This is a genomic window from Paenibacillus sp. PCH8 (assembly GCF_002968835.1).
Taxonomy (GTDB): domain Bacteria; phylum Bacillota; class Bacilli; order Paenibacillales; family Paenibacillaceae; genus Paenibacillus.
In genome coordinates this window covers 173,015-1,095,760 of the sequence record NZ_PKQK01000001.1, presented here as the reverse complement: position 1 = coordinate 1,095,760, position 922,746 = coordinate 173,015, and the positions used below count along the sequence as shown (strand labels likewise).

The 922,746-nt window shown below is 46.5% G+C and carries 764 protein-coding genes, 35 tRNA genes, 15 rRNA genes, 1 other RNA gene, 35 pseudogenes and 9 riboswitches (1 of these 859 running past the window's edge); of the genes and pseudogenes, 635 read left to right on the top strand and 215 right to left on the bottom strand.

Translation table 11 applies throughout. The annotated features are described in order from the left end of the window. The first annotated feature begins 116 nt into the window (after positions 1-116). The 7 genes from C0Q44_RS04860 (at position 117) to C0Q44_RS04830 (ending at position 6,828) form a co-directional block, all read left to right on the top strand. Positions 117-1,067, top strand: coding sequence for an ROK family glucokinase (locus C0Q44_RS04860; protein ID WP_105406279.1), 951 nt, complete (start codon positions 117-119; stop codon positions 1,065-1,067). A 51-nt stretch (positions 1,068-1,118) separates the two neighbouring features. Then, entirely contained in the window at positions 1,119-2,021 is a 903-nt protein-coding gene (rapZ, locus tag C0Q44_RS04855; protein ID WP_105406278.1) for an RNase adapter RapZ, read from the top strand. A gap of 13 nt (positions 2,022-2,034) precedes the next feature. Beyond that, positions 2,035-3,021: a gluconeogenesis factor YvcK family protein gene (locus tag C0Q44_RS04850; RefSeq protein ID WP_017691250.1), complete on the top strand. Its 987-nt coding sequence runs from the start codon at positions 2,035-2,037 to the stop codon at positions 3,019-3,021. A gap of 6 nt (positions 3,022-3,027) precedes the next feature. Next, positions 3,028-3,966: a DNA-binding protein WhiA gene (gene whiA, locus C0Q44_RS04845; protein WP_105406277.1), complete on the top strand. Its 939-nt coding sequence runs from the start codon at positions 3,028-3,030 to the stop codon at positions 3,964-3,966. Between the two features lie 255 nt (positions 3,967-4,221). Then, positions 4,222-4,491 carry an HPr family phosphocarrier protein gene (locus C0Q44_RS04840; RefSeq protein WP_056695263.1) on the top strand — a complete coding sequence of 90 codons (270 nt, stop codon included), beginning with the start codon at positions 4,222-4,224 and terminating at the stop codon, positions 4,489-4,491. Positions 4,492-4,639: 148 nt separating this feature from the next. Continuing rightward, positions 4,640-5,392, top strand: a complete 753-nt coding sequence (locus C0Q44_RS04835) for an SIMPL domain-containing protein (RefSeq protein ID WP_105406276.1) — start codon at positions 4,640-4,642, stop codon at positions 5,390-5,392. A 338-nt stretch (positions 5,393-5,730) separates the two neighbouring features. Continuing rightward, entirely contained in the window at positions 5,731-6,828 is a 1,098-nt protein-coding gene (locus C0Q44_RS04830; protein ID WP_105406275.1) for a stalk domain-containing protein, read from the top strand. Between the two features lie 119 nt (positions 6,829-6,947). On the opposite strand, the gene clpP is transcribed toward C0Q44_RS04830, so the two are convergent. Further along, positions 6,948-7,544, bottom strand: a complete 597-nt coding sequence (gene clpP / locus C0Q44_RS04825) for an ATP-dependent Clp endopeptidase proteolytic subunit ClpP (protein WP_105406274.1) — start codon at positions 7,542-7,544, stop codon at positions 6,948-6,950. Positions 7,545-7,722: 178 nt separating this feature from the next. Further along, positions 7,723-7,797, bottom strand: a tRNA-Arg gene (locus C0Q44_RS04820). 462 nt (positions 7,798-8,259) lie between these two features. Here C0Q44_RS04820 and C0Q44_RS04815 point away from each other — a divergent pair. From C0Q44_RS04815 to eno, 6 genes are all read left to right on the top strand, one after another. Continuing rightward, positions 8,260-9,285, top strand: a complete 1,026-nt coding sequence (locus C0Q44_RS04815; RefSeq protein WP_105406273.1) for a sugar-binding transcriptional regulator — start codon at positions 8,260-8,262, stop codon at positions 9,283-9,285. Positions 9,286-9,388: 103 nt separating this feature from the next. Further along, positions 9,389-10,396, top strand: a complete 1,008-nt coding sequence (gene gap / locus C0Q44_RS04810; RefSeq protein ID WP_105406272.1) for a type I glyceraldehyde-3-phosphate dehydrogenase — start codon at positions 9,389-9,391, stop codon at positions 10,394-10,396. A gap of 149 nt (positions 10,397-10,545) precedes the next feature. Beyond that, a complete protein-coding gene (locus C0Q44_RS04805; protein ID WP_105406271.1) occupies positions 10,546-11,727 on the top strand; it encodes a phosphoglycerate kinase in 1,182 nt (393 codons plus the stop codon). Between the two features lie 33 nt (positions 11,728-11,760). Further along, on the top strand, positions 11,761-12,513 hold the full coding sequence (gene tpiA, locus C0Q44_RS04800; RefSeq protein WP_105406270.1) for a triose-phosphate isomerase: 753 nt from the start codon (positions 11,761-11,763) through the stop codon (positions 12,511-12,513). A gap of 1 nt (position 12,514) precedes the next feature. Further along, complete coding sequence (gene gpmI / locus C0Q44_RS04795) at positions 12,515-14,059, top strand: 2,3-bisphosphoglycerate-independent phosphoglycerate mutase (protein ID WP_105406269.1); 1,545 nt, start codon at positions 12,515-12,517, stop codon at positions 14,057-14,059. 238 nt (positions 14,060-14,297) lie between these two features. Next, positions 14,298-15,584: a phosphopyruvate hydratase gene (gene eno, locus C0Q44_RS04790; RefSeq protein WP_105406268.1), complete on the top strand. Its 1,287-nt coding sequence runs from the start codon at positions 14,298-14,300 to the stop codon at positions 15,582-15,584. 125 nt (positions 15,585-15,709) lie between these two features. Here the strand turns inward: eno and C0Q44_RS04785 are convergent, their stop codons facing one another. Together C0Q44_RS04785 and C0Q44_RS04780 are read right to left on the bottom strand one after the other, a co-directional pair. After that, positions 15,710-16,201 carry a DUF8051 family protein gene (locus C0Q44_RS04785; RefSeq protein ID WP_181150860.1) on the bottom strand — a complete coding sequence of 164 codons (492 nt, stop codon included), beginning with the start codon at positions 16,199-16,201 and terminating at the stop codon, positions 15,710-15,712. Further along, complete coding sequence (locus tag C0Q44_RS04780; protein ID WP_105406266.1) at positions 16,177-16,977, bottom strand: helix-turn-helix domain-containing protein; 801 nt, start codon at positions 16,975-16,977, stop codon at positions 16,177-16,179. Before C0Q44_RS04780 ends, C0Q44_RS04785 begins: the two co-directional genes overlap by 25 nt. 222 nt (positions 16,978-17,199) lie before the next feature. On the opposite strand from C0Q44_RS04780, the gene secG reads away from it, so the two are divergent. The 3 genes from secG (at position 17,200) to smpB (ending at position 21,541) form a co-directional block, all read left to right on the top strand. Further along, a complete protein-coding gene (gene secG / locus C0Q44_RS04775) occupies positions 17,200-17,433 on the top strand; it encodes a preprotein translocase subunit SecG (protein WP_017691238.1) in 234 nt (77 codons plus the stop codon). Between the two features lie 558 nt (positions 17,434-17,991). After that, a complete protein-coding gene (gene rnr, locus C0Q44_RS04770) occupies positions 17,992-20,805 on the top strand; it encodes a ribonuclease R (RefSeq protein WP_105406265.1) in 2,814 nt (937 codons plus the stop codon). A 253-nt stretch (positions 20,806-21,058) separates the two neighbouring features. Continuing rightward, on the top strand, positions 21,059-21,541 hold the full coding sequence (gene smpB, locus C0Q44_RS04765) for an SsrA-binding protein SmpB (protein ID WP_105406264.1): 483 nt from the start codon (positions 21,059-21,061) through the stop codon (positions 21,539-21,541). A 431-nt stretch (positions 21,542-21,972) separates the two neighbouring features. Here the strand turns inward: smpB and C0Q44_RS30065 are convergent, their stop codons facing one another. Further along, positions 21,973-22,116, bottom strand: a complete 144-nt coding sequence (locus C0Q44_RS30065) for a hypothetical protein (RefSeq protein WP_181150859.1) — start codon at positions 22,114-22,116, stop codon at positions 21,973-21,975. Between the two features lie 114 nt (positions 22,117-22,230). Here C0Q44_RS30065 and ssrA point away from each other — a divergent pair. Continuing rightward, positions 22,231-22,595: a transfer-messenger RNA gene (ssrA, locus tag C0Q44_RS04760) on the top strand. 121 nt (positions 22,596-22,716) lie between these two features. On the opposite strand, the pseudogene C0Q44_RS04755 reads toward ssrA, so the two are convergent. After that, positions 22,717-23,139, bottom strand: a pseudogene (locus C0Q44_RS04755) (IS110 family transposase); the annotation flags it as partial. A 433-nt stretch (positions 23,140-23,572) separates the two neighbouring features. Here C0Q44_RS04755 and C0Q44_RS04750 point away from each other — a divergent pair. Then, positions 23,573-24,451, top strand: coding sequence for a Shedu anti-phage system protein SduA domain-containing protein (locus C0Q44_RS04750; protein ID WP_181150858.1), 879 nt, complete (start codon positions 23,573-23,575; stop codon positions 24,449-24,451). 308 nt (positions 24,452-24,759) lie between these two features. Here C0Q44_RS04750 and C0Q44_RS29825 read toward each other — a convergent pair whose 3' ends face one another. Next, positions 24,760-24,948: a hypothetical protein gene (locus C0Q44_RS29825; protein ID WP_146113424.1), complete on the bottom strand. Its 189-nt coding sequence runs from the start codon at positions 24,946-24,948 to the stop codon at positions 24,760-24,762. 443 nt (positions 24,949-25,391) lie between these two features. Between C0Q44_RS29825 and C0Q44_RS04745 the strand changes: the two genes are divergently transcribed. The 4 genes from C0Q44_RS04745 (at position 25,392) to C0Q44_RS04730 (ending at position 28,820) form a co-directional block, all read left to right on the top strand. Beyond that, the gene (locus tag C0Q44_RS04745) at positions 25,392-26,231 is read left to right on the top strand and encodes a hypothetical protein (RefSeq protein WP_105406262.1); all 840 of its coding nucleotides are present in this window, start codon (positions 25,392-25,394) and stop codon (positions 26,229-26,231) included. A 922-nt stretch (positions 26,232-27,153) separates the two neighbouring features. After that, positions 27,154-27,351 carry a hypothetical protein gene (locus tag C0Q44_RS04740; RefSeq protein WP_105406261.1) on the top strand — a complete coding sequence of 66 codons (198 nt, stop codon included), beginning with the start codon at positions 27,154-27,156 and terminating at the stop codon, positions 27,349-27,351. Between the two features lie 66 nt (positions 27,352-27,417). Then, a complete protein-coding gene (locus C0Q44_RS04735) occupies positions 27,418-27,903 on the top strand; it encodes an ATPase (protein ID WP_258166172.1) in 486 nt (161 codons plus the stop codon). Between the two features lie 290 nt (positions 27,904-28,193). Then, complete coding sequence (locus tag C0Q44_RS04730) at positions 28,194-28,820, top strand: polysaccharide deacetylase family protein (protein WP_105406260.1); 627 nt, start codon at positions 28,194-28,196, stop codon at positions 28,818-28,820. A gap of 297 nt (positions 28,821-29,117) precedes the next feature. Here the strand turns inward: C0Q44_RS04730 and C0Q44_RS04725 are convergent, their stop codons facing one another. Continuing rightward, complete coding sequence (locus C0Q44_RS04725) at positions 29,118-29,642, bottom strand: hypothetical protein (RefSeq protein WP_258166171.1); 525 nt, start codon at positions 29,640-29,642, stop codon at positions 29,118-29,120. Positions 29,643-30,039: 397 nt separating this feature from the next. On the opposite strand from C0Q44_RS04725, the gene C0Q44_RS04720 reads away from it, so the two are divergent. From C0Q44_RS04720 to C0Q44_RS04685, 8 genes are all read left to right on the top strand, one after another. Further along, complete coding sequence (locus tag C0Q44_RS04720) at positions 30,040-31,293, top strand: mechanosensitive ion channel family protein (protein WP_105406258.1); 1,254 nt, start codon at positions 30,040-30,042, stop codon at positions 31,291-31,293. A 360-nt stretch (positions 31,294-31,653) separates the two neighbouring features. Then, positions 31,654-32,103 (top strand): hypothetical protein, encoded by a 450-nt coding sequence (locus C0Q44_RS04715; protein WP_105406257.1) that lies wholly within the window; start codon positions 31,654-31,656, stop codon positions 32,101-32,103. 357 nt (positions 32,104-32,460) lie between these two features. Beyond that, positions 32,461-33,315, top strand: coding sequence for an aldo/keto reductase (locus tag C0Q44_RS04710; protein WP_105406256.1), 855 nt, complete (start codon positions 32,461-32,463; stop codon positions 33,313-33,315). A 167-nt stretch (positions 33,316-33,482) separates the two neighbouring features. Continuing rightward, positions 33,483-35,312: a sensor histidine kinase gene (locus tag C0Q44_RS04705; RefSeq protein ID WP_105406255.1), complete on the top strand. Its 1,830-nt coding sequence runs from the start codon at positions 33,483-33,485 to the stop codon at positions 35,310-35,312. After that, a complete protein-coding gene (locus C0Q44_RS04700) occupies positions 35,300-36,880 on the top strand; it encodes a response regulator (RefSeq protein ID WP_105406254.1) in 1,581 nt (526 codons plus the stop codon). The genes C0Q44_RS04705 and C0Q44_RS04700 overlap by 13 nt, the downstream gene beginning before the upstream one ends. Positions 36,881-36,993: 113 nt before the next feature. Beyond that, positions 36,994-38,307 (top strand): extracellular solute-binding protein, encoded by a 1,314-nt coding sequence (locus C0Q44_RS04695; protein WP_105406253.1) that lies wholly within the window; start codon positions 36,994-36,996, stop codon positions 38,305-38,307. Positions 38,308-38,374: 67 nt separating this feature from the next. Beyond that, a complete protein-coding gene (locus C0Q44_RS04690; protein WP_105406252.1) occupies positions 38,375-39,244 on the top strand; it encodes a carbohydrate ABC transporter permease in 870 nt (289 codons plus the stop codon). A gap of 3 nt (positions 39,245-39,247) precedes the next feature. Next, positions 39,248-40,126: a carbohydrate ABC transporter permease gene (locus C0Q44_RS04685; RefSeq protein WP_374955068.1), complete on the top strand. Its 879-nt coding sequence runs from the start codon at positions 39,248-39,250 to the stop codon at positions 40,124-40,126. A 196-nt stretch (positions 40,127-40,322) separates the two neighbouring features. On the opposite strand, the gene C0Q44_RS04680 is transcribed toward C0Q44_RS04685, so the two are convergent. The 3 genes from C0Q44_RS04680 to C0Q44_RS04670 form a co-directional block, all read right to left on the bottom strand. Then, the gene (locus tag C0Q44_RS04680) at positions 40,323-41,195 is read right to left on the bottom strand and encodes an IS3 family transposase (RefSeq protein ID WP_181150857.1); all 873 of its coding nucleotides are present in this window, start codon (positions 41,193-41,195) and stop codon (positions 40,323-40,325) included. A gap of 2 nt (positions 41,196-41,197) precedes the next feature. Then, the gene (locus C0Q44_RS04675; RefSeq protein WP_105406249.1) at positions 41,198-41,887 is read right to left on the bottom strand and encodes a helix-turn-helix domain-containing protein; all 690 of its coding nucleotides are present in this window, start codon (positions 41,885-41,887) and stop codon (positions 41,198-41,200) included. A gap of 120 nt (positions 41,888-42,007) precedes the next feature. After that, the gene (locus tag C0Q44_RS04670; protein WP_105406248.1) at positions 42,008-45,178 is read right to left on the bottom strand and encodes an alpha-mannosidase; all 3,171 of its coding nucleotides are present in this window, start codon (positions 45,176-45,178) and stop codon (positions 42,008-42,010) included. Between the two features lie 199 nt (positions 45,179-45,377). Here C0Q44_RS04670 and C0Q44_RS04665 point away from each other — a divergent pair, with 199 nt between their 5' ends. Beyond that, on the top strand, positions 45,378-46,268 hold the full coding sequence (locus tag C0Q44_RS04665) for a helix-turn-helix transcriptional regulator (RefSeq protein WP_105406247.1): 891 nt from the start codon (positions 45,378-45,380) through the stop codon (positions 46,266-46,268). Between the two features lie 149 nt (positions 46,269-46,417). Here the strand turns inward: C0Q44_RS04665 and C0Q44_RS04660 are convergent, their stop codons facing one another. The 3 genes from C0Q44_RS04660 to C0Q44_RS04650 all read right to left on the bottom strand — a co-directional run bounded on the left by C0Q44_RS04660 (position 46,418) and on the right by C0Q44_RS04650 (position 48,621). Continuing rightward, positions 46,418-47,266 (bottom strand): M12 family metallopeptidase, encoded by an 849-nt coding sequence (locus tag C0Q44_RS04660; protein ID WP_181150856.1) that lies wholly within the window; start codon positions 47,264-47,266, stop codon positions 46,418-46,420. 25 nt (positions 47,267-47,291) lie between these two features. Continuing rightward, positions 47,292-47,936, bottom strand: a complete 645-nt coding sequence (locus C0Q44_RS04655; RefSeq protein WP_105406245.1) for a hypothetical protein — start codon at positions 47,934-47,936, stop codon at positions 47,292-47,294. Positions 47,937-47,997: 61 nt separating this feature from the next. Then, positions 47,998-48,621, bottom strand: a complete 624-nt coding sequence (locus C0Q44_RS04650; protein ID WP_105406244.1) for a hypothetical protein — start codon at positions 48,619-48,621, stop codon at positions 47,998-48,000. 262 nt (positions 48,622-48,883) lie between these two features. Here C0Q44_RS04650 and C0Q44_RS04645 point away from each other — a divergent pair, with 262 nt between their 5' ends. Genes C0Q44_RS04645 through C0Q44_RS04635 form a run of 3 tightly spaced genes read left to right on the top strand, consistent with a single transcriptional unit; the run spans position 48,884 to position 53,424 of the window. Beyond that, complete coding sequence (locus C0Q44_RS04645; RefSeq protein WP_105406243.1) at positions 48,884-49,534, top strand: hypothetical protein; 651 nt, start codon at positions 48,884-48,886, stop codon at positions 49,532-49,534. 34 nt (positions 49,535-49,568) lie between these two features. Then, a complete protein-coding gene (locus tag C0Q44_RS04640; RefSeq protein ID WP_181150855.1) occupies positions 49,569-52,748 on the top strand; it encodes an ATP-binding protein in 3,180 nt (1,059 codons plus the stop codon). A gap of 1 nt (position 52,749) precedes the next feature. Beyond that, positions 52,750-53,424 carry a response regulator transcription factor gene (locus C0Q44_RS04635; protein ID WP_181150854.1) on the top strand — a complete coding sequence of 225 codons (675 nt, stop codon included), beginning with the start codon at positions 52,750-52,752 and terminating at the stop codon, positions 53,422-53,424. A gap of 165 nt (positions 53,425-53,589) precedes the next feature. Here C0Q44_RS04635 and pdxA read toward each other — a convergent pair whose 3' ends face one another. The 4 genes from pdxA to C0Q44_RS04615 form a co-directional block, all read right to left on the bottom strand. Next, a complete protein-coding gene (pdxA, locus tag C0Q44_RS04630) occupies positions 53,590-54,591 on the bottom strand; it encodes a 4-hydroxythreonine-4-phosphate dehydrogenase PdxA (RefSeq protein WP_105406240.1) in 1,002 nt (333 codons plus the stop codon). Next, positions 54,588-55,883 carry a four-carbon acid sugar kinase family protein gene (locus tag C0Q44_RS04625; protein WP_105406239.1) on the bottom strand — a complete coding sequence of 432 codons (1,296 nt, stop codon included), beginning with the start codon at positions 55,881-55,883 and terminating at the stop codon, positions 54,588-54,590. The genes pdxA and C0Q44_RS04625 overlap by 4 nt, the downstream gene beginning before the upstream one ends. Before the next feature lie 27 nt (positions 55,884-55,910). Continuing rightward, complete coding sequence (locus C0Q44_RS04620; protein ID WP_105406238.1) at positions 55,911-56,897, bottom strand: 2-keto-3-deoxygluconate permease; 987 nt, start codon at positions 56,895-56,897, stop codon at positions 55,911-55,913. A gap of 165 nt (positions 56,898-57,062) precedes the next feature. Continuing rightward, positions 57,063-58,745: a sigma-54-dependent transcriptional regulator gene (locus tag C0Q44_RS04615; RefSeq protein ID WP_105406237.1), complete on the bottom strand. Its 1,683-nt coding sequence runs from the start codon at positions 58,743-58,745 to the stop codon at positions 57,063-57,065. Between the two features lie 263 nt (positions 58,746-59,008). Here C0Q44_RS04615 and C0Q44_RS04610 point away from each other — a divergent pair, with 263 nt between their 5' ends. From C0Q44_RS04610 to C0Q44_RS04480, 27 genes and pseudogenes are all read left to right on the top strand, one after another. Continuing rightward, entirely contained in the window at positions 59,009-59,716 is a 708-nt protein-coding gene (locus tag C0Q44_RS04610; RefSeq protein WP_181150853.1) for a PspA/IM30 family protein, read from the top strand. A gap of 96 nt (positions 59,717-59,812) precedes the next feature. Beyond that, a complete protein-coding gene (locus C0Q44_RS04605; protein ID WP_105406235.1) occupies positions 59,813-60,844 on the top strand; it encodes a TFIIB-type zinc ribbon-containing protein in 1,032 nt (343 codons plus the stop codon). A 23-nt stretch (positions 60,845-60,867) separates the two neighbouring features. Next, positions 60,868-61,641: a TPM domain-containing protein gene (locus tag C0Q44_RS04600; RefSeq protein ID WP_374955089.1), complete on the top strand. Its 774-nt coding sequence runs from the start codon at positions 60,868-60,870 to the stop codon at positions 61,639-61,641. 76 nt (positions 61,642-61,717) lie between these two features. After that, complete coding sequence (locus tag C0Q44_RS04595) at positions 61,718-62,770, top strand: SPFH domain-containing protein (RefSeq protein WP_105406233.1); 1,053 nt, start codon at positions 61,718-61,720, stop codon at positions 62,768-62,770. A 249-nt stretch (positions 62,771-63,019) separates the two neighbouring features. Next, positions 63,020-63,247 carry a DUF896 domain-containing protein gene (locus tag C0Q44_RS04590; protein WP_105407599.1) on the top strand — a complete coding sequence of 76 codons (228 nt, stop codon included), beginning with the start codon at positions 63,020-63,022 and terminating at the stop codon, positions 63,245-63,247. A gap of 153 nt (positions 63,248-63,400) precedes the next feature. Continuing rightward, the gene (locus C0Q44_RS04585; protein WP_105406232.1) at positions 63,401-64,357 is read left to right on the top strand and encodes a ring-cleaving dioxygenase; all 957 of its coding nucleotides are present in this window, start codon (positions 63,401-63,403) and stop codon (positions 64,355-64,357) included. 124 nt (positions 64,358-64,481) lie between these two features. Next, positions 64,482-65,570, top strand: coding sequence for a low temperature requirement protein A (locus tag C0Q44_RS04580; RefSeq protein ID WP_105406231.1), 1,089 nt, complete (start codon positions 64,482-64,484; stop codon positions 65,568-65,570). A gap of 223 nt (positions 65,571-65,793) precedes the next feature. Continuing rightward, positions 65,794-68,577, top strand: a complete 2,784-nt coding sequence (locus C0Q44_RS04575; protein ID WP_105406230.1) for a glycoside hydrolase family 3 C-terminal domain-containing protein — start codon at positions 65,794-65,796, stop codon at positions 68,575-68,577. Between the two features lie 158 nt (positions 68,578-68,735). After that, positions 68,736-68,927 carry a hypothetical protein gene (locus C0Q44_RS04570; protein ID WP_105406229.1) on the top strand — a complete coding sequence of 64 codons (192 nt, stop codon included), beginning with the start codon at positions 68,736-68,738 and terminating at the stop codon, positions 68,925-68,927. A 425-nt stretch (positions 68,928-69,352) separates the two neighbouring features. Then, on the top strand, positions 69,353-70,099 hold the full coding sequence (locus C0Q44_RS04565; protein ID WP_105406228.1) for a copper homeostasis protein CutC: 747 nt from the start codon (positions 69,353-69,355) through the stop codon (positions 70,097-70,099). Positions 70,100-70,144: 45 nt separating this feature from the next. Further along, on the top strand, positions 70,145-71,605 hold the full coding sequence (locus C0Q44_RS04560; RefSeq protein WP_105406227.1) for an alpha-L-fucosidase: 1,461 nt from the start codon (positions 70,145-70,147) through the stop codon (positions 71,603-71,605). 1 nt (position 71,606) lies between these two features. Further along, the gene (locus C0Q44_RS04555) at positions 71,607-73,388 is read left to right on the top strand and encodes a glycoside hydrolase family 35 protein (RefSeq protein ID WP_105406226.1); all 1,782 of its coding nucleotides are present in this window, start codon (positions 71,607-71,609) and stop codon (positions 73,386-73,388) included. Between the two features lie 105 nt (positions 73,389-73,493). After that, positions 73,494-74,360 carry a sugar phosphate isomerase/epimerase family protein gene (locus C0Q44_RS04550; protein ID WP_105406225.1) on the top strand — a complete coding sequence of 289 codons (867 nt, stop codon included), beginning with the start codon at positions 73,494-73,496 and terminating at the stop codon, positions 74,358-74,360. A 245-nt stretch (positions 74,361-74,605) separates the two neighbouring features. Continuing rightward, complete coding sequence (locus C0Q44_RS04545) at positions 74,606-75,664, top strand: Gfo/Idh/MocA family protein (RefSeq protein ID WP_105406224.1); 1,059 nt, start codon at positions 74,606-74,608, stop codon at positions 75,662-75,664. Between the two features lie 349 nt (positions 75,665-76,013). Then, positions 76,014-77,426 (top strand): alpha-L-fucosidase, encoded by a 1,413-nt coding sequence (locus tag C0Q44_RS04540; protein WP_105406223.1) that lies wholly within the window; start codon positions 76,014-76,016, stop codon positions 77,424-77,426. Positions 77,427-77,772: 346 nt separating this feature from the next. Then, entirely contained in the window at positions 77,773-78,717 is a 945-nt protein-coding gene (locus C0Q44_RS04535) for an ABC transporter permease (protein WP_258166275.1), read from the top strand. A 15-nt stretch (positions 78,718-78,732) separates the two neighbouring features. Next, on the top strand, positions 78,733-79,641 hold the full coding sequence (locus C0Q44_RS04530; protein ID WP_105406221.1) for a carbohydrate ABC transporter permease: 909 nt from the start codon (positions 78,733-78,735) through the stop codon (positions 79,639-79,641). A 148-nt stretch (positions 79,642-79,789) separates the two neighbouring features. Beyond that, the gene (locus tag C0Q44_RS04525; RefSeq protein WP_105406220.1) at positions 79,790-81,418 is read left to right on the top strand and encodes a type 2 periplasmic-binding domain-containing protein; all 1,629 of its coding nucleotides are present in this window, start codon (positions 79,790-79,792) and stop codon (positions 81,416-81,418) included. Positions 81,419-81,598: 180 nt separating this feature from the next. Further along, positions 81,599-83,818 carry a helix-turn-helix domain-containing protein gene (locus tag C0Q44_RS04520; RefSeq protein WP_105406219.1) on the top strand — a complete coding sequence of 740 codons (2,220 nt, stop codon included), beginning with the start codon at positions 81,599-81,601 and terminating at the stop codon, positions 83,816-83,818. Between the two features lie 39 nt (positions 83,819-83,857). Continuing rightward, positions 83,858-86,189, top strand: a pseudogene (locus C0Q44_RS04515) (glycoside hydrolase family 3 N-terminal domain-containing protein). Beyond that, positions 86,164-89,270 (top strand): annotated as a pseudogene (locus C0Q44_RS04510) (alpha-mannosidase). Before C0Q44_RS04515 ends, C0Q44_RS04510 begins: the two co-directional pseudogenes overlap by 26 nt. A 58-nt stretch (positions 89,271-89,328) precedes the next feature. Beyond that, positions 89,329-90,204 carry a sugar phosphate isomerase/epimerase family protein gene (locus tag C0Q44_RS04505; RefSeq protein WP_105406218.1) on the top strand — a complete coding sequence of 292 codons (876 nt, stop codon included), beginning with the start codon at positions 89,329-89,331 and terminating at the stop codon, positions 90,202-90,204. Positions 90,205-90,215: 11 nt separating this feature from the next. Continuing rightward, on the top strand, positions 90,216-91,088 hold the full coding sequence (locus C0Q44_RS04500; RefSeq protein ID WP_105406217.1) for a sugar phosphate isomerase/epimerase family protein: 873 nt from the start codon (positions 90,216-90,218) through the stop codon (positions 91,086-91,088). Between the two features lie 194 nt (positions 91,089-91,282). Next, on the top strand, positions 91,283-91,837 hold the full coding sequence (locus tag C0Q44_RS04495) for a TetR/AcrR family transcriptional regulator (protein WP_105406216.1): 555 nt from the start codon (positions 91,283-91,285) through the stop codon (positions 91,835-91,837). A 16-nt stretch (positions 91,838-91,853) separates the two neighbouring features. Further along, positions 91,854-92,282, top strand: a complete 429-nt coding sequence (locus C0Q44_RS04490) for a DUF3995 domain-containing protein (protein WP_105406215.1) — start codon at positions 91,854-91,856, stop codon at positions 92,280-92,282. A 170-nt stretch (positions 92,283-92,452) separates the two neighbouring features. Beyond that, entirely contained in the window at positions 92,453-92,680 is a 228-nt protein-coding gene (locus tag C0Q44_RS04485) for a DNA-binding protein (protein ID WP_105406214.1), read from the top strand. Between the two features lie 262 nt (positions 92,681-92,942). Beyond that, entirely contained in the window at positions 92,943-93,371 is a 429-nt protein-coding gene (locus C0Q44_RS04480) for a VOC family protein (RefSeq protein ID WP_105406213.1), read from the top strand. 75 nt (positions 93,372-93,446) lie between these two features. Here C0Q44_RS04480 and C0Q44_RS04475 read toward each other — a convergent pair whose 3' ends face one another. Next, positions 93,447-94,310 (bottom strand): hypothetical protein, encoded by an 864-nt coding sequence (locus C0Q44_RS04475; RefSeq protein ID WP_105406212.1) that lies wholly within the window; start codon positions 94,308-94,310, stop codon positions 93,447-93,449. Between the two features lie 282 nt (positions 94,311-94,592). On the opposite strand from C0Q44_RS04475, the gene ytxJ reads away from it, so the two are divergent. From ytxJ to C0Q44_RS04420, 12 genes and pseudogenes are all read left to right on the top strand, one after another. Next, on the top strand, positions 94,593-95,120 hold the full coding sequence (gene ytxJ, locus C0Q44_RS04470; RefSeq protein WP_258166170.1) for a bacillithiol system redox-active protein YtxJ: 528 nt from the start codon (positions 94,593-94,595) through the stop codon (positions 95,118-95,120). Between the two features lie 110 nt (positions 95,121-95,230). Next, complete coding sequence (locus C0Q44_RS04465) at positions 95,231-95,989, top strand: spr1630 family ClpXP-sensitive toxin (RefSeq protein ID WP_017691175.1); 759 nt, start codon at positions 95,231-95,233, stop codon at positions 95,987-95,989. Positions 95,990-96,021: 32 nt separating this feature from the next. Further along, complete coding sequence (locus tag C0Q44_RS04460; protein WP_105406211.1) at positions 96,022-97,218, top strand: spr1629 family repressor/antitoxin; 1,197 nt, start codon at positions 96,022-96,024, stop codon at positions 97,216-97,218. 107 nt (positions 97,219-97,325) lie between these two features. Beyond that, complete coding sequence (locus tag C0Q44_RS30060; RefSeq protein ID WP_105406210.1) at positions 97,326-97,508, top strand: hypothetical protein; 183 nt, start codon at positions 97,326-97,328, stop codon at positions 97,506-97,508. Continuing rightward, entirely contained in the window at positions 97,505-97,606 is a 102-nt protein-coding gene (locus C0Q44_RS04450) for a potassium-transporting ATPase subunit F (protein ID WP_105406209.1), read from the top strand. The genes C0Q44_RS30060 and C0Q44_RS04450 overlap by 4 nt, the downstream gene beginning before the upstream one ends. Positions 97,607-97,665: 59 nt before the next feature. After that, a pseudogene (kdpA, locus tag C0Q44_RS04445) lies at positions 97,666-99,344 on the top strand (potassium-transporting ATPase subunit KdpA). 105 nt (positions 99,345-99,449) lie between these two features. After that, entirely contained in the window at positions 99,450-99,599 is a 150-nt protein-coding gene (locus C0Q44_RS30055; RefSeq protein WP_181150852.1) for a hypothetical protein, read from the top strand. Between the two features lie 20 nt (positions 99,600-99,619). Beyond that, positions 99,620-101,620, top strand: a complete 2,001-nt coding sequence (kdpB, locus tag C0Q44_RS04440; protein ID WP_105406208.1) for a potassium-transporting ATPase subunit KdpB — start codon at positions 99,620-99,622, stop codon at positions 101,618-101,620. Positions 101,621-101,791: 171 nt separating this feature from the next. Beyond that, entirely contained in the window at positions 101,792-102,346 is a 555-nt protein-coding gene (gene kdpC, locus C0Q44_RS04435; RefSeq protein WP_258166274.1) for a potassium-transporting ATPase subunit KdpC, read from the top strand. 91 nt (positions 102,347-102,437) lie between these two features. After that, positions 102,438-104,777, top strand: a complete 2,340-nt coding sequence (locus C0Q44_RS04430) for a histidine kinase (RefSeq protein WP_105406206.1) — start codon at positions 102,438-102,440, stop codon at positions 104,775-104,777. Beyond that, entirely contained in the window at positions 104,743-106,377 is a 1,635-nt protein-coding gene (locus tag C0Q44_RS04425) for an ATP-binding protein (protein ID WP_258166169.1), read from the top strand. The genes C0Q44_RS04430 and C0Q44_RS04425 overlap by 35 nt, the downstream gene beginning before the upstream one ends. 1 nt (position 106,378) lies before the next feature. After that, complete coding sequence (locus C0Q44_RS04420) at positions 106,379-107,080, top strand: response regulator (RefSeq protein WP_105406205.1); 702 nt, start codon at positions 106,379-106,381, stop codon at positions 107,078-107,080. Between the two features lie 72 nt (positions 107,081-107,152). Here C0Q44_RS04420 and melA read toward each other — a convergent pair whose 3' ends face one another. Then, positions 107,153-108,454 carry an alpha-glucosidase/alpha-galactosidase gene (gene melA, locus C0Q44_RS04415; protein ID WP_105406204.1) on the bottom strand — a complete coding sequence of 434 codons (1,302 nt, stop codon included), beginning with the start codon at positions 108,452-108,454 and terminating at the stop codon, positions 107,153-107,155. A gap of 203 nt (positions 108,455-108,657) precedes the next feature. Between melA and C0Q44_RS04410 the strand changes: the two genes are divergently transcribed. The 3 genes from C0Q44_RS04410 (at position 108,658) to C0Q44_RS29820 (ending at position 110,397) form a co-directional block, all read left to right on the top strand. Beyond that, on the top strand, positions 108,658-109,494 hold the full coding sequence (locus C0Q44_RS04410; RefSeq protein ID WP_105406203.1) for an AraC family transcriptional regulator: 837 nt from the start codon (positions 108,658-108,660) through the stop codon (positions 109,492-109,494). Positions 109,495-109,588: 94 nt separating this feature from the next. Next, positions 109,589-109,787: riboswitch (cobalamin riboswitch) on the top strand. A 210-nt stretch (positions 109,788-109,997) separates the two neighbouring features. Then, positions 109,998-110,222: an ABC transporter permease family protein gene (locus C0Q44_RS04405; protein ID WP_181150851.1), complete on the top strand. Its 225-nt coding sequence runs from the start codon at positions 109,998-110,000 to the stop codon at positions 110,220-110,222. A gap of 13 nt (positions 110,223-110,235) precedes the next feature. Then, on the top strand, positions 110,236-110,397 hold the full coding sequence (locus C0Q44_RS29820) for a hypothetical protein (protein ID WP_219845169.1): 162 nt from the start codon (positions 110,236-110,238) through the stop codon (positions 110,395-110,397). Positions 110,398-110,633: 236 nt separating this feature from the next. Here the strand turns inward: C0Q44_RS29820 and C0Q44_RS04400 are convergent, their stop codons facing one another. From C0Q44_RS04400 to C0Q44_RS04375, 6 genes and pseudogenes are all read right to left on the bottom strand, one after another. Then, positions 110,634-113,576, bottom strand: a complete 2,943-nt coding sequence (locus tag C0Q44_RS04400) for a DUF5704 domain-containing protein (RefSeq protein ID WP_258166168.1) — start codon at positions 113,574-113,576, stop codon at positions 110,634-110,636. A gap of 451 nt (positions 113,577-114,027) precedes the next feature. Further along, positions 114,028-115,293: an S-layer homology domain-containing protein gene (locus C0Q44_RS04395; RefSeq protein WP_105406201.1), complete on the bottom strand. Its 1,266-nt coding sequence runs from the start codon at positions 115,291-115,293 to the stop codon at positions 114,028-114,030. A 511-nt stretch (positions 115,294-115,804) separates the two neighbouring features. Then, positions 115,805-116,133: pseudogene (gene csaA / locus C0Q44_RS04390) on the bottom strand (chaperone CsaA). A 111-nt stretch (positions 116,134-116,244) separates the two neighbouring features. Further along, on the bottom strand, positions 116,245-116,877 hold the full coding sequence (udk, locus tag C0Q44_RS04385) for a uridine kinase (protein ID WP_105406200.1): 633 nt from the start codon (positions 116,875-116,877) through the stop codon (positions 116,245-116,247). 321 nt (positions 116,878-117,198) lie between these two features. Then, entirely contained in the window at positions 117,199-118,323 is a 1,125-nt protein-coding gene (locus C0Q44_RS04380; protein ID WP_105406199.1) for a DUF4179 domain-containing protein, read from the bottom strand. Beyond that, positions 118,307-118,840, bottom strand: a complete 534-nt coding sequence (locus C0Q44_RS04375) for an RNA polymerase sigma factor (RefSeq protein ID WP_105406198.1) — start codon at positions 118,838-118,840, stop codon at positions 118,307-118,309. The genes C0Q44_RS04380 and C0Q44_RS04375 overlap by 17 nt, the downstream gene beginning before the upstream one ends. A gap of 330 nt (positions 118,841-119,170) precedes the next feature. Here C0Q44_RS04375 and C0Q44_RS04370 point away from each other — a divergent pair, with 330 nt between their 5' ends. The 4 genes from C0Q44_RS04370 to C0Q44_RS04355 all read left to right on the top strand — a co-directional run bounded on the left by C0Q44_RS04370 (position 119,171) and on the right by C0Q44_RS04355 (position 124,053). Continuing rightward, the gene (locus C0Q44_RS04370) at positions 119,171-120,004 is read left to right on the top strand and encodes a PRD domain-containing protein (RefSeq protein WP_258166167.1); all 834 of its coding nucleotides are present in this window, start codon (positions 119,171-119,173) and stop codon (positions 120,002-120,004) included. Positions 120,005-120,130: 126 nt separating this feature from the next. Then, on the top strand, positions 120,131-122,059 hold the full coding sequence (locus tag C0Q44_RS04365; RefSeq protein WP_105406196.1) for a beta-glucoside-specific PTS transporter subunit IIABC: 1,929 nt from the start codon (positions 120,131-120,133) through the stop codon (positions 122,057-122,059). A 72-nt stretch (positions 122,060-122,131) separates the two neighbouring features. Next, positions 122,132-123,589 carry a glycoside hydrolase family 1 protein gene (locus C0Q44_RS04360; protein ID WP_105406195.1) on the top strand — a complete coding sequence of 486 codons (1,458 nt, stop codon included), beginning with the start codon at positions 122,132-122,134 and terminating at the stop codon, positions 123,587-123,589. A 17-nt stretch (positions 123,590-123,606) separates the two neighbouring features. Next, positions 123,607-124,053, top strand: coding sequence for a 2-keto-3-deoxygluconate permease (locus tag C0Q44_RS04355; protein ID WP_258166166.1), 447 nt, complete (start codon positions 123,607-123,609; stop codon positions 124,051-124,053). Between the two features lie 102 nt (positions 124,054-124,155). On the opposite strand, the gene C0Q44_RS04350 is transcribed toward C0Q44_RS04355, so the two are convergent. After that, positions 124,156-124,839, bottom strand: a complete 684-nt coding sequence (locus C0Q44_RS04350) for a type 1 glutamine amidotransferase domain-containing protein (protein WP_105406194.1) — start codon at positions 124,837-124,839, stop codon at positions 124,156-124,158. Positions 124,840-125,086: 247 nt separating this feature from the next. Here C0Q44_RS04350 and C0Q44_RS04345 point away from each other — a divergent pair, with 247 nt between their 5' ends. Further along, positions 125,087-125,734 carry a TetR/AcrR family transcriptional regulator gene (locus C0Q44_RS04345; protein ID WP_105406193.1) on the top strand — a complete coding sequence of 216 codons (648 nt, stop codon included), beginning with the start codon at positions 125,087-125,089 and terminating at the stop codon, positions 125,732-125,734. A gap of 195 nt (positions 125,735-125,929) precedes the next feature. Then, the gene (locus tag C0Q44_RS04340; protein WP_105406192.1) at positions 125,930-126,394 is read left to right on the top strand and encodes a hypothetical protein; all 465 of its coding nucleotides are present in this window, start codon (positions 125,930-125,932) and stop codon (positions 126,392-126,394) included. A 138-nt stretch (positions 126,395-126,532) separates the two neighbouring features. Here the strand turns inward: C0Q44_RS04340 and C0Q44_RS04335 are convergent, their stop codons facing one another. Continuing rightward, positions 126,533-129,562: a DEAD/DEAH box helicase gene (locus tag C0Q44_RS04335; RefSeq protein WP_374955067.1), complete on the bottom strand. Its 3,030-nt coding sequence runs from the start codon at positions 129,560-129,562 to the stop codon at positions 126,533-126,535. Beyond that, positions 129,559-131,337 carry an SWIM zinc finger family protein gene (locus tag C0Q44_RS04330; RefSeq protein ID WP_181150850.1) on the bottom strand — a complete coding sequence of 593 codons (1,779 nt, stop codon included), beginning with the start codon at positions 131,335-131,337 and terminating at the stop codon, positions 129,559-129,561. The genes C0Q44_RS04335 and C0Q44_RS04330 overlap by 4 nt, the downstream gene beginning before the upstream one ends. A 295-nt stretch (positions 131,338-131,632) precedes the next feature. On the opposite strand from C0Q44_RS04330, the gene C0Q44_RS04325 reads away from it, so the two are divergent. The 36 genes from C0Q44_RS04325 (at position 131,633) to C0Q44_RS04150 (ending at position 159,638) form a co-directional block, all read left to right on the top strand. Next, positions 131,633-132,451 (top strand): endonuclease/exonuclease/phosphatase family protein, encoded by an 819-nt coding sequence (locus C0Q44_RS04325; protein WP_105406190.1) that lies wholly within the window; start codon positions 131,633-131,635, stop codon positions 132,449-132,451. Between the two features lie 451 nt (positions 132,452-132,902). Next, on the top strand, positions 132,903-135,242 hold the full coding sequence (locus C0Q44_RS04320; RefSeq protein WP_105406189.1) for a glycoside hydrolase family 88/105 protein: 2,340 nt from the start codon (positions 132,903-132,905) through the stop codon (positions 135,240-135,242). Positions 135,243-135,599: 357 nt separating this feature from the next. After that, positions 135,600-136,940 (top strand): ABC transporter substrate-binding protein, encoded by a 1,341-nt coding sequence (locus tag C0Q44_RS04315; RefSeq protein WP_105406188.1) that lies wholly within the window; start codon positions 135,600-135,602, stop codon positions 136,938-136,940. Positions 136,941-136,988: 48 nt separating this feature from the next. Beyond that, positions 136,989-137,936, top strand: coding sequence for a carbohydrate ABC transporter permease (locus C0Q44_RS04310; RefSeq protein WP_105406187.1), 948 nt, complete (start codon positions 136,989-136,991; stop codon positions 137,934-137,936). Next, positions 137,936-138,784 carry a carbohydrate ABC transporter permease gene (locus C0Q44_RS04305; protein WP_105406186.1) on the top strand — a complete coding sequence of 283 codons (849 nt, stop codon included), beginning with the start codon at positions 137,936-137,938 and terminating at the stop codon, positions 138,782-138,784. Before C0Q44_RS04310 ends, C0Q44_RS04305 begins: the two co-directional genes overlap by 1 nt. Positions 138,785-138,850: 66 nt before the next feature. Beyond that, entirely contained in the window at positions 138,851-139,549 is a 699-nt protein-coding gene (locus C0Q44_RS04300) for a cache domain-containing protein (protein ID WP_105406185.1), read from the top strand. A gap of 83 nt (positions 139,550-139,632) precedes the next feature. Next, the gene (locus C0Q44_RS04295) at positions 139,633-140,610 is read left to right on the top strand and encodes a sensor histidine kinase (protein WP_105406184.1); all 978 of its coding nucleotides are present in this window, start codon (positions 139,633-139,635) and stop codon (positions 140,608-140,610) included. Beyond that, the gene (locus C0Q44_RS04290) at positions 140,611-142,215 is read left to right on the top strand and encodes a response regulator (protein ID WP_105406183.1); all 1,605 of its coding nucleotides are present in this window, start codon (positions 140,611-140,613) and stop codon (positions 142,213-142,215) included. A gap of 50 nt (positions 142,216-142,265) precedes the next feature. Then, the gene (locus C0Q44_RS04285; protein ID WP_105406182.1) at positions 142,266-142,811 is read left to right on the top strand and encodes a GNAT family N-acetyltransferase; all 546 of its coding nucleotides are present in this window, start codon (positions 142,266-142,268) and stop codon (positions 142,809-142,811) included. 673 nt (positions 142,812-143,484) lie between these two features. Next, positions 143,485-145,037, top strand: a 16S ribosomal RNA gene (locus C0Q44_RS04280). A 410-nt stretch (positions 145,038-145,447) separates the two neighbouring features. Next, positions 145,448-148,374, top strand: a 23S ribosomal RNA gene (locus C0Q44_RS04275). Positions 148,375-148,511: 137 nt separating this feature from the next. After that, positions 148,512-148,628: ribosomal RNA gene (gene rrf / locus C0Q44_RS04270) — 5S ribosomal RNA — on the top strand. Together the 16S, 23S and 5S rRNA genes with 17 tRNA genes alongside form the textbook arrangement of a ribosomal RNA operon. Positions 148,629-148,666: 38 nt before the next feature. After that, positions 148,667-148,740 (top strand) — tRNA-Ile (locus C0Q44_RS04265). A gap of 30 nt (positions 148,741-148,770) precedes the next feature. Then, positions 148,771-148,846, top strand: a tRNA-Ala gene (locus tag C0Q44_RS04260). Between the two features lies 1 nt (position 148,847). Further along, positions 148,848-148,923, top strand: a tRNA-Asn gene (locus tag C0Q44_RS04255). Positions 148,924-148,927: 4 nt separating this feature from the next. Continuing rightward, positions 148,928-148,999: transfer RNA gene (locus C0Q44_RS04250), tRNA-Glu, on the top strand. An 8-nt stretch (positions 149,000-149,007) separates the two neighbouring features. After that, positions 149,008-149,083: transfer RNA gene (locus tag C0Q44_RS04245), tRNA-Val, on the top strand. Positions 149,084-149,099: 16 nt separating this feature from the next. After that, positions 149,100-149,173: transfer RNA gene (locus tag C0Q44_RS04240), tRNA-Met, on the top strand. Between the two features lie 27 nt (positions 149,174-149,200). After that, positions 149,201-149,278, top strand: a tRNA-Asp gene (locus C0Q44_RS04235). Between the two features lie 16 nt (positions 149,279-149,294). Beyond that, positions 149,295-149,370, top strand: a tRNA-Phe gene (locus C0Q44_RS04230). A gap of 20 nt (positions 149,371-149,390) precedes the next feature. Next, positions 149,391-149,466, top strand: a tRNA-Thr gene (locus C0Q44_RS04225). A gap of 6 nt (positions 149,467-149,472) precedes the next feature. Next, positions 149,473-149,558, top strand: a tRNA-Tyr gene (locus C0Q44_RS04220). Between the two features lie 9 nt (positions 149,559-149,567). After that, positions 149,568-149,643 (top strand) — tRNA-Lys (locus C0Q44_RS04215). 6 nt (positions 149,644-149,649) lie between these two features. Continuing rightward, positions 149,650-149,730: transfer RNA gene (locus tag C0Q44_RS04210), tRNA-Leu, on the top strand. Positions 149,731-149,740: 10 nt separating this feature from the next. Beyond that, positions 149,741-149,815 (top strand) — tRNA-Gly (locus tag C0Q44_RS04205). A gap of 7 nt (positions 149,816-149,822) precedes the next feature. Continuing rightward, positions 149,823-149,899: transfer RNA gene (locus C0Q44_RS04200), tRNA-Arg, on the top strand. 17 nt (positions 149,900-149,916) lie between these two features. Further along, positions 149,917-149,995 (top strand) — tRNA-Leu (locus C0Q44_RS04195). A 7-nt stretch (positions 149,996-150,002) separates the two neighbouring features. Continuing rightward, a tRNA-Pro gene (locus C0Q44_RS04190) sits at positions 150,003-150,076 on the top strand. Positions 150,077-150,089: 13 nt separating this feature from the next. After that, positions 150,090-150,160, top strand: a tRNA-Gly gene (locus tag C0Q44_RS04185). Between the two features lie 379 nt (positions 150,161-150,539). After that, positions 150,540-152,405, top strand: coding sequence for a 3D-(3,5/4)-trihydroxycyclohexane-1,2-dione acylhydrolase (decyclizing) (iolD, locus tag C0Q44_RS04180; RefSeq protein WP_105406181.1), 1,866 nt, complete (start codon positions 150,540-150,542; stop codon positions 152,403-152,405). Between the two features lie 72 nt (positions 152,406-152,477). After that, the gene (iolE, locus tag C0Q44_RS04175; protein ID WP_105406180.1) at positions 152,478-153,380 is read left to right on the top strand and encodes a myo-inosose-2 dehydratase; all 903 of its coding nucleotides are present in this window, start codon (positions 152,478-152,480) and stop codon (positions 153,378-153,380) included. Between the two features lie 289 nt (positions 153,381-153,669). Continuing rightward, positions 153,670-154,680, top strand: a complete 1,011-nt coding sequence (gene iolC, locus C0Q44_RS04170) for a 5-dehydro-2-deoxygluconokinase (protein ID WP_105406179.1) — start codon at positions 153,670-153,672, stop codon at positions 154,678-154,680. 105 nt (positions 154,681-154,785) lie between these two features. Then, on the top strand, positions 154,786-156,261 hold the full coding sequence (locus tag C0Q44_RS04165) for a CoA-acylating methylmalonate-semialdehyde dehydrogenase (protein WP_308737389.1): 1,476 nt from the start codon (positions 154,786-154,788) through the stop codon (positions 156,259-156,261). Positions 156,262-156,337: 76 nt separating this feature from the next. Continuing rightward, positions 156,338-157,390: an inositol 2-dehydrogenase gene (gene iolG / locus C0Q44_RS04160; RefSeq protein WP_105406178.1), complete on the top strand. Its 1,053-nt coding sequence runs from the start codon at positions 156,338-156,340 to the stop codon at positions 157,388-157,390. Between the two features lie 95 nt (positions 157,391-157,485). Then, complete coding sequence (gene iolB, locus C0Q44_RS04155; RefSeq protein ID WP_105406177.1) at positions 157,486-158,292, top strand: 5-deoxy-glucuronate isomerase; 807 nt, start codon at positions 157,486-157,488, stop codon at positions 158,290-158,292. A 326-nt stretch (positions 158,293-158,618) separates the two neighbouring features. After that, the gene (locus C0Q44_RS04150) at positions 158,619-159,638 is read left to right on the top strand and encodes a LacI family DNA-binding transcriptional regulator (RefSeq protein WP_105406176.1); all 1,020 of its coding nucleotides are present in this window, start codon (positions 158,619-158,621) and stop codon (positions 159,636-159,638) included. 44 nt (positions 159,639-159,682) lie between these two features. Here the strand turns inward: C0Q44_RS04150 and C0Q44_RS04145 are convergent, their stop codons facing one another. After that, positions 159,683-161,662 (bottom strand): methyl-accepting chemotaxis protein, encoded by a 1,980-nt coding sequence (locus tag C0Q44_RS04145; protein ID WP_105406175.1) that lies wholly within the window; start codon positions 161,660-161,662, stop codon positions 159,683-159,685. Between the two features lie 592 nt (positions 161,663-162,254). Between C0Q44_RS04145 and C0Q44_RS04140 the strand changes: the two genes are divergently transcribed. Next, positions 162,255-162,629: a hypothetical protein gene (locus C0Q44_RS04140; protein WP_181150849.1), complete on the top strand. Its 375-nt coding sequence runs from the start codon at positions 162,255-162,257 to the stop codon at positions 162,627-162,629. After that, positions 162,629-163,129, top strand: coding sequence for a GNAT family N-acetyltransferase (locus C0Q44_RS04135; protein WP_105406173.1), 501 nt, complete (start codon positions 162,629-162,631; stop codon positions 163,127-163,129). The genes C0Q44_RS04140 and C0Q44_RS04135 overlap by 1 nt, the downstream gene beginning before the upstream one ends. A 101-nt stretch (positions 163,130-163,230) precedes the next feature. On the opposite strand, the gene C0Q44_RS04130 is transcribed toward C0Q44_RS04135, so the two are convergent. From C0Q44_RS04130 to C0Q44_RS04115, 4 genes are all read right to left on the bottom strand, one after another. Then, positions 163,231-163,590 carry a hypothetical protein gene (locus tag C0Q44_RS04130; protein ID WP_105406172.1) on the bottom strand — a complete coding sequence of 120 codons (360 nt, stop codon included), beginning with the start codon at positions 163,588-163,590 and terminating at the stop codon, positions 163,231-163,233. 260 nt (positions 163,591-163,850) lie between these two features. After that, on the bottom strand, positions 163,851-164,651 hold the full coding sequence (locus C0Q44_RS04125) for a DUF4261 domain-containing protein (RefSeq protein WP_105406171.1): 801 nt from the start codon (positions 164,649-164,651) through the stop codon (positions 163,851-163,853). Positions 164,652-164,770: 119 nt separating this feature from the next. Continuing rightward, entirely contained in the window at positions 164,771-165,127 is a 357-nt protein-coding gene (locus C0Q44_RS04120; RefSeq protein WP_181150848.1) for a DUF1304 domain-containing protein, read from the bottom strand. A 509-nt stretch (positions 165,128-165,636) separates the two neighbouring features. Further along, entirely contained in the window at positions 165,637-166,470 is an 834-nt protein-coding gene (locus C0Q44_RS04115; RefSeq protein ID WP_181150847.1) for a helix-turn-helix transcriptional regulator, read from the bottom strand. Between the two features lie 460 nt (positions 166,471-166,930). Between C0Q44_RS04115 and C0Q44_RS04110 the strand changes: the two genes are divergently transcribed. Both C0Q44_RS04110 and C0Q44_RS04105 read left to right on the top strand, forming a co-directional pair. After that, positions 166,931-167,380, top strand: a complete 450-nt coding sequence (locus C0Q44_RS04110) for an SRPBCC family protein (protein WP_105406168.1) — start codon at positions 166,931-166,933, stop codon at positions 167,378-167,380. A 215-nt stretch (positions 167,381-167,595) separates the two neighbouring features. Next, a complete protein-coding gene (locus tag C0Q44_RS04105; protein WP_105406167.1) occupies positions 167,596-169,125 on the top strand; it encodes a methyl-accepting chemotaxis protein in 1,530 nt (509 codons plus the stop codon). A gap of 124 nt (positions 169,126-169,249) precedes the next feature. Here the strand turns inward: C0Q44_RS04105 and pyk are convergent, their stop codons facing one another. After that, a complete protein-coding gene (pyk, locus tag C0Q44_RS04100) occupies positions 169,250-170,665 on the bottom strand; it encodes a pyruvate kinase (RefSeq protein WP_074093123.1) in 1,416 nt (471 codons plus the stop codon). Positions 170,666-170,778: 113 nt separating this feature from the next. Here pyk and C0Q44_RS04095 point away from each other — a divergent pair, with 113 nt between their 5' ends. Continuing rightward, entirely contained in the window at positions 170,779-171,558 is a 780-nt protein-coding gene (locus C0Q44_RS04095; protein WP_105406166.1) for a helix-turn-helix transcriptional regulator, read from the top strand. Between the two features lie 135 nt (positions 171,559-171,693). On the opposite strand, the gene C0Q44_RS04090 is transcribed toward C0Q44_RS04095, so the two are convergent. Both C0Q44_RS04090 and C0Q44_RS04085 read right to left on the bottom strand, forming a co-directional pair. After that, entirely contained in the window at positions 171,694-172,005 is a 312-nt protein-coding gene (locus C0Q44_RS04090; protein ID WP_258166273.1) for a phosphatase PAP2 family protein, read from the bottom strand. A 20-nt stretch (positions 172,006-172,025) separates the two neighbouring features. Then, positions 172,026-172,364, bottom strand: coding sequence for a hypothetical protein (locus C0Q44_RS04085; protein WP_105406164.1), 339 nt, complete (start codon positions 172,362-172,364; stop codon positions 172,026-172,028). 310 nt (positions 172,365-172,674) lie between these two features. Here C0Q44_RS04085 and C0Q44_RS04080 point away from each other — a divergent pair, with 310 nt between their 5' ends. From C0Q44_RS04080 to C0Q44_RS04065, 4 genes are all read left to right on the top strand, one after another. Then, a complete protein-coding gene (locus tag C0Q44_RS04080) occupies positions 172,675-172,890 on the top strand; it encodes a hypothetical protein (RefSeq protein ID WP_105406163.1) in 216 nt (71 codons plus the stop codon). A 349-nt stretch (positions 172,891-173,239) separates the two neighbouring features. After that, entirely contained in the window at positions 173,240-173,476 is a 237-nt protein-coding gene (locus tag C0Q44_RS04075) for a DUF6953 family protein (protein WP_076320400.1), read from the top strand. 389 nt (positions 173,477-173,865) lie between these two features. Further along, complete coding sequence (locus tag C0Q44_RS04070) at positions 173,866-174,066, top strand: cold-shock protein (RefSeq protein WP_017691122.1); 201 nt, start codon at positions 173,866-173,868, stop codon at positions 174,064-174,066. Between the two features lie 188 nt (positions 174,067-174,254). After that, positions 174,255-174,482, top strand: coding sequence for a cold-shock protein (locus C0Q44_RS04065; RefSeq protein ID WP_105406162.1), 228 nt, complete (start codon positions 174,255-174,257; stop codon positions 174,480-174,482). 283 nt (positions 174,483-174,765) lie between these two features. Here C0Q44_RS04065 and C0Q44_RS04060 read toward each other — a convergent pair whose 3' ends face one another. Further along, entirely contained in the window at positions 174,766-175,113 is a 348-nt protein-coding gene (locus C0Q44_RS04060) for a hypothetical protein (RefSeq protein WP_105406161.1), read from the bottom strand. 164 nt (positions 175,114-175,277) lie between these two features. Here C0Q44_RS04060 and C0Q44_RS04055 point away from each other — a divergent pair, with 164 nt between their 5' ends. Together C0Q44_RS04055 and C0Q44_RS04050 are read left to right on the top strand one after the other, a co-directional pair. Further along, positions 175,278-175,712, top strand: a complete 435-nt coding sequence (locus C0Q44_RS04055) for a class I SAM-dependent methyltransferase (RefSeq protein WP_181150846.1) — start codon at positions 175,278-175,280, stop codon at positions 175,710-175,712. Next, positions 175,712-176,011 carry a hypothetical protein gene (locus C0Q44_RS04050; RefSeq protein WP_105406159.1) on the top strand — a complete coding sequence of 100 codons (300 nt, stop codon included), beginning with the start codon at positions 175,712-175,714 and terminating at the stop codon, positions 176,009-176,011. Before C0Q44_RS04055 ends, C0Q44_RS04050 begins: the two co-directional genes overlap by 1 nt. A gap of 55 nt (positions 176,012-176,066) precedes the next feature. On the opposite strand, the gene C0Q44_RS04045 is transcribed toward C0Q44_RS04050, so the two are convergent. Further along, a complete protein-coding gene (locus tag C0Q44_RS04045; protein ID WP_105406158.1) occupies positions 176,067-176,711 on the bottom strand; it encodes a GntR family transcriptional regulator in 645 nt (214 codons plus the stop codon). A gap of 321 nt (positions 176,712-177,032) precedes the next feature. On the opposite strand from C0Q44_RS04045, the gene C0Q44_RS04040 reads away from it, so the two are divergent. The 24 genes from C0Q44_RS04040 to C0Q44_RS03925 all read left to right on the top strand — a co-directional run bounded on the left by C0Q44_RS04040 (position 177,033) and on the right by C0Q44_RS03925 (position 188,175). Beyond that, positions 177,033-177,857 carry a transporter substrate-binding domain-containing protein gene (locus tag C0Q44_RS04040; RefSeq protein ID WP_105406157.1) on the top strand — a complete coding sequence of 275 codons (825 nt, stop codon included), beginning with the start codon at positions 177,033-177,035 and terminating at the stop codon, positions 177,855-177,857. A 23-nt stretch (positions 177,858-177,880) separates the two neighbouring features. After that, positions 177,881-178,537, top strand: coding sequence for an amino acid ABC transporter permease (locus C0Q44_RS04035; protein WP_105406156.1), 657 nt, complete (start codon positions 177,881-177,883; stop codon positions 178,535-178,537). Positions 178,538-178,677: 140 nt separating this feature from the next. Next, the gene (locus C0Q44_RS04030) at positions 178,678-179,874 is read left to right on the top strand and encodes an ornithine--oxo-acid transaminase (protein WP_105406155.1); all 1,197 of its coding nucleotides are present in this window, start codon (positions 178,678-178,680) and stop codon (positions 179,872-179,874) included. Positions 179,875-179,929: 55 nt separating this feature from the next. Beyond that, entirely contained in the window at positions 179,930-180,898 is a 969-nt protein-coding gene (gene rocF / locus C0Q44_RS04025) for an arginase (RefSeq protein ID WP_258166165.1), read from the top strand. A gap of 591 nt (positions 180,899-181,489) precedes the next feature. Further along, a 16S ribosomal RNA gene (locus C0Q44_RS04020) occupies positions 181,490-183,042 on the top strand. Between the two features lie 356 nt (positions 183,043-183,398). Further along, positions 183,399-186,325, top strand: a 23S ribosomal RNA gene (locus tag C0Q44_RS04015). Between the two features lie 76 nt (positions 186,326-186,401). Further along, a 5S ribosomal RNA gene (gene rrf / locus C0Q44_RS04010) occupies positions 186,402-186,518 on the top strand. Positions 186,519-186,577: 59 nt separating this feature from the next. Next, positions 186,578-186,651, top strand: a tRNA-Ile gene (locus tag C0Q44_RS04005). Between the two features lie 29 nt (positions 186,652-186,680). Further along, positions 186,681-186,756: transfer RNA gene (locus C0Q44_RS04000), tRNA-Ala, on the top strand. Between the two features lies 1 nt (position 186,757). Further along, positions 186,758-186,833 (top strand) — tRNA-Asn (locus C0Q44_RS03995). 5 nt (positions 186,834-186,838) lie between these two features. After that, a tRNA-Ser gene (locus C0Q44_RS03990) sits at positions 186,839-186,930 on the top strand. 17 nt (positions 186,931-186,947) lie between these two features. After that, positions 186,948-187,019, top strand: a tRNA-Glu gene (locus tag C0Q44_RS03985). A 7-nt stretch (positions 187,020-187,026) separates the two neighbouring features. Next, a tRNA-Val gene (locus tag C0Q44_RS03980) sits at positions 187,027-187,102 on the top strand. A 17-nt stretch (positions 187,103-187,119) separates the two neighbouring features. After that, positions 187,120-187,192: transfer RNA gene (locus C0Q44_RS03975), tRNA-Met, on the top strand. A gap of 27 nt (positions 187,193-187,219) precedes the next feature. Further along, a tRNA-Asp gene (locus C0Q44_RS03970) sits at positions 187,220-187,297 on the top strand. 24 nt (positions 187,298-187,321) lie between these two features. Continuing rightward, positions 187,322-187,397, top strand: a tRNA-Thr gene (locus tag C0Q44_RS03965). 97 nt (positions 187,398-187,494) lie between these two features. Further along, positions 187,495-187,570: transfer RNA gene (locus tag C0Q44_RS03960), tRNA-His, on the top strand. Between the two features lie 10 nt (positions 187,571-187,580). Further along, positions 187,581-187,655, top strand: a tRNA-Gln gene (locus C0Q44_RS03955). A 9-nt stretch (positions 187,656-187,664) separates the two neighbouring features. Next, positions 187,665-187,740 (top strand) — tRNA-Lys (locus tag C0Q44_RS03950). A 9-nt stretch (positions 187,741-187,749) separates the two neighbouring features. Next, positions 187,750-187,836: transfer RNA gene (locus tag C0Q44_RS03945), tRNA-Leu, on the top strand. Between the two features lie 8 nt (positions 187,837-187,844). After that, positions 187,845-187,919: transfer RNA gene (locus C0Q44_RS03940), tRNA-Gly, on the top strand. A gap of 6 nt (positions 187,920-187,925) precedes the next feature. Continuing rightward, positions 187,926-188,002 (top strand) — tRNA-Arg (locus C0Q44_RS03935). A 16-nt stretch (positions 188,003-188,018) separates the two neighbouring features. Then, a tRNA-Pro gene (locus C0Q44_RS03930) sits at positions 188,019-188,091 on the top strand. Positions 188,092-188,104: 13 nt separating this feature from the next. Beyond that, a tRNA-Gly gene (locus tag C0Q44_RS03925) sits at positions 188,105-188,175 on the top strand. A gap of 166 nt (positions 188,176-188,341) precedes the next feature. Here C0Q44_RS03925 and C0Q44_RS03920 read toward each other — a convergent pair. Together C0Q44_RS03920 and C0Q44_RS03915 are read right to left on the bottom strand one after the other, a co-directional pair. After that, positions 188,342-189,202 (bottom strand): hypothetical protein, encoded by an 861-nt coding sequence (locus tag C0Q44_RS03920; protein WP_258166164.1) that lies wholly within the window; start codon positions 189,200-189,202, stop codon positions 188,342-188,344. A 145-nt stretch (positions 189,203-189,347) separates the two neighbouring features. Beyond that, positions 189,348-190,256, bottom strand: a complete 909-nt coding sequence (locus C0Q44_RS03915) for a LysR family transcriptional regulator (RefSeq protein ID WP_105406154.1) — start codon at positions 190,254-190,256, stop codon at positions 189,348-189,350. A gap of 340 nt (positions 190,257-190,596) precedes the next feature. Here C0Q44_RS03915 and C0Q44_RS03910 point away from each other — a divergent pair, with 340 nt between their 5' ends. The 7 genes from C0Q44_RS03910 (at position 190,597) to C0Q44_RS03880 (ending at position 198,702) form a co-directional block, all read left to right on the top strand. Continuing rightward, positions 190,597-191,613 carry an ABC transporter ATP-binding protein gene (locus C0Q44_RS03910; protein ID WP_105407592.1) on the top strand — a complete coding sequence of 339 codons (1,017 nt, stop codon included), beginning with the start codon at positions 190,597-190,599 and terminating at the stop codon, positions 191,611-191,613. A 104-nt stretch (positions 191,614-191,717) separates the two neighbouring features. After that, the gene (locus C0Q44_RS03905; RefSeq protein ID WP_105406153.1) at positions 191,718-192,791 is read left to right on the top strand and encodes an ABC transporter substrate-binding protein; all 1,074 of its coding nucleotides are present in this window, start codon (positions 191,718-191,720) and stop codon (positions 192,789-192,791) included. 210 nt (positions 192,792-193,001) lie between these two features. Continuing rightward, positions 193,002-194,672 (top strand): ABC transporter permease, encoded by a 1,671-nt coding sequence (locus tag C0Q44_RS03900; protein ID WP_105407591.1) that lies wholly within the window; start codon positions 193,002-193,004, stop codon positions 194,670-194,672. After that, a complete protein-coding gene (locus C0Q44_RS30735; RefSeq protein WP_258166163.1) occupies positions 194,669-196,258 on the top strand; it encodes an MBL fold metallo-hydrolase in 1,590 nt (529 codons plus the stop codon). The genes C0Q44_RS03900 and C0Q44_RS30735 overlap by 4 nt, the downstream gene beginning before the upstream one ends. 250 nt (positions 196,259-196,508) lie before the next feature. Further along, a complete protein-coding gene (locus C0Q44_RS03885) occupies positions 196,509-197,738 on the top strand; it encodes an anhydro-N-acetylmuramic acid kinase (RefSeq protein ID WP_105406152.1) in 1,230 nt (409 codons plus the stop codon). A 116-nt stretch (positions 197,739-197,854) separates the two neighbouring features. Continuing rightward, on the top strand, positions 197,855-198,184 hold the full coding sequence (locus C0Q44_RS31995) for a MurR/RpiR family transcriptional regulator (protein ID WP_483874447.1): 330 nt from the start codon (positions 197,855-197,857) through the stop codon (positions 198,182-198,184). Beyond that, positions 198,136-198,702 carry a MurR/RpiR family transcriptional regulator gene (locus tag C0Q44_RS03880; protein WP_483874446.1) on the top strand — a complete coding sequence of 189 codons (567 nt, stop codon included), beginning with the start codon at positions 198,136-198,138 and terminating at the stop codon, positions 198,700-198,702. The genes C0Q44_RS31995 and C0Q44_RS03880 overlap by 49 nt, the downstream gene beginning before the upstream one ends. 137 nt (positions 198,703-198,839) lie before the next feature. Here the strand turns inward: C0Q44_RS03880 and murQ are convergent, their stop codons facing one another. Next, positions 198,840-199,742 carry an N-acetylmuramic acid 6-phosphate etherase gene (gene murQ / locus C0Q44_RS03875; protein WP_105406151.1) on the bottom strand — a complete coding sequence of 301 codons (903 nt, stop codon included), beginning with the start codon at positions 199,740-199,742 and terminating at the stop codon, positions 198,840-198,842. Between the two features lie 22 nt (positions 199,743-199,764). Beyond that, positions 199,765-200,727 carry an N-acetylglucosamine kinase gene (locus tag C0Q44_RS03870; RefSeq protein ID WP_105406150.1) on the bottom strand — a complete coding sequence of 321 codons (963 nt, stop codon included), beginning with the start codon at positions 200,725-200,727 and terminating at the stop codon, positions 199,765-199,767. A gap of 377 nt (positions 200,728-201,104) precedes the next feature. On the opposite strand from C0Q44_RS03870, the gene C0Q44_RS03865 reads away from it, so the two are divergent. From C0Q44_RS03865 to nagZ, 7 genes are all read left to right on the top strand, one after another. Beyond that, positions 201,105-202,436, top strand: coding sequence for an ABC transporter substrate-binding protein (locus C0Q44_RS03865; protein WP_258166162.1), 1,332 nt, complete (start codon positions 201,105-201,107; stop codon positions 202,434-202,436). Positions 202,437-202,491: 55 nt separating this feature from the next. Continuing rightward, entirely contained in the window at positions 202,492-203,415 is a 924-nt protein-coding gene (locus C0Q44_RS03860) for a carbohydrate ABC transporter permease (RefSeq protein WP_105406149.1), read from the top strand. A 38-nt stretch (positions 203,416-203,453) separates the two neighbouring features. Beyond that, positions 203,454-204,287: a carbohydrate ABC transporter permease gene (locus C0Q44_RS03855; RefSeq protein WP_105406148.1), complete on the top strand. Its 834-nt coding sequence runs from the start codon at positions 203,454-203,456 to the stop codon at positions 204,285-204,287. 271 nt (positions 204,288-204,558) lie between these two features. Then, complete coding sequence (locus C0Q44_RS03850; RefSeq protein WP_105406147.1) at positions 204,559-205,668, top strand: ABC transporter ATP-binding protein; 1,110 nt, start codon at positions 204,559-204,561, stop codon at positions 205,666-205,668. 49 nt (positions 205,669-205,717) lie between these two features. Beyond that, positions 205,718-206,428 carry a hypothetical protein gene (locus tag C0Q44_RS03845; RefSeq protein ID WP_105406146.1) on the top strand — a complete coding sequence of 237 codons (711 nt, stop codon included), beginning with the start codon at positions 205,718-205,720 and terminating at the stop codon, positions 206,426-206,428. After that, entirely contained in the window at positions 206,428-207,624 is a 1,197-nt protein-coding gene (locus C0Q44_RS03840; RefSeq protein WP_105406145.1) for an exo-beta-N-acetylmuramidase NamZ family protein, read from the top strand. The genes C0Q44_RS03845 and C0Q44_RS03840 overlap by 1 nt, the downstream gene beginning before the upstream one ends. Before the next feature lie 31 nt (positions 207,625-207,655). After that, complete coding sequence (gene nagZ, locus C0Q44_RS03835) at positions 207,656-209,344, top strand: beta-N-acetylhexosaminidase (RefSeq protein WP_105406144.1); 1,689 nt, start codon at positions 207,656-207,658, stop codon at positions 209,342-209,344. A gap of 198 nt (positions 209,345-209,542) precedes the next feature. On the opposite strand, the gene C0Q44_RS03830 is transcribed toward nagZ, so the two are convergent. Further along, on the bottom strand, positions 209,543-210,943 hold the full coding sequence (locus C0Q44_RS03830; RefSeq protein WP_105406143.1) for a serine hydrolase domain-containing protein: 1,401 nt from the start codon (positions 210,941-210,943) through the stop codon (positions 209,543-209,545). Between the two features lie 267 nt (positions 210,944-211,210). On the opposite strand from C0Q44_RS03830, the gene C0Q44_RS03825 reads away from it, so the two are divergent. Further along, on the top strand, positions 211,211-213,184 hold the full coding sequence (locus tag C0Q44_RS03825) for a methyl-accepting chemotaxis protein (protein WP_105406142.1): 1,974 nt from the start codon (positions 211,211-211,213) through the stop codon (positions 213,182-213,184). Positions 213,185-213,474: 290 nt separating this feature from the next. Further along, positions 213,475-214,704 carry a DUF2087 domain-containing protein gene (locus C0Q44_RS03820; protein WP_105406141.1) on the top strand — a complete coding sequence of 410 codons (1,230 nt, stop codon included), beginning with the start codon at positions 213,475-213,477 and terminating at the stop codon, positions 214,702-214,704. A 145-nt stretch (positions 214,705-214,849) separates the two neighbouring features. Here the strand turns inward: C0Q44_RS03820 and C0Q44_RS03815 are convergent, their stop codons facing one another. Next, a complete protein-coding gene (locus tag C0Q44_RS03815; protein ID WP_105406140.1) occupies positions 214,850-216,850 on the bottom strand; it encodes a methyl-accepting chemotaxis protein in 2,001 nt (666 codons plus the stop codon). 374 nt (positions 216,851-217,224) lie between these two features. Here C0Q44_RS03815 and C0Q44_RS03810 point away from each other — a divergent pair, with 374 nt between their 5' ends. The 6 genes from C0Q44_RS03810 to C0Q44_RS03785 all read left to right on the top strand — a co-directional run bounded on the left by C0Q44_RS03810 (position 217,225) and on the right by C0Q44_RS03785 (position 224,680). Continuing rightward, positions 217,225-217,968, top strand: coding sequence for an AzlC family ABC transporter permease (locus C0Q44_RS03810; RefSeq protein WP_374955066.1), 744 nt, complete (start codon positions 217,225-217,227; stop codon positions 217,966-217,968). Further along, positions 217,959-218,288: an AzlD domain-containing protein gene (locus tag C0Q44_RS03805; RefSeq protein WP_105406139.1), complete on the top strand. Its 330-nt coding sequence runs from the start codon at positions 217,959-217,961 to the stop codon at positions 218,286-218,288. The genes C0Q44_RS03810 and C0Q44_RS03805 overlap by 10 nt, the downstream gene beginning before the upstream one ends. Before the next feature lie 141 nt (positions 218,289-218,429). Then, entirely contained in the window at positions 218,430-219,086 is a 657-nt protein-coding gene (locus C0Q44_RS03800; RefSeq protein ID WP_105407589.1) for an SGNH/GDSL hydrolase family protein, read from the top strand. A gap of 274 nt (positions 219,087-219,360) precedes the next feature. Then, positions 219,361-221,469, top strand: a complete 2,109-nt coding sequence (locus C0Q44_RS03795; protein ID WP_105406138.1) for a heparinase II/III domain-containing protein — start codon at positions 219,361-219,363, stop codon at positions 221,467-221,469. Further along, positions 221,462-223,432: a glycosyl hydrolase gene (locus tag C0Q44_RS03790; RefSeq protein WP_105406137.1), complete on the top strand. Its 1,971-nt coding sequence runs from the start codon at positions 221,462-221,464 to the stop codon at positions 223,430-223,432. Before C0Q44_RS03795 ends, C0Q44_RS03790 begins: the two co-directional genes overlap by 8 nt. 111 nt (positions 223,433-223,543) lie before the next feature. After that, positions 223,544-224,680 carry a glycoside hydrolase family 88 protein gene (locus C0Q44_RS03785; RefSeq protein WP_105406136.1) on the top strand — a complete coding sequence of 379 codons (1,137 nt, stop codon included), beginning with the start codon at positions 223,544-223,546 and terminating at the stop codon, positions 224,678-224,680. Positions 224,681-224,830: 150 nt separating this feature from the next. Here C0Q44_RS03785 and C0Q44_RS03780 read toward each other — a convergent pair whose 3' ends face one another. Beyond that, positions 224,831-225,436, bottom strand: a complete 606-nt coding sequence (locus tag C0Q44_RS03780) for a class I SAM-dependent methyltransferase (RefSeq protein WP_105406135.1) — start codon at positions 225,434-225,436, stop codon at positions 224,831-224,833. A gap of 246 nt (positions 225,437-225,682) precedes the next feature. Here C0Q44_RS03780 and C0Q44_RS03775 point away from each other — a divergent pair, with 246 nt between their 5' ends. Then, positions 225,683-228,055, top strand: coding sequence for an Ig-like domain-containing protein (locus tag C0Q44_RS03775; protein WP_105406134.1), 2,373 nt, complete (start codon positions 225,683-225,685; stop codon positions 228,053-228,055). 206 nt (positions 228,056-228,261) lie between these two features. On the opposite strand, the gene chrA is transcribed toward C0Q44_RS03775, so the two are convergent. The 6 genes from chrA to C0Q44_RS03745 form a co-directional block, all read right to left on the bottom strand. Further along, positions 228,262-228,807, bottom strand: coding sequence for a chromate efflux transporter ChrA (gene chrA / locus C0Q44_RS03770; protein ID WP_105406133.1), 546 nt, complete (start codon positions 228,805-228,807; stop codon positions 228,262-228,264). A 2-nt stretch (positions 228,808-228,809) separates the two neighbouring features. Next, positions 228,810-229,397: a chromate efflux transporter ChrB gene (chrB, locus tag C0Q44_RS03765; RefSeq protein WP_105406132.1), complete on the bottom strand. Its 588-nt coding sequence runs from the start codon at positions 229,395-229,397 to the stop codon at positions 228,810-228,812. A 12-nt stretch (positions 229,398-229,409) separates the two neighbouring features. Further along, positions 229,410-229,904 (bottom strand): chromate efflux transcriptional regulator ChrS, encoded by a 495-nt coding sequence (gene chrS / locus C0Q44_RS03760; protein WP_105406131.1) that lies wholly within the window; start codon positions 229,902-229,904, stop codon positions 229,410-229,412. A gap of 301 nt (positions 229,905-230,205) precedes the next feature. After that, positions 230,206-231,321 (bottom strand): PAS domain-containing sensor histidine kinase, encoded by a 1,116-nt coding sequence (locus C0Q44_RS03755; RefSeq protein WP_105406130.1) that lies wholly within the window; start codon positions 231,319-231,321, stop codon positions 230,206-230,208. Then, the gene (locus C0Q44_RS03750) at positions 231,314-231,964 is read right to left on the bottom strand and encodes a response regulator (RefSeq protein ID WP_105406129.1); all 651 of its coding nucleotides are present in this window, start codon (positions 231,962-231,964) and stop codon (positions 231,314-231,316) included. Before C0Q44_RS03750 ends, C0Q44_RS03755 begins: the two co-directional genes overlap by 8 nt. Positions 231,965-232,142: 178 nt before the next feature. After that, the gene (locus tag C0Q44_RS03745; RefSeq protein ID WP_105406128.1) at positions 232,143-232,574 is read right to left on the bottom strand and encodes a GAF domain-containing protein; all 432 of its coding nucleotides are present in this window, start codon (positions 232,572-232,574) and stop codon (positions 232,143-232,145) included. A 378-nt stretch (positions 232,575-232,952) separates the two neighbouring features. Between C0Q44_RS03745 and C0Q44_RS03740 the strand changes: the two genes are divergently transcribed. Together C0Q44_RS03740 and C0Q44_RS30050 are read left to right on the top strand one after the other, a co-directional pair. After that, the gene (locus tag C0Q44_RS03740; RefSeq protein ID WP_258166161.1) at positions 232,953-233,729 is read left to right on the top strand and encodes a Crp/Fnr family transcriptional regulator; all 777 of its coding nucleotides are present in this window, start codon (positions 232,953-232,955) and stop codon (positions 233,727-233,729) included. Continuing rightward, the gene (locus C0Q44_RS30050) at positions 233,717-233,911 is read left to right on the top strand and encodes a hypothetical protein (protein ID WP_181150845.1); all 195 of its coding nucleotides are present in this window, start codon (positions 233,717-233,719) and stop codon (positions 233,909-233,911) included. Before C0Q44_RS03740 ends, C0Q44_RS30050 begins: the two co-directional genes overlap by 13 nt. On the opposite strand, the gene C0Q44_RS03735 is transcribed toward C0Q44_RS30050, so the two are convergent. From C0Q44_RS03735 to C0Q44_RS03730, 3 genes are all read right to left on the bottom strand, one after another. Further along, complete coding sequence (locus C0Q44_RS03735) at positions 233,912-234,445, bottom strand: GNAT family N-acetyltransferase (protein WP_105406127.1); 534 nt, start codon at positions 234,443-234,445, stop codon at positions 233,912-233,914. A gap of 133 nt (positions 234,446-234,578) precedes the next feature. After that, on the bottom strand, positions 234,579-234,734 hold the full coding sequence (locus C0Q44_RS30045; protein ID WP_181150844.1) for a hypothetical protein: 156 nt from the start codon (positions 234,732-234,734) through the stop codon (positions 234,579-234,581). 153 nt (positions 234,735-234,887) lie between these two features. Further along, positions 234,888-235,181, bottom strand: coding sequence for a hypothetical protein (locus C0Q44_RS03730; protein WP_105406126.1), 294 nt, complete (start codon positions 235,179-235,181; stop codon positions 234,888-234,890). Positions 235,182-235,403: 222 nt separating this feature from the next. On the opposite strand from C0Q44_RS03730, the gene C0Q44_RS03725 reads away from it, so the two are divergent. The 4 genes from C0Q44_RS03725 (at position 235,404) to C0Q44_RS03710 (ending at position 241,506) form a co-directional block, all read left to right on the top strand. Further along, the gene (locus tag C0Q44_RS03725) at positions 235,404-236,918 is read left to right on the top strand and encodes a DUF6359 domain-containing protein (RefSeq protein ID WP_258166272.1); all 1,515 of its coding nucleotides are present in this window, start codon (positions 235,404-235,406) and stop codon (positions 236,916-236,918) included. Positions 236,919-237,187: 269 nt separating this feature from the next. Beyond that, a complete protein-coding gene (gene cdaS, locus C0Q44_RS03720) occupies positions 237,188-237,814 on the top strand; it encodes a sporulation-specific diadenylate cyclase CdaS (RefSeq protein ID WP_105406124.1) in 627 nt (208 codons plus the stop codon). 284 nt (positions 237,815-238,098) lie between these two features. Further along, positions 238,099-239,205, top strand: coding sequence for a Glu/Leu/Phe/Val family dehydrogenase (locus C0Q44_RS03715; protein WP_105406123.1), 1,107 nt, complete (start codon positions 238,099-238,101; stop codon positions 239,203-239,205). Positions 239,206-239,505: 300 nt separating this feature from the next. Beyond that, positions 239,506-241,506: a methyl-accepting chemotaxis protein gene (locus tag C0Q44_RS03710; protein WP_258166160.1), complete on the top strand. Its 2,001-nt coding sequence runs from the start codon at positions 239,506-239,508 to the stop codon at positions 241,504-241,506. Positions 241,507-241,845: 339 nt separating this feature from the next. Here the strand turns inward: C0Q44_RS03710 and C0Q44_RS03705 are convergent, their stop codons facing one another. Both C0Q44_RS03705 and C0Q44_RS03700 read right to left on the bottom strand, forming a co-directional pair. After that, positions 241,846-243,123: an MFS transporter gene (locus tag C0Q44_RS03705; RefSeq protein WP_181150843.1), complete on the bottom strand. Its 1,278-nt coding sequence runs from the start codon at positions 243,121-243,123 to the stop codon at positions 241,846-241,848. A gap of 63 nt (positions 243,124-243,186) precedes the next feature. Next, complete coding sequence (locus C0Q44_RS03700; protein WP_181150842.1) at positions 243,187-244,365, bottom strand: ATP-grasp domain-containing protein; 1,179 nt, start codon at positions 244,363-244,365, stop codon at positions 243,187-243,189. Between the two features lie 271 nt (positions 244,366-244,636). Between C0Q44_RS03700 and C0Q44_RS03695 the strand changes: the two genes are divergently transcribed. Next, positions 244,637-245,200: a type 2 periplasmic-binding domain-containing protein gene (locus tag C0Q44_RS03695; protein WP_105406119.1), complete on the top strand. Its 564-nt coding sequence runs from the start codon at positions 244,637-244,639 to the stop codon at positions 245,198-245,200. Then, entirely contained in the window at positions 245,197-245,601 is a 405-nt protein-coding gene (locus tag C0Q44_RS03690; protein ID WP_219845168.1) for a DUF2000 family protein, read from the top strand. The genes C0Q44_RS03695 and C0Q44_RS03690 overlap by 4 nt, the downstream gene beginning before the upstream one ends. 64 nt (positions 245,602-245,665) lie before the next feature. Here the strand turns inward: C0Q44_RS03690 and C0Q44_RS03685 are convergent, their stop codons facing one another. Next, positions 245,666-246,874 (bottom strand): MFS transporter, encoded by a 1,209-nt coding sequence (locus C0Q44_RS03685; protein ID WP_105406118.1) that lies wholly within the window; start codon positions 246,872-246,874, stop codon positions 245,666-245,668. Between the two features lie 283 nt (positions 246,875-247,157). Here C0Q44_RS03685 and C0Q44_RS03680 point away from each other — a divergent pair, with 283 nt between their 5' ends. The 10 genes from C0Q44_RS03680 to C0Q44_RS03635 all read left to right on the top strand — a co-directional run bounded on the left by C0Q44_RS03680 (position 247,158) and on the right by C0Q44_RS03635 (position 258,723). Next, on the top strand, positions 247,158-247,736 hold the full coding sequence (locus C0Q44_RS03680) for a TetR/AcrR family transcriptional regulator (RefSeq protein ID WP_105406117.1): 579 nt from the start codon (positions 247,158-247,160) through the stop codon (positions 247,734-247,736). Positions 247,737-247,979: 243 nt separating this feature from the next. Then, on the top strand, positions 247,980-249,368 hold the full coding sequence (locus C0Q44_RS03675; RefSeq protein WP_105406116.1) for a helix-turn-helix domain-containing protein: 1,389 nt from the start codon (positions 247,980-247,982) through the stop codon (positions 249,366-249,368). Positions 249,369-250,018: 650 nt separating this feature from the next. Further along, on the top strand, positions 250,019-250,207 hold the full coding sequence (locus C0Q44_RS03670; protein ID WP_105406115.1) for an aspartyl-phosphate phosphatase Spo0E family protein: 189 nt from the start codon (positions 250,019-250,021) through the stop codon (positions 250,205-250,207). Positions 250,208-250,497: 290 nt separating this feature from the next. Next, positions 250,498-252,327 (top strand): sensor histidine kinase, encoded by a 1,830-nt coding sequence (locus C0Q44_RS03665; RefSeq protein WP_105406114.1) that lies wholly within the window; start codon positions 250,498-250,500, stop codon positions 252,325-252,327. Positions 252,328-252,332: 5 nt separating this feature from the next. Beyond that, positions 252,333-253,100, top strand: coding sequence for a response regulator transcription factor (locus tag C0Q44_RS03660; RefSeq protein WP_105406113.1), 768 nt, complete (start codon positions 252,333-252,335; stop codon positions 253,098-253,100). A 103-nt stretch (positions 253,101-253,203) separates the two neighbouring features. Next, entirely contained in the window at positions 253,204-254,496 is a 1,293-nt protein-coding gene (locus C0Q44_RS03655; RefSeq protein ID WP_105406112.1) for an ABC transporter substrate-binding protein, read from the top strand. Between the two features lie 32 nt (positions 254,497-254,528). Then, the gene (locus C0Q44_RS03650) at positions 254,529-255,230 is read left to right on the top strand and encodes a beta/alpha barrel domain-containing protein (protein ID WP_105406111.1); all 702 of its coding nucleotides are present in this window, start codon (positions 254,529-254,531) and stop codon (positions 255,228-255,230) included. Between the two features lie 352 nt (positions 255,231-255,582). Beyond that, positions 255,583-256,497, top strand: coding sequence for a carbohydrate ABC transporter permease (locus tag C0Q44_RS03645; RefSeq protein ID WP_105406110.1), 915 nt, complete (start codon positions 255,583-255,585; stop codon positions 256,495-256,497). Then, positions 256,481-257,335, top strand: a complete 855-nt coding sequence (locus C0Q44_RS03640) for a carbohydrate ABC transporter permease (protein WP_105406109.1) — start codon at positions 256,481-256,483, stop codon at positions 257,333-257,335. Before C0Q44_RS03645 ends, C0Q44_RS03640 begins: the two co-directional genes overlap by 17 nt. A 50-nt stretch (positions 257,336-257,385) precedes the next feature. After that, positions 257,386-258,723, top strand: coding sequence for an FAD-dependent oxidoreductase (locus tag C0Q44_RS03635; protein WP_105407587.1), 1,338 nt, complete (start codon positions 257,386-257,388; stop codon positions 258,721-258,723). A 304-nt stretch (positions 258,724-259,027) separates the two neighbouring features. On the opposite strand, the gene C0Q44_RS30040 is transcribed toward C0Q44_RS03635, so the two are convergent. From C0Q44_RS30040 to C0Q44_RS03615, 5 genes are all read right to left on the bottom strand, one after another. Then, positions 259,028-259,189 (bottom strand): hypothetical protein, encoded by a 162-nt coding sequence (locus C0Q44_RS30040; RefSeq protein WP_181150841.1) that lies wholly within the window; start codon positions 259,187-259,189, stop codon positions 259,028-259,030. A 537-nt stretch (positions 259,190-259,726) separates the two neighbouring features. Then, positions 259,727-260,377: an amino acid ABC transporter permease gene (locus C0Q44_RS03630; protein WP_105406108.1), complete on the bottom strand. Its 651-nt coding sequence runs from the start codon at positions 260,375-260,377 to the stop codon at positions 259,727-259,729. A gap of 110 nt (positions 260,378-260,487) precedes the next feature. Beyond that, on the bottom strand, positions 260,488-261,210 hold the full coding sequence (locus C0Q44_RS03625; RefSeq protein ID WP_105406107.1) for an amino acid ABC transporter permease: 723 nt from the start codon (positions 261,208-261,210) through the stop codon (positions 260,488-260,490). A gap of 106 nt (positions 261,211-261,316) precedes the next feature. Then, a complete protein-coding gene (locus C0Q44_RS03620) occupies positions 261,317-262,147 on the bottom strand; it encodes a transporter substrate-binding domain-containing protein (RefSeq protein ID WP_105406106.1) in 831 nt (276 codons plus the stop codon). 37 nt (positions 262,148-262,184) lie between these two features. Next, a complete protein-coding gene (locus C0Q44_RS03615) occupies positions 262,185-262,913 on the bottom strand; it encodes an amino acid ABC transporter ATP-binding protein (RefSeq protein WP_105406105.1) in 729 nt (242 codons plus the stop codon). A 476-nt stretch (positions 262,914-263,389) separates the two neighbouring features. Here C0Q44_RS03615 and C0Q44_RS30730 point away from each other — a divergent pair, with 476 nt between their 5' ends. Together C0Q44_RS30730 and C0Q44_RS30725 are read left to right on the top strand one after the other, a co-directional pair. Continuing rightward, positions 263,390-264,151, top strand: a complete 762-nt coding sequence (locus C0Q44_RS30730; RefSeq protein ID WP_258166158.1) for a glycoside hydrolase family 28 protein — start codon at positions 263,390-263,392, stop codon at positions 264,149-264,151. Continuing rightward, positions 264,046-265,002 (top strand): glycoside hydrolase family 28 protein, encoded by a 957-nt coding sequence (locus C0Q44_RS30725; RefSeq protein ID WP_258166157.1) that lies wholly within the window; start codon positions 264,046-264,048, stop codon positions 265,000-265,002. The genes C0Q44_RS30730 and C0Q44_RS30725 overlap by 106 nt, the downstream gene beginning before the upstream one ends. Positions 265,003-265,064: 62 nt before the next feature. Here C0Q44_RS30725 and C0Q44_RS30035 read toward each other — a convergent pair whose 3' ends face one another. Together C0Q44_RS30035 and C0Q44_RS03605 are read right to left on the bottom strand one after the other, a co-directional pair. Beyond that, positions 265,065-265,226: a hypothetical protein gene (locus C0Q44_RS30035; protein ID WP_181150840.1), complete on the bottom strand. Its 162-nt coding sequence runs from the start codon at positions 265,224-265,226 to the stop codon at positions 265,065-265,067. 155 nt (positions 265,227-265,381) lie between these two features. Continuing rightward, positions 265,382-266,233 carry a helix-turn-helix transcriptional regulator gene (locus tag C0Q44_RS03605; protein WP_105406104.1) on the bottom strand — a complete coding sequence of 284 codons (852 nt, stop codon included), beginning with the start codon at positions 266,231-266,233 and terminating at the stop codon, positions 265,382-265,384. Positions 266,234-266,488: 255 nt separating this feature from the next. Between C0Q44_RS03605 and C0Q44_RS03600 the strand changes: the two genes are divergently transcribed. After that, positions 266,489-266,947 carry a cupin domain-containing protein gene (locus tag C0Q44_RS03600; RefSeq protein ID WP_105406103.1) on the top strand — a complete coding sequence of 153 codons (459 nt, stop codon included), beginning with the start codon at positions 266,489-266,491 and terminating at the stop codon, positions 266,945-266,947. 99 nt (positions 266,948-267,046) lie between these two features. Here the strand turns inward: C0Q44_RS03600 and C0Q44_RS31710 are convergent. Both C0Q44_RS31710 and C0Q44_RS03590 read right to left on the bottom strand, forming a co-directional pair. Further along, a pseudogene (locus C0Q44_RS31710) lies at positions 267,047-267,160 on the bottom strand (sigma factor-like helix-turn-helix DNA-binding protein); the annotation flags it as partial. A gap of 45 nt (positions 267,161-267,205) precedes the next feature. Further along, positions 267,206-268,032 (bottom strand): annotated as a pseudogene (locus tag C0Q44_RS03590) (aldo/keto reductase). Between the two features lie 258 nt (positions 268,033-268,290). Between C0Q44_RS03590 and C0Q44_RS03585 the strand changes: the two are divergent. The 4 genes from C0Q44_RS03585 (at position 268,291) to C0Q44_RS03570 (ending at position 271,856) form a co-directional block, all read left to right on the top strand. Beyond that, entirely contained in the window at positions 268,291-269,547 is a 1,257-nt protein-coding gene (locus C0Q44_RS03585; RefSeq protein ID WP_105406102.1) for a DUF445 domain-containing protein, read from the top strand. 374 nt (positions 269,548-269,921) lie between these two features. Next, positions 269,922-270,203, top strand: coding sequence for a hypothetical protein (locus C0Q44_RS03580; RefSeq protein ID WP_146113419.1), 282 nt, complete (start codon positions 269,922-269,924; stop codon positions 270,201-270,203). Positions 270,204-270,234: 31 nt separating this feature from the next. Then, the gene (locus C0Q44_RS03575; RefSeq protein ID WP_105406100.1) at positions 270,235-271,527 is read left to right on the top strand and encodes a Tle-like phospholipase domain-containing protein; all 1,293 of its coding nucleotides are present in this window, start codon (positions 270,235-270,237) and stop codon (positions 271,525-271,527) included. Positions 271,528-271,583: 56 nt separating this feature from the next. Further along, the gene (locus C0Q44_RS03570) at positions 271,584-271,856 is read left to right on the top strand and encodes a hypothetical protein (RefSeq protein WP_105406099.1); all 273 of its coding nucleotides are present in this window, start codon (positions 271,584-271,586) and stop codon (positions 271,854-271,856) included. A gap of 245 nt (positions 271,857-272,101) precedes the next feature. Here the strand turns inward: C0Q44_RS03570 and C0Q44_RS03565 are convergent, their stop codons facing one another. The 4 genes from C0Q44_RS03565 to C0Q44_RS03550 form a co-directional block, all read right to left on the bottom strand. Next, positions 272,102-272,893, bottom strand: a complete 792-nt coding sequence (locus C0Q44_RS03565) for a YcnI family copper-binding membrane protein (RefSeq protein WP_258166156.1) — start codon at positions 272,891-272,893, stop codon at positions 272,102-272,104. Positions 272,894-273,293: 400 nt separating this feature from the next. After that, positions 273,294-275,018, bottom strand: a complete 1,725-nt coding sequence (locus C0Q44_RS03560) for a copper resistance CopC/CopD family protein (RefSeq protein WP_105406098.1) — start codon at positions 275,016-275,018, stop codon at positions 273,294-273,296. A 247-nt stretch (positions 275,019-275,265) separates the two neighbouring features. Continuing rightward, complete coding sequence (locus C0Q44_RS03555) at positions 275,266-275,922, bottom strand: response regulator (RefSeq protein WP_105406097.1); 657 nt, start codon at positions 275,920-275,922, stop codon at positions 275,266-275,268. 1 nt (position 275,923) lies between these two features. Beyond that, complete coding sequence (locus C0Q44_RS03550; protein ID WP_105406096.1) at positions 275,924-276,754, bottom strand: sensor histidine kinase; 831 nt, start codon at positions 276,752-276,754, stop codon at positions 275,924-275,926. A 307-nt stretch (positions 276,755-277,061) separates the two neighbouring features. On the opposite strand from C0Q44_RS03550, the gene C0Q44_RS30030 reads away from it, so the two are divergent. Further along, a complete protein-coding gene (locus C0Q44_RS30030; protein WP_017691019.1) occupies positions 277,062-277,229 on the top strand; it encodes a hypothetical protein in 168 nt (55 codons plus the stop codon). A 150-nt stretch (positions 277,230-277,379) separates the two neighbouring features. On the opposite strand, the gene C0Q44_RS03545 is transcribed toward C0Q44_RS30030, so the two are convergent. The 3 genes from C0Q44_RS03545 to C0Q44_RS03535 form a co-directional block, all read right to left on the bottom strand. Further along, positions 277,380-279,203 (bottom strand): bifunctional diguanylate cyclase/phosphohydrolase, encoded by a 1,824-nt coding sequence (locus C0Q44_RS03545; protein ID WP_105406095.1) that lies wholly within the window; start codon positions 279,201-279,203, stop codon positions 277,380-277,382. A 310-nt stretch (positions 279,204-279,513) separates the two neighbouring features. Then, complete coding sequence (locus tag C0Q44_RS03540; protein ID WP_105406094.1) at positions 279,514-280,104, bottom strand: DUF5317 domain-containing protein; 591 nt, start codon at positions 280,102-280,104, stop codon at positions 279,514-279,516. Between the two features lie 257 nt (positions 280,105-280,361). Beyond that, positions 280,362-281,801 carry a hypothetical protein gene (locus C0Q44_RS03535; RefSeq protein WP_105406093.1) on the bottom strand — a complete coding sequence of 480 codons (1,440 nt, stop codon included), beginning with the start codon at positions 281,799-281,801 and terminating at the stop codon, positions 280,362-280,364. Positions 281,802-282,078: 277 nt separating this feature from the next. Here C0Q44_RS03535 and C0Q44_RS03530 point away from each other — a divergent pair, with 277 nt between their 5' ends. The 7 genes from C0Q44_RS03530 to C0Q44_RS30720 all read left to right on the top strand — a co-directional run bounded on the left by C0Q44_RS03530 (position 282,079) and on the right by C0Q44_RS30720 (position 288,754). After that, positions 282,079-283,110 (top strand): BMP family lipoprotein, encoded by a 1,032-nt coding sequence (locus C0Q44_RS03530; RefSeq protein WP_105406092.1) that lies wholly within the window; start codon positions 282,079-282,081, stop codon positions 283,108-283,110. Positions 283,111-283,404: 294 nt separating this feature from the next. Beyond that, positions 283,405-284,904: an ABC transporter ATP-binding protein gene (locus tag C0Q44_RS03525; RefSeq protein ID WP_105406091.1), complete on the top strand. Its 1,500-nt coding sequence runs from the start codon at positions 283,405-283,407 to the stop codon at positions 284,902-284,904. After that, on the top strand, positions 284,901-285,968 hold the full coding sequence (locus tag C0Q44_RS03520) for an ABC transporter permease (protein WP_105406090.1): 1,068 nt from the start codon (positions 284,901-284,903) through the stop codon (positions 285,966-285,968). Before C0Q44_RS03525 ends, C0Q44_RS03520 begins: the two co-directional genes overlap by 4 nt. Then, positions 285,952-286,875, top strand: a complete 924-nt coding sequence (locus C0Q44_RS03515) for an ABC transporter permease (RefSeq protein ID WP_105406089.1) — start codon at positions 285,952-285,954, stop codon at positions 286,873-286,875. Before C0Q44_RS03520 ends, C0Q44_RS03515 begins: the two co-directional genes overlap by 17 nt. Before the next feature lie 49 nt (positions 286,876-286,924). Next, positions 286,925-287,596 (top strand): sulfite oxidase-like oxidoreductase, encoded by a 672-nt coding sequence (locus C0Q44_RS03510; protein ID WP_105406088.1) that lies wholly within the window; start codon positions 286,925-286,927, stop codon positions 287,594-287,596. 45 nt (positions 287,597-287,641) lie between these two features. Continuing rightward, entirely contained in the window at positions 287,642-288,400 is a 759-nt protein-coding gene (locus tag C0Q44_RS03505) for a nucleoside phosphorylase (RefSeq protein ID WP_105406087.1), read from the top strand. A gap of 231 nt (positions 288,401-288,631) precedes the next feature. Continuing rightward, positions 288,632-288,754, top strand: a complete 123-nt coding sequence (locus C0Q44_RS30720; RefSeq protein WP_258166155.1) for a hypothetical protein — start codon at positions 288,632-288,634, stop codon at positions 288,752-288,754. Positions 288,755-288,872: 118 nt separating this feature from the next. On the opposite strand, the gene C0Q44_RS03500 is transcribed toward C0Q44_RS30720, so the two are convergent. Next, on the bottom strand, positions 288,873-289,736 hold the full coding sequence (locus C0Q44_RS03500; RefSeq protein ID WP_258166104.1) for an IS3 family transposase: 864 nt from the start codon (positions 289,734-289,736) through the stop codon (positions 288,873-288,875). A gap of 11 nt (positions 289,737-289,747) precedes the next feature. Then, on the bottom strand, positions 289,748-290,065 hold the full coding sequence (locus tag C0Q44_RS03495) for a transposase (RefSeq protein WP_105405525.1): 318 nt from the start codon (positions 290,063-290,065) through the stop codon (positions 289,748-289,750). 323 nt (positions 290,066-290,388) lie between these two features. On the opposite strand from C0Q44_RS03495, the gene C0Q44_RS03490 reads away from it, so the two are divergent. The 8 genes from C0Q44_RS03490 (at position 290,389) to nfsA (ending at position 297,858) form a co-directional block, all read left to right on the top strand. After that, positions 290,389-290,574: a hypothetical protein gene (locus C0Q44_RS03490; RefSeq protein WP_105407585.1), complete on the top strand. Its 186-nt coding sequence runs from the start codon at positions 290,389-290,391 to the stop codon at positions 290,572-290,574. Between the two features lie 175 nt (positions 290,575-290,749). Further along, positions 290,750-291,241: a GNAT family N-acetyltransferase gene (locus C0Q44_RS03485; RefSeq protein WP_181150839.1), complete on the top strand. Its 492-nt coding sequence runs from the start codon at positions 290,750-290,752 to the stop codon at positions 291,239-291,241. Between the two features lie 122 nt (positions 291,242-291,363). Next, positions 291,364-291,786 (top strand): metal-sensitive transcriptional regulator, encoded by a 423-nt coding sequence (locus C0Q44_RS31410; RefSeq protein ID WP_105406085.1) that lies wholly within the window; start codon positions 291,364-291,366, stop codon positions 291,784-291,786. A gap of 80 nt (positions 291,787-291,866) precedes the next feature. After that, positions 291,867-292,067 carry a copper ion binding protein gene (locus tag C0Q44_RS03475; RefSeq protein WP_105406084.1) on the top strand — a complete coding sequence of 67 codons (201 nt, stop codon included), beginning with the start codon at positions 291,867-291,869 and terminating at the stop codon, positions 292,065-292,067. Between the two features lie 165 nt (positions 292,068-292,232). Then, positions 292,233-294,842: a heavy metal translocating P-type ATPase gene (locus C0Q44_RS03470; protein WP_258166154.1), complete on the top strand. Its 2,610-nt coding sequence runs from the start codon at positions 292,233-292,235 to the stop codon at positions 294,840-294,842. Between the two features lie 357 nt (positions 294,843-295,199). Next, positions 295,200-296,360 carry a YhgE/Pip domain-containing protein gene (locus tag C0Q44_RS03465; protein ID WP_105406083.1) on the top strand — a complete coding sequence of 387 codons (1,161 nt, stop codon included), beginning with the start codon at positions 295,200-295,202 and terminating at the stop codon, positions 296,358-296,360. Between the two features lie 162 nt (positions 296,361-296,522). Beyond that, a complete protein-coding gene (locus C0Q44_RS03460) occupies positions 296,523-297,122 on the top strand; it encodes a TetR family transcriptional regulator (RefSeq protein ID WP_105406082.1) in 600 nt (199 codons plus the stop codon). Continuing rightward, complete coding sequence (gene nfsA, locus C0Q44_RS03455; RefSeq protein WP_105406081.1) at positions 297,115-297,858, top strand: oxygen-insensitive NADPH nitroreductase; 744 nt, start codon at positions 297,115-297,117, stop codon at positions 297,856-297,858. Before C0Q44_RS03460 ends, nfsA begins: the two co-directional genes overlap by 8 nt. Positions 297,859-298,105: 247 nt before the next feature. Here nfsA and C0Q44_RS03450 read toward each other — a convergent pair whose 3' ends face one another. From C0Q44_RS03450 to C0Q44_RS03420, 7 genes are all read right to left on the bottom strand, one after another. Continuing rightward, positions 298,106-298,912, bottom strand: a complete 807-nt coding sequence (locus C0Q44_RS03450; RefSeq protein ID WP_105406080.1) for a TatD family hydrolase — start codon at positions 298,910-298,912, stop codon at positions 298,106-298,108. Between the two features lie 104 nt (positions 298,913-299,016). Continuing rightward, a complete protein-coding gene (locus C0Q44_RS03445) occupies positions 299,017-299,868 on the bottom strand; it encodes an ABC transporter ATP-binding protein (protein WP_374955088.1) in 852 nt (283 codons plus the stop codon). Positions 299,869-300,087: 219 nt separating this feature from the next. After that, the gene (locus C0Q44_RS03440; RefSeq protein WP_105406078.1) at positions 300,088-300,849 is read right to left on the bottom strand and encodes an ABC transporter permease; all 762 of its coding nucleotides are present in this window, start codon (positions 300,847-300,849) and stop codon (positions 300,088-300,090) included. Next, complete coding sequence (locus C0Q44_RS03435; protein ID WP_105406077.1) at positions 300,849-301,139, bottom strand: thiamine-binding protein; 291 nt, start codon at positions 301,137-301,139, stop codon at positions 300,849-300,851. Before C0Q44_RS03435 ends, C0Q44_RS03440 begins: the two co-directional genes overlap by 1 nt. Before the next feature lie 261 nt (positions 301,140-301,400). Beyond that, entirely contained in the window at positions 301,401-302,441 is a 1,041-nt protein-coding gene (locus C0Q44_RS03430) for an ABC transporter substrate-binding protein (RefSeq protein ID WP_105406076.1), read from the bottom strand. 217 nt (positions 302,442-302,658) lie between these two features. Continuing rightward, positions 302,659-302,771, bottom strand: a riboswitch (TPP riboswitch). Positions 302,772-302,907: 136 nt separating this feature from the next. Next, positions 302,908-303,663 (bottom strand): NAD-dependent epimerase/dehydratase family protein, encoded by a 756-nt coding sequence (locus C0Q44_RS03425; protein WP_105406075.1) that lies wholly within the window; start codon positions 303,661-303,663, stop codon positions 302,908-302,910. After that, complete coding sequence (locus C0Q44_RS03420) at positions 303,660-303,827, bottom strand: VOC family protein (RefSeq protein ID WP_308737388.1); 168 nt, start codon at positions 303,825-303,827, stop codon at positions 303,660-303,662. The genes C0Q44_RS03425 and C0Q44_RS03420 overlap by 4 nt, the downstream gene beginning before the upstream one ends. Positions 303,828-304,037: 210 nt before the next feature. Here C0Q44_RS03420 and C0Q44_RS03415 point away from each other — a divergent pair, with 210 nt between their 5' ends. Then, positions 304,038-304,535, top strand: coding sequence for a DUF2798 domain-containing protein (locus C0Q44_RS03415; RefSeq protein ID WP_308737387.1), 498 nt, complete (start codon positions 304,038-304,040; stop codon positions 304,533-304,535). 319 nt (positions 304,536-304,854) lie between these two features. Here the strand turns inward: C0Q44_RS03415 and C0Q44_RS03410 are convergent, their stop codons facing one another. Next, positions 304,855-305,808 (bottom strand): helix-turn-helix transcriptional regulator, encoded by a 954-nt coding sequence (locus C0Q44_RS03410; RefSeq protein ID WP_105406073.1) that lies wholly within the window; start codon positions 305,806-305,808, stop codon positions 304,855-304,857. Positions 305,809-305,952: 144 nt separating this feature from the next. On the opposite strand from C0Q44_RS03410, the gene C0Q44_RS03405 reads away from it, so the two are divergent. Together C0Q44_RS03405 and C0Q44_RS03400 are read left to right on the top strand one after the other, a co-directional pair. Further along, positions 305,953-306,303 (top strand): hypothetical protein, encoded by a 351-nt coding sequence (locus tag C0Q44_RS03405; protein WP_105406072.1) that lies wholly within the window; start codon positions 305,953-305,955, stop codon positions 306,301-306,303. Beyond that, positions 306,300-307,163: an NAD(P)-dependent oxidoreductase gene (locus C0Q44_RS03400; RefSeq protein WP_105406071.1), complete on the top strand. Its 864-nt coding sequence runs from the start codon at positions 306,300-306,302 to the stop codon at positions 307,161-307,163. Before C0Q44_RS03405 ends, C0Q44_RS03400 begins: the two co-directional genes overlap by 4 nt. 90 nt (positions 307,164-307,253) lie before the next feature. Here C0Q44_RS03400 and C0Q44_RS03395 read toward each other — a convergent pair whose 3' ends face one another. Next, positions 307,254-308,480: an MFS transporter gene (locus C0Q44_RS03395; protein ID WP_105406070.1), complete on the bottom strand. Its 1,227-nt coding sequence runs from the start codon at positions 308,478-308,480 to the stop codon at positions 307,254-307,256. Positions 308,481-308,886: 406 nt separating this feature from the next. On the opposite strand from C0Q44_RS03395, the gene serS reads away from it, so the two are divergent. After that, positions 308,887-310,185, top strand: a complete 1,299-nt coding sequence (gene serS, locus C0Q44_RS03390) for a serine--tRNA ligase (protein ID WP_105406069.1) — start codon at positions 308,887-308,889, stop codon at positions 310,183-310,185. A 65-nt stretch (positions 310,186-310,250) separates the two neighbouring features. On the opposite strand, the gene C0Q44_RS03385 is transcribed toward serS, so the two are convergent. Next, entirely contained in the window at positions 310,251-310,502 is a 252-nt protein-coding gene (locus C0Q44_RS03385) for a hypothetical protein (RefSeq protein WP_105406068.1), read from the bottom strand. Between the two features lie 240 nt (positions 310,503-310,742). On the opposite strand from C0Q44_RS03385, the gene C0Q44_RS03380 reads away from it, so the two are divergent. The 24 genes from C0Q44_RS03380 (at position 310,743) to sdaAA (ending at position 334,948) form a co-directional block, all read left to right on the top strand. Continuing rightward, complete coding sequence (locus tag C0Q44_RS03380) at positions 310,743-311,849, top strand: Ig-like domain-containing protein (protein WP_105406067.1); 1,107 nt, start codon at positions 310,743-310,745, stop codon at positions 311,847-311,849. A gap of 165 nt (positions 311,850-312,014) precedes the next feature. Further along, a complete protein-coding gene (locus C0Q44_RS03375) occupies positions 312,015-312,566 on the top strand; it encodes a GrpB family protein (RefSeq protein ID WP_105406066.1) in 552 nt (183 codons plus the stop codon). Positions 312,567-312,579: 13 nt separating this feature from the next. Beyond that, a complete protein-coding gene (locus C0Q44_RS03370; RefSeq protein WP_258166271.1) occupies positions 312,580-312,975 on the top strand; it encodes a ribosomal maturation YjgA family protein in 396 nt (131 codons plus the stop codon). A 32-nt stretch (positions 312,976-313,007) separates the two neighbouring features. Further along, positions 313,008-313,565, top strand: a complete 558-nt coding sequence (locus tag C0Q44_RS03365; RefSeq protein ID WP_105406064.1) for a GNAT family N-acetyltransferase — start codon at positions 313,008-313,010, stop codon at positions 313,563-313,565. Between the two features lie 51 nt (positions 313,566-313,616). Further along, positions 313,617-313,946 carry a DUF952 domain-containing protein gene (locus C0Q44_RS03360; RefSeq protein ID WP_105406063.1) on the top strand — a complete coding sequence of 110 codons (330 nt, stop codon included), beginning with the start codon at positions 313,617-313,619 and terminating at the stop codon, positions 313,944-313,946. Between the two features lie 68 nt (positions 313,947-314,014). Further along, positions 314,015-314,608, top strand: coding sequence for a DUF1572 family protein (locus C0Q44_RS03355; protein ID WP_105406062.1), 594 nt, complete (start codon positions 314,015-314,017; stop codon positions 314,606-314,608). After that, a complete protein-coding gene (locus tag C0Q44_RS03350) occupies positions 314,605-315,198 on the top strand; it encodes a histidine phosphatase family protein (RefSeq protein WP_105406061.1) in 594 nt (197 codons plus the stop codon). Before C0Q44_RS03355 ends, C0Q44_RS03350 begins: the two co-directional genes overlap by 4 nt. A gap of 92 nt (positions 315,199-315,290) precedes the next feature. Then, on the top strand, positions 315,291-315,530 hold the full coding sequence (locus C0Q44_RS03345; RefSeq protein ID WP_105406060.1) for a hypothetical protein: 240 nt from the start codon (positions 315,291-315,293) through the stop codon (positions 315,528-315,530). A 39-nt stretch (positions 315,531-315,569) separates the two neighbouring features. Then, positions 315,570-316,289: a 5-oxoprolinase subunit PxpB gene (gene pxpB, locus C0Q44_RS03340; protein ID WP_105406059.1), complete on the top strand. Its 720-nt coding sequence runs from the start codon at positions 315,570-315,572 to the stop codon at positions 316,287-316,289. Further along, complete coding sequence (locus C0Q44_RS03335; RefSeq protein WP_105406058.1) at positions 316,286-317,314, top strand: 5-oxoprolinase subunit C family protein; 1,029 nt, start codon at positions 316,286-316,288, stop codon at positions 317,312-317,314. The genes pxpB and C0Q44_RS03335 overlap by 4 nt, the downstream gene beginning before the upstream one ends. Continuing rightward, a complete protein-coding gene (locus C0Q44_RS03330; RefSeq protein WP_105406057.1) occupies positions 317,311-318,099 on the top strand; it encodes a LamB/YcsF family protein in 789 nt (262 codons plus the stop codon). The genes C0Q44_RS03335 and C0Q44_RS03330 overlap by 4 nt, the downstream gene beginning before the upstream one ends. An 83-nt stretch (positions 318,100-318,182) precedes the next feature. Then, positions 318,183-318,641: an NUDIX domain-containing protein gene (locus C0Q44_RS03325; RefSeq protein WP_105406056.1), complete on the top strand. Its 459-nt coding sequence runs from the start codon at positions 318,183-318,185 to the stop codon at positions 318,639-318,641. Between the two features lie 448 nt (positions 318,642-319,089). Continuing rightward, the gene (locus C0Q44_RS03320; protein ID WP_105406055.1) at positions 319,090-319,506 is read left to right on the top strand and encodes a pyridoxamine 5'-phosphate oxidase family protein; all 417 of its coding nucleotides are present in this window, start codon (positions 319,090-319,092) and stop codon (positions 319,504-319,506) included. Positions 319,507-319,981: 475 nt separating this feature from the next. Beyond that, positions 319,982-322,225: a bifunctional 2',3'-cyclic-nucleotide 2'-phosphodiesterase/3'-nucleotidase gene (locus C0Q44_RS03315; protein ID WP_105406054.1), complete on the top strand. Its 2,244-nt coding sequence runs from the start codon at positions 319,982-319,984 to the stop codon at positions 322,223-322,225. Between the two features lie 216 nt (positions 322,226-322,441). Next, positions 322,442-323,485 (top strand): EAL domain-containing protein, encoded by a 1,044-nt coding sequence (locus C0Q44_RS03310; protein WP_105406053.1) that lies wholly within the window; start codon positions 322,442-322,444, stop codon positions 323,483-323,485. Positions 323,486-323,677: 192 nt separating this feature from the next. Then, entirely contained in the window at positions 323,678-325,768 is a 2,091-nt protein-coding gene (locus C0Q44_RS03305; protein WP_105406052.1) for a methyl-accepting chemotaxis protein, read from the top strand. 178 nt (positions 325,769-325,946) lie between these two features. Continuing rightward, positions 325,947-327,239 carry an arsenic transporter gene (locus C0Q44_RS03300; RefSeq protein WP_105406051.1) on the top strand — a complete coding sequence of 431 codons (1,293 nt, stop codon included), beginning with the start codon at positions 325,947-325,949 and terminating at the stop codon, positions 327,237-327,239. 481 nt (positions 327,240-327,720) lie between these two features. Beyond that, entirely contained in the window at positions 327,721-328,644 is a 924-nt protein-coding gene (locus C0Q44_RS03295; RefSeq protein ID WP_105406050.1) for a phosphate ABC transporter substrate-binding protein, read from the top strand. Positions 328,645-328,789: 145 nt separating this feature from the next. Then, positions 328,790-329,698 (top strand): phosphate ABC transporter permease subunit PstC, encoded by a 909-nt coding sequence (gene pstC, locus C0Q44_RS03290; protein ID WP_105407583.1) that lies wholly within the window; start codon positions 328,790-328,792, stop codon positions 329,696-329,698. Positions 329,699-329,700: 2 nt separating this feature from the next. Then, a complete protein-coding gene (gene pstA / locus C0Q44_RS03285) occupies positions 329,701-330,588 on the top strand; it encodes a phosphate ABC transporter permease PstA (protein ID WP_105407582.1) in 888 nt (295 codons plus the stop codon). Between the two features lie 12 nt (positions 330,589-330,600). Further along, the gene (gene pstB, locus C0Q44_RS03280; protein WP_105406049.1) at positions 330,601-331,356 is read left to right on the top strand and encodes a phosphate ABC transporter ATP-binding protein PstB; all 756 of its coding nucleotides are present in this window, start codon (positions 330,601-330,603) and stop codon (positions 331,354-331,356) included. Between the two features lie 290 nt (positions 331,357-331,646). Further along, positions 331,647-332,741 (top strand): phosphotransferase enzyme family protein, encoded by a 1,095-nt coding sequence (locus tag C0Q44_RS03275; protein ID WP_105406048.1) that lies wholly within the window; start codon positions 331,647-331,649, stop codon positions 332,739-332,741. Between the two features lie 193 nt (positions 332,742-332,934). Next, a riboswitch (glycine riboswitch) is annotated at positions 332,935-333,058 on the top strand. Between the two features lie 4 nt (positions 333,059-333,062). After that, positions 333,063-333,201: riboswitch (glycine riboswitch) on the top strand. Between the two features lie 111 nt (positions 333,202-333,312). Further along, positions 333,313-334,002 carry an L-serine ammonia-lyase, iron-sulfur-dependent subunit beta gene (gene sdaAB, locus C0Q44_RS03270; RefSeq protein WP_105406047.1) on the top strand — a complete coding sequence of 230 codons (690 nt, stop codon included), beginning with the start codon at positions 333,313-333,315 and terminating at the stop codon, positions 334,000-334,002. Next, a complete protein-coding gene (sdaAA, locus tag C0Q44_RS03265; RefSeq protein ID WP_105406046.1) occupies positions 333,992-334,948 on the top strand; it encodes an L-serine ammonia-lyase, iron-sulfur-dependent, subunit alpha in 957 nt (318 codons plus the stop codon). Before sdaAB ends, sdaAA begins: the two co-directional genes overlap by 11 nt. Positions 334,949-335,182: 234 nt before the next feature. On the opposite strand, the gene C0Q44_RS03260 is transcribed toward sdaAA, so the two are convergent. Further along, complete coding sequence (locus C0Q44_RS03260; protein ID WP_105406045.1) at positions 335,183-336,937, bottom strand: alpha-glycosidase; 1,755 nt, start codon at positions 336,935-336,937, stop codon at positions 335,183-335,185. 209 nt (positions 336,938-337,146) lie between these two features. On the opposite strand from C0Q44_RS03260, the gene C0Q44_RS03255 reads away from it, so the two are divergent. The 9 genes from C0Q44_RS03255 (at position 337,147) to C0Q44_RS30705 (ending at position 345,098) form a co-directional block, all read left to right on the top strand. After that, positions 337,147-337,830 carry a response regulator transcription factor gene (locus C0Q44_RS03255; protein WP_105406044.1) on the top strand — a complete coding sequence of 228 codons (684 nt, stop codon included), beginning with the start codon at positions 337,147-337,149 and terminating at the stop codon, positions 337,828-337,830. A gap of 44 nt (positions 337,831-337,874) precedes the next feature. Then, positions 337,875-338,951 (top strand): histidine kinase dimerization/phospho-acceptor domain-containing protein, encoded by a 1,077-nt coding sequence (locus C0Q44_RS03250; protein ID WP_105406043.1) that lies wholly within the window; start codon positions 337,875-337,877, stop codon positions 338,949-338,951. After that, complete coding sequence (locus C0Q44_RS03245) at positions 338,909-339,376, top strand: sensor histidine kinase (protein ID WP_105406042.1); 468 nt, start codon at positions 338,909-338,911, stop codon at positions 339,374-339,376. Before C0Q44_RS03250 ends, C0Q44_RS03245 begins: the two co-directional genes overlap by 43 nt. A 79-nt stretch (positions 339,377-339,455) precedes the next feature. After that, positions 339,456-340,370 (top strand): ABC transporter ATP-binding protein, encoded by a 915-nt coding sequence (locus tag C0Q44_RS03240; protein ID WP_105406041.1) that lies wholly within the window; start codon positions 339,456-339,458, stop codon positions 340,368-340,370. After that, complete coding sequence (locus tag C0Q44_RS03235) at positions 340,367-341,083, top strand: ABC transporter permease (protein WP_105406040.1); 717 nt, start codon at positions 340,367-340,369, stop codon at positions 341,081-341,083. The genes C0Q44_RS03240 and C0Q44_RS03235 overlap by 4 nt, the downstream gene beginning before the upstream one ends. 1 nt (position 341,084) lies before the next feature. Continuing rightward, positions 341,085-341,819, top strand: a complete 735-nt coding sequence (locus C0Q44_RS03230) for an ABC transporter permease (protein ID WP_105406039.1) — start codon at positions 341,085-341,087, stop codon at positions 341,817-341,819. Positions 341,820-342,265: 446 nt separating this feature from the next. Then, positions 342,266-342,985, top strand: coding sequence for a PAS domain-containing protein (locus C0Q44_RS30710; RefSeq protein ID WP_258166153.1), 720 nt, complete (start codon positions 342,266-342,268; stop codon positions 342,983-342,985). Further along, complete coding sequence (locus C0Q44_RS03225; RefSeq protein WP_258166152.1) at positions 342,892-344,973, top strand: PAS domain S-box protein; 2,082 nt, start codon at positions 342,892-342,894, stop codon at positions 344,971-344,973. The genes C0Q44_RS30710 and C0Q44_RS03225 overlap by 94 nt, the downstream gene beginning before the upstream one ends. Before the next feature lie 2 nt (positions 344,974-344,975). Further along, complete coding sequence (locus C0Q44_RS30705) at positions 344,976-345,098, top strand: hypothetical protein (protein ID WP_258166151.1); 123 nt, start codon at positions 344,976-344,978, stop codon at positions 345,096-345,098. A 29-nt stretch (positions 345,099-345,127) separates the two neighbouring features. Here the strand turns inward: C0Q44_RS30705 and C0Q44_RS03220 are convergent, their stop codons facing one another. Further along, the gene (locus tag C0Q44_RS03220) at positions 345,128-346,081 is read right to left on the bottom strand and encodes an L-lactate dehydrogenase (RefSeq protein ID WP_105406038.1); all 954 of its coding nucleotides are present in this window, start codon (positions 346,079-346,081) and stop codon (positions 345,128-345,130) included. A gap of 495 nt (positions 346,082-346,576) precedes the next feature. On the opposite strand from C0Q44_RS03220, the gene C0Q44_RS03215 reads away from it, so the two are divergent. From C0Q44_RS03215 to C0Q44_RS03195, 4 genes are all read left to right on the top strand, one after another. Further along, on the top strand, positions 346,577-347,251 hold the full coding sequence (locus tag C0Q44_RS03215; protein WP_105406037.1) for a hypothetical protein: 675 nt from the start codon (positions 346,577-346,579) through the stop codon (positions 347,249-347,251). Between the two features lie 134 nt (positions 347,252-347,385). Continuing rightward, on the top strand, positions 347,386-348,207 hold the full coding sequence (locus C0Q44_RS03210; RefSeq protein ID WP_105406036.1) for a serine/threonine protein kinase: 822 nt from the start codon (positions 347,386-347,388) through the stop codon (positions 348,205-348,207). 657 nt (positions 348,208-348,864) lie between these two features. Beyond that, positions 348,865-349,614 carry a type I methionyl aminopeptidase gene (gene map / locus C0Q44_RS03200; protein WP_105406034.1) on the top strand — a complete coding sequence of 250 codons (750 nt, stop codon included), beginning with the start codon at positions 348,865-348,867 and terminating at the stop codon, positions 349,612-349,614. A 171-nt stretch (positions 349,615-349,785) separates the two neighbouring features. After that, positions 349,786-350,799 carry an NADP-dependent oxidoreductase gene (locus tag C0Q44_RS03195; RefSeq protein WP_105406033.1) on the top strand — a complete coding sequence of 338 codons (1,014 nt, stop codon included), beginning with the start codon at positions 349,786-349,788 and terminating at the stop codon, positions 350,797-350,799. Between the two features lie 173 nt (positions 350,800-350,972). On the opposite strand, the gene C0Q44_RS03190 is transcribed toward C0Q44_RS03195, so the two are convergent. After that, positions 350,973-351,458 carry a CcdC family protein gene (locus C0Q44_RS03190; RefSeq protein ID WP_181150838.1) on the bottom strand — a complete coding sequence of 162 codons (486 nt, stop codon included), beginning with the start codon at positions 351,456-351,458 and terminating at the stop codon, positions 350,973-350,975. A gap of 233 nt (positions 351,459-351,691) precedes the next feature. Between C0Q44_RS03190 and C0Q44_RS03185 the strand changes: the two genes are divergently transcribed. Continuing rightward, entirely contained in the window at positions 351,692-352,825 is a 1,134-nt protein-coding gene (locus tag C0Q44_RS03185) for a hypothetical protein (RefSeq protein WP_105406032.1), read from the top strand. 341 nt (positions 352,826-353,166) lie between these two features. On the opposite strand, the gene C0Q44_RS03180 is transcribed toward C0Q44_RS03185, so the two are convergent. After that, positions 353,167-353,739 (bottom strand): TetR/AcrR family transcriptional regulator, encoded by a 573-nt coding sequence (locus tag C0Q44_RS03180; protein WP_105406031.1) that lies wholly within the window; start codon positions 353,737-353,739, stop codon positions 353,167-353,169. Beyond that, positions 353,736-354,467: an MBL fold metallo-hydrolase gene (locus tag C0Q44_RS03175; RefSeq protein ID WP_181150837.1), complete on the bottom strand. Its 732-nt coding sequence runs from the start codon at positions 354,465-354,467 to the stop codon at positions 353,736-353,738. The genes C0Q44_RS03180 and C0Q44_RS03175 overlap by 4 nt, the downstream gene beginning before the upstream one ends. A gap of 431 nt (positions 354,468-354,898) precedes the next feature. On the opposite strand from C0Q44_RS03175, the gene C0Q44_RS03170 reads away from it, so the two are divergent. From C0Q44_RS03170 to C0Q44_RS03165, 3 genes are all read left to right on the top strand, one after another. After that, positions 354,899-355,363, top strand: coding sequence for an Rrf2 family transcriptional regulator (locus C0Q44_RS03170; protein ID WP_105406029.1), 465 nt, complete (start codon positions 354,899-354,901; stop codon positions 355,361-355,363). A gap of 13 nt (positions 355,364-355,376) precedes the next feature. Next, entirely contained in the window at positions 355,377-355,505 is a 129-nt protein-coding gene (locus tag C0Q44_RS30700) for a hypothetical protein (protein WP_258166150.1), read from the top strand. Positions 355,506-355,633: 128 nt separating this feature from the next. Further along, entirely contained in the window at positions 355,634-356,260 is a 627-nt protein-coding gene (locus tag C0Q44_RS03165; protein ID WP_105406028.1) for a nitroreductase family protein, read from the top strand. A 175-nt stretch (positions 356,261-356,435) separates the two neighbouring features. On the opposite strand, the gene C0Q44_RS03160 is transcribed toward C0Q44_RS03165, so the two are convergent. Continuing rightward, positions 356,436-357,119, bottom strand: a complete 684-nt coding sequence (locus C0Q44_RS03160) for an S-layer homology domain-containing protein (RefSeq protein WP_105406027.1) — start codon at positions 357,117-357,119, stop codon at positions 356,436-356,438. Between the two features lie 115 nt (positions 357,120-357,234). Then, positions 357,235-358,095, bottom strand: coding sequence for an AraC family transcriptional regulator (locus C0Q44_RS03155; RefSeq protein ID WP_181150836.1), 861 nt, complete (start codon positions 358,093-358,095; stop codon positions 357,235-357,237). Positions 358,096-358,340: 245 nt separating this feature from the next. On the opposite strand from C0Q44_RS03155, the gene C0Q44_RS03150 reads away from it, so the two are divergent. From C0Q44_RS03150 to C0Q44_RS03125, 7 genes and pseudogenes are all read left to right on the top strand, one after another. Continuing rightward, positions 358,341-359,396 (top strand): lactonase family protein, encoded by a 1,056-nt coding sequence (locus C0Q44_RS03150; protein ID WP_105406025.1) that lies wholly within the window; start codon positions 358,341-358,343, stop codon positions 359,394-359,396. Between the two features lie 243 nt (positions 359,397-359,639). Continuing rightward, positions 359,640-361,517 carry a rhamnogalacturonan lyase gene (locus C0Q44_RS03145; protein ID WP_105406024.1) on the top strand — a complete coding sequence of 626 codons (1,878 nt, stop codon included), beginning with the start codon at positions 359,640-359,642 and terminating at the stop codon, positions 361,515-361,517. A gap of 14 nt (positions 361,518-361,531) precedes the next feature. Further along, positions 361,532-361,663: a hypothetical protein gene (locus tag C0Q44_RS30695; protein WP_258166149.1), complete on the top strand. Its 132-nt coding sequence runs from the start codon at positions 361,532-361,534 to the stop codon at positions 361,661-361,663. A 289-nt stretch (positions 361,664-361,952) separates the two neighbouring features. Next, positions 361,953-363,031, top strand: a pseudogene (locus tag C0Q44_RS03140) (sulfate ABC transporter substrate-binding protein). A 113-nt stretch (positions 363,032-363,144) separates the two neighbouring features. Continuing rightward, positions 363,145-363,981 carry a sulfate ABC transporter permease subunit CysT gene (cysT, locus tag C0Q44_RS03135; RefSeq protein ID WP_105406023.1) on the top strand — a complete coding sequence of 279 codons (837 nt, stop codon included), beginning with the start codon at positions 363,145-363,147 and terminating at the stop codon, positions 363,979-363,981. Positions 363,982-364,154: 173 nt separating this feature from the next. Next, entirely contained in the window at positions 364,155-365,042 is an 888-nt protein-coding gene (gene cysW / locus C0Q44_RS03130) for a sulfate ABC transporter permease subunit CysW (RefSeq protein WP_105406022.1), read from the top strand. Positions 365,043-365,253: 211 nt separating this feature from the next. Beyond that, entirely contained in the window at positions 365,254-365,490 is a 237-nt protein-coding gene (locus C0Q44_RS03125) for a YezD family protein (protein WP_105406021.1), read from the top strand. A 376-nt stretch (positions 365,491-365,866) separates the two neighbouring features. On the opposite strand, the gene C0Q44_RS03120 is transcribed toward C0Q44_RS03125, so the two are convergent. Continuing rightward, positions 365,867-366,712: a hypothetical protein gene (locus tag C0Q44_RS03120; protein ID WP_105406020.1), complete on the bottom strand. Its 846-nt coding sequence runs from the start codon at positions 366,710-366,712 to the stop codon at positions 365,867-365,869. Between the two features lie 304 nt (positions 366,713-367,016). Here C0Q44_RS03120 and C0Q44_RS03115 point away from each other — a divergent pair, with 304 nt between their 5' ends. From C0Q44_RS03115 to C0Q44_RS03065, 12 genes are all read left to right on the top strand, one after another. After that, positions 367,017-372,674 carry a S8 family serine peptidase gene (locus tag C0Q44_RS03115; RefSeq protein WP_105406019.1) on the top strand — a complete coding sequence of 1,886 codons (5,658 nt, stop codon included), beginning with the start codon at positions 367,017-367,019 and terminating at the stop codon, positions 372,672-372,674. Positions 372,675-372,724: 50 nt separating this feature from the next. Continuing rightward, the gene (locus C0Q44_RS03110) at positions 372,725-373,534 is read left to right on the top strand and encodes an imm11 family protein (protein ID WP_105406018.1); all 810 of its coding nucleotides are present in this window, start codon (positions 372,725-372,727) and stop codon (positions 373,532-373,534) included. A 19-nt stretch (positions 373,535-373,553) separates the two neighbouring features. Then, on the top strand, positions 373,554-377,747 hold the full coding sequence (locus tag C0Q44_RS03105; protein WP_181150834.1) for an RCC1 domain-containing protein: 4,194 nt from the start codon (positions 373,554-373,556) through the stop codon (positions 377,745-377,747). A 146-nt stretch (positions 377,748-377,893) separates the two neighbouring features. Beyond that, positions 377,894-378,307: a GNAT family N-acetyltransferase gene (locus C0Q44_RS03100; RefSeq protein WP_105406016.1), complete on the top strand. Its 414-nt coding sequence runs from the start codon at positions 377,894-377,896 to the stop codon at positions 378,305-378,307. Positions 378,308-378,472: 165 nt separating this feature from the next. After that, positions 378,473-378,859: a ribbon-helix-helix domain-containing protein gene (locus C0Q44_RS03095; RefSeq protein WP_105406015.1), complete on the top strand. Its 387-nt coding sequence runs from the start codon at positions 378,473-378,475 to the stop codon at positions 378,857-378,859. Further along, entirely contained in the window at positions 378,831-380,123 is a 1,293-nt protein-coding gene (locus C0Q44_RS03090; protein WP_105406014.1) for an MFS transporter, read from the top strand. Before C0Q44_RS03095 ends, C0Q44_RS03090 begins: the two co-directional genes overlap by 29 nt. A gap of 174 nt (positions 380,124-380,297) precedes the next feature. Beyond that, entirely contained in the window at positions 380,298-380,435 is a 138-nt protein-coding gene (locus tag C0Q44_RS30020; RefSeq protein WP_181150833.1) for a hypothetical protein, read from the top strand. Between the two features lie 115 nt (positions 380,436-380,550). After that, complete coding sequence (locus C0Q44_RS03085) at positions 380,551-383,295, top strand: class III lanthionine synthetase LanKC N-terminal domain-containing protein (protein ID WP_105406013.1); 2,745 nt, start codon at positions 380,551-380,553, stop codon at positions 383,293-383,295. Next, complete coding sequence (locus tag C0Q44_RS03080) at positions 383,273-384,073, top strand: hypothetical protein (RefSeq protein ID WP_105406012.1); 801 nt, start codon at positions 383,273-383,275, stop codon at positions 384,071-384,073. Before C0Q44_RS03085 ends, C0Q44_RS03080 begins: the two co-directional genes overlap by 23 nt. Further along, a complete protein-coding gene (locus C0Q44_RS03075) occupies positions 384,070-385,548 on the top strand; it encodes a tetratricopeptide repeat protein (RefSeq protein ID WP_105406011.1) in 1,479 nt (492 codons plus the stop codon). The genes C0Q44_RS03080 and C0Q44_RS03075 overlap by 4 nt, the downstream gene beginning before the upstream one ends. Next, positions 385,530-387,293 (top strand): alpha/beta hydrolase family protein, encoded by a 1,764-nt coding sequence (locus tag C0Q44_RS03070; protein ID WP_105406010.1) that lies wholly within the window; start codon positions 385,530-385,532, stop codon positions 387,291-387,293. The genes C0Q44_RS03075 and C0Q44_RS03070 overlap by 19 nt, the downstream gene beginning before the upstream one ends. A gap of 258 nt (positions 387,294-387,551) precedes the next feature. Continuing rightward, the gene (locus tag C0Q44_RS03065) at positions 387,552-388,184 is read left to right on the top strand and encodes an NAD(P)-dependent oxidoreductase (protein WP_105406009.1); all 633 of its coding nucleotides are present in this window, start codon (positions 387,552-387,554) and stop codon (positions 388,182-388,184) included. A 200-nt stretch (positions 388,185-388,384) separates the two neighbouring features. Here the strand turns inward: C0Q44_RS03065 and C0Q44_RS03060 are convergent, their stop codons facing one another. From C0Q44_RS03060 to C0Q44_RS03050, 3 genes and pseudogenes are all read right to left on the bottom strand, one after another. Beyond that, a complete protein-coding gene (locus tag C0Q44_RS03060) occupies positions 388,385-390,037 on the bottom strand; it encodes a methyl-accepting chemotaxis protein (protein ID WP_105406008.1) in 1,653 nt (550 codons plus the stop codon). A 25-nt stretch (positions 390,038-390,062) separates the two neighbouring features. Further along, on the bottom strand, positions 390,063-391,070 hold the full coding sequence (locus tag C0Q44_RS03055; RefSeq protein ID WP_105406007.1) for a BMP family lipoprotein: 1,008 nt from the start codon (positions 391,068-391,070) through the stop codon (positions 390,063-390,065). A 355-nt stretch (positions 391,071-391,425) separates the two neighbouring features. Further along, positions 391,426-391,865, bottom strand: a pseudogene (locus C0Q44_RS03050) (gamma-glutamyltransferase); the annotation flags it as partial. 200 nt (positions 391,866-392,065) lie between these two features. Here C0Q44_RS03050 and fosB point away from each other — a divergent pair. Then, positions 392,066-392,485 carry a metallothiol transferase FosB gene (gene fosB, locus C0Q44_RS03040; RefSeq protein ID WP_105406006.1) on the top strand — a complete coding sequence of 140 codons (420 nt, stop codon included), beginning with the start codon at positions 392,066-392,068 and terminating at the stop codon, positions 392,483-392,485. Between the two features lie 135 nt (positions 392,486-392,620). Next, positions 392,621-392,824 (top strand): hypothetical protein, encoded by a 204-nt coding sequence (locus C0Q44_RS03035; protein ID WP_105406005.1) that lies wholly within the window; start codon positions 392,621-392,623, stop codon positions 392,822-392,824. 128 nt (positions 392,825-392,952) lie between these two features. Here the strand turns inward: C0Q44_RS03035 and C0Q44_RS03030 are convergent, their stop codons facing one another. Both C0Q44_RS03030 and C0Q44_RS03025 read right to left on the bottom strand, forming a co-directional pair. After that, positions 392,953-393,327: a hypothetical protein gene (locus C0Q44_RS03030; RefSeq protein ID WP_146113418.1), complete on the bottom strand. Its 375-nt coding sequence runs from the start codon at positions 393,325-393,327 to the stop codon at positions 392,953-392,955. Then, positions 393,306-394,202 (bottom strand): helix-turn-helix domain-containing protein, encoded by an 897-nt coding sequence (locus tag C0Q44_RS03025; RefSeq protein WP_181150832.1) that lies wholly within the window; start codon positions 394,200-394,202, stop codon positions 393,306-393,308. Before C0Q44_RS03025 ends, C0Q44_RS03030 begins: the two co-directional genes overlap by 22 nt. A gap of 179 nt (positions 394,203-394,381) precedes the next feature. On the opposite strand from C0Q44_RS03025, the gene C0Q44_RS03020 reads away from it, so the two are divergent. The 19 genes from C0Q44_RS03020 (at position 394,382) to C0Q44_RS02930 (ending at position 410,303) form a co-directional block, all read left to right on the top strand. Beyond that, positions 394,382-394,591 (top strand): hypothetical protein, encoded by a 210-nt coding sequence (locus tag C0Q44_RS03020; RefSeq protein WP_105406002.1) that lies wholly within the window; start codon positions 394,382-394,384, stop codon positions 394,589-394,591. A gap of 121 nt (positions 394,592-394,712) precedes the next feature. Next, a complete protein-coding gene (locus tag C0Q44_RS03015) occupies positions 394,713-395,348 on the top strand; it encodes a beta-ketoacyl-[acyl-carrier-protein] synthase family protein (RefSeq protein ID WP_105406001.1) in 636 nt (211 codons plus the stop codon). 16 nt (positions 395,349-395,364) lie between these two features. Next, positions 395,365-395,628 (top strand): 3-oxoacyl-[acyl-carrier-protein] synthase III C-terminal domain-containing protein, encoded by a 264-nt coding sequence (locus tag C0Q44_RS31705; RefSeq protein ID WP_181150831.1) that lies wholly within the window; start codon positions 395,365-395,367, stop codon positions 395,626-395,628. A 30-nt stretch (positions 395,629-395,658) separates the two neighbouring features. Further along, positions 395,659-396,783 carry a preATP grasp domain-containing protein gene (locus C0Q44_RS03005; RefSeq protein WP_105405999.1) on the top strand — a complete coding sequence of 375 codons (1,125 nt, stop codon included), beginning with the start codon at positions 395,659-395,661 and terminating at the stop codon, positions 396,781-396,783. Beyond that, positions 396,723-397,046, top strand: a complete 324-nt coding sequence (locus C0Q44_RS29805) for a hypothetical protein (protein WP_146113417.1) — start codon at positions 396,723-396,725, stop codon at positions 397,044-397,046. Before C0Q44_RS03005 ends, C0Q44_RS29805 begins: the two co-directional genes overlap by 61 nt. 6 nt (positions 397,047-397,052) lie before the next feature. Beyond that, a complete protein-coding gene (gene lysA / locus C0Q44_RS02995) occupies positions 397,053-398,333 on the top strand; it encodes a diaminopimelate decarboxylase (RefSeq protein WP_258166148.1) in 1,281 nt (426 codons plus the stop codon). A gap of 18 nt (positions 398,334-398,351) precedes the next feature. After that, a complete protein-coding gene (locus C0Q44_RS02990) occupies positions 398,352-398,612 on the top strand; it encodes an acyl carrier protein (RefSeq protein WP_105405996.1) in 261 nt (86 codons plus the stop codon). Then, positions 398,612-399,490 (top strand): hypothetical protein, encoded by an 879-nt coding sequence (locus C0Q44_RS02985; RefSeq protein WP_105405995.1) that lies wholly within the window; start codon positions 398,612-398,614, stop codon positions 399,488-399,490. Before C0Q44_RS02990 ends, C0Q44_RS02985 begins: the two co-directional genes overlap by 1 nt. Before the next feature lie 20 nt (positions 399,491-399,510). After that, the gene (locus C0Q44_RS02980; protein ID WP_105405994.1) at positions 399,511-400,467 is read left to right on the top strand and encodes a 3-oxoacyl-[acyl-carrier-protein] synthase III C-terminal domain-containing protein; all 957 of its coding nucleotides are present in this window, start codon (positions 399,511-399,513) and stop codon (positions 400,465-400,467) included. Positions 400,468-400,482: 15 nt separating this feature from the next. Then, positions 400,483-401,205: a hypothetical protein gene (locus tag C0Q44_RS02975; protein ID WP_105405993.1), complete on the top strand. Its 723-nt coding sequence runs from the start codon at positions 400,483-400,485 to the stop codon at positions 401,203-401,205. Then, a complete protein-coding gene (locus C0Q44_RS02970) occupies positions 401,205-402,362 on the top strand; it encodes an acyl-CoA dehydrogenase family protein (protein WP_105405992.1) in 1,158 nt (385 codons plus the stop codon). Before C0Q44_RS02975 ends, C0Q44_RS02970 begins: the two co-directional genes overlap by 1 nt. Then, the gene (locus C0Q44_RS02965) at positions 402,355-403,323 is read left to right on the top strand and encodes a hypothetical protein (protein ID WP_105405991.1); all 969 of its coding nucleotides are present in this window, start codon (positions 402,355-402,357) and stop codon (positions 403,321-403,323) included. The genes C0Q44_RS02970 and C0Q44_RS02965 overlap by 8 nt, the downstream gene beginning before the upstream one ends. Positions 403,324-403,340: 17 nt before the next feature. After that, positions 403,341-403,742: a hypothetical protein gene (locus C0Q44_RS02960; RefSeq protein ID WP_105405990.1), complete on the top strand. Its 402-nt coding sequence runs from the start codon at positions 403,341-403,343 to the stop codon at positions 403,740-403,742. Then, a complete protein-coding gene (locus C0Q44_RS02955; RefSeq protein WP_181150830.1) occupies positions 403,682-404,731 on the top strand; it encodes an MATE family efflux transporter in 1,050 nt (349 codons plus the stop codon). Before C0Q44_RS02960 ends, C0Q44_RS02955 begins: the two co-directional genes overlap by 61 nt. 27 nt (positions 404,732-404,758) lie before the next feature. After that, the gene (locus tag C0Q44_RS02950) at positions 404,759-405,946 is read left to right on the top strand and encodes an arginase family protein (protein ID WP_105405988.1); all 1,188 of its coding nucleotides are present in this window, start codon (positions 404,759-404,761) and stop codon (positions 405,944-405,946) included. Between the two features lie 2 nt (positions 405,947-405,948). Continuing rightward, positions 405,949-406,926 carry an LpxL/LpxP family acyltransferase gene (locus C0Q44_RS02945; RefSeq protein WP_105405987.1) on the top strand — a complete coding sequence of 326 codons (978 nt, stop codon included), beginning with the start codon at positions 405,949-405,951 and terminating at the stop codon, positions 406,924-406,926. Positions 406,927-406,956: 30 nt separating this feature from the next. Beyond that, positions 406,957-408,270 carry a M16 family metallopeptidase gene (locus tag C0Q44_RS02940; protein WP_105405986.1) on the top strand — a complete coding sequence of 438 codons (1,314 nt, stop codon included), beginning with the start codon at positions 406,957-406,959 and terminating at the stop codon, positions 408,268-408,270. Further along, positions 408,263-409,486 (top strand): M16 family metallopeptidase, encoded by a 1,224-nt coding sequence (locus C0Q44_RS02935; RefSeq protein WP_105405985.1) that lies wholly within the window; start codon positions 408,263-408,265, stop codon positions 409,484-409,486. The genes C0Q44_RS02940 and C0Q44_RS02935 overlap by 8 nt, the downstream gene beginning before the upstream one ends. A gap of 28 nt (positions 409,487-409,514) precedes the next feature. Then, complete coding sequence (locus C0Q44_RS02930) at positions 409,515-410,303, top strand: 4'-phosphopantetheinyl transferase family protein (RefSeq protein ID WP_181150829.1); 789 nt, start codon at positions 409,515-409,517, stop codon at positions 410,301-410,303. 176 nt (positions 410,304-410,479) lie between these two features. Here C0Q44_RS02930 and C0Q44_RS02925 read toward each other — a convergent pair whose 3' ends face one another. Together C0Q44_RS02925 and C0Q44_RS02920 are read right to left on the bottom strand one after the other, a co-directional pair. After that, entirely contained in the window at positions 410,480-411,514 is a 1,035-nt protein-coding gene (locus C0Q44_RS02925; protein ID WP_105405983.1) for a phosphotransferase family protein, read from the bottom strand. Between the two features lie 21 nt (positions 411,515-411,535). After that, positions 411,536-412,510 (bottom strand): SMI1/KNR4 family protein, encoded by a 975-nt coding sequence (locus C0Q44_RS02920; RefSeq protein ID WP_105405982.1) that lies wholly within the window; start codon positions 412,508-412,510, stop codon positions 411,536-411,538. A gap of 198 nt (positions 412,511-412,708) precedes the next feature. Here C0Q44_RS02920 and C0Q44_RS02915 point away from each other — a divergent pair, with 198 nt between their 5' ends. Both C0Q44_RS02915 and C0Q44_RS02910 read left to right on the top strand, forming a co-directional pair. Further along, on the top strand, positions 412,709-413,410 hold the full coding sequence (locus C0Q44_RS02915; protein WP_146113415.1) for a MerR family transcriptional regulator: 702 nt from the start codon (positions 412,709-412,711) through the stop codon (positions 413,408-413,410). Next, complete coding sequence (locus C0Q44_RS02910) at positions 413,385-413,567, top strand: hypothetical protein (RefSeq protein WP_105405980.1); 183 nt, start codon at positions 413,385-413,387, stop codon at positions 413,565-413,567. The genes C0Q44_RS02915 and C0Q44_RS02910 overlap by 26 nt, the downstream gene beginning before the upstream one ends. A gap of 215 nt (positions 413,568-413,782) precedes the next feature. Here the strand turns inward: C0Q44_RS02910 and C0Q44_RS02905 are convergent, their stop codons facing one another. Both C0Q44_RS02905 and C0Q44_RS02900 read right to left on the bottom strand, forming a co-directional pair. Beyond that, positions 413,783-414,814 (bottom strand): ribonucleotide-diphosphate reductase subunit beta, encoded by a 1,032-nt coding sequence (locus C0Q44_RS02905; protein WP_105405979.1) that lies wholly within the window; start codon positions 414,812-414,814, stop codon positions 413,783-413,785. Between the two features lie 370 nt (positions 414,815-415,184). Beyond that, positions 415,185-417,497, bottom strand: coding sequence for a ribonucleoside-diphosphate reductase subunit alpha (locus C0Q44_RS02900; RefSeq protein WP_105405978.1), 2,313 nt, complete (start codon positions 417,495-417,497; stop codon positions 415,185-415,187). Positions 417,498-418,268: 771 nt separating this feature from the next. Between C0Q44_RS02900 and C0Q44_RS02895 the strand changes: the two genes are divergently transcribed. From C0Q44_RS02895 to C0Q44_RS02860, 11 genes and pseudogenes are all read left to right on the top strand, one after another. Next, positions 418,269-418,595 carry an MTH1187 family thiamine-binding protein gene (locus C0Q44_RS02895; protein ID WP_105405977.1) on the top strand — a complete coding sequence of 109 codons (327 nt, stop codon included), beginning with the start codon at positions 418,269-418,271 and terminating at the stop codon, positions 418,593-418,595. A gap of 221 nt (positions 418,596-418,816) precedes the next feature. Beyond that, the gene (locus tag C0Q44_RS02890) at positions 418,817-419,185 is read left to right on the top strand and encodes a hypothetical protein (protein ID WP_105405976.1); all 369 of its coding nucleotides are present in this window, start codon (positions 418,817-418,819) and stop codon (positions 419,183-419,185) included. A 25-nt stretch (positions 419,186-419,210) separates the two neighbouring features. Beyond that, on the top strand, positions 419,211-420,443 hold the full coding sequence (locus C0Q44_RS02885) for a sialidase family protein (protein ID WP_105405975.1): 1,233 nt from the start codon (positions 419,211-419,213) through the stop codon (positions 420,441-420,443). 115 nt (positions 420,444-420,558) lie between these two features. Further along, positions 420,559-420,663, top strand: a complete 105-nt coding sequence (locus C0Q44_RS30475; protein WP_017690880.1) for a hypothetical protein — start codon at positions 420,559-420,561, stop codon at positions 420,661-420,663. A gap of 43 nt (positions 420,664-420,706) precedes the next feature. Further along, complete coding sequence (locus tag C0Q44_RS30470) at positions 420,707-420,814, top strand: sporulation protein YjcZ (protein WP_201028111.1); 108 nt, start codon at positions 420,707-420,709, stop codon at positions 420,812-420,814. 422 nt (positions 420,815-421,236) lie between these two features. Continuing rightward, on the top strand, positions 421,237-421,536 hold the full coding sequence (locus C0Q44_RS31990) for a hypothetical protein (protein WP_483874445.1): 300 nt from the start codon (positions 421,237-421,239) through the stop codon (positions 421,534-421,536). A gap of 88 nt (positions 421,537-421,624) precedes the next feature. Further along, positions 421,625-421,963 (top strand): hypothetical protein, encoded by a 339-nt coding sequence (locus C0Q44_RS30015; protein WP_105405974.1) that lies wholly within the window; start codon positions 421,625-421,627, stop codon positions 421,961-421,963. A 439-nt stretch (positions 421,964-422,402) separates the two neighbouring features. Continuing rightward, a complete protein-coding gene (locus tag C0Q44_RS02870) occupies positions 422,403-422,999 on the top strand; it encodes an RNA polymerase sigma factor (RefSeq protein WP_105405973.1) in 597 nt (198 codons plus the stop codon). Next, positions 422,996-423,064: pseudogene (locus C0Q44_RS31700) on the top strand (hypothetical protein); the annotation flags it as partial. The gene C0Q44_RS02870 and the pseudogene C0Q44_RS31700, both read left to right, overlap by 4 nt. A 306-nt stretch (positions 423,065-423,370) precedes the next feature. Further along, complete coding sequence (locus C0Q44_RS30005) at positions 423,371-423,976, top strand: anti-sigma factor (protein ID WP_181150987.1); 606 nt, start codon at positions 423,371-423,373, stop codon at positions 423,974-423,976. Between the two features lie 278 nt (positions 423,977-424,254). Further along, a complete protein-coding gene (locus C0Q44_RS02860; RefSeq protein WP_258166146.1) occupies positions 424,255-425,736 on the top strand; it encodes an HD domain-containing phosphohydrolase in 1,482 nt (493 codons plus the stop codon). A 6-nt stretch (positions 425,737-425,742) separates the two neighbouring features. Here C0Q44_RS02860 and C0Q44_RS02855 read toward each other — a convergent pair whose 3' ends face one another. After that, positions 425,743-426,396, bottom strand: coding sequence for a phosphatase PAP2 family protein (locus tag C0Q44_RS02855; protein WP_105405970.1), 654 nt, complete (start codon positions 426,394-426,396; stop codon positions 425,743-425,745). Positions 426,397-426,872: 476 nt separating this feature from the next. Here C0Q44_RS02855 and C0Q44_RS02850 point away from each other — a divergent pair, with 476 nt between their 5' ends. The 4 genes from C0Q44_RS02850 to C0Q44_RS02835 all read left to right on the top strand — a co-directional run bounded on the left by C0Q44_RS02850 (position 426,873) and on the right by C0Q44_RS02835 (position 431,079). Further along, positions 426,873-428,288: a sensor histidine kinase gene (locus C0Q44_RS02850; protein WP_105405969.1), complete on the top strand. Its 1,416-nt coding sequence runs from the start codon at positions 426,873-426,875 to the stop codon at positions 428,286-428,288. Between the two features lie 208 nt (positions 428,289-428,496). Further along, positions 428,497-429,654 carry an MFS transporter gene (locus C0Q44_RS02845; RefSeq protein ID WP_258166145.1) on the top strand — a complete coding sequence of 386 codons (1,158 nt, stop codon included), beginning with the start codon at positions 428,497-428,499 and terminating at the stop codon, positions 429,652-429,654. Positions 429,655-429,876: 222 nt separating this feature from the next. After that, positions 429,877-430,557 (top strand): oxidoreductase, encoded by a 681-nt coding sequence (locus C0Q44_RS02840; RefSeq protein ID WP_105405967.1) that lies wholly within the window; start codon positions 429,877-429,879, stop codon positions 430,555-430,557. 147 nt (positions 430,558-430,704) lie between these two features. After that, positions 430,705-431,079, top strand: coding sequence for a RidA family protein (locus C0Q44_RS02835; protein WP_105405966.1), 375 nt, complete (start codon positions 430,705-430,707; stop codon positions 431,077-431,079). Between the two features lie 115 nt (positions 431,080-431,194). Here C0Q44_RS02835 and C0Q44_RS02830 read toward each other — a convergent pair whose 3' ends face one another. Continuing rightward, entirely contained in the window at positions 431,195-431,953 is a 759-nt protein-coding gene (locus C0Q44_RS02830; RefSeq protein ID WP_105405965.1) for a tryptophan-rich sensory protein, read from the bottom strand. A 228-nt stretch (positions 431,954-432,181) separates the two neighbouring features. Between C0Q44_RS02830 and C0Q44_RS02825 the strand changes: the two genes are divergently transcribed. Beyond that, complete coding sequence (locus C0Q44_RS02825; protein ID WP_105405964.1) at positions 432,182-433,147, top strand: arsenic resistance protein; 966 nt, start codon at positions 432,182-432,184, stop codon at positions 433,145-433,147. 354 nt (positions 433,148-433,501) lie between these two features. Here the strand turns inward: C0Q44_RS02825 and C0Q44_RS02820 are convergent, their stop codons facing one another. Further along, a complete protein-coding gene (locus tag C0Q44_RS02820) occupies positions 433,502-435,130 on the bottom strand; it encodes a response regulator transcription factor (protein ID WP_105405963.1) in 1,629 nt (542 codons plus the stop codon). Between the two features lie 5 nt (positions 435,131-435,135). Beyond that, complete coding sequence (locus tag C0Q44_RS02815) at positions 435,136-436,965, bottom strand: cache domain-containing sensor histidine kinase (protein ID WP_105405962.1); 1,830 nt, start codon at positions 436,963-436,965, stop codon at positions 435,136-435,138. Positions 436,966-437,108: 143 nt separating this feature from the next. Between C0Q44_RS02815 and C0Q44_RS02810 the strand changes: the two genes are divergently transcribed. The 12 genes from C0Q44_RS02810 to C0Q44_RS02760 all read left to right on the top strand — a co-directional run bounded on the left by C0Q44_RS02810 (position 437,109) and on the right by C0Q44_RS02760 (position 451,721). Next, a complete protein-coding gene (locus tag C0Q44_RS02810) occupies positions 437,109-437,990 on the top strand; it encodes a carbohydrate ABC transporter permease (protein ID WP_105405961.1) in 882 nt (293 codons plus the stop codon). Further along, entirely contained in the window at positions 437,991-438,827 is an 837-nt protein-coding gene (locus tag C0Q44_RS02805; protein WP_105405960.1) for a carbohydrate ABC transporter permease, read from the top strand. Between the two features lie 214 nt (positions 438,828-439,041). After that, positions 439,042-440,340, top strand: coding sequence for an ABC transporter substrate-binding protein (locus C0Q44_RS02800; protein WP_105405959.1), 1,299 nt, complete (start codon positions 439,042-439,044; stop codon positions 440,338-440,340). A gap of 426 nt (positions 440,341-440,766) precedes the next feature. Then, positions 440,767-441,333, top strand: coding sequence for a TetR/AcrR family transcriptional regulator (locus C0Q44_RS02795; RefSeq protein WP_105405958.1), 567 nt, complete (start codon positions 440,767-440,769; stop codon positions 441,331-441,333). 61 nt (positions 441,334-441,394) lie between these two features. Further along, positions 441,395-443,389: an alpha/beta fold hydrolase gene (locus C0Q44_RS02790; protein WP_105405957.1), complete on the top strand. Its 1,995-nt coding sequence runs from the start codon at positions 441,395-441,397 to the stop codon at positions 443,387-443,389. Between the two features lie 117 nt (positions 443,390-443,506). Beyond that, positions 443,507-444,454 carry an aminopeptidase gene (locus C0Q44_RS02785; protein ID WP_105405956.1) on the top strand — a complete coding sequence of 316 codons (948 nt, stop codon included), beginning with the start codon at positions 443,507-443,509 and terminating at the stop codon, positions 444,452-444,454. Between the two features lie 422 nt (positions 444,455-444,876). Beyond that, a complete protein-coding gene (locus C0Q44_RS30000) occupies positions 444,877-445,014 on the top strand; it encodes a hypothetical protein (protein ID WP_181150828.1) in 138 nt (45 codons plus the stop codon). A 126-nt stretch (positions 445,015-445,140) separates the two neighbouring features. Continuing rightward, entirely contained in the window at positions 445,141-445,563 is a 423-nt protein-coding gene (locus C0Q44_RS02780; protein WP_181150827.1) for a chemotaxis protein CheW, read from the top strand. 201 nt (positions 445,564-445,764) lie between these two features. Then, the gene (locus C0Q44_RS02775; protein ID WP_105405954.1) at positions 445,765-448,968 is read left to right on the top strand and encodes a DEAD/DEAH box helicase; all 3,204 of its coding nucleotides are present in this window, start codon (positions 445,765-445,767) and stop codon (positions 448,966-448,968) included. Between the two features lie 46 nt (positions 448,969-449,014). Continuing rightward, positions 449,015-449,827 (top strand): hypothetical protein, encoded by an 813-nt coding sequence (locus C0Q44_RS02770; protein ID WP_105405953.1) that lies wholly within the window; start codon positions 449,015-449,017, stop codon positions 449,825-449,827. Positions 449,828-450,142: 315 nt separating this feature from the next. Then, positions 450,143-451,117, top strand: a complete 975-nt coding sequence (locus C0Q44_RS02765) for a M15 family metallopeptidase (RefSeq protein ID WP_105405952.1) — start codon at positions 450,143-450,145, stop codon at positions 451,115-451,117. A 202-nt stretch (positions 451,118-451,319) separates the two neighbouring features. Beyond that, a complete protein-coding gene (locus tag C0Q44_RS02760; RefSeq protein WP_105405951.1) occupies positions 451,320-451,721 on the top strand; it encodes a RidA family protein in 402 nt (133 codons plus the stop codon). A 154-nt stretch (positions 451,722-451,875) separates the two neighbouring features. Here C0Q44_RS02760 and C0Q44_RS02755 read toward each other — a convergent pair whose 3' ends face one another. Beyond that, complete coding sequence (locus tag C0Q44_RS02755; protein WP_105405950.1) at positions 451,876-452,946, bottom strand: copper amine oxidase N-terminal domain-containing protein; 1,071 nt, start codon at positions 452,944-452,946, stop codon at positions 451,876-451,878. 213 nt (positions 452,947-453,159) lie between these two features. Between C0Q44_RS02755 and C0Q44_RS02750 the strand changes: the two genes are divergently transcribed. Together C0Q44_RS02750 and C0Q44_RS02745 are read left to right on the top strand one after the other, a co-directional pair. After that, a complete protein-coding gene (locus C0Q44_RS02750) occupies positions 453,160-453,636 on the top strand; it encodes a GNAT family N-acetyltransferase (RefSeq protein ID WP_105405949.1) in 477 nt (158 codons plus the stop codon). Positions 453,637-453,686: 50 nt separating this feature from the next. Next, positions 453,687-454,756: pseudogene (locus C0Q44_RS02745) on the top strand (Gfo/Idh/MocA family protein). An 89-nt stretch (positions 454,757-454,845) separates the two neighbouring features. Here C0Q44_RS02745 and C0Q44_RS02740 read toward each other — a convergent pair. Both C0Q44_RS02740 and C0Q44_RS02735 read right to left on the bottom strand, forming a co-directional pair. Further along, complete coding sequence (locus tag C0Q44_RS02740; RefSeq protein ID WP_105405948.1) at positions 454,846-455,214, bottom strand: hypothetical protein; 369 nt, start codon at positions 455,212-455,214, stop codon at positions 454,846-454,848. A 177-nt stretch (positions 455,215-455,391) separates the two neighbouring features. Next, entirely contained in the window at positions 455,392-458,043 is a 2,652-nt protein-coding gene (locus tag C0Q44_RS02735) for a UvrD-helicase domain-containing protein (RefSeq protein ID WP_105405947.1), read from the bottom strand. 355 nt (positions 458,044-458,398) lie between these two features. Between C0Q44_RS02735 and C0Q44_RS02730 the strand changes: the two genes are divergently transcribed. Further along, positions 458,399-459,214 carry a zinc ribbon domain-containing protein gene (locus tag C0Q44_RS02730; RefSeq protein WP_105405946.1) on the top strand — a complete coding sequence of 272 codons (816 nt, stop codon included), beginning with the start codon at positions 458,399-458,401 and terminating at the stop codon, positions 459,212-459,214. A 68-nt stretch (positions 459,215-459,282) separates the two neighbouring features. Beyond that, a complete protein-coding gene (locus C0Q44_RS02725) occupies positions 459,283-460,089 on the top strand; it encodes a TrmB family transcriptional regulator (RefSeq protein ID WP_105405945.1) in 807 nt (268 codons plus the stop codon). A gap of 271 nt (positions 460,090-460,360) precedes the next feature. Here the strand turns inward: C0Q44_RS02725 and C0Q44_RS02720 are convergent, their stop codons facing one another. Then, positions 460,361-460,996 carry an NUDIX hydrolase gene (locus tag C0Q44_RS02720; protein ID WP_105405944.1) on the bottom strand — a complete coding sequence of 212 codons (636 nt, stop codon included), beginning with the start codon at positions 460,994-460,996 and terminating at the stop codon, positions 460,361-460,363. A gap of 79 nt (positions 460,997-461,075) precedes the next feature. Here C0Q44_RS02720 and C0Q44_RS02715 point away from each other — a divergent pair, with 79 nt between their 5' ends. After that, on the top strand, positions 461,076-461,378 hold the full coding sequence (locus tag C0Q44_RS02715) for a hypothetical protein (protein ID WP_105405943.1): 303 nt from the start codon (positions 461,076-461,078) through the stop codon (positions 461,376-461,378). Between the two features lie 229 nt (positions 461,379-461,607). Here C0Q44_RS02715 and mscL read toward each other — a convergent pair whose 3' ends face one another. Continuing rightward, positions 461,608-462,129 (bottom strand): large conductance mechanosensitive channel protein MscL, encoded by a 522-nt coding sequence (gene mscL / locus C0Q44_RS02710; protein ID WP_258166143.1) that lies wholly within the window; start codon positions 462,127-462,129, stop codon positions 461,608-461,610. Between the two features lie 242 nt (positions 462,130-462,371). Next, a riboswitch (purine riboswitch) is annotated at positions 462,372-462,471 on the top strand. A gap of 293 nt (positions 462,472-462,764) precedes the next feature. Here mscL and C0Q44_RS02705 point away from each other — a divergent pair. Next, complete coding sequence (locus tag C0Q44_RS02705) at positions 462,765-463,352, top strand: xanthine phosphoribosyltransferase (protein ID WP_105405942.1); 588 nt, start codon at positions 462,765-462,767, stop codon at positions 463,350-463,352. Between the two features lies 1 nt (position 463,353). Next, positions 463,354-464,715 carry a nucleobase:cation symporter-2 family protein gene (locus C0Q44_RS02700; protein WP_105405941.1) on the top strand — a complete coding sequence of 454 codons (1,362 nt, stop codon included), beginning with the start codon at positions 463,354-463,356 and terminating at the stop codon, positions 464,713-464,715. A 313-nt stretch (positions 464,716-465,028) separates the two neighbouring features. Here C0Q44_RS02700 and C0Q44_RS02695 read toward each other — a convergent pair. Together C0Q44_RS02695 and C0Q44_RS02690 are read right to left on the bottom strand one after the other, a co-directional pair. Further along, a pseudogene (locus C0Q44_RS02695) lies at positions 465,029-465,366 on the bottom strand (DUF4870 domain-containing protein). A 199-nt stretch (positions 465,367-465,565) separates the two neighbouring features. Then, complete coding sequence (locus C0Q44_RS02690) at positions 465,566-465,838, bottom strand: transposase (protein ID WP_105405940.1); 273 nt, start codon at positions 465,836-465,838, stop codon at positions 465,566-465,568. Between the two features lie 396 nt (positions 465,839-466,234). Here C0Q44_RS02690 and C0Q44_RS02685 point away from each other — a divergent pair, with 396 nt between their 5' ends. The 9 genes from C0Q44_RS02685 to C0Q44_RS02645 all read left to right on the top strand — a co-directional run bounded on the left by C0Q44_RS02685 (position 466,235) and on the right by C0Q44_RS02645 (position 473,889). After that, positions 466,235-466,423, top strand: coding sequence for a hypothetical protein (locus tag C0Q44_RS02685; RefSeq protein WP_017690840.1), 189 nt, complete (start codon positions 466,235-466,237; stop codon positions 466,421-466,423). A gap of 132 nt (positions 466,424-466,555) precedes the next feature. Next, positions 466,556-467,317: a type I methionyl aminopeptidase gene (gene map, locus C0Q44_RS02680; protein WP_105405939.1), complete on the top strand. Its 762-nt coding sequence runs from the start codon at positions 466,556-466,558 to the stop codon at positions 467,315-467,317. A gap of 602 nt (positions 467,318-467,919) precedes the next feature. After that, the gene (gene coxB, locus C0Q44_RS02675) at positions 467,920-468,972 is read left to right on the top strand and encodes a cytochrome c oxidase subunit II (RefSeq protein ID WP_105405938.1); all 1,053 of its coding nucleotides are present in this window, start codon (positions 467,920-467,922) and stop codon (positions 468,970-468,972) included. Between the two features lie 71 nt (positions 468,973-469,043). Then, complete coding sequence (gene ctaD / locus C0Q44_RS02670; RefSeq protein WP_374955087.1) at positions 469,044-470,894, top strand: cytochrome c oxidase subunit I; 1,851 nt, start codon at positions 469,044-469,046, stop codon at positions 470,892-470,894. After that, positions 470,891-471,517 carry a cytochrome (ubi)quinol oxidase subunit III gene (locus C0Q44_RS02665; RefSeq protein ID WP_105405936.1) on the top strand — a complete coding sequence of 209 codons (627 nt, stop codon included), beginning with the start codon at positions 470,891-470,893 and terminating at the stop codon, positions 471,515-471,517. The genes ctaD and C0Q44_RS02665 overlap by 4 nt, the downstream gene beginning before the upstream one ends. Positions 471,518-471,520: 3 nt before the next feature. Beyond that, positions 471,521-471,841 (top strand): cytochrome C oxidase subunit IV family protein, encoded by a 321-nt coding sequence (locus C0Q44_RS02660; RefSeq protein ID WP_105405935.1) that lies wholly within the window; start codon positions 471,521-471,523, stop codon positions 471,839-471,841. Positions 471,842-471,950: 109 nt separating this feature from the next. After that, on the top strand, positions 471,951-472,874 hold the full coding sequence (gene ctaG / locus C0Q44_RS02655; RefSeq protein ID WP_105405934.1) for a cytochrome c oxidase assembly factor CtaG: 924 nt from the start codon (positions 471,951-471,953) through the stop codon (positions 472,872-472,874). A gap of 35 nt (positions 472,875-472,909) precedes the next feature. Next, complete coding sequence (locus C0Q44_RS02650) at positions 472,910-473,374, top strand: DUF420 domain-containing protein (RefSeq protein WP_105405933.1); 465 nt, start codon at positions 472,910-472,912, stop codon at positions 473,372-473,374. Between the two features lie 143 nt (positions 473,375-473,517). Then, positions 473,518-473,889, top strand: coding sequence for a hypothetical protein (locus C0Q44_RS02645; RefSeq protein ID WP_105405932.1), 372 nt, complete (start codon positions 473,518-473,520; stop codon positions 473,887-473,889). A 118-nt stretch (positions 473,890-474,007) separates the two neighbouring features. On the opposite strand, the gene C0Q44_RS02640 is transcribed toward C0Q44_RS02645, so the two are convergent. Continuing rightward, entirely contained in the window at positions 474,008-474,337 is a 330-nt protein-coding gene (locus C0Q44_RS02640) for a hypothetical protein (protein WP_105405931.1), read from the bottom strand. Between the two features lie 200 nt (positions 474,338-474,537). On the opposite strand from C0Q44_RS02640, the gene C0Q44_RS02635 reads away from it, so the two are divergent. The 6 genes and pseudogenes from C0Q44_RS02635 (at position 474,538) to C0Q44_RS02610 (ending at position 480,126) form a co-directional block, all read left to right on the top strand. Continuing rightward, positions 474,538-475,251 carry a hypothetical protein gene (locus C0Q44_RS02635; RefSeq protein WP_146113414.1) on the top strand — a complete coding sequence of 238 codons (714 nt, stop codon included), beginning with the start codon at positions 474,538-474,540 and terminating at the stop codon, positions 475,249-475,251. A gap of 92 nt (positions 475,252-475,343) precedes the next feature. Next, positions 475,344-475,733 (top strand): GntR family transcriptional regulator, encoded by a 390-nt coding sequence (locus C0Q44_RS02630; RefSeq protein ID WP_105407578.1) that lies wholly within the window; start codon positions 475,344-475,346, stop codon positions 475,731-475,733. A gap of 15 nt (positions 475,734-475,748) precedes the next feature. Beyond that, the gene (locus C0Q44_RS02625) at positions 475,749-476,645 is read left to right on the top strand and encodes an ATP-binding cassette domain-containing protein (RefSeq protein ID WP_105405929.1); all 897 of its coding nucleotides are present in this window, start codon (positions 475,749-475,751) and stop codon (positions 476,643-476,645) included. A gap of 20 nt (positions 476,646-476,665) precedes the next feature. After that, positions 476,666-477,568, top strand: coding sequence for an ABC transporter ATP-binding protein (locus C0Q44_RS02620; protein WP_105407577.1), 903 nt, complete (start codon positions 476,666-476,668; stop codon positions 477,566-477,568). Further along, a complete protein-coding gene (locus tag C0Q44_RS02615) occupies positions 477,561-478,859 on the top strand; it encodes an ABC transporter permease (RefSeq protein ID WP_105405928.1) in 1,299 nt (432 codons plus the stop codon). Before C0Q44_RS02620 ends, C0Q44_RS02615 begins: the two co-directional genes overlap by 8 nt. A 330-nt stretch (positions 478,860-479,189) precedes the next feature. Beyond that, positions 479,190-480,126: pseudogene (locus C0Q44_RS02610) on the top strand (IS30 family transposase). Between the two features lie 153 nt (positions 480,127-480,279). Here the strand turns inward: C0Q44_RS02610 and C0Q44_RS02605 are convergent. Next, on the bottom strand, positions 480,280-481,071 hold the full coding sequence (locus C0Q44_RS02605) for a hypothetical protein (RefSeq protein ID WP_105405927.1): 792 nt from the start codon (positions 481,069-481,071) through the stop codon (positions 480,280-480,282). Position 481,072: 1 nt separating this feature from the next. Then, on the bottom strand, positions 481,073-481,339 hold the full coding sequence (locus tag C0Q44_RS02600) for a hypothetical protein (protein WP_105405926.1): 267 nt from the start codon (positions 481,337-481,339) through the stop codon (positions 481,073-481,075). Positions 481,340-482,399: 1,060 nt separating this feature from the next. Between C0Q44_RS02600 and C0Q44_RS02590 the strand changes: the two genes are divergently transcribed. The 12 genes from C0Q44_RS02590 (at position 482,400) to C0Q44_RS02540 (ending at position 495,303) form a co-directional block, all read left to right on the top strand. Then, entirely contained in the window at positions 482,400-483,284 is an 885-nt protein-coding gene (locus C0Q44_RS02590) for a hypothetical protein (RefSeq protein ID WP_219845167.1), read from the top strand. 6 nt (positions 483,285-483,290) lie between these two features. Next, positions 483,291-483,773: a helix-turn-helix domain-containing protein gene (locus C0Q44_RS02585; RefSeq protein WP_105405923.1), complete on the top strand. Its 483-nt coding sequence runs from the start codon at positions 483,291-483,293 to the stop codon at positions 483,771-483,773. A gap of 4 nt (positions 483,774-483,777) precedes the next feature. Next, positions 483,778-485,784: a hypothetical protein gene (locus C0Q44_RS02580; RefSeq protein ID WP_146113413.1), complete on the top strand. Its 2,007-nt coding sequence runs from the start codon at positions 483,778-483,780 to the stop codon at positions 485,782-485,784. Between the two features lie 220 nt (positions 485,785-486,004). Beyond that, on the top strand, positions 486,005-487,738 hold the full coding sequence (locus C0Q44_RS02575) for an AAA family ATPase (RefSeq protein ID WP_105405921.1): 1,734 nt from the start codon (positions 486,005-486,007) through the stop codon (positions 487,736-487,738). A gap of 47 nt (positions 487,739-487,785) precedes the next feature. Further along, entirely contained in the window at positions 487,786-487,965 is a 180-nt protein-coding gene (locus tag C0Q44_RS02570; RefSeq protein ID WP_105405920.1) for a hypothetical protein, read from the top strand. Between the two features lie 132 nt (positions 487,966-488,097). After that, positions 488,098-488,454 carry an AAA family ATPase gene (locus C0Q44_RS30685; RefSeq protein WP_258166142.1) on the top strand — a complete coding sequence of 119 codons (357 nt, stop codon included), beginning with the start codon at positions 488,098-488,100 and terminating at the stop codon, positions 488,452-488,454. A gap of 62 nt (positions 488,455-488,516) precedes the next feature. Next, the gene (locus tag C0Q44_RS02565; protein WP_258166141.1) at positions 488,517-490,130 is read left to right on the top strand and encodes an ATP-dependent nuclease; all 1,614 of its coding nucleotides are present in this window, start codon (positions 488,517-488,519) and stop codon (positions 490,128-490,130) included. A 5-nt stretch (positions 490,131-490,135) separates the two neighbouring features. After that, a complete protein-coding gene (locus C0Q44_RS02560) occupies positions 490,136-491,974 on the top strand; it encodes a UvrD-helicase domain-containing protein (RefSeq protein ID WP_105405919.1) in 1,839 nt (612 codons plus the stop codon). Between the two features lie 309 nt (positions 491,975-492,283). Beyond that, the gene (locus C0Q44_RS02555; protein ID WP_105405918.1) at positions 492,284-492,919 is read left to right on the top strand and encodes a copper amine oxidase N-terminal domain-containing protein; all 636 of its coding nucleotides are present in this window, start codon (positions 492,284-492,286) and stop codon (positions 492,917-492,919) included. Positions 492,920-493,008: 89 nt separating this feature from the next. Next, positions 493,009-494,082, top strand: coding sequence for a DUF3298 and DUF4163 domain-containing protein (locus C0Q44_RS02550; protein WP_105405917.1), 1,074 nt, complete (start codon positions 493,009-493,011; stop codon positions 494,080-494,082). Positions 494,083-494,163: 81 nt separating this feature from the next. Beyond that, on the top strand, positions 494,164-495,054 hold the full coding sequence (locus C0Q44_RS02545) for a hypothetical protein (RefSeq protein WP_105405916.1): 891 nt from the start codon (positions 494,164-494,166) through the stop codon (positions 495,052-495,054). 69 nt (positions 495,055-495,123) lie between these two features. Next, the gene (locus C0Q44_RS02540) at positions 495,124-495,303 is read left to right on the top strand and encodes a hypothetical protein (RefSeq protein WP_105405915.1); all 180 of its coding nucleotides are present in this window, start codon (positions 495,124-495,126) and stop codon (positions 495,301-495,303) included. 71 nt (positions 495,304-495,374) lie between these two features. On the opposite strand, the gene C0Q44_RS02535 is transcribed toward C0Q44_RS02540, so the two are convergent. Beyond that, positions 495,375-495,719: a helix-turn-helix domain-containing protein gene (locus C0Q44_RS02535; RefSeq protein ID WP_105405914.1), complete on the bottom strand. Its 345-nt coding sequence runs from the start codon at positions 495,717-495,719 to the stop codon at positions 495,375-495,377. Between the two features lie 135 nt (positions 495,720-495,854). Here C0Q44_RS02535 and C0Q44_RS02530 point away from each other — a divergent pair, with 135 nt between their 5' ends. From C0Q44_RS02530 to C0Q44_RS02500, 7 genes and pseudogenes are all read left to right on the top strand, one after another. Then, on the top strand, positions 495,855-496,844 hold the full coding sequence (locus tag C0Q44_RS02530) for a DGQHR domain-containing protein (protein ID WP_258166140.1): 990 nt from the start codon (positions 495,855-495,857) through the stop codon (positions 496,842-496,844). Positions 496,845-496,870: 26 nt separating this feature from the next. After that, a complete protein-coding gene (locus C0Q44_RS02525; RefSeq protein ID WP_181150826.1) occupies positions 496,871-498,604 on the top strand; it encodes a TniQ family protein in 1,734 nt (577 codons plus the stop codon). A 110-nt stretch (positions 498,605-498,714) separates the two neighbouring features. Beyond that, entirely contained in the window at positions 498,715-500,244 is a 1,530-nt protein-coding gene (locus C0Q44_RS02520; protein ID WP_181150825.1) for a TniQ family protein, read from the top strand. Between the two features lie 139 nt (positions 500,245-500,383). Further along, positions 500,384-500,941 (top strand): TnsA endonuclease N-terminal domain-containing protein, encoded by a 558-nt coding sequence (locus C0Q44_RS02515; RefSeq protein ID WP_105405911.1) that lies wholly within the window; start codon positions 500,384-500,386, stop codon positions 500,939-500,941. Between the two features lie 6 nt (positions 500,942-500,947). Further along, the gene (locus tag C0Q44_RS02510; protein WP_105405910.1) at positions 500,948-503,044 is read left to right on the top strand and encodes a hypothetical protein; all 2,097 of its coding nucleotides are present in this window, start codon (positions 500,948-500,950) and stop codon (positions 503,042-503,044) included. Continuing rightward, on the top strand, positions 503,044-504,072 hold the full coding sequence (locus C0Q44_RS02505) for a TniB family NTP-binding protein (RefSeq protein WP_105405909.1): 1,029 nt from the start codon (positions 503,044-503,046) through the stop codon (positions 504,070-504,072). Before C0Q44_RS02510 ends, C0Q44_RS02505 begins: the two co-directional genes overlap by 1 nt. Before the next feature lie 379 nt (positions 504,073-504,451). Beyond that, positions 504,452-505,030: pseudogene (locus tag C0Q44_RS02500) on the top strand (HAD-IIB family hydrolase); the annotation flags it as partial. A 137-nt stretch (positions 505,031-505,167) separates the two neighbouring features. Here the strand turns inward: C0Q44_RS02500 and C0Q44_RS29995 are convergent. Beyond that, positions 505,168-505,308: a hypothetical protein gene (locus C0Q44_RS29995; protein WP_181150824.1), complete on the bottom strand. Its 141-nt coding sequence runs from the start codon at positions 505,306-505,308 to the stop codon at positions 505,168-505,170. Positions 505,309-505,509: 201 nt separating this feature from the next. On the opposite strand from C0Q44_RS29995, the gene C0Q44_RS02495 reads away from it, so the two are divergent. Then, positions 505,510-505,626 (top strand): sugar-binding domain-containing protein, encoded by a 117-nt coding sequence (locus C0Q44_RS02495; RefSeq protein WP_105405907.1) that lies wholly within the window; start codon positions 505,510-505,512, stop codon positions 505,624-505,626. Positions 505,627-505,862: 236 nt separating this feature from the next. Here C0Q44_RS02495 and C0Q44_RS31985 read toward each other — a convergent pair. Next, positions 505,863-506,348 (bottom strand): annotated as a pseudogene (locus C0Q44_RS31985) (transposase); the annotation flags it as partial. Positions 506,349-506,942: 594 nt separating this feature from the next. Here C0Q44_RS31985 and C0Q44_RS02490 point away from each other — a divergent pair. Beyond that, on the top strand, positions 506,943-507,743 hold the full coding sequence (locus C0Q44_RS02490; RefSeq protein ID WP_105405906.1) for a hypothetical protein: 801 nt from the start codon (positions 506,943-506,945) through the stop codon (positions 507,741-507,743). 215 nt (positions 507,744-507,958) lie between these two features. On the opposite strand, the pseudogene C0Q44_RS31980 reads toward C0Q44_RS02490, so the two are convergent. Next, positions 507,959-508,230: pseudogene (locus C0Q44_RS31980) on the bottom strand (transposase); the annotation flags it as partial. Positions 508,231-508,302: 72 nt separating this feature from the next. Here C0Q44_RS31980 and C0Q44_RS31695 point away from each other — a divergent pair. After that, positions 508,303-508,563 carry an S-Ena type endospore appendage gene (locus tag C0Q44_RS31695; protein ID WP_374955065.1) on the top strand — a complete coding sequence of 87 codons (261 nt, stop codon included), beginning with the start codon at positions 508,303-508,305 and terminating at the stop codon, positions 508,561-508,563. Positions 508,564-509,224: 661 nt separating this feature from the next. Here C0Q44_RS31695 and C0Q44_RS02480 read toward each other — a convergent pair. Beyond that, positions 509,225-509,503: a hypothetical protein gene (locus tag C0Q44_RS02480; RefSeq protein ID WP_105405905.1), complete on the bottom strand. Its 279-nt coding sequence runs from the start codon at positions 509,501-509,503 to the stop codon at positions 509,225-509,227. A 172-nt stretch (positions 509,504-509,675) separates the two neighbouring features. Between C0Q44_RS02480 and C0Q44_RS30680 the strand changes: the two are divergent. The 4 genes and pseudogenes from C0Q44_RS30680 to C0Q44_RS02450 form a co-directional block, all read left to right on the top strand. Next, positions 509,676-509,890, top strand: a pseudogene (locus tag C0Q44_RS30680) (chromosome condensation regulator); the annotation flags it as partial. Positions 509,891-510,616: 726 nt separating this feature from the next. Then, positions 510,617-515,104: pseudogene (locus C0Q44_RS30675) on the top strand (DNRLRE domain-containing protein); the annotation flags it as partial. 198 nt (positions 515,105-515,302) lie between these two features. After that, positions 515,303-515,514: pseudogene (locus tag C0Q44_RS31405) on the top strand (toxin C-terminal domain-containing protein); the annotation flags it as partial. Positions 515,515-515,519: 5 nt separating this feature from the next. Then, positions 515,520-516,032 carry a hypothetical protein gene (locus C0Q44_RS02450; protein ID WP_105405904.1) on the top strand — a complete coding sequence of 171 codons (513 nt, stop codon included), beginning with the start codon at positions 515,520-515,522 and terminating at the stop codon, positions 516,030-516,032. Positions 516,033-516,846: 814 nt separating this feature from the next. Here C0Q44_RS02450 and C0Q44_RS02445 read toward each other — a convergent pair. Further along, on the bottom strand, positions 516,847-517,731 hold the full coding sequence (locus tag C0Q44_RS02445; RefSeq protein ID WP_105405903.1) for a LysR family transcriptional regulator: 885 nt from the start codon (positions 517,729-517,731) through the stop codon (positions 516,847-516,849). A gap of 313 nt (positions 517,732-518,044) precedes the next feature. On the opposite strand from C0Q44_RS02445, the gene C0Q44_RS02440 reads away from it, so the two are divergent. Next, positions 518,045-518,410, top strand: a complete 366-nt coding sequence (locus C0Q44_RS02440; RefSeq protein ID WP_258166138.1) for a YbaK/EbsC family protein — start codon at positions 518,045-518,047, stop codon at positions 518,408-518,410. A gap of 21 nt (positions 518,411-518,431) precedes the next feature. After that, positions 518,432-519,322: a DMT family transporter gene (locus tag C0Q44_RS02435; RefSeq protein ID WP_105405902.1), complete on the top strand. Its 891-nt coding sequence runs from the start codon at positions 518,432-518,434 to the stop codon at positions 519,320-519,322. Between the two features lie 10 nt (positions 519,323-519,332). Here C0Q44_RS02435 and C0Q44_RS02430 read toward each other — a convergent pair whose 3' ends face one another. Next, positions 519,333-519,776 carry a DMT family transporter gene (locus C0Q44_RS02430; RefSeq protein ID WP_181150822.1) on the bottom strand — a complete coding sequence of 148 codons (444 nt, stop codon included), beginning with the start codon at positions 519,774-519,776 and terminating at the stop codon, positions 519,333-519,335. A 259-nt stretch (positions 519,777-520,035) separates the two neighbouring features. On the opposite strand from C0Q44_RS02430, the gene C0Q44_RS02425 reads away from it, so the two are divergent. From C0Q44_RS02425 to C0Q44_RS31400, 7 genes are all read left to right on the top strand, one after another. Next, entirely contained in the window at positions 520,036-520,458 is a 423-nt protein-coding gene (locus C0Q44_RS02425) for a hypothetical protein (RefSeq protein WP_105405900.1), read from the top strand. A gap of 310 nt (positions 520,459-520,768) precedes the next feature. Continuing rightward, positions 520,769-520,993 carry a Rossmann-fold NAD(P)-binding domain-containing protein gene (locus C0Q44_RS02420; RefSeq protein ID WP_105405899.1) on the top strand — a complete coding sequence of 75 codons (225 nt, stop codon included), beginning with the start codon at positions 520,769-520,771 and terminating at the stop codon, positions 520,991-520,993. Between the two features lie 1,373 nt (positions 520,994-522,366). Next, a complete protein-coding gene (gene abc-f, locus C0Q44_RS02415) occupies positions 522,367-523,788 on the top strand; it encodes a ribosomal protection-like ABC-F family protein (RefSeq protein ID WP_105405898.1) in 1,422 nt (473 codons plus the stop codon). 61 nt (positions 523,789-523,849) lie between these two features. After that, positions 523,850-525,070, top strand: coding sequence for an MFS transporter (locus C0Q44_RS02410; RefSeq protein WP_105405897.1), 1,221 nt, complete (start codon positions 523,850-523,852; stop codon positions 525,068-525,070). A gap of 493 nt (positions 525,071-525,563) precedes the next feature. Then, positions 525,564-526,448 carry an aminoglycoside phosphotransferase family protein gene (locus C0Q44_RS02405; protein ID WP_105405896.1) on the top strand — a complete coding sequence of 295 codons (885 nt, stop codon included), beginning with the start codon at positions 525,564-525,566 and terminating at the stop codon, positions 526,446-526,448. A gap of 282 nt (positions 526,449-526,730) precedes the next feature. Further along, positions 526,731-527,273, top strand: a complete 543-nt coding sequence (locus C0Q44_RS02400; protein WP_105405895.1) for a hypothetical protein — start codon at positions 526,731-526,733, stop codon at positions 527,271-527,273. A gap of 558 nt (positions 527,274-527,831) precedes the next feature. Continuing rightward, positions 527,832-528,653, top strand: a complete 822-nt coding sequence (locus C0Q44_RS31400; protein ID WP_105405894.1) for a collagen-like protein — start codon at positions 527,832-527,834, stop codon at positions 528,651-528,653. A gap of 485 nt (positions 528,654-529,138) precedes the next feature. Here C0Q44_RS31400 and C0Q44_RS30665 read toward each other — a convergent pair. From C0Q44_RS30665 to C0Q44_RS31390, 4 genes and pseudogenes are all read right to left on the bottom strand, one after another. Next, positions 529,139-529,744: pseudogene (locus tag C0Q44_RS30665) on the bottom strand (hypothetical protein); the annotation flags it as partial. A gap of 581 nt (positions 529,745-530,325) precedes the next feature. After that, positions 530,326-531,076 (bottom strand): annotated as a pseudogene (gene map, locus C0Q44_RS02385) (type I methionyl aminopeptidase). A gap of 104 nt (positions 531,077-531,180) precedes the next feature. After that, the gene (locus tag C0Q44_RS31395) at positions 531,181-531,459 is read right to left on the bottom strand and encodes an NAD(P)H-dependent oxidoreductase (protein ID WP_308737386.1); all 279 of its coding nucleotides are present in this window, start codon (positions 531,457-531,459) and stop codon (positions 531,181-531,183) included. A 98-nt stretch (positions 531,460-531,557) separates the two neighbouring features. Further along, the gene (locus C0Q44_RS31390) at positions 531,558-531,710 is read right to left on the bottom strand and encodes an NADPH-dependent FMN reductase family protein (protein ID WP_308737385.1); all 153 of its coding nucleotides are present in this window, start codon (positions 531,708-531,710) and stop codon (positions 531,558-531,560) included. 540 nt (positions 531,711-532,250) lie between these two features. Here C0Q44_RS31390 and C0Q44_RS02375 point away from each other — a divergent pair. The 3 genes from C0Q44_RS02375 (at position 532,251) to C0Q44_RS02365 (ending at position 535,973) form a co-directional block, all read left to right on the top strand. Beyond that, on the top strand, positions 532,251-533,690 hold the full coding sequence (locus C0Q44_RS02375) for a PAS domain S-box protein (protein WP_105405893.1): 1,440 nt from the start codon (positions 532,251-532,253) through the stop codon (positions 533,688-533,690). A 974-nt stretch (positions 533,691-534,664) separates the two neighbouring features. Next, entirely contained in the window at positions 534,665-535,504 is an 840-nt protein-coding gene (locus tag C0Q44_RS02370) for an alpha/beta fold hydrolase (RefSeq protein WP_105405892.1), read from the top strand. Position 535,505: 1 nt separating this feature from the next. Next, positions 535,506-535,973: a PAS domain S-box protein gene (locus C0Q44_RS02365; RefSeq protein ID WP_105405891.1), complete on the top strand. Its 468-nt coding sequence runs from the start codon at positions 535,506-535,508 to the stop codon at positions 535,971-535,973. A 249-nt stretch (positions 535,974-536,222) separates the two neighbouring features. Here the strand turns inward: C0Q44_RS02365 and C0Q44_RS02360 are convergent, their stop codons facing one another. After that, positions 536,223-536,741, bottom strand: a complete 519-nt coding sequence (locus C0Q44_RS02360) for a TetR/AcrR family transcriptional regulator (RefSeq protein WP_181150821.1) — start codon at positions 536,739-536,741, stop codon at positions 536,223-536,225. 207 nt (positions 536,742-536,948) lie between these two features. Here C0Q44_RS02360 and C0Q44_RS30660 point away from each other — a divergent pair, with 207 nt between their 5' ends. Genes C0Q44_RS30660 through C0Q44_RS30650 form a run of 3 tightly spaced genes read left to right on the top strand, consistent with a single transcriptional unit; the run spans position 536,949 to position 538,461 of the window. After that, the gene (locus tag C0Q44_RS30660; RefSeq protein ID WP_258166136.1) at positions 536,949-537,497 is read left to right on the top strand and encodes an FAD-dependent oxidoreductase; all 549 of its coding nucleotides are present in this window, start codon (positions 536,949-536,951) and stop codon (positions 537,495-537,497) included. Continuing rightward, a complete protein-coding gene (locus tag C0Q44_RS30655) occupies positions 537,494-537,973 on the top strand; it encodes a hypothetical protein (RefSeq protein WP_258166135.1) in 480 nt (159 codons plus the stop codon). Before C0Q44_RS30660 ends, C0Q44_RS30655 begins: the two co-directional genes overlap by 4 nt. A 23-nt stretch (positions 537,974-537,996) precedes the next feature. After that, on the top strand, positions 537,997-538,461 hold the full coding sequence (locus C0Q44_RS30650; RefSeq protein WP_258166134.1) for a hypothetical protein: 465 nt from the start codon (positions 537,997-537,999) through the stop codon (positions 538,459-538,461). A gap of 1,231 nt (positions 538,462-539,692) precedes the next feature. Here C0Q44_RS30650 and C0Q44_RS02350 read toward each other — a convergent pair. Continuing rightward, positions 539,693-540,265 (bottom strand): flavin reductase family protein, encoded by a 573-nt coding sequence (locus C0Q44_RS02350; protein ID WP_105405889.1) that lies wholly within the window; start codon positions 540,263-540,265, stop codon positions 539,693-539,695. Positions 540,266-540,688: 423 nt separating this feature from the next. Here C0Q44_RS02350 and C0Q44_RS02345 point away from each other — a divergent pair, with 423 nt between their 5' ends. The 3 genes and pseudogenes from C0Q44_RS02345 (at position 540,689) to C0Q44_RS02335 (ending at position 543,803) form a co-directional block, all read left to right on the top strand. Then, the gene (locus C0Q44_RS02345; RefSeq protein ID WP_105405888.1) at positions 540,689-541,033 is read left to right on the top strand and encodes a winged helix-turn-helix transcriptional regulator; all 345 of its coding nucleotides are present in this window, start codon (positions 540,689-540,691) and stop codon (positions 541,031-541,033) included. A gap of 306 nt (positions 541,034-541,339) precedes the next feature. Next, complete coding sequence (locus tag C0Q44_RS02340) at positions 541,340-542,002, top strand: MBL fold metallo-hydrolase (protein ID WP_105405887.1); 663 nt, start codon at positions 541,340-541,342, stop codon at positions 542,000-542,002. A 377-nt stretch (positions 542,003-542,379) separates the two neighbouring features. Then, positions 542,380-543,803, top strand: a pseudogene (locus C0Q44_RS02335) (glycoside hydrolase family 1 protein). Between the two features lie 403 nt (positions 543,804-544,206). Here the strand turns inward: C0Q44_RS02335 and C0Q44_RS02330 are convergent. After that, positions 544,207-545,085 (bottom strand): AraC family transcriptional regulator, encoded by an 879-nt coding sequence (locus C0Q44_RS02330; protein WP_105405886.1) that lies wholly within the window; start codon positions 545,083-545,085, stop codon positions 544,207-544,209. 168 nt (positions 545,086-545,253) lie between these two features. Between C0Q44_RS02330 and C0Q44_RS02325 the strand changes: the two genes are divergently transcribed. Together C0Q44_RS02325 and C0Q44_RS30645 are read left to right on the top strand one after the other, a co-directional pair. Continuing rightward, complete coding sequence (locus tag C0Q44_RS02325; protein ID WP_258166133.1) at positions 545,254-546,189, top strand: MFS transporter; 936 nt, start codon at positions 545,254-545,256, stop codon at positions 546,187-546,189. A 5-nt stretch (positions 546,190-546,194) separates the two neighbouring features. Continuing rightward, positions 546,195-546,425, top strand: coding sequence for a hypothetical protein (locus C0Q44_RS30645; protein ID WP_258166132.1), 231 nt, complete (start codon positions 546,195-546,197; stop codon positions 546,423-546,425). 92 nt (positions 546,426-546,517) lie between these two features. Here the strand turns inward: C0Q44_RS30645 and C0Q44_RS02320 are convergent, their stop codons facing one another. Continuing rightward, positions 546,518-547,270 (bottom strand): MurR/RpiR family transcriptional regulator, encoded by a 753-nt coding sequence (locus C0Q44_RS02320; RefSeq protein WP_105405885.1) that lies wholly within the window; start codon positions 547,268-547,270, stop codon positions 546,518-546,520. Positions 547,271-547,678: 408 nt separating this feature from the next. Between C0Q44_RS02320 and C0Q44_RS02315 the strand changes: the two genes are divergently transcribed. The 12 genes and pseudogenes from C0Q44_RS02315 to rrf (C0Q44_RS02270) all read left to right on the top strand — a co-directional run bounded on the left by C0Q44_RS02315 (position 547,679) and on the right by rrf (C0Q44_RS02270) (position 563,091). After that, on the top strand, positions 547,679-549,541 hold the full coding sequence (locus tag C0Q44_RS02315) for a beta-glucoside-specific PTS transporter subunit IIABC (RefSeq protein WP_105405884.1): 1,863 nt from the start codon (positions 547,679-547,681) through the stop codon (positions 549,539-549,541). Between the two features lie 503 nt (positions 549,542-550,044). Next, positions 550,045-551,208, top strand: coding sequence for an MFS transporter (locus C0Q44_RS02310; protein ID WP_258166269.1), 1,164 nt, complete (start codon positions 550,045-550,047; stop codon positions 551,206-551,208). A gap of 573 nt (positions 551,209-551,781) precedes the next feature. Beyond that, positions 551,782-552,667: pseudogene (locus C0Q44_RS02305) on the top strand (aminoglycoside phosphotransferase family protein). A 233-nt stretch (positions 552,668-552,900) separates the two neighbouring features. Further along, positions 552,901-553,344 carry a DUF3888 domain-containing protein gene (locus C0Q44_RS02300; protein ID WP_258166131.1) on the top strand — a complete coding sequence of 148 codons (444 nt, stop codon included), beginning with the start codon at positions 552,901-552,903 and terminating at the stop codon, positions 553,342-553,344. 91 nt (positions 553,345-553,435) lie between these two features. Continuing rightward, the gene (locus C0Q44_RS30640; RefSeq protein ID WP_258166130.1) at positions 553,436-553,558 is read left to right on the top strand and encodes a hypothetical protein; all 123 of its coding nucleotides are present in this window, start codon (positions 553,436-553,438) and stop codon (positions 553,556-553,558) included. Positions 553,559-553,856: 298 nt separating this feature from the next. Then, a pseudogene (locus tag C0Q44_RS30635) lies at positions 553,857-553,985 on the top strand (integrase); the annotation flags it as partial. Between the two features lie 124 nt (positions 553,986-554,109). Next, complete coding sequence (locus C0Q44_RS30630) at positions 554,110-554,277, top strand: tyrosine-type recombinase/integrase (RefSeq protein ID WP_258166129.1); 168 nt, start codon at positions 554,110-554,112, stop codon at positions 554,275-554,277. 1,392 nt (positions 554,278-555,669) lie between these two features. Continuing rightward, positions 555,670-556,014: a hypothetical protein gene (locus C0Q44_RS29985; protein WP_181150820.1), complete on the top strand. Its 345-nt coding sequence runs from the start codon at positions 555,670-555,672 to the stop codon at positions 556,012-556,014. A 123-nt stretch (positions 556,015-556,137) separates the two neighbouring features. Continuing rightward, positions 556,138-557,358, top strand: coding sequence for a TraB/GumN family protein (locus tag C0Q44_RS02285; RefSeq protein ID WP_105405880.1), 1,221 nt, complete (start codon positions 556,138-556,140; stop codon positions 557,356-557,358). A gap of 581 nt (positions 557,359-557,939) precedes the next feature. Further along, a 16S ribosomal RNA gene (locus tag C0Q44_RS02280) occupies positions 557,940-559,493 on the top strand. Positions 559,494-559,905: 412 nt separating this feature from the next. Further along, positions 559,906-562,830 (top strand): 23S ribosomal RNA (locus tag C0Q44_RS02275). 144 nt (positions 562,831-562,974) lie between these two features. Further along, positions 562,975-563,091: ribosomal RNA gene (gene rrf, locus C0Q44_RS02270) — 5S ribosomal RNA — on the top strand. An 89-nt stretch (positions 563,092-563,180) separates the two neighbouring features. Here rrf (C0Q44_RS02270) and C0Q44_RS02265 read toward each other — a convergent pair. After that, a complete protein-coding gene (locus C0Q44_RS02265; protein ID WP_105405879.1) occupies positions 563,181-563,603 on the bottom strand; it encodes a hypothetical protein in 423 nt (140 codons plus the stop codon). Positions 563,604-563,983: 380 nt separating this feature from the next. Then, positions 563,984-565,339, bottom strand: coding sequence for an MATE family efflux transporter (locus C0Q44_RS02260; RefSeq protein WP_105405878.1), 1,356 nt, complete (start codon positions 565,337-565,339; stop codon positions 563,984-563,986). Between the two features lie 161 nt (positions 565,340-565,500). On the opposite strand from C0Q44_RS02260, the gene C0Q44_RS02255 reads away from it, so the two are divergent. The 12 genes from C0Q44_RS02255 (at position 565,501) to C0Q44_RS02205 (ending at position 576,337) form a co-directional block, all read left to right on the top strand. After that, positions 565,501-566,235, top strand: a complete 735-nt coding sequence (locus tag C0Q44_RS02255; protein ID WP_105405877.1) for a class I SAM-dependent methyltransferase — start codon at positions 565,501-565,503, stop codon at positions 566,233-566,235. A 289-nt stretch (positions 566,236-566,524) separates the two neighbouring features. Then, positions 566,525-566,722: an RNA polymerase sigma factor gene (locus C0Q44_RS30625; protein ID WP_258166128.1), complete on the top strand. Its 198-nt coding sequence runs from the start codon at positions 566,525-566,527 to the stop codon at positions 566,720-566,722. A gap of 8 nt (positions 566,723-566,730) precedes the next feature. After that, positions 566,731-567,102, top strand: coding sequence for an RNA polymerase sigma factor (locus C0Q44_RS30620; protein ID WP_258166127.1), 372 nt, complete (start codon positions 566,731-566,733; stop codon positions 567,100-567,102). Beyond that, positions 567,099-568,373, top strand: coding sequence for a hypothetical protein (locus C0Q44_RS02245; RefSeq protein ID WP_105405876.1), 1,275 nt, complete (start codon positions 567,099-567,101; stop codon positions 568,371-568,373). The genes C0Q44_RS30620 and C0Q44_RS02245 overlap by 4 nt, the downstream gene beginning before the upstream one ends. A gap of 59 nt (positions 568,374-568,432) precedes the next feature. Next, complete coding sequence (locus tag C0Q44_RS02240; RefSeq protein ID WP_105405875.1) at positions 568,433-568,891, top strand: 2-thiouracil desulfurase family protein; 459 nt, start codon at positions 568,433-568,435, stop codon at positions 568,889-568,891. Positions 568,892-569,175: 284 nt separating this feature from the next. Next, a complete protein-coding gene (locus C0Q44_RS02235; protein ID WP_105405874.1) occupies positions 569,176-570,921 on the top strand; it encodes a methyl-accepting chemotaxis protein in 1,746 nt (581 codons plus the stop codon). 375 nt (positions 570,922-571,296) lie between these two features. Next, a complete protein-coding gene (locus tag C0Q44_RS02230; protein WP_105405873.1) occupies positions 571,297-571,974 on the top strand; it encodes an NAD(P)H-dependent oxidoreductase in 678 nt (225 codons plus the stop codon). A 96-nt stretch (positions 571,975-572,070) separates the two neighbouring features. Then, entirely contained in the window at positions 572,071-572,514 is a 444-nt protein-coding gene (locus C0Q44_RS02225) for a MarR family winged helix-turn-helix transcriptional regulator (RefSeq protein ID WP_308737384.1), read from the top strand. A 149-nt stretch (positions 572,515-572,663) separates the two neighbouring features. Next, on the top strand, positions 572,664-573,245 hold the full coding sequence (locus C0Q44_RS02220; protein WP_105405872.1) for an NAD(P)H-dependent oxidoreductase: 582 nt from the start codon (positions 572,664-572,666) through the stop codon (positions 573,243-573,245). 111 nt (positions 573,246-573,356) lie between these two features. Then, positions 573,357-573,668, top strand: coding sequence for an ArsR/SmtB family transcription factor (locus C0Q44_RS02215; protein WP_105405871.1), 312 nt, complete (start codon positions 573,357-573,359; stop codon positions 573,666-573,668). A gap of 160 nt (positions 573,669-573,828) precedes the next feature. Beyond that, entirely contained in the window at positions 573,829-574,863 is a 1,035-nt protein-coding gene (locus C0Q44_RS02210; protein WP_105405870.1) for an LLM class flavin-dependent oxidoreductase, read from the top strand. Positions 574,864-575,176: 313 nt separating this feature from the next. Then, positions 575,177-576,337 (top strand): AI-2E family transporter, encoded by a 1,161-nt coding sequence (locus tag C0Q44_RS02205; RefSeq protein WP_105405869.1) that lies wholly within the window; start codon positions 575,177-575,179, stop codon positions 576,335-576,337. Between the two features lie 148 nt (positions 576,338-576,485). Here C0Q44_RS02205 and C0Q44_RS02200 read toward each other — a convergent pair whose 3' ends face one another. Then, entirely contained in the window at positions 576,486-576,857 is a 372-nt protein-coding gene (locus C0Q44_RS02200; RefSeq protein ID WP_105405868.1) for an ArsR/SmtB family transcription factor, read from the bottom strand. Positions 576,858-577,104: 247 nt separating this feature from the next. Between C0Q44_RS02200 and C0Q44_RS02195 the strand changes: the two genes are divergently transcribed. From C0Q44_RS02195 to C0Q44_RS02165, 7 genes are all read left to right on the top strand, one after another. Then, on the top strand, positions 577,105-579,492 hold the full coding sequence (locus tag C0Q44_RS02195; RefSeq protein WP_105405867.1) for a heavy metal translocating P-type ATPase: 2,388 nt from the start codon (positions 577,105-577,107) through the stop codon (positions 579,490-579,492). Positions 579,493-579,600: 108 nt separating this feature from the next. Beyond that, on the top strand, positions 579,601-579,960 hold the full coding sequence (locus C0Q44_RS02190; RefSeq protein ID WP_105405866.1) for an SdpI family protein: 360 nt from the start codon (positions 579,601-579,603) through the stop codon (positions 579,958-579,960). A gap of 224 nt (positions 579,961-580,184) precedes the next feature. Next, a complete protein-coding gene (locus C0Q44_RS02185; RefSeq protein WP_105405865.1) occupies positions 580,185-580,637 on the top strand; it encodes a helix-turn-helix domain-containing protein in 453 nt (150 codons plus the stop codon). A gap of 230 nt (positions 580,638-580,867) precedes the next feature. Then, the gene (locus tag C0Q44_RS02180) at positions 580,868-582,088 is read left to right on the top strand and encodes an MFS transporter (protein ID WP_105405864.1); all 1,221 of its coding nucleotides are present in this window, start codon (positions 580,868-580,870) and stop codon (positions 582,086-582,088) included. Positions 582,089-582,106: 18 nt separating this feature from the next. Further along, a complete protein-coding gene (locus C0Q44_RS02175; RefSeq protein WP_105405863.1) occupies positions 582,107-582,529 on the top strand; it encodes a universal stress protein in 423 nt (140 codons plus the stop codon). 186 nt (positions 582,530-582,715) lie between these two features. Beyond that, positions 582,716-584,140 carry an aldehyde dehydrogenase family protein gene (locus C0Q44_RS02170; RefSeq protein WP_105405862.1) on the top strand — a complete coding sequence of 475 codons (1,425 nt, stop codon included), beginning with the start codon at positions 582,716-582,718 and terminating at the stop codon, positions 584,138-584,140. A gap of 366 nt (positions 584,141-584,506) precedes the next feature. Then, positions 584,507-585,280 (top strand): MerR family transcriptional regulator, encoded by a 774-nt coding sequence (locus C0Q44_RS02165; RefSeq protein ID WP_105405861.1) that lies wholly within the window; start codon positions 584,507-584,509, stop codon positions 585,278-585,280. A 167-nt stretch (positions 585,281-585,447) separates the two neighbouring features. Here the strand turns inward: C0Q44_RS02165 and C0Q44_RS02160 are convergent, their stop codons facing one another. Then, positions 585,448-585,927: a GAF domain-containing protein gene (locus C0Q44_RS02160; protein ID WP_105405860.1), complete on the bottom strand. Its 480-nt coding sequence runs from the start codon at positions 585,925-585,927 to the stop codon at positions 585,448-585,450. A gap of 186 nt (positions 585,928-586,113) precedes the next feature. Here C0Q44_RS02160 and C0Q44_RS02155 point away from each other — a divergent pair, with 186 nt between their 5' ends. The 3 genes from C0Q44_RS02155 to C0Q44_RS02145 all read left to right on the top strand — a co-directional run bounded on the left by C0Q44_RS02155 (position 586,114) and on the right by C0Q44_RS02145 (position 588,962). Next, positions 586,114-586,410 carry a hypothetical protein gene (locus C0Q44_RS02155; RefSeq protein ID WP_105405859.1) on the top strand — a complete coding sequence of 99 codons (297 nt, stop codon included), beginning with the start codon at positions 586,114-586,116 and terminating at the stop codon, positions 586,408-586,410. A 233-nt stretch (positions 586,411-586,643) separates the two neighbouring features. Beyond that, on the top strand, positions 586,644-587,186 hold the full coding sequence (locus C0Q44_RS02150) for a GNAT family N-acetyltransferase (protein ID WP_258166126.1): 543 nt from the start codon (positions 586,644-586,646) through the stop codon (positions 587,184-587,186). Between the two features lie 252 nt (positions 587,187-587,438). Continuing rightward, complete coding sequence (locus C0Q44_RS02145) at positions 587,439-588,962, top strand: MDR family MFS transporter (RefSeq protein WP_105405857.1); 1,524 nt, start codon at positions 587,439-587,441, stop codon at positions 588,960-588,962. Positions 588,963-589,044: 82 nt separating this feature from the next. Here the strand turns inward: C0Q44_RS02145 and C0Q44_RS02140 are convergent, their stop codons facing one another. Continuing rightward, on the bottom strand, positions 589,045-589,506 hold the full coding sequence (locus tag C0Q44_RS02140) for a MarR family winged helix-turn-helix transcriptional regulator (protein ID WP_105405856.1): 462 nt from the start codon (positions 589,504-589,506) through the stop codon (positions 589,045-589,047). Positions 589,507-589,937: 431 nt separating this feature from the next. Between C0Q44_RS02140 and C0Q44_RS02135 the strand changes: the two genes are divergently transcribed. From C0Q44_RS02135 to C0Q44_RS02125, 3 genes are all read left to right on the top strand, one after another. Beyond that, positions 589,938-591,275 (top strand): MFS transporter, encoded by a 1,338-nt coding sequence (locus C0Q44_RS02135; RefSeq protein ID WP_105405855.1) that lies wholly within the window; start codon positions 589,938-589,940, stop codon positions 591,273-591,275. Positions 591,276-591,476: 201 nt separating this feature from the next. Beyond that, positions 591,477-592,793, top strand: coding sequence for a hypothetical protein (locus tag C0Q44_RS02130; RefSeq protein WP_105405854.1), 1,317 nt, complete (start codon positions 591,477-591,479; stop codon positions 592,791-592,793). Between the two features lie 33 nt (positions 592,794-592,826). Further along, complete coding sequence (locus C0Q44_RS02125) at positions 592,827-593,612, top strand: hypothetical protein (protein WP_105405853.1); 786 nt, start codon at positions 592,827-592,829, stop codon at positions 593,610-593,612. A 79-nt stretch (positions 593,613-593,691) separates the two neighbouring features. Here the strand turns inward: C0Q44_RS02125 and C0Q44_RS02120 are convergent, their stop codons facing one another. Further along, entirely contained in the window at positions 593,692-594,084 is a 393-nt protein-coding gene (locus C0Q44_RS02120) for a type II toxin-antitoxin system death-on-curing family toxin (RefSeq protein WP_105405852.1), read from the bottom strand. Position 594,085: 1 nt separating this feature from the next. Then, a complete protein-coding gene (locus C0Q44_RS02115) occupies positions 594,086-594,379 on the bottom strand; it encodes an AbrB/MazE/SpoVT family DNA-binding domain-containing protein (RefSeq protein WP_105405851.1) in 294 nt (97 codons plus the stop codon). Positions 594,380-594,574: 195 nt separating this feature from the next. On the opposite strand from C0Q44_RS02115, the gene C0Q44_RS02110 reads away from it, so the two are divergent. The 3 genes from C0Q44_RS02110 (at position 594,575) to C0Q44_RS02100 (ending at position 597,077) form a co-directional block, all read left to right on the top strand. Continuing rightward, positions 594,575-595,306, top strand: a complete 732-nt coding sequence (locus C0Q44_RS02110; RefSeq protein ID WP_105405850.1) for an ABC transporter ATP-binding protein — start codon at positions 594,575-594,577, stop codon at positions 595,304-595,306. Positions 595,307-595,329: 23 nt separating this feature from the next. Next, on the top strand, positions 595,330-596,577 hold the full coding sequence (locus C0Q44_RS02105) for an ABC transporter permease (protein ID WP_181150819.1): 1,248 nt from the start codon (positions 595,330-595,332) through the stop codon (positions 596,575-596,577). Positions 596,578-596,693: 116 nt separating this feature from the next. Next, on the top strand, positions 596,694-597,077 hold the full coding sequence (locus C0Q44_RS02100; RefSeq protein WP_105405848.1) for a hypothetical protein: 384 nt from the start codon (positions 596,694-596,696) through the stop codon (positions 597,075-597,077). A 139-nt stretch (positions 597,078-597,216) separates the two neighbouring features. Here C0Q44_RS02100 and C0Q44_RS02095 read toward each other — a convergent pair whose 3' ends face one another. Then, on the bottom strand, positions 597,217-598,485 hold the full coding sequence (locus tag C0Q44_RS02095) for a BaiN/RdsA family NAD(P)/FAD-dependent oxidoreductase (protein WP_105405847.1): 1,269 nt from the start codon (positions 598,483-598,485) through the stop codon (positions 597,217-597,219). 302 nt (positions 598,486-598,787) lie between these two features. Between C0Q44_RS02095 and C0Q44_RS02090 the strand changes: the two genes are divergently transcribed. The 3 genes from C0Q44_RS02090 (at position 598,788) to nadE (ending at position 602,087) form a co-directional block, all read left to right on the top strand. Then, on the top strand, positions 598,788-600,482 hold the full coding sequence (locus C0Q44_RS02090) for a two-component system sensor histidine kinase NtrB (RefSeq protein ID WP_181150818.1): 1,695 nt from the start codon (positions 598,788-598,790) through the stop codon (positions 600,480-600,482). Between the two features lie 220 nt (positions 600,483-600,702). Continuing rightward, positions 600,703-601,137, top strand: coding sequence for a BrxA/BrxB family bacilliredoxin (locus C0Q44_RS02085; RefSeq protein ID WP_105405845.1), 435 nt, complete (start codon positions 600,703-600,705; stop codon positions 601,135-601,137). Between the two features lie 140 nt (positions 601,138-601,277). Further along, the gene (nadE, locus tag C0Q44_RS02080) at positions 601,278-602,087 is read left to right on the top strand and encodes an ammonia-dependent NAD(+) synthetase (protein WP_105405844.1); all 810 of its coding nucleotides are present in this window, start codon (positions 601,278-601,280) and stop codon (positions 602,085-602,087) included. A 302-nt stretch (positions 602,088-602,389) separates the two neighbouring features. On the opposite strand, the gene C0Q44_RS30615 is transcribed toward nadE, so the two are convergent. Then, entirely contained in the window at positions 602,390-602,512 is a 123-nt protein-coding gene (locus tag C0Q44_RS30615; RefSeq protein WP_258166125.1) for a hypothetical protein, read from the bottom strand. Between the two features lie 189 nt (positions 602,513-602,701). Here C0Q44_RS30615 and acpS point away from each other — a divergent pair, with 189 nt between their 5' ends. Beyond that, positions 602,702-603,100, top strand: coding sequence for a holo-ACP synthase (gene acpS, locus C0Q44_RS02070; protein ID WP_105405843.1), 399 nt, complete (start codon positions 602,702-602,704; stop codon positions 603,098-603,100). 77 nt (positions 603,101-603,177) lie between these two features. After that, on the top strand, positions 603,178-604,605 hold the full coding sequence (gene mutY / locus C0Q44_RS02065; protein WP_105405842.1) for an A/G-specific adenine glycosylase: 1,428 nt from the start codon (positions 603,178-603,180) through the stop codon (positions 604,603-604,605). Between the two features lie 610 nt (positions 604,606-605,215). Here the strand turns inward: mutY and C0Q44_RS02060 are convergent. Continuing rightward, positions 605,216-605,827 (bottom strand): superoxide dismutase, encoded by a 612-nt coding sequence (locus C0Q44_RS02060; RefSeq protein WP_105405841.1) that lies wholly within the window; start codon positions 605,825-605,827, stop codon positions 605,216-605,218. Positions 605,828-606,243: 416 nt separating this feature from the next. Between C0Q44_RS02060 and C0Q44_RS02055 the strand changes: the two genes are divergently transcribed. The 8 genes and pseudogenes from C0Q44_RS02055 to C0Q44_RS02020 all read left to right on the top strand — a co-directional run bounded on the left by C0Q44_RS02055 (position 606,244) and on the right by C0Q44_RS02020 (position 613,266). Beyond that, on the top strand, positions 606,244-606,669 hold the full coding sequence (locus C0Q44_RS02055; RefSeq protein ID WP_105405840.1) for a GNAT family N-acetyltransferase: 426 nt from the start codon (positions 606,244-606,246) through the stop codon (positions 606,667-606,669). A gap of 343 nt (positions 606,670-607,012) precedes the next feature. Next, on the top strand, positions 607,013-607,597 hold the full coding sequence (gene lepB / locus C0Q44_RS02050) for a signal peptidase I (RefSeq protein ID WP_105407574.1): 585 nt from the start codon (positions 607,013-607,015) through the stop codon (positions 607,595-607,597). A 170-nt stretch (positions 607,598-607,767) separates the two neighbouring features. Beyond that, positions 607,768-609,672: a tRNA epoxyqueuosine(34) reductase QueG gene (gene queG / locus C0Q44_RS02045; protein WP_105405839.1), complete on the top strand. Its 1,905-nt coding sequence runs from the start codon at positions 607,768-607,770 to the stop codon at positions 609,670-609,672. 15 nt (positions 609,673-609,687) lie between these two features. Beyond that, positions 609,688-610,719 (top strand): HD-GYP domain-containing protein, encoded by a 1,032-nt coding sequence (locus tag C0Q44_RS02040; RefSeq protein ID WP_105405838.1) that lies wholly within the window; start codon positions 609,688-609,690, stop codon positions 610,717-610,719. 221 nt (positions 610,720-610,940) lie between these two features. Next, on the top strand, positions 610,941-611,204 hold the full coding sequence (locus C0Q44_RS02035) for a YneF family protein (protein ID WP_105405837.1): 264 nt from the start codon (positions 610,941-610,943) through the stop codon (positions 611,202-611,204). A gap of 127 nt (positions 611,205-611,331) precedes the next feature. Then, on the top strand, positions 611,332-611,925 hold the full coding sequence (gene folE / locus C0Q44_RS02030) for a GTP cyclohydrolase I FolE (RefSeq protein ID WP_105405836.1): 594 nt from the start codon (positions 611,332-611,334) through the stop codon (positions 611,923-611,925). A gap of 192 nt (positions 611,926-612,117) precedes the next feature. Continuing rightward, positions 612,118-612,971: pseudogene (locus C0Q44_RS02025) on the top strand (lipoate--protein ligase family protein). A gap of 70 nt (positions 612,972-613,041) precedes the next feature. Then, positions 613,042-613,266: a hypothetical protein gene (locus C0Q44_RS02020; RefSeq protein ID WP_105405835.1), complete on the top strand. Its 225-nt coding sequence runs from the start codon at positions 613,042-613,044 to the stop codon at positions 613,264-613,266. Positions 613,267-613,366: 100 nt separating this feature from the next. On the opposite strand, the pseudogene C0Q44_RS02015 reads toward C0Q44_RS02020, so the two are convergent. Together C0Q44_RS02015 and C0Q44_RS02010 are read right to left on the bottom strand one after the other, a co-directional pair. Next, positions 613,367-614,574 (bottom strand): annotated as a pseudogene (locus tag C0Q44_RS02015) (Fe-Mn family superoxide dismutase). A 206-nt stretch (positions 614,575-614,780) separates the two neighbouring features. After that, on the bottom strand, positions 614,781-615,806 hold the full coding sequence (locus C0Q44_RS02010) for an alpha/beta hydrolase (RefSeq protein ID WP_105405834.1): 1,026 nt from the start codon (positions 615,804-615,806) through the stop codon (positions 614,781-614,783). A gap of 361 nt (positions 615,807-616,167) precedes the next feature. Here C0Q44_RS02010 and C0Q44_RS02005 point away from each other — a divergent pair. Continuing rightward, a pseudogene (locus C0Q44_RS02005) lies at positions 616,168-616,910 on the top strand (IclR family transcriptional regulator). A 163-nt stretch (positions 616,911-617,073) separates the two neighbouring features. After that, positions 617,074-617,187, top strand: a riboswitch (TPP riboswitch). 423 nt (positions 617,188-617,610) lie between these two features. Next, the gene (thiC, locus tag C0Q44_RS02000) at positions 617,611-619,395 is read left to right on the top strand and encodes a phosphomethylpyrimidine synthase ThiC (RefSeq protein ID WP_258166268.1); all 1,785 of its coding nucleotides are present in this window, start codon (positions 617,611-617,613) and stop codon (positions 619,393-619,395) included. Positions 619,396-620,346: 951 nt separating this feature from the next. Here the strand turns inward: thiC and C0Q44_RS01995 are convergent. The 4 genes from C0Q44_RS01995 to C0Q44_RS01985 all read right to left on the bottom strand — a co-directional run bounded on the left by C0Q44_RS01995 (position 620,347) and on the right by C0Q44_RS01985 (position 623,845). Beyond that, positions 620,347-621,036, bottom strand: coding sequence for a hypothetical protein (locus C0Q44_RS01995; RefSeq protein ID WP_105405833.1), 690 nt, complete (start codon positions 621,034-621,036; stop codon positions 620,347-620,349). A 179-nt stretch (positions 621,037-621,215) separates the two neighbouring features. After that, a complete protein-coding gene (locus C0Q44_RS29980) occupies positions 621,216-621,383 on the bottom strand; it encodes a hypothetical protein (RefSeq protein ID WP_181150817.1) in 168 nt (55 codons plus the stop codon). 585 nt (positions 621,384-621,968) lie between these two features. After that, positions 621,969-622,823, bottom strand: coding sequence for a zinc ribbon domain-containing protein (locus C0Q44_RS01990; RefSeq protein ID WP_105405832.1), 855 nt, complete (start codon positions 622,821-622,823; stop codon positions 621,969-621,971). A 71-nt stretch (positions 622,824-622,894) separates the two neighbouring features. Further along, a complete protein-coding gene (locus C0Q44_RS01985; protein ID WP_105405831.1) occupies positions 622,895-623,845 on the bottom strand; it encodes a helix-turn-helix transcriptional regulator in 951 nt (316 codons plus the stop codon). A gap of 84 nt (positions 623,846-623,929) precedes the next feature. Here C0Q44_RS01985 and C0Q44_RS01980 point away from each other — a divergent pair, with 84 nt between their 5' ends. The 6 genes from C0Q44_RS01980 (at position 623,930) to C0Q44_RS01955 (ending at position 628,268) form a co-directional block, all read left to right on the top strand. Continuing rightward, the gene (locus C0Q44_RS01980; protein WP_105405830.1) at positions 623,930-624,625 is read left to right on the top strand and encodes a response regulator transcription factor; all 696 of its coding nucleotides are present in this window, start codon (positions 623,930-623,932) and stop codon (positions 624,623-624,625) included. Next, a complete protein-coding gene (locus C0Q44_RS01975; RefSeq protein WP_105405829.1) occupies positions 624,618-625,706 on the top strand; it encodes a HAMP domain-containing sensor histidine kinase in 1,089 nt (362 codons plus the stop codon). Before C0Q44_RS01980 ends, C0Q44_RS01975 begins: the two co-directional genes overlap by 8 nt. Positions 625,707-625,805: 99 nt before the next feature. Further along, complete coding sequence (locus C0Q44_RS01970; RefSeq protein WP_105405828.1) at positions 625,806-626,666, top strand: M15 family metallopeptidase; 861 nt, start codon at positions 625,806-625,808, stop codon at positions 626,664-626,666. A 27-nt stretch (positions 626,667-626,693) separates the two neighbouring features. Then, positions 626,694-627,254, top strand: a complete 561-nt coding sequence (locus C0Q44_RS01965; protein WP_105405827.1) for a VanZ family protein — start codon at positions 626,694-626,696, stop codon at positions 627,252-627,254. A 265-nt stretch (positions 627,255-627,519) separates the two neighbouring features. Next, positions 627,520-627,957 (top strand): hypothetical protein, encoded by a 438-nt coding sequence (locus C0Q44_RS01960; RefSeq protein WP_105405826.1) that lies wholly within the window; start codon positions 627,520-627,522, stop codon positions 627,955-627,957. Beyond that, a complete protein-coding gene (locus C0Q44_RS01955; RefSeq protein ID WP_105405825.1) occupies positions 627,954-628,268 on the top strand; it encodes a hypothetical protein in 315 nt (104 codons plus the stop codon). Before C0Q44_RS01960 ends, C0Q44_RS01955 begins: the two co-directional genes overlap by 4 nt. 114 nt (positions 628,269-628,382) lie before the next feature. Here C0Q44_RS01955 and acnA read toward each other — a convergent pair whose 3' ends face one another. Beyond that, positions 628,383-631,094: an aconitate hydratase AcnA gene (gene acnA / locus C0Q44_RS01950; RefSeq protein WP_105405824.1), complete on the bottom strand. Its 2,712-nt coding sequence runs from the start codon at positions 631,092-631,094 to the stop codon at positions 628,383-628,385. Between the two features lie 337 nt (positions 631,095-631,431). Between acnA and C0Q44_RS01945 the strand changes: the two genes are divergently transcribed. The 14 genes from C0Q44_RS01945 (at position 631,432) to C0Q44_RS01880 (ending at position 648,058) form a co-directional block, all read left to right on the top strand. Continuing rightward, positions 631,432-632,475, top strand: coding sequence for an amidase domain-containing protein (locus C0Q44_RS01945; protein WP_258166123.1), 1,044 nt, complete (start codon positions 631,432-631,434; stop codon positions 632,473-632,475). A gap of 259 nt (positions 632,476-632,734) precedes the next feature. Further along, on the top strand, positions 632,735-633,835 hold the full coding sequence (locus C0Q44_RS01940) for a D-alanine--D-alanine ligase (protein WP_105405823.1): 1,101 nt from the start codon (positions 632,735-632,737) through the stop codon (positions 633,833-633,835). Positions 633,836-633,865: 30 nt separating this feature from the next. Continuing rightward, entirely contained in the window at positions 633,866-634,189 is a 324-nt protein-coding gene (locus C0Q44_RS01935; RefSeq protein WP_105405822.1) for a hypothetical protein, read from the top strand. A gap of 155 nt (positions 634,190-634,344) precedes the next feature. Then, a complete protein-coding gene (uvsE, locus tag C0Q44_RS01930; protein ID WP_105405821.1) occupies positions 634,345-635,346 on the top strand; it encodes a UV DNA damage repair endonuclease UvsE in 1,002 nt (333 codons plus the stop codon). A 107-nt stretch (positions 635,347-635,453) separates the two neighbouring features. Then, on the top strand, positions 635,454-636,317 hold the full coding sequence (locus C0Q44_RS01925; protein WP_374955064.1) for an inositol monophosphatase family protein: 864 nt from the start codon (positions 635,454-635,456) through the stop codon (positions 636,315-636,317). Positions 636,318-636,454: 137 nt separating this feature from the next. Further along, positions 636,455-636,745 (top strand): hypothetical protein, encoded by a 291-nt coding sequence (locus C0Q44_RS01920; RefSeq protein ID WP_105405819.1) that lies wholly within the window; start codon positions 636,455-636,457, stop codon positions 636,743-636,745. Positions 636,746-636,943: 198 nt separating this feature from the next. After that, on the top strand, positions 636,944-638,266 hold the full coding sequence (locus C0Q44_RS01915; RefSeq protein ID WP_105405818.1) for an SGNH/GDSL hydrolase family protein: 1,323 nt from the start codon (positions 636,944-636,946) through the stop codon (positions 638,264-638,266). A 747-nt stretch (positions 638,267-639,013) separates the two neighbouring features. After that, on the top strand, positions 639,014-640,801 hold the full coding sequence (locus C0Q44_RS01910; protein ID WP_105405817.1) for a sensor histidine kinase: 1,788 nt from the start codon (positions 639,014-639,016) through the stop codon (positions 640,799-640,801). Beyond that, the gene (locus C0Q44_RS01905) at positions 640,776-642,329 is read left to right on the top strand and encodes a response regulator (RefSeq protein WP_105405816.1); all 1,554 of its coding nucleotides are present in this window, start codon (positions 640,776-640,778) and stop codon (positions 642,327-642,329) included. Before C0Q44_RS01910 ends, C0Q44_RS01905 begins: the two co-directional genes overlap by 26 nt. A gap of 220 nt (positions 642,330-642,549) precedes the next feature. Then, positions 642,550-643,833, top strand: a complete 1,284-nt coding sequence (locus tag C0Q44_RS01900) for an ABC transporter substrate-binding protein (protein ID WP_105405815.1) — start codon at positions 642,550-642,552, stop codon at positions 643,831-643,833. A 142-nt stretch (positions 643,834-643,975) separates the two neighbouring features. Continuing rightward, positions 643,976-644,878 carry a carbohydrate ABC transporter permease gene (locus tag C0Q44_RS01895; protein WP_105405814.1) on the top strand — a complete coding sequence of 301 codons (903 nt, stop codon included), beginning with the start codon at positions 643,976-643,978 and terminating at the stop codon, positions 644,876-644,878. Positions 644,879-644,880: 2 nt separating this feature from the next. Continuing rightward, complete coding sequence (locus C0Q44_RS01890; RefSeq protein WP_105405813.1) at positions 644,881-645,720, top strand: carbohydrate ABC transporter permease; 840 nt, start codon at positions 644,881-644,883, stop codon at positions 645,718-645,720. A gap of 122 nt (positions 645,721-645,842) precedes the next feature. After that, positions 645,843-647,024 carry a rhamnogalacturonan acetylesterase gene (locus tag C0Q44_RS01885; RefSeq protein ID WP_374955086.1) on the top strand — a complete coding sequence of 394 codons (1,182 nt, stop codon included), beginning with the start codon at positions 645,843-645,845 and terminating at the stop codon, positions 647,022-647,024. A gap of 611 nt (positions 647,025-647,635) precedes the next feature. After that, positions 647,636-648,058, top strand: a complete 423-nt coding sequence (locus C0Q44_RS01880; RefSeq protein ID WP_105405812.1) for a sensory rhodopsin transducer — start codon at positions 647,636-647,638, stop codon at positions 648,056-648,058. An 88-nt stretch (positions 648,059-648,146) separates the two neighbouring features. Here the strand turns inward: C0Q44_RS01880 and C0Q44_RS01875 are convergent, their stop codons facing one another. From C0Q44_RS01875 to C0Q44_RS01860, 4 genes are all read right to left on the bottom strand, one after another. After that, positions 648,147-649,304, bottom strand: coding sequence for a Ger(x)C family spore germination protein (locus C0Q44_RS01875; RefSeq protein ID WP_105405811.1), 1,158 nt, complete (start codon positions 649,302-649,304; stop codon positions 648,147-648,149). Then, entirely contained in the window at positions 649,301-650,770 is a 1,470-nt protein-coding gene (locus C0Q44_RS01870; RefSeq protein ID WP_105405810.1) for a spore germination protein, read from the bottom strand. Before C0Q44_RS01870 ends, C0Q44_RS01875 begins: the two co-directional genes overlap by 4 nt. After that, the gene (locus C0Q44_RS01865; protein WP_105405809.1) at positions 650,751-651,857 is read right to left on the bottom strand and encodes a GerAB/ArcD/ProY family transporter; all 1,107 of its coding nucleotides are present in this window, start codon (positions 651,855-651,857) and stop codon (positions 650,751-650,753) included. Before C0Q44_RS01865 ends, C0Q44_RS01870 begins: the two co-directional genes overlap by 20 nt. An 85-nt stretch (positions 651,858-651,942) precedes the next feature. Next, positions 651,943-652,875, bottom strand: coding sequence for a DMT family transporter (locus tag C0Q44_RS01860; RefSeq protein WP_105405808.1), 933 nt, complete (start codon positions 652,873-652,875; stop codon positions 651,943-651,945). 276 nt (positions 652,876-653,151) lie between these two features. On the opposite strand from C0Q44_RS01860, the gene C0Q44_RS01855 reads away from it, so the two are divergent. Continuing rightward, a complete protein-coding gene (locus C0Q44_RS01855; RefSeq protein WP_105405807.1) occupies positions 653,152-654,537 on the top strand; it encodes an aminotransferase-like domain-containing protein in 1,386 nt (461 codons plus the stop codon). 220 nt (positions 654,538-654,757) lie between these two features. On the opposite strand, the gene C0Q44_RS01850 is transcribed toward C0Q44_RS01855, so the two are convergent. Together C0Q44_RS01850 and C0Q44_RS01845 are read right to left on the bottom strand one after the other, a co-directional pair. Then, a complete protein-coding gene (locus tag C0Q44_RS01850) occupies positions 654,758-656,077 on the bottom strand; it encodes a glutamate-1-semialdehyde 2,1-aminomutase (RefSeq protein ID WP_105405806.1) in 1,320 nt (439 codons plus the stop codon). Positions 656,078-656,211: 134 nt separating this feature from the next. Continuing rightward, the gene (locus tag C0Q44_RS01845; RefSeq protein WP_105405805.1) at positions 656,212-657,255 is read right to left on the bottom strand and encodes an LCP family protein; all 1,044 of its coding nucleotides are present in this window, start codon (positions 657,253-657,255) and stop codon (positions 656,212-656,214) included. 49 nt (positions 657,256-657,304) lie between these two features. Between C0Q44_RS01845 and C0Q44_RS31690 the strand changes: the two genes are divergently transcribed. The 5 genes from C0Q44_RS31690 to bcp all read left to right on the top strand — a co-directional run bounded on the left by C0Q44_RS31690 (position 657,305) and on the right by bcp (position 660,622). Beyond that, positions 657,305-657,403, top strand: coding sequence for a helix-turn-helix domain-containing protein (locus C0Q44_RS31690; RefSeq protein ID WP_146113453.1), 99 nt, complete (start codon positions 657,305-657,307; stop codon positions 657,401-657,403). Between the two features lie 66 nt (positions 657,404-657,469). After that, positions 657,470-658,516, top strand: a complete 1,047-nt coding sequence (locus C0Q44_RS01840) for an ABC transporter ATP-binding protein (RefSeq protein WP_105405804.1) — start codon at positions 657,470-657,472, stop codon at positions 658,514-658,516. 1 nt (position 658,517) lies between these two features. Then, the gene (locus C0Q44_RS01835; protein ID WP_105405803.1) at positions 658,518-659,312 is read left to right on the top strand and encodes an ABC transporter permease; all 795 of its coding nucleotides are present in this window, start codon (positions 658,518-658,520) and stop codon (positions 659,310-659,312) included. A 4-nt stretch (positions 659,313-659,316) separates the two neighbouring features. Beyond that, positions 659,317-660,102, top strand: a complete 786-nt coding sequence (locus C0Q44_RS01830) for an ABC transporter permease (protein WP_105405802.1) — start codon at positions 659,317-659,319, stop codon at positions 660,100-660,102. A 49-nt stretch (positions 660,103-660,151) separates the two neighbouring features. Further along, the gene (gene bcp, locus C0Q44_RS01825; RefSeq protein WP_105405801.1) at positions 660,152-660,622 is read left to right on the top strand and encodes a thioredoxin-dependent thiol peroxidase; all 471 of its coding nucleotides are present in this window, start codon (positions 660,152-660,154) and stop codon (positions 660,620-660,622) included. 88 nt (positions 660,623-660,710) lie between these two features. Here bcp and C0Q44_RS01820 read toward each other — a convergent pair whose 3' ends face one another. From C0Q44_RS01820 to C0Q44_RS01790, 8 genes and pseudogenes are all read right to left on the bottom strand, one after another. Then, positions 660,711-661,832, bottom strand: a complete 1,122-nt coding sequence (locus C0Q44_RS01820; protein WP_105405800.1) for a GerAB/ArcD/ProY family transporter — start codon at positions 661,830-661,832, stop codon at positions 660,711-660,713. A 116-nt stretch (positions 661,833-661,948) separates the two neighbouring features. Beyond that, positions 661,949-662,293 (bottom strand): GerAB/ArcD/ProY family transporter, encoded by a 345-nt coding sequence (locus C0Q44_RS01815; protein ID WP_374955085.1) that lies wholly within the window; start codon positions 662,291-662,293, stop codon positions 661,949-661,951. A 32-nt stretch (positions 662,294-662,325) separates the two neighbouring features. Then, complete coding sequence (locus C0Q44_RS31685; protein WP_374955084.1) at positions 662,326-662,937, bottom strand: GerAB/ArcD/ProY family transporter; 612 nt, start codon at positions 662,935-662,937, stop codon at positions 662,326-662,328. Beyond that, positions 662,874-663,005: pseudogene (locus C0Q44_RS31680) on the bottom strand (GerAB/ArcD/ProY family transporter); the annotation flags it as partial. The gene C0Q44_RS31685 and the pseudogene C0Q44_RS31680, both read right to left, overlap by 64 nt. A 69-nt stretch (positions 663,006-663,074) precedes the next feature. Beyond that, a complete protein-coding gene (locus C0Q44_RS01805) occupies positions 663,075-663,311 on the bottom strand; it encodes a hypothetical protein (RefSeq protein ID WP_105405797.1) in 237 nt (78 codons plus the stop codon). A gap of 4 nt (positions 663,312-663,315) precedes the next feature. Beyond that, positions 663,316-664,521, bottom strand: a complete 1,206-nt coding sequence (locus tag C0Q44_RS01800) for a Ger(x)C family spore germination protein (protein WP_105405796.1) — start codon at positions 664,519-664,521, stop codon at positions 663,316-663,318. A 20-nt stretch (positions 664,522-664,541) separates the two neighbouring features. Continuing rightward, a complete protein-coding gene (locus C0Q44_RS01795; protein WP_105405795.1) occupies positions 664,542-666,056 on the bottom strand; it encodes a spore germination protein in 1,515 nt (504 codons plus the stop codon). 201 nt (positions 666,057-666,257) lie between these two features. Beyond that, positions 666,258-666,902, bottom strand: a complete 645-nt coding sequence (locus C0Q44_RS01790) for a DedA family protein (protein ID WP_105405794.1) — start codon at positions 666,900-666,902, stop codon at positions 666,258-666,260. A gap of 237 nt (positions 666,903-667,139) precedes the next feature. On the opposite strand from C0Q44_RS01790, the gene C0Q44_RS01785 reads away from it, so the two are divergent. The 10 genes from C0Q44_RS01785 to rrf (C0Q44_RS01740) all read left to right on the top strand — a co-directional run bounded on the left by C0Q44_RS01785 (position 667,140) and on the right by rrf (C0Q44_RS01740) (position 683,749). Further along, positions 667,140-668,357, top strand: coding sequence for a polysaccharide deacetylase family protein (locus C0Q44_RS01785; protein WP_258166122.1), 1,218 nt, complete (start codon positions 667,140-667,142; stop codon positions 668,355-668,357). A gap of 228 nt (positions 668,358-668,585) precedes the next feature. Then, positions 668,586-669,578, top strand: a complete 993-nt coding sequence (locus tag C0Q44_RS01780) for an AAA family ATPase (RefSeq protein ID WP_105405793.1) — start codon at positions 668,586-668,588, stop codon at positions 669,576-669,578. Then, positions 669,575-670,909, top strand: coding sequence for a DUF58 domain-containing protein (locus C0Q44_RS01775; RefSeq protein ID WP_181150815.1), 1,335 nt, complete (start codon positions 669,575-669,577; stop codon positions 670,907-670,909). The genes C0Q44_RS01780 and C0Q44_RS01775 overlap by 4 nt, the downstream gene beginning before the upstream one ends. Beyond that, complete coding sequence (locus C0Q44_RS01770) at positions 670,896-673,211, top strand: DUF4129 domain-containing transglutaminase family protein (protein WP_105405791.1); 2,316 nt, start codon at positions 670,896-670,898, stop codon at positions 673,209-673,211. The genes C0Q44_RS01775 and C0Q44_RS01770 overlap by 14 nt, the downstream gene beginning before the upstream one ends. Positions 673,212-673,533: 322 nt before the next feature. Beyond that, positions 673,534-675,072, top strand: coding sequence for a glutamine-hydrolyzing GMP synthase (gene guaA / locus C0Q44_RS01765; protein ID WP_105405790.1), 1,539 nt, complete (start codon positions 673,534-673,536; stop codon positions 675,070-675,072). Between the two features lie 336 nt (positions 675,073-675,408). Then, on the top strand, positions 675,409-675,642 hold the full coding sequence (locus tag C0Q44_RS01760; protein ID WP_181150814.1) for a hypothetical protein: 234 nt from the start codon (positions 675,409-675,411) through the stop codon (positions 675,640-675,642). A 405-nt stretch (positions 675,643-676,047) separates the two neighbouring features. Beyond that, positions 676,048-676,147: riboswitch (purine riboswitch) on the top strand. Positions 676,148-676,323: 176 nt separating this feature from the next. Then, entirely contained in the window at positions 676,324-677,700 is a 1,377-nt protein-coding gene (locus C0Q44_RS01755; protein WP_105405788.1) for an NCS2 family permease, read from the top strand. Positions 677,701-678,591: 891 nt separating this feature from the next. After that, a 16S ribosomal RNA gene (locus C0Q44_RS01750) occupies positions 678,592-680,144 on the top strand. A 412-nt stretch (positions 680,145-680,556) separates the two neighbouring features. Then, a 23S ribosomal RNA gene (locus C0Q44_RS01745) occupies positions 680,557-683,496 on the top strand. Between the two features lie 136 nt (positions 683,497-683,632). Next, positions 683,633-683,749, top strand: a 5S ribosomal RNA gene (gene rrf / locus C0Q44_RS01740). 195 nt (positions 683,750-683,944) lie between these two features. On the opposite strand, the gene C0Q44_RS01735 is transcribed toward rrf (C0Q44_RS01740), so the two are convergent. Further along, complete coding sequence (locus C0Q44_RS01735; protein ID WP_374955063.1) at positions 683,945-684,454, bottom strand: NADPH-dependent FMN reductase; 510 nt, start codon at positions 684,452-684,454, stop codon at positions 683,945-683,947. 287 nt (positions 684,455-684,741) lie between these two features. On the opposite strand from C0Q44_RS01735, the gene C0Q44_RS01730 reads away from it, so the two are divergent. Then, positions 684,742-685,740, top strand: a complete 999-nt coding sequence (locus tag C0Q44_RS01730; RefSeq protein WP_105405786.1) for a ketoacyl-ACP synthase III — start codon at positions 684,742-684,744, stop codon at positions 685,738-685,740. Between the two features lie 220 nt (positions 685,741-685,960). On the opposite strand, the gene C0Q44_RS01725 is transcribed toward C0Q44_RS01730, so the two are convergent. Further along, positions 685,961-687,904: an amidase family protein gene (locus C0Q44_RS01725; RefSeq protein ID WP_105405785.1), complete on the bottom strand. Its 1,944-nt coding sequence runs from the start codon at positions 687,902-687,904 to the stop codon at positions 685,961-685,963. 368 nt (positions 687,905-688,272) lie between these two features. On the opposite strand from C0Q44_RS01725, the gene C0Q44_RS01720 reads away from it, so the two are divergent. The 12 genes and pseudogenes from C0Q44_RS01720 to purF all read left to right on the top strand — a co-directional run bounded on the left by C0Q44_RS01720 (position 688,273) and on the right by purF (position 701,958). Continuing rightward, on the top strand, positions 688,273-690,402 hold the full coding sequence (locus C0Q44_RS01720; protein WP_105405784.1) for a DNA topoisomerase III: 2,130 nt from the start codon (positions 688,273-688,275) through the stop codon (positions 690,400-690,402). A 161-nt stretch (positions 690,403-690,563) separates the two neighbouring features. Further along, on the top strand, positions 690,564-690,701 hold the full coding sequence (locus C0Q44_RS29975; RefSeq protein WP_181150813.1) for a hypothetical protein: 138 nt from the start codon (positions 690,564-690,566) through the stop codon (positions 690,699-690,701). 138 nt (positions 690,702-690,839) lie between these two features. After that, entirely contained in the window at positions 690,840-691,103 is a 264-nt protein-coding gene (locus C0Q44_RS01715) for a DUF1294 domain-containing protein (protein ID WP_105405783.1), read from the top strand. A gap of 209 nt (positions 691,104-691,312) precedes the next feature. Further along, a complete protein-coding gene (locus C0Q44_RS01710) occupies positions 691,313-691,747 on the top strand; it encodes a universal stress protein (RefSeq protein WP_105405782.1) in 435 nt (144 codons plus the stop codon). A 272-nt stretch (positions 691,748-692,019) separates the two neighbouring features. Then, positions 692,020-692,121: riboswitch (purine riboswitch) on the top strand. Between the two features lie 193 nt (positions 692,122-692,314). Next, positions 692,315-692,800, top strand: a complete 486-nt coding sequence (gene purE, locus C0Q44_RS01705) for a 5-(carboxyamino)imidazole ribonucleotide mutase (RefSeq protein WP_105405781.1) — start codon at positions 692,315-692,317, stop codon at positions 692,798-692,800. Further along, a complete protein-coding gene (gene purK / locus C0Q44_RS01700; RefSeq protein WP_258166121.1) occupies positions 692,797-693,999 on the top strand; it encodes a 5-(carboxyamino)imidazole ribonucleotide synthase in 1,203 nt (400 codons plus the stop codon). The genes purE and purK overlap by 4 nt, the downstream gene beginning before the upstream one ends. Then, the gene (gene purB / locus C0Q44_RS01695) at positions 693,996-695,294 is read left to right on the top strand and encodes an adenylosuccinate lyase (protein ID WP_105405780.1); all 1,299 of its coding nucleotides are present in this window, start codon (positions 693,996-693,998) and stop codon (positions 695,292-695,294) included. Before purK ends, purB begins: the two co-directional genes overlap by 4 nt. A 389-nt stretch (positions 695,295-695,683) precedes the next feature. Beyond that, the gene (locus C0Q44_RS01690) at positions 695,684-696,556 is read left to right on the top strand and encodes a phosphoribosylaminoimidazolesuccinocarboxamide synthase (protein WP_105405779.1); all 873 of its coding nucleotides are present in this window, start codon (positions 695,684-695,686) and stop codon (positions 696,554-696,556) included. Positions 696,557-697,335: 779 nt separating this feature from the next. Next, on the top strand, positions 697,336-697,581 hold the full coding sequence (gene purS / locus C0Q44_RS01685) for a phosphoribosylformylglycinamidine synthase subunit PurS (RefSeq protein ID WP_105405778.1): 246 nt from the start codon (positions 697,336-697,338) through the stop codon (positions 697,579-697,581). A 4-nt stretch (positions 697,582-697,585) separates the two neighbouring features. Further along, positions 697,586-698,274: pseudogene (gene purQ, locus C0Q44_RS01680) on the top strand (phosphoribosylformylglycinamidine synthase subunit PurQ). Next, entirely contained in the window at positions 698,252-700,495 is a 2,244-nt protein-coding gene (purL, locus tag C0Q44_RS01675) for a phosphoribosylformylglycinamidine synthase subunit PurL (protein WP_105405777.1), read from the top strand. The pseudogene purQ and the gene purL overlap by 23 nt, the downstream one beginning before the upstream one ends. Next, complete coding sequence (gene purF / locus C0Q44_RS01670) at positions 700,480-701,958, top strand: amidophosphoribosyltransferase (protein WP_105405776.1); 1,479 nt, start codon at positions 700,480-700,482, stop codon at positions 701,956-701,958. Before purL ends, purF begins: the two co-directional genes overlap by 16 nt. A gap of 158 nt (positions 701,959-702,116) precedes the next feature. Here purF and C0Q44_RS01665 read toward each other — a convergent pair whose 3' ends face one another. Continuing rightward, entirely contained in the window at positions 702,117-702,308 is a 192-nt protein-coding gene (locus C0Q44_RS01665; RefSeq protein ID WP_105405775.1) for a hypothetical protein, read from the bottom strand. Positions 702,309-702,373: 65 nt separating this feature from the next. Between C0Q44_RS01665 and purM the strand changes: the two genes are divergently transcribed. The 10 genes and pseudogenes from purM to C0Q44_RS01610 all read left to right on the top strand — a co-directional run bounded on the left by purM (position 702,374) and on the right by C0Q44_RS01610 (position 714,863). Beyond that, on the top strand, positions 702,374-703,414 hold the full coding sequence (purM, locus tag C0Q44_RS01660) for a phosphoribosylformylglycinamidine cyclo-ligase (protein WP_105405774.1): 1,041 nt from the start codon (positions 702,374-702,376) through the stop codon (positions 703,412-703,414). Continuing rightward, entirely contained in the window at positions 703,414-704,031 is a 618-nt protein-coding gene (gene purN / locus C0Q44_RS01655) for a phosphoribosylglycinamide formyltransferase (RefSeq protein ID WP_105405773.1), read from the top strand. The genes purM and purN overlap by 1 nt, the downstream gene beginning before the upstream one ends. Positions 704,032-704,365: 334 nt before the next feature. Next, positions 704,366-705,913 carry a bifunctional phosphoribosylaminoimidazolecarboxamide formyltransferase/IMP cyclohydrolase gene (gene purH / locus C0Q44_RS01650; protein WP_105405772.1) on the top strand — a complete coding sequence of 516 codons (1,548 nt, stop codon included), beginning with the start codon at positions 704,366-704,368 and terminating at the stop codon, positions 705,911-705,913. 135 nt (positions 705,914-706,048) lie between these two features. Then, a complete protein-coding gene (gene purD / locus C0Q44_RS01645; protein ID WP_105407569.1) occupies positions 706,049-707,314 on the top strand; it encodes a phosphoribosylamine--glycine ligase in 1,266 nt (421 codons plus the stop codon). 801 nt (positions 707,315-708,115) lie between these two features. Further along, the gene (locus tag C0Q44_RS01640; RefSeq protein WP_105405771.1) at positions 708,116-709,453 is read left to right on the top strand and encodes a hemolysin family protein; all 1,338 of its coding nucleotides are present in this window, start codon (positions 708,116-708,118) and stop codon (positions 709,451-709,453) included. Positions 709,454-709,588: 135 nt separating this feature from the next. Continuing rightward, entirely contained in the window at positions 709,589-710,671 is a 1,083-nt protein-coding gene (locus C0Q44_RS01635) for a hemolysin family protein (protein ID WP_105405770.1), read from the top strand. Between the two features lie 310 nt (positions 710,672-710,981). Continuing rightward, the gene (locus C0Q44_RS01630) at positions 710,982-711,932 is read left to right on the top strand and encodes a ring-cleaving dioxygenase (RefSeq protein WP_374955062.1); all 951 of its coding nucleotides are present in this window, start codon (positions 710,982-710,984) and stop codon (positions 711,930-711,932) included. Positions 711,933-711,946: 14 nt separating this feature from the next. Then, the gene (locus C0Q44_RS01625) at positions 711,947-712,552 is read left to right on the top strand and encodes an alpha/beta hydrolase (protein WP_105407567.1); all 606 of its coding nucleotides are present in this window, start codon (positions 711,947-711,949) and stop codon (positions 712,550-712,552) included. A gap of 381 nt (positions 712,553-712,933) precedes the next feature. Beyond that, positions 712,934-714,225 (top strand): annotated as a pseudogene (gene ilvA / locus C0Q44_RS01615) (threonine ammonia-lyase IlvA). Then, positions 714,225-714,863 carry a GNAT family N-acetyltransferase gene (locus C0Q44_RS01610; RefSeq protein ID WP_258166120.1) on the top strand — a complete coding sequence of 213 codons (639 nt, stop codon included), beginning with the start codon at positions 714,225-714,227 and terminating at the stop codon, positions 714,861-714,863. The pseudogene ilvA and the gene C0Q44_RS01610 overlap by 1 nt, the downstream one beginning before the upstream one ends. 164 nt (positions 714,864-715,027) lie before the next feature. Here C0Q44_RS01610 and C0Q44_RS01605 read toward each other — a convergent pair whose 3' ends face one another. After that, the gene (locus tag C0Q44_RS01605; RefSeq protein WP_105405768.1) at positions 715,028-715,984 is read right to left on the bottom strand and encodes a hypothetical protein; all 957 of its coding nucleotides are present in this window, start codon (positions 715,982-715,984) and stop codon (positions 715,028-715,030) included. A 316-nt stretch (positions 715,985-716,300) separates the two neighbouring features. On the opposite strand from C0Q44_RS01605, the gene C0Q44_RS01600 reads away from it, so the two are divergent. Together C0Q44_RS01600 and C0Q44_RS01595 are read left to right on the top strand one after the other, a co-directional pair. After that, complete coding sequence (locus C0Q44_RS01600; RefSeq protein ID WP_181150812.1) at positions 716,301-719,450, top strand: copper amine oxidase N-terminal domain-containing protein; 3,150 nt, start codon at positions 716,301-716,303, stop codon at positions 719,448-719,450. Between the two features lie 408 nt (positions 719,451-719,858). Beyond that, positions 719,859-720,785: an AraC family transcriptional regulator gene (locus C0Q44_RS01595; protein ID WP_105405766.1), complete on the top strand. Its 927-nt coding sequence runs from the start codon at positions 719,859-719,861 to the stop codon at positions 720,783-720,785. Between the two features lie 85 nt (positions 720,786-720,870). Here C0Q44_RS01595 and C0Q44_RS01590 read toward each other — a convergent pair whose 3' ends face one another. Next, positions 720,871-721,683 carry a hypothetical protein gene (locus C0Q44_RS01590; RefSeq protein WP_105405765.1) on the bottom strand — a complete coding sequence of 271 codons (813 nt, stop codon included), beginning with the start codon at positions 721,681-721,683 and terminating at the stop codon, positions 720,871-720,873. 412 nt (positions 721,684-722,095) lie between these two features. On the opposite strand from C0Q44_RS01590, the gene C0Q44_RS01580 reads away from it, so the two are divergent. The 3 genes from C0Q44_RS01580 (at position 722,096) to C0Q44_RS01570 (ending at position 724,301) form a co-directional block, all read left to right on the top strand. Next, positions 722,096-722,329, top strand: a complete 234-nt coding sequence (locus C0Q44_RS01580) for a hypothetical protein (protein WP_105405763.1) — start codon at positions 722,096-722,098, stop codon at positions 722,327-722,329. Positions 722,330-722,582: 253 nt separating this feature from the next. After that, on the top strand, positions 722,583-723,413 hold the full coding sequence (locus C0Q44_RS01575; RefSeq protein WP_105405762.1) for an alpha/beta hydrolase: 831 nt from the start codon (positions 722,583-722,585) through the stop codon (positions 723,411-723,413). A 102-nt stretch (positions 723,414-723,515) separates the two neighbouring features. Continuing rightward, a complete protein-coding gene (locus C0Q44_RS01570) occupies positions 723,516-724,301 on the top strand; it encodes a DODA-type extradiol aromatic ring-opening family dioxygenase (protein ID WP_105405761.1) in 786 nt (261 codons plus the stop codon). Between the two features lie 171 nt (positions 724,302-724,472). On the opposite strand, the gene C0Q44_RS01565 is transcribed toward C0Q44_RS01570, so the two are convergent. Both C0Q44_RS01565 and C0Q44_RS01560 read right to left on the bottom strand, forming a co-directional pair. Further along, complete coding sequence (locus C0Q44_RS01565) at positions 724,473-724,685, bottom strand: hypothetical protein (protein WP_105405760.1); 213 nt, start codon at positions 724,683-724,685, stop codon at positions 724,473-724,475. A 153-nt stretch (positions 724,686-724,838) separates the two neighbouring features. Then, a complete protein-coding gene (locus C0Q44_RS01560) occupies positions 724,839-725,378 on the bottom strand; it encodes a DoxX family protein (protein WP_105405759.1) in 540 nt (179 codons plus the stop codon). 483 nt (positions 725,379-725,861) lie between these two features. Here C0Q44_RS01560 and C0Q44_RS01555 point away from each other — a divergent pair, with 483 nt between their 5' ends. The 5 genes from C0Q44_RS01555 to C0Q44_RS01535 all read left to right on the top strand — a co-directional run bounded on the left by C0Q44_RS01555 (position 725,862) and on the right by C0Q44_RS01535 (position 730,517). After that, positions 725,862-726,788: a DUF3048 domain-containing protein gene (locus tag C0Q44_RS01555; RefSeq protein ID WP_258166119.1), complete on the top strand. Its 927-nt coding sequence runs from the start codon at positions 725,862-725,864 to the stop codon at positions 726,786-726,788. Positions 726,789-727,084: 296 nt separating this feature from the next. Beyond that, positions 727,085-727,702 carry a DUF47 domain-containing protein gene (locus C0Q44_RS01550; RefSeq protein ID WP_105405757.1) on the top strand — a complete coding sequence of 206 codons (618 nt, stop codon included), beginning with the start codon at positions 727,085-727,087 and terminating at the stop codon, positions 727,700-727,702. Between the two features lie 14 nt (positions 727,703-727,716). Continuing rightward, the gene (locus C0Q44_RS01545; protein WP_105405756.1) at positions 727,717-728,706 is read left to right on the top strand and encodes an inorganic phosphate transporter; all 990 of its coding nucleotides are present in this window, start codon (positions 727,717-727,719) and stop codon (positions 728,704-728,706) included. A gap of 362 nt (positions 728,707-729,068) precedes the next feature. Further along, positions 729,069-730,028 carry a magnesium/cobalt transporter CorA gene (gene corA / locus C0Q44_RS01540; protein WP_105405755.1) on the top strand — a complete coding sequence of 320 codons (960 nt, stop codon included), beginning with the start codon at positions 729,069-729,071 and terminating at the stop codon, positions 730,026-730,028. Between the two features lie 27 nt (positions 730,029-730,055). Continuing rightward, on the top strand, positions 730,056-730,517 hold the full coding sequence (locus C0Q44_RS01535) for a DIP1984 family protein (RefSeq protein ID WP_105405754.1): 462 nt from the start codon (positions 730,056-730,058) through the stop codon (positions 730,515-730,517). A gap of 432 nt (positions 730,518-730,949) precedes the next feature. On the opposite strand, the gene C0Q44_RS01530 is transcribed toward C0Q44_RS01535, so the two are convergent. Both C0Q44_RS01530 and C0Q44_RS01525 read right to left on the bottom strand, forming a co-directional pair. Further along, entirely contained in the window at positions 730,950-732,041 is a 1,092-nt protein-coding gene (locus C0Q44_RS01530; RefSeq protein ID WP_105405753.1) for a DNA alkylation repair protein, read from the bottom strand. A 148-nt stretch (positions 732,042-732,189) separates the two neighbouring features. After that, complete coding sequence (locus C0Q44_RS01525) at positions 732,190-732,822, bottom strand: tyrosine protein kinase (RefSeq protein ID WP_146113411.1); 633 nt, start codon at positions 732,820-732,822, stop codon at positions 732,190-732,192. Positions 732,823-733,277: 455 nt separating this feature from the next. On the opposite strand from C0Q44_RS01525, the gene C0Q44_RS01520 reads away from it, so the two are divergent. Further along, on the top strand, positions 733,278-733,568 hold the full coding sequence (locus C0Q44_RS01520) for a YerC/YecD family TrpR-related protein (RefSeq protein ID WP_017690665.1): 291 nt from the start codon (positions 733,278-733,280) through the stop codon (positions 733,566-733,568). 1 nt (position 733,569) lies between these two features. Then, positions 733,570-734,337 (top strand): sirohydrochlorin chelatase, encoded by a 768-nt coding sequence (locus C0Q44_RS01515; protein ID WP_105405751.1) that lies wholly within the window; start codon positions 733,570-733,572, stop codon positions 734,335-734,337. A 350-nt stretch (positions 734,338-734,687) separates the two neighbouring features. Here the strand turns inward: C0Q44_RS01515 and C0Q44_RS01510 are convergent, their stop codons facing one another. Further along, complete coding sequence (locus tag C0Q44_RS01510) at positions 734,688-735,245, bottom strand: TetR/AcrR family transcriptional regulator (protein WP_105405750.1); 558 nt, start codon at positions 735,243-735,245, stop codon at positions 734,688-734,690. A gap of 169 nt (positions 735,246-735,414) precedes the next feature. On the opposite strand from C0Q44_RS01510, the gene C0Q44_RS01505 reads away from it, so the two are divergent. Together C0Q44_RS01505 and C0Q44_RS01500 are read left to right on the top strand one after the other, a co-directional pair. Further along, complete coding sequence (locus C0Q44_RS01505; RefSeq protein ID WP_105405749.1) at positions 735,415-736,341, top strand: ketopantoate reductase family protein; 927 nt, start codon at positions 735,415-735,417, stop codon at positions 736,339-736,341. Positions 736,342-736,491: 150 nt separating this feature from the next. Next, entirely contained in the window at positions 736,492-736,905 is a 414-nt protein-coding gene (locus tag C0Q44_RS01500; RefSeq protein ID WP_105405748.1) for a DUF4395 domain-containing protein, read from the top strand. Positions 736,906-737,136: 231 nt separating this feature from the next. Here the strand turns inward: C0Q44_RS01500 and C0Q44_RS01495 are convergent, their stop codons facing one another. Next, entirely contained in the window at positions 737,137-737,853 is a 717-nt protein-coding gene (locus tag C0Q44_RS01495; protein ID WP_105407565.1) for an NPP1 family protein, read from the bottom strand. 526 nt (positions 737,854-738,379) lie between these two features. Between C0Q44_RS01495 and C0Q44_RS01490 the strand changes: the two genes are divergently transcribed. The 3 genes and pseudogenes from C0Q44_RS01490 to C0Q44_RS01480 all read left to right on the top strand — a co-directional run. Continuing rightward, positions 738,380-739,261: a diacylglycerol kinase gene (locus C0Q44_RS01490; RefSeq protein ID WP_105405747.1), complete on the top strand. Its 882-nt coding sequence runs from the start codon at positions 738,380-738,382 to the stop codon at positions 739,259-739,261. 392 nt (positions 739,262-739,653) lie between these two features. Then, complete coding sequence (gene rlmD, locus C0Q44_RS01485; protein ID WP_105405746.1) at positions 739,654-741,459, top strand: 23S rRNA (uracil(1939)-C(5))-methyltransferase RlmD; 1,806 nt, start codon at positions 739,654-739,656, stop codon at positions 741,457-741,459. A gap of 341 nt (positions 741,460-741,800) precedes the next feature. Continuing rightward, a pseudogene (locus C0Q44_RS01480) lies at positions 741,801-741,932 on the top strand (hypothetical protein); the annotation flags it as partial. Between the two features lie 718 nt (positions 741,933-742,650). Here C0Q44_RS01480 and C0Q44_RS30610 read toward each other — a convergent pair. Beyond that, positions 742,651-742,804: pseudogene (locus tag C0Q44_RS30610) on the bottom strand (IS256 family transposase); the annotation flags it as partial. Between the two features lie 238 nt (positions 742,805-743,042). Between C0Q44_RS30610 and C0Q44_RS01465 the strand changes: the two are divergent. The 15 genes from C0Q44_RS01465 (at position 743,043) to C0Q44_RS01395 (ending at position 757,597) form a co-directional block, all read left to right on the top strand. Further along, positions 743,043-743,258: a phosphopantetheine-binding protein gene (locus C0Q44_RS01465; RefSeq protein ID WP_181150810.1), complete on the top strand. Its 216-nt coding sequence runs from the start codon at positions 743,043-743,045 to the stop codon at positions 743,256-743,258. Next, on the top strand, positions 743,255-744,751 hold the full coding sequence (locus C0Q44_RS01460; protein ID WP_105405741.1) for a class I adenylate-forming enzyme family protein: 1,497 nt from the start codon (positions 743,255-743,257) through the stop codon (positions 744,749-744,751). Before C0Q44_RS01465 ends, C0Q44_RS01460 begins: the two co-directional genes overlap by 4 nt. A gap of 49 nt (positions 744,752-744,800) precedes the next feature. Then, on the top strand, positions 744,801-745,856 hold the full coding sequence (locus C0Q44_RS01455; protein WP_105405740.1) for a hypothetical protein: 1,056 nt from the start codon (positions 744,801-744,803) through the stop codon (positions 745,854-745,856). Between the two features lie 377 nt (positions 745,857-746,233). After that, positions 746,234-747,175, top strand: coding sequence for an NAD-dependent epimerase/dehydratase family protein (locus C0Q44_RS01450; RefSeq protein WP_308737410.1), 942 nt, complete (start codon positions 746,234-746,236; stop codon positions 747,173-747,175). 13 nt (positions 747,176-747,188) lie between these two features. After that, positions 747,189-747,440, top strand: a complete 252-nt coding sequence (locus C0Q44_RS01445) for an acyl carrier protein (RefSeq protein WP_105405738.1) — start codon at positions 747,189-747,191, stop codon at positions 747,438-747,440. Further along, complete coding sequence (locus C0Q44_RS01440; protein WP_105405737.1) at positions 747,437-748,795, top strand: ATP-grasp domain-containing protein; 1,359 nt, start codon at positions 747,437-747,439, stop codon at positions 748,793-748,795. Before C0Q44_RS01445 ends, C0Q44_RS01440 begins: the two co-directional genes overlap by 4 nt. Next, on the top strand, positions 748,788-749,954 hold the full coding sequence (locus C0Q44_RS01435) for a UDP-glucuronosyltransferase (RefSeq protein WP_258166118.1): 1,167 nt from the start codon (positions 748,788-748,790) through the stop codon (positions 749,952-749,954). Before C0Q44_RS01440 ends, C0Q44_RS01435 begins: the two co-directional genes overlap by 8 nt. A gap of 27 nt (positions 749,955-749,981) precedes the next feature. Beyond that, positions 749,982-751,076: a radical SAM/SPASM domain-containing protein gene (locus C0Q44_RS01430; protein ID WP_036668363.1), complete on the top strand. Its 1,095-nt coding sequence runs from the start codon at positions 749,982-749,984 to the stop codon at positions 751,074-751,076. Positions 751,077-751,118: 42 nt separating this feature from the next. Then, positions 751,119-752,297, top strand: coding sequence for a radical SAM/SPASM domain-containing protein (locus C0Q44_RS01425; protein WP_105405736.1), 1,179 nt, complete (start codon positions 751,119-751,121; stop codon positions 752,295-752,297). 32 nt (positions 752,298-752,329) lie between these two features. Then, positions 752,330-753,334, top strand: a complete 1,005-nt coding sequence (locus C0Q44_RS01420; RefSeq protein ID WP_105405735.1) for an ABC transporter ATP-binding protein — start codon at positions 752,330-752,332, stop codon at positions 753,332-753,334. Continuing rightward, positions 753,312-754,121, top strand: a complete 810-nt coding sequence (locus C0Q44_RS01415) for an ABC transporter permease (protein ID WP_017690646.1) — start codon at positions 753,312-753,314, stop codon at positions 754,119-754,121. The genes C0Q44_RS01420 and C0Q44_RS01415 overlap by 23 nt, the downstream gene beginning before the upstream one ends. 4 nt (positions 754,122-754,125) lie before the next feature. Continuing rightward, complete coding sequence (locus C0Q44_RS01410; RefSeq protein WP_105405734.1) at positions 754,126-754,938, top strand: ABC transporter permease; 813 nt, start codon at positions 754,126-754,128, stop codon at positions 754,936-754,938. A 40-nt stretch (positions 754,939-754,978) separates the two neighbouring features. Then, positions 754,979-755,827, top strand: coding sequence for an FkbM family methyltransferase (locus tag C0Q44_RS01405; protein WP_105405733.1), 849 nt, complete (start codon positions 754,979-754,981; stop codon positions 755,825-755,827). A 5-nt stretch (positions 755,828-755,832) separates the two neighbouring features. After that, a complete protein-coding gene (locus C0Q44_RS01400; protein WP_105405732.1) occupies positions 755,833-756,786 on the top strand; it encodes a class I SAM-dependent methyltransferase in 954 nt (317 codons plus the stop codon). 208 nt (positions 756,787-756,994) lie between these two features. Beyond that, the gene (locus C0Q44_RS01395; protein ID WP_105405731.1) at positions 756,995-757,597 is read left to right on the top strand and encodes a hypothetical protein; all 603 of its coding nucleotides are present in this window, start codon (positions 756,995-756,997) and stop codon (positions 757,595-757,597) included. A gap of 761 nt (positions 757,598-758,358) precedes the next feature. On the opposite strand, the gene C0Q44_RS01385 is transcribed toward C0Q44_RS01395, so the two are convergent. Next, a protein-coding gene (locus C0Q44_RS01385; RefSeq protein ID WP_374955061.1) for an IS3 family transposase occupies positions 758,359-759,521 on the bottom strand; the annotation gives its coding sequence in 2 pieces (ribosomal slippage) (positions 758,359-759,257 and positions 759,257-759,521; 1,164 coding nt in all). Positions 759,522-759,791: 270 nt separating this feature from the next. On the opposite strand from C0Q44_RS01385, the gene C0Q44_RS01380 reads away from it, so the two are divergent. The 3 genes from C0Q44_RS01380 to C0Q44_RS01370 all read left to right on the top strand — a co-directional run bounded on the left by C0Q44_RS01380 (position 759,792) and on the right by C0Q44_RS01370 (position 761,997). Further along, positions 759,792-760,550, top strand: coding sequence for a hypothetical protein (locus C0Q44_RS01380; RefSeq protein WP_105405729.1), 759 nt, complete (start codon positions 759,792-759,794; stop codon positions 760,548-760,550). A 131-nt stretch (positions 760,551-760,681) separates the two neighbouring features. Further along, entirely contained in the window at positions 760,682-761,128 is a 447-nt protein-coding gene (locus C0Q44_RS01375) for a hypothetical protein (RefSeq protein WP_105405728.1), read from the top strand. 302 nt (positions 761,129-761,430) lie between these two features. Continuing rightward, positions 761,431-761,997: an RNA polymerase sigma factor gene (locus C0Q44_RS01370; protein ID WP_105405727.1), complete on the top strand. Its 567-nt coding sequence runs from the start codon at positions 761,431-761,433 to the stop codon at positions 761,995-761,997. A 221-nt stretch (positions 761,998-762,218) separates the two neighbouring features. Here the strand turns inward: C0Q44_RS01370 and C0Q44_RS01365 are convergent, their stop codons facing one another. Then, a complete protein-coding gene (locus tag C0Q44_RS01365) occupies positions 762,219-763,157 on the bottom strand; it encodes a ketopantoate reductase family protein (RefSeq protein ID WP_105405726.1) in 939 nt (312 codons plus the stop codon). Between the two features lie 148 nt (positions 763,158-763,305). On the opposite strand from C0Q44_RS01365, the gene C0Q44_RS01360 reads away from it, so the two are divergent. Beyond that, positions 763,306-763,896 carry a TetR/AcrR family transcriptional regulator gene (locus tag C0Q44_RS01360; protein WP_105405725.1) on the top strand — a complete coding sequence of 197 codons (591 nt, stop codon included), beginning with the start codon at positions 763,306-763,308 and terminating at the stop codon, positions 763,894-763,896. A 317-nt stretch (positions 763,897-764,213) separates the two neighbouring features. Here the strand turns inward: C0Q44_RS01360 and C0Q44_RS01355 are convergent, their stop codons facing one another. The 3 genes from C0Q44_RS01355 to C0Q44_RS01345 all read right to left on the bottom strand — a co-directional run bounded on the left by C0Q44_RS01355 (position 764,214) and on the right by C0Q44_RS01345 (position 767,590). After that, positions 764,214-765,980 (bottom strand): leucine-rich repeat domain-containing protein, encoded by a 1,767-nt coding sequence (locus tag C0Q44_RS01355; RefSeq protein WP_258166117.1) that lies wholly within the window; start codon positions 765,978-765,980, stop codon positions 764,214-764,216. Positions 765,981-766,275: 295 nt separating this feature from the next. After that, entirely contained in the window at positions 766,276-767,151 is an 876-nt protein-coding gene (locus tag C0Q44_RS01350) for a GNAT family N-acetyltransferase (protein WP_105405723.1), read from the bottom strand. A 232-nt stretch (positions 767,152-767,383) separates the two neighbouring features. Beyond that, complete coding sequence (locus C0Q44_RS01345; RefSeq protein WP_105405722.1) at positions 767,384-767,590, bottom strand: DUF2536 family protein; 207 nt, start codon at positions 767,588-767,590, stop codon at positions 767,384-767,386. Positions 767,591-767,910: 320 nt separating this feature from the next. Between C0Q44_RS01345 and C0Q44_RS01340 the strand changes: the two genes are divergently transcribed. Both C0Q44_RS01340 and C0Q44_RS01335 read left to right on the top strand, forming a co-directional pair. Next, positions 767,911-768,903: a tRNA dihydrouridine synthase gene (locus tag C0Q44_RS01340; protein WP_105405721.1), complete on the top strand. Its 993-nt coding sequence runs from the start codon at positions 767,911-767,913 to the stop codon at positions 768,901-768,903. A 30-nt stretch (positions 768,904-768,933) separates the two neighbouring features. Continuing rightward, positions 768,934-769,122: a hypothetical protein gene (locus C0Q44_RS01335; protein ID WP_105405720.1), complete on the top strand. Its 189-nt coding sequence runs from the start codon at positions 768,934-768,936 to the stop codon at positions 769,120-769,122. Positions 769,123-769,228: 106 nt separating this feature from the next. On the opposite strand, the gene C0Q44_RS01330 is transcribed toward C0Q44_RS01335, so the two are convergent. Continuing rightward, entirely contained in the window at positions 769,229-770,284 is a 1,056-nt protein-coding gene (locus tag C0Q44_RS01330) for an ankyrin repeat domain-containing protein (RefSeq protein WP_105405719.1), read from the bottom strand. A 308-nt stretch (positions 770,285-770,592) separates the two neighbouring features. Here C0Q44_RS01330 and C0Q44_RS01325 point away from each other — a divergent pair, with 308 nt between their 5' ends. From C0Q44_RS01325 to C0Q44_RS01315, 3 genes are all read left to right on the top strand, one after another. Then, complete coding sequence (locus tag C0Q44_RS01325) at positions 770,593-771,162, top strand: SF0329 family protein (RefSeq protein ID WP_105405718.1); 570 nt, start codon at positions 770,593-770,595, stop codon at positions 771,160-771,162. Positions 771,163-771,424: 262 nt separating this feature from the next. After that, positions 771,425-772,591: a cobalamin-independent methionine synthase II family protein gene (locus tag C0Q44_RS01320; RefSeq protein WP_105405717.1), complete on the top strand. Its 1,167-nt coding sequence runs from the start codon at positions 771,425-771,427 to the stop codon at positions 772,589-772,591. An 11-nt stretch (positions 772,592-772,602) separates the two neighbouring features. Further along, on the top strand, positions 772,603-772,998 hold the full coding sequence (locus C0Q44_RS01315) for a hypothetical protein (protein ID WP_105405716.1): 396 nt from the start codon (positions 772,603-772,605) through the stop codon (positions 772,996-772,998). Positions 772,999-773,115: 117 nt separating this feature from the next. Here C0Q44_RS01315 and C0Q44_RS01310 read toward each other — a convergent pair whose 3' ends face one another. Both C0Q44_RS01310 and C0Q44_RS01305 read right to left on the bottom strand, forming a co-directional pair. Next, positions 773,116-773,670: a GNAT family N-acetyltransferase gene (locus C0Q44_RS01310; RefSeq protein WP_105405715.1), complete on the bottom strand. Its 555-nt coding sequence runs from the start codon at positions 773,668-773,670 to the stop codon at positions 773,116-773,118. A gap of 81 nt (positions 773,671-773,751) precedes the next feature. Next, positions 773,752-774,504: a TVP38/TMEM64 family protein gene (locus tag C0Q44_RS01305; protein WP_105405714.1), complete on the bottom strand. Its 753-nt coding sequence runs from the start codon at positions 774,502-774,504 to the stop codon at positions 773,752-773,754. A gap of 158 nt (positions 774,505-774,662) precedes the next feature. On the opposite strand from C0Q44_RS01305, the gene C0Q44_RS30605 reads away from it, so the two are divergent. From C0Q44_RS30605 to C0Q44_RS01285, 3 genes are all read left to right on the top strand, one after another. Then, on the top strand, positions 774,663-775,064 hold the full coding sequence (locus tag C0Q44_RS30605; protein WP_258166116.1) for a response regulator transcription factor: 402 nt from the start codon (positions 774,663-774,665) through the stop codon (positions 775,062-775,064). Continuing rightward, complete coding sequence (locus C0Q44_RS30600; protein ID WP_258166115.1) at positions 775,061-776,677, top strand: winged helix-turn-helix domain-containing protein; 1,617 nt, start codon at positions 775,061-775,063, stop codon at positions 776,675-776,677. The genes C0Q44_RS30605 and C0Q44_RS30600 overlap by 4 nt, the downstream gene beginning before the upstream one ends. A gap of 317 nt (positions 776,678-776,994) precedes the next feature. Continuing rightward, positions 776,995-777,702 (top strand): DNA alkylation repair protein, encoded by a 708-nt coding sequence (locus C0Q44_RS01285; protein WP_105405712.1) that lies wholly within the window; start codon positions 776,995-776,997, stop codon positions 777,700-777,702. A gap of 89 nt (positions 777,703-777,791) precedes the next feature. Here C0Q44_RS01285 and C0Q44_RS01280 read toward each other — a convergent pair whose 3' ends face one another. Next, positions 777,792-779,324, bottom strand: coding sequence for a carboxylesterase/lipase family protein (locus C0Q44_RS01280; protein ID WP_258166266.1), 1,533 nt, complete (start codon positions 779,322-779,324; stop codon positions 777,792-777,794). 212 nt (positions 779,325-779,536) lie between these two features. Between C0Q44_RS01280 and C0Q44_RS01275 the strand changes: the two genes are divergently transcribed. After that, positions 779,537-780,379: an AraC family transcriptional regulator gene (locus C0Q44_RS01275; RefSeq protein WP_181150970.1), complete on the top strand. Its 843-nt coding sequence runs from the start codon at positions 779,537-779,539 to the stop codon at positions 780,377-780,379. A 164-nt stretch (positions 780,380-780,543) separates the two neighbouring features. On the opposite strand, the gene C0Q44_RS01265 is transcribed toward C0Q44_RS01275, so the two are convergent. After that, a complete protein-coding gene (locus C0Q44_RS01265) occupies positions 780,544-781,707 on the bottom strand; it encodes a glycoside hydrolase family 27 protein (RefSeq protein ID WP_105405708.1) in 1,164 nt (387 codons plus the stop codon). A gap of 233 nt (positions 781,708-781,940) precedes the next feature. Between C0Q44_RS01265 and C0Q44_RS01260 the strand changes: the two genes are divergently transcribed. Next, complete coding sequence (locus C0Q44_RS01260; RefSeq protein WP_105405707.1) at positions 781,941-783,113, top strand: DUF4317 domain-containing protein; 1,173 nt, start codon at positions 781,941-781,943, stop codon at positions 783,111-783,113. A gap of 164 nt (positions 783,114-783,277) precedes the next feature. Here C0Q44_RS01260 and C0Q44_RS01255 read toward each other — a convergent pair whose 3' ends face one another. The 4 genes from C0Q44_RS01255 to C0Q44_RS01240 all read right to left on the bottom strand — a co-directional run bounded on the left by C0Q44_RS01255 (position 783,278) and on the right by C0Q44_RS01240 (position 788,704). Next, positions 783,278-784,399, bottom strand: coding sequence for a response regulator (locus C0Q44_RS01255; RefSeq protein ID WP_105405706.1), 1,122 nt, complete (start codon positions 784,397-784,399; stop codon positions 783,278-783,280). Continuing rightward, on the bottom strand, positions 784,396-786,999 hold the full coding sequence (locus tag C0Q44_RS01250; protein ID WP_105405705.1) for an ATP-binding protein: 2,604 nt from the start codon (positions 786,997-786,999) through the stop codon (positions 784,396-784,398). The genes C0Q44_RS01255 and C0Q44_RS01250 overlap by 4 nt, the downstream gene beginning before the upstream one ends. Continuing rightward, positions 786,996-787,526 (bottom strand): hypothetical protein, encoded by a 531-nt coding sequence (locus C0Q44_RS01245; RefSeq protein WP_105405704.1) that lies wholly within the window; start codon positions 787,524-787,526, stop codon positions 786,996-786,998. Before C0Q44_RS01245 ends, C0Q44_RS01250 begins: the two co-directional genes overlap by 4 nt. Positions 787,527-787,756: 230 nt before the next feature. Next, entirely contained in the window at positions 787,757-788,704 is a 948-nt protein-coding gene (locus tag C0Q44_RS01240) for an AraC family transcriptional regulator (RefSeq protein WP_105405703.1), read from the bottom strand. A gap of 171 nt (positions 788,705-788,875) precedes the next feature. On the opposite strand from C0Q44_RS01240, the gene C0Q44_RS01235 reads away from it, so the two are divergent. From C0Q44_RS01235 to C0Q44_RS01185, 11 genes are all read left to right on the top strand, one after another. Further along, positions 788,876-789,895 carry a glycoside hydrolase family 88/105 protein gene (locus tag C0Q44_RS01235; protein ID WP_105405702.1) on the top strand — a complete coding sequence of 340 codons (1,020 nt, stop codon included), beginning with the start codon at positions 788,876-788,878 and terminating at the stop codon, positions 789,893-789,895. 13 nt (positions 789,896-789,908) lie between these two features. Further along, entirely contained in the window at positions 789,909-792,089 is a 2,181-nt protein-coding gene (gene gnpA / locus C0Q44_RS01230; RefSeq protein ID WP_105405701.1) for a 1,3-beta-galactosyl-N-acetylhexosamine phosphorylase, read from the top strand. Positions 792,090-792,340: 251 nt separating this feature from the next. Continuing rightward, complete coding sequence (locus C0Q44_RS01225; protein ID WP_105405700.1) at positions 792,341-794,143, top strand: sensor histidine kinase; 1,803 nt, start codon at positions 792,341-792,343, stop codon at positions 794,141-794,143. 11 nt (positions 794,144-794,154) lie between these two features. After that, a complete protein-coding gene (locus C0Q44_RS01220) occupies positions 794,155-795,747 on the top strand; it encodes a response regulator transcription factor (protein WP_105405699.1) in 1,593 nt (530 codons plus the stop codon). A gap of 154 nt (positions 795,748-795,901) precedes the next feature. Continuing rightward, entirely contained in the window at positions 795,902-797,572 is a 1,671-nt protein-coding gene (locus C0Q44_RS01215; protein ID WP_105405698.1) for an extracellular solute-binding protein, read from the top strand. Between the two features lie 74 nt (positions 797,573-797,646). After that, positions 797,647-798,621 (top strand): ABC transporter permease, encoded by a 975-nt coding sequence (locus tag C0Q44_RS01210; protein ID WP_105405697.1) that lies wholly within the window; start codon positions 797,647-797,649, stop codon positions 798,619-798,621. Beyond that, positions 798,618-799,535, top strand: coding sequence for a carbohydrate ABC transporter permease (locus C0Q44_RS01205; protein ID WP_105405696.1), 918 nt, complete (start codon positions 798,618-798,620; stop codon positions 799,533-799,535). Before C0Q44_RS01210 ends, C0Q44_RS01205 begins: the two co-directional genes overlap by 4 nt. Then, positions 799,532-801,106, top strand: coding sequence for a glycoside hydrolase family 43 protein (locus C0Q44_RS01200; RefSeq protein ID WP_105405695.1), 1,575 nt, complete (start codon positions 799,532-799,534; stop codon positions 801,104-801,106). The genes C0Q44_RS01205 and C0Q44_RS01200 overlap by 4 nt, the downstream gene beginning before the upstream one ends. A gap of 108 nt (positions 801,107-801,214) precedes the next feature. Beyond that, the gene (locus tag C0Q44_RS01195; protein WP_105405694.1) at positions 801,215-801,544 is read left to right on the top strand and encodes an ArsR/SmtB family transcription factor; all 330 of its coding nucleotides are present in this window, start codon (positions 801,215-801,217) and stop codon (positions 801,542-801,544) included. Positions 801,545-801,710: 166 nt separating this feature from the next. Further along, a complete protein-coding gene (locus tag C0Q44_RS01190) occupies positions 801,711-803,492 on the top strand; it encodes a SulP family inorganic anion transporter (RefSeq protein ID WP_105405693.1) in 1,782 nt (593 codons plus the stop codon). Positions 803,493-803,656: 164 nt separating this feature from the next. Beyond that, on the top strand, positions 803,657-804,646 hold the full coding sequence (locus C0Q44_RS01185; protein ID WP_105405692.1) for a phosphotransferase: 990 nt from the start codon (positions 803,657-803,659) through the stop codon (positions 804,644-804,646). 94 nt (positions 804,647-804,740) lie between these two features. Here the strand turns inward: C0Q44_RS01185 and C0Q44_RS01180 are convergent, their stop codons facing one another. Beyond that, positions 804,741-805,733, bottom strand: a complete 993-nt coding sequence (locus C0Q44_RS01180) for a DUF4003 family protein (protein WP_105405691.1) — start codon at positions 805,731-805,733, stop codon at positions 804,741-804,743. A gap of 181 nt (positions 805,734-805,914) precedes the next feature. Further along, a complete protein-coding gene (locus C0Q44_RS31385) occupies positions 805,915-806,283 on the bottom strand; it encodes a DUF6713 family protein (protein WP_105405690.1) in 369 nt (122 codons plus the stop codon). 167 nt (positions 806,284-806,450) lie between these two features. Between C0Q44_RS31385 and C0Q44_RS01170 the strand changes: the two genes are divergently transcribed. From C0Q44_RS01170 to C0Q44_RS01160, 3 genes are read left to right on the top strand one after another with little or no spacing between them, the layout of a single operon-like run. Next, positions 806,451-808,424: a serine hydrolase domain-containing protein gene (locus tag C0Q44_RS01170; protein WP_105405689.1), complete on the top strand. Its 1,974-nt coding sequence runs from the start codon at positions 806,451-806,453 to the stop codon at positions 808,422-808,424. A gap of 54 nt (positions 808,425-808,478) precedes the next feature. After that, a complete protein-coding gene (locus C0Q44_RS01165) occupies positions 808,479-809,153 on the top strand; it encodes a response regulator transcription factor (protein ID WP_105405688.1) in 675 nt (224 codons plus the stop codon). After that, complete coding sequence (locus C0Q44_RS01160; RefSeq protein ID WP_105405687.1) at positions 809,150-810,502, top strand: sensor histidine kinase; 1,353 nt, start codon at positions 809,150-809,152, stop codon at positions 810,500-810,502. The genes C0Q44_RS01165 and C0Q44_RS01160 overlap by 4 nt, the downstream gene beginning before the upstream one ends. A gap of 61 nt (positions 810,503-810,563) precedes the next feature. Here the strand turns inward: C0Q44_RS01160 and C0Q44_RS01155 are convergent, their stop codons facing one another. Then, complete coding sequence (locus C0Q44_RS01155; protein WP_374955083.1) at positions 810,564-811,184, bottom strand: TroA family protein; 621 nt, start codon at positions 811,182-811,184, stop codon at positions 810,564-810,566. Positions 811,185-811,219: 35 nt separating this feature from the next. Beyond that, entirely contained in the window at positions 811,220-812,266 is a 1,047-nt protein-coding gene (locus C0Q44_RS01150; RefSeq protein ID WP_105405685.1) for a helix-turn-helix domain-containing protein, read from the bottom strand. 232 nt (positions 812,267-812,498) lie between these two features. On the opposite strand from C0Q44_RS01150, the gene C0Q44_RS01145 reads away from it, so the two are divergent. The 5 genes from C0Q44_RS01145 (at position 812,499) to C0Q44_RS01125 (ending at position 820,422) form a co-directional block, all read left to right on the top strand. Then, positions 812,499-813,488 carry an ABC transporter substrate-binding protein gene (locus C0Q44_RS01145; protein WP_105405684.1) on the top strand — a complete coding sequence of 330 codons (990 nt, stop codon included), beginning with the start codon at positions 812,499-812,501 and terminating at the stop codon, positions 813,486-813,488. 272 nt (positions 813,489-813,760) lie between these two features. Then, the gene (locus tag C0Q44_RS01140; protein ID WP_105405683.1) at positions 813,761-815,140 is read left to right on the top strand and encodes an amino acid permease; all 1,380 of its coding nucleotides are present in this window, start codon (positions 813,761-813,763) and stop codon (positions 815,138-815,140) included. A 441-nt stretch (positions 815,141-815,581) separates the two neighbouring features. Beyond that, the gene (locus C0Q44_RS01135) at positions 815,582-816,484 is read left to right on the top strand and encodes an SDR family oxidoreductase (RefSeq protein ID WP_017690578.1); all 903 of its coding nucleotides are present in this window, start codon (positions 815,582-815,584) and stop codon (positions 816,482-816,484) included. Between the two features lie 268 nt (positions 816,485-816,752). Next, entirely contained in the window at positions 816,753-817,748 is a 996-nt protein-coding gene (locus tag C0Q44_RS01130) for a cysteine peptidase family C39 domain-containing protein (RefSeq protein ID WP_105405682.1), read from the top strand. Between the two features lie 295 nt (positions 817,749-818,043). After that, entirely contained in the window at positions 818,044-820,422 is a 2,379-nt protein-coding gene (locus C0Q44_RS01125) for a GH36-type glycosyl hydrolase domain-containing protein (RefSeq protein ID WP_105405681.1), read from the top strand. A gap of 295 nt (positions 820,423-820,717) precedes the next feature. On the opposite strand, the gene C0Q44_RS01120 is transcribed toward C0Q44_RS01125, so the two are convergent. After that, positions 820,718-821,473 (bottom strand): GNAT family N-acetyltransferase, encoded by a 756-nt coding sequence (locus C0Q44_RS01120; RefSeq protein ID WP_105405680.1) that lies wholly within the window; start codon positions 821,471-821,473, stop codon positions 820,718-820,720. A gap of 334 nt (positions 821,474-821,807) precedes the next feature. On the opposite strand from C0Q44_RS01120, the gene C0Q44_RS01115 reads away from it, so the two are divergent. Next, positions 821,808-822,473 (top strand): M48 family metallopeptidase, encoded by a 666-nt coding sequence (locus tag C0Q44_RS01115; protein ID WP_181150969.1) that lies wholly within the window; start codon positions 821,808-821,810, stop codon positions 822,471-822,473. Between the two features lie 116 nt (positions 822,474-822,589). Here the strand turns inward: C0Q44_RS01115 and C0Q44_RS01110 are convergent, their stop codons facing one another. Continuing rightward, positions 822,590-823,672, bottom strand: coding sequence for a saccharopine dehydrogenase (locus C0Q44_RS01110; protein ID WP_105405679.1), 1,083 nt, complete (start codon positions 823,670-823,672; stop codon positions 822,590-822,592). Between the two features lie 99 nt (positions 823,673-823,771). Beyond that, positions 823,772-824,092, bottom strand: coding sequence for an ArsR/SmtB family transcription factor (locus C0Q44_RS01105; RefSeq protein WP_105405678.1), 321 nt, complete (start codon positions 824,090-824,092; stop codon positions 823,772-823,774). Between the two features lie 183 nt (positions 824,093-824,275). Between C0Q44_RS01105 and C0Q44_RS01100 the strand changes: the two genes are divergently transcribed. Then, on the top strand, positions 824,276-824,674 hold the full coding sequence (locus C0Q44_RS01100) for an iron chaperone (RefSeq protein ID WP_105405677.1): 399 nt from the start codon (positions 824,276-824,278) through the stop codon (positions 824,672-824,674). Positions 824,675-824,817: 143 nt separating this feature from the next. Here the strand turns inward: C0Q44_RS01100 and C0Q44_RS01095 are convergent, their stop codons facing one another. Continuing rightward, positions 824,818-826,254: a CAP domain-containing protein gene (locus C0Q44_RS01095; RefSeq protein ID WP_105405676.1), complete on the bottom strand. Its 1,437-nt coding sequence runs from the start codon at positions 826,252-826,254 to the stop codon at positions 824,818-824,820. Between the two features lie 175 nt (positions 826,255-826,429). Between C0Q44_RS01095 and C0Q44_RS01090 the strand changes: the two genes are divergently transcribed. The 9 genes from C0Q44_RS01090 (at position 826,430) to C0Q44_RS01055 (ending at position 844,852) form a co-directional block, all read left to right on the top strand. Next, positions 826,430-828,001 carry a glycosyltransferase family 39 protein gene (locus C0Q44_RS01090; protein ID WP_105405675.1) on the top strand — a complete coding sequence of 524 codons (1,572 nt, stop codon included), beginning with the start codon at positions 826,430-826,432 and terminating at the stop codon, positions 827,999-828,001. A 22-nt stretch (positions 828,002-828,023) separates the two neighbouring features. After that, positions 828,024-828,611, top strand: coding sequence for a hypothetical protein (locus C0Q44_RS01085; RefSeq protein ID WP_105405674.1), 588 nt, complete (start codon positions 828,024-828,026; stop codon positions 828,609-828,611). A 414-nt stretch (positions 828,612-829,025) separates the two neighbouring features. Further along, entirely contained in the window at positions 829,026-830,024 is a 999-nt protein-coding gene (locus tag C0Q44_RS01080; RefSeq protein WP_105405673.1) for a phosphotransferase enzyme family protein, read from the top strand. 327 nt (positions 830,025-830,351) lie between these two features. Next, complete coding sequence (locus C0Q44_RS01075; RefSeq protein ID WP_105405672.1) at positions 830,352-834,974, top strand: non-ribosomal peptide synthetase; 4,623 nt, start codon at positions 830,352-830,354, stop codon at positions 834,972-834,974. 11 nt (positions 834,975-834,985) lie between these two features. Further along, positions 834,986-836,008 carry a TauD/TfdA family dioxygenase gene (locus C0Q44_RS01070; protein ID WP_105405671.1) on the top strand — a complete coding sequence of 341 codons (1,023 nt, stop codon included), beginning with the start codon at positions 834,986-834,988 and terminating at the stop codon, positions 836,006-836,008. Between the two features lie 242 nt (positions 836,009-836,250). After that, positions 836,251-839,349: a non-ribosomal peptide synthetase gene (locus C0Q44_RS01065; RefSeq protein ID WP_105405670.1), complete on the top strand. Its 3,099-nt coding sequence runs from the start codon at positions 836,251-836,253 to the stop codon at positions 839,347-839,349. Next, positions 839,350-843,366 carry a non-ribosomal peptide synthetase gene (locus C0Q44_RS01060; RefSeq protein ID WP_105405669.1) on the top strand — a complete coding sequence of 1,339 codons (4,017 nt, stop codon included), beginning with the start codon at positions 839,350-839,352 and terminating at the stop codon, positions 843,364-843,366. It abuts the gene before it with no gap. Between the two features lie 143 nt (positions 843,367-843,509). Further along, entirely contained in the window at positions 843,510-843,746 is a 237-nt protein-coding gene (locus tag C0Q44_RS31380) for a hypothetical protein (RefSeq protein ID WP_308737383.1), read from the top strand. 11 nt (positions 843,747-843,757) lie between these two features. Beyond that, positions 843,758-844,852, top strand: a complete 1,095-nt coding sequence (locus C0Q44_RS01055) for an MFS transporter (protein WP_308737382.1) — start codon at positions 843,758-843,760, stop codon at positions 844,850-844,852. A 310-nt stretch (positions 844,853-845,162) separates the two neighbouring features. On the opposite strand, the gene C0Q44_RS01050 is transcribed toward C0Q44_RS01055, so the two are convergent. Next, a complete protein-coding gene (locus C0Q44_RS01050; protein WP_105405668.1) occupies positions 845,163-845,765 on the bottom strand; it encodes a hypothetical protein in 603 nt (200 codons plus the stop codon). A gap of 348 nt (positions 845,766-846,113) precedes the next feature. Here C0Q44_RS01050 and C0Q44_RS01045 point away from each other — a divergent pair, with 348 nt between their 5' ends. The 3 genes from C0Q44_RS01045 to C0Q44_RS01035 all read left to right on the top strand — a co-directional run bounded on the left by C0Q44_RS01045 (position 846,114) and on the right by C0Q44_RS01035 (position 847,555). Next, positions 846,114-846,590, top strand: coding sequence for a GyrI-like domain-containing protein (locus C0Q44_RS01045; protein ID WP_105405667.1), 477 nt, complete (start codon positions 846,114-846,116; stop codon positions 846,588-846,590). A gap of 78 nt (positions 846,591-846,668) precedes the next feature. Beyond that, on the top strand, positions 846,669-847,118 hold the full coding sequence (locus C0Q44_RS01040) for a hypothetical protein (RefSeq protein WP_105405666.1): 450 nt from the start codon (positions 846,669-846,671) through the stop codon (positions 847,116-847,118). 143 nt (positions 847,119-847,261) lie between these two features. Then, positions 847,262-847,555: a hypothetical protein gene (locus C0Q44_RS01035; protein WP_181150809.1), complete on the top strand. Its 294-nt coding sequence runs from the start codon at positions 847,262-847,264 to the stop codon at positions 847,553-847,555. Positions 847,556-847,667: 112 nt separating this feature from the next. Here the strand turns inward: C0Q44_RS01035 and C0Q44_RS01030 are convergent, their stop codons facing one another. Beyond that, a complete protein-coding gene (locus C0Q44_RS01030) occupies positions 847,668-848,072 on the bottom strand; it encodes a CBS domain-containing protein (protein ID WP_017690552.1) in 405 nt (134 codons plus the stop codon). Between the two features lie 183 nt (positions 848,073-848,255). Here C0Q44_RS01030 and pbp4 point away from each other — a divergent pair, with 183 nt between their 5' ends. Further along, a complete protein-coding gene (pbp4, locus tag C0Q44_RS01025) occupies positions 848,256-850,361 on the top strand; it encodes a penicillin-binding protein PBP4(5) (RefSeq protein WP_105405664.1) in 2,106 nt (701 codons plus the stop codon). 153 nt (positions 850,362-850,514) lie between these two features. Here pbp4 and C0Q44_RS01020 read toward each other — a convergent pair whose 3' ends face one another. Beyond that, entirely contained in the window at positions 850,515-851,267 is a 753-nt protein-coding gene (locus tag C0Q44_RS01020; RefSeq protein ID WP_105405663.1) for a class I SAM-dependent methyltransferase, read from the bottom strand. 279 nt (positions 851,268-851,546) lie between these two features. Between C0Q44_RS01020 and C0Q44_RS01015 the strand changes: the two genes are divergently transcribed. The 12 genes from C0Q44_RS01015 (at position 851,547) to C0Q44_RS00960 (ending at position 865,284) form a co-directional block, all read left to right on the top strand. Then, on the top strand, positions 851,547-851,963 hold the full coding sequence (locus C0Q44_RS01015; protein ID WP_105405662.1) for a VOC family protein: 417 nt from the start codon (positions 851,547-851,549) through the stop codon (positions 851,961-851,963). Positions 851,964-852,418: 455 nt separating this feature from the next. Continuing rightward, the gene (locus tag C0Q44_RS01010) at positions 852,419-853,663 is read left to right on the top strand and encodes an FxLYD domain-containing protein (protein WP_105405661.1); all 1,245 of its coding nucleotides are present in this window, start codon (positions 852,419-852,421) and stop codon (positions 853,661-853,663) included. 14 nt (positions 853,664-853,677) lie between these two features. Continuing rightward, a complete protein-coding gene (locus tag C0Q44_RS01005) occupies positions 853,678-854,826 on the top strand; it encodes a S1C family serine protease (protein ID WP_105405660.1) in 1,149 nt (382 codons plus the stop codon). Between the two features lie 118 nt (positions 854,827-854,944). After that, positions 854,945-855,541, top strand: coding sequence for a TetR/AcrR family transcriptional regulator (locus tag C0Q44_RS01000; protein WP_105407561.1), 597 nt, complete (start codon positions 854,945-854,947; stop codon positions 855,539-855,541). A gap of 28 nt (positions 855,542-855,569) precedes the next feature. Then, complete coding sequence (locus C0Q44_RS00995) at positions 855,570-856,790, top strand: MFS transporter (RefSeq protein ID WP_105405659.1); 1,221 nt, start codon at positions 855,570-855,572, stop codon at positions 856,788-856,790. 137 nt (positions 856,791-856,927) lie between these two features. Beyond that, entirely contained in the window at positions 856,928-857,095 is a 168-nt protein-coding gene (locus tag C0Q44_RS00990; RefSeq protein ID WP_105405658.1) for a DUF3934 family protein, read from the top strand. Between the two features lie 635 nt (positions 857,096-857,730). Further along, positions 857,731-859,284 (top strand): 16S ribosomal RNA (locus C0Q44_RS00985). 416 nt (positions 859,285-859,700) lie between these two features. Continuing rightward, positions 859,701-862,626, top strand: a 23S ribosomal RNA gene (locus C0Q44_RS00980). A 146-nt stretch (positions 862,627-862,772) separates the two neighbouring features. After that, positions 862,773-862,889: ribosomal RNA gene (rrf, locus tag C0Q44_RS00975) — 5S ribosomal RNA — on the top strand. Between the two features lie 302 nt (positions 862,890-863,191). Then, positions 863,192-863,815 (top strand): deoxynucleoside kinase, encoded by a 624-nt coding sequence (locus C0Q44_RS00970; protein ID WP_105405657.1) that lies wholly within the window; start codon positions 863,192-863,194, stop codon positions 863,813-863,815. Next, positions 863,812-864,468: a deoxynucleoside kinase gene (locus C0Q44_RS00965; RefSeq protein WP_105405656.1), complete on the top strand. Its 657-nt coding sequence runs from the start codon at positions 863,812-863,814 to the stop codon at positions 864,466-864,468. The genes C0Q44_RS00970 and C0Q44_RS00965 overlap by 4 nt, the downstream gene beginning before the upstream one ends. A 333-nt stretch (positions 864,469-864,801) precedes the next feature. Beyond that, positions 864,802-865,284 (top strand): hypothetical protein, encoded by a 483-nt coding sequence (locus C0Q44_RS00960; protein ID WP_258166113.1) that lies wholly within the window; start codon positions 864,802-864,804, stop codon positions 865,282-865,284. A gap of 810 nt (positions 865,285-866,094) precedes the next feature. On the opposite strand, the pseudogene C0Q44_RS00955 reads toward C0Q44_RS00960, so the two are convergent. From C0Q44_RS00955 to thiM, 4 genes and pseudogenes are all read right to left on the bottom strand, one after another. Continuing rightward, positions 866,095-866,846: pseudogene (locus C0Q44_RS00955) on the bottom strand (MerR family transcriptional regulator). A 172-nt stretch (positions 866,847-867,018) separates the two neighbouring features. Then, positions 867,019-867,684 carry a thiamine phosphate synthase gene (gene thiE / locus C0Q44_RS00950; protein ID WP_105405655.1) on the bottom strand — a complete coding sequence of 222 codons (666 nt, stop codon included), beginning with the start codon at positions 867,682-867,684 and terminating at the stop codon, positions 867,019-867,021. Beyond that, positions 867,684-868,496: a bifunctional hydroxymethylpyrimidine kinase/phosphomethylpyrimidine kinase gene (thiD, locus tag C0Q44_RS00945; RefSeq protein ID WP_105405654.1), complete on the bottom strand. Its 813-nt coding sequence runs from the start codon at positions 868,494-868,496 to the stop codon at positions 867,684-867,686. The genes thiE and thiD overlap by 1 nt, the downstream gene beginning before the upstream one ends. After that, positions 868,493-869,305 carry a hydroxyethylthiazole kinase gene (gene thiM / locus C0Q44_RS00940; protein ID WP_105405653.1) on the bottom strand — a complete coding sequence of 271 codons (813 nt, stop codon included), beginning with the start codon at positions 869,303-869,305 and terminating at the stop codon, positions 868,493-868,495. Before thiM ends, thiD begins: the two co-directional genes overlap by 4 nt. Before the next feature lie 424 nt (positions 869,306-869,729). Further along, positions 869,730-869,831: riboswitch (TPP riboswitch) on the bottom strand. 414 nt (positions 869,832-870,245) lie between these two features. On the opposite strand from thiM, the gene C0Q44_RS00935 reads away from it, so the two are divergent. The 12 genes from C0Q44_RS00935 (at position 870,246) to C0Q44_RS00880 (ending at position 886,664) form a co-directional block, all read left to right on the top strand. After that, positions 870,246-871,121: a radical SAM/SPASM domain-containing protein gene (locus tag C0Q44_RS00935; protein ID WP_105405652.1), complete on the top strand. Its 876-nt coding sequence runs from the start codon at positions 870,246-870,248 to the stop codon at positions 871,119-871,121. Positions 871,122-871,469: 348 nt separating this feature from the next. Further along, positions 871,470-872,138, top strand: a complete 669-nt coding sequence (locus tag C0Q44_RS00930; protein ID WP_105405651.1) for a pectate lyase — start codon at positions 871,470-871,472, stop codon at positions 872,136-872,138. A gap of 508 nt (positions 872,139-872,646) precedes the next feature. Continuing rightward, a complete protein-coding gene (locus tag C0Q44_RS00925; protein ID WP_105405650.1) occupies positions 872,647-873,240 on the top strand; it encodes an ECF transporter S component in 594 nt (197 codons plus the stop codon). Next, a complete protein-coding gene (locus C0Q44_RS00920; protein WP_105405649.1) occupies positions 873,241-874,812 on the top strand; it encodes an ABC transporter ATP-binding protein in 1,572 nt (523 codons plus the stop codon). After that, on the top strand, positions 874,787-875,581 hold the full coding sequence (locus C0Q44_RS00915; RefSeq protein ID WP_105405648.1) for an energy-coupling factor transporter transmembrane component T family protein: 795 nt from the start codon (positions 874,787-874,789) through the stop codon (positions 875,579-875,581). Before C0Q44_RS00920 ends, C0Q44_RS00915 begins: the two co-directional genes overlap by 26 nt. Before the next feature lie 100 nt (positions 875,582-875,681). Next, complete coding sequence (locus tag C0Q44_RS00910; protein ID WP_105405647.1) at positions 875,682-877,985, top strand: outer membrane protein assembly factor BamB family protein; 2,304 nt, start codon at positions 875,682-875,684, stop codon at positions 877,983-877,985. 131 nt (positions 877,986-878,116) lie between these two features. Next, positions 878,117-878,926, top strand: coding sequence for a methionine ABC transporter ATP-binding protein (locus tag C0Q44_RS00905; RefSeq protein ID WP_105405646.1), 810 nt, complete (start codon positions 878,117-878,119; stop codon positions 878,924-878,926). Continuing rightward, on the top strand, positions 878,923-879,594 hold the full coding sequence (locus C0Q44_RS00900; protein WP_105405645.1) for a methionine ABC transporter permease: 672 nt from the start codon (positions 878,923-878,925) through the stop codon (positions 879,592-879,594). The genes C0Q44_RS00905 and C0Q44_RS00900 overlap by 4 nt, the downstream gene beginning before the upstream one ends. Before the next feature lie 159 nt (positions 879,595-879,753). Beyond that, positions 879,754-880,590 carry a MetQ/NlpA family ABC transporter substrate-binding protein gene (locus tag C0Q44_RS00895; protein WP_105405644.1) on the top strand — a complete coding sequence of 279 codons (837 nt, stop codon included), beginning with the start codon at positions 879,754-879,756 and terminating at the stop codon, positions 880,588-880,590. A gap of 280 nt (positions 880,591-880,870) precedes the next feature. Further along, a complete protein-coding gene (locus C0Q44_RS00890) occupies positions 880,871-882,868 on the top strand; it encodes a methyl-accepting chemotaxis protein (RefSeq protein ID WP_105405643.1) in 1,998 nt (665 codons plus the stop codon). Positions 882,869-882,939: 71 nt separating this feature from the next. Continuing rightward, positions 882,940-883,242, top strand: a complete 303-nt coding sequence (locus C0Q44_RS00885; RefSeq protein ID WP_105405642.1) for a PAS domain-containing protein — start codon at positions 882,940-882,942, stop codon at positions 883,240-883,242. Between the two features lie 185 nt (positions 883,243-883,427). Further along, positions 883,428-886,664 (top strand): hybrid sensor histidine kinase/response regulator, encoded by a 3,237-nt coding sequence (locus tag C0Q44_RS00880; RefSeq protein WP_146113409.1) that lies wholly within the window; start codon positions 883,428-883,430, stop codon positions 886,662-886,664. A gap of 21 nt (positions 886,665-886,685) precedes the next feature. Here C0Q44_RS00880 and C0Q44_RS00875 read toward each other — a convergent pair whose 3' ends face one another. Together C0Q44_RS00875 and C0Q44_RS00870 are read right to left on the bottom strand one after the other, a co-directional pair. Next, positions 886,686-887,360, bottom strand: a complete 675-nt coding sequence (locus C0Q44_RS00875) for a response regulator transcription factor (protein ID WP_105405640.1) — start codon at positions 887,358-887,360, stop codon at positions 886,686-886,688. 150 nt (positions 887,361-887,510) lie between these two features. Further along, positions 887,511-888,374, bottom strand: a complete 864-nt coding sequence (locus C0Q44_RS00870) for a helix-turn-helix transcriptional regulator (protein ID WP_105407559.1) — start codon at positions 888,372-888,374, stop codon at positions 887,511-887,513. A 138-nt stretch (positions 888,375-888,512) separates the two neighbouring features. On the opposite strand from C0Q44_RS00870, the pseudogene fabF reads away from it, so the two are divergent. Further along, positions 888,513-889,750 (top strand): annotated as a pseudogene (gene fabF, locus C0Q44_RS00865) (beta-ketoacyl-ACP synthase II). 123 nt (positions 889,751-889,873) lie between these two features. Here the strand turns inward: fabF and C0Q44_RS00860 are convergent. Next, a complete protein-coding gene (locus C0Q44_RS00860) occupies positions 889,874-891,103 on the bottom strand; it encodes a nitrate/nitrite transporter (protein ID WP_105407558.1) in 1,230 nt (409 codons plus the stop codon). 425 nt (positions 891,104-891,528) lie between these two features. On the opposite strand from C0Q44_RS00860, the gene C0Q44_RS00850 reads away from it, so the two are divergent. The 5 genes and pseudogenes from C0Q44_RS00850 (at position 891,529) to C0Q44_RS00835 (ending at position 901,660) form a co-directional block, all read left to right on the top strand. Then, entirely contained in the window at positions 891,529-893,091 is a 1,563-nt protein-coding gene (locus C0Q44_RS00850) for an FAD-dependent oxidoreductase (RefSeq protein ID WP_258166112.1), read from the top strand. A gap of 26 nt (positions 893,092-893,117) precedes the next feature. Next, a complete protein-coding gene (locus C0Q44_RS30595) occupies positions 893,118-893,750 on the top strand; it encodes a bacterioferritin-associated ferredoxin (RefSeq protein ID WP_258166111.1) in 633 nt (210 codons plus the stop codon). A 21-nt stretch (positions 893,751-893,771) separates the two neighbouring features. Further along, positions 893,772-895,903 (top strand): annotated as a pseudogene (nasC, locus tag C0Q44_RS00845) (assimilatory nitrate reductase catalytic subunit NasC). Positions 895,904-896,245: 342 nt separating this feature from the next. Further along, positions 896,246-896,665, top strand: a complete 420-nt coding sequence (locus tag C0Q44_RS00840; protein ID WP_105405637.1) for a hypothetical protein — start codon at positions 896,246-896,248, stop codon at positions 896,663-896,665. 24 nt (positions 896,666-896,689) lie between these two features. Then, on the top strand, positions 896,690-901,660 hold the full coding sequence (locus tag C0Q44_RS00835; RefSeq protein WP_105405636.1) for a DUF4132 domain-containing protein: 4,971 nt from the start codon (positions 896,690-896,692) through the stop codon (positions 901,658-901,660). A 229-nt stretch (positions 901,661-901,889) separates the two neighbouring features. On the opposite strand, the gene C0Q44_RS00830 is transcribed toward C0Q44_RS00835, so the two are convergent. Beyond that, a complete protein-coding gene (locus C0Q44_RS00830; RefSeq protein WP_105405635.1) occupies positions 901,890-902,678 on the bottom strand; it encodes a formate/nitrite transporter family protein in 789 nt (262 codons plus the stop codon). A 142-nt stretch (positions 902,679-902,820) separates the two neighbouring features. Beyond that, positions 902,821-903,810: a quinone oxidoreductase family protein gene (locus tag C0Q44_RS00825; protein ID WP_105405634.1), complete on the bottom strand. Its 990-nt coding sequence runs from the start codon at positions 903,808-903,810 to the stop codon at positions 902,821-902,823. Positions 903,811-903,955: 145 nt separating this feature from the next. Between C0Q44_RS00825 and C0Q44_RS00820 the strand changes: the two genes are divergently transcribed. From C0Q44_RS00820 to C0Q44_RS00805, 4 genes are all read left to right on the top strand, one after another. After that, positions 903,956-904,813 carry a LysR family transcriptional regulator gene (locus tag C0Q44_RS00820; RefSeq protein ID WP_105405633.1) on the top strand — a complete coding sequence of 286 codons (858 nt, stop codon included), beginning with the start codon at positions 903,956-903,958 and terminating at the stop codon, positions 904,811-904,813. A 17-nt stretch (positions 904,814-904,830) separates the two neighbouring features. Next, the gene (locus C0Q44_RS00815) at positions 904,831-905,940 is read left to right on the top strand and encodes a threonine aldolase family protein (protein ID WP_105405632.1); all 1,110 of its coding nucleotides are present in this window, start codon (positions 904,831-904,833) and stop codon (positions 905,938-905,940) included. Positions 905,941-905,953: 13 nt separating this feature from the next. After that, positions 905,954-906,109, top strand: a complete 156-nt coding sequence (locus C0Q44_RS00810; RefSeq protein ID WP_181150808.1) for a hypothetical protein — start codon at positions 905,954-905,956, stop codon at positions 906,107-906,109. Between the two features lie 81 nt (positions 906,110-906,190). Then, positions 906,191-907,111: a LysR substrate-binding domain-containing protein gene (locus C0Q44_RS00805; protein ID WP_105405631.1), complete on the top strand. Its 921-nt coding sequence runs from the start codon at positions 906,191-906,193 to the stop codon at positions 907,109-907,111. Positions 907,112-907,117: 6 nt separating this feature from the next. On the opposite strand, the gene C0Q44_RS00800 is transcribed toward C0Q44_RS00805, so the two are convergent. Then, positions 907,118-908,107 (bottom strand): aldo/keto reductase family protein, encoded by a 990-nt coding sequence (locus C0Q44_RS00800; protein WP_105405630.1) that lies wholly within the window; start codon positions 908,105-908,107, stop codon positions 907,118-907,120. Between the two features lie 123 nt (positions 908,108-908,230). Further along, a complete protein-coding gene (locus tag C0Q44_RS00795; RefSeq protein WP_105405629.1) occupies positions 908,231-909,262 on the bottom strand; it encodes a PocR ligand-binding domain-containing protein in 1,032 nt (343 codons plus the stop codon). 366 nt (positions 909,263-909,628) lie between these two features. Between C0Q44_RS00795 and C0Q44_RS00790 the strand changes: the two genes are divergently transcribed. The 5 genes from C0Q44_RS00790 (at position 909,629) to C0Q44_RS00770 (ending at position 917,937) form a co-directional block, all read left to right on the top strand. Continuing rightward, on the top strand, positions 909,629-910,771 hold the full coding sequence (locus C0Q44_RS00790; protein WP_105405628.1) for a glycerol dehydrogenase: 1,143 nt from the start codon (positions 909,629-909,631) through the stop codon (positions 910,769-910,771). Then, entirely contained in the window at positions 910,771-912,540 is a 1,770-nt protein-coding gene (gene dhaK, locus C0Q44_RS00785; protein WP_105405627.1) for a dihydroxyacetone kinase subunit DhaK, read from the top strand. The genes C0Q44_RS00790 and dhaK overlap by 1 nt, the downstream gene beginning before the upstream one ends. A gap of 243 nt (positions 912,541-912,783) precedes the next feature. Beyond that, positions 912,784-914,931, top strand: coding sequence for an alpha/beta hydrolase family protein (locus C0Q44_RS00780; RefSeq protein ID WP_105405626.1), 2,148 nt, complete (start codon positions 912,784-912,786; stop codon positions 914,929-914,931). A 410-nt stretch (positions 914,932-915,341) separates the two neighbouring features. Beyond that, the gene (locus C0Q44_RS00775; RefSeq protein WP_105405625.1) at positions 915,342-916,520 is read left to right on the top strand and encodes an alanyl-tRNA editing protein; all 1,179 of its coding nucleotides are present in this window, start codon (positions 915,342-915,344) and stop codon (positions 916,518-916,520) included. A 112-nt stretch (positions 916,521-916,632) separates the two neighbouring features. Further along, a complete protein-coding gene (locus tag C0Q44_RS00770; protein WP_105405624.1) occupies positions 916,633-917,937 on the top strand; it encodes a DUF1963 domain-containing protein in 1,305 nt (434 codons plus the stop codon). Positions 917,938-918,016: 79 nt separating this feature from the next. Here the strand turns inward: C0Q44_RS00770 and C0Q44_RS00765 are convergent, their stop codons facing one another. Next, positions 918,017-918,364: a DUF1801 domain-containing protein gene (locus C0Q44_RS00765; protein WP_105405623.1), complete on the bottom strand. Its 348-nt coding sequence runs from the start codon at positions 918,362-918,364 to the stop codon at positions 918,017-918,019. Then, a complete protein-coding gene (locus tag C0Q44_RS00760) occupies positions 918,361-918,936 on the bottom strand; it encodes a GNAT family N-acetyltransferase (protein WP_181150807.1) in 576 nt (191 codons plus the stop codon). Before C0Q44_RS00760 ends, C0Q44_RS00765 begins: the two co-directional genes overlap by 4 nt. Positions 918,937-919,117: 181 nt before the next feature. Between C0Q44_RS00760 and C0Q44_RS00755 the strand changes: the two genes are divergently transcribed. Next, positions 919,118-919,573 carry a GNAT family N-acetyltransferase gene (locus tag C0Q44_RS00755; protein ID WP_105405622.1) on the top strand — a complete coding sequence of 152 codons (456 nt, stop codon included), beginning with the start codon at positions 919,118-919,120 and terminating at the stop codon, positions 919,571-919,573. 430 nt (positions 919,574-920,003) lie between these two features. Next, positions 920,004-921,356, top strand: a complete 1,353-nt coding sequence (locus tag C0Q44_RS00750) for an amino acid permease (protein ID WP_146113408.1) — start codon at positions 920,004-920,006, stop codon at positions 921,354-921,356. Positions 921,357-921,439: 83 nt separating this feature from the next. Here C0Q44_RS00750 and C0Q44_RS00745 read toward each other — a convergent pair whose 3' ends face one another. Both C0Q44_RS00745 and C0Q44_RS00740 read right to left on the bottom strand, forming a co-directional pair. Further along, positions 921,440-922,414, bottom strand: coding sequence for an alpha/beta hydrolase (locus C0Q44_RS00745; RefSeq protein ID WP_105405621.1), 975 nt, complete (start codon positions 922,412-922,414; stop codon positions 921,440-921,442). After that, positions 922,415-922,746: the 3' portion of a TetR/AcrR family transcriptional regulator gene (locus C0Q44_RS00740; protein WP_105405620.1), read on the bottom strand. Its footprint extends 295 nt past the window's final position; 332 of the gene's 627 nt are visible here — the last part of the coding sequence; the start codon falls outside the window, past its right edge; it ends in the stop codon at positions 922,415-922,417.

The window sequence follows — 922,746 nt, the reverse complement described above, 5'->3', positions numbered from 1 at the left end:
AGCCCAGCGGAGCGTGATGTATCTGAGGTCTTCTCGTCTTGACCCAGGCGTATCCTTCAATTATAGTTGGTACGTAGGACTTAAACTATTTGAGATAGATAAAGGTGGCTTGCAGCATGTCTGAGAAAATCTACGTTGGGGTCGATCTCGGCGGAACAGCAATTAAGGTCGGTATATGCGATGAACAAGGTCAGCTAATGCATACGTATGAAGGACCGACTGAAGTGGATAAAGGCGTTGAGACCGTCATCGCCAACATCGAGAAGTATGTCCGACATATCGTAGCCGAATCGCCTTATAGTTGGGAACAGCTTGAGGGTGTAGGCGCTGGAGTGGCCGGGTTCACGAATGTACGCGAGGGAATTATCGTTCATGCCCCTAACATCGGATTTCGGAATGTAGCCATTCGTTCGATTCTGGAAGAACGTCTGAGCAAGCCAATCAAAATAGATAACGATGCGAACGTGGCTGCACTGGGTGAAGTGTGGGCTGGTGCCGGCAAGGGCGTAGACAATTGCGTATGCTATACGCTCGGTACAGGCGTTGGTGGAGGCTTGATCCTGAATGGTAACATCTATCAGGGATTCTCCGGTATGGCTGGAGAGCTAGGACATATCAGTGTTGTACCGGATCTGGAAGCCATCAGGTGTGGCTGTGGCAAAATGGGATGTGTTGAAACGGTGTCGTCCGCAACGGGAATTATTCGTATGGCGAAGGATGCAGTAGAACGCGGTGATCATACATCATTGGCACTCGTCGACAAGATCGCAGCCAAGGAAGTATTCGATGCTGCCAAAGCAGGCGATGAAGTGGCGCTACGAATTGTCAACCGCGCGGCTTACTACCTGGGCAAGTCCATGGCTACTGTAGCTGCTGTTATTAACCCGGAGATGTTCATCATTGGTGGTGGCGTATCCAAAGCAGGCAATTTCCTGTTTGATGAAATACGTACCGTGTTTGCCAAATTGACACCGGAACCATTGCAAGAAGGGGTTCAGATTCTGGAAGCCACACTTGGCAATAATGCTGGTATTGTGGGTGCAGCAGGACTTCTCTTACGTTCGTAGTAACCTCGTAACAATATATGAAGGCAGCAATATGATAAGGAGGGGACAATTATGCTTGAAGGTGAGGGCTCACCAGGCACAGGCGCCACGCTCATTATCATTACGGGCATGTCCGGAGCAGGTAAAACTATTGCAGTACAGAGCCTGGAGGATCTGGGTTTCTTCTGTGTAGATAATCTGCCACCGGTATTGATTCCTAAATTTGCGGAACTGATTGAACAGTCAAACGGCAAGATTGGCAAGGTTGCACTTGTTATCGATCTGCGCGGGCGTGAATTCTTTACGGCTCTGTCGGAGTCATTGAATTATATTAGAAATCATCATTATACTACTCATTGCGAGATTTTATTTCTGGACGCTACAGATTCTGTACTTGTTCAGCGTTACAAAGAGAGCAGGCGCAGACATCCACTGGCTCCTGAGGGTATGCCGCTGGATGGCATCCGACTGGAACGCAAGATGCTGGAGGAACTCAAAAACTCTGCTACTCAGGTCCTGAATACAAGTACGATGAAACCTGCTCAATTGAAGGAACGCATTATCTCCCGGTTTTCACATTTGGAAAGCCAGATGCTGTCGGTGAATATTACGTCGTTCGGATTCAAGTATGGTATTCCCATTGATGCTGATCTGGTGTTTGATGTTCGTTTTTTACCAAATCCACATTATATTGATCATTTGCGACCGAATACGGGACAGAATAGTGATGTATATGAATATGTTATGAAATGGCCTGAGACACAGGCGTTTCTGACAAAGCTACTGGATATGCTGCATTTCCTGATTCCGCAATATCGGAAGGAAGGCAAAAGCCAGGTTATTATTGGAATAGGCTGTACGGGAGGCAAACATCGCTCGGTAGCAATATCGGAATATTTGGGCAAGATGTTGGGAAGCAGCGAGACTGAAGCGGTCACCGTGAGCCATCGCGACGCTGACCGGGACCGTCATTGAAGAGGGTGAAGGGATGAAAGAGGCCGGACCACGAAGAGAACGTCCGAGAATAGTTGTAATGGGTGGCGGAACCGGATTGTCCGTGATGTTGCGCGGTCTGAAAGAAAAGCCGTTGGATATTACGGCCATCGTCACGGTTGCAGATGACGGTGGAAGTTCAGGTATTCTGCGTAATGAGCTACAAATGCCGCCTCCGGGTGACATTCGCAACGTGCTTACGGCGCTGGCCGATGTAGAACCATTGCTTTCAGATATGTTGAAGTATCGTTTCAATACAGGCGCGGGGCTTGCAGGCCACAGCTTGGGTAATTTGATTTTGGCTGCAATGACGGATATTTCGGGCGACTTCGTGACCGCAGTGCGGGAACTTAGCCGCGTGTTTGCCGTTCGAGGTGAGGTATTACCAGCAGCCGGGCAGGCCGTTGTGTTGCATGCTGAGATGGAAGATGGAACAATTATTACGGGCGAGTCCAAAATCCCTGAGGCAGGCGGACGCATTAAACGTGTTTTTCTTGAACCGGACCACGTGGAGCCGTTGCCAGAGGCAGTAGAGGCCATTCGTCAGGCTGATGCGATTCTGATCGGACCAGGCAGTCTCTACACCAGTATTCTTCCGAATCTGCTCGTGCCAAAGCTGGCTGAGGCCGTGGTTGAAGCAGATGCAGTGAAGATGTTTATATGTAATGTCATGACACAGCCTGGAGAAACAGATAACTATACGGTAAGTGACCACCTTAAGGCTGTACATGAGCATATAGGTCATCAGCTCTTCGACTATGTTATCGTAAATAATGGAGATATTCCGCTGCAAGTGCAGAACAAATATGCAGAAAAAGGCGCAAAACCAGTTGTGCTGGATATGAATGTACTCGAAAGTGCCGGTTATCAGGTGGTTGCGGATACTCTTGTTCTGTTCAAAACCTATCTGCGTCATGATGCCGACAAGCTAAGTCATCACATCTATCAACTGGTGCAAAATTGGATGTTACGGAAGAGGTGAAGTCCCATGTCGTTTGCAGCACAGACCAAAAAAGAATTAACGATGATCGAGAGCGAACCGTGCTGCGAAAAGGCGGAACTTTCAGCCCTCATCCGTATGCTTGGTGCGGTGCAGTTATCGAATAAAAAAGTTATCTTGGATATTTCGACGGAGAATGCCGCGATTGCAAGACGGGCATACTCTCTGCTTAAAAAGCATTTTCAAGTTCATACGGAATTACTGGTCCGCAAAAAAATGCGGCTGAAAAAGAACAATGTATATATTGTTCGTATTCCAACCATGGTACAAGTGATTCTCAAAACTCTTCATATTGTATCGGAGGGCTTTCTGTTTACACCAGGGATTCATGCGGAGTTGTTTCAGCAGAACTGTTGTAAACGGGCCTATCTTCGCGGTGCATTTCTGGCAGGTGGATCGGTTAATAATCCGGAAGGTTCTTCGTACCATTTGGAGATTGCGTCCATGTATGAGGAGCACTGTCAGGCGCTAGTTGATCTGGCCAATGAATTTCATCTCAATGCACGGTGTATAGAACGGAAAAAAGGATTCATCCTATACATCAAGGAAGGCGAGAAAATCATTGAGCTGCTTAGCATCATTGGTGCTCATCAAGCCTTGTTCAAGTTTGAAGATGTACGGATTATGCGAGACATGCGTAACTCCGTTAACCGGATTGTCAATTGTGAGACTGCCAACCTGAATAAAACGATCGGAGCGGCGGTAAGGCAAATTGATAATATCCGATTGTTGCAAAAGGAAGTGGGTCTGGAATCGTTGCCCGAAAAGCTTCGCGAAGTAGCGGAGGTCAGACTTGCTCATCCGGATATCAACTTGAAGGAAGTGGGCGAACTTCTTAAAGGTACAGTCAGCAAGTCGGGAGTGAATCATCGGCTTCGCAAAATTGATGAGCTGGCTGATAAAGTGCGCACAGAGCGTTATGGCTAATACGGTTAGGGTAATGAACAAGGTCGGCTGTCTCTGTTGAACAAGGACCGTCAAGTGAGCCAACCGTGTTAGGGACCAGAAGAGTCACTCAGGTAACATGGTGCGATGAGAAAAAATACAAAATGGGGCATGATAAAGCTCTACAAAGTAGCCTGAGTTTTTTCTTCTAGTGTCCGGCACGGGTTAATGTTATAATGTTGTATAAATATAATTGTGTATTTAATGTCCAGATTTTATAATAGGGGGTAAGTTTCCATGACAAAGCACCCGGTAGTTGTCCGTTTGAAAACCGGTCTTCATGCTAGACCTGCGGCACTGTTCGTGCAAGAAGCGAATAAGTACTCATCAGAAGTGTTCGTCGAGAAAGACGACAAAAAAGTGAATGCAAAAAGTATCATGGGGATCATGAGCCTTGCAATTAGCACAGGCACGGAAATCCATATTAGTGCAGAGGGCGCGGATGCCGAACAGGCTGTAAACGCTTTAGTTAGTCTGGTTAGCAAGGAAGAGCTTGAAAACCAATAAGATATGATATGAATTCATTGAAGAAGTCCCGAAAGGGGCTTTTTTCGTTTTCTAGACAGTCAAGTGCAACATTATGGAATTTGTCCCGTCTGTTAAGGTATCAAATGGCTTAAAGTTTGAGATGTTAACACATAAGGAGGCTATCGTGATGGGTAAACAATGGATGAAACCGTTCGGTGCGGTGTTGGTGGCAAGTACGTTGCTCGTTGGAGGAACGGCATGGGTTGCACCAGGTAATTATGCATACGCTGCAGAGGTACAAGGGGTACAGCAAAATGTGATCAATGTAGTGGGTAAAGGTGAGATTCAGGTGAAGCCTGATATCGCTTATCTGTCCATTGGCGTGAACAGTACTGCAGAGACAGCTGCATCTGCCCAAAAAGCGAATGCTGCCAAAGTTCAAAAGGTATCCAACTTGCTGAAGAATACGTGGAAGATTAGTGCAGATGACATTCAAACCAGTCAGTTCTCTGTACAACCCAACTACACGTATAGCGAAAAAGATGGACAACAAATTAAAGGATACACAGCGCATCATACGCTGACGGTCACTTACCGTGAGATGGACAAGATCGGTGAGCTGCTCGATGCTGCTTCGGGGGCGGGCGCAAACAACATTGAAAATGTGCGCTTTACTGTAGAGAATCCGGAAAGTTACGAGTCCCAAGTAATTGAGAAAGCTGTGGCCAATGCAGATGTGAAAGCTGGAGCCATTGCCAAAGCAGTTAAACGTCAACTGGGTGCTGTCCTTTCGGTAAGCCAAGGGGATGCGAATGTGCCTGTGTTCTATGCAAGCGAGTCATTGATGTCCAAAGCTGCAGATACAGCTGGAGGCACGGAGATTGAAACGGGCCAAGTTAAAGTAAGCACGATTCTCAATATTACGTATGAAATGAAATAAGCATGATTGAATATAAAAGAATGACAAAGACTTTGTCCATGGGGACAGGGTCTTTTTTGTTGGAAAAGCAGACTTTGATGAAGTTTGATGAGAGTGCCTCCTTCGGAAGCTTCATGAAATGCTATTGTTGGGTATCTTTTTTGTATAGTTGTTCATGACAAAAAGGACATATCCGGGTGTTTTTTTCGCTAGATATTCATCAACATTGTAACTGGAGCTGTAAACCTTTCCGAAATTGGGTTAATTATAATAAAGAGGTGAGCGTATGTGATATACGATCAAGTTGAGGCTTACATACGCAATGAACCTAATTGTGAATTTAGAGAGGAGTTTTATATATGACATCATGGAAAAAATGGACAAGTGCGTTGCTGGCAGCAGGAATTATTGTGGGGAGCGGTTCAGTGTGGCAAGATCATTCTGTTCAAGCGGCATCTGTATCTTCCAAAGTGACTACCCCGACTGAGGTGACGTTGAAATCAGGAGGTAAAACACTGACACAAAAAGGACTGCTCCAAGGTGGCTCTACTTGGGTATCTCTTACGGCAGTGAAAGATGTGGCAGGCGGTACGTTGAAATATGATGCGAAAACGAAGTCCTATGCCGTGACTGCGGCCAATAATACGATGACGGTCAGTCTGATGGATGGGGAGCCAAGTGTCAGAATCAATAACTATTATCCTCAAGTGGACGCGAAGCTGATCAACGGCAGATTGTATATTCCGTTCTCTGCTATGAGAGATTATCTAGGTGTGCAAGGGAATTGGGATGGCAAAACCAAAACGCTGACACTCAGCAAAGTGAAACAAAACAGCGTGAAGGTTAAAGCGGCAACAGTTAGTGTCACGGTGAAAAATGCTGAAGTGGACGTTCAATATCCACAGGTAAGCGGACTCGCAAGCAAAGAAGCTGAAACGGCAATCAACAAAGTGCTGAAAGACGAAGTAGATGCATACGTAGCTGGTTTCAAGAAACAGACGGCTGAATTCGGTGGTGCAACCGCTAACCGCCCATATGGATTTGAGAGCTCCTACGTGGTGACGTACAACGAAAAAGGCGTGCTTGGACTCATTACACAACGGTATGAGGACTATGCCGGCGCTCATGGTATGACATATCGTACGGGTCACACCTTTGCACTGGACACAGGTAAGGAGCTTAAACTTGATGATGTGCTGCAAAATAACAAATCCATGCGTGAGACGTTGGGTAAAAAGGTAGGCGAACAGCTGAAAGCCCGTGGTGGATACCTGGAAGGTTACAAAGGACTGAATAAAGATCAGGATTTCTATGTGACACCAACAGGTGTCGTTGTGTTCTTCCAGTTGTATGAGTACACAGCGTACGCAGAAGGATTCCCGGAAATGCCATTTACGTATAAAGAATTGCTTGCTAAAGGAACAGAGCCTTTTAGCGATATAATGGGAAGCAAGTAACAAATCATTATTGTGCACTTTTATGATATCTTCTTACTAAAATGAAAAAAGGAAGCCCTCGTCTTAAAATGACGAGGGCTTCCTTTGTGTTAACGTGTAGTCTATGGTCTACGTCATACTTAGATTCCCTGGGAACCTACATTTTCGATCACTTTATCAATGATACCGTAATCGGCCGCTTCAGCAGCGCTCATGAAGTAGTCACGATCTGTATCTTTCTCGATACGCTCCAGTGGTTGACCTGAGCGTTCGGAGATGATGCGGTTCAACGTATCACGCATTTTCAGGATGCGACGAGCACGGATTTCGATGTCAGAAGCCTGGCCTTGTGCACCACCAAGCGGTTGGTGAATCATAATTTCACTGTTTGGTAATGCAAAACGTTTACCTTTTGCACCGGCATTCAACAAGAATGCACCCATAGAAGCGGCCATACCTACACAGATGGTAGATACATCCGGTTTGATGAATTGCATTGTATCAAAAATGGCCATACCGGCTGTAATGGATCCGCCTGGGCTGTTGATGTATAAGTGAATGTCTTTCTCCGGATCTTCCGCAGCCAGGAACAACATCTGTGCCATAATTGCATTAGCGACAACGTCATTTACATCACTACCAAGGAAAATAATACGATCCTTCAGCAATCTGGAATAGATGTCATAGGCACGCTCACCCCGGTTGCTCTGTTCAACGACCATTGGAATAAAACTCACGTGAAAAACCTCCTCGGAAATGTAAATGTTATATTGGTGTGTATACTTAAACTGTTACCGTATTACCCACATAATAAACAATTCCAAACAAAAAGTCAAAGAAAGTCAAACTAAGTTAGAAAAAAAAGAAACCTTTCCGGTTTCATTGGTTAAAAGAATTATGAGCTGTTAATTAAAATGGCGCGCCCGCCAAGAATCGAACTTGGATCTCAGGCTTCGGAGGCCTACGTCATATCCATTGGACCACGGGCGCACATTAATCTGGCTACCAATTTATGTAGCATTTTAAATATGTGACAGCAATAATGATTATAGCTCATGACATATTTAATTGCAAGCAGATCATTGCGTACATGGTTTGGATTGATCGGAAAATGATCATGATGAAGAAGAGTGGATAAAGCGTGCATTTAGGTACATGCTATAAGAGGTTTTGGACATGCTGTGTAAAATGCGGTTCTAAGCAAACATATAGATGATAATAAATTTTTTCTTCTATATATGGTATACGTGCGGTAGTCCTTGATCGTGGAAGTCTGAGATTTGTGAAAATAGGCGCGTACAAACACCTGAAACGTGTCGAAATATCACTTTGAAACACTTGCATGTCACGTCACTTTTAGGTAGAATATAAGTGGGACTTAAAAAGTTAACCCGGGACGTTTTGGGGCCACGAAAGAGAACTTGGAACGAGAAGCTTGCGGGAGTGGAAAGCATGCGAAAGATTTTAGAAGTGCAAAAGCAGCTTCTGCCTGATCTCATGGATATCTTGAAAAAGAGGTATACGATTCTGCAACAGATCATGTTATCGGATGTGATCGGGCGTAGAACGTTAGCGAATTCCATGCAGATGACCGAGCGGGTTCTGAGGGCTGAGACCGATCTGTTAAAGGCTCAGGGACTTATTGAAATTGACAGTGCTGGAATGAAGATTAGCGAGGCAGGGTATGATTTGCTGCAGCAGTTAGAGCCTGTCGCCAAAGAGTTGTTTGGATTATCCGAGCTGGAAGAGCGCATTAAGCAAGCCTACGGTCTGCAAAAGGTAGTTGTGGTTCCCGGCGATTCGGACATTTCTCCATTTGCCAAACGGGAACTGGGCAGAGCTGGAGCGAAAGCTCTCGGCAATATTATGAGTGACAACGACGTTGTCGCCGTTACTGGCGGTTCAACAACGGCCGAAGTCGCAGAGCAACTGTCTCCGCCAACATCGCTAAAAGGTGTCTGGTTCGTACCAGCACGCGGTGGACTTGGAGAAAGTCTCGAAATTCAGGCGAATACGATTGCATCCACAATGGCAAAACGGGTTGGAGCACAATACAAACTCCTGCATGTTCCGGATTTGCTTAGTGATCATGCCTATGAATCGCTAATCCAGGACCCGAGTGTTCAAGAGATTTTACAGCTGATTCGGCAAGCGCGGATTGTTATTCATGGAATTGGTGATGCCGTAGAGATGGCCACAAGACGCAAACTTTCGACAGAGATCATACATGAACTCCAGCAGCAAGGTGCAGTATCTGAATCCTTCGGATATTACTTTAATGATCAGGGTGAGGTGGTACATACCATGCTTACGCTGGGTATGCGACTTCAGGATATTGAACGAACTGACGTCGTGATCGGAATTGCAGGTGGCAAAAGTAAGGCTGCTGCGATACACTCCGTACTGCGATTTGGTCAGGAAGATATTCTGATTGTTGATGAGGCTGCTGCCGAAGTCATCGTTGCCGAGATGGAATAAGATTTGATTTTACTACAACCATTGTTGTCTTGACGGACTTTACCGTCTGTCTTGAATATATAAGTTTCATAAAAATTAATCGAAATTTGGGAGGAACTTACTCATGATTAAAGTAGGTATTAATGGTTTTGGACGTATCGGTCGCTTGGCTTTCCGCCGTATTCAAAATGTAGCAGGCATTGAAGTAGTAGCAATCAACGATTTGACTGACGCTAAAATGTTGGCTCATTTGCTTAAATATGATACAACTCAAGGTCGCTTCGATGGCGATGTTGAAGTACACGATGGCTTCTTCAAAGTGAACGGCAAAGAAGTTAAAGTATTGGCTAACCGTAACCCGGAAGAACTTCCTTGGGGCGACCTGGGCGTAGACATCGTTCTGGAATGTACTGGTTTCTTCACGACTAAAGAAGCAGCTGAGAAACACTTGAAAGGTGGAGCTAAGAAAGTTGTTATCTCCGCACCAGCTACTGGCGACATGAAAACCATCGTTTACAATGTAAACCATGAAATCCTCGACGGTACTGAAACTGTAATCTCCGGCGCATCTTGCACAACGAACTGCCTGGCACCTATGGCAAAAACGCTGCAAGACAAATTCGGAATCGTTCAAGGTTTGATGACTACAATTCATGCTTACACTGGCGACCAAAACACATTGGATGCTCCACACCCTAAAGGTGACTTCCGTCGTGCTCGCGCAGCAGCTGAGAACATCATCCCTAACACAACGGGTGCTGCTAAAGCAATCGGTCTGGTAATCCCAGAACTGCAAGGCATCCTTGATGGCGCAGCTCAACGTGTACCAGTAGCTACTGGTTCCCTGACTGAGCTCGTAACTGTATTGAATAAAAAAGTAACTGCTGAAGAAGTTAACGCAGCTATGAAAGCAGCTTCCGATCCAGAATCTTTCGGATACACTGAAGATGAAATCGTATCTTCCGATATTCAAGGAATCACTTTCGGATCCCTGTTTGATGCAACGCAAACTAAAGTTCTGACTGTTGGTGACCAACAATTGGTTAAAACTGTAGCTTGGTATGACAATGAAATGTCCTACACTGCTCAACTGGTTCGCACTTTGGAGCACTTTGCAAAAATGATTAAGTAATATCTGCAATAACATAGAGCGGAAACAGATGCTATTGTTTCCGCTCTTTATATATCTACATTTTGCAAATTTCTCAAAAACACCAGGGTTGACAAGGGATTTCAACTCTTGATGGGTCCACCAAATACATGGGTGCGGAGGAAATACAGATGAACAAAAAAAGTGTACGCGATATCGAATTGACAGGGAAACGGGTTTTTGTCCGTGTAGATTTCAATGTACCGCTCGAAGATGGTAAAATTACAGATGACAAACGTATTCGTGCAACGCTTCCTACAATCAATTTCTTGATTGAAAAAGGCGCTAAAGTCATTTTGGCAAGTCACATGGGTCGTCCTAACGGCGAAGTGGTTGAATCCTTGCGTTTGACTCCAGCAGCGGAGCGTTTGTCTGAATTGCTTGGTAAAACAGTTGTTAAAGCTGATGATTCCGTTGGCGACGCTGTTAAAGCTCAAATCGCTGAACTGAACAACGGTGACGTAATGTTGCTTGAGAACGTTCGTTTCCACGCAGGTGAAGAGAAAAATGATCCGGAACTGGCAAAACAATTTGCTGATCTGGCTGACGTTTTCGTTAACGATGCTTTTGGCGCGGCTCACAGAGCACACGCATCGACTGAAGGAATCGCTCATTTGCTTCCAGCAGTATCGGGTTTGTTGATGGAAAAAGAACTTGAAGTGTTGGGTAAAGCAATCTCCAACCCTGAGCGTCCTTTCACAGCGATCATCGGTGGTTCCAAAGTTAAGGACAAAATTGATGTAATCGACAACCTGCTGAACATTGCAGACAACGTGATCATCGGTGGCGGTCTGACTTACACGTTCTTCAAAGCACAAGGACATGAAATTGGACAATCTTTGCTGGATGATTCCAAACTTGATGTTGCTCTCGGTTTCATTGAAAAAGCGAAAAAACTGGGCAAAAACTTCTACCTGCCGGTAGATATCGTAGTGTCTGACGATTTCAGTGCGAAAGCAAACACACAAATCGTTGACATCGACGGCATCCCAGCAGATTGGGAAGGCATTGACATCGGTCCTAAAACACGTGAGATCTATGCTGAAGTGATCAAAAACTCCAAATTGGTTGTATGGAACGGACCAATGGGCGTATTTGAAATCGAACCATTCTCCCACGGTACTCGTGCAGTAGCAGAAGCTTGCGCAGAGACAGAAGCTTACACTGTAATTGGTGGCGGTGACTCCGCAGCAGCAGCTGAGAAGTTCAAATTGGCTGACAAGATGAACCACATCTCTACAGGTGGCGGTGCATCGCTCGAGTTCATGGAAGGCAAAGTACTTCCAGGCGTAGTTGCGTTGAACGACAAGTAAATCTTAGTCTATAGCATGAAGGAGTTGAAACCCATGAGAACACCGATTATCGCAGGTAACTGGAAAATGTTCAAAACGGTTTCCGAATCCAATGACTTCATTCAGGAAGTTAAAGGAAAAGCGGAAGTTGAAGGCGTGGAAACTGTAATCTGCGCACCGTTTACAAATCTGCCATCCCTGGTAGAAGCCGTTAAAGGCACAAACATCAAAATTGGTGCACAGAATCTTCACTTTGAAGACAACGGTGCATTCACAGGTGAAATCAGTGGCGTAATGCTGAAAGACCTGGGTGTGGATTATGTCATTATCGGTCACTCGGAGCGCCGTCAATATTTTGCGGAAACCGATGAGACTGTCAATAAAAAGTTGCATGCAGCATTCCGTCACGGATTGACTCCAATCTTCTGCCTTGGTGAGACGCTCGAAGAGCGTGAAGCTAACCAAACAAAAGACGTATGCAAAGTGCAAACGGAAGCTGCTTTTGCAGGTTTGTCTGCAGAGCAAGCAGCACAAGTCGTTATCGCTTATGAGCCAATCTGGGCGATTGGTACAGGCAAATCCTCCACTTCCCAAGATGCGAATGAAGTTATTGCTTACATCCGTACACTGGTGAAGGATCTGTACAACGAGACAGTAGCGAATGCAGTTCGTATTCAATACGGCGGCAGTGTTAAACCGGAGAACGTAACAGAATACCTCGGACAAAGCGACATCGACGGCGCACTCGTTGGCGGTGCCAGCTTGCAGCCGGCTTCGTTCATCGCGCTTGTTGAGGGGGCGAAGTAAGATGACAGCTCCAAAACCTGTAGCACTGATCATCATGGATGGTTTCGGTCTGCGTAACACGGTGGAAGGCAATGCGGTAGCGCAAGCCAAGAAACCTAACTATGACCGTTTCATGAGCCAATTCCCCCATACAACTCTCACTGCTTGCGGTGAGGCTGTAGGTTTGCCAGAAGGGCAAATGGGGAATTCTGAGGTAGGTCACTTAAACATTGGTGCCGGCCGGATCGTATATCAGGATTTGACCCGTATCTCCAAATCGATTCGTGACGGTGAGTTCTATGACAATGAAACACTTGTCAAAGCTGTTCGCGAAGCGAAACAAAACGGTACAAAACTTCATCTCTACGGCTTGTTGTCTGATGGTGGCGTACATAGTCACATCGACCACCTGTTTGCCATGCTGGATCTGGCCAAAAAAGAAGGAATGAACGATGTATATATTCATGCCTTCATGGATGGCCGTGATGTTATGCCAGATAGTGGTAAAGACTTCATGCAGAAGCTCATTGCCAAGATTGAAGAAGTTGGCATAGGAAAAATCGCAACGGTTCAAGGTCGCTATTACGCGATGGACCGTGACAAACGTTGGGAACGGGTTGAGAAATCATACCGTGCCATCGTTTATGGAGATGGACCTAAGTACACTGACCCTCTTAAAGCGGTCGTAGAATCGTATGAGAAATCCGTATTTGATGAATTCGTTGAACCAACGGTAATCGTCAAAGCGGATGGTGAACCGGTAGGCTTGGTGGAAAGTGGCGATTCTGTCATCTTCCTTAACTTCCGTCCTGACCGTGCGATCCAATTGTCACAAGTATTCACGAACCAGGATTTCCGTGGTTTCGATCGTGGACCGAAGCTCCCTGTGGGCTTGCACTTCGTGTGCCTGACGCTGTTCAGTGAGACGGTTGAAGGTTATGTGGCTTACTCGCCGAAGAACCTCGATAATACACTGGGTGAAGTGCTGGTACAGAACAACAAGAAACAGCTGCGTATTGCAGAAACCGAGAAATACCCGCACGTAACCTTCTTCTTCAGCGGCGGTCGTGATGTGGAGCTTCCGGGCGAAACTCGCGTGCTGATTAACTCACCAAAAGTTGCAACGTATGACCTGCAACCGGAGATGAGTGCGTATGAAGTGGCTGACGCATGTGTTCGCGAGATTGAAGCAGACAAACATGACGCCATTATTCTGAACTTTGCTAACCCTGACATGGTTGGACACTCCGGCATGCTGGAGCCTACCATCAAAGCGGTTGAAGTAACAGATGAGTGCATGGGCCGTGTTGTGGATGCAGTACTTGCCAAAGGCGGCGTTGTACTGATTACTGCGGATCATGGTAATGCGGATATGGTGTTCGATGAGCGAGGACGTCCGTTCACAGCCCATACAACGAACCCTGTTCCATTCATCGTTACCGATGCAAATGTTACGCTACGTGAAGGTGCAATCCTGGCAGATATCGCGCCAACGATCCTTGACCTGATGCAATTGCCTAAACCGGCCGAAATGACAGGTACTTCTGTCATCGCTACCCGTAAATAATATAATTTTAATAGGTTGTCGAATAAGACCTAAGTTACACCTTAACGAAGCGGGCAGAACCGATCTGGAGAAGCGAAGTGCTCGCCTTTATCCCCTAATTCTCACCTTTTATAAGGAGTTCAAAGAATTTGGGGATAACAGCGATCGAAGGACGGTACTGCACGCGGAGTGGCTTGGTGAACGTGTTTGTTCTGAACGTATTAAAATAAAATTTCAAATTTAAAGGAGATTATCACACATGACTATTATTTCTGACGTGTACGCTCGCGAAGTCCTCGACTCCCGCGGTAACCCTACAGTAGAAGTTGAAGTATACTTGGAGTCCGGCGCAATCGGACGCGCAATCGTTCCATCCGGTGCCTCCACTGGTGCCCACGAAGCTGTTGAGCTTCGTGATGGCGACAAATCCCGTTACCTCGGTAAAGGCGTTCTGCAAGCAGTTAAAAACGTAAACGAAACAATTGCTCCAGAAGTTATCGGTATGGACGCATTGGATCAACTGGGTATCGACAAAATGATGATCGCTTTGGACGGCACGCCAAACAAAGCAAAACTGGGTGCTAACGCAATCCTGGCTGTATCCATGGCTGTTGCTCGCGCAGCTGCAGACGCTTTGGACCTGCCATTGTACGTTTACCTGGGCGGATTCAATGCTAAAGTACTTCCAGTACCCATGATGAACATCATCAACGGTGGTGAGCATGCTGACAACAACATCGACGTTCAAGAGTTCATGGTTCTTCCTGTTGGAGCACCAAGCTTCAAAGAAGCTCTTCGCGTAGGCGCAGAAATCTTCCACAACCTGAAATCCGTACTGAGCTCCAAAGGCTTGAACACAGCTGTAGGTGATGAAGGTGGCTTCGCACCGAACCTTGGTTCGAATGAAGAAGCAATCACTACAATCATCGAAGCTATTGAAAAAGCTGGTTACAAACCAGGCGTTGACGTATTCTTGGGTATGGACGTAGCTTCCACGGAGTTCTACAAAGATGGTAAATACACACTTGCTGGCGAAGGTAAATCTTACACTTCCGCTGAGTATGTTGACCTTCTGGCTTCATGGGTTGAGAAATACCCAATCATTACAATTGAAGACGGTATGTCCGAAGATGACTGGGAAGGTTGGAAATTGCTCACAGAGAAACTGGGAGACAAAGTACAACTCGTTGGTGATGACCTGTTCGTAACGAACACAGAGCGCCTGGGTAAAGGTATCGATGAAGGTATCGGTAACTCCATCCTGATCAAAGTTAACCAAATCGGTACATTGACTGAAACATTCGATGCAATCGAAATGGCTAAACGTGCAGGGTATACAGCTGTAATCTCTCACCGTTCCGGTGAGTCCGAAGACAGCACAATCGCTGACATCGCAGTTGCAACAAATGCTGGTCAAATCAAAACGGGTGCTCCTTCCCGTACAGACCGTATTGCGAAGTACAACCAATTGCTCCGCATTGAGGATCAACTGGGTGAACTGGCTCAATACAATGGTCTTAAAGGATTCTACAACCTTAAAAAATAAGTTGTTTTTACAAATTTTAGACAGACCGCGAAATCGGTCTGTCTTTTTGTGTTATAGATAAATAGAAAAACAGCAACCTGACTGGTTGCTGTAATTGGACTTGTTCGAGGGATGTATATTGCACCTTAACTCATAGCTGTGACAAAGAGAAATAGATAAATAGCCATAGAGATATTGATAATTTCGAGTAACAGTAATGGCTTGCTCATTTTTGTTGGGGATTTTGGAAATATGCCAGCGAGATCAACAGCATACACGATAAAGTACAGAATGGCAATTACTTGAGCAATCCACAAAGCATGAGGGGAAGAAATCAACAGGAGATAACTGGCAATATAAGATCCAGCTCCAAGCAAAATCAAAAACAGATTAAATCCCCAGAATACAATTCCCTTAAGCTTGGAGAAATCCCGATTTTCAATGGGGCCACCGGGAACCAAGATCGCCAGTAAAGTGACATTTAAAAGTACGATTATACTTGCTATAAGCATCATTGTTACGAACGCCATCCTCTCTCCATCGTCGTTGTGGCTAAAGTATATCAGGTCATAAGGCTGACTGTATTGTAAAAAATAAGCATGCAAATAAGGGCTTAAAATTTGTTTTTGGCTTGCCATAGATGACGAAGGGTTAGTTCGTCAGCCGACTTCTCAAGTTCACTTACAGTTTTACCGGCAAATTTTCTGCATGTTTTAATGAAGTGAGACTGGTCGTAGTATTGTTCATATATTTCAGTGTGCCAATTTGCGTTCACAATGCTTTTTTGGAACTTTACGATATCTCCATACACTTTGGGAGTAAGTCCTGTATATCGCTTAAATGTACGCTCCAGCGTACTGATGGAAACTCCGAGATATGCTGCCATATGGGAGACATTCAGGTTTACGCATTGCTGCTCGACATAAGAAAGCATATGATCTGCACGGTGTGTATCCAAAGGGTTTAACTTGATTCTTTCAATGAAATAATCGTTGATCGCTGTAATGATCGATTCGTTATCTCTGGCATTGGTGAGTTGGGTACGTAATTGATCTAGCCCAGAGGATACGTCGACTACTGAGCATATTCGTTCGGTGAGCCGAGAAATGGGGTACTCAAAAGATTGAATGTACCCCACAGGAGTTAATGAAATGCCAATTTGGTACAAGTTTTTTCCATACTTGACATGCTTCGCTCTTTTAATCTGACCGATGACCGATGAATTGGGTATCAGAATTCGTTTTTTTCTCTCGATGAGGTAGTAGGGGGATCTATAATTAAAAATAATATTAATATGACCTAACGGCATAATGATGTCTTGTCTGTTCATTGGGTTGAGGTTGTCTTGTTCTACAATCCATATATAATCTATGATGCCTTTAAGGGCGTCTGTGGCTTGAAATCTTTGAATCATTTTGCCCTCCCTAATTCCTATGCTTCTAAAAAGTAAGTCCTTATCTTGGATGAGAACATAATGTGATTAAAACCATATGACCATATTATCATGACTTACAGATGAGATTAGTAGCTCCTTATCATTTGTATCACTACTTGTAGTACAACCATAGCTATGTTACAATTAAAGTAACTGTTTTTATGGTGAGATGTATGCCCACATGGGTAGGAGGTGGAAAGAATGGATATTGCTTTGAAATTGCTGCTCGTTGTTTTCTCGATCGGTCTAATCACTGTAGTATTGCTGCAGCACGGGAAAAGCGCTGGTCTGGCGGGTGCCATCTCCGGTGGTGCGGAACATCTTTTCGGTAAAACGAAAGCGCGCGGATTGGATCTCTTCCTGCAACGTGCAACGGTGGTACTGGGTGCAGGATTTATGATTTTGTCTATTGTTGTTACGGTGGCTTCCAAGTAAGAATTGGAACTGATGTTCAATGAATAGCTTAAGCTAATGGCTTAATTGATGAACCTTCGTTTCGTGAAGAAACGGGGGTTTTTTAATAAATTCTTACGCGTCCAAACTTTTCCAATGATCTAATAGACTCCATAACTTTCGGTCTTCTTCTCGCTTCTGTTCAGATTTCCTTCCTTAGCATTGCAACACACCCCTATCATGTATGGCACTGCCTCTCTTACCCTTTACGTGAACTGATTTCCTACTAATGTATATCCAATGTACAGAAAAATTACGGATGTAGTTCTGTTTCAGATGCGTACATTACGTGTATCGCATAAAATGATCAGTAGAGATACGTGAAAGCGTGATTATAGAGGAGAGCCAGGCAACTGTGGTTTTTTTGCAGGGTACGGATGGGCCGGATTGAATTCGTGTATACTAGGGTATGAGATAGTATGGTTGCGCTACTACACTCTACACTACAATGACATGGCATGCTTGAAATTGGTAAGGAATCCGATACATAAAGAGATGAGACCAGATTACACTTTTATGTTTCCCGAGGTGAATATATTAATGATAACAGAACAACAATTGCTCGACTTTATGCGGGATACCGCTTATAAACCCATGACTTATCAGGAGTTGGAACAGCACTTCGCGATTGAAGATGCAGCTGATTTCAAAGCCTTTTTGATTATGCTCAATACGCTGGAGGAATCCGGCAAAGTTTTATTGACTCGCAACAACCGCTACGGCATGCCTGAACGCATGGATTTGGTGCGTGGACGTTTGCAGGCTCATGCCAAAGGGTTCGCTTTCCTCATTCCTGAGGATCGGGAGCACCCGGATGTGTACATTCACGCGAATGATATGAAGAGTGCGATGAATGGTGATACGGTTTTGGTGAAAGTAACGTCTCAGGGACCTTCTGGCGGTCGCCTGGAGGGCGAGATTATTCGAATTGTGACTCATGCGGTGACACAGGTAGTAGGTGTGTTCCAAAGCCATGAGGTGTACGGATTCGTCATTCCCGATGACAAACGGATTAATCGGGATATTTTCATTCCGCGTACTAGCTTTGCAGGGGCTGTTGATGGTCAAAAAGTCGTTGCACGTATTGTCAGCTACCCTGAGGGTCGTGCTGCTGCTGAAGGTGAAGTGATCGAGATTCTTGGTCATAAGGATGAGCCGGGCATTGATATTTTGTCAGTCATTCGCAAACATCAGCTGCCAGAAGCTTTCCCGGACGAAGTGGTCGAAGAAGCGGAGAAAGCACCAGACTCCATTACAGATGAAGAAATCGTGCAACAGGGTCGCCGCGATCTGCGTGAACTTAACATTGTTACGATTGATGGCGAGGACGCCAAAGATCTGGATGATGCTGTCAACGTAGAGAAGCTGCCTAATGGTAACTACCGTCTGGGTGTTCATATTGCCGATGTGGGTTATTATGTGCAGGAGAATTCCAAGCTGGATCAAGAAGCCTACAACCGCGGATGCAGTGTGTATCTGGTGGACCGGGTTATTCCGATGTTGCCACAGCGTTTATCCAACGGAATCTGTAGTTTGAACCCACAGGTAGACCGCTTGACTCTGTCCTGTGAGATGGAGTTCAACGACCAGATGAAGGTTGTGAAACACGATATTTTCACGAGCGTAATCAAAACCAAAGAGCGGATGACATATTCCAACGTTCGTAAAATTCTTGAAGGTGAAGAGCCTGAGTTGCTTGAGCGCTACAAGGATCTGGTGGATGATTTCCATCTGATGAAAGAGATTGCCTTGAAACTGCGTGCTATGCGTATGCGCCGTGGGGCAGTTGATTTTGATTTTGAAGAATCTAAAATTATTGTGGACGCGGAATGTAAACCGGTCGATATCGTGAAACGGGAGCGTTCGATTGCGGAGCAAATTATTGAAGAGTTCATGCTCGCGGCTAATGAAACTGTGGCAGAGCATTTCAATTGGTTGAAAGTTCCCTTCATCTATCGTGTGCATGAAGAACCGGATCAGGAAAAACTCCAAAATTTCCTCGCCTTTGCGGCGAATTTCGGACACCAGGTTAAAGGACGTGGCAATGCCATTCATCCACGTGCCCTTCAATCCCTGCTTGAAGATATTAGCGGTACAAAGGAACAGACGGTTATTAGCACGATGATGCTGCGTTCCATGAAGCAGGCGAAGTATGATTCCGCGATGTCGGGTCACTTTGGCCTCGCAGCAGAATTCTATAGTCACTTTACATCTCCAATTCGTCGTTATCCCGATCTGGTCATTCACCGCGTCATTCGCGAAGTGATTGAGAACAATGGGGTTCTCCCAGAGAACCGTCAGGAGTATCTTGCTGGCCGCATGTCCGATATTGCGCAGCAATCTTCGGAACGTGAACGTGTGGCGGTAGAAGCTGAACGTGATACGGAGAAAATGAAGAAAGCGGAGTACATGCTCGACAAAGTAGGCGAAGAGTTTGAAGGCATGATCAGCAGTGTGACCAGCTTCGGTATGTTCATTGAACTGGAGAACACGGTTGAAGGTCTGACACGTATGAGCGCGCTCACAGACGACTATTACCATTTTGACGATCAACATATGGCTCTGATTGGTGAACGTACCTCGAAAGTTTTCCGCATCGGTGATGAAGTGAAAATCCGTGTGGCACGTGTAAGCATGGAAGAGTATACGATTGATTTCGAAATGGTGGATATGAAACCTCGCGGCGAACGTCCTGGTGGCTTCGGTGGCGGTCGTGGTGGCAAAGGTGGACGTCCTGCTGGTGGCGGTGCCGGCCGTGCTGGGGCAAAAAGTGGACCTGGTGGATTCAGCGGATCTCGCAGTGGCAAAGGTGGCTCTGCAAGTGCCGGTGGTAACCGTGGCGGAAGATCATCGGAAGAGAGCAGCAAAGGTGGACGTGGCGGACGAGGTCCAGCAAATGCGGGCACGGGTACCAGTACCGGTACAGGCTCGTCAGGTGGCTATGCTGGTAAAGGCGGAGGCAAACCTAAGAATGAGCGTCGTGCTGGTGAAGCTGGCGGATCGACTGGCCGGGGCAAAGGCGCGGTAAGCTTTGGTTTTGGCTCAGGTAAAGGCGGATATAGCACTACAGCCGGTGCCGGTGGGCAGGATAACGGCCCCTCGAGTGAACAAGGAAGTGGTCTGAACAGCGGCAGCGGTCGTGGTGAAGGAAGCTTCAAGTCCGGTAAGGGCGGCGGCAAAGGTGGCAAAGGCGGAAGTGGACGTAAGAATACCTCGCCTAGCGGCGTATTTATCGGCGAAGCAGCAACACCTGGTGGCGCTCAGGAAGGTGGAGCACCACGACGCAAGCGTAAGAAGAACAAAGGTGAGTCTGCTAACGGCACAGCGGCTTTTGTACGGAAAAAGAAAAAGTAAGGCCGTATCCGCTAGTGTGATGCATGTTTAAGGGAAGTTTTTTGGACAAGAGGAAGGCAATTCAAGGACGTGCGTTGTTGTTTCTCATCATCTGAAAATGGTGTAATGGAAGGGGGCGGCTAAAGTCGCCTCTTTCTTGATTTTAACAGCTGTACTTGCTACAATTAAAGTCTGGCACAGGTCCTTTGGTGCAACATGGATTCGTTGTTATAGGGCGGGATATTAGCTTATTTTACGGAGAAGGAGTGAGGACATGGGCAAGAATGATGGACAGAGTAAAGTGCTCGCACAGAACAAAAAGGCTTCCCATGACTACTTCATTGAAGATACGTATGAAGCGGGCATGGTGCTTACTGGAACGGAGATTAAATCGCTTCGTAACGCCCGAGCGAATATTGGTGATGCATTTGCCACCATTCGTAACGGTGAGATTCATATTCACAATATGCATATTAGTCCTTTTGAACAAGGAAATCGTAATAATCCCATCGATCCAACACGTACGCGCAAATTGCTGATGCACAAAGTGCAGATTCATAAGTTGCTCGGGCTGTCGAAGCAGGATGGATACAGTATTGTGCCGTTGAAGATCTATATCCGCAATGGCTACGCAAAGCTGTTGCTTGGATTGGGTAAAGGTAAGAAACAGTACGACAAACGTGAAACTGCTGCCAAGAGGGATGCACAACGTGATATCCAACGGGCAATGCGTGAGAAGCAGAAGGTTGCTCGTTAAGTGGATGTTGGGCGTGTGAACGGGTGCTTCATCGGCTGATAAGTTGAAAATCAGCTAGATGAAGCAGTGAAAAGTGAAATACAGGATAGAAAGTCTCAAGGTTTGTCCTGTTAAGGGCAAGATTGAGGCTTTTTTATTCGTTTTTGGTTAGGTAAAGTACAGCCTATTGATGGAAAGATTCATCGTTTGCCGATAGCTGGATAACTCATAGGGCTCTGAAGTTCTTAGGCGAAACCTTTTGTTTTTGGTAGGGACTGTGTGTGTAATATTTCGACTTTTGTTTCAAGTACATATGGTCAAGATTAGCTATCACGATACAGGTCGTCACGCCATAATGATGTTATACACGGATGCAAGAGTGTTCTTGCTTAGTTTCACTGATTTGTGGGTAAGATACAGGTACCGATGTTCTTGAGCCGATATGGTAAACTTTACTTCCAGTTGGCGACGCGGTATAATGTGTAGACGATTGAGCGTGTTGTATTGGATATATCTGTACACGTGTTCAGCCTGCTGGAATGTCTTCCAGCAATCTGTACTATATCGGCAATCTGGCCTATGTTATGATTACTCATGTAGCAGACAGGAATGCCGAGTTTGTAAGAAGCATCTTTTTACCTTGGAGGAAAAAGATGTGCAGTACCTTTGCTCCGTATTCACGAATTAATCCTGGAGCCCTTCTTATATGAGGGGGCGTTTATGGATTCGACGGGGATAGTTCGAGCATAGGTAGCGGGTAGTGGGGACGCGTCCGCTTCATCAACGCTAAAGCCTATTAAACGGCAAACAACAAACAAACTACGCTTTCGCAGCCTAAGAAACTGTGTGCGTGCTTCTAACCTGCATCGCCCATGTGACAGGACTAGGGGCTAACAAGTAGTGGGATACGCTGTCACATCTCCGCCTGGGGTGTGCTGAAGAAGACAATCAGGCTGACCCAACGTATAGCCGGTTACAGGGCGATACTCGGGTGACATCAAAACTGTGACTACACCCGTAGAAGCTTATGTGTCGTTATCTTCGGACAGGGGTTCGACTCCCCTCGCCTCCATTAGTACGATCAGTGAGACCGCCTGAAAAGGCGGTCTTTTCTGTGTTTTGTGGACGTTTTAGGGTACATTGCGGTTGGGAAAGCTTGATATGTAAGGGATTAGAGTGATGACTGTTGGATGTAACTCGTGTTGCCGGGTCAAATGCTGTAGCTCCGTAAACGTCTCATCCCAAGTTCGATGCGGCTTCACGTCGCCGCGATAGTACATCTCTGCTAGATGCCAAGCATCTGCAGCGTCGGTTTTAACTTTGCGTAACTGCGTTCCCTTGGCTCGCTTGGATTGCAAGGGATTCACAATGTAGTAGGTGTAGCCACTCCGATTCAGACAGGATACCAAGGCACGATGGTAATGCCCAGTCGCCTCCAAAACGACCACTGGAGCAACACCGGTTTCGGCTTGAAGCGCACCTAGCATCTCCGTGAATTGTTCGAATCCACTCGCAACATGCGCAATGACTATAGCCTTGCCAACGGGCTCATTTCGTTTTTGAAACGCCTGTATCACACTTGAACCTTTAGCGACATCTACACCAACAACAGGTTCCATGTTCTCACTCCTTATCTTTCGTTTTGCCGGTCCTTTCCACGATGGTTCCAAACCCATAGCTTCGCTTGTTATACGGGGTCAACTGCCCCTACCAGCCCAAACATGGTCTTTTGGAGGTGTCGTGGGAGAACTGTTTTTGTTACGAGGTCCTTGCCCCTAAAGCCACCACGTTCTCCCGGCTTCCCCCATCGTAAAACGACCACAAAAAAAGGCCAACCAGTAATTACTGGCTAACCTGATAATACGAAAAGATACCTTAGCAACGTCATCCGAGCTAAGGTATCTCAATGAACTAATTTTTGTTTTTTCAACTGTCTACTTGACAGGGAGCGGTTCAGAAGGAATGACCTACTATGCTTTAAATTTCATTGATTAGATAAGCAAAAGTGTCTATATTACGTAATCAAACAAAATGAGAATCGGAGGTCTTCTTTTGAATATATTTTCTAAAGGATACGAGATCCAAAAGGATGCCCCTAAACCAATAGAGTGGGAAGAATATGAAAATAGATCTAAAGAAGAGTTTTTAAGTTTACTTGAATCATTCGGGGATGATGAGAAAATATTTCAAGTATTCCTTGAGAAAAATCCATCTTATGTACCAGGAGCTCTAGAACTTTTTGGACAGTCCGGGCATTATCCCTATATGCACACTTTAATTTCTCAACCTCCAATCGGAAATCCCTTTAAAAAGGTTCCTGATTTTCTTTGGTTAGCCAATAGTAGTCTTACCTTTTCGCCGGTATTTATTGAAATTGAAAAACCTTCAAAAGTTATGTACAACAAAGATGGTACTTTTAACGCACAATTTTCACAGGCTATTGGTCAAATTTATGAATGGAAAGCGATTCTCAATAATGCTGTCAATCAATTATCGTTTTTCGATTTCTTTAATATCCCTCAGGAATTAAGACAATTAACATTTAATCCTCAGTTTTTGCTTGTTTACGGTAGAAGGTATGAATATCAAAATAATGAACTACTGAGTGGTAAAAGAGCAGCATTGCGTCAAGATAATATAGAGATTATGTCTTTTGATAGACTTCGTCCGATAAGAGACTACTATCAGTTTACTTCGTGTAAGGTACGTAACAAGAAATATTGGGCAGAACATATTCCTTCTACCTTTAAATATCGTGCTGATTGTGCTAAAGAACTTATTTGTCTCAATGGTTTTAAAGAAAAAATACAAGAGATAAATTACATCTCAAGTGCTCGAAAAGAATTCCTCGATGCTAGGTACGATTATTGGATAGATTATGGGAAAAGTTTGCGTAGTAATGGTCTTACGATTAGTGGTGAAGGGGAATAAAATTTCAAAAGATCCTATGTTCAAAAAACGTTTGTATTGGGCGTTAGATTCGCTAAAATACTTTTTAAGATGAAGCACCCAATCTTATCTCTTACAAAAGTGTATATCTAAAGATACTTAAATGAATTTCCCGCTTTTATCTTAGTTATAATACGATAGTCATTTTATATATTCTTACTTCCCCGATTTTGTAACCATGTAGTTCTCTACCCAGCCTTCGGCTTAAATTTTTCTAAGCTACGTATGCAAAAAGGCCAGCAGCGATGAGTATCTCGCTACTGGCCTTTTTTTCGAACTCTCCTGTACCCTCAACGTAATCGAATCAGCGTACCATTCTCTTCGACATAATCTTCCGGGTATAGTTGCTTACGAGGGATATCTTCTACGGTTGCTCCATACTCCTCCAACAAAATCAACGCATCCTCATTCAGCATCGACTTTACCAAGTGAACGCCAGCGTTAGGATCGACTCCATATTGTATCAAGGTCTGAATCATGTGGATTTGGTCATTGGCTATAGTGATCCTGGAAGGCTGGGAACGGGAATCGGATAAACCTAAGCTTCCCAAAGCACCGCCATTGGTACAGCAGAATGATTTAAGTTACTGGACCCAATATTAAGAAGGCGTTTATATGGGCGGGCACATTCTTATTCATACGAAGCATCTTTTTTTGTATATTTATAGACTGATCAAATCGGCTGGCAAGTGTACTGAAATTTGTCTGAGGACAAGAAAATATTCACAGTAAGAGTCGCTATTTTAGCGGCACATGTAGGTGAATATCTAAATAAAAAAACGTATGTATTTTAAACCTCTATAAGTGCCATAACACATGACCTCCAGCGATTACTTTTCGAACAACCGAAAAATACCTTGATTTCCTGAATAACCCAGTTCATAATATGTATGATATTACATACTTTATTAGGAGGGTTTTTATGATTAAAAAAATGTTATCATCTTTACTTGTTTCCGCACTTATTGTTACAGGAAGTTCTGCTGCTTTTGCTTCGCCAGATGAAAGTGCCAAAGCTCCCACTATACAAACTAATTCGATCAGCAAAGATTTGTATACTGTTGATGGAGATTTCCTTGGTAGTTTGAACAAAACCACAACTATAGAACAAGTAACTGATGAAAACGGTAAAGCTTCGTATACCTCTACTGTGACTAAGGGTTACGAACTAACAGAAGCATATGCAGCTATTCCCGCATATGCAGAAAAATTCGCAGATTCAACCGAAATTAAAACATTTTCTATTAATGAAGAAAATGAAGTAGAAGTCAATGGCGAAGTGATCTCAGAAAATGATTTCCCTTCAATCTCAATGAGCCGCCCTGGTGTCGGTGGTGCTTCATTCGCATTAAACTCTAACGATGCTGGTGGACCTCCTACAATTTCCCATTACTACAGCAACAGTGATAGAACTAGATATACATTTGGTACATATAGTGGTGTATCTTTTAAATTTGATCATGGGGTATATGTTGGCCCTACTGGAAGCAATGCTTCCAGAACCAGTATAACGAAGAGTAATAATTATTTCTATGAAGCTAAAGCAGCTATGGATTCCGCTGAAACTAATTATCGTGACACTTATGTAAGTGCGGCATCGTTTTCGTTCGCAGCTACTCTTACATTTTTCTCTATGGGTAATGTACTTACATTTTTACCTGCTGGAGGTGCACTTGGATTTGCTGCAGTAGACCTTTACAATACTTTTAGCGATCTTCAAGATGATGTTGCAGATGCCTATTATGCTGTCTCGCATATGTAACTATTATACGTAATTATTCAGATCTTTAGATTTTTTCATGCATTTGATACAAATTAAAGACAATAAAGGAACCTACTACTCCATTTTATTTTGGTAAAGAGGTTCCTTTATTTTGTTTATGGAGTTATTGTTATTAATAGCATAAATAATACAAGGGGCGTGATATTATTAACTGGACAGTTTTTGTAGGCTTGGGTTTATATATTTACATTGTTATATTAGTGAGTTACCGGTTGATAAAAAAAGATACAACAAAACACCATATATCGAACATAGCATTCTTAATACTCTCTATTATTTGCATAAACGCGATAGATTCAGTAAACATATTTAGACCGATAATTATGCTGGTTACGTTTGTGATTTTAGTTATATATGTATCTATTTTAACTATAAAAATTGTTAAGAAGAGACTGGATTAATGAACCGGTCTCTTATGTTCTTCTATATATAGATCTCTTTACCGAGCGATGCAAATTTTTCTTCGATACTTTCTGTTTCTTCTCTTATGCGTGAGATCCGGGAACGATTGTATATAACCATTTTGTGATGCCAGTGGCTTTAAGGTAATTAAGGCTTCATCAATGATTTTATTTGAAACTCCTGAAGATCCTGAAACAGAAAAAACTTTTTCCAATGTCAGTCCATTTTCATACAAATTTTGATAGGCGTTCAAGCTGAGAGTCGTTCGATTGTATTAGAGTACTAACCCTTGCGTATCCGATAATTCGTTCAGTCATAGGGTCCTCCTAGGGATTTTCCTTCTATGTATAGGCGAATCGGCTTTTATAAGATATTAAGTACCATATGGGGGTCGATGCCCCTTGCCTCCATTAGAGTCAAAAGCCATCAACCAGTGTTCTGGTTGGTGGTTTTTTAGTTTATGATATAATAAACAGAAATTTAGATTGGGGGACTCAAGATGTTTGAAAATCGAGAAAAGCTCCAAGAAATTTTGAAAAAAGCCAATCAACATGCACGGAAACAAGCCAAAGAATCAGGTGCCTCTATTTATTATATAAAGAACAACAAACGCGTTCGTGAGGATGCTGCGGGTAATAAATTCGAAATTATATTTGATGCTACTGGGAAACGCCAAGAGTTTGAGTATCATGAGTGAAATCAGACCAGTCATGACTGTGTTTGCTGGAACCAATGGAGCAGGGATTGCACACTCAGTATGCAAATGAGAGATTGGCTTGATGAACTGGTAGATCCCGATCAGATCGCAAGAGAGTTGAAACCAGATAACCCTCGTAGTGCTGATCTTTCTGCTGGAAGGGAAGCTGTGAAAAGAATTCGCTCGCTCATAAAAAATGGTGAGAACTTTGCCATAGAAACGACATTGTCTGGATCATTCGTTCTAAAACATATGGAAGTCGCTAAAGAGAAAAGTTACGAAATTGTCCTGTATTACATCGGCCTTCAAGATGTCCAGATGCATATAGATCGTGTTGAGCAGGGTGGTCATTGGATTGCTGAAGAAGATATTCGTTATCGATATGGTGAGTCGTTGAAGAACCTTACACCAGCTCTAGCCATCGCGGATCAAGTTATCATCATTGATAATACATACGAGCCTTTAATTGTTGCGGAAATCATGCAGAGTAATTTGGTCTATTGTGTTGAGTCCATACCTGCTTGGGCTAATCCTGTTCTTGTTGGATACTAATACTCGGATGACATCAAAACTGTGACTACACCCGTAGAAGCTTATGTGCCGTTATCTTCGGACAGGGGTTCGACTCCCCTCGCCTCCATTAGAGTCAAGAAACCACCAACCAGTATTCTGGGTGGTGGTTTTTCAGTTTATGATGGAAAGATACTCCGTTTCTCTCATGCCCAGTCCGACTAGTTCTGGGGAGCGGATCATAGTGGCTCAGCATGCTGGACCTGCAGCGCTGCACATGGAATAATAAGGTTATCATAGCCAAGCTGTAATGGAGAGGAGTTCATGAGTTCATGATCAACATATCGTTAATAGATCGGGTATCCGTTCGGGAAAAGGTCGTGGCCTTCACGTTTGATGATGGCCCACATCCGGTATACACGCATCAATTGCTTGAAATTTTCCGTAATGCAGGTGGAAGGGCGACTTTTTTCATGATTGGCAAGGAGATAGAGGTTTACCCAGAGATTGCGGCGGAGGTGCACAGTGAAGGACATGAGATTGCCAACCACACCTACGCACATCCAGATCTAACCAAGTTGACACTGGAGCAAGCTGGAGAGGAACTGCAATGTGCTGAAATCCTCATACGAAAAGTAACAGGGAAACCTGCGAAGTGTTTTAGACCGCCGTACTTTGGCGTGAATGATGATATCCTGTCCCTGGCTGCGGAGAGAGGTTACCGAACAATCGGTGCGGTCAACGGTGGTGCGAAAGATTGGGATAATCCTGGCGTCGATTACATTCTTGAGCACACCAGGCCTACGGCGGAGCCCGGCGGCATTTTCCTGTTTCATGATGGGTACGGGGAGCGTTCCCAGACCGTGGAAGCTGTTCGTGTGCTGGTCGAGGAACTGGCGGAAGAGGGGTATCGTTTCGTAACGGTAAGCGAATTGTTGGCAAGCTCTTGTGATGTTTGACGAGCCGGATTAAAAGAATACTAAGCGCTAGGATTGATTCCGAGTAAAGGTGTTTGGCAATAATTAATTCCATGAGAAAGTCACCGGTCGATAGCGAAGAAATAACTATTTGAGCAACGCACATGAGCAAAATGATATTCTAGAAAGAGACCTCAAAGGTCTCTTTTTTGGTATCTTTGAGATCAAGAAGGGACGAATTTAGGATTTAGCGCCCGTGCACAGGGAATGAAACAACGAGCACCGCATTGAAATCTGCGCAAAGGTTTCATCGTCCATAACTGTAATGTACATTTAGTGTTAATTGTTAAACAGGGGTTCCGTTCGAAGTAAGTAGTTGCCCCTTACCTCAGCAGTCCAATTTGCAAAGACCTCTCTCCATTGAACACTGTTAAAGAAATCGTCTACGGATTGGTTGTCGGAATCCCAGTCAACAAATATGTTAAGCGGTGTAATTCCTCCAGCCCAAATTCCATTATTGACGTCTGTTCCCTTCTCTCTAACTAATAAGATGGGAATGCCAAATTGAAAAGCCATAGCAGGTTCGATTTGGGAAAAAGTCGATCCTTCCCAGAACGGAGTGCTCGTTGGCGGCGGCCCCACATTGGATTGGAGAATTTGAACAAAAAACCTGCGGAAGTTGATCGCGAGCAAACCGTAGCTTGAAAAAACCAAGCGTCGTATATTCGTCAGGATGTTTTCCGGATATTGTTCGCTTACAGGCAATGTGCGAGGGAATAGCAATGCATCTTCAATTTCCGCAATGAGACGATTCAGAAATTGTCCTTGCAGGTCATTTACCGTGTTTGTTGTACTCAAAAACATGGGGATACGAAAGGCACGATCCACGCATGTTTTGATCGCCGATGATGTGTCCTTTTCATTAATGGGGGCTTTGGATTTGAGGAGGAAATCCTTGAATGACCGCGGACAGGTGGAAGCTCTGTTACAATGCTTACGGGAGAAAGCTTTCTCATAGGAAATTGCTGAGTCTTAGCCTTATTTTTTGTATTACTCAATGTTCACATCTCCAATGCTAAAGAATCTGATTTATAGTTAACCCCAGTCTATGTACATTAGCCCATTTGTGTTACGGAAAACTCATGAAGGGTGCACCTCATTTGGCCACATCAATCGATGGATGTAGTATCTTGAGATTTTACTTCGTACTAGAAACTAATCTATAATAGTAAGCTAAACTAAACGGAGTCAGGAGGAAACAATGGACTTTATCAGAAATCAACTAGAGGGACTTGGCATGAGTGAACCATCCATTGGATATCTTTCGAACATAATTACGATTATTTTTATAGCGGTGATCTCAGTACTGGCTAACTTTATTGCCAAAAAAATTGTACTGAAGACGATTAATCATCTCGTCAATAACAATCGCTACAAATGGGGCAATATCATTGTGGAGAAGAAGTTGTTCCACAAGCTGTCGCATCTCGTGCCAGCCGTTATCATCTATTATTCTGCTTATATTTTTCCAGCCTATCAGGCCTTGATTGAGAAGTCTGCGATGACATACATGATTATTATCATGATCACGGTACTCAACGCGCTGCTCAATGTGTTTGATGACATCTATCGTTCATACGAAGTGTCCAAGATCCGACCGATTAAGGGATATATTCAGGTCGCTAAAATTGTCCTATTCATCATTGGTGGCATTATTGTCATCTCGAACCTGATCGGCCAGAATCCGTTGATCATTCTTAGTGGACTTGGTGCGTTATCGGCGGTACTGATGTTGGTTTTCAAGGACTCCATATTGGGTCTGGTGGCTGGTATCCAATTATCATCGAATGATATGGTACGAGTAGGGGATTGGATTGAGATGCCTAAGTACGATGCAGACGGCGACGTGATCGATATCACCTTAAACACGGTAAAGGTCATGAACTTTGATAAAACGATTACGATGATTCCAAGCTATGCTCTCATATCGGATTCGTTCAAGAATTGGAGAGGCATGCAGATTTCCGGCGGCAGAAGGATTAAGCGAAGCGTCTACATTGATACAAGCAGCATAAGCTTTTGTACTCAGGAAATGATTGTGGAATTCGAGAAGATTCACTATCTTAAAGAGTATGTCACGACAAAGTTAGATGAAATTAACGCTTACAACGTGGAACACCATGTGAATATGGAAAGCAATGTGAATGGCAGACAGCTCACGAATGTGGGCGTATTCAGAGAATATATCCATCAATATTTAAGAAATCATCCAAAAATTCATAAGGATATGACGCTGATCGTCAGACAGTTAGCTCCGGGAGATAAGGGATTACCGCTCGAAATCTATGCTTTCAGCAATGATACCGCCTGGGGAGTATATGAAACGGTTCAAGCCGATATTTTTGACCACATTTTTGCTGTTGCATCGACCTTTGGACTTCGTGCTTTTCAGAACCCAACGGGCCATGATATCGTTCAACTTAAAGAAAACAAAACATACTCGCGAGAGTATTAACAAGATATATCAAAATATCTGTGACGGCCACCCTATTGGTGGTCGTTTTTACGTTCGCATGTTGCCGGAAGTAGCGGCGAAATTGGTTGATGGGCACGAAGCGAACGTTCAAGAATGGATTGGAGGTCTGAAGCGCGAAATGGTGTACCCTTTTAGATTCTGTAGCATTTTCTGATGGGTGTTGAGAGAAAAATAAAACAAGTAGACAATATGTATTTGTTTACAATATAATCTAATTAATTCCATATTCTGAAGGGGGTGATTTGGATATTTTTCTGAGCAGGCGTGTCTAAGAACGTGGGAAAAGTTTGAAATCTCTTTGGCGTGCTAACTTATTCAAGGAAATGGAGGGAGAATGAAATGAAGAAAACATTGTTTTCTGCTATTATGATTACGCTTTTATCAGGATCGATTGTGGGTGCGGCTTTGGCGGATAATTACGAGTCGAATGACACTTTGAGCACCGCGTATAAAATCCCGACGCAAACGGTGGCCACTCCCTACGGTCCGGCTTACTGGGGTGGAAATGCCTGGTCCTATCTATCATCCCCGACAGATGTAGATTACTTTACATTCAGAGGGCATGGCAAAAATGTCGTACTGAGTTCTCCTTCCGGTTATGATTACGATTTGTACGCCTATGACAGTGCCGGAAATTTGGTTGCTTCTTCTACGAATACGTCAGGAGCGGATACAGTTCTTGTCGATTACAATAATGTTTATTTTAAAGTGGTAAGCAAAGATGGACGATACAGCGATACCGATGCTTACAGCGTAACCTTTTATAAAAGGGATGTTTGGTTGCCGTGACCAGATAGTGAGGGCATAATAACGTCAGGTGAATCCATTTCATAATACCTTTAGCTGCTTCAATCAAGGCTAGATCTAGTTACAAAAGTATTGATTTAATGAGTTATGAAATTGATTTAGGTATCGTTAAATTTAATGCTTCTGTCTCACGAATAGGAACTCTACCACCTCACTGAGGGAGTAGAGTTCTTATTTTATAGGGCAATTGGTCTTTACCAGCCAACCTTCTCTTTGCCTGAATAAAGAAGAGGATGGAATTCATTTGATTCAAGCGCGTATGGAGGGGTAGAATAAATGAGAAGGCATACACCTTTTTCCATATCGGCTCGTAACCCTTTCGCAAAGGAGAGTGTTCAGATGAATCATACAATCCCTCAATACACGTTAAATGATGGCTTGAAAGTTCCTGCAATGGGGTTCGGTACATACACTCTCAAAGGAGAGGAAGGCGTCAAATCGATCGTATCTGCCATGGATGCGGGGTATCGGTTGATGGATACGGCCTACAACTATGAGAACGAGGCGACGGTTGGCAAAGCAATCAAGCAGAGTTCCGTTGTCAGAGATGAACTGCTGATTACCTCGAAGCTGCCGGGGCGCTACCATACGTATGATAAGGCATTGGTTGCTATTCAAGAATCCTTGTATAGAGCCGATCTGGATTATTACGATCTGTACCTGATTCACTGGCCGAACCCCAAACAGGACAAGTATGTGGAGGCTTGGCAAGCGCTGATTGAAGCGAAGAAACGCGGATATATCCGTTCCATCGGTGTAAGTAATTTCCTGCCAGAGCATAATGAACGTTTGATTAAGGAGACCGGCGTAGCACCGAGCCTGAATCAGATTGAACTGCATCCATTCTTTGACCAAGCGGTTCAACGGGAACAGGACGCGAAGCATGGCATTGTGAATGAATCCTGGAGCCCGATTGGGCGTGGCAATGATGCCGTACAGGATATCGTCAAAGACGACAAAATTCTCCGCATCGCGGAAGCTTATGGCAAAACACCTACCCAGATTATTTTGCGCTGGCACACCCAATTAGGCTCCATTCCAATTCCGAAGGCAAGTTCACTCCAACATCAGCAGGAGAATATTGATATCTTCGATTTCGAGCTGAACGCTGAGGAGATGGAGGTCATCTCTTCATTTAACCGTCCGGATGGACGCTTGTGGGACCAAGACCCGAGTAAATACGAAGAATTTTAAAATGATCCAATCATGCAAAGCAGTGATTATCCCATGAGGGGATATCACTGCTTTTTAGGTTCAGTACGGAACAAGTTGTGGAGATAAGCTCATTGTGATAGACAGGGTTGTGGCTATAATGATACATATGGTGAAGATCGTACAGTCGTATAGAGCGGGGGGCAACAATGTTCATACCATGGATTCAAGCATTGCAGTCATTCATTCGCAGCAAGCCCAAAAAATTAGCCTTCAAAATACCATTTGCCTACTTCCTGATCATCTTGCTTACCGTTGCATTCAGCTACGTGGTACTGAGCCAAATATCGGCGAACTCGGCGCAGAAGAAAATTAATGAGACGTCGCTACAGACCATCACCTCCATTCAAACGAATGTGGAGTTGATCATTGAGAATGTAAACAACTATTCCAAAATGATCTTCTCGGATCCTAATCTGCAAAACTTATTGAGACAAGGTGACGTATATGCCAATTTGCAGACTCAGGCGAAAGTAAGTGCATACTTGTACAACCTTATGCAAGCGGTTCCAATGATTGACTCGGTATATATTTACGATAACTCGGGGCATCGTTTTACCGTGGGAACCGAAGAATTACCTTCCTTTCTGGAAGCGAATGTGGAGGAATCTTCCTGGTACGAAGAGGCGGTGAACAACAAGGGGAAATATATGCTGATACGCAATAGAATAGAGTCTGTTTCCGCAGAGTCAGTAGATAAGCAAGTGGTCTCCTTCATTCGGATGATTCGGGATCTCGATGATACCTCTCCCCTTGGGGTGCTGGTTATGAATATCAAAGGAGAATCCTTCGCCCAGGCGTATGCCAATCTTATTAACCAGGATTCATTCCAGATTGCCATTCTGGATGAGCATAATCAGATCATTGTAGATAATTCCACGGTTGATCCGGGCAATACCACCTTTCAGGAAATTCTGGCTATACACCAGGATGAACTGGAGCAACATTTTCAGCAAAGTAGTTCAGGGTCTCTCACGCTTAACAGCGGATCACAGAAATATGCAGTCTCATATAGGTCAGATGGGAATGAACATTGGAAGTTCATTAGTATGAATTCGTATGACAGGGTAGATACCCGAAACAAGTCACTTGTTTTGCTGGCACTTCTTCTGCTGATTATCAACGGAACGGTTTTCTTTGTCAGTTCATTTATACTTTCGAATAGTATTATCAAGCCCATTCATAAGTTGTTGCGTTCCATGAACAAGGCGCCGAGCGGCAATTTGAGGAAAGTGAATGTGGAACCGAACAGCTATGAGTTTGAACAACTATATCTGGGTTACAACCAGATGATTGAACAGATTGACCAGATGCTGAAACGCATGCTGGAGGAACAGAACACCATCCGCCGAGCTGAACTGAACACGCTCCAAGCCCAGATTAAGCCTCATTTTTTATATAACACGCTGGATTCCATAACTTCATTGGCCTTGTCTGGACAAAATCATCAGGTATGCGAGCTTCTGGAAGCACTAGGGAATTATTATCGCATGAGTGTCAGCAAAGGTCGTGAGATCATCACCATTGGGGAAGAAGTCGAGATTGTGCGAAACTACATGAGAATTCAGGCAACGCGCTACCAGGATACGTTCGAGATCGAATTCCATGTGGACGAGGACTGTTTACTAACGCCTATTCCCAAGCTTGTGTTGCAGCCTTTGGTTGAAAATTCACTCTATCATGGAATCCGCCCCAGAGGCACAAAGGGAACCATTTGCATTATGGCTAACCCCATCAAAGGCGGGGTTAGCCTGTCCATCTCCGATGATGGAGTTGGCATGTCGGAAGAAGAGATCACTCAGATTCTCCATACAGAGAGAACCGGAGAGATTAGAAGTTTTGGCCTGTGGGGAACGATGGAACGCCTGCGAATATTTTATGGCGTACAAGACGGCATGACGATAGAGAGTGAACCGGGGAAAGGAACAACCATAACGATAAAAATACCGAATGGAGCAGATGAATCATGGAACCATTAAACGTGTTGATCGTGGACGATGAGTATCTGATACGGAATTTGTTGCGTATGCGCATTGATTGGGAGAAGCAAGGGATGAGGATTGTAGGCGAAGCCTCCAATGCGCAGGAGGCGCTTGAATGGGTAGATCAGCAGAAGCCGGATATTATTTTTACAGATATTTATATGCCTAAGATGGACGGAATTGAATTGAGTCGCCTAATTCTGGAGAAGCATCCAGATATCAAAATTGTGGTCGTTACGGGTCATGATGAGTTTGAGTATGCACGGAAGAGCATTCAAATAGGCATCGTGGATTTTATATTAAAACCTATTCGTTCTGCTGAACTTCTTACCGTCACGGACAAGCTCAAGGCAATGATTGGTGAAGAGCGAAAGCGGGAAGCGGAAGTATGGAAACTCAGAGCAGATCTGGAACAGAATTTCCCGTATCTCAGAGAGAAGTTTCTGTTGCAATGGTTAAATGGCACGCTCACGCAGATGGAATTGAGGGAGAAGGCTGTATTCTTTAACATGCCGATGCTTATAAAGAGCTGTGATATTCAGGTCGCTGTTGTGGAGATCAGGGGCGCCTCCCAAGAGCTGGAGGAACCGTTGATATTGCTCCGCATGAAATGTAGCGATGAAATCGAATCATTTTACCAAGGGGAACCCCATGTTGTGACTCTAACGGATACACAGAACCGAATCGTGATCATCGTCCTGAACGAGGCCGTGGATCTTACTCCGGATGGCGAAGCACTTATACGATACCTGACCCAATCATATCCATGCTCCGTAAGTATGGGCATCGGGCGTCAACATGGTTGTGCCGAGGAGGTCGAGGAATCCTATCAGGAAGCCTGCCGCGCTTTGCATTATCAGGCTTTTGTCGGTAAAAATCAGGTTGTGTATTTCGAAGATATGGTGAATTACAGCGAGCAGCCTTATCAGTCCAATGCAGAACTGCTCCAGCAATTGCAATTTTGTATCAGTACCGGTTCTTCCGCGCGTGCCGTCGAAGTGCTGAACGATATCTTTAACGTTTCCTTCTCCAGTGTGACACAGTTCCGCTTCGCGGCTATGGATGTGATTACCGAATGTCAGCGAGTGGTATTGGAGCAGCAGATCGAAAGTGTGCAAGTGTTCAACAAGGAAGCATGGGTCTCCATTCTTGAGGTTGATCATCTCCCGGAACTGCGAACACGACTGGAATTTTACGTTCGATATGTATCCGAAGCTGTGCACTCCAAAAATGAGATTAAGGAAGACCAACTGATTAGTCAGGTGAAGGCTTATCTGGAAGATCAACTGGGTGATCCCCAAGTGGGGCTGGCGAGTACGGCGGCTTTCTTTTTTGTCAGTCCGGGCCATCTGGGAAGGTTGATGAAGAAGGAGACCGGAAAAACCTTTGTGGAGTACCTTACCAATCTGCGGATGAAAAAGGCAAAGACACTGTTGATACAGACCGAATTGAAGGGGTATGAGATTGGCGAAAGGGTGGGCATTAGGGACCCGCAATATTTCAGTGTGTTGTTTAAAAAGAGCATGGGCAGATCCATGAATGAGTATAGACAACATAAATCTTAGTCAAGATGTTTGAATTTTACGAGTGATTGCGCGTTTTTTAAATGGTGATATCTGGATGGTTTCCTTAAAATAATAGAAGAATATCATACCTGATTAGGGAGGTCATAAAGAAAATGAAAGCGCTATTAAAAAGATCATTGGGCATAATGCTTGCTTTGGGCATTGCAGGTAGCCTGGCCGCATGTTCATCCGGATCATCTGAGGAAGCAGGTTCAGGAGACAAGGGAGTTGTTACCTTGAAGCTGTGGGATCAATCTGTAGGAAACACAGATCCATCGGCCAAACTATTACCGCAAATCATCGAGAAATGGAATAATGAACATCCCGATATTCAGGTTGTACGGACAGGTACGACCGGAGAGCAGTACAAAACCAAAATCAAGACATCCATTGCGGCAGGCGAGGCACCTGATCTGTTCTACGGCATGGGTGGCGGGAGCTTCATGGAGCCTTATATCAAGTCTGGAAATGTACTGGAGATCACCAAGTATGTTGATGATGATCTCAAGAAACAGATGGCCCCAGGCATGGCAGAAGCGATTGAAAAGGATGGAAAAATCTACACCCTTCCGGTCTACACCCATATCGCCAATCTCTATGTAAATACAGAGTTGTTCGATCAGGCAGGGGCCAAGCTGCCGACAACCTATGCTGAACTGCTTGAAGCAGTGGAGAAGTTGAAAGCAGCTGGGATCACCCCGGCTCTGATGGGAGAGAAGGATCGTTGGCCTGGCATGTACTGGTATGACATCATTGCGATGCGGCAGGCAGGGAATGAAGCGGTCATTGAAGCGTTCAAAGATCCTGCGAAATGGAACTCGCCTGATTTTGTAGCAGCGGCAACGAAAATGCAGGAGCTGGCTAAAGTGGGAGCGTTCAACAGCAGCATGTTCAGTATGGGTTATGATGAAATGCTGGGTGCCTTCAATGCTGGGAACGGCGCGATGATGTTCCAGGCCAACTGGGTCAATGCAGGAATTGAAGATCCATCCTCTTCAACCAAGGGCAATGTTAAGGTCATTCCGTTTCCGGTCTTTGAAGATGGCAAAGGGAAATCCAGTGAAATTTTCGGCGGAGCGGTGGATGGCTTCTATATTAGTAATAACACCAAGCATGCCGATGAAGCGGTTGAATTCCTCAAGTATCTGAGCGAGCAGCTCGGTACCCAGGGTTACTTGGCAGGGGCAGGACTTCCCAGCTGGAATACAGACGATCTGGATACATCAGGACTATCCACGCTGGATCAATCGAGTGCGGACATCATGAAGTCGGCAACCTCATTCATTGCCTGGTGGGACAACATTCTGCCTGCGGAATCTGCGGAGGCCCATAAGAACCTGATCGCACAGCTTCTGGCTGGCGACGTTACTCCTGCGGAATTCTGCGAACAGATGGCTCAGCTTAAACCCACGGAATTGAGTCTCTGATTCATGTATACCCAATCAAGATGCAGTGAGGTGAATTCCCTGCTGCATCTTGGAGAGGAGAACGACAATGAACTCGGTATTTTCCAATAAGACAACGATTGCAATATTTGTATTGCCTACACTTTTATTGTTTTGCACCATCGTGCTCATTCCCATTTTCATCTCCAGTTATTACAGTTTGCTGGATTGGGATGGCATAGGTAAAGGTGTGTTTATCGGACTGGATAATTATGTTGAAATGTTCAAAGACTCCCGTGTACTGAACTCAATCAAGAATTCACTGTTGTTCGCAGGTGCTTCGGTGTTCATTCAATTGCCGATATCCCTGCTGCTGGCTTTGATATTGGCATCAAGTATAAAGGGAGAAGGTTTTTATCGTACAGTTTATTTTGTACCGGTACTGATCTCCACTGTGGTGATTGCCCAGCTGTGGTCCAAAATCTATAATGCGGACTACGGTCTTCTGAATGCTTTGCTGGAGAGTGTGGGGCTATCCCATCTGGCACAGGACTGGCTAGGGCAAAAAAGTACAGCCCTTGCGGCTTCATTCGTTCCGACCTTGTGGCAATATGTTGGCTATCACATGCTCTTGATGTATGCAGGGGCCAAGTCCATTTCGCAGGATATTGTGGAAGCGGCCAAAATGGATGGTGCCTCCCGCTTGCGGACAGCCTTATCCATCACCATTCCACTGATGAAGCCCATTCTCAAAGTATGTCTGATCTTCTCGGTCATCGGAGCTTTTAAAGTATTCGATCTGATCTATGTACTGACGGGCGGCGGACCATTGTTTGCTACCGAGGTTCCAAGCACCATCATGTATTCTACGATTTTTAATACGTACAGGTATGGCTACGGAAGTGCGATATCCGTCTTTATCATTCTGGAGTGTCTGGTATGCACCGTGATGATTAATAAATGGTTCAAAACCGACTAGGGGGTGAGAAAATTGAGTACGGTTGAAGTGGTAGTTTCGTCCCACCATAAACCCCAGACTAAACCCGTGGGAAGAATACTGTTACATTTGTTTTTGATTATCGTAGCAATCATACAGATGTATCCGCTCGTCTGGCTGGCTTTTTTCTCCCTGAAGGATAATAGCGAGATATTTAGCGGTGATGTTGCAGCCCTTCCCAAATCATTTCTATGGAGCAACTATACGAAGGCGTTGTCAGAAGGCCATGTCTTGAGTTATTTTTTCAACAGTGTGCTGGTGACGGGCATCTCCATTATTTTTGTATTAATTCTCGCCTCCATGACGGGATATGCCATTACACGGATGAACTGGAAATGGAGCAGTCTCACGATGACACTGATCCTTCTGGGCATGATGGTCCCTATTCACGCCACACTGCTACCGCTGTTCATCCTGTTGAAAAATATGGGGTTACTAAACACCTATTGGTCGTTGATTATTCCTTACGTCGCTTTTGGTATTCCGATGGCCGTCTTTATTTTAGGCAGCTTTTTTAAAGGGGTCCCACGTGAGCTGGAAGAAGCCGCGGTCATGGATGGATGCGGGATATACAGAACATTCTTCTGGATCATCATGCCGATGGTACGTCCAGCGGTATCCACGGTAGCGATCTTTACTTTTCTCGCCTGTTGGAACGAGTTGATGTTTGCGGTTACCTTCATTAATAATGAAGCGTATCAGACCCTGACTGTGGGCATGATGTCGATGGTGGGCACGTACATTACGCAGTGGGGCATTATTGGGGCAGGACTAATGATCACGACCTTGCCTACGATCGTTATTTATCTGTTGCTTAACAAACAAGTACAGAAGAGCATGATCTCGGGTGCCATCAAAGGGTAGTTTTGTCCTGTTCTGTCCTGTCTTATCCTAGCTTATCCTAGCTTATGTTTTAAGGTATCTCGTGCCGGATTTGCATGAAAAAGAGCTGCCCCTGCGTCAGTATGAACCGCTCCCTGTCAAGTAGACAGTTGAAAAAACAAAAATTAGTTCATTGAGATACCTTAGCTCGGATGACGTGCTAAGGTATCTTTTTTTGTTATGCAGCTCTTCGGTATTCGTTCGGAGACAAGCCTTCCAAACACTCCGTGTAACGGTAGTTGTTGTAGTAGCGCATATAACGATCAACTGCCCTGTGAACATCTTCGTAGGTGTCATACTTCGTAAGATAATAACTTTCTGACTTATATGTACCCCAAAATCGTTCAATCGGCTGGTTATCCAAACAGCGACTCACACGAGACATGCTCTTGATAAATCCGTACTTCAACTGGAGCCTGTTATACTCATGAGACGTGTACTGAAAGCCTCTGTCGCTCTGAATCATGGGGGAAACATCCGGATTCTTGACGTACGCTTTTTTCAGCGTATCCATCACGAGTGTATTGTTGTTGAAATGACTCAGTACCCATGAAACAATGGAGTTATCGTACACATCTATAATGGCACTTAAATAAGCTTTACGTCCATTTCCGTATTTCAATTCGGTCACATCAGTAGACCATTTGACATTTGGAGCAGAGGCAGCGAAGTTGCGATTCATTTTATTTTCAGCCACATGGAGCGCGGTGGCGTTCACGTAATGTGGCCGTTTTTTACGAATGACTGCTTTCAGCCCGAGAGCACGCATGATTCGATAATAGCGCTTTTTGTTATACTTCTGATGCAGCTTTCGATTTAACTGGGTACGCATTTGACGATAGCCTAGAATCCCATCTCGCTTGTCATAACGACGCTTTACTTCTTTTGCCAGCATATATCCTTCACGTTCTCTGGCAGAAGGTGTCCACTTTAACCATTTATAATAGGCAGATCGAGCTACACCACCAAGCGCACATAACGCCGCAACGGTATATCCTTTTTCATGGTGTAGTTCTTGTATGGCTTGATACCACTTTACATGCCTGACCAAGGTTAGCGTGGTTTTCGTCGCTCGATCTCTGCCAACTTTTTTGCGAAAGCATTCTCCATCTCCAGGTATTCATTTCGGGCTTCCAGTTCTTTAATCCGCAGCTGGAGTCGTTCCTGCTCATCCAATTCTTCTACAGGCTTTTTACGACCTCTACGATCAAGAAGAGCCTCTTCTTGACCCGCTTGATATTTCCGAACCCATGCGTACACTTGCGGATAAGATACACCAAACTTCTCCATTGCTTTCTGATAGTCCAGGTCATTAGCGAGGGTATATTGCGCAATTTCAATACGTTCTTCGAAAGTGGTTTTACGTCCTTTATTCATATGAGATAGCCCTTTTCCTTTACGAGTAGGTTTTAATTCTATCTCTTGAGTATACTTGGTAATCCATTTCTTCAAAACACTTGTACTCGAAATATGATGTTTTTTTGTTGCAGCTGTTAAGGATAGATCACCAGACAAGACATCTCTGATCGCAGCAAGTCTCAATTCCCTTGAGTACGTTTTCCATGTTTTCGATTCTTTTAACCCACTCCATCCATGTGCCTTATATTTCCTTATCCAATCCGTGACAGAACTCTTGCTCACCCCAATTTGTTTAGCTTCCGAATTTGGGTTTGAATGGTGCTCAAGACAGCGCTGTACGGTGTGTAATTTGATTTTTAAAGAAATGGGACTTCTTTTAGACATGAGAAAGCTCCCCTCATAAATAGACGTAGAAGTTTTGTTTTTTTCTACTGTCTACTATGAGGGGAGCTTATCAGTAATGACGGGGATAGCTCTTTGGTTTGGAAAGAAGTATAATTCTGGTTACGCCCGCGGAACACGGAACGTCTGAATCTCGTATGGCTTAATATCAAAAGAAATTCGACCGTTCTCCATGTTGCATTCCGCTTCGATATTTTCCAGCAGATCACACGCATACGCTGTGGAGCCTGATCCCTCAGGCAACTGAATCGCAGCACGGCTGCGGCGGCCATGTGCTTCGTAGACCCGGATGATCATGTCATTATTGTTCTCGGCTTTCTTAATCACTTCAAGCACGACATTGTCCTGATCAACGGATGCGAGCGACCATGTCTCTGGCAACGTACCGATTTGCGTTCCAATCTCACGTCCAACCAGAGGGCGGTTGAGGTTGTAAGCGGCCTGGATTACACGTCCCTCACGGAAATCTCCCTGGTGCGGATAGAGGGAATACGTGAATACGTGCTGCTCTTTGTCAGCGTTCTCGTTCGGATATGTCGCGCTCTTGATCAGCGACAGGCGCATCACGGAATTATGAATGTCATATCCGTATTTGCAGTCGTTCAGCAGGGCAGCGCCGTATCCGCTCTCTGCCAGATCGGCCCACTTCTGACCACACACTTCAAACCGGGCTTGATCCCAGCTTGTATTGCGGTGGGTTGCGCGTTCCACGTTACCATATTGAATCTCATAGACGGCTTTCTCACTCCAGATATCTAGCGGGAAAGCGGTTTTCAGTAGCAGATGCTCCTGTTTCCAATCGACAAACGTACGGAAATCAATCCGGCGTGTGTGCGCGTAGAAGATGATTGTCTGCTCAATGACTGAGTCGAGAAATTGCCGTTTTACGTTGAGTACGGATCGAACGGGGCCACTTTCTACCCATTGAAGCTCCTGAAGATCATTGATCTCCCACATATGCTCCTCATAATAATCATCGATGTTCCACGCTTCGTATTCGGCAGGGCGATCCTCGAATACTTGAAGCACGTTACCACGCTTGCCAGGCTGAAGTAGTTCTCGGCCCGCAACTTTGTCCCAGACTGATAAGAACTCGGCATGTTCATTCAGGTGGATATCATACCAAGGTGTCTGAATGTGACGTTGTTCCGATGCCCATTGTGCCACAGATACGCCAGCGCTGAATTCAGCAGCAACATCAGGTGTGATACGGAAGCTTTTGTACCCTGAAGCCGGTACATTTTCAGCAAGGAAGACCAATCCACCCTCTGGTGTACGTTGACTCGGCACAGGGCGATCTCCGTCATACACCGTCACTTTTTTCGCGAAAGAAGGCAGTTCAACCACATCTGTCCGTTCGAAACCGGTGGTGTTAAACACAACGATTGCTTCACCATCAGACTGGATGGCACTCACAATTCCGCTTAGGGCGCTGTCTTTCAGTTCATCCGTGACGCGGATAACCTCTTCATATTGCTCCTTCGAATCGATATACACTTGCTCGATGGAGCTGCCGGGTAGAATGTCATGGAACTGATTCAGCATCGTCAGTTTCCAGGCATGCTCCAGAGAATCGGTCGGATACGCGGCTTGTGCATCCGCCTGCTGACGAATAACGGAGAAAAGCTCGGCATCTGCCAGTGCAAATTCACTGTGGCGATTATACCGCTTGTTCCGAGCCATGGAGGTGTACGTCCCCCGGTGGTACTCCAGATACAGCTCCCCGGACCAACGTGGAACCGAACGGACATCGTCCAGATTCTGTTCCAGCTTCTCAAAGAACTCCCGGACAAAGGTACGTTTCACCGTCGGTACGCCAGGTAATCCCTTTTCAAGCCGTCTGCCATGCTCCAGCATCTCCTCGGTTGGCCCGCCGCCTCCATCCCCGAATCCGAAGCACTGTAACACATCTGCATTGATGTTTTTGTTCTGGTAACGCTGCCACGTACCTTTGACTTGAGAGGCATTGAAACGTCCATTGTACGTTGTTTCGAAGCGGCGCTGCCTGAAATCAGGTTGCTTGTCATAGTCTGTCGTTGTAATGAAATGGGTTAATACCTCAGAGCCGTCAATACCTCTCCAGTACATCGTGTCGTTCGGAATCTGGTTCGTATCATTCCAGGCGATTTTGGTCGTCATAAAATAATCAATGCCACTCTTGCGCATAATCTGCGGCATCGCTGCACTATAACCGAATACATCTGGGAGCCACAACACCCGATTTTCTACGCCGAACTCTTCTTTGAAAAAACGTTTCCCGTATATGATCTGACGGATCATGGATTCGCCAGAAATCAGGTTACAATCAGCTTCCAGCCACATCGAACCTTCGGCTTCCCAGCGGCCTTCAGCTACCTTTTCTTTGATTTTCGCATACAGCGCCGGGTAGTCCGACTTCAAGTACGCATACAGCTGCGGTTGAGAGGACATGAAGGTGTACTCCGGGAACTTGTCCATCAAATAAAGTACACTCGCGAAGCTCCGTATGACCTTCTCCCGCGTTTGGTCCAGTGTCCATAGCCAAGCTACGTCGATATGTGTATGACCGATACAGTGAACTGTTGGGATATGATCTCCCGCAGGTCGAGTATCGCCGTAGACATGATTTTGCATATAAAGGCGGGCTTCCAGCACCGATGCATGAAAAGCAGCACTGTTTTCCTGACGCAGATCCAACAGGTTAACCGCGTGATTCAGATGTTCAATCAGCTTCAGCCGTTCCAGGTCATCCTCACGCAGCAGGTCAGCAGCATCGAGTGCAGCTTTGAGGTCGTAGTATAAATCCGAGACGGGTTGATGGTGCTCCGCAACATATACATTCAGAAAGACATCCGCTGCAGAAGTGCTACAGTACGCATATAGCGCCAGTTCGAATTCTTCCCCTTTGGCCGCAGCCGGGGTCAGGTCAATTTCGGTATGGTTGACGTCCAGACCACAGATCAGCTCGCCGTTCAGGAACGCCAGAAACTGCGGGTTGTCGTAGTTCCATATATCATCGGCACCGGTGACGATGCCGCAAACGACCTGTTTTCCTTCCATATGGTCAGGGATGCGAATAACGGTTTTGAAGCAGCTGTGTACATCTTTACCACCCCAGCCGTCACCCTTGCGGAAGATATTCCAGGAAGAGGGGTCTTCATGAACCAGTTCCCATGAGTGGTAACCGGACTCTTTATGGTATAGCTCTGTTATATCTGTTTTTGAGGTCAGTCGTGCACGTTCCAAGTGTTTAACAAGGGTATGGATCCGAGTATATAAAGAATTTATTTTCATGTTTGTTTCCCACCTTGGTTAGTAGTAAGTACAGGCTGTAGTCGTTGTTGGAGCGATAATGATGCAAACGCTAACATATCAACTCTATCATAACAAAGGGGAAATGAACCAAACTACGTATTGTATGCTGAAAATACCGTCTTTTTATTGCATTTCATGCTAAAATAAAGTCATTAGTATCGGGATAGGAGGCATGTCCATGACACCATCCGTTTTGAAATACGAGCAGGGATATGTAATCCATGTCAACCACCCTGGAGACGAACTCTTTTATCATCTGGACTACGACGAGCGCTCCCATGATCTGAATATGGAGTTTCAGCACTTTCATGATTTTTATGAAATCTGCATTCTGCTGGACCGCACCGCGGCACATATTATTGAAGGAAGTTTATATGAGATTCAGCCATTGGATATCGTGCTGCTGAGGCCTTCCTTGCTGCATAAGACACAGTATCCGAAAGGTACACCGCCGAAACGATTAATGATTAATTTTGCCATGCCGCGCCATGTTCCAGGTCTTGAGAACGGTTACACTGAATTGTTTTCGATATTCGATGAACCCATCCCTGTATACCGTTTCTCAGAAGAACGACGCAAGGCTGTGCTCGCTCCTTTGAACGAAATTTTTGTTTTATCACAGCATGCATCAGCACTTCATTCCATTGAGATACACAGTAAATTCGTGGAGTTCCTCTGTGCGATTCATCGGTATTCCGGTGAGAATAGCTATGTTCGTGAAGAGACAGGATCGTCCATATCAGAGCGTATGTATGCTATTGCATCGTACATTCATAGCCATTATCAGAATGAGCTGTCCCTGGAGGAGATATCCAAACAATTTTACGTTAGTGCACATCACTTGTCCCGGCAGTTCAATAAAGTAACAGGTTTTACGTTCACTGAGTATATTCAGATGACGCGAATTCGCAACGCCCAGCAAATGCTCTTGCATTCCAACCAGAAAATCACCGATATTGCGACACATTGCGGATTCACCAGCTTTTCTCAGTTTAATCGCATTTTCAATAAATGGAATGGCATGTCCCCGAGTGTATATCGCAGAAGTGAGCATCTGGAAAAGGTTTAACGGAGGGAGTAATACAAATGCAAGGGAAGACAGCCGAGAGGGCGCGTTTCCTGCTAAATTCAATGACTCTTGTGGTTAGTTATTATGACAATGACAAAGAGGACTGAAGCATGTGCTTCGGTCCTCTTTGTCATTGTATACTCCGAGTCTCATTGCGATTCCTGGAACATACTGTTGCTCGTGTAGAGTGAGTTAATACCAATAATATCCAGATCTGAAAGAGCTTTTCGCTGTCCCATGCTATCTGTGGCTTGCTTGGGAGTTAATGTGTCCGTTCCTGGAATGAGGGCGAATGCAGATCTACTGTAATGCATGATGGACCCATAGTCATAGTCCATGGATTTGAACAACTCGGGGTGGCTAATGATGTCGAAATTGTGTCTGGCTGCTGGAATAACGTTATTCTGATGCAAGGTAACATATTCATTCCGGTTCGGTTTGATATGCTCGTGCAGCAGACCAAGCGCATGACCGATTTCATGAATGATATTGCCGATGACGTACCACGTGCTGGCGAGGGTGATCCGCTGTATTCCGCCTTGCATACCCACAGAGGAGCTACACCCGGTACCCATAATAAATGAGATATAGTTTGGTTGGGTGGTTCGCTCGGTAAACGATACGCCTCGGCATGCACTGCTTATGAGTTTCATAGCTTGCAGAATATCTGTCCTGTTTTGAGAGTTCACCGTTGAGTCAAAAGCATAATATACCTGACCGTGGGGCCACAATCTTCGTATGTCGATGATGACATCAGGATGGGGAACCACCTCTTTCCCTACGGACAGTAAGCCCTCCACATGGGCAGTGAAGGTCTTCATCTTTGCAGCATCTGACACGACGATATCCCCGTCAAAGATTGCGAGCTGATCATACTCCATATAATTAACCTTAATGGCTGTCTTACTGTCTACCAGAAAGAGATAACCTTCCTCTGGAACACCCTTTTCCAGCAAGTCGGGAGCATATAATTCCATCGATTGATCTTGATTTTTCATGTGCCAACCTCCATTCATTTTTTCATCATAATCGGTTCTTGGACATAGAAGTGTTCGTTACGCGGAATTGATTCTTCTCTGAAATGGCCACATCTAGCTGCGAATGAGTCTGGAAGTCCAGCTTCACGCTGTAGTCCATATGCATATCCGGATCTATGATCTCACCAGTGTTCAAAAATCCATAAGTCATGTACAGCTGAGCCTGCTGCTGAAAGGCAACACGCGTATTCGGGTGTGCTTCAATAGCGGTGACCGGATATCCGTTCTGAGCTAGTCCCACCAGAACTGGACCCTCCGTCATGACGGAGGTATCCATCATAATGGTATAACTATCGTGAACTTTACCCGGATAAGGATTCGAAAATAGATAACCTCCGTTTGTTTCTCTAGATAGGGTTATTTCGTTGAGCTGGGGCAGAGCTGCTTCAACCGTCTGTCCACTGCGAATGGACATGTTTTTTATTGTGAGATCTGTCAGGTTGTTACCCCACCAAAATCCCATCTGTGTGTCCCAGCTGAACTTCACCGTTCCCGAATGGGGAACGGAAGGGGCGGATAACCATACATAGGTAACCTGACTTGGATTCCTTAGTTCATCATATACCTGATATAGACATATGTTGGCACTGTAAGATGCCTGATTCTTAACGGATATGGTAAATATGGACATGGCTACAAGTCTCCTTGCATGGATGAGGAAGGCAATCGAATTACCTTCCTCAAAGTTAAATTTATGATTTCAGATGGAACTGATTCACTTCACTCAGCGTTACGCTGTGGGAAGTAACTTCGTCAAATTTTAATTTCAAAGCTACATCGGCGTACTGACTGGTATCAATGATCTCACCCGGCTGAATTTTGCCGTAAACCAGATAGTATGTTGGATGAGGTGTGAATTCCGTTTTGGTGTTTGGTTGGGCTTTAACAGCAACAACTGGTTTATTATCCATTTGAATGCCGATATAGGCATTGTCTGCGACAATAATCGTTTTATCTTGATGAATGTAAAGGATGTTCGATTTGGGTCCAGATTTAGCTTGGGAGAATTGGTATGTGCCACCATCAGCGTGGCTGAACTCGACCATGTTGTTGGATGATAGGTCGGCTTCTCTTATAGCGGATGAAGTAACGGTAGTTCCCGGTTTAGGAATGTCGACCTCTGCCCAATAAAAATCATACTCTACCTCCCAAGTGAAATTGGTGGTTGAACCGGATGTAGATGGCTTTACCAGCCAAGCTAACGTTAGAACATTCGGATCATTCAGATCGGGGTCCACCTGATAGATGGCGAGACTGGCATTGTAAGTGGCATGGTTTTCGATGCTTACGGAATACGTGGTTGCTAATGTAGGCATTGTATTTCCTCCTCAACATATTGTTTTGTTTGCTACACCTCTAATGTAACTGGGTTTCGACAGTATTTTTAGTATCCAAAGTCATCAAAAGGGATGACACCTGTTAAAACTAAATAGGAATGAAAGATGACTGAAGTCATCCAGAGTGACTGCTAAATGTGACCGGTTTCATAAATTCTCTTTACGGCATGTACTTGCAATTCATATAATGAATTCAGACATTTAGTACCATTAAATGTCATAAAAAGGAGGTTTTTTATTCATGGGAAAAACCATTAAATATGCTGAAATTGAGCAACGACTGAAGACCGGCGATATGCTCCTCTGTCACAGTGTTATGCACGAAAGCATCATAATTGAGTTTATTGAAGGCTCTGAGTGGTCCCATATCGGCATGATTGTCAGGCTGCCTCAATATGACTACCCCTTGTTGTGGGAATCTACGGCGTTTGACAACTTGCAGGACGTATTGCTTGGGAAAACCAAGACGGGTCCGATGCTGGTGCCCCTCTATGAGAGGATCCGGACAGATATTGATAACCTGTGGGACCCCATGTTCGCTTTCAGGCTGTTGGATAAAGCGTGTACACCTGAGATGGAAGCAGAGCTGATGAATCTGATCCAGCAGGTGCATGGGGGGAAATTTCCTGAAGAGCGTGAGATGTTGGAAATTGTAATAGAAGGCAAGCTTGGCATCGATTCCGAAAGTCCCAACCTGTTTTGCAGCCAACTGTTCGCAGAGACTTACACTCGGTTGGGGTTGCTGTCTCCAGAGCGTGTACCGAATAGCTATTGGCCAGTGGACTTCTCCAGTCAGGGGAACGTCGAGCTGCTTGGTCAGGTCAAGTTGTCCGAGGAACTCTATCTGCTCGCTGGCGGAATACAGGCAGCTCCAGAGAATGAAGTTCGCTAGAGTTGTCCTTATGCTCATCCTCACTTGTTTATGTATGACAAGCCTGGGGATACAATCCCTTCATGCCACTGCCAGCGATACAGCCAATCATGGCATCATGGATTTGACTCATTGGGATGCTGAACGCGATGGCATCATCCGATTAGATGGCGAGTGGGCATTCGATTGGGGTAATTTCCGGGAACCTATTCCTTTTGGAACCCAGCCTGATGAAGGTATGGATAAGCTTTCTGCTAAAGAATGCACCGGGTGTAGCACCGAGTTTATCTCGGTTCCTGGTCTTTGGAACTCGAATATTGAACGTCTGCCAGCGATCTCGCCTGAGGGCTACGCCACATATCGCCTATCCATTCGAACGGCTGACCTGGACGGGCTGTATGGCCTATATATCAAGAGCATCCATTCGTCATATCGTATGTATATTAATGGAGAGCTTGTTTCCACTGTCGGTAAGCCAGGGAATTCAGCGAATACGACAGTCGGACGCTATGGGAGTCCGCTTTTGCTATTTCATCATGAGGGGACCAGACTTGAGATTATGCTCCAGGTGGCCAACTACGTTTTTATCACAGGGGGTATAGATAAGAGCATCCTATTCGGTACGGAGAAGCAGATGCTTGCCTTCTGGCAGCAGGGGCTGGCTCGGAATCTTTTCCTGTTCGGTTCCATATTCACGATTGCCATCTATCATCTAGTTCTGCATGCTCTGCGCCGTAATAACAGGTCTACCCTGTATTTTTCGTTGTTCTGCTTCATGATGGGAATTCGCACACTGTTCGTTAATGAACGATTTATTCTGATCCTGTACCCGGAGATGAGCTATGAGTGGTTTGCCAAAGCATCCTATCTCACAGTCTATCTGGGTCTACCCTTCTTGTTACAATACATCTACAATCTGTATCCTGCCTATTTCTCAAATCGTATCATTCGTTTCGTGAACATAACTTGTATGTCACTGTCAGCCATGATCCTCGTTACAAACGTGAAATTATATCATTATACGCTACTCTACTTCCAAGTATTTATTCTGCTCGTCCTGATGTATGTTCTGACAAGACTGGGTCTGGCGGCAATAAGACGTGAACAGGGAACTATTCTGTTACTGATTGCCTTTGTGAATCTTCTCATCTTCGCCGCCAATGATGTGTTATACAACCAGAATGTGAGTGAACTCGGGACCCTTCTGCCGTATGGCATGTTCATCTTTATTCTATTGCAATCATTCCTGTTATCGATCAATTTCTCCAACGCCTTTACCCGAATCAAGCAACTGTCAGATCGACTGATGGTGCTGGATCGCTCGAAAGACCAATTCCTCCATATCACCTCTCATGAGTTGAAAACTCCGCTACAGGGCATCATCGGACTAACTGAATCATTGGCCGAAGGCTCAGCGGGTCAACTTCCTCCAGCTGCCATAAAACAGCTGAGACTGATTCAATTCAGTGGACAGCGCTTGTCTCACCTGGTACATGATCTGCTTGATTTTACACGTCTGAAAGATAAAGAAATTGTGCTCCAGCCTACGGTTCTGAATATTCAGGAGATGGGTAATCTCGTCATCAAACTGCTCCAACCACTTGCTGAAGGCAAGCTGATTAAGTTCCATAACGACATATCACCGCAATACCAGGTCTATGCGGATGAGAACCGCCTAATGCAAATGCTCAGCAATCTAATCGGCAATGCAGTGAAATTCACGGAAGCCGGCTCGATTACACTGAATGCAGATCTTAGAGGGAATCAACTATGCATTACGGTTAGGGATACAGGGATCGGGGTTCCAGATCATTGGAAAGAATCTATATTCGAGGCATTCGAACAGGGAGATGGTTCAATGACGAGGAAGTACGGTGGCACAGGGATTGGGCTTAGCATCACCAAACATCTGGTTGAACTGCACGGAGGAAGAATATGGGTAGAATCCACTGAAGGGGAAGGAGCCACATTCAACTTCACGCTCCCGGTAGACACACAATCCATTTCTGTAAAACCAAAGTTAATTCCGAAAAAATATGATTCCAGTGGGGGAGTATCTTCATATGAATCGGTAGAACCGAGTGAATCATCCTCTGCAACTGCCGAAAATATCAGAATAACAGAGACGACATCGGATTTAGCTATATCCATTTCGCAAGAAATCCATTCCACAGGGGCACGAATTCTCGTTGTGGATGATGAACCGGTCATTTTGCAGATCCTGCACCAGCATCTTTCAGCGGCTGGACATCAGGTGATTCAGGCCGGGAGCGGTCAGAAAGCCATGGATCTGCTAGTACAGGGATGTGAACCTGATCTGATCATTACGGACTTAATGATGCCGCATATGTCAGGCTACGAACTATGCAGAATGATTCGGCAACACATGGATGGTCCTATGCCCATCCTGATCCTGACTGCACGGAACCAACCATCCGACATTGAACTGGGATTTGATGCGGGTGCGACCGATTATCTGATCAAACCGGTAACTCGAAACGAACTGATATCCCGCGTGACCTTTCATCTGAAGCTAGCCTCGTGGAATGACGACATCGAACAGGAGGTCATCAAGCGCACAGTGCACATACGACAGACGATGAGGGAGACCGCCATATCCATGGCAGAAATTAGTGTGGAGGAAGAGAGAAACCGGATTACGAAGGAAATTCACGATGCCATGGGTTATTCGCTAACGACTACACTCATGCAGCTGGAAGCTGGAAAAAGTCTGATTTCGGATAAGCCGGATGAGGCCCTGAAGTATTTGAGCAACTCACAGGAATTAGTCCGAAGAGGACTCAGTGATATTCGTCGGTCCCTCAGACAATTGAAGGAAGAAGAACGAGAAACGTCTATTGTAGAGCGAATGAAACGATTGATTGAGGATACGCATAACTATACAGAGGTTCAGATACAAGAGGACATGTTACTGAGTCGGGTGACTCTGAATGCGGAAGAACAAGAAATTTTGTTTTATGCTCTTCAGGAAGGCCTGACCAATGGTATTCGGCACGGAGATAGCAGGCAGTTTCAGTTACATTTGTCGGATGAAGATGACCATATTGTGTTTAGGTTGAGCAATATAGGGAAGCCTTATGCTCCGCATCAGTCTGGCATTGGTCTGTACTATATGCAAAAAGCGGTTAAGGCCGTGGGTGGAAGCCTCATCATCGACGATTACGGAGGAAGAGGATGCGAAATCACGATATTACTCAGGAAAAGGGAGGGGTAACTTGAACCCAATACGCCTTATTATTGCAGACGATCAGCGACTTCTAAGGGAAAGTTTACGCACAGTGCTGGATCTGGAAGAAGATATCGAAGTGGTGGCCCTTGCAGAGAATGGTCAACAAGCTTGCCAACTTACCGAGCAGTTTCAGCCGAGACTTGTATTAATGGATGTTCAGATGCCAATCATGAATGGCATTCAGGCCATTCGTGAGATTCATGTCCGTATGCCGAACACTCAAGTTCTAATCCTGACTACTTTTGCAGAAGATGAGTATATTATTGAGGGCTTGGCGGCTGGAGCCATAGGGTATCTATTGAAAGACATGGACAAGAACAGTCTGTTAAAGGCGATTCGGGATGCTGTGGAAGGGCGACATATGCTCACACCAGAGATTGCTTCCAAACTGGCTTCACGTTTGTCTGTTATGTCTAAGACGCATCGCATCAGCTTTAATGCTCAAAAGCTCAAGAATGCAAGAGTGGAGTTCACTGAACGAGAGAGGCAAATTATTGCGCTCATGATCCAGCCGATGACCAATACCCAGATTGCGGAGGCCTTGTATATGAGTGTGGGTACGATCAAGAACTATATCAGTGTTATCTACAGCAAGCTGGGTACCAGTGACCGGATGCAGGCTGTCGCGTATCTGAATGATTTAATGGTTGAGGAGAAGTAGTTAGTTTTGAACTAGAAGAATAGGGATAGCTCTTATTTCATTCTTATTTCTTTATTTCTCGTCCAATACAAAAACCAAACAAGAAGCAGCGGTTCCCTCCATCAGAGGAAACTCGCTGCTTCTTGTTCTAAACCTTTCATTTCAATTCATAGTAGAGCGGGTCTGTTATCCCTGATCTTTCGGCGCCAGCTCAATGGCGGAGCGAATGGCAGCCAGCATGCTTTTGTCATCAGCGATGTTTTTGCCTGCGATATCAAAAGCCGTACCGTGATCGACGGACGTACGAATGATGCCGCCTTTCAAACCAACGGTGATGTTCACGCCTTCCTCAATGCCCATCACCTTGATTGGTGCATGTCCCTGGTCATGGTAGCAGGCAACGACGATATCAAAGTCGCCGCGACCAGCGCGGAAGAAGAGTGTGTCCGCCGGGAGTGGACCAACAACGTTAATGCCTTCGTGCTGCGCACGTTCAATGCCAGGCTGAAGTTTCTCTTCTTCTTCCCCGTTGCCGAACAAGCCGTTCTCTCCGGCATGAGGATTAATTCCGCATACAGCGACACGCGGATTCTCAAAGCCTGCTTTTTTCAGCGTATCATGAGCAAGCTTCACGACCGTATACGTTCTTTCCGGGTTGATGCTCGCGATGGCATCGATCAGACCCATGTGTGTAGTCAGGTGGATCACTCTCAGATTAGGCGTCGTTAGCATCATGGAGAAGTCCTGAGTGTCTGTCAGATCAGCCAGAATTTCGGTGTGACCCGGATAGAGGTGCCCCCCTTGATGCAGTGCTTCCTTGTTCAAAGGCGCTGTGCAGATGGAATGAATTTGCTGTTTTTTGGCGAGATCAATGGCCTTGGCAAGAAACTGGAATGCGGCATCCCCCGCTATCGCAGATACTTTACCGTATTCTAGGTCCGCAGGGACAAGGTTCAAATCAATGACGTCTACGATACCGAATTCATATTTGGCTGCGGTAGGCTCCTGAATAGCGTTGACCTTCAGACTTGATCCAATTACAGGCAGAACGCGTTCCAAGATCTTCGCATCTCCGATAACAAGTGGATTACACTGGTCGTACATCTCCTGATGACCCAGTGCTTTCATAATAATCTCGGGTCCGATACCTGCGGCATCACCCATCGTAATTCCTATTGTAGGTTTCATACCAGAATGCCCCCTTTTAATTTTTGAATCGCATGGATGAAGACATCCGGTTTGCCGAATCCGCCTGCCTTGGTAATCACATACAGATCATCAATCCCCATGAACCTGGAGATCGGCACGCCGATTTCGAGTTCGTCCAGCAGCTCGAATCCGCTAATGTTCCATTTCAGACAGATCTGTTTAGCCGTATCACCGCCCGTCATGGACACCCCCTTGAAGAGTCCCTCTTCCAGCAGTCTGGCACAGATCTCACCCATCGCCAGTACAATTTCGTTGCTGACTTCCATGTGATGGAGTCCGCGCATTTCGCCTGTGGCACGGGCCAGTTCTATATCAATCTGTTCAGCGGTGGAATACAGGACAACATCTTGTCCCCCCAGCGCTTTGGTTCTTACTTCTGCATATACACGTTCCATCTCCTCCGCACGATCTGCTGTAGCCGATACGGCCTTGAAGGAGTGGAAGGAGACAGAAGCTACGCGGGACTTGCGCAGCAAACGATTCAACTGTTCACGGGAGTTTTTGTTCACGCTGCCCACAACCGTCAGGATTGGACCTGAATTCTCCGGTATGTTCAGTTCCATGGACTTGGATTCCAGCTGGTAATGGCTGGGAAGATAATTGGCAATGCCGGCAGACCCTGCCCACGCAAAGGTGTACTCCAGCTCGCGGGTCATCTGTAAGATTAGTTCCAGATGCCGTTCCTCGGTTGAATCCACAAGCACATACGGAATACCACTTTTCTTAAACTGATCCAGTTTCGCCTGAATGTGGCCTTGGCCTGCTTCCAGATCCGTTACCGTAATCTCGCCCACTTCATAATTCGTTTGTTGCTTCAGCAGGTCTGGAAGGTAAGACAGGGTTACCGGTGTTTTCGGATCGTTCGCAATCTCGGTGTCTGCGAGTGGAACGCCGTTCAGGTAATGAATGCCCTCCAGAAGGGTACGGTTATTTTTGGGATAACCCGGGGCAATCATCATAAAATCAGGCTTAACTACATCATACACAGCATCAATCTCGATGCCGATGTTACCGCGCATGGTCGAATCCATTTTTTTGAAAATCGTGTTAAATCCGTTGTTCGTCAGCAATTCGGCTGCCCGATATACCCGATCATAAGCTTCCTTTGATGAAATGGAGCGGCTATCCGTATCAAAAACGACGGAATCGTAACGTGTAAGTGGCCCCTCATCGATATTAAAAAGAACACTCGTCTTCAAGCCATGGCGGGCAAGCTGCACTCCGCTGTCATTGGCACCGGTCAAATCATCTGCAATAATCGCTAATTTCATGCAGTCATCCCTCCTTATTGATGTGATTTATGTGGTCGGTCTTTGATTGTATTTCTCAACGCCGCCTGACTTCTCCAATCGTTTGGAGAGGAAGCCGATGAAGATCGGCAATAGAATGGCGGTTGTTACGACACTCGCCGCAATCTGCACTGTAGCAATCTCGGCGATCGGAGCAAAGGAAGCATTGGCAGCCACGATGGCTGCAGGTGTACCTACTGCATTACCAGCTGTCGAACCTTCGGAAGCACCAACAATCGGGTTCCAGCCAATGGTTTTGAACAGTAGATAACCAATTCCACCTGTGAGTAGTACCGTCAGAACACCCAGCATGATTCCACCAAGTCCGCCTTGGATGATGGATGAGAAATTGATCCCCATACCCAGGGAGAAGGCGAAGAACGGAACGAGTTTATCACTGCCTTTGTACAGCCAATCCCCCAGATTACGGTCCAGATTACCAATAATGACACCAACGATGAGTGGAAGCAATACAGCAACGAATGCCATTGGAGAGAACATGCCGTTGGCGAAGCCCATCGCACCGAAGATGGAGAGCGCTACCATGGTCAGGAATGGACCATCACTGAGCGCGAGGAACGGATAAGCTGCTTTGTCATCTTCTTTACCGTACTGACCAGCGAGGGCAATGTACAAACCACCGTTGGAGTTGGTCATTGCGGCAATAATGGCAAGTGGGGCAAGACCCAGGAATAACCCGCTGGAGTCGGCAAACAGAATGGCAACGAGACCTAACGCTGCACCTATAGCCCACTTAAATACAAGTAAAGTGACGCCTTTACCAACGGATGAACCTGCCGTCTTGAACGTAATCTGTGTACCGGCAATCAACAGGAACAAAGCGATCAACGTGCTGGCACTGTTAACGAAGAGAGCTTCCGTGAATCCACCGATACGCAGGGCATTCGGGAAGAATGTATTGATGGTGGCTCCGAGTAACAGAGGAACGACCATCATACCGCCAGGGATGCGATCTAATGTTGCTTTAATGTTCATAGTAGTAGCTCCTTATGAAGTAATCGTTTTTATGAAGCGCTTGCAGGGATTATATTATCCCATATAGTTTAATATAGCAACAATAAATTATTGTAAATTTAAATTAATCTCTAAAGTGTTTAATAATGCAACACATATAGGCGTAAAAAAAGCGCAAACTTAAAGTTAATCTTTAAGTTTACGCCATAATGTGGCCCGGTTAATCCCCAGGCGCTCTGCGGCCTTCGATTGGTTGTTATTTTCCTCCTGAAGCACGATCTGAATGACTTCTTTCTCAATCTCCTTCAATGTTCCGTTCAACTTCATCTGGTTTGAAGCAGGTTGTTGATTCAACAAGCGGGATAAGGTAGCCGGGGTGATCACATAATCCGGTTCATTGAGTGCAGCCTGCTTGATCAGGTGTTTCAACTGGTTGACTGTCATATGTGTAACTTGATCCCGGATCAGTTGTAACGCATCTTCTTTTATTCTCACCGCTGTTGTTCCATATTCCTGATAGTAACCTGTGAGAAAATGCTGCATCAGTGGAGCCAAATCTTCCGGTCTGTCCGCGAGGCTTGGCATGATGATCGTGTTAAGCTCCAGCTCAAGCATCCATTGCGGATTCATTGCCTGTTCTCCGAGTATAAAGACGCCAATTCGGTTGTGGAGACACGCCTGGATAAAGGAAAGCAGCTCCTGATGTTCCGCAAAGGCTTCTACGGCGTTGATCTCAACAGTTCTAACCTTGGTCAGTGGTATTTGGTGCAAATGGCCTGGAGGAACCTGAGACAGATCGATCTGAACCAACAGTCCACTACCCGAGTGCATCTGATGAATGTGTTTGACCAGGAATGATTTACCCGAATCGGCTTCACCCCGCAGATAGATCGGTTCATGCTTCTCGTAGAGTGCCCGAATGTTCTTCAATACGGCCTGCATGGCAGGGGATTCGGCTACGATGGGTTCCATGGATGCGTCCGTGAAAGTTGTGATGCCGAATTGTGCAAAGGAATAGGGTTGTCCTTTTTCCAATAAGTAAACCCGATATCTCTTGTTATTCAGTGTCGTTTCGTAGGCATTGATCGTAAGTTGATAATCGTCTACCATGAATATATTTTGAATTTTGGACTGATGGAACTCCAGGCTGGTATTGGTTAGATAGATATGATTGTCGGTCAGTGGATTCTTCTCAAAATCGGTCAGATTCTCAAATACCACTTCGTTTCGTTCATTTAAAACAACCAAATTCGGATGCTCCTGAGTAACCAGATCATTCAATATAATCGAGATCGCATGGTTTTTGCTCAAATAACGGTAGACCAGCTGTGCGTCCTCCATCGCTCTCAGGATCGATTCCTGACCAGATTGGATCAACAATCCCTCCAGACCATAAGTCTTTGCAGTGCCAACGGTGATGACATCTCCGACAATCTGTTGGTAACCGGAAGCTTTTAACTCCAATAGCAGCCTTGCCACATCTTCCGAGCTATGTATGGTGTAGACTTTGAGGGGCAGATCCATGAGATCAATAATCGACTGCGCACCGGAGGTAATGTTGGAGAAGCCTACGATGGCTGTTTTGCCATTAAACTGGCTTGCCAGTGTTAGTGAACGAATCATGTCATATCCTGATAGCTGCACATCAATGACGGGGATGGTTACGGCTTCCTTAATTAATTGGGCAGTTCCGCCGCGGCTGATGATGATCTCCGCACCGTTTCTTTCGGCCTGAGTCGCGAGTTCCACACCTTTCGCCAAGTCACCTACGTCTGTTTGAATGGTTAACTGGGGAAAGCGAGGAATACAGTCTTGTATAATCGATATCATTGATTCGTAAGGAGCGATAAAATGTACTCGTGTACGCATAATTTTCCTGCCTTTTATTAAAATCATTATTCCCTTCATTATAGCCAACTTGCGGAGGAATGGCATCCCTGGGCGAATTTGAATTGAGTTTCATAATACGAGTCATGAGGTGACGCCGTGGGTGCTTTTCCTTCGTTTATGGCTCATTATTCTGGGGTTTGGGAACGGTAAGACATGGCCTGCAATCGTGAAAAAGTGAAACGTATGTCATGGTATTCATGTATTATAGTATACATATGAACTTATCGAAGGAGGAACGGATGATGGGAATCTTATCGAGGTTTAGAGACGTGATGAAAGCGAATGTGAACCATATGTTGAACCGGGCGGAAGACCCGGAGAAGACGGTGAACGAATATATGCGGAGCTTGAGTAGTGATCTAGGCCAAGTGAAGGCGGAGACAGCAGCGGTGCTGTCGGATGAGAGCCGGGCGAAAAGAGCTTTGGAAGAGTGCGGTGCCGAGATCAAGAAGTTGCAGCGGTACGCAGAGAAAGCGGCAGAGTCGGGAGACGAAGATAAGGCACGGGGTTTTCTGGAGAAAAAAGTGTCGCTGTCTGGCAAACGAAACGAGCTACAGATGGCCTATGATCAGGCTTCGGCCAAAGCCAGGATGATGAAGCACATGAACGAGAAACTGGTTGCCGATCTGGCACAATTGGAAGTGCGGCATACCGAGCTGAAAGGCCGGATGGCCAATGCGAAGGCACAACAACAGGAGAATGAACGGAAGGTTACTACCGGAAACGCGAACGCTGCATTTAAGGCCATGGAAGACAAGGCCAATCAGGCGCTGAACGAAGCAGAGGCTTTGGCAGAACTTCGCGCTGGAGCACAGGAAGATGACTTGGACGAACTGATTGCCGAGCTTGAGAGGGACATGAACGCCGATACGGGTAATAATGAAAGTATAACGCCAAGTGCGGAGGAAGAACTCACAGCGATTCAGGAGAAGCTGAAGAACGGAAGTTGAAAATAACTACACGACAACAGCGATCGGAAGGTTGTTTTTCAGGGTAGGGATGCAACATGAATTCTAATTCTATTTCGTTAACATTGAGGTGAGCAGATGCCAGTAATTGAATATAAATGCCCTAACTGTGGCAGTGGCATGATCTTTGACAGTGTGTCAGGTGCGTTATCCTGTCCCAGCTGTGGCCGTCAGGACAACATAGAGCAGATTCCAGATCCATTGAAGAGACAGGTGTTTACGGAAAATGAAGTCAAGGAATACCACTGCAATAGCTGTGGTGCGGACATTGTGACCGAGCCGGAGACGAGTGCGACGACATGCAGTTTCTGCGGCGCAGCCGTTGTACTGAGTGATCGGCTGTCGGGCAATTTGGCCCCGGCGATGGTAATTCCCTTTTCCATCAATAAGGAAGAAGCCAAGCAGGCATTCAAAAAATGGTGCCGAAACGGCCTTTTAACCCCAAGTGGTTTCATGTCAGCTGACCGGATTCAGAGCATTACCGGCATGTACGTGCCGTTCTGGTTGTATGAGTTACATAACAAAATCGAAGTGCACGGCCGTGGCACCAAGGTCAGATCCTACACCCAGGGAGATTACCATTACACGGAGACACAGCATTTCGATATATATCGCAGAATTCGGCTGAATTATGTGAACCTGCCCATTGATGCATCGGAGAAAATGAAGGATGAACTGATGGATAAGCTGGAGCCTTTCCCGTATAATCAGCTGAAATTGTTCAAGACCCCGTATCTGGCGGGGTATATTGCGGAAAAATACAGTTATACGGACGAGGAACTTTTCCCACGGGCCAAGGACAAAACGAGATCGTACATCGATTCTTATATCGCTTCCACCGTATCCGGTTATACAAGCGTGAGCTACACGGATAAACAGATCGATACCAAGCTCAAAAATGCGGACTATGTGCTGCTTCCGGTATGGATGGTCAACTATGACTTCAATCGTGCACAGTACACGTTTGCCATGAATGGTCAGACGGGTAAAGTGGTAGGCAAACCGCCGATCAGCAAAGCCAAAGTGGCTGGATGGTTCGCAGGGGTGTCTGCGGTCTCCTTGTTGTCACTGAAGCTGGTTTCCTGGATGATGGGAGGTGGATTCCTGTGAGAAAAAGAGGACCTGTGGCCGTGATGGCTACGCTCATTTTACTCATGCTCACCCTTGTCGCTCCGTTGATTCCCATGTCATCAGCATCCGCAGCGGAGAACAAAAATCTCATCTACGATGAGGCCAACCTGCTGAGTGAGCAGGAGAAGAGTGAACTGAACGCACTTGCGAATCAGTATGGCGCCGAGAGGCAGACGGACTTTATCATTCTGACAACAGATAATACAGAGAATCAGGATGTGCAGTTATTAACTGAAGATTTCTATGATGAGCAGGGGCTGGGGTACGATAAGAAATTCGGTAATGCTGTCATATTGACGATGGATATGAATAATCGCGAAGTGTATCTGGCTGGATTTTATAAGGCAAAAGAATATCTGAGCGATCAACGGCTTGATTCTATCCGTACCCGAATTACCTCTGAATTATCAAGTGGGGATTATAAACTTGCATTTGAGAAATATATTGAGCTCTCTTACAAATATATGGGGTATGAACCTGGTGTGAATCCAAACAATATTTTGTTCAACGGTTGGTTCCAGTTAGGTGTATCTGTGGTTCTTGGAGGTATTGTAGTTGGTATGATGACCTACCGTTCCGGTGGGCGAGTTACGGTCAATCGTGCAACTTACGAGGACTCAAGTAATTCCAGTGTAACTGATCGTCAGGATCGTTATATCCGTACAACCGTAACCAAACGCAAAATCGAGAAGAATAATAACAACGGTGGCGGTGGCGGCGGTGGAGGTACCTCCCGAGGTGGTCACTCACACAGTGGAAGTAGAGGTTCATTTTAGCATAACGGATATTCGAAATAACTCAACGCAGGCATGATGGTACACAATGCGTACTATAGAAGGGATGGGAACGAGTATGGGATTTTTCAAAAATCAATTTTCGAATGTGGTGGAATGGGAAGAGTTCAGAGATGACATGATATTCTGGAAGTGGAGTAACCGGGAGATCAAGAAGGGGAGTAAACTGATTATCCGTTCAGGTCAGGATGCCATTTTCCTGAATAACGGTAAAGTGGAGGGGATTTTTGAGGACGAAGGATCGTTTAATATCGATTCCGAGATCATTCCGTTTCTTTCTACATTAAAAGGATTCAAATTCGGATTCAACAGCGGCATGCGGGTCGAAGTATTGTTTGTAAATACAAAAGAGTTCACCGTGCGCTGGGGCACACAAAGCCCGGTATTGATTCCGACACCACAACTTCCAGGCGGTATGCCGATTCGGGCCAACGGAACATTTAATTTCAAAGTGAGTGACTATGTGACCCTGATTGATAAAATCGCGGGCATCAAGCAGAGTTATCTCGTCGATGATGTCAAAATCCGTATCACTTCCGTGCTGGATCAGCTTCTGATGAAGTGGATTAGCCGTGAAGGGAAGGATATGTTCAACCTTCAGGCCAATGCATCGGATATTGCCAAGGGTATTCAGGAAGATCTGGATATGCAGATGATGGATATCGGTATTGGAATTACCGGTTTCCAGGTGATGAGCTTCAATTACCCGCAAGAAATTCAGGATATGATTACGAAGACCGCTTCGCACGAGATGGTTGGTAATCTGCAGAAGTATCAGCAGGTCAGCATGACAGACGGCATCTCATCCGGTAAAGTACAGGGCGGGGGCGCGGCTTCGGATATGGCTGGTATGATGATGGGCATGAATATGGCCAATGAGATGATGAAGAATATGAACCAGAACAACCAGAACCAAGGTCAGAATCAGAACAACAATGCGGGCTCTTCTCAGAATCAGAATGCCGACCAGAAGCCAGCGGGAAATGCCAACGGGGATTCGGGTACATCTTCATCTACAGAGGGCAACAAGAAGCCGAACTTCTGCCCGAACTGTGGTGCCAAAAATGAAGGAGCCAACTTCTGTCCGGATTGTGGTCATAAGCTGGGATAATGAAGTAATGATATGAATGGCCCGCTCCGCAGTAAGTAAATTACTGCGGAGCGGGCCATTTTTAATTCGTATTAATACTTAAAGCATTCTGGCGAAGAAGAGGAGAAGTTGGTGGATTATTTTAGTTTGGATAAAAGAGTTGACAATGAATCAAAAATGATTTATCTTTACATTAAGATATTTAATTTAAATATAAAATCCACCAAGAACAAATATCTTTAATCCATTACATGAGGAGAGATCAAGATGATGATCCCAACATTGACCAGAATAAATGAACTTTCAAGAAAAGCCAAAGAGGGCGGATTGACGGAGATGGAGAAAGAGGAACAAGTTCGTCTTCGCCAGGAATACCTGCAAACTTTTCGCGGTTCGGTCAACGACATTCTACTGAATGCAACCATCTATGATCCGAACGGCGATGACGTGACTCCAGATAAATTGAAACAAGAACAGGCTTCCAAGCAGAATCAATAGCATTCTGCTTTTAACCATCAGAACGATGTCGCTGGTCCAACAGACCATATATCTTAACTTAAAGATAATACAAATTAATTATAAATGAGTTTCTCGTCACACATTTGCATCGCCCATACTTATTTAGCTTACCAAACCAAGGAGGAATTGATCATGAACATTCAAACAGCAGGTATTCACCATATTACAGCTTTCGCAGGAGACCCACAGGCCAACGTTGACTTTTATGCCGGAGTTCTGGGACTTCGTCTCGTGAAAAAAACAATTAACTTCGATGCACCGGATGTATACCATCTGTATTTCGGAGATGAACACGGAAGCCCGGGAACGATCATTACCTTCTTCCCATCCGCTGGATCACCACGAGGCAAAATTGGCGGAGGACAGGTCGGTATCACTTCCTATGTCATTCCTCCTGGGACTATTGGCTTCTGGCAGGAACGCCTGAAGCAGTATAGTATTGACGTAACCAGAACAAGTCGTTTCAACGAGGAACTGCTTCAATTCGAAGATAGCGAAGGCCTGCGGCTGGAGCTTGTTGAACGGGAAGAGGGAGCAACCAGTACTTGGGCGCACGAAGGAATTCCAACAGATCAAGCGATCAAAGGTTTCGGCGGGGCTGTTCTGTTCAGTGTTAATCCGCCAAGAACGATGGATGCGCTTGAGAAAATCATGGGATTCGTCAGAGTGGGTGAAAATGAGGAGTATGCCCGTTTCCGGTCTAGTGGGGATATCGGTAATGTGGTAGATGTTCCGGTGACCCGTATACCTCTGGGTATGGGCGGTGCTGGAACGGTGCACCATATTGCATGGCGCGCTACAGATGACGCGGAACATGCACAATGGAGTGAAGCTGTGCGCGAGTACGGATATCAACCGACGCCAGTTCGGGATCGTCAGTATTTTAACGCAATCTACTTCAGAGAAGCTGGCGGCATTCTGTTCGAAATTGCTACAGATCCTCCGGGCTTTGCCAAAGATGAACCGGCTGAGTCACTTGGACAGAAATTAATGCTGCCTGAGTGGTTTGAGAAATACCGCCCTCAGATTGAGGACAATCTGCAACCGATCGTGGTCAGAACACTCGTACCTGCCACAGCTTCGAATTAATAAGAGTTCTATTACTATATAGGTTTATATAGGTTGAACGATCCATTTACACAATAACAGCGATTGGAAGGTAATTCTGTCATCAAAGTGTATGTGTAAATGAAAAACAAAGGAGTATCGAAGGATGATGGAGAAAAAGGTTACCTGGCTGGAGCTGTTTTATGATCTGCTCTTCGTAGCGGCGGTCTCCAAAGCGGGTCATGTCTTGTTACATGCCGAACACGGCGTAATCACGTTTGAATATTTAATGAAGTTTGTACTCATTTTCATCCCTGTTTGGTGGGCATGGGTTGGTCAGACCCTGTTTATTAACCGATATGGGCAAGACATCCTGCTCCACAGAATATTCCTCATCCTTCAGCTTCTATCCGTTATGATCATGACGGCGAGCCTCTCCACCCATTTTGACCAATATTACCTGTCCTTCTTCGTGGGGTATATCGGTTCAAGGGCGTTTACAGCGATACAGTATCTGACGGCTCACAAGTCGAAAGGCGCCCATCAACAGCAAGCTGCGCGTTACTTGGGTACCTGTTTCCTTATTGGCATACTGATCTCATCGGGTTCACTATTTTTTGATTCCTGGTTGCGCTACGTAATATTATACGCGGGTATTGCCGTGGATATTGTCCTTCCGCTGATCGGTCGCAAAAATCTGGTGAAAGTACCCGTTCAGACCCATCACCTGCTGGAGCGTTTTGCTCTCTTTACATTGATCCTGTTGGGCGAATCAGTTGTGAGTATCATCGCTGTGTTGCAGGCGGATCAATGGGATATGAAATCCATTCTGTTTGCCGCCTTTACGTCCATATTTGTCATCGCGATATGGTGGCAGTACTTCGACAACGTGGAGAAAAAGGTAAGTAAAGAGATTCAGACAGCCGGGCAAGGGATTATATACGGTCATCTGTTTATCTACATCTCCATGAGCATGATTGCCGCTTCCATCCAGCTGTTGTATCAGAATCAGCTAAACTATGTGTTCATGCTGGGGTTTGTGTTTGGCTCGGCATTGCTGTATTTTCTGTCAACCTCACTTGTGTTCCATCGCTACAGACACGCGCATCTACGTCTCGGTCCACGTCATCTGGCAGTGATGGTGGGACTGTTAATTGCCTTTGTCATTGTGGATCTGGTCTACCGGGTTCCAGGCTATGTCATCATGGGGGAGGACATGTTATTCTTTCTGGTGTACGCGAAGCTTACGACCTGACAGGCCATTTTGATCCCAAAAGAAGGAAGTCACAGACAGCCATGTCTGTGGCTTTTTAGCATACAGTATATTAGGATGGGGCTTAATCTATGAAAAAGCATAATTCTCATATATTTTCATCTATAGAATCTGTTAATATGAGACTATGTACAAGTGAATCTGCCATAGGATTGAATAGTCTATTTAATCAAAGACATGGGGATGAAAATCAGGAGGGAAATTAATGAGCACACATCAAATTGGAGTTCCATTGGAAGGGTTTGCGGAGTTTAGCCGTACAGTCGCCGCTGAGGGAGCGGTTTTGCTTAGAAATGAAGGACAGGTGCTTCCACTTCGTGAAAACGAAAACGTTTCAGTTTTTGGTCGCATTCAAGTCAATTATTATCGCAGCGGCACGGGTTCAGGCGGTAGTGTTCATGTGGCTTATACAACCAATCTGCTGGATGGTCTGCGCAGCAAAAAGAATATAACGGTTAATGAAGACCTGGCAGCTGTCTATGAGAAGTGGATCGAGGAAAATCCATTTGATGATGGCGGAAAAGTATGGGCAGCCGAGCCATGGAATCAGAAGGAAATGCCTTTGACGGATGAACTGGTTGTTCAGGCTAGAAGCAAGTCCGACAAAGCAATTATTGTCATTGGACGTACAGCAGGGGAAGATCAGGATAATGTCGATGCATCAGGTAGCTACCAACTAACAGACGATGAGAAAGCCATGCTGAAGAAAGTCACGGCACATTTTGAACACACAGTTGTTGTGCTGAATGTCTCGAATATCATTGACATGAGTTGGCTTAATGAAACGTATTTACATCCGGTTCAAGGCGTAATCTACTCTTGGCATGGTGGCATGGAAGGTGGCAACGCAATTGCTGATGTATTAGCGGGCGACGTTACACCAAGTGGTAAATTGACGGATACGATTGCCTATTCTATCGAGGATTACCCTTCGACAAGCAACTATGGCAATGAGTTCAAGAACCTTTATCAAGAAGATATCTATGTAGGCTATCGTTATTTCGAAACGTTTCGACCTGAGAAGGTTCAGTTTGAATTCGGTTACGGTCTGTCTTATACGACGTTTGCGATCCAACCTGAAGAAGCGAAATCTATATCCCACAACGGCGAGACTTGTATTGAAGTCCGTGTGAATGTGACCAACTCAGGTACAACGTATGCGGGCAAAGAAGTCGTTCAGGTGTATTACGAGGCACCACAAGGTAAACTGGGACAACCTGTGAAGGCGCTGATCGCTTTTGGCAAAACAGGACTGCTTCAGCCGGGCGAGTCGGAGCTTCTGACGATCAGCTTCCCCATCCATGCTATGGCATCCTATGATGATGCAGGTGTTACAGGTTATGCTTCTGCTTACGTTCTGGAAGAAGGCACATACCGGTTGCATGTTGGTACCAGTGTGAAACAAGTGGAGCATATTAGTGTAGATGGACAGGATGGTTACGTTATTGAATCCGTCCAGTTGGTGGAGCAACTGCAAGAAGCGATGGCCCCTACCGAAGACTTTACACGAATGAAACCGGGTGTTCGCCAAGCAGACGGGTCATACGAGTTGATCTATGTAGACGTGCCTAAGCGTAAAATTTCCATGGCAGACCGGATCGAGCAGAATCTCCCGCAAACACTGGAGCAGACGGGGAATCAGGGCTTCAAGCTGAGTGATGTCAAAGCTGGAAAAGTGAGTCTGGAAGCCTTCATCGCCCAACTGAGCGATCAGGATCTGGCGGCAATTGTCCGAGGCGAAGGCATGAGCAGCCCGCTGGTGACTTCGGGGACGGCATCCGCATTTGGCGGCGTTAGCGATAGCTTGTTCAACTACGGTATTCCGGTAGCATGTACGGCAGATGGCCCATCCGGTATTCGTATGGATAGTGGAGAGAAGGCCACACAGGTATCCATCGGCACGTTGCTTGCGGCGACATGGAACACGGATCTCGTTGAAGAGTTGTATATCATGGAAGGGCAGGAATTGCTGAGAAATCAAGTGGATGCCCTGCTCGGACCTGGACTTAATATCCGCCGAAGCCCGCTCAATGGCCGGAACTTTGAGTACTTCTCCGAAGATCCGCTGATCTCGGGTGTATTTGCAGCAGCATGTACGAAAGGCATTATGAAGGGTGGCTCCAACGCCACGCTAAAACATTTTTCCTGCAACAATCAGGAGAAACATCGCAGCAAAGTCGATGCTGTTGTCTCCGAACGTGCCCTGCGTGAAATTTACCTGAAAGGGTTCGAAATCGCAGTGAAAGAAGGCGGAGCCAACTCCATCATGACCTCCTACAATCCGATTAACGGACATTGGGCGGCTTCCAACTACGATATGAACACTACGATTCTACGTGGAGAGTGGAATTTCGATGGAATCGTCATGACGGACTGGTGGGCCATTATGAACGATGTGACCGAGGGTGGAGAGCCTGACCGCAAATACACCAACTGGATGATCCGTGCTCAGAATGATCTGTACATGGTTGTACCGAACTACGGCGCAGAGATCAACGGCTGGGATGACAACACGATTGAATCCTTGGAAAATGGAACACTGACACGCGGGGAGCTGCAACGCTCAGCGATCAATATCTGCAAGTTCATCATGAATGCACCGGTGTCTTCCCGCAAACATGAGATTGTGGAGAATGTGACTTCATTCCAAGCGAATGTGTCTCTTTCTTCAGAGCAAGTCCAAGTGCTGACTGAGAACGCACAGGTGAAACCTGCGGTAGCCGAACCTGTCTACATGAAAGTGGACGAGGCGGGCCATTATCGGATTATCGTTCAGATCATGTCCCCTGAACCGGAACTTGCTCAAAGCGCGTGTAACCTGCTCCTGAATGACCAATTGGTGACGACTATTCAAACGAATGGTACGGAAGGCAAATGGATCAGACAGAAACTTGTCAAAGTAGAGCTTGAAGCAGGACTGTATGAATTGAAGCTGGACTTCACCAAACCAGGCCTTCAGATCGACTGGATTGAATTCAAGCAGGCCTAAGTGTAAATATGCTTAGTTGAACTTATAAAACCAGAATACGATGATATGGCAAAGGACACTGTTCGCGGTGTCCTTTGTTGTAACACGCTATAGCTACTGTTATGATAGTGTTAGGAGACATAGAGTTCTGAACAATGGGGTCAGGGGTGTTGTAAAGGATGAAAAACTATAATTTTTTAAGCCCAATCCTGCTAATTGTGGTGGCACTGATTATAAGAGGCCTGGTGACTAACTTAGGGATTCTATTCGGCATGTCACAAGAAGCAGCGAGTAATATTGCCACGGTAGCCATGGTGATTGCTGCACTGATCATGTTTAATCGAATGACGAAGGCTCGGCGCAAAAAATAGAAAATCGCTTTGATGCCATACGGCGATCTGAGACATGAAGACACCCTCCGGGTGTCTTTTTTGGTATTGACGTTCTGAACCTAACGTTTTAGACTATTGCTAATAAATAATAACAATAAAAGATAACGAAAATAACAAAATACAAAACAATACGAATGATATGAACCTATTCCAGTTCAAAGGAGACTCTATTCATGAGGATCATTGCTGACAAACCCTGGTGATTCGCTCGCTGAACGTGAGCATATAACGATTGAAGAAGGACTGCAGGAGCACCGCTGAAGCGTTTAGTCGGTCCTATACGTCATGGAGCAGCTAATGTGCAAGTACGATGATGGTGATGAGTGGTGGAACGACCGGATGAGAAGACGGGAGTACCTTATTATGCTGGAATGATCTATGGATGAAGTGAAGGGAGTTGCCCTATGAAGAGACCGTTGAACAGACAGCCCGTATTGGAAGTGATCGCTGTGGATGCCGCCGATGCCAGAGCAGCTGAGCAGGGTGGTGCAGATCGAATTGAACTGGTGTCTGCAATGTCTGAAGGAGGACTTACGCCAAGTTATGGTGTGATGGAGCAGGTGTTGTCCCAAGTTTCTGTCCCGGTGTATGTCATGATTCGTCCACATAGCCGCTCGTTCCGCTATAGCGCGGATGATATCCGCGCCATGACCCAGGATGTGCGCGTGGCGAGGGAGCTTGGAGCCGCCGGCATCGTGATCGGTGCTTTGACGGAAGGAGGAGAAGTAGACCTGTTGTCCTTGCAAACCTGTATGTCCGAAGCACAGGGATTGGGCGTTACATTCCATCGAGCGATTGATGCAAGTGCAAGTCTGACTGAAGCGATGGAAACCATCAGCACCCTGGGCAATATTGAGCGGGTGCTTACATCGGGAGGAAAATCTGCCGTACCAGAGGGTTTGCTCGAACTGAAGCTGTTGCAGGAGCTTGGGCAAACCTTGAACACGGGCGTCATGGCAGGGTCGGGGGTGACCATAGAGGGAATTCAAACGATCGTGAGCCAGACAGGCATCACGGAAATCCATATGGGATCAGGGGTACGTCGTGAAGGAAGCTTTGACCATCCCGTAGATCCGCAACTTGTCGCTTGGGCCAGGCAGCAGCTATTATTTGCATCACAGCAATTCTACGAACAGCAGTGCAATGAGTAACAGTCCAATGAGTAACAGTCCAATGAATATAAGGAGGGATATGATATGAATCGGAAGCTACCATCAGCCGAGTGGATCAAGGCCGCAGCACAGGTCAGTCCATCCAAACGCCAGCTGAGTTGGCAGGAGATGGAGTTCTACGCTTTTATTCATTTTACAGTCAATACATTCACAGATCGGGAATGGGGGACCGGAGAAGAAGATCCGGCCATCTTCAATCCTTCGGAACTGAGCGCAGCGCAATGGGTACAGGTATGTAAGGCGGCGGGGATGAAGGGACTGATCTTGACATGCAAGCATCATGATGGATTTTGTCTGTGGCCAAGCAAGTATACGGAGCACACAGTCGCAGCGAGCCCGTGGAGAAATGGTTCCGGTGATCTGGTCCAAGAAGTGGCCGAAGCCTGCCGTGAGGGTGGGTTGAAATTCGGGGTATATCTGTCCCCTTGGGATCGGCATGAAGCATCTTATGGGGATTCAGATCGTTACAACGAATTTTTTATCCATCAGCTGCGCGAACTGCTCTTTAACTATGGCGGCATCTTCTGTGTGTGGTTTGACGGAGCATGTGGGGAAGGTCCGAATGGCAAAAGGCAGGTTTACGACTGGGACGCATATTATGCGCTTATTCGTGAACTTCAGCCGGAAGCTGTCATCTCGGTATGTGGCCCTGATGTTCGTTGGTGCGGCAACGAAGCTGGTCATACGCGGGACTCGGAATGGAGTGTTGTGCCAGCGCATATGCAAGATAATGAGAAGATTCAGGAGCAATCACAACAGGTCGACGATGGAGCGTTTGCCAGAAGGATGAATACGCAGGATAGTGATTTGGGAAGTCGAGACGTCATTTGTTCCCATGGTGATCCACTGATCTGGTACCCTGCCGAGGTTAACACATCGATTCGTCCGGGGTGGTTCTATCATACGAGTGAAGATGATCAGGTCAAAACGCTGGAGGAACTGCTCGCCGTCTATTACGGTGCAGTAGGGGGCAATGCCAGCTTTTTGCTCAATCTGCCACCTGATACGCGAGGTCTTGTTCATGAAAAGGACGTGCAACGTCTTCAGGAATTAGGGGCTGCGCTGCGTACCACATTTCAGGAAAATTTGGCTTTGAACGCGGTGGCCGAGGCATCGGAGATGCTGGATGAACAGCATGTGGTATCGGAGGTGCTTACTGAGCACCCGGATACGTACTGGTGTCCCCGTGAAGAAACGGAGCTGGCGTGGGTTGAACTGGATTTGCAGGAGGAAAAAGCATTTGACCGGGTGGTATTAATGGAACATATCCAATCGGGCCAACGGATTGAACGCTTTACACTGGAGGTACGCAGGGGAGAGGGTGCATGGGAAGAGATTTACACCGGATCGGTGGTGGGGTACAAGCGAATTTGTTGTTTCCCACAGGTCACATCGAGAAGAATTCGATTAACCATTGATGAATCCAGATGGTACCCAACGTTGTCCAGGCTAGGCATATATCTGAGTGAGCGGGGAGATGCGTAAGATGGGGGTACTGACGTATAAAGGGGCACAATTCCTCTTAGATGAAGAACCATTTCAGATTCTGTCGGGTGCCATCCACTATTTCCGAGTGGTTCCCGAGTACTGGGAGGATCGGCTACTGAAGTTGAAAGCCTGCGGTTTCAATACGGTGGAGACGTATGTACCTTGGAATGTCCATGAGCCGCAGCCGGGGCAATATCGTTTCGAAGGTATGGCTGATCTGGAACGTTTTATTCGAATAGCAGGTAATGCAGGCCTATATGTGATTGTCCGTCCGAGTCCTTACATATGTGCCGAGTGGGAATTCGGTGGATTGCCTTCCTGGTTGCTCGCGGATAATGATATCCGTCTTCGATGTAATGATGCAACGTTTCTGGCGAATGTGGATCGGTACTATGATGTACTTCTGCCCAGACTACAACCGCTACTTAGCACCCATGGCGGGCCGATTATTGCGATGCAGATCGAAAATGAGTACGGAAGCTTCGGGAATGATGCGAGCTACCTGCAATATTTACGTAATGGCATGGTAAGGCGCGGTATGGATGTGCTGTTATTTACCTCAGATGGACCTACAGATCATATGTTGCAGGCCGGTTCGGTGCCAGGCCATCTGGCTACGGTAAATTTTGGCTCAGGGACACAAGGGGCGTTTGCGAAGCTACGTGAATATCAGGCAGATGAACCTTTGATGTGTATGGAATACTGGAACGGGTGGTTCGATCACTGGGGCGAGTCACATCATACGCGGGAGGCATCGGATGTAGCTAGAGTGCTGGAGGAGATGCTTCGGGTAGGAGCTTCGGTTAACTTTTATATGTTCCATGGCGGGACGAACTTTGGATTCTATAACGGGGCAAACTGTCAGCAGAAGGATCAATACGAACCCACGATTACCAGCTATGACTACGATTCGCTGCTGAGTGAGTCAGGGGAACCAACAGCGAAATTCCATGCGGTACGTAATCTTATTGCTTGGTATAGCAACCGTGATCTGGGTGAGCTTGTGCTTCCTGATCCAAAAGAAACGATCGCCTATGGGCGAGTGGAACTGAAACAGTGTGCGGTATTGCTGGCACAGGTAGACCAGTTATCGGTTCCGGTACAACGCACGAATCTGGAACCGATGGAGAAGCTCGGTCAGGACTATGGCTTTATTTTGTACCAAACCCGGATATCCGGACCCAGAGAGCGACAGGAACTGGTGGTTCAGGAGGTGCGTGACCGCGCGTTGGTGTTTGTTAATGGACAATTTCAGGGTGTACTGGAGCGTGGGAATACAGCCTTATCCGTTTCATTCGAGGTGCCTCCAGAGGGTGCAGATATTGCGATCCTTGTGGAGAATATGGGGCGAATCAACTATGGTCCGTACCTGAAAGATCCTAAGGGAATTACGGAGGGGGTGCGGCATGGTTTTCAGTTTTTGTTCGATTGGACGATTCATTGTCTGCCAATGACCGATCTGTCAGGGTTACACTTTAGGGAGCAACTTGCTGAAGCAGATGGTGAAGCAGAGATAAAGGGAGAAGAGCCAGCCTTTTATCGGGGAAGCTTTCAACTAACGGATGTAAGAGATACTTTTCTGCGTCTGGACAGCTGGACCAAAGGTTTTGTTTATGTAAACGGATTCAATCTAGGGCGTTACTGGAATAAAGGGCCGCAAAAGACGTTGTATGTACCTGCCCCGCTCCTTCGTGAAGGTGAGAATGAAATCATTGTATTTGAGCTTCACCAGACGGTTGATCAGGCGATAACGTTCGTAGATACAGCAGATTTGGGCTAGGAAAAGGAAAATAGGTGAGCCAAACGATTATTGAGAATTGTCGTGTCCACCGGAAAAAGGTATACGTTGGGTATGGACATTGACTACAGGAGAGGATGAGAGAAAATGAAAGTTGGACTCAGCACCTACAGTCTGCAACAAGCGCTGGATCGCAAAGAATTAACCGTACCGGATGCCATTCGATGGATTGCCGATCAGGGCGGAGAACATGTGGAGATTGTTCCGATGGGATTCAGTCTGATCGACAACCCGGAGTTAATTGATGAGATTAAAGCTGCGGCCAAAGAGGTCGGAATCGATATTTCGAATTATGCCATTGGCGCTAATTTTGCTGTACAGGAGGATGCCCAAGCGTTGGAGCAAGAGATTCAGAAGGTCATACGTCACGTGGATGTAGCTGCTGCGCTAGGCGTAAAACGGATGCGCCATGACGTGGCTTTCCGCCCTGCACCGGAAGGGACCGTAGCCCAATTCGAACTTGACCTGCCGGTAATCGTTAACGCCTGTCAGCGGATAGCTGATTATGCAGCAGGCTTCGGGATCACAACGAGTGTGGAGAATCACGGATATTATGTGCAGTCCAGCGAGCGAATTCAGCGGTTGCTGCACAAGACAGCGCGGGACAACTTCAAAACCACGCTGGATGTCGGCAATTTCCTCTGTGTGGATGAAGATCCGGTGAGCGCGGTGAAAAATAACATGAAGTATGCGTCGATCGTACACGCCAAGGATTTCTATTGGAGACCTTCCTACCGCAATCCCGGTGAGGGCTGGTTCCAAACCTCGCACGGAAATTACCTGCGCGGCGCCATTGTGGGCCATGGCGATATCGATATGCCCGAAGTGTTCCGTGTATTAAAGCAATCCGGGTATGACGGATATATCTCCGTCGAATTCGAAGGCATGGAGGATTGCAAAACCGCTTCGCGTATTGCCATGGATAACGTCCGCCGCCTATGGGAAGAGGCATAGGGCGGAGGCTTTGTATTTTTTGTAGAAATTGAATCAACTTTCTATAGAAGGCGTGAGTAACAAAGGGGAAGTTTGGAACTGTAGGAGCGGTAGCGACCGCCTTTGTCAGCAGATTATAACCGCTTGAACGGTCTATAAAAGAACTCTGCTGACAATAGCGACCGGAAGTCCAAGCATTCACCGTGTTACGTTAAGCCGATATTCCTTGAGTAAATTCATATGAAAATAATGGAGGGATCAGCACAATGTCCAAATTGAAAGTCGCCGTTATCGGTGCCGGATCAATATCCGATTGCCACTTACAAGCCTATGCGAGTAATCCAGACGTTGAAATATACGCCATCTGCGACCTGAACGAAGCGCGTGCCGCAGAAGTAGCGAAGCAATATAATGCATCTCATGTATTCACCGATTACAAGGAACTGCTCGCATTGTCCGAGATCGATTCCGTCAGCATCTGCACATGGAATGACTCCCACGCAGAGATCAGCATTGCTGCACTGGATGCAGGCAAAAACGTACTGTGTGAGAAACCGCTATGCCAAACGGTAGAGGATGCGCTCGAAGTAGAGAAAGCGGTGCATCGCAGTGGAAAACTGTTACAGGTCGGCTTTGTTCGCCGCTATAGCGACAATGCACAGATTCTGAAGAAGTTCATTGATGAGGGTGAACTGGGCGAGATCTATTATGCCAAAGCTTCCAGTCTGCGTCGACTCGGCAATCCGGGCGGCTGGTTCTCCGACATCAACCGTTCCGGTGGGGGCCCACTGATCGATATCGGGGTGCACGTCATTGATATTTGCTGGTACCTGATGGGCAGACCGAAAGTGAAATCCGTCTCCGCCAACGTGTCCAACCGTTTGGGTAACCGCGCCAACATTAACCATTTGTCGTTCTACAAGGCAGCGGATTATGACGCGGAACAGAACACTGTTGAAGACATGGCGAATGCACTGATTCGATTCGAGAACGGGGCAAGCCTGCTCGTGGACGTCAGCTTCACGCTCCATGCCAAAGCCGATGAGACTTCGGTCAAACTATATGGCGACAAAGGCGGCGCCGAGCTGGAGCCGGAAATTTCAATCATTGGGGAGAGATTCAATACCATTCTGAATATGACCCCGCAGGTGGATTTCAAATCCTTTGATTTTATGGGCTCGTTCCGCAATGAAATCAACCACTTTATCGACAGCACTCAGGGTCGCAAAGAAACACTGAGTCCCGTCGAAGACGGCGTCGAAGTGATGAGAATGCTCTGCGCCATCTACGAATCAGCACGCGAGGGCCGCGAAATTACACTGTAAAGAGGGCATTGCACTACGGAGATGCTCCTCACATGTCTTTAACTGCTAACTAACCGTTTACACCCAACGGAGGGCATAACTGCCCGGACGAAAAATAGCTACTAAATCGACCAGGTGTAACATGTCTTTTCACGTGGGTACAACCACATTTACACCCTAACGGAGAGTGCAGAACCAATCTGAAAGAAGCGGAGCGTTCGCCTTTATCTCCCGGATTTTCCCCTATAGGGAAATAATCAAAAAAATCCGGGGGATAACAGCGATCGGAAGATGGTACTGCAATCGGAGTGTCCAAGTGTAAATCTACATGTCCAGACGTGTGACATTCCAACTAAAGGAGATGACCCTATTGAGCGAAACCAAAGAAACCGTACTGGAGCAGGAAGAGCAGATTGTTGAAGCCGGGGTGCACAACTTTAGCAAAGAGGACGAATGGGTCAAACCGGAAGATCCGCTGCTGCTGGGGCGGCTGGAGTGGTTCAAGGACCAGAAGCTGGGTTTGATGATGCACTGGGGGCCATATTCCCAACTGGGCCTCGTAGAGTCCTGGGCGCTGAGTGACGAGGATGGTGATTGGTCGCGGGATGATATCGACTGGACGGATGACATGGAAGACTTCAAGCGCGAATATTTCGATCTGAACAAAACCTTCAATCCAATCCGCTTTCAGCCGGAGGAATGGGCACAGATGGCGGCAGATAACGGCTTCAAATACTTCCTGTTCACCACTAAACACCATGACGGCTTCTGTATGTGGGATACCCACACGACGGATTATCGGATCACAGGCAAGGACACGCCTTTTCATACTCATAAGTATGCAGACATCTGTAGAGCCCTGTTTGACGCTTTCCGGGCCAAAGGACTGGGCATCTCAGCGTATTTCTCCAAAGCGGACTGGCATACTCCATATTACTGGGCACCGGGCATGGAACGTGGACGTCACATGTGGCGTGGCCCATCCTATGATCCCCACAAGTATCCTTGGCTGTGGGAGAAATTCGTGGAGTTCACACATGAACAGATTATGGAGCTGTTGACGAACTACGGACGAATTGAATGCCTGTGGTTGGATGCCGGTTGGGTGCGCGAAGGGCGGCATGGTCAGGATATCCGACTTGGCGAAGTTGTGGAGCGGGCGCGGAAGACCACACAACCTTGGCTTCTATCCGCCGATCGCACTGTCGGTGGCCCGTATGAGAATATCGTCACCCCTGAGCAGACGATCCCGGATCATGCGATGAACATCCCATGGGAGAGCTGTATTACGGTAGGCCATTCCTTTGCCTTCGGATTCGATGATCAGTATAAATCAGGAAGACAGCTGGCACATATTCTACTCGAAGTGGTGTCCAAAGGAGGCAACCTGGCATTGAATGTGGGGCCACAACCGGATGGCCGTCTGCCAAAAGGGGCAATTCGAGGTATCCAGGGACTTGGAGAATGGCTGGGTACTCACGGAGAAGGCGTCTATGGAACTCGAATCTGCGAACCGTACTTTACGAAAGAATGGGCTTTCACGCAGAAAGCCGACATCAATACCGTATATGCCTTCCGTATATACCGAGACGAGAACGAGGCCATCGAACCACAACTGATCATCCCCTATATGGAAAAGGTGGAGCGGATTGAACTCGTCAGTACGAATGACGTACTTTCGTTTCAGCAGACGGAAGAAGGGTTTGTCGTGGAACTGCCACAATCAATGGTTTCCGGCGTAGCACCCATCACGCTTACATTCCGAATAGTAACAAGCGCATAGAACAAGATGTCAATTCCGGGGGAGCTATAGCAGCCCCCGGGATTTTTTTACCCATACATAAGGAGACCACTTTCCAATAGTAGCAGCTCGCAATCGCTTGTCATATAAGGGTTTGGAGAATATAGAGAGGTCGGAGAAAATTGCAAATTGATAAAAGTTCGCCGCTCAAGGTACTATCGAATTAAGAAAGCGCTACCTGATATGAATATTAACATCATTACTTCTGATCAGGTGAAATGAACAGAAAAAAGGTTGTTTAAGGGATGTAAATGTAATGTATTATTACACTTGAGGTGTAGAAGGAGTGACGCAAATGAGTCGAGCAACAGAAGGCATACCTACCAAGATGGAACTCCAGCAGAGGAATGATGTGCAGCCCAAGCGGCAGCATCCATTCATCAAAAGCCTCAAGAAGCACTGGGAGCTCTACCTGCTCGTGCTGCCTCCCGTATTGTATCTGTTGATCTTCAAGTATATCCCGATGGTGGGTGTCCAGATCGCCTTCAAGGACTTCAGTGTGGTCAAAGGAATCTGGGGAAGCCCATGGGTCGGACTGAAACACTTTGAAGCCTTCTTCCAATCTCCAAACTTCTGGCTGTTGATCAAAAACACAATAGGCATCAGTTTCTATTCCTTAATTGCGGGTTTCCCCATCCCGATCCTGCTGGCGTTAGCGCTGAATGAGATTCGAACGGGTTATTTTAAAAAGACCGTACAGATGGTCACCTACGCTCCGCATTTTATCTCCACCGTCGTCATGGTATCCATTATTATTCTGATGCTCTCCCCGCATGTGGGCGTAGTAGACAAGCTGTTCACCTTACTCGGCTTCCCGATGACCAACTTCATGGGTATTCCGGAATACTTCAAATCGATCTATGTCTGGTCGGGCGTGTGGCAGGGTATGGGATATTCTTCAATTATATACATTGCAGCCCTTGCTGGTGTTGATCCATCCCTGTATGAGGCAGCGAAGATGGACGGCGCTTCAAGGCTACGGAAAATCTGGCACATCGACCTTCCCACACTTGTTCCAGTCACCGTCATCCTGCTGATTCTGAGTCTGGGCAGCATTATGGGCGTGGGCTTCGAGAAAATATATCTAATGCAGAATCCGCTCAACACAAGCGCTTCGGAGGTCATCTCGACGTATGTGTACAAGGTCGGTCTGATCGGTGCGAATTTCAGCTTCTCCTCAGCAGTAGGGTTCTTTAACTCCATTATCAACCTGATCCTGCTGGTTATCGTCAACGGCATATCGCGCAAAGTATCCCAGAACAGCTTGTGGTAAAGGAGGAGCTCATCTATGTTCAACCTGTTGCATCGTAATCGGATCAAGGACCCGCTTGGTGACCGCATCTTCATGACATTCAACTATATTTTTCTGATTGCCATCCTGTTAACGGTGTTCTACCCGCTCTTGTACATTATCAGTTCTTCCCTCAGCTCTTCACGCGCCGTGACATCCGGTCAGGTGTGGCTGTTCCCGGTTGATTTCAACATCAAGGCGTACATCTCCATTTTCAAAAGCCAACAGCTCATGCTCGGTTTCTATAACACGATCATCTACACCGTGGTCGGCACGTTCATTAACGTGGTCCTTACCGTCATGCTTGCCTATCCCTTGTCACGAAAGTCGTTCTATGGACGGGGAGCCATCATCATTTTCATGATGATCACCATGTTCTTTGATGGTGGTCTGATTCCGACCTACCTGCTGATGAAGGATTTGCATCTGCTGGATACACGTTGGGCGATGTGGCTGCCCGGGGCGCTCGCCATATTCCAGGTTATCGTGGCACGAACCTTCTTCCAATCTTCCATCCCGGAGGAACTCGGAGAGGCCGCAGAGATGGACGGGTGCCGGGATATCCGCTATCTGATCAGCGTGGTTCTCCCGTTATCCAAGCCGATTCTGGCGGTTATGACGCTTATGTATGCCGTAGGTCACTGGAATGCGTACTTTGATGCACTGATCTATCTGCGTTCCGAGAAGTTATTCCCGCTGCAATATGTGCTTCGCAATCTGTTGATCCTGAATGCAGCTGATCCGGCGATGCTCGCCAATACGAGCCAACAGATGCGGGATCAGGGGTTTGAACAGGTACTGAAATATGCGTTGATCGTTGTTGCGAGTATTCCAATTCTGATCATGTATCCATTTGTACAGAAGCATTTTGTCAAAGGGGTCATGGTCGGTTCCCTCAAGGGTTAATCCATGTGATGTATTCCCATTTTCGTATCCCGATGGCTGGTTGGCTTATGGAAAGGAGGTGGGGGAACACGCCGGCTTCGGGAATCAATTTTATACCTGTGCACTACGAATGAGTGGTATCCGTTATGAACAAAAAGGAGGAGTCAGATTGAGAAAATCTTGGATTTCGATGTTGTTTCTGGTCTTTGCTTCGATGGCTTTGTTGTCCGCATGCAGTTCATCCGAAGAATCGGGTACGGGTAGCGGGGAGAGCGGTGGCCCGGTGACGATGACTTTCTTTGCTCCGCAAGGCAAAGCGTCCATGGAAGAGAATGAATTCACCCAATTTATCGAAGACAAGTTCGACGTGACCCTGAAATGGGATCTGGCCCCAACGGACGCCTTGCAGGATCGCAGACAATTGCTGCTGGCCAGTGGTGATTATCCCGAAGTATTTCTTCACGGCAAGTTCACCACCTCAGACCTTCAAACCTATGGCAAACAGGGCGTGTTCCTTCCGCTACAAGACTTGATTAAAGAGTATGGTCCGAATCTGACCAAGGCTATGGAAGAGAAGCCGTACTTCAAAGAAGCCGTAACAGCACCGGATGGCAACATCTACGCACTACCTATTTTCAATGAATGTTATCACTGTACGTATGCACAGAAATACTGGATCAACATGGAGTGGCTCGATAATCTGGGTCTGAAAATGCCAACCACGACAGAAGAACTGTACACGGTTCTGAAGGCGTTCAAGACACAAGATCCGAATGGTAACGGTAAAGCTGACGAGATTCCACTGACGGGCGCGCCGAACAAATATGTATGGAACGGCAATATTGATGCCTACTTGATGAACAGCTTCATCTACAATGATAACGACAAGTACCTGATCGTGAACGATGGCAAAGTGAGCTTTGCTGCGAATCAGGAAGGTTGGAAGAAAGGGCTGGAGTATATGAACAAGTTGTACGCAGATGGCCTGATTGATCCGGCTTCCTTCACACAGAACGATCAGGCGATCGGACAGCTGGGGAACAAGGAAGGCGATGAAGTGGTCGGCTCCATTACAACAGCGCTGGTTAGCTATCTGGTTAACACGTATGACAAAGACATCACCCGTCACCAGCACTGGGAGATCGTTCCTCCATTAAAGGGACCGGATGGTGTGCAGACGACAGGTGCTACACAGAGCGTCGGCGAGTTTGAGTTTGCCATCACCAACAAAGCGACAGAAGCGCAGCAGATTGCTGCGATCCAGATTGTGGACTACATGTTCAGTGAAGAAGGTGCGCTGTACGCGGAGTATGGCCCAACCGAAGGCAAGGGATGGAAGAAGGCAAATGCCGATGAGAAAAACATCAATGGTGAGTCTGCCAAATACAGCTACTACAATCTGCCTGAACGTGACCCGAACGTCATCGTGAACGAGAGTTGGTCACAGATCGGCGCGCATGACTTGTCCAACACATTCCGCAACCTGTTTGCAGAAGGGCAGAATCCGCTCGAAGCAGAAGGCTATGGTACACGTCTGGCGCAAGCAACCAATGTATATGAACCTTATGCACCGAAAGAAGTGTACCCTGCGAACGTATTTATCCGTCCGGAGGATACCGAATCGGCTGCACAACTGACTACGGCCATCAAGGACTATGTGCAGACGAATATGGCCCAGTTCATTATTGGTAGCAAGAGCATTGAGAAAGATTGGGATTCGTATGTCAAAGGCTTCGATGGTCTCGGACTGAGCAATTACCTTGATATCTATCAGCGTGCCATTGAGAAGAATCAATAATCGTTGATCCCTGGATTCATCATAGAGGCTGTCCCGTCCGTCACCCGTGACCGGGACGGTCTTCTCCTATGACAACCCCATGTCATCCGATATCATGTACTGAATATTTATGAAAATTAGCAACCGGCGCGAGTGATTGTCATCATGCAGCATGAACAGTAATGGTGGGGGGCCTTGGAGATGAACAACAATTGGTTTAGGCGTTTGCTGTTGTCGTATCTGCCTGTTTTTTTTATTGTGACGACCATTCTATTCTTTATTTTCTTCCAGGTATTCAATGAACAGAACCGCAGAGAAGCGCTCAAAGCCAATGAATTCCTCGCCTCACAGGTCACGCAATATCTGGATAACTCTCTGCGCTCCATCGACTTCAAGGTGCTGCGCGAGATTCTGACCAACCCTAACTTGAAGAATTATTTCTCGGTATCTGGTAGCGAGGATGTGTATGCAGGTATTCAGGCGGTCCAGGTGATTGATGAATTGAAAATAGAGTATCCGCTGATTGATTCAATCTATCTCGTTCGGTACGGGGATGGCATCGTCTTCAGTAACGGAAAGGCTGTCCCGATTGGAGAATTCCCGGATGCAGCATTTATTGCGGATAGCCGGACGAGGGATGAACAGAAGTGGGCAGGGGCGCGAGCATTCAAGGCCTTTTCTTCGGAAGCGCCTGAGCAGGTGATTACCATTGTGAGAAGTGTTGGAAACGGCAAAGGGCTTGTAGTCGCTAACGTGGACTTGAACACGCTGAAGAAATCCATTATGCAGATGTATGATCCGGAATTTACGTTCGTGAACGTCTTCAACCGTGCTGGCGGTAACCTGTGGGACAGCGGCATGCCTGAAGGTATTCAGGATTCTGCCAGAATCGCTTCAGGAGAAGTCTTCTCCGAATTCATGTCAAGTTATAGCGGCTGGAAGGTACAGACCGGGCTGAACAATGGCAAAATCGTCAAATTCGCCCTGCAATTCTATAATATCTGGTTTATTTTTGCAGTAGTGGTGGTCTTGATCGGGGTCGTGTGGGTAATCTATGTGACTCGCAGGAATTACAAGCCCATTCAGCAGATTGTTACGTTGATTCAGACCGTATCTTCGCAGAAGCAATCGGGGCTGAACTATGGCAAAGAGAATGAATTCCGATTCATTCATACCACGCTGGAACGCATGATTGACCAGACGAAGCAGTATCAGGAGGAGCATGAAGAGAATCTGATTTTGCAGAAAAGGGTGTTCTTTCAGGAGTTGCTGGAAGGTACGCGAGACTACACGAGCAGTGAACTCACCACGGAGATGAAGAAGTTCAAACTGCCTGGAATGGAGCATCGGTGGGCCGTGATGGTAGTCGAGATGGACCGGTATGATGCATTCGTGGCGGAGTATCATCAACAGGACCAATCACTCCTGAAATTCGTGTTATCGAGCATTCTACAAGAGAGTGCAAGGCACGAAGGAACGGAAGTATGGGCAGAATGGCTCTCCGATCAGCGGCTGTATGCGATCCTCTGGGTTCCGGCAATGGAGCAGGCTGAGGAGACGGAGTATCGATTACTCACCGGGTATCTCGACCGGATCGATCAATATTTGAATTTCACCGTTACCATTGGCGTAGGCAGGGTGGCAGTTGATATTCGGGGGCTAAGAGCTTCGTTAAAAGAAGCCATGCATGCATTAGAGTACAAGGCTGTACTCGGTACGAATCGAATCATTCCATGCAGTGACGTGCCGAACTCGACCAATGATGTGTATGAGTTCCTGAAGACCATCTCGCTGTTCGTACAGGCGATGCGATTATCGGACGATGTCTGGGAAAAGCATTTGGAAAGGCTGTTTGAACAGATCAGCGAGTCTGTCCTGTCCCGTCAGGAGATTATGAATACGATTCAACTGTTATTCCAGCATTACAATCGGGAATTCGCCGAGCTTCCACGGGAGTATCAGGAGTCATGGGCAGCCATATTCACCCCGCTTCTCCCAAGGCTGGAGGGCTGGGAGACATTAGCCGACCTGCGTGAGCTGTGCTGGGAAGGATTCAGAGAGCTGGCGCAGCAGATGCAGACGTTGCAATGTTCCCGGAAACACAGGTCGCATATTCTGGAGATTCGCAAATACATTGAGCAGCATTACCATAATCCTGATCTGTCGCTGAACTACCTTAGTGATCTGTTCGATATTAATCCGAAGTATCTGAGCAAGCTTTTCAAGGATGAGATTGGGGAGAAATTCGTGGATTTACTGATTAGTCATCGGATTGAAAGAGCCAAACAGCTCATGCAGGAGACCGATAAGGCCATTCAGGAGATCAGTGAGGACGTAGGGTACACGAACTATAATTCCTTCAACCGGGCGTTCAAAAACGTGGTGGGGGTAGCTCCGAGTGATTACCGTAAAGCCATGTAAGCAAGTGCCTGACCAATCCGAAATAAGGAGAATGTGTATATGGACTATAAAGATGCTTCGCTTCCCATTCAGGAGCGGGTTCAGGATCTGCTCGAACGAATGACCACAGCGGAGAAGATTGGGCAGCTGATCCAGCCGATGGGGTGGAAGACGTATGATAAGGCAGTAGATGGTACGGTACAGGTAACGGAAGAGTTCATAGCCGATATGGCACAGGGGGTGTGGGGTCTCTGTACGGTGTACTTCGGGCTGACCCGTGGACTGAAGTCACGCTGGAAACAGGCCTCACACCACGCCAGGGAGCCGTTGCGACCAATGTCATTCAGCAGTATGCGATGGAGAACTCCCGGCTCGGCATTCCTATTTTATTCGGGGAAGAGTGTTCCCATGGGCATATGGCGATTGGGGCGACGGTGTTTCCGGTACCGTTAACGGTGGGCAGCACGTGGAATATGGAACTGTACCGCAAGATGTGTGAAGCCATTGCTGTGGAAACCCGAAGTCAGGGGGAGCGGCCACGTATTCTCCGGTACTCGATGTAGTGCGTGACCCGAGATGGGGCCGGACGGAGGAATGTTTTGCCGAAGATCCATACTTGATCGGTGAATTCGCAGTAGAAGCGATAAAAGGACTACAGGGTGAGCGACTTGATTCGAACCGGACGATTGTAGCGACACTCAAGCATTTTGCAGCATACGGTAGTTCGGAGGGAGGACGTAATGCAGCTCCGGTGCATATGGGATTACGTGAATTACACGAGGTAGACCTGCTGCCGTTCAAGAAGGCCGTGGAAGCCGGGGCTTGCTCTGTCATGACCGCCTATAACGAGATTGATGGGGTACCGTGCACGTCCAGTACGTATTTGTTGAATGATCTTTTGCGAGAGCAGTGGGGATTCGACGGATTCGTGATTACGGATTTCGGTGCCATTCAGATGCTGGTTAACGGACATAACACTGCCGAGAACGGGGAGCAGGCGGTGGCACAGTCGCTTCAGGCTGGCGTGGACATGGAAATGTCCGGATACATGTACCGCAAGCATCTGGTTCAGGCGCTTGAGCAGGGACTGATTGGAGAGAAGGATCTGGATGTGGCTGTGCGGCGGGTGCTGGAAATGAAATTCCGACTCGGGTTATTCGAGCAACCTTATGTTGATCCGAATTTTGCCGAAGAGGTCATCGGTTGCGAGGATCATATTCAGCTGGCGAGGGAAGTCGCGCAGGAGGGAATTGTTTTGCTGAAAAATGAAGGCAATACCCTTCCGCTTGCCAAAATAGGCACGAAGCTGGCCGTCATTGGTCCGAATGCGAACCATATCTACAACCAGCTTGGGGATTACACCTCGCCGCAGCCGAGAGAACAGATTGTCACGGTGCTGGATGGCATTACGCGCAAGCTTGGCGCTAATTCGGATCAGGTCTTGTATGCACCCGGCTGCCGGATTAAAGGCGATTCCAAGGAAGGATTTGCGCAGGCGATCACTTGTGCAGAACAGGCGGATGTCATCGTGATGGTGATGGGCGGGTCAAGTGCCCGCGATTTTGGCGAAGGCACGATCGACTTGCGGACAGGTGCATCGGTTGTGACAGATGATCCGTGGAATGACATGGAGTGCGGAGAAGGCATTGATCGTGCATCGCTGAACCTGATGGGTGTGCAATTGGAGCTGGTGCAGGAAGTACATAAGCTGGGAAAACCGGTTGTTGTGGTGTATATCAACGGTCGTCCAATGGCCGAACCGTGGATCGATGAGCATATTCCGGCGATTGTGGAGGCTTGGTACCCCGGACAGGAGGGTGGCAATGCGATAGCTGATGTGCTGTTCGGTGATGTGAACCCATCTGGCCGCCTGACGGTATCCATTCCGAAGCATGTAGGTCAACTTCCGGTCAACTATAATGCCAAACGTACTCGTGGCAAGCGGTATCTGGAGATGGATCTTGCGCCGCAGTATGCATTCGGTCATGGACTGAGCTATACCGAATTCAAGTATGAGAATGTGAGGGTTATACCGGAAGTGATTGGGCCTGAAGAGGAGGCAGAGGTTCAAGTGGAAGTCACGAATACGGGAACTGTGGCAGGCAAAGAAGTGGTGCAGCTGTATATCACGGATGTGTCGGCCTCAGTTACCCGGGCCGAAATGTCACTGAAAGGTTTTTGCAAGATTCATCTGGAGCCAGGGCAGACCCGGACCGTTACGTTCCCTGTGCAAAAGGAACATCTCGCACTGATCGACTCCCGTCTGCAGTCCGTTGTTGAACCGGGTGAGTTCAGGCTAATGGTGGGCCGCAGTTCTATGGACTGGACCGCTTGCAGTCTGCATGTCCAGAAGGTGGGGTGCAGGTATGATTCGAATTCAGCGATTCATTGAGGATCTGAAGCAGCGGCAATGGCTGGATGTGATTGAGCTTCCAGCGTGGCAGATGCAGAAGGCACGGTATATCCGTCCGGGAGAGTACGAATACGAGCAAGAGGACAACGCGGCGCAGAGCTTGAATCCATTGAATAGTGTACACGGCACGACCTACTTTCTGAGCAAAAGGGTGGAAATACCTGCGGACTGGCAGAATCGGGCCGTCGGGCTGGTCTTTGAAGCGGGGGAGAAGGGTTGCTGAAGGTGAATGGCATACCTTATCACGGGTTGGATCGGAACCACCACTTCGTACCACTTTCAATGGAGCGTGTGGGAAACGCACCGCATCTGGAGATTGAGCTCTACGATCCGATTCCCGAGCCACATGATCCATTGAATCGGCAAGCGGTGATTCAGCCTCCGATTCAGGGTATCCGTGCGGCACTTGTTCATGTGAATCAACCACTCCAGAGTCTGATGTATAGCGTTACGGTACTCGCGGAGTCACTTCGTGCATATCCCGAGAAGGAGCCCAAGCGGATGGTGCTCACTCGGGCGATCCATCAAGTCATGGATGAGATGTACAATGAACCAGACCGGTGGCATGATGAAGCGTGGATACAGGGAATGGAGCATGTTTTGGCACAGACTGTACAGCAGGAAGACCCGGAAGAATATCGTAGTGGCTTCATGCATCTGGTCGGGCAATCCCACATTGATATTGCCTGGCTCTGGCCTGTGCGTGAAACGGTTCGCAAGTCCAGTCGCACGTTCTCGACCATGTGTACATTGATGGACACGTACACGGACTTTAATTATTCCCAGAGTCAGCCGCAGTTGTATGCCTTCGTGAAGGAACATTACCCGGAGCTGTACGAACGAGTGAAAGCTCGCATTGCCGAAGGACGCTGGGAGTTGGTTGGAGGCATGTGGGTGGAGCCGGATCTGAATATTCCGAGCGGGGAGTCGTTGGTTCGGCAGATTCTGTACGGACAGAACTTCTATCAGGCGGAATTCGGCAAACGCTCCAATATTGAGTGGTTGCCGGATACGTTCGGCTACTGTGCTTCACTGCCGCAAATGCTGAAGCTCGCGGACATTCCCTATTTTATGACCACCAAGCTGAACTGGAATGATACCAATGCGTTCCCTTACGACCTCTTCGACTGGGTGGGCATCGATGGTACTTCGGTGCTGGCTTATCTGAATCATGGGGTGAATGAGCATACGCGGCCCAAAGATGTGGATGAGCACTGGCAGTCCTATAAACAGAAAGAAGTACATCCAGAGCAGATGTTGCTCTACGGACATGGCGATGGTGGTGGTGGAGTAACGAATGAGATGGTAGAGTTTGCGGAACGATCTCACTTCATGGTGGGGCAGCCGATTAGCAAATTCAGCACCGCTGGTGCTTTTTTTGAAGACATATCGTTGAATAATCCGACGTTGCCTAAGTGGTACGGGGACTTGTACCTGGAGCTGCATCGCGGAACCTACACGACCCATGCGCGGAACAAACGCAGCAACCGGAAGGCAGAGGTGTTATACCGGGAAGCGGAGATTTGGGGTCAGTTTAGCAGGGATGGCAGCAGAAGGGCGGAACGCAAGAATGAGCTCAATGAAGGCTGGAAGCTGATTATGCTTAACCAATTCCACGATATTATCCCGGGAACGTCGATTCCGGAAGTGTACGTAACATCCACGGAAGAGTACACGAAGGTATTTGTGCTGGGAAATTCGGCATTGCAGGAAACGCTGGGTGAACTCGCAGAGACGGTTGCGACGGATGAAGTCGATGGCATGCCATACATTCTATTCAATAGCCTCGGTTGGGAACGAGGAGAAGTCATTGCCATTACAGGGGATGCCCAGCTCAGTGGATTGGCTGCCTTTGATCGTCAAGGGAACCGCCTGACCTGTGATCTGGAGCAAAATGAAGAGCAGTATAAGCTGCTCATACATGTTCCATCGATTCCTGCCTTTGGGTATACAACCCTATGGCTGCGTGATGCACCGGATGTTATCCTTCCAATAAGGGAAGAAGCAGAACCATGCCCTTCCACTTGGGAAACCAACTTCTACATCCTGGAATTCAACGACTTGGGCGAGATCACAAGGTGGTATGACAAAACGGTCGAACGCGATTGGCTGAAGCCGGGTGATCTGGCGAATGAGTGGCAGTTTTTTCATGACAAACCGACCTACTGGGATGCCTGGGATATCGATCCACGGTTTGAATCCCAACGGGCAGGCTCGGTGCAGTTGATCTCCACAGAGATGGTACAGCGCGGGGCCACGCAGGATGTCCTGCGGTTTCGCTGGAAGCTGAATGATTCCGAGATCAGTCAGGATATCATTTTGTACCGTCATCAGCGACGTGTGGATTTTTATACCAAAGTGGATTGGAATGAGAGTCATAAGCTGCTCAAAGTATCATTTCCGATCGATCTTGTGGCAACCAAAGCAGCATATGAAATTCCGTTTGGTGCATTGGAGCGCGCAACCCATAACAACACGAGTTGGGAGCAGGCGCAGTTTGAGGTCTGTGGGCATCGGTGGGCAGACATCTCCGAGGGTAACAGTGGTGTGAGTTTGTTGAATGATTGCAAGTATGGATATGACATCAAGGATGGGACGATTCGGTTGTCCCTGCTGCGTGCTCCGAAATGGCCGGATGAATATGCCGATCAGGGGCAGCATGAATTCACGTACTCTTTTCTGCCTCATCAGGGGGATTGGCGGCAAGCCGCCGTGGTTCGCCGTGCGATGGAGTTGAATCATCCGATACAGGTCGTCGCAGCGGGTCGGCATTCGGGACAGTTACCGGCAGAACACGCATGGGTTCAGTTTCACAGTGAACATGTCATTCTGGATACGATCAAGGTAGCGGAAAATGGCACAGGAACGGTACTGCGTTTCTACGAATCGTCGGGAGGAAGAGAAACGGTGCAGGTTCAGTGGGCTGAAAAGGAAGTCACGGCATCCATCATCAATCTGCTGGAGGATGAGCTTGAGCCGTTGTCTTGCAAGAACGGAGGGTTTGAACTAACATTCAAGCCTTATGAGATTAAGTCAGTGAAGCTTGTTCCGTTAAGCTAATATAAGGTTGAAGATCAAAGGTTGTTCTGCAATTCATCTAATCAAAGGAGGGTATGACATGAAATTAACGAATAAGATCGGTGTTATCGTGGATAGCTTTGGGGTTGGTGTACGGGAAGGGTTGAACAAAGCCAAAGACGTAGGTGCGGAAGGCGTACAGATCTATGCTGTCAAAGGAGAGATGGACCCGGAGAACCTGTCACCCACAGCTCGGCGGGAACTTAGGAGTTACATCGATTCTCTGGGGCTTGAAATAGCGGCATTGGTTGGTGATCTGGGCGGTCATGGGTTCCAGGTCAAGGCAGATAATCCGTGGAAAGTGGAGAAGTCGAAACGGATCGTGGATCTGGCACTTGATCTGGGCACGAACATCGTCACCACACATATCGGTATTGTTCCGCATGATCCGTCATCGGAAGTCTATGCCACGCTGCACGCTGCGTGTGAGGAACTGGGTCAATACGCCAGAAGTGTCGGCGCATACTTTGCCATCGAGACAGGACCGGAAACAGCTGCTGACCTGAAAGGATTTCTGGATACGCTGTCGACCAAAGGAGTCTCCGTCAATTTTGATCCAGCCAACATGGTGATGGTAACTGGCGATGATCCGGCACAGGGCGTTCGTCTACTCAAGGATTACATTGTCCATACCCATGTGAAGGATGGTGTGCGGTTGAAGGAAGTTGATCCGCGAGATGTGTACGGAGCGGTCGGGTATGTCCCGATGGATCATGAGAAGATTGCCGAAATGGTCTCTTCCGGAACCTTCTTCCGTGAGGTGCCACTGGGCGAGGGCGGGGTTGATTTTGACGGATACTTTGCAGCTCTTCAGGAGATTGGTTATACCGGATATCTAACGATTGAGCGCGAGGTAGGCCATCAGCCGGAGCAGGACATTCGCAAGGCAGTGCAATTCATCCAACAATATCGATAGGAGCTGAGTAGATGAAAGTGGGCCTGAGCACGTATAGTTTGTTGAATGATCTGAATTCGGGTGAAATGACAGTGTTGGATGTGATCGACTGGATTGCGGCTAATGGTGGCGAGCACATGGAGATGGTACCTTACGGCTATACCGTTGAGGATAATCATGATTTAGCAGATGCGATTCGGGAGCGGGCGGCATCTGCGGGTATTGAATTGTCCAACTATTCGATGCCAGCGAATTTTGTGCAGGAGACGGAAGAGGCGTTTGAAGAAGAGATGGCTCGGGTCAAAAGACATGTCGATGTGGTACACCGGATGGGTGTTCGGCATCTGCGTCATGACGTAACGGCGTTTACGTTGCCGCGTGATAAGATGACTATTGCCTGGTTTGAGGAACATCTGCCGCTGATGGTGAAAGGAAGCCAGATCATTGCGGACTACGCCGCACAGTATGGGATCACAACAACCATTGAGAATCATGGTTTCAGTGTGCAAGCAAGCGACCGGGTGCAGCGTGTACTCCATGCTGTGAATCGTCCGAACTTCAAAACAACACTCGATATCGGCAATTTCATGTGCGTGGATGAGAACCCAATCATCGGTGTCATGAAGAATCTGCCATACGCCTCCCTGGTCCACTTTAAAGATTTCTACTTCCGTCCTTATGATGAGCATCCGGGGGAAGGCGAATGGTTCACAACTGCTCATGGCAACTTCCTGCGTGGTGCAATTGTTGGACATGGCGACATTCCGATCCGCAAAATAGTTAAATGGATTAAAGACTCCGGTTATGATGGTCATATTACGGTAGAGTTCGAAGGTATGGAAGAATGTAAATCCGCTTCCAAGATCGCCATGGACAACCTGCGCCGCTTCTGGGAAGAGGCGTAGGATATAGGCAATGAGGAGACCACCTTTCTGTGAACTGTGTACCCCAATTGGTAGTTATGTCTAACCATTGGGGGCACTTCATCTGAAGGTGGTTTTTTATATGCAACCAATCCATAGCGTGTACAACGACTGCGAATCATTGTAGAATCATAACTATCTAGACGGTACCGTACATAAAAAGAGAGGGGATTAGGATGCCTAAAATTATTGTTACCGAGGAACAGTGGGTCCAGCGAGGTATCGAGCAGTTTGAACAAGGCGGAGTAGAAGAGCTCGTCATAGAGAAAATGGCAGTTTCTTTGGGATGCAGTAAAAGCAGCTTTTATTGGTATTTCAGAAGCCGATCCAGCTTCATTCAACGACTTATTGAGACGTGGAAAGAACGTACCACCCAGCAGGTCATTGCAGATTCCAATGTCCATGCGACCGCAGATGAGCAGATTGTTGACGTGCTGAACCGGATGTTCGGAACCACCCAGCGGGGAGATTTTCTATTTTATCTGCGAAAGTTGTCGTTGAAGGATGAGACCTATCGGGTAATCCTGGATGAAGTGGAGCAGCTGAGAATGGAGTTTATGAAACAACTGTTGATCCAAAAGGGAATGCACCCTGAACAGGCCTTTCAGAAATCATGGATGTTGTACCACTACTACTTGGGTTGGTATGAGCGTCATAAGCAGGAGACGTTAAAGGATGAAGATATCCAGCGACATATTGAACTGATTTGTAAGGAATGGATGTTTAGTTAAGAGGGGGAAGAGTGACATGTTGGGGCTTCTGACTTGGACGACGAGTTTTATTTTGGCAATATTGAGTGGTTTGCATGTCTATTGGGTGCTCGGAGGAACGTGGGGGCTAGAAGCGACTATCCCACACACGGGTAAAGACAGACTCTTTGAGCCCGGGAAGATGGGTACATCTGTTATCGCGTTGCTGTTAGCTTTGGGGGCATGGTTCGTTCTGGAGCTGGGCGGACTGGTGCGAGTACTGTTCTCCTATTCTCTATTGCCTTACGGTGCATGGATATTGTTCATTGTGTTTATGTTCCGTGCCGTAGGAGATTTTAGATGGGTTGGTTTTTTCAAGAGAAAAAAAGGGACTATGTTTGCAAAATGGGATAGTATTTTGTTCTCGCCGCTATGTGTTTTTCTGGCATCAGCGACCTTGGTAATCATGTACCTTCGCACGGATTAAAGCGTTACCGTTCCGAGTAGGCGAGTTTGATCCAAACCGATTGCGCGACGCCAGAATCACTAACATAAATTGGATCTCCATAACGTTTAAGTTACGAACATCACAAATGTGGTATAATAGATATATTCAGCCTGATATAACTGGCTATGGATAGGAGAGGTCGCTGATCTATGCAGGTATTCGAGGACTGGAATCAGAAAGTTAAGAAGACATTTAATGCTACGAACCCCGAGGTAGTATTGACGGTATCTGAAGCGGGAAGTTTGCTTGGTTTGAGTAAAGACCAGATGAAACTGTACGTAGACAAAAACAAACTTACAAAGGTCCCGATCATGAGAAGTGTTCACCGATACCTCTTATTGAAAAGTGAATTAGATAGCATTGTGCAAACGCGATAACGTTATAGGATTGAACACAGCCATTTTACCGACACAACTCGGGAGAGTGGTCTTTTTTTTGGATTAAGGGGGCCGACCACAGGTTGAACAGGTAGTGAAGCGGGGATGGATTAAGAATATCTTGGTCATCCTAACGGTGTAGTCGTCCGCAGAGATAAGTGAAGAAATACATGCTTGTCAAAGGACAACCTGTTCATATATACTCATGTCGCAAGTGGCGTGAATTGTATTATTACATGAGCCCAAGGAGATGAAGAACGCAATGGCAGTTAGCTTGAATGTGTATCTGGTAACAGACGGTAACGGACGTGAAGCGGTAGATTTTTATCAAAAGGCATTTGGAGCGGAAGTGCTCTCCCTTCAAACATTTGGCGACGGTCCATCTGACCCGAATCACCCTATCCCGCCAGAAGCGAAAGACCGTATTATGCATGCTTCTTTGCAGATTGGCAGCTCGGTATTAATGTTGTCCGATACATTTCCAGGTATGCCGCACACGATAGGTAATCATGTTACGGTTACGGTGAACACGGATACTGCGGATGAGGCGAAAGCTATTTTCAACCAGCTGGAAGATGGCGGCGAAGTGAAAATGCCTATACAAGAGACGTTCTGGAGTCCAGCCTACGGTTCGGTTCTCGACAAGTTTGGCGTACAGTTCCAGATTAACGCTACACCTGGACAAGTCTAGCCATTCAATAATGAAACCTCCATCCGTTGCCTTGGGCAACGTGGAGGTTTTTTAGTACCCTTTTCCTCAAAAAAGTTAATCTTCTTTCTGAATCTTGGAAGGGTTGTTAATTTTATAGGGAACCGGGTTGCGGGTCAGTTTCTTCTTGATGATCTTCGCTTCAAATGTGAGAACATCTCCGACCTCTAGCTCCTGTTTCTTGATGGTGGCACTGTGGCTGGACCAAGCTTCACCGATATCGATGACGTCTGGCTCCGTGATGGTAACCGCCTCATAGATGATGATTTCATCGTCATTATCAGAGAAGTGATTCGGGACGGTGGTGAACTCTTTGACCACGGCACTTATCTTCACTTTACCTTCTGGCAGATCGACTTTGACGGCTTTAGACTTGCTTGCTGTTTTGGCTTTCGGTTTGGATTCACTGGCTGCCCCGCTTTGAGGTCCGATATACTCTTCCACCAGCCCATCGGGATCACCTTTCAAACCAGAGGACAGGTCATCTGGGTCCGTGTCGTCCGAATCATCCTCGTCCAGATCGGCTGGCATTTCATCCAGATCCACCAATGTGTCCGTAGCGGTTGCAACGTCAAGAGGGATCTCTTGTTCTGTTTTAGCGGTGGTGGAGGTGTCTATGGTTCGATCTGACCCGGCAGTGCCTATACTTCGTGCATTGTAGCTGGAAGCTTGCATCTCCTTCAGATAGGACGGGTGAATACAATGCTTCTGTCCATTATCCAGTTGAATAACGGCTGCCATGTGATCGACATATCCAATGATGGTGCAGGGCATGTTCAGTCCGTTTCCTTTATAATAGAACGTTTTGAGTTTGGTCGCTTTCGCCGAAAGCAGACCCCACTCCTGACATTTCTCAATCAGCTCGTCTTCGTTCTCCAGCGCAATAAAATCCTGTGGTTCAATCATAAAAGCATATGTCATATGGAATTTCCGCCTTTCCAATCCATTCTTCATGTTCATCGTTTCCAAATTACAATCAGTGTATCACAAATGAGCATTTTGCATAAATCCTAAGAGCGTCTTTCTATCAGCAAGATATAGATCGAGATGGTTGTGTTCCTCTATATGTTGACCCTGAGACGCAGATTATCAGAACCTGCTCACAGATGCCTATGCTATAATCTGATCAGAATATAAGGTTGGAAGTCTTGATGTAGCCTTCATAATACATATCTTGAGAGGATGGTTGGTATGGACAAAAAAGTGAATCATCAAGCTGTCTGGCTTGCGATAGGTACTGCCATGGGAGTCAGCATTGGTGCCGCCACGCAGCAGCTTGCACTCGGGATTGCTTTTGGCGTGGCACTTGGTATGGTGATTGGTTCAGTGGTCAGCAAACGTGCGGGTTCCGACTCGTACGATATGCTGAGTCAACATGTTAGCGAGCTGTACAAACTGGATGACTGGGAAGAGGCGCTTCATCGCTCCCAGGATCATCCAGTGCTTATCCTGAAGCACAGCACGACGTGCCCGACCAGTGCGAGAGCGTACAGAGAGTTTATGGCGTTTGTAGGCACGAATGCGTCAGATCCGAGACAACCCATGGATTACCACCTCGTCAAAGTGATTGAAAACCGTCCGTTGTCCCTTCACATTGCGGGAGAGACCGAGGTTCGCCATGAGTCACCGCAGGTAATTCTTCTCGATCAGGGAAAAGTTGTCCATCATACCTCCCATGGCAAAGTTACAAAAAAGAGATTATTGCAGTGGGCACAGAATCCATTTGGATGAAGTGTATGAGATAGGTTCACTTTAAAAATATCAAAAAAAATCATATCTTTGCACACGAACTTCGATTAAAATATAACTTGTCTTCATATTTATGAATCGGAGTGATCTATATGGAACAATATAAGTTCAAGTCGGAACATAGTCAGATGCTTGTTGATGCTATTGTTGAAGGATACCGCGAATATATTGATCACCGTAAAGATCGGAAGAGAAACATGAAGATTAGTTCAGCCTTTGCCTGGACAAAGGGAAATTTTATTGAGAGCAAAATCGCAGATTATTGCGGTGAACAAGGATTCACTCACAAGAAATCCAAAGCAGGTTTAACATGGGATTATCTCCAGTTCACACATGAAGAATCAAAAGTTCTGTTTCTGATAAAGAACGCAGCCTACTTTAATGAGAATAGTTTTTCCAGTGCCAAGCTACCTACGGGCGTTGACAACAAAGGTGCTTTCCGTACCTATTTACACGATCTCTCCAAGATTAATAACGATCTGGAATTTTCTTTGATTCAACCACGCCGTAATGAACATGGTGAGTTGGAGAGGGTTGAGCAACTTTCTTTTCCAATCTCAGAGAGTCAGGTCAGCCGTGTGAAAGAAGAACTTGAACATCTTGCATCTACATATAATGAGTTTCATATACTCACTTATGCTATTGATGATGCATACCAAATTTCGAAGGTTCAGCATTATCTGCCTAATCCGCATGATAATATCGCTTATTTTATAGAAGATTTATCAGACCTCATCTCTGGTGCTGAACTGGATGATAGTGAACGGGAGGCGCTTACTCCTGATGTGGAAGATATCGTTGATCCGGCAGCTTATGATATTGAAATTTTGGAAGGAGAACAGCGGGGGTGATTCCCTGTGTCGTTCAGTAAGGAGGGAGTAGCATGTTCGTTGGTGAAAATTTGACCAATTTGCGGATCATGCATGGGTATTCGAGAAAACAGCTCTCTGAACAATTAGGTGTGACAGAACAAGCAGTCTGGCAATATGAAAATGCTTATACCTCTCCGAAGGTTCCAATTGTGAATGAGTTGAAACGCATTTTCAGTGTAAAAAGCAAGTATTTTTATACGAAAGATATGCTTACACAGCGTAATAACGCAGCCAACATTGATGTTATGAACATTGCCTATCGTTCGAAAGTGATGAATGTGATATCCAAGACACAGACAGAAGCAAAACATGTAGAATATCTGGACACGTTCATTAATTATATTACCGCTCAGATCAGCCTTCCCACACTGAATATTATCCAATTGCGGGAAGAGGCAATTGAGTATATGAACCATACAGACGATGATCGTACGACTCAGATCCATTATGTTGCCCATCTTGCGAGACAACGGCTGAATATGGAGCCATCCACGAATGAGAACCTGATGTTCCGGATCGAAAAAAGTGGTGTATATGTTTTTGAAAAAGCGATTGGTGAAGAAATTGATGCGTACAGCCTTTGGACACGAAATGATCGTCCGTTTATCATACTGGGCAACATCAAACGTTCTGCGGTTCGTAGGAATTTCGATCTTGCACATGAGCTTGGTCATTTGTTGCTTCATTATCGTCTTGAATTTGTCAATCTGGACCGAAAAGAACACAAATTGATTGAAAATGAAGCTAATCTGTTTGCGGGTGCATTTTTATTGCCCGAAGAAGAGTTTTCATCGGACATGAATGAAATCACTTATAAGACGAATCCCGATCAATATCTTGATTTGAAAAATAAATGGAAGACTTCCCTACAAGTGCTGGGATACAGAGCAGCACATCTAGGAATGATGGAAGCTAAGGATCATCGTAATTTCTATGCGGCGATGCACCGAAGAGGATATCTGGAAAAGGAGCCTTTCGACAGGGAGATTCCACTTCAAAAGCCGATGCGAATTAAAACCATTATTGACCTGCTTTCCAATAAAGGTCTTGTGGATATCCGTTATATGATTGAGGAGGATTGGAAAGTGGAAACTTCCTTCTTTCATCATATGACAGGAATAAACACGGACTTCTTTAACAAGTACATGACGAACAAGCCACAAACTAGTATTCAAAATGTGAGGGAAATGCCTACACGCAGCTCTTGAAATGGACTAGTAGGTAATAGATTGCTCCGTATAAAAACGCTCATAGACCCGGTCTTTTCAGCCCATAGCTGAGGAGAGCGGGTCTTTTTTACGCTTTTTTTACACCCGTGCAGGCATTTCTTTACCCCTTTTTTACAGCGTTTCGTATTACGATTTTACACGTAGCAGGTGCAGAGAACGGTGGAGAGAGGGAGGAAGGGCGCATGGTGAATGATGCCACAATGATTGGATTGGTTGTGCTGCTGTTTGCGTTGTTTTGGGGATTTGTGAAATTCTGCGAGAAGGCTTGAGGACAGAGAGGGGGAGCGGAATGATTGTTATCGGCATGATTGTGCTCGCACTGGTGATGTATCTCGGTTATGTGCTGGTGAAGCCAGAGAAATTCTGATGCTGATGATGTGCGTAATGCGGGAACAAAGGAACGTCGAATAGGGAGGAAATGCGGATATGGGTATCGGTGTAGTGCAAGTAGCGGTGACGCTACTGATCATCCTGCTGCTGGTGAAACCGGTGGGAAAATATGTAGTGAACGTGTTCGATGGACAGCGAACGGGGCTGGATCGGTTTTTTGGCGGACCAGAGCGACTGCTCTATCGAGTGATGGGAGTGCGCGAGAACGAGTCCATGGGCTGGAAAAAGTACCTCACGGCCGTTCTCCTCTCCAACTTCGTGATGTTGGTGTTGATGTTTCTGGTGCTACGACTGCAAAAATACTTACCGCTCAACCCGGATGGGATCGGCAATATGCCATCGGCGCAGGCATTTAATACGGCCGTATCGTTCATGACCAACACGAACTGGCAGTCTTATACGGGCGAGAACGCTCTTTCGTACCTGTCACAGATGCTGGCTGTGACGTTCCCGATGTTTACATCGGCAGCGACGGGATTCGCAGTAGCTATTGCGTTTATTCGTGGGCTGGCAGGTCGCCGAGACGAACTGGGGAACTTTTACGTCGACCTTGTACGGTCGATTACGAGAATTTTTTTGCCGCTGAGCTTCATCGTAGCCTTGTTCCTCGTGTTTCAGGGTGTGCCTCAGACACTCGCGGGAGCGGTGAACGCAACCACGCTGGAAGGCGCGCAGCAGACCATTACACGTGGACTGGTCGCCTCACTGGAATCGATCAAACACATTGGCACCAACGGTGGTGGTTGGTTTGGAACCAATGCTGCACATCCATTTGAGAATCCGACAGCCCTGAGCAATCTGGTGCATATCGTTTGTATGATGCTGTTGCCAACGGCTTTGATATACGCCTTCGGCTTAATGGTCAATAACCGGAAGCAGGGTTGGGCATTGTTCGCGGCCATGAGTTTTCTTTTCCTTGTGATGTTGACCACCGTATTTGTCTCCGAATATCGCGGTGTACCGGCGCTGGATGCAGCAGGCCTTCAGGGCAATATGGAGGGGAAAGAGGTCAGGTTCGGCATACCTGAATCGGCTTTATTCACAGCGGTCACGACGGCGGCTACAACAGGATCGGTCAACAATATGCACGAGTCGCTTACCCCGCTTGGAGGTCTGGTGTCACTCGCCCAGATGATGCTCAATAACGTGTTTGGTGGCAAAGGGTAGGGCTAATCAACGGACTGTTATATGTCATTCTGGCTGTGTTCATCTGTGGATTGATGGTGGGGCGAACACCTGAGTTTCTGGGCAAAAAAATCGAGGGCAAAGAAGTGAAGCTTGCATGCATCGCCTTGCTCATTCATCCTTTGATTATTCTTGTGCCAACCGCTCTCGCGCTTATGCGGCCTGAAGCCATTGCGTCCATCTCCAACGGGGGCATGCATGGCCTGACCGAGGTTCTCTATGCTTTTGCCTCGGGTGCGGCCAATAATGGATCGGCTTTTGCCGGCCTGAATGCCAACACGGACTTTTACAACATCGCGATTGGTATCGTTATGCTGCTGGGAAGGTACGTTTCAATGATCGCCATGCTGGCCATTGCGGGTTCGCTCGCCACCAAACGGGTTGTGCCGGTAACTACAGGTACGCTGCGTACACACACACCTCTATTTGCTGGCATTTTGGTTATGATGATCGTTGTTGTCGGCGCACTCACATTCTTCCCTTCGCTTGCCCTTGGACCGATCGCAGAGCATCTGGCGATGATTCAATGAGTACAGGTTCATGGAGTTAGATACAATCAGGGATATAGATCAATGGTTCATGGTGACGAAAGAAGGTCTGTGTGAGGACACAAAGTATGGAGGTGGCAATGCAAGATGAATGCAGTCGAACGAAAGAAGGAGCAGAGCATGGAACGAATGTATACGGAAACGGAAGTTTACGGGATGAATGGCAATAAACCGGATCGATACCAAGGGGCAAGCCGGATAACAACCGCGGTAATATTCAACGTGATCCAGGATTGAAACGGTCGTTAAGCAAGGATATGATACTTCAGGCTTCACTGGATGCGTTCAAGAAGTTAAATCCGGTGGTCATGATCAAAAATCCGGTCATGTTTATTGTAGAGGTCGGAACATTCATTACGCTGTTGTTATGCATCAATCCAGATCTTTTCAAAGCATCCGAGGCTGGGCGCGGGTATAACATCGCCGTGTTTTTCATTTTGTTGTTCACGCTGCTGTTCGCTAACTTCGCGGAGGCACTTGCCGAAGGCAGAGGTAAAGCACAGGCGGATACGTTACGCAAGACCAAGTCGGACACCATGGCCAATCTGGTGCAGAAGGATGGAACGGTTAGGCAAGTCTCTTCGACCCAGCTGAAAAAAGGCGATATGGTCCGCGTGGAAGTCGGTGAACTGATCCCGACGGACGGTGAAATTACGGAAGGCTTGGCCTCCATTGATGAATCGGCCATTACGGGAGAATCCGCTCCGGTCATCAAGGAAGCAGGAGGCGATTTCTCCTCCGTTACCGGAGGTACCCGCGTCGTATCCGATTACATCGTCATGCGTGTTCAGACTGATCCTGGGGAGTCATTCCTTGACCGGATGATCTCTCTGGTTGAGGGTGCTCAGCGCCAGAAAACACCCAATGAAATCGCGCTGACAACCCTGCTCGCCGTATTAACCCTGATCTTTCTGATCGTCATTCTGACGATGGTCCCGATGGCGAATTATCTGGGTATTCGACTGGATCTGGCGACTCTGATCGCGCTGCTCGTCTGCCTAATTCCAACTACAATCGGGGGATTGCTGTCGGCCATTGGTATTGCCGGAATGGACCGTGTTACGCAGTTTAATGTGCTCGCCATGTCGGGTAAAGCGGTGGAAGCAGCCGGGGATATTGATACGTTGATTTTGGACAAAACGGGAACGATCACATACGGAAACCGTATGGCATCTGAATTCATTCCTGTTCAGGGCATTAGTTCATCAGAGATAACGCAAGCTGCTTTACAGGCATCTGTGCGAGATGAGACCCCGGAAGGACGTTCTATTGTGGAACTGGCAGGGAAACAAGGTCAGAGCTGGGCTGAGACGGAGTATGTGAATGCAGAAAATGTGGCGTTCACGGCAGAGACCCGGATGTCCGGTCTGAATCTGATCAGCGGAGTGAAAATCCGCAAAGGTGCGGTGGATGCGATCAAACGCTATATTGTTTCCGAAGGAGGCCTTATACCAGGTGATCTGGATGAGATCGCCAATCGTATTGCGAAGGCCGGAGGTACGCCGCTGGCTGTAGCCATCGATGAACGAATCTATGGTGTGATCTATCTGAAAGACACTGTGAAGCCAGGGCTGAAAGAGAAGTTCGCCGAGATGCGCGCCATGGGCATCAAGACCATTATGTGTACAGGCGACAATCCGCTGACCGCAGCGACTATAGCGCTGGAAGCGGGCGTGGATGATTTTATTGCCGAAGCGAAGCCCGAGGACAAGATTGCGGCGATCAAAAAAGAGCAGCAGGAGGGCAAACTCGTCGCCATGACGGGCGACGGTACGAACGATGCTCCTGCTCTGGCGCAGGCCGATGTGGGCCTGGCGATGAATTCGGGCACCATGGCGGCCAAGGAAGCGGCCAACATGATTGATTTGGACTCCGACCCGACCAAGCTTTTGTCGGTCGTCTCCATTGGCAAGCAGCTGCTGATTACACGCGGCGCACTCACAACCTTTTCGATATCCAATGATATCGCCAAATATTTTGCGATCATTCCAGCTATGTTTATTCTCGCCATGCCGCAGCTTCAGGCGCTGAATATTATGAATCTGGCTTCACCGCAGTCGGCGATCCTGTCGGCGCTAATCTTCAACGCCATTATTATTCCACTACTCATTCCCATAGCGATGAAAGGGGTCAAGTACCGGGCGATGTCAGCCGAACGGCTGCTAGGTCGCAATGTGTTCATCTATGGCGTAGGCGGTGTGATTGTACCTTTTATCGGGATTAAGCTGATTGACCTGGTTCTGTCTAGGATTCTTTAATCAAGATAACAACAGAGAAATTAAAATAAAAACGATAGAGTCTTGTAAAGCATCGGAGTCGTTATAGTCTGAGTTGAATCGTTGAGACTTCGGAACAGTGATAAGATGTTGTGCAACTTGTATCGAAAATGTTTTTTTATAATATGAAACCAGGAAGTGATCTGTGTGAACATGTTCTTGCCCGCCATACGGTTATCCGTCGTACTTATGCTGATCTGCGGTCTAATTTACCCGCTCGTAACAACTGGCGTAGCCCAACTTCTCTTTCCTGCGCAGGCGAATGGAAGCTTGATTACGCAAGATGAGATAATCATTGGCTCGTCATTGCTTGCGCAGGAAATACAATCGCCGGGGTTGTTCCAGCCCCGGGCATCGAATGCCGGTTATGACCCAACGGCTTCAGCCGGTTCGAATCGCGCCGTAGCTTCAGAGGAGTATATCAGCGAGATGAAGGAAAAGATGGCTCGGCTTAGGCAGGAAAACCCGGAATTGCAGCAGATCCCCGCTGATCTCGTGACGGGTTCAGGCTCGGGTCTTGACCCAGATCTCTCTCCCGAAGCCGCTGAGGCGCAGATCCCGCGTATTAGCGAAGCTACAGGGCTTAGTGAACAGCAGCTTATGCAAATTGTAAATGAGCATACGGAAGGCCGTCAGATGGGTATTTTCGGGGAACCGCGTGTGAATGTAACGGCTCTAAATATGGCGCTGACAGCAAAACTGGAATAACGGACGAATGTATTAGCCTGCTCACGATATATCGGGAGGGGCTTTCTCCATTTTTTTCTTCATATTTTAATAAGAAAGGGGGAGAGGACGGATGGAAGAAAGCTTCAAGCGCAAGTCACCGGAAGAGATGTTGAAGATGATTACGAAGCTGCAGCAGGGTACGCTCAAAATTTACATCGGCCCAGTCAGCGGATCGGGCAAAACGTATCACATGCTACGGGAAGGGAACACGTTGTGCCAACAGGGCATAGATGTGGTCATCTGTGCCGTGTCCACGATGCGCAGACCGGAAACGGTGGAGCAACTTGGCGCACTCGAACGGATTCCAAGCATTCACTGGTTGCGCCAGAGTGATAATGTAGAGATGAAGGATCTGAACCTGGATGCACTATTGGCGCGTAATCCGGAGGTTGTGCTGGTGGATGGTCTGGCACATCGCAACAGAGAAGGCGCTCGGCATGCTACCCGGCTGGAGGACATTCAGTTCTTGCTCCGACACAACATCAGTGTCATGACGACGGTGAATGTGTATGAACTGGAAGGCTATACCGAGCTGGCCCGACAACTTACGGGTATCGCAGCAGAATATACCGTACCCGCGGATACGTTGGAACTTGCGGATGAAGTGAAGCTGATTGATGTCACGCCGGAAACGATACTGAGCCGTCTTGCAGAGGGTCATTTGCAGGGGCATGAGGGTGAAGCTATATTTCGTCAAGGTAATTTGGGTATTCTGCGCGAACTGGCCCTGAGATTGGTTGCGGAAGGGGTGAATGAATCCCTGCGCGAGCATCGGGTGGAGATGGGAATTACCATTACAACAGGCATCATGGAGCGAATTCTGGTGTTCACACAATATCATTGGAACGGCTCGATCTACATTCGGCGCGGACAACAGATTGCCAAACGGCTGAATGGTGATTTGTGCGCTGTTGTTTTTCGGAATATGAAGCAGCCATTAACCAAGGAAGCAACCGTATTTCGGCGCAATATGATCAAGCTGGTGGAGAAGTTTGGCGGCCATATGGAGGAGTTGTCTATATTACACCGTCGCAATATCCCGTCTACGCTCGCGCGTTACGCGATGGAGCAACAGATTACCCGGATTGTAATGGGACACTCCCGGCGTACGCGCTGGCAGGAACTGTGGCAAGGGTCCGTTGTTAACTCGCTGCTACGCAGACTACGTGGTGTCGACCTGTTTCTGGTTGCTGATCGAGCGGCCCGGGAGGGTGAACGTGTGGTTCCGGCCAAGGTAACCGATGTGGAGTCACTGACATACCGCAGACTAAGCGAGCAGGAAATGAAGGAACAGATTGGCCAGATTCAGCGTGGTACATTCAAAATATATATCGGAGCCGCACCCGGTGTAGGCAAAACCTACATGATGCTGCGGGAAGGCAATGATTTGCTCCGTAAAGGTATCGATGTGCAGATCGGCTTGCTGGAGACACATGGGCGGGCGGAAACCGTGGAGCAGATGGGCCACCTGTCTGTGATCCCTCGCGCGCAACGCGTTTATCAGGGAACTCGTCTGGAAGAGATGGACACCGAGGGAATTCTGCGTCTTTGTCCGGAAGTGGTGCTTGTGGATGAACTTGCGCATACGAATGTACCCGGAAGTGTCCGGCAAAAGCGTTATGAAGATGTCCTGCTCCTGCTGAATGCAGGCATCTCGGTGATTACCACCATGAATGTACAGCATCTCGAAAGTCTGAATGATGCTGTTGAACATATTACCGATGTTCGTGTCCGCGAGACCGTACCCGATCGGATCATTCAGATGGCGGATGAGGTGCAGTTGATTGATGTGGCGCCTCAGGCCTTGCGGCAGCGCATGAGGGAGGGTAAAATCTATGCAACTACCAAGGTCGAGCAAGCCCTTGCGAATTTCTTCAAAATCGGCAATCTGATTGCCTTGCGTGAACTTGCTTTGCGTGAACTGGCGGACGACGTGGATGAACGGCTTGAAGCACAGCAGGCCAAAATCGCACTTCGAGGACCTTGGCGCAGACAGGAAGTGGTCTTCGTATGTGTAAGCAGTGATCATCATGCCGAGCGGCTGATCCGGCGCGGATTCCGTATGGCTTATCGTCTAAAAGCCATCTGGCATGTACATCATATCCACATCGGTGAATCCATGAGCGACGAAGTGAAGTGCCATCTGGAAGCGTTGGAGCAGCTGACCATTCGGCTTGGCGGTCAATTTCACATCCACCATAGTCCAAAGCTACGGGATATACCTGGGATTTTGTCAAGAAAGGCATCGGAGGCGCGAACAACCCAGTTGGTTGTCGGGCAGGCAAGACGAGAATGGTGGCTGAATGGCTACCGCGGCTCAGGTTCGGTGGTCAACCGACTTGTACGCTTGTCGCGGCATCTGGATGTATTGATCGTTGCAGATTACGATGATGAACGGAGCGGGATGTGAATGGATGTTGTCTAAACGAATAAAAAAAGAAACGCGGGCATCCCATGGGAAACGGGTTCCGGCATATGTATGGGTGACCCTCGGGGTGACGCTGCTAACCTTGCTGCTTCATGCCATCGGTATGAGTGGTGATTTGGTTAATGTAGCGCTGATATACCTATTTCCCGTACTGGTGAGTGCCGTGTATTGGGGAATGGGGCCAGCTATATATGCTGCGAGTTTTAGCGTCATTATGTTTGACTTCTTTTTTGTACCACCATATCTGAGCTTTACGGTTGAGGATTTGAGATATCTCATCTCCTTTGTCGTGTATCTTGCGGTGGCAATTTTAACTGCGAGTCTTGCAGGTCGATTGAGACAACAGCTGGAGATGGTAAAAGCACGTGAGGCCACGACTAACTCCCTATACGCATTGAGTCGTCAGATGACAGTCATTACGGATCTGAATACGTTGCTGGTTAATATTGCAACCCAAGTGTCACTTACCCTGGGTAAGCCGACGGCTGTGTATCTTCCGGATGAACAAGGGGAACTGCTGGTTACAAGATCTTCCGTATCCGCATCAGAAGGGGAAAAGGATGGTTGGGGGGATGGGCAGTCGGAGATTGCCATTGCCAAATGGGTATATCATCACGGACAGATCGCTGGTAGAGGATCATCCGCTTTGCGTGAATCTCCCGGCCTTTACGTGCCGCTACGCACAGAGGAGCAGATTCATGGCGTGCTCGCCGTGAGCATGGACGCTGGCGAGGTTCATGAGCAACAAGAACAGCTTCGTCTGCTGGAAGCATGCGGAGGTCTGGCGGCAGGTGCCATTGCCCGAGTGAAGCTGGCGGAAGAGGCCCGATTGGCACAGATTACTGCGGAATCAGAGCGTATACGCACAGCGCTGCTCGATTCTGTCTCCCATGAATTACGCACACCCCTGACCGCTATTATCGGCTCGGCTACGGGAATGTTGGAGAATGACACGCTTTTTACACCCGAGGATCGGAGAGAATTAACAGGCAACATTCGGGACGGGGCCTTGCGCATGAATCGTCTCGTCACGAATCTGCTGGGTATGGTTCGGCTGGAGAGCGGCATGTTGCAACTGAACCGGAAATGGTGTGACGTGGGAGATATGATCAGCGTTGTACTGACACAGGTTCGGGAATTCAGTCCGCATCCCAACATTCAAGTTGAACTTCCTGATGATCCGGCCTTCATCTACGGAGATGAAGTATTACTGGAACAGGTGCTGGTTAATATCGTCAGCAATGCCATCAAATATTCGCCTGATGAGAGTCTGATTATCATCACTGTGGCGAGTGATATGAGTCCGAGTCAATTGACAATCAGGGTCGCTGATCAAGGCATCGGTATACCGGAAGCGGAAAGAACACGTATATTTGAGAAGTTCTATCGCTCGGAGTCTACTCAGCATGTCACAGGAACGGGGCTTGGTCTGGCGATCTGCAAAGGCATTGTGGAAGTCCACGGAGGTACCATTGTGGCAGAGCCGAATCCGGGCGGGGGAACGAGAATACGCATAGATATCCCTATGGAGGCTCACGGACCACGGTTTCCCTATTCAGAACAAGGAGAGGTTGAAGAATAACATGAACGCACCACTAGGGGCTCGCATACTGGTGATTGATGATGAGCCGCAGATTCGCAAATTGCTCAAGGTCACCCTTCAGGCACACCAATTCGAACTCCACGAGTGTGGAGATGGGGAAGAGGGCGTTATTCAGGCCAGTATTGTACATCCGGATCTGATCATCCTTGATCTCGGCTTGCCGGGCATGTCCGGCATGGAGGTGCTGCGCCGAATCCGCGAGTGGTCGCAGGTACCTATTATCGTGCTAACAGCGAAGGATCAGGAGGGAGACAAAATTGCCGCGTTGGATGGTGGTGCAGATGATTATGTGACCAAACCGTTCGGGATGGGTGAGTTGGTCGCTCGTATTCGGGTTGCGTTACGTCATGTAGCCAAAACGGCGGATGAGCCAATACTGCGCTTCGGGTCACTCACGATTGATCTGGCCCAAAGGCAGGTCGAACTGGAGGAGGCCATAGTGAAATTAACCCCAACGGAATATGAGATGCTGAAGGTACTCGCCTCCAATGCGGGGAAAATCATCACCCAGCGTCAGCTTTTGCAGCAAGTATGGGGAGGGCATCATCATGAGTCTGACAGTCATTACCTTCGGATATATGTGGGACATCTGCGCAAAAAATTAAATGAAGATCCGACGAATCCCCGATATATTCAAACGGAGCCGGGCATTGGGTATCGTTTTTTGCTCCCAGCCGAATAAGGTTCAATTGCAAACGAACCAAACGAATAAAGCACCGTCCCCTTTAGCTGCAAAGGAAACGGTGCTTTTATATTATGACGTGTATTTTGGTAACCAGTCGCCATGAGCCTCAATCAACTCATCACACATTGCTACGATGTCGTCGATGGACAGTTCGGCCGCCGTGTGCGGATCAAGCATGGCGGCATGATAGATATGTTCCTTCTTACCAGTGATTGCTGCTTCGATCGTCAGCAGCTGAGTGTTGATGTTTGTCCGGTTCAATGCCGCGAGTTGTGGAGGCAGGTCACCAATGTACGTAGGGCTGATTCCTGATCCATCGACCAGACAAGGTACCTCAACACAGGCCTCGCGTGGCAGGTTCGTAATCAGTCCGTTGTTCATGACGTTGCCGCCAATTTTGTAAGGTTGGTTCGTCTCCATGGCTTCCATGATATGAGAAGCGTATTCATGGCTACGGGTGTGTTCAATGTTTTCACTAGCGAACAGTTTACCACGCATTTCCTTCCAGCCTTCAATCTGGTTCACACAGCGGCGTGGATACTCATCCAGTGGAATGTTGAAGCGTTCGATCAGTTCAGGGTAGTTGCGTTTGATAAAATAAGGGTGGTACTCAGCACTGTGCTCGGAGGACTCCGTTACATAATAGCCAAAACGCTGCATCAGCTCAAAACGAACCATGTCGTCATGCTGTTCTTTCTGTTTTTCCTTCGCCAGACGTTTAATTTCGGGGTACAGATCCTGACCATCTTTTGTGACTTCGAGCAGCCACGCCATGTGGTTGATGCCTGCAATTTTGGCTACGACACCCGTCTGATCGATCCCCAGTGCATCAAACAGATGTGGTACACATACCTGCACGCTATGACACAATCCTACGGTTTTGATCCCGCCATGCACGTTCATGACGTTGGTAAGCACGGCCATCGGGTTGGTATAGTTCAGGAACCAGGCATCCGGACATACTTCCTGCATATCCCGGGCAAAATCCAGCATGACTGGAATCGTCCGCAAGTTACGGAAAATTCCGCCGATACCGAGTGTGTCTGCAATCGTTTGACGCAGTCCGTATTTATTCGGAATCTCGAAGTCCGTAATGGTGCATGGATCATACCCACCCACTTGAATGGCGTTGATGACATATTTGGCTCCGCGCAGCGCTTCTTTGCGGTCATGATATACGTTAATGACACAACGACTTCCAATCGAACGGGCCAGACTGGTCAGCAAACGTTCGGAGTCACTCAAACGTTCAGCATCGATATCATACAGTGCCAGTTCAAAATCCTGCAGTGCTTCGGTCATCATGACATCACCCAATACATTTTTAACAAAGACGGTGCTGCCTGCACCGAGAAACGTAATTTTATTCATTTAAGTTCAGCCTCCCTGAAAAATGTTGTACCCCAACTATAGGCCGATCTGGCGTATATAACTATGGCTCAACCTCTCTCAAACATGGCATAATCCCATTTTTGTTTTCGCTTTCTATTCAAATTCGTGCGCTTCAGCTGTTATAATGTATGATGGACACGTGAGAGAGAGCAAACGGTGGATGGTACGGAAGGAGGCGGAGCATGAGCCGAAAAGTGGAGATGAACGTTGTTCCTGTTGGATGGACGCAGATGGAGCTGGTCCTGTTGTTCTTTGGTTGGGAGGCGTGTGATCCTGCGCATTATTGGGGGCCAGGTGTACGGGATTCTTACATTGTGCATTACATCCATGAAGGCTGGGGTACCGTGTACATGGAAGGTCGGGAATATCACTTGACTCAGGGGCAAGGGTTCGTGATTTTACCGGATACGGTTATTCATTATGAAGCTGATTCGCAGGAACCCTGGACCTATTCGTGGTTTGGTTTCAAAGGTGTCCAGGCAAAGGCTTTTCTGCAGCGCGCACAACTAAGCTCGGAACACCCGGTATTCAGTGCCCATGATGCAGACACGATGGCCCATTTATATGACGATATGGTACAGGCTACAACGCGCTCGCATCCGGGAGGCGATGTTCTCTATCAAAGCCTGCTGTATCGTATGATCGCTGAATTGATCTCATCCTCGCCTGATCTGGAAGAAGACAGCCAGCTCTTGTCTAGCAAAGAGACGTACATTCGGCAGGCGGTTCAGTTCATGGAGACTCGGTACAGCCAGCGAACGTCCATTCTGGACATTGCCCGGGCTGTAGGGCTGGATCGAACGTACCTGTCTGGGCTGTTCAAGGAGCGATATGGCAAGTCGCTGCAGTCCTTTTTTCTGGAATATCGCATGAACCGGGCTGCAGAGTTGCTTCGTAATCCCGCTCTTTCTGTGAGCGAAGTAGCCCATTCGGTAGGCTACACGGACCCGCTATTATTTTCCAAGATGTTCAAACGGGTGACGGGTGTGTCGCCAAAGGGTTCACGAATGCGAGATTAGATGTATTGATGACTGCAATTTGAAAAGAAAAGTTTCGATCATTATCTGTCGTCCCGCTATACTGATACAAGTGATATGAAATGAAGTAAGTTCAATTAAATATGTGGAACTTGGTGCTTCGCCCGTCCGGGCGAAAGCTTAATAGGGAAGTCCGGTGTAATACCGGCGCGGTCCCGCCACTGTAACAGCGAAGTCAGGTAGCGCATATCCACTGGTCTGGGTTTTAGACCGGGAAGGAGCTGCAATGACGATGATGCTGGAGCAAGGAGACCTGCCAGGTTTAACAAACACAGTAGTACCCTACGGGAGATAGGAAGGTGTTTAGAGAGCATGATTTTTTCTGAAAATCTGTTTATTTAAGGCGTCCTCATCCAGTAACACGGAGAGGGACGCCTTTTTAATATGGACGGAGAACATCATGGCACATACATAAAGTTTTGGGGAAGGATGTTTGAGCACTTGAGCAGATATATCGTTAAACGTGTATTAGTACTGGTGCCGTATTGTTCGGCATCACGTTTCTGACGTTCCTGCTAACCTATCTGTCTCCTGGAGATCCAGCCAGACTTATGCTCATGTCTACAGGTGTAACGCCATCGGATGAATTGGTCAGGCAGGTGAGGTCAGAGCTTGGATTGGACCAACCCTTTCTCTACCGATACGGGACATGGCTGGGACAGGTGGTGACCGGAGACTTCGGTACGTCATATAAATACATATCAGGGTGAAATAGTCGAGGTTGTGGAGAGTTCACAACTGACCAGTTCAGCGAATCATCCTTATACTCGGAGTCTGATGGCATCGGTGTTGTCCGTGAGGGAAATGGAGCATCAGATGCAGGCGCAGAAGCAAGAAAAGAAACAAGAGCAGGAGCAGGTTCTTCGGAAGATTCTGTCAGGCTAACATCGATGTGCGGGGTTATGTTATAAGTCTAAGTCAGGTTATACAAAGAGAATGATGCAAGAAGGGTTCCCCTAAAAGTCGATAGATGACTTTCAGGAGAACCCTTTTGTTGTATAACAGGCATGCTGTGTGTAGATGGGACGTGATACAGGAATAGCTTGTTAATGCTTCGTAGCATGTCACGCAGTACATCATAGTTTTGCTTAGGCAGCTGTATGGAGTGGAGCGATTCAGAACTAGTGTGGTACCTGAGATTGGAAGTCGTTCCGGCTGGACTGATCTGCATGGTAGAAGACTATATCGCCATCCTTCAGAGGCCATGTTTTGCCTTGACTGCCTACCGGAGTGTTGCTGAACCCCTCCATCTGCCACTGGTTCATCAGTGGTGCATGAATGTACTGCAGATGGGGTGCCTCTGTATTTCCATTCCGCAAGCTCTCCATATTGAAATTGACCACGATGTAACCATTCTTCAAGAAACTCTTTGAGTTCTCATCCAGCTGATTTTGTCGGGCGAGGAGTTCGAGATTCGTACCCTTGGGTACGGCATATACATCGGCTGGCAAGCTGTACTCACCGTACCATCTTTGGATTGCTGCATTGGCCCGGTCCACGTTGACCCCGGAAGGAATGTCTGTTTTGGGCCCAATGAGTGTCCGAATTGGAGCAGACAGGATCATCCAGTCATAGCGACCTACCCACGTTTTCTGATGAGAGGTCTGATCGACCAGGCGAACCATATGTTCCGCCAATGTACGTTGGTTGCGTTCTTCCGCTGACAGTTCATAAGTATACTGGTAACGCGCTGTATCGCCTAACTCTGTGCCGGGTATATTTCGAAGCCGGGCGTTCAGGACAACAAAGCGTTTCTCCAGATCCTGAGCCGATCCGATACGGATAAGGCGTTCCTGACCCCGATGGTAGTACAGATCTACTTCTTGTCGAGAAGACCCATCTTTGCTTACAAAAGCAAATGTGGGTGTTATTCGAATAGCATCCTGTTTGCCAAACATATTACCTTTGGTCTTCAAGTCGAACTTAAAATGGTACCCCGTCTTCACAGTTGCGTTAGTGAATCCCTGCACCGGATGGCTTCCTGGTCGAATGGGTAATACAAATGGGGACAGATTACCTCGTGGATCACCATCAATGCTATTCATTCCAGTCCAGTAGCTATTGCCCGTTGGTTCGGGACTACCCAATTGCTTGCGAAATACATTTTCCCAGTTGTAATTGGAGATATCGGTGACATGAAAATCATATAACCTTCCGATGACATCCACCGGTACGGTGTCCGCTGCAACATGATGTGCCAAATTGGTATTGGCATCCTGTTGCTCGGTAAAGTTTACAGGTGCATTCTCCGCGATATTGCGGAATGCAATGTGATACTTGCCTTCGTCTACCCACACAGGGAGATAGAATGTGGTGTCCAGTTGATTGACCGGAATATCGACCCAGGAATTGGCGGGAATGAACTGGCTTTGGTCAGCATTATAGACATCAAACGGGAATTGCACCTGTTTGATCCGAAAATATTTGGCATAGTCCCGATTGCCATAACCGGGATAACTGGCTGCATCCAAGTGCTGCCCAGATGTGGGAATACGTACAATGAACGGACGTTCCAGAATGAGTGCGGCACTGGTTGGGTCCGGTACCGTTTTCTGATTATGCGGCTGATCGTCCGATACCCAGGAGTAATTTACGACAGGCGTGTGCACCGTGACGGTGTTAATGCCGTTAATCGGCAATATCTTGTTGGCGCCACCGTTCACATTACCCGGCAGCAAATCATAATAAATTTCACCCGAGCTTGCTGTGTTTGCTTTATTCAGAAGTGTGTTGCTAATCATGTTGCCCGGCTTGTACAGAACGTCTCGTGCAATGGTTGTTGGATTAGGGATGTTCGATGGAGTTGGGCCATCTTTGGTTGCTTCCGCATCATTCATAATGGTTGCGTTGTTGAATTTAACTAAATCATTATTCACTTTACTTTGAGGTGTATTCGACTCCGCCATTCCTTTTAACAGAGATGTATCGTTTGGCACACTGGGAGGTGAATTCAAGCCACCTGTTAATTTGGTTGGAGTGTATGAGATTGCAGTTGTCTGCCCAGGTCGTACATGGCTTTCCACAGCTTCATTATTTTTAGACTCCAGTGTTGGTGGTGTGTATCCTGAAGGCGTCATCGTGACTATTTCCCCAGGTAAAGCATAATTTTTCATGGTTGCTTTAGCGATCTGGTACACTTCCAGATTGTTAATTTTCCAGTAAGAGTAGTCTCTTGAAATCTGGAAGGAGTACGGTTTGGGCACAGTATCGTTTCTGGGAACAGGTGGGCCATCCGTACAACCTTGCTCATTACATATGGGTGGTCCAGTTACGGTCCATTCTCTGTCATAGGAAATGGTGATGTTGCAATTATACGTAACTTTTCCGCTCATTTTCGCCCAGGCTTGTTTAAATAAATAATTGTCAGCAAAGGCATTCGTGTAGAGTGACTCAGAAGTAGGGATTCCTTTTAATACATTGAATGTCTCATTATCTCTGTTATCTGACTTAATAACACCATTGGTATTTGGATCGAGATCATTCATACTCATGATGGTTCCAGTAGAAGGTGGTCCAATCGTTGGAGTACAACTTCCACCACTGCCTCCGTTACCGCTATCCCCACCAGGACCCGGATTTTCTTCTACACCAATGTTTGTTGTGGTAGTTAACTCAAATCCATCTTTCCTCCACAAAACGGTGATGGTTGTCGTTCCTCTGCTGACGGCTTGAACTTCTCCGGAGTTACTAACCGTAGCGACACCAGGGTTAGAAGATTTCCACGTAGTTGTACCACCGCTACCAGTATTTACATTGGTCTCAGCGCCGAAGTTTCCGTCTCCAGTTTTCGTTTTGACCGTAGCATTAAGTTGTTTAGACTGATTTAAGCTAAGTTGCCCGCCAGCGGAGAGGTTGATCTCTTTGGTTATTTCAGCTTGGCCTTCCCAATATAGATCTGTGTTAAATAGATAATCTGCAGAATATTTGGGTAACTCGTAGGGTCTGTATTCAGTAGGCTCAATAGCTGCACCAATTTGCACGGAAAATTTTGTCCTTTTCTCAGTAAATGACTCTACATTTAACAGGATAGGTAATCCAGGCCGATAGTATGCTGTGTTATCCATATAGATAGGAGAGATGGAATTAGAAGTAATCTCAGTTCTTGGATGTGGATTACCTTGTTTATCTAAATACTCTAAAGGTTGATAGCTAGGAGATTCTAAAGACAAATTTACACATACTATCGAAGAATTTGGCTTATTTGTAGCAGAGTTATTGCCTAACTCTTGTCCGTTACATTCTCCAACTACTTTCCATTTCATATTATCCAGTTGAAAAATATAAATCCCAATATTAGTAGTTCCTTTACCTTGAAGTGGGATTATTTTTTTCTGGGATTTTGAAGGAGCAGAAGGCTCTATCCTAGAGGATTGCAGAATTGGCTTGTCCCCAGGGCCACCTCCTGCAAAAACGGCAGGAAGTGAAATGAAGACTAAATTTAATGCGAGAACTATGAGAAGTGTTTTTTTCAATACTTTAAGCAAATGCACATTGCATCACCCTTATCATTAATTATTAATTAGGTCTTACTCTGAAAACCGTCCCATCTTTTAGAGTGAGTAAAACTTCTGGATTGAGTTCTTTGTCGAAATGTAACAAACCTTCTGTCCAGTAAATTGGATTCTTAACATTAAATACTCCCTTTGCACCAAGTAAATTACTGATGCGAGGTACACCATAACTAAAAATTGCATCGCTATTAGGTGATTTCAGAGGATTAATAGTAGGAGAGTTAATTAAACTTCCCCCTTGTAATTGATTCATGGTGTTCTTTATATCAAGATCGAATTCAACAAATGAATAATATGCCCCTCTTACCAGTCTGTCTTTCTCATCTACAAAGACAGGGTAGTAGATACTTCTATCGTTACTTGCAACATAGGGGTTAACAACAATCCAATTTCTCACTTTGAGATCAGCGTAATTAGTTTTGGTAACTATTTCTTGGTTGCGGATTTTGGAGAAGTCACCAGTTACCTTATTGTAATCGTAAGGATAATTGCTCTCGGAAATCACCTGATATTTCGGCGCAATAATACTCAAATTCGTCCCCGTCAAACCCACTGCTCTCAGCTCATTCAAACCCTGAAAATCGGCAGGTTTCGTCTTGGCAACTGCTGCATAACGAGCTATTAACACAGCAACTTCCGCCCGAGTGGTGGTACGATCTACACCAAATGTTTTATCGTTTGCCACACTCATCAGTCCGGTCCCCAGGGCAACTGCCACGGCATTTTTCTGTGAACTCGCGAGCTTACCTGTGAAATATTCCTTCGTAGGCACAACTGTATTCGTTACATCCGAAAGGGCTTGCTTATAATCAGGGTCAACTACGGTCAGACCTTGCGTAAGCCATCCCGCCATTTCGCCCCGTTGTAGAGAAGCTTGTGCATCCAATTTCCCTTTGTAGTTGGAAGGATTAATAAAACCTTTGGCAATAGCAATAGAGACACCGCTCTTTGCCCACTCAGGTACATCCGTGAAGTTATTTGACTCTGGTGTCGCGGCATTCGGCTGGTCTGATAGACGTCCCAGGATACTTGCCATTTCAGCTTTGGTAACAGGTGAGCTGGGTTTAAATGTTCCATCTGCATACCCCTTGAAATAACCTTGTTCCACTGCCGAGTTGATTGCTGAATATGCCCAGTGAGTAGCCGGAACATCCTTAAATTTGGTCGTAGCTTGTGCCGCTTCTACAGAACTCCCCATTCCTCCAAAATCTGCAATACCCCCTGTTAATAAAGCCAATGCCGTTACGCTGGAAATCATCAATTTTTTCATGAATCTTACTCCTCTCCATTTTAATTTTTTGTTTTTGATATGTACTCGTCAGGCTAGTATACAAGTTGAACTAAAGATTATTTACACTGACACTGCGATGACAGAATAACCTTCCAATCGCTGTTATCCCCAGATTTTTTGGATTCCCTTTTCGCAAGGGAAAATCCGGTGATCAAGGCGAACGCTTCGCTTCTTTTCTGTCCTCTCCGTTATCGTGTAAATGATTAGTTCAACTTATATAGCTACTAAATTTGTAATAATAATCAATATTCTACCATGTAAAACTAGTATTTTGGTATTATTTATCAACAAAACTCCACCTTTCATGGATACACATCCAGTCCTAAAGACCTATATGCCATCGAAAAAACACAAAAAAGGCCACGAATCCGCAGATTCATAGCCTTATGCTTTAAGGTCTCCAAACGTATGTAGTTCACTGTTCAATACATCAAGGATACTCGATTTCCCCACATTTGAAAAGCCCTTAATCGTCCAACTCCAAATAAAGTCAGGCTATCGGTGTTCCATTAGGCAATGGGCTATCCGGTGTGAGCAGGACAACATCGCCTTCACCAGGCACGCCGCCAAGCACGAGTACTTCAGAGACAAAACCGGCAATCCGCCGGGGCGGGAAATTAACTACAGCAACCACCTGTTTGCCGATCATCATGTCAGGCGTGTAGCGCTGGGTAATCTGAGCGCTGGAACGTTTAATACCAAGTGGACCGAAGTCGATTGTCTTTTAATGGCGGGTATGCGAGCTTTGGGGAATGGTTCGGCTTTCACCACAGTACCAACCCGGATGTCATGTTGCATGAACTCTTCAAAAGTAGCCATAGGGGTAGATCTCCTTTCAATTATGGGGATTATTATAAATGAAGAATCAACAAAAAACCCAGATTACGCTGTATCGTAATCTGGATTTCTGATGTGTTGCATTACAACGAATTAAGCGCCGTTCCAATTCTCTCCGGTGAGGTATTTCTCGGTGAGGATGGATAACATCTGAATGCCCACTTCATTATGTCCGCCTTCTGGAATAATGATGTCAGCATACTTTTTGGATGGCTCGATAAAAGCATCATGCATCGGTTTTACTGTTTCGAGATATTGTTTGTACACGGATTGGATCGTGCGTCCGCGTTCTTCCATATCACGAAGTACTCTCCGTAGAATCCGCACATCGGAATCCGTATCAACGAATACTTTGATGTCCAGCAGGCTGCGAAGATGTTCGTCAATCAGCACATGCAATCCTTCTACAATGACAATATGGTTCGGTGCCAGTTCAACCGTCTCATCTACAGCACGGTTATCTATGGTGAAGTCATATACGGGAGCATACGCCGCTTGGCCTTTTTTCAACAGGGTGAGATGCTCAATCAACAGATCATTATCGAATGCAAATGGGTGATCGTAATTGGTGAGTCGACGTTGCTCAGGTGTGAGCTGCGACTGGTCTTTGTAATAATTGTCTTGGGAGATAAACGTGACCTTAGCTGATCCCAGACGGTCTATGACGGAGCGAGCTACCGTCGTTTTACCGGAGCCGGTCCCTCCGGCGATACCAATAATGAGCATGGTTGTTCCATAAGCCTCCCTAGAATGGCAGCATAATCATGGACAAAGAGCGCTGATCCAGAATCAACTCAGCACCTTTACCCACAAGTCTGTCTGTGAATACACAATTCTTTCATTGTACCACAGCGCTTTACATTTTTCACCTGATGGAGGCGACCATGTTTTGCCTGAATAGATCTCAAGTTTTAAGAGGAAGCTGGCGTAATACCCATGTCTTCGAGCGGAGCAATCCGCCAGCCTCCATGGGGATATCATACGCTGACCTATCGCAAGTTTTGTAATTGAATGGACATGGGGAAATGCTCCTTTATGAATAGATGGTTACGGTTGATTCAGCTCGATTTTCATGTCCATTCCCTTGATGAACTGCCGATCTTTAATCTCTTCACTAAAATCATCCTCAATCTCAAATGGCTTCACGACCAAATATGTTGAGTCGCCAGGTGTGGTGGCATAGATCCGTTCAGATTTTAATTGATTGCTCTCATACAAGCCTTCACCGTTTAATGCAGTCAGTTGTCGGCCCTGATCATCGTAGATTGCAAACCCTATATTACGTAACTGCTCTTCATCTTTAGCTGTGAGCATGCTCTTACCATTAAGCGAGACCACCGTAGACAGGCGTGTCGTAATTGGCGTAATCTGGGCTTCCGTAACGGATGCGGTAATCAGATCATTGGCGACAATGACGTTGGGTTCAATATGCAGAATATCCTCGGTCGTTTTCGTAAAAGGGATGTTCAGCGTAAACTCGTGATCAATGCCTTGTAAAGTGAACGTGACTTCAGCGTCAAACTGATCCGGCAGTCCGGCAGCGGCGTGATTTGAGGGAATGACTTGTTCGAACAGCAATGTATCTGGATATGTGTTTCCAGCAGAACCGTAGAACAAACCACCATCTTGGCCTGTGCCATTTACGTTGAAAAAGACATTCTCAATGCCGTTACTAAGCTTTACAATGTTCTTGCCGTTGTCATATTCACCATTCTTTAAATTAGGTGCGGTAACATGAACCAGGAAGGCTGCACGAGTACCGTCATATACGGTTTCCGACACTTCCAGTTTTACGTCCTTAAAAGACACATTGCTGTTTACGAGCTTCGTCAGGCCTTCGTCTCCTGCGGTGCGCAATCCCATATCGGCTTCAATAGAGCTGAAGAGACTGCCAACCAGCGGGATGCTGCGCAAAGAATCAGCCATGACGGGAGACACAAATCCGGAGGCAAAGACAGTTATACCTAACACTCCAGCTGCAATCGTCGCTGCGACTGTACGACGCAGACCTTTATGAAGACGCGGCTTACGAGAATGTCCTGAATTCAGTAATGGTGATTCCGGTAGTGATTCTAACGTGGCATCGATTCGATTGCGAACAGTTGTTGACATAATAGGACGCTCCTTCGATTGTTCTCTTAATTCCTGATCGATATTAAACGGATTTGACATGTAGTTTTACCTCCCGAAAATTTTTGAATTTCTGATATAGCTCCTGTCTTGCCCGGCTTAATCTCATTTTCACCGCGCTTTCGGAGATATCTAGCGCATTAGCTACCTGCTTTAGTGAGAGATCTTCGAAATAATGAAGCACGATGACTACTCGCTTTGGTTCATCCAGCCGATCAACCGCTTCTCTCATATCCACCTCATCATATGGACTGGAGGATTCCTCCTTGGCGGGCACCTCCGCATAGGACGTAGAGAGGGAACGACGGGATAATAGGGTGTTGCATTCATTAATCAGAATGCGGAACATCCACGTTTTGAAATATTGGGGTTCGCGAATCGTATGCAGTGATTTATAGGCTTTCAAAATCGTCTCCTGAATGGCATCTGCCACGTCTTCCTCTTTTCGAAGCATGGATTTAGCGGTATTGTACAGGGAATTCTCAATCTGTCGGATGAGCCTGATAAAGGCATCCCGTTCTCCCTGAATGGCTTGATTCACGAGATTGGTCCATTCCATCGGTACCAGCTCCTTTCTTGGGTTATGGGAATCCATTTCCCTTTGCTTTTACATGAATTAGACTTTCACCCAGCACATATGGTCACAATTATTCTTGGGAACAGAGAAAGGCTTCTATATCATGGACGAGTTAGATCGCATTACACCCTTCAGGTGGTTCGAACAGGAGAAGATTCGTTTCCCTTATAAAGGATGATTGACATTCTGGTGAACAGGCCTATAATAAAATATATATTCATAACACGGACTGTTACTGGGCAAACCAGGCATGACCGAATTCGATTATTTAACTGTAATCGCTTTCGGTCTTTTTTTGATTTCTGTCGGGGGGTGAGGACATTGAAGGTTATTAAGAAAGTGAATAATAATGTGGCGATTGCCATTAATGATAACAACGAGGAAGTATTCGTCGTAGGTAAAGGTGTAGGGTTTCTGAAAACGCCTTATGAGCTGACGGAGACAGATCTGGTGGAGAAAATCTTTGTGGCACCGAAGAATATCCGTATGTATGACTTACTGAACAGCATACCGATTGAGGATATTTATTTGGCTGAAGAAGTCATCAAGCTGGGCAGTCAGATCCTGAATAAACAATTTAACCCGAACCTGCTTCTCACCCTGTCTGACCACATTAGTTTCGCATTGACCAGGCAACGGGAAGGGATCAGTATCAAGAATCCGCTGGAATGGGAAGTTAGAACACTGTATCCGAATGAGACCCGTGTGGGTGAGGCTGCGCTTGAGTTAATTCAGGAACAAACGGGTATAACCTTGCCCGCAGCTGAAACAACACTTGTTGCGTTACATTTTGTCAATGCACAGGTTGGTTCGGGGGAGATGACGGATACCACCAAAGTGACAACGGTTACAGGCGAGATTCTATCGGTGATCAAATATGCACTCAAAATTGACTTTAAAGAAGACTCTATTCACTTTATGCGGTTTGCGACACATATCAGGTACTTCATTATGCGACAGATGAGCGGTAAGTCGCTCAAAGACGAGAACGAATCGCTGTTCCTGATGGTGAAGGAGAAGTTTCCGAAAGAACTGGCTTGTGTCGAGAAGATTGCTGATTTTCTGCAAAGTAATTATGAATGGACCTGTTCTGATGATGAAAAGTTATATCTAATTCTGCATATCCAACGATTAATCTCGAACTAACCAATTGCATAACAATTATGGACTGTTACTGATTCGATCAGGCATGACCAAGCGTAGGGAATGACGATTCCCCGGCTTGGTCATTTTTTATATATACATCTTTCATTTATGTAGAGGAGAAGGGTCATGAACAATAAAGACTTGGCTAAAAACGTACTTGAGCTTGTTGGCGGCGAGCAAAATATATCGGGTCTGACACACTGTGCAACCCGTTTGAGATTTGTATTGAAGGATGATAGCAAAGCAAACCTCAAGGCGCTGGATCAGCTGGAAGGTGTGCTTAGAGCACAGAACTCTGGAGGGCAGATTCAGATCGTTATTGGGGCTAAAGTGGATGCAGTATACAGTGAAGTGAGAAATCTGACTTCTGATAATACTGGTGAACCTGCCGAGCCTGGAGATCGTGGACCGAAAAAGAGACGCAACCCTGTCAATGTCGTGCTTGAAACCATCGCAGGTATATTCACGCCTGTTCTGCCAGCACTCGTTGGTTGCGGGATGATCAAATGTTTGGCTACCGTTATAACGGCAATGGGGTATCTGGAGGGTTCTGGTTTCCTGACGATCATTAACATGATCGGAGACTGTATTTTCTACTTCATGCCATTCTTCCTGGCTGTCAGTGCAGCAAACCGTTTCAAAACCAATCCCTATTTGGCGGTAGCTCTTGCTGCTGGGCTGATGCACCCCATCATTCTGAACGCTGCGTCCCAGATTGCTGAGACGGGTGTGAACAGCATTGACTTTCTTGGCATGCCGATCCTGTTGATGAAATATTCATCTTCCGTCATTCCCATCATTCTGGCGGTATGGATCATGAGTTATGTGTATCCAATTGTCAATCGAGTGATTCCCAAGTTCCTACAGGTCCTGCTTACCCCAATGATTGTTTTGTTTATTATGATTCCAGTGGAACTCATTGTGCTTGGTCCAGTAGGATCATATATCGGTGACTGGTTGATCAATGGTATTAACTCATTGTTCTCCACTGCAGGTGTTCTTGCTGGTGCGATTCTTGGATTTTTCAAACCAATCATGGTCATGTTCGGCATGCACTATGCCATCATGCCTATTCAGGTTCAACAAGTGGCTACACTGGGTGCAACCGTACTGTTGCCAACGGCACTGGCGGCGAACTTGGCTCAGGCTGGAGCAGCCTTTGGTGTGTTTGTATTGACGAAGAGTAAAACGATGAAATCAGCGGCTGCTTCGAGTGGATTCACTGCGTTGTTCGGGATTACCGAGCCGGCGATTTATGGTGTCACACTGAAATACAAACGCCCCTTCTTTGCAGGATGTCTAGCGGGTGGTTTAGTCGGTGGATTCTACAGCTTGGTGCATACAACAGCAAATGCGATTTCGCTTCCAGGTGTATTGGCAATTGGTACGTATACATCTGATCGTTACATGTATGTCGTGATTGGATGTATAGCAGCCGTTGTACTGGGTTTTGTGTTCACACTGTTGGCTGGCATCAAGGAAGATACAGATGGAAGTAAATCGAAGCAACAAGCTACTGGTAAGGTAAATGACAATCCAACAGTCGTTGCCACAGAGGTACCTTCAGAGTCAGTATCATCACAGACATCCACCTCCTCGGACATGCTTATCGTTAGTCCAATGACAGGGGAGATCAAACCGATCTCTGAAGTGGAAGATCAGGCGTTTGCTCAAGAGTTAATGGGTAAAGGCATTGCGATTGTTCCAACAGAGGGCAAGGTTTATGCTCCGTTTGACGGAGTAGTCGAAGCCCTTTATCGGACCAAACACGCCATCGGATTGAAGGCAGCGAATGGTGTCGAGATCCTGATCCATATCGGTGTGGATACCGTTAGTTTGAAAGGGAAATATTTTAACGCCCATATCGAACAGGGACAGACCATCAAGGCTGGCGATCTTTTGGTGGAATTTGATCCAGAAGGTATTACGTCAGCAGGATATAAAACCATTACATCCATTGTCGTTACCAACATGCAACCATATGGGGATGTACTAACTACAGCAACCAGCGGCCCAATTCGGGAGAGTGAAGCTTTGATCAAGCTGATCCCATAGGTGTGATACAAGACGTTTAAACCAACAACACAACATGAACTTCATATCACGTAACAATAGGAGGAAACTATAATGACGAATTCCAATTTTCCAAAAGATTTTCTGTGGGGCGGTGCACTGTCTGCTTGTCAGGCTGAAGGCGCTTATGATGTGGATGGCAAAAGTCTGACCATTCCGGAAGTGATGAAATTTAACGAAAAGAATGATCGCAAGGTGACTAAGCAGATCAGAGTGAATTGGGAGATGATTGAAGAGGCCCGGAATGACCCAGATACCGTGAAATATCCGAAGCGCCGGGGAATTGATTTCTATCATTCTTTCCGTGAGGATATCGCCTTGTTTGCCGAAATGGGCTTCAAAGTGTTTCGGTATTCCATTTCATGGGCAAGAGTATTTCCAGGCGGGGATGATGCTACTCCGAACGAAAAGGCACTAGAGTTCTACGACCAAGTCATTGATGAATGTATAAAACAGGGTATGGAGCCCCTGATCACCATCAGTCACTTTGACACACCAATCGTACTGATGGACAAGTTCGGAGGATGGTATAACCGCAAGCTGATCGATCTGTATGTGAACTATTGTGATGTACTGTTCAATCGCTACAAGGGCAAAGTGAAATATTGGGTAACGTTCAACGAGATCAACATGAGTGTGAAAGCATCAGCCAAGACGTTGGGAATTATCGATTATGATGCTCCGAATTATGAGGAAATGCTGTTCCAGGGGCTGCATCATCAATTTGTAGCTGCGTCCAGAGCAACCAAGATGGCCCATGAGATTGATCCGAACAACCAGATCGGAAGTATGGTCGCTTATTTCACAACATATCCTTACACATGCAAGCCGGAGGATGCGCTCCAGATGCAACAGGATGACCAGATGAAAAATCAATTCTACTTGGATGTGCTCAATAAAGGGGAGTACCCCTACTATAGTAAAACGTATTTCAAAAACAAGGAGATCCAGTTGAACATCAAGGATGGCGATCTGGATAGCATTCGCGCACATACGGCTGACTTCGTAGGGATGTCGTACTACAACTCCATGATATCCAGTAGTGATACGGAGCAGCTCGAACTAACCGCAGGTAATGTACACAGTGTATATAAAAACCCGCATCTGCCCGCTAACGAGTGGGGTTGGCAGATTGATCCGATTGGCCTGCGGTATACGCTGAATCTGGTCTATGATCGGTATCAAAAACCAGTCTTCATTCTGGAGAACAGCTCCGGCTTCTACGACAAGCTGAATGAAGATGGAACGATCAACGATCCATACCGGATTGATTTCCTGAGCCAGCATATTGAGCAGATGGGACTTGCCATTGCTGATGGGGTTGAAGTGTTGGGTTACACGATGTGGGGGCCGATCGACATGATCAGTTCAGGGACTTCCGAGATGAGCAAACGGTACGGATTCATCTATGTTGATCAGGATGATTATGGAAATGGTACGCTCGAAAGACACCGTAAGGATTCGTTCTTCTGGTATCAGAATGTGATCCGTACCAACGGAGCAGAACTGTAACAGCGCATGAATATTCTGTGCCTTTCTTCATCGGTATATTGCTTGGTAACCTGGACAGCAATATGCAGAAGATGTTCGCTCTGGGGACACTGATTCTGCTGCCTTTCCTGGGCACAAGCTTTGGGTCCAATATTGATCTGCGTATTGCGTTTCATTCCAGTCTGTCCGGCCTGCTGGTCACGGTATTATTTATGCTGATCTGCATGCTGCCGCTCATTGGAATCGATCGCACGATACTAAGACGGCCCGGTTATGCAGCGGCTGGGACATGTTCGGTTGCTGGACTCTCCATGGTCGTGCCATCGATGGCTGCCGAATTTAATCCGTCGTATGCGCCTTATGTGGATACAACTATCGCTCAGATTGCGTTTGCCATGATCCTGACGTCGGTGACCTTACCTTTTATCGTGAAGCGTTTGGCTGGAACAACAGCGAGGGAAGTTTCTATACGAGCAAATCATTAAAGAAACAGCACGTGTTCTGTCAGGTCATGACGGATCACGTGCTGTTTTGATATGTTCATCTATATGATCTCCTGGGGGAGGAGAGGGAGCGATCGGTTTATTTTACAGACCAAGCAATTGTTTGACACTCTCAGCTACGGCTTTGCTGGATTGAGGATTCTGTCCTGTTACTACGCGGCCATCTGTTGTGACATAGGAGCTGAATGCAGCAGCTTTATCGTATTGTGCAGCGCGTTCTCTCAAAGCATCTTCCAACAGGAATGGAACGTACTCCGTTTGTTGAGCCAATGCTTCTTCTTCATTCGTGAAGCCAGATACCGTTTTGTCTTTGATCAGAAGCAGGCCATTGGAAAGCTTCACGTTCAACAGGGCTGTAACGCCGTGGCATACGCCGGACACAACGCCGCCTTTTTCGTAGATATCACGAGAAAGCTCTTGAAGTTCGGCATTATCCGGGAAATCCCACATTGTACCGTGACCCCCTGTGAAGTAGATTGCATCGTAGTCACTCGCGTTTACTTCGCTAGGTTTCAACGTAGTTTTCAACTGGTTCATGAACGTTTCGTTCTCAAAATAGGCTTTGGTGCTCTCATCCAGGGAATCGCCCAGACTCTTCGGATCAAGGGGCACATTGCCACCTTTAGGACTTACCAGATCAATCTGTACGTTGTCGTTATGATCAAACTCTTCAATAAAGTGGGTCGCTTCGCTCAGCCACAAGCCAGTAGGCTCGTCTTTGGTGGCGTATTTATCTACATTGGTTAATACAACTAATATCTTTTTCATAAGGAAAACCTCCTAAGGTTTAATGTGATTTAAATTGTGTAAAATATAATTGCGTAAAATTCAATAAACTAAATATAGCACAGACTTATTTCAAAGTAAACCAAAACGTCTAAAATAGTTTAGTTGGTATAATATATCTATTTCGTCTATCCATGCTATACTTATATATCGCCTGTTTAGTAAACCGTGAATCAGTTAAGTTAAGCAACGGTGATAGAACTAGTAAGCATATAGAGGAGGGCACTCCGTGAAACGTCTGGAGAACTCGCAGAAATTTTTGACTAAGATTATTCCCGTGCTACGTACAACAGCCATCAGTTCGCTTCGAATGGATGATGTGGCCAGACATATGGATATCAGCAAGGCAACACTATATAAATACTTCTCCTCCAAAGAGGAAATTATTCAGAATATTTTGGACGATTACATCGAAGAAATTCATGATTCCAGAGCCTTGATGAAAGATAACTCGATCTCATTCGAGCGCAGGTTCCAGATTGCGTACCAACATTCCATCTCTCACGTATTATATCTTCCAGAATTTTTCTGGAGTGATGTGAAGAAGCTCTATCCAGCATTATATGAAGGGTTTGCGACCGCTTTACGGCATCATAGTGAGCAGTTGTGTCACTTTTTCGAAGAAGGCATGGAGAGAGGTACTTTTAATGAGATTAATCCCATTCTGTATATGATCCAGGATGAGGCGGTCATCCGCCGAGTGGCTGAGCCTTCATTTTCGATTACATATGATATGACCATCCGCCAGGCGCTGTATGATTTTTATGTCATGAAGAGGAATCAGTTGTTGAATCCAACGATGATAGAATCCATGGATGATCAACCTGTAAAGGCCCATATTCACGAATTGATCCAGCAGTTATCACGAACGATGTAAGAGCGGGAGTATCTGCGATGATTTCGTTCAATTTTCTCTGAATTTGGTAGTACAGGATGGTAACGGTATAGGATGTCGAAACCATTTAAAATTTGATGTTAAATTGATTGTACATCTAGGTCTTTTGATATAAGATGTCGAAAGAAACCACATTGTAATGGTACATATTACATATTAATCGGGGGAAAATAAACAATGAAACGTACAGGAAAATTCTTTACTTCAACGATGGTTGCTGCAATTGCGGCAGTGTCAATCGTGTCTTCAGCTTCGGCAAGCACAATCTCTAACTCGAATATCTCTAGTATATCTTTTGCTAATATTCAAAGTATGGATATCGAAACTGCTTTGATGATGGTTCAAAAAGAACGCACCAAATTACTGGATGCCCAATTGCAGACACAAATTCAGGAAGTACAGAACCGTAACAATTATATTGCAGATTTGGATTCGCAATTGTTGGTAGCTCAACAAAACGGAGATGCAGTAGCTGTTCAAAAGCTGAAAGGCCAAATTGATGCAGCATATAATTCTCAACAAATGGACATGCTCCGTTTGCAATCCATGTCGAACAAGCGCAACGAAGCTTTCGATGTAATGACTAACTTTGTCAAGAAAATGCAAGACTCCAGATCTTCCATTATCGGTAACATGCGTTAAGAGCAGAAGGATCATTGCATCAATAAATAAAGAGCGAAGCCGGAATTCAAGTTCCGAAACTTCGCTCTTTTTTTGTTTTTACTGTGATCCGATCCAGATATGACTTGCTTTAAGTTGCGGCTTTCAGTTCATTGAAGGTCAACCTGACCAGTCACGACGTCGAGTGAACAGATCCTGCAGCTCATCGGTGGACAATTCTGTAATCCAGTTCTCGGAGCTGGTAATAATGTTATCACTAAGTTGCTGCTTACTCTCCAACATCTCGTCGATCCGCTCCTCTAACGTGCCGAGAGAGATGAACTTGTGTACCTGAACATCCTTCGTCTGGCCCATCCGGTATGCTCGGTCGGTGGCCTGATTCTCAACAGCAGGGTTCCACCAGCGGTCAAAATGGAACACGTGATTAGCTGCGGTCAGATTCAGACCCACGCCGCCTGCCTTGATAGACAGAATGAAGACTGATGGTTGCTGATCCTCAGGCAATGTCCGAGACTGGAATTCCTCAATCATTCGGTCACGTGCCGTCTTGGAGGTACCCCCGTACAGATACAGGACAGGTTCCTGCAATTCCTGACGCAACACCTGTTGCAGCATCTGTCCCATGCCGATGTATTGTGTGAAAATAAGGCAACGCTCGCCCTCGTCTCGCAATTCGCGGACAAGCTCCATCAGTCGTTCCAGCTTCGCGGAGCGACTGATCAGCATTGCCATGTCCTGTGGACTGTACACATCATAAGCAGAAGCCAATGTGTTGTTCTCTGACAGATTCTCCGGTAAAGCCTCTTTGGTCAACAACAGCGGATGGTCACACAACTGTTTAAGCTGAGTTAACGCCGAGAGGATGGCACCTTTGCGCTTAATACCTTCCAGCTCTTTCATTTTATCCATCAGGGCCTGCACGGATTGGTCATATAATGCACTTTGTTCACCCGTAAGGTGAATGTAGGTTTTCATCTCGTTTTTATCCGGCAGATCAAGCTGGATATTCGGATCTTTTTTCTTGCGGCGCAGCATGAACGGTTTCACGAGCTGTTGCAGATCCTGCATGCGCTGCTCGTCCTTATCTTTTTCAATGGCACTGATGAAGCGAGTCTGGAACGCCCGGGCATTCCCCAAATATCCTGGATTGATAAAATCATAGATCGACCACAGCTCAGACAACCGATTCTCAATTGGCGTACCTGTCATGGCGATGCGGTGTTTCGCTGGGAAGCTGCGGACAGCTAAGGACTGTTTGGTCTGCGCGTTCTTGATATTCTGCGCTTCATCGAGACAGATGGATGCCCACGTATAAGTCTGCAACATTTCCTGATCCAGTGTAGCCGTAGCAAAGGACGTAATGATAATATCCACCTGCTCGGTCTGCTCCCGGAATTCTTCTCCACTTCGTCTCCGTGCACCATAGTGCAGACTTACATTAATGGAAGGTGCGAAGCGGCTAATCTCTTTTTGCCAGTTGCCCAGTACGGAAGTCGGACAGATCAGAAGTGCTGGTGCTTGTCCCGGAGTACGCGGTTCATGATCCTTAATGTGTAGCAGATACGTAATGAACTGAATGGTTTTTCCGAGACCCATATCATCTGCGAGACACGCTCCAAGACCGAATCTGCGCAGAAATCCAAGCCAGGCAAAACCTTCCTTCTGATAGGAACGCAGTTCCGCATGGAGTCCCGTCGGAATTGGCAGGGAAGGCGCACCACCTTGCCCACCCCCGAGTTGTGAGATGACTCGGTTCAAGTGTTCGTTCAGCTCAACCTCCAGTCGAATATGCTCACCGGATTGTGGCTGTTGTTCTTCCTCGACTTGTTGACCTTCCTTCCATTTCTGATTGCGATATTCACGTTGTTCATTATGCAACAGATGCAGATGCAATATATCCTGGAACGAAAGTCCTTGCTCCCGGTCGATACCGCCCATGGCGCGGCGTATCTGTTCCAGCAGATCGGGGTCGAGTGGGACCCATTCTCCGCGGAAGCGAACCAGCCGTTCATTACGGGCAACCAGATCAGCGAACTCATCTTCGCTGAGATCCGTGTCACCAATGGCAATCCGCCAGTCAAAATGAATAATCGAGTCCAGTCCAAAGAACGACTGTCCCCGCTCACTGCCTTCCTCAGGCTGCACCTTGGCACGCAGTTTAGGCTTCTTCCTGCGGGCAGCTTCCCACCAGCCCGGAAGCAGTACTTGCCAACCGGCCTGAAGTAACCTGCCACTATCCTGTGTCAGGAACTGCCAGGCTTCCTGATCTTCCAGTGGATTACTCAGCACATCCCGTCTGCCGCTGATGGAGCTTCCAAGACGCGGCAGATGCGCGCGCAGCTGATCCAGCCAGCTGGCAGAACGATCCAGAATGAATGGCGTCCATACTTCTGGCCAATCTCCTTCAAGTCTGCCGCGTGAATCCAGCAGAACGGGCACCAATACGGCGGCATCCAGTTTGTTCTGCAATACCAGTCGTAACCGCCAAGATGGCTCATCATCGTCCGGCTCCTGTAATTGCAGCATAGGCCTAAATGGTGCGGCATCTGCTTTCCATCCGATCGAGACGAGCCAGGACTGGGCATCCATTCCGGCGGTCTGAGGAACTGTTCCACGCTCTGGAAACAACTGTGGGAATTCGCGCCGCAGATCAGTTGCAGCCTCTTCCGAGCTGTACCAGTACTGGAATACGAAGGCGGAATAGGCCGATCCGAGCCCTTCAGCGTAGCTCTCATCTGTTTGCTGAATTGCTTTGCCAAGCGATGCCCGATCCTGCTTCTTCAGACTGTCGAGGTCCCAGGTCCACTGGAGTTGTCCTGCGCGATAGGCTTCGAAGCTAGGTACATATTTGCGTTTCTCGATGGATGCTGCGAGTGCTGGAGCCAATCGAATCAGATGGTTAGCCTGCTCATCCCATTTCCATTCAATATGGAGCAGGGTATGCATTTCGGCAAAAAAAGGAATGACTTCTTCCGCAGGCAATACAACCAGCTCAACCTCATCAATCTGCCGGATTTCCAGCTCTGTACCATAGAAGGAGGGCGCATGCCAGGCGAATAATCGCTGCTTCAGCGACTGTCCGGATACAAAGTGATGCGTGTTGAGTGCTCCGTAGAACAAAGCATCGCCATATCCGGTTAAAGCGACGTGAACTTCAATCGTCTCGGTGTAAGGGTGAATCAGGCTCATGAGATCAGTTTTCCTTTCCGAAGCTCTTCCTGCAGGGCACGAAGCCGACTGTTACGTACAGCCAGTGTGGTGATGAACTGCTCCCAATGCGCTTCATGCTTCAATTTTTTATAGATTTTGGAGAGGCGTTTCAGCAGCTTCACTGCTGCTTTGTATCCGTCCCTGTTCTTATTCCCGATATAACGCTCCACCGCCTGATGATAGAAGGGAAGCAATAGTTCAGGCGCTTCTTTCTCAATGGGTTGCAACACGGCTACGCGGAATTCCAGAGGCTCAGTTCCCGTACTAAGCTGAAAATCAATCCAGCGGCGCCACTGACCACGAGAATGCATGGCATCCTCATAAGCTGGGCGAGAGTGGGGAAGCATGCTGACCAGCGTGTCCCACATACGGTTCTCTGAATCGGGCAGATGATGAATGGCTATGTCCCACAATTGCATGTAATCATTCAAAGGCGAATTACGCCGATTTGCCAGCAGAGGTCCAAGTTGCACCAACCACTCTCCGAGTCGTTTCCATTCACCTGAATCTGCGAGCACATGGAGAAAATGCAACAGATGCTCTGGCGGAATGCCATAAGCCGTGCTTCCATTCACGAGTCGCTGCCAAGCCTGATCATCCTGTCCCATATGAAAGGATATCCAGCTCTGTGCCAGTACCAGTGGCAAGGGCAGGGTTACGGATTTACCCGGTCTGTCACTTCCGATAGCAACACCCGGAGTGCTGCTCAAAACACTGCCACCGGATGGTGCGGATGCCGAAGCGGTAAGTAATCCACGTTCAATATCATTTAATATAACAAGTTCTGATTCCAGCATCTCCGTTTTCCCCTGAAGCCCAGGCACAATCCAGTTCAACCATAACTGTCGATAGATCGGGGAGAAGAACATCATGCTCGCCGTCTCAGGCATCATCTGTGTTCGCAGATAGGCTGAGGTTTCAGTAAGTCGTGTCCAGATGTGATCCAGCTTCTTCCCCTTGAGACCAGACAGACCAAGCGGATGGGTAAGGACGTGCTCAATGCCTTTCAGAAGTCCATCCACAGCAAGTTGGGCCGGATAGCTTAGATATACAGGAGTATGCGTAATCGAGTTACGTGCCGGAGGTATACAGAACCTGATCAGGTAGAGCTGCACATGTAATTCAAAAAGTTGATCCAACGCCTCAGACAGCTTCGGTTTAATGGCGTATAGTTCGTCCGCTGCTTCCTGCACATAGGAAGTGCTTGCTGTGCCGGTACCCAGCCGTCTTAGACATGAGTGGAACAGCTCATGCCACTCTGAGATTTCAAGATCGGCAAGCTCGGTTGCGCGTTCCTTGATCTGGCTGTATTGGTTGCCCTGAATATCGTTATCCTGCACGTCATGTGCTGCGTTGGCGATACTGGATTCTCCTGCGAACCTGGCTCCAACGGGCTTGGTAATTTGTTTCAACGAGGTACTGGAATGGGCGTTCACAATGGCAGGAACGGGCCGCTCCAGCTGCTCGGCATAACTCATCAATACGGCAGCCATATGTTTGCAACGAGAACTCACTGGGCAGGTACAAGAACTGGTCGACAAAGATTGCAAGTTCAGTCTGACCTTATATGGCTCCGATCCTTGTACTACAGACGAGATGATATAGTGTTCAGTGAATTCTAATGGTCCGACACGTTTCTGTTTATAATATTGGAATCCGCGCATAATCGTCAGGTTGTTGAATTGCTCCGCAACCTCTCGGATCAGCTGCTGCCACTGCGCATCATCCATTCTCAAGTTATTCGGTAGGTTCATCATTCCATCTCCTGAGGTAAACGTAGGTTCAATAATCGTCAGAACGTATCAAGACGTCTATGACGTATTGCTGTGAATTGAATGTATCCATCATATCAGTTCTGAACCGATTCGTGCATAAGTTAAGAGAATCTCAAGACATTTTGGACAAACATAAACCTAGAGTATTCCATCGCATCCGTTTGCGACTGGCATGCATGATTGCCTCATATTGTGTATGCTTAGCATATGTATTCCTTTCAGGAACGATGTAGGCCGGGGAAACGGCCATATTACAAACAACAGGAGAGAGCATATGAAAATACTTACGTTAAATACCCACGCTTGGGCAGAAGAGGATCAATTGAACAAGATCAGTCAGCTGGCTGAGTTTATCAATACACATCAATTTGATGTGATTTCCATGCAAGAAGTTAACCAATCCATGCAGGAAGCAGAGCTGTCTGAAGAAGAACTGGAGACTTATTTTGCCACCGAATCCGATGCTGTAATCAAAAAAGACAACTATGCCTACGTCCTGCTTCGACAGTTATCCGAAACCTATTACTGGACATGGATTCCTGCTCATATCGGGTTCCGCAAATACGACGAAGGGCTGGCGATCCTGAGCCGGACACCGATTACACAGACTTTTGGAGAATACGTATCTCATATGCGGGATTATAACAATTATCGTTCACGCAAGATTGTGGGGATTGAGACGGTCGTCGAAGGTGAAGCAACCTGGTTTGTGAATGGACACTATAACTGGTGGGATGATGCGCAGGAACCTTTCAAGGGGCAATGGGATCTCACGGAGGACAAGCTTGCTCCATATATGGAACAACCGTTATATATGATGGGTGATTTTAATAATGTCGCCGAAGTACGAGGGGAAGGCTATGATTATATGATGAGCAAAGGCTGGAATGACCTCTATACCACCGCATTGCAAAAGGATGACGGGGCAACCGTGGTGAAGGCCATTGCCGGTTGGGCAGACAACAAACGCGACCTGCGGATTGACTATATTTTCTCCAATCGCCCGATTCAGGCCAAGTCTTCCACCGTGGTTCTCAATGGCAAAAATGGACCTGTCGTGTCCGACCATTTTGGTGTCGCCGTAGAAATTTAGGAGCTGTGCTATATAACGATACGAAAGCCTCCGCTGGCTTCCTGTGATATCGGAAGTTCAGTCGGAGGCTTTTCTCATGCCAAGAATTAATATGTAGATGTTGCTTTCGGATGAACAAGTTCATTCTATTTCGGCCCAGGCCTATTCGAGCGCTAACATCTGATGTACATACTTTTTCAGATTTGCACTTGTCTCGCTAAGCTGTTCAACACGATCCGCAGCAATCTGCAGGCATGATCACCGGAGGAGAGAGAATGAATCTCCCGAACAGTTATTTGTAAGCGTAAACAAAAATCTGTAGCCACCATGGAGCATGTCAGTTATACTGGGATTATTAATGGGTGTTCGTAGTAAACCAGAGGATAATAACTTTCCCGAAAAGGGATTTTCTTACAGAGGTTAAGCGCTATATCTACACTTTATTTCAACGAGAGAGGAATGTGGGCATTCGATGACGACCTATTTCAGTGAACCGCAGAGCATGTATTATCGATTTGGAGAAGATCAGGATCAGGTACTGAAGGTACTTGCCGAGAGATATATTGGAGCGAATGCGCAGGCTGATTTTGTATATCGGGTATTTCAGAAGTCGGGTATTTTGCAGAATGAAAAAGGGCTTTATGATCTGAACTTGGGTAACCGCTTTCCTGATGCACCCAAAGACCATATTTCCTATGCCGCAGCGCTGGTCTGGGGAGATGAGGATCGTAATCTGGATGTGCTCGTCCGCTGTTATGGACCTGTTCGTTTCTATTTCAATGAGCAGCTGGCCTATCGCTCTACCGTAATGGATGAGATTAGTCCGGACGCAACGGTGAAGCTCAGTATTGACATCAAGCCCGGTTGGAACACAATCTGGTTGGAAATGAAGAATACCCCTGCCGGTTTCGGATGCCAGTTCGGGTCAGATGAAGGTAAAGTCCGCATTTTGAACATCTTTGCTCCTTTTGAGGAGAGACAGGGACAAGCAGGCTGGATTTACTCCAAACCGATAAGTGCGAAAGAATTGCCCACTCTCCGTTCTGGCGAGAGTTCCATCAGCTACGGGATCGGGAATTCAGATGTGAACCTGCTTGGGAACGAGGCAGAGCACAGTCTGGAGTGGCTGCCTGAGACAGACTGGTCCGACGACAACAAGGCCAAACCGACTCTTGAACGAATCTATGGTCATCTTCCCGGCCGCCATGCTTATGCATGGACCCAACTGAACAATAGCGATTCAACAGGTAGTCTGGTTCAATTGACTGGTCAATCTTCTGGATCTCTGAGTGTATGGATTGGCGGCAAGCGAGTGGCGCAAGTGAAAGAAGCGGGTCCATTTGAAGTGGATGTAGCTGCTGTTTATGGACGGAGCGACTTGCTTGTTCGAAGTGAATGCAACGATTCAGAAGAGTCCTGGCATTTTAACCTGAATGCAATGGTTCTAGGTAAGCCGCTGCAATTGGAGCTTCCTCAGCGTGTGCATGGTGCTCTCGGAGAGTCGTGGCTATATGCGGGACCTTTTGAATCTGAGACAGAACCCGATGTACAGGATTTGATTCGGACAGACCGATTGTATAAGACGAGTAGAACACAAGAGAGCGCCGAAACGGAGAGTAAGCAGACACAGATTGAACACACGTATTGGCGATTGGATCGACCGGATGCATGGATACGTCCTTATTATGAGAATGCCATGCTCAGCAACAAGTGGACGGTGGGCAGTGTAACCAATTATGGTCGCTGGGATTACCCATTGGGTGTCACCGTGTATGGTCTGTTGCAGACAGGGCGTCACTTGCAGAGACCGGACATTACGCGATATGCGGCTGAACATGTACAGGCGTGTACTCGCATGTATGAGTACTCACTATGGGATCGTGAACAGTACGGCTTCCCGGCAGTCAACCAACAGTTGGTCATGCTAAAAATGCTGGATAATTGCGGTTCTTTTGGCTCAGCGATGCTGGAAGCGTATTCAGAATGTAAGGAACCGACGTTTCTTCCGATTGCCAAGCGGATTGCAGACTTTATGCTTTCTCGGTTGGAACGTAAGGAAGATGGAGCATTTTATCGGAAGTGCATTGGCGAATACGCCGAGAATACAATGTGGGCAGACGACCTCTATATGAGTACACCGTTTCTCGTTCGCTATGCTCGCGTAACAGGGGATTCATCCGCACTGGATGAAGCAGCCAGACAATTCTCGCTGTATCGGAAGTATCTGTTCATGCCTGAATTCAAGATCATGTCCCATGTGTATGATTTCAAATACGGACAGGCAACACAGATCCCTTGGGGACGTGGGAATGGTTGGACACTGTTTTCCTTGACGGAGGTATTGGAGGCTCTTCCGATAGAGCACCCTGAGCGCCCAGCTTTAATTACTTTCTTCAACGAGTTATGTGAAGGATATGCCGCGCTTCAAGGGGAGAGCGGGTTGTGGCATCAGGTGCTGAATGATCCACAGACCTATGAAGAAGCCTCCTGTACAGCGATGTTTGCCTACGGTTTTTCTCGTGGCGTGCGTTTCGGCTGGTTTACAGACCCTGAAGTTTACGTCACAGCTGCCCAGCGGGCATGGCAGGGACTCGTCTGCAAAGCCATTGATCGTCAAGGTAATGTGCACGGCGTATGTAGCGGATCAAGATATGCATTTACGGCAGAATATTACGATAAGGATTTGCGTACCGTGACCAATGACAATCATGGAATCGGCATTATGATGCTGGCAGGAACTGAGGTAGCCAAAATGAAGAAACACCTGGCTGAGCGTAAAACAGAATCTTCACCTGCTGTCTCACACTCCTGACAGAGCTACAGCATACACAACGGTGAAGGTGCGGAGCAGTGGTTCCTTCCATCGACTCACATAACTTAAACGAATCATATGCTAATAATGAATTCATTGTTTTTGCCTGATTCACGATCATCATATTCATTCAGGTCTGTTGTTCTCTGCTCAATGCTTATGCTTGTATACCCGTAATCATAATTAATACGGGATCATCGCCGCCGGGAATGTTATTCTCGGTGGTTTTTGATTCCTTCAACCCCTTACTTTTTTGACAGAAAAGCTTACTTTTGTTTATGTCATGTGCGGCGAAGGACCGTTACAATAGATTTTGTAAGCGATTACATAAGAGCGAAAAGGGGAGGAAATTCATTCATGATGATCACCAAAAAGTGGGTAACCCTGTTCTGCCTGTCCCTGTTATTGTTAACTACAGCCTGTTCTGGAGGGGCCGCCGATACACCAGCTTCTTCTGGTGAAGCAAGTGAAGGTAAAGGGGACTCTTCAGGCAACATTGAACTGCGTATGACATGGTGGGGATCACAGACCAGACATGATCTGACAACCAAAGTGATCAAATTGTTTGAAGAGAAACATCCGGGAATCACCATTAAACCTGAATATTCGGGTTGGGACGGTTACTTTGACAAACTGACTACTCAGGTAGCAGGTTCAAACGCACCGGATATTGTACAGATGGATTATGCCTTTCTGACTGACTTTGCCCGGCGTGGTGCCTTACTTGATCTGACTCCATATGCAGAGAGCAAAGATCTGCGGACAGAGGATCATGACCCAAGCATGATTACAGCTGGATCCATTGACGATAAATTATATGCGATTACCCTCGGCGTAAACGCACCAGGTGTCATTTATGACGCAACCGTATTCCAGGAACTAGGGATTGAAGAACCGAAAGAGAGCTGGACATGGAAGGACTTTGGGGATATTGCAAGCAAGATTGCTGCAGCCAAAGGTGACGGATTCTACGGATCTGCAGACATTTCCGGCACAACGAATATGTTTGAGGTATTTATCCGGCAAACCGGGAAAGGATTGTTTGATGGGGGCACGATGACAGCGACCAGCGAGGAGCTTCAACAATGGTTCGATATGTGGGGAGCGCTTCGTGAGAATGGTGGAGTGACCACAGCGGAGATCACGGCATCCACGACCAATGCACTGGAGACACGCCCGATCTCACTGGGTACAGCTGCCATGGATTTTGCGTGGTCTAATCAATTACTGACATTCCAACAAGTGAACAAAAACCAGGATCACAAACTTGGCATCCAGGTTCTCCCGCATGGTGTGGATGAAAAGCAAATCGGTGAATACCTGAAACCAGGTCAGTTCCTTTCCGGTTATGCCAAAACGAAACATCCGAAAGAAGTAGCCATGTTCATTGATTTCATGGTCAATGATCCGGAAGCTACAGCTATTCTTGGCTCTGAACGCGGTGTGCCAGTTAACTCAGCCATTCGTGAACAGATGCAGCCAACGCTGCTGGAAGCAGAGCAATCCATCTTCCAATTCATTGATACCGTATCGAAGAACTCCAGCGAAATTGACCCGCCATACCCACAAGGATTTGCTGAAGTGGACACAAGTTTCAAGAGCGCAAGCGAGCAGATCGCGTTCGGTCAAGGCAACACACCGGATGTGATTGCGCAGTTTATTGAAGGGTCCAAGGCTACGCTTGGTTCGAGTCAATAAATAATTGAAACGGTTCCAGACTTCTAATTCCGCGGGGAGGTTGCGAAGATGACTACATCACAGGTCGGTCAAGCCCAGATTGAGAGCGTAGCTACCCGGCGGGTGAAACGGAGATTTGCACATAATGGAGCAGCGCTTCTGTTCCTCGCCCCATGGCTTATCGGGTTGTTATTTCTCACCCTGGGTCCCATGTTAGTATCGTTATACATTTCGTTCACCGACTACAGTATCCTGGCCGCCCCTTCATGGGTCGGTCTGGATAACTACACCACGATGTTTACAACGGATAAATTGTTCACCCAGTCACTCAAAGTCACATTTACGTATGTCGCTGTATCCGTACCGGTTAAGCTGATTTTCGCATTACTCGTAGCGATGCTGCTCAATAGGGGAATACGTGGTCTTGGCATTTACCGGACGGTGTACTACATCCCGACATTGCTTGGAGGTAGCGTGGCGATTGCCATGTTATGGCGTAAAATGCTCGGTGGGGACGGGCTGCTTAATAGTGTCCTCGCCATGGTGGGTATTAAGGCACCCGATTGGGTTGCTAATCCGAAGTATGCCCTGTACTCCATCGTGCTGTTATCCGTGTGGCAGTTCGGATCGTCGATGATTATTTTCCTGGCAGGCCTGAAGCAGATTCCACCCGAATATGATGAAGCTTCAGCGGTGGACGGTGCAGGCCCAATGCGGAGATTCTTCTATATAACATTACCGATTCTGTCGCCGGTTATCTTCTTCAATCTCGTTATGCAGCTGATTACGTCCTTTCAATCGTTCACGCAGGCTTTCATTATCAGTAATGGTAGCGGTGGGCCAGTGAATTCAACATTAATGTACTCTCTGTATCTGTACAAAAAGGGATTTTCGTTCTTTCAGATGGGCTATGCTTCCGCGATGGCCTGGGTGCTGGTTATCCTGATTGGGGTATTTACATTGCTCGTATTCCGCAGCAGCAAGCTGTGGGTGCACTATGAGGATGGTGGGAAATAATGATAGGACAACGGAACTCTACTGCATGGGTAGTCGCCAAACATATGCTGATCTCAGCCATCGCCTTCGTCATGCTCTATCCGGTTCTGTGGATGCTGGGTAGTTCGTTCAAACCGGGACATATGATCTTTACAGAAACCTGGTTCTGGCCGAAGGAATGGAATTGGCAAAATTACATGAATGGCTGGTCAGGGATTCAAGGCAATCCGTTCTCCCGGTTTCTGACCAACTCCATCGTCTTGTCGCTGGGAGCCGTGCTGGGCAATGTCATCTCCTGCTCCATGGCGGCGTATGCCTTCGCCCGATTGAACTTTCGTTTCAAAGCCATCTGCTTCGGCCTGATGCTTATGACGATCATGCTGCCACATCATGTGACGCTGATCCCACAGTACATCCTTTTCAACCACCTGGAGTGGGTGAATACGTACCTGCCACTTGTGGTGCCGAAATGGTTGGCAACCGATGCCTTCTTCATTTTCCTCATGGTACAGTTCTTCCGGGGACTGCCCAAAGAGCTGGATGAGGCAGCCACTATCGATGGATGTGGACCGGTGAGAATTTACACCAAAATCATCATTCCACTTGCCTTTCCAGCGCTGGTCACTACGATGATCTTTACGTTTTTGTGGACATGGGACGACTTCTTCAGTCAGTTAATCTACCTGAGTGACGTTAGCAAATACACCGTACCGCTGGGTCTGCGCTTGTTCCTTGATTCCAGTTCCCAATCCGATTGGGGCCCGATGTTTGCCATGTCGGTGTTGTCACTGGTGCCATGTTTTATCGTATTTATCGTGTGTCAGAAGTACTTCGTGGAAGGAATCGCGACCTCTGGGCTCAAAGGGTAATTCCAAGACGAAACGAGTTGATCCCGTATGCGGAAAGGAAGATGGTCTTCATATATTAATCATAAAATGCAACAAAGCAAGCTCTCCACGTTGATGGTGACTTGCTTTATTGCGTTTAACTTGTTGCTCGTCTCTGTCATTGTCTGGCTGGCATATCAGTCCTTCTCTGCGGTTACGTTTGCCGAGATTAGCAAGGCACGCTTGGCTCTTTTGAATGAGAGTACACGCCGGGGATTCGATTTCATCACAGGGGTAACAGGTACGGCGTATGCCTTAGCAAGTAATCGGGAACTGTCCAGTCTGCTGGAAACGACGGAGACGGGCAGACTTTCGCAGATTCATCAACGGCGGGAAGTATCCCGCATACTGGATCATACCCTGGTCGTCAGTGAAGGTGTTACTTCTATAGAACTGTACACCGATGCGTTTAACGGTGTTGCAGTCACCATGGCTGATCGCATCTTTCCGGTAGATACCATTTCCAATGATTCCTGGTTCAGTACACTGGAGCAGGCAGATGCGGCATGGGTACCGCTGCGGGAGAATGAATCCGGTCAATCGTTAATTGGATACGCCCAGCGAATCTTTGACAGTCGAGGCGGGACGGTGGCCTATGTGCTCATCCGGCTGAGCCGCACAGACATTGTACGCAGATTTGCTGATATGCCTATGGTTCTGGATGGAAAGGTACTGCTAGTGGATACGGCTGGTAATGTCGTCATGCAGATGGGGGAGCTGATTCCTTTGATGATCCCTTTATTGTAGATCGTGCATGGATTCAGGAACACGTCCAACATGGCGAAGATGGATTTGAAGTCGTCTCCGGTAAATCCGGCGGCTCCCAGCTTGTGCTGTATTCGAGACCGGCAATGCTTCAGTGGCGTCTCGTGCAGACCATTCCTGTGCATATGCTGTTATCCCCGATTAGACACGCAGGATGGCAGATTCTCGGCATCGCTATAATTGGACTGTTATGCTCGGCGGTACTCGCGTATCTGTTTGTGCGGCAGATCGTTCGTCCCTTGCGCCAACTGATTAAGCGAATGAGGCAATTGGAGAAAGGTGATTTTGATACCCGGGTTCAACTGTCGTTCACTGAGGAATATGCCCACTTGGCGTATGGCTTCAATCATATGGCCTCACAACTCACAACATTGATGGATCAGGTGAAGGACGAGAGCCGTGCCAAACGGGAAGCCCAGACCGACTTGCTTGAGGCCCAGATCAAACCCCATTTTCTATACAACACGCTGGATATGATCCACTGGCGCGCACTCGATTACGAAGCCAAGGATATCAGTCGCATGATCGTGCAGCTTAGCAAGCTGTTGCGGATCGGACTGAGTGGGGGGAGGTTATTTATCCGAGTAAGGGATGAGCTTGAGCATGCCCGCTGCTACGTCAGCATTCAGTCAGAGCGGCTACCCTTTTCCATTCAATATCACGAACAGATTGATCCGCGTATTCGCGGATGTTATATTCCCAAGATCATTTTGCAGCCTTTTATCGAAAATGCCGTCATGCACGGACATCCTCAAGAAGGTACACTTCGAATTCAGGTTCATATGCACGAAGTAGGAAGCGCTAATTCGGATATTGTCATTATTATTACGGATAATGGGCAGGGTTTGCCAGAGGGGTGGAAACTCGAAGAGACGAGTGGCATCGGCGTACGAAACGTACACCAGCGTATTCAGCTATATTGTGGTAAGAGGTATGGCGTTCAACTAAGTGATGGCGTGTCAGGCGGCGTGGAAGTGACAATTACGCTACCGCGAATTGAGACCGATGAACAATTAAATCTGTGGCTGGATGGTGAAAAGTGAATGAAGACCATTATGCTTGTAGATGACGATCCTCATATTGTAAAGGCACTAACGGACCATATCGATTGGCCTTCCTTGGGCCTCAGCATTGCAGGTACGGCCTCCAATGGCTTGGACGCGCTGGAGATGTTTCACCGTGTACATCCGGATCTTGTCATGACGGACGTCTATCTGCCGGGAATGACTGGACTTGAGATAACACAGGCATTGCGTCGCACTCATCCTCATCTGCCGATCATCATCCTTAGTGGATATGACGAGTTTGAGAACGCCCGGGCTGCAATGCGTTGGGGTGTGAATCACTTTTTGCTGAAACCGGCGGAGGTAGAGGAGATTGAGTCTGTTTTACGTGAGGTGTTACTGGAGCAGGACGTGCGTGAGCGACACGAGCAACTGGAGCGGACTTACAAACAGGAGGTCGGACGGGTGCTTCCGTACCTGCGCAAACAGTTTCTCCATGAATTGCTGACCACGCGGTATCGGGCAGAGGAACTGCCTAAAGAACGCATGGACTATATAGGCATTCGTATGCCTTCACAGACACGCGCCATTAGTCTGCAACTGAATCGCCCTGTGTTTTTGACACGGATGAAAGAGCGGGACTGGCAGCTGCTCCGCTACGGGGCGGCAGATATTATTCAGGAGACAGTGAAGGAGCAGCTAGGACGCGTGGCGGGTGGTCAGGTGGAGATTGTGGATTACTCGGATCAGGTGTTTGTGTTGCTTCTACTAGGTGATATGGATGAGCTGGAGGAAATACAACCACTCGTGGAGAGAATGATTGATCAGATCTTTACGTATCTGAAAATCGAAGTAAGTGTCGGCATAGGAAGACCCAAAAGCCACCCCTGTGAGGTGATAGACTCTTATCTGGAGAGCAGGGAAGCCGTAGAAACAGCAGAATTTCAGGGCGGAAGTCGTATCTATCGATATGAAGCCTCAGGGGATAAAGAGCCAAGTGTGACCGATTATTCATTACTGCTTCGTCAGTGGAATGAGGCATGGGCGGATATCAGACCTGATCTGGCGGAAGAGGTGTGGCATCATATCCGCGTTCTACTGAAAGAGGGCAACTGTGTTGGTATTCAGGATGTACAGGTTGTAGCCGTCAGTCTTTTTGACACATTGATTCATAGTTGGAACCGACTACACCCCATGTTAACGCCGCCGCTGGCGATGAGTGATTTTCTACGTGAAATTCAATCGAAATATGCTCTGCATGACCTGGTAAGCTGGATGGACAGTATTATCTGCAACTGGCTGGAACAGATACGGAAAGAGATGGGTGAGAAGAAAAGTAACAAGCTAATAGAGCAGGTGAAACAGTATGTAGAGCTGCATTATGCCGAAGAGATCAGTTTTGAAGCTATCGCCAAAGGGCTGTTCGTACACCCGAAGTATCTAAGCCAGCTATTTAAAAGGGTGACCGGAGAGAATTTTGTGAGTTATTTGAACGGATACCGAATTCAGCGAGCGTTGGAACTTCTGCAGTCAGGCCATTACATGGTGTATGAGGTTAGTGAGATGACAGGGTTCCGTAATGCTACGTATTTCAGTCAAGTGTTCAAAATGCTTACCGGCAAGAGCCCATCTGAAGTGGGCTAGAGTAGCAGAAGGATGATTTTAAGATAGAATGAAAAGGCGGATTAACACTTATGATTGTTGAACAGCAGCATTATCACGTTAAAGGAGTAACCTACACGATTCGATCGGCGGAGGAAAATGATGCAGACACCTTGTCAGCACTTCGTGTACAGCTGGATGGAGAAACGGAGAATATGGATCGTGAAGAGGGCGAAGCGTATATCGATGCAGCTGGTTTCGTTCATAGTATTCACTCGGACACAGAGAAGTCGCGGAACCTGTTTCTCGTTGCAGTTGTAGAGGGGGAGATTGTGGGATACTCCAGATGTGCGGGCACAGAGTTGAAGCGGTTTAATCACAAAGTTGAGTTTGGCGTGTGCGTAGCCAAAGAATTCTGGGGATATGGCATTGGTAAGAGCCTGCTTGCGGAGTCGGTACAATGGGCAGACAGGAGTGGTTTTGAAAAGATAACCCTGAACGTGCTGGACAAGAACGAAAAGGCAATTGAGCTATATCAGAAGAGCGGCTTTGTTATTGAAGGTATTCTGAAAAGAGATCGACGCCACGCGGACGGAAAGCATTACGATACGGTGGTGATGGGCAGGTTCAAAGACTGACAGTGAAACAATGAAAGTATGCGATCCGATCTATCATGTTCATTATTGTTGAGCTCTAATATAGCACTCGATATCTAATATAGTAGAACTTTAATAGAGTGAGGTTTCGTATTATATAGAAAGTAATCGTTGGATCGCTTCTATTTCATATCCTCAGGGAGAGACAGATTGCAATCTGTGAGGAAAGGAGTGGAATAGATAATCTGAAGTGAGCTAGACAGTGCTATAGAAGAAAGACGCTACAAATGAAATGATATAGAAGATCATGATTAGTTTGTTGAAAAAATACTTGCAATGAAAATCTGTACATGGTATATTCTAATTCCGGCCAAGAAAACACAAGATAAACGGTGCGGCAAGCAAATGAAATAAGCTTCGAAAGAAACTTAAAAAAAGAGCTTGCAACGTTGGTTCGGATGTGATAAGATATAAAAGTTGCTGAAGAGAACGACATTCGGTAACGAAATAAGTTTGATCTTTGAAAACTGAACAACGAGTGAGTAAACATTCTGCTTGCAGAATGAACGCAAAAGTTGGAAACAAGCCTTGGCTTGAATCGGCTGGAGCACAAATGAGATTTTTAATCTCGTCAGATTCAAAATGAGCATATCGCTCTTTTCAAATACTTGAGATGATTTTTATAGCGTCTAACCACGCTACTGAAATTCATCTTTTATTGGAGAGTTTGATCCTGGCTCAGGACGAACGCTGGCGGCATGCCTAATACATGCAAGTCGAGCGGACTTGAAGAGAAGCTTGCTTCTCTGATGGTTAGCGGCGGACGGGTGAGTAACACGTAGGCAACCTGCCCTCAAGTTTGGGACAACTACCGGAAACGGTAGCTAATACCGAATAATTGTTTTCTTCTCCTGAAGAGAACTGGAAAGACGGAGCAATCTGTCACTTGGGGATGGGCCTGCGGCGCATTAGCTAGTTGGTGAGGTAACGGCTCACCAAGGCGACGATGCGTAGCCGACCTGAGAGGGTGATCGGCCACACTGGGACTGAGACACGGCCCAGACTCCTACGGGAGGCAGCAGTAGGGAATCTTCCGCAATGGGCGAAAGCCTGACGGAGCAATGCCGCGTGAGTGATGAAGGTTTTCGGATCGTAAAGCTCTGTTGCCAGGGAAGAACGCTTGGGAGAGTAACTGCTCTCAAGGTGACGGTACCTGAGAAGAAAGCCCCGGCTAACTACGTGCCAGCAGCCGCGGTAATACGTAGGGGGCAAGCGTTGTCCGGAATTATTGGGCGTAAAGCGCGCGCAGGCGGTCATTTAAGTCTGGTGTTTAATCCCGGGGCTCAACCCCGGATCGCACTGGAAACTGGGTGACTTGAGTGCAGAAGAGGAGAGTGGAATTCCACGTGTAGCGGTGAAATGCGTAGATATGTGGAGGAACACCAGTGGCGAAGGCGACTCTCTGGGCTGTAACTGACGCTGAGGCGCGAAAGCGTGGGGAGCAAACAGGATTAGATACCCTGGTAGTCCACGCCGTAAACGATGAGTGCTAGGTGTTAGGGGTTTCGATACCCTTGGTGCCGAAGTTAACACATTAAGCACTCCGCCTGGGGAGTACGGTCGCAAGACTGAAACTCAAAGGAATTGACGGGGACCCGCACAAGCAGTGGAGTATGTGGTTTAATTCGAAGCAACGCGAAGAACCTTACCAGGTCTTGACATCCCTCTGATCGATGCAGAGATGTATCTTTCCTTCGGGACAGAGGAGACAGGTGGTGCATGGTTGTCGTCAGCTCGTGTCGTGAGATGTTGGGTTAAGTCCCGCAACGAGCGCAACCCTTATATTTAGTTGCCAGCACTTCGGGTGGGCACTCTAGATAGACTGCCGGTGACAAACCGGAGGAAGGTGGGGATGACGTCAAATCATCATGCCCCTTATGACCTGGGCTACACACGTACTACAATGGCCAGTACAACGGGCTGCGAAATCGCGAGATGGAGCCAATCCCAACAAAGCTGGTCTCAGTTCGGATTGCAGGCTGCAACTCGCCTGCATGAAGTCGGAATTGCTAGTAATCGCGGATCAGCATGCCGCGGTGAATACGTTCCCGGGTCTTGTACACACCGCCCGTCACACCACGAGAGTTTATAACACCCGAAGTCGGTGGGGTAACCGCAAGGAGCCAGCCGCCGAAGGTGGGATAGATGATTGGGGTGAAGTCGTAACAAGGTAGCCGTATCGGAAGGTGCGGCTGGATCACCTCCTTTCTATGGAGAATCGTTTCCCGAGTGGAAACATTCAAATAAGCAGGTTCTTTAGAACCTGCACAGCGACTCATTTCGGTCCGTCACTTCGGTGTGGATGAAATGAAAAGCAAAACACTCACTCGTTGCTCAGTTTTGAGAGCTCAAACTCTCAAACAGCTTGCTTTTGCATGGAGCTTGTTCTTTGAAAACTAGATATCGAAATGAAATTTTGCGAATTAGAACATTCCTTTAAGGGATGAATGCTTGTTCGGTTCAAGTAACCGATCAACAATCATCCTAGCTGATCTTGTGTAAACAAGTGAAGTGTTTATAAGGTAGATAATTGCTGTTGTGATGGTATCGAATGGGAGTGACTTTTGGCTTTGCGCAAGCAAAACAAGAGAAGCGAGCCGTCGAAATCGGAACAATTTGGTTAAGCTACTAAGAGCACACGGAGGATGCCTAGGCGCTAGGAGCCGATGAAGGACGTGGCGAACAACGAAACTGCCTCGGGGAGCTGTAAGCAAGCTTTGATCCGGGGGTGTCCGAATGGGGAAACCCAGCTGGGGTAATTTCCAGTTACTCATAACTGAATACATAGGTTATGCAGAGGCATACCAGGGGAACTGAAACATCTAAGTACCCTGAGGAAGAGAAAACAATAGTGATTCCGTCAGTAGCGGCGAGCGAACGCGGAGAAGCCCAAACCAGAGAGCTTGCTCTTTGGGGTTGTGGGACGTCTCACATGGAGTTACAAAGGAACCGATTAAGCGAAGAGGTCTGGAAAGGCCCGCCAAAGAAGGTAAAAGCCCTGTAGTTGAAAGTCGGTTCTCTCCGAGACGGATCCCGAGTAGTGCGGGGCACGTGAAACCCCGTATGAATCCGGCAGGACCATCTGCCAAGGCTAAATACTTCCTAGCGACCGATAGTGAAGCAGTACCGTGAGGGAAAGGTGAAAAGCACCCCGGAAGGGGAGTGAAATAGAACCTGAAACCGTGTGCTTACAAAAAGTCAGAGCCCGTTTTAGGGGTGATGGCGTGCCTTTTGTAGAATGAACCGGCGAGTTACGTTCCCGTGCAAGGTTAAGGTGAAGAGCCGGAGCCGCAGCGAAAGCGAGTCTGAATAGGGCGACATAGTACGTGGACGTAGACCCGAAACCGGGTGATCTACCCCTGTCCAGGGTGAAGGTGCGGTAACACGCACTGGAGGCCCGAACCCACGCATGTTGAAAAATGCGGGGATGAGGTGGGGGTAGCGGAGAAATTCCAATCGAACTCGGAGATAGCTGGTTCTCCCCGAAATAGCTTTAGGGCTAGCCTCGGAAAACAGAGTCGTGGAGGTAGAGCACTGATTGGGTGCGGGGCCCGCAAGGGTTACCAAGCTCAGTCAAACTCCGAATGCCATAGACTTACTTCCGGGAGTCAGACAGTGAGTGCTAAGATCCATTGTCAAAAGGGAAACAGCCCAGACCATCAGCTAAGGTCCCCAAGTGTGTGTTAAGTGGGAAAGGATGTGGAGTTGCACAGACAACCAGGATGTTGGCTTAGAAGCAGCCACCATTGAAAGAGTGCGTAATAGCTCACTGGTCGAGTGACTCTGCGCCGAAAATGTAACGGGGCTAAACACGCCACCGAAGCTATGGCTTGATGCAGTGCATCAGGGGTAGGGGAGCGTTGTATAAGGGTTGAAGGTGTACCGTAAGGAGCGCTGGACATTATACAAGTGAGAATGCCGGTATGAGTAACGAAAAGACAAGTGAGAATCTTGTCCGCCGAAAGCCTAAGGGTTCCTGAGGAAGGCTCGTCCGCTCAGGGTAAGTCGGGACCTAAGGCGAGGCCGAAAGGCGTAGTCGAAGGACAACAGGTCGAAATTCCTGTACCACCGTAAGCCGTTATGAGCAATGGGGGGACGCAGTAGGGTAGTGACGCGGACTGATGGATGTCCGTCTAAGCAGTAAGGCTGATGTGTAGGCAAATCCGCACATTACTAAGGCTGAGCTGTGATGGGGAGCGAAAATTATAGTAGCGAAGGTCATGATCTCACACTGCCAAGAAAAGCCTCTAGCCAGGTGATGGTGCCCGTACCGCAAACCGACACAGGTAGGCGAGAAGAGTATTCTAAGGCGCGCGGAAGAACTCTCGTTAAGGAACTCGGCAAAATGACCCCGTAACTTCGGGAGAAGGGGTGCCCCGGTAGTGTGAATAGCACGAGGGGGCCGCAGTGAAAAGGCCCAAGCGACTGTTTAGCAAAAACACAGGTCTGTGCGAAGCCGTAAGGCGAAGTATACGGGCTGACGCCTGCCCGGTGCTGGAAGGTTAAGGGGAGTGGTTAGGAGCAATCCGAAGCTGTGAACCGAAGCCCCAGTAAACGGCGGCCGTAACTATAACGGTCCTAAGGTAGCGAAATTCCTTGTCAGGTAAATTCTGACCCGCACGAATGGCGTAACGACTTGGGCGCTGTCTCAACGAGAGATCCGGTGAAATTTTAATACCTGTGAAGATGCAGGTTACCCGCGACAAGACGGAAAGACCCCATGGAGCTTTACTGCAGCTTGATATTGAATTTGGGTACGATCTGTACAGGATAGGTGGGAGCCTTTGAAACGTGAGCGCCAGCTTGCGTGGAGGCAACGTTGGGATACCACCCTGATCGTATCTAGGTTCTAACCTGGTACCGTAATCCGGTGCGGGGACAGTGTCAGGTGGGCAGTTTGACTGGGGCGGTCGCCTCCTAAAGAGTAACGGAGGCGCCCAAAGGTTCCCTCAGAATGGTTGGAAATCATTCGAAGAGTGCAAAGGCATAAGGGAGCTTGACTGCGAGACCTACAAGTCGAGCAGGGACGAAAGTCGGGCTTAGTGATCCGGTGGTACCGCATGGAAGGGCCATCGCTCAACGGATAAAAGCTACCCTGGGGATAACAGGCTTATCTCCCCCAAGAGTCCACATCGACGGGGAGGTTTGGCACCTCGATGTCGGCTCATCGCATCCTGGGGCTGAAGTAGGTCCCAAGGGTTGGGCTGTTCGCCCATTAAAGCGGTACGCGAGCTGGGTTCAGAACGTCGTGAGACAGTTCGGTCCCTATCTGTCGTGGGCGTAGGAAATTTGAGAGGAGCTGTCCTTAGTACGAGAGGACCGGGATGGACGTACCGCTGGTGTACCAGTTGTTCCGCCAGGAGCACCGCTGGGTAGCTATGTACGGAAGGGATAAACGCTGAAAGCATCTAAGCGTGAAGCCCCCCTCAAGATGAGATTTCCCAGTATGTAAGACCCCTTGAAGACGACGAGGTAGATAGGCTGGGGGTGGAAGTGCAGCAATGCATGGAGCTGACCAGTACTAATCGGTCGAGGGCTTATCCAATATGCAAGTGATAAATCGCAAATTTCGTTTCGAATCTAGTTTTCAGAGAATGATCTCTGAATTTGCGCTAAACCATTCATCCACACAGCCGTGTCGGACCGAATGGAACGCGAACGCATTTGTACTACAAATGCTCGTTTGGTGGCGATAGCGGAGGGGTTCCACACGTACCCATCCCGAACACGACCGTTAAGCCCTCTAGCGCCGATGGTACTTGGACCGCAGGGTCCTGGGAGAGTAGGACGCCGCTAAGCGAAACCCCGTTGGGGTATTTTTTTTCGAATTTTGATTAGGGCCCTTAGCTCAGTTGGTTAGAGCGCACCTCTGATAAGGGTGAGGCCGGTGGTTCGAGTCCACCAGGGCCCATAGTAATACAAAAGCAATACTACAGTGTATGGGGCCATAGCTCAGCTGGGAGAGCGCCTGCCTTGCAAGCAGGAGGTCAGCGGTTCGATCCCGCTTGGCTCCACCATTCCCTGATAGCTCAGTTGGTAGAGCACTCGACTGTTAATCGAGTTGTCACAGGTTCGAGCCCTGTTCGGGGAGCCAGTAAGGCCCGTTGGTCAAGGGGTTAAGACACCTCCCTTTCACGGAGGTAACAGGGGTTCAAATCCCCTACGGGTCATATTTTATGGAGGCTTAGCTCAGCTGGGAGAGCATCTGCCTTACAAGCAGAGGGTCGGGGGTTCGATCCCCTCAGCCTCCACCATAACACTTTATAATGACGCGGGGTGGAGCAGCCCGGTAGCTCGTCGGGCTCATAACCCGAAGGCCGCAGGTTCAAATCCTGCCCCCGCAATTTATCTTTCCTTAGAGAAAGTAACGTGGAACCGTGGTGTAGTTGGCCTAACATGCCTGCCTGTCACGCAGGAGATCGCGGGTTCGAATCCCGTCGGTTCCGCCATTTTTTAATTTAGTAAGGCTCGGTAGCTCAGTCGGTAGAGCAGAGGACTGAAAATCCTCGTGTCGGCGGTTCGATTCCGTCCCGAGCCACCATGTATACAACAATTTGATACGCCGGTGTAGCTCAACTGGTAGAGCAACTGACTTGTAATCAGTAGGTTGGGGGTTCAAGTCCTCTCGCCGGCACCACTTTACGGAGGATTAGCGAAGTGGCCAAACGCATCAGACTGTAAATCTGCTCCCGTACGGGTTCGGTGGTTCGAATCCATCATCCTCCACCAGTTATCTATGAGTCATTAGCTCAGTTGGTAGAGCACCTGACTTTTAATCAGGGTGTCGAAGGTTCGAGCCCTTCATGACTCACCATTATATGCGCGTGTGGCGGAATTGGCAGACGCACTAGACTTAGGATCTAGCGTCTTTGACGTGGGGGTTCAAGTCCCTCCACGCGCATCCTTTATAAGCGGACGTGGCTCAGCGGTAGAGCATCGCCTTGCCAAGGCGAGGGTCGCGGGTTCGATTCCCGTCGTCCGCTCCAATATTTTGCGCCCTTAGCTCAGCTGGATAGAGCGTTTGACTACGAATCAAAAGGCCGGGAGTTCGAATCTCTCAGGGCGCGCCATTATAACTTCATACTATGCCGGCGTGGCGGAATGGCAGACGCGCTCGACTCAAAATCGAGTGGGAAACCGTGGAGGTTCGAGTCCTCTCGCCGGTATAGATAACGGGATGTAGCTCAGCTTGGTAGAGCACCTGGTTTGGGTCCAGGGGGTCGCATGTTCGAATCGTGTCATCCCGATTTTTTTGTTTTTGCGGGTGTAGTTCAATGGTAGAACTTTAGCCTTCCAAGCTAATAGCGTGGGTTCGATTCCCATCACCCGCTTTATATATTGAAGAAGAAAGAGATGGTTCTCACCGTCTCTTTCTTTTTTTGCATTTATTGATGCATTAGCTACCAGAGCACATATAGATCACGAATTAATAACCCACCGGTACGTATCCTACACTTGCAGTAATTTCCCATCTTACCTGTCCATAATTGTTGTAAGAAAGCTGCTCAAAGGGGGCAGAGCTAACATATGTTACAACACGTGGATTTGCACTTATTAATCACATTTTATAAAAACGCTTACAAAAATGCTTGCGTTAGTCTTCGGCCTGTAATATCATATGAATTAAGCGCTTAACCTTTAGGGGTAAGGCGCTTAAACTTAACATAGATTAAGCGCTTAACCCGTATAGGAAAGGAAGGCGGTAAACTCATGAAAACAATTCGACTGACGATGGCTCAGGCACTACTTCGATATCTGGATCAGCAATATATTTCGGTAGACGGGGTGGAGACCAAGTTCGTGAAGGGAATCATCGGTATTTTTGGACATGGCAACGTAACTGGTATTGGAGAAGCGTTGGAACGTAGTCCGGGAAGCCTGACGTATATGCAAGGGAAAAACGAACAAGGTATGGTGCATACGGCAGCAGCCTATGCCAAGCAGAAGAACCGCAGACAGATCTATGCCTGTACAACATCCATTGGACCTGGTGCTTTGAATATGATTACAGCGGCAGCTACCGCAACGGTGAACCGAATTCCGGTTTTATTGCTCCCTGGAGATAACTTTGCTACACGGGAACCAGATCCGGTGTTACAGCAGTTGGAAGTGAGCAGTGACTATACCATCTCAGCTACTGATCCATTCAAAGCGGTCAGTAAATATTGGGATCGCATCGTTCGTCCCGAACAACTGATGATTGCCGTTACACAGGCAATGCGTGTACTAACAGACCCGGCAGAGACGGGAGCGGTAACACTTGCATTACCGCAGGATGTGCAGGCAGAGGCATACGACTATCCGGAATCGTTCTTCGCTCGCAAAGTGCATTACCTGGATCGCCGTCCCCCTGTACAGGCGGCCATTGACCGGGCAACGCAGCAGATTGCCCGTGGAAGTAAGCCGTTGCTCGTTGCAGGCGGCGGCGTGTTGTACTCTGAGGCATCTGCCCAGCTAGTGGAGTTCGCCGAGGCATTTGGCATTCCGATCGCCGAGACGCAGGCTGGCAAGAGTGCAGTATCCTGGGACCACCCACTGAATGTGGGAGCCATCGGTGTTACCGGCTCGTTGGCAGCCAACAGGCTGGCGAGAGAAGCTGATGTGATCATCGGCGTCGGCACCCGGTTCTCAGATTTCACGACAGCGTCCCGCTCTGCTTTTCAACATCCGGAAGTGTCATTCATCAACATCAACCTGAATAGTATGGACGCAGCCAAATTAGGTGGGGAAGCGATTCTGGCAGATGCGCGCGAAGGGTTGCAGGCTCTGCAAAAGGAATTACAACAACTGCAATATCAAAGTGCATATGGTGCATCTGAAGTTGCTGATCTCCGCGATGAGTGGAATGCAGAAGTGGATCGGTTGTATGCAGCACAACATGAATCAGGGCTGGCACAGACTACCGCAGTTGGCATCGTTAACCGGACAATTGATCCATCCTCGGTCATCGTGTGTGCGGCAGGCAGTCTGCCAGGCGATCTGCATCGTTTGTGGCGTGCAGCCGAGCCGAAGACGTACCACATGGAGTATGGGTTCTCCTGTATGGGATATGAGGTAAGTGGTGCATTTGGAGCAGCACTGGCCGAACCGGATCGTGAAGTGTACGCCATGGTAGGTGACGGCAGTTACCTGATGCTTCATTCCGAGCTGGTAACCAGCTTGCAGGAACAGAAGAAGATGACCGTTTTATTATTCAACAATAATGGATTCCAATGCATTCATAATTTGCAGCGTGAACACGGAAGTGACGGGTTCGGCAATGAGTTTCGTTATCGGGAAGCAGAAAGTGGCCGATTGACCGGGGATTACATGCCAATAGATTTTGCAGCTCACGCCCGAAGCATGGGAGTCAAAGCATATAGAGCGGAGACGGCAGAACAGCTGGAGCAGGCACTTCGAGATGCCAAGAATGAAACGGTGAGCACCTTGATTGAGATTCCGGTCGTGCCTGGAACTAACGCAGGTGGATATGAATCATGGTGGAACGTGGGTGTGCCTGAAGTGTCCGCAGAAGAAAAGGTAGTCCATGCTCATAAGACGATGCAAGAGAATCGTGCCAAAGCCAAATTCGTGTAACTGTATATCAGGACAAAGAAGAGACCGTTTCGAGTAAGGCACAATGCTGAAGGACAAAGGAGACGTGGAGCAATGAGCAAGCTGCCATTTCAGCTTGGGATTCACCCGATCAATTGGGTCGGCGAAGATGTGAAGGAGCATGGTGATGCGACAACATGTGCGCAGATTCTGGATGACATTCAGCGTCTTGGGCTGACAGGTACGGAGATGGGACGTAAATATCCAACCGATCTCGCTATTTTGCGAGAGGAACTGGGACAGAGGAACATCCAACTGGTCTCCCAGTGGAAATCAGTGCTGTTCTCCGATCCAGCGTATCGGCAGTCCGAGCTGGACAACTACCGCAGACATGCGGAGTTTCTACAGTCGATGGGTAGTAAGGTGATTAGTACAGCGGAAGTAGGCGGTTCGCTTCATTTTGATCCAAGGCGAACACCGCATGAAAAAGAAGTGCTCAGGCTCAGTGAGTCCCAATGGAACATCCTCGCTGAAGGGCTTAATGAAGCAGGAGCCATTGCCCGTGAACACGGACTGAAGCTTACGTACCATCACCATGGGGGTACAGTGGTAGAGCAGCCGGATGAGATAGACCGTTTGATGGAGTTAACGGACCCTTCTCTCGTCTATCTGCTCTATGATACAGGCCATGCCTACTATGGTGGAGCCAATCCACTTGAGCTGTTACGCAAACATTATGACCGGATCGCATATATCCATCTGAAAGATATTCGACCACATGTGTTGGATGAAGCACGCGCGGAGCAGTCTGATTTTGTCGGCTGTATTCGTAGAGGAGTGTTCACGGTACCAGGAGATGGATGCATTGATTTTGAACCCATTCTGCAGGAACTAATCACCCGTGGATATGATGGCTGGGCGATGCTTGAAGGAGAGCAGGATCCTGCCGTCCATAATCCGTACGAGTATGCTAAGCGGTCTTTGAACTATATGGAGTCCTTATACCAACACAGCTGAGCTGATACAAGGATAGTGGCCGGAGAAGGACATTCCTATGAAGTGAACCGTTCACTATCCGTCACAATGGAACGAGCACATGAGCCATCCGGCTTTCAGCACGTCAGTGAATGAAGCATCGGTTCGGTATAAACGCTGCTATGCTCTGGGCTACATCACCCATCAGTTGAAATTATGTCACAACACCTGAGACGTAAATAATCTGTCTCTTATTCATATATGAATTAAAGGTTATCCATTTATAACATGTAACATGTAAAATCCCATCACAGAAAGGGGCTCACATGCAATGACTTACGTATCCTTTCCGGAATCCAGGAAGAAGGATTTCACCGCAATTGGCCGCTTATGTATCGACTTAAACGCCAACGAGATTAATCGCCCGATGGAAGAGACCATGACATTCACGAAGTATGTGGGCGGCTCTCCGGCCAATATTACGATTGGTATGTCCAGACTGGGTATGGAGACGGCGTTTATCGGCAAAATCGCGGGTGACCAGATGGGCAGGTTCATTCAGAGCTATCTGGAGAAGAACGGCATCGACACATCGAACGTGGTAACAGATGATACAGGAGCGGTGACGGGGCTTGCTTTTACCGAGATTAAGAGTCCGACGGATTGCAGTATCCTGATGTACCGGGACAACGTGGCTGATCTGTTATTGCAGGCGCAAGAGGTACAGGAGCAGCTGATTGCTGACTCCAAGGTGCTGCTGATCTCCGGTACGGCGCTTGCACAGAGCCCGTCCCGAGAAGCCGTACTCCAGGCACTAACGTATGCGAAGAAGCATGGTACCGTCATTGTTTTCGATCTGGACTACCGCCCATACACATGGATATCAGACGAAGAAACAGCGGTCTACTATAACCTCGCAGCCGAGAAATGCGATATCATCCTGGGTACGCGTGAAGAGTTCGACATGATGGAGACGTTCGAACACAATCCGGATCACAGCGATCAGGTGACTGCACAGAAATGGTTCGATTTCTCAGCCAATATCGTTGTGATCAAACACGGGAAAGAAGGCTCCATTGCCTACACACGTGAAGGACTCTCCCATTGTGCTGATAGCTATCCTGCGCGTGTCGTCAAAACGTTTGGTGCCGGCGACTCCTACGCAGCGGGGTTCCTGTACGGCTTGATGCAAGGCTGGACGATTGAACGCAGCATGGCCTATGGTAGCGGTGCAGCAAGTATCGTCATTTCTAGCCACAGCTGTTCGGATGCGATGCCAACGGTGGAACAGGTGAATGACTACATCGAACGTTGCAATCGGGGCGAGATTACCGCGTCTTGAGGAACGATACAATAAATTGAATAGAACCACACTCATACAGCTCAACAACAGCAAGGAACCAAGTTGAACCTTGGGATTACACATAAGCGAAGGGGAGATAGGGCTATGGGAAAAGGGATTTCTGAAACATCTACAACAGCGACAATGGTACAAAACTGGATCGGGGGTGTCTGGGTAACCCCGGTGGCAACCCGTACCGAGCCGGTCGTGAATCCGGCTACAGAAGAGGTTATTGCACATGTGCCACTGTCTGAACAAGCGGACGTGGATCTGGCCGTACAGACGGCACGTGAGGCATTCAAGTCCTGGAGCGGCACACCGGTTCCCCGTCGTGCGCGTATTCTGTTCCGCTACCAGCAATTGCTGGTGGAACACTGGGAGGAGCTGGCTCGCCTGGTAACGCTAGAGAACGGCAAAAGCTATGCTGAAGCCTATGGCGAGGTATTGCGCGGTATTGAATGTGTTGAGTTCGCGGCAGGCGCTCCGAACCTGATGATGGGCAAACAGTTGCCCGACATTGCCACAGGGCTGGAGTCCGGCATGTATCGATACCCGATCGGTGTTATTGGGGGAATTACCCCGTTCAACTTCCCGATGATGGTACCGTGCTGGATGTTCCCGTTGGCTATAGCATGCGGTAACACCTTTGTCCTGAAGCCGTCCGAGCGTACACCGCTGCTGGCAGGCCGCCTGGCAGAGCTGTTCAAGGAAGCAGGGCTTCCGGATGGTGTGCTGAACATTGTTCACGGTGCGCATGACGTCGTGAATGGACTGCTGGAACACAAGGATGTTGCAGCGATCTCTTTTGTAGGCTCACAGCCTGTCGCTGAATATATCTACACAACTGCGTCTGCCCATGGCAAACGGGTACAGGCACTCGCTGGTGCCAAAAATCACTCCATCGTTATGCCAGATGCCGATCTCGACCTGACGGTGAAAGAGATCACTAGCGCAGCCTTTGGCTCAGCAGGGGAACGTTGCATGGCATGCTCCGTTGTGGTCGCTGTAGGGGATGTAGCGGACACACTGGTACAAAAGCTGGTGGAAGCGGCAGATCGCATCACGATTGGGAATGGCATGGATGAAGGCGTGTTCCTTGGTCCGGTGATTCGTGGCCCGCATAAAGAGCGCACGCTCAGTTACATTGAAGCCGGGGAGCAGGAAGGCGCAGCTTTGATTCGGGATGGACGTAAGGATCAGGCGACTGGCCAACCGGGTTACTTTGTAGGGCCGACCGTATTCGACCAAGTACAGAGTAACATGAAAATCTGGAAGGACGAGATCTTTGCTCCGGTACTTTCGGTGGCAAGAGTGTCTACGCTAGAGGAAGCAATTGAGCTGGCAAACCGCTCCGACTTCGGTAATGGTGCGTGTCTGTTCACCCGCAGCGGGGCGAATATGCGTCAATTCCGTGAAACGATTGATGCGGGCATGTTGGGTGTTAACCTGGGCGTACCTGCGCCAATGGCATTCTTCCCGTTTTCCGGTTGGAAGAAGTCCTTCTATGGTGATCTGCATGCCAATGGCACGGATGGTGTAGAATTCTACACGCGCAAGAAGATGGTAACGGCCCGTTGGTAACAAACAACAACACAGGTCATATTCGAGCTAAGGGAAACGCCCAGCTCATATGGACGCACATAGGGAGGATAACGGAATGGGCAAGGACAAAGTGAGAATTGGCATTATTGGTGCTGGACGGATTGGCAAAATTCATGCAGACAACCTCCTGCGCAACCCGCACGCCGAGATTGTGGGAATCAGTGACTTGTTCGCGGGTCCTGAATTGGAAGCCTGGGCTTCCAGTCGCGGCATTCCTGTTGTAACGACAGACAGCAATGAATTGATCTCCATGTCCAATGTGGATGCGGTATTGATCTGTTCTTCAACAGATACACATGTACCGTTGATCGAACAGGCTGCTCAGGCGGGTAAACACATTTTCTGCGAGAAGCCGGTGAGTATGAACCTGGCACAGACCCAAGCGGCTGTAGCAGCGGTACAGCAAGCTGGTGTGAAGCTACAAATTGGATTCAACCGCCGGTTCGATCACAACTTCAGACGGGTACGTGCCCATGTGCAGGATGGTTCGATTGGTGATCCGCATATTATCAAAATTACTTCTCGCGATCCGAGCCCGCCGCCAGCAGAGTATATTCGGGTGTCTGGCGGGATTTTCATGGACATGATGATTCACGATTTTGACATGGCCCGGTACCTGTCGGGGAGTGAAGTAGAGGAAGTATATGCACAGGGAAACGTGCTGATCAATCCTGTTTTTGCAGAGCATGGCGATGTGGATACGGCGATTGTAACGATGACGTTTGCCAATGGGGCGATTGGTGTTATTGATAACAGCCGTCAGGCCGTATACGGGTATGACCAGCGTGTCGAGGTATTCGGCTCCATGGGCAGCGCCACCGCGGCGAATGATCATCCGAATACAGCTGAGATCAGTACAGCGACCGGCCTTATGCGCGACAAGCCATTACACTTTTTCCTGGAACGTTATAATGAAGCGTATGTGCAGGAAACGGCCCTCTTTATCGATGCGATTATTAATAATACAGCTGTAATTGTAGATGGACATGATGCAGTACAGGCAGAACGGATCGCGCTAGCAGCCAAGATGTCTATGGAGCAGGGAAGACCTGTTAAGCTGCGTGAAGTTCCCGGAGCATCACTGGAAACACAAACGGTTACGCCATAGGTTGAGGAACACAGGTCCCATTTTCTTATATTTAGTGTTGAGCCTGCATAGCTTCAGATTGTTATGGATGATTACAGAGAGGAGTGGATGACAAGATGTCAGAACGTATTGTGAAACCTGTGTTTGATCCGGAGGGAGACGGTACGCTGTTAACCGTAACACCGGAATCGGCCGGGTGGAAGTATGTTGGATTTCAGGTAGTGAAGCTTGCGGAAGGGGAAACGCTAACCCGTGAGAGCGGTGATCAGGAACTCTGTGTAGTACTTCTTAGTGGCTTAGCCAATGTAAGTACTCAGGAGCACACATGGGATAATATCGGGAAAAGAATGAGTGTTTTCGAGAAGATTCCTCCGTATTCGGTCTACGTCTCAACTTCCGATCAGGTGAAGATCACAGCACGTACCGAACTGGAAATCGCCATATGTGCCGCACCTGGTAGAGGAACCTATCCGGCTCGTCTAATCACACCGGAAGATGTAGGCGTAGAGGCGAGAGGATATGGCAATCTGGAACGTCAGATTCACAACATTTTGCCGGAACAGAAGGAAGCAGACAGTTTGCTCGTTGTTGAGGTGTTCACGCCAGATGGACATTGGTCCAGTTACCCGCCACACAAACATGATCGGGACGCTCTGCCGGATGAATCTTTGCTGGAGGAAACGTATTATTTCCGTGTACAGCCAGAGCAGGGATTTGCTATTCAGCGCATATACAACGATGATAAGTCTGTAGATGAGACGCTTGCGGTGAAGAACGGTGAAGTGGTGCTTGTTCCGGACGGATATCATCCAGTAGGTGCTCCTCCAGGGTACGAAGTCTACTATCTGAATGTGATGGCTGGGCCAACACGGACCTGGAAGTTCCATAATGACCCGGATCATGAATGGCTGATGAAGAAGTAGCAATGATAAAAAATAGTACGAACAGTGTTATATCCGGCTAGGTACCATCCAATTTTCAATGGATCGTACGTGCAGCGGGGCAATCGCTTCATACCACCCATTGTCCTGGTTTCAAGTTGCGTATGCAGACTTCCCCTGCATAATAGAAGAGAACAATTATCTATGCGATTCAATTTCATAACTCACTAAAAACGGATTTCTGTAACTAAATATAGACAAATTGAACCATTTTGATCTATATTTAGCCTTGATTGAAGCAGCTAAAGGTATTATGAAATTGATTCATGTATAACGAGATTTATATATAGCACAAATGGGGAAAAACAATGAAAGCAACCATATACGATATAGCACGCGAGGCGGGTGTATCCATAGCCACCGTCTCGCAGGTCATTAACGGCAAAGGGAAGATCAGCGAGAAGCGACGCACCGAGATTATGGAGATCATGGAACGCCTTCACTACCAACCCAGCGCTATAGCGGCTGCACTTACTGGCAAACAGACGTACACACTGGGGCTGTTAGTACCGGACATATCGAATCCGTATTTTGCTGAACTCGCCAGAGCAGTGGAGGATCGAAGCCGTCAATTGGGCTATAGCGTTGTGATATGCAGTACAGATAATAAGGACGAGCGGGTAGAGCGTTATCTGAATCTGCTTCAGCAAAAAAGGGTAGATGGCATGATGATCGGAACCGGGATCGACAATGCCGATATTCTGTCTCCTCTCTTGCAACAGTCCATACCTGTCGCTCTGATTGCTCGCCATATGCCTTCACTGTCGGTGCATACGGTCACCATTGATGACATACTCGGTGGTACACTCGCTGCGGAGCACTTGCTTGAACTTGGGCACACCCGGGTCGCGGTACTGTCAGAACCGTCCAAAGTAAGCAGCAGTCAGGAGCGTGTGCGCGGATTCCGCGAAACATTAAATAAGGCTGGCTACGCACTGGAACAGGATCGGATTAGAGAATCAGCTGCCGATCTGGGCTCGGCCAAAAAAGAGGCGCTTCTGCTGCTTGGCGAGAACGATCGCCCCACAGGCTTGTTCTGCTGTAATGACATCCAGGCTATTGGTGCACTTCAGGCAGCCAAAGAGCTGGGCTTACGCGTGCCAGAGGATGTGTCCATTATCGGATTCGACAATACTATTCTGGCTTCGGTAACCAGCCCACCGCTTACAACCGTTGCCCAGCCAATTGAAGATCTGGGACATCGCGCTGTAGATCTGTTAATTGAAGAGCTGAAGAACGAGCAAAAAGAGCCACAAAAGATTGTCCTGAAGCCTGAACTGGTCATCAGAGACTCGGCGGCTCGTGTATCGGAGCATTATATTAGGTAACAAACAAGCCGCGTTCTCCCATAGGGTGAACGCGGCTTGTTGATTTAAATCTTGAACTTCTTCACTTCCTTGGCTAGCGTATTCGCTTGTTGAGCCAATTCATTGGAGCGCTCGGAGATACTTGTAATGTAATTGAATTGTTCCTGTGTGGACGAAGCAACCTCTTCCGTAGAAGCTGCACTCTCTTCCGACATGGCCGCAACGCTCGATATGACTTCAGCAATCTTGCCGGAGTTGTTATCCAGTTCAGTCGTCGCAGATGATACCTGCTGAAGTTGGCTATCGATTCCGTCAATGGATTGTTTGATTCGCATAAATGAGTTGCGCATCTCATGTACAGCAGCAACCTGCTGGTCAATGCCGTGTTCAGCAGAATCGACCTCACTCACACTTTGGCGGCTGGCGGTCTGGATTTCATTCAGCAACACAATGATATCCTGGGCAGAGCCTGCGGACTGTTCAGCCAGTTTACGTACTTCCTCGGCAACTACCGCGAATCCGCGTCCGTGTTCACCTGCTCTGGCTGCTTCAATGGAAGCGTTCAGGGCCAGCAGGTTGGTCTGGGAGGCAATGCCCTGAATCATGCCGACAATACCTTCAATCTTCTGGGACTTTTCTGCCAGCAGGTTGATGGAATCGCCTACACGATCAATGGACTTTCGGTTGCCATCCGAGAGTTCTACCTGATAATCCACAGCCTGTAGTCCAGCCAGCATGGCTTCTCCCGCGTCACGCATCATCGTTATCGACTGCTCTACACTGCGATTAATGCCGCCTACGCTATCGCTCATCTCTGACAGACGGCTTGAGCCATCATATACCGATTCAGCCTGTGTACTGGAGCCCTGAGCAAGCTCGTCCGTTGCAATGGAAATTTGCTCCGCAATCCGCTTGGTGTTATCTGTGTGTTCCAGCATCTCGCCCGAGATACTTTGTACCCGTTCGGAAGAAATGGTAACTTGTCTGAACAGCGTACTAAGCTGGTCTGACATCTGATTAAAGGCCATACCAAGTTCAGCGAACTCATCCTTGCCTTTGATCTGCACCCGTCCTGTAAAATCACCGCTCGACATCTGTTGTGATGTTCCATGTAGACTTCTTAGCGGCTTGATGAAGAGTGTTGCAATCCAGTAGGCACCTGCCAGTACAACCAGCAACGTAACTCCGATGATCAGAATGTAGTTATTGCGTAATTCATAATACTCCGCGTAGGCGAGCTTCTCGGAGATGATCGAGCCTATAACCCACCCAGTGCTAGGGATCTGATTGTAGAATAGCAGATAATCTTCATCATTATAGTGGAAGGGTTTCTGGCCCGATGGATTTGACTGCATATCTGCCAACAGTGGGTTTAACTCTTCATTATCAGCGGCTGAAGTGTTCACTAGTTTATCATCCGGGTGAGCCAGAACCAGCCCGTTTTTATCGATTAAAAAGGGATAACCAAGCCCATCCAGGTTTATTTTTCCCACGGTATCGGTAAGTGTGGAGAGCAATAAGTCACCGGCTACAATCCCTTGCATGGTGCCTTCATTATTTTGGACCGGCATTGCAATCGATACCGCATATTGGTCCGACGTCATATCGAGATAAGGATCTGAGAATACAAGCTGATTGGCTTGCTTCGCTTGCTGGTACCATGGACGTTCCCTAGGATCATAATTGGCATCGGGAGACCAGTCGGTACCATTCATGAAAGTGCCATCTTGCTCTGACCCAAAATACAGATCCGACAGACTCTCTTTGTTACTGCCCAGATTCATAATGTTAAAGTATTGTTTCGTGAGTTCTCCTTCAGGAACAGCCTCCTGAATCACGAAGCCCAGCGTCTCAATGACTTTGGCGTTACTGCTGATCCAGCCATTCAATTCATTCGCTGCCGAGGACATTAATCCATTCAGTTTGGAATCGACATTACGGGTGGCCTGCTTTTCGGTCTGATATAAACCAAGTGTTGCGAGTGGAAGTGCCGTGATTACGACAGCGGCCAAAAACATGATCATTAATTTCGGTTTGAGTTTCATTCCAATTCCCCCTAGCGTTTTACAAGTACACGCCTATACTTCTTTAAAAAAACATACTATCATGCACACTTGTTGAATCTGCCCGCGTATAGCCTCGGGGTGTCATGGATGTGTAAGAATGAATAAAGCTTATGAAGTATATCGTCATTTTTAGTTCAAATTTTAGATATTCAAACAAGTTAGTTAGCGAGTATATGACCAAATTTTATTCTCTAATATTGAAAGCGTAATTATGAGTTGTGTTTCTTCTATAGTTGCTTATGTGCCCTTTTTCTTTGCCGTTCATGTATTATCAGTAACTATAGTTTAGACAAAAACGTTATCGAAATTGGTGTTAAGGAATAAGAAATAACATTGGAACGGAAAGGTTGAGATGATATACTGGGAAGTATCATTAATTACCATTTTATATAAGTTTTGTGGTGCATGGAGGAGAGCGGTATGATTAAAAAAATTAAAATCATTATGGGGTATCGTCACGATTATTGTTGTTGTAGCTATTGCAGTGCGTATGTATACCTCTGGTCAATATGCTATGTATATCCCCAGCCAAGACACAACGTTTCGGGCTGAGGTTACGGATCATATGAGCATGCTGGATCAATTGGACCGACTGACCATTAGGAAAGTTTCAAGTGCAGAACCGTATAATGAAGATGATGAAGTGACTATTAAAGACCCCAAAAAGATTAGAGATATGCTGAAACTGTTGAAGGATGTTGAACTTAAAAAAATACAGGGAATCGACACTTCCAAAAGGAATTCGCATTACTATGAGTGGCGACTTCTGATTAATAAAGAAGGTCGATTTTCTGAAGGATTTGGAATAACGTTCTACAATGAACATGCCGTTTCAATCTATAGCGAGCACAATACACGAGACTCGCTTCAAGACTATCAAATTACCAATGAGCTCAATATGAACGAGATGGAGCGTCTTTTTGAGAAACTAAAGGAGGAAGCCTAATGAACAAATACTATCTGCGTCCCATTGAAGAACAGGATATTCCTTTCCTGTGGGAGATGTTATATGTGTCCCTGCACACCAGGGAAGGGGATGAACCTTTTGAACGCGAGATTATTCATACTTCAGGGCTATCCAAATATGTTGAAGACTGGGGAAGAGAAGGGGACTTTGGGTATGTTGCGATAGACCAGCATGGAGAGAGATTAGGTTCAATAACATTACGATTTTATACGGATCAGAATGCGGGATACGGTTATGTCAATGCAGATACGCCAGAGATGGGGATGGCTGTAACTGAAAATGCACGTGGAAAAGGAATAGGTACCTTACTGTTTCATGCTGCACTAAATGAAGCCAAACAGCGAGGGATTGAAGCAGTCTCGCTCAGTGTTGACCCGGATAATGAGGCGATACGTCTATATAAGCGGTTAGGGTTTGTGGAGAAAGCCCTCTGTGGTGCATCGATAACGATGGTGCGTGTAATTGCTCTGGAATCTTAAATGAAATAATAGAAAGGCGCTTCCCCATGGGAAACGCCTCTTTCTTGTGCCATGTGTAGCATATTCATGTTCTCTTTAAACTTACACTATAATATCTCAATTTATTTCAACAAAAAGGCCAAGGCCTCGTCATACGTTTCCCATTGAAATTCAGTCTGATGTGCTGATTCTTTAGAGATCCGATTCAGTTGCATTTTGGCGATCGCACCGCCTACGGCTACACTGGCCCGCTTCATACCCCACTCTAGCAGTAATTTCTGATGGTCCACAATTTTTTCTTTTGTATCCTGAGGGAATGCTTTCATCGTTCTCATGTCCACGAGCACATCAAATGAATTTCCCAATTGCGCTGCTATTCTCTGAATTTCTTTATTCGTTTGTTCGACATGTTCTGGGGTGACGATACCTTCCCAGACAATTTCAATAATAGGATTGGTTGAATCCAAGCGTCTAACAGACATGTATGCAACTCCTCGGCATAAAATATTATGTAATATATGAGACTATAAGCCTATTAATTATACCTGTTAATAGCGGAAATGAAAACTAAAATCACAGTACAGTGGTTCTTATGGACTACTTATTCCAAGTGAAGTTAAATTCAGGGATTGATTCCATATCATTATTGGAAGGAGGTATGAATAGCGAAAAGCCGCCCAGAGTGTTAACTCCAGACGGCTTCTATAGCTGCAACATGGTAACGTAAGCTAAATACGTAAGTTTAGAATCTAATCTTCAAACTGTTACCTTCCGCCGCTACACCTTGGGAAAGGGAAATGCTCAGCTTTTGTTCTGCTGAGAAACCAAGTGTTTCCCCATCATGCAATGTGACGTCGTTCTCAATGACATATGTTGTGGTCATGAACATCATCTCAAATACATCGCTTAAAGACTGGGAAGATTGCGTGATCTCCATCTCTTCCTTTCCAAAGTTACGCAGTCCGTAAGTGTAGGCTGAAGCGCCTTCGGTGCTTTGGAAAAGTCCGATGAAAACCCACAGCGAGACAGGTAAGTCATCATGCTTGAGTCCACGACTGGTCTCAACATATTGACTAGCTTCAACGACAAGTGGAGCCATATATATGGCGAGTGCATGGTCCAACTGCAATAAAGCGCTCGCTGTCTGAGTAAATAGAATATGTCCCTCTATCGCATTCGTTGCGTTCAGGACTGAGACGATAATCTGAGACTGATGCCGAGAGGTAACTTGTTCCGCTTGGGGCCAGAGTATATTTAATTTGGCATTCTCCTCAACCTCACGGTCAGGAACAGGTGCAGCAATGTGAGCACATACCACCTGCATCCCATGCACTTCAAAGAAGAGATTATCTTCCTCAGGGCGTTCCGCAATCTTAATATCCCACTCGTTTCTCATATTCCTAATGAAGAGGTCAAAGTCGCAGTCGTCACGCTCCAGCAGGACAAAACCCACGATGGTTTCATTATAGTTCGTTGTTTCTACAGCTCCACCTGTGGCAGTTTTCTCCTTTTTACGCCGTCGAAGCTTGTCAAACAATCCCATGACACGTTCTCCTTCCGTTCCCAGATCGATTCTGGTCAGTATACACTGCTATTACATACTCACTACCATACCATAATGGAGATAAGATGAATCGTAGCAATGCAACAATCGACAGGAGATTACAGGAAGAGAACCAGCAACAATGCAATAATTGCAGGTAATCCTTGTTTGATAATAATCGAGCGTGAGGAAGTTGCGCCTCCATAGAGAGCTGCGATAATCACGCATGCCAGGAAGAAAATCTGAATGTGTTGACCAACGGCTGCATTCGGATATACGAGTCCCCAGATCAGACCTGCAGCAAGAAATCCGTTGTAAAGACCTTGATTAGCCGCGAGAGACTTGGTGGAGTTGGCGAATTCCGGTGTGGTACCAAAGGTTTTCATCGTGCGTGGACGAGTCCACATAAACATCTCCATCAACATGATATAGATGTGTTCGACAGCTACAAGAGCTACAAAAATAATACTGATCAAAAGAAACACCCTGCTTTCTAATATGTAATTGAATAACTTGTCTATCCCTAGTATAAATGTTTACGGCAAAAACTGAAAGACCAATTTAATTTATATCAATTTAATTGTGTATTATATAAACGCATATCATGTTACTCTTTGTTTGATATGGAAAGGGTCATATTAAGATAAGCATGTGCCGATTGTAATGAAACCATACCACTCAAGAAAGCGAGGGCTAAATATGGGAACTGTTCAATTCGTCTTGCTATATAAGTTGAACTAAAGATTATTTACACGGACACTACGATGACAGAATAGCCTTCCAATCACTGTTATCCTCAGATTTTTTTGATTCCCTTTTTGCAAGGGAGAATCCGGGGATAGCGTATGCTCCCGATGCAGCTTTCTTTCAGAAAGCTTTTAGGCGAGCGCTTCGCTTTTTCAGGTTTTTTCTGTCCTCTCCGTTATCGTGTAAATGATTAGTTCAACTTATATAGCTGATGACAAGTGTATGAACGGGGTTTAATTCATAGACCCTCGCTGTTCCCCGTTTCTTGTTTGGAGTTCAGGTATTCCTCCGGTGTGTTGCCGATAATGGACTTGAAATCTCGGATGAAATGGGATTGATCATGATAACCGAGATCTTGAGACAGCTTAACCAGATCGCAGTGTAGACCATGGTCCATCAGTTCTGCAGCATTTTGTAGACGATACAGCTTGATTACGGTTTTGGGACCGATGCCTACATACTGATTGAACAGGCGCTGAAGTTTTCTTTTATGAATATTCCAATAAGAAGACAGATCATCCACTCTCAACATCTCACGGTTCTGCTCAATCTGTTGCACAATATCGCTAACGAGCCTGGCTTGGGTATCCTCAGTTGGAAGGTGTGCATGTAATAGCTGATCGATGTAACTGATTTTATCCGCATCATATCCTTGCCCGAGTAGCCGTTCTTCCAAAGCACCCGCAGTAGTATCAAGAATACTGGATACATCCATCGGTTGTCCGTACAGTGAAGAGACAGGTACCCGGAGGAAGGGATAGAACCCACCTGGTTTGAACTTCACGCCAAAAGCACTGCCCTTTCCGCTGACAAGATAGGAAAATTTACGTCCTGATGGTCCGAAAAAATACGTATTATTTCGTTCCACGACCAGATTAACACAAGGGTTGGGTACAACATGTTGGAGATACACCTCAAGTCCGGTGAGATCCCAAGTTACCCTCCAGTAATGTTTAACAAAAGGTCGGAGTGCTTCGCAAGGAAGATGGCGTGTCAGTTGATATCGTTGGTCCCCTTTATTCAGATTCAGCAGGCCCATACTGGGTCTTACTCTTTGTTCAACTTGTTTCATCCGAATAATCCCTCCTGTACATCTCACATGACTAAAGCTCTCAGAACATTGTTGCATTGGGATATGGGATGCCCATGATATCCGTTGACTGATTCATGTATCATACTGTCAATCAGGGTATCGAATGCATATACGGTTGGGTCATAATCGTGCAACAGATACAGTTTGCCTGAACGGCCAACAGCAGTGACTATTTGTTGCTAGGGGGATAATGAGGGGGGTGACGTTCCAATCATCTTGAACAACTCCTGTTATTTCATTCCATTTTATTATATCTGATCTCCTTGAAAAGCACTATATGGTGGCATCTTGCCAGAATAATGATAGGGATTATCGAGAGTGAGAAATAGCATTTATTTTCTGGCTGTCGCGTTTTTACAATACGTTGATTGGGGTATAACGATAGGATAGGGAGGCGAGTTGGCAGATCGCATATCTAATACATAAAGGGAGTGAGTTCATGGAACTGAAATATGAATTTTATATCAATGCAGGATTGGAAGACGTGTGGAATGCCCTCATTTCCCCGGACGGAACACGGAATAGCTTTTTTGGCAGCGAACTTCGTACCAATTTCCAGCCGGGGCAGCCGTTTGCTTACGTAGGGCCTGGTAATGATGGGGCGGAGACAGTCCATGTGTACGGCGATATTTTGGAATTCGAACCGCTGTCCAGACTCAGTTATCAGGAGCATCCCGGGCCATCATATCATGCGAATCATGCCGAGCTTCAATCCAGAGTGGCTTTTCAGTTGGAAACAGTAGGTGAGTGTACGAAGCTAACGCTAATCAATGATCAATTTACAGATAACCACCCTTCTTTTGCAAATGCACAGAGCAGCTGGTGGATGATTTTGAGTAGTATCAAAACTTGGGTAGAGACGGGGAAAACGCTGGATTTTGGCTGGTAGGTGAAAGAGAAACAGGCCCAGCGGCATGTGCAATGTATCGGGGATTTCTCGAACTATAGCAATAGATTTAAATATAAAGAAATCCAAAAACAACATAACCTGACACTTGATCAGTGCCGGGTGATGTTGTTTTTGTTATGACGAAAACTTAGATCTACATTTTATGTCCTATTATGTCGAAATATATAACATATGACCTAAGAGGAGAAATCAATATGTTCCTTAAACGTAATGAGGCTACGAAACAAAATCGCATAAATTCACATCAAAGGCTACTGGAGTATAGTCGTAAGCTGGTGGAAAGTGCAAATAGAGGCGATAATATTGTCTGGGCCGAAGATGTTATGAATTTTCAGGAAACGGATGAAATAGCAACTAACATTCAGCAAACCGTGAAGATGATGAAATCACAGAATGAGGCGATGGAAATGCGCCTTAACATATTGAATCAAGCCCTGAACGTCGGATTGTGGGAATCGGAAATCGTTGCAGGTGATCCGCTGGACAACAACAATACTATCACATTTTCGAAAGAGTTCCGCCAGATATTGGGTTTTCGTAATGCAGAGGATTATCCCAATGTGTTTGCAAGCTGGACCAAGTCAATCTATCCCGAGGATCGACCACAGCTGGTGCAGGAGATTAAGGAAAATGTAAATAACGATAAAGGACAAACCGCGTATAACGTAATCAGCCGGATGATTACGAAGAGTGGGGAAATCCGTTGGTACCGGTGTCTTGGTCAGGTTGTCAGAGACCATGCGGGTACTCCAATCAGGCTTCTGGGAGTTATGTTGGATATTCATGATGAGAAGAGTAAGTCGGAGGAGCTGGAAGCACTCGTCACCCGGTATGACCTCGTTAATCGTGCCCTGGTGGAAGCACCTTGGGATATGACCGTTATAGCTGGAGACGTGGTTAACCCGAATAACGAATTTTGGTGGTCACCACAGTTCCGCAAAGAATTGGGATTTAAAGATGAGCAGGATTTCCCGAATGTGTTCAGCAGCTGGAGCAGCCGGCTTCATCCAGATGATCATGATCGGACGATCAACGAATTTGCCAGGCATATGAACGATTACAGTGGCCGTACGCCGTATGATCTGGATTATCGTCTGCAACGTAAAGACGGGGAGTATCGTTGGTATCATGCAGGTGGGGAGACCATTCGTGATCAGGATGGAGTGCCACTCCGCGTAGCTGGAACCATCCGAGATGTAACCCATGAGAAGAACAAGGAACAGATCGTGGAAGCCATGAATCTGAAAACAAAACAATTATCGGAGTCCATTGGCGAGATGGTACGTGGAATCAACTCGATAACGGATCAGGCACAGGATTTGGTGACTGCACAGGAGTTATCCGCCGATGCAGCCATTCAAGTGAAAAGCAGCGCAGATGATACCAAAAACATTACCGTATTTATTCGGGAGATTGCGAGTCAGACCAATCTGCTGGGGTTGAATGCAGCGATTGAAGCGGCGCGAGCGGGAGAACTGGGACTAGGGTTCGGCGTCGTTGCAGGTGAAGTACGGAAATTGGCGGATCACAGTTCAGAGGCCACAGTAAATATCGAAGATAGCATGCAGAAGATGAAAACACTGATTGATCAGATCCTTGAACATATCGGTAACATGTCTACCCTGACTCAAAATCAGGCTGCTCTGACACAGCAGGTGAATGCATCGATGGATGAGATCAATAACATGTCACAAGACCTGGTTAATTACTCACGGAATTTATAATATTGATGCCGTTGGACCATATCAACAGTTGAAACACGAATGAATGGCAAAAGAAAAAATCCACCAAGATATATCTCGGTGGATTTTTGTATTTCTATTCAAAGCAACAGTTTCATCTGCCCAATTATACTTGTTGAACTTTGATCAGGTTCGTATTGCCGGATTGACCGATTGGAACACCAGCGGACAATACAATGATGTCGCCTTTTTCAATATAACCTGTTTTGATTGCATTGCGAGTAGCTGATTCGAACATTTCATCCGTTGTGGTTACTTTGTCGCCCATAACTGGAATGACGCCGGAGAGCAGACAGATCTTCGCCAATACTTCTTCATGTTGTGTAACTGCGATAATTGGTGCTTTTGGACGATATTTGGAGATCATGCGCGCCGTGAATCCACTCTCAGTTGAAGTGATGATTGCTTTTGCATTCAGTACGAGGGAAGAACTTACAGCGCCCTGACTGATAACTTCAGTAATATCAGCGATCTGTTGAGCCGATTTCTGTGCGAATTGCTCTTTATAGTCGATCATCGTTTCAGCACGGCGAGCAACTGCAGCCATCGTGCGCACGGATTGTACCGGATATTTACCAGCAGCCGATTCACCAGACAACATCACAACGTCTGCACCTTGAAGTACAGCGTTCGCCACGTCACTTACCTCGGAACGAGTTGGACGCGGGTTCACTTGCATGGACTCCAGCATGTGAGTTGCTACGATAACTGGTTTACCTGCACGGTTACATTTATCTATCATTTCTTTTTGCATCATAGGCACGTCTTCAATCGGCACTTCAACCCCGAGATCGCCACGAGCTACCATGATACCATCAGAAGCCAAGATGATGTCGTCCAGGTTGGTCATGCCTTCCTGGTTTTCGATTTTGGAGATGATCTGAACGTGCTCCACGCCGCGTTCTTTCAGAATGCTGCGGATCTCACGGATGTCGTCACCTTTACGTACAAAGGATGCTGCAATGATTTCGATATCGTTTTCGATGCCGAATCCGATGTGCATCACGTCACGCTCTGTTACGCCCGGAAGTGTCGTTTTGATTCCTGGCAAGTTAACGCCTTTACGGGGTTTCAGAATGCCGCCACTTATGATTTTACAATGGATGTCTGAACCTTCTACGGACAATACAGTCAGATCGACCAGACCATCATCGATGAGGATACGATCGCCAGGTTTCACAACGAGGTTCAGTTCTGGATAGTTAACCGAGATACGTTCTGCATCACCGAGAATTTCTTCGGTAGTCAGAATGAGTTCTTTGCCAGCTTGCAGATGGCAAGATGCTTCTTTCAGTTTGCCAATACGAACTTCTGGTCCTTTGATATCCATCATGATTGGAATATATGTGTTCAGTTCGGAAGCAGCTTTACGGATGTTGTTGATCCGAGTAACATGATCTTCCAGCTCGCCATGAGCCATGTTCAGACGGGCAACCGTCATACCTTCCTGAATCATTACCTTTAACAATTCGATTGAGTCACAAGCAGGTCCCATGGTACAAATGATTTTCGTTTTTAACATGCTGATTTCCTCCTCATATTTTGTGCTTATAGAGTCATTGTAGCGTTTTCTGTCGAATCACGGTATGAACTATAGTACAATGATTAGAGTATAGTCCAGTAATGAGGTGTCTTATGGTTACGCCATTCGAAGTACGACACATTAATGGTGTTGGTTGGTACGAAGAAGCTGTGCAATCTCAAGAGACTTGGCGGCTTAGCTTGGTTACTTATGGGAAATGTGTATATTGGGTGAACGGTGATAAACAGATCATGGAAAAGGGTGAATTGTTACTCATTCCAGGCGGTGTCCCGTATTATGGCAAGAGTATTCCTACAGTTACACACACACAGATTGTTATTCAACTGCAGCGAGATCATATGGAAGTTCTGCCTGCATTGGAACGGTATGAGGCTTTGTGGCATAAACCCGGATGCTACGAACTGATCCATCAACGTATGAGCGCTATCCATCAGCAGTGGCAGGACCGTCCGTCTTATTATGTCATGATGAGCCAAGCCTTATTGATGGAAGTGTTGATTTATATGAACAGAGAGCTTGATCGGGGAGTCATTCCGCCAGAGAGACATAATCATGTTGAACGGATGAAGCGATACATTGAGCGTCATTATCAGGAGAGAGTAACCAAAGAAGAACTCGGTGACGAGATCGGCAAGACGCCCAACTATGCTGCCTCGTTATTCAAAAGTATGACGAACCAGACGATTAGCCAATATGTCCATGATCAACGGATGAAACGAGCCATATATCTGCTCACTGAGTCACAACTCTCAATCCAGGAAATTGCCGAATTTCTCGGCTACCGGGATCTCTCTTATTTTTACCGGATATTCAAGCGTATAACGGGAAGTTCACCATCGGATCTGCTTCATGAACGTCCAACTATCGTATGAAAGGCTTAGTGAAGCCAAGAGAAGTTCTTCTATATAATAGGTTTAACCATATTAGGATAAAATAAAAGAGGGCCTTTGGCCCTCTTTTGCTCTGTTGCAGAGTCAACATTTCGTCTGTTTAAGATATGAATGCTGCTATACATTGCTGCTTGAGTTGGAAGCCGTAAGTGGCTGCTTACCTTTTTTGGGTGCCTGACTGAAGCGAACTGCAAAGACATGTACAGCCCAATATGCCGCCTCCGCAAATATAATTCCACCAGCCACATCCAACAGCGAATGCTGTTTCACGAACACGGTTGAAGCAATAATTAACCAGAGCCACACCGACCAGGAGATTCGTGCTAACGGCTTAAAGTTCAAGTGTCGATTAATGATGATAAACAGCAAGTAGCTGGTGAGACAATGAACACTTGGAAAACAATTGTAGGGCGCATCATTTGTATAGATGAACTGTACAAGGAAGCTGCTCAGCTCGGTTCCCCGACCTCTGGACGTGGTACATAGGTAGGGAAGACGGCAAAACAGATATTGGCGGCCATGACACCAACATTATAGGTAATTAACGTACGCCAGAATAGCGACTTGTTCGTCAGCCCCAAATAGAGAAATCCAAGATACAGAATGGGCATCCAGCTAATGTACGGATAAATAAATTCTTTGATAAAAGGAATCTGTGTGTCGATCCAGGCATAATTGTAGAACACATCACTTCCGGTATTGCTGCCTAGAAAAACGTAAATGGAGCCTTGGAGCGGTATGCACAAAATAGCCAGTAAGTGCCCCCAGCGCTGAAAGAATGCTTTCATAATATCCCCCTGATTTTTATTATACATGGTGAAACTATGGTTTATAATATTTCATAGATATATGACGTTGGAAAGTCAATGCAACCCTGCAGCATTACTCTTGTAATACTATAATGGACAGATGTAGGCATAAGCCATACCTGATTTTAGGGGAAAAGCACCAAGGAGAAGTCTCTTTTTTGTTACTTCTATAGTTTTATCCATAATAGGGATATTCAACATATTGAAGTTGTGATAAACGATATAGTGATAATATTCGTATGACAACGGATCAAGCATGCTGAATTGGAATATTCGGAGGCTGAAATGGATGGTTAGACAGCGATCCAAGGCGGGAAAGTCCTTTTCCGAGCGTAAACCCGTACTCATATCATTTACACCCATCGCAGTTGTGCTAATTATCTATTTGACGCTCCGGCGCAAGTGGAGAGAGACTGGATTCCGTTCCTTGCGCAGTATCTCTGCCAACCATGCAAAGTATTGTATTCCTCTACTCCTTGTACTGGATACACTTGCTCTAGAATAGAAATATCGTACCGCTTATTCTATTTCATTTCATACATAATCTGATTCAATTTCTCGGGAATGATCTGCAGGACACCGGAACACTTCCTTACGATTTATTTATACTGGTAGTGCTGATTGCTCACTGTGCATGGTTAGTATGGAGCCATCGAACGAATTCACCCATTTCCTCCAAAGGGAATGAACAGCATAATACGGTTGTTCGTTAACGGACTCACATGGGACTTATTGCAAGGTTTCCCGTCAGCAGCTGGATCATGGTATACTTCAATCTGGCGGGAAGACAGGCATGTTCTTCATACGAAGAAGTAGGTCTATTCGTACATGATGTATAGATAGTAGGTGATATTGTGGAAAAGACAGCACAGGGAGTAGCAGAGTGGATGGTTCAGGAAATTAAATTCACCGGAACACTTCATCAGGAAGCTGCCATAGAATATGTGAAGATCCATTTTGGTGAAGAGTTTGTCTTTGTGAATGAGAACGGTAATACCTCCTTGTCCAAGGAAGTGAAGAAAGCTTTCCGGAAACTACATCGTGGACAGATTGCCTGGGATCGGGATGCATTTATGTGGGCATGGACATAGGACGTGAAACTGTGGTAAAATGGTCTTTCATTGTTGTATTGGATATGCATATGAAATAAAAAATGTATAAGTTGGATTGAATCTGCATATCCTTTCATAAGACCGCACATAACGGCTGGGTATTAGAATGACGGTAAAGCCTGTCCCAGCGCCAGGTAATAACATGTATTTCCAAAGCTGTTTGAAAAGAAAATACAAAGATTTGCTTTTTGGCTGAATTGGAGTTATAATAAAAACAAGTTGTAGAGAGTTGAAAACCTAATTCATATATTGTAAAGGGCGATCACTTATAGGTTTATGACTGGTACCTTTTTCAATGTGTGAATTTTTATTTGCTTGCTGCAAAGAACAAAGGAACATGTTAATTTTTATTTGGAGGTGTAATTCACATGCAAAACGGAACAGTAAAATGGTTCAACGCTGATAAAGGCTTCGGTTTCATCGAAGTTGAAGGCGGAGAAGATGTATTCGTACACTTCAGCGCTATTACAGGCGATGGCTTCAAAACTCTGGACGAAGGTCAACGCGTGCAATTTAAAATTGTACAAGGAAACCGTGGTCCTCAAGCAGAAGAAGTTGTAAAACTGTAATTAAAGCATAGCTGCCTTTAACATGTTAAAATGGTAAAGGCAGCTTCTTTTTTTTGATCAGTTATATGAAAGTCGGCCCAATAGTTGTCGAGGCAGAAGTTCAGTGGGACGTAAAACTTCCGCTAAGTGTTGGTTTCTGTGAAATAACGTCGGTTAGATGTTTTTCCATAACGAAGGGGGTAGAAGTCATGTATAATCGCAAAAAACCGTTGGAAGAGATTCCACAAGCTGATGCGGCAATCTGGGAATGTACGAGTGATACGTGCAAAGGATGGATGCGGGACAATTTTGCGTTTGATAACGTACCTACTTGTCCGATATGTGCTTCTGAGATGGTTAGCACGACTAGGATGCTACCATTGCTTGAGAATTCGAATAGTAATCTGAAAACGATACCTAAAGGAAATCGAATTTAACATAGCTATCCGCCTCTAACGAGGTGTTTTTTTTTAAGATAAACTTGACACCCTGTGCGAAGGTAAGGGTATTAAATACGAAGTTCCCGGCATTCGTTTTGGCGAATGCCTTTTTTGTAGCTATATCTAGACAAATTGAACCGTTTTGATCTATATCTAGCCTTGATTAAAGCAGTTTTATTGGAAAATGAATTAAACAAACAAAGAACCTTCTTGCATACAGCGAGAAGGTTCTTTGTTATTTATGCTCTCGATACCACGGATGTATCTTTGATATTGGATATTAGATGAAAAGGAATGGGAGTAGAAACAGTGTTGCTACCAGAGCCAGATCAATTCCTGCCCCAGAGCCGTAACCGCCGCCGTATCTTCCATAACCGTAAGGGCCGTAGGCTGAAGATTTAACTTTCTTTGTTGTTGCTGTGTTTTTCTTGCCACTTCTCAAAAGTTGTTGTTTGGATGTGACGGAACACAGCCTGGGTCCTTCGAAACATTCGTTCAAATGAATTTTGCCACCACTACATTTACTAAGCGTACCGTACATATGCTTTCCGTCTTTCATAACCAGACATACGGGACGTCCAACGTGCGGAGACACCGTCTCTTCACATACCGGATGAATTCTATGCATGCATATCCCCCTCATAGTTGCGGTTCGCCGCTTGAAATCAACGGTTTGTATATCATAGTAAAAAGAGAGTGAATTGGTATGGACGAGTACCCGGAAAATCATATAGGGAGGAGCCGTTTTTGAGTTCACCCCATACACTGGAAAGGATGAAGGGAGGGAATCTTATGGATTATCATGATTTGTTAGCCCGGTTAGGGGAAGGTAGTGCTCATCCCGGGGGATTCTCGGCGACCATGAGACTGCTTGATACATTATCTCTACCCACAGGCAGCCATGTTCTTGAAATCGGATGTGGAACTGGGAGAACTGCGTGTTACTTGGCTCGAAGTGGTCATCGGGTGACTGCAATAGATCTTCATCGTCATATGCTGGATAAGGCGGTGCGACGAGCAAGACGAGAACGGGTGGATGTTCAATTTATTCAGGCTGATGTTGCAGCATTACCTTTACCAGACAACCATGTTGATGTGGTATTTGTGGAGTCGGTGACGATCTTCACTCCTTGGCGAGTTGCACTTGCTGAGTATCAACGTGTGTTAAAGCCCGGGGGCTTTTGGTGGATCGAGAGATGGTTCTATCAGGTCGGAAGACGGAATTGATGAGCCGAAGGTTGAAACAATTTTACGGCATACGAACCCTGGCGACGGTGATAGCATGGAGAAAGCGCCTTAAACAGAGTGGCTTCACCGAGGTAGAAGTCAAAGAGTATTCGCGATCCATGGGTAAATGGGGTGTGGATCATGATCCGTATCGTGAGATAGATATGAATTGGTATGAGGACGAACATATGCAACGTATGAGTCGCACCAATGATCGTTTGCTCGCCAAATACGGCAAAAAATTAGGTTATGCTGTCTTTAAAGCAAGAGCACCTTTGGGGACAAAAAAGGAAGGGTAGGAAAAAGGCAACCCACTTATGTGAGTTGCCTTCCGCTTTACGCGGGTAGAATGTATTAGAGCATATCGTTGTCGATAATACGCCAGTGGTGCTTTAGCAGGCTTTCCAATGTTAATTTATCCTTGGCTCGAAAAGCGCTCAAAATCTGGCGATGCTCCTCGTTGACTTCGAGAAGTACCTCAGAGAGCTTCGGCTTATTATCACTGGCGTACGACTGTCGGATGAAGCTGTTCTTCAAGGTGTTTAACATCTCGATCACGGTGGCGTTCCCACATCGCTGGATGTACAGGTTATGGAACTGATACTGGTTCTTGTTGTAGGCAGCAAGGTCAAGCTGACTGATATCCTCATCCATTCGCACAACGAGAGTTTCCATCTCCAGCAATTCGGATGGTTTGAGATGATCTGCTGCGAGTGTGGCGGCAAGTGCCTCCAGGACACCGATTGCCTGGGAGAATTCCAGTTTTTTGCCTGCATCAAAAGGAGTGACAATAAATCCTCTGCGTGGGATGTATTGCAGCAGATTATCCGAAGCCAACTGAAAAAGGGCTTCTCTAGTGGGAGTGCGACTGATGTCCAGCTTCTTGCATATCTCAGCCTCATTGATCTTCTGGTTGGGGAGTAACGTTCCGTCCTGAATCTTCTGAGCAATGTAATCGTATACGTGATCTTTCAAGGACCGGTATCTGGGTGCCTCCATACCGAATCCTCCCTTCTGTATGTAGTGATGATAGGGTGGTGTGAGTCTATACTATGAGCGCCGTTCAGGAGATTCAAGTTTTAATCATCTTAACACCGAGGGGGAAGTTGGGCAAGCCAACTTCGTGCTCTAATGGATGTAAGTAGCATGTTATATAAAGAACATTTTATGGAATTAAAGCGTATAAATGTTTAAAAAATGATTGTAAACCCACGCGATGTTTGTTAGTATTACTTACATAAAAGTCCATATATTGTGTTATGTATATTGTATACAAAAAAGTCATGTTACTCAATCCAAAAAAGAACAGGAGTATGCTGTGTGAAAAAAACGCTGTTGCCAATGATGCTGTTGTTAGTAGTAGTTGTGTTCATGTCCGCTTGTGGGCAGGAAAAAACGACAGATACCGGATCAGACTCTGTTTCGTCTTCGGGAAGTAGCCCTGCGGCAAAGGATGTTATTGTACTTGGAACCAGTGCAGACTATGCTCCCTATGAATTTCACAAGAAAATCGATGGTAAAGACACCGTCGTAGGTTTTGATATTGAGATTGCCAAAGTAATTGCGGCTGATCTAGGAGCTGAGCTGAAGATCGAGGACATGGACTTTGACGGCCTTCTTATGGCCCTCGGTACAGATAAGGTTGATTTTGTAATATCGGGCTTGACTCCTACAGAGGATAGAAAGAAGAATGTTGATTTTACGGATATCTATTATTATGCAGAACAGGCTGTACTCGTTAGAGAGGGTGACAATGCAGCATTGAAATCATTGGATGATCTATCCGGCAAACAAGTTGGCGTACAAAAGAGTTCCATTCAGGAAGGGATTGCTCAGGACATAAAGGTGAGCAAACTCACTTCTCTGGCCAAAATACCCGAACTGATTCTGGAATTACAGACCGGGCGTGTGGACGCACTCATTCTGGAGAAGCCAGTAGCCGAACAGTATGTGAAGAACCAAAAGGGGCTTGTGGTTGCAGATGTGCAGATTGAACAGGCTGAAGACGAGGGTGGTTCGGCCATTGCCGTGAAAAAAGGGAATCAGAAGCTGCTTGATCAGATCAACACTACACTGGAAAAGCTCAAAACGAATGGAGATATTGAGCGTTTCGTCGTTGAAGCGAATGAGATGCTTGGTGAATAAACCGGACGAATGAGGGATGTGCCGTGAATTTAGATTTTTCTTTTCTATTAGAGTATTGGCAGGATTATGCGCGAAGTGCGTGGGTTACGCTTGAACTTTCCTTCTTCGGAGTATTGTTCGGTACGTTACTGGGTGTAATCATGGCTCTAATGCGAATATCCCGAATATGGCCAATCAAGTTGATCGCATCCGCTTACATTGAACTTATTCGAGGTACGCCAATGCTGGTACAGATTCTCATTATTCATTATGGTTTGACCGTTATAGGTGTGAACTTGCCGGCATTTATGTCGGGTGTGGTAGCTCTGACTATGAATAGCTCGGCTTATATGGCGGAGGTGTTCAGGGCGGGAATTCAAGCGATTGATAAAGGACAGACGGAGGCATCGCGCTCTCTTGGCATGACGCACGGCATGACACTTCGCTACATTATATTGCCGCAGGCTTTTCGTAACATGCTTCCAGCCATCGGTAACGAATTCATTATTATCATTAAAGATTCTTCGCTTGTCTCCATGATCGGCATAGCCGAGATTATATACACGGCCAGAACGGCTCAGGGTGTTACTTTTCAACCACTTGCTCCACTCCTCGTAGCGGCGGCGCTCTACTTTATAATCACATTTACACTGGCTAACCTGCTTTCCTGGCTGGAGCGAAGACTGTCTACTTCGCGTTAACGGGAACAGGGCAGATTCGTAAAAGAGACAAGAGTAGGCGAGCGCGGAAATAGTGAAATCTAGTCGTAAATGGTTGAGGTATCGCATACATTGATACTGTATTTTGTATACAATATTATGGAATGGGGTGTTAGGAGAATATGTCAGATACCAAGATGTTAATCGATTGGTCAGAACGTTATGCTGCACCGAATTATCATCCGCTCCCTATTGTCATTGAACGTGCGGAGGGCGTATGGGTGGAAGACCCTGAAGGCCGCCGTTATATGGATATGTTAAGTGCCTACTCTGCATTAAATCATGGTCACAGACATCCTGTAATCATACAGGCGCTGAAGGATCAGGCAGATCAAGTTACGCTGACATCACGCGCATTCCACAGCAGCTCAGCTTCCTATTTCTATCAGAAACTTTCGCAATTCACGGGTAAATCCAAGATTCTTGCCATGAATACTGGAGCGGAAGCAGTCGAGACTGCGGTAAAGGCAGTGCGCAGGTGGGCTTATCGGTGCAAAGGTGTACCGGAGAACCAAGCCGAAATCATCGTGTGTTCTGGTAACTTTCATGGAAGAACCCTGACGGTTACCTCTTTCTCTTCTTCTGCAGAGTATAAAAAAGACTTTGGACCGTTCACTCCAGGATTCCGGATTATTCCCTATGGAGATATTGAAGCACTGAAGCAGGCCATTACACCGAATACGGCTGGCTTTCTGGTAGAGCCCATTCAAGGGGAAGCGGGAATTGTCATTCCGCCGGATGGATATCTGGGCGAAGCCTTCGCTCTATGCAAACAACAGCAGGTACTGACTATAGCGGACGAAATTCAGACTGGATTTGGAAGAACGGGTCGCCGTTTTGCCTCGGATTGGGAAGATGTTGAACCAGACATTTGGGTTATGGGCAAAGCACTGGGTGGAGGAGTCATGCCGATCTCGGCTATTGCTGCTGATGCAGAAATACTGGACTTGTTTGAGCCGGGATCTCATGGTTCTACGTTTGGAGGCAATCCATTGGCTTGTGCCGTAGCCGTAGCGGCTTTGAAAGTTCTTGAAGATGAGAAGCTTGCTGAGCGATCGGAGCGTCTGGGGAACTACTTTATGAAAGGGTTACGTGATATTCGCAGTTCAGCCATAAGAAATATCCGAGGTAGAGGGTTATTTATTGGGGTTGAGCTACATGGATCTGCACGTCCTTATTGCGAGCGGTTAATGTCTGCTGGTTTACTGTGTAAAGAGACCCATGAGAATATCATTCGGTTTGCTCCACCACTGACAATTAAGGAGTCCGAGATTGACTGGGCCATGGAGAGAATTAATCAGGTTCTGTGTGATATGTAAGTCAGGAGAGCCTCATTGCAAAAGGGTTACCTATATTGATGGAGGAGCTGTGCCCATGAAAAACGAGGATACTGTGCTTGGTGGAATTCAGGATACTTCTATTCATACAAGTCACATGTCTGGGCAACGCAATGAGGTTGCCATTATTAAGGTTCCTTTCGGACTGGGCGGCGCGAGGGGCGGCGCGGAGTTGGGACCAGATGAGTTAATTACGGCGGGGCTGAGGCGGGAGATCGCGAGTCTGGGACGAGTGCTTTCCAAAGAGGTGCGGATCGATTGTCCCTCTGTGGCTGCTACCCCTGCTGTACGGAATCGTGTGAAATATTTGAATGAGGTACGTCAGGTCAGTGAGAAGGTATGTAAAGAAGTATCGGTTGCTGTAGAGGAGGGAGCCTTTCCACTTGTGCTTGGAGGAGATCATAGTGTAGCAATAGGTACTTTTGCTGGATTAACTGCACACTATTCCAATTTGGGTGTGATCTGGTTTGATGCGCATGCAGACTTGAATACGGAAGAGCACAGCTTGTCTGGCAACATGCATGGGATGAGTGTGGCTGCTTCCTTGGGGCATTCTGCATATAATCTGTCGCACATTGCTGGAGCAGGGGCGTTTATTAATCCATCCAATCTGGTCTACATTGGTCTACGTGATCTGGACGAGTATGAGAAAGAACAGATCAAGAGGCTGGGAATTCAGGCATTTACGATGCATGATATTGATCGAATTGGAATACAGCAAGTTATTGAACAAGCGTTAGCTACGGCGGGGCGAGGGACAGATGGTATTCACGTCAGCTTTGACATGGATTGCCTGGATCCACGTGAAGCTCCGGGTGTCGGTACACCCGTCCCGGGTGGCCTGAATTACCGTGAGGCACATTACGCATTGGAACTGCTCGCTTCCACGAATCAAGTTACGTCCATGGAGCTAGTCGAAGTGAATCCACTATTGGATCACAATAGACATACGGCGAGACTGGGCGTGGAACTTATCGCTTCGTTGTTAGGTAAACGGATTTTGTAAGCTATTGAAGATTGAAGACGAGCGTGTATGTTGTAACTATTGATACATTGCTTTCTTTATATAGAAGGAAAGAATAATTCAAGAACCAGGGCGAGTCACAACTGATACTATTCACTGCTAAGAGTGGATGTGGCCTACCCTGGTTATGTGTATGTTTAATGAATCGTAATTAAAGATAGTTCATTGATTAGTTTGTTGAAAAAAAGCTTGCAATGAAAATCTGTACATGGTATATTCTAATTCCGGCCAAGAAAACACAGGATAAACGGTGCGGCAAGCAAATGAAATAAGCTTCGAAAGAAACTTAAAAAAAAAGCTTGCAACGTTGGTTCGGATGTGATAAGATATAAAAGTTGCTGAAGAGAACGACATTCGGTAACAGAATAAGTTTGATCTTTGAAAACTGAACAACGAGTGAGTGAACATTCTGCTTGCAGAATGAACGCGAAAGTTTGAGACAAGCCTTGGCTTGAATCGGCTGGAGCACAAATGAGATTTTTAATCTCGTCAGATTCAAAATGAGCATATCGCTCTTTTCAAATACTTGAGATGATTTTTATAGCGTCTAACCACGCTACTGAAATTCATCTTTTATTGGAGAGTTTGATCCTGGCTCAGGACGAACGCTGGCGGCATGCCTAATACATGCAAGTCGAGCGGACTTGAAGAGAAGCTTGCTTCTCTGATGGTTAGCGGCGGACGGGTGAGTAACACGTAGGCAACCTGCCCTCAAGTTTGGGACAACTACCGGAAACGGTAGCTAATACCGAATAGTTGTTTTCTTCACCTGAAGAGAACTGGAAAGACGGAGCAATCTGTCACTTGGGGATGGGCCTGCGGCGCATTAGCTAGTTGGTGAGGTAACGGCTCACCAAGGCGACGATGCGTAGCCGACCTGAGAGGGTGATCGGCCACACTGGGACTGAGACACGGCCCAGACTCCTACGGGAGGCAGCAGTAGGGAATCTTCCGCAATGGGCGAAAGCCTGACGGAGCAATGCCGCGTGAGTGATGAAGGTTTTCGGATCGTAAAGCTCTGTTGCCAGGGAAGAACGCTTGGGAGAGTAACTGCTCTCAAGGTGACGGTACCTGAGAAGAAAGCCCCGGCTAACTACGTGCCAGCAGCCGCGGTAATACGTAGGGGGCAAGCGTTGTCCGGAATTATTGGGCGTAAAGCGCGCGCAGGCGGTCATTTAAGTCTGGTGTTTAATCCCGGGGCTCAACCCCGGATCGCACTGGAAACTGGGTGACTTGAGTGCAGAAGAGGAGAGTGGAATTCCACGTGTAGCGGTGAAATGCGTAGATATGTGGAGGAACACCAGTGGCGAAGGCGACTCTCTGGGCTGTAACTGACGCTGAGGCGCGAAAGCGTGGGGAGCAAACAGGATTAGATACCCTGGTAGTCCACGCCGTAAACGATGAGTGCTAGGTGTTAGGGGTTTCGATACCCTTGGTGCCGAAGTTAACACATTAAGCACTCCGCCTGGGGAGTACGGTCGCAAGACTGAAACTCAAAGGAATTGACGGGGACCCGCACAAGCAGTGGAGTATGTGGTTTAATTCGAAGCAACGCGAAGAACCTTACCAGGTCTTGACATCCCTCTGATCGATGCAGAGATGTATCTTTCCTTCGGGACAGAGGAGACAGGTGGTGCATGGTTGTCGTCAGCTCGTGTCGTGAGATGTTGGGTTAAGTCCCGCAACGAGCGCAACCCTTATATTTAGTTGCCAGCACTTCGGGTGGGCACTCTAGATAGACTGCCGGTGACAAACCGGAGGAAGGTGGGGATGACGTCAAATCATCATGCCCCTTATGACCTGGGCTACACACGTACTACAATGGCCAGTACAACGGGCTGCGAAATCGCGAGATGGAGCCAATCCCAACAAAGCTGGTCTCAGTTCGGATTGCAGGCTGCAACTCGCCTGCATGAAGTCGGAATTGCTAGTAATCGCGGATCAGCATGCCGCGGTGAATACGTTCCCGGGTCTTGTACACACCGCCCGTCACACCACGAGAGTTTATAACACCCGAAGTCGGTGGGGTAACCGCAAGGAGCCAGCCGCCGAAGGTGGGATAGATGATTGGGGTGAAGTCGTAACAAGGTAGCCGTATCGGAAGGTGCGGCTGGATCACCTCCTTTCTATGGAGAATCGTTTCCCGAGTGGAAACATTCAAATAAGCTGGTTCTTTGAACCAGCGCAACTCACTCGTTGCTCAGTTTTGAGAGCTCAAACTCTCAAACAGCTTGCTTTTGCATGGAGCTTGTTCTTTGAAAACTAGATATCGAAACGAAATTTTGCGAATTAGAACATTCCTTTAAGGGATGGATGTTTGTTCGGTTCAATTAACCGATCAACAATCATCCTAGCTGAACTTGTGTAAACAAGTGAAGTGTTTATAAGGTAGATTGCATGAGCGAGTGATCGAAATGGAGCGACTTTTGGCTTTGGACGCAGTCCAAAACAAGCGGAGCGACAGCTCGAACACGAGCGATATGGTTAAGCTACTAAGAGCACACGGAGGATGCCTAGGCGCTAGGAGCCGATGAAGGACGTGGCGAACAACGAAACTGCCTCGGGGAGCTGTAAGCAAGCTTTGATCCGGGGGTGTCCGAATGGGGAAACCCAGCTGGGGTAATTTCCAGTTACTCATAACTGAATACATAGGTTATGCAGAGGCATACCAGGGGAACTGAAACATCTAAGTACCCTGAGGAAGAGAAAACAATAGTGATTCCGTCAGTAGCGGCGAGCGAACGCGGAGAAGCCCAAACCAGAGAGCTTGCTCTTTGGGGTTGTGGGACGTCTCACATGGAGTTACAAAGGAACCGATTAAGCGAAGAGGTCTGGAAAGGCCCGCCAAAGAAGGTAAAAGCCCTGTAGTTGAAAGTCTGTTCTCTCCGAGACGGATCCCGAGTAGTGCGGGGCACGTGAAACCCCGTATGAATCCGGCAGGACCATCTGCCAAGGCTAAATACTTCCTAGCGACCGATAGTGAAGCAGTACCGTGAGGGAAAGGTGAAAAGCACCCCGGAAGGGGAGTGAAATAGAACCTGAAACCGTGTGCTTACAAAAAGTCAGAGCCCGTTTTAGGGGTGATGGCGTGCCTTTTGTAGAATGAACCGGCGAGTTACGTTCCCGTGCAAGGTTAAGGTGAAGAGCCGGAGCCGCAGCGAAAGCGAGTCTGAATAGGGCGATATAGTACGTGGACGTAGACCCGAAACCGGGTGATCTACCCCTGTCCAGGGTGAAGGTGCGGTAACACGCACTGGAGGCCCGAACCCACGCATGTTGAAAAATGCGGGGATGAGGTGGGGGTAGCGGAGAAATTCCAATCGAACTCGGAGATAGCTGGTTCTCCCCGAAATAGCTTTAGGGCTAGCCTCGGAAAACAGAGTCGTGGAGGTAGAGCACTGATTGGGTGCGGGGCCCGCAAGGGTTACCAAGCTCAGTCAAACTCCGAATGCCATAGACTTACTTCCGGGAGTCAGACAGTGAGTGCTAAGATCCATTGTCAAAAGGGAAACAGCCCAGACCATCAGCTAAGGTCCCCAAGTGTGTGTTAAGTGGGAAAGGATGTGGAGTTGCACAGACAACCAGGATGTTGGCTTAGAAGCAGCCACCATTGAAAGAGTGCGTAATAGCTCACTGGTCGAGTGACTCTGCGCCGAAAATGTAACGGGGCTAAACACGCCACCGAAGCTATGGCTTGATGCAGTGCATCAGGGGTAGGGGAGCGTTGTATAAGGGTTGAAGGTGTACCGTAAGGAGCGCTGGACATTATACAAGTGAGAATGCCGGTATGAGTAACGAAAAGACAAGTGAGAATCTTGTCCGCCGAAAGCCTAAGGGTTCCTGAGGAAGGCTCGTCCGCTCAGGGTAAGTCGGGACCTAAGGCGAGGCCGAAAGGCGTAGTCGAAGGACAACAGGTCGAAATTCCTGTACCACCGTAAGCCGTTATGAGCAATGGGGGGACGCAGTAGGGTAGTGACGCGGACTGATGGATGTCCGTCTAAGCAGTAAGGCTGATGTGTAGGCAAATCCGCACATTACTAAGGCTGAGCTGTGATGGGGAGCGAAAATTATAGTAGCGAAGGTCATGATCTCACACTGCCAAGAAAAGCCTCTAGCCAGGTGATGGTGCCCGTACCGCAAACCGACACAGGTAGGCGAGAAGAGTATTCTAAGGCGCGCGGAAGAACTCTCGTTAAGGAACTCGGCAAAATGACCCCGTAACTTCGGGAGAAGGGGTGCCCCGGTAGTGTGAATAGCACGAGGGGGCCGCAGTGAAAAGGCCCAAGCGACTGTTTAGCAAAAACACAGGTCTGTGCGAAGCCGTAAGGCGAAGTATACGGGCTGACGCCTGCCCGGTGCTGGAAGGTTAAGGGGAGTGGTTAGGAGCAATCCGAAGCTGTGAACCGAAGCCCCAGTAAACGGCGGCCGTAACTATAACGGTCCTAAGGTAGCGAAATTCCTTGTCAGGTAAATTCTGACCCGCACGAATGGCGTAACGACTTGGGCGCTGTCTCAACGAGAGATCCGGTGAAATTTTAATACCTGTGAAGATGCAGGTTACCCGCGACAAGACGGAAAGACCCCATGGAGCTTTACTGCAGCTTGATATTGAATTTGGGTACGATCTGTACAGGATAGGTGGGAGCCTTTGAAACGTGAGCGCCAGCTTGCGTGGAGGCAACGTTGGGATACCACCCTGATCGTATCTAGGTTCTAACCTGGTACCGTAATCCGGTGCGGGGACAGTGTCAGGTGGGCAGTTTGACTGGGGCGGTCGCCTCCTAAAGAGTAACGGAGGCGCCCAAAGGTTCCCTCAGAATGGTTGGAAATCATTCGAAGAGTGCAAAGGCATAAGGGAGCTTGACTGCGAGACCTACAAGTCGAGCAGGGACGAAAGTCGGGCTTAGTGATCCGGTGGTACCGCATGGAAGGGCCATCGCTCAACGGATAAAAGCTACCCTGGGGATAACAGGCTTATCTCCCCCAAGAGTCCACATCGACGGGGAGGTTTGGCACCTCGATGTCGGCTCATCGCATCCTGGGGCTGAAGTAGGTCCCAAGGGTTGGGCTGTTCGCCCATTAAAGCGGTACGCGAGCTGGGTTCAGAACGTCGTGAGACAGTTCGGTCCCTATCTGTCGTGGGCGTAGGAAATTTGAGAGGAGCTGTCCTTAGTACGAGAGGACCGGGATGGACGTACCGCTGGTGTACCAGTTGTTCCGCCAGGAGCACCGCTGGGTAGCTATGTACGGAAGGGATAAACGCTGAAAGCATCTAAGCGTGAAGCCCCCCTCAAGATGAGATTTCCCAGTATGTAAGACCCCTTGAAGACGACGAGGTAGATAGGCTGGGGGTGGAAGTGCAGCAATGCATGGAGCTGACCAGTACTAATCGGTCGAGGGCTTATCCAATTGCAAGTGATAAATCGCAAATTTCGTTTCGAATCTAGTTTTCAGAGAACAAATGCTCTGAAATGTAAGCTATGCGTTTGGTGGCGATAGCGGAGGGGTTCCACACGTACCCATCCCGAACACGACCGTTAAGCCCTCTAGCGCCGATGGTACTTGGACCGCAGGGTCCTGGGAGAGTAGGACGCCGCCAAGCGATTTCCCTTTGGGGTATTTTTTTTGCCCCCCTTGTCAAAGAATAAGGGATACATATTAGGGCCCTTAGCTCAGTTGGTTAGAGCGCACCTCTGATAAGGGTGAGGCCGGTGGTTCGAGTCCACCAGGGCCCATAGTAATACAAAGCAATACTACAGTGTATGGGGCCATAGCTCAGCTGGGAGAGCGCCTGCCTTGCAAGCAGGAGGTCAGCGGTTCGATCCCGCTTGGCTCCACCATTCCCTGATAGCTCAGTTGGTAGAGCACTCGACTGTTAATCGAGTTGTCACAGGTTCGAGCCCTGTTCGGGGAGCCATATATGGAGAGGTGTCCGAGCTGGCCGAAGGAGCACGATTGGAAATCGTGTAGGCGTCACAAGCGTCTCGAGGGTTCGAATCCCTCTCTCTCCGCCAGATATATTTTTTAGTAAGGCCCGTTGGTCAAGGGGTTAAGACACCTCCCTTTCACGGAGGTAACAGGGGTTCAAATCCCCTACGGGTCATATTCATGGAGGCTTAGCTCAGCTGGGAGAGCATCTGCCTTACAAGCAGAGGGTCGGGGGTTCGATCCCCTCAGCCTCCACCATAACACTTTAATAATGACGCGGGGTGGAGCAGCCCGGTAGCTCGTCGGGCTCATAACCCGAAGGCCGCAGGTTCAAATCCTGCCCCGCAATTAATCTTTCCTTAGAGAAAGTAACGTGGAACCGTGGTGTAGTTGGCCTAACATGCCTGCCTGTCACGCAGGAGATCGCGGGTTCGAATCCCGTCGGTTCCGCCATTTTTTTGTTAAAAAAAACACCGTGCCGGTGTAGCTCAACTGGTAGAGCAACTGACTTGTAATCAGTAGGTTGGGGGTTCAAGTCCTCTCGCCGGCACCACTTTTAGTATTCACATATGAATCTGTGATAGTATGTATATTATAGGTACAGTTGTAAATACTAAGATACTCTTAGTGGATGAATGGCTTACTTTATGGCGGTCGTGGCGAAGTGGTTAACGCACCGGTTTGTGGATCCGGCATTCGGGGGTTCAATTCCCCTCGATCGCCCCATGATTTTTAATGGGGATTAGCCAAGCGGTAAGGCAACGGACTTTGACTCCGTCATGCATAGGTTCAAATCCTATATCCCCAGCCATTTCATTATGAGTCATTAGCTCAGTTGGTAGAGCACCTGACTTTTAATCAGGGTGTCGAAGGTTCGAGCCCTTCATGACTCACCATTATATTTTGCGGTCGTGGCGGAATTGGCAGACGCGCACGGTTCAGGTCCGTGTGGGCTAACCCCCGTGGAGGTTCGAGTCCTCTCGACCGCACCAATTATTTTGCGGACGTGGCTCAGCGGTAGAGCATCGCCTTGCCAAGGCGAGGGTCGCGGGTTCGATTCCCGTCGTCCGCTCCAATATTTGCGCCCTTAGCTCAGCTGGATAGAGCGTTTGACTACGAATCAAAAGGCCGGGAGTTCGAATCTCTCAGGGCGCGCCATTATTCTCATAAATATCGGGATGTAGCTCAGCTTGGTAGAGCACCTGGTTTGGGTCCAGGGGTCGCATGTTCGAATCGTGTCATCCCGATTTTTTTGTTTTTGCGGGTGTAGTTCAATGGTAGAACTTTAGCCTTCCAAGCTAATAGCGTGGGTTCGATTCCCATCACCCGCTTCCTAGCAACATCAAAAAGAGCTCTTGCTTACTGCAAGGGCTCTTTTTGATGTTTAAATAGAACAGCGATTGTATGTATAAGAGTAATATCGTGTTGAAACAAGCTCCTCTCCTACGCTTACACAGGAAGAGGAGCTTGTTGTGTTTCATTCGTGAGAAAGAATGATTAGTATCTTTCCAGAATCGTCTGGGTTTTCAAACCATCGGCAGGGATCAGCCAGTTGTTGTTATCCATCAATTGCAGCAGTTGGGTACGTAGTCCGGAGACAGCCACAGCATCATCAGTTTTGAAAGATACCTCTACAATATTCTCAATACCTGTACCTGCTGCGTTACGGATGGGCCATACTTCGAATGTAAGCTCTTGACCATTCCATGTACCTTCATATCGTTGAAACGTTATCGGACCAAATGCACGGGATTGTGTAAGCTGCTGTTTACCCCAGTTGGAGGAAGACCAGTTTTTCAATTTGCCTGGAAGTTTGTCCAATAACATGTTTAAGGCTTCCGATTGGGAAGGAAGTTGAATGCCTGTCGCTTTGGTATCTACTTTTTTGGTGTTGGAGAAGCTCAGGGTCTGTTTGCCATATCCCCAATCAATCTCAGCCTCGTAATTATCATCAGACTTATCAAATCCTTCTTGATTCGCCAGAGTCAGTGCCGCATTAACATCCCCATTCATTACAGGGTACCGCTTTTTGTAGGTCAGTTCGTAGTTGTTTTTGTCATCTTTTTTGCGGAAACGAACGTTCCATCCTTGTTGATCCAATCCAAGAGCAATGGTGTCAAAGTACTCCACGTTGATGTTTCTTGCCGTGGCATTCAGGCCAAGTGTCTGAATCACTTCACTGCGCGGCGTCCCATCTGTATTCAGTACAAGTTCCGGCTTGGCCAGAAACTTCACTTCATAAGCAGGCACGGCATTAGCGGCAGCAGAAGCTTGCGGTGCTCCCCAAAATGTCATTCCACTTCCCAATGTTACGATGCTCAGCATCAACGAGGCAGTTACCTTTTTCCACTTTTTCAAAACCAATCACTCTCCTAATCTGGATTAACGTACAGACTCACTTTATCGCCTGAGTATATGAAAGCGATTAACGGGGAGCGCACATTGCGTTAACCCTGCATAGATTTGATGAATGGCAAACGATAGTTTATAGCGAATCAGGCAGTCATCCAAGGAAAAGGGGAAAGCCGTGACTCACCTCTCGCAGTACTTCCTTGAAGCGGTTGACCTGAACAGACGGATGGCGGTCTTTGTTATGTACCGTGTAGATATGGCGTGGTGCTTGCTCCCCCGGAATCGGAAGAACCTGAATGAGACCCTGCCGTTCCTCCCACTGTACTGCCATCCGTGACATGAATGAGACATGCCCTCCAAGTAACACGAGTTGTTTGATCGCTTCCAGAGAATCCATCTCCACCGTACTTCGCAGCCGAATGTCATGTTGCGCGAGCCATTGGTTGGTTAACCGCCTTGTACTGGATTCATCTCCATGTAAGGCAAAAGGAACCTGTGAGATATGCTCAGGCTTCAATAGATCTCTCTGGGCCAAGTCATGGTGTGGGGCACAGATTAATACTAGATCATCCTCACACAGTGTCTCTGCGTGCAGCACGGGTCCGACAAACGGCTCGGAAGAGATAACCCCCAGATCAATCTGATGTCGGATCACCATCTCACGGATAACGGGGGCCGGTTTGACGGATAACACGATACGAATGCCCGGGAACTCCTGCGAAAATGTATTAAGCATGGCAGGCAGCAGGTACGTAGCAGGTACGTAACTTGCTCCAATGTGGAGGGTGCCCCGATAGAGACTGTCATATTCCTTGACGACCCGGCGTGCTTCCTGGGTTAATGCATTGATTTTGACGGAATAATGAAGCAGGGCTTGTCCTGCCTCGGTTAGAAAGGTCTTTCCACTGCGTGATTCGAATAAGCGCACGCCCATCTCTTCCTCCAACGACTTCATATGAAATGTAACGGTGGGTTGCTTGATCCCCAGTAACTCCGCCACACTTGTCATGTGATGATGCTTGTCGATCAGCTCAACAATCTGTAATTTGATCAGATTCAATGTTCAAACACTCCTCTCGCTTCTACTAGCCCCAATAGATAAGATGATCTAATGCTTTCATAAAGACAGAGAGTACATAACCAATCTGAAGAAGCGAAGTACACGTTTTCTGGAAGAAAGCTGCTTCGGAAGATGGTGCTGTAATCGGAGCGACAAAAATGAAAATCAATTTAGCTCACCTACTATAGATTTAATCTATGAAGATCAACAGAATTCATCTAAAAAGTTAATTCCCATTTTACAAACATGACAAACAACTCGCGAAAGCGGGCGTTAGACTGAGAAAAGTACAAGAGACCAGTGCAAGAGATCAAGTAACAGAAGACAGGCAGGGATGCTTATGAAATTAGAGATGACTGGAATTCAAAAATCATTTAATCAAACACCCGCACTGCTGCCGACAGATCTAACGCTTGAACATGGACAGTTCACGACATTGCTTGGCCCATCCGGCTGTGGCAAAACAACACTGCTCCGCATGTTGGCCGGGCTGGAACAGCCGGATGCGGGGGAGATTCGTGCAGATGGTCAGTGTATCTACTCTGCGGCGAAGCGGATTGATATACCGACACATAAGCGTAATCTGGGCATGGTGTTTCAGGATTTTGCATTATGGCCGCATATGACTGTATATGAAAATGTAGCCTTCGGCCTGAAGGCCGGAAAACAGAAGTCCGATCTGAGACAAAATGTGAACGAAGCACTTGGCATGGTTCGCCTGGAAGGCATGGAAGATCGGTATCCTCATCAGCTGTCGGGTGGACAGCAGCAACGGGTTGCTTTTGCCAGAGCGGTAGCTGTCAGACCGGGTGTGATTCTATTCGATGAGCCACTCAGTGCACTGGATGCTGTACTCCGGGAAGAGATGCGAATCGAGATGATGTCATTGGTGCGGGATATGGGATTAACTGCGCTGTATGTCACGCATGATCAGATTGAGGCGATGTCGATGTCGGATGAAATTGTGGTCATGCAGAAGGGGCGTATATTGCAAAAAGGAACCCCTGAGACGATCTACTCCGCGCCAAGTGACCCCTATGTCGCTTCGTTTATCGGAAAGTCGAACTGGCTCACACCTAAGCAATCCATGGTTCGTCCAGAGCATGTCACCTGGAGCAAAACAGATCATGATGATCTGTGTTATCCCGGGATTGTACTCAGTGTCAGCTATGTAGGAGAACGTTATGAAGTTCGCGTGCAGATGGAAGGACTCGGCGTATGGACAGCCTATATGAACCAGAGAGTGCGCGTAGGGGAGAAGGTTCAGCTCTATGTATCCCCTGAGCGGATCTGCCGAATGGATGGTTACGACAACCCGAGTGTGAGGCAACGAGAAGTGATAGCAGCAGCCAACTAGCGTAGTAGATAGATGTGTTGGACGAACAGGGCACAGATTTGGCAGATCGTAGTGATTATCAAATGAGTAGGAATCCAATCATAATTTAAGGGAGATGGAACAACATGTTAGGTTTGAAAAACCGTAAAAAGAGTGCAACGTTATTATTAACAGCAGTGATGAGTATCAGTTTGTTCGGGTGTAGTACAGGGAACACGACTACCGGAAGCGCAGCACAACCTGCGGGTGAAGGAAGTACGGCGGTGGCGGCGGAGACGACGAAACCGGCCGGCGGCAAGCTTGTATTGTACAGTGCTGGCCCACAGAAGCTGGCAGATCATATCGTGAGCGGATTTACAGCTCAGACGGGTATTGAAGTTGAGATGTTCCAGGGAACGACTGGCAAAATCCTGGCTCGTATGGAAGCAGAGAAATCCAATCCGGTTGCAGACGTTGTGATTCTGGCGTCATTGCCTTCAGCACAGGCTCTGAAAGCAGATGGACTGACCCTACCTTACCCGGATGCAGCCAATGCAGACAAGTTGAACAAGGATTGGTCGGATGCAGAAGGTAACTACTTCAGCAGCAGTGCTTCCGCGCTGGGTATTGTCTACAATACGAAACTAGTATCTACACCACCAACAAGTTGGGCAGAGCTTGCTACACCTGCGTGGAAAGATGCAGTTAACATTCCAGACCCTACATTGTCAGGTTCAGCACTCGATTTCATCACAGGATACCTGAGCGCGAACGGTGAAAAAGGATGGGATCTGCTGAGTGCGTACAAAGCAAACGGCGTAGCAATGGCAGGAGCGAATCAGGAAGCACTTGATCCAGTCATTACAGGTGCCAAGAGCATCGTAGCGGCAGGTGTGGATTACATGGCGTATTCCTCCAAGGCCAAAGGTGAACCACTGGATATCGTATATCCTGAAGAAGGCACTGTAATCAGCCCAAGACCGGCAGCTATTCTGAAATCCAGTCCGAATGTTGAGAATGCCAAGGCGTTTATTGACTACTTGTTGTCCGATGAAGCACAGAAGCTCGTAGCAGATGCCTATCTGATTCCGGGCCGTGAAGACATTGAAGCGACTAACCGTGCCAATGTGAAGGATATCCCACAACTGAAAGTGGATTGGAACTGGATGAGCGAGCATGGCGAAGAGACAGCGGCACGTTTCTCCGAGACATTTAAATAAGTACTTTTGCATAAATCCAAAGAGCGTCTTTCAATAAGCAAGGTATAGATCGAAATGTTCTATTCGTCTATACGTTGTACCCGCGATCGATTTGATTCGGATGATGCAAAATACTGAAGGACGTAGTACTAGAGTGACGTTTAGGTAAAAGGTAAACCGGCTGTCTTGATGTGGAAGTCATGTGAGGTGAACGTAGTGAAACCTGTTGTAATGGACAACAACCGTATTTTTCGGAGAGTGGGCGTGATTCTGGCCCTCTTTCTGCTGACCATAAGCATTGGTGTGCCGCTCTTATTGATTTTCTGGCAAAGTGTATTCACGGACGGGCAATGGGACTGGATGGCTCCGATTCGCACGATTACCGGTCATCATCTATCCGGAGTGTTGCTGAATTCCGTCTGGCTTGGCATCTGCGTTGTAGTGGTAACCACGCTGCTGGCACTGCCACTGGCCTGGATGATGGCGAAGACCCGAATGGGCGAACATCGCTGGGTCGATGTGATTCTGATGATTCCGTTCATGACCCCGCCGTATATCGGCTCGATGGGCTGGATTCTGTTTATGCAAAAAGGGGGATACCTGCAGCAATGGGTACCCTCAGCTGCAGGTTGGAGTGAGCTGTTCTTCAGTTTCTGGGGCATGGTGCTCATCATGAGCTTGCACTTGTTCCCGTTCCTGTATCTACTGCTTCGGGATGCATTGATTCGCATCGGCGGCAATCTGGAAGAAGCGGGAGCCGTGCACGGTGCACGGGCTGGATACCGTTTCAGACGCATTATTCTACCCTTGTTGCTGTCGTCCTACGGCATGGGAATCATGCTTGTCTTTGTCAAAACGATTGCGGAATTCGGTACACCGGCGACCTTCGGGCGCAAGATTGGCTATTATGTCATGACCTCCGAGATTCACAAGTACATCTCCAGTTGGCCGATTGACTTCGGCAAGGCGACCTCGCTGGCTTCGGTGCTGTTGTCCGTCTGTCTGGTGATGTGGTATATGCAGTCTGCCATGAGCCGAAAGTTCACCTATCGTCTGGTTGGTGGCAAAGGACAACGTTCGAAGCGATATTCCCTTCGTGGTGGGGCTGGCTGGTTATGCGGCGCGTATCTGGCGGTTCTGCTGATCCTGTCGGTAGGTATCCCGTATTTCTCCATCATTGCCGCTTCGACCATGAAGCTACGCGGGTCAGGGTTGGCCTTTGATAATCTGACACTGGAGCATTACGGGGAGTTGCTATCCTGGGGATCGGTGAGCATGAAGGCAATTGGGAATAGTCTGGGGCTCTCCCTCGTAGCTTCCACAATCGCTGTTATTATCGGTACAGGTTTCGCACTGACGATCGGTAGGTCGTCTTCCTTCATACAGCGGGTGATTGACCTGTTCAGTCTATTGCCTAATACGGTACCGGGTATCGTCATGGTCGTGGGACTGATTCTCTTCTGGAACTCACCATGGATGCCAGTCACGTTGTATAACACCTATGGCATGGTTGTGCTGACGTATGTAGTGCTCTTCTTGCCTTACACGGTGCAATATGTCAAATCAAGCTTCACCCAGATTGACGGCACGTTGTTCCAGGCCGGGCAAGTATTTGGCGGAAAACCACTGTACATTCTGCGGCGGATATTGATCCCGCTGATCCTGCCCGGTATGTTGGCGGGTTGGATGATGACTTTTACAATTGCTACCCGTGAACTGGTAGGTTCGTTGTTGATTCTTCCACCGTCGATGCAGACATCGGCTACGTATATTTTTGCCCAGTTTGAACAAGGTCAGGTGTCCCTCGGTATGGCGATGGCTGTAGTAACCGTAGGCATGACGGTGCTGATGTTGCTGGGGATCGAAATGCTGAATTCAAAGAGAAAGTGGAATGCATCATGATCAAACTGAACGTATGGGGCGGTGCAGGGGAACATGGACGTTCCGCCTACCTCCTGAGTGGGAACCGATTTCGCCTGTTACTGGATTGTGGTGTGAAAAAAGAAGGTACGGGCGAGTATCCGCTGATTGAACCGGAGATTGTCCCGCAACTGAATGCGGTTCTGTTGTCTCACGCCCATGAGGATCATTCGGTCGCAATCCCTTTGCTGTACAAGATGGGTTATCAGGGGGAAGTGTGGACAACGAGGGAAACGAGGGAACAGCTGCGGACGTATTTTGCGAACTGGCGAAGGTTTGCAGAGCGTGTCGGAGAGGTACTCCCTTATGATGAAGCAGATGAGCAGGCCATTCGTTATCGGTATCTGGAGGATGCAGCAGTGTCCCAAACCTGGTTCGAACTGATACCCGAAGTAAAAGTAATGTGGGGCCGAAGCGGCCATCTGGCTGGATCGGTCTGGTTTGGCCTGCAAGCTGAAGGCAAGAAGATATGGTATTCCGGTGATTACACATCCGAATCAATGCTTTTACAGGAGGATTGTCCAGCGGAGGCATTCTTGCAGGCAAGCTCGCTTCGTGACAATCTGGTGTTGGATGCTTCGAGCAATCAGCAGTGGGGCACGGAGGAACTAATCGCCATAAACAGTGGGCAAAAGGCTGGATTGTTCATAAAGTCACAAGATCAGACATCTGTTACATCAGAGATATCGTCAAGAACACTCGTATCCACGGAGATACCCATAAAACAGGGTGATTTCACATCCAACGGAGTAGATGGAGCGGGCAGAGCAGGCAGAGCAAACGTAGCAGACGTTGCGCCAATATCTTACGTCGGACTGGTAGATCTGGCGATTGTTGATGCGGCCTATGGTACGGACCGGGATACACAGGCCGACAAACTGAAACAGCTGGAACGAGCCATTCGCCAGACAATTGATCAAGGTGGCAAGGTGCTCTTACCCATGCCTGTCGTAGGGCGTGGACAAGAGATCATACTGTGGATACGGCAACAGTTTCCCAATGTTCCAATCATAGTGGAACAAGGTCTGGTGGATGGCATGAAGCAGCTTATGCATGTTCCATACTGGTTGAGGGAAAAGGGAGAGCATATCACCGGAAGTTTGTTGCAAGACGAATTGGATTGTTTTCTGACCGGACGAGGATGGGATCTGCCTACAACCACCCAAGAGCGGGAACAACTGTTGGATCAACATGCTGCTTCGTTGTGGTTCATTCCGGACGGAATGATGCAATCCTCGCTTGCCCGCTGGTACTACAGCCAATTATCGGACAGAGAGGAGAATCTGATTCTGCTCACCGGGCATACTGCTCATGGTACATTTGCTGATAAGCTGCTGCGGGAATCTGGCAAATATGGAGCGTGTGAGGTGCGAAAAATACGCTATAAAGTGCATCAGGGCTGGAAGGATGTCGAGCGAATGATGCATCGGATTCCCACAAGACATACGGTACTTGTGCATGCTGACCGAGCAGAGACGGACAGATTAAAAGAAGGATTGCTCAGAAATAGCCCGTCGCCGGGAACAGCCATACATTCACTGTCTGCTGGTGACGAGCTATATGTGTGAAGTGTGCATGAATCGAAGTGTTGCGTTCATTATCTGAGAGCGTCCCTGGGGACGTTCTTTTTTCTTTATTTATCTTTTATTGAAAGAAAACATCATGTGCGTTCGCAAATGGGATGCATATTTCTCTTTCTCTTTCAGTTTTGTAATTAAATTTCACGTAATGTTTGACTTGTGAAATTTAATATCATATACTGGGTGAAATTATGGCAGGATGACGTGTTCATCGGGTCTGGCGGGAGGTTGTGAATGGATGGATACAGGCAGCTATCCGATGTGGGAACAGTATCGCTTGAAGCGGGAGCATTACATCATCGGGCTGATGTCAGGAACGTCACTCGATGGAACAGATGCGGCATTGGTACGTATTTTGACGGATGATAGTGGGGCATTGGAGCAAATGGATCTGATTGATTTTGTGTGCGTACCCTACTCCAACGAGCTGAGAGAAGCACTCATTCGGTTGTGTTCACCAGAGACGGCGCGAGTGGATGAGCTGACAACTGCTCATTTCGGAGTATCAGAGTGGTATGCGCATAGCGTCATGAAACTGATCCATTCTTCAGGCATCTCACCCGGACAGGTGGATGCGATTAGCATGCACGGGCAAACGGTATGGCACGCACCTGTAGGTTCCGCTTTTCCAGGACCCACAGGAGGGAGTCTTCCCGTGATATCCACGCTGCAGATCGGTGAATGTGCTGTCGTTCGAGAACGGACAGGGCTGCCAGTGATCGGCAACCTGCGAGCAAGGGATATGGCGGCTGGTGGGGAAGGTGCACCGCTTACGCCTTATGCGGATGCTCTGATGTTCCGCAGCCCGACGGAAGGACGGCTGGTGCAGAATATCGGCGGCATTGGAAATGTAACGGTGCTTCCATCCGATTCATCTACCGAAGGTATTTCGGCATTTGATACGGGACCAGGCAATATGGTGATGGACGCTATTGTGCGGCAGGCAACGGATGGGCAGCAGCATTATGATCCGAGTGGAAGTATTGCCGCACAGGGGAAGATCGATCAGGGTCTGGTAGACCTGTGTTTGGAAGATGAGTATTTCAAAAGGCTTCCGCCGAAAAGTACCGGGCGAGAAGTATATGGCGCCACGTATGCAGTGAGACTGATGGAGATGGCCGCAGCACGTTCCTTAACGCTGGAAGATACGCTGGCTACTGCCACCTGTCTGACCGCGGAAACAATTGTGCGTGCAGTGAAGGATTTTATCCTGCCCAAGGTGCAAATATCGGCCATGCTCGCCTGCGGTGGGGGCACTTCCAATGCCACGCTGATGGAGATGATCCGTCAGAGACTCCCGGAAGGCATCCGTTTGGAACGAACAGCAGATTATGGCATACCTGATGATGCTCGGGAAGCCATTGGATTTGCTCTACTTGGCCATGAGGCTTTAATGGGCAGAACGAACACGCTCCCGGCAGTAACCGGAGCAAAACACGCTGTAATCTCAGGCAATCTAACACTCTAGTGAGGTCTGACTTCTATTTGAGTTCAGTTATGGAAGGGCGAGGAATTCGATTAGACGTGAGTGGAATTATAAGATAAAATGCTTGTACATGAATGCAGTACGGACAGGAGGAGCGGATGGAAGGCATGAAAGGTGGACTTGTACGTTTACGCGCATTAATGGATGACTTGACTCCGTCGGAACGAAAGATCGGGGCGTATATTCTGGATCATCCCCAAGAGACGGTTCAATCCTCGGTGGCCCAGTTGTCTGAACGGAGTGGAGGCAGCCCAGCTGCCATTATTCGTCTTTGTAAATCGCTGGGGGTAACGGGTTTTCAGGAGCTAAAGCTGAAGATTGCCGGAGATTTGCAGACGAGTGAGCCATATCAATATACGGAGATTCGTCCCAGGACTCCATGGAGAGCATTATTCAGCATGTGTCCGCAAACAATATTCAGTCGGTGAAGGATACGGTTCATATTCTGGACCCACGTCTGGTGGAAAAAGCCGTTGACGTGCTTCATCGGGCAAACCGGATCTTTTTCTATGGAGTGGGGGCCTCGAACCTGATTGCGCTTGATGCACATTACAAGTTCATGCGAATCAATCGCACAAGCTTTTCGTTCGCCGATCCGCATATGCAGATTTCGTCCGCAACGACGCTTCGTGAAGATGATGCGGTTGTATGTATCTCGTATTCAGGGGAAACCTCGAACGTAATCTCCTGTCTCAAGCATGCTCACGAAGGCGGTGCAGCGACAATCAGCATTACCAAATGGGGTAGCAATACACTCAGTAGTATGGCGGATGTGCCTCTGATGATTACTTCCACCGAAAGTGATATTCGGAGCGGAGCAACATCGTCCCGAATTGCACAGCTGAACGTGATCGACATCTTGTATCTGGCCATTGCCAGTCGGGATTACAACCAGTCGGTGGAATATTTGGAGAAGAGCCGACAGGCTATTCTGGAACATAAATGAGAATGAACGAGTCCCTTACTGTTTTGAACAGGAGGGATTTTTTAATGGGTAGGACACGTTCGCTTTACCTATAAAAAATCAAAAAAAGGGCCCAGACCAATGTCGGGCTCCTTCGTGTTCAAGCATATATTACTACGTTATTCCCCTGAAATAGCACTGCGGACAAATCCGTCAGCCAGATCAAGCCTGCGCCGGGCTTCCGTTGCATCTACGTCTGCCATCAGCATGACGATCGCCGTTTTGACATGCCCATCAGCCGCGATAAATACCTGTTCAATGTCTGCTTCACTCGCGCCTGTGGCCAGCTGGATCATTCGTTTGGCACGATGGACAAGCTTCTCGTTCGAGGGGTTCAGATCCACCATGAAATTGCGGTAGACTTTGCCCAGACGAATCATGGCGGTAGTGGTGAGCATGTTCAGAATCATCTTCTGGGCGCTGCCTGCCTTCATGCGTGTTGATCCCATCACAATCTCCGGCCCCACAACGGCCTCAATACTCACATCAGCCAACAGGGTCATCGGCGTGCCAGCGTTATTGCTCAGGCTGATTACCGTAGCTCCGATCTCCTTGGCGTGTCTCATGGCACCCAGCACGTAGGGGGTTCGTCCGCTGGCGGCGATACCGACTACAACATCGTTTTTGTTCAATCCATGCTCATCCAAGTCGGTAGCTCCAAATTCCTCACTATCTTCAGCACCTTCAACGGGGTCCTTCACTGCCCGGAATCCCCCTGCAATAATACCCTGCACCATGGAGGGAGGGGTACCATAGGTAGGTGGGCACTCCGAAGCGTCAAGTATTCCTAATCTTCCACTGGTACCTGCACCCACATAGAATAGTCTGCCGCCTGACTGAAAGGCATCTACAATCCGGTCGGCAGCCTGTGCAATCACAGGAATGAGCGGTTGAATTAACTGTGCAATTTGTTGGTCCTCGCTATTAATCAGTTCCATAATTTCTGTCGAGGGCAGTTCATCTATATGATCTGTCAGTGGATTAGGTTGTTCGGTTATCAATGAGTTAAGCATGTGATTCATCCGTATGGCCTCCTTCTCTCTTTCAAAATGATCCATTCTGGGAACAGCGCTGCCTTGCCAACTGCGCCGCACCGACCGCCGGAGCCGGAGCATCCTCTCGGTGAACAAATTTTAGCTCTCCATCATATTCCAAAAGCCTCTGAATAAACGTATCTCGGAACAGCTCAGAGTAACGAAACAGTGATCCGGACAGGACAACCTGCGCGGCTGCGAATACATGATGACGGGCAATCAGTGCCTTTGCCGTATCTGCCAACTGTCCGGCTTCATCAATGATCAGCATCTGGGCAACCTCATCACCGGATTCGGCTGCTTCTATAGCGAGACGGGCGATGGATGCCGTTTCGGTTTTTCCCCAATCAGCCTGGTACACCCGTACCTTTAGCTCCAATAAATTCTGAAGATTCAGCTTCTGTATAAGAAGCGGGGCTAGCCGGGTTGGAGGGAGAATCCCGTCATAGCTCTGCATGATGGCTTGAAGCGTCCGTTGTCCGATTCGATAGCCACTTCCTTCATCTCCAAGTAGATGACCCCAGCCTCCTGCGCGGTAGCTTTCTCCTTCTGACGTGAAGCCGTACACGATAGACCCGGTTCCAGAGATGCACAATACACCCTGAGTGTGGCCGAGGAATGCCATCAGTGCAATCTCACCTTCCGATACAACCCAGACTGAAGAGGCTTCTGATCCTCTCCAATTTTTGTTCTTCATATAGTCATGTACTGCATCAACAATCATCTGACGTTCTTGAATAGTATCTATACCTGACATCCCTAGACATATACCTTCACATTTTGTCGAAAAATCATTTCTCAGATTAAAGAGCTGATCCAGCACCCGATGCAGTTCTGAAATCGCCTGTTCGGGCGCTACGCTGTGAGGATTGGTGGGGCCCCCACGGAACCGGGCGAGTACTTCGCCAGAATCTGAAATGATTGCTGCATCAGTATTGGTACCGCCTCCATCAATGCCTGCATATACTCGCAAACTGGCTCACCTCGCTTGCTTGGGTTTTCTTTTAACATAGTATAGTGGCATGAAATGAAAAAGTAAAATTAAATTTTATAATAAAAAATAATGTTGAATTTTTATTTCACAGCTCATATAATGAACTCAATCTACAAATTTGGAAGGAATTAATACTATTAATGTTAACTAAGTTGACGTCAGTATTGCATTTAAGAGATTTATCCTGCGTACTGGCAGGTCCAATCTACAGGGGAGGTGTTTTTCCTTACTGCCGAATTTATAGGTGGATGCCGTTTGAAGGCTGGATGATCTCGAAGGGGTAGCATGGTTAGGCAATGGAAGAATCGGAAGACGACATGCGAGGGAGATGAAGGGATGAAAAAGAAGGGTCTGGTATGGACAATGTTGTTGATGATGGTCTGGGTTACTGCCTGTGGGAACAGCGGGGCGCTGCTTCGGATGATCCGAATGCGGACGATACGGTAACGGTATGGACCTATCCTGTACATGGCACATATGAAGATGAACTGAAGGATCTGATCTCTGATTTCAATAAAGAACACCCGAACATTACCGTGAAGACGGAAATGCTCTCCTGGGCGGAAGGGCCCAAAAAATTCGATGTCGCTCTGAATGCAGGGAATCCGCCAGATCTGTATTTCCACAGTGTAGATGGTACGTATGTGAATACGGGACTGGGGCTTGAACTGGACAGCTACCTGACACCTGAGATCAAGGACGACTACTTGCCGGGTACGCTTGATTTAGGCCAGATTCAGGGGAAACAGTATGGATTGCCGTTATATCAATTCCAATGGGCATGGGGTGGTAACAAACGCATTCTGGAGGAAGCGGGCATGGACTGGAAATCCATTCAGCAAAATGGCTGGACCTGGTCCGAATTCAACGCTGCCGCGGCCAAGTTGACCAAAACGCTCGATGGCGGGGCTAAGCAGTATGCGTTGGTTACGGACGGTACTTCGCTCGACTTCATTGAAATGTTATCCCGGAACAACGGCATGATTGATGTTCTTGACAAAGACGGCACGTTCCAATGGAATGATGGGCGTATTCTGGATACGCTCTCTTTTATCAAAAACCTGATGGATCAAGGGTATATGCCTAAGGAAACGGCGGCTCTCGCTCCAGCGAAACGGACGGATATGTTCTACGCGGGTGAAACGGCGATTATCTCCAAAGCAATTCCTTACTATGATGTGATGATTCAGAACCGCAACAAGGATATCGACGATGGCAAGGTGCAGGGGGAGAAGATTGATTTTGTGCTGTTGCCTGTACCACATCATGACGATCAACCTGCGGCGACAACAATGGGCGGCGAAGGATACGTAGCCTTCAAACAGAAGAAGGACAAAGGTGAGCAGCATGCTAAAAATACGTTCCTGGTGATGGAGGCGCTTAGTGGTGCCAAAGCAGGGAACTCGGCCAATGAACTGGCGCTTCCATTCGTAAGACAGTCCCAGGTGGATCTGTTTAAAGGGAAAGAACTTGGGCAAGCGGATAATCTGGATGCTGCAAAAGTCATGGCAGAAAATATCGCGATGCCGGTTGTACTTGAACTGGATATCGACAAAGCATCCCAGCAAAAACAATTCAAGGAACAAGTTGTGAAGCCTAACCTTCAGGCGCTGTTCTCGGGTGAGAAGACACCAGAGCAGATCGCAGAAGATTTCAAGAACAAAAGCCAGCAGATGTTTGGACAATAACGCGGTCAATAAAACATGACGCAAAATCACACGGATTAGGAGAGGAGGATTCGCCATGCAGACCGCCCTTGCGCCAAAGCCGTCCGTGCCCCGGACTTCCCGGGTTGCCCGGTTATGGCGGGACTACGGGTGGGCGTATTTATTCATTTTGGCGCCTGTCCTGCTATTTCTCATTTTTACGCTGTATCCGGTACTGACGGCTCTCATTATGAGCTTCCAGAAATACAACATTATGAATTCCACCTGGGTAGGGTTGGACAACTATGAACGTCTGGTAAAGGATGAAACGTTCTGGAAGTCGATCAAAAATACGGTCATCTTTACCCTGGGTACGGTGCCAGTCAATATTCTCATCACATTTGTGCTGTCCTATTTCATCTTTCAGATGAAAAGCAAATGGCAGACTTTTTTCAAAGCTACCATGTATCTGCCTGCGGTTGCATCCGGGGTAACCATCTCCATCGTATGGCTGGCGATCTTTGATCCTACCGATTCGGGGTTGCTCAACCGTTTCCTCGGCCTGTTCGGCCTTGATCCGGTAATCTGGCTGGGCCAGTCGGGAACGGCACTCTTTTCCCTCATTCTCATGAACTGGCTCGGATCGCACGGAGCGGGCATTATTCTGTATCTGGCAGCCATGGGCGGCATTCCAAAATCGCTCTATGAAGCGGCGGATATCGACCATGCCAGTGGCTGGACCCAGTTCAGCAAGATTACATGGCCACTTCTAAAACCAACAACGCTCTACTTGCTGGTGACGGGTGTCATCATGTCTTTTCAGGTATTCATCTCTGTCTATCTGATGACGCAGGGCGGACCGAACTTTGCGACAACGACGATTGCCTATCTGATCTACGAGACAGCTTTCAAGTTCTATGAATTCGGATTGGCATCGGCTCAGTCATTTGTACTGGCTTTGATTATTATTGTCATTTCCGTCATCCAGTTCAAATATTTCTCCAGCGATATTGAGTATTAGAGGTAGTTGCATTAAGCATCCGGGGGTGAATGTAGTTCATGAAATCAACACAGAAAAAGACACTGCTCGTGGTTGCATCCATTCTGCTGGTTGGCTGGGCGCTGGTGACAGTCATTCCGATGTATTGGATGCTCGTCGGTTCGGTGCAGGATAGTGCGATGTCGGCTTCGTTTAAACCACAGATGATTCCGGAGCAGTTATCGTTATCACCATATGAGCGCTTTTTTGCCAAAACCGATGCCTGGCGCTGGCTGTACAACTCGCTGCTCATCTCGATCATTTTGACCGTCACGAATGTATTCTTCGCCTCCCTGGCGGGATATGCGTTCGCCAAACTGAAATTTCCGGGTAGTCAGGCGGTATTCTGGACGTTGCTTGGGACGATGATGATTCCGGCGCAGGTGACGCTGATTCCTTTGTACATTCTGATGGTTAACGTGTTTGACTTGGGGGATACGTATACGGCCATTATTTTGCCTGCTGCAGTTAGCGTAGGGAACATATTCCTGATGAAACAGTTCATGTCCACGCTGCCCACATCACTGATACATGCGGCACGTATCGATGCATGCAGTGAATTCGGCATCTTCTGGAAAGTCATTCTACCGATGGCGAAGCCAGGAATCGCGGTGCTTGCGATATTCACGTTTGTGGCTTCGTGGAACGAATTCTTCTGGCCGTTCCTCATTACCAATTCTAACGAGATGCGTACCATTCAGGTGGGGCTTGCCTCGTTCGTATTTGCCGAATCAACGGATTTCGGTGCGATGATGGCGGGGGCGACTATAGGTGCGCTGCCCATGATCATTCTGTTCTTCTCGCTGCAACGTTATTTCCTACAGGGTATTACGATCGGTGCAGTAAAAGGTTAATTCCTATATATGTTCAACTAAACATTTACACTATAACGGAGAGGACAGAAATAACCTGAAGAAGCGAAGGCGTTCGCCTAAAGCTTTCTGAAAGAAAGCTACATCGGAAGCCTAAGCTATCACCGGATTTTCCCTTTTTATAAAGGAATCAAAGAAATCTGGGGATAACAGCGATCGGAAGGTTGTTCTGTCATCGGAGTGCCAGTGTAAATATTCGGTAGTTGAAATTATATAGTTCAGGACAAAGGATTACGTAAAGGGGGATCTACCTATGGCACGCGTGGAGTTTCGCCAAGTGCGCAAAGAATTCAAAGACGATCATAAAGGAACGTTCACGGCTGTGGCCGGCTCGGACTTTGTTATAGAAGATAAGGAATTCGTAGTGTTTGTTGGTCCTTCGGGCTGTGGCAAGACGACGTCTCTGCGCATGATTGCTGGACTTGAAAAGCAAACGAGTGGCGATATTGTGATCGGGGATCGACTCGTTAACGATCTGCATCCGAAGGATCGGGATATCGCGATGGTATTTCAGGATTATGCACTCTATCCGCATATGACCATCCGTGAAAATCTGTCCTTTGGCCTGAAAAATCTGAAAAAGCCAAAGTCCTATATTGATGAACAGGTGCAGAATGCGGCCTCCATTCTGGGACTGGAAGCGATGCTGGAGCGCAAACCACGCGAGCTGTCCGGTGGTCAGCGCCAGCGGGTTGCGGTGGGCCGGGCGATTGTCCGTGATCCGCAGGTGTTTTTATTCGACGAACCACTGTCCAATCTGGATGCCAAGTTGCGGGTGCAGATGCGGGTGGAGTTGGGCGAACTGCATAAACGGCTCGGTGCCACGATTGTGTACGTGACGCATGATCAGGTGGAGGCCATGACACTTGGTGAACGCATCGTGGTCATGAATCATGGAGATATTCAACAGGTGGCTTCACCGAAAGAATTGTATGCGAGTCCGCGGAATATGTTTGTGGCCGGATTTATTGGTTCCCCGGCGATGAATTTTATCGATGCCTGGATTGAAGGCACACAGGTTGTCATCGAGGGAGCATCATTCACCCTGTCAGAGGATGTACTTGCTCGTCTTCAGAGCCATCAAGGCAAGCCGGTGATTTTGGGTTTACGTCCAGAGCATATTTTTGGTGACGATGTGGCTCCAAATATCCCGACAGATCACATACTGCAGGCGCGAGTTCAGGTCGTAGAACATTTGGGATCGGAGAATCTGGTGTATTTCCATTCCGGTGCCCGTACTGTTACGGCTAAAGTTCACCCCGAAACACATGCTTATGTAGGAATGGACAAAAATTTTGTGCTGGACTTGCGTAAGGCGCACTTTTTCGATCCAGAGACGGAGCTTGCGATTGGAAGAGAGTAAGAGACGAGGCCGGGCGAAGAAGGAATTGTGAGAAAGGGGGAGAGTGAAGATGCGTAAACTGAGTGAAGTGTTGGTCAAGTCGGGTGCGGAGATCTATCGGGATATTATTCCGGTGGCCTTGTACAGTGTCGTTAGCTCCATCGTGATGGTTCCTATTCTGATATTTGCTCCACTGCTGGTCGCGGTACTGCTTCTGGCCGTGATTTATATGCCAATCCTGTTCGGTGTCAGTTATGCCGTGTATCACAGACTGGAACGTAAGGAACGGCGTAATGGGCTCAAGGATATCTGGATCGGAACGGTGAAGGGAATGATTCCGGGAGGGTCGGTGGGTGTGCTTTTTGCGGTGCTTGGCTTCATTCTATGGTCAACCTGGTGGTATTACGGTGGACAGGGTGGAATTACAGGTACAGCAGTGAGCGTATTTCAAACGTTCTTCGTTCTCATGGCTCTAATGTCACAGTTCTATACCTGGCAGCTTGTTTTACAAAAAAACATGGGTATCCTTCAGGCGATGGGGGAAAGTGTAAAGCTGTTCTTCCGTCACCCGGGGTACACGATGGGCGCTTGTTTTCAGGCGATGTGTCTGACTGCTTTGCTGATGATTACTGTCGTTGGTTTCGGAACGCTGTTTGGAGGTATGTTTGCCATCTATCAGCATAAGGTTGCTCTCAATGTGCTGGAACCTGAAGAGGAACCTGCCGCAACAGGCGGTAATGATCACCAGCATACAGGGTGGATAAGCCAGGGGAATGTGTGATGGGCCAGTTGAATGGGACCGAGCTGATCCCGGCTGTAAAAACGGGAGTTGATCTTCTGTCCAGAGGGCTGTCGCATCCATGGTTAACCGATACTCGAATCGGTCTGATCACGAACCCGACGGGTATTACAGCGGACTTTGTATCGACAATAGATGTATGCGCCGGACTGGCGAATGCCGAGCTTACAGCGCTCTACGCCTGTGAGCACGGACTGGATGGAGAGCTTCAGGCAGGTGTCAGATTCGGAGATATGCTCCATCCGCGACTGGGCATTCCGGTGTTCAGCCTGTATGGAGACAGCAAGAAACCTGCGCCTGCAATGCTGGCTGGAGTGGACACGGTGCTATTTGACATTCAGGATGTGGGTATCCGTTACTACACGTATGCCTCAACCTTGTTTCATATGATGGAGGCCTGCGCTGGAGCAGGCAAACGAATGTTAATTCTGGACCGCCCCAATCCGTTGGGTGGAAACGCTGTGGAAGGCGGTGTGCTAAATGAGGGATATGAATCACTTGTGGGCGCTTGGCGTGTACCTATCCGTACCGGAATGACAGTAGGTGAGCTGGCCTTGATGGTCAACAGCGAGATGGATGTACCTTGCGAATTGGACGTGGTTGTCATGGAAGGATGGCAGCGCTCCATGGAGTTTGCGGATTGTGAGCTTCCCTGGATGCTACCCTCTCCCAATATGCCTACGCTGGACAGTGTGCGTGTATATGGGGGTACGTGCCTGTTCGAAGGCACGAATGTATCGGAAGGCAGGGGCACGACCCGCCCATTCGAGTGGATTGGGGCACCCTGGGTTGAGGGTGAGCGATTGGCGGAACGGTTTCGGGAACACAAGCTGGAAGGTGTGCATGTGCATCCCGTGTACATGTCGCCAACGTTCTCCAAACATGCAGGGGAGCTGTGTGGAGGAGTAAGGATTTTTGTAACGGACAGCAGGAAATTCCGGGCGGTAGAGACAGGGTTGGTGCTTTTGCATGAACTGATTTCACTCTACCCGGAGCAGTTCTGCTGGCTGGAGCCACCACGGCCGGGTTCAAGGTACTTTATCGACCTGCTGGCAGGGGGCACGGAAGTCAGGGAAACCATTCATGACCGGGCAGTACTCGTTTGTTTAATCGAAGCGTGGAATGTACAGGCAGCGGAATGGAAGGAGCGGCGAAAGCCATTTTTGTTATATCAATGAACAGATGTTTGTCATCGGAGGGAGGTATGGAATGAGTGGGCAAAAAGAGTTATACCCGTCGAAGCTGAAACAGATGACCTTACGTGAGAAAGTCGGGCAAATGCTGCTTTGTGGCTTTCATGGCACCGAAGCTGTTGGCGATGTGGAACCCTTTCTCCGAAAGTATCCAATCGGTGGCGTAATCTACTTTGCGCGCAACGTCGAGTCGCCAGAGCAGGTAGAGCGGTTATCGTTAGGGCTGCAACAGATTGCCAAAAGCAGCGGTAATGTGCCGCTCTGGATATCCATTGATCAGGAGGGCGGCATGGTTGCCCGGATTACCGAAGGAATCGCCTTGATGCCTGGACAAATGGCCATTGCCGCTGCCGGTTCCATTGAGGATGCATATCAGGCGGCATATATCAGTGGACTGGAGCTGAAGTCCATGGGCATTAATATGAACTTTGCACCGGTATTGGATGTGAACAATAACGCCGCCAATCCGGTTATCGGTGTACGATCATTCGGCGAATCTCCACAATCCGTTGCAGAATATGGCGCCAGAACCATTGCGGGAATTCAGGACGCTGGCATTGCAGCGACAGCGAAGCACTTCCCGGGGCATGGGGATACGGATACCGATTCTCATCTGGATCTCCCGATCATCACTCATGACCGTGAACGGGTAGAGCGACTGGAGTTGATTCCATTCCGAGCCGCCATCGCCGAAGGTGTCGATGCCATGATGTCGGCGCATATTTATTTTCCTGCACTGGAGCCGGAGCGTCTGCCCGTAACACTATCACAAACCGTATTAAGCGGATTACTTCGTCAGGAACTGGGTTATGAGGGCATGATCGTGACAGATTGCATGGAGATGGATGCTATTGCAGTGAACTATTGCACGGTCGATGCAGCTGTGATGGCGGTAGAGGCTGGAGCGGATCTAGTGTTAATTAGCCATACGGCTAAGCTTCAGGCAGAGGCATTTGAAGCGTTGGTAGCAGCTGTGAAGAGTGGACAGATTAGCGAGAGTCGTATTGATGAATCGGTATCTCGCCTACTGATGTACAAGGCGAAACGTGGTTTGCTGGAGGGTGGAACAGGTGGTGCAGGTGATGAGGAATCGAACGGTGTAATATCAAATGAACCTTCGCCAAAGGCATCACACGATCCTGCTCATTCCAGTGGGCTGGAGCGTAACACTTTGCTTCATCAGAAGGTTGCCCGCCGCATTAGTGAGAACAGTATCACACTGGTACGTGATCAGTTAGATATGCTGCCTTTGAAGCTGGAACGCACGTTGGTCATAACGGTTTCTACGTCCGTGACGACGATTGCCGATGAACAGCTTACTCAGACGTTCACCTTGGGCACAGCCTTATCCAATTATGGTCTGGATGTTGTCGATCTGACGGTCACGCCTGAGGAAGTCGCCATTCGTTCCGCACGTCTGCTTCAGGCAGCCGAAGAAGATGACATTCGGCAGATTGTGGTGGGGACCTACAATGCGGGAAGCCCCTCCGGCGATCCACAGTGCCGACTGATCAGCTGGTTGCAGCAATTGGGCAAGCCATTGACGGTTGTAGCCATGCGAAGCCCCTATGATCTGCTCGCGATTCCGGATGCCCAGGTCTATGTGGCGGCTTACGAGAGCCGACCCCTTGCCATGGATAGCGTCGCTCAGGCGCTGATGGGACGTATTCCTTTTGCGGGGAAACTTCCTGTGACGATAAAGTAGACGGATGATGAAAGAACGGATGGTTGCTAGGCAGTGATGAAATTATGAGTTACTCTGCCATTTGCGGCATGAAAAAGAGATGAATTGTTGGTTGAGTGAAACGGACGTGTGAGCCGTAAAAATGAAGACATATACAGAGCAAAGAGACGATCCTGTTAAGGATCGTCTCTTTGCTCTGTATGAACGAATAAATATTGATTATTGCAATTGCAGTGCTCTGGCTGTCTGTGCCTCAACTTCATCCAAAAGTGAAGTCATGTCCATACCAGCATGGTTGCCGAGCAGGATAATGGTGATATCATCAGACAGGTTACGTGAAAAAGCTGTGGCGAATCCGCCACCACTACCGTTGTGGAAGACGGTACGGTTCGTGCCGTTTTCCTTGAGAATCCAGGCGTAGCCATAGTTTTTGTCCGAGTAAGGCTCGTACATCTGTTCAATCGTGTCCTGGCTTAGAATCTGGTCTGTATACAGTGCACGATCCCATTTGAGCATATCGTCCACGGTGGAATAGATGGTTCCTGAGCCAGATTGTGATACATAGTAAGGAGCAGTCACCCACGTGTTATCATGCTGAACAAAACCACGAATGGTATGGACTTTACGGGACGCCTCTCCGGAATCTTTCATGCCGAGTGGTTTCAAAATCGTCTGCTGCACGTAATCGGCATAACTCATGCCGGATACCTGTTCAACGACGTAGGCGAGCAGAACATACCCGCTGTTGCTGTACAGATAGGCACTACCCGGTTCAAACTTCAGCGTTTTGTGACGAATCTCCTCTACAGTCTCTTCCATAGAAGTTCCTTCACCCCGACCGAATGCGGATGGCAGACCTGAAGTCTGGGATAACAGCATATGCAGCGTGATCTGATCTCCCTTAGGTATACCGGAGATATACTTGGAAATTGGATCTTGCACATCAATCTTACCATCCTCCACGAGACTCAGAATGGACGCGGCCGTGAAGGATTTGCTCAGCGATGCGATGCGGGTCTTCTGATCCGGACGATTCAGCGTCTGTTCGTCGGCAAGTCCGTAGCCTTGTCTTAGCAGAACTTCACCATCACGGGCGATCAGAGCCATACCCGGATAATTGATCTCGCGTAAATAGGTATCTACGCTGGCAACCTCGCTGTTCAGCAGGCTTACTTGATCGGTGACTATATTCACACTCATCTGACCTGTTGCTGTACGTTGGACTTTGATATCGGCCTTGATTGCATTAGCCATGGCCCGGACAGGTACCATCAACGTACCGTTAACGGTACGTGAATTCACACCTGTGGCTAGATCGACTTGGTTTACCTTAATGGAATGGCTGCCAGCCTGATGGACCAGCTTGTCTCTGCCCACGGTAACGGTAGCTGTCTTGGTGCGAGCATCCCATTTCAACGTGCCTTTGACAGATGTGACCACATCCCGCAGCGGAACAAACGTTGAACCTTTGATTATAAGTGGTGCGTTCTTCCAAGATTGTTGCTCACCATTCACTTCAATGTGAACTGCTTGCGTCGCCTGCGCTGCGGATGCCGTGATACCCGCTTGTCCCAGAATCGGGCCTGCGCACAGAATGAGCGCTAACAGAATGCGGAACATGGATGAATATACAGTAGAAACAGGTTGTTGCCCATGCGACTTGCGTAAGATTTGAATCCTCTCCTTCCAATCGTTTCATGAATAGCCAGCTTATGAGCATTGTAAACGATCTCGCTTGGAGGGTCAAAACGAAAAAGCAGGATAAGGTGAGCCCATCTAAACCGACCGAAAAGATTAAATTTGTACTAATTTAGTATATACACATAATATTTTTACAGCGATTGTCCGATAAAAGGATGGGTGAAGATTATGATGGGGGATAGTTAAATGAAGAAAAAGATTCGAAACTGGTTTACTTTAACCGTAAAAAAACGCCTGATTGCTGCATTGCTCCTGTTCCTGATCGTACCGAGCATCACCGTGGGATGGTTGTCTTATCAAAAAGCTGCTGACCAGGTCAAGCTGGAGATTATACGTTCCGCACAGGCCAAAACAGAAATGCTTAGTTTGCAGATTAATCAGATGCTAGATATGGAGAAGGATAATGCAGCACAGATGGCTGCGGGTATCACTTCAAGCGATATTATTAACAAATCTCCTGCGCTTCAAAGGCAGCTGGATCGGATGTCTCAGAATCACAAGGAACTGGGTGTACTAACCGCAGGTGCTGACGATGGCAGCTGGATGAAATCTCCCGATCCTGGAGCACAGATCTATGATCCACGGGAACGTTCATGGTATACGATGGGCATGTCCCAGGACGAACCTGTGATCTCGGATACGTTCCAGTCGGTTACGACGGGCGAATGGGTCGTAACAGCAGCAGCCAAGTTGGCTGATGGCAAAGGGGTCTTCGGGGCCAATGTCAGCCTCAATCACTTGAAAGATACAGTCGATCAGATCCGTATCGGTAAAGAAGGAAAGTTGTACATGCTGGATAATGGTGGAAAGTTCCTGTTCCACTATCAGATCGAATCCGGTACGCAATCGGATGAAAGCTACATTAATGAGATGTATACGCAGGAACGTGGGACCGTGAAATATACATATGATGGTCACGAAGTGGAAGCAGTGTACTTCACCAATCCGGTGACAGGTTGGAAAATTGTTGGCGAAATGGTTCCTTCCGAAGCAACGGAAGCCGTCATGCCCATTATGATTCGTGCAATTACGATTGTGGCATCTGCATTGGTGATTGGTATCGTTCTGCTTATTTTCATCATCCGCAGTATTCACCGGCCATTACTGCAATTAACGCAGGCAGCATCCAAAGTAAGCGCGGGCGATCTTACCGTTCGGGTAGGTTTGCAGCGTCGGGATGAGTTCGGTCAGCTTGGAGAAAGCTTCGATACGATGACGACTTCACTGCGTAATGTGCTTGGAGAGGTCCATGATACATCAAGCCAACTGGCAGCATCTTCTGAAGAGCTGATGGCCAGTTCAGAGCAGACATCCAAAGCCACAGAACAGGTGGCTGAATTGATGCAGGATGCAGCTGCAGGAACGACTTTGCAAAATAATAGCCTTGTGGCTACAGGTCAACTCGTGGGAGAAATGTCCAACGGAGTCAAAGAAATCGCATCGAGTGCCGAAGACACCGCTCGTATAGCTCTTGATGCATCCACCAAGTCGGAAGCCGGTATGGTCACTGTGGAAGAAGCAGTGACCCATATTCAGCAGGTGAATGATGAGAGCAAGGCTATGGCTGTGGTGATCGAAGATCTGCGAGCGAAAAATGAAGAAATTCTGGTGATTGTGGCCGAGATTACAGCCATCGCCAAACAGACCAACATTCTCGCATTGAATGCGTCCATTGAAGCCTCCAGAGCTGGCGAGCAAGGACGTGGGTTCGCAGTCGTTGCCAATGAAGTGAAGTCACTGGCTCATAGTTCAGGCACTTCAGCAGAGCGGATTAATGAGCTTATGCATGAAATGCAGGAGAAAACCAATGCGGTACAATCGACCTTTGCCCGTACGGGAGAAGGTATGGTCAAAAGTTCGCAGATGGTTACGGAAGCAGGTGAAGCCTTCCATAATATTCGTACAGCTGTACAGTTGGTGGCTGCACAAGCTGGAGAAGTATCCGCGGCTTCCCGTCAGATTGATGGGGGCATGGGTCATGTCAATAAGGCAGTGAATGAGACGATGGTTCTGTCAAACCGAATTGCTGCTGGAACGGAAGATGGATCAGCTGCTGCCCAGGAGCAGCTCGCTACGATGGAAGAGGTCGCAGCATCTTCGGCGGCATTATCTCGTATGGCTGAGGATCTGCAAAGCTTGATTGAGCGCTTTAAGCTGTAACAGTGGCTTGAGTCAGGACAATTAATCATGACGAATCACGGTAGGAAGGCACCGAAAAAGGCTTTTTGTGTATAGAGACTGCAGGGTTGTGACCCTGCAGTCTTTTTCTTTTGAACAGAGGTGTTCGTTATGTTTTAACATACGCTTGTTCAGATACATTGACATTAAACAAACAAAAATATAATATATCTATAAATAAACAAACTTAAATATTAAATGACTATTTAATTAGAATTGAATCATGAGGTAATACGATGAAAAAAGAATGATAAGAACAGAGGTGCTTTTAGATGAAATCATCGGAATCATGGTTGCAGACCGCTTCGTTAGAAGAGATTAAGCGGGGTTATGTGGAGGAAGGTGCAGCTTATATATGTGTCTGTTGTGGATATAGGACGGAAGCGGGGATCATCTATCCTGAAGAAGGGGTGCTCTATGAAGCAGCCCGCTATATGCGAGTTCATATCGAGAAGGCGCATGGGACGGTATTTGAATATTTGCTGGAGCTGGATAAAAGTGTGACTGGATTGTCGGATGTGCAGCGGGGCTTGCTGGCTCAGTTTCATGAAGGCAAGAAGGATGTAGAGGTTCAGAAGGCACTTGGCATCGGGAGTGCCTCAACGATCCGGAATCATCGGTTTGTATTGAAGGAGAAGGAACGGCAGGCCAAGATATTCCTGGCACTTATGGAGCTTCTCAAAGCTAAAGATACCTATGCTCCTGCTGAGTTGGCATCACCTGTTATGAGGCAGGGGCATCCGATTCATCGTGATCAGTTCGATATTACAGAACAAGATCGGGAGAAGGTGCTGAACAAGTACTTCCCGCAGGGTACAGATGGTTCACTGACGACTTTTCATATGCAGCAAAAGCATAAATATATCGTGCTCACCGAGATTGTCAAACGATTCGATCCCAAACGTAAATATACCGAGAAGCAGGTCAATACACTACTCAAGGAAGTGTATGATGATTACGTGGAAATTCGGAGATATCTGATTGACTACGGTTTGCTGGAACGAGAGCCGGACGGTAGTCAGTATTGGCTGGGAAGCCATGAATATCAGCAGAATAACGGAGACGGGGAACCGAAGCGCAAAGAAATCAGGAAAGATCGGAATGCAGAGAAAGAAGAAAAAGGGGAGCAGGACACAATGAATCGTCGCAAAGAATTGCAGGAACAGGCCAAAGAAGTCAAAACCGAAGCGGGAGTCTACCAAATCCGGAATGAGCACAATGGCAAAGTCTATCTCGACAGTACACTTAACCTGAAAACCATTAATGGACAACGCTTTATGCTCCAGATGGGCAGTCATCTGAATCGAAGATTGCAGGCTGAATGGAATCAATATGGAGAGAATGCCTTCGTGATTGAAGTACTGGAGATATTGAAGAAAGACGATAACCCGTATTCCGATTCAAAGGATGCGCTGGCCAAATGTTTGAACCGCTGGTTTGAACAGCTTGAGCCTTATGGTGATCAGGGATATCACAGAGATAAAAAAGAATCTGGTGAATAGGAGAGAAATCTCCTTCAGAAGTTCCTTGAACATCAGGACACCAAAAGACCCTCTGCCGCGACGATGGCAAAGGGTCTTTAGGTTCGTTATAAACAGCTCGTCATCTGAAATCGATGACATCATAAGGGTATAGGGATTATATAGCTTACAGCTTGAACTGTTCTACGAGCTTCTGCAGCTTGTGAGCCAGATGCGCGAGAGAGTCGGCAGAAGAGGAGATCTCTTGCATGGAAGCGACCTGTTCTTCCGTAGCTGCAGAGATATTCTCCGTTCCATCGGCATTGGTTTCCGATATGGTGTGAATCTGATCGATGGATTGTACGACTTCTGCTGTACTGGCTGACATCTGCTGTGAAGCCGCTGCAATGTTCTCAAGCTGATGATTGACAACCCCTACGGCCTGACTAATCTGAGCAAAAGCCTCATCTGCAAATTGCACGGCACGAATGCCATTGCCTACATCCCGCTGACCCAATTGTACATTCTGGTTAGCCAATAAGATTTCCTGCTGTATCGCTCCGACCATCTCTACAATCTTCTGGCCGGACAGGCTGGATTGCTCCGCGAGCTTGCGAACTTCGCTGGCAACAACGGAGAATCCACGTCCATGCTCACCTGCGCGAGCTGCTTCAATAGAAGCATTGAGAGCAAGCAGGTTGGTCTGGGCAGCGATGTCTGTAATGACAGATACCATCTCACCAATGGATGTAGAGTGCTCTCCAAGTCGTTCCGCGGTCTCTGCCATACCCTGAACGAAGCGACTGACGGAATCCATCTCGGATACGGCGGTCTGCATGGTGGCGTTACCCTGAACGGCGAGTTCACTTGCCTGCATGGCTGCTTCGGATACTTGCTGCGTGCTGTTAGTCACTAACCCAACACCTCCAGCCAGTTCGTTCATCTGTTGCGCTGTATGCTTCAGGCTGGAGGCTTGTTTCTCAATACCGGCAGCAGATTCTTCCGTGATCAAGGCAACTTGCTCTGTTGCTTTGGTAGTCTCGGATGAATTGACTGCGAGTTGTGCTGAAGAGGCTGTCAGCTCATCCGCTGTATGACGGACATCCTGAATTACGGTACGTAGGGATTGGCTCATCTTGTTGAAGCTGTTGCTGAGTTTTCCGAATTCATCCTGGCTATTCACAGCAACTTCAATGGCCAGATTCCCACCGCTAATCTCGTTAGATGCATTCACGAGCCGGTTTAGTGGTCGAGTAATGGATTGTACAATCCAGAAGATAATGATGGAACTGACCACAATGGCAATGGCAATCACGATCAGCGTAGTGTACAGGATTGGCCGGACGGTTGCGGTTACTTCGCCATTGTCAATGACACCAACCACGGTCCAGCCTGTCGTTTCATTGGTCGCAAAGAAGGCGTGTTCCTGATTTCCATTCAGTGTGTATTTAAGATCGCCGTCCTTCTGTGCAAATATATCCTGATAGGGTGCCATGGTTCCTTCGGTCCCTGGTTTTTCGGTTGGATGTACGATGATTTTGTTGGCATTATCAATAATATAGATATAACCCTTCTCACCGATTTTCGTGGTGTTTACCGTTTGGGAAAGAGCTTCGAGAGATAGACTGACAGAAACGACACCATGACCATCGGCAGTAGTCTGGGCAACCGAAGCAACAACATTGCCGGTACTGCTTGATAAATAGGGTGTGATTACAGTGGGGATATCTTTGTTCTGCGTAGCAGCTTGATACCACGGACGTTCGCGGGGATCGTAACCTTCCTTGTTCACTGCAGTGACAGGGGAATTAATATACACGCCCTGATCGGTACCGATGGAGACAAGTTCCACATCACTATGGGTTTCCTTATACGCATCAAGCAAGGTGCGGATGGTCTCGGTCTCGTCACCCTGAGTGGGTCCGACGTTGCCTGCATCCAGCTGGCTTGCCAGGAAATCAACATTTTTACGTGTGGCACCAATGATCTGGTCAATGGTCTGGTTGAGCACACTCACACTGCTGATTGCGTTCTCGAACATTTTAGCTTCGACCTTGGCATCGGCTGTTCGGAATGAGATAATGCCCAAACTGATGGTCGGAATAAGCAACACGATGGCAAAGGATAAAATCAATTTTCCCCTCATCTGCATCGTTCGTGTGCGCCTTGGTTTGTTAGCCTTCTTCATACATAATCCCCCTCTTTATAATCCATCCATTTCCCTGGAGGATAAGCCGATCTGATATCGTTTCCATTCTTTCCATTTGTTTCTGGAGATATCTTATGACAAAATTCGAGTTTATTCAACATAAATTACGGGACTTATGAAATTATTTTATGTTTTTATAGGTATTTAGAATCACATCTGTTCTGTATAAGTTAATCTGTTCTACCTGTGTAGCATATTTTGTGATATATTACTAAATTAATGTGACGTAGCCAGGTGTGTGTGGGGGGTCATGATGATTGATTTAGAAGTGTTTTCATGGAGAATAAGTTGAATTCGTATGTATCGATATATATCGGCATGGGGACTGAATTTCGAGAGGGGGTTTGCCAGAGATGGGGCAAAGCACATTACAGACTTCCGCGCTTGAGCACAGGGAAGAGGTTCAGGACAACGCAACATTCATGCAAGGGGTCAAGGATTGTGTACCGACCCTGCTTGGTTATTTGAGTATTGGCTTCGCCGCAGGTGTCATTGAGATGACCGCTGGACTGAGCCTGGCGGAGACGGCACTGCTCAGTCTGATTCTATATGCTGGATCAGCCCAGTTCATTGCCGCAGGTATGCTTGCATCGAATGGGTCTGCATTAGCCATCATCTTCACCATTTTTTTTGTGAATCTTCGTCATTTGCTACTAAGCGCAGTGGTTTCTCCGTATTTTCGTCATCTGACACCGCTGAAAAATATGTGGATTGGATCACTTCTTACGGACGAGTCATTTGGCGTGGCGATGACACGTGCCATTGGTCGGAGAAGGCTCAGCGAGCGCTGGATGCATGGTCTGAATATTACCGCATACCTGAACTGGTTCGTGGCTAATATTGCCGGAGCATACTTTGGGCGTTGGATCACCCAACCGGAACGGCTAGGTCTGGATTATGCACTGCCAGCCATGTTTATTGGACTGGTTGTGCTTCAGTTAGTACATCGCAAAAATAAAAAAATACACATAAATGTGGCCATTATTGCCGTTGTCTGTGTGATCTTCGCCAACATGGCTTCACTTGGCAGCATGAGTGTCATTGTGGCTGCGGTCATTGCGGCAACGATAGGAGTGTTCATGGAACGATGGAAGTGAGATGGGATGTATTCTGGATTATTATGGGCTCGGCGTTGTTAACGTTTATCCCGCGTGTATTACCGCTTATGCTGTTCAGCAAAATACAGATTCCAATGTGGTTGTTGCGCTGGCTTGAGTATGTACCCGTCGCCGTAATGGCAGCACTGATTGGTCAAGAGCTGTTCATGTCAGACAACCAGTTGGTGCCGATTACACACAATCCAGCTTTGTGGGCGGCCTTGCCTACGATTGCAGTAGCCATCTGGACACGCAGTCTGCTGGGAACCGTATTGGTCGGTATTGTGGCTATGATGATTTTGCGGTACTTGATGGGGTAGTGTGTGGTTGAAATAGGATATACCTGATGGGATAGCATTGTAATGAAAACGCTATTTTCTATTGCAGCCGAAAGGGATAAAATGGAGACTGAGGTGTTCATTTTTTCCATTTTGCACAAGAGGAAGGAACGATTTCAAATCATGAGTACAAGTTCATCCGTTATATTGTTTCAGGGAGACTCGATTACAGACGGAGGAAGATCTCGCAATGATGATCCGAATCATTTTCTCGGCCACGGATATGCATATCTGATCTCCAGCAAACTGGGTATGGAACTGGCGGGCAAGCATAAGACGTTCTATAACAGAGGCATCAGTGGGGATCGGGCATCCGATCTGTATGCACGCTGGAATGAGGATGCGATTAGCCTGAAGCCGGATCTGATCAGCATCCTGATCGGGGTTAATGATGCCTGGCGCACGATGAATGGTGAACCTAGCGGGATTACGGATCGTTTCGGACGAGCGTATCGACACCTGCTTGAAGAAACGCGGGAAGTGATGCCGGATACGGGGCTGATTCTGCTGGAGCCTTTTATCCTGAAAACAGGGGCTACCGTAGAGCAATGGGATGTCTGGGAGGAGCGCATCCGTCAATATCAGCGTCTGGTCCGTGAACTTGCTGAAGAGTTCGGGGCGGTCTGGGTACCATTGCAGCAAACGTTCAATGATGCGCTTAAACAGGCAGATGCAGCATACTGGTTATGGGATGGCGTACATCCAACCGCAGCAGGTCATGAGCTGATTGCACGTCAATGGTTGTCGGTTGTACAGCATTCTCCGCTTGCTATTGTGTGACAACGAGGCACAGTCGGGATTTGGATAGTAAAAGATGATACAGGCTTAGATAAGCATATGATATTAGCCATATAAACGCCTGGTTGACAGGCAGGATGAAACGGAGAACCTGGTAGAAGGTTCTTCGTTTTTTGGTTTGGAAGGTGGAACCTGTAGGATCATGAACAGAGATGTGATGGATAATTCTTCAAATTCTCTTACATATCCGGTAAAATGAAATCGATTACATTATAATATTGGTATGACATCCCATTAACGAAGAGTGGTGAATCGAGTGAAAGATTCCAATCACGAAGTCGAAAATGAAAATATAAACAAGCGTAGTGCCATGGGTTGGCCGGATGCTCTGTGTATTGAGCAGGTAATCCATCAGAAGATGAACGACAGGCGTAAGGATGAACAGAAGAATCAATCGCAGCCGATTGAATTAAGTTCCTTAGATGCCAACAGACTCAGAGAGAAGTTGTCCCGGCCTGAATTGGCTACGCTATACACGGACTTGAAGACTCATGGTGAACGTGCCCTGAAAGAACCTATGCCTGTCTTGTCCTTTCGTCTATATCGACAGTTCAGCGATATGGGTGAGCGGAAAGCCTACGAAGAGGTCTATTTTGATCGCAGGGGCAGGCTGGCCGCTGTAGCGATGCTGGCCTTGAATTCTACTGACGCGAATGTATTGCATAGGCTGGAAGATATGTTATGGGCAATATGTGATGAATATACATGGTGTCTGCCTGCACATCTGGGCACAGGAGAGATGGAACAGGAACAGGTACATGGTAACATTGATCTGTTTGCCGCTGAGACTGTACATATGCTGGCCGAGATTGTGATCATTCATGCCCAGCAGCTGGACCGCCTTGTGATAGAGCGGATCAGATCTGAAGCAGAGCGACGGGTCTTCACCCCGCTGTATCGCGATCAACGGAAGTTTCACTGGCAGACAGCGGATCATAACTGGTCGGCAGTCTGTGGTGGTTGCTGTGGCATGGCCGCATTGTTGTTACTGGAGGATGAGAACATACTGCGGGAATCGATCTGTCAAACGGTTAGCTGTATGGAGGCATTCCTGAGCGGGTATGGCGAAGATGGCGGCTGTGCTGAAGGGTTGGGGTACTGGGTATATGGCTTCGGTTATTTCACCTATTATGCCGAGATGCTTCGTGTGTATAGCGAGGGTGAACTGAATCTGTTGGCGGGTTCCAAAATAGCAGCCATTGCTGCTTTTCCGCTGCGTGTTCATCTATCGGGTGGGACATTCGTGAATTATTCGGATAGTGCGGAGCAGGAAGAAATCCCTTCGGGTTTACTCTCTTTGCTGGCAGAGCGGCTGGAGTTGCAGGTGGATCTGCCATTTCATATGCCACTACTTACGAATGATTCCTGTCATCGCTGGGCTCATCTGCTTCGAAACGTGATGTGGAGCGATCCGGAAGTATATGTTGATGAAGGTTCATCTGTACAGAGAACGATGGATCAGGGATTTATTTTTCCAGATCTGGGCTGGATGATTGCAAAGGGCTCGCTTGATTACGCGGACACCCAAGCTACGAAAGATGAAGGAGCTGTTCATGTAGCATGTTCCGTGAAAGGTGGACATAACGATGAACCTCACAACCATAACGATCTGGGTCAGTTCATCATTCATTGTGGCGGTGAGAACATCCTGTGTGATCCAGGGGCAGGGTTGTATACCCAAGCTTACTTTGCACCGGGCAGAGAGCAGCTGTTCCATATCTCGTCATCCGGGCACAGTGTTCCATGGATTCAAGGCCAGGAGCAGAGCTCGGGTCGGCAAGCAGAAGCTCAGGTGCTGGAGGCAAAACTGTCGGAATGCGGGGGTGATCTGGATGTAACTTTGGATCTGACAGCTGCCTACCCTGAAGCACCTTCGTTGGCTCGGTTTACACGCCATGTTCGTTGGCGGATTGCTCCTGATGAGCGCAGGATGAAGGCAGAGTTGCGACAGACGGACAGATTTCAGTGGAAGAACGAGGGTATGTCCAGAGTGGTGCGATTAGAATCAGGATCAGGATCTTCAGTAAGCGGATTAGATGCAGGAGGGGCAAGCATCGTGGAACGATGGGTAAGCAGGATACAGCCTGTCATGGTGGAGGCGGGTAAGATTCACTGGCAAGGTTCGCATGCAACGATCCATATGAAATATGATGCGATCTGCTGGCAAGCCGGCATCGAGACGGTTCATACGGTGGATCATGACAATGTTCCGGTCACATTCTATCGAACATTACTAGCATGGAGCGGTCCAAACACTGAAAATGATGCGCGGATAGACTGTCCAGAACGGCTTGAGGCTATATGCGAGGTGAGCTTCATCATTGAGCCGAGAAATCGAGAAACAGAGGTGAGCATGAATGAGTAACTATACATCCTCGTCTACGTATCCATGGAAGGATGAACTCGAACGTTACCGTAAGGAGGCAGAACAGGTGGGTCCCGCTCCAGCAGATGGCTGGAATCTGGATCGCAAGCTGGCACTTGTTGAACAAATTGTTCGCGCTTACACATCATATCAGGACCTTCAGGGTGCAGTAATCGACCCATTCTCGGGTGTGGAAAGGTATTATTCTACGCCAGCTTATGCGATGGCTGCGGCAGTTCTGGTCGATGCAGGGCATACAGATCTGCTTGATTCTGCGGCAGCGGCCTTGTCACATAGCATTGATGCTGTGATCAATGGCAGTACACCTGACAACCATCCTGATTTCTATCCGGTGCTAATGATGCGAGCTTATATGTTGTTGAAGTCACATTTGCCTGAACGAGCAACGAACTGGGCCGAGGCGCTTGGAACGATCAGTCCTGAACAAGATTATGTATTTACGATGAGCCGCATGAACAATGCCAATCGCATGATTAACTGGAATGCCATTATGATCTCAGGTGAATATCTACGCTGGCGTGAACAGCTGGCGAGTGAAGATACGGCGTGGATGGATCGCTATCTGGAAGCCTATCATGTGCCGCGGTTTACGGCGCTTGGATTGTATCAGGATGGACCACTGATTCGTCCCAATAGTCCCTTCTCCTATGACATGGCTACCCGTTATCATCTGGGTGTGATGCTTGAGGCGGGTTACGAGGGAGCCACTGCCGATACGCTGCGTGAACAATTACGCCATGGTGCGTTCAGCTCGCTACTGATGCTGTCCCCGCTGGGGGAGATTCCACCGCGCGGTCGAAGCTCCCAGCATCAATGGAACGAGGCAGCCGCTGCCTATAGCTGTTCTACACATGCAACGCAGGCTTTACAAGCGGGGGACCCGGTAATGGCTGGTGCATTCGCTCGGGCAGCCAATCGGTGTTTTGCTGCGGTGGAGCGTTGGAAGATGGATGATGGACGTCTGAAAATTGTGCGGAATGAATATGCGCCAGAGGCTCGCCACGGATACGAAATCTATACCAATCATACCTGCTACAATCTGTGGACGGCGGCGGCACTGGCACATGCTTGTCTTAGTGACCCGGGTGAAGATGTGGTCGGAATGTACCTTCCTTCCGAAGTGGGTAGTAGAGTTGTGCAGACCGATGGGTGGTTCGAAACGGTGATTGCTTCCGTACCTGGCCAGCAACTGGTGCTGCACACGGCGCTGAATGATCCCTATACCATTCCGGGTCTGGTGCGAATTCAGCAGGCGGGGTTGCCTGGTCTGATTGGTCCGTCCGCAGCCAGTCATGTACAGGCCGGATTTACGGAGTTTGCCGAAGGAATGGTGCGGCCGCTGAGCTACTGTCCTGCATGGAAGACGGCAGATGGAGTATGGCACAGCCTTGCCGAAGGCATTCCATCGGGAGGTGCATATGATCGAGATGTTGGAATAGACCCAGCTCAAGGTGGCGGTTCCATTGTGTATGAGGCGCCGAATAGGGCAGAGGAGGATCAGCGAGCGGGCAGAGCAATAGAAGATGGCAAAGCGCATCAGGGGAATTCTTTTGCAGTGACATGGGTCGGTCCATTACCCGGAATTGAATCATTGCGTACCCGTTATGTACAACAGGTAGACGTGCTGACTGTAACGTATGAGTTCGAGGGAGAGGTTGAAGCCGTTGGCGCACTCCTTCCGTTGATGTTCAGTGATGGTCGGGAACAGGCGATTATTACTCATACGGATCATAGTGTGCGTACCGAGTATCAGGGGGCATATGTTGAATCGACAGCGCTGGATCAAGGAGCCATCATTCATCTGGATCATCAAGAAGTGGCTTCCCGGAATGGCTTACTGAAGGAAGCGCGAATTGAAGTGAGCGGAGCCCGCAGTCTGACATTTACGATCCGATTGGGTGAGGCTGGTGTACATGGGGAAGGTCCGAGCGAAGGGATATAGAAGGTAAGGGAGTCTACGATTGTACGATAGAGATGCAGCGAAAGACATGAAGATGAAGATCTGGGGCGTCAAGAAAAGATGTCCGGCAGTGAATCGAGGAGGGAACTGTTCATGAACACATCAACATCGGTCAAATGGCTGGAGGAAGCATGGCGACAGGGAGCTGCCAAAACGATTCGGAATGCCAAGCGGATCAAGGATACATTTCCACACATTGCTCCGCAGGGGACGTATGACAAGAATGATCCGGAATGGTGGACAGCAGGCTTCTGGCCTGGATTGTTATGGCTGGTTCACGGGGATTCGCCGGAAAGTGAAGCGGCGGCCTCGCTGTATCGCATTGCCGAAAGCTGTGAGCGGCAACTGGAAGGATGTCTGCGTGATCCCGAATCGGTGGATCACGATCTGGGCTTCATCTGGCTGCTTAGTGGCGTAGCCAACTACAGCCAGACGGGCAGTGCGGATGGACGGCGGCGAGGCATGTTAGCCGCCAATCTGCTCGCTGCCCGCTTCCACGTGCGCGGCGAGTTCATCCGCGCCTGGAACTTCAGCTCGTCAACGATGGACACGCGCGGCGTAGCCATCATTGACAGCATGATGAACCTGCCGCTGCTCTACTGGGCATCCGAGCAGAGCGGCGACCCTCGCTTCCGCTGGCTGGCGGAAGCGCATGCGGACACCGTAGCGCGCGAATTCATCCGCGCGGACGGGTCCATCTGCCACGTGGTGGAGTTCGATCCACACACGGGGCAGAAGTTGCGAGAGCATGGCGGACAGGGCCATGCTCCAGGGTCTGCCTGGGCGCGGGGCACCGCCTGGGCATTGCACGGGTTTGCGCTGTCTTTCCGGTATACGGGCGAAGCCCGATATCTGGAGACAGCGGAGCGTGCGGCCGATTTCTTCCTCGCCATGCTTGGCGAAGAGATCGTGCCGGTGTGGGATTTCCGCGCACCTGCGGAGCATCAGGTGGCGTGGGACTCGTCCGCTGCGGCGATTGCCGCGAGCGGATTGCTGGAGCTGGCGAAGCTGTCGCCACGCGGGGAAACCTATGCTGCCGCGGGAGAGCGTATCGTCCGCGGCTTGCATGAGAACTACAGCTCTGGCGACTCGGCAGCGGAAGAAGGTCTGATTATGCAGGGAACGGTGCATTACCCGGAAGGGCGAGGGCTGAATGTGCCGATAATATACGGCGATTATTTCTATATGGAGGCGCTGGCGAAGCTGCGCGGAGGTAAGGGATTATTTTAAAGGAAAGGGGGAGCTATGGAGTAAGCCTATGAGGCGGTAGTAATCTAATATCAAGCTGTCCGTGTGTGCCCGTTTCCTTTGATGGTGGGAATGACGTCCTTCCATGGGAGACGGAGCACACACGAGCTTGAAGCTTTAATCGAATGAGTCTCACTTCGAAGGGATACGTCTCAGGATTACAAAATCGGCTGAAGATTGGTCCGGATATCGCTGCGGAATAATCTCATGCACTTTGAAGTCAGCATAATCGAAGAGATAATCAAACAGATTGCGATCTTGGATCGTATCGATCCCCGGGTTACCGTTTTCTTTCAATCGGGTGTATAGCACCACCCACGCTATCGAAGAATGCAGGACATCATGGAGGGTGTTACGAAAATCCGTTTCATCGGTAATGTGATACAGTACATCCAGACAGACCGTCAGATCGGCTTGCAAAAAACCACGGTTAATCCAAAGGCCTGGTGTATACAGCATGAAGCTCTTGGACGAATCATTGGCATACTGGGAAGCACAGCGTTGTACGGAAGAAGCGGCTACATCAACGCCCAGGTAATCCTTATAATTCATGTATTGCAGCTGGTTGCCATCCCCGCATCCAAACTCAATGACACGCTGAATGCCCTCACGCTGGATTAGTCTGTTCACGACCTCGGCTTTGAATTCCGCCAATACCCCGTAAGAACCCCTTCCGGAAGTTCCACCCGAACGATACTCTTGCTCCCAATATCCAATATAATCAAAAGGTTGACGCATATGTTTCCCCCGATCCTGTGAAATGAAGTTCAAGATAATCACTATACATAGGTTATGCGCGATCTGCGCAGGTATGAATCCGTTGATATAGAGAGTGGAGTCAGGTGATCGAAAATGATGACAAGCCGGGAGGATGAAATTAATTTCCATAGAATTCCCTGAAAATTTCCTTAAAGTCTAAACATCTGGAAAGAACTTGCCGACATTAAACATAAGGAAAAAATTGATGATAATCGGAGGGAAATGATGTTAAAGCCAAGATTGACCAAGTACATGGTGATGCTGCTGGTATTGATGCTGAGTATATCCAACGTAGGCTTGGCTGCTGCGGCAGATAAAGAACTGTCCAAAATTGTGGTTTCCAAGAATGAAATGTCGCTTGAAGTGGGTGATTCCAGCTCTGTTACGGTGACAGGTGTATATTCTGATAATACGTCGACGAACGTAACGATCAGTTCAACCTGGAGTAGCAGTGATACTTCGATAGCAACTGTATATAACGGCGCAATCACGGCCAAAAAGGAAGGTACAGCAACGATTACAGCTGCGTACCAGAGTCAGACTCAGACCGTTCAGGTGAAGGTAACGAAGAAGGTCAAAGCTCTTTCTAAAAACGTGCAAAGTCTGGATTTGCGCACGGGAGATACGAAAGATATCGTTTTGACAGCAATTTATAGTGACAATACGCCAAATGATAAGGCATCCGAGATAGCGGAATGGTCTACCAGTGACGAGAAGGTTGCTACCGTTGTGAATGGTAAAGTAACGGGACAAAGCGCAGGTACAGCAGTCATTACAGCCAAAGTCGGTAGTCAAAGCGTGACGGTGGATGTTAATGTTGAAGTGGTTAAACGTGTAGATGTAGACAAAAAGCAGGTTAATCTGCTGCTGAACAAAAGCGAAGGTGTAAAAGTGACGGCCACCTATCCAGATGGCACAACCAAAGATGTAACCGATCTGGCAGAGTGGACATCCAGCAATGAGAAGGTCGCAGATGTTCTGAAGGGTGAAATTACAGGATATTCGGCAGGTTCTGCCAAGATCACAGCGAAATATGGTACGAAATCCGTATCCGTTGACGTGGATGTGGATCTGACCAGCAAACTGAGTGTGGTAAATCAAAGCATTTTCTTCCGTTTGAGCGAGACAACGAAAACGGCTAATGTTGTTCTAACGGCTTCTTATCCGAATAGTAGTGATGTGAATGTAACCGACCAGGCGACATGGACATCCAGCAACGAGAAGGTTGCTACTGTTTTCAAGGGACAGGTCACAGCCATTAGCGCAGGTTCAACAACGATTAAGGCAACCTATAGTGGCAAAACAGTAGAAATTGCTGTAGATGTAGATACGGCAAGATATTTGGATATCAAAGATGTGAATGACAAGCTCGCCATGAGTCTTACGGGTGAGAACAAATCCAAGAAATTGGTAGCCAATGCAGAATATATTGACGCGAGTACCGAAAATGTAACTTCCAAAGCAACATGGACTTCAAGCAATGCAGATGTTGTATATGTATCGAACGGCGATCTGATCGCATACAAATCCGGTACAGCAACCATCACAGTAGCTTATGGTGGTAAATCCGTTAAGTTCACAGTGAATGTAGACGTAGCAGACAAGTATGAGATGGATAAGAAAAAAGCTTCTGTCGCTGTAGGCGGAACAACTTCTGCCAAAGTACTGGCGATTTACGGTGAAACATCCAAGGATGTATCCGAAGATGCGACTTGGAGCAGCAGCAGCGACAAGATCGCTGAAGTGGATAGTAAAGGTGTTGTAACGGGTGTTGCTACGGGTAAGGCCACCATTACAGCGAAGATTGAAGGTAAAACGCTGACGCTGCCTGTTGAAGTAGGTATGGCTAGCGGGTTGGAAGCCGATGTGAACTTTGTCGTATTGTCCGCCAAGGAAACACAGACGATCCTTCTGACAGGTACGGATGAGGACGGCAAGACACTGGATGTAACATCCGAAGCAACATGGAAATCAAGCAACTCACGTGTAGCAGATGTGAAAAAAGGCGTAATTACTGGCAATAGCAGTGGTAAAGCCAACATCACAGCAGAATATGGCTCCAAAAAAGTGACCATTCAGGTCGAAGTGGATGTCATCTCACGTATTGAAACTTCCGAACCGGCTCTTTCTCTGAAATCGGGTGAATCAGCTGATCTTACGGTGACGGCTTACTTGAGCGACGGTAGCGAGCGTGATGTTACGGACAAAGCGGAATGGAAAACCAACAGTTACAAAGTAGCTCAGGTGACCAAAGGTAAAGTCAAAGCTATGGGTTCAGGTAAAGCAAAAATCACAGTGAAATATGGCAGCAAGTCTGTAACAGTTGCCGTAGATGTGGACACCCTGAAATATCTGCAAACTGATAAGGTGACCCTGACTATGAAGCCCGGAGAAAAGGTAACATTGGTGGCAACGGCAACGTATGACGATGGCAGTGAAGCAAATGTCTCCAAACCGGCTCTATGGAAATCTTCCCGTATTGCGACAGCATCGGTGAAAGATGGAATCATTCAGGCGAACGGTAAAGGTAAAGCAACGATTACAGTAACATTTGCAGGTGTGAAAACCAAAGTAACGGTAGTGGTTGAGACGAAGTAATTGGTTCTTCATATGCAAATGTGCAATTCAATATGCGGTGATGTCAGCTTAACGGCTGGCATCATCGCTTTTTCTATAAAATGATGTAAAAAAACGCCCAAAAGTCTATTTATACACATGTAGCAGATGCATAAATGGAATTCGAGACGTTCCTTATCATCGGAGTGCCAGTATAAATATTCATTAGTTGAATCTATTCTAAAAAACTACATCGTATGAGACAGTACCAGTGCACCATAGGCAAAAGCAATCACGATCAGAATGGCTGGATGCAGCTTGGTCTTGGTCATCACCCAGAGCGAGATGCCTGCAATGACTAACGTCTGCCAGATGCCGATGGAACCGGTGGATACTTGGCCGAATTCCCAGGTGAGCAGAATCATGAGTACTGCGATAACGGGCTGCACAAGTAAGGTCATACCTTTGACTTTGGGTGAAGTACGATGCTTGTTGAGTAGACGAAGCAATAAAATCAATGCGGTTGCGGAAGGCACGATTGTCGCAAAGCTTGCGATGACTGCTCCGAACCAGCCTGCTACGTGGTATCCGACGAATGCGGCAATTTTGGTTGCGATTGGGCCGGGAAGGGCGTTGCCAATCGCCAGTACATCCCCGAATTGTTCTGTGGTCATCCAATGATAGTGATTCACGATCTCTTCCTGCATTAGCGGTATGGACGCCGGGCCGCCCCCATATCCCAAGATGTTGGCTACGAAAAATCCCATAAATAAGTCCCACCATGTCTGGAGCATCCTTAGGACACCCCCTTATCGGACTTGCCTTTGGACTTGAAGCGCTGGACCAGATCCATATGGAAGACACCGTATCCAAGGAAAACGGCAATCACAATCCCCGGATGGATATCCAGTAGCTGCAACAGTACAAAGGCAATGACGCCGAATAGGGCGGCAAACCCTTTGCCGAGTCCCTTCCAGGCTTTCATGGCGAATTCGTAAGCCATCATGCCCAGCATGACGAATATGACAGGCCGGACAGCGGCTACCATGCCTGCGACCACTTTCGACTCGCGTAGCGCGTACATGGAACCGAGCAGGGCAATAATGGCAATGCTTGTCGGCAAAATATGAGCGAGTACGGACACGATCGCGCCCAGCACACCTTTGGTTTTATAACCCAGATAGGCGGCCATCTTGGTCGCGATGGGACCAGGCAGGGCATTGGCAATCGCCAAAATCTCGCCAAATTCCTCATCACTGACCCATTGGTAACGCGTAACGGCCTCGTAACGGATCAACGGAATAACCGAGGGCCCACCGCCATATCCGAGAATTCCGGTTCGTACCATTCCGATGACGAGTCCGTTGTAATCTTTCCAACTCATGCTGATGTCCTCCTAGAGTCTCATGCCCATCCGGCTTTTATAACGTTTTAACAACAGCTGTGATTCCACTTTGACGATGCCTGGCATTTTGTAGAGCTTCTCCAGCAAGAACTGCTCCATCTCTTCCATGTCGGCAAAAATACCATGCATGTGCAGGGTACTTGGACCTGTCATATGATAGAGGCTGGTAACGGCCGGTTCTTCGTCCAGTTTCTCCGCGACTTCATCGAGGAAGGGCGGTTCGACATCGACATTGAAAAAGGCAGAGACCTGAAGCCCTACCTTGCCAGGGTTGATCACCACGGTGAAGCGTTCAATGATTCCTTTCTCGGATAGCGCATTGATGCGTGCTTGAACGGCTACACGAGACAGACCGATCTGTGTACCCAGGTCCGTATAGGAGATCCGGCTATTCTGGTGAAGTGCGGCGATGATTTTGCGATCCATCTCGTCCAGGTTGTACATTTGTGGAATTTCTCCTCCCTTGGAGGAGCGCTTCTCTGACATGTTGACCATCCTTTTCTTCGCTATATGGAATGAATAATGATATTTTGTTAAATATACAATGTGTATGTGACATTCATAGTTTAATGACGAATCGTAACTGGAGTCAATCTATTTATCACGAATATTGAATTTTACTGATTTTCGACTTTCAATTTGTCATTTAGACTAATCCCAATATGGCATAAGCCATGAGAGCTAGTGGAGATAGATAGAAAAAAGCCACTCGCATAGTCCAATAGCGAGCAGCCGTTGAATTAGATAATTAACTTGAAGCGCATAGAACGATACAAAGCATGTGCGGTTATCCTTGTGCTATTTTGGGCAGAAAAAGAGTCACGGTTGTGCCTTCTCCAGGCTCGGAAGATACCCTCAACGTTCCTCCTGCTCCACGGGCACGTTCTTCCATACTGAACAAACCAACACCATTACCGGCGGTTGCTTCATTGAAACCAGCACCCTGGTCTTCGATAATAACCAGCGTCATCTCCTCAGCGTCTTCAACGGTGACACGCGCCTCAGCTACGTCGGCATACTTCGCAACATTCGTTAAGGCTTCCTGGATAATGCGGTAAATGGCAATTTCCCGGTTCATCTCCAGTCGTTTGCGCAGATTACATTCCAGATCAACTTCGATCCCGTAGTGACGGGTATAATTCTCAATATATGTTCGAATCGCCGGCACAACGCCCAGATCATCCAGAACGGATGGTCTCAATTCCCATGCCATGCCACGTACATCTTCCATAATACCTGTGACCTGTTTGCGCAATGCTTCGACTCCAGGTTGAGGCTGATCTGCAAGCAGTCTGTCCATCTGAATGACCAGAGAGAAGAGACTTTGTCCGATTCCGTCATGCAGTTCACGCGAGATTCGGCGCCGTTCCTCTTCCTGAATGTTCATAACCTGTGACATCATCTTCTGCAATTCGCCTTCGACTTTCTTCAGCTTGGTTACCTCACTGCGTACAGCCAAATATTGATAGGGTTCGCCATCATTATCGAGAAAAGGCACAATGGTGGTGTTCACCCAATAATGGCTGCCATCTCTGGCACGATTCCGAATCTCCCCGTTCCATACTTTGCCGGAGGATATCGTATGCCACAGATTTTTGATAAAGCTTTTGCCATGGTAACCGGAATTAATGATCCGATGATCCTGACCGATTAATTCTTCGCGTGCATACTGTGATATTTCACAGAACTTATCATTCACATATTGGATTTTGCCATTGCGGTCCGTGAGGGCTACGATCGAGGACTCATCCAGCGCAAATTTCAGATCACCAAGCTGATGCAGGGAACCCTTCAGTCTACTGCGAAATTCATTATCTCTAATGTGATTGTCGATTTCATTCAGCAGCAGCTGTACAGGCTGGTCGGCAAGTCCGCTAAGTCTGTTCTTGCGTGGACTACTCAAAGTTCAGCAACCCCTTTTTCATGGCAAACTTCACCAGTTCAGGCCTTGTGCGCAAGCCAAGCTTCTCCATTAGATTGCTTTTATGGGATTCGACCGTTTTGACACTGATGATCAGATTTTCGGCAATTTCCTTGTTGGCGTATCCTTTCGCAATCCAGGAGAGGATTTCTTTCTCCCGTTCGGACAGCGTATCATAAGGTCCGGCATTTTCTTGTTTGGCTTTGTCCAGATACTCGCTCATTAGCCGTTTGGTCGCACTCGGGTACAGATAGGCACAGCCATCTGCTACAGAGCGTATAGCGGCGAGCAATTCCTCGTGCGGCGCACTCTTGAGAATATATCCGGAAGCTCCGGCGTGGATCGCGCGGAACAGATACTCCTCATCATCATGCATGGTCAGAATCAGGATCGCGAGATCCGGCATTAATTTCTTCAATTCAGCGGTAGCTGTCAGACCGTCTTTGCCTGGTGGCATGCTGAAATCCATCAAGACAACATCCGGCTTCAATTCTTGAGCCTTGGCAATGGCTTCATCGCCATCGGCTGCATCTCCAACGATATGTATATCATTCTTTCCTTCGAGCAGGGCAATCAGCCCGGACCGTACGACAACATGATCGTCTACAACTAATAATTGAATCACATCATTTCCCCCTGTCCGCTTCCACAGTTCTATCTATATCATAACAAAAAAAGAAGCAATCCAGAGGTTAAATCTCCGAACTGCTTCTCATTTTGTATGCCGGACGTCACGTTATGGATGACATGACAATCCATGATGTCGAAATGATCGTGAAGTAGGGTGCCATCTCTAAATCTTTTTAACCATACACTTTGGGGGCGAGCTGTAACGTAGCTTGCTCCGCCAGCCTGACCGTATCCGGTGAGAAGATGCAAGGCTGTCTGCTACCAAGGAGCAGAACGGCATCTGGCACGCTTCCTTCCTGAAACATGGGCACTGCTATAGCACAGACCAGCCGCTCTGCAAGCATTAAAGGACAACGTGCGGGAATATATTCCCCTTGAGATTGTTCATCTATCTGAGCTGTGCGCCCTGTTCGGAGCGCCGTACCCACCAGATCTTGTCCGGGGCGCATTTCCATACGTTTCACTCGTTCGTTGCTGGCACCAGAAGTATGTTTCCAGCGCAGCATGGATCCGGTTATACAGGCAATTCCACAGAAATCGCTGATGGTATTCTGGCGCAGGCCGTCAATCATCTCCTGAATGCCAGGTGGCAGTTCATCATGCATGAGAGGACACTTCCTTTATCGGATTATATCGAGCATTCCGCTGCAATCTTTATCGGTAACCTTGGATCAAGGATCATCTTCCAAATAAGGGTATTACGATGGTAGTACTATTGTAGTCCGTTTCTCGTACATTGTAATTCAGGGAAAACCCCTATTTCCGTTCTATAATTTACTGAACCTGGGCGATATAGGACTCCTGGATCAGGTATACCAAGGGGTCGAAGAAATGCCAAGGATGGGGCATATTCGTGAAATGTGATTTTTCTCACAGCAAATTCAGGGAGTTTCAAGGGAAGGATCAGGTAATCCCCCGATAACGCTGGTGCTACTTTCGCGGTATGATAGAACCATAAGGAAACACCGAGGGGGACGATGGTTATGGGTACAGTATTCGTAGAAAGAACAACCCAGGCGACAGAACGGAAACAGACGGAGGCGGGCAAAATGACACGGGAAACAGGCGGAATCCTTTCGTTCGTGACAGCTGAGCAGTGGGACCTGATTGAAGCGAAAATGCAGCCCAAACGGGTGAAGTCAGGGTACAGTCTCTTTCTGGAAGGTGATGAAGCCGGATATCTGTACTACATTCGTTCGGGACGAGTGAAAATGACCAAGTCGACGGAAGATGGTAAAGAAATCATTCTATCGATTCAACAAAGCGGCGATCTCATCGGTGAATTCGGTGGCATCGGTGGATTGAATCATAGCTACAGTGCAGAGATGGCGGAAAAAGGGGAACTGGCCATTATCTCGCTTGGCGATCTGGAAAGTATACTCAGCAAACATGGCGATCTGGCCTTGAAATTCTTGCAATGGATGGCATTATCGCAACGGATTACCCAGTCGAGATTCCGTGATCTGCTGCTCTATGGCAAGGCGGGTGCGCTGGCTTCGACACTGATCCGTGCCAGCAACTCGTATGGCAAGGTTACACCGGATGGCATCGTGCTCGACATGAAGCTGAACCATACTGAGCTGGCAGAGATGATTGGAGCTACCCGGGAGAGTGTTACACGGATGCTGGGTGCGTGGAAGGAACAAGGTACACTGGATATGATGGACGGCAAATTGATGATTCGGGATCTGGCAGCCCTGCGCTGCATGTGCGGATGTCCTACATTCCCAAGCTGCCCGACAGAGTTGTGCCGGCTGTAATAGGCTTATTCCGAGGTGCAGAGCGAGCAAAGGCTGCAGCTTGTGGAACAGAACAGATTGATGGTGCTCCACCTCCACTGGCGATTGGGGTCGTTACGGAGAATAAGATAAAGCTGGCGTCTGGTATATTCGGCGTCAGCTTTTTGTGTATCAAGAATATTTTGCTTCATATCATACAATAATCACTGGGCTCTATATTCTTTGGCGAGGATCGAATAGATCACCGAATCATGAAATGAACCTTTGTAGAACCAGTGCTTCCGTAGCAGACCTTCCCGCTGCATGCCGATCTTCTGCATCACGTTCTCCGAAGCTGAATTGTTGGGTCGACATTTGGCGTATATCCGGTGAATGCCGAGTTCATGGAAGCCAAAATCCAGTAGAGCGCTGGCGGCTTCGGCGGCATAACCTCTTCTTTGGTGAGCGGGGTGGAGGACGTAGCCGATCTCGGCATTGGTGTTCTCCATCACATGAAGACCCACGCCGCCGATCAGTGTACCGTCCCTTTTCAAACCTATTGCAAGTTCATAACCCTCTCGTGGCTCCGCCCCTTGTGAACGGATTACATGCTGTACATAAGCGCGTGTATCCGCTTCCGTATTCGGACCCCATGCGGTATGCTGTGTAACTTCCGTCATGGATGTATAGGTATGTATGCTCTCCCAGTCGCTCTCCACAATCTCCCGGATGATCAGTCTTTCGGTTTCCAATTGCATGATGAACCCCTCCCTATTCTTGGGCTTTATGCTTCTTTCAGTGTACATCGTACAACAAAAAAAGCCCATGAACGGATTCAATGAATGAATCTGTCATGAGCCATAGTGTATGCCTACGATATATATTTGAATGCTATTGTGGTTGTTTACATTGAACTGCGGGATACGTATATGCCAGCTTGCGAATAATTTCCTTTTGCCATTTCACATCACCCAGATGGGTTGCCAGGTTCAGAAGATCCAAATAATCGTCAAGCTGCAGATCAGCCTTTTGCAGAGGTGTATTCATTCGATGTTCGTTCCCCTTTATCTATAAAGTCGTAAAATCATATGCAGTAAAAAGGTACAGAGAGACAAGTTCAATAATGATAATCATTATCATAGTTATATCATTATTATGCAATGAACGACGGCAAAATGCAATGCCAAGCAGTAAATGAATTCAACTTTTCTCAGAAAAAAGGCTCATCCACAGCACATAAGGAATGTACACACCCAGATATGCAGACGGATACAGGAACCAGCCATTCAACAGGAAATGGTGAATTTCAGTGGTGAATGTTGTCATATGGGCATTCGTAGCGTACAGATCTCCCGCGATGACGGTTGCCGCACTATAGAAACAGAGCAGCGCAAGAATGTGGAACAGTCGGGTAACCATCCGTGAACGAATAGCAACATAAGCCATAATCAGTGGAACTATTAACAAGAGCACCAGAAATACCAGCTTCATCATCGTTTTACTCCTTCGGCAAATGGATTGTAATGATCATCAGTATGGGCAAATCGGTGCTATCTCAAAAGTTTTTCAAAAATTTTACAAAAAGAAAGAGGAATTCAGCATATGAACCATTAAATTAAAGGAGGACAACCATTATCAGGTAATTTGGAGGAGGAGAAAGGAAATATGAAGAAGGCATTATGGCAGCACTGGATCGGGGCATTCCTGGTCTTTATCATGATGGCAACCGCATTGTTGGGGCCGGGTTCACAGAGTCCAGTACAAGCGGCAGCACCACTTACGGTATCTCAGGCCATCGCTGCCCAGAGCGGTGGAGGAACGGCGACGGTTGAAGGAATCATTGTTGGACATGCTACCGGCTCGCTCACAGCCAAGTTTACATCTCCGTATGCCAATGATTTTAATGTTCTGATTGCGGATTCGGCGTCAGAACGCACCAACACCAGATTATTGGATGTACAGATCCCTTCATCTTTCCGTTCGCAATATGGACTTGCTTCCAATCCTGGTCTGGTAGGCACAAAGATCATCGTAACCGGAACTTTGGGTGCTTACAACAGCTACGCCGGAGTCAAAAACCCAACGTCCATCACGCTTTCCTCCGGAACAACCAATCCTGATCCAGAACCGAACCCTGGCACAACACTGCCGGATGGTACCGGCAAGAAAGTCTTGTTCGATAATACCCACGCCCAGACAGCTGGCGCTGCGGACTGGATTATCGATGGCGCATTTTCTGATTTTGCCAACGGTTTACGAAACGCAGGCTTTACTGTGGATCAGCTGGAACGCAGCATCCCGTATACATTTGGTGAGCAAGCCATCACCTATAATACATTGAAAGATTACCACGTCTTCGTCATCGGCGAAGCCAATGTGCCATTCAAGGCGACAGAGCAGGCTGCGCTGGTGCAGTATGTACAGAACGGAGGAAGTATCTTCTTCATCTCCGATCACTACAATGCAGACCGCAACAAAAACCGTTGGGATTCTTCCGAAGTATTCAACGGGTATCGTCGTGGGGCTTTTCTGAATCCGGCTAAAGGCATGTCTTCGGCCGAAGCCGAATCACCTGCCATGCAGAGTGTTATTAGCTCGGACTGGCTGGCGACGAACTTTGGTGTTCGTTTCCGCTACAATGCACTCGGTGATGTAAATGCATCGGACATCGTTGCACCTGCACAATCCTTCGGCATTACAGCTGGCGTGAGTTCTGTAGCCATGCATGCCGGATCGACCATTGCAATCATGGACCCGAACAAGGCTAAAGGCTTGGTGTATGTTCCAAGTGACGTGGCCAAGTGGGGCAATGCCGTGGATCAGGGCGTATACAGTGGTGGTGGACGAGCTGAAGGTGCCTATGCTGCCATTGCGAAGGTTGGTGCGGGGAAAGCCGCGTTCATCGGCGACTCTTCACCTGTGGAAGACGCGACGCCAAAATATTTGCGTGAGGAGACTGGCGCGACCAAGAAGACTTACGATGGATTCAAAGAGGTGGACGATGCTACATTCCTGGTAAATACCGTGAAATGGCTTGCGGTAAAAGAAAGCTATACCAGTCTGGCACAAGTGCCTGGACTGACATTGGACACAGCGACCAGCCTGCTTCCTATGGAAGCTCCGGCCGCATCGACCGAGCCGCAACTTGAGCCATGGGCTGCACCCGCGGCAGGATACAAGTGGTATGACCCGACTACATTCAAGTCCGGTTCATATGGTAAAGCTCAATAATTAATGATGAATGCAGAGGTGTAATGCAACCAAATAGGACATTGGAGAACGAACTCTTTCGTGAAATAGACAGGGTAAAAGCGAAAAAGGGGCTGACCGTGCAGATGTGCGGTCAGGCTCTTTTTGTGCCGGTTCAACTATAGTTACAATCACGATCACGAATGGCTCATACAGCTATACCTTTGCATAAATGCCTGCTCCTGGGGGGAAGGTATGGATACTATTGGTGTGACACGAGACACAGACCCAACCAGAGGAGGAGGCGAAGGATGAATCGGCAAGCAGACTGTGATAGTTCCTCAATGAGGCAGAAGCTGAAGGCAGACCTCCATCGTGTGGCAGATCGAATGAATCTAACGTTATCCCGGTTTGACCATGATAGTGTCTGTCTGCTAGGGCAATTTGCCGAGATTCGAGCGGAGATCAAGCAGATTGAGGTGCTCGCCTCTTCGTTTTATCTGGATTGTTACCTGTCACCCTTTACCGAGAAGTTCGCTGAGTTAACGTCGAGCGTGCAGCATCTGTCAGATCGCAGATACGGTGCGTTGATTGTGATTGAACGAGAGATTCCGCTGGAGACCATCATCCATTCCGGGGTAGCGGTAGATGCCAGAGTGACTCATGCACTGCTGGAATCCCTGTTCATTCCAGGTGCGCCTCTGCATGACGGGGCCGTTCTTATTCGTGGTAATCAGATCGTATCTGCCGGTAATGTACTGCCTTTGTCGCAGGCAGAAGTGCATGAACGTAAGATCGGTACACGTCATCGGGCAGCGCTGGGGTTAAGTGAGATCACGGATGCGGTGGTGCTGGTCGTCTCCGAAGAGACGGGGCAAGCCTCGTTCGCCGTTGATGGCGATCTGCATCCCATTAATGTGGTCGAAACGCTTCATTAAATAGAGGGACTTCTCCTATTCTTCGACGATTATGATGAATGGTTGTTGCGGCGAATATACCTTTCTCCTGTAAAGGGGAGAGGTTTTTCTCATGGATACGGAAAGAATGATAACCAAACATCCGATAAGTTGCCCCGGCGATATGAGATGTATGGATAGCTGCTGCTCTGACAATGCGATGTGATTTTGCACAAACTGGGTATTCATGGGTACAATAGAGGATGGTAAATAAGCAGGGAACAATGGAATGGATCGCAAAAATGGTTGGAGGAGACGGTTAGCACATGAGTTGGTTTGAAGCAATGGAGTATCACGATTATGAGGAACTGGTCCTGTGCCAGGATCGAAATTCAGGGTTAAAGGCCATTATCGCCATACACGACACAACACTCGGCCCTGCGCTTGGTGGCACACGGATGTGGACATACGCTTCAGAAGAAGCAGCTATCGAAGATGCCCTGCGCCTTGCCCGTGGGATGACATATAAGAATGCAGTATCCGGCCTGAATCTGGGTGGTGGCAAAACGGTGATTATCGGAGATCCGCGACGTGACAAAAATGAAGCGATGTTTCGGGCATTTGGACGATATATTCAAGGATTGAATGGGCGCTATATCACCGCTGAAGATGTGGGCACGACCGAAGAGGACATGAACCTGATCTATCAGGAAACTGATTATGTGACAGGCATCTCGCCAAGCTATGGTTCATCTGGCAATCCTTCACCTGCGACCGCTTGGGGTGTATATCGTGGAATTAAGGCAGCAGCCAAAGAAGCATTTGGCACCGATCTGCTGGAAGGCAAAACGATTGCCGTCCAGGGGGTGGGCAATGTGGCGATGCATCTGTGCAAATATCTGTATGAGGAAGGCGCCCGTCTGATCGTTACAGATATCCATAAGGATTCGGTTAAACAGGCCGTAGATCGCTTCGGCGCGACCGCTGTTGATCCCGCAGACATCACCGGCGTGGAATGTGATATCTATGCGCCATGTGCACTGGGTGGCACGATTAATGACGATACGCTGAGAACTCTCAAGGCGAAGGTCGTAGCGGGTTGTGCCAACAACCAGCTGCTGGAGACCCGTCATGGAGATCAGCTGTATGATATGGGCATCGTATATGCCCCCGACTATGTTATCAATGCAGGTGGGGTAATTAACATCGCGGATGAGCTGAACGGTTATAACGCAGATCGGGCATGGAGCAAGATCGGAGAGATCTACACCAGTCTGGAGAAAATATTCGAAAGCTCACGCACCGAAGGGATCGCAACCTATGTGGCTGCAGATCGTCTGGCGGAGCGACGGATTGAACAGATGAAGAATGCGCGTAGCACATTCCTGCAGAATGGTCATCACGCACTGAGTTCCCGGAGATTGCGCAAGTAGCTGAATTATAATAGATCATGGTGTTTTTGCAACAAGGCCTGTTACGTATTGACAATCCATTCCAAAGATGGATCTTGTTGATCTGACAGGTTTTTTTATATGTTTTCAGAACTGGAAACATATAAAAAATAGTGGCAATATAACCCCTTGTCCATAAATTCTACTATGTATTTTTCCGATAATGTATATACCACATCAATCAGATGGGGATAGGAAAGTGGGGAGAAATGGTAAATGGGGAAAAGACAGGGGTTCATGTACAGGATAAGAAACATTTCGCTTAAAATCAAGTTGCCCATCATGCTTAGTTTATTGGTAATTATGGTGTTGGCTGGAACGACGTTCACCAGTTACTTGATCTCGTCTGACATCGTAGTCAAAAAAAGCAAGGATGAAATTAATGTGTTGGCAGACCGCCTTGGGGGAGGGCTCTGGACTGCCATGCAACTTCAGCAACAGCTGAGTCATGCTATATCCGTACATAGTACTTTTGGAGAACTGTTGAAGTTACGTAATACCAAAGAAATGACAGATGAAACCTTTTTCACCGATGAGAATCCATATTTCAAAAAAGCGAACACGATTCTCGCCGACAGTATATCGGACACGGAAGGTGCCAAGCCGGACCTGTACGTATTTGATAAGGAAGGAATCATGGTGGCGGGAACCATGCCAGATGTGATTGGGCAATCGCGCGGAGATCGGGAATATTTCAAGGAGTCCATTCAAGGGAAATCCTTCATCAGTGACGCGATCGTCTCAAAGACTAGCAAGAAGCTGATTATTGTATTCTCGGAGCCCATCACGGATGAAGAGGGAAATATCCTTGGTGTTCTCGCTATGACAGTGGACAGCAATTTCTTCCTGGGGCAGCTTGGGGAGATTCAGATTAATGGCCAGGGCAGGGTTGAAGTTCTGAGTCGAAGCGGGATCATAATGTATGATTCCTTGGATGCTTCCCTTGCGGGACAAACTCTGGAAGATGATAAGGAAGCGATGAAATCTATAGAAGCCAGGGCTACGGACGGAGTGAAGATTAGCTCGATGGATCAGAACGGGAAGTACTATCGTCTCAATCAGATTCCAGGCGCCGATCTGACGGTTATGATTGTTGACGATTATGATGACATCAAGCGCCCGGTAGATGATATGCTCAATCAGATGTTGTTGTATACCTCAATTGGTCTTGTCCTGGCTATTGCTCTGGGATTGTTGATCTCTCGTAATATCACCAAACCGGTTATCCGTTTGTCGGGACTGTTCAAGCAATTGGCTCAAGGTGATCTTACTGTCAAGGCAGACGACCGTTACAACAGTGAATTCAAGGATCTGGCTGAGAGTTTCAATGGCATGGTAGAGCAGAACAGGAATCTGATTACGCATATGAATAGTTCGATTCATGTACTGCAGGCTAGCACGCAGGAGCTGGAGGAGACATCCAGACAGACGGCAAGATCCATTGAAGAGACATCGGCCACCTCGATGGGGATCGCGAAGGCGATGGAGGCTCAATCCGAAGATACCGAGCAGATTGCAAGCAAATTTAACAACTTTGGCGATAAAGTGATAGCCATGAACAGCAGTGCACAGGATGTGAAGACCAAGGCAGATGAGATCGAAAGTGTATTCTATAATGGGAATGAAGTCGTCAATGAGTTGATGCGTATTAATGAGATTAATGAACGTGAAGTGGAGAAAATCTCTGAAATTACAGTCAGACTTCAAACCAGTTCCGGCAGCATTAGTCAGATCACGGAAGCAATCAGCCAGATTGCCAAACAGACCAATATGCTTGCATTGAATGCTTCCATTGAAGCGTCACGGGCCGGAGAACATGGCAGAGGATTCGCCGTTGTGGCGGAAGAGATTCGTAACCTTGCAGAGCAGAGCTCTCGCCAGTCCAAGGAAATCTCCAGCATCATTGAGCAGAATCTGGCGGACGTAGCCGAGAACAATCAAAGTGTTAGCGAGATTCATACGATCTCGTCCAGACAGGATGAACTTGTTATGGAGACCCGTAAGGCATTCGATGTCATTCTGGAGAAGGTGACGGTCATTAACCAACAGATCGCCACGATGGCAGGACAGATGCAGGAGATGTTACAGAACAAGGATGATGTGATGGAATCAGCGCACAGTCTGTCTGCTTCAGGTGAGCAAGTGTCAGCTTCTGTGGAAGAAGTGACCGCTACCATGATGGAGCAGTCCTCCACGGTGCAACAGCTGGCGAATATGGTGGAGACTATCGATCAATTGACGCAAAAGCTGGCCGAATCAGCTGCGAAATTTAAAGTGGATTAGAATGGACTGAAATGCACCCAATAGTGTCACCTCAGTTCGTTAGCCCAAGTGCTCGAATCATCTGCTGGAGTTCATGTGGAGTTAGAATAAAAAGTGGATCTTCCGAAAGTTTCAACAACAAAACACGAAAGGGACAAGGCAGAATGAATCTCTGCTTCGTCCCTTTTTTATGCGTTGATGTTATGCTTTTTCACCCATATTCTTCTGAAGGGCTTTTGAGACAGCCCCGTCTTCACTTCCGTCTCCATGATAATCCATAGTTGGGCGCTGGGAACCGAGGCTGATTCATATTTGGAAGGATGGTATACAAAATCGTCTACGGTTCGGCATTCCCAGTGTTCAGACACTTTGTGAGAAGTCCTGCGGCTCCATCTTGCTTTTCTTTGTTGATCTTTTTTCGATATACCAGAGAATGATCATACACAACGCATAGACCAGACTGAAGGCCAGAATAATGATCCATACACTCTCCATGTCCATGCTTTTGATGAAAATGCCTGTCAAATATGGACTAAGTGTATAGCCCAGACAACCTACGAATAGCAGCAAACCGTTAAACCGTCCCTGATGGGTATCGGGTACACGCGAAGCGATATACAGATTGATATTGGTCTGCACCAGGATCTCTCCAATGGTCCACAGCACTGTGGAGACGGCAACGATGGCGAAATGAGGAAAGTAACCCAGCAGGTTCAAGGCACCAAATCCGATTCCATAGAATAGCGCGCCCGTGGCTATGGAGTTTAGGGCAGTTAATCTGCGTGTAGCGGATAGGATCAAGGTGGTCAGAATAATGACGCTGATGGCATTAATGGTCATGACAGAGCCATAATAAGCTGCCCCGTTCTCTCCGAACGAATGATTCATCTGGAGCGGAAGGCTAAACGAGTACTGCATATAGATAAAATAGTTAAGAAATGACACCACGATGAAGAAGGCGACGAGCGGATTTTTCATCAGCAATCTGAATAGTGGAGAAGGCGGTTGGCTCGATTGTTGCTGTTGTTCAAATGCTTGACGGTCTGTTGAAGACGATTCTCTGATTATGCTGACCTTTACCTGGTTGATGATAATGAAGGTGGATATCAGAAATACAGTACCGATACTTATAAAGACGATGTTGACATGATCCTTAATGAAAAAACCGGCTACCAATGGTCCGATGGCTATACCCAGATTGGCCCCCAGATACATGAGGGAGAAAGCGGACTTGCGCTCTTTCTCCTCCGTGCACAGTTGAATAATCAATGCGTTATAGGCAGGACGGGTAATGCTAATGAAGAACATGACTGCGATTAGTAAATAGCCAACCGTAATGGTGTCTGACCAGAACGAACAGCATATAATTATGGTGGCGGACAATAATTGCCCGGTGACGATAATCGTTTTTTTGCCCATAAGATCACTTAAATAGCCACCAAGCAGTACTCCGGGTCCGCTAATCAGGGCTGCCATAGACACAAAGATCCCTGCACTGACAACATTCATTCCCATCTTCAAAGTCAGGACCAAGGTAATCAGAGAAAACACAAAATCGCCTGTGCTGTTAATTGTTCTGGCTAAACAGAGATAATATATATCGCGGCTCAGACCCGCGTATGTTTTGTATAGAGACAATAATTCCAACCCTCCCAAACAACGGTCCATTCAGGTACATGACGTTATGACCCATCATAGATGCTATACGGTCTCAGCAACCGTAACTTCAATCTGGAAGCGATCGTACATATCCAGCAAAGTTTGACGCAATTCCTGAAACGAATCCCCTTCCACAATGGCAAAGCCTGATCGGGTCATCGTATCACTTACATCCCCTGCGCGTTGTCCCACTTGATAGGATACATTGAATTCAATGATGCCTGAGATATCCTCATAGTCTTCCATCCCCGAGATGCTTTGAATCACTCCTGCGCGCGAAGGGAAGCAGATCATGCCTGTGAATTTATTGCTCGTCTCTTGTCTAGTGAACTCATATATTCCAACTTCCAGATCAGTGACGGCTTCGAAGAAATCAACGCCATGCGTGTTCTTGATACAAGGAGGCATAACATGCGATCCCCCGATTCTGGCCCCGATCTCTCCAAATACCACTTCTCCTTCCGGAGTTAGAAATAGCTCGGCATGTGTTACGGATTGATTGATTCCCAGTGCAGCAATTACTTGTTCATTGAGTTGTTTGATACGGTGGATAAAATTCGCTTCAGTGCCTTCAGGGAACGTAATGCTTGCTGGAGGTTTCTGCTCAGTTGCAATGTCCAGACAGTTATACAGGTATTGGGAAACGGATGAAAATACAACTTTACCCTTGGAGACAATGGAATCACAGTGAAATTCCGTGCCGTTAATGAATTCCTCCAGCAGATCCCTTTGCTGCTCTTGTCTTAGATTTTGGAGATAATGAATCAGTTCTTCCTTGCTGGAAAGTTTAAACGTATTAATACTTCCGTATCCGCTCAGTGGCTTCACAATTATCGGGAACCCGTGTGCATCCGTGAAACGAATGTAGTCCTGTTCATGTAGAGCAATTGCAATTTCGGATGTTCGAATTCCGCGTTGATGAAGCATCTGTTTCATAATCCATTTGTTGCGGACGGCTTCAGCCTGATTGCGCTGCATACCGGGGATGCCGAATTCGGATCGGATCTGACCGCCAATCTCAATGGCATTTTCACCCGGAGTTAACAAAGCTGCGATGGAATGGGATTCTCGGATTTGGATCATATGCTCTCTGATTGCATTCGCTGATTCCAAGTAGTCGACATATCTAATCTCATCAAAGAAGTCCTGGAGCAGATGATCATTGTGCAGATTATGACGTTCAATAATTAGAATCTTCTTGTAATCAGTAAATTTCCTCAAAGGTTTTATGAAGTTTAAGCTAAATGGAAGCCTGAAATCAGATATGTATACAATGGTTCTCATAAATCCTCCTTTTAGGTTGAAACAATAATGGGAAAAAATTCATTCTGTAACATTATAGCTCAATATTTTCCATTTTCAATACAGTTTTTTGTAAAATATATGATCAGAGATACATATTTTTGTTACGTTGAAGTGTTAATTGACAACAGGAATTTTTTGGTATACGATCGTTAGCGGATTAGAAATAAAAAGGAGGAAATAGAAATAAATGGAGATAACCAAAGGCAAATATGCCATACTGGGAACGCTGGGAGACGATGAAGGATTCCTGACTTGCAGCATGCATATCGCGAAGAAGCTGGGCAACTCGGAACGAATCAAGCCATACCCGGAATTTGAAGCGGCTGCGGAAGACTTGAAATCAGGGGAGATTTCCTGCCTGTTGGTACCTGGAGCATATCCCAAGCTCAACAGCTTCATCATGGATTCTGAATTGGTGGTCGCTGAGAGCTTTGTAGAGAAGATTCCTGCGCTGGTTCTATCCGGCTTCCATGCGGTATGTCCCGATCAGATCGATATTATTTATCATCATCCGGCAACTACATACTTGTTATCAGAACTGAGTACAACCTATAGAGAGAACAGCACCGTATCATCTAACCCGGAAGCTTGCAGGAAGGTCATGCACAATACGGAGAAGTCCATTGCGGTCACGAATCAGCTCTGTGCTGATCATTATGGGCTCGTGACCTATAAAGTATTGCGCGAGGGAATCAACATGCCATGGGTATGTTTTACCAAAAACACACAGAGGGTGAATGCAGTCATATGAACAGAATTGCTATTATACTGGATAAAAATCTGGAGCCTGGCGCCGCAGCCAATGTGGCTGCCCTATTGATGGGACAAGCAGCCCTGAACGAGCCGGAATTATATTCTGACCAACCTGTACTGGATCTTAGCGGCGTTCAACATGCAGGTATCCAGTACAGTACGGTCATTCTGAAGGCAGGGGAGAATCAACTGATCAACCTGGTCAAGTCCTGCTCAGATGACAGCGGTGGACTGAGCTATGTTGTTTTTTCACAGACAGGCCAGTCGCTCAACAATGCCTTTGAACAATATGCGAGTGAGATTGCTGCGATGGAATTGGAAGCTACGAAAGTGGTAGGTGTCATTGTTTGGGGGAGGATGAGAGGGTCAGGGCAGCGACCAAGAAATTCAGTGTCATGAAGTAAGGGAAAAGGGCAGAAGCTGATCCTAAAGATCCTTCTGCCCTCATTTACATAAAGTACCGTTATGGGTTGCTAATGACTCCAGCTTTCTTTTCCGTAAAATAATAAACCAGTGCGAGCAGAGGCATCACCAAACCAATCAAAGTCGTGAGACTCCAGCCCCCAGTAGCATAGGACCAGCTTCCGAGAGATGATCCAATTGCGCCCCCGATAAAAAAGATCGACATGAAGATGCCGTTCACACGACCTCTGGCTTCACTGCCTAACGAATATATGATGCGTTGTCCCAGCACCAGATTGCCTGAGACCGCCATATCCAGCGTGATGGCAACGACCACAAGCAAAACAAGGGTAGCGGTAGAGTGACCCTGGAACAGATAGGCAAGCCCAAAGGATGCTGCAGCGATTACGATGGCGAGTCCGGTCAATATGCGGGTTAAGCCTTTATCTGCCCATCTTCCGGCAATAGGAGCAGCGATCGCGCCTCCGACACCCGCCAGTGCAAACCAGGCAATTCCTTGCTGTGACATACCGAAATCGTGAGCCAGTCTGAGCGGAATTGTGGTCCAGAACAAGCTGAAAGCACCAAACAGACTGGCTTGATAGAGGGCCCGGCGACGCAGTAGCGGATACGTTCTCAACAGGGTACCGAGTGAGACGATTAATTGACCATATTTCATGGCAGGCTGCGGCTGACGTGAAGGAAGCGCGCGTGACAGGAGCAGCATCAGCAGCGTAATAACAATGGCCGAGAATACAAAGACGGTTTGCCATCCGAAGAGGCTGGTAATAAAACTTGCGACAGGACGGGCCAGCATAATGCCGAGCAGTAAACCACTCATCACATTGCCGACAACCCGTCCCCGTTGCTCTTCCGAAGTGAGATAGGTGGCATAGGGTACCAGAATTTGAGCAACAACTGAACCTATGCCAATGAACAGGGATGCCGTTAGAAATAAAATGGCGTGGGAGGAAAAGGCCGCAGCAATCAAGGCAATGACCAGCAAGGTGAGGAACAGAACGACCAGACGTCGATTCTCGGTAATGTCACTGAGCGGTACAATAAACAGTAATCCGATCACATAGCCAACTTGTGTCAATGTTACGATTAATCCGGCAGCGGCTGACGACAACCCTGTTGTATTGCTGATCGGTCCGATAACGGTCTGGGCATAATACAGGTTCGCCACGATTAGTCCACAAGCCGAGGCCAGGAGAAAAATGATCCAGGCTGGTACAGGAGCCTTCTTCACTTGTTGTCTCATATCCATAATAATCAACCTCCCTATTTAAATGAGCATTTGGCAGAATCCTGATGAGTAAGTGTTGAATTACTAAACGTTTTGTTCACTATTTATATGCATATAATATACGATACGTTCAGTATTGTAAATAGATATCCACTTCTTTCGAAAACTTTTTTACAGAAAATAAAAGGTTTACGGAGGATGGGATTTTATAAAATATCAGCAGTTTAGTATAATGAACGTATCGTTTTTATGAAAACGGGTGACAAACGGACAAATTATTACTTCACATCCAGGAGGGATCGCGATGACTGCCAAAAGAGGACGCCCCCGTAACATGGAAACCCAGAATGCCATACTAACCGCTTCGTATGAATTGTTGTTGGAGGTTGGATTTGGAGCCATTACGATTGAAAAGATCGCTGAGCGTGCACAGGTGAGCAAAGCCACCATCTACAAATGGTGGCCGAACAAAGGCGCCGTCATCATGGACGGATATATGTCTGCTGCAACGGCAAGGTTGCCAGTACCGGATACAGGCTCGGTATTTGAAGATATACGCATACATGCGAGTAATCTGGTTCGTTTTTTGACCAGTCGAGAAGGAAAAGTAATTACACAGATTATTGGAGAGGGCCAGTCCGATCCAGGGCTTGCGGATGAATACCGTACAAGATATATACAACCACGTCGGCGTGAAGCATGGGGAATTCTGGAGAAGGGTGTAGAGCGTGGCGAATTGAAGAAAGGGTTGGACATTGGTTTATATATCGACCTAATCTATGGGCCAGTGTTTTATCGGATGTTGGTTACGGGTGAACCGATGGACGATATGATTGTACCTGAGTTGTTAAATGCACTGTTTGGAGGCATTAAGCTGAATTAGAAGTGAGAGGGAAATCCCTTTGAGTTAGCCCCTCAATTAGCAAGCGAAGGTAGGTGGGAAGTGGTTGGTTCCAGACATGCTTCTAATGGATATTTTCTATGTAGGCCGAATAAAGTCGATTTACCCTGTATATATGTGAAGAAAATTGCCACGATTTTTATTGACCGCTGTAAAATTTAGGATTAAAATTGTGTATATCATAATAAATTCAAAATTTTGGATTCTCATTGTGGAGGTGGGAACATGGAACCTACAACTACGATACGCTCATATATTGAGGACTACATCAAGAAGCAAGGGTATACCCTTCAATACTTTGCCGATATATCGGGCGTCAACGCCGGAACATTAAGTGCGATCATTAAGGGGACTCGGCCCATCGCTATGGCACAACTGGATCTGATCACCCAGGGCATGAAGCTGGAAGAAGGATATTTCTACGAGATTTATGGAGCTGAATGTTTCGTGGAATCGGCACCCCATTGGAGAAGACTGGAACCGTTCCTGCAACGCTGTGCTGAACTGGACAAGCTGGAGTGCATTCAGAAGGTGATCCAGCAAGTGACGGACGATCGCTCATATATCTCCGAATTATTCGAAATGGCTGAAGGCATGCTGGAACGCGGACAGACGGATGCTGCGCGGATGTTGTACGAATGCGTGGCGGAGTGCGAGAAATATCAACACTCGGAACGCCTCGCGTTGTGCCAGTATCGCATCTTCACCTTATCTCTCGGTCAGGATCAGCATGAGAATCTCCGGGCGGCTGTACATTTCGAACCGTATATCAATCGGTTGGATGAGGAGCGGCAGCTGGATGCGATTAAGGACCTGGCGAATACATACTCTGCTCTACGTTATTGGGACAAATTATTTTCACTTGCTGATGAATTGGAGCGCAAAGCGGGGTTTATACAATCTTATAAAAAGAAAAAAGTCGATAACAGGGTAACCTCATATCCATTATTCGTATACAGGGCTTACTCGAATTTGCTCAAGGCCTCAGCCTGTGAGTGGAGTGGGAAATATACTGAAGCACTGGGCTATACGCAAAATTATGCTGATATAGTTAATATTGCAGATCCCAGTGAGGAAGATCAGGTATATATCAAGATGTTTATTGGTTGGACTGAAGCGAACACCTATTTATACAGTCTGATGATGGGAAAGAAAGAGGTACTCCCGGCGTATGTGGCTTGGATTGAACAGAATGAAGAGGAAACACTTACTGCTCTCGTAAAGATTATAGAAGCAGCAAACACTTATGGTATGAACATAGATCATGTTCTTCTGAAATTTGATAGTAAAATTAATTCACTTTTAAGTGATAGGGCTTTAAGCGAAGGATATAATGAGCAAATTAAGAATGATCTATACACTAAACTTTTAATTGAGTTGGCAATATATCATTTTCACCAAGATCAGTATACGGAAGGAATGCAAAAGCTTGTTACTTGTTTGAACTCAGCTATTAAAATTAACAATTACACTGATATCATACAATGTGTTGCTCTCTTTGAGAGATACCGGTCTTTTGCATCTAAAGAAGTAGAGACCATGTATCGATATCTAATGGAGGAGGTTTATAATTATCATGAAAGCAAAAAAAATTATGGCCATATTCTTGTTTAGTGTTATTTTTGTTTTCACTTCCCATACAAGTCCAATTAATTTAGGGGATCAGAACTATAGCCCATTAACACATGGTAGTGGAAAGTTATAATCTTAATTGGATATGATGTTGCATAATATACACTCTGAGAGTTCAATAGCGGTTTATTTCCGGAAGCGGAAGTAGACCGCTATTTATTTTTCCTAGATTGACCATTGTAAAATACAGGATTAAAATTAAAAACAATTTTCTGATATTACAGGTATCAATGTTGGTACATTAAGTGCAATCCTCAAAGGCAGCAGACCGATGTCCATGAATCAACTAGATCAGATCACTTCTGCAATGGGAATGGAGAAAGGCTGAAATAGATTGAGATGATTTTTCTTGAATTGAGTTTTGAGGCTCCTCTTTCAGAGACTGATTAATAAATTGATAAAACTTTAGTTCTCGAATGCCATCGACCAAACTTTTCTGCACACGATATGTAGACATGATTTAAACATCTGTGCCCACATCTTGTAGAAAAGAAGGGGTTTCATTTCTCTATGCAAAATGCCTGATGTTGAATGTATGACGTTGCAAACAAACATTTTATTTTGCAAAGGAATATAATATGAAATTTTTGGCAATGTATCCTAAAATATTATTCAAACAGGGGGTGCATGCTATGAGTGAACCGAGGCAGATCAAAGACAAAATCGAACGGAACAGGCATGAATTGAGTCGTTTGGCGGAGAATCATGGCATGCAAGACAACAAAGTCCTCCGACAGTCCATGGTACTGGACGAGCTTATTAATGAATATAATCGTTTTAAATATAAAAGCCATCTCAGGAACAGACAACCGATTGCATAATGCAGTCGGTTTTTTGGTCTAATTCAACTGATTGTTTTGCTAGATTAATTCAGTAGATTTGTTCTATAGATATAGCGTAGTCGACTGTAGGATACAGTCGGCTTTTTTGTGTCTGCTCGAAATAGAGAAACAACTCGACAGTGAAACAAGCTACTAACTTGAAATTCCATACTAATTCCAGGGTTGGCAGGATAGCCAATGAACATTAAAACTGGATATGATGGACCCCAGTTATATCCAGTTTGATCTGTGAAGGGGGCTCATATAATGATCGGAAGAGGGAGGGATGAATGGAAATGATGGACAAGGTACAGGGGTATTTTGGAAAAAGCGTAAACCTGCGCACCAAGCTGCTCCTGTTGTTCCTGGCGCTGACGTTGCTGCCGCTAAGCTTGCAGAGTGTGATGAACTACAAGCATTTCTCGCAGACGATGGATCGCAAGACCGAGCAGTTCACCATTGATATGGTTCGCCAGATGAATGCCAATCTGAATCGGCTGCTGAAGGACTTTGAGCGGTTGTCGCTCTTGCCGCTCTACGATCAGATGGTGCTTGGTATTCTGGGCAAATACAATGCTCCGATGGGATCGGGTACATGGGCGAGGTCTGATGATTATCTGAAAATGAAGCTCTACACGTCCGGTCAAGCCTATGACCGACCGGAGATCCGAGGCATTCATCTGATTAGCAATAGCGGCATTCTGTTCTCCAATTTGGATTCGCTGGCGGTCAAGCCGGTATGGGACAGCAGGCAGGATGACTGGTTTGCCGAGCTTGACAACTCGGAAGGGGCATGGTGTCTGCTTCCTCCGCATGAACCCGGCTATTACACGGGTGGTCAGCAAGAATCGTATATATCGGTGGGCAGAGTGCTTCGTGATCCGGGTACGCTCCAGCGATTGGGGTACATTCTGATTGACATCCGTCTGGAGGTCTTCGGCGAACTGTTATCCAATCTGAATTATGAGCAAGATGCGAGCCTGATGATTGTAGACAGCAAGCAGCGTCTTCTGTTCGAACGGACCTCAACCGGAGGACTGTCTGCGTACGACCAGTTGTTCATACATGGACAGCTTCAAGGCTACCTAGGAAACCAAAAGGTTGTACTGGATGGAAGGCCTTACCTTTATGTACAGCACCATTCGAGCTACTCAGGGCTTTCAGTTATCAGCCTTACGCCTATTGCCGTTATTCAGAAGGAGTCGGGAGAGATGCTCACTTTCACGATTGGATTCGCTCTGCTATGTATGGCGGCTGTAGCGATTCTCGCGGCTCTGTTATCCTATCGCATCACCCGGCCACTGATTCGACTGAAGCATCATATGATTCGGGTGGAGCAGGGGGACTTCAGCCAGCGGGTATCACACTTCAGCAGTGATGAATTTGGACAGATTAGTCGGGGATTTAATCGAATGATGGAAGAGATCCATCGACTGTTCAATGAGGTGTTTTTATTGGGCATTCAAGAGCGGGAGGCTGAGTTGTCAGCGTTGCAAAGCCAGATGAATCCCCATTTTATATACAACACGCTGGAGTCCATTAACATGATGGCAGTCCGCAAGAAACACGCTGAGGTGTCTGACATGGTGACAGCGCTTGGCAAGCTACTGCGCTATACGATTGATAAGGTGGACCGGATGGTTCCCCTTGGGGAAGAACTGGCTTTGGTACAATCCTATGTACGCATTCAGCAGGTACGTTACGACGGCAGGCTAGAGGTCATCTATGACATCGAAGAGGCAGTGACGGATGGTTTGATTCCCAAGCTGATGCTGCAACCGCTGGTGGAGAATGCGATCTACCATGGCATTGAAGGGCAGGAAGATGGGGGAACGATCTGGATATCTGCCTTGAGATTCGATCAGGAGCTGCTCATTAGTGTACGTGACAACGGTAAGGGCATGGGTCAGACGGAGATTGACGAGTTAAACGAGTACCTCTCGAAACAGCCTTCTACGCAGGCTTTACGTTCCCATGCCGGAGACAGGCTGGGGCTTAACAATATTGCTCAAAGGCTTCGCCTCATCTATGGAGAAGGTGGAAGTCTAAGTATCGATGGCAGTCCCGGGCAGGGTCTGGTAATCACCATATCCATTCAACTTTTAACGGAAGGGGAATGAAGTGCATGTATAAAGTATTACTTGTAGAGGATGAGACGGTCATCCGTCAGGGACTGAGAGAGCTTATTGTACAAGCGTCTTCTCAGTTCAAGGTGACGGGAGAAGCTTCGAGCGGAACCGAGGCACTGGATTTTTTGCGGTGTGAAGTGCCGGATGTGTTAATCACGGATATTCGCATGCGTGAAATGGACGGATTGACATTGGTATCCAAAGCCAGAGACATGTACCCTGAACTGCTAATGCTCATTATCAGCGGTTACGGCGAGTTTGAATATGCGCGCAGAGCGATGGAGTATGGGGTGTTAAACTACCTGCTGAAGCCGATCGAACGCCATGAACTGACATTATGCATACATAAAATGCAATTGCTACTGGATCGCAGGTACGGTATTACAACCCTTTCTACCCAGGAGCCAACTGGGAAAGCAGAGCAAAACAGTGGAGATCCGCGGAAGATTATCCGAAATGTGAAGGAGCACATCAAGCAACAACCCGATGGGGATCTGCGGCTTCAGACCGTAGCAGCGCTTGTTAACCTGAATCCTACCTATCTAAGTCAGCTGTTCAAGAATGAAACGGGAACCAATTATTCCGATTACATCGCTGAGGCGCGCATGGAGCGGGCCAAGTGGCTGCTGATCAACACGGGTCTCAAAGTCTATGATGTGGCACGATTGTCCGGGCATCAAAGCCCCAAGCACTTCATGCTGGTGTTCAAGCAGCAGGTGGGATGGACGGCTGGGGAGTATCGAGACCGATTCAGTATTTCTTGAAAAACCATACCATTTCTGTAGTTGACGTGATTTATGAGCGCACGTTGCGTTCGTTATACTTGGGTTGCACAGGTCTACCACGACGTCCATAAGGGGGATTTCCATGAAAAAAGCAGGACTGATACTGATGCTTGTACTCATGATCTTGGTTTCAATTGCGTGCACAGACTCCAATTCCGGTGAACCTGGCGGTGCAGCACGGGAGAATGGAGAGGTGGAGCTGAAGTTCATGATGTGGGGCAATCAGGCACATATGGATGTATACAACAAGCTGATCGATGGGTTCACACTGGAAAATCCAGGTATTAAAGTAACGATGGAATCCGTACCTTTCGCAGAATATCAGCAAAAAATTTCGGTGTTAGCCGCCGGAGGCTCTCTTCCCGATCTCGCCTGGGTATCAGAGCGAATGGTGCCCCAATTCAAGTCCAATCACATCCTGGCCGATGTATCGGGGTTCAAGGATGATGCACAGTTTAAGCTGGATGATTATATTCCAAGTACATTGGATTTGTTCCGTGATGGCGATCAGCTGCTGGGCCTGCCATTTTCCACACCTCCAGTGGTCATGTTTTATAATAAAACGCTGTTCGACAAAGCGGGTCTGACTGACCCCAACACACTCGCCGGCCAAGGGCAATGGACATGGGAACAGTTTGAGGAATCGGCCAAGGCGATTACCAGCAAGGATGCGGCCAACCGAGTCTATGGCGCCAACTTTTTTCGCGACTGGAAGACTTGGGCGGTGCTCTCCTCCTATTCCTGGTCCAATGGCAGCGGTCCATTCGATGAGGGGATGACGAAGTTCACCTGGAACGACGCTTATGGCGTACAGACCTTTGAATTGCTGGAACGCATGATGTTCACGGATGAATCTCATCCGAAGGCGGGCGAGCAGGTTAGCTTTGATGCTGGCAATGTGGGCATGTTCTTCGATAATTACAGCTATATCTCCAAAGCAAGGGAGATCACGGGTTTGGAATGGAGCATTGCTCCCATGCCTTCCGGTTCACAGGGCAGCGTACCGATGCTGGGGCAGGCTGGATATGCCATGTTCAACGACAGCAAACATCCAGAGGAAACGAAGAAGCTGTTGAAGTATTTTGCCAGTGAGCAGGGCATTCAGGCGACAGCCACTTACTTTGTGCCTCCGCGTATCTCTGTTCTAAATTCCGATGCATTCATTAATCAACCCAATAACCCGAGCAAGGAACATATTGTACAGGCGGTGATTGATGAAATGCCCAAAGCACGTTTGATTCCCGGTCATATCCGTTGGCAGGATATCGACAATGCGGTATTGCAGGGGTTTGACCGACTATTTGCCCGGACAGCGAAAGCTGAGGATAACCTGAAACAAATGCAGGAAGAAGTGCAAAGTGTGCTGCAACCCTAAATAATTAGATCTAAAAATCGGAGGTGAGGATGATGGGCAAATTCAACGAATTGCTTGAGCGGAAGTCGCTGTCGCTGGTGGTTAGCCTGCCTGAGAACGACCTATCCTTGGCCCGGGCAGCCATGGAAGAGGGCGCTGATGCACTCAAGGTGCATTATAATGTCGGTCATCGCGCCAGCGGGAATCATTTTGGTCCATTAGACAGCTATGTCGAGGTATTTCGGGCGATCCGCAGTGAGTTTGGCGGTCCAATGGGCGTTGTGCCTTCTGGCAGCATTGATGGAGCGAGGCCGGAGGAAGTGGAGCACCTGACTGGGCTTGGTTTTGATTTTTATTCCATCTATGCACATCACTTGCCGTCCTTCATGTTGAATGACCTGGGGCTTGACCGAACGTTTGCAATCAATGAAGAATATGATGCGTCCCTCGTAACATCGGCAGCTTACTTCGGCTTCACCGCTCTGGAGGCATCCATTGTACCTGGAAAGGAATATGGTACACCGCTCAGCTTCGCGGATGTGCTCAAGTATCGCCGTCTGGTCTTACAAGCCCAGGTTCCAGTAATGGTTCCTTCCCAGCGGAAGCTGGTGCCGGAGGATGTTCAAGTGCTATGTGATACCGGGGTCAAAGCGATCATGCTTGGAGCGGTCGTAACAGGCAACACGGAGGAACAACTGCGAAGGGCTGTGAACGGGTTCCGCAATGCGGTGGACAGTCTGAACCGTCCGGACTAATCAATTGAAAGTCACGTGAATCACGGGGGACACCCCATATTAGCATTCATTCGTTCTAACGAATCGAGGACATGTTATTCGCGCCTATTCGTACGGAACTGAAGTTTAAGGAATCAGAGAGACGTTATTTCGTCCATTTGGTCGATTTTTAAAGTTCTGGCGACATTTTATAGAGATATAAGATGACTGAGATTCGTTACCCGGTGCATTCTTTAAAAATCTGCCTTATAAGATGCGGTAGATTCGTTAGCGCTTGGAGCGAGGGGGATCATTCCTTTTGATACAGCACCTTATATAGAATCGTCGCAGAGTTCAGCTTCGGAGGAAATTTTATTAAAAGGGGGAGGCCTGATTGACCCATTCACGCAAGCGCAAAAGAGGGGGGCCGCTCGCCAGAGAGGCCCAGATCGCAGGTTGGTTGTTTGTATCGCCGATGGTGCTTGGGTTTACCCTGCTGCTGTTATTTCCCATGGGTCTCGCGTTATACATGAGCCTGACCGATTGGCCGCTGCTGGGGGATCATCATTTTATTGGATTGGATAATTACCGGAATATTATGACAGACGCGATGTTCTGGAAAGTGCTCGCCAATACGGTTTATTTCACAGCGGGGCTGGTGCCGCTTAATATTGTGCTCGCCCTGCTGCTCGCGTTGCTGCTATCCAGAAATCTGCGGGGGATCGGAATTTTCCGAACAGCGATCTTTGTTCCGGTCATGACTTCGCTGATTGTGTGGGCTATCGTGTGGAAGCTGATGTACGCGACAGAGTCGGGATTGATTAATCAGCTTTTGTTGATGCTGGGCATCGAAGGTCCGGCCTGGCTCTACAATCAGAATCTGGCGATGCCTGCTGTGATCGTGACAAGTGTGCTGAAAAATGTAGGTCTGAATATGGTGCTGTTCATAGCAGCCATTCAGCAGGTACCGCGTTCATTGTACGAAGCAGCAACATTGGACGGTGCGGGCAGAGGGGGAACCTTCTTTCATGTCACGCTGCCCATGATCACGCCAACAGTGTTTCTGACTATGGTCATGACCGTGATTGGTTCACTCAAAGTATTTGGGCAGATCTATGTGATGACACAGGGCGGTCCAAGCAACAGCACGAAGGTATTGGTTTATTATATCTGGGAAAAAGCATTCAAATTATTTCAGTTCGGCTATGCCTCTGCCCTTGCGTATGTGCTGTTCTTCATCGTTCTGATCTTGACGCTGCTGCAATGGCAGCTTCGAAAGAGGTGGGTATTCAATGAAGGCGATGCCTAGTCCTTCGGGTCGGAAGGTAGGAAGTATCCTGGGTACGTATTTGCTGCTGACCCTGATTTCTCTCATTATGATTGTACCATTTATCTGGATGATATCGACATCATTCAAGGAGCCCCAGAGCATATTCACTTATCCGCCGCAGTGGATTCCGAAACCGTTTCGCTTTCAAAACTACATCGATGTCTTTCGATTGATTCCGTTTCATCGTTTTTATTGGAATAGTATCTATATTTCTGCGTTGGTTGTGATGGGAACGGTATTTTTTGCCTCCCTCGCCGGGTACGCATTTGCCAAAATTCCGTTCAAGGGACGTAATGTCGTATTTCTCATCCTGCTGAGTGCAATGATGATTCCCCATGAGGTGACGGCGATACCGATGTTTCTGTTCATGCGGCAGCTGGGGTGGATTGATACTCATCTCCCGCTGATTGTACTACCGATCTTTGGCGCGGGTGGTGTGTTTGGCATCTTTGTGATGCGGCAGTTCTTCATTACAGTGCCGACCGAGCTGGAGGAAGCGGCGATGATAGACGGCTGCAACCGATTCCAAATATATGCGCGAATTATGTTGCCAATTGCCAAGCCGGGTATGGCTACGTTGACAATCTTCACGTTTGTGACGATCTGGAATGAGTTTTTTGATCCGTTGATCTTCATTAACTCGCGTGATCTGATGACATTGCCACTGGGTTTGTCTTTGTTTACAGATGAAGTAGGTACAGCCTGGCAATATCTGATGAGTGCCACAGTTATGGCGACCTTGCCACTGTTAATTGTCTTTTTCCTGGCACAACGACGCTTCATTGAGGGAGTTGCCATGACGGGATTGAAAGAGTAAGCCGGGCAATAGAACGGAAGGAGGGGTAACATTTGCGTGAACGGATGAGCATGAATAAGGAAAAAGCAGATGTCGTTATTGTTGGAGGGGGTCCTGCGGGTATCGCGGCAGCCATCGCGGCTGGACGACTGGGGATACGAACCGTATTGGTGGAGCGATACGGGTTCGTGGGTGGGATGTCGACTGCCGCTATGGTGTATCCCTGGATGACGTTCCACACGGAGCGTGGTGAGCAGGTTATTAAGGGCATTGCACAGGAGATCGTGGATCGATTGCAGGCACGCGGCGGCTCTCCGGGACATCTGCGCGATACGGTTGGATTTGTGCATACGGTTACGCCGTACCATCCGGCCATCTATCAGGTGGTTGCGGCAGAGATGTTGCAGGAGGCTGGTGTCAGGCTGTTATTGCACAGCTTCGTGGATGAAGTAGTGGTTGTGAGTGATCGGGTGGAAGCGGTGCGAGTGACGAACAAATCTGGACGAATGGAGTTTAGAGCGAACGTATTCGTGGATGCGAGCGGTGATGCGGATGTGGCTTATCTTGCAGGCGCTTCTGTAGCGAAGGGGAGAGATGGCGATAACCAGTCTCAGCCAATGACCATGAAATTCCGCATGCGTGGTGTGGATCTTGGACGAGTGAAACAGTACATGCAGGAGCACCCGGAGGATTTCTATGCCAAGACCCCTTTTGAAGAGCTGGATAGCATTCCGTTAACCGGCGTGAGCGGCTTCTATTCCCAATGGAAAAAAGCGGGTGTGCCGATTAATCGGGATCAGGTGTTGTTTTTTACCGGACCGGCAGAGGATGAAGTGTTGATTAATTGTACCCGGGTGCAGGGGCTTGATGCGACAGATGCCGAGGATCTGACCTCTGCTGAACAGGAAGGCCGGAAGCAGGTGCTGATGATCGCCGAGTTTTTGCAGCGTGATGTCCCGGGATTCGAACGTGCTTCGATCTCAGCGGTAGCACCACAGATCGGTATTCGGGAATCCAGGCGAATTATCGGACATTATGCGTTGACTCAGGCGGATGTGGTTGCAGGGCGAAAGTTTGACGATGTAATCGCCAGAAGTGGTTATCCGATTGATATTCATGACCCTGCGGGTCAAGGCGTTGTGGCTGCCTTTATTAAAGGGGACGGGGCGTACGATATTCCGTATCGTTGTCTGATCTCTCGCAATATCCGCAATCTGCTGGCGTCAGGACGCTGCATCTCCACCACACATGAGGCGCATGCAACGACAAGGCTGACTCCAAGCTGTATGGCTACAGGGGAGGCCGCCGGAACTGCGGCTGCATTAGCTGTGAAGCTGAAGCTTGATCCCGTGGAATTACCGATCGCGCTGCTACAGGCGGAATTACGTCGCAACGGAGCGGCAATCTAAGAGATGAGCTGAAGGCTGCGTTCCAACGGAAAAGTAATGTGATAGGCTGACGGTGGGTGAATGAAAGTATATCGGTGAGTGAATAGCAAGCATGTAGGTGGATGGCGGGAACCTGTGTGAATAGCGAGCATGTAGGTGGATGGTGAGAACCTGTGTGAATGGCAAGCATGTAGATAGAAGGCAGGAACGTGAGTGAATTGGAGGTTTGAGAGCGAAAGGGAAGTTGATCCTTGGGAGAATGGGTTGAAGTCCGTAGTCAATTTCGAAGACACTGGCTCAATTACTGCATGTCTTGGTTCGGTACCTATGTTGTAATAGCTCTGGATACTGTCTCAATAAGCTTGGATTGGAATGGCTCGGCTTGAAGCGGTGCAGTGCGAGTGATTACGTAGCTGGTTACATAGCCGATTATGTAGTCGCTCTGTCGTATGTCATGAAGCAGGGCACCACGTGTCGGAAGCTGCATGTGGTGCGAAATTTTAACGAACCTGAGACGTCTTATTCGAGCCTATAAGTTGAAATGGAAATTCTAACGAACCTCAGTGAAGCTATTTCGCCTACAAACGCCCAAATAGTACGTGAAAGAGGGCTAATCGGGATACGGTTCGTTAGGTTGGAAAACGCCTCCACACTGGCCGATTAAGCTCATCTCGGTTCGTTAGAATCAAAAAGTGGCTCAAGCCTAGGCTAACCATAACCATAACCATAACCATAACCATAACCATAACCATAACCATAACCATAACCAGCAGACCTTTCGTTCAACAACAAGTTTGCTCAGGAACAAAGTTTGTTCAACAATAAACTTCAAAAACACAAAAACACAAAAACACCAAAACACCAAAACACCAAAACACCAAAACACCAAAACACCAAAAACACTAAAAAAATCCAAATCCACTGCTTACGTGGAATGGAGTTTTTTTAGTGTTTCTAAGGTAGGTTGTATTTCCTTGCTGATTCTGATCTTTTCTTTTTTAATGTTCGTATGTTCGTACCTTCCCTAGTTCATTCGTGCCTCAAGTCGCCGTGCAACGATGGAGAGCGAAAAGTTGATGACGAAATATAGCAAGGCTGCAAGCAGCAGGGCTGGAATGATGTAATCGAAGCTTTGGCCGCCCAGGATCTGCACGTTGTGCATCAGCTCCGGCAGGGAGATGATGATAGCGAGCGAAGTATCCTTCAACAGCGAGATGAACTGGCTTACCATCGGCGGGGACATGCGGCGTAGCGCCTGTGGCATGATGATGCCGCGTAGCGTCTGCATGTAACTCAGACCCGATGAACGGGCAGCTTCCACCTGACCGCGTTCAATGGACTTCAGACCGCTACGTACGATTTCAGCGATCATAGCGCCTTCGAACAGACTGAGTCCCACGACGGTGGACCAGAAGACCGACATTTTGATCCCGAGCTGAGGAAGTACGATGTGTATGAAGAAAATGATGAGCAGCAGCGGCAGATTTCGGATCGTATCCACGATGACCGCCACAATCTGTGACAGGATCGGTATACGTGTATAGCGTACCGTACCGAGCAGGGTGCCGAGTACAAAGCTGAATACGATCGATAGTCCCGCCACCTGTAAGGTTATGAGAAAGCCATGAAGCAGAAATCGAAGGTTGGGCCACTCATAGGCCCCGCTAAAGTCCATACATGATCAGCCTCCTTCTGTGCGCAGATGTGAACATATAAAAGATGGAACTTTGGAAGTCACGTATACCCGAAATAACCTGCGTCAAGTACAGCCTCAGTCTGTCACATTCACAGGGTAACCTGACCTGCCGGTTTGTTCTTCTTAGGTCTGCCCTTGGTGTTATGCGCCTCTGCATCGCTCTGTCCGAACCTGCGCTCCATATAATGGACCAGGAAGCTGAGCGGCAACGTTAGCACGAGGTAGAACAGCGCCACAATGGTGTATACGCTTAGCGGTTGGAACGTATCCGAGTTGACCAAGTCGGCAAAATACATCAGATCCATGCCGGCGACAACGGCGAGAATGGAAGAGTTTTTGACCAGATTAATGAACTGGTTGCCGATGGACGGCAGTACAATCTTAATGGCTTGGGGCAGAATGATCAGGTTCATGGCCTGTACGTAAGACAAACCGGACGATCTGGCCGCTTCCAGCTGACCCCGAGGAACCGTCTGAATCCCGGCCCGGATTGCTTCCGCAATGAAGACGGCAGTATATATGGTCAGGCCGAGCGTGCCTGAGACGAAACCGTCAAGAGAAATACCGAGAGCAGGCAGTCCGAGATAGAAGAAAAACACAACCAGTAGCAGAGGGATGTTTCGGATAAATTCCACGAAAGCTGTGCCGATCCAGTTCAGCGGTCTGACAGGGGATATGCGAAAGATCGCCAGAATTGCACCCAGGATAAAACTTCCAATCAGAGCCATCACACTCACTTGAATGGTATTCAGAAATCCCTCCATAAACCGATCCGAGTGTCGTATCAGTACGTTGAAATCCAGTGTGCCCATATAGGCGAAGCCTCCGTTCTCCAGCTGTAGAAACGAATCAGCGATGCGCCTGCTACATATCCAGCATTCAGCGGGCGCATCACCGCATCAAGATGGTTCTTCGAATTTACTCAGGCTTGGCACCCAGCCATTCCTCATGTAATGTATCGTATTCTCCGCTGTCCTGCATGCTTTTGAGCAGTGAATTCACTTCTGCTACGAAGGCGGTGTCACCTTTGCGAATTGCCATGCCGTAAGGTTCACTTGTGAAGTTGCCACCAACCAAATGGTAGCTGTCATCCGTCTGTTGCATGCCGATCAGGATGATGTTATCCGTGGTCAGAGCCTCGCCTTTGCCCGCTTTGAGCGCAGTGAATGCATCCTGATAGTTATCGAATTCGAGCACTTGGGCATCCGGCGCTTTCTCGCGAATGTTCTGGGCAGATGTGGAGCCTTTCACAGCAAGCACCTTCACACCGCTGAGACTTTCCAGGCCAGTAATCGAACTGTCGTTTTTTACGAGCAGAGACTGACCTGCCTCAAAATAAACATCGCTGAAATCCACTTGCTCCTTCCGCTCATCCGTGATCGTCATCGTAGCGATAATGATGTCAATGTCTCCGTTTTGCAGCATCGGAATGCGCGTTTTGGACGTAACCTCTTTCAGCTCGACCTTGGTCTCATCTCCAAGGATCTGTTTGGCGAGTGCTTTGGCGATATCAATATCGAATCCTTCCACGTTACCGCTGGCGGGATCTTTCAGACCAAACAGTTTCGTGTCGTATTTCACGCCGGCAATGAGTTTGCCACGCTCTTTGATCTTTTCGATCGTTCCATTGGCTTCGGCATCACCGCCGCCGCTCGTGGAAGGTGTATCCGTTCCTGTGCTACAGCCAGACAGTACAAGCGATAGAATGAGGACAAGCATCAACGACGGCCAATTTAACAGTTTCTTCATGAAAAGACCCCTTTTCTAAATGGAATATTGATTATTCTCAATGATGAATCAGACGGCTCAGGAACTGTTGTGCCCGTTCTTCTCTGGGGTTGTCAAAAAAATCGGCGGCGGTGGCCTCTTCTACAATTCGGCCTTCGTCCATGAAGATCACCCGGTCTGCCACTTCGCGGGCGAAGCCCATCTCATGGGTAACGACGACCATGGTCATGCCATTGTGGGCCAAGGAACGCATGACATCGAGGACTTCCCCGATCATTTCGGGATCGAGTGCAGAGGTAGGCTCATCAAAAAGCATGATTTTGGGTTCCATCGCGAGACCTCTCGCAATGGCTACCCGTTGCTGTTGTCCACCGGACAACTGGGAGGGGTAACTGTCGGCTTTGTCGGCGATGCCTACGCGGTTCAAGTACTTCATGGCTGTCGCGGCTGCCTGTTCTTTGGGTTGTTTACGCACCTTCACGGGTGCAAGGGTAATGTTATCGATGACTTTTTTGTGAGGATAGAGATTGAAGTGTTGAAACACCATACCGATGTCACGGCGGAAGAGGTTAATGTCCACCTTTTTCTGATGCAGAGGAATTCCACGGACGACGAGTTCACCTTCGGTGATGGTCTCCAGGCGATTAATACAGCGGAGCAGCGTACTTTTGCCAGAGCCGGAAGGCCCGATAATAACGACGACCTCTCCTTCTTCAATGCGAAGATGGATATCCTTGAGGACATGAAAATGACCGAAATGTTTCTGGACACCCCTAAATTCAATCAAGAGTACATTCCATCCTTTCTGCGATCATTATTTGAAAAGGTATAATAAGGAATATATTGAAATTCGTTATTTAATCATACATAGTCATCCTGCTTGTGGCAATTGATTTGTAATAAAACATGACATAAGTAATGTATTCGTAGGGCCGTAGCCAGTGTTTATGTTATATATTCGTAATGTTATTGAATATGTTGTGACGAATCCTGACAGAAAAATGAATCAAATTTCCTAGTTAATTTCCAACCGTTGGAATAGATGTATATAGTATACTTGGAGTGATGTTTAATTTATGGCTCTGATCAACAAAACAAATAACATCAAGTTCCAATCGCTCCTGGCAAAAAAGCTTAACCTTGTCCGTGATGCCATTGGTATGATGGAGCTAGAGAATGCCCGTCTGTAGTTAGCTCTAGAGTTAGTAAAGAAGTGTTGATCCATAACGAATCCAATACAGGTAGAGAGGATGATTCTGCACGATGAATACATATCACTCCCCATTGTCAACAGGAGCAGGTACCCCGTCTGATGTTCAAGCTTATGAAGTGAACTTACCTGTCATACCCACACAGGATTATCAGCTTAAAGACTATGGAGCTGTTGGAGACGGTGTAACGGATAATACCGAGATGTTTCAGCTTGCGATCGCGGCGTGTGCTGAAGCGGGAGGTGGCAGAATTATCATTCCTGCTGGCGTATGGCTCACGGGTCCGATTGTGCTGCGCAGCCGTATCGAGCTCCATGTGGAAGCGGGGGCGCTGGTTACGTTCAGCCGGGATTTTGATCAATATCCATTGGTTACATCAAGCTTCGAGGGCTGGCAGGCTGTGCGTTGCCAATCCCCGATTGAGGGTGATCAGCTGGAGGACATTGCGATTACCGGTGAGGGGATATGGGATGGAGCCGGTGAAGCCTGGCGTCCGGTTAAACGTTCCAAAATGACCACTCCACAGTGGAAACGATTGGTTGCTTCAGGCGGTGTGGTGGAGCAGTCTGGTGAAGATGAAGATATCTGGTGGCCTTCCGTGTCTGCGCTTGAAGGGGGGCGATTGCGAATCGTTTGCACTTGGAGCGGGTACGTGATGTGGCATCGTATGAGAAAGTCAGAGACTTTTTGCGCCCCAACATGGTCAGCTTGCGCAGATGCAAACGGGTTCTGCTGGATGGCCCAACGTTCCAGAATTCACCCGCATGGAATCTGCACCCTTGGGCATCCGAGCATGTCACCATTCGCAATGTGAGTGTACGGAATCCGTGGTTCTCACAGAATGGGGATGGGCTGGATATTGAATCTTGCCGCCATGTTCTGGTGGAGCAGAGTATATTTGATGTTGGCGACGATGCCATCTGTATGAAATCAGGCAAGGATGCCGAGGGCCGTGAGCTGGGTCTCCCATCGGAGTACATTACGATTCGGGACTGCACCGTGTATCACGGTCATGGCGGTTTCGTAATCGGCAGTGAGATGTCTGGTGGCGTGAGGCATGTGCGAGTGTCGGATTGTACGTTTATCGGAACGGACATTGGACTTCGCTTCAAGAGTGCGCGTGGGCGCGGCGGAGTGGTTGAGGATATTCAGGTGGAGCGCATCTATATGAAGGATATCATTATGGAAGCCATCTCGTTCTCCTTTTTCTATGCGAATCAAGAGGGGTCTGCCCGAGGGAGTGACCTGTCTCAGGAGATTAGTGAAGAGACGCCGGTGTTCCGGGATATTCGAATATCGGATGTGGTCTGTGCTGGCGCCGATACAGCGTTGCTTGTGAGTGGGCTACCAGAGATGCCTTTGGAAGGTGTGGTTATTGAGCGCTACAATGTGGAAGCCCGCACGGGTATCCAATGCGCTCAGGCGAAGCATCTGCGTATCACTGAACTGCAAGCACGCATTACTGAAGGTCCGCTGATTCATTTGCACCAGTGCAAAGGTGCGGAGTTGGAAGCGATTCAGGGCAAGGGTGCAGATGGTCGACTTCTGGTGGTCACAGGACATGAATCAGCAGGCATTGTGTGCCGTGAACGTGATGCAGATACAGAAGGTCGCCAGATCTCTGTTGGTCCCGAGGTACGAAGTGGTGTGATTATTCGCAGGTAAAAGGGACCTTGGTGTCAATCAATACCGAGGTGTACCGGAAGTAATGATAGTAATGTAGCGGTTTATAATAGTTGGTCAAACTGAGCCGCGGTGGCGTAGCCATAGATCCAGTAATCATGATCCTTCTCGATATAAGGAATGCGTAATCTCTGGAGCATGGCTACCCACTCGGCTTCCATATCCAATACCTCTGGCTCTACATAGCGTTCAACCAGTCGGAGCATCGGGGTTTCACCCGAATCCACTCCACGTTATAGAATGCAGTCTGAAGACTCAGCCAGTCCCCGAGATAGGTGACATCCTGCTTGAATGCTTAGGGATAGGGTTCTTGTTCCAATATGTTTTTAATTCCATGTGGTGTTATTCATGATGTGGTGATCTACCGGTGTTCCTTGCGATAGCGCAGCGGCGTTGTACCTGTGACCTGTTTGAATGTTTTATTAAAATGGGCCGTATGCTCAAATCCTACCTTCTCTGCGATCATTTGTACACGCTCTTGTGTGGAAAGCAGTCTTCGCTGTGCCTCTCGAACTCGAACCACACGCAAATATTCACTGAACCGAAATCCGGTAAACCGGCTGAACATCCGGCTCAGATAGGAAGGGCTGATGTAAAACCGATTAGCTGCTCCCTCCAGAGTGAGTGGTTCAGTATAGTTTCTATTCACATACGTGACAATTTCACTGATTTTGTCCTGCATCGGATGCAAAGGACCGGGGCATGATTGCCGAATGACCTCTTCCACCCGATGAATACGGATCAGAAGCTGGGCAAGCAGGCTTCTCACTGCGATCTCATAATGAGGACGGCGTTCTTTGCATTCTTGTAACATCTGCAACAGGATGCGTTCTATCTCAGGCTGCTCCGCCTCGGGTAGGCGAAGGAGTCTTGAACAACTAAAAGGCAGCAGGCCGCATATGCCGAGTTCCATCCCTGTTGCAAAAGTAGGTGAGAACCCGATTAGAATCCGTTCGAAGCCGGGATTGCTTCCTTTGGAAGTAGTATGTACATCGTGTGGATTAATCAGAATAAGATCACCTTTGCGTGCGGAGAAGATCTGACCATTCATCGAATACACCCGTTCACCTTCAAGCAGGTAATACAGTTCGTAGAAAGGGTGAGCATGAGGTTGTGGCATACCGTTCCCATCATGTCTGCGCATATGTTCAATGGTAAATGATTGTTCACCAATTCGATATTTGGGTCCAATCCGATCCTCTATGAGACTCATCGTACAGCTCCTCTCTGCTTCACGGATTAACAACGATATCCATATCATAACGGAAAATCCATCTTATTGTAAACGCTATCATTATGAGTGAGGCATATTCATAATCACGCAGGTCAATCTGGAAGAAGTAATCAGGTATGGTCGATGTGTGCTGTCAAGGTGACAAAACTTGAATGATGTTTTAGAGTAGGGAGAGAGAGGCAGACTCTGGATAGGGAGTGTCTCGAATATGATGTAGAAGGAAGGAAACAAGTTATGACGACACATGAATTATCGCCATTGGTTGCTGCACTTCAGATGCAGCCTCACGTTGAAGGCGGTTGGTATAAAGAAGAATGGAAGGCATCGTACCAGATCCCACAATCCGTTCTGCCGGACGCATACTCAGGCCCACGGTTCTCGGCAAGCTCAACGTATTTCCTGCTGCACGCACATGAGATCTCCGAGTGGCACACGGTGCTGTCGGATGAACTTTGGTTGTGGCACAGTGGCAGCCCGGTTGAACTGAAGCTGGGTGGCAACGGAGAGAACCCGGAGAACGAGGAAGTTCTCATTCTGGGTATGGATATTGCTGCGGGACAATCACCACAAGTGCTCGTTCCTGCCGGCGTATGGCAGACAGCGCGCCCACTGGGTGATGAGCCTGTGCTGGTAACTTGCGTGGTAGCGCCAGGTTTCCACTTTGATGATTTCAAGCTGGTATCCAAAGGTTAATCTTACGTTAATCTCCAAAATGGAAATCCCGATCCAGATTTCAAACATCTGAATCGGGATTTTTTGACTCACTCGTTTTAACTTGATGTTCAAATCCATTTTTAATTTATTAATAATCCGATAGAATTTCGACTTGACTGTGTTTTCCGATAGGGAAAGCACCTCGGCCATCTCTCGAAAACGCATATTCCCGAAAAACTTTAATATGATATAGGCTCCATCGGATTAATTTAGATTAACCATCTATAGACGCTTATTCTAGAAGTTAAAGTTGTCGGGATCGGAACCAAAGCGTCTATCTTCATTGAGGCCGTTAATCTGCTCGATCTCTTCAGAAGTTAACTCGAAATCGTATAGATCGGCGTTCGCGTGAATACGCTCAGGTGTAACAGATTTCGGTATGGTTACAATGCCGTTCTGCAGATCCCAGCGCAGAATCACTTGTGCCGGGGACTTGCTGTATTTGGCGGCGATGTCCTGAAGTAACGGATGATCGATCAGATGACCTTGTCCGAGCGGAGACCAAGCTTCGATCTGAATCTGATGTTTGTTGCAATACGTTCGAAGTTCCTGCTGAATCAGCAGGGGTGAAGCTCCACCTGATTTACAGCGGGTTTGATCGTGGCATCGATCATCAGATCTTCCAGATGGTGAATCTGGAAATTGCTCACACCAATCGCGCGGATGCGTCCTTCTTTATTAAGTTTTTCCAGCGCCCGCCATGTATCTTTGTACTTGCCTTTGACCGGCCAGTGGATCAGATAGAGATCCAGATACTCCAGTTCCAGTCGCTTCATGCTCTCTTCAAAAGCTGCAAGCGTGGATTCATATCCCTGGTCACTATTCCATACTTTAGTGGTAATGAACAGATCTTCACGGGCTACTCCAGACTCACGAATACCTTGAGCAACACCAGTTTCATTGTTATACGCTTTGGCTGTATCGATGCTGCGATACCCGGCTTGGATGGCCGTTTTGACTGCATGAACGACTTCGTCTCCGTCTTTAATTTTGAATACCCCAAAACCCAGCCATGGCATTTTGACTCCGTTATGGAGTGTCGTTGTGTCCTGCACATGTTTCATGGTCCGAAATTCCTCCTCTGATTCGATTCATTAAGTGCTTCCACTATGTCATTACCCTGCTGTCTGGCGACCAATCGATATTCTTTCCTTTTTCTACGAGCAGAGGTTTGGTTTTGAAGCGTATGGGTGATAAGATGAAGTATACGAAACAGGGTAGCTCAGATTTTTCTATTTTGAAGATTTTACATAATGAACAGTCAAAGTGCGGGAGGGCGTTAGTAGCTGAACCGCGCGATTAATGATAAAGGAGTAAGTGAAATGGCTAAACCTAAACAAACCAAAAAAGCAGCAGCCTGGTCTCTCGTGGTGATGGGAGCGGGATTTGCCGCATCATTACCGTTCCAGGGCGTTCCTGTGGGCAAGTTACTGGTAGGATCATTTGAAGCGGGACTCGTGGGTGGACTTGCGGACTGGTTCGCAGTCACAGCGTTGTTCCGTCATCCCCTCGGCATTCCAATTCCGCATACGGCTTTGTTGCCGAAAAATCGGGATAAAATGACGGAAGGTCTTGTTTCAGCAGTGGAGAACAATCTGCTCAACAAAGACAGCATCACCGAGAAAATTGCAGATTTCAAAGCAGCAGAGACGGTGCTCGATACGTTAACGCGTGAGCTTCACACCGATGGTATCAAGACGATGATTGATACGCTTTGCAAACGAATCTTGTCCGGCCTGCCTCTGGAGCAGATTGCCCCGCTGGTAGCGGGTGAAATTAAGGCACAGGCGGGTAACTTCGATCTGGGTCCGATTCTGGAACGGGCTTCCATTCAGATGAGCGAGCGGGGGTATGATTCGAAAGCGCTGGACTACGGTCTGAAACAGGCCGAGGAATGGCTGGTGAAACCCGAGACCGTGATTTTCCTGGGCGAAAGCGGAATGAAAGCGATCAGCGGAATCCAGATGAACGGATTAATGCAGTTTGCGATGAATGCATTCATGGGGTACATGAACGAGGAGCGTCTGGGTGGTATTTTGCAGGGGTATCTCTTCGAACGGGTGGAGGACATGAAACGTGAAGGCAGCGCTCTAAGGTATAAGGTGCTTGATATGGTCCGTACCCAGACGGTACGCTTGGCATTGAGTGAAAGTGTGCAGGAGGGGCTGAACGGCTGGAAGAACAACATGCTGGAGGGCTGGAACGCCGAGGAAACCGTGTTGAATAAGCTCACGGAGCTAAGGGACAAAGCACTTGCTGCCATGGAAGACGGACAGTATGTAGACACGTATGCACTGCCTGCCATTGAACGGGTGCTTGTCGATCTTCGTGCAGATCACGAATTGGTGGCTGGCATGAATGCCAAGATTGTGGACGGTGTAACGACACTGTTGGAGAAAAATCATTCCAAAATCGGCAAACTCGTGCGCGAAAATGTGGACAAAATGGATAATGCTACTTTGGTCTCCATGATTGAGGATAAGGTTGGACAGGATCTGCAATGGATTCGAATCAACGGGGCCGTTACCGGTTTTATCATCGGGATTGCGCTGACCGCGTTGCAAATGGTGTTGCAATAACATTGAAGTACGGCAAAAAGGAGAGCCGCTCTTTCGAAGAGCAGGCTCTTTTTTGTCGTTGGTGGGAAAATTACGATGTAATTGATGCAAGGATTAGGAAAGCGGGTAATGTACACCAAAGTGTCCTGGTTGAATCATATTAGGAAGAAAGATACATGAAAACGATCCTGTCAGCCGATGTGGCTCATGTTGATTTTGTACTATGATGCAGGTAACAGAATGAGAAGACATGAGTGAGTAATCCTGATTCAATGGGTGTACATATACATTGAAATCATAAGAAGAAGGTGAATGGTATGAGGCCAATACAAAAAAGGGTAAGTTTATTCTTTTTGATTGTGCTATCTATTTTTATTGTGGGAGGCTGTCAGAACATGAAAGAAAACGAGAAACAGGCACTATTTCAGGAAGCGGAGACGAGAGCAGTAAACTATTTCAAAGACAAGTATGAACTAAATGTGGTTATTACCAGCAAGGAGTTATTACCCGAAATGGCACTTGACTCTATCGCGATGGAAGGTCATGTGGTAGAGCAAGAGGATCAGGAGTTCACTATTTCATATGACTATAACGATAAAAAAATTAAAAATTTTGGCATGAGTCCTGCGATTAAAGCAGCCATTATTGCGAAAGGCTACGATCCTTTTGCCAAGTAGATTGTACTGATTCTTTGGAGGTGAACATAGCATGGGGGATGCACCACGAATTGATGATGAAACATACCGTCTGATGTCAGAACTGGCTTACGAAAATGCTAAAGCAGGTACGGAATATGCGAATCTACCAGGCTGGCAAGTACTTGAAGATACGCATGGTAACGGTTATTCCGGGTTTGATGCAGTGACCTTCTACAATCCGGAAACGGAGCAGGCGGTCATTTCTTACCGGGGAACAGAAGGAAGTGCCGGATGGGATCGTAAAGGGCTGGATTTTCTGGCGGATGGTCAGATTGCTATCCCGGAACTGGGTAGAAAAATTGAACAGTCTACCGATTTCACACCCGATTGGTTATCAGGTGGAATTCAAAAGGTAAAGGACGTCACCGGACTGACCCATGTGGATAATGCAATGGGTGAGCTTGATCGGCAGATTGATAAAAAGTTGAATCCTTTTCCAAATCAAATGTATGAAGCAGAAGACTATGCGAAGGATATGCAGAACAAATATAAGAATGTGGACTTCTCTTTGACCGGTCATTCGCTTGGCGGAGGGAATGCCCAATATGCCGCAGCGCATACCGGAATGACAGCAGTGACCTTCAGTGCTCCATCTGTTATCTCCAGCTTGACTCCATCCCTGAAACGAAAGGCAGAAGAGGGCGGATTCGATAGTCAGATCACAAACTTCGGTCACCCGGGTGATTTTGTTGCCAGTGGATTCTTTGGTGGATATGATCGTCATGTTGGTTCCATGTATTACATCAACTCCAATTACAAGGACATGAATGACAACATGAGTATGGGCGATAAGATGAGCAACACCTTTGGTGGTAAGGAGTATCATGATCTGAAGCAATATCAGTTCAAGAATGGTTATATTTCCAACGATCTGTACGACCCTACCACGGGTGAGAAAATCAATAAGACGCCTCGTGAGCCTTCCAATTTCATGACGGATCTTGCAGATGTTATGCGTAGTTTTGGTGCACAGACAAGCATGATGGTTGCAGGTATGGCCTCCTCGGCAGGAGCCTCCGGTCTGATTCAGGTAACGCCGGAAGAACTGAAAAGTGTCGCCTCCCGGTGGAAACAAAATGCTCAGCAATGCAACGCCGAGCTGAATCAGGTGCGAAACCGCATGGCTCAATACCTGCATACGAGCCGCAGTCGCAGGCTGGAACCGATCGTTACTCAGCTGGATGCATCCATTCATGAGCTTGGCACATGGCATATGAAACACACCAGCCAGTTCCTGAACTATATTGATGAGAAGGCGGATGCCTTTCGGCAGGCGGATGAGAGTCCGGTTCATTTTAATTAGATTCAAGTATGGTGAATTGAATCGATGAATCACGTACATAGGGGAGGGGAACATGCGTGGGTGGACAATTGCTGGTGGAGTTGAATGATCTTCGGATTGCGGAAAAAGAGCTGACGCAACTGCTTGCCCGTCTGCAAGCCGATGAACAGGAAGCAAGAGCTTTGTACAGTCGACTTAACGACTGGAAAGGTCAATCCGCAGATCATACAAGGCAGCAGATTGAAGAGTTCTTTGCGGGTCTGTCCAGACGTATTCAATCCATCGAACAGCAGAAGAAGAGCTTGTTGCAATACATTGAGTTTATGATTCAGACGGATCAAGAACGCTAACGAGCGGGCAATGCTGTTGCCATATTGCGGATGGACATCAGCGTTAAGATGAGTGCAAACGTGGAGAAACGTCGCGCGCATGTATGTCATTGTGAGTACATATAGCCTACTGGAGCGCATAAACCACGGAGAAAAAAGGTTGAATAGTCAAAAAAAGAAGCCTATGGTACTCGGGTTTGATCCCGATGCCATAGGCTTCTTTTCTTATCTGAATTAGTATCAAGTTATCGTAAATTGCAAGAATGTTAACGTTTTTTGCGACGTGTAGCCAAAGCGATTCCCAGGAAGGACAGAATTAGAGCCAGGATGGATACGATCAATGTGGCCTGTTGAAGCTTCAGTGTACCTGGATCAGTATCCGTGTTGTTTGGCTCGCCTGTCACCGTGTCATTAAGCGCATCGCCAAGCGTGGTATCATCGTTTGCTTTGCTACCGTCGGTAGCCGCATTGTCATCCGTACCTGCTTCTGTGCCTGTTGCATCATGACCTTCGCTTGCAGTTCCAGCGCTGTGATGGTCTCCACCAGCCGCGGCATTACCGGTAGCAGCCGGGTCTTCGCTAATGGTTGTGATACTGTGCGGGTTGCTATCACTTGGTTGGCCTGTCCATTCTACGATGCTGCCATCGCTGTAATATTGGAAGGCATCCCAAGCAACTTCAGCTTCAGCCTTAGGATTCTGGGCAACAAAGTTGAACTGTTGGAACTGTCCTGCCAGAATACCTTCGTTATCTCCGTCAATTTCCCACGTGATCGATGTTACTTCATTGGAATCATTCTTCTCGGTGGTGATTTTCCAGCCTGCAAGTGGTTGATATTGTTTAAACGCCACCCCTTCAGGAACCTTCATCGTGATTTTGGTCGTAGGCAGTTCCTTCTCGGATGGAATCTTAATCGTATAGGTCTGCCAAGCGCTTGTCTGTGCAACGGATGGGCTCACGCTAACGTGAGCACTGGCGAATCCGGCGAACAACATGAGTGCCGCAGCACCTGTTGCGATAGTGGATGTGAGTTTGGAAGTCCATGATGTTTTCTTCAAAATAAATAACCCCTCTCAGTTCTTATCATATATGATGCGGCCCATTTTCTTAAATGAGTGTCTACATTCTGCAAAGGCACCTTTTCGGTTACGGATTGTTCGTTCGAACCCCGTTATTCCCGGATTTTTTTATGCAACTATATAAATTCAACTAAATTCGGTTTACACATACACTCCGATGACAGAATAACCTTCCAATCGCTGTTATCCCCAGATTTTTTTGATTCCCTTTTCTCAAAGGGGAAAATCCGGGGATAAAGGCGAAGCGTATGCTTCCGATGCAGCTTTCTTGCAGAAAGCTTTTAGCTTCGCTTCTCCAGAAGTTCCCTTCACTACATTTGCAGTTTGTAGCAACACTAATTTTAGATTGGGTCACTTTTCAATCTGAATCGTTGTGCAACTAGGGCTTGGCGGTGTCGATCTCAAACTCGGCATCCAATGCGTCCAGTGATCGGGTCAAGAGATGTACCTTGATATTCCAGCGTCCAGGCATGGAGATATAGTCTTCAGCTTTGTACACACCGGTGTCATTCTTCGGAATCGTAATCTCATAGATACCCATATCCATGTCCAGGTGTGTGAGTGACAGGGTGATCTGTTCGAGATCATCTACGATACGGCCATCTGCACGTTTGACGTCGACCTCGAATTGGTTCTCTCCTGTTACATTGGGACTCACCTGAAGGGTAATCGCCGAGCCATCCTCCGTGGTCTGCGTCTCCTGATACGGTCCAGCGACTGCGGGTTGTCCGGGAGATAAGTGAGTCAATACGGCAGACAGGGCAAGAATGACAGCACCGGTGGCAAGCTCGGCTCTCAGGCTGCCGGATAGTCTGCTACCCGTTGCTGCTCTCGCCAGTCTGGCATGACGCCAGGCGAATACAATCATCACAATCAGCAGGATGATCTTGCCGATCAGCACAAGGCCATAGGCTGTAGTGAACAGGGAGGTCAACACGGGTGCTGGCAGGATCATTAGACTGCTGTATATGCCTGTAGCGACCAGAGCGGCTACGGCCCCAATTCCCCAAGCTGTAAACCTGCGAATGGCGGTCCAGTACACTTCCCCTCGAACCTTCGAAGGCAGCTTGTCTGCCAAGGGAGGTAGACATATCGCCATAGCTGTCAATGCGCCAATCCAGAAAGCGGCACCGATCAGATGCACAAAGTCCATGGCAATGGCGAGTATACGTTGATTGGCAGCAGCTGGATGCCCCGTCAAGGCATGCGTTAACAACCAGCCAAGCACGAGCACAAGTGATCCGTATGAAGACCAGATCCGGAGATGAATGGATCGATCCCGATCGTATCCAGAGAGAATCGTGACTGCGAGCAGCAGCACAATCAGGATTTGTGCCATCCAGATCTGGCCAAAGGAGGTTAGCTTGAGCGCACTTCCGATCAGTGCCCAGCTCAGTTCGCCCAGAGTCACACCTGATTCATACCATGTATTTAGCGGCAGGCTGACCAGAGCAGCGAAGGAAGCGGCAGCATAGCTGATCCATAAGAGCTTGTAGCTTCCCGGAACGTCCATAGGTTCTCTTGTCATGGAAGTAGGGGCGATACGCAGCAACAGGAATGCGAGTGTACCCAGAATGACGGACAGCCCCAGATATTGAATCCAGTCAGTCAGAGATACGATCCATTTGAGCGGCCCGCCTGTTGAACCGGAACCGGTTGTCAGATCACTCAACCCAGCAGGCGAGCCGGAGGGCTCACCAATATGGAAAACATACGCTCCCTGGATTGGATGCCCATCCGCAGATACCGCTTTCCAGTTGACGGCATATGTTCCGTTGCTGAGTCCCGTCCGCAGGCCAGTTTCCAGAATATGAGTTCGATCCTCATCAATCTGCACAGTGCCATCGTCTGCCTGTGTGCCGTCAGGTCCGGTGATTTTGATATCATAAAAAGCCGTCTGCAAGGATTCGTTGAACTCCAGTGTCAGCCGCTCGGGAGCGGTAACAAGTTGCTCGTTCTCTCCTGGCGAAGCCTGAACAATATAAGCATGGGCAGATGCCCACTGTGGCATAACAAGGCAGCTTAACAGCAGCAGGCAGGTCATCATGGCCCAGTGCCGCTTGCCCCATTTTAGGGTAAAGCTTGTAAAAATCAAAAAAATCATCACCCTCAGGTTATAGATTTGCAGTCATTCATAGTCCTTCGAACACAACCTATATCATTATAACTTTGTCCAAAATGACCGCGTATGACTACATTGGGCTATAAAAAAACGATTTGGTCTACATAATTGTGACAAAAGCATGAATGCTATGGCTACTTGATGCCAGACGCATCCTGGTTCGTAGCTATATTTATTTCAGCATGTTGCATCATCCGATGAATATTGCTCACAGGATGATGCAACATGCTCATTTGCGAAGCTTACGGCCTGCGAGCCCGCTTTCGAGCGCATAGCGGGTGAGTTGCACCCGATTGTCGAGCTGTAGCTTCTGCAAAATGTTCTTCAGGTGATTCTTCACCGTCTGGTCGGAGATGCCCAACTGGTCGGCAATTTCACGATTCGTATATCCTGCGGATACCCATTGCAGAATCTCCAATTCACGTGCAGTTAGTGGGTTATCTTGCATATCCTCACTGCGAGGTGGGGGGAACTCCTGCAAAATCCGGTAAGCCAATTCCTTGCTGAGTGGCGCATCATCACTGACGATGGCGCGAAGGTACTCAAGCCAGGTGGAGGGAGTCAGGTTTTTGAGCAAATAGCCCTGAGCACCTTGTTTCAGTGCTTCAAATAGAAATGTCACATCATCCGAAACCGTGACCATAACGATAATGACATACGGGAAACGTAGCTTGATCTGGCGTGTGGTTTCCAGCCCATCCATGTCCGGCATCTGCACGTCCATCAGGATCAGGTCAGGCATCCATTGCCCGGTGAGCTCTAGCGCTTCATGTCCATTCGAAGCTGTACCAATTACTTCAAACAGGCTGTCCTCGGATAAAATGCTACAGATCGCTTCACGCGCATGCGCATGATCATCAACAACCAATACACGTACATGTTCCATGTTAAGCATGCTCCTTTCCAATCGTCAATCGTGTGTAGGTCGGTCTGGAATCTAAGGTAAAAGACCACCCCATCTCCGCGGCACGTTCTTTCGTAATTCGCAGTCCATACCGATCTTTCAGATGCAGAGGATCTCCACTGATTCCAATACCGTTGTCCTGAATATAGATGGACCAGTTTATGGGATTCCCCATCGCTTGAACCTGAACGTGGGTAGCTTGTGCATGTTTGCGTGCATTCAGCAGACCCTCCCGGATACAGGCCAGCAGCTCCACTTGCTCTTTGGCCGAGAACGATACACCGCTCAGGTCCCAATGTATCTGGGCGTCAGGTACCGTTTCCTTCACGAGGAATTCGACCTGCGCATGCAACGAGATGCTCTCGGGTGCCGCAGTGGAAGAAGGAACAAAACGTAGCTGGGCAATGGCTTGCCTCACATATGTATTGACTTCATGCACGGTTTTCTGAATGTCCTGGATCTCACTCTCATGCCCGGTTCCTGCCAGACTACGGCTCGTTTTATCCGTCTTCACCGACAGAAGAAAAAGGGACTGGGATATCCCGTCGTGAAGCTCCCGTGCCAATTGATCACGCGCTTCAAGCGTCGCTTTGGCAGCGCGCTCCTGTTCCAGAGCGGCTCTGGCGCCTTCAAGCATGTGGAACAATCGGCTGAGCAGTGTCACACTTACGAGGTAAACGATGACAGGAGTTAACCAGTTACCTGCATCCATCGAAAGATACGGCATCAGGAACTGATGGCGAATGTATTCCCAGAGGCCTACCGTGAATGTGGGAATCAGCAGAATCATCCATTTGATTTGTTTGTATGACATGAATGCAGCACTCCTTTGGTCTGGAATTGAAGCGTAATGATGCACTTTATTCAAGAAGGGATGGCACCATTATAACGCAAGCTTGTCCAAGACCCTAGTCTGTACATTTGGAGGAACCTGGGGAGGATCAGAGAGTATTTAGAAGGATATCTAAGAACACCAAGGGGTGAAATGTTGTCATGCTAGGTGAGGGTTGGTGTGTACAGCTGAGGAAGGCTGAGTCCATTTTCCCTATCGGGGAAGGTCCTCTATACTTAATAAAGAACGTAAATTCATTACAAAACATGTTAAGGAGTGACGCAACAACATGAGTCAAGAAGTATTGGAACGTCGCAGTGAATTGCTCAAAAAGAACATTCATCAGATGCTTGTTCAAGACAATCAGCACGGTATCAGTCGCCAAGACAACATGTTTTTGCAGCAGATGATTAAAGAGCTGCATCAGACTTCACATGAACTGAATACCAAATCTTAATGTAGAATCCGCACAAGAATGAAGTTGTCTGGTGTACGATTCATTCCATGAAAATGAAAATGGCGCTATCCCTGATCAGACCGGGGATAGCGCTTTGACTTTTCAGGGGCAAAAAAGTATGAATCCCTTCTTATATACAGTCTACAACCATTACTGCTTCGCAGTACGTTTCTCAATATATCGGATGAACAACTCGGCAAGATCCGGGTCGAACTGTGAACCCGAACACGCCCGCAGCTCTCGAATGGCTTCCTCCACGTTCTTCGTCTCCTGATACGGCCGCTCGGTCGTCATGGCATCAAAAGAATCAATTACGGTCAGCATCCGGCACAGCCGGGGGATTTCTTGCCCCTTCAGACCATACGGATAGCCCTTGCCATCGTAGCGCTCGTGATGCAACTCAATATACGGAATCAGATCATCGAAGCGATCATTTGTGATCACCATCTTTTTGCCCCAAATGACATGCCCTTTAATCGTTTCCCATTCATCGCAGGTGAGTTTTTCCTTCTTGTTGAGAATGGACCATGGGATCTCCAGTTTGCCAATGTCATGAATGAGTGCCCCCAGTACAAAACGCCGCTTCTCCGCATTGTCCAGTGCGAGAATTTCGCTAATATCCAGCGCATATTTGTAGACCCGTTTGGAATGTTTGAACGTATCCATATCCTTGTACCTGAACAGGTTGAGCTGCTGCTCGATATCGCGGACATCCTGCACTAGATCAATCTCGTGTTCCATGCCATCATTGCTGCCGTGGCGGTGAACATTGTTTTTGCCTTGCTTTTTGGCATAATAGAGTGCTTTATCGGCCTGATCCACGAGCTGGGATTTGTTATACATATCCACCTGATAGGGGGCGACACCTCCAGAGAAGGAGAGACAACCATGCGGAAACACTTCGACACCTTCAAACGGCGTGTCGTTCAGTTGTTTGCGCAGCTTGTTCATGAATCTGTAGGATTCGTCCAGATCCATGCCTGGCATGAGTAAGGTGAACTCTTCTCCTCCATAACGAAAGGCTGTAATAGGTGTGCCTTCCGTCTTCCGCATCAGAAAATCTCCAAGCAGGGCCAGCAGACTGTCACCCTGAAGGTGACCGAATCGGTCGTTATATTTTTTGAAATCATCAATATCAATAAGTCCCAGAGAGAGAAGGGTTCCTTGTGTACGGGCAGCAGCTAGTTCGATTTCCAGCATGCTTTCGAAATAGCTATGGTTGAACAGACCTGTACGTTGATCCGTATTCGCCTTTTCTTCAATCTTCTGATACATGACAAACAACTGTCTGAATGCATGGGAGAGCAGGATGCTAAGGCTCAGATATAAAATCAGGCCCAGCACGCCGTTGTGCACAATGAGAATGGTCAGGACAAGTGCCAGAATTAGTGTGCATAGATAAACTAGCAGGGATTCGGTAACGAATGCCCGTTTCATCTGCTGTAATGCATCCTTCGTTGAGAAGTGAAAGAACAAGCCGAGCGTAATCGTGTTAATAATGAAATAGGCTGCGAGCGCTGCGAAATAAGGAAGCAGATTATACCCATCCAACGTTCCCGACCGACCGCCGGTCCATTCGAATACAGCAGCAGCCCCGGTAATCATGAGACTATAGATGCTGAAATTAACCACATGCTTCCACCAGGTAAGCTTGCGTTCTTTGATTAACAGGATGATGGAGACGGGGAGTAGCACGGATAGACTGAAAGCTCCACCAAACATGAATACACAGGCCAGATAAACGGACGAATCCATCGATTGCTGATTGCCTTTGGGCGGGATTTGGAACGTGAAATAGTCTAGAATCAAAGCGGCTCCCAGCATGGTATAGACCATGACCCAATCCGCCGTGGACAGGTGCAGGTAAGACCACTTGTTCATGTACAGAAAAACACCGATACCGGTGCAACTAAGCAAAATAACATACATACTGCTTCGATTGGCCTTGTGGATAAGGTTACGAATAAAGGTCATAGAGAATCTCCTGCTTGGGTTTAGTCTACTCTTGATGTGTATAATTAGTGTGATTGTATAGATGTATACTATATGGATATATAACATACCAAGTTGTCTCCCAAAAATCCAGAAAGAAAAAACAGGCCGTGGGCAGCCTGTTTGTCTTGGTTGGCGGTGTGAATACTAGCCACCCAGCTTGTATCCCGAAGTTAAAGCCACAACGACAGAAGCCACGATGATTGCGTTGATAACAATGCGGGAATATTGGATACCTTCAAATTTTTTCATGGAGAAGACCTCCCTTCCTTGGAGTCTGTACCGATCCTCGTCAAGCCTGTTGGGTTTCGGCAGATTTCACAGCCTTTTTGTCCCGATTCACCATCATGTACTGGATAAACAGGAATATGCCGACGTTCATGACCACATCACCGATGCTAATGACCTGAGTCCGGGGATACGGACTGGACAGCGGGATGATGTCACCGAGAAAAGGAAGGTGTGTAGACGCATCCATCATGAAATGCTTCGATACGGCGCCGCCCTCCCGAAGCATATCCACATAATACGGGCCCAATACGGCAGAAGCTTCCACCGACACGGGCATGCGTCCACCGTTTACGACCATCACGGCAAAATTGAGAAATACACCAATCCAGATGAGCATGAAACCTCGGTGGTGCCTGTTGAGCCATATAAATGCGAGCCCTGTAATGTACACAGCAGCGAAGAGATATCCATTTATGGAAGCCACCCAATCCAATCGTTCCTGCAGATAGAAAATAAAGAACTGGATGAGCAACAATAAAGGAAAAATCCAGCCGCCTCGTAGCTTGAGTGCTGCAAACTGGTGTAGTCCATGTCGGACTCCTCCTCGAAATAGCCCAACAATTAAGCCAAGCAGAATACCGTCGTATACCATGAGTAACTCCTGTTCGTGCGGAGATATGCAAGTTGATTGCGTGTTTGTGTACATAAAGACATTCGACCTAATATTGGTAAATCCTGCATGAAAAAAATGATTTTGTAGAAGATTCCTGCTAAATGATAAACAAAAAACCGTCTTTACGAACCAATGGGTCGAAACCCAAGTAAGATTCGGTAAAGACGGCTGTTTAAGTTGCCATAATATGAGCTTTATTTAAATAGAAATATGAGGTCATTGTGTATTCGGAACGTTTATTCAGATCCGCCGTTCAGATAATTGAAAAAAGGCTGATCTACCCAGAAATCATACGTGGTAATGTTCGCATCTGGAGCCAGTTTCAGGAATCCTTCCCGAATAGCTTTGGCATTCTCTTTCAGAGAGAAGGACTGAGCGTAGTAATTGCCAAGCGCAATCTTATTATTGGAAATGACCGGATAGTTGGCCAAAGCTGTTGGTGAATAATACAGCGGCTGCCACCAGGAGCTGAGAATCAGCGGAGATGTGCTATCACTGTTCTTTTTGGCATATTTCAGGACAATATCATTGAAGCGAACTTTGTCTGCCACATTGTTGAACTCAAACTGAATGTCATATTCCTTCGCAGAGGCAATATAGTTGCCATTCTCGATCTGTGTCACTTTATAGTCCGATGTTTCCTTCGGCTCGCCCCACTCTTTCAGATATATAAAGGCGGATGTTTTCGGCTGGAATTGCACATCGGCATCGATACCTTCGCTGCGAAGCAATCCAACCAATTGTACGGCATGTTGGATGTTATCATGGCCGTAAGTAAGTGTCAGCTCATCGATAAAGTTGGAATCAAAGCGGCTATCTTTCAAGTTATAACCTGTTACGAGATCATCTCGAAGGGCTTGATCCACAATCTTTCTCAATTCAGGTGATTCGATCAGATCTGCTGTGCGATATGCAGCATACAGTTTGGAAAAGATGTCTGCATCGCCGGAACGTCCAATCTCATGTTTGTATTTTCCTTGGCTGACCAGAATTCGTCCGAGCAACGTGTCTGCGAAATCCTTGCTTGCTACGCCGCCCTTCAGGAGAGCAGGGTACAGGTTTTCGGGAATCAGTCCTGTGTCGATCGCTGCAGCCAGTTCTTGTGCGGCTTGTCCTTGAACACGGTTCTTGTTAATGCCAACTTTGGCAAGCGCTTTGGCTGTTTTCTCTACGGGATAGGTGTAGGCGAGTTCCTTAAATCCGGCTGCCTTCACCGCGATGAAGACGGCTGCATAAGTGCTCAGTTGATCTTTGGCGTGTACTTCTGTACCCGTTAGGACACCATTATTATATAAGGATACGGCAGCATCATAAGCAGAATCACCAGACTTCAGATCAGTAAAGGAAGGTGTCTTGGTTGCACTGTCGCTTGCTTTATCTGTAACAGATGCTGGAGCTGCTTCGGTGATAGAGGCAATCGCTTGAATGAAATCACCTTTGGTGATCTGTTGCGGCAACTGAATGTTGTATTTCGCTTGCATAAATTGAGCAAAATCCGCTGCGCTTTCTGTGTAAGCAATGGGAGCTTTAGCTGCCGGTCCTTTGACACTCTGTGAGGTGATGGGTCCAACCGGAGTTGCAGATGCTGCTGAAGCAGAGGTAGGCAGGCTTAGACTGCCGAGTGTTACCGGTGCGGCGAGCAGGGCCGCGAGTGTGATCTGGGTGATTTTTTTCAAATGAATAGCCTCCTTAAAATGGGTTGGAAAATGATGAGTATTTCGTTGAAATTCTGACAAATCCTATATGAATAGAATAATTGGATTGACTTTAGCACGGAGAAGCAATCCATGTCAATGGAAAATGAGCTTGCTACAGAGCGCTCTCCAGAGCTTCTTCGCATGCAAATCCCTAAATGTATTCCAATTGAGTGTATACGCTCAAAGATTTATTGACAAGGATCGACACTATCCGCTAGGATAAGAAAAAAGAATGTTGAAAAGGGGTATTTTCAAAATGAAAAGAGGTTTATCGTTCGTCTTATCGATCATTATGTTGGCTATTTTGTTGGCAGCTTGTGGAACTTCGGCTTCCAAAGACGAACAATCCGCCCAAGGCAGCGATTCGGAGAAATCCCTTCGGATGGCGCTCGTACTTCCCGAAAAAATAGGGGTTAACCCTTTCTTTGTACAGATGGATGAAGGCTTCAAAAAAGCAGGCGAAGAATTCAAAGTAGATACCAAGACAATTGAATCGACAGACCCGGCAGCATTTGAACAAAATCTGCGTGCTGCGGTTGCCGAGAATTATGATCTGATTATTACAGCTACATTCCAGGCAGAAGATGCATTGAAGAAAGTCGCTGCAGAGAATCCGGACAAATCCTTTGCGATTGTAGATACTACAGTTGATCTGCCTAACGTTCGTAGCGTTGGTTTCCGTGAATATGAAGGGGCGTACCTGCTAGGTGCCGCTGCCGGATTGTCCACCAAGACTGACAAAGTCGGCATGATCGCAGCAATGGATGTACCATTAATTAAGAAATATACGGAAGGTTTCAAAGAGGGTCTGGCATCTGTGAATCCAGATGCAGAATTCCTGGTGAACTATGTGGGTGGATTCAATGACCCGGCCAAAGCCAAAGAATTGGCACTGGTACAATTCGGCAAAGGCGCTGATTTCATCGCTGGCGCTTCCGCTGTAGGGGATCTCGGCGTGTTCGAAGCAGCCAAAGAAAAAGGCTTCTACACTTCCGGTCAGGATACAGACCGTACCGTTGAAGACCCGGAACATATCGTATTGTCTCAATTGAAGTCAACCGATACGGTTGCTTATGAAACGGTGAAAGATTTCGTAGAAGGCAACTTCAAAGCAGGCGCAGTAAACTACGGCTTGAAAGAAGACGGTGTAGGCCTGACTTACGTTACGCGTGATAGCGAGTCTCCGCTGAATGCTTTTGTTGGACAAGAAGTGATCGACAAGGTTAAAGCAATCAAGGATGATATCGTATCTGGCAAAATCGTTGTTAAAGATCCACTGCAACAATAGTTTCGTTTGCTCTATATAATAGAGTGAGTTGATGGAGTTGATCAGCCGGCTGCCCGATCAGGCAGCCGGTTTTGCTGCTATTAAATGACCAGTACATGTTCAACTTATCGTTTACACGTTAACGAAGAGGACAGAAATAACCTGAAGAAGCAAAGCGTTCGCCTTTATCCCCGGATTTTCCCCTTGATAAAAGGAATCAAAAAATCTGGGGGTAACAGCGATCGGAAGGTTGTTCTGTCATCGTAGTGGCGAGTGTAACCTTTTAAGTTGAACTGAGAGGAGCGAACACGAGATATGCTGTTGGAGATGGAGCAGATTACGAAGAAGTACGGCAGCTTCACCGCTAACCGGGACATCCGTTTTAATTTGCGTGAGGGAGAGATCCATGCCCTGGTAGGTGAGAATGGAGCCGGTAAAACAACCCTGATGCGTATGCTGTACGGTATGGAGCAACCCACGTCAGGCACAATTAAAGTCCGTGGACGCGAGGTGAGCTTTGCGACGCCGTCCCAAGCTATGGCAAACGGCATCGGTATGGTGCACCAGCATTTCATGTTGTTTCCTTCCTTTACGGTAGCGGAGAACATCGTGATTGGGCGCGAACCCGCAGCAGCAGGTGTATTTGACCGAAAAAAGGCTGCCGCTCAGGTGAATGAGTTGGGAATACAATACGGCATGCCGGTTGACCCGTGGAAAAAAGTGTCCGAGTGTCCGCTTGGCATGCAGCAGCGTGTTGAAATTCTCAAAGTGCTGCATCAGGGTGCAGATATCATTATATTGGACGAACCTTCGGCGGTGCTGACACCGCTGGAAGTGAAGGAACTGCTGGCGAACATGAAATCCCTGGCCAAGCTGGGCAAAACGTTCGTACTCATCACACACAAGCTGCAAGAAGTCATGGATGTAGCAGACCGGATCACGGTGCTTCGTGATGGTCAGGTGACTGGCACGCTTGAAGCGAAAGATACACATGTGGAAGAACTGTCGCGTCTGATGGTTGGTCGTGAGCTTGTGCGTATGGACAAGCGGCCATCCGTTCCAGCAGAACCTGTGCTTCAGGTGGAAGCGGTCAATCTGTCAGGTGCCAAGGATCGGTCGGCACTCCAAGATATTCATATGGAAGTTCGAAAAGGTGAGGTTGTTGGCATAGCGGGCATCTCCGGCAACGGTCAGTCTGAACTGATTCAGGTTATTGCCGGACTGCGTAAGGCAGACAGCGGCCGTGTCTTGCTCTCCGGGCATGATACGACGAACTGGCCTGTACGGCGCATTCGGGAGCATGGACTCGCTCATATCCCGGAGGATCGTTACATGTGGGGAGCGGCCAAGGATGCAAGTGTCCGTGAGAACGGATTAATGGGACACCATCATCGTCTGCAATCACGAGGCATCATCAAAGCAAAGGCAGCACGAACCATGGTGGAGAGCTGGATTAAGCAGTTTAGCATCAAGACGGGTTCTGCTGAAACGAAGGCGCAATTTCTGTCCGGGGGTAATCTGCAGAAGCTGATTGCTGCCCGTGAATTTGCACAGGATACGCCATTTCTGATTGCAGCTGAACCGACACGGGGCGTAGATATTGGAGCGATGGAGACGATCCATGCCGAATTGTTACGCAAACGCAGTGAGGGTGCGGGCATTCTGCTCATATCATCCGAATTGTCCGAGATTTTGCAATTATCGGATCGGATTATTGTCATGTATGAAGGTGAAATTGCTGGTGAACTGAGAGCAGAAGAAGCGACAGAAGAACAGATCAGCTTGTTAATGGCAGGAGGGAAAGAGCGGGTATGAATCGGGTAAAAGAAACACTTCGCGGACTCGTGCAGCCGCTGCTTGCCGTATTCATCGGCCTGATTGCAGGGGCTGTAGCGATTATGATCGTTGGCGGCAATGTCGTGGATACGTATGCGGAGATGTGGAAAGGGGCCTTCGGCAACTTCTACTTCTTCACGAATACACTGGCTCGTTCCACACCAATCATTCTGGCCGGGCTTGGGGTAGCGCTGGCATTCCGTGCTGGATTCTTCAATATGGGAGCCGAAGGTCAGATGATTCTCGGCGGGCTCAGTGCTGCGCTCACGGCGCTCTATCTGCCAGGCCCAGGCTGGTTCGTGTGTATTGCTGCGATTGTTGCCGGTATTGTTGCTGGGGGAATCTGGTCCCTGTTTGCAGGCTGGCTGGATGCACGCTTTGGCATGAATCTGTTAATTACAACCTTGTTGTTGAACTATATTGCTATTTATTTTGGAGGCTACATGGTCTCCTATCCATTCAAGGATCGTACCGGATCTGCAGCGATGGCCCAGACCCCGATGATTGATCAGAGTGTCTGGTTACCGAAGTTGTTCCAGGGCATGGGGCTGCATGCCGGCTTCATTATTGCCATTGTAGCGGCTATTCTGATCTACTGGTTCACTCACAAGACGGTAACCGGTTACGAGATCCGCATGCTCGGCAGCAACCCGTCCTTTGCAACCTACGGCGGCGTTCGCCGGATTCGTATGATGATGCTGTCCATGGTGATCAGTGGCGGACTTGCGGGGCTCGCGGGTGCCGGGGAGGTACTCGGAACACAGTATCGTTTCCTTGATGGTTCGTTGTCATCGGCAAGTTATGCATGGAGCGGTATTATGGCAACACTGCTTGCCCGCTCGCATCCGCTCGGTACAGCTGTGGCAGCAATCTTGCTGGCAGCGTTACAGACGGGTGCCATGGGGATGGAGCGGAATACGGATGTGCCGCTGGAAGTCGGCAGTGTCATCCAGGCCGTATTGACGTTATTTGTATCAGCTCAGATCGGGTATTCATTCCTGAAGCGGAGAAAGGAGAAAAAGTCCAATGCAACAACTGTTTGATGCAGCCATGTTTGGCTCTACTCTGCGGATTATGACTCCAATCCTGCTTGCAGCGCTCGGTGGGGCTTTATGTTCCCGTGTCGGTCTGTTCAACGTGGGTCTTGAAGGACTTGTTCTGATTGGTGCGTTCTCCGCTATTGTCGGCAACTATCTGTTTGGCAATGTGCTCTTGGCTGTACTGTTCTCCATTATTATCGTGATGTTATTCTCGGCACTATTTGCCTTTATCAGTATTAATCTGAAGGCCAACGCCATCGTGGTCGGGATCTCACTGAATTTTCTGGCTGCGGGGGTGACCACCTTTGCACTTCGTGCGATATTTAATGTAAAAGGTGCATACTACGACAAAGATATGGTTGGACTTCCCAAGTGGGATATCCCGCTGATTAAGGACATTCCGTGGGTGGGCGAGGTACTCTCGGGTCATAGCCCGCTGGTCTATCTCGGTATTGTGCTTGTAATTGCCTTACAATTCTATCTATTCAAAAGTGTACCTGGCTTCCGTCTGCGCTCTGTAGGCGAGAGTCCAATTGCAGCGCAGAGCATCGGCATCAAGGTGCGTGGCATCCAGTACGGTGCGGTTCTGATGTGCGGTGTGTTGTGTGCTCTGGCGGGTGCGCAGCTGTCGCTTGGTCAGGTGACCATGTTTACCGAAGGCATGACGGCTGGTCGTGGTTTCATTGCATTGGTAGCAACCATGCTGGGACAAGCCAATCCACTTGGCGTCATGGGGTCCAGTGTGCTCTTTGGCTTCATGGAAGCCTTGAGTATTCGTTTGCAGGGATTCTCCCTGCCAACCCATTTCACGTTAATGCTGCCGTATATTGTAACGCTGGTTGCGATGTTCTTTTTCAAAGACCGCACCTATGCACAGGATGCACTGAAAGCGGGCGGAAGCTCGCGTTAATTCCTACGAATGCCTATGCTAGAGGCAGCAAAAGAAGGAGGAGTCCCACTTGCATAACAAGGCTGAACGTTTGAAAAAGGGAAAAACACCGGCACCCAAAGCAGGCAACGATCACGGAGATCGCCTGCCGCCGGGACAGATGTTAACGGAGAAATTCCCGATTCTACATGAAGGGGAAGTGCCGGAATATGACCTGTCCACCTGGGATCTGAAGGTCTACGGCGAAGTGGAAGAAGAGAAAGTATTCTCCTTGGCTGAGCTTCAGGCCATGCCACAGGTCAATACGGTGAGTGATATTCACTGTGTTACTCGCTGGTCGAAATTCGATACACCGTGGGAAGGTATTCGTTTCTCCGATTTTGTGAAACTTCTCGGGGTCAAACCGGAAGCAAAATACGTCATGATCCATGCGGATCATGATTATGAAACGAATGTACCACTCGAAGAATTGATGCATGATGATGTACTGCTTGCATTCAAATACAACGGTGAGCCACTAACGCCCAAGCATGGTTTTCCGCTGCGTATGGTCGTGCCACAACTATACTTCTGGAAGAGTGCGAAGTGGATACGGGGTCTGGAGTTTATGACAGAAGACCGGAACGGATTCTGGGAAGTGAATGGTTTCCACCATTTTGCTGATCCGTTCAAGGAACAACGCTTCTCGGGTGAAGATCTGCCGATTCCGGAAGACGAGTGGACGAAGAAGGAGTTTGATTGACAGGGATTTGCCGATCGGTAGTCTGAGTATAAGGAGTAGATAACGATGTTGATGCCTATTTTGCAAATTCATTCAGAAGATATGCCTGCATATGCCATTGTCTGTGGAGACCCGGCACGTGCCGAGAAGATTTCACGCAAGCTGGAGCAGGTGAAAGAGCTGGCGTTCAGCCGGGAGTATCGCACGTTTGTTGGATTGTACGAAGGCGTGGAAATGGCTGTAGTCAGCCATGGTGTAGGTTCACCAGGGGCAGCCGTCTGCTTCGAGGAATTGATTCGGGCGGGTGTAACAACCCTGATTCGTGTAGGTACAGCGGGATCATATATAGCCGATTATCCGGCAGGTAGTGTGATTGTGAGTACAGCAGCCGTTCGTACGGACGGGTTGACTCGCCAACTGGTACCGGATGGTTTCCCGGCGGTAGCAGACATTGGGGTGACGCAAGCGCTGATCGAAGCTGCTCGTGAGCAAGGGAGCGCGGATGCTGCATCATTTGCGGGCAAAGTGGGTGTGGGTATCACCGTAACGCTGGATGCATTCTTTGCAGGCGTAGAAGAGATTCCTCACCGCAAATACAAGCAGGCTGGAGCACTTGGGGCCGAGATGGAAATTGCAGCGCTCTACATCGTCAGCACCTTGCGTGGGGTTCGGGCCGGAGCCATTGTCGCAATCGATGGATTCGCAGACAGCGATCTGGCTGCCGAGTATGATCCGCATACGGATGCGGTTGGACAAGCGGTGGAGCATGAGATTAATGCGGCGCTACTTGCGCTAGCCACGCTTGCTCGCCAGGATCAGGCGTAGCTGGGAAGAGTGCTGGGATGCTTATTCTTAGCCAGATGTGTGATTAAGCCTAATGTAGAATACTACGTATATTCAGTTATTATGCTGGGCTGATTAGTGAACAAGTGATATGATATCCACCTGGAGTGGACAATATAATAGGGCGTCCCTAAAGTCATATATATGGCCTAAGGGACGTTTCTTTTTTTACTGTATAAATGATGGTCAGAACTTTCGGTGGATGGTGGAAGTGTGGAAGTGTATAAACGGATTATCGTGCAGATCGATTACTGGGGAACTATAAATGAAAATGAAGAGAGCAATCTGGGTGAGGAACTCTCGGAACCTGTAAGCTTCAGCATCGACCACAAGTGACGGCAACACTATCCGTTTTTCTAACGAACTCAGCACGTCTTATTCGTGGCAAAATCGCAACCGTAGGAATCTAACGAATCGTAGAGACGCTATGGACCTCTGTCAAGAAAGTAGACACTTACGCTACGGATTTTCCGGTAAATTGCATTGCAAAACGGGCAGGGGAAAGGTGCCCCAGTGCACCATGCATTCGCTTGCGGTTGTAATAAAACTCAATGTATTGGTAGATGGCCGTGTAGGCCTCTTCCGGTGTTTTAAAGCGTGGATTACAGTAAATGAGTTCTTTCTTCAAAATGCTGTGCCATGACTCGATACACGCGTTATCGTAACAGTTTCCCCGACGACTCATGCTCGATTCCATACCGTAGGCACTTAATTGCTCGACGTACTCTTTGGAGGTGTATTGGGAGCCGCGATCCGAGTGATGGAGCAAACCCGGACCAGGTCGTTTGGCTGTGTAAGCAGCCTTTAAAGCATCCAGCACCAAGCTAGTTTCCATATGGTTCGACAAACGCCAACCCACAATTTCACGCGTGCACAAATCCAGGACACTGGCGAGATACATGCGTCCTCCTCGGCACGGGATGTATGTGATATCTGTAACCCAGACCGTGTTCGGTTTGAGCGTTTTAAACTGTTGATTCAGCGTGTTGGGTGCGACCGGATGGTTATGCTTGGAGTCCGTGGTTTGGACACGATATATGCGGCTAACGACGGAGCGGAGCTTCATTTGGCGCATGTACACACTTACCGTACGTTCGGTGATCTTAAACCCCTCCAGATGAAGCAAGCGGGTGATTTTTGGGCTACCATAACGCTTGTTGTGGTCGGCAAAATGGTACTGAATTCGCTTCATGATCTGGGATTTCCGAAGCTGCTGCTTGCTTGTCTTGTTCATCCGCCATTTGTAGTACCCGCTCCGTGAGACCTGCAGGGTTTCGCACATCTTCTCCAAGTGGAACTCGGAGCGATGATTCTCCACGAACTGGAATCTCAGTTCTTTGGTTTGCTGAAGATGTGCACCGCTTTTTTTACAATAGCCAGTTCCTCTTCCGTATCGGCAAGTCGATGTTCTTTCTCTTGAAGCATGCGACGCATCTCTTTCAGCTCTGCTTCGAGTTCCTTCACTCGCTCCATACTGGCAGCCGGTTCGTTTTTGAGCTCACGATATTGGCTCATCCATTGATGTAACGTACTTTTCGGGATGTTAAGCTCTTCCGCAAGATCACTAAGTGTCTTCGTTTGTTCTTGAATAAACTTGACCGTTTGCTTTTTGAATTCTTCATTGTATCGTTGCCGTTGTTCTCCCATGTGGACACACCTCCGTTAGTCTTATTATCCTTCTGTCCGTTAATGGGTGTCCACTTTTTATTCTAGCTCCACTAATGTCCCATTCTGTGCTCATTTTTGAGCACTTCTCATCCATTGACGTGAAATAAGGTGTCTGAGATTCGTTACATTTTCATTCAGGCTAGAAATGACCATATAAGGTGTGCTGAGTTCGTTAGCCTTGTTTGGTAGATCATTCTTTTAAGCCGTGTCCCTCGCGGAGAATGATAATGCAGAAAATGGACACTTTATATAAAGGAACATCAAGTCATATTGATATGAATACGCAAAGGGAGGATTCTACGATGACACAGAACAATCAACCTCAAGACGAGGCGGAAATTCGCAACAAGCTGGATGAAGACGGGGATTCCTTGATGGAGAAAAAGAAAATTCTAAGCGGAGTAGACATTGAGCCGCAGGCGGACGAGTGGGCAGCGAAGCCATCACCTGTTGCTTTTAATGAAGGAAATATAACTTCGAAGAAATAAAGAAATAAAGAAAATAGAATAATGTGAAATGAAGAAAGAACAATAATTAAGACAATTAAGTCGTAGCAAATTAGGTTTGTGGTAGGGAAATGAGATTTTACGAGGCAGGTACCTGATGGTATCTGTCTTTTCGTTGTATAATAATGTGAATTATATAGATGAAAGAGTGATGAGTATGAGTACGAAGGGTACGGTTAGCATCCGAAAGGCAGAAGTGAAGGATTACCAGGGTGTGTCATTTTTAATGGATGAGCTGCAACAGATGCATGTGGAGGCGCGGCCGGATATCTATAGAATGTTACAGCCAAGGATGGAGGAGAAGGAGTTCGGCGAATTGTTGAATACGGATAAGCGTTACCTGTATGTTGCTGAGTTTTCCGAAACCGGTGTGATCCTGGGTTATGGGAGTGCAGAGTTAAGTATCATTCAGGATGTTGATCTGTTGGTTAATCGTAACATGCTGTATATCCATGAGTTGGTTATTAACAGCCAATATCGCGGGCAAGGGACAGGCAAGCAGTTAATCCACGCATTCATCGAGCTGGGGCGATCGCTTCAGGCGCACAGTGTCGAGTTATCGGTGTCCACTTTTAACGCTGGTGCACAGACCTTCTATGAACAGATGGGACTAGCCGTGCGTAGTAGCAGGATGGAGTATATGTTGTAAATGTGTCGTTCCATAAAATAGGAGTGAATCTTTCTATTTTTAACAAAATGTCAGAACACTCTTGAATACCCCCATGGGGTATGTTACACTTAGAAAAGAACGAAAGAAAAGGGGTGTTCATGATGGATCATCAGAGCCATCCCAAGGAACCTTTGTTAACCAGTGTATCGGACTCCGCGCAAGATCCTGTCCCAGATTCTGCGCAAGACTCGGGTGCGGATCAGCAAGCAAATTCGTGTCATACTGTGGGTACTGACGGTAAACATGTGCGCAAGAGTCACCATTCACAGGAGATGAAGGGCAACCTGGTTTCCCGTTTGAACCGTGTGGAAGGTCAGATTCGTGGAATTAAAGGGCTTATTGAGAAGGATACGTATTGTGACGATGTGCTGACCCAGATTGCGGCCGCTCAGTCTGCTCTTAATTCGGTAGGCAAGCTTCTGCTTGAAGGCCATATGAAGAGCTGTATCGTTGAGCGCATTCAGGCTGGTGAACATGAGGTTGTAGATGAACTGCTGGTTACGATGCGGAAGTTAATGAAATAAGTTAAACCTTATCATGCGAATGGTAAATCAATATGCCAAATTAAGTTATCATTTTAATATATCCCAAGGAGGAATTAACAATGTCTAATGTTACGTTGAATGTTACGGGAATGTCCTGCAATCACTGTGTGAAATCGGTTGAAGAGGCTGTGAAGAATGCTGGGGCAAGCGGTCAGGTTGATCTGGGAGCGGGAACGGTAGCTGTGGAATATGATGAGCAGACGGTGAACGTGGATCAGATCAAGGCAGCGATTGAAGATCAGGGATACGACGTAGTCTAAATGACCTCAAGGCTTAAACCGAACACTCTCATGGGTAAAAAAGAGGCCAAAGATCTTTTCCCACGAGTCAGGTTTAAGCCTGATTTTCTGTCTGATATATACCCCTATGGGGTATGTGAACAAGAACGAAAAAACGAGAAAATGGACATGAAAGGAGCTGACATGATGAGTAACTCAAATGATAAATCATTGGATGCATCTACCGATAACCTAACTGGGAAATCAACGGATGGATTATCGGGAAAAGAAACGGACAGATCATCAGTAGCAGCGCCCGCACCATCACCAACGCCAACTCCAGCAGGAGCGCCTGGACTCAAGACAACACTGCACATCACCGGAATGACTTGTGCGGCGTGTTCCACGCGAGTCGAGAAGGGCTTGTCCCGCATGGAAGGGGTGCATCAGGCCAATGTGAACCTTGCCATTGAACAGGCGACCGTTTCTTATGATCCTAAGACAACCAACGTGAATGCGTTGCGGGATAAAATAGAGGCGCTTGGCTATGGTACGGTGTCCGAATCGGTTGATCTGAACATCACGGGGATGACGTGTGCCGCCTGTTCTGCCCGGATCGAAAAAGGATTATCCCGACTACCGGGGGTATCTCAGGCGAATGTGAATCTGGCGCTGGAGACAGGGCATATCGAATATGCCGCTGGTGCACTGAAACCATCGGATATTACCGCCAAAATCAAACAACTGGGCTATGGTGCCGAATTACAGCTTACACAAGAAGAGACCACATCTGTTCGAGAACGTGAGTTACAGCGCAAAAAGTGGAAATGGATGATATCTGCCTTGTTATCCATCCCGTTGTTATGGGCCATGGTGGGGCATTTCTCGTTCACATCTGGAATCTATGTACCCGAGCTGTTCATGAACCCCTGGTTCCAGCTACTGCTGGCAACGCCGGTACAGTTCGTGATTGGGTGGCAGTTCTATGTGGGAGCGTACAAGGCACTGCGGAACCGGAGTGCCAATATGGACGTGCTCGTAGCATTGGGGACCAGTGCGGCGTTTTTCTACAGTCTATATCTGACGTTATCCAGCGGGTACTTACCTTCTACTCCAATGGATCATGGTGCAATGGGAACGAGCACAGCCGTCATGCCTTCGGTAGAACTTTATTATGAGACCAGCGCGATTCTAATTACATTAATTTTACTTGGAAAATGGTTCGAAGCTGTGGCCAAGGGGCGTTCTTCACAGGCGATCAAAAGCCTGATTGAACTCGCTCCGCGTGAAGCCCGCGTCATCCGGGACGGGCAGGAAGTCATTGTGCCTGCTGCGTATGTTGCGGTGGGTGAACTTGTTCTGGTGAAGCCGGGTGACAGCATACCTGTGGATGGGATCGTTGAAGAGGGGCAATCCTCCGTGGACGAATCCATGCTGAGTGGAGAGAGCCTTCCTATTGATAAAAAGCCGGGAGATACCGTGACAGGTGCGACCCTGAACAAGAATGGGGTATTACGACTGCGTGCAACGCGGGTCGGATCGGACACGGCTTTGTCTCAGATCATCAAAGTTGTTGAGCAGGCACAGGGCTCCAAAGCACCGATTCAACGGATTGCGGATGTGATCTCAGGAATCTTCGTGCCGATTGTCGTCGGTATTGCCGTGCTGACATTCCTGATCTGGTATCTGTTTGCAAGTCCGGGTGACTTCGCTGGTTCCCTTGAAAAAGCGATTGCTGTGCTCGTCATTGCCTGCCCATGTGCACTCGGTCTGGCAACGCCGACCTCTGTCATGGCGGGTTCAGGTCGTGCTGCGGAATACGGCATCCTGTTCAAAGGCGGTGAACATCTGGAGTCGGCGCAACAGATTCAGACCGTGGTGCTCGACAAAACAGGCACAGTAACCCAAGGTAAACCCGTACTTACAGATGTAATTACGGCTCTGGATTGGATCGAATCCGACCTGCTTGGATGGGTGGGAGCGGCAGAACAGAGTTCAGAGCATCCACTGGCTGAAGCCATTGTTGCGGGAATCCGTGAGAAGGGCTTGGAGCTGGATTCATCGGAGAAATTCGAGAACATACCCGGATACGGTGTTCGCGCGCAAGTAAAAGGGCAGGAGATTCTAGTCGGAACGCGGCGCTTGCTTGCGGATGCACAGGTACATGTCTCCGAAGAAACGGTTCAGCAGATGAACCATCTGGAGGAGCAGGGACGGACAGCTATGCTGGTTGCTGTAAATGGTCAGTGGGCAGGCATTGTAGCCGTGGCTGATACCATCAAGGATACCTCTCGCGAAGCGATTGGTCGTCTTCAGGCGATGGGAATCGATGTCATCATGATTACGGGAGACAATGAGCGAACAGCTCGCGCTGTAGCCAAACAGGCGGGAATCGGTAAAGTTCTGGCGGAGGTCCTGCCTGAAGGTAAAGCTGCGGAAGTGAAGAAATTGCAGGAGAGTGGCCTCAAGGTTGCCATGGTAGGGGATGGAATCAATGATGCTCCGGCACTCGCTACAGCAGATATCGGGATGGCGATTGGAACAGGAACGGATGTAGCGATGGAAGCGGCGGATATTACATTGATGCGTGGCGACCTGAACAGCATTGCAGATGCGATTGAGATGAGCCGGCGCACGATGGGCAATATCAAGCAAAATCTGTTCTGGGCGCTGGGATACAACGTGATTGGTATTCCTATTGCGGCAGTGGGTTTTCTGGCTCCTTGGCTGGCAGGTGCGGCGATGGCATTTAGTTCGGTGTCCGTTGTACTGAATGCACTGCGTCTGCAACGCATGAAGCTGAAGAGAAATAGCTGACCAGCCCTTATTTAGAGTTATATCCAACGTCTCATTAGCATGAAGTAGATGACAGATAGATGCGCGGTTCGCTGCGGCGGACCGTGTCTTTTTTGTTGAGAAAAATAAGTTTTGAATCGTCAGAAAAGTACGGCCTGAATCGCCAGTCTATATATTCTTTTCTTCGGGAAAAGATAGTATAATGCTCTTTTTTGAAAATGGGTCGATTGTATTCATGAAAAAACGCTCATGTTTCTGAATTTTCATGAAAAACCAGTTGACAATATGGACATATTCACATAAAATTTAAACGATCGTTTGATTCAAACAAGTGTTTAAATCAAATTAGAACTAATTGAGTAATGGAGGAAATCGTATATGTTACAGGCTTTACGTATTTTGCTTAAAAAACCGCCAGTGATTGTGGGGATCGTAACAGCACTTATGTTCCAAGTGATCTTTAGCGTGATCTGGATGACCGCATATTCCGGAGTAAATGACCGGGCGAAAGAATTGACGGTTGCGATTGTCAACGAGGATGGTGAAATGTCCAAGGGAATAGCCGATCGGTTGGTTGAGACCCTGCCTTTCCATACCGTATCCAATCTGAGTGCGGCTGAGGCGTTGGATCAGTTGAATCATCACAAAGTGCACATGGTGCTGGACATCCCGGCTGGATTTAATGAAATGCTCCAGACCGCTGGCTCCACAGCCGAGATTAAATACACCATTAATGAAGCTAACCCGGTTACGATTAAAAGCATGATGCAAGGTGTATCACAAAGTGTGACAAACACAATGAACAAGCAAGCTACAGCACAAGGCGTACAGACGGTGCTGACTGCTTCAGGTGCGCCTGCGGATCAGGCGGCTGAAGCGGCTGCGAACCTGACGACCCGCGTAGAAGGAACAACGACTGCCATCAACCCGGTGAACGGAATGAACAACCAGATGGTGCCAATGATGATGGTACTGGCTTCGTATGTAGGTGCCATGATCATGGGGATGAATCTTCAGGTAGCCATGGGCATGTTGTCCGCTACCTATTCCCGCTGGACCTTATTCGGTGCACGAGTAGTCATCAACGTTGGTTCTGCATTGGTCGTTTCCCTGCTGGGATCATCGCTGATCGTAGCGCTGGGAGGACAGATTGAACAAGGATTCGTCGCATTTTGGTTGTTCCAGGCGCTCTTCCTGTGCACATTCATGTTCTTCTCCCAGTTCTTCCTGATCTGCTTCGGACCTGCAGGAAGTCTGTTCAACATCATTTCCCTGTCCTTGCAACTGGTATCCTCCGGTGCAATGGTACCGCGTGAATTGCTGAACAGCTTCTATAGCGGCATTGGTCAGTATCTGCCTGCGACTTACGCCGTTCAGGGTATTCTGAGCGTTCAGCTCGGAGGTCCAGGAGTTCAATCCGCTGCCGGCTCCATCGTGATTGTACTGTTAATCGCCGTGGCTTTGTCACTGGTCGTGACGTTGTTGAAAAAACAACGCATGCCAGCTGGGGCACCAAGCCCGGCACAAGCGAACAGCTAAAGCATAACTGATATGGCAGATGCCATGTCATCCTTAGACAGGCCAAGCACCCCGGTGATTTTCATCGGGGTGCTTGGTGTAATATAATAGAAAGATAGCGTACCGGGTTGCAGTCCTTGGGCTGGGGCGAATGAAGAGAACGGACAAGAGGAGCGGAACGGAATGACGGAACCGGAATTGGATATCAAAACGAGGATATTGCTTGCAGCCAAGAAACTTTTTGCACGGCAAGGGTATGACGGGACAAGTGTTCGTCAAATCTGTGATGAGGCGGGTGCCAATGTTTCACTGGTCTCGTACCATTTTGGCGGAAAAGAAAAGGTGTTCGAAGCGTTATTTGAGCACTTCTTTCCTGATCATATGTTGAATATGCTGGCTGCTGCGGAATCAATGTCCCCTGTGGAAGGTGTCCGCCGAATTGTCGGTGAAGTTGTGAAGTTTACGATGAAGGATCAGGAGATGAGCGATATTGTACAGTTGGAGATTACACTGCGCACGCAGCGTACAGCTACTGTATTTCGTTATCTGGACCCTGTCTGGACCAAAGTGAAGGACCTGCTTCAAGAAGGCAAAGACCAGAACTTGTTCCACATCGAATCCGTATCGTATGCCATGCTTCAGGTTATGGGTGCTGCACTCGCGCACAAACGGGCGAAGAACTCACGTTTTGGATTTGACTATGAGGGTATGAATACAGACGAACTTGCTGAGCAGACGATTGAATTCGTACTTCGAGGATTGGGAGTGAACAGCCATGAATGAAACCATTGAATTGATGATGAAACACCGCTCCGTACGGAAATTCAAGCCAGACCCGGTAAGTGAAGAACAGCTTGCTGCCATCGTATCAGCTGGGCAGATGGCTTCCTCTTCAAGCAGTGTGCAGGCCTATACGGTAATTGCGGTGACTGAATCGGAGCAGAAAGCCAAGCTTGCTGAACTGGCGGGCAATCAGACTTACGTTAATGAATGTCCAGTCTTTCTAGTATGGTGTGCGGATCTGTACCGATTGAGCGATGCTGCGAAACGTCATCTCCCCGAGAAGGAGTCATATGCCGATACGACAGAGAATTTCATGGTGGCTACGATTGATGCTGCACTGGCTTCACAGAATGCGGCTCTTGCAGCTGAATCCCTCGGTTTCGGGATTGTATATATCGGTGGGCTTCGTACCCGTATAGAGGAAGTTGCCGAGCTGCTGGGATTACCAGAGGGTGTATATCCGGTGTATGGCATGTGTATTGGCGTTGCTGATCAGGAAACGGGAATTCGGCCACGTCTGCCACTGGATGCAGTACTGCATCATAATTGTTATAATGCCGAACAGAGCCTGAAGGGTGTCGAGCATTATGACGAGACCACGACAGCATATATGAAAGAACGGACCCATGGTGAACGGACAACACCTTGGTCCGAACTGATGGCGAAGCGTCTTACGGAGCCGACGCGTCTTCAGATGAAGCCGTTCCTGGAAGGCAAAGGATTCTTGAAGCGTTAAGTTGAACTGAAGATAGATACACTTGCCACTCCGATGAGCTTGCTTTCAGTAAGCCTTTAGGCGAACGCTCTGCTTCTTCAGGTTATTTCTGTCCGCTACGTTCTTGTGTAAATATATGGTTTAAATTATATATATGGTGGAATAAAAGCCAGTCGGGAATAAGCCGACTGGCTTCTTTGTGCTGAGTTGTAAGGTGTTGTCTGTGCTGACAGGACAAGCGAGCGAGCTTGCTTCGATCTGAGTGTACTCAGGTTAAGCCGTAGAACCGCTTCGTATTCCGGTAAAAGAGGCGAGTTGCTTGCTCGGTTCCCATCCCGGTAATTTCACTCCAGGCCTGAATGACTTGTCTCGTCATCGCAGGGTGTGTCATTCGTCCCTGAAACGGTCCCTCGAAGGGCCAGGGGCCGTCGGTCTCGGCCATGACTTGTTCGGCTGGATATTGCCGGGCCAGTTCCCGAATCTCCTCTTCGTATTGAATATCCGGTGTGAAAGAGATGAAATAACCATTGTCAGCCATGCGCTGGACGGTCTGGCGTGATCCTTTGAACCAGTGGAAATGGGCACGTCGGAACTGATATTGCTCCAGCAGATCACAGACGATATTGGCATCTTCATATACAGCATGGAGAACGAGCGGTTTATTGTGCTTTTTGGCGAGCTGGATGAAGCGTTCGAGCAGGTCAACATATCCACTCTGATCAAAGCTCAGCCCGGCCTGCTCTGCTTCCTGACGGTTGTAATAGGGAAGTCCGACCTCCCCGATTGCGATGGCCTGTCCGACATGCTGTTCGATCCAATTGAAGAATGTCTCTTGTTCGGGTAAGGGTGGCAGGGGTTGCTCCGGGTGGAAGCCGAAGGCAGGGTACACGGTGCGGGGATGTTGCTTGGCAAGCTCCAGATTAGTCTGGGCAGAGGGCAGGTTCATGGACACAGCGATCATTGCTTCAACGTGCTGGGACGGGAAAGAGAGCAGCATCTCACGTTGTTCGTCAGGGCTATACTGGTCCAAGTGAATGTGGGCATCAATTAATGGTGCGAAAGTTTGAGATTTCATGAGGGGTTTCCTCCTTGGGTTCATATGTATTTAACTATAGTTACGCAGGGTTTCCTGTGGTGGATCACCCATTAAAGGAAAAAAATAACTTAAAACCCGCGCTATCAAGATAGGCGGGCTTTCTGCTGTTCTTCTCTCATCCACTTAGCAATCTGCCGTTTACGCTCCAGAAAAGCGGATTCCTCCGTAATTTCTTCTCGTCTTGGGCGATCAAAAGGAACATGTACCTCGTGCAACACCGTTGCAGGTCGGTTGGATAATACATAGACCCGATCCGCAAGCAGCAATGCTTCTTCGATATTATGGGTGATGAACAGCACCGAGCGGCGGTTCTGTTCCCAGATATCGAGTAGCCAGCGCTGCATGTCGCTACGGGTCAGTGCATCCAGCGCGCTGAAAGGTTCGTCCAGTAGCATGAGTTCCTGCGGACTGAGCAGAGCGCGTAGAAATGCAGCCCGTTGCTGCATTCCGCCCGATAGCATGTGAGGATATGCCTGTTCGAACCCGGCAAGACCTACACTGCTTAACCACTTCCGAGCCTCTGCAAGTGCTTCAGCTCTAGGAGCAGCACTTGCAGAGGCTGAAGCGACTTCACCGGCAAGCAGCACGTTTTCTTCAATGGTTCGCCAGGGGAAGAGGGCAGGCTGTTGCGGCATATAGCTGATGTTGCCACGCTGTCCTGTAACTGGCTGACCGTTCATCCGGATCTGGCCTTTCTGTGGTTTCAGCAGACCGCCGATGATATGGAACAGCGTACTTTTGCCACAGCCGGAAGGCCCAACGATGGCGACAAACTCACCTTGCTTCACGGTCAGGGACAGACCGTTCAGAACGGGCAGTCTGCTCCGCCGTTCGCGGAATGATGAATGAACATTAACGACGTCCAGTGCAGGCGAATCGGTGACCTGAGCTGAAGTTGTATTGTCAGGTTGATCCAGACTAGCTGCATTAAGCATATCATTGTGTTTTGGCTCGCTTGTGCTCGCATCAAGTCTGGATTGCACTTGTTTGTCCTGTTGCCAATTCATATTGTTATCACATCCTAATATACAAATTACATCATCTTATTTTTCCGTCGCACGATAAGAATGACTACTCATTGTGAGATGTGTACGTGTTAGCTACAACCGCTATGCCAATATGCCAATACGTACCTTTTGGAAAGGTTGCACGCTTTATTGTCGCTTCTGTGGTCGCCAGCGCACGAGCAGCTTCTCCAGCAGGGCAATGAGCAGGAATAGCAGCAGACTGAGCGCGACAATAATCATGATCGCAACGAATAGGCGATCTGTGCGGTAGGCCGACTTTTGCAGCATCATATAATAGCCAATGCCCTTGTCTGCTCCGATCCATTCCGCGATAATGGCACCCATTACGCTATAGGTAGCAGCAATTTTGACACCGGAGAACACGGATGGCAGCGCATGAGGCAACTCCAGCTTCCAGAAGATATGATGGCGCTTCGCACCAGCCATACGCATATAGTTCATCATGGCTGCATCAGTACGGGTCAAGCCGTCCATGGCCGCCACCGCCACGGGGAAGAAGCAGACCAGGATGATGGTAATCAGCTTGGGCAGTAGCCCAAATCCGAACCAGATTAACAGGAGCGGTGCGAGCGCGATGGTCGGGATATTTTGACTAAGAATAAGTAAAGGATACAGAGCTGACTTGAGAAAAGGGACCAAGTGTAGCACCATCGCAATCAGCAATCCAACCGCTGTGCCAGCCGCGAATCCGATCAGGGTCAACTGAATGGTAGCGGAAGCGTGCATGCCAAGTCGCTCGGCCTGGGATGCCGCTTCGCGGGCGATGTCGGATGGTGCCGGCAGCATCCATTTCTCGATATGAAACAAGGAGACAGCTCCCTGCCATATCGCTATAAAGAGAATAACCGCCACAAGGGGCGGCCATATACTTTTGAAATAGGCATGCATTAGCGATACTTCTCCGTCAGGGTGTCCATGCTGAGGCCCGTAGGGCTATGGGCGATCTTGATCTGGGAGATGATGCTTGGGCTGCCAGCCTCCACGAGTACCTCGTGCATCTTGCGGACAACCTCCAGCAGTTCCTCCAGTTCTCCCTCCATGGTGGTGTCGAGCGGGTTCACCTGGTACTTCAAACCAGATTGCTGAATAACTTCAATGGCATGATCTACGTAGGGATAAGAGTTCTCGCCGTTAGGCGTTTTGGGAATAACCTGAATGCTGAGTAATGTGCTTGCCATAAGAGATCACGGCTCCTTTCAAAATATATAAAATGAACTAATGACGGTTACACTTGCCACTTCGATGACAGAATAACCCTCCAATCGCTGTTATCCCCAGATTTTTTGATTCCCTTTCTCTAAAGGGAAAATCCGGTGATAGCGTATGCTTCCGATGCAGCTTTCTTTCAGAAAGCTTTTAGGCGAACGCTCCGCTTTTTCACGTTATTTCTGTCCTCTCCGTCCTCGTGTAAATATTAAGTTCTTTTTATATGAGAAATTTTATTGGGGTAAAAACTCGTTCGTATATGCCTTGCTCACATCGATCTGTTCATCCAGCAGTTTCTTGCTAAACATCCAGTCGGTGTAGTTCTGCCATACTTCCTGTTTCTGTTCACCCCAGCGCGGGGCATCGTCCTTGTATTTGGGACTAAGCCACTTCTGGCTTGCCAGCACCAATTCCTTGTCCAGATCCGGTACGGCTTTGATCAGAATGTTCGCTGCATCTTCGGGATGATCAATCGCATATTGGTATCCTTCGGAAGTGGCTTTCAAGAATGCTTTCACCAGTTCTGGATCGTTCTGAATCGTCTTTTCGTTAGTTACGAGCACAGGCGTGTAATAATCCAGTGCATCGGCATAATCTTTCACATATAACATGTCGATCGGTTCCCCGCGCAGTTCGGCTTCAATGCCGGTCCAGGCGTAGAAGATCCATGCAAAATCAATATCCCGTTTCACCGCGGTAAAAAAGTCCGCATCACCCATGCTAATATTTTTCACCTTGGATACATCGGCGCCTTCGCCTTCCATAATGGATTGCATCACGGCTTCTTCAACAGGAGATCCCCAACCGCCGTAAGTTTTACCTTCAAAGTCTTTCGGTGACTTGATGTTACGATCCGCAGGAGCAGCGAACCCGGATGTATTATGCTGAATAACTGCTGCAACGGAGACAAGTGGAACACCCTGTGTGCGGGCTTGAGTTACACTTTCCTGATAGCTTACGCCAAAAGGCACTTCGTTCGACGCAACCATCGTATCTGCCCCTCCGGCACCCGGCTGCACAATCTCAACATTCAAGCCTTCGGCTTTGTAAAAACCTTGATCCACGGCTGCATACAGGCCGGTATGATTCGTGTTTGGTGTCCAGTCCAGCACCACTTTAATATCCTTGAGGGCTGCGTTGTCACCTTCACTGCTATTTTCAGTGCTGCTGCTACCGTTCTGTTCTGTAGGTGCTGCTTCTTTGCCACCGCAAGCGGTTATGGCAACCAGTGTCACACATAAGAGTAGTAGTCCTGTCATTTTACGCCATGTCATCTCTGATTCTCTCCTTCATGTTGTCCGGCCAGTGGCACGGGGTACTCCTTGGCTTCATATCCAAGCATCTTGCATAAATCGACAGATTTATACCAGCTATGATCCGGATGACGTCACTTTTTTAGCTCTCGCTAGATAAAAGAACATAAAAAAGCGCCCCGGTAATCCGGGACGCGTGCAGGCGTTAGAGGTGTGGCATTCAGCAAAGAGGCTGCGCCAATTCAATATACTCCGATTCCTACGCTGGCATGATCCAGATCAGGTCTAAGGGTCAGTATCTTGGTGGGATACACTCTCAGTCGGCCAATTCCGACTCCCCTGGGAAACTATGAAGTTACGGGCATTACTAGGTGTAATTATAGGCCAGAGGGCCATACCTGTCCAGTCAGGAACTGGATAGGGCAATGAGAGAGGTAGTGCCCTGAAGAAAAGCGACCGTTATATGTACATATCGGCCATTAACCGTTTATCGTGGTGTATCGTATAAAGAAATCTGACTGAGTGCAAAGGCATCGGATTTGGGGTCATAGCCAATCTGTTTTTGCGTTGATTCCAGATTTAATCGTTTGAAACGATTATTTGAAATGCCGTGTAGAATGGTGAACGGTTCGAGTTCTTTAGTCGTAATCGCCTTATACACCAAATCACACAGGTCAGCCGGACTAATATAAGCACTCATATCACGCGCCTCCAGCGGTGGCCCATCCGGTTGAAAATCATCATATGCCCCTATGCGTATGGCAACACTTTGTAAGCCCTCAGTGTAAGCAAAGTAGGAAGCGAGGGACTCACCAAAACATTTGCTAACCCCATACAAATTACGTGGTTGTGTCGGCATGTCGGGATAGATCTGGGCATCGATGGGATACCCTTCAATTGTCTGTGCGCTACTCGCCAGAATGACTCTTCGCACGCCCTGATCCTTGGCGGCACGGAACATGTTAAATGTACCTTTGATATTGATGTCCAATAGGGATTCATAGAATCCGGCATGTGGGGAGGGGTCCCCAGCCAGATGTACAACGACATCCACTCCTTCACATGCTTTCTGGCAGGCTTCTGGCTCCGTCACATCAAGTGCCATAATCTCATGGCGTGTATCTTGATACTCATTCAGTCTTTCGATATCCAGATCGGTTATACGCAGATGGAATGCTTCTGATAAATAGTGGGACAAGTCTCTTCCGATTTTTCCGGCTGCTCCAGTAATCAAAATATTCATACGTCAGCTCCAATTCTGAATGCAGATTCTCTACCTATAACCCCGTTCGTAGGGGTCACCCGGTCTTTCAATTCAAGACCAACAATCTCCGTATAGAAACGGAGTGTGGTCTCCAGATCACGAACGGTAATGCCGATGTGGTCCATGCGCTTTTGAGAACTCATACTCCAAAACCTCCTGAAAGTGGGTTGATTCGTTTCTGCCATTTTAAGGGATATAATAGGGCTGTGAATCGGGGTTGTCAATTAGGGATTTTGGATTTATGCGCAGTGAAAATGTTCAAGAGATACATTCCAATCGTCATGGAGTTCACAGAATGTTCACTTATGTGAGGGTATCCATAATCTTTATAATTGTCAGAGTAAACAGAGAGGATGAGAGAATTGCCAACAACAAAGAAAGAACAAGTGTTTTTTGGGTTAATGATGTGTACAGGGATGGTTGTGGTCATGATGTCCTTCAATCTATGGCATAGTGGGTTACTAGGCAAGATGTCCCCATTGGAAATACTGCTGCAATTCATATTGTGCTTCATCATTGCGTTCCTGGTGGAGTCCTTCATTGTAGGACCGGTGGCGAGAAAAATTGCATTTTCCTTACCCTTTGACAAGACCAACAAGATCCTAAGCGTTCTAGTGATGTCATTTTTCATGGTAATGGGGATGGTTCTGATCATGTCCTTGTATGGAATGATTTCAGGTTATCTTGCAAATCAGCTAACTGGGGCATCCATACTAAGTACGTATCTTCATACAATTGCTCGTAATTTTAGCCTGGCGCTTCCTTACCAACTTATTATTCTGGGGCCACTCGTTCGATATGTATTCGGTAAATTCATCAAGAGTAAAGGAAGTGTGGTTCCTTCAATGTAAGTAAGTGAGTGAGCGAGTATGTTAGTAAGTGAGCAATAAGTGTAAGAAAGGTAGTTGCGATGTGTAGTACGTAATTCAGTATTTCCTGGGTAATTACCTGTAGCATGCGTTATGTTGTTTTAATTAGATGAATTAAACCCATTAAACCTATTTATTGTAATAATTACCTCGATTTTTTTAAAAAAAATATTATTAGCCCGCAGTGATTTGGACTTGACCTGGTTTAGAAAACATCTAAACCGTGGAAGGTGCAGTTCTCAATGTGGGCTATTTTTTGCTCGTGGATTCATGCTGCTTGTACGGTTATAACGATGTGTCATTACGATGTCTTGTACAATTCAAGCAACTGATGAAGTTTCTGGTGAATGAGGCTTCTTAATTCCGTGGGTTGACGTACATTGGCTTCGACACCTAGCCCCAAGAAAAAGTGGACAGCCCATGACATATAAGACGAACTGATGGTGCGCTGAATAACCCCTGAACCATCCGTGCAGATATCAATTGAAGAAGACAACCACAATTGGGATTGACAGCGTCTGACACCTTCTGGGGTCAATTCCACTTCAAGCTCAAGCGTATCCGTCTCATCCATCCTCATGATCCAAGGTCTGATATTCTCTTCCTCCGTTAATTTTATCTCATCTACATCTTGTTGTTGGAGCACAGTCAGTTCCTGAACCCGATCTACACGGAACACCCGATGGTTCTGCGCCAGCTCACAGTATGCCTGACAATACCACAGTCCGTTCATGGTATAGAGTCCAATGGGATGAATCGTTCTCTCTTTACGCTGTGCAGCTTCATAAGTAATTCGAACCGGATGCGGGTCCAGTGCGGCATCGAGTAATCCTTTCAAGTGTGGTAGTTCTAATTGGTGAGGTGGAATCCAGAATACAAGTTTTTGCTGCATATGATCTATCTTCTGTTTCAGCTCATTCGGAAGGTAATGATAGAACTTGTGCAGAGCGCTGTTCACTTCATTATCGAACGGAAGATGGCGATAGTTCTTCAAGGATTGACCTGCAAGAAATAATGCGGTTGCTTCATGCTCAGTGAACTGTATGGGTGGAAGTAACTTGTCCTGTAGCACACGGTACCCCCCGCCGGGTCCGGGCTGCGAATATAGAGGGACACCCAGTTCGCTTAACTCCATCAGATCCCGAATCATGGTCCGACGTGATACCCCGCATTCATCGGCCAGTTCCTGAATGGTGAATGTTTTGCGTTCGTTGACTACCATGATGAGATGGACAAGCCGTTGCGCTTTATTCATACGTATATTACATCCCCTGAATTTATTTATTTAGTGCTCATCAATAATTAGTGCCATTAGTTGTCACTATTATTTCGTATACTGAATCATGTAGTCAAGATGATTGATACTACGCTGAATTGAACAACGAGAGGAATGGATAAGATGATGGAACAGATGACAGATATGAAAAGCCAAGAGAATGAGGTACTTGAACTGGTCATGTTCAGATTGAAGGCAGATACGGACCCTAAACAATTTATTGCGGCTGCAGGGATTCTTGAGCAATTACTTGCAAATCAAATTCCTGGTTTTGTGCGCCGGAGCCTGTTATGTACAGAAGACGGGACAAGTTGGACTGACTTGATCTCCTGGAAGGATATGCAATCTGCTGTATCTGCATTGAAGCAGTTGCCTGCCACCGTGGAATTTAAGAACTTTGCATCCATGATAGATCCCCAAGATATGGTGATGCGACATTTGATCCCAGCACAGAAATGGGGAACTGAATCATGAAAAATATTACGATTATTGGACTCGGGTCCATGGGAAGTGCAATGGCCAGTGTTTTGCTGGATAAGGGATATCAGGTCTTTGTGTGGAATCGTTCTTTCGATAAAGCGGAGGGACTTGTCCAAAAAGGGGCACAGTACGTGCCTACTGTAAGCGAAGCGATCAGTGCCAGTAAGACATCGATTGTCTGTGTATCAGATTATGCAGCGTCCTATGAAATCCTGGATCAATTAGACGTTCGTTCGGCCCTTACGGGACGTACTGTAATGCAATTAAGCACAGGAAGCCCACAGCAGGCAAGAGATCTTGAAGGATGGATTCTTGCCCAGGGAGCCAGTTATCTGGATGGAGCCATAGCAGCGTCACCTTCACAGATTGGTCAACCTGAAGCGGCCATATTTTTTTCCGGTGCGAAGGCTGCTTATGATGGAAATACAGATATCATTGAAAGTCTAGCAGGCTACGCTCCTTTTCTGGGAGAAAAGGTAAGTGCAGCTTCCACAACAGATCTGGCATTTCTCGCCTATTTGTTTGCAGCTTATATCGGTTTCTTTCATGCAGCGCGTATTATGGAGTCGGATGGTTTGGAAGTCAACGGCCTGGGTCAGCTAATCGCGAGTATTTCACCCATGATCGGAGATGTGATGAAGTACGAGAGTGAAGTCATTCATAACGAACAATACGACAAGCCCCAAACTTCAATTAACACCTGCATGATCACCATTGAGTTACTACAACAGCAGGCCCGGGAAGCTGGAATCAATGACGACTTTCCTGTATTTGCCGAGCGTATGTTCAGCAGAGCCATACAAGCTGGATATGGAAACGAGGAAGTTGCCGCACTTGTGAAGACTTTACGGTAAACATAAAAATACGCCGCCCAATGCTACATGTTGGAGTAGACATTGGTTACGGCGTATTTACTATGGATATTGTGTAGCATTCACTTCGGATCAGCCTGTAATATTTCTGCGCTGCCATCGATACGTGATTACACTAATGACAAGTAGACCAACAGCGAATATCGCAAGCATCCACGCAGACTGATTAACCTCCAGATGATCCAGGCTCCATCCTGTGGTTAGAGGTAGAATAGCGCCGCCAACCCCGCCTGAAGCAATCAGGATGCTGGGTGTCGATTCCTCTGTTCCGGGCAGCAGTTTACTGGCGAAGACAAGGGCAATGGAGAAGATCCCGGACATCGCAAGTCCAAGCAGCAGAATAATAAGGAATGCAGACCAGATCTGGTTGGTGAATGGGAATGCGATCAACAAAAGAACAGACGCGAGACAACTGTATAACATATAGACGCGATATTGGAATTTCTCTGCGATATATCCAGCGAACAGCCTTCCTACGGCCATGGCAATCCAGAAGCAAGTGACGCTAAGTGCAGCTCCAGCTTCCTTCATGTTCATCTTCTCAATCAGGATCGCGGGCATGAAGTTTGCAAGACTCATCTCCGTGCCAACATAAAGGAAGAAGAACAGGACGAATAAGATCAGCAGCGTCAGGTTACGTCCACGATAAGTTGGAGTGCGTGTACTGGCAGTTGCGGAGTGCAGTTCACCTGCTGCTCCGGCATTATCGGCGTGTACCGAAGCGTCTTTTGCACTCCGTCGATTCAATACCTGGTCTAGCTCACCAAATGAGCCTTTCGCCCAGAATACAAAGGTCAGTGCTGCACAGATCGCAACAAAGAGAAAGGACATACGCCAGTAACCGGCAGCAATCAGACCGCTGGCAATGAGCGGCATGACCATAGCACCTATGCCGAATAACACTTCCAACCGGCTCATGGCAACGGCTGTATTATCTTTGATTGCAGCGATGATAATGGTGCCAATTACGGCTTCAACCATCCCGAATCCGAATCCGGCTGCGGGTGCAATGACGAACATCCAGCCCCAGGGTGGCAGCAACATGTAGGATAATTCTGCAATACAGAGCAGCGCTGTGGCGATTAACAGGCCTCCTCGTTTACCGAAGCGTCTGTTCAGCCATGGAGATAATAGTACACCGCCAAGAAATCCGGCAAATTGGGCAAAGATCAGGGTTCCGCCCTGGCTGTAATCTTTACCGTAATGTTCAAGTGCAACCGGCAGAATGGAACCGAGCACAACATGGGCGAGTCCAATGAGGAAATAGGAGAGACATCCAATCCAAAGCAATTTTTTCATAAAAACTCCTTCTACAATGTAAGCGATATACTTATGGTTATGAATTGAGATCACCACGCAGATGAAATCGCGCAGACAAGTTCTATCATAACAGGGCATGTCAAGGTGTGCCATGACATCCGAATCTATACAGGTGAGAGGTTGCAATGAAGTACAACATTCGTATATACTGAGACACAACAATTACAGATCGGACCATGCCGTTGAAGAGCATCCAACTCGGAGGCGTTTTCGCCAGGGGAGCGATATTTCCCCAAGTTAACCGGAACCGCCCGTTATCGCGGACCAAGAGGCTGGAGCAGGGTAACCTGATTCAGCAAGTTGGGTGGCACCGCGAGCAGAGCGCTCCTCGTCCCAAGGGATGAGGGCGCTCTTTGTATTTTTACAGCCAAAGGAGACGGTGACCATGTTGGAAATGAAGTGGATTCGGGCACATGCAGAAGAGGTTCAGGCGGCGGCGGACGGAAAAAAAATCAAGATCAGCATTCGTACATTGCTGGAGCGGGATGAGGAACGCAGAGCACTTTTGCAAGAATCGGAAGAAGGACGCCGATTACGTAATACGTTATCCGCGGATATTGGCAGACTCATGCAAGCGGGTAATCGGGAACAGGCCGAGGGTTTGCGGGCCCAGGTGAAACAGCTCAATGAACAGTTGGAACAGGTGGAAGCCAAGCTCGCCCCTGTGCAGGAGGAAGTAACCAAGCTGCAATGGCTGGTGCCGAATATCGTATCCCCAGATACTCCGAAAGGCACGTCGGACGCAGATAATGTGGAGCTGCGACGTGTGGGAGAGGTGCCAACGTTCGAGTATAACACCAAAGATCACGTGGAACTTGGGGAATTGCACGATCTGATTGATATTCCACGTGGAGTTAAGATTGGCGGGACGCGAAGCTATGTATTGAAAGGCGCTGGCCTGTTACTGCATCGGGCTGTACAGCAACTTGCGCTTGATCTGCTGCTGAAGCACGGGTTTACACCGATGGAGGTTCCTCTGATGGTTAGGGAGGACGCACTGGTGAACACGGGTTTCTTCCCAACCGGTCGAGATCAAGTCTACGAACTTGAAGGGGAGAACAAGTGGCTGGTGGGGACTTCTGAAGTGCCGCTGGTCTCGTATTATGCGGATGAGATTGTCGATGTTCAAGAGCCGGTGAAGCTGGCTGCGGTATCGACGTGTTTCCGCAGTGAGGTTGGCTCCGGCGGACGTGATGTACGCGGATTGTACCGTGTACACCAGTTCGCCAAGGTGGAGCAGGTTATTCTCTGTGCCCCTGATGCGGAAGAGTCGGAGCAGATGCTGCAAGAAATCACGGGGCATGCCGAAGAATTGTTGCAATTACTGGAGCTGCCTTATCGGGTTGTGGCCGTGTGTACAGGGGATATGTCGCAGAAAACGTACAAACAGTATGACATTGAGACCTGGATGCCAAGCCGTGGTGCATATGGAGAGACACATTCGTCGTCGAACCTGCATGATTTTCAGGCTCGCCGTTCAAACATTCGTTGCCAAGATGCCGAGGGTAAGTTGGCGTATTGTCACACGCTGAATAATACGGCGGTGGCATCGCCGCGTATCCTGATTCCGCTGCTGGAGAATCATCAGCAGGAGGATGGAAGCATTCGTATTCCGGCAGCCCTACGACCTTATATGGGCGGTGCCGAGAGCTTGATTATGCCAGAGCAGGATGAAGTGAATTAGACAGGTTAGGTAACGCTTTAGGAAGTGAAGAATCAGAAAAAGGAACCCCTTGACCGGGGTTCCTTTTAATTAAACATATGATCAGTTACCCACGGGTACTCTTGTTCAAGTCGAGCAGCCAATTTGGGATCTTCCTCGGCTGTAACTTTTCTCATGTATGTTAAATCAATCGTATCAAATTGACTGTAAATCAGGTAACGTGCCCACTCCAAACTTAGGGCATCTGTCCAGTATTCGGAGGCTCTCAATCGATCCAAAATAAGGTCGTCTATTCCAATTACGTAACAGTAGCCTTCAGGTGTTTGAATACGTGCCATGGTTCACCTATATTCTTTAACGCAGCTTCCATTCACGCTCGTTAATGATTTCAATTTGTCCAGATTCAAGGGCTTTTTTGAAACGATTGCGGGCTGTTTTCATCAATAGAACCATTTCGTCTTCAATGCAAATTATGAATTGTTCCAAGACTCCCGCTTACGTTATTCAACTTTATGCAATTCGTATCCGATATACTATAATAGAAGTAAAATATTGGATTATGGGAGATGGAGATAGAGATGAATAGAATCAAACTGGCGCTTCGAGGCACACTTGCTCTAATTATTGCATTAACCGTCCTGGTCCCTTCGTTGGCCTTGGCGGCTACAGGTGACGTGACATCAATTGAAATAACCAATAGCAGTCCACAGAAGATGAGTGTATCCGAAACAGCTACGCTTCAGGTGATGGCAACAGTAGAAGGGTTTGATAACAAGCAGGATGTTACCGAAGGTGTGACTTGGTCCACCAGTAATGCAGCGGTTGCGACGATGGTGAAAGGCAAAGTCAAAGCTGTGGCCGCGGGCGAAGCAACCATTTTTGCAGAGGTAGACGGGGCTAAAGCCCAGTTGGTTGTGCAGGTGCAGGAGAAGATCAAAAGCATCAAAGCTTCACCTACATCCTACAGTTTCGTCAAAGGCAGCGAAAGCACCCTTCCGAAAGTAAGCATTATCCGTGCGAACGGCAAGGAAGAGGATGTGACGTCCGAGATTGTGTGGTCCGTATCCACTTCTTCGGCTGTGCTGGAAAATGGAAAAATTAAAGGCGTGACTCCTGGCAGAGTCTTGCTTCAAGGCAAATATGGTTCAACAACGGTGAAAGTTCCCGTTGCCGTGACGGACGAGATAACCAAGGTAGAGGTCACACCTGCTACTATGCAGCTCAACATCAAGAAGTCCAAGGCATTGAAGGTCATCGGAACCTATGCTAATGGGAAAACGATCAACCTTTCGAAACAGATCATATGGACCTCTTCCAATACGAATGTAGCTATCGTGAAAAATGGTGCTGTTAAGACGCTGACCGAAGGACAAGCAACCTTGACAGGAACTTATCAAAATCAGACAATAAAGGCAGAGCTTACCGTTGTACCTTTGCTCAAAAAGTTGATTACAGGCCAGAAAAATCTTGTCTTGTCCCCACAGGGAAGTACAACGCTGAGTGTTATGGCTCAATATGATACGGGTAAGACCACGGTTGTGACTAACAGTGCAGTGTGGAGCAGTTCGAAGCCGGGCGTAGCCACCGTAACGAATGGCAAGATTGTCGCTGTGGGCAAAGGTAAAACATCCATAACGGCCAAGTGGGGCAACAAAAAAGTGACGATACCTGTTACGGTAAAATAAATCTTTATGTCATGAAGCATTTTGGCATCAATTCAAAGATAAAATCAGTACATGACACGTTAAGATCATCAATATCATCAAGGTAACAGACAACGAAGGGGCGTAGACATACGCTCCTTTTTGGATATATAGAAATCTAACGAGATCAAGGGAGTGAACTCTGAAATGTCAGATCCATTGCAACCGGAAAACTGGCCTGCCTGGGCGACAGAGTCAGTGGAGATTGCTCCAGCCAACCCTAATTGGGACTCACAGGCTCAGGAAGAAATCCGGCAACTCAAACACCTTTTACAGCAGTTTAATATTCATCAATTCGAACATATCGGAAGCACATCTATTCCAGGTTTACCCGCCAAGCCCATCATTGATCTGATGGCAGAGGTACAGTCATGGGATGATATGGATCTGATTGCGGATCAGCTGAATCCGTTGGGCTGGAATTACGTTCCGCCTGAACTGGATGGACGAGAATACAGACGGTTCTGGGTCAGAGTTAAGGATGGAAAGAGAGCTGTACACCTTCACCTGATGCGTCCAGGTGAAGATCGTTGGGAGCGCCAGATTCGATTTCGGGATGTGTTGAGAAGACGACCGGATCTGGTGGAAGCTTACGCCGCTCTCAAGGTTAAGCTTGCTGACGAGAATAAGGACGACAGAGAATCGTATACCGCCGCCAAAACGGAGTTTATTTTACAAGTGCTTGATGAAGGCGTGTGATCGATTGAAAAGCATGCTTATCAAAAACAAGCCGATCTATTTCTTCGCAGTCATGCCGGCCATGGCGGCAGGATTGGCATCCAGACACTTTGGTGAGGTGCTGCCCGATTGGGTACGTGATCATTTCGGTGATGCATGTTGGGCGGGCATGATCTATTTCGGAGTGCGAATGGTATGGACTCATCGCAGTATCATATGGGCCATGTTATTAAGCTGTATGTTCAGCTGGCTAATAGAGTTCTCGCAGTTGATTCAGACGCCTTGGCTTATTGAGATACGCTCAACCGTATGGGGTGCTCTTATCTTGGGACATGGGTTTCTGGTAATCGATCTGATTCGATATACGGTCGGTATCCTGTGCATGGTTATGATAGATCGTTATTTCCTGAGAAATAAGATGGATGGATGATGTACTCAATTTGAATCATGGAGGTGCTCTGAGTGAATGTAGAAAAACTTTTTGCCGAATCGCCCGAATTTGAAACAAAACGGCTGAAGCTGAGACGCCTTACGTTGGATGATCTCGATGATTATTATGCGTTTGCCTCTGATCCGAGAGTGAGTCAGCAAAGTCTGTGGAATTGTCATGAAACGGCGGAGGATTCGGTTCAGTATATCCAGCGGGCACTCGATAATTATGAGCAGAAAAGGGTCTACCTCTGGGCCTTTGTCTTAAAGGAAACAGGGAGTTTGATTGGGCGAGGTGGTATTTTTCATCTCAATGAATTCATGCAAAGTGCTGAACTGGGATACGCCATAGCCAGCACTCACTGGGGCAAGGGCCTTGCGTCAGAAGCGATGCAACCGATTGTGAATTATTGCTTTCAGGAGCTGGACTGCAATCGGTTAGAGGGGAAATGCAATGCAGGCAACATGGGCTCTGCACGAGTAATGGAGAAGTTGGGCATGTCATATGAAGGTTTATTGCGCAAGCAGTTAAAGATAAAATGTGTATTTACGGATCAAAAAGTGTACGCCCGTATCCGGGATGATCTATAATATTTTCAATGACGCATAGGAGATATCGCAGATATTGAAGGAGGCAGAAACATGATTTACAGTATAATTTCCCATTCTTTATGGGAGCAAGTATCCAAAGAAAGTGAGTATGCACCAGATAGCCTGGAGACCGATGGATTCATTCATTGTTCCACCAAGGAGCAGATTCCATGGGTAGCGGGCCAATATTATGCAGGTCGCACGGATTTGTTATTGCTTTGTATTGATGAGAAGGCATTAAAGCCAGAACTGGTGTATGAGGATCTGTACGAATTGAATGAACTTTATCCACATATCTATGGAGAGCTTAATCTGGACGCGGTGCGTAAAGTCCTGAAGTTTGAACCGAATGAAGACGGAACGTTCTCGTTCCCTGAATAAAGTAACATATGACGTATCTGTCTGAATGTGATCAGGGGTCATCATACTTTTCCCAAGGAGGTTATCGGATGGAAATGAATCAGGTTTTTCTGGAAACGGCCGAGAAACAATTTTTGTATTACAAGCAACTTGGTGAAAAGGCTATGGAACAACTGGATTCTGAGCAGCTATTTCAATCCTGGAATGAAGATGCGAACAGCATTGCAGTCATTGTAAAGCATCTATGGGGCAATATGATGTCCCGTTGGACGGATGTACTGACAACCGATGGAGAGAAGTCGTGGCGTGAACGGGATGCCGAATTCGTGAATGATTTCTCCACTCGGGAAGAGCTGCTCGCGAAATGGGAGGAAGGGTGGAACTGCCTGCTCGGTGCCATTCGCTTGTTTACCCCGGAACAAATGTCTCATATCATCTACATTCGTAATGAAGGGCACACTGTGATGGAGGCTATTATTCGGCAATTGGCGCACTATCCTTATCATGTAGGGCAGATCATTCATACAGCCAAAATGCTCAAAGAAACCTCATGGGACAGCCTCTCCATTCCGAGAAACGGGTCTGATCAATATAATGGTGGTAAATTTGCCAAACCAAAGGCAAGAAAACATTTTACAGAAGATGAACTTCAATCGTTAGCAAAGGATGAGAAACCGCAATGACACAGATCGCATTGATTCGCCATGGAAGCACGGCGTGGAATAAGGAAAAGCGTTCTCAGGGGCAGACGGATAATCCGCTGGACCAGGATGGAAGGGAACAGGCCGTACTGCTTGCTGCCAGACTTTCTGAGGAATCGTGGGATGCCATCTATGCCAGTGATCTGGAGCGTGCAAGTGAGACAGCTCGCATCATCGGTGATCGCTTGGGCATTCAGGAGATTCATCTGGACCCAAGATTGCGTGAGATGAGCGGGGGACAGGTGGAAGGAACCACACAAGAGGAGCGCATAGCCAAGTGGGGAGTGGACTGGAGTAAACAGGATCTGGGCCAGGAACTTGCGGAGGCAGGGACTGTTCGAGGTAGCGCTGCACTTGAGGATATGGTACGACAGCACCCGAATGGACGGGTAATCGTTGTCAGTCACGGTGCTGTTCTTAGGAATACATTGCGTGGTCTGGTACCTGAACTTGATATAAGCATGAAGCTGTCTAACACATCCATTACCCGGATCTCCAAGATAGAACAAGCTTGGCAGTGTGAGTTATACAATTGCAGCGTGCATTTGGATGCTCCCAAGGACTCGTTGTAGATGGATGCATGGACATTAAAACAAAAATTGCAGCAGATTCAATCGGCCAATCGATCCGCTGATAACGTGGATCAGCCTTATGAATTGGCGCAGTGGTTACGATTCTTCGGCGCAATTTGCTGGAGCAAGCAGACATTGCAATGTGGATTGATTCGCTTCAGGAAGATCGAACTCGAACAGAGGGTAAGTCCCATCTGGAATTCAGTCAATCCCGTCTGAATGTGCGTCTGTTTTTGCAGACACTCTACCTTGCTATACGAATTGAAGAAGCTGTGCCGTTTCCGGCGGTTCGTTCGCTGGTATTGCAAGCGTTGGCGTTGGAAAGAGAGTAATCAAGGGGCGTTAACTTGGTGGACAAAGGGGGAGATGGCATGACCGAACTGCCTTATTCATGGACGGAGGAAATGTTATCTCCGATGGGTGAAACAGCGGTTATGATTCGTTGTGGGGATAGCATGTCTGAAGCTGTGCACCGCAGGGTGATGTCCATATGTTCTTTGCTGGAAAAGCGGACTCTACCAGCCCTGATCGAATGGGTGCCATCATATGCGTCTGTCACGCTGTTCTATGATCCGATGATCTCCCCGTACCACGAGTTAAGCCAACTGTTGCTCCAACTGTTGAATCAAATGAAAAAAGAGTCGGTACAGAACAAGCCCGGAACAGTCACAATTCCCGTATGTTACGGTGGGGAATGGGGGCCGGATCTTGACTATGTTGCGAGTGAACATGGAATGTCTGCAGAGGAAGTCATCACGATTCATACATCCGGGGAGTATCTCGTGCACATGATTGGATTCGCCCCGGGTTTTCCTTATCTCGGCGGGTTATCCGAACGGATTGCAACACCTAGAAGGGCTACACCAAGGCTGCGGGTTGAAGCAGGTACCGTAGGTATTGGCGGCAAACAGACCGGTATCTATCCGGTGGCGACACCTGGCGGATGGCAATGTATCGGACGAACACCACTCCGGTTGTTTCGTCCGGGTGAGAATGAACCGAGTTTATTGGCAGCAGGTGATCGGATTCGTTTTGCACAGATTACGATGCAGGAGTATCAGGAGCTGAAGCGTAAGGAGGGCGAACGATGAGTATTGAAGTCATTCGCCCCGGTCTTTTATCGAGTGTTCAGGATGAAGGAAGAACGGGATATCGCCGACATGGTATTCATGTGGGCGGGGTGATGGACACCTTTGCAGCCAGAGCAGCTAATATGCTTGTGGGCAATTCCCGTCATGAAGCAGTGCTTGAGATGACAATGACGGGGCCGGAGCTTCGATTTCAGAAGAGCCAACTTGTCTCCTTGTGTGGAGCCGATCTGACAGCAACGGTGAATCATCTGCCTGTACCATTATGGCGTCCTGTTCTATTTCGGGCTGGAAGTGTGCTGAAATTTGGCCCTTGCCCTCATGGGCTACGCGGATATATGGCGATTGCGGGTGGAATAGATGTACCTGTAGTGATGGGCAGTCGCAGTACAGATCTTAAAACAGGTCTTGGCGGTGTGGAGGGACGATCCTTGCACACGGCAGATCTGTTGTCTACAGGTCAATCTTCTGCTGAAGCACAATGTTGGTTGCAACATATGGAGAGACATGCAGAGAAAAACGGTCGCCAAACGATGGCACCAGCGTGGTTTTTGTCTGAGCGGGAGCGACCTGACTATTATGGGAGACGTATCATTCGTGTAATGCCTGGCAAGGACAGCTCGCAATTCAGTGAAGCAAGTCTGGAGCGCTTCTATACCGAAGGATATGTAGTCTCACCACAATCGGATCGGATGGGTTATCGATTGCAAGGCGCAAGTCTGGAGCTGGATCAGCCGCTAGACCGGTTGTCTGAAGCCGTTACCCATGGAACGGTTCAGGTCCCCCCGGATGGACAGCCCATCATCTTGATGGCAGACCATCAGACGATTGGAGGCTATCCTGTCATTGCACAGGTAGCCCAAGTGGATATGCCGATTCTGGCTCAGGCGAGGCCGGGAACCCGACTTGCTTTTGAACAGATTACTCACGAACAAGGCCAGCAGTTGTACATGGAACAGGAAAGCAACATGCAGCTCATGGACAAGTTGATACGCAGAAGAATGGCAGAAATGGAGGGTACACAATGAATACCTCGAACACACTGGATATCAATTGTGATCTGGGTGAAAGTTATGGTGTGTATCGCACTTTGTCGGATGAGGCCATCCTGCCACTTATTACTTCAGCTAATATTGCCTGCGGGTTCCATGCAGGGGACCCGGCTACGATGCGATTGACCGTAGAGGGGGCAATGGAGAACGGAGTTGCCATTGGAGCCCATCCTGGTTTGCCGGATTTGCAGGGGTTTGGCAGAAGACGTATGGAGATTACGCCACAAGAGGCATATGACATAGTGGTGTATCAGGTAGGTGCGCTGGATGCCTTTGTCCGAGCAAGCGGGGGGCGTATGCACCACGTGAAACCACACGGAGCCTTATACAATATGGCTGCAGAAGATAGCAAGCTCGCTGATGGCATCGCGGAGGCGATCTATCAAGTGCAGCCTGATTTGTACTTGTATGGTCTGGCTGGCAGTGAGCTGATTCAGTCTGCGACTCGCATCGGTCTGCGCAGTGTGAGCGAGGTGTTTGCGGATCGAACTTATGGAGCGGATGGCAAGTTAACTCCTCGTAGCCAAGCGGGAGCTGTCATTGAAGAGTCGGGACAAGCGATTGCTCAAGTGCTCCAGATGGTAAGAGACGGAGTGGTTATATCCGTGGATGGTACGCTGGTTCCCATTAAGGCAGAGACCGTCTGTATCCACGGTGATGGAGCAAACGCTTTGGCATTTGCTCAAGAGCTTCATCGCGTGCTGGAATTGGAAGGCATTCATCTGTCCGCCTTTGGATTACAGGACGATGACAATAGGTAAGATGTCTATGGACGACTGACGTAATGAACTGTGGGTGAGCTAATCAATTGAACTATGGCCTGACTAGGAGGGGAATGGATAGAATGAAACCAATACGCAACTCGGCGAAAGCTGTGATCGTGCAGGATGGGCGGTTGCTGGTCATCCGGTTGGAAGACCAATATGGGACTGCTTATGTTTTCCCTGGCGGAGGACAAGAGAAGGGTGAAGAATTGAAGGATGCAGTCTCGCGTGAATGTCTGGAGGAGATTGGGCAGGCAGTGAACGTGGGAGAGCTGTTACATATCCGGGAGTATATCGGTAAAAATCATGAATTCGCCGAGTGGGATGCAGATATCCATCAGGTTGAATTTTATTTTGAATGCCATCTGATCGATCCGAAGGCAACTATTTTTGAAGGCTCGAATCCAGACGATCATCAGGTCGCAGTGGAATGGATTGCACTTGAAGACCTGCCCAAGATTCGTCTATATCCCAAAACGATCGGCGAATTGTTACTCAAACCAGATGATTCCCGAATCTATCTTGGAGATCTGAATTAAAATTATTGAAGGGGAGAATGCGTACCAATCCCTTTATGTAAACATTTCTATATACAACTTTTCCAATAGGTCCACGTTTACGACGGGTTCATGGATTCACCATAGGTGAGGTGGGTACACTATAAGTACAGGCTTATTACACCTAACGTAAGCTGACTGTACTTATACACAGCAATGGAGCGGATAAAACCTGAAGAAGCTAAACCTGCAAAGTTAAGGCGTTAACAGGTTTCTGTTTGAACTTTAGCTTACCCATTCCTTCATTGGAAGAACTGTAGACGTAGTGGAGTGGACAGAATTGATTCTGAGGAAGCAAAGCGTTCGCCTAAAAGCTTTCTGAAAGAAAGCTACATCGGAAGCATACGCGATCCAAAGAACGATCCGTACCCGCAACGGCCTTCTACATAGTCCTTCCAATATACTCCCAAAACCGAAAGGAGCACTTCCCATGAACCAGACTGAATTGGAACAACACATTGTAAAAGCATTGGAAAACAACCCTTTTTGCAGTTTCTCAACTGTTGAAAATGGTAAACCGAAATCCCGCTATATGGCGCTGTTCAACGATGGATTGAACATTCATCTGGCGACGAACCGCCGTACACACAAAGTAGAGGAACTGGAGAATAATCCGAATGTTAGCCTGCTATTGGGTTATGAAGCGGGAGGTTCGAAGGAAGTGGTTGAAATTGAAGGAACCTGTGAAGTGACGAAGAACGAAGCTTTGCGTGAGCAAGTATGGAATGATGAACTGAAAGCCTGGTTCGATGGACCTAATGATCCAAACTATGTAATTTTGGACATCACACCTACCCGCATTGAATATACAGGGAAAGACCATGAGCATCATGTATGGGAACAGTGAGCTGAATATGAAAACAACCTTTGCGAAGTAGCTTCACTACGTGAATATATCCGCAGAGATTCAATCCAACCGTGATGCCGTGAGGCTTCACGGTTTTTGGTGTAGACGATTATCACTTCAATGGATAAACATGTAATAAAGATGTAATATACGTATTTTAAAGGAATACACAACTAATGACCTACTAAATTATTGAAAAAAATGTCGAAATCACGCATGATAATGTAAACTTAGGTTGATATGTGCGGATAACGTAAAAAATAATGCTTTTCAATGGCTGAACATTACGGTATTATTTGGAATGTAAACGACAAGCTCAGATATAATAGATGTTCATGTGAGATTAACTAACCTGAAGTTCAGATGCATGTCATCCGAGCGTCAGTCCGTACAACCCATGAAATCTATCTTTTTCTGCGCCTGTTCGTTTGCCCATGAAGACATGATTCAATGTACATAATCGGGAGGGGTTATTTTGAAAAAGAGTAAAAAAGTATTATCGAGCCTGACTGCCGCATTGGTTGCATTAAACGTGCTTGCGGTATTTCCGGTACCTGTATCGGCTGCGGATGCTGCCAAAGTTAAGCTGCGGATCATGGAGACAACAGACATTCATGACAATCTGATTAACTACGACTACTATTCCGATAAAGAGACGGACCAGTACGGACTAGCCAAAACAGCCACTTTGATTAAGAAAGCCCGCAGCGAAGCGAAGAACAGCCTGCTTTTTGACAATGGTGATTTAATTCAGGGTAACCCGTTGGGTGACTACGTAGCGAAGATTGATCCACTGAAAAAGGGTGAGACCCACCCTGTATATAAAGCGATGAATCTGCTTGATTATGATGCAGGAAACATCGGAAACCATGAATTTAACTATGGTCTGGATTTCTTGGATATGACGCTGGAGGGAGCTAATTTCCCTTACATTAATGCCAATGTCTATATAGACGATGGTGATGATGATGAGACGAATGACAAGAACTATTTCACACCGTATGAGATTCTCGACAAAAAAGTAACAGATGAGAACGGCAAAGAGCATACGATCAAAGTGGGTGTGATCGGGTTTGTCCCGCCACAAATCATGCAGTGGGACAGCGCTAACCTGGAGGGTAAAGTCATCGCCAAGGATATGATCGCTACCGCGAAAAAATTCATTCCACAGATGAAAGCAGAAGGTGCAGACATTATTGTGGCTATTCCTCACTCCGGTTTTGAAGATATTCCTCAAACGGATCTGATGGAAAACTCCGTATTGTATCTGAGCCAGGTTGAAGGCATTAACGCCATTCTGTTTGGACATGCTCATAAAGTGTTCCCTAGTGCTGATTTTGCCGGCAAAAAAGGGGTAGACCTTGAAAAGGGCACGATTAATGGTGTTCCGGCTGTAGAGCCAGGCTTCTGGGGTGACCACCTGGGAATTATTGATCTGGATCTCGAACAAGTAAATGGCAAATGGAAAGTGGTGGATTCCAAGACGGAAGCACGCGCCATCTATGACACAGCGAACAAAAAACCATTGGTAGATGCAGATCAGGCGATCATTGATGCGGTTCACGAGGAGCATGAGGGTACACTTGCGTATGTTCGTGGTCCAGTTGGCGAAACGACAGCACCAATTAACAGTTTCTTCGCACTGGTTCAGGATGATCCATCCATTCAGATCGTAACGAATGCACAGAAATGGTATGTTGAGAAACATATGCAAGGTACGGAGTATGAGAAAATTCCTGTATTGTCCGCTGGAGCACCGTTCAAAGCAGGTGGACGTTCAGGCGCTTCGTATTACACGAATATCCCTAAAGGAACCATTGCCATCAAAAACGTTGCTGACCTTTACGTGTATCCCAATACGGTACATGCTGTAATGGTTAACGGCGCTGAGCTGAAAGAATGGCTGGAATGGTCAGCAGGCCAATTCAACCAGATCGACCCGGCCAAAGGTGGACAGCAACAACTGATCAATATGGACTTCCCAACGTATAACTTTGATGTTATCGATGGCGTAACGTATCAGATCGATGTGACACAACCAGCTAAATATGATGGCAAAGCAACCGTTGTAAATGCATCGGCAAGCCGGATCAAGAACCTGAGCTTTGAAGGCAAACCGATTGATCCAGCACAAAAGTTCATCGTAGCAACGAACAACTATCGTGCGTCTTCATCCAAACTGGCTAACCCGGACGGCAAACGTATCGTTCTGGCTGCACCAGATGAGAACCGTCAAGTGATCATCGACTACATCCGTGAGAACAAGACGATTAACCCAACAGCGGATGGCAACTGGTCTATAGCACCAATTAAGCCTTCTGCGGGTTTAACTGCAACAGCACTGAACGATCTTGAAGTGGTATTTGCTTCTTCCCCGGATGCGAAGGCTCTGGTTGAAGCGAATCCGGCGATGTCATTCATCGGTACGAATACAGATGGTTTTGCGGAATACGGGTTGAAATTGACAGGACAAGCAACGACAACTCCAAGTCCCGAACCAGCTCCGACGCCTAAACCAACACCGACACCTACGCCTAAGCCACAACCTGAGAAACCGGCTATCAACCATAAAGTTGTATATGTGGTGAAAAAAGGGGACAATCTGTACCGCATTGGTTTGAAATATGGTGTGGACTGGCGCAAGCTTGCGACAGCTAACCAAATTTCAAATGTGCACAACCTGAAAGTTGGACAAAAAATCGTCATTCCCGCTTCTTAAAGTCTAATAAGCGGTGGAGGAAGAGACCGACAGTCATCAGACTGTCGGTCTTTTTGGATGCCATAATGAATATATCTGTTCTAATAACCGTTATATAGGAAGTCATCAAAACGGTAGAGATTAATTCGAATACCCATGATATAATATTTACAAACTTTGGGTATAAACTTGTATACATTAATGACATCGAATTACAAACTGGCAAGGGGGTTCTACATGAATTGCAGTGGCTGCAGTCCAATCTATCCTATAGAGGGTCAAGGTACGCTTTACCTGAGTCCTATTTCCCCCGCTTTGCTGGAAGCGCTGCAAACGCCGGGAAGGCATATTGAACAATCGGATGATATGATCTGGATCCATTTTTCAGATGTGGAAGAGGTACAGAACGCAATTGAAGAGATTATCAAAGTGGAGTTGGCCTTACCCACTCCTCTAACCGTTCAGATCAAACCGATAGACGAACAGGTAGATGCGGACGATTGGATCAGTCTATCCATGCAACATTCCCGTATTAAGCATGCGGACCTGGTGTCCATTATTTTGGAGCATCAGTTCAGCAGTCACATGCAGCCCATTGTGGATGCGTCGGAGCAGATAATTGGATTTGAGTTTTTGCTTCGTCCTGCTGAGCATGGAAAGTATTTCAGTTCCTATGAATTATTTGAAGTTGCCCGGGCTACCGGACTCCATTCTTTTTTGGATCGAACTGCTCGTATTGCTGCCATCGAGACCAGTGCTATACACCTACCTCGTGGTATGAAACGCTTCGTGAATTTTCTGCCTTCCTCCATATATAACCCCGAATTTTGTCTGACACATACGTTTGAAGCAATTGAACGTTTTTCGCTTGACCCTAAGGATTTTGTATTTGAAGTCGTGGAAACAGAACAGATTCGGCATATATCCATCTTGCAGCATATATTTGAAGTGTATCGTTCCCGTGGGATGTCGGTGGCCCTGGATGATGTGGGTGCCGGATATTCGACAATTGAGTTAATGAATCGACTGGAACCGGATTTTGTCAAAATAGATCGAAGTCTCATTGATCATTGTGATCAAGACTTGGTTAAGCAACAACAAATTGCTGATATTATCCTGATGTCGAGTCATTTCGGAGGTCGGGTTCTTGCTGAGGGAATCGAACGAATTGAGGAATTTGAATTTTGCCGCTCAATAGGTATTGAGCTTGCGCAAGGTTATTATTTTGGCAAACCGACAGCTCAACCTCCAAAGGGCCCATACCCGGCAACTTCCGCTTAAATGGTTGCATATCCATAAGCTATACCTTGTGCAGGCCACTTCACTTATGGGGTGGCTTGTTTAGCGTGCAGTTCACTTATTTTCTATCAAATATATATCCTCAACTAGCCGATATATAAGATAAGCCTTTTAGATTGTTTCGTACATAAAGAGAAAGAGCTCAAATCTATACTTAATAAGGGGAGAAACAGGATGATTGACACTCAAGAGAATAAGCAAGCGAAAACAGCAGCGAAAGCTAACAAACCCAAACAAAACAAAAGCAAAAAGAAGAAGGGTTTTGTATGGAATATTAGGAACAAACTATTGGTTTCTTTCTTGGCAGTTCTGATCCTGCCGAGTCTGGCTATCGGTTTAGTGACATTATTGATCGCTGAGGATAGTGTGCAAGATCAACTAATGGACAGTGCCCAGCAAAGTGTGAGCACCGTCAATACGATTATAAAGAGCCAAGTGGATTCCAAGATGCATGACATCAATTATTTTGCAGATGCCATTGATCAGGCTCTGATTAACGGAGAGAACGATAGTCCCGGGGTTCAGGTGAAACTGGAGCAATATCTGGAGTTGCATCCGGATGCCTTGAATATTTTTGTAGGAACGACAGAGGGAGTCATGGTTCGAGGTAAGCCAACAGCTAGTAGCACGCGGGGAGATGCATTTGATCCTCGAGAGCGGGATTGGTACAAGCTCGCAATGGAGAAGCCGGGTACGGCCGCCATATCGGCTGTGTCCAAGAACACGGATGGAGTCGCGGTTGTCTTTATCTCCAAGACCTTAAAGGATCAATCGGGTGTCGTCGGTTTATCCCTGGATCTGACAGACATGCGTGAACAAGCATCCATTAAGGTAGGCAAAGAAGGCTATGTTATTATAATGGACGCTTCCAAAAATTACGTGGTTTCGCCAGTTGCTGAGACAGGTACACAAGATACAAGCAACGCTCTGGATGAGATGTATCAAAATCAGGAAGGCCAATTCGATTACGTATACGACGATCAAGCCAAAATGATGATATATTCGACCAATGAAACCACGGGCTGGAAAATTGCTGGCACCATGTTCAAAAGCGAAGTAACGGATGCGAGTAAGGACATTCGCATGGCCACGTTTGCTGTTATATTGGCGGCGACATTCCTTACGCTCATCTTCATTATCTGGTTCACGCGCTCTATGCTGCGTCCAATCAAACGACTACAGGAATCGGCCAGAGCCGTGAGCAAAGGCGATCTGACCGTGAAGATGGAAACTGGACGTAAAGATGAAGTTGGTGATCTGGCGAAGTATTTCGAACGGATGGTCGACAACCTGCGAATGATGATTCTGGGCGTACAGGAGACGGCGGAACAGGTATCTGCATCTTCACAGGAATTGTCCGCCAGTGCAGAACAAACGACCAAAGCAATTGAACATTCCACCCTCGCTATTCAGGAACTTGCCGAAGGCGCGGAGCAGCAAGTGAATAGTGTGAAAGATGGATCTGGGCAGATGAGCCGAATGGCAGAAGATGTTCGAATCATGTCGGAGCGGGTGCAATCCATTACGGCGAATATGCGGAATACATCCGGGACGGCTTCCTCCGGAAATGTGGCGGCAGGACAGGCTGTAGAGCAGATGAACAGTATCCAGGAAACGGTGCAACAGCTGGGGACTGTGGTTCAGTCTCTGAATGCCCGTTCCGTAGAGATCGGCAGCATGGTTGATGTCATTGCGTCAATCTCCAAACAAACCAATCTGCTCGCATTGAATGCTTCCATTGAAGCGGCAAGAGCGGGTGATGCGGGGCGTGGATTTGCTGTAGTAGCTGGAGAGGTGCGCAAGCTGGCAGAAGAATCCGGAAGTTCGGCAGCGCAGATTGGTGAGCTGGTTCACAACATTCGTAAGGATATGGATGCGGCTCTAATCGCCATGAATGCAGCCCAGACTCGAGTAGGAGAAGGTATTCAGGCTGTGAATACGTCAGGACAGTCCTTTGCACAGATTCGGGAGGCTGTGGAAGATGCTGTTCATACATTGGATGACTTGTCCGATACAACGAAGCAATTGGAAAGCGGTGCTTCCCATGTTGCCAAGGCAATGAGCGATATTTCCAATGTGACCCAGGAATCGGCTGCGAATACAGAATCCGTGTCTGCCTCTTCGCAAGAGCAACTGGCTTCCGTAGAAGAGATCGCATCATCCTCAGCACATCTGAACAGTATGGCGGAACAATTACAAGGATTGCTCGGCATGTTCAAGATGGTGGAGGATACACCCAAGGATAAAGGGAACGGTACATCCTGATATTTAAACAGAAAACGTACTGCATTTTATAGTAGAAGAAAATAAAGATAGACATTCCTCCTGCGTCCCTGTATAAATATATCGTCTGGTTCTTCCGTGCATCATGCGGTGTAGTCTTATAATAGAATCATTAAATGTACGATAGAATATATCGAGACAGGATACAGCAGGAGGCTCTATGGTATACGTAGCAATACTGATTTTTGCATTAACTATTACATTGGTCATCTGGCAACCTCGCGGACTGGGCATCGGTTGGAGCGCCTCCGGTGGGGCATTGCTTGCACTATTGTTTGGAGTCGTCAGCTTGAATGATGCTTCTGATGTAGCCTCCATTGTATGGAATGCAACGCTGGCTTTTGTTGGCATTATTATGATTTCTCTAATCCTCGATGAGACGGGATTCTTCGAATGGGCTGCCCTTCATATGGCAAGGCTGGCCGGAGGGAATGGTCCTAGATTGTTCATCTATTCCATTCTACTGGGATCCGCAGTATCTGCCCTGTTCGCCAATGACGGTGCAGCACTCATTCTGACGCCGATTGTTCTGGCGATGGTACGTGCATTGAAGTTTGATGAGCGTATGGTGCTTGCGTTTGTCATGGCTAGCGGATTTATCGCGGATACCACTTCGTTGCCGCTGGTCGTCAGTAATCTGGTTAACATTGTGTCCGCTGATTTCTTCGGGATTACATTTGTGGAGTATGCGGTGCGTATGGTCGTGCCCAATTTGATTTCGATTCTGGCGAGTTCGGCCATGCTGTTCTTGTTCTATCGCAAAAGCATTCCCCGTCGCTACGACATCTCCGCCGCACGCGACCCTAAGGAAGCAATACGTGATCCTCGAATGTTCCGGATCGCCTGGTTCATGCTTGGGTTGTTATTGGTGGCCTACGCATCGAGTGAGTTTCTACCCATTCCCGTGTCGGTTATTGTTGGCTCGGTCGCACTTTTGTTCGGCTTACTGGCTCGCAAGAGCGAGGCTGTCGATCTGAAGCGGGTAATCAAGGAAGCGCCTTGGTCCATTGTCGTGTTCTCGGTGGGTATGTACATTGTCGTGTACGGACTGCGTAATGCAGGGTTAACGGATCATCTGAGCCGCTGGCTGGATTCCATTGCAGAGCATGGTCTGCTCGCTGCTTCACTTGGGATGGGCATCATTGCAGCCGTGTTGTCCTCTGTCATGAACAATCTGCCGACGGTGTTGATTAACGCTTTGGCGATTCAAGGTGCACACACAGAAGGCATTGTGCGCGAGGCTTTGATCTATGCCAATGTCATTGGTTCCGATCTGGGTCCCAAAATGACCCCGATTGGATCACTTGCCACATTGCTGTGGCTGCATGTGTTGTCTCGCAAAGGTGTGAAGATTACATGGGGGTATTATTTCAAGGCAGGTATCATTCTGACCGTTCCTACATTGTTCATTACCTTGGCCGGATTGGCATGGTGGTTATGGATTCTGGGTTAGTAAAATTAGATTTTACATTAGGAACATCGAAGTAGTTCAATAGTTTGTAAAAGGCTGCTCTCACAGCGGGTGCTACGCACTGGCAGTGAGGCAGTTTTTTTATTTCCTGCTTTTGTATTTTCTATAGTAGAATTAAATTCTCTTTCTCTATTAAGCATTTACACAAGGTCAGCCTATTGCAGGGCTGGCCTTCTTTGTGGAAAAAGCGAAGCGTTCGCCTTTATCCCCGAATGTATTCCTTGAGAAAAGTAAATCATATAAATCCGGGGATAACAGCGATTGAAACAACGTCCGTTCCTGAAGCGGTCACTTCAGAGCGATTTGTCTCAGATGCATTTCAATATAAAGCTGATATTTTTAACACTGCGTTTACAAAACACTGATTTTAAGATGACATAACGAAACTACAATGATTAAAGAGTTGATGGTGAACAAACAAATTCACAAAACGCCATCACTACTTGGGGGAGGAAAATAAAAAATGTTTAAAAAGTTGCCGTTTATTTTGATGACCTTAACGTTCGTACTGGTGCTCGCTGCATGCGGATCGAAAAATGACGCAGGTACAGAAGGTGCCGCAAGCAATGGATCAGGAGCTGCTGCTGAACTTAGCGGTAACATTCTGGCTGTTGGATCAACAGCGCTGCAACCTCTGGTAGAGCAAGCCGGACAGAAATTTATGGCAGTTGATGAATATAAGAACGTAATGGTACAAGTGCAAGGCGGCGGTAGTGGTACGGGTCTGACACAAGTATCTGAAGGACAAGCTACGATTGGTAACTCCGATGTATTCGCAGAAGAGAAGCTGAAAGAAGAAGCAAAAGCAAAAGAACTGGTTGATCATCAAGTCGCGGTTGTCGCGATCGCGCCAGTTAGCAACAAAGATTCAGGCGTTCAAGATTTGACGAAGCAACAACTGATCGATATCTTCTCTGGTAAGATTACGAACTGGAAAGACGTTGGTGGTGCAGATCAAGCCATCATTATCGTTAACCGTCCAAGTAGCTCCGGTACTCGTGCAACATTCGAGAACTTCGCTCTGGGAACGAAAGTAGACGATATCCAAGGTTCGATCCAAGAAGATTCCTCAGGTACAGTTAAGAAACTGGTATCCGAGACGCCAGGCGCAATTGGTTACTTGGCTCTGTCTTACCTGGATGACAGCTTGCAAGTTCTGAAATTCGAAGGTGTTGAAGCAACTGTTGAGAACGTGGAAGCAGGAACTTATCCAGTGTGGGCTTACCAACACATGTACACGAAAGGCGAGCCGGATGCAGCAACAAAAGCATTCCTCGACTACATGCTGAGTGATGAAATTCAACAAACAGACGTGAAGGAACTGGGTTACATTCCGGTGTCCGGCATGAAAGTAAAACGCGATGCGACAGGTAACGTAACACAGTAATATTCTCGGACCTTGCGCATACAGCGAAAGAGGCGGACCCAGGTCCTGCCTCTTTGCGCAGTTTGCTCAGAAATTATCCCATATTTTGCACGAATTCTACTACAGAAGGATGGTTGTTATGGAACAGACCGAAGGGGGAACGGTAATGAACAATAAGCTGAAACCACGCCGGCCCTTGAGAGAGAAACATTACTGGGAAGAGTGGACTGGAAAGATCTATACATCGATTTGTGTTGTTTTCCTGATCGTTGTCATGTTTTCCATTGTTTATTTTGTGGCGTCCAAAGGGTTATCGACCTTTTTCCAGGATGGCATAAGCCTGCGTGAATTCTTATTCGGAAGAACATGGAATCCAACAGGTGAACCTGCGGTTTATGGTGCATTACCGTTCATCACCGGTTCCTTTACAACCACATTGCTTGCAGCACTTATTGCGAGCCCGCTTAGTCTGTGTGCAGCGCTCTTTATGACGGAGATTGTACCCGGTAAAGGTAAAAAAATATTACAGCCCGCGATTGAATTGCTTTCCGGTATTCCATCTGTTGTATACGGATTTATCGGTCTGAGTGTTATCGTTCCTATGCTACGCAGTATCTTCGGAGGAGCCGGAATCGGGATTGCAGCCGGATGTCTGGTCTTGTCCGTAATGATTCTGCCCACGGTAACGAGTATTATGGCGGATGCTTTATCCGCTCTGCCCAAAGGTCTGCGTGAATCGTCCTATGCGCTGGGTGCTACACGCTGGCAAACCATCTATCGGGTCATCATCCCGACGGTTCTGCCTGCCTTGTTGACAGGTATTGTACTGGGTATGGCTCGTGCGTTCGGTGAAGCACTGGCTGTGCAGATGGTTATCGGTAATGCACCGCATGTACCGACTTCCTTGCTAGAATCGGCTTCGACGTTAACGAGTGTCATCACCCTGAGCATGGGTAACACCACGATGGGTTCTGTTCATAACAATGCACTATGGAGTATGGCGCTTGTACTGCTGGTAATGACCTTCGTCTTCGTCATTCTGGTTCGCCTGCTTGAAAGGAGGAACCGGGTATGAAAATGAAGGCCAAAACGGTAGACAAAGTTGCAACGGCCATAATCGTTGTTCTAGCCCTGTTCATTGTAGTGCTCTTACTCGGCTTGCTTGGCTACATCCTAATTCGGGGTGTGGGCCAGATCAACTGGCACTTCCTGACGAGTGCACCACAGTTGCTCAAGGGTGGCGGAGGTATTGGGCCGCAGTTGTTCAACTCCATATTCTTGCTTGTCCTGACCTTGATTATTACCATTCCACTCGGATGGGGTGGTGGGATCTATATGGCGGAATACGCCAAACCGGGACGGATTACAAGCTTCATTCGACTCGTTGTTGAAGTCTTGTCCTCTTTCCCGTCGATCGTTATCGGTTTGTTCGGACTCTTGTTGATTGTGAATACATTTGGCCTCGGATTCTCCTTATTATCAGGTGCCATGGCCCTCGCGATTTTCAACCTGCCATTGATGGTACGGACAACAGAGCAGGCTTTCCGCGCTGTTCCCAAAGAACAGAAGGAAGCAGGATTGGCCCTTGGATTATCCAAATGGAAAATCATCACTTCCATTCTGCTGCCTGTTGCATTGCCAAGCTTGATTACCGGTACGATTCTGGCTTCCGGCCGGATCTTCGGTGAAGCAGCTGCACTCATGTTCACAGCGGGTATGAGTAGTCCGCCGCTGGACTTCACAGACTGGAATCCAACAAGTCCAAGATCGCCAATTAACCCGCTGCGTCCTGCGGAGACATTGGCTGTGCATATCTGGAAAGTCAACAGTGAAGGCATTGGACCGGATTCCAAAGAAGTGGCAGCAGGTGCGTCAGCCGTACTCGTTCTTCTTGTGCTGGCGTTCAATCTGAGTGCGCGCTGGATCGGTCGGGTTGTATACCGCCGCATGACAGCTTCGAAATAAGGAGGAACCAACATGGCCATACCTTTTGGTACGGAACAATTAAGCATATATTATGGGCATTTTCAGGCAGTCAAGCAGATTAGTCTGACGTTTCCCGAAGCAAGCGTAACGGCGCTTATCGGGCCATCTGGTTGCGGTAAATCCACGTTCCTTCGATCGCTTAACCGGATGAACGACGAGATTGCCGGCTCCCGTACAGAGGGACATATCTGGATGGACGGTAACGATCTGAATGAACCTGGAACGGATGTAATCAAACTTCGTCAGAAGATTGGCATGGTATGGCAGAAGCCGAATCCTTTTCATAAGTCCATCTACAACAATATCGCGTTTGGCCCCCGCTACCGCGGTACGAAAAGTAAGAAGGCATTGGATGAAATTGTGGAAAAAAGCCTGCGCCGTGCTGCACTCTGGGACGAAGTGAAGGATAGGCTGAATGAGTCGGCTCTGTCTCTCTCGGGTGGACAACAGCAGCGGTTGTGTATTGCCCGTGCCCTCTCGGTTGATCCGCAGATTTTGCTGCTCGACGAGCCAGCATCTGCACTTGACCCCGTATCTTCGGGCAAAGTCGAGGAATTAATTACCGAGCTGAAGAAGGATCTTAGGATCGTCATTGTCACCCATAATATGCAGCAAGCGGCACGCATCTCGGATTATACAGCTTATTTTTATCTTGGAAACATGATTGAGCACGGGGATACAGAGCATATATTCACCAACCCGGACAATCGTCTGACGCAAGAGTACATTATGGGACGTTTTGGTTAATTGTTTTTATTGGATGGAGTTTGAGATAAAGAAAGAGCTACAGAGATAGAGATGAACGAAAGCACAAAGCCCGGATCGTTTGGGGACTTTGTGCTTTTTTAGTATCAACATGTAGCATAGTTTAGTTACATCGCTCATGAAAATTATGTCCAATGAATTTATGGAAAAATTTGCTGTGATGAAAACAATCGTGCTACGATATACAGCAGTAATAAAGCGTTCACAGGGAAATGTCTCACAGCGTATGAGCGGAAAATAAGAAGCAACTCTAATTCATTAGGCAGAAGGAGATGTTGATCATCACTACCGATAAGATATCCTATGACCATATGGCTGCTGAAATCATACAGAATTATACGATGGAGAAACCGGTCGTCTCCTATATTCGCCACAATGAAAATCTGACATACCATGTTGTTGATGAAGCAAGTGGGCAGAAGTATCTACTACGTATACATCAAGCGGCCTTTGCAAGTATGTCGGGAATCCAGCATACTCGCCCTGCACTGGAGGCGGAGATGAACCTGCTTCATCAATTGAACGCCACGACAACGTTGCGAGTGCAGCATCCGGTACGAAATGTACGCGGAGAATGGGTGACGATATGGACAAGTGAAACGGGGAAAGAGATCTGCTGTACGGTACTGGAGTGGATTGACGGTCGGGACATCCAGCAGGGGGAACGCCTGACAACAGAGCAGATCTATGACCTTGGCGTGCAATTGCAGACACTTCATCAATATGGTCGTGTGCAGGAGGCATCAGAAGAAGTCAGAGTTATGGATGAAGGCAGCAGGATATCCAATGAAGTTCATCAAGGGGTCGGCACGCAGGGACAGACAGCTCAGGCGGACGTCCGTCCTTCCTACGGCAGTATCGAAGAAAATCGGGTCATGATGCGGCAACTGGAGGAAGGCGTCAGACTTGGGATTTTTACAGTCGAAGACTTTGAACTGATTCGTGAGACGTTTGAGAATATCAATAGACAGTTGGAGACGTACCCGAACACTCCTGAAACATGGGGAATCATCCATGCAGATATTACGCGCAACAATCTGCTGGTGACGGATCAGGGTATATCCATGATTGATTTTTGTTTATACGGTTATGGATACTACCTCTTTGATGCCGGAGGGGCAGTTCTGATGTTCAGCAGGGAGGAACGGGAAATATTCCTGTCGGGTTATACGAAACAGATCGCACCGCTGACAGAACGGGATATCCGTTTGATGGAAGGGTTCATGTTGATCTTTACATTCGGTTATTATGCCTTCCAGATGGGGAATGAGCCGAGACATGAATGGATGAAAGATCGGATGCCGAAGCTATGCAATAAGTATTGCAGACCTTATGTGCAGAATGAGAGTATCTTCTACGATCTGTGAACTACTATTCATGTGACAAAAGCTCACAAATTATTCGGGATTTCCAGGATTCAAACGAATTATGGTTAAAAACGGTAAAGAAATCGTTAAGTTTATTGACACCGATCTTCCAGTCGATTAATGTTAATGGGTAAGATAAGAATGATGTTCATTGCCGTTCTGACACGAGCTCAGAATGGTTCCATACAGCGGATGATAACGAGCGGGAGAGACCTGGGCAGGCCGAGTAAAATGGTTAGTCTCAGGCACCGAAGGAGCAAGCTGCTGCGCACCCGGCGCAGTGGTTAATCTCTCAGGTAAATGTACCATCGTTGGACGCAACTCTGGAGAGTGCGCGAACTGCGCCACCCAAGGGGTATATGATCAAGCGGCAAGGGTTTGCAAGGTGAGCCACCTGTGGAATACAGGCAACGCCCCTGCGTGCTGCTGATCGTGAAACTCTCAGGTATCGAGGACAGAGAGAGGGCCTGGGGCCTTCTTCTGTCCTTTTTTGATGTCATCATTCAGTAAATAAGGAACATTATGGATCAGCTTCTGGATGGAAATGACGAAGACAATTGGAGGGTTAAAGGTGCGATTTAAAGATGTTTTCTCGATTATTGGTCCGTCGATGACGGGGCCTTCAAGTTCACATACAGCAGGAGCAGCAAGACTCGGGAGAATTGCCCGTCAGTGGCTGGGATGTACACCGGAGCGAGCGCGGTTGACGCTATATGGTTCCTTTGCCGACACGTATCAGGGGCACGGTACGGATCTTGCGCTGATCGGTGGTCTGCTGGACTATGTCACCGACGATCCGCGTATCCCGGATGCAGAGCAGTACGCAGAGGAAGCGGGAATGGAAGTTGAGTTTTATACAAGCGGTCTGCCAGCGCCCCATCCTAATACGGTCAAAATTGAATTGTGGCATGGGGAACGTGTATGTTCCTTAATCGGTGCATCCATTGGCGGTGGCAGCGTATCGGTGCATGCGATGAATGATTTTCGCGTTCAGATCAGCGGTGAATTCCCGACGATTGTCTTGCGTCATGCGGACAAAGCGGGAGTGCTCGCGTCAGTGACTTCAATGATCAGTACGTCCGGAGTTAACATCGGTTACATGCAGGTAGACCGGAAAGGCCGAGATGGGGAAGCACTGACCGCGATGGAGATGGACGGTGTGCCGAATCCTGATATGTTGAAGCGTCTGAGATCGCTGGATCATATGCTGGATATTCGTGTTATTGATTTGAAGAGAGGAGTCGATCCGAATGCGGTTTAAGCATTTGCACGAACTGAATACGATCTGTACAGCGGAGTCCAAAACCATTGCCCAGTTGATGATTGAAGAGCAGGTTCAGGAAACCAACACACCGGAAGCGGATGTGGTACAACAGATGTCGGAATATTATCAGGTGATGAAGGAAGCGGTGCGCAAAGGGCTAACGGAAGATACCACATCACGCAGTGGATTAACGGGTGGAGACGGTAAAAAAATGGCTGAGTATATTCGCCAGGGCGAGACTTGCTCTGGTGATGCCTCTGCACTAGCCATGGCGTATGCCTTATGTGTATCTGAAGTGAATGCCTCTATGGGTCGAATTGTAGCCACACCAACAGCCGGTTCCTGCGGCATTATTCCGGGTGTGTTTATCAGTTCCCAAGAGCGTTTTGGCTGGACGGATGAACATTTGGTCAACGGTCTGTTCTGTGCAGGAGCGATCGGCTATGTCATTGCGAACAATTCCTTTATCTCTGGTGCCGAGGGTGGCTGTCAGGCGGAAGTGGGTTCCGCAATCGGCATGGCCGCAGGTGCCATGGTGGAGCTGCGTGGAGGAACACCGGAACAGGTCGTACATGCGGTAGGGTTGGCGTTAAAAAATACACTCGGTCTCATCTGCGATCCGGTCGCAGGTCTCGTCGAAATTCCGTGCATCGTCCGTAACGGACTCGGTGCTGTCACGGCGCTGGCAGCGGCCGACATGGCTCTGGCTGGAGTACGTAGTGCCATTCCGTCAGACGAAGTTATCGGGGTCATGCTGGAGGTAGGCAGTGCGATGCCTAGCCGTCATCGGGAGACAGCCCAAGGCGGGTTGGCCCAGACACCAACGGGCCGTAAAATGATGCAGAAGCTGGCTAAACCTAAGGCAAAGCGAGCAGAACCTGAAACAGAGTTGGAGACGGGCACGGAAACGGGTAAACAAACAGAAACAGAAAAAGAAGAGTAAGAACCATAAAGCCTGAGCCGTATAACATGTTTCATTGCGGTTAACCACACATAGGCTGCTTGGCAGATATAACGGCGAATACACTCAAACAAGCGTCCGCAAACCTGATATCCAGGTCATGCAGGACGCTTGTTTAAATTAGCGGTTGGACTAAGCTCAGCTCGGTCGGGTAATGACTGAGCTGAGACTGGGATGAGCCTGACACCACATCTATCTTGTTAATCGCGTCTTCCCCTATTTCACATCTGTGCTCAATACCGCATATCCGTAAGCAGGCAATTCAATGGCAAATACGTCATCGTCCTTGGCGGTACGATGGTTCTCGCCGAACAGTTCTGTCCATTGCCCGTCACCTGCTTCCAGCTCAACAATGGCGGTCTCCTCTGATCGGTTGAACAGGACCAGAATGCGTTCCTCATCGTCTTGGCGCTCGAACACAAGTTGGCTGCCTTCGGCACGGGCTTGCAGGAAACGAACGGTACCTTCCGCACGCAGAGCAGGATGAGCATGACGTAGCGAGATCAGTTTCTGATAAAAGTCGAATAGCTCCCTATCCTGCTTCGCTTCGTCCCATTCCATGCATTTACGGCAACCTGGGTCATGTTCGCCGTCCATTCCAATCTCGTCGCCGTAATAGATGCACGGAGCGCCCATGTAACTGAATTGGAATAACGCAGCCAGTTTCATCTTGCGCTGATCGCCCTCACACAGGGTGAGCAGTCGTGGCGTATCGTGGCTATCCAACAGGTTGAACGCTACTTCGCTGGCTTGCAGCGGATAACGGGATAACTGTCGGCCGATCGAGTTCGCGAACTGTTCGGCGTGCATGGTGTTTTTTACGAAGAACGAATTCACAGCATCGGTAAACGGATAGTTCATTGAAGCATCGAACTGGTCACCTTGCAGCCAGGCGGAGGACTCATTCCATACTTCACCCAGAATATAGGCATCAGGATTAGCCGCTTTGACTACACGACGGAAGTCACGCCAGAAGGCATCATCTACTTCATCCGCGACATCCAGCCGCCATCCGTCCGTACCCACTTCCTTGATCCAGTACTCGGCCACTTCCAGCAGATATGCCTTAACCTCCGGATGCTCCGTATTCAGCTTGGGCATATGAGCTTCAAATCCAAATGTCTCATAGGTTGGAATTCCGTCCTTCACGTCCAGCGGGAATTCGTGTACATGGAACCAGTCCTTGTATTTGGATTCTGCTCCGTACTTCTGTACATCGACAAACGGTGCAAAGGTCTTCCCGGAATGATTGAACACGGCATCCAGCAGGACGCGTATTCCGCGCGCATGGCACAGCTCAACCAGCCGTTTGACGGTATCTGCATCGCCAAAGTGGCGATCTACCCGGAGATAGTCTTCCGTATCATATTTATGGTTGGTGACTGCCTCGAAGATGGGTGTGAAGTAGATCGCATTAATGCCCAGCTCGCTGAGGTAATCCAGATGGTCGATCACGCCCTGTAGGTCACCGCCAAAGAAATTGAATGGTGTCGGCTCGCCGCCCCAAGGTTCTACATTTGCCGGATTGAGTTCCGGGTTGCCATTGGCAAATCGTTCAGGGAAAATCTGATAGAAGACCGCATCCTTCACCCATGCAGGCGGCGTAAACACGGCTCCGGCATGAATATAGGGGAACTGGAACATGCGACCCGGATCATCCGGTTCTTTTTCCAGGAAGTCCGTCTCGGTCATCCAGATCTGTTCATCGCCACTTTGGAGCAAAAAGGAGTATTTCAACCGGTGGTAGGGAGGCTTAACTTCGCCTTCGAAATAATCGAACATGGAGTCCGATGTGAACTTGGTTAAGGGAATCATGCCCTTGGTTTCATCCCATGCGTACTTGTCCCCGGTCAGGGCGTGTACCTCGGTCAGATCGTTCTTCTTGGCACGCAGGCGCAGACAGATGGTATCCTGATCATAGGCATAGGCCCAGTTCCGTTTCGGTTGATGATAGATGGCTTCCAGCAGCATTGTGAAGTTCCTCCCGTCATGATACAGATAGTATGTACGTTGTAACATTGTGGACTGGCAGGCATGACATTATTGAAGTGAATGTTTAAGATATACATAAACAGGGACAGTAGAGGGTAACGGAATAACGACATAACTTCGTTCAGAAGCAACCTTCTGTTCAGATATATAATTAACCCAAAGGGTGCAGAAAGGAAACGAATACGTGTATGAAAACCAAATTGTTATACATTGAAGACGATACCGAAATTGCGACTTGGGTCAGAGCCGATCTGGAGGAACGTGGATATGAGGTAGTATGGCTCGGTAGCGGTGAAGGCGCAGCTGAGGCTGCTGTCGGTTGCTCGCTAATTATTCTGGATGTCATGCTGCCAGGGCTGGATGGATTCACAGTCGGACAGCGACTCAAAAAGGAACACCCTGCTGTTCCAATTGTTATGCTTTCGGCCAGAACGTCCATTGACGACAAGCTGCATGGGTTAGATTTTGCCGATGATTATGTGACCAAGCCGTTTCACCCGGATGAACTGGCGGCCCGGATCGAAGTCCAGTTGCGAAAGGCAGGAACTGCAGTCTCATCCGATACTGCCCTGAAGCTGGATCATCTCTTAATCTATGAGAAAGATCACCGAATCGTCCATGAAGGGACGGGAGAAGAAATTATTTTGTCGGGAAAACAGTTCCACATCTTCGCCTACCTGCTTAGACATATGGGCATGATCCGAACCAAAGAGCAGATCTATGAAGCAGTCTGGAACGAGCCTTATCTGGATGGGGACAAGACATTAATGGTACATATTCGACATTTGCGTGAGAAGCTGGAGCTTGATCCGGCAAATCCAGCCGTGATTCAGACGGTCCGAGGTGTGGGATATCGTGTGAAGAAACCATGATTCGGCGGTTAAGAGACCGAAAGAAGATGAAGGGAGAATGAATTATGGGGCAGAAGCAATCAGGGCAACGGAAACTTCGCTTTGGGCGTTCCTTGATGTCCAGGTATATCATACTAATCCTGGCAGCGGTATTATTTGTACCTGTCGTGCTTCCGATCATATCCGTAATCTATATTGTTGTGGTGAATAACACGAAGTCCAATCAGGCTGCACCTTATGGTGACGTTACCCGGATCAGTAATCTGTGGTCCAGTGAGGCAGAGAAACTGGCTGGAGCTTCGGATGAGAAGGTTAGTACGCAATTGAAACAGTTCCATGCCAGATATCCCAAATCATCCATGTATCATGTGAATGCGAGCGGTGAAACGGTCTTTATTCTTGGCGGAGAAGAAGTAGCGTTATCCAAGTCAGCATCATCGGATGGTACGACAGCCACGACATTGAAGCAGACACTGGATTCAGGGAAAATGGTAGAGACCCGAATTCCAGTAAGGTGGAATGCGAACAATACTGTACAGTTCATGAAAGAAGCTTCCTATCGTGATCCGCTGACGGTTGTTGCCTTTGTGGGTGGGGATGAAGCGGACAAGGGACAAGGTTTCATGGTTATGGAAGTGCCGCGATCGCTTCTGCAAAAGACACAAAATAACTGGCCGCTGGAACTTTTGTATCTTGGTATAGTCATGATCATCATCTTCCTGATCTTCATCATCATGTCGATTCTCTTCTTTGCACGTATTCGCAAGCGGCTTATTCGTTTGCAGACGGCAATGATAACGACAGGCAACGAAGGTATTCCGCTTCCGGTGGACATCCGCCGGTCGGATGAGATCGGTCAGCTGGAGGAATCCTTCAATCAGATGGTGTATCAACTGTCCGACAGCCGCGACCGTGAACGTGAAGAAGAACAGTTCCGCAAACGCCTCATTGCTGGACTCTCTCACGATCTTCGCACCCCGTTGACTGTCATTCGTGGACATATGCATGCACTGAACAAAGAAGCACTCAGTGAGCAAGGCGTCCGTTCATTACATCGCATGGAAGCGAAGATGGAGGATCTCGGGGGCTCATTGACAACATGTTATCCTATAATTTGCTTACGAGCGGGAAATATACACTGAAACAGGAAGAGAAAGACATGTTACGGATCGTCAGGGAAACAGCAGCATCCTGGTACCCCATCTGGGAGAAGGAGCAGTTCGAGATTGATATTGACCTGCCGGAGGATTCGCTGATCTGGCTGATGGATGAGCAGGGCATGCGTCGTGTTCTCGATAATCTGTTCCAGAATGTCATTCGCCATGCTGCGAGCGGGAAGTATATTGGCATATCGACCAGGGAAATTCAGGGTGAGACGGCCATCGTTATTCAAGATCGGGGTCCGGGGATGCAACAGGATGCGGACACGAAAGGAACAGGTCTCGGCTTATCCATTGTAGATCTGTTGATTCATGAGATGGGACTGCGCAAGCGGGTAGACAGTTCCGATGCGGGTGTCCGCACATATATCTACAGTGGTAAGGGAAGCAACAAACCGCTGAAATAGCTTTTTTTAAACTAAACTTAAACTGGAGACTACCTTGGCTTTAACCTGAGAAGGTTATGATCGTTCTGAGGTGATCACAGTGAGTGAGAATATTATTCAAACAGCGAATTTATGGAAAACATACAGGGACCGTGCAGCGGTCCGTGAACTTGATCTGCATATTAAAAAGGGAGATATCTATGGCTTCCTCGGTCCGAATGGTGCCGGCAAAACAACAACGATCCGCATGCTTCTCGGTTTAATCAAGCCCACCAAAGGCGTGATCCGCATATTCGATAAGGATATTCGGAAGGATCGCATGGATATTCTGCGTCGTGTAGGTTCTCTGGTTGAATATCCGTCCTATTACGGACATCTAAATGCAGTGGAGAATCTGGAAACACTGCGCCGAATTATTAATGTACCGAAATCGAGAATTGCTGAAGTGCTATCCGTAGTAGATCTGACGAAGGATGCCAAACGTTCGGTGAAGGGGTATTCCCTTGGCATGAAGCAGCGTCTGGGTATTGCCAGCGCTTTGCTGGGTGAACCGGAGTTGCTGATTCTGGACGAGCCGACGAATGGATTAGACCCAGCGGGTATTCAGGAGATTCGGGAATTGATCAAGCGCATGCCTTTGGAACATGGCATCACCGTTCTGGTTTCCAGCCACTTACTGAGTGAAGTCGAACAGATGGCAAGCCGTGTTGGTATTATCCGTGAAGGCAAGATGGTGCTTCAGGATACCATTGCGAGTCTGCACAGTCGGACAGGCAGCTCCATCCGGTTAACGGTTTCCGAGCCGGAAGAGGCCATGAAGCTGGCTAGAGAGCAGGGACAATTCGGTCAGCGGCAAGGTTCTGCGTTAACGTTCCCTTACATGGATAATAGCTCTGTTGCACTGCTCGTGCGCCGATTGATTGAGCAGGATCATGATGTGTATCGTGTGGAGGAACAGCGTCAATCTCTGGAAGATCTGTTCATGCGGGTCATCGGCGAGGGGGCATCCGTATGACGGGACGTGCTTTATCCTCAGACTGGCTCAAGATTCGGGGGAAGGGAATCTGGTTTCTCGTCTTCCTGGCCCCTCTGGGATTGGTAGCCATGCAGGCACTCAATTATGGATTGAGACTGGATTATCTGAAAGAGCAGTACGCGAGTGATCTATGGGGAAGCCTGCTGGGCAACGTCGTTGTTTTTGTACCGCTGGCGCTGATGCTGGGGGCAACCATTCTCTGCTCCATGATCGCGAATGTCGAGCATGAACAGGGAGCATGGAAGCAGCTATTGGCGATGCCGATTCCGAGGTCAGCTGTATATCTGGCGAAGTTCCTGCTGTCCTGTCTGCTACTTGTCATTTCCTGTCTGCTGCTAACTGTGGGGATTGTGGTCCTCGGTCTCGTACTCGGATTCAATGCCAGCGAGATACCTTGGACACATGCCATGAAGCTGGGTCTGCTGCCTCTGGCTGGGGCACTTCCAGTGTTGTCGCTGGAATTATGGCTTACGATGGTCAACAAGAATCAAGCACTGCCCGTCACGCTTGGCATTGTTCTCGCGATAACGGGTATGTTCGCACTCAGTATCTCACCGAGCTTTCCACTTGCATGGGCGCAGATGGCCTGGTTTGGACCCAATCCATACCTGTATGCAGGCATGGGGGCAGGTCTTGGACTCTTGATCCTGTTACTGGGTATGGTGCACTTTAGCCGGAAGGATGTGGCTTGATATGAACTTCACGTCAACGTATTTCCGTATCTTGTCCGCTGAACGGCTGAAAATGGCCAAATCTCCAGTCTGGCTCCTGATCCTCGTGAGTCCATTCATCGCACTGCTGATTGGGCTGTTGTCCACTCCTTCCGGGAATTGGCATGTCTTAATGTCGGCGATGGTCTCCCTGCATGGTATATTGTTACTGCCGATACTGACCGGAGTATTTACCTCCTTAATCTGCCGCTTTGAGCATGCAGGTGGAGGGTGGAAACAGATGCTGGTATTACCGCTTACACGTACAGGCGTGTATACAGGTAAACTGACCATCGTATTGTTACTCCTGACGGGAATGCAGTTTTTGTTGCTGGGGTGTATTCTACTCGCGGGAATGATTCATGGCATCACCGAGCCTGTACCTTGGGGGTTTCTGGCAAGTAAACTGTTGCTTGGGCTCTGTGCCTGTGTACCGCTGGCTGCCCTACAGATGTTTGTTTCACTGGTGTGGAGCAGCTTTGCTGCACCGCTGGCCTTAAATTTTGCACTGACCGTACCGAATATCCTCATCGTGAACTCGGCTACATTCGGTCCCTACTATCCTTGGGCTCAGCCGAGCATTCTAATGACACCCGTTCAAGGGGATGGTTTTGGAGCGTTCGACGTGCCGCTGAGTACGATGATGATCGTTGTGGGCGGAAGTGCGGTGCTTTTTATTCTGATTGGTATTCTCTATTTCAGGAACAAAGAAATATAAGTTAAACGAATGACACCATGATATGAAGAGTTAGACCCTACAAACAAAATCCTTCTCAAGCAAAACATGCAAAGCTCCATTGTATGTAAGCTTCAGGAGGATTTTCTCTAATGTCTGACCCAGCCATCGTGTATGGTGAGTTCCCGAATGATAATTCGTTTGGCGGTCTGGCTCCCATCATTCAGTGAGTCAATCCGTTGACATGATTCATCCGTTCTCTCCACAGTCGTACAATGAGAAACAATAGTTCAATTCCAATTATTTCATTACACATCATGTGAATTTAATTAGAGTTTGCAAGCGAACGTAGACTGGAATTTGGTAAAATAAAAAAAGCTGTTTCTAGGCGGGCTGACATGGTTATTCGAGTGTAAGCCTGTTTTGATCGGGAGTAATTCATTCCTAATGTTAGATGAAGATACTGGCTGAGAAAAGAGGGGTAAGCCTTGGATGTTAATAAAACGGAAACCCTAAAGCGCATTATTTTGGAGGGTAGTTCTTACCAATCGTTGTTTTTTAATCACCCGGATGCCATCTATGTCATGGACATTGAGGGGAACCATATGGATGCGAATCCCGCCTTTGAGCGACTATCCGGATATACCATTGAGGATCTTGTTGGATTAAGCCGGGATCGCATCAGCCCGCCTGAAAGTGAAAATTTGCGACGAAAGTTCATCGGAGAGGTACTGGCTGGACATTCAGTCAGTGAATCGATGGCCTTCTATCATAAAGATGGTTCGATTAAACATGCACAGGTTACCTATATACCCATTACATGTGGCGAAGAAGTCGTAGGAATCTACGGTATCGCCAAGGATGTCACCAATATCGTGGAAGTGGAGCGTGAGCTTCAGGAGGCACAGGAGAAATATCAGGTGTTGGCCGAGCCTGCGCAGGATCTGATTACAACTTGTACCACCGATGGTGAGTTGTTATACGTCTCACCTTCCGTGTACACCTTGCTGGGTTATAAGCCAGAGGAAGTTACAGGAAAGTCCTTCAAGGATTATTGCTTCCCGGGGACTATCCCGACCCTTTGGAAGTTTCCAAGATGGGTAATGGTTGCACGATGCGAGTTTTACACAAAAAAGGACACTACATCTGGATGGAGACATTGGCGAAGCCTGTGGCTGGAGAGCAAGGCAAAAGCACTCAGATTGTAAGCATTAGCAGGGATATTACCCAGCATAAAGATGCGGACAGACGTCTCAGGGAAAGTCGTCAGCGATACAGATCGCTGTTTGAACATAACCCTGCAGCTGTGTATTCGTTGGATCTGCAAGGCAGATATAGTGCAGTAAACAGCAATTTGATGCAAATGTTGGATGTTCCGCGTAATCAGCTTATTGGCAAATCCTTTTTATCCAATTTGGATACATGTGAGGTTCAACGCGGCGAAACCAACTTTGAACGGGTGAAGCAAGGCGAACCGCAATACTATGAGACCCGAATCGTCAATTCAAGTGGCCGCAAGATCGATGTATCGGTTACGAATGTGCCCATTATTGTGGATAAAGAAGTAGTCGGTGTCTATGGAATCGTGTCCGATATTACCGAACGCAAGGAATATACGGAACGCATTCAAGAACTGAGCAAGCAACATGAGCTGATCCTTAACACCGTTACGGAAGGGATATTCGGTTTGGATGCGGATGGGATCACCATGTTTATGAATCCTGCAGCAGCTTCGATGTTCGGTGATGAGGCGAAAGAGTTCGTTGGCAGAAACTCTCATACCATTATCCATCACTCCCGCGCAAACGGAAGTTATTTCCCAAAAGAAGAGTGTCCGATTCATATGACCGTTATGGATGGAGAGAGACGTTCCATCAAGGAAGATGTATTCTGGCGTAAAGACGGAAGCAGCTTTCTGGTGCAATATCAGGTGACGCCCATTATCGAACAGGGACAGATTCAAGGCGCGGTGGTCGTGTTCAATGACGTGACCGGCGAACGTGAAATTGTATGGGCCAAAGAGACCGCTGAATTGGCAGCACAGGCCAAGTCAGAGTTCCTGTCGATGGTCAGCCATGAGATTCGCACGCCGATGAATGGCATCTTGGGAATGACAGAATTGTTGATCGGTACGGATCTATCCGAAGAACAGCGCGAATATGCCGAGATTATTCAGGACAGCGGGGATGCTCTGTTGAACATCCTAAATGACATTTTGGATTTCAGTAAGCTGGAATCCGGGAAAATGGCACTTGCTTATGAACCATTTGCATTACGCAAGATGCTGGAACAGGTTGCAGAACTGTTTGAACCGCGTGCAGATGAGAAACATCTGGAGATCAGGTATCGTCTCAATCCAAGCATCCCTGAGTTCATGGTGGGTGACTCCATGCGGATCCGGCAGATTCTGGTTAACCTCGTGGGTAATGCGCTCAAGTTCACCGAACAAGGAAGTATTGAAGTGAACGTGGATATCATCAAGGGCAGGAAGCCTGAAGACAGTGTGCTTGATTTTGCCGTGCAAGATACGGGAATCGGTATCCCGGCTGACAAGCTGGATCAGTTGTTCCAGTCCTTCTCACAGCTGCATCCGGTGATTAACCGCAAGTATGGAGGCACAGGCCTCGGACTGGTGATCTCCAAGCGACTCGTGGAGATTATGGGAGGCAGTATTAGTGTCGAGAGTGTGGAAGGAGAAGGTTCGACCTTCCGGTTCGCTGTTCCTGCGACGAGTGTAGATGCTTCTGCAGAACAGACAGCAAGTCAGTTCCATCATGATCGTACACGCCAAAGCGACAAGGTCGCTATGCGCATTCTGGTCGCTGAGGATCACCCGGTAAACCGGAAGATTCTGCGAGAGTATCTGGAGAAGCTCGGATACCAGGCGGATGTGTGTACCAATGGTGTGGAGGCTATTGATGCCATCTCTCAGAATACATATGATATTGTCCTGATGGACATTCATATGCCTGTGATGGATGGACTGAAGGCAACGGACCTTTTACACCGACTAATTCCACAGGATCGCATACCTCCCATCATTGCCGTGACAGGCAATGCCAAGCGTGAGGACAAGGAAGCTTGTCTGGAGATTGGTATGCGTGACTTTATTAGCAAACCGGTCATGCTGAGTGAGTTGAAGCGGGTGTTACAGCAGTGGGGACCAACGGACGAACCTCGGCTTGCGCCTAATTGAACATGAACTTGGATACGAACTGCAAGATAAGAGAAGGACTGCAAGAAGATGAACCTGAATACGCCAATAACACTCATCTCTATGAGGTTATTGGCGTATTTGGGCTGACAGGGCGAAGCAGCTGAAGCTTATATATGATCTGAACATATATGATTTATGCCAGTGTCAGACGATTGATATTTCCCGATAATACTGCACAGGAACGCTCAAACTTCTCGCGTTCAGAGGCATCCAGATTCAATTCGATAACCTCCTGAACGCCATCCCCACCGATGATGGCGGGAACACCGACACAGACGTTGCTCTGTCCGTATTCACCATCGAGAATAGCGGATACGGCGATGATCTTGTGTTCATCATTCAGGATGGAACGGGTAATGTGCGCTAGGGCATTGCCGATTCCGAACTGGGTAGAGCCTTTACGGGTGAAGATCTCCCAACCGGCATCTTTCGTTTTGCGTGCAATATCGTCCAAATCCAGATGTTTGAAACGCTCCTTGTGCTGATCCATAATGTGCATAATCGGTTTGCCACCGATGGTAACATGCGACCAGGCCACGAACTGGGATTCGCCATGCTCCCCGAGAGCATAGCCATGCACACTGCGTGGATCAATGGAGAAGACTTCAGACAGCAGCGTTTTGAGACGTGAAGAGTCAATGGAAGTTCCTGTACCGATGACGCGTTCGCGCGGAAGGCCAGATAATTTCCATACCATATAAGTTACTATGTCAACCGGGTTGGCGGCGACGACAAAAATCCCCTGAAATCCGCTATTCATGATAGGAACCACGATGTCTTTGGCAATCGACTCTGCTTCCTCCAGAATATCCAGCCGTGTCTGTCCTGGTTTGGGATTCGCCCCGGCAGTTAAGATAATCACATCCATGTTGCCACAATCGGCATATGTGCCTGCATACACTTTGGTACGGTTATGTGTGAAGTCCATGCAATGGGAGAAATCCAGTGCCTGTGCGACAGCGCGGTCATACGTCCGATCCACCATCATAATTTCCCTGCATATGGATTGATTAATCATGGAATACGCACAACTTGAACCGACAAGACCCGCCCCGATCACCGCTACTTTACCTGATTTGCCTAACACTGCCGTTCAGCCCCCATTTATATTTGATTTATCCATTTTACGAGTCCTATGTTAAGTATAGTCCTTTATTATATGCTGAAATGTACTTCTACGTTACATAAGATAACACATGGAAAAGCTATGCAGCAATGATATCCTCTGTCGCGGGAGCGTATTGGAGCAACGGAGTTAACAATATTGACATGAATATGGTGTCATCCACACATTTGACGGCATTTGCACCTTTATATTTCGACATGACAGCATTAGTGCTTGATGTCGGATCAAGGGTGATTTGTGCGAATAACGTAGCTGACAAAAGTTCTTAGGAATCCACAGAAACAGAACTAAAACGCCAAAGGGATCAGCCGAGAAGCTGACGAATACATACGAACAAGCAAATGATGAGCACACTTGATCCATGAGACAGGTTGACCCGATCCGATGACGGTTCCAGAAAGGAACGCTGAAGCCATGATGTTGTAAGCAAAAAGACTTCATTCCGGGAGGGAATTAATGATGATTGAAGAAGCAGGAGCAACGACGGAAACGGCCAAGAGCCTGGGCATAGGTGCCAGTACTCTTCGTAAATATGCGGCGGCACTGGAAGAGCAGGGATACCGGTTCGAACGTTCCGCCAACAAGTCCAGACTGTTCAAATCAGACGATATTGAGTGCATTGAACGCTTGATGACCGAACTTAGAGAGCATAATCTGCCGCTGGCCGATGCTGTGGTTACTGTATTAGCTCCGGATTTACTCGTGGTAGATGAGCTTATGGTGAGAATTGAAGGATTCTCAGAACCGGAATGTGCAGCAACAGTTATGCCAGCGGTATACCCGGAGGGATATGAACCATCGGGTAACCTGAGATCCTATGAGGGTCTGGGGCAACTGGTGAGTGAGGTGACTTATGGTGCTGTGGAACAACAACAGGACGATCGGGTACAACTGCTGCAACAGCGGGTCGATGAACTGGAGCTGACACTGCGACACCTGGCCGAGACTCATATGGCGCTTGAGGAACAGATGGAGAAACAGCGTCTGTGGATGAATGAGAAGCTGGAAGAGGAGCGGGACCGTGAACTTGTGACCAATCTGCGCAGCTTCCAGGGCAGGAAACGCAAACCGAAGGGAACGGCGCTGCGCATGTTATTCGGGCTGCTGCCCAAGAAGCACAAGGAAGCCTGAGCTACAGGCCGGAACTCATCGTGATTTTGCAGCATTAGCCTGATATAATGACTTCATACAACATGAAGACTGGCAACGGGTTACTCAGTGATACATGCTGGGAATGAGATCGGGAAGCTGGCGTGGGAGGATCTGTGGAGCTGCGACGAAGTTGGCAACGATGGCTTGGACTATGGACGGATCGTCCTCAGCGGGAGGGGACGACCATTGGGGAGCGATACACAATACAAGAATTGCTGGGTATGGGAAGCTATGGACTAACATACCTTTGTATAGACGATCAGACTGGCAAGGAAGTGGCGTTGAAGGAGTCCAAGCCCAGCAAGGGGAGACTCTCTGCGCGCCTGTTGGATCGGGAAGCCGACGTTATGAAACGTCTGCATCATCCGGCGATTCCGGATCTGTTAGACGTGTTCACATCCGGGAGACGGAATTATATTGTAACCGAGTATATTCGCGGTCAGACGCTGGAAGACTGCATATTTGAGCAGGGTCTTCGATATACGGAGCGAGAATGTCTGGAACTTGCTGGTCAACTGCTGGCACCTGTGGCTCATGTGCATGAGCAGGGGTATATTCATGGAGATATACGGATTCCGAATGTGATATTACGTGAGGGAACGGTGCATCTGATTGATTTTGGCCTGGCGAGACGCTTGGGGGAGCCGTTGTTGCCGGAGCTGAAACGCCGAATGCGAGAAGTACCTGAGCCAGAAGATGAACCGGCTATACCTGATCAGGATTTGCAGGACATGGGTCACTTTCTACTCTTTATGCTGTATTCGGCTTATGAGCCAGAGAAGGGCCGCGAACCAGCCAGTTGGCAGGAGGAACTTCAACTTATGCCGGAACTGCACCAGATGCTGGAGCGACTGCTTGGACTTCGTCCACGCTATGAGGGAGGCGCAAGGCAGTTACAGGCTGAAATGGACCGTGTACTGCTAATCATGGAATAAATACATGCTATACGGGCTCGATAATGGAGCACGTAGATAGATCATTATTACTATCCAATGACCTCTTGGGGGATGTATACAGGGGTCTTTTTCCTATCTAATACTAAAGAAACAACAAAGGGGTGTTCTGCTGGCCGTGTGTACGGCTGAAGAACACCCCTTTGTTACGTAATCATTAATTGTAGCGTCCTATGAACGTGTACGATCATTACTGCCTTAAAAGCAGTAGTGACAGCAGCTTAGCTGGAGCTGTATTTTCTGCTTTTGTAATAACCGGAGCCACTGCGGCTATCTCTGTATTTCACATCCGAAGAGGAATGACGTCGATAGGAACGCTTGCCCGAGGAACTGCTGTGGCGTTTATACGAGCGCCTGTCTGAGGAGCTTTGACGTTTGCGGTGAGATGAAGATTTCGAATCGAGAAGTTTGCCAATTATCTTTTTGAACATGAGCTTTCACCCTTTCGAATTCAATGGTTTTAAGCATATACGTGGTCTGATATAGAGGGGTTTCGAGTTTTTTGAGGAAAAGTATATTCATTGGACAGGCGCTTGGCGTATAATAGGATGTTGATGTTTACACGGAATTTTTTATTTGGAGCGTTTCGCGTTACAATAGAGGACAGGATCAGATCTTAACGGACAAGGAGTAGTTGTCATGATTACGTTGAAAACCAAAGAACAGATTGAATATATGAACAAAGCCGGGGAAATTCTCGCCGCTTGCCATAAAGAAATTGCGAAAATGATTCGTCCAGGCATCACGACACAGGAGATCGACCAGTTTGCAGAAGCTTTTATGAAGAAAAATGGCGCTACGCCGGAACAAAAGGGGTACAACGGCTACCAATATGCGACATGTGCGTCGGTTAATGATGTGATCTGTCACGGGTTCCCGGGGAAATATGCACTCCAGGACGGTGATATCGTTACAATCGACATGGTGGTTAATCTGAATGGTTGGTTGGCCGATTCAGCCTGGTCTTATGCCGTAGGTGAAGTGACACCGGAAGCACAACGTCTGCTGGATGTAACCAAAACCTCCCTGTACAAAGGCATTGAACTTGCCGTAATTGGCAACCGGATCGGTGATATCTCCCATGCCATTCAAGTGTATGCAGAAGGCGAAGGCCTGTCCGTCGTGCGTGAGTTTATTGGACACGGCATTGGTGAGAAAATGCATGAGGAACCACAAGTCCCTCACTATGGTCCACCACATCGGGGTCCACGTCTGAAGGAAGGCATGGTTATTACAATTGAACCGATGCTGAACATTGGTACGTATCGCAGCAAGCTGGATTCAGATGGATGGACTGCGCGTACGCAGGATGGAAGTCTGTCTGCCCAGTATGAACATACCATTGCCATCACAGCGGATGGCCCTGTGATTTTGACGGCTCAATCCTAGCCAAGAGCGGCTACAATGTGACGATATTTGCATATTTAAAGGCGGCCCACGTTTGTGATCCGCCTGTTTCGGTTTAAACTAATAAGAAGTGATAACACAGAGCCAGTGGGAAGTGATCTTAGCTGACAAGGGTTAACCTTGCGTCCACTTGGCAACAAGGAGGTAATTTTGGTGTCTGTAAATAAACAGATCGTACTTGCGTCTCGTCCCGAAGGTGCCCCAACCAGAGAGAATTTCAGATTCGTTGATGCACCGCTCCCGGAACCGGAAGCTGGGCAAGTCCTGGTACGTACATTATATTTGTCGGTAGATCCATACATGCGAGGTCGCATGAAAGATACGAAATCCTATGCTGCCCCTTATGCGTTGAACGAAGTGATCAAGGGTGGAACGATAGGGCAGGTTGTGGAATCTTCGGAACCCAATCTGCGCAAAGGAGATCTCGTATCTGGTATGTGGGGCTGGCAGCAATATGCAGCGGTAAACACGACCGATCTTTCTCTGGTTGATACGGAGGAGGCACCCATTACGGCTTATCTGGGTGCGTTAGGCTTGACGGGTTTGACGGCTTATTTTGGTATGGAAGATATCGGTAAACCCAAAGATGGCGAAACGGTGGTTGTGTCGGGAGCAGCCGGTGCGGTCGGCATGATTGCAGGTCAGATTGGCAAAATTGTGGGGGCACGCGTGGTCGGCATTGCAGGCTCTGATGATAAATGCGCTTATCTGAAAGAAAAACTGGGCTTCGATGTAGTGTTGAACTATAAGAAGGAACAGGATATGTCAGCTGCCATTGAACGGGCCTGCCCGGATGGCGTCGACGTTTATTTCGACAATGTGGGCGGTGACATCTCGGATGCCGTCTTGCGACATATTAATCGGAATGCGCGTATTCCATTATGCGGTCAGATCTCGTCCTATAATCTGGAGAAGCCGGATATCGGAATGCGTCCACAGACGCTGCTTTTAACAAACACAGCATTGATGAAAGGATTTCTGCTGGGCGACTACACGAAATCCTTCAAGGAAGGCCGCGCCAAATTGGCAAAATGGATTAAGGAAGGTCATATCCAATATGAAGAGAACATTGTGGACGGATTTGAACAGACTCCAGAAGCATTTATGGGCCTCTTCTCTGGCGATAATCTGGGCAAGCAGCTGGTGAAGGTTGCAGATCCTGAATAGATATTGAATAGTTAAAGGATAGGGTATTCGCATCGCATAATAAAATACTCACCAGATAGAATGATTCACAAGCAAGGATATTCACCAGACAGAACATAAACCCCAAAAAAGACACGTTCTGTACACCGATGGTGTGACAGAGCGTGTCTTTTGGTGTGTAAATGGGGATACAGCTAGTTTTCAGCAACCAGCACCTCTTTGTAATGTTTGTACATATATACACGCCAGCGTACAATCATGCCGAAAGCGAGCAGGAAAAATAATCCGCCTGTCTGCGGAATACTTACATATCGCTGGATGACTTCATGCAGAATAAGACGTACAGCCAGCAATCCGAGCAAAATGAACGCAAAACTGCGGGAACGCGTGGCGAAGATCTCTTCACCTACTCGTTCAAACTTGGTACTGCGAATAAGGGGATACGAGAAAAGGAACCATCCCACCAGAAACGCAATGAATGCCCAGAGTAGAGGAACATGAGTCTCCGGTACAACAAACATGAAAAAGCCTGTACTCATGCCGAGTGGCGGAATAAGGATTTTGCGAATGGTCACCGGCCTGTGACTGGCTTTCATACGGATAAAAATAGCAAGCAGGGCCATGACAAGCATGCCAACGGTTGCCCCGATTTGCAGGTAGTACGGACTGATGTTAGGCACGTAGAACTCCCTCTTTCTGGAATAATATGTAATCCTTAAATTCGGAACTTAATATGATTAGCCGGATTTTTCAGTTCCTATTATATCACAAACGCAGAAAGCCGATAGAAAGCTTAGTGTATCATATACCGGATATGTATTCACAGGCTGTATTTGAAAAATTTGTATTATTGTGCCCGTTGTGAGGCCGTTTATTCGATTAAGGGGAAATCACGCAAAGGGGAAAGTGTTTAATGAAAAACAATCACAGGCCAGCCACACTATGGACACTGGCTAGTTTAACAATGGTATCCGTGGTACTGGTTGTTCCGTGGATCATGTGGCAATCACAGGCTCCGGTCCCGCTTAACATCATGATTATCGATAAGAGCAGACCGGATCTGTCCTATCAGGGACACAAGGGATTGGTATGGCTTCTGAATCAACAGAAGATTGTGCAGCACACAGGGGAACACTACTCGTATGAAGAGGATTATTATGGCTTTGATATTCTTGAAGGGGTTCCCCGGGTGAAGCGATTGTTGCCCGATGAGGTGACGGACACGGACCTGATCTATCTGACGGCGAATCGAAGCAGTCTGTCTGAAATCAAGGATGAGCGGAGACAAGACGGAATATATGAAGGAATAACGACATATGATGTGCAGAAAATTCGCGAAGCTGCTTATAAAGGTGTAACGATTGTCGCTGAATACAGCGCGTTGGCAAATACCGCCTCTCCAATGACAAGGGAGCAGTTGTACCCCATTTTGGGAGTGAACAGCAGTGGATGGCAAGGAAAATCGGTATCCGACCTGCAAAGTCTGAAAGAAGTACCCCGTTGGATTCGGGCGAACTATGAGCAACGGGAGAAGAAGGCGTGGTCTTATCACGGAGCGGGCATTCTGCTGGTCCAAGTGGATGGACAGGTCATGGTGCTGGAAAAGGGTACAGATGTAAAGACAGAGAATGTGCAGCTTGAATTCACACAGCAAGGCAGGGATTGGAGCGGCATAAGCCAGGATATTTATTATAATGGCTGGTTCGATATCATCGTGCCGGAACCTAAGAGTTCCACTACACTAGCCTGGTGTAAAACGGATCTGACAGAGACGGGTCAGCAGAAGTTGGTGAACGCAGGGATACCCAGCGAATTCGCTGCACTTGTAAGGTACGACGACGATAATCAATCATATTATATGGCAGGATCATTCGGGGAGATGAAGCAGTATTCCTTCTGGCGCCGAATTCAGGGATGGGACATCGTTCGGGCCAAGCTTACACCGAATCAGAAAGATATTCCTGACATGTTCTATTGGAAAGTATATGTACCGGTGATGAAACATATTTTGCAGGAAGTACAGGAAGGACGGCAGCAATGGCCCTAGAAGAAAGGGCATAGCAGAAACGTCCCACTAGAGAGCGGAACGGCGATGTACATAGTAGAGAGCTAAATAGCGGCAAGGGGCACACAGTGGGCTGGGACATAGGTGTGGAACGATCGTAAAGGATCGTAACGTGACCAGAAGGAATCGTATCGAGTTCGTGTCGGGAAGTGCTTCAATACCGGTAATCCGATCTATAGCAGAATTGATATCGATTCTCCGAGTCGAACATAACCCGGTATATCCCGGTTAAGATGAAGAAGAGACCGACTGTCGTGACAATTATATGTGAAAAGGACTGCCGAGGCTCTGCAGTCCTTTTTCGATGACGCCATACGATGTTACTATTCTTCCTGAAGGTGCCGAAGTCCGTGCAGGAATGCGGATACGGTCAGATGCAGACTTTCGTCTGGATCAAAATCCATACCGAAGCCGCCTTGCGCACCCATGGAGGCAAAGCCATGGCACAGGCTACGTAAGCCGCGAACGGCATGCAGCGTTTCCGCTTCACTTAACGGATAGGGCTGGAACAGACGGAGCAGCAGATCCAGCGCATCCGTAGTGGCGACGACAAGCTCGGGTTCTGAGCGATCGGGGGCATAAAAGTAGGCTTCGTACAGTCCGGGATGCTCACGGACGAAGCCTATATATGCCGCAGCGACGGCCTGAATGGCATCGTCGCCAGCGACGCCAGCTGCCGCCGAGGTTAATGCGCGGCTAAGCTGTTGTGCGGACATCAGCGCGAGTTCCTGGCGAAGCCCGGGAAGCCCGCTGATGTGGTTGTAGAGCGACGGCGAGCGCACGTCCAGCCGCTGGGCCAGAGCGGCCAGGGTCAGCGCCTGGAAGCCGTCGCTGTCAGCGATCTGGACCGCAGCGCTAAGCAGAGCGCCGCGATCCAGCCCTTGCCGGGGGCTCACAGTTGCCCCCCGGCAAGGCCCAGCCGCTGCTGTGCATCGGCGACTGCCGCGCGCATGGCGGCCGCGGGCTGGCGCAGCAACCGTCCGTGGCCTACAGCCAGCACGGACGGTTCCAGCTCCGCCAGGCGCTTCGCGCTGGCCAGAGCCGCTTCGCGGTTCCACGTCGCTAGCGCGGGGAACGGGAAGAGCGGGCGCAAGCGGCCGGATACGGCAAGGCCGCCGTGCAGCTGGTACGCGTCGCCAGCGATAAGCACGCGGCTGCGCGTATCCATGAAGGCCATATGCCCCGGCGTATGGCCTGGTGAGGCGATGGCGATCAGTGAACCAATCTGATCACCGTCATCCAGCAAGTGGTCTGGCTGGGTGCGCACCGCTTGGGTTTTGGGCACGCCGCCGCGTACCGGGGTCTGTGGCTCACCTGGAAGCAGTGAGGTATCTCCCGCCAATAGCCGGGAATCCCGTCTGGAGATGAAGAACTCCGCTTGGGGCAGCGCCTCTTTGAGACGATCCAGTGCACCAATATGATCGCTATGAGCATGAGTCAGAATAATTTTGGTGATCGGTTTGCCAAGGGATTGAGCAGTGGCCAGAATTCCTTTGAGACTGAATGGCATTCCAGCATCAATCAGGGTGAAGCCTTCTTCCTCTTCAACAAGGTATACGTTCACAGGGAAGAGTCTCGGAAGGAACGTGACTTGAACAACATCGAATTCTCGTGTAATTCGCATGATAAATCCTCCTATAAACTAATGATATTAGTATAATAACTAACTACATTAGTTTTGGCAATAGCGAGTTATAATCCAGCTCGAAAAAAAATAATTTTAAATAATGATACACTTTACAAAAAAAGCGTTTTCAAAATGAAGATTACCGATTATAATAATCACGTAAGCCCTTTCATATGTCTATCTTATTGGAGCCCTTCGCTACGCGAAAGGCTCACTTTTTTGTTCTTTTTGGATTGAAATACAGATGGGATGTATATCTTGGCTTGATTCCCGTTGGGGGCTGTATGTATTGGTATAACAGGAAAAAATCACGTTTGGTCTCCAGCTTGGGTGAAAGTTGACAAACATAACTGTTATTCATATAATGACAGTTATACTTACCTTGGGTTGAAGTTCATCGGTGTTGTATGCCGGGAAGGGAGTAAGTTATGAACAGCGAATTTACCATAGCGGTGCATTGTCTTGTTTTTTTGTCGATGAGAGATGAGTGTATGGCCAATAGTGAAGACTTGTCCCAAAGTGTGGGTACGCACCCGGCCAGAGTCCGCAAGGTACTTAGTGTTCTGCGCAAACATGGCTACCTGACGACCAAGGAAGGTGCTCATGGTGGATACTTGCTTAGCCGTCCAAGTGAAGAGATCAAGCTTGGAGAACTGTACAGACTCGTAGCTGGTGGTTCACTGGGTCCGAACTGGTGTTCAGGGGAATCCGGATCATCGTGTGTTGTATCTTCCAATATGCAGGATGTGATGGGGAGTATCTACGACGGAGGCGAAGAGGCGCTGAGTGTTTATTTCGATCAAATATCCATCCAGGATGTGAAGCAGCGTATAGGTCATGGGGAGGTACATCCTCTGTCGCTTAATGGATTGCCTGCTAAGGAGAAGTCCTGACGGATTTTACGCAATGGGTCCCATGATTGACCTTGGTTATGTCAGGCATGGTGGACAGGTTCATGATGGACTGGTTATGGCATGGGCGTATGCTCCGGTGAAGATCCAGGGATGGTTTCAGGCGATTCCGGGCATAACGTGAACACAGATGGGGAGATCGTCTGCGCTGATGTTATTTTCGGAAGGCAAGACCTTGGGGAAGTTAACTTCAAGATCGCCTTGCGAACGTAAAAGTAGAATACCCAAAACAGAAATTAGGGAGTGGAACACATGTCAGGCACTGAAAAAAATGAAACACTTCGCGTCATTAGCAAACGCCATGCTGTTAAAAAGTACGAAAAGGGTTTTGTATTGCCTGAAGCTGATCTGAACGCAATCTTGACAGCAGCTACGGAAGCACCATCTTCATGGAACCTGCAACACTGGAGATTCCTCGTGATTGAATCCGAAGCAGACAAAGCTAAATTACTGCCCATTGCTTACGGTCAAAGTCAAATTGTAGAAAGCTCCCTTACGATTGCTGTTCTTGGAGATCTGGAAGCAAACCGTAACACCGTGATCTATGACCAGGCTGTGGAAGCCGGCGCACTGACTGCTGAAATTCGTGACGCATTGGTGGGGCAGATTAATCGTGCTTACCAAAGCCCGCAAATTGCTCGCGATGAGGCGATTCGCAATGCATCCTTTGCTGCGCAAAATATCATGCTTGCTGCACGCTCCCTGGGGTATGATACTTGCCCAATCGGTGGATACAACCCGCAACAACTGATCGAAACATTCAATATCCCTGCACGTTTCTTGCCATCCATGTTGATCACGGTAGGTAAAGCGGCACAGCCAGCTCACCCGTCAGGACGCTTCTCGTTGTCCGATGTTGTGGTCAAAGGTTCTTTCTAAGCCCAAAGCGGACACTTCGATCAGTGTGATATAACTGATAATATATTCTAAAGTTCAGCCCAAACAGCCGTACTTTCCTGCTAAAGGAAGGTACGGCTGTTTGCGCTGTTTGTTTTCATAGGAAGATTTGCTTGAGGAAGACAAAGCCGCCAGTGCAGCTTCTCTGTAAATCAAATTACTTCTCAGGGGTTTCCGGGATTTGCGGTGCATGGAACGAGTCCATATACTCGATTGCGTTATACATCATAATGGCTGCTTCAGCACGGGTAATCGATTGTTTGGGATTAAAGTTGCCTTCAGCATCCAGTTCATTGATTTTGAGAACCAGGGAGCGCTGGACAGCACCTTGATACTCAGCCGTAAGCTCCTGTTCATCTGCAATGTCCACAGGTTTGATTTTGATCATGGGCAGACCGCCTTTGGCCTCAATGCCTTGCATCAGGAACAGGGTGTATTGCTCACGCGTAAGCGGTTTGGACGGATCAATATCCTGTGGCATCTTAATACCGTTATATTGGGCACGGATAAAGGCATCGCTGTACCATACGCCATCTTTTACAGCAGAGAAGTAGTCACTTGGCACTGGCATTTTGATAAAACGTATCGTATCCAGATTCAGATCCAGTCCGTCTGCAATGAGTTGGATGCCCTGAGCGGTGTTCAGCTCCAGTTCAGGTTTGAACATGCTGTCACTCACGCCTTTGATGAATCCGTCCTGATGGAGAGATTCGATTTTGTCCGCGCCTGCGATACCTTGAATGTCTGTGAATTGGGCTTGATCCGCATGGATCGGTCCTGCACTTAGAGAGAGCGTGAGCAGTGCTCCCGCGGTGAATGTCGCCAGAATGTTTTTCTTCATGTCAATGTCGCCTCACTTTTCCAAGGATAATCCCTTTATATAAAAGTTATTTGCCCCTATAGACGACCCTTCTCTTCAAAAGGTTGCTGGAATTTTCCAATGGTTTAGAAATGTTCTACCCTTTTGATGTGTTCCGGTAATCCGTGGGCGAACGTCCCATCATTTTGCTGAACAGGCGAGAGAAATAGTACGGGTCCTTGAATCCAAGCTCGGAACTGATCTGTTTCACGGTCCAGTTGGTAAAATCCAGATAACGACAGGAATGCTGGATCTTGAGTCGTAGGAAATAATCAATGGGCGAATGTCCGGTAGCTTGTTTGAACAACTGGGCGTAATGGGGGACAGACAGCCGGGCATGTGCCGCGAGTTCCTTGAGGGTAATCCCGTTCTCCAGATGTTCCAGCATATATTGCACGGATTGTTCCGCCGCACGTTTGCTGCTCACGATCCCACGATCTGTTCCTGTTGTCTCAGGTCCATAAGCAAGCATACCCAGCATATAACCGATAATCTGGGAGGGATATGTCATCGTCTGCAAGGAATAACCGGTCTCCAGTGCGCCGTAACACTCATGAAAAAGCTCAAGCCACTTTTGAGCCTTGGCCGGAGGCATGGTCGTAATATGATGGGCTAATAGGGGTTCAATGTAGGATAAAGCGTGTTCCCCGCGTAGATGAATCCAGTAGATGCTCCAGGGTTCCGCTGCATGGGCTCCATAGACATGAGGTTGATGTGCGGGTAATATGACGAGATTGCCTGGGCGAACATCATATGTCTTGCTGTCATCCACTGTATACCAGCCTGTGCCTTGGGCACAGTACATCAGAATATGTGATTCACAACCATTGGGACGATCACGATAATGATGTTCGGCCTCGTGAAAGTAACCGATATCGGTAACGTATAACCCGGACGTGACAGGATAAGCTGCGGTTTCTTGCAGTAGCGGATCTGGGAGCACAATGAGTTTTTGCATACGAAATCCGTCCGATTTACGCTGTAGAGGTGGTCTGTTGTTAGGTCTCATACTTTGTATTATGGTGAGTGAGGATAAGGGAGTCAATGACCGATATGAGAGCGCTCTCGGAATGAAGCGATATGGAAATCCATGGTACAGGAAATGAAGCAGTTGCCCGTGAATTGGGTAAGTACATAACAGTGGGAAGAAAACAGTGGGAAGAAAGAGACTATGAAATTCTAGGATAAGGGAGAGATTTAGATATGGAACCGATCACAACGCAGGAAACATTTTTCTATACAGGCACATATGCTTTAATGGATCAGCCAGGCATATTTCGATGTGCTTTGAATACGGATACAGGTGAGATGCGGGTCGTCCATGGTATGCACGGTGTGAACAATCCTTCTTATCTTGCTCTGAGCCCAGACGCAAATGGTCTGTATGTGGCAAGTGAAACAGACAAGGGAGAGGTGCTGGTGTATCGCATAGATGCGGCAACGAGTGAGTTGCACCTGATGGATCGCAAGCAGACCCGAGGTGATTCACCCTGTTATGTGTCCGTGTCCAAGGACGGACAATGGGTGTTCACATCGAACTATGGCAGCGGTAGCGTGAACGTATTCCCGGTAGGGGATCAGGGTACTTTAGGTGAAATGAGTGCATGGGTTGAGCACACCGGAAGTGGAATGAATGCTGAACGTCAGGAAGGACCTCATGCACACTCCATCCAGCCAGATCCGTCTGGACAGTATGCGGTCGTATGTGATCTTGGCCTGGACCAGATTATCGTATATCGATTGGAAGAGGGACGTCTGGTTACACATCGGGAGACGAATCAACCGCCAGGGGCTGGCCCAAGACATCTTGTTTTCCATCCCAACTCGAAGTGGGCGTATGTCATCAATGAATTGAACAACACGGTTACGGCATTCATGTATGATGAGCGCAGAGGTGAGTTCACTACATTGCAGCATATCTCTACACTTCCACAAGGGCACAAAGGGGACGGGACAGCGGCGGATATCCGGGTATCTCCATGCGGACGTTTCCTGTATGCATCCAACCGGGGAGATGACAGTATCGTTCTCTATCATATTGATCAGGAGAGTGGAGAACTGGAGGCCGTGGAGTGGACATCGACCATTGGTCAGACACCGCGTAACTTCAACTTGTTGAAGGGGGGCATTCTGGTGGTAGCGAACCAGGACAGCAACAACCTTGTAGGTTTCCATATCAGTGAAGAAGACGGACGACTGACGCATAATGGATTCAAGCTGGAATTACCTCGTCCGGTATGTATTGCGCCTGTGGTATAAATGCAATATGAAATACGATCAAGTAACTGGGATAGTACATCTAAAAAGTGGCCCGCAAGCTGTGAAATCATGGAGAAACACATGGTTTTGCAGCTTTTTTATGTACTCACCATTTAATTACTAAATTAGACCTATAGATGGAATTAAATGTTTAATTTAAAATGAATATATTAAAGCGTTTACATTAAAGATGGCGCTAGAAGGGCATCGGGCTTACCAATACAATTGGGGAGGCAATTGTTTATGGGAAATCGATCATCACTGTGGAAGCGTATATTACGTACAGCCGGGGTATCCTTGTTGAGTTCCGCGTTACTGATCACTTCGCTTGGATTGGACAACACGTCGGTAACGCATGCAGCGGGTGCAAGGCAGATGGAATTTCTGGATCGCGGTGTGGTGGCTGTAAAGATCGGGACAGGTGTGTTTGTCAGTTGGCGACTCTTGGGTACGGAAGGTTCGAATGTATCGTTTAACGTCTATCGGGATGGAACCAAGGTGAACGCATCGCCCATAACGAACAGCACCAATCTTCAGGATGCAAGCGGGACAAGCAGTTCCAAATACACGGTTCGCGCTGTAGTCAGTGGAACGGAGCAGGCTGTCTCAGCAGCGGCAAGTGTGTGGGGCAACAATTATCTCTCCGTACCACTCCATGTACCTGCTGGTGGGACAACGCCCGATGGGGTGGCTTATACTTACAGCGCCAATGATGCGAGTGCAGGGGATCTGGATGGCGATGGTCAGTATGAACTGATCGTGAAGTGGGACCCCTCTAACGCCAAGGATAACTCCCAGAGCGGTTATACCGGAGAAGTGTTTATTGATGCCTACAAATTGAATGGAACGCGCCTCTGGCGGATTAGTTTGGGCAAAAATATTCGCGCAGGTGCTCATTACACTCAGTTCATGGTATACGATCTGGACGGTGACGGCAAAGCTGAAGTCGCCATGAAAACGGCTGACGGCACCAAAGATGGCACTGGCGTAGCTATTGGTGATGCGAGCAAAGACTACCGTAATTCCAGCGGTTATGTATTATCCGGCCCCGAATTCCTGACGGTCTTCAATGGGCAGACGGGCAAGGCACTCTCCACCGTGAATTATGAACCGGCGCGTGGCAATGTCTCGGATTGGGGAGACAACTATGGCAACCGGGTGGATCGTTTTCTCGCAGCCATTGCGTATCTGGATGGGGAGCGACCGAGCCTGGTTATGGCACGTGGGTATTATACGCGGAGCGTGCTCGTAGCCTATAACTGGCGGAATGGACAGCTGACCAAGCAATGGACATTTGATTCCAATACGTCGGGCAACTCCGGTTATGCGGGTCAAGGTAATCATAATCTGAGTGTAGCTGACGTGGATGGTGATGGTAAAGACGAGATCATCTATGGCGCCATGGCGGTGGATGACAATGGAAGAGGATTGTACACCACGAGGCTGAACCATGGGGATGCAATGCATCTGAGTGATCTGGACCCTGACCGTGCCGGACTTGAAGTATTCCAGGTTCATGAGACACCATCCAATGCCGGGGTGGAGTTCCGTGATGCCCGTACAGGACAGTTAATCTGGGGTGTGAAAACAACGAAGGATATTGGCCGCGGCATGGCCGCAGATATTGATCCGAGACACAGAGGAGCTGAAGTATGGGCAGACGGTAGTCTGTATTCAGCCAAAGGACAGAAACTCGGGACAACCCTGCCTTCCTCTACGAATTTTGGCATTTGGTGGGATGGTGATCTGCTTCGTGAACTGCTGGACAGCAACCGAATCGACAAGTGGGATTATGCCAACAGCAGAACCGTGAATCTGCTCACCGCTTCGGGTGTATCTTCCAATAACGGAACGAAGTCTACGCCGAATCTACAGGCTGATCTGTTCGGAGACTGGAGAGAGGAAGTTGTATGGCGTACGAATGACAGTTCAGCGCTACGGATCTATACCACAACAGCGGTTACAGACAAACGTATCTACACGCTGATGCATGATCCGGTGTATCGTCTGGGTATCGCTTGGCAAAATGTAGCCTACAACCAACCGCCGCATACCGGTTTCTATCTGGGAGAAGGCATGAACGCACCGCCAGTGCCCAATATTCGGTATGCGGGCAGATAAGGAATAGACAAGATATGGACAAGTCATGGCAGTCCAGTTCGGTTCATGTTTGGAATAGACAGCGAATGTTGGGATTCGCTGACAGGGACAACGGACAATCGTTCGTTGTTCCTCTTTTATTTGCCAATGGTACAGAAATTCGGTAAAAAACGGAAAAAACGTTTGACAGGTATATAGACTGCCTTTATTATACGTATATAACTCACTAAACAGGTAGGAATAATACATTAACAAAAACAGAATAACGTTCTCACCGTATAGACGGAGGAACACCACAGCGCATCATTTCCGATGAAGCATACACGGCCATAGCCGGCATGACTTTATGAGAGGGAATTGCGCAGGTGTTTCTCCGTCTTCTTATTTTTTTGGTGCGGGAAACTGTTTAGCCGGCCTGAGGTAGTCATGCAGATTGATATCGGGGGAGTGTTATTCATGAAAAAGAGAGTTCACAAGGGTATTCTGGTTGGTCTGGCGCTGGTGTTAACAGGAGTACTGGCTGCATGTGGATCAGATCGTGGCGGGTCCAGTGAAGCAGGAGCATCGGGGGAGCTGAAGGTGGTACGGAAGGGGCCAAGGCCATCGAGCTGCTGAATGTGTCCTATGATCCAACGCGGGAACTTTATGAGCAATATAACCAAGCGTTTGCGGCGCATTGGCTGAAAGAGAAAGGCCAGGAAGTGACGATCAAGCAATCCCATGGGGGATCGGGTAAACAGAGTCGTTCGGTCATTGATGGTCTGGACGCGGATGTAGTCACGCTGGCATTAGGATACGATATTGATGCGATTGAAGATAAAGGTCTGATTAATGCGGACTGGCAGGATAAATATGAGCATAACAGCTCCCCGTATACATCGACTATTGTGTTCCTGGTACGCAAAGGTAATCCGAAAGGTATCCAAGACTGGGATGATCTGATCAAAGGCGATACCCAGGTCATCACACCGAACCCCAAAACGTCGGGCGGTGCACGTTGGAACTATCTGGCGGCATGGGGATATGCCCTCAAGAAAAACAACAATGACGAAGAAAAGGCCAAAGCCTTCGTGGGTGAGTTGTTCAAACACGCGCCTGTACTGGACTCGGGTGCTCGCGGATCTACGACGACGTTTGTCGAACGTGGCATTGGTGATGTGCTACTTGCCTGGGAGAATGAAGCGTTCCTCTCTGTGAAAGAATTGGGCCCGGACAAATTCGATATTGTCGTGCCTTCCGTCAGTATTCTGGCTGAACCGCCTGTTGCGATCGTGGACAAAAATGCGGACAAAAAAGGAACCCGTGATGTAGCCGACGCCTATCTGAAATATTTGTACAGCGAAGAAGGGCAGACGATTGCTGCAGAGAATTATTACCGACCAACGCTGGATAGCGTGAAGGAGAAATTCAAGGATCAGTTTCCGGCTATTGAGCTGTTTACGCTAAAAGACGTATTCGGGACATGGCGGGATACTCAGACCAAACACTTTAATGACGGTGGAATCTTTGACCAGATCTATGTCCCAGGTAGCTGATGCTGTTTCTGCTCTGCTTGGGTGGTCACCCATCTGTTCCATTGAACAACCGATTAATTGCGCTGTAAGCGGCTAACCAGTCTACCGACTGAAGGCAGAGAGGATGAACGTGCATGAGCAAGGCAATGGTGGCCCGCAGACGTACATTGCCGGGATTTGGATTAACGATGGGGTACAGTGTGTTCTACCTGAGTCTGGTTGTGCTTATTCCACTCGCTGCACTGTTGTTTAACTCTACCGGATTGACATGGGCAACCCTGATTGAGGTGGCGACCAATCCGAGGGTGCTGGCTTCCTTTCAAGTCAGCTTCCTGACCGCAGGTGCAGCGGCCCTGATTGATCTCGTGCTGGGGCTACTCCTGGCTTGGGTGCTTGTTCGATACGAGTTCCCCGGCAAAAGGTTGTTTGACGCGGTCATTGATCTGCCCTTTGCTTTACCAACAGCTGTAGCGGGGGTTGCCCTTACGGCGATCTATGCCGGTAATGGCTGGATTGGACAGTGGGTAGAACCTCTGGGTATCAAGCTTGCTTATTCGCAGGCCGGGATTACACTGGCGCTCATGTTCATCGGCATCCCGTTCGTGGTTCGAACGGTGCAGCCTGTTCTGCAAGAGCTGGAGGCGGAAGTCGAAGAAGCTGCTGCAACGTTGGGAGCAGGAAGATGGCGAATATTCCGTACCATTCTGCTGCCGGACCTGATTCCGCCGCTGTTAACTGGGTTCGCTCTGGCTTTTGCCCGAGGGATCGGTGAATATGGCTCGGTTGTGTTTATCTCAGGCAATATGCCGATGAAAACGGAGATTGCGCCCCTGCTGATCATGGCGAAGCTGGAGCAGTTCGATTATGCAGGCGCTACGGCGGTCGCATTGCTTCTGCTTCTGGTTTCGTTCATCCTGTTGCTGATCATTAATTCACTGCAACGCTGGAGTCGAAAGGCGGGCAGGGCGTAACGATTCCATTGTGAATCACTGTAAACGTGTGGAATCCCTCCGTTCCGTCGTGCGGGATACCAAGTCTTGGTGACCCGGACGGAATACTCTTCCACTCAGCAGCTCAAAATACTGGGCGTCTCGAATCGGTCGTAAACTGATCGCACTTACCCAAACCGAAGGAGGTGTAGCGTATGGCGGGTTCTGTTCCGCTGAATTCTGTTCCACCCGTCCGAACTGGCCCCGGAACGAACCGTGCAACGACGGAAGCTCCATGGGTCAAATGGTTGTTGATTGGACTCGCAAGCCTGGTGTTGTTGTGGTTACTTATTTTACCGTTGGTGATCGTGCTTATGGAGGCATTGAAGCAGGGCTGGGGTGTCTATATTGCCGCTCTGACCGAACCGGATGCGATGTCTGCATTGAAACTCACACTATTGGTGGCTGCGATAACGGTGCCACTTAATACGATATTTGGAGTGGCCGCTGCCTGGGTCATTACCAAATTCCAGTTCAAAGGCAAGGGCTTGATGATCACACTGATTGATCTTCCCTTCTCCATCTCGCCTGTCGTGGGCGGGTTGATCTTTGTATTGATCTTTGGTTCGAATGGATGGTTTGGCCCTTGGCTGGCAGAACATGAGTTCAAAATCATATTTGCACTGCCTGGAATCGTCATTGCAACGTTGTTTATTACGTTCCCCTTCGTAGCGAGGGAACTTATCCCGCTAATGGAGGATCAGGGAACCCGAGAGGAAGAAGCGGCCGTTACACTTGGAGCTTCCGGGTGGCGCATCTTCTGGAATGTTACCTTGCCCAACATCAAATGGGGACTATTGTACGGTATTATTCTGTGTAATGCTCGTGCCATGGGGGAGTTTGGAGCGGTATCTGTCGTGTCTGGACATATTCGAGGGGAGACGAACACGCTGCCATTGCATGTTGAGATTCTGTATAACGAATATCAATTCTCGGCTTCGTTTGCCGTGGCTTCGCTGCTCCTGTTTCTGGCATTAACGACCTTACTAATTAAGAGCTGGCTTGGAGATAGAACCATGTTGGAGAAAGGGGGAAAAGCTTGAATAACCTGAACCACTACCCAGGGAAGGGTCCTTTTTTGGAGATCGGAAAATTTCCTTGAAGCTTGTTGGAAATAGCGATTGACAGCTACTGGAAGCCCTGCTAATGTATAAACCAAGTATATAGGTTGGATAAGAATGATTTATAAATCAGTTGCATGACAGCGCACGTAGGAATATGGCGGGCAGTAGCCCGAGAAGAGGAGGCGGCTCTATGGCTAAGCCGTTAAAAGTGGATGAGGTATGGTTGGACCGAATTGCCGGACAGCTGAATGACATGGAGTTTGGTTCATTGCACATCGTGGTACACGAAGGGCAGATTGTACAGATGGAGCGGACCGAACGCAAGCGTTTTGAAAACACGCCCTCAGGCACCTCCAAATCCGGCAGCACTGCACGAAGCAGTTCAACCCGTTCACTGCGCGGATCGAATGCGAGCGCGAAAGGATAGAGTCAGGTAGATGAGGGCCATGGGAGAAACGTTTCTTAGTACGAGGTGGATTCATTCCATTCATTTAGGGTGTCGCGTTCTTCCGAATGACTCGACCATAAGACGGTTATCTAAACTTAAAGCGGTTATTCAAAAAAGCCAACCAGTAATTCTGGCTGACCTAATTATATGAAAAGGCTATTCTTCTGAAAAGGCTGTGCTTCAAGTCATGACAATGGCTTGGGACAGCCTTTTTTTTGTGCGCTCAGGATTGCTGTGCAATGGTTCCCACCTTTGGAGTGAACGCTATTAGCCCCAGAATCGACTTTTCGGGTAGTGTCCCTGACCTGCGGGGTGTAGGGTAACTGCTGCATTCCTCACTCAAGGGTTCATTCGCTTAGCTCTCGTTACTGCCGCGTATATTCTCATCCATCTCGGTGTGCCCCGCATAAGGACGATCACTTCGAGAAGGACTTCCCGTAAGCGCAAAACCCGAGGTGAACAAAATTAGCTGTAATCCAAGGGCATATGGAGCTGCCATAAGTCCAATGAGATGGAGCAAGGAGCACAGCGCAATGACCAAGGAGAGCGTTTTGATTATCGTACCCGGAGGACTCTGACGTGGACTGACCCAGAGCAGATAACCATAGATAATGGTGATCATCAGGGAAACCGCGCGAACCCACGGCAAGACACTTGTCCAGGAGTCTAACGAAACGTCCAACATCCGCTGACGGAACAACAGATCTGAGATTAGAATTATCATGGCAACTACGGCCGCTGGTTCAGCTACGGGACGAAGAACCTTCCAGATCGTTCTTCCCCAATGCACTGCCTGATTATCTCGGGTGAGTTCATCCGATAACGCTGTACACTCTCGTTCCAGTGCTTTGTGCATCAGCGCGAGTCTGGCAGGATCATGTTCCTTAATGCAGTCACGGACCTGTTCCTGAAGCTGAGGAGAGAGGCAGGGTGCGGCTTTGCAGGCCAACATGGAAATTAACAGTTCATTATGTTCATGTTCCGAGCATTCATATTTTCGAGTTTCCCGGATGCTAAGTTGTCCCAGGAGGGCTGTGCATATGTATAATGTATCTCGTATCCTTCGCATTCGCCTTTCGTGGCTGCGGCGAACTTCCGTGGCAGACCATATGTATATCCCCAGAAGCACAGCCATGATGCCGAGCAGAACAGCCTCCGTGCCTGAGCGCGAGGTTAAATCATCCAACCAACGTTGCAACACACTTGTTCCTCCTTTGCACCAGCTTGACGTATCTTGAAACACGCTTCACGTAAGCTTTCTCTCACTATTACACAGGAAGTAGATGAATTCAAGCAGAAAGGGGCACAAAGTCAAATCAAAGATTCATAAGATATTTACGCAGGCTTATCCAAAATATTCTCACAATTTCGTTATTTTCGACGATTAATTACAAATATCGACAAATTATGCGATTGATTTAATTGATTACAATATCTATCATTAATGAGGTTGCTAAGTTGTTGTATAAATGTGGTAGTAAAAGTCGGATTAGGAGGAATATTGTTTGAGAAGTCTAAAACGTGTATTTTTATTAGTTTTAACATTTTCAATTCTGCTTGGAAATTTTGAAGTTGCAATAGGTTTTGCTGCTTCAGGAGGTGGTAATGGGAACACTTCAATTCCAGTAACTACGCAGAACTCGCAAGAAGACACATCAACTGACCCCGAAGTGGGTTCTGTACCGATTGAGGAAGTCGATAGTGATATAACCAATGAGGGGGAAATACCAGAGAAGGAGGAAGAAGAAGTTGTTGAAGAAACTATCCCACTGCCTAAAGAACCAATTCAAGTAGATTCTCCAAAGAATGATGTTAGCGATGTTTTAAACAATATTAGCGTTATTGGAGATGTACATAATAATAAGCCTCGTTCCAAATTTTTGGTTCGGCTGAAAAAGGAATACTCGGTTCAGCTTCCTTCAGTAACTGAAAGCATTTATAGAGGGTCGGCAGACCAGAAAAGTATGAAAATTCAAGGCTTAATGTCAGAAGAACCGACTAGCTCGACTGGTGACATCGAGTACAAACTTGATCTATATAATGTGAAAAGTTTGGAAAGTGTAAATTCTTTATCTATGGAGCTGAATACTGAAGAAGTTAATCTTCTGTTGTCTGATCCTAAGATAGAATCAATAGAAGAGGACAAACCGATTGAGATTGCAGCTGACAATGTAACAGAAGTAGAAGATAAATCAGTAAAAGAGAGTGCGCAAACCATCCCTTGGGGAATTCATTCAACAGGTGCGTACATGCTTCAGTCCAAAAAGGGTACTGGTGATCGTGTTGTTAAGGTGGCAGTATTTGACACAGGAGCTGTTGATCATCAAGATCTAAATATTGCTGGAGGCGTAAGTTTTGATGAATCATCGACCAGCTATACAGATGACAAAGGGCACGGTACACATATAGCAGGCACGATTGCAGCAATTGACAATGGAATCGGAGTAGTGGGTATCTCTCCATCCACAGAGCTATATGCAGTTAAAGTGATTGATGGTACAGGTAATGGTTACACAAGTTCGGTCATTCAGGGTATAGAGTGGGCGATCAATAACAACATTAATATTATCAACATGAGTTTTGTATCGTCCCAATATAGCGAAGCTTTACATGAAGAAATTTTGAGAGCGAAGGAAGCCGGAATCATTATTGTGGCTGCAGCGGGTAACAGCGGTTTAGGAGAAGATACAATTAAATATCCTGCCAAGTATCCTGAAGTGGTTGCAGTAGGTGCTGTTGATTATTCCTATCACAGAGCCGACTTCTCAAGCACTGGTAGTGAACTGGACTTGGTTGCTCCCGGCTTTGGCATTATTAGTACCACGATGGATGGTGCATACGGAGTTTCTTCAGGGACCTCCAACGCAGCTGCACATGTGACTGGTGCCGCATCCTTGTTATGGAGCCATAATCCTTCTTGGACTGGTGAGGAAGTTGTTCAAAGGATATATGAAACAGTTACACCTTTAGAAGATACTCATGAAACTGGCCGCGGACTTGTCAATGTGGCTAAAGCAGCCAATGTCATTGAAGGTTCAATTGCACCCCTCTCAGAAGAAAACTTATCTGGACTGAATACGGTGATCCCAGTTGAGCCGGAAGGTGAGATTACAACAGCTTCATATGATCTGAAAAATAACGGCGCTACAATCGAGCCTGGGAAAACAGTTACCGTTTCGCTTAAGCTAGAGGGTGATCAGAATGGGAATAACCCTCATAGCAAAATTATTGTTGAGGTATCTGCTGCTTCTAATCCAAATAACATTATTGCATCACAAACCATATCCAATCCAGGCTTAAATGTAGACATACCTTACACTTGGCGTACGTCTACTTCAACTCCAACCGGAACATACTATATCAAGTATCGTTATCCAGGTGTAACTTCAGGTAAGTTCGATGACACATTTATCATTAATGTTGCACAACAAGGATCAGGGCAAGATACGTATGAACCCAATAATACAATTCTTACAGCAAAAAATGTTAATCCAGGAAATAGCTATATTTCATATATTTCTTCCAGTAGTGATATTGACTATTACAAATTGACAGCTGATAAGGATGGACAAATCTCAATAACATTAGATATACCTTCTTCTGTAGACTACGAAATGGATATCTATAATGAGTCGGGGATTCAGGTAGGTGAATCTTCTAATGGAACTGGCATCACTGAACATATTGATTTTGAAGTGACGGCTACCAAATCATATTACATTAAAATTACTGGTTTCAGTGGTCAGTTCAGTACATCGCCATATACACTTACGCTAAGCAATATAACAGCACAAGCATTCAAAGCGCCGACAGGGCTTGAGGCAGTGCCTTATGCAACAAGTATTAAACTCTCTTGGAACACCATGCCAGATGCCACATCTTATGTAGTAAGACTGGATGGAAAAGAAGTAGGAACAGTCAATACATCTTCATATACTTTCAGCAGTCTTGAGCCCTTAAAAGCGTATAAACTTGAAGTGGCAGCGGTATATGCTGGAGGCAAAAGCTCATTTGCTTCAATTCAGTCATCAACAACTATTCCCGAACTATTCGTAGCAAAGCCGGAAGATATAGATCAGCCTGCGGGCAGAGATCAAGTATATAGTTTTAGACCAGCTACAACAGGGGTATATCGTATCCGCACTAGTGCATACCAAGGATCAGGTCCTGATGTTGATACAGAGTTGTCTATTTATTCAAGCCTCCAGCTTACCAAGCAAATGGCTTCTAATGATGATGCTAATGATTCGGTATTTTCAGAAATTACAATCAGTCTTGTTGGTGGGCAGACTTATTATGTGAAAGTAAATGGTTTTGATACGACACCGTTACGTACAAGAATAACAGCAGATGTTGTTAGTTCAAGTATCCCTTATATCTATCTAAACCAACCTCAAGATATTAATGAACAAGCCGGTAATAGCAATGTGTATGTATTTATCCCTGCGAGTAACGGAAAATTCAGAATTGCTACAAGCAGATATAATGGCAGTGCGAGTTCCAAAAATAATGATACAGAATTAAATGTGTTCTCCGATGCAGATATGCTGACACCGATTACTAACGGATATAATGATGACAAAGGAGAGTCTGTCTATTCAGAAGTTATTGTTAATCTAAGTGCTGGAACACCGTATTACGTTCGTGTAAATGAAGCAAATAAAAGAAAGGTATTTGCCAGACTTCAGATTACTGCTGCAGGTCAGACAGGGTTTGATTCTTTAAAACTAGGTGAAGCAGTAAGTCTATCCAAACCAAGTGGCGAGGAAGCATACCTTCAATTTACTCCGTCCACAACGGGCAAATATCGTTTCTTCACATCATACTACCCTGGTAGTAATGAAGTGAATGATACACATCTTGCATTATATAGTGATCCAGAAATGGAACGACTCCTGGATTCCAACGATGATGTGAAAGGATACAGGCCTTATGGAGATTTATTCTCCAAACTGGAAGTGAGTCTGAATGCAGGTACTACCTATTACTTGGCTGTAAGCAACTTTGGTTCTGCACAAGGATTACGTGCACAGCTGACTGTAGAGAGTATGGCACATAATACAAGAGAAACAGCGCAGGTTGTTCCATTTGGTGAAGTTATCACCCAGGATCAATCCGGCAATGCCTTGTCCATCTCTTCTCTTTATGATGTGGATTACTACAAAATTGTGTTGAGTAATCCTGAGCAACTAAGTATTGTACTGTCCGAAGGTGAAGGCATTCTGGAGGATGAGCGTGGCTTTACTTTGAGTGTTTCCAATTCCGAGTCCATGCAAGTAGTGGATCTGTATCCTGGAACATACTACCTTAAGGTAACGTCCGGACAATTCAAAAACACGTTTAAGTCATATATCTATGATTTGGCTGTTGATATTAACAGAGTGGAGTACCAGAACTGGCCTGAAGAAGAAGAAGAAGAAGTTGTAACGACGATGCGCACAATGGCTAAGGCGAGTGCCAGAGCCAGAAATGATGAGTCGTTAGATGCAACTCCGGGAGCAAAAGATAACTCAGCTACAATATACTATCGCGTGAAGACTCCAAATCAAAAACTGTATTTTGAAGTTAGAACGAAAAGCGATGCTCAACTTGTTTATGCCGGATTTAAAGAAGGTAATTTTAAAAAAGGTGATGAAGTTCCAATCGTTTGGAATGGTCAAGTAGAAACATTTAACAAGAATAAAGCACTATTCTCAAGATATGCAAAAATTAAAGGAAAAGATACGTATTGGGCCAAAGATGGGTCATACGATATTATTATTCACAGGTACAATGATAAGGATCGAAACCGTAAAGATACACAGATGGCAACGGTTGTTGTCTCTAATGATCCTTCACTCAAATTGAATAGAGTGCCGCTCCCTCCAAGGAAATATGAAATGAATAAAAAGCTTATCAAGGCTGGAGAGCAGGATCTATGTACGGAATGTAAAGTTTATTTCAATAGGTATGTTTATAAACCAACAATCAGTCATAATGACCTCCAATATAATGCCTGGTTTACTAAAATATATGGCAAAACAGGGATGCAACAATTCTGGGAAGGGTCAGCAAATCTTGTGCTATGTAAAGATCTTAAAGGGTCAGAATTAGTACATTGCACTATCGAAAATGTTGGAATGATTCCTATATTGGGCGAACCATTTGATGGGATTAATGGAGTAATCTATTTGATAGAAGGCAATATAGCCGACGCGTTATGGTCCGCAGGGGCAATTATTCCAATTGCAGGGAATGGAATAACAGGATTCAAGACTGTTAAGAGGGTATACAACAATACTTGTGGTTGTATGCCAGAAGGGACCTTAATCAAGACTATGAATGGTGAAATTCCTATTGAGAAAATTAAAATAGGAGATCTTGTTCTTGCTAAGGATACTGAAAAAGGCATACAGTCTTACAAACCTGTAGAGCAGCTGTTTAATACAACGGCAGAGGAAATTTTCACACTGCAGATTGGTAAAACAAGTCTTAGGTCAACGGGAGATCATCCATTCTGGATAAAAAATCGTGGTTGGGTACCAGTGGATGAGTTAGCTGTCGGTGATCATGTTGAACTCCAAGATGGTTCCTTGGAAAAAATTAGTTCTATTGAAATTAAGTATGAGTCTGTAAAAGTTTATAATTTTACAGTTAGTGACTTCCACACCTACTATGTTTCTGAAGCAGGAATTCTAACACACAATCTTCAAAAGGAATGTGATATCAGCAATTATATAAACCTAAAGACCAAAACTACTGGAGAGAAGGGAAGTAGCAATGGTGATAAGCTGGCTAAGGAGATTGAGAAATCCACTGGTATGAAGAGACCTAAGGACTGGGATGCGCATCATATAGTGCCGGTAGGTTGCACAAAGGCTCCCTGTGTGAAGTTGCAAAAGATATTCGAAGATTTAGACATAGATCTTAACTCTTCTGCCAATGGAGTGTATTTGCCTAAAGACAAAGGAAAAGCAACTACAGTTATTGATGGAACATCAATGGCGACACATAACGGAGGACATGCAACTAGCTATTATGAATTCGTACTGGAAAGAATTCAACCAGTAAAAAATAACAAAAAGAAAGTGGAAGAACAACTTGAATGGATACGTGGAGAACTTATGTCAAAAAGATTAAGAATAGGGAACCTTGGTAAAAACGGGGAGTCTTATGTACCATAAGTTAAAGGATGAATTATAAAATATAATTCAAATGAAGAGGATGTGATTCTATGAAGGTATACGAATTAAGAAATAACGATAGCAGTATGGATCTTAATACTATTGATTGGGAACATGAACTGGTTTCTGATTTTAATGGAGATACTAAAAGTGGAATTTGGACCCCCGCAAAAGTTAAAACATTGTACAAAAAGAAATATAATGATTTTCCTAGGTTATTAATAGGAATAACAATTATGAAAGAGACTGTAAAAGAAATATTTGAAGCCTTTATCTCCAGAGAGGCAGAATTTTTACCTTTAATTCATGATGACTTAGAGTTGTATGTTGTTAATGTTACAAATGTCCTTGATTGTGTGGATTGGACTCGTTCTGATGTAAGAACATTTAGTGACGGAGAGTGGGCAGATTTTAATAAATTGGTGTTTGATTTCTCCAAAATACCTGATGATACGTATATGTTCAAAATAAAAGAAACTGCTACTGTAAAGGTTTTCGTTACGGATTTGTTTAAAAAAGTTGTCGATGAACATAAATTCAAGGGCTTAAACTTCTCCGTAGTTTATGACTCTGAATTTACCCAAGAGAAGGAAGAAGAGCAGCAGCGACTATATGATGCTGCGCTCGAAGAGATCGAACGAAACAAAGGCCAAGAGTATACCTATGACGCTGCACGTGAACTTGTAGATCAGGGAGAAGCAATGGCTAGCGGTCCGTGGAAGATGCAATTGAATCAGCATGGACAATTCTTGCAAGGTGAGTTGCTGAAAGATTTATCGTATCAATGGATGATTCCAGCTTATATTCCACCAGTGTTACTGTTAAAGTCATGGCATAAGGTTAAGAAATCAGAAATTTAAATTGTTTTGGAGGATGAACATGAGAGGCTTGAGACGTAATATTGCTGCTACAATAGCATTGGTCATGATTATATCCTTGCTCTCTCCCCTTTTTGGGGGAGTAGGCATTTCATATGCAGCGGATATACCAGGGGCCCCCATTACTACACATAATATTAAAGGGAATAAAAGCAGTAATGGTATCTACTATGGTGCCGTTGAATTGGAATTGATTGCTCAGGATACAGGTTCAGGCGTATCTATAACTAGATTCAGCTTAAATGATGGAGATACATGGTCTACCTATACTCAACCAATTCTTTTTTCAGATAAGAAAGTATATAACATCATCTATCAATCGGTTAGTAACAATAGCCGAGTGGAGACACCTAAAGAGTTGAGGTTTACAATTAAAAAAGATACAAACCCTCCTGAAACTACGATTCAAGTTACAGGAACGCAAGGACAGAACTCATACTACCTAAGCCCTGTTACGATGAGTCTTCAAGGTACAGATACTCAATCAGCAGTTGATTATACTGAATACAGCCTGGATGGTGGGCTGACTTGGGCCAGATATACAACTCCAATTACGGCAATAGAGGAGCAGAGTGCTATATATTATCGTTCCCGCGATCTTGACGGTAATTTAGAGAAAACCAAAAAAAGTAAGATCAGTATTGATACAACCGCACCAACTCCTCCTAATTTTAGTTATAAACCTGAAGAATGGAGTAATTCTACATATTTGGTCACCATCTATAATGGCTCAGATGAACAAAGTGGAGTCATGAAATCTCAGTACCGATTGGATCAGGGAGGAACTTGGACTGATTATACAGTTCCTTTTGATGTAAGCGGTGAAAAGTTTAGAACGGTCTACGTTCGCACTCTTGATAATGCCGGTAATATAAGTGAAGTAGATGAATTCACTTTGCAATTTGATAAAACACCTCCATCTGTGCCTAAAATTTATTTGCAGTATGAAGATTGGAGAAGTCACGAAATCTACGTGGAAATTGATGAAGGTACAGACGAAGATAGTAAGGTAAAGGGGTACGAATACAGAGTAGGTTCCAGTTTGGAGTGGAAGGAATACATTAATTCATTCCCTGTTCAGGAAGAAGGGATCACCAAAGTTTATGCTCGCACACTAGATAAAGCGGGAAATGTAAGTGCAACAGTGGAAGCAGAGGTGAAGATTGACCTTACTCCGCCTGCTGCACCTGAGAACTTGTTCAAAGTAAGTCAGTTGGGGTCAACCGCGGTAATACGCTGGTCTCCTGCAAAAGATACTTTGTCAGGCATAAAGGGATATGAAATTTACAATGGCGATACACTTCTGGGTGAGACTACAGATACCAAGTTCACGATTACCAATCTCACACTTAATGAAATGCAGTCTATCTCAATCGTAGCGATAGATAAAGCTGAGAATTATTCAGAAAACAGCAAGCCTCTTATTTTCTTTACGAATAATTTGGCTGTCTCGGCCTATAGAGACCATACCTTTACGTGGAATCAGCAAGGTCAAGTCTGGGGTTGGGGGCTTAACAGCAACTACCAGTTAGGCGACGGAACTACAGCCAACCGTACAAGTGCTACCAGAATATCGACTCTGGACGGTTTTTCAATGGTCTCTACTGGTTTAAAACAGAATATTGGACTCCGTCCAGATGGAACTGTGTGGACTTGGGGGGCTAATGACTATACTGATCAACGTCTTCCCCTTACAAGAGTTCCAGGATTAGAGAAAGTGGTGTCCATCTCGGCAGGCCTTCAACATTACATGGCACTTAAGGAAGACGGAACCATCTGGACATGGGGACATAACGGCTTAGGTCAACTCGGAGTCGGTGGTAAGTTACCTTATAATAGTCTTGAACCAGTTCAGGTTGTAGGTTTAACTGATGTCGTTGCGATCAATGGAAGTTATTATAACAGTATGGCTTTGAAAGAGGACGGAACTGTCTGGATATGGGGAGATGGAAGTCGAGCGATTGGTTACAAGTCCTCAACTAGTACAATTCACTACTCTCCAATTCAAATAGCAGGTCTATCAAACATTGTTCAAATTGATATGTTTAATTTACATGGACTTGCTCTTGGAAGCGATGGAACTGTCTGGAGCTGGGGAATGAATGACTCTGGTCAATTAGGTCTGGGAGATTTTATTGATCACCCAACTCCAACTCAAATACCGAATCTGAATAACGTCATCAAACTCGCTGCAGGTTACTCGCATAGTATGGCCTTAACGAATAATGGGGAAGTTTGGACGTGGGGTAATAACTACTATGGAGAAGTTGGAGACGGAACAACTATTCAGAAGCGTCCATCTCCTGTAAAAGCAGCCCACTTAAAAGGGGCTACAGATATTGAGGCTGGTGAAATGTATGGCTTCGCTCTCAAGAAAAATGGTTCTTTATGGGCATGGGGATTTAATATGTATGGGCAATTAGGGAATGGGACAACTACGAAGCAACCTACACGTGTATTAGTGAATGGAATCAATTATCCAGTGGATAAGGTTGCTCCGACTGCCCCTGAACAACTTAGAATTGCAGGTAAGACCTCTTCTACGGCAGTAATGTACTGGGATGAATCAGAAGATAACCACGCAGTAAAAGAATATCTGGTATATTCAGGTTCAACTTTGTTTAGTACACTGCCAGTAGACGGTAAATCTTTGGAATCCATTATTAATTATACTGCCACCGGCTTAGCCTCTGGTCAGACATATACCTTTACCGTTAAGGCTAAAGATTATCAAGGCAATATTTCTACTTCAAGTAATAGTGTAACTGTTACTACCGAGCAGTCTTTTACTAGACAGATGTCGGGAGGACAAAGTCATTCACTCGCACTTAAAAGTGATGGATCTGTATGGGCATGGGGATATAATCAAATGGGGCAGTTAGGTGTTAAGGGCGCATATCTTACCAAAACACCGATTCAAATTCCCACCCTGAATTCTATTACCTCAATTACATCTGGACCAGACTACAATTTAGCACTTAAAAGTGATGGTACAGTTTGGGCATGGGGAAGTAATATGAATGGTCAATTAGCGAATACAAATTCAAGGCAGCAGGATATTCCTATGAAAATAGAAGGTCTAGACTCTGTCATAGCTATCGATGCCGGAACAAGTCATGCTTTGGCGCTGAAAAAAGATGGTACAGTTTGGGCATGGGGGAGTAACTACTATGGTGATCTGGGACTAGGACATAATAATAGTCAATATGCTCCGACTAAAATTCCAACATTATCAGGCGTTAAATCAATTAGTGCAGGTGCTTTCTTCAGTTTTGCGATTAAATCGGATGGTACAGTCTGGGCATGGGGAGCTAATGGTTTCGGCCAACTCGGAGATGGGACAAAAGCTCAAAAGAATGTTCCAATCAGAATTGCAGGATTAACAGGAGTAGAAAGTATCTCCTTAGGTTTCTACCATGGACTTGCATTAAAGCAGGACGGCACTGTCTGGGCATGGGGGTACAATTATAATGGTCAGTTAGGTGATGGTACCAATACTGAGCGGCTAACTCCAGTTAGAATAAACAGTTTATCTGGTATTAGCCAAATCTCAACAGGTAACTTTAATAGTTTGGCCAGAACTTCAACTGCAGTGTATAGCTGGGGATCAAATAATGCCGGAGAGTTAGGTACAGGAGGATACTATGCTACAAATTCACCAGGTAAGGTTGCTTCTATAACTTCTGTACAGAGCATTGCCGCTGGAACAAGTCATGGTATGGCTTTGTCCAATAATAACTTGTTGGCATGGGGGTCAAACAGCGATGGGCAATTGGGCAACGGTTTAACTACTAATTCATATATTCCAGTTAATGTTACGGGAATGTCTACGGCTAAGGCAGCAGTTTCCTCGAAGGCAACGGCAGCACCAAAAGCCCAATCTAAGAATAAAACTCCTGAAGAACAGGAAATGCTTACTAAAGTAGTCCCAACTGATTTTATTGCTCCTACAGCTCCTGAAAATGTAAATGTAATTCAAAAGAGCGGTAAGCTTGTATTGGATTGGGAACCATCGACAGATGATGTAGCTGTGAAGGAATATTGGATATATTTGAACGATGAGTTGATATTAAAGACACAATCGTATACTAATGTTGAAATACAAGAAATAGCTAATGGACTAGTTAATATAAAAATTAAAGGTGTCGACGAGGCAGGTAATATTTCAGTAGCTAGCGCCCCCGTAACACCATAATATTTTAGTTCTTAAAGTCTCCTGAGTCGTCAAATCTCAGGAGACTTTTTGATATACTAAAGAGATTAGGTAGCTAAGAGCTAATTAAAACATGTAATTTTTTTATAAGTATTGTATGTATTCTTTATTGGAAAGGAGCATCTTTCATGGATCAAGTGAATATTGAACACACACCTCCCGCAGTAGTGGAGTATCTTGCTCTGCGGCAGATTGCTGGTCTTAGTCCGATGAGCAGAGAAGGGGCAGAGATTGGACTGCCGAACAGTCTGTTTGCGGTATGTCTGCGTGAAGAGGATATGCTGGTAGGCATGGGGCGAGTGATTGGAGATGGTGGCTGTTTCTTTCAGGTGGTAGATATTGCTGTACACCCGGATGAGCAGGGAAAAGGGTATGGCAAGCTCATCATGAGTGAGATTATGAAGTATCTGAAGGAGAACGTACCTGCCCGTGCGCTGGTGAGTCTGCTGGCGGATGTTCCGGCTGATCGTCTATATGCTCCATTTGGGTTCGAGTATACCAGCCCGAAATCGGAAGGCATGTGGTGGAGGCAGGGTGAATAGTGGATCAGATGTATGGGTATACCCTCAAACCTTTGGAATTACAAAGGTTTTTTGCTTTACATCCAATTATTTACAGGTATAATATGGTATGAATACGATTTACGATTTACAATTTACAAACTACGATATGAGTGATCCCAATTACGCCAAAAGGAGGAGAACAAATTGGACAAAGACCCAAAGATTCAATTCAATCAAATGGTAGAACGTTCTCTGGAGCAAGCGAACAGAAATCTTTCGGGAACGAAAGGGGTTGTTTCAGTCAGATTAAGCCAGGAAGAGATTGATATTATTGATCAACTTGTATTTCTTGAACTAGCCAAGAATCGTTCGGATGCAACGGCTATGTTGATTCGGGAGGGCATTCGCGCCCATCATACCCTATTGAATGAGATCGGGGAGTATACAGCAGAGCTGGAACGAGTTAAGGCAAAAATCCAACAATCTATTCGTCGATCAGGCTTGGCAACACGTCTGCAAAGTGATCATGGAAGTGAATCTGTGAGAAAGGGGGAAGAATCGGATGAAACAGACGATAGATCAAATTCCTGATGACAGCTATCGATCCGTTCTACGGATTCCTTCGTTCTGTGTACTTCTTGTAGGTAGGCTAGTCTCGGGTGCAGGGCAGATCTTATTTTCCATGGCAACGATGTGGTACATTCTTCAATTAACTGAGTCGGCCCTCGCCGCTGCACTAATTCCGATGCTACCCTATTTGATCTATGCTTTTATGGGCATTCCACTCGCTACCATCAGTGACCGTCTGCCCAAAAAACAACTTTTGATCTGGACAGACGTTCTGCGGGCAGGTGTAGCGTGCATCTTGGCGGTGTTATTCATGACGGAGTCCATGCAACCATGGCACATCTATGCAGCCAATTTGCTTATTGCTATTCTTGGTTTTTTGTTCAATCCGGCGACTCAGACGGTCATCCCCGCCATTCTGCCGAACCCGTCGAAGCAACTTGCTCCAGCCAATGCACTTCTTAACTCTTCCTCCAAAACCATTGAATTGCTTGGATATGCCATGGGGGGAATATTGATCGCGCTAATCTCCGTGCAGTCCATCCTGTTCATCTATGCACTTACATTTCTGCTATCTGCCATTTCAATCATCTTTATTCGCATTCCGATCACCAAAGTGGTGAAGCAAAAGGGAATCTCCGGCTTTGTAAAGGATAGTATGCAAGGCATTACGTTTTTGTTTTCCCGTAAGATTCTGGCTTGCTGCATTATTTTTGGAGCCATTATCAACTTTGCGGGTGCGCCTCTGCATATTTTTACGCCGATCTTTGCCAATATGGTGCTTCAAGCCGGGCCACAAGGCTATGGTTTGCTTCAGTCGGCCTTCGCTGCTGGCAGTATTGCAGGTTCCCTGCTTAGTGGCAAATATGCGAAACGACTCTCACTCGCTCACTGGTTTCTGATCAGTTATCTTATCTCAGGAACAAGTTTGCTGCTGATGCCGATGTTTCCCAACTTGTACGTGGCTATAGCCTGTTCGTTTTTGTTGATGCTGGGACTTGCTCTGGTGAATGTACCCCTGGTTACTTCTATTCTTTTATCCACTCCCGAAGAAAAAAGAGGACGAGTCATGAACAGCATGGGTGTCTTGATGAGTGGAGTCAGCAATCCGCTTGGATTACTGCTGGGCGGCTGGTTCATTGAAACATACAATCCTTCCTGGGTATACATGGGCATTGGTACATTTGTTATATGTATGGGGATGGCAAGCCTGTTTGTCCGACCTTTTCGGGAAGAACGGGGCAAGCGTACTCCACAGCATTCTTCTACAGTTTCCTCTGAAGTTTAATGTCAGATTCCACCTCCATTTAACGCGAAAAAATAAAGGTTTTGACATGAAACAGGATAATAAATGGATAACTTGAATAAATTATGTAAAATAATTCAAATAAAAAGGAGGAATTTAAAAATTTATGTAGAATTTGGTTTGTAAGAGGGGGAGACAAATGGGAGGTAATTTATTATGGAAAATAAGGAAATTTTGACGGTACAGGATTTGATGGCATTAGAGGTTGAAGAGGATAACAACATGTTTGAGGAAACAAGCCTGTGTACAGTGTGCAGCTGGACAAGTTCACATACAATCGTTGTAGAGAGCTAGAAGCTACTTCATACTTCTGTCCACTGAATAAGTTGAAAGATAAACCTTTGATTCTCGCATTACTAAAATAATTGTACCTCCCCCTCTTACTCTAACTATAAAGGAGTGATTCTCATTGAAACTCGCAAGCGTGACCGAAAAGAAGGACGCCTTTGAGAACGCTTTGGAACATATAATTCGGGAACTACCCCAATCCATCCAATGGTCGAATGACGGCCATTGGATTTGTTTTAGACCGAAAGAACTGAAGCTTCCCTCTCAGGGCTGGAAAGTGCATTTATCAGTCATACCTGTACAAGGAGCTGAACTGCTGCGCCGCATTGCACCTGTTTTGACGAAGCAGGGTGTGCAATGGAAGGTGGTGAGCAGCGGGCTGAAGCTGATTGAAACGTCCAACGGATCGATTCCCCTGCCTCAAACGGGGAAATGTGTGACCATCTATGCGCGAGACGACGAACAGTTTATGCAATTGCTGGAGGAGATGTATGCCTGTACGGATGGACTCTTGGGACCTGCTATCCCTACGGATCGGGCTTATCGTGGAAGCGAATGTGTATTCTATCGGTTTGGTGCATTTACGGACCGCTTCTACTATGACCGGTACTCGGGTGCCAAAGTATATGCCATCCAGAAACCCGATGGGAAGCTGGAAGAGGATCGAAGAACACCTGGCAGATATAAGCCGGAGTGGGTGAGCGAACCCGAGGAATTACTGCGGATTCAGGCCAACGGAACGGATCAGGATGTTTCCTGCCACGACAGTTCCAGTAACAATGAGTTTGGAATACGTCATATTCGTGTGAAGCGTGTGCTCAAGAAGTCAGGCAAGGGGGGCGTATTTCTTGTCTCCGGGGCGCAGTACGAACAAGCTGTGATGAAGGAAGCTGTCCATCGTATGCGTGTAGACGGTGCCGGACGCTCTGTCCATGATTATCTGAGTAATGAATATCGGGTGCTTGATCTGATGAAAGACACGGGGTATACGCCCAGGCCCCTTGATCTGTTCAGCATGGAACAGAACCGGTATCTGATTATGGAGTATTTCGACAGCATCAGCCTGCGTGAGTATATTCACCGTAGACATGTAGCAGCAGATTACACTCGGGCGGAGATCCTTCGAATCAGTACAGACATTCTGGATATGGTGCAGGGGTGCCATGATAAAGGAATTGTGATCAATGATCTCACCCCCAACAATATTGTTATGCTAGCGGATGGAAGTGTGCGGCTGATTGATCTTGAATTGGCTTATGTAAGTAATGATGAGAGTCAGGCCAAGCCATTGACGGGTCATACGCCCGGTTATGTGCCCCGGGGACGAGAGCACAGTCAGCGATCCAGTTATTCGGATGATCTCTATGCACTGGGGGCCGTGTTCTATTACATGGCTTCATCCATGGACCCCTATCTGAAATATAAGCAAGCCCATCTGGTAGCAGGCCAAGCCTATCTGGATAATCTGAGCAATACAGAGCTTCAGGGTCTGGGAAGTCTGGGCATCGAGATTATGTCTGGTGGATACGCAGAATTATCGGCAATTCGCGAAAGGCTGGCTGTAATGCCAGAGAAGCAGGAGAATGTTCCAGAAGGAAGAGAGTATGCCATAGAGACGGCTGGCGTGGGAATGGCGGCGGAAGAGGTACTTCATCAAGCCGAACGCATGATGAAGACACTGTATGCTTCCCTTGATTTCAACCATCCCCATCAGCTATATCCCGAAAATAGTATGAGCAAGATGTTCCACCCGGCTAATTTCAACTTTGGCTGGACGGGTATGATCTACGGTTTTAACCAACTGGGTCAGATCACACATAATAGCGAGTACCATCACTACGCACGTGAGGTGTTGGAATGGATCGTGACCCATACTCCGTATGTTCCGGAGGAAACGCCAACAGGTTTATATTTTGGATATGGGGCCGTTCCCTGGGCAATGGCCCAGACAGCTGACGCGCTGAAAGATGATTCCTTACTTCGAATTGCGGAGAACCTTGCTATGGAGCTTACTCGAAGTGAGCCGGTTCAAACCAATATCAGTCATGGAGCGGCAGGCCTGGGGTTGATGCTGCTTGAGATACACCGTATTGGAGGCCGTCCTGAACTTTTGACACGGGCAGACGAACTGGGCGTTTATATTTTGGATCAGGAAGAGCGAACGGAAGAGGGACTGAGCTTGTGGAAAGTGAAGGATCAAGCGGGCAAAAAAAGTCATCATTCCCTTGGATTCTCTCATGGCATCGCGGGTATCGGTTATTATCTGCTTGCTCTGGCTGAGCGAACGGATAAAGCAGATTACTTCTCTGCGGTGAAACGAATTGTTCACACGCTGGATCGCTCGAGTTATGAAGGACGGAATGGGGCCAGGTTGTGGCCTGCAACGCCCGACAAACCGGATGCGCTCTGGGTTCACTGGTGTAACGGATCAGCAGGGATTGGACGCTTCTTACTGGCGGCGGCTGAACTGCTGCCCGACCCGGTAAGTACCAGACTTAGCCTTCAAGCAGCGGATGCGGTGGCCCAGACAACGGTTTTTGCTTCTTTTGGGCAGTGTCACGGGATCGCAGGTAATGGAGATTTTCTGCTTCTGGCCAATCGCAGATTTCCAGGCAGATATGAAACCAAATTAATGGAGTATACACAGAGTTTGCATATACTTCGAAGTGATCAAGAGGATGACCTGTGGATGTGGCCGCTAGAGGATATGGAATCGTTCTCCCCGGATTACATGACGGGTTATATAGGGATTTACTCCTTCCTGCTACGTCGATTTTATCCGTTTGTGACCTCCGAACCACTGGTTTATTCAGGCTTTGATCAGGAGAGGGAGGGAAACGCACATGATACCAACATCCCTATCTGATATCCTGCCGCAATGCCAGCATGAACCAGGAAAGACGGGTTATCGATACTATGCAAGTGAACCCGGAAACAGCGGAACGATATCTTCACTTATGTTGATTGATCAGGGGGAAGGCGAATACACATTCGATTTGTGGAGCGAGGCACAGTCCATTCCGTATTGGAAAGATCGCATGAAGTCCGTATTGGATACGTTAACATGTTCCTCTATATATGCGATCACACCTGCCTCATTTCCATGGGAGAAGCTTGGGTACCGGGTAGATGTGCTTGCTCACAGATACCGATTCTTTGGCACGTTGAAGGACATTCCCATTCCGTCTATACCTGATGAAGCAGCACGTTGGATACCTGCGGAAGGGCAGGTGGACTCGCTTGCTCGCATACTTCAGGCCAGTGACCCTGCTTGTCCGGGGTGGGAAGCCGCCCGACAGGCAGTGGGAGATATTTATGAGGGTATATATGGGATGTTGTTGAACGGTTCCGGGCTTGTGGAACTGGAGGGAAGGCATATCGGAGGATGTCTGTTAAGCGATGAGTTCGGGAGTGTACTCCTTGCTCATATATTTACGATACCTGCGGCGAAACGTCAAGGCTGGGCCCGGTGGCTTGTTGCATATGGCCTTCATCGGTACAGCACTAATCCCAATCAGCAGATTAAAGCTTCGCTAGATGCAGATAATCGAGGCAGTTATCGTTTGATGACTACACTGAATTTACAACAGGTGCATGAACGTGTAAATGTATGCCGGATTACGAAAGAGAGTGAGCCTTCATGATGCCTGTTTTAATGGAAAGTATGGACTATCATGATCAGCGAAGTGAATGGTTTCGAGCGAGTCACGAACCCGGATTGTTTGTGGTTGAAGGGACACCGGAAGCTGTGAAGCATGAACTTCAAAAGCTGAGTACACATTGGCAGGAGAAGGTCATTCGAATCGTGGTAGATGACCCATATAATACTCTCCCGTTCATCTATCAATTAAGTCAGGTTCAACCCATAGACGATCTGGTGGCTTGTAAAAATGTATTATTGAGATTCCAAAGGGCGGGGTGGACGCCTGGTCATCGGAAATGGGTTCTAGTTGAAATAGCTTCCCATCTTCATCCTGCGGATCTGGGGGCCATATATCATATGATGTATCGCCAGAAATTAAAGGACGTAAGTGTTGTGCTCTTTTTTCATCGATATCCGGTAATGTCGAATCCTTCCAAGGTTGTGCCGAGGCTTGCCGTTTCTCTAGTCAGGGATACACCGGAACAGACCTGGCGTTTATTGGATGAACAGCTGCGAATGGCGAGCAGGGATATGGAGCAGGGCGAGGGGAGAAACAACGATAAAGCCTTGGCCCTTTATAACAAACTGGCCTGGATTTTGTTGTCCAAATCGGATGATCCGGCCCGCTACAGATCCTGTTTTTATTTTTTCGACCGCAATACATTATTTCAACGTTTGTCGGCAGCCCAGCAGGCGGTACTTTGGTTTGAACTGGGTCAACTGTTAACCAAAAAGGGGGAAGATTATACCGCGGCAAGACACTGTTATTCGAAAGCACGGGAGGTTCTTGATGATGAAAATCTAACCGAAGCTTATCGGATTGGCAAAGAGGCTGCCCTTGATAACGGGGAAGCTCTGCTCGAAATGCAGGAAGGGAATGCAGAGCGTGCAATTGAATTGGAGAGACAAGCCCGATTGCGCATACAAAAGCTTCCTCCAGGACCCGATCAGCATGTATTCCAGATTCAGACGGCATTGAACATTGCAGGATTACAGCTCCGGGCAGGTCAACTGGTGGAAGCGGAGGCCACGTTAGTATCTGCGGAGAAGCTCTGCGTGGATGCATATGCCGATTGGCTGGGTCATGTTCTCCAATTAAAAATGGTATGGTATCAGCAACTGGATGAGCAGGAGCGAGAATACGAATTGTTGATTCGGTTGCTCCGCATGAAGACAGGCTTCATCCACTCCAAGCTGCTGGGTCGTGCAGTGGAAATGGCAGGAGTATTGATTCGCCAAGGGGCGGAGGAACACGCAGCCCGGGTGTATCGCCTCTTAATGATGGGGCTGCCGGCTGCCAGTCTGCCACAGATCAGGTTGATTCGGGAAACGTTAGGCAGATTGGGAACAGATACGCTCGCAGATACACACACGCAGAATCAGTATATTTATAAGCAGGAATTGCAGTTGGAGTTGTGGGAGCAATTCAAGCAATGGAATGAAAGGAGGAAATCCGCTTGGGCTATCCATTCCTGACACGAATGAGTGTGAACAAGGAGCGCACAGGTATGATTTTGGGCTATGATGACCATACATGCGTATGGTGCAAACTGGATGAGGCAGGCCGCATTACTGGTATACAGAGCCTCTCTGAACATCGGACAGAGCCGGAGCAGCATACACAGCATATCCAGTTCATAGGCAGGGATCGGGTTCTGGTCATTACCCAGGACGAGCAAGGGAAATGGCTTTATTTATACGAGAATGAGGAGCAGGCGAAGCTGGTCCAGACCGTGTTTATGAAGTTGCCTTTTCCTGTAATGCAGGTCGCTTGGCACGAGGAGAAGTTGCGGGTGATATTCGCCATTCGATATCGGTCGGGGTCTGTTCGTATAGGTATCTATGATCCGGAGCAGGATGAAGCACGATGGGTTACGCCTAATTTGGACAATCCGCAATTTGTATTCTGGTCTGTGTCCACACGAGAGGTAGGTATAAACGTTGCTGGGCTCGGTAGAGTGTACTCCTATTCGGAAGACATCGGGTTATCCATGGAAATACCATATACGGAGTATCCCTACCCGGTGATGGATAAGCAAGGTGATCTGATCGCAGTATCCATTCCTGTGGAACATGGTTTCCAGCCCGGATGGATCAGACAGGGAGAAGATAGGGTTCATCACTTGTCAGGGAATAGGGAATCCTTCTCGGAGCTGATTCGAATGCAACTTGATTCGGATCAACAGCTTATCCTTTGCGAAGGCATAACCTGCGGCAGGTGGCATTATGTTCAATACACGTTGGACGGAGAGAAAATATTTGAGCTGTATGACTATCCGGGAACCTTGACACAGGCTGTCCTCAGCAAGGATAAGCAGGGGTTGATCGGCAAATATGAGTCCATCGCAGTGGCTCCCGTGCCAGGTATACATCGAATTCTGGAGACAACGGATACGATTACCCGACTTATAGCAGGGCAAGAAAACAGTGAAGGCAGTAGTCTCGACCCAAAGCCAGCAGTCAATTACAGAGACTTTCATTATGGGACTGACAGGATTCCCTACATGGACATCCATCCGGAAGGTGCGGAGCAGGTGGTCATCTATCTTCATGGTGGGCCTCATAATTGTCTGTTCGACAGCTTTAGTCCGGTGATTAGCGAGTTATGGCAGACTGGTGTTCGAGTCATCGGGTTGAACTATCCGGGCAGTTCAGGATTCAGCTCGGAGTACAGGATGCGAATCCAGAATGATTGGGGTGGTGTGGATGCAGATGTAATCCGATTCATGAGAGAGCAGCTGCTCTATACCTATTCGACAGTTTCCTTATATGGCGTAAGTTATGGTGCTTATCTTGCATTGCTGGTAGCAGGTAAACATCCGGCTCTGTGGAGCAAAGTGGTCGCCTGTGCACCGTTTACAGATTTGAATGGGTTATACGTAGATGGAGGCGTGAAACTGAGAGCTTTTTTGCAAACGGAAATTGGAGAACTGCTACAGGATGAATCTGTCCTGTGGGATCGAAGTCCGTTAACTTATGCGTCTGCGCTCAGTGAGGTGGATATTCAGCTCATTCACGGTCGGAAAGATCAACTCTGCCCGGTGGAGCAGACGGAGCGATTGGTTCAGGATATCCAGAAAAAGAAGCCCAATTCGGATGCTGCGGGCAGGCTTGAACTTCATATTATAGATGAGATGGAACATGAGGTTTATTCGGAGCGGATCTGGGCTCAAATGGCGGTAGACTTCTTAACCTGTAGCAGGATAGGCCAACCCAAATAAGTACATGCTTGTTGAAGCCGCCTATGCGGCTTTTTTGGATGCGGATTGAGGTGGTTGTGCGGAACGAATGGAGAGGAGCATAGCGAAGTTTACGTTGATACGGAGATCCGATTACGATGCAAATGAACATTCCAGTTTACAAGTGGTCTCATCCGGTTTAAGATGGCGTGAGCCGTTTAAGGTATATAACAACAGGATTAAGTATTAAAATAACGGTAAGTTGATGAGATGATATCTATAGAAAGAAGGGATTTTAATATGAAGGTAACCATTTTTGGAGCAACCGGAGCGATTGGAAAGACGATATTGTGGGAACTGATGGATCGAGGGCATGAAGTGACAGCGGTGGTACGTGACCCGTCGAAGGTCGAGATGGTGCATGAACGCTTGCGTGTGGAACAGGGTGATCTGCTCAACCCGGATCAGGTGGCTGATTATGCGGCTGGACAGGAAGCGGTTGTGAGTGCATACGGGCCGAAGTTCGGTGGAGAAGAAGAGATGCTGGAAGTGACACGCTCACTGATTGAGGGTGTACGCCGTGCCAGAGCAGGACGTCTGGTCGTGGTTGGGGGAGCGGGAAGTTTGCTGACCGATTCCGGTGAGATGTTAATGGACACACCGGGATTCCCGGAGGAAGTTAAGCCACTGGCGAAAGCACATGCAGAAGCATATGAACTGATTGAAGCATCGGACATTCATTGGACCTACATGAGTCCTGCTGCGACGATTACATCCGGACGACGGACAGGCCAGTTTCGAGTTGGTATGAACCGGGTGATTACAGATGATATTGGGGAAAGCTCGATTTCCGTTGGCGATTATGCAGCGGCTCTGGTGGACGAATTGGATGACCCGCAATTTGTTAAAGCACGGTTTACGGTAGGGTACTAAGCCTAATTGATGTGATTACGTCTGTGTCGTGTGATAGCTCTGATTCATACAACAACGTTAACTTGTACCACATGTACGACTGCTACTGAAAAGGGGAGCCCTGTCACATTCATGACGGGCTCCCCTTCTTTCACAGGTTTGAGCATGCATAGCTCCCAGAACGCGATGAGCTGCTACATATGATGGTAGTTATCCACGTTCTACAGCCGGAAACGCTGCAATTCCTGATGCATCTCTGCACTGATATCACGCAATGATTTGACCTTAATACTCGCTTCTGCGAAGGAACGTTGCTGTTCCGTCGTGGAAGCTGTGATCTCTTCACTACTGGCAGCCGACTGCTCGGTGATGGCACTGATATTTTCAATCGATTGCTGCACCTGTGTGCTGAACTCGTTCGAGTGTTGCATATCTGCGGCAAGTTGGTGGATGCCTGTGCTAATACGTTCCACACTTGTGCGAATGGCAGAGAAGGATTCCCGAGTCTGGCCGGTAGCTTGTTCCTGTTCGCCAAACAGCTTCATGCTCTGCGCCACAGAATTCTTCACCTTCTCCATGGAGGCTGTTATCTCACCAACAGCGGCATAGATATGCTTGACCGATTGAGCGGACTGCTCGGCGAGTTTATTCACCTCGCCCGCAACGACAGCGAAGCCACGTCCGGCTTCTCCTGCACGAGCGGCCTCAATGGAGGCATTTAACGAGAGCATGGTCGTTTGTTTCGCAATCTCCGATACATATCCTGTCATCGTGGTGATTCGAGCAGCACTTTCTTCCAATTCCCGCACCGTTTGTTCCACCTCGGACATCGCCAGACGATTCACTTCGGCCAGACGGAGCTGTTCCGCTACAGCCTTATTGCCTTCCACAACGGTAGTTAATACTTCACGACCATCGATCACCGATTGGGAAGTGGCTTCCAGATTGCTATGGAAGGTAGACTGCATTTTGTCCACGACCATCACGGTTTCACTCAGATCCTCGGCAATCTTTTGACTACCAATCGATAGTTCCTCCGTGGTGCGGGATACTTGCTGCACAATCGCTTGTGCCGTATCATTGCCACGGTCGATGTCTTGCGCCATCTGATCCACGCGATGACCGGCTGCGCCGATCGATTGAATAATGCCGCGGATATTAAGGGTCATGATACGGAAGGAGCGACTCAGGTCATCGAGTTCATCTTTGCCCCGAGCTTCCGGTAATTGTCCAGTAAGGTCGCCGTCTGCAATCTGTCCTGCGGCTTCTTTGAGCGTACGGATTCGTTTGGCGATCTGGCGCGAAGTATACATATTGAACAGCATTACAGCCACGAGCAATACGATGGCTCCGCCCAGAGCAATTTGCCACGTTTGCTGGATGTCCCGCTCCAAATTGATCGTATATTGATCATATCGATCCCGGGTAATTTCATCCAGCGAATAGATATCATTCTGTATGCCGCGAACGCGTGTACTATAACGTTTGGCTTCTGGACCGTCCATGTCCGTCATGGCTTCGGTGGCCCCTTGGCTCAGCGCTTGCAACTTCGTCTGGATGGATTGGATAAGTCCTAACTGCTGATCCGTTTCCAGCAACCCGTCCGTAAGCTCTTGAATCATCGTTTGGCCTTCATCCAGTAAGCGAATGACTGCGTCCTGATTTCCGGCTGTCATCGAGAATGAATAGACATCCAGCGCCTGCTGGGTCTGAATCTGATTCGCGTTCAGCTCACTAACCTTGAGCATGGCAGGAACCAGATTTTGATTTTTGGCATTCATGCCGAGCAATTCCATAATGATAAATGCTACCAGCGCAAGGCATAGAAGTAGCGAGATCAGAGCATTGAGTATCAGTTTTCCCTGTAATTTCATATGCGTACCTCCTCGAATCCGTAGGTTATTGATCCAGTGTAATTTTGATTTGACCGGAAGAGATTTGTTTAATCAGATCATCGAAGGTTTGCTTCTGTTCATCACTGAGCGTGATATTATGTAGAGCGGTCAGACCTACAGCGTTCTCCGCCAGACCCTCGTTGATTTCCTTATGAGGGAACGCGTGATTATTTTGAATAAACGAGTTAACGGCATTATAGATGGATACATCCACATTTTTCAGCATGGACGTCAGGATGGCTTTTTCCGCCAAAAAGAATTGATCGGTATCTACACCAATGGCGTATTTCCCTAATTTCTGAATCTCCGTCAGTGCGCCCACGCCTGTGAGACCGGCAGCTACGTAGATCACGTCAGCACCCTTTTCCTGGATCATCTGCGCAGCAAGCTGTTCACCCAGATCGGCATTACCGAAGTCCCCTGCGTAGACGACATCAACCGTTGCATCCGGCTTGACGGCATGAACGCCTTGCTCGAAACCTTGTTCAAAATTGTGAAGGACCGGAATCTCCATGCCACCAAGGAAACCAACATGGTTTTCCTTCGTAGCCATGCCTGCTATAACGCCAGCCAGATAGCTTCCTTCCTCCGCCCGGAATGAGATGGAAGCAATATTGGATAGCTCGGACTTACTGTCAATCAAGAGAAATTGCTGATCGGGATACTTGGCAGCAACTTTCTCCATATCAGCTTGGACGGTATCGCTTAGGCCGATAATCAGATCGAATTGGTCTGCCGCGAATTCCCCAAATGCAGCTTCAGCCGTTAGATTAGCTCCGGGTTCGCGATAGTCAAAGACAATGCTTTTCTCATCTCTGGCCTGAACCAGTCCATCAAAAGCGGCATCATTAAAAGATCGGTCGCCGAGACCAACCTCGGTAAGAACAATACCAACCTTGGTCCGGGTATCCGTGGCAGTTGTTTTAGTGTTGGCTGAACAGGCTCCCAGCACCAGTAGCGTCAGGCTCAGAATCATGGCGAGTCCTGCACGAATGTACTTGTTTGTTTTCATGTGATGTACCCTCATTTCCGTATGAACTTTGTGCGGTTTGATTTTGAAATACAACGTGATACATAGAGGAGTGAACACCCCCAAATTATCGATGTAGAGAGTTATCCCTTTATCTATATCGGACAGAGAAGCACGCTGTATTATGGTTAGTGTTGAAAATTTACAGAAATACAGATTAATTTCATGATTTGGACATTCTCTTTACATTCATCAATCAAAAGGATGAATAAATTGCTATAATATGTTGTTTGCTGATGTGAAAATAAAAAATACAACAGAGGATGGATGGACCATCTCTGCTGTATGTCAACTTTACTTCTGGATTTTCTTCGAATTTTGAATGATGTGAACAGGCTCACCAAGCCGCAATGGAGCCATCGGCTCGGGTTTCCGTCCCCCGCATAATACACCACTGTCCAGATTGCGCCAGATGATCTGACCACGTCCAAACGGGGACGAATCAAGCGCCACCTGAATGTCATGCCCTTTACGCACGAGTGCTTGAGCAATATGCTGAGGGAAGTCCGACTCCACGAGAATCGTTTGCCCCTTGATCCACTGCCAACGCGGGGAATCCAGTGCAGCCTGTGGATTCAGGTGATAATCGATTGTATTCATGACCACCTGCACATGACCCTGTGGCTGCATGAAACCGCCCATGACCCCGAATGGCCCGACCGCTTCACCGCCGCGGGTAAGGAATCCGGGAATAATGGTATGATACGTCCGTTTGCCCGGCTCCAGCGCATTAGCATGACCCGGGTCTAATGAGAAATTATGTCCGCGATTCTGGAGCATCGGTAATAATAGCAGCCTTGCCTTTGAGTTTGCAGCTACCGATATATGCGGGATTTTCACTGATGGGTTCAGGTACCATTACACTATGCATTCGCCCAGAAGAAGGTGCGAGAGGAGGCCGTAGGACGGTTGTTTTTCACGCAAAATATACCATAATAAGGATAGATCCTTAAATCAATGGAGGTGTCAGGAGCCACATGAATATTCAGGGAATGAATCATTTGTGCTTTTCCGTATCCAATCTGGAGCGATCCATAACCTTTTATGAGCACGCTCTTGGTGCCCGAATTCAGGTGAAAGGACGCAAACTGGCTTATTTCGAGCTTGCTGGTCTGTGGATCGCCCTGAATCAGGAGGATGTTATTCGCAACTATACGGAACGAACGTATACCCATATTGCATTTACCGTTAGGGAAGAGGAGTTTGACGAGTCTGTGCAGCATCTGCGAGCAGCCGGGGCTGACATTCTTCCGGGAAGGCCAAGAGATCCGAGGGATGCAGCATCTGTATACTTCACCGATCCGGATGGTCATCTGTTCGAACTGCACACAGGCACGATGAAGCAAAGACTGGATTATTATCGCGAAGACAAAGATCATATGGTCTTTTATCCATGAAATTGATGTGAAAATGGAGGTAAATGGCATTTGACGTATTTAAAGTCATTGCGATTTTCCGTAAAATACAATTTAGACTAACAATTATTAACAGTGGGGTCTGCTGCCCAATCATTAACATGAGGAGAGATGAGCGTGGAGAGTAAAGGAACCAAATTTGTTACCTCTGCAAGTGAACTTTGCTTGGTAACCGTCATGCTTGTACCTTTTTTTGCGGGACAACTTCATGTTTCGGGAGTAAACACTGGGCCGGTTACAGCTTATGGTCAACAGACACCTGAATATGCCATATCTACGGATATTCTGCTTGAATTGAATGATCCTGTTCCAGTTCGATGAGCACATAGGTATAATCCTGCGTCCTGCCTCTCACCAATGATTCCTGGGAACAGGGCCTCTGTTACAGAGGCCCTGAACTCCATTTTTTATTTTCCGGGGTCTCTAGTTGTTAGAAGAAGAAATAAGGTTTATTTAATAAATGACTTATAATCTTCGTAGTTCATTTTACGATCCTGAAGACTTAGCAGAAGGAGTTGATGGCTGATGTTGGCCTCCCGGTTTGCATAGATGCGTTTAAGCAGATCGTGACTCATTCTTAGAAAATAATAGCCTTCGTTCCTGTTGTTTTTCTCATGAAATACAATACCAAGCAAGCGATACAGTTTGGCACGAAGCATTCCTTCATCTTGCTGATCCAGCAGTTGCAGGGCTTCTTTGATGATCACTTCTGCCTGTTCTGGCTGGCACTCTTCCAGATAGACTTTACTGATTTCCTCCAATATGGAAGCCTTTTTGTGGGGAAGATTGCGTTTGTCGTAGATTATAGCGCATTCGTCCAGCAAGGGAGGGCTTCTTTTTTTTGCCCCATATGAAGCTGAATCACGGCGAGGTTATGAAGTGCCAGAACGTAGGATTCGCTGTTAGCTTGTTGATATGAATCTACGGATCTCTTGGTCCAGTCATAACTTAATAACATGTGTCCGTCCTGTTCGGACATATAATAGGCTTTCCCCAAACCCAGCGTAATCTCACCATACAATTCCGGTTGTCCCGCCATCTGAGCTTCCTTCTCCGCTTTGAGATAGTAATCCAGTCCCTCATCCACATTGCCCAGTCGTAAGTGAGTTGTGCCAAGAAAGGTCAGCGAGCGGATGTGTTCATCCTGTAAATGTTTGAGTCTGCTGCTGTACGTATACGCCTGTTCATAATATTTCCGGGCAGCATGATACAGTTCTGCATGGAAAGCCGCTCTCCCCATTTCCAAGTAATATTCAACAATACGTCCCCTATCGCCCGTTCGGGTGACCGTAAATGCTGCTGTTTCCCCGTCATCCAGGGCTTGGCGGTAATCCCCAAGTCTGTTGTGGCTCCGCAAAATGAGCAGGTAGGCCTCAGACTGATCCGATGTATCTACCGTCAGCGTCAGCACTTTATGTGCCATACGGATGCAGGCAGAGTCATTCTGCTCCGCATAATAGGCTTTGGCCTTGTCCAGAACAGCCTCACCAATATCCCTGTCCGTTGATGCACTTCCTCCCAAAAAAAACTCCATGGGTGTATTAAGCCTTCTGGCAATAATTTTCAACATACGCTGCGAGGGAACGGCCCTGCCTTTTTCGATGAGGCTGATGTAAGAGCGGGTCATATCCTCACCTGCCAGTTGCTTCTGAGACAGTCCAAGCTGCTCCCGGACTTGCCGGATTTTGGGTCCGAGCATGATCATTCACCGTCCCTTGAGTATAGTTTGATTGGAAATGTGATTGGTATGTTGAATCCATAGCGTGTGCAGAAGCAGGGGTAAGGAGAGCGAGAAGTTCATTTACCTCTATTTACAGTTTAAATCCAATTTGGGAGATTATAGAATCATAGTATCTAAGATGAAAGGAGGAGAAGTGAATGGTCATTAAAGCGACTCCCATTACACTGGAGCAATTGAAACGCAAAGAGATTGAAGCAGCACAATCGGACGCGAATGTACTGGGTGAGGCACGTGAAGTTAGTGCTCGTGCGGTATCCGCTCGTGCAGTAGAAGCCCGTGCGGTATCGGCTCGTGCTGTAGAAGCTCGTGCGGTATCGGCTCGTGCTGTAGCAGCGGCTCGTGCCTGATTTGTACTACTTACTTATTGCATTACGCTAGATTCATAGATGAGAGCTTCTGCGGAAGCTCTTTCTCTCCCTATATTTCAGTGAGAATCATACGTTAGTGATAACGAGGTGTCTGAAGCCGATGCAAATCAAGCAAATATGGTCTTACATTCCGGAGCACATTGTGCCAATCAGGGAATTGAGCGAGGTTCTGGGACTCAATAATGCCCAGACGAAGGTACTGGAGAAAATTCATGGTTTGAAACAGGTTCGGCAAGACAGGGATGGAGATCTGATTTCGCTACTTGGGCGTGTACTTACCCAGGTGGTAAATAACCCTGAGGTAGATCCTGACTCGATTAAGTATATCATTTATTGTCACACAATTCAGGAAAATTTCCCCTTTCCTATGAAAGTTTTGCAAGCCCTGAAACGGGCTTACGGGTTACAGCATGTCATCGCGTTTTCGCTTACGCAGCAGAATTGTGCATCAGGCTTGATTGCCCTGGACGTTGCCGAGACATTGCTGCCTTCATTGGAAGCGGATGACCATATTTTAATTTTGACAGGCGAAAAAACATTTAGTCCCATTGTGCAATTAATTCCCAATACCACCGTGATGGGAGAGGCATCAGCCGCCGTTCTGGTTGGCAACAAGGGTGACGGAAGTCGTGTGGTCGGACTTACGAGTATTACACTGGGCCAGTACTGTAATGTACTAACGGGAACCCCCAGATACTCAGGGAATTTCAGGAGATATACATCCCCGGCTATGTGAAGCTATTGTTACAGCCGTGGAGAAGACGGGCCTCACGCTACAAGATATTCAATATATCGTTCCGCACAATGTGAATCTATCCTCATGGAAGAAGGTGGCTACCCGCCTATCCTATCCCCTGGAACGCGTGTATACATCGAATGTGAAAGAGATCGGACACTGCTTCTGTTCGGACCCGTATATTAATCTGCAGGCTATTCTGGAGCAGAAGCTTATGCAACCGGGGATTATTATGTGCTTGTTACGGTCGGACTTGGAGTTACATTCAGTGTCGCAGTGATGCAATATGCAGGAGTGGGAGGGAACGGCCATGACCACCGTGATGACGGAATTTTCGAGCAAGCTGAAGTGGGCGTTAACGGGTCAGCATGATGTTACATTGGTCTATCTGAACAATTTTGAGGTGGAGGAACATTGGAGTGAACCAGGCATTCTCAAGCTGCCCTCGCTAAGCATTGGTTCGGCTGCAGACGTCGTAAATCGGATGGAAGAACTGGGTGTTTTCCTCGCTGGAGAGAACGACATTATCCTGCTCAAAAGCCCGCCGGATCAAGGTTTCATAGCAGACGCTCAGGCTCTGGGCTTTGGTCGCTCCCGATGCATCGCTGCTGAACATAATGATCCGGCAATGAATATTACCACTACCCTTCTGCACTGCCCAAGAACCATAGACAAGCTGCGAGAACTGTCACAAGTTGCAGAATCACCTGCTTATCTGGTTCCCTTTGGTACCTCGGACCAGGAAGAGGAGCTCTCGCGTCGTACCGGGATTCCGCTGGCTGTCCCTTCATCAGACATATTTCGCAAGGTGAATGACAAGGGGTATTCCCGCCGTCTCAACATGGAGCTGGGTATTCGTCAGATTCCTGGTGTCGAATGTACAACGCTGGACGAACTTGCATCCGGTTTCGATCGGTTGAAGTCTGTACTGGCGCAGGGTGGACGCCTTGTGCTGAAAGATTCCATGGGTGTATCTGGTAAAGGAATCACGGTAATCGCAGATGAAGCCAGGTTCTACAAATGCATGAATATGCTGGAGAAGCAGGCAACGAAGAAGGGAATTCGAATGATCAATTACGTGCTTGAGCAATGGATTGATAAAATCTGTGACCTGAATTACCAGATTCTTATTGATCGATCGGGCGGGGTCGAGTTTCTTGGTGTAAAGGAATCGTTGGTAGAGCAAGGTGTGCATCAGGGGCATCTCATGCCTTCTCGACTGAACGAAGTTCAACTCGGGTCATTCGCGATGCGGCCATGCGAATTGGAGCGGCGCTGTATCGAGATGGATATTATGGTATTGCGGGAATGGATGCCATTCTGGACGAAGAAGGTACGATATGGCCTAATCTTGAGATCAATGCAAGGTTTAATATGTCTACCTATCAGACCAACATTCAACATCAATGGCTGCCTGAAGGTCAATTTGGATTAGCCAAAAAATATACACTCCGGCTCAACCACCTGCTGGAATACGGGGTACTTCGTTCCAGGCTGGGTGAGTTGATGTTCGAACCGGATCGTGGCGAGGGATTACTGATCAATAATTTTGCCACAGTCAATGCGGCATTCAGAAGTGAGGGGACCTTGTTCTCCGGGCGTCTGTATGGCGTGATTATTGCGTCCTCCCCTGAACGGCTGGGAGTGATCGACGAAGCGATAGAAGCTGTCTTATCATCCATTAATGAGGTGGTGTGAGTGTCTATGGAATATCAGATTCAGCATTTGCCTGTCTCGGACATCGCTGAGAAATTCGGGACCCCATTGTACGTATATGATGGGGATGTGTTGCAACAGGTGTATCAGGAGCTCCGGGGATTGCTTACGCCTGAGGTGGAGCTGTTCTATTCATTGAAGGCTAATCCGAATATTTCGATTGTACACATGCTGCGGGAGATGGGAGCGCAAGCAGAGGTATGTTCCCTGGCAGAATTGCATACGGCTGTACAGGCTGGAGTAGAGCCAGCAAGCATTATTTTCCTCGGGCCCGGAAAAAGGGATGACGAGATCACTGCATGCATACGTCTTGGCATATATGCGATCGTGTGCGAATCGTTTCAGGAGTTAGAGCGTATTGAGGTAATCGCTGCAAGCGAGGGGCGAATTGTACCCGTGGCGCTGAGAGTGAACCCTTCCTTTTCTGTCAAAGGCTCGAAGCTGACTATGGGTGGCAAACCACGTCAGTTTGGTATGGATGAGCAAAGTGTGCTTCAGGGGAAAGCGCAATTCGAGAGTTTCTCCCATATCGAGATCATGGGACTTCACGTGTACATGGGGACCCGCATGTTAGAAGTAGAGCCGATCGTCCAGAACACCCGTCATATTCTGGAACTCGCTGATCGAATCGAGAACGAACTGGATATCACGCTGCGCATGGTCGATGTAGGCGGGGGATTGGGCGTACCGTACCATGAAGGCGAGCATTCCTTATCCATAAGCACACTGGCAGAACAGTTGAATCCAATGTTCGAATCGTTTCGGCGCGGTCATTTGAATACACGGCTGATCATGGAACTTGGGCGATATCTGGTAGGAACCTGCGGTATGCTGGTCAGTCGAGCCCTGTACGTCAAGCAATCGTACGGAGAAAACTTCGTCGTAACAGATGGAGGGACGAACTGTCATATGGCGGCGGTGGGTACGGGCTCCTACGTGAAGCGCAACTTTCCGATTGCTTCCCTCACACGTTATGGCGAGACTCCCGTAGCCGAATACAATATAACGGGCCCCTTATGCACTCCCAACGATGTTGTTGGCAAGCGCGTTCTGCTGCCTCCTGTTGCGCGGGGCGATCTGATTGGTGTTTTTCATTCGGGAGCCTATGGTCCAACGGCTTCTCCCACACATTTTTTGAGTCACGGAAGTCCGGCTGAAGTTCTGATTGTCGGTGGGGAGGCCTACTTGATCCGTGAACGGGATACTCCGCAAGATCTGTTGGGTAAGCAACGTTTGATTCAAGTGTCCCATACAGCAATAACCAATTGATGAGGAGAGATGATGATCATGACGACGGCAGCTTTGCTTGAAGAGATCAAGAGTGCCCTGGCTGAAGTGTTGAATACAGAAGCCAGACAGGATATTCAAATGAGTACATCTTTATTTGACGAATTATACCTGGATTCGACATCGGTTCTGGAACTGTTGATGACGCTGGAAGATCGGATTGACGGTCTGGAGATTGACCCGGATGATCTGGAGCCCGATGTATTCGATACGGTAGGCTCCCTGGCTGCTTATATTGAGAAGCAGCTCATTCCAGTCTGATGGCTTCGCCTGTTGCCATTCGGGAAATGCGGGTCAGGCTGTTCTCGGAGAAGAAACCTCCACTCGATCATCCCGATCTGCTCCGCTTCCATAAGGATATGCTCGCGGGTACTCCAATCAAGTACGACGCTGGGCTTTTGAGGGATCGCAATAACAATGCCTATCACGAGATGAGTGTTGAACTGCTGGAGGAAACAGGACTTGATCAGGTGATGCAGGATGTGGATGTGCTCCTGCTGGCTTACAATTTTCCGAATAGCCGCCCGGATATATCGATTGTGAACTACTTGATGGATCGTTATCAGGCGGGCTTTATCAGTTTTGCTGTGAACGACCTTGGTTTTGGTGCTCCTTTTGCGGCCCTCCACATGCTTCAGCACTATCTGGGCAGAGAAGGGTGCACGAAGGGCATGTTACTGGTCATGGACCAGACGGCTCTCCCCTATGAAACTGAGGAACTTGATTCAACAGCTGGGCCGGATACAGCCGCGGTAATATACCTTGATCGGATAACAGGCAGAGGACCTTCCATGCTTGGTGTAGAGATGCGACATGCCGAGAATTCCATAGTGGATACTGCCGGTATGGTGCTGGATCGATTAGGCAGTGGGGCATCTATTCACGGGAGCCAGATTAGCCTGCTCATGCACCCTGATCTGGAGAAGTTGTGCAATCAAGCTGCATGGTACACCGAATGTCGATCGAAGAGCTGTTACGATCCATCGCGCTGGAGTGCAGCGCCATTCTTCGCATTACAGGAATTGCTGGAGGAAAAGGACAATGGCGAGTACATATGTCTTATGCATCTGGAGCAGGCGGATTCATTTGTTCATGCCCTGCTGATCCAGACCTGTGAATCAAGCATCATCGGACCTTAGTCACAGAAGGAGGGAGAACAATGGGGTTCGGTATTGTGGATATTGGTGTTTATCTGCCTGAACAGATTCAGCAGCCGGAAGAGGTACTTGCTGCCTTGGAGCTGGGGAAAGGCGAGCTTCAGTTTCTGCGCAAGTGTCACCATCTGGAAGGTGTGCCCGTAACGGAACCGGGCCAGATGCTTGACGATACGATCGCGCAGGCTGTGGATCGGCTCAAGACCAGACATTCCCTTTCCGAGATTGACCTTGTTCTCTATGTTCATTCCTTCCAGGTGCAGACACCGAGCGATTACAGGCTTGTGCAGCGTATCCTCTGTCGCTTCGAGCTGGAACATATCCCGTTCTATGGTATATCCCAGATGAACTGTGCATCGTCGATCGCTGCACTTCAATGGCTTGAACGGATCTCACGGACACAGCCTCGTATCCGAAATGTACTGCTTATATGTGCGGATCAATTCAACTTCTTGCCTCCCGAGTGGCGCTATCTGCGCAAATCGGCCATTCTGGGTGATTCCGCCGTAGCTGTTCTATTGAGCAGAGAAAGTCGTCAGCACGTCGTTCAGGCAACGCATGTGCTGCGGGACACTCGATTTCACACCGGTTATCACGCAACCGCGGATGAGATAACGGCTTTTAACCGATTGTATGTGGAGCATATCATTCAAGGGATGAAAGAGCTGTTGTCAACGCAAGAATTAAGTTTCGAGGATGTGAATCATATCTTTCCCCACAATGTGAACTGGACCACTTGGAAGGAGTTCTCGCGACGTACAGGAATTGGACTCGAACGGATATACCTGGATAACATTCAGCGAATCGGACATACCTTCTCCACCGATCCGTTCATTAACTTGAGTTCGGGATTGGAGAAGGATTGGGTGTGCAGGAAGGGGCGTTCCATCATGGTCAGTATCGGGCTCGGCAGTTTTTTTGGCTTTGCACTGGTAGAGCATGGGGGATGCGAAGAAGAATGAACAGGAGGAGTGGCAATGCACGTTATTGAATTCCATGGCGCAGATGCGAAGCCCGTCGGATCAAGGGCAGCAGGCCATCCGGTAGATCCGATTTCGGAGATATTGGAGGCGGCAACCTTGCTGGTCGGCAATCGTCCAGTGCTTTTGGCAGCAGGCTCATATGTCTTGGCAACAGCTCATCTTTTGGAACAAGACCCTTTGGTATGGCATGAAGAATCAGCTGGTCTCTATCATTGGGTCCAGCTGAATGCCATTCTGGTGCAAGATCGGATGCTGGAGCCTTCCGGACTGTGGTTATATCAGGTGCAACCGAATGAGGGCGAGAAGGCGGAGACATCAGGCAACAAAGTGACTTCGAATGAGCTGAGAATACGCCTGCTTGAATTCCGTGCAGAGCTGTGCAAGGCTGGCTTAGCGCAGGTTCGCAGGCATTTGTCGGGTCGAATATCGGGTGGGCAATTGACATTTCAGCATCAGCTCGTGAAAGGCATGGTCGCCGATATCCTGACAACGCTCTATATGGCAGAAACGTTGCCTGAAGACCGTTTTCTATCCGCGAATTCAGGTATTCCCACTGAACGGGTTCATGCGTGGATACATCACGAATTGGACGAGGCCTTCAGGCTGATCCAACGTCTTGGCGGCGGTTTTGGTTTCTTGAGACAAGGCGTATCTGCTTATACATATGCCGGTCAACTGGTGAAAAACGTGCTGTTGCCACGTAAGGAGGACTATTGATGATTACACCATCAACGATTGCCATTTTTGAGCATGAGATGAAACAGTATGCTGCGGAGCTTCGTCAGATCGGCCTGATCATCGACCGTGAGCCAGACCGGATTACCGAGTTTTTGCACACGTCTTCCCTGCAGGCTATCAATCATATGATGATTCCCCCGGAGTATGGCGGTCAGCCGATCGTAACCATTGGTCAGGATCGATATTATGGCCTCTCTTCTCTGGAAAGAGTCATTACGATCGAACAGTTGTCCGCAGGAGATGCGGGCGTCTTTCTGGGAGGGCCTGGTCCTTCCATGTCCAGCATCGTCATGATTGATTTGGGTGATGAGGAACAGAAGGAGCGCTTTTATAGCCATTTTCTGAAAGGTGCGGCCTGGGCTGTTTTTGCCCTGTCGGAGCCGGAAAAGGGCTCGGATGCAACGGAGATCAGCACACGTATCACGCGTCATCCAGATGGCAGCATGGAGCTAACCGGACACAAATTCTACATTGGAAACGGACACCGAGCGAGTATCGGACTGGTATTCGCCCAAACGAATCGCACACCTCTGGGCATTCAGGTCGCTATAGTTGATCCTACCCTGCCGGGTTTTACAGCAACCCCGCTGGACACGATGGGTCTTCGCGGTCTGCAACTCAGCCATCTGCAATTCGAGGCCTTCTCATTGGAGGAGAAGGATATTCTCGGTCGTCATCTAAGTCCAACCAAGCGGGGATTGTGGGGAGCGTTGCGCACATTTCACCGAATGCGTCCTAGCGTTGCGGCTTTGGCGCTTGGTGTTGCTCAGGCTGCATATGATTATGTTGTGGAACACAGGACGATCTTCACAGAACGTGAAAAGACAGAACTGGAGCGGCTGGAGATGCGTCTGCATGCGCTACGTAACATGATCCGCAATGCTGCATCAGAGATTGACTATGATGCGAATAAGGGCTATTTGGCTTCCCTTAGTAAAATACGAGCTGCAGCCGTTGCCGAGGAAGCGACGGAATGGGCACTGGAGATGATGGGACCCGGTTCCTTGCTGGAGCACCCTCTTCTGAACAAATGGTATCGTGATGCGAGGGCCTTTGAGTTCATGGAAGGCACAACATCCATTCAGAAGATTAACGTTTTTCAGGCATATGCCAACGGGAAGATGCAGAATGTCTGATTTACTTCATGATGATCGTGGCGCGCCCATCTATGTGGATCATATCTGCTGGCTTACTGCGGAGGATGATATGTACACGCTGGATTGGCCAACCCCGGATGATTATTTTAAGGTTTTGCCGCACATATACATGGAGGATCACTACTATGGTCGTGTGGGAACGTTGACCCGTTCACTTCTGGCAGATGGGAGACGCGTGACAGCTGGGGATCTTGCACTTAGGGTGCTGGAACGGATGAGTACGAAGCCGCACTGGGACTGGCTGATCCTTGCTCAGACATGCCCCGAACGTCATGCACTGAATGCTCCGCTTGCCCGAATGCTTGAAACGGCAACGTGGCAAGTCGAGCACCCACTGGGTATAACCCATATGGGTGCGCTTGCAGGTACCGAGGCCATTCAGGTTGCCCTGTGGAGTCTGTTTCCCAACGAGCGGGCTGTGATTGTGTTGGTAGAGCAACGTATTCTCCATGATGATGGACCCGTCGGATACAGTCAGCAATCCGAATCTCATGGAGATCTGGCCGACATGGCGGTTGCGCTTGAGGCGGGCCTTGGTCAAGGTGCCTTGCAGATACACTATGCGGGCAAAAGGATAATCAGGTCTGATGAACCCGCGACTTTTGCTTCCGAGGTACTCGATATAATTCGTGATCTGATGGATGACCATGCAGCCGAGCACGTCATTCTTCAGTCGAGACTGGGATGGCGTATCAGTGGCAGTTCTGTTTGGAATATTCACCCCTCCAAGTCCGTCTGCGTACCGCGCACGGATTATCAGAGCGGAGATGTATGGATACAGCTGGCCGATAAGCTAGAGCAGGGGGGAATTAAACCAGATGATCGTGTCATGTTGATCTCATGGGATGATGATCGGATGTTATCCGCTTGTTGCGTGCATGTGATGCATATGCCGATGCTCAGCAGGCTTACAATGAATCAAGAAATCAAGACTTCATGAAATGTGGAGGTGAGACCATGAAGGGCATCGATTATACGGTCGGATCGATCCATCGTTTGTTATTCCGTACGGCCATTCCGATGCTGCTCGCTTCTCTGGTTAACGTAATTACGCAACTGGCCAATGTATTTTTCATGGGTCATACGAGTCAAAGTGTACTATATGTGCTCTCGTTGTATATTCCTGTCTCATTCGTCATGATCGCTATCATTGAAGCGATGCAGTTGTCTGTCCAGGTAGCCGTGGCACGTAGTCGTGCCGGAGGTTCTCGTGCATTTACCCAGCTGTTCACTCACATGATGGGTAGTGCCATGCTGCTTGCCATTGTGACCGGGGGAATGGTCATGCTGCTGACCCCGTGCTTTCCTGGTTTTATCGGGTGCCTGACGAGATTGGACCCATGTTTACATTGTACGTAGGGGGCATGATGGCAGTGAGCTTACCTGCCGTCCTGGCGGCAGTAAGTAGCGCGGCGCTACGAGGACTGGGTCGGGCACAGGCTGCTTCATGGAACTCCGTAGGCATGGCCACGCTGAACATTGCGCTCGTATATACGTTTGTGTCGGTCTTCGGGCTGGACTTGAAAGGCATTATCTACGCCAACCTGATCACGTCAATCTTATCCTTGGCCATCTCCCTGCTGATTCTGTTCATTCGTCAGGAAATGATCTTTGAACGTTTTGCTTTTGCGAAGAAGCATTTTACTGCCCTCAGGCATGTCGGTATTCCTGTATTTATCTCGTACTGCATGATTTTTCTGAGTACATTTTTTTTCAATAAAATTGTCAGTCATTTTGGCGAAGGAGCGGTTGCCGGGTTTGGCGTCGGTTATCGAATTCAGACCATGGCGATTCTGCCGGGCATTGTGATTGGTTCAGCCATTGGTATTATCATCAATCATAATTTGCAGGCACCTCATCGGCCAAGAGCTTATGCAAGCTATCGTCAGGGTCTGTTGCAGTCCTTTGCTCTGTACGCAATGATTGCCGTTGCCGTCTGGATCTGGCGAGATCCGCTGATATCATTCCTGATCGAAGACGCGGCAACCCGAGCTGAAGCAGCGCGGTATCTGTCCATTGTTGCACTTTCTTATATTGGCATGGGACCTATGATGACCACCCTGCTGACCATGGAACAGAGCGGGCGCGGATATCAGGCCATACTCCTGAATGCGGTGTACTTTCTAATTATTATCGCACTTGGCTGGGCATTGACTCGGGCCTTTAATCAGGTCATCTATTTCTATGGAGTCATCGCGGGAATGAATGTTGTCGGCATGTCGTTCTTTCTGCCTTTCATGCGAATGTTGAGGAAGGAATACAAGGAACCGTCTGTACTTGAGGGTGAGGGCATCACTACAGAGGAAGAAGGGACGTTGTCCAACCAGGGATATTCCACACAGGCTTGACCTTATCTACATACAGGAGGAAATGGTATGAAAACATCAGAACCTGCTTATCTGATACGTCGAATTGCAGATGCGTGGATTGCTGCCGATGAAACGTTCAGCCAGTTTTATGAGCTGGAACCTGCGAAAGAGCTGGAGCCACAACGTCCCCCGGATTTGCCGGGGGTTGAACCCGTGCAAGCGCCTTTTTTTTTGTATGAGCCTCTCATCGGTCATCAGGCCCCCCAACTCGGTATCTTGGGTATTCCCTATTCCGGTGGGACAAGCATGTTCGATTCTTCCGTTGCCGGACTCGCCCATGCGTTACGTGCAGAATCGTGGAAAAAGGTCTTATATCCGTCGTTGAAAGAATCCGGGAATTCCAGCCTGTATGATATCGGAAGTGGGAGACGATTGCTGGAGACGGTAGCCATGCAGGATTGGGGTACTTGCCTTATGGATGAAGCGAATGCGGATACAGATAGAGACATTCCCTATAAAAGAGGGCTTGGGGCCGCATTGAATCATGCGTTGGATCAACAGGCGCTACTATGCTGCATTGGCGGAGATCATTCCATTACGCATGCCGTGCTCCAAATGATGCCAAAGTCTCCTGATCGTCGAAGGGTCCTGGTCCAATTCGATGCTCACCATGATTGTGGCATCGATGCTATCCATCAGGAGCATCCTAGTCACTCCAATTTTGTGAGACATCTGCTGGAGGAAGGGACGGTTGCTGCTGTTGTTCAGATCGGACTGCGTGGTCTTCGCTCAGCAGATCAAATGTACAGTCATCCGGGCTTGATCCAGATATCGGCAGAACATATGACACCTGAGAGGGTCAGCCAGGTTCTGAACGAGGTGAGGCTGAGGTATGATGCCGACTCGGCTTATTTGACCTTTGATCTGGATTCCCTGGATCCTGGAAGTTTCCCCTATGTCGATTTTCCAATTGCTGCAGGGCCAACGTGGCAGAACATTCGAGACTGTGTTATCGCAGCGTTGGAAGTTCCAATCTGTTATCAGGGAATGGATATGGTAGAAGGGCAGGGTGTGCCATCGGATCAGCATATTCCTGGACAATATGAGCTGGCGCTTCGGATGTGGGTCTACATGATGGATGGTATCGACAGGAATCGTCGGCGCTTTGAATTGTCGGCCTGTACGGATGCAGCCAGGGAGGGAATACTGTCCGGCGCAGGTGCGTCTATGAAATTAGACTTGAAGGAGGTGTGAGAATGAATGATTTTCATACATTATATACGCGATATCGGGAGCAAGTCAGGGAGGAGTTATATAGGGATAAGACGGGTGGCATTCAATTGGGATTCTTCTATGCATTAATGAATATTGTCAAAGAGCTTGCACCTCTTCAGCTGGAATCGTCACCAGAGTCAATCTGGATGGATTATCTGGCCTTTTTGCGGACCATTGACGAACACAAGAAAAATCCGTACTCCTTTATGGACTGGGATGAAGTTGAGGGACTGGAACATCTGCAAACCACGTTGCAGGAAGGTGGGGCTTTGTTGAGCTGGCATTATGGATTCCTCAGACATAACATGATCACCATTGGACAGCAGATTCGAGCAGGGCACATGAAGGCGGGGTTACCCTTCTATCTGGTGTCCGAAAAAGGAGCCTTAGAGCAGGAACAGAAGCTTTCGTCCTGGAACACCCTTAGGCAGTTCTCAGGGGCTGATCTGCTTAATGCCGAGGATGAGATGATTGGCATACGGTTATATTCTCATTTGCGGAAGGGGGGTTCATTCAACCTTTTCATAGATGGACAGACGGGATTCAATACGGATAATCGTGCAGTAGAGCTACCATTTCTTAGTTCACGCATTCGGACGAGGAGCGGTATTTTTCGTATTTTGGCCAAGACCCGTAAGCCCGTATGTCTCTATTTCATGACGTTGACTGAAGATTTCCGTTCGAAAATTGTCTTCCTGCCGCCTTTTACATTAGAAGAGGATATTCAGGAGTCAGCAGGTCGTGTATATGAGCCATTTCGCAATCAGTTGCTGAAGCAGCCTGCACTATGGAGATTCTGGGATCGTCATCATCAGCAGGTGATTCACTGGAAAGAGGATGAGCCTGTTGAGCAGTCACCTGAAGCTGAGAGCCGGGTCGATTGGTTCTCCAAGCCGCTGGAGGGATTCGGTCAGCTGGGACTGAATACTGCGAATGGCATGGTCTACAATTTGAGTTAACTGTCTTTATCAGAAGAGGGGGAGGCAAGGATGCAGTCTTTCATTACAGAGCAGTGCAATCATCTATCGGTCCATGCGATGCCAACGCGCAAATATGTAAACCGCTATCTGCATCTCGGCATCGTTAACGAACAGGGTAGAATCCCTCCCGTGGTGTTTGCAGTCATTGTGCAACTCTTGTTCAAGGTGAGTTCAGGTACGGCAGGTAATGGACAGCTACAGCAGCATCTATGGTCCATGTATGCAGATGAGATCAGATGCGAATTGGAGCATAAGGGGGAGACTCAGCTTGCCTCTATCCGGTTGCATCTCCCCGCAGATGTGCTGCCCCGGGCGGAGGCGCGGACGCACGACGCACTGAAGCTGCTCGCTGAAATGTTGTTCGGATTGGGTGATAAGGGCGGATTTGATTTCAATGAAGCACAGATCCAGGAGGAAATTACCTGGGCAGAACATCATGCTGGCTATGATGTTTCGGAATGGGATAAGGTGGTGCGAGGACGCTGTCTGGAGTGGATGGGATATGCAGGACGAGCCAGAAATGATGAACTGGAGCAGTTACATCGTAGTGTGCGTGATGGTGAACTGCAACAATGGTACAGGGAGGTGCTTCGCTGCCCGCTTCATATTCATGTGATCGGTGATTTTCAGCCTGATGTGATGATAGCACAGGTCATGAATATTTTTTTGCCTTCGGTTGTCAAGGCTGAGGAGGGAGTGATTCCACCTGTAATGGGGAATGATCGGCCTGCTGAACACCGGGAGGAAGGCGAGATGATGCTTGAACTGATGGATGTTCAGCAATGCAAGATCAATGTGGCCTTCACTACCGGGGTGACGTATACATCGTCAGACTACCCTGCGTTGTTTCTCTTTCATTCCCTGTATGGCGCAACGCCTGCTTCCAGGCTTCAATATGAGCTTCGTGAACGAAAACAATGGGTATACCAGATCTACAGCACGCTGGATGATTATCGGGGAACGCTTCATGTGACGACGGGAACAAGCAGTGGATATGTGACAGACGTTCTTGAAGCAATTGATGCGGAGTGGCTAAGGATATGTAGCGGAGACATCACGGAAGCGGAGCTGAATAGAGCTATTCAGAATGTGATGCATTATGTGCAAGTGGGTTACGACCTGCCTGAGCAAGTCGTAACCCTTCATATGGATCGATTGCTCAACCATGTACAGATGACCACTCCGCAATTCCTGGAAGCCATATCGGGTGTTACTTCGGAACATGTGGCGGAGGTAGCCTCTGGAATGAAAAAGGCCGTAACCTGGATTATGTATCCAGAGAGTGAATATTCGGTATCCGTGCAGGAGGTGAATCATGAATAGCATTGTGAATATCGCTCCTGTACGCAGGCGCTTGTCCAATGGTCTGTCGGTTCACATTTTTCCCGAGGCCGATTTCCATCATACTTTTATATCGTGGTCCGTGCCTTATGGCTCAATTCATGATGTAGCACTACCCGGGAGGGCACATTTTCTGGAACATATGATGTTCTACAATCCGGATAAGCAGCCCATCAAGTCACTATTTCATGCTCAGGGAGCTTCGACATCTGCATTGACACGATACGATGTAACGACATATCAAATGGCCTGCACAGGCGATTTGAAGCAAAGTATAGATTTGTTCACTCGGATGCTGGCTGTGCCCTATTTCACATCGGGTCATATTGAACAGGAACGGGCTGCCATTCATCAGGAACTATCCATATATGCAGACCAGCCCTCCTGGAAAGCCTTGCAACAGTTAACTCAGATGATGTATGGCAGTAATCATCCGATCACGATGGATGTTGCAGGCACACCGGACAGTCTGTACCAAATATCACCGGATGAGCTGAATCATGCCTACAACACTCGGTATGCCACGGGGAACATGTCAGTGGCAGTGGCTGGTCCAGTTGAAGCGGAGGTTATTGCTGATATGCTGGAACGATTTCCTGCAATGGAATCACGGCACGCATCTTACATACCAACGGTTACACCCCACCCACTGGGCAAGGATTCCGACAAGCAATATCTGGAGATTGAATCTGGAATGTCGTTGCCACTTGTAAGGTTTGGGTTTCGTGCCGAAGAGGGGATGCAGTTAAGGGATCAAATGGCTTGCATGATCGGTATTGAAGCCTTGTTGGGCGAAACCTCCGATTTCCATACCGATTGCATAGAATCAGGGCTGCTTCACAAGGGCGCAGAATGGGACCACTACTATCGTAAGGAATTTGCGTTTGCGAACGCTTGTGGTTATTCAGCAGATCCCGCTTCTTTATATAATCGGGTGGAGGAAAAGTGTGAAGGGATTCAGGAAGGAACGTTAATTCTATCCAATCTGGACTATGCACGGATGAGAAGGTTAAGTAAGTATTATACAGACGTGGATTCGTTAAAAAAGCGATGCATGCACATCTCTGAACATGATGTGATCGGACTGGATTATATGCAGATCGGTTCAATCCTACTTAGCTTGACAGAGGAAGAGATTTTATGTGGTTTAAAAAAAATTGCAACGTCTGCCCGTCTGCGGATGGTTGTTATACGATAGCATGCAAGCCGCGCAGGAAGGAGGGCTTATGGATTCCAATACCCGAATAATCAGCAGACTTCTGACAATCAGGGAACAAGGGAATGAAGCGTTCACAGCAACGGCCGGGGCACCAGAGATTCATATATGGACACAGGGCTTGCCCATAATGGAGGAGCAACTTCAGACGATGGATACTGCGGATTCCAGTGCCCTGAGTTCAGATGAATATAAGCGCTTGGTCAGAATGAAGAAAACTTCACGGCTTGTGGCTCATTGCTGGATGGTATCAAGGATTTTCCTGCGAAGGGTGCTGGCAGAGTACGTGCAGCTTCATGCAAGAGATATTCATTTTCAGTACGGTACCGCCGGGAAGCCTTATCTCCCAGGCGGTCCGCAATTTAGTCTTTCACACACGAAAGGACTCTGTATGCTGGCGGTTACATCTACTAACAATGAACTTGGTGTGGACGTGGAATGGATGCGGCCGTTAGTGCGGGAGCAAGCCGTTGTCCAACGTTTCCTCACAGAAGAAGAGCAGGATTATCTCCTGGAAGGCCTGCGTTCAGGGGATGATACTTCTATCCTGTTGTGGAAAGTCCTCACAGGAAAGGAGGCCTGGATCAAAGCTTCTGGTCAATCCTTATGTGGACAGTGGAGAAAATTAAATACAGTACAAGTGATGCGGAATCATGGACAATTGCTAGAATGGGCTGGACAGAATTATGTAATGCAATCCCTGAATATAGGCAAGGGTTACTCCGCATCATTATGTATGGCAGGGGCGGAAAGAGTGACTGTACGTTGGATGAATACAACAGAGAATGAGATATATTAAGCAAAAATGGAGAGTAAAGCTTACATATCTATTGTGCAAATAACAGAATTAACTGAATCCATTTCATAATACCTTTAGCTGCTATATCTTGATATGAAGAAACCGTCAGAGATCATCATGATCTCTAACGGTTTTTCTTCTGAATGCGCTCGGTTGTTGAGTCAGTGTATACCGAACTAATCCAGTAAGGAGAGAACCGAGTCCATATACTGTTCTGCCCATTGTGCAAAAGGTAGTTCTGCTGCCCAAGTCACTTGTCCTGTCGCTTTCGCCTCACCCCACCACAAGATGCGCTGATAGAGCAAGTGCACGCGGAGATGTGCACGGAAATGCTGGTATTTCTCCACATCTGCTGCACAGACTAGATCCCGATAGCAGCGAAGGAACTGCGCAGCAAGATCTGGTTGACCCTCACGTATATATCTGGCAGACATTTTGGTCAGATCGGCTGTGCCATCTCCGAAATAGGAGGTTGTGAAATCGAACAAACCACTAATCTGCCACCGTGAAGATGGACTATCCCCTTTTTGAATCAGAACATTCTCGACTTTGAAGTCACCCATGACGAATCCGGGAACAACTTTGGACTGGAACGCCGGTTCAGCTTGCTTTAATTGCTCATCCACCCAATGTATATCTTCATCCGTAATGACCGAGTACTGTTCTGCATCGTGTAACCAGTGACGGATGGTTCCGTATAACCAGTCCAGATAATTCCCGGCAAAGGAAACAATCTGTTTCGCTACTGAATCGTATTCCCCCGTATCAGGCACTTTCCAGCGGTGCAGGTCAGCCAAAGCATGGGCAAGCATGCAAGCGATCTCTTCCTGATCTTGTGAGGTCAATGAACTCTGAAAGGATGGATCATACAGGTGATCCCCGGGCAAGCGTGGCATTATGGCATAACTCCAGCCCAGAAGAGCGGTGTCTTTATGTAACCAATAGGGGTCAGGGACAGGAATGGAAGTGTGTTTCGCCAGTTGTTCTACGAAGAACTTTTCTTCCTCTAGCTGTCCTGGATATATCGGATTACCTTTCAGAATATACTCTCCGTGAGAAGAACGAATGAGCAGTGTCTGACCCATAACGCCTTTATTCGTTCGTTGATAATCTTCGAGGGTTCCCAGGTGGAACTCATTCAACGCCTCTTGCAATGCAGACGCTGCCACATCGCCAAGCTGATTGGAACCAAAATATATACGGGTTGTCATACGGCGCGACCCTCCTGGGTTTTAGTCCTCATCCTCTTCATTAGACAGGTCATATGTGTCTTCATCGACCAATCCACGGATGAAAGCTTCAAAATTTGGTGCAAGATATGTAATCTCATAATCACGTTCCTGATCCACATGAACTACACAGGGCTCACCTTCAGGACCGCAGAATCGATAATCCAGCATAACGACATCATGACCTGCAGATGGACAATCACAGATGACGATCCCCAGATCAGGATAACCCCATTCCTCGATCATGAAGCGGCTTCCCAGCTCTCCACCGAGCGCATATATTTTATCGTGTCCGATCCCCATAATGCTTGAGATGGCAATATGATCTTCAGCCCAGGAAGTTGCTTCTGCGGTCGGGAATTCAGTAAGCGTGGGGATGCCACCGTTTTGGGTATTCATTAGCTGAATATAGGAAGCGGGCAGCTTGTACCCCAATTCGTGTTCAATGGACACAATCTCTGCTTCGTCAAAAGGTTTCGATACATGATTTTCCTGTGCATAATCGCTCTGTTTCCAGAACGTTGCAGGGGAATAAGTTCCTGATGTCGCTCGTAGCTGGTTCAGTGTACCGCTCTGCTTCCATTCTGTGATTTTCTCTTCGTGGCGTTGACGATCGTGCCGCATCTTCTCCGCTTTGGGACGAATCTGACGAAGGAATTCAAGGGTGGATTCATCATGGGGTAGAAGTTCGTCCGCTCTCTCAAAAGCTAAAAGCGCTTGTTCATAGTTGGCGGTATAACAGTAGGCGTATCCCAAGCGATATTGCCAGAGCGGGTCAGATGCCCCTTGTTGATGAACAGAAAGCAATTGCTCAACAGCTTCACGGTAACGTTCCATATTATTGTAAGCTCTGGCGAGTTGCCCGATGAGATTATAGTCCCGCTCAGAAACCGGTATATCGTCAATGCGTTCAATTATAAGCCCGAATTCGTCCTGCTCATGCCACAAGTTGAGTTGTTCCAGCAGATCTCTTTGCATTAAATAGTCCTCATTTCCGTAGGGGGAATGTGAATCTCTTCAATTATATAATAAGTATGTGTTGGTTGGAGAATGTATAAATCAACATCTTCGTAGCATACTGTTTAAGTATGTTTAAGTTGAGTTTGAGTTTGTTTAAGTAATTTATTGAAAGTTAAACTTTACTAGCCTATACTAGGAGTGTGAGGTGAGATGTGTATGGGAATCACGAGAGTTGAAAAAAATATTTTTAGTCAGAACACGGATGAGATTGCTTCTGAGTTGGTCCAGAGCTTGAGCAAAATGGATAATAGTATTTTATTATTCAAAGTCCTGGCGTTTGCAGTCAAAAATAATGCTGAATTTGTTCGTGGCTTGGATGAATCTATATTTGAAAATACGGATATCTTTAGAGAAAATTATGTTACTCTTCTTAAACATGCATTAAATCAAGCAGTCGATGCTCCACAAGGTAATACAGACACTGATGTTCCTTCTATTGCTGCAATAAAGTCTTACACCCCTAAAGAGTTATCTATATTTTTTGGAGTAAGTATTACGACTATCTTCAACTGGATTGATCAAGGGCGTTTTATAGGGGTTCAAAGAGCCGGGGCCAACAAACATAATCTCATTCCAGATGATACTACATATGTGTATGGATCAGGTAAGAGAACGACAATTAAAGACATTGTTACTTTGTGGAGACAGGAGGAGGCTGTACACGATTCAACATTAGAAATCAGTGACCTTGATTATCATACTGGACAAATTGCCTTATATGAAGATAAATATAAAGGGGAATTCGAACGTACACTCGGAACTACATTGAATTTGACACCTGAAGAAGAAACCGATGCACAAGTTTGGAAACACCATTTGGGGAGGCAACATCTTGGCTTTAAAGATACCGAAAAGTAATTTTCGTTTTATTGAGAATGATTTTTCAGATATTATTATGGAGATTCGAGATGGTGCAAATGGTCTTCCGAACAGCGCTAGAACAATTCGTAAGACCATCGTGTTTACGGATTTATCGAAGATGTACTGTGTAGAGGACATACGACAAGTGAAGTAAGATTGAAAAACGAAAATTTTCAAGAATTATACACTATTCTTGAGTTTATTAGATTAAGAAATCTCTCTATTTCTCTATAAGGCTATAATTAATCAAATGATATATGATGTTGTACATACTAATTAGACAACACTCCCTGAACTTAGGCGTAATCGCCACAGCTCAGGGAGTGTTGTTTTTATTTATAGATATATGGTATTGAAATCAGAGGTTTCTTACAAATCGTCAAATCCGTTATCGTCGCCAACTTTACCGTAGTTACGGGATTTAGCTTCGAAGAAGTCTGTTTTGGTTGCATTCAGCGCATCATCGGAGAATGGTTTGATCCAAGGCATACAGTTTACATCTACGCCTTCATACGCTTTTTCCATACCCATCAGACGCAGACGTTTGTTGGCGATGTACTTGATGTAGTCTTCCAACTCGTTCAGGTCAATACCGCGCACGTTGCTGAGTGTGTAATGTGCCCAGTTCGTTTCGAGTTCAACAGCACGATTGATCGTTTTGTACACGTAGTCCATGTTCTCCGGTGTGTTCAGCTCAGGGAAATCAACCAGCAGCTGCTTGTACACTTCAGCGAAGAAGTAACAGTGTTGGTTTTCATCGCGTTGAATATAAGAGATCATCTGGCTGGTTGCCATCATTTTCTGGTCACGGGCCAGATTGTAGAAGAAGGCAAATGTACTGTAGAAGAAAATACCTTCGAGTACCAGATCGGCTACCATGGCTTGGAAGAACGTCTGTGGAGACGGGTTGTCCCGGAAGCTTTGATAGATATCGGCGATAAACCGGTTACGGTCAAGCAGTACCGGATCATGTTTCCAGTATTCAAAAATTTCCTTCTGCTCCTGATCCGATACGATGGAGGACAGCACGTAGGAATAGGATTGGTTATGAACAACTTCCTGTTGTCCGATAATCGCGGAGATCGCTTCGAGTGAAGAATCCGTAAAGTAACGCTTTACGTCACCAACAAACATCGTCTGCATGGAATCAAGTACCGCGAGAAGGGAAATATTGATTTTGAACGTACGTTTCTCTTCCTCGTCCAGTTGCACAAACTGAGAAGCATCTTTGGACATGGGAATCTCGTCTGCAATCCAGTGGTTGAGCAACAGTACTTTGTACAATTTGTACATATGAGGCATACGAATGTCATTCCAGTTCAGGATCCCGGAGCACTCACCTTCGATAATACGGGTCGATTGGTTAGGGGCTTCGGTATTGAAAATTTTCTGTACTTGCATAATCCGTTCACTCCTTGAATGAATTTACACTGTATAACTACGATGACAGAACAACCTTCCGATCGCTGTTATCCCCAGCTTTTTTGATTCCCTCTTTCAAAGGGGAAAATCCGGTGATAAAGGCGAGCGCGTTGCTTCTCCAGCTTTTTTCTGTCCTCTTCGTTATCGTGTAATCGTTATTTCATTTATATGTTAGGCTCTTTAATGTGGCATCTATATCAACATCTTGTGATGTTGTAATCGTTTTTAGGCAAAAAAGAACCAGGGCAACGCTATTTTGCAATCAAAACTGGCTGCCCCGGTGGTCATCTTGAAGGTTCATACATCTTGTGCATCAAATCATGAAAATCAGCTTGCGCAAAAATGAAGACTATTCAATCGTCAAAGCCCGACTACGAACATAATAGGTCGATTTCATGCCGGCTCTCCAAGCGTGCAAGTGTAGTTCCAGGAATTCCGTAGCTTTGATATCCGGTCGAACATAGAAGTTGAAGCTTTGTCCCTGATCGACGTGACGCTGACGGGCAGCAGCCATATTAATGGAGGCATGCTGATCCACCGCAAAAGCTGTTTGGTAATACGGGCTTGTTTTTTCGGACAGATCAGGAGCCGGGTTAGCAATTTTGTAAGTTGTTTTCTCTTCATAAGACAACAGCTCATAGAGCGGATCAATACTCGCCGTAGAACCTGCAATGATGGACGTGGAACCGTTAGGCGCAATGGCGAACAACCAGGCATTACGTACACCGTTTTGCTGTACTTCAGCTTGCAGTTCTTTCCACTGTTCCGTAGTCACGAATTTGCCAACACGCTCACCTGATGTGTACTCCCGTTGGTCGAAGTAGTGACCACTTTCCCAATCAGAGCCTTTGAATTTCGGATAGTGTCCTTTTTCTTTGGACAGTTCCATGCTGGCTTTCACGAGCAGGTAGTTAATCTTCTCGTACAGATTATCGTTATACGTTACTGCTTCATCGGACTCCCAGTGTATGCCTTCAAGGGCAAGAAGGTGATGAAGTCCGAACGTTCCCAGACCGACCGCACGATATTGGCTGTTGGTATACTGGGCTTGAAGCACTTCGATATTGTTAATGTCGATAACGTTGTCCAGCATACGTACCTGAATGGGTACGAGACGCTCCAGTACATTATTAGGCACGGCACGTGCCAGGTGAATGGAGTTCAGGTTGCAGACCACAAAATCACCAGGCACTTTGGAGATCACAATGCGAGTTTGTCCATCTTTGGTAACAAGCTCTTCCTTTTCGATAACCGTAGCAGATTGGTTCTGCATGATTTCGGTACACAGGTTGGAGGAGTATACCATACCATGCACACGGTTCGGATTCGAGCGGTTAACCGTATCCCGGTAGAACATGTATGGCGTACCTGTCTCCAGTTGCGATTTCAGTACACGCTTCATGATATCAATCGCCTGTACTGTGATACGGGACAACAATGGATGATTCACAGCTTCTTCGTATTTATCACGGAAGGCACCTGCGCCTACGGACTCATCATAGAAATCTTCGAGACCGAGTGGACGACCGTTCTCGTCTTTCCAGCCCATCACTTTCTTCGTTTCGTGCGGACAGAACAGGCTCCATTCGCCGCGGGTGGATACCCGCTCCATGAACAAGTCAGGCAGACAGATACCGTGGAATACGTCATGCGCACGCATCCGCTCATCGCCGTTGTTCAGCTTCAGATCCAGGAAGGCCAGAATGTCTTTGTGGAAGACATCCAGGTATACGGCAATGGCACCTTTACGAGTACCGAGCTGGTCTACGCTGACCGCTGTATTGTTCAGTTGGCGAATCCAGGGGATTACACCGGAACTTGTATTTTGGTGACCACGGATATCCGAACCACGTGCTCTGACTTTGCCAAGGTAGACGCCGATGCCTCCACCCATTTTGCTCAGACGTGCTACATCGGTGTTGGAATCAAAGATACCTTCGAGTGAGTCGTCCACGGTATCAATGAAGCAGCTGGAGAGTTGTCCGGCCACTTTTTTACCCGCATTGGACATGGTAGGTGTAGCTGCTGTCATATACATGTTGCTCATCGCCCAGTAAGCTTCTTTGACGAGATCCATACGTCTCTCAGCAGGCTCCTGATGCATCAGGAACATGGCGATAACCATATAACGCTCTTGAGGCAACTCCATCACTTTTCCGTCAAAATCGTGAGCGAGGTAACGTTCTGCCAGTGTGAGCAAGCCGATGTAATCGAAGAGTAGATCGTTGCGGTAGTCAATGCATTCCGCAAGCTCATCGATCTGTTCTTTGGTGTAACACTCCAGCAATTCTTCGCGGTAGATGCCTTTTTTTATGAGATCAACAAGCAAAGGGTGGAATGCGCCGTAAGGCTCGTCCGGGTATGATTTATACCTGCGGTTGGTCGCCGCTTTTTTGTACAAGGAAGTGAGCAGGGCGCGTGCCGCTGAAAATTTCCAGTCAGGCTCTTCCTTTGTTACCAGTTCCAGTGCACTCATCATAAAAGCGCTGCTGATTTCATCTCCGGTAACTTCATCACGGCGGAGCTTGCTGTTTACCCCACGTACCAGACGTTCCTTTTCCAGTGTTTCCAGTCCTTCCAGATTACGGTCGGCATATACCGAGATACGCATTTCATCAAAGGCAAGCTGGCGATTGTTCGGCTTGGTCACAATTTGTGGCATGAATATTCCTCGCTTTCGCATGTTTAAGAGATAAATTGGAGAAATTCTTTATATAAAGAATTGAGTGTCTTTTTACGGTGAGAAAAAAAGATATAGGTTAAATATTGCGGACTGAAACAGCGGTGGTCACGTCTTGAATCGCTCAACAGAGGAGCACAAATCAGCACCATGCAGAACATGCTCATATAAAAAGCATTCTCCCCGCCTGGCGGCTGAAAATGCCCATGGATGCTCTGGCTTCCTTAGTGTCATAAAGGCTTGAAATGATGACAGAAAAGGGTGCTTATGTAAGGTTTTGTCTATCGTAGACGCGCCTATAGTTTGAGAATACCGGGTGCAGTCCAAACAGCCCCGTTAACCTCTGTGTCAACTCTGTTTCGAGAAAGCGATTTACACCTACAGGGACGTGCCTTTGGAGGTGATTTCATCCTGTTTTTCACGAGAATTCAGAAGGTGACTTTTAGAAGTGGGGAAATCTTGTGTCACTACATTTTGTTACTGTTAGATTACTTTAACCCAACATATAGTGTTTGTCTACAGGGTCAACACAGTAAAACGTAATTCCGAGTATATCATTTTAGCCAAGAATCCGCAAAGGAAAAGGACTGGAAGATGTGAAGATTGTTCAAAATTTTTTTTAGGCAAAATTGAATGACGTCATCACGTCAGTTTGAATTGTTACGCTTTCAACTGGTAGAATAAAAACAGTCAAAAATCGACTAAAATCAGTGGCAACGGTTGTTCACGGGGCCTATAGGAGGCGGAGCGAAAGTGGCAATAGCAGAAGTGACTGTAATTCCAATCGGAACGGGCACGACCAGTCTGAGCAGTTATGTGGCGGACATGCAAAAGGTTTTGGAACATCAACGTGGCATTACATATCAGTTAACTTCGATGAGCACCATTATTGAAGGCCCGCTTAACGAGGTCTTTACAGCAATTGCAGCTCTGCATGAAGCACCGTTTCTGTCAGGAGCTCAGCGTGTATCCACATCCGTCAAGATCGACGACCGTCGTGATAAACCGGACGCTTCAAGCATACAGAAACTACAATCAGTTCAGGATAAGCTGACCTCCATTCAGGCAAGACCGAATTAGCAGAGAGCGACACCGAAACAAATAGTCTGATATCACTACTGCAAGTCCGGTCGGGGGCTTGCAGTTTTTTGCATACAGCTAGAGGTTCGAAGTTAGTCTATTCTTGCACATCACTTTCAAAACTTGACGGTAAATGCCGTGTCTTACAACGAAATTTCACATATTTTATAACATACTGTCAAGCATTGTCGGCGGTGATATAGAGGAAAGGAGGGATTACGATGCCCTATAGTACAGGTCTTCTCTTTAACTCTCCAACGGGGGCGGATCGTGCCACACAACTCATTGTGACTTGCTTGAATGACTCTATCAATATTCCATCCAACATCGAACTTCAGGTCTTCCGCTGGGATACTTCCCAGACGGCACGGATACCGATCGGTCATGATCTGTTCCAGTTACCTCCTCAGGTATCCAAAACGTTGTTGTATACATTGAACGCCGCTGATTATTTTGAGGTACAAAGTGACTTTTTCAGTGCCACCAGCACAATCATTCAGGCTTACAGTCTGGACTCCGTGGGCAATATCACACAGCGTGTACTGCAATCGGAGATGGTATGGATAGACCGCTTTACCAATATTCCTTAATTTCAATATGCGGAGGGGAATGCAGATGCCGGTTGTAAATATTACAGGAGCACTGGGAGGCAGCCAGTTCGAACCGTCGATTGCGGTTAATGAATTACTTCCCAATATTATGTGTGTTGTTGCGGTCGATACAAGTACTGGGTCGACACGGACTGGCTTCTACCGCTCTATTGACGGGGGGCAGACCTGGACCACAACGACCCTGGTGCAGCCTGCCGGATATGAGGGAGCGGAAGCCCCTACGATTGATTATACCTTTCCCAGCACATTCGTTGTGACGGTGCATATATTCAATGGAGATAATGATGGAACCATCATTAGTTATACGTCGCTTGACGACGGGGTAACCTGGACTCCGCCTGTGTTTGTAAACAGGGGGTACGGGCTCATCGTTCACAATGATGAGCCTTTTGTGGCCTGTGATCGTACACCAGGCAGTCCGTATCGAGGCAATGTCTATGTAGGTTATACTCCGCTGGCAACGGCAGCTTCATCAATTTTCTTTCAACGATCTGAGGATGTAGCGTCAACCTGGCAGATTCCCAGCCGAATTTCAAATCCTAGAGGCTTTCATGATCGGGCGACCATAGGCATTGGATTCACAGGAGAAGTCTACGCTGGCTACATCCTCACGGGTCCGGGCAGCGCTTATGCGTTACTTCGGATTTCCTATGACGGGGGTGCCACATTCCAGCCGCCTATAAGTAATCAGTCCACGCTAATTGCCTCCGTTGTGCCTTCACCACAAATTCTGCCTGTGCCCAATTATGCATTTCGTGTTCAAACCAACCTGAATCTGGCTGCAGATATATCGAACAGCATCTATAACGGTAAGGTCTACGCCATCTGGAATGATGCTCGGAATGGATATACCGATGTATTCATGTGTAGTTCACCGGATGGATTGCTCTGGAGTGAGCCGGCTAGCATTACGGGAGCACCCGTGGGGACACAGAATTTCTTTCCTTCCATTACCGTATCTCCCTTTACTGGAACAATACGGGTCATCTATTACTCGAACCAGATCAATGGATTTTTACTGGATGTCTTTGTGGCGGAGTCTTTTAACGGGGGGGCGAGCTTTACGAACCGTAGACTCACAATGACCTCTTTCAATCCGAATGGGAATTCTCCAACACCTACTGTACTCATTGGTGACTACATTACAGCCTACACTCAGGCACCCGACAATCTGGCCGCGGTATGGATGGCAACAACCCAGCCTACAGGCAAGCTGGATGTCTATTTCGGGTCATAAATCCAGACGGGCTAGCCGTTCCAAGTTGCATTGTGCCTATTTTCAACCAGAGCCCGGTCCCCTGTGTGATCCATGCATATAGTGAACTGTACCTCAAATCAAAGGAGGGGTTTACATGAGTGGAGTTGTAGGTGGATACGGTGGTGCATGGACATCGACTGGCGCGATTTTGGTTCTCTTTATCTTGCTCGTCATCATCTCTAAAGCATTCCTAATCTAATAAACCGTTTGGACCCTAATTACTTGGTAAAGGAGGGTTCTGCATGAGCAAAGTAGTTGAAGGCGTAGGATACGGCGGCTGGACATCGACTGGAGCAATCCTGGTTCTGTTCATTCTTCTCGTCATCATCACGAAATCATTCTGGGTATAATATGCGGACTCTGCCGGGCAACCGGTAGGGTTTTTTTGTCCATGGACAAGCATGATTGCCAGGCTTGGAAGAGATAGCTTGCGATTGAACGGAATGATTAGGGCGTGTCTCAAACTCGCTGAAGTGCATCTTTCACCGCCTTTTCGCCCCCTGCTGCGTCTCTTTCCCTTGACGTGCCCCGGCACGCCTGCGAAAAACTTCCTTGCTTGGAACGAAAATTCGGCAAAATCTGCTTCCTTCGGAGTTTTCAGACACGTCCTAGTGAAATCCAATGGATGGAATGGATGAGTGTGCTGCGAAAATGCGGGAAGGTTACCCGACGGCTAACGCCCATTTTGTTATGATGAGGGCCATAGCCCGGTCCAGAGGTAGGCTGAATACATAGCTTAGGGGTGTAGGCAAATGTTAAGGAGGAATGAACAATGAGCGAAGTAAAACCAAACTCACCGAACGGACAGGGGCATGTATACGGACAAATGGGAGGAAATGAGCATATGTATGGATACCAATACACAGGTCAAGACATGCACGGATATGGCTGTGGCACAATGCCGATGGGCTACGGTTACGGACACCAACCCAATCAGGCTCCAATGATGCACGGTTATAACCAGTGTTGTGGAACATCCTATGGTCAAGGCGGGGGCAGCTGGGGCTCCATGGGAACGATCCTCGTGTTGTTCATCCTGTTGGTTATTATCTCCAAAACCATGTTTATCTAAAGAGTCTTGTTGCGGAGGCTGGTTAGATAACGTAGACCTCCACAATGAATGCAGTCATTTCGAGAGGCTCTGAAACAAGAGATTGACGATGGGCGGCCATACGCTCCATCATTCCGAACGGGACAACGCAGAGTACGATCCAGCGTCGTCCCGTTTGCTTTTATCCGCAATCGCTGCTTATTGGAACCAGGTTGCGTTGCGTGAGAGGGGAACCAAGAACCGAGTGAATGGAGAACTGAAGAAATATGAAATTAAAAAACGAAAGATGTGTGGATACGCAATGGGTGAGCCCAAGCAGATTGAATACAGTAAGGAAACAAATGGCGAGTGCCAGTCCGTGGTGCTGATTTCTATATGTAGACATAGAAAAACACCCAGAACCCAATTCCGGGTGTTTAATGTATGTTTTCAATCTTCTCAAGAATAAATGATATCCAAAACAACAAAAGCCCTACCTCTCTTTTGTCCTTGCGGCTCCGATGACCGCGCCAGTGTGAATGGGAACATCTTGTGAAACTCTGTACTACCGGGTTATTGTGATTCAGGTTCTTCAATCTTCATAGGTTGGTTGTGCAATTCGCTGCGGTCGCAGCATGAAGAAAATATTCCGGGGTTTAAAGAAGACAGAAATCATATGAGGTTGTTAATACAACTTTTATATCATACCACAGGTTGTAATTTTTTGCAATAAAAAGGAAAGCACGACTAGAACAATATGTTTATGGAGTGTCTCTAAGTCCCAAGGTATATGGCTGGTGTGAAAAATTACAGAAAATTTTTCAATAAATTTCTTCATTGAGGTAATCCTCTTCAAAAGTTTCTGCGTAGGTTATAATAAGAGGGAAGATACAGAAAGGGGCCCTCGCATGACTGAATCGATGGAGGACAGCAGGTTAATGCGGCAGATTGCGGAGCGTGATGCTTCCGCACTGGAGCTTTTATATGACCGTTATGAGCGTGCGGTATACTCTTTTGCCTACCGGATCGTTGGTGATCCTATGACGGCAGAAGAGACCGTTCAGGAGCTTTTCCTGCGGGTCTGGAATAATGCTGAACGCTATGATGCCTCACAGGGGAAGCTGACCACATGGATGTTTGCGATTACGCGTAACATTGGAGTGGACATGCTGAGGCGGAAATCGAAAGGGGCAGCGGCTACATCAGTTGAACATGAGACACTGGCGGCCTATGCCGATGAATATACGAATACCGAAGAAGAAGTTCAGCGTAAATGGGAGGGTACACGGATCAAAGAGGCCTTATCCCAGTTGAACGGTGATCAGCAACAAGTTATCGAATCGATTTATTATGCGGGATTAACTCAGCAGGAAGTATCCAGCCGATTCGGGATTCCGCTGGGTACCGTAAAGAGCCGTGTCAGGCTTGCCATGCGGCAGCTCCAGAAGCTACTGGCCGATGCTGAATTGCATCCGGACGCGGGAAGGGAGGGCATACATCCATGATAGAACGACATGAGGAGTGGTCTGATCTGGCACCGATGTATGTGCTGGGCGGACTGGAAGCAGAGGAAGTGGCGGCATTTGAAGCGCATATGTTGAATTGCGGAGCATGTCGCCAGGAGGTGAGGGAATTGCAGGAAGTGACCGGCTTCCTGCCACTTGCGGCGGAACCTGTAGCGCCGCCGCCGGGCATGCGAGCACGTGTGCTGGGCAACGTGCTCGGACACGTGCAGGAGAGCGCCGAGGCGAAGCCGGCGGCTGCTCCTGCACAGCCTGAAGCACCCGTGGTGCTTCAGGAGGACCTTGCGCCGCAGCACGAACGTGCGGCGCAGCCCGGGCTAGGCCTGCCGCCGACGGCGGTGCCTGCAGCCCGGGTGGAAGAGGCTGCCCAGGCACAGCCATGGCAGCCTCAAGGGCGCGCGCGTGCGCGCAGCAGCCGCGCTTGGCGCGTGGCCAGCGCCAGCCTTGCGGCAGCGGCACTGGTGCTCGGCGTGTACGCGGCGCAGCTGCAAAGCCAGATCGACTCGCTGACGCAGCAAGCAGCGGGTTCGTCGGCTACGCAAGAACAACTGGCGCAGGCCCAGGTGCAGAATGCCCAACTGCAAGAGCAGCTGGCATCAGCCCTGGAGCCTGCACAGGGAATGCAGACAGGCGAGGCAGTGAAGCTTAATCCTGCAACGCAGGACATTGTAGCCCAAGGTCTCGCAACCATTGTCATTGACAGCAAAGGAACTCACCTGGTTGTACAGGCGGAGAACTTGCCCAATCTGGAAGGCAACGAGGCGTTCCAGGTCTGGTTGATCAAGGGAGACACCCCTCAGAATGCGGGGACGTTCCTTAGTCGTGACGGAACGGGAGCGGTATATTATACACTCGATTCGGCGAATGACTATGACACGGTGGCGATCACACTTGAGCCAGATGCCATGGGAGATGAGCCACGTGGTACGATGATTCTGGCTGCCAAGATCAAAGGATAGAGACAGGTTATATCGCTAAAGGCTGTTCCCTTCTGGGAGCGGCTTTTTGCGTTGTCTGGAATGTCACCAGAATTACCGGAGTCGTCCATACGTTTCACAACAACGGTGCAGGAGGAGTCCTCAGAGAGATCAACGGTTTTTATTCATTTTTCAGTATGATTAACCGATAAACTAATAGGAAGGAATACCCTTAATCTCCCCATGTCATCAAGGGAGAACTGGTTTCACATAGAGAGTGAGGGGTTAGGTTGGAAATATACCGTTCATTTATCTTTCGTATGCTGCGCAATTATTTGATCGGTTCACTGGCAGCTGTTTTTGTTGTCGGTACAGTCGTCATGGTATCTACCTTGCAAATACCCAATATTCAATTTGTGCGACTCATCCTTATTGTACTGATATCCATCTTATTCATGCTGGTTGCAGAGTTAATTACCCTGTGGGCACAGCTTGGACCAATACGGCAATTTTTTGCTGCCGAGTATCACGAGCGAGATGAATTGAACCGGATGTATGAGGTGATCCATCGTTTCCCAGGCAAGACCATATATCGTATCATGGGGCCGCATATGCTTGGTTTTTCCCTTCCGGCAGCTGGGCTTACGTTATGGATGATATCGACAGAATGGCTGGAATTCCCTTATGGGTATATTGCGATAGCAGCGGCTTGCGCACTTCTAATTGCCGTTATGCATGCGTTAATAGAGTATTATCTAACGGTTAGGGCGGTTAGGCCGTTACTGATGGAGGTTCGGCGTCGAGGTAAAGTTCAGTATGGGATGGAGCCTTCATTGGGGGGACGCGTCTTGGTATCAATTCAACGCAAATTCCAATGGAGTACCGCTTTAATCGGATTATTTCCGTTATTTCTGTTTTTCCTGGCTACATATATCCGACTTCAGTACATGGATAGAGAATTTGCGAAAGAGTATATCCTGTGGGGAGTGCTCATCGTCATACTGGGTGCCGGGTTTGCACTGTTTGGTAGCTGGCTGTTGATACGCGATGTTCGTGATCCGGTTGCTGAACTGACACATGAGATGAATCGCATTCAGGAGGGCGACCTTGGCAGAAGAGCCCCGGATCTGTATGCGGATGAATTCTCAGCGCTGATCTCCGGATTCAATATGATGATTAATCGGCTTGAGATGAGGCAGGAACGCAATCGACAATTGCTGCAAAGTTATTTTTCTATGCTGGCGGCAGCTTTGGACGCTCGGGATAAATACACGGCAGGGCACTCCATGCGTGTGGCAGAGTATTCGCTTATGATCGGCAAACTGAGTGGCATGAATGAGGAACAGGCGGATTTGTTGTACAAATCCGCTCTGCTCCATGACATTGGAAAAATAGGGATACCTGACGAAGTATTGTTGAAGGATGGCAAACTCAGCGAAGAAGAATTCGCGATTATTCGCACACATCCCGTATTGGGAGAGAATATTCTACTCCAGATTGAACCCATTGATGCAATGGCGGACTTTCTGCCAGGTGTACGATCTCACCACGAGAGATACGACGGTAAAGGATATCCGGATGGTATGGAAGGTGTGGACATTCCGCTATTTGGCCGAATCATTGCAGTAGCGGATGCCTTTGATGCCATGACGTCTGATCGACCATACCGGAACGGAATGAGCCATGAGAAAGCATTAACGATTCTGGAAGAAGGAAAAGGGACCCAGTGGGACCCCTATTTTGCAGGATTATTTATTGATGAATGGAGAAGACAACAGCATCTTGAGAAACCATCGGAGTGAGTGGATCTAGCTGATCCCCTCACTCCATTTGGATTCTTTTCGGCGTCGCCGGTAAAGAGCCAGGCCGGTGATGATCGTGAATATGCATTCCCCGAGTATGACCGCACCCAGGGCATCATAGATGACATGTTGTTTAATCATTAGCGTGGACAGAATGATGAGGGCAGCCCCAGCAGCCACCGCCATTTTCACGGATTTACGGATGGTCGGAACCGAGAGAACGGCACGCATGACGAGATAAGAGTGAAGGGCATGAATGCTTGGGAAACAATTATATGGGCGATCCTGACTATAAAGCCATCCGAGAACAGATGCTCCAAAGCCTGAACCGGTTAATTCCGGGCGCGGTACCATGGTCTGAAAGTTGAAGTAGATCAGATAACAGATCCAGACAGAGATATTCATGGATAGCAAAACGCGGTAATACGTCTGTCTGTCCTTGGCACACAGGTAAGCTAACACACCGAATACAAACGGGTACCAGCCCAAATATGGAATGGACATGGCGGGTACATAGGGAATGATCCGGTCAAGCGAGGAATCAAGTACAACGAACCCGCGTTCCGGACTATTGAGAATATCATAGAACATCCCCATGACGGCCAAAGACAGCATTAAGCTTAGTGACAGCCAATAGGATTTATTTTTTAACAATTGCACAACACCTTTCTCCTTTCATTCATGCTCCCTATGAGCATGACCCCAGCAAATAACTATATAAGTTGTACTATACATTCATTTACACGAGAACGGAGAGGACAGAAATAACCTGAAGAAGCGGAGCTAAAAGCTTTCTGAAAAGAAAGCTGCATCGGAAGCATACGCTTCGCCTTTATCCACGGATTTTCCCTTTCAGAAAAGGGAATCAAAAAAATCTGGGGTTAACAGCGATCAGAAGGTTGTTCTGTCATCGGAGTGGCAAGTGTAATTATTCTTTAGTTCAATCTATATAGTTCAAATTCAAACAACAATATATTCTACTACGTCCAGCACACAAATTGAATCCTAATTTGTGTATTTTTGTGTACTTTTTTGACGAAGAAGAAAAGCCGAAGATTCAATGGGCATGCTATGATAGAGATACATACGAACGAAGATGCTTTAAACGGTAAAGTCGGGACAACAGGAGTGAGTGAATGCAATTTTCAAAAATGTTCGTATTGAATATGGGAATGCTTATTACGATTGCTTATCTTGCTAGTGTTTTCTATAAATATGTCGTCATACGTACCTCTTCCCGAATGAAGCAGATCAGTTCAGTGCTCCTCCTTATTTTTGCAGGTTGGGTCAGTACCGTTTTTGGATTTCGACTCACCCACGAAGTGGTCTTTGATCTTCGTTACGTCCCTTTAATCGTTGCTGTTCTGACGTATAGACAGCCCTATAGCGTCATTATCGTGGGTGTTGGAATTGGACTATCGAGACTGACCTTTGGCATCACGGATGCTACAATAGCGGCAGTGATTAATATGTCTCTTCTCGGTGTGATGTGTGCAGGTTTGAATATATGGATGAGACGCAGCAACTTCAGACTGATCATTAAAGGGATACTCGTTACACTTATAATCAATGTGATCAATAGTGTGAACATCGCTATCATTGGTGTTATCCCGGCTACCTACTTTTTTTCACACATTATGCCGTACACACTTCCTACCGGAATTCTGTTAAGTCTGATGTTTGCATTTATATTACGTGATTTTCAGAATGAGCAGAATCGAATTTTGCTTATTCAGAGCACAAACCGTCTATTATCGGTGCAAAAAGAAGAATTACAGAAGGCTCAGATTGTACTGGAGGATCGGGCCAAACAATTGATGATTGCTTCACAGTACAAATCAGAATTTCTTGCCAATATGTCACATGAACTGCGTACACCGTTGAACAGTGTGATCAACTTTGCCCAGATGATTAGCGAGAACGCTGACACGATGGATCAGGAGGATATTGTACGTTTTGCTACCATGATCGACTACTCCGGGCAGGAACTGCTTACGCTCATTAACGATATTCTGGATCTATCCAAAGTGGAAGCAGGCCGGCTGGACATTGTGCTGGAGGACATCAGTCTGATGCAGCTGATCGAAGATGCCATGAACCACTTTCAGCTGGTTGCTGAGAAAAAGGGGATTCAGTTGCATATGGATAAGAAACCGGGGCTACCCGAAACGCTCTGGTCTGATCCCCAGCGGGTTCAGCAGATTCTGCGGAATCTGATGTCCAACGCCATCAAGTTCACTCACCATGGGAAGGTTACGCTGACCATAGGCACCAAGCAGGTCAAGAACGCGGGAATTCCGAGCCAATGGCTCGTTTTCTCCATTCAGGACACAGGCATTGGTATTCCCGAGGACAAGCATCATTCTATATTTGAAGCATTTCAACAGGCAGACGGGTCGATTAGCCGAAAGTTTGGCGGAACCGGACTTGGCCTGTCCATCAGTCGGGATTTAGCAAGATTACTGGGTGGATCGATCGAATTGGAGAGTGTTGAAGGCAAGGGGAGCACCTTCCATCTCTATCTTCCGTTAAATCGTGAAAAAATGAGTTGACAACCTTCGCGCCGTGAGTAGAATTTGGGATGACAACTAGCATCGACCGGCATTCGAAACCCGGTCTAAGGAGTGTATCCCCATACAGAAGACGGTCAACACTAACCCTCCCCCGTTAGCAAGCAAACCACGGCGCAAGGGTTCGACACAACGCACTAACTTATCGATTGCCACATGGGAGGGTGTACCAGCAATTATCTTACAGACATTGCTGGGAGGCCCGTTCTTAACCGGGTTTCTGCTGTACCTTGGGGCCGGGTCGAGACATATCGGCTTTGTACTTGCGATTACCACGTTCGTGAACATTGCCCAGATCGGAGCAGCGTATTGGATGCAGCGGATTCGCAGCCGAAAACGCATGCTGCTGCTGTTCGTGGGTACACATCGCATCCTGTGGAGCGCAACAGGACTGATTCCGTTTATATTTCCCCAGGAGTGGTGGGTAAAAGTATATATTGGCGTGTATACGGTTGCTTTTATATCCAATACCATCGGCGGCATGATCTGGACTTCACTGATTGGCGATATTGTACCTGCCAAGGTGAGAGGGCGATATTTTGGCATTCGAAACACGATTTTGAACGCACTTGGAAGCGTATGCTTATTCGCGGGCGGCATTATTTTGGATCGTTATCCGGGGGAAATGGGCTTTTTAATCCTGTTTATTCCGGTATGGATATGTGCCATTGCCAATACAGTTATCTATTTCTTCTATCCAGACGTGCCCTTTGAACGTTCCACCGAAAAGGTTTTCTGGCGGATGTTCATCAAGCCGTTCCAGGATCGTGCTTTCCTGAAAGCAACGCTGTTCCTGGCAGCCTGGTTATTGATCCAGACCTTGATTGTTCCACTTTATTCTTATGTTATGCTGGATCTGTTGAATATCAATTACCAGACGGTATCCCTGATCACGGTAGTCCAAACCCTCGTTATGATGGTAGGTTTCTATGTTTGGGGCAATCTGAATGCCAGATTCAGTAATAAAACCCTGTTGTTTTGGACACTGCCAATCATTGCACTCTCCTGTCTGTCATGGGGGTTAATGTCGTTCATGCCTGTATTGGTCGCACTCTTTCTATCTCATATCTTCCTTGGAGTCGGTGTGGGTGGATTCAACCAGCTGGCATTTAACTTTACGATCGGAGATACGCCCAAAAGTGAAAGACCGATGTTTGTTGCTGTATATTCGGCTTTGACAGGAGTGACATCGTTCCTTGGGCCGCTCATGGGCGGCTGGTTGTATGAGAAGATGGAAACCTGGTCCGATGCGCTGGCCTGGATCTCTGCGTACGGATTTCAGGTGGGAGTTGGTGTAGTGATGCTGATTCTTACATTTACCCTTGGGCGTCGTGTACTGTTAAAATAGAAACTGAATATTTACACTGGCACTTCGATGACAGAACAACCTTCCGATCGCTGTTATCCCCAGATTTTTTGATTCCTTTTTGAAAAGGGAAAATCCGGGGATAAAGGCGAACGCTTCGCTTCTTCAGGTTATTTCTGTCCTCTCCGTTATCGTGTAAATGTTTAAGTTGATCATATGTATCTTGGTATGACTTAAAAAAGATGGCGAAGTGGAGGGATGTATATGAATCGTCTCGGACGGAAAGCTCTGGTGATTGGAGCCACCGGACTTGTAGGCGAATTACTGGTTCATAACCTGCTGGAGCACCCGGAATATAGCCTGGTTCGCGTACTTGTTAGACGTCCACTGGAGTTGCAACATCCCAAACTGGAACAGCATGTGGTGGACTGGGAACAGTTGGAGAGCCAGGACCACTTATTCGACGGGATCGATGACTTGTACTGTTGTTTGGGTACAACGATCAAAAAAGCAGGCAGTCAGGAGAGTTTCCGACAGGTGGATTATCATTACCCCGTTCGGGCGGCTACCCTTGCGAAACAACATGGAGTATCACAGATGCTGGTGATCTCCTCCATGGGAGCGAGTGCAGGTTCTCGTGTCTTTTACAGTCGGACCAAAGGGGAGATGGAAGATGCACTGTCCGATATCGGCTTATCGTCATTGCATGTCTTCCGCCCGTCCTTGATTCTTGGAGATCGAAACGAGAAGCGGTTCGGTGAGCAGATGGCTGCATATGCTATGAAGTTGCTGGATGGCTGGATGAAAGGCAGAGTGGACAAATACCGGGCAGTTCACGCTTCAACCATTGCACAGGCTATGACGAATATTGCACTGGTGCAATCCAAGGGAAACCATGTGTATTCGAATGAGGTCATTCATGTGCTTGGAGTAGATGGAGCCTGAAACCTTCGGATTTTCCTGCTTGCTTGATGCGGTCAAGGAGGTACGTTTCTTGCTTGAGTGTGATCGTGGTATAATAGGCATCAAAAATGAGTTCGAGGCCTGTCTCCTTGCGGTGGCAGTGCGGCGAACATGAAGGAGAATTCGTCCATGAAAAAACCAATCTCTACCGATCAGGCGCCAGGCGCCATTGGTCCATACAGTCAAGCCGTTGATGCAGGCGATTTCATCTATACTTCTGGACAGCTTGGTCTGAATCCACAAACGGGAGAATTCGGCGCAGATGTACAGGAGCAGACACGTCTGTCCTTGAGCAATGTGAAGGCGATTCTTGAAGCAGCAGGCACAAGTATGGACAAAATCGTGAAAACGACGGTGTTCCTGAAAGACATGAACGATTTCGTTCCTGTGAATGAAATATATAGCACGTTCTTCGAACAACCATATCCGGCACGCAGTGCAGTGGAAGTGGCCCGTTTGCCGAAAGATGCACTTGTAGAGATTGAGGTTATTGCTCTGAAATAGGATAACAACCATAGTCCGTACTGAAATACATAAAAAGCCGATTTCAGGTCGAATGACCGAAATCGGCTTTTTGCTTTTGCGCTATGTTTTGGAGTTATGCTAGAGAGGGATTCGCTTAATCCCGATCCTGATTACGGGCGAAGAATAACCATACGGCATAGATTGCTAGTACGATCGCAATGATGATTGCCGTATAATAGACAGAAGTGACATCCTTTTGTTTAAGTGCAATGGCAATGTATGCCCATGTAAATACGAGTGGATACACGCTGTCGCGATAACGGAAGCTGACGAGCACAGCCAGTGCCATACCTACAATTAGCATGATGATTGTCCAGGTCGGTTCACTGATACCAAAGCCATCCCAGCCGATTTTATATAATAGCACAGCTGCATTGACTATGGTTGCCACACTTATCCATCCCAGATAGATGCTGAATGGCAGCTTCACGAGCCAGATTTCGGCAGTGGTCGGCACCGTGATGGTACGTGTCTTTACATACAGCATGATCAGGGTCAGCAGAAGCAGTATGATAATCAGTAAGGCGAGACCGGTCTGGAGATTTTGAAAAGCAAAAATCCATGCCACATTGAACGCGCAGCTTGCCAGGAACCAATACCCGAGTCGGGTGATCGAATCCCTTTTCCAGGAAGCGGGAACGAACTGATAGATTACGAACCCTGCAAGCAGCAGGTAGATCAGGCCCCATATAGAGAAGGCATAGCCCGAAGGTGTGAGCAGCACAGGGTACATATCCGATACTTCTTTGTTCGTCTTACCTCCGATGGGTAGAGCGTTGGAGAGGTAGTTCACGATAATTACAGCGATAAATCCAATGGCGTTTAACCACTTGTACGGATTGTTACGTGACATTGCGTTTCCTCCTTGGTTTAACGAAATGAATGAACCACGGGTCAGTCTACAATGAATATACCCAGTTCTTACCCATTCTAATAACAGCCACCCAAAATTCACAAAGATAATGCCTCGATATCCTGTGCTTGTCATTCATGGATATGTACTCTGTCCCAATGTACGCATAATGAAGCTTGAATATGTCCGCGCGATATACGCCCAAATGTTCAACGGAGGAGGAGAAGTATGTTTTCGAGAGAAACGATGGAGAAACAGCAAACCTGGTTCTATGTCGTTGCATTATTCGTAGGAGCAGCATTGGGGCTGGGCAATCCGGTATGGGGAGATCTGCTACACTACACCGTGTCTCCGGTACTTGCTGTTCTGTTATATAGTATGTTTGTGCAGATTCCTTTTTTGCAGCTCAAAGATTCCATGTCGAATCTTCGATTTATTGGTGCTTTGCTTGTAGCTAATTTTGTCATCGTTCCTGTCGTTGTATGGCTGCTTACACTTGTTTTTCCGCAAACGCCCGCAGTTTTGTTGGGAGTCTATCTGGTGTTGCTCACTCCATGCATTGACTATGTGATTGTGTTTACTCAGCTGGGAAAGGGAAACGAGAAGCTGATGCTTGCCGCAACACCTCTTCTGTTCGTGGTACAGATGTTGATGCTGCCTGTGTATCTTTGGTTATTTGTGGGAACAGAAGCGGCCCGAATGATGCAGTTGGAGCCGTTTGCCGAGGCATTTTTATTCTTGATTGTCATTCCGTTGCTGCTCGCAATCTGTACTCAAGTAGGGTCTAAACGAAAACCTGCCGGTGAGGTCTTGTTAAACGCAACGGGCTGGTTACCCGTCCCCTTAATGGCACTTGCACTGATTGTGGTGGTCGCATCTCAGATTGGTAAAGTCTACAATGATATGGCGATTATCGTAAATGTGATTCCGATCTATATCGCTTTCCTGGTGATTATGCCTTTCGTATCACGAATGCTGGCTGTGCTGTTTCGATTGGATGTAGGCGCAGGACGGGCGCTGATTTTCAGCTCTGCCACGCGGAATTCACTGGTCGTTCTGCCGTTGGCGCTTGCGCTGCCGCCAGAATGGGCAACCATAGCTGCCGCGGTCATTGTCACACAGACGATGGTGGAACTCGCGGGGGAGTTGATCTACATACGACTTGTGCCTGCAGTGATTCTGCGGGATCGGTGACCAATTCAATGCACATGTATGATAGTATATAATTAATACAACCATTTTTGGTAAATCAAAGGGGGAGATTAGTATCCCTAATTATCGGAAGATCATGTTCTACCTGGATATTGCACTGGTTCCGTTCATCGTTATCTTTTTTTCTATAGCAGCCTATACAACGGGAAATAAAATTTATTATCTTTACTTGGGTATAGCTGTAGCCGCAATATTTCGGATCTTATCCTATCTTAGAAAAGAAAGAGCCAAAAAGTCGTCATGATATAGGCTATTCCCTGTAAAAGTAAAAAAGGAAAAGAGTACTCCCGATGGGTCATGCCGGGAGTACTCTTTTTAATTCGGAACAGATACGCGTTACGTACCTGTTTGTAATACGGTTTTGCGATATTCCGCTGGTGTGATGCCCTCCATCTTTTTGAACACTTTGCTGAAATATTTCTCATCCTGATATCCAACCATCTCCGAGATTTTGACAATGCGCAAGGTCGGATTCTGCAGAAGCACCTTCGCACTATTGATCCTCAGTCTGCCCAAATACTCCGACCAGTTCAGGCCAAATTGCTGTTTGAATTTGCGTGATATATACTCTCGGCTCAGATAGAAACGCGCGGCAATCTGCTGCAAGGACAGATCCTCCTGATAATGGGTATCCATGTAGCGCGCAATCTCGCTCATCGGGTCAGGGTCAGCGTGGTGATGAGCAGTGAGCACTTTTCCGGCGGCAAGCAACCGGTGTTCAAGCAGGGAACGAAGCAAGGGGAAGGATAACAGCCCTTCATGGTCAAAAGGCAACTCGGCAAATGGAATGGATTGTTCCTCCGTCACCTCTTCCTCTTTGGATGGCGAACCTGCCGCATCATTAAGCCAGCGGCCCAGCATCCATTCCATCTCTTCGACCCAGTGTTGAATCTGCTCTGCGCTGATAACCTCAACATCCGTGATCGGATCAAGCCATTCAGCTACTGCCGTGGATACACGGGAAGCGCGACAGCTCATGGCTGCCATACGCAAGGGTTCTTCATGGGCGGTTAAACGCTTGCTCTTGTTCCCGTTGGATGATTCCACTGAAACATGAATTCGCTGCTTGGTCTGCAATGCATTACGTCGCCATAATCTCGAACTGGCTTCCAGATAGGCTCCTGAGATTCCGCCAGGATATGACTCGCACGTGGCTATACCGAAATGAAGCCGGCGCTGAATCGTCTGCTCCAAAGCATCATTCACCCTGTCTAGTATGCTTCGCAGTGAGGAAGAGGAGCCCCAATGTAGAAGAACAACCTCGTCGGTTTGATCTAATTGGCGGAACATCACACCTTCATCAGGTGTGGATAACATTTCCGTACAGATATTTAACACCGAGAACACGAGCAGGTCCGGTTGACTGCGGTATTTAGCTAGACAATCTGCATCCAGATGGGACAGGCTGGTGACGGCTACACTGCACATATGAATGTCACCTGGCAGATCCAACTCATCCCGTAATCGTTCCATTTGCGAACTGCTGTTGCCTCTTCCAACGGCAAGCTCGGTGAGCAGACGATCCTGATAATGGGGTCTCATTCGATTAACCACGATGGACTGCCTGGTGGACTGCATTCGAATGTTATCCTCTTCACTCCATGCGGTGACTGCCTTCGCCAAGGATGCATTCAGTTCATCTGCCTCCACAGGTTTCAGCAGGTAGTCCATGCCCCCATGTCGGATCGCATGTCTGACAAGTTCAAAATCATCATATCCGCTAATGACTAGCACCTTGCTGTGTGGGGTATGAACCGATATCCATTCAAGCAATGCCATACCGTCCTTGCCAGGCATGCGCATATCACTGAGGATAATTTGCGGTTGATGTGCCGTGATGGAGGCTACGGCTTCGTCACCATCTGCCGCTTCCAGTAACGTATCAATACCCAAGTATTCCCAACGACCAAGCAGCCGGATGGCATCGCGGACATGTTTTTCATCATCGACAATCAGTGCTTTCATGTGCTTCACTCTCCCGCATATAGTTTAACCCTGAGCATCACACCGTTTGGTTCCAGATTGCTGATCTCAAGTCTGGCTGGATGACCCGGATGTGAGTTCAATTGAAGTCTGCGCATCACATTTCGAAGACCAATAGATTCGGACTCATCGGATTCCTGTGTGGCTAACCCGGCTGAGGTGTCGTTGAGGTGCAGCCATCCCCTAATCTCCAGTAACTTATCTGCAGGGATGGAGGGCCCGTTATTGCTCAGTTCTATCTCAATCCAATGATCGTCAACCCGGCGACTGGATATGGATAGGTATCCTTTGCCTGGCTGAACATCTGCTCCGTGTTTGAAATAATTCTCTAGTAAAGGTTGTAACGTCATTCTGGGCATTTCAACAGACAGGGTGTCTTCAGCAAAATCCATATCTGCCTCTATGCGGTCACCGAACCGCTCCTGTTGCAGTTCCAGATATAACCGGGCATGCTCTGCTTCTTCACGTAACGTCACGCAGGTCTGATCTCGCATACTGTAGCGCAGCATTTTGGACAGGGAAGAGAGCAATGTATACGCCCGTTGTCCTTGCTGTTGAAGAGCAAGTGTACCAATGGATTGCAGTGTATTATAGAGAAAATGCGGATGAATCTGCCCTTGCAACGCTTTGAGCTGATTCGTCTTGTTCGCAATCTCCAAACGGTATTCCCGCAGGATCAGATTATTTACCGTATCCATCATATCCCGGAAATGACGAGCGAGTACTCCGAATTCATCTCGACTCGATAGACGGATATCCACCTGCAGACGCCCGGCTTGAATCTGGTTCATATACCGCATGAGCTGCTTGAGCGGTCCGGTGATGCGGATGGAGATGAACAGTGTGGCGACAATGACCAATACAAGCGCCGCAATGGCAATCATTGCGTTATTCCACGTGAGAGTAGTTGCTCTGGCATATAACGTCTCATTCGGGATCTGTTTGACGATGGTCCAATCGGCATAAGTGCTTCCCAGCTGTTGATACACATACATGGACCGATCTTGTTCAAAATGCCCTGCGGCATTCTGTGCTGTACCTGTATCGGATTGTACCAACTTCAGTTCGTTAGCCGTTTCCTTTCGTAATGCATCGGTATGATTGACTTCTGACCGTCCCTGGTAAATGATCTGATTCTGACCATCCAACACATAGATCTGTTCCTTTGCCGGATCATACAGTCTACCGCAGATCGCTGCGATGGTATTCATATTCAGATCAATGGCAAGTACACCCAGGCGCTCGGTCGAAGGCACATCTTTGATCGCACGATGCAGCGTAATCACTGTTCTGGAAGGGTCATCTGCAGAAGCTGCCTTGAACCCATACGTGTGACTTGCATGCGCGGATTCAACCCATATGTCCTGGCTGTTCCCGTTCGTTTTTCCATGAAGGGAGTCGGAGTAGGCTTGTTTGCGTTCTTCCCGTTTCGGGAAGGGGTTCGTAATCAGGGTAGACTGATTGGCGGCAAAAGAGTGCAAATACAGCTGGAACACATCCGGCACCGCCGCACGTATCGTCTGTAAGGTTGTGTACACCTCTGCAACCGCACGATAATCACCAGGAATCTTCGCCAAGTTACGCAGAAAGTTCGGGTCGTTATACACAGCGAGCGACGCTCTGGCCACGTTATCCACATAGTTATTGAGATTGGTGGACGCTTGGTAGATCAGGCGTTTGTTCTCTTCGACGGCCTGCTCCCGCAGTGCAGTCTTGGTCTGAATGAATGTCATGCTAATCGATGCGAGCAACGGGAGCGTGGTGGCAATGAGCATAAAAGCGATAAGCTTGGTGCGTATGCTGTAGTATTTGGACATCGAGACACCCCTTCCGGTTGCAGGTTAAGAGAGGACAATATTTTACCCCCAAGTGTTCACAAGGGTCGGTGTTTCCCTCGCCGATATTGGGGTTTAATAGAAAAAGAGACCAAATTCATCCATCTATAGAAGGGGAGAACGATATGAAGCATCGCAAATCTTCACAGCTGCTACAGCAGCTTGTGTTCGTGGGTCCCTCCATCGTGTTTTTTATTCTCATCATCGTGGTCCCTTTCCTGCTTGGCATGGTATATTCCTTCACGGACTGGAACGGGGTGTCCAAGAACATTAATTGGGTAGGGTTCGATAACTTCGTGCATGTTTTTGTGAATGATCCCAAGTTCCAAACGGCGTTTTGGTTTACAGTGCGCTTCACCGTGGTTGGTGTGATTCTGACCAATGTGATTGGGTTTTTCCTGGCGTATTTCCTGACCAAACCGCTCAAGACGAGAAACATTCTGCGCACGATCTTTTTTATGCCTAACGTGATCGGTGGTTTGTTGCTCGGCTTTATCTGGCAATTCATATTTGTGAAAGGGTTTTCAGCAGTGGGCGACGTAACCGGGTGGTCCTTCTTCAATCTCCCTTGGCTGGGAGACGAACCAACCGCCTTCTGGGGAATCGTTATCGTATTTGTATGGCAGACGGCTGGTTACCTGATGGTCATCTACATCTCATCTTTGACGAATGTATCTTCCGATCTGTTGGAAGCCGCCGAAATTGATGGAGCAAGTCGCTGGCAGGTACTGCGGAGCATCATTTTTCCGCTCATTATGCCGGGTGTAACCATCTGTCTGTTTCTCGCGATTTCCTGGTCGTTCAAAATGTTCGATCTCAATCTGTCACTGACCAAAGGCGGACCGTTCGGATCGACAGAATCGGTTGCACTTAATATTTACAATGAAGCCTTTGTGAATAATCGATATGGCATCGGGACAGCCAAAGCACTCGTGTTCTTCGTAATCGTTGCCATTATCACGATGATTCAGGTACGTGTGACGAAGAGCAAGGAGGTGGAAGCATAGATGGAAACAACGAAAAATTACCGCTTCAGTACCATGCTAACCGAGATTATTATGGTGCTCATTGGATTAATGTTCCTGGTTCCGTTCTACTTCCTGTTTGTGAATTCAGTCAAAACATTCGGTGACCTGCTCACCAACTCGGCTGCATGGCCGGAAGTATTCCAGTGGGGCAATTATGCGAATGCCTGGGAGAAAATTAACTTCCCGTCCGCGCTAATGAACTCGCTCATCGTTACCGTGGTCAGCAATCTGCTGCTTGTGCTGATCAGTTCCATGGCCGCGTACCGAATGGTTCGCAGCAATACCCGGTTCAACCGGATTTTGTTCGGCATGTTCATTGCCGCCATGGTGATTCCGTTCCAGTCTATCATGATTCCACTGGTTACGGTTACAAGTAATCTGGGACTGATCGACAGCCTCGGTGGACTGATTATCTGTTATCTCGGTTTCGGAGCACCGATGTCTGTCTTCTTGTTCCACGGGTTCGTCAAATCGGTCCCGCTGGAGATTGAGGAAGCGGCCCGAGTGGACGGAAGCTCAGTTTACGGCGTATTCTTCCGAATTGTATTCCCGCTCATGAAGCCGATGTACGTAACCGTTATTATCCTGAACACGTTATGGATCTGGAATGATTATCTGCTTCCATCCCTGATTCTCCAGAGCTCCAACCTGCGTACCATTCCGATTGCGACCTTTGCACTCTTTGGTCAATATACCAAGCAATGGGATCTGGCATTGCCAGCCCTTGTACTTGGCATCATGCCAATCATTATCTTCTTCCTGCTGATGCAAAAGTATATCATTCAGGGAATTACCGCTGGGTCAGTTAAAGGGTGAGTGCGAGAGAAGGTTCGCTGTGGGGGAGTGCGAGGTAAGGTCGCAGCGGGGCTCAAGTTGCGCTTTCGGTCGCTGTTGCTCCTCGGTGGCCTGAATGGATTGGGGCAAGGAACGTCGCTATGATTCGTTAGAATGAAAACACGCTTCAAAGGCAAGGTTCTCGCCACACAAAAACGGTTTGTTATACGGAAACTACGATAGGGAGAGTGTAGATATGAAAAGAATGACGAAGTTGACGTTGCTTATGCTGATTGCTTTTTCGGTAATGCTTGCGGGTTGTGGCAACGGAGATAAAAGTGGCAGTCCGGTTAATACAGATGCCCAAGGTGGCGGTGAGGCGGCTACCGGGGACAAAACGATTAAAATTTTTCAGTTCAAAGTCGAAATTGCAGAAGCGCTTAACCGTCTCAAAGCGGAATATGAATCGTCTCATCCAGGCGTCAAACTGGACATTCAAACTGTAGGTGGCGGCAGTGACTACGGCGCAGCATTAAAAGCGAAGTTTGCCGCAGGCGAACAACCGGATATTTTCAACGTTGGCGGATACCGTGAACTGGACACATGGCTTGAATACCTGGAAGATCTGTCTGGTGAATCATGGGCTAAGGATGCGCTCGAAGTAGCCAAAGAGCCAATGACCAAAGACGGTAAACTCTATGGACAGCCGCTGGCACTGGAAGGCTACGGTTTCATATACAACAAAGACCTGTTCCAAAAGGCAGGCAACACGGAAATTCCAACCACACTGGAACAATTGGACCAGGCTGCACAGAAACTTCAAGCCGCAGGCATCACACCATTTTCGAACGGATATCAGGAGTGGTGGGTTCTCGGGAACCATAACGTGAACGTGGCGTTTGCGAATCAGGCAGACCCGGTGAAATTCATTCAGGGACTCAACGAAGGTACGGAGAAAATCCCAGGCAACCAAGTGTTTACAGACTGGATGAATCTGCTCGACCTAACGCTGAAATACAGCAACAAAAACCCGCTGACAACCGACTACAATACACAGGTAACTTTGTTTGCAAGTGGAGAAGCAGCGATGATGCAGCAAGGGAACTGGACTCAGGTGCAGATTGATGGAATCGATCCGGATCTGAATCTCGGCATTCTGCCAATGCCAGTTACGAATGAGCCGAACGACAAGCTGTTCGTGGGTGTACCGAACTACTGGGTTGTGAACAAGAACTCGCAAGTGAAAGCAGAAGCTAAAGAGTTTCTGGAATGGCTTGTGACATCTGACATCGGTAAACAGTACATGACGAAAGAATTCAAGTTTATCCCAGCGTTCAGTTCTATCACGGCATCCGAAGGGGATCTGGGTGACCTCGCCACAGAGATCATGAAGTACAGTCAGGAAAATAAAACACTCAGCTGGAACTTCAACCGTTTCCCTGAAGGCGTTCCACAGGAATATGGCAGCACCATTCAGGCTTACGTTGCAGGCAAATCGGATAAAGCCGGATTGCTTGATGCGTTGCAACAGAACTGGGATAGTCTGAAAAAGTAAACACGATTTCAAATCATACCATCCGTAAGATGGAGATTGAATAAATCCCAATGCTAAGATGGTTATCCACAGCAAATAGGTTCAACTCGAATAGGTCAGCCAGATTGCATTCTGGTTGGCCTATTCGTGATGTTAGGGAGCAATCCATTGGAAAGTCAGAGAAGGGATTTGGGGAATTTCCTGGGATGTGGATAACTTCAGCGTGTTTTGATGTACTTATGACCGATTTAACATGAACTTAATACTAGATGTGGATATCCTGTGTATATAGACCTCTAAATGTGGACAAGTATGAGTGATTTTTACAAAAAGGCATAGGTTGTCAGCTAAAATAACTTGTATTATTACAATTAGTACTATATAGTTCTATTTATGATAAATCAAAAACCGAACAATGGATCTGCCAAGTCCAGGAGTTCCAATCCGGTGAACCGGACCAAGGCGATTGAAGTTGCAGCACAGTTATTTCTGCGAACCGGGTACAGCTATGTCAGCATGGATGAGGTTGTGAGGGTAAGTGGCATATCCAAGTCCAATATTTATTATCACTTCAAGAACAAGGAGGAGTTGCTCCAAGCCGTGGTTCAGTACTGGATTGCCCAGTATGAATCGGCACTATACCTGCTACTTAGTCAACGTGAACGAGGTGTGGAGGAACGCATCTATTCATTTATGGCCTTGCTGTCGACGGGTATAGAGGATCGGAATTACGAAGGAAGCTGCCCGTTCATTACACTTTATATGCAGACTCCGGCTAGTGCACCCGAAGTGAAGGAGAGCATTTCAACGTTCTTCCGGGAGCTTCAACCGATGGTGGAAAAGTTGTTTCAGCAAGGTCTGGATCGTGGTGAATTCCGTAAAGGAATCGATCCAGGGCCAGCTGCTTCGTTATTTGTTGCAGCACTGGAGGGTTCACTTGTGCTTGCGGAGACTGCACGTGATACAGGGATTATTGAACAGTCAGCACGTACATTTTGTCAGATGCTTCGGTAAACGAAGCTCTTTTTTTGAATAAAATTAGTACTGTATAGTACTACATAGGGGCGATATTGAAATGAACGTACATACTAGCCATGCTGCAAACAAAGAAAGCACAGACAACGAAAACATAACCAACATAACACAACGTATCCATAAGACATTTGCCGGACCAAATATTATATTCATGACAGGCGGTACAGGCTTTATCGGCAAGGAGACAGTAAAACGATTCGCAGATGAGAATGCCCAGTTGTTGCTACTTGTTCGTTCGGAACAGCGAGCCAGAGCCGTGATGAAGGCTTATGGCGTGAAGGATCTCGACCGAATTACGTTTATTACAGGTGACTTGTCTATTCCGGGTCTGGGACTGACTGCAGCGGATCGGGGACGTGTTCTGGAAGCAGATGTGATTATTCATGCGGGCGGAACGATGGACGTCACCTTGGGACGAGAGATAGCTGAACAGATATTTATGAACGGGGCCAAGGAAGTGGGGCAGTTGGCACAAGAAATCCATCGTATACACGGGCTGAAACACTTTATCCATGTGGTCGGTTTCATGAGCCCCTACGGACAGCGGAACGAACAGGGGGATTATCTTCAGGTCGATCATACAGGGAATCAGGAAAGTGCCTATGAAGAGATGAAATTTCAGGCCGATCTGCATATTCGCGAGCATGCAGAGCAGCATAACTATCCATTATCCGTTGTGAATCCGAGTACAGTTGTGGGACCACGCCCCACGGGTGTAACGGAGCAAACAGGTGGGATCGGACTGCTCATTCAGGCGATTCAGAAACGACTCATGCCTGTTGTACCAGGAGGTTCATCGTATTGGCTGCCTCTTGTAGAGAATGATGTGGTTGCACAGACTCTTGTCTTTCTGTCCAAGGAAACAGCTCCGGTGGGAGGAACATATCCACTTCTGGCACGAAAGGAAGACAGTCCCAATATGAACGAACTGCTGCATCTTCTGGCAGAGCAACTGGATGTACCCAAGCCCAAGTGGGCTGTGCCACTACCATGGATTCAATGGGCGATGAGATCAGGCGGTACACGCATCAGTGGTGTTCCGGCGGAGTCGGTTGCATTTATAAGCAACAGGTCATTTCCGGTGGAAGAGACGGAGGCACTATTCACACGCATGGGTCAATCCTGGCCGGATATTAGAGAACAGCTTCCGTTCGTTACAGCCGATCTGGACTATCGTCTACAGTACACGCCACTGCCTGAGGATTTCCCCGCAGATTATATTCGGGCAAGGGGTGGGGATATGGCTATGGTTGGTTGGGAAGGTGAGGGGGAGCCTTGGATCATGGTGCATGGTTTGCTTCAATCTGCAGATGAGATGTTACCATTGGGTAGAAGGCTTCGAGAGTTAACGGGAAACCCGGTGTGGATGGTTGATCTGGCTGGATTTGGACGGTCTCCTGTACATCAAGGTGATGAAGTATTTGAGGGGCAGATTGATGCACTGGTTACAGCTCTTCATGAGTTCAAAGGTCCGCTGAAACTGGTGGGTCATTCCATAGGTGCTGCGATTGCAGCTGCGGCGCTAAAGCGTAGCAGGCGGACAGATATTCGGCTGGGGTTGCTTCAGCCAGTCGCTAATAATGCCAACCCTAATATGTTAGCGTGGATGTCTCGTTTGCCGAGAGGTGTCGTGCGTACGCTTCTTCGTCGCAGATCGGAGAGGAGTTGGGCACGAATGTTCAGTACATACAGTGGCAGGGAAGGCAACCTCGTTATGGAACATGCGATGGCCAGAAGAATACGCTCCAATCTCCAGTCCCCTCGCATTGCGGGAGCGCATGCTGACTTGTTGCGATGGATTCACTCGGGCCAGAGGGGAAGCGTTATATCCTCTTCGTGGATGAAAAACGGGAACCCTCGTCATGCCGGGGATACATTGGTCGTATGGGCCAAGCAGGATCAGGAATATCACTACCCCAAGGATATGGACCCGCAGATGAAGCGGATAGATGTACCTTATGGTCATTACTTTCCGGTGTTCCAATACAGGGAAACGGCTGCCATCCTTGCTGAATGGTCCGATACCAGAACATGAGGCTGAATTCGTCGATATCCTCGATATGCAGGAATCCTGTGCCCCTTGTCGAAAGGGTCAAGTCGAGTTGTGATGAGCAGAAGCAAAGACAGAATCAAAGACAGGAGAGATGAATGTATGAGCAAGCAACGTGTGGAAATCAGTAAAAATGTGCTAACGGAATGTCTCGGACTGCGCAGCGGAGAGAATCTGGTGGTTGTCGCAGACGATATGAAACGGGATCTGGCTGAATCCATCTATGAGGCAGGCAAAGCACTTGGAGCAGAGTCGGTCCTGTTAATCATGGAGGAACGCAGCAGATCTGGAGAAGAGCCACCGGCGCCGATTGCAGAGGCCATGATTCGAGCAGATGTAGCCGTGTGTGTAACGAAATATTCATTAACACATACCCAGGCACGCAAAAAAGCCGCTGCTTCAGGGACCCGAGTGGCAACCATGCCAGGCATGACAGAGGACATGTTCATGAACGGAGCGATTACAGCGGAATATTCGCAAGTAAAAGCGTTGACGGAGAAGGTGACCGCCTTATTAAGTGCAGGTCGTCAGGTGCGAATCGAGAAACAGGGGCACAGTCTTTCTTTTTCCATCGAGGGTCGTAACGGTGTTCCTAGCACAGGCATGTATTTGAATCCTGGTGAGTCGGGCAACCTGCCATCAGGAGAAGCCTATATTGCTCCGGTAGAGGGCAAGGGCGAAGGCAGTATTGTTGTAGATGGTTCCGTTGCCGGAATAGGTGCGCTTCGTGAACCGATGCTATTAACAGTCAAGGAAGGACGACTGATATCAGCAGAAGGCCCGGATGGGTCCGCTTTACTGGCAACACTTGGTGAAGGGGATGGTCGCTTTCTCGGTGAATTCGGGATTGGTACCAATAACAAGGCGCGAATCACGGGTGTCGTACTGGAAGATGAGAAGGTATATGGTACGATTCATGTGGCTTTTGGCAGCAATAACACATTCGGCGGGACGATTGCCGCGGGCGTGCATATAGATGCCGTTGTACAAAAGCCGGATGTGTACATCGACGACAAGTTGATTATGCGTCATGGAGAATGGGTGGAATAACTAAAGTGGAGGAAATCGGGCATGTCCACAACATGTCCACAGTGATGGATAACTGAATCCGTAATTCAGAGTTTACGTTAGATTTACAAACAAATACACAACATGTCCACATCAAAATAGTGAATATCCACATGAAAGTATAAAGATATCCACAGCATGTGTGCAATATGTGCACAACTTATCCACAAATCAGGTATAACACGTGTTTTCATCGTGGTTAATGACTGTTTTGGAGCGTGAATATAAGTTATCCACAGGAATTTCACTTATTTTATCCAACAATTTGAAAACATAGAAACATAACCTTGATTCATCGGAAGAAAAAGACCAAAGTGCGGCATTTATGCCGAATTTTTGGTCTTTTTTCTACGCAATTTAGTTAATCACGCAAAAAAAGCGAATGGAAGTATGGACAAACCAGAATGAGCAGAGACGGCGCCTGTGATGCAGCGCCTGCTGAAGTTGGCAAAATTGATTTGAGAGCTAAACATTTGATTGAAAATAACCGATACACCAAGGTAACAACTATTGGGACAAAAGTGCCTGTAGTAACTTGGTGAATGCGAACTACAAGCAGGTCACTTTGCCAAATAAAGTGCTTTTCTTGTAGTTTTGTTTAATTATTATTTTATAATGATCTGATTTTACGAAAATGAGAGGGTATGTGGACAATTATGGATGAAGAAATGCAATATATTAATTTTTCGGTTGGAGAACAGATCTTTGCGCTTCGAATTGATGAAGTTCATGAAATCATCAGAATGGTGCAGGTGACAACCGTTCCATTTGGAAGTCCAGAGATCAGAGGATTTGCTTCGTTGTACGGTAAAGTGGTTTCAGTCGTAAGCCTTCGTGTTCTGCTCGGCATGCCGGATCAGGAGGATACCTCATCTACACGTATTATCGTTGTCCCTTATAAAGGTGGGTTTGTACCTCTAATCGTAGATATGGTTGATTCTGTTGTGAGCTACGATCGTTTCGAGGAACCAGCAGATGAACACCGACGTTTCATGCTTGGAATTTTTGACAAAATCGGGTTCTGTGAAGATCATCGCGCAGGTATTTTGAACCTGGATGTATTGCTGGGCAGCTTGATCAGATCATCGTAATTAACGAGCCATATTTCGTTTAATATGCAGTGTTTTCCTACGTATGACCCCAATGTTCCTCATCCGCTTTTTGGGAGAAGGGACATTTTTTTATGCGGTTAACGATAGAAATAAGCACTTTTTGTGCGCAAAGGTTTTTAAATCCGATCATTTTCGTATATGATGGAGAGTAACAATGCGAAGGGATGACGGGAGACTTTAATGATGCAATCGCTGTATGGAGTATGGCTTGGTGACGTATTTTTTTGTTTTTCCGGTGAAACATCGGAACCACGTGTGGATGCATGGAGCCACGTGGTAAGAAGGCTGAATTTTGACGACGGGGGTCGTCTGTTTCAGCCTGCCGCTCTGCGTCTTGCGGAGCTGCGCTGGCCGAACCCGCTGAGGAACACGGCAGAAGCCAAGAACACGAAGCGGCGCCAGCTGCTGGGACGCACACTGGAAGGATTGGCGGTCTCGCCCAAGGATGCCTTCAGGTTGCTGCTGCAATGGGATGATCGTTTGTTACATGCAGCCGGAATTCAGGTTGGAGAAGAGATGCGTTACTGGATCAAGGCAGCGCAGTTCACACAGGAGCTGTTGCTGCGAGGGGCAATTGCTCCATCGGCTGAATTCGCAGCGAAGACCGGCGCACGGCGGCGAAGCGGGCAAGAGACGTTGACAGGTGTGTGGCGGCCGCGCTTGCAGCAGGAAGAGGACATCGAACGATTCCGGGATCTCGCCGAAGCGATGCCCCCAATTGGACTTTCTGCTCCCGGAGCCTATGCTTCATCGGTACCGGAAACACGTGAAGAAGCAGGAGCTGCGGTATTATTTTCATTCATGAGTGGAATGATTCATGCTGTAGTGACCAGTGAATTGGAAGGTATGGACAGTGAGCTGTCCCGTTACCGTACACCGTATCGACGCGGATCTTCCCCGGTAGCCGAGCTCTGGTGGAACAGTCTGATCTCGATGTTCCGTCCGGTCACGGTGCAAGGACCGACAGAGGAAATGACAGCCTTTATTCATACGCTTCAGGAGGTCGGCGGAACGATGATGCCAGTCGTGGGAGCAGAAGAAATGGCGCCCGCGGAAGGCCGATTGAAGCTGGTGCTGCGCTTGGAACCGCCACTCGGTGAACATGAGTCGATCTGGGGAATCCATTTTTGGGTGGACAGTGAGCAGGAATCTGGTCTGAGGTTGCCTGCGCGTACCATCTGGGCACATCCAGAGCGTGATCTGGACCGGGGGAAAGTGTTGTATACTTCGGTGGCAGAGCAGTTGTTAATGGCGATTGGGCATGCAGCAGAGCTGGCACCGGAACTGGAGACAGCTCTGCTTACCGCCTGTCCGGAGGGAATCAAGCTGGAGCAGCAGGGGTTCTTTGAATTTCTCACCCATGCCGTTCCACGCTTGCAGAAAGCAGGCGTAACGGTGATGATGCCTTCCAGATGGAGTCGTGCAGGGAAACGTCGTGCGGGCTTGCGTCTGCAAATGTTGAATCAGGGAACGGAGCGGTTGCCTGGGGCGACATCTGCACTCGGTATGGAGCAATTGGTTGCTTTCAAGGCGGAGCCCATGCTGGATGGCAAACCGGTTACCGCAGAGGAACTCGCAGCACTGGCTGAATCTACAGTGCCGTATGTGATGTTCCGCGGGGAATGGATTGAAGTGGATACCAAAGAGATTCGCCAAGTCCTGCGTTATATGAAAAAAGAAGAAGAACAATATATGCCTCTCTCTGAATGGCTGCATCTGGCTGCGGATGAAGGGGAGGATTCTGCATGGAAAGGCCTTTCCGTCTTTGGTACGGAATCGGAGGGTCTGCTCTCTTTCCTGCTCGATGGACAGGTGCTTCGCAGTATTGAGCCCCGTCAGGTTCCGGCAGAATTGCATGGTGAACTGCGACCTTATCAGGAGCGGGGCTACCAGTGGTTATCCGCCATGCGTGAGTTGGGCTTCGGCGTATGTCTGGCGGACGATATGGGACTTGGGAAGACGATTCAGGTCATTACCTGTCTGCTGGACCGAAAATACGAAGAACGCCAGGCAGCCGAAGAGGAAGCCCGTGAGAATGAAATGCTGAACGACTTGCACGATCCGTTCGGAGCAGAGGAGCATCGTGATCTACGGCCCGGACATTTGCCTGCGCTTATTGTGTGTCCTACTTCGCTGCTCGGCAACTGGCAGCGTGAGCTGAAACGGTTTGCCCCGGATCTGTCGCTGTACATTCATCATGGTGGACAACGGTTGCACGGGAAAGCCTTTCAGGCAGAAGCACAGGCTCATGACATCGTATTGACGACATATCATCTGGCTGGCAGGGACGGCCCGGATCTGGCTTCGTTGCACTGGTCCACCATTGTGCTGGATGAGGCACAATATATTAAGAACTACCGCACCAAGCAAGCGCAGAGTGTAATGCGTCTGTCTACACTTCATCGTATTGCGATGACGGGCACACCTGTAGAGAACCGGCTGAGCGAACTATGGTCCATTTTCCAATTCCTCAATCCGGGGTATCTGGGCACAGCTTCATCGTTCCGTCAGCGTTATACGGGGCTGGGACCATCCGAAGAAAATGCGGCATCCTTGCGTGAGCTTCATCGCCTGGTATCCCCATTTATGCTGCGCAGGCTGAAGAGTGATCCGGATATCCGTAAGGATCTGCCGGAGAAGCTTGAATTGAAATCCTATTGTTCCCTGACGCCGGAGCAGACGGTATTGTACCAGCGAGTGGTCGATGATCTGATGGGTGGTCTGGATGGCAGAAATGGGATTGCCCGTAAGGGGATTGTTCTGTCCTCTCTGACCAAGCTCAAGCAGATCTGTGATCATCCGGTGCTGGCTGACAGCAATCGGAAAGACCACGGCAAGGCCGAGGCATCCGGCAAGATGGAGCGATTGCTCGAACTGCTGGATGCGATCCGTGACAACGGGGAATCTGCCCTGATTTTCACCCAGTATGTTGCTATGGGAGATCTGCTTGTGTCCAGGCTGAAACAGCGATATGAGGAGGAACCCTATTTCCTGCATGGGGGTGTTTCGAAGGGGCAAAGGGACGATATGGTGGAAACGTTCCAAAAAGGAGAGGGCCCGTCCATGTTTGTTCTGTCTCTTCGTGCCGGAGGCGTGGGTCTCAATCTGACACGCGCGAGTCATGTCGTTCATTATGATCGGTGGTGGAATCCGGCGGTTGAGAACCAGGCAACGGACCGGGTATTCCGAATCGGGCAGAATCGCAATGTGCAGGTGCACAAGCTGATCTGTCAGGGTACGCTGGAAGAACGGATTGATGAGCTGATTGAGAGCAAGAAGACACTCTCCGAGCAGGTCGTTGGTTCAGGTGAGAATTGGCTGACTGAGATGTCGGATGATGAGCTACGTGGTCTGATCTCGCTTCAGGGTGAGACGTGGCTGTGACCTTGGCATATCAGGGGAATATAGTAGTTGAGAAAGGGGGATTGTTGTGAGTGAAAAATGGAAAATCGAGCTGCACATGTCCCCCGGTGGATGGACAGCGGAAGTGAATACAACAGCGGATGCGGGACATGATGCGTCCGCTTCCGCTGATGCAGTCGAGAACGGAACAGCCATTTCAGGGCTGTTCACGGTCACAGGCACGCTGCCGCAGCTGAGCGAAGGCCAGCGCGAGGCTGTGCTTGCCCAGCTGCGCAAGCGCCCGCTGGCGCTGTACGCCCTGCTGCGCGGCGGCCCGGCGCCCGAGGAGCTCGCCGGGCTGCTGCCCGCTGCGCCCGAGGGCTTGCCAGGCGCAGCAGCAACGGCCAGCGCGGCCGTGGCATGCACCTGCGGCCGCACGGGCTGCGCGCATGCCGCGGCCGCTGAGCGCGCCGTAGCTGCGCGCCTCGCGGCTGAGCCGCTGCTGCAGCTGGCACACGCCGGCTTGCCGCGCGAAGCGCTGCTTGCCGGCGTGCTGGGGACATGGGCGGAGGAACTCGCCCATGATCCCAGCGGCCCCGGCCGCGCAGCGGAAACGGCTGGCCGCCCGCAGGTGCGCGGCGGCGAAGGCGGCGCAGCCGTCGGCGAGTGGATCGCCGAGGCCGCCGCGGACGGCGCCATGCACCAGCCGGGGCCGGGCTTTGGCGCCATTGAGGTGCATCTGGCGAAGCCGGGCAAGGCCCCGGCTCTGCCAGAGCTGACCGCGCTGATGCCGGGCGTGCCGGCCACCGCAGGTCTGGATTTGATCCGCGAGCGTGTAGCCGCGCGGATGTGGCAGGCTGTCCAGAAGAAGAAGAAGAAGGACAGCCCGGCAACCAAATGATGCACCCATCAAAACAAGCGGGGGAGATCTTAGATCACCCCCGCTTGTTTTGATGGTGATATGCATCGCTGTAATGCCGCTATTTTTTGGAAATGGTCAGGTGAATTCCTCGTTCACATCTGTTGTGTACAACTCTGGGATGTTACTTTAAAAGTCCAAAAAACGATCATACAAGCTGCACAGTCCGTATATGTTCACCCGGATCTCTTCTAAAGGAGGTCTTTACCGGTGGAGCTTCGCTTCCAATTAAGGTATACTGTCGCAGGGAAGACTGCCAATGAACATCATATATACTATTGCGATAGGAGTTTTATTATGAAATTACGTACAGGAAGACAGCGCCGCATGGTGGTTATGCTGTCCTCATTGATGATATGTGGGGCACTGCTTGCCGCTTGCCAGAACGGATCGGGCACAGAGGATGGCCAGAATCCGAATGGAGCAGGAAACACACAACAAGAGTCGGATGGTACCACGGTTCATTTGACGGAGGACAAAGGAACGGATGGCGAGAATGCTGGTGCGGATGATGCTTCATCTCCAGACAATAGCGGTGATGGCACGAACAGCGAGTCAGGTAATACTTTTGCAGGCGAAGAGCAGGGTTCTTCAGACGCTGGCAGTGGGGCTACTGCCGAAGATCCATTGATGGAGGAACGCAGTGTTAGCGCACTGCAAACGACCATTGATGCACAATCCGTAGTGACCAACGCTAAGGCCATGACGGTCATCGTGAACAAGCAACGCAGCTTGCCTGAGGGCTACGAGCCCGACGATCTGGTGGAGCCGAATGTACCGTTCTCCTTCGACGAACCACATGAGAAACGGCATATGCGCAAGGAAGCTGCCGCGGCGCTGGAGAAGCTGTTCGCAGGTGCAAAAGCGGACGGCATTGAGCTTCGTGCGGTGTCCGGTTATCGTTCATATCAGCGCCAGGTGTCCATCTACAACAACAATGTCAAAACCAAAGGTCAAGAATACACGGATCGTGTGAGCTCTGTGCCAGGCAGAAGCGAACATCAGACCGGTCTTGCCATTGATGTATCCAGCCCAAGTGTGGGCAATGTGCTGGAAGAAGTATTCGGAACATCGAAGGAAGGTCAGTGGCTGGCTGAACATGCGGCGGAGTATGGATACATCATTCGTTATCTGCAAGGCGAGGAAGATGTGACAGGTTACGTCTACGAACCTTGGCATATCCGGTATGTTGGTACTGATTTGGCACCAGACGTAGTGAAAAGTGGATTGACACTTGAAGAATACTTTGACGAGGCTAATATCAAACTGTAATTTGGACCTTTCATTCAAGCCCTCTGAACGAGCCAACCTTAATCAAGGTAACGGGTATTTCGTTCAGGGGATTTTTGCGTTCGATAAGTTCAATAATTAAGGTCGAATTAAGCCTCATTCCGTTGCCTGAGACGATGGTAGACTGATATAATTCATCTTTAATCAGAACACAAAATTACATAACAAAGCGAGGGGTAGCAGAATGAGCAGACAGCAGGTATTCACCGGTTCACCCTGGGAACCGCTGGTGGGATATTGTCGTGCCATCCGAGTAGGTAACCGGATTGAAGTGGCGGGCACAACGGCGATGCAAGATGGTGTGGTTGTTGGTGCAGGTGATCCGTATGCACAGACGAGATTTATTTTGCAGACGATCGAGAATGCACTGAAGGAGCTGGGTGCAGATATGTCACATGTGGTGAGAACTCGTATGTTTGTAACTGATATCTCTCGGTGGGAAGAAGTTGGCAAGGCTCACGGTGAATATTTTGGACAGATCCAGCCTGTAGCCACGATGGTTGAAGTGAGCGCACTCATTGATCCTTTGCTGATGGTTGAGATTGAAGCTGAAGCGATCCTTGAGGTCGAAGTCAAGCCGGAGTAGTTACATGATATAAAGAAAGCCCAAATCAGGACTCGCCTGAAATACGGAACAAAAAATAACCTTACCCATGCCTGTCAGAAGACAGAAGGGTAAGGTTATTTTGGATCTTGCAGTAATCAACAAGACGTTAGTTCGACCGTTTTCTCTTACCGTGTTATTTCGCTTCTGGCTGTACGGCCGGAGCTTCCACAACCACTTTCCAGGCTGTTCCGATTGGGGGCAAGCTACGTGTCAGCACAGGGCTGTAGAACCCGATAACTTTGGCTCCTGTAGTCAGTTCTTCAGCTTTCACCGCTTCACCTTCCTGATTCACGAGCATGGTATCTTTATTGATATTCAGTACAACATGGTCAGGAGCTGTTTCGGTTAAACGTGTACCTGTAATCTCAATCTGTGAGATGCTTCCATTATCTGTTTTTACATGATCAATCGTACCTGCTGTGCCCAAAATGTCTTTGGGCTGAGTTGCCGACTCGGAAGTCGTATCGAGTACAGTCACTTGATAAGTCGGCGTTTGTGGTGGCAGACTGCGGGTAGTGATCTGGGAATGCTCAGCCTCCACGTTCATGCCGATGGACAGATCGGTAAGTGCGATCTCTTTTCCCTCTGCCGAGATGAATTTCGTATCTTCATTTAAGTTGAGCACAATACCATCCAGGCCCGCACCACCAATTTGGATAGACTTATAGTCATCCTGGTTTGAAATTCGGGTAATTACGCCTCGTTCGGTAACCGTCTTCACGTCCTCTTCACTGGAGATGGCAATTTGATTTCCCGTTGTTTTCACTTGTGCATGCAGTACTTTTTCGGCAAAAGAAACCGGGACGTACAATTTTCCGCTCGTAATTTCGGGCGCTGTACCCAGGGTGAGCAGCATTTTATTCACGGAATATTGATCTTTGCCTGTGATCACCTGTGTCCAGAGAGTACCTCGGGTCAGCTCAGCGGTTTTGTTTTCTTTGTTCCACGCAAGTTCAATGCCGAGTGCCTCAGTAAGATCACGCAGCGGGATCATGGCTACTTTGCCATCCTTGTTCCAGTAACCATCGGAAATCGCTGCACTATTCACGGATACGTTAATTGCCTTATTCATGTCGCTATCGGCGGATACGGATGTCTGATGGACGGGTTTTGTGTTGTCCAGTGTTGCTGCATAAGCGGCTCCACCACCCAGGGCCATGGATAGGGCCATCAGAGCACTTACTTTTTTCATGTTGTTGTTCATCAATATTCATCCCTTCTAATCGGAGTACTGACGCGGTAAAATCTTCCTTAGGCCGCGCTTCAAGTTCATAGACGGGACAAATCGTCTCAGTGTTGCAGTTGGCATGCAATGAATATAAGCGGGATGTTAGTTTAGATTTGAAATATCGCTTGTATTACAGGTTATCGGCAGCTGGATCAGGTTAATTTCAAGTACAAGGAGGGAACGAATTAGATGAGTGATATGTTGGTAGCGCTCTATCGTTTGCCAGAACAGCAGAGTGGACTGAGAAAGCTGGAGGAATCCTCCATTGTGATTCGAAGAGCTATTGCCCCAGAGAAGCAGCTTGTGCTGGATTGGGTAAGATCACATTTTAGCCAGGCTTGGGTGGATGAATGTGAGGTCGCTTTTGCACGCCAGCCCGTGTCCTGTTATATCGCGGTTGAGCATGGCACAATGATTGGCTTTGCCTGTTACGAAGTAACATGTCGCAACTTCTTCGGCCCGACAGGCGTGAACCAGGATGCAAGGGGCAAGGGTGTGGGTACGGCTTTGTTACTGGCTTGTATGCATGCGATGAAGGCAGATGGTTACGGTTATGCCATTATCGGATCAGCGGGACCTGTGGATTTCTACGCGCGAACGTTGGGTGCAGTGAAGATTGAAAATTCAACGCCGGGTATTTACGAAGGCATGCTGCGGGCAGACTAGACGATAATGAGGTTGTTCTGGAAGTTGTGGAGAAGGAAGGGAGGACGATGATGAGCACGAAACAAATGCTACACATTGGAATGATCGGTACAGGATCAATCTCGGATCTTCATATGAGGTGTTATGCCAAAAACGAGGATGCTGTCATCTATGCCATCTGCGATCTGAACGAAGAACGGGCTAAAGCTGCGGCACAGAAGTATGATGCCCAATCCGTCTACACCGATTATCGGGAGATGCTGGAGGACCCTCATGTGGATGCTGTCAGTATCTGTACCTGGAACAATACACATGCGGAATTTGCTATTGCTGCATTGGAGGCAGGCAAGCATGTACTGCTGGAGAAACCAGTGGCAACCCATGTGGAAGATGCACTGCGGATTGAAGAAGCGGTGAAGAAGAGCGGACGTACCTTTATCGTTGGGTTTGTGCGTCGTTATGATAACAATATGCAGATGATGCGCAGATTCATTGATGCCGGGGAGTTTGGAGAATTGTATTATGCCAAAGCTTCCATTCTGCGGCGTCTGGGTAATCCTGGCGGTTGGTTCGCAGACAAAAGCCGTTCCGGCGGTGGCCCCCTGATTGATCTGGGCGTACATATTATCGACCAATGCTGGTATCTCATGGGCAGGCCGAAACCCGTTTCGGTCAGTGGCAATACGTATCGAAAGCTGGGCAATCGTGCCCATATCGAACATCTTTCATTTTACAAGGCGGCCGACTACAGCTCAGTGGTGAATAACGTGGAAGACATGGCGAATGCGCTCATTCGCTTTGAGAACGGGGCATCGCTGGCGGTGGATGTGAGCTTTACCCTGCATGCCCGTGAGGATGAGTCGTTCGTGAAATTGTATGGCGAGCGTGGGGATTCGAGCTGGAGCCGCAAACGCTGATCGTTACCGAGAAACATGATACCATCCTGAACATCGAACCTCAGACGGACCATACCGGCCTTGATATTCATGGTGCGTTCCAGAACCAGATTGACCACTTTGTGGATTGCTGCCTGAACGGTACCGAGCCGATTAGCCCGATTGCGGATGGTGTGGCATCCACACGTATGTTGTGCGGAATCTACGAATCCGCTGCGAAGGGGCAGGAGATCAGGCTGGACTGAGTCCGTTTCACGTTGCAGTTGTCCTTCGTAGAACAAAAGCATGCGTTTTCCGCTTGTTGGGCGGCTACGCATGCTTTTTGAACGTGATGTCATTTATTCAGTGGTGAGTTCTCGTACCCGGGGTCATCGTAATCTGTATCTTGCAGCCTTGGAAGCACGTTCATGCTCTCAATTGCCTGCCGGGTATCCGTTGTGCCATGGTCGTAGAGAAAGGTGTACAGCAAGATCATGCCATCGGTAAATTGCTCATTCGCCTCATCATGGTCTGCTGATTTGTAGGGTACGGGAGCGCGTTGCAAGGTGTATGCATCGTCATCTTCCAGCACTTTCATCAGATCTTGCAATCGGGCTAACTGGTCGTCATCCACCAACACTGCAAATGGTGTAGATTCGTTCCGGGTTTGTTCAATAAGATGTTGAGTTACTGATACATACAGATGTCGTTTACCGTCCTGCACAATTCAACCTCCATTCCAAAATGGAAAAAAGACGCTTCTACTGTTAATAAACAGCAAAAAGCGCCCTGAAACGAACCACTACTTCGGTTATTTCACTTATCAAGGTGCTGGGTCACATCAGACACTCATTACCTTTGGCTTCCAAGTAGCTTGTTCATATCAATCAATTCCATCCATCTATCTCCCGAATCTACCCGTTACGGGAACCTGACGCGTACCCGCCTCCATCGATCCTGAACACAGGGGGCAGACGGGAGGGCCGGATGTTGCTTTTTTGGCTGTCTTCGCAGTAGGTACAGCCGGTTTCTGTCTTAACCACGCTTTGCATGTGGAAGAACTGCATTTCCAGACCGCAACAGTCTCTGTCGGTTCTGCCTTGCCTGAACGGGGGGAGGTTGCAGCGGTCTGACTCACAGCCGGGGTGCTGAAAGCCTTGTGGTTACGAATTTCACCGCTGCCGCGTCGTTCACTAAAGCGATCTTCGTCCCGTTCGTTGTGGACTTCATAGTCACGACGATCATGATGACTGATGACGCTGCGCTGAACCGAACGCCGTTGATCTGAACTCCGTGCCGAACTTTGCTGAACTGTATCTCGTGCATGTGTTTGAGAACCCGAACGGGCGTATGAGCCAGTTCCATTGCCGTTCAATTTCCCATTGGTGTTCCCGTTACCCTTCCAGTTCCCGCTGTCGTTACCGTAGGATGACTGGCTATTTGCCCGATACTCTTCCCCTGATTTGCGCTTGTCCGGAACTTCCACCCCGAAGGCTTCAAGCAGGAAGCGAGAGACATCCGCCGGCTTTCCGTGATGACTCGCTGGTGAGGTAACGTATAGGTACTGTTTGGCCCGGGTGATAGCAACGTAGGCAAGCCGGCGTTCTTCCTCCAGCGCCATGTCCAGTTCGGCGTCTGTCTGCTGCACAGCAAGCGCGGCTTTCTGGTCTTGGGGTATATCCTGGCGCAGAGCTGTACTGTGAGGCACAATCCCTTCACTGGCCCCGATCCAGTATACACAAGGGAACTCCAGCCCCTTGGCACGGTGAATGGTCATCAGTTGCACCGCGTCACTGTCCTGTGCACGGCGCAGAGATTCCATCTCACGGTGTCTGCGAGAGAGTTCATCCGCGAATTGAATGAACTCTTCCACGGTTTCGAATTTTTTGACAGCTGCTTCGAATTCGTCCAGTGTCTCCAGCATCGTTTCCTTATAATGGGTGAAGATGCTAGGATCACCACTTTCCATATATTTATCATAGAACTGACGGCGCATCTCCTGAATGGCAATGATCGGCTTCAGTTTGTGCAGTGATTTGATCAGCTTGATACGTTCCTTGACCTGTTCTTGCTGGAATGGTTTCAGCTTGTCCCACTTTGCCAAATGGATCAGAGGATATTTCTTCGCCTGTTGCTGCTCACAGCGCTGAATCCACTCCAGACCCGCATCCCGTGACACATACAGTGGTCCCAGTGCACTGGGTATAGCATCCATGGCGCGTGGGTCGAGGGACAGACGCATATGATCCATTAGGGGTCTGATGAGAGACTGATCATAGAACACCGGGGAAGCACCGTGTTGTACAAAAGGCACATCCTTGAGCACAAGCTGCTCGAATACAGCACGGCTGCTGCTGGCTGTCCGGTGCAGAATGGCGATATCGCGATAGGTGTGCTGCCCTTCTTCCACCTGTTGGCAGAGCTGGTTCACGACCCATGCCGCTTCTTCCTCCGTATTTGAGGGTGTCGCGAAGCGTGGCGCATCACCACGCTGGCCCGCTGCACGTAGCCGTTTATCACGTCTGCGTTTATTACGGGCGACCAGTTCACTGCCGAGTCCCAGAATGCGTGCATCACTGCGATAATTGATATCCAGCGTCACGATGCGTGCACCGGGGTATACTTTATCAAATTCCAGAATCGATTCCTGGCGTGCGCCATTAAACGTATAGATCGTCTGGTCATCGTCTCCTACAACCATCAGGTTGCGGTGGGCAGAAGCCAGCTTTTGCACAATCTCATATTGCAGATGATTCGTATCCTGGAATTCATCGACCATAATGTACTGGAAACGCTTCTGAAGCGGCCCCAGTACAGCAGGGTCGCGAAGCAGAGCGGCTGCGCGCAGCAAAATATCATCAAAGTCCATTTTGCCCCGATCCTGTTTCCAGGTCTCGTAACCAAGCAGAACACGCTTGGCATCGCGTTCTTCCTGCGATTTTTCAGGCAAGTCGGTGGTTTCCGATCCTTGCATCTTCCATGCAGATAGCATGGATAGCAGACTTTCAGGCTGAAAGGCTTCGCTCATGCCATTCTGACGCAGAAGCATCTTCAGTACGGTATGCTGAGCCCGTGACTCGCCAAAGATCTCTTCCTGTACACCATAATGACGTAGAAGTGTCAGGGCAAAAGAGTGGAAGGTACGAGCCTGCACGGCTCTCGCAGATGCTGGGCGTATGCCTGGCAATGCAGCGATCCGGTCTTTCATCTCGGTAGCAGCTTTGTTAGTGAACGTCACCAGCAGAATACTGCCTGCGTGTACGCCACTGACCTCCATGAGGTAGCCGGCTCTTGCAGCCAACACGGTCGTTTTGCCACAGCCGGCTCCGGCGAGCGTCAGAATGGGTCCTCTGCCGTGACGGACTGCCGAGATTTGTGGTGCGTTTAACTTGATGCCCACCTCTTCGAGAGAACGGAAATAGAAGGCATCCTGTTGATCTTCGCCCACGAGTTGCCGACTGGTCTCCAGCGGAGCAGACGGGGACTGGGGCAGGGACGCCGCCGGGGTGACCCCGAGCGGACGGGGGTAGAACGTTGAGTTCGGACTTAACATGTTTCATCCACCTCTGTATGCATTCAGGGATAGGACTATCCCAGTCAAAAGTAAGCCATTTGCCCTTTTCACAATCGCATTGTAAATTGGTATGATAGAGTTAGTCGCCTAATCAGGCGGTTAAGTATGGTCAAAGCTTCATTATACCCGAACATATGGTCTTGACGAAAGCCCCCGATTTCATCCAATATCGCCAACAGACGGGGCACTTACATGAATTTGCGCAACTTTTTGGCATCATATCGTATAAGTTATAGGCCTGAGCATTCTGCATGGATCGAATAATGTACAATGCTAACCTACTAAAAATTCAAATGATAATATTGGTTTTGACGGGACAGAGGAGGAATTGGCTATGAAACTGCTTCAGCGTATCAAAGACGGAGCGAACAAAGCAACAGAGCGTGCCCAGCACGCCGTTGAGATTGGGAAAATGAACAACCAGATTGTGGGCTTGCAACAGGAACAGGAAGTCCATTTTACAGATATGGGTCGCATCTTCTATGAGGGTTATCGGGCACAGGATATGACGCGAGCAGAGAAGGAGATGGTCGATCTGTCGCAACTGTGCGACGAATTGCAGGAGGAGATCGACGGTCTTCGCAACAAGATTGCACAGCTCAAGAATGAACGGTTGTGCGAGTGTGGACACGTCGCTTCCCTGGATGCTAACTTCTGCCCCAAATGTGGACGCAAGCTCGGTGAATTCAAGACCACAGGCGCGACTGTAGGAGCTACAGGGGCCGCTAAAGCTACGACAGCCGCGAGACAGGAGGCAGCTGTAGCCCAGACTCACAACCCGGAGCCGGACTTCTACGATGCGCCACCTGAAGTGGAACTGGAGGAAGACGAGCCGTATCACACCGTAATTCCGTCCATAGCGGATCTGGAGACGGAATCCGAATATAACAGTACGGAGTTTACCCAGGAAGAAAAGGAAGCGTTCGATGCAGAGTGGGAACGTCGCAGAGATGAAGAGATGCAACGGGAACGTGAGCGCCAGCAGGAGCTGGACGAACGTATTCGGTACTGGAAAGAAAATAATCCGATTGTGGATACGGTGGACGTACAGACCGAAGTGTCACGCGAGATGGTGAATTGTCAGATTTGTGCAGCGGAGCTGCCCAAAGGTTCCAAATGGTGCCCGCGCTGCGGTGCAGAACAGATCTGATGCAGTAGAAGTTCTGCCACATTCATCTGAGGCAGGGCTGGTTGCTGACAGCATGGGGGGACGGGAATATGGACCAACTGCTGCATCATTTGCGTCATCTCGGGTTTACCGAGATGGAATCTAAAATTATGGTGGAACTCGCCCGCCAGGGATCAGCTTCGGGATATGAGGTTGCCAAACGGCTGGGCGTGTCCCGTTCCAATGTATATGCGACCCTGCAACGGCTGGAACAGCGTGGGTTCTTGCGTTGTAGTCCGGGGGAACCTGCCAAGTATAGTGTGCTGAAGCCTGAGGAAATGACAAGCATGATCTCCGATCAGATGCGTACCTCTCTGGATTATGTTCAGAGCAGTATGCCCAAGAGTGAACCGGAGAGGCCTGTCTTCTATAACATCGAAGGTGACAAGAACGTGTTTGAGAATCTGAGTCGTGAATTGGCCGGGGCTCAGCATGAGATTGTTGTAGACGTCTGGCGTGAAGAGGCAGAGCTGCTGCGCAATGATTTGAAGCAGGCTGAAGCTCGCGGAGTGCGGCTCTTATGGTCGTGTGATGGCGGCGAAGGCATGCTCGATCAGCCTGTGCCTTGGCCGGGGTTGCCTTTGCATGGCACAGGTAATGGTCGGAAGTTCTCCCTGGTGGTGGATCGTCGCTGGTGCATGCTGGGCATGCGCGGGGAATCATGCGCTACACAGGCCGTGGTTACGGAGCATCCCGTAATGACTGGGCTATTGCTGAATCATTTTGCTCAAGACCTGGTGTTGTACGAACTGGAGCAGGATATGGGTGAGGAACTGGAGTCACGATATGGGCACCGGTACGAAAATCTCTCTGCACGTTACTGGTCTTCTCCTTCAGGAGAGGATGACCAGAGCTAGGCAGCGCGGTGACTAATCCTCATCGGACGGAGTGAACATGCCAGCACAATGTATCTTTCTTGATGAAACGAATGTGTGTGTACATCGAACAGGCGCTGCCCGAGAGGCAGACGCCTGTTTATGCTGAATTTGAGATATGACAGTGATATTCATCACAGCATCTGTTTCCAGTCAGGTGAATAGTTAAGGGTATGAAGTGATGCTATTTTTGAGAAAATGAAGCTATGAACATTCGATTGAACTGGATCGGGTTGAACAGGATTGTACATGATCAATCTTTGGGCACGTGATACAGAGCTTCCAGCACGTCCGTATAATAAACTGTGCCATGGGGTACGAATTCTTTTGCCCGGATCTCGCGAACGATACGTTCGGATTCACCCGATGGAGTCTGAACTCCGGTAGCTTGAATGACGTCAATTTCATTACGAAACAAGGCGAGCAGATCATCCAACGGCACTTCATAGAGGCTGTCCACCTCGCTGGGTTGCAGAACATAAGCTTCGAGAGGCTGGTTGAGACATAGTCCATAGACCGCGCTGAATTCCCGATCTACGAATGGAACACCTCGGACCTCTCCCTGGAGCTGCTGTGTAGCCGTGAGTAGATAGGTTAGTGCATTGAATGGAGCATTCACACCCAATTCTTCCTCCAGCTCACGACTGGCGTCTTGCAGTTGCTCACCAGCCGTGAGATGACCTGCTGCTGTAATGTCATAACATCCGGGAAAGGTATCCTTAATTTCACGCCGCCGCTGAAAAAGGACCCGTCGTTGCTCGCCTTCGTCACGCACGATCCAGCAGTGAAATGAACGGTGCCAATATCCGTTGGCATGGACCTCACTGCGAAGTGCTGTACCGATCCAATGTTGCTGATCGTCATAAATGTCGAAACGTTCTGGGGTCATGAAACGTATCTCCTTATATAGCCGATTTTAAAGTTCATAATTTCACAAAGTATGTTGTAAACGAAAGGGGAACGATCGTATGGAATGCATTGTACACTTTCAGGTGATTTATCCGCAACCGCAGGAGCGTAAAAGTCTTAGAGGACTTATATTTGTAGGGCAAGGTCAGGAACCGGCTAACAGTCAGTTAACTACCATGTTTAAGGATATGGGATTCAATGTACGTATGGAAGACGAGGCCCAATTGTTATTCAAGCCAGTGGATGCTTCGGCAACCTTTGAATATATTCGCGTAACAGAGCTTGATACCGGCGAGGAAGTCTACAAAGAAGATAAGGATTTGAAGTCGGTCCTGGAGCATTTGCTACCACGCCGTTTCTAATGGGTGTCATGTGTGGAGATGAAGTTCATAGGTGAAACATACGTCTGGATGTCTTAAAAAAAGGCCCACCTTTACGGTGGAACCTTTAAGCATTGTAGCATTGTATTGAATTATTGCGTAGCCTGTATGGCTGGCTTTTCATACATAACACCTAGCATGATGGAAGATGTTTACATCAGGGTTTTATATCAGGAAACCATTCTGGTGGGTGATGGAACCCTGATGGTGTTTACGCCAGAGCGCCGGTGCCTTCAGCTTCAAGCTCGGATGTACAGTGCGAGCAGCGGGTAGCCGCGGCTGGAATCTCGGACAGGCAGTATTTGCAAGCCTTAGTCGTCTTTTGCGGCTCAGGCTTTTTGTGTTCTTTACTTTTGAGATAATTGATACCCTTAACGAGCATGAAGATACAGAAGGCAACGATGATGAAATCAATCATGACGTTAATGAACTGCCCATAAGCAATAACGGTTGCACCAGCTTCATTCGCTTGAGCCAGTGTGGTGATATCCTGCCCGTTCGCTGTTTTAATATCCCCGTCCAGGTTGATGATTTTCTGACTGAAGTCAATTCCCCCCATAAGTTTTCCAACCGGAGGCATAATAATATCATTCACGAGGGACGTGACGATCTTACCAAAAGCAGCCCCGATAATGACACCGACCGCCAGATCGATGACGTTGCCGCGGACGGCAAATTCTTTAAACTCTTTAAATACGCCTTTCATGTCTACATATCTCCTTTGATCATTCATTTCAAAATATAGGCCGCGCTTCCAACCATTCTCCGTTCGGACACGCGCTTCCGTTCTCATATTGTACATAAAAAATGGTTTCCAATCACCCCTTGTTTGCAAATTAATACAAGTTTCCGCAACTTCCATGAAAATACTTCTTTATTTCATGGCGATGATTCGGTATACTTCTAACATTGTCAGTTACGTTTACACTTTTATATTCAGGTTCGCGATCATAGATTGTACGAATCATGGAGCCCAAAATTAAATATGCCGTTACTCGTATATGTGCAGGAATAGGCCTGCATGTCTCTACCTGATCACCGGAATGATCGGACTACGGGAAATGCTGCAACGCTTTTTAGGGATAAGGCAGAGAGGTTCTCGTGCTCATGGTTTAGGTAACATGGGTGTGTGGTCAGTGTTATTCCTGTTCTGAATGGAATGATCTGAGAGGTATGCCTTGTGTGTACACTCGACCTTCAATTATTCATTTGCAGCATCACGCGGCTTGTCCACATACGTACAAGTCCGTCTTTCCCGTCTCCGGTCCTTCCGCAGCGTGTGAAAAGGCGGGCTTTTTGTTTTTTTACTATGAGGTTGGATTAGCATGCAGGCAATTGCACGAGGGCATTTCAGGAGGAAGAATCACGATGCAATTGTTAAAAGACAAAGTAAGACAGGAAGGCATTGTCCTGTCCGAGCAGGTACTCAAAGTGGACTCATTCCTGAACCACCAGATGGACCCGGTTCTGATGAAGGAAGTGGGCAAGGAGTTCATTCGTCGCTTTGAAGGAGAGAACATCACGCGTGTGCTGACGATTGAATCGTCAGGCATCGCACCCGGTATCATGACGGCATTGGAGCTGAATGTGCCGCTGATTTTTGCGCGGAAGCAGAAGTCACTCACACTGACGGAAGATATTCTGGTGGAGAAGGTTTATTCCTTCACGAAGCAGGAGACGAATGAAATTACCGTTGCCAAGAAATTCATGAAGCCTGGTGATCGTGTACTAATCATTGATGATTTTCTGGCGAATGGGGAAGCGGCATTTGGTTTGGCACGTATTGTCGAGCAAGTTGGAGCTGAAGTGGTTGGCATCGGAATCGTCATTGAAAAAGCATTTCAACCGGGAGGTCGCTTGCTGAAGGAAGCGGGTTACCGTGTGGAATCGCTGGTTCGCATTGGAGCACTGTCCGATGGACAGGTTACTTTTGCGGACGAGGAGGGCGTGAACTAATATGGCACGCGAACGTATTTTCCAGCGACATCGACACCCGATTAAAACTTTCTCGCTTGGACTTCAACACGTCCTTGCCATGTATGCTGGAGCCGTTGTAGTTCCGCTGATTGTCAGTAACGCCTTGGGCTTTACACAGGAACAACTCACGTATTTGATTGCCATCGACCTGCTCGCCTGTGGTGTAGCTACACTACTCCAGGTCTGGGGGAATAAATACTTCGGCGTAGGGCTGCCTGTCATGCTCGGCTGTGCATTCCAAGCCGTGTCTCCGATGATTCTAATCGGTATGAACAGCGGCGTATCCGCCATATATGGTGCGATCATTGCATCAGGGCTGTTCGTATTGATCTTCTCCGGCCTCTTCGGTAAGCTCATTCGCCTCTTTCCTCCGGTGGTAACAGGTTCGGTCGTGACCATTATTGGTTTGACGCTCATACCGGTTGCTTTCCACGATCTGGGCGGCGGACAGGGTGCAGCGGACTTTGGAAGCGGGCGTAATCTGATGCTTGGTTTCGGTGTGCTGCTCTTTATTATTCTGATGACTCGTTTCACCACTGGGTTTATCCGTTCCATTTCAGTACTGATTGGTCTGCTCGTGGGTACGGTCGCAGCCTGGTTGATGGGCGAAGTTAACTTTGCTCCAATTCGTGATGCGAGCTGGTTCCACGTGGTGCAGCCATTTTACTTCGGCAGGCCGACATTTGAACTTGTTCCGATTCTGACGATGATTCTGGTGGCGATTGTCAGCGTGGCCGAGTCCACAGGTGTATTTATGGCTCTGGGCAAAATCATGGACAAGGACCTGTCTTCCAAGGATCTGGCGCGCGGATATCGTGCGGAGGGGCTGGCGATTGTGCTGGGTGGTATTTTTAACTCGTTCCCTTATACGACCTATTCGCAAAATGTAGGGCTTGTCCAGATGACACGTGTGAAGACGCGTGATGTTATTGTAGTGGCGGGTGGACTCTTGGTCGTTATCGGATTTGTACCTAAGATTGCGGCGCTTGCACAGCTTGTACCAGGGGCAGTTCTTGGCGGAGCCATGGTAGCCTTGTTCGGCATGGTAGTTTCATCCGGCATTCGAATTATCGGTACTCAGGTCGATCTGAACCGTCATGAGAATCTGTTTGTTATTGCGTGTTCCGTAGGCATGGGTCTGGGAGTTACGGTTGTGCCTGAGTTGTTCGCAGGGGCACCGGACTGGGCGCAGATTATGCTCGGTAACGGCATCATTGCCGGTAGCTTTACGGCGATCTTCATGAACCTGCTGTTTAACGGTCTTGGTACCCCGGAAACGGCCGCCAAGATGGCTGAACAACAAGCAGATGCGATCCTTGGAGAGACTGGAAAGTCGGCTTAATCAGCTGGATTCGAGTTATCATCCAGCATCATTGTTATGTTAACTGCTATATATAGATGCTTAACAGGATGAATATTGAAGCAGGTTAATACATGATGATATACAGCATGAATGGTTTAGGACATACATCATTTATGCTATGAATGTTTAATGAATGCGAAACACCGAAGACACAGGCTCAACAGAGTCGTGTTTTCGGTGTTTTTTGCTTGGTTTGGCAGTAATACAGACTCTCAGTGTATCTAGAGCCTGACTTCAAGCCTGCTGAAAGCCGAGGAACATTACGTCTCTAAAGTTACAAATGTTACAAATGTTACAGATGACGCATCTGTTTCTCTGCAAAATCTCCAACCCACGGCAATTTCAGCCACTTTCCCTGGAGGCTGGTGACAACCATGATAAGCCACACTACCACACCCAGCAGAGATAACAGGGAGGCCACCAGTGGCCCAAACAACGGCAGGAAATTGGATAAAATATGCCCGACTATAATAATGCCAAAGACCGTTACGGATTGCAGCGCATGAAATAGCACGAACCGACTACGCTTTTCCACAGCGAGAAACACGATCCCCCTACAAAGGTAAACAGATAACATAACATTCCGGCAATATTTTCATCCAGACCGCTAGACGATTTCATGGGTGACATTCGGCCCAGCCTCCTTTGTCCTTTTTATATAGGCTATGAAGGAGGTAGACAGAACTGAACCTGTGTATATGGCTTAAAATGACAGACTCGTGCAAAGAGCACGCAAGAACAGGAAAGCGGGGACAGTAACGGCTGGTTTCAGCCATACTCTCCCCCCATGTCGTTCAAGCTTCAACAAATTCCATGCAACTACGGATAATTAGGTTTGAATCTGTCTGCGCGGGCTATTGATCTTGCCATTCTTATCCGTGTCGTTCTCTTTGGGTACCAAGCGCTCATCAGTACGTCCTTCGTGGTGATTATCAAATGCGTATTCGGTCAGTTTCCATTCTGACTTGCCGAGAACGGGATCAGCCGGAAAATGTTGTCCCCGGTGCAGATGTTCCTCACGTCCAGCTTCGTTGATGTAGACGCCGTCTACTTCCACCTTTTCATGCGAAAGGGGCAGCATATCCTGTTCTTTACGCTCCATGAAACAGTGCCTCCTTAGATACCAGTAATTTTACTGTATGGGTTGTCTGTGATAATATCCCCCGAATACTTGTCTGTTATGCTGGATACATTAATCCGTATAGAATGGTCTCATTCATGAATATAATTCGGAATTAAACTTTTTGGGCAGAAAAACCGTTATAAATAATAAGGAAAATTGTCAAGTCGTAACATACTTCCGAATATGCTACAATAAGATTATGATTCATACCGAATCATATCGGGTATTTATAGTGTCAGGTACTTGCTATCGGCGAGGTTCCCGACCTAAAGCTTGCTTTAAGCCGCGCACACAACTTCATGGATGGCATTTAAGACTTATTCGGCGTTTCTCTAAACGGAGCATTCACTTTCAACGTTTTGGGAGGGAATTACAATGGCAACGAAAGGTCACAATGAGGTCAAAGAAAGTTTGAGGGAAATGACTCGAATTTTCCGTCCTAAAGATCCAAAAAAATTCGTGAAGGAGTACGTGAGAAAATACCGGATTACGGGTGGATATGAGGAAGAATTGACTTCTGTGGTTGAGCATGAGCTTGTCAAGATGGATTCTTCCGTGTCCTGAAACAACACACAACTCTGATTATACTGTTCCGATAATGAATAGAACCGTCTCTCGGGCGTTAAGCTCCGGCAGGCGGTTTTTTTTGCGTTCTGCTGCATATATATGGGAGTACATCTACAGTGGGAAGGATGAATGCATGTGGACCCTATTTTGAAAACCAAAGAAGAGATTGGTTACATGCGGGAAGCGGGACGCATTTTGCGAAACTGTCACCAGCATATTGAGCAGTGGATGGCACCCGGGATCACTACAGCAGAAATTAACGAGAAGGTGGAAGATTTTCTCGCGGAACATGGGGCTACACCGGAGCAAAAAGGGTATAAAGGTTATCCGTACGCGACATGTGCCTCTGTCAATGAAGTGGTCTGCCACGGATTTCCTGGCAGTGAGGTGCTGGGAAGCGGGGATGTAGTGACTATCGATATGGTGGTGAATAAAGACGGCTGGCTTGCTGACTCGGCCTGGACATATGGAATTGGTGAACCAAGCAGATCCATCCGCAAGCTGATGAGACGTACGGAGAAGGCGCTTGAGCGTGCAATTGCACAAGCCGTTCCGGGCAATACGCTCGGAGATATCGGCAGTGCCATAGAGCGAACAGCCCGATTATATCGCTACGGGATTGTGAAGCCTCTCATCGGTCATGGGATTGGTCAGTATATTCATGAACCGCCGAATGTGCTGCCTTATGGCAAACGCAGAACGGGCATGATGCTCACCGAGGGTATGGTCATCACGATTGAACCGATTTTTACAAAAGGTAGTTCAGGTGCTGTTGTGTGGGATGAGGATGGGTGGACAGTGAGAACGATAGATGGCAGCTGGGGAGTTCAGTATGAACATACTGTTGCCATAACGGGCGATGGTCCGCTGATCCTGACAGATGGTACGTGAAATGAAGATAGTAGGGGTTAGGACTGGATCAGACTTATGATTCGGGTCCAGGGAGTTGAATGAAGTTGAGAACTTTCTCGGAGTGCTCCATGCTGTTTTGAGCTTGTTTAAAGCGGTATGGAGCTGTATCAATGCTTTCTGACTTGATATGGGAGATGGTTTCCATATCCTCTTAACTTTTTTTTGCATAATAGCGCATGTTTCCAATGTGAGAAAAATCGCCAATAAATCAAGTTTTGTCACCGAAATTTGGCAAAAATTTTCAAATGTAGAGAGTAATATTTTTAACTGAAATCGTTTGCAAATCAAGTTGTAATGCGGTTTTCTACATAAAGTGAACAATTTGTGAACATGTGTCCAAAGATTGACAAAATCATACCCTCAACTTATATTTAATAAGTGATTGAAGCATATAGAATGAATTGGAAGAATGCGCAGACATGCCCTGAGCAGGAAAAGACGGGAGTGCTGGAAGCGTTATTTTTGTAAGCGTTCTGTATGACGAAAAGGATTATGCGTATCGTGCTGAAACGTACCTTTTGTTGCCTTTCTACCGAACGACAACGGTAATCTACGAAAACGTAAAAAAGTGGGGTAGATCAATGATGAAACAGTGGCAGGTTGCAAAGCGAATTCTCCCCTTGCTGGCGGTGTTCTCTTTGCTGCTATCCGCATGCGGGCGGGAAGACTTGTCGGTAATGAAACCTCAGGGTCCTGTGGCGCAAGGTCAATACGATCTGATGAAGCTTTCCATTGCGATTATGATCGTGGTGCTCATCATTGTATTCGCCATAGCAGCTTATGTCCTGATCCGGTTTCGCAGACGGGCCGGGCAGACTGAGATGCCCGAACAGGTTGAAGGGAATTTCAAGCTGGAAGTAATATGGACAGCCATTCCGTTATTGCTGGTCATTGTTCTGGCAGTACCGACGGTACAAACGATTTTTGCCCAAGGTGAAGATTTATCCAATGACAAGAATGCACTCAAGGTCCAAGTCACCTCACATCAGTACTGGTGGGAATTCACTTATCCTCAATATGATGTAACCACCGCTCAAGATCTCATCATTCCGACCGGAACGAAAATCGCATTCGAATTGAAAACCGCTGACGTGCTTCACTCCTTCTGGGTGCCGTCACTTGCGGGCAAAATGGACACAAACCCGGATGGAACACTTAACAAGTTCAGTTTCTCCGCCCCGAATGAAGGCGTTTACCGGGGTAAATGTGCCGAATTATGTGGTAGATCGCATGCTTTCATGGAATTCAAGGTGAAAGCAGTGAGTCAGGAATCCTTTGACAGATGGGTTAATCAGATGAAAGCACCTGCAGTGCTTCCAGAAGATGCTCAATTGGCTGAAAAATTCAAAACGAATTGTCTTTCTTGCCATGCTGTTGGCGATCAAGGTGGACCCGTGGCACCTAACCTGACGGGAATCGGCGGCAAAGAATCCGTCGCAGGCATTTTGCTGAATGTTCGTGAGGGAGTGGAAGAAGGCAGCCCGGTGCTGGATAACATGAAAGAATGGCTCCATGATCCACAATCCGTGAAACCGGGCAACACGATGCCGAATCCCAAAGATCTCGGCCTGACGGATGAAGAAATCGACGGAATTGCCGAATATCTGGCCAACTACAAATTGGACTATGAATAGAACAGCAAGGACGATGAAGGGGGTACACAACCTTGGCTCATGCTCATAGCGTCAAGCGGTACAGGGGCTTGATGGATTGGATCACCACCGTCGATCACAAAAAAATCGCCGTTCTTTATTTGGTTGCGGGTGGATTTTTCTTCGGAATTGGCGGTATTGAAGCCATATTGATTCGGATTCAATTGATGAAACCGATGAATGATTTTGTATCGGCACAGGTCTTCAACGAATTGATTACCATGCACGGAACAACGATGATTTTCTTGGGCGTCATGCCACTTATATTTGCCATTATGAATGCTGTTGTGCCTTTGCAGATCGGTGCAAGGGACGTGGCTTTTCCTTTTCTTAACGCGTTGGGTTTCTGGACGTTCCTGTTTGGTGGACTGCTGCTGAACCTGAGCTGGGTTATGGGAGGAGCACCGGATGCGGGCTGGACTTCATATACGCCGCTTTCGGGCAGCGAATACAGTGGAACGCATGGCGTGGATTTCTATACGATTGGTCTGCAGATAGCAGGTCTTGGAACGCTCATTGGGGGCATTAACTTCCTCGCCACTATCATTACGATGCGTGCTCCGGGTATGTCCTATATGCGGATGCCGATGTTTACATGGACCACATTTATTACATCTGCCATTATCCTTTTTGCTTTTCCTGCCGTCACGGTGGGGCTTGTACTGTTAACATTTGACCGGATACTGGGAGCTAATTTCTTCGATGTCGCAGGTGGCGGTAACCCTGTACTCTGGCAGCACATCTTCTGGATCTTCGGGCACCCGGAAGTATATATTCTTATTCTGCCGGCATTCGGTATTATTTCAGAAGTTATTCCAACCTTCTCGCGTAAACGGCTGTTCGGATACAGCTCCATGGTATTTGCCACCATCCTGATTGCCTTTCTGGGCTTCATGGTATGGGCGCACCATATGTTTACAACAGGTCTGGGCAATGTAGCTAACGCACTTTTCTCTATCTCAACGATGTTGATTGCCGTGCCTACGGGGATCAAGATATTTAACTGGCTCTTTACGATGTGGGGTGGACAGATCCGTTTTACGGCGGCAAACCTGTTCGCGGTCGGATTCGTTCCAACCTTCGTTATGGGCGGGGTTACCGGTGTCATGCTGGCTTCTGCTCCGGCAGACTTCCAGTTCCATGATACATATTTCGTCGTAGCTCACTTCCATTACGTTATTGTGGGTGGACTGGTACTTGGATTATTCTCTGGACTTCACTACTGGTGGCCGAAGATGTTCGGACGTATTCTGAGTGAAACTCTGGGCAAATGGACATTCTGGACGTTCATGATCGGTTTCCAATTAACGTTCTTTGTACAGCATTTCCTCGGTCTGATGGGGATGCAGCGCCGGATCGTTACATATTTGCCGAATCAGGACTTTGACCTTATGAATCTGGTCAGTTCCATTGGGGCATTCCTGATGGGTGTCGGAGTCATCATTTTCCTGGTTAATATTGCGATTACCATGAAAAAACCTGCTGATGCGCCGAATGATCCGTGGGAAGACGGCCGTACATTGGAGTGGACGATTTCGTCGCCTCCACCAGAGTACAACTTCAAGCAGACACCTCTTGTACGTGGAATTGATGCATACTGGAAAGAAAAGATGGCAGGAAACAAGGAGATGACACCAGCAGAACCTGTGGGTCCTATTCATATGCCGTCAGCAACACCGTTGCCGTTTGTGATGTCTGTAGGTATCTTCATTGCCGGACTTGGACTCATGTTCAGCAAGGATGATTTCAATAATGCATTTATGAACGTTATCTTCAACAACTATATTGTGGTTATTATTGGTCTTCTGATCACATTCGGTTCGATGGCACTTCGTTCACTTTATGATGATCATGGCTGGCATATTGAACCGGAGGATCAGGATGAGAAGGGGGCTAGAACATGACAACCTCACATGCCGAACCGGTGAATGACAAATTGCCACATGAGCCGGAGAAAGCAACGCTGGAGGGGCGTAACAAGCTGATCGCCTTCTGGTTGTTCCTTGGCGGCGAGACCGTATTGTTCGGCACACTCTTCGCAACCTTTCTGGCGCTCCGTGGCCAAACCAATGATGGACCTACGGCGAATGAACTGTTCCATCTGCCCCTCGTGGGAGCAGCGACGTTCATTCTCCTGGTCAGTAGTTTAACGAGTGTATTTGCAATTCAGGCCATGCATAAGGGTAACCGGAACAAACTCGCTTTGTGGCTTGGCATCACGGTAGCTCTGGGTCTCGGATTCCTCGGACTGGAGATATACGAGTTCTATGAGTATGTGAAACATAAAGAGTTCGGTATGACCACCAGTGCATTCAGTTCAGCATTCTATACGCTGGTTGGGTTCCACGGAGCCCACGTTGCCTTTGGTATTGTGTGGATTGGAATTATTATCGGGCAGCTATACAAAAAAGGATTGACGGTCGTAACTGCACCTAAAGTATACGTCTCCGCAATGTACTGGCACTTTATTGACGTGGTCTGGGTGTTCATCTTTACGGTCGTGTACTTGCTCGGAAAGGTGGGGTAACACATGTCGGCACCGGATAAGACAGATCAACAGCCTGTGAAACACCGTCACCGGACGGAGGGGCCACAGAAACACGTTGTTGTGTTTATATTCTCCATTATTCTCACATTAATTGCTTTTGCGGCCGCTTCTGCCGGAGGGGTCAACACAACGTTCACTATTATTATTTTGCTTGTCATGGCTATTCTACAGGTTTTTGTCCAACTGGGTTACTGGATGCACTTGAAGGACAAAGGGCATCTGATGCCCATTCTGTTCATGGCCTTTGGGTTTTTCGTAGCCTTTACAGGCATCATTATGGCACTCTATTGGGTCTGGTGGTAAAAGAGATGGCGGCGGCGCAATGCCGCCGTCTTTTCCCCTTTTAGGCCAGTGAATCTTCTTACAGGAATTCAGGCATTCATCAAAATTAGGTCACGGGGAGGGTTCCCGTATGCTCGGGTTGCAATATTTTAGCTTCAATGACTTATGGAGTCCGCTTATATTGGCTTTGTTTCTCATCCTTGCGGCAGCCTATCTGGTACTTGTCGGACCGTTGACTGAACGAATACAGGATGCAGAGCCAGCAACTGCTGTTCAGAAAATCATGTTTCTTACCGGCCTATTCGTTCTGTACCTTGCTCAAGCGGGACCATTTAATCTGCTCGGTCATGTGATGTTCAGCTTCCATATGGTGAGTATGGCGTTCTCTTATCTGGTAGCTCCGCCACTGATGATGAAAGGATTGCCGATCTGGGTATGGCGCAGAATCGTTCGCTGGTTGCCTACACGCCAGCTTTCCTTCTTGGCTCATCCTATCGTTGCGGCAGTGCTTTTTAACGGGCTATTCTCGTTGTATCATCTGCCTGTTGTACATGATTATGTCATGCTGAATTTTACAGTTCACCGATTATATTATGGTGCACTCTTTATTACCTCGATGCTCATGTGGTGGACATTGCTCAATCCATTACCTGAAGGCAGACAAGCGTCGGGTTTATCCAAGATCGGTTTTATTTTCTTGAATATGGTACTGCTTACACCGGCCTGTGGATTGATTATTTTTGCATCCGAACCGTTGTATCAGACTTACAGTAACCCGGCAGTATGGGCCGAAGCGATGCGGTATTGTGTGTCCGGAGATTCTACGGCGTTACTTCGTTCATTCGGTGGACCTGCCTTCTTCAATTTTCTATCTTCCGCGAAGGAAGATCAGCAGGTCGGGGGTATTGTGATGAAATTCATTCAGGAGGGAATCTTCGCTTCGATGCTGGCCTATGTATTTTTTCAATGGTATCGGAAAGAGAATCAGGAAGATGACGATGATTCGTATCCCGCAGAGGGCTCAGGAGGGCCTCTCAATCCGGCTGCCAAATAGTTAAGTCAATGTTCTGATAAGAGGGGGAACACACGATGGATATGCATTTTTTGCTACCTACGATCAGTACTTCGTTCATTGTGATTAGCGCGGTGCTGGTGGGAATCGGCTGGGTGCTGATTATTCGGGGCAAGCGCGAGGCGCACCAGTCCGCCATGATGGCGGGTGCAATTGCGGCTCTGATCTTTTTTGTCATATATATGTCCCGCACAGTGTTCGTAGGCAATACGGCTTGGGGTGGGGACCCGGACATGGAAATCTTTTACCGGATTTTTCTGATCTTTCATATTATCCTGGCTACTGTGGCGGCTGTATTCGGTATCTCTACACTGGTGCTGGGATTCAAAAAGAAGTTCGGCACACATCGGCGCTGGGGCAGATTCACGTCCATGATCTGGTTTGGCTCAGCACTGACAGGGGTTGTTGTGTACGTCCTGTTGTATCTGTTGTATCCGGGGGGTCATACACGGCCGGTGTGGGAAGTTATTCTCGGCGTATAAAGGAAGAGATATAACCGTTGGGTAGTTCGGACGAGTGTCACTAATCTCATATGAAAATACGAAAATGGACGAATCTAGCAGATGATTCGTCCACGCTTCCTCTCTTATTCAATCATAGAATGAGTTCGAGAGGGGGAAACAAAATGAAAAAAACAGTCAACGTCAGTCAAACGTATCCACGTCTTACCGTGTATTCCGAAGAGAACTACAGAGGAAGAAGCCGCATCTACCGTGGCAACACAGGTCTTCGTAACTTGGACAATATTTTGGATGGGGTGGAGAGCCTGCGCTTTTTCTCAACAAGTTCGAATGCAACACTGGTTCTGTTTACACGGCCTAACTTTCAAGGTGGATTCCGTGTCTTCCGTGGCAACACCAACTTGAGAGATTTGGATGATCTGATTCGTGGCAATGACGTGGAATCCCTGATCTCCACGAATGAACGGCTGACTCTGGCCGAGATTCGTGCGATCCGCACCAACCGCAGTTTGCCTAATGGCTATAACCTCGTTTAATCGCAAAGCCTCTTCTTCTAACAGGTGCTAGAGAACGGCAAAGAGCTGTACCCGAATTGTGTTTACACAATAACGGGTACAGCTCTTCTTTTGTGATTGGGGAATTTTATGTAATCGTCTAATCCCCGCCACCTCCACTGTCTCCACCACCACTATCCCCACCACTGTCGCTGCTGTTACCATGATCACTATTATGATGAGAATGTGTGCCTGATGATGAATCCAAATCATGATGTTTGTGATCCGTTGTGTGCCTGGAATGTCGATCATAGGAGCCATCTCCTGTAATGACCGGATATCCCGAAGCAGAATCAGTATAACCGTTGTTACGTCGCATGCGGTGTCTGCCCTTTTTAGAGGAATGACGATGAGGTTCATCCCGAAGGATCAACCAGATGACGACAATGAGAAAAAGGAGCACAAATCCGATTTCGACCAGCCAATCCATATCTGCAACGTTCCTTCCTTTGAATCAGTACTGTAGTTTATTTTATCGTAGATTTGAATGGTATCCTATTCTGTTTTCCTGATTCAGGAAAATTAGGGGTTGACGGGATGAGAATTGGGTCTGTATACTGTGTATATTGATATATACAGTAATCACAGTGAGCGGCATGAGTGAATGACAGGTGAAAGGCAGGCATGCATATGAACGAATGGAAGCAGGCATGGTGGTTGACCCGCAGTGAGATGAATAAGAATAAGCTCCAATGGTTATGGTCTGCACTATTCATGATATACACTGGCGGCATGAGCGGTGTGATGTTAATAGGACAGCAACAGACAGATTTCATTAATCCTGTGGTGGATGCCTTCTTTTTGATCATGGTGCCGTTTCAGGGATTCATGTTCTGCAAACGCTCCTTCCGTTACATACAGGAGGATTCCTATACGCAGATGCTGGCCTATTATCGCAGAATTCCCATCCCTGAACAGACGGTGATGTGGTCCAGGCTTCAGCAATCTCTGATGGCATTTGCATACAATGGAATCTTTTTCTACGGATCATTATACATGGCCGCACTTCATTCCGAAGGATTCCGATGGGATCAATATCTGGCCTTTAGCCTGACCTGTACAGGTTATGGACTTGTGGTAACAGGATTGTATATTTATGGAGAGTTTCTGCACAGTGGTAAGAAATACTTGCTGCTCAGTACTCTTTTTATCCCTTTCGCGATTGTAATATCCTTAGTGATTCGACTGTCAGGCCGTTACGGGTTCTCGATTGTGATTGATACGAGTAAGTCATGGGGACTGCTTTCCCCGCTCATGTGGATTGCTCTGGTGGCTGGCGTAGCGGGATTATGGCTGTTTAGTCGCTTAACGCTGAAGAAGCTGGTTCACCGAGATCTGAGTTAAATGGATGAGATGTGAGCTTATGTACGAATACAGGATGAAACCGGCGCGGTCAGGTAACAGACTGGAGTGTACCGGAGGGCGAGGTGCAAGATGTGAAAATACCCATTCAAATTAATGAAAATAGCGCTGAACCTTTATACCACCAAATTGAAAATCAGTTAAGATCTTTAATTATTACAGGTCAATTGGGGGAGGGAACACATTTGCCGTCCATTCGTGAATTCGCCGGATCACTGAATTGCAGTGTTATAACGGTTAGACGGGTCTATCAGGATCTGGAGAATGAAGGTCTGCTTCGTACGAAGCAGGGGACAGGTACATTTGTGGCCCAGGTCGAAGCAGGGGACAGAGAAAATTATAGATTAAAGGCTGCGCGAGAAGCAATGCTGACAGCGGTTCAGTCGGCTAAAGCGGTAGGGTGCACAGAAGAAGAGATGGAGAGTCTGTTTTGGGAAGCCCTGAAGGCTGTTTACTCGAAGTAAGGGAGTGATTCACACATGGAACCCATAGCAGTTCAGTTGAATGGCGTATCCAAAATGCGAAAGCGCAGAGTTATTGGTCCTATTGATCTGACCATTCCGGAAGGATATGTCGTTGCTATCTTGGGACATAACGGTTCAGGCAAAAGTACACTTCTTAACATGCTGCAACAAGTGGTGCTGCCCGATAGTGGCCAGATTATATGGTTCGGGAAGGAGCATGATGGACCACTCCCCATAGAATTGAGGCAGCAGATCGGTTTTGTGGCAGACAACAGCGGGTTAGAAGAGAACCAGATTACTGCACAGGAAGCAGCCGATTTTCGGTCTTACTGGTATCCGCTCTGGGATACGGAGCTGTTCGATCGGCTCATGAATGAGATGGATGTACCGAGGGATGTGAAGCTGACCAAGATGTCCAAGGGAGAACGGCGAAAGTTCGAGATTGCCGCCGCACTCGCAGCTCGCCCAAGACTATTGCTTTTGGATGAGCCTTCATCCGGTCTGGACCCCTTTGCCTGGAAGGTCATGGTCGAACAGTTCCGAAGCTTTATGGCAGGAGGAGATACCACGATTCTAATTGCAACGCATATTGCGGATGAAGTCAAAAGACTTGCGGATTACATCGTATTGATGCATCGTGGTCAGTCGCTGGGAATGGCTGAGAAAGATATCGTGCTCGATCAGTGGAAAGAAGTCTGGTATGAAGGAGATTTAAGGCCAGAGAGTATTCCGGGCATTGTCGAATCACATATGGAAGAGAATGGTCTAATTCGTGTGATAACAACCCGGGTCAGTGAAGCGCAGGAAAGGCTGGAGCTGGCAGGTAGCCGGGTGTTGAGAATCCGCAACTTGGAATTGGATGAAGTGCTGACATACTGGATTGCCGGGTATACACCCGTACAATGGAGATAACCGAAGGGAGAAGATCAATGATGAACCGATTGGAATTGAAGCAAATCGTCAAGCAATATGCAGACAAAACAGCCGTTAATGGAGTTACGCTCAATGTACAAGAAGGGGAGATTTACGGACTACTCGGAGCCAATGGTGCGGGTAAAACAACGACGATGCGTATGGTGCTCGGACTGATTCACCCCGATGAGGGCAACATCCTATACAATGGTAAGCCCTACAACGCGGAGTTACAACAGATTATGGGTTATCTTCCGGAAGAACGTGGATTGTATCCGAAGGTGAAGGTTAGTGAACAGATTAATTACCTGGCTCGGCTACGCGGCATGAACGGTAAGGACGCGGATCAGAGCCTCAAGTACTGGTTGAACCGTTTTGAAGTACCCGAGTATTACGATAAGAAGATTGAGGAGCTATCCAAAGGAAATCAGCAAAAAATGGGATTTATCGCTGCCGTGGTGCACAGACCGCAGATTCTTATATTGGATGAGGCGTTCAGTGGACTTGATCCTGTGAACGTTGAAATACTCAAATCTATCGTCAAGGAATTGCGTGATGAAGGAACAGCGATCCTGTTCTCCACACACCGGATGGAGCATGTTGAGGAATTATGCCGTCAGATCACCATTCTGCATAGCTCCAATACCGTAGTGCAAGGGGAGATCAAGGAGATCAAGAGTCGTTACCCGCGTGAGCAAGTATATCTGGGTACGATTGGAAGTGTGGAAGGACTGGAACAGTTGCCTGGTGTGAAGAAAGTCGAGCGGAATGAGCGTGGATACCTGATACATATTGGTCAGGTGGAAGTCGCTCAGGAGATTCTTAGAACAGCGATGGCCCAGACGACGGTAGAACACTTTGAGATCAAGGAACCAACGCTTAACCAAATCTTTATTCGTGAGGTAGGTGAGTCGAATGAATAAAATGGGGACAATTACGGGATTTACTTTCAAAAACAAGGTTAAAACGAAATCATTCATGGTGACAACCATTGTACTTGCACTTTTAATTTCGATCGGGCTTAATGTTCCATATTTCATTACCTTATTCAATGGTGGTTCCATTGGTGGTGGAGCTTCAAGCAGTAATCCTGTAAATATTGGTTTGTTGAGTACAGGGCAGCCGGAAGTTTCTGATAAACTGGAGAGATTCTCTTCAGCTCAAGGAGATCAGGCATATCGATTCATTACCAGTGGTGACAAAGACGAGGCTAGTTTAAAGGCAGATGCCGAAGCTGGACTTACCGATGGCTATCTGAAGTTTGAAGCTGTTGCCGGGCAGGAGTTCCCGCAGCCGATTCTCTATTCAACGGAAGAGGTTTCACCTCAGATCATTACATCGATTGAAGCTGCTTTGCAAAGTGTGAAGCTGGATGTGGTTGTGAAGGGTGTACTCACGGCAGAACAGAAGGAACTGATCACAACGCCGGTGAAGCTCACCGAGCAAAGCCTGAGCACAGATGAAGGTGGAGCGGGTTCTGAGTCAGAGAGTGGTATGAGCCCTATTAACTACATTGTAGTGTATCTGCTAATTATCTTGTTGTTCACCTCGACCATGATGACAGGTAACATGATTGCCTCCGAGATCACAGCTGAGAAGAGCTCGCGTATTATGGAGATTCTCATTACGAGTGTGTCTCCGCTCAGTCAGATGTTTGGTAAAATCATCGGTATCTTCATGGTGGGTATGCTGCAGATCGGCATCTTTGGAGCAGTGGTTGCCGGAAACATCTTGTTGCCACATAACCGTGCAGTACTAGGTGATTTTAATATGAATGTGAGTGATGTGAATGTTGCGGTTATTGTATACGGACTCATATTCTACATTTTGGGTTACTTCTTATATGCCGTAATGTTCGCTGCCATTGGTTCCATGGTAAGTCGTACTGAAGAGCTCGGTCAGGCTGTTCTTCCAATCACGATGCTGTCGCTCGTCTCTTTCTATATTGCGATCTTCAGTATTGCCACGCCGAACATTCTGTTGTTGAAAATCGCAAGCTTCATTCCGTTCACGTCGCCAACAGCGATTCTGGTACGGATCGGCGCAGGCGTTGCGCCAACATGGGAGATTCTGACTTCCCTTGCGATTCTTATCGCATCTATTATGATCTTCGGCTGGCTCGCAGCCAAAATCTATCGCACAGGTGTGTTGATGTACGGTAAACGTCCAACCTTTAAAGAGTTATTTAAGGCCATGAAGGCGTACAAGATCTAATAGAGATATTGTAGGTGTTGTGTGTTGTCATAATTAGTGGGACTATTTTCAGAATTGATGAGACAACTTTTTCATAATTAGTGGAATTTGTATATTTATTCATCTATATGCATTTTAGTGATGAACTTAAAATTTACTACTTGTTTAGTCCACAGTTTAAATGGAATTGAAAAAACGACTTTTTCTCTAATGCTGAGAAAAGGTCGTTTTTTTATAAGACGGATTGTAATATGAAGTGCGACACCGACTGGAAATAAATAAATAATGGCCCATGGCCGGATTCGTGTAGAATGAAGGTTCCTACACCACATTCATACAAGGAGTTCCACTATGAGCTACTTACTTCTTAGTATAATCGAACGCAGCAAGCTAGAAATCCTACATCAGCAAGGCAAAAGTTCACGAGCCATTGCAAAAGAACTGGGGAGGCATCTAGCAACGATTCGTCGTGAATTGGAGCGTGCTGGTATATCTAAACCCTATCAAGGAGAACAAGCTCATCGTGGGTAACAGAAACGCCGTAAAATTTCCCGTCCACTTGGAAAATGGTCCATTAGACTCGCTGCTACGTTAGAGGAAAAACTTCAGGCGACATGGTCTCCTGAACAAATTAGCGAACGTTTCCGCACCGATGGCCTGCCTACGGTTCCTTCAAAACCATTTACCGCTGGCTCTACGAGGGACGACTGGTTCGAGGTGAATTACAGGTTCTTCGGCACAAAGGTAAACATCGGAACCCTACAGAAACACGGGGGAAATTCACCATTGGCCGAATCATTTCAGATCGCCCGAAAGAAGTTCGTTCTCGTGAAACGTTTGGGCACTGGGAGCTGGATTCGCTCGTATCTGGTCGTGGGAAAAGTAAAGGATGCCTAGCCACACTTATTGAACGCAAGACACGTCAATACACCGCTATCCTCATGCCAGATTGTACGGCATTGTCCATGGAAATCGTGCTGGGCGTAGCCATATCACAGTACCCTAAAGGCTTGACCGAGGTAGGGAGTCTTCTTGTTATACCAGCGTGGAAAACACCCATCAGTTGCACGTTTATTTTGCCGATCCGTACTCTTCCTTGCAACGTGGTTCCAATGAAAATGGGAACGGATTATTGCAAGAATTCCACCCCAAGGGTACCGATTTCGCTCAAGTAGAAGATGAAGATCTGGCCCATTCACTCGATCTAATCAATCACAGACCACGTAAATGTTTAGGCTGGAGAACCTCTCACGAATCTTTCGCAGAGGAACTGTCGCACTTGGCTTGACAATCAGTCTAAGTAAAAAGACGTGACTGGTTGGCCGTTCAAATTGACCAGGATTCCAATTCACGTCTTTATACTCAATATAATTAAGTTACCGAAAATCAAAAGAAAAGGTGTATTAAATAATACTGGAGTTATATTGCTGCCTATAGAAAATTAGGGTAGGTATAAAGAAATGTAGGCTAAGACTTGTTGTGCTTTAGTCCATAGAGCTGTCCCATCATCAGATATTGATTTGAGATGGGCTAGTTTTTCAACTGCCATTTTTAATATTCCTAACTTGGGCTTTTCCGATTGAGTTTGTTCAACTGCAGTTTCCACAATATCCACGGTGTCTGCTTTATCTTCGTCAGATATATTAGGGTGAGAAAAAATCAGTGCAATAAGTTCTTTAGTCACTTTTTGTAGATCTTCACCGTTATTGTTCTGAATGGCATTAATATTACCGTTCTCAGTGAAGTTCAACTGACCAACTTTTCCGGTTATCATAATTTTTGCTTGAGGATTTTGTTCATATCCCATATCAATCGCCCACTCCTGTAAATAATCTCCAATGTAGTTCACAAGACGTTTAGTAACGTGTTGATTGAATCGTCGTACGCTTTCACTGTATTTTGAAGAATATCCATAAGACAGCACCATGTAATTTTGCGCATGTTCAGAGGCGTAAGTTAGCAACTGATAAATAAAAGATATTTCTTCAGTTTTCGAAAGGGGGAGTTCAAATGCTCCTTGACGTTCATCGATTATCATTTGAATATCAAAAGATTGAGTATTATGTTTAGTTATAAAATCAGCAATCAAGGGTTCAGAGTTAATGGCTTCTAAGAAAAATTTTAAAAGTCGGAGTGCTTCATCGTAATCATCACAATTTAAGAGATTCCCAGCATTTCTTCTAAAATTGAGGCTTAGCTTCTTAAATTCTTTATGGTCCACTATTTTTTGCATCTCAGCTCACCCCACAATAAGGACAAAACGGATTCCCAACAATTTTAGATAAGTTGTCTATTTTAATTTTCTTCTCACAACAATTCATAATTATAATCTCCAAATCATCCTCTTCCACGAGTAATCGTGGTTCTTGAATGGGGAGTTTTTTGTGCTTCGTCGTAACTTTAACAATTTTATTTCCTTTAAAGGATTTTCCAAGATTCTTCATAAAATCATTGAGTAAATGATTAACCTCGTTCTGGGCAATCGTCATCGCGTGTTCCAATATATCCTCCGTTATAAATGATGATGGTGGACTTGGTAAACCGCAATATGGGCAAAAATATTCAATAACGGTATCGTCTTCAGCCTCGTTTGGAGCTAATTTAAATGGCTCAGAACAATGGCGGCAAGAATACGATGAAAACCCTTCAATATCAGACTGCTTCGAAATCGTATAGTTTGTTCTTATGCGAATCCAACCTCGCTTTCTATTGACTAATGTAAGTGTATCAAAAAGGCGAAAGTCTTTAAACTATCGGTTTCAGATAATGTGACTTGAATTTACGTTATACGTCTACACCTATTATGAATAAAAGTCGATAATGAAAGTAGAGTTGAAAATAGTGTAATAACGTGTATGAGCCCTCTCTGTGGAGGGTTTATACACGTTATTATTGCAGCATGTAGGTTTGTCATTGATACTTTGAGCAAGTCGTTTAAACACCCAAAATTAAGCTTCAGTTTCAATGATTCGAGGAGAAGGGAGTCAATAGATGAGTATTTATAAAGCAGAAATAAAATACTGGAGGTCCGTTTAGAGTAATTTTTCCTATTCAGAATTTATATATTCACAAAAGTCTTCCTCAAATATAGATTGAAGTGGGTTACTAATTTTTAAACTAGGACGCGATTTAGTCACCATAAATTGGCGATAAACAATGGTATTCGACAAAATTAGACAGGATACGCAAATTCAATAGGGTATAATTTACTATGTTAGGTTGTATCTCTAACGCAAAGACATTTGATTTATTACATATTTTAATTTAGTGAGGAGATGATTTAATGTCAGCCATACTTCCTCAGATAAACGATCAGTTTTATTTTATTGATAAGTTAGTAGTTATAGTAAAGGTATTCCTTAATTTTCAGCTAGCTAAAGTTCGATATATCCTCTCAGTCGAAACCTTCATAGTGGATATTAATGTATTAAAGTTAGACGCTGATTATAGTAGTTCAATATCAATAAAATTATTAGGAGTGGAAGGATCTTGATTTTAAATTATATAGACACCCCATTGGATGGGAAGTCTTGGGAGTCGCTCATGAATTCATGTTATAGAATGAAATTTCAAGATGAGCATTTCACAGAAATACCAGCAATTCATGGTGGGGATGCCGGTATTGAAGGGTTTACTCGCCAAGGTAGAGTGTATCAGTGTTACTGTCCTGAGCGTGAATATAGCGATGACGATCTTTATGGTCACTTAAGAACCAAAATGACAACTGATATAAAAAAGCTGACCAACCTAACATACGCTAAAAGGTTAAAAGATCTTGGGGTGCCTAAAATTAAAGAGTGGCATTTTGTGATCCCTCTGTATAGAGATGCAAGAATTGTCACACACGCAGAAACTAAACGTCAAGAAGTGCTTATGATAAAAAGAGCAGATCCGCAAAAATATGATTATATCGATGATGAATTTATTATTGTTATAAAGCAAGCCGAAGATTTCAAGGTTGAGATTTCTAGAATTGTTAGAACAACATTATCTGACATGAAATTGAATTTAGCTATATATCATACAAGTACTTTGGATTGGTCTGAGTGTGATTCAGAAAAAGTGAATAATATCAAAAGAAAGGTTAAGGCAGTGATGGGAGATGTTGATGAGTCGGATGAAGACTATATTGATGTTGTAGGCATGTATGTAGATTTTTATATGAAGGGCATTGAGATTCTAAAGAAACTAAGGGTTTCCTATCCAGAAATATATGAAGATATATACGTATTAGAACAGGCGTATAAAAAACAAGTATCAATGAGGACGAAGATGAATACAGATAGCTCGATAAACGCAAAGCTTTTTAACGAGATTCTGGACGATTTCCAGCAAAGATTAGAGCAACAGTTTACATATCTTACACTTGCATCAGTAATGGAACTGAAGAACGATCTTGTAAGTGGTTGGCTTGCTGATTGTTCAATGCAATTTAGAAGTAGGTGAATATAATTGGATAAACGTTTTTTAATTGGAGAAGAAATCGTATTTGATGCTAAGCCAGATGCTGTACCTTATAACTATAGGATAAGTTATAAAATGGCACAGCTTTGTTTAATCATGGATATATGTAGCCGTGGGGGATGCTCCTTGTTGAAGCTACATATGATTTCCATGGGACTTAGTACAAAACAGGATATGCAAAATTTAAAAAGCTTAGCCTATGATAATTTAACAAATTACACTGTAGTTAGGTTTGACCCAGCTGTGAATCATGCTATCCGTTATGCTTCTGCGGACGGGCTGGTTTATCAACAACAAAACGGTTTGTTTAGGCTTACAGCAAGAGGGAGGTCCTATGCAAAACAAATCATTAAAGAGAAAAATTTAATGACTGAAGAGATTCGTTACTTAACTTCATTGTCAACGATGTTAACTGAGGAAAAAATAAAATATATTACTTCTCTGTGGAGGTACTCTAGTGCTGAGGATTAGAAGGTTGAAAATTGATATTGCGACTAGTAACGGTATGTACGGGTTTGAGACTTCATTTAATGATGGTTTAAACTTTGTAGCAAGTGAAGACAATACACGCGGGAAAAGCTCTATTATAGCAGCGATTTATTATTGTCTTGGATTTGAAGAGATTATCGGAGGAAAGGGCGAAAAGGTACTAACTTCGGTTTATAAGAGTTCGATAGAAGATGGTGAGAACATTTATCCGGTCTTGGAATCAGGTGCATATTTAGAAATATCTAATGGACTGGAAACAATAACAGTTTATCGCTCAGCGAAAATGGAAAACAGAAAATATCAATTGGTTACTGTTTTTTATAGCGGAATTGATAGGAAGGGTAATTCAGATGTATTAAAAGAAGATATGTATGTACATATGCAAAATTCAGCTGTAAATAAAAAGGGTTTTCACAGCTTTTTAGAAAGCTTTTTGCATATTCAGTTGCCTTTGGTTCCTTCAACTGATGATAAGACAAGAAAACTCTATTTACAGTTGATTTTCGCAGCAATGTTTATTGAACAGAAGCATGGATGGGCTGATATTCTATCCGGTATGCCAGTTTTGGGAATCAGAGAATCTAAGAAACGTGTATTGGAGTTTATCGTTAATCTGGACACTTTAGAAAACGAAAAGAGAAAAGACTATCTGCGTGCAAGGGAGAGTAGTATAAGGAGCGAATGGAGTTCCATAATAAAGGAAATCATCGTTCTAACTAATAGAGAGTCGTGTACCACTCACGGTCTTCCCATACATCCTAAAGTTCTTACAGATGAAGATTTTTTAGCAATAAGTATAAAAAAAGAAGATATTAGGCTTAACGAATATGTGGATACTTTAAGAGATCGATACAATCAACTGTCGGTTTTGAAGCCTAAAATTGTAGACAACTTTGATGAGATCCAAAAAGAACTTAATGCTACGGAATTATCTATTGAAGAATTTGAAAGAGATATTTATAAGTGTAGATCTTTACTTCATTCAGAGAATACTAGCATAGAAAAAATAACTAATAATCTTGAGATGATAGAGGCTGATATTAGAAATAATAAAGATGCAGCTAGACTTAGAGATTTGGGTTCAGAAATAAGCTTAATGACATCTGAAGACATTTGTCCGGTATGCCATCAAAGTATTCAGGACACTCTAATTCCAAATTCTGCAGATATGGATTTTATGAGTGTTGATGAAAATATCAGACATCTAACTGCACAAAAGGAGATGCTTGAGTTTGCCAAGAATAGCTATTTCAAAAATAGTAGTACTTTGAAAGTGAGGATTGAACACTTAGAAAGTGGGTTGTTTACACTTCGTAGTTTAGCGAAGTCTTTACGTAATGATTTATATTCCATCAACGAAAATATTTCTGAAACAGTTATTCATAAGAGATTACAACTCGATTCTGAGATTACTAGTCTCGATCGATTAAACCAATTTTTTACAGACCAACAAAGTAGATTGTTGGGGTTATCGAATGACTGGAAAATTATGTTGGAGGAAAAAGAAAAGCTGCCAAAGAAAAAACTAACAGAATTAGATGAGAAGAAAATAAAGTCATTAAGAAACAATTTTGTTAATAATTTAACTAACTTTGGATATAAAAGTGTATTTAATTTGAACACAGTTGAAATTTCATTAGATTCATATTTGCCTGTTATTGAGGGTTTCGATATGAAGTTTGATTCATCAGCTAGTGACAACATAAGAGCAATCTGGGCATTTGTAATAGCTCTGCTTCAGACATCGAACAATATATCAGGAAATCACCCTGGATTATTAATATTTGATGAGCCTGCGCAACATAGTATTATGATTAACGATGTGGAGAAGTTTTTCAATAGTATAATTGAAATGAACAATTCTCAAGTTATCGTGGGCATCACTATAAAGGATATTGAAACTCGAGAAGCAGTACAAAGGCTGCCTGCTACAAAATATAAATTAATCAATATCCCGAACAAGGCGTTTCGGAAATTTTCTGACTCAGAGTAAGAAATGATTCGGTTCAAAATGATTCATTAGGTACCTAGAGGGACTATCTCTAAACTTGTGATATAAGAGACTAAAACTTGGGTTGAACCAACAATTGTATATTGAGTAATAAGGTATAGCCCTCTTATACGGAGGGCTATACATGTTGTGGAGTAAGATTAAGTGAGTAGTTCAGAACCAGCAACTCAGTTTTTATTTTGAATAGTGAGGGGGGCCTTAAATGTCTATTCTGAAAGCAAAGATAAAACATTGGAGATCCATCGGAGATGATCCAGGAGTCGAACTTGATTTAGGGAGAATTACTGTGCTTTCAGGAGAGAATGATTCCGGAAAAACAGCAATTTTAATGGGGATATATGGAACTATGAAGTCACTTCGTGATAGGCATGATGAATTTTTAATAGAGAATGTGTATCTTGCAGGTAGCAAACATCAAAAAAGTAACGGAGACATTGTCGATGAAAGTCAGTTCTCTGTTATAACGACTCTGCCAACTGAGGTAAGAAGACATGTGATTAAACAGTTAGCTCAACCTGTAGCATCGAAGATACATCATCCTGAACTTGTGGAGAAGTTATCATATTTGTTTAATCATTTGATCATGTATAAGTATGAAAACACAAATCTTAGAGAAACTAATGATCCTTATGGAGCTGCAGGTAAATTTTCATTTGATGAGTCTATCGAAATTACTTATCTAAAACTATTAGATAAGTACTATCATGATATTAAGGAAGTTGGAAGCTTATTAAAGTTATGCAATTGGCTCTCAATGACGTTAAGATCAGGAGGAGAGTTTGAGTACAGGAGTTTCTTTATCTCCCCTAATCGAAGCTATACTCCTCAGCAACAAGAAATGAAATCTAAAAAAGAGGATGCTTCTTACTTAGGATATAATGTCTCTGAACTCGTAGGGTTTATCCAAAAGATTAGAACAGAGGAAATGATGCGAAAAGGTTTATATAAGAGACTGCTACACTATGTGAAAGTTTTATTCCCCGAGGTCATTTCGATATCGACCAATATTCCTGAAGGAATGAACGGTTATGATGTTTTCATTGAGTGGAAAGTGAACGGAGTATCGAAAACTCAACCTTTGACTCGTAGTGGATCTGGTGTAGTTAGTGCTGTATATTTAGCTGGACGTCTATTGTCTGGTTCAGATCATCAAACTATCGGTTTCATTGATGAGCCTGAAACCGGTATGCATCCCAAACTGCAAGTGCGATTTCTGAAATTATTAAGAGAACTCTCCGATGACTTTGAAATTCAATGGATTGTATCCACGCATTCCCCATTTATTATGAAAAATCTGAAAGATAAAGATCGGTTGTATCTCATCCAACATGATGGATCAGAAACTATCGCTAGAGCAATCGAGCCTAATGACAAATCGACTGTATTTCAAGCAATTGGCGCATATTTGCCAGATACAATTTCATCTAAAGGTTTTATTTTTGTAGAAGGAACAACGGAAAGTACATTGATGCCCTTACTCTTGAAAAAGTGTGAGGTGGATATAGAACAGGAAGGAATCATAATTATACCTATGGGTGGAGAAAATATATACAGTATTTCTCCATCAGATCTGACGAAAATACATCCCAAAGCAATGGTTATTCTAGATAGTGATTTAGTCCAATCTGTAAGTTCAGGTGGACACCTGACGAAGAAAAAAAGGGATTACCAGCAAGCATGTTTTAAAGAAGGTGTAGAATGTTATATTTCAACAGATTATCGCACGATTGAAAACATGTATCCCTTACGCGCTTTACACAAAGTTTTGAAGCTAGCTGAAGGAGAAGTGAGCGATAACCCCTTCACGGATCTATCCCCTTGGATTTCCAATAAAATCGCTTTAGCTAAACGAATTGCAGAGGAAATGACCCCCGAGGAAGCAACAAACTTCCCTTATATTAGAGCCATTATGCAGTGGTGGGAAAAAGATCATTAGAAGATTGGAATTGTATTTCAAATGAAAAGAATCGGGGGAGGATAGTGATGAATTTTGAAATTACGGATGAAATGATGGATGCGATTAGAGAATGGGATTCATGCACTCCCATTGATGTAACAGGTGCTAAGTTTGAATATATTTTTATTCCCACAGGTCTGGGGCTTATCACACAAATTAAATGTGATGTATGTAAACGGACACTCAATTTATCTGATACTCTATAAGATTTAAAATAAAAAGTAGCTTTGGAGTTTGTGCAGCATAGAAGCTTCTTTGTTTGGCTGGGCAAGAGAATGAATTGTTTTTTTATTAGCTGTATTAGAAACTAAAAATCGAAGAATGAAAGGGACTTGAATATGAAACTAACCAAATTAGTGCTGAATAATTATCGTAGTTTTGGGCCAAGTGATACAACAATTAATATTACTGATCTTACAGCTTTTGTCGGGCATAATAGTTCCGGAAAAACTACAGTACTAAGTGCACTTCAAAAGTTGTTCGGTAATTCGAGAATTAGTAAATCTGATTTTCATATTCCGTTACACAAAACGTCAGATGAAATAGTTGAAAGTAATTTTTACATAGAATCTTATTTTGATTTCTTTGATGAAGATAGTGAAGGTGAAGATGAGGATGATTATGGAATAGCTCAGTATTTCGAAAATTTTATAGTAGACCAACCAGGGGGAATCCATATATTGTTATACGTTTAGATGCAAGTTTTAAAAAAGGAAGTTCACCTGAAGGAATAATAGATTGTAAATATTATTATGTAGTGAATAAAGGAGAAAACGGCCTAAAACCCATTTCTGCAAATGATAGAGATAAAATTCAAGTTTTATATATTCCAGCAGTGAGGAATCCATCCGAACAACTGAAGAATGCTACTGGAACTATACTATGGAGAATTTTAAATCAGATTAATTGGAAAGATTCAGATAAAGAATTGATAAACAAAAAAATTGATGAGTTGGATAAGCAAGTTGCTGAACAATCTGGAATAAGTCAAGTTAGGAAAGTGGTTTCTTCTCAATGGAGAAATTATCATAGTGATTCTAGATACAATGAGGCCAATATAAAATTCGGCAGTAGTGATTTAGATAGTATTCTTCAAAAGCTAGAAGTAGAATTCACACCTTCACATACGGAAAAATCCTTCAAAGTGAATGACCTAGGGGATGGGTTAAAGTCATTATTTTACTTAACATTAATAGATTCTCTTCTTGAACTAGAAAATGAGGCTATAACAGAAATTAAGAATAAAGTAGTTGAAGAAGAGCGAGTTTTAAATATTGATCCGCCAGCTCTAACTCTCATTTTAGTCGAAGAACCAGAAAATCACGTAAGTCCGCATTTACTAGGAAAGGTTATAAAGAATTTGAATAACATACGTAGCAAAAACAACTCACAAGTGCTTATAACATCACATAGTCCATCGATTATTAAACGTGTAGACCCCACTGAAATTCGTCACTTAAGGATAGAAAATGGTAGAACTATTGTTAACGAGATTTTGCTTCCCAAAAAATTAGACGAGTCATATAAATATGTAAAAGAAGCGATTAAGGCATATCCAGAATTATATTTTGCATCTTTAGTTTTATTAGGGGAGGGCGACAGTGAAGAGATATTAATACCAAAATTTTTAGGTTTGTATATGGAAGAATTAGATGATGTAGATATTTCTGTTGTTCCTTTAGGTGGTCGACATGTGAATCACTTTTGGAAACTTTTAAATCAATTAAATATTCCATATATCACCTTGTTAGATTTAGATAGAGAAAGGGATGGTGGTGGTTGGGGAAGGATTAAATATGCTTTAAAACAACTTCTTGAAAATGGTTCAACCAGAGAGGATTTATTAAAACTCGAAAATGGAAGTTTTCTTTCAGTACATGAATTGGATAATATGCATAATTGGGAGACAAATGACCATATTGATGCGTGGATGAAAGTACTTGAACTACAAAATGTTTATTTTTCAAATCCTCTAGATGTGGATTTTTTGATGCTTGAAAACTATTTGGATGCTTATTTAGCAACTCTAGAAAAAAATGAGGGGCCACTGATCAAAATAGCGGAAGGAGAGAAACATAAAAGAGTCAATGAGTTAAGTGAGGAAGATAAGAAAAGCACAGCTTATCAAGAGCGGGTAAATAGTGATGTAAGAAGAGCTCTAAAGAAGAACGGTGGAGATGGCAAGACGTATACTAAAGAACAAAAGGAACTAATGGTATGGTACAGTTATTTCTTTCTAACAAGAGGTAAGCCCGTGACACATTTACAAGCAATAAACTATATAGATGAAGATGTTTTACTTGAAAAAATTCCAGAAGTGTTTATTAACATAGCTGAGAAAATCAAGCTTTTACTAAATAAAGAGGAATGAACTAAATGGCGACATTAATGAGCGAATGGAAACCAAGTGGTGGTTTAACACTAGAGCCTAATGCAATGGAAGCTGTTAGGGAATTAGATAATTCTTTAGTTATTGCAGGGCCAGGAGCTGGAAAGACTGAATTATTAGCTCAAAAGGCGAGTTTTTTGTTAGAGACGAATATGTGTGTAAACCCAAGAAAAATATTAGCTATAAGTTTCAAAAAAGATGCAGCATTAAACTTAAAGGAGAGAGTGAAAAAAAGGCTGCCTATGGACTTGGGATCTAGATTCATATCTCAAACATTCGATTCATTTGCGAAAAGTATTTTAGATAGATTTTTATATTCGTTACCTGAGGAATTTAGGCCTGATCCCAATTATAAAATAGCTGGAAATGATAATGAATTTGTGAAGGTATTCTCGAAATTAGGAATAAACTTAAGTAACACTAATGATAGAAAGAGGCACATTAACCATTTAACTAAAAAAAGATTGGAGAATGTAACAGGGGTTTTTAAAAGCGTTTGGCATAAATTACTTAAAGGAGATAGCGAAATTCAACCAACTTTGAGTTTTGGAATGATTTCTATTTTAGCCATATATATTTTAGAAACTAATCCATTAATCTTAAATTCTCTAAGAAAAACCTATTCTCATGTGTTTTTAGATGAATTTCAAGATACCACAGGCGTGCAATATGCTTTAGTGAAGGTATGTTTTTATAACTCTGTTGTTTCTCTCACAGCCGTTGGAGATAACAGGCAAAGAATTATGTTATGGGCAGGAGCAAAAGTTGATGTATTTGATGCTTACAAGAATGATTTTAATTCGAATAAATATACATTACTAATGAACCATAGATCAGCTCCAAGACTACTTGAAATACAAAAGATAGTTAATAATTATTTACAAAAGGTTCCGTTCTCGCCTCTTGCAAACCCAAAATGGAATGAGGATGAAGGAGTTGCGGAAATATGGTATTTTAAAAACTCTGTAATCGAAGCAGAGCATATTGCCAATAAAATAATTGAATTAGTTAATGATCAGCAAATAACGTTTAGAGATATCTGTATTATAGTGAAACAAAGTGTTAATCAATTTAGTAATGAAATTATTGAGATTTTGGGAAAATCAAGTATACAAGCTAGAAATGAGGCGAAATTTCAAGATTTACTGAAAGAAGATATAGTGATGCTCATTATCTATACTTTTAGATCTGCTCTTGATAACAGGGATAGTGACGCTTGGTCATTTATTTGGGAGGCAAAGATATTTTTTGAGGGTAAGTCTGGTACAATAAATCAAGTTAATGAAATTAGAAAAAGTGTCAGGAAAAAGTTAATTAATATAAAGAGTGAATTACAAAAGGTTACTCTTAAAGATGAATTAGGTTTATTGATTTCAGATATAATGAATTTTTACGAGATTGACAAAATAAAAAGACATTTTCCTCAATACTCACAAGGAGAGCATTTAAATAATTCTCTTCAGAACTTTACTGATTATTTATATGAATATCTCCAGCAAAATAATGGTGATTGGATGGGTGCTATCCATTCCTTTCAAGGTGCTGACTCAATTCCAATAATGACAATTCATAAAAGTAAGGGACTTGAGTTCGAGGCAGTGTTTTTTGTTGGTTTTGATGATAATTCTTTTTGGAGTTTTGCTAATCAAGAGGATGAAGACAAATGTACATTTTTTGTAGGTTTGTCGCGTTCAAAAAGACATTTATATTTTACATTTTCGGAAAATCGTTTTGGAAGAAGACGTACCAACTCTGATATTTCAATCTTATATAAAATGCTAAGAGAATCTGGTGTAGTTGAAGAGAAATATCTAGATACTGATTGATTTATATTCTTTAATGACTTAGATTTGATCAAGTATTGGAATTATCTCTCATGCTAAGAGAAGTTTGAAATTTCGAAATATAACATGAAGCGATAATTTGAAGTGAATACAATTTTATAGTTCTTCAAGAAACCTTCACCTTTTACAATTATTATAAGTTACTTAAGTGAGCACATTATTCTTTTCAAAATCCGTCAGATTCTGACGGATTTTTATTTTATAAGAAAGTTTCTTAATTTAATTTGAATGTTTAATTAACAGAAACCTTATGATAGTATAAGGGAAATGGTTCCTTAGGAGGATGTCATAGTGAATAAAAAGAAGGTTTTTACTACTTTGGTCTCTGTTTCTCTTCTTTTAAATGCATCAACTGTTTTAGCTCATCCAGGAAGAACAGATGCTTATGGTGGTCACACTTGCTGGACTAATTGCTCAAAATGGGGGTTGGAATACGGAGAATATCACTATCATAACGGAGGGAGTTCTTCATCTAGTTCGAACTCGAATAAATCTTCTAAAAGCTCTTCATCAAAAAGCTCTAAATCATCTTCTACATCAAAATCTATAAAACCTAAAGAGTCTAAACCAAAGTATACGCAATCCAATCTAAAGGTTTTCATCAATGATACGAAAGTAAACTTTACAAATAAACCTTTACAATATGAGGGGTATAATCTAGTTCCTTTACGTGATATTACTGAAGGATTGAAAGCGACGTTTGCTTATTATCCTGAAAGTGGGACAATTGGTATTACAAAAAACAAACACAAAGTTACCTTGACCCTAGGAAGTAAAAAAGCCTTCTATGATGGGAAAAGCAACACGCTAAGCGTGGCTCCAAAAGTGATCGATGGCATTACATACATTCCAGTGCAGGCTATGAAAGGCCTAGGAGCAAATATGGAATTTGATTCAAGCAATAACACGTTGGACATACAGATTTAAAACAATAGGAGGGTTGTTGAAAAAATCTACATTTCTCCATATATATACGAAAAAATTCATATAACAATTAAATTAAGGAGTTAAAAGTAATGAATAGGAAGTCATTTGTAGGAATTGTATTTATTCTGTTGTTTGCTTTTATGATACCTAACTCCAGTGTGCATGCAGCTAGTTCGGATTCAATAAAAACCAAAGTTTACTCATACAAAGGCCAACAATATGTTCAAATAGTCGGTGGAGAAAAGAAGGTAGTTGAAAAAATCAATAGAACTTTGAAACTTCATGCTGTAGAGGTAGCTAAATTAAACGCTAAATTGAAAAAAACACAAAAATATTATTACTTGAATTCAATTGCTAAAACCAAATATGCATCAAACCAAAAGTTATCAGTGGTATATGAGGACTCGCTCTACGAGGGTGGAGTTCATGGTAATGAGGTAGCGACAACGTACAACTTTGATCTAAAAACAGGGAAACAATTGTTTTTAAATAATGTGGCTGAGAATAATCCGCAGAGGTATAACCTGCTCGGTGGAGTGGAAGCTGGTTTAAAAGCAAGTACAAAAGCCTATTCGGACTTGTTTCATAACTTTCCCTTAACGAATAAATCCAGTTTTTACTTTTATAATGATGGAGTGGTAATACTCTTTAATCCTTATGAAGTTGGGCCATACGCTGCCGGTTTTATTGAAGTGAAAGTACCATTCAAGAAAATAAATGAAGCTTCCAGCGTCCCTTTATTTAACCTCAATAAGTCTACTCTCAACACATTAAGTCAAGGAATCATCCCAGGGTTTAAAGGAGTCCGTTTAGGACAGAGCCAAGCTGAAGTTACTAAGAATTTAAATACAAGTATGGAGCAGTCTTATTACGAGAGTGGAGGGCTATTCTGGATCTTAAAAGGGATAGATTATGCATCTTTTAATTTTGATGAGGAGAGTATAGATTCTCTAAGGAATGTTTATCTTGGAACCAAAGCTTTCCCGATGCAAACGTTTAGGGATGTGGAACAATTGTTAGGGAAAACAGAAAGATATGAAAGCTCAAATTATGATGGAGATATGTTGATCTCCTATACGCTTGGGCAGATAAACATTGAGTTCACTGCAGATTCACATGATAAATCCGAACTCATAAATGGAATCATGATATCAAAGCGCTAGAATGATAGTAGGGAGTGTAGACTCTCTGCTATTTTAAACTTTAGGATCACTAGTACTGAAAATCTATGAAAGAGGTAGAGTATGATTAAAAATGAGCTTAGATATAAAGGTAAGATATTGAGCTACGATGAGAAAACCAAAGTTATCTCCAATATAACTGTAAATGCATTATTACTAAAGGTCGTATTAGCCTTACTTATGGTGATTATTTTATCCCTTATTTCTATGATTGTTCTTGCTTTTATAAATACTACTTGGGCATCGCTCTCACTAGTTACAATGATTGGATCCTTAATTTTGGCGGTTATAGGTTTGATTTTCTTAGAGCGAGAGGTTATATCTAAAGAATTAAATGATAAGTTGTATATATATTTTGACCTATTAAGTGAATTCATACAAGAAGATAAGAGTAGAGCAAAGATTAATATGATAATAAGAAAGCTGACAAGATACTTAGGTACTTTAGAAAATAACGTAAATAATGTTTTCATATTTAGAAGCTCAAATATAGACGTACAATTGGTTCAACAAATAAAAAAAATTCTTTTGAATGATCTTACGTACCTAATAAAGAGAGGAAATAAAGAAACAATCCTAGACTTGATAGCAGGTATAAAAGATGCATATCTAAGCGCAGAAGGGTTGTCCCTTACAAAAAGTACAGAACCTGATAATGAAAAGGAACATAACCTGAAAATAGACAAGTTAAAAGATACATTGATTAGATGTGAGAACGAAAAACAAATTCTTATGACTCAAACTAATCGGGCAAGATTCGCAGAACTTCAAACTAATGCAGTAAAATTTATAACAAGCACCTATGCATTAACAATATCGTTGGCAGTGATCGCGGTAAGTTTGCTTATTTATATGAATTATGCTGGAGAGTACTCTATATTGTCTGCAAACATATCAGTAGTCAGTATATTTGTAACAATAATCATTTTTATCATTCAGTCCAGAAATAAATAACCCACTAGTACATCGGTTATCAATCTCAATGAGTACTATAAAAGCTGTTTACGAAGATGGAGGTGACCTATGCAATTTGAAATTAGTGAAGATATGAAGGAGAAAATTTCAGACTGGGATTCGTACAAACCTATTGATGTCACCGGGGCAAAGTTTGCTTACACATTCATCCCAACGGGTATTGGTCTTGCAATCCAGGTGAGATGTGATGTTTGTGAAAGAACATTAAGCTTATCGGAAGATCTTTAAAACTAAATAAAGCACCTCCCTAGCCTCTATTTTTTCTGAGAGATGTGGAGGTGCTTTTTTATGTGATGCATTTATAGTTTTTTGAACATAAGCGCATCTTTTATTAAACGATGGAGAACTTCAAGCTCTTTACTGGATAGGGATAATATGGTTGTATCAATTTTCTCCAGAATCTCAATTTTAATTTTATCCTTCGAATAATGCTTGTCATCCTCTAATAGTTGCGAAGGTGCAATATGGAGAGCGTTAGCTATTTTACTTAAAGTTTCTAATGTGATATTAACTTCCCCGCGTTCAATTCTTCCCAAGTACGAATAATCTATTTGAAGTAGCTCTCCTAATTCTTCCTGGGTTAATTTCCTTGCTTTCCGATATAAACGAATTTTTTTACCTACTCTTAGGAATATGTTGGACATTCATGCCACCTCTATTTAAGAGTAGGTAACTTATGGCCTGGAATGAAGAATATTTAACTACTTAATTCCATTTGTAAATAGGTGTTATATGTCCTAAAATAAAAATAGCATATGACAGTAAGGAGAATAACATCTATGACACAACAACATGTAATTGAAAATGTGCTGCAATCTAAAATGCGCGGTAAAGTCACTTACCTAGGTAATGTAACTGCCACATCTGTATTGCAACTTACCTACGTAAAACCTTTTGATCATCCTTCTGGAAAGGGATATCAACGACCAGTGGATAGTAAAAGATGTAATGACTTTGCTTTGTATCTCTCGAAGGGAGAGGATGCACTCTTTGCTCCGATCATGTTAAATGCTGAGTCTCATTGGGAGTTCAGCGCATATGACAAAGCCAGGCCACATTTAGGTAGATTAATTTGCAAAGGCAAGGCATCAATAATGGATGGTCAGCATAGAGTGGGTGGAATTAAACGATATACACAGGATACGAACTCCGAAATCAATGTTCCATTCCTAGCTTATCACTATCTAGATGAAGACGAAGAGATCCATTTGTTTGACATTATCAATACAATGGCGAAAGGGATAGGAACCTCACTAAGTAAGTATCTTCAACGAAATACAGATGAATTTAGTTGGATTGCAACACAACTAATAACCCGTGGAGACAGTCCTTTCCACTTTATAGGGACATTGACGGGGAAACGCAGCTCTGGTCGTCATGTTACTCTTCAGAATTTATACAAAGTCATTGAAGTGCTTACAAAGCCAGAAGACGTTACTAACCTAGACAAAGAAAAAAAATTAGCCTTATGTCTCATATATTTTAATTCTGTTAAGGAACAATTCAATACAGAGTGGCTTAACTATAAAGAATATCGTTTAACACATATCGTATGTCTCAATGCTTTGGCAATTGCAGGGGCAGAGATCCTTAACCAATCTGTTAATCGACAAAAGGGTAAATCGGATTACTCTTTTATTGAAAAAAGTGTACGGAAAATGAAAAACATAGAATGGTCTGCGGAAGGTCCACTGAAATATTTAAAAGGAATTAGTGGCTCTAAAATGCTAGCCCAAGATTTAATTTCGGAGGTTATTTCTACTAGATAAATTGGCTATACTGGGGGAGTAGTGTCTTGTATCTAATACGATTAAGACCATACCAAAGTGAGTCCTTGTTAAGCTATCTAAATAGAACTGCTTCAGTAAACAAAGTGTGTTTAATTGATCTACTAAAAGATGTGAAAAACAAAAATTATACATTACGAACCGATCGGATAGATCTAGTAGATCTTTATCCAAATGTTGTACTTGACCTAAATAGGCTATCAAAACACACTCAACTACAACATGAAGAAATACTTCAATTGACGTTTTACTATCCTCATTTTAAGTTCAGCCATAGTGATGTTGACTCACATTCAAGGTTAATGAAAGGTATCGTTCGCAAACAGCCTTTTTATTGTCCTCAGTGTCTTTTGGATCATAACTACATTCGTATTTTTTGGAAGCTCAATGACATGGACATATGTCTGGAACACAAATGTTACCTCATTTCTATCTGTACTAGTTGTAAAAGTCCAATAAATTATTACAAACTTGATTATAGAAATTGTTGTTCTTGGTGTAGTACTTTTTTAGGATATTCATCTTCAGTAGCTGTAAATGATAGTTCTTTAATTGCAAAACAACAGTGGTTGTTTACTCAATGGAGTAAGTTACTTAATAACGGCCAAGCTAACTATACTCCGGAAGAAGTGGCACAGAAAATAGCTTTTTTGATTCATGAGAAATATAAAGATATCATATTGCGTGAAGCTTGTGAAAATGTCAATATAGACTATCAAGAATTAATGCAGACTGCACGTGATACTCAGACCATTAAGAAAAGTATTCATTTATCGAAGGTGTTGAATTTAATTTCAAGGTTGCATGTTGATCTAGAAGTATTTTTATCTATCCAACCAACAAAAGAATTTATTTCTAAATTTATAAAAGATAAAAAAGACATTGATTTTAATGATAGCAGTTGTATTGCCCCGTGGTGCTCTTATTATCAACGAAGAAGGCAACTGAGGGAAACCGGAACAAACTATAAAAAACTTAAAGATGGGAGTGTTCAAAAGAGGTATTTATTTTGTCCTCATTGTGGTTGCACGTACTTCTTTAATGCATCTGGGAAACAAGTTGAAAGAGATGGATTTCTTAAAGGATACTATGAGTTAAAAGAAAAGGAATTTAAAGAATCAGGAACTCCTAATTTGAAAATAATTGAGGCTTACTTCCGGACAAGATTAACTTCACATTATGAGGTATTAATTGATGATAACCTATTGAAACGATTTATCAATGCAATAGAAAATTATATCGGTTTAAACCAAATCAAGGAGTGGAAATGTTGGGTTTCAGATGATGAGTACCTAATGTATAGATATCACATTGATATTTTGATAATTAAGAATCTAATGAGAAGAAAATTAGAATCACGAATTGATTACGATAAAAAATTTATTGAATTAGTAAAAGTGTTAGAGCAATTTAAATCAAATAACCGAACTTTAAATTTAAGTAAAATATCAAAGGCAATTAACCTTTCGTCAAGCACCTTAAGGTCTTGGGATAAAGGGTATAGTGCATATGTAAATTTAAAGAAACAACAGAAAGCAGAACATTTAGAACAGTGGATAGAAGATATATATACTTCAATCAATACTTTTCTAAGTACAAATAATGAAAAAATGATTCTGATGAAAGACATTTATAGTTTCATTGGAATAAGACAATCCTATTTGTTAAAAGTGGCTCCAGAAATAACGAATTATATTAAAACTAAATCAAAGGAGCATAATACAAATCTAAAAAGATTTTAAAAGCAGATTTTTTAATCTGCTTTTTTTGTATGGAAATAAAAACTATGGTTAGACTTAAAAACAAGTTGACACAGGAAATGTTTTGCGATTTACGTTTTTGGGGGACTAAAATGAGTAAACTTCTTATCCGTATACCGGTAAAATATAATGAAAGTTTTCATAGTTATATTGGTAGAATTGCAGAAGCGAATTATATTTCAGCTAAAAAGCTCTATATTTTCTTGGGTTTAACATATGAGCGAACTAGCTATATTACTTATCACTTAGTGAATAAGGAAGATGTCTTTAAATTATCAAATCTCACCGGTTTACCTTTAGCAGAGATAATAAAAATATGTAACAGATTTGGAGATTACACTCTAGAGGACGGTTTAAACCATCCTTTATCTGTCATACAAAGAAATAAAGTAAAAGTTTGTCCTGCATGCTTCAGAGACGATCCGTTTCTGAGGAAATATTGGAATCTAGCTCCAATTACAGTTTGTCCTGTTCATCATTGCTTATTAGTGGATAAATGTAGTAGTTGTATGAATAATATATCAATGAACAGAATGGAATTTAAACAATGCAATTGTGGTTTTGAGTTTATGAATCTACCTGAGTTAGTAATTTCAGAGGATGAGTCACTTTTCTCAAATTTTTTTTACTCTAAATTACACAAAAATATTGTTAAGTATAAACGTATCGAAACTCCGCTTTCAAATCTTAATATTTATGAGCTAATAGAAGTTATACTATGTATAATTAACATTTTTGATTTGGATAGGATACCATGCGACCGTAAGAAGTATCTAAGTTCGAAAACACAGAATACAAGTATTCATAAACTGATGAATAATTTTATGAATTTATTCAAAAATTGGCCAGAAGATTTTCGTAATTACATGAGGTCTATAAACACCGAAAAAGAAAGGAAGTTTCCAAAAGAAAATCGAATCAATTCAATTCTAAAATCACTTAATACGCCAACATATGACTTCATAACAAATGAAATTTTTGATATTTACAGAAAGCCGTTAATAAAGCGAAATAGATCTCAATCAAATAATAGTGAGAATTACCTTTTAAAAATGAGGAGTGATCCCGAATGGATATCTGTGAGAGAAACTCGGAAAATGCTTGGAGGAATAAGCGTAAGAACGGTATACAGATTAATCAGTCGAAATAAACTTGATTGTACTACTGAGCATATCGGGAAGAGAAAATTCACTTTGATAAAACGGTCAAGTATTGAATCTTTTATACGATCTGATTTTATAAGTATGGAAGATACTATGCAGCTTTTAAACCTTAGTTACAGTAATAGTGTAATGTTATTTAACCATGGACTTATTGAAGGAGAGCATAATTATAATGAGATTTACTATATAACAAAAAAGAGTGTTACCTCGTTCTTATCGGAGTTAGAAAGTAAGGCCAAGCTCCCGAAAAATAATGAAGTATTGATACCGTTGAGAAAATCATTGATATTTTCAGTGAACTCTCGTAATTTGACAAACATAGAATTTCAAATTACATTCGCAGATATTGTAAAGCAGGTATTGGTTAATCGTTTAACACTGTATTACACAGAAGGGAGAGGGATGGAAAAATTTTATTTAGATAAAATAGAACTGAAAAAAGAATTTAAATTACACTAAAGTTTATTTTTCACTTAATGTGATAAATAGAATTACATCTTTAATGGAGATGATTTAAATTAATAGAAAACCAGCAAGAAAAATTAAACCTAAAGTCAAAGGGTATCGTGGAAAAGAGCCCTTCCTGAAAATTGGAGAAATGATTCCCTGGGATAGTTTTTTGGAGAGGGACTATATTCGACTCGCGGATTTTGATCTCGAGGTCAACATGATATATGCACAAGATGAGCAAATAACGTATTTATATAATGGTAAGGTGCGTAATCATTTTCCTGATTTCAAAGTGATCACAAATGATAATCAAGTTTGGATCGTTGAAGTGAAACCGAATGCCTTTGTTAATGATGAAGAGAATCAAAAGAAATATCTAGCAGGTAGAGCCTTTTGCGAGGAGAGAGGATGGACATATATTGTTGTTACTGAGGATGATATTCGTCCGGGTTTTCTACAACAGAACTTGTCTTTGTTACGAGGTCTAGGTGCTGAAGATGTATCTGATGAAACGTTAGATTTTGTTAAGATGCAGTTAGAAAAATCGAATGAATGTACTATAGGGCACTTAAGAATGTTTTGTATGAATCTTTCTGAGGAAGATTATTATGCATCTGTCTATCAGCTGATTTATTTTCAAGAATTGTACTGTGATTTAATTCTGCAACCTATCACAAATGATTCTGTGATTAAAATTAAGGAGTGATATTCGATGTTTATTGAATTAGGTTATGGAACGCGGTATCGAATAGGTGAACAAGAGTATGAAATTAGAAAACTGAAAAATGATTATGATTACGAAGTTTATAATATGACCTATGATATGACGGAGCTTGTAAGTTTCGAACAACTATCTATAGCCTATCATGAACTTGATGAAACCAAAAGATTAAGATTTCAATCAGATGGTACTGATCATTTGAAAGAGGCGGCTAGATGGGATCTTGAACTGTATACCTCGGAAGAAAAAGAAGAAATGAGTAGAAAATTTGCTATCATTGAGCCATTTCTACTAGGTTCAATTAAAGATGTTAAAGATTATGTTACAAATTACCCCCAAGAATTACTCCCCCACAGGCTAACTAAACTCCAAATAAGTACATTTTATCGGTGGATTCAAAAATACAAACGACATGGTAATAAGATCTGTCTCGTATCTAAACGAAGTGGGCCACAAAAAAGACGAATTAACAATGAGGAATTAGAGTTGCTCCGGACATTCATATTCAATTCAGATAAGATGGCAGAGAAGAAAACCATAAGGGACAAATGGATCTTTTACCAAGATGAAATTAAAAATAACAATTTGTTTCGCGAAGAAAAAGACCGCTTCACGGAAATGAAAGAATCAACCTTTCGGAGAGCCTTTAAGGAGATTCACGACCCGTATATCAGGGATATGCAGATAAAGGGATTAGCCCAGGCTAATTTACATAAGAACGGAGTTCGTGGAGCGCTTATCGCGGAAAGACCACTCCAATATGTTGAGTTGGACTGGACCCCGCTAGACTATATCATTGTAGATTTCCACACAGGTGAAACATTCCGACCGGTTGTTATGTATGCGGCAGACAAGTGTACGGATATGCCATTGGGACACCTTATAATCTTCAGAGAACAACCAAATGCCGGTGACTGGAAGCAACTTCTGCTTCAAATCATGTCTCCGAAAGTATATTTGAGAGAGCTGTACCCGAGAGTAAAAGGTGTCTGGTCTGGATATGGAAAACCGGAGAATATTATTATGGATAATGCTGCTGTTAACGATTGTGCAGAGGTTGCTGAAATCTGCGGAGCCATTAATATCGGTTTAATATATAACGAAAAGGCATCGGGACATCAAAAAGGAACGATTGAAAATGCGTTAGGTAAAATTAATCGAATTTTTCATGCTTATCCAGGAACGACATTCTCAAATAATGCAGAACGGGGCCAATACAATTCTGCTAAGAAGGCTTGCGTAAATATTAATGGATTGCATGAGATGATTCATATTGTGTTGGTTGACTTGGTGGCTAACAAATATAACCGAGGAGTTGGTGGGATTCCAGAAGATCTTTGGCATGAGGGACTAAAGGCTGCTAAAGTTCAGAGACAGCTCCCCCAAAATAGAGAGTATATTGAGCTTTTATTCGCATCAGAGTCAGATAACAGAACGCTTGGACCGAAAGGCATTGAACTTAAAGGACAATTTTATTTTAGCGAGATGGTTAACGAACTGCGCCTGAGAATAAAAAATGAGGGTGGAAATCGTAGAGTGCGAATACGATATGGAATTGATGTAAGACATATTTATATTTATGACGAATTTGAAAAGAGATATCTAAAAGCAGACTTAAAACAAACGTCTAGACTAATAAGATATCAGGTGGATCTGAGGTATCCGTTTCATTTAGAACATTTGTCGGAATTATGCAACAAAAATAACAGGGACGATTATGCCCACATTCATAATCAGGAGAATGTAGTTCATGCATTAAAAGTACTTGAAGAAATAACGCATGAAGGAAAAAAAGAGTACTCAAAAATAAGACGTAGTCAGCGAAAAGAAGAAAACACTCAAACGTCCGCAGTGAGCGCTGTGTATGGGGTAGATAATAAGGCTTCGTCTGTCCCAGAAGATCCCAATATAATTCTGATAAATACAGAAGTTACTGAATCAATATCTGAAATAGAAATATCGAACTTTGATGTAGAGCTTGGAGATAAGGCGGAAGACCCTTTTGAAATATCTGAAATTATTGCTTCAGAAAGTGTTGATCTTCATCAGATTAACTCTAACTGGGGGATAGGGAGGAAGTCTAAATAATGGGAGATTTTCAACGGCTAAACGGTAAACCAGCAAGTAAAGAAGAGGTTAAACGTCGAAAAGAGCATGTGAAACAAATTACTGTACATTATCCTCAGTATAGTGAAGTTCTTGAATTACTTGAAGAAATACTCTATATGAGCGAGGGGAGCGTCTCGCCAGACCACCTTTTCATTTATGGACCAACAGGAGTAGGAAAGAGCACCGTAACAGAAGAATTTAAAGATCGATATCCACATATTGAAGTGTATACTCCGAAACAGGAGTATACACACATCCCTGTACTTCATGTTGTAGTACCCCCTAAGGCATCACCCAAAGCGTTGGCGTCCGAAATACTAAATCGAATGGGTGATCCGTTCTTTAACGTTGGAACAGAGGTGCAAATGACAAGTCGCATTCTTGGCTTCATCAGGAATTTAGATATTAAGATGATTATTTTAGATGAATTCCAGCATCTTATTGACAGTGATAAGGATAGCGTACTTGCTACAGCAGCTAACTGGGTCAAAACGTTTTCTGACAAAAGTTCTATTCCTGTTGTACTGTGTGGAATGCCTAACTCTCTCAGAATTCTTGCTAAAGAAAGACAACTAGACAGAAGGTTCGTTACCATGGTGCAGATGAGGGGATTTGAATATACAACAGCAGAGGATAAGTTAATGTTTCGAGCTTTTTTAGATAAGATTGAAAAGGAATTGCCTTTTGCGGATCGATCCAATCTTACGGATACCCAAATCGCTGATAAATTGTTTTATATATCGCTAGGCATCCCTTTTTACGTTAAGAAGCTATTGGAATTTGCAACAGATATTGCTACTAAAAAAGGTGATGATCATATCAATGAAGAGCATTTACAGCAAGCTCTGAGAAAGATTGTAGAAATATCACGACCTTTTAGAGTGAATCCTTTTAATCGAATTGATTTTGATTTGCAAGATGAGTTAGCTAAGGAGTCTCGAAAGAAAGGCCCAAAAAAATCAAATATGAATGAGAAGCAAAATTATCGTAAAAGTGCTAATAAATAAGTACATCACTGATCATAGCCCCATCACGTAGAGACATTAAAAAAGAAAAATTTCATTAAGCGGCGACTTTTTCCCTAGAATTCAATCGGGGAAGGCCGCCAATTTTTTTGAAGAAACTTCCAAGCAAAATTACTGACTTCGCAACTTGCTCATATTTTCTGAATACACCTTTTGGGTTTCAGGTCAGACGCGACAGACTAAATTTAAACATCGTTTCACTATTCCCTAGAAGGTGAAATTAAAAATACGTTCTATTAGGTGTAATTAGTGCAACAGCTAACGATGAGAAAGTTGTGTAAAATTGGAGGCTTCAGGGCGTTCTCCTTTTATGCTCGAGCAGGTCCGGCAGGAACTGTAGCTTGATTCGTATGTCAGCTTTAACGATCAATATGTCGTTGATCAAGGAACTCTGATTCATAGCAATCCGATTCACCCAGACGCCCTGGACAAACTATCCGCGTTTGCTGTTACACAAGAACATGCTCTAGTGTTCCTAGATCATGCACAGATGAGCTGCAGCCAAGGGTATCACCCCCATGTAGAGCTGTGTCTGAAGTCACTTGGCGTGACACACCCTAGCCATCATGCTTCATTTTGTGAAGGCCGGACGATCTATCAGACTATGTTATTTTGTACTCCTCAGGAAGAAACTGAGTATCGCGAACATTTTGATGGGTTGCATTTTGTGCGGTGGCACCCTCTCTCGATGGATGTTTTGCCTGCTGGCGGTTCCAAAGCAGAAGGTGTGACACGACTAGCTGCTCGGTTGGGATTTGAACCGGAGAACATCTATGCATTCGGCGATAACTATAACGATATGGAGATGTTTCAATACGCAGATTGTAGTATTGCTATGGGTAATGCTCCCGAAGCTTTACGACAGTTGGCATCCCACGTAACATTAAGTGCAGATCAGGATGGCATATGGCATGGCTTAAAATGGACAGGACTTATTTAAGAATTAATAAAGCGAGAAACAAAAAACCTTCTGGATCAACTATGCAGAAGGTTTTGATTTTAGGGTTTGATTTCTCAGCCTGGAAGAGTATTTTACCTCAGTAATCACTATCGGTAAGTGCTACTCCCAATAAACGCTTAAACCAAGAACGCTTTAGATATGATGACCAATAGAATAAAGAGTACCAGAATTGCACCAATAGAAGTGAATCCACCATATCCGCCACCAATTCCTCCTACATTTCCCTCGTTATTGCCGCCGTATCCAACTACACTCATGTTCCTTCCCCCTCTTTATTGGTATGAAATAGACTATTCAGGGTCGGCCAATTTGACAAGGCTAAAAATCAATAAGGGCCATATTCCGGAATAGTATTAGCGAGGTATACTATCTATAAAATTATAAGTACGGATTCTACTGCAGAACACTTAATAATCGAGTGGAAATTCCCATAAAACAAATACTAAGAGGCCTTTGGTCTGCACAAAATTGAGTGCATACTCGCTTCCTTGCGCGGCAAATACATTAATATGCTCATTACGGATGAGTCGACAGCCAGACGCATCCTGGACGGTCAACTTGCTTCAAATAGCTAATAGAATAATGATAAAAAAAGGAGAAAGTAGAATTAATAATTATTTATTCCGAGTAGTCTAAACAATTTCAAGGCAAGCAAAATAGGTAAGGGATCGTAGCTCCCAAAAGAGGAAACAAAATAGAATGAAGAAAGAGCATCCTTGAGGTTTTTTTTGTTCTAAAGTCTATTAAGCAACTCCCTGTGTTGGTATATTATGGTGGTAGGCAAAATTTACTAATAAAACACAACAACAGGGCCTGAAACAACCGTTTCAAGTTCCAAATGATCGAAGGTTTTCCGGAAACTAGCATGTTTCGGACGCTGAGAGGTGGTCTTACCCAAGGTGAACTTCCCGCGTGTCTCTGCAAGCTTCTTTTTTACCAAACGCCTTATATAGAGCCAGCAATAGATGGTTTTAAAGCAGACCTCAGGTGCCGCTCTTGACGGAACCGTTCTACAATCTGCTCGGGAGGCCACGTGGCTTGAAGCTTTTCTCCAAAAAAGGACCGACTGCTGCAGTGTCCATTTTCCGGCAGGAACGGAGTACTTAGGCCTTTGGGCATAGCTCTCCTGAGATCGCTCGGCACGATAGGGCTCTGTGCTTCGTTTCGGCGGAGTTCTAGGCAAAGGGTGGCATGTTGTTTGCCCAATCCACTGGCAATGTCCCGGGCACTTTTCCCCTGCTGGTGGAGAATTTCTCGTTTGCTGCGCTCGATTATGCCTAAGATGTGTGAAGCTCATGGTGTTCTCCTTGATTGAATGTGGTAAAGGAACCTTCATTCTACACGAATCCGGCCATTTCTAGTAGGTGTCGTACTTCATATTACAATTCGTCATTATCTTAAATGAACCTGCAATCTAATATTAGATTGCAGGTTTTTTGATATGTTATAATTTAAAGAAGATATCCCCAAAATCAAGAGGGGAGTAGAACTATATATCTTGATTGCTCCACAAATCTTTAAGTGTTATTAATTTTGTGCTCAAGATTCTCCATTTTTTTATTGATAATGTTTATTTTCTTGTTCATAGAAATTAATACGTAGACTATTGAAATAACACCCAACACAAATATTAATTGAAATATTGTAGCAGACCATAAAAAACTCATTTATACACCTCCCGAATTTCTGTTTATGATATTTAATTCCATATATCCTGTCAAGTTTATATAATTCTATTATATTTTATTAACTTAAACTAATCACCTAACACAATATACATATATTGTGTGTGTTTATTTTAATATATATATTTTAACACTATTTACACATTAATATTAATATGGAATACTATAAAAGGAAAATTAAACCTACATACTTCAGGAGGTAAGGAATGAAGAAATTTAAGTTTATCATCGCAATGGTATTAGTTTTAACGTTTTCAATGCCTGTAGCTAGTTCTGCTAACAATGAGGAAAGATTAGATCCTAACGAAATTCGAGAACTGCAAAGTCAAATCTTAGATCTCGTTGTAAATGAAAAAGAGGAGACAGTAAATGATCTCCCACTTTATCAGAAGTATCAGGACTTTTTCAAAAGTAATCCTGATTTAGAAGAAGATTATATTAATAATCTGGATGCAAAAAAATGGGAAGAATCTAAAATTATTGATAGAATTAAAGTTAATGAGTCTAAATTAGTTACACTTTTTGAAGATGGAAGTTTTTCTGTGCTTGAAAACGCCCTTACTTCTGAAGATGGAACATTAATAGAAGCTCTTCCAACGATGTCTGCTAGGGGTGTAATCCAAGACACAGGGGAACAAACCTATACTGGGAAAATTGGAGAAACGTTTAAAAATGACGCTAGACATGACATCTGGGGCCCTTATAAGATTGGAGAGTTGCACCTGGTTACAAACTATTCAATTAATAGTGGGTCTGCCAGAATAACCAGCACTACAATTACGGGTACTAGAGCGATTTTTCCTGCAGCTGTTTCAGGTAGTAGTTCTATTCCAATTAACAACGCGAGAATTGTTGAATCTCTTGGAGAGTATAACTTTGCAGGTACTTGTCCAGGTGGATGGGGAACATGTACAGGTAGATACCATGATATAAGTACGAAAATTAACATCAAGTATGCTGATAACGGGGTAATTACTTTCACAGTGAGAAGTATTGTTAGTAATTAGATTGTAATCTTAATCAATTGTACTTTGTGCAAGAACATGAGGCACGGGAGATACTGTGGCTAATACTTTGAAATCTGACTGTACCACGAGAAATCTGCCTTTTCTAGACGGAATTGTTATAACCTGCCCCTACATTATCTTAAAGGATACTGTGGGGGCTTGTTTTGTTTAAGCAAGACTGATCAGTAATTTTTTTGAAGCTATATAGCGGATTGTCAAACCAAGTGCGATAGTTCTTCTGCGAAAGATTCGTGAGCTGTCTTCCAACTCAAGCATTTTTGTGGTCTGTGATTTATTAGATCGAGAGAATGGGCCGGATCATCGTTATACTCCCCGCGAGATCAGTACCTTCAGGGAAAAACTCTCGAAGTAATTCGTTCGTAATCTCGTTGGAACCGCGATGCCAGGATCAATACAGATCAACAAAATAAACGTGTAGGTTATGGGTGGTTTCCAGATTGGCATAGCATGTAAACTCCTTGCCTCGAGCATATCATACATAAAAAGAGCATATCCCTAAAATAGATGTTAGGAAGGATAATGGAAGGGAGCAGTCTGAGTGAATAGTAGTCTTGCTGTAACAACCATTTGTGGGGAGTTCCATATCAATTCAGCAACCCAAATAGAGGTTTTGACCCTGTGGTCAGCATCCTCAACCTTAAACGTACATGGTACAGTAAGTATTAATAATCATAAACAAAGCAATTCATCTGTCCTTTTGAACATAAACATAATGAAGGAACGTGTTCACTTCCTGTTCTACCGGGCAATACCTGTGCAGGGATGCATTATATTGAAGTGGAACTTGAAAAGAGTTTAAACAATATTGCAAGTGGCACATTTGGAATAGATATATGAAGTTGATCTTCGAATCGGCGCCACTGGAGCGGTGAGTAAAGGAGTATCTCCAACGTTTCCTTTCCTTCAAGCAGGATTGACCACCACTAGGTATAATCCAAATGGCTAAATCAGACAGTTAATCTCATTAAACATCAGCTAATATTTGATCTGATCCTTATACCCGGTTATACAAAAAAACTGTATCTAAAAGTCATAATTTTGAATGACCCTTTTGCCCAAGTACACGTTTTTGTATTAAGGTTTATGATAAGTATAGAAACTCAAGCGCAGAAGATATGATTAGGACAAGAAATCAATCAATCGCATAATTCCGAGATCATTATTAAAGGGGATGTTAAATTATGCAACCACACTTAAGTAGTAAAAATAAAGGATACCACTACGATTTCTCGTAATGGTATCCTTTATAGTATTATGATAAGCATAGTCGACTACATTAATCCAGAATCCTCCATTGCAATCATTGTTAGTATGCGATTCAAGATCCACTTGATAGGTTCTTCCTGATATTGCATTGCTTATAGTAAAACTTTTCGCTTTAACATCTTCAGTAAAAGTTTTACTATAGTGAACTTGCCCTGTAGTAAAATCAGTGATTCGTAAAGGTAACCTCACGTTAATCAGTATTTGTAACATCCGGCCCAGTTGTGCTCTTCATCAGATTCAGGAGGTTTCATTCCACTAGATACCTCATCCATGCGGCGTATGTGTTCAGCAATCCTTTGGACAGGATTTTTTACATTTCTAACTCTTTTAGTAAATATACTAAATGTGTCACTATCAATTAGATCTTTAGCACATTTCTCAGAAGCCTCTACTATTGAAACATTTGAAAGTATGTATAGTCTATAATCAGGCAGAATTCCTACTATCTTCGCATTTTCTGATGGTGTCCACACTATGTTATTCACTCCTTATCAAGTTTAGACTATTATACCAATAAATTTAATGAAAAAAATCCAGGATACAATAGAAATGAGGAAGCAACGTGCAAGGTAATTTAGTAGATTCTGCAAGGAAGGATATCAGATTTTGATTGTATATGATCTGGTATCAATGGAACAACATTATTGGTGCCGTACTATTGGGGTTAAATCAGATGGCGCCGTGGTTGCGGTGGGGCGAAATAATGAAGGGAATGTAACGGGAACAACTGGCTTGATATTGAATCGGTCACGATGGGTGTCTGTCTAAAATTAGACGGAACGGTAACAGCAGTTGGTAACAATAAGTATAATCAATATAGCGTAAACGACTGGGGCCACATATCAGCTATTTCGGCAGGGTGTGTCCAGCGATTGGATTGAAATCAAGAACATGTTTATATAAGTGACATGGTGTTGAATGACATAAAGTTCCCTACCAGGCTAGAAAAATGATGAAGGAATCAGATCAAATCCCAAATATTAAGTAAAGCAATCAGAGGCATATTTCGATCAAGTAGGGAACTTAATTGTCGAGGGACAAGAACATATTCCCATTACCGGTTAGATGGATAACCCCATTAAATACTATAATACATAAAAAATATTTCTACTCTTATGGACCAACGGACACGATGAGAGTTAAACACGGTTGCTGTAATGAACAAACGAAATATGGGTGCTGAAACTGATGTTGAGGGCGTGAACTTGTACCGCGATATCCGTGAGGGGGCATTTAACTGTCGCTCGTCTCCTCATTAATTCATTAAGCTAACGGGAAACGATAATTCAATAATAGTAAGACAGCAGCTGACCATCGTGATCGGCTGTTTTGTTCAAGTAAATTTATTATATTCAAAATAAATCGAAAATTATATGCGGGTACAATTATAAGCCAATAATTGTCGAGGCAAGAACATAGTGCGATTTTCGATTAGGCATTTATCTAATCCATATAGAGTGGAGTATAGGCCAAGGTGCAAAAATATTTGATGAACGGTTAACATTAGTAAATTTTTCATTTAGAAAATATTCCAAGTATATGGTATAACTCTTCTTGCTGTAAAAAAATAGACAAGGGGATACAACATGAAAAAGAAAAACAAATTTTGGAATAAGGTAACTAGCTTAATTATTGCTGGTTCCTTAATTTCTACATCATCGCTCAATAATACCACTGCTTGGGGGAGCCCCTCAGCCGAAAGATCATCGCTCCAAGAAAGCAACATTTCCATCGATTCTAAATTGTTGTCCAACAACACCCCAAAAGAGATCGCTTCGCTTCGAAGTGAGAAATCGAAGACATTCGCAAATGAGAACGGAACGTTCACAACTCAAATTTCTGAAACTCCGATTCACTATCAAGATTCCTCAAATCAAGAGTGGAAGCCGATTGATAACCGTTTAAACACGACGAGTCAAACAGCTTACAATAATGATCATGAATTCAAAGTAGAAATGAACAAGAAACATTCTGTTTCTGATGATTTGGTAGAGATCAAAGAGGATAAATTCAGCATTGGCTTAAACCCCATATCGGAAACAAATACGGTAACAACCACACAAAGCATTTCTAGTACAAAAGCTACCGGAATTGTTAAGGATAATGTAATGACGTATAAGGGGATTTATCCCGATACTGATCTAGTCTATACCCTGGGAAACGACAGACTCAAAGAAGAGCTTAAACTCAGCAAAAAGCCGATAGGCAAAAAGTCAGTGATTTACTCCTTTGCTTTAACCCTAGGTAATCTGGATTATCACCAAGAACAGGATGGCTCCGTTTCCTTGGTTAACCCATCTACTGGCGATATTGAATATATCATTGATAAACCGTTGATGTATGACTCTTTTATACCTGAAGGCTATCAGCAGGTAGAGGGAGTTAATGCTTACCCCGAAGAATCTCTTTCCTACGATATTCACTATGAATTGAAAGAGAAAAAAGGACAGTTATACATTGACGTCATTCCCAGTCTTGCATGGCTTAATGATGCGTCACGTGTATACCCAGTCACCATCGATCCGACCATTGTTAAATTTCAACCGACATACCGCTTAGCGGACACCAATATACGTAGTGCTTTTCCCAAACAAACTGGAGCAACCGACACGACACTAGGTGTAGGTCTATATAAAGACGCTACTAGCTCTAATGTCATCCGTTCCCTCATTCAGTTTGACACATCGACGATCCCACAGGGGGCAAAGGTGTTAACGGCTGACTTGAACCTTTGGTTAGCATCCGTTTCAAATAACACCAATGTAGATATCACATTAAATAGTGTCAATAAAGCATGGACGGAATACTCTGCATCCTGGATGTATGCAGATGCTACGAACTTGTGGAGTAAACAGGGTGGAGATTTCAATGCTTCGCAGGTGGCTACAACTGCAGTCGGACCTTTAACCTCACTTTCTGCAAACTATAAGTGGTCCTTGCCTGCCAATATGTTAGAAAAGTGGATAAATGACCCGACAACAAATAAAGGTTTTATGTTGAAAAGCAATTCAGAAACAACAAATAGCTATAAAAAGTTTATCTCCGGTGATGACACGACCAATCCGGATTACACCCCGCTTTTAAGCGTGACATACGCCTCTGCTAGCCGACTTGGTCTTAAAGATTATTGGACGTATGATAGTCATCCGATAGCTAACGGAACAAGCTACACCAATTTGGGCACGGGGAACAATATCATCCAGTTCAATGATTATTCCTTAACGGGTAGAGGAGACACCTCCGTAGACTTTATACGGACATATAACTCTAAATCTAGCGAATCTGCACCCTTTGGATATGGATGGTCTTATACAGGTGGAGAAACCATCGTAGATGCTTACAAAACCGGAGACGTATTATTTACAGACCACACTGGATCTGCTTATGAATTTAAATATAACGCATCAAACAATACGTATACGCCTTCAGCGGGCGAACATCTGACACTAAATAAGGTGAAAAGTAGCGCAGGGGCAACGACTGGTTATGAGTTAATTGACAAACATGGATACCTGATGCATTTTGATACGGTTTCTAATGATGATCAAGTAAGTATCACCCAGGCAAAACTCAGTTATGAACAAGATATGCATGGAAACCGGATTTACTATAAAAGGAATGAGAACGGAGTACTAACAGATATTGAAGACCCATCTGGACGTACCGTTTCATTTGTATATACTACAGATGGGTTTGTTGATTATGCCATGCTTGAAGGGCGTAAGACGGATTATACCTACCAAAATGGAAAGCTAGTCACTGTAGATCAGTATAGTGAGGATGGTACTTACAGTCGAACTCAGTTTAGTTATGGCGGCAATTACATTAAAACTATCTTTGACCCGAATGATCGATTAACCACTTATACCTATGATCAAGAGTACTTGGTTAAAGTGCAGGAACCTTCAACGATTTCGGTTACAGATGCAAGTGATCGGCCGGCAACCCAGTACAAATATGACACCACTGCTCGTACAGCAGACGTAACAAATCCAAATGGCCATACGACAAACTATACGCTGAACTCTAACTTCGTGGCAGAGAAAATCCAAAATGCCACGGGTGAGATTACCCAGTATGTCCTAGATGCAAACTACAATGTCAAGAAAGTAACCAATCCAGATGGAACTGTTGCTGAGCAGACATATGATAGTAAAGGTAATGTTCTGACTCAAATCGATGAAGTTGGAAATGTTACGACATACGAGTACAATGACCTGAACCACGTTGTCAAAGAAATTGACCCTAGACAAAATGTGACTAATTACTCGTACACCGCAACTGGAGATTTGGAAACCATCGTGGATGCGAAGCAAAAGGTTACGCGTTATGAATATGACACCTATGGAAACTTAAAAAAGACGACGTATCCAGACCAATCGATAGAAACGTACAGCTACGACGATAAAGGTAACGATATCAAATCAGTAATAGATGCAGCAGGAAACACAACAACAGTGACAACAGATACTATTGGGAATATGATCGCAAATACCGACGGAAATAACAATCGTACCGATTACCATTATGATAAGTTAAATCGTCTGAAAGCTGTAATTGATCCGAAGCGACAAGAGACAACGTATGAGTATGATACAGCCGGAAACTTGACTAAAACGATTAATCCAAAACAGGCTGTAGTTCAGTATGAGTACAATGGGCAAAATCAGTTAATGAAAAAGACAGATGCCATTGGAAATGTGACCGATAACAAATATGATTCAAATGGCAACCAAATTGAGACCACGACTCCTAATGGGAACACAATCTCTACGACATTCACAACTTTGGATCAACTCAAAACTATAAGTATAGACGGGCAACAAAAGTGGGCTTATGAATATGATGAAAATGGTTTACTTGTCAATGTAAACAATGGTGCCCGTTCCTTTACGTATAAGTCTGATGGACTACCTGAAACTGAGGTAGATAGAGGACATCAAAAGTCGTATAAGTATAATGCGAATAGCTGGCTCCAAGAGCTCTCTTATACAACTGGTGCACATTCGTCTACTGTAAGTTATGATTACACCGAGTTAGATCAAGTGAAAAGTATTACCAAAGATAATCAAAGCCTCATTTCATATCAGTACAATGATATGGATGCAATGGAACAAGCCGATCGAGCAAACGGAATTGTAACCAAGGCTGACTACGATACTGGGGAACAGTTGCGCACTTATGGTGATTACTCTAGCACAGGAAGTGTAATTCGCGAGTACGACTACACGTATGACTCCAATGAGAATGTAAAAACAATTCATTCGGAATTAGGTGATACAACCTATGAGTACGATGCGCTTAACCAACTCGAACAAGAAACTCTACCTGATGGGACGACGATTAAATACAGGTATGACGATGTAGGTAATCGGACACAAAAAGTAGTCGTCACTAATGGGCAAGAGCAAACTACTGTATACGAGCATAATAACGCCAACCAATTAACTACTGTTAATGGACAAAATTATCAGTATGACAATAATGGCAACCTATTAAATGATGGTAAACAAACGTATATATATGATGCACTGGATCAATTAATTGAAGTGCAAGATCAATCTGGTCAGAGAATACAACACTATAGTTATGATGAGCAAGGGCGACGTATCCAGTCCATTGACCAGTGGGGAACGACGAATTTCTTCTATGAAGGCGATGAAGTCATCTATGAAACGGATGGAAATAACAAAACACTTCGAGAGTATACGTGGGACGACAGTGGAAGTCCGGTAACATTAACTAAAGATGGTCAAGTATTTTACTATCATTTAAATGGCCACGGAGATGTCGTCAGCTTAACAGACCTCGACGGCAAAGAAGTAGCTCATTATGAATATGACGCCTGGGGAAATATTGTTAATCAAAACGGACCTCTTGCGGATGAAAACCCATACCGTTATGCTAGCTACAGATACAATGCAGAGACTGGCTTATATTATCTGATGTCCAGAAACTATAACCCGCAAATCGGTTCCTTTATTTCATTGGACTCTGAACAGGATTTGGATCTGGATAATCCACTAAATCGAAATGGGTACAGCTATGCATTAAACAATCCTGTTACATTTGTCGATGATGACGGAAATAACCCGTTTATAATATTTATAATTGTAGTTGTTGTTAAAGTCGTCGCCAAGAAAGTAATAAAAGCCGTAGTAAAAAAAGCAGCTAAAAAGGCAGCTACAAAAGCAATTAAGAACTCTACTTCTAGCAAGAATAAGCTGAAGTTGAATTTGCAGCAGTTTGCCCGAAGTATGAATACTAAAGAAGCTACAGCTGCGGCAAAAGAACTTGGATACACTAAGACAAAATTTACATCTCATGAACAACCTGTCTTTAAAAAGGGGAATAAATACATTACCCCTGATGTTGATGGTCATAACGGGGGATTTGGAAAATGGCTAGTTCAGTGAAAAATTTAGGAAGTAAGCGTACCAGAAAGGGTACTTATGATAAAAATTTAAATAGGATTGGAGATTAAAAAGAATGCATTGTTGGAGAGTTACAAAGTATAACCCCGTTTATCGTGATAATGAAGGAAACTTTAAAAAAGAAGATTGGACATCATATTATGATATCGGGAAAGTTTATGGAGGAAAAGAATTCACACTGTCAGACTATCTATCTTTTGAGAGTAGATATATTGATGCAATAGTAACTCTAATGCAATGTATGAATGTTTCTTCGTTTAAAATTACAAACGTAGAAAAATACGATGATAATGTTACTCAGAATCTGTCTATATCGAGTAACATGGCTGATTTGTTTGCAACCGTAAAAGATGGTGATACCATTGATAACTCAAATTTATCCGATATATGTAAACTAATTCTCCGAGAACATTTATGGGGGAAACTGTCCGTGTCATCCATGTATGTTCATTTCGGTAATGACTACTATATGTACATTGGACTACAAGAAGAATGTGTGGAAAAACTAAATGAAATCAGGAATTCAGGGTTGTTTGTTGAAACATATACTTCCCCATATCAAAGCTAGATTGATAATGTATAAGTCGATATGACGCCGGACAAGAACATTGTTCCATTCAAAGTCGCAATTTTAGCGGTTTTTCGAATTATCAGGTCAGCCAGTAAATACTGGTTGGCCTTTTTTTATATTCGTTTAACGGTTGGGCAAGCAGAAAGATCGTAGCGGTGAGGAAAGGGAAACGAATATTTAAAAAATCCGATCTCATGTCGAGGGACAAAAACATGGTCCCATTGAAGTCGCTATTTAAGCGGCTTTTTTATTTTATCGGTACAAGTTCGTGTCCCGAGCCAAGGACAAGAACTTGTACCGATTGCCGGAATGGACAAGAACATAGTCCGATTACCGATTAGATGGATATCTAAATGAAAAGCAATGTAATTAAAACCTCAATAAGCAGCATTATACAGGACAGTTTTCGCATTTCGATTAAATGAAGATCTGAGTAGAAGTGCTGTGTCTCTTATGGATGACAGAAACAATGAATGCTGTTTTATAGTCAAAGAAACCAGCTTCAATAATCGGAAGTACTTCAATTGGAAAATGTGATCTCATTTGAATTAGATAAAACAAACTCATAAAAGCACTTTATCAAAGAAGTGGAGGATGGTGGATGTGTCTTTTGGCTCGAAGAATGAAAACATATGCCGAGATCGTACTTAGTGCTGATCCTGTCATTGTTGAGGTACCGATTAGGCATATACCTAATCGGTATTTTGCCGTATTTCATTAAGCTAACGGGCAGGTTAGTGAATGACTTTTATAAAGAATTTCATTTTCTTCAAAACGGCGAGGGACCGACGTTCTTAAACTCTTAATGTGATTAGGATTTCTCAGTAATAGTCCTGTACTGTAGATAATCTAAAAACCGTTTGACCGCGAGAGATGTGGAATTTTTATCTTTCATTGCAAGGCCAATCTTACGGTAGGCTGGGAACTCAAGTTCTTTTACAACAATACGATAGGGGATACGTTTTAAAATAAGCTCAGGCAGAATACTGATCCCTAACCCACTTTCCACCATCGACATGATGGCATAATCATCCCATGTTGTAAAATGAACTTTTGGTGTAACATTACATCGCTCAAATATTTCTGAAATTTCGGCTTTTGCGCCTTTTTCTAAAAGCATAAACGGATCTTCACCTAATGCTTTGACAGGAAAACGATCACAGCCAGCGAGTGAGTGGTTTTCCGGCAGGATCACTAGCAACTTGTCTTCCTCTAGAAAAGTCGTATCAAGCTTGGTTTGTGTGGGGAGCCTTAGAAAGCCGCAATCCACACGACCTTCCAAAATCCAGCTTTCAATCTCCGTATAATCGCCCAGTAAAAGTTCATAGTCAATGTTCGGGTATTCTTTTTGAAATGCTTTTATAATATTGGGAAGCCAATGCGTAGCTACACTTGAAAAGGTTCCAATCCGTATAATCCCAGATTGGAGTCCATGTAGTTCGTCAATTTGGGATTGCAGCTTCTCATATTCATTACACACACTTTTCGCATAAGGAAGTACTTTAAGGCCCTCAGAAGTCAGACGTACGCCAGAGCGATCTCGTTCTAGAAGAGTTATCCTCCATTCTGATTCTAAATCGTTAATCATTCGGCTGATCCCCGATTGTGAATAATTCAACATTTCGGCTGCTTTGGTAAAGCTCCCGTATTCAACTGTTTTAATTAAGGCCAAATATTTCTGAATGTTCTTATCCATTTAATTATTCTCCTCTTTGCATCTGATTTCCTCATGATAACTATGATAAACAGTCGCTTTTGTAATATCAAAAACGATGATACACTTTTATTCAAACGAACACAAATGTAAAAAATCTAAAAAATGAAAGGATATTATACATGTTTTTTATAAGTAATATTCTAATATCAACGCCGGAGAATTATCTGACACAACTACAAGAAAGAACTTATGGAACATTAATAAAACTACAAATCCCTTTTGAACGTGTAAAACAGATGAAGCAATCTCTATGGAGGATTGTATTGAAATTAATCAAAAACTTAATGTGAATATGGTGAAGACACTCTTTCTCTGTAATAGGCAACAAACCCAATTTTATTTACTTATTACTACAGCTGATAAGCAATTTAAAGCTAAAGACTTTAGTAATCAACTTGGCATTTCTCGTGTGAAATTTGCATCGGCTGATCAGCTGGAACGTTTGCTAGGTGTAAAAATCGGTGCTGTAACTATTTTTGGTGTCTTATTGGATAAAGACCAAGTTATACAAGTTGTATTTGACGAAGAAGTAGTGGTCCAAGAATGGTACGGATGCAGTGTCGGGACAACGACAGGTTATATGAAAATTAGAACCTCGGATGTAATCCATAAATTTCTGCCTTACACTGATCATCTACCAAAAATGATTCAAATTTAAGAAAGTGAAGCGAAAAAACAAATGAAAGAAAAAATTTATTTCCTCATATCGATGATTATCTTTGGTGCAGTTGGCGTGTTCGCAAAATATATCGATTTGTCTTCAAGTAAGATTGCGTTATTTTTAAGCTTAGTTGGTGCCCTATTTCTTTTGATCATTTTAGTTTGTACGAAGCAGAAAATGTCATGGCAAAAAGTGAAAAAAAATGCTGTTGCTCTAGTCTTTGCGAGTATGGCCTTGAGTGGAAACTGGATTTTTCTTTTCCAAGCGTATAAGGAGACTACCATTGCTAATGCGGCATTGAGTTATTATTTTGCACCTGTTTTAGTTGTACTACTCTCCCCTTTGGTTTTGAAAGAAAAGATGTCCTACAAAAAGGCAATATGTATTGTCATTGCTCTACTTGGGCTGTTCCTCATTTTGCAAAACGGAAGGATTCAGACAAATGGTCATCATCTCCTCGGTATCGGTTATGGATTAGTGGCTGCTGGTTTCTATACCGGATTGACCCTGATTAACAAATTCATTCGTGGTCTAGACGGGTTAGCAAATACGCTTTTGCAGCTAGGACTATCAGTTATCATGTTAATTCCATTTGTGTTGATTACAGAGGGTAGCGCTGTTCATTCGTTCGATAGCAACACAGTTATATTAATGCTTGTATTAGGTATCTTTCATGGTGGAGTTGGTTTTTATCTTTTTTTTGCCGGAATGAGAGGACTAAATGGCCAGAGCATCGCTGTATTGAGTTATGTTGATCCACTAACTTCTCTTTTTATTTCAACCCTAATTATTGGAGAGAAGATGGCTTTTCAGCAGCTGGTCGGCGCTGTCTTGCTACTGTGCTCAATCTGGATAGGAGAAGCTGGTGATAAAAAAAAGAAAATTAATCATCAAATTGATTATGAATAATAGTGAACCGCTACCCGAAATCTGGTTCTTTACTTTGAAATAAGAAATAAAAGCCAACAATTGAAATCAGGGATCCAATCCATGCACGACTTGATACTTTCTCTTTTAAGACAATGGGGATGCACAACAAAATAAATATCGGAATCAAAGCTGAAATCATACCAGCCCTTGATGCACTGACTAGTGTTAATCCCTCATAAGTAAGCGTCGAGAAAACGAAGATACCTATAAAACCAAGTAAGGAAAACTCCTTCCATTTCGAAAATAACGGAAGCTTCTGTTTACTTGCACGTATCATACCAAATAAAATGAGGGCTGAAATTGCCCAACGAATAGTGTTCAGCAACGTTGGAGGCAGCGCCGGGGAGAGATATCGACCACAGATGTAGTTTCCCGACCAGAATAAGGTCGCAACGATTAAAAGTAGAAGTCCTTTTTTGCTATTGTTGAGCATAGAAATCATCCTTACTGCTAACCGGGATACCCGGTTCATTCTTATTTTCCAGATGTGCACAGTTACTTCAAAGTCAGATTATTTCGCTTTTAATATCTACCTCCGCCACGTGGTAATTAATGAGATAGAAGTCTGGGGAGCTGAAGCTCCACGGATGAAACATTATATAATAAGCCTTAGTTTATTTAGCAAGATGTCCAAGCACACTAGTAGATTATGAATATACTATCCTATCTCAACGATTAGGAGGTAGATTTTAATGACAACTTTTCTTGATGCAAGAACATCACAGAACGCAAGTTTTGCTAACTCTATTGCAGTACCCATTTTCGTTCTTAATACCCCTCAGTTATTTGGTCAAATTGGTCTGCAAACAGCAGGAGCAGGAGCAAACCTAAGAGTTCAATTAAAAGGAACCGTTTCAGTACAATTACCGTTGGCTCTTGCTGGTATTACAATTACAATTGTAAGAGGTACGGCGCCTACCGATCCGCTTATCTACTCAGCAACATCCACATTTAATTTGAGTGTACTTGCTCCACAAGTAATTACGTTCTCTGCCGATGACTTCAACCCACCAGCTTTGCCTCAATTGACGTACACTGCATTCATTAGCTCCAACATACTTGGTACCGTTCGTGTAGGTCCGGAGAACTTTGATGGACTTGTAGTTTCAGATTAATAAGAATCATGCACAGATGTTAAGCTTTGTGCGTAAGATATAGAGGACACCTCTCTACCCACCAGTATTAAGCTGGTGGGCTTTTTTGTTCAAGTTATAAATTGTATTCACAGCTCCCCAGCTATGGCATATCATATTAATGTAGACCATGAGTCTACCTCTATTGGGTAACTTAGCCCGCCATGTTCAGACAATGGCGGGCGGTTCTTATTGTGTAAAAATAAATATAAGGATTAGGTTATTAATCGCGAATAATGCTACTAGAGAAAATGCGCAATCAAGATGACCAACCTCGTTAAGAAGATTTCAGATGGCATATTTCTCCGAACCAATTTCCTGGGATGGTTCATCGTTGCTTCGGGCAGACCGGGTCATTTCCGATTATGTGGGTATCTCTGGTGAAATGGAGAACTTCGCTTCTCATTACAATAAAAACCAACCTAGCGATCCGATGAAACTGGCAGAAACCATTGTCAAGTTGACGAATGCAGAACAACCTCCGGTCCATCTGCTCCTGGGTAATGATGCTCTCTAAGCGTATAGAGAAAAAAACAAACGTCTGGAACAAGAAATAACTGCATGCCACGACGTCACTACAAGCACGGACCATGATGATGTAGCAGGATCGGTACTTGGAATGTCCAGTGGAGTGCTAGTGGGACGTGACGTTCCCGGTGGGATTATAGGCAATATTATCGCTTAGGGGCCATTGTTGTAGTATTTATTCTGTACGCTATCCTTCGCGGAACTCGACGAAGCTGAAGATTATATTCGTTTATTGAAGAAAGACATGTTTATGGCCAATAGTTGGTCATAAACATGTCTTTTGGTTTTTTATAGGGAATATGTCGCTTTTGAACTCATCAATGTTTTATAGGATAATGAAGAGAAGATTTGAAGTAAAGGGTAATTAAGTTCATTTCAGAGCAGCTTTATCTACTTTGTCTAAATAAATTTAGTCTACGACGTCCTGATATTCAGCAAAAAGGTGGGATCCAGATGGATGGACGAATCCAACATAATTGCCAATTTTCCAGAACGATACACCCTAAAAATAGATTCCAAAAAGAGCACTTGAGAATCATTTTCTTCTGGCGATTTATGCATTAATATCGGTAGAGGGGGAAGCTTGGGGATATTCTCAAAAATGCGGGGTTTGCTTCTCGTAGCTACCCACGTTTTAGAGTATGTAAAACCCCAGTTGCTTGAGAAGATTTGCTACGCCTCGCTTTAAGTATGATTTCGTAAACTCCCGTTCAATCAAAACTGTTACCATTAAGCTAACGGGCAGTTATGCTCAGCGTAACCTTAGAGTAAATGAAGAGTACATTTTATCATCGAGGGAGGTACTATGTTATGTTCCTCTTCTTGGTGCTTAGGACTCATTAGTGGATTATTCTAATTTCCATTCCAGAGGTTGTATTAACACTGGTACCACTTGGATAACACGTGATAAAAATTTGAAGTTAAACAAGCGGGATACGAATATTGACAGTTGTAGCAGTCGATGTTAAGATACGGCTATAAAAATTGAGGAGGATTGCGATCTATGGTTCCACGTATTTGGTAAGCATGCGATAAAAAATCTGATTTCCACTAAATGTGGGCTTTTTTTGCGCTGCTTATTTTTACGTATGAGGACATCGATTGCGATCTGTACGGTTTTTTACTGTGCCTTGTTTCGCTCTTCCCTATTGCGTAATTCATGCAGACCCAAGCCCCTATGTGGACTTGGGTCTGTTTTGTTTTTTTTAATAAGTTTGGCTATGTAACAATTCAAGTAGAAAAGGAGCCATAACGATGCGAGGCATACACTTGTACTTCTTTATTTAATCCTCTCTATGTAAATCGCGGGTCAGCCTGCGAACGGAAAAAACGGAAACTGCGATTTTCGAAGGAGGATTAAGTATGTTATTGATAAAAGCGAAGGATATTTATGTGGAATTTTTAGGACACGGCGTGCTTGATATCGAGCAGTTGGAGTTATATGAGTTTGATCGAATCGGTCTGATTGGAGCCAACGGAGCTGGAAAAAGTACGTTGCTCAAGGCGTTACTAGGCAAAATCCCTTTGCAGCATGGCAAGATTGCAAGGAAGGGGGCGTTTACCTATATCCCTCAATTGGAAGAGGCGGTTACCCAAAATCAGGTACATGTGGAGACAATGAGCGGCGGGGAAGAGACGCGGTTAAAAATTGCGCAAGCGCTGTCGGGAGAGGTGCATGGCATTTTTGCCGACGAACCGACATCCCATCTGGATCGTGAAGGCATCAACTTCCTCGTAAACCGGCTTAAACATTATTCGGGGGCGTTGCTCATTATTAGTCATGACCGTTACTTCCTAGACCAGGTCATAGATAAGATCTGGGAGCTGAAAGAAGGGAAGATCACCGAATATTGGGGTAGTTATACCGACTATTTAGCCCAGAAAGAAGAAGAACGAAAAAGCCAGGCTGCCGAATATAAACAATATGTAGTCGAACGTGAACGGCTGGAACAGGCTATTGAGGAGAAGAAAAGTCAGGCCAGGAAGCTTGATCAAAAGGCAAAAGGAGCAGACAGAAAAAACAGTACGGATGGTGGCGGACGCCTTGGGCATCAGAAATCCCAAGGCAGCAAGCAGCAGAAGCTTCATAACGCAGCCAAAAGTATGGAACGGCGAATCAAAGCGCTTGGAGAAGTCACTGCGCCTGAAGCCATACGAAGCGTTCAATTCCGGCAGAGCAAAGCGCTGGAATTGCACAATCCATTTCCGGTTGTGGGAAACGAAATCAGTAAATGGTTCGGAGACAAGTTGATATTCGACAATGTGTCCTTCCAGTTCCCACTCGGTGGCAAGATTGCGATAACCGGTGCTAATGGGGGTGGAAAAACCACTTTGTTCAACATGATTCGCGATCGGGAGTGTGGTATTACGTTATCGCCCAAAGCGGAAATCGGCTATTTTGTCCAAACCGGTTACAAGTTTGCTCGGAATCAGAACGTAATGGCATTCATGCAGGATAACTGTGAATACCAGGTTTCGGACATTCGGGCGGTGCTCGCATCCATGGGGTTCACGCATCATGACATTCGCAAAGATCTATCGGTATTAAGCGGCGGCGAAATCATAAAGCTACAGTTAGCCAAATTGTTGCTTGGACGCTATAATATCCTGCTTCTGGATGAACCAAGTAACTTTTTGGATATTTCCGCCGTGGAAGCTCTTGAGACAATGATGCGAAATTACCTAGGCACCATCGTATTTATATCACACGATGCTTATCTGCTCGGGAGTGTCGCCGATCAGGTATATGATGTGAGTGATGGCCGAATTGTACGATTGAAGTAATGTATAGTAAGGCGATGTGAAAGAACCATCAAATAAACGAAATTAGGGAGTAAAAGACTTCATGTATATGCAATGGAAAAAGACGTTCATATTAATCTTCAGCGGGCAAATTTTTTCGATTCTAACATCTTCTATGGTTCAGTTTTCAATCATTTGGCATTTGACTGAGACGACGGGGTCGGCTACCGTGTTGATGATTGCAGGTCTTGTCGGGTTCCTGCCGCAAGCGCTCATGGGCCCATTCATTGGCGTCTGGCTTGATCGATGGAATCGTAAGCTCACTATGATCGTTTCTGACAGCGTTATTGCGTTTTCCAGTTTGGTTTTAGGTGCCTATTACTTATGGGGTGAACCAAGTTTATGGACCGTTTATGCAATACTATTTATTCGATCAACAGCCTCCTCCTTCCATGCCCCTTCATTCCAAGCTGCGATCCCTTTAATCGCGCCGGAAGAACAATTAACCAAGGTGGCTGGCTGGAATCAGTTAGTGTTCTCCGCTTCCAGCGTACTCGGACCAGCGCTCGGAATAGCAGTATACTCGGCTACTTCACTAGGAACGGTATTGCTTTTAGATGTGGTTGGTGCATTAATCGCTAATCTCATGCTTCTATTTGTCAATATTCATCAACCGAAGCCGGAAATCGTACAAACGTCTTCGTTCCGTAAGGAATTTACTTTCGGTTGGAAAGCGTTCCTTTCTGTAAAGTCTATTGTCACAATTACGATTGCAATGGCAATCTTTAGTGTTGTTTTTATGCCTCTGGCGATGCTCTTTCCCTTGATGACGTTGTCTCACTTCGGTCGAGGAGGTTACAGCGCCAGCTTGATTGAGGCAGTATTCGGAATTGGTATGATCTTTGGTGGCGTACTGTTGTCGGTTCTTGCTTCTAAGTGGAAAGATACCACATACATGTGTCTGAGCTTGGTTTCGATTGGGATCACCTGCGTCCTGAACGGGCTAGTAGGGAGCGATGCGTTCCTTGCTTTCATCGTCTTATCCTTCTTTATGGGTATGGCGGCGCCTTTGTTCAACGGTCCTTACATGGCTATGATCCAGAAGTCTTACGAGCCTGAAATATTGGGGCGTGTACTCTCATTTGTCACGAGTATTGGACTGTTGTCTTCCCCGATCGGGCTCGCGTTGGCGGGACCGGTTGCCGACCGATTCGGAGTTCAAGTTTGGTTTTTCTGGTCGGGGATTGTTGTGGCCTTAATCGGAATTTTTATATTTGTCAAGTTTCATGGTACAGGTAAAGAAAAGCAACACATTGGTCATTAATCGAATGAGTGTTTTTTTTTCGAATTATGGTGGGCGTGGGCAGGCTGTTTGCACCGAACACAGTGACCCGTGGATAGAGCAAGAAGCGAGTTGATTAAAGAAGGGGTAACCTCCCCTACCTTTTTATATTACTAGAAACAATTTGTTGAGCTAACGGGAAACGTTAGCTCAACAAAACTGAGAAGGCATCAAAGTGATCATCTGCTGTTTTCAACTAGCGGACGGACAATAGGAGCGTTGCAGAAATGCTGACGCTCCTTTTTTGTATACCTTTACAGAAAGTAGAGAACACGAAAATTATATTAGGATGATGAGCTCCTCATTAAGCTAACGTGCAGGATAGTGGAATAAGAAGTTCTTGTAATAGTAAGTATATGGTACATTAAATGTAATCAAATTAAAGGGGTTGATAAGGATGCGTTTATCAAATAAATTTGTGACTGTATCTGGGTTTTGGGTGATGAATAAATAAGATTAAAGGGAGAAATTATAAATGATAAAAATTGATGTAGATTTAGTTTCAAAGTTAATAAATAGCCAATTTCCAGAGTGGACTGATTTTGAAGTTAAGCCTGTTAAAAAAAGTGGAAATGATAATAAAACTTTTCACTTAGGCAACAGTATGAGCGTTAGGTTACCAAGTGATGAAGCCTATGTACCCCAAGTTGAAAAAGAACAAAAATGGTTACCCATTTTAGCCAGGCAACTTTCTACACAAATATCTGAACCATTAGCTAAAGGAGAACCAAGTGAGGATTACCCACACCCTTGGTCAGTCAACAAATGGTTGGATGGAGAGACATTAACTTTAGAAAATATAGATGATTCAAATCAATTTGCAAATGATTTGGGAGAATTTTTAGTTGAATTACAATCTATTGACGCCAGTGAAGGTCCCTTAGCTGGCGAACATAATTTTTATAGAGGCGGAGATATTGTTGTATACGATTATGAGTGTAGAGATGCCATTAATAATAATGTAAATACTTTTAACAAACACCTATTGGAAGAAATCTGGGAATTGGCATTAACTTCAAAGTGGGCTGGTGAACCAGTTTGGGTCCACGGTGACATAGCCCCAGGAAATATATTAATTGAAAATGGTAAATTGTGTGCGGTTATTGATTTTGGGATATTGGGGGTAGGAGACCCTTCTTGCGATGCTGCAATGGCATGGACTTTTTTTGATGATAGTAGCAGAAAGTCATTTAAGAATGCATTGAATTTTGATGCAGAAACTTGGAATAGAGCAAGAGGTTGGGCTTTATGGAAGGCTTTAATAACCTACAACTATAATAAACAATCTAACAAAGCAGTTGCAGATGAACAATATAATATTATAGAAGTAATCATTAATGATTACGAAAGTGAAAGATAAAGGCATTAAAATAGAATTTTTAATTGCACTGAAGGGTGCGTTAATGGAGCTGTCTTTAAGGCAGCTTTTTCTTATGCAACTATCGGAGCAGGTTAGTTTAATTTTAGTCACGGAGAAACGTATCACAAATTAATGGGGAAGTATGGGGATCAGCTGGTTCAGACCCGGTCGATACTGTTCATCTATCTTATTGAACTAACGGGCAGGTTAGTTTAAGGACAAAAGGGAACAGCATACCTCATATAGAATAACCTTATCTCTAAAAGGGAGGAGGAGAACACATTGCATAATATGATGAATAAGAGACAATTTATTGAGATGACAGTTAAGGAACATCGTTCTGTAGTACTTAAAGTTAATAATCAAGATGAATTTTTCCGTGGTGTTTCAAAAGAATTAAATGAGGTCTACTTATTTGTTGAAACAGAAGAAGGCATAAACTATAAATTTAAAATGGATGACATCATTGAGATTCATGCTATCAAGTCTTCATCGCCTGAACATATTGCTATACAATCCCCCAGTTTGACGAAGGATGACCTTGAAAACCTTGTCCTCCTGTTTCAAGATTTAAATGACGATGTAAAGAAACAAATTATCTTTTCTTTATCAGAAGTGCTTGGTAAGCAAGTGATCATTTCAAAAATGGATATGGATTCATACAATTTATCTGAAATTGAGATGATTGTTAACACTATAAATGGATATCTACTCACTATTAAAACACAGGATACTTTTCGTTCGGAAATTTCTAAATTATACAACAATATGGATTTACCTCAAAAGACTTATTTGGGGCAAGGGTTAGATCATAATCGAGGATAAGTTAAGGACAAGTTAACATTTTTATTAATCAACTAACGGGAAGCGTTAGTTCTAAACTGCAACTAGGCAGCCTTCCAACTGGAACGGCTGCTTTTTGATTGATTTCCCCCCATGCTTTCAAAAAACATTTCTATCTTGAGTTCTAAAAAAAAAATTGCTTCTATATTATCCATATTGGATGCCCTCTTGCTTTAGGAAAAAGAGGATTCGCTGCCCCTATTACAGGACTGATATCAATACCATTTATCATTTACGCCCCTTCTGGAAACTGCCCAAGTTATATGCCTCAACATGACTTGACTAATCTTGTGGGCTAAGCTTTAGTTCATCTGAAACAACAATACCGGATCGAATCCGCTAGCTTAAGAAATTGAAAAATTTAGTGGATATCGTTTATTTAATGGTGTTAATTCATGTTTATAAGGATTTAAAGTACCAAGTCAATAGCCTTCATTTCTTGAAAAATAGGTTCTAGCATGGGTAAAGATAGTTATCAGTCCATGCCCTGTGGCCAACTACCTACGTACACTGAGCTAAGATTATAGGGAGGTGTATGTATTGAGTTATTCAGAAGAAAAAAAACGACATAAGAAAAGAAACGTAACTGTATGTCCTTCGAGAGGAAAAGGAAAAGAACGCAGAGTGAAAGTAGAAAAAAAAATAGCTCAGTTAAAATGCTCTCCGCCTGAAGTGAATGTAAAAACGCCCACAGTGGTTGGCCCTACAGGTCCCCAAGGTATACAAGGGATTCAAGGTAAACAAGGACCTCAGGGGCAACCAGTTCCAGCGGGAGCTGTAGGTCCTCAAGGCGAAGCAGGTCCAACGGGACCGCAAGGCCCTCAAGGTGTACCTGGTCCAGCCGGAGCCATCAGATCACAAGGATTTCCGGGCCCAGCGGGTCCGGCTGGAGTGGCAGGCCCTGCGGGTGCCACTGAGGCAACAGGAGCTGCCGGAGGGGTTCTTGGTTTTGCCGATTTTTTTGCTCTGATGCCTCCAGATAATGCTGCAACAGTCTCTCCAGGCGCAGACGTAAGTTTTCCTCAAGATGGACCTAGAAGCGGGACTACAATTACTCGCACAGGTCCAAGTACATTTAATTTGGCAACGATCGGTATGTATCTGGTTATGTTTCAGGGAAGTATGAATGAAGCTGTGCAACTTATGTTAACACTGAATGGTGTTGATCTCTCCAATACCGTAGTGGGGCGGGTAACAGGCACAAGTCAGATGCCAGGAGTGACTATTGTACAAACTACTGCAATTAATTCAATCCTGACCGTGCGAAATCCAATCGGTAATTCCACTGCACTAACCATGACACCTCTCGCCGGAGGAACTTGGCCTGTTTCGGCACATCTTGTTATCACACAATTAGCTTGAATATAATATTCAAATAGTCAAATGATATATAAATTTTAAAGGCGAGTTAATCAGGCTCGTCTCTTTTCTTTGGGGCGATTGAGATAAGAATCGAGTCGAGCCGATTGATCAGATTAAGCAGAAATCTATGCCATACGGGTTGACCTTCAGGAAAAAGGTCTAGAGTACGCAAAGCTGAAGCGTAGGATAGAGGAACTCGGCTATGTAGAGAGCCAATCGTCAGTTCTAACCTGCTGGGTACGGTTAGTGTAGGTTCAGAGAATTTTGAAGAACTTGTTGTTTTGGATTATTAAGATTCATGCGCACATATGTTAACCTTTGTGCGTAGGATATAGAGGACACCTTACACCTTTCTACCCACCAGCATTAAAGCAGGTGGGCTTTTTTCAAATTATAAATTATATTCACAGCTTACGATCGATTGCATATTATATTTAATGTAGACTATGTGTCTACTCCTAATGGAATAACTAGCCTGCCGATTATACGGTCGCCCTGACTCGTGTACTCACGTTATTCACACCGTTTACAATTAATCTTCCGGAGTTAGGGAAAGGATTGAATATATTTTCCGTTAACGCAAAGCTTGTTAAATTTAAGGGATCTATTGGAATATGACCGGACTGAATATTCACATTGATAATACCATTGATTCCTCCGCCCACTAAATTCACTTAGGTAACCGTGTTTGCTTTCGAAATCCACAAAATTAAAATCGAGAGGAGCTGTTAACAGCATCAAGTCCAAAAACCCGGAACGGTTATCCTTCATAAATCTTGTCTCAAACCATGAAGGGTCGTTAATATCGAAGGGGATGGCTAATCGGGTGAGAGAGTGCTGGTACCGACTATTTGCACATTGGATTTAAGATGAATCAATGATTCTGTATATTGACCTCATCCAATCGAGATCGTGTACCGCTTCGTTGGAGAAGCATTCAGGATGGAGACCATCGCTGCTGTTATCGTCAGAAAGGGAAGACACTTGATTCTATTAGCAGTAGCAACATTACCGACTTTATTTACATAAACTATCTGAGTTGCTGTGGGTAAAGGGTCAGAGCATATTGAGCCAGGCGGACCTTGAGGCCCGATTTACTCACCAGGAAAAATCTCGAAAATACAATTGGCCGAAGCATCTAATCACGTAACCGTGACTGCGATGCTTTCCGCCCCTTCTAGTCAGTGATAACACGGACTCCGAATTGATCAAAGTTAGCATAAATATTATCAAAGGTAAGGATAGATCCAGTTGTATTAAATGGATTTAAGCTAACTCCAATCAAAGAATTGTTCAACAATCAACTTAGTTATTTCGAGAGCAGCCCTCTATCCCTCACACTTTCTTCTATTTAGTTTAGAATCTTATATAGATTTGTCCGATCAAACTCGCATTTTTTAATTGTAAACGTGAGGTTACTAATATCTCAATCAGCCTTTCCAATGTATCAACATTTAATGCCAACGTTCAACTTGCGGTATACTATGTGCCGTCCATGGGGAATAGCCATGCTGTGGTCTACTTTTTTAGTGCGGAAAGATTAAGTACATGGTACCAATATTGATTAGGATATATATCTGTTTCATTAAGCTAACGGGCAGGCTAACGGAATGGGACTGCAAGCGAAATAAAGGATGAAAATTTCTCGATTAACGATATTCAATACCCGTAGTTAAAGAAAGATGCTATGCCAAATACGAAAAAAGGTCGACCACTTCGTTGGTTGACCTCTATTTATTTTATTGTGCGGTAAAATTTGTGGACCTTCAGCCGTGATAGCGATCGTATGCTCGTATTGTGCGGCAAGCTTGTTGTCCATCGTCCGTGCGATCCAGCCGTCTGGATCCATTGTGATAAAGTAAGTGCCTTCGGTGATCATGGGCTCAATGGTGAACACCATACCTTCCTTGATACGGAGGCCTTTTCCAGATTTGCCGACATGCATATAAGTTGGCTCCCTCGTGCAGGTCCCGGCCGATGCCATGGGCGAGAAGGCCGCGCACGACGCCGAAGCTGTGCGACTCCGCATGCCGCTGAATCGCGCTTGTCACTTCGCCGAGCCGCTTGCCAGCTTGTGCTTGCTCGATGCCCAGGTCAAGACATACCTTCGTAACACGCATCAACTTCTCGGCCGTAGGCGAGATCTGCCCGACTGCATAACTCCAGGTTGAATCGCCGAGCCAGCCATCGAGCTCAGCGACCGTGTCGATCGTCACGATATCACCTTCCTCAAGTGGCATATTGCTAGGGAAGCCATGTGCGATCACATCGTTGGGAGAGGCACAGATTGCATATGGATAGCCCTTATAGCCTTTCTGGTATGGTTTTGTGCCGTGATTCAACTTAATGTCCTCGAAAATGCGATCAATCTCGTTGGTGGTAATGCCTGGTTTAATAAGCGGGGCGATTGTACGATGATACATACATCAGCTTACAGTTTTGCAACGGATTCTTTAACTTTTTCCAAACCTTCTGCAATAATGCTAGGTGCGTTTTCGCGATCTAGAGCATGGCCTTCCACGATAACTTAATCCAAGATTTCAAAGCCAAAGAAATTTTGTACCACTATACGCATATAGTTCACAGCCATCTCCATAGCACTCACTTCAGTCAAACTGTATAATCCGCCACGAGCGTTGAGAAGAATGACTTTTTTGGACCCCAAAAGGAATTCCTTTTGACCTTGTTCGTTATATTTAAATGAGAAGCTAGCTTGCAGGTTATAATTAATAAAAGCTTGTAATGCTGATGGGATCGTTAAATTCCACAACGGAAACGCGAAAACTAATACATCTGCGGATGTCATAGCTTTTTGTGCTTTTTGTTGTGCTGCTATTGAAGCTGCTTCTCCTTCATTCAGTTCTTCTCCGATATCTGTAGTTTACCAAAGGCATTAAATAAATCTTACCCGTAATGCGGCAGGCTTTCCTCAAATACATCAAAGGTGGTTACGTGTAAATGGTCATATTTTGCAGCTTCTTCTACAAAGGCTTCAAACATTTTGGTTGAAATACCATCTGGACGATTGTTTGCTTTGATTACTAATACGTTAGTCATAATTGTAACCTCACTTTAGAATTTTTTATTTAATGCATTGCGAACGATGGGGGCAACCTTATTAGATAGTAAGTCAATGGCTTTTTCTACTCTGGCAACAAGCCAGGTGGAATTGGATCAAATAGTAAAAGGAGCAACCCGCTAAGATCAGAGTTTGCTCTTTTTCAAATGGGTATTAAGGCATGAAAGATCGCGGGCAATTTTTCCACCCCGTTTCCGCTGAGCAAATGATAGCATGGTAATATTATCGAGCAATAATAATGGAAATCCATTGATAATCTCTAAGGTTTAAATAAATAGAAATAAAACATTATCCACCATTTTTGCAAACACACCCATAAGGTATACATGTGACGATTAACATTCAACAATCCGTAGTTATATTCAAGAATAGACGTCCTAGTTCAGCAGCTGAAAGGTACCTCTTAGATTGTTAGCTTCTGTTGATGACCGTCTTCAGTACTTTAGTTGGAAGGAATATGTTATATAATCGTCGAATGTACCCTTAAAATCGAATCTTATCCGGGGTGAAAATGACTTATGAACATACGACTAGAAGACCAGCTTTCACAGTTCGCGCATCAAGAATTTAGCGAAATTCTCTCGGAACAACAAGGAATGACTTTTAAATTCAAACTAAAGCAAGGTCGATTTATACATACGTTCTGTGCAGGACAGCTACTTTATAAAATGGGCTTATCTCCTGAAATGATTATTGGAAAAGAACTTAGAGATTTTCTTCCCTACGATGTATCTGAATATAAAGAAACTTTTTATTATGAAGCATGGCAAGGAAAAGAGGGAATTTCATACGAAGGTGAAAAGGAAGGGATATTTTACCTTGCGTCATTACGACCCATCAAACAATCAGGTATGGTGATTGAGGTCATTGCTTCTTGCGTAGATATTACAGAGCGAAAGAAAGCTGAGGAAGAACTTAGAGCTACAAAAGAGTTATTGGAATCTTTATTTGGGAACTCTGTTGATGGCATATATATCGTAGATATAGAGGGAAATGTAATTCGAGCTAATCGCTCTTTTGAGATAATATTTGGTTGGACAGAAGATGAGCTTGTTGGAAAAAAGGTACGTTCTTTCCCCGTAGATATAAAGTCTGAATTTGTAGATATTAGTAATAAATTACAAAATGGAATGGGAGTTATTAGCTTTGAAACATCTGCACAACGAAAGGATGGTGAAATGATATATATTCATTTAACCATGTCCCCTATAAAGGATGCTCAGGGTAATGTTATTGCTTTGACCGGTATAACGAAAGATATTTCTGAACGCAAAAGGTCAGAAGACTTTTTGCGAAAAGCCGATAAATTAAATGTAGTTGGGCAATTAGCTGCTGGTTTTGCACACGAGATCCGTAATCCTCTAACCACTTTACGTGGTTTCTTACAATTAATGCAATCAGAGAAAAACTGGAAATCAGATTATGGCGACATTATGGTTGACGAAATTGACCGTATCAATAGTATAATTTGTGAGTTTTTAACCCTCGCAAAACCACAATCGATGAGCTTCAAAGAATACGATGTAGGGGTTATCCTGCAGGATGTCATTACTTTGTTAGATGCTCAGGCCACTCTAAATAATATCCAATTTCATGTGCAAGTGGCTAGCTGTCTTCCCTTAGTGAAGTGTTCAGAAATTGAAATCAAGCAAGTATTCGTAAATATTATAAAAAACGCAATTGAAGCTATGCCCAGTGGGGGAATAATTAGTATCGCTACTAATGTTCAAGGGAACTATATTTGCATTCGTTTTAATGATCATGGTGCGGGCATTCCTGAGACCTTGATTCACCGTTTAGGTGAACCCTTTTTCACCACAAAAGAAAAAGGAACAGGGTTAGGTTTGATGATGTGTTATAAAATAATAGGCGATCATAAAGGGAAACTAGCTGTTAATAGTATCGTTGGTGAAGGAACTACATTTGAAATCAGGATCCCTTTTTTGCTAGTTGAATAAAAGCTGAAAAGCTAAAATATTATTACATGTCGTAATAATATGACTCCAATTGAGAAGACCAAAGTCCTAAATGTTTTAGGGGTGTATGTATCGCACAAAAGTGGAATCCTTGTGTTTTTCGAACGACGCTAGGAGATGGGGAAGTAGGATAAGAATATAGGAAAAACAGAGTGATTCATCAAATCAAGTGATCAGTACAACATACGGATCTACGGATCTTTTATCTCCCAAAATGGAATCAGTGGGTGGAAGTGAACTCCGGCTACTAATAATCTGACTTTTCCGCTATGGATTTCTGGAGTATATACATGGTTTGAAGACCTATTATTTCGAGGTACACTGCGATACGATGGATTGCAATTTGTTCTATCTACAGCCGCATTATGGTCTTCTCCTAGGTTCTCAATGGTTTGTTCGGCAATTACCTTGTTATGATCTTTATTTGTGCAATTGCTTTTGTGATGGGCTGGTATTGATTTTTGCTACATGAAATCGGATTCTATGCTCTTTCGAAAGGGAAGTACCAGTGCCTCATTTAGAAGTCGCAAATCTTAACGTAATCACACTTGACCATATCAAATGAAAGCAATCGACTCAACGTGCAAGAAATGACGTCTTATACGCCTTAAGCAGTTGCGATATTGGTTTTGAGGAACCAAACTAATGAATAATATAAGATACTTCAAAAATCAGTTAAAACATTTGTGGAAAAATTGAATTTTTAACCACTAATCTCAACAACAGGATTAGTGGTTTTTGTTATAGAGTGATGTCGAGTGACAAGAACATATTCCCATTGAAGTCGCTATTTTAGCGGCTTTTTTATGTTATCGGTACAAGTTCTTGTCCCAAGCCAAGATCAAGAACTTGTACCGATTGCCGGAATGGACAAGAACATAAAAAGCGCATGCAGATAAAGTGGTATAATGATTGAAACATGAGAACTCATCATTAACTAGTAGGAGGAGGAGTCAATGGATAGTCAAGGGGTTCTCTTCCGAAACAACGTGAAAGTAACGGGCTTTGGTCCCAAGGCTCTTATATTTGCACATGGGTTTGGCTGTGATCAGAACATGTGGCGCTTGATTGTACCGGCATTTGAAGGAAAGTACAAGGTGGTTTTGTTTGACTTTGTAGGTTCAGGAGAATCCGACATTCAAGCTTATGATCCTTGTGGTTATCATGATCTGAATGGTTATGCCCAGGATGTCCTAGATATTTGTTCAGCGCTTGAATTGAAGAATGCCATTCTAGTGGGTCACTCCGTCGGTGCAACTATTGGTATGCTAGCGTCCATTCAAAGACCGGAATATTTTGATCGGCTAGTTCTAATCGGGCCTTCTGCACGCTATTTAAACGATCTGCCAGATTACATAGGAGGATTTGAGCGGGAAGATCTGATTGGTTTATTGGACATGATGGATCAAAACTTTCAAGGTTGGGCGAGTTACCTGGCTCCTGTCATTATGGGAAATGCAGACCGGCCGGAATTATCCGATGAGCTAGAATTAAGTTTTTGCGCAACCGACCCAAAGGTGGCCCGTCGTTTTGCAGAAGCAACTTTTCTATCTGATTACCGTAAGGAACTCAGCAAGGTAGTGGTTCCATCTTTGATCCTGCAATGCTCTGAAGATTTGATCGCTCCGCTGGAAGCTGGAGCCTATGTCCATGAGCAGATGAAGGGGAGCGAGTTCCGACTGATGGATGCAACCGGTCATTGTCCACACCTAAGCCATCCAGAAGAAACCATTCGACTCATTAGCGAATATCTCGCATCTTTCAATCTAATCCAGGAAAGCGAGCTGCGCACCTAATATGGACGAACGATTGGATTACGCCCCCTGTGTTTATTTGTCGATGGATCGAAGTAGGACGATAGGTATCGTTAACCATACCTTTTGCAGCTTGTTAGAATATGAGAAACAAGGGGTAATCGGCATAAGCTTCGAATCCTTGCTGACTCGGTCAAGCCAGATTTTCTTTTTGCTTTATTTTTTGCCGCTGATTAATCTTAATCATCATGTTAATGAAATGTTTTTAATGATGAAAACGAGTAGCGGGGAGACGCTTCCCGTTCTTTTGAATGCTGTGGTGCGAGAGCGGGGGGACGAATTGCTTTACGATTGTGTTATAATTCCCATACTGCGTAGGAAAGAATACGAGCAGCAGATTGAACAAGCGGAGAATGCTTATCGAAAAGCGAAGGATGAACTCGAACGGATTGAGCAGGAACTTAAAATTAAGAGGGAAGAACTTGCATCTTTTTCTAATTCTAAGGTCTAGCTCATCGCTACATTTTTAAGCATCAAAAGTATCGTATCCGAATTCGTTACTCTTAAATGAAACAGATGAAAACCCGACTGATACTGATGTTCCATCAAGTTTATCAAAATAGTAATTTCATAAAGAAGGAGCCATTGTTTTCGACAATGGCTCCTTCTTGTTTTACTTAATCATTGATTGATCCATATCCACTAGCAGTTGTAGTTCCAATATTTTTTATTTGCAGAGCATAAGTACCCGTTTGAACACTTATTCCAGCATGATCTTCTCGTTAACTAGCTGGTAGTAGTATTCATCCATTTGTTCCGCTGTAACATCTTCTTCAAGATGGTATATCCACCATGTCACCAATAAACTAATGACTCCTGAATGGTATTCGGCTAAAAGTTCTAAAGGAGCTGAAAGCTGTTTACCTCTCCTTTTTAGTTCGAGAAAATCTCTTCTAGAAATATCTCCAATATAATTTTTAAAAAAATCAGTAAATCCTTTGTCATTCTTCTGGTTTTGGACAATCGGTTCTAATAAATTCTCCAACATGAATCTGGATAAGCTTTGCAAAGGCTGCCTTAGCCGATCCTCAATATTCATTTTTAGATAATCCTGAAGCACCCAGGTCAGGGTCGAGTGTAAGAGTGCAAATTTATCCTCAAAATGTTTGTAAAATGTGGTACGGTGAACCATCGCCCTGTCACATATTTCATTAATCGTTATATTGCTGAAAAATTTCCCTTGCTCAGACAACAGATCTTTAAAGGCCGCAGTTAACAATTTCTGAGTTCGTACAACTCTTAAATCAACCTTTTTCTCAATAATTTTAATCTACACCTCTTTCATATCGTAGTTTATCTATACAGCGTCATTATATTGATTCTTACCATAAGAGAGATTTTGATTATATATTGGTATTATAAGTAATATTTTCACTGGTCTACAACCGTAGATTTAATATAATTTTGAAGAAAGGATGAAGTTGAAATGTCTGACATGAAAAAAGCGGTAGTCATTGGGGCTGGGATAGCGGGATTGATTACAGCCAGAATGTTATCTGACTATTATGAAGACGTATATGTTATCGAAAGAGATGAATTCCCTACGGAGCCGTCCAACCGGCAGGGTGTACCTCAATCTTTTCATCCACACCGTGTACAACCTCGCGGCGCGCTGATTTTAGAATATTATTTTCCAGGATACAATGAAGAATTGATAGATTTGGGGGCAATCTCTTCACACGATGAGAGTCTTGTCGTTAGCAATCGGTACGGTACATTGGTGAATAAGGAGGATACCACCTCATTTAAAATTGCATCGTGCAGCAGAGCTTTGCTGGAATGGGTGCTGCGAAAACGAATCCAGGATATTTCTCATATAAGCTTCTTAACCAGCATGGAAGTTACCGGGCTAATAGTCTCTGAAGATCAGCGCTCCATTACAGGCATTTACACCAAAGAGAGAAACGGGGGAAACGAGAAGAACAACTTCCAGCGGATATGGTTATTGATGCCTCAGGTCGTTCCTCCAAATTGATCAGATGGCTTGATAAGATTGGATTGTCTGTGCCAGAACCGGAAGTGCTGAAGGTATCTCTTGGTTACAGCACCCGCTATTACAAAATAAAATCCTCTATTCCAAATGAATTGGTGATGTCTGATTCAGATCCTGAGCAAGGTATTCGTGCAAGCATATTTATGCGCACCGAGGATGATATCGCTGGACTCATTCTTTTCAATGCTGGAGGAGAGGCGTATCCGTCCACTCAGCCAGAAGAGTTTCAAGAACAAATCAAGCATCTGTTTGCTTCAGATAACATTGAAAAGTTAATGGAGCAGTTAGAGCCATTGCAAGGGCCAAGGGGTACCGCATTTCCGAGTCTGTTCGCCAGCATTTTGAACTTATGGAAGATTGGCCTTCTGGATTACTCGTTCTTGGCGATGCATTTTGCAGCTTTGATCCCATTCATGGACAAGGTATCACCGTTGCTGCAATCGAAGCAGAAACGATAGGAAAATGTTTGGAAGCACAACGAATGCAGCCTGATACTCAGTTTGAGCGGGAGGTATTGATTCGGATGCAGAAGGCCATCGAACCGGCTTGGTGGCTTAGTTCTGTGGCTGACATGCGTTGGAAAGGGGTGGAACATGCTGGACCTTTCGAACTGAAAGGAGTTACTTTTGGTCAGAAATATATTAATTTATTTACCAAGCACGCAATGAAAAAAGCTTATCAGGAAAAAGATAATCAGCTCTTCTTTATGCAATTCCTGATGAATGCGTTGATCCTTCCGCCAAGTGAATACTTTAAAAAAGAAGTTCTGGACATGATTCTGGACGATAATGGGTCCGAAGAGGAGATGGAATTAAGGGCAGAGCTTGGTGTACAAGATCCTGAATTCTTTCAGCAGAGATTGGATGAGATTCTTCCAACATTTGAACTGGAGTATGATGAGGAGATTAAAAAACTGCTGGAATCACTTCAGCCCGTGATGAGCTAACATATAAAACTGAAAAGTTTCGTATGTAGGAGTAATTACGCTCCTTGCATCGGTTTAAGAAACCCAGGTCATTCGGAGACCCTGGGTTTCTTTTCGTAGATACTCCCGAAATAATTTGTCTCATCTTTTTAGATGTCTTATAGTGAGGAACAATAAGACAATGAGGGGGATTTCATGGATTTATGCAGTACTACCATGCTACTTGAATATGGACAAAGGCATGAACTAAAAAGAACTTGCAGAGGCTATTAATCGTGATCAGACAACTGTCATTAGGATGGTACACTCTCTTGAGCGGAAGAAACGGATGACGAATAAACTAGACAAACGCTCCCATGATTTATTTTTAACTACCAAAGGAGAAGAAATCGAACAGCAATTATTACTGATCGTATTAAATACTCATTATTATGTAACACAGTGAATCGAACCTTAAGATCTGGAACAATTAAAATTACTTGGAAAAGTTGTATTCCAACGTACAGGATGAAAAATTTCCTACTGAAAAAGACTCAGATGTATTTTGATCATTTTTAATCCCCAATTACAATCCAGAGAACGGATCACTAAGGAGAAAATGAAGAAAAGATTACCGCTTCCTTGAAGAGATCATAGATGCCGTTAAAACGGAATGGAGAGGACCCTTGTTCGCCCGTAATTCTGCTACAGAGTATAGCAAATGTGACAAATCGTTGCTCTTCAGAGCTCCTTTCAAAGCTTGCCACCTTGGAAAGATCTGGTTCAGGCAGCATTGGAACATTGCGGAAAGTCAGCTCCTTTAGAGAACCTATACCAAGTATTCGAATCTATCGAAAAAGAGAAAGTTAATCCTCGCTGGGAAGAACTTGAATCTAGGGACTTGTAAACTGAAAGCAGCAAAGATCTGTACCGTAATTGAATATCAGAACCCTGAGCACGGGGGTAACTTTTAATTAAGTCTCCCAGTGCTCCTGGAGAACTTATGATGCCTAAAAAAATAATAACGCTTGAATAAAGTATCAGAAAAGATAACGAGTAGTTCAATTTTTAGTGCCTCATAAGCTAGAGGTGAACCTCTAGCTTATTTATTGATTTATTGAGCAAGGAATCCCTTGTTCGTATTGAGACAAATCACGGACACCTAACTGATTTTTCAGAGCTTCTTGTAGTACTTGAGAAAATTTATATTATTCTCACAGTCCCATTTCATCTAACCAAAATGGGACTGTGAGAGTTTTCTTTACCGATTTAATTAGTCTTTACCAGGTCCGTGATTAAATTTAGTACCTTTTCCAATAGCATAGAATTGACCGCCAGCCACATAGTGTATTGTACGCAATTCATCAGGAGCATCATCAAAAATCCAATGTCCGTTGTTGAATACTCGATCATCACTCCAAGCACCGACAATTTCACCCATGAAAAGATCATGTTCTTGTTCATTTACAGCATTTGGGATAACCTTGCATACTAGCCAGCCAGCGGAACCTTCAACTAGTGGTAAATCAAATTCTTCTTGGTAAAAGAGTGGGATATTATCAAGTTTGTTGTCTGTTTCTTTAGCGCTGTGCTCACCAACATACAAGACAGTTTCCATTTGTTTAACAGTTGGAACATGTACTACATAGTAACCACTCTTTTCAACGAGTTCACGTGTAAAAGCTTGTTTGCCGATATATGCCATCACTTTATTATTTCCCACCAGACCGACCCAAGCGGCTGCCATTACATTTTCTATCCCATCGTGTTTAGCAGAAATCATGGTTGTTGGACCTACTTGCAATAAACGGTATGCTTTCTTTAAATCAACAGGCTTAATGGCCATTATTTGTTCACCTTTTCATTGTTAGTATATTTTCTTGTTGGACACTTCATTAACAAATAAGAATTAACGATTTAGAGTCATAAATGCTCTTCCTTCATGATTTTGAGTGGCCAGTGCAACTGTAAAGGCACCCATTTTTTCGATATTCTCGTGCGTCTTTTTATTCGTACCAACACCCAAATTGATATATCCTCCGTGATTCATCGTGCATCAGTGCACATTCATCACATTGACAGTTCCGTTCTCATCGTAAGTAGATATCATCAAAAGTGGCATGGGATAGCCATAAGCAAAAGCAACCGGACTGAAATCTTTCATGATTAAAAATACCTCCGTTCAGTTATAATGTATAGTATAATCGAAACATCACAAAAGACTAGTATGCACTTTTTAGTAAGATACTATCAAAAAGGAGAGTATTACATGATTCACAGTAAAACCAGAAATGAAAAAGAAGACAGTAATGAATCATTTGTATATACCTTATCGCTAATAAATGGTAAATGGAAATTACATATATTATTCTTGCTATTGAAGGAAGAGATTATGCGTTACGGTGAGTTGAAAAGAGCGCTTCAAGGAGTTACTCATAAAATGCTTAGCAATCAATTAAAAGAGCTAGAGGCTGATTCGCTCATTACACGCCATGAATACTCACAAGTACCGCCTAAAGTTGAGTACTACCTTTCTGAGCGTGGCAAGTCCCTCATCCCTGCTCTGCAAGAGCTTTGCAAATGGGGAGCAGCTCATATAGATGATGAACATTAAGTCGCGAGTCATTCACTTAAGGTGCTATTATTTATATTGATCAAACAGCCCATTACCAAGTAAAATCCTTTTTTATGAGAATGAGTGTGACCATCGCACTTAATAGTGAGAAACCCGGGTGAATTATAACCTTGGGTTTCTTTTGTTTTTAAATGAACGTACAAAAAAGAGGACGAGAAGACATTTCTTTTCAGGTGCACGTATAGCATAAAGTACAAACCAATAAGAAAGTGAGTTTAAAAAGGGTTGACTTATTGCTTACTTTAAGTAATATAATATCTTTACTAATTGAAGGAGTGAATGTCTATGTCTCAACCGAATACCGGAATCAAAGCAATAAAGCTTGAAATGGAATATTATGGGGAACCATTTATAGTATATCCAACATTGTTATGGGATGAACAGAATGTAGTGCTTGTTGATACGGGGATTCCTGGGCAATTGGAACAAATCCGTACGTTACTCGAAATAGAAAATTTCGGTTTAGAGAAGCTGACGCATATCATCATTACACATCAAGATGGGGACCACATTGGCAGTCTGCCGGAACTACTTCAGGCAAGAGGGAACGAGGTGACGGTACTCGCACATGAGGAGGCTGTACCCTATTTGACCGGAGCCATTCCGCTTATCAAAAGTAAAAGTTTCGCACCGTCCGTGCATGTTCATACAGCATTAAAGGATGGAGACATTCTGCCCTTGGCAGGTGGTATTCAAGTCGTCTTTACACCAGGACACACACCAGATCATATGTCGCTATATCATATCCCAAGCCAAACGTTAATTGCTGGTGACGCTTTAAATGCGAAAGATGGTCGTCTCTTGTCCTTTGATGACGAACAAACTTTGGATCATACAACTGCGTTAAAGTCGATTGCCAAACTGTTAGAGCTTGATATTAAAAAAGTGATTACGTATCATGGTCACGAAGTTACGAATCAGATTAAGGAAAGTCTTCAGACATTGTAGATATGAAACCTACCATCTGACCTCAAGTTAGGAGAAATCAAGCTGGAAGCAAGCTAAAACACGTTTAATGGAATAACTTATCATGATGAAGTCGTCATTCTGGCGGCTTTTTTTATTTTGTTACTTATTATGATGGCGTAGTTGAATTACAGTTACCCTTTAGCTTGCACACAGTAATCTTTAGAAACACTGTGTTACTTTTATGTTACAAATGTGAATCTGTGATACCTTGTACTAAATACGAAATAATATGTATTTTATGCATTAATCTATGTAACATAAGTTGTGAAAACAAATACATGATAAAAAACCGACAAAGCGAGATTCATTTTATATCCAGATCCGCTGAAGGTTTAAACGAAAGGTGGGCTTACCAAATGACTCAAACATTTCAATTTCCTAATGGTTTTTTGTGGGGAGGTTCCGTCTCTGCAAACCAAATTGAGGGTGCATATCTAGAGGACGGAAAAGGACTTTCCATTCAGGATATCATGCCAAACGGCATTCAGACACCTCCGACGATTGAACCAACAGAGGATAATATGAAGTTAATTGCGATTGACTTCTATCATCGATATAAAGAAGATATTAAACTCCTTGCCGAAATGGGTTTTAAAGTTTTTCGCATGTCTATAGCTTGGTCCAGAATCTTCCCGAAAGGGGATGAACTTGAGCCAAACGAAAAAGGCCTCCAATTTTACGACAACCTCTTTGACGAGTGCCGGAAATACGGTATTGAACCTCTGGTTACGATCTCTCATTATGAGACTCCTTTACATCTCGTTAGGGAATACGATGGCTGGGCGAATCGAAAAATGGTCGGTTTTTATGAACGGTATGTACGAACCATTTTTGACAGATATAAAGACAAAGTGAAGTATTGGCTCACATTTAACGAGATTAATTCAATTCTTGAACACCCGTTTGCAAGTGGTGGGATTAACACACATAAGGATCAACTTAGCAAACAGGCCCTGTACCAAGCGGTTCACCACGAGTTTGTTGCAAGTGCACTGGCGGTGAAAATTGGGCATGAAATTAACCCGGAGTTCAAAATTGGTTGTATGGTCATTGCTATGCCGATTTACCCATTGACTCCTGATCCTAATGATATGATCAAAGTGATGGAAGCGGATCACAAGAACACAGGTTTTACGGATGTTCACGTGCGTGGTTATTACCCAGGTTACATGAAACGTTATTTGAAAGATAACGGAATTACCATTCATTTTGAGCCTGGCGACGAAGAAATTTTGAAAAATACCGTTGACTTTATTTCCTTTAGCTATTATCAAAGTAGTTGCGAAACGGCTGATCCTGCCAAGCAAATTAAAGGAGAAGGAAACCTCATTGGTGGTGTTCCTAATCCGCTCTTGACCGCAAGTGATTGGGGTTGGCAGATCGACCCCAAGGTTTAAGGTATATCATGAATGCGATGTACGATCGTTATCAGAAGCCATTGTTCATCGTTGAAAATGGATTAGGAGCCGTAGATGAACTGATTACGGACGAAAATGGTAATAAAACCGTTATTGATGATTATCGCATTAAATATTTGAAGGAGCACTTGCTTCAAGTCGCTGAAGCCATTCAAGATGGTGTTGAATTAATGGGATATGCATCATGGGGTTGTATTGACTTGGTTAGTGCAACAACTGCAGAGATGAAAAAACGGTACGGATTCATCTATGTGGATCGTCATGATGATGGTTCAGGAACATTGGAACGCTATCGTAAGAAGTCCTTCCACTGGTATAAAGATGTCATTCAGAGCAACGGGAGCAGCTTGTTTCGTGAATAGCAACAAGGACTTGAGATTTAACCTACAGAATGCTGAATATACGGCAATGAACAAGTAAAAATTTTGCTTAGAGAACGTCGAAAGAAAACAATAGTAAATTAAAAGTATGTATACTAAACGATACATTTCGGTAACATAGCTACAAATACCGATGACTGTTGAGGAACATTGAAAGTCGCTAATTTAGCGACTTTTTTTAGTGCCCCAGCAGGGGCGCTATCTATAGGGTTAAAGTCCCGAGTGGCGAAGCCAGCGTCATAGATGGATATAGCTCGGATTCAGGCATACAATTGGGCCATCTTCCCATCGGAGGCGCATCCGTGGGATAAGTTCGATGAGTCGATAGAGACACTTTACCGCCACGCTTGTTGAAACCTATTGCCTTTTGTAGGCTGTAGTTTTTTTATTTGGTCTGACGCCATGTATGTCTGTAAGCTAGGGGCGTCATTCCGATTTTTTTCTTAAAAAGTTGATGAAAGAATTTCATATCCAGATATCCGACTGATGCGGCAATTTCGGCTACACTGCTGCGGCCTTCTGACAGGAGACGGCATGCTGCATCCATACGGATGTTTTGCAAGTAATTCGTAAAGCTCATTCCGGTATGGTCTTGAAAAAGACGACTGAAATGCCGCTTGCTAAGATTAGCTCGATCGGCAATTTCGCTAAGTTTAAGCCCGCTTGCATAATTGGAGTTAATAAAGGTAATTGCTTCGTCGATAGCCATCCACTGCGTCTTTTTTTCTAGGGAAGTAACGTTCTGTACCCGATGCCTAAATAAACCGATTAATATTTGCATGACGAGAGCAGAGAGAGCAGCCAAATATCCTGGAGGTTTTGTCGCAAATTCTCGATAAAGTTCACGGAACAGGTAATGATATGTACCATCAAGATCTTTCATAGAGAACCAATGTAACTGCTTGTTTGCGAAATATTCACATATGTCCGGAGCTTGCGGAAAACAGGAGTGGAGTTCCGTTAGATACTTTTCTTGAAACAAACAGTTGTAAACGATCAGGGGCCGATCTTTCTTGAGGGTTTTGGGCCGGTACACATGAGTACACCCAACTGGAATGAAAATAATAGTCCCTTGCTCCACAGGAACTGCCTCACCATCAATATAATGAACACCTGCACCTTCACTGATATATGTGATTTCAAAAAAATCATGGGAATGGGAGTTTAGTTCAAACGTTTCATAAACCCTGTTCACATTAATCGGAACGCTAGGCGCGAAAAGACCGTCTCCGGACATGATGAAATTGCTGTGTCTGATATTCATGATGAGGACTCCTTTATATTCCTTGTGTTTGATATGATCTTACGTATAATTTCGTTAAATGTCCATATTCACCTATAAAGATGTCTCTTATTACCTACTTTTTTATCTTGCTCTCCTCGTAGAATAGAGCCTAGATAACATGAGAATGACATCAGAAGGAGATTAACAATGAGGAAAAATGTCTTATTAATTATTGCGTTATTTGTTGCTACATTGAATTTGCGCCCAGCCATTAATTCCATATCTCCGCTGTTAGATACGATTCGGGAAGATCTGGGGATGAGCGCTGCACTAGCCAGTTTGCTAACTTCAATACCTGTACTATGTATGGGCGTATTTTCACCTTTTGCCGTCAAAGCAAGTGGGAGATGGGGAATAGAACGAATCATTGGATATTCCCTGATTGTGGTGGGAATCGGAATAGCCACTCGGCTATTTACACAGTCTACGTTCGTTTTACTTTTATCTTCATTGATCGTAGGTATCGGGATCGCTTCGATTGGCCCGCTAACTTCAGGTTTTATTAAAAAGTATTTTCCCGATCATGTTCCATCTATGATTGCACTCTATAGTATTGCAATCACTGTAGGGGCTGCTGTTAGTTCAATGGCATCCATTCCTTTAGAATCATACTTCAATTCTTGGCAGATAGCAGTAGGAGGGTGGGCAGTCATTGCCTTTGTAGCAGCGATCATGTGGTGGATCATGGTGAAGCCGCGATCTGAATCTGTTCATGTGAGTGAACGAGAAGAACGTCCGCAAATTAAACTTCCCTGGGGAAATAGAAGCGCATGGACGCTTACGCTTTCATTTGGATTAATGGCTATGTTGTTTTATTCTTTTACAGCGTGGCTCCCGTTAATGATACAGGAAATGGGGTATAGCAAATCCTATGCAACGCTTTGTCTGACCATATTTGTTGTCATCCAAATCCCGATTAGCTTTGTACTTCCTGTATTATTGAAGAACTTTCCTTCAAGAAGAGTATGGATGGTTGGTGAATCTCTGTTCATGATTGTTGGATTGATTTTATTGATGATGAATTTCATACCGATGGTTTCCGTTGTACTCTTTGGAGTTGGAGCAGGGGCTTGTTCACTTTAAACCTGATGTTACCGATTGATTCTACAACCAATGTGAACGATGCAACTTCCTGGTCAGCGATGCAGCAATCTGCTGGGTATGTTATTGGAGCGCTGGGTCCAATATTGCTAGGCTGGATTCATGATGCTTCCAATAGTTTCACACCTGCGATGATTGGAATGATTGTGATCATCATTCTAATGATTTTGACGCAAATTGCAGCAACACGAGGGAAAAAAGTAATGGAAAGCGTCTAACGCAGTCATCCCATTGAGAGCCATAATAACTTAAAAGAGAGTCCAAATGACTCTCTTTCTGGTGCATATTTTTAGAAAGAACGAGTTCTCTTTTATTGCTCTAATTCTGTATTTACCATTTCTTTAAAAACCTCTCGTCCCAGCCATTCCAAAAGGAACGCAACAGGAACCTGAGTGGTGATGTTAGTGGATTCGTAATACTCTTCTTTTACATAATAAGGGATATTCACATCTGATATTTTAGCCATGGTGGATTGGCGATTGTTCGTTATCGCCACAATTTTATGTTTCTCCTGCTTGATCCGTTGGAGATAAGGTAGAACATACGGGTTTTCACCTCGCGTAGATAATGCAATCGTAACGCTGTCTTTTTGCATTTTGATATGAACAGGATAATGAGGATCTTTTATGTACACGGAGCAGATCCCTAGATTTGAAAAAAATCGGGCTCCATACTCACCCATTATTCCAGAGCTCCCGATACCAATAAAAATGACGCTACTGGCTTTAGCAATTAATTTTGCTGCCATTTGAATTTTTTCCTCCAATTCAGGAGATTGAGAACGTTCAAAAAACTCATACACAGCATGATGTGGGCTTTTTAACTCCTGCTTCGTTAGTTTATCCTTTTGGGAAATGAGCATCTTAAGTTTTACTTTAAATTCCGAAAATCCCTCACATTGATTCTTTCTGCAAAATCGCATAATGGTGGCTGTAGATACATGAGTTTCATCGGCCAGCTCTCTAATCCGCATGTACGCCACTTTTTCCATGTTCTGAGAAATATAGTTATATAAAGATAGTTCCAATTCATTATAGGATGAGATTTGTTCACTGGTGAACATGGATATGCACTCCCTTAGACCATAATAATAAATACCTGCTTAGGCAGTATACATTACCTCCCCTAAAAAACAACGCGTTACATTTTTGTTACAAAAATCATTTCGTGTCAAAGGAAACTAAACACATAAATATTATATATTTTCTTCTCTGATCTGAGTAACATGACGTTATAACATATGTTTGATACTTCCATTATAACTGGCTAGACGCGTCCATGGTCAGAGAACGAAGGTGGCAATGAATAAACCAACCTACCCTTAACTAGTTCAAGTTTCAAGCTTGTTGAGCTTCTTTAGTCTGCTTGAGAATGTCACAATAGCTGTCAAATGAAAACATAATGAGTTTGTTTTGCCATCCTCAAAAATTTAGCTTTACTACCTTAATATACGTCGAAGGAGCCTTACATCATGGATAAACAACAATTGTCCAAAGATATTCTCAAACTGGTTGGTGGGGAAGAGAATATCGATCAAGTTACTCACTGTATGACTCGACTCAGATTCAATCTAAACGATAACAATCAAGCAGACAAAGCGACGTTAAAAAACACACCTGGCGTTATGGGTGTAACGGAAAACGGTGGACAGTTTCAGGTGATTATTGGCAATGAAGTTTCCGAAGTGTACAAAGCACTAGTGAACAATATGAGCATGAAGCCTAACGCAGAGAGTGCTCCAAAAGGTGGAAAGAAACAAAGGAATCCGATCAGCGCATTATTTGATTTCATCTCGGGCATGTTCACGCCAATCCTGCCAGCAATTGCTGGCGCAGGTATGATCAAAGGGATCGTGTCCATTCTGGTGGCTCTTGGTTGGATGACGAATACAAGTTCAACCTATATCATTTTATCCGCCGTTGGCGATGGTGCATTCTACTTCCTGCCTATTCTTCTGGCCGTTAGTGCTGCGAAGAAAATGGGGAGCAATGTTTATGTGGGAGCTGCATTAGCGGCTGGTCTTATGCACCCAACCATTGCAGCCTTGTTTCAAGAGGGTAATACATCGTTTGCAGGCATTACAGTTATTGCTACATCCTATGCATCATCGGTTATTCCCATCGTCATTGCAATCTGGATCTCTGCTTACGTGGAGAGAGCTATAGACCATATTACGCATGCTTCACTCAAAATGATTGTTGTACCAACTGTAACGTTACTTATCATGGTACCACTAACCTTGATCGCGATCGGGCCACTGGGTGGCATTATTGGAAACGGTTTATCTGTGGGTATCAGATGGTTATTTGATAACGCATCCATTTTTGCAAGTATTTTAATTGGTGGCACGATGTCTGTACTGATTATTACAGGCATGCATTATGCACTGTTGCCGCTTGCAGTTGGTTCGATTGCAACACTTGGTTACGATTTTATCGTTCCGTTAATGTTCGCAGCTAATATGGCCCAGGGTGGTGCTGCATTTGGTGTGGGCTTCAAGTCTAAAAATACCCAAACCAAATCACTTTCATATTCTACAGGACTGACCGCTCTTATGGGAATTACGGAGCCAGCCATGTACGGAATTAACATGAAATTCAAAAAACCATTTATTGCAGCGCTCATTGGGGGCGCAGTCGCTGGGGCGTTTTTGGGAGCCTTTTCGGTTAAAGCCTATTTCATTAGCACTGTAGGTCTTCCGGGAGCTGCCTCATATGTCGGTCCAGACATTAGCAACCTGCTCTATGCACTGATTGCTGCTTTAATTGCATTCGTTGTAGCTAGCGTAATTACTTATATTCTGGGCTTCCAGGAAGAGGTACCTGCACCATCAGCAACGTCTGCAACTATACCTGTAGTAACAGAAGACACTAAATTACAGGATGAACAAATATTCAGCCCTATCAGTGGGGAAGTTAAGCCACTTAGCCTGGTTCCAGATCCTGCTTTTTCAGAAGAAATGATGGGTAAAGGATTTGCCATTCAACCTACAGAAGGGCGTGCAGTTTCCCCAGTTAACGGCACAGTATTCTCTGTTTCTAAGAGTGGTCACGCTATTGGTCTCGTAAGTGATCTTGGCGCAGAGATGCTGATTCACATCGGGATTGATACGGTAAAGCTGAAAGGCCAATTTTTCTCGCCAAAGGTACAGGCTGGAGCAAAAGTATCCGTAGGAGACCTATTGATGGAATTTGACCGTGAAGAGATCGAAAAAGCGGGTTACAACATGATTACGCCGGTCATTATTACGAACATGGTTCAATATACCGATGTCCAATCGGCTGGGCGTACCACAATTCATGAAAAAGAATTGATGTACACAGTCAAAGCCTAATTGGATGTTATTCATAGCGGCAGTGATTCCAAGTTATCTCTGGAACGCTGCCGTTTTTGTCATGGTGCTGCATAGTAAAACTAAAAAACTTGTTCTTTCTACATAATACAAACAAAAAAACACTGCGTTACTTATGAGTAACAAATGTGATCTCATGTTAATTCAAACTAAAATGCCGAAATGTATATATTTATTTGAATAATAAAAGTAACATAAGTTTTGCGAAATATAATGTATTACAGACGGATAAGTAGGATTACTCTGAATATGGAGAATCTCTTATGGATTTAACACTGAAAGGTGGAACACGAATGAGTATAACCATTCGATTAGCGGCTGTTTTTTTGTGGGAAGGTCTTTAGCTACTAATTCAATAGAAGGGGCTTATATAGAAAATGGTTTTGTCCCCAGATGAGTGAATATAGAATATATATTTTAGTGAATAGTTGATTAATCTATTTTTCTAGAAATACAGAAATAAGAAGGTGCAATTTTTGAAAAACATGTGGAAAATATATTTATTAGCTGTAATTAGTTTTCTTAATGGCGCATCAGAATATGTTATTGCCGGGATCCTAGACAAAATTGCTGAGTCTAGCAACATTTCAGTTTCTTCTGCTGGACAGCTAATTACAGTGTTCTCAATAGCTTTTGGTGTAGGTACTCCTTTTTTAATTGCTTTCACATCTAAATTAGACCGAAAAAAACTCTTAGTTTATGCATTAACTGTATTCTCTGTTATTAACATTCTAATTGCTACGATAACAGGATATGAGATGCTTATCGTAGCTAGAATCATTTCAGCACTTAGTGCCGGTGTTATTCAGGTTACGCTCCTTACTCTTGCTGCGGTTTTGGCTGCTCCAGGCAAGCAAGGCAGTTCAATTGCTACGGTTATTATGGGAAATAGTACGGCATTAGTTATCGGTGTACCCATAGGTAGGGTTGTAGCTTCCCATTATGATTGGAACATCATATTTATTGGTCTTGGAGTAATAGGACTTATTCTCTTATTCCTAGCGCTGCTGATCATACCCAAAGTAGTTGCTGAAGAAGTTGTTCCTTTGCGTGATCAGTTTAAATTCATCATGCAACCGCGTATCGCAGCAGCGTTACTGATTACGTTCGTGTGGTTAGGCTCATATTCCATTTTATTTACGTACATTTCACCGTATCTCCTTGATATATTTAGCATGAGTGATCAGGGTGTAACGGTAGCCCTGTTTATATTTGGTATCGCTAGTGCTATAGGTTCCAAAGTAGGAGGACTCAGTACAGATAAATGGGGTACATTCCGTACACTAGCTGGTGGAATGATACTCCATGCCATTGCATTACTGTTGTTCCCGTTTATAGGCCAATCTATATTTCTTCTATATATATTACTCATTTTCTGGGCACTAGCAGCCTGGTCCTCAGGTACGCCGATCCAATTTCAGCTTATAAGTCTCGCTCCCGCTGCTTCAGGCATTGTACTTAGTTTGCATAGCGCGATTGGACAAGTTGGAATGGCTGCCGGAGCTGGTGTCGGGGGTATTGCTGTCAACCACAACTTGTTGAACTACATTCCATGGATCGGTGCGCTTGCCCTTGTAATTGGCATCGTAACAACGTTGCTTGATAACTCCCTATCTAAAAGAAAACAAACGAAACAATCTTTGCAATAAATAAATACTTGTATCATCTTCGTTTTGATACATGGGGTTAACGAAGTACAAAACCTCTATAAAACAAAGAAAGCAGCTGACCCAAGTGATCAGCTGTTTTCTTTGTTTTATTAATTTATGACTCAGTAACCGGCAAATCGGTATTGGATCTGAAGAGCGTTCGGAAACTTCATACTTCTGGGGAGAGCATATTGTGGAAAGTTATATCGTCCATAATGAAGTTGTTTTAGCCGGGATCTAATCCGGGTTCCAATTGAGTCTACAGGATAGATAGGGCATGTGAGGAGGCATCCAGAGTAATTGTCGAGGGACAAGAACTTGTACCGATTACCATATTGGATAGGAACATGTTCCTATTGCCGACTGGGCATATATCTAATCGTCATTATTCCCGTCAATTCAATGAACTAACGGGCAGGATAGTGGAATAAGAAGTTCTTGTAATAGTAAGTATATGGTACATTAAATGTAATCAAATTAAAGGGGTTGATAAGGATGCGTTTATCAAATAAATTTGTGACTGTATCTGGGTTTTGGGTGATGAATAAATAAGATTAAAGGGAGAAATTATAAATGATAAAAATTGATGTAGATTTAGTTTCAAAGTTAATAAATAGCCAATTTCCAGAGTGGACTGATTTTGAAGTTAAGCCTGTTAAAAAAAGTGGAAATGATAATAAAACTTTTCACTTAGGCAATAGTATGAGCGTTAGGTTACCAAGTGATGAAGCCTATGTACCCCAAGCTGAAAAAGAACAAAAATGGTTACCCATTTTAGCCAGGCAACTTTCTACACAAATATCTGAACCATTAGCTAAAGGAGGACCAAGTGAGGATTACCCACACCCTTGGTCAGTCAACAAATGGTTGGATGGAGAGACATTAACTTTAGAAAATATAGATGATTCAAATCAATTTGCAAATGATTTGGGAGAATTTTTAGTTGAATTACAATCTATTGACGCGAGTGAAGGTCCTTTAGCTGGCGAACATAATTTTTATAGAGGCGGAGATATTGTTGTATACGATTATGAGTGTAGAGATGCCATTAATAATAATGTAAATACTTTTAACAAATACCTATTTGGAAGGAATATGGGAATTGGCATTAACTTCAAAGTGGGCTGGTGAACCAGTTTGGGTCCACGGTGACATAGCCCCAGGAAATATATTAATTGAAAACTGTAAATTGTGTGCGGTTATTGATTTTGGGATATTGGGGGTAGGAGACTCTTCTTGCGATGCTGCAATGGCATGGACTTTTTTTGATGATAGTAGCAGAAAGTCATTTAAGAATGCATTGAATTTTGATGCAGAAACTTGGAATAGAGCAAGAGGTTGGGCTTTATGGAAGGCTTTAATAACCTACAACTATAATAAACAATCTAACAAAGCAGTTGCAGATGAACAATGTAATATTATAGAAGTAATCATTAATGATTACGAAAGTGAAAGATAAAGGCATTAAAATAGAATTTTTAATTGCACTGAAGGGTGCGTTAACGGAGCTGTCTTTAAGGCAGCTTTTTCTTATGCAACCATCGGAGCAGGTTAGTTTAATTTTAGTCATGGAGAAACGTATCACAAATTAATGGGGAAGTATGGGGATCGGCTGGTTCAGACCCGGTCGATACTGTTCATCTATCTTATTGAACTAACGGGCAGAATAGTATAATAAATTCTCTTCATTTAGTGAAAACTACCCTTGAAAATGCTGAAGATGAGGGTTTAGAAATGAAAAGATTTATTGGATCATTGCTAACAGTCATCATTTTCTTGATGGCAATCGAGCCTGTTTGTGCAAAGGCAAACGATGAACCGTTAAAACGGTTAGTACTTACTTTGTTAGCTCCAAAAATACAGGAACAGATTAACCATTACTACAAAAATAAATTAACTGTATCACCTACGTTTACGCCTTTTTTGGATGGAACTAATGTAGACGTTAAATATCATTCTTCACATATTGATGTTCAGGTTAAAACAATCCCGTACGTAGGACCTCATTTGGATGTTGGACTCGACTCGATGAGGTTTAGTATAAATAACTCCGGATCAGTAGTGGTTCTTGACTATCAGCACATTAGGGATTATGACTTGCCTCCTAACTGGCAAGAAATTATTAAAACTCGTTAAACTAACGGGAAACTTTAGTTATATAGCCCCAGTCTAAAACCTCTTATTCGAAGCAAACTAGAATTAATTGCTCTTAATAGGAGGTTTTATTATGATTTTAAGTGAACTCTGGAATCATTATGAGGCAGATAAACGAATTCAAGGATTTAGTCCAAATACATTACGTGCTTATGCTTTGCAACTCAAAATGCTGGTTTCGGATCTCGGGATGTAGGTACTTCGGGGGTAACTCTAAATCTCCTGAAGGAATACTTAGCAAAGCAATCGGATCGTTTAAAGCCAAGTAGCCTTGGCCATCGTATTCGTTTTGTACGTTCCTTATTTCGGTTTGCATATGAAGAAACCTATTTATCTAGCAATCCTTCCATTAAACTGCGTGAGCCAAAAATGGAGAAGCTGGTACCTAAGTTTTTGATGGAGGAAGATGTGATTCATTTAAAAATCTAGTGTCAGACCTAACGGGAAAGAGGTCTTCTTGAATTCTAGATTGTACAGGATGTCGCATTGGTGAGGTGGAGAAGTTAAACATTGAGGACTTGAACTGGGAAAACTGTTCGGTAATTGTAAACGGAAAAGGGGCAATGCAAAGAGAAGTTTACTTTACCACGGAGTGTAAAGTATGGTTGAGAAAGTATTTAGACAGTCGCGAAGACTCATGTAAAGCCTTATTTGTAACAGATACCAGCCCAGTGAGACGAATGGCTATACCGACACTTAAGATGGGCATTAAAGCGCTTAGCATCTCGTGGGGCGGTTGCCGCAAACGTGTATCCTCATCGTTTTCGTCATACCTATGCATGTCAGTTGCTCGACAATGGAGTACCATTAGAATTTATTCAAGGCATGTTAGGGCATGAAAAAGCATCAATTACACAAATCTATGCTCAACTACGCGGTGGACGACGGAGAGAACTATATCGGCGTTTTTTTTAGCCTTGTTAGCCCTAAATCCAACTTGCTTAGGACGGTTTTTCCTTATTTCTAGTCTTACTGATATCATTTTATTTTCTCATTTTTTATACAAAAAAGGACCTGAATGAGGAATATATCATGATCTAAGTGGAAATAATCTATTATATGGGGCTAAGGCTATGGGGGTGGATATTATGGTAAAAAAACAATTATAATGTTTTTGTAGTAATGATGATTTCAGGAATGATAAAGCCTACAAATCTAATTGTTGAACAACATGATGACCAGTCACATCAGGTACTTCAGCATTAGAACCTAAAGCGGATAAAAATGAATTCAATGTGAAATCATCGTATTTTAGTAATCCAGTGCAAGATCCGGACTTAAGTCAACACTTAGATCCAGATACATTCAGATTTAATGGTAGGATATATACAGAACATGGAACTTTTGAATGGGTGGAAAAGCAGATAATTTTCAACGAATCTGAAATAGCTCGCCAATTAAATCAAGTCAATGACAAGACTGAACAATTAATGATTCCTATGTTTGGATCAGTATATCTCAGAGTTGAAACGAAGCGGAATAAGGTTAGAGAATAACATTTTGGATTACGAACATGGTGCAGATCTCGAGGGCCCAACTTGTCGAGGGACAATAACATGCTCCCATTGAGGGTCGCTATGTTAGCTGCTTTTTTTATTGTATGGGATTCGTTGTTTTCGTGCAGAAAAATTCACAATGTAATTCCATCATATAGGTTTAGATAAATGAATAGAATCTACTAAAGAGTATGCAGACATATTTAGAAAACTACTTTTTTAATAGGTAATAGAAGTAAGTAATATTTCATGAAGTACCCTTCTAATAGAATCCAAGCAACATATAAGTATACATTTTATTGTGAAGAGAGAATGAATGTTAGCAATTACATAATGGGTTTCTAGGAATTTTTACTGATAGTAGGATTGAATGTTCAAATAATACTTTCCTTGAATAAGATATATTTGTTCATACAATGAGAATCAAAACTCTCAGTCTTATAACGAAATAAGAGAGAGACAATTACTAATATAAAAAGTTAATAAATTGGATATAAGAGTTAAATTTAAATCAATAGCAAAAGACCGCTTCTCAAAGTAAAAAGAGAGCGGTTTTTTTGCTATTGGTACCTTAGAATTATCCGGTTTAATCCCTTAACAATTTTATGCATAAATATACAAAAGAGGATTTGCTGTTTTTCTCAGCATTTGTGAAAAAGATGGAGATTCTTTAGCTTTAGCATTAAGTTACTCTCGGTAAATATGAAAAAATGGCTTGATTTATAAGGCATTATCGATGATTTTCTCTCACTAATTATGACAACACACAGGTGTGTGATGGTGTGTGTGTTTAGTTTAAATACTGTTAGGTGTGGTAGTTGGTGTGCTGCGTGGTGTCGTGTTAAATCGAGATCGGGAGAGGGTTATGATCATGCAGCAGTTAAAAGGGTTCTATACACAGTTCTTGAGGGAGCCTCTGTGGTTTAAAGCATTGATTCTGACCACATTGCTACTTTCAATTGTATTTAGTAGTTCAACCTTTTCAGAGCAGGGCAATTACCGAAGTATCTCCAAATTAGCTATCGCTATTTTCTTCGTCGCATATGGAGTGAAGCTGCGGGGGAATCGGAAGGTTTCTATAGTATTCATTTTCCTGGCACTGATCAGTATCTATTTATCGTGGATTAACTTAGACTTTGCGAACATCGAGCATTGAAGGGATAAAGTGCTGCTCCATATTTGGAGTGGCACCAATTCTCATCTTTATCCGTAGTATCTAAGTATGCCCATTCTATTAAAATGATTGGAAACTATATTTAATAAAGGAGAATACATAAATATGATGAATTGGAAACGCACGCTATTATCTCTTACAATCTCGGTAGGTTTGCTCGCATCTGCGGTACCGGCAATGGCGGCTCCTCAGGGAACTTCCGTTAAGGTCAATGATCAAGCGGTGAAATATGCTACAGGAGCGCCGATCCTGGAGAAAGGCACAACACTGGTTCCGCTTCGCACCACACTGGATGCCATGGACGTGCAACTGACTACTGCGACAGATGATACAATCACTGCTGTGGTAGATGGCAAAACGATTACACTCAAAAGCAAGCTTACACGCATTAATGGCGTAACATATGCGCCGATCCGTATCGTTGGTGATGCAGCAGGTTATGAAGTACGCTGGGATGCTGCAACGCGCACAGTACTCTTGGTATCCAAAGGCGAAACAACTGAAACTGTTCAAACCGGTGGACGCGGCTTCATGTGGGAAGTTGAAAACAATGGCAACAGAGTCTATCTGGTAGGGTCAATGCACATTGCTGATGAGAGTTTCTACCCGCTGCGTCCAGAGTTTGAAGAAGCTTTTGCTGAAGCTGATTATCTCGGTGTAGAGATTGATATTAGCAAAGCTGCTGATGAAGAGCAGCAAAAGTTGGTTCTAAGTCTGGGTTCGTATCAGGATGGAACAACGCTGAAAGATCATATTTCCAGTAAGACTTATACCAAGTTGGGCGATATTTTGAAGAAAAGTGGTCTGGAGCCTAAAGCTTTGGATGCATTCAAGCCTTGGGTGGTAGAGAGCACGCTGGCGAGCCTGAAGTCAGCATCTGCTGGATATGAAGCGGCTTCAGGAGTGGACCTGTACTTCATTCAAAAAGCAATCGAACGCAAACTCCCGGTGATTGAGTTGGAGTCCTACGAATCTCAATTAGGGATGTTCAACGAATTCTCAAAAGATCTGCAAGAGAAAACGTTGAAAGCAACACTGGATAACTTCGATGTGCTGGATGACAGTGTGAATCAGATGGCCGATATGTGGAAAACAGGTAATGACGAACAGTTGCTTGAAATGACAAACAGTTTCTCCGATGATGAAGAGTACAACAAAGCAATGCTGGTTGATCGTAATATCGGCATGGCCGACAAAATCGATGGTTACCTGAAAAGTGGTAAAGGCGAGGAGTATTTCATCGTAATCGGCGCAGCGCATTATCTGGGTGACCACGGGATCGTGAAACTGCTTGAGGACAAAGGCTATAAAGTAGAACGTAAATAAATATAGACTATTTTAGAGAATAACCCTTTCGCCTCGAATATGAGAGATGAGAGGGTTATCTTCTATATATAGAAGAAAGACAGATTAAATAGAGAAGATTCTGCTGTGGAATAGTGCAATGGGATCTAAGATTTCATCTTATATTGAAGTTAGTGGATACGGCAAAAATATGGATTTAATATTTTAAAAATTAACGCTTTACAAGTACTTGTTCTGCATGGTATATTATTTATCCGGCCAAGAAAACACGGTTACACGGTGTGGCAAGCGAGTGAATAAGCTTCGAAAGAAACTTAAAAAAAGAACTTGCAAAGTTGGTTCGGACATGATATTATACAAAAGTTGCTGAAGAGAAAAATGTTCGGTGGCGAAACGAGTTTGATCTTTGAAAACTGAACAACGAGTGAGTAAACATTCTGCTTGCAGAATGAACGCGAAAGTTGGAGACAAGCCTTGGCTTGGATCGACTAGAGCACAAATGAGATTTTTAATCTCGTCAGATTCAAAATGAGCATATCGCTCTTTTCAAATACTTGAGATGAATTTCAGTAGCGTCTAACCACGCTACTGAAATTCATCTTTTATTGGAGAGTTTGATCCTGGCTCAGGACGAACGCTGGCGGCATGCCTAATACATGCAAGTCGAGCGGACTTGAAGAGAAGCTTGCTTCTTTGATGGTTAGCGGCGGACGGGTGAGTAACACGTAGGCAACCTGCCCTCAAGTTTGGGACAACTACCGGAAACGGTAGCTAATACCGAATAATTGTTTTCTTCACCTGAAGGAAACTGGAAAGACGGAGCAATCTGTCACTTGGGGATGGGCCTGCGGCGCATTAGCTAGTTGGTGAGGTAACGGCTCACCAAGGCGACGATGCGTAGCCGACCTGAGAGGGTGATCGGCCACACTGGGACTGAGACACGGCCCAGACTCCTACGGGAGGCAGCAGTAGGGAATCTTCCGCAATGGGCGAAAGCCTGACGGAGCAATGCCGCGTGAGTGATGAAGGTTTTCGGATCGTAAAGCTCTGTTGCCAGGGAAGAACGCTTGGGAGAGTAACTGCTCTCAAGGTGACGGTACCTGAGAAGAAAGCCCCGGCTAACTACGTGCCAGCAGCCGCGGTAATACGTAGGGGGCAAGCGTTGTCCGGAATTATTGGGCGTAAAGCGCGCGCAGGCGGTCATTTAAGTCTGGTGTTTAATCCCGGGGCTCAACCCCGGATCGCACTGGAAACTGGGTGACTTGAGTACAGAAGAGGAGAGTGGAATTCCACGTGTAGCGGTGAAATGCGTAGATATGTGGAGGAACACCAGTGGCGAAGGCGACTCTCTGGGCTGTAACTGACGCTGAGGCGCGAAAGCGTGGGGAGCAAACAGGATTAGATACCCTGGTAGTCCACGCCGTAAACGATGAGTGCTAGGTGTTAGGGGTTTCGATACCCTTGGTGCCGAAGTTAACACATTAAGCACTCCGCCTGGGGAGTACGGTCGCAAGACTGAAACTCAAAGGAATTGACGGGGACCCGCACAAGCAGTGGAGTATGTGGTTTAATTCGAAGCAACGCGAAGAACCTTACCAGGTCTTGACATCTGAATGACCGGTGCAGAGATGTACCTTTTCTTCGGAACATTCAAGACAGGTGGTGCATGGTTGTCGTCAGCTCGTGTCGTGAGATGTTGGGTTAAGTCCCGCAACGAGCGCAACCCTTATATTTAGTTGCCAGCACATCATGGTGGGCACTCTAGATAGACTGCCGGTGACAAACCGGAGGAAGGTGGGGATGACGTCAAATCATCATGCCCCTTATGACCTGGGCTACACACGTACTACAATGGCCAGTACAACGGGCTGCGAAATCGCGAGATGGAGCCAATCCCAACAAAGCTGGTCTCAGTTCGGATTGCAGGCTGCAACTCGCCTGCATGAAGTCGGAATTGCTAGTAATCGCGGATCAGCATGCCGCGGTGAATACGTTCCCGGGTCTTGTACACACCGCCCGTCACACCACGAGAGTTTATAACACCCGAAGTCGGTGGGGTAACCGCAAGGAGCCAGCCGCCGAAGGTGGGATAGATGATTGGGGTGAAGTCGTAACAAGGTAGCCGTATCGGAAGGTGCGGCTGGATCACCTCCTTTCTATGGAGAATCGTTTCCTGTAACGGAAACATTCAAATAAGCAGGTTCTTTGGAACCTGCACAGCGATTCATTTCGGTCCGTCACTTCGGTGTGGATGAAATGAAAAGCAAAAACACTCACTCGTTGCTCAGTTTTGAGAGCTCAAACTCTCAAACAGCTTGCTTTTGCATGGAGCTTGTTCTTTGAAAACTAGATATCGAAACGAAATTTTGCGAATTAGAACATTCCTTTAAGGGATGAATGCTTGTTCGGTTCAAGTAACCGATCAACAATCATCCTAGCTGATCTTGTGTAAACAAGTGAAGTGTTTATAAGGTAGATAATTGCTGTTGTGATGGTATCGAATGGGAGTGACTTTTGGCTTTGCGCAAGCAAAACAAGGGAAGCGAGCCGTCGAAACCGGAACAATTTGGTTAAGCTACTAAGAGCACACGGAGGATGCCTAGGCGCTAGGAGCCGATGAAGGACGTGGCGAACAACGAAACTGCCTCGGGGAGCTGTAAGCAAGCTTTGATCCGGGGGTGTCCGAATGGGGAAACCCAGCTGGGGTAATTTCCAGTTACTCATAACTGAATACATAGGTTATGCAGAGGCATACCAGGGGAACTGAAACATCTAAGTACCCTGAGGAAGAGAAAACAATAGTGATTCCGTCAGTAGCGGCGAGCGAACGCGGAGAAGCCCAAACCAGAGAGCTTGCTCTTTGGGGTTGTGGGACGTCTCACATGGAGTTACAAAGGAACCGATTAAGCGAAGAGGTCTGGAAAGGCCCGCCAAAGAAGGTAAAAGCCCTGTAGTTGAAAGTTGGTTCTCTCCGAGACGGATCCCGAGTAGTGCGGGGCACGTGAAACCCCGTATGAATCCGGCAGGACCATCTGCCAAGGCTAAATACTTCCTAGCGACCGATAGTGAAGCAGTACCGTGAGGGAAAGGTGAAAAGCACCCCGGAAGGGGAGTGAAATAGAACCTGAAACCGTGTGCTTACAAAAAGTCAGAGCCCGTTTTAGGGTGATGGCGTGCCTTTTGTAGAATGAACCGGCGAGTTACGTTCCCGTGCAAGGTTAAGGTGAAGAGCCGGAGCCGCAGCGAAAGCGAGTCTGAATAGGGCGACATAGTACGTGGACGTAGACCCGAAACCGGGTGATCTACCCCTGTCCAGGGTGAAGGTGCGGTAACACGCACTGGAGGCCCGAACCCACGCATGTTGAAAAATGCGGGGATGAGGTGGGGGTAGCGGAGAAATTCCAATCGAACTCGGAGATAGCTGGTTCTCCCCGAAATAGCTTTAGGGCTAGCCTCGGAAAACAGAGTCGTGGAGGTAGAGCACTGATTGGGTGCGGGGCCCGCAAGGGTTACCAAGCTCAGTCAAACTCCGAATGCCATAGACTTACTTCCGGGAGTCAGACAGTGAGTGCTAAGATCCATTGTCAAAAGGGAAACAGCCCAGACCATCAGCTAAGGTCCCCAAGTGTGTGTTAAGTGGGAAAGGATGTGGAGTTGCACAGACAACCAGGATGTTGGCTTAGAAGCAGCCACCATTGAAAGAGTGCGTAATAGCTCACTGGTCGAGTGACTCTGCGCCGAAAATGTAACGGGGCTAAACACGCCACCGAAGCTATGGCTTGATGCAGTGCATCAGGGGTAGGGGAGCGTTGTATAAGGGTTGAAGGTGTACCGTAAGGAGCGCTGGACATTATACAAGTGAGAATGCCGGTATGAGTAACGAAAAGACAAGTGAGAATCTTGTCCGCCGAAAGCCTAAGGGTTCCTGAGGAAGGCTCGTCCGCTCAGGGTAAGTCGGGACCTAAGGCGAGGCCGAAAGGCGTAGTCGAAGGACAACAGGTCGAAATTCCTGTACCACCGTAAGCCGTTATGAGCAATGGGGGGACGCAGTAGGGTAGTGACGCGGACTGATGGATGTCCGTCTAAGCAGTAAGGCTGATGTGTAGGCAAATCCGCACATTACTAAGGCTGAGCTGTGATGGGGAGCGAAAATTATAGTAGCGAAGGTCATGATCTCACACTGCCAAGAAAAGCCTCTAGCCAGGTGATGGTGCCCGTACCGCAAACCGACACAGGTAGGCGAGAAGAGTATTCTAAGGCGCGCGGAAGAACTCTCGTTAAGGAACTCGGCAAAATGACCCCGTAACTTCGGGAGAAGGGGTGCCCCGGTAGTGTGAATAGCACGAGGGGGCCGCAGTGAAAAGGCCCAAGCGACTGTTTAGCAAAAACACAGGTCTGTGCGAAGCCGTAAGGCGAAGTATACGGGCTGACGCCTGCCCGGTGCTGGAAGGTTAAGGGGAGTGGTTAGGAGCAATCCGAAGCTGTGAACCGAAGCCCCAGTAAACGGCGGCCGTAACTATAACGGTCCTAAGGTAGCGAAATTCCTTGTCAGGTAAATTCTGACCCGCACGAATGGCGTAACGACTTGGGCGCTGTCTCAACGAGAGATCCGGTGAAATTTTAATACCTGTGAAGATGCAGGTTACCCGCGACAAGACGGAAAGACCCCATGGAGCTTTACTGCAGCTTGATATTGAATTTGGGTACGATCTGTACAGGATAGGTGGGAGCCTTTGAAACGTGAGCGCCAGCTTGCGTGGAGGCAACGTTGGGATACCACCCTGATCGTATCTAGGTTCTAACCTGGTACCGTAATCCGGTGCGGGGACAGTGTCAGGTGGGCAGTTTGACTGGGGCGGTCGCCTCCTAAAGAGTAACGGAGGCGCCCAAAGGTTCCCTCAGAATGGTTGGAAATCATTCGAAGAGTGCAAAGGCATAAGGGAGCTTGACTGCGAGACCTACAAGTCGAGCAGGGACGAAAGTCGGGCTTAGTGATCCGGTGGTACCGCATGGAAGGGCCATCGCTCAACGGATAAAAGCTACCCTGGGGATAACAGGCTTATCTCCCCCAAGAGTCCACATCGACGGGGAGGTTTGGCACCTCGATGTCGGCTCATCGCATCCTGGGGCTGAAGTAGGTCCCAAGGGTTGGGCTGTTCGCCCATTAAAGCGGTACGCGAGCTGGGTTCAGAACGTCGTGAGACAGTTCGGTCCCTATCTGTCGTGGGCGTAGGAAATTTGAGAGGAGCTGTCCTTAGTACGAGAGGACCGGGATGGACGTACCGCTGGTGTACCAGTTGTTCCGCCAGGAGCACCGCTGGGTAGCTATGTACGGAAGGGATAAACGCTGAAAGCATCTAAGCGTGAAGCCCCCTCAAGATGAGATTTCCCAGTATGTAAGACCCCTTGAAGACGACGAGGTAGATAGGCTGGGGGTGGAAGTGCAGCAATGCATGGAGCTGACCAGTACTAATCGGTCGAGGGCTTATCCAATATGCAAGTGATAAATCGCAAATTTCGTTTCGAATCTAGTTTTCAGAGAATGATCTCTGAAATGAAAATTGGTACATCACAGAACGTGTGTATGATTTTCAGTTCCATATTTGATTTCAAGAAGCTATGCTTCGACAAATCACGTTTGGTGGCGATAGCGGAGGGGTTCCACACGTACCCATCCCGAACACGACCGTTAAGCCCTCTAGCGCCGATGGTACTTGGACCGCAGGGTCCTGGGAGAGTAGGACGCCGCCAAGCAATCTAAAGACACACTCGATATCTATCAAGTGTGTCTTTTTGTTTTATTATGTTTATACATTGCATATAAAGAAACGACTTAGTATATTTTAATAGCGAATTTGATAATCTCCTCCCCCGCCATTAGGTGAGTACCCTACGATTTTATGGTAACCATACAGATTCCCTAGAGTGATAGTTTTCGTTCTCAAGTCTGATGCGATTACTCGTCCACCACTCTTCAAATTTCCACTCATATCAACAACATTAAAGACATATTCCCCAGTCGTCCGAGGAAGAAAAGTAAACGTGACATTTCCGCTTAAATATATATCTGTTGAGTAACCCCCTTCGAAATACTCTACTAAAAAGTTCTGGGCAAAGAGAGTAGCTTCTTGTTCCTGTTTTATCTGAGCATCTTGTGAAGGGATTACAGGCATAGACGTTTCATCAGCAAATACTGCTGGAACAGATGCTAGGAGCAAGGCCATAGAAGAGAGAACTGAAATTGCAGTTTTTTGATATTTTTTCACAATCGAACATCTCCTTTTCATATATATAAGTCGAGATTGATCATACTCTCAGTAGCTTTCCTCACAGTCATTTCCTAGGATAAAAGTGAGGGGGAGATCTGGCGCCGTATATAGTTTGACAAGACAACCATACTCCATTTAACAAATATGTACAATTATATATAAAGTGTTTTATATCCTATTTTTGTTAAATATACACTTTATTCATACATCATTCACATTTACTATAGCTATAATTTTCAAGCAACCGTTAATAGCAATGGACGATACGATATTCGGTTCTGATTATATTTGCTTCAAGCATAACAAAGCCCTGCCCGATCTATGTAGACCGAGCAGGGCTATATCTGTTCTATATACGTTCATTTAATCCATTATGGCTACTCAGGACGTAACGCGTTGATCCGATCCGTGAGGGATCGTTTTCTATAGTGCAAGGCTATGGTTGCGAGAACCAGCATCTCAGATAGCGGAACAGCAAGCCATATACCCGTGACACCTAAGAATGGCGGGAGAATTGCAATCAACGCAATCATGATAATCATCTCACGTGCAGCTGTAATCCAGATGGCCATTTTGGCGTTGCCTATCGATTGGAAATAGGTACTCATAACAAAGTTAATACCCATGAACACATAGGCAAATGTAAATATGCGTAATCCATACACTGCATTATCTGTTACATTGCTGCTGAAGTTTCCAAAGATTTGTACAAAATAAGGTGCACCGACTTGAACGACAAGCAGCAACACTACACCACATGCCAGAGCTGTTTTGGTAGCTAAACGGATCGTTTGTTGTACTCGTTCCATCCGCTGTGCACCGTGGTAATAACTGATTAGAGGCTGTGCAGCGGATGCGAGACCGAGGAACGCTAACAGTACAACCCCATGGATATAGTTTAAGACTGTAAAGGATGCTACGCCGTCTGTACCTGCAATGCGGTCCATGGAGATGTTGTGAGAGACAGAGAAGACCGACATGCCGAGTTCAGCCAGGAAGCTGGGTAACCCAATCAGTACAATGGAAGCCAGTAGTGTGGTACTCCATTTGAAACGAGTGAACGTGAGATTGTTCGATTTTTTGAAAAAGTGAGTGAACAGGACAAGCAACGCCAGCGATGCCGATACAATTGTACCAAGCGCAACACCTCGCACACCCCATTCGAGTACGTACAATGTTACATAATTAATGACGATATTAGCCACAGCAAATGTAATCTGAGCATACATGGATGTGTTGGGATTCCCATCGTTTCGAACAAAGATAGAGAGCGCATTCTCAATGGTAAAAACAAACCCGAACAACAACATAATATTCATGTAGTCTGATGCAAACGGGAACGTTTCAGCGTTGGCGCCAAGAGAGTACACCAGCTTATCTTTGAACGTATATGCAGTGTATCCAATAGCCATCGTAACAAGGAGAATGAGCATAATGGATTTGGTGAAAATTTGTTTGGCAGTAGAGATCTCTTTTCTACCCATGGCATTGGAGTACAAGGTGGCTCCACCCATACCAATCCATAGAGACATGGCGACAAAAAGAGTATACACAGGGGAAGCGATCCCAATCCCGGCCATGGCGGTGGAGCCCAGTTTGTGTCCTACCATAATACCATCGATAATAAAGTTAAAAGCAACAACCAGCATCCCCAGTACGGAAGGCACGAGGTAGCTAATAAAAGCCTTGCCTACAGATTGTCTTTCCAATGGATGCGTCCAATTCGTGTTCATGATGACCTCCGTTAGTAAACTGAATGTTCATTCTGCAAAAACTATACTGAACGTTCGTTCTGTATAATAACATGCCATCTAATCACTTGGCAACTTTTCTGTTTGGATATCGTTTATAGGGTAGAGTAAGTGCATATTCACCAAGCGGGAGGAATCACTGGATGAAACAAAATAAGTATGATGAAGATGAGTTTTTCGATAATTATAGTAAGATGGCACGTTCTGTACAGGGATTGGATGCTGCTGGGGAGTGGCATGAATTGCAGACGCTGTTGCCCGATTTGAAAGATAAACATGTGCTGGATCTGGGATGCGGATTTGGTTGGCATTGTCGATATGCGCGAGAGCAACAAGCAAGTTCAGTCATCGGTGTAGATCTGTCTAACAATATGCTCAAGCGTGCTCGTGAGATGACAAATGATTCACAGATCCAGTACATACAGATGGCGATTGAAGATATTGATTTTGCAACTGAACCATTCGATGTTGTGATCAGTTCACTTGCTTTGCATTATATTGAACGTTTAGATGAGGTGTATGCCAAAATCAACAATTGTCTCGTCTCAGGTGGGACGTTTGTACTGTCTTCTGAACATCCGATCTTCACCGCTCGTGCAGCGCAGGACTGGCATTATGGACCCGAGGGTGAGATCCTGCACTGGCCCGTGGATGATTACCACGATGAGGGGAAACGTGTAGCAAACTTCCTGAATCAGGACGTGATCAAATACCATCGAACGGTGGCAACGCATCTGAATGAGCTGATCAGAGCTGGGTTTTCCATTCAACAAGTGGCTGAGTCCAAGCCATCACTGGAGATGATTGAACAGATTCCTGGCATGCGAGATGAGAATCGGAGACCGATGTTTCTGATGATTACTGCGGTTAAAGTATGATGATGATGAAGAGGACAGAAAGAACCAGAAGAAACGGAGCTAAAAGCTTTTTGGAAGAAAGCTGCATCGGAAGCATATGCCGCGCCTTTATCGATTTTTACTTTATACAAAGGAAACAAAGGAATCTGGAGATATAGATGTCTAACTGAGCAAAATGCTTGAAGGAATCAGTGTGTTCAGCGATGTTGAACATGCTTTTTTTGTTCTTGCTACAATAATAAGAAATAATGTTCAAAACAGGGAACTAATCCACAGTAGATTCAGTCTTATTAAGTGAGGTGAATATCAGTTGGACTATCAATTTCTGGCACATGCCCAGACCATAGACAATACTACACTCAGCAGCATGATGGATGATTACGGGAACGATGTGTGGAACTATGCTTATTTTTTGACGAAGAGTGCCGAACAGGCAGATGAATTATCACAGGAAGTATTTATTCGGGTATATTCGGGGATCTCCCATTATCGGGGGATTGCACACTGAAGACGTGGTTGCTGACGATTACTAGAAATACAACTTTTACATATCGGAAATCCAAATTTTATCGTAGTAGTTTATGGGGAGAGACACTACACACTGGCACGGAACAGGAGCATTTAGACCAGGGACAGATGATTCCTGTACAAGGTACGTATCCTTCAGCCGAGATGGAAGCAATGAGCAAGGAGCATGTACATGAGATATGGGATATAGTTTTGGCTTTGCCGGAGAAATTTCGGGAGATTCTTTTGTTGCATTTGAAATATGAGCTTACGACAAGTGAAATCGCTGAGATGTTGGGAATTAGCTCGGGCACGGTGAAGTCCAGACTATCCCGAGGTAAGGAGAAAGTGCGTAAACATTGGGAGGAGCGAAGCAAATGAGACACGAGGATGAGCAGTGGAAAAAAGAAATCCGTAAGGAACCGTTTGCGACGTCTCCGTTTACAGAAGATCACAAGCGGAATGTGCTTCAACAGGTGGATTGGATGAAGAATTCGGAGGAGGGGAAGCTGGGGGGCAGATCAGAGCGTAGTTCGATGCCTTCAAGACCACAAGTAGGCTCATTTCGAGCCAAGCGACGCCGCCTTAGAAGGGGTCCTCTTGTCGCAGGCGCAGGTGCACTCGCCATTACTGCTGGATTGTTCCTATGGATATGGAATGATGGACAACTGGTGAAGCCTGTTATCGAACAGGTCTATCCAATAGCTGCGTTACAGTTTTCCAATAATCTGAGCATAGATCTGTTGACCGACAAGATGAAAAGGAATGTCGCGGTCACCATGCGTGACGATCTTGGAAAGCAACTGAAGATCACGAATGTGCAAGATTTACCCGTGTCAGGAAGAGTGTATGTCGAGGCCGGGAATGAACATGAGGAGGATTATGCGGAGATTTGGCTTGATGCCACGACAGGTAATCTGCGGGAAGTACAGATGAGACGAAAGATGCAGCCGAGGGAGCTGGAGCATCGTTATATGCGCCAGATTCCGTCGCTCCTGCAAAGTATAGGCAGTGATCCAACGCTTAAACCTGAGCTCATTCGCAGATCAGTAGGTATGAAACAGGGAGAAACGCAACCCGTATCGCACACCGTGTTAACATTAGGGGATGAGATAAACTATGGGGAGATTGTGTGGCAGCAGGATAAGGCTGTCTCGATTACAGGTGAGCTGAGAGCTGATCAGGTATCCCAGACGGCTTTGAAGAGTGCGAGGCATGCAGTTGAGGCATTATCGGGTAAACCTGATAATGCCCTAGAGGGTGTGAGCCGCACAAAGGACGATGAACTTGGTAAGGATACGGTCTTTTTCTCCTTTGAGAATAACTACTTTGTACAGATGACTGAAGGAAAAGAGGGATTGGGATACACGGTTGGGGATACTAATCATTATGAGGAACAAGACATAGGCAATATAGAAGAGATGGAGGCGTATCATGAGAAATTATTTAATATAGATGAGTCTCTTCTCAGGGATCAGGCAGGTCCTATAGTCAAAAAAATATTTAACATTGATTTTAGCAACTATCAATTACACAGGGACGTTGAGGCTCTAGGTATGGTCACATTTGAACTGGAGTCGAGCACGGATGTTTTTCAGGTTCAATACAAGGAAGATGGACGAATCACAATGATTACCAGAGGTGAATACTAGGGCGTAGTCTCTTATGTTACAATGGACTTCATAGGTTATTGGATGATAAGGAGATCATAATGAAATATTTGGTCAGTTCATGCTTGGCTGGGGTGGCTTGTCGCTACAACGGTACAGCGAGTTTGGATGAGAAAATTCAGAGTCTTGTGGAGCACGAGCAGGCGAAGATGGTGTGTCCGGAGCTGCTTGGCGGATTCTCTACACCTCGGGAACCGGCTGAAATTATCGGGGGCACAGGCAAGGATGTGCTGGCAGGAAGAGCGAAGGTTATTGAAAAGAGTGGGAAAGACGTCACAGCCCTATACATCAAAGGCGCCTATCAGACATTGGAATGGGCACGTAAACTGGACGTTTCCTGCGTTGTTCTGAAAGAGTTCAGCCCGTCCTGTGGAACACAGATGATCTATGATGGGAATTTCGCCAACCACAAGATCGCTGGAGAAGGGGTTACCTCAGCACTACTTCGACAAGAAGGATATACCGTCATATCTGAAAATGAATTCATGGAACAGTTATAAATGGAGCATCTTACTTCTATCTCAAGACTAAGCCGCTAAATGGGGTTATACTCCTAAGCGGTTTATTTGTTTTTTCCCAATGAGTCAGTTCATCATAGGCGGTGAACTTTTTTCAGTTTTACATCATAACCGATTATTTAAAATAGTTATTCTTCTTTTCGCTTCAGTAGAGTTAAAGGAAATTTTCCTGGAAAGCTAATAATTAGTATAAATACATACGATATATAGATTATCAGGACGATAGTAATAGAAGCATCATTGATATGAAAAATGGAGGTAAAACGATGTCAAACCAGCCTAAAGAAAAGTATCTAAAAGGAAACAAACTGAAAAATCTGAAGCTCACAACTACGATGGTGATTATGATTACCATTAGTCTGATCGGCTTAGTCACCGTCTTTCTGATCGGAATGTTCAGCATGAACGAAGCCAAGTCGGGACAGGGTATTCTCTATAATGACCGCTTTCAGCATCAGACTAACGTCCTTGAAGTGAAGAGTAATTTCTATAACATGCGTGCCAATTATACGAAGGTTCTTGATAATGCAGAGTATACAGATAAGCAGTACGATCAGGTTCAAAAAGGTAAGCAGAGTGTCACCGACGGTCTGAATGAATTTTCCGCAAGAACACTGGATACCAAAGAAAAAGAGATATTTGCAGATGTGGAAGCTAAGATGGATACATACTACAAGGATATTGAGCAAATCATGGATGTCAAAAAGAAGTCGGGAACCTATGATAGTGATGAGAGAGGAAGAATCAATAAGAGCAGTACAGCAATTGTTGAAACGATCAGTCTTTTGAGTACATATAATGAAGAAGAGTCAGCCAAGCTCTATGCAAATACTCAGGAAGTGATTAAACAGCGAGCGTTGATACTAGGTTCGGTGCTTTTGTTGTCACTCGGGACCCTTATTATTATATCGTATGTAATGATTCGAAGTATCCGTCAACGAATGAAAGCCATTACCCGTTATTGTGAAGAGGTAACGCAAGGGAACTTAACGGCTACCATTGATCCTTATCTAACAGAGGGGAATAATGAGATCAGTGTCATCGCACGGGCCATTTCCAAAATGACCGACTCTACATCGAATGTTATTCGTGGTGTAATTCAGGAGTCCCATCATATCAACCAGGTTAGTGATCTTACGAACCAGAACATGACAGGTCTGAATGAGCGGATTCGAGAAGTATCTGCCACCGTTGAAGAACTCTCGGCCGCAATGGAAGAGGCCTCAGCTCACACTGAAAATATGAATCATTCAGCTAATGAGATGCAGCAGGGAGCCGAATATATCTCGGAACAGACGTCCAAACAAGCGGAAGCTGCCTATGTAACCAGCACCAAGGCTGAGAAATTGAAGCATGAAGCCCGCGAATCAAGCCAAGCGGCTATAGATATGTACGATCACACTAGCAAGAAGATGTCAGAAGCACTGGAACGTGCAACTGCTGTAGATCAGATTGGTATTTTATCTCAGTCTATTTTGGATGTTACTGCACAGACTAATCTACTTGCACTTAACGCATCGATTGAAGCAGCGCGGGCTGGAGAAGCAGGCAGAGGGTTCGCAGTTGTAGCAAGTGAGATTCGCAAGTTGGCAGACGATTCCAGACAGGCCGCAGATCAGATTCAGCAGGTAACGGAAGAGGTCACGCAGTCTGTAACCAATCTGTCTTCCAATGCTAAAGAATTATTATCCTTTATGTTCAATCAGGTGGGCAAAGATTATAAATTATTGGAGAACACAGCGGAACAGTATTATATCGATTCCCTAGAACATGCTAATGCAGTTAAAGATCTCAATGCAACCTCACAACAAGTGACTGCAAATATTAAGACACTGGTGGGCTCCATTCATGAGATTGCATCAGCCAGTGAACAATCGGCCGCATCCAGTCAAGAGATCGCTGGACATATGATTGCCTCTACTGCACAGTCTGTGGAAGTAGTTCAGCAGTCGGATCAGGTGAAGGAGAGCGCGTTAAATCTGGATAAGCTCGTTCAGGAGTTCAAAGTTTAACGAACAGGATGACTTGGGTGACAGCATAACAAAAAATGAGGAGCCTACTAACCAGGAGGCTCCTCATTTTTTAAAACTAACGTTTCCTGCATGCAACGATGTTGAGAATTTCAACGGTGGAATGAAGCCTGAGTATGAAATTTACTTTTAATAGAAATATATCACTGAGTTCAAAACCTAAATCGAAACTTGACTGTGTATATTTTCTTAGATTCATCCTATTACTTACTTTTATAAACCAAGAAACAATAATGTGCGTACTTTTAATTTTCAATTATAGGTACTACTATTAATCTAAAGTTAAATGATAATAATGTAGACTTCACAAGGTGTTAACATACTAATAAAATCCTAATTCGAAGGACGTGGAGGAATATGAACGTTTCAACTCAGGCAAAGAAACAAGAAGAAATTCTACAGGCTTTTCAATTCCGGCATGCGACCAAAATATTCGATGCATCGCGTAAAATCACGGATGAGGACTTCTCATTTATTCTGGAGACCGGAAGGCTGTCCCCGAGTTCAATCGGTTTCGAGCCATGGAAATTTCTGATTGTGCAAAATCCCGAACTGCGCCAGAGGTTGTCAGAAGTCTCGTCCGGAGCTCAAAAGCAGCTTGCAACGGCAAGCCACTTTGTTGTTATTTTGGCCCGTTCGGACGCCAGTTACAATTCTCCCTATGCGGAATACATGCTGAAAGAAATCAAAGGAATGACAGATGATGTATTCGAGATGACAAGCGCGGCATATGGGAATTTTCAGAATAATCAGGGTCTGCTGCAAAATCCAAAAACATTATTCGATTGGGCATCGAAACAGACGTACATTGCACTTGGCAACATGATGACGGCAGCGGCTCAGATCGAGATTGATTCTTGTCCGATTGAAGGTTTCAGCCGTGAGGATGTCCATCGTATCATGGAAAATGAGGGGTTACTGGAGGATGGTGCGTGGGACGTCTCGGTGATGGCCGCATTTGGTTATCGTGTGGAAGAACCAAAACGTGAGAAATCACGACAGACGATGGAAAAAATCACGCACTGGATTGTCTAGAGTAAAACAAGATAAACAGCCCACACATACTGCATTCCTGTAGTCATGTGAAGGGTTGTTTTTGGATGGAGAAAGAAAAAACTTGATTATACATAGATGTCTATGTATAATGAGGTCATGCCAAAATATAACGCGATTGCACTGATTGCAAGAATCAGGGATCATATCAACAAACGAATAGTTTACGAACTGGAACAGCATGAGGTAACTGGCATTGTTCCTTCTCATGGAGATGTGCTTATGTTCTTATATCGGGAAGAGACGCTGTCTATCAAAATGCTGGCGGAACGTGTTCAACGTACCCAGCCCACTGTAACTGTGCTGGTCAACAAGCTGGAGAAGCTCGGTTATGTTGAACGCAGCAAGAGTGCGGAAGATAGCAGAGTCACGATGATTCGACTTACCGAACAGGGGAAGCGACTCGAGCCCATATTCTCTCAGGTATCAGATCGGATTAATGATATCATCTATGCTGACCTGTCAGATGAAGAGTCGGAACAACTGGAGAGCTTGCTGTCCCATATTGTCAAAAGGTTATAGTAGCGATATCAATCTTCTGTCTATCCGAATCTGAATAAGAACGGAGACAGAAGATCATATATTTTTTATACATATACATAGATGTCTATGTATATGTTCACTGCATTTTTCGAAACCTAACTCAAACCAAACCTGGAGGAATTAACACTATGAAACACCTTATCGTATATGCACACCCACACGCAGATAGCTTCAATAACGCAATCTTGAATACCGCTGTAGAAGCTCTCGAAGCTCAAGGCCATGAAGTGGTCGTTCGTGACTTGTATAAGCTTGGATTCCAGCCCGTACTGACTGAAGCCGATACAGCTTCCATGCGCGCAGGGCAGACACCACAGGATATCGCAACAGAACAACAATTTGTTACAGATGCAGAGGCCATTACATTGATCTATCCGATCTGGTGGACAGGTCTTCCAGCCATTATGAAAGGATATGTTGACCGTGTATTCGCCTATGGTTTTGCATATGCAGCGGGTGAAGCGGGAATCGAGAAATTGCTGACAGGCAAAAAAGGACTCATCATCAATACACACGGTACACCGAGTGAAGTCTACGATCAGATTGGCATGACTGCTGGGTTGAAAATGACTTCTGACGTGGGAATCCTTGAATTTGTAGGAATTGAAGCCGTAGATCATCTGCTCTTCGGAAGTATTGGATACTTAGATGCACCTGCATATGAAGCGATGTTGGATCAAGTTAAACAAACAGTGACGACTAAATTCTAATTGGATACTATCTCCATCCATAAGTCCATGTGATACCAGACCGACTCGATTCTGAGTCGGTTTGTTTGTTCATGTGTTTGCAAAATGGAGGAAAGGGGGTATAATCGACCCATGGAACCTATACTCATATTCAAAGCATTATCGAACGAGACACGTAGACAGATCCTGTTGTGGCTCAAGAACCCGGAGCAACATTTCTCTCCGCTTGAACTATCCCAACATCCGGATGGTGGGAAGAGCGGAATATGTGTGGGCACGATTCAACTGAAGGCTGGACTGGCTCAGTCGGTGATATCCAGCTATCTGCTGACCATGCTCAAGGCAGGGTTGCTGCTCTCGGAACGAAGAGGACAATGGACATATTATCGGCGTAACGAAGAAACGATTCGTCAATTTGCCGAGTACGTGAAGAACGAGTTATAAGCCGGATGCCGGAACGGAAGCTAGGAAGCAATGCAGCAAGCAGGGGTTCCGTCCGGATGTGAACGGCTATATCGTATCTGCGTATGATATTAGCTTCTGTTACAATACATCTATATATCTGGATATACAAAAATATAATCATTAAGGAGATTAAACAATAATGACTACTGAAAATACGGTACCATCCCATAAAGAACATATTCATGACGTTAAGCTTTCAATCTTGGATCTAGCTCCGGTTGTTGTGGGCGCAACGCCTGCCGATGCACTCCGTAACAGTCTGGATCTGGCACAGCATGCAGAGCGATGGGGTTATCATCGTTATTGGGTAGCGGAGCACCATAATATGCCGGGCATTGCTTCCTCCGCGACTTCGGTCGTCATTGGATATCTGGCTGGTGGTACCAAGACGATTCGTCTGGGATCAGGCGGAATTATGTTGCCCAACCATGCTCCACTCGTCATTGCCGAACAATTCGGAACACTGGAATCGCTGTATCCAGGCAGAATTGATCTGGGACTGGGGCGTGCACCAGGCAGTGACCGCCGAACATCGCTGGCCCTCCGCAAAGATCTGAACAGTGGTGAGGACTTCCCTGAACTGCTCGCAGAACTCCGAGCATACTTCGATGCATCGGCAACATCGTATCACGCGCCTGTTCGTGCTGTACCGGGTGAAGGGTTGAATATTCCGATTTACCTGCTGGGGTCCAGTGATTTCAGTGCACGTCTGGCGGGTCAGCTGGGATTGCCATTTGCTTTTGCAAGCCACTTCTCGCCCGATTACACAAGAATCGCACTTGAAACGTATCGTAACAACTTCCAACCTTCCGATGGCTTGAAGGAGCCGCATGTGATTGTTGGTGTCAACGCTGTTGTTGCGGATACAGACGAGGAAGCAGCATGGCTGGGTACAACGATGCAACAGCAATTCCTGAACATCATCCGCGGAACAACGGGACTGGTGCAACCCCCAGCCGACATGGAAGGCAAATGGACTGACCGGGAAAAAGCCGGTGTGGAACAGACATTGAAGGCAGCCGTAAATGGGTCCCCTGAAACCGTACGCAGACAGTTGGAATCCTTCATCAAGCAAACGCAGGCGGATGAATTGATTATTACGTCGATGATCTATGATCATCAGGCACGCTTGCATTCCTATGAATTGATCGCGCAACTGGCGGGAAAAGCATAATGATCAACATCCGTTTAAGAGCAAGATATAGCGTGATCTAAGGCTTCAAATTAACGGTTCGTCTCATAGAGGCGGACCGTTTTGGTATAGGAATATTTTGCAAATGATTCGTGTGGGGCAAAAGATTCATTTTGGGGTAAGATGAGTTTACCGCTCTTATTTGAAACGGTTAAACAGTACCATACGTATAATTCCAGAGTGTTATACATATGTTGGCTTGTACAAGGTACTATTTTCACATGTAAGGGACGCATACCCGTTTTACAGTTGTATTCATGACTAACCGATACATAAGAGAGAGGACGACACGCCTATGGAGCAACCTGAGCAACCCCGCGTTTGGCCGGATCGGTTCAAGCGGTTTTTTCTGAACAACAAATTTGTCCTAGTTCTGCTAGTTCTGCTGTTAGTAGGACTAAACGTGATGGTTCTGACCAAAGTATCCTTTGTTCTTCATCCGCTCGCCGTACTCATCAAGACCATTGTGCTACCTATTATTCTATCAGGCATACTCTACTATCTGCTGAATCCGATTGTGGATGTGATGGAGAGATGGAAAATCAAGCGTGGCTGGTCCATTCTGATCCTGTATCTCGCCATTGGAGGCATTCTGACAGTTGTAGTGCTGGCAGTCATTCCGGTGCTTCGCAATCAGATTATGGGACTTATCGCGAATTTCCCAACGTACAGTGAGACTGTAAGACAGCAATTTGAGGAATTGACGGGTAGTCAGCTGTTTGGTCAGGTCCAGGAAACGCTTAATATGAACTGGCAGGACCTATGGAGAACAGCTTCCCAGAAGGCTGCGGAAATTCTGGACTCAACCTGGAGCACATTGGGCGGATTCCTCGGAGCTTTCACTGAGATCGTACTCTCCATTGTGACGGTTCCGTTCATTCTGTTCTATCTGCTGAAAGACGGCAAGAAGCTGCCATCCAAAATTTTGTCTTTCTTGCCCATCAAGAGCCGTACAGGTGCAATGCATGTGCTGGAAGATATCAACCACCAGATCAGTTCATTCATTCGTGGACAGATTATCGTCAGCTTCTGCATCGGTATCCTGCTCTATATCGGTTATATGGTCATTGGACTGGATTATGCACTGATTCTTGCAATTATTGCATCGTTCACGAGTGTCGTTCCGTATCTGGGACCTGCAATTGCGATTACACCTGCATTGATCGTGGCCTTGGTTACTTCGCCAGTAATGCTGTTGAAGATGGTTGCTGTATGGACAATCGTTCAGTTAATCGAAGGTAAATTCATCTCACCGCAGATCATGGGTAAAACACTCAAGATCCATCCGATTACGATTATCTTTGTCATTCTGACGTCGGGTAATCTGTTTGGAGTTGTGGGCATTCTGCTGGCTGTTCCGGGATACGCGGTGCTGAAAGTATGTGTATCGCATATCTTCAACTGGTTTAAGGATAGATCCGGCTTGTATGATCCGAACAAGAACAACCTTTTGTAATGAAGTGGTAAGCTCCAATTGATTGGTAATCAGAAGGAATAGTCACTTAGTATTTTGTACAAAACGGTACCCTCACCAAAAAGAACCTCCGTCCATCGGCTTATAGCCGAGAGGCGGGGTTCTTTTCATGGACATGCTAAGCTATTGCCTAGCTATGCTTGATATGCTGGAGCGTTTGCAAAAAGATCTGCTCAATATGAGCATCATCCAGAGAGTAATACACCGTCTTGCCTTCTTTGCGCCGCTTGACGATCCGCATGTTGCGTAGGGAACGCAGCTGGTGTGAAATGGCCGACTGTCCCATTTCGAGCAGAACCGTGAGGTCATGAACACATAATTCCTTCTGTAACAGCGCATCAATAATACGTAGACGTGTTGGGTCACTGAATGCTTTAAACCAATCCGCCATCTCGGAAGAGGTCTCCCGATCTATGAGTGAAGTGCGAATCGTCTGCACATCGGCTTCAGTACCTGAGCAGGCCGCATCACATTCGCCTGGTGCTTTAACCGGTTGTTCCATTTCTTATCACCGCCTATGTTAACAACTGTACACTTATTATATCCAAAAAACGCCTAAAGCGAAATGATTACTATTAGCATAATCTGTATAAAAAATCAACAACAATTGTTGACACGCATGTTTAGGCGTGCATATAATAGGGGTAACCAAACATATGAATGATTGCTCATATATTGAATGTAACTTTTAATAAGAAATGAAAATCGGAATACAACGATGTTGATGTACTGCAAAGGGGAGAATTCACATGGGAACCGGACAGGAACAGGTGAAAAGGGAACTGCTGCTAGATGGACTGGATTGCGCAAATTGTGCATTGAAGATCGAGAACAGTGTTAAGAAAATTAAGGGCATGAACGAATGCTCCGTTAATTTTGTTACCAAAACCTTATCGATGCATACGACTTCCGATATGAATGAGCAGGTGGTCGAGGAAGCCAAGCGCAAAGTGCTTCGGCTGGAGCCACATATTCGTATTTCGGAAAAAGGAAAACATGTGAACGGCAATGCTCACACCCATACAGGGAGTGCAGCCGGTAAGCATGATCACGCTCATGACCACGCGGGACATGATCACGGACATTCACTTGAAACACACGCTCACGCTGATGACCAATCAGGTCAGCGTAGTCATCAGGGCCACGAACAAGGTCACACACATGATCACGGAGATCATGCTGGACATGAACATGGCCATATCCATGATCATGCTGGACATGAACATGGCCATATCCATGATCATGATGCCCATGCAGGCCATTCACATGAACATGGTGCAGGGCAGACCAAAATACTGCTTGCTCGCCTTGCTGCCGGATCTGTGCTGCTCGCAGCGGCCATCTGGTCTCCGTTGGAAGGTTGGGCTCAGTTTGCGCTCTATGTGCTTGCTTACCTCATCGCAGGGGGAGATATTGTACTTCAGGCGTCCAAAAATATAATTCGGGGCCAGGTGTTTGACGAATACTTTCTGATGTCGGTGGCTACCTTGGGTGCTTTTGCCATTGGTGAGTATCCCGAAGGGGTCGCGGTCATGCTCTTCTATCAGCTCGGTGAGCTATTCCAGGGTATGGCGGTTAATCGGTCTCGCAAGTCGATTCAATCCCTGATGGATATTCGGCCGGACTATGCGAATATCCTGACGGGTTCGGGTGACGAGACCAAACGTGTTTCCCCGGAAGAAGTACGAATTGGCAATCACATTGTAGTAAAAGCGGGTGAGCGAGTCCCGCTGGACGGGATCGTTAGAGCTGGGCGTTCCATGGTAGATACTTCTGCGCTGACAGGGGAATCGGTTCCTCGTGAGCTGGAGCCTGGAAGTGATGTACTGAGCGGTTTTGTGAACAAAAACGGCATGTTGACCATTGAAGTGACCAAAACATTTGGTGAATCAACGGTATCCAAAATTCTGGATCTGGTGCAGAACGCGAGTAGCAGGAAGGCGAAAACAGAGCATTTTATCAGCAAATTCGCCCGTTATTACACACCGGTTGTTGTTATTCTTGCTGCCTTGATTGCATTGGTCCCACCTTTGGTGCTTAGTGGTGCAACATTTGCTGACTGGATCTATCGTGCCTTGGTCTTCCTGGTTATCTCTTGTCCTTGTGCGCTGGTGGTCTCCATTCCACTTGGTTTCTTTGGCGGTATTGGAGCGGCCTCACGTAACGGAATTCTCATCAAAGGCAGCAACTACCTGGAAGCATTGAATGATGTGAAAGTGGTTGTTTTCGATAAAACGGGTACACTAACAAAAGGTGTATTTAAAGTAACAGCTATTCGCCCCGAAGGTGGACGCACGGAAGAAGAACTGATGAAAATTGCAGCGATTGCCGAAGCAAACTCGAATCACCCGATTGCCGAATCCATTCGTGCAGCCTGGGCGAAGGATATTCCTGTGCAAGGTGTGGATGGCTATGATGAAGTGGCCGGACATGGGATCAGAGTGAGCGTGGATGGCCGTGAAGTGCTGGCAGGAAACGCCAAGTTAATGGAACAGGCAGACATTTCCTACACCACACCAGACACCGTAGGAACGGTAGTACATGTTGCCGAAGCAGGCATATATGTTGGTCATCTCATCATTGCCGATGAGGTGAAAGACGATGCAGCAGCTGCGATTCAGGAACTGAAGAAGCTTGGTATCCGCAAAACAGTCATGCTGACAGGTGATGCCAAGTCTGTAGGTGAAGCGGTAGGCCGAGAGCTGGGTATTGATGAGGTCTATGCTGAATTGTTGCCACAGGACAAAGTCGAACGGCTGGAGCAGCTGGAAGCTGCCAAATCTCCAAAGGAGAAAATGGTGTTTGTCGGAGATGGCATCAACGATACCCCTGTACTGGCACGGGCCGATGTGGGCGTAGCCATGGGAGGACTTGGCTCGGATGCGGCGATTGAAGCGGCAGACGTGGTCATCATGACGGATGAACCTTCGAGACTTGCGAGCGCGATCCGCATTGCGAAGCGGACTCGGATGATCGTGTGGCAGAATATCGGGTTTGCCCTGGGTGTTAAGGCGATCTTCCTGTTACTGGGTGTGTTTGGCATCGCCACGATGTGGGAAGCGGTATTTTCCGATGTTGGTGTCACCGTCCTGGCTGTCCTGAACGCAATGCGGGTACTCCGCGTGAAGAACGTTTAAGTTTCCGAAACGTAAAGTACGGCTCTTCGTATATACGTAGAGCCGTTTTTATATTTGTAGGGCTTCCTATGTATGGTATAGGGAAGCAATAGAGAAGGGGAGAATATTTTGGCAGGAGCAGTTGTTGGAATCATATGCGGGGTGTGCTATTTCATTTTGGGGTTAATGGTGTTCAAAAAACCGCCGAAGATGATTAACGGGATATATGGGTATCGGACCCCACGCGCAATGAGTAATCCCGAGCTATGGGACGAAGCGCAACGGTATAGTGCCAATCTGATGATGCAGTTTGGTGTGATTATTACGATATTCGGCATAATCGGTTTCTGGCTTACCGATGTACGAGCATTGGTTCTAAGTTTGGTTGCTACAGGTTTCTATACGTTCAGACTGTTCACCAGAGTCGAGGGCCGTTTGAAGCAAATGCAGCGTATCCAGCAACAGGAACAACAGGAAGAAAGCGTGTAAGAAATAATAGGACAAGTATATATCCAAGAAAGAGATTCGCGAAAGCGGGTCTTTTTTTGTTGGCCAATTCAATCTAATCTATAATAGTCCATACAAATTCGATTAAAGATTTCGTGCTTGGGCATCATATATGATCCGGAATTAAATCTTACGTTGACGTTAACGTTAACATTATATATAATTATGTACATAATAATAAAGACATATAAAAAGAGGTGAAGGAAATGAATTTATATAAAATTGATGACGTAGCCAAGGAATGCGGTTTGACCAAGCGAACCATTCGGTATTATGAAGAGATTGGTGTTATGCCTTCACCTCAGCGGACAGATGGCGGGACGCGGTTGTACACTCGGGAGGATATAGATTATCTGAAAAAGGTGGTTCGCGCCAAAGAGGTACTTGGATTCTCCCTTCAGGAGCTACATACCTATGTGGCAACGGCAGATGCACTGAACGAACAACGTTTTGACTACCAGCAGACAACTGAAGTGAGAGAGCGGATCGAGAAGCTCACCAGGATGGAAACCACGCTGGCTGGTCAGCTGCAACTGATCGAACAGAAACTTCAGAGCATACATGCCGTACAGACCGAACTTGAAGAGCTGCGTGAACGCGTCCGAAGTGGTATTCAGAAGTTACAGGCACATGATCCGCAGAGTGATGAAGACGGGTAACCGTATTAGCATCTAATGTTTAAAAAACAAAACTGTATACAAATAATCGCTATATGAAGTGAGTACCAGAGTACATGTGGCGATCCTGTACAAACACCGGAGGTTCCGGTGTCATTTGTGCCGTTTTTTTACCTCTACTTATGAAAATAAATATTATGTTTTCATCTCTTTCACGGTCATTTTCAAATGAAAAGTTTAACCACATAAATCATTCACAGGAGGAATTACGTATGAACAGAGAGCCATCATTACCGGACGAATTACGGTCATCACGTGGGGGCTTGCTGTCTCAACCGCGAGCGGTGTGGGCGGTCGCCTTTGCATGTATCATATCCTTTATGGGTCTGGGTCTGGTAGACCCGATTCTGCCGGCGATCGCAGATCAGTTGCATGCTTCGAAAAGCCAAGTGTCACTGCTATTTACCAGTTATAACGCTGTAACCGGGGTAGCGATGCTGATTACAGGTGTGGTATCCAGCCGGATTGGTGTGAAATGGACGCTACTCAGCGGCATATTGTTGATCATTATCTTCTCTTTCCTTGGCGGTACCTCAGACACGGTAGGTGCACTGGTTGGTTATCGCGGCGGTTGGGGATTGGGGAATGCCCTGTTCATCGCAACGGCTCTATCTGCCATTGTGGGATTGTCCACGTCAGGGACAGCCAAGGCGATTATTTTGTACGAAGCGGCGCTGGGTCTCGGGATTGCAGTGGGTCCGCTCCTTGGTGGTGAGCTGGGTTCTATTTCCTGGCGTGGCCCGTTCTATGGGGTGGCTGTCCTTATGGCAATTGCCTTTATCAGTATTACATTTATGCTGCCCAAAATGGCCAAACCGAAAACACGCAGTTCGTTGTCCGATCCGTTCAAAGCATTAAGTTATCCTTCACTAAAAACATTGGCGATTACCGCCTTTCTGTATAACTTTGGTTTCTTTACCTTGATGGCTTATTCACCATATGTGATGAATCTGGATGAGCACGGGTTGGGTTATGTATTCTTTGGCTGGGGATTGATGCTGGCGATTACGTCGGTATTTGTCGCTCCAAGATTGCAACGCCGATTCGGATCAGTACCATCCATGAGTGTCATGCTTACATTGTTCGCGATTGATCTGGTTGTTATGGCGATAGGTACTGTAATGGGTTCACCAACTACGGTTATTGTGGCAGTCATTGTAGCAGGGATCTTCCTTGGGATTAACAACACGTTGATTACAACCGCGGTTATGGAAGCTGCACCTGTGGAGCGCTCCGTGGCTTCGGCTGCATATAGCTTTGTCCGATTCCTTGGTGGGGCACTTGCCCCATGGCTTGCAGGTAAATTGTCCGAATGGTTCCTGCCGGAGACTCCGTTTTATTTTGGCGCATTCATGGTTCTTATTGGTGTCGTGGTACTGCTCGTACGTCGCCATCATCTATGGGATATCGATGCTGCGATTACACAACATTAATTCACAGGAGGAATTGCAATGCTGAAACGAATATTGGTTGCTGTGGATGGTTCGGATCATGCGCATAAAGCGCTGGAGGAAGCTCTGAATTTGGCTGAAAGTATGAAACAACCCGCAAGTCTGATTATTATGCATGTCAATCCTGCCATTTCAATGAATGAACCTGCACTGGGTATTGATCTGGAAGAGCGGATTGCTGAAGAAGGGCGACATATCATCGAACCGGTGACCAGACAGTTGGCTGGAAGGAACGTTGCATATGAGACGCTGCTGATTGCGGGTGATCCTGTGAATGAGATCTGCCGTGTGGTGCTTGAGCGGGATTGTGGACTGATCGTGATGGGCAGGGGTGGGAAAAGCATGCTGGCAGAAATGATCGTGGGCAGTGTCAGCCATGGCGTGTTAAAACATGCAGAATGCCCCGTCATGACGGTTAAGTAAAACGGTGGATGAATTTAGCCTGCGTAATATAAGCCGCTATGACACCCTGTTTAACTACCTCTGATGATGACACTCCTTAATCCATTGCTGGGTTGATAGTGCCGAAATAGTGTATAAATAGATTATATAAGTTGAACTAAATATTCTTTAATTCAACAGGCTCGAATAGAATGGAGGATGCAGCATATGAAAAAACAACATCTGTTTATCGGTGGCAAACCGACCGAATCAGTGAACTATACAACACTTCAGGCGCCGTACTCTGGAGAAACGTTGGCGGAAGTCTCTTCAGCCTCCGCAGAGGAAGCGGAGGCTGCCATTACGGCTGCGGTTCAGGCTGGCAAGGAGATGCGTCAGATGCCTGCACATCAGCGTGCAGATATTCTGTACAAGTTGTCCTCCATGCTGGAAGAACGGAAGCAAGAAGCGGCGCGAATCATTGCGCTTGAAGCGGCGAAGCCGATTACTGCAGCGCTGGCGGAGGTTGATCGCACCGTGGAAACGTATCGTTTTGCCGCCGAAGAAGCCAAGCGGTTAACGGGAGAGACGGTACCAATGGATGCAGCCAAAGGCGGAGAAGGACGGGTCGGGTATACGATGCGGCAACCTTTGGGTGTGATCGGTGCGATTACGCCGTTTAATTTTCCAATGAATCTGGTGGCGCACAAGGTGGGTCCAGCGATAGCAGCAGGCAATACCATCGTGCTCAAACCTGCGGAGCAGACACCGCTGTCCTCTTATTATATTGCTAATCTGTTCAAGGAAGCCGGGTTGCCGGATGGTGTCTTGAATGTGGTGAGTGGTGAAGGGAAAACGATTGGTGATGTGCTTGTGGAGCATCCTCGTGTTGCTCACATTACGTTTACAGGCAGCCCAGCGGTGGGGACGAGCATTCGCAGCAAAGCTGGACTGAAACGGGTGACGTTGGAGCTTGGATCGAATGCAGCAGTCATTGTGGATCAGGATGCGAATCTGGACAAAGTGATTCCTCGCTGTGTGACAGGAGCGTTCACGTATCAGGGTCAGGTATGTATCTCGCTACAGCGCATATATGTGCACCATACGATTTCGGATGAATTCATCCGTCGTTTCGCGGAAGCGGCAGAACAAGTCGTGGTCGGAGATCCACTCGATTCAAATACGGTGGTCTCTGCGCTTATTACCTCCAAGGATGTACAGCGTACGCTCGACTGGATCGAAGAGGCGAAACAGGCCGGAGCCGAAGTGGTAGCGGGTGGTCAAGCTGAAGGAGGCGTTCTGCGTCCAACGGTGCTGGTTAACGTGCCACGTGATGCCAAGGTATCCTGTCAGGAAGTGTTTGCACCCATTGTCGTGATTAACACGATAGACTCGGTTGAAGAGGGCATTGAGCATGTCAACGATTCCATCTATGGGCTTCAGGCGGGCGTATTCACAAATGATATTCATACCGCTCTCCATGCCGTCGATCATATCGAAGCAGGCGGAGTCATGATTAACGATATCCCCACATTCAGAGTCGATCACATGCCTTATGGTGGGGTGAAACAGAGTGGTATCGGACGTGAAGGTGTGAAATATGCGGTAGAGGAAATGACGGAACTGAAGTTTGTCATGTTTAACAAAGGGTGAGACTCTTCCCATCTTATGTTCGATATTCCGTATGCAAATGAAAACATAACAACATCATCCTGTGCCAAGATAATGGTACAGGATTTTTCATATGTAAGTCATAGAAAATAGTTTGAAAAATACATAGCGATTCTTCTCTTACCAGGGGTTCACATCTGATGAGACGGGTATAAATATTTAACATACCGCAATTCAACTGACAGACGCTGTTCATATCACCGAAGCATGATGTACCCATCCAGAACGCGAGTGAATGAAGCGGTACAGCATTGCCGAAAGTCTTATAATCTCTCACTATTCAAATATAATGCAGTATGAAATAAGCCTGAACCCAGGAGTTACAGGCCAGGCAGGAGGTGTATTCAAATGGCATATTCCATGGTTGACGTATCCGGAATGTCCGGTGTGAGTCTGAACGAACTGAGCCAGTACGCGGAGACGGGTCTTTTGAATCCGGCCTTTGGGGATCTGGATAAGGATATGTATTATGAAAAGCAGGAGTTGCTGAGACTCCAGCAAATTCTCTTCTGTAGGGAAGTAGGTATGGAAGAGGAAGAGATTGGGTCCATGCTCCGGGATAACCCTCAGGATGTCATTCGCATCATGCAGCAGCATCGTATTGAGATTCTGGAGAAGACACTCCGTCTACATGGTTTGATCCAGACGCTGGACAAAACAATCTCACATCTGCAAGGAGATCAGGAACTGGATGAACATGAGCTGTACATCGGTTTTGTGAACAAAAGACATCAACAGCTTTTGCCGGAGTCTTCAAGCTTAAAGAAGAAGAATTTCGACGAAGCGGAGCCTTTCATGACAACGGAGATAGAAGATCATGAGTTGAAGTCCAAGGAGGACTTTCTGGATTCTCAGGCGAAGATTGACCGGATTCATCTGGACTTGCAGCAGGCCATTGAGGATCGACTGGAACCTGGCAGTCCCGAGGTGCAGCAGATTATTGGCAGGCATCTTCAATGGATCAAAGGGTATTACACACCCACTCCCGAAATTTATCGGGATTTGGCCAACTTGTATGTCGAGCATCGGAATTTCCGCCAGATGTACGATGGTTACCACCCGAGACTCGCTGAATTCCTGCGAGACGGAATGATGATCAAAGCGGAACAGGATTTAATGTAGATGCATAAAGTAACATGGGCGAGCAAGAACATGGGTGTGAACCATAATGGATAGCAAAGAGCGCAGTCCTCTCAGAGGAATGCGCTCTTTGCTATTATGGGTTCTTCATCAACAGTACGATGAGAGCCAATCACCTTATTCAATATTTCCTGAAAGCGTATGGTTGCTTATAACTGCTCTGTGAGCAGGCTTACTGCTTTCTCCAGGAAGATACGGTCTTCATCGTCAAAACGATTCTTGAGCGGGCTGTCGATATCCAGCACCCCGTACAATTCGCCGTCTTTGATAATCGGTACGACGATCTCGCTTTTGGATGCTGCATCACAGGCAATGTGGCCTGGGAAGGCATGTACATCGTCAACGACCAAGGTACGTTTCTCCGCAGCAGATGTGCCGCATACGCCACGTCCTAGTGGAATTCGGATGCAGGCGGGCAGTCCCTGGAATGGACCGAGGACCAGTTCTTTTCCATCATACAGATAGAAGCCGACCCAATTGGTGTCGGTCAGAAATACATTGAGCAGCGCAGCAGCGTTCGCCAGATTGGCGATTGCACTGGGTTCATCGCGGATCAGAGCACTTAACTGTCCCAGGACGGCGGTGTGCTGCTCACTTCGTGTTCCTTCATAGGAAACAGCTTGAAACATGTTAAATCACCCTCCCGAGCAAAAATGGTACTTATTTTCAAGATAGTGTAGAGAATGCGGTTAGTCAAGCGGAGGATTTCGGAAAGAGAAGGGAAGGCATGAATAATCCTCCTGTTTCTCGGCTTCATGCATGGGGTAATTACTTAGCAACCACGGAGGGCTAGAACCCGGGAAGGAGCTTGGCTTATGCATGCAGAGGTACAGAATCTTTTTGTACGAATTCATCTTCTATATTTTGCCCAGAATCAGGATTTGACCGTAAGCGACGCGCTGCCCCTATTGGAAGAACGGGGATATCGTGTTGGAGAGCGTGAGATTAAGCAAGAACTTGAACACCTGACGCAAGAGAACTTCCTGACTGCCCACGGAGATAAGTGGAGCCTGACGGGGACAGGCATTGAGGAATTCAAGGAAATTACCGCTGTATTCGGTCGGGTCAGCGAGGAATTACTCGCAACTGGCAAGAAAGCTTCAACAGCATGAACAGCCTAATCGTCATTCGGGCAGGCATATCGCTGAATATGATCCGAATAAATTCATAAGTACATCAAGGCCGGGAGCGGAAGCGACCCGGTTTTTTTGATATCATCATAATGAGTGAACTGTTGCCAATCGGTGCAGGTTATGGTTAGATGACTAGTGAATCTTATGGTCTGCAGAGATAGATCGGATCGGAGTGTCATGATATGTATAAATGTAAAGGGAGAATTCCCGAAATGGAGACAACACGACTTCGTTTGCGCAAAATGCGTCGCCGGGATGCGGCCCAGATGTTCGCATGCTGGTCGGACCGCGAGGTCACCCGTTATATGAATCTTGCGCCCATGATTGGGACAAGCGAGGCTGGGGACATGATTGGTTTGCTCAATCATATGGCAGGGGAAGAGGACGCCATTCGTTGGGGGATTGAACTCAAGGAGACGGGGAAGCTCATTGGCAGCTGTGGGTTTAACACATGGCAACTTGAAGGCGCATTCCGTGGTGAGATTGGTTATGAGCTGGGACGGGACTACTGGCGCCACGGCTATATGACGGAGGCTTTCTCGGCATTGTTGCCCTTCGGGTATGAGACGATGGGGCTCAATCGAATTGAAGCGCTGGTTGATCCGCGCAATATGGCTTCAGGTGAGTTCCTGACGAACCGCGGCTTCACCCGTGAAGGTCTGCTGCGGCAGGTACAGCATACGTCTACCGGATATAAGGACATGGTGATGTATTCCCTGTTGTATGATGAGTTTCTGCGCAAGAAAGGTAAATAAAAGAGACAATATATAATTGTTTTTAACTTTACACTTAAACGAAGAAACAGAACAAAGCTGGAGAAGCGAAGCGTTCGTATTTAAAGCTTTCTGAAAGAAAGCTACATCGGAAGCATACGCTATCACCGGATTTCTCCTTTAAAGAGAAGAAAAAAATCTGGGGATAACGGCGATTGGAAGCTTGTTCTGGTTCGTAGTAGAGGAGTAAATTAAGGTACCAATTATATAGAGAACGAAGAGAGAAGGGTTTGTGTGAATGCAACCGGAGGTTCGAAGCGCAGTTTCATCTTGGCGGGGTTGTTGCTCGCGACATTTCTGTCCGCCATTGAAGGAACCGTGATTGGTCCGGCGGGACCAACGATTGTTAGTGAACTGGGGAGTGTGCAGCTGCTTAGCTGGATCTTCACTGCATATCTGCTGACGATGGCGGTGAGTACACCTATTTTCGGCAAAGTTAGTGACTTGTATGGACGAAAGCCCGTCTTCCTGATCGGCTGTGCCTTATTTTTACTGGGTTCACTCCTATGCTGTCTTTCGCAGAATATGGAGCAATTAATTATGTATCGTGCCATCCAAGGTATCGGTGCGGGTGCGGTAGTTCCTGTTACATTTACGATTATTGGGGACATCTACGCCATTGAAGAACGTGGCAAAATTCAGGGCTGGATCAGCTCGGTGTGGGGCATTTCCTCTCTGGCTGGACCGCTGCTTGGTGGGTATTTTGTAGACAATCTGGGCTGGCAGTGGATCTTTGGTTTTAATGTGCCATTTGGTCTGCTCGCGATGTGGTTTGTATTCCGTTATTTGAAGGAAGATATCTCTCCGCGTACGGCCAAAATTGACTATGTCGGTGCACTGACCTTCACGGTAGGTATTACCGCATTACTCTTTGTTCTGTCGGCGGGTGGGCAGTATTATGCCTGGAGTTCTCCGTTAATTATAGGACTGAGCGTAGTTGCCGTGCTGTTTATCATATTGTTTTTTGTGGTGGAAAAAAGAGCCCAGGCCCCAATGGTTCCACTCCATCTGTTCCGAATTCAGGACATCCGTGTGGCGAATATCGCCGGACTGTTGACTAGTACCCTGATGATCGGTCTGACGAGTTATTTACCGCTCTGGGTGCAGGGAGTTCGGGGAGGCAATGCGACGGAATCCGGGCTGTTGCTCGCGCCGATGTCGGTGGGCTGGCTCATCGGCAGTGTGCTGGCAGGCCGCCTGTTGATGAAAATTGGATCGCGCATGACGGCATTAATTGGATTAACCGGAATTGCGATCGGATCGGGTGGACTCTTTCTGGTGGGCGGGACATCCCCGCAGGCTGTGTTATTCATATTGACCTTTATCTACGGACTCGGCTTTGGATTCGCGTTTACGATCTTCACCATTATTGCGCAGTCCTCAGTAGGATATAAGGAGCGTGGTTCCTCTACAGCACTGCATACGTTCATGCGTACATTGGGACAGACAATTGGTGCAGCGGCTTTTGGTACCTGGTTGAACTATCGGATCTCCACGTTATCGAGTGAGCAAAATCTGGCGGATGCCGGAATTTCGGAGAATGATCTGAATGAACTGCTTGCCCCACATACGGATGCTGCTCTATCGGATGACAAATGGTCGCTGCTGCGAAGCGTGCTGGAAGGAAGCTTGCATTCCCTGTTCGTCATTATGTTTGTCATTGCACTGGTCTCGTGGGTAACGACACTTGCCTTACGCAAGCGTTTGATCGTTCCCGAAGATGCAGATGCTCCTCCGCAGCCACAAGGCTCAAAGTAACAGGGGGTTCAGCTATACGAAAAACCGGACTCGCCTGATGTCAGGCAAATCCGGTTTTTTCTGTGTGTACGCATGTAATGGCTTAGCTGCTTGCGGATAAACGGTCCGCACCGTGTGCAAGCTTTCCCAATAGTTCGGACAGCAGTTCCTTGTCCTCTTCGCTTAATCCACTGACTGCGCGGTCGATCTTAACCGCATAACCGGGGTAGATATCATCCATGGTGCGCTGACCCTCTTCGGTCAATTCCACAAATATAATGCGTCTATCCTGCGGACAATGCTTACGGTGCAACAGTCCTTTTTGCTCCAGCTTATCAATCACATAGGTCACATTTCCGCTTTGCAGCAGAAGCTGTGCACCAACTTGTTGAATCGGCTGTGCTCCTTTCATATATAACACTTCGAGCACCCCGTATGCAGTGGGGTTGAAGCCATGCACTTTGCTTCCGGATACAGCGTGTTCATTCACGCTCTTGAATGTCTGGGCCAAGGTGCGGTACAGATGAAGTGAACGTTCCGTTCCAATTTCTTGTAATTCCAGCATGCTGATCCCGCCTTTTTAGATTATTTATATAAGTTGAAATGATGAGGTTACACTTCATCATTCATGATGACAGAACACCTTTCGCTGAAGGGTAACGAGTAAACGATACATTCAACTTATATCGGATGAATGGTGTGACGTTTGACGATTCAGGTTGTCGCCATGTATATATTGTAAACTTCTATTTTCATGAAAAACATGCGATATGTCACAAGATCTGCATTTTTAGCATTTAAAATTTGATCATTAATCTACAGTGACAAACAAATCAGAATTACCATGTCAAACGATGAATTACAGGAGATATACATAGATGAAAATCATCCTCAAGGTGCCACTTCTTCTCCGCCTCCAGCAGGAGGTTGAGGCAGAGCCCGCTCTCTATAATTAGTTTCATATCATGAATACGGGAACAATGGAGGAGAAGCAGGATGACAAGTGATTTAACGTTTGAGGTACAGCGACCACTGAAACATAACCGTTCTTTTGTAACATTGATGGTGTCCCAAGCCATCTCGAACTTGGGGGATTGGCTGCATCTGCTGGCAATCCTGACACTCGTAGGAATCCGCTGGAATGCCACGCCATGGGAGATCACATTTGTCATGTTGTCCGCGGCACTTCCCATGCTGCTAACAGGGCCATTCGCAGGTGCGCTCGCGGATCGGGTGAACCGTAAATGGCTGATGATCGCTTCGGATGGCGCACGAATCGTCATCGTGGGTGCGTTGATTTTTGCCGACCAGATCTGGCATATCTATGTATTACTTATCCTCAAATCCCTGTTCGATGTAATGTTCTCTCCTGCCAAGAACGGAAAGCTGAAGGAAATCGTACCTCATGAGCAGCTTGCACAAGCTGTATCCATAAGCTCGGTGATTGAACAGATGTCCAAAATTATCGGACCTGCTCTTGGCGGGCTGCTAGTAGCCGCTTTTGGTATCACCTGGTGCTTTGTACTGGACTCTGCGTCTTTTCTGATCTCTGGCATCATTTTATTGTGGATTCCTGGACATCGGGTGATCCAATCCGCGAATCTTAACGTAACAGAAGTAGAGGGAAAGTTATCTGGGGACATTGGCTCCCGTCCAAAAAATTCTTTTTGGGCAGAAACGCTGGAGGGCATTCGCATGCTCGCTTCACTTCCTCATGTTGGAACGTCTCTGATCTTGCTTGCTTCCGCGATATTATTTCTGCAATTTGCCGATTCACAGACTGTGGTTCTATTCAGACAGCTTCCCGGAATTTCAAGTGATCTGTTGGGGTGGTGCGTTGCGGCCAGTGGAGTAGGTACATTAATTGCAGCGCTGAGTGTGCGAAAGTGGAAGAATGCAGGGCATATTGTGAAAATGGGTCTGGGCACCACGCTCATGGGTCTGGTTATTGGTGCAGCTGGAATCATTGTTGTGGTCTGGCCGTCTGCCGGGCTCGGTGCGTACTTGCTGCTTATTTCTTTGTTTGGCTTAGCGGGGATCGGAATAGGGTTCGCAGTTGTACCCTTCCAGATCCTGTTGCAGGAACAGACACCTGAGGCGATGACAGGCAGGGTATTTGGAACGGTAGGCAGCGTCATGACAGCCAGTAATATTATGGGTCCGGTGGTAGGGGGATTCGTGGTCACCTCATTCGGTGTAGTCCCGGCCTTTGTCTTTTCAGGCCTATTAATGACGCTGCTTGGAATGATTTATTTGATGAAACGCAGGGGAAGAAAGGCCGAACTGAAAGGCACAATTGCAGCCAAGACGATGGTGGCTGGGGACAAAAATTAAACCGGTCCTGGCTAGGTGGAAATTGCTGAAGTGAGAATTTTAAATTTTTTAAAATTTTAAGTATTTAACGAAAAAGCGTTTGAGTAAACGCCTTCACGTGTAATGAGGAACAGGCAGAAACCCCTGTATTCAAATTATTCTTAGGGGAAAACTCATATGCCTTGTCCCACCAACGCATTAGCGGAAAGGGGGTGAAGCAACTTGAATGTAAAGTTACCAAAATCAATTGTGCGTCTTGGAAGTATCCCACTGGCGATACTCGCCGGGACACTGATGCTGGGGTATGGATCGTCGCATGCATATGCGGATGATGCTCAGGTATCTTCTGATAAACCGTCCAGCGGTTTGTCACTGAATTTGTTCTCACGTGATTCGGATGGCGGGTTGAACCTGACTCCGTCGGTATCTATACCATTACTGGATGTTGAAGTTCCGTCGATCAAAGCAAATGAATCCACAGGTAAGCTGAGTGTATCTGAGCTGAAGGTAGATACACCGCTTGGATCGGCCGGAACCTCAGAGATTGGTATTGATGCGAAGAAGGGAACCGTCGAACTGCCGTCTATCAAGGCGAATACACCGGTGATTCGAGCCAATGTATCGAGCAGTCAGGTGAACCTGAACGAAGGAACGGCTTCCTTGCCTGGCGTTACCGCAGAGGTGCCCGAGGTCATCAAGGCAGAGACGTCTGCTGTGAAAACAGACCTTCGGCAAGGAAAGGTTGAATTGCCTTCCCTGAAGGTGGATGTGCCTGAAGTTACTTCGGTCAACATCTCTTCATCCCGTGTGGATCTGAGTAAGGGGAATGTCGAGCTGCCTTCTGTGAAAGCAGAGGTTCCAGTTGTAGACGTATCCGCTGAACTCAATCCTGCTAAAGAAACGGTGAAGATTCCAAGTGTGAAGCCGGAACGGCCTGTCGTTACGCCGGAACACCCAACAGTCGTCCAAACACCGAATGTTGAAACTCCGGCTAAGGACGAATCTGCAGATCCTGTATCATCGCAGAACAACGAGGAAGGACAGGACGCAGTAGTACGTCCAGAACAACCTGTTGTGCCGCAGGCATTGCCTGTGGAAGGAACCGATCTGACTCCAGATACCAATGATAATGCAGGATTGCCAGATAACGAGCTATTCCTCGTAGATCAGCCATCTGCTGAACCATCTGTCACTGAACAAGTGCAGAGTAACCAGGATGCCAAACTGAAAAAAGATGATGTTGACGCAGCATCTCCATTACAGCATCGCACAGAAAGACCAAATAGTTGGTCTGTTGCAGCAACTTCTCCCGGAGCAGCTAATGCTTCCGCAGGGACAAGTTCCGGTTCATCCGGTGTAACTGGAGGTGGAGCAACCGCTCCAGCCGCTGCACTTTCAGGAGCAGTAACAGGTCTGGTTAAGCCGGATTATGGTTTTGCTTTCCGGATGGAAAGGTTGGATGGTTTCAGTCAATGGTCACAGGCACCGCCAGGGCGGCCGCCGCAATATACCTCTTTCTCTCAACAACAATGGCGTTAATTCAACCAAAATGGAGAAGGAGTGTATATAATCATGAAAAAAGTGAATCGTTGGGTCAAATTGTCGGTATTGTCGGGTACGTTGGTAGCTGGATTGCTTGGGGCTTCGCAAGCAACTTATGCAGATAGCTATAGCAATAACAGCAGTGGGAATCTGGATCTGAATGCAGGTTTGCGTCTGGAGCTTGGATCTCTTCTGTCAGGACATCGTGACGCAGGTTACGGTAACAATGGCAGCTACGGAGGTTCATCCAGTGCAACCGGAGCATTGAATCTGGATCTTGGACTAAATGCCGGCTTATCCTCTGAGAATACGAACCGTTACAATGATCGTTCTTCCGGCTATTCTGCTCAGCAGAGCAGTTCTGGCAAGCTGGGCCTTGGCCTCAATGCTAATGTGTCGGGAGAAGGTACAACGATGAGCGACTATTCACGAGGCGGCGATAATCGAAACGTGGACAGCAGCTACACGAGTGAAAGCCGAGGAGCGCTCGGCCTCGGTCTGAACGCGAAAGCGGAAGGCGAGAGTGCAACAATGACTCAATCCGAACGCAACAACAGCGTGACTGACCGCAATCGAAACGAGAGCAGCAACTTCACGAACGAAAGTCGTGGAAGCTTGGATCTGGGTCTGAACGCGAAAGCGGAAGGCGAGAGTACAACAATGGCTCAAACTGAACGCAAGAATAGCGTGACTGACCGCAATCTTAGCGAAAGCAGCAACTTCACGAACGAAAGTCGTGGAAGCTTGGATCTGGGTCTGAACGTAAATGCAGATGCAGAGAGCGAAACTACATCTGTGGTGGAGACAAATCGGTAATATGAGATTTTCATTGTAATATGAAGAAGCAGGGGCTCCGGAACCCCTGCTTCTTTTTTGCATTTATAAGACATATGAGCTAGCGTTCTTCTGAATGTTCTTCTAATAAGCGTACTATCTTTTCAAATGTATACTCGCCTTCGGCAATGTTGACCATAAATTCTACGGCATATTTACGTTCCATCTGCAGATGGTAGCCATTCACTCGCAGAAAGGACTTGGTTACAAGATAAGCTGTACGTTTATTTCCGTTATAGAAACAGTGATTTTTAACCAATGACTCTAATAAGGCAGTAGCTTTATCAAATATGGAAGGATAGGCATCCTCTCCAAACAAACTTTGGAGAGGTCTTTTTATCGCAGAATCCAACAAAGCAGAATCCTTAACCCCAGCTTGTGCTGTATCATTCATCTTCTTCATCATAAAATGGTGAGCGGCTACTACTTCTTCAATGGAAAGGAATATGGTCATCTTAACGATCCCTTAAATCATTGAGGATATCCTCATCTTCTTCGAAAACGTCGAAGAAAGCTTCCAGTACTTCGGGTCTTACATTTTCGGGTATTTTCATTTGTTTAACTTTTTTTAGTACAATTTCTCCCTGACTGTTTTCAATAAATTCAATCTCATCGCCCTGAGAGACATGGAGCTTATCAATCAAAACCTTGGGCAAGCTAATGCCCAAGCTGTTTCCCATTTTGCCTATTTTGCGCGAAAGAATTTTTCTTTTGGAATGCTCCTCTTTCATCTGAGCCCCACCATTCATGGTATATTCCTCCTATAGTATGATCCAACTTGTGAAAGTAATACGTAAGTATGTAATAATGTTCGTATGTAATAACATTATAACATAATTTGTAATTCAAAAATGCTCAAATTGATCAAACATGCTGCCCGCAACTCGATTACAATAAAACATAAAGAATGAAATAAACACCTGATCAGAACAGGAGTGAATGATATGGGAACGGAATATAAAAGCACGGAAGTACAAGAGTCTATATTGGATGTACATATTACAGAGGCAGGATACGAGCCAGGACAATCGACGATACGTAACATTCGAATGAATGTGGCGAGAGGAGAGTTGGTGGGAATTATCGGACCGAATGGTGCGGGCAAAAGTACAACAATCAAAACACTGCTCGGTCTACTTGAACATGCCAACTATGAAGTGACGATTGGGGGAGATGGTCGCTATGCCTATATTCCGGAACAGCCTGTTTTCTACGAATATATGACCCTGTGGGAACATCTGGATCTGGCCGCAGCGGCCTATGAAATGGAGGAAGCTGTCTTTGTCGCCCGAGCAGAGGAACTATTGGTTCGTTTTGGTATGGACCACGTTCGAAATGATCTGCCTGCCAGTTTCTCGAAGGGAATGCGCCAGAAAATGATGCTGATGATCGGGTTTCTGTCTTCCCCGGATGTCTATATTGTGGACGAGCCGTTCATCGGACTGGACCCCCGCGCAACCAAGGACTTTCTGAAATTACTTGATGATGAACGTCGCCGCGGTGCGGGAGTGCTCATGTCTACCCATGTGCTGGATACTGCTGAACGAATCTGTGACCGGTTTATTCTGATTGCCGCCGGCCGATCTGCTGCTGAAGGAACATTGGATCAGATTCGGGAAACAGCAGGATTACCAGAAGCCTCTTTGTTTGACTGTTTCGATACACTGACATCATAAATAGAGAGGAGGAGGGAGACTACGTGGAAACCTCCAAGCGTTATACACCATATCGTTTATACAAGAGAAGACGCCAAGAGCATTTCAGGGAACAGTTGAAGAATCTCAAACTCGTAGTGGATTGGACCGTATGGGTATACCTGCTTGTTCCGGGTGTGCTCTATCTGATTGGGTACTACACGAGTCTGTGGACCAAAACATTACCTGCATGGGCAACTGGATTACCGTTACCTGTACTGACCGGGCTGATCGATATCGTTATGCTCACTGGCGGTGTGTTGATATTTGTGGAGGAAGCGGATGTATTGTTTCTGAAATCAAGACCGTTGTGGATGCGTACACTAATGAAGCAAGGACTCTACCGGGCCTGTCTGCAACATCTGGGCAAAATGATCTTGATTACCGCACTAACTGCCCCCCTTTGGTCCCGTGTCTATGAAATGTCGAACCTCCAGATTGTACTTATGGCCGTTTGGTTCGGGATCGTGTCCTCATTCCAGGCCATAGCCATACATATGACAATGGTTCGATATACAGGATGGCGGCGCTGGATTCGGCTGATTCCTCTTATGATTGCCATAGGCTTTATGACCATCAATGCGACATCATGGATGGTTGAACAGACATGGAAAATCCTATTGGACATTGTGGTTGCTACACTGCTTTTAATTTCAGTCGGACAGATGAGGCTGTTGATGAAGGGAACGTTTGAAGGGGATGTACGAGAGGATTTGCGGAGCAGGCTGAAGCTGACAGCATTGATGTTGAGCCGGGCAGTGAGCAAACCGAGAGCCCCACGGACACGGACCATGATCTTCCGCAAGCCGCGTAAACTGTTACGCAATCGTTCCATCGCGAACCGGACAGCAGAGACCGCGTTCAAGGCATTTTTCCGGGACTCCGCCACGATGAAATTGTATTTACAGCTTGGAGGGCTGTCCATCGCAGCAGTCGCATTACCTCCTTTTCCGGTTAATGTCATCGTGTGTGCGTTATTAATCATCATGTTGACGGTGATGTTCTATCGCTCCTGGGATGTTTTTGCAACGTCGGACTATGTTCAGCTTATAACCTATGACTCGGAAGCGCTGCATCGTGCAGGTGCAATCATGGTACGCATGTTGTTCATCCCGCTGGGTATTCTTATGGGATTCACGCTGGGAGTGGCCTGGCTTGGCTGGTTTGTCGGGTTTCTGACAGCTGCAGGTGCGGTGGCCTTCGGACTTTGCGTGTTATCTATTGCAGGATGGGTTCGATTGACCCGTGCCTAGAGGAATTCCTTTCGAAGCTAGAGCATATCGTGCGCTATAACTGACCATGCTATAGAAGAAGAATCTCATCCACGTAGGATGAGAGAGAGATTAGCTGTAGCAAGGAGGAAGAGATGATGATGGACAATAGTGAACTACAGGTGCATTTCTCAGACAGTTCAGCATTGAACGCCGCAAGGGCAACCTTGGAGGAATTGGGGTATCAACCATATCAATCTGCGCCACTCGAATTGTACATCCCTACAGATCGGCAGGACCCTCAGTCCGCCGTGGAGATTGTGCAGTCTCATGGAGGCAGTGCAGTATTTGCATCTCAAACCGAAGAACTCGATCAGTTTCAGAATATATCGATTCCGGCTCATATCGTGAACGAGGACTGGAATGAAGGTTATTTGAACGGAAAGCGGCTGGGCCAACCAGAGCAAAGCGGACACAATTACAGCGATGACCCGGCATACGATGATTCGGCAGATGGATTCTCAGGCAGTGTCAAAGCCTAGAGGTACAACCAGATAAGAGAGCAGTTCGAGCCACTTTATCTAAAATGACTACCCAAAAACCCCGATACTCCACAGATTGTGGATATCGGGGTTTTGACGTGGAATGATTCATCCCATGGCACACATGGTGTGATTCACCTTATGATGTAGCATGTCTATATTCAGCCGCATGCTTGCCAGCCGTATATCCCGTGGAGAATGCAGCGGTAATATTATACCCTCCGGTGTAGCCGTGAATGTCGAGAACTTCACCACAAAAGAATAGTCCGGGCAGCAGCTTGGATTCCATTGTTTTTGGGTATATCTCCTTTAAGTGGATTCCTCCACCAGTTACAAAGGCTTCTTTGAGCGATCTGGTTCCATCTGCACGGAAGGTAAAAGCCTTCATGAGGCCAACTAAATGGCTTAACATGCCTTTGGGGAAATGGTGAAACGTGAGGTCATCACTGATCTCTGCGCGCTTCATCATTAATGGAATCATACGTTCAGGAACCCATGTTTTCAAGATGTTTTTGACAGCTTTGCGCGACTCTTCTTCTAATACCTGCTGAACCTGGGCCTCAAGTGTACCTGCTGACAGCTCCGGGAACAGATCAATACTCATAATGACCTGCGGGTTTCCAGTTTTCATCTGCACCTTGCGGATAAACTGGCTGCATCGCAGGGCAACCGGTCCCGATACACCAAAATGCGTGAAAATCATATCTCCGCGGTGTGAGATAACCGGTTTGCCTTTGGCATCTACTACTGATAAAGCGATGTCCCTCAACGACAAACCTTGTAGTTCTTTGGATTGAATCCAACTCTCCCCGGATACAATGGGCACTTCGGTTGGATATAACTCCGTAATGGTGTGACCAGCCGCTTCAGCCCAGGGATAACCATCTCCGGTTGATCCGGTTTGGGGAACGGATTTGCCGCCGGTAGCGATAATGACTGAGCGTCCAAGAATGGTTTTACCTGAGATCAATTTCACACCTTGTACTTGCTGACCGTTCTGAATGAGTTCCTTGACCGGTTCTTTGGTGCGAATCTCGACGCCGAGGGAGACAATTTTGCCTACCAGCGCATCAACGACGGTTTTCGCTTTATCGGTGACAGGAAACATTCTCCCGTTATCTTCTTCTTTCAGAGCGATTCCGAGATTCTCGAAGAAACGCATAATCCCCTGATTGTCCAAATTTTGAAACGAACTATATAAAAAGCGTCCATTACCCGGAATATGCCGGATGAGTTCATCCGTTTCCTTGGCATTCGTTACATTGCAACGACCTCCGCCAGAGATGCCGAGTTTACGACCCAGTTGATCTCCTTTATCCAGCAAAATGACAGAAGCTCCATGCTCGGCAGCTGCAACACAAGCCATCAGGCCCGCCGATCCACCACCAATTACGATGACATCATACATATGTTATTACCCTCTTTTTTAAAATAGTTTTTGACTGCTTTCTTCTGTACTAGTGATCAGGTGTGAAAATTTCAAAATTCAAGATATAGATTGGTGAGATACCGTATGTCTATATATTGTATGTGAAAACACTTTTCCTCGAATAATGCAAGATTTTAGTCGAATGGTCTATATTTTTGACCATTTATGATGAATCAACAGTTCTATTATGCAGTCTAAAGGGATATATTGTAATATACTGTCGCCTATGTTTTAATCAGAAATACATGAGGGAATGTGCAGGCGAGGAGGGAGATGGCATTGTGGTTTCGTTGAAAGACATTCTTATACAAATGCTGCTGGCAGGTTCTGTGGTATTCCTTATTCCCTTATTCCATCTGGGGCTCACCAGACAGGCTGTAGCCAAGATGGAACGTACTGGAATGGCGCAGGCCAGTCTTGCTGCAACTAGTGTTGCAAGTATGCTTCTTTGTATGTTTTTTGCCCAACATACGAGTCCGTTGTCCGTCCCGATCTCCCTGAGTATTGTACCTCTTACGCTTGTCATACTATACTGCAGGCCTGGAATAGGCTTGACGCTTTCCTTTCTCCAGGTTCTCTTCTATTTTATATTTGCGCATTCCTATGATCCGTACGGATTACTCCTTCATACGGGCATTCTTCTCTATCCTATTGTATGGTTGTCTGCCAAACGATTCAAGCATAATACACCTTCGCGCCAAATGGCGATCCTGATCACCCTGATTGCAGCTGAACTGGTTGTAGCCAGTCTGCTATGGATCTTGTCCATACATAATGACGTTACATTCTCCGTAACCTACATTGTACTTACAACACTGGGATATACCGCTGGTGCCATTGTTGCTGGTAGTCTGAGTCTGCTATGGCTGGAACGGATGCAGCACTATCGGGGGCTGGAGCAGCATCTCTCTGAAGTTCACCACCGATACATAACCGAAACGGAAAAACTTCATCAGATCCTGAACGCAGTTCCGCTCTCTATTGCTACCGTTGATAAGGAAGGCACAGTCATGTTCGTCAATGAGATGTTGAAGCAGACAGCGAGAGAACAGTTACCCTGTACCACAACGCCTGATCTTATTGGACAGCCTGCCAGTCAATTTGTTGAATCGGGCCAGGCAGACAAGATGGATAACAGCATTCGCAGAGCCGTCATTCATGGTGAGGTTAATGGATTGACCGTTCGTTACGGTGCTCACGTATTTCAGTCCCGAACCGTGCCGATCTATGCCTTTTCAACAGAACCTGCAAGAGAAGTTACAGGAGCCATGCTGATTATTCAGGATATTACCGAGCTTGAGATGTTACGAAACGAACTGGATAATGTGGATCGTCTCAGTCTCGTTGGACAGATGGCTGCAAGCATTACCCATGAGGTGCGCAATCCGATGGCGGTAGTCAGAGGCTTTCTTCAACTCATGCAGGAAAAGAGTCCAGAATCCCTGGATCACTATTATCGAATCGTGCTGGAAGAGTTGGACCGGGCCAACAGTATCATTAATGATTTTCTATCTCTGGCTCAGAATCGTATTGCTGAGAAAGAGGAATCCCAGCTGCATGATATCATCCATGAACTTAGTCCATTGTTATGGGCAGATGCCAACCTGCGTGGTCAGAGCATTGAACTCATGTTGGATCATAACGTGCCCAAGCTTCATCTCAATTCAAAGGAAATCAAACAGGTGGTGTTAAACCTGGCCCGGAACGGGATGGAAGCTATGAATGAGAAGGGTGTGCTTACTCTGGAGACACGTATGGTAGATGACAAGGTGGAACTGTGTGTACGTGATACAGGCTCTGGCATACCCAGAGTGAAGAAGGAGAAGCTGTTTGAACCTTTTTATACAACCAAAGCCAAGGGAACCGGACTCGGATTGTCTATGTGTTTAAGCATTGTGGAACGACATAATGGATCCATTAGCGTGGAATCGGAGGAAGGCCAAGGGACCACCTTCAAAGTGGCATTTCAACGTTAGAAGTTCAGCATATTTTGCCAGCCAGCGAGACATAATATTATGGAAGAAGCCGTTCCGCAGGCGTTTTCTGAATCTTGCTTTCATTGCTTAGGGATGTATAATAGGAATAGCACATCATTACATCCATAATATTCGATATGAGTGTAACGTTGTTTTGGATAGCTATTGCCTTTAACTCTACCGAGATCATAGAACAACCATTTATAAGGAGTGAAACGGAATGTCGATGTCATTTGATCAATACATGAAAGATATGGTTCAACCGATGCGGGATGATTTAACTCGTCTGGGTATCCAGGAATTGCGTACGCCTGAAGAAGTAGAAGCAAGTTTGCCGGATGCTAAAGGAACAGCACTGGTTGTTATCAATTCTGTTTGCGGCTGTGCAGCAGGTCAATGTCGTCCAGGGGTTGCTGAGGCACTCCAGAATGATATTACACCGGATCATTTGTACACTGTATTTGCTGGTCAGGACAAGGAAGCAACGGCGAAAGCACGTGAATTCTTTGCACCGTATCCGCCGTCTTCACCGTCGATCGCTTTGATGAAAGACGGAGAACTCGTTCACTTTATCGAGCGTCATCAAGTGGAAGACCGTTCTGCAGAGGAAATTTCGGCTGATCTCAAAAGTGCATTTGAACGTTACTGCCGTTAATCTGCTTCATAGGAACGCCCCGCCCTTCGGATGACCGATGCCGGGGCGTTTCATTTTGGACAGAACAGGTTATTGAACCATTCGGACCTTTCAAGATGGACATCAAATTTCAAGTAATTTAGAAACGGGGTGTGTGAACGATGAGTTTGCAACAACAGATCATCGCTGAATTGAAGGTTAAACCAAGCATTAATGAAGCAGAGGAAGTAAGCAAACGTGTTGATTTTCTCAAGACATATGTGAAAAATGCGGGTGCTAAAGGCTTGCTGATCGCGATCAGCGGCGGAATTGACAGTGCAGTGGCTGTGGCGCTTTGCAAAAAAGCGACGGACGAGCTCACACAAGAGAACAACCAGGAGTACAAAACACTGGGTGTGTTCCAACCTTATGGAGAACAAGCGGATATCGAACACAGCTATGCTGTAGCGAAAGCATACGATCTGAAGCATGTTGTGGAAACAAATATTGAAGATGCAGTTAACGAGATTGCACTGGAAGTGGAGCAAGGGTTCAAATCCTTGGGTAGCCCACGTCATATGACGCACCAAGGCAAAGGCAATGTAAAAGCGAGAACACGTATGGTGATGCAATATGCGCTTTCCTTTGAAGAAAACCTGCTGGTTGTAGGTACGGATCACGCCTCCGAAGCTATCACGGGCTTCTATACCAAATGGGGTGATGGCGCTGTCGATATCACACCATTGAGTACGCTGAACAAACGTCAGGTGCGCCAGCTGGCAGCCTATCTGAACGTGCCACAAGCGATTCTGGACAAGGCACCATCTGCAGGGCTATGGGAAGGCCAGACGGACGAGGATGAGCTGGGCATTTCGTATGAAGCGAACAGCGACTATCTCGAAGGCAAATCAATTGATCCGGCTGCACAAGAGCGCCTTGAAGCGTTCTACAAGCGTACCCATCACAAACGCAATGCGATTCCGGGTATCTAATACGACTGGATGTGCATGATCAATATAGGCTGGTAAACACCAGCAAGAACATTCCGTTACGATTAGCGGAATGCTTAAAAGAGTCGCTGCTCAGGCAGGGACTCTTTTTGTTGTTCAGAGTAAAAATTCGTTTATTGAAAAAATCCATGAGACTGCCGAAGGTAAAGACGGATTAGTTGTTCCAGGCTTCAATCTGTTGCACCGTGTGAGTGATGACTTGTTCCAGCTGTGGAGTAGTACTTTTAAATGGATGTACGGTATTAAAAGTGTGGTTTCCCCCAGGAATCTGTTGCCATGGAATATCAGGACAGGCCTTTGTATCCATGAACCAGAATAATGACACGTTGAGCAGGCTGTGGTGCAGGGAACAGTTCCCCACGGATGACAGCATCTACGTCAGTGGGCAATTCAAAAGCTGTGGGCATTATGGTATACCTCCCAAAAGTTTTATCGCATTCCTGATTCATAGTTTAGCATAAATGGTAGTGCGGATAGGAGGTACTCGCTTCTATGCGCCCCTCCTGCTACAATAGAATACGTGTTCGGAGAGTTACGGATCATGTGATTGAATGGAGATCTTTTACAGTATTAAAGATTAAGCGGGTGAAGCGTTGATGATATATGGTATTGGCAACGATGTGCTGGAGATTGGGCGGATGCGCAAGCTGTTGTCCGGTCGCCATGCGGAAGCTTTGATGAATCGAATTCTAACGCCAGCAGAGCGAGAAATTGCTGTTCATCGAGGGAAGAGAATGACGGAGTTTCTATCCGGTCGATTTGCTGCGAAAGAAGCGGTGTCCAAGGCATTTGGCTGCGGGATTGGCGGTATTATGGGCTTCACGGATATTGAAGTGCTGCCTGATGAGACAGGACGTCCGGTGGCCTCACTATCCAGTCAAGCCTGGGAACGCCTGCAACTGCCCTATGATAAGCAATATGAGATTCACTTGAGCATTACGCATCAGACAGAACTGGCGGCAGCCTTTGCTATTGTGGAGCAGCTGGAGAAATAGCCAGGCATGAAATTGCAGTGAGCAGAGCTGACGTGAATTCAACAGGGAGTAACGTGGATACAGGAAAGGAAGGACATATGGGTTTACAGGAACAGAAACGACATTTCAGTGTTAATCTGCTGGACTGGTATATGATCAACCGACGGGATTTGCCGTGGCGTCGCCACAACAATCCGTATTTTACATGGGTATCGGAAATTATGCTTCAGCAGACACGAGTAGATACGGTGATTCCGTATTTCAATCGGTTTATCGGGAATTTCCCGACTGTGCAGGCGCTGGCGGAAGCACCCGAAGAGGATGTACTGAAAAATTGGGAGGGGCTCGGTTATTACTCCCGAGCACGTAATCTCCAGGCGGCTGCCAGACAAGTGATGGAGCTGCACGGAGGCGAGATGCCACAGGACAAGCCGTCTGTCTTTGCCTTAAAAGGAGTTGGCCCCTACACAGCCGGGGCCATTCTCAGCATTGCCTTCAATCAGCCGCAGCCTGCGGTGGATGGCAATGTCATGCGGGTCCTGTCCCGATACTTCCTCATCGATGAGGACATTATGAAGGGCAGCACCCGGGTGTTGATGGAAGAGCTAGCGGGAGAGCTCATTCCAGAGGGGCGGGCGCGTGATTTCAATCAGGCGCTAATGGAGCTTGGTGCGCTGGTGTGCACGCCCAAAGCGCCGCACTGCCTGACTTGCCCGGTCATGGAGCAATGTTCCGGCCGCATCGCCGGAAGAGAGCTTACCCTGCCGGTTAAGACCAAAGCGAAGCCGCCACGCCCTGAGCAGCGGCTGGTCGCGATTGTGGAGGGCCGCGGTGTTCATCGCGGCCGTGTGCTTGTGCGCCAGCGCCCCGAGAGCGGGCTACTCGCCCGCATGTGGGAGCTGCCGCATGTGCTGGCGACGCCCCCCGCAGTTGGCAAGAAGGCGGCGCCGCTAGCGGATGAGCCGGCCATGGCATTGCTGGCCGGCAGTCTGTGGGCGGAAGGCTTCGCTGCCCGCCCGGAAGGGCTGGCTACCCATGCGGAGCATGTGTTCAGCCATATTGTCTGGAGCCTGCAGGTGTACAAGTGTACCGAGCAGGACCAGAGACGTGAGCTTCCGCTGATCGCTGCGGAAGCGAGAGCCGCCTACGACGCACAGGCGTCTGCAAGCTCAGACTCAGCGTCTGCTGAACTCGCATCTGAATCCGCTGACTATGCTGACTATGGCAAAGCGAATGCCGCATCCGAGTCTGCGCTGACATCTGAACCTGGATCTGCCAAGGCATATGCACCAGCGTTAGGCATGACCCAGGCGGCTAACCTGTCAGGCTCGCTCAGCGAACATAGCGAGCTCCTGTCAGCACCCATTACCGCTAATGCGGCGCAGGAAGCTCTGACAGGCAAAGGCGATGGCCTCACCTATCGCTGGATCGGTCCGGAAGATATGGACAAGATGGCATTCCCCAACATCTTCCTGAAGCTGATCAGCAGTTATTTTGCTGGCACATATGATCAAGTGAGCGATTGAAACATTGTATTGAACTATATTTGAACTGACCCTATTGGGTTCTGAACGGATCTGAACAGTTCTGAAAAAATGGTGTCTAGGCGCTAACGAATCCTACAGGTCTTATAACGCGGATAAACATGAAACCTATTTTTTAACGAACTTGAGGAGCGTTATTTAAGCAAAAATGGCAAAAAAGCAGTGGAGAAGTCCATTGGTTGGCGTAATAGCGTGTCTGAGATTCGTTACATTTTCCAGACTACGGAATTTGAAGCAATAGCGTCGCCTCGGTTCGTTAGCCATTCTCTATTCAAAATGTGAACAAGCTCGCGTGAGACATACCTGTTTGCAGCGAGCCTACTTTGGGGCCGGACTGATATATGATTTTTGCGACTACCCACAGGTATCCTTGCATGCTTCACAACTCCGGCTATTGTATGTTCATCAATTCGGGTAGGTATAGTTACAGTGACAGTTGTTAGACGGTAATATACGTTGTACCCTTTATACAGTTATACAGCGCTAATCATACCTTCATCGGTGAACCGTCTTTTAGGTTAATCTCTGAAGAGCAAAAAGAGCCTGAATCGGTCATCGTGACCAATCCAGGCTCTTTTTTATGTTAACCGTCTTATTTTGCAGAAGCGTAACGTTTGTTCACTTCATCCCAGTTGATTACATTCCAGAAAGCGGCGATGTAGTCAGGACGTTTGTTTTGGTAGTTCAGGTAGTAAGCGTGCTCCCATACATCCAGACCCAGAACCGGAGTCAGACCTTCGAAGAGAGGGCTGTCTTGGTTAGGTGTGCTAGTGATGGACAATTTGCCGTCTTTGCCAACTACGAGCCAAGCCCAGCCGGAACCAAAACGAGTTGTAGCTGCTTTAGCGAAATCTTCTTTGAATTTGTCATAGCCGCCCAGTTCGCTATCGATTGCTGCTGCGATATCGCCTGTAGGAGCGCCGCCGCCGTTAGGTCCGATGATTTCCCAGAACAAGCTGTGGTTAGCATGTCCGCCACCATTGTTGCGAACCGCTGTGCGGATGCCTTCAGGTACGCTGTCAAGGTTAGCAATCAGATCTTCCAGGCTTTTTTCTTGCAGTTCAGGAGCACTTTCCAGAGCTGCGTTCAGGTTCGTTACATAAGTATTGTGGTGGCGATCGTGGTGGATCTCCATCGTTTGTGCATCGATATGTGGTTCCAATGCGTCGTTAGCGTAAGGAAGTGCCGGTAATTGAAAAGCCATAATGAAATACCTCCTGAGAATTTGAGTTTTTTTAACAGGTACATATGTATTCATACCCTTGTCACTAATATTAAACCGCATTCGGGCTAATTAAGCAACATTTTTGTTTATTAAGTCCCCCAAGGCGTTAATCTAATGATTGGCTGGAGCTAACAAACATATTTTACCCATTATGAATATTTTTATGTGATTTCAATAGAAAGAATGGATTAGAATTAAAGCAATATGATGTAAACGATTACAATTAAGCGCTTTCAAAAGAAAATGCGTGTTTTATGGAGAAAAGTATGGTTTAATGAACGAAGAAGCGGTATTTTCTCGTTTTTTGTCATTTTATGAACATTGGGTTTTTGGTAAAAAGGAACTCCTTTTTGTAAAAAACCTCATCTAAGCTAACGAAAAGGGAGATTTAAGACATGCACGTTCGTTCCTTTCAGTTGAGTGATGCAAGCCAGATGACGGAGCTTCTCCAGGTTGCGCTATCGGAAGATTGTTATGAGAACACGATGGGCCCGTTTGCCCGTCAATTGTCATGGGATTCTGACCTGATCATGGTCGCAGAAGAAGAGGGAGACCTCGTCGGCGCTTTGATCGGTACGATTGATCACAACCAGGGTTGCATCTACCGTATTGCGGTCCATCCAGACTATCGTCGCCGCGGAGTCGGCAAAACACTTGTCGAGGCCATGGAACAAAGGTTCCAGCAGCGTAAAGTCAGCCAAGTATGGGTGGCGGGTGATGAGCACAACAAAGTAGCCATGCCTCTGTATGAAGCGATGGGTTACGGTGCCAATCAGATTATGAGCGCTTTCCAGAAACTTAGTATTTTGTCCAAAGCTTAGTTTTGCATGTTTAAAAAGAAATAAAAAAAAGATCTTCATTTCATATTAGGCATATCTCTTTAACGTGTAAGAACGTGAGGGATGTGCCTTTCTATTTATATGAGGGTTAATCGTGTATTATTCCTCTTTTTTTGCAACTTCTGAACACTCTTCGATGTCTCCGAATTCGATTAATGACTGCGCCTAACCGATATATTCACGTTATCCAAGGTGTTGGTGCTCATAACCAATTGTTTCACTTTCTCAAATGAAGTAGACTGGAAGGGAGTATGATCATCCATTTTACAGTTGAATTCAACTAATTGATAAACGAGGTGTCCCTTTGAATTTCAATAACTCTTCAATGGAACATGTAACTTCTGAGGAACGTAATGAACCGACAAAGCCCGATCAACCGGGGAAATCCTGGGTAGCAGAGCTGTGGGACTGGGTCAAAACGATTGTGGTTGCTTTTGTGATCATGATGCTGCTAAACCTGTTTGTATTCAATCTGTCGATGGTCAAAGGACAGTCCATGCAGCCGACGTTAGTCGAGCGGGATCGTCTGTTCGTCAACAAAATTGTGTATCATCTGGGTACACCTTCCCGATCCGATGTGATTGTACTCCGTGATCCAAGTGAAGGCGTGGAGAAGAAGGATTTCCTGGTTAAACGGATTGTGGGACTTCCGGGAGATACGATTGAGGTTAGGGAACACCATTTAGTTGTGAACGGCGAGCAGCAAACAGAAACATACACCGATATTGAGGTGCAAGACCCGGACTTTGGCCCGATTACGCTCGAGCCGGATCATTTCTTCGTGATGGGGGATAATCGTCATGAAGGCAGAAGTAAGGATAGTCGTGTGTTTGGCAGTATCACATCGGATGAAATTGTGGGCAAGGCTGAATTTATTTTCTGGCCATTTACGGAATTGAAGAAATTGTAAAATGTTGGATTGAGAACAACTTCAGACTGCATTTTGCGTTAAACCATATAGACTCCTACCGTATGAATTCAAGTTAGCAAGGCATATATAGACATTAGCGCCTGTCCTCTTCAGTGAGGCGGGCGTTCACTATTTACGGAATAGGTGTTGGAAGAAGAGAGGAAATAGCAATGACGAGCGTACAGACCGGGGCAGCTCACGGAGCCTCCGTATGGGAGAAGTTAAAACAGGAGATTAAGGCGGCCGGCCCTGGACTGGGCATTGATGATATCGGATTTGCTTCGGCAGACCCTTTTGTTTCATTAAAATCCCTGCTGGAGCAGTCACGGGATAAAGGCTATGCGTCTGGTTTTGAAGAGCCGGATATTGAGAAAAGGGTACATCCAGCTTTAAAGGATGCCGAACCAGCTTCGCTTATAGCGATAGCTGTGGCATACCCATCCAAGATGGTTAACCCTCCGAAGTCGGAGCCAGGGGCCTATCGGGGGATTTTTGCCCGTTCCGCATGGGGTCAGGATTATCATCAAGTCCTGCGCGCAGCGATGGACAAGCTGGTGAATTTTATACGCGAACGAGTTCCAGGAGCCATGATTGAGAGCATGGTGGATACAGGGGCACTCGTAGACCGTGCGGTCTCTCAGCGAGCAGGGATTGGTTTCAGTGCGAAGAACTGTGCCATTATATCGCCCAAGTTCGGATCATGGATCTTTCTCGGGGAATTGGTGACGAATATTCCTTTTCAACCGGATACGCCTGTGACTGAAGACTGTGGTGAATGTACGAAGTGTATCGATGCCTGTCCGACAGGAGCATTGGTGGGGCCGGGACAATTGAATGCCCAGCGATGTATTTCTTTTGTGACCCAGACGAAAGGGTTCGTGGATGAAGAGTTTATGCTGAAAATTGGAAATCGTCTGTACGGTTGTGATACATGTCAGATCGTCTGTCCTAAGAATCGGGGCAAGAACTGGGATCACCATCCCGAATTTCATCCCGATCCGGAGATTGTTAAGCCGTTGTTGCTACCGCTGCTGGATATTGGCAACCGGGAGTTCAAGGAACGATTCGGCCAGAGTTCTGCCGCTTGGCGGGGCAAGAAGCCAATTCAACGTAATGCCGTAATTGCCTTGGGCAATTTCAAAGACAAGAGCGCAGTACCGAAGCTTACCGAGGTATTGAAGCGTGATCCGCGTCCTGAGCTGCGGGGAACCGCAGCCTGGGCGTTAAGCAGAATTGGAGGAGAAGACGCAATGAGAGCAATTGGGGAAGCTGCTGCTAACGAACAAGATGGGAACGTACTAAGCATGCTGCAGAAGGCCAAGGAGCGACTGAGTTCGTCCGAGACCTTACCCGATCAGCCACAGGCTGGGCAAGTAAATGTGAAGCAGCAAGAGGAACAACAAGAGAAACAACAAGAGAAACAGAACAATCAGCACCATTCATTACAGGCCTTACAACAGGATCTGCAAATGGAAGCTGCAACTGAACCGGGTGGTGAGCGGTCTGTACAGCCCGCCAAAGCGGAGGCCGCAGCATGGAAGCCATCGGCTGTTACCGGGCTTCATGGCAAGCCCGTATACTACGATGAGCTACTGACACCAATCGGTACACTTACGCTATGCGCTACCGATGAAGGACTGTGTCACATTGATTTTGGAGCCTTTCATGTACGCGAAGCTCATCTGCAACAATGGGCTCGTACCTGGATTGGTGAGTATCGATATGAGAAGAACGAAGAGAAGCTTGGCGAAGCTGCGAAGCAGTTGCAGCAGTATTTTGCAGGAGAGAGAAAAACGTTCGATGTACAGCTCGATCGACTTGGAACTGCATTCCAGCTACAAGTATGGCAAGTTCTGTCCGATATATCTTATGGAGAAGCCTTATCCCACCAAGAGGTAGCGGAAAAGATCGGCAGGCCCAAGGCTGTACGTGCAGTTCTGGACGGCATTAGCAAGAATCCGATTCCGATTATTATTCCCTGTCACCGTATAAACGGTAAAGACGGCACCCTGGTGGGTTATGTGGGCGGGCTGCAAACCAAGGAGCAATTGCTCGCATTGGAGCAGCAATCGTAAGAGCGGGGGACGTTCATGAAGTATGTAAACGTGGAGAGCGTGGAGGCGGGAGAGATTCTGGGCAAGACGGTATATTCCAGTAATGGAACGGTACTGCTGTCTGCCGGAGTCCAGCTCACCGTATATATGGTCAATACGCTGAAGCGTATTGGAGTAACCACGCTGTACATCCAGGATGAAGCGTATAAAGATGTGGATACAGAAGACATTCTGGATGAAACCACGAAACGGGCAATCATTAATGAAATGAGTGTCACGCTTGAGGCGGTGCGTTCCGGGAAGGACTGGAGTCCCAAGAAGGTCGCCCTCAGTATTGATAAGTTGCTAAATGATGTGCTGAACGGGCGGGAACTGCTTGTACAGCTGACCGATATTCGAACCAAAGACAACGCGCAGTATGTTCATGCGATGAATGTATGTTTGTTGGCTTCGGTCATCGGACTGAACATGGGTCTTAACTATAATCAACTGAAAGATCTTGCTGTGGGCGCATTGTTACATGATATTGGCAAAGTGGGGGGACCACCCGGGAGTGGCTCTGCTGCGAATACATCGTTGCATCACACATGGCGTGGATTTGAAGTCATTAAGAATAAGCGGGAGTTCAGCCTGCTGGTTGCCCATACAGCACTGCAACATCATGAGCATGTGGATGGAACAGGCGTGCCTAGAGGCATCAAGGGTAGTGATATCCATCTATTTGCGAGGATCGTTAGTGCAGCTAACATCTATGATAATCTGATTAACGGATTAAATGGTGATAGTCTGATGCCGCATGAAGCTTGCGAAGAGATGATGGCACTGTCTGGTACGAAGCTGGATCGGGATATTCTGATTGAGTTCAACAAAAGCGTATCCGTATATCCCAATGGTACAGCTGTACGTTTGTCGACCAAAGAGACGGGCGTCATCGTTCGCCAGCATCGGGGATTGCCCGGCAGACCGGTAATCAGGGTGGCGCGTGGCAGTACACGTTACTCGCTGGATGTGGTTGAGATTGATCTGGCCCAGCATACCACCGTTTTTATTGAAGCAGTGATGAGTTAGCATGCAAGAGATATTGGCAGATTGGAACTAAAGAGCTGGCAGTTATATGTGGAATGTCAATTTAGTGGAAAGCTGGAAAATCCGTTTGCTCAAGGCGTGCGGAAATGCTATGATACTTTCAGGAAATCCGGTCTGTGTCATGTTTGCAGCGTGTGCGTTGAACATCATGTTTTGACACGGATTATCAGGCTTTTTAGATTGCATACAGAGGTGTCTAAGAGATGGATATTGCAATACCGATTATTACATTGGTTGTTGGTCTGGTTGGTGGATTTTTCATCGGGGTGTTCTACTTGCGTAAACAGCTTGAGAAAATGCAAAGTAATCCGGACATGCTTCAGAAGATGGCGAAACAAATGGGTTACAACCTGAATGGCAAGCAGATGCAGCGTGCCCAGCAGATGATGAAGAATCAGCAACCTGGTGGGAAAGTACCTCAGCCGCAACAGCATCCTGCGCGTAAAACTTCGGGCCGCCGAAAATAATAGCAGAGATTAACTGCTTAAAGTGCGTGTTCAAAAAGACCGAATGCCATCAGGCATCCTTCGTAATCCAAAGCGGACTTTTTGAACAACCTCTTACAGCATGTGGTTCGAAAGGAGGCGTTCGGCAGTGGCTGGCGTTAAAGATTATATGAATTCGAAAGTATCCGACAATCGGGAGAAGATCGAGTATCACGTAGAACAGATCCTGAAATTGATCGGAGAAGATAGTACGCGAGAAGGGCTGCTTGAAACGCCTGCACGCGTAACCCGGATGTACGAAGAAATTTTTGGTGGATACGAAGTAGACCCGCGAGATGTACTCGGTGTCACTTTTAACGAGAATCATGAAGAGCTGGTCATCGTCAAGGATATTGTCTACTACAGTCAATGTGAGCACCACATGGCGCCGTTCTTTGGCAAGGTGCACATTGGATATGTACCCAGTGGCAAGATTGTTGGTTTGAGCAAAATGGCCCGTCTGGTCGAAGCAGTAACGCGTCGTCTCCAGGTTCAAGAACGCATTACTTCACAGATCGCCGATATTCTGACTGAGGCTGTAGAGCCGCACGGAGTTATGGTGGTGGTGGAAGGTGAGCACTTGTGTATGTGTTCCCGCGGCGTGAAGAAACCGGGAAGCAAGACGGTAACGTCTGCTGTACGTGGTTCCTTCCGCGAGAATCCAGCGCAGCGAGCGGAATTCTTGTCTTTGGTGAAAGATTAAGATCAGGCGTCCACTTGTTGGACAAGCTGGATGATGCACGTCCTTTGATTTTGCACAGTTGCAGATCATGTTACAGCTATTGGATGTGATATAAATAAGCCGTGTTCCCTGGGAACCGGCTTATTTATACTTGGCGTTCTTATTGATAACAGTGGACACATTTCGAAGTATTTCAGTCGGAGGCTATGATATATGAGTATATCTTCCCATTCAGATCAACCCGGATCATGTGGAGAGCAAGTACCCCTCGCGAATCTTTCGTCTCTGCGCTTGCAGATCTGGGAGACACCACTTATGCGACCCGGCAGCAGCGTACTTGAAGCGTTTGCGTGGGAAGAGGTGATGTGCCGACGAGTTGGGGCAGGCCATCTGCCTGTGGCGCACATATGGCGACATTCAGATGCCTTTGTGGCGGGTCTGCGTGACCGCAGGCTCCCACAAGCTGTAGAGGCGATGGAACGGATTAGAAGCCAGGGGACAGCGGTCTGTGTGCGACCTTCAGGAGGTGCGGCGGTTCCCCTGAATCCGGGGTAGTCAATGTGTCGCTGATCCTGCCTAATCCCGGACATGCGATTAACATCCACGATGATTTCCGTGAGATGGCTTCAATTATAGCCGAGTCGCTAACACCGTGGTCAAGTCGGGCACAGACAGGTGAGGTTCACGGAGCATTTTGTCCGGGAGATTATGATGTCAGTGTAGGTGGGCTGAAATTCTGCGGGATTGCCCAGCGCAGACAGGCAAAGGCCTACATTATTACTGCTTTTATCATCGTGGAGGGTCAGGGAGATCAACTGGCAGCGGATGTGCGCCAATTCTACCAGGATGCAGCAGACGGGGCGAGTGAAGGATATCCTGATGTTCAGCCAGGAACGATGGCAAGTTTGCAAGAATTGGCAGGTGTGCCTTCCTCAGCGGCATATACGGCGTCTTTGGTGCGTACGTTGCGTTACCGTTACCCGCATGCGGCTACGGATCGAGTGCTTAGCATTGGTTCTGGAGAAGTACGGCTGAATGCCGAGCAGATGAAGCTGCGCTACGATTAAGTTCTTTTACTAGGGCTTGGAATTAGGTAATAGAGATGATATGATGTGATTTCGGAAGGAGAGTGTTAGAGTGGAAACGTTAAGATATACGTACTTATATGAGGTTGTATCTTCAGGCGAAAAGTCTGAATTCAGCCAAATGGCAACAAGCAAGGAAGAAGCTGCTGCACTGATCGTTGCACGTATTGCCGATCTGGAGTTCACGGATGAGTCCGATATCAAACTGGGCGATCTGATTAGCATTAGCAAACAGGTTGGCGATAACTATGTGGCGTGCGAGGGCTGTGCCTCTTAATAGCGACACGTCATGCATTGAACGAAATTACAAGCAAATCTCGCATGTGGAGATTTGCTTTTTTTTATTTTAACCCGCAGAAGCGCAACTCTTCCAAATCTCAGTAAGGCGGCCACAACAGCTTACGTGCGGTTTCGTACCGTTCAGCTACAGCGGGCCAATAGACGACATTCCACCAGTCTTCGATATACTTCTTGCGCTCGTTCTGATGTTTGAGATAATAGGCGTGCTCCCATACATCAAGTGGCAGGAGCGGCACGATATCCGATTGGGATAGGTTCTGATGTTTCTCCGCCTGCAGGATCTCCAATCGATGTGCTCTCGGGCTCCAGACAAGCATGGCCCAGCCACTGCCTTCCACTTTGTTCGCGGCTTCCGTGAATTGATTCTTAAATGCTTCATAGCTGCCAAAATCCCGCTTGATCTGCTCAGCGAGCATACCGGTAGGTTTGCCGCCGCCCGCAGGGTTCATGATCGTCCAGAAGATCGTATGCAGGTAGTGGCCTGCCCCGTTAAAGGCGAGTTCGCGTTCCCAGTGTTTGACGAGTTCAAAATTGTTCTTTTTCCGCGATTCCGCCAGCTTCTTCTCGGCTATATTCAGTCCGTCCACGTAGGATTGGTGGTGCTTGTCATGATGGATACGCATCGTCAGTTCATCAATATGCGGCTCCAGCGCATTGTACGCATAGGGGAGGGGTGGCAGGGTGTGTCCACCAATGGGAACCGGCTTTTCTTTGACTAGGGGTGCTGTGGCGCTGGGTGCGGGTTGTGGTGTTCCTGTGGAGGGGGATTCTGTCGCCTCACGGCTGACACTTCCTGAACCGGTTATTTGTAGTGTGTTCTCCAATGAAAAAAGCTGTTCCATAGTTGAGTCTCGCATGACGCCAGGTTGACTGAGTGTATCCAGCACGCCCAGGAAATACTCCGATTCGCGGATGAAATGCAGAATGAGCCGTTGAGCAAGTGGAACAGCTTGCACAGCGGCACTTTGCTCCAAGAGGACATACAGCTGTTTGATGAACTCCCTCGATTGCTGGCGTGTTGCTGACACGAGCTGATCAATGCAACGAAGGATGTAGGGGCAGGTGCATGGGTTCCTGGCAATAGCTGCTTCAATAGTTGATTCGCTATGCGCTCACTGTTTGCGAAGGTGGCTTCCCATTCTTCCAGTAACTTGACATATGAGGGCTCCAGGTCAGGAACCAGTGCACGAATGACGAGGGTATGCTCTTTCTCCTGCTCTTTCCAGAAGCGGATTTCCTCCAACATCCGTAGAGTCAGCAGGTGGCCATATCCATCCCAGTTCATATCCGGTGGACCTCCATTCAATCAGATTAATTTTATAATGCCGAAACAGGTCATGCGGTTAAACCAACAAGGACCTGCAATCTACAAGTTACATGTTCAACTCTCATTTCATGCGTCTCAAGAGTATATTCTGCGGGTGTGTTGTCCTATGTGCATGCAAAAAAGAGCCCCAGAGGGGCTCTTGAATGAACGAATCCTAGCGATAACTATTGCTCGCTGTTCGTATTCTGCACATCGTCACTGCTTGTCTTCGTCACATGACTCAGGAAGATAGAGACCCGGCGTAAATATTCTTTCGGGTGTTCCCGGAAGATCAGCTCATGGTGCGCATCCTGTACAATCCATACATCCGAGTACGGGTTGGTCTGATTGGCGGCGAGCTGCTCTGCAATGGGGTATGGAGCTTTCTCGTCCTCTGTACCATGGATGAAGAAGATCGGGAACGGATAGTCTTCCTTCTTCACTTGCTGATACGGGATCTGTTGTAGTCCGGTACCATTCAGAACAGGGAACAACAACTTCATAATCTCCAGTGTAGGCTGACGTGGCAGATCGATCTGGTTATGAATGTTGTGATACAGTGTATCCGGCTCAAGCAGGAACGTACTGTCCAGAATCATGGCATCCACTTCTTTGGTCAGAAGCCCGGTCTGCAGAGCTGTTCCGGCACCCATGGAGAAACCCCAGACCACCAGTTCCTGAGCACCACGCTGCTTGGCAAACTGGATGGCTCCGAGCAATTGCTGTGACTCGGCTTTGCCGCCAGTGGCTACAGCTTTATTTACCTGAGAGGCGAAGCCATAATCGAACATGACCACGTTAAACCCAAGTTGGTGGGCGTAATGAGCCAGATCATACATGGGAACCCACGTCTCTTCCCGGTTGGCACCATAGCCATGACTGAAGATGATGGTTTTGCCCGCGTCTTTGTCAGCAGGAATATACCAGCCCTGCATCGTTCGACTGCCATCTGCTGCCGGGAACGTGATGTCTTCATACTTCAGGTTCTTGGCTTGCATTGGATTGGAGAAGACAGGGGCGACGGTTGGGTTCGACAAAACCCATGCGATATAACCATGCAATGCAATAAAACAAAACAATAGAAAAAATACAACGGAGAGCAGCAACGCTACGATGATATGTTTGAACCGAATCAGCCTCGGTGATAGCGAAGAGGGCAGATCGGACACTTTGGTTTGCAGCGGGGCTTCGCTCTGGGAAGTTGGATACATGAATGCCCCTCCTTATAAAGTCCAGTTGAAGATAACAACAAGCCGCAAAGAATATTGCGTGTATTTCAGAGCATGCTTTAAGAGCGATATCTTAATGTAATATATCTTTATCGTATGTTCCAATATAGTCAAAGTCAATTGATTGGAGGCATTTGTTACGCAATTGTTATATAGTTCTTAAGATATATGGGTATCATTACCTTAACACGTAAATTACAGGGGATTTAGTCTTATAAAAAGGAAAAATGTACGCCCTGCCCTATTCTAATTTTGGCTCTTTTTGGTTTACAGATGAGACCGTTTCTCATATAATTTATGTAACCAAGTTTCATGTGATGAAACATGAGGAGGGCATCATGCCATGGAAGACCGCAAGTTAACCGTCCGGGCTGTAGAACGGGCGCTGGATATATTATTATGTTTTACCACGCGCAGTGATCTGGGACTCACCGAAATTGCCAGCCAGATTGGACTTCACAAAAGTACAGTGCATCGTCTGATGGCAACGCTGGAGGATCGGGGGTTCGTGATTCGCGATGCGGCCACAGAAAAGTATCGTTTAGGCATACGGATCTGGAGCTGTCCGCTCATATGTCCCGCAGTGATGATCCCGCCATTCTGCTCTTGCCTGCGATGGAGCGACTAAGAGATCGGTTGGGGGAGACGGTCAGTCTGTATCTGCGCGATGACAGTGAACGGATTCGAATCCAAGCTGTGCAAAGCGATCAGGCGATCCGCCGGGTCGCTCCCGTCGGAGTCAGACTTCCGCTGTCTGTGGGGGCCTCCAGCAAAGTGCTGATGGCATTTGCCACGGAGGAGGATCGTGAAGAATTGATGAACGGACCGGAATGGCCCGTATTTATTGATCCGGTCGTGTATTTGGCACAGATGGGAGACATCCGGGAGAACGGATATGCCACGAGTTATGAAGAACGTGAACCGGGAGCTGCCGCGGTATCAGTGCCAATTATGGATCGTAGAGGCAATATTGCAGCTGCACTCTCGGTTTCGGGTCCTGTCAGCCGACTTTCGCAGGAAACATTGCATGAATACGCACCTGTGCTCAAGGAAGCGGCCACACAGATGGGGCTCATGTTGTCCTGAGATCAGCGTAGATCTAATTTTCAGAAGGAGTAAGCATTCTGGAATATAAAGGTTGTGTTTATGTTCTGCTTGCGCTACTCTGTAATGGACGGCCCAACGGGGCCAGCTAAATGTAATCAGCTATATTTAATATGAACTGCGGCTGTTAACGGCTGCAACTTGTTCACGTTACTGGGGGAGTCCGAATTGTCCGGACTGAGACGGAATCGCATGAGATTCTGGACCCTTTGCACCTGATCTGGATCATACCAGCGTAGGGAAGTAATCGGCGAGATGACCACGAACACCACATGATGTAACCTAATGTTTATTGGACTCTCCTATGGGGCGGTTCGCATAAGGTACACTTTGGGTGATGGACATAAGTCGGTTCCTTCGGGAGCCGGCTTTTTTTGTATACATGAACGGGCGATAGATCGCGCACTCTAGGAACTTTTTTTCATGAACCTGCGAAAGTAGGCTTGAGAAGGAGAGTATTCACCCGAGATCCATGATCTGTGCTGACTTCGATTGATGTTCAATGTACATGAATGTTGTTGTCTTTGAGGTCTGGTGTAGGATCGCTTTTTCTTCTCAGCGTTGTGCATGAATGGGGACAGGTACGTCAGCTAGGTAATGATGATGCCAACCAAACGAAGCAACCACTAAAGAGGAGGAGACAAGGAAAATGAATACAGGAAATCAAACGGGACAACAAGCCATGGAACAGGGACACAATAATCAGCCGGTGGAAAAGAAAACAGGTGCGGCCGGACGGATTCAGCCCTTTCCGGGCAGCCGCAAAGTATACATTCAGGGCTCACGGCCGGACATTGCTGTACCGGAACGTGAGATTGCCCTTCATGACACGAATACTCCCCAAGGGGTGGAGCATAACGAGCCGCTGCGTGTCTACGATACGAGCGGCCCCATGACCGATCCCGGATTCCATGCGGATATCCGGGTCGGTCTGCCGGCCCTGCGTACCCGCTGGATCACCGAGCGAGGCGAAGTGGAAGCGTATCAGGGCCGCACGGTTAAACCGGAGGATAACGGACTGAAGCCCGGAGGGAAGAGAGCCGGAGCGGAAGAGTATCCAGGCTTGCGTGGCAAACCACTACGTGGGCAGACCGGCCGCTGTGTGACTCAAATGCACTATGCAAGGCAGGGAATGATCACGCCAGAGATGGAGTTCGCCGCCATTCGCGAGAGCGTGGAACCGGAATTTGTACGGCAGGAGCTGGCGAGCGGACGGGCTATTCTCCCTTCCAACATCAACCACCCCGAGAGTGAACCGATGTTAATCGGTCGTCATTTTCACGTCAAGATAAATGCCAACATTGGCAACTCTGCTGTATCTTCTTCCATCGAGGAAGAGGTAGAGAAGATGACCTGGGCCGTGCGCTGGGGATCGGATACGGTGATGGATCTGTCCACGGGCAGAGACATTCATACCACCCGGGAGTGGATCATCCGCAATTCACCGGTGCCAATCGGAACGGTACCGTTGTATCAGGCGCTGGAGAAGGTGAATGGCGAAGCCGAAGCACTGACATGGGAGTTGTACCGGGATACGCTCATTGAGCAGGCAGAGCAGGGTGTGGATTACTTTACAATTCATGCAGGCGTGCTGCTGCGTTATATCCCGATGACAGCCAAGCGAATGACAGGTATTGTTTCACGAGGTGGGTCCATTATGGCGGCATGGTGTCTAGCACATCATCAGGAGAACTTTTTGTACACCCATTTTGAAGAAATCTGCGAGATTATGAAAAGGTATGATGTGGCGTTCTCGCTGGGAGATGGACTTCGTCCAGGCAGCATCTATGATGCCAATGACGAAGCTCAGATGGCGGAACTCGCGACCCTTGGTGAACTGACGCAGATCGCGTGGAAGCATGATGTGCAGGTGATGATTGAAGGGCCGGGACATGTGCCAATGCACAAGATCAAGGAGAATGTGGACTTGCAGATGGAGATCTGCCAGGAGGCACCGTTCTACACGCTGGGGCCGCTAACGACTGACATTGCCCCGGGTTACGATCACATCACGTCCGCCATCGGGGCGGCCATGATTGGCTGGTTCGGCACCTCCATGCTCTGTTATGTGACGCCAAAAGAACATCTGGGCCTGCCCAACAAGGATGATGTGCGGGAAGGGGTCATCGCCTACAAGATCGCAGCTCATGCCGCCGATCTGGCGAAAGGCCATCCGCGTGCTCAGCGCCGGGATGACGCCCTGTCGAAAGCCCGCTTCGAGTTCCGCTGGCGGGACCAGTTCAACCTGTCGCTGGACCCGGAACGTGCGTTGTCCTACCATGATGAGACGCTGCCCGCAGAAGGGGCCAAGGAAGCACACTTCTGTTCCATGTGTGGGCCAAAGTTCTGTAGCATGCGCATTACGCAGGACATTCGCGCTTTTGCTGCGGAACAGAAATTGTCCGAAGACGAGGCGGTAGCCGCCGGGATGCAGGCGAAGGCTGAAGAGTACCGGATGCGGTCGTAGGCTCGTAGGCTCGTAAGTTCGTAAGTTCGTAAGTTCGTAAGTTCGTAAGTTCGTAAGTTCGTAGGTTTGTAAGCTTGTAAGCTCGTAGGCCCTTAGGCCGTAGGTATTGGTACAACGCAATCAGGCCAACCTGGTGACACGGCTTTAGAATGAAAAGGGATTGTCTCAAAAGGCTTCCCCTCGCCTAAGTAGAGAAGATAGATTAGATGGAATGTCTTTAACTTTCACTGCTGCGCTATGTAGTGTGACGACAGAGCCATTCCATTTTTTAACGAATCTCACACGCCTTATATTGCTGATTATGGAGAAGTGAGAAACGTAACGAATCTCAACGACGCTATTTCATTCAAAAGTTGTGATAAACTACGAATACACGCCTAAAAAGTGTAAATAGTGCGTCTCAGATTCGTTACGTTTTCAAATGGGCTGAAATACACCAAATAGAGTTACCTCAGTTCGTTAGCCACAGTAAAAGATGAGGATGTTTCTTAGAATTGCTAGGTCTTACTTTTTAGTGAAATGTGATTTATGGGTGATTATCTTACTGATGTTTAATAAAATTGATTGTAAGAAAAAAATAGAAGTAGTCAATCCAATGGCTACTCCTGTACAGCATTTGCGGTGGGTATCCCTCCGAGTGCAGCAAGTTCAGATGAAGTGACCCATGTGACCGTCAACCTATGGCGGCCTCATGGGTCACTTCTATTTTTTATGATTGATGTATGTCAGAAGCCAAATAATTAATATAGTGAACACGATAACATTGTTGAATGAGAGGTCATTGAATGACTTCCCACTGGTGGCAAGTCTTTTCCAACCATAACTTGGTGTAAAACGTGATTACACCATCTGAAATGCTCTTATTAGAGATCATTTTATTTTACATAAGAGGACTTTTTCATGTTGTCACTATACGTTGAGTGGCAACATCGATTAATTTAAAATATTCGTTTAATGCTTGACCACATTCAGATTCTTCTCCAAATACGACGCAAGCAATGCCAGTGGGCTATGGATCGCAATACGGGTCTCTACTGTAACTCGCGCAGCTGCGGGAGCCATGGACAGTTGGGCTGCGACTACCGTTTTACCCGGATACTGCTCAACAATGTACTGTAATCCTGCACGTACCGCTGCAAGATAACCTTCCTTGTCCCCTCGCATAATCAACTCAAACGTACCAGGGATGCACACGGATTCTGGCTGAGGTGTCTCGGCAATATGGTCCTGCCCATTCTCATCAGTTTGCTGTAACGCCTGATTCACCCGTGCCATTGTGCCTTCGATAGTCGCGGGGTTGGTGAATGCTATGATGTACTCTTTTGGTTCCCGACGCAGCTCCTGCAATAAGGGATCATCTATTCCGATGACGGGCACGGGGACTTGTTGTGCTTCTTGTTCCAGTACAGTCGCAAAGAGAGTACAGGTAACCAGAATGGCATCTGCATGGCACTCAGCAATCCAATGGAGCGTCTGGGCTACTTTCTCGTGAATGACTGCTTCTGAAAAGTTAGTATCATGTTTAAGACGATCCAGACCTGGATCGACGTAATGCACCAATTCAACTTCATAAGGAGCAAGCGTCTCTTCAATTAAGGCAATGTTGGAATAGTGAGCGTGAAAACAACCGATGGTGATCATGTGTCTAGTCCCCTTTGCCGTTCAAATATGTCTTCGTCTCGCAGATAGTTTAAACCATTATAGAAACATAGCTGGGGACTGTACAGTGTTTTGTTGTGTAACGTCAACAACCGTCCCTGCGCCAAGTAGCGAAAGGACGGTTCATGTTGGGATAGCCAAAGTCCGGTGCTCATTTGATTTTATCGAAGGGAAGGAGCTGTGCTCTTCTTCGCCATTTTTTGCTGCAAAATTTCATGGAAGGATAGACCTTGAGTGTTCTCATTCTCCTTTTTAGGAGCAGTGGTCGCCGTGTTGCGCGGATATTGGTGGTGGTACGGGATCATTTGCTGAATAGGCATGCGGATCATCTTGGTTCCTCCTTGGATACATTTTGGTATATGTAATGATGTGAGATGTACTGCAAGTTATGTATTTCAACGGTTAATCTTACCGGATGCACATATAGGTACATGTGACTTGTTAGACGAAACAATGAAGTTTAAGGTGCAATTCCAATTGGATTGTAGTGATTTTACCCCGTATTGAAGAGATGTAAACGTTTTTAGGAAAATTCAGGAGAAAAGGACCGCATATGAAAGGTTGGATATGGGAGGATAGAATCGGTTGTTATGTGAATAGTCCCAATTTTGAGGAAGTCAATGGTACCAGCACATAAGACATATTGTCTGGTTGAAACGTATGTTACATGCTAACTAACTTGGTGCCATAGGTGGTTGTAGGGTGTACATGGGGGCATTCAGGAGGCAGAGATCCACGCTTAGATGTGTATTCAACGAATGAATCTATAGCAAAAAGCCGCCGAGCGAACTCGGCAGCCAGAGTGAGATGGGAATAAAGAAAGAGCAGAGACAGAGAAAAGAGAAAAGAGAAAAGACAGGATGTATTTAATTTCGTTTAAACAGGTATAAGACCCTTATTCAATCCGAATCGTTTTATTTATTTAATTGACTATGCCCGACCGCGATGTAGATATCCACCTGTACACTTTCTGGATTCAGGCTGCGTTCATCATACAATTCGAAATCTCCTGTAAACGTACGATCACTTTGGTTGCTCCACGCCCATACGGCTCCCCATGCTTCGCTAACGACCTCCGCCATCGGACCCTTTCTGGAGGTGAACACCGCATAAGTCGCAGGAGGCAGCAGAACCTCATTGAAGCCTTCAGGTAATGATTCATCCGAACTGACCTCATGTCCTACAAGTATCGTATATTCTCCGTTTATTCCATCGGTATAATCCGTATAACAGCCATAGCGGACTGCTTCAACGCCGGGCAGATGCTCTGAAGCAAAATAACGATTCCACAGTCCTTGAATGCTGCCTTTGCCACCGAACTCCAAGGCATTGGTTGTGCGGGCAGATACGCCGGCAAGACGTTTGCCTGGAAGTGTGATATAACGAACCGGCTCGGCAGAAAGTATGTTATCTTGCTTGTTTTGAGACATGTTGTCCGGATGAGTAGTGGTACCCGGTGACGTTGAACCATTCGGTTCCGTGATTTCTCCGACATTGTGATCAGCCGCATTGGTGCGCCAACGTTTCAAAAAAGGAAGCTGATTGCGCAGCATCGAACGCGCTGATTCCTCATCCATGCCCTCGTCTTTCAGAATAGCAGTGCACATCTCCGTCATGACTTCCAGTGAAATACCCGGTTGCTCGAACTTACCTTCCTTGTAACAATAGATACAATATTCGCGGGTTGTACTTCCATCTGTTTCGGTACCGAATTGGGTAGGAGTTGTCAGCGGCATTCCGCAGCTTTGACATACAGTGACGTTCATCATTAATTCCTCCTTGTTATATGTACAGATTGAATATATCTGAAGTATACAGGGAGCAACTGGACAGCTGTCTGTCAGGTTTGAGGTGAGGCTTTATAATTTTGTACAATTTGCTCGGCGATACGGCAGATCTCGTCCCGAATATGCAGGGGCTCCAGCACTTCAACGTCCGCGCCGAAGCCCAGAATGAACCCGTACAACCAGCTGTCCTCCGGAAAGGCAACCTGACTGATATAATATCCATTCCCGTCATGAATCACGTTCTCCATGCCGAACCATTCTTCCGCAATATGCCGGACCCGTGAATGAAATCTCAAGGTTAGTGCTGCCTGATGAACCGGTTGGGTCCACTCCTGCTGCCAAGGCCTGTCCTGCGGGTTAATCACTTTACGTTCGAAGTGCTCCTCCGCAAGTGTGACATCTTTCATGCGAACCAGTTTGAACATGCGAAATTGATTGCGTTCGTGGCAGAAAGCATACAGGTACCAGGCATGTTTCTTGAGTACAAGCGTGTGAGGATCGGCTGTTCTGTAAGTCTGGGCACCTTCGGCATTACAGTAGGTAAAGGTAACAGGCCGAAGTTGGTCCATGCCTTGTTCAATGAGTTGAAGCTTGATTTGCAGAGCTTCAGGATGCGTCCACATCGAATAATCGACAATGAACCGGCGAGTACTGGCTTGGAAATCGTCATTTTTGGCTTCAGGAACGATACTGCTGAGTTTCTCTACCAGAAGCTCACGTGCCGCATTGGCGTGGGAGGTGGATAAGCTGCGCAGCGCAGTGACGATGGAAGCCAGGTCTTTGTCGGTTAACACGTTTCGGTCCAGACGGTAGCCCTCTGCCAGTCCAATCCCGCCACTGGCTCCCTGATACGTTACAACCGGAATACCGGCTTGACCCAAGGTGTCGATATCCCGATAGATGGTACGGATCGATACTTCAAACATCTCTGCCAAGTCTTTGGCCTGTACTCGTCCACGATTGATCAGCAGCACGACGATGGCTAACAAACGCTCCAGTTTCATATCTATGGTTTCCTTTCATTTGTTTATCTGTTGGATTCAAATATGTTATATTGTTGAGCATCACACATAGGAGTGGAATAAGCAATGAAGCGAATTACAATTCTGATCGCAGACGATGAAGTGGAGATCGCTGATCTGGTTGCGTTGCATTTACAAAAAGAAGGATATCACATCGTTAAGGCGTTCGATGGAAAGTCAGCCCTTCACGCAGTTCAGACACAAGCCATAGATTTGGCGATTCTGGACATTATGATGCCCGGCATGGATGGATACGAATTAACTCGCAAAATTCGGGAGCATCATCATCTGCCGATCATTTTCCTGAGTGCCAAGACTTCCGATATGGACAAGATTACGGGCCTCGTCATGGGAGCGGATGATTATATGACCAAGCCGTTCAATCCAATGGAACTTGTTGCCCGGGTGAACTCCCAGTTGCGCCGTTCCCTGCAATTCAGTCAGTCTGTGTCTGTTCAACGCTCCATTCTGGAGAAGGGTGGACTCATCATCATGCCGGATCAACACAGCGTTACACTTTACGGCAAACCATTGGAGCTAACACCGAAGGAGTTCGACATTCTGTATCTGCTCGCGAGTCATCCCAAGCAGGTGTTCAGCGCGGAGAGTATCTTTGAACAGGTATGGGGAGAGACGTATTATGAGAGCGGGAATACCGTTATGGTCCATATCCGCACATTGCGCAAGAAGCTAGGAGAAGATGTGAACAAGAGCAAGTTTATCAAAACCATTTGGGGTGTGGGGTACACGTTTAATGACTAAACGAAGAAGTTTTCGCACGACCATGATTATGTTGTTGGGATTAAGCATGCTTGCTTCTGGCGCGATCACTTATGGCGTGTACAAGCTTTTACAAGCTTATTATTCGGGTGTCCGCTTAGAAGATCAGCTCGCTGAATATCGCCATTTTATGAGAAGTATCGGAGATATTTACTTCTTTCTGCTCTTATTTATCCCGCTCGCCATTTTGTTTTTCTTTTGGTTCACCAAGCCCTATGCAACGTATTTCAAGGATATTTCCACGGGCATCAGACATTTGGCTAATGGGGATTTTCAGCATCTTGTGCAGATCTCCTCGAAGGACGAGTTGGGTACGATCGCAGAGGATGTGAATCTGGCCAGTGAAAAGCTAAGAGAAGCGGTGGAACGAGGGGATTTTGCTGAGAATAGCAAGGACCAACTTATTGTGAATCTGGCGCATGACCTGCGGACACCGCTGACCTCTGTACTCGGGTATCTGGATCTTCTTATGAAGGATGATCAGTTAACGGATGAACAGGTTCGGCACTTTACGTCGATTGCATTCACCAAATCCCAGCGTCTGGAGAAGCTGATTGATGATTTGTTTGAAATTACACGTATGAACTATGGCATGCTGCCCATACAGAAAATGCAGTTGGATCTCAGTGAGTTGCTGAAGCAGATGAATGAAGAACTCTATCCCGTATTCGAAAAGAACCACCTGACCACCCGTCTAAAAATAGATATGGATCTCACAGTCTCCGGTGATGGTGAGTTGCTGGCGCGAGTGTTGGAGAATCTGCTGATTAACGCTGCGCGTCATGGCAAGGACGGCATGTACGTGGATATTAACGGATATCGTGAAGCAGAACAGATTATCATTCAGGTGGTTAACTATGGGGGACATATTCATCCAGAACATCTGCCGCATATCTTCGATATGTATTACACTGGCGATCGTGCTCGAAGCCCTCAGGAGGGTGGAACGGGGCTTGGACTGTTTATCGCCCGCAATATTGTGGAGCAGCATGACGGTACGATTTCGGTCCAGAGTGATGTGGTACGGACTCAATTTGAAGTTCTTTTACCTGTATTCCAATGATGTCTGGCAACAAATTTAAGAAAAACTTTAAAAATGCCCTGCTTTTTCTTTAACTTGTTTTGTCTATCCTTGATGTATGAGGTAAGAGGAGGAACAAGCATGAAGAAGTGGGGCTTTTTAATATGTATCGTTTTGATCGGATATATCGTTACACAATCACCAGCATCTTTTCTACAGAAGGATGAGATGCCCATTGAGATTCAGAATACGCATGAGCAAGCAGGATATATCGTATCCGACACCGGGAATATTCGAGATCAGGTACATAAAGGTAACTTATTACTTGTTAATTCAACATATGCAGTTCATCCGGAAGGCGTTAGAACCGATATTGTACAAGTGGCGCAGCAGGATGAGCTGGTTCGTGGATATGGATTGTTGGATCAGAATATGATGTTATCACGACAAGTAGCACATGAGTTCCAGAAGATGATTGAAGCAGCAGGCGAAGAAGGAGTAAGATACTTCCTCATCAGTAGTGGGTACAGGGACTTAGCGAAACAGGACGAGCTTTATCAGCAAATGGGTTCAGACTATGCGCTTCCTGCGGGACACAGTGAGCATAATCTTGGATTATCCCTGGACGTTGGTTCCACATTGACCACTATGGCTGAAGCGCCAGAGGGTGCCTGGTTGGAGCAAAATGCTTGGAAATACGGATTTATTCTTCGTTACCCTAAGGATAAGGTGGGCATCACGGGGATTCAATATGAACCATGGCACTTTCGATATGTAGGACTTCCACACAGTGCGATCATGAATAAGAATAAGATGGTGCTGGAAGAGTATCTGGATTTTCTAAAAGAGAAAGAGAACATTACTGCGGAAGTGGAAGATGAGGAGTATCATATCCGCTATTATCGGGCTACAAAGGATACAACCCTGTACATACCTGAGCAAGGGTCCTATGAGATTTCGGGAGATAACATGGAAGGCGTCATTGTCACCGCGAAGAGATAACAGGGCACCACAAGGAGGCTAAACAACATGAAGCACAACAACCAGAAAAAGATGAAACATCGAGTCTTCTGGATTGCCATGTTCATGATCTATATATATCTACTTACCAAGTTGATTTTGTTTAAAGGTAGTCCAGTCGACTTTGGCATCGTGAAGGTTCGACTTATGGCGTTCTTGCAACAACCGGATCTGATCCATACGCGAACCGTCAACCTGACACCCTTTCGGGAAATCTCACGAGACTGGAACAGCTTGTCGTTACATCGTCCAGGCACCGCAATCCATCTGGTAGGGAATATACTGGCCTTTATCCCACTGGGCATCTTCATTCCTGTGTTGACGGGCAACAAATTATTCTCTGGAGTAAAGGTACTTCTGCTATCACTGCTGCTCAGTCTGGGCTATGAAGTGACACAATTGTTAACGGGTATGGGTATATTTGATGTGGATGATCTAATGCTCAATACGCTCGGCGGCTTGATTGGATATATTATTCTCACCATGGCCATCGGCCTGAAAAAGCTGTTGGTAGGAGGAGAATCCCGCGTGACGGCGAAGAAGTTAAATTCCAAGGAGAGTCACGTGTAGGGAAGAATTAGGCTGATTATAGTGGCCGTACTGTTCATTGGAAGGCAGTGTATTTAAGCAACGGAGAACATTCACCATGCTGAGACCAACAACACCCGTCACTGTGCAATTTGCACGTTACGGGATTTTTTTGCTATTTCATAAGGTATCGAATATACAATGAAACTTAGGCTAGAACCAGGTAACTTTGCGAGTAACATCATCAATGGGGTCGTCTAGAGAAGACGCGTTAGTACCTATTTCTTGCGAAAAAGGAGGACATACATTGTATTCATTGGCTAAAGAACTAGCAGGAACAATGAGAGCTATTATGGAAATCGAGAGTGAGATTATTGAATCGAAAAACAATCATACAGATGAAAGAACTTTGCTTGATCTAGAACAGAGAAGATCCAATTTAATAAACGGCTCCACACGGGATGAGTTATTAGTTATCAAAACCGTGATGAACGTTGGACGGTCGGAAAGAGGGTATCGTCACTATTTCGACTCGGAGGACGTTGAGATTATTAACCTACCCATTGAGTTAAACGAGCATGAGTTGATGCAAAAATACTCCTACTACCTGATACATAGAACCAGACAGGAATTAGCATATGGCATCGAGTATTACACGGCTGTGTCGGAACAACTGAAGGAAGGCATGGAAATATTGAAACTCCAAGCTGCTGACGAATTGGGTTGTAGGCGGTTTACAAGATGATAATGAAAATTTCGTATTATACGCCAGATGGTTTCTACTATTATGTTCCCGATCAATATGCAGAGCAGATGGAAGCGTGGAGAATTGAATTTTCTGATTTTTTACAGAATATAGAAGGGAAACATCCTTTCACCCAATATACGGAGTCGATTGATCATGAGGGCAATTTGGAATACGGTGTTTTTGTACGTTGTTATGGAGGAGATCAATTTGTAGACTGGATCAACGTGGAGAAATTGAACCAGAGGGGTGTATACCGCATTCCTTCGCCACCTGATGATTCGGAAGTTAGATTAAGAATTGATTTTTAGGTGTATTCCAATTATTGAAAAGTAAAATCAAAAGCTCCCCGCCACTGTGCAGATATTGCACGTGGCGGGGAGCTTTTTGTTATAACTTAATTCCATTAAATATTAATGTAGTACTTATTTTTTCATCATTTGACGCAATACAGTTTGCAGGATACCACCGTTATGGTAGTAATCCACGTCAACCATGCTGTCCAGACGAGCGATGACAGGGAATTCGAACTGTGTACCGTCCTCACGAGTTACGGATACTTTCAACTCTTGTCCTGGCTTCACGTCATTGCTGAGGCCCGTAATGTCATACGTTTCACGTCCGTTCAGGCCGAGGCTGGACCAGCCGTGACCTTCCTGGAATTGCAATGGCATAACGCCCATACCCACCAGGTTACTGCGGTGAATCCGCTCGAAGCTTTCCGCGATAACGGCTTTGACGCCGAGCAGGAAGGTTCCTTTGGCCGCCCAGTCACGGGAGCTTCCTGTACCATACTCTTTACCAGCGATGACAATCAGGTTCTGTCCTTCATCCTGATACTTCATGGAAGCATCGTAGATGGACATTTCTTCGTCGGTTGGCAGGTACTTCGTAACACCGCCCTCAGTGCCCGGAGCCACCTGGTTGCGAATACGAATGTTGGCAAACGTACCACGCATCATTACTTCATGGTTACCACGGCGTGAACCGTAGGAGTTGAAGTCTTTACGCTCTACGCCATGCTCTTTCAGATACACTCCAGCCGGGCTGGATGGTGCAATGCTACCTGCCGGGGAGATGTGATCCGTTGTTACGGAATCCGCAAGCAATGCCATGACACGTGCAGAACGGATATCTGCGATATCGTTCAACTTGTCGCCAAGCTCCTGGAAGAACGGAGGGTTCTGAATGTATGTGGAGTTCGGGTCCCACTCGTACAATTCGCCTTCCGGTACAGGAATCGTATTCCAACGTTCATTCGCTGTAAATACGTTCTCGTATTTGTTGCGGAACATCTGAGCGTTGAGAGAGCTTGCAATGGTATCCTTGATTTCCTCGGAGCTAGGCCAGAGGTCCTTCAGGAATACAGGCTCATTATTCGTATCATAACCGATTGGATCGGTTTCAAAGTCAATATTCACTGTACCTGCAAGTGCATAGGCCACAACGAGTGGTGGCGATGCCAGGTAGTTGGCTTTGACCTGTGCATGCACACGGCCTTCGAAGTTACGGTTACCGGACAATACAGCCGCTACGGTCATATCATTCTCAGTAATCGCTTCGCTCACTTCATCTGGAAGTGGGCCGGAGTTACCGATACAAGTCGCACAGCCGTAGCCAGCAACGTTGAATCCGAGTTGGTCGAGATAGGTGTTCAGGCCTGCTTTTTCCAGATATTCGGTAACGACAAGGGAACCTGGTGTCAGACTTGTTTTCACATATCCTGGTTTGGTCAGGCCGCGTTCAACTGCCTTTTTCGCCAGTAGTCCCGCTCCAACCATAACACTTGGATTCGATGTATTCGTACAACTTGTGATCGCCGCGATCACAACAGCGCCTGCTTTCAGTTCACTGGTGGAACCGTTCGGATGCTTCACAGGTACTTTTTGTTCAATCTTCTCATCGCTCAGCCCGTAACCGCCTTTATCTACAGGTGTGCGGATGATGCTGTTGAAGCTTTCTTTCATTTGTGTCAGCTCGATGCGATCCTGCGGACGTTTTGGACCTGCAAGACTTGGTACAACAGAGCCGAGATCCAGTTCAATCACATCGGTGAATTCAGGATCTACCGTGCTGGAAGTACGGAACATGCCTTGAGCTTTGTAGTAAGCTTCAACCAGTTCAACCTGTTCATCGGGACGGCCAGTGCTGCGCAGATAGTTCAGTGTCTCACTATCAACAGGGAAGAAACCGATCGTAGCGCCGTATTCCGGTGCCATGTTGGCTACAGTTGCGCGGTCAGCCAGTCCGATGTTGGCAAGTCCTGGTCCGTAGAACTCAACGAATTTACCAACAACGCCTTTTTTACGAAGCAATTGGGTAACGGTGAGAGCTAGATCCGTTGCTGTTGCGCCTTCGCTCAGGCTACCTGTCAATTTGAAACCGATCACGTCTGGTGTTACAAAGTAAAGCGGTTGGCCCAGCATACCTGCTTCGGCCTCAATACCACCAACACCCCAACCAACAACGCCAAGTCCGTTGATCATGGTCGTGTGGGAATCCGTACCTACGAGGGAATCCGGGAATACCACGGTTTCGCCGTCAATGGTTTTGGTTGCAGCCACGGAAGCCAGATACTCCAGGTTAACCTGGTGAACGATCCCTGTGGATGGTGGAACTGCACGGAAGTTGTTGAATGCCGTTTGTGCCCAACGCAAGAAGCGATAACGCTCTTCGTTACGCTCGAATTCAACCTTGATATTGTAGTCGAGTGCGTCGTTGGTTCCGAATGCATCAACCATAACGGAGTGGTCAATAACGAGATCGACGGGTACGAGCGGATTGATCTGTTTCGGGTCGCCGCCAGCTTTTTTCACGGTATCGCGCATTGCAGCAAGGTCAACGACAACCGGTACCCCGGTGAAATCCTGCAGAACGATCCGTGCAGGGATGAAAGGGATTTCCTTGTTATTGTCACGGCTATCTGCCCAGCCGGTCAGTTGTTTCACATGTTCTTCAGTAATAGCACGTCCGTCGAATTGACGAACGGCTGCTTCAAGCAGCACTTTAATAGAGAAAGGAAGCTTGGAAAGGTCGCCGTAGCCGCCTTCCTGAAGAGCATCGAGACTGTAGTAGCGGTAAGACTTACCTCCAACCTCAAGACTACGAGCGGCGGAGAAATGGTTCTTTGCTGACATACATGTACCTCCTTAAAATGTGTCGGTGAGATGAAGAAAACGTTCATTAAAGGTAAAGAACAGGCCTTCATCGTTCCGTGTTCTTGTCGTAAGTTTCATCAGGTGAAACGTAATTTCATAATCATAACTTTAGTTTTAAGTATACCGTTTTCAACTCGTTACGTAAAGGTCTTTTTGCCTGTTCAAGCAAGCCTTTGAACGAATGAAGGCGTTTTCGCAAGACGGGCAGGATTAAGAAATCTCATGTACTTGTATGCACCGAATTTCGACTCTTCATTCTGAGCCCTACACATACAACCGATAACCCTCTCATAGGATAGTAGGAGTTATATACGCCATGAAGGATTCCAGACAAGAACTCATGCCAAAGGGGGACACAGGCTTGGAACGGGAATGGAAGAGTGCCTTGTATACTTACGTGAACCAGTACAATCGCTGTGAGATCGACTACCGTCCACAGACCAGCGAACGGATCGTAACCGATCCCGATTTCGTGGTGGAACGGGGAGAGCGTATGGCAAGGCTGGATGAATGGTACCGTAAGCGGCGCGCCGTGCCTCTTCGCAGTGAGACCAGCGCCAAGCTTGTGCGCACGCTTATGGATGGGCAGGAAGAGGCGGTAGCGGACGTACAATTGTACAGCAGACTGTTCTACGAGAAGAGCAGTATCACCCACCGGGAGGACCGAATTGAACGGGAGCGGTTAACCTTTCTGCGGCAGAGTGGCGGATGGATCATTGGACGGGTCGAACGGGAAGTGCCAGAGCGTCGCCCTGTCGGGGAAGGGCGTCCTTTTCAACAAGCTGATTTTGTACAGGCGATGAATCGGCCGCTGTTGAATCGGGAAGTTCTGGGTCAAGGCAGAAGCTCAAGGCAGCAGGCCTATCGCAGAGATCTGGCCGTAGCCTATGCGGATCGGTGGTGGAATGCGGGAAATCCGGCATTTGAGGAATTCGATGTGGATTGTACGAATTACGTGTCACAATGTCTCTTTGCAGGGGGCGCACCCATCAACTATACTGGTAGAAGAGAAGCAGGCTGGTGGTATAAAGGCTATGTGAACGGCTCGGAAATGTGGAGTTACAGCTGGGCAGTCTCTAATAGTCTGGAACGATATTTATCCGGTAGCAGTTGGGGACTGACTGCGACAGAGGTAGATCGTCCCGAGCAACTGATGCTTGGAGATGTGATTCTCTACGATTGGGATGGAGACGGCAGATTTCAGCACAGCACCGTTGTGACCGCGTTTGATGCAGGCGGAATGCCGCTTGTTAATGCACACACGGTTAGCAGCCGACACCGCTATTGGGATTACCGGGATTCTTACGCTTGGACGGAGCGGACGGTATACCGTCTTTTTCACATTACAGATGAGTTTTGATGGAATCAATTTCATAATACCTTTGACTGCTTTAATCAGGGCTAGATATAGATCGAAATGATTCAATTTGTCTATATCTAGTTACATAAATCCATTTTTAGTGAGTTATGAAATTGATTCAATGACGGAAGTTTTGCGGGATGCGGTGACGCAGACATCGAGTTCCGTGTAAAATAAGAGCAGGTAACGCAAGCAGAATAACAAGGGTGCTGAGTATGTAAGGATGACAGCATCAGGCACAGATAATCGGAGGTTACACATGAGTATGGAGAAATTAAAAGTAGGCGTCGTGTACGGCGGGAAGTCAGGCGAGCATGAGGTGTCGCTGCAAACGGCGTTTGCTGTAACGAACGCATTTGATTATGAGAAGTATGAACTGGTTCCTTTTTATATCTCCAAGCAGGGGACGTGGAAAAAGGGATCGGTCATGCATGCGCCATTTGCGCAGATTGAAGATTTGAAGCTGGAGAAATCGGCAGGGGGCACACAGGAGGCACTGAACGCGCTGTTTGGCCGTTTATATGGCGGAGCGGAAGCGCTGGATGTCATGTTCCCTTTGCTGCATGGTACGTTTGGAGAAGATGGCACCATTCAGGGCATGTTCGAGATGGCGGATATGCCATATGTGGGTGCAGGTGTACTGGCTTCAGCTGGCGGTATGGACAAAGTCGTCATGAAGAAGCTGTTCGCACAGGCTGGCATTGACCAATGTGCCTTTACGTATTTTAACGCTACACAATGGAAACAGACGGAGCACGAAATGATCGTACAGGTGGAAGATCAGCTGGGATATCCTTGTTTTATCAAACCGGCGAATCTGGGTTCCAGCGTGGGCATCTCCAAGGCACGTAACCGCGATGAACTGAAAACCGCTGTTGAGTTTGCACTTCGGTATGACACGAAGGTTGTCATTGAGGAGTTCGTTGAAGCGCGAGAGGTGGAGGTCAGTGTCCTGGGCAATGACGAGCCCATGGCTTCCGTTCCAGGAGAAATCGTATCTTCCGGTGAATATTATGATTATGCAGCCAAGTATATTGACGGTCAGTCACAGATGCTGATTCCGGCTCCGCTCGACCCCGAGGCAGCAGATCGCATTCGGGAGGCGGCATTACAGGCGTTCCGTGCGATTGAAGGTAACGGCATTTCCCGTGCAGACTTCTTCATTCGGAAGAATGATGGTGCATTGCTTATTAATGAAGTCAACACGATGCCTGGGTTCACACCGTACAGCATGTATCCGCTGCTCTGGCGCGAGACAGGTGTATCGTATGCCGAGCTGCTGGATCGCATGATTGAACTGGCACTGGAGCGCTACAATCGCAAGCAGGAGTTGAACTACGAGAACGGCGTACAGGCGTAGCCTGAGACGATAAGATCAGGAGGGGTATGCATGGGATTTCAGACTGAATTCAATTCCATATGTAAATTCAAGAGTGAACAGGAGCTATATGAACTGCTTGAATACGGACGCGGCAAAATGGTCAAACAGGGCTTCCGGGTATTTCCCACCGGCCAGAAAGTCATTGCATACACACCGGATAACGTAGCTGTAGCCATCGTGAAGATCGTGGTTTCCATTGCGGAGATCAATTTTCAGGGGCAAGAAGTAACTGAGGTGGAGATGCAGCTCATCCGCAAACTGACCGAGGAAGAATCACGTATCCAAACCGCACTTGCGGATGAGATGTTCTTTGGGGAACAGGCACAGGAGTAGAGGACGACGTCCGCATTGAAACGGATGGATTGATTTGCACGGTTGCGATTATGGTCACTCTTTTAGGGTAAAACTTGGTTATATACAGAGACGGTACTTCCTGACGGTTAACGATGCCGTGCAGGTGTTCCGCCCTAACAGAGAGGAAGAAATTCATGCTCGTACGTTTTGGTTACGTGGCAATGTCCGTGCTTGTGGAGAACGCCTCACCTTCCCGGACCATGACTATGTCCAGTTTCAACAAAATCGAAGACAGGGAAGCAGCCATCCGCAAGCTGGAACGGATTGCAGCCGAGAACCTGCACAATACATTACGTTTGCTCCGGCACAACAAGGGCAGCCATATTCATGTATATCGCTTCTCTTCCAAATTAATTCCACTGGCTACACATCAGGACTTGAGTGACTGGGACCCGTTCCCTGCTCTGGAGCAGGATTTTGCTGCCGTTGGTGATTTTGTGAAGGCGAACAATATGCGTGTGTCCTTTCATCCCGATCATTTTACCGTACTTAGTACGCCTCGAGAGGAAGTTCTGCGCAACTCGATTCGCGATCTTCGTCATCATGTTCGGATGCTGGATGCCATGGGTCTGAATGCCACTGCCAAGAACAATGTACATATTGGTGGTGCATACGGGGACAAGCCTTCGGCGGCGCTTCGTTTCGAAGATAACTTTATGAAGCTGGATCGGGATATTCAGGAGCGACTCACACTCGAAAATGATGACAAAACATTCAACATGCCTGAGACACTTGCTGTATGTCAGCGCTTGGGATTACCTATGGTGCTGGATATTCATCACCAGTGGGTGAACAATGAAGGTGAGCAACCTTGGGATCTGTGGGCTGATATCATGAAGACGTGGGATTCCCCGCTTGCACAGGCCGATTCACCGGCAGATCAGCCATTGCGGCCCAAAATTCATGTGTCCAGTCCCAAGAGTGAGAAGGATCTGCGAGGTCATGCAGATGGTGTGGAAGTAGGACCATTGCTCGACTTCTTGCGTCATATCGCAGCGGATACGCCGGCACTTGATGTGATGATCGAAGCGAAACGCAAGGATGAGGCCCTCGTAGGGCTGATGCAGCAGCTGGCATTCTATCACGAAGAGGGTGTGGAGTGGGTGGACGAGTCTACCGTGAGGATTCATCCGTAGTGCCAAAAGGGGCCTGGGCAACAAGAAACTTTACGACCTGTGGGGCGTATACTTCTAACAAGTATTTCAACTTTTCGTAGATTGATATAGAAAGTAGAGTGAACGCTTTGAATGAAAAGGATAAGATACCTTATGTCGTGACAAGCAAGAGCTATACTGCTGTTGCCATTAATGCCGCTTCCAAAGCTGGTGAGTGGATCAAAAGTCGTCTTGGAACGGTAAGCGAATTGGGAACCAAGTATTCACCCCAAGATTTGGTTACTGAAGTGGATAAAGGAGCGGAGCAGATGATCCGCCGCCTGATTCTGACCCATTTTCCCGACCATGCCATTCTCGGTGAAGAAGGGGTTGAACCCGGACCGGAAGCCTCGGCCAAAGCGCTGAAAGAAGCAGCGGAAGAAGAGTTCCTCTGGATTGTTGATCCTGTAGACGGGACGACGAATTTTGTACATGGATTCCCGTTTTATTCAGTGTCCATCGCTTTGGCTCATCATGGTGAAGTCATTGTTGGCGTAATCTACGATCCTTCCCGTGACGAACTGTTTGTGGCGGAAAAAGGTAAGGGAGCTTACGTTCACGGAAACCGGATGACTGTATCTGGCGAGCAGGAACTGGCTCAGAGCCTTATTGCAGTCGGCTTCCCGGCAGATACCACCTATGCGTTGCCACTTAACATGGCTGCTGTGCAGGCTCTGGCTCCGCAAGTTCGTAACTTGCGTGCAGGCGGTTCGGCTGCCCTTCATCTGGCCTATGTTGCCGCAGGACGCCTCAGCGCTTACACCGAAGTTGGACTGAAGCCGTGGGATATCGCCGCAGGTGCGCTGCTGGTTGAAGAATCCGGCGGCAAAATGACCGATACGATTGGATCACCTTATAAGTTGTCTGTAAGTCATCTGATTGCCAGCAATGGCAAAATTCATGACGCCCTGACGGATGTGCTGAAGGAAGCAAAAGCCACCGGTCTGGAGTGAGTTTATTAACTCATCGATGCTTTAACTAACCTGTAATTGTACTTTAACGGAGGGGACAGAAAGCATCTGAAGAAACGAAGTGAAAGTACAATAGTAATATTTAACGCATTATGACTTTAATTAAAGGAGCGAGAACAATGGATGAATCCAAAGAACTGGAACGATGGCTTAGAGATATGCTGACGGAAGGAGACATGGAAGAGTCCGGCGATGCTGGTCAGCGGGAACGCCAGCTCATTCCTCCCAAATATGAAGTGCGGATTCAGACGGAACGTGACCCCATTATCGAGGAGACGTTAAAGTACCGGAAGTTGGCACGGGAAGTGGATGATCGCTATGATCGCTATCTGGAGCGAGCGGCCGGGAACAAACCTAAGAACGACACAGACCATTCGAATTCCAAGGACTCGGAGAAACCGCAATCCTAACCATTGAACATGCATAACTGGCTTGACGAAGAACAGGCTCCCTCTTCAGGGAGTCTGTTCTTTCATGCGTGCCTTCAGCAGACAGGACAACACCTGTTCTAAATGATAGAATAGAGGTACACGAACTTATGTCATTGGAGTGACCGATGTACTATACAATAGTGTAATTATAGATTGTGAGAAGGAGTGTTACCCTGAATGAAGCGTAAACGTATATGGGAAAATACAGCTGCCGGTTTAACGGTCAGCATGCTGGCAGGTATGCTGCTCTTCGCATCATCCGCATTGCCTGCACACGCCGCGGACACCAAAACGGGCGTATTGTCTGCGGGCAATAATGAGACAGCGCTGACTGCCAAGAAAGATGCAGTAGCGGTAACGAAGGAATTCCGCATCGTGACATTGGGAGATTCCATAACCGTAGGTTATGAGCCTAACACAAAAGAGCTGCCTTATGGTTATGTAGAACGTCTGCAAGAACAGGGTTTGCTGCATGGACGTACTCAAGTGGACAATTACGGGATTGCCGGCTTGAAAACCAGCGGCCTGAAAAACTTCACCACTGCGATTAAGGATGGCGAGACGCTCACTTCCGAAGCCATTCAATCTAGTCTTCCCGATCCAAGAGCAGGACAGATGGGGGCCAATACAGCTGCCATTCGGGAGAGCATCGCACAGGCCAATCTGGTTGCAATCACTATTGGAGGCAATGATGTGTCTGAGCTTCTCGGTACAGCAGACAAATTGAGTGATCAGGAACTGCAAGAGAAAGTAAAAGAATTGCTCGCAACATATACAACCAATATTAGTGCAACGATTAATGACATTCATGAAATTAACCCGACAGCCAAAATTGTGATTGCCGATCAGTATCAACCGATGCCAGAAGTAGCAGGTAAGGCACTTTACGCGAAACTCATGGAGGCATCCAAAGGCTTCACCACGACTATTGACGGAATCGCAGCACAATTCACGACTCAGGGTATTGATGTCCAAGTCGCACACGTAGCCAAGGAGTTTATTGGCGGAGAAGGCACCATGACACATATGATCAAAGACCGTGATTTCCACCCAAATCAATTCGGATATGCGGCCATTGCTGAAGTCTTTGCCCAAACGATCTGGGGAGATTACACCAAGCTGGCCGCACCTGCTACAGGTGAACCAATGAATATTATCGTGAGTGGTAAAACATTGAATACACCGTACAAACCGATTATCCGTAACGGCAAAAACTTCGTTGCGATTCAGGATATCGTGAACGCTGTAGGTGCAACAACGGTGTGGGATAACCAAACATCCACTGCCACGATTACATACGGCGACCGGAAGGTAGCCGTGAAGATTGGATCCAATGCGGTTAAGGTCAACGGAGCATCCGTTACCGTGGATACACCTGCATTCCTGAACAAGGTAGGCAAAGAGTCCAAAACGTATGTACCTGTTGCCATGGTAGCCGAAGGTCTTGGTTTTGACGTGCAATACGTTGCCAAGCTGAGAACGGTTTTTGTAAATCCGTAAACGAAAACTCATTACGCAATAAGAATATATTATGAATTAATAAAGATAAAAGGGCTTCTCCAAAGCCCTTAAAGAACATGTTGGCGAAAAGCAACAACACCGACAGATGCAAAAGGGACGAAGCAGAGATATTTCTTGCTTCGTCCCTTTTCTGTTTTCTGTTTTGGATACATTACTGTGGCTAACGAACTGAGGTAACGCTATTGGAGGTATTTTAGCCTTTTAAAAACGTAACGAACCTGAGACGCGCTATTCTCATGTATTAGGCTTGAACTCTTCTATTTTAGCCAATTTCGGATGAAATAGCGTTGCTGAGATTCGTTACGTTTCTCAACACTCGAAAATCACCCAAATAAGGCGTGTGAGGTTCGTTAGAAACTGGAATGGTTAAATGAGGTTTCTGTCTTAACATGTGGCTGACCACCCTTGGTATCAAGCAGGTTACCGCTTACAGGAAGCTGCACGCGGTGCGATTCAGCTGACAACTTAGCTTTCTGGAGGAAGCCGCTGGAGGGATCTCTTTTTCATATGTGATGGATTTGGAAGCAGTCGGCCCAACAATTACGAGCAGGCTGCTCTTTGCTATTTTCAGCAAATATGCAATTCGATACCATCTCTAATGACCTGAAAGTTGCATAAATATGACTTGTCAGATGACCATGGATGTGTAAATATGAAAATAACTTACAATATAGTTGCTAACCCATAGAATGACCGCACCCTTCGCATGCCAAAGGAGCGCTTGGAGTGAACAAAATTAAGAACGCTTTCACAACACTGCCCATCCATCACAAAACTATTCTTCTAATCGGCTTCCTGATGTTGATCAGCTTCACGTTCTATGTATCCGTGCTCCGCTATGTGTTCAGTATCTATGACCGTCAGATCTACGAGAAATCCTCACAGGTCCTGAATATGTCTTCGGTGGGCATCGAGAATCAGCTGCGTGAGGTATCCAATCTGTCCTTTAAGGTGATGTCTGACGAGCCGCTCCAGCAATATCTACTCCAACTGAAGAAGGCTGAAACAAGTTACGAGAAAAATGGTCTCCGCAAAAAAATCACCAACCGTTTAGTATCTTACGCGGGTTCAGAGAAATACGTCTATTCCATGCTATTTATCGATAATGATAATAACATTATGGCTGCAGGAAATCGGGAGGGAATCTCGGAGTCGAAGCAGAAGGAACTGGTTGCACTGGGGCAGCAATACTCCGGCTCCAATGCCTGGCACACCAGCGGGGACAAACAGTCCAGACTTTTGTCTGTTCGGCAGGTGAAATCCTTTACTGGCGGAGCGTTCACACTGGAGAAGCTTGGAACATTGATTATCCGTGTACGTCTGGATCGTATTGTACAAGATCAGATGCAACACCCGGCGGAAGACTCCCAGTTACTGATTACGGATGGCAAAGAAGTGATCTATCCAGCAGAATCAGCGGTCAGCGAAGCTGAGATCGACTCGGAACTGAAACGAACCCAGCCCTACGGAATTGCCATGTTTGAGCAAGGGAGATACTTTGTTGCCCGTGCCCATTCTTCCTATACGGATTGGACGTATCTGTACACCACACCGTTTGACCAGATGTTTAAACAGATCCAGTTTGTCAAACAGCTGGTAACGGTCATCTTTATCATGATTTTTCTGGCTGCACTCATCATTGGAGCGAGATTCTCCCGCAGTATTACCCACCCGATTGCGCAATTGATTAAGAAGATGCGTAATATCGAAAAAGGCGATCTGGATAAGTTGGAAGAGGCTGCCCTTGGCAATGTGCCGATATCTCCACAGAATGAAGTGGGACTGCTGCATCGTACATTCAAGATGATGCTTCAACGGATACGAGAATTGATTGACGAGAATTATGCGAAACAGCTCGTGATTCGCGAAACAGAGTTGAAAGCGCTTCAGGCGCAGATTAACCCGCATTTTCTATACAATACGCTGGAGTCGATTAACTGGCTGGCCAAAGTGCAGAAGCAGCGTCAGATCTCGGAAATGGTTGAGGCGCTGGGATTTCTGCTGCGCAGCTCGGTGAATATGTCCGAGAAGTGGATTACGCTGGAAAGGGAACTGGATATTGTTCGCAGTTATGTGACGATTCAGCGCACTAGGTTTGAGGAAAGGCTTGATTTTGACATGGACATTGCACCTGAGGTGGGGACAGCCCGCATTCCAAAGCTAACGTTGCAGCCTCTGGTGGAGAATGCCATCCATTACGCGCTTGAACCAAGCATTGATCCGTGCCGGATTCGGATTCGGGCGAGAGCCGATGGAGACAAGGTGATCATTGAAGTGACGGACGATGGGCCTGGGATGACCCCCGAATTCCTGGAACAATTACACGAAGGGCGTATTCAGACAAGAGGACAGGGCATAGGATTATCTAACATTCAGGAACGACTCAGGCTGACCTTCGGTGAAGAAGGGGAAATGGTGATAAGCAGCAAGCCCGGATCAGGAACTGTAGTATCGATCAGCATACCTTGGATTAGAGAGGACGATGACGATGTACAAAGTGATGCTCGTAGATGATGAACGTGTCATTCTGGAGGGAATTTCCCAAGTGGTCGATTGGGCAGCGGCAGGTACGGAACTGGTGGATACGGCGAGGAACGGGATCGAAGCATTGGACAAAATCGGGCAGTCGAGACCCGATATTATCATAACGGATATTTCGATGCCAGGTCTGGATGGTCTCGGACTCATAGAGAAGGCATCCGAAGCATACCCGGGGCTTCGTTTCATCATGTTATCCGGTTATAAGGAATTCGAGTATGCCCGCAGGGCGATGCAATATGGGGTGAAGCATTATTTGCTCAAGCCCTGTAATGAGAATCAAATCCATGATGCGTTAACTGAACTGTTGCAGGAACATCAGGATGCCCAGGTGAAGGAGCATGTCGCCGGTGAGATGAAACAACGATTGCAACGAGTCCTTCCGCATGTGAAAGAGCAATTTTTGCTGGAATTCATGACCAACCGTACCTATGGGCCGGTTGATCTGGAGTATTATCAGGAGCTGTTCAATCTGGAACTCGGAGAGAGTGCGGTGCGCTTGCTGCTGTTACGGATTGCAGATGAACATGATTATAGTCACTTATTTGCCATCAAAAATATCGCCAGCGATCTGCTTCCTCATGTGCTGTTAAGCACAACGATTGAAGGTAATCTCCTGATTTTACTCGCGGATTCAGCTGATCCTGCCAGACTGAAGGAGAGTATTGAAGAAGTTCGGGCGGCGTTTACTAGGTTATACAAATTGGAAGTGACCGCTGCGCTGAGTGAAGCAGATGGAATGATCCAGTCCCGCCGGTTGTTTCGTGAGGCAATGCAATATCTGAACCATCGCTTCTTTATTGGTGAAAGCAAATTGATTACGAAGAATGATCTGGTTCTGGCTGGAGAATGTGACGGAGTACATGTAGAACAGGATGCTGAACAGTTGTGTCAGTTGATCAAATCAGGCAATACCGAGGAAACCGCGGCAGAGGTGGATCGTCTGTTCGAGCAGTTGTCGGGTCAGCAGCTGGAAATTGAGGTGACTCGCTCGTATGTGGTACAGCTGTATTCCGCGATGATTCATGTCTGTCCACCTGAGGAGGCAACGGAATTCACCCAGCGTATGGCCGAGCTGCCGCATATGGATACGTTATCTGGTTTGAAATCCTTTGTGGCCAGCAGCGCTGCCCGATTAACCACCGGTTATTATAAGAACCATATCAGTCGCCAGTCTTCAGCCGTGGAGAAAATGATGGATATTGTGGATCGTCACTATGGAGAGGCAGATCTCTCGCTCAATGGGGTCGCCCATCAGATGCTGTATATGAATCCCGACTACCTCGGCAAAATTTTCAAAAAAGTCACAGGTGAGAATTTCTCCAACTACGTGAATCGGCTTCGGATTGAACGAGCCTGTGATCATATTCGCAGAGGTGGGGATGTGAAGGTGTTCGAGCTTGCCGATTTGTTCGGATTCGGGGGGAACTCGCAATATTTCAGTCAGGTGTTCAAAAAGTGGACCGGTATGACACCTACCGAATTCCGTAGAATCGGCATATAACAATGGACTACCAATCTGGTTTCCTAGTCTGGGGAGGATATACAGCGCCGTGAGGTGTGCTGTTGTCCTCCTCTGTTTTTTGAACCAACAAGACGGTTTTGTGTATTCAACTCTGGTCGTACATTTGCGAAAATGACATTAACAAGTTTGTGAAAGCGTTATCAGAAACGAGAAGATAACTCGTTCACACAACCATATCAACATAAAAGGGGAGATTGGCATGGTGAAAAAGGCAATATTCCTGATGATGGCTGCGCTGCTCGTTTTTACAGCGGCATGTAGCTCAGGTGGAGGAAGCGAACAAGGATCTTCGGATGGATCAGTTACTTTACGAATCGCATGGTGGGGTTCGGATGCACGGCATGAATATACACAGAAGGTTATCGACCTATACAAATCGAAAAACCCGAAAGTTAAAATTGACGTGGAATATGCTTCATTTGATGACTATTGGAAGAAGCTTGCCCCACAAGCAGCAGCAAATCAGTTGCCTGATATTGTTCAAATGGATATCTCCTACATCAGCCAATATGCACAGAATGGTCAGCTTGAGGATCTGGCACCGTATCTGGGCAACCAGATCAAAGTGGACGATGTGTCCGAGAATGTAATTAGCACAGGCGTCATTAATGGCAAACAATACGGTGTACCTGCCGGTGTTAACGTTCTGGGCTTCCAATATGACCCGGCTCTGCTTCAAAAAGCAGGAGCGAATGCCATGCCCGAAAATATGACATGGGAATCGTACGAAGCGCTGGGTAAACAAGCCGCAGAGAAGGGTCTGTATTTGGATGGAGGCGTAGCTCCGGATATCTTCTTCCACTATTTCCTACGTACCAAAGGGCACTCGCTTTACAATGCGGAAGGAACTGGTCTTGGTTATGATGATGACCAATTGTTCGTTGAATTCTTTGGACTTATGCGCCGCATGATCGAGCAGGGAGCAGCGCCTACACCGGATGTAGCCAACCAAACGAAGGGTATCATTGAAGAATCGGATCTGGTGAAGGAAAAAGGGATCGGTGTATGGCAGTGGTCGAACCAATTCGTAGCGTTACAGCAGGTTGCGAACCGTCCACTCGAAATTGCTCCGATGCCAGGTCCGGATATGGAAAAGGGACTTTATATGCAACCAAGTATGTACTGGGGTGTAACGTCTAACTCCAAAGCGAAGGAAGAAGCAGCGAAATTCATCGATTTCTGGGTGAATGATGAGGAAGCCAACAAACTGATCAAAGGTGAGCGCGGTGTACCGATCTCCGGAAAAATCAAAGAAGCGATTGCACCTGAGCTGAGTGATGCAACGAAACAAGTCTTTGAATTCGTGGCAGCTATGGAGCCCAAGGCTTCGCCAATGAGCTCACCACCACCGGTTGGTTCACCTGAAGTCATCTCTTCTCTGGCCGATGTGGTTGAAGAGTTGAACTTTGGTAAGATCACACCCGAACAGGCAGCAGAAACATTCCGCAAGAACGCCGAATCTGTACTTGCGAACAATAAATAACAGCTGAATGATAGCTTGCTCGTCCCACTTGCAGGGATGGTCGGGAATGGGGCTACTCGCTAACTGCGAGGGCCTTTCCCCGTCCAGATGACCGAAGAAAGGGCTAAGGAAGCAAGCAGATCCATGAAGGAGGTTCGTTCCATTGAGGCAGTATTCGTCGTTACGTAGAAACTTAACCGGATATGCGTTTATTAGCCCATTTATTATTGGCTTTCTGGGCTTTACGCTAATCCCCATGTTTGTTTCCCTATACATGTCGTTCACGAGTTATAACTTGTTCACTTCCCCGCGGTGGATTGGGATGGACAACTACACCAAAATGTTTTTTGATGACCCGAAATACTGGAACTCGGTCAAGGTAACATTTCTGTATGTATTTATTGGGGTACCGTTAAGGTTGGTCTTTGCTCTCTTCGTAGCGATGATACTGAATACCGGCTCTCGCATGGTTGGAACGTACCGAACCTTGTATTACCTGCCATCCATCATCGGTGGTAGTGTAGCCGTATCCATTATGTGGCGGAACCTTTTCAGCAATGAAGGTGTGGTCAACAGCGCACTATCAGCCATCGGGATTGGGCCGATCAGCTGGTTCGGTGACCCGAATGCATCTCTGGTTATGCTCATCTCACTGTCTGTGTGGCAGTTCGGTTCGTCCATGTTGATCTTCCTGGCTGGTCTCAAAAATATCCCCACTGAGATGTACGAGGCAGCAGGTGTGGATGGTGCGAATCCTGTTCGTAAATTTTTCAGCATCACCTTGCCGCTCCTTAGCCCGATCGTACTATTCAATATGATTATGCAAACGATTGGTGCATTCATGACGTTTGTACCTGCTTATATTATCTCCAAAGGAGAAGGCGGTCCCATGGATGGTACCATGCTGTACTCCCTGTATCTGTTCCGTCAGGCCTTTATGTTTAACAACATGGGTTATGCTTCGGCAATGGCCTGGATCATGCTTCTTATGATTGGTGGACTTACAGTAGCGGTATTCTTAACATCCAAGTACTGGGTGTTCTATGAATCAGAAGGAGGGAAGTAACGATGGTTTGGAGAAATGTAAAATGGCCCATTTATCACGTTTTCGTTGCAGCTCTTGCCCTCCTGATGCTCTATCCGGTACTTTGGATGCTATTCAGCTCCTTCAAGGAAAGCCGTACGATCTTCGTCACTGCGGATACTTTGTTTCCGACGGATTGGATCTGGAGTAACTATGTGGATGGTTGGAAAGGCACAGCTGGAAGACCGTTTATGGACTACATCACGAATTCACTTGTTATTGTCATCATTTCCACAATCGGTGCTGTCATTTCGTCATCGCTGATCGCATTTGGTTTTGCCAGACTTCACTTCAAAGGTCGTACCTTCTGGTTTTCCTTGATGATGTTGACGCTGATGTTGCCACATGATGTTGTATTGGTTCCTCAGTACATTATCTTCACGAAATTGGGTTGGCTGAATAGCATTCTGCCGATTGTTGTACCAACATTCTTTGGAATGCCGTTCTTCATCTTCCTTATGGTGCAGTTCATTCGAACCATCCCGAAAGAGCTGGATGAGGCCGCAACCATTGATGGATGTAACAAATTCAGATTGTATATTCAGATTATTATGCCGCTGATCAAGTCTTCGCTGGCGACAGCAGCCATCTTCTCCTTCTACTGGAGATGGGAGGATCTGCTCGGTCCGGTATTGTACCTGAACTCACCGGATAAATATACCGTATCGATGGCACTGAAAATGTTCCTGGATAGCGAATCCGCTTCAAACTGGGGTGCGATGTTCGCGATGTCTATCGTAAGTCTGGTTCCGGTTGTCGCTGTATTCTTCATCTTCCAGAAACAAATTGTTCAAGGGATGAGTACCAGCGGACTGAAAGGTTAAGCAGGATTCACTGGCTCCAAGCCCGAATGAAAGTTTACGAAAGTTAAACAAGGAGGGTGTTCCTTTTGAATAAAGCCCAGGGTAGTCAGGTCGTCGTTGAGGCGACGGCAGAGGGCCACGAAGTGTCCGTTAGCAACTGGAAGTTTAACTTCGGACCCGACTCGGGAAGAGCTGATGAGACAGCGGAGTATCTGAAAGTGACTGCAGCAACTGCGTATGAGGAACGTGGAGGATATGGATTCGAAGCGGGGTCTCTGGTGTATGAGAAACAACGGATCGGTGATGACGAAATGCAGGATACCGCGAATCAGCAACATAGCACTCAGGGGCAGACGACCACGTCTGCCCGATTGCGTTCAAGCTTCTGTATTCCGCTCAAAGCATCATTCATCGTGGATCTTCCTGACGGAACGTATCAAGTATTACTAATTGCAGGAGATGAGTTAGCCGAGACCATAACACGGGTCAAAGCCGGTGAAGGCAGGCTTATGCTTCCAACGATTCGTACCCTTCCCGGGCAATGTGCAGAGGTCCGATTCTCAGTTGTTGTTCGTGGAGGCAGGCTTCGTCTGTCATTCTCCGGTCCTGCGCCAAGAATTAATGCATTGGAGATTACCCTTGCGAATCAGACGATGACTGTATTTATTGCCGGAGATTCAACGGTAACAGATCAGCCGGAGAGTGGGTATCCGTATTGCGGTTGGGGTCAGCTGTTGCCTGCACAGTTTAAACATGATGTGGCCGTGGATAATCATGCCCAATCGGGCCGAAGCTCCCGCAGTTTCATTAATGAAGGTAGACTTGATGTCATTATGGAGAGGATCAAGCCAGACGATTTTTTGTTTATTCAATTCGGACATAACGATGAGAAGCCGGACCCTGAACGTGGGACAGGCGCATTCACAACATATAAGGAACATTTGAAAAAGTATATCGATGCGGCCCGTGAAGTCAAGGCACGTCCGGTGCTTGTGACACCCGTGCACAGGCGATATTTCGCGAATGACGGCACATTGACCGACACTCATGGCGATTATATCATCGCTGTGCGTGAACTGGCAGAAGAGGAAGATGTTCCGCTGATCGACCTGGCTGAACGCAGCCGTCTTCTGTTCGAGCAGGCGGGTGTGGAAGGCAGCAAGGAGGACTTCATGTGGGTGCTTCCAGGAGAGTACATGAACTTCCCGTCAGGCGTGGAGGATAACACGCATTTCCAGGAACGCGGTGCGCGTCGCCTTGCTGCACAGGTGGCCGAAGCCATCCGCGAGTTGCAACTGCAACCGTTGCAGATGTATCTGCGGTAGAAGTATCATTAGAGGACTTAATTCTACGGCTCTAGAAGATCAGCTACAGCAGGATTTTAAGTCCTGTGCTTCTGTAATTTCGTTAAGCGAGTTAACGAAGTAATGAGCCAGCAAAGTTGCCCAGCGAAGAGCGAAGGCAATAATCTTTTAAATCAGTTAAGGCGAGCAAGGCAGCGAAGAAGGGCGGAATCGGAGCAGTGGGAGCGAAGCGTCCGCCTTTGGAGCGGGATTTCCCCAGCTGAGGGGAAATAAAAAGAAATCCCGAGCCAACAGCGGCCCATAGCCCGAACCGCCCGCTGAAGCGGAAGCCCCGCGAGCTACCATGTTTTGAAAGATGCAGCGAGTTAAACGAAGTAACGAGCCAGCAAAGTTGCCCAGCGAATAGCGAAGGCAATAATCTTTTAAATCAGTTAAGGCGAGCAAGGCAGCGAAGAAGGGCGGAATCGGAGCAGTGGGAGCGGAGCGTCCGCCTTTGGAGCGGGATTTCCCCAGCTAAGGGGAAAAGAAAAAGAAATCCCGAGCCAACAGCGGTCCACAGCCCGATCCGCCCGCCGAAGCATCTGGCCTGGGAGCCACGCCCCTGCATTTAACTTAATGATGGAGGATATATCATGACAATAGAACCGACTGAACAAGGCAATACAGCCCACAAGACAGCTCCACCAGCAAATGCAAACGGTCACACCTACTGGGTGATTCCGGATGGCTACATTCCCCCGGAGAGCCGGGGCACACTGGAGAGTCACGAGAGCATCTGTGTACTGAACACAGGTGCAAACGATGCGAAGTTGCACATCACGATATACTTTGAAGACAGAGAACCGCTCGAAGATATTCTAGCGGAGGTGCCAGCGAGAAGGACACAACATATTCGTACTGCCTCGCTCCGATCTGGAGAAGAGTCCATCCCGCCGGGTGTACCTTATGCCATAACTGTTTCGAGTAACATCCCCGTCATCATCCAATACAGCCGTTTGGACACGACTCAGCCCGAGCTGGCTTTGATGAGTGTCATGGCGTATCCGTTAGGATAACATCTTCACTTTGGTTTCACTATGTATTAATCAGAAGACCCGTAACCTGGCATCCAATGCAGGTCACGGGTCTTCTTGTGGATTACATTCACTTACTGTATTTATACGTACTGGCGTTAAGGATATCGATGTGCACTTCCACTTTCCCGAGCTTGAGACGTTCGAGTGGATTAGTCCGTTGGTAGACTTCCTCTTTCCATAGAGCAAGGTTGTGACGATAGAGATGTTCCACAAGGCCGAACGAATCAATCTTTCGTGATTTATTCTTTTCAAACGTATTGCGGATCTGGGCCTCGATCTGTTTCCCGGCTTCCTGTTCCATGACACGAGGAGAGCGGAAGGTTCCATGATCCTCGATGATGGTACTTTTAACCGAAGTAATCAGATCGAAGGTAACCCCGTCTCCTCGTTTCCTTACCTTCATTCTGGTCTTGGGATTATGAAGCATCAGTGTTAAATCAGGAGTCTTCCCATCACTTCCATGGACGTACAATGGATACTGATATACGTGATCGTAATTCACGTATCGTGTACCATCTGCATCCGCACCTGCAACTTTACCCTGACTTTTTCCATTGGAGATGACATAGAATCCATCCATTCTAATCAGGGAAGGAGCCTCATCCCCATTGTACCAAGTCTGATTTTTATTCGTGACGGATGGTAAAAGAACAACGGCAGCAGGCTCTCGCAGGCCATCGAGAAGCTGATGAAGTCGGATGGGCTCAAATCCGGAATGCTGCTTATATAGCCTCATGGGTTCGAATAGTTCGATCGTTTGGGCCGATTGGTTCAGCAAAGCAGAGGCAGAGAGCACTTCCGGGATGTTTTGCTCCGTCGCGTAGATCCAGGGTGTATATCTCAGCTGACCTGAATGAAGCAACGTGTTGAATATATCCTCCAGTCGTCCGTTTAGCGCATTTTTCGATAAAACAATCGCTTTGACATGCGTCCATAATGTCTGCTGCTGTGCAGTTTCATACAGATTATTCATAGCCATACTTAGTGTGGAGCCTTTACCCTGCCCAATCCAGATTTGACTGCCTTCGCGGGAAGTGGGTCCCTCCTGTTTCGCGATACTGGAGAAATCAATCAACTGGGCATAGGCAATATACTGGTTGTCCTGATAGTCTATTCCGATAGCTGTAATGAAGTTGATGCTCTGCACCTCTTTGGAATCCCAGCACCCTGTGAGCAGGATCAAGCAGCCCATTACAAGGCAGCTCATGGACATCCATCTGTTCACGGACGGTTCCTCCGACGTGTGGAATCTTGGGTGTGCAGTGCTGCCGGGCGCTGGGTTCTTTTCATGGAAGGGGGCATGGATATCGCCTGGGTGAAGTCTCCGGGAATGTAGGGAGACACGGGTGACAGGTAGGATACACCATAACATTCCAACGATACAAGGTGCACCAGCAATCCGAATAGTCCAATCATGAATCCGAATAATCCAAGAATGGAAGACAGAATGAGCATGCCAATTCGAATCTGGGAAGTCGCTCCACCGAGCACAGTGTTCACTAGAATGTAGCTGGAGATGACGGAGATGGCTACCATGACAATGACTGTAGGCGACGTAATCCCGGCACGAATAGCAGCATCCCCAATGATAAGCCCCCCAACTACACTAACCGTCTGCCCCAATGCACGTGGCAACCTGCGACCTGCTTCATTGAAGAGTTCGAACATAAAGATCATCAGGAATGCTTCCAGGGTTACTGGAAGTGGCAGACCCATCCGAGTACCCGCAATCGTTGCCAGAAAAGGCAAGGGGATCTGTTCCACATTGAAGCTGGTCAGCGCGATATAGAAGGCAGGAAAGAAACAGGCGATCAGCAGTCCGGATATACGCAGAATTCGTTCAAAGGTAACGATGAAAAAGGGTGTGCTCTCGTCTTCCGGAGATTTCAATTGATTGAAAAGGGTAGTCGGTGCAATAACCGCTACGGGAGAACCTTCGGTCAGAACGGCAAAACGCCCGTTTAACAGCGAATCCACAACATAATCAGGTCGTTCCGTGTTATCTGTGAGTGGGAAAATACTCCGAACCCCTCCCATAACCGCCCGTTCCATAATGGAGGTACCCAAAATGCCATCAATCTCGATCTGATCGAGATTGTTACGTGCTTCTTCAATAATGTCAGGATTGATAATGTCCTTAATATATAAAAGCCCAATAGCTGTCTGTGTACGTCCGCCTTTAACATATTTTTCATAACACATCGATGAGGTTTTCATTCGTTTGCGAACGAGGGCGACATTGGTCCCCAGTTCTTCGGTAAATCCATCACGGGGCCCTTTGACCGATGTCTCAATGGCTGATTCTTCAGGGCTGCGTCCAGGAATGTCAGCGATATCCAGACTGCAGGACTGAACGCCATTGCCGAAGATAATCAGCAGTTGTCCGCTAAATATCAATAGATTAAGTTTCTTTGCATCCGTGAGATTCTCGATTGGATTTAAGGTTAATCCCAATTCTTTGGGATGTAATTGTTCCATGATCAAAGAGTGCTGTTCAAGACGGGGGATAATGAACTGGTTGATTTGTTTGCCATCAACCAGACCATCACAATAGAGTAATATGACAGGCAGATCCGTTTCATTTTGGACTGGAAAGGTTTGAATAACTACATCTGCACACGGGTCGAACTGCTCTTTCAAAGAGGCAAGCAGTGTTTCATGGGACGTGGTGTCAATCGGTTGGGGCTCCATGATGTTTCCTCCTCTGATGGCGTGAATGAATAAAGGCAACCGTCGTAGCTATAATCGCAAGCCCGCTCAAGTACATGAGATTGAACGGGAATATGTAATCGACCAGAAGCTTCTCGAAGGTCATATCATCCAGAGGGTACAACATGGTAAGAATAAAAAAAACACCTAACGAGATACAACCGATCAGCCTTCTGGTGGCGCTCTTAATATTCCATATTTCTACCACAATATACATGGCAAGACTGATTCGGGTGAAAGAGCCTGCGAGCCATTGGTAGATAGAAAAGAAGTCTGTCTGTGCAATATATTTCCCCAGGGAAGCAATACGCCATTCTTCAAAGGCAGGATATCGCATCTTGGCAGCCTCAAAAGGATCGAATTCCACAATGGCCCCAATGAGTGGGCCGATCGTTAGCCCAACAATAATGAGTGCGAGCATCAGATACTGCCATACACGTATACGCTTGGTGAGGTGGGGTTGAATATACCAGATAAAGAGCAACTCAAACATACCTGCAAGACTGTATATCATACCATTAAGCACGGGATGCCAACCATGTTCAAGCACAGGCAACAGGCGGCTGTAATCCTTGTATTGGGTATTTACAATAGCAACATAGAAGCCCAGCAGCACGACCAGTGGCAGAACCAACCCTGCCGTAAATGCCAACGAGCGAATACCTTTAAATGCAGTGTAAGCACAGAGGGACATCAAGGCAATGCTCGTAACCACGATTGGCGTTTCTGTCAGGTAGTTTGTTTTGGCCCATGTTGTCGTGTCGTGCAGGGTAAAATAGATCACGCTAAGAAAAAAGAGAGTGTTTCCGATTCGAAAGAGTAGGCCAACAGGTTTGCCAAGACGGGAGGACAGCCATTCATGCAGGGTTTGATGCTGAAGGAAACGAGAGACATAAGCAAGCATCAGTGCAAAGATCAGATATGGTCCGGTCGATAAAAGTACGGAAATCCAAGAATCCCTTTTGGCCGTAGCCAAAAGGGCAGGAATAATCAGCACATGGCTGATCAGGCCAACGGACAACATGATCAACATCATGGCTTGCAAAAAAGAAGGCTGTGTTCGTTTCATGCTGAGGGGTCTCCTTTTCCCAATAAACTGTCCTCAGCAGTGTTAACGTGATTGAAGCACTTCATACAGACAGCCTGTAGTTGGATCAGGCTATTCTAGGAAGTTTCTTCGGTTTGCGGCCGCTCATATTGGTGCCAAGCACACCGGCGATGATCAGCAATGCTCCAATATAGTGGTAACCACCAACAGGTTCATGCAGTATCCATGCACCACCTAAGATCGAGATGAGCGTGGACAGATTGCTGAATACACTCATCCGGGATGCCTCCAGATGGGTCAGGGCATAACTCGCGAGCAGGGTGGAAATCATGGTGGAGAGGATTGCCAGGTAAGCAAGTGCACCGAGATAGGAGGCGTCTCCAAGTGGTTTAATGTAATCTATCATTGAACCGCTGGAAGCATGTCTTATCAGGGAGGCTGCGTTAAATACAATACAACCAACCATCAGCGTGACCCATGTTAATTCCATTGGTTTATATTGCTGTGCCAGCGGTCTTGCTAACACACCGTAGCCTGCAAAACAGACCGTGGATAGCAGTAATAACGCAATGCCTTTGACATTGCCCAAAGACATGCCGCTTCCTTGCATCATGAGAATATAAACCACACCAACAACCGAGAGAAGCAGGAACATCTTCTGCATCGTGGACGTGCGCTCCTTCAGGAAGACAGACGCGAGAACGAGTGTGAACACAGGAGCCATGGCCTGAATAATTCCGGCCTCAGATGAGCTCGACGATACAAGTCCGAAGGCTTGAAAGGCAAAAAACAAGACAGGAGACAACAAGCCCATTGGAATAATTCGGTACAGATCACGAAGGGTAAGTCGGATTTTGATCCAACCCGTAATTACAGGAATGCTAACAACGATCAGCGACAGGGCGAAGCGGTGCGCGAGCACATCAATGGGATGAGCTACAGTGACGGTCATTTTAACAAATAAAAAGGATAGGCCGATAATAGCCGCATACAGTACAGCTGCGATATAAGCGTATCCCCGAGTGTGTGAAATATTCATGAATGCTCCTCCAATACAGTTGTCTTACGATTGTCCTGATATATACGTTGAACTGAACATTTACACGTAACGGAGAGGACAGAAATAACCTGAAGAAGCGGAGCGTTCCCCTGGGATAACAGTGATCGGAAGGTTGTTCTGTCATCGAAGTAGCTTAGTGTCAATATCCCTTAGTTCAACTTATATTGCCTTATTCAATATACTGTCCGGTGCATCGTGCTACAATAGACAAAAGCATAAACTGTAACGGTACAATTGTGAAAGCAGGAGGGTGCCATGAGAAAATACGAAGTGATTGCCGAAGCGTTAAAACAGTGGATTCAGGAACAGATGTTACAGCAAGGTCGTCGGCAATGGGCAGACAAGGGCATAAGGCTTCCAGCGGTTCGAGTTGTAGCTGAACAGTATCAGTGCAGTGTGAGTACAGCGATCCGTGCATATGAGTGGCTGGAACAGCGACATCTGGTGTATGCCATACCTCAGTCCGGCTATTATGCCGTACAGAATGGGACAGGTGCTCAGGACATGGATTGGCAGGGAGCGTTGGACTTCGCTTCGGCAGCTCCCGATCCTCGGGTGTTCCCCTATGCAGACTTTCGTCATTGTGTGGATCAGGCGATGGAGAAGAAACAGGCGGAGTTATTCATGTACGGCACGGAGCAGGGATTACCTTCTCTTATTCGGCTGTTGCAGAAGCAGTTTGTCGATTATCAGGTGTTTGCCCGAACGGAGCAGTTCTTTATCACATCAGGAGTGCAGCAGGCACTGGCTGTACTTGCGTTAATGCCTTTTCCTAATGGAAAGAGAAGGGTGCTGCTTGAACTGCCGACCTATCACAATATGCCTTCCTTATTGAGTGGATTAAATGTACCTATTGCAGGTGTGAGACGAACGCTGGATGGGCTGGACTGGGCTGCGCTTGAACAGCAGTTTGCTGAAGGGGATATCAAGTTTTTCTATGTCATGCCGCGCTTTCATAATCCATTGGGTACATCGTTAACTGTTGCGGAGAAGAAGAGATTGATCCGGCTTGCTCAGCGGTATGATGTTTATCTGGTGGAGGACGACTATTTGGCCGATCTGGAGGACAATGCGAAGCAGGACCCGCTATGGTCCTACGATACGGAAGGTCGGGTCATCTATCTGAAGAGCTATTCCAAAATTCTGTTTCCAGGCTTACGTATTGGTGTAGCTGTTCTGCCCTCACCTCTGCTCCAGTCCTTTGGTGCTTACAAAAAAATGCTGGATATCGACACTTCCGTACTGTCTCAAGCTGCCCTGGAGGTCTATATTCATAGTGGAATGTTTGCTCATCACAGGAAAGTAATTCGTAACCGCTATGCTGCCCGGATGCACACCGTGCATGAGCAATTGGACGCATGTTCAAACTTCGCTCCTTATAGGGAAGCCCCTCGTACAGGAGGGGAGCATACCGTATTACCTTTGGCTGGTGATATGCCAGTTCGTGTACTGGTTACTCGGCTTCAAGAGCGCGGAGTTATCGTAGATACGGTAGAACGGTATTACCCCGAAGGAACATATCAGGTGCATCAGGATCAGATGCTGCGCTTGAACATATCCAATGTGCCCAAGCAGCGAATCGGAGAAGGGATGCAAAAGATCCGGGAGGAGATTTTGAAACTGCAGATCAGGCAGAAATAAAGACAAGAACATAACACCAAGACTGTAACAATAAGCAACGCATGGAGTTGATTGCATATAGCATCTAGCCATATGTAGCCACTCATCCTTATCCGTTCTTATCCATAAATAACAAAAGGCGTCCACACAAGTTGATCACTTGTTGGACGCCTTTTTTCCATGAGTTGTTATCATCAACCATACAGCTTGTACGCTACATGGTTGATGGAAATAATCCGATCTATGCCTGAGCCATCGCTTTGAAGGAAGCTTCTGCGGCTTCCAGTGTGGCTTGAACATCTTCATCCGTATGGGCTGTGGTCAGGAACCAGGCTTCATATTTGGAAGGAGCGAGGTTAATACCCCGGTCCAGCATGTGGCGGAAGAACGAAGCGAAAAGTTCCCCGTCCGTATCCTGAGCATGATCGTAGTTCGTAACCGGATGATCGCAGAAATGGGTGGAGAATGCACCGCGAATTCGATTAATTGTCAGGGCAATGCCATGGCGGTCAGCAGAAGCTTGCAGACCTGCTGTCAGATCAACGGCGAGACGTTCCATTTCTTCATAGACACCTGCGCCTTGCAGCACTTCCAGACACGCGATACCTGCGGAGATGGATGCCGGGTTACCAGCCATTGTTCCCGCCTGATAAGCCGGACCGAGCGGTGCAACCTGTTCCATAACGTGTTTGCGACCGCCGTATGCGCCGATCGGCAGGCCACCGCCGATGATTTTGCCAAGAGCCGTGAGATCCGGTTCAATCTCCGCATGATTATCGAGTCCAGCGTAGGTTTGCGTGGAACCGTAATGGAAACGGAAAGCCGTAATGACCTCATCATAGATGACGAGGGAGCCATTGGCTCGTGTCATGGCGCAGAGTCCTTCCAGGAAGCCTGTCTTTGGCATAACCATGCCGAAGTTGCCGACAATAGGTTCAACCATAACGGCAGCAACATCGTCGCCCCAGCGCTCCAGAGCATCCTTCAGGCTCTCAAGGTCATTGTAAGGCACGGTAATCACTTCTTGTGCAATACTGGCAGGAACGCCTGCACTGTCCGGGATACCGAGTGTGGACGGGCCAGAACCGGCAGCTACCAGTACCAGGTCGGAGTGACCATGATAACAACCGGCGAATTTCACGATTTTGCTACGTTTGGTATACGCACGGGCAACCCGAATCGTGGTCATGACGGCTTCTGTACCTGAGTTGACAAAACGGACTTTATCCATGGAAGGAATAGCTTCCTTTAGCATCTTGGCGAGTTGGATCTCCAGTTCAGTCGGAGTACCGTACAACACGCCGTTCGCTGCGGCTTCCGTAATCGCCTGGGTAATATGAGGATGGGCATGTCCTGTCACAATCGGACCGTAAGCCGCCAGATAATCAATATAGCGGTTGTCATCGACATCCCAGAAGTGGGCACCTTGGGCTTTTTTCATAAATACCGGTGCGCCGCCACCAACGGCTTTAAACGAGCGGGAGGGACTGTTAACGCCACCTACAATATGTTCAAGTGCTTCTGCGTATAAAAGTTCGGAACGGGAACGGGATGAATTCATTAGATAACTTCCTTTCGTCATTGCAAAATATAATAAAATAACAAACTGAATTTGGATATGATGATTTTCGCATACATGTATTGCTGAGCACAGCGAAAGGGCAGCTTTATGGCTGCCCTCTGCATGTTCATTCATTACTGAGCCGGTTGCTCTGACTTTTGCTCGTCACCACTGGCTGTTTTATCTTCGGTGCTGGTTGCACTATCATCTGTTGTAGCCGGTGGATGAATAATATCCTGAATAAGCTGCTTCAGTTTCTCTTCATTCGTCACCGTTAACACTTGTGCACCGCCGGCAGTACGTTCTTCTTTCAGAAGGTTCATCGGCGGGATCTGCTCACTGCCGTTCATGCTGCTCTGGTATCCAAGTCCGCCCAGTTTCCACATGTCAGAGAGTGTCAGATTCGTATCCACATAAGGATTGACCTGTTCCAGAATGGCAGGCAGCTTGGCAATGGTTGTTGTGGATTGCATTTTCGCCGTTACAGCTTTCAGTAGTTCACGCTGACGCTCGGACCGGGCGAAATCCGACATGGCATCATGACGGAAACGAACGTACATGAGAGCCGTTTCACCATCCAGATGCTGATACCCTTTTTTGAGATCTATATCATATTCGTTATTGTCTGCTTTACTTGTATAGTGCATGTCCTTCTCCACATCAAAATCGACTCCGCCAACGGCATCCACCAATTTGATGAATCCCTGGAAATCCGTATACACATAATACTGTACAGGAATACCAAGCAGGTCGCCGGCAGCTTGCATCGCTGAATTCGGACCATGGGTGATGGCCGTGTTGATCCGCTCTCTGCCATACCCTTCGATATCAACGTATGTGTCACGCAGAATGGAGAACAGATTTATTTTTTTGGTAAGTGGGTCAAGCGATACGACCATCATGCTGTCGGAGCGGGGAACTTCGCCTTTTTTCAATCCACGTGCATCGACACCCATCACGAGAATGTTAACCGTTTCGGTGCCTTCCCATTTGGGAGGATCGGGAGTATTTACTTTCTCCACATTTTCGATACCGGCGAAAGGTGAATCGTCACCGTCTTTTTGCAAACCGTCCAACTGATTGAGAATAGAACCGAAATAATATGCCGCTGCTCCTCCGATAATCAACACGAAGGCGGCAAGAGAAATCCATATGGTTCTCTTCGTCTTTCTGGTCATGCTAGCTCTCCTTTGTATTTGAGATGAAGTAATAAACGAGTTCAAATGAATCGGGTATAATCTAGTCAAAGCTTTCCGTACACGTTTCTATCCCACATCAGGGCAGAGGACGCAGCTCCAGACTATTTTAAAGCTTGCTGAATTTTGACTGATACCATTATAATTTCTTTTTGGGCTACAAGCAATTTCAACAAAATCCAAGTGAGGTATAATCATGCTGGCGATTGATGTCAAAGATTTGCGCAAGTCGTTTAGTGTCCAGAAAAGCCGAGGTGGGCTGAAGGGCGCGTTTCAGGACCTGTTTGCACGTCAATACCAAGAGGTATTGGCTGTAAATGATATTTCATTTCAGATTCCGCAAGGCGAAATATGCGGATATATCGGGGAGAACGGTGCCGGTAAATCAACAACGATCAAGATGTTGACCGGCATTTTGGTGCCTACTTCAGGGCAAATATCGGTTGGTGGATATGTTCCGTATCAGGAACGGGAGAAGTTTGTACAGAATATTGGTGTCGTTTTTGGTCAGCGCAGTCAATTGTGGTGGGATATTGGCGTGATCGAATCCTTCCATCTGCTTCGCAAAGTATATCGTGTAGGAGAGGTCGATTTCCGCAAACGGCTGGATGAACTGGTGGAGCGATTGCAACTTCAGGACCTGCTAAGTCGTCCGGTGCGCAAGCTAAGTCTTGGTCAGCGTATGCGCTGTGAGCTGGTGGCTGCACTTTTGCACAATCCAAGTATTGTATTTTTGGACGAGCCGACCATTGGTCTGGATATTGTCGTGAAGTCGGAGATTCGGGAGTTCTTGAAAGATATGAATAAGGAGCATGGAACGACCATTCTGCTCACAACCCATGATTTACAGGACATTGAGGCCCTGTGTTCCCGGGTTATCATGCTCGATGCAGGCAACATCATCTATGATGGAGGTCTGGATCATCTGAAATCCCAGTGGGGCAAGGAAAGAGAAATCCGCTTCAAGTTCGGTTCGGGTCACAACATCAGTCAGATGCAGGAATGGACAGCTGCGCTACCTGTACGCTGGACGGTGGAGAACGAGTTATCCGCTTCCGTCTGGATTCCGCTCGAACTGAACGTATCCGATGTGCTTGGACGTGTCGTGGGACAGGCGGATATTACGGATATTCAGATTATTGAGATCAACACGGATGAGATTGTGCGCAGCATATACCAATCCGGTTCCGCTGAGCGTCCCGAGATTGTGGGAGCAGGGAAAGAAGTGGTGGGTGTATCCTGAGATGAATAGTGCATTTATTGATTTTATGCGCATCCGTTTCTTAACGATGCTGGCATACCGGGTGAATTATTATTCCGGCATTTTGATATATACGCTGAATATTGGCGTGTATTACTTTACCTGGCAAGCCATTTACGGTAACAGTGGTGAACTTGGCGGCTTCACGGCAGCGCAGATGACCACGTATATTGCTGTATCCTGGATGGCACGTGCCTTTTACTTTAACAACCTGGATCGGGAGATTGCCGCAGACATACGTGACGGCTCCATTGCGATTCAATTCATCAGGCCGATCAATTACGTTATGGTCAAAATGATGCAGGGTCTTGGCGAAGGCATCTTCCGCTTCCTGTTGCTTATGATTCCGGGCATGCTCATTGCGATCCTGCTATTTCCGGTTGAACTGCCTACGGCGCCATCCGCGTGGATTGGCTTTCTCGTCATGTTGTTCTTCAGTTTCCTCATTAATTCCCAGATTAATGTGATAACAGGACTGGCGGCATTCTTCGTGGAAAATAATGAAGGCATGATGCGCATGAAGCGCGTTGTGGTGGATCTGTTCTCGGGTCTGATTATTCCGATCAGCCTGTATCCGGGCTGGATGTCTGCGGTGATGAAGGTATTGCCATTTCAGGCTATTACGTATCTGCCCGGTTCGGTTTTCACCGGAAGAGTAGAAGGCACCGGAATCTGGACGGTACTCGGTATCCAGGTGTTCTGGTTCGCTATATTGCTGCTTCCAATGGTGCTGATCTGGCGTCAGGCGCGCAAGCGTCTGTTCGTGCAAGGGGGATAACGGAATGTACTATATGGGTCTGATCTGGGAATATTTGAAGAACTACATGAAAACACGTCTTACGTACCGCGCCGACTTCTGGGTGGAGATCCTATCGGATCTGCTGTTTCAGGCAACGAATCTGATCTTTATCTTTGTCGTGTTCCGTCATACCGATAATCTGGGCGGTTGGAGTGAGAGCGAAGTACTCTTTGTTTATGGATATTTCATGGTGCCTTATGGCATCTTCAGCTGTTTCATCAATCTGTGGGGATTCAGCGAGCGTTATATCGTCAAAGGGGAGATGGATCGAATCCTGACACGCCCTGCACATAATCTGTTCCAGATTTTACTTGAGAATGTAGACCCACCTTCACTTGTAGGCTCGTTTATCGGCCTGATTATCATGATCTTTAGCGGAGCAGAGATGGGCCTTGTACTGGAGTGGTGGCACATTCCAGCATTGATCATTCTCACACTCAGTTCCGTGCTGATCTATGCTGGAATCTATACCACATTAACTTCACTATCGTTTTATTCGGACGCACCAACAGGTATTCTGCCGCTGATGTATAACGTTCAGGGGTATGGACGTTATCCGGTAACGATCTACAACCGTGCCATTCAGGTGCTGTTAACCTGGGTCATTCCGTTTGCCTTTGTGGGCATCTATCCGGCAGCGCTGTTCCTGGAGAGGTCCGAGATGCATCGCATGGCGCTCCTTACACCTGTGATGGGATTGGTGTTTGGCTCCATGGGCTTGCTTCTGTGGAATTATGGCGTGAAGCGGTATCGCGGAGCAGGTTCATAAGAACACTCGGATAGGATTGATAGGGTTAGATGGGCAAGACTAGGGAGGAATGAATATGACTTTAACAATAGGCCAAGGGGCCCCGGACTTTGAGCTTCCGTCGAGTACGGGAGAAACGGTGAAGCTCTCGGATTACCGTGGGCAGCGGGTACTGCTTTATTTTTACCCCAAGGATATGACCTCGTCCTGCACGCAGCAGGCTTGTGATTTTCGGGATCGACATGAGGAATTTCAAGGTCTGAATACGGTCATCCTGGGCATTAGCACGGACCCCATGAAGCAACATAATAAGTTTATTGCCAAGTATGGCTTGCCGTTCACCTTGTTATCTGACGAGGAACATCTGGTTTCCGAGCAATACGGTGCGTGGCAGCTCAAGAAGATGTATGGCAAGGAATACATGGGCATCGTACGCTCCACTTTTCTGATTGATGAAGAGGGGAAATTGATCCAGGATTGGTCCAAGGTACGTGTCAAAGGACATATTGAAGCTGCACTTCAGACGTTAAAATCGGTATAAGGTTACCAGACTGTGAGACACGTATAACGCATGGCTACCTATAAACAGGCTGCATCTGTGGAAAATTTTCCAGGATGCAGCCTGTTTTTTAGTTCGTCGGGGTGTTTTTGGTGCGATGTTTCTTGAACAAAGCTCTGGCTTGGTGAACCAGTAACAGGAACAAGGGGAGAACGATGCTTACGGTAAAATCCCAATCAAACCAGGCGTATAAAATCGTAATGGTATAGAAGATAATGTTCGGGGAGATGAGGATGGACATCGCAAAAAATAACATCATGGATGGTAAAATGAGGGGTTTGTAATCTTTCAGGCGAAATAATTGTGCGGTTCCTACAACAAATCCGAAGACATACAACAGACTTTTGAAGTAGGTCGACAACAGCCATGTGATCGCTGTGAGAGCCTCCATACGTTGAAAGAAGTTACCAATATTGATCTTCTGGGCAAGAATATAAGATATGTATATATCGTGTTGCGTTAGCGTTGGTCCGAGTACGAGCAGAGCAATCAGAACAAGTGAGGTCAGCATGGCACCTCCGAGTAATGTGGAGAGCATCATGTCTCTTCGTAAATGGGAGCTATGCGCGACATATGGGATTATCATGGAAAGAATAATCAGTTCTCCGAATGAAGATGCTGCACCACGAATGCTTCCATCCATAATCGAGAAAACAGGAGTGTTCAAAAAAGGCTTCAATCGGGATAGCTCAGTTTGGGGAAGCAGACATATGATGAGGAAGAGCAAGCCAAAAACGACGAACGGTACCAGTACTTCGGCGCTTCTGCCGATCGTACTTAGTCCCTTGAGCATCCCCCAAGTCATGGCCATAACAAAAAGGATGATGATTGCACGAATCGGCGTCTGTAGATAAATCTGGGTTGTCATGAAATCTCCGACCTCACGGATGCATATGGAGGCTCCCATTAAAAAATAGAACAGGTAGGCTACAGCCAGGACGGATCCTATCCATTTGCCGAGCAGCTTGGGACAGATTTCTATTAGAGACAGGGTCGGATAAGTCCGATGGAGCTTGTACATAAGCCACATAATAAACAGTCCAATAGGCTGCGATAATAGAGAGCAGATCCATGCATCTTGTCTGCTTGAATAGGCCATCATTGTCGGATATAACAGAATCATGTCTCCGATCATGGTAATAAAGGTAAGGATCGCGAGTTGTCGAATGGTTAACCTTTCCTGAACCAGCATGGTTTCGTGCACTCCTTTCAGAAAGTGATTCCTATGACAAGTCAATCCAGTTTCCAGTCAAGCTATGTATCACTATTTATCCACGAGCGCTTCCCTCTGGGTCCGGTGAATTTCAGTTAACTACGAAGTTTGATCTTGTGGACACGAGCTTTGAAGCCATGAACCAACAGAAGAATGCCTGGTAACAGAATACTAATAGTAGTATCCCAATCGACCCAGTAAGGGACGACGGTGATAATAATAAAAGTAACACCTGGTGCGACCAGATTAGCCAAGCCAAAGACCAGCATGGACGAAGGTAAGACCAGAAATTCATACCGTTTCAATTTAAATAATTCTGCAATGCCAATTGTGAATGCATACAGATATACCATAGCCTTGAAGTATGTAGAGATAAGCCAGGCTGACGCCATAAGTGCCTCAATGCGTTGAAAAAAATTTCCAATGCTAATCTTTTGCACCAGAATGAAAGAGGCATAGATGTTATGCTGCGTCAGAAATGCCCCAGAACGAGTATGGATATGGTCACGAGAGAGGCTAATACAAGATTGCCCAGCCCAGCAGCCATAATGATATCCCGATTGCGATGCCTCTGCCGGGAAGTATAAGGTAGAAGCATCAAGATAGGGATGCATTCGCCAACAGGATAGATAACACTAACGAGAATTCCTTGGGTGATGGACACCACATCCGTGTCCATGATCGGTTTCAGGTTGCTCGTATCAATTTTGGGTAACAAACAGAAGCAGAGTACAAGGATGAACACGATTCCGACAGGTATGAGTAACTCGCTACTGCGTCCCATGGTTTCAATCCCGTTGTAGACCCCCAGCAGACGGCAATCACAAAAATCAGGATGACGACGCGTATCGGCGTATATTGAAAAATTTGAGTCGTCATGAAATCGCCGACCTCGCGAGTGTGAGTGGATGCACCAATGATGAAAAAGTACAAATAAAAGCAGCCAACCAATGTGCCAGGCCAGAATCCCAATATACTCCGGGTCATGGAGATTAGATTCTGGTCCGGATATGCTTTGCCGAGCTTGAGGAACATGGCCATCAGAAGCATACTGATCGGGACACCAATCAGGGCACAGATCCATGCATTTTGCTTGGCATATGACGTAATGACGGAAGGGTAGATCATCATCATATCCCCAACAACCATCATAAATGTCAGGGTACCCAGCGCTCGGGTACCCAGTCGTCCTTTTTCAAGCATCGCTCTCACTCCTTTTAGCTAAGTTCCAGTAATGTAGGCCAGGAATTGATTCACAGGTTCATAGATCCAGATAATGATATACAGCGGACTCGGGAATTCCCATAAATTCACCGCAATGACGCTGAATACGATGGCTGATAGTAACATTCCACTGTATACAGCCGTTTCTTTCCATTGTTTGCTTCGAATGAGCTTGGGAAGATCGATCCACCCGACCAGGCATCCAACTACAACCGCAGTGATAGAGAGCAGCATAATCTCAGTCCTTTATTTGATTTTTGAATGAGTTGTCCAGTGAACCCACACGTCTGATCTGTGCATTCGCATCGTATTGGATGTCGAGATTTTCGAAATACTTGTCCCAGTCGTTCTCGATTTTTTTGAAAAATTTGGGGTCAACTTGATAGATCTCCTGACCGAATCCGAAGATGTCCACATGATATTTACGGCGCACTGAATTGACGGATTTTTGCATTATTTCTTTAAGCCGTTCCTGAGCTAGCTTCTCCAATTCATGGATGGCTGACATGGAGCCGATCTGCATGTCGCAATCTACTGACCCGATAGAGGCTACGATATTGACCTTAATCTTGATTTGAGGTTCTCCTCCGACAACTTTAGCTTTGCGATCCGTTGTGGATCGAAGTGTTTTCAGGGTTACTACACCTTTGCTCTTCGGACAGTCAACATGCCCCACGGTAGCTTTAACATTATCTCGGATGTAGTTGTATCCCTTGGATTCGTCTTCCGTTAACCAGCCGATCAACTTATCCTTCTTGAAGACACTCAGGCCAGTTGTGTTCAGTCTGGCTGACGTGCGTATCGTGGAGATGTTATCGACACTTCCTTTTTTACTGAAATCACCTAAAATTTGCACCCCTGTAATGACAGGCTGTATTCCCGGGGTTAACATGTAGTCGATAAGCTGGTCTCCTGTTACCGTCGTCGTTGGTGACCAGGTTTTAGAGGAAACGTCCAAGGAGCTGAATAGCTTTTCGGCCGGAATGTTATCCAGAGGTGTCAGCAAATTAAGCACTTCCGATGCTTGCGTATTTCGGGCGACCATCACATAATAATCGGGACGAACCGTTGGTTCACGCATTAGAGCTTCCATAACATCATAAATGCCCTCTTCGCGGGCGAACTCTTCTCCGAATACCAGAATTCGGACATGGGCCATGAAAATTCTTCTGGGACTCGTTTCAGTGAGCTGCTGTATGGCTTCTAACAGAGACTTGGCAGTGGCCTGATATTGAGTCACGGGCGTTCCCTTGGAGCCAGATGTCTTGGGAGATATTACATTCGGAACCACGACCTGTGCGCTAACCCGAATCTGATCTCCTGCCTTGTCCACCCCAAGGCCGAGCATGATGCCGAGTTCATTCATTTCTTGGCGATCCCAACATCCCGTAAGCAAAGGAAGTAGTACTGCAAAGGACATCAATAAACGTAAGCTTTTGTTCATATGAAGGTCTCCTGACTGAGTTAACGCTTGGTTTTCCTTGATGTTTGTCTCGTAACATTCGTCGATCCTGTGGACAATGGGCGGGTCTTCATGCGAGACCATGGCACACGAAAGATAGTGTCTTTCATATCTTTTTGAATGAACGGTGCAAACGGAGACATGTAGGGCACACCGAAAGAACGCAAGCTGCAGAGGTGGGTTACTGTAATGAGCAACACTATCAGAATGCCGTAGAAACCGAAGGCTGCCGCTAGTATCATCAGCACAAAGCGCAAGATCCGTACCGATATGGACAGACCATTTTCCGGGATCACATAGCTGGATATCGCAGTAATGGATACAATAATAACCATTGCAGCTGACACAACCCCTGCGTCCACTGCGGCCTGACCAATAACAAGCGTACCAACAATGGACACGGCCTGGCCGACCGTTTTGGGTATCCGAATACCTGCTTCCCGTAAGATCTCATAGGTCAACTCCATCAGCAGGGCTTCAATAAAAGCGGGAAATGGTACCCCTTCCCTTTGGGCTGCCAGGCTGATCAGCAGATTGGTGGGTAACATCTCCTGATGGAATGTTGAAATGGCAATATAGAAGGATGGAGATAGCAGGGCAATGAAGAAGGCCAGATATCGTATCATCCGGATCAGTGTACTGATATCTGCTCGTTGATAATAGTCTTCTGGAGACTGAAAAAATTGAACAAACAAGGCGGGTACAATCAATGCAAATGGTGTTCCGTCCACAATGATCGCAACTCGACCCTCCAGCAAGGCAGCAGATACGGTATCCGGTCTTTCGCTGTTATAGACTGTCGGGAAAATCGTCATGGTCTTGTCCTGCACCAGTTCTTCGATATATCCACTCTCCAGGATGCTGTCAATATCGATCTCATCCAGCCTTCGCCGGAGCTCAATCACAATCTCCTGATCCACAATATGTTCTAGATAGAGCACAGCCACACGAGTTTTGGTCACTCGACCTATTTCTCTTTCTTCGATCCAAAGATGAGGATCGCGAATTCGTTTGCGAATCAATGAGGTGTTGGTACGCAAATTTTCATTAAAGCCCTCCATCGGTCCTCGAACGACGGTTTGGGAGACTGGTTCTCCAACGGAGCGATCTTCCCAGCCGGCCGCGCCAATCTTCAGTCCTCGAACGGAACCTTCAATCAGCAGAATAGCTGATCCAGAAAGCAGCGCACGCAGTACGTCATACATATCATCCACCAGCAATACATCACTGGCGATTAGAATATCATTCTGAAGGTAACTCAGATGTTCATCATCTGCCGAGAAGTCGGGTAGATCCTGTTTTTGCAATAATGATTCCATGATGGAGTGATTCAGGATCTGTACATCTACCAACCCATCGATGTATAGCATGACAGCAGGCCACTTGTGCAAACATTGCAGAGGACGGATCATCAAGTCGTTGCTATTCCCCATCATTTGCTTGCAGTATTCCGTATTGTCGTTCAGATTTGGCGAAATTTCCTTATGATCTTGACGGTCTTGCACTGATGCACTCATCCCATTGCCTCCTTATACATCCTATAATTGCAAGTTAGTATGACCTGGATGAATTCAGATTATGACAAAAAAAGAGAATGATTGAATATCAAGGATAAACAGAAGGCAGTGTAGGATGATCCGTAGTATCGAAGGGTATTTATTTCAGAAATCAAAAAAAGGAGCTGCGTGGTACGCAACTCCTTGCTTAACTTTGTATCCTCACTTCTGTCTCTGCCGAACAGGAGCTGGCTTGGATACGGAACGAGCTGCCAGCGCTTTTCGGTAACGATATAGTACAGCAGCAATCAGCAGCAATCCAATGCCAGCGACGATGTAGGCCGCGTACTGATGGGCCAGGTGGAAGACAGCATTCCACTGAGGTCCGAATATTTTGCCAATGCCCAGGAATAGTACCACCCAGAAGAGTGCACCTGAGTAGGCGTAGAGTGCGAATTTTCGAAAGGGGACAGCAGCGATTCCTGCGAAATAACCGGTGAAATGGCGCACGCCGGGAATGAAATAACCAATAAAGATCAGGCCATTTCCATATTTGGCGAACCATTTTTGCGTTTTATCCAGCTTGTCCTGTTTCAACAAAAACCATTTTCCGTAACGCATGATGAATGGCAGACCTGCTTTGGCCCCGATGAAATACGTGATGGTCATCCCGATGGTTGTCCCCAGAAAAGCAAGGATGAGGAGAACGCTAAAGTTCAGCTTCCCGGTATATGACAGATAACCCCCATATGCCATTGTGGTTTCTCCGGGAAACGGTAGAGCAATGAATTCAAGTAATAAACCGAAAAATAATACGCTATATCCGTAGGATCCAAACAAATGCTGGACCTTCTCTAGCAATTCCATACATTCACTCTCCTGAAGACAAGGGGATGAGTTACGAGCCGATCATAACTCTCGAAGATGTCTTGTTTAGAATATGCTACCTAATCCTAGACGAAGAATCAATCATGAGACGTACAACCTATTCAAAAATTTGAAGATAGAATCACGTCTTTTTTGGATATGACCTCCATATAATTCTAACAAATCAGCTGAAGTCTATCAGCCAATTCACTAGAAACGTTGGAGGATGATTCGTATATGGTGCAGACAACAGAATCGAGAATGGTTGAACCAGAGAATAAGTTAACGAATGCAGCTCGAAAATATAACCGTGTATCTCCCCAATGGATCAGATTCCTGCTCCGGGTTGTCATAACCCTGGGTGTTATTGTTGCTTTTGCGAATATACATGAAAGTGCGTATGCTTCAGGTTCTACTGTAGCCATTTCCAAAGAGAAAAACAATCAGGACAAGATCGTATATCTGAGTTTCGACGATGGCCCTGGAAAACATACTCGTGAAGTATTGGATATTTTGCGTAAAGAGCAGGTTCCAGCTACCTTTTTTGTGTTGGGAGAACAGGCCGAGCGCTATCCTGAGCTCATTCGCACATTGGTGGAAGATGGACACGCTTTGGGAAATCATACATTTAATCATGACTATAAGCAGTTATATCGTGATTTTAAAGTGTTCTGGAAACAGATCAAACAGACAGAGGAGATTATCAACCGTATTACTGGATTCCGGCCCAATCTGGTAAGGGCACCAGGAGGCAGCTACGGGCATTTTGATCAGAGCTATTTTGATCTGCTGAAGCAAGGTGGTTACACCGTCATGGATTGGAATGTGGACAGTGGAGATTCCAAACGAAAAGGCGTTCCAGCCAAAGAAATTCTGCGTAATGCCACCAAAGTACCAACTGGAGCAAAATCGTTTATTGTGCTCATGCATGACGGGGGAGCACATGCTGAAACAGTAAAGGCCCTACCCGATATTATTCGGTATTATCGGGACCATGGATACCAATTCGAGGTGATGAAAGGTTCCGATCAGCCTGTTCAATTCCGGGTAAACCCTGATAAGGCATACCATTCTCGTAAAGATCCGGGAAAGGCCTGGATTGCCGAACAAGTAGAGCCCAACAACCAGTTATGGTTGGCAGGTAAGGAGTTAAAGGTAGAAATCGGATTGATTGCAGCGACTTTGCGACCGGGAGAATTCCGGGTGGAGGACCAGCAGATTATGGTTCCTCTGCGAACCTTTATGAAGAAATTCGGGAGCAACGCGCGTTGGGACGCAGAATCAAGAACGGCAACAGTTGTATGGAAAGATCGAACCATTTACGCCAACAGTGCTAGTGGACAATTAACTTCTGGGCATCCAGGACAATCCAGCGATACCGTGACAGGCAAGGTGCGCAGTCAAGGGGAACGACCTGGGTTCCACTCAGGGAGCTTCTTAGGGAGATGGGGCTGAGTATAGATTCCATGACATCGAGTGAAGCAGAATGGACGGTCAAGGCGAACATGCCTTTGGTGAAACATACTGGGGGCACAGTGACTGGAACGTGGTTCTGTTATATCTAAGATCATTTTTCTGCAGAAATCCGTGTGAATCAGGACTAATCTCTCTACTTCCGGGCAACACTGAATCATAGATTACTATGACTCTGGAATGCCGATAAATGGAAGGAGAACGAGTGAAATGTCTAATATCCGAATCGAACATGAGCACGCGGTTGAGTTGTTAAACAGGCTGATTAAGCGAGTCGAGAGCGTCATTATTGGCAAGAAAAAAGAGATTCAGTATGTGCTTACGTCAATGCTTGGCGGTGGTCATACCCTTCTGGAGGATGTCCCTGGTACGGGAAAAACGATGCTGGTTCGCGCCATTTCCTCTTCGCTGAATTGCTCCATGGGCCGAATCCAGTTTACGCCGGATGTGATGCCAGCAGATGTGACGGGCACTTCGATATTTCATCCATCCACGGGAGAGTTCACATTTCGACCTGGACCAATCATGTCCAATATCGTGCTCGCTGATGAGATTAATCGTGCTTCGCCCCGAACCCAGTCTGCTCTATTAGAAGCGATGGAGGAACGGCGGATTACAGTTGATGGCACAACGTATACGTTGCCACGTCCGTTCTTTTTGCTGGCTACACAGAATCCGTTGCAGTTTGAAGGCACATATCGTTTGCCTGAAGCGCAGCTTGATCGTTTCATGATTAAGATCGGACTGGGATATCCCGAACCCGAGCAGGAAGTAGAATTGCTTACCCGAATGCAAAGCAGGGATTCGTTGGAGGCATGCCACCCGGTCATGCTCGCCGAAGAAGTAGCGGCTATGCAGCGGGCGGTCAGACAAGTACATGTGGATGCAGTCGTCAAACAATATCTCGTCTCCGTTGCTGTCGCTACACGGAACCATCCTTCCGTGAGATTAGGGATTAGTCCCCGGGGTACGCTTGCTTGGATGGTTGCCACGCAAGCTTATGCCTATCTTCAAGGGCGTAGCTATGTTATTCCGGATGATGTGAAAGAGATGGCTGGACCTGTGCTCCCTCATCGGATTCAGCTCAAATCCCAGAATAGGGCCGATGCTTCATGGTCACAGGAACAGGTAATACACGAGGTACTCTCCTCTGTTCCTATCCCGGTACAGCTGGCAGCACAGGGAAGGGGACGGAGGCAATGAGTACGTTTGTCCAACGTCTGTTAAATATCGCCCTGAGCGTGGCTTTCGCTTCTCTATTTGTATGGCATGGAGGCAAAACAGCACTGTTTCTATTCGTTGTGACACTTCTTATCGGGGCTAGTGGTTGGATCATACAGATATGTGGTCCGCGTAACATTCATATTCGCAGGCATATGCATTCGGAACGGATGATGTCTGGTGAAGAGGCTCATGTTCGGGTAGAGCTGGAATTCGAAAGTCACATTCCGCTGCTCTGGATCGTTCTGTGCGAGAATACACCTGCAGGGGTGCATCGAAAGTGTTTTTTTCCAGGGATGCGCAGACAATTCACCTATCAATATCAGTTGTCTGGTCTGAGAAGAGGTGTGTATGAATGGGGAAAAGGCAGATTGTACTGGGGAGACATCTTCGGGTGGAATACACTATCTGTGGAAACGGTCGGTGATACACCTCTGATTGTTGTTCCCTCTGTTACGGGGTATGGAGAGAATGATTCGAACGTATTTGGAGCAACAGGGGAAGGTCTGATGTCTGAACGGAGAAATTCGCATGGGAAGCGAAGTCCTGAATTCCGAGAGTATCAGCATGGTGATCCGCTAGGACGAATTCATTGGAAAAGCACAGCCAAGACCGGCAGACTGCAGACATTTCTGCCTGAAATGATGGATTCTCCCTCGCTTGGTATTCTGGTCTACGAAGGCCAGAGCGGATATGAGCAACCCTGGAATGGCTCAAGCGATCATCCTGCTTTTGAGCGAGTCGTCAGCATGGCAGCACGGTGGATTCAGCGAGCTGCGCTGGAAGACATGCCATATCATCTGTGGATGGGTAGCGGAGACGCACATGTAGGAGATCAGGAGCAGCCAATCCGTTATAGCATTCAGTCTGATCATAGGAATCTTTCTCTGGATCAATTAGCTGAAGCGCAGATTGCTCCTGTCTCATCGGACAGCCCCTCGCTGATGGAAACGACAAGATTGGAATATATGCCGTCAGGATCACGCATCGTGGTTCTCAGTGGGCGAATGGATGCTGACCTGCATGAATGGATACTGTATGCGGCAAGTCTGGGACATACCGTTGAGGTTCAGTTAACAGAATTAGCTGTATTATCTGAATTCAACTCAAATACGGACAGACAACAATCCATGGATTTGGCTCATCATACAGATGGCAAAAGGTACCCGAGAACTTCGGGGGCGCATGCTACACAATCCCAATCCTCAGCCTGGTTGGAACAGTTGTACCGCAGCGGGGTGAATGTTAGGCCCGTTGCATCTCGCAGCCTGCCTCCTTTAGGAAAGGTGGTGGTTACGGATGTGGGAGCATAAGCCGAACCGGCAGTCCGAATCCGCCGTAAAGAATGGAGACGGTGTTCTACTCCACAGTCTGGATTCTTCCAAGAAACACAATGAAGTAGAGCCCACTCGTTATAGAATCTTCATTTGCAGTCTGTTGCTCCTTATGTCCATGGAATGGATATACCCTGTCACATCCTCGGGTCAATACGGTAGTGAGCGCTTCCTGTTGGTAATGGCCGGCTTGACCGGAGCACTGTTGGTGACTGGCTTGTTCCATACAGGCTGGATTACAGGTTCCCTGATCCGATTAGGTATGGTTCTGATTGCGGTATGTCTGATGTACGGTGGTGATGATCCTCTCGGATGGGCCATGGCGTATCCTGAAAAACTGCGGACAGATCTGAACGCTTTTATGGAAAGTGGACGTCTCTATAGTATAAGTACAGAATCCAGGGGATTGTGCATGATGTGTGGCTGGGGGATGTTGATGGCTTCGGTCCAGTCTCTCGTTCTTCATCGTGTGAGTATCATGCTGTTTGGAGGGGCAACACTGGTCTATTTGATGTTATTGGAATCTTTTGCCGGACTGGATGTATACGCTTCAATCGTTCGGTCGGTACTCTGGATATTGCTTATTCAAGCCTTGTTGCATCTTCTTCGTCTATCTGGAGGGGTGACCACACCCCGTTATAACCTGAACCCCTATGGACGCTGGAGCATGGTGGCTGTATTTGCAGCAGTGGCCATGGTAGGTTTCTCTGGAGTGCCAGGTCATTTCAATGCCATTCCTCCACCGGATCGCATATCGCTGGAAAAGGTTGGTGAACGACTGGCACATTGGGCGGGTTATACTTCAGGAGGCAGTATTCCGGCTTCGGCTTCTGTAACAGGATATAGTACTGCTGATGCACCGATGGGGGCACCCTTAATCCAGGGAGATGCTGTCTTTTTCATAGCAAAAAGTCCAAAAGTTACGTATTGGCGCGGGGAGACTCGCTCATATTATAACGGCAGTACATGGAGTGATCCTGCTCAAAGCTTCGAAACGGCCAGTCCGTCCGGATTGCTGCGCACCGATGGATGGGAGAACCCAACCTATTGGAGTCGGATTCGCCAAACGGTCACGATGCAGCGAGAGTGGAAAGGACCAAACCCACTCTTTACGGGCGGTATACCGGTCAACGTATCGTTCCAGGATAACAATAGCACCAATGAGAGAAACATGCTGTCCCTGCTCTCGAATGCAGACTCGGCAACGCTATGGCTGGCAGGCTCCGGTCGTCGTGAACCTGTTAAACAGTATTCAGCAGATGTCATGATTCCCACCGCAACGCCAGAACAGTTACGACTTCTGGAATCAAAGGGAACGCGTAAGGACCCGGCCAAGATTCGCAGAACCGATCTGCAGCTTCCGGATTCACTTCCTGAACGAGTTCGCTCTCTAGCGGGTGACATTACCGAAGGAAGTAAGACACGTTATGATGCTGTTCATGCGGTTCAGACCTATCTGATTGACCATGCCGAATATTCGCTGGATACGCGTATGCCGCCGCTGGGGACTGATTTTGTAGATGATTTTCTGTTTGTAACTGGCAAAGGATACTGTAATCATTTTTCCACAGCGATGGTTGTGCTGCTACGTGCAGAAGGCATCCCGGCCCGTTGGGTGAAGGGTTTTGGTACTGGACAAGCTGATCCTGAGGTCAGCGGGCAGTACATTGTTACCCAGGGAGACGCACACTCCTGGGTGGAAGTGTATTTCCCAAGTGCAGGCTGGATGCCGTTTGAGGCGACACCTGGTTTTGCTCTACCGCAAGGCGTGAGCGTTGACGCCGCGGGGGCAGATTTGTTGTCAGATGCAGGGGCGCAGCCCTCATCTGTGGGTGTGATGGCACAGGCAGGCGCTTGGCTGCTGGCTCGCGCCCGTGCATTTGTCGCGGTGCCCTGGCTCACCGCGACGGCACTTGCGGCAGCGGCACTGCTGTGCGCCGCTGCTCTGTTCCGCATGCGGCGGCTTCGCCCCGCGCTGCGGCTGGAGCTGCTGCTGGCATGGCCACGCAGCAGCTTTCCAGACCGTGAGCGGCTGCTGCGCGCCGCCGCTCCGGTCTGGTTCGCGCTTGCGCGGCAGTACGGCCCACGGCCGCCGGGCATGACGCTGCGGGAATACGCAGCGTCGCCCGCCGTGGCCGCAAGCGCCGACTGCGCGGACATCGCGCGATTTGCAGCCGACTGGGAACGGCTGCTGTACGGGCAAGACCGTCCACTGCGCGTGGACAGTCTGGACTTCCTGCGCCGGGCACTTCGTCTGGCCCGGCGATCACCAAGGCGATAAACGCAGCAGAGGCGCGACATGTACCGCCAAGGGTATGGACGCCTCTCTTGCCACTGTGGTGAACGAGGTTTTTTCCATGATGACAAGCGCGCCGTGCGGCGGAGATTTTTCAACAATGTACATGAGGATCTATGAAGAGAAAATGTTTCTTTACTTTGAACAAAAGTGCAATTTGGTGGACATGCTTGGATCAAAGTCATATTTTGTCGTTTGATGTTATATCAGCTCATGAGGTGCTCGAAAAAAGGAGTTTAGCCTTTCCTTGACGGTATGTTTTGTCGTTGCGTATAATTAGCTTCATTGAATTGAGGGAGGCACGGTAATGAATAAGCCAAATGAAATTGTGGTTGTCCTTGACTTTGGGGGCCAATACAACCAATTAATCGCCAGAAGAATTCGGGATCTCGGCGTATACAGCGAGCTTTTGCCGTATAACACACCAGCAGAGAAAATCGCAGAAATGTCACCACGAGGAATCATTTTCTCCGGTGGACCATCCAGCGTGTATGCTGAAAATGCACCACATGTAGACCCGGCTGTCTATGATCTTGGACTTCCGATCTTCGGCATCTGTTACGGCATGCAGCTTATGGCCCAACAGCTTGAGGGTAAAGTAGAACGTTCCGAGAAGCGTGAATATGGTAAAGCCGATATCGCGTTCGCAGCAGGCGCTGCACTCGCACAAGGTATCGATGGTGAGCACACGGTATGGATGAGTCATGGTGACCACGTGGTTACCCTTCCTCCGGGTTTCAAACTGGATGCAGGCACGGAAAGTGCGCCAATCGCTGCAATGAGTAACGACGAGCGCAAATTGTATGCTGTTCAGTTCCACCCGGAAGTACGTCACTCCGTTCGTGGTAACGACATGATTCGTAACTTCCTGTTCGAAATCTGCGGTTGCGAAGGCAACTGGACGATGGAGACGTTTATTGAAGATACGATCAAGGATATTCGTGAAAAAGTGGGCGACGGTAAGGTGCTGTGCGCACTGAGCGGTGGCGTGGATTCTTCTGTTGTGGCTGCACTGCTTCACAGAGCGATCGGTGACCAACTGACATGTATGTTTATCGACCATGGTCTGTTACGCAAAGGCGAAGCAGAAAGCGTAATGGAGACATTTGTCGGCAAATTCGACATGAAAGTAGTCAAAATCGATGCACAGGAGCGCTTCCTGTCCAAACTGGTAGGCGTAGATGATCCGGAACAAAAACGTAAAATTATCGGTAACGAGTTTATTTACGTATTTGATGAAGAATCCAAGCAATTCGATGATTTCAAATTCCTGGCGCAAGGTACACTTTACACAGACATCGTGGAAAGTGGTACAGCGACTGCACAGACGATCAAATCCCACCACAACGTGGGCGGCTTGCCTGAAGATATGAACTTCAAATTGATTGAACCACTGAGTGCCTTGTTCAAGGACGAAGTGCGTAAAGTCGGCGAAGAGTGCGGTCTGCCTGAAGCCATCGTATGGCGTCAGCCTTTCCCAGGTCCGGGTCTGGCGATCCGTGTACTTGGCGAAGTGACGGAGGAGAAGCTCAAAATTGTTCGTGATTCTGATTACATCCTGCGTGAAGAGATTGCCAAAGCCGGTCTCGACCGCGAAATCTGGCAGTACTTCACAGCCCTGCCGAACATGAAGAGTGTTGGCGTTATGGGTGATGCGCGTACGTATTCCTATACTGTAGGTATCCGTGCCGTAACATCCATCGATGGCATGACTGCGGACTGGGCACGTATCCCTTGGGACGTTCTTGAGAAAATCTCCGTGCGGATCGTTAACGAAGTCGATAACGTAAACCGTATTGTGTATGACGTAACGTCCAAACCACCTGCAACGATCGAGTGGGAATAGGGTATACCCTGTAACAACAGATTGTAATAAGCGCTCTCTTTTATCTGCGTTTTAACGCAAATAGAAGGGAGTTTTTTAATGATATAACTTCTTTTAAATACAGCTTATTTTATGTGAATTTATTGTGGTTTATTGCACCGTTTCGTTTAATTTATACGGGGAGTAGTTCTGATTTATCATTCGAGCAAAGAAGAGAATGAATAGGTATCACTCTATAATTTTATCCCATTTTTAGATTCATTTCATGATCCTTTCAGGTAAGGCCTGTACACTAAGTTATATGAAGAGCGATATGGCCACTGAAGGGAGATTGAATGTATGCGTAAAACCGACTATATGAGCAAATGGAAGATGGGTATTGGAAGTGCATTTCTGATGGTGATGCTGGCAGGATGCGGTTCGGGTATGCAGGACCTGGCTTCCGGTGCAGGAGATTTTTCATTTGTGAACTTAGAGGCAGCGGATGCGTCTTCCGACCAGACGAGAAACCAGGAATTATCCTCTAACGTAACAACGAACACCGATCAGGAACAATCCAAATTACAGAATGTCTCGCAGACAGAGATATGATGAACATAGGACTGATCCGGTAAAAATAGACCTGGAACATGTCGTAAGTTGCTCCTTATACTTAATGATTATATGCTTTGGAATATCAGACATCATTATTCGTAGATCATCATCACTCTCCTGATTGCTATAACGCATCAGACACATAGGCTACCCTGATCAGAGCGCTTCTAGCCCTTTGATCAGGGTAGCTTTTTCATGTTTATTTTGCTGAAAGCCCAATCTGACAGAATGAACATATTCCTTTGAAATCCGCTGAGAATAACGTATTAAAAAGGATTGTAAATCGCTGAACTGGTTTGATCTGTTAAATAATACGAACGATATTCATGGAAAGAGGATTTAACATTCGTTTTTCTCATTGACAAAAGGGGAACTCCTCTCCTAAAATAGTGATGGGAAACACACAAATAGCGCATACTAATTCGTATAATCCCGGGGATTGGCCCGGGAGTCTCTACGAGATCACCCTAATGATCTGGCTACGAAGAGGAGAAGGCTGAGCACATGAATTCTACATGATTGCGTCCTACAACACGCACATTAGAATTTTTTTTGTTCTCAATCAATTGGCACAGTGCCACTCCTCATTAGCAGAACCCTGGGTGAAACATTTAACTTCAGGGTCTTTTGTCGTTTTTCAATATGGCTTCAACATCTCTAAGGAGGAGTTAGTGAATTATGGATCGTTTCTTTAAACTCAAAGAAAATGGAACAAACGTTAGAACGGAGATTGTTGCGGGTCTTACTACCTTTATGACAATGGCTTACATTCTTTTCGTAAATACGTTGTTCTTGGGACAAGCCGGGGCGGGAATGTCGGATAATGCAGTGTTTTTTGCAACAGCCGTCGGCGCCGGATTAATGACGATTATTATGGGATTGTTCGTGAATATTCCGATTGCACTCGCACCAGGCATGGGGTTGAATGCGTACTTCATGACGGTGGTTCTGAGCTCGAATGGTGCGATTACCTGGCAGGCTGCTCTCGGAGCCGTGTTCCTTTCCGGTATCGTCTTCATTATTTTGACCGTGACCAAAGTTCGACAAATGCTGCTTGTTGCAGTTCCAGAGTCGATCAAAATGGCGATTACGGTCGGGATTGGTCTCTTTATTACCATTATCGGTTTCAAATTGGCTAATCTCGTGGCTGTAACAGTGAATGTTGCACCAGATGCAGATCTGAGTCAACCGATTCCAGGTAGTAGCTTCAATCTGTCATTAGGTAATTTTGTAACCCATCATGATGCCTTACTGGCCCTGATTGGTTTGCTCCTTATTGCTGTACTGATGGTTATGCGTGTCAAAGGGGCTCTACTGATCGGGATTGTGGCAACAACGCTGATTGGTATTCCAATGGGAGTTACGAATCTGAGTGGTCTTTCGGGTGCAAGCTGGTTGCCTAACTTCAGTGATCTGGCCGTTGGACAGTTGGATTTGAAAGGTGCCATTAGTCTGGGATTGTTTGAGATCATTTTCATCTTTACCTTCGTTGAATTGTTCGACACGTTCGGCACGATGGTAGGTACTGCAACACGCATGGGCATTATGAAGGATAAGAAAAAAGGCGAGAAAATTATCGGTAAAGCAATGCTTGTCGATGCAGTTGGTGTCAGCGCAGGTGCTGCACTGGGTACAAGTACCATTACTGCATATGTTGAAAGTGCTTCAGGCGTTGAGGCAGGTGGACGTACAGGACTGACCTCCGTAACGACAGGTTTGCTGTTCATTTTGGCCCTGTTTATCGCGCCGCTTGCGCTGGTTGTTCCATCCGCTGCCACTGCTCCGGCATTGATCATCGTGGGTGTGCTTATGATGAGTCAAGTGCGAAGCATCGACTGGGATGATTTCCTTCAAGCTTTCCCGGCGTTCCTTACGATTGTACTGATGCCTTTCACAGGCGGAATTGCGAACGGAATCTCTGCAGGTATCGTGTCTTATGTGATTCTGGCGGTGTTCAGTAACTTAGTTACAGAACGCAAAGTGAAGATTCACTGGCTCATGTGGATATTGGCTATCATTGTAATCTGCCGATATGTCTTTATGGGTGGAGAGTAGCCTACGTTAGTAGTTATGAAGGATTATCTATGATAAGTAAGTTACTTCTATATGAAAGAAGCGGAAGCGCCTGGATGTAAACCCGGTGCTTTCGCTTTTTTCTATAAACATTTTCTTGGGTAAAATGAATTTCTAAATGTTTTCCTTCTATATAGAAGGAATGAGTATAACGAGTTAAGATTTGGTGGTATATTGATCGCTTAAATCATCGGTTAATAGTTATCTAAATATGGAGGGGGATCTTGTTCTCTCATTCAACAAAGGCGGATGATAAAGTGAGTCTTATCATGATCTGAATGTAATCTGCAAACTAATTATGTGTACAACAGGAGTGTACTCCATAATCAGATTGGAATCCTACGGGAAGCCTTTGCGCTAGTCTGTTGATTATTTGGATTCATTAAAGGTTGTATGCAAATGTATCATTTGGCCGACTATTAAAGAAGTGCTTATTAAAGGGCGATAGGATACTTATTTTATATGCATTAATGTTTTAAAGAAAAAGACTTGCGTTCCTAGACTGTACATGGTATATTCTATTTCCGGCCAAAAAAACACAAGATACACGGTGCGGCAAGCGAGTGAAATAAGCTTCGAAAGAAACTTAAAAAAAGAGCTTGCAACGTTGGTTCGGATGTGATATGATATAAAAGTTGCTGAAGAGAACGACATTCGGTAACGAAATAAGTTTGATCTTTGAAAACTGAACAACGAGTGAGTAAACATTCTGCTTGCAGAATGAACGCGAAAGTTTGAGACAAGCCTTGGCTTGAATCGACTGGAGCACAAATGAGATTTTTAATCTCGTCAGATTCAAAATGAGCATATCGCTCTTTTCAAATACTTGAGATGATTTTTATAGCGTCTAACCACGCTACTGAAATTCATCTTTTATTGGAGAGTTTGATCCTGGCTCAGGACGAACGCTGGCGGCATGCCTAATACATGCAAGTCGAGCGGAGTTGATAGGAAGCTTGCTTCCTTGATACTTAGCGGCGGACGGGTGAGTAACACGTAGGCAACCTGCCCTCAAGTTTGGGACAACTACCGGAAACGGTAGCTAATACCGAATAGTTGTTTTCTTCACCTGAAGAGAACTGGAAAGACGGAGCAATCTGTCACTTGGGGATGGGCCTGCGGCGCATTAGCTAGTTGGTGAGGTAACGGCTCACCAAGGCGACGATGCGTAGCCGACCTGAGAGGGTGATCGGCCACACTGGGACTGAGACACGGCCCAGACTCCTACGGGAGGCAGCAGTAGGGAATCTTCCGCAATGGGCGAAAGCCTGACGGAGCAATGCCGCGTGAGTGATGAAGGTTTTCGGATCGTAAAGCTCTGTTGCCAGGGAAGAACGCTTGGGAGAGTAACTGCTCTCAAGGTGACGGTACCTGAGAAGAAAGCCCCGGCTAACTACGTGCCAGCAGCCGCGGTAATACGTAGGGGGCAAGCGTTGTCCGGAATTATTGGGCGTAAAGCGCGCGCAGGCGGTCATTTAAGTCTGGTGTTTAATCCCGGGGCTCAACCCCGGATCGCACTGGAAACTGGGTGACTTGAGTGCAGAAGAGGAGAGTGGAATTCCACGTGTAGCGGTGAAATGCGTAGATATGTGGAGGAACACCAGTGGCGAAGGCGACTCTCTGGGCTGTAACTGACGCTGAGGCGCGAAAGCGTGGGGAGCAAACAGGATTAGATACCCTGGTAGTCCACGCCGTAAACGATGAGTGCTAGGTGTTAGGGGTTTCGATACCCTTGGTGCCGAAGTTAACACATTAAGCACTCCGCCTGGGGAGTACGGTCGCAAGACTGAAACTCAAAGGAATTGACGGGGACCCGCACAAGCAGTGGAGTATGTGGTTTAATTCGAAGCAACGCGAAGAACCTTACCAGGTCTTGACATCCCTCTGATCGATGCAGAGATGTATCTTTCCTTCGGGACAGAGGAGACAGGTGGTGCATGGTTGTCGTCAGCTCGTGTCGTGAGATGTTGGGTTAAGTCCCGCAACGAGCGCAACCCTTATATTTAGTTGCCAGCACATCATGGTGGGCACTCTAGATAGACTGCCGGTGACAAACCGGAGGAAGGTGGGGATGACGTCAAATCATCATGCCCTTATGACCTGGGCTACACACGTACTACAATGGCCAGTACAACGGGCTGCGAAATCGCGAGATGGAGCCAATCCCAACAAAGCTGGTCTCAGTTCGGATTGCAGGCTGCAACTCGCCTGCATGAAGTCGGAATTGCTAGTAATCGCGGATCAGCATGCCGCGGTGAATACGTTCCCGGGTCTTGTACACACCGCCCGTCACACCACGAGAGTTTATAACACCCGAAGTCGGTGGGGTAACCGCAAGGAGCCAGCCGCCGAAGGTGGGATAGATGATTGGGGTGAAGTCGTAACAAGGTAGCCGTATCGGAAGGTGCGGCTGGATCACCTCCTTTCTATGGAGAATCGTTTCCCGAGTGGAAACATTCAAATACGCAGGTTCTTTAGAACCTGCACAGCGATTCATTTCGGTTCGTCACTTCGGTGTGGATGAAATGGAAAGCACAAGCAACTCACTCGTTGCTCAGTTTTGAGAGCTCAAACTCTCAAACAGCTTGCTTTTGCATGGAGCTTGTTCTTTGAAAACTAGATATCGAAACGAAATTTTGCGAATTAGAACATTCCTTTAAGGGATGAATGTTTGTTTGGTTCAAGTAACCGATCAACAATCATCCTAGCTGATCTTGTGTAAACAAGTGAAGTGTTTATAAGGTAGATAATTGCTGTTGTGATGGTATCGAATGGGAGTGACTTTTGGCTTTGCGTAAGCAAAACAAGGGAAGCGAGCCGTCGAAACCGGAACAATTTGGTTAAGCTACTAAGAGCACACGGAGGATGCCTAGGCGCTAGGAGCCGATGAAGGACGTGGCGAACAACGAAACTGCCTCGGGAGCTGTAAGCAAGCTTTGATCCGGGGGTGTCCGAATGGGGAAACCCAGCTGGGGTAATTTCCAGTTACTCATAACTGAATACATAGGTTATGCAGAGGCATACCAGGGGAACTGAAACATCTAAGTACCCTGAGGAAGAGAAAACAATAGTGATTCCGTCAGTAGCGGCGAGCGAACGCGGAGAAGCCCAAACCAGAGAGCTTGCTCTTTGGGGTTGTGGGACGTCTCACATGGAGTTACAAAGGAACCGATTAAGCGAAGAGGTCTGGAAAGGCCCGCCAAAGAAGGTAAAAGCCCTGTAGTTGAAAGTTTGTTCCCTCCGAGACGGATCCCGAGTAGTGCGGGGCACGTGAAACCCCGTATGAATCAGGCAGGACCATCTGCCAAGGCTAAATACTTCCTAGCGACCGATAGTGAAGCAGTACCGTGAGGGAAAGGTGAAAAGCACCCCGGAAGGGGAGTGAAATAGAACCTGAAACCGTGTGCTTACAAAAAGTCAGAGCCCTATGTTGCGAACTTGTTCGTCAACAGGGTGATGGCGTGCCTTTTGTAGAATGAACCGGCGAGTTACGTTCCCGTGCAAGGTTAAGGTGAAGAGCCGGAGCCGCAGCGAAAGCGAGTCTGAATAGGGCGACATAGTACGTGGACGTAGACCCGAAACCGGGTGATCTACCCCTGTCCAGGGTGAAGGTGCGGTAACACGCACTGGAGGCCCGAACCCACGCATGTTGAAAAATGCGGGGATGAGGTGGGGGTAGCGGAGAAATTCCAATCGAACTCGGAGATAGCTGGTTCTCCCCGAAATAGCTTTAGGGCTAGCCTCGGAAAACAGAGTCGTGGAGGTAGAGCACTGATTGGGTGCGGGGCCCGCAAGGGTTACCAAGCTCAGTCAAACTCCGAATGCCATAGACTTACTTCCGGGAGTCAGACAGTGAGTGCTAAGATCCATTGTCAAAAGGGAAACAGCCCAGACCATCAGCTAAGGTCCCCAAGTGTGTGTTAAGTGGGAAAGGATGTGGAGTTGCACAGACAACCAGGATGTTGGCTTAGAAGCAGCCACCATTGAAAGAGTGCGTAATAGCTCACTGGTCGAGTGACTCTGCGCCGAAAATGTAACGGGGCTAAACACGCCACCGAAGCTATGGCTTGATGCAGTGCATCAGGGGTAGGGGAGCGTTGTATAAGGGTTGAAGGTGTACCGTAAGGAGCGCTGGACATTATACAAGTGAGAATGCCGGTATGAGTAACGAAAAGACAAGTGAGAATCTTGTCCGCCGAAAGCCTAAGGGTTCCTGAGGAAGGCTCGTCCGCTCAGGGTAAGTCGGGACCTAAGGCGAGGCCGAAAGGCGTAGTCGAAGGACAACAGGTCGAAATTCCTGTACCACCGTAAGCCGTTATGAGCAATGGGGGACGCAGTAGGGTAGTGACGCGGACTGATGGATGTCCGTCTAAGCAGTAAGGCTGATGTGTAGGCAAATCCGCACATTACTAAGGCTGAGCTGTGATGGGGAGCGAAAATTACAGTAGCGAAGGTCATGATCTCACACTGCCAAGAAAAGCCTCTAGCCAGGTGATGGTGCCCGTACCGCAAACCGACACAGGTAGGCGAGAAGAGTATTCTAAGGCGCGCGGAAGAACTCTCGTTAAGGAACTCGGCAAAATGACCCCGTAACTTCGGGAGAAGGGGTGCCCCGGTAGTGTGAATAGCACGAGGGGCCGCAGTGAAAAGGCCCAAGCGACTGTTTAGCAAAAACACAGGTCTGTGCGAAGCCGTAAGGCGAAGTATACGGGCTGACGCCTGCCCGGTGCTGGAAGGTTAAGGGGAGTGGTTAGGAGCAATCCGAAGCTGTGAACCGAAGCCCCAGTAAACGGCGGCCGTAACTATAACGGTCCTAAGGTAGCGAAATTCCTTGTCAGGTAAATTCTGACCCGCACGAATGGCGTAACGACTTGGGCGCTGTCTCAACGAGAGATCCGGTGAAATTTTAATACCTGTGAAGATGCAGGTTACCCGCGACAAGACGGAAAGACCCCATGGAGCTTTACTGCAGCTTGATATTGAATTTGGGTACGATCTGTACAGGATAGGTGGGAGCCTTTGAAGCATGAGCGCCAGCTTGTGTGGAGGCAACGTTGGGATACCACCCTGATCGTATCTAGGTTCTAACCTGGTACCGTAATCCGGTGCGGGGACAGTGTCAGGTGGGCAGTTTGACTGGGCGGTCGCCTCCTAAAGAGTAACGGAGGCGCCCAAAGGTTCCCTCAGAATGGTTGGAAATCATTCGAAGAGTGCAAAGGCATAAGGGAGCTTGACTGCGAGACCTACAAGTCGAGCAGGGACGAAAGTCGGGCTTAGTGATCCGGTGGTACCGCATGGAAGGGCCATCGCTCAACGGATAAAAGCTACCCTGGGGATAACAGGCTTATCTCCCCAAGAGTCCACATCGACGGGGAGGTTTGGCACCTCGATGTCGGCTCATCGCATCCTGGGGCTGAAGTAGGTCCCAAGGGTTGGGCTGTTCGCCCATTAAAGCGGTACGCGAGCTGGGTTCAGAACGTCGTGAGACAGTTCGGTCCCTATCTGTCGTGGGCGTAGGAAATTTGAGAGGAGCTGTCCTTAGTACGAGAGGACCGGGATGGACGTACCGCTGGTGTACCAGTTGTTCCGCCAGGAGCACCGCTGGGTAGCTATGTACGGAAGGGATAAACGCTGAAAGCATCTAAGCGTGAAGCCCCCCTCAAGATGAGATTTCCCAGTATGTAAGACCCCTTGAAGACGACGAGGTAGATAGGCTGGGGGTGGAAGTGCAGCAATGCATGGAGCTGACCAGTACTAATCGGTCGAGGGCTTATCCAATGGCAAGTGATAAATCGCAAATTTCGTTTCGAATCTAGTTTTCAGAGAATGATCTCTGAATTTGCGCTAAACCATTCATCCACACAGCCGTGTCGGACCGAATGGAACGCGAACGCATTTGTACTACAAATGCTCGTTTGGTGGCGATAGCGGAGGGGTTCCACACGTACCCATCCCGAACACGACCGTTAAGCCCTCTAGCGCCGATGGTACTTGGACCGCAGGGTCCTGGGAGAGTAGGACGCCGCCAAGCAACGAACCACTACTGATGTTATTCGGTGGTGGTTTTTATTTGTTTGTTAATAGCCTTCTTATAGTATATGCGTAAGTATGAAACAGCCTGATGAATTACAGGCTGTTTTTTGTTTTTAATGCAAATAACCTGTATACATCAAATAGGTTGCTCTTTCTTAGATACACAGATTTCTTCTAAGCATACGAGAGCATTTCACAATGAGTTCCGGGTATCTGCGTCGGTGATTATTCCTTGTTTATTCATTTTCAGGGTAATATGAGGAATAGTGAAAGACGCATCATGTATGACATTAGCGTTAATCATTTTTAATGTTAACAATAGCGATGCATAAGCTTGATTACCGCCCAATGGGCTGGGAGAAGCCGCGATAACAACGGTAGGTTTATTCATCCATTCTCCGGAGGATACAATCCAGTCTAATGCATTTTTCAGAACACCAGGAATGCCGTTTCCATACTCTGGTGTGCAGATCAGAACACCGTCTGAACTGTTCAGCAATGATCTTAAATGCTGGACGGAGTCAGGACCTTCATCCAGATCAAGATCCGGGTTGAAGTGCGGAAGAGCATTCAATTTTTTATACTCTTGAAAGTCTAAGTTAGATGGTGCAAGTTTCGTCATCGCTTGCAAAAGAAGAGTATTGGAGGATTGATTGCGCAGGCTTCCAGATATCGCAAGGATATTAAACTCTTTTTTACTCATTATCAATCATCTCTATTCTTTTGGAGTGTAAGACGGTATATTTATTTTCCTCCTGATGGAATGGAGTGTCTATAGAAAATGGTTAAAATTCAGCTACTCTTCATGTTGTTCAGAAATTCGGATCAGTTCTTCATCATAAACCCTTGCTACACGTTGCTCGAATCAGGGTAATAGGCGTGAGAGGAATCGGAGCGAGGAAGAAAAAATAATCGTACTAAATAAATTAGTACCAAGTACTAAGACTTAGTGCTATAATGATAAAAAAACAAATGAGGTGGAATACCGGTATGAATCATCAATCAAAAGCAACTATCACGGCAATGGGGACGTATGTACCGGATCGAATATTAACGAATGCTGATCTGGAGAAACTGGTCGATACCAGTGACGAATGGATTGTACAGCGTACTGGCATGAGGGAACGTCGGATTGCAGCTGAAGATCAATATGTATCTGACCTGGCTACCAAGGCAGTCGAGGATATGATGCGTCGTTATCAAGTTACTGTTGAGGATGTCGATATGATTCTGGTGGCTACCAGCACACCGGAGTATGCGTTCCCGAGTACGGCATCCAGAGTGCAGGCAAGTCTTGAGATTCCACATACAGGAGTACTCGATCTAAATGCAGCATGTGCGGGTTTCACGTATGGGCTGCAACTGGCTGATGGTTTGGTGACCTGTGGGATGTATCGCAAAGTACTGGTTATTGGGGCGGAGACGTTATCCAAAATTACGGATTATACAGATCGAACGACTTGTGTACTGTTTGGTGATGGAGCCGGGGCATTCCTGGTGGAGAGATCTGCTGGCGAAGGGGACTTTATGGCAGCTATATCAGGTACAAATGGAGACGGTGGAGTTCATCTCTACAAGAGTGGGTTGTCTTCAGAGATGAATGGAGTACCTTTACAAGGAGAAGGATGTCTGGTTCAAAATGGTCGAGAGATCTATAAGTGGGCTGTACGGACCATTCCAGAACAGTTAAATAAGCTTATTACGAAAGCTGAGATGAGACTCGAACAGATTGACTGGTTTGTCCCCCACAGTGCCAACATGAGAATGATTGAGGCTGTCTGCGAACGTGGCCCGGTTCCGTTGGAACGTACATTGACCAGTGTTGAGTATCGGGGTAATACGTCTGCGGCTTCCATCCCCTTGGCTTTACAGCTTGCAGTGGATGAAGGGAAGTTGAAGTATGGGCAGAACATCGCCCTGTTTGGCTTTGGCGGTGGCTTGACATACGCGGGTCTGGTGCTGAAATGGGGCGTACCGGACAAGGCATAGTGTGAAGAACATGCTAACTTGTGCGACATACGAATAATTAAATAAAAAAAGGAAGCCACTCTCTTCAAGCAGACATGAGGAGGTGGTTTCCTTTTTTGTTTGAACTGCACGAAGCTCCTGAAACGCTTTGCACTGCAGCCTGTAATCGGTTGTCAGCGACATTGATGCAAATGCAGTCATTTCTTATGTGTTGCAACAAGTTTTTAATCCCATAAACATTTTATGGCGTAAGTTTAGGCGCTTGACGGTGATGAGTGCCTTGTTCGTAGCTGTAAGCCAGCTTGATCAAGGTGCCTTCATCAAAGGCACGGCCCAAGAATTCTATTCCTACAGGTAAGCCATCAGTTGTGAAACCAGCGGGAACCGTAATTGACGGGAAGCCTGAGAAGGGACTCAGTCGGTTGTTACCACCGGATGTTTGTCCTTCACCGATCACGCCAGCGGCCTGCGTAGACGTAGGATAGATGATAGCATCCAGGTTATTGTCTGCCATGACTTTTAGCAGGGACTCACGTGTTATTTGGGTGCGTTTCAATACGATATCTTTATATTCCGTAGTCTCCAGGGTTTCTCGTGCATCACGAGTCTTCAAGGACTGCTCCTGGGATTTGTCGAACTCTCCGGAAGCGATGATCTCCGATAGACTGTGATAAGGGGCATTGGCACCCAAGGAGTCCAGATAATCATTCAGCTGGAATTTGAACTCATAACCGCTGAGACTTGGATATTTATTAATCTCTGTCCAGTTAGGGATTGAGATTGGAACTGCGGTAGCACCGAGTGTCTTGAGTTCTTCCACAGCTGTATTGATTACATCGGCAACGGCTTTTTCTTCAGCTTTAGTACTTGGAATGAGCTCTTTGGCCACACCGATGCGTGCACCTTTCAGTCCGTTCACATCCAAGAAGTCTGTGTAGCTGGAAGGGATTTTCCCTACCGCGTAAGCTGTAGCGACATCTTTTTTGTCATAACCCGCCGTAGCATCCAACATAATTGCAGCGTCACTAACGGTACGAGCCATAGGTCCACCTACATCCTGTGTCAAAGCCAATGGGATAATGCCTTCACGGCTGGACAGTCCGATCGTTGGGCGGATACCCACGAGGCTATTGAAACTGGACGGGATTCGGATTGAACCGCCGGTGTCCGTACCCATACCTGCAGCTGCAAAGTTCGAAGCAATGGCGGCACCTGTTCCACCGCTTGAACCACCTGGATAGTGATCCAGAGCGTAAGGGTTGAGTGTTTGTCCACCCAATGAGCTGGATGTGGTAATGCCGAACGCGAATTCATGCAGGTTTGTTTTGCCCAAAATAATGGCGCCAGCTGCTTTGAGCTTCTTCACTTGTTCAGCATCGTGGGCAGGGATGGAATCTTTCAGACAGATACAACCTGCGGTTGTCGGCATGTCATTGGTATCAAAGTTATCCTTTACCAGGATTGGAACACCATGCAGAGGACCGCGTGCGCCTTGAGCTGCACGTTCTTCATCTAACTGCTCCGCGATTTGGAGTGCATCGGGGTTCAGGGTTAATACCGCATTGATGCTTACACCTTGATCATCGTATTTTTCAATGCGGTCCAGATATTTCTGTACCAGCTCTTTGGATGTCAGTTTTCCTTTCGTCATAGCTGCCTGGAGATCCATGATAGTGGCTTCCTCCAGAACAAACGGTTTTATGTAGTTATAAATGCGGTCTTTCAATACAGCGAGGTCATTCTCTGTAAGAACAGCGTTTGGAAGGAAGAGGGACTCGGTGTAACCTTTCATTAGTCCTGCGGTATTCAATGCACCAACAGCACCTGCGAAAGTGGCTTCATCCGGGACATCCTTGAATGATTCGGTAGTCGAATCAAGTTCGAGCCATTGTTGCAAGGCGACCGCAGCATCTTTACGTTGTACGGTTGTGCCAGAGAGCTTGTCCATGGCAAAAGGAACACCTGCAAGTGTTGCCGCTTCTTCCATCGCCTGAACAAATGCTGCGGCAGTAGCAGGTGCTTTACCTGCGGTTACAGCTGCGGTTGTAACTGAACTTTTGCCCGTAGGTGTTACTGTTGCGGCGAATGCTGAAGGTACAGTAGATCCTCCCCATGTTGTGGCAACAACAGCTCCTGCAAGTAATAAAGCCCCGCTTTTTTTTAATACAGATCCATGATAAGTCATGCATCCACGCTCCCTTCCTGTGCCTCGATGATGTGTGTAAGCAATCTGGTGTATATGCTTTTGACACATTCTATCTTTATGTCAGGTAATCTTACAATGTTTATATTTATCCAAAAAAACGTATACATATGGACTATCCTATAAAAATCCCTATGGATACTTCAGTTTCCTTGTCTTCAGGAAAGTTTTTTAATCTGTTCATGTTATGTAATGTTACACATATGGAACATAGGAACCAAACATGAAGTTATATGATGTGAGTTTCATTGGAGAAATGAAGACCAGAACATACCTTTACCATGAAATGATATAATGAAAAGATAGGCATAGAAGAGTATGAGGTTTGACCAGAGAGGAAGAGATATGAAGTGAAGACATTGGTACTCGCAGAAAAACCATCTGTGGCACGCGAAATAGCCAGAGTGATGGGGGCGCGTGATAAACATAAAAGTTATATGGAAGGCCCGAAATATATTGTTACCTGGGCGCTGGGGCATCTCGTTGGACTGGCGGAACCGGAAGATTATGATAAGAAGTATGCAACTTGGAATCTGGAGGATCTGCCGATCCTGCCAGAGCGCACGAAGCTGAAGGTACTCAAAGAGACCAACCATCAATATAAAGCAGTACAGCAGCTGATGAAGCGTCAGGATGTGGGTGAGCTGGTCATTGCGACAGATGCGGCCCGTGAGGGAGAATTGTTGGCCCGTTGGATCATGCAGATGGCGGGGTGGAAAAAACCTTTCCAACGCTTGTGGATCTCATCCCAGACAGACAAGGCGATCAAGGACGGGTTTGCCTCATTGAAGCCAGGCAGTCAGTTCGATCGTCTCTATGAATCGGCACGTTGTCGGGCTGAAGCCGATTGGATGATCGGTCTTAATGTAACTCGTGCACTGACGGTTCGGTTCAACGCACAATTGTCAGCGGGACGCGTGCAGACCCCAACTCTGGGCATGATTATGGACAGGGAAAATGAAATTAACGGCTTCCGCTCACAGGAGTTTGAGACGTTAACCGCAGATTTGGGTGATTTTCAGGCAGTATGGCGGGCTGCGGGTGGGGATTCACGAATCTTTGCCCCTCAGGAGATGCAAGAGTTGAAGAATCGGGTAGACGGCCGCAAAGGCACGATTGCCCAAGTGAAGAAAAGTGAGAAGGTAGAGCCACATCCATTGGCTTATGATCTGACTGAATTACAACGGGACGCCAACCGAAAATACGGTTTCTCTGCGAAGCAAACATCGAACGTCCTGCAACGTCTGTATGAGCAGTACAAGCTCGTAACGTATCCACGTACGGACAGTCGTTACTTGACTTCGGATATGACAGATACATTGAAAGAGCGGCTGGATAGTGTAGCCATTGGACCCTATGCGTCTCTGGCTCGTCCTTTGCTGCGCAAAACTCTGAATATCACCAAACGTATTGTGGATGACAGTAAAGTGACTGATCACCATGCGATTATTCCAACAGAGCAGACGGTTCTTCTGAATCAATTGAACCCGGAAGAACGCAAATTATACGATCTGATTGTACGTCGTTTTATCAGCCTGTTCTACCCGGCAGCGAAGTACGATTCTGTCGCGATCACGGTTCAGGTGGGCAATGATTCATTCCACGTTAAAGGTACAACGGTGAAAGAAAGTGGATGGCGGGAAGTGTACGGCGGAGATTACAGTGATGATGACGATGAACGTGCTGATGATGCAGCGGAACAAGAGCGTGCGCTTTTGCCAGACGTGCAGCAAGGACAGTCGGTGACGGTTCAGCGTTGTCATATTAAAAGTGGACGAACGATGCCGCCTAAACGGTATACCGAAGCTGCTTTGCTTTCCCAAATGGAGAAGTATGGTCTGGGTACGCCGGCTACACGTGCGGATATTATCGAGAAGTTGGTCAGTTCGGATACAATTGATCGTCAAGGTAACAGTATGCATCCAACCGGCAAAGGCAAACAGTTGATTGAACTGGCTGCTCCGCAGCTTCGCACACCGGATCTGACTGCACGCTGGGAGGCAGAATTGGAGCGGATTGCTCGTGGGCAAGGGAAACCGGGGCCGTTTCTGGATAGCATCCGTTCAATGGCGAAAGAGCTCGTGTCTACCGTAAAAGGTAGCAAAGCAGAGTACAAGCCGCATAATGTAACCAATAGCCACTGCCCGGACTGTAATGCACGATTGCTGGAGAAGAAGGGCAAGCGCGGCAAATTCCTCGTATGTCCTACTGAGGATTGCGGATATCGTCGTTCGGCAGAGAAAAAACTGTCCAACCGCCGCTGCGCGCAATGTCACAAAAAGATGGAAATCAAAGAAGGTAAGGCAGGTCTGTATGTACAATGTCTGCCTTGCGGCATTACGGAAACCTTGGATAAGGACAAGCAACATGTGAACAAGCGAGATCAACAAAAGCTGGTGAAGCAGTATGCGAAGCAAGAATCGATTGGTTCCAATCTGGGAGATCTGTTGAAGGCGGCGATGGAGAAAAAAGGGGAGTAGAGCAAGCTCAGAGTTAGCGCAGATCGCATCACGCATGTAACGCTAGTTGCGAATAACTGGCGTTATGGAGAGTGATTGCTGCGCGTATCCCTAATCATACATGTGATGCGGTATAAGATCCTCTGTTTTCAGGCAACGTAAGCCAAGGAGGTGATACCTATATGCCACATAACAAACCGGAAAAGATTCACAACCAGCAGAACAAAGATAGCATTAGGGAAGAAAGTATCGCTGTTCGTCCAGCCAAAGCAGCCAAAAGAGTACCAAGTCTGAACGGTATTCCCAAGCAGGAGTCTTAAAATCATCTAAACTGTCGATCTAACAAGAGTACCTCTTCAAAATGCTGCGGTTCCCTACCGGTGCGTTGAACATGTCTCTGATGAGGATTATAATGGAGACAGGGAGATGTCCCGGGATAGGGGGACCGCTAGAATTATATGCAAACTGGACTTATATTGTGGTTTTTATTTATCAATGTAGTTGGTTATCTGGTGATGTCGGATGATAAGAAGCGTGCACAGCGACGTCGTGACCGAACACCCGAACGGACGTTATTCTTGCTTGCATTCATAGGCGGGGCGTTGGGAGTCTGGATCGCAATGTATCGGAAAAGGCACAAAACCAAACATCCCAGCTTCACCATTGGCATTCCGTTGTTGATATTCCTGAATGCAGTAATCTATGGTTACTTTCTTCAATGAACTAATGGAATGGAATACACGCTTACTTAATGATTGTGCGAATGTAGTTAAAGTGAATTGGTTATCGGCCTGATATGTAAATTCATTCGTATAAATGGTTCATGGTGAGTCGGGAACGTTTAAAGAGTTACATGGTTCATTGTCTTATAACATGTCAGACCGAAGCTTGCTTCGCATGTTCTACATATAAAGGAAGGGACGGGATTCAGATGTTATTTTCCAAAATATTAGTGGCTTATGATGGTTCCAAAGCTTCAAATAAAGCACTTGATCGTGCAATTGAGTTAGCCAAAGTATCTCCGGATGCTGTACTGGATGTCATTCATGCTTTTGATTTCCCTCGTATATTCATCGGTGAGGGGCTGGCCCCATTGCCACCTTCACTCAATAATGACTATTACAATCTGGCCGTGCAAACGACGGATGAAGCCAAAGAGCGTATTCAGGCTGCTGGTGTAACGGCCAATGTTGACCTGATTCAGGGCGCTGCTGCTGAAGTTCTGCTTGATTTTGCCAAAGAGAATGATTCCGATATCATTATCATTGGTAGCCGTGGACTGGGTGGCATCCGTGAATTTGTATTGGGTAGTGTCAGTCATAATGTGGTGCAGCATGCTCAGGTTCCGGTACTTATCGTAAAATAGTATATGCAGTGTGCGCACACACTGCAAAGCAGGAAGCCGGTTGTCTTCGAGAGATTGAAGAGGAGCCGGCTTTCTTTTATGGGATGAAATGGATGAGTGGGCGAAGTTAATGAGGCAATTCCCGAACGTTATATTTGTCAATATGTTAAATGTTCGTCTTTAAGTTGACATTAGCTGTAGGGGATTGTTAGAATGTTAGATGTGTCGATCAGGTAAGAATAAGGTCGAGTAGGAACGAAATGTGTAACAAGATATAGCGAAATGAATGATGATGGTTTGAATAGATGTTTGCTCGTATAACGCCGGGAATAGGGCCCGGAAGTATCTACCCGGGAACCGTAAATTTCCGGACTACGAGGAGATACGGCTGAGAGTCGCATGAATACAGATGCGGACAGCAAGCCCCCTTTTGGCATGCCCAAATGAGGGATACGTATTTCTTGGAGTCCGGTGTCCGAAGAAAATGTGATGTTTTCGCGGGTAGCGGATTTTTTCATTTCACACGTAAAATGAATTCATTAAAGCCAGATGTAATCAAAAAAGCTCAGACGGGAGTTGGATGTATTCATGTCACTGGAAGTCGCTGTAATCATGGGCAGCAAGTCGGATTGGGAAACGATGAAGCATGCGTGCGAGGTGCTGGATGAGCTGGAGATTGGGTATGAAAAAAAGGTGGTCTCCGCCCATCGTACACCGGATTTGATGTTTGAATACGCAGAGCAGGCTATTGATCGGGGATTCAAGGTGATCATTGCAGGCGCAGGCGGTGCGGCACATCTACCAGGTATGGTTGCTGCCAAAACGATGCTCCCGGTCATTGGTGTTCCGGTTCAATCGAAAGCATTGAACGGTCTCGATTCCTTGTTGTCCATTGTTCAGATGCCTGGCGGGATTCCCGTTGCAACCGTAGCAATTGGCAAGGCGGGAGCTACCAATGCTGGATTGCTCGCAGCTCAAATCATCGGTGCTTTTGACCCGGATGTCCAACGTCGCTCTGAAGCTCGCAGAGAGCGCATCAAACAGGAAGTACTCGAAAGCAGTGAAGAACTATGAGTAGTGCGGCAATGAAAATGGATGGAGCAGGTAATAGACACCCAGTGCTATTGCCGGGTCAAACCACCATTGGCATTCTTGGAGGCGGACAACTCGGACGTATGATGACGCTCGCTGGAACGGCAATGGGGTATCGATTCGTTACCCTTGATCCTGCTCAAGATTCACCTTGTGGTCAAGTTGCCCGTCAGATTGAGGCAGGATATGACGATGCCAAAGCTGCACTTGAACTGGCTCGACAATGCGATGTTATCACGTATGAATTCGAGAATGTGGATGCAGAAGTTGCAGCTCTGTTGGAACATGAGTCCTATGTTCCGCAAGGAAGCGCACTATTGTATACCACCCAGCATCGGTTGCGTGAAAAACGGGCGATTGAAGCCGCTGGAGTAAGAGTTGCGCCGTATCGTGAAATCACGAGTACAGATACGATGCTTGCTGCTGTAAGCGAACTTGGGGTCCCTTGTGTACTGAAGACGGTGACTGGAGGCTACGATGGCAAAGGCCAGCGTGTAATCCGGGAAGCGAGTCAGGCTGTTGCCGCATACGAAGAACTTGCTGCTACAGGTGCTGAACTGGTGCTGGAGCAATTCATCAAGTTTGAATGTGAGATTTCGGTCGTTGTAGCGCGAAGTACGAATGGTGAGATCAAAACGTTCCCGCCTGCGGAGAACATTCATGTGAATAACATTCTGCACGCGTCGATCGTACCGGCAAGAGTGGCAACGGACATACAGATTGAAGCGCAGAAGCTGGCAGCGGCAGTGGCGAAATCCATGAAGGCTGTTGGGTTGCTGGCTGTGGAACTGTTTGTAGCTGCGGATGGAAGGCTGTACGTCAACGAACTGGCGCCCAGACCGCATAATTCAGGTCACTATACAATGGAAGCCTGTGCAACTTCTCAGTTCGAACAACATATCCGTGCGATCTGCGGATTACCGCTCGGTGACACTTCGTTACTGTGCCCAGTCGTTATGGTCAATGTGCTTGGAGAACATTTGGAAGGCATTATCGCAAGAACAGGGCAGCCTGATGCAGAAGCGATAGAACTTGGTGTGATTCCCAAGCTTCATATATATGGTAAAACCGAAGCGAAAACAGGACGTAAGATGGGGCATGTAAATCTGCTCTGTCAGGACGTTGAAGAAGGATTGCAATGGATTGAACAAACTAATCTCTGGAGGAATACAAATTCATGATTGAACGTTATAGCAGACCCGAAATGAGAGCCATCTGGACGGAAGAGAACAAATTCCAATCATGGCTGGAAGTTGAAATTTGTGCATGTGAAGCTTGGGCAGAACTTGGTGTAATCCCTAAAGAAGAAGCAGCATTGCTTCGTCAGAACGCATCTTTTGACATCGACCGCATCTATGAGATTGAACAAGAAACACGTCATGACGTTATCGCCTTCACACGTACGGTATCCGAAAGTCTGGGTGCAGAACGGAAATGGGTGCACTATGGACTGACTTCCACAGATGTCGTGGATACGGCTCTGGGTTATGTACTGCGTCAAGCCAATGAGATTCTGGAAAAGGATATCGTGAATTTCATTGAAATTCTTCGCGAAAAAGCACTGGCTTATCAGCACACACCCATGATGGGACGTACACATGGTGTACATGCGGAGCCAACGACATTTGGACTGAAAATGGCATTGTGGCATGAAGAGATGAAACGGAACTTGGAGCGTTTCCGTCACGCGGCAGACAATGTGCAATACGGTAAAATCTCTGGTGCGGTAGGAACATATGCAAACATCGATCCATTTGTCGAAGAGTTTGTCTGCGAGAAGTTGGGTACCAAAGCTGCACCAATCTCGACTCAAACCTTGCAACGTGACCGTCACGCAGAGTATATGGCTACACTGGCGTTGATCGCAACGTCGCTGGACAAGTTCGCTACAGAAGTACGTGCGCTGCAGAAGAGTGAATTCCGTGAAGTGGAAGAAGCTTTTGCTAAAGGTCAAAAAGGATCTTCCGCGATGCCGCACAAGCGTAACCCGATCGGTAGTGAAAACATCTCCGGCCTGTCCCGCGTCATTCGCGGACATATGGTATCCGCATACGAGAACGTAACACTATGGCATGAGCGCGACATCTCACATTCTTCTGTAGAACGTATCATTCTGCCGGATGCAACGATGCTGCTGAACTATATGCTGAACCGTTTTGGTAACATCGTGAAGAACCTGACGGTATTCCCTGAGAACATGAAGCGCAACATGGAGCGCACCTTCGGCGTGCCATTCTCCGGTCGTATCATGACGAAATTGATCGACAAAGGCTTCAGCCGCGAGCAGGCGTATGATACCGTTCAACCACGTGCGATGCAAGCATGGGAAGAGCAACGTCAGTTTCAGGATATCGTGAAATCCACACCGGAAATTACGGCAGTACTGAACGAAGAGGAAATCGCAGATGCGTTCAACCCATCATGGCACCTGAAGCACGTAGACACGATCTTCAAAAAGCTCGGTTTGAACGACTAATATATATTAATATATAACTCCCATAAGGCTATAGCGTAGAATGATGGGTTTGCAGGGAACGAAGAGGACAGAAATAAGCTGAAGAAGCGAAGCTAAAAGTTTCTGAAAGAAAGCTACTTCGGAAGTATTACGCTTCGCCTTTATCAAGCTTGGAACAAGTTCTACTAACTAAAGTATAGGTTGATTATGTGTTCACGCTGGAACGGAGAAGGCAGAAAAAAACTAAAGAAGCAAAGCGCTCGCCTTTATCACCGGATTTTCCCCTTGAGAAAGGGAATCAGAAAAATCCGGGGATAACAGCGATCGGAAGGTTCTTCTGCATTCGGAGTGGCCACGCGTGATGAGGGGAATTAGACGTATACTTACATCTCCTGAAAGAAGGTGAGCCCATGGCACTGTCCACTGCGGCAGATCTCGTTAAAGCACCTCTGTTATATAAAGGAAAAGTACGTGAATTGTACGATCTGGGCGAGCATTTCCTAATCGTGGTTACCGACCGAATCTCGGCATTTGATTACGTGCTGGACCCGGCGGTTCCCGAGAAAGGAAACGTACTGAATAAACTCAGCAGCTTCTGGTTTGAACTGACAGGTGACATGATGGAGAATCACGTCGTTCATACCGATGTGAATCAACTGGGTGATCTCATCACAGACCCTGAATTGCTCAAAGACCGCATCATGGTAACCCGCAAAGCAGAACGCATTGATATTGAATGTGTCGTGCGTGGATACATCACTGGTGGGGGATGGAGACAATACGAGACGAGTGGTGAAGTGAATGGGATTAAGTTGCCTGATGGACTTCGCAAGAACGCTAAGCTCGAAGTTCCTATTTTCACACCGGCAGCCAAAAACGATGTTGGTCACGATGAGGACATCCCAATGGATCGCATGAAAGAACTGGTGGGAGACGCACTCGCAGTTGAGCTTCAGGAAAAAAGCTTGCGCCTGTACGAATTCGCCCGTGATTACTGTGATCAGCGTGGCATCATTCTGGCAGACTGTAAATTCGAGTTCGGCATCGTGGATGGCAAGGTCATCCTGATTGACGAAATCTTCACCCCAGATGCTTCACGCTTCTGGGCCAAAGAGAATTATGAACTCGACATCGAGATCGACAGCATGGATAAAGAGCCAGTGCGCACCTATCTCGCCGGAACCGATTGGGACAAGAACAGCAAACCTGATCCACTCCCACAAGCGGTAGTTGAAGCAACAACCGCAAGATACGTCGATATTTATAACCGTTTAACGAAATAATAAAGTTTAACGTTTGAGTGAGCTGACGTTTGAGTGGGCTACGGGAAAGTTTGGCTTTCGATCGCTGTTGCCCCCAGAATGTTTGGATTGGAATCCTTTTTTCAAAAGGAAACATTCCGGGGGCAAAGGCGACCGCTAACGCTTCTCCAGCTCAAATCTTTCCCTCCGCCAGTGTTCAAACTGGTGGGTGAGGCAATTAAGAGCTGTGGCTTCCCACATGTAGGGGAAGCCTGAAAAATTAAGAGAATTAAATTCACTAATTACTTAAAGTAACTTAAAGACCATTCACTGCTTTCACGCAATGGTCAGGCCCTACCATTACCCACCGTGTAACGTAAAAGATTTAGGCATTTAAAAAACGTCGCATGGAATAGCGGAGGGGCGGAATTGTTCTTAAAGGAGCGAAGCGTTCGCCTTTGTCCCCGGGTTTTGACCGCAGCGCGGGCCAAAACAATCAGAAAACCCGGGGACAACAAGCGACCGGAAAGAACAATCCGCCCCGGAGCCAGCCTTTGACCATTACCCACCGTGTAACGTAAAAGATTTAGGCCTTTAAAAAACGTTGCATGGACTAGCGAAGGGGCGGAATTGTTCTTAAAGGAGCGAAGCGTTCGCCTTTGTCCCCGGGTTTTGACCGCACAGCGGTTCAAAACAATCAGAAAACCCGGGGACAACAAGCGACCGGAAGAACAATCCGCCCCGGAGCAAGCACCAATGCCCCACCTTTTAACAGCGTAAAGCATTTATCCCGTTCATTACTGAGGAGGAACATAAGGATCATGATTAAAGCAACCGTATATGTCACTATTAAGCAAAGCGTACTCGACCCGCAAGGCGTAGCTGTTCAAGGAGCCCTGCATTCCATGGGATTCAACGAAGTGGAAAGTGTACGGATCGGTAAAGTCATGGAATTGAACCTGGATACCACAGATCGTGCGGAAGCGGAGAAACGATTGAAAGATATGTGTGAGAAGCTGCTGGCTAACACCGTTGTTGAAGATTACCGCTACGAATTGGAGGGTTAATCTCATGAAATTTGCAGTTCTTGTGTTCCCTGGCTCCAACTGTGACATCGACTGTTACAAGGCAGTGGAAGATGCGATTGGACAAGAGGTTGACTATGTATGGCATACGGCTACCGATCTATCGGCTTATGATTGCATTCTGGTTCCGGGTGGTTTCTCGTATGGTGATTACCTGCGCTGTGGAGCGATCTCCCGCTTTGCACCGGTAATGAACGAAGTAGCGAAGGCTGCTGAACAAGGTAAATATATTTTGGGGATTTGCAACGGATTCCAGATCCTGACTGAAGCGGGATTGCTTCCGGGGCATTAATTCGCAACAACTCCCTGAAGTTCCGTTGTCACGATACGGTATTGAAAGTGGCAAACGCAGATACTCCATTTACACGTGATTATGCACCTGGGGAAGAGATTGTTATCCCCATTGCTCACGGTGAAGGCAACTATTATTGCGATGAGGATACGCTCGCGAGTCTGCAAGCGAACAACCAGATCGTATTTACGTATGGCAGTAACCCGAACGGTTCCCTTGGTGATATTGCAGGAATCTGTAACGAGGGTGGAAATGTGGTCGGCATGATGCCGCATCCAGAGCGTGCAGTGGACACACTGTTCGGTTCGGAAGACGGCAAACGTATGTTTACATCTATTTTGAAAGCATGGAGGGATCGGCATGACGCAGCAGCTATCCGCTAAGGAACCAACAGCAGAACAGGTCGCAGAACATAAACTTTATGCACAAATGGGCGTATCTGACAGCGAATATGCGCTGATCTGTGAGTTCATGGGCCGCAAGCCCAACTACACGGAAATCGGTGTATTCAGTGTAATGTGGTCCGAGCACTGTGCGTACAAAAACTCCAAGCCATTGCTGCGCCGTTTCCCAACTACCGGACCGCGTGTCCTGATGGGACCGGGTGAAGGTGCCGGCATCGTGGATATCGGTGACAATCAGGCGGTTGTTTTCAAAATTGAAAGCCATAACCATCCTTCCGCAGTTGAACCTTATCAAGGTGCGGCAACAGGTGTAGGCGGCATTATCCGTGATATTTTCTCTATGGGTGCAAGACCGGTAGCATTGTTGAACTCCCTTCGTTTCGGCAAGCTGGAGAGCGATCGCGTTAAATATCTGTTTGAGCATGTGGTAGCAGGTATTGCTGGATACGGGAACTGTATCGGTATTCCTACCGTCGGTGGAGAAGTTATGTTTGATGAGAGCTATGAAGGCAATCCGCTGGTTAACGCAATGTGTGTGGGTCTGATTGATCATGACAAAATTCAGCGCGGCGTTGCCAAAGGTGTAGGGAACCCGGTGTATTATGTGGGACCGCCTACAGGTCGCGATGGTATTCATGGAGCAACCTTTGCATCAGTGGAACTGACGGAAGAATCTGAATCCCAACGGACAGCAGTTCAGGTCGGTGATCCATTTATGGAGAAACTGGTGATGGAATCTTGTCTGGAATTGATCGATACGGGCATTGTGCTCGGTATTCAGGATATGGGTGCTGCGGGTCTGACATGTTCAAGCGCGGAGATGGCAAGTAAAGCGGGCAACGGTCTGGAACTGTATCTGGATCAAGTGCCACAGCGTGAAGAAGGTATGACACCTTACGAGATGATGCTGTCTGAGTCCCAGGAACGGATGCTCTTTGTAGTTGAGCCTAAGGATGAAGCACAGGCGATGGAAATCTTTGAACGTTGGGGTGTCATCTGTGCCAAAGTCGGCAAAGTAACGGATGATGGTCGTCTGAAACTGATTCACCACGGCGACGTGGTTGGCGATATGCCAGTGACGGCACTGGTTGACGAATGTCCGGTATATGACAAACCTTCTTCTGTACCTGCTTATTATGAAGCAAGTGCTTCCATCGACACGCTTCGTTACGACGAAGTGTCGGATCTCGGCGGAGCGTTGAAACAAATATTGGCTTCCCCAACGGTAGCGAGTAAAAAATGGGTGTACGATCAATACGATTACATGGTGCGTACAAGCACGGCCGTTCGTCCGGGTTCGGATGCAGCGGTTGTAACGATTCATGGAACACGTAAAGGTCTTGCGATGACAACGGACTGTAATGGACGTTACGTGTACCTTGATCCTGAGGTTGGTGGACGTATTGCCGTAAGTGAAGCAGCGCGTAATATCGTATGTTCCGGTGCGGAGCCGCTCGCGATTACGGACAACCTGAACTTTGGTAACCCGGAGAAACCGGATATTTTCTGGCAAATGGAGAAAGCGGTAGACGGTATGGCAGAAGCTTGCCGCGTGCTGGATACGCCGGTTATTGGAGGTAACGTGAGTCTGTATAACGAAAACGCCAAAGGCTCCATCTATCCAACGCCAGTAGTCGGTATGGTAGGTCTCGTTCATGACACGGATCATATCACGACACAAGCCTTCAAATCCGAAGGTGATGTCATCATCCTCCTCGGTGACACGAAAGCTGAACTCGGCGGCAGCGAGCTGCAATACGCCGTTCATGGTCAGACGGAAGGCCGTCCGCCAGAGCTGAATTTGCAAACGGAAAAAGCATTGCTCCGCACAGTGCTGGAAGCTATTCAATCTGGTCTCGTTCGTTCTGCACATGATTTGTCTGAAGGTGGCTTGGCTGTGGCATTAGCAGAGTCTTGTATCAGCGGCAACGTGGGTGCGCAAGTTAATGTTGAGACTGCACTGCGTGCAGATCATGCGCTGTTCAGTGAAAGCCAATCCCGTATCTTGTTGACGGCTTCACCGGAGCAAGCGGGTAAACTTGAAGCATTTGTACGTGAGCAGGGTGTACCTGTAGCTGTGATTGGACGTGTAGAAGGAAGGTTCCTGACGATTGATTTGAACGGAACATCAGCCGTGAACGAACTTGTAGGAGGTTTAGCTCAGGTCTGGGAGGATGCGATTCCATGTCTCATGAACTGACGACAGGACCGTTGTGGACAGGCGATTATTATAATGAAGGGTCCGGCAAGGAAGGACTCGACAAATTGAAGGAAGAATGCGGTGTGTTCGGTGTGTTCAGACACCCTGATGCCGCATCACTCTCCTATTATGGTCTGCATGCGCTGCAACATCGCGGCGAAGAAAGTGCAGGCATGTGTGTGAGTGATGGCAACCAGTTTAATTATCATCGCGGCATGGGTCTGGTGAAGGAAGTATTCACCAAAGATCTGATGCAGACGTTAACTGGTGATATTTCCATTGGACATGTCCGGTATTCAACAAGTGGAGACAGTAAACTGACGAACGCACAGCCATTGGTATTTAAATACCGTGATGGTGATCTGGCGGTAGCGACCAACGGTAACATTGTGAATGCACCAACGATCCGGCGTGAGCTGGAGCAGAGCGGTTCTATTTTCCAAACAACGAGTGATACCGAGGTCATTGCGCATCTGATTGCACGATCCTCCAAAGGGCTTGTGGAAGCGGCAAAAGAGGCATTCCAGCGCATTGTTGGCGGTTATGCATTTCTAATCATGACCAACGACAAGCTGCTCGTGGCTTCCGATCCACACGGACTTCGTCCGCTGACGATGGGTAAGCTCGGGGATGCGTATCTGTTTGCATCTGAGACGTGTGCACTGGAAACCATCGGTGCAGAGTTGATCCGTGACATTGAACCAGGTGAACTGCTTGTGCTGGATGCAGATGGTCTGCACGAGGATCGTTTTGATCATCATAAACACCGCAAGGCATTATGCGCGATGGAATATATTTATTTTGCCCGTCCGGACAGTGACATGAATGGTACGAACCAGCATGCGGCTCGTAAGCGGATGGGAAGCCGGATGGCGATTGAGTCGTTTATCGATGCGGATCTGGTAACCGGTGTACCGGACTCCAGTATTTCGGCGGCCATCGGTTATGCTGAACAGACGGGTATTCCGTATGAGATGGGCATGATTAAGAACAAATACACTGGACGTACGTTTATCCAACCGAGCCAGGAATTGCGGGAGCAAGGCGTGAAGATGAAGCTGAGCGCCGTGCGTCGTGTCGTGGAAGGCAAACGTGTGGTCATGATTGACGACTCCATCGTTCGGGGAACGACTTCCCGGCGGATCGTCAACATGCTGCGAGATGCAGGAGCGACGGAGGTACATGTGCGCATTACATCACCACCGTTCAAAAATCCGTGTTTTTATGGCATTGATACACCTGACAGCCGCGAGTTGATCGCATCAGCACTGTCGGTGGAAGAGATCTGCCGTGAAATCAATGCGGACTCCCTGTCGTTCCTCAGTCCGGATGGACTGATTGCATCGATTCAGGGAGATAATCAGGAAGACTATAAAGGCGGACTATGTCTCGCATGTTTTGATCATGATTATCCAACCCGCCTCGACTTCGACGGCGAGGAAAAATTTGGCTGCAGCTGCTAGCTGTTATCCGGCGATACAAACGTAACTCGCCGCCCCGGGCGTAGCCCGAGCCCTTAACCCCCGCCTTGCGGAGCAACAGGGGCTAGGGCAGCCAGGCGAAGCAGCTGGTCCCGGGCGTAGCCCGAGCCCTTAGGCCCCGCCTTGCAGAGCAACAGGGGCTAGGCAGCCGAGCGAAGCAGCTGCCCTGCGGGCTTGCCCCGCTCGTAGCCAAGCGGGGTTTGCCGTCCGTTGGCCGAAGGCCACCGGAATCGGCGAACAACCACGCGAGCACACGAACGAACCAACCATAGCAAGATCATACCAGCCACCCCTGCACCGCTTGTTTGGCGGGTGTCCAGAGGGCCTGCCAAGGTCCTATGGGGTCCTCCCGGGTGGGAGGATTTAGGAGGGGCGAAAAAAAAGGAGATGATTCCACTTGTCAGAAGCATATAAAAAGGCCGGCGTCGATATCGCGGCAGGTAATGAAGCGGTTGAACGGATGAAAAAACACGTGAAGCGTACCTTCCGTCCGGAAGTGATGACAGATCTGGGTGGATTCGGTGCCCTGTTCGGTTTGAACAAAGATAAATATGACGAGCCTGTGCTTGTATCCGGTACGGATGGTGTGGGAACCAAGCTGAAGATTGCATTTGCCATGGACCGTCACGATACCATTGGCATCGACGCGGTAGCTATGTGTGTGAACGACATTGTGGTACAGGGCGCAGAGCCACTCTTCTTCCTGGACTACCTCGCTTGTGACAAAGTCATCCCTGAGAAGATCGAGGCTATCGTTTCGGGTATCGCTGAAGGCTGTCATCAGTCTGGCTGTGCGCTAATCGGCGGTGAAACGGCTGAAATGCCGGGCATGTACAGTGAAGGCGAATATGATATTGCCGGATTCACGGTGGGCATTGTGGACAAAGCGAAAATTATCAACGGCACTACCATCGCTTCTGGTGATGCGGTGATTGGTCTGGCTTCCAGCGGTGTGCACAGTAATGGATTCTCGTTGGTACGCAGACTTTTGTTGGAAGATGCGGGACTTGATCTGCATGATGAAGTAGCGGAACTGGGTGGCAAGCTGGGAGATTCTCTGCTGGAGCCAACGAAGATCTATGTTAAACCGCTGTTGTCCCTGGTGGAAAACGTAAATGTAAAAGGTATGGCTCACATTACAGGTGGCGGCTTCATCGAGAATATTCCACGTATGTTGCCGAGCAACGTGAACGTAGATATTGACTACGGCTCTTGGCCGATCCTGCCGATCTTCAACCTGTTACAGGAAAAAGGATCTGTCTCCAATCGTGACATGTTCACTACATTTAACATGGGCATCGGACTTGTCTTGGTCGTTAATGCAGCAGATGCAGCGGAAGCTCTGCAACAATTGAAATCATCGGGTGAAGAAGCGTACATCATCGGCCGTGTTACCGAAGGAGATGCGACAGTAACCTTCACAGGAGCGGATGTTTAATGGCCAGCTACCGCATTGCTGTATTTGCCTCGGGTGAAGGGTCCAACTTTCAGTCCTTGGTTGATGCAGCACGGAACGGGGGGCTGAATGCATCCGTGGAACTGCTTGTATGTGATAAACCGGCTGCACGAGTTGTGCAGCGGGCACAGGACGCAGGCGTGGGTTGTCATCTGTTTACTCCCAAGAATTATGATTCACGTGAAGCCTACGAGTCAGAGATCGTGGAAGTACTTGAGTCCAAAAAGATCGACCTGGTCGTTCTTGCCGGATATATGAGATTGTTGACTTCCGTTATGGTGGATCGTTATACAGGGCGGTTGATTAACATTCATCCGTCTTTGCTACCGGCGTTTACAGGCAAGGATGCGATCGGACAGGCTCTGGAATATGGTGTGAAAGTGACAGGTGTGACCGTACACTTTGTGGACGGTGGCATGGATACTGGACCGATTATTGCCCAGCACCCCGTTCCCATTCTGCCAGAAGATACGACTGAGTCAATCAGCCGTTCCATTCATGCTGCCGAACAGCAGCTTTACCCTGAAGTGGTATCCTGGTTCGCTCAAGGTTTGGTTCAGTTAGACGGACGTCACGTCACTGTTAACAAAACGGTTTGATATAGTTTTAAACTTTTTTTACACATTAACGGAGAGGACAGAAAAAACCTGAAGAAGCGAACCGTTCGCCTAAAAGCTTTCTGAAAGAAGGCTGCTTCGGAAGCATAGGTTTATCACCGGATTTTCCCTTTAAGAAAAGGGAATCAAAAAATCTGGGGATAACAGCGATTGGAAGGTTGTTCTGTCATCGGAGTGTCCCGTGTAAACATCTTGGTTCAACTTATATAACAGAAGTCGAATATTGATACGCATTTTGTGATATTTCTCGGGAAATAAATCGGCTGTGTTTCGTCAGGAAACGCGAAGCCATGGGACATTAAAGGAGGAGCATATTGTGAGTATCAAAAGAGCGCTGGTTAGCGTGTGGGATAAAACAGGCATCGTGGACTTTTGCCGCGAGCTGTCACAAATGGGTGTGGAGATTATTTCGACAGGAGGTACAAGCAGCCTGTTGTCGAAGGAAGGCGTACCTGTTATCGGAATTTCAGATGTGACGGGATTCCCGGAAATTATGGACGGACGTGTCAAAACATTGCACCCGGCAGTTCATGGCGGCTTGCTGGCTGTTCGTGACAACGAAGATCATAAACGTCAGATGGAAGAGAACGGACTGGGGTACATCGATCTGGTTGTCGTGAACCTGTATCCGTTCCAAGATACGATCGCCAAACCGGATGTAACGTATGAGGACGCGATCGAGAACATCGATATCGGTGGTCCAACCATGCTTCGTTCTGCTGCCAAGAACCATGCCTTCGTTAGCGTTGTTGTAGACACCGCAGATTATGGCAAGGTGCTTGAAGAAGTACGTAGCAGTGGAGATACGACACTCGAAACACGCAAACGGCTTGCGGCAAAAGTGTTCCGCCACACAGCGGCTTACGATGCAGTTATTTCCGATTATCTCTCCAACCTGAATGGTGATCCGCTACCAGAGCGTCTGACGGTTACTTACGAAAAACTTCAGGATTTGCGCTACGGCGAAAATCCACACCAGCAGGCGGCATTCTACCGCAAACCGCTGGCTGCCCAAGATACATTGACAACAGCCGAGCAATTGCACGGCAAAGAGTTGTCCTATAATAACATCAATGATGCGAATGCAGCATTGCAGATCGTGAAAGAATTTGAAGAACCGGCAGTTGTGGCGGTCAAACATATGAACCCTTGCGGTGTGGGAGTTGGCAATAGCATCTATGAAGCCTACAGCAAAGCATATGCTGCAGATCCTACATCCATCTTTGGTGGCATTGTGGCTGCGAACCGCATCATCGACAGCGATACAGCGAACAAGCTGAGCGAGATTTTCCTGGAAATCGTACTGGCTCCTGACTTTACACAAGAGGCACTCGATATCCTCACCAAGAAGAAAAACATTCGTTTGCTCAAAACGGGTGAACTGAATGCGGCTCGTAAACGTGAAAGTCAATTCGTGGTCACGTCCATCGACGGCGGCATGATTGTACAACAATCGGATGTACATTCCATTGAAGCCAGCGAGCTGAACGTAGTAACGGATCGTGCGCCATCCGAAGAGGAAATGAAACAGCTGTTGTTTGGCTGGAAAGTTGTTAAACATGTGAAGTCCAATGCCATTGTACTTGCTGCGAATGACATGACAGTAGGTGTAGGCGCTGGACAAATGAACCGTGTGGGTGCAGCCAAGATTGCGATCGAACAAGCTGGCGAGCAAGCCAAAGGTGCCATTCTGGCATCCGATGCATTCTTCCCGATGGGAGATACACTTGAGCTGGCAGCTAAAGCAGGGATTACAGCAGTGATCCAACCTGGTGGTTCCATCAAAGACGAAGAGTCCATCAAAGTGGCGAATGAATATGGCATCGCGATGGTCTTCACAGGTGTTCGTCATTTCAAACACTAAACTTTAAACGATAAATTCATTGCTTCCAAAGGATGAACAAGCGAGTAGGCTTGTTCATCCTCTTTTGAAGCTTTTTTGTTAAGGAAAATCGAAAGAATCCCAATATGCATGGAGGATAAGGGAATAATGGATAAAATGGATATTCTGGTAGTAGGCGGCGGTGGCCGTGAACATGCAATCATCTGGGCGCTGGCGAAGAGTCCAAAGGCAGGCAAGATTCATTGTGCACCCGGAAATGCAGGCATTGCTCAACTGGCTGAATGCCATCCGATTGCGGTGAATGAATTCGATAAACTAACGGCTCTTGCTGTAGAGCTTAAAGTGGGTCTAGTGGTTATTGGTCCAGATGATCCGCTGGCGGACGGGATCGTGGATGCTTTTGACTCGACAGGTATTCCGGTATTTGGGCCGCGTCGTAATGCAGCTGAGATTGAGGGCAGCAAAACGTTCATGAAGGATCTGCTGCACAAATATAATATTCCAACCGCAGCCTATGAGAAATTCGACAATGTTGAACAAGCTCAGGCTTATCTGGATGAACAAACGATTCCTGTTGTTATCAAGGCGGATGGACTGGCAGCGGGCAAGGGCGTTACAGTTGCCTTTTCCCGTGAGGAAGCGAATCAGGCACTTCACAGCATTATGGTGGATAAAGTATTTGGCGAAGCAGGTGCCAAAGTGATTATTGAGGAGTTTCTGGAAGGACAGGAAATGTCGATTCTGGCCTTCGTCGATGGCGAGACCGTTCGCCCGATGGCTGCAGCACAGGATCACAAGCCTGTATTCGATAATGATCAGGGGCCAAACACAGGCGGTATGGGTACGTATTCACCACTTCCACACATTCCTGCGTCTATTATTGAGGAAGCTGTGGACACGATTATCATACCGACTGCCAAAGCGATGGTGTCCGAGGGACGTCCGTTCCGTGGTGTATTGTTTGCCGGACTGATGATCTCCCCGGATGGCAAACCAAAAACCATTGAGTTCAATGCACGCTTCGGAGACCCGGAGACACAGGTGGTATTGCCACGTTTGAAGAGTGATCTATTCGACATTTTCTGGGCGACCGTTCATGGCAAATTAGCCGACATTGAGATTGAGTGGAGTGATGAAGCAGCCGTATGTGTGGTGCTTGCTTCTGGGGGTTACCCAGGGCCTTATGCCAAAGGCGTAGTCATTGAAGGACTGGATCAAGTCGACGATGCGGTGGTGTTCCACGCAGGTACATCGCGTAGTGAATCAGGAGACTGGCTCACGAATGGTGGACGTATTCTGGGCGTAGTTGGTCTGGGTACGGATATTGCTGAAGCGAGAAATAAAGCCTATGTACAAGCGGAGCGCATCCATTTTGAGGGCAAACATCAGCGGACCGATATTGCTGCTAAAGCACTAGTATAATAAAGGATACTCCAAATGAATGAATTGTTAATCCGCTGATGGTCTAGTTTCGGTCACAAGACTATCGCTGGATGGCAACATAGAATAGAGCCGCGAGAGCCTGCAAAGATGAGCACCGGGAGGTGTTTGCATCCTGCGGGCTCTTTGCTGCGTATACTCATGTATGATTTTAAAAAAAGTATGAACTAATCTGGATAGACTGATCCATACGTTGGGAGCATATTTTCTCACAAACCATTAGGTTTCACGCCTGTTTAATGCCCAGAAGTAACGGGTAGTATTTCTATAAATTGGACTATACTAATCAAGTGAAGAATATCACATTAGTAGATGCTATGAATAAGTTAGATAGGGATCGCCAACATACATAAAGACTATTTTGTGAACAATAAACTGTAAGCTTGTTCCAAACCATAACGTGCAACTGGATGGTTCGGTTGGAATCATGGTATACTTTTCGGAAACAGGAATGAGTACGAGGGGAGGTGGATATCTATTGGGAAGGCGATATTGTAAATTGTCCAAATGGCGAATCTAGATGGAGTTAAGCGAGGAACAATTGACAGCATGAGGGGAAACCCGATTTGAGTGGAGAAGTTTCTGCAAGTCATTGACTTCATCTTGATTTCCTGTTTTGGTTTTACAAGGTCAACGTACGACATATACAAACGTTATTATCAATTGATTTTATATACGGCATACGGCAAGTTGAACGACAAACAGCAGATGAATGGTTAACCAAGTTAACGGATCACGCTGTAACTATCTCTGGAGGTGAATCCCTGTGAAACGGGGAAATCATTGGACATAATTACCATATTGAACATTGCATTACTTATTATCTTGATTGCATTGACTGCATTTTTCGTAGCTTCTGAGTTTGCTGTAGTCAAAATTCGTACATCAAGAGTGGATCAACTGGTTGCCGAGGGCAATAAAAAGGCAGTACTCGCCAAAAAAGTGGTCTCGGACCTGGATTATTATCTATCAGCTTGTCAGCTTGGTATTACGGTCACTGCCCTGGGACTGGGAGCGCTCGGAAAGCCAACGGTTGAGAGATTATTATATCCGGTATTTGATTACCTGAACGTATCACCTTCAGTCTCATCCATTGCTTCATATGCGATTGCTTTCATACTCGTTACGTTCCTGCATGTCGTGATTGGTGAGATGGCACCCAAAACACTTGCGATTCAGTTCTCGGAAAAACTGACATTAATGCTCTCACCATCGCTATACTGGTTTGGCAAGATCATGTATCCGTTCATCTGGGCGTTAAATGGAGCCTCACGTGTTCTTCTTAGAGGATTCGGAGTGAAGCCAGCAGAACATGATCAAGCTTACTCGGAGGACGAGATCAAAATCATCATGAACCAGAGTTACGAAGGTGACGAGAACAATAAGACCAAGCTTTCGTATCTGGAAAATGTTTTTGTATTCGATGAACGTGATGCCAAAGACATCATGGTACCGCGTACAGAACTGGTAACACTTAATCAGGATATGACCTATGACGATATTATTCCTATATTGGATGAACATAATTATTCACGATACCCGGTCATCGAGGATGGAGACAAGGACCGTATTGTCGGCTTGGTGAATGTGAAAAAGATTTTGCCGGACATGGTTGCCGCAAGATCGTATCAGCTGAGTGAATTCGTTCGTGAGATTCCGTTCGTTTCTGAAGTGACACCTATCCAGGATGCGATGATTAAAATGCAACTGGAACGTGTTCACATGGCTGTAGTCGTGGATGAATACGGTGGTACCTCGGGGATTATCACGATGGAAGATATTCTTGAGGAGCTTGTTGGTGAGATACGTGATGAATTCGATGCCGATGAGGTTGCTGATATTCAGGAGACCGGAGAGAATCAATATCTCATTAACGGCCGGGTACTTCTGGATGAAGTGGAGCGGCAGTTCGGGCTTATCTTTGAAGGAAACGAAGAGATGGATACCGTTGCCGGATGGATTCAGTACCAGAGGGGTGTAGGTGTGGAAAAAGGTGACACGGTAGAACACGGTGATTATGTCTGGACCGTCATGGATACCGAAAATTATCACATCAAGCAAGTTCTTCTGGAACGAGTGAGCGGCGCTGAGATTGAGGAAGCTGCTAGCGATCTGGCGTGATCTTACCCGGTAATCTTTTGAAACTTTAAATGTTTTTGCGATAAGTAGCAGTGTAGGGGACGGACCGGAACGTCACTCGTGCAACCTTAATATAAATTTTACTTGGAGGTGAATCCCTCTACTTGAGGGAAATCATTGGACGGAATAATAGCCTTGAATTTATTTTTAGTAGCCGTATTTATCGGTCTGACAGCTTTTTTTGTTGGAGCTGAATTCGCCATTCTTAAAGTACGGATGTCCCGAATCGATCAATTGATCTCGGAAGGTAACAAAAAGGCAGTACTGGCCAAAAAAGTGGCGCACAACCTGGATTATTACCTGTCTGCGTGTCAATTGGGGATTACCATCACGGCGCTGGTATTGGGAGCCTTGGGTGAGCCTACCGTAGAGAAAATGTTACATCCGTTGTTTGCGCGAATGGAAGTACCGGCAGCATTGTCTACCGTGCTTTCCTACGGTATTGCTCTGGCGATCATTACTTTCCTGCACGTGGTTATTGGTGAATTGGCACCCAAAACACTGGCGATCCAATTTGCAGAGAGAATGACGCTATTACTTGCACCACCGCTGTACTGGTTCGGTAAAATCATGAATCCGTTCATCTATGCGCTGAATGGAGCTGCTCGTCTGTTGCTTGGCTTATTCGGTGTAAAACCTGCTGGTCACGATACGGTTCACTCCGAAGAGGAGCTGAAGCTGATTATGGCACAGAGCTTTGAGAGCGGTGAGATCAACCAGACGGAACTGGACTATCTCAAAAATATTTTTGCTTTTGATGAGCGTCTGCTTCAGGAGATTATGATTCCGAAAGATAAAATTGTTACGTTGAATAAGGAAATGCCCCTTGATCAGATGATTGAAGTGCTGAATCAACATGAATACACGAGATACCCTGTAATTGCGAATGGGGATCAGGCTAGCTTTGTAGGCTTCATTAACACCAAAGAAATGCTGACAAGTGTGGCTGCGGGCAGAGCATTCAGTATGGAGACATTTGTTCATAATACGCCGAGTTTCTCCGAGCGTTCTCCAATCAAGGACGTGCTGATTCAGATGCAGCAAAGCCGTGTACACATTGCAACCGTGAAAAACGAGGCAGGTGCTACGGTAGGTATGGTTACGATGGAAGATATCCTTGAAGAGATCGTTGGAGATATCAAGGATGAGTATGAACACAAGGATTTGGTGAATCCACCCAAAAGATTGAAATTGGTATAAGAAGTAGTGACATGAAGCAATAATAAGGATGATAAAGAAACGCTATCGTTCTGACAGGAAGCAGGTTTCCGAGGTAATCGGTGCCTGCTTTTTGTTGTTTGTACGGTTCAGGGAGCGAGTGGTTCAACGGGATCACGGTCCAATAAATCTTAATTTTAAAATAATTGCTTGCATATCTTCGATCAATGGACTAATATAAATTTAAATAATCTTAATTTAAAGATAAATAACGATACGCAGGAAATGAAAACAGTAAATAAAAGATGCTTCATATAACGATCAACCAACTAAAACCAAGGGAGTGGAGATTATGTTCAGAACTTCAGGAATTCACCACATTACGGCTTTTGTAGACGATGCACAGAAAAACGTTGATTTTTACGCAGGCGTATTGGCGCTTAGAATGGTAAAAAAAACAATTAATTTTGATGCACCGGACGTGTACCATCTGTATTATGGTAATGAAGAAGGCGCACCAGGCACCATCATGACCTTTTTCCCTCAACAAAATTCAAGAAGAGGAGTCATTGGTTCAGGCCAGACGGGGGTCACTGTATTCGCGATTCCGGTTGGCAGTCTGCCTTTCTGGAAAGAACGTCTTGCTTCCTTCGATATTCCGTTCGAAAATAAAACCAGATTCGGTGAACCGTATATTCGCTTCTTCGACAAAGGCGGTCTGCTGCTCGAACTGGTTGAGCGTGATGGTGGACAGCCAAGCCACTGGACATTCAATGGTGTACCATCGGAGCATGCGATTAAAGGCTTCGGCGGCGCTGTATTGTTCAGTCACGTACCTGAGAAAACTACAGACGTACTTGTAACGATGCTTGGTCTGGAGAAGGTTAGCGAGGAGAATGGAATGATTCGCCTTCAGGCGAGCGGTGACATCGGGCAAATCATCGACATTCAGTCCACGGGCATTCAGCGCGGAATCGGCGGAGCGGGAACGGTACACCATATTGCATGGCGTGCAAAGGATTATACGGAACATGAACAAATGCAACAGGATCTTGATCAAGCCGGATATCATCCAACGCCAGTTATTGACCGTCAATACTTCAACGCCGTGTATTTCCGGGAACCGGGCGGTATCCTGTTCGAGATTGCAACGGACCCGCCGGGCTTTGCACGGGATGAACCGCAAGAGAGCATGGGTGAGAAATTAATGTTGCCTGAATGGTATGAACCACAGCGCGAGCAGATTGAACAATTGTTGCCACCTATTCAAGTACGCGAATGGAAGGGAGAGTCCAAATCATGACTACAACGAATACTATGAAACATATCTATAAAGCAGGTGCTCAGCCCGATGCTCCAACCATTCTGTTGCTTCACGGCACAGGCGGAACCGAGAATGATCTGGTGGGCCTGGCTGAGATGATTGCACCAGAGGCAGGCATGCTGGGGGTGCGTGGTAACGTATCGGAGAACGGGATGCCCCGTTTCTTCCGTCGCTTGGCAGAAGGTGTCTTTGACGAAGAGGATCTCATTGCACGGACGGCGGAACTGGGTGCTTTTGTCGATGCAGCTTCGATGGAATACGGGTTCGATCGTTCAAACGTGTATGCGTTGGGCTACTCCAACGGTGCCAATATTGCGGCAAGCCTGATCTTCCATCAGGCGGATGTATTTAAAGGTGCGATGCTGCATCATCCGATGGTTCCCCTGCGTGGTCTGGACTTGCCGGATTTGAAAGGCCTGCCTGTCTTCATCGGGGCAGGAGAGAATGACCCGATTGTGCCGAGACGTGAAACAGATGAGTTGGCTTCGCTTCTGAGCGGAGCTGGTGCTGAAGTGCACATGCACTTGGAGCGTCAGGGTCATCAGTTAACGCGTACCGAGGCAGAAGCTGCAGCGGCGTGGTTTCAGGCACAGGCGTAATTAGGATTAATATGTGGTGAGCCTCTGTTTTAAGCTAATAAAAGGTAATCCATGAGATTCCTATGCGGCTGGCACAGTTACCCGATCCGGGAATGGATCGGGTTTTTTTTGACTACATATAAAAAGCCCGAAAGGCTTAGAGCGTACAATACAACCCGAATCAAACACAACATAGTTGTCGTAAAGGATGGAATATTCTATAATGATGTAATTGATAATCGTTTTCAATTAGACTTGGAAGAGTATGACTATGTTATTGATGAAATTGTACGAATGATAAATGATGAGAGCTCAGGCGCAAGAACAGAACAAAAGTGATACAATACAAAGAAAAGCAGTGCACGACATTGCTAGACCATAAAAGCGGAGTGTGGAGACAACATGAAACCAGTTGAACAAGAACCAACGGGAACCACAAGTCCCGGTCGTGCCAGTGTTGGCATGGAAGATATCGTGCGCGCACATCATGTGCTGCGTGAGGTCATTGTAAGAACGCCGTTACAGCGGGATGCTGTATTGTCGGCCAAATATAATTGTAATGTGTATCTGAAAAGGGAAGACCTTCAAGTGGTGCGCTCGTTCAAAATTCGGGGTGCCTATAATATGATTCGCAGTCTGACACCAGCTGAGATGGAGAAAGGGATTGTCTGTGCGAGCGCGGGCAACCATGCCCAAGGTGTCGCTTTTAGTTGTAATGCGCTCGGGATTAACGGCAAAATCTTCATGCCGAGCACAACGCCGAACCAGAAGGTGAAGCAGGTGCGACGCTTTGGCGGAAACAACGTTGAAGTGGTGCTAATCGGGGATACGTATGACGATGCATACGCAGAAGCAATGCGTGCATGTGACGAACAGGGCATGACGTTCATCCATCCGTTTGATCAACCTAAGATTATTGCAGGTAATGGTACGGTAGCGATGGAAATCATGGAAAGCCTCGATGAGAATGCCGACTATGTGTTCGTTACGATTGGTGGCGGTGGACTGGCAGCCGGCGTGGGAACCTACATGAAGACCGTGAGTCCAGAGACACGTATCATTGGTGTTGAGCCACTTGGGGCAGCTTCCATGAGTGAAGCGATGTTCCGCAAACAGGTGGTTACGCTGGATGATATTGATAAATTCGTGGATGGCGCTGCGGTGAAACGGGTTGGTGATCTGACCTTTGAAATCTGCAGCAGCGTGCTGGATGACATTCTGAAAGTGCCAGAAGGCAAAGCCTGCACGACCATTCTGGAGCTTTATAATGAAAATGCAATTGTAGTCGAGCCTGCTGGTTCCTTGGCTGTTGCAGCGCTTGAGCAATATCGTGAGCAAATTGTGGGCAAGACGGTGGTCTGCGTTATTAGTGGCGGGAACAACGATATCGACCGCATGCAGGAGATCAAGGAACGTTCCCTGATCTATGAAGGTCTGAAGTATTATTTCATGGTGAATTTCCCGCAGCGTGCAGGAGCTTTACGTGAATTCCTGGAGGAAGTTCTAGGGAAGAATGATGATATCACCCGGTTCGAATATACGAAAAAGCATGACAAGGAAAACGGCCCTGCTCTGGTGGGCATCGAGTTGATGTACAAGGAAGATTACCACCCCTGATTGAACGCATGAACCGCAAAGGAATCGCCTATACTGAACTGAACAAAAATCTCAATCTGTTCAACATGTTAATCTGATGAATCATTCCAAGATGAAGTCAGGCATGCAGGCGGACGTGAATTCAAGGTTGCAGCCAGATCATCAGGGGGCACCTCCTCAGATCAGACCTGCGCGCATAGAAGATGCAGATCAGGTCATTCCATTACTTTATCAGGCTATAGGGGATATTGCCTACGCGCTTGCGGGTGAAGCGAATCATGATAAGGCGATGGAGATTTTGAAACAATTTTATATGCAGGCAGGCAATCGGATCAGCTATCGTCATGTGACGGTGATGGAACAGGATGGACTGATCGCTGGCATTCTTGTGGCCTATGATGGTGGTGAAGCGGATCGACTGGACCAGCCGATTCTGGATCGAGCTGGACGAAGCCAGGATGAGAAGTATGTGTTGGTGAAAGAAACCCGTCCGGGGGAGTATTATCTGGATACTCTCTCGGTAAGTGAAGCCTATCAGGGACAGGGCATCGGCCGCGCGCTGATGGCTGCTTTTGAGGAGCAGGGCAGAGATCTCGGTCACTTACAGGTATCCCTGATTGTAGAACGGGACAACGGCCGTGCACTAATGCTGTACGAACGGCAGGGATATGTCAAAGACGATGTGATTGTCATCGCAGGACATGAGTATAATCATATGGTCAAACCTATTCAATAGTGTAAGGACTGACGGGGTTAAATCAGTTTTTAGTTTTTATCATAGAATGTCAAAGCAAAACCGCCACAGGAGCAATTCCTGCGGCGGTTTTTGGCATGAGCCAGCCCCTATGTGGTGTATAAGATCAGGGCTGACGAATAAATCAGATCAGCTTAATAGATCGCTTAGTCGCTTACCGGAACGTTTTGCTCCAACCATTTCTCCACAACAGACGTTTTCTCAAATTTGGCTTCAGTAACGATATCCATAAATTTTTCGAGTTTGGTCAGGAAGTCGCTATCTTCGGATGAGTTACGTTGTAAGACAGCTTTGTAACCTTTCTGCGCATTGGCTGTCATTTTGTTCGTTTCATAGTCAAACAGAGGTGTATTGTTCAGGCCATAAAACGTATACAGGGTATAGTTATTCATCAGGTTCTGCACCTGCTGTACCCGATTGGACTTTGGATTTTCACTCAGGAAACGTTCCTGATTCATGGCGCGATTGAGGATTTCCTGGTATCCAATGATCAGGGCACCATCATCGGCAGCCAGATTGCTAGTCTCGACGGCCATGATATTGATATATTGTTTGATGTCGGGACTTACGTACGAAATGTATTTCTGAAAAGCCATGTAGTTCATGATGGGATAGAGAGAACCTTCCAGCATAACAAGACGATAGCCGCTATCACGTGCCTGTTGAAGCAGTGCACGAAGACGGGTGTCTTTGGTACGCGCCATCAGTTGTGTGAAGCTGTCATTCCACTTGTAGGCGTTCATCATTTTTTCCTGCACATTAGGCACCAGCAGACGGTCAATCATGGCTGTTAACGCCTTATTGCGGGCATTCTCGAGCTGTAAGACCATCAAGGTTGCGTGATGGGTGGTGACTTTATTGATATGAGATTCGAGATAGGTATCCGCGGCAGGCAAGCCGTTCTTTTTGTATAGCATGGACTGAAACGTTGTATATATGGTTGTTGAATTGGCAGTCGTTACTTTGGCATCTGCACTGAGTGAAGCGGCAGCAGCGACTCCGGATAAGGGAGTGACAGCCGTTTGAAGCAGCATGGCAATGGCCGTGGCTGTAATGAAGGTGCGCATGCCTTTACGTTTGGCAGATCGGAACGATGATGTCATAAATATGAACCTCCCGTAGGTGAAAAAATGATAGGCGTTGTTCACTAGTTACTATACATTAACCCAATTGGGGCAGGATGTGGTTGCGGAATGATGACAAATTCTTCTGTTATTTTTAACTTTTGGAGGGTGGAAGATAGAGGAACAGTACTGCGAAAATATATTTTGAGCAACTGGAAACTTTTGAGCTGATCGGAACGTCTTAGATGTGCACAGGTAAATACAGGAATTATTGAACTGAACAGCGAATTCTATTTCGATGTAACTAATTGCGAGAATGGGGATATGGGATATGAGGAAAGCAGGAGGAAAACAAGTGAAGAAGGTAATGTCAGCGCTGGCTGTATCAGCTATGCTGATGTCCGCACTTCCAACGTCGGTTATGGATGCAGCTGCGAGAATCAGCATATATATTAATGATGCGGAGCTATCATCTGCTCAGGCACCTGTGATGAAAGGTGGACGCGTACTGGTTCCGCTTCGGTCGATTTTTGAAGGATTGGATGCAAAGGTACAGTACACGAACAGAACCAAAACGATTGTTGCAACTCGCGACAATCAGGAAGTTACTTTGACGCTCGGTTCCAAAACGGCATACATCAACGGGGAAGCGATCTCTCTGGATGTTCCTGCGAATACGATCAAAGGTAACACGATGGTTCCCATTCGTTTTGTCAGTGAAGCCTTCGGTGAGAAAGTATTCTGGAACTCACGCAATCAGCGTGTAGATATTAAGACAACGTCTACACCGCCAGTGGATGAGACTCAATATGGGGCTTGGAATATCTATGGTGCGGTATCCGGAAGTAACGGAGATGGTCGTGACCTGACCGTGAGCTTCACACGTCCAACTTCGGAGAAGGCGGTATCTGCTTACCGGATTATGCTGGTGAAAACTCGTGATGTGAATAGCTTCACGGAGTCAGCAGCATCTGCTGTACCTTCTGCGAACTATACATCTGTTACACCGAATGGGAACAACCCGAAACTGACGCTGAATGCACAGACGCGTGACGTTAACGGCGATTTGCTCAATAGCAATGAAACCTATCGCCTCTATGTAGTGACTGTAGGAAACAGCAGCAATAATTACAAAAATCTATTGGGATGGTCTTCCCAATCGTTGAAATTAAATACTGTGAAATCCACAGTACAGGCTGTTACAGGTTTGCGTGCCGCAGATATTAGTGACTATAATGATGGTCGCGATCTGGAGATTAACTTCACGCAGCCAAGCACGACATCGAACATTACCTATTATCGTGCGTTTGTAGTTAAAGCGAAGGATTCTTCCGCATTCAATCTGGATGCAGCGAACAAAGTGTCCAGTGCAAACTCCACGATCATATACAAAGGCAATAGTGCTGCGGTTAAAAGCCAGCTAACATCTTCGACACGGGATACGTCCGGAGAACTCATCAAGAATGGCACGGCTTATGTTGTATACATCTTGTCCGTAAGTACTAATACAACAACAGATAGCAAGCTGTCCGCAGTGTCCAGTTCATTGACACTGGGAGTGAATACAGCAACAGCTCCTGCGATTACACAGGTGAGAGACAACTCGGATTATGGAGATGGTCGTGATATTCAGGTGAGCTTTAACCGTTCATCGGATGAGTCCAAGGTGGCGAATTATCGCGTCTTCGTTGTACGCAACTCGGTGGCAAGCAGCTTCAGTCTGGCGACAGCAAGCAATCTATCCTCCAGTCTGTACTATACGGTGAACAAAACAGGCAACAACATTACAACGACATTGCCTTCATCCATGAAGGACACAAGCGGTTATAACGTAACGAATCTGCAAGATTATCGAATCTTCGTCATGGCAGTGGGCAATCAGCAGAATGGATACACCAATGCGCTGTCCGCTTCATCCACGGTGTTGAGACTGACAACGAACGGCAATGCGGGAGTTATCAGCAACCTGGCTGTTGCGGATATTGGTGACAACGGTGATGGGCGTGATCTGCGAGTTTCTTTCAACAAAGCTGCGGATGAATCCAGAATCTCTGCATATCGAGTATATGTCGTTCGTTCTGCTAATGTGGGCAGCTTCACGCTGAGCGCAGCTAATGCGTCGAACAACTATACACAGGTGAACAAAACGGGTGGTAACCTGTCCGTGACGCTTCCAAACGCTGTAGATACCAATGGTTATACCATTACCAATAACGTTGCTTATCGGGTATTCGTGCTGTCGGTGAATAACAACGGAAACTCCAGTCAGAATGCTTTGTCTGGTTACTCTTCCCAGATTACCTTGTCGGCAAACGCGGCGGTAACCGCTCCGAACACTGTGGCTGCAACCGACATCGGAGATAATGGAGACGGTCGTGATCTGCGTGTGACGTTTAATAAATCCGCGGATGAGACAAATGTGAATCATTATCGGGTGTTTGTGGTGAAAAATGCGAATGCAGGCAGCTTCAATCTGAACGCAGCCAATGCGGTGAATAGCTCCAATTATACGTATGTAAGTAGAACGGGAAATAATCAAACGATTACCTTATCTAATGGTTCGAGAACAGTGGATAACGACTTGATTAGCAATGATGTGAGCTATCGGGTGTATGTAATGGCTGTAAATAATAACTCGTCTTTGGCGAATGTAATATCGTCAGCCTCCGGTATAGTTACATTGACTTCAAATGCCGCTGTGGCGGCGGCAAGCAATGTGAATGTAAACGTCAAAGATCAAGGACAATCTGGAACGCCTTCAGATGTAACAATAACCTTCAACAAAGCAACTAGCGAGACCAATATCTCCAATTATCGTATCTTGATTGTGCCTGCTAACCAAGTGAGTGGATTCAATACAAGTTCTGCTCTTGGAATTAATTCCTTTGTGGAAATTAATAAGAACAATGCAGGCAGTCCAGTAGTACTAAACGGTGGACATCGAGATATTAATGGTAGTGTGCTTGTAATTGGACAGAAATACAGTATGTTTGTCTTGTCTGTTTCGGACAGTACGTCACGTGCTTCCAACCTGTCTTCTGCTTCCAATGAGTTTAATATCTTTGCACAAGCAAATGCGGTTCAAACTGCCACTATAACAGGCCTTCAAAATACAAGTATTGTAACTGAGGCAAGTTATAAGCTTACCTTTACTAAACCATCTTCTGAAACTGGCATTTCTGCATACCGACTCTTTATTGTTAAAGGAACAGATAGTTTGGATGTCACTACAGCAACCTCTAACACTAGCTACCAAATTGGAAATCCTGCAGCGGTTGAAGTTACTTTAACGAAAACAGCTATAGATTCAACTGGAGCCAATCTGGTGGAAGGAGGCGAGTACAAGGTGTATATTCTTTCAGTTGCTGCAAATACAACAACGAATAAACATACACTTTCAGGTCCATCGGATATATTCAAGCTTGAGAAGGCTCAGTCTACGCCAATACAGGAGCCTACCACTCCACCAGCATCAAGTGAGGGGCAAACACCTGCACAAGGCTGAACGTAAAAGTTGATACTGAAGTAAACTCGGACTCCCTTTCCTACTGGAAAGGGAGTTTTTCATCGTAACTCCATAATTGTCACTGGATGCAAATACTTCAACTGCTGTATGAAAATCTTGTCGTTAAAAAGGTTCCTTAGACCATTGTTGCAACAGGACAAACAGCAGGATAATAAAGGAAATAATCTATATAGATTGAACTACACATTTACACGAAACGGAGAGGACAGAAATAACCTGAAGAAGCGAAGCGTGCGCCTTTATCCCCGAATTTCAACCTTTAAAAAAGGAAATCAAAAAATCTGGGGATAACAGCGATCGAAAGGTTGTTCTGTCATCGGAGTGGCCCGTGTAAATATTCTTTAGTTCAATTTATATAGAAGCCTATGAGCCGAAAGGAATGATGGAATGCTTGCATTTCGTTTGACGGGCCTGCCGGATTCCCGGTTGCCGCTATACCTGTATTGTGTGGGCACGCTGGAAGAGAAAGTTCTGCACAGACCGGATGGATTTCCGGTCTATCAGTTGTTTTTGTCACGCGGCGGTGAAGGGCAGTTCAGGCTTCCGGGAAAAGGGACGTGGACGATGGGAGCAGGGCAGTTGTTCGTGGTGGAACCCGGGGTGGCTCATGAGTATATGCCTCATTCCAAAACAAGTGGTGAACTGGGCTACATCGGTATTGGCGGTGCATCGGCGGAATCGATACTTCGATCAGCGGGTTTGCTTCAGATTGAGCCATGTTACATCTCCGGTGTTGATCTCCTTTGGTCAAGGATGACTAGTCTCTGGCACGCGCTGGATCAAGGAGTAACGGAGATGTGGAACACATCAACCTTGATCTATCAGCTGATTCTGGATATCGCACAATCCAAAATCCCCTCTGATGTGGGTAACGTAGGTATTGGATCATCCACGGCGAAGGATGGGACTGTAACACATCCTCATCGGGAGTCCGATCCAGGCAGAGATGCACTCAACCGAGCAGTTGCATTGATGCATACTCACTACCAGGACGATCTGTTATTGAAACATGTAGCTGACGCAGTGGGTTATTCGGTACAGCATCTCAATCGGTTATTTCATCAGCATTATGGTGTGACGGGACATCAGTACATGCAACGAATGCGTTTGCAGAAGGCTTCAGACTGGCTGGACAAGCATCCGCAAGCAAGTGTCAGAGAGGCAGCAGAGATCGTAGGCATGGAAGTGAATTATTTCATTCGAATGTTCAAGCGAGAATTTGGAGAGACGCCGGGTAAAGGAATCAAGCATCGCAATCAGCTTCAACGGGAGCAGGACCTTAGGGATTCCGCAAACCCGTTAATTGAAAAATGAGAATGATACGTAATAAAAAAGGGACCTTAATGGCCCCTTCTTATATATTATTTATATTATTGTCCCTACATCATCCAAAGGAAGATCAAGCCTTTTTCTTTTGTCCGAAGAAAGGTCTTAGCGTCGCAAGCCCCGCAACTCCGATCACGGCGCTCAACCACGGAGCCAGCGTAAACATAGGAAGCTTGTCGCGCAGTGGATAACCAACAAATAGAACGAGCACAACCACCACGATGTAGATCACAATTCCACGAATATTAACCTTAGGCACGGCATTTCTGTCCGCTCCTTCATCATCCGGTCGCTCCCCAAGACGACGCAGCATCTCAACCAGTGCAATCCCGCCTACAGCCGCAACGATAAGGGAGAAAAGACTAATGTGTTGGAATGCTTCCGTATCTCCGCCAGTCCAACCTACAAACAATCCTGCGCCTCCCTGAATCAACATTACAAAAGACAAGGCCGCCCAGGCGATCATAGTGTACCATTTGGGTGTTCGTTTCACGGACTCTGTAGTCTCAGTTGCCTGCTGCTCTGGAATCTTGGCGTTCTTATACGCCGAAGCCGAAGCCGAAGGACGTGAACTACGGGAGGGACTCGCTTCAGCATCCACGTCAGCCGTCTCCAGTGCTGTATCTGTTACCCCGAGCTGTGCACGGACCTCTTGCTCCAGATCCGGTCCGTATAACTCACGAGCGGGCTTGTTATCCTGCTGAGCCTGTACAATGGCTCTTCCGGCAGAGAGAATCCATTCTTCCTGCGTTCTCTCGTCTGCGGGCGAATGACGCGCTATGGTGCTGAGCTGATCATACAGTTTCACATTTTCTGGTGTCATTCGACTCATCTCGGTTATTTGCCGATTCTGTATTTCTTTAAGCTTCTTATAGGAAATCCCCAATGATTGCTCCCCCTGTCTACACACGTTCTGATCTTCCAATGACTGAAGACCCTGACGGTATTTTAGTATACGGGAAGGGCTCTCGTTTCGCAAAGTCATTCCTTATAAAAAAGCTGCTTATGGTGGGCCCACAGCCAGACACAGGCCAGGATGACGCAGGTGCACAAGAGCACCAGTTTACCATGATGTTGAATCCATCCCAGTAGATGTTCCATGATTTCATTCCTTTCGGGAGAAGGATTCCGAGGCAACCATTGCCTGTCTGATAGGGTTTATTTTCCCCTGCGCCCTCGTTAATATACTTTTCACTGCTCCCAGATCTAACGATTGTGTGAAGTGTGAATAAAGAGCGGCCAATTCCATCACAATAGTAGCATTTCCAACAGAAATCCGAGATTGGAGTGTGCTTGTTATGGATAAACAAACGGATATGACCCGGAAGCTGTTGTTGAACAGCAACTCCCGTGGAGTGGCGGATGAGGTAGTACCTTTGGAAGAGAACATGGAGGATACGGAATACGCTGAAGAACTGAGCGATAACAATTTGCAGGGAAGAAGTTTCTGGAGTAATAGTGATTCTGGTCATGAGCACGAGTGGAATGGACGGGTCGAAACCCACGAGATGTTCCGTAGAAGCTACGAATAAAATGGGTCATCAAGTCGTTTGAAATCCAAAAATGTTTGGGCCGGCTGCAATCAGCCAGGCTCATTTTTTGGTGCCGATAATCCGATTATGCAGACGCGTCCTATATCATAATGGGTGTTTACTTGCGTTGACTTGCAGGTCCCGGAATGATAATATACTAATATCATCTTAATACTCACTAAACTTATCGGAATATATATAATTGATTGAATAATACAATTTTCACAGGCAAACATGGGAAGGAGAAATGGATATGGAACGACAGATCAGTATCCGTCATGGACAGGAAGAATTAACAGCCACGATTCATTATCCGGTCGTGCGTGACATCAAGGAGGAGAATAAGCATCAGCGAGTACCTCTGGCCGTCATCTGCCACGGCTTCGTAGGAAGCCGGATTGGCGTGGACCGTCTGTTTGTGAAGACTGCGCGTGAACTGGCTACAGATGGCTATCTGGTACTGCGTTTCGATTATATCGGCTGCGGGGAGAGCAGCGGTGAGTATGGAGCGGAGGGATTGGAATCCATGGTGTTACAGACCCGCTCTGTGCTGGATTACGCGGTAAATTGCAGTGATGTAGATCCTACTCGCGTTACGTTGATTGGTCATAGTCTGGGTGGTGCTGTTGCTCTGCTAACTGCTGTGCGTGACAAACGTGTCAAGAATCTGGTCATGTGGTCCTCTGTGGGCTATCCATTCAATGATATTGTGAAGATTACGGGACGGGAAGTATATGATGAAGGGGTAAAACTGGGCGCAGCTGATTATCTCGGATACAAATTCACTCCAGCATTCTTCGAGTCGCTTGCTGAGCAACAGCCTTTCCAGGAAGCAGTCAAATTCAATGGAGATGTTCTCGTCGTGCATGGCACATCAGATGAGATTATCCCTGTAGACTATGCCTTTTTGTATCAAAAGGTCTTCTGGATGCGTCAGGAAGGCCGTTGCGACAAGGAGATTATCTTCCAGGGCGATCATACCTACTCTTCCGGTAAAGAGCGGGAACAACTGATTACACGGACCAGAGAGTGGCTGGGCGAGCGTCAGAAGATTGAACAGGATTGGCAGCATTGGATGATTTAAGAGTACAATTGTATAGGTTTGGGGATGTTAGCTTGGAAAAGCACCTTCTTAGGGGTAGAATAGGGAAGTAAGCATTCTATCCGTGTCTGGAGGTTGGCAGCAATGACATTACCCGCATTTTTCATTGCGCATGGTTCTCCCGCTCTGGCGGTGGAGAGCAATGGCTACACTCATTTTCTGAACCAGCTTGGAGACAGGCTGCCGGCTCCGAAAGCCATTGTCGTATTTACGGCGCATTGGGATAGTCCCGAGCCGTCAGTGACGATGGATGATACACATCAGACATTACATGATTTTTACGGATTTCCCTCGAATATGTATACCATGGAATACCCCGCACCTGGGCAACCGGATCTCGCGAACGAGATCTGTGCCTTGTTCACCCGTAGTAATCTGTCGCATCAGCCGATTCGAGGTCGGGGTCTGGACCACGGCGTATGGGTACCGTTGTTGCATATGTACCCTGAGGCTAATATTCCTGTGATCGCGGTATCTGTAGATTCGTTGCGTTCTCCGCAGGAACAGTATGATATTGGCCGCATGCTGGAACAGCTGCGTCACGATGATGTGCTGATTATGGGTAGCGGTGGAACGGTTCACAATCTGCGAATGCTCGGAAATCATGATGAACCGCAAGAGTGGGCAGTGGATTTCGATAACTGGATCGGGGAGCGCTTGGAGCAGTGGAACACAAGAGAACTGTTTCAATATGAGAAAAAAGCCCCTCATGCACGCACGGCAGTCCCATCGTATGGTACAGAACATTTTGCACCCTTGTTCTACGCCATGGGGACAGCTGATATGTCCCGATCAGCAAAGCGTCTATTCCAGTCTTATCCTCACGGTACACTCAGTTTGAACTGCTGGCAGTTTGGGGACGGCCTGTAACTTGGAGCAGACAACAGTCTGTTGTTGGCTAACGAGTCCAAATGGTTACTGTGAACCTGTGGTTAAAGTTTCCGATTATACTAAATAAACAGAGAAGGTTCCTGTAGCCAGCATAACGGTCTACGGGAACCTTCTTTTGATACGCGGATCTTTTTGTACGGCCATTGCCTCTTATTTACGGATCTCGAATAACTCACAGTCTGTACGCGAGTGATAAGCGAGTTCACTGATACTGGATTGCACGACAATGGTGTTACTGTCAAATCGGATAATAATGCCACCAGAGTCAATCTGATGATTATCTTTAAACACTCGAACTTTGTACTGCATAGTCATAGCTTCCTGAAAGTCGGCATCGGTCTCCAGACGGCGTTGGGTCGGCATAACGTGTACTCCTTTATGTTCAACTTTATGTTCATCATAATACGGTTTTCAGTAAAGGGGCAAGTCAAGTAGAACATATATAAATCAATTCAGGAAAGTAAAAAGCCCTGCTCTCCAGGGGGAGGGAGCAGGGCTGAGAATTCAATGAATTGCTTATGCTGTTTTGTGAGTAGGCGTAATGGTTGGTGTATCTTTCGGCTGACTACCTTTATTGCGATTGAACAATCCGCGAATGTAAGGGAGTACCCAGTTATCCAAACCAATTTTACCTGCATTGGCTCCAGCCACAACTAGGAAGATTTCTATGATTACCAGTTGAGCATTCGTGCTTACTGTACCCGAGAAGAGGAACGCGAAGTTCATGACCATTGCCATCAGTGCAGCCAGTGTTGTGAAGCAACCGAGGATCAGCCCCAGACCTACAAGGAATTCACCAAGTGGGATTACGAAGTCGAATATTCCGGCGTTAGGGACTGCGAATTTCTCAAGAAACGTTGCCCACCAAGCTTGAACTGCCGGGTGATCACCTGTTGCTTTTTCTACTGCTCCTGCAAGGAAGCCACCAGCTTGGAAGCCGCCTGTCAATTTGCTCCATCCGTGCGTCATCCAATCGTAACCGATGTACACCCGAAGTACTGTCAAAATCCACATTGCCACTTTGTTTTCTCTAATCCATTGGTTGAAGCTGAACATATAAACCACTCCTTCATGTAATCTAGTGTGTTTGTTTTTTGTTTTTCTAAGTGATCACCTTTGATGTCTTTATTGTATAGTTCAAAAGGTGTTTTGTTTGTGATTAAAATCACAATCTAGTTCAAATTTTAAGTAAGCTTTGAGAAGTTCACATTTAGGACATATTTTTCTCACGATTCAACGTTTCAAAAGTGTATTTCCTGCTGTATCAAGGGCTTCAGGGCGCAGACAAATCAGGTTGTGTGTGATTAAATGGAAAGAAATACGTGAAATGGTTGCCTGCATGAGACAATGATCACAACTTAGAACCAGGCGATATCGTTCAGGAGGTCCTATATTGAAGCTTTTCAAATGGAACAAAGCAGTATCTGCTGCATCTCTGTTTATTCTCGCGGTGAGTCTTGTCGCCTGTCAGAACCAGAAGACGGCCGAGATGCCACTTCAGCCAGAGCCCACTCCTTCCCCATACAGGAAGAACAGAACATGGAAGAGTCTAACGAGACTCTCTACACAGCACCTCTGACGGGTCTGCCTGTTAATGAAGCCATTACTCGGCGGCCACTGGCCGTCATGATTAACAATGCGCCTGCAGCTCGGCCTCAATCGGGTCTAAGTTCAGCGGATATCATTCTTGAAGTTCTTGCAGAGGGAGGCATAACACGGTTCATTGCCATTTTCCAAAGTGAAGGGGGTGCTGAGACTGTTGGACCTGTACGCAGTATACGTCCGTATCTGATTGAAATCGGCGAGAGTTATGATGGGGTACTTGTTCATGCCGGAGGTAGTCCGGAGGCCTATTCGATTTTGCAAAAGCAGCAGAAACAGCATATGGATGAGATTTCGAATGGCGGGCCTTATTTCTGGCGTTCATCCGACCGGAAAGCTCCACATAATCTGTATACTTCAGCAGACAAGTTGAGAGAAGGAGCGGATAAAAAGGGCTACAGTCATGATTTTAAGTCACCGGTATACATCTATAACGACGAAGGTGCTACATCCACAGGAGAGACGGTTAAGCAATTCAATGTCCATTATTTATTGGATAGTTATCGGGTGACGTATGATTATGATGAAGTTAGCGGACGATATATGAGAATGGTGAATGGTAAGGCAGATCAAGACTTGGATAACGGAAATCCAATTGGAGCAGCAAACATTATTGTCGCAGGAGCAGATCACAAGGTACTCGACAGTATAGGCCGGTTGTCAGTGAACCTGGAACAGGGCGGGGAAGCCATGCTGTTTCAGAAGGGCAAGATGATTCATGGACAGTGGGTGAAGAAGTCGGGGGATATTATCCGTTTTGTCTACAATGGAAGTGAGGTTGCTCTTGTGCCTGGCAAAACCTTTATCAGCATTGTTCCCAATCAACCGGAATTTGCGAGTCATGTGAAGCTGGTTGTGCAATAAATAATGATAAGAAATGAATGTTATTCGTCATAAAATGTATGGATTTCATGGATGGAGTGAAAATTGTCAATTGAAGTCGAATCGTATTTTGGTTAAAATGTAAAAGTACTGTAAAATATGAGCAATATTATCCATGGAATTCCGTTTATTGGCGGGCGTTTCACACATTTATGAAGAGTGTGTCAAAAAAGACGCTGTCTATTGTACAAACTGTGAAAAAAGTATGATAAGATATCAAAGGTTGTCATTTCATGTTTCATCGGTTATCGGCAATTTCTCGTAAAGGGGATAGAGCTATGAAGCTTAAGAAGAAGAAGGATATATTTTTTGAGACACTGGAGAACATGGCAGATGCGGTCGTGCAAGCGGCAGATTATTTCTCCCAGCATGTTTCCAACCTTCAGGATGTGACTCTTTTTGCCAATGAAATGAAGAAGTACGAGTCCCAATGTGATGATTACGTGCATACGATCATTACAGAACTCAACAAAACATTTATCACGCCGATCGAACGCGATGACATCATGGAGCTGACAACAACACTTGATGACGTATTGGACGGGCTCGAAGCAACAGCTTCCCGTTTCTATATGTACCAACTGACTGAACCGGATGAATTCATCGTACAGTTTGCAGAAATTTTGCGCGAATCGGCTTACGAAATTCAAAAGGCTATCCATTTGCTGTCTCAGAAAAAATTGCTGGCAATCCGTGAGTACACCATTCGTTTGAATGATCTGGAAAACCAGGGCGACGAAGTGCTGCGCATGTGTATCAAACATCTCTTCGCTACCGTGTCTGATCCGATTGAACTGATCAAGCGTAAGGAAATTTACGAACGTCTTGAGACGACAACGGATGCTTGTGAAGACGTAGCGAACGTGCTTGAATCCATCATTATGCGTAATTCTTAAGGAGCCAGAGAATAATGGAAACAACGATTTGGGTATTGGGTATAGTCGTCTTCCTTGCACTGGCGTTTGACTTCATCAATGGTTTTCACGATACGGCCAATGCCATTGCCACTTCGGTCTCGACCCGAGCGCTGACGCCACGCCGAGCTATTCTTATGGCAGCAGTGATGAACTTTGTCGGTGCGATGATGTTCACAGGTGTTGCGAAGACGATTGGGGGGAGTGTGACGGACCCCGCCACGCTGGATAACGGGATAGAGGTCGTCATAGTCACCTTGATATCAGCGATTATCTGGAACCTTGTTACATGGTGGTTCGGTATCCCGTCTTCTTCCTCACATGCACTTATTGGAGCTCTTGCAGGTGCCGTGCTCGTTGGCGCAGGATCTGATAAAGTGAAATGGAGTGGATTCATTGATATCGTCGGAGGTTTGTTGTTATCACCTCTGATCGCATTTGCTATCGGTTATGTGGTGATGACGGTTCTCAAATATATTTTCGCCAAACGCAGTCCGCATAACGTGAACAAAGGTTTCCGTACGGTACAGATTTTCACGGCAGCACTGCAAGCATTCACACATGGTACGAATGATGCGCAGAAAGCGATGGGGATTATTACCTTTGCTCTGGTTGCAGCAGGTGTGCAGGATAATCTGGATGTTCCGCTGTGGGTTAAAATCTCTGCGGCAACAGCGATGGCGCTCGGTACTTCCATCGGTGGTTGGAAGATCATCAAAACGATGGGTACCAAAATATTCAAAATCGAACCGATTAACGGGTTCGCTGCAGATATATCAGCAGCTTCCGTTATTTTCACAGCAACGTTGCTTCATCTACCGGTGAGTACAACGCATGCGATCACATCGGCCATTCTGGGTGTCGGTTCTGCGAAACGTTTCTCTGCCGTAAAATGGGGACTTGCTGGACGGATCATTGTTACATGGTTCATTACGATTCCAATTACTGCGGGGCTGGCAGGTTTGCTCTACTGGATTATTTTCTAAAAGGAAATGTGATCCCGAACGAACTCGGGGTAATCCAGACAACCTGTTCATAACCTTGTGAATATCGGGATATGTGGATAATTATACAACCAAAATTAAGAGACGCCTGTGCATGAACGTGTGGACAGGCTGGATATGTGGATAGCCATCTGTGGAATGATAAACCAAAAAGAAGATATTCCTGTGGATACAGGGAACTGTGGATAGGGAAATGAGAGAAGCCAACAGGGTTGGCTTTTTTTGTTGTCGAGATAAGGGAGTTTTCCGGGGATATGTGGATGGTTGGTTTGCATGAAAGACGTAGTTGGATGAACGTCGTATAATGGACGTAAAAGATACAGGACAAGGACGTGGTCTAATCTATGATTCGTACACTCGCCATTACACGGGAACATCAAGTCTCCGTTAACGTACCCCTAACACAGCTTGATCTGAAGGATTACGCCTGGGTCTGGGCAGATTTCAACCAGCCGACGGAAGAGGAAAGCCGTTTACTGGATACATATTTTCATTTTCACCCCTTAGCGATTGAGGACTGTCTGCATGTGTTACAGCGGCCCAAGCTGGACTATTATGATAACTTGCAGTTTCTTGTGCTGCATGCACTGAACCCGAAGACGCTGGAGGCCGAAGAGGTTGATCTGTTCCTGGGTGCCAACTTTCTGGTATCCTTTCATCATGGAGTATTGGAGGAAGTCGATGAAGCATGGGACCGCTTGCTACACCATGCACACGAACGGACCATCTGGGCGCGAGGCCCCGTGGCAGCCGCTTATACCTTGATGGACAAGCTGGTCGATCATTATTTTCCGTCTTTGTTCGCGATTGAGGATGAGTTGGCTGAACTGGAGAACCGAGGCAGTCAGGAATCGGTCGAAGATTTGATGAACCAGGTGTTTGATCTGCGCAGCAGGCTGCTAAAGCTTAGACGAACTGTGGTACCGATGCGTGATCTGCTCTACCGTGTGATTAACTCGCAGCATGTGCAACGAACAGGCGAGCATACGGCGTATTTTACGGATATCTATGACCACTTGTTGAAGCTGACGGACATGATTGAGGCTGATCGGGAGATGACGGCAGACCTGCGAGACAGTTATATATCGCTGAATTCGAACCGGATGAATCAAATTATGAAGACACTTACGGTGATAACGACCGTATTCATGCCGTTAACGCTGATCGCCGGAATATATGGTATGAACTTTGCACATATGCCTGAGCTTCAGTGGAAGTTCGGATATGGAGCTGTGCTACTGTTCATGTTTGTTCTCGGTGGGAGCATGGTGGCCTGGTTTGTGAAGCGTGGCTGGTTTAAGTAGTCTATAACCATGGAAGGATGGGATACGATGAGATTGGCAGAGGCTCTTGTACTGCGGGCAGATCAACAGAAGAAGATTGCTCAGCTCAAGCAACGTCTGGAACGAGTGGTTAAGGTTCAGGAAGGTGAAACGCCAGCAGAAGACCCGCAGTTGCTTATGATCGAGCTGGAGAACACGATTCGCCATCTGACGGTGTTGGTCAAGAAGATTAATAAGACCAATGCAGAGACCGACTTCACAGCTGGCGTTACGATTGCAGATGCGCTTGCAGAGCGGGATGGGATCATGCAGGAGAGAGCGGCATTTAATGAGATTTTGAACAATGCTTCCATTCGTCAGGATCGGTACAGCCGTTCCGAGGTGAAATATGAGCGCACCGTGAACATCGCGGATATACAAAGTAAAGTGGATCTTCTATCGAAATCCTATCGGGAACTGGATTTTAAAATCCAGGAGAAGAACTGGACCATTGACTTAATCGAGCAATAAAACTGCGTCGGTAATCCTATCCAAATGAAGCGAGCATAACCCCCCAACGGGTAGTTGGAAACCTGGTAGACGCTGGGCCATGTCTAACCCAAATGACCATTTAGCCCAATATTGTTACAAGAATGCGCAGCATGGATGTATCGTGTATCATTTTAATTGTTACGACCATATGCTGGTCTTTGGATAGCGGTGAGGGTGGGTAAGGGGATTAGCAGTTTGTGAATTAGTTACATATGTAGAGGGCCATCAGGCAATAATCTCGGGCAGTTGAACTGTCAGGAGGTGATTGTTGCCTGGTGGCCTTTATGATTCTTCCCAGGTTGGATTCTTCCCGAGTTGTACACATCAAAGGAATATGCTGTCGCAGTATTTGTATCCACATGTGAATAAGTTTCCGGCGGGAATGAGCTGTGTATAACTTTTGGGATGTTTCTAGGCTTGGCTGTCTACAACAAAAGATGCAGTTGCCGTCTCTTTACCATTAACAACAATGGTTAACGTATGCAGCCCTGCGTAATAGGTTCTCGTTGTAATGACTTTGAACGATTGTTTCGTGGCTACTTTGGTTTGACCTGTCGGATACATTTTGTCAGAGCATTTGAATCGTTTGGGAGCCTGTTTGCCGTTCGCCTTCATATATCCGATCTCATATTCAATCCTCAGCATCTGTGACTGTCCACTCTCATTGACCACATCAAAGGAAAAGTAAAGATCCTCGCCAATGGCTACTGTATCTTGGGCAAGCTGAAGACGTTCAATATGGATCGCTTCCTGCTCGTTATATCCAAAAAGCTGAAGCGCTTGCGGATGCCCTTTCTTCAGCAACGAGCGGCTTGCATGGCGAACAATCCAGTCCGTGTGTTGATGTTGCCCGTACCAGGTCGTAGCCAGATCCAGCACAAGTTCAGGGTGGTCCTTGGAAATGTCGTTCAGATGGTTAGCCACGCTTTTGCGAACATAGAGCGACTCGTCCTGCTTCAACGCATGGAGAATAGGAAGGACGGGGGTGGGGTCGGTAATGAAACTCCGTAGTTTGGCACCCCAAGGCAATCGGGGGCGGCTGCCCTCACTGGCAAGTCTGCGAATATGCTCGTTGTCGTTACCTGCCCACTCCATCATGTGTTTCATTGTTGCGATCGGATAACGTTCAATAAACGGGCGTACCGCAAACTCGGAGCTGGAATAAGGTGTGAAGACGGTCAGATACTTCATGGATAGCTCGTAATCCGCAGGATCGAGTCCGTTCACTTCGATAAAATCCGGTACAAACAGATACTCAACTCCTCGCATCTGTGAGGCTGCTTGTCCGATGATATGTAAAGCTTCCTCGTAATTGTCAGGCAACACTTCGGTCAAGGCCAGTGTGATCCGGCGAATCCTGCCTTTAAATTCCAGATGTTCCCAGCCTTCAGCAAAAACCAAATCGTGAAATCGCTGTGCATCCAGCACAGGGTAGAATTGACGCAATAGTTTGCCGGTTCGATTGATTAATGTGGGAGTATATTTGTCTTTGAAAAGTTCCATGGTTCGCCTCCTTTAGTTACTATCCAGTATACCTCAGTTTACAGAAATAAGAACGTAGGTTCCTAAATGTTTTTCTGAATTCTGAAGAGAGAACAGAAGGGAAGTTAGTTAAGGCACCCCCTTCTGTAGAGAGGGTGCCTGGGTTGCTTTAATGCTTGCGACTTTTGGGACGGCGCTTTGTGGCATTGGATTTGCGGCGGGTTGGAGTCGTGTTACGGCGACGTGGAGTATTGGTTGGCTTGTTCTGGCGCTTACGCTTACGTCTCCGGGGCTTCGAATATTCATTGTAGTCGGCATCAGCCGCGCTGCTGTCCTTTTTACCTTTACCAAAAGGCAGAATGCCCATAACGAGCTTCATCATCGGAGCCATCTGCTGGATGCCACCGACGACCTTCTGCATTTTGCCTATTCCACTCATGATTCCATCAATTCCGCCGAAGCGGTCAATCATTCCTTTTAACTCTCCGATGTTGGCCAGTGAAAACCCTGTACTGCCCGAAGCAGCGGGTGCCGCTACAGGAACTACGGGAACAACCGGGGTTCCACCAGCGTAAAAGTTCCCACCAGTTACACCTTGCCCATACGGTACAATGGCGGATGCTTCGACTTCACCGAAGCCGGGGTAATGTGGTTCTACTCCAGGATACATAGGTTGGGTCTGGGCTTCATTCAAAGACCTCGGGATGAGCCCTGGTGGCATGTAGGCAGAAGTATGCCCCTGCCGATGAGAAGACGGACGTTGCCGTGATGCGGGCTGGCGGTGATAATAATGCTGTGGCATGAACGATCACGTTCCTTCTATGTTGGATTTCGGAATTGCGTTCCACGATGCTGCATGACAGATGTACATGACAGACCCGTGTGGAACTCCCTTTTGCTATACTGTATGTCATCCGCGGAGAGACGGCGTAGGCGGGTATCCCGGAAAACGGGATATTTGCGGATTTGGGCGCATAATGTGGGGGAAGGTTATGGTGAGAAAAAGAACAGTTCAGACACAAATTTGTAACATTTAGGTTGGTTGAATTCCTATATAAGTAATCGGAAAATACAGGCGAAAAATGGTATATAGTGCGATAATATGACCTAACGTCCGCGTCAGAAGGACAATAGTACCATTTGTAAGCGGTAACATGTATTTTTATTCTGTACTGCGTGAAAACGGTAACGCTTGAAATACCAACTCAGGGTGAGTACAATGAAGGTACACAGTAACCGCTAGGGGATGATGATGAAATGCAGCTGAAAAAGCTAAATGATAAAAGCATTGAACAATTATTTGAGGCTATCTTGACGCTTAAAGATATTGAAGAGTGTTATGTTTTCTTTGATGACCTCTGCACCGTAAACGAGATCCAATCCATGTCCCAACGGCTGGAAGTGGCTCGTATGCTGGGCAAAGGTAATACGTATAACCAGATTGAGGCAGAGACAGGTGCAAGTACGGCCACAATCTCACGTGTTAAACGTTGTCTGAATTACGGCAATGATGGTTATAAAATGACGCTGGAACGCCTGGGACGCTAATATGACGAAGCCGGGTGTACTCATCATTAGTCACGGTTCTCAGGAGCAGACCTGGGTGCAATCCGTCGATGACGCGATCTCCCGGTTGAATCTGCCCAGCCCGTTGCCCGTCGAAGCCGGTTTTCTTGAACTCGTGGAAGGGCGCCTGATTCAGGACGGTATCGACCGACTGGAAGCTCAGGGCGTCACCGACCTGTTGGTGGTGCCTCTATTCGTGTCGTCCGGTAGTACACATGTGGATGAGATTGAATATGCGATTGGTGCCAAACCTGAACCGGAACGTGAGACGGATCTGGAACCATTCCGTGTCTCTGCCCGGGTTCACTTCGGTTATCCGGTGGATAACGATCCGGATATCGCATTGATGGTGTGGGATAAAGTTAAATCGCTCTCACAGCAACCGGAAAAGGAAACGATTCTGCTCGTAGGACACGGAAGCATTCGCGACGGATTCCGCCAGCGTTGGGAAGCAGGGATTTCCTCCCTTGCAAAGCGGGTGCAGGAAGTCAGCGGTGTAGCCCATACAGATTATGCGCTGCTTAATCCGGAAAGTGTACACGACAAGACGAAGTACTGGAGCGAAGAGCAGGGGAGTCGCGTCATTGTGGCACCGTTGTTTCTGAGTGCCGGTTACTTCACCATGAATGTGATTCCAGAGCGCCTGAAGGAACTGGACTATGCATACAGCGGTGAGACGCTGTTGCCCCATCCGCTGCTTGGGCAGTGGATGGAGCGACAGATCCAGATTTTGCTGGAGAGATGCTGCTAGAGATCCCTCCTGAGAGATATTTATTCTAAATATAGAAGTAGGCTAAGCCTGATAACGGGCTTAGCCTATTTGTATACAAATATAAAATATAACTACGCTCATCCATATAGGATTAGATTATCAACTTGATCGTTACACGGATTGACCAGATCTATGGTTCTAGGGCGTGTCTCAAAACTCGCTGAAGTGCATCTTTTACCGCCTTTTCGCCCCTGCTGCGTCACTTTCCCTTGACGTGCCCCGGCACGCCTGCGAAAAACTTCCTTGCTTGGAACGAAAATTCGGCAAAATCTGCTTCCTTCGGAGTTTTCAGACAAGCCCTAGTCTTTTACTTATAAGTTTGTCTGTAATTACGGCCTCGGTAAGTCCAGATGAAGCTCCAACAAAGAGGTTAAGTGTCCAACCATCTCCTCCGCGGAGTAGGGCATAGCATTCATAATCCACCATTCCAACAGACCCACGACGGCAGAAGCCAGAAACTGTATCGTAATCTCGTTGTTCATGTCTCCTTCAAAACCATACACATGCATCTGTTCCTCGACTCCTTGGACTAACAATGTCATCAGTTTGCTTCGAAATGCGGGAATGCCTTTCTTGGTCAGTAATGTAGTGTATGTGGCGGCGTGTTGTTCCAGATAACGGAAGGTACGGAGCAGTGCAACCTTTGCGGTAACCGGAGTTTTGGGACTATCCATCATGCAGGCTTCCACTAATTGTTGCAGATATATTTCGATGCATTGATCTAACAGGTCGAACTTGTCTGTGTAATGCAAATAGATCGTTCCTCGGTTTACATTAGCCCGATCAGCAATATCGTTGATCGTAATGTGCTCGAAATCCTTTTCCTCCAGTAATGCTACAAAAGCTTCGATGATCGCCTTTCGTGTCTTGAGTACTCGTCTGTCCATGGCCCCTCCTATGATGGTTTTCAACACAAAGTACGGATTTGTTGATTATTCAACAATAACGGATATTTTAGCGATTGAAGCTCAGCAGGTGCTTTGTTACTCTAATTTTATCAACAAATGTTGATAAAGCAACGATTATTCATAAAAATTCGAAATAGAGGGATAACCGATGAGAATATTAGTTTATGGCGCAGGCGTATTGGGGAGTCAGTTGGCTCATGTTCTGGTGCGCGGAGGGAATGATGTTACCGTTCTGGCCAGAGGAAAGCGGGCAGAGGAGCTGGAAAGGGATGGCGTGGTCATTCGACATGTATTTCAATGTAAAACGACAGTTGACCCAGTCCGCGTAATCCGCATACTAGAAGTGGACGATACGTATGATCTTATTTTTGTGGTGATGAAATATAACGATTTCCCATCCGTGCTACCCGTTCTGGCAGACAATCAGAGCAGCAATATGGTGATCGTGGGCAACAATGCAGATGCGCGAAGCATGCAAATCTTTTTGGAGAAACACAGCCATGTGGAAAAAAGGGTCGCGTTCGGTTTTCAAGTCAGCGGCGGGCGGCGGCAAGAGGACCGCATGATATCCATCGGTGGAGCAAATGGGCAAATGGTGATTGGTGGGCTGGATGGTGAGATTGCCTTTAAGTCCATACTGGATCAAGCCTTTGAGAAGGCGAAATACAAGCTGAATGTTCTGGACCATATCGATGCTTGGCTGAAAAGCCATCTTGTACCCATTCTGATGCTAAATGCGGTGAGTTTTAATGAGAAGCGTGAGATGATCAAGCTGGATGGAAACAAGCAGCAACTTATGCATATGATTGAGGCTATGGATGAGGGGTTTCGCGTACTGGAAGCTATGGGCATTCCCATTATACCTGAGCTTCAGGCTAAGTTGATTCGCAAGCATAAACGAATTATTTATCTGATGTTGAAAATCTATAGTATACTTCCGATCTATAAACTGGTTGCTGGTGCTTTTGGTGAAATCGAAGCGTTAAATCACGCATTTACCGATTGGAAAAAGGCAACAGGCACCCCGACTCCCCATTGGGATGTGCTAAAAAGAGACTTTACTATTCTCAAATGAAGTGAAGTTGCACTGTCGAAAAGGGACCCACCTTTTTAAAGTGCTGAAATTGCGGCCAATTCTCAATATATGGTCTGCCCCTATTGCTCATTGCCCAAGTACCAACTACAATAAAGCCAACTAATTAAATGGGGTTAAGGAGATATGAAAATGCGGGAAGTACCTATGCGCTATGTGAAAGCGAATCAGGTCGGTATTGTATTGTTTGTTCTGCTCTCGTTGGTGTTCAATCCGCTACTCATTCTTGGAGCGCTGTGGATCATTCAAGGGGTCGGGCTGGTTTCAGGTGGCAAACTGAATCTGTTTGTTCAGATTGGCAAGGCTGTGTTGACAGGTAAAGGAACAGAGACTCAGGCAGTGGAACTACAGCGATTCAACAATATTCTGGCCGTGCTTTTTCTGTCGCTAGCACTCATATCGTTCTCGCTCGGCTGGGTAGCCGCAGGTTATGTATTCTCCGTAATGCTTCTCACAGCTGCAAGTGCGGCTCTGTTGGGTTATTGTGTGGGCTGCACTGTGTATTTCTGGTATAAACAACTTCGTGCTGGCAGGAAAATCGGATAATGAGGTTGGCTGAAAAAGCGATAAGATAACAGAACAACCTATTCTTCGAGGAGCTTTCTTGTAGCAAGCTTTTAGATGAAACGATATAGCTATCGGAATACGATCGCTTCATAACGAAATCCCTTCAAGTGAGTTGTTCACTTGAAGGGATTTTCTTTTTTTATATACAGGAACTAGCACGAGCACAGAAAAGATTTAAATTGTATCATCTCATTTATCTACCTATCTTAATTACCTAAACCAAGCCTTGTTCAGATTGTTGGTGAAATTGTTATCATTGAAGGGCACGTTGGCACTGCCAAAGTCCGTGGTGTTTAGCGCATTTCGTGCCGCCGAAGTCAGATCGTCCCATCCGATTAAAGGCTGAGTTCCACCAACAGCGCTGGTAACGCCAAGCTCATGGTTCAGCGGCCAAGTACTATTGTAGGAAATTAACGGATTATTGCCTTGTGTATTGGTATTGCTAGGTGTGACCTTTGTGAATTGGCCGTGACCGGAATACGCAATGGAGAGGATTTTGGAATTGGCCGCTGCCGGATTGTCTACCCATACGATGATTCCTTCCCAATCATGACGATGCCCGAGCCCAGAGGAAGGGGAGTCTTTGGGGAAATACCAGGAATACATAATGGCCCATACCCCATTGTGCCAGGCGGAACGGGAGTAGATCTGTCCTGTACTTGAGCTACAGTTTCCATTCGATGACCCGGAAGTATTCAAGCCAGCACTGGTATTGCTCTGTTGATCCACTGCGGGGAAAGGCACACATCCATGATAGACTTTTAAGAAAGGCTGGAAGCGTTTGGCTGCTTTTTGTGTCACGGTGATAGGTGATATTTCTTGAAATCCAACTACCTGGTCATGATTAATCTCTGCTGCTTCCGCAACGGTGATCAGAGGCATACAGGCCAAGAGTGTGACCATCAGCGTGAGCACCATTTTGTTCATTTTTCGCATGTACAGTTCTCCTTCGTAAGCAGGATATAATGAAGTATTTAGATTGCACTAAGACTATACTGGAAAATGATTTGATATATTTGTCTTTTGATCTCAATAATTGTAAATTTGTAGCATATGTATGTCATCATAATATGAAGGTATCGAGGACTAATTGCTGTCCAAGCGGGCAGAATGGATGATTAAAGAGACTGGATGACTGGAAACCAAGTGGGACAGATTCAAGACAGGTGCGAGAGGTTTATTGGGTAATGGATAGGTTGGCGACTTCTGATATGAAAAAATATACGTATAGATTACAGGCTAGGACATCTTTACATTTGATGATATGATAGGAGATAAAGGCTTTGGAATGAGACGGAATTCCTGGTGCATAGATATAGGTAAGAGGAAAGATTAGAGCAGAATGAACGGAAGTTCATTGTTGTGTAAAAATATGCCCTTTTGTGGACTGATCTAACGTAAGATAATGAGGTCTTTCAGACTCATGGATAATGTGGAATAGGTGGCGTATGAGATGAAAAAAGCTCGCTTAATATATAATCCGACTTCAGGCCGGGAAGAAATGAAGAAACGTCTGGCTGATATTTTGCAACGTTTAGACCAAGGTGGTATTGAAGCTTCATGTCACGCAACAACGGGTGAAGGTGATGCGACTCGGGAAGCTGAAATTGCGATTGAACGCGGATATGACATGATTATTGCTGCTGGCGGTGATGGCACATTATACGAAGTCATTAACGGTATGGCTGAGCGGGAGAATCGTCCTCCGCTGGGTGTGTTTCCTTTGGGAACGACGAATGATTTTGCACGTGCACTCGGCATTCCGAGACAGTGGGAAGATTACGTGGATCTGGTCATTAACCAGCAGCTTCGTCCGCTCGATCTGGGCAAAGCGAATGATAAATATTTTATCAACATCGCCGGTGGCGGATCATTGACTGAACTGACCTATGAAGTACCGAGTCGTCTGAAAACGATGATTGGGCAACTGGCCTATTATATGAAGGGCATTGAAAAAATGGCGAGCCTGTCTCCGCAGGAGCTGATTATTCGTGCCAATGGTCAGGAGGAGATCCATGATGAATTCATGTTATTCCTCATCGCCAATACCAATTCGGTCGGGGGCTTCGAGAAGCTGGCTCCGGGTGCGACCATTGATGATGGTCTGTTCGATGTGATCGGTGTCCGCAAATGTAATCTGGCCGATATGATCCGCCTTGTAACGCTTGCGCTGCGCGGCGAGCATTTGAATGACAAGAAGGTTGTACATTTTCAAACGGATCATATGGAAGTCACTTCGCCGGGCTATGTACAGTTGAACTTGGATGGAGAGTTGGGCGGCACATTGCCGGCCACATTCACGAACCTCAAGCATCATCTGCAATTGTATCGTTAAGAATGTGGGGGTTGGGACCATGTGTGTCGCTTGCGAAAAGCATGGATGCCTCAGTAGTGGTTGCACAGCATTGTACAGGTAGTAGGAGAGTTGGATACAGCTCTGCGCTAAGGCGGCTGGAAGTGGATTTTCCAGTTGCTGTGTTCGGTGGGATCTAGTATAATCTCATGTGGTCACTATGCGTTGAGCTTATCGAATTCAGAAAGCCTTAATGTGTGGAAAATGCCGAAGCTGCGAATCTAACGAATCTCAGCATCGTAATTTTGGAGAAAATGACTGAAAAAGGTCGGAAAACATCATCTGAGGATGATATAACGTTTCTGAAGTTCATTAGAAATTCGGAACGTTATTTTTGATGTGATACCATATAAGAAGAAAGAAGTGAATGTACGTTGTCTAATACGAACCGCAGCGGTCGTGGAAAAAACCGCCGGAATTCGGCTGCCTCTCAGGGGCAAGGGAACGCTTCAGCGTCCCGTCAGCCAAGTCAATCATCTCGTCCATCACCACGTCAGCAAGGAAAAGAGGTGCGGCCACAAGGCGCATCTCTTTCTGCCGTTCGTCCAAAGGGGAGAGCGCGTGAATCTGCACCAATCGAAGGACTACCCGTTAGCAAAAATGAAGAGACCGTCATCGACATCATTGGCATGAACCATGACGGTGAGGGCGTAGGTCGCGCGAATGGATACACGCTCTTCGTGCAGGGTGCACTTCCCGGTGAAACTGTGCGTGTGCGCGTGATAAAGACGAAGAAACAGTATGGCTACGCCAAGTTACTGGAGATCGTGAAAGCAAGCCCGGATCGTGTGTCCGCGCCTTGCCCGATCTACGATCAGTGCGGCGGCTGCCAGATCCAGCATATGAGCTATGCCGGTCAGCTTGCGTGGAAACGCCAGTTGGTGGTCGATAATTTGCAGCGAATTGGCAAGTTGAACGTGATGGTGGAGGATGCAGAGACGTTGGTATCCGATGTGCAGGATGATAAAGAGGGCACCGAACAGCGTGTGCAGGATGACGCTTCAGTTGGTGAGGCGAAGCTGGCAGAACGGTTGGAACAGGATGCGAATCAGACAACTGGACTGGCTACATCTGAAGTACAAATGATCGGCAGCAACCGTATTCGTCTTCGCCTTGAAGGTGTCATGCACGAAGATGCGGAGCAGGGTATTCGCGTACTGCCTACGATGGGCATGGACGAGCCATGGCGCTATCGAAATAAAGCACAGGTGCCGATTGGAGCATCCGAGGGTGGCCTGGTAGGTGGTTTTTACGCGAAAGGAAGCCATCGGATCATCGATATGGAGAGCTGCCTCATTCAGCATGAGCATAACGACGAAGTGGTTGCGAAGGTGAAGGAGATCGGCAGTCATTTTGGAATAAGCGCATATAACGAAGAGACAGGTCGCGGCCTGCTGCGCCACGTGGTCGTGAAGAAGGCGTTCCGTACAGGTGAGATGATGCTCGTTCTGGTCACGAATGGCCGAGACATCCCGTACAAAGACGAATGGATTGGCAGTATCCGTGAAGCGATTCCGCATGTGGCGAGTATCTGCCAGAATGTAAACAAGAAACAGACCAACGTCATATTCGGCGATGAGACCCGCGTCCTGTGGGGCCGTGATGTAATCTATGATTATATCGGTGATGTGCAGTTTGCGATCTCGGCACGTTCGTTCTATCAGGTGAATCCGGTGCAGACGGAAGTGCTGTATGGGAAGACGGTAGAGTACGCAGGACTGAGTGGTAAAGAAACTGTCATCGATGCCTATTGCGGCATCGGAACGATCTCTCTTTTCCTGGCGCAGCATGCAGATCAGGTGTACGGGGTAGAGATTGTGCCTGAAGCCATCGAGGATGCGCGCAGCAATGCGCTCTTGAACGAGATGCGTAACGTGAAGTTTGAAGTCGGCGCATCCGAGGATGTTATCCCACGCTGGAAAGAACAAGGCATCGAAGCTGATGTGATCGTCGTCGATCCACCGCGCAAGGGCTGTGATCCACGTTTGCTGGAAACGATCCTGGAGATGAAGCCAGAGCGAGTGGTGTACGTGAGTTGTAATCCGAGTACGTTGGCACGTGATCTACGAGTGCTGGAGGATGGCGGGTATCGCACGGTAGAGGTAACGCCGGTGGACATGTTCCCACATACTGTGCATGTTGAGTGCTGTGCGTTGCTAAAATGGAAGGGGCAGGATTAATTCCTACGCCTCTTGTTGTTCCAACTTCCTTATGGATTGAGGACGGGAAATATGTAATGTATGGCTTTGATTCAACCGTCTTTAATAACTTCGATTTTTTTGAATAAGTCTTTGAAGTGCCTGCTTAAAGACTTGTTGACCTTCAATTTGAAGTTCGGTGAAGCGGGATAATTGCTTTATATAGGCACGGAGTTGTTCTTCCGTGTCTTTTTTTGTACACACCCTAATCCTAATACAGATAGAGGTGAAATTTCTTTCTTGAACTATAGGGGCATAGATCTCATCAAGTAGAAGCTTCTTATCATCACGCTTGTAGCCAAATGTGGGCAGAGAAGCCTTGTAGGGCGGTTCGTGAAAATATCATGTTCATGTGGCTCGCCGCGCGCCAACAGCCAGACTTTCGTACCATCAACCGCTTTCGTTCCGAACGGATGAAAGAGGTACTGGAAACCGTGTTTACCCATGTGCTAGAGCTGTAACTGATTTCGATTGGACGTCAAAGCGAGGCAAACTTCATTAACTCAGCTTTGGACGCCGATACACGTGATTCTGTATCGTGTTCGTGAGCGATTCCAGTTTGAAGTCGAGCCGTTCTTCTTAAATGATTGACGTTCGTTCTTGACAGCCCCACAGCATGCGTTGAACATCTCCTTATCAATATCTCCGCTCATCCGTTTCCTCGTAAGCTTAACAAGGTCTTTATCCAATTTGCTAATTTCATGCTGTACCATTTCTAATTCCTTAACAACCGTGTACGTTGAGCAGACGTAGGAATGACGGTCATTCTTATAGTTCATTCCTGCCCCGCAATCCGCACAATAGCAACTCTCGCACATAGTGCGCCCTCTGCCGCTGGATACTCGTACAGTCCCTAGACGAAAACACTTCGACATTGTGGTTATGAAGCATTCTGACAATGTTTATTGTATTGGGCGTATTCTTTATGACTGGAATGGTTGCGTTAACTATATTTTCCCTTTACCATACACATTTTGAAACAATCGCAAATGGAATTCCAGAGGGCATCAACGGGCTTTTTCAAAACTGTTGACAATTGGTATATTTGTAATTATATTAAATATATCGGGCGCTTGGTGCTGTAAATCTACTAATGTAAACGCTCTCCAAGCAAAACTTTACGCAATATAGTTCAATCCCGTCGAGGGAGAAAATGGAGAGTTGATGGGGTACTTAGTCCCAGTTTTTTACACGCCCTGTCCATTTATGAGTGACATTCATCGTAGTTTTGTAGAGCATTTTCAGCAACGCTTCATTGCTTGGGAAAATGCTTTTTTCTTTAGGCTTTGCGATGTTGACGATGGTAACCCTCAAGTATTTCCGTCGTTGTACTCTTCGCGTCAAGCTTTTTATGACCTGAACCGTGTCATATTCCACCTCCAACATGAATTGCAGCATCTCTGCAAACAACTCTTTCAGTGCAAATTCAGCTTGTTTATCGTTATGAACTTATTCTTCTTCAAAATCACTTTCACTTGCTCATCACGTATACTATCCTCTTTAATCAGCCTTTCTAAAAGATTATCTAACGGGGGAATATGATGTCTAAATCAATAGAATCTATCTTGAGAGATGAAATTTTTGCTGAGCTGGACATCGAGTATCCGGAAGGCCGCGATACCCGTTTGTTGGACCAAGGGATCGATTCAGTAGGCTTCATCAAGCTTATTGTTTTAATGGAATCGAAGTTTAACATCTCGATCCCTGATGAAGATCTGTTATTTGAGAATTTCTCCACGGCTGGATTAATCCTTAATTATTTGACTGAGAAAACGCTATGATGACTATCATTCAGCGTCTATTTCTGGAGGCCTCTGATCGACAAGATCATATTATCCTTGAAGATCTAAACCAGCAATGGACTTACGCAGAGGTGATGACAGAAGCTTATTTGATTTCTTTATATATCCACAAGAATTTTGAGCTTGAGTCCGGAAGTCATCTTGCATTATACACAAATAATGAGCCCTTGTTCATTATTGCGGCGCTGGGCATTCAATTCTGCGGATATGTGTTAGTACCGGTTCCTTATTCGGCATCCAATACTGAAATTGAAAATATTTTAAATGCCAGTGACGCCAAATTGGTTATCAGCAAATATGCACAGCCTACGCATTTAAATTGCGACATTCCTTGGGTTACCGCTCAGGATTTATCGCAAGAACCAATGCCTTCGTTTGAATCGATCTCGTTAACAAATCAGTCCGATCCCAATCAATGTGCGATTCTCCTTCCTACATCGGGCACAACCGGAAAATCTAAAATCGTTATGTTATCCCATTGGAATGTATTAACGAATGCGTTGGCACATGGCGGAAAGGTGGGGTATACGGATCAAGATTCGTTTCTTGTAACGATGCCCGTTCATTTCAGTTCTACGATTGTCACGCAATTGATTTCTTGCATGCTATATGGAACCCGAATTAAACTTATCAGCTTGCCCTTGCTGCCGCGCACAGCGTTTAGACTGTTTCAGAATAAGGCGGTCACGGCATTCTCAGCGGTTCCTACGCAATTGATGCACTTTGTTTCCGATTTTCATCAGACAACAAACTGGAGTGCCTTTGATTCTATTGAATTTATTGTGATTAGCGGTGCGGCGATTCCCGCGAAATTAGTAGACCATCTTCAGATTGTGTTTCCCAAAGCGGACATTATTCAAACCTATGGATTAACAGAAGCTTCTCCGCGGGTGAGCATGATGGAACGGGGAGACCGCAGCCTTTCCTGTGGGTCACCCGTCAGTGGTGTTTCTATTCGGCTTGTTGACGAAGAAGAGAATGAGGTTAAAGGAAATGCTGCTACAGGAGAAATTTGGGTCAAGGGCCCGAATGTGATGCTTGGTTATTACAAAAACCCGGAGTTAACGAACGTTACCATTGTTGAGGGTTGGTTAAAGACAGGAGATTTGGGGTATTGGAATGAATCAGGGTGCCTTATACTCACAGGTCGAAAGAAGAATATCATTATATCCGGCGGTATCAATATATATCCGGAAGAAATCGAGGAATTTTTGTACGGCTTGAAAGAAGTGGAGGAGGTCATGGTTGTTGGTGTACACGATGATCTGTTAGGCGAAGTGCCTATCGCATTTCTGAAAGTTTTTAATGAATGCCTGGTTGATATAGATGCACTGACACGACATTGCAACTTGCACTTGTCATCGTATAAAGTGCCTAGACAATGGAGGGTTATAGATAGTATTCCAAAAACAAAAACAGGAAAACTGGACAGGGCAAGTACGAAGCGCTTATTGCTAAATGAGATATACTGATTCGGCATCCTTAAGCCATTTAACCAAATAACGAGGGGTGAACGAAAGGTTGAAGAATTCAACTCAAACATTGGGAAGAGAAATATTGCCGGTCAGTTATCCTATGATTACAACCTATACGCAACATGCTCATCTCTTGTCCATACTTACCCATTACGAGTGCGCACACCCATGGATATTTAGCAATTATATCCAATTATTTATTAACAAAGATTATAAACACCATTGGGGAGATTTTTATTTCCCTCTGACTTATGAGCTGCGGCCTTCGGATGCGTGCAAATGGATTACTACTCAAAAGATACATAGAGATACTGTAACAACTAAATGGGACTCTGTTATTCATTTTATTATAGAAAATATTAATGCTAATAACTATGTCCACACCATGGTCAATTATTTCTACGTGCCCCTAAGCGATCGCTACAATAAACTTCAATTGCATCATGACATATTTGTTTACGGCTATGATTTGGATAGAGAGATATTGTATGTTTCCGATTTTTTCAAGAACGGCGTGTATAGTCAGGCTGAGATATCATTTAATGATTTCAATCTTGCGTTCGACACGAATCATCTAACAACGAATCATGATTATCTAAGAGAAATGGTTTATCTGTATACATTCAATGATCAATATCAGGATAAATTCAATGCAGATACTCTAGTGAATTCTATAAGAAATTATTTCACTAAGAAAACGCCGGAGTATTGGGAGATGTTCAACTATGGGGGCGACAGGGATAATCTTGACTTCGGCATGCAAATATACACAACGCTATTAAATTATGCGAAAGAGACATCGGAACATAAGGCTATGCTGGATATAAGACCCTTTCATTTACTTTATGATCATAAGAAGATAATGACGCTAAGACTCAAGTACTTGTACGATAATCGGCATTTAATTAAATTAAATCAAGAACATATAGATGAATTCACAGCCATTGAACTTCAGGCAAAGATACTTGTGAATGTAGCGATTAAATATAATTTGACAAGGGATACGAGTATTTCCGAAAGTTTTCAAACGCTGATTACGAATATAGAAAATGAAGAATCCATATTCCTTGAACGATGGCTGAAGAAGGTAGGCATTCAGTAATGTTGAGGGAGCAGATGATCTCAGTTGTGGATATCTCTTCTTGCACCCGAATAGAAGCCTTAGCCCGAAGCCGGTGGTGATCCGGGCATATTTATGGAGGGAGTGATGCCGGGATTATAATCGTTGCGATACAGCGTATTGAGTAAGCCAAACCGTTACTCTTGTCTTAAAGATTCCGTTTGCTGACAGCCTATTTCTTTCTTGTCTTTCAACGATCCGCATTGCTTCAAGCGCTTTTTTCCGGCACAACCACAGCGAATCCACTCACCTCAAGAATCTCTCCTGTTATTTAACCCGACATCTTGTGATTCATGCATAGAACCATACCTGTTCGATTGAATTAATAGTGGTTTCACAAACCTTAAGCAAAGGGGGGGATCATAATATTCATTGTATTAACAGGAGTCGCAGGCTTCATCGGTTCCAACCTTGCCGAGAGGCTGCTGCGGGAAGGCCATACCGTTATCGGCGTCGATAATTTTCTGACCGGATCTACTGTCAACATAGACAATCTCTTACGGTCGCCAAATTTCAAGTTTATCGAGCATGACGTCATTTATCCGCTCGCAATTGAAGGCCCTGTCGATTGGGTGATGCATTTTGCCAGTCCTGCCAGTCCGCCCAAATATTTGTCCTATCCGATCGAAACGATGAGGGTCAACAGCGAAGGGACGATGCATCTGCTGTATCTGGCCAAAGAAAAGCAGGCTGCTTTCTTCTTGGCTTCAACAAGCGAGATCTACGGTAACCCAACTGTTCACCCTCAGCCGGAGAGCTACTATGGCAACGTGAATTCGGTTGGAGCAAGAAGCTGCTACAACGAAGCGAAGCGTTATGCAGAGGCGATCACCTACTGGATGAACAGGAAATACGGTATACCGGTAAGGGTCATTCGGATCTTCAATACATTCGGCCCGAAGATGGATTTAAATGACGGACGCGTCATTACCAATTTCATTAATGAAATCATGTCCAAGCAAAACCTTACGATTTATGGCGACGGCAGACAGACGAGAAGCTTTCAGTATATCGACGATTTGCTGGAAGGGATTGTGAGACTGCTGAGCACCACGTATGAACAGCCAGTCAATTTGGGGAATCCGGAGGAAGTCACCATACTTGAAGTCGCCCAAATATTGAAGGAGTTAATGAAGTCTAACGCGCAGTTAGAGTTTCTCCCGCTGCCGGAAGACGATCCAAGGAGAAGGAAGCCGGATATTACCATTTCAAGGACGATTATGGACTGGGAACCGGCGATCAGTTTGCATGATGCACTCGCTAGAACGATCCATTATTACCAGGGTCAATATATCCATTAAACGGGAGGTACCTATGCAAGAACAGATCATAGCGATGATATGCGAAATCAAGGAAGACGCCCAACTGGCAAACAGTTTGAACGAGCATTCCAACATCATGGAAGACGGGGGATTGGACTCTTTACAGCTAATTACTTTTGTATTAAAGGTGGAAGAGCATTTCGGTATTGAAATCGATTTTGAACAATTCGACTTCAATCTCATGGAGTCGGTAACGACCTTCTGCAATTATATCTCGGAGCTGCAGAAAACAGCGCCTGTATGAACGATAGACGCAAGTTCGAGCTCATTATCGGGACATTTGACGCGGAACGCTTCTGGCGCGACCCTAATCTAGCCAAACTGCCGTCGTTTCACGATCCTGAAATGGAGAATATCGTGATGGCCATGGATGAGCTGCTCTTCCCATTTTGCGAGGCGCAGGATAAGCTCATTACTCGCTATCGAATGAACGTTTGCCATAAAGCGTATTTGCATGAGATCGGATTTAAATTTCTTTCCAATTCAACCGATCTCGAGAGTCCTGATGTAGGAAGCGCAGGCAGAACCGCCAATATATTCGACCTGCTCACATCAGCCGATCGAATGGGTGACATGGATCTCTACTTGCTGGACGGCGCCCGGTTGTCGCCCTTTGCCGTCATTCCGGGGGCGGATCGTACTGCAGCGCGTTACGGGCTGGAACAGGATTTTCCAGCTATCGAAACGGTTCAGACTGTCAATTCGAAGCTGTATTCAACCGAATTGAACCGTCGCCTTGATCTTCAGTGTGACAGCCAGACGGTCTATTCTCCCGAAGAGCTGCTGGCAAGCGGCTTGACTTTGCTGAATCAAGGCCCCTTCCTGATCAAAGATGAGTTTGGGGTATCCGGGAAAGGGAATTTGCTGATCGAGTCGGAAGCGATTTTGAAGCGAGTCACATCCTATGTCGCCGATCAGTGCAGCAAGGGAAAAACGGTTCGGTTTATTATTGAGCCGTTCCTCCGCAAGGAATTGGATTTTTCTTGCCAATTCCACATCGATCCGGACGGTACTTACCGACATATCTCAGTGCAGCAGTTGGTCAATCACAATTTCGCTTACCAAGGCTCCTATACAGCAGACGATAGGTTGCTTCATATGCTGCAGGAAGCGAAGTATTTTGATGTAATGAAACGGGCGGCTCGCGAGCTTTATCGGTCGGGTTATCACGGCGACGTATGCGTCGATTCTATGCTGTTGACAGATGGCCGCATTGTTCCGATTGTTGAGGTGAATGCAAGAAGATCGATGAGTCTGATCAAGCATTACGTTGACCGTTACCTGAAGAAGCACGACACGGCCGGGAGCATGACGCATGCGACTTTACAGTTTGCATGCGATGTATCATTCGATCAATTGCTTGAATCGCTGGACCGCGAGGGTGTTCTATATAAGCCTGATCGAGGATTCGGTATTTTACCGTTAAGCGCGAATACGCTCCTTATTAACAAAGTTGTCAGCGAGTGCAAGGGGATCCGGAATAAGCAGGTGAAAGGCAGATTATATTATTCGTTGATCCAGGGGGAATGGGATAACGAACGATTGACCGCTAAGGTTAAGGAGGTGCTGTCGTCGTTATCCTTCAAGATCGTTGGCTGATGCTTCCGAAGCGCTTGAAGCCATGAATGGAGGAAGAAATTTTATGGGTAAGCGGAAACTGACGATTCTATGCTCGGGTTTCGGTCTGGGTTTCTATATTCCCGGCCTGTTAGCTGCAAGTGATTTCGAGAAAAGGGATATCGCGACGGAAGTGCTCGTGTTCGAAAGCTATTTGGAGCAAGACAAGATGGATCATATTGTAGACAGCAGAAAGGCTTACCACAATAATTTCGCACTTGCCAATTTATCGGCCCGAATGCCGATGGATATACGCAACAGCATTGATTATGCCCAGGTCGAGCTATTGCTGGAGGCGTGGAAAGCGGAAGACCGGTACGAATTCATATCGTTATCCGGACACTGGATCTATATTCTGGATTTGTATAGGGAGAAGATGCTGCCGAATCAAATTCATGTAGACCTGCTCTACGTCGATTCAGATCTGGCCCCGTCTTGGAAGAGCTTGAAGAAGTTTCATCCTCACTATGACGAGTATTATTACAATGCTTGTCTCTATGACACCGACAAGATGGAGATTCGATGCGAAATCCCAGTTCTTCATCGTACGCCACTGCCCTTCGACTCAAGGAAGCGGCGGCTTGTTGTTCATGGCGGCGGCTGGGGGATGGGCACTTATCAAAGTACAATTCCAGAGCTTGCCGGCCATAACTATGGGCTTGATATCGTAGCTTACGATTGGAAGGAAGCGAAGCCCGATCCCGATCACCGATATTGGATGAACGATCCGGAATGGTGTGCATGGGTGAAGAGTGCGAACGGCCTGCACGAGTTTCCGCCATACATCGAAATAACGGGAGAAGACACGAAGTCATACGCCGCTGAGGTTGATCATCATTGGTTATACGATATCGCTTCGGAGGCGATGGCTATCGTGGCCAAGCCGGGAGCGGGCACATTAATCGACTCGCTTGCATCCGAAACCCCTCTTATTTTGCTGGAGCCGTTCGGAAGTCACGAGCTTAGCAATTTGGAATTGTGGGAGTCACTGGGGTTCGGAATACGCTACGAGAAGTGGCGGGAGATGGATTTTTCCGTAGAGGTCCTTAAGGAGATGCATCAAGCGATCATGAACAGACCCGGAGAACGGACGAATTATGTGGATCATTATTGTGCGAGAGTCGCGTTAACGAAGGGGTAAGATTTCAATGGCAGAAGGGGTTATGCGATGAGCGTAAACAAATTGAGTGTCGTCCAAGATAAGACAAAGACAAGCTATCCGAGATGGATCGTCATGCAGCTGTTGGAGGAGTGTAATTTACGATGCAAGATGTGCTATGAGTGGGGACTCGAAGGGCCCTACAAAAGCAAAAAAACGTTAGCGCATCTGGATCCGGATCTCATTAAAAAGATCATCGTCGAATGCAGCCCGGGCAAGCCGTATTACGATTTCTTCGGCGGCGAGCCGCTGATGTACCCTTGGCTGAGCGACATCCTCGCCATGATCAATCACTATGGAAGTAAAGCGGACTTCCCCACGAACGGCACATTGCTTGAGCAGCATGCCGAGATGCTTGTCGAGACTGCTCCAAATAAGATCTGGATGTCGCTCGACGGCCCTGAGGAAATCAACGATAAGCAGAGAGGCAAAGGCGTATTCAAGAAAGTAATCAAGGGGATCGAGAAGCTTTATGAGCTTCGGGAAAGCAAGGGCAAGCAATTTCCGAAAATGGGTGTATCCTTTATCATTACGCCTTTGAACTATATGTACGTTGAGGAATTTTTCTTTAAGCATATCGACTTGTCGATGTTGGACCATATCAGCATGGAAGTGCAGCTCTATGCAACGGAAGAGCAGTATGCCCAATATGTGGAGGTTCTTAGTGACAAATTCGACGTGCATGAAGCTCCTTATGCCAAGGGGATGGTGTGGCGGGACACCAGTTCGTTCAGCCAGATCGATATTCCGGAATTGACGAGACAGCTCAATAATGTTAAAGCGTATTGCTTGAAAAATCGCATCCATGTGATCACCTATCCGAAGACGATAGATGAACAAAATTTGAGCAACTATTTCTCGGGGCAATTCCATCAGATGGCTGATAAACGAAATCGGTGCTCCCTTCCATGGGTTTATGCGGAGATTACGGCAAGGGGCGACGTTTCGCCCTGCCATGCCTTCTATGATTTGACCTTCGGCAACGTGAACGAAGAGAGTTTGCTGGATATCTGGAGTAGTGACAAGTACAAAGATTATCGCGCGTATATGAAAAAAAATATGCTTCCGATTTGTACGGCTTGTTCAAGGTATTATATCTATTGATTCATGTGAATGACCTAATAAGTTTAAGAAGGGTGTGTTGATATGAATCCAAAATCAGAGATTAAACATTCCCCAAAGGATTTGCAAATATTGAAACGTACTATCAAGAATACGGTGGAAACCAAGCGGAACATGGAGAAAATAGCGGGTTACGCGACACCGTTGCCAGAGTCGGTCGGGATTAAACTGACGAACCAATGCAACTTGCGCTGCAAGCATTGCTATCAATGGAACGACACCGGCTATCATCACTTTATGACACCGGAGCAGCAGCGGGAACAGCTCGACTACGGGCTGCTGGAGAAGCTGATCCTCGAGACGGAACCAGCTAAGTCGAGACTCTATATCTGGGGCGGCGAGCCGCTCGTATATAGCCATTTCGACCGTTTGGCCGATTTGCTTGAAGCCTATCCTCGCGAGACGACGATCTGCACGAACGCGATGCTGATCGAGCGAAAGCTGGACGCCTTGCTGAGAATATCCGACAACCTGGAGCTGCTCATTGCACTTGATGGATTCGAAGAAGAGAATGATGCGCTTCGCGGCAAAGGGGTATTCAACAAGGCGATAGATGCTATTCGGATGCTAGTCGAGCTGCGCAAGGAAAACCGATTCAAGGGCAAAATTACGATCCATACCGTCGTTAACGATGCTATGACCGACAAGCTGTACGATCTGCTGGACTTTCTGGAGGGCGTCGGTGTAGATATGGTCATGGTCTGCTTCCCGTGGTACATCTCGGACGAATGCACGCAGGGAATGGACGATTACTTTGACCAGAAGTTCGACTTCCTTGCGGCGAGCGAGCACAAGGGCGAACGAAGCTGGCACGCCTTTAACTACAAGCTCGATCCGGAGCGTATCCCTGCTTTGATGAGCGAGTTGGACCGGGTGAATAATCGGGTCTGGAAAATGCGTTTACGCTACCAGCCGAATCTGGATTATGACCAGATCGAAGATTTCGTGCTCGGCAAAGAGGTGAAGAGTAAAGGCACGATGAACAAGAAGTGCCTGGCTCTCTCGAACCGGATGGATATTACGCCCGATGGAACGATTGTTGCATGCAAATTTTTCAAAGAGTTCGAGATCGGCAAATTAAATGAAGCGTCCGTACAGGAATTATGGCACGGCATGACCTACAGAAGGATAAGGGAAATGATGGATGAACGACTGACACCGGCATGTTCCAAGTGCAGTGTCTTGCATTTGCACGGTGTTTAACTATTCTACATGAGCATAAATGAGGTGAACCAGTGAGCATTATCCAAGTGGAACGCTTATCCAAAAGCTTCAATTACTACGAAAAAGAATTGGGTTTCAAAAAATCGCTAAAAAATTTAGTGAAGCGGAAATCACTGATCAAAGAAGCGGTTAGCGAGATATCACTTGTAATCGAGCAAGGCGAGATGGTTGGGTTCTTAGGCCCGAACGGTTCCGGCAAAACAACTACGCTTAAGATGCTGTCCGGCATCTTGTATCCGACAAGCGGGCAAGCGAAGGTATTAGGCTATGTCCCTTGGGAGCGAAAAAAAGAATTCAAGATGCAGTTCTCGATCGTGATGGGGCAGAAATCGCAGTTGTGGTGGGATTTACCGGCGAACGAATCGTTGTACCTGAACAAATGCATTTATGAGGTCGAGGATAAGCCCTACAACCTTGTCCTGGATGAGCTTACGGAGATGCTTGATGTTAAAGATCTGCTCAATATTCAGGTACGTAGGCTTTCGCTTGGGGAACGGATGAAGATGGAGCTAATTGCGTCGCTCATCCACCGGCCTAAGGTGATTTTTCTGGATGAACCTACAATCGGACTCGATCTGATTTCGCAGAAGCGCATTCGGGAGTTCCTGAAGAATTACAACCAGCAGACGAAAGCAACGGTCATTCTGACAAGCCACTATATGGCGGATATTGAGGATTTATGCAAACGAACGATCATCATCAATCAAGGGAAGATCGTATACGACGGCGATCTTCGGCGTGTGAACGAGCTGTTTCATGCAAAAAAGATCATCAAGCTGCAATTTACGGACGAAGTGCCGAGGCAAGCGCTAAGCGACTATGGCGCTATCATGCAACATGACGGCATGAATGCCGTCATGGAGATCGATAAGCATGACCTCCAGCGGCTTTCCAAGATGATGCTGGACCGGTTCCCGATCCTCGATTTCACAGTTGAAGATATACCTGTCGAGCGAGGCATCGAAAGCTTGTATCAGAAAGATGGGGTCAGACATGAAAGCCTTACAGAAGTATAAAAGGACGTACATCCTTGCGCTTCAGAATGCGATGGAGTATCGGACCGATTTCTTTATGAGTATCATCAGCGGCGGCTTCATCATTCTCGTCCAATGTTTCCTCTGGACGGCCGTGTTTCGCAGTTCGCCGCAGGAGATTATTAATGGCTATACTTATTCACAGATCATCATTTATTCCGTGTTGTCCGGCGTCGTCTCCAAGCTGGTTTCTGCCGGCTTCGAAGGGGAAATCGCGAATGATATCAAGACGGGTGGACTGAGCAAATTTATCGCTCAGCCCATTCATTATTTCAGCTATCGGATATGCAATTTTTTCGGTGGGAAAACGGTTCAGATCGGGGTCGTCCTTGTCTTATTCGTCATACTGATGATCGTTTTTACTCAGATTTGGGGGTTTCAGCTTAGAGGGGTGCAGATCGTTATGTTCCTGGTCAGCATTCTGTTCGGACTGCTCATCAACTTCCTGCTTTTTTATTCAATTAGTGCTCTCGCGTTCATCATTACCGAGGTTTGGGGCGTTTATATCGCGTTCAATCAAGGTGTCTATCTGCTCAGTGGTGCCATCTTTCCGCTTAATATTTTCGGAGATACGTTTGCCAGAATCTCCAGCTATTTACCGTTTCAATATGTCGTATTCTTCCCGGTTAACATCATCAATGGGAGCATGGCGATTCATGAAATCGTGCGCGGACTCCTCTTACAGGCGGTCTGGGTAATTGTGCTTATGATGATTTCGAAGTTGTCGTGGGATTCCGGGATGAGGAAATATGTAGCCGTTGGAGGTTAGATCTGTGAGTATCAGCTTGACGGAGTTTCGGAAGCATGTACGTATGTTCTTTATTTTCGCAAAGAACAGCTTGGTCGGTTACATGGAATACAAAGCGAATTTCTACTCCGGTTTGATCATGGAGACCGTATTTCTGTTTTCCAAGCTGATCTATATCTTGTTCGTTTTCCAGCTCGGGATCGAAATCAATGGCATTTCTCCTGACCAGATGTTGATCTTCACGGGGACCTATACGATTATGATCGCAATCTATACAGGACTGTTTATGGATAACTTTTATAGATTCGCCGGCCATATCCGCAACGGGACGCTGGACTTGTATATGACGAAGCCGCTATCACTGCAGTTCATGATTTCGTTCCGGCATGTTAACTTCGCGTTTCCGATCCCGAACCTGATCGCCGGGATCACGATGATCGCACTGGCCTGGCGGCGTCTTGACATCGAGCCAAGCTTGATCCACGTGGCCGGATATATCGGCGTGATCTTGAGTAGCACAATCGTGACCTATTCGGTACTTCTACTTCCGCAAATCCTTGCCTTCTGGACGGTGAAATCCGGTTCGATCTTCGAAATACTCGACAAATGTTGGGATTTGAACAATATGCCGATGTACATATACCCCAAATGGCTGCGGAGAATAGGGCTGTATGTTGTGCCGATCTTGTTCATCACCAACATGCCTTCGATTTATTTGATTGATCGATTGGACTTGTTCCTTGGGATATGGATTTTTGTAGCTCCCGTTATATCGCTTCTAGTGGTCAGGCTGTTCTGGAAGCTGGCCGTCAAACGCTATGAAAGCGCCAGCAGTTAGAGAAATGCCCTACAAACAAATTGTTGAGAAGGTGAATTGAATGAGCAAGACGGAGCATGAGCGTCATCCATTGCAGACAGAGGCCATTACAAAGAAACGGCTGCACAACGGGATTGAAATCTATCAAAATAACGAAGGCGAGACCGAGTTTCTCTACAACGAGATTTTCCACAAGGAGATGTATTTCAAGCACGGGATTACGCTTCCGGATCATGGCACGGTCCTGGACGTCGGGGCTAATATCGGCATGTTCAGCCTATATGTCAGCAGCAAGAGCGACTGCAGGGTATATGCCTTTGAGCCACTGCCTCCGACGTTTAAACTCTTGAAGATGAATATGAGCTCCCTGCCTCGCGTAACGACGGTTAACGTCGGGCTTTCCAATGAGATCAAGGAAGCGGAGTTTGCCTATTTTCCTACGATGTCCACGGACTCTGTCCAGATCAAATACAGGGAGAACCACGATCAAGATCTCCGATACGGGTTAATCAACCATTACGAAGATAATTTCGCTGACCGGCGAATGCTAAACCGCTTTGTCGATCATCTTATGTCGCCGAAGCTTCTGAATGAACAAATCTATCGTTGCAAGCTAACTACGATCTCCGAAATGATCCGCTTTTACGATCTGAACCAAATTGATTTGCTCAAAATCGACGTGGAAAAAAGTGAGTTCGAGGTGCTGGAAGGCATCCAACCGGAAGATTGGGGCAAAATCAGGCAAATTGTAATGGAGGTACACGGACTGGACGGAGAGCAGATCAGCAGGCTCGAGAACATCTTCCAAACCAACGGCTTCTATGCCGTGATCGATTACTACGAAGATTTGAATATCCCAAATTACTATAATGTGTACGCGTTGAATCAAATGCATACGTCGGCTGGGTGATAGTCATGCTACAGCATCTGCATGCAAGGTTGGTATGCTCCAGCTGCAAGGGCGTGCTGGTCCAGTCGGAGGCATTGCTGCAATGCTGCAGCTGCGATGCGGTATATACGAACGACGACCGTTATGTATCGATGCTCGACCGGCGTGAGCAGTTTGTCCACCCTTCCGAATGGAACCGGAAAGAGGCTGAAATTCGGGATTATAGCGAGATTTCGCACTCCCTTGCGCTGTCCGGTATAGGCCGATTCGCAACCTTCTTAAACTATGGTTACGTCCCGCACGGGAATGAGCAACATGCGGTGATCGAGCCTGACGATGCATGGAATAGAAACTCGGTCAAGCTGCTGCTTGAGACAGTGGGCAGGACGGCGATTCGGGAGCGGCAGGTGATCGACATCGGATGCGGCAGGGGAGGGAACATAGCAGCTCTGTCTAAATATTTCAAGCCGCTGTCTATTGTCGGTCTCGACATCTGCCCGGCGAATATTGCCTATTGCAATGCCAAATCCCGAGGGGGTGAATCTTTGTATCTCGTCGGCGATGCGGAGAATATACCGTTTGCAGACGAGAGCTTCGATGTGGTGTTAAATATAGAATCCGCACATGCCTATCCGAACCGATCACGATTCTATGAAGAGGTGTACCGGATAATGAGAGTTGGCGGCGTATTTCTGTATACGGAGCTGATGCTGGGAGATCAGGTAGCACAGAACATCAGGCTGTTAGATGAAGCAGGCCTGTCTGTAATCCGCAATCAGGATGTGACTTCGAATGTTCTTCTATCATGTGATGAGAGTGCGAAGCAGCGTACTGGCACACAAGGGATTGCGAGCAACGCCAAAGCGAGCACGAATATTGGAGATATCAATGAATTCATCGCATTGCCCGGCTCGAAGAAATATGAAGAGATGAAGGCTGGAACGCGGCAATACCGTATGATGAACCTTGTTAAGAGGTAATATAGCCGTAATATCAACAATAATTTTAGGGCGTGTCTGAAAACGATGAAGGAAGCAGATTTTGCCGAATTTTCGTTCCAAGCCAGGAAGTTTACCGCAGGCGTGCCGGAGCACGTCAAGGGAAAGTGACGCAGCAGGGGGCGAAAAGGCGGTAAAAGATGCACTTCAGAGGATTTCAAGACACGCCCAAGTATAGGAGAAATATTTTATGGAAGAAATTATTTCCCTGGACACCTTTCAGCCCTTCGACGGCATGACAAAAATGTTTCCTCATCATAATTTTCCTTATTTTAATTGCGGCTACAATTTGTTGTTAACGCTTGCCAGATATTTTAAAAAAGATGAGTTGCCGATTTTGAATAATGTTATTAGTATTTATAGATTTGATAAACAAAAAATACAAACAAGAGGATATTTCAAGTTAGAGGTGTTGGATCTTGAGGAGGGAGATCAGATCCTTGAGGAAATGGGGATCTCTATTCGTAAAAAATCCCCTGCACTAGATACGTTACAAGATGAGATCATAAACTCTATTTCAAGTGGTCATCCGATTTCCATATTTATTGATTTATTTTATCAACGCGGGAGAGACTTTTACTATAACAAAAAACATGGACTGCACCCTGTTTTTGTCTATGGCTTCAATCTTACGAACGAGCAAATATATACGGTTGATGATATTACAGAATACAGACAATATTCTCTTCCATTTCCAGAATTTAAATGGTCATGCATGACTTCGGAACACGTAAAGATGCCAGACTACTTTTGGGAATATGCGCTAGTGCCCCCGGTAACCATGAGATCTTGAACAATAAGAATTTAGCACACACAACCATCAATACATTCGTAGAAAATATGTGCAGGTATCAAAATGAAATAACGGAAAGTTTGAAAAATATACTGTTGTTGGCGGAAAATTACGAGCTCATTATAAAAAATGAAACGATTATAGAAACACTGAGCAGTACTATTTATAGAAAATGTTCTGAGAAATACAGGTTAAATACTCTCTATAAGTACAACATTGATCATATCAATGCAAAACATACGCTTGACCCGTTATTGGACCAAATTATTCATGACTGGAAGACAGTAAGGATCTATTCGAATAAAGCCATCATGTCCCAAAAGTTCACTGGGGAAATCATAGACAAGTGCATTGGTTTATTTACAAAAATATATACGAATGAAGTGCATTTTAATAATCAATTATTTTTAATGTTAAAGGCTTTCAGGTAAAATCACATCTAATATTGCTAGAAATGAGCCGCATGAACAGGCATACTGTGCATGTGTCTGTTCATCGTATGAAAACCGCCGCGAACAGAGAAGCCGCCGCTGTCTGCATCAACACTTTAAACACAAACGGCAGAGATGCCGTTTTTTTTGTTTTGATTTTGTTACAGCACACTGGTCATGTGGAGTCGGTGGCGATGTTGGTTAAAAACCATACGCAGGTCTAAGGTAATAAAACCAAAGTGTAGTTTATATTTTTAATTCAAACTCCAAACTTGAAGACAGCCGAATTGGTCATACCCCTGTCAAGTAGACAGCACAAAAAAGACAAGATTAAGCTGCGGCCGTTTCCCGGTATTCTACTGGAGAACGGTCGTTTAGTTTTTTCTGAAATCGATTTTGGTTGTAAAACAAAATGTATTCGCTCACTTGTTGTTCAACCTCAGCTTTATTTGCAGCCTTATTCAAGTATATTTTCTCGGTTTTTAAGTGAGAGAAAAAGGACTCGATATAGGCATTGTCTAGGCAATTTCCACGCCTAGAGTGACTGCCTAGAATGCCGAGCTGTTCCAATTTACGGTTAAAAGGTTTCGAGGTATATTGAAACCCTTGATCCGAATGCAGGATTACGCCACTTAGATCTACGTGCTGACGGAGTCTATCCAGCGTTTCATGAACCAAAGCAAGGTCATTTCGTTCAGAAAGATGCCACGCTACAATTTCGTTATTATATAAATCCTGAATAACAGAGAGGTACACAAACCGTTCTCCAGCGCGAATATAAGTGATGTCTGTAACCAGCTTCATTCGTGGTGAGCCCGCTTGAAACTGGCGTTCTAGCCGATTTGGATTCACTACAGAAGCTTGTTTCCCAAAGAATCGACGCTTCTTTCGAATGACAGAACAGATCCCTAATTGTTTCATTAATCGATACACCTTTTTGTGATTAACCCTGAGGCCTTCTCTCCGTAAAGCCACCGTCATTCGAAGGTAACCAAAGTAGGGATGAACGCGATGAATGGCAAGTAGATGCGATTCCAATTCATGTTCTTTTTGTCTACGTTCACTTGTCGCCTGTCTATTTTTTCTCCACTTATAATAGCCCGAACGGGAAACCACAGCTAACTTCAAGAGCCAAGCCAGATCATGGCGTGCTCGCAGATCCTCTATGATTTGAAATCTGGCAACTTTACGCGTCACTCCTTGTGTAGATTTGGATACTGCTTTTTTAAGTATTCAATCTCCGCCCGCAAATAGGCCATCTCTTCTTCGATACTGGAAAACGTTGTTTTAAGGCGTCTCCGTTTGGATGCAGCAGGTTCTAGACTCAATCCCTGTTTCGTTTTCGTTACCCATACTTGTACCTGAGATTTATTTTGAATATCCAAACGTTTCGCCACTTCACGTATACTCATATGTTCCTCGTTGACTAGCCGGACCGCCCCCAATTTCAATTCCAAAGAGTACCGCCGGAAAGTTTGTCCTTTTTTAGCCATGAAAAAATCCCCTTCGTTTGGCAAGATTAAGTCCATCTTAACAGATGTCTTTTTTCTCTTGTCTACTAAAAGGGGATAATACCAAATGGCTGTCTTTCTTTTTATCAATGTTCCGATAAAAGTCGAGAAATTACAGAATGTGTAGGAGAAGTTTTAAAAGCTTATCGTTTTTTCGAGTTTATGTCAGTGTTCTTTCTGATCACCTGTTACAAAATCATTGTTATTTCGTCTTATATATTGAAATAATAAAAATACTGGGAGGAATACAAAATGAAGAGAGTACTAAGTGTTTTGTTGACAGTTGCTTTATTCTTTACTTTACAGTCCGTAGCAGGTGCAGATGTAAAACAAGTTACGTTATCTGATATTGATCAGATCCTAAGGGACAGTGGGACTCCAGAGAATATAATTAGCGGATTGGATGATGAACTAAAACAAATGATTTATGAAAACTCTGGCTCTAGCCCTGAATTGAAATTTATTGAAGTTCAACAAGAAGTTGTTCCACAACTGTTTGCCTCCGGTTATTCAATTCCATCCTCGGATTTAAAAATTGAAGTTTTGGCTTTCTCGGTTGGAAGTGGTAAAGCAGATATTTATCCAATATATGAGTGGTTGAAACCTGTAAAACCTAAAGGTAAAGATTACTTCGGCTATTCTACCCACAGTGATTTTAGTGTTGTTGCTAATACTCGTAGCAACTTGATTTGGTACAAACTTAACTCCGGGGATAATTGGACTAGTGCCGGTGCCGCAACGTATACTGGAAGTAGCCTGACGGGTTACGAACATTCTGGTAGTAGTTTGGGAACGCCTGATTTTCCAATCTATATTAAAGGGAATTTTTCTTTTAGAGTAGATATCGATAAAACAAATCCTGTGAAAAAAATCGCCATATCTTATGTGCATGACACTTCATCTGGAGGTACCTTCGGTTATTCTATTGGTTATGGTCCTGCTTATATTTCAGTGACGCCTTCTTCTAGTAACGTAGGTTATAATACGAATGTGTATAATCTGGTTTTCTAATTTTTAGTTTCTTAATATGGGGCTAATTAGAAATTACCGATTAGCCTCATTATTTCTGAATTAACTTTTAAGGTTGAAACATACCAAACAAGGGCATATACATATATTCTAGAAAGGGGTTGAAATCAGTAATGAGCAAAAAAAAAATTTTAGTTGGTACTTTTGTGATGGTCCTTTTACTCGTTGTATTGGTACCGAAATTGATCAGTTATTGGAATGAGAAGAATGACTACTCAAACAACATGGTTACTTATTTTTCATTGGCGGAATTTTCAATTCTTGATAAGTATGTTGAGGGAGATACTTATTTTTTGAAGTTAAGTATTGATAGTGAGTATTTTGATTCTAAATACAAATTGAAAGGTAAAACCAAAGAATATTCCCTTGGGAAGAATATAGACTTGTTCAATAAAATCGATCTGAATAACCCCATAAAGTATACAGGGATTCAGTTAGAATCAATAATCCCTTTAAATAAGATTAATCAAGAAGAAAAATCTAATCTACAACGTGATCCTATTAGTGTAATCTCAAAAGATGAATATAATGACTTTATTACTATCATTGATGTCTATTAAATTTAATGACTTTATTTATACTATTGATATTTTATAAATTAATTCAAGAGTTTCCTTAACCGGGCACTCTTTTTTTGTATAGTTTTTACTAAACGAGGTTATTACCAAAACCGATTAACATGAGAGGAAATCTGGAAATCAACGGCTAACTGGTTATTTAACTTCTGTTAAGTTTGAGTTATAATATAATTGTAATAATTTGGTATATTAATTAGATATTTTGAAATAAAGCAATAATCACATGTGTTTTACAAAGGGGAATTAATTCAATATGGAAAACTAAATTTAAAGGAGGATACTCAATGAAGCCAATATATTTTAGCTTAGCAGATGAAGATAAGAGCTTTATGTTGGAATTATATATAAAATATCATCCACTAATTAAATACAAAGTTTACGATACAGTTGGAGACTCTGATGTTGTGAATGACTTAACTCAAGAGGCCCTGCTTAAATTAATACCGAAAGCTTCTCTTTTACGCACCTTAGATCGTTACAGAATAGCAGCTTATGTTACTAACACAGCAAAACATGTTTGTTTTGATTATATTCGTAAAGAGGCATGTCGTAACAAACATTATGTTGTTGGACCAGAAGAAGATTTTGTAGCCCAGATTCCAGACTTAATGGTTAAAATAGAAGAAAACTATGTAAGAAACGAGAGAATTCACGAGTTAAAGAAACTAATGCTTCAACTATCAGAAAGGGATAGAAGATTATTGTATTATAAATACAACTTGGGATTGAAAGACAAGGAAATTGAAGCGGTACTAGGGATTCCTCAGAATCACGTACGACAATATGTTGCCCGTGCTAAGCAACGAGTACTTAAAAAATCACAAAATGATAACGCTTGCAATTTTCGGTAATAATACCTTATATGCGTTGAGAAGTACGTTATTAACAATACATTTATCTGTTTAATAAATAGCTACTTTGCCCGAAGCTTCTAGAGCTCGGGCTATAATTATTTTAACCAAAGTAATCCATTCAGCGAAGGGCATTAAATGAGGCTTCCGTTCGTCGGATGATGGTTTATATAATCATTAGTAGAGTTGATGTTGGTCTGAACAATATCCAATTTTTCAGTTTATCCGTTTTTAATAGCTGTGTGTTGTTCAGTGTTTTCTAATGCCACAGTAAGACGTGGTAAAGGTATACCTAACTTTTTGGCTTCTCTCACAACTTCAAGTACTGCAAAACTGGACTTACTATTATTGTATTCAATGAAAAGTCGGGGTAAGCTGCCCTTTGAAAAAATAATCTTGTTAAACAGTGTGCCGAGAAGTGCCGGTGGGATCTTGGTCAACAGTAGAGTAATCGCGTCCATCTTTGCGCCTCTTGCTTTAAGAACAGGCTTCATTTCCCGCATACTCTTGCCGACATTTGCGAATGAGTCACTATGATTCAAGAGTGCTGGGAAACTTCCTCGTTTTAACATCTCGGTCTCCATCGCCGCATTCATGGCATAGTGATTCCATAACCAGCTTTGCATTTCCTTGATCCAATTGATTTTAAAATGGGCGCTTTCAAATAGTTCTTTGACCTTGTTGTTTATCTGTTCCGTGCCTACCCGTGGTTTTTCCAGAAATATCATTTTTAAAAAGCCGCCCCTAAGCTTATTGTCCTCAATGCCGCCTCCTGCTCCTGGGAACCCAAAGACAACATTGTTCATAGACAGGGGCAAGATTGATGATTTTAAATCCTGCCAAATATTATTGAATATTAGGATCGGGGTTTTACCAGCGGTAGTCGATAGTAATTTTGCTGCTTCGGGAAGTTGCTCCGTGTTGACACTCGCAATAATGAGATCGTAATTTGGGCTTATCTCCTCATGCAGCTTGACTTTCCAGCTTTCTTTGATTAACTGTCTCCCTCTTCGTGCGTCCCACATTTCAAGCGCTATATGACTTCCGAACGTTTCTTTTCTCCCTTTTCTAACGTAAAACTCAACGGTATGCCCTGCCTTCTCTAAAGCCCACGCATATTGGGTCGATATTACACCTCTACCAAAAAATAAAATTCTCATCTTAGCCTCCTAAATATCCATATTCATCCTTGTTGATGATCCAACAACGTGTTGTATAATGTATTGTATAGATTCACTATACGGTCATCAACCATCAGATTTTTAATATCTGTCGTATAATCAATTGAACAGAAAATGGAGGTAAATAATGAATAAGCAACCTGAAATCACGGACAAAACAAGGCAGACATTCATAAATGTATTCTGCGATTTATATAGCCGCAAACCAATCGAAAAAATATCCATTCAAGAGATTGCTAACCAATCAGGATATAATCGGAGTACATTTTATCAATATTTTACAGATATCTATGAGTTGTTGGACTGTGTTGAAGAGCGTATTTTGAAATCCATTAACGAGGAAATGGCAGGCAGAGAATTTTCTACACATACTTTCCAAGATGCACTTCAATGCTTGGAAAATGCAGAGGATATTTCAGTTCTCAAAGCTATTTTGGGCGACTATGGTTCTGTACATTTTGTGGAACGCTTGAAAAGAGAAATTCCCTTTGAGCGATTAATTGTGGATTTTCCAACAGATGATGTCTTGGCACCATACATCATCGAGTTTTACATATCAACATTAATATCTATGTTTCGCCTTTGGATACACAGAGACAAAGATCTGTCGTCGGAAGAATTGATCAAGCTAATAGATAGTCTATTTGCAAAGGGGATAACACCGTATCATATCTTTGGCACGGTCAATCCGCAGCGCTCTAATCCGAATGAAAAGTAAAGGGGACGAGGAGAAAGAGAGTGAGGGACTTACTGTAACAGAATCCCTTATACTAGGGGAGCTTCCCTAATCATTTTGCAAGAGCCTTTTCTGGTGTGGCATCTAAGGAAGCTTTCAACAATCGGAGCCACATCCTATTAGGTTATTGTGCCGTCAGCACTCATCCCATGTGGAGAGTGTAGCGATGATGGTTAGAAAGCTAAACATAAATAGAAGGGGTTCGAGAATTTATATGATTCTCGAACCCCTGCTTGTCTTTTTTTCAATACCATCCATAACTACAGAAGTCTAAAACTAACCATCATTCCAGGCGGTCATTAATATACGTGCACATCCGTACCAACAACGGACTTGTTTTGCACGGAATTGCCAGCTAGAAATACCTTTTGCAGATCAGGCAGCTGGCTTAGGGTCTCGATATTGGAAATGGCATTGTTCTCGAGATGAAGCTCTTCTAAGGACTGCCACTTACTCATGAATTCCAAAGAATTCAAATTACTGTCCTGCATGGTGAAGGAACGCAGAGCGGACAGTTTGGCAAAGTAAGGCATCATTTGGTCAACTTCACTAACAGAGGTATTATTCATGCTAAAATATGACTGGTCTAAGGTCAGATGTTCAAGTACGCCGTTCTCTGCGGCCGATTTTTGTTCAAAATTCAGTCTGCACTCGGAGCAAATCAGAGATTTAACCTGCTTCAAACGAAATAAGGCATCGCTCTCCTTGTACAGTGAAGAGTCATAAATGTTTAGGGTCTGTAGGTGTGGCAAACTGTCCAGGGCACCAAGACGGGTTACTTCACTGACCTCCCAGAGGGAAAGCTGTTCCAGTTTCGGGAATTTCCCTAGCGCAGCCAGATTTAACTCCCCACTTCCGCCACGGAGCGTCAGGCTGGTGGCGGCGGGCGCTTTCAACCCGGAGAGAAAGGAACTGGGCACTTCCACTCGCCCCACATTAGGCAATGTCAGCGCTTCTGCATTCTCATAGTAACCGGACAACGTTAATTCCCGCAGAGAGGACAGGCTATTGATGGCCTTTACCGAACCAAGCTGACTTAGAGAAGCCAGGCGCAGTGTAGTAATGGATTTTTTGCCGGTCAAGCGCTCCAGGCTGGAGAAGTTTACATTTTCAATATCTAGCGTTTGTAGAGCAGGCATGTTTTGCACAAAGTCGATGGACTTTACATTCGTTAAAAAGGACAAATGAAGCTCCTGAAGCTGGGTCAATGCATACAGTGGCTGCAAGTCTGTGGTTTCACTGTAGTTGATGGATAAGGAGGTCAGCCCCGTCATGGACGACAACCATCCCAGTTCATCGACAAAGGTGAGCGACAGGGACTTGAGCGGCAGTTTATTCAACAGAAATAAATCCGTTACGGACTCATCCACATAGGTGATGGATAAAGAGTTCAGATTGGGAAATTCCAGAAGTAAGGCTAATTCCTGATTGCTGCGAAGCTGAGTGGAAAGCTCCGTAATTTTAGACTTATCGCCAAAGTAGCCCGAAAATGTACTGAAGGATTCGTTAAAAGCGCCTCCATAACTTTTTAATCCGGACATATGGGCCAAAGTAGTTTGGTCCGTCTGGGAGATCTCATAAGTATTCGTCAGGTCCAATGCCGTTAGTCCCGTAAAAGCTTCAAAATCTTTCTGATCAATCTCCTGTGTATTCAGTCTCTTGTCCTGAGTAACATAAGTGATCTTCTTGGCCTGTTCATCGCTGAAGGGATCGGAGAAGCTATATGTAAACTGCCATTGGTCATTATCCGAATGTTCTACGGTCAAATAGCGAATACGAGCCAGTTCCTCCTCTGTAGGCAAGGCAGATCCTTTATCGAAGATATCCCGCAAAAAGGAGAGCAGAACCTCGCTTTCGGGCATCTTTCGTACAGGCAGATTGGCTTCCGTTTTTGGATAGGTAGAGCTGTTGCTATAGTAAAAATAAGTACCGATTGCACCAGTTAGGACGAACATCAGTATCAGCAATAGTTTTATGGAGACAGCCTGCTTTGGCGGTGCCTTTGGGGGTGTTCCGTGGTAATGGTTAATGGTCTGATCCACATAGTAGACATGATTTTGTTTCAATAAAAGCTCTGTTTCACAATAGGGGCACTTTAAAACCTCATCCTTCTTGTATTCAATTCTTCCGTTGCAATTGGGGCAGTTTAGCGGAATAAACGCCACGAATGTCCCCTCCTTCATTATGATGGTCATAAGATCATGCTGAACGGTCATCTGATTTCATTATACCTTGTGAATTTACGTTTGATGAGAGAAAGAGGTTTCACATAGTGAAGGAGCAGGGTATTCCTGCTCCTTTTTGGGCATTTTTGATCTTTTTTGAATTATGACTAACGGAGCACATTATTAAATCCATTTACTAGGCGATCGATGTAATCGGATGTTTAACTTGCACAGGGTAGAGGTTTTCACCATTGGTTCTTACAAATAAACCTTCATTAGTGATCGAACTTTGTAGATCGGTACCTTGATCATCTGGAGTGAAATGAAAGGTTACTTTCTCCGTATCTTCATCTGCAATCTGTTGCAAGATATCTTTCATCTTAGTTTCGTTTAAGCTAACAACGTCGAAGAGGTCGATATGATTGTCTTCTTTCTGATAAATAACAATGACGTTTTCGTTTTCCAAGTAATAGATATCATCACTAAAAACATTCAGGCAATAAAACATGAATATGCCTTGAGCATGATGGGTTGCAAAATGTTGAGATACAGGAACTCTTTCCGATGATAATTTTTGAATAAGACTTAAATCATCTGGGTTAGCTACATTTAGTTTTCGAATGCTTGCAGATTGCATTTGGTTCGCTGTGAAGTCCATTGAAAATAGATGTTCTTCCACGGGCCCAAATCCAAATTTTGGGTAAAAATCAAGAACGGATTCATTCGCAAAAAGGTACATATAATCGCACTTGTTCTCGTACTTCTCTAAAATCTTGTTCATTAATTGCGCAGATAGTCCTCTTCCTCGGTAGTCAGGGTGTGTCATCACCGTGCCGATTTGAATCGCTATTTTCTTCTCTCCATGAATGATAAGTTCAAGGACATTGACTGAAGCGTTGGCAACAACTCGATCTCCATCAACGAATGAGAAAGGGATGTATCCTTCGCCCCAATATCCTTGTTGATACCAACCTTCAAAATGTATATCAAAAGTATCGGCAGCAAGTTTGAAAAAACTGTTCCGAAGAGTGTCATTGTTTTTATAATTTTGCGTAAAGATTAAATCTTGCATGGTATTCTCCCCTTCCGAAATATTATTCAGCAAATACTATAAAAAGCCTCTTTTAACACCGCATTTAAACAAACCTGGCGATGTTGGTTAAGCAGGAGTTGTAACAAGAGAAAGTGAAGTTTGGATGGAAAGAGACGTGAATTCGCGTCTTCTTTTTTGCATGCTACATAGGATAAGCTTAAATGCAATTGCGTCAGTGAACTGTTTTTCACTATTCCCTACTCTTGGTCCATCAATTTACGGCAAAATGCACGACTGCACTATATAACATTTTGGTACGTATAGGGTCAAACGTCACTTGATGTTGAACTTGCTTCACTCGCAACATTAGTGCTTTATTAATTTCAATTCGTTCTTCCATCGCTCGTGCCAATTCATGAAAGTCATAAGCCTGTAAGCATTCGACTTTATCTTTAATCATATCCAGTGAAATTTCCATGTTTGATTCAGGCCTCCTCCAAATTACGATTTGCAGGTTAAATGCCTGCCGAGCTTCATTTTAGAGGAGCTTTTCGAGTTCCGCAAGCGTAAGCATGCTGAAAATTAAATATAGACGTGATAAAATCGGGAAAGGGCTTTTATGAAATCACCGAACTTTCAATAATCTGATGATCTAATGGAAGTAATAACAGATACTGATGTTTGAACGAAGTTCATTTGCATGGTATAAGTGAATAGGCAAGCAGATGCATGAATTACGATTTTTTTATTATTAATGAGGGCATAGACTGTCCTGGTAGGTATAGAGGAGTTTTGGATATGACAAAGGAAAACTTTTGGCGTGATTTGCCACGACCATTTTTTATACTGGCACCGATGGAAGATGTGACGGATGTTGTGTTTCGGCATGTCGTAAGTGAAGCGGGCAGACCGGATGTGTTTTTTACGGAGTTTGCGAATACAGAGAGTTATTGTCACCCGGAGGGGCACCATAGTGTGCGCGGGCGGTTAACGTTTACAGCGGACGAACAGCCGATTGTGGCTCATATCTGGGGAGATAAACCTGAATTTTTTCGTGAGATGAGTATCGGGATGGCAAAAGAAGGCTTTCAAGGCATCGATATTAATATGGGGTGCCCTGTAGCCAATGTAGCTGAGAATGGTAAAGGAAGCGGATTGATCTGCCGTCCCGAAATTGCAGCCGATATCATTCAAGCAGCGAAAGCCGGGGGGCTACCTGTCAGTGTAAAAACAAGACTCGGTTTCACAGCTGTAGACGAATGGCGAGACTGGTTGACCCATATTTTGCAGCAGGACATTGTGAATCTGTCCATTCACCTGAGGACGAGAGAAGAGATGAGCAAAGTAGATGCTCACTGGGAACTGATCCCTGAGATTAAGAAACTTCGTGATGAGATAGCTCCTAATACTCTGCTGACGATTAACGGGGATATTCCTGACCGTGAGACAGGCCTGAGACTCGCTGAGCAATATGGTGTGGATGGCATTATGATTGGACGCGGTATATTCCAGAATCCGTTTGCTTTTGAGAAGGAGCCGAAGGAACACAGTAGTGAGGAGTTACTTGATCTGCTGCGGCTGCATCTGGATCTTCATGATCAATATTCAGGACAGGAGCCACGTTCGTTCAGCGCATTTGCTCGTTTCTTTAAAATATATGTCCGTGGATTCCGAGGGGCAAGTGAACTTAGAAACAGCTTAATGAACGCCAAGTCGACAAGTGAAGTGCGTACATTGCTTAATGAATTTGGGAGCAAGGATCAAGATGAGGCGGAGGAACATGGGATTTAAGTTTCAAAGTTTGGAGAAAGAGAACGGACGATGAGTAAAGCTTATTTCGGTTTGAGAAAGCGTCATACTCTGGTAAACATACAAGCAGAGATTAAAGAGCTACTCTATTTAGAAGTGCTTTCGAAGTGTTGGTTAGGAAAGATTAGTAGTTATGATGTATTGGCTGACTATAAAGAAAAGAAAAGAAAAGAAGCGGGAGCTATTCCGCTTCTTTTTTAGGTGTTTTACTTCTTTTTTAGCCCTATAACTTCAGCCGTAACACTTCATTTTACAATCTGTCCACTGACAGGATTCAGGAACTCCAATGCCGTCTATCCTTGGAAAATTATCGCGTATATTCCGGTTGGGCCATCGCGACCGGCTGAGGATTCGCGAGTACCCATAACACCGCCAACTCGGATAATCTGGCAGGAGCATCATAATCTGATCCATTACGAAGCCTATTGGCTAAATCTGTTGTCTCTTGGAGAAGTGCCGGGGCGAGTGGCGCGCCAGTGCCGAGGTGACGAATCAGTGCATCCAGCATCTTACGATACTCCGCATCCCAGTTTCCACCGCCATTATCCAATACTTCATGGGACACTCGCCCTGTGATGCGGATGACCTCTCCTTGTACCGTTTGCGCATGGCCCTTGGGTGGAATGAGATACTCCCACAGCTCTTGATGCTGTTTGGGCCAAGTGGTTGCTTTTACTTGAATGGAAGACGCTCCATCGTGCTTGATCCGATTCGCTACCGGCTCGACATCAAATAGTCGATACAGCTTGAGAAGCGCTTTCGACACTTCGTCAACACGGTCCTCATTATATTTGTCCCGGACGAATTCAAAATCCTTGCCGATTCGCTTCACCGACTCTTTCATAGCCGAGGTGACTGATGCGCCGGCATCCAGCAGAATCGCGGAAATCTCCGACAGGTTGACAATGTCTCCATTTCGGCTATTCACTAATCCCTTAGCTAATGGGGTATTTCCCTGTTTATTCTCAATGTTGATATTAGCCCCTCGGGTTACCAACTCTTGAACCACTTGGATACGGTACGAATTGACTGCTGCGTGCAACGGTGTCTCATTCTGGTAATCCACAGCGTCCATCTCCGCACCCAATTCGAGGAGTAAGGTTACATTTCCTGACCAGTGTGCAGCGTGGGCGTGTAATGGCGTGCGTTTATATTTGTCACGTGCGTTAATATCGGCTCCTTGCTCCACCAGCCAGCGGATTAATTCATCCGAAATATGCCGGAAGCTGAGGGCTGTACCTTTGCTATAGCCCCCGCTGGCATCCCATTCACATTGCTCAAACACTTCTTTTACAGCAGCAATATCATTATTCTTAATAAGTTGCTCTATATGAGCGGGTAATGTTGTCTTCTTCTTAGTCATTAAAGTATCCCTCTCCTTCTGAATAACATCGTATTTACCAATGATAGGCAATGAGAGACTGATAGAAAGCAGATAATTTTCTGCAAGTTTATCACATAGGGGAATTCAAAACCAATAACTGGATTCAACCGTCTTATTTGAGGAACAAAGTAAGTATTAGAATCTGATTCTAAATCGGTATAAGACTTCGCTTGGTGTGGCTGTGTTATAATTTTAGATGAGTGTACATATTGGAGATGGGTTGAAAAAAAGATATTCGAAATGATCGCCGCAATGCGTGCGGTGGGCTTTTGAAAATAGGAGGATCTATGTCCTGGAGCAAATTGAAGCAACAACTGGAGAGTTTCCTTAGTCCCGCGTTAGTTGGAAGAGTGGAGTACCGTGCTACCAGCTATCGGTATTCACCTGATAAATCAGGCAATTGTTACATTACCGTAGATAAAAAGAACATCCTTAATATGAATGATGCAACAACTCCGATTCGCTGGTATTTGTCCGATCAGGAGATCAAGAATGACCCCAATATTGTGATTCCTGTGAGCGATGAAGAAATTGAAGCTATCCGAAAAGAGTCCAAAGGGCCCATTCCCGAGGATCGTCTTCAAATCATGGCAAGAAGCAGAAAAATCTCCGTACATGCCAAAGAGCTTTTGTTGGCACAGGCTGCACTCAGTAAATCGAATTTTACTGTTGCAGCTACGACGTTTTTATCTACTTCAATAGAAGATAATCTGGAGAGCAAGGATATCTTGTTCAATATTCTGGCTTTGATGGATAGACGAGTTGGCAAAAAGCGAATTCTGAACATGTCCGAGCAGATGAAGTTAAAGCATTCAGCCGTACAGTATTTCTATGAATTACGGCGAAGTACGTTGTGAAATTCAATCACTTTTATGATAGAGCACACAGTGTCAGAAATGTTCTCACTAAAATTAGCTTAACAAGTGGATATACGAGCAAGTAGACGGCGCCTTCTGTAAAAGGAATAGTCTACTTTTTTGGCATGTGAAGCAGCGTACATGAGAAAGTTTTTTGTTGACTGTTATAGCTTTTAGCTATAACTAGTTATGGTTTTTAAGTATCTCTTCTAACTGCTCCCGGCGTGATATGATAATTGTATACAACGAGGGGGTTATTTACATGACTGATAAGTTCCAGATCGTAGGAAGTTTATTGCGGCCGGACGAGCTGCTGAAATATAAAACGAAAATTGAACATAATGACGAGATCCAATATCCGTTCTATGAAAATTACGAAGGATATGAGAAGTGCGAGACTGAGGCTATCCAACAAGTTGTCGCCAAGGAAATTGAACATAACCTGTCCATTATTACAGATGGCGAATTCTCCAAATCGATGTGGCATTTGGACTTTGTATGGGGATTTGGCGGAGTGGAGCGTTACATCGCAGATCACGGTTATTTCTTCCGGGATGTGGACGGAACTTCGAAGTATGAGACACGCAAAGACATTGGGCTTCGAATCACGGGTGAACTGAGTGGCAAGAATCATCACTTTATTCAACTGTTCCAACAGCTTCAAGATACGGCAGGAGACCAGCAAACGAAACTTTGTGTACCATCTCCATCTCATATCTTTGGTGAGCTTTCCTGGTCGGATAACATTGGCGGTACGAATGCTGTATATCAGAACATACAGGAGCTCAAAGCGGGTCTTGTGAGCGCCTATAAAGATTTTGTGGAGGAATTCGCTGCGGTGGGCGGCAAAATCCTGCAATTCGATGATTGCTTGTGGGAGCTATTTGCAGACGACAACCCGAACTCTCCTTTTACAGGGGAACATATTAATCAAGATGAAGTACAGGGTCTTGCTACCGAATTCATCGATATTAATAATACCGTGATTGACTACGGTCATAGCCTGGGCTTGAAAATGTGGACACATAACTGCCGCGGCAATTATGATTCCCGCAACATGGGCGGTGGATCGTATGCCAAAATCGCTAATCTGTTCCTCAAGCAATTGAAGTATGACCGTTTCTTCCTGGAGTGGGATGATGATCGTGCGGGTTCGATTGAAGCTTTGGAAGTGTTCAAGGACAGACCTGAAACGGAAATTGTACTCGGGTTGCTTTCATCCAAAACGAGCACACTCGATGATGAAGCGCGCGTTGTACGTTTGCTAGACGAAGCTTCCAAAATCATCGATAAGGATCGACTGCTGCTTTCTCACCAATGCGGCTTTGCGTCCTGTGATGGCGGTAACGAATTAAGCGAAACTCAGCAATGGGCGAAGATTGATCAGGGGCAGAAGATTGCCAAGCAATACTGGGGTACCGATAGATAAGCCGAACAAAAGTGTTTCTAAGTGGTGACCTTTTCCCGGATTCAGATCGGGAAAAGGTCGCCTTATTTGTTTGCGGAACCCATTTCCGTGCGGACCCTTCACTCCGCGCCCTGCATTTACCTCATGAGCAATTTCATTCCGTACAGATGACGAGCCGGAAGAACCATTTACACTTTGTCAGGCTGCATCAGGAGCTTCCCGTAAAGCTGTCTTATGTGAACCGAAATTTCATTTATGAAATGCTGCTCGGGCAGTTTAAGGTGGCAGATCAATATCTGCCGCAAGATTATGAAGATATTGATCCCTTCATCATTCGTTCGCATGAAAAAGGCAGACGATTGGCGGTAGGATATATATCCCCGCAGTTGGTGAACAGTTGCCTGCTGGATTTAACGCAGAACCCATAGGACGCCTGGGCAAGACAGCTGTTTATGGCATCACACGTCAGGACATCCATCAGCCAACATAAATGAGTATTGATACGATCGGCGGTTGCATAATAAAAGGCGACCTTTTCCCGGAATTCAATCAGGGGAGAGGTGTTGCGCGAGCCATTCTTTTTTCAGTAATGCATATTGAAAGGTATTCTCGTATTTCGGTGTGCCATCTTCATATTTAACAAATGAAACAAATTCCATGAAGCAGCCTTCCTGACGCATGCCCAGTTTCTCAGACAGCTTCTGGGAACGGAAGTTATCATCCTCGACATAAGCGTACAGTCTTCTAACTCCCTGTTGCGTAAAGAGATGCTCTATGAAAGCGTTGGCGCTCTCACTTGCGTATCCCTTCCCTTCAAATCTCGCATTAAAATTCCATCCAATACTATACGTATCCGAATCGCGTTCTTCCTTCATACCAAACAGCTCTCCGATCAGTTCGTTACTGTCTTTCAGACAGACCGCAATATGAGAGTCATCACGGCTTCTTTTCTCAACTTCTGCTGCAGCGTCCTCTAAAGTTAAGACATTATGATCCATGAAGCAGTTCACTCTTGGATTGGCGGTGTACTCCAATAATCCTTGTGCGTCGGTTGCGGTAAAATTTCGTAATATCAATCGATTTGTTTCAAGGCTATGCATAAGTAATACCTCCATTTATATTCTGAGCAGGATGATGGTTTATTGTATAGCTGGTATTATCCTGTTTCTGTTAGCCAATCTCTACTTTTGGCTAAGCTGGGGATTGCCTTGGGGATTACTTTTGGGTTTGGCAGAACTTGCCCCCGTTGTGTTCTCCACTTTGGAGAACAAGTTCAGCCATTTATCTTTGTAGATATATCCGAGCACGAAACCAATAACGGCAATGACGGATATGATAATGGCGATGCTGTATTGTTGCATATGAATGGTGGACCCTACTGCGGCAGAGGCAATAATCCATGGGAGACGACCAACCAGAAGGATCGTGAAGAATCTTAAAGAACTCATGGTTGTAAGAGCGGCAACAAATACGAGCATGTCTTTTGGCAAACCGGGTATCAAGAAAAAGAGAAACAAAAAGGCAGAGAACTTCTTCTCATCATGAATAAACGACATCCACTTATAATCTTTCTTTTGCAGTAGCCGGGTAATGAAATGGCGACCGATAAAACGAGTGAAATAAAAAGCAATTGCTGAGCCCAATACCAAACCTACTGTCGTGTAGAACGACCCAAGGGTGATCCCGTAGATATATCCGCCGGCCACCTGTACTACTTCTCCCGGAATAGGTGCAACCACGATCTGAAGTATCTGGAATAGAATAAACATGACCGGGCCCCAATGTCCCGTTGAATGAATATACGCTCTGAAATTGTCCATGGACGACATGATTTTAATCATGGCAGGAGCATAATAGACCAGTAAACCAATGGACAGAATCGTTAATAGACCCAGTAGTATCTTCATAACTGTTTTGCTCGTAGGTTGTGGCATAGCGGATGACTCCTTTGTGTTATGACCTTGACTAATTACAGTATAAAACGAAAACATGAAGAGTAACCTACGTAACTTCTGAAGAATTCTTAAGTCGATTGTATTTGCTGGTAGTAGCTACTAACGCATATTATACTGAATTTGGACGGAGGGATCGGATGAGCAAGCAGATTTTAATAGCCGACGATAATAGTGAGATTCGCGAAATTGTTAAGATTCTGTTGGAGAGCGAAGATTACAAAGTGATTGAAGCGGTGGATGGTCAAGACGCGATTGATAAAGTGAATGAAGAGACGGATCTCATTATCTTGGATATGATGATGCCGAATAAATCGGGGCTGAAGGCGTGTCTGGAGATTCGTGAAAAGACAAGCGCTCCGATCCTGTTTCTCACAGCTAAAACGCAGGATTCGGACAAACAATTGGCATTCTCCTCGGGGAGCGATGATTTTCTGTCCAAACCTTTTTCCTATACAGAACTCGTTGCGAGGGTAAAGGCATTGCTTCGAAGGTATTATGTATATCGGGCAAGGAGAAGACGGAAGAAGCGGACCAAATGATCATTAAGGATCTTACGGTCCGTCCGGATTCCAAAACGGTATATGTTAGGGAGAAAGAAGTGGCTTTAACCGAAATTGAATACCAGATTCTGCTGTTGCTGGCCAAGAAACGGCGAAAGGTATTTTCGGCGGAAAACATATATGAGAGTGTTTGGGAACAACCCTACTTTTATACCTGCAATAACACGGTTATGGTTCACATTCGTAATCTGAGAAGCAAGCTGGAAGACGACCCGCAGAACCCTAAATATGTGAAGACCGTTTGGGGAAGGGGTACAAAATTGAATAGGTTGTTAATGGGTAAAAAGCTCAAGATCAAATTGGTGCTAGCGGTTATGATATCTTTGGTCATTTCCATAAGTGCATTTGTCCTTGTACAAGTGGTTGGTGAGACCGTACTGGACAATTATTTAAGCAAATCTACTTTTGTAGAGAACAGGCAGCAAGATGCACTGAATCGATTCGAAACATTCGTGAATAACCAGAACGTGTCAACCTCTGATCATGAGCGATTGTCTGCATGGATAAGTAAGGAACGATACTTAAATCTGTATATTTTTGCAAAAGATAAATTGATCTATTCCTCCAATACCGGGATTGATTCTGCCATTAATGAAGAGCTTCTAACCCAATTGGTTCCATCGAAAATACCCATCAAGACGATTCGTTTTGCGGATCAGGATGCCGAGATCTATCTGGTCGGCTTTTATGAGTATCAATACTATAATCTTATTTTGATTCTTGGTGTTTTTGTTGCGGCTGTTGTGTTCATTGTTTCTTTTCTACTCATGATTAACAGGAAAACCTCCTATATTGGCAGGCTTGAGCAAGAGATTAAGATCCTCGAAGGTGGAAATCTGGATTATTCGATTACGATATTGGGAAAGGATGAACTGTCGTCTTTGGCCCAGAGTATTGATGAGATGAGAAAATCATTTATTGAACGGCTCGGCAGCGAGGAGAGGGTGAGGATAGCCAATCGTGAATTGATTACAGCCATTTCCCATGACCTGCGCACCCCGCTTACGATTCTGTTGGGATATATGGACATTATAGAGCTCAACAAGTATAAGACACAGGAAGACCTGTTGCAGTATATCCATAACAGCAGGGAGAAAGCCTATCAGATCAAGGCACTGTCGGACAAACTATTCGAATATTTCACGGTATCCTCTGCCGCGGAAGAAGAGGAAGTGGAGTTTGAAATCTATGAGGGTAGAGCGCTTATCGATCAACTCATAGATGAACAACTGGTCGTTTTGGACGATATCGATGTTCAGATTCAAGCCGATACTAATCACGAGAAGTTTCTGCTGGAAATCAATCTGGTTGCTATTCGCCGTGTATTCGATAACATATTCTCTAATATTCGAAAATACGCTGATCCATTAGAGCCCGTTCAGATCAAAGTTTATTTGAAACAGCAATGTGTCTTTCTGGTTGTAGAGAACAAGATTAAACGTGTTGACAAAAAGAAAGACAGCAACGAAATCGGGCTTGTTAGTTGTGAGAAGATGATACAGCAGCACAACGGAACGTTGACGGTATCTCAGGAAAAAGGTATCTTTGCGCTACAAATCACGCTGCCCGTCATCTTAAATAAAGCGGGGTAGAACAGCGGGAGTTCAACGAAAAGAGTCTTCCATGAGAAGGATGGAGATCAGGATTCAGGATGAACTCCAGAAGATGAAAATGAATATGAGTGGAAACAGGATTGAAAAACCTTCGTCGCGGCTCCCCGGAGCGGCGACTATTGTGGTTTCTTTTTTATTGGTGAGCGTGCCGATATCATGCACTGTTGTGTGTTATATATGGAGGTATGGGACGTATGGCGGGACAATAACTGTGATAAAATAGTGATGAAATATAAAGGTCCATATAAACCAATCATGATACATGTTTTTTGGATATAGAGAGGGGTTTGTTGCCAGTGAACTTGGAAGAGGTTATGCAGGAACTCGAATTGCTGGGGAAAGAACGCACGAAAAAAATGTATATGTCCAACGGGGCGCTTGAACCGCTATTTGGCGTGGCCACCGGCGCGATGAAACCGATTGCGAAGCGGATCAAAAAGGATCAGCCTCTGGCTCAGCAACTGTATGCTACAGGGAACTATGATGCGATGTACTTTGCTGGTGTGATTGCTGACCCTCAAGCGATGACGGAAGCCGATTTTGACCGCTGGATTGATGCAGCCTATTTCTTCATGATCTCGGACTACATCGTTGCTGTGACGCTGGCTGAGACAGATATTGCACAAGCAGTTGCAGATAAGTGGATTGCAAGTGGTGAGGAACTCAAGATGTCTGCGGGCTGGAGTTGTTATTGCTGGCTGCTCGGAAGCCGGAAGGATAGCGAGTTCTCTGAACATAAACTGATGGAGATGCTTGAATTGGTGAAAAAGACGATTCACGAATCACCGGAACGAACAAAATATGCGATGAACAACTTCCTGTACACCGTCGCAACATCCTATCAACCGTTGCACGATCAGGCGATGGCGACAGCCAAGGCCGTTGGCCCTGTTGAAGTGCAGAAGGACAAGTCCAAGAGCAAGCTTCTGCACGCCTCTGAGAATATTCAAAAGGCCGTGGATAAAGGACGTGTTGGATTCAAGCGTAAATATGTAAGGTGCTGAGAAGATCAATACCATTAACGATTCATGGGGTGAAAAAAGCCATGCTTAGGCATGGCCTTCTTCGTCAGGTGTTATAGCACCTTCACGATCTAAACTACAGGAGCATTCTGCTGCTTGAAATATTGCTCAATCAGAAAGGCGAGCACAGGTCCAGGCTCTACCTGCTGTAACTGAGCCTGATCACCAAATTCCATGAGATATGGCTGCTCTGTGCTGCAAGGCACCCAATGAGGCATTGGCTTTCCGGTGGAGTCAGAGCCGTTTGGGTCACCTGTAGCAATAAAATTGGATAGATAATTACACATCTGGCGAGCCAGATCATAATGCTTGCCTGTGAATGGACGCCAGCATTTGGCAAGCGTCTCAAAGAAAAACCACAGATCGACCGAGTGGAAGGTGCCAGGCTGATCCCAACCTGGAATCTCTGCGTCAAAGTTGTAGTAATACAGGGGTGACTCGGACGGATGACCGCTGTTGCTGTTGGCACGGATGGCAAGCAGGATGGCATGCTGAATCATGCGTACAGACGCCTGTTGCAGAGCATGTTCCAGCTCACCATTACCGGTCTCGCACAGTTCCAGAAAGACGGGTGCGTCCTCGCCGAACAGTTCCACAGCCATCTGCTTCAGCTCTTCCATGGTGGCTGCGGCGGGTCGTGTCCAGAATTCGGAGGATGTATGCCCCAGCATTACGGGAATTGACTCGCGTTCATGCTGGACAAAACGTGTGAATGGATCACCCGCGCAAAATTGTCCGTCAATGACCGTTCCCCAGAAGCTTCTGTATTCCAGCGCTTTATCGCGGAGATAATCGGCATCCAGTTGTCTGGCTTCGTGCAGGGAGGATACTCCCAGAAAGCGGAAAAATTCAACACCTTTCTGCTCCGCTTCCTGCAATGTAGTGCGAACGGCAGGCACGTGGACCTTCGGATATAACTCGGTAGCTATGCCGCTCATAATGACAGCCCGCTGGAATAAGCCCTTATTTTGCGGGGAGGTCATCTGGCTGAGCACACTGCCGCCGCCCGCGGACTGTCCGCCAATCGTAATCTGGTCCGGGTCACCGCCAAAGGCAGCAATATTCCGCTGGACCCATTGGGTGCCTGCCTGCTGATCGAGATGTCCGAAGTTTGCTGGTGCATGTGGAGATTCGTTGCTGATTTCGGGGTGGCACAGGAAGCCGAAGGCGTTCAGTCGGTAGTTGATGGTGACGACAACGATGCCTCTGCGTGCGATTCGCTCACCATCAAATTCCATTTCGGCAGTATTGCCGACCTGGAGGCCACCGCCAAAATACCAGACAAAGACAGGCAACTTCTCATCGGTGCGCTTGGCGGGTGTCCAAACGTTGAGATAGAGACAATCCTCATTCATGGGCAGGTCTGGATCAACCGCCCACTCGCGTGTGTAGATGTTGTTATCGTCGATGACTGTTTGGGCTTGCATGGAGATGGGAGCATAGTCAAACGCATTCAAAATACCGTTCCAACTGGACATTGGCTGCGGAGCACGCCAGCGATTCTCACCTACGGGAGGTGCAGCAAACGGAATTCCCTTAAAGCTGGTAATACGCGGGTCCGCTGCGGGCAAACCCTGCACTTGTCCATGTTCTACCGTAACCATTCTGAGCAAAGCACATTCTCCTCTCTGGATTTAACAAGTATAGTGAATACCAAACGAGATATTATGGATGCGCTTACAAGATGGTGGGGCATGATGCCCTCTACATGTATAATAAGCAAACTTGGGGAAGGTTTCCAGTACCGATACGATCATTAACCGAATGATCCATGTTTTGATATGGATGAACCGAGGGGGAAACAAGGTTGAATCCGATGTGGCATGAGAATAGCAGGGCCAGTAATTTGTACTTTATCAGTGGCGGACATAAGCCATCCAACTCTCACCAATGGGGGCCCGGAGTGCGTGACGTTTATGCCCTGCACTATATTATCCGCGGCCAAGGAACACTGGAAACAGGTGGCCGCATTTTTCAACTGCGAACGGGAGAAAGCTTTATCATATATCGGCAAAAAGAAATCTACTATTACCCGGACCCGCATGATCCGTGGGAGTATGTCTGGGTGGAGTTCAGTGGAGTTGAGGCCGGGCGGTTACTGGAGCTAACGCAGCTTTCAGAGGTACAACCTGTCGTGACTGCGGCACCGGAGACGCTTCAGCCCTTTTTTCATCTAGCCTGGAACGCGGGCACATCATCCCATGAATTGCAGCGTGCAGATGCCCGTATGCGTCTGCTGCTCTCCTATTACATGGAATATTACCCGAAGGAACCGCAGGGGGATACGAAGGATTATGTCTGGCTGGCCAAAAAATACATCGAGCAGAACTACTGGAAGCCGGCGTTAACCGTCATGGAGATCGTACATGCAGTCAATCTGGAGCGAAGCTACTTGTTCCGACTGTTCAAAATGGCTACAGGCAAGTCTGTGTCCGGGTATATTACGTCCTGCCGAATTCAGCGTGCTTGCGAATTGTTGAAGACATCAGGCTTGCCCATTCAATCGGTGGCGTACTCGGTTGGCTACAATGATCCCTTATACTTCTCCAGAGTATTTAAGAAAGCGACATCACATACGCCATCAGCGTATATCATGCTGCATGCGAAATCCGCAGAACTTCAGCGGAATAGCACACAGTTGCCGGATTCCCGGAAATAACGGATCAGCTTCTCGATAGGCTCGCGGTCGCAGTTCAGCTTCTTGCCAAGGCAATCAATGCACAGAAATTGTTGGGCAGAGCGTGAGATCAGCTTCATGTATATAGCTACTTCGTCCGCTTCAAGTAGAATCTGGCAGGACTTGCATAGGCGATTGCTGACCATCTACTTCACCAGCTTCGCTCGTACAACGAGACAATCATGGGCTGCCACAACCGGGGCGAAGCGTTCACGGAACACACCGAGTTCCCGATGTTCCCAGCAATCATACAGCGACAGCCCGTATCCGGCAGCGTAGGGCAGACCCATATCCCAGAATTGCAGCGAAAGCTCGCGCTGACTGTCACTGAGATTGAAGAAACCGATTGCCAGATCGCCGTCGGTAAGCACCTTCACCAGCATGAATACGTCATTGCTATGGAACCATTGTGGCTCCGGTTTAATGAGGTAGGCACCGCGCGCCTCAGCATCCTGATTGATGGCAATGAGGTCGGGATTCAGCAGAATATCCTTGGTGATCTGGTTAGTCTGGCGCACATCACAGCCGATCATCAACGGTGAACCCATGATGGACCAGAGCGAGAAGTGGGTTTTATATTCAATGTCGTTGCATCCACCGATGCTGCCAATATAATCATTGTTACTTCCGCCGTACATACCAACGATTAGCATGTCCATGTCATTATGGCAGAAAGATCCGGTGTAGCTTTGTTTGCCCAGTTGCGAGAGTGTCAGTTCTTTGACCGACTCCCAATTGTCGCGAATGTCACCGGTAGAGCGGTACATATGAGCGCCCGATTCCCGAATCCAGTCGTATACGTTGTCTGCTCCCCAGTTGCAGGCGGAGAACAGGATATCACGTCCGCAGTTTTTGAGTGCGAGGCTCATCCGTTTGTACAGCAGTTCGCCAGAGATATGGCGCGGCTTGAAGCAGTAGTCATATTTTAAATAATCAACGCCCCATTCGGCAAAAAGCGCGGCATCCTGGAATTCATGCTCAAAGCTGCCGGGGTAGCCGGCACAAGTATGAGTACCAACGCATGAATACATGCCAAACTTCAGACCTTTGCCGTGAATATAATCAGCAAGTGCCTTCATTCCGCTCGGGAATTTCGCAGGATCAGCGACCAGATTGCCGCCTACATCCCGTTCCTTCAGACTCCAACAATCATCAATGACGATATACTCGTAACCTGCTGCAAGATAACCTTCCGATACAAATACATCAGCGACATCCCGAATCAATTGCTCATTAATATCCCACGTAAACGTATTCCACGAATTCCAGCCTAGGGCGGGGGCATAGCCAAGTCTAGGGTTGTTGCTCATCGTCTCGCATCCTTCCGTTGATTGCTTGCGTTAGCGGTACTACACTAAACTTATACGATGAACATTCGTTCCAGCCATAGCTTGACGTTGTTTGAACATGGACATATGATGCTCTGCCAGAAACCTCCATATGGATAAGGGGGGACATCAACCTGCAAGATAGTTAACACATTTTTTTTCTATCATTTATACTAAATAAGCCAGAACTTAATTAAGGAGTTGCCGAACCCAATATGAATAAAAAAGAAGTCGCGCATATACGCAAGCAATTTAAGATGGATCACGATCTACTGAATATCTACGACATTCTCAACGTCTATATTACGAAGGAAACGAACGAGGTCTATCACTGGGAGCGTCATCCATTTGAATTGGTCGACAGAGAAAAGCAAGAACTGTACATGGGCAATTTCAAAAAATTGCTGATGGGTGAACTCGATCAGAAGTTGTTCGAGTTGAGGTTCCAGGCAGAGGCGGAGGACCCGGCTCAGGTGTTGCTTCATCAGGCTCTGGTCACAGGTGATCCGGAAGAATGGCAGGATATGATGATGCTGCTCGTGGATCGAATGTTGGTTGATGCCAAATATGAACGGGACATGGTGGCTACGTTCGTGCGTGGACAATATTACTTGCCGACCAAGGCTCGTAACGAAGCAACCGAAGAGAGCGAGAAGAATGAGGTATTCGCACACCCATTCATTCTGTGCAGCGTGAATTCCACGGAGAAGCAGCGTAAGACGCTCTTGTTTGATTACGTGGAGAGAGAATTTAAGTACAATATTATTGTAGATCCGATTATCAAATTAAGTACGCCAGAGCAAGGGTTCCTATACCCTAGCGTGACGGACAACTATTCCGATGTGAATCGTGTTCTGTATTGTACCGGGAAATCCAATTTCCCTGATCCACATTTTGTTGAAAATGTACTGAATGGAGAAAGATCCGTGACTGCACTGGAAGAACGGGCGATCTTCGAAGATATCGTCAAGGAATTGACGGGTGAACAACTTGACGCATCCACCATCGCGCATGTGTATGAAGAGATCAACCGGGTCATCGAGATTAATGAAGAGTCACACGAGGAAGAACCTCCGAAGCTCGATTACAAAGATGTGGAACGTGTGCTGACCGCAAGCGGCATAGAGGATTTGACGACGGAGAAAGTGGAGCGGGCATTCGAAACGATCGTCGATAATAAGAACTATGAACTGAAGGCGAACAGTGTCATGCCGAAGTTTACGTCCAAATCGATCAAGATCGATACCAAGGTAGCCACGATCTCGGTCAGTCCGCAGGATCTGAAATATGTGAAGCAAGTGAATTATCAAGGAAAACGATGCATCATGATTGAAGTGGACGAAGATGCTGTAATTGAAGGGTTCACGCTTGCTACGGAGATACTTTAGAAGAATGGTGACCCACATATAGTCACTTGAGAATCGCACGGAACTGCTGTGAACCAATAACGAACGTTTGCAAGCATTCATCAGGATGACAAACAATCGCCATTTGTTTCAACAAAATAGCCCGTGTCTGTGGCAATATTGCCAAGGCACGGGCTTTCGCTTTTTTATGATTGTTGCAGCAAATGTCTGATATCTGCTGCCGGGCTGGAGCCGAGTTCCTCTTGGAGCAATTCCTCCAAAATCAGATATTGTCGTTGTGCTTCGGTTCTCCGTCCAAGCGACAGATACAGAAGGATGATCTCGCGATGGATGTCTTCCCGAATCGAATCAATCTGGAGGATCCGTTCCAAATAATACAATGCGCGCAGTGGCTCACCTTCCTTCGCATGATAGCGGGCAGCGGCCTCCATCGTCAGGATGAAGTCGAGCTCCAGTTGTCTGGACCATGCGAAAGCCCACTCATAGTGTCTGCCTTTCAGAAGTTCACCTTGGTAGAGCGTGTCCATTCGCTCGAACAGCTCTGGGTGATGATGTGCCGAAGACTGACGCAACTGCCGGAACAGCGCCTCGAACTCGTACAGATCGCATTCAATGGCTTCCCGGTCGATTCGGATGCCATTTCTGTCCTTGAGAATGATTGGTAGGTCACTGTTGTCGCCGATGGCGCGGCGAACGTAATACAGAGTGGAATTGATATTCGTCCAGGCTTTCTGCGGGCTAAGATCCTTCCACAATGTATCGGCCAGTGCATCACGACTGGTCGATTTGGTATACAGCAGGAACGCAAGCAACTCTTCTGTTTTGGGCGTTCTGAGTTTGATGGGATTATCTGCTCCAGCTCCGCCAAGCACCGTGAATTCGCCGAACAGACGCACGGTCAGTTTGGGAGTAGGCGTGATGGGTTCAGGAGGTGTCACAGAATCGCGAAGCTTGAGCTGTAACCGCTGAATGCTACGATTCAGTCGCTCTGCCGTGACCGGCTTAATGACGTAATCGATCACCTCTTTGTCAAAGGCCTGCACGGCATATTCCTCATATCCGGTCACCAGCACGATGGGGAGCGAAGGATGATACTTACGCAATTCCCCAATGAGATGCATACCCGAGATGCGGGGCATCGTAATGTCCAGAAATGCCGCATCGAAGTTATTTTCCGCCGCGTATTCGCAAGCTTCCTCCGGGTCGTGAAATGCACGACATATCTCAACTTCTCCACTTTCTGTCAAAATGCGATTCAGCCGCTTGAGTGACAGATCCTCATCATCGACGATGATGACTTTTATCATGGTTCATAACCCCCGTTCCCATCTGTGCTTAGACGTTGATTTGGAAGATCAAATGTAATCCGCGTGCCCTCACCGTCCAGACTTTCCATCTGAAGGTGTCTGCCATACAACAGATTCAATCGGCTGGAAATATTCCATAGTCCTACGCCGTTACTGCCATCCGTGGATTGCCGAATTTCGTCCATTCGTTGTCTGGTTATTCCGATTCCGTTGTCCTCAATGGTGAAACGTGTTTCCGTATCATTCAGATTACGAATGGATAGCATGACGCGACCACCGCGAATACTGGACATCAGGCCGTGCCGAATCGCGTTTTCGATCAGGGGCTGTAACGTGAGTGGAGGAATGTCCATGTTCCGGTTCACATCCACATCCACATCGATAATGACCTCCAGCCGTTGACCAAAGCGGGCTTGCTCAATGGCTACATAAGCTTCGATCATCTCCAGTTCGTTCATCAGGCTGGTCTTCGAATCTAAATGTTTGAAGTGCACACTTCGCCTTAAATAGCTCGATAATTGCAAAATCAATTGTTCTGCCCGATTCGGCGCATCCACGCACAATTCGGCAATAGCATTCAGAGCGTTATACAGAAAGTGCGGGTTCATCTGTGACCGCAAAAAGGAGATCTCAGCATCTCGTGCGGCCTGAACGGACGTTTTCATCCGGGTCAAACCACCGATCCGGGCCAGCAGTTCCTCCGATTCGAACGGCTTCGATACGAAATCATTGGCACCTTTCGCCAAGGCCAGCTTCAACTGATGGGCTTTATTGCCTGCCGTCAACATGAGTACAGGCAGCTCGGAAGGAGAGAAGCGCTCCCGGATGCGTTCCAGCAATTCGTAACCCGACATGTCGGGCATCATGATGTCGGCAATAACGAGATGCACAGCGGGAAGCTTATCCAACAGTTCCAGTACAGAAGGTGAGCGTGAAGTGACCGCATAACTGTAGCCTTCTAGTTTCAACAGATTTACTATGGTCTGCAAATTCGCCGAGTCATCGTCTACAACGATGATCCATTCGTCTTTATTCCCGTTCACAATCGTTGGTTCTTCGAATCGGAGTGACCGATTAATGGAACCAGCAGGAGCTATGGTAAGCGGCATGACGTTGGATCGCTTCTCTCCTTTGCTATCTGCAAGCGGGAAGGTCAGGATGAATGTGGCACCCCTGCCAGGTACCGATTCCGCATATATAGTTCCGCCATGCAGCTCGACCAGCTTACGCGTAATGCTTAGTCCTAGACCGGTGCCTCCGGCAACGACTGGCCCGGTATCCGCTTCCTGCTCGAACGGCAGGAAGATATGCTCCAGCTTATCCGTACCGATGCCACGGCCGGTATCGACCATGCGTATTTCCGCTTTGCCTTGAACGACTGTAGCACTGATACTAACGGTGCCGCGCTCTGTGAACTTAATGGCATTGCCGATCAAATTATGCAAAATCTGAATCAATCGGTTGCCGTCTGCATAGATCGGCGGGAAATGTGCCGGGATGAGATTGATAAGCTCCACCTTTTTCGCGCCAAGCAGGAAGGAGTGCATACGCATGACTGATTCAACGAACGAGTACAGATCGGTCGAAGATCGGTGGAGCGGGATGTCGCCATGTTTCATTTTGGAATAATCCAGTAGTTCATCCACCAGATAGGTTAATCGTCTGCCGCTTCCCGTCACGATCGCCAGATTATGCGCCTGCTCGTCGGTAAGTGGACCTTCTGCGCCTTTAAGCAGGCTCTCGCTGATGTTCACAATCGCATTCAGCGGTGTTTTGAGCTCATGCGACGTATTGGACAGAAAGTCATCCTTCACTTTGTCGAGTAAAAGTAGCTGATCTTTGAGGGCACGTACCGTACGATATGCCTCGAAGAACCTAAGCACTGCCAGGAACAGCATCAGGATGCTGAACAAGACAATTGAAGCCTGCCCGATGTTCATGTTTTCCTTGAGCGAGATCGAGAAGAGGTTAATATCCAGGCAATATAGCGTGATGCTGAGCAGAGCCGCATACCACAAAAATGTGGACAACCGTTCCCCTTTCCCGCTGGACAGGAACTGCATAGCGCATTGATACAGCAACCATAACAACAAAAGCGTATACATCACGACGACATAAGGCGCAACAATTCCATAGACAGAAATAGGCAGGAACGCAACCATACATAAGTACGCACCAAAGATGATCAGAATTAACGCTGTGAGTATACCGGAGAGGATGCCTGTTTTGAATCGGTAGAAATACATTGTCAGCAGACCCAGGCATGCCACGGAGCAGAAATCCTTTAATTTATAGAGCGCGCTAAAGGAGATTTCCGTGCCCACCATGGCCAGCACACGTTCGCTGATCATCCCATTATAGAGGGCATATAACAGACAGATTAGACCGAGCAACAGCAGGGAATCGTCCCTGTTTCGGTATAGCACAGACCCCAAGTAACTGATGAGGAATATGATCGAAATGGTTGCCAGTGCAGCCAGTGTACCGAATTCGACAGCTGTGCTGGTTTGATGTTTTTGAAGCATGGCCGCTTGTTCGCCAAAAAAGAGTGGACCCGGAATGCCCGCGTCCGTGTAATCGTAATTGGCCACCCGGATCATAATCTCAATGTCGCCGCCATGATAGGGGAAAAAGCCAATCTGGGGGAGTTTCCTGGGCGGTAACCCGCGGATTTTGCCGCGGCATGCCCGTCTTCCAGCAGCTTATTGCCATTGATATAGATCTCGCTGGCAAAACGAATGTTCATCTTTTTGATAGCCAGCGTTCCTTCAACAGGTGCATTACGCAATACCAGTCGATACGTGGCAAACCCGTAGGCAGGTAGTCGTTCACCATGCACTTCAAGTCGTTTCCAAGAACCAGGAACGTTTGCATAAGCATCAGGTTTGATCGTTGGTCCAGCTTGATTCGATATTGCAGATTCGGCAGGAAGCAGATGCTTCCAGTAAAATTCCCATTCCCCGTCCAGCTTGATCCGCTCGTCCTGTTCAGGGTTCCAGGCCGAGAGGTCCAGAACACCTTGGCGGGCATGAAGCGCTGCAGATTGTGGTTCTCTGATCGTTGACAGGAGCAGTACGGTAATGGCAAGTACAACAGTCAGGACAACGCCTGAGATTTTTAATAACACGAAACGCTGCTCCTTTGGAGGGTGGTCCATACATCCATTTTCTCAATACTAGAGACGAGACTTTTGGAACACGATCCTTTAGTAGATTCAAAAGTAAACTCTTATATTCTATCGGCATTGTAGCGGATATCCGGAGGGGGTGCAATCACATTTCGACAAAATAGTTTCTGTTTATTGCTTGAGGCAGGATACGGATGATAGCGTGTTGTTGTAACATGAGCAGCTCACTGCTATACCCAGCCCGTAAACTCCAGGATGGATGCTTTTGCAGATTGGACTTCGGATTGTGCACCTTTGCGCCAAGCTTTTGGCGACATGTCCATGAGCTTGTTGAAACAACGGTTGAAGCTGGAGATGGAATGGAAACCGACTTGTTCGGAGATAGAGAGAATGGAGGCATCGGTACTTTTTAACTGCTTGCAGGCCTCCTCGATACGGGTACTGTTGAGAAAATCGAGAGGCGTCGTACCCATGATCTCATGGAATTTCCGGCGGAAATGGGTGGTACTTAAATGGCATGCATCAGCCAAAAAATCGATGGTTACGGGTGTCATATACTGTTTGGTGATGTACTCCAGAGCTGGAGAAATAACAAGGTTGCCTTTTAGGCCAGGCTCTTGTTCGAGTTCGGGATGAACCAAAGGTTTTTTCTTCGAATGAATTCGAAGGAGTTCGATATAGAGGGACAGCAATAATCCATACGCACTTTCCTGATAGTACGAATTCTGTTGTTCCAATTCTGCAATGATGGATGCTGCAAGCGAATATAACTTGGGATGTTGTTCCTTGTTCAGGATACAGTCAGATCCCTGTACCGCGAGCAGATTCGGTTCGAAATCGCTATAAGCACTTCTGAACGTATGTTGAAAGAGGTCATCTGGCGAAAAAAAGATATAGGACCACAGGCTGGCTGTATTAGGTGAACTGTAGGTTGTGTGAGGGAGATACCTTGGAATGAAGGTCACATCACCTGCCTGGAAGGGGACGGATTCACCCTTGATCTCCATGATCCCGCTGTCGGAATGACAGATGCCAATCTCCAGAAGGTTGTGAAAATGAAGATGTTCGCTCTTAATATCGGATATCTTCCATCGTTCCCCGCTCAACAACAGGATCGGGAAATTCATAGGTGTGCTGTAGTGACGATATTCAATGACAGGTTTCTTTTTTTTTGGCATATTCCAGTGCTCCCATTCATAAATAGTTGAAATTGCGCAGTTTAGCGGCGAATATGCTTAGATTGAGACCATTTTACTGCGTAGAATGGAATAAGTAAAGCGTTTACAAAAATGGACGGACACCTCTCAGCGCGCAGTTGGGGGCGTGTGCGCAGCGAGAGGAGAATAACAATGCTCCAAGTGAAATATGACAGGGAAGAGATTCTCAAGGTGATCGACAACGTTACGAAGAAAACACTGGATATGGATCTGACATGGGATTGGCCCTGCGGTGTGGCTTATTATGGTGTATCCCGAGCCTATCAAACGACAGGGAACCAAGAGATTCTGGACAGGCTGGTGAAATGGGCGGACGAATATATCGAGCTGGGCCTGCCAAGCTTTACTGTAAATACATGTGCCATGGGCCATGTGCTCATCACATTATATGAAGAAACCGGGAATCAGAAATATTGGGATATTGTGATGAGCAAGGTGGATTATCTCCAGAACCATGCACTGCGTTTTGGAGACAATGTGCTTCAGCATACGGTATCCGTTTCTAATGATTTTCCGGAACAGGCTTGGGCGGACACTTTGTTTATGGCGGCATTTTTCCTGCTCCGCGTAGGTAGCAAATTAAAAGATGAGGCCATGATTCAGGATGCCCTGAATCAGTACTACTGGCATATCAAATATCTTCAGGACCCAGGCAGTGGCCTGTGGTATCACGGCTATAACAACGTCAACAAGGATCACATGTCCGGGTTCTACTGGGGTAGAGCGAATGCCTGGGGAGCATATACGATGTCGCAGGTGAAACCTCAGCTCAAAGAGTGGTATTTATATCCGCAGTGTATGGACGTCGAATGTTCTCTACGAGATCAACTGGCGTCTCTCAAGCTGCTTCAGACGGAGAATGGCTTGTGGCGTACGGTTCTGGATGACCCCGAATCGTACGAGGAAGTTTCTGCCTCTTGCGGCATCGCAGCAGCCATGATCAATAACGGCAATCCGCTGCATACCAAATATGTGCAAAAGGCACTCGAAGGCATCCTGAACAATATTAGCGAAGATGGACGTGTACTGGGTGTCTCTGGCGGTACAGCAGTCATGAAGGATCGGGACGGCTATCGCAATATTCCGAAAGACTGGATTCAAGGCTGGGGTCAGGGCCTGGCACTCGCTTTTCTGTCCGATATGTTGAGATAGGGAGGGAACTCAAATGTCCAAACCAACCAAAGGCTCCTTTACGTTGCCGGGAGAATCCGGTTATGAAGCATTGACGCTGGAACTTGCTGAGCGCTGGGGTGCCGATGTAATCCGTGACAGTGACGGTACGAAATTGTCGGATGAGATTATTAATGCCGACTATGGTATCTATTCAACCATTTGCATCATTCGGGATCATAATGAGTGGGCATCCCGTAATCTGGATAAGCTGCAGCAATGTTTTCTCATTACAAGTCCGAAGGTTGCTGTACAGGACTATGTATCCATCTATCTGATGGAGGATTTCTTTGCTGAACAATTCAGGCTGAATGATTCCAAAGAAGCGTTTAAATATTGGCAAGTTTATGATCGAACGACCGGACAGGAAGTCCCCAGAGGGCAGTGGAATTATGAAAGGGAGTCTGGAAATGTAGTCATTACCGGCGTTGCCCCTTGGCATAAATATACGGTGAGTTTCATGGTCTATCGGATATGGGAAGAGATCTCCATGTACAATCATACAACGAATAACTGGGACAAAGAGCATCTGATGCAGATTGACCCGATGTATATGGACACACAAATGTATCTGCTGGACTGGATGGAAAAGTGGTGCGTTGCACACCCGGAAACAACGGTTGTACGATTCACGTCCTTGTTCTACAATTTCGCCTGGATCTGGGGTAGTGACGAGCGGAACCGCCATCTGTTCTCGGATTGGGGTTCCTACGATTTCACGGTAAGTTCGAGAGCACTGGATCTATTTGCTCAAAAATATGGGTACTCACTCTCAGCTGAGGATTTTGTGAATGGTGGTAAATATCAGGTCACTCACATGCCTGCGGATCAGCGCAAACTGGATTGGATGGCATTCATCAATGACTTTGTGATTGAATTCGGTAAGAAATTAATTGATATGGTGCACAGGCATGACAAGCTGGCGTATGTCTTCTATGATGACAGTTGGGTCGGCATGGAGCCTTACAATGATCGCTTTCAGGAGTTTGGATTCGACGGCATGATCAAATGTGTATTCTCCGGTTATGAGGCCAGAATGTGTTCTGGTGTTAAGGTGGACACTCATGAGATTCGATTGCATCCATACTTGTTCCCGGTGGGCTTGGGCGGTCTTCCTACCTTCAAGGAGGGCGGTAATCCTACGCTGGACGCGAAGAAATATTGGATTAATATCCGGCGCGCATTGCTTAGGGAGTCCATTGATCGGATCGGCCTGGGGGGATACTTGCATCTGGTCGAGCCTTACCCGGATTTTGTGGATTACATCGAGAAGGTTGCCCACGAGTTCAGGGAAATGAAAGAGCTGCATCAGGCTGGAAAGCCTTATCAGATTAAGACAAAGGTAGCTATACTGCATAGCTGGGGCCGATTAAGATCATGGACCTTGTCGGGTCATTTCCATGAAACGGTTATGCATGAACTGATTCATGTGAACGAGGCATTGTCCGGTTTGCCGGTTAATGTACAGTTTATTGATTTTGAAGATATCCGCCAGGGTGCATTGAACGATGTGGATGTGGTCATTAATGCTGGTTCTGCTGGCTCCGCCTGGAGTGGTGGGGAGCACTGGAATGACCACCAATGTGTGGATAGACTCACGCAGTGGGTGTATGAAGGCGGAACCTTTATGGGGATCAACCAGCCATCAGCGGCCCCCGGGTACGACCACTTTTTCAGAATGGCGCATGTGCTTGGGGTAGATGAGGATACAGGTGCAAGAGTTGTTCATGGCAAATGGTCTTATGAGGCTCACGATGGACATGGCTTGGTGCCGGAAGGTGCTAATATCACTTCAAAAGGTAAAGGTAGCATATATCTTACGGATGGGACAGCCAAGGTATTGCACGAGATAGATGGCAACATCACGTTGTCCACGCATGCCTTCGGGAAAGGTCAAGGAATCTACCTGTCTTCGTTCGAATTCAATTGGGAAAATGCAAGATTACTGTTGAATCTAATTCGTTATGCCGGCAATGAATTCCAGGAAGATAAATATCTCACGGATAATCTGTATACGGAGTGTGCGTACTATCCGGAGAGTAACATATTGGTCGTAATCAATAATAGCGACCAGGTTCAAACTACGACGATCCATACGGAGCATGGGAAACGGACGTTCAAAGTAAATCCGTTTGATACAATCATCTCCAGCATTAAACTACAGACATCCGTATAAAGGATTGGGACATCGAATGGAAGGCCAACGGCTATAATCAGATTGTTAATATACGCTTAGAAAGCTCAAGCCTGCGGCGGGTATGCTGTCGAGACTGGGGCTTCTTTGCTGTGACAAGGAAATAGAGATACTGTATGTTGAACATACAGACCTCTCAATATTTCCGATGTATAGGAGTTTCCCACCTTTCGCTTATTCGTTATAATAATATGTAAATATGATGACATCGTCAGAGGAGACCACGATTAAACATGAGCCGCAAGTTATGGCGTAAGCGCATTCATTTTTTGGATGATTGGAGTCTTAGGTCCAAGCTGTACATATTGTTTATTTTTTGTGTGCTAATCCCGGTTCTGGCAACCAATGTAGTGTTCTATCAGAGCATCAAAGGCCACATGGAGGAGAAGGAACGAAGTCGGATCAGTGAGATGCAGCAAAGGATCAGATTCAACCTGCGTAACAGCTTGGACAATAGCCTGTATGTGTCTAACTTTCTCTACACGGATGTAACACTGAACCGATTCATGGAGTCCAGGTATCGTAATCCGGAAGATTATTATTTTGCTTACTATGACATGCTTAGCAATAACAATCTGGTCAGATATTATTACAGTTACCAGCAAGTAAATAAAGTTACGTTCTATGTGGGCAACGAAACCTTCGTGAACGGAGGCAACTTCATTAAGCTGGATGATGAGGTACGAAAAAGTGAATGGTACCAGGCATTGATGAACTCAAGCGATAATATCATGATTTATTCTTATTTTGACAAGCAGCAGGCGGAGATGTCGCAAAGTCAGGGAGGGCGCAAGGTAAGCATCATTCGTAAGCTGGATTATTTCGGGGAGCAGCGGGTTGAGAAGGTGTTAAAGGTTGATCTGGACTATGGGTTTATTAACAAGTCGTTCAAGAATGAGGGGACCAATGGGAAGATCTATGTCGTATCGGATGACCGGGTCATTTTCTCAAACGATACACAAATGAATCAGACTCGACAGCCATTCAACCTGATTTCGAACATTCCGATGGGCACTGTACAATCCAGGGAATCGATTCCCGTAGTATCCGAAAAATGGCAGATTATCGTCAGTGCCGAGAAGCTGGATTTTCTGTCCGAGGTTATGGATTCCAGGCGCATTGTAACCTTGCTGATTATTCTTAATCTGCTGGTGCCAACACTGCTGATCTGGTTGATATCCAGATCGTTGGTACACAGGATTAGTCGGATCGCGAAGCATCTGGATCAAGTGAAGCAAGAGAAATTCGAGGTCATATCGGAACCAGCAGGCAAGGACGAGATTGGTAGCTTGACCCATAGCTACAACATGATGGTCATCAAAATCAAGAACTTGATCGAGATTGTGTTTAAGGGTCAGGTGGAGCGGCAAACACTGGAGCTTTCCAAGAAGCAGGCGGAACTCAAAGCCCTTCAGAGTCAGGTGAATCCTCACTTCATGTTTAATACGCTCGAAACGATCCGTATGCGGAGCTTGATCAAAAACGAACTGGAAACCTCCGATATCATTCAGAAGCTGGCCTTGCTCTTGCGCCAGACCATTAATTGGGGGAATGACCTTATCACCATCCAAGAGGAAATCCGTTTTGTCGAGAGTTATCTGAACATTCAGCAATATCGTTTTGGCGATAAACTGAAATTCATCATTCAGGTTGCGGATTCTTCCATGTTAGCGATGATGATCCCCAAGCTGACGATCCTTACGTTTGTAGAGAATGCTTGCATCCATGGCATTGAAGGGACGTCGAATGACGGGGTAGTGGAGGTTTTATTTGAAATACAAGGGGATTTCTTGCACATGACCATACGGGATACTGGCGTTGGTATGGATGAGGACAAGCTGTTTCTGCTTCGTAATATGATGCTTGACCCGAGCATGGATCGAATGAACGAGCTCTCCAGCATTGGCATCATGAATGCATATATTCGATTGCGAATGTACTTCAATGATTGCGTCCAGGTGAACATATGGAGTGAAAAGAAAAAGGGGACAACAATCACCATACAAATTCCCCTTTCACAAGTATCTCAGGGATAAGGAGCGAGGATATGATTAACGTGCTGATAGTGGATGATGAGCCGTTTATTCGCGAAGGGCTTCGGTTGCTTATTGATTGGAACTCTTATGGATTTCAAATCTGTGGGCAGGCTTCAAACGGTTTGCAGGCGATGGAGTGCATTCGGGCCCAGCAGCCCGATCTGGTCATATCCGACATCAAGATGCCGGATATGAATGGAATGCAGCTGGCCCAAACCTTATATGAACAGTATAACGGCGAAATCCAGATGATTCTTCTAAGCGGGTTCTATGAATTTGAGTATGCCAAACAAGCGATCAAATACCAGGTGAATGATTATATTCTCAAGCCCATCGTGAAAACAGAACTGATTCAAGTACTTGAGGCATTCAAAGCTTCGTTCCTTGTAAGAACCGAAGAGAAACGACATCAGCAAAAAAAGGATCAGATTATTATGACCCAGCACATGCAGTCCATCTTGCTTGGGGTTGCTGACAGGGAAATCGTCGCCAGTGTACAGCCCCACTATCAGGATGCGAGTACTCTGCGCTGTATACTCATTGAAGCGGAGACGGGTCAGGAGCCGGACACGGAATGGTACTCACGGGTAGCAAAGCGGGTAAGCGAACCTGCTATGGGGCAGGTATTGAAGCCGTTTACAGGTGAAAAAAATGCAGTGTTGCTCATTGTAACAGACCTGTTGTTGAAGCGTAATGGCAGGTCCATGGAGCAATACATCTCCCAATTACATGTCGAACTGAGCCAGGGCCTGGAGGGGGCTATCACTTTTTATGTCGGGAAGGAAGTACACAGGTTGGAGGAACTGCACGAGTCCTATCAATCTTGCGGCAACATAAAGAGCTTACGTTTCTTCACCGCTTGCAGACCTGTCTATTATTTCGAACATATGGATACTACGTTATTTACCAATCGTCCAGGACAGCAAGAGAAACAATTGTTTGATGGGCTGATCAAAGCGATTGAGAAGCAACAGACAGATGAGCTGCGTAGCCATGCAGAGACCATCTTTCAATTTTTTCTGGATGAACGAATTGAACCTGGGATTGTCCGCATTCATCTTCATTATTTGGCTTATACCTTATTGGATCTTGTGAACAGTGATACGGGGAATATGGATGACGGGTTGATGCAGTCGACGTTTCTCCAGATGAACTATGTGATGTTGTCGATGGAGGAAAATATCGAAAATCTATGTGCATTCTCGCATATGTGTGCAGAGAAGCTGAAACAACAGCAAAAATGGAATGCGATGGGCGTACTCGCCAAGATCGAGACCTACGTCCATGAGCATTACAAGGAGAATATCAGCCTAAAGCTGCTAGGTGAGCAATTTTATATGAACAGTGCGTATTTGGGACAGATTTTCAAAAAGCATTACGCCATGAACTTTAGTGATTACTTAAATCAACTTCGTATTGAAGAAGCAACGAGGCTGTTACGGAGAACAGATCACAGGGTATACGAAATTGCGGCCATGGTCGGATATCGGGATTCAGATTATTTTATTAACCGATTCGAAAAAATCATGGGGGCGACTCCTGCTCAGTATCGCAAACGGAACCATGCCATGTACACTCTGGATTCGTCATCCTGCACTCCTTAAAGGGGAGCAGGTTTTTTTATATGCTGGAATTATTGGGATGTGAACTATACTTTCTCCCGTTGAGGGGGTCAAGGAACCATGATAATTTTAAGTTATCCTTTAGAAAGCGCTTTCTAAAGAGGTTTTGTCAACATAATCGCATGGAGGGGTCATGATGAAAAGGAATGTTAGACAAAGAGTCAAGTATACCGCTTTGCTTGCTTTAATACTGGTTATGACGCTGTCTGGATGTACGCCGGGATCATCTTCGTCTGGTGAAAAAACAGCAGACGGCAAAGAATTAAAGCAATTCTCCGCATTTTTTGCGGTGCCGGGCAAACTTGCACCTGACGATAATCGGGTGCTGAAGGTGATTGAGGAAAAAACAGGTGTTCGAGTAACGATGGACTGGCTTACTGGTCAGACGGCCAAAGAACGAATTGGTGTACTGATTGCCGGCGGGGAATATCCCGACTTTATCGATGGAAGTGACGGCACTCAGCAATTGGTAGCAGCAAATGCACTCGTACCGCTTGAGGATTACATTGATAAATATCCGAACATCAAAAATTATTTGGGCGAAGACTGGAAGAAAATGAAAAACACAACGGATGGTCATATTTACTTCATTCCTCAATTCGGCAATGTTCAAGGTGAGTCCATGAAGGTATCTCATGATGGGGAAGCGTTCTGGATTCAGAAGGCTGTACTGGAATGGGCCAATTATCCGACGATTAAGACATTGGATCAATATTTTGACTTGATCGAACGGTATAAATCCGCTCATCCAACGATGGATGGTCAGCCAACGATCGGATTTGAAATCATTTCATACGATTGGCGTTATTTCGCACTGGAGAATCCTCCATTGTTCCTGGCTGGTTATCCAAATGAAGGTGCTGCTATCATTGACAAAGCAACCTTGACAGCCAAAAACTACAATACGATTCCGGAAGCGAAGGCGTATTTCCAGAAGATCAATGAAGTGTACCATAGAGGCCTGGTGGATAATGAGACCTTTACAGCCAACTATGATCAATATATTTCCAAAATTTCGACCGGACGTGTGCTGGGCATGGTGGACCAGGGATGGCAGTTCCTTGACGCCGAAGCATCCCTCGTGAAGCAAAAATTGTATGACAAAACCTATGTGCCATTGTCCATCACACTTTCAGAGGATGTTAAAGGGCGCTATCAGCACAAGCCTATTCTTAACGTGAATGGCGGTTTGGCCATTACCAAGAGCTGCGAAGACGTAGAAGGAGCCCTCAAGTTCATCAATGATTTGCTGGACCCTGAGATCGAAGCACTGCGAACCTGGGGACAGGAAGGCGTGGATTACCAAGTGGATGACAAAGGTGTGTTCTCCCGAAATGAAGAGCAGCGAGCCCATGCACAAGATCCAGACTGGGTACTGGCGAACACAGGCAGTCCGCTGGTGTACTTCCCGCATCATGAAGGAAAGACCGCTGACGGAAAAAATGCACTGGACCCTAAGGAACAGCCTGAGGAATACCTCGCTACGCTGAATGATATCGACAAAAAAGTGCTCAAGGCTTACGGATATACGAAATTTACCGACTTCCTTGAGCCTGCGGAAGAAAATGAACCATGGTTCCCGATTTATACCTATAATTTTGAACCCAATAAACCGGAGACCGTTGCCAGACAGAAGATGGACGACGTAAAACGTAAATGGTTGCCCAAAGTGATCATGACGTCACCGGCCGAATTCGACAAGGCGTGGGAGGAGTATCAAGCCACACTCAAGGAAAGTGCAGATATCAAAGCATACGAAGATGCTCTGACGGAAGAAGTCCGTAGACGCATGGAACTGTGGGGATAAATGATCTGCTGTGCAGAAAGGCTATGGGAAATCCTGTAGCCTTTCTTACACGATAACGTAAGGAGAGAAAAAGAATGGCCAAAAAGGAGTTACAGCCTTCGTTAAAACCCAGCCATTTTCCGACAGGAGAAAGCTGGATTGGATATAATCTGTCACGAATGAAAAGTCAGCGGCAGTTAATGTGGATGTCATTCCCATTCATTGCATTTATCGCTATTTTTGCATATGGACCGTTATGGGGTTGGTTGATGGCGTTCCAGAATTACAGACCTGGACTTGGCTTTTCTCAGCAGGAGTGGGTAGGCATGGAGCATTTCCGAACGTTGTTTACGGACCCTACCTTTGTACGTGTTATTCGAAATACGCTGGCGATGAGCCTGATCAGTCTGTTTCTGGGATTTGTCGGCTCAATTGGTCTGGCGCTGCTGTTGAACGAACTGCGAATGGTATTATTCAAGCGCGTTGTACAGACCGTCTCCTACCTGCCGCATTTCCTGTCTTGGATCATCGTGACCGGGATTGTAGCGAATGTATTATCAACCGAGACGGGCATCGTGAATGTGCTGCTGACAAAGCTTGGCTTGATCAGCGCACCGATCAATTTTTTTGCCGATCCGAAATACTTCTGGGGCATCGTCGGTCTGTCCAGCATGTGGAAAGAAATTGGGTGGGGTACCATCATCTATCTGGCTGCCATGACCTCCATTAATCCAAGCTTGTACGAAGCGGCTTCCATTGATGGAGCTGGCCGGTTACGCAAAATGTGGAATATCACTCTTCCAGGTATCAAATCCACAATCATTATTTTACTCATTATCAATGTCGGCAATGTGCTGAATGCAGGTTTTGAGATTCAATATTTGCTGGGGAACGGGCTGGTGCAAGACGTGTCCGAGACCATCGACATTTTTGTATTGAAATACGGGATCAACCTGGGTAACTATTCGCTTGCCACTGCAGCAGGCATCTTCAAAAGTGTGGTCAGTCTGGTGCTGATCTTCATGGCTAATGGGCTTGCAAAAGCTCTTGGCGAAGAGCGGTTGATATGACAGGGGGCAGCGTTGTGAAGCGATATAGTGGAAAGCGAAGCCGGGGTGATTCCATTTTCTCCATTACCAATGGAATTTTTATGTTGCTCGTCATGGTTGTTACGTTATATCCTTTTTTAAACACCATTGCCGTATCTTTCAATAACGGGCTGGATACGATCCGTGGAGGAATATATCTCTGGCCAAGGGAATGGACTCTACAGAATTACGTTTCCGTGTTTCAGAATCCCCACCTCACGCAAGCGGCATTTATTTCGGTCGCCAGAACGGTGATAGGCACGATTGTGCAACTGTTCTGTACCGCGATGTTAGCCTATGTTTTGAGTCGCAGGGAGTACATGTTTAACAAGTTGGTCACAACACTGTTCGTGGTCACGATGTATTTCAGCGGCGGATTAATTCCGGGATACATGCTAATCAAGCAAGTCGGGTTGTTGAACAGTTTCTGGGTATACATCATTCCCGGTTTGATCGGTGTTTTTAACATGATCGTGGTCCGCACCTACATTCAGGGACTATCTGAGGGACTGATTGAATCCGCGAAGATGGACGGGGCAGGCGATTTCAAAATCTTCATGCGCATCGTGCTTCCGTTGTCCAAGCCTGTGCTGGCAACCGTCGCGCTTTTCATTGCAGTGGGGCAGTGGAACTCCTGGTTTGACTCCATGCTCTATACGGCGGGAAACCGGAATTTGACCACTTTGCAGTATGAATTGATGAAATTATTGTCATCTGCCACTTCACAGGGTGGAACCGTCAATGTAGATCAGTACAAAAATGTCACCAACATGGTCACTCCCGTATCCATTCGGGCAGCGATCACGGTTGTGACGGCCATGCCTATCGTTTTGTTGTATCCGTTCTTGCAAAAATACTTTGTGACAGGACTCACCATTGGAGGGGTAAAAGAATGAAAAATGCAATTCAAGGCGAGCAATGTACGTTCAAGAACCCGATTATGCCCGGATTCTATCCAGATCCGTCCGTATGTCGGGTGGGGGAAGATTTTTATTTGGTGACATCGACATTTGCCTATTTTCCTGGCGTTCCGATCTTTCAGAGCCGTGACCTTGTGAACTGGAAACAGATTGGCAACGTACTCGATCGTCCTTCCCAATTGAATCTCCAGGGCGCGGGCCATTCCCAGGGCATTTTCGCTCCGACGATTCGTTATCATGATGGAACCTTCTATATGATTACAACAAACGTATCACATGGTGGCAATTTTGTGGTAACCGCAACAGACCCGGCTGGACCCTGGTCTGATCCATATTTTATTGAAGGAGCAGAAGGCATTGATCCCACGATTTTCTTCGATGACGACAAAGCCTATTATCTGGGAACACGGCCTTGTTCTGAAGGCGTTCGTTATAACGGCAATTGGGAAGTATGGCTGAGGGAATTGGATCTGACCACAATGAAGCTGGTCGGGGATAGTCATGTGCTCTGGCGCGGGGCGATGGTGGATGTCATATGGCCGGAAGGACCGCATCTGTATAAAGTGGAAGAGTATTACTATTTAATGATTGCAGAAGGAGGAACAGGGCCGAATCATGCCGTGACTATCGCTCGCAGTCAAAGTCTGACCGAAGGATATGTCGGGAATCCGAACAATCCGATTATTACGCATCGACATTTGGGCAAGCGGTATCCCGTTGTTAATGTAGGCCATGCTGACTTGGTACAGGCAGCGAGTGGTCAATGGTTCATGGTGATGCTTGCTTCCCGTCCGTATGGAGGGAGTTATAGCAATCTGGGCCGGGAGACCTTCCTTGCTTCTGTCGAGTGGGAGGACGGCTGGCCTGTTGTGAATGAAGGTCGTGGTATCCTGGAGGAACAGGGTATTCTGGATTTGGCACCTGCTCCCGTCGAGCCGCAATTGCGCACCGATCACTTTGACAGCGATCATCTGGGCTTGCAATGGATGTTTCTGCGCAATCCTCAGGAAGACCTGTATTCATTAACCGAACGTAAGGGACACCTGCGGCTGAAGCTGAAACCGCAAACATTAAAAGATAAAGAGAATTCCAGCTTTGTCTGCCTGCGGCAGAGACATATGGATTACGTGGCAGCTACAGCAATGGAATTTGTGCCTCAGAATCCGAAGGAGACGGCGGGTCTTGTCGTCATTCAGAACGATCAATATCATATACGGATTGAGCGGACGATGACGGAGAAACAGCAGGTGCTGCGCGTCATAACCTGCATCGACGGTCAGGAATCCCGTATTGCACAAATCGTGCTGGATGGCGATGCGCCGCGCTTGTATATCAAAATGGCTGCATCAGGACAGCAACTCAGCTTCTACTACAGCACAGATGGAAGTCAGTATCATCTGGTGGCAGCGCAAGTGGATACAAGCAGCTTGAGTACGGAGGTTGCCGGGGGCTTCGTGGGTTGTTGCATCGGCATGTTCAGCACCAGCAATGGCGAGCCATCGAATCAGGTGGCTGATTTCGACTGGTTTGAATATAGCGCCCTTTAGCAGAGTCGGTCTCGACCGGATGATGATGGGATGAAGAGAACTTTCTTTCAATATGTTATATGTTATGATATTTGCATCTTCATAAGTTCGATTGAAGGGGCATAGCGTATGAATCAGAGCATACAACAGTTTAAAGCGGATTTTTTCAAAGCGTTGGCGCATCCAATGCGAATTCAGATCCTGGAGCTGCTGAGTGAAGGAGCGAAGAGCGTGAACGAGCTGCAGAGCATTCTCGGCTCAGAAGGTTCTGCCGTATCACAGCAGTTGGCTGTCTTGCGCAGCAAAAACGTTGTCCAGGGTACAAAAGAAGGGACAACCGTCACGTATTCGCTGCGTGACCCGCTGATTAAAGACCTGCTTGCAGTAGCCAAACAGATCTTTGACAATCATCTGGTCGATGCCATCTCCATGCTGGAGGATATTCGAAAAGAGTCCTGACACAATAAACAAGAGCAACCGAAAGTCAATTCGGGAGCCTCTTGTTTTTTTGTGCTGTTTTCCTGCCGGATTGGTGCGGAATTCGATTGACAGGACCCGGTAAGGGGCGTAGTGTTTTAAATATATTCAAATATTCAAATATATAAAGAAAAGAAGGTCAGCATACATGAAATGGACGGGGAGATACGCAGGTTATCAAGCTTCCGATTTTCGCAAGGATCTGGTATCGGGGCTGATTGTGGGGATCATTGCGATTCCGCTAGGTATGGCATTTGCTATTGCCTCCGGGGTCAAGCCGGAGTATGGCTTGTATACGACGATCATTGCAGGCATTCTCATTTCGTTGCTGGGAGGTTCCAAGTTCCAGATTGGTGGGCCAACGGGTGCATTTATTCCAATTCTCTTTGCCATTGTGATGCAGTATGGATACGAAAATCTGCTGATTGCCGGCATGATGGCTGGATTCATGCTTGTACTTATGGGAGTATTCAAGCTTGGTGCGTTAATTAAGTTTATTCCAAGGCCCGTCACCATCGGTTTCACGGCGGGCATAGCCGTCATTATTTTTAGTGGCCAGATTGGGAACTTCCTGGGACTTCGAGGGATGGAGAAGCATGAGGATTTTTGGTCCAATATGAAAGAAATCGGGATGCACCTCTCAACGCTCAATATATACAGTTTACTGACAGCTGGAATCTGTCTGGCCGTCCTTCTGGTTGTGCCCAAGTACGCACCCAAGGTACCCGCTTCGCTGCTCGGTCTGCTGCTATCCACGGTGGTAGCCGCACTCTTTTTCAAAGACCAGGTGGCCACGATTGGCTCGTCCTTCGGTACCATTCCGGGAAATTTACCCCGGTTCCATATGCCAGAGATCACTTGGGAACGTGTGATGAACTTACTGCAACCTGCCTTTGTGATTGCCATGCTGGGTGGGATTGAATCGCTGCTCTCCGCCGTTGTTGCGGATGGCATGACTGGAAGCCGTCATAACAGCAACCGTGAGCTGATTGGGCAGGGAATCGCTAATATAGTGACCCCGCTATTTGGGGGGATTCCTGCAACAGGAGCGATTGCGCGTACGGCTACAAATATTAAATCTGGTGCGGTATCCCCGTTGTCTGGCATGATCCACGGTGTAGTTGTTTTGCTTGTGCTTGTTCTCTTCGCGCCCTATGCATCCCACATTCCACTAGCCAGTATGGCCCCGGTTCTGATGCTGGTTGCCTGGAATATGAGTGAGCGCAAATCATTCGTGCATGTGCTGCGTACCAAAACGGGGGATTCACTCGTGCTGGTCATCACCTTTTTGCTGACTGTATTTACAAGCCTTACAACGGCAGTGGAGGTTGGACTGGTTCTGGCCGTTCTTTTATTTGTGAAACGTATGAGCGAAATGCTAAAAGTGGCCAAAGTGTTACCCGATCCCGATCACAAGCATGAGAAGGTGATGGCTCACATGGTTCAGGAGGGGCATGATTGTCCGCAGATCAGTCTATATACCATTGAAGGTCCTTTATTTTTTGGCGCCGCGGATATGTTCGAAAAGTCCATTATGGATTCGATTCATCGACGCCCAGGCATGTTGCTGCTACGCATGGGCAAGGTTCCTTTTATCGATACAACGGGTGAGGCGAACCTGGCAAGTTTGATTCAGCATTTGGAGCGTTCAGGCGGGATGGTGCTGTTATCTGGCATACAGGAGCAGCCTATGGAGATGCTGAAGCGAACAGGGTTATTGGCGCGATTGAATCCGGCACATCGGTTTGAACATACAGGCGAAGCAATCCACTATGCACTACAGCATCTGAATCAGGAGAAGTGTAAAGGTTGCAAGCATTTTGCCTTTCGTGAGTGCACAGCATTGTCGCGTGAGAGTTCTGTTACTGACCGGAAAAGTTTACTGGAGAAGGGTAAAACGTTGCCTGTCCGTACTCATCGTTCTATGTAATTATGGAGCAAGACGCTGTGATCCGCAGACCATATAGTCTATCGCCCTTAATATAATATCTGGAAATTGGATCAATAATAGACTATGTTATAGATTGAACGTTAGCTGATCACATTCGTTCAAGAATAGAGCTATGATCCAATCCACGAGAGAGGGGCACTAAGATGTTCAATCAACCGACTGCACTACGTTCCGTGCTCAATCCAGCGTATTTGGAGTGGGCACTGAGCAAGCAGTATGACATGGGAACATGGGAAGAATGTTTGTTTTGGCTGCGAGGGTTGAATGATACCTACCGGGTACGCACGTCAAGCGGTTATTATATTCTTCGTATCTATCGCGCTGAGATTACGGAAGAGGATGTCCAGTACGAACTGTCTTTATTGTCTGCATTAAAAAGTACGTTAGGTTCATCTGTACATACCGATATTGGAGAGTATATTGAGAAAAAAGATCACACCAGATATACGATGCTGGATGCGGCGGAAGGCAAACGGGTGGCGGTGATGTTTCGCTATATCGAAGGAGCAGAGAACAACCTTGAGGATGAGGAATCTTGTTATACCTTTGGTCAGTCTGCGGCTGAATTACATAAGACCATGGATCAGGTGGTTGTAGAGCTGCCCAGGTATGAGCTGGATACGAAGTTCCTGATCGACGAGCCGCTGGAGCGAATCTTGAATTATGTCGGGAAAAGTAGTGAAGCGGCACTATTTCTGAATGCGTTTACACAAACGTTGAAAGAACGAATTGCTACCCTGTCCAGTCAAAGCCTGGACTTTGGACTGTGTCATGGCGATATGCATGGGAACAATAACGCTTTTCAGCAGGGGAAACAGTTTATCCATTACGACTTCGAGTGGGCGGCAAAAGGCTGGCGTGCATACGATCTGGCCCAGGTGAAGGCACGAAAGAGACAATCCGATGAGCGAAAAGCAGCTTTGTGGGATGCAATCATGGCGGGTTATCGTTCCGTTCGAAGTTTCTCCACACAGGATGAAAATGCCGTTGATCTATTCATCATCGCCCGTAGATTCTGGGTTATGGGTCTGGATGTTGCGTTTATTGAAAGTGATACGGGGGCACTGGACTATGGTACAGATTGGCTGGATAGCTTCATAGACGAGTTCCGTGATACGGGCATGGTTAGTTAAATTAGGTACAGCATCAAAAAACGAGTACTCAGGTTTCCCCTGATACTCGTTTTTTGCGGTTAGCATACAGACAACAGTCTGACTAGGACCTCTGTTAGTTTGATGAAGAGGATGAAGCGGCGGCAACCGTTGCCGCGGCAGCTGCGGTCATGGCGGCTTGCTGTGCGATAATAATGTTCGTGATACTCGTTGACATTGTCGTTGTAAGAACACCGCTTCGCAGACTCTCTACATGCTGGATGGCGATCAACGCAGACGAGAACAGCAGTAATTCCTGTTTGTCGATCGACCAGGCGCCGAAGCTCTTCTGGGTTCGCAACCAGTCATGTGTTTCCTCGACTTGATCTACTAGCTGCTCACTGTCAGCAGACAACAGGGAGAGGGTGCCGAGGGAGGGTAAAGTATACGTTTTGTCCATCCTAAGATTCCTTTTGCGGAAAGCTTCGTTTAATGCGAGTACTCGAGTACTTGTCTCCGGGTTGTCATTTCCTATAACCAGTACCTGTGTTAACGCCTGCACACTGTTTCTGGAGAAGAACTCTGGTTTTAACTCGCGATAGAACTGATCCATACGTGCTATACCGGAATCCACCTCCAGATCCGAGATGGCTAACATGGCTGTGAAAATGTAGTCATCCTGTCCAGTAAGGAAGGGATGCTCCGCTTTCATGCCGTCATAAAATGATTTGGCTCGTTCCACCTTCAGCTGGAACTGTTCAGGGGGTACCTGAGTAGCGATCTGATAGGCCGCAATAACGAGGTAATCAGAGCTGCGAAACTTTATCTGTTTCATCAAATCATAGACATGAAGAGTGTCTGTCAGTCTTACATTCTTATCCGGTGTGAGGGAGAGCATGGTCGCGATACTAAAAGACGAATGACCTCTAAATGAAGAGAAAAGTTTCGTATGTTGCTTAATCAACTCATGACTTTGACGAATGGCTTCCTCATCTGCGCTTTTATTCTCCGCCGCATAGAGCAAGGCCGCCAGACGCTGCATCATGGCATGTTGCCATTTGAACGACTTCTTGATGATCTGTGCGTTGGATACGAATAATTCGACTCTTGCCGCATGTTGTGGTTGCATACGCAGAACCTCCGAATGATGAATACTTTTACTCATGTATATTGTTTTGCAGACCCTGCTTCTTGATCAGAGCACCTGCAACTGAGGGGATTGTTCCCAAATGTTCTCTATGGATTTCAATTTTGTTTTCTCTGCATGGGAACCTCGAAGCCGTAATTCTTTAATGACACAGCATACGCTCTTACCTAAGCATAAGGAATATTAAATGAATCAAGGCGATAATTCCCATGGGATAGATAAATGATCTGGAGTATGTATTCTTAAATTCATTACGAGGGTGCCTTTCAAAAAACAGGTGCAATACGGCATGAATGATGAAAAATATATCCAGCACCCAGAACGTGATGGTCTGATATGAGCTGAAAAGCAGTGTGAGTATGACGGTGTACAATGGTAAGTGAACGAATGTGAAACACTTATAGGCTTTCTCATCTTCCATATCTTTCAATACGATAAACAATCTCCACTCGGACCGCCTGATGGCATCCATCTCGTGCAGGAGAAATAGAGATAAATTAAACAAAAATAAGATCAATAACAAGTCGGGCATGTAAAGCCTCCTTTTCTTTTTCAACCTTCTCCTATGTTACTAAAGCCAACTCTATTTGGCAAAATATGACGAAAAGGTTCACGCTCCGTTCATACGTTCTTGATATGCTCTCGAAAGAAAGCGTAAAGAACAGGTATTCAAAATATGCGGAGTGGTGGAGGTTGGTCATGTCATCGACAATAAGGAAGATTTTGGGGAAAATGATGTTGCTGGTGCTGTTAGGCGTTACATTAGGGACAACGGGGTTAGGGACTATAGCTCCCGTATCAGCGGCAGTATCCAATCTGGGGTTGACTTCGGGTAAATTGGAACAAGGAGCCGCGGCGAATCTGGATGATTCTGATCAGTTAACAGCATTTATGGATGGGATTATGGATATGCAGATGAGTTCTTTACAAATTCCGGGTGCAGTCATTTCGATTGTGAAGGATGGGAAGATCCTGCTCTCCGAAGGGTACGGACATACGAATATCGCAGTAAATAAACCCGTTGATCCTAACACCAGCTTATTCCGAATTGCTTCGACAACCAAGCTGTTCACATGGACCGCTGTGATGCAATTGGTTGAGGCGGGCAAGCTTGATCTCGATACAGACGTTAACACCTATCTAAAAACGGTACAAATACCGAAAACCTATGAGGAACCCATTACGTTACGCCATCTCATGACCCATACTGCAGGGTTCGAGGAAGGTGGTGTAGGTTACCAGATCACTACCGATCCGGGGAAACTGCCCGTCTCTATTGCTGAAACCATGGCTAAACATATGCCTGCACGGGTTAAACCACCAGGCGAGATGTTGTCGTATTCCAATTATGGTGCCTCGCTCGCGGGACTTATCGTCGAAGAGGTCAGTGGTGTTGCCTATAATGACTATATACAGAAAAATATATTTGATCCGCTGGACATGAATTATGCTACGGTAGAGGAGCCTGTTCCAGCCTCTCTGGAGACTTATGCCGTCCTTGGATACACCCGAGCTAACGGCGAGTTTGTAACTAAACGGCCAACGTATGAGGGAGGGTTTCGTCCTGCGGGATCAGGGAGCGTGTCGGCGAACGATATGGCTCATTTCATGATTGCCCATCTTCAAGACGGGCGATATGAAGATAAGCAAATGCTCAAGCCGGAAACAGCCAAGCTCATGCATTCTCCGGCATTCCAGTTTGATGAACGTTTACCCGCTATGGATCTGGGCTTCTACGAGTTGAATATGAATGGACTGCGTGTGATCTCTCATGGAGGGGCCGACGAGCTGTTTAATACAGCGCTTTATCTTGTACCGGACAAAAAAGTGGGCATCTTTGTTTCCTATAGTGGGGGGGAAGGCGGAACGGCAGCAGAAGGGTTGGCGCAAGCCTTTTTCGACCGATACTATCCTGTACATGCAACTGAGCAGCCTAATAAAGCTTCTATTGAATTAGGGGAGTCCCTGGAAAAATATGCAGGCTCTTATCAATTTACACGCCGTAATCACACGAAGATCGATAAGTTTTTCAGTTTTCTGACTCAAATCAATGTTGAGGTTACAGATAACCGGCTTTCTATTGGAAGTGGTGCAGATCAGCAAGTATATACTCCAATTGGCGTGAATTTATTCCAGGAGGTCGGAGGGACACATCAGATGGGGTTCCGCACCGATGCAGAGGGCAAGGTCACGTATCTGTTTCTGGATATGTTGAACCCAATGCCGCTTGAACCTGCGCCGTTAGTGAACCAATCGAAGTTCTGGCTCCTCTTGCTCGGCATTTCGGTCGTTCTGTTCATCACCGTATTGCATGGATTTGTTTATCGCAGACGCGAAATCAAAGTGATGCCAAAAGCGCAGAAATGGGCAGTCCGGCTGTCGGCTATTACGTCTATATGGGGATTGTTAACCTTGGGCGCAACGCTTCTGGTGTTGAACATGGATCTGATTGATCGACTAAGCCATATTCCACTATCCTTACGTCTCTATCTGTTCATGCCCGTTATCCTCGTAGGGTTGACTGCGTCCATATTCATGATGAGCGTACTGGCCTGGAAAAATCAATATTGGACGTTGCTCAAGCGTGTGCACTATACGTTCGTAATGGTAGCAGCAGTAATCTTGAGTTTATTTTTCTATCATTGGAACCTGCTGGGATGGCATTTTGGTTGAAAACCTGCGCCCAGATAGGAAGAACAAGATAGATATCGGAGGCATACATTTCAGATGACCAAAATCCTAGTTGTGGATGACGATGTGCATATTCGTGAGCTGATTACCTTGTTTTTACGCAATGAAGGATTCGAGATTGTGGTAGCCAAAGACGGTGCGGAAGCACTGGGAATTGTGGAAAAATCCCAAATCGATCTGGTAATCCTGGATATTATGATGCCGCGATTGGATGGTTGGGAATTATGTAAGGAGATCCGGCGTATGGATCTGAATATGCCATTGCTAATGGTCACGGTAAAAGGGGAATCGGCCCAGAAAGTAAAGGGATTTCAGTTGGGCACAGACGATTATTTAACGAAGCCCTTTGATCCGCTGGAGCTTGTGATGAGAGTAAAAGCATTGCTGAAACGTTACTTGATTGTCTCTTCCCAGACGATTCAATTGGGGGGGATTATGCTGAATCGACGCAGCTTTCAAGTGATTCGGGGAGAGGAAACAATCCATTTGCCTTTAAAAGAGTTCGAATTACTGTTCATGCTGGCGAATCAGCCTGGGCAGATTTTTACCCGGGAACAGTTAATCATCAAGATCTGGGGCAGTGACTACGAAGGGGATGACCGGACGGTTGATGTTCACATTAAGCGACTAAGGGAAAAATTCGCTGGCGATGCACATCATTTTCAGATTGAAACGGCTCGCAGTCTGGGCTACCGGTTAGTTATCACATGATCAAAACCTTATATGTTCGTATTATTTGCACGTTTCTGGTCGTCATTGTCTTCAGCTTGCTGACCTCTTTCTTCATGGGGCTCTTTCTCTTCAAAAAAGAAGTAAACCATATCGGTCAGAACGATATGATTGCTGCAGGGGAGGAACTGATCCAGCTTTATGAGCAAACGCAACCTGAGGACAGGGATGCGTTCATCCAAAGCATGGTGAAAGTGTCCACCTATCCCATTCATCTCTATGACGTTTCGGGTAACGTAACTTTTTATGACCTAGACCATACAGAGACCGTTGAAATTGCACCAGAAGTGGTTCAAATGGTGTTGCAAGGCCAGGTTTATCGTTCTCCCGGAGAGGTGGAGCAGACGTTCATAGGTCTTCCTTTTCCATACAAGGGGGAACCACAAGCCATGTTTATGCAGTATTCTCCGCAGAACGAAAATATCATTAATCGGATGGTCCTGCTAGTATTATTGCTCGCGCTGTTGATCGGAAGTCTTTGTATTCTTATTGCTGCAAGGTATTTGGTGAAACCGATCCAAGTGTTGACGCGTGCAACCAAACGTCTGGCGAAGGGTGATTTTGATGTGGCAATTCAAACCAAACGTGTGGACGAAATGGGAGCTTTGACACAAAGTTTTAATGAAATGGCGGGTGAGCTTAAACAGCTGGAACAGATGAGACAGGACTTTGTATCAAATGTATCTCACGAGATTCAAACGCCGCTCACATCGATTTCCGGTTTTGCCATGGCGATGAAAAACAGCAGCTTGGTGGCAGAGGGGGATCGTAATTATTATCTGGACATCATTATCACGGAGAGTGGACGACTATCCAGACTAAGTGATAATCTGCTGGAGCTTGCATCGCTGGATTCCGATCACCATCCATTTGACCCGATTACGTATAACCTCGATGAGCAGGTCAGGCAAGTTGTGGTGACTTGCGAACCTCAATGGTCAGCCAAAGGCATTTCAATTCATTTAGAAATGGCAGACAGCATCCAAATCAGGGCAGATCAGGACCAGCTTAACCAAGTGTGGATGAATTTACTTGGCAACAGCATTAAGTTTACTCCCGTGGGTGGGCGTATCGAAATACGCACGAGCCAGTCGGTGAATGGGATTCTTTTCACGATAACTGATTCGGGGATTGGAGTAGCGCCGGAGCAGCTGGATTATGTATTCGAGCGGTTTTATAAAACAGATCTGTCGCGCGATCGTAGCATCAGTGGTAATGGTCTGGGGCTTGCCATTGTCCAAAAAATCGTGATGCTTCATTGCGGAACTGTCGAAATGAAAAGTAAGGTGGGCGAAGGCACGACAGTGATGGTTCACCTGCCTTTAGGATGATCCAAAAACCAATTCAGGGCTGCCAAAGATCATTTTTTGGTAGCTCTTTTTGTATGAATGTTTAGATTCGTTTATCATCACGAGTTACCATGGTAGGATTACGCAACAGTTCTGGCAAAGCATGTAGCACATGCATACGTTCCAGAGCGCCCTCCATATTCCAGTGCTGTCCTACGTGAGATACTTTCCCGTTACACACCGCAGGGAGATCACGCCAATAGGGGCTTTCCATCCAACTCCTCTCGCGCTCATAAGAGGTAGGGTCATCGACGTACCCATCTCTGGTTGCAGAAATAATAAAAATACGATCGCCCACATAACGCTCAAGATCTCTCTCTTCAATAGAAATGAAAGCCTCGCCTTGCTCTATACATGCCGCAACTTCAAGAGAAGGACTGAATCCATTGGCATGATACAGTGTGTTTGGAAGACCTTGAGAGGCCATGACATAGAGTCTGTCGTCATTATCGTAGACAAGAACTGTGGCAGTTTCGCCGGGGACGAATGCGTCTTTGCATACCTCCCACATATATTCGACCATAGCGTCATAGCGGATCAACCAATGTTCTGCTTCGTGTTCTTTGCCGAAAATTTGGCCCAGGGTCCGCAAGCGGCTACCCAATGTTTGATCACGATCCAACACAATAGTTGGAGCAATGGTATTCATTTCATCCAGGGAGATACCATAGTAATTGCCGACGAGAATAAGGTCGGGCTTCAGCTTTCGAATCTCCTCAGGCTTGGGGGGAAGCTGATTTCGGTTGTGTTTTCCAATGGAGTGGTATCGATGAATTGACCCAATAGACTCTTTGGACTGCCGACTGGAAACAGATTCAGAACAATTAAGTCACTTACGGTATTGCGATCCAGATATACAATACGTGATTTGTCCTTGGGGAGTTGTAATAGCCTTCCTGTAGAGTCACGGAAAAGAATGTCCTGTTCCCTGTCGCTTTGTTTATGCATCGCTGCATACTCCCGAGGGGGCAACCCGGTTTTCTGACGAAAACGTCTGACAAAGTAATAATGATCATTGAATCCAACCAGATGGGCAATGGATTCAATGGTTTCTTCTGTCTGTAAAAGCAATTCCTTGGCCCGATTCAAGCGAATTTCGGTTAAGTACTCAATCGGGGTTTTGTCTGTCAGTGAGCGGAACAGCTCATTGTATTGCCATAAGGAGACCCCGGATATATTGGATAGTTCCTGAACTTTAATTTTCTTGGCGTAGTGTTCCTGCAAATAGATAAGGGTGCGTTTAACGGCATCTCTGGCATTTTCCAAAGTTGGAACTTTCGTATTCTGTTCAGAGAGAGACAGTATCAGCATATGAAACATGGGTTGATAGGCGTTGCTTTCTGCTTTGTTGATATAGGGGCGCTGACGAATCATATCTTGAATAATGTTGTGCACGCTGGAATAGGAACGATCTGATCGCAACGTACTTCCATCAAAGGTAGGACTTGTGTCAAACCAGACGGCCGAATCCTGAACTTTGATTACATGAAAAGAAAACATATAGATGGCGAACGGCTCATCATCCTGCCTGGCTAGTACAATGTTGCCTCCAGGTCGAATATAAAAACATTGTCCTCCAATGGCAGCAAGAGTCTCTTCCCCCAGATCCAACCTGAAGTTTCCCGAAACGACGATGAGGAGACGATGCTCTTGCGAAGGCATGATACTAACGGGTTCCTCCATAAAATCAATCTCGCTAAGCGAGTAGACTTCATGTTCCTGATCTGTATGTAATAGAAGCTTCATGCCATAATCCCCTTACTAATTGATAACGATTCTCATGAATTAGCATAGTGTAAATGCACTCTTTTTTCAACCAATTCATAGAGAAGATAGGACGTAACTTGGTAGTATACCTGCTAAGTATTGTCTGAAAAGCCCTTGAATTGTCCATTGATGTGCCCATGCGGGATCGTTACTATAGGTAGAAGATAGTGATAATGATTATCATTAAAACAGAGCGAATGGGGAGAGCGTCATGTATAGTGTTAAACGTTGGGGTTGGTCTGTTGGTGCGGTTCTGGTATTGAGTATCGGTCTGAGTGCCTGCAGCAGCAATGAGGGTACTTTGGTAAATGGGGGAACAACGCAGCAGACAGCCTTAAAAGAAACGGAAGCCGCTGCGGAGAAACCGGTAACCAAAGAGTACGTGGATTATCTGGGACGTAAGGTAGAGATTCCAACTGATCCGCAGAGGATCGTCTATTATGATAATAAAACCTTTGGGGACATGCTTGTACTTGGAGAAGATGCAGTTGGTCAGGATAGTCGGTTCGAATCGATATATCAGGATCAAGTCAAGGACATTGAAGATCTTGGAGCGCCGCTGAATCTGGAAAAGCTGGTTGAGCTTGAGCCAGATCTGATCATTACAGGTCTTCACGCTCAAGGGGAGGAGTTGGATCAGATTGCGAAAGTGGCGCCGACGGTCGGAATCGACGTAGATGCTTCATTGGAGCAGCGCCTGCCTGTACTTGGTCTCCTGGTGAATAAGGAGGCAGAGGCACAGCAATGGCTGGCCGATTATGATGCGAAATCGAAGCAAGCCTGGAATGCGTTCAAACAGAGTGCGAACATCGGTCCGGATGAGACAGCAACGATATTTTTAAATACAAATCGTACGTTGTATGTTATGACGACAGGGCTGGCTGCAGATGTATACTCACCTTATGGACTCGATATACCGGATGAGGTGAAAAAGGTAACGATTGATGAAGAAATGCCATGGGCTCAAATATCACTTGAGAGTCTGCCGTCGTTTGCCGGGGATCACGTATTTTTGATGGCAGCTGGGGCAGGGGAAGATTCCGCTGAGAATGACGAGCTGATGAAGTCAGCCATATGGAAGGACCTTCCTGCAGTTAAGAGTGGTCAAGTGTATGTAGTGGAGCAAAAGTGGAATAAACGTGATGCCTACACGATGCATGAATTTTTGAATGAACTGCCTGCCATGATGAAGCAGCAATAGTTCGTTAATAAGTAGTAGAGTTGAGAGAGCCTCCTGTTGAAGGAGGTTCTTTTTGTTCTATTGTTTTACTCCACACCTTGAAATGGCTCAGCCATTACAATCAGACTTCACCTCATCTGACTGCCATATTCATTAAAGGGGTTATCCTATACCTATAGGTGTAGTGAATCCGTTTCCTCACAATCCATATTGTATTTCTGTGGTACATCTCGTACAATTTGGTGAAGCAATTCTGCATTGCGTTAATGTGAATGTGAAAAGGGGAGAATCGTTTGGAATCGAAGCAACTATCTAGAGGGCTAAAACCTCGCCATGTAGAGCTTATTGCACTCGGAGGTACAATCGGTGTTGGCTTGTTCATGGGATCGGCGAGCACGATCAAATGGGCAGGTCCATCGGTGCTGCTGGCCTATCTACTGGCCGGAATCGTTATCTTTTTTGTGATGCGTATTATGGGGGAAATGTTAATTCAGGAGCCGGTGACCGGTTCGTTTGCCACATTTGCTCACAAATATATCAGTCCGCTTGCCGGATTTCTGACCGCCTGGAGTTACTGGTTCCTGTGGGTTACGGTCGGTATGGCGGAAGTTACGGCGATCGGCATCTATGTCGGGTATTGGTTCCCGGATATTCCGCAGTGGCTACCAGCCCTCGCTGGTGTGCTCATTATTGCGGCGGCGAATCTGGCAGCCGTGAAGTTCTATGGAGAATTTGAATTCTGGTTTGCCATGATTAAGGTGGTTGCCATAGTAGCGATGATCGTGATCGGAACGGGTCTCATTTTCTTCGGATGGGGGAATGGGGGTCAGGCGATTGGTCTGTCGAATCTGTTCAGCCATGGTGGTTTCTTTCCAGGAGGTATCAAAGGGTTCCTCTTCGCGCTATGTATCGTTACGGCTGCATATCAGGGCGTTGAGATGGTCGGTATTACGGCAGGCGAAGCGGAGAATCCCAAGCACACGCTACGTAAAGCAATCAAAAACATCGTGTGGCGTATTCTTATTTTCTACGTCGGCGCCATTTTTGTTATCGTAACCCTGTATCCTTGGAATGAAGTGGGCGAGACGGGCAGCCCGTTTGTGCTCACCTTTGCCAAAGTCGGCATTGTTGCCGCAGCTGGCATTATCAACTTCGTGGTGCTCACAGCGGCTATGTCGGGATGCAACAGCGGAATCTACAGTGCAGGACGTATGTTATATACGCTGGCGGAGAATGGGCAGGCACCTGCCTTTTTCAAGAAGCTGTCCAAAGGCGGGGTTCCTCGCAACAGTATTGTCATTACGATTTCGTTGCTGTTAATCGGGGTTGTGCTGAACTATCTGATGCCGGACTCCAAGCTATTCCTGTACATCTACAGCGCAAGTGTTCTTCCGGGTATGGTTCCGTGGTTCGCACTGGCGTTCAGCCAGTTCAGGTTCAGAAAACGCTGGGGCCACGAGATGGCGGATCATAACTTCAAGTCGAAATGGTTCCCGATCAGCAATTACATCATTATTGTGTATCTGATTCTCGTCATCATCGGTATGGCGTTTAACCCGGATACGCGCTTGCCTCTGATTGTTGGAGCTACGTTTATGGCCATCGTGGTGGCTGGATATTTCGCATTTGGTATTGGAAAGAGACAACGGATAGATGGCGGCGAAGATCGCTAGTCTCATATTCCAGAGTCAATATATAACGTAATTTCATACGTGCATTCCTTGAATACATTGGAGAACCTGCGGGTGATTCAGCGTCATTCAGGGAGTGCATTTTTTGATCCGCAAAATTCACTGCAACGAGGTTGGCATCAATTGCAGTCAGCTTCGTTTAAATTCCGTCCATCTCGGTTACAAAGGAAAGAGTGCAACAAGTATGAAAACAACTTCTGATAATTAATTTAATATTTACATGATAACGAAGAGCGCAGAAATAACCTGAAGAAACGGAGTGCTCGCCTAAAAGCTTTCTGCAAGAAAGCTACATCGGAAGCATACGCTGTTCCCGGATTTCCCCATTAAATAAGGGAGAGAAAAAAATCTGGGGATAACAGCGATCGGAAGGTTATTCTGTGATCGTAGTGATCACTGTAAATAACCAAGGAGGAAATGAACATGGCCAATCAAGACCAGCACACGATGCAAGATCCAACGACACAATATCCGAAGGCTACACCGGAGTGGAAACAGCAACAGGATGAGCCGGGGCTCCAGCGCGAGATGACTCCTGTTCCCGATGCGGGTGAGAAAAGTTATAAAGGCAGCGGACGTTTAACAGGTCGCAAAGCTGTCGTGACCGGAGCTGACAGCGGCATTGGCCGGGCGGCAGCGATTGCATTTGCCCGTGAAGGGGCTGATGTCGTTCTGGCATATCTGCCGGAAGAGGAAGCAGATGCACAGGAAGTCGTTAAGCTGATTGAGGAAGCTGGGCGTAAAGCGATCACGATGCCAGGGGATCTGAAGGATGAGAAATATTGCGAAGAACTCATTGAATCGGCGGTAAAAGAACTTGGCGGCATTGATATCTTGGCTAACGTGGCGGGCAAACAACAGTTTGTCGAGCAGATCGCGGATCTGACCACCGAGCAATTCGATGCGACGTTCAAAACGAATGTCTATTCCATGTTTTGGCTCTGCAAAGCAGCTGTGAAGCACATGAAGCCGGGCAGTTCCATTATCAACACATCATCGATACAGGCGTACAAGCCTTCGCCGATTCTGCTGGATTATGCGACAACGAAGGCATCGATTAACACGTTCAGTAAAGCGCTGGCCCAACAGGTGGGAAGCAAAGGAATTCGTGTCAACGTGGTTGCACCAGGCCCGGTATGGACACCGCTTCAGGTCGTGGGTGGACAACCAGTCGAGAAGCTCGCTGACTTTGGCTCCAATACACCACTTGGCCGTGCTGGACAACCTGCCGAAATGGCGCCAGCCTTTGTGTTCCTCGCGAGCCAGGAATCCAGCTATGTGAGCGGCGAGACACTGAATGCGAACGGCGGTACGGTTAGTCCGTAATAAAGTTAAGATTTTCTGTTAAATATAATGATCGTGAAAGAGGGTACTGCCTCCCATTTGGGGAGAGAGTATCCTCTTTCACGATCATTATCATCCGGGAATAAAATTATTTTACATAATGAAAGCGTTCTTATATAAAATGAGATAATTACATGGTAATATATTCAAGAAAAAGATCCAGGATTCCAGCTCTAAAGTACGTTGCTTATACAATAAACATCGCTCAGATCACTATGTTATGCCCAGTAATTGAAGGAGGAATTCTGGAATGTCCAAGAATGTACTTAAACTAGGTGACCCTGTCATAAGCACGTACACATCATATGGGACGTTAACATCCATTATGAACGAAGAGTTGTGGCCATGGATCTTCAATAATTTTATACAGATCAGGTATGCCTATGATTGGGGCATTTTCTCGTTTGATTCCCATCAGTATCTGTTAGGGACCTGTCCAGGGATTTCCTTTTACAACCTGCCACAAGAAATGGTGATCAGCAAATGGGGTACATCACTTAAAGATGTTATTACCGAAGCCATAGATATGGGGTATTATCTATACATTTATGCAGACAGATACTATATTGCCAGTACAGACTATTATCAAAGAGAACATCTCATGCATGAAGTGCTGGTATATGGCTATGACCTTGATCGTAATTTGATATACATTGCTGACAATCTGGAAGATGGAAAATTTGTACAAGTAACCTGTGCCTTAGATGAACTTGAGGAAGGCTACTGGACCATGTCCGATGAGTACAGTTTTTGGACAGAGGTGCGATTTCTCAAACCAATCGAGAATATTAATTATGGGATTTATGTGGATCAGATTATATCAGGGATGGAGAACTATCTTAACTCCAGTGAAACATTTAATCTAATTCGAGATCAGGAATACGATTTTGGAATGCAAGCCATTCAACGCATTTTTACTGAAATTGAGAATTCGGCCTTGGCTGGAGAAGCGTTGGATTCACGGGTCTTTCATCTCCTGTATGAACATAAGTTACTTATGGAGTTACGTTTAACCTATTTAATGGAGAAAGCATATATGGAGCCGGATGTATCCTTTGTGGAATTAAGTACCCAATTGAAACAGGACTACTTCAAATTAAGAAATATAGTCCTTAAATATAATATAACGCGTGACGCACGTACACTCGGTAAGATAAGTGAGAGGTTACAAGAGAATCTTACGAAAGAGAAAGCATTTATTACATCGTTTATTCTCAGATTACAACGGGGTAAAACACGGGTTTGAAAAGCCATTCAAGCTTGATCATAATAATCAAAGTCCCCTCATGCCTGTAATTAGGGCAAAAGGGGACTTGTTGTTATGAGTCTGTATTATTTTTGATCTGGCTTGGGTTCCAGAATGGCGTAGCTTCCGAGTAGGTGAAGCGAAACGGAGAACCACTCGGAGCTGGAATACGCAGATCTATTTGATATTTACCCGTGACTGTAAGCGTTACCGTGATATAATGAGTGAAGTTGTATACAAGTTATCTAAAACGTTTTCCTAATGGAAATTGATTACCCGAAAGAGAGGTTAAGTGATGATCAGAGCAACAGAAGACAATCAATATATTGAATTGACAAGTCCGACAAGCCTGCCGAAGGCATCGGGATTCCTCTGGAATGAGAAGATGATGATCCATATGAATTGCCGGGGATATGCTGTGGCACAATTCATGCAGCCCGAGCCTGCCAAATATTCATATGCGCCCAACCTGGAAGCAAAGACGTTTATGCAGCCGGAGCAGCCATACTATGCCCACCATCCGGGACGGTTTATATACATTAAAGATGAAGTAAGTGGCGAAATGTTCTCAGCCCCGTATGAACCAGTCCGCAAGCAAGCGGACAGCTATACGTTCTCTGTAGGTAAACACGACATTCATTGGAAAGTGATCCAGGACGACATTTGCATCGAGATGTCTCTGCGCTTGCCGAAGAAAGATGTGATGGAGCTGTGGCGTGTGAAGGTGACGAACCTGTCTTCCCGGAAACGCAAGCTGAGTATCTATCCGTATTATACGGTGGGCTATATGTCCTGGATGAATCAGTCCGGTTCATATGTCGAAAATTTGCAGGGCATTGTCTGCTCGGCGATCACGCCTTATCAGAAATATCAGGATTATAGCAAAGTCAAAAACTATAGCGACAAAACCTATCTGCTCGCAGAACAGAAGCCTACATCATGGGAAGTGAATCATGAGAACTTCGAAGGTGAAGGTGGTCTTCATGCTCCTTCCGGTCTTCAATCGGAGACACTAGCTGGTGGAGATGCGCGGTACGAGACACCTGTGGCTGTGCTGCAATACAGGTTGGAGCTGGAAGCCGGAGCCGACCAAGAATACCGATTTATCTTTGGCCCAGCTCATGATGAGGCAGAGATTGAACGTATTCGCCAGCATTACTTTGTGAAGAAGAATACACAGGGCCAGGATGGTTTTACCGCTGCCGAGCAGGAATATGCGGATTATATTGCGGAAGGACAAGGAAATATTCAGATTGAGACACCGGATGCCTGGCTGGATAATGTGGTGAATCATTGGCTACCTCGCCAGATGTATTACCATGGCAAAACCAATCGCCTTTCGACCGATCCGCAGACACGGAATTATCTGCAGGATAACATGGGCATGAGTTACATTCAGCCACAGGTTGCGCGGGCTGCGTTCCTGACCGCTCTGTCTCAACAGCATATTAGCGGCGCTATGCCGGACGGTATTATTTTGCACGCGGATGCCGAATTGAAATATATTAACCAGATTCCTCATACCGATCACTGTATCTGGCTTCCCGTCTGTATGAAGACCTATCTGGATGAAACGAATGATTACGACATTCTGGAGGAAGAAGTTACGTTTGCAGACAGTGAACAGAAAGCCTCTGTACTGGAACATATGAATCTTGCGATGCGTTGGTTGCTCCATGAGCGGGATGCTCGCGGATTGAACTACATTAATCAGGGTGATTGGTGTGATCCGATGAATATGGTGGGGTACAAAGGCGTAGGTGTATCCGGCTGGCTGACGATTGCAACAGCATATGCGTTCAATATATGGGCAGATATAGCTGAGCAGGCAGGGTATCTGGAGGTGACGAATGAGTTCCGTCAGGAGGCTGACCAGACCAACGCCGTAGCGAATGAATATCTGTGGGATGGCAACTGGTATGCCCGAGGCATTACGGATGATAACGTGGTATTCGGGGTAAGTAAGGATGTGGAGGGACGCATCTATATCAACCCTCAGAGCTGGGCACTCATGAGTGGTGCTGCGGATCAGGAGAAGCAGGAGAAATTAATTCGCTCCGTAGAGGAGCAATTGGAGACGCCATATGGTGTGGAGAAGCTGGCCCCTTCCTTCACAGCCATGCGCGAAGATGTGGGTCGTGTCACGCAGAAACATCCCGGAAGCGCAGAGAACGGGGCGGTGTATAATCACGCAGCGGCATTCTATATTTATGCGTTGTATCTCGTGGGAGAGAAGGAGAAGGCCTATCGATTGCTGCGTAAAATGATTCCGGGTCTCGATGTCGAGGATATTCTCCAGCGGGGTCAACTGCCCGTATTTATTCCGAATTATTATCGGGGAGCCTATCGTCAATTCCCTCGTACTGCCGGTCGCTCCAGTCATCTGTTCAACACCGGTACGGTGCCTTGGGTGTATCGTTGCCTGATCGACGGATTGTTCGGACTGCAAGGTCATGCGCAAGGACTTCAGGTTCGCCCGCAATTACCTGAAGACTGGAACGAAGCTTCGGTCACACGGTTGTTCCGCAGAGCTGAGCTCCAGGTCAACATGAAGAAGGATACATCTGTCCAGGCGATGGAGTTGCATGTTGACGGTCAACGGGTTGAAGGTGACATCATCAAGAATATACAGGCTGGCGTACAATATGAGGTGCTGGTGAAGCTGCCCTTGTAGAAAAGAGCACGCAGTAGATGCTCCATCGTGTGAAGAGTAGCTAAGCATCTCAGCATTTTGCATAATTCGATTCTACTCGCTCCCGGGTACAAGATATAAAGGAACAGATGCGTTTCGATCTATATCTTGCTGATTAAATGTCACTCTTTGGATTTATGCAAAATGCTCATATATAAAACTGCCTTTCCTCTATAGAAGGATGGCAGTTTTTTTGTTGTAGATCCTATTGATTAATCTGAATGTCAGAGTGAATATAATGAATGAATACCCAAGCTGGGCTTAATCAGCATTCGCTTCATTCTTTGACCCGATACCAATAGCTATAAATTTCCGAATAACCCAACTTGGCATAGAGCTTTATCGCAGGTGCATTATGGGCTACGACTTGCAGAAAACTGGACGTGGCTCCCTGTCTTTTTGCCCAATGAAGGAGATGCAAGATCATCTGTTCAGCAAGTCCCTGATTCCGGAAGTTAGCGTCTGTAATGATGTCATACAATCCGATATAGCCACGTTCAATTACACCGAACCCGCAAGCGACGACTTGCCCGTCAATCAACAGCGAGATGAAACCTACCTGTGTGCGAATGTTATGTAACATAAGTTTTGTCGTTTCCCGTTGCAGATCATTCACCTGATTTAGCCTGCAAAAGTGATCCAGCCATGCTGTTGTCAACTGTTCGTCAATCTGTACAGCATGCTGCACAGGCTCTTGGATATCATCCAGCATCCGAGTTTGGACCTGCGTCAGATCCACAACGGTATACCCTTTGTCCTGCAAAAGCTGGTCGAGATGATCTGGCTGAATGAACGGCGTAATTTTGAATATCGTACTTAACTGATTCGAAGCATAGATACGCTCACATTCCTCAATCTTTTCATGCACATCCAGAGTCGAGTAGTGGATGGGTTGAATGGAGTTCGCGCGTTTGGTAATCCCTTTGGCAAAACGCAGCACCCAGCCGTCATATAGTAAGGTGGACAAGGGCTGCCAATGGTTGAGTGACAGCTCTTCAATGGTTTTGTATTCTATATCCGTTGTATGCGTCATATCAATCCTCCAATTTCTCGATTAAATAATAATACATATTAATGCATAATAATACAATAAAAACATATATATTGCCCAACAGTATGCATTCTAGTCGGATATGGTATACAATTTGATTTGACTGAAAGAATGTATATATCTTTTACACATTAACGGAGAGGACAGAAATAACCTGAAGAAGCGAAGCTAAAAGCTTTCTGAAAGAAAGCTACTTCGGAAGCATACACCTCGCCTTTATCCACGGATTTTTCCTTGTAAAAAAGGAATCAAAAAAATCTGGGGATAACAGCGATCAGAAGGTTGTTCTGTCATCGGAGTGCCAGAAGCGGAGCGCATGATGTTAACGATAGAGATGCAGAACCATAGTATTACATGTCATATTGAATACGGTAAACGTAAGAAAGTTTCCATCACGATGGATCTGCCTTACATGGTAACGATCAAAGCACCCAATGGTACCAGTGAAGACATGATCCGGCAACTTGTGGAGCAGCACGGGGATGTGATTTTGAAGAAATCAGTTCTGATGCAGCGGGCACTTGATGGTCCTCAAGCCAAGGAATACGAAGATGAGGGCAGGGGGAAGTTTCTGCTTTTTGGCAAGGAGCACGCACTACATGAATTAATTCCTGTAGAAGGGCTTACAGAAGAAGAGCTGCGGGCGAATCTGAAGAAATTTTATTTTGCCCAGTGTAAACGCATGATCGGTGAGCGCATCGGTCGCTACCAGCAGGAGTTGAAAGTGAAGCCCAAGTCAGTAGAGATCGTGGATTCCCCAACCAAGTGGGGCAGTTGCAGTTGGGACAAAAAGCTTACGTTCAATTATCGCCTGGCGATGGCGCCACTGGAAGTGATGGATTATGTCATCATTCATGAATTGTGCCATATTCACCACATGAATCATGACCGCTCCTTCTGGCGGCGAATCGGCAGTATCATGCCGGACTATAAGGCTAAAGAGGATTATTTGATGCGTAACGGCCGGGCCATGACGTTGTAATTTCAGGACTAAGCTTGTACTTGGATACGCCATATCCCTCCATTATCATCCATAAAATCCGCGAAAGTCCCACGGTTACAGTGTGCGTCTTCGCGGATTTTTGTTGTGTCTCGGTATCAGGAATAAGATACTTGAACACCGTATTGTGTGAAAAATTGAGTGACTGCATCCATGTCCATTCGGTGATCGAACAAGTGCTCAGGATAATAGATGCCTGGAGCCATAGGCTCATCCGTAGACATCAGGAGTAAATTTTCGGCTTGCACCGCAGCGCCAAGCGCGGTCATATGGGTCTGCCCGAGTGGATCGGATACGGTCATCTTTCGTTCCACCACGTTACCATTCGTATCCATGCCTTTCAATTGAATAACCAAGTGATGAGCGCTCCCGGTTCCCGGATTATATAATAATTTCCGCCGGAAAGGTTTGAATCGTTCCCCACTGATCATCTTCCATATACCGATTTTGACCAGTCCCGTGAGTGCATAGGTAGATACTTTACTATCAAATGAAATGCGGAAGCTGGCGGAATCGATATGGCTGGTTTGAGGCAAAGTGACATGATCAGGAGTATCCAGTCTGTAACATGGGGTCGTGTACCCGTTTGGAAATTGTACTTTAACCGGATCAGTCATGGGATAGACGAGTCGGCTCGTATTGGATTCAGTCACATGAAAAGGAACGCTCATCCGATCCATAAAGGCTGCTGAATCAGGGCCTGCCTTATCCTGTAGCGACCATAGGGCATGAATGTTTACTTCAACATGTTGCAGGGATTTCGAGAGCATCATCGCAAAGAGGGAAGCCGTTCCCGCCATCCACCCGGAAGACAACACTATCGGGGCATTAAGCTCTTCGGAATCTACCGTGCGAATGGCTTGCTGGAACACCTCAGTCCAACGCGTTATATCAATGAGCGGAATTTTCCTGCGCACTGCGGATACCAACAGTCGATCATCCAGATCGTTCACGGCATTAATGATTAACGTTATATTTTCTCCTGCGTGAATCAGTGGATCGTCTGCATGGGTATCAACAACCACCGTGTGGACACGGTTGGATGGAAAAGGTGCTGCTTTACCCGCAGAACGCCCTCCCAGCACCAATTCCAGATCAGGATGCCTGTCATGCAAAATGCGGGCAATCTGTGCCCCTACAGCACCATAGCCTCCAGCGATAAGAACTCTTTTTCTAATCATGTGATGAACCTCCGTTGATATGTTTATGTACTTATATGTTTAAACAATTGAACGTAATAGTGTGAAGAAAAGGAATGCGGTTCACCAGCACGGTATGCGCTAGCTCCGACATTCCACTTCTACGAGATGAACGAGCTGTTTAAGTAATTCGATCGCATCGTTGAACTCCAGCTTGTAATACATCTCCGTACCCTTTTTCTGAACCGATAGCAGCCCGGATTGACGCAATATTTTCAAGTGATGAGAGACCGTAGGGCGTGACATGGGGACATGCTCTGCAATCTGAGATACGTTCATGCTATCTCGATCGATGAGCAGCGATATGATCCGCTGGCGAACGGGATCTCCCAGACCTTGAAGATAAGGGCTTAGATTTTCGAAGATGTTAATGACTTTTTGGTTACCTATCGAATCGTTCATGGCTCACTCCGTTATAATGTTTAATTGTTTAAACGTATTATAAGTCTTATATGCCATCAAAATCAAATTTAATATTCAAGTCGTATGAAAATAGCTGTTCCGCTAGTACATTTGGAGTACAATAAAAGCAAATATACCCGTACCACGAATCTATTTCTGTATCTGTGGTGGAAGGAGTCCATGATGGCTGAGAGTAACCATTACTCTGTGCTGGTCGATGAATATATCTCGGCGTGTGCACCCGATGTTCAGGTAAGATTGCAAACATTAAGACAGATTATTCGGGAATCGGCCCCACAGGCCGAAGAGAAGATCAGTTACAAGATGCCCACGTATGCACAGCATGGGAATCTGGTTCATTTTGCCGCGTACCAGCATCATATTGGGTTTTACCCTGCTCCCAGTGGAATTCTGGCGTTCAAGGAGGAACTCTCCAAGTACAAAGGGGCAAAGGGATCAGTCCAGTTTCCACTGGATCAGCCATTGCCTAAGGATCTAATTCGCCGGATTGTGGAGTATCGGGTGAAAGAAAATGTGGAAATCGCGCTGGAAAAGAAACGCAAAAAGGGAGCAACGAAGTAAACAGATCTCGTATCATACGAAAAGCTCATATCATAAACCAAAAAACAGTCGGATGCTTGCATTCCGACTGTTTTTATTTTTGGGTTTTACTGCGGTCGTTACGTCGTTTTACTGTAGTGTATTCCTATTCTCATGCTTCGTTTCTATTCGAAGTAATACGTGATATCTGAATTACTTGCTGTAGGGATGTAGTACATAAAGCTAGGGTCTACTTGTAAGTAGATGGTCAGATCGGACACGCCCAGATTACGAAGCGATAGGCTGAACCGACCGTTAGCGTCCAGCTTTACCGTTTCAGTGCGAATATGTTTTTCTTCAGGTGAAGGGCCATGAATCTGGAAAGAGAACGTTTGGCCCGCATAAGCCGTGAGTGTTCCACGTACGTTCAGTGTACGATCCGCTGTATATTCGAACTGAACCAGATGATTATCCGGGTAATTTTCGTTCCCGGTATCCGGTTCTTGCGGTTCTGTCCCAGGGTCCTGCGGATCGGGCACAGGCTCTTGAGAAGAAGGGCTAACCGAGAAGAATCGTGTCTGATACGAAATTTCTGCTTTGGATCCGTCCTTCTTCTTCAGACCGGTAATCCGCACGTCGAACGTGTCACCTGCCTTCAGGGATTTCAAGTTATCCGGGCGGAAAATGACAGCGTAGTTATATCCGTAACCATCGGAATTGACGTTGAAAAATGATTTGGATGGGTCGCTGCCGTTCGCATTTTTTGCTCCCAATACCCAAGTCTTCTGATCGGTTGTACGAATAATCTCCACCTGTACTTCGGTATTGGAAGGCTTCGCGAACACGTCCGGATTCAGCTGTGCAGACCAGGCTTGTGAAACATGGAATGCCTCGACAGGGAATGCCCCGTTGTTGGGGTACGAGTTGTAATTATAATTGAGTTTTCCTGAGCGGCTGGTATCCATAACCTGCATGGTGCTGAAATGACTCGCATAGTTTATGTTGTCGCGTGATGCAACGCCGAAGCCGACCTTCTTCAGTTGAGGACTCAAAATCCAGCGGCGGTGACCCAGCACAGCGATGTTGCTTGCGTCCGAGTCGTCCATGTAAGCTTCAACACTTTTGACGGCCAGATTCCCTGTAGCAGTATAGGAAGCGTACAGGTTGGAGCTTGAAGTGGACTTCGCACCCAGATCAAAAAAGTCCTTCGCCATGTCTGCGGGTCGAGCCGGGAAATGGGTCAATTCTCCGGTGGCAACAACAACTGCACCGTGTTGAGCCTGACGATTAAGCGCAGGGTCCAGCACAAGATCTCCATCCAGACCGGAGAGATAACGGTAGAAGTTGGCTGCACGCAGAGCTTGTTCCAGCGATGTATCACTTACTACGCCAGCCATGTAAGGCGCATGAGTGGAAGGCTGTTGTTGAAACGTAACGGGCTGATCTTTGTCGCTCATCCATTGCATCCATTTGTAGTTGATCTCTTGCTCGCTTCGCTCAGGCAACAGACTGTCGACAGGTGCTGCAGAGATTTGCTGCGTTCCAAGCAGCATAACCAACATACCGGCCAGAGGAATAGCCAATAACGAGCGGATGTACCTTTTCTGATTCTGAATAAACATGTTCCATCTCCTTCTGGTTATAAAGTATTAATATTATGTATCCAATGTAGTTTATCGACAATAAAGGGATTATTAGTTAGTCGCTTGAATGAATTTGTTATATGGTATTCAGCGATTTTTCAGCCAGAGCCCTTATAATACTCACGGAATCCTGTATTCGAAAAGGAGTTTTGGCATGTCTAAGATGCTGCATAAATCGCTATATCTCATCCTGCTCGGGTTGATTGCATTGTTTATCGCTTCATCCTTGTTTCTTCGAGCGCAGTACAACTATGCCTTGTATGGAGACAACCCTATCCTGGACATGCAGCAATGGAGTGTTTTTCTCCCGCTGATTCTATTGTTGCTTGGTTCAGGTGTCGGTTTATATGCTCTCTGTATGAAGCTGAACAAGTACAGCCCGAAGGTTATTATTCCTGTCGTGCTGTTATGTTCGCTGGCAATTCAGGTCATCATCATCTTCGTATTTCCGAGAGTACCAACGGATGATTCTCAGACCGTTCTCTCGATTGCGATGAACATGCTCTATAACCAAGACTACTCCTCGTTTGAAACGGGTGGTTATCTGCACATGTTTCCGTTCAACTACTCCATTGTGTTGTATTTACAGACCTTGCTGTACCTGTTTCCGGACAATTATCTGGTCATCAAACTATTTAATATTTTGTTTTCAACGGTAACCACGTTCATGATCTATCTCATCTATAAACAGATGAATTACAAGTCCACCGAACGTGATTACGGTGTATTGATCTTTGCAGCAACGTACCTGCCTTCTTTGTTCCTGAACAACCTGATCTATAACGATGTGATTGCCACCGCATTTCTGACGTCTTGTCTATACTTTTTGATTCGGTTCGTACGTGAGAAGTCATGGAAAGCAATCATGTTGGCCGCGATTTTCCTGGCGATAGGCAACTACTTCCGAAGCATCGGCGTGATTGTGTTGATTGCCGCTATTCTCTATATCCTGCTAAATATGCGGAGCATCGGTGTTAAGAAAGTCATCATTTCTATTGGTGTACTGGCTATGTTATTTAATGTACCAAACTGGACTCAGAATGCGGCTCTACAATCCACGGGTGCAGTAAACGAACCTGTTGGTGAGAATGCGGCACCCGTCTATATGTGGCTGAACATGGGGATTAATCTGGAGCGCTTTGGGTTCTGGGACAATATGGAGAGCTATCAGATCTATCAGAGACAGGCAGGCCACAATAAGGCAGATAGCACAGAATTGTTCAAACAAAAGATTAGCAGCAAGCTATCAGAAGCAAGTGCCCGTGACTTGGTGCAGATGTATTACAAAAAGATCATATGGACCTGGACTGAGGGAACATACCAAATGGACCGATATGGAATCGGCAATGAAAGTAACTCGGGTACAGGAAGAGGAAGGGGAGGCGGAGGCGGAATCGCTGGCTCCTACAGTTATACCAATGCGGTAACAGATCTGTTTCAGGGGGACTCCGTTTACCGGACGGACTTACTCTGGATCGTATATGTGATGAATTTCTTGATGTACTGCTTTATTTTCATCCGCTTGGTGAATGGAGTTCGTCGTCAGCGGTATGATGAAGTTTCATTGATTCTGGTCATTCTCGGATTCATCGGATTTTATATCCTGTGGGAGATTAAGTCCAGATACATCTACCCTGTGTATCCACTGCTGATCGTGCTGTCCTATATGGGGTTCAAAGATACGTATGATTTCATATTCCACCGTAAAGGTACCTTGAAGAGATAATCCCTGAGAAAATGGTGATCATATGCAAAAAAATATTGAGTTCACATCGGTTACGCTGGTCCTGCTGCTGGGATGCTCGGTTATGCTTGCGGGCTGCGATGTCATTACCGCCCAGAACATTACCAACACTGGCTCTGCGCAAGGTATGAATGGTGGCGGCATGCCAAATGGTGGTGGCCTGGGGATCAACGGAGGAACACCTAGAGGCGAAAGGGGTGGCACGGGCATGAATGACCGAACAGGCAGTCCGGACATGATGCAGGGGATGACTGCCGACATGACAGGCAGAGTGATCTCCCTGAATGGAACCACAATCACGGTTGCATTGCTTGAAATGCAGACGAATGCATCCGCAAGTGCCAGTAACCAAACGCAGCAGGGGAATTCTCCGAGTAGAAGCATGGAGATGACGGATACGGGAGTCGAAGTGAAATTGACCATCCCCGAAGATGCAGTCATCATGGAAGTCATGGGGATGGATATTCCTGGCAACTCCAGTGCCAACGCGAATTCGTCTATGCAATGGTCTGATCTGAAGAAAGAAGACATTGTCATGGTTTGGTACAAAGACAACACCAAGACGGTTGAACGGATAGTAGTATTGCAGTAAACGATGATTGAACATCATCATATTGTAATTGCTTACATTTATTTTATGGAGTATCATGGAAATAACTGGTTTATCGAAGGGAGTGAGCGTCATGAAACGGCGGTCTAAGATGGTATGTACTATTACTACAATGAAGGTAAGAATGAACTGAATAATTCCGGCGGATTATCAGGCGTAGGGCAAAGCACGTTTTGTTTATCCATTCCGTTCTGAACTCTGCCGATATATAGGGATATCACTGCTCATTTTTTCTGGCGTATGCGAGGCTTATTTGCTTGTGCAAATTTGTGAATTTCTCATACATTCAGAATTTTTTCAAAGCCGCAGGAATAACCTGCGGCTTTTTGCGCGCCAAAATAGGTATATGTACACTCACAAGAAAGCCCATTACATGATTAAGAAGGAGAACTGCCCATGTTAAAATTAAAATATTTATTTCAAAATACGGACCTTGCCGAGATGATCCTGAAGAACTGGAATTATGATACAGAATCACTGGATATGTTTCAGTTCTATCGCATATCTTCCAATGCCATATATCCATTTCGCGATCAGGGTGAAGTTCGATTGCTTCGTTTTGCCCCGGTAGAGGAAAAGAATTCAATTAATCTTGGCGCGGAGCTGGAGTTTCTCCGGTACCTTCAAGCCAATCAATATGGAGCTATGGAAGCTGTGCCATCCAACGCAGGAACAGAACTTATGAAGGCACATACGCCATGGGGAACGTATTATGCCTCCGTATTCAAGCGGGTACCTGGAGCGCAGCTGGGTACCCTGGATCTGGATGATTCCATCGTATACAGCTATGGTCAGGCACTGGGCCAGCTGCATCATTTATCAAAAGCATTCACATCGGAGAAGGGCAAACGCTGGACGTATACGGATGTTTTAAGTTGGATGCAAGAGGTGCTGAAGGACTTTCCGACAGAGACGTCTGCCCAGAACGAGGTGGAGTTTCTCCGAACGTATTTTGCGACTTGGCCGATGACAGTGCAGAATTTCGGACTCATCCACTACGATTTTGAGCTGGATAATGTCTTCTATGATGCAAAGAGCCAGTCTTGTTATGTCATTGATTTTGATGACGCCATGTACCACTGGTATGCAATGGATGTGGAGCAGAGTCTGGACAGTCTGCGTGAGGAGATTCAACCGGAGCAATGGGAGCAGAAGAAAAGGATGTTCTTGAACGGGTACTGGTCCGAGGCAGGAGAACGCTATAACATGGAAAACATGTTCCCGGTTTGTCGACGTTTTGCCAACTTGTACGGATATGTACGTGTGCTTCGTTCAACTGCAGAGCAATTTTTACATGAGCCGGAATGGATGAGTGCATTAAGAGCAAGGCTGGATGAAGCCATGGCAGCAAATTCCAAGCCATTTGGGAAGGGGATTGGAAGCGGAAGATTCTGAATCTCTTAGCACACCCAGTCTTGTTTAATGAGCACTGAAGTTTACATTTTACATCATTTGGTCCCGTGATTAGAGGCAGTTCCTCTGAATCAATCACGGGGCTTTTCATATGGATCGAACTTTACCGAATATTGAAACGGAAGTGGATATCTTGTAGAAAGATTGGGTGGGACTTTCATTGTTTTGATATGAATTACAGTCATTTGATGTCGTAATATGCAATTAAATGTTAAAAAAACAAATAAAATAATGATTGATTATATTGGTATGGGATGATAAATTGTAATTAACTTATTTTAGGATAAAATATATATAAAGGAGAATTAGATGGGAAATGTATGCGTCGATCTGCATCCTTTAACTGAGCATCAACAAAGAATATGGTATATGGAGATGTTATATCCGAATTCAGACTTGTGGATGGTTACAGCAAAGATGAGCATACCGGGATCGATTGATTTCAATTTGCTAGAGAGGTCAATTAACACAGTTTTGAAGTATAAGGAACTGCTTCGAGCCCGAATTATACTGGATCAAGGTCAGAATAAACAGTATATCCAACCGTATGAGTATAGATCACTCCAGCATATTCATGAAGGACCAAGCTTGACTGATGTGACATGGACTCAATATGTAGATAACCACCCCATCCATGTGCACAGTGAAAATCTATGTCAGTTCTACACGTACGAGGGTCATGGACAATACGGATACATCATTCAGGTTCACCATATCATCTGTGATGGTCTGGGGTTAATCCAGTTGACGAATGAGATTACGGAAGTCTATCATGCGGGGCTGAAGAATAGCGATCTAGGCAAGGTAAATAATGCGATTAACGAATTTGAAAGTTATGTACATAGTGAACAACAATATCTCGCTTCCAAACGCTATGCGAAAGATCAGGCATTTTGGAGAGAGAAGTTTCATACCATTCCCGAATGTATGGAACTGAAACCGCACAATCCCCTTCTAACTCACACCGCAGCCAGAAGAAAAACGATGAATATGGAACATTCCATGTATGTACGTTTGAAAGAGTTCTGTCGTCAGAAGAATGTAAGCGTATTCACATTTTTTCTCTCAACTCTAGCTATTCTGCTAAATAAACTCACTCACCAAACCGATTTGGTTGTTGGAACCAACTATGCGAACCGCACGAGTAAAACAGATAAAGACATGATTGGCATGTTTGTTACGACTATACCTGTCAGGATGCAGGTAGAACCTGCTGAATCTGTGTTAACCTTGCTGGAACGCATTTCCAATGAACAGAAAGAAATATTGCGTCATCAGAAATATCCTTATAATCAGCTGATCCGTGAATTGAGAGAGTCGCTCTCGTTACCGGAGCTGAACAGACTGTTCGGCACATCTTTGGTATACCGTCCAGAACGATTTGACAAGATGCAAGGACATCATATCGACTTCGATAACAAGTTTAACGGACACGAGATGAATGATCTTCTTATCAATATAATTGAGAAAATGAATGAGAATCGAATTATTTTTCAGATAGATTATCGGACCCAGTTGTTCAGTGAAACGTTCATAGACCATCTGCTTGATCAGTTTCTTGCGGTTACAGAGACGATTCTGGAGCATTCCGAACATCGAATTGAAGAGATTAGCATTGTAACGGAAGCTGATAAACAATTGATGCTAACCGAGTTTAATGATACCGTGGCGGCGTACCCGAGCGATAAAACCGTCATTCAGTTGTTTGAAGAACAGGTGAAGGCTACCCCTCAACATATAGCGCTGATCTTGGGGGATAAGGAGATGAACTATGAACAGCTGAATGCCAGAGCTAACGGCTTGGCTACAGCATTGATCAGCAGAGGAGTCAAGCAGCGGGAACTGGTGGGCATTATTGCATCCCACAGTATGGAGATGGTTATAGCGATCCTGGCTGTTATGAAGGCAGGATGTGCCTATATTCCGATTGATCCCGAGTATCCCGATGAACGAATTCAACATATTTTGAAAGATTCTCAAGTCAGGTTTGTCCTGGTGGACCGGCCGATTGATTCATCAGACAGTACAGCAGTCATTCATATGCTTGAGGATCACGGCGAGCAGTTGTTACCAGATAACTTGAATTTAACCATAGATATGAATGATCTGGCATATGTCATATACACATCAGGGTCAACAGGAGCACCGAAGGGTGTATTAGTGGAACATAAGGGATTGACGAACTATATCTGGTGGGCGAGTCAGACCTATGTTACTGATGGGAAAACTACGTTTTCACTATATTCATCGATCGCATTTGATCTTACAGTCACCTCGATCTTCACACCTTTAATTACGGGTAATACCATGATCATCTACACTTCATCTCATAACAAGGCGTTGATTGCTGACGTTGTCATGGACCCACGAGTGGACTTGGTGAAGCTGACCCCGGCACACCTGCAATTAATTCAGGACATGAACATTATGGACCAATCCAATGTCAGAACATTTATTGTGGGTGGTGATAATCTGAGTGCCTCGCTGGCTGAGAGCATTACCCGGCAAAGTAGGAATACCCTCACCATTTTCAATGAATATGGACCGACAGAGACGGTGGTGGGCTGCATGATCTACACCTACGATCCGAATGTCGATCAGGCGGAATATGTGCCCATTGGCAGACCTATTCAGAACACTTCCATCTACGTGCTTGATCAATCTCTTCAATACGTTCCTGTCGGGGTTCAGGGTGAACTGTTGGTTGGCGGAGACGGAGTGACCAGAGGGTATCTTAACCAACCCGAATTGACTGGGCGGAAATACGTTGATCACCCTGATCATGCAGGAGAGCGATTGTACCGGACAGGTGATCTATGCAGGTTGAGGGAAGACGGTCAGATGGAATACCTCGGAAGAATGGATGACCAAGTGAAGATTCGAGGGTATCGAATAGAACTGGGGGAGGTCAAGGCAGCCTTCTTGAAGATAAAAGGAGTCCGGGATGCTGCTGTAAGCGTCAGGACCGATCCGCAATCTCGTCAGTTATATGCTCATTACGTAAGCGATGCACATGTAACCCGGAGAATGATTCGTGATTCCCTGATATCTCTGTTGCCGGAGTATATGGTCCCCACACATCTGATCAAGGTGTCTTCGATTCCACTTACGATTAATGGCAAGATTGATTACAAGGCATTATCGATAGAGAAGTCGCAATTGGATGAAGAGAGTCCGTATGTTGCCCCGAGTTCAGTTCTGGAACAGAAGTTATCTGCCATCTGGTCGGAGATTCTGGGTCTGTCAGAGGTGGGTGTGACAGACCATTTCTACGAACGGGGTGGTGATTCCCTTAAATTGATACAGATCTATACAAGGCTGTCCGAGATGGGTTTTAATTTTTCGATTAACGATATGTTTAACTTCCCTACAATTAGATCTTTAAGTTCATATCTGGATCAGGTTATAGAAGGAAAGGAAGGCACGGTGAGTATGAAGGACATCGCAGTCAAGAGATCGAAAGCGGATGTATTGAATGGAATTATGGACAAGCCAATCCTCCAGTCTACAGATATTCCCCAAGTTGATCCGGCACTCAAAGGTGTAATGTCATTCAATCAGGAATCCCTGTGGCTGGTTGAACAATATGAAGGGAAAAGCACCAAGTATAACATCCCCGGACATATTATTTTTGAGGGTGTGTTTTCGGATGAAGCGTATATCTACGCACTGAATCAGATTGTGAAACGGCATGAGGTATTGAGAACGTATTTTGTGGTTGAGAACGACACACCGATGCAGCGAATCAGGCCTTACGAGCCTTTTGAAATAAAGATCCAATATTCGCTGAAGGATGATTCCACAGCCAGCCTGAAGCGCGTGATTGAAGAAGAATCCAAACGCCAGTTTAACCTGGAATCCGGGCCGATGTACTATTTTGGATTGTACCAGATCCATGAACATAAATATTTTGCCTATTTTAATTTACATCACATCATCTTCGATGGCTGGTCTAATGAGATTCTGATGGGCGAACTGGGACTGTTCTATAACGCTTATCTACAGGGAGAGAATCCAGCAACAGAGACGTTGCCTATTCAATATTCAGACTATTCTTATTGGCAAAAAGGGAAATGGCTATCTGCTGAATTCCCGACATTACTGGATTATTGGAACAAGCAACTAAAGAGTACGGACAATCGAGCTGTGAAAGTATTGCCGTATGACCGGGAGCCAACGCTACACACCAGTGATACCGGAGAAATACTATTTGCGGAGATTCCAATTCAAACCATCGAGATGATCAAGAAGGCCGGTATGAAAAACAATGCCAGTCTGTACATTACGATGCTTACCGCCTATAAGATATTGTTGTACTTTTACTCCGGGGAAACGGAAATTGTGGTAGGCACACCTGTAGCCAATCGGAATCGTGCCGAAGTCCAGAAATTGATCGGGTATTTCTCCAATAGTCTTGCTCTGAAGACCGAAATCGACCCGCAACAGTCCATAGATGCTCAGATCGTTTCAGTCAGAAATACAGTGTTTGAAGCGTTTGATCATCAGGAGATGCCTTTTGGTAAGCTGATCGAACTGTTGAATCCGGATCGTACTTCCGGGCTGACGCCTTTCTTCCAGACGTGGTTTGTACTTGATGTCAAAAATGCTTATAACATCGAAGGGCTGAATATTGCCCAGAATGAAATTATATGGGGACACAGTGGGAAGAGCAAGTGGGATCTGACATTAAATCTCATTGAGGCTGACCATGCAATGAATGCAGTGGTTGAATACAAAACGGAGTTGTTTGGTAAATCCACTATGAAAAGATTGCTGCATGATTATACGGCTGTAGTGAACCTGATTGCAGCGGACTCTTCACGAACTCTTCAGGCTGTACGCCATGACTGGGAGGTGATGGTTCACGAGTACAAGATGGTCTTGCTAAACAGCAGTAAAAGCAAAAAGAAATTCAATAAAATCAAATCGTAGGAGGCATAAACATGAAGAAGAAATTTGATAAAGGTGCTCAGATGGTCATTCAGAAAGAAATCGTAAAGCAATCATTTATAGAGGAAGGTCAAGAACTGCCACTCGTAATCAAACCGAATGTGGCCGGGCTGGATTTGAATCAATGGTATCTCAACAATAAGGATAAGGTGGAAGAGAACATTCTGAAGTATGGCGGCGTTCTGTTCAGAGGTTTTGACACCACCACACCAGAGAGCTTTTACGGATTTATTGATATAAGCTGCCCCGAGCCTCTCAGCTATAAAGAAGGAGCAACACCCAGAACTCAAGTACAGGGCAAGGTGTACACGTCAACAGAATTTCCGAATGAGGAGACCATTGCACCACATAATGAATTGTCCTACGTCATGACGTGGCCCAAAAAAATCTGGTTTTCCAGTATCGTCGTCGCCGATGAAGGAGGAGAAACGCCTATTGTGGATGTACGGAAAGTATATAACCTCATTGATTCGGATATTCGGGACGTTTTTGCAGAGAAAGGCTGGATGCTGGTTCGAAACTACGGCAACGGATTCGGGCAGACATGGCAATACGTGTTCCATACGGAGTCCAAGGAAGAAGTCGAGCAATATTGCCTGGACAACAACATGTCTTTCCACTGGAATGAGGATGGAACCCTGACAACCAAGCAAGTAAGACCGGCCATTACCATCCATCCTGATACGAATGAGAACCTGTGGTTTAATCATATTGCCTTCTGGCATAGCAGCAGTCTGAACGAGGAAGTCCGTAACCTGATGCTGGAGGAATTTGGAGAGAGCGGCTTGCCATATCAGACGTATTATGGAGATGGAAGTTCAATTGATGCGGATGTGGCTGCCCATATTCGTCAGGCTTATGCTGATGCAACGATTGCCTTTCCATGGCAAGAGGGAGATATTCTCATGCTGGACAATATGCTGGTGGCGCACGCACGGAACCCGTATCAGGGAGATCGAAAAGTATTGGTAGCCATGGGAGAACCTGTGAGTCGTGAAGCCGCAATTCTATCGTGAGGAAATTATACTAAATAAAATGAACTTCATATTTACACGATAACGGAGAGGACAGAAATAATTTGAAGAAGCGAAGCGTTCGCCTTTATCCCCGGATTTTCCCTTTAGAGAAGGGAATAAAAAAAAATCTGGGGATAACAGCGATCGGAAGGTTATTCTGTCATCGAAGTGGCAAGTGTAACATTCTTTGGTTCACTTTACATTAGAACAGAAAATACATTAGAAACGCAGGAGGATTGAACATGGAAAATGTAATGCTGGGTTATCCCCTTTCACCACAACAGAAACGACTGCATGAACTGAATAATAACAGAGTGACATCACTGGTCCCAAGTGTACTTGCTGTTAACATCGAAGGTGAGTGCTCGAATGATCAGATTGAAATAGCCGTGAAGAGAATAGCCGAGAAATACAGCACGCTCCGCACTTCCATTGAAGCTGACCCCAATTATGGCGTGCATCTTCAGAAAGTAGATGCGGAGACCAGAAGCCGATTCCGTACTGCCTATTCAGATGAACCGATTCAGGCACAGGATATACCATTGCTGATCCGGAAAGAGTTGGGTACATGGACAGGTGATTATTCGCTGGAAGCCATTAACGTCGATCTGTCTGAACGTTCTAAAGTGTTGATTCTCGCTTTTGATCCACAATTTTCGGATATTGAACCTGCCATCATTCTTGAGGATCTGTCACAATTGATCGTGGTGGAGGTAGACCCGGAGCTTCTGCAAGAAGAGGTTCCGTATTACGCGGTATCCGAATGGCTGAATGACCTGCTGACCAATGATGAGCACGCGGAAGAAAGAAGTTTTTGGAACAATAAACGTTTCGATCATGTTGATAAACAATTGTCCATGTCGTCTGGTGCCGGGTCTCGAAGTGTTACGATGGCAAGTTTCCCTGTGGCATGGTCACCGGAATTGTGGGCTGAACTCGAGAAGGCGGCAGGGAAAGCTGGAAGTACAATAGATCATGTTATGCTCGCTTGCTGGAATCTGACGTTGCATCTGCTGGGCGAAGATAAGGAGCTAACGGTTGGTGTACATACCCGTGGCCGACAAGATGAGGATTTGGAGAAGGTTGTCGGTGCATTGAATCGATACGTACCTCTGTATTCCGGCTGGAACGAGGACGATACGCTGGCTCACTTCTTCCAACGGACGATGAGTGAAGCGAAAGATAGTGCGGAATATGCAGATTATTTTGATTTCAAAATGTTTGGCAGATCTGATTCGAGTCAGTCTGTGTTCTCCTACGGATTCGAGAGTCGGGATGCATCAACCGTGGTGAAATCGGAAGGCGGCCACACCTTACAAGTCGTATATCAGTCAGAACAGATCGAACCGGTTCACCTTGGTTTGAACATCCATCAATATCCAGAGCGCAGGGATATTGTTCTTCGATATAACGAGGAAGTGTACACTCCCATAGAGATTGGCTATGTGGCGGATATATTCTCGCATATGTGCAACAAGGCCTATATGAACCTGAATGAAACTGTATCTTTGGATATCCTCCCTGATCATCTGGGGATAACATTACGATCGATTCTTCAAGGAGAGGTTCGGGAATATACCACATCGACACTTGTGGAGATGATGGATGAACAAGCCTTGAAGACACCAGATCAGATTGCTGTTGTGTCCGGTAACATCCTGCTTACATTCCGGGAAATTCAAGAGAAGTCCAGACAGCTTGCTTACTATCTTCATCGGACAAAAGGTGTCGGACATGGAGATGTTGTAGGTGTATGTGTGGAGAGATCTCCTGAACTGGTCATAGCCCTGCTGTCAATTCTTCGAGCCGGTGCGGCTTATGTGCCGCTTGATCCGGATTATCCGAGTGAGCGATTAACCTATATCTGTGAGAATGCCCGTATTGAGACAGTATTGTTGTTGAATAAAAATAATGAGCGACTCCATTCCCTTTTTGCCAATCCTGTATTCCTCAGGGAAGAGGGTGAAGAGATTGCTTCCGAGTCTGCTGACGCTCCGGCAATCGGAGTAGATGCCAGGGATACCGCGTATATCCTCTATACTTCCGGTTCCACAGGTAGACCCAAAGGGGTCAAAGTTTCACATCAAGCCATCAGTAACCATATGCATTGGATGAACAATGAATTTCCAATGTGTGGGGAAGACGCTGTATTACAGAAAACATCGATTAATTTCGATGCATCGGTATGGGAATTCTATGCACCGCTTACTACGGGCGCAAGGCTGGTCCTTGCTGAACCGGACAAGCACGCTGATCCCGAATATCTGCTCGACATTATTCATAAGGAACAGATTACGACCTTACAGGTTGTACCTACCATGCTTCAGGCTCTGGTAGAGCAAGAGACTCTCTCTTCAGCACCATTAAAGAGAGTGTTCAGCGGTGGGGAGAGACTGGGGATTCCGCTCCAGAAGGCTTTCTTTGCCGGTTCCGGTGCTCAGTTGATTAACTTGTACGGCCCAACCGAGGCGAGTATTGATACGACTTATCATATCTGTGACAAGTATGAGTACCGTGAAACGATTGGAAGACCTATCGATAATACCAACCTTCTCGTACTGGATTCGAACCAGAATTTGGTTGCCCCTGGTGTTGCCGGAGAGTTATATATCAGCGGAAAAGGTCTGGCAGACGGTTATGTGGATGAACATTTAACTGTTCAGGCTTTCCTGACACATCCTTCAGCACCGGACACCGTGATGTACCAAACGGGAGACAGGGTTCGTTATTTCCCGGATGGTCATATCGAGTACATTGGCAGGGTTGATCGACAAGTTAAACTAAGAGGTTACCGGATCGAACTGGGTGAAATCGAGAAGGTCCTGAATGCACACCCTCATGTGCGACTTGCAGCAGCGAAGCTGCTAGAGAAGACGGAGCCGTTGCTGGCTGCTTATGTAGAACTGGATACGAATGGAGAGATTCAGGAGGTCAGAGAGTGGATTTCATCGGCGCTTCCCGAGTATATGATTCCGAATTCTGTCCAGGTATTAGACAAGTTGCCATTGTTGAACAATGGAAAAATGGATTATCACGCCTTGCCGGATGTGGATGAGGGTTCCGGTGTGGAATATGCCGCGCCGACAACAACCGTAGAGCAGATTGTTGCCCAAATCTGGAGAGCGGCATTGAAGCGTGAGCAGATTAGTATTGATGAGAATTTCTTTGCGATGGGGGGACATTCCCTTATTGCAACGCAGGTCATCTCCGGAATTAGACAAAAGGTGGGTGTCAGTCTGCCGCTACGTAAAATATTCGATGCACCTACCATTCGTGAATTGTCCGCAGTGATTGAGAATCTGTTACTGGAAGCGAATGGATATTCTGCGGAGGGTAATTAAGTGAAAAAATCCGGTGCAGTGATGAGCAAAAGCGAACTGATTGATCGAATATTAAGTCAAATGAACGTTTCCAATACAGTAGCACGCACGTCTCGCGAAATAAACCGATTTCCGCTATCTTTTGCTCAGAAGCGGTTGTGGCTTCAACAGCAGATTGAGCCGGCAAGCACGGCATATAACATGGTTTTTTCCAATGAGATTATTGGAGAGTTTGATAAGTCTGCATTTGAACAAGCCATCGGGCTGTTGGTGGAAAGGCAAGAAGCACTACACATTCGTATTGATGTCGAAGAGGGGATACCGTATCAATGTGTTCAGGAGGACCAACCGGACTATCAATGGGTTGATCTTTCGGTGTATCCGGGCGATCAAGCCGAAAGGCAGATTGTAGATCAAATCAAAAGGGCCGATGGCCCTTTTGATTTTACCCGGGACAGACTGTGCAAATTCAAAGTATTTAAGCTGGATGATCACCGCCACATTTTTGTCCTGATGATGCATCATATCATCTCGGATGGTCAGTCGATCGAGATCATACGAAGAGATCTGTTATCTTATTATGAACATTTCCGCGGGGTGGGCCCTTTGCCAGCATATAGCCCTTCCGCGACCCAATATATAGATTACTCGGTATGGCAGAATCATTTGCTGGACAGTAATGAGTTTGCTAATCAGAAGAGGTACTGGCTCGATCAACTGAAGGGTCATTCCTACACGCTCACTTTACCCTATGATTATGAGCGTCCGCAGAAACGAAGTGAAGAGGGGATATCCGTATACTTCACGATTCCAGCACCTCTCACCAGCAGATTAAGAGAGATTTCGGAGAAGCATCATTCCACGCTATTTATGGTGATGTATACCTGTTTTGCGATTTTGCTACGAAAGTATTCGGGTGAAACGGATCTGATGATCGGTACGCCAGTCTCCAATCGGCCGCAGTCCGATCTGGAGAAGGTCGTTGGTTTCTTTGTCAATACACTTGTACTGCGAAGCCGTGTTGATGATCAGCAATCTTTCCTGAAGCAGCTGGACGCTTCCAAAAATACGATTCTTGATGCATTCGACCATCAGGATATGCCGATTGATCTGTTATTCGATGATCTGATCCAATCCAGAACCACAGGATATTCGCCGTTGTTTCAGGTGATGTTCAGTCTGGCAAAGGCAAATCAGGTCGAGCAGAATGATCAACAGGCCGTGTTCAGGGAAATCAAGCTCAAGCAGATCAACACATCCAAATTCGATATGTCCCTGGACTTGACGGAAGATATGGATGTGATTAAGGGTACGTTTGAATGTAGTCGGGATCTGTTCCATGTGAGTACGATTGAACGCTGGGCCTGTAATTTTATAGCACTGCTTGAACATATTGCGGATCAACCCGGGAAGCCAATACTAGGCATTGGAGCTATTAGTGATGAAGAACTGCAGAGAGTTCTATATGAATGGAACAATACCACAATGGATTTCCCGGATCATATCTGTGTAAACCATCTGTTCGAAGCATCCGTAGCCCGAGCCCCGGATCAGGTGGCTGTGGTATATGGGGGAGACCGATTATCATACCTGGAGCTGGACCGCCAAGCGAATCAATTGGCTCATCTTTTGATCGAAAAGGGAATTGGGCCTGACAAGACGGTGGCGATTGGTATAGAGCGTTCGCTGCATTTGCCCATTGCCCTTCTTGCCGTGTTAAAAGCGGGAGGAGCCATCGTGCCTCTGGATCTGGACGCACCTGTGGAGCGAAATCGTCACATGTTAACAGACTCGGGAGCGTCCGTCTGTCTCATTAATACGAATACGTTGCCGATCCCGGACGATGTTGCCCTTCTGATCAACGTATCCCAACCTGAAATTTATAAGGACAAGCCAATGACAGCTCCACCGTCACAAGTGGGGCCAGATCATTTGGTAGCTATTTATTATACGTCAGGTACTACAGGGAAACCCAAAGGGGTGTCTGTGCGGCATCAGGGATGGGTGAATCGTATCTGCTGGATGCAGCAGCAATTCAAGCTGGAATCCCATGAAACGGTACTTCAGAAAACAACTCTGACCTTTGATGATGTCGGCCTCGAATATTTCTGGACATGGATGGCAGGTGCCAGGGTTGCACTGCTGGAACCTGGATTCCATCGTGATCCGTATGCGATTATTCATGCTTTGAAGCAATATGAAGTTGCCATCGTCTTTTTTGTTCCGAGCATGCTGAAGATGGTATTGGAGCGAATCGATGGTTCGGATATGGAGCAGTTAGCGTCATTAAGGGATGTATTCTCCAGTGGAGAGGCCTTAAAGCCCGAGATGGTTGCAGCGTTCCACAAGCATCTCCCCGAGCGTAATCTGCATAACAGTTACGGAGTAACCGAGGTATCTATTGATTCGACCATCCATATCAATGTGCAGTTGGAAGCTCACCGCGCACGAAGGAATATATCGATTGGTCGACCAATCGGGAACAACTTCATCTACGTTCTGGATGAGTTGCAGAATCCCGTGCCTATCGGGGTACACGGTCATCTGTATATTGGTGGGGTTGGGCTTGCGAGGGGCTACTACGGAGATACCATTAAAACCGAACAGGCCTTCTATACTAACCCTTACGCGGATGGAAGGATGTACAGGACGGGTGACATTGCTTATTACGACACCACTGGCAAGTTATACATTGTGGGCCGAATAGACAATCAATTGAAGATCAGGGGCATGCGTGTCGAATTGGGGGAAATCACCGATGTGATCTCCAGGCACGCTGATATTCAGGAGTGTGCGATGCTGGCGGAGAGATGGGGAGAGGATGAAGAACTGTCACTGAGCGCTTATATTCAGGTGCTTCCTTCTTCTGAGATCCACAGTACCGATCTTCGCAATTTCTGCCGAACCCTGCTGCCGAGTCACATGATTCCCTCACGCTTCATTACGATTGATCGTATTCCTCTGAACAGTAATGGCAAGTTGGACAAGCCAGCACTGAAGCAGTTGGATCGTGGCACATTGAAGGATTATATCGCTGCTCCGCAGGATGAGCTGGAAGAAAAGATCATGCAGATTTTCATGGATATCCTTGGCGTAGACACCATCCATCTTCATGAAAGTTTTTTCGATCAGGGTGGGCATTCCATCAAAGCCATACGTTTAATGGATGTTCTGAACAGAACGTTCCAGACTCAGCTATCCGTGATCACCTTGTTTGATTACTCCACCGTGACCGAGATTGCACGAATCATTCGGGAGGGGAACCTTTCCCAAGATCAATCCGTTGTTGTGTTGAAAGAAGGAGGACGTGCGGATGAAACGCCACTATTCCTCATTCCAACGGGTGGCGGCAACCTGATTAATTATTATGAGTTGGTTAGCCAACTGGAAGGTCTGAATATATACGGATTTGTGCCAAAAGGATATGAGAATGACGAAGAACCGCTCTATACCGTCCAGGAACTGGCCCAATATTATTACGGTGTTCTTACCCAATTAAATCCGATAGGTCCCTATCGATTGCTGGGTTGGTCATTTGGTGGCAATGTGGCCTTTGAGCTGGCACGGATTATTGAAGATGCAGGACAACAGCTGGAGTTGTTGATTATTCTGGATGCACCTGCCCGAAGCCATGAGCGGGATATTCGTCCAATGAACAGGATGGAGGCTCTTGCCGAATTAGCATCCAACAACGGATATGAATTCAAGCCAAGTACAGACTATGAAGTCCACTTAAAAGAAGTCCTGACTCACTTCCCTGGTGAAAGCACGCTTAGTGGTCTCAAAGTGCGCCTGGCCAATGAAGTTGCCTTCGACAACTACTATTCAGCAGAACCGATTCAGTCCGATATTCATCTATTGTATGCAACCACTCAAGATGAGCATAGTCCAGTTCCGTTAACGGATGCACAGTCGTGGCATGCCAAGACGACAGGTACATGCACGGCCACTCCCATTCCTGGCCATCATGAGAATCTGATCGACTACAATCATGCCGTGAATGTGGCCCACTATGTGAACCAATTGGTGAAGGTTTAACTTTGAACATTGCATTGCATCAACGCTGATGGACATGGAATAGAACACAGGATGAGCCAGGCGGAGCAGGGATGGCTTCGCTTGTATTCATTCTTTATAGCTGGATGAACCCGATACAGGTTCGATGAGGTGGAGGTGAGCCATTGGAGATTTTCAAAAATAAGAACTTCACTTTGATGTTTTTTGGTCGAATCTTAACCAACATTGGAGATAGCCTATACGCGGTATCCGCAATGTGGCTGGTATACAATCTGGGAGGATCATCATTCTATACAGGACTTGCGGGATTTCTTTCTATTTTGCCGAAAATTATTCAGCTTCTATCCGGACCGATGATAGATCGGATTCCGATTCGGGGATTCTGGTATACGGTCAGTTAATTCAGGCTGTTTTGTTATTAATTGTTCCGATTGCAGCATATTATGATTTTCTGAGTGTAGGATTGGTATTGCTGATAACCCCTATTCTGAACATCTGTAATACCTGGGTGTATCCGGTTCAAATGTCAGCTCTGCCAAGAGTATTGGAGAAAAACCAACTTACACAGGGCAATTCCCTGTTCTCCATTGCCTATCAAGGTATTGATGTAGCCTGTAATGCCATATCGGGAATACTCATTGTAGCGCTGGGCGCGGTATCTCTGTATTTTTGGAATGCCATCGGTTTCTTTATAGGTGCGCTGTTATTCTCCCAATTGCGGATTGCTCCTTATATAGTTGAATCGAAAATGAAGAAGGATCAGGATACATATGATGAGATCATTGAACCGGTGAACCGGAGTAAGTCAGCGGGGATGCGCTTGTTTTTTAGAAATTACACCGATGATTTAGTGATTGGAATCAAGCTGCTTACACAGACGGCATTAGCCAAACTTCTCTTTGGCATTATGGTCATCAATGCTGCGGGGGGAGCGACATTCAGTGTGCTTCCCATATACAGTGATGAGATCGGTGGAGCGGGTGTCTATGGTTTGATGCTGATGGCACAGGCGCTGGGCAGTGTCATTGGCGCAACATGTGCACCGTATCTCAGACTGGAAAAAGTACGTTTGGGTCGGTTGTATTCTGTGGCATATATCAGTTCAGGGATCGCTTGGATCGGATGTATATTTACCCCATGGAGCTGGCTAAGTATTCTGGTATACGGACTGGCTTGGGTTCCCGGCGGTGCTGTTAACGTCATCATTAACACCGTCGTTCAGAAGGGAGTACCGCAGCAATATTTGGGTTTGGTATTCTCTGCGACGATGGCGCTAAGCGGCATAGCTATGCCGCTTGGCAGCTTGATCGGCGGTACGTTGGGAGTTTGGCTACACAGTTCAACGGTAATCACCATATGTGGAATCATCGTTGCTTTGGTAGGTGTATACTGGATGTTTGATCGGGTATCACGTAACCTTCCCAAGACGGAGCAACTGGATGAAGGATATTTCAATTTCACACCACGGGGCAGTACTGCTCATTCCAATACCGAAGTGGGGGCTTAACGCTGACACAGCATAATGGGTCCTTCGTTCATCCTGAATTTTTATGTCTATAGTATTAAAAAAGGCACCTCCAGAAGGGTACGAGGATAACGAATGGTTATCCCGTGCCTGTTCCGTGAGGTGCCCTATTCAGGTTCGTTCATGTTGAACGCTACCTGAGCAATGACATTGCAGTTTATTTGTTGTTACTCCGTATAATCACCTATCGCAGTATGCCCAGCTTCGTATATTCATCGACATCCAAAAAAGAACACCAACTATCCCCGTAATTCGGGGCAGCTTGTGCTCTTCCTACATATGTATCTTATCTTTAGTCGAGACTCAGGTCGAAATCAGGCTCACACATATAATCTAAAGGGTACAGATCATCTCGGGCCGAGATTAATGCACGGAAATGAAGATCCCTGATATCGTGCTCTGCCACATTTCCATCGGAGCGATTGGAGACAAGCTCAGCTACCACATACACATCCTCCGCGCGATTACATTTAAAAAGAACATTCTTCGGATTAATGACTTCCTCCAGGTAACTGTATGTCATCACGTGAAACATTTGTCCACGCCAGTTCGTCTTGATTACTTTATAGGACTGCGTTCTCACTAGATCCAGATAGCGTTCCAACTGGAACGTGTGCTCAAATTGCGTAATGTAGCCTTTTTTATCCACATCAATCGTAAACTCCACATCATAGCTCACATGCATTTCATCTCTATACGTTCCCTTCATAACTTTCATGGCGTCAAAGTGTGATCCGAATTCCGGATCTTCCACATAGGGAATGGTAACGAGGGCAGGATCAACATGATCTGTAATCTGGCTGTTCATGGACGGTGGGGTGTAATACTTCGATGGCTGAAGATCAATCGATCCAATCATGCGTCCAGGAAAACCGGGGCTGCAAGTTATTCGCATAGTCATCTCCTTTATATGTAGTCAGTAGTTAGACGAACGAGTAAGAAGAAAGTTGCACCAGAATAAGGGAATAAAAGTGGAGCTGAATCTGGCATATTCAACCGCCCAGCAACGAGCAGTGCTACGTTTTTTTTTATGTGAATAGGAGTAGTTGTATTTCCAATCGTCCTGCTCTTTTGATACAGTATCTGTAGGACATAACGGAGGTATATATCATATATGGAACAAGCACTTCAGGAACTGATGCGAAGTGCATGTGCAGAAAGAGCGCTCTGTATTTCTTTCATCCAATGATGATGCTGTATAGATATCTCAATAATGGAGTTTATTCTGAGAGGAGTCCATCTAATGAGTGTACATGAACATGTGATCGAACAGCAGTCCCTTACCTTTGTGGGCATTAAACAAACATTCTCATGTGTGGATGGTGAGAATTTAAGAGAAATTCCAAAGATGTGGCAAGATGTTTTGGCAGACGGGATTGAGGGACGTTTAATGGAGTACAACAACGGGGCTATTTCCGGGTTGGTTGGAATCTGCGTTGATCAGAGAGAACTGCTAAGCGACCAAATGGAATACTGGATTGCAACCTCCCATTCAGGTGAAGTACCTGAAGGTTTGTTTGCCATCGAACTTCCCGCGTCCCAATGGGTGGTATTTGAAGCTGAAGAACTAGAGTCGGAAGCGATACAACAGTTGTGGCACTTTATTATGACAGAGTGGTTTCCTTCCACTTCATATCATCATGCGGGGATACCAGAACTTGAAGTGTACAGAGGTCATGGCGCGCCTCCCCAAGTGTGGATTCCAGTAAAATCGGTGTAAGCCAACTTGGATTTTGACTGACCAATAACTAGGATCATTCAGTATTTTGCAACACGTTTAATCATTAGGAGGCTTGCCATGTTATCCACCAAAGTAATCACTCATTGCCAGGAGCAAGGCTGGTGGCATGAAGATGTTCCAGTAGCATATGAAAAAGCATTGCAAAAGCTGGAGATTGATCTCCAGTCGGATTTCGCACAATTTTATCTACATGCAGAGGATGGGCCGACTTTCTACAGCAGGCATCAGGAGTTGTATCAGATCTGCTGGGTTATGGAGAACACCGTATATATGGAAGACGTGACTGTAGCACAGCTCACATTGGGACTACCGGAAGCGTATATTCCACTGGATAGTTTTGAAGGTGAAGGTGGATTTTTCTACAATCGTCAGACGGGAGAAGTGGTGCTGGTGGAACTGGGCGAGTCCATTGAACGGTTTCTTAATGGCGAGAGTAAGCCACAGTGGGCTGATTTCAATGCTTTTCTGGAATGGTATTTCGTTCTGGAGCAGGAGACGGTGCAATGAAAGATCTGACACCGGAACATGCTGAACTGGAGCGACAAATTATTGAAAAGGTAGAAGCCGGTAATGTGCTGGATGAGACGCAACAGCATGAACAAGCCCTTATCTAGTATGATCAGGCATGGGGAATGTTGCCTGAGCCTAAGATGGAATGGGAGATTGCGAGTTGGATCGCATCCTGCCACGCAAATGCACATATGGATCAGGAGCAGTATGGACTGGCGAAGCCGTGGGCTGAGATATCGTTACATACGCGGAGTACGGGTAGAAATACGAGCCCGTTAATCGATCTCGGCATAATCTGCATGAGACTTGAACAGCATGACGAGGCGTATTCGTATCTGCATCAGGCGTATGAGTTGGGCCAAGAGCGTGCATTTCAGGGAAACCCGAAAGACGTGTTGAGCTATTACAAGGAAGAGCGGGCTAAGCGCAAGTAGAGTAATTCCTGCCAAACCATGAAACGAAAAGGGTACCCCACTCGGACAGTGATGACCGCAGGAGTACCCTCTCACTTTTGAACTATTCGTTTATCAGGCATTTTGTGTACGCTTAGTCCGAGATGTTACGCGTATAATATTCGATGATATCCTTACGACGGATAATACCGAGGAAAACACGATCTACATCCACCACGGGCACAAAATTTTGGTCTGCTGCAAGTGTCAGCATATCCTCCATTTCAGCCTCAATGAATACACATTCATTATATACCCGATTGTTAATCTCATGTACTTGGACCTGATCCATATTATCGAAAGTCAATCCGGGTGTATTTCGCATTTTCCATAACAAATCGCCTTCGGACAGGGTAGCAACATATTTTCCATCCTGGTCAATCACGGGAATGGCGGTGTAGTGGTGCGATTCCAGTTGCTCAATAGCATCTTTCATGGAAGCGGTAGACTTGATATAGGCCACTTCGGCTTGGGGGAGTAAAAAATAGCTGATTTCCATCATCGGGCTCCTTTTCAGCCTTTTGCATTTTGTATAGCAAAAAAGCTTTAATATGTAATTCACTATTCTTATTTAAACATATTATGTGAGTCTTCGGCTATTTTTGATGATAAATTCGTCAGATTTGTTTCATTGTTTAATTGGCTCTGGAAATCTATAGTATATATTAGAGGTGATATAACCATGAAATCCAAACGTAAATTAATGTACGGACTGCTGCCCATCCTGTTTGCAGGTGGAATCGGAATGTATCTATACATGCAGAATAACAAAGAAGTAGAAGCGAAGCCCCAGACCACCGTGAATCAGTACATAGAGCATTTGCAAAAAAAAGAATTTGACCAGTTATACACGCTGATGACGTCTACTTCACTGGAACAGTCGGGCATGAATAAGGAACAATTTGTCGATAAATACAATGCGATCTATTCAGGTATAGAAGTATCTACAGTCAAGGCTGAGGTGAAGCCAGTGGACGTACCCGAAGGGGCGGATGGCAGCAAGGCAGAAGCAGAAGATAAGAACCCCGATACCTATGAGGTGGATTATAATCTGCAACTGACAACCTTTCTGGGCGAGGTCAGCGAGATGCATACTCTGAAATTGGTGCGGCAGGAACTTGAGGATGGTAGCAAAGACTGGCGAATTAATTGGCAGCCTTCGATGATCCTGAATGACATGATCAAGGGCAGCAAGGTTCGGGTAAGAACACTATTCCCGAGTCGTGGAAACATTGTGGATCGCGATGGTCTGCCCCTGGCAACCAAAGGTACGATGAATGAGTGGGGTATTGTGCCTGAGAAGCTTGGTGATAACCCGGATCAGATGATTATGCGAATCGCGAGCCACTACAATGTTTCGGAAGAAGTCATTCGTAAGGCGCTTGCGCAGACGTGGGTGAAGCCGGAATATTTTGTCCCGATTGCCTCCACGGAGGAGTTTGATGTGCCAGATTCATTGAGCGGAGTGACGCTGCAAAGCAAGGAAATCCGTTATTATCCACTCGGCGAGGCAGCTGCGCATCTGATTGGTTATGTGCGCAAAGCGACCAAGGAAGATCTGGATAAGGATACCGAAGGGTATTACCGCGCAGAGGATTGGATTGGCAAAGCGGGTCTGGAGCAGTCCATGGAGAAACAATTGCGCGGTGAACGTGGCGGTCTGATTGAAATCACCGATGAGTCCGGCAATACCCGTTCCGAGCTTATTCGCAAGGATGCTGTGGATGGACAGAATGTTCAACTGACGATTAGCGCCAAGCAGCAAAAGAAACTGTATCAGACATTATCCAGTGGTGGAGATGCCGGTGCGATGGTGCTGATGAATCCGACCGACGGCAACCTGTTGGCGTTGGTCAGTGCCCCCTCCTATAACCCTAACAAAATGGTTACAGGGCTTACACAGGCAGAGTGGGATGCATACTCAGCGAATGAGAAGCTTCCTTTCATCAACAGAGTAACCACCCGGTATGCACCAGGATCAACCTTCAAAGCGATCACAGCTGCGGCGGGACTAATGGAGAAGGTAACCACAGCAGACAAAACACATGTTATCTCTGGCTTGCAATGGCGTAAAGACGATAGCTGGGGCGGTTATTATGTCAAACGTGTAAAGAGTCTAACTCCGGTTAGTATGGTTGATGCTCTGGTCTACTCGGACAATATTTACTTCGCAATGGAAGCGATCGAGATGGGCAACGACAAGTTTATTGATGGCATCCGGAAGTTTGGATTTGGCGATAATTTTGGATTGAACGAACTGTATCTGAAGCCGAGCCAGTATGCCAACGAAGCTCATCTGGATCTGTCGTCCGAAGTGTTGCTCGCTGACACGTCCTATGGACAAGGAGAGATGTTGATGTCACCAATCCATCTGGCGACGTCATTCACACCTTTTATTAATGAAGGGAAACTGGTGAAGCCTGTACTGATTGAGGAGAAAGAAACCCCAGATCCTGAGGTGATTATTACTCCTGAAGCTGCGGATACGGTGAAGGATGCCCTGGGAGAAGTGGTTTCTCGTCAGGGAGGAACGGCCCACACGTTGAGTTCCATCGCCGGTGGACTCGCGGGTAAGACGGGAACAGCTGAACTAAAAGCGAAGAAGGGCGATAAGGGACAAGAGAATGGATTTTTCGTGGTGTTTGATACGGATTCGCCAACCTTTCTCTTATCTGCTGTGATTGAAGAGGTGAATGGCCGGGGCGGAAGTCATTATGTCGTGGATAAATTAAAGCCTTTCCTGGAGAAGTTGGAAATGCCCGACAAGGCAAACATTGCAGACGAATAAGGTATTCGTAGAAAATAGAGTGAATAAATAACAAAAAAACACCAGTGATGGTGTTTTTTTGTTTGGGGCTATATCAAAAGATTTATATCTTTGTTAGGTATTAGATACCTGCGCCTGACGGAGTCCGATATTGAAGGGTCATAAGGTTAACCGTTATTTCCGAGCAGTGATCATGAAACGAGCCGAGTTGGTACGAATGCCCTTCTCATCGTGATGTTCCTCCACGAACTGTTGGAAATGCTCAAAGTCGGCTTCCGTCTCTCCGAAACCGGGAATAATCGGTGCATGGGTGAGCAGAAACAGCAGGTCATCCGGTGTGGCGTAATACTCGGTCGCATTATACTCACGGATCTGGATGTCATGGAAACCGGCCTCGTGAAGTTCATTTTGGTAGCGATTCATCAATGTGCCGGGACGGTTAGCGGACTGTCCGCGTCCAAAAGCTTCCGAAATGTTATGTTTATCCTGCTCGCTGACCTGTTGAGTTAGAAAGATGCCACCATCTGCGAGTACCCTGAATACTTCTGTAGCAGAGAATCCAGAGTGTCTGGCGGATATGACATTGAAGAAGTGATTTGGAAATACCAGTTTGCCAGCATCCATATGCAGAAAACGTACATTGGGATGAACGCCCAAAGCCTGAAGATTATGTTGTGCCGTTTCAATCATTCCTTGGGCAAGATCAATGCCTACTAATAATAAGGCTACTTTGGCTATGGATAGAACGGCTTCTCCACCGCCAGTCCCGATGTCCAGCAATAGATCAGACGACCGCGTGTTGCGAGCCACTTCCTCATAGAAATTCCATTCGATCTTCTCGGAGACCACATTCATTGAGCTGAAGTCCCAGCCATTCATCCGGCCTACACGTTCATAAAAGGCTGCATAATCTATAGAGTTTTTCATTTTCATATTCCTCCAATGTGGGTTGGTTTGAACAGGACACGAGTTGCTCAGCCAAATCGTTCTATTGTATACAGCCGAACAGGATCAAAAGGACAAACGTATCCCTTGATAGCTGGTACGCGTTTTGACCCAGCCCGACGACTATGTACTTCGAACCATTCGGAACAACATCCGTGTCACCTCACAAGTTGGAATACAACTAGTATATTCAATTGACAGCGCATACGCGAGATGTTATTTTGAGGTGGAATCTATTCTATGAGTTCGAGGTGATCGTTAATGGCTATTCGCGCGAAGCAGATATTTGTCAATCTACCTGTCCAAGATTTGAAGAAATCCGTTGATTTTTTTACCCAAGTGGGATTTGAGTTTAATCCTAATTTTACGGATGATTCGGCTACCTGTATGATTATTGGAGATAACATCTATGCCATGCTTCTGGTGGAGGAACGTTTTCAATCCTTTATCTCGAAAAAAATCTCTAATGCTGCTGATACGACTGAAGTCATCGTTGCACTGTCGGTGGACAGTCGTGAGCAAGTGGATACGATTGCACAAGCTGCCCTCGATGCAGGAGCGAAGCCATACAACGAACCACAGGATCATGGATTTATGTATGGACGGAGTTTTCAGGACCCGGATGATCACCTGTGGGAAGTCTCCTATATGGATATGAGTGCTTTTCCTTCAAAATGAGACATAATCAATATTGAGAATAGACTGCCTGTTCTTTTGACGAAACGAATTTAGTAGAGCCTTCCTGTATGAATAGGAAGGTTATTTTTTTGTATCCATTTATCCATTGGAATTATGATTCGTTCAAACGTGAAAAGTTATCGCGATCGTATTGGTAAAAATTAATATATCGTAATAGAAAGGTCGCCGTTCTTTCCGCAGGCGATAGTCTGGTTGAGAAAAAGAACTGAAAGCCACGACAGCAATAATCTCATTTACAGAGATGCCGAGAGTCGGTATCTCCTTTCTTAATTTTTGAGGACAGACAGCGTATATATCTTTGTTACATATGGTGTATTATTCCTTTTTACTATATGATAAATGTCGATTCACGTTGGTGTTTTCCATCGAATGATGCAATATGCCATTGCGAAGAAAGAAAAGTATACATACGTTCTATAGCTGGAGGGATCAGGGTGTATTGTCATGTATGCGGGACCAAAAACAGTCCGGCGGATAACACGTGCAGTAAGTGTGGAACCAAAATGAAGGAAGCAAGCTCTACGGACGAACAGATCTGGGCAGAATCAGCCATAGACTTGGATAAAGGAACGCGAAAAGTACTCGATTCGCTGTCCCGTCAGCAGCAGCCTGCATCCAAACAGAGTAATACGGGTCAAGGTCGTGTATTTAGCTGGATCATTCCCTTGCTACTAGCAGCAGTGATAGGGGCTTTGTTGACGTATTATTACAAGCAGGAGACAGGAATAAATGCAGAGGTTAAATCACTGCACCAACAGGCGGAACAGGCTGCACTAGAGGGCAAGTACCAAGAAGCCCTTCAACTGCTGGACAGCGCTCTAACGAAACGACCGAACTATGATGCACTCATACAGGATCGGCAAATTACGGCGAAAGCGTTCAATTTGATGAATCAGTTGGATGAGGCATCTACAAGTCTGAAGACAGGAAAACTGTCCGCAGGAGACAAGACCATTCAGGCTGTAGCGAAAGCGCTGAAGGAGCGGGAGGAACCTGTTTTTGCCAAAGTACGTGCCGTATTAAACAACAGAAAGGTAACGCTGGCCGTACTGAAGGTGAAAAAGGAAATCGACAGTTTGACGACAATAGAGGCACTGGCCGAGAAGCTGGATACCGTATCGAACTTGAAAGGCAAGGAAGCGGAGGCGGTAGAGAAACAAATCGTCGACAAGCTCGCAGGCATAAGTTATAAGCAGGCTGAACAGCAAGTCAAGCAAAAGGATTTCACGACTGCTTTACAAACGGTGGATCAGGGACTGTCCTATGCGCCGGAAAATGAAAAACTGACTGCCTATCGTGAGCGGGTGCTCAGTGAAAAAAAAGCGTTTGAAAAAGCGGAAGCGGAACGCATTCAACTGGCGGAGCAACAGGCTGCTGCAGAAGATCTGACGAATCGAACGGCGGCAGTAAGTATCGTGAACGTTGATGCAACGCTTGATATGTATGGGGATCTTTATATTAGCGGTTCATTGATCAATAATGCGACTCGTCCGATCTCTTCCGTCACGGTTTTGATCGACATTTATGATACAGAAGGTACCTACCTGGGACAGACTTATGCAGATGTGTATCCAAGCTGGCTGGATGTGGGGGAAGAAGGTTTCTTTGAAACCTATTATTATGGTGTGTACGAGGAAGCGGAAATCTCTGTTGTGAATGCAACGTGGTATCTCGAATAGGGGGACAGGTTGGAATGGCCAAACGAACATGGAGTACGATCATATCCAGTGCTATTATCATTGGTGCTGGAGCAGGAGGCGTGTTCTGGATACATCAGCATTCAGCAGATCAGTTGCAGGATGGGCCCAGACTGGCAGTCGTTGCCATGAAGGAAACGGAAAACGCGGTAGCGACGACGGCTTCCAAGCAACCTGTGAAGAAGACACGCAAACAGATTATTGAAGAAAGTCAGAAGAAAGTCGTTACGATCGAGAGTAGCAGCGGATTAGGCTCCGGCTTTCTCTACAATGATCAGGGAGATGTCGTAACCAACGCACATGTGGTGGAGGGGACAAAGGAAGTAACCATTCGGACTTTGAACCATGAAGAATATAAAGGAACTGTGATTGGTATTGGGGAAGAAACCGACGTAGCTGTGGTCAGGGTGCCTGATTTGAAAAAAGTTAAGCCGCTATCCATCGCCAAGTCCAAAGCCGAGACTGGAGACGAGATTCTGGCATTGGGTAGTCCACTTGGGCTAGAGAACACCGTAACGACAGGAATCATTAGCGGAGTGGGGCGTAGCTTTGAAATAGCACCTTATATCTATAGTAATCTCTATCAGATCTCGGCACCTATAACTCATGGCAACAGTGGCGGACCACTCATTAGTGCGGAGACTGGTGAAGTGATCGGCATTAATTCAGCGGTCGTGGAGCAGGAGGGCGGAATAGGATTCAGCATCCCTATGACCAGTGTGCTCAAGCAGGTGCAGGCGTGGTCCAAGAATCCTTCCGGCACAACGTCGGTGCAGACGGCTGGAGATCGTCACTTGGGTTCAGCTACCGCTATATTGGAAGCAGAAGGAATTGTAACGGACTTTTATACGAGCCTTAATCTGAAAGATTATGTCACAGCATATGCACTGCTCGGAAGCGAGTGGCAGAGTGCTACAACGTACACCAAGTTCAGAGAAGGATACCTGAACACGGATGATGTGACCATTGGAGAAGTTTCCTCAGCCGGCAACGGGGACAGAGAGATGGAAGTGACCGCAATGATTACAGCAGACGAACGTAAGGATGGGGAGTATATAACATCGAAATACAAGGTCACCTATCAGTTGGGCTATGAGAATGGTCAATTGAAGATCTTGCATGGTCAAGGTAAAAAAATGAAATGATTATGGAAGGAGAGTTGGCCTATTGCCGATTCTCCTTTTTGATTGCGTATGTTGGATGCATCTGTTAGAATACAGAACGAATGTTCAGTATGAATGAGACGGAGTGAATCGTATGAATATGAATAAAAAACAACTTCAGACCGAACAGACGAAGAAAAAGCTTGCGGATGCGTCCAAAGCCCTTTTTGTACAAAAAGGCTATAAAGCAACGTCCATAGAAGATATTGTATCTGCGACGGGCAGCAGCAAGGGGAATATTTATTACCATTTTAAAAGTAAGCAAGGCCTGTTTCTCTATCTGATTGATGAGTGGGATCGGGAGTGGGAAGAGAGTTGGGCGGCCAAAGAACATCTCTATAACACTTCTACAGAGAAAATATACGGTTTGGCGGAGCAATTAATCATGGATGACATGAACCATCCTTTGACCAAAGCGGCTGATGAGTTCTTCACAGGAGAGAACAAAGAAAATGATATTGAGGAACGTATATCCTTAATGCTTAAGCGGCATATTCAATTCAACAAACAATTGATTGAAAGAGGAATCGAAAATGGAGAGTTCAATCCAAGCAATGTAGATAACCTCGCTATCATATTGGAAAGTACCATTATTGGTCTCAGTCAGATGTCACGCGGGATGGAATTTGAGCAGGCTCTTGCACTCTACCGCCAGGCCGCAAGTGTATTCTTACACGGGATCGCAAAAGATAAGTAACATTTAGACAACGATGGAGGATGGAATCATGGCATTACTAACACGTAACAGGGGCGCATTGCTGCTGTTGATGTTTAATATTTTTCTTGTTTTTACAGGTATAGGTCTGGTTGTGCCTATTATGCCTGCATATATGGATCTACTGCATATCACTGGATTCACGGTCGGTTTGCTAGTAGCAGCATTTTCCTTCACCCAGTTTCTATTCTCGCCACTTGCAGGCCGTTGGTCAGATACATGGGGACGTAAAAAAATTATAGTTGGCGGTATGCTGATTTTTGCCGTGTCCGAGTTTATGTTTGGTGCAGTTAATGCACCCGTGTTACTCTTCGCAGCCCGGATGCTTGGTGGTATCGGAGCGGCGATGATCTTCCCCGCCATTATGGCATACACCGCGGATATTACCACAGAGGAAGAACGGGGTAAGGGCATGGGATTAATTAATGCTGCCATTACCACTGGATTTATCATTGGGCCTGGAATTGGCGGATATATCGCTGATTTCGGTATTCGTATTCCGTTCTATGCCGCAGGGGTTGCCGGATTGCTGGCAGCAATCATTACAATGATTGTTTTACCTGAGTCCGCGCGGAGCACAGGGGAGCAACCTCAAACTGTTGCAAGTACACCTAAAGGTAAAGCGCCTGGAGTGTTATCCCAATTGCTGAATTCATATCGTGAGCCATACTTTTTCAGTCTAATCATCGTATTTGTCATGGCTTTTGGTCTGGCAAACTATGAGACGGTATTCTCTCTGTTTGTGGATCATAAGTTTGGTTTCACTACTAAAGACATAGCGTTTATTATTACGTTTGGTTCCATTGCAGGTGCAGTTGTGCAGGTATCTCTGATCGGTTGGTTGCTCAATCGGTTTGGTGAAAAGATGGTCATCTCGATCTGTCTATTGTTTGTGGCTGTATTCGTACTATTGACCTTGTTTGTGCATACGTACTGGCTGATTCTTGTTGTAACCTTCATCGTGTTTCTGGGAATGGACATCTTGCGCCCTGCAATCAGTACACAGATGTCCAAACTGGCACAAGAACAGCAAGGATTTGTAGCAGGGTTGAACTCAGCTTACACAAGTTTGGGGAATATTGCAGGTCCAATTGTGGCTGGAGCTCTATTCGATGTGAATATTAACTATCCATACGTGTCGGCAGCTGCCGTACTGGCAATCTGTTTCCTATTATCTTTGCGTGTACTCCGAAGCGTAAAAACGGTGAAACAATCAAAAGCTCAAGTGTAATTATCATGGAAAAGACGTAGGGGCATCAATTTTTGGTATAATAAGAAATGCTGGAAGTGAATCACATGGGCTGGGTTGCAGAGTAAGTTACCGAGGACGGTCATTTTTAAGCATATACAGGTTATTGGAGTGATGATATGAGTAAAGCAAAAGGTAAAGGCGGCACAGGCCGTGGAACTGGCAAAAAAGGCTGGAATCGCTGGCAAGCCGCTGCTAATAAGGCGAAAAGTGCTCCGAAGCCTTATAAAAGTAAAGGCACGAAGAAAAAAGACGATACTGAAGCTTCAACGGACAAGTCCCAGTAAGTGGACTGGAGAAGCTGAAGAATGTATAAAGGAGAGATCTGACCTAAACATTAGGCTAGATCTCTTTTTTAACTTTTCTATCTCAAATACAATGTCAAAATAGATTGAGAAACATCAAGTTCCGTACCATACCACCGATTGAAGGAATAGGTTTGAACGGATGGAATGCGTTATGTTTACTTCTATATATGTAAGTAATAAGTGCATGTGAAAGAGGATAATGGAAGACAGTCAAATAAATTATAATTAAATGTTGCAATTAGTGGAATGACATGATATATTATTAATCCGGCCAAGAAAACACGGTTACACGGTGTGGCAAGCGAGTGAATAAGCTTCGAAAGAAACTTAAAAAAAGAACTTGCAAAGTTGGTTCGGACATGATATTATATAAGAGTTGCTGAAGAGAACAACGTTCGGTAACGAAACAAGTTTGATCTTTGAAAACTGAACAACGAGTGAGTAAACATTCTGCTTGCAGAATGAACGTGAAAGTTAGAGACAAGCCTTGGCTTGAATCGGCTGGAGCACAAATGAGATTTTTAATCTCGTCAGATTCAAAATGAGCATATCGCTCTTTTCAAATACTTGAGATGATTTTTATAGCGTCTAACCACGCTACTGAAATTCATCTTTTATTGGAGAGTTTGATCCTGGCTCAGGACGAACGCTGGCGGCATGCCTAATACATGCAAGTCGAGCGGACTTGAAGAGAAGCTTGCTTCTCTGATGGTTAGCGGCGGACGGGTGAGTAACACGTAGGCAACCTGCCCTCAAGTTTGGGACAACTACCGGAAACGGTAGCTAATACCGAATAATTGTTTTCTTCACCTGAAGAGAACTGGAAAGACGGAGCAATCTGTCACTTGGGGATGGGCCTGCGGCGCATTAGCTAGTTGGTGAGGTAACGGCTCACCAAGGCGACGATGCGTAGCCGACCTGAGAGGGTGATCGGCCACACTGGGACTGAGACACGGCCCAGACTCCTACGGGAGGCAGCAGTAGGGAATCTTCCGCAATGGGCGAAAGCCTGACGGAGCAATGCCGCGTGAGTGATGAAGGTTTTCGGATCGTAAAGCTCTGTTGCCAGGGAAGAACGCTTGGGAGAGTAACTGCTCTCAAGGTGACGGTACCTGAGAAGAAAGCCCCGGCTAACTACGTGCCAGCAGCCGCGGTAATACGTAGGGGGCAAGCGTTGTCCGGAATTATTGGGCGTAAAGCGCGCGCAGGCGGTCATTTAAGTCTGGTGTTTAATCCCGGGGCTCAACCCCGGATCGCACTGGAAACTGGGTGACTTGAGTGCAGAAGAGGAGAGTGGAATTCCACGTGTAGCGGTGAAATGCGTAGATATGTGGAGGAACACCAGTGGCGAAGGCGACTCTCTGGGCTGTAACTGACGCTGAGGCGCGAAAGCGTGGGGAGCAAACAGGATTAGATACCCTGGTAGTCCACGCCGTAAACGATGAGTGCTAGGTGTTAGGGGTTTCGATACCCTTGGTGCCGAAGTTAACACATTAAGCACTCCGCCTGGGGAGTACGGTCGCAAGACTGAAACTCAAAGGAATTGACGGGGACCCGCACAAGCAGTGGAGTATGTGGTTTAATTCGAAGCAACGCGAAGAACCTTACCAGGTCTTGACATCCCTCTGATCGATGCAGAGATGTATCTTTCCTTCGGGACAGAGGAGACAGGTGGTGCATGGTTGTCGTCAGCTCGTGTCGTGAGATGTTGGGTTAAGTCCCGCAACGAGCGCAACCCTTATATTTAGTTGCCAGCACATCATGGTGGGCACTCTAGATAGACTGCCGGTGACAAACCGGAGGAAGGTGGGGATGACGTCAAATCATCATGCCCCTTATGACCTGGGCTACACACGTACTACAATGGCCAGTACAACGGGCTGCGAAATCGCGAGATGGAGCCAATCCCAACAAAGCTGGTCTCAGTTCGGATTGCAGGCTGCAACTCGCCTGCATGAAGTCGGAATTGCTAGTAATCGCGGATCAGCATGCCGCGGTGAATACGTTCCCGGGTCTTGTACACACCGCCCGTCACACCACGAGAGTTTATAACACCCGAAGTCGGTGGGGTAACCGCAAGGAGCCAGCCGCCGAAGGTGGGATAGATGATTGGGGTGAAGTCGTAACAAGGTAGCCGTATCGGAAGGTGCGGCTGGATCACCTCCTTTCTATGGAGAATCGTTTCCCGAGTGGAAACATTCAAATAAGCAGGTTCTTTTAGAACCTGCACAGCGATTCATTTCGGTTCATCACTTTGGTGTGGATGAAATGGAAAGCACAAGCAACTCACTCGTTGCTCAGTTTTGAGAGCTCAAACTCTCAAACAGCTTGCTTTTGCATGGAGCTTGTTCTTTGAAAACTAGATATCGAAACGAAATTTTGCGAATTAGAACATTCCTTTAAGGGATGAATGTTTGTTTGGTTCAAGTAACCGATCAACAATCACCCTAGCTGATCTTGTGTAAACAAGTGAAGTGTTTATAAGGTAGATAATTGCTGTTGTGATGGTATCGAATGGGAGCGACTTTTGGCTTTGGACGTAGTCCAAAACAAGGGAAGCGAGCGGTCGAAACCGGAGCAAACTGGTTAAGCTACTAAGAGCACACGGAGGATGCCTAGGCGCTAGGAGCCGATGAAGGACGTGGCGAACAACGAAACTGCCTCGGGGAGCTGTAAGCAAGCTTTGATCCGGGGGTGTCCGAATGGGGAAACCCAGCTGGGGTAATTTCCAGTTACTCATAACTGAATACATAGGTTATGCAGAGGCATACCAGGGGAACTGAAACATCTAAGTACCCTGAGGAAGAGAAAACAATAGTGATTCCGTCAGTAGCGGCGAGCGAACGCGGAGAAGCCCAAACCAGAGAGCTTGCTCTTTGGGGTTGTGGGACGTCTCACATGGAGTTACAAAGGAACCGATTAAGCGAAGAGGTCTGGAAAGGCCCGCCAAAGAAGGTAAAAGCCCTGTAGTTGAAAGTCTGTTCTCTCCGAGACGGATCCCGAGTAGTGCGGGGCACGTGAAACCCCGTATGAATCCGGCAGGACCATCTGCCAAGGCTAAATACTTCCTAGCGACCGATAGTGAAGCAGTACCGTGAGGGAAAGGTGAAAAGCACCCCGGAAGGGGAGTGAAATAGAACCTGAAACCGTGTGCTTACAAAAAGTCAGAGCCCGTTTTAGGGGTGATGGCGTGCCTTTTGTAGAATGAACCGGCGAGTTACGTTCCCGTGCAAGGTTAAGGTGAAGAGCCGGAGCCGCAGCGAAAGCGAGTCTGAATAGGGCGACATAGTACGTGGACGTAGACCCGAAACCGGGTGATCTACCCCTGTCCAGGGTGAAGGTGCGGTAACACGCACTGGAGGCCCGAACCCACGCATGTTGAAAAATGCGGGGATGAGGTGGGGGTAGCGGAGAAATTCCAATCGAACTCGGAGATAGCTGGTTCTCCCCGAAATAGCTTTAGGGCTAGCCTCGGAAAACAGAGTCGTGGAGGTAGAGCACTGATTGGGTGCGGGGCCCGCAAGGGTTACCAAGCTCAGTCAAACTCCGAATGCCATAGACTTACTTCCGGGAGTCAGACAGTGAGTGCTAAGATCCATTGTCAAAAGGGAAACAGCCCAGACCATCAGCTAAGGTCCCCAAGTGTGTGTTAAGTGGGAAAGGATGTGGAGTTGCACAGACAACCAGGATGTTGGCTTAGAAGCAGCCACCATTGAAAGAGTGCGTAATAGCTCACTGGTCGAGTGACTCTGCGCCGAAAATGTAACGGGGCTAAACACGCCACCGAAGCTATGGCTTGATGCAATGCATCAGGGGTAGGGGAGCGTTGTATAAGGGTTGAAGGTGTACCGTAAGGAGCGCTGGACATTATACAAGTGAGAATGCCGGTATGAGTAACGAAAAGACAAGTGAGAATCTTGTCCGCCGAAAGCCTAAGGGTTCCTGAGGAAGGCTCGTCCGCTCAGGGTAAGTCGGGACCTAAGGCGAGGCCGAAAGGCGTAGTCGAAGGACAACAGGTCGAAATTCCTGTACCACCGTAAGCCGTTATGAGCAATGGGGGGACGCAGTAGGGTAGTGACGCGGACTGATGGATGTCCGTCTAAGCAGTAAGGCTGATGTGTAGGCAAATCCGCACATTACTAAGGCTGAGCTGTGATGGGGAGCGAAAATTATAGTAGCGAAGGTCATGATCTCACACTGCCAAGAAAAGCCTCTAGCCAGGTGATGGTGCCCGTACCGCAAACCGACACAGGTAGGCGAGAAGAGTATTCTAAGGCGCGCGGAAGAACTCTCGTTAAGGAACTCGGCAAAATGACCCCGTAACTTCGGGAGAAGGGGTGCCCCGGTAGTGTGAATAGCACGAGGGGCCGCAGTGAAAAGGCCCAAGCGACTGTTTAGCAAAAACACAGGTCTGTGCGAAGCCGTAAGGCGAAGTATACGGGCTGACGCCTGCCCGGTGCTGGAAGGTTAAGGGGAGTGGTTAGGAGCAATCCGAAGCTGTGAACCGAAGCCCCAGTAAACGGCGGCCGTAACTATAACGGTCCTAAGGTAGCGAAATTCCTTGTCAGGTAAATTCTGACCCGCACGAATGGCGTAACGACTTGGGCGCTGTCTCAACGAGAGATCCGGTGAAATTTTAATACCTGTGAAGATGCAGGTTACCCGCGACAAGACGGAAAGACCCCATGGAGCTTTACTGCAGCTTGATATTGAATTTGGGTACGATCTGTACAGGATAGGTGGGAGCCTTTGAAACGTGAGCGCCAGCTTGCGTGGAGGCAACGTTGGGATACCACCCTGATCGTATCTAGGTTCTAACCTGGTACCGTAATCCGGTGCGGGGACAGTGTCAGGTGGGCAGTTTGACTGGGGCGGTCGCCTCCTAAAGAGTAACGGAGGCGCCCAAAGGTTCCCTCAGAATGGTTGGAAATCATTCGAAGAGTGCAAAGGCATAAGGGAGCTTGACTGCGAGACCTACAAGTCGAGCAGGGACGAAAGTCGGGCTTAGTGATCCGGTGGTACCGCATGGAAGGGCCATCGCTCAACGGATAAAAGCTACCCTGGGGATAACAGGCTTATCTCCCCCAAGAGTCCACATCGACGGGGAGGTTTGGCACCTCGATGTCGGCTCATCGCATCCTGGGGCTGAAGTAGGTCCCAAGGGTTGGGCTGTTCGCCCATTAAAGCGGTACGCGAGCTGGGTTCAGAACGTCGTGAGACAGTTCGGTCCCTATCTGTCGTGGGCGTAGGAAATTTGAGAGGAGCTGTCCTTAGTACGAGAGGACCGGGATGGACGTACCGCTGGTGTACCAGTTGTTCCGCCAGGAGCACCGCTGGGTAGCTATGTACGGAAGGGATAAACGCTGAAAGCATCTAAGCGTGAAGCCCCCCTCAAGATGAGATTTCCCAGTATGTAAGACCCCTTGAAGACGACGAGGTAGATAGGCTGGGGGTGGAAGTGCAGCAATGCATGGAGCTGACCAGTACTAATCGGTCGAGGGCTTATCCAATATGCAAGTGATAAATCGCAAATTTTGTTTCGAATCTAGTTTTCAGAGAACAAATGCTCTGAAATGAAAATTGGTACATCACAGAACGTGTGTATGATTTTCAGTTCCATATTTGATTTCAAGAAGCTATGCTTCGACAAATCACGTTTGGTGGCGATAGCGGAGGGGTTCCACACGTACCCATCCCGAACACGACCGTTAAGCCCTCTAGCGCCGATGGTACTTGGACCGCAGGGTCCTGGGAGAGTAGGACGCCGCCAAGCAATTTAAAGACACACTTGAATCATTGGAGTGTGTCTTTTTTATTTTCAAGAAAGTTATATACAAATTGCATCTTCTAATATAAATGGAGAGCTAGACTTACAGGAAACTGAATGTCATTTTTTTCATTCAGATCTAAATGATGAAGATGCTACATGACAGACGCTTTTTATAGTTGTCGTTCCGATTTGACTTGTTATATACATAAAATACTGGCGTTCTGATCCTCAAAGCTGTGATACAATAGGTGAGGTCTATATAGAAACGGAAACACGCATATGTACGAGGAGGAACAGTAAACACGATGAAATCAGCCCCGTTTATTGCCGTGGAAGGCCCCATCGGAGCGGGAAAAACAACGCTGGCAACGATGCTTTCCCATGAATTGAACCTTCCGCTAGTTAAAGAAATCGTAGAAGAGAATCCATTTCTGGCTTCCTTTTATCAGGATATTGATGAGTGGAGCTTCCAGTTGGAAATGTTTTTTCTGTGTAACCGATTCAAGCAACTGGAGGACACAGGTGCTCATTACGTAGAAAGTAATGCCCCTGTTATTTCGGACTACCATATCTATAAAAATATGATCTTTGCAGATCGTACCTTAAAGGGAACGAAACGGGACAAATATCGTCAAATCTATCATCTGTTAACGGATGACCTGCCGAAGCCCAATCTGGTGCTCTATATTGAAGCTGAACTGGATACGTTGATGTACCGCATTAACAAACGTGGTCGCTCTTTTGAGCAGGACATGGACCCGGGATATATGGAACAATTGATCGCCGATTACAAAACAGGAATGGACTATCTGGCTAATGGCTCGAATCCGCCGTTAATCATTAAGGTTAATGCGGAGCAACTCGATTTTGTGGAACATCCTGAACACTTCAGGCAGATTGTTAATCAGGTAAAGGAGTATATCATATGAATAACTATGGCATTCCATCGAATGCATTAATTACGGTAGCAGGTACGGTTGGGGTAGGTAAATCCACGTTAACTGCGGCACTTGCACAACGTTTGAATTTCAAGACCTCTCTGGAGCAAGTCGATCATAATCCCTATCTGGAGAAGTTCTATCATGACTTCGAGCGCTGGAGTTTTCATTTGCAGATTTATTTCCTGGCAGAACGCTTTAAGGAACAAAAGAAGATTTTTGAACTGGGTGGGGGATTCGTACAGGATCGTTCCATCTATGAAGATACCGGCATTTTTGCACAGATGCATGCGGATCAAGGAACAATGTCTGCCACAGATTTTGAGACATACAGCAGTTTGTTTGAAGCGATGGTGATGACGCCTTATTTCCCACATCCAGATGTGCTGATCTATCTGGAAGGCAGTCTGCCGTCGATTCTGAACCGGATTACAGAACGTGGACGCGAGATGGAAATCCAAACGGATCGTTCGTATTGGGAACACATGCATGAACGTTATTCGGTATGGATTAATCAGTTTACGGCCTGCCCTGTACTGCGCTTGAACATTGATGAGTATGATGTACATGATCCGGCATCGGTGGATGCCATTCTGGCACAGATTGCAACTGTCATTCACCCTTCCAAGGAAGCGCAAGTATAAGGGAGGAACTCTGTTTTAATGTTAGCTGTCTGACTTATGCCATGTTATCCCCAATGATGCTAATAACCATAAACATCCCTTTTACGGCGATCAGTCTGCTGGAAGGGATGTTTTTTACGTACCGAGGAAGTGATGAAGAGATATTCTGAACAAATGTAAATTACGGAGTCGGAGTGAATATGTAACTGGATACCTAATATATCTATCCTAATCCTAATGAATTTATCGTCACATAAAGTAGAAAGTTGTTGAAAAATATACATTTTTGTGGTTTCATAGGAAAGGTTATTTCTGGAAAATAAGCATAATCATGACTCAGGAGGGAAAGAAAACGTGGAAGAGAAACAAGGAATTAAAATAGGTATGCCAATCATTGGCGGCTTGATTGCAGCAATTCTGGGAGGAATTGTATGGGCAGCTATCGCAGCAATGACCGAGTATGAGGTAGGACTAATTGCTATTTTGATTGGTGCGCTCACAGGTTACGCAGTAGTACTGTTCTCGAACAAACGGATTGCGACGGTACATAAGGTTATTGCGGTTATCTTTGCGCTCGTCGGCATTCTGCTAGGTAAATATCTGACGGTAGTTTATTTTACTTCCGAACTGTTTGGTGATGTAAGCGTGATGGAACTCGTGTTTGATAGCGAGATGATCAGTGCGTTCGTGGAAACTTTCCAGGAATATTTCAGTCAACCCATCGATCTGTTATTCATTGTGCTTGCGATTGTGTCTGCATGGCAGATCCCTGGCCGGATGGCGAGAACCAGCCTAGCCACGGATGCCTCTTCATCGGATCACGCGCCAAGAGCTTAATCTGATGGTCTGTGGAATGCACAATGGATAAACACAGAACAGAGAACACAGGGACGTAGGGGAACGTAGTAAAAGGATCATCTTCATTGATCTAAACATGAATCATAAAATACTCGGAGTGAACAGCATGAAGGCTTGTTCATATTGCGGCTGAATGACTTGGAGATACACCAAAGGGACGTAATGCCTGAGGGCGTACGTCCCTTTGGTGTATAAACCGGGCAGTATATGGAATAAAGTGTCTCGCGGCGAATGCAATAACAAAGTTAAGGTTCAACTAAAGTAGAATGTAACCCACCAAGTAACTCAGATAACTCAAATAATCGAATTAACCTAGGTAACTCAATTAATCCATGTAACTTAGGTAACCCAAGTTAAATATAATAATATCTCAAGTAGAATACATGAGGTTCCGTAGGAGAAAGGATATGTCTTGAGGGTCTTTTCAATGTATAGCCTAATGACAAGAAAAGACTTTCATCTTACCTTCATAAGAGACAAGTTCATGTATCTAGATTCACGTATGCAATGCATATCTGATGACAATGAAAGATGAATAATCTGCATGTGGATGTAAACATGACTCTATCTAAATTGAACTTAAAATATATAAGAGAATGGAAAGGACAGAAATAACCTGGAGAAGCGAAATGTCCGGCTAGTTGCTTTCTAAAATAAAGCTACATTGCAAGCATATGCTATCCCCGGATTTTCAACGTTAGTAGAGTGAATTGAAAAATCTGAGGATAACAGCGATGGGAAGGTTGTTCTGTAATTGAAGGGGTACGTGTACATATTTTTGAAGTCAATTTATATAGATGATTTGTTTTGATCCGCAAATACAGCCATGGCATCTCGCATGAATGCTGCTAATCCTTGGCCAAATTGATCAATATTGTGTGTGAAACGTTCGTCATCCACATACATCTGACCCAGTCCTCTGAAGGCCTCAGGCGAGTAGTTACCCATTTGATTTAAATAGTCGTACCATGCTTTGATTTCGGTCTGAGCGTCAACAGATGATGGTTCCGTGTGGCGAATTGCAGCCAGTCGATAATAGATTTCGTTCATTTGGTCGGCCAGAGCTTTAGGATTCTTGAAAGTCTGGTTATGCAGTTTTTGGTTTGCCTGTTCGACAGCTTGGTCCCCCAGCGCTCCCGAGCTTCCTGTTCATATGGATTTTGACAGAAATCAAATCCTTCAAATTGTTCTTTGGTGGTCATTATAATTTCTCCTCTCATGTGTAGCACGGTCTTATCAATGGTAGCAATCATATGGTCCAAGCGCTGGCGCTTCTCCAACAGAATGAGTCGATGCATATGAAGAGTTTCCTCTGGATTGAAGGAGGGATCGGTGATGATGTTTTTGATATCCTTCAGAGAGAAGTCCAGTTCCTTGAAAAACAAAATTTGCTGCAACCGTTCCAGGTTGGCATCTGAGTATAATCGATATCCGGCCGATGTCACTTCGTCCGGGGTTAATAATCCAATTTCATCATAATGATGCAGTGTGCGCACACTGATCGAGGCAAGCTCGGCAACTTCTTTTACTTTCATGGCCATGATTGAAACCTCCTTACAACACCGATTGTACATTGTCACGTTACGTGAGAGTCAATATGTAAAATAAAGATGCGAGCTGGGTGACCACCTTTGGCTTGAAACAGGGCACCGTGTGCTGGGATCTACACGCGGTGCGAAGAGGCTACTGCATCTTGTTATGGAGGAAGCGGGGCTATGCCTGCTTCCCATGCACTGCCGCAGCGAACTGCGAAGCCGCTGCGCGAACGTCGGCCGCGCCCGCGATGGCGGAGATGACGGCTACGCCGTCGGCTCCAGCCGCCATCACGGCGGCCGTGGTATCGGGCGTAATGCCGCCGATACCCACCACCGGAACTGCGATGCCTGCGGCGCGCAGTTCCAAGATCCCTGCGGGGCCCAGCACAGCGTGGGCATCCGCTTTGGAGCGCGTCGGGTACATGGGCCCGACGCCAAGGTAATCGGCGCCCGTTTGCACGGCACGGCGCGTCTCATCCACGGAGTGTGCGGATACGCCAAGCATCCGCCCTTCTCCAATGCGGGCGCGTACCAGCGCCGCGTCCGCATCGTTCTGGCCGACATGCACGCCGTCGGCCTCCACCGCTACAGCCAGCTCCACATCATCGTTCACGATGAACGGGACCCCGTGCTGGCTGCACACCTCGCGAAGCCGCATTGCAAGCGTCATGCGGGCTTCGCCCGTCAGGGCACCAGTTCCCTTCTCACGGAACTGGAACAGCGTGATGCCGCCAGCAATCGCTTGACGCAGTACATGCATCGGGTCTTGCGTTGTATTGACGCTGCCCATCACCAAATACACCCGCAGCGCGCGCCGTACCGCTTCTGCATCCCAATCGCGCATCATCGCTCACCCCGCTGTCTGCGCTGATACGCAAAATGATTCGTAGGCCCATGTCCGGCCCCAATCCCCAACTCATCTTCAATGGCTGCCTGAATGAAAGCTCGCGCGGTCGTGACGGCAGCCATAACAGATGAACCCTTAGCCAGCTCCGCGGTGATGGCAGCAGAGTAAGTGCATCCCGTTCCGTGCGTGTGGCGAGTAATCACACGAATATTCTCCAGATAATGAAAATGCTCTCCATCGTAGAGCACATCAATAATCATGCCGCTACCCTCATCATGGCCTCCTTTGACCAAAGCATACGTCGAGCCCATCTGCACGATCTGCCTTGCGGCTTCTTCACGTTGATTCATATTGGTAATCGACATCCCGGTTAGCAATTCCGCTTCCGGAACATTGGGTGAGGTAATCAGGGCATGGGGCAGAAGCTGCGTAACCAGCGTATGTACAGCTTCCTGCTGGAGCAGGGGAGCACCGCCCTTAGCAACCATAACGGGGTCGATGACCAGATTAGACCAACCATAGTGTAGCCATTTCTCGGCGACCAGCCGAATGATATCTGCGCTGTAGAGCATACCGGTCTTCACCGCATGTGGATGGAAGTCTTCTCCGATCGAGTCCAGTTGCTGGGCAACACCAGCGTAAGTGATGGGGAATACTCCCTGCACGCCTGTGGTGTTCTGCGCAGCTATAGCTGTGATTACCGTCATACCGTATACCCCGAGTTCCTGGAACGTTTTCAGATCGGCTTGAATCCCGGCGCCGCCCCCGTTATCGGACCCGGCTATGGTGAGTGCTTGTGCAATGCTCATACTGCACCTCCACGAATCTGGCGACGCTGTGCTCGCTCTGCCAAGAGGTCTGGAGTTACTTGTGACAGTTGATTCAAGAATTCGATCTGGAAGCTGCCTGGCCCCTGATGAGACGTAAGCTCTGCTGCCCGTTCAGCTGCTACGCCGTATAAAGTGAGAGCTTCAACCACACTGATCAACAGATCAGCTCTGGATTCGGCAATCGCTGCAAAAGCGCCAATGACAGAGCTGAGCAGACAACCTGCACCAGTGACCTGAGTGAGCAGGGCATGTCCATTGCTCGTAATAAATGTGGTTTGTCCATCGGTAACAATATCTTCTCTTCCAGTAATAACCACAACACAAGCGAGCTTCCGTGCTGCTCGCTCCGCAATCCCAACTCGGTCGCCAGATCCTGCTCCTGCATCCACACCTTTCATACTCCAATTCTCGTTGATTACATTGGCGATCTCCGCCACATTGCCGCGTAATACCGTTAGGCGAAGCTCGCGAATGAGCATCTGAACCGTTTCTGTACGATACGATGTTGCCCCTGCGCCGACTGGATCAAGTACAACGGGGACATGATGTGCATTGGCGGATTGTCCAGCCAGTCGGATTGCATGAACGACCTGATCATCCAGTGTGCCAATGTTCAGCACAACCGCTCCAGACATACGGGCAACATCAGCGACTTCCTCATGCGCATAAGCCATAAAAGGCGATGCACCAAGGGCCAGCAGACCGTTGGCTACAAAGGGAGCTACCACCAGATTCGTGATATTGTGGATCAACGGATTGTGAGTACGTACACATTGCAGATAAGACATGACAACGACCTCCTATTGTTGTGACCAGGATACATTTGTAAGTATCTTTGCTATCTGAATCCATTTCATAATACCTTTAGCTGCTTCAATCAAGGCTATATAAGTTGAACTAATCATTTACACGATAACGGAGAGGACAGAAAAAACCTCAAAATACGAAGCGTTCGCCTAAAAGCTTTCTGAAAGAAAGCTGCATCGGAAGCATACGCTATCACCGGATTTTCCCTTGCGAGAAGGGAGTCCAAAAAATCTGGGGATAACAGCGATTGGAAGGTTATTCTGTCATCGTAGTGTCCGTGATTCTTCTCTGTCAGGCAGACGTAAAAAGCCCCACCCATTTCCGGAGAAATGAGTGGGGCTTTGTGTTCAATAACCAAAGAAATTTCATCATACATGTATGTATCATGAAAAGAATGATGTGTATTGAAAGGCCGCTCCACTTCCCTCCGCTGGTATAATCCAGATCAGGTTCAAAGGGTCCAAATCAACGATTCGTCTCAGCCATCAGGCTCCCCCAGTGCATTGTTCAACATATTCAGTTATGGTCTCAGCATATATCACACTCCGGCAAAATGTAAAGAGTAGAAACATGAATATGCTGTCGTAATCCACTGCTGATTACAGCTCTTAATGGCAACAGTTGACTTGATTCCATGCCATGTCAGGTCATTGTACTGAGATACGCCCATTTGTAATTACGCAGGTTCGATGATCAGCTTTCATCATGATTGTGCCGAACGTATGTTGTTCCTTGATTTCCAGCCCTATTTGATCTGATAACGCAGTTGGTGGGAGCAAAGGGGAGAGTCATATGATTCTGCCAGCCTGTTCCCGGATTTACCTTAGCTCGTGAACCCGATATAATGGGGATGGCGCATATTGGCCGGATCACAAATGCAGGTGGGATTGTTTTCCCTCCTAAGCAGAATGGGGACCCGAGTTGAAAACGTTCAAAAAAGTATATATTGAGATCACAAGTATCTGCAATCTGGCGTGCAGCTTCTGTCCGCAGACACAGCGTGCCAAAGGATTTATTGACCCTGAAGTCTTCAACAATATACTGGATCAAGTTAAACCACATACTAACCATATTTATTTACATGTCAAAGGTGAACCCTTGCTGCATCCCAAAATTGATCTACTGCTTGATTCCGCACATGAGAAGGGACTCAAGGTAAACATTACAACCAATGGTACGCTGCTACCTAAGACGCAGCATAAATTGCTTGGTCGACCTGCGCTGCGCCAGATGAATTTTTCACTGCACAGCTTCGATGGGCATGAAGGTTCAACAGACCGTGAGGGGTACTTGAGGAATATTTTATCGTTTGTACACGAGGCCGTGAAACATAATGTCATCATCTCATTCCGACTGTGGAATCTGACGCAGAATAACTTCACGAACGCTCAGATGAATCGAAACCGGGAGACACTTGAGGTACTGGAAAAGGAGTTCAATCTGGACTTCCGTATTGAGGAAAAAGTAGTTCCAGGCAGCGGGGTCAAAATTGCTCCGAATGTATACCTGAATCAGGACCATGAGTTCCAGTGGCCAAGTCTGGATGCACCCGAAGATGACGGCAAAGGTTTCTGCCATGCGCTTCGTAATCAGGCAGCTGTCCTTGTGGATGGAACGGTGGTTCCATGTTGTCTCGATGGTGAGGGTGTAATTAACCTGGGTAACGTACACGAGAAGTCATTCTCGGAGATTATTGAGGGTGAGCGAGCGAACAATCTGGTCTATGGTTTCTCCAAGCGGGAAGCTGTGGAAGAGTTGTGTCGAAAGTGCGGTTATCGTCAGAGATTTGGAGCCTGATATCTTATATCAGCAAGCCAGAAGCCATTCAAGATCACACATTTGGAGACAAATGTAGTGGTCTTTCTTTGTTACCGGGGATTAAGTGAGAGGTACATACGTTACAAATGAGCATACCAGAGGTTGATATCAGCATATTGCTTGAGAGACTTAGCATGCAAAAAATGCCGATATGACAGGGATTGTGCGATGTCATGATATATCTGATCTAATGATTATTCTATTCACCTTCCTTATTTGGTAGGATTAGGTTGTGGTTCGGACAGAGGTGCACCTCTGACGAACTTCCAGTACAAGCCCAGGCTTGTATGCTACCAAAAAACGAGAGAATAAGGGAGGAATAAAGTTATGAAAAAAATGTTGACGTTGTTACTGTCCGCCGGTCTGGTTGCTTCCGTATTTGGTGCAGTTCCGGCTGCGGCTGCGCCTACAGTTGTAAATTCAACTATTGTTGTTCCAAAGGGCACGACCTATGATGGTCAAGGCAAAACATTTGTAGCTAATCCCTCCACACTGGGCGACGGATCTCAAGCAGAAAATCAGAAGCCAGTTTTCCGTCTGGAGGCAGGGGCCACGCTCAAAAACGTAAACATTGGATCACCAGCTGCTGATGGTGTTCACTGTTATGGCAACTGTAATATATCGAATGTAGTCTGGCAGGACGTGGGCGAGGATGCACTGACATTGAAGTCTGCCGGAACGGTCAACATTACTGGCGGAGCAGCGTACAAGGCCTATGATAAAGTGTTCCAGATGAATGCGGCTGGAACAATTAACATCAAAAATTTCCGTGCAGATGATATTGGCAAACTGGTTCGCCAAAATGGTGGAACTTCCTTCGCAGTTAACATGACGCTGGATAACTCCAACATTTCCAATGTAAAAGATTCGATTTTGCGTACAGACAGCAGCACATCACAAGGGAAAATTACGAATACCCGTTATTCCAAAGTACCAACGTTGTTCAAGGGGTTTGCTTCAGGGAAAACGAGCCAGTCTGGGAACACGCAATATTAAGAACAGGGATACCTTGGAATACGGATTGAAGGCGTGTACGGATAAGGTAGCTATTTCACATCGTGAAGTATGTCCAAAAGGCATCCAGGGGGATGCCTTTTCCTATGCCAACTTTTGAGTTTTGTAGAGACCATTGCCACAAATACCCATCTGTTGTACATTAGAAGCAATGAAATAAGTGAACCGGGAGCTCAATGAAGTTGGGCTGAGAGAGTGGACTTGTGCCGCTGACCGTAGATCTGATCTGGGTAATGCCAGCGTAGAGAACATGGATTTACAATGTGCAAGGGTGAAATGTGTAAACAAAGAGGATGAACAACAGGACTTCTTACAGCTGTGGTGGTTTTCTGCCTCAACGGAGAGGGCATGGTTGATATTCCGTCTTTTTGACATCCATCCAATACATCATTGTAAGGATTGTATACTGTGCGTATGGCCTGCCCGGAACCGGGGAGGCTTTTTTTGTTTATTTTATAATCCAAGGGCACAGAGGAAGGAAGTAGAGAACATGGCAAAAGCAGTACGCAGCAACAGATTGAAGTTAACGGATATTCTGGTAACCATCGTGATCGCCGTTGTATTCGGGGTGATCTACAAAATATGGGGACCTACGTATGACCTGATGAAACCATTCGGTGTTCATGCGGAGCAGATGATCTACGGCATGTGGTTTATGGCGGGTACGTTTGCTTTTGTGATCATTCGTAAGCCAGGTGTAGCCATTCTTGCTGAGGTTGCAGCTTCAACGGTGAGCGCTTTTCTGGGGAGTGAATGGGGTATGTCCACACTTGTATATGGCCTGTTGCAGGGACTGGGAGCCGAGATATTCTTCGCTGCATTCCTGTATCGTAAAACCAATCTGTTTGTCACCTGTCTTGCAGCCATAGGAGCCGCAGCGGCTTCGCTTTTGCTGGATTATCAGTACGGGTATATTGATTCACTCTCGGCTTGGAATTATACGTTATTTATCGGATTCCGCTTCATTGGAAGCATCTTGATTGCAGGAGTGTTCGCTTATTATCTCGCCAAAGCATTGGAACTGACCGGTGTAACGCGTTCACTCAGACCGGTATCCAAGCAAGATTATGAGGCTCTGGATTAGATGAACGGGGAAGAGAATTCGCAAACGGTAAGTGTGACAAATCTAAGATGCAAGTTCCCGGGAGAGAAAGCCTTGGTATTTCAAGGCTTGTCTCTTTCTGTGCGTCAAGGAGAGAAAGTGCTGTTGCTTGGCCCAAGTGGCTCCGGTAAATCGACGTTATTGCAAATTTTGAGCGGTCTGATACCACGTTCGGTTGAGATTCCGATGAAATGTGATGATATTCATGTTCCCGCCAAAGCAGGAGTGGTCTTTCAAGATCCGGATACCCAGTTCTGTATGTCCTATTCGGATGAAGAGATCGCATTTGTTCTGGAAAACCGAAATATTCCGCGTGAAGAGATGCCTGCTCTGATTGAATATTATCTGAAACAAGTGGGGTTATCCTTTGAACAGAATCGGATATGGATCCAGTCCATGTCTCAGGGGATGAAGCAGCGTCTTGCCATTGCTTCGATGCTTGCCATGGACCCGGAGGTATTGTTTCTGGATGAACCCACTGCACTGCTGGATGATGAGGGGACTTCCCAGGTGTGGGATACCGTCAAACGGATCGCTAGTGACAAAACAATCATCATCGTTGAACACAAAATAAACGAGATTGTGGATATGGTCGACCGCATCATTGTGTTATCACCTGAAGGAAAGATTGTGGCGGATGGGCCAGCACAGCAGGTATTTACGGATGAACGGGGTAAGCTGAAGGCTTATGGAATCTGGTATCCAGGCATATGGGAGGAGCAAGAGCAGGCAGCTAAGGAAGAAGAGGGAAGTGCTTCTGGAGAGCCTCAAGTGTGTGTGGATCACGGCATCTCAAGTTTGGAAGCACAGCAATCGTCTGGCTTATCCGATACACCGGGTATATCCCCCATATCTCACGTCTCATCCTTATCGCCTGTATCACCCGCCTACCACCCAGCACTCAAAATGCAACATTTCACTGGATGGCGTGGGAAAACACCGTTCATTCAGGTGGAACAGGCCAAGGTATGGCACGGAGATTGGATTGGTGTTGTGGGCGCCAACGGAGCTGGAAAAAGTTCGTTGTTGTTATCCATGATGAATATTCTGAAAACGACAGGTCAATATGATGTGGAAGGTCAGTCTTCCGGCAAAACGGAGCAGATCGCAGATCGTATTGCTTTTGTATTTCAGAATCCGGAATTTCAATTTGTGACCAACACCGTTGTGGAAGAAGTGGGATTCTCCTTGCTTGGAGGCAGGCTTACAGCGGAAGAACGACGCGATAGGACAGATCATATGCTGGAGCAATTCGGACTAAGCGACCTGTCGGAGCGGCATCCCTACCAATTATCGATGGGACAGAAACGACGCTTGAGCGTTGCTTCCGCACTGGTGAGAGAGCAACGGATTCTGCTGCTGGATGAGCCTACATTTGGGCAGGATGCCCGCAATACGTTCGCTATGTTAACTCAGCTGGAGCAATTGCGGCGTGAAGGAACAGCCATCGTTATGGTTACCCATGACCGTGAAATTGTGAACCGGTATTGCACCCGTATCTGGAAGGTGGATGACGGGAGGTTAATGGATGCAGCTGTCGTTTCCTCACCGTGAAACCTGGCTTCATGCCGTCAATCCGGGATTGAAGGTGATTATCCTGACGTTCATGTTTGTCGTCGTCATTCTCATTCATAATCTGAATGTGATGGCAAATGTCGCAGTGGTCATGTTGTTGTTATTGTGCTGGACAGGTCACCCGTGGCACAGATTGTTACTGTATGCATCACCATTCATTCTGGTATTTATCTCCACCACTACAGGTATGATGATGTTTGGTAAGGGTGAGACCACATGGTTCAAGTGGGGACTGATTCATGTAACAGAAGAGAGCTTCTATCGAGGGTTGCATCTGGGATTTCGATCGCTGAGCATGGCCGCGGCTGGCTTGCTCTTCGGACTGACCACCAAGCCGGTCCGATTGTTCTATTCCCTGATGCAGCAGTGGAAGCTTCCGGCTAAATATGCCTATAGCTTTCTGGCTGCGATGCGTATGATCCCGATCCTGCTGGATGAATTCCAGACGCTCCGTTATGCGATCCGTATTCGTGGAACCCACCAACGCAGCTCTCGCTGGAACGTGTATGGTACGCTGAAGCGTTATGCCATTCCGCTGCTTGCGCAGAGCATTCGCCGTGCACAGCGAATGGCAGTCGCGATGGAGGCGAAGGGGTTCACGGAAGGCGCGAGCCGGACGTATTACATTCAGATCGGTTATTCCCGGACAGATCTGTGGTTTGTTTTTTATTATATCCTCGCTTTAACAGCTGCTTATTTCGTTGGAATCTCCTTTCCTTATCATTCAATGATGGTGGATGTGAGGTAATACTGGGGGATGGGGAGAAATATATTGGAGTAAAGGTAACTTTTCCCTGTCCGATGCGTCTTTATTGGAAATAACTTCTAACGGATGGGGATGAACAAACGTGAAGACGGGTCCTGACTGGCAGAGAATGGGGTACAAGTGGGTTACCCTGACTGGATTATCGGCTGTGCTTTTGACGGGATGGATTCTGCTGGACGCCAATAGGGTAGCGCTTGGAGGACAAGTCTCGACTACAACTCCACAAGCCTTGGGGGCAGGTTCTCAATCCTCTTCGCTACAGCTTGCCTATAAACAAGGAGATACGGTTACGCTCATGGCCGACATTCCTCTATTCAACCATAGAATGGATAGCAGCGTGGCCGCTGATCTGATGAGAATAGAATCCTATTCCACAGGTAAAACAAAATACAAAGTATCTTCTATTCGCGGAGAATGGATTCAACTGAATGAACCCGGTGAAGGAAAGTCCTGGGTACCCACATGGTATGTGTTGAAGGAGAGCAAAAGTATAAAGAAGACGCCTCTTCAAAACTTCACGCTCCAGGCAGGCAGCAAGCTCTACTTGTCTCCAGATAGTTCTGAAACCTGGATCTTCGACAAAGCTCTGACGGATCAGGCCATTATTGTTGCAGAGTGGAAAGGATGGTATGGCGTCTCTATTGCTCCACAAATTTGGAATAAAGAATCGTCTACATATCGACCTGCACTTCTGTGGATGAAGGAACGGGATATAGAGCAGCGTTCGAAAATAGCTGAAGGTTGGTTCAGTCAGGGTGCGGCCCAGTCGACTTCGGCTGTGCGCCATATGACAGATATAAGGTTGAACACAGCTACAACCTCCAAACAGTTGGAACAATGGCTTGGAGCACCGGATTGGAAAGAACATTCGAGCAATTTGAATGATACCGGTTATGCGATGAGTATTGGAAATACCTGGCGTTATGAGCGGGAAGATGCACAATTTCTGGTGACCTTCAACAAGAATGGCAAGCTGGTCAGAACACGCTGGAATATACCACTGGATAAGCGAAATAATGTAGTGCCGGACGGGAGCTTCAATCGGTTGAGAGAATACGAATTCACGACCAAGATCGCAGGCAAAGTCTTACCAACTACGCTGCCTTGGGAACCGGTATGGGCCAATCAAGGCGATCTGAATTATACCTTTTTGCAAGCGGGTACCGATGATGTACTCCTCATGAAAGGGGATGACGGTGGATTCAGCGGCATGCATTATGATAGCTCGATATATGCTCTTGACCGCCATACAGGTCGGAAGTTATGGAGGGTACATGCTGGATTTGGAGCAGATCAGGCGCAGCTTAATGATGAACGTAATACGGTTACGATCTTTACAAGCTATAATCTGGACGATAAGAAATACAAAGACCGCGTTCGCCAGTTAAGGCTCAATGATGGACATGCACTCTGGGAGTACAATCCCAAACAAGAGGCGAGGATTACTACGATAAAATCGGCAAAGAACGTTGTGATCGTAGAAAGTGCAGCAGCCGAAGGTTCAAGTAATGGCCGAATTCATGTGCTTAACAGTGCGAACGGCAAAATGTTATGGACACGGAAGCTAAGTAAGGGATATCAATTGTTTAACAAGAGTGCGGACGAGGCATATGTGCTGTATTGGGAGAAGAATCAATTGGTCGCAGCAGACCCGTTGTCGGGTCGTACCATCTGGCGTATTAAGACTGGAAAACCCACTATGGACCATCCTGAGACTGATCCCTATTTTGATGGAATATACCGCACTGATCCGTTTGCTTCAGGACTGTCTGAACGTTGGATGCTGCTGAGAGATCAGTGGGTACTGCTGGACCTGAACACAGGTGAAAAACTTGCGCAATTCCCTGCCCGATACGGACAGCAATTCGAAGTGCTGAATGATGGCATGGTGCTGATTAGGGAAAACAAGAGTGGTGGAACATATGGTGATTACGAAGATTATACAACCCTATTGTACGATGCAAAAATTGGGAAAAATCGGTGGACGTTGAACGGCAAGATTGAACGAGGACTGGTGGAAGACGGTCAGTTATATGTGATTAAGAACGGATATCCGGCTGCATTGGATTATGAAACGGGAATGACACGCTGGAACGCCAAAGATACGATTAGATCTCTCAAATATCCCACGAACCAGGGAAGTTATCTGGTGATTGACGATCAATTGCTGTTGCCCATGGATGAGAATCTGCTGGTGTTGAATAAAACGGATGGATCATTGCTGGGTCGTGTATATGACGTTGTGATGGGAAGCCCGGAGCACCGGGATCGGTATGCGAAGAATGGAACAATCAATCGGATTGGAAATGAAGTCTATGTTGGTTCGTCCAATGGACGTTTTAGTGTATATGAGGCCAACCGCCTGCAGGGGGAGATCTTCCCTTAAAAGCTTGTTTCATGTGGGATGTTGATTTATTATGAATGAACAGGATTGCTCGCGCTCCGGTTATCGGCTGTGCGGGCTTTCTTCATGTGTTCTTGAAGAACCATGCATGATTATTCACGGGAGGATTCTCCATGATTTCATTATATGGTGTAAGCAAACGGTATAACGAACGCGGTTTACGTGCAAATCAGGGATTTGAAGCATTACGCTCGGTGTCCCTCGAAGTGGGACAAGGAGAAATCCATGGCGTTATAGGCTTGAGCGGTGCAGGCAAGTCCACACTTCTGCGAATGCTCAACGGATTGGAGAAACCTGATGGGGGTGAGGTCATTGTAAATGGGCAGCACCTGACCGGGATGGATGAGCGCAGTCTGCGTCAGGCACGCAGGTCGATTGGCATGATATTTCAGCACTTCAACCTTGTCAGTAATCGAACGGTGAGTCGCAATGTCTGTATGCCTCTGGAACTGGCTAGTATATCCCGCACGCAGCGACTTGAACGTGGGCTGGAAGTACTGCGATTTGTTGGGCTGGAAGACAAATCGGATCAATACCCTGCGCAACTTAGCGGCGGACAGAAGCAGCGGGTGGCTATTGCAAGAGCTCTTGCGAGTCGTCCGGATGTGCTGCTCTGTGATGAACCAACATCGTCGCTTGATCCACAGACCACAAATGGAATCCTTGATGTGCTGCGTCATATCAATGAAACGCTGGGTGTGACCATTGTCGTTGTTACGCATGAGATGGAAGTGGCCCGAAGATTATGTCACAGGATATCGATTATGAAGGATGGAAGACTCGTTCGTACGTTGTCTAAAGTGGAAGTGAGCAGTATGCCCGTTCCACAGCCTGATCTGCTGACCTCCTTGCTTGCGGGTGACGAATACGGGCTGACCGGTTCGTCTTGGTTCCGTCAGACAGAACTGGAGGACAAGTCATGAGGTTACCTGAATCTGTGCTGAAGTATCAGCATGAGATATGGCAGGCGATCGGGGAGACTTTTGTCATGGTGGGCATCTCCATTGCGGCAGCTGTCCTGATCGGACTGCCTCTGGGCACACTTCTGTACTTATTTCGGAGAGGACAACGGTATGCGAATCCGACGTTGTCCTTTGTACTCGGCAGTGTCGTCAACATCGTTCGTTCGTTTCCGTTCTTACTGCTGGTTGTATTCATGATTCCATTCACACGGATTGTCGTTGGTACTTCCATTGGTACACTGGCGGCAACCGTTCCACTCTCGGTCATTGCGATAGCCTACTACGCCAGACTGGTGGAACAAGCGTTGCTTGATGTACCGAGGGGAGTGGTCGAAGCTGCTGCTTCCATGGGGGCATCGACCATGCAGCTGGTACTGAAATTCCTGTACGTGGAGGCACGATCTGGCCTAGTACTGGGACTCACCACAGCTACCATTAGCTTCATCTCCTACTCGACGGTGATGGGCATTGTAGGCGGCGGGGGGGTTGGCGATTTTGCCATTCGCTACGGTTATCAGCGCTTTGAGACGGAGATTATGGTATTTACGATCATCATTATGATTATCCTGGTACAGATGATTCAATTCACAGGTAGCAGACTGTCCCACTGGCTGGATCGCAGATCCTGAGATGAGCTGGTACAGTCAAGCAGAGTAAAGCACACGACACCAAGGCACAGTTCAGTACAATGTAAGGTGAGTACAGTTACTCGTGTGGTAACATATGTACCGTAGGCTCAATCACTAAGAAAAACGAAAACAGATTACATGATAAGGGGTAAATATTAGATGAAAGCAAAAATGATATTCATGTTGCTCGCAGTGATGCTGGTCGTAGCTGCTTGCGGACAAAAAGAAGAAACACCTGCAGCTGAAGGAACCAAGGAAAACAGCCAGGCCGAAGAAGTTACACTAAAGGTAGCGACATTGATTCCACCGATGACTGATGTACTGGATATTGTAAAGCCGTTATTGAAGGAAGATGGCGTTAATCTGGAAGTGGTGGTACTTTCGGATAATGTTCAACCGAACACTGCACTGGCACACAAGGAAGTGGATGCGAACTTCTTCCAGCACGTACCATACATGAATCAGTATAACGAAGCGAACAATGCCAACCTGGTGGCTGTACAGCCAATCTACAACGCCATCTATGGAGGCTACTCCAAAAAGTACAAATCCATTGACGAATTGCCAGATGGTGCAACGATTGCGATTGCTAATGATCCTTCCAACATTGGTCGCTCTCTAGTGATGTTGGAGCAGAATGGATTGATTAAGTTAAAAGAAGGCGTGGCTTTCAATGCTACACAGGCAGATATCACTGAGAATACGAAGAAATTCAAGTTCGCGGAAGTGGATCTACTGATGCTGGCTCGCATGATGGATGATGCCGATCTGGTAGCCATGACGCCGGCATATGCCAGTCCGCTTGGTCTCACGCCTAAGAAGGATGCGCTGTTAACCGAGAAGGATGATTCCCATTTTGCCATTACCCTGGTTGCCCGTGAAGATAACAAGGATTCTGAAGCCATCCAGAAGTTGGCTAAACGTATGGCGGGTCCGGAAGTCAAAGCATTCTTCGAAGAGAAATACGCAGATATTGCGATCCCGGCATTCGAATAAATAAGTGTTTGATATTTCATGAAGATCTGAGCGATAGTGCTCGGATCTTTTATTATGGGATTCTTTAGGCGTGTTAACAACTATTTAGAAACTTAACAATTTGGATATATCCCTGATTAACTTTATTTAATAGTTTGTCCGTATAATTGGTATCAAATTAGTTCTATAGAATGATAAATCTAGAGATATTTAAGCGTTTTTTCGACATGATAGTTGTCTTTAAAGAGATGAGAAATGGAAGATGTAGGACGATAAACTAATCTGGAAGAGGTAGAGAAATTTGTCCCGAAAAAATAGCAAATCGACATGGTTCAATAAGATCCATAAAAACTTCAAGGCGAAGCTGGTGGTGTCTTTTATTATTTTCCTGGTTATTCCTTCGTTAAGTATTGGGGTGATATCGTATAACAGTGCGAAAGGTGAAGTTGAAAAGCAAATCATACATAGTGCGATGGAAAATGTGAATCTTGCCAGTGCGATTATCGATCTTTCGATCAATACCAAGCGTAGTCATATTGAACACTATGCAAGCACACTCTCAGGGGATCTACGTGAGGATGATGCCGGGGTTCGAATCGTGGACGAATTGAAGAGATATGCTGTGTTGAACACAGATATTATTACGATAGGCTTGGGGACAGAAGAAGGGGTGTATCTGATGTCTTCCGATGCAGAAATGCCTGAAGGTTACGATCCTCGAACCAGACCTTGGTACACGAAAGCCATCGGGAATCCCGAGCAGGTGATTGTCACAGATCCCTATATTTCAGCCGAGACCAATGAAGTTACGATTACCATTGCCAAGGCGCTGGCGGATCAATCGGGCGTAATTGAACTGGATCTGAATCTGACGAATATCAGTACCTTGGTAAGCGGAATTAAAGTTGGAGAACAGGGATATCTGATTCTGTTGGATGCCAGTGAGAAGTACATCTATCATCCAACGTTACAACCTGGAACAGAAGCAACAGGAGATTTTTGGACCCAAGTGTATGAGAATGAATCGGGTAACTTCAACTATACCTTTGATGAAGTGGATAAAGTCATGTATTATGCTACGAATGCATCCACAGGATGGAAGGTCGCGGGTACCCTGTTCTCTTCTGAAGTAGACGAAGCGGCTGCGCCCATTCTGAATCGAATGCTTATTGTTATTGTTTCCTGTCTCGTTGTCGGTATTGTGATTATCTGGCTGGTGATGCGTTCCATCATCAAACCGATCCGTCAGTTGAAGGATCAGGCGATCATGGTGAGTGAAGGGGACCTGACCCAGACGATTGCAAGTGCCAGTAATGATGAAATTGGTGAACTAAGTGATGCTTTTGGTAAAATGCAGCACAATCTGCGTGTACTGATTCAGCATGTGGCGAACAGCGCCGGACAGGTCGTGACCTCTTCGGATGAAATGACTCAGAGTGCCGAATCCACCAGTGCAGCCAGTGAGCAGGTAGCACGAGCCATTCAGGAAATTGCGAACGGTGCCGAGAAGCAGACTAGCGGTATCGAACATAACCATGAAGCGATGAATGAAATCACTATTGGAATTACACGGATCGCTGAACGTTCCATACAAGTCGCTGATTTGGCTAAACATACGACCGTACAAGCTGAAGAAGGTGGCAACAGCATTAAGCAGACGGTGAGTCAGATGCACTCCATTCAAGAAACAGTTGTGCAGACGAATCAGATGATTCAGGCATTATATGAACGATCACATCAAATTTCAGCCATCACGGAGTTAATCGGAAATATCGCCAAGCAGACCAATCTGCTCGCGCTTAACGCATCCATTGAAGCTGCACGTGCAGGTACGCATGGAAATGGATTCGCCGTTGTAGCAGGAGAGGTTCGCAAATTGGCAGAGCAGTCCGGGCAGTCCGTTAACGAAATTACGGTGCTGACTACAGCGGTGCAGGAAGATATGGCTGCTTCCGTTCGCATGATGGAGAAGGTGACAACCGAGGTTGGAGAAGGCATGGAGATCTCAACAGAGGCGATTCGGAAGTTCGAGCGCATTCTGGACAGTATGCGGGAAACAACACCCCAGATTGAAGAGATCGCAGCGACTTCGCAAGAGATCACGGCAGGTGTACAGGAAATATCCGCTGTTTCCAGTGAGCTTGCAGGCATTGCATCGGGCAACGCCGCGACCGCTGAAGAGGTGGCTGCTTCCTCAGAAGAGCAACGGGCAGCAATGGAGCAGATTTCTGCCTCGGCACGAGGCCTGTCATCCTTGGCTGAACAATTGCAGAGCCTTATTCGACAGTTTAAGCATTAAACGTGAGTGTAGCAGAGATGATCTCATAAGAATGGCTTCACATCATGTTTCATCAGAGGGAGTGGACAGCCATGCAACTAGAACTCAAAGCCTTCTTACTGCTAACAGATGCGGTTATGATTACAGATGAAGATGGTGTGATTCTGGATGTGAATTCTGTTTATGCTTCCAAAACAGGATTCTCACGGGACAGCACGATAGGTCATCCTGCCCGATTACTGATGGATGCGCACTGGAGAGGAAACCAAACTTGGTCTGGTGTAGCCAAACTGATGAAGGCTAATCAGGAAGTGTGGGAAGCCCAAGTTACGATCACATCGGTCTGTTTGGATGATTCTCTTTTTTATATCAGTATTTTTAATGATGATCTTTAATGAAGTAAATAGTGTTTCTTGGCGAAACGTGTATGTTAGCTGAAAGGGTTAGTTATTTACAATAAAAAAGGTCAATATCGTCAATTGAATAAGGGAGCCTGACATACTATGATTTGTATTACTGGGGAACTGCAACCGTGAATACGGCAAAATTCATCGAATGCATGAAAACCTGAAGTCGTAATGTGGACGGTGACCTTTTGCTACGCGATCTGGTATTAAATTATACGCTGATTTTGATTTTTGTTTTCCTGATTCATCACTACTTGAACCAAACGAGCGCTACACGTACTTCTTCCATCACCACTCGAATAATTATGGGGATTACACTGAGTATGCTGGGCACGGCGTTATATTATTTCTCCATTAAACTTAGCGATGGTACATTAATGAATTTCAGATCTATCGTATATCTGCTCGCAGCTTATTTTGGTGGGAGTATATCCGTTTTTGCTACGTTTGCATTCATGTGGTTTTTCCGGCTCAATATAGGGATAAATCCCTTATTTGAGAACTGGCATTATGCGATTAACGAGCTGTTGTTTGTTAGTACCCTATGTTTGATATTTAGGTACACCAAGAGATTTAGATTCAAGTGGTTATTGGGGGCATTGCTTCAGTTCTCTGTTAATTTGTTGATTGTGGTAAAGGTATATTCGCCTGCTCTCCCTATTCTGGGACTCCTTCTGCTATGTCAATGTATTTGCCTTCTGGCGGTTGTACAGTTCTTGTACTATCTGAACCAGAATCATCGATACAGGCACATAGTCATTCAAAGGGATCAGGAAATGCTGGAGATGCTTCGCATGCAGCCTGGGTTTACTTTTAAAATCCGGAAACTGAATGGAACATTCGAATATCTTCTACTTGAAGGAGAGATGCTCTCTCGACTGGGATTAGATATGAGCAGTCTGAAGCAAGATCACCAATTGGGCAACTTGAACATTCTGCCTCAGGAGAAGATCGAGTTTCTGCGAATGCAGTTTAACCGGGCATGGCAGGGGGAGTCTTTCTTTTATGAAATTGAACATGGGGGATATTATTCACTGGTGAAGCTTAACCCTCTGCGAGAAGAGGGCGTGGTGAAGTATGTCATCGGGTATGGGCTTGATATTACGGAGCACAGGGCAGTGAAACGGAGGATTCAGGAAAGTGAAGAGCGGTATAAGGTACTTGAGCGAGTGTCCGCAGACTGGTTTGTCGGGTTTGATGGCCATCAACGTATTGCATCGGTTAATCAGAAATTTCTGGATGTTCTCGACCTGGATAAGGAGCAGGTGATCGGTCGTCAACTGGTTGAGGTGCTGTTTATTGAAAAACCCGAGAGTTGGACTTTACTTTTACAAAAAGCATTACATCATAATGTCGCTCAGGAAGCTGAATTGACCTTTATCATTGGAGAGGGCTATGAGCGTCACGTTCGGATTCACTTATACCCTGTTAGGGCGACGAACTCCACAGAGAAAATTAAGGCAGTCTTTCATGATATGTCGGATCAGTACAGACGGGTTAAGGCCGATAAAGCAAGCCAAGCCAAAAGTGAGTTTCTTGCATTCATGAGTCACGAGATTCGTACCCCGCTGAATGGCATCATCGGCTTTTCATTATTGCTTCAACGGACAGAACTAACCTCACAACAAATGGATTATCTGAGTAAAATCAATGCTTCTTCGCAATCCTTGCTTACCCTTGTGAATGATATTCTTGATTTCTCAAAAATCGAGGCAGGCAAGTTAATCTTGGAGAATGTCTCCTTTTCACCAGAGGGCGTATTCAAACGAGTGGCAGATCAGATTAGTGTGGCGCTTGGAAAAAAGAGCATAGAAGTGATTTTTATAACGGACCCCGATCTGCCGTTAACGATATTAGGTGACCCGTTCCGAATAGAACAGGTATTATTGAATCTGCTGTGTAATGCTATTAAATTTACAGAGCAGGGATATGTGACATTGCAGGTAGAGGTAATTTCATTGGAAGCGGAGCGAGTTCAGGTTCATTTTGCAATAGAGGACACGGGAATCGGAATTTCACCAGAGCAATTGGAACGGCTTTTTGTCCCATTTACTCAGGTTGCCCCTTCAACGTATCGATCACATGGTGGTTCCGGACTGGGGTTGGTCATTTGTTACCTGCTGGTAACCTCTTTGGGAGGACGTTTGCAAGTGGACAGTGTGGAGGGAGAGTATAGCCTGTTTTCATTTGATTTGATATTTGAGCTTGCAGATGTGGAAGAGAGCTCTTTCCTGTCCACATATCCTCTTCTATATTCTGCGAATGAAGTGGTGATCATTGAGAGGGATACACGAATGGGCGCGAATCTGAAGCAGATGCTCCATTCATTCGGGATGAAGCCGGATCTGTATACCTCCTTGGACGAGATGATGCAGACCGATTGGTGTAATCCCGATGCAGATGGGGCAAGTTCGAAGTTGATGATGTTGGATATGGATGCAGTGAATACATGTAACGGTTCATCATGGGACAGTTTGATGGAGCCATTGGATCGAACGAAAATCCAGGTGATCGGTTATACCCATGCATTCAGTGAAAATGCCCTGTGGAGTGAGGAGAATACCAATCGTCCGGATATCATGATGGTCAAACCTATTACACGTCTGGGGTTGTTCGAAGTTATACTTGCACTTCAGGGTGAAGGACCACTGGAGAAAAATCGAATGGAAGAAGGTTACCAACCCTATTCACTTCACCATAAAGGACATATTCTGATTGCCGAAGATCACGAAATCAATCAACTGGCTATTCGCGCAATGCTCCAACAAATGGGATACGATGTGACGCTGGCGGGAAGTGGTGTAGAGGTTCTGGAGAAACTGAGCGAACAAGCATGGGAACTGATCCTAATGGACCTGTATATGCCTGAAATGAACGGAATAGATACGGTAAGGCATATTCGCAAGATGAGAAAATATGATCGAACACCCATCATTGCGCTTACAGCCAATGGTTTAAAAAGGGACCATGAGTTATGTCTTTCAGCCGGAATGAATGCCGTCCTGACTAAACCCATTCAGGAACAGCAGATTACAGACATACTCGCCACATGGATTGATCTTAAAGGAGTGCGAGAGATCAGGGGTATAGATGCAGATAAGGCCATCAGGCAGATGGATGGGAAGTTGCATCTGCTGCAATATGCGCTTACAAAATTCAAAATGGAGTATAACTTGTTTCAGAGAAAACTGGAAATTCAGCTTCAGGATCAGCAGATTGCTGATGCGATCCGTAGCGTTCATTCCCTCCGGGGAGTTGCTGCTAATCTGCACGCAGTGGACCTGTTGCGTCCGGTTCTTCATTTGGATTCACTCTTGTCCCGTCCATTATTGGAAGAAGAGGAACTGAGTTCGATATTGGAGAAGGTGCAACAGGAGATTGACATCATCACGGGGTCCCTGCCATGGTGACCTGGTTGAAGTTGTTTTATTTTACGGTGTGAACTTATATCCTACCCCCCAGATCGTTTGAATATATTGGGGGGTTTTTGGATTGTCCTCAATCTTTTTGCGGAGCTTGGTAATGTGCACATCAATGGTACGATCATTAATATAGGCATCAATACCACGAATGGCTTCAATCAGGGCATAACGACTATATACCTTGCCAGGATTGAGCACGAACAGCTTCATGATCTCAAATTCCGAAAACGTAGTTTCCACTCTTCGGTTATTTAACATGATTGTTCTTCGAGCCAGATCAAGAGAAATTCCGGATTCCTGTTCAGGGACGACAGAGCTGTTCAATAATACGTAACGACGCAATACAGCCTCAATACGTGCCTTCAACTCTTGCATGCTGAATGGCTTGCACACATAGTCATCGGCCCCGTCTGTCAATGATTGAATTCGTTCCGAGACTTCGGTTAACGAAGAGATAACGATGATGGGAATTCGGGTATGCTGGCGCATGAGAGAACAAGGATTTTTATCTCCCGAATCAGGGAGCATCAAGTCAAGAAGCATAATATCAGGCTGCGCTTGAAGCTGTAGAATACCATCTCTTGCATTAGCGACACGGATAACATCATATCCCTCACCTTGCAGATACAGAGATAATGTATCACCTAACATGTTATCGTCCTCTATGATGAGCACTTTGGTCATGATATTCCTTTCTGAATCCACTTCGTAAAGAAGGTCTAAGATCCATGGGTTACTTGTTATACCTGATTATTTATACCCTGATAAGCCATACTTGCAACGTGAGGATGTCAAGGTTCAACATGACTCGGGCAAGAGGGAAATGATTCCGGATTAACGCTTGTCAAGATAAGAATCGGCTTCACGCTCGATCATTCGCATCACTTTGCGTTCGGTGGCCGTTTCTGGTGCCGGGGTGTAGACACTGCAACGCAAATCAGAACTGCCTTGAACCTGCAACGAGGTCAGGTCAAACAACATTTTGCCTGCTTTGGAATGTCTGAATTCGATCAATACATCCGGGGCACTGCTGACATTGCTTTGTTTCCAGAGGGTATGAAAATCCGGATATCTGTTCATCATGTCATCCAGAAATAGATTATACCATTCATCATCGACATACTGACCATAGTAGGCACGGAAAATCGCTAGAAATCCGCTAACAAAATCTTCCCAGTTCACCGCGAGTCTACGAAATTCTTTGCGATCAAATAACAGACTGATCATATTCCGTTCTTCGGGAGGGATCTGCTCGAAATCCATAAAAACATGCCGGGCCGCATCGTTCCAGCCAACGATGTAACAGCGCCGATCCGAGATCACCGTAGGACAATATCGAAGCTCCTGCAGGATTTTCTGTAAGGAGGGATGAAGTTGGACAGGTTCTTCTTCAAGCGTGGGCAACTCCGAATGATGTTCCATGGCGAGCGAGAAGAGATACTTACGTTCATCCGCAGTGAGCCTAAGAGCTGAAGCTATATTATCCAATACGGAGTGGGATACCTGAATATCCCGACCTTGTTCAAGCCAGGTATACCATGTCGTGCTTACACCTGCCAGTTGGGATACCTCTTCTCTTCGCAGCCCAGGCGTTCTTCGCCGACTCCCTGTAGGTAGACCGACCGATTCGGGAGAAATTTTGGAACGCTGTGTTTTCAAAAAAGTGGACAGGGCCTGTAACCTGATATCGTAGTTCAATCCATCACCTTCGATCTTCATTATCATGGTAGTCATTATACTATTATAATTGACAACTTGTAATAGGATATCAGGAATGGCACTATTAGTTCTAGAGCGTAAGAAGAAGCAAGACAACGGCGCTGAAGGAGGATGGACATGGAACGAGTAGTCATTACAGGAATGGGCGTCATTTCTCCTTTGGGAAACGATGTACATACATTCTGGAACGGATTAATTGAGGGTAGATCAGGAGTATCGCCCATAGAGCACTTTGATACAGCTTCGTACAAAACCAGAATTGCTGGGGTGGTTCGCGATTTTGATGGTGAAGAGCGATTTGGACGCAAGGAAGGAAGGCGCATGGACCGATTTGTTCAATTTGCTGTTGCTGCTGCGGATCAGGCTGTATTGCAATCGGGTCTTGTGATGGACGAACTGGACCGTGAGCGGGTAGGTGTATATATTGGTTCAGGCATAGGCGGCATCCAGACATTGATGGAACAAGGCAAGGTCCTGTCGGATCGGGGACCTGCACGAGTCAGCCCAACATTGGTACCTATGATGATATCCAATATGGCGGCGGCCATGGTTAGTATGAGGTTTGGTTGTTGGGGGCCGACATTGTCGCCAGTAACGGCTTGTTCCATTGGCAATACAGCGATCGGGGAGGCTTTCCGGTTGATTCGTCATGGTGGAGCCGATGTCATCATTGCTGGAGGAACAGAGGCAGCTGTAACAGAAGTGTCCCTGGCAAGCTTCGGTAATGCGACAGCGCTATCGACAAGAAATGAAGCATTTCAAGCGGCAAGCCGTCCATTTGATGCGGGGCGAGATGGTTTTGTTATGGCAGAGGGTGCCGGAATTCTGGTAGTAGAATCTCTGTCTCATGCGCTGGCAAGAGGAGCTAATATCCTCGCCGAAGTGATTGGATATGGTGCCAGCTCAGACGCGTATCATATGGTAGCCACTCATCCGGAAGGCAGGGGGGCATACCTGGCTATGAAAGGAGCGCTGCGAGAGGCTCGAATCGGACCAGAAGACATAGATGTAATTAATGCTCATGCCACCAGTACGGAAGCCGGTGATCTGTCCGAGACGAGAGCAATTAAACAGCTCTTTGGGCCAGCTGCTTATCATGTTCCGATTACGGCAAACAAATCCATGACGGGACATATGCTCGGTGCAGCAGGTGGAGCAGAGGCGATCTCACTCATTCAAAGCTTGCAGCATGGCATCATTCCTCCAACCATCAATCAAGAACAGGGTGATCCCGAATGTGATCTGGATTACGTACCTAATGAGGCAAGAAAAGCAGAGCTGCGGATTGGGATGTCTAATTCCTTCGGCTTCGGGGGCATAATGCGGTTATTGTTCTTCAAAAGTATTCATTGTAAGCAGAAAGAACAACTTTAACCAAAAGAACAGCGCAGCCCGATGGGGCTACGCTGTTTCTTTGGTTACTCATCAATCATCCGTACATACGGTACCCGACATTCACGGCGGAGTGATTGTACGCCTTACGAAGAGAGGGATGTGGAATCAGCGATGCCTTTGTTGCCCCGGCTCAGCCAGCTCACACGCCAGCGAGATTGCATGAAGAGTACGAGGAACAAGGATGCGGCTGCTATCAGGCTAAGAATGACAAAGCCGGGTGTATAGGATTGATAGCTGCTGTACAATTGACCGAGAATCAGAGGCAATGCATAACCGCCCAATCCACCAGCGGCACCTACAATACCTGTCATTAGACCGATCTCGTTACCGAACCGTTGGGGAACCAGTTGGAAAACGGAGCCATTTCCTGCTCCCAGACACATCATGCCGAGGAACAGCATGATTACTACAACCGGAAGTGGTGGCATGAAGGAAACACCGATTAGCATGATACAGGCCCCTGTGTACAGGAAGGTCAGCATGCGGGTTCCGCCAATTTTGTCTGCGAGATAACCCCCGACGGGTCGGAAGAAGCTGCCTGCAATGACACAGAACGTGGTAATATCTGCGGCACGAACCGGAGAGAGTCCATACTGAGTGTTGAAGAAGATCGTCAGATAGTTACATAATCCAACGAAGCCACCAAAGGTTACACAATAAAAGGCACAGAATACCCAAGCATCCTTTTGTTTAAGCAGACTTCCGTATTGGGACAATTTCTTGGGTTCTGGTCGATTAGGACTATTCCGGGCAAAGACAGAGAAGAGGATAAATACGATGACGATCGGTATAATAGCAAGTCCGAACACAACTTCCCAGCTTCCGTAATGGGTAGCCAGACGATTGGCAAACAACGTCGCGAGTACGGTTCCGCTGTTACCTGCCCCGGCAATACCCATGGCCAGACCCTGATGCTCTTTTCCATACCACTGGCCCGCCAGAGGTAGCGCAGCAGCAAAGGAAGCGCCTGCCACACCCAGCAAGAGTGCCACCACATAGAGTTGGCTCAGGGAATCAACCCATAGCCAGCCCAGTAACAAAGGAACCAGGGTGAAGAGCATCCCGATCTGCGCGGTCAATTTCGGACCAATATAATCGGACATGAACCCAAGTACAAGTCTCAAGATGGAGCCGCCTAGTATAGGCAATGCGACCAGATTAGCCTTTTCCAGCGGAGTCATTGGATAGTCCAATGCAATTACAACGGCGAGTGGACCAAGCATGCCCCATATCATAAAACTGATGTCAAAATACATAAACGCCCCGAAGAGGGTGGGCTTATGCCCGCTTTTCCAAAAACTTTTGCTCTCCATCATCCATCATCGCTCCTCATCCAATTGAAATCTTCATCATTTGTCTATGTGCTTGTTGAGGCAGAAAAAGGCCGCAATTCGTCCGGATATGAACGATTTGCGGCCCCGTTGCCGACAGGCGGTACACGTCATTGTGTTCCCGCATCTGAGTTGATCACAGCACTGTGATTTTGATTCAAATTATAAAAAGAGAAATTACTTATGTCAACAAAAATTACATGAATGTTTGAATAATTCATTTTTAAATCGTATTTCAATAATTACATGTTAATTTTGTTGACACAAAACTGAGATTAGCTTAATCTGAATCTAATATGAATCTACACAATGGCGTGTGGATTCCGGAGGCAACGGTGCCCTTTTCCGAACCATGGAGAAGGGATTTTTCTGTTTATTTACAGGTGAGAGAGATAGGGGGGCGACCTATGAGCAGGAGCAAGCTGGTGATTATCGGGAATGGCATGGCTGGAGTGAAGTGTGTAGAAGAGATTATTGCACTGAAGCCTGATGCATATGAGATCGTAATTTACGGCAATGAACCGCGTCCTAATTACAATCGAATCATGTTATCGAAAGTATTGCAGGGTGAGCATTCATTACAAGACATCATTATCAATGATTGGACTTGGTATGCCGAGTATCATATTCGGCTATGTACAGGTGAAACGGTGTACCGAATCGATACCCGCGCCAAATATATAGAGACTGAATCTGGGAAAAGGGAAACCTATGACATTCTGATACTGGCAACCGGGTCATCCCCTTTTATTCCGCCGATTCCGGGGATTGAAAAAGAACGGGTCATGTCCTTCCGTACGATTGATGATTGTACACGCATGTCCGAATATTCCAAAGAATACCGCAAGGCTGCGGTTATTGGTGGGGGATTGCTGGGACTGGAGGCTGCACGGGGGTTGCTTCATCTGGGCATGGAAGCCGTGGTGGTCCATAACGCACCTTACATTATGAATAGACAGTTGGATCAGAAGGCTGCCGCGATGCTTCAGGGCGAACTGGAAGGCAAGGGCATGTCCTTTCTTTTGGCCAAAAACACACAGAAAATTACCGGACGATCACAGGCTCAAGGGCTTCTGTTCACGGATGGATCGAAGCTTGAATCCCAAGTTGTTGTTGTGGCTGTAGGTATTCGGCCCAATGTGGATCTGGCAAGACGAAGCGGAATTGGCACGAATCGGGCGATCATGGTGGATGACTATATGCGTACCAGTGTGCCTGATATATACGCGGTTGGTGAATGTGCTGAACATCGGGGGATCAGTTACGGTCTGGTAGCCCCTTTATACGATCAGGGAAAAGTGCTTGCACGCACGCTCTGCGGTCATGAAACCCCTGAATACAAAGGGTCCATTCCTTACTCACAGCTGAAGGTATCAGGAGTGGATGTTTTCTCGGCGGGGGAGATCAGCGGGGATGGATTGCAGACAGCGATTCAACATCTGGATGGCATTCGAGGCACATACAAAAAAGTTCTGATGCAGGCTGGCAAAGTTCGCGGAGCGATTTTATTCGGAGATACAACGGAAGGCACTGCACTGCTCGGACTGGTGCAGCGAGGTGCAGATGTGGCGGAATTGGCCCCGCGTGAAGGGGCCCCGGACCCGGCTGAAATGGCTGCGGCTGCATTACCCGCTCAGGAGACTGTATGTGCCTGTAACAATGTGACCAAGGCTGCCATTATGAAGGCAATTCAGGAACAGGGTCTGGAGTCAGCAGATCAGGTAAAGGAGCAGACCAAGGCATCGGGTTCGTGCGGGGGATGTCGTCCGATGGTTACTGCCCTGTTGAAGCATACGCGTAACCTGAAGAATGACGGCGGTACCGGTCTGGTAACCACACCGGAGAAATCAGCCGAAATGCCGGTATGCAGTTGCACGGAGCTTGGGCATGCAGAGCTGAAGGAATTGCTGGATGACCTGATTGTCCCCGTGAAGTTCATCTGGAAGCACGGGAATATCAACCAGGGGTAACTTGTGAAACGGACTTGAGCTTGATGATGCAGAAAATGAGTTGGGGTTCGGAGCATGGCTGTATGGTATGTCGCCCGGCGATTCACTATTACATGCACGTATCCAGTCGAACCATACATGAACGGGAGATCATGCTTGCCGAACATCCAGCAATGGATCAGGGAGGAACTCAGGTAAGACGTTCACGAGTTCATGCAATCGAACGTCACCAAGAAATTCAGGTACGCTGGGATGAGCATATCCCGTTGTCAGCCTATGCAAGAGATGCGGGTGGCTTGGCTGCGCAACTTAGGGAGAGCTGGATCGGTGCAGTCATGCCGTCGCCCGTGAATATTGGGGTAGCACCTGGACCGGGGTCATTGGTTAGCGCATTGGTTCAGGACGTCGGCTTGCTGGCTTCACCGGTTGGATGGGAGATCTACGCAGGCGGTCATGCAGAGCATCCGGTCAAGGAAGGTAGTTTGCTCGGGGTGGCTGAGACGCAGTTGCAAGCGGCCGCGCTCGCAACAGCCTGCCTTCAATGGTATCGCCAAACGGCCTGGTATGATGAACCATTATGGGCATGGGCGGAGCGATTGGGATTCATGTCGATTCGGGAAACGTTACTGGACGACCAGTTGCAGAAGGAGCTTGCAGCTACTCTTCATGTTGATCTATAGACGAAAGGCAGGGATGGGAAGATGAGGTTATCGTTGAGTACAGAAGAAACAGTCTCCAGGCTCTATGTCAAAGAGACGCAGTGTCCGTATTGCAGTGTGCAATGCAAAATGACGGTTGAAGAACTGGCTGCGCCCGTTGCAGGTCAGAGCCGTGGGGAGTACGCAGTCCAAGGTGTTCCAAATGAAGCCTCTCAGGGCCGGCTGTGTGTTAAAGGAATGAATGCACACCAGCATGCACTCAGTACACAACGATTAATGCATCCGCTGATTCGTCGCAATGGCGAACTTGAACCCTGTTCCTGGATAAGGCCATTCAGACCATCGGAGAGCAGTTACAGCACATCAAAGATTCGCAGGGAGCGGATGCAGTTGGAGTATATGGAGGTGGTTCTTTGACCAATGAGACTGCCTATCTTCTCGGCAAGTTCGCCAGAGTTGCTTTGGGGACCAAATATATCGACTATAATGGTCGGTTCTGTATGTCAGCTGCGGCATCAGCGGGCAGTAAAGTATTCGGCATGGACCGCGGATTGACGTTCCGTCTGTCCGATATCCCCAAGGCAGGTTGCATCGTACTCGCAGGTACTAATATTGCAGAATGCCAACCTACTCTCTTGCCGTACTTTAATCAGGCGAAGGAGAACGGAGCCTTCATTATCGTTATTGATCCCCGCAAGACGGCAACCTCAGCCATTGCCGATCTTCACTTGCAGGTGAAGCCAGGGATGGATGCTCTGCTAGCGGACACCATGTTGAAAGTGATTATGGATGCTGGATTGGTGGACCCACGTTTTATAGGTGAACGAACGCATGGATACGAGCAATTGATTCAAAGTTTGGCTGATCTACAACTCGAACCGGCGGCACAAGCGTGTGGAGTCGATCTGGCCCTGATTCGTCAGGCAGCGATGGCTTATGGTGAGGCAGATACAGGCATGATCATGACAGCGCGTGGTGTGGAGCAACAGACGGATGGGCATATGGCCGTCAGACACTTTCTGAATCTGGTTCTGGCGACTGGTAAAATCGGCAGGGAGGGCTGCGGATATGGTGCCATCACAGGTCAAGGAAATGGGCAGGGCGGACGGGAGCATGGGCAGAAGGCTGACCAGCTTCCGGGCTATCGATCTATTGAGAATGAAGCCGATCGTGCCTATGTGGCATCTGTCTGGGGCGTGGACCCTGCAAGTTTGCCAGGTAAAGGAGTCTCGGCCTACGAGATGATGGAGAAGGTCCACAATCAGGAGATTCGGGCATTGCTGGTGATGGGCTCCAACCCGGTTGTCTCCAATCCCAATGTGCGTTTGGTGGAAGAAGGTCTGCGCAAGCTGGACTTTCTGATCGTGGCAGACATGTTTCTATCCGAGACAGCACGAATGGCTGATCTGGTTCTCCCGGTTACGTCTTATATGGAGAACGAAGGTACACTGACCAATCTGGAGGGGCGTGTTCTACTCCGTGAACAGGGGAGACCTGCGCCAGGAGAAACGCTCGATGATTGGGATATTTTATGTCGAATAGCTGCAAAAATAGGAATGGCTTCTTATTTTCAATATGGAAGTGCTGAGGACATCTTTAATGAGCTTCGAGTGGCGAGTCGCGGCGGAGTCGCTGATTATTATGGCATTACCTATGAGCGCCTTCGTAATGAAAAAGGAGTATACTGGCCGTGTTCTGCCCCGGAGGAGCAGGGAGAAGGTCTGCTGTTCGGTGAACGCTTCGCTCACCCGGACGGCAAAGCGGCATTCACATTTGAGTCAAGCCCGGGCTGGAATGATGTATCTCCTGAATTCCCTTTGATTCTGACCAATGGCCGTGTTCTTCCTCATTATCTTACTGGGGTACAGACACATCGTAGCTCGGCACTCGCAGCCCGTGAATTGGAGAACTTCGTTGAGCTTCATCCGCTTACTGCTGCTCGTCATCGTATTCTCGATGGGGAGTGGGTAGAGATTCAATCGGTGTACGGAAGCTTCGCTGTTCGTTCGCGAATCAAGGATTCCATTCGAGAGGACACCCTATTCGTACCGATGCACTGGGGCGGCGTTCAGAACGTGAATCGGGCAACGAGACCCGAGCTGGACCCGTTCTGCCGGATGCCTGGGTTCAAGACAACAGCCGTAACCATTCGACCGTTAAGATTAGCCAGATAATTCTTACAGATTTCTGATTACAGGTTTCCAGGCGTCATAAGCTGAGCTAATGGTAGCTAAAGCGGCTGTGCAGTCCCATATTTATATGAGACTGTACGGCTTTTTTTGCGTATATGTATGCAAGTAGGCTATAGTTCCGTGGTTTCACGTAAACATGAGGATTGGCTCATGAATATGGATTGAATTTTAGTTATGATGTTCATTAGGGGTACATATGTACGCATTTTTTATTTTATTTAGAGACTGACAGCCATTTCGAGTTTAGGTTATTATACATCGTGGTACAGATATCGGGGCTATTGGAAGCTTCTTCAAATAGGATAGAACATAGGAGGCGATGTAGTGAATGTATGGATAACCGTAAAAAGTCTGGGTAAGCGCAAGCCGGTACTTGCCAAACAAGCTGCCGAACTTCGGGAAACAACTCATACGCTGAGGCAGCTCATTGAGAATATGGTGGCCTTACAAGTGAAATCTCTTCAGGACAAGAACCAACAAGCGGAATTGCTTGCCTACCTGATGCCGGATGAGATTGAGGCACAGGGAGCGGCGGGGAAAGTCGGGTTTGGCGCAGTATACAATGAGGGCGCTCCTGATCTGAATGGTGCGATGGAGACAGCTATAACCGCCTATGAGGATGGGTTGTACAAAGTGTTTCTCAACGATGAAGAATTGCAGGAACTGGACAAGTCCATGGTTATACAGGACGGTGATAACGTGGTGTTTATCCGTTTTACAATGCTTGCCGGACGTCTGTGGTAGAGTGCGATGAAGGAGGAGAACAGGATGAATCATGAAGAGCAAGTACAGGTGTATATGGATGGATTGCAGGAAAAAGCAAAGTCGTTAACAGGGGTACAGCTAGAGCTTGCAGGCTATGTTGTGGAGATCGCTGGTGCTACGTATTTGCGTGGAGACGAAAAGATGTTTTTGAATACAGAAGGGTTGCTTGGAAGACTGGCCGCGGAAACGCAGAAACCATTATTCCAGCCACTATTGGATGTGCTCCAGCATCTGGCGAGCGAGTCATTGGTTGCACGATTCCGTTATATCGCAGAGCGTGCGACTCGTTTCCCATACAGTAACAACTATGAACGCCGGCCTTTCCGCACGTCCGATCCGGAACAGCATGTAGAACAGGTTATCCGTAAACTGATGGGATTGTTCCGAATGGAAATGAAAAAATTCTCCCTGAGTGAATATGTGTCACTTCGTGAGTACAAGCTGGATTATCTCCATGAGATCCGTTCGGTACTGCCGGATTGCATCGCGTATGAACTGGATCATCAGAACGGAGATATGAAGCAGGCACTGCACGATATTATATATGGTGACAATCAGACGGCGCTGTTAACCCATGAAATGATCAAAGGCGTATTCATGAGTGATCAGGCGGATGCCTATCAGATGGTAGGTGAGCTACTGATTGCAGCAAGGTTGCAGGAGGGGCTGCGCCAAAGCATTGTGGAGCGGATGGATGAAGGAACACTGGAAGCCTATATTTACATATTAAAAATTATCATCGACAACAACCTGATTCGTTTCAGTTCGGTGGTAAGAGCGCTCGCCGTATGGACAGGAATCGGCATTGAAGCAGCCAATCAGCGTGTTGCTACACAGCTGATTGAACAAGCCTATGAGGCGCTTGTGCAACCAGAAGTACGCGAAGCCTGGCAGCAGGAAGCGAACGCCAACAAGCTCTTTATCAGCCTGTGGGCGACTGCGGTCATTGAAGAGAATGAATTAAAGAGCGCGATCATCAAGATTATGGATCAAGGCCAATTGTATCAGAAGATTGTTGCTCAATACGTACTGGCTAACAGCCAGAACAGAGAGCTGCGTTTGAGCATTGCGCGTCGTTATCTGGAGGGGCAGGATACCGAGTTGATGCACTGGATTGTGACCAACTATGACGCCATGTACATGTACAACTGGAGTTTCGACAATGGAGAGAATCAGCGTAGCGTCTACGTTTGGCCATTGCCTGCTCTTGAGGATAAGACCTTGCGGCGTCAAGACTTTGATCGATTCAAACAGATGCTGGCTGCCATTCCGCAAGGAGGAGCAGGCGGACCATCGGGTGTGCTTGAGTATGTTTACTACCGGATTGATACAGATGATGTAGTGAAGAAAATGTTATATCTGGCCGCTTATGATATGGACCCGGAATGGATCGGGGAAGTCATCGCAATCAAGGAGCGTTTAAGCCCGGAACTGCGCGGAGAACTGTTGTCCCAGTTTGTTCAGCATCCTGAGAATGAAGTGCAAAGACAGTTTGTGTTTGAGAGTTTATCCGATAAAAGCATCAGTAATCGGGAATTTGCACTCGCCAAGGCGAAGTTGCTTACGTTGACTGTTGAAGAGATGAAGCAGATGGAGGCGTTGATGAAGCTCAAAACCGGCTCACTTCGTCAGAAGGTCATCCATGTATTGTTACTGCAACCCGTGGACCAATTGACGGTTTCACTGAAGCGGCTTTTGCAGGCGAAGAGTGAGTTGCAGCGTCTGGGCGCGCTCGAATTGTTGACAGAAATTGCGGCAGATGCGGAGCGGGCAGATCAGAAGGAGCAATTGCAGCCATTGGCGGAGCTGATTGAGACGCCAACGGCCAAGGAACAGAAGTTGCTCGACAAGCTGACGGATCAGGGGAGTCGTTATACGGCCTCTAATGGGTTTGGTTTATTCGATCCGAAGCGACGTGAGCCATTGCTGGATGAGAAGCGTGATCTCAAAGGCCACAGTCCTAAGGATATCTTTACACTATCCATGGAAAAAACCAGAACGTTCCTGGAGGGACTCAATGCATTGGTGCATGCACACAGGGATTATGAGTATGAAGTGGAGTACTACGCTGGTTACAAAGAGACGTTGTTAATTGGAGCCAGTCTACGTTCGAGGGTTCCTTACACGGAACGAAATGAAATGAAGCAGATGGAGCAGTTCCCGCTTCATGACGTTTGGGAGAATTATGTTAGACAGAGCGGGTTGAGCAGTGTGGAGCTGATGCAGCTGTATGTGGTCATTCAGTTCCGAACGTTGAATGGCAACCTGGACGATCATTATAGTTATTTCCGAGAGCAGTATGACTATGAAGAATTGCACAAGATTCCGTTATTGGACGGATGGCGCAAGTCGTTTGCCGAGCAGACATATCCTCTTGATTATATAGAAGAGTTACAACAAATGATGGGTTCGGTGCAGTATAAGGATCAGGTCGTGGCACTGATATCAGCGGCATTTCTGGATAGTGATCCGGCAGACACGTTCGAAATTGCCGAAAATACCTGGGCCTCCATTATCGTGAGCATGCCTGTTGAACAACTGGAGAAGGAATCAGGTATGCTTCAAATACTGACTGGACCGTGGGATTATCTGGTTCGAGGCAGAATCCATGATGATGAGAGCTTCAAACGCTTCTTCCAGACAGCGTATCAGTTCGCCAGTCTCATGGAGAATCATCAGCGTATGTCTTTGTTATCCTTGGAAGATTACCTGCGTGCTTACCAACTGGAATTAATTGATGATCAAGAGGTATATCGCCAGTTGCTGGCAGGCGGGGATCGTCTGTTGTACATTCGGGACTTAACTTCCACTCGTACAGAAGGGATCGTGAGTGATCCGAAACTAGTTCACTTGCGAGATACGGTGGTCAATCGCATTCTGGAGATTGAGCTGACTCGTGGAGAGCTATCTACAGAAGTGAGCACACTTGCGATGAAACTGGGGCGAATTGAAGGTATGGCACACTGGGTACATCTGGTCTCCGCAATGGATCAGGATACGTTTGTCCGTGGATATATCTACAGTTATGGAGACAACACAACACGCAAAGAGACGTTTAGTCATCTGATTCAGGTATGCCATCCAAGGAATGGAGAGGATGAAGCGCTGCTGGGCGAACTGCTGAAGAAACATCCGATTCAGGAGAAGAAGTTGTTAGAGGCAGCCATGTATGCACCGCAGTGGATGGAGATTGTGGCAAGGCATCTGGGATGGGAAGGTCTGCGCAGTGCGGCTTGGTACTTCCATGCTCATATCAACGAACGGTTCACGGCCGAGAAAGAAACGATTGTGGCCCATTACTCTCCAATCTCGCCGCAGGACTTCAATGATGGTGCATTTGATATCGCCTGGTTCGAAGAGGCTTATGCCGCTGTCGGAGAGGAACGCTTCAATCTGTTATACGATTGCGCCAAGTACATTTCCGGCGGAGCCAATCACCGGAGATCCCAATTGTTCGCGGATGCTGCACTCGGCAAGCTTCGACTGGATGATATGCGTGTGTCCGTGTCAGACAAGCGCAACAAGGATCATTTGTTAACCTACAGTCTGATTCCATTCGCCGTACCTCGGGAACAGGATCTGCGTGAACGATACGACTTCATTCAGAAGTTTCAGATGCAGAGCAAACAATTCGGTGCACAGCGTCGTGCCAGTGAAGGTGTAGTATCGCAGATTGCGCTGGGCAACCTTGCGCGTAATGCAGGCTATGCTGATGTTACGCGGCTGATGTGGGATATGGAAGCGCGTAAGCTCGATGAGATGAAATCATTCTTTGAACCTCATGCACTGGATACTGACACCACCGCCCAATTGGTCATAGATGAAGAAGGTCAACCGGATCTTGTTATTGTTAGTAAAGGGAAAGTTCTCAAGTCCGTACCTGCCCGGTTCAAAAAGGATGGATATATTGCTGAACTAAAAGAACTCAAATCAGATCTGGTGGATCAGTATCGGCGGGCAAGACAAGAGTTGGAGCGTTCTATGACGGTGGGAACTTCCTTTACCCATCAGGAGATATCCAGCCTGATGCAGAATCCGGTTATACATCCATTGGTAAGAACACTTGTATTCCAGTCAGGTGACAAGATGGGACGATTCGATGTATCGTCTAGTGGTTTGGTTGCTCCAGAAGTGGAGGGTACGATCCATGCACTATCGGAGCAGGATCAACTGCTGATTGCTCATCCGCTTCATCTGTATCAGAGCGGAGGCTGGAGCGAATTCCAGCGGGATCTGTTCAATCGTCAGGAGCGTCAGCCATTCAAGCAGGTATTCCGTGAGCTGTATCTTCCTAACGAGGACGAATTGGCTAATGGTACGGTGTCCCGCCGATATGCCGGGTATCAGATTCAACCGAAAAAAGCAGTAGCTCTGCTCAAAGGACGCCAATGGACAGTTAGTTATGAAGAAGGCTTGCAGAAGGTCAGCTACGAACACAATCTGATCGCGAATCTCTATGCCATGGCGGATTGGTTCTCACCGGCAGATACCGAGGCACCAACGCTAGAAACGGTGCAGTTCTATGATCGTAAGAGCTACAAACCTGTAGCACTACAAGATGTACCGCTGACGTTCTTCTCGGAAGTCATGCGTGATATTGATCTGGTGGTCAGCATTGCCCATGTGGGAGGTGTAGATCCAGAAGCCAGCCTGACTACGATCGAGATGCGTCATGTCATTGTGAATGAGTCGTTGCGTCTGCTGAAGATTGACAATGTACGTCTGGATGGGAATTATGCACGGATTGATGGTGAATTGGGCGAATATGCCGTTCATCTGGGTAGTGGCAATGTATTCAAGCAAGCGACAGGTGCGCTGCACATCGTACCGGTACACAGCCAGCATCGCGGCCGAATCTTCCTACCATTCCTCGATGAAGACCCGAGAACGGCTGAGATTCTATCCAAGGTGATGTTGCTCGCTGAAGATAAGAAGATCAAGGACCCGCAAATTCTGGCACAGTTACAGAACTGATCAGACAAGGAAACTCACAGAATATGTTAATCGTTCTCCTATCGGGAACAGGATCATAACAAGCGGGTAGCGATCTGTAGGGCAGGCGGCTTATCTATGAGCCTGCCCATAGACTAATACCCCGGCAATCATCTCCCGAGATGGGAAGGTTGCCGGGGTATTTCAGGTTCTCCTTACCGGTTAGCCAGGTTGATGGACCGGGCGGAAGGAGAGCTTTTTTTACCAAAAATTAATGTGTCTCTTCGTCCAGAAACGGTTTGTTCACCGCATGATACATGAAGCCCATCAACAGCACGCCGCCGACCAGATTACCCAGGGTTACCGGAACCAGGTTATGAATGACTCCTTCCAACGAGATCGTTCCCGGATGGTTCAGCACAAGCGCAATCGCGAACGTACACATATTGGCAATGCTGTGTTCATAGCCCGAGATGAAAAAGCAGAAGACAAAGAGCATCATAGCGAACATTTTGGCTCCGTTTTCCTTCATGAACATGGGTACAAAAAATGCCATACATACGAGCCAGTTACACAATATTCCCCGGAAAAAGAGCTGCATGGTCGGCACTTCCATCTTGTGCTCCACCACGCTTAACAGGAACCCATTCACCTGAGACGAATCGAACAGTCCCGTCAGATAGATTAACAGCGCAAATACCGCCGCCCCCATCAGGTTTCCGCTATAACTCGCAATCCACAGCTTGATTACCTCGAACCAGCGGAGCTTCTTGCGCAGTGCAGCATACGTGTAATAGAAGGTATTACCGGTAAACAGATCACCGCCACCGTATGCGATCAGAATAATTGCCGCGCCGAACGTAAGTGCAGCCATGGGGTATGTGAAGGGGGAATCCTCCATATAAAAGAAATTACCCGTCTTGAACGCCACGATGACGCCAAACCCGATGAACATACTGGCGAGCATAGATCGTGCAAGATATCGAAGTAAGCTTTGCTTGTAAATCTTGTGTTTCTTCAGCGCCAGTTGTTCGACGTTACGTAAAGCTTCCGTTTCCATAATTCGCCTCCAATATCCTGATGTCTTGTTTACATTATAACGAAAAATTGGAAGATGGCGAGGTTTGGCGTTGGATTTGTGATAATTGTTATATCCAAAATCAATTCTTATCCATTAATCTAGGTCCATTTCCAAACAGATATCACTTAACAAGTATAGCCAGGTTGCCAAACTGCTCTCCCTTTTCCATTCGTTTGAACGCTTTCGCTGTGTCTTGTAACGGATATACGCCATCGATTACAGGATGAATATGATGATCTTTCACCCATTGCAGCATCTGGACGAACTCTTCACGGCTTCCCATAGAGGTGCCAATTAGACTGATTTGCGGGAAAAAAATGGATCGAATCGGAATATTCAGATCATCGCCCGAGCTTGCACCATACATCACAATGCGCCCGCCAGGTCTGATTATATCCACATATTTGGGAAACATGGCTTGTCCAATGCTATCCAATATGATGTCCACCGGCTCCAGATCATTCTCTAAACTCCAATCGGCATGACTATCCAGTGCACGGGCAGCTCCCAAGCGCAAAGCCTGATTTCTCTTGGCTTCACTTCTGGAGGTAACCGTTACCTGTGCACCAGCAGCTACAGCCATGAGCAAGGCATAAGTGGCTACACCGCCGCCAATGCCGGGAATAAGGATATGTTCGCCCGCTTTAAGTTCACCACGGGTGAATAAGGCGCGATAGGCCGTCAAAGCCGACAGCGACAATACACCTGCTTCCTCCCAGGATAGGTAGGAGGGTTTAGGCAGGGCATTCTCAGCAGGTAACGTAATATATTGTGCCAGCGTCCCATCTGTAGGGCCACCTACAATATCGGGCACGATGGGGATATCAGATGTGTATGGCCATCCCAGCGTAGGATGAATAATGACTTCATCACCTACTGCCAATCCGCTTACTCCTTCGCCAATCTGTACAATTATACCTGCCCCATCGGACCCGGGAATGAGCGCTGTGTCCTGAATTGTACGTTCTGCCATGATGAACAGATCGCGGTGGTTAATTCCGGCGGCTCTAAGCTGGACTTGTACTTCATCGTGTCCAGGTGTACGGGCATTGGATGTTGTATATTGAAGACCCTCAAGGCCGCTTTGATCTGAATGGATTATTGCTTTCATATGCCTATTCCTCCTGTCGGTGTAGCAAGACTTCACTACTGAGCCTCATTGTACAGATGGAGCAGATTCACGTAAAATGAACAAAAATGAAGGTGAGTATCAATTAAAATAATAGCTGATATCACGATAAGAAGGTGATCAGGGCATGGATGCAGGAGATTTGAAAATATTTCAGGCAGTTGCCCGCGAGGGCAGTATCAGTAAAGCCGCGCGCTCCCTTAATTATGTGCAGTCCAATGTGACAACACGAATCAGACAATTGGAGACTCAGCTGCAAGTACCGCTATTTCATCGTTCCAATCGTGGGATGTCGCTCACACCAGCGGGCGAGAACCTGCTTGGGTATGCGGATAGAATCTTACAGTTATTATATGAAGCGGAACAGGCTGCACAAGAGGGGATCCCACCGTCCGGAATGCTTCGTCTGGGCGCTATTGAGACGGCAGCTTCCAGTTTTCTAACGCCATTACTGGCTGAATACCGTTCATGTTACCCTGAGGTACAGCATTCGCTTGTTACGGGCGGGACCCATGAACTGAACCAGAAGGTCATTCAACATGAATTGCATGGGGCCTTGGTGTATGGTCCGATTGATCATCCTGAGCTAAACTATATGAAGATGTATGATGAAGAAATGGTGTTGATCGCTGAACCTGGAGCACATGATATACAGGCGCTATGGTCTAAACCGATGTTGTTTTTTGAGATCGGATGCACACATCGGACCCAGGCAGAATCTTTATTGAAAGATCAGGGTATCCACACGCTGAACGTTATGGAATATGGAACGCTGGACACTATTCTGCACGGTGTATCTGCCGGGCTCGGCGTGTCCTTGCTTCCACGTTCTTCGGTTACCAAAGCAGAATCAAGAGGCGAGGTTGTGGTCATGTCTTTGCCTGATCCTTATCGCCGTTTGGAAGTGGGATTTGTATATTCTCGAAGTGAGCATATAGCAAGTGCGCTAAGTGCATTGGTGCAGATCATGACAGAACCAGAATAACAAAGGAGTGAGTGAGCTTGAAGGATACCGGGTTAACGCTATCGGAAGCTTTTCGTCAGGCAGAGTTTATTTTGGGTGGTCATGGTAGTCGTAACGTAAAAGTGCTTCAAGACGTACTGGAGCATATCGATGGGGAGCAAGATAGCGATCATTATGGTCATGGTCCGGTCATTGATCCATTTCAGCAGCAGATGGCTGAGGTTCTGGGCAAGGAAGCAGCTGTGTTTTTTCCAAGCGGAACGATGGCGCAGCAGATTGCATTACGAATCTGGTGTGACCGCAAAGCCGTGAAAAGGGTAGCATATCACCCGCTGTCTCATCTGGAGATCCATGAGGAAGATGGACTGAAAGAGTTACATCAGATTGAAACGATTTTGCTGGCGGATAAGGATCAGTTGATTCGTTTGGAAGATGTAGAGGCGCTCGATCAGGACATTGCCTGCCTGCTGTTGGAACTGCCGCAACGTGAGATTGGTGGGCAATTACCTTCGTATGCAGAACTTGAAGCGATCTCGGCTTATTGCCGTGAACGCGGAATTAAGCTGCACTTGGACGGGGCACGTTTGTTTGAGATCACGCCTTATTACCAGAAGACACCAGCCGAGATTTGCAGTTTGTTTGATAGTGTATATGTGTCCTTTTACAAAGGCATTGGAGGAATTGCGGGGGCTATTCTCGCGGGCGACACGGACGTGATGCAAGAGTCCAAAGTATGGAAACGGCGGCACGGTGGCGATCTGATCGGCCTGTATCCGTATATTCTGAGTTCGCAGCATTATTTCAATGAACGTATTGGCAAAATGGAGCATTATTACGAGCAAGCTGTTGAACTGGCCTCCTTATTGAATGCATGCCATGGGATAACCACGTTGCCGGAAGTACCCGTATCGAATATGTTCCATGTACACGTTGCGCTTGCTGCTTCCGAAGTCGAATCTGTGCTTGCACAGATGGCCCAACAGTATGGCATAGGGCTGACTTCCTATTTGAACAAGACAAGCGGGAACCGTTGTTCATTCGAGTATTCTGCTGGAGATCGGTATGATCTCGTGCCGAAGGACAAGCTGCGTGCAGCACTGGAATGGCTGGATGGGGAACTGCGGAAGCAGATGACATTTCATTCATAGAGGAGGGGTTCAAGTGGAGTCGATAGAATTGGAACCCATTCGTGATCTTTTGGTGAAAGCTTATGATACAGCAATGGGAGAAGGATGTACTCCCGAAACGCAACAGAGAATTGAGAATTTTGAGCAAAAGCATAACGTGAAGCTGCCGTCAGCGACTTTAGTGAATTAATGACGATGCTGGCTGAGTCAGCGATCTGGGTGCAGGAGCAGATGAAATAACAGGGCAGACGGAAGGATGCACAATAGGCTTATGGATATCCGAAAGTTAAGATACTTTATCACCGTGGCGGAGGAGCTACATTTCCACCGTGCAGCGGAGAAATTAAATATGACGCAACCACCGCTGAGCCAGCAGATTCAGAATCTGGAAGAAGAGCTTGGCGTGAAGCTGTTGGAACGTACCAAAAAAATGGTGCGCCTCACGCCAGCGGGTGCCGTGTTTCTGGAACAGGCGAGGCTAATTATGGCCCAACTGGAACGATCCATCCAGCTTACGCAGAAGGCTGACCAAGGTATCTTTGGACATCTAACCATAGCGTTTGTGGACTCGGCTTCGGGGAGCATCATGGTGGATGTGCTGAGAAAATTTCGCGTTGCGTATCCGCAGATTGAACTGACGCTGCGTGAGATGACCTCGTCCGAACAATTACAGGCACTGGAAGACGGACAGATTCATATTGGATTTCTACGATATGAAGATCATGCTCGACATGTCTCGTTCCGAGCATGTCAGATGGAAACGTTAATTGCCGTATTGCCGGATCATCACCCGCTAGCTTCTCAGACTCAGGTATCCATCCGAGAGCTGGCGAACGAGGATTTCATTTTATTCCCACGGCATCTGGGTTCTCCGTTCCATCGTCTCGTTCTGGATTATTGCAGGGAGCATGGTGTAGATCCTCGAATTACACAGGAAGCGATCCAGATGTACACCATTGTGAATCTGGTGGCAGCAGGCATGGGCATTTCCATCGTTCCTTCTTCGGTAGACGTGTTCCAGCGGAAGGGTGTGGTATTTCTCCCGTTAGCAGAAAATCCGCCCTCCGTACCGTTGTACACGGCATGGCGGACGGATACGAATCAGGAAGTCATCTCCCGCTTTATGAACATCGTAGATGAATGTGTCAAAGGGAATGAACAAGGTCCTCGTATGACTAAAGTTAACTCCTAATGGCGATTAACCCGTCATCGCAGGATCTCTCTCTATCCACTCCATTAGTATTTCATCAATGCGGGTCATAATCTCCCGATCCAGCTTCACACCGGAGGCTTTAACATTTTCCAATACTTGCTCCGGTCGGGATGCACCGATAATAACGGAACTAACATACGGATGCTGGAGAACCCAGGCAACGGCGAGTTGAGGCAACGTTAGACCGATCTCTTTGGCTAATGGAACAAGCTGTTGTACAGCGGTGAGAACCTCTTCACGTAACCACCGACCTGCCAGCTTGTTGAAAAAGGGCGCTCCAGCCTCGGCCGCTGCACGTGATTCAGCGGGGAGTGCTTCGTTAGGTGCATATTTACCTGATAGTATGCCTTGAGCCAGAGGAGACCATGTGATCTGACCCAACCCTGCTTGATCGCTTGCTGGCACGACTTCTTGCTCAATAACACGCCATAACATGGAATACTGCGGTTGGCTCGCAATAAAAGGCACACGAAGCTCCCTTGCTAATGCAGAGCCTTGTGCAATCTGATCGGCGTTCCATTCACTGACCCCAATATAGTGGACTTTGCCCTGACGAACCAGATCCGCAAATGCAAGGAAGGTCTCTTCCAGCGGCGTGTTGGGATCATAACGGTGAGCGTAATAGACATCGATATAATCAGTCTGTAACCGTTGTAATGAAGCATTACAGGCTTCCATGATATGTTTGCGCGAAAGTCCTCTGTCATTGTGACCTGAGCCGGTTGGGTGACAGACTTTGGTGCACAGTTCAATACGTTCTCTTCGAATATCCTTGAGCGCTTGTCCCAATACCATTTCTGCCTTGGTATTTGAATAGACGTCTGCCGTATCAAATGTGGTGATACCTGCATCCAAAGCGGCCCTCACACAGGCTTGTGCTGTTCCATCATCCACTTGTGCTCCATGCGTAATCCAGTTGCCCAGTGAAATCTCACTGACGGTTAACCCGCTATTTCCTAATTTGCGATATTCCATCGATGACGCCTCCCTAAGTAATCTGGACTCCATTGTAGCAATGGCAGATCAACAGGTGAAATATCTTTTAACCCCATCTTTGATACGAAAAAGATATCAGTACATATTTCTTAAACTGCAATTTCATTTCTCTTGCATATATTTACGATAGATGGCAGGTGTGATCTCCTCGAACTTTTTGAATATTTTGATGAAATAACCGGATTCATTGAATCCCAATTCATCGCTGATCTGTGACACCGGCATGTCGGTGACCTCTAGCAATTGCTTGGCCCACTTGATTTTAAGCCGTGCGAGGTAGGTTGTGAAGTTCTCACCCGTCTCCTTGGCGAACAGTCGACTGAAATAGCTGGGACTCAGGTGGCACAGATCGGCCATTTGTTTAAGCGATACTTGTTCGCTCTTATGTGTATGAATGTATTCAAAAGCAGGCTGAAGCACCGGGCTGGTGCTTTCGGTATCGCTTGGGCTGTTTTTGAGATAGGCATCCGCAATCGCGTTGGTCATCTCTTTTTTGATGGACTCGATATTACGAATGGAGTACCCCGGCAGAATGGTGGACAGGTTCATCGACTCCGAATTGCCCGAAGCCTTCTCAAACATTTCAACCAGCAGGTTTTTGTTGAGCGCTTCCTCCACAATGTAGTTGCAGAGCAGGGATAACATATTGGAGATTTTCACGATCTCTTCGTAGGTCATCACAGGCAACTGGTCATAATCCTGTTGTAATTCCTCCAGTTTGGCCGCATGCATGGGCACGTTCTTGGATGTGACGATCTGTTCCAGATCGGTGCCTTTCTCTGGATCGGCGAGTTTCACTTGACCTGCCATCACGGCTCCGATATATTTGCCATCAATCGTAATCGGAATGGCGATATCAATAATGTCGAAGTGGCACAGATATACGTAGGGCTCATTCAACCGAACCGCCTCCAGACCGCCGCGCGAATCACACTTTTGGCAGTAGGGGAGAAGCTCGGGATCTTTGCGTACCTTTTGGCAGAAAGCCTGACAACTGCTATGGCTGGTCACAGGAATGCCTTTATAGTCAACGGTGAGGATCGCAAGTTTGGTTACGGATGCCAGAGAATCTTGTAGGCGCTTCCATTTGGTGAGATCCAGAATTTTATTGATATGCAGATATTCTTTAATCATTACGTGTTACCTCCGTAGCTAACCTGATGATTCATTTCGACTGTTAAAAGTTAGCAAGTTGTACATATTAAGAAGTAGTGGTGACGGGTAATGTAGGATGGGAGGTCATCATTGAACCATCTCATGACAATAACATACCACGATTGTGCTAAAAAGCAACAAATTACGATTGCAAATTATAATCATTTGTTATCAAAGTCCACTGCTAAACCTCCCGTGTATGCGGTATATTAAGGTCAATTGTAAGAAGTTTAAAATTTGATGTAAAACGACAGCAAAGAATTCCACATCAAGCTGCTCTGTCGGTGGTGTACTGTGCAATAGCAAAAAACGACCATTATATTATTTTAGGAGGCATATATCAATATGAGAAAAGCATTTATCAGCCCAACCAAGTATGTTCAAGGCGAAGACGAATTGTTGAACCTGGGTTACTTCGTAAAATCCTTTGGAGAATCAGCATTGTTGATCGCTCATCCCGATGATGTTCAACGTGTAAAAGCGAAGCTGGATGCGACCGCTGAGAAATTCAATATCACTTTTGTTGAAAGCGGTTTTAGAGGGGAATGTTCCCGTGAAGAGGTTGCACGTCTGCAAGAAATCGCGAAGGAAAAAGGATGTACATGCACGATCGGTCTTGGTGGCGGTAAAGCCATCGATGCTGCCAAATGTGTAGCGGAAGGTGAAGCATTAATCATCTGTCCAACGATTGCGGCAACAGACGCACCGACAAGTCATTCGGCTGTATTATACACACCAGAAGGTGCTTTCGATGACTATGCGTATTTCAAACAAAGCCCAAGTGTCGTTCTCGTGGATACAACGGTCATTGCCAACGCGCCAACACGTTTCCTTGTATCCGGTATGGGAGATGCACTTTCCACGTACTTTGAAGCAAGAGCAACAGCGAAATCCTACTCCAGAGTTAACGCAAGTCTGCCAATGGGTTCCCGTGAAGGATACACACCATCTGCAGTAGGAACGAACGCAGCGCTTGCACTTGCAAAATTGTGTTATGAAATGCTGCTGAGTGATGGTGCTAAAGCGAAAGTAGCCAGTGACAGCAACGTGGTTACTCAAGCCCTGGAAAACATTGTAGAGACGAACATCCTGCTGTCCGGTCTTGGATTCGAAAGTGGCGGTTTGGCTGCAGCACATGCGATCCACAATGGTTTGACTATCCTGGAAGGTACACACCACTTCTTCCATGGCGAAAAAGTATCCTTCGGTACAATTGCACAGCTCGTTCTTGAGAATGCGCCAACCGAAGAACTGTATGAGGTTATGGACTTCTGTCTCGAAGTGGGACTGCCTGTGAGTCTGGCTGATCTCGGTGTAGACATTATTAGTCAGGAAGAGTTGCTGAAAGTGGCAGAGATCGCTTGTATTCCAGAAGAATCGATTCATGCCATGCCTTTCCCGATCACCGTTCCTGAAGTGGCTGCTGCGATTGCAGCGGCTGACCGAATTGGACGGGAATACAAAGCAGCTCGCAGGGAGGCAAAGTAATGAAGAAAATTATCAACCAGGCAGAGAATGTGGTTATGGAAATGTGCAACGGGATTGCGCTTGCACACCCGGAGCTTGAATTCCTGAAAAAATATAAAGTCATCAAACGCAGAGAGATTCAAGCTGACAAAGTCAGCCTGATCAGCGGCGGCGGCAGCGGACACGAACCGGCTCACGCAGGATATGTGGGCAAAGGCATGTTGGATGCGGCTGTGTGTGGAGATGTATTCGCATCGCCTTCCCAAATCCAGGTGTATCAGGCGATCAAGGCTACAGCCAGCAACAAAGGCACACTTATGATCATCAAGAATTACAGTGGCGACATGATGAACTTCAAAAATGCAGCGCATCTGGCAGAGGAAGATGGCATCGACGTGCAATATGTGCGCGTTGAGGATGACATCGCTGTGCAAGACAGCCTGTATACGGTAGGACGTCGTGGCGTTGCCGGAACCGTTCTGGTTCACAAAATCGCTGGAGCAGCAGCCGAGGAAGGTCGAAGCCTTACCGATGTGAAATCGGTTGCGGAGAAAGCAGCCCAGAACGTGCGCAGTATTGGATTTGGATTCACATCCTGTACCGTGCCAGCCAAAGGAACACCTACATTTGAAATCGCTGAAGATGAGATGGAGTTTGGTGTAGGTATTCATGGTGAGCCGGGTATACGCCGGGAGAAACTGGTATCGGCAGATGAGCTTGCAGGGCGTATGGTTGAAGCGCTGCTTGCTGACATGAAGCTGGACAACGATGCATCTGCTGAGATCGCAGTGCTCGTGAATGGTTTTGGCGCCACACCTCTGCAAGAATTGTACCTGCTTAACAATTCCGTTCAACGTGAAATTGCAGGGCATACAGGTTTGCAGGTCGCTACAACGTTTGTTGGAAACTACATGACCAGTATAGATATGGCGGGTGCATCGGTAACGATTCTGAAACTGGATGAAGAACTGAAAACCCTGTTGTTCAAGGAAAGTGATACACCTGCGTTCAAAGTATCAGGTCCTCCTGCAGCACAAGTGGCGTATTCCGAAGCGCTGGAAGCGGTTGTGACTGAAGATGCTCCGGTATCGTTCGAAGTGGAGACGCCTGCAACTTCTGCGGTAATTAACAACAATCAGTTCTCAATGGATAACATCGTCTACCTGATCGATAAAATGGGTGAGATCATTATTAAGAACGAAGTCCCGTTCTGTGAACTGGATTCTCATGCCGGTGATGGTGACTTCGGGATGAGTGTGGCGAAAGGCTTCCGCCAATTGAAACGCGAATGGAATCACATCATTAACGTTGATAAAAAAGACATCGGTTCATTCCTTGATTCATGTTCTCTTGTCATTATGGAATACTGCGGCGGAGCATCCGGTCCGATCTGGGGTTCGGCATTCCGTGCAGCGGGCAAAGCCGTAGGCGACAAACAGCAGCTGAATGTTGCTGAATTCGCAGAAATGTTACATGCGGCAGTACAAGGCATACAGTCCACGGGAGAGCGTTCCTTCGGACGCGGTGCCGTTGTAGGTGATAAGACTCTGATTGATGCACTCGTTCCGTGTGCTGATTCCTGGACGCAAAGTGCGGAGTCTGGAGATGATTTCAAAACGGCATTCGCCAAAGGTGCAGCCGCAGCAGTTGAGGGTGCGAAGAAAACGGAAGATATCGTAGCACGCATGGGTCGCGCAGGTACGGTCGGCGAACGAAGTCTGGGTTACCCAGATGCTGGCGCGTATGCGCTGGGTGTTATTTTCACAGAGCTGTCCGAGTCCATGAAATAAGATAGAGTTAGTCAACGTTTCAACTATGAATGATATGAGTCAAAAGTGACACAGGTAACGGCGTCAGACGTTAGGCGTCGTTATGTGTGCCTTTTTTTGGCCATAGTAAGTCAAAATTTACATGTTATCATTTACACCTAAATTGAACAGCTTACTTTATGGTTATTCTTCGTATAAGCAACATGTATATTATCTGATTATCTATCTATCTATCATTTTATTTTTACTAAAAAGGAGTCTTATATGAGAACAATCGCTTCATTCTTGAAAAAACCGCAGGGGTTGCTGGTTTTATCACTTGTTTTGGTCATCTTTGGCAGCTTGTTCGCCGGGATGTTCAATACGTCCATCTATTCCGTTAAGGTTAAAGAGATCAAATTCCAGGCCGAGCACGGAACACTGTCGGGTCTGCTCTACATGCCCAAAGGTGCTGGTGCAGATGATAAACGTCCGGTCATTATTACAACACATGGTTATCTGAATACGAAAGAAATGCAAGATGCACCTGCCATTGAAATGTCCAGACGCGGCTACATTGTGCTTGCACTGGATATGTATGACCACGGGGATTCCCGCTGGAGTGCAGATATTCCGGTTAAGGATCTGTTCGGCACGTTCTGGATATACTCGCAGTTTGATGCAGCGAAATATATCTATGAGCAAGATTTTACCAAAAAGGATGAGCAAGGCAACGCATATGTAGCGGTCAGCGGCCATTCCATGGGCGGATTCTCCACTCTGTTATCGATGTACATGGATGAGATGACTGCACTGCAGACGGGACACCGTATGATCTACGCCGGTATAACAGCGGGTGCTGATTATTCTTATGCAGCAGCTGTTGCACCACAGGATCAGCTGCAAGCGGCATACGGCAATCGTACCGTTGGTATGATTGCAGGCAAGTATGACGAATTCTTCTTCAACAAATCGGATGAAGAGAAAACTGCCGCAGAGAAAGAAGTGCAAGGCACTGTCACTCGCAAAGATTTTGCAGCAACTATTTCGGGTAAAGCATTCCTTGGACTCGCACCAGATGCACCGAGAGGAGCGACCGATCAGTTTACGAAAGTACAGTCCGGTGATCTGACCGTGGATGGCAAGGTGGTACGTGCTTCCCAGACGGGTGAACATATTATGTTTACGCCGAATCAAACGCACCCATGGAACCATTTCTCCAGTACAACAACGGGACATTTGATCGACTTTTACGCTCATGCCTTCAAAGGTGTAACGTCACCGAACCAGACGAATGTGAATCTGGATTCCGGCAATCAGATCTGGTGGGCGAAGGAAGCATTTAACTTTGTCGCGCTGATCGGATTCTTCCTGATGATTGTGCCGCTGATTACGTTGTTGCTCAGACTGCCGTTCTTGCGTAAAGCAGCAACGGGAGAGATTGCTACGGTGTCTGCAGCGGTTAGTGGGAAACAGAAGATGATCTACTGGCTCGCTATCGCATTCAGCACGCTGATCCCGGCGATCTTGTTCCCGACATTGATGGATAAAGCGGCAAATGGACTGAATATTCTTCGCATTATTGCCCTGATTCTGCTCATCGTGAGTGTGCTTGGAGCAATCATTGGATTCGTGATGGCGGGAAGCAAGAAGAATGACTTTAAGGCAAGCCGCCGGATGAAAAATATTGCGGTAGGCAGTGTACTGCTGGCGATCGTATCCCTGGGGATGTGGCTCGTCTTCCAATATGCAGGCCATATTGTTGTAACAAGCACGTACTTCAACGAACCAACGACGAACCAGATTGTATACTGGGCGCTGGTATCGGCATTAATTATGATGATGGTGACCTTTGCCTTCCATTATTTCTCCAAAAAGGATGCAGGAACTCGTTTCAGCGATTATGGAATTAGCCTGAACGTTGGTACGATTATTGCCAGCCTGGTGACCGCAGTACTTGCTGTAGTCATCGGTTATGCGTTGCTGTTTGTAGTGCAAGCAATCTTCGGAACGGACTTCCGAATCTGGACGTTCGCGGTTCGGACGTTCGAAAGCGAACATTTCATTACTGCATTGCGTTATACACCGTTCTTCCTGATCTATTACTTCGTCAGCGCAGTAGCCTTGAATGCCAATACACGCGGCAAACGTGGCGGTATGTTCCTGGCGATGGTACTGAATGTTGGCGGACTGGTGCTCTGGATGCTGTTGCAATACGGCAAAGACTTCACGACAGGTGTAGCTCTGTATCCGGGTCAAGCGTTGAACGGCATTCTGTTGTTCGCACTGGTGCCATGTCTGATCATTGCTGCTGTGTACGCACGCAAATTGTTTGAGAAAACGAATAATGTGTGGCTGGCCGCATTTGTAAATACGTTGCTGTTCACGATGGTTACGGTGGCGAATACGGCACTGTTCTGGAACTTGGTTTGATGTAAAAAAGACATGGACTGCGTCTTAGGAATTACACTGGACCACTCCGATGGCAGACTATGCTTTTGATCGCTGTTATCCGGGGATAAGGGCGAACACTTTGCTTCTCCAGTATTAGTCTGCCATCTCCGTTCTGGTGTATTCATTATAGGGGCAGACCCTATCCAACGTTTCAATTCAACGTGGATAGTGTAATAAGACCACTCTGTAGGCTTGGCTTACAGAGTGGTCTTTTTGATATGTGAAGCGGTGAGGTGAGGCAGAGATTTGGCTTGCTTATGCCAAATAGTGTAATCTGGAGAACAGATATAAGTATTTTGAATGAATGGCATGGTGAGAGTTATCAAACTTTATCAAATATTGAAATAAAAGCAGTATTCATTTGAACGAGAAGGGATTGTGATGATTCAATGACGCAAAAAATCTATTATGACTCTGCTTACACCAGAGAGTGGCATACAACGATTACAGGGAGAATGGACAAGGAAGATGGGATATATGTCACGCTGGCAGAGACTGCTTTCTACCCGCATGGGGGCGGGCAGCCTTGTGATCTGGGACGAATCGGTGGAATTCAGGTTCTGGATGTGAATATCGAAGATGGAGACGTATGGCATAAGCTGGAACGTGCCCCTGAACAGAATGAAGTGAACTGCGAGCTTAAATGGGATCGAAGATTTGATCATATGCAGCAACATACCGGACAGCATCTGTTATCGGCAATCACGTTGAAGCTGGTGGATGCGATGACGCTGAGCTTTCATCTGGGAGCGGATCATGCCACGATTGATGTGGAGGCGCCTGAGTTGAGCGTGGATCAACTGACGACTATCGAACAAGAGGTTAACCGCCAGATTTATCGTAACGCTCGCATCAGTAGTTCATGGGTGACTGCTGAAGAGGCAGCACGTCTGCCATTGGTGAAGCAGCCTTCGGTAACGGAGGACATTCGCATTGTCGAGATTGAAGGTGTGGAGTACAACGCTTGCGGCGGCACGCATGTGTCAGCAACAGGCGAGATTGGTATTATTAAGCTGTTAAAAACCGAAAAAGTGAAGAGCAGCACCCGCATTTATTTTAAATGTGGAACAAGGGCCTTGAATGAATTCACCGCCACACAAAACGTGCTAAACAGCATCTCGGTTATATTAAAGACGAGCAAGGATGAATTAGTGGAACGTATTGAGAAAATGGAACTGGAACAGAAGCAGCTGCAAACGGAGCTGAATACAGTCAAAACAACGAATGATACATACTACGCGGAGGAGTTGCTGGCTGCACGGGAAGGACTGGTCATTGCCCAGATCTTTGAAGACAAATCGCTCAAGGAGATGCAGAGCCTGGCAACCAAGCTGACAGCGGAGCATGAGGGTCTTGTCCTCTTTGCCAGCATCTCGGAAGCCAAAGTCGTTCTGGCACAGAACGGACAGCCGCCGGAATGGGCATGTGGACCTTTCTTCAAAGGCAATCTTGGAGCCTACCAGGGTAAAGGTGGGGGCAGTGAGAAAATGGCCCAGGCCGGCTTTGCCAGCAGTGAGGATGCACTTGCCTTTTATGAATTTACCAGGGAGCAGCTGGGACATCACTGAGTTTTGTTTTGCAGATACGAATACGAGACAGGCAGCATTGAAGACATATGGAGTAAGGGATAAACACGTCACGTTGTGGCGTGTTTTTCATGGATTTTGAGGAGGTGGGAACATGACAGAACGTATATCGTGTATACGGGAAGGGTGTATCAATACCATTTTACCAGCAACGGCTGCCAGAACAGGTGGATACTGCATGCCTTGCAAGCAGGAGATGGAGCGTGAGGAGCGTCAGAACTACATGGAAGCGAATCGGCGTGACGTGGATTTGTATGCGGACATCACAGACCCGGTCGAAATTATAAAAATCATGCATGAACCCCAGGTTCGCAATCCACTAATTCGGTATGTCCCATATGAACGTTCCAAGGAACAGGTATATCTGTCTTTGTCTACGGACCAGCAAGATGAGATAAAGGACTATGCGATGCACTTGATTCGTACAGGCGATGAAGATACTGGCAAAGATATTCTGCTATATCTGGTTTGTTATCATGATCTGTCATTGACGGCCGAAATTCCTGAGCTGCTGGAACAAGAGATCTATTATCCTGCCATTTTGTATCAAAGTGCTTCAGCTGAAATGCGAGATCGTCTCTTGCAGCAGGTGAACACCGATGATGAGAATCGTAACCATATATTGCTCATGCTGGCTTATATCGGTGATGATGTTGTTGTGCAGCAGTTCCGGCAGTGGAGACAGTCTCCACCGACCTGGTCGAGCGAGTTGTATGTGGCACCAGAGCATTACACCACGGAAGCTGGTTGGGAACTTACGAAGGACGGGCAGCGCAGAGAATTATTCACTACCCCAAGTTATTCACTCTATAAAGTAAAAGAGAGTGAAGCAACTAACGTGGCAATAACCGAAGATTCGCTCTCAATGCTGACCTCAAGCATCAATTGCTGTCCATGGTGTGGTAGTGCGTTAACGACCTTAATTAATCTGGATGTTAAGCATCCAGCACTGCGGGACGTGTCTTGGCATGCCCAGCGACTTCAGATCCAGACTTGCGTGATATGCAGCAGTTACGGTGTGGTTTACATGGAGAGGGATGCAGCAGGGGAACCGTTATGGAGCTCACATAATGTCATGCCCGTGGGAGCGGACGACATTGACCCGGAGGACTATGTAAAACTTACACCGGATGTGGGCCGGCAGTTTCGGATTGCGAATGCATCACGTCATGCATTCCATGCCAGTGAGTGGGCGATGGAACCATCGCTATCTCAGGTCGGCGGTCATCCGGGATGGGTTCAGGATGCCGAGTATCGAATATGTTTACGCTGTTCCACGAGAATGAAGGCTGTCGCACAACTGGATTGGGGCGAGGTTGAGGCATATGGTGAGGGCATGTATTACATGTTCATATGTGAGCCCTGCCAGATGACCGCCGTATCCTATCAGCAATCTTAAAAGCAGGCTACAACAAAAAGAGGCATCCCGTAAGTTCTGAACTTAATGGGGTGCCCCTTTGATGTAACACCAGATCTTCCTACAATTCTGCAGATGCTTGCTTCAACAGACCCGCCAGCCATTCGTAATCGGGCGAATCTTTTTCCTTGAGCTTGATCGTTTTGCGCTCTTCCGGGCCTTCGAATATGCCATCGGGTAGATCAAGTCCAGTGGTATGGAAGATGGTGAAGGACACGGCCTGTTTGGATGGCGAGATAACCGCAGCATATGTTCCGTTTTTCAAAAAATGAGGTTTCTTGTATTGCACGCGTTCCTGCACGTCAGGGATGGTATCATGCACTAACTGACGCAATTGTTCTGCGACTTGTACTTGCCAGGGGATCTGAATCTGTTCAATAAACGCAGTGACCTCTGCATTCTTGGTCATGCTTGTTCACCCTCCGTATGGATCTGATTGTGTGCTTCCCATTCTGGTCTTAGAATTCCCATCATTAAGCGGTCGTAACGCTTGCCATCCCGATATACAGCGGAGCGTGCCCGACCTTCCAACTGAAAACCAACCTTCTCATAGGAACGGATCGCTTTGGCATTGTAGGCGATGACATCGAGGCCAACCCGGTCCAGATTCATTTCATGAAACGCATATCGTAAAATAAGATTCAACGCTTCTGTGCCATACCCCTTGTTGCGATGTTCGGCAAGTCCGATGCCAATGGCAAGCTGTCCGCAGCGGTTATTCCATTCAATGCTGTGAATGACGATAAAACCAATCAGCGTATCCTCTTCATGCGTGCGCAGTCTGAAGTACACTTCCTTGTTCTTCGTTTCGCCCTCATCCTCCAGCTGTTTCTCCGAATAGGGAATGGCAAGATCAGTATCTACATTCCGAAGGTACTCCGAGTCTTCGTTCCATTGCAGCATTGTCTGCACGTCTTCTGGGCGTGGTGGCGTCATCTTTAATCGTTTGCTATAAAACAAGTTGTCCGTTGTTAGGGTCATAGGGGTCTCCTTTTGGCATCTGATAGCCTCATCATACTGGTAATTATAGGTGAATCACAATAGCGTATTTCAGTGTAACTAAGTAGCCTCTTGTCATTAAACCTGACACGGTAGTAAGATGAAATAATCGATATACATTCAGTAATAGATACAATAATAATGTCGGCAGGAGTGATATGTTTTGGAGATCAAAGTGGATGATTTGAGTGGAATACAAGTTAAGGCTTTAATCGCTGAGCACTTGCAAGGGATGGAGGCGGATTCGCCCCCGGAGAGTATCCATGCGTTGAATCTGGATGGACTCAAGAAGCCTGAAATTACATTCTGGTGTGCATGGGATGGGGACGACTTACTCGGCTGCGGGGCTATCAAAGAAATAGATTCTGAGCATGCCGAATTGAAGTCGATGCGTACGGCTTTGGCCCATTTGAGAAAAGGCGTAGCGAGACAAATGTTGGCTCATATTATGGAGGTTGCCACAGACCGTGGTTATAAGCGAATCAGTCTGGAGACAGGTTCGATGGATTCGTTTATCCCGGCACGGAAGCTGTATGAAGATTTTGGATTCGAATATTGCGAACCATTTGCAAATTATATATTGGACCCGAACAGCACATTTATGACGAAAAAAATCTAAAAGGATTCGCATGCGAAACCAGTATTCTGTTTTTTACAGAACACTGGTTTTTTTATTTTGCAACATATCATACATATTGAAATTTGGAAAAAGAGTAGAATAAACTCAATAATGCAGCAATAAAGCAACGTAACCTTGTGACGAAGAATGTGGAGGGAGTCGTGCATGATTTACTGGTGGTTTGATCATATGAATCCGCTGTTTGCCGTCTTGGTGTTATGTCCCATAATCGCTGTGGTGCTTGGATGATTGTACACAGATTGCTTCATGCCATTGTGGGGTATAAAACATAGGTTATGTCACGATGCGCTTGGTATGAATTGGCCATAAGTAACTTCTGGGCTGATCCATGAACAATAGGGTATACTGGACATTATGTCTATGAAACAAGACAGCATTACAGACGTTTTTTACATCAGGAGGACTTGAATTGGCTCAGACAGAAGGAACACTACAAAAGAAGCTTAAACCAAGACACATCAGTTTTATGGCTATGGGTGGTGTCATTGGAACTGGAATTTTCAAAGGTAGTGCAGAGACGATAGGTCTTGCAGGCCCGGGCGTGATCGTCACGTACATTTTTGCCGGATTATTGTTGCTGGTTGTGATGGCTGCGATGGCGGAGATGGCTACCGTGTACAAAAACAAAAATATGAAAGACTTTGTGCAGGAAGCATTCGGCAGCAGAGTCTCCTTTATTATGGGATGGATGTACTGCTTCCTATGGTTATCGGTGTGTGTCATTGAGGTGATTGCTGCCGGAAGTTTCTTGCAGTATTGGTTCACGGAAGTACCGTTGTGGATGCTGAGTCTGGCTTGTGCGGCATTCATTATACTGGTGAATCTCATGAGTGTAGGGGTGTTCGGGGAGTTCGAGTTCTGGCTGGCGGGGATCAAAATTGCCATGATTATTATTTTTATCTTCCTTGGTGCAGGGGTGATCTTTGGCATTATTCCGAGTGATAACACCCCTTATCTGCAACATTACACACAAGCAGGCGGTTTCTTCCCGAACGGATGGTCATCAATCTTCTCGGCACTGCTTGTCGTCATGTTCTCGTATGGAGGATCAGAGCTGATTGGACTGACCTTGACGGAGACGGAAAATGCAGATAAAGTCATGCCCAAAATCGTGGGCAATTTCATGCTCCGAATTATTCTATTCTTCACTTTGCCGATTCTGATCATCTGTGGCCTCATTCCATGGAATGAGATTGGGCCGGAGAGCAGCCCGTTTGTACAGGTGCTTGCTTCCACAGGATTGCCGGGAGCTGCACATATTATGAACTTTATTTTGGTGACGGCGGTTCTGTCTGCTGCGAATTCAGGGATCTACGGTGCATCCCGGATGATGCACTCCATGGCTATAGGTGGAGAAGCTCCAAAAGCATTGTCGAAGACCAATCGCAACGGTAGCCCGATCAACACCTTGCTGGTATGTTCGGTAGTTTTGCTCGGAGGTTCCCTGTTAGGCCTGTTCGCGCAGGACCAGCTGTTCCGTATTCTGCTGGCAGTTCCGGGGTTTGTCGTGATCCTCGTGTGGATCTGTATTGCCTCATCACAGTTAAAACTGCGGAAGCGGTATCCAGCTCAACCGACGTTTAAAGTATGGGGTTTTCCTTATATAACCGGAGCCGTAGTGCTGTGTCTCAGTGTCATTGCAGTGATGTTTGTGTTTGATGCAGGCAATCGGTTCAGCATTAGCATCTGTCTGGCCGTGCTCGCATTGCTGGTGATCTGGTCCCTGATTCGATTCAGAAAGACGGATGGACGAGCCGTTTAGTCATTGTAATATATAAATGTGAGATATTACGTACCAAAAAACATCCCGCGTTCGCGCCGGGATGTTTTTTGGTGTTATTCAATTTAGGGACCCACATACTTATCCATAAATTGATCTACTCTTTGGAAATATTCAGTGGGGTAATGGTTAATTGCATCGATGTGTTCCGTATTTTGCGGATACCATACTTCGGCATTGGGATTATCTTTCAAGGACTCATAGATCTTTTCTGTATTTTTATAACTTATTTGCTGATCTCCAGTACCATGAATGAGCATAACGGGTTTGTCTTGCATCTTTTTAACCGTGTCCATAGGTGATACGGAATCAAGATCAACGTTAAAGACCCAATCCGCCATCCATGTCGATGTATAACTGAATGGGAATGCAGGTAAACCTGAGAAGAATGGCAGGCCCTCTCTTAGAAATAAACCGGCATTACGAAATGGACTATCTGCAACTACGGCCTGGATATCATCACTTTCACTTGTGGCCAGTAGAGAAGTAGCAGCCCCCATGGAGAAGCCGATAACTCCAATGTGGTCACCCGCCTGATCTCTGGATTTCAGGTAGTCTACAGCCCCAAGTAAATCGTATTTCTCACGGAGACCCATCGTAATTAAATCCCCATCGGACTTACCCTGTGAACTGAGGTCAAAGGACAGTACGTTATATCCTTTTGGAACGAAATGTTCGACCAACTTGGGAGTACGCCCTTTGACTAAACGATTACTCGTATACCCATGTACAACAATAATCGTCTTGTTACTTGCTATGCCTGAAGAGACTTTGGCTGGAAAGAAGGTTCCTCGAATCGTATTATCATTTTTCAAACTCTTGAATTCAACTTCTTCGTAAGGTGTTTTCTCCATGTTCAACTCGTAGCTGACATTGGTATCTCGTGGATGGTGTAACAACGTGTCTACTACTTTATAAGATATAAAAAATACAAGAGCCACAATAAGTATAAGCGCTATACCCAGGCCCCATAAGAGTTTCTTGTGTTTCTTCACACGACCTTTAAATGTCAGAGCGGGTTGTAATGATGGTTGACTCATTCAGATTCCTCCAGTTGTTTCTTCGTGATGTATTGGTGCAAACAGATAAAAGGCATGTCCCTTCAGATTCTCCCACTCTGGATGATGAAGAATGTCTTCTCCGAGAGTTAAAGCTACTCCATTTAAGAAGGAGATATAGCTGCGAGAGATCATTGCTGGAGAAAAGCTTTTGTTGAACTCTCCCATGGATTGCCCCTTCGCGTAGACAGATTCAATCGTATCGGTCATGACTTTTATACTTTCAAGGACCTTCTGTGTAAGTTCAGGGAACCTGGTTCGTTGCCCCAAGACAGATTGAGCAAGTCGCAATTCATTGGTATAGAAGTAAATAT

Coding starts and splice junctions, on each gene's coding strand:
- acnA (WP_105405824.1), bottom strand. CDS start 631,094: ATGTCAGCAAAGAACCATTTCTCCGCCGCTCGTAGTCTTGAGGTTGGA.
- C0Q44_RS03145 (WP_105406024.1), top strand. CDS start 359,640: ATGGGAAATCGATCATCACTGTGGAAGCGTATATTACGTACAGCCGGG.
- C0Q44_RS02620 (WP_105407577.1), top strand. CDS start 476,666: ATGAACCGATTGGAATTGAAGCAAATCGTCAAGCAATATGCAGACAAA.
- C0Q44_RS01995 (WP_105405833.1), bottom strand. CDS start 621,036: ATGATCACCATCGGTTGTTTTCACGCTCACTATTCCAACATTGCCTTA.
- C0Q44_RS03325 (WP_105406056.1), top strand. CDS start 318,183: ATGAAACCAATACGCAACTCGGCGAAAGCTGTGATCGTGCAGGATGGG.
- C0Q44_RS01505 (WP_105405749.1), top strand. CDS start 735,415: ATGAGAATATTAGTTTATGGCGCAGGCGTATTGGGGAGTCAGTTGGCT.
- sdaAA (WP_105406046.1), top strand. CDS start 333,992: ATGCGGTTTAAGCATTTGCACGAACTGAATACGATCTGTACAGCGGAG.
- C0Q44_RS01250 (WP_105405705.1), bottom strand. CDS start 786,999: ATGATCCGGGTGGCCAATTACGATTACACGGACGCGGGCATTCCGGGT.
- C0Q44_RS30730 (WP_258166158.1), top strand. CDS start 263,390: ATGAATACATATCACTCCCCATTGTCAACAGGAGCAGGTACCCCGTCT.
- C0Q44_RS03520 (WP_105406090.1), top strand. CDS start 284,901: ATGAATCGGGTAAAAGAAACACTTCGCGGACTCGTGCAGCCGCTGCTT.
- C0Q44_RS01795 (WP_105405795.1), bottom strand. CDS start 666,056: ATGAGTGCATCAGTGCAAGACCGTCAAGATCATAAGGAAATTTCGCCA.
- C0Q44_RS30470 (WP_201028111.1), top strand. CDS start 420,707: ATGAGCAAAGTAGTTGAAGGCGTAGGATACGGCGGCTGGACATCGACT.
- C0Q44_RS02240 (WP_105405875.1), top strand. CDS start 568,433: ATGAAATATTTGGTCAGTTCATGCTTGGCTGGGGTGGCTTGTCGCTAC.
- nfsA (WP_105406081.1), top strand. CDS start 297,115: ATGAATGAAACCATTGAATTGATGATGAAACACCGCTCCGTACGGAAA.
- C0Q44_RS03175 (WP_181150837.1), bottom strand. CDS start 354,467: ATGCGAATTACACGAGAATTCGATGTTGTTCAAGTCACGTTCCTTCCG.
- C0Q44_RS29805 (WP_146113417.1), top strand. CDS start 396,723: ATGTCTACCTATCAGACCAACATTCAACATCAATGGCTGCCTGAAGGT.
- C0Q44_RS01545 (WP_105405756.1), top strand. CDS start 727,717: ATGGAAACAACGATTTGGGTATTGGGTATAGTCGTCTTCCTTGCACTG.
- C0Q44_RS04430 (WP_105406206.1), top strand. CDS start 102,438: ATGGAAGAAAGCTTCAAGCGCAAGTCACCGGAAGAGATGTTGAAGATG.
- C0Q44_RS03740 (WP_258166161.1), top strand. CDS start 232,953: ATGGGTACAGTATTCGTAGAAAGAACAACCCAGGCGACAGAACGGAAA.
- C0Q44_RS02490 (WP_105405906.1), top strand. CDS start 506,943: ATGAAGAAATTTAAGTTTATCATCGCAATGGTATTAGTTTTAACGTTT.
- C0Q44_RS04715 (WP_105406257.1), top strand. CDS start 31,654: ATGAAGAAAACATTGTTTTCTGCTATTATGATTACGCTTTTATCAGGA.
- C0Q44_RS30695 (WP_258166149.1), top strand. CDS start 361,532: ATGGACAAGTCATGGCAGTCCAGTTCGGTTCATGTTTGGAATAGACAG.
- C0Q44_RS00900 (WP_105405645.1), top strand. CDS start 878,923: ATGAGGTTACCTGAATCTGTGCTGAAGTATCAGCATGAGATATGGCAG.
- C0Q44_RS04330 (WP_181150850.1), bottom strand. CDS start 131,337: ATGAACCTACCGAATAACTTGAGAATGGATGATGCGCAGTGGCAGCAG.
- C0Q44_RS04565 (WP_105406228.1), top strand. CDS start 69,353: ATGAAGAGACCGTTGAACAGACAGCCCGTATTGGAAGTGATCGCTGTG.
- C0Q44_RS01405 (WP_105405733.1), top strand. CDS start 754,979: ATGAGCAAGACGGAGCATGAGCGTCATCCATTGCAGACAGAGGCCATT.
- C0Q44_RS03660 (WP_105406113.1), top strand. CDS start 252,333: ATGTATAAAGTATTACTTGTAGAGGATGAGACGGTCATCCGTCAGGGA.
- C0Q44_RS03415 (WP_308737387.1), top strand. CDS start 304,038: ATGAGAGAATTGCCAACAACAAAGAAAGAACAAGTGTTTTTTGGGTTA.
- C0Q44_RS02760 (WP_105405951.1), top strand. CDS start 451,320: ATGAGCAGACAGCAGGTATTCACCGGTTCACCCTGGGAACCGCTGGTG.
- C0Q44_RS01260 (WP_105405707.1), top strand. CDS start 781,941: ATGAATAAAAAAGAAGTCGCGCATATACGCAAGCAATTTAAGATGGAT.
- C0Q44_RS04080 (WP_105406163.1), top strand. CDS start 172,675: ATGGTTAGACAGCGATCCAAGGCGGGAAAGTCCTTTTCCGAGCGTAAA.
- C0Q44_RS01555 (WP_258166119.1), top strand. CDS start 725,862: ATGGAAGAGTCTAACGAGACTCTCTACACAGCACCTCTGACGGGTCTG.
- C0Q44_RS04380 (WP_105406199.1), bottom strand. CDS start 118,323: ATGTCAAATCCGTTTAATATCGATCAGGAATTAAGAGAACAATCGAAG.
- C0Q44_RS01150 (WP_105405685.1), bottom strand. CDS start 812,266: ATGAAGCTTCTATTACATACAGATCAGGAACATGAAGTCTACTCGCTT.
- purB (WP_105405780.1), top strand. CDS start 693,996: ATGATTGAACGTTATAGCAGACCCGAAATGAGAGCCATCTGGACGGAA.
- C0Q44_RS29825 (WP_146113424.1), bottom strand. CDS start 24,948: ATGATTCAGACCTTGATACAATATGGAGTCGATCCTAACGCTGGCGTT.
- kdpC (WP_258166274.1), top strand. CDS start 101,792: ATGTTCTTGCCCGCCATACGGTTATCCGTCGTACTTATGCTGATCTGC.
- C0Q44_RS04840 (WP_056695263.1), top strand. CDS start 4,222: ATGACAAAGCACCCGGTAGTTGTCCGTTTGAAAACCGGTCTTCATGCT.
- C0Q44_RS02665 (WP_105405936.1), top strand. CDS start 470,891: ATGACAACCTCACATGCCGAACCGGTGAATGACAAATTGCCACATGAG.
- C0Q44_RS30660 (WP_258166136.1), top strand. CDS start 536,949: ATGTCTGACATGAAAAAAGCGGTAGTCATTGGGGCTGGGATAGCGGGA.
- C0Q44_RS01610 (WP_258166120.1), top strand. CDS start 714,225: ATGAATCATTCCAAGATGAAGTCAGGCATGCAGGCGGACGTGAATTCA.
- acpS (WP_105405843.1), top strand. CDS start 602,702: ATGATATATGGTATTGGCAACGATGTGCTGGAGATTGGGCGGATGCGC.
- C0Q44_RS03820 (WP_105406141.1), top strand. CDS start 213,475: ATGAAATCATCGGAATCATGGTTGCAGACCGCTTCGTTAGAAGAGATT.
- C0Q44_RS01320 (WP_105405717.1), top strand. CDS start 771,425: ATGACTGATAAGTTCCAGATCGTAGGAAGTTTATTGCGGCCGGACGAG.
- C0Q44_RS01730 (WP_105405786.1), top strand. CDS start 684,742: ATGAATCATCAATCAAAAGCAACTATCACGGCAATGGGGACGTATGTA.
- C0Q44_RS02835 (WP_105405966.1), top strand. CDS start 430,705: ATGAAAAAACCAATCTCTACCGATCAGGCGCCAGGCGCCATTGGTCCA.
- C0Q44_RS03910 (WP_105407592.1), top strand. CDS start 190,597: ATGAAATTAGAGATGACTGGAATTCAAAAATCATTTAATCAAACACCC.
- C0Q44_RS01125 (WP_105405681.1), top strand. CDS start 818,044: ATGATCAGAGCAACAGAAGACAATCAATATATTGAATTGACAAGTCCG.
- C0Q44_RS03885 (WP_105406152.1), top strand. CDS start 196,509: ATGGATACAGGCAGCTATCCGATGTGGGAACAGTATCGCTTGAAGCGG.
- C0Q44_RS02440 (WP_258166138.1), top strand. CDS start 518,045: ATGGTGAAGACACTCTTTCTCTGTAATAGGCAACAAACCCAATTTTAT.
- C0Q44_RS03605 (WP_105406104.1), bottom strand. CDS start 266,233: ATGAGTCTCATAGAGGATCGGATTGGACCCAAATATCGAATTGGTGAA.
- C0Q44_RS30020 (WP_181150833.1), top strand. CDS start 380,298: ATGGAAAATAAGGAAATTTTGACGGTACAGGATTTGATGGCATTAGAG.
- C0Q44_RS02615 (WP_105405928.1), top strand. CDS start 477,561: ATGAATAAAATGGGGACAATTACGGGATTTACTTTCAAAAACAAGGTT.
- C0Q44_RS02210 (WP_105405870.1), top strand. CDS start 573,829: ATGACTACTGAAAATACGGTACCATCCCATAAAGAACATATTCATGAC.
- C0Q44_RS03840 (WP_105406145.1), top strand. CDS start 206,428: ATGGGCCAGTTGAATGGGACCGAGCTGATCCCGGCTGTAAAAACGGGA.
- C0Q44_RS00830 (WP_105405635.1), bottom strand. CDS start 902,678: ATGGAAACGGAAGCTTTACGTAACGTCGAACAACTGGCGCTGAAGAAA.
- C0Q44_RS02170 (WP_105405862.1), top strand. CDS start 582,716: ATGAAAAAACAACATCTGTTTATCGGTGGCAAACCGACCGAATCAGTG.
- C0Q44_RS01865 (WP_105405809.1), bottom strand. CDS start 651,857: ATGAAACGAACACAGCCTTCTTTTTTGCAAGCCATGATGTTGATCATG.
- C0Q44_RS01040 (WP_105405666.1), top strand. CDS start 846,669: ATGTTATCCACCAAAGTAATCACTCATTGCCAGGAGCAAGGCTGGTGG.
- C0Q44_RS04045 (WP_105406158.1), bottom strand. CDS start 176,711: ATGGAGGCACCCAGATACCGGTCCTTGAAAGATCACGTATACGATTAC.
- C0Q44_RS02340 (WP_105405887.1), top strand. CDS start 541,340: ATGTCTCAACCGAATACCGGAATCAAAGCAATAAAGCTTGAAATGGAA.
- C0Q44_RS30605 (WP_258166116.1), top strand. CDS start 774,663: ATGAGCAAGCAGATTTTAATAGCCGACGATAATAGTGAGATTCGCGAA.
- C0Q44_RS03470 (WP_258166154.1), top strand. CDS start 292,233: ATGAGTAACTCAAATGATAAATCATTGGATGCATCTACCGATAACCTA.
- C0Q44_RS01985 (WP_105405831.1), bottom strand. CDS start 623,845: ATGAAACTGGAGCGTTTGTTAGCCATCGTCGTGCTGCTGATCAATCGT.
- C0Q44_RS02345 (WP_105405888.1), top strand. CDS start 540,689: ATGATTCACAGTAAAACCAGAAATGAAAAAGAAGACAGTAATGAATCA.
- C0Q44_RS03825 (WP_105406142.1), top strand. CDS start 211,211: ATGAAGAAAAAGATTCGAAACTGGTTTACTTTAACCGTAAAAAAACGC.
- C0Q44_RS01980 (WP_105405830.1), top strand. CDS start 623,930: ATGAAGCGAATTACAATTCTGATCGCAGACGATGAAGTGGAGATCGCT.
- C0Q44_RS03665 (WP_105406114.1), top strand. CDS start 250,498: ATGGAAATGATGGACAAGGTACAGGGGTATTTTGGAAAAAGCGTAAAC.
- C0Q44_RS01725 (WP_105405785.1), bottom strand. CDS start 687,904: ATGACTTATCATGGATCTGTATTAAAAAAAAGCGGGGCTTTATTACTT.
- C0Q44_RS02830 (WP_105405965.1), bottom strand. CDS start 431,953: ATGTCACGTAACAATCCGTACAAGTGGTTAAACGCCATTGGATTTATC.
- C0Q44_RS30595 (WP_258166111.1), top strand. CDS start 893,118: ATGCAGAAAATGAGTTGGGGTTCGGAGCATGGCTGTATGGTATGTCGC.
- C0Q44_RS04070 (WP_017691122.1), top strand. CDS start 173,866: ATGCAAAACGGAACAGTAAAATGGTTCAACGCTGATAAAGGCTTCGGT.
- C0Q44_RS04400 (WP_258166168.1), bottom strand. CDS start 113,576: ATGGATAACACAGCATACTATCGGCCTGGATTACCTATCCTGTTAAAT.
- C0Q44_RS02860 (WP_258166146.1), top strand. CDS start 424,255: ATGCTGCGCAATTATTTGATCGGTTCACTGGCAGCTGTTTTTGTTGTC.
- cysT (WP_105406023.1), top strand. CDS start 363,145: ATGAGCAAGGCAATGGTGGCCCGCAGACGTACATTGCCGGGATTTGGA.
- C0Q44_RS03710 (WP_258166160.1), top strand. CDS start 239,506: ATGCTTAGTTTATTGGTAATTATGGTGTTGGCTGGAACGACGTTCACC.
- C0Q44_RS00920 (WP_105405649.1), top strand. CDS start 873,241: ATGAACGGGGAAGAGAATTCGCAAACGGTAAGTGTGACAAATCTAAGA.
- C0Q44_RS30015 (WP_105405974.1), top strand. CDS start 421,625: ATGGGCGGCCATACGCTCCATCATTCCGAACGGGACAACGCAGAGTAC.
- C0Q44_RS04570 (WP_105406229.1), top strand. CDS start 68,736: ATGAAAAACTATAATTTTTTAAGCCCAATCCTGCTAATTGTGGTGGCA.
- C0Q44_RS02420 (WP_105405899.1), top strand. CDS start 520,769: ATGGCATATTTCTCCGAACCAATTTCCTGGGATGGTTCATCGTTGCTT.
- C0Q44_RS02350 (WP_105405889.1), bottom strand. CDS start 540,265: ATGGCCATTAAGCCTGTTGATTTAAAGAAAGCATACCGTTTATTGCAA.
- C0Q44_RS04655 (WP_105406245.1), bottom strand. CDS start 47,936: ATGTCCATATTTACCATATCCGTTAAGAATCAGGCATCTTACAGTGCC.
- C0Q44_RS03580 (WP_146113419.1), top strand. CDS start 269,922: ATGAAAGAAAACGAGAAACAGGCACTATTTCAGGAAGCGGAGACGAGA.
- C0Q44_RS01935 (WP_105405822.1), top strand. CDS start 633,866: ATGGGATTTCAGACTGAATTCAATTCCATATGTAAATTCAAGAGTGAA.
- C0Q44_RS02140 (WP_105405856.1), bottom strand. CDS start 589,506: ATGCTGGAATTACAAGAAATTGGAACGGAACGTTCACTTCATCTGTAC.
- C0Q44_RS00825 (WP_105405634.1), bottom strand. CDS start 903,810: ATGAAAGCAATAATCCATTCAGATCAAAGCGGCCTTGAGGGTCTTCAA.
- C0Q44_RS31990 (WP_483874445.1), top strand. CDS start 421,237: ATGAGCGAAGTAAAACCAAACTCACCGAACGGACAGGGGCATGTATAC.
- C0Q44_RS04055 (WP_181150846.1), top strand. CDS start 175,278: ATGGATTATCATGATTTGTTAGCCCGGTTAGGGGAAGGTAGTGCTCAT.
- C0Q44_RS30640 (WP_258166130.1), top strand. CDS start 553,436: ATGATTTTAAGTGAACTCTGGAATCATTATGAGGCAGATAAACGAATT.
- C0Q44_RS04535 (WP_258166275.1), top strand. CDS start 77,773: ATGGAACTCCAGCAGAGGAATGATGTGCAGCCCAAGCGGCAGCATCCA.
- C0Q44_RS04615 (WP_105406237.1), bottom strand. CDS start 58,745: ATGCGTACACGAGTACATTTTATCGCTCCTTACGAATCAATGATATCG.
- C0Q44_RS00795 (WP_105405629.1), bottom strand. CDS start 909,262: ATGATTAAAGAATATCTGCATATCAATAAAATTCTGGATCTCACCAAA.
- C0Q44_RS01955 (WP_105405825.1), top strand. CDS start 627,954: ATGATAATGAAAATTTCGTATTATACGCCAGATGGTTTCTACTATTAT.
- C0Q44_RS01265 (WP_105405708.1), bottom strand. CDS start 781,707: ATGAGCAACAACCCTAGACTTGGCTATGCCCCCGCCCTAGGCTGGAAT.
- C0Q44_RS03235 (WP_105406040.1), top strand. CDS start 340,367: ATGACGGGACGTGCTTTATCCTCAGACTGGCTCAAGATTCGGGGGAAG.
- C0Q44_RS01965 (WP_105405827.1), top strand. CDS start 626,694: ATGAAGCACAACAACCAGAAAAAGATGAAACATCGAGTCTTCTGGATT.
- purK (WP_258166121.1), top strand. CDS start 692,797: ATGAGTAGTGCGGCAATGAAAATGGATGGAGCAGGTAATAGACACCCA.
- C0Q44_RS03075 (WP_105406011.1), top strand. CDS start 384,070: ATGATGCCTGTTTTAATGGAAAGTATGGACTATCATGATCAGCGAAGT.
- C0Q44_RS02435 (WP_105405902.1), top strand. CDS start 518,432: ATGAAAGAAAAAATTTATTTCCTCATATCGATGATTATCTTTGGTGCA.
- C0Q44_RS01105 (WP_105405678.1), bottom strand. CDS start 824,092: ATGAACGATTCGATAGGTAACCAAAAAGTCATTAACATCTTCGAAAAT.
- C0Q44_RS01770 (WP_105405791.1), top strand. CDS start 670,896: ATGTGGGAGCATAAGCCGAACCGGCAGTCCGAATCCGCCGTAAAGAAT.
- C0Q44_RS00860 (WP_105407558.1), bottom strand. CDS start 891,103: ATGGAGAGCAAAAGTTTTTGGAAAAGCGGGCATAAGCCCACCCTCTTC.
- C0Q44_RS03685 (WP_105406118.1), bottom strand. CDS start 246,874: ATGGATATGAGACAACAAGTGAAGAAGGCTCCTGTACCAGCCTGGATC.
- C0Q44_RS03735 (WP_105406127.1), bottom strand. CDS start 234,445: ATGCAATTGGAAACCGAAAGACTGATCATCCGGGAGATTGTGGAGAGC.
- iolD (WP_105406181.1), top strand. CDS start 150,540: ATGAAAACAATTCGACTGACGATGGCTCAGGCACTACTTCGATATCTG.
- C0Q44_RS02790 (WP_105405957.1), top strand. CDS start 441,395: ATGAACGTACATACTAGCCATGCTGCAAACAAAGAAAGCACAGACAAC.
- C0Q44_RS01050 (WP_105405668.1), bottom strand. CDS start 845,765: ATGCGAATAACTTGCAGCCCCGGTTTTCCTGGACGCATGATTGGATCG.
- C0Q44_RS02515 (WP_105405911.1), top strand. CDS start 500,384: ATGATTCCCTGGGATAGTTTTTTGGAGAGGGACTATATTCGACTCGCG.
- C0Q44_RS04830 (WP_105406275.1), top strand. CDS start 5,731: ATGACATCATGGAAAAAATGGACAAGTGCGTTGCTGGCAGCAGGAATT.
- C0Q44_RS02215 (WP_105405871.1), top strand. CDS start 573,357: ATGGAACCTATACTCATATTCAAAGCATTATCGAACGAGACACGTAGA.
- C0Q44_RS03555 (WP_105406097.1), bottom strand. CDS start 275,922: ATGGAACATGTACGTGTATTGGTTGTTGATGATCATGCGCATGCGCGT.
- C0Q44_RS01490 (WP_105405747.1), top strand. CDS start 738,380: ATGAAAAAAGCTCGCTTAATATATAATCCGACTTCAGGCCGGGAAGAA.
- C0Q44_RS01835 (WP_105405803.1), top strand. CDS start 658,518: ATGAATAGTGCATTTATTGATTTTATGCGCATCCGTTTCTTAACGATG.
- C0Q44_RS03530 (WP_105406092.1), top strand. CDS start 282,079: ATGAAAAGAGGTTTATCGTTCGTCTTATCGATCATTATGTTGGCTATT.
- C0Q44_RS02510 (WP_105405910.1), top strand. CDS start 500,948: ATGTTTATTGAATTAGGTTATGGAACGCGGTATCGAATAGGTGAACAA.
- C0Q44_RS30030 (WP_017691019.1), top strand. CDS start 277,062: ATGAGTCAAGAAGTATTGGAACGTCGCAGTGAATTGCTCAAAAAGAAC.
- C0Q44_RS02180 (WP_105405864.1), top strand. CDS start 580,868: ATGAACAGAGAGCCATCATTACCGGACGAATTACGGTCATCACGTGGG.
- C0Q44_RS03585 (WP_105406102.1), top strand. CDS start 268,291: ATGGCTAAACCTAAACAAACCAAAAAAGCAGCAGCCTGGTCTCTCGTG.
- C0Q44_RS01830 (WP_105405802.1), top strand. CDS start 659,317: ATGTACTATATGGGTCTGATCTGGGAATATTTGAAGAACTACATGAAA.
- C0Q44_RS02815 (WP_105405962.1), bottom strand. CDS start 436,965: ATGTCCAAATACTACAGCATACGCACCAAGCTTATCGCTTTTATGCTC.
- C0Q44_RS03695 (WP_105406119.1), top strand. CDS start 244,637: ATGGAGATAACCAAAGGCAAATATGCCATACTGGGAACGCTGGGAGAC.
- C0Q44_RS02605 (WP_105405927.1), bottom strand. CDS start 481,071: ATGCAAAAAATAGTGGACCATAAAGAATTTAAGAAGCTAAGCCTCAAT.
- C0Q44_RS03785 (WP_105406136.1), top strand. CDS start 223,544: ATGAACACATCAACATCGGTCAAATGGCTGGAGGAAGCATGGCGACAG.
- C0Q44_RS00850 (WP_258166112.1), top strand. CDS start 891,529: ATGAGCAGGAGCAAGCTGGTGATTATCGGGAATGGCATGGCTGGAGTG.
- iolC (WP_105406179.1), top strand. CDS start 153,670: ATGACTTACGTATCCTTTCCGGAATCCAGGAAGAAGGATTTCACCGCA.
- C0Q44_RS01115 (WP_181150969.1), top strand. CDS start 821,808: ATGATGTTAACGATAGAGATGCAGAACCATAGTATTACATGTCATATT.
- melA (WP_105406204.1), bottom strand. CDS start 108,454: ATGAATAAAATTACGTTTCTCGGTGCAGGCAGCACCGTCTTTGTTAAA.
- C0Q44_RS03335 (WP_105406058.1), top strand. CDS start 316,286: ATGAGTATTGAAGTCATTCGCCCCGGTCTTTTATCGAGTGTTCAGGAT.
- C0Q44_RS00770 (WP_105405624.1), top strand. CDS start 916,633: ATGACAGAACGTATATCGTGTATACGGGAAGGGTGTATCAATACCATT.
- C0Q44_RS04645 (WP_105406243.1), top strand. CDS start 48,884: ATGGGAAAAACCATTAAATATGCTGAAATTGAGCAACGACTGAAGACC.
- C0Q44_RS01065 (WP_105405670.1), top strand. CDS start 836,251: ATGGAAAATGTAATGCTGGGTTATCCCCTTTCACCACAACAGAAACGA.
- C0Q44_RS02535 (WP_105405914.1), bottom strand. CDS start 495,719: ATGTCCAACATATTCCTAAGAGTAGGTAAAAAAATTCGTTTATATCGG.
- pdxA (WP_105406240.1), bottom strand. CDS start 54,591: ATGAAACCTACAATAGGAATTACGATGGGTGATGCCGCAGGTATCGGA.
- C0Q44_RS03150 (WP_105406025.1), top strand. CDS start 358,341: ATGGAACCGATCACAACGCAGGAAACATTTTTCTATACAGGCACATAT.
- C0Q44_RS02885 (WP_105405975.1), top strand. CDS start 419,211: ATGCCGGTTGTAAATATTACAGGAGCACTGGGAGGCAGCCAGTTCGAA.
- C0Q44_RS03065 (WP_105406009.1), top strand. CDS start 387,552: ATGAAGGTAACCATTTTTGGAGCAACCGGAGCGATTGGAAAGACGATA.
- C0Q44_RS01445 (WP_105405738.1), top strand. CDS start 747,189: ATGCAAGAACAGATCATAGCGATGATATGCGAAATCAAGGAAGACGCC.
- C0Q44_RS01380 (WP_105405729.1), top strand. CDS start 759,792: ATGAAGAGAGTACTAAGTGTTTTGTTGACAGTTGCTTTATTCTTTACT.
- C0Q44_RS03545 (WP_105406095.1), bottom strand. CDS start 279,203: ATGACCTTTATTCGTAACCTTATCCACAAGGCCAATCGAAGCAGTATG.
- C0Q44_RS04610 (WP_181150853.1), top strand. CDS start 59,009: ATGGGAATCTTATCGAGGTTTAGAGACGTGATGAAAGCGAATGTGAAC.
- C0Q44_RS01035 (WP_181150809.1), top strand. CDS start 847,262: ATGGAATGGGAGATTGCGAGTTGGATCGCATCCTGCCACGCAAATGCA.
- C0Q44_RS01255 (WP_105405706.1), bottom strand. CDS start 784,399: ATGATAAAAGTCATCATCGTCGATGATGAGGATCTGTCACTCAAGCGG.
- C0Q44_RS04315 (WP_105406188.1), top strand. CDS start 135,600: ATGATGATCACCAAAAAGTGGGTAACCCTGTTCTGCCTGTCCCTGTTA.
- C0Q44_RS03730 (WP_105406126.1), bottom strand. CDS start 235,181: ATGATGAAGCTGGTATTTCTGGTGCTCTTGTTAATAGTTCCACTGATT.
- C0Q44_RS03360 (WP_105406063.1), top strand. CDS start 313,617: ATGATTTACAGTATAATTTCCCATTCTTTATGGGAGCAAGTATCCAAA.
- C0Q44_RS03775 (WP_105406134.1), top strand. CDS start 225,683: ATGTTAAAGCCAAGATTGACCAAGTACATGGTGATGCTGCTGGTATTG.
- C0Q44_RS03105 (WP_181150834.1), top strand. CDS start 373,554: ATGAGAGGCTTGAGACGTAATATTGCTGCTACAATAGCATTGGTCATG.
- ctaD (WP_374955087.1), top strand. CDS start 469,044: ATGGATTGGATCACCACCGTCGATCACAAAAAAATCGCCGTTCTTTAT.
- C0Q44_RS00995 (WP_105405659.1), top strand. CDS start 855,570: ATGGCATTACTAACACGTAACAGGGGCGCATTGCTGCTGTTGATGTTT.
- C0Q44_RS04395 (WP_105406201.1), bottom strand. CDS start 115,293: ATGAAAAAATTGATGATTTCCAGCGTAACGGCATTGGCTTTATTAACA.
- C0Q44_RS02705 (WP_105405942.1), top strand. CDS start 462,765: ATGCAATTGTTAAAAGACAAAGTAAGACAGGAAGGCATTGTCCTGTCC.
- C0Q44_RS03125 (WP_105406021.1), top strand. CDS start 365,254: ATGGCTAAGCCGTTAAAAGTGGATGAGGTATGGTTGGACCGAATTGCC.
- chrA (WP_105406133.1), bottom strand. CDS start 228,807: ATGCTCCAGACATGGTGGGACTTATTTATGGGATTTTTCGTAGCCAAC.
- C0Q44_RS01165 (WP_105405688.1), top strand. CDS start 808,479: ATGACCAAAATCCTAGTTGTGGATGACGATGTGCATATTCGTGAGCTG.
- C0Q44_RS03490 (WP_105407585.1), top strand. CDS start 290,389: ATGACACAGAACAATCAACCTCAAGACGAGGCGGAAATTCGCAACAAG.
- C0Q44_RS04285 (WP_105406182.1), top strand. CDS start 142,266: ATGATTGTTGAACAGCAGCATTATCACGTTAAAGGAGTAACCTACACG.
- C0Q44_RS03300 (WP_105406051.1), top strand. CDS start 325,947: ATGGTATACGTAGCAATACTGATTTTTGCATTAACTATTACATTGGTC.
- C0Q44_RS04030 (WP_105406155.1), top strand. CDS start 178,678: ATGTCAGATACCAAGATGTTAATCGATTGGTCAGAACGTTATGCTGCA.
- C0Q44_RS02550 (WP_105405917.1), top strand. CDS start 493,009: ATGAATAGGAAGTCATTTGTAGGAATTGTATTTATTCTGTTGTTTGCT.
- C0Q44_RS01275 (WP_181150970.1), top strand. CDS start 779,537: ATGTGGCATGAGAATAGCAGGGCCAGTAATTTGTACTTTATCAGTGGC.
- C0Q44_RS02115 (WP_105405851.1), bottom strand. CDS start 594,379: ATGAATGGTGGGGCTCAGATGAAAGAGGAGCATTCCAAAAGAAAAATT.
- C0Q44_RS03380 (WP_105406067.1), top strand. CDS start 310,743: ATGAATAGAATCAAACTGGCGCTTCGAGGCACACTTGCTCTAATTATT.
- C0Q44_RS03015 (WP_105406001.1), top strand. CDS start 394,713: ATGCAAATCAAGCAAATATGGTCTTACATTCCGGAGCACATTGTGCCA.
- C0Q44_RS03630 (WP_105406108.1), bottom strand. CDS start 260,377: ATGGACTTTAGCGGGGCCTATGAGTGGCCCAACCTTCGATTTCTGCTT.
- C0Q44_RS00835 (WP_105405636.1), top strand. CDS start 896,690: ATGAATCATGAAGAGCAAGTACAGGTGTATATGGATGGATTGCAGGAA.
- mutY (WP_105405842.1), top strand. CDS start 603,178: ATGGGTTTACAGGAACAGAAACGACATTTCAGTGTTAATCTGCTGGAC.
- C0Q44_RS31395 (WP_308737386.1), bottom strand. CDS start 531,459: ATGACATCCGCAGATGTATTAGTTTTCGCGTTTCCGTTGTGGAATTTA.
- C0Q44_RS03350 (WP_105406061.1), top strand. CDS start 314,605: ATGACACAGATCGCATTGATTCGCCATGGAAGCACGGCGTGGAATAAG.
- C0Q44_RS03055 (WP_105406007.1), bottom strand. CDS start 391,070: ATGAAAACAAACAAGTACATTCGTGCAGGACTCGCCATGATTCTGAGC.
- C0Q44_RS02175 (WP_105405863.1), top strand. CDS start 582,107: ATGCTGAAACGAATATTGGTTGCTGTGGATGGTTCGGATCATGCGCAT.
- C0Q44_RS04665 (WP_105406247.1), top strand. CDS start 45,378: ATGACACCATCCGTTTTGAAATACGAGCAGGGATATGTAATCCATGTC.
- C0Q44_RS01560 (WP_105405759.1), bottom strand. CDS start 725,378: ATGTTCAGCTTCAACCAATGGATTAGAGAAAACAAAGTGGCAATGTGG.
- C0Q44_RS02870 (WP_105405973.1), top strand. CDS start 422,403: ATGACTGAATCGATGGAGGACAGCAGGTTAATGCGGCAGATTGCGGAG.
- C0Q44_RS01430 (WP_036668363.1), top strand. CDS start 749,982: ATGAGCGTAAACAAATTGAGTGTCGTCCAAGATAAGACAAAGACAAGC.
- C0Q44_RS04360 (WP_105406195.1), top strand. CDS start 122,132: ATGACGAATTCCAATTTTCCAAAAGATTTTCTGTGGGGCGGTGCACTG.
- C0Q44_RS03355 (WP_105406062.1), top strand. CDS start 314,015: ATGGAAATGAATCAGGTTTTTCTGGAAACGGCCGAGAAACAATTTTTG.
- C0Q44_RS02575 (WP_105405921.1), top strand. CDS start 486,005: ATGTCTATTCTGAAAGCAAAGATAAAACATTGGAGATCCATCGGAGAT.
- C0Q44_RS02645 (WP_105405932.1), top strand. CDS start 473,518: ATGAAAAAAACAGTCAACGTCAGTCAAACGTATCCACGTCTTACCGTG.
- C0Q44_RS01735 (WP_374955063.1), bottom strand. CDS start 684,454: ATGAGTAAAAAAGAGTTTAATATCCTTGCGATATCTGGAAGCCTGCGC.
- C0Q44_RS03650 (WP_105406111.1), top strand. CDS start 254,529: ATGGGCAAATTCAACGAATTGCTTGAGCGGAAGTCGCTGTCGCTGGTG.
- C0Q44_RS02765 (WP_105405952.1), top strand. CDS start 450,143: ATGAAATTACGTACAGGAAGACAGCGCCGCATGGTGGTTATGCTGTCC.
- nadE (WP_105405844.1), top strand. CDS start 601,278: ATGAGTTTGCAACAACAGATCATCGCTGAATTGAAGGTTAAACCAAGC.
- C0Q44_RS04150 (WP_105406176.1), top strand. CDS start 158,619: ATGAAAGCAACCATATACGATATAGCACGCGAGGCGGGTGTATCCATA.
- purF (WP_105405776.1), top strand. CDS start 700,480: ATGTCTCATGAACTGACGACAGGACCGTTGTGGACAGGCGATTATTAT.
- pstB (WP_105406049.1), top strand. CDS start 330,601: ATGGCCATACCTTTTGGTACGGAACAATTAAGCATATATTATGGGCAT.
- C0Q44_RS04725 (WP_258166171.1), bottom strand. CDS start 29,642: ATGTTTTTGAGTACAACAAACACGGTAAATGACCTGCAAGGACAATTT.
- C0Q44_RS02985 (WP_105405995.1), top strand. CDS start 398,612: ATGGCTTCGCCTGTTGCCATTCGGGAAATGCGGGTCAGGCTGTTCTCG.
- C0Q44_RS30055 (WP_181150852.1), top strand. CDS start 99,450: ATGAATGCAGTCGAACGAAAGAAGGAGCAGAGCATGGAACGAATGTAT.
- C0Q44_RS00805 (WP_105405631.1), top strand. CDS start 906,191: ATGGATATCCGAAAGTTAAGATACTTTATCACCGTGGCGGAGGAGCTA.
- C0Q44_RS02405 (WP_105405896.1), top strand. CDS start 525,564: ATGATAAAAATTGATGTAGATTTAGTTTCAAAGTTAATAAATAGCCAA.
- C0Q44_RS02375 (WP_105405893.1), top strand. CDS start 532,251: ATGAACATACGACTAGAAGACCAGCTTTCACAGTTCGCGCATCAAGAA.
- C0Q44_RS02800 (WP_105405959.1), top strand. CDS start 439,042: ATGAAAAGAATGACGAAGTTGACGTTGCTTATGCTGATTGCTTTTTCG.
- C0Q44_RS04555 (WP_105406226.1), top strand. CDS start 71,607: ATGGGGGTACTGACGTATAAAGGGGCACAATTCCTCTTAGATGAAGAA.
- C0Q44_RS03230 (WP_105406039.1), top strand. CDS start 341,085: ATGAACTTCACGTCAACGTATTTCCGTATCTTGTCCGCTGAACGGCTG.
- C0Q44_RS03655 (WP_105406112.1), top strand. CDS start 253,204: ATGAAAAAAGCAGGACTGATACTGATGCTTGTACTCATGATCTTGGTT.
- C0Q44_RS02940 (WP_105405986.1), top strand. CDS start 406,957: ATGCAGTCTTTCATTACAGAGCAGTGCAATCATCTATCGGTCCATGCG.
- C0Q44_RS02530 (WP_258166140.1), top strand. CDS start 495,855: ATGACACAACAACATGTAATTGAAAATGTGCTGCAATCTAAAATGCGC.
- C0Q44_RS29980 (WP_181150817.1), bottom strand. CDS start 621,383: ATGATCCGCATGCCTATTCAGCAAATGATCCCGTACCACCACCAATAT.
- C0Q44_RS01235 (WP_105405702.1), top strand. CDS start 788,876: ATGCTCCAAGTGAAATATGACAGGGAAGAGATTCTCAAGGTGATCGAC.
- C0Q44_RS02590 (WP_219845167.1), top strand. CDS start 482,400: ATGAAATTTCAAGATGAGCATTTCACAGAAATACCAGCAATTCATGGT.
- C0Q44_RS03450 (WP_105406080.1), bottom strand. CDS start 298,912: ATGAAATCTCAAACTTTCGCACCATTAATTGATGCCCACATTCACTTG.
- fosB (WP_105406006.1), top strand. CDS start 392,066: ATGAATATTCAGGGAATGAATCATTTGTGCTTTTCCGTATCCAATCTG.
- C0Q44_RS01530 (WP_105405753.1), bottom strand. CDS start 732,041: ATGGAACTTTTCAAAGACAAATATACTCCCACATTAATCAATCGAACC.
- C0Q44_RS03550 (WP_105406096.1), bottom strand. CDS start 276,754: ATGTCATACAAACAAATCAAATGGATGATTCTGCTGATTCCCACATTC.
- thiC (WP_258166268.1), top strand. CDS start 617,611: ATGGAACAGGGACACAATAATCAGCCGGTGGAAAAGAAAACAGGTGCG.
- C0Q44_RS02245 (WP_105405876.1), top strand. CDS start 567,099: ATGAGACACGAGGATGAGCAGTGGAAAAAAGAAATCCGTAAGGAACCG.
- C0Q44_RS04305 (WP_105406186.1), top strand. CDS start 137,936: ATGATAGGACAACGGAACTCTACTGCATGGGTAGTCGCCAAACATATG.
- C0Q44_RS00765 (WP_105405623.1), bottom strand. CDS start 918,364: ATGACCAAGAATGCAGAGGTCACTGCGTTTATTGAACAGATTCAGATC.
- C0Q44_RS04700 (WP_105406254.1), top strand. CDS start 35,300: ATGGAACCATTAAACGTGTTGATCGTGGACGATGAGTATCTGATACGG.
- C0Q44_RS02225 (WP_308737384.1), top strand. CDS start 572,071: ATGTCTATGTATAATGAGGTCATGCCAAAATATAACGCGATTGCACTG.
- C0Q44_RS02570 (WP_105405920.1), top strand. CDS start 487,786: ATGAATTTTGAAATTACGGATGAAATGATGGATGCGATTAGAGAATGG.
- C0Q44_RS01170 (WP_105405689.1), top strand. CDS start 806,451: ATGTCATCGACAATAAGGAAGATTTTGGGGAAAATGATGTTGCTGGTG.
- C0Q44_RS03850 (WP_105406147.1), top strand. CDS start 204,559: ATGGCACGCGTGGAGTTTCGCCAAGTGCGCAAAGAATTCAAAGACGAT.
- C0Q44_RS01280 (WP_258166266.1), bottom strand. CDS start 779,324: ATGGTTACGGTAGAACATGGACAAGTGCAGGGTTTGCCCGCAGCGGAC.
- C0Q44_RS30035 (WP_181150840.1), bottom strand. CDS start 265,226: ATGCTCCGACTGGTTGAACGCTATGTAGAGCCAGAGGTATTGGATATG.
- C0Q44_RS01580 (WP_105405763.1), top strand. CDS start 722,096: ATGGATAAACAAACGGATATGACCCGGAAGCTGTTGTTGAACAGCAAC.
- C0Q44_RS01715 (WP_105405783.1), top strand. CDS start 690,840: ATGCAAACTGGACTTATATTGTGGTTTTTATTTATCAATGTAGTTGGT.
- lepB (WP_105407574.1), top strand. CDS start 607,013: ATGGAACATGTAACTTCTGAGGAACGTAATGAACCGACAAAGCCCGAT.
- C0Q44_RS30645 (WP_258166132.1), top strand. CDS start 546,195: ATGTTACCGATTGATTCTACAACCAATGTGAACGATGCAACTTCCTGG.
- C0Q44_RS03860 (WP_105406149.1), top strand. CDS start 202,492: ATGCAGACCGCCCTTGCGCCAAAGCCGTCCGTGCCCCGGACTTCCCGG.
- C0Q44_RS03110 (WP_105406018.1), top strand. CDS start 372,725: ATGAAGGTATACGAATTAAGAAATAACGATAGCAGTATGGATCTTAAT.
- C0Q44_RS00760 (WP_181150807.1), bottom strand. CDS start 918,936: ATGACCCTAACAACGGACAACTTGTTTTATAGCAAACGATTAAAGATG.
- C0Q44_RS03620 (WP_105406106.1), bottom strand. CDS start 262,147: ATGAAGAAACTGTTAAATTGGCCGTCGTTGATGCTTGTCCTCATTCTA.
- C0Q44_RS04485 (WP_105406214.1), top strand. CDS start 92,453: ATGCAGGTATTCGAGGACTGGAATCAGAAAGTTAAGAAGACATTTAAT.
- C0Q44_RS02315 (WP_105405884.1), top strand. CDS start 547,679: ATGGATAAACAACAATTGTCCAAAGATATTCTCAAACTGGTTGGTGGG.
- C0Q44_RS30685 (WP_258166142.1), top strand. CDS start 488,098: ATGAAACTAACCAAATTAGTGCTGAATAATTATCGTAGTTTTGGGCCA.
- C0Q44_RS02220 (WP_105405872.1), top strand. CDS start 572,664: ATGAAACACCTTATCGTATATGCACACCCACACGCAGATAGCTTCAAT.
- C0Q44_RS02100 (WP_105405848.1), top strand. CDS start 596,694: ATGATGGACAATAGTGAACTACAGGTGCATTTCTCAGACAGTTCAGCA.
- C0Q44_RS03090 (WP_105406014.1), top strand. CDS start 378,831: ATGAAACAGACGATAGATCAAATTCCTGATGACAGCTATCGATCCGTT.
- C0Q44_RS04095 (WP_105406166.1), top strand. CDS start 170,779: ATGGTTACGCCATTCGAAGTACGACACATTAATGGTGTTGGTTGGTAC.
- C0Q44_RS01045 (WP_105405667.1), top strand. CDS start 846,114: ATGAGTGTACATGAACATGTGATCGAACAGCAGTCCCTTACCTTTGTG.
- C0Q44_RS31410 (WP_105406085.1), top strand. CDS start 291,364: ATGGATCATCAGAGCCATCCCAAGGAACCTTTGTTAACCAGTGTATCG.
- C0Q44_RS04580 (WP_105406231.1), top strand. CDS start 64,482: ATGATGGAGAAAAAGGTTACCTGGCTGGAGCTGTTTTATGATCTGCTC.
- C0Q44_RS31385 (WP_105405690.1), bottom strand. CDS start 806,283: ATGCCCGACTTGTTATTGATCTTATTTTTGTTTAATTTATCTCTATTT.
- C0Q44_RS01495 (WP_105407565.1), bottom strand. CDS start 737,853: ATGAACAAAATGGTGCTCACGCTGATGGTCACACTCTTGGCCTGTATG.
- C0Q44_RS03020 (WP_105406002.1), top strand. CDS start 394,382: ATGGTCATTAAAGCGACTCCCATTACACTGGAGCAATTGAAACGCAAA.
- C0Q44_RS02660 (WP_105405935.1), top strand. CDS start 471,521: ATGTCGGCACCGGATAAGACAGATCAACAGCCTGTGAAACACCGTCAC.
- C0Q44_RS04745 (WP_105406262.1), top strand. CDS start 25,392: ATGATTAAAAAAATGTTATCATCTTTACTTGTTTCCGCACTTATTGTT.
- C0Q44_RS01755 (WP_105405788.1), top strand. CDS start 676,324: ATGGATCGTTTCTTTAAACTCAAAGAAAATGGAACAAACGTTAGAACG.
- C0Q44_RS01130 (WP_105405682.1), top strand. CDS start 816,753: ATGTCCAAGAATGTACTTAAACTAGGTGACCCTGTCATAAGCACGTAC.
- C0Q44_RS02260 (WP_105405878.1), bottom strand. CDS start 565,339: ATGAACACGAATTGGACGCATCCATTGGAAAGACAATCTGTAGGCAAG.
- pyk (WP_074093123.1), bottom strand. CDS start 170,665: ATGTTAAAAACGAAAATCATTTGTACCATGGGACCTGCTTGTGACTCA.
- uvsE (WP_105405821.1), top strand. CDS start 634,345: ATGCTCGTACGTTTTGGTTACGTGGCAATGTCCGTGCTTGTGGAGAAC.
- C0Q44_RS04545 (WP_105406224.1), top strand. CDS start 74,606: ATGTCCAAATTGAAAGTCGCCGTTATCGGTGCCGGATCAATATCCGAT.
- C0Q44_RS01945 (WP_258166123.1), top strand. CDS start 631,432: ATGAAGGATTCCAGACAAGAACTCATGCCAAAGGGGGACACAGGCTTG.
- C0Q44_RS03060 (WP_105406008.1), bottom strand. CDS start 390,037: ATGAAATTACAGGGAAAACTGATACTCAATGCTCTGATCTCGCTACTT.
- C0Q44_RS01070 (WP_105405671.1), top strand. CDS start 834,986: ATGAAGAAGAAATTTGATAAAGGTGCTCAGATGGTCATTCAGAAAGAA.
- C0Q44_RS04050 (WP_105406159.1), top strand. CDS start 175,712: ATGAGCCGAAGGTTGAAACAATTTTACGGCATACGAACCCTGGCGACG.
- C0Q44_RS00790 (WP_105405628.1), top strand. CDS start 909,629: ATGAGAAAAGCATTTATCAGCCCAACCAAGTATGTTCAAGGCGAAGAC.
- C0Q44_RS31995 (WP_483874447.1), top strand. CDS start 197,855: ATGGAAGGCATGAAAGGTGGACTTGTACGTTTACGCGCATTAATGGAT.
- rocF (WP_258166165.1), top strand. CDS start 179,930: ATGAAAAACGAGGATACTGTGCTTGGTGGAATTCAGGATACTTCTATT.
- C0Q44_RS04850 (WP_017691250.1), top strand. CDS start 2,035: ATGAAAGAGGCCGGACCACGAAGAGAACGTCCGAGAATAGTTGTAATG.
- C0Q44_RS01520 (WP_017690665.1), top strand. CDS start 733,278: ATGCAGCTGAAAAAGCTAAATGATAAAAGCATTGAACAATTATTTGAG.
- C0Q44_RS04320 (WP_105406189.1), top strand. CDS start 132,903: ATGACGACCTATTTCAGTGAACCGCAGAGCATGTATTATCGATTTGGA.
- C0Q44_RS02635 (WP_146113414.1), top strand. CDS start 474,538: ATGAACGAATGGAAGCAGGCATGGTGGTTGACCCGCAGTGAGATGAAT.
- C0Q44_RS01565 (WP_105405760.1), bottom strand. CDS start 724,685: ATGCCGACCCAACGCCGTCTGGAGACCGATGCCGACTTTCAGGAAGCT.
- mscL (WP_258166143.1), bottom strand. CDS start 462,129: ATGAATGATCAAAGGAGATATGTAGACATGAAAGGCGTATTTAAAGAG.
- gpmI (WP_105406269.1), top strand. CDS start 12,515: ATGACAGCTCCAAAACCTGTAGCACTGATCATCATGGATGGTTTCGGT.
- C0Q44_RS04085 (WP_105406164.1), bottom strand. CDS start 172,364: ATGAAAGCATTCTTTCAGCGCTGGGGGCACTTACTGGCTATTTTGTGC.
- smpB (WP_105406264.1), top strand. CDS start 21,059: ATGGGCAAGAATGATGGACAGAGTAAAGTGCTCGCACAGAACAAAAAG.
- C0Q44_RS04705 (WP_105406255.1), top strand. CDS start 33,483: ATGTTCATACCATGGATTCAAGCATTGCAGTCATTCATTCGCAGCAAG.
- C0Q44_RS04595 (WP_105406233.1), top strand. CDS start 61,718: ATGGGATTTTTCAAAAATCAATTTTCGAATGTGGTGGAATGGGAAGAG.
- chrB (WP_105406132.1), bottom strand. CDS start 229,397: ATGAGTTGGAAAGATTACAACGGACTCGTCATCGGAATGGTACGAACC.
- C0Q44_RS04325 (WP_105406190.1), top strand. CDS start 131,633: ATGAAAATACTTACGTTAAATACCCACGCTTGGGCAGAAGAGGATCAA.
- C0Q44_RS02640 (WP_105405931.1), bottom strand. CDS start 474,337: ATGGATTGGCTGGTCGAAATCGGATTTGTGCTCCTTTTTCTCATTGTC.
- C0Q44_RS01805 (WP_105405797.1), bottom strand. CDS start 663,311: ATGCTGCTCTCTATCACTGCGGTTGTAGTTGGATGCCTGGTCGGGTGG.
- C0Q44_RS02945 (WP_105405987.1), top strand. CDS start 405,949: ATGAATGATTTTCATACATTATATACGCGATATCGGGAGCAAGTCAGG.
- C0Q44_RS02430 (WP_181150822.1), bottom strand. CDS start 519,776: ATGCTCAACAATAGCAAAAAAGGACTTCTACTTTTAATCGTTGCGACC.
- C0Q44_RS03255 (WP_105406044.1), top strand. CDS start 337,147: ATGAAAACCAAATTGTTATACATTGAAGACGATACCGAAATTGCGACT.
- C0Q44_RS02230 (WP_105405873.1), top strand. CDS start 571,297: ATGAACGTTTCAACTCAGGCAAAGAAACAAGAAGAAATTCTACAGGCT.
- cysW (WP_105406022.1), top strand. CDS start 364,155: ATGGCGGGTTCTGTTCCGCTGAATTCTGTTCCACCCGTCCGAACTGGC.
- C0Q44_RS03495 (WP_105405525.1), bottom strand. CDS start 290,065: ATGGGAGAACAACGGCAACGATACAATGAAGAATTCAAAAAGCAAACG.
- C0Q44_RS01365 (WP_105405726.1), bottom strand. CDS start 763,157: ATGAGAATTTTATTTTTTGGTAGAGGTGTAATATCGACCCAATATGCG.
- C0Q44_RS03815 (WP_105406140.1), bottom strand. CDS start 216,850: ATGAAGAAGGCTAACAAACCAAGGCGCACACGAACGATGCAGATGAGG.
- C0Q44_RS02560 (WP_105405919.1), top strand. CDS start 490,136: ATGGCGACATTAATGAGCGAATGGAAACCAAGTGGTGGTTTAACACTA.
- C0Q44_RS01110 (WP_105405679.1), bottom strand. CDS start 823,672: ATGATTAGAAAAAGAGTTCTTATCGCTGGAGGCTATGGTGCTGTAGGG.
- C0Q44_RS02235 (WP_105405874.1), top strand. CDS start 569,176: ATGTCAAACCAGCCTAAAGAAAAGTATCTAAAAGGAAACAAACTGAAA.
- purE (WP_105405781.1), top strand. CDS start 692,315: ATGTCACTGGAAGTCGCTGTAATCATGGGCAGCAAGTCGGATTGGGAA.
- C0Q44_RS01550 (WP_105405757.1), top strand. CDS start 727,085: ATGAAGCTTAAGAAGAAGAAGGATATATTTTTTGAGACACTGGAGAAC.
- C0Q44_RS04060 (WP_105406161.1), bottom strand. CDS start 175,113: ATGCATAGAATTCATCCGGTATGTGAAGAGACGGTGTCTCCGCACGTT.
- C0Q44_RS30040 (WP_181150841.1), bottom strand. CDS start 259,189: ATGCAGCTTCCGACACGTGGTGCCCTGCTTCATGACATACGACAGAGC.
- C0Q44_RS31390 (WP_308737385.1), bottom strand. CDS start 531,710: ATGACTAACGTATTAGTAATCAAAGCAAACAATCGTCCAGATGGTATT.
- C0Q44_RS04530 (WP_105406221.1), top strand. CDS start 78,733: ATGTTCAACCTGTTGCATCGTAATCGGATCAAGGACCCGCTTGGTGAC.
- C0Q44_RS01800 (WP_105405796.1), bottom strand. CDS start 664,521: ATGAACAAAAGCTTACGTTTATTGATGTCCTTTGCAGTACTACTTCCT.
- C0Q44_RS04495 (WP_105406216.1), top strand. CDS start 91,283: ATGCCTAAAATTATTGTTACCGAGGAACAGTGGGTCCAGCGAGGTATC.
- C0Q44_RS03250 (WP_105406043.1), top strand. CDS start 337,875: ATGGGGCAGAAGCAATCAGGGCAACGGAAACTTCGCTTTGGGCGTTCC.
- C0Q44_RS01375 (WP_105405728.1), top strand. CDS start 760,682: ATGAGCAAAAAAAAAATTTTAGTTGGTACTTTTGTGATGGTCCTTTTA.
- C0Q44_RS04675 (WP_105406249.1), bottom strand. CDS start 41,887: ATGTCTAAAAGAAGTCCCATTTCTTTAAAAATCAAATTACACACCGTA.
- C0Q44_RS03005 (WP_105405999.1), top strand. CDS start 395,659: ATGACCACCGTGATGACGGAATTTTCGAGCAAGCTGAAGTGGGCGTTA.
- C0Q44_RS02780 (WP_181150827.1), top strand. CDS start 445,141: ATGCAATATATTAATTTTTCGGTTGGAGAACAGATCTTTGCGCTTCGA.
- C0Q44_RS04805 (WP_105406271.1), top strand. CDS start 10,546: ATGAACAAAAAAAGTGTACGCGATATCGAATTGACAGGGAAACGGGTT.
- C0Q44_RS01305 (WP_105405714.1), bottom strand. CDS start 774,504: ATGCCACAACCTACGAGCAAAACAGTTATGAAGATACTACTGGGTCTA.
- C0Q44_RS04575 (WP_105406230.1), top strand. CDS start 65,794: ATGAGCACACATCAAATTGGAGTTCCATTGGAAGGGTTTGCGGAGTTT.
- C0Q44_RS02165 (WP_105405861.1), top strand. CDS start 584,507: ATGGCATATTCCATGGTTGACGTATCCGGAATGTCCGGTGTGAGTCTG.
- C0Q44_RS01790 (WP_105405794.1), bottom strand. CDS start 666,902: ATGGAATTGCTAGAGAAGGTCCAGCATTTGTTTGGATCCTACGGATAT.
- C0Q44_RS02755 (WP_105405950.1), bottom strand. CDS start 452,946: ATGAACAACAACATGAAAAAAGTAAGTGCTCTGATGGCCCTATCCATG.
- C0Q44_RS03465 (WP_105406083.1), top strand. CDS start 295,200: ATGTTACAGGCTTTACGTATTTTGCTTAAAAAACCGCCAGTGATTGTG.
- C0Q44_RS01160 (WP_105405687.1), top strand. CDS start 809,150: ATGATCAAAACCTTATATGTTCGTATTATTTGCACGTTTCTGGTCGTC.
- C0Q44_RS01030 (WP_017690552.1), bottom strand. CDS start 848,072: ATGGAAATCAGCTATTTTTTACTCCCCCAAGCCGAAGTGGCCTATATC.
- C0Q44_RS04815 (WP_105406273.1), top strand. CDS start 8,260: ATGCGAAAGATTTTAGAAGTGCAAAAGCAGCTTCTGCCTGATCTCATG.
- C0Q44_RS02520 (WP_181150825.1), top strand. CDS start 498,715: ATGAGTAAACTTCTTATCCGTATACCGGTAAAATATAATGAAAGTTTT.
- C0Q44_RS01330 (WP_105405719.1), bottom strand. CDS start 770,284: ATGACTAAGAAGAAGACAACATTACCCGCTCATATAGAGCAACTTATT.
- C0Q44_RS01220 (WP_105405699.1), top strand. CDS start 794,155: ATGATTAACGTGCTGATAGTGGATGATGAGCCGTTTATTCGCGAAGGG.
- C0Q44_RS01515 (WP_105405751.1), top strand. CDS start 733,570: ATGACGAAGCCGGGTGTACTCATCATTAGTCACGGTTCTCAGGAGCAG.
- C0Q44_RS02330 (WP_105405886.1), bottom strand. CDS start 545,085: ATGAATATCAGACACAGCAATTTCATCATGTCCGGAGACGGTCTTTTC.
- C0Q44_RS01890 (WP_105405813.1), top strand. CDS start 644,881: ATGGTTTGGAGAAATGTAAAATGGCCCATTTATCACGTTTTCGTTGCA.
- C0Q44_RS01595 (WP_105405766.1), top strand. CDS start 719,859: ATGCTTGCATTTCGTTTGACGGGCCTGCCGGATTCCCGGTTGCCGCTA.
- C0Q44_RS02990 (WP_105405996.1), top strand. CDS start 398,352: ATGACGACGGCAGCTTTGCTTGAAGAGATCAAGAGTGCCCTGGCTGAA.
- C0Q44_RS03410 (WP_105406073.1), bottom strand. CDS start 305,808: ATGAATAAAGCGCAACGGCTTGTCCATCTCATCATGGTAGTCAACGAA.
- C0Q44_RS04590 (WP_105407599.1), top strand. CDS start 63,020: ATGATCCCAACATTGACCAGAATAAATGAACTTTCAAGAAAAGCCAAA.
- C0Q44_RS03025 (WP_181150832.1), bottom strand. CDS start 394,202: ATGCTCGGACCCAAAATCCGGCAAGTCCGGGAGCAGCTTGGACTGTCT.
- C0Q44_RS02900 (WP_105405978.1), bottom strand. CDS start 417,497: ATGCCACAAATTGTGACCAAGCCGAACAATCGCCAGCTTGCCTTTGAT.
- C0Q44_RS02155 (WP_105405859.1), top strand. CDS start 586,114: ATGCATGCAGAGGTACAGAATCTTTTTGTACGAATTCATCTTCTATAT.
- C0Q44_RS02540 (WP_105405915.1), top strand. CDS start 495,124: ATGCAATTTGAAATTAGTGAAGATATGAAGGAGAAAATTTCAGACTGG.
- C0Q44_RS30700 (WP_258166150.1), top strand. CDS start 355,377: ATGGGTCCCATGATTGACCTTGGTTATGTCAGGCATGGTGGACAGGTT.
- C0Q44_RS04165 (WP_308737389.1), top strand. CDS start 154,786: ATGGGAAAAGGGATTTCTGAAACATCTACAACAGCGACAATGGTACAA.
- C0Q44_RS03800 (WP_105407589.1), top strand. CDS start 218,430: ATGAGTACAAGTTCATCCGTTATATTGTTTCAGGGAGACTCGATTACA.
- secG (WP_017691238.1), top strand. CDS start 17,200: ATGGATATTGCTTTGAAATTGCTGCTCGTTGTTTTCTCGATCGGTCTA.
- C0Q44_RS03395 (WP_105406070.1), bottom strand. CDS start 308,480: ATGAAAAAATTGCTTTGGATTGGATGTCTCTCCTATTTCCTCATTGGA.
- C0Q44_RS02160 (WP_105405860.1), bottom strand. CDS start 585,927: ATGTTTCAAGCTGTTTCCTATGAAGGAACACGAAGTGAGCAGCACACC.
- C0Q44_RS04465 (WP_017691175.1), top strand. CDS start 95,231: ATGGAACAATATAAGTTCAAGTCGGAACATAGTCAGATGCTTGTTGAT.
- C0Q44_RS00930 (WP_105405651.1), top strand. CDS start 871,470: ATGAAAAAAATGTTGACGTTGTTACTGTCCGCCGGTCTGGTTGCTTCC.
- rapZ (WP_105406278.1), top strand. CDS start 1,119: ATGCTTGAAGGTGAGGGCTCACCAGGCACAGGCGCCACGCTCATTATC.
- C0Q44_RS02980 (WP_105405994.1), top strand. CDS start 399,511: ATGGGGTTCGGTATTGTGGATATTGGTGTTTATCTGCCTGAACAGATT.
- C0Q44_RS03305 (WP_105406052.1), top strand. CDS start 323,678: ATGATTGACACTCAAGAGAATAAGCAAGCGAAAACAGCAGCGAAAGCT.
- C0Q44_RS01780 (WP_105405793.1), top strand. CDS start 668,586: ATGTCTAATATCCGAATCGAACATGAGCACGCGGTTGAGTTGTTAAAC.
- C0Q44_RS02410 (WP_105405897.1), top strand. CDS start 523,850: ATGTATATGCAATGGAAAAAGACGTTCATATTAATCTTCAGCGGGCAA.
- C0Q44_RS01905 (WP_105405816.1), top strand. CDS start 640,776: ATGTACAAAGTGATGCTCGTAGATGATGAACGTGTCATTCTGGAGGGA.
- C0Q44_RS02040 (WP_105405838.1), top strand. CDS start 609,688: ATGAAGTATGTAAACGTGGAGAGCGTGGAGGCGGGAGAGATTCTGGGC.
- C0Q44_RS01370 (WP_105405727.1), top strand. CDS start 761,431: ATGAAGCCAATATATTTTAGCTTAGCAGATGAAGATAAGAGCTTTATG.
- C0Q44_RS30735 (WP_258166163.1), top strand. CDS start 194,669: ATGATCAAACTGAACGTATGGGGCGGTGCAGGGGAACATGGACGTTCC.
- C0Q44_RS02205 (WP_105405869.1), top strand. CDS start 575,177: ATGGAGCAACCTGAGCAACCCCGCGTTTGGCCGGATCGGTTCAAGCGG.
- C0Q44_RS02035 (WP_105405837.1), top strand. CDS start 610,941: ATGGATATTGCAATACCGATTATTACATTGGTTGTTGGTCTGGTTGGT.
- C0Q44_RS01000 (WP_105407561.1), top strand. CDS start 854,945: ATGAATAAAAAACAACTTCAGACCGAACAGACGAAGAAAAAGCTTGCG.
- C0Q44_RS04505 (WP_105406218.1), top strand. CDS start 89,329: ATGAAATTAACGAATAAGATCGGTGTTATCGTGGATAGCTTTGGGGTT.
- C0Q44_RS03880 (WP_483874446.1), top strand. CDS start 198,136: ATGGAGAGCATTATTCAGCATGTGTCCGCAAACAATATTCAGTCGGTG.
- chrS (WP_105406131.1), bottom strand. CDS start 229,904: ATGTCAGAGAAGCGCTCCTCCAAGGGAGGAGAAATTCCACAAATGTAC.
- C0Q44_RS03320 (WP_105406055.1), top strand. CDS start 319,090: ATGAACCAGACTGAATTGGAACAACACATTGTAAAAGCATTGGAAAAC.
- C0Q44_RS29975 (WP_181150813.1), top strand. CDS start 690,564: ATGCCACATAACAAACCGGAAAAGATTCACAACCAGCAGAACAAAGAT.
- C0Q44_RS02545 (WP_105405916.1), top strand. CDS start 494,164: ATGATTAAAAATGAGCTTAGATATAAAGGTAAGATATTGAGCTACGAT.
- C0Q44_RS01335 (WP_105405720.1), top strand. CDS start 768,934: ATGAGTAAAGCTTATTTCGGTTTGAGAAAGCGTCATACTCTGGTAAAC.
- C0Q44_RS01180 (WP_105405691.1), bottom strand. CDS start 805,733: ATGCAACCACAACATGCGGCAAGAGTCGAATTATTCGTATCCAACGCA.
- C0Q44_RS02720 (WP_105405944.1), bottom strand. CDS start 460,996: ATGACCCCAGAACGTTTCGACATTTATGACGATCAGCAACATTGGATC.
- C0Q44_RS03855 (WP_105406148.1), top strand. CDS start 203,454: ATGAAATCAACACAGAAAAAGACACTGCTCGTGGTTGCATCCATTCTG.
- C0Q44_RS03625 (WP_105406107.1), bottom strand. CDS start 261,210: ATGGGCACACTGGATTTCAACGTACTGATACGACACTCGGATCGGTTT.
- C0Q44_RS01850 (WP_105405806.1), bottom strand. CDS start 656,077: ATGAATTCATCCCGTTCCCGTTCCGAACTTTTATACGCAGAAGCACTT.
- C0Q44_RS02935 (WP_105405985.1), top strand. CDS start 408,263: ATGAATAGCATTGTGAATATCGCTCCTGTACGCAGGCGCTTGTCCAAT.
- C0Q44_RS03745 (WP_105406128.1), bottom strand. CDS start 232,574: ATGCATGATGAACTGCCACCTGGCATTCAGGAGATGATTGACGGCCTG.
- C0Q44_RS01900 (WP_105405815.1), top strand. CDS start 642,550: ATGGTGAAAAAGGCAATATTCCTGATGATGGCTGCGCTGCTCGTTTTT.
- C0Q44_RS02450 (WP_105405904.1), top strand. CDS start 515,520: ATGCATTGTTGGAGAGTTACAAAGTATAACCCCGTTTATCGTGATAAT.
- C0Q44_RS01460 (WP_105405741.1), top strand. CDS start 743,255: ATGATGACTATCATTCAGCGTCTATTTCTGGAGGCCTCTGATCGACAA.
- C0Q44_RS01525 (WP_146113411.1), bottom strand. CDS start 732,822: ATGCCACAGCATTATTATCACCGCCAGCCCGCATCACGGCAACGTCCG.
- C0Q44_RS01340 (WP_105405721.1), top strand. CDS start 767,911: ATGACAAAGGAAAACTTTTGGCGTGATTTGCCACGACCATTTTTTATA.
- C0Q44_RS03310 (WP_105406053.1), top strand. CDS start 322,442: ATGAATTGCAGTGGCTGCAGTCCAATCTATCCTATAGAGGGTCAAGGT.
- C0Q44_RS02625 (WP_105405929.1), top strand. CDS start 475,749: ATGGAACCCATAGCAGTTCAGTTGAATGGCGTATCCAAAATGCGAAAG.
- C0Q44_RS00780 (WP_105405626.1), top strand. CDS start 912,784: ATGAGAACAATCGCTTCATTCTTGAAAAAACCGCAGGGGTTGCTGGTT.
- thiM (WP_105405653.1), bottom strand. CDS start 869,305: ATGTCTTATCTGCAATGTGTACGTACTCACAATCCGTTGATCCACAAT.
- C0Q44_RS04520 (WP_105406219.1), top strand. CDS start 81,599: ATGAACAACAATTGGTTTAGGCGTTTGCTGTTGTCGTATCTGCCTGTT.
- C0Q44_RS02960 (WP_105405990.1), top strand. CDS start 403,341: ATGAAGGGCATCGATTATACGGTCGGATCGATCCATCGTTTGTTATTC.
- C0Q44_RS03780 (WP_105406135.1), bottom strand. CDS start 225,436: ATGCGTCAACCTTTTGATTATATTGGATATTGGGAGCAAGAGTATCGT.
- C0Q44_RS01090 (WP_105405675.1), top strand. CDS start 826,430: ATGTCTAAGATGCTGCATAAATCGCTATATCTCATCCTGCTCGGGTTG.
- C0Q44_RS03725 (WP_258166272.1), top strand. CDS start 235,404: ATGATGGCAACCGCATTGTTGGGGCCGGGTTCACAGAGTCCAGTACAA.
- C0Q44_RS01200 (WP_105405695.1), top strand. CDS start 799,532: ATGAAAAATGCAATTCAAGGCGAGCAATGTACGTTCAAGAACCCGATT.
- C0Q44_RS02285 (WP_105405880.1), top strand. CDS start 556,138: ATGATGAATTGGAAACGCACGCTATTATCTCTTACAATCTCGGTAGGT.
- C0Q44_RS02890 (WP_105405976.1), top strand. CDS start 418,817: ATGCCCTATAGTACAGGTCTTCTCTTTAACTCTCCAACGGGGGCGGAT.
- C0Q44_RS03515 (WP_105406089.1), top strand. CDS start 285,952: ATGCAACAACTGTTTGATGCAGCCATGTTTGGCTCTACTCTGCGGATT.
- C0Q44_RS02930 (WP_181150829.1), top strand. CDS start 409,515: ATGGATTCCAATACCCGAATAATCAGCAGACTTCTGACAATCAGGGAA.
- C0Q44_RS01570 (WP_105405761.1), top strand. CDS start 723,516: ATGACATTACCCGCATTTTTCATTGCGCATGGTTCTCCCGCTCTGGCG.
- C0Q44_RS04600 (WP_374955089.1), top strand. CDS start 60,868: ATGGCTACGCTCATTTTACTCATGCTCACCCTTGTCGCTCCGTTGATT.
- C0Q44_RS00800 (WP_105405630.1), bottom strand. CDS start 908,107: ATGGAATATCGCAAATTAGGAAATAGCGGGTTAACCGTCAGTGAGATT.
- C0Q44_RS01855 (WP_105405807.1), top strand. CDS start 653,152: ATGAGAAAATACGAAGTGATTGCCGAAGCGTTAAAACAGTGGATTCAG.
- C0Q44_RS02925 (WP_105405983.1), bottom strand. CDS start 411,514: ATGACAACCCGTATATATTTTGGTTCCAATCAGCTTGGCGATGTGGCA.
- rnr (WP_105406265.1), top strand. CDS start 17,992: ATGATAACAGAACAACAATTGCTCGACTTTATGCGGGATACCGCTTAT.
- C0Q44_RS03440 (WP_105406078.1), bottom strand. CDS start 300,849: ATGCATGCCTATTTCAAAAGTATATGGCCGCCCCTTGTGGCGGTTATT.
- C0Q44_RS03560 (WP_105406098.1), bottom strand. CDS start 275,018: ATGATTTTTTTGATTTTTACAAGCTTTACCCTAAAATGGGGCAAGCGG.
- C0Q44_RS01630 (WP_374955062.1), top strand. CDS start 710,982: ATGTTCAGAACTTCAGGAATTCACCACATTACGGCTTTTGTAGACGAT.
- C0Q44_RS02310 (WP_258166269.1), top strand. CDS start 550,045: ATGTGGAAAATATATTTATTAGCTGTAATTAGTTTTCTTAATGGCGCA.
- C0Q44_RS04670 (WP_105406248.1), bottom strand. CDS start 45,178: ATGAAAATAAATTCTTTATATACTCGGATCCATACCCTTGTTAAACAC.
- C0Q44_RS30065 (WP_181150859.1), bottom strand. CDS start 22,116: ATGAGTAATCATAACATAGGCCAGATTGCCGATATAGTACAGATTGCT.
- C0Q44_RS03690 (WP_219845168.1), top strand. CDS start 245,197: ATGAACAGAATTGCTATTATACTGGATAAAAATCTGGAGCCTGGCGCC.
- C0Q44_RS01100 (WP_105405677.1), top strand. CDS start 824,276: ATGGCTGAGAGTAACCATTACTCTGTGCTGGTCGATGAATATATCTCG.
- C0Q44_RS01785 (WP_258166122.1), top strand. CDS start 667,140: ATGGTGCAGACAACAGAATCGAGAATGGTTGAACCAGAGAATAAGTTA.
- C0Q44_RS01760 (WP_181150814.1), top strand. CDS start 675,409: ATGAGCAAATGGAAGATGGGTATTGGAAGTGCATTTCTGATGGTGATG.
- C0Q44_RS03900 (WP_105407591.1), top strand. CDS start 193,002: ATGGACAACAACCGTATTTTTCGGAGAGTGGGCGTGATTCTGGCCCTC.
- C0Q44_RS02920 (WP_105405982.1), bottom strand. CDS start 412,510: ATGCAAAGAGATCTGCTGGAACAACTCAACTTGTGGCATGAGCAGGAC.
- C0Q44_RS30615 (WP_258166125.1), bottom strand. CDS start 602,512: ATGCCCACAGCTTTTGAATTGCCCACTGACGTAGATGCTGTCATCCGT.
- C0Q44_RS03385 (WP_105406068.1), bottom strand. CDS start 310,502: ATGGCACGTATTCAAACACCTGAAGGCTACTGTTACGTAATTGGAATA.
- C0Q44_RS04560 (WP_105406227.1), top strand. CDS start 70,145: ATGAATCGGAAGCTACCATCAGCCGAGTGGATCAAGGCCGCAGCACAG.
- C0Q44_RS01775 (WP_181150815.1), top strand. CDS start 669,575: ATGAGTACGTTTGTCCAACGTCTGTTAAATATCGCCCTGAGCGTGGCT.
- C0Q44_RS01575 (WP_105405762.1), top strand. CDS start 722,583: ATGGAACGACAGATCAGTATCCGTCATGGACAGGAAGAATTAACAGCC.
- C0Q44_RS02110 (WP_105405850.1), top strand. CDS start 594,575: ATGGGAACGGAATATAAAAGCACGGAAGTACAAGAGTCTATATTGGAT.
- C0Q44_RS03245 (WP_105406042.1), top strand. CDS start 338,909: ATGTTATCCTATAATTTGCTTACGAGCGGGAAATATACACTGAAACAG.
- C0Q44_RS04340 (WP_105406192.1), top strand. CDS start 125,930: ATGAAACGTACAGGAAAATTCTTTACTTCAACGATGGTTGCTGCAATT.
- eno (WP_105406268.1), top strand. CDS start 14,298: ATGACTATTATTTCTGACGTGTACGCTCGCGAAGTCCTCGACTCCCGC.
- C0Q44_RS03170 (WP_105406029.1), top strand. CDS start 354,899: ATGAACAGCGAATTTACCATAGCGGTGCATTGTCTTGTTTTTTTGTCG.
- ctaG (WP_105405934.1), top strand. CDS start 471,951: ATGCTCGGGTTGCAATATTTTAGCTTCAATGACTTATGGAGTCCGCTT.
- C0Q44_RS04585 (WP_105406232.1), top strand. CDS start 63,401: ATGAACATTCAAACAGCAGGTATTCACCATATTACAGCTTTCGCAGGA.
- C0Q44_RS01860 (WP_105405808.1), bottom strand. CDS start 652,875: ATGAATATTTCACACACTCGGGGATACGCTTATATCGCAGCTGTACTG.
- C0Q44_RS02425 (WP_105405900.1), top strand. CDS start 520,036: ATGACAACTTTTCTTGATGCAAGAACATCACAGAACGCAAGTTTTGCT.
- C0Q44_RS02820 (WP_105405963.1), bottom strand. CDS start 435,130: ATGAAAGCACTGATTGTCGATGATGAAAAACATGTCCGCGATGCCATC.
- C0Q44_RS02150 (WP_258166126.1), top strand. CDS start 586,644: ATGGAGACAACACGACTTCGTTTGCGCAAAATGCGTCGCCGGGATGCG.
- C0Q44_RS01240 (WP_105405703.1), bottom strand. CDS start 788,704: ATGCCAAAAAAAAAGAAACCTGTCATTGAATATCGTCACTACAGCACA.
- C0Q44_RS01440 (WP_105405737.1), top strand. CDS start 747,437: ATGAACGATAGACGCAAGTTCGAGCTCATTATCGGGACATTTGACGCG.
- purD (WP_105407569.1), top strand. CDS start 706,049: ATGGATATTCTGGTAGTAGGCGGCGGTGGCCGTGAACATGCAATCATC.
- C0Q44_RS04375 (WP_105406198.1), bottom strand. CDS start 118,840: ATGGAATGGACCAATCTCGTGAATCAAGCCATTCAGGGAGAACGGGAT.
- C0Q44_RS04550 (WP_105406225.1), top strand. CDS start 73,494: ATGAAAGTTGGACTCAGCACCTACAGTCTGCAACAAGCGCTGGATCGC.
- C0Q44_RS04835 (WP_105406276.1), top strand. CDS start 4,640: ATGGGTAAACAATGGATGAAACCGTTCGGTGCGGTGTTGGTGGCAAGT.
- C0Q44_RS01005 (WP_105405660.1), top strand. CDS start 853,678: ATGGCCAAACGAACATGGAGTACGATCATATCCAGTGCTATTATCATT.
- C0Q44_RS01120 (WP_105405680.1), bottom strand. CDS start 821,473: ATGACGCATACAACGGATATAGAATACAAAACCATTGAAGAGCTGTCA.
- C0Q44_RS01185 (WP_105405692.1), top strand. CDS start 803,657: ATGTTCAATCAACCGACTGCACTACGTTCCGTGCTCAATCCAGCGTAT.
- C0Q44_RS03420 (WP_308737388.1), bottom strand. CDS start 303,827: ATGAGTTCTCAAAAGCGCATGGACCACATCGGCATTACCGTTCGTGAT.
- C0Q44_RS01020 (WP_105405663.1), bottom strand. CDS start 851,267: ATGAAAAACTCTATAGATTATGCAGCCTTTTATGAACGTGTAGGCCGG.
- C0Q44_RS03830 (WP_105406143.1), bottom strand. CDS start 210,943: ATGTTCCGCATTCTGTTAGCGCTCATTCTGTGCGCAGGCCCGATTCTG.
- C0Q44_RS03715 (WP_105406123.1), top strand. CDS start 238,099: ATGAGTTGGTTTGAAGCAATGGAGTATCACGATTATGAGGAACTGGTC.
- C0Q44_RS02125 (WP_105405853.1), top strand. CDS start 592,827: ATGAAAAAAGTGAATCGTTGGGTCAAATTGTCGGTATTGTCGGGTACG.
- gap (WP_105406272.1), top strand. CDS start 9,389: ATGATTAAAGTAGGTATTAATGGTTTTGGACGTATCGGTCGCTTGGCT.
- cdaS (WP_105406124.1), top strand. CDS start 237,188: ATGAATCGGCAAGCAGACTGTGATAGTTCCTCAATGAGGCAGAAGCTG.
- abc-f (WP_105405898.1), top strand. CDS start 522,367: ATGTTATTGATAAAAGCGAAGGATATTTATGTGGAATTTTTAGGACAC.
- C0Q44_RS01325 (WP_105405718.1), top strand. CDS start 770,593: ATGTCCTGGAGCAAATTGAAGCAACAACTGGAGAGTTTCCTTAGTCCC.
- C0Q44_RS00885 (WP_105405642.1), top strand. CDS start 882,940: ATGCAACTAGAACTCAAAGCCTTCTTACTGCTAACAGATGCGGTTATG.
- C0Q44_RS04145 (WP_105406175.1), bottom strand. CDS start 161,662: ATGAAACTCAAACCGAAATTAATGATCATGTTTTTGGCCGCTGTCGTA.
- C0Q44_RS03445 (WP_374955088.1), bottom strand. CDS start 299,868: ATGCTTAATGCAGCTAGTCTGGATCAACCTGACAATACAACTTCAGCT.
- C0Q44_RS04710 (WP_105406256.1), top strand. CDS start 32,461: ATGAATCATACAATCCCTCAATACACGTTAAATGATGGCTTGAAAGTT.
- C0Q44_RS00895 (WP_105405644.1), top strand. CDS start 879,754: ATGAAAGCAAAAATGATATTCATGTTGCTCGCAGTGATGCTGGTCGTA.
- C0Q44_RS02700 (WP_105405941.1), top strand. CDS start 463,354: ATGGCACGCGAACGTATTTTCCAGCGACATCGACACCCGATTAAAACT.
- iolB (WP_105406177.1), top strand. CDS start 157,486: ATGTCAGAACGTATTGTGAAACCTGTGTTTGATCCGGAGGGAGACGGT.
- C0Q44_RS03865 (WP_258166162.1), top strand. CDS start 201,105: ATGGACAATGTTGTTGATGATGGTCTGGGTTACTGCCTGTGGGAACAG.
- C0Q44_RS04300 (WP_105406185.1), top strand. CDS start 138,851: ATGCAACAAAGCAAGCTCTCCACGTTGATGGTGACTTGCTTTATTGCG.
- C0Q44_RS04110 (WP_105406168.1), top strand. CDS start 166,931: ATGGAACTGAAATATGAATTTTATATCAATGCAGGATTGGAAGACGTG.
- purS (WP_105405778.1), top strand. CDS start 697,336: ATGATTAAAGCAACCGTATATGTCACTATTAAGCAAAGCGTACTCGAC.
- C0Q44_RS04660 (WP_181150856.1), bottom strand. CDS start 47,266: ATGAAAAATCAAGATCAATCGATGGAATTATATGCTCCCGACTTGCTG.
- C0Q44_RS02685 (WP_017690840.1), top strand. CDS start 466,235: ATGGCAACGAAAGGTCACAATGAGGTCAAAGAAAGTTTGAGGGAAATG.
- C0Q44_RS01145 (WP_105405684.1), top strand. CDS start 812,499: ATGTATAGTGTTAAACGTTGGGGTTGGTCTGTTGGTGCGGTTCTGGTA.
- C0Q44_RS01510 (WP_105405750.1), bottom strand. CDS start 735,245: ATGGACAGACGAGTACTCAAGACACGAAAGGCGATCATCGAAGCTTTT.
- C0Q44_RS04780 (WP_105406266.1), bottom strand. CDS start 16,977: ATGATTCAAAGATTTCAAGCCACAGACGCCCTTAAAGGCATCATAGAT.
- C0Q44_RS01395 (WP_105405731.1), top strand. CDS start 756,995: ATGGAAGAAATTATTTCCCTGGACACCTTTCAGCCCTTCGACGGCATG.
- C0Q44_RS30045 (WP_181150844.1), bottom strand. CDS start 234,734: ATGAATACACCTCTGCAAAAGGCTGATCTGCAGCTTGACGATTATTTG.
- C0Q44_RS01350 (WP_105405723.1), bottom strand. CDS start 767,151: ATGCAAGATTTAATCTTTACGCAAAATTATAAAAACAATGACACTCTT.
- C0Q44_RS02445 (WP_105405903.1), bottom strand. CDS start 517,731: ATGGATAAGAACATTCAGAAATATTTGGCCTTAATTAAAACAGTTGAA.
- C0Q44_RS02135 (WP_105405855.1), top strand. CDS start 589,938: ATGACAAGTGATTTAACGTTTGAGGTACAGCGACCACTGAAACATAAC.
- C0Q44_RS00775 (WP_105405625.1), top strand. CDS start 915,342: ATGACGCAAAAAATCTATTATGACTCTGCTTACACCAGAGAGTGGCAT.
- C0Q44_RS00745 (WP_105405621.1), bottom strand. CDS start 922,414: ATGAGTCAACCATCATTACAACCCGCTCTGACATTTAAAGGTCGTGTG.
- C0Q44_RS03575 (WP_105406100.1), top strand. CDS start 270,235: ATGGGGGATGCACCACGAATTGATGATGAAACATACCGTCTGATGTCA.
- C0Q44_RS02195 (WP_105405867.1), top strand. CDS start 577,105: ATGGGAACCGGACAGGAACAGGTGAAAAGGGAACTGCTGCTAGATGGA.
- C0Q44_RS02055 (WP_105405840.1), top strand. CDS start 606,244: ATGCACGTTCGTTCCTTTCAGTTGAGTGATGCAAGCCAGATGACGGAG.
- C0Q44_RS03215 (WP_105406037.1), top strand. CDS start 346,577: ATGATGATTGAAGAAGCAGGAGCAACGACGGAAACGGCCAAGAGCCTG.
- C0Q44_RS03670 (WP_105406115.1), top strand. CDS start 250,019: ATGAGTGAACCGAGGCAGATCAAAGACAAAATCGAACGGAACAGGCAT.
- C0Q44_RS03485 (WP_181150839.1), top strand. CDS start 290,750: ATGAGTACGAAGGGTACGGTTAGCATCCGAAAGGCAGAAGTGAAGGAT.
- pstC (WP_105407583.1), top strand. CDS start 328,790: ATGAACAATAAGCTGAAACCACGCCGGCCCTTGAGAGAGAAACATTAC.
- C0Q44_RS04065 (WP_105406162.1), top strand. CDS start 174,255: ATGTATAATCGCAAAAAACCGTTGGAAGAGATTCCACAAGCTGATGCG.
- C0Q44_RS00915 (WP_105405648.1), top strand. CDS start 874,787: ATGCAGCTGTCGTTTCCTCACCGTGAAACCTGGCTTCATGCCGTCAAT.
- iolG (WP_105406178.1), top strand. CDS start 156,338: ATGGGCAAGGACAAAGTGAGAATTGGCATTATTGGTGCTGGACGGATT.
- C0Q44_RS04475 (WP_105406212.1), bottom strand. CDS start 94,310: ATGACATATGCTTTTATGATTGAACCACAGGATTTTATTGCGCTGGAG.
- C0Q44_RS01095 (WP_105405676.1), bottom strand. CDS start 826,254: ATGTTTATTCAGAATCAGAAAAGGTACATCCGCTCGTTATTGGCTATT.
- C0Q44_RS03905 (WP_105406153.1), top strand. CDS start 191,718: ATGTTAGGTTTGAAAAACCGTAAAAAGAGTGCAACGTTATTATTAACA.
- C0Q44_RS03405 (WP_105406072.1), top strand. CDS start 305,953: ATGATGGAACAGATGACAGATATGAAAAGCCAAGAGAATGAGGTACTT.
- C0Q44_RS02905 (WP_105405979.1), bottom strand. CDS start 414,814: ATGCAAGTACAGAAAATTTTCAATACCGAAGCCCCTAACCAATCGACC.
- coxB (WP_105405938.1), top strand. CDS start 467,920: ATGATGAAACAGTGGCAGGTTGCAAAGCGAATTCTCCCCTTGCTGGCG.
- C0Q44_RS02365 (WP_105405891.1), top strand. CDS start 535,506: ATGGACGAACGATTGGATTACGCCCCCTGTGTTTATTTGTCGATGGAT.
- C0Q44_RS04290 (WP_105406183.1), top strand. CDS start 140,611: ATGAAGACCATTATGCTTGTAGATGACGATCCTCATATTGTAAAGGCA.
- C0Q44_RS03160 (WP_105406027.1), bottom strand. CDS start 357,119: ATGAAGAAAAACATTCTGGCGACATTCACCGCGGGAGCACTGCTCACG.
- C0Q44_RS04500 (WP_105406217.1), top strand. CDS start 90,216: ATGAAAGTGGGCCTGAGCACGTATAGTTTGTTGAATGATCTGAATTCG.
- C0Q44_RS00925 (WP_105405650.1), top strand. CDS start 872,647: ATGGCAAAAGCAGTACGCAGCAACAGATTGAAGTTAACGGATATTCTG.
- C0Q44_RS01425 (WP_105405736.1), top strand. CDS start 751,119: ATGAATCCAAAATCAGAGATTAAACATTCCCCAAAGGATTTGCAAATA.
- C0Q44_RS04735 (WP_258166172.1), top strand. CDS start 27,418: ATGAGAGATTGGCTTGATGAACTGGTAGATCCCGATCAGATCGCAAGA.
- C0Q44_RS02320 (WP_105405885.1), bottom strand. CDS start 547,270: ATGTTCACCAGTGAACAAATCTCATCCTATAATGAATTGGAACTATCT.
- C0Q44_RS01360 (WP_105405725.1), top strand. CDS start 763,306: ATGAATAAGCAACCTGAAATCACGGACAAAACAAGGCAGACATTCATA.
- C0Q44_RS04125 (WP_105406171.1), bottom strand. CDS start 164,651: ATGGGATTGTTTGACAAGCTTCGACGGCGTAAAAAGGAGAAAACTGCC.
- C0Q44_RS02965 (WP_105405991.1), top strand. CDS start 402,355: ATGTCTGATTTACTTCATGATGATCGTGGCGCGCCCATCTATGTGGAT.
- C0Q44_RS01845 (WP_105405805.1), bottom strand. CDS start 657,255: ATGACCAGAAAGACGAAGAGAACCATATGGATTTCTCTTGCCGCCTTC.
- C0Q44_RS04730 (WP_105406260.1), top strand. CDS start 28,194: ATGATCAACATATCGTTAATAGATCGGGTATCCGTTCGGGAAAAGGTC.
- C0Q44_RS02690 (WP_105405940.1), bottom strand. CDS start 465,838: ATGGAGCGTAAAGAACAGGATATGCTGCCCCTTTCGCATGAAAAGGTG.
- C0Q44_RS02505 (WP_105405909.1), top strand. CDS start 503,044: ATGGGAGATTTTCAACGGCTAAACGGTAAACCAGCAAGTAAAGAAGAG.
- C0Q44_RS01215 (WP_105405698.1), top strand. CDS start 795,902: ATGAAAAGGAATGTTAGACAAAGAGTCAAGTATACCGCTTTGCTTGCT.
- C0Q44_RS02325 (WP_258166133.1), top strand. CDS start 545,254: ATGAGGAAAAATGTCTTATTAATTATTGCGTTATTTGTTGCTACATTG.
- C0Q44_RS02650 (WP_105405933.1), top strand. CDS start 472,910: ATGGATATGCATTTTTTGCTACCTACGATCAGTACTTCGTTCATTGTG.
- C0Q44_RS03425 (WP_105406075.1), bottom strand. CDS start 303,663: ATGAATATTTTGATTACTGGAGCAGCCGGAAAAATCGGAAGAGACTTG.
- C0Q44_RS03260 (WP_105406045.1), bottom strand. CDS start 336,937: ATGCTGCTGGAAGCCATCTATCATCAACCGAAACGGAACTGGGCCTAT.
- C0Q44_RS03635 (WP_105407587.1), top strand. CDS start 257,386: ATGAATAAGGAAAAAGCAGATGTCGTTATTGTTGGAGGGGGTCCTGCG.
- C0Q44_RS00905 (WP_105405646.1), top strand. CDS start 878,117: ATGATTTCATTATATGGTGTAAGCAAACGGTATAACGAACGCGGTTTA.
- C0Q44_RS02085 (WP_105405845.1), top strand. CDS start 600,703: ATGTCGATGTCATTTGATCAATACATGAAAGATATGGTTCAACCGATG.
- C0Q44_RS00990 (WP_105405658.1), top strand. CDS start 856,928: ATGAGTAAAGCAAAAGGTAAAGGCGGCACAGGCCGTGGAACTGGCAAA.
- C0Q44_RS01880 (WP_105405812.1), top strand. CDS start 647,636: ATGACAATAGAACCGACTGAACAAGGCAATACAGCCCACAAGACAGCT.
- C0Q44_RS04310 (WP_105406187.1), top strand. CDS start 136,989: ATGACTACATCACAGGTCGGTCAAGCCCAGATTGAGAGCGTAGCTACC.
- C0Q44_RS02185 (WP_105405865.1), top strand. CDS start 580,185: ATGAATTTATATAAAATTGATGACGTAGCCAAGGAATGCGGTTTGACC.
- C0Q44_RS03100 (WP_105406016.1), top strand. CDS start 377,894: ATGGATCAAGTGAATATTGAACACACACCTCCCGCAGTAGTGGAGTAT.
- tpiA (WP_105406270.1), top strand. CDS start 11,761: ATGAGAACACCGATTATCGCAGGTAACTGGAAAATGTTCAAAACGGTT.
- C0Q44_RS04140 (WP_181150849.1), top strand. CDS start 162,255: ATGCTGGATCAATTGGACCGACTGACCATTAGGAAAGTTTCAAGTGCA.
- C0Q44_RS01015 (WP_105405662.1), top strand. CDS start 851,547: ATGGCTATTCGCGCGAAGCAGATATTTGTCAATCTACCTGTCCAAGAT.
- queG (WP_105405839.1), top strand. CDS start 607,768: ATGACGAGCGTACAGACCGGGGCAGCTCACGGAGCCTCCGTATGGGAG.
- C0Q44_RS03540 (WP_105406094.1), bottom strand. CDS start 280,104: ATGGTATACGACGGTATTCTGCTTGGCTTAATTGTTGGGCTATTTCGA.
- C0Q44_RS03165 (WP_105406028.1), top strand. CDS start 355,634: ATGTCAGGCACTGAAAAAAATGAAACACTTCGCGTCATTAGCAAACGC.
- C0Q44_RS03275 (WP_105406048.1), top strand. CDS start 331,647: ATGTTGATCATCACTACCGATAAGATATCCTATGACCATATGGCTGCT.
- C0Q44_RS04640 (WP_181150855.1), top strand. CDS start 49,569: ATGACAAGCCTGGGGATACAATCCCTTCATGCCACTGCCAGCGATACA.
- C0Q44_RS01225 (WP_105405700.1), top strand. CDS start 792,341: ATGAGCCGCAAGTTATGGCGTAAGCGCATTCATTTTTTGGATGATTGG.
- C0Q44_RS04480 (WP_105406213.1), top strand. CDS start 92,943: ATGGCAGTTAGCTTGAATGTGTATCTGGTAACAGACGGTAACGGACGT.
- C0Q44_RS30475 (WP_017690880.1), top strand. CDS start 420,559: ATGAGTGGAGTTGTAGGTGGATACGGTGGTGCATGGACATCGACTGGC.
- nagZ (WP_105406144.1), top strand. CDS start 207,656: ATGAGTGGGCAAAAAGAGTTATACCCGTCGAAGCTGAAACAGATGACC.
- C0Q44_RS02200 (WP_105405868.1), bottom strand. CDS start 576,857: ATGGAACAACCGGTTAAAGCACCAGGCGAATGTGATGCGGCCTGCTCA.
- C0Q44_RS04350 (WP_105406194.1), bottom strand. CDS start 124,839: ATGAAAAAGATATTAGTTGTATTAACCAATGTAGATAAATACGCCACC.
- C0Q44_RS02775 (WP_105405954.1), top strand. CDS start 445,765: ATGATGCAATCGCTGTATGGAGTATGGCTTGGTGACGTATTTTTTTGT.
- C0Q44_RS02370 (WP_105405892.1), top strand. CDS start 534,665: ATGGATAGTCAAGGGGTTCTCTTCCGAAACAACGTGAAAGTAACGGGC.
- C0Q44_RS03460 (WP_105406082.1), top strand. CDS start 296,523: ATGACGGAACCGGAATTGGATATCAAAACGAGGATATTGCTTGCAGCC.
- C0Q44_RS03185 (WP_105406032.1), top strand. CDS start 351,692: ATGAAAAACAATCACAGGCCAGCCACACTATGGACACTGGCTAGTTTA.
- C0Q44_RS00965 (WP_105405656.1), top strand. CDS start 863,812: ATGAATAACTATGGCATTCCATCGAATGCATTAATTACGGTAGCAGGT.
- C0Q44_RS04695 (WP_105406253.1), top strand. CDS start 36,994: ATGAAAGCGCTATTAAAAAGATCATTGGGCATAATGCTTGCTTTGGGC.
- C0Q44_RS02255 (WP_105405877.1), top strand. CDS start 565,501: ATGAAACAAAATAAGTATGATGAAGATGAGTTTTTCGATAATTATAGT.
- C0Q44_RS02850 (WP_105405969.1), top strand. CDS start 426,873: ATGCAATTTTCAAAAATGTTCGTATTGAATATGGGAATGCTTATTACG.
- C0Q44_RS01085 (WP_105405674.1), top strand. CDS start 828,024: ATGCAAAAAAATATTGAGTTCACATCGGTTACGCTGGTCCTGCTGCTG.
- C0Q44_RS04720 (WP_105406258.1), top strand. CDS start 30,040: ATGGACTTTATCAGAAATCAACTAGAGGGACTTGGCATGAGTGAACCA.
- C0Q44_RS01625 (WP_105407567.1), top strand. CDS start 711,947: ATGAAACATATCTATAAAGCAGGTGCTCAGCCCGATGCTCCAACCATT.
- C0Q44_RS00820 (WP_105405633.1), top strand. CDS start 903,956: ATGGATGCAGGAGATTTGAAAATATTTCAGGCAGTTGCCCGCGAGGGC.
- C0Q44_RS03475 (WP_105406084.1), top strand. CDS start 291,867: ATGTCTAATGTTACGTTGAATGTTACGGGAATGTCCTGCAATCACTGT.
- C0Q44_RS04650 (WP_105406244.1), bottom strand. CDS start 48,621: ATGCCTACATTAGCAACCACGTATTCCGTAAGCATCGAAAACCATGCC.
- C0Q44_RS30600 (WP_258166115.1), top strand. CDS start 775,061: ATGATCATTAAGGATCTTACGGTCCGTCCGGATTCCAAAACGGTATAT.
- C0Q44_RS01710 (WP_105405782.1), top strand. CDS start 691,313: ATGTTATTTTCCAAAATATTAGTGGCTTATGATGGTTCCAAAGCTTCA.
- C0Q44_RS02785 (WP_105405956.1), top strand. CDS start 443,507: ATGAGCAAGCAACGTGTGGAAATCAGTAAAAATGTGCTAACGGAATGT.
- serS (WP_105406069.1), top strand. CDS start 308,887: ATGTTGGAAATGAAGTGGATTCGGGCACATGCAGAAGAGGTTCAGGCG.
- C0Q44_RS03295 (WP_105406050.1), top strand. CDS start 327,721: ATGTTTAAAAAGTTGCCGTTTATTTTGATGACCTTAACGTTCGTACTG.
- C0Q44_RS01915 (WP_105405818.1), top strand. CDS start 636,944: ATGAAGCGTAAACGTATATGGGAAAATACAGCTGCCGGTTTAACGGTC.
- C0Q44_RS30650 (WP_258166134.1), top strand. CDS start 537,997: ATGCAGCCTGATACTCAGTTTGAGCGGGAGGTATTGATTCGGATGCAG.
- C0Q44_RS03375 (WP_105406066.1), top strand. CDS start 312,015: ATGTCAGATCCATTGCAACCGGAAAACTGGCCTGCCTGGGCGACAGAG.
- C0Q44_RS04490 (WP_105406215.1), top strand. CDS start 91,854: ATGTTGGGGCTTCTGACTTGGACGACGAGTTTTATTTTGGCAATATTG.
- C0Q44_RS01195 (WP_105405694.1), top strand. CDS start 801,215: ATGAATCAGAGCATACAACAGTTTAAAGCGGATTTTTTCAAAGCGTTG.
- C0Q44_RS03600 (WP_105406103.1), top strand. CDS start 266,489: ATGACGACACATGAATTATCGCCATTGGTTGCTGCACTTCAGATGCAG.
- C0Q44_RS02735 (WP_105405947.1), bottom strand. CDS start 458,043: ATGTTAAGTCCGAACTCAACGTTCTACCCCCGTCCGCTCGGGGTCACC.
- C0Q44_RS02060 (WP_105405841.1), bottom strand. CDS start 605,827: ATGGCTTTTCAATTACCGGCACTTCCTTACGCTAACGACGCATTGGAA.
- C0Q44_RS01535 (WP_105405754.1), top strand. CDS start 730,056: ATGAGATTGGCAGAGGCTCTTGTACTGCGGGCAGATCAACAGAAGAAG.
- C0Q44_RS01840 (WP_105405804.1), top strand. CDS start 657,470: ATGCTGGCGATTGATGTCAAAGATTTGCGCAAGTCGTTTAGTGTCCAG.
- pstA (WP_105407582.1), top strand. CDS start 329,701: ATGAAGGCCAAAACGGTAGACAAAGTTGCAACGGCCATAATCGTTGTT.
- C0Q44_RS03680 (WP_105406117.1), top strand. CDS start 247,158: ATGACTGCCAAAAGAGGACGCCCCCGTAACATGGAAACCCAGAATGCC.
- guaA (WP_105405790.1), top strand. CDS start 673,534: ATGAATAAGCCAAATGAAATTGTGGTTGTCCTTGACTTTGGGGGCCAA.
- C0Q44_RS04605 (WP_105406235.1), top strand. CDS start 59,813: ATGCCAGTAATTGAATATAAATGCCCTAACTGTGGCAGTGGCATGATC.
- C0Q44_RS01310 (WP_105405715.1), bottom strand. CDS start 773,670: ATGCATAGCCTTGAAACAAATCGATTGATATTACGAAATTTTACCGCA.
- purL (WP_105405777.1), top strand. CDS start 698,252: ATGACGCAGCAGCTATCCGCTAAGGAACCAACAGCAGAACAGGTCGCA.
- C0Q44_RS01205 (WP_105405696.1), top strand. CDS start 798,618: ATGACAGGGGGCAGCGTTGTGAAGCGATATAGTGGAAAGCGAAGCCGG.
- C0Q44_RS01870 (WP_105405810.1), bottom strand. CDS start 650,770: ATGGAGCCCCAACCGATTGACACCACGTCCCATGAAACACTGCTTGCC.
- C0Q44_RS00970 (WP_105405657.1), top strand. CDS start 863,192: ATGAAATCAGCCCCGTTTATTGCCGTGGAAGGCCCCATCGGAGCGGGA.
- map (WP_105405939.1), top strand. CDS start 466,556: ATGCATGTGGACCCTATTTTGAAAACCAAAGAAGAGATTGGTTACATG.
- C0Q44_RS03400 (WP_105406071.1), top strand. CDS start 306,300: ATGAAAAATATTACGATTATTGGACTCGGGTCCATGGGAAGTGCAATG.
- C0Q44_RS02840 (WP_105405967.1), top strand. CDS start 429,877: ATGAATCGTCTCGGACGGAAAGCTCTGGTGATTGGAGCCACCGGACTT.
- C0Q44_RS03525 (WP_105406091.1), top strand. CDS start 283,405: ATGCTGTTGGAGATGGAGCAGATTACGAAGAAGTACGGCAGCTTCACC.
- C0Q44_RS03675 (WP_105406116.1), top strand. CDS start 247,980: ATGGAACCTACAACTACGATACGCTCATATATTGAGGACTACATCAAG.
- C0Q44_RS03430 (WP_105406076.1), bottom strand. CDS start 302,441: ATGACATGGCGTAAAATGACAGGACTACTACTCTTATGTGTGACACTG.
- thiE (WP_105405655.1), bottom strand. CDS start 867,684: ATGCGCGATTGGGATGCAGAAGCGGTACGGCGCGCGCTGCGGGTGTAT.
- C0Q44_RS01605 (WP_105405768.1), bottom strand. CDS start 715,984: ATGACATCATCGTTCCGATCTGCCAAACGTAAAGGCATGCGCACCTTC.
- C0Q44_RS02970 (WP_105405992.1), top strand. CDS start 401,205: ATGATTACACCATCAACGATTGCCATTTTTGAGCATGAGATGAAACAG.
- C0Q44_RS03845 (WP_105406146.1), top strand. CDS start 205,718: ATGCGTAAACTGAGTGAAGTGTTGGTCAAGTCGGGTGCGGAGATCTAT.
- C0Q44_RS03505 (WP_105406087.1), top strand. CDS start 287,642: ATGTTGATGCCTATTTTGCAAATTCATTCAGAAGATATGCCTGCATAT.
- C0Q44_RS01690 (WP_105405779.1), top strand. CDS start 695,684: ATGGCACTGTCCACTGCGGCAGATCTCGTTAAAGCACCTCTGTTATAT.
- C0Q44_RS01080 (WP_105405673.1), top strand. CDS start 829,026: ATGTTAAAATTAAAATATTTATTTCAAAATACGGACCTTGCCGAGATG.
- C0Q44_RS02805 (WP_105405960.1), top strand. CDS start 437,991: ATGGAAACAACGAAAAATTACCGCTTCAGTACCATGCTAACCGAGATT.
- C0Q44_RS02120 (WP_105405852.1), bottom strand. CDS start 594,084: ATGACCATATTCCTTTCCATTGAAGAAGTAGTAGCCGCTCACCATTTT.
- C0Q44_RS01190 (WP_105405693.1), top strand. CDS start 801,711: ATGAAATGGACGGGGAGATACGCAGGTTATCAAGCTTCCGATTTTCGC.
- C0Q44_RS03640 (WP_105406109.1), top strand. CDS start 256,481: ATGAAGGCGATGCCTAGTCCTTCGGGTCGGAAGGTAGGAAGTATCCTG.
- C0Q44_RS04420 (WP_105406205.1), top strand. CDS start 106,379: ATGAACGCACCACTAGGGGCTCGCATACTGGTGATTGATGATGAGCCG.
- C0Q44_RS01990 (WP_105405832.1), bottom strand. CDS start 622,823: ATGATGAACGTCACTGTATGTCAAAGCTGCGGAATGCCGCTGACAACT.
- C0Q44_RS04690 (WP_105406252.1), top strand. CDS start 38,375: ATGAACTCGGTATTTTCCAATAAGACAACGATTGCAATATTTGTATTG.
- corA (WP_105405755.1), top strand. CDS start 729,069: ATGATTCGTACACTCGCCATTACACGGGAACATCAAGTCTCCGTTAAC.
- C0Q44_RS01400 (WP_105405732.1), top strand. CDS start 755,833: ATGCTACAGCATCTGCATGCAAGGTTGGTATGCTCCAGCTGCAAGGGC.
- C0Q44_RS02725 (WP_105405945.1), top strand. CDS start 459,283: ATGGACCAACTGCTGCATCATTTGCGTCATCTCGGGTTTACCGAGATG.
- C0Q44_RS02810 (WP_105405961.1), top strand. CDS start 437,109: ATGAAGCATCGCAAATCTTCACAGCTGCTACAGCAGCTTGTGTTCGTG.
- dhaK (WP_105405627.1), top strand. CDS start 910,771: ATGAAGAAAATTATCAACCAGGCAGAGAATGTGGTTATGGAAATGTGC.
- C0Q44_RS03370 (WP_258166271.1), top strand. CDS start 312,580: ATGCTTATCAAAAACAAGCCGATCTATTTCTTCGCAGTCATGCCGGCC.
- C0Q44_RS30000 (WP_181150828.1), top strand. CDS start 444,877: ATGAGCAGAGACGGCGCCTGTGATGCAGCGCCTGCTGAAGTTGGCAAA.
- bcp (WP_105405801.1), top strand. CDS start 660,152: ATGAATATGACTTTAACAATAGGCCAAGGGGCCCCGGACTTTGAGCTT.
- C0Q44_RS03080 (WP_105406012.1), top strand. CDS start 383,273: ATGATACCAACATCCCTATCTGATATCCTGCCGCAATGCCAGCATGAA.
- C0Q44_RS04860 (WP_105406279.1), top strand. CDS start 117: ATGTCTGAGAAAATCTACGTTGGGGTCGATCTCGGCGGAACAGCAATT.
- C0Q44_RS30705 (WP_258166151.1), top strand. CDS start 344,976: ATGAACTTGGATACGAACTGCAAGATAAGAGAAGGACTGCAAGAAGAT.
- C0Q44_RS04130 (WP_105406172.1), bottom strand. CDS start 163,590: ATGTCTGTTAGACGCTTGGATTCAACCAATCCTATTATTGAAATTGTC.
- C0Q44_RS01415 (WP_017690646.1), top strand. CDS start 753,312: ATGAAAGCCTTACAGAAGTATAAAAGGACGTACATCCTTGCGCTTCAG.
- C0Q44_RS01975 (WP_105405829.1), top strand. CDS start 624,618: ATGACTAAACGAAGAAGTTTTCGCACGACCATGATTATGTTGTTGGGA.
- C0Q44_RS03225 (WP_258166152.1), top strand. CDS start 342,892: ATGCGAGTTTTACACAAAAAAGGACACTACATCTGGATGGAGACATTG.
- C0Q44_RS04625 (WP_105406239.1), bottom strand. CDS start 55,883: ATGAAATTAGCGATTATTGCAGATGATTTGACCGGTGCCAATGACAGC.
- C0Q44_RS01345 (WP_105405722.1), bottom strand. CDS start 767,590: ATGGAAATTTCACTGGATATGATTAAAGATAAAGTCGAATGCTTACAG.
- C0Q44_RS04115 (WP_181150847.1), bottom strand. CDS start 166,470: ATGAAACAAGTTGAACAAAGAGTAAGACCCAGTATGGGCCTGCTGAAT.
- C0Q44_RS04460 (WP_105406211.1), top strand. CDS start 96,022: ATGTTCGTTGGTGAAAATTTGACCAATTTGCGGATCATGCATGGGTAT.
- udk (WP_105406200.1), bottom strand. CDS start 116,877: ATGCTCATTATTGGTATCGCCGGAGGGACCGGCTCCGGTAAAACGACG.
- C0Q44_RS01075 (WP_105405672.1), top strand. CDS start 830,352: ATGGGAAATGTATGCGTCGATCTGCATCCTTTAACTGAGCATCAACAA.
- C0Q44_RS03810 (WP_374955066.1), top strand. CDS start 217,225: ATGGGGCAAAGCACATTACAGACTTCCGCGCTTGAGCACAGGGAAGAG.
- C0Q44_RS02730 (WP_105405946.1), top strand. CDS start 458,399: ATGAAACTGCTTCAGCGTATCAAAGACGGAGCGAACAAAGCAACAGAG.
- C0Q44_RS01500 (WP_105405748.1), top strand. CDS start 736,492: ATGCGGGAAGTACCTATGCGCTATGTGAAAGCGAATCAGGTCGGTATT.
- thiD (WP_105405654.1), bottom strand. CDS start 868,496: ATGAGCATTGCACAAGCACTCACCATAGCCGGGTCCGATAACGGGGGC.
- pbp4 (WP_105405664.1), top strand. CDS start 848,256: ATGAAATCCAAACGTAAATTAATGTACGGACTGCTGCCCATCCTGTTT.
- C0Q44_RS02825 (WP_105405964.1), top strand. CDS start 432,182: ATGTTTTCGAGAGAAACGATGGAGAAACAGCAAACCTGGTTCTATGTC.
- C0Q44_RS04365 (WP_105406196.1), top strand. CDS start 120,131: ATGAACAATAAAGACTTGGCTAAAAACGTACTTGAGCTTGTTGGCGGC.
- C0Q44_RS04335 (WP_374955067.1), bottom strand. CDS start 129,562: ATGAGCCTGATTCACCCTTACACCGAGACGATTGAAGTTCACGTCGCT.
- map (WP_105406034.1), top strand. CDS start 348,865: ATGATTACGTTGAAAACCAAAGAACAGATTGAATATATGAACAAAGCC.
- C0Q44_RS03330 (WP_105406057.1), top strand. CDS start 317,311: ATGAATACCTCGAACACACTGGATATCAATTGTGATCTGGGTGAAAGT.
- C0Q44_RS03435 (WP_105406077.1), bottom strand. CDS start 301,139: ATGGCAAGCACATTACTCAGCATTCAGGTTATTCCCAAAACGCCTAAC.
- gnpA (WP_105405701.1), top strand. CDS start 789,909: ATGTCCAAACCAACCAAAGGCTCCTTTACGTTGCCGGGAGAATCCGGT.
- murQ (WP_105406151.1), bottom strand. CDS start 199,742: ATGAATCACATGCTTAACTCATTGATAACCGAACAACCTAATCCACTG.
- C0Q44_RS29995 (WP_181150824.1), bottom strand. CDS start 505,308: ATGAGTGTAGTTGGATACGGCGGCAATAACGAGGGAAATGTAGGAGGA.
- kdpB (WP_105406208.1), top strand. CDS start 99,620: ATGATACTTCAGGCTTCACTGGATGCGTTCAAGAAGTTAAATCCGGTG.
- C0Q44_RS04135 (WP_105406173.1), top strand. CDS start 162,629: ATGAACAAATACTATCTGCGTCCCATTGAAGAACAGGATATTCCTTTC.
- C0Q44_RS04620 (WP_105406238.1), bottom strand. CDS start 56,897: ATGAACATTAAAGCAACATTAGATCGCATCCCTGGCGGTATGATGGTC.
- C0Q44_RS31685 (WP_374955084.1), bottom strand. CDS start 662,937: ATGGATCTGTGCCCTGATTGGTGTCCCGATCAGTATGCTTCTGATGGC.
- whiA (WP_105406277.1), top strand. CDS start 3,028: ATGTCGTTTGCAGCACAGACCAAAAAAGAATTAACGATGATCGAGAGC.
- C0Q44_RS01210 (WP_105405697.1), top strand. CDS start 797,647: ATGGCCAAAAAGGAGTTACAGCCTTCGTTAAAACCCAGCCATTTTCCG.
- C0Q44_RS02750 (WP_105405949.1), top strand. CDS start 453,160: ATGAGTGATATGTTGGTAGCGCTCTATCGTTTGCCAGAACAGCAGAGT.
- C0Q44_RS03790 (WP_105406137.1), top strand. CDS start 221,462: ATGAGTAACTATACATCCTCGTCTACGTATCCATGGAAGGATGAACTC.
- pxpB (WP_105406059.1), top strand. CDS start 315,570: ATGACCGAACTGCCTTATTCATGGACGGAGGAAATGTTATCTCCGATG.
- C0Q44_RS01940 (WP_105405823.1), top strand. CDS start 632,735: ATGAGTATGGAGAAATTAAAAGTAGGCGTCGTGTACGGCGGGAAGTCA.
- C0Q44_RS02975 (WP_105405993.1), top strand. CDS start 400,483: ATGCACGTTATTGAATTCCATGGCGCAGATGCGAAGCCCGTCGGATCA.
- C0Q44_RS03155 (WP_181150836.1), bottom strand. CDS start 358,095: ATGCAAAAACTCATTGTGCTCCCAGATCCGCTACTGCAAGAAACCGCA.
- iolE (WP_105406180.1), top strand. CDS start 152,478: ATGAGCAAGCTGCCATTTCAGCTTGGGATTCACCCGATCAATTGGGTC.
- C0Q44_RS02095 (WP_105405847.1), bottom strand. CDS start 598,485: ATGTATGATGTCATCGTAATTGGTGGTGGATCGGCGGGCCTGATGGCT.
- C0Q44_RS00875 (WP_105405640.1), bottom strand. CDS start 887,360: ATGACCAAAGTGCTCATCATAGAGGACGATAACATGTTAGGTGATACA.
- C0Q44_RS02915 (WP_146113415.1), top strand. CDS start 412,709: ATGGGAATCACGAGAGTTGAAAAAAATATTTTTAGTCAGAACACGGAT.
- C0Q44_RS02010 (WP_105405834.1), bottom strand. CDS start 615,806: ATGTATCCAACTTCCCAGAGCGAAGCCCCGCTGCAAACCAAAGTGTCC.
- C0Q44_RS04785 (WP_181150860.1), bottom strand. CDS start 16,201: ATGGCAAGCCAAAAACAAATTTTAAGCCCTTATTTGCATGCTTATTTT.
- C0Q44_RS01920 (WP_105405819.1), top strand. CDS start 636,455: ATGGATGAATCCAAAGAACTGGAACGATGGCTTAGAGATATGCTGACG.
- C0Q44_RS04410 (WP_105406203.1), top strand. CDS start 108,658: ATGAGCCGAAAAGTGGAGATGAACGTTGTTCCTGTTGGATGGACGCAG.
- C0Q44_RS02715 (WP_105405943.1), top strand. CDS start 461,076: ATGGAATGCATTGTACACTTTCAGGTGATTTATCCGCAACCGCAGGAG.
- C0Q44_RS03805 (WP_105406139.1), top strand. CDS start 217,959: ATGGAAGTGAGATGGGATGTATTCTGGATTATTATGGGCTCGGCGTTG.
- C0Q44_RS04105 (WP_105406167.1), top strand. CDS start 167,596: ATGTTCCTTAAACGTAATGAGGCTACGAAACAAAATCGCATAAATTCA.
- C0Q44_RS04740 (WP_105406261.1), top strand. CDS start 27,154: ATGTTTGAAAATCGAGAAAAGCTCCAAGAAATTTTGAAAAAAGCCAAT.
- C0Q44_RS01820 (WP_105405800.1), bottom strand. CDS start 661,832: ATGCTGGTTCAGGAAAGGTTAACCATTCGACAACTCGCGATCCTTACC.
- purN (WP_105405773.1), top strand. CDS start 703,414: ATGGCCAGCTACCGCATTGCTGTATTTGCCTCGGGTGAAGGGTCCAAC.
- C0Q44_RS01970 (WP_105405828.1), top strand. CDS start 625,806: ATGAAGAAGTGGGGCTTTTTAATATGTATCGTTTTGATCGGATATATC.
- C0Q44_RS02950 (WP_105405988.1), top strand. CDS start 404,759: ATGAAAACATCAGAACCTGCTTATCTGATACGTCGAATTGCAGATGCG.
- C0Q44_RS01135 (WP_017690578.1), top strand. CDS start 815,582: ATGGCCAATCAAGACCAGCACACGATGCAAGATCCAACGACACAATAT.
- lysA (WP_258166148.1), top strand. CDS start 397,053: ATGGAATATCAGATTCAGCATTTGCCTGTCTCGGACATCGCTGAGAAA.